The organism is Cellulosilyticum sp. WCF-2 (genome assembly GCF_003990395.1).
Taxonomy (GTDB): Bacteria; Bacillota; Clostridia; order Lachnospirales; family Cellulosilyticaceae; genus Cellulosilyticum; species Cellulosilyticum lentocellum.
The window spans coordinates 3731412-4654157 of sequence record NZ_CP034675.1 but is presented as its reverse complement, the minus strand read 5'-3'; the positions used below and the strand labels follow the sequence as shown (position 1 = coordinate 4654157).

Sequence of the window (922746 nt, the reverse complement as noted above, 5' to 3'; positions counted from 1 at the left end):
AGTCAGTTACCAGCCGATATTTCAGTAAAATCGGTAGAAGAAGTAAGTGAAGATTTTCATCCACGTTTTGGAGCTAAGAGAAAAACTTATCGTTATCAGATTTTAAATGCAAAAATAAGAGATCCATTTTTATATAAGTATGCACTTTTATATCCATATGAATTAGATATAGAGCGTATGCAAGAGGCTGCTAATGAGATGATAGGAGAGCATGATTTCGCATGTTTTTGTGCAGCAGGAAGCACAGTTAAAGATACTGTACGTATTATTTATTCTATAGATGTCAAAAAAGAAGGAGACCTTGTTTCTATTGATGTTTGTGGAAATGGATTTTTATATAATATGGTAAGAATTATTATTGGTACACTGTTAGATGTTAATGAAAATAAGATCACTAAAGATAGCATAAAAACAATTATAGAATCGAAGAATCGTGAATTAGCAGGCCCAACAGTACCACCTCAAGGATTAACGATGCTTAATATAGTGTACAATTAATAATGAAGAATAAAGAATTAAAAACAAATAGGAGGAATAAGAATTAATAAATAAGAATTAGAGATAAACAGTTAAAAACGAAAGATTAATGATAAATAATGAGGAAAAATAAACAAATTTTCATTATTAATTCTTAACTCTTAATTGCTATAAGTTATCCACAGAGACGTAATAGTATTTTGAAAAAAGAGTAGAAGTCTACAAGTTTATATACAGTAAGTAGAAAGGCATGATAATCTAAATATGAACTTAGGTCTATTTAGTGATTTTAAAACAAAAAAATATGTAGAAATAGTAAAAATAATCCACAGGAAAAAGCTTGACAGTTTATTTTGTAAATAATATAATATAGTTTGTGTTAATGAGACCACTTATAAAATCCAATAGCCCCGGATTTTATATGACAAATAGAAATTAACCTAGTTTTATAAGATCCAAAGGAGGTATATTCAATGAGAACAACATACATGGCAAATGCCCAAAACGTTGAAAAGCAATGGTATGTTATTGACGCAGAAGGTCAAACAGTAGGTAGACTTTCTAGCCAAATTGCAACAGTATTAAGAGGTAAAAACAAACCAACTTACACACCACACGTAGATTGTGGAGATCACGTAATTGTTATTAACGCAGATAAAGTAGTATTTACAGGTAAAAAATTAGATCAAAAATTATATAGAAGACATACAGGATACGCTGGTGGTTTAAAAGAAACTACAGCTCGTGAAATGATGGATACTCATCCTGAAAGAGTTATCATGAACGCTGTTAAAGGGATGCTTCCAAAAAACAGCTTAGGAAGAAAAATGCTTACTAACCTTCGTGTATATGCTGGAACAGAGCACAACCACGAAGCACAAAAACCAGTAGAGTTAAAATTCTAATCACTCGGGAGGAGGAAAATTAAATGGCAGCAGTTAGATATTACGGAACAGGTAGACGTAAAAGCTCAGTAGCTAGAGTATACCTTGTACCTGGAACAGGTAAAATTACAATCAATAAAAGAGATATCGAAGAATACTTCGGTTTAGAAACTTTAAAAGTTATCACTCGTCAACCATTAACATTAACAGATACATTAAGCAAATTTGATGTACTTGTAAACGTATATGGTGGTGGAACAACAGGACAAGCTGGAGCAATCCGTCACGGAATTAGCCGTGCATTACTTCAAGCTGACGCTGATTTCCGTCCAGCTCTTAAAAAAGCAGGTTTCTTAACAAGAGATCCAAGAATGAAAGAAAGAAAAAAATACGGTCTCAAAGCAGCGAGACGTGCACCTCAATTCTCAAAACGTTAATTGGGAAGATGTCCAAATTTGGACTATACAAAAGCCAATCCAATGGATTGGCTTTTTTTACATAAAGTTCTAACATTCCACATTACAATTTAATTACAAATGTATACATCGTTTATTTTATCAAACTAAATATATTATAATGATAAGAAATAGGGCATATGTATACTTAGGGGGATTATTTTTTATGGATCAGAATAAGAAAGGGCTTACTAAAAATCAGCAAAAGAAGCTCTTAAAGACATTTGGGATATCAGCAGGTATCACCTTGGCAGTATGCTTGGTAGCTATCATAGGTGTTGTTATTGCTTATAATAAGATTATTTTACAAAAGCCTGCTAGCACTTTTCAAAATGAGGAATTGAGTGAAGAGGAACAACAAAAAGAAGATGATAGAAAAGGACGCGGCGAAATAAATAAAACAATCGCTGTGTTTGGTGTGGATAAAGATGAAACACGTACAGATGTTATTATTGTAGTTAATTTTAATAGTATAACTAATAAGGTAAAAGTCATCAATATTCCACGTGATACAAAGGTTATATGGACAGAGAGGCAACGCAGTAAGTTAAAGCAGTTAGTTGGCTATGAATGGGACATAAGTAAACTTAACGAAATGTCTGCTTATGCAGATATTAAGAATAATCCAGGTAATATTAGAGACATTACTATTAACGAAATTGAAAACATTTTAACTGTCCCTATTGATAATTACGTTATTGTTAATATAGAAGCTTTTAATAAGATTGTAGATGCTATTGATGGAGTAGAGGTAGACGTACCACAAAGAATGTACTATAATGATAATTCTCAAGATTTACATATTGATTTACAACCGGGACTTCAAACGGTATATGGTAAGGATGCAGAAGGCCTTGTAAGATACCGATATGGCTATGCAGAAGGTGATGTGGGACGTATTAAGACGCAACAAATCTTCTTACAAGCTTTTGCTAAGAAAGTTATGAGTCCTGCTATAATGAATAACTTGCCATCTATTATTACTAGCTTATTTACTTACGTTAAAACAGATGTATCATTAACAGAAATATTTAGCTATTTATCTTTACTAAAGGAATTTGATTTAAACAATTTGGAATTCCATACGTTACCTGGAGAAGGTGCAAGCTATGAAGGGCCAGCTTACTTCTATATTGATCAAGAACAATTAGATGATTTAGTAAAAGATGTCTTTTATGATACGACGATTGCAGGAGAAGAGCCTACAAGCAGTCCTGAAGCTACAGAAGATAGTGATAGTACAGAAATTATTATAGATCAAGATGTATCTATAGAAGTTTATAATGCTACAGGAGTAAGAGGATTAGCTGGAACTTTAAAGGATACTTTAAAGAAAAAGGGCTATAATGTAGCGCGTATTGATAACTATAGTGACGGTGATATTGAAGAAAGTACTATTTATGCCAAAGATAAAACAAAAGCAAACCAATTTTTAGAGTACTTAGAAGACGCAACTATTGTGGAAGATAGTTCCTTAGAAAGTGATATTAAAATAGTAATAGGTAAAAATTCAGCTAGTGCACTACAGTAGAACAAAGGGGCTCCTAAAGGGCCCCTTTTAAAATACCTTTGAGGGTGGAGCGTAGAGTATTACCTTGCGAACTATCCAATATTTTAGTATGCTTATTATAAGTGTTTTTTGAAACGAAAATTTCAAACTTAACTTAAAGACAGCTTACAATATGGAATAAGCATAGAAGAGATGACAGAACGATTAGCAGCTAGGAGGAGACATCATTACATCACAAGAAATAGTAGGATATTTTAATCAATATGGATTATTGTTAGTTTTGGCTATTATGTATTTAGAAGGATTAAATCTGACAGGTATTCCGGCCATTGTATTATTACCAGCCATTGGTTTATTTGTGCATTATAGTACACATAGTTTTATGACCATATTAGGGATAACTATTTTAGGAAGTATGTTAGGAAATATCACTTATTATGTAGTAGTACGTTATATAGGACCAAAGATTTATAATTACTTTTACAACAAGTTTAAAGGGATTCGAAAATCTTTAGAGAAGGCGCAGAAGATAAGTAAGCAACATGGAAGTAAAGTATGTCTTATTGGACGCATCATACCAGGAGTAAGAACTGTAGTTAGTTTATTAGCTGGGACTTTTGAGATTCAAGCAAGAGACTTTATAGTATACTCATTTATAGGAGTTAGCATTTGGAATCTCCTATTTATTTTAGTAGGCTATTTGGTAGGTACTGCATTATAAATTATAATAATATAAAAGAGCCGCTTAAATAATTCTTTAATACAAGATATAGTCTAGCAATTAACTTGTCAGATCTATTACTGTGTATTTCATAGGAGTATAGAAGCAGCTCTTTTATATTATTGAAATGTTGATTTTTAGTAACTAGAAAATAGCATGTCTAAAGTTTTGATTATAACAATCCACCATCTAAAGTAATGATTTGCCCAGTTACATAAGAAGCTAGAGGAGAAGCTAAATATAAACAAGTATTAGCTACATCCTGAGGTGAACCTGTTTTACATAAAGGAATTTCATCTACAAATGCGGATTTTTCCTCTTCAGTGTAGCAACTGGTCATATCAGTATCTATCCAACCGCAAGCGATACCATTTACCCTGATATGAGACGGCCCAAGCTCTTTGGCTAAAGCTTTGGTAAAGCCATTAAGAGCGGCTTTACTAGTTGAATAAGCCACTTCACAAGAAGCACCAACCATCCCCCAGATAGATGAGATATTAATAATAATACCACCTTCACGTTGGAGCATTGAAGGAATTGTTAGATAACTACAGTGATAAGCAGAATTTAAGTTTGTTGTCAAAATTTTATTCCACATTTCAGGAGTGGTATCTGTGAATAACCCAACATGACTAATGCCAGCATTGTTGATAACTATTGAAGGAAGCTTGCCATAATGGCTTTTAATGGTATCCATCATAGAACTAGCTACGTTATAATCTGATAAATCTCCAAAGTAAGCATAGACTTTAAAGCCTTTATTTAAAAAGGATTCATAAGTTTCTTTTAAACGTGCTTCATTAGTAGCGCCATTTAAAATAACAGTGGCACCTTTTTCGGCAAAAGCAAAAGCAATAGCCTTGCCAATGCCACGGGAAGAACCTGTAACAAGAACAAGCTCATGACTAAAGTTCAATTTGATCACCTCTTAAGAAAGCAATTTCTTCTTTATATAAGTTTGTTTTTTTATCTAACCAAGGTGTCTCTAAAATAATAGGTTTACCAACTGCTACAGGATGGTGTACAACATGATAGAGTGCAGCTTTACCTATAAAGTCTTTCCCCTTTGGATTATCTTCAGACGCACCCAAGTTAGCATGACGATCTTTTTTTGCACCACAAGGATTAAGAGAGCCATTGAGATGAAATACTTTAAGCCTATCTAGACCGATAATACGATCAAACTCAGCAAACACTTCATCTAAGTTATTAATAATATCATAACCACTATCGTGAACATGACAAGTATCGAAACAGATGCCAATTTTATGTTTTAATTCAACTCGGTCAATAATATCACGTAGTTCCTCAAAAGAACGACCGATTTCCTTTCCTTTTCCAGCCATAGTTTCTAAACAAATAAGAGGCTTAGTCTCTTCGGTGAGGACTTCATTAAGACCAGCAGCAATACGCTGGGCACCATATTCATAGGTTTTATCTGTAAAAGAACCCGGATGAAGTACTAAGTAGTTAGAACCAATGGCTGTAGTACGTTCAATTTCTAGAGCAAGACACTCTTTAGCTAACTTATAGATTGCATCCTTATAAGAAGCTAAGTTAATAATATAAGGTGCATGTACTACTAGGTCAGAAAGTCCATGAGCCTCCATAAAAGCACGCCCTTCTTTAATTTTTAAATTTTCAATAGGAGAACGTTTTGTATTTTGAGGTGCACCAGTATAAATCATAAAGGTATTTGCACCATAAGAATAAGCTTCTTTAGCGGCACCAATTAAGCCACCACTAATAGAAACATGAGAACCAATTTTAAGCATTTTTATAATCCTTTCTGAATGAAAAATATGATATATGTTATTCTTCCAATTTAAATCTAACAAATAAATGACAGATATTAAATTTATATAAAATTACCGTATTATAATAGACATCTCAGCTATATTTTACTACAATATAGGAAGTGTTAGCAGAAATTATACTATAAATATGATTTTAGGGAAACTATATATTATAGAATAACCGAAAAATGCTAAGCATATCTAGTAAGAATGCATATCTTGTGACAAATATTTTTGAGCATGACAGAATATATAAGCACCATAGGAGAAAATGATGAGTGAGAAGAAAAAATTAAAGAAAAAACAGAAAAAAGCATTGGGTCGAATTTTTTTTAGGGTGATGGTTATTACCTTTATTATAGCTGCTCTTGTAATAGGAGGGCTTATTTTTGCCTATAATCACTTTTTATATAAAGGAAATCCTTTCAATGGAAGCAATAAAGAACCAGACCCTATCAACAAAACATTAGCAGTATTTGGTGTAGATGAAGATGGATACCGTACAGATGTTATTTTTGTTTTAAATTACAATAGTGAAACCGGTAAATCAAAAGTTATTTCTATTCCTCGTGACACAAAGGTTGAGTGGTCCCAGGAGCAACAAGAAAGAATGGAAGAATACAAAGGTTATTCTGTTAATGTTTCAAAAATTAATGAAATGACCAGCTATGCAGGTATTGAACACATTAGAGAATTTACTATAGATGAAATAGAGAATATGTTAGGTATCCAGATTGACAACTATGTCATTATTACTATTGATGCATTTAAACAAATTGTAGATGCTATTGGTGGAGTAGAGGTAGATGTACCTGTACTTGATGGTAATGGTCTTCATTATGATGATAATTATGCTGATTTACACATACATTTAGACCCAGGCCCACAATTATTAGATGGTGAGGCAGCAGAAGGTCTTGTAAGATTTAGAAAAGGTTACGCAGAAGGCGATGTAGGACGTATTAAAACACAACAGCTATTCTTAGAAGCATTTGCTAAAAAAGTAACAAGTCCTGGTATTATCACAAAGGTGCCAAACATTATTAATACTATTTTTAAAACAGTTACGACTGACATTAAATTAAGTGATATACCAAGTTATTTACCTTATTTAAAATCAATGGATTCAAGTAACTTAAGCTTTAATATTATTCCAGGTGAAGGTGCATATGAAGGCGGTAAATCTTATTATTTCCCTGATATGGAGGCTATGCCAGGATTTGTTGAAGGCGTATTTAATGATGATGAGACTAGTACAGAATCAAAAGTGATAGAAGATAAAAGTGTAAGTATAGAAATTCTAAATGCTACAGCTATCAGGGGAGCAGCTGCGGCAGCTCAGGAAAATTTAGAAGCAGTCGGTTATACCGTTAATATAATAGGTAATTCTACTTTAGAAGAACCAAGTACAACAGTTATTTATGCTAAAGAAGTGGAAAAAGCAAATCAATTTAAGAAGTATTATCCGAATGCGATTATTAAACAGAATCAAAATATGAACTATGATATACAGATTATATTAGGCAATGATATCCAGTAAGGGGGATTAAAATGAAAGGCATAAGAAAGAGATTAATAAGTTTTATGCTATTAGCAGGTATAGGTTGCAGTACAGCAGTATATGGGAGCATACTACATGAACAAAGAACGCAGCAAGTCATTACTAAAGGTGCTGTTCATATTAATGATAAGCTTCTAATGAGTGAAGGCTGGAGAAATATTAATATTTTAAAAATAGATTTGAATGATAGTAATGTATCGTTAAAGCCTATGGAATCTGCTACAGGAGTAGAAAGGCAAACCGTATTACAAATGGTTAATAATACAGGAGCCATAGCAGGGGTAAATGCGGATTATTTTGATATGAGTACAAGTAATACACCTAGTTTGGGAACCTATATTGAGGGTGGTGTATTAAAGCATGGTTATAATAGTAACTACTCTGAGTTAGGTGTTAATAAAAGCATGGCAACCTTTACTTTAGACACTAATAATACGCCTTCTATGGCGTATTATGGTGTATCTATTCGTATCAATGCCAATGGAAACTTTGTTGGCGGGGCAGCTACAAAGAATAATATTCCTAATACAATTACTAGACCGATTATTGTGGATTCTAGTTATTACAAAACAACTAATAATATTGTAACAAAGCATAAAAGTGTTTATACCATTGTAGTAGAAAATGATACAGTCATTTATTTAGCAAAAGCAGGAGAGAGTGTAACCATTCCTACAAATGGATATGTTATTTTAGTACCAGAAACCAGTGCTAACGAGTACTATACAAAAATGCCTATAGGAACAAGTGTAGATCTTCAAGAGTTCTTGTATGTTGACGATAATGTCATTACTGCCATTAATGAGTTAAAGCTAGGTATAGGTGGTAGCGGTATTATTATGAAAAATGGCATGGCGTATACAGGTTCAGCACATAAAGTAACACCTAATTCAGCAGTGGCACGTACTATTATTGCAACAACCAAAGGTAGCAATGAAATATTACTTATTACAATTGATGGGAAAGGTAGCTACACAGGGGTAACACATAACCAACTTGTAGAAATACTACAACGTTATAATGTAGACAATGCCATGTATTTAGATGGTGGTGGTTCAACTACTTTTGTTGCTAGAAACTTAGGAGAAAAAGAAGTTAAGTTGCAGAATAATCCATCTGATGGTAGTCAAAGAAAAGTTATTAATGGCTTAGGCGTTTTTAGTAACTCGGCGCCTGGAGAGATAAGCACCTTATACATAGAACCTACTTACAGCAGAACCTTTATAGGAGAGAATATTACCTTAAAATTAAAAGGTATTGATGAAAATAGTAATCCTGTAACGATAGATACCTCAAAAGTGAAGTTTTCTGTAGAAGGAGGAAGTGGGCAATTTAATGGAGCAACTTTTACACCTAGTAGTGAAGGTAAGTTAATGGTTATTGCTCAGTATAATGGTGCTCAAGCAGCAACGGAAATTAAAGTAAGTAGCGCTCCAGCAGGTTTACTAATAGAACCTAGCCTTGTACAATTAAATGAGAATAGCACAAAGACAGTTCAAGTTTATGGACTAGACAAAGAGGGATATAAAATTCCACTTAAAGCAGAAAATGTAAGTTGGACAAGTTCTAATACTAAGTTAGCAGCCACTAATAATACAATAGTATCTACTACCAATACACTTGGGAAACTTACAGCTAATTATAAAGGCATAACCAAGGAAATTGGTGTTATAGTGGGTAACACAGCTGTGCCATTAGAGTCCTTTGAAACTAATGGAGCTACTTGGGCAGGGGATACTTCTTCTGTTGTAGGTAAAGTAGAAATTTCTAAAGATGACAAATACCATGGTAACCAAGCACTAAAAATGACCTATACTTTTATGCCTAGCGCTAATAAACAAGTGGCTTATACTGTATTTAGTAATCCTATACAGATTCCAGAAGATGCAGCAAGTATTAATATGTGGTTAAAGGCAAAAAAACAAGGACATGTAGCCAAGATAGAAGTGGTAGATAAAGCGGGTAAGACCTTTTATCTGAAACTTGCTGACAGCCTTGATTTTGATGGATGGAAGTATGTAAGTGCCACTTTGCCACAGGAAATAAGCTTGCCAGCAAAGGTAACAAAGTTATACACTTATTCTAATAGTAATGCTACTAAGGTAACAACTACACTTTATATAGATCACGTCTCCATAACAAGAGGTTTTAGAGACACGCTAGGGATAGCAACAAGAAATGATACTAGTGCGGATCCTTTTTATAAACCTACACTGCAACAAGCTATACAAAATCAATACATCATTAATGCAGTAGGGCCAACAAAGGTATCTAGCATGATGCTAGGGAAAGATACATTAGCTAGTATAAGTAAGCAGTTATCAGAGGGAGCAGGTGCAGTACTATTAGCTTCTAATAGTAATAGTGAGCTATCACTTGGGGCGCCAAACTATGTTTACAAAAATACATATGAAGCTATTGATTATAACAATACGAAAATGATTATGTTAGGAACAGGTAATGGAGGGCTCAGAACAACACAAGAGCAAGCATGGATTTACTTGAAACAGTCTTTAGATAAGACCAATGCAAAACATATTATTTTAGTGATGAGCAAAAATCCACTTACTCAGTTCAATGATGCATTAGAAGGACAAGCATTACATGAGTATTTGAAGACCTATAAAGAAAGCACAGGAAGAAATATATTTGTCGTTACTACTGGTGGTAGTGAAAACGAAGTCCGTATAGAAGATGGCATCAGATACATAAGAACACATGGTATGAATGTTACTACTGATAACTATAAAGAAGGTACTTTCCTTAAGTTCAAAATAGACGGAGACAAAATTTATTACACCTTTGAGAAATTTAAATAAATATTACTAACTAAGAGGAGGTATACTATGAATAAAAAATTAAAACTTACACTAGGCTTACTCATGATAGGGGCAACAACACTTTACGCAGCTGATGGGTTAATAGGAACAGAACAAGACCCACTAGTGACAAAGAGCTATGTAGACCAAAAAATTTCACAAATAACAGGGGGTACTAGTAATACTGTTTTAGCTAACCAATTAAAAGAACAAGAGCAGCTCATCTTAACATTAAGAGATGAAATCGCAGAGTTAAAACAAAGCGGAAGTAGCACTTATGAGATTGTAGTTGTACCAGAAGGAAAAATCATATTTGGTAAACAAGGCTCTGAAATGATTATTAGAGCTGGTGAAGGGAAAATAGTTGCTTCAAGCGTAGGTGGTGTTCAAGATATTACAGAGGGTAAAGATTTAAGTGGGGATACTGTAGCACCTAAAAACAATTTATTACTTATTCCAAGAGAAGATGGAAGAGGCTTAATGGCAACAAAACAGCTTACAGTAATGGTGAGAGGTGGCTATATATTAAACTAATGATTTATACAGCCAATGGAGGAAAAGATGAAAAAACAAGTTAAAATCCTAATTTATACCGTAATGGTCATCTCACTTATAGCTTGCTCATTTGTAGGAGTTAGAAGAATTCAAACTGAAGAAAGTTACAAGGGAGTAGAAGTAGCCATACGTTATAGCGATGTTCTTAGAATCGCTACTGAAACAGATAGATCACTAGAAGAAGTATTATTAAGGTTTAAAGAGCTAGGTGTGACTACTTTATTTGTAAGAGAAAATACAGTAGCCTCCCCAGTAGAAGCTGACCTTTATACGTATAGAGGCTTAGGTAAAATAAGTCTTTTAGAAGGCTATATATTAAAATTTTATTATCCTGACGTAGAAGGGGTTAAACCAGAATCACGTTACATTGTAACAGAGGATAAAGTAGTAGCAGAAAATATTTATGAAAGCTATGCAACAAAAGGGATTGAATTAGAGTATTTAGAGCAAGATGGCGTTTATTTTATTAGTATTGGTGAATTTGCAAATGAACTGACTAATACAGGTGTAGGCTTTGATGTAGACTCACTTAATCTTGCAGCAAGCTTAGGTTATACTATTTCTCCTCAGCTTAAAAGCTGGACTAATATTACACCAGAATCACTTGACTATGTGGTACAGGAAATAGAACGTATCAATGGTGTAGATACCATTTACTTTGCTGATACAGATGTACCAGGTGTAGATAATGAAGAAATGCAGAAACTTATACAAGATCATCAATTAGGATTTATAGAGTTTACAAGTAATAAACAAAAAGGGTTTGATACATTAGCTAAAAAAACGAGTGAAGAAGGTAAACACTATAAGGTGATTAGGCTTCATACAATAGGTGATACACAACTCTCTACCTTTACAGTACCACAGCTTATGGAGCGTTATGAACTAGCTCTTAGAGAAAGGAATATCCGTGCCTTTTTATTCAAGATGCCTACAACAGTTAATATTGAAGAAGATATTGATTACTTACAAGATGCTATATCAAGTTTTGTAAACTATACGACTTCTAAGGGCTATACTTTAACAGGAACAGTAGAAGATTATAATTTACCACCTATTCCTGTATTTGTAGCTATTTTAGCAGGCTTAGCAGCTATTATGATTTTTATATTATTACTAGCAGAGCTAGGTATGCTTAAAGTAGGCTATATTTTAGGGATCATAGGAATCATAGGCTATATTGGTTTACTCAAACTAAATGTTGTAATAGCTAGCCAGCTTATGGCACTCTTTGGGTCTATTATGTTCCCAATCTATGCTATGGTTAAAGGGTTAAAAGAAACACCTAGAAATATGAAAGAAACTATTTTAAGCTTCCTTAAAATAGGTGCGATTTCATTTGGAGGTGTACTTACTATTATAGGAACACTCTCAAGAACTAATTTTGCATTAGGAATTAATGTGTTTGCAGGTGTAAAAGTAGCAACAGTAGTACCAATTGTATTAGTTTTATTAATCCTTATTTTTAAGAAGCATCAATGGGACTTTAAATATTATAAGGGAGTTCTAGATAGAAAGATTAGCTATGGAGCCCTTATTCTTATAGCTTTACTAGGTGGTGTGCTCGCTATCTATATAACAAGAACAGGGAATAGCGGAACAGCTTCAGATTTAGAGTTACAATTTAGACAATTACTAGATAATATGCTTGGCGTTAGACCACGTACAAAGGAATTTTTAATTGCCTATCCTATTTTAATGTGTTTACTATATTACGGATACAAAGAAGCTTATATACCTTTTGTTATATTAGCTACTATAGGACCAGTTTCTTTAGTCAATACTTATGCACATATTCATACACCAATTCTTATTTCGTTATTAAGAAGTGCATATGGTATTATTTTAGGAATTATTTTAGGCCTTATTTTAATAGGGGTATTAAAATTATTAAGTAGGATGATGAAAAAATGGCAAATACAAACAAAATAGTATTATCAGGTTACTATGGCTTTGATAATATTGGAGATGAAGCAGTACTTTATTCCATTATAGCTATGCTGAAAAAAGAAATACCACAGGTACAAATTACTGTATTATCTAATAATCCAGAGAAAACTGCACGCTTATATCAGGTAGAAAGTATTAATCGATGGGATATGAAAAATGTAGCTAAGATTATTAAAGCATGTGATTTGCTCATTAGTGGTGGAGGCAGCTTGCTCCAAGATGTTACAAGTAGTAAAACCATTCCTTATTATTTAGCGATTGTTAAAATGGCACAATTTTATAAGAAAAAAGTAGTGTTTTATTCTCAGGGGATAGGACCCGTTAATAAAGGCTTTAGTAGATGGCTGATTAAAAAGGTAGTTAATAAGGTAGATGGTATCTTTGTCAGGGACCCAGCTTCCAAAGCTTTGTTAGAAGAAATAGGGGTTAAAAAACCAATAGGTGTAGCTATTGACCCTGTATTAGGTATTAGTTTGCCTAATGATATTAAGACAACTGAGAAAACCATAGGTATATATATTAGACCTTGGCAAAATGAAGATCAAAATCAAAAGCTTATTTCAGCTATGAAAGAGGGTCTGATTGAATTTATTAAAAAAGGCTATAAGCTTTGTCTTATTCCTATGCACTATGAACAAGATTTAGACATTGCTAAAGCTGTAGAAGCCTCACTTGCTATTGAAATGCGAAATGAAGGTATCGTGGGTGAAGATCAGATAAAGGTGATAGATAAGATGCTTTCTATTGAAGAGGTTCTTACTTACACAGCAGGATTTGAATTCATTATAGGGATGAGACTTCACAGTCTAATCATGGCAGCAGCAACTAAGGTACCTATGTTAGGTCTATCCTATGATCCTAAGGTAGATGCTTTCTTAAAAGAAGCTAGAGTACCTTATTGTTTAGATGTGAGTGAAGTGACGGAAGAAAGCTTTAAAACAAGCTTATTAGATTTAGAGAAAAATTTAACAGAGCAAAAGAAGCAATTAAAGATAAGCTATGAAGCTAACCTATCTCGTCTTTATTTGCCAATAGAGTGTATAAAGAAATTACTAAAGATAAACTAGAGATAAGCTAGAAAAATGGAATGGGGATTTTATATATGTTATGTCATATATAAAATCCCCAATTTGTTTATAATACTTGCATATCTATAAAGATATGAGTAATATAAACAGGAAAGCAATGAAGAATTAATAATGAAGAATTAGAAAAGAAAAATGAAAAATGAAAAATTAGATTGAAGTGTTAAAAAGAATAGTAAATAATGATGGATGAATAATAAACAATTAAGCATGAACAATGAAGAGTTGTGGAGGTAGAATATGATGAATACAATAGAGATTTTAGGTGTACCTATTTCGAATATAACAATGGATGGGGCAGTAGAGAAAGTAAGTGAATTCATGAAGTCAGATGGCCTTCATCCAGTATATACACCTAATCCGGAGATTGTTATGCTAGCCAAAGGAAACAAAGCGTTTTTAGAGGTTATAAAAAAAGCAGATTTAGTAGTACCAGATGGCATAGGGGTTGTTATTGCATCAAAGCTCCAAAAGGGAGAAAGACTTCCAGAACGTGTAGCAGGTTATGACTTAGTACAAAATACAATGAAAAGAGCTGTGAAGGAAGGCTACAAGTATTATTTCTTTGGAAGTAAGCCAGGGATTGCAGAAGAGGCTGCACAGAAGATGAGAGAAACTTATCCTGGTATTCAGATTGTTGGAACTAGAGATGGCTATTTTAAAAAAGAAGATGAACCAGCTATTATAGAGGATATTAATGCTTCAGGTGCTAATATTTTACTAGTGGCATTAGGGGCACCAAAGCAAGAAATGTGGATAGAGGAAAATAAGGAATTATTACCAAATGTGAGAGTAGCTATAGGTGTGGGTGGAAGCTTAGATGGTATGGCAGGTAGAGTAAAAAGAGCTCCTCTTGCTTTTCAAAAGCTAGGATTAGAATGGTTTTATCGATTGTTACAACAACCAACACGTTTTAAACGTATGCTTGTACTACCACTATTTTTGAAGGAAGTGGTATTTTATAGAAAATCTTAGTAAAAATACGTAGTATACGCTCAAAATGTATAAAAATCTTTGTTAATGTGACTTAAAATTACAGATTATAACAGTTGTTATGTAAATGTTTATAAAGAATACCCCAGTGAATTTGTTGATATTCATGGTGAAAGTAGGTTTATACCTCCTAATAATTAGGAGATGAGGGATATTTGGGACTATTAGCCAAAATGCTAGAATTGTTTTTATAAAAATAGTCAATAGCGAAACTAAAGAAAAGTATAGTATAGTAAAGTAAGTCCAATGACATATGAATTATCCAAACTTAAGGGGGAAATCAAAGTGGCAGGTTTAAAATTAAAAAACATCGAAAAACGTTACTCAAACGGCTTCGTAGCAGTTAAAGATTTCAATTTAGATATTGAAGATAAAGAATTCATCATCTTCGTAGGTCCATCAGGATGTGGTAAATCTACTACATTACGTATGATCGCTGGTCTTGAAGAAATTTCTTCAGGAGAATTATGGATTGGTGACAAACTTTGTAACGATGTTGCTCCAAAAGATCGTGACATCGCTATGGTATTCCAAAACTACGCTTTATACCCACACATGACTGTATATGATAACATGGCATTCGGTTTAAAACTTCGTAAAACTCCAAAAGAAGAAATCGACCGTCGTGTACGTGAAGCAGCTAAAATCCTTGATATCGACCAATGCTTAGATCGTAAACCAAAAGCATTATCAGGTGGACAACGTCAACGTGTTGCCATGGGTCGTGCTATCGTTCGTGAACCAAAAGTATTCCTTATGGACGAACCTTTATCAAACCTTGATGCTAAACTTCGTGTACAAATGAGAACAGAAATCTCTAAAATGCACCACAGATTACAAACAACATTCATCTACGTTACTCATGACCAAGTAGAAGCTATGACACTTGGTACAAGAATCGTAGTTCTTAAAGATGGTGTTATCCAACAAGTAGATTCTCCATCTAATCTTTATAGTAAACCACAAAACTTATTCGTAGCTGGATTCATTGGTTCACCACAAATGAACTTAATCGAAGCTAAAGCTGTTAAAAGAGGCGAAGACGTTGTGCTTACATTTGGTAGCGTAGAAATTAAACTTCCAAAAGAAAAAGCAGAAAAAGTAGTTGCAGGTGGTTACATAGGTAAAGATGTTATGATGGGTATTCGTCCAGAACACATCGCAGAACCATCAACACTTTTCGAAGAACAAAAAGCAGACTACATTGTTGCTTCAGCTACAGTTGAAGTAGTAGAAATGCTTGGTGCAGAAAAGAACTTCTACATGATCTGTGAAGGTAACAACATTACAGGACGTTTTGACACATCTTGCCAAGCTGGTCCAGATGATGAAGTTAAAATTGCGTTTGATGTAACTAAAGTTCATGTATTTGACTTAGAAAGCCAACAAACAATCACAAACTAATTTAGACTTAAGAAGCACTAAGATGTAACATCTTAGTGCTTTTATTTATTAATAAGAGAAATAGGTGGCATAATAACGGTTTTTGTGGATAAATAATAAAATATAACTTTTTTTTTACACCTAAATAGGATAGAATAGTATTAAAGATACTGGGAATATAAATTATTTAATAATTGGGAGTTGATAAATATATGATATCTAATCAAATTTTACAAAATACAATTGATGGCCTCAAGGGTATTACAAGAAGAGACTTTTGCGTATTAGATGCAGAATCTAAAATTGTAGTAACTACAGATGGAAAAAGTGCAGGAGAATATGTACCACAAGTAGAAGCTTTTATTAATTCACAGGCAGATAGCCAAGAAATGCAAGCATCACACTATTTTAAGATTTATGACGAATACTTAGTTGAATATGTTCTTTCTGTAAGTGGTGCAGATGATGAAGCGTATAAATTAGGTAAGCTAGCAGCTTTTCAAATTAAAAGCTTATTAGTTGCTTATAAAGAGCGTTTTGATAGAGATAACTTCATTAAAAATCTATTACTTGATAACTTATTATTAGTGGATATTTATACAAGGGCTAAAAAACTTCATATTAAAAATAATGTACAACGTATTGTTTATTTAATTGAATGTGAAGAGAAAAAAGATAGCAGTATGTCTGATATCTTAAGAAACATTTTCCCAGATAAAACAAAAGATTTTGTAACAGCAGTAGATGAAAAAAATATTATTTTAGTAAAAGAAGTTAATACTGATAATCCAGTAGAAATCGAAAATTATGCTAAGATGATTTATGATACTTTAAGTGCTGAAGCTATGAGCAAAGTATATGTAGCTGTTGGTGCTGTAGTAAGTGATCTTAAAGATGTCTCTAATTCTTATAAAGAAGCTAATATGGCTCTTGAAGTAGGTAAGATTTTTAACTGTGAAGGACACATTTCACATTACTCTAAATTAGGTATTGGAAGAATTATCTATCAATTGCCTTTATCTTTATGCAAGCTTTTCATTAAGGAAGTATTAAAAGATAAACGCGTAGATAGTTTTGATGAAGAAACATTAATGACTGTTAATAAGTTCTTTGAAAACAGCTTAAATGTATCTGAAACTTCAAGACAACTTTATATTCATAGAAATACCTTAGTTTATCGTTTAGATAAATTATTAAAAACAACAGGACTTGATTTACGTAAATTTGATGATGCTATTATTTTCAAAATTACAATTATGGTAAGTCAATATATGGACTATATGGAAAGACAAAGTCAAAATAGAATGTAGAAACAGGGGATTGTAAATGATTCAATTACAGGGTGTATCTAAAGTATATTCTAATGGGGCAGTTGGACTTAATAATGTCAGCTTAACAATTGAAAAGGGTGAATTTGTATTTATCACTGGAAACAGTGGTTCTGGTAAATCCACTTTTTTAAGGCTGCTTTTTAAAGAAATTGACCCTGATCATGGCAAAATTATTATCAACAACAAAGATATTTCTAAACTAAAGAGAAGACAGATTCCTTACTTACGAAGAGACCTAGGTATGGTATTTCAGGACTTTAGACTACTTCCTAATAAAACTGTTTATGAGAATGTAGCCTTTGCTATGCAGATTGTAGGTGCTACCTCTAGAGAAATTAGAAAAAATGTACCTATCGTATTAGGACTTGTAGGCCTTGCAAGAAAAGCACGCTGTTATCCTAATGAATTATCAGGGGGAGAGCAACAAAGAACAGCTTTAGCAAGAGCTATTGTTAATAATAATCCAATATTAATTGCAGATGAGCCTACAGGTAATTTAGATCCAGCGACTTCCTGGGAGATTATGAACTGTTTACAGGATATCAACCGAAGAGGAGTCACTATTATTATGGCTACTCACGAGAGAGAAATAGTTAACACTTTAAAGAAACGTGTGATAGAAATTTCTAATGGACAAATAAGCAAGGATGTGCATGAAGGAGGATATGACGATGAAGTGGAATACTCTCAAGTATTTATTTAAAGAGGGTATCGTAGGGCTATGGAGAAACAGGACAATGGCATTTGCTTCAGCAGGAACAATTGTACTATGTTTGCTTATATTGGGAATGTCCTATTCAGTTGGTACCAACATTGACTACATGATTGAACAAATAGAAAGTAAGTTTGGCATTACAGCTTATCTTGAAGAAGGCTTAAGTGATACAGCTATCCTAGGTCTTAAAAATAAAATAGAAGCAATGCCTAACGTAGCAGGTGTTTCCTATATTTCAAAGGACGATGCACTAAAGAACTTTAGCGAAGAAAATGAAGATGCAAGCTTGTTTGCTATGTTTAAGGAGGATAATCCTTTACCAGCTTCTTTTGAAATTACCGCTATAGATATTAAAAATCAAAGTGAATTGGTTAAAAAGGTTCAAGAATTAGAGGAAATTGATGAAGCAGTTTACCTTAAAAATGAAACAGAAGCCTTTATTAACATTAGAAATACTGTAAACTATGTGTGTTATGCTATTATCATATGTCTTATAGTAGTGGGTCTTCTACTTATGTCTAATACGATAAAGCTAACCGTTTATATTCGAAAAAGAGAAATCAATATTATGAAGTATGTAGGAGCAACAGATGGTTTTATTCGTGTCCCATTTCTGATTGAAGGGATGTTAGTAGGACTTATTGGTGCATTAGTAGCTATCCTTGCAGTAGCATCTGCCTATAATTGGGTTCAAGGAATGTCTCAAAGTGCAACCGGTATATTAGGTGAAATTGCATTAATGCCTACAGCAACTATTATGACTTCTTTAATTCCTATGTACTTAAGTCTAGGTATTGGAATAGGTCTTATCGGAAGTGCTTTTGCTATACATAAACACTTAAAAGTATAATCAGGAGGAACTATGAAAAAGCAAATTAGTATTTTATTAGCATTTACATTGCTACTGGTTCCTGTTTATGCAGATACTATTAATGATAAGAAGAATCAACTAAGCAGTGCCGAGCAGCATATCAAAGATAAAGAACAACTTCTTGAAGAGCGAAAACAGGAAAGAGCAGCTATTGAAGCGGAGATTAAAGAAGTTGATACGAAAATGGTTGCTATACAAGATAATATTAAAGAACTAGGTGATCAGTTAGAACAGAAAAAGCTTGAGATTGAAGAAAGCGAAAAAGAGCTAGAAGCTGCTAATATTAAAAAAGATGAACAATACGAGGCTACCAAAGCACGTATGGTCCAAATGTATAAGAATCAAAAAGTAGGATATATACAAGTTGTTTTTTCTTCTAATAGTTTTTGGGAAGCCATTAATCGTCTAGAATATATCAGACGTATATCAGAAAAGGATAATACGTTGCTAGATACCTATCAAGCTCAGATTGATTATATAGAGGTTCAAAAAGAAAAAATTGAATCCGAAAAATCTGATTTAGATTTACTTCAAAAGAAAGAAATTAGTAAAAAGAATGAATTAGAAGAAGCTAGAGCTGCAAAACAAGTAGCTATTGATAAGTTAGAAAGTGAAGAAGGTAAACTAGCAGGTGAAATTTCTAAGCTAGAAGAAATATCTGAGCAACTAGAAGAAGATATTAAAAAGCTTACAGAAGAAATGGAAGCAAAAAACAAGAATCAGATACCAACTCAATATACAGGAGGTACCTTTACTTGGCCAGTACCAGGGTACTACCGCATTAGTTCAGAATACAACCCTAGAACAAGTCCTATTTCAGGTAATTATGAATTCCATACAGGAATAGATATTCCAGCTGGTTATGGAGAGGATGTTGTAGCAGCAGGAGATGGCGTTGTTATTACAGCAGGTTGGATCAATGGATATGGCAATACTGTTATGATTAGTCATGGTAGTGGCATTGTAACCTTATATGGACATAATTCATCTGTAGTGGTAAGTCAGGGACAGACAGTAAGCAAAGGGCAAGTTGTTGCTAAGATCGGTAGCACTGGCTATTCTACAGGTAACCACTGTCACTTTGAAGTTCGTGTCAATGGTAGCCATACAAGTCCATGGCCATATTTAAACTAATGAGTATTAAATCGCCAGAGTTAGGTAAATAATAAATAAAAAGAGATAAATAAGGCAAGGAGACTACATTGAAACCAGCAAATTTATTAAAAAAAGTTATTCTTATTACAGCTAGCCTTGGCATGATTACACTAGTGGTAGGATGTAGTTCTAAAAGCAGTAGCGCCTATTATTCTACTAGCAAGCTGGAAATGATTAATAAATATTTATCAAGTGGCTATTTATATGATATTGATGAAATAAGCGAAGAAGAAATCACAGATAGTATCTACACTAGCTATGTAAGTGGCTTAGAAAATTCAGCTACATATTATCTTGGAACAGATGAATTTAAACAAGCTGAAGCTACTAGCCAAGGTAACTATTTAGGTGTAGGTTTAATGATGACTTGGGAAGCTGATGGTAGGTCTGTTTTAATTACAGATGTTATTCCTGAGTCACCAGCTGCCAAAGCCGGTCTTAAAGCTGGTGATCATATTATAGCTATTGATGGTATAGAAGTAGTGGGTGCTAATCAAAAAGAAGTACTTGATAAGCTAGCTTACACAGGAGAACAATCCATTTCATATAAGATAAAAAGAAGTGCAGATGAAAAAGAAGAAATAATTAATCTTACAGCAGCACTAGTTCCATTAGATGATTTAGAATATGAAATGATAAATCAAGTTGGCTATATTAAACTAGAAAGTATTAGAAATGGAACAAGTGAGCATCTTGATCAGGTAATCAAGGAATTTGAAGCTCAGAAGATAAAGGGTATTATACTTGATGTGAGAGAGCTTTATACCAATAATGTTGACGAAGTTAGTAAAATGTGCGACTTATTTTTAGATGAAGGGATTGCCTTTAAATTGAAACATGGTAAAAGTGACATACAGGGTTTCGAAATGTCATCAGGCAAATATGATCAAAAAGTTGTGTTATTAACAGACCGTTATACAAGAGGTGGAGCAGAAGCTTTTGTAAGTGCCATGCAGGATGTAGCTATTCAAATGGGAACAGATACTTATGGATTAGCTTATGTAAGCGAGTTAGTTGCTTTAGAAGATGGCAGTGGGCTTAATGTGGCCACTGGCGTATTATATGACAAGTTTGGCAAGCAGCTATCAGATAAAGGTATAGAACCAGATGAAATGGTATTTATGACTGAGCAGGAAAAAGTGGAATATATAGAAAAGGGAAGCATCAGTAAAGAAAATGATAGCTTACTTAAAAAAGCCTTAGAGCAATTCTCAAATTAAGAGAAGGGCTCTAAGTTTTTCTATTCTAATAAATACATTTTATGGGTGATATTTAGAAGGATAATACAGAGGAAAACAACATAAAATAATAGTAAGCGCATTTAATTTTATACTAAGGAGGTAGCATTGATGAAAAAGAAAACTATTTTTCGTGGTGCTGCTGTAAGTTTTTTACTCGTTACAATGGTCTTAGTTACTACAGCATTTGTAGATAAGTATCATTATGTGGATAAAAAATTGCAAGCAATAGAAGCAGTTTTAAAAGATTATTATGTGGGAGATATTGATGAACAAAAACTAGAGGAGGGCATCTATAAAGGTTTTGTTGCAGGTGTAGGTGATGCTTATACGAACTACTATACTTCTGATGAATATGCAAGCTTTAAAGAGAAATCTAGTGGTATGTATGCTGGAATAGGTATACAAATGACACTTCAAACCTATGATAATAGTATAGAAGTGACAGAGGTATTTGAGGGCTCACCTGCCGAGAAGGCTGGTATAAAACCAAAGGATAGAATTATTAAGGCAGCTGGTAAACGTGTTACTGGCGATGAATTTGAAATACTGCCAACCTTAGTAAAAGGAACACCGGGAACAACTGTTGATATTACTGTTTATAGACCTTCGGAAGAAAAAAATTATGATTTTACCATAGAAAGAGCTAGTGTGGCTTCTCCAACGGTTTATTTTAGAATGTTAGATAATGAAGTAGGCTATATTCAAATCAAACAATTTGAAGCAGTAACTTATGACCAGTTTAAGGTAGCACTAGATAAATTAAAGAAAGAAAAAGCAAAAGGACTAGTATTAGATTTAAGAGATAATCCAGGTGGTCTTTTAAACATTGTGGAACAAATAGCCGATGAATTAGTACCAGAAGGTATTATTGTATCTACCAAGGATAAACAAGGTAAAGGTAGCGAATATTACGCTGATAGTAAGTATACAGATATTCCTATGGTGGTACTCATTAACGGTAATAGTGCAAGTGCCTCAGAAGTATTAGCAGGTGCTTTAAAAGACTATAGTAGAGCAGAGCTAATAGGAACAACAACCTTTGGAAAAGGTGTTGTACAAACAATCATTCCTTTATCAGATGGCTCAGCTATTAAATTAACAACTTCTCAATATTTCACCCCTAGTGGTGTATGTATTCAAGGTATAGGAATTGCACCTGATTATGAAGTCAAATTAAGTACTGAAAAGATTTTAAAGGGTAGAGAATTAACAGATACAGAAGATGACCAATTACAAACTGCTATTAAGGTGGTTAAAGAAAAACTCAAGTAGTATTGTAGGAGGTGATTTTCATTAGGGAGAGTAAAGGAGAAGTAGTAATAGGTAGCGCAATAGGAATTTTATTAAGTGCAGGAATCATCTTAAAAAACTATGGTGAGCCTGTTTCCTGGGAACTTGTTATATTACTATTAATGAGCCTGATACTAGGCTTTATAGATAAAAAATTGACTTGTTTAGCTTATGTCACTGCCTTAGTATATTTAATGGACACAATATTGGTAGGATTTAAGTTAAAAGCAATGTATTTTACTTTACCTTATGAAAAGCTCATACTCATTGTTGGTGCCCTTCATATGCTTGAAGGATTACTAACGTATCTGTTCGGTGCAAGAGAGAATCAGTGTATTATTAATTACAAAAGAAACCAAATAACAGGAGGATATCAAGCTTATAGGAAGTGGTATATCCCCCTGTTTTTATTTACGATTAAGGGCTTTTATGTACCATTACTTTGTGTGCTAGTTTATGCTGATGAAACTTATACTATGAAACCTGAGGCTAAAGCTAAAAAGAGTGGTAAATGCATTTTTTTGTATGGGAGTATTATTCTACTGATTGGGCTATTAGTTTGTTTAAGAAAAGTACCTTTAGTATTAGGCATGATCATGATGCCAATTGCACATGAGTTATTATTTGTAATAAATGATTTCATGGAGCGAGGTCCCTATATGTATAGCTTACCTAAAAAGGGTGTTAGGGTTATTGAGATTAACAAGGAGCAGAAACAAAGAAACACTATTAAGCGTGGCGACGTGATTTTAAAGGTTAATGGTAAAGACATAATAGGGGAAGAGGAATATTATAAACAGCTTTTAGAAAAAAGGCTTGTTATGATGATAGAGGATTTAGAGGGAAATAAAAAAATACTTAGTTTTGATAAAGAGGAATATGAGAAACTCGAGATTATTATATTACCTAGGGAATAGGAAGATAAACAAAAAGGACGTACCATTTCTAAGAAAGAAATAGTAGGTCCTTTATACATGCGATTATTGTTTGTGTTCGTGATTGTGTAAGTGCTCCATACAATATTCATAGTTACCATTACAACTAGAACAGTAACGAAATTCTGCCTCAGGGTCAGTTAATTCAGTTTTACCACACACAGCACATTTATGAAAGGCTACCTTAATAGGAGCCCCTTGTTTAAGCTCACGCTTTTGTTTCTTAAATTGTTTCTGCGTACTTGTACGACGCCCACGCATAAGGGTTGAACCAAAGAATAATAAAAAGTTAAGTAAAGAAACAATAATAAGAATTCTGGTGCTAGTAGTGCCTCGAATGAGATTAACAAGTAAGAAAGCAATATCTAGAGCTGCAAGATACTTAACTTTAATAGGAATAATCCCATAAAGTGCAAATTGTACATCTGGGAAAAGTACAGCATAAGCTAAGAATAAAGATAAGTTCATATAAGTTGCAGTAATAATCATATTTCCACCAGAAATAAAGAAGGCAATAATGTTAAAAATGATTCCTAGTAAATAATAAACATTAAATTTAAAAGCACCCCATTGGTATTCTAATTCTCTACCAATAGAATAATAAAGTAATATAGCAAAAATAAACCATATAGGGCTACTAGAGATAGGAATAAAAATCCATGAAATGATTCTCCAGATTTGCCCCTGCATAATATAAGCTGGATCGAAGTAAATCCACTCTATAATAGGTAAACCTAATAAGAATTGAGCTATATAAACAATGATGTTTCCCATAATAATATAGAGCATAAGATTAGGAATGGAAAAACGTCCATATTTACGTTCTAATTTATTTAAAAAGTTCATAAATTCCTCCTTAACATTCATATAAATAATATAATTTTGCTTTATAATTTAACATAGTTTATAATAAAATCGAAAATCTTGCTATAAGTATAGCACACTCTATACCTAAGGCAAAGGGGAAGAATGAAACAGGAGGACAAGCAAAATATGGAGAAGTATGGTAAGGACTTTAAGGAACTTACGTTTAAGCAAAAAGTAAATCATATATGGGAATACTATAGATGGTATATTTTATCATTTATTATTGGGGCAGTAATTATTTCAAGCTTAGTGATTTCTATTTTTACACCTCAGGAAGTGCATGATGTAGATATTGTCCTAGCAGGGAAAATGAATTATGATGAAACGCAGCCTGAAGTAGTAAAGTCATACAAGGAAATGTTTAATGCAGATTTAGGGTTATCAATTGTTGATTGGGATAATATGGGTGAGATGGGAATGGCTATGCTCCAAAAGATTCCTTTATTAGTAAAGACAGATGAACTTGATGTATTAGGTTTAGAGCCTATGATGTTTGAAAGTTATACCAGACAGTTAGGTGCTGATATGTTTGTACCATTAGAGACTATACCAGAGTTTAGTGGATTACTAGAAAAGTATGAGGACCGATTAGTAACTTATAATCAGAAGTATAATGACGACCAAGAGTTAGTTGAGGCTGAAGAGCACATATATGGTATCCGTATTTCTAAGTTTGCTAATATCCCTTGCATTACTGCCAATGATGAGTTTATTATTGGTGTAACAACTACAGTTAAGGACCTTGAGAAAACAGCCCAGTTACTTGACTATTTATTAGATGAAGGTAACGAGTAAAAAAGTTAATGAGGAGATAAAGAGATGAACTTTAATGGTATTAAGCAAATAGGTATAGTTGGAGGAGGAACTTCAGCTTTAATGCTTTGTATTGAAGCTGCTAAGGTGGGTATAAGAACAAGTCTGTTAGATCCTAAAGTGGGGTGTATAGGCTCCCAATTGGCAAATGAACACATTATATCAGCTATTACCAATGAAAGTATTCAAAAGCTAAGTTTAAGATGTGATGTTCTTATTTTTAATACGAAATTAGATTTCGAGTTAAATGTTAAACTCCATGCAAAAACTTATCCAAATAAGGAAACAATGAAAGACCTTTGCCATTTTAAAAATGTACAGGATATTTTAGAATTTCTAGATATTCCAGTGCCTAAGGTTTATTATCAAGATAATAAGCAGCAAGCTTTTTCTCAAATGGAGAATTTAGAAATGCCATTTAGGTTTATTAAGCAATATACAGACCGAACTGAGCAGATGGCTGTTTATAATAAAGAAGATTTGGCAGACTTTATCTTAGAAGTAGATGAAGGAGCAGATAGCTTTATTCTGCAACCTATTACTAAGTATAGCCGCATCATAACTTTTCTTTGTATTGTCGATGAAGATGAAAAAGCATATATATATGACCCAGTAGAAGAATTAAATGATGAAGATAAAACTTGTCATCTAAAGATTTCTGACAGCTTATCTAAGACTATGCTAACACGTCTTAATCGTTATAATAAAAAGCTGCTTAAAGAAATAAATGGTATTGGCGCTTTTACAATCAAATATGGTATTAAAGCAAACAAAAGTGTGGAACTTATTGAGATTACACCAGAGCTCTCTATGGCAGGACTTCTCACCTTAGAAGCATATGAACTTTCTATTTATGAGCAGTATCTACATTTATTAGTGGGCATGTCTATTAATAAACCAGAATTAGAAGCTTATGTACAGGGGACTATTAAACCTGTTAAGGAGCAAAAAGAGGAAAAAGGTATTTATCATTTTTATCAATTAGGACAAAATCAATTATATATTAAAAGAGATAAAGAAGAGCCTAAGGCTTAATAAGAAATAAAAGAGTTGAATTTGAAGTTTCTATAGATATTTATCATATAGCAAAAGCCACCCCTTTAAAAAAATCTAAAGGGGTGGCTTTTGTTATGTGCCAGACTCTTGTTATTCACTTATATAACCTATACCAATAGCTGAAACAGGGCATAAGGGTAGCTCCTCAGTACGCTTTGCACTTAAAGAGGCCACAGGTATAAGCTATGAAAGTTTAAACGAAGAGTGAGGGGCTCTTAAAAGTCTTAGCCGGTGCACCCTTATGATGAGGAAGCTAAGGCTTTAAGACTCTGGTCTAAAACTTTATTTGTATAGCGGTGTAAAAGCTTTTGTGTAACTTATATATGGCGCCTTCCTTGCAGTGCATCAGTGAACATTTTCCTTAAGTCCAGAGGTACCTATAACAATAGATTGAGACTTGGCTGACCCGGTCAGTTCCTCAGATTGAAGCTGTGGTAATTTTGCCGAGGAAGTTACTTTATTTACTTTTACATTTATATATATGCCACGAGAATGATAAGTCCCTAATAAAATTTAAAAAAAATATAAGAAAGTTTTCTAAGCGTGGAGATAGTAAGGGAGAATAGGGTAAGGCTAGGGTATTGCCAAGGTACCGCCAAGTCGTCCGAGTATGTGTATTGGTTACGGTTGCTGTCTCAATTCGCTAAGTAACTCTAAACTCGTAGCCCTTATGAACGGCTGAGAACTCGCTAGCGCTCAAACATTCAGCCTAAAACCCATAAGGTCTACTTCGTTAAGAGCTACTAAGCTTATTTCCAAGGCACCCTCCACCAATCCACATACTCTCCCGCCTTGGCTACTACTGGGCAAAAAATAACTATCAAACAGATACCCTTAGCAATTATGTCTAAGAGTTTCCCGAAATCATCCAAAGAATTATTTTTTATCTAGCATCTACTGAATTTCTAGGTAATAATTTTATCATACAATAATATTGATGCTAAACTAAATAGTCTTTTGGTAGAAATATAGAAAAAACTAAAAAATAATTAATTTAAATATTAAAAATAGTTGTATAATATGATAAATTATAACTATATACTTATCATGCTGTCGAATTGGCCAGTACATATCCTTAAATAGAGGTACATAGTGTGAATAAGTTTATAATTGTTTCTAGTGAAAGTTACAAGAAGTACGTAGCAGAACTTCAAACTGATATTAAGAAGAAGTTTTATGGCAGACCTAGCAAAGCAACTGCCAACTATTTCGAAGAAAAAAACTTCATGGGAAAGATAGGCATGTGGATATTATAGTAGAAGAGGCAGGGAGGGATAGAGATCATGAGGTAGAGAGTTATGCGGTATTGTTAGATGTGATGAATAAATTATAGAGTTAAGTATTCTGTATTAATAGATTAGATATGTCTTACAATAAAATATAAAGATAGAGGAAATGATATGGGAAACAAGATTAGGAAAGATTATTTTGATAATATGGGATTCATTTATAAGTTTTGGTATCGTGTTTTTATTGGTATTGAACTGATTTTACCTTTTAGTTTAATCAGAAAGTATATATTTAAAAATACAAAAGAGTTTTCAGATAAGTGGGTTTTAGTACATACTCTATTAAGCATAGGTTCAGTATTTATTATACAGTATATAGATTTAGGTATATTAAAAAAGATTTTTTTAGTATACGGTGCTATAAGAATATTTGAGATGATTGTTTATCAAATAAATGTACTTTTATTTCATCCTTATAAGGCTATGGTCAAGGATAATCATGATATAAAGAATAAGTATAGTATACAAAATCCATATCGTTCAGTTGTATTATTAGGACATAACTTTATAGAAATAGTGTGTTGGTTTACGGCAGCTTCAATCTATTTCTCGAATGACTCAGTTCCTATTATTAAGGCGCTGATGCAAAATACTATAAGGATATTTACATTTAACTATGAGCAAGTAGCAGTAAAACTATGCGTTTTGCAATATATTATCTTTGCTGAAGTATTAAGTGGAATGATTTTAGTGATTGTATCGCTAGCTAAATTTTTAGGAGAGTTACTGCATGTGGATTTAGAGTACGAGCAAGATAATAAGAACAATGCGGATTAAATCTTATTATAGGTAAAAGAGTGAGCTGCTTAATTGTAAAATGTATAAAAATTACAGATACAAATAGGATATACAAGAAACGGTGTTGTCGCATTAGCTAATATGACAGCACCGTTTTGTATTAAGTAGAGTAATTATTAGATTTATTACTAAAATTCCTCTAGGGATAAAATTGTTATTAAGGTGGCTGAAAATATATAAATAAAAATAAAATCTAGATAAAGCACATAAGGAGGAGTTTAATAAGCTCTTGTTATAAGCTGATATGCCCACATATATTCATGATTTAAAGGGAGTAGATATTAGCATTCGTCAACGTGTAGTATTTATTTATCTTATGGAAGACTTTGAAAAGGAATATAGGTTAACGGACTTGGTAGAAATACATTTTATATTTTTTAACGTAACAAGGTGTAAAATAGTTCAGCAGTTTCTTCTTACTTAGCAGTAGCTTCCCTACATAGCGGCCCCTGCTTTTATGAAAAAAAGATTAGAAGATTAGAATATAATTAAAAATCATAATATTACGTTGAAATGTATATTATATTGCGTATACTATAGATATCAACACAATACTCATGTAGCATACAGTATGCCTAGGAGAGCAAGGAGGGGTAAGATGGCATTGCAATTAGGTGGGAATTTATTAGAAGCATGTATTTTAGCAATTATAGAAAAAGAAGATGTCTATGGCTATCGTTTAACACAGGAAGCAAAAGAGTTAATGGAGGTTTCAGAATCTACGTTGTATCCTGTTCTTAGAAGATTACAAAAGGATGGCCTTTTAAATACTTACGATGAAGCTTTTCAGGGGAGAAATAGAAGATATTACGGGATTACAGAAGAAGGAAAGGAAAAGCTACAAACCTATAAGGTAGAATGGACTGGGTTTAAGGAAAAAATAGATTTAGTACTTGAGGGGGTATCAAGGAATGAATAGAACAGATTTTATGAAAGAATTGCGAGCGGGGATTGTCAAATTACCTTACCAAGAAGCTGAGGCGGCATTAGAGTATTATGAGGAATACTTTGAAGAAGCTGGAGCTGAAAATGAAGAAAGAGTGCTTGAGGAGTTAGGTGACCCTAGGGTAATTGCTAAGCAGATTATGGAAGACTTTCATAATAGGGAGGCCGAAAATGGTAATGAGTTTACGGCTAAGGAATCTGAAAATAGTTATGATTTTGGTAATAAGGGATATCAAACTAATAATGATTTCACTAGTGGTGCAGGATCAATTAATTTAGATGATATTAAGCTACAAGAAAATAAAGAAAGCAGGAGCAGCTTTAAATCACTAGGATCATCTCCGTTGGTTATTATACTCCTTATTATTGCCATCCCAGTCATTGTTCCTTTGTTATTTGGGGCAATAGGGGTATTAATAGGCATAGACGTGACTATCTTTGCTTTGGGAATAGTGAGTTTTGTGCTTTCGGTAGCTGGAGTGGTTTGTTTAATGGCAGGAGCAGCCACTTTAGGTGGGCAGTTTATGACAGGTTTATTCGTAATAGGTATAGCACTTGCGATATTTGGTTTTGCTCTAATTATGGGGCTTGTTACAAAGTATGCTAATAAATTCGTGAATGTCTTCCTCTTAGGAAGTATAAAAGATTTGATTACAAATAGAAGTTATGGAAGGAGGTAAGTCAAATGAGAGGAAGAAGTGTACTAGGTTTAGCTATAGGACTGATTATTAGTGGCGGCGTTTTATGTTTTGGGGCATATGTAGCAGGTGCTGATACCTCTGTTACTTGGAATAATGTAAAGATTGGTGTAAATGGCGTAACTTATGTAAGTAGGAACTACGATAGCGAGGAGTTTAATACGATTACTGAAAAGCTAGAGAACTTTGATAAGCTTACTTTAAATATAGATACAATGGATCTAGAAATTAAAACAGGTGATACTTACCAGCTAGAGGCTACGTATGCTAAAGCAGGTGTATTCTCCTATGAAGTCAAAAAGGGTGAATTAGTCATAAAGCAAAGTACCAAACATCCTTCTTTATTTGGATTTAATACTAAAATAGGAAAGATGACTTTATATATACCTGAAGACAAGTCATTAGAGCATATGGATATTGAGATGGGTATTGGAGAAGCACATATTGATAATGTGGTAACAGATGCGTTTGAGCTTAAAGGGGGAGTAGGAGAAGTCGTTATTAATAACCTTGTAAGCCAAGATACAGATACAAAAATGGGTGTCGGGGATGTGAAAATACAAGGTGATTTAAAGGGAAAAACATCTATAGAAGGTGGTGTTGGTAGTTTTTATTTAGAATTAGTAGGGGATGAAAAAGAATATAATTATACTATTAATAAAGGGATAGGGGAAACCATTATTAATAATCGAACTTACGAAGGCTTTGGTGACACCAAAGAAAATAATGATGCACCAAATCAAATTTCTATCGATAGTGGCATAGGAGAAATTAAAATTAAAACAAATTAGTGAAAAGCTACTTATAGCAGTTTCTATACTTTGAAAGGTATTAAGAAACAATATAAGTAGCTTTTACTTTTCTATATTAGGTTGTAGGTTGTTTAGAAGTGATATGTTTAGCAAGCAACTGCGCTATACGAGGCGTATCAGGGTCATAAATAACAGGCGTTATAGGATTGATATAGCCCTGCCTACCATATAAATAAAAGGAGGCATAATTATAAGCTTGGGCAGCTCTTTTTTCAGTAGGATAATTTCCAAGGTATATTTGTTTTTTCTGATAACCAATAAGTGCTTTAAAGCTATTTTTATCTTTGCAGATGCCTCTATAAAGCTTATTGGAGGTAATACGTTTGTGCTTATTATGTGGTTCTAATAATGCAAGCGAGATAGAAAGCTTATCATAGATTTGATTATACTCACTTTTGGTTAAAAACGGGATTTCGTTAGGCACAAAGTTTTTTTCTATGCCTCTAGCCCTGAGGAGGTCAATTCCTTTATTATAAGCAATAGCGGCCTCTATCTCAGAAGCATAATGCCCGAGTATGATATTCTTAGTTGTATAGATACTAGTAATATAAAGGGTTTGAGCACCTTTTTCCTTTTTTGAAACCCCCTTATAATGGTTAATGATGACTAGGTTTTCTCTACGGAAATCATAACAATTGTTATTTTTAAAGTAATAGTCTTTACCTAAAACGCTATGATTTTGAATATCGAACCTGGATAATAAATTTTGCTGAGAGATATGATCCTGGGTGTAAAGATAATTACCTCTTTTATAAATTTTATAAGTAGAAAAGAAAAATAAATCTTTTAAATCAAAGAGTAAAATCATATCTTTAGACAAATAATAACTAAAGTATGTAGGAAAGAGGTAAATTGGATTTTTAATGTAAGTATGATGATCTCTTAAATTACAAAGGCAGACAACCTTTTTATAATTTAAGTGTGACTCCGGAAAATTTGGAGGTCCTGGAGGAAGTAACATGATTGCCTCTGCTTCTCTAAGAACGCTTTCTGCAATTGCTAAAGAAGGAAAGGCACCAAGGTAAATTTTATGAGTCTGATATAAAAAATAAACCTTAAACTGCGCCTTATTGCGTTCAACCGTGGGATAAATATAAGACATAAATTCACCGCCTTTGTTCTAGAATACAGCAAAAGCGCTATAAATTCATTAAAAATATACAAGAAATCAAGTAAATTTACAATATACAGGGACATGTAAAAACAGTATAATAGAATTGTATGTTTAATCGAAAGACATTGTTTATCATAAGGAGGAAGAAATGGACGCAGTATCACAAAAAACTATTAATACCATTAGGGTGCTTGCAGCAGAAGCCATTCAAAAGGCAAATTCAGGACATCCAGGGTTACCACTGGGTTCAGCACCTATGGCATATACATTATGGGCTGATCACATGAATCATAATCCTAAAAATCCAAAATGGGAAAACAGAGACCGTTTTGTACTTTCAGCAGGTCATGGATCAACATTACTTTATACTTTACTTCACTTATTTGAGTACGGACTTACTATGGAAGATCTTAAAAACTTCCGTCAAGAAGGGAGCCTTACACCAGGACATCCTGAATATGGCCACACAGTGGGTGTAGAAACAACAACAGGACCACTTGGACAAGGTATTGCTACAGCAGTTGGTATGGCTATGGCTGAAAAACATTTAGCAGCACACTTTAACAAAGAAGGTTTTAACCTTGTTGATCACTATTCCTATGCATTAGTTGGTGACGGTTGCTTAATGGAAGGTATTTCTTATGAAGCTGCAGCATTAGCTGGTACACTTGGACTTGGTAAATTAATCGTACTTTATGATTCAAATAACATTACTATCGAAGGTGATACACAAATTGCTTTTAGAGAAAATGTAAGAGCACGTTTTGAGGCGCAAGGCTTTGAAACTTTCCTTGTAGAAGATGGCAATGATACTAAAGCTATTTCAGAAGCTATTGCTAAAGCAAAAGCGAATACATCAAAACCAAGCTTTATAGAAGTTAAAACACAAATCGGTTATGGTTGTCCTAACAAACAAGGTAAAGCAGCAGCTCATGGTGAGCCATTAGGAGCAGATAACATTGTAGAAATGAGAGCTTTCTTAGAACACCACAATGAAGAGTTCTTCGTAGCAGATGATGTTAAAGCACATATGGCAGAGCTTGTAAAAGCTGGAGCAGCTAAAGAAGTAGCTTGGAACGAACTTTTTGCAGCTTATGAAAAAGCTTATCCAGAACTTGCAAAAGAGTGGAAAGCTTGGCATTCTGATGAAGAAATTAGCTTAGATATTTATAACAACTACACAGATGAAGCTGGTAAAAAAGCAACACGTGTAGCTTCCTTTGAAGTAATTAATCATATGGCAGACATTGTGCCAAATATGATTGGTGGTTCAGCTGACCTTGCACCATCAACGAAAACCTATATGAACGGAAAAGGAGATTTCAGCGCTGAGGATTACTCAGGAAGAAATCTTCACTTTGGTATTCGTGAACATGCAATGGGTGCTATTGCAAATGGTATTGCAGTACACGGCGGGCTTAAAACATTCTGCTCTACTTTCTTTGTATTTAGTGATTATATGAAGAATCCAATGAGACTTGCAGCACTAATGAAACTACCAGTAACTTATGTGCTCACTCATGACAGTATTGGTGTAGGTGAAGACGGACCAACTCACCAACCAATCGAACAGCTTGCAATGCTTCGTAGTACACCAAACCTTGTAACCTTTAGACCAGCAGATGCAAAAGAAACAGTAGCTGCATGGGAATATGCACTTAATAGCAAAACTGAGCCAGTAGCTATTGTGCTTACAAGACAAGACCTTCCTTACCTTGCAAAAACAGGTGTAGAAGCTAAAAAAGGTGCGTATGTAGTAGCAGGAGTAGAACCAAAAGAGGCAGATATCATCTTAATTGCAACAGGTTCAGAAGTACAACTTGTAGTAGGTGCAGTAAAAGAATTAGAAGCACAAGGTATTAAAGCTACTGCAGTAAGTATGCCATCAATGGATGTTTTCGAAGAACAACCAAAAGCATACAAAGATGCGATTTTACCTCCAAACAAAACGAAGAGAGTAGCAGTAGAAGCACTTTCTTCATTTGGATGGCATAGATATACTGGTCTTGAAGGACAAGTCATTTCAATGGATCACTTTGGAGAATCAGCACCTGCTGGTTTAATCTTTAAGAAAAATGGCTTTACAGTAGAACACGTAGTAGAAGTGGCTAAAGAAGTATTAGCGTAATCTACATTATATGAAAAGGACTTAAGCTCTTCACAAGCTTAGGTCCTTTTTCTGTAGATAAAAAAGTTTTATTTCATTTCTATTTGAATAGGGTATGGAGCTACTTTTTTGATGATGGCTAAATAGTTATTTTAAATTTATGGCATAAAGGTAAAATGACTAATATGAGATGGAGATACAATAGGAAATATATGAAATACGACTAATTATTTTGAAAATAAAAATTACTACTGAAAAAAGTTGCAAAAAAGTCTTATAATGGATATTGGTTGATTTAAAAAATAAAAGAGATAGAGGAGGAAATTAAGTGAGAAGAGTAAGGGCTCTCATATTAGTGGCTGCATTAATCATAGGATGTTTATCTCCTGCCACGTTAATGGCTGCAGTTAATGATTCAAAGACTTTACCACAAATAGGGGAAGTGGTATCAGGTTTTAAAGCTTTAGAAAAGGGGAAAATGGAAATTGTTAATGGACAAACAGTTTTATTTGAACATGTGAAATCAGGAGCTAAATTATTGTACATAAAAAACGCTGATAAAAATAGAGCTTTTGACATTAGTTTTAAAACACCAGCAAACGATAATACAGGTGTTAACCATGTACTAGAGCATGTAAGTACAGCAGGATCCCAAAAGTATCCCTTCAAGGATGTATTCTTTAATATAAGCAATCAAACCTATTGTAGTTATATTAATGCTTTTACGACTAATACAATGACCAGCTATCCTGTAGCTTCTATGAGCGAAGCACAGCTTTTAAAATTAGCAGATGTGTATATGGATTGTGTGTTTAATCCATTCATTTATAAAGAACCTAATCTCTTTAAAAGAGAAGCGTGGAGATATGAGAAAGAAAATGAAGGGGCACCTCTTAATTTAACAGGAATTATTTATAGCGAAATGCAAGGAAGTACAGATGGCATAGAAAATGCTGAAGTACGTAATTGCTTAAAAGCATTATTCCCAAACGGCACAATGAGTAATGCGTCTGTAGGTACGCCAGAAGCCATACCTACATTAACTTACGAAGACGTATTAAAAGTACATGAGACTTACTATCATCCTTCAAATGCTTTAATTGTACTTTATGGGGATATAGATTATCGTAGTTTCTTAAAATTGTTAGATGAAAACTATCTCTCCCAATATGATAAAAAGGCCATTACAGTAGACTATAAAGATGAAAAGCCTTTTACAACAGTAGCTAATAAGACCTATGATTTTCCTGCAGGTGAAAATGCCACCACTGATGAGAGCATTATCAGTTATGCGTATGCAATGACGGATATATCCCAAACTGATAGAGTGGGAATGTCTATTATTGCCGAATACTTAAATCAAGGTAGTTCTATTGTACAGAAGGCCTTTAAAAGAGCTAATATAGGAAATACTTTAGAAGTTTATTATGAAGATAGTTTACCTCAGCCAGTATTAGTTTTTAGTGTGGCTAATACCTCTCCTAGTAAAAAAGAAGTTTTAGGACGTATCGTGGATGAAAGTATGAAAGCTTTAGTTACTAAAGGCTTTGATGAGACAGTATTAGAAATGATTATTGCTAATACTGAATTTAATAATGCTTTAGTAACAGAAGGAAGTCATCTGGGTGTCAATATTGCAGTAGCAGCGGCACAGTATTGGGCGGCTCATGGAGAATATGACTATTACAACAGTTATATGAGTCATATAGATTATGCTAAGGCCCATATGACAGATGGTTATTTAGAACAACTTGTAAAGAAATATATTGTAGGAAATAAGCATGCAGCTTTAGTAGCCACAGTACCTAAAGCTGGTTTATTGGAGCAAAAGAGAGCTCAGCAAAAGAAACAGCTGGCAGCTAAGGAAGCAAGTATGACTAAAGAAGAAGTAGCAAAATTAATATCAGAAACGGCTAGTTTTAATAATTGGAATGCAAAGGAAGACTCTAAAGAACATATAAAAGAATTGCAAGCAGTAAGCATCAAAGATTTACCCATAGAACTTAAAGAATATAGTATTAAAGATGTTACGGATAATGGTGTGAGATATTTAAGTGCTAACGCAGATGTGGGAGATACTTTTCTAGCAGATTTAATGTTTGATACATCAGGAGTAGCTGTAGAAGATCTGCACTATTTACAGCTTTATGCAAATCTTATAGGGGAGATAAGTACTACTAAGCACTCCATTGATGAATTAAGCACACTAAAAAGTATGTATCTGCATAACTTCCGCTGCACTACAGATACATGGGCAAATGCCAAGACTGATTTTACTTATAGGCCTATTTTAGATGTATCGTGGTTAGGACTTATTGGTGAATCTAGTAAGTCTGCTAATTTATTAGAAGAATTACTCTTAGAAACAGATTTTACACAAACAGATGAGCTGCTAAGTTATGTAAAAACAGCTCAGTCTTATTACAAAGACTATTTTAATGGATCGCCTTATAATATCTTGTATCAATATAATACTGCAGCTTACTTAAGTGACCAAAATTATAGTGTTTATATGAAGCAAACAGCTTATTATCATTTTTTAAAAGAAGTAGAGTCTCTTTTACAAAAAGAACCTTCCAAGGTAACATCAAAATTACAACAAATACAAGATAAGATTATGAATAGGACACACTTAATGAGTGTTTTTGCAGGTAATGAGTCGCATACAGCCACCTTTTATAAAGCATTAAATACATTTATTAGCAGGCTACCTGAGAAAAGGATTAATACACAAAATTATTTTAATTTGCCAGAGGTGCCTACTAATTTAGGAATCGCCATGGATACAACGGTAAATTATAATATGCTTTCAGCATCATTTGGAAACTTAAGCAAGGACTTTAGTGGTAAGTATCTTCCACTTATGAACGTCATTTCAGATAAATTCTTAACAGCTCAGCTAAGGTATCAAAATAACGTTTATTCTAACATAGAAAGTGTAAGCTGGAATGGTATTAGCTTATCAACTTATATGGATCCCTATATTGATAAGACCTTAAATACTTATAAAGACATAGAAAGCTTTACTCAAAGTTATGCTTTAACACAAGAAAGTTTAGATGGCTATATTTTAAAAGCTTTTAGTGAATATACCTTGCCACAAGGAGAATTAAGTGGAGCAGTTAATGCAGTCTTTAATTATATGTGTGGTTATAGTAATAATGAAACTGTAAAATTACTAGAAGAGATAAAATCAGCACAGGTAAGTGACCTAAAAGAACTAGGACAATTAATAAATGAAGTAGTAGAGGTAGGAGCTTGGACCAGTGTAGGGAGTAAAAGTAACTTAGAAAAGAATAAAAAGTTATATGACCAGATTATCTCGCTGCAGGATAAGGTAGCAGAACTTAATCAGTCTACTAACCTTACCAAAAAAGATTTTATTGATTTGCTTTTAGGTGAGGACACCTACAATAAAGCAGTTATACAAGGTCTTATTTCAGGAAAGTCAGATGAAATCCTTACTAGAGAAGAAGCAGCCATAAGTATTTATAAGCTATTAGAATCACAAGATTTAATAGAGTTACTTAAAGGGAGTAACGTAGTAATTAAGGATGCTAATACCTTATCTGAAAAAGGATTAAAAGCAGTAGAGTTCTTAGTAGGAAATAACTGCATGAGCTTAGATGAAGACAATCAGTTCAATGGAACTTCGCCACTATTGGAAGATGACTTACTTCAAATAGTACTTCAAATAGGGCATTTACTAATAGTTTCAGATGAAGTAGCTTAAAGAGGTAAGTGAAAGCTTTTTGAAAAATAAAGAAATAAATCGCTGAGCTTGAAATGAGTAAAAATATGACATAAAATGATAAGATTTTTTTTAATAAATAGTATAAAAATTTTTTGATTAGTATTATAATAGGTTCAAATGACTAAAAGAAGGAGGAGTATCATGAAGGCTAATAGAATAAGCTACCAAATAGCATATATAGGCCTATGTATCTGTGTGATACTCCTCTTTATGCGCCTAACACCAGATATGGTTGCTAAAAAAGAACAACCTACACAAGTGCCTTATGAAACCACAACTAAGCGTGCGCTTTATGATGTAGGAATGATGTCACCAAATCATTTATTAGGACTGATGCCTAAGAAAGTCAATGAGTTTGTGGAGCAGCATCTAGATGAAGAACTCATTCTTAATGAGCTTACAAGTTATGAGGAGTGCCTTGCATTATTAGATTATCTCAAGATGTTACAGCGGGTACTTTATCAAATGTTTGTTTGCTTAGTTACACTGATATGTATACATACTACTCGAAGAAGGGTTTTAAATTATATTTATAACAAGGACGGACCAAGGAGAAATATTCCTCTTATAACAACATTTTAAATTATAGGAGGAAATGAAAGTGAAGGCAAAAAAATATACGTTTTTTATTATTGTAGCCATTATTATAGGATTATTAATATTAGCTGTATTTGGAGCTCCTCATGTTAAAGGAGCTAAAGAAATGCGTTTTGGTATTGATATTAGAGGTGGTGTAGAAGCTATCTACGAACCTGTTGATTTAGACAGAGCAGCAACCTCAGATGAGCTTAATGCAGCTAGAAGTGTTATTGAAACAAGATTAGATAATAAGAACATACTAGATAGAGAAGTAACAATTGATAAGAAAAATGGTAGAATCATTGTAAGATTCCCATGGAAGTCTGATGAAGCAGAGTTTAACCCTGAAAAAGCTATATCTGAATTAGGTGAAACAGCTAGGCTAACCTTTAGAGATAGTGAAGGTAATATTCTTATCGAAGGTAAGGATGTAAAAAGTAGCCGTGCTGTAATGAATCAACAAACCAATCAGTATATGGTACAGTTAGTATTTAATGCAGAAGGCGCAAAGCTTTTTGAAGAAGCAACGGCAAAACTGATTGGTCAACAACTTTTCATTTTTATGGATGAAACTTATATTTCTGGACCTATGGTAAATCAGAAGATTTCAGGAGGGGAAGGCGTTATCGAGGGTACATTTACCCTAGATCAGGCACAAGACTTAGCAGAGAAAATTAGTTCAGGTGCACTACCATTCTCTATGACTGCTACAAGCCATAACACGATTAGCCCAAGCCTTGGAAGTGGGGCCCTAAAAGTAATGGTTATGGCAGGTATAACAGCGTTTGCACTTATTTGTTTATTTATGCTTGTCTTTTATAGATTACCAGGCTTTATAAGTTGTATTGCTTTAACGCTGCAGTTAGCGGTGCAGATTTTAGCTCTTTCTGTGCCACAATTTACTTTAACCTTACCAGGTATAGCAGGTATTATCTTATCCCTAGGTATGGGGGTAGATGCTAACGTTATCATTAATGAGCGTATTGGAGAGGAATTAAGGTCAGGAAAATCTTTACCATTAGCGCTTAAATCAGGTTATAGTAGAGCTTTTGCTTCTGTATTTGATGGTAATATTACAACAGCTATTGTAGCCATTATTCTAATGGCATTAGGTTCAGGAACAATGCTATCTTTTGGTTATACACTATTAGTCGGAATTGTACTTAACTTCATAGCTGGTATCTATACAACTCATAAGTTATTACTTTCTTTAATTAATTTCAAAGCGTTTAGAAATATCAAGCTTTACCATTTACCAAAGGAAAGAAAAACGATTCCTTTTTACAAGAAGAGATGGGGACTTTACAGTATTTCTATTGTATTAATGGTTATTGGTATTGTAAGTTGTTTCATTAATGGGATAGCATTAGATACAACCTTTAAAGGTGGAGCAATGCTTACTTATACTTATACAGGCGACTTAAATGTAGAAGATGTATCTAGACTTGCAACAAGTACCTTAAATAGAAATGTAACAGGACAGATCACAGAGGATTTAGGAAATAAACAACAAAAGATTGTTTTAAGCTTAGCTGGTACAGATAGCTTAAATGCAAAAGACCAAGTTAAATTAGATGAAGCTTTAGACAAAGCTTATGCAGCTAATAAATTAGAGCTATCAGAATCTTATATGGTAGAGCCTTATATCGGTAAAGAAACTCTTATTAGATCAATCATGTCTTTGGTGATAGCACTTGCATTAATTGTTGTTTATGTTTGGGTTCGTTTTAAGAAGATTGGTGGTTTATCAGCTGGAGCTATGGCACTTGTAGCTTTGGGACATGATATATTAGTCATTTTCTTTACATTCGTTGTTTTAAGAATTCCACTGGATACCAACTTCATAGCAGTAGCCCTCACTATTATCGGTTACTCAATTAATGATACTGTTGTTATTTATGACCGTATCCGTGAGAATATGGCACTTAATAGTAAGAATATGGAAGTACTAATGGATGACAGTTTAACACAAACCTTAACACGTTCTATTAATACCAGTGTAACAACAAGTATTAGTGTTTTGATTATGTACATTTTTGCTTATGTTTTTGGTATTGAATCTATTAAAGTTTTTGCACTTCCTATGATGATGGGTGTTTTAAGTGGTTGCTTCTCTTCAGTATGTTTAGCTGGTCCACTTTGGGTATCTTGGAAGAATAGCAAAAAGTTTAATAAAGGTGCACATGTAAAAACGGCTTAAGAGTTTTATAGTAAAAGAACATTATCAATAGTATTTGTTTGAGTATTTATGAGGAATATTACGGAGCAGAAATGAGAGGATAAGGATTACCTTCCGAAATTCTGCTCCGTATTTTTTGAAGCACTAAGGCTTACTTTTTTTGGTGAACATGTAAAAACTCATTCTTTTACTAAGCTTTAAAGTAAACATAGTGAGCATATGTGAAACTGACAAATTTAAATTTATTTAAGTGGGTTTTTGACAAAGAAGGTGAAATGAAGGAGGGGACTATGGGTCAAATCATGCAATTTATTAATCGGGAGGAATTTAGAAAATGGCTATCAGTACATTGCCTATCTAGTGACGGCATTTGGCTGCTATTTGGCAAGGCAGGTGGCCCGGAAACAATAACCGCTAGTGACGCGCTTGAGGAAGCACTTTGTTTTGGATGGATTGACGGGCAGATGCAAAGCATTGATGACAAGACATATAAAAAATATTTTTCTTTACGCAGAGATAATAGTAAGTGGTCAGAGAAGAATAAGGCATTAGTAAAGCAACTGGAGCAACGGGGAATCATGACCGACCATGGCAGGCGCAAAATTGAAGAAGCCAAGCAAAATGGACAGTGGAACATTGCAAAGCCAGCAGCTATTACGGAAGAACAGATTACGCTCATAGCCGCCATGTTAAAAGGCTTTGATCCTGCCTACTCCAATTTCATGTCGATGTCTCCAGCCGTTCAGAAAACTTATACACGGGCATATCTTGATGCAAAGACAGACGCAGGGCGTGCCAAACGCTTTTCCTGGATGGTAGAAAGGCTCAATAAAAATTTAAAGCCCATGTAGCAGATTTATGAGTATTATTGATATAAAGTAAATGAGTTAGGGGGTATTCCGTGGAAATTAAAATGATAAATGAGAATAAAAAACAGTTTCTTGATTTACTGTTGCTTGCAGATGAGTCGGAATCCATGATAGACAAATATCTTGAGCGTGGAGAGTTGTTTGCCTTGTATGATAATGAACTCAGAAGTGTATGTGTTGTCACAAGAGAGAGCTGTGATATATGCGAGCTTAAAAATATAGCAACATACGAAAAGTGGCACGGTATGGGATATGGCAGTAAGCTGATTCAATATATTGGGGCATTTTACAAAGATAAATATAAAACTATGATTGTCGGAACGGGCGATGTTCCTTCTATGATGCAATTTTATGGAAAAAATGGTTTTCATCTTTCACACAGGGTTCATAACTTTTTTACTGACAATTACGACCACCCAATGTTTGAAAATGGGGTACAGCTTGTGGATATGGTCTACTTAAAAAAAGAGTTATAACTGTGCCAGTCTTCGTAGCTTACGCCGGGGCGTTATGCCTCGGCGATATATTTTGTCATCATCGTGGAGCTATCGAAAAAATTTATCTACGATTAAGATTATTTATAAATATTATGAATAAATATGTTGAGAAGCTATAAGGAGACTAGTATAATGAAAAATGATTAATAAGAAACGAGGTCATAAAATGGTCAAACATATTGTAATGTGGCAAGTAGCAGAACATGAAGTACATGGGACAAAAGAAGAAGTAATGCATAAGATTAAAGAACAGCTAGAGGGACTTAAGGGTCAGATAGAGGGACTTCTTGAAATAGAAGTAGGTCTTAATTTTAATGCTTCACCAGCAGCTTATGACGTAGTACTTTACTCAGAATTCGTAGATGCATCAGCTTTAGATTATTACCAAGCACATGAAAAGCACTTAGTGGTAGCAAATCAATTAGTAAGACAAGTGGCAACTAGTAGAGCAGTGGTTGATTATACAATTTAAAATGTATTTTTATAAATAAACAATTTAGGACAATATTGTTAAAATGTGGTATAAAATCAAACGCGAAATGTATAGTTTTTAACATAAAGTATTCACTTAAGTGTTTCCATAAACAGCGTGTCCACATTTATGCTCTTAAAATAGCATAGTATTTTCAACTTATGCACAAAGTTATACACATTATCCACAAAAAATAAATAAGTCTATTTAATTTTATGTTTACTAGATGTTTATAAAATTGTGGATAAAAGTAAGAAAATATTAAATATCAAGGGCTCGTCCTAATTTTGATCAGAGAATATTTTCATTAAAGTATAAAAAAATAAAAATATAGATTGACTATTAATACTTGAATGTGTATAATTATTCATATCAAACAGGAAATAGATTATTTTATTAAATCACATAGAGGGGGATTATATAATGAAACAAAGTAAATTATTTAAAGTAGTAAGTTTAATAGGTATAAGTGTATTAACAATGGGGTTATTTGTTGGTTGTGGTAGCTCAAAAGATAGTAAAGTACTTGTAATGGGAACTAATGCAGAATTTGAACCTTTTGAATATCGTGAAGGAACAGATATAGTTGGTTTTGATGTAGATATTGCTAAAGCTATCGCAGACAAAATGGGAAAAGAATTAAAAATTGAAGATATGGCATTCGATTCATTACTTTTGGCATTAGGAAGTGATAAGATTGATTTTGTTGCAGCTGGATTAACAGTAGATGATGAACGTAAAAAACAAGCAGATTTTACTCAAACTTATTTTAAATCTAAACAAGTTATTATTGTAAAAGCAGACAATACAGAAATAAGTACAGTAGATAACCTTGTAGGTAAAACAGTAGGAGTACAACTAGGTACAACTGGAGATTTAGCTATTAGTGCTGTAGAGGGTGTAGAAGTGATTCGTCTTGACAAAGGTACTCAAGCAGTAGCAGATCTTCAAAATGGAAAAGTAGACGCAGTAGTTATTGATGAGGAACCAGCTAAGAAAATGATAGCAGGTAAAGATGATCTTAAAATTATAGAAGCACCATTTGTGGAAGAAGAATATGCAATCGCCATTAAAAAAGGCGATCAAGCATTAGTAGATGAAATGAATAAAGCGTTAGATGATCTTAAAGCTAGTGGTGAATACGATACTATTTACGAAAAGTATTTTGGTAAAGCAGAATAAGTTTTATAGTTAATGGAGCTCTACAAACAAAGGGACTGTTCAGAATAAGGACTGTCCCTTTTATAGTATGAAAATATTTTCTAAATTATTAGACTTGACAATGAACTAATGTTATATTATAAATAGACAACATAATAATGAAAGTTGAGGTATAAGAATGGAAAACTTCTTTATTAACATATTCGGTCAACAAACCGTGTCGTTTTATCAGACCTTTTTTCAAGAAAAATATTATGAACTGATATGGCAAGGCTTACAGTGGACACTTGGTCTAACAGCGATTGCCCTCATTTTAGGACTTTTGATAGGTATTTTTGTTGCACTGACTCAGATTTGTGTATTGCCTAAAAAAGTTGGTGTTTTAAGAGCTTTTTTATATTATGTAATGAAATTTTTAAAATGGATTACAAGAGCTTATATTTACATAATTAGGGGAACACCGTCTGTACTTCAAATTGTGCTGATGTGGAATGTTGTATTTGCTACCTCAAGTATTGACCGTATTTGGGTAGGCGGTATTGCTTTTGGTATTAATAGTGGGGCTTATATGGCTGAGCTTATTAGAGCAGGAATACAAGGGATTGATAAAGGACAAATGGAAGCTGGACGTTCATTAGGCTTAGGTTATGGGCAAACAATGAGATATATTATCTTCCCACAAGCATTTATTCAAATGCTTCCTGCTTTTGTTAGTGAATTTATTATCCTGATTAAAGAGACAGCTATTATTGGATTTATTGGAGGGCTAGATTTAATGAAGGCTCAAAATATTATTACAAGTCGAACCTTTAATCCTCTACAACCATTATTAATCGTGGGTGTATGCTATTTTATCATTACTAGCTTACTGACAGTATTTATGAGGCAAATAGAGAAAAAGGTTAACGTGAGCAAATAAGGAGGGCTGAAAATGATTAAGGTAGTAGACTTACATAAAAGTTTCGGAGATTTAAAGGTATTACAAGGAATTAATGACTCTATTAATAAGGGTGAGGTAGTTGTTATTATCGGTCCATCTGGTTCTGGGAAATCTACGTATTTAAGATGTATTAATCAAATGGAAGAAGTCACAAGTGGGCAGGTTTTAGTTGATGAAGTCGACATTACTGATCCTAAGGTAGATATTAATGAAATACGTCAAAAAATAGGAATGGTGTTCCAGCATTTCAACCTTTTTCCCCATATGACAGTGCTTGATAATATTACATTAGCACCTATGAAGATTAAAAAGATGGAGAAGGAAGAAGCAGAGAAATTAGCATATAGCCTCTTAGAAAAAGTAGGACTAAGAGAGAAAGCCAGTGAATATCCTAATAAATTATCTGGTGGACAAAAGCAAAGAATAGCTATTGCAAGAGCCTTAGCGATGAAACCAGAAGTGATGTTATTTGATGAACCAACTTCTGCCTTAGATCCTGAAATGGTTAATGAGGTATTAGACGTTATTAAGGAACTAGCTGATGAAGGTATGACTATGATGATTGTAACGCATGAAATGGGCTTTGCAAAAGAAGTAGGTACAAGACTTTTATTTATGGATCAAGGTAAGATTATTGAAGAAGGCGTACCAAAGGATATATTTGATGCACCTAAAGAAGAAAGAACGAAGCTTTTCTTAAGCAAGGTATTATAAATAAAATAAATAGAGAAATAGGGCTGTTGCTAAATTTTCTTCTATTACAAAGTATAGGTTAAGCATTTATTTGTGTAGGGCTATGTTTTGTGAAATAGGAGATCTAAATGACAGTCCTTTTTTAGTTACTATTGATAAGATAAGTAAAATGGTGTTGTATAATAATTAGAGTTATGAAGAGACTAAAAATGAAATCATATGATGCAAATAAATAATAAAAAGTAAGGAGGAAGATATTATGGAAGAACAATTTGTAGAAACTAAATGTAAAATGCTAGAAAATACGTATATAACTTTACCGGAAGCATTTTTCTCAAGGCAATCTCCAAGTAAAGTGCCATCACCACAGCTAATTCTGTGGAATGAAAATCTTGCAGAAAAAATGGGTTTAGATATAGATTTTTTTAAAAGTAAAGAAGGGGTGGAAGTTTTAGCCGGTAACAAGGTTTTACAAGGAACAACACCAATTGCACAGGCTTATGCAGGCCATCAATTTGGATATTTTACCATGCTAGGAGATGGAAGAGCCATTCTTTTAGGAGAGTATCTAACAAAAGAAGAACGATTTGATATTCAACTCAAGGGTTCAGGAAGAACACCCTATTCAAGACGAGGAGATGGAAAAGCAACACTTGGCCCTATGCTACGTGAATATATAATCAGTGAGGGGATGAAAGGGTTAGGCATTCCGACTACAAGAAGTCTGGCAGTATTAACGACTGGTGAAACCATTATGAGAGAAACGAGTTTACCGGGGGCTATCTTGGTGAGAGTGGCTAAAAGCCATATCAGAGTAGGTACTTTTCAATATGCAAATCAGTTTCAGACTAAAGAAGAGCTAAAGGCTTTAGCTGATTATACCTTAGAGAGACATTTTAAAGAGGGCATATCTAAAGCAGCACCTTATATGTATTTACTTCAAGAAGTAGTAAGAAGACAAGCAGAATTAATTGCAAAGTGGCAATTGGTTGGGTTTATTCATGGTGTAATGAATACAGACAATATGACAATTAGCGGAGAAACCATTGACTATGGGCCTTGTGCATTTATGGATAGCTATAATCCTGATACGGTGTTTAGTTCCATTGATACTAATGGGAGATATGCTTATCAGAATCAACCTAAAATGGCTGCATGGAATTTAGCTAGATTTGCAGAAGCCTTACTACCATTATTACATGAAGACCAAGCAGAAGCCGTTAAACTTGCAGAAAAAGAAGTAAATCAGTTTTTCACCTTATATCATAGTTTTTGGTATGAGGGAATGAGAAGCAAACTTGGTTTATTTCATGAAAATGAGATGGATCAATCTTTAATCGAAGCGCTTCTAGGTTTAATGCAAAAGTACAATGCAGATTATACCAATACGTTTCGCGAATTGACATTAGACCAGATGAAGCCTTCTAAACTTACAGCTTCTCAGGAATTTGAACAATGGTTTAGTTTGTGGCAACAACGTCTGGGGGGTCAAAAGGAATCTTTAGAGGAAGCAAGAAGCTTGATGGAGAGAAATAATCCTACAATAATACCTAGAAATCATAGAGTTGAAGAGGCGTTAGAACATGCCGTTAAGAATCAGGATTATAGACCTCTAGAATCTCTGGTAAGAGCACTTCAGAACCTTTATGATTATCAAAATCTGAATGATGATTATACAGTAGTACCTGAGTCATTTACTTGTGGGTATAAAACATATTGTGGGACATAATAGAGGTAATTTCTAAGATGGCTATTAAGTAGTGAATGGCTATAGAGGATAGGTTGTGAAATAGACGGAGTTAGAAACTTCGTCTATTTTATATGCTCATTAAAGAACTATGGTGAAAGGAAAGACGAGTTACTATAATCCAGGATAGACACAAAGAATAAATTTATATTTGACGGTTGAAGTAATAGATATTAGAATAAAATGAAAATTAAAATATATAAAAATAAATCAATACACTATAGAAGGGACAGATAATGATGGACGACTTTAAACTAGTTCAGAAATTAATCGGTGAAAGTGTAACACAAGAAGATTTAAAACATGTAGACTGTTATGTACATCATAAAATGGGATTATTTATTCCAAGTACAGGGGCATGTCAATATGCCATTAAACCTAATCATACGCACCCTTCCTATATGTTTATTATTGATTTTTCTCTTGAGATGGTGCAACCTGTTATTGAAATCAAAGAAAATCATTATGTTGCTACTGCAGTATCGCCATATATACCTCACCAAGAGCAAGGAGAAAAGTTTGTTCATTATTACTGTATCTTAATTGAGAAAGTTTATTTTGAGGAACAATACAAAAGGTATACAGATGAGAAACCATATTTCAATTGGAAGCAGTTTGCAATATGTCAAGATATTTTGAAAGCCTTAAATACATTTGCTTTTGAATACAGTAAAAGAATGAAAAATTCAGACATAACATTGGAGGCACAAACGACTATTATCACTCATTGGTTAATAAGAAGTCTTATGGGAGAAAATTATGATGTAAGGGCAATATCCTCTCATTATGCAGTAGCCCGTGCACAGCATTATATAGAAGAGCATTTTAGTGAAGGCATAACAGTGAAACAGTTGGCGCAGCTAGGGAGTATGTCAGCCTCAAGCTTTAATCGTATTTTTAAAAAGGAGATCCACTTGACGCCCATCGAATATTTGATAGAAACAAGAGTAGAAAAATCGAAAAAACTTCTTAGAAGAAAAGAGATACCTATTACTGAAATAGCTATGAGATGTGGTTTTAGCAGTAGTGCCCATTTTTCATCAAAGTTTAGTAGGTTAGTGGGCGTGACACCTTCTGAATATCGCCATACATATAATAATTAAGGCATATGATAAATACTATATAGAAAAGTAGTTGTTTTGTGATAGTAATTGCATTTATTTTGAAAGTGTATTTTATCTTTTATACGTATAATAATCCTATCATTTTTAAAGGAGAGATACATAGATGGTAAAAGAGAACATATTTAAATTAATGAATGAAAATCCGGTTTTTCATTTGGCAACAATGGATGGGGACCAACCAAGAGTAAGAGGAATGCTTTTATTTAGAGCTGATGAAGAGGGGATTATATTTCATACAGCATCTACCAAAGACTTATTTAAACAAGTAATGGAAAATCCCAAAGCAGAATTATGCTTTCAAGGACAAGGTAGTCAAATAAGAGTTTCAGGTATCTTAGAGCAAGTAAATGATGAAAAGTTAAAGAATGAAATCTTTAATCACCCTTCTAGAAAATTTCTACAAGCATGGAAGGAAAATGGAATTGATGTGCTGCTTCAAATCTTTTGTTTGAAGAATGGAACCGCGGTAGAATGGACAATGGCAACTAATTTTGAAGAAAAGAAACCTATAAGCTTATAAGTAGAGAGTGGATATCATTACTGAAAGATTACCAAGGCAATAGTAAGTACTTTTTGAGTAATATAGCGGGAGTTCAGTTGAATTCTCGCTATATTTTTTTTGCTTTTTATTCTTGAAGTAAAGGCTCTATAAGGCCATTTAACTTAAAAGCTTTTTCACGATCAATACAAGTGCCACACTCTCGGCAAGGCGTAGTATGCCCCTCATAGCAGCTCCAGGTGAGGTGATAAGGAACATTAAGGCGTAATCCCTCACTAACAACATCAGCTTTAGTAAGACCAACAAAGGGAGCCACTACTTGTAAGGCTTTGCCACTACCTTCATAGATAGCCCTATTAATGGCCTCATTAAAAGTTTGACTACAATCAGGATAAGCATTACCAGCAGCATCATCGCTATGAGCGCCATAGTAAATAGAGGAGCAACCTTTAGCTAAAGCAATACTTGCAGCTGAAGATAGAAAAAGCCCATTTCTAAAAGGGACATAAGTCGATACTGGCTTACCATTAGTAAGCTCAAGTTGCTCAGCATAAGAAGTTAGAGGAATCTCCTCCTTAGAATGGCTTAGAAGAGAGCAGTCACTATAGGTAAACATAGGTGTTAAATCAAGGTCCATACCTTCTAGCTCATAGTAGCTTAAAATACTCTTGGAAGCAGCTAATTCTTTGCTATGCTTTTGACCATAGGTAATGGATAAGGGAATTACATTTTTCTTGCCGAACTTTTCTATGGCAAGGGCTAGACAAGTCGTACTATCGATGCCCCCACTAAATAAAACCATTGCTTTCATATAGCACACATCCTTCCGATTAGCGATTATCTACTTTTTCAGGGTATAAATCATGATGGGTTAGTCGGTCAAAAGCAACAGCTTCCCATTTAGTCCCAGGCTTCCCATAATTACAATAAGGGTCTATAGAAATACCTCCTCTTGGAGTGAATTTACCCCATACCTCTATGTATTTAGGGTCCATTAGCTTAATAAGGTCTTTCATAATAATATTCATACAATCCTCATGAAAATCACCATGATTTCTAAAACTGAAAAGGTAGAGCTTAAGGGATTTACTTTCTACCATACGAGGACCTGGTACATAAGAAATATAAATGGTTGCAAAGTCAGGTTGACCAGTAATCGGACATAAGCTTGTAAATTCTGGACAGTTAAATTTAACGAAATAATCATTATCAGGGTGTTTATTAATAAAAGTTTCTAAGACCTCTGGTGCATAATTATCTCGGTAGGCTACCTTTTGATTACCTAAATGGGTTACACCGTTTAATTCCTCTTTTGTTCTACTACTCATACTAAATTCTCCTTTTGTGTCTTACAAATAATAGGTGCTAATGTTTTTACCAAAAGTACGCCTACAAGTGCAGGGATGATTTGCCCAATACATAAGCTCATAGCTAGTGCAGTATATGGCAGATTTAAAAGATAAGAAAGCCAAATAGAGACACCTAACCCTGGAACTAAAATAATAGGTAGGGCAATGAGCCATTTATTAAGATTACCTTGTTTAATAAGGACAATAGAGTAGGTTGTAACGATGCCAACAGCACAACCTCCAATCATATCAAGAAGACCTAAGCCACCAAAAAGGGCATTAGCAATAAAATTGGCGAGACCAAGTGGGAAAACTAGGAACGGAAAGAAATATGATAGGGCGTACATACTCGTAGCAATACGGATTTGATAAGCCCCAAAAGAAAAGCTTTGCGTAAAATACAAAATGACGATATAAAGCGCCATGAGCATAGAAGAAAAAACTAATTTTTGTGTTTTACTTAAGTTTGTCATATTCATAAACGTTCACCTCCAAATTAAATTCACAACAACATAAGTTGTCCCTAGTTTTGTTTTTAGACAGGATGGTCTCGAACTGTCTTATTAATTTAAGGCGTACCCTTACATCATATGTCAAAATAATAAAATATACAACATTATTTCTTTTTACTCCAATAAAAATAACAACTTATGAACAAAATGAAATGCACAAATGAGATTATGCTATAATGAATTATCTTTAAAATGCGAAGGTTTTAATCATTTTTTCTAGGGTTATTTATAAAAAGGAGGAAAAAGATGAAAGCAAGGAAGATGTTAGCTATACTTTTAGGAATGTTGGTGGCAATACCATCAGGAGCTGTTATGGCACAGAAACCAGTAAGTGTTACGATTAATAACGAAAATGTAGTTTTTAAAGATGTAGCCCCTTTCATTGATAGTAATAATCGTACCTTAGTACCACTGCGTTTTATTAGTGAAGAGCTTGGCGCTCAGGTAGAATGGGACCAAGTATCTGGAACGGCTACTATTATGAAAGACAATATGAAGGTGATTTTAACGGTGGGACAAACCACAATGATAGTAAATGGAAAGACTAAAGAAATGGATACCAAGGCAACTATGCAAGACGGTCGTCTGTTTGTACCTGTTAAATATATTGGGGAACTACTTAATGTAGAAGTTAAGTGGCTTGCTAAAGAGAATACAGTAGCGATTACGCCAGGTATTACAAGCGATGCAGTAGTAGCTAAAGTGGGTGACTTAACGATAACAGCAAAAGAGATATTGACTCAATTAGATTATGAAATGATGATGATTCAATATCAATATCAATATCAATACGATGATAGCTTTTTTGAAACAGAGGAAGCTAAACAGTATATGGAGCAGCGCAAGGGAGAGCTTGTTGATTATATTATTAAGAACAAAGTGGCACTCATTAAGGGAAGAGAACTTAAGTTAGAGCCTACAGTGACAGAAGTAAATAATGAATTTAACAAAACTAAGGAAGATTATGAGACAGCAGCAGAATTTGAAAAAGCTTTAGTAAATAGTGGCTTAACAGCAGAAGGTTATAAAACTCAGATTAAAGATAGTCTAACGATTTCCAATGTTGCTAAATACATTAGTAAGAACATCCCTGTTACCGATGCTGAAATTAAGGCATATTATGAGAGCAATAGTGGAAACTATACAATGGCACCAGGTGCTGAAATGGCACATATTTTAGTTGCAACGGAGGAAGAAGCTAAGGCTATTAAAGCAGAATATGATAAAGGTACAAGCTTTGCAGAGCTTGCTAAAAAGTATGGTACAGACGGGACTAAAGATACTGGAGGAGAACTAGGTTATATCGCATATGATTCAAGTTATTATGATCAGGACTTCTTAAATGGAGCAAAGACTTTAGAAGAAGGGCAAGTATCAAACCCAGTTAAAACCCAATTTGGTTGGCATTTAATAAAAGTTTTAAATGTACATAAAGAAGCTTATAAGGTGCCGTTAGAAGAAATAAAAGAAGACCTTAAAAACATTATCATTTCTGAAAAAGCAACTGAATTTATTTATAGTCAATTAGATGAATGGGGTAAAGAAATGACTATTGAGAAATATGAGGATGTGATTAATAAGCTTTAGGGCCTGCTAGACAATACTAAGGAGATTAATATAATTTTTCCTCCAAACAATAAAAAGAAATACCCATGGATATAAGTGGGTATTTCTTTTTGGGTTAATCTCTAATCAAAAATAAAAATCTCTTCAATCGGGGTATTTACAGCTTTTGAAATATCTATTGCTAACTTTAAAGAAGGATTATATCTCCCTGCCTCCAATCTCATTATAGTTTCACGTCTTACACCAACTTGTTCTGCTAACTGTTCTTGCGTTAGGTCTTGTAATAGTCGGTATTTCTTTAGAGTGCATTTAAATTCTGCCATACTTATTCCTCGTGTTCAAAGCGATATAATAAATATTGTTGCAAAAAGACTGAAAGGCCAAATGCTAATCCAATAAGAGCTATTAAAAAGCTTATTACTAACTCGGTTTTTTCCAGCTTTAGTACAAATACAAGGGTTAAGAATATAATCATCATCATAGAAATCTTATTTGCTAGGGCTTCTGCGCGATAAGCATTTACCTTAAATCGCTCGTCTATCAGCGTGTTGGACATCTTACCTTCATAATAGAAGCTGAAAAGGCCAAAGAATGCAAAAAAGAATAATGGAAAAGGTATATCAGTTAAATCTGGTAAAAATCCTAGAAAACCAAGCAACCCACAAAAACCTAATAAACCTAATTTGGGGTTTATTTTTCGAGTATAAGTGCGTTCTGTGTCGGTAGTTGAGTCATACAATAAGTTACTACTCCAAAATCGCTTGAACCTACTTTTTATATTCATAAAAGCTCCTCACTTTATGCGATATAATTGTATCTTTATGATATAAATATATCACATAAAAATAATAGTTTCAATAAAAATAGGTAGGATGATTTATAAGAAGCTTAGTGTATACCTCTCTAAAGCGATATATACCATATGTATAGCCATACAAAACAAATTAATAAAAATAAATATTAAAAATATATTGACAATAAAAAGCGACGAGAATATAATGCAATTAATAAAAGTAAAAATATAGAATTACTAGGAAATAATAAATTTTTCTTATCCAGAGAGGCAGAGGGACTGGCCCGATGATGCCCGGCAACCTGAAAGATAGCATAATATCTTTCAAGGTGCTAATTCCTACAAACTTTTAAGTTTGAGAGATGAGAAAGTGTAGATACCTCGATATATAGGTGCCACTTTCTTATCTAAGAAAGTGGCATTTTCTATAGTCTAGGAAAGTTCTACTTTTGTATAAAAATAGAACTTTCCTAGACTATAAGGGGTGCAGGGGAAGTATTCCCTGCCGTATTCAGGAGGGTGCTCAGCTGACATGTTTTTTTGTCAGCGCCGAAGGGAACCTAGGGTTCCCTAGCGGAAGAAATGTGGATGATAGTCCACTTTCTTGTTGCATAGGAAATATTAGAGTTTTCTTGGTTGAATAAGGAGGAGAATCAATCATATGGAGTTAGCTACAGACTATAGAGATCAAGTATGGCATACAAAAAAATTAGAGAAAGTCTTAGAAGACATATTGTCAACCATAGAAAACGGAAGCTTAACAGTCGTTATACAAGATGAGTATGCCATTCAGATTAATGTAAAAAATAATTATATCTATGCAGGAGGTGAATAGAGCAATGCCCGATAAGAATAACCAAGAAGAGGTAAAGAAAGTATTGCAAATTATAGAAACAATAAAATATGGATCTGTAACTGTAATGATTCAAGATGGGAAGATTGTTCAAATAGAAAAAAATGAAAAATTACGTATTAAATAATCTGTTAACTAGAAGAACTAGAGGCTGATTATTATTCTTAACAAGGGAATAATAATTGGCCTTTTATTGTATTCAAGAAATGAGGATTTTTTATTGAACTTACCATGCAAGTGGGAAAAGAGGTGATAGAATGAGTGACGCATTTATTAGCATAACAGATTTACACAAATCGTATGTGAGTCAAGGACAATATATCGAAGTTTTAAAGGGGATTAATTTAGAGATTACAAAAGGAGATATTTTTGGAATAGTAGGTTTTAGCGGGGCTGGAAAGTCAACCTTAGTAAGATGCTTAAATCGATTAGAAGAACCTGATTATGGAGAAATCAAAATTGATGGAAAGAATATTACACTTTTATCAAAAAAAGCACTTAATATCCAACGGCAAAAGATAGGGATGATCTTTCAAAACTTCAATCTATTTGAAAGCAAAACCGTTTATCAAAATGTAGCATATCCCTTGAAACTTGTGGGCTATGATAAGAAGCAGATTAAAACAAGAGTTAAAGAAATACTTGAGCTAGTGGGTTTAAGTGACAAGATAAATGCTTATCCAGGGCAACTTTCAGGAGGACAAAAGCAAAGGGTGGGAATTGCAAGAGCTCTTGCCAATAATCCAGATGTACTTCTAAGTGATGAAGCCACTAGTGCATTAGATCCCCAAACTACTGTTTCTGTTCTAGAGCTTTTAAAAAAAATTAATGATAAGTTAGGGATTACCATTGTTCTTATTACCCATGAACTAGAGGTGATTAAGTATATCTGTCAAAACATGGCTATTTTAGAGGAGGGGGAGTTGATTGAACAAGGCGAAGTGAGAAATATCTTTTTAAATCCTCAAAGCAGTACAGGTAAATTATTTATCAAAATCCACTCAGAATTTCAAAGAAATGATTGGGTAAAGGAAGGTGAGGGCATTTGAGTTTATATAAGCATTCTGTATGGGAAGTGATTCAAAGTACATTTACGAAACCTATATGGGATACAATTTGGCCAGCACTTGGAGATACCCTTTATATGGTTATTATCTCTACGCTATTTACATTAATCATTGGACTTATGCTAGGGCTCATATTAGTTCTAACCAGCAAGGAAGGTTTACATCCGGTTCCTTGGATCAGCCGTTTATTAGGAATAACCATTAACTGCTTAAGATCCATGCCTCAAATGATAGTCATTATACTCATGCTTCCCATAGCAAGGTTAATTGTAGGTAAAGCCTATGGGACTAATGCATGTATTATTGCTTTGGTTGCAAGTTGTGTTCCTATGTTTGCAAGATTAGTAGAAAGTAGCTTATTAGAGGTTGAAAAAGGAAAAGTGGAAGCTGCTAGAGCAATGGGGGCTGGGAATATTCACATCTTACTTACTGTTATGCTACCTGAAGCACTGCCATCACTTATTAGAGCTTTCACCGTGGCTGTTATAGCAGTGATTTCGATGACTGCTTTAGCAGGTAGTTTTGGAGCAGGAGGCATAGGAGACATCGCAGTAAGGTTTGGCTTTAATAGATTCCAACATGACATTTTATTAGCAACAGTGTTGGTGTTAATTGTGATTGTGCAGCTAGTTCAAGTAGCAGGGGATTTTATATCTAAATTACTTTTGAAAAAATGGCACTTAATCCATTTGAATCAAAGAGAGAGTAGCAAGAGTTTAAAAAAGACACTGCGTTTACTTTCCAAAGGAAGTAGTCAGCAGAAGTTATAAAAAAATGAATATGAGGAGTGATTAAAATGAAAAAAAGATTATTTGTAGGGGCAGTTACATTAGGATTAACGACAGCTTTAATGGGGTGCAGTTCAGTAGCCAAAACCAGTAGTGCACAAGTTAATACAGAGAATGAAAAGGTAGCTAGTGCAGGAGGTGAAAGTGAGAACAAGACAGGCAATGTAGAAACAACAAAGCTCATTGGTTTAGCTGACCTTGTTCCACATAATGAGCTTATAGAATTGGTGAAGCCTGCACTAAGCAAGCAGGGCATTGAAATAGAAATTGTTTCAACTGCAGCTGATGCTACTTGGTTAGATAAATTAAATGGAGGCGAGGTAGACTTTGCATTTTTTGCACACTGGCCTTATGTAGAAGAGTATAACGATGTTAGTGGCGTTAAGATTGCAAATGCAGGCAATATTCATGTAGAACCTATATCAGCTTATTCAAATGAGTATCAAAGCGTAGATGAAGTACCAGACAATGCAAAGTTTGTGATACCAAATGATGCGACTAATGAATATAGAGCGCTAAAGATTATTGAAAAAGCAGGTTTCATTAAATTAGATCCTAATCTAAAGGAGCTTAAAGCTTCTGTTAAGGACATTGTAGAGTATGTGAAACCTATTGAAATTACAGAGATTGATTCTATTCAAATTATTGGGCTTGCACAAGATTTTGATGTTTATATTACCAATACTAATAAAGCACTTGAAGCAGGTATAGATACAACCAAATATCTTTTTAGAGAAGATGCTAACTCTCCTTATGCCAATATTATTGCGGTAAAAGAAGAAAGGCTAGAGGATCCAGGGATTAAAGCGTTAGTCGAAGCACTTCGCTCAGATGAAACTAAGAAGTTTATTGAAGAAAAGTATAATGGTGCAGTTATTCCAGCAGAGTAGTATAAATAAAAGCTCAAGTGAAATGATCAAGCATCTTACTAAATAATTAAATAAAAATAAGGAGTGAATGTGTGATGGCAAAAGAAACAATAAGACAGGTAGCAATCTATGGCAAAGGAGGAATTGGTAAATCAACGACTACACAAAATCTGACAGCTGGGTTAGCTGAATTAGGTAAGAAGATTATGGTGGTAGGTTGTGACCCAAAAGCTGATTCAACTAGGTTATTACTTGGTGGCCTTGCTCAAAAGACAGTACTTGATACCATCAGAGATGAAGGTGAAGATATAGAACTTGGTACTATTTTAAAAACAGGCTTCAAGGGGATTAAATGTGTAGAATCAGGTGGACCAGAACCGGGTGTAGGCTGTGCAGGGCGAGGGATTATTACTTCTATTGGCACCTTGGAAAGATTAGAGGCTTACACAGAGGATTTAGACTATGTTTTTTATGATGTTCTTGGAGATGTTGTATGTGGTGGTTTTGCAATGCCTATTCGTGAAGGAAAAGCAAAGGAAATCTATATTGTAGCATCAGGTGAAATGATGGCACTGTATGCAGCTAATAATATTTCAAAAGGTATTCAAAAGTATGCTAATAAAGGCGGCGTTAGATTAGGGGGAATCATCTGTAACAGTAGAAGTGTGGATAGAGAACTAGATCTTCTGAGAGCTTTTTCTAAAGAACTTGGAACCCAGCTTATTCATTTTGTGCCAAGAGATAACGTGGTACAAAGGGCAGAGATTAGAAAGAAAACTGTTATTGAATATGACCCAAACACGCACCAAGCTGATGAATATAGAGAGTTAGCCAAACACATTGATGAAAACGACAAGTTCGTTATTCCAGAACCTATGTCTCAAGAAAGACTAGAAGAAATTCTTATTGAGTATGGACTAATGGATGGGCTAGTAGATGATTATAAAATTTAAGTAAAAAAATAAGGGGGCATTTAAGTGACCTATAGAGTAGCATTGGCTAGTAGCGATGGCATAGTCGTTAATAGGCATTTTGGCAAAAGCGAGAAGTTTCAAATCTATGAAGTGAATGATGAGCATGAAGCTAAGTTTATCGAAGAAAGAGAGAATACACCCTCCTGCCAAGAATTTGAGCATTCAGAGGAAGCACTACTTAAGACGATTAAAGTCATCAAGGACTGCCGAGTTGTATTTGTTTCACGTATTGGGGCAGGAGCATATGATGAGCTTCGTAGACATGGCATAGAAGCCTTTGAAATGGTTAGAGAAGTTAATGAAATCATTGAAAAGCTAAAGAAGACCAATATTAAATATTTAAGTTAGTGAAGAAAGGGGTGAAGAGATGGCTGAAGTAGGAACGCAAAAATATGACGATCATTTTGATCATCTATTTAAAAATCATCCGTGTTTAAGTAAGGAAGCACATTATACGAGTGGGAGAATTCATTTACCGGTGAGCCCTAATTGTAATATTCAATGTAAATTTTGCAAGAGGGGATTTAATAAGTCAGATATTAGGCCAGGTGTAAGTTCACTCCTTTTGCGGCCAGAAGAAACACCGGATATTTTGGAAAAAGCACTTAGTCTTTGCCCAGAATTAAAGGTAGTAGGTATTGCGGGACCTGGCGATACACTTGCCACTGATTATGCCTTAGAGACTTTTGAGGTTATAAGGAAAACACATCCTGAGCTACTTAGCTGCTTAAGTACAAATGGACTTAGGTTATATGACAAATTAGATAGGTTAAAGGAAGTAGGCGTAAATTCTATTACAGTTACAGTTAATGCAGTAGATCCTTATATTCTGACAGAGATTGTAGCTTATGTTATAGATGAAAATGGGAATAAGTTAGTTGGCATTGAGGCAGCGAATAAGTTGATAAATGCTCAGATGAAGGGCATTAAGCGAGCGGCTGAGTTAGGTATCCTTGTGAAAATTAACAGTGTTCTTATTCCTGGTATTAATGATGAACACATTAAAGACATTGCAAAGGTTACTAGGGAGCTTGGGGCTAGGATATTAAATATTATTCCACTTATACCCCAGTATGAGCTAAGTCATATTAAAGCACCAAGTTGCAGTTTACTGGAGAAGGTTAGAGGGGAAGCAGGAGCATACCTAGATGTATTTAGACATTGCAAGCACTGTAGGGCGGATGCCTGTGGTATACCCGGCAAAGGACAAAGCTTACATAAGGAGCTATATGATAAAGAAGTTGTAGAGACCTTTTCTCATGGCTAGGCCTAACAAAACAATAAGTGAAGAATGAAGCTGGCAGAAGACTAAGAAGGTATTAGGCTCTATAACTTATGGGATTATAAATGGAGGTAATGATGAGTAAAGTAAATTTAGATTTACCAGAAGTAGCGATTCGTGAAACGAGACTTGGCTCTATTACAGGTTATTGTGGAAGTGCCAAGGAATTAGTAGGATGTTCACGTTGTGGCAAATTAAAAGAAGGTGAGCATCAGTTTAATCAAACCATAGGGTGTTCAGTAGGGCAGGCTATTTGTACTGTTGTACTTATTCAAGATGCAGCAGTAGTAAGTCATGGACCAATAGGTTGTCTAGGCTGCTTACATGAGTTTGACTTTACCTATCAGCAAAATGGTGATTTAAGAGGTGTAAGTAATCCTACCCAAAGAAAGCTTTTTTCAACTGATATTGAAGAAAAAGATACCATTTATGGTGGTAGTCAAAAGCTGAGAGAAGCCGTCAAAGAAGTTTATGAGAAAGTAAATCCTAAGGTCATCTTTGTAGCAACAACTTGCGCCGTAGGTATCATAGGAGATGATGTAGAAGCTATCACAGATGAATTACAAGAAGAATTAGGCATCCTGGTTATTGGTATTTATTGCGAAGGTTTTAGGTCAAAGATTTGGACTACTGGCTTTGACGCAGGCTATCATGCTATTGCTAGAAAGCTGATTAAACCAGCAACGAAAAAACAAGAGGATCTAGTCAATGTAGTTAATTTCTGGGGCTCAGATGTTTTCGGAAAATGGTTTAAAGAATTAGGTCTAAGACCTAACTATGTGACACCCTATTCTACAGTAGAGCAGCTAGAACATAGTTCTGAAGCTATTGCTAGCATACAGATTTGTGCTACTTTAGGGTCTTATCTTGGAGCAGCACTAGAACAAAAATTCGGAGTACCTGAAATAAAGACCTCTGCACCTTATGGTATTGAACAAACGGATAGATGGTTTAGAGAATTAGGGAAATTGACCCATAAAGAAAAGGAAGTAGAGCTCTTTTTGAAAAAACAAAAAGAAGAATGGCTTCCAAAGATTGCAGAAGTAAGAAGCAAGCTAGAAGGCAAAACAGCTTATGTAACAGGGGGAGCTTCTCATGGTCATTCACTACTTGCAGTATTAAATGAATTAGGAATGAAAGGTGTAGGGGCTGCTATCTTTCACCATGATCCACTGTATGATAATGAATCAGTCGAAGCAGATGCTCTAGCACATGTAGTAGATGATTATGGCGATGTACCCCATTACAATGTATGTAATAAACAAGAGTATCAACTTGTTAATTCTATTAATAAAGTGAAGCCAGATGTCCTTCTAGCAAGACACGGTGGCATGACACTTTGGGGAGCTAAGTTTGGTATTCCATCCTTACTTATTGGAGATGAGCATTTCTCAATGGGATATGAGGGAATTGTCAATTATGGGAATAAGCTGTTAGAAGTGATTGAAAATGATGAGTTTGTTAAGAACTTTTCTAAGCATGCTACTAATCCTTATACAAAATGGTGGCTAGAACAAGACTCTGGTAAGTTTTTAGGAGGTAAACAAAATGGCTAAAACAATTGAACAACAGAGAATTACTTGTGCTATAGGAGCACTTCAAACTGTAACGGCCATTGAAAGAGCTGTACCTATCTTACATTCAGGGCCTGGCTGTGGTATGATGGTAAGCCGTTTTTTTGAAAGAGCAACTGGTTATGCAGGAGGAAATACAGCACCCTGTACCAACTTCTCAGAGAAAGAGGTAGTCTTTGGTGGCCTTGATAAGCTAAGAAAAAAATATTGAAAATACCTACAAGGTATTAGATACAGATTTGCAAGTTGTACTCACTGGCTGTACTGCAGCTATCGTTGGAGATGACATTGAGTCTGTAGTTAATGAATTTGCAAGTGTAGGAAAGCCTATTGTTCATGTAGAGACAGCAGGATTTACTTCAAGTAACATTGTGGCACATAGCAAAGTTGTCAATGCTATTATTGATCAATTTGTGGATAGCAGCTATGACAAAACCAAAGGAAAGAATAAAAGGCTAGTGAATCTCTTTGCATCGATTCCTTATCAAGATCAATTTTGGAAGGGGAATTTATTTGAACTTAAGTATTTATTAGAAGGGCTTGGGTTACAGGTTAATATCTTATTTGGACCTTATTCTGAGGGTGTAGAGGAGTGGAAAACTATTCCACAGGCTAACTTCAATATTTTAATATCTCCTTGGTTTGGAAAAGAGATCGTTAAGAACTTAGAGAAAAAATATCAGCAGCAGTTCTTTGAGTTTCCGTATCTTCCTATTGGGACTAGTGAAACAGAGAAGTTCCTTGAAGGCGTTATAACTTTTGCAAGTGGGCAAGGCGCGGCATTAGATGAAGCTCGGGCTAAGCAATTTATTGAAAGAGAAAGTAAGGCTTACTATGCAGAAATTGATAGCTTAGCCACGTTCCTTACAGAATTTCGCTATGGTTTACCTAGCTTTGCTCATATTATTGGAGATGCTAGTTATGTTCTTGGTTTATCTAAGTTTTTACTTCATGAAGTAGGTATTGTACCAAAAGAAGTTTTTGTAGCGGATAAAACACCTGCATCTCAGAAGGAAAGAGTGAAAGAAATCTTAAAGACAACCTCAGATAAGAAAGAAATACCACTATACTTTACGCCTAGTGGAGGAGAAGCACAGGAAATCATTAGAGGAGCAGTTCACCCAGGGCGAGGGCTTATATTAGGGTCAGGTTGGGATAAATATTTAGTCAAAGAAAAGGGGTATGATTTCTTATCCATAGAAAATCCTTCACCTTATCGATTGGTATTAACGACTGGCTATGCAGGCTTCAAGGGAGGACTAAGACTTATCGAGGATATTTATGATGTAGTCCTTGCGAACTATAAATAGTGAAAAGTAAATGATCTGTTTATTAGGAGGTACTACTTTTTATAGAGATAAAATAATAAGTAGGGGGGTTAGTTAGATGGCAAAGAAAATAAATTTAGATATCACAGAAGTACAAAGTAGAGAACAAAGGTTAGGAACCATTATAGCTTGGGATGGGACTGGAGCAGAGCTTCATAGACAATCTGCCTACGCTTTAAGAGGTTCAGGAGAACGGAAAGGATGCAAAGAAAAAGGATGCAAATTATGTGAGATCAAAGGTCCCTTTTCTCAAGGCTCTGTTTGTAGTGAACAAATGGTAGAATGTCAAGCAGGAAACGTTAGAGATGCTGTACTTATTCAACATTCACCTATTGGATGTGGCGCAGGTCAGGTACCCTATAATTCTATTTATAGGAATGGGCTTGCTATGCGTCATCATGAGGTTGAAAATATTAGGATTATTAATACTAACTTGCAAGAAAGTGACATGGTATTTGGCGCATTGAATAAACTCAAACAATCTATAGAAGATGCATGGGAAAGATATAAGCCAAAAGCTATATTTATTGGCACTTCTTGTGCCACAGGCATAATTGGTGAGGACATTGAAAGTGTGGCAGTTGAAAAAGAAGAAAAGCTAGGAATTCCCGTTATTCCATTAATGTGCGAGGGCTTTAGGTCTAAACACTGGAGTACAGGATTTGATGCCACACAGCATGGCATATTAAGGCAGATTGTAAAACGTAATCCTGCCAAGCAAGAAGACTTAGTTAATGTTATTAATTTATGGGGTTCAGATGTTTTTACACCAATGCTAGCTGAACTTAATTTAAGAGTTAATTATGTAGTAGATCTAGCATCAGTAGATGACCTGGCACAGCTTTCAGAAGCAGCAGCAACCGTTGGCTTTTGTTATACCCTTTCTTCGTACATGGCAGCAGGACTGGAAGAATCTTTTGGTGTGCCAGAAGTAAAAGCACCAATGCCTTATGGTTTTCATGGGACTGATGAGTGGCTAAGAGAAATAGGAAGAGTGACCAATAGAGAAGCATTAGCAGAGCAGTATATTGAAAAGGAACATAAACGAGTGGCACCTAGAATTGTGGAACTTAAGAAGAAGCTAAAGGGGATAAAAGGATATGTAGCAACAGGTTCAGCTTATGCCCACGGACTTATCCAAGTATTAAGAGAACTGGGAATTACAGTAGATGGCTCTTTAGCTTTTCATCATGACCCAGTTTATGATAGCGGGGACCCTAAAGAAGACTCATTAGGGCATTTAATAGAGCACTATGGAGATATCAAGTCTTTTAATATTAGTAATAGACAGCAATACCAACTTTATGCTTTTTTGAAAGATACAAAACCTGATTTTATGCTGATTAGGCATAATGGACTAGCGCCACTTGCTTCTAAGTTAGGGATTCCAGCAGCACCGCTTGGAGATGAACACATTGCTATAGGTTACCAAGGTATTATTAATTTAGGCGAGACTATTTTAGAGATACTGGCACATAAAAAGTTTCATGATGATATTAAAGCACATGTTAAATTACCTTATAGAAAGTGGTGGCTAGAACAAAGTGATCCTTATATACTAGCCAAAAAGCCAGAACTGATTGAGGATTACTTAGATGATATAAAGGGGGCAAAGTAAAGATTATGGGTATAGAAAAAGATAGTAATGGGCAAACCAATTCAATTAATCAAGTACGCTACGGGTGTACTGTAGGCGCACTTCACAGTGTAGTAGCTATTCCTGGCGCAATGCCTATTACCCATTGTGGTCCTGGGTGTGTAGATAAACAATATACAAGTATAGCTTTTTACAATGGTTTTCAAGGTGGTGGCTATGCAGGCGGTGCTGTTACACCTAGCGTAAATGCTACGGAGAATGAAGTGGTTTTTGGCGGTGAAAAGAGGTTAGAGGGACTCATTAAATCTACGCTAAAGATTATGGATGCAGATTTATATGTGGTTTTAAATGGTTGTATAGGAGAACTTGTAGGTGATGATGTAGGTGCTGTCGTTTCTAAATTTCAAAAGCAGGATATCCCCATTGTATTTGCAGATACAGGAGGATTTAAGGGTAATAATTTTATTGGTCATGAGCTCATTGTAGAAGCCATTATTGATCAATATGTAGATAAATTTGCAAAGGATAAAGAAACGAAAGAGCAAGGACTTATTAATGTATGGACAGAATTGCCTTATCAAAATCCTATGTGGCGTGGAGATTTAAAAGAAATCAAACGACTATTAGAAGGAGCAGGGTTTAAAGTTAATATTTTATTTGGCCAAGGTTCAGGAGGAGTAGAGGAATGGAAGATCATTCCTAATGCCCAGTTTAACCTGGTGCTTTCACCTTGGTTAGGATTAAAGACAGCTCAGTACTTAGAAAAAAAATATAATCAACCATACTTACACATTCCTGTACTGCCAATAGGGGCAAAGGAAGTAGCAAGGTTTATTAAAGAGGTAGTGAGCTTTGCAGGTATTGATGCTGCTAAAGCAGAAGCTTTCATTGAAAAAGAAGAAAAAGAATACTATTACTATTTGGAGCAATTTGCTGATTTTTACTCGGAGTATTGGTGGGGCTTACCTGCAACTTATGCAGTGGTAGGAGATAGTACGTATAATTTAGCGATTAACAAGTTCCTAGTTAATCAATTAGGACTTATTCCAGCTATACAGATTATTACAGATAATGCTCCTGAAAAATATAGAGTGGCTATTGATGAGGAGTACAAAAAGTTGGCAGAAGATGTATCGGCCCAGGTAGAGTTTGTAGAGGATGGTTATATAGTAGGTCAGCTTTTAAAGAAGGCAGATTATGGACATAAGCCACCTGTTATATTTGGATCCACTTGGGAGAGAGATACAGCAAGGGATCTTAAAGGGCATATTGTAGAGATAGCATTTCCTGTTTCCTATGAAGTTGTCATTAATAGGACTTATGTTGGGTATATTGGTGCATTAACCTTACTAGAAAAAATATTTACGACTGCTATTAGCAAGAGCGCATAGCATAAAGGAGGAAGAGCAATGCCAGTAAAAGTCCCGGGAAATTTACCAGCAAGGCTTATATTAGAACAAGAAAATATCTTTGTGATTTCAAATGAACGGGCCATTCATCAAGATATTAGACCTATCAAAATCATTATATTAAATCTGATGCCTACTAAAGTTGCTACCGAAGTACAATTGCTACGTTGTTTAACGAATACGCCTCTTCAAATAGAAGTGGATTTACTATATACAGCCACTCATATCCCAAAACACACAGCTAAAGAATATTTAAATGGTTTCTATAAGGAATTTAGAGAGATAAGAGGAAGAAAGTACGATGGCATGATTATTACAGGTGCACCAGTAGAAACTTTAGAATTTGAAAAAGTTGAGTACTGGCAGGAATTATGTGAAATTATGGAATGGTCTAAAACCCATGTTCATTCTACATTACACTTATGTTGGGGAGCACAGGCAGCACTTTATTATCACTATAAAGTGCGGAAGCATCCAACAAATGAAAAACAATTCGGCATCTTCAAGCATACAGTAACTAATCAAAAATCTAAGCTTTTTCAAGGTTTTAATGATGAATTTGATGTCCCCCATTCAAGACATACAGAGGTAAGAAAAGAAGATTTAGAGAAGCATCCTGAATTAGTTATTTCAGCAATATCAGAGGAAGTGGGTGTGCATACTGTTGAAAGTAAAGATGGAAAATATATTTTTGCTATGGGTCATGCTGAGTATGATTCAGAAACATTAGCTCAAGAATATTTTAGGGATCAGGGAAAAGGCTTAAAGCCTAATACACCCCAATATTATTTTCCAGAAGATGATATCACTAAGAAACCTATTAATAAATGGCGTAGCTATGCCTATCTATTTTATACGAATTGGGTTAATCATTATTTATATCAAACAACATCCTATGAATGATAGGGAAGGGGTTGTCACTAAGCTTCTGTAAAATACAAGATATATCTTGTGTTAGAGAACTGTTTTGTGATAGCCCCTTTTTGTGATGTATCTAAATGCTAGAATCAATGTTATAATAAATGAAGCTAATGATAGGTAGATAAAAGATTATTTTAGTAGCCTAGCATTTATTCAAAAAGAAAGCATATAGGTAAATTGAATGAGAAATTTTAAAATCGTTATTCAGTATGATGGCAGTCGTTATAAGGGGTTTCAACTCCAAAGAGATACAGATCTTACGGTGCAAGCAAAAATCGAAGCAGTTCTTGAAAAAATGACAGAGGAGCAAGTAGAGATTATTGGCTGTGACCGCACAGATGTGGGGGTTCATGCAGAAAATTATGTAGCTAGTTTTAAAACGGAGTGTACTTTAAGCACAGCGTGTATGTTAGATTATTTGTATGAATTTTTACCTGAGGACATTGTGGTAAAAAGCATAGAAGAAGTAGATGAGCGCTTCCATGCACGTTATAATGTCAAAGCCAAGACTTATGAGTATACCATTAATTGTGGTGCTCAAAGAAATGTCTTTAATAGAAAATATGTGCATCATATGTCTGAGAACTTTGACCTGAAAAGTATGAACGAAGTAGCGGCTGTTTTTAAAGGTACCCACGATTTTCAAAGCTTTACAAGTTTAAAACCCAATGGCAAATCAACTATGCAAACCATTAACGAAATTGAAATCATCCAAAAAGGGGATATCCTTCAGATTCGCGTAACAGCAGATGACTTCTTATTGCATATGCCAAGAATGATTATTGGTGCAATCGTTGAAGCGGGGAAAGGAACGATAACAGCTCAGCAAACTCAGGAAGTCATGGATAAAAAACAAAGAGCAGCAGGCTATCCTATGGCCAAGCCAAAAGCCCTTTCACTAGTAGAAGTAAAATATTAATAAAAAATCAAACCTAAAAGAAAGGTCATAAAATTTATAAGCCATACTTATCAATTTTATGTAACGGAAAAAAGAATGTACTGTGTAATCGGTGAAAAAATACTTCGTTGTGAAGTAAAGAAAAAAGAAGAACTCTCTTCTCTGTGTAAAGTAGGTTCGGCTCAAAAGGAACAAAGCATTGCGAATAACCGTTTATTTAAAACAGAGCAGGAAGCAGCTCAGTTTATTAAGAAAAGAAAAATGAACAAGGTAAATGAAAATAAACAAGTAGCTAACGCAGTAGCAACTTGTAAAGCCCTTTATGAAAAGCTTTATGAAGAAACAGGTATTGAAGTAAGAACCATTGATAGACAATGGACAGTGAGTTCAGCAGAAAAGCACATTATTAAATTAAAAAGAACATTACTCGATAAACCAGAAACGCATGATAAAAATGTAAGCAAGAGCTTTGGTATTGCACCGAATCCTAAAAAAGATAAAAAGAAATTGACTCAAAAAAATAAGTCAAGTAATCATGATTCAAGAAGTAACGCTAAAAGTAATCGCGCAGAAAAAAGTAGTTCAGAGAAAAGGTATTCAAATAGAAATAGTACAAGAAATAATGCTACTAAAAGCTTTAGTAGTAAAATGAAATAAATAACCAGTTAACTAATCCTAGGACATAAGCATCAATCATGTTCTAGGATTTTAGTTTTTGATATACTTATAGATAAGGAAGGTGGAGGAATGAAGACATTATATGTGACAGACTTAGATGGCACTTTATTAAATACCAAGGATAGAATAAGTGAATATAGCAAAAAGGTTATTAATGAGCTAATTAAGGAAGGCATGCACTTTACCTATGCTACAGCAAGGTCCTTAATCTCAGCGGCTGTAGTGGCTGAAGGCTTAAGCCCTCAGATACCTGTTATTGTTTATAATGGAGCCTTTATTTTAGATGCCACAACAAGAGAGGTTATGGCCTCCAGTGGGTTTAATGTAGAAGAAAAACAGTTTATAAAGATGCTATTACATCACTATCAAGTAAGCCCTTTAGTATATGCTTTTATAGAGGGGATAGAAAGGGTAAGCTGGATACCAGAGTATGAAAATGAAGGTATTCGCTATTATTTAAATAATAGAAGAGGGGATAAGCGTTTTAGAGAAGTAGGGCAAGTAGAAGCTTTATATGAGGGAGAAGTCTTTTATTTTACTTGCATAGGAGAAAGGGAAGAATTACTTCCAATTTATGAGGCATTAAAAGACCACCCTCATTATAACTGCTTATTTCATCAAGAGCTTTATAGAGAAGAGTATTGGTGTGAGATTTTGCCAAAGAAAGCGACTAAAGCTAATGCTATTAAGCAGTTAAAAGAACTCTTTCAGTATGACAGGGTGATTGCTTTTGGGGATGCCATGAATGATAGATCTATGTTTGAAATAGCAGATGAATGCTATGCAGTAGCCAATGCTGTTCCAGAGCTGAAAGAATTGGCAACAGATGTAATAGAAAGCAATGAAGAAGATGGTGTAGCTAAGTGGCTAATGCATCACTTTTCTTAATAAGGGAGGGGATACTATGAAAAAGAGGTTAATGGTTATTTTAGCAATATGTATTTGTTTTTGGAGTAGTCAAGCTTTAATGGCAGATATAGTGGTCACTACAGTAGAGAAAACGATTACTATGCAGGATCATACGACTTACAGGAAGCAAGGAACGATCATGGTGCAAGCAGCACCTTTTCTAAAAGCACTGGGCTATCAAGTGACTTGGCAGCAAAAAGAAGGCACTTTGCTTATTACGCCAGGTAATATAGTGATTAAGGCAAATAGCCGTCAAGCTAGCGTAGGGGGAAGTAACTATTACTTAGAAACAGCGCCAGTGGTTAAAGATGGAAGAGTTTATATACCACTTAAGTTTTTCACGGATTTTTTAGGTTATAATGTGACTTATAAAGAAGGACAGATTAGTATTTCGGGTACTGAAAATATAGGAAAAGCTGGAAAGTATGAAGAAGAAATAAGTGAAAAGCGTATCACCATATCAGCAGCAGGAGATTTTACATTAGGATATTACAAAGGACAAAGTAGTGGTGGTCGCTTTGATGAAGTAGCTAAGGCAAATGGTTATGCTTATTTTATGAAAAATGTAAAAAGTATTTTCGAGGAGGATGATTTAACCATTGTTAATTTAGAAGGACCTCTCACTACTAGAGGCAGTGCAGCAGAAAAGGAATTTGCTATTAGAGGGCTACCTGAGTACATAAAGATTTTACAGTTAGGAGATATAGAGGTCGTAAGTTTAGCTAACAATCATAGTAAGGATTATGGGAATGTGGGCTACACAGATACAAAAAGTGTTTTAACGAAGAATCAAATTGGGTATTTTGGTAGTGATCAAACCTACTATGCAACCATTAATGATATCCGAGTGGCTATTATTGGAGAATCCGCTTGGAGTAATGATCAAGGTATGAAAAATAAACTTAAAAAGCGTATTACAGAAGCTAAGGCAAAAGCGGACTTAATCATTGTAGAGTTTCACTGGGGGATTGAGAGAGAAAATATTCCTAATAAAGTGCAGCAGGATTTAGCTAAGTACGTCATTGATCAAGGTGCTCATTTAGTACTGGGCAGCCATCCACATGTGATTCAAGGTATAGGAAGTTATAAAGGTGCCAATATTGTGTACAGCATGGGTAACTTCTGCTTTGGTGCTAATAAAAATCCTGATGATAAAGACACCTTTATTTATAAGGAAACCTTTGTATTAACTAAAGATGGCATTGTTTCAGAAAGCAATGAAATTATTCCTTGTTCTATTTCTTCTGTGTCTAATAGAAATAATTATCAACCTAAGGTCCTTACAGGTGCAGATAAAGAACGTGTATTAAAACGCATTGAGAAGTATAGTAAGGGACTCAAAAACTAGACAAAAGTAAATGAATGCAAAGAAGTTTTCTTGAACTGAAGATGAAAGGAATATAGGAGGGAAATATGATTAATAAATTAGCATATAAGATGATGACGTATTATAGTGGAGATGCTAAACGTATTCAACATTTTACTAAGGTACATAGCTTTGCCAAACTTATTGGGGAGATGGAACAGTTAGATCAAGAAACACTCACCCTAATAGAAGTAACAGCCCTTGTACATGATATAGGGATTAAAGAAGCAGAGGCACAATTTGGTAGTAGTAATGGTAAGTTACAAGAACAATTAGGTCCAGATTTAGCAAAGAAGATTTTAAAAGAACTAGGCTATCATGAGGAGAAAATTGAACGTGTTTGTTATGTAGTAGGTCATCATCATACTTATACAGATATACAAAGAATAGACTATCAGATTTTAGTGGAAGCAGACTTCCTTGTGAACTTTTACGAAGATCAACTAGGCAAAGAAGCTATAAAGACAGCTTATAACAATATTTTTAAAACCCCTAGTGGAAAAAAGCTTTGTGAAATAATGTATGGGATCTAGGACTATTAATGCCTATGGTTGTTAGGAAATTACTATGTTAAAATTCAAAAAATATTGAGATGTACTAAGATTGGATTTTAAGACAAAGATACGTAACATGTTTATGATTAGTAAAGCGGAGTTTATATAAGAATATTACCCCCCTAAGGGGCATGTTCCCAGGGTTATTTTTATAATCGAAAGGAAGAATAAGCGAATGAACGATATTACAGTAAATAAAACAAAATGGGACGAAATACAGAATCTTTATACAGACTACTTTGATGAACTTGGATACAAAAATGACGGTTTTCATAATTCTATGATGTTTGAAGGAGAACCATATCTCATCATTTGCAATGACGAAGAGTCAGGATTTTTCTCTGTTGGAAATTCGTGGGACAATGGTAACATGTTAAGAGGATTTTATGTGATTCCTTCAAAACGCCGAGCATCAATAGAAATATTCAATAAAGTAATGGATGATTTTCAGATTGAAGCAGCCCTTGTTGCAAGTAATGATTCACATTATGTTGGGCTTGCATTTGAAAAGATGAATGCACTTAGAACATTTTTTGATATGCAGGCATTTAACTTTATTTATGGAGAGCCTGAACGTGAAGCGGAGTATGGCATGGATTGTGTAAAAGAGGTAAATCCAAGTGAATATGAATTAATGAACACCCTTACCGAGAAGCAATGGGAAGGTTGCTTTGAAAATGGAAATTTCAAGTTCTATAAAATCACAAATAATAATGAGACATTAGGATATGGTGGTATAGGTAAGGTGATAAATAATCAGAAAAATGTTGACGTAGGCAATTTCACACTTCCACAGCATAGAAGGAAAGGTGTCGGCAGAAGTATAATGATAAACCTGAGCAAGATTGCTATCCAGCAAGGGTTAATCCCTATTGCAGGATGTTGGCATGGCAATGCAGAGAGCATTGCAACGTTGATAAGCAGTGGTTTCATTCCTGAAAATAGAATTTTTTATGTAAGATTTTGTTAAATATAACCTTGAAATAGTCTTTAGGCACTGGTAAAGTTTTCTGTTTACTTGGCAGGGAACAGTTCAGTTTATGAGTTGGTCCTTAATTAATAGATTTACTCTAGCAGTTGTGAAATCATGAGAATGAGAAAAGAATTTAAACTATGTAAAGAGCAGAAATGAAATAAAAAAAGAGGATTAAAAGATGTATACAATAGGTCAAGTGGCAAAGTTCTTAGGAGTATCAAGGGATACATTAAAGTTTTATGAAGAAAAGGAACTGGTAAAACCTAAACAAGATGATGAGAATGGATACCGTAAATACAACGACTATGATATTTATGACGTGATTACCACTAATTTTTATAGGCATCTTGATATAGAAGTAAAAAAAATACAAGAAATAAGACAAAGCAAAAGTATCATAGAAATAGAAGACCTTCTAGGAGAAAAAAAGCGAAAGATAGAGGAAGAAATAGCATATAAACAACTGCTTTTAAAGAGGCTTGAAGAGGTGGAAGAAGGTTGTAAAAACATTAGAGCCTACTTAGGAAAATATACAATTAAGGAGATGCCTCTTTTACTTATAAAGGGAGAAATATCTGATTTTATGGCCTATGATGAATATGAAATGATTAAAAAAAATACAGATCAATTGAAAGAAACGGTAACGCTTACAGACATAAGGCGCATTATTAGCTTTGATGAGAAAGGTGTGACAGGGGATAAATGTGTTGTTGTAAATGCCATAGAAAAGGCAGAGGTACCAGTTCAAGGAAGAATACTTTCACATCCTAAATGTATTTATACCATTGTGGAAAATGGAAGATGGCTAAATGGTGAAAATGATGTAGCGGAGCATGTAGAAGCCTATTTAAGAAAGGTTGGAATGGAGAATGGATATGAACCAGTAGGGGTAGTATATGTAAATATTCTGCTGACAACCTATGAAGAGGGAGTAGAGCGTATCTTCTTAGAAATCTATGCACCTATAAAGAACTAAAAATTTTAGACTTTGGTATTGACCTGTGGGTTACTCCTAGCTTTAGAATAAGCTTAAATTAAGGCAGTTTGTTTAAGAGGTGGGAGAAATGAAAACAGTTATTATTACTGAAGGGATAAGTGCATTGGCAGAGAGTACTTATATCTTTGATTTATATCAAACAAAAGTAAAGGCATGCTGTGGATGTTGGTCTTGCTGGCTTAAAACACCAGGAAGATGTATCTTTAATGAATTAGATACTCTCTATTATCACTACATTAATGCAGAACGTATTATTTATTTGGCAAAGGTAAAAAAAGGCTTTATAAGTAGTGAACTTAAAGCGTTTTTTGATAGAATGTTACCTCTCTATTTACCATATATTTCGGTGAAAACAGAGGAATGTATGCATGTTCCAAGATATAGCCATTATCCAGATGTTGAGTTTTATTATGAAGAAGAATTTGAGACAGATAGAGAAAGAGAAGTTTTTGAAAACTATATTAAGCGTACCTTCTATCAGTTTTATTCTAAGCTGATTGTAGTAAAGCCGCTGGTGGCTTGTGACAAAGTGGAAGAGGTGAACTAAATGAAAATGATTATTTTAAATGGGTCACCTAAGGCTAATTCTAAAAGTAGTAATACAGAAATTTTTATTCATCACTTTACATCAGCTATGAAAATGAAATATGAGGTTAAATATATTGCCACTGAAGAGCCAAAAGAATTAGCTCAGTATATAAAGACTTTTGATACCATTTTAATTGTTATGCCACTTTACATACATGCTATGCCAAGTGGTGTCATGAAATTAATAGAGCATTTAGAATCGTCTTGCTCTAACAATCAGTCTATTGGTTTTATCGTGCAAGCGGGCTTTCCTGAAAGTGCACATGAGAAATTTGTGCGCGAGTACTTTGAAGAACTGGCAAAAAGACTTCATTATCAGTATTTAGGCACGGTAGTAAAAGGAGGATCAGCCTTTATTTATCGAAGGCCAAAGCACTTCAAAAAACTATATAAATCATTAGCTGACTTAGGTCGTATTTTTGAGGAAACACATGCATTTGATAAAAAGATTACGCAAAAGTTAGCTAAGCCGTATCAGTTTAACAAGTTCGCCTTATGGCAGCTTAGACTTATAGATAAAATAGGATTAGTGAATTATGAGTGGAATGCTATATTAAGGCAAAACAATGCTTTGGAACACGCACTTAATCAACCATTTTTAGAAGAAGTGAAAAAATAAAAATTTAGAATAGATTATAATTAGGGGGCTCAATCTTACGATAAGTGAGTGTCTCTTTTTTTATTGAATTTTATTAAAAAAAGCAATAATTCGTTGACTTAATATATCAGATTGATATATTATTTATATATCAGTCTGATATATTAAGGAGGAAGATAAATGAAAAGACAAAAGGTGCGAAAGCTAGTATTACTCATTTCATTACTTTTATTTCCTATAACAATTTACTATTTTTCGCCTTATCTTATTATTCAAGGAGCACTAGAAAGTGTTATATCAGGGAGTTTTATTGTTTTTGGCTTGATGCTTATTTTATCAGTATTTCTTGGCAGAAGTTTTTGCAGTTATGTTTGTCCAGCAGGAGCATTACAAGAAGCGAGTTTTAGTTTTAATGATAAGCCATCTAAAATAGGTAAGAGAAGATATATTAAGTATGTCATATGGGGGATTTGGATATTAAGTGTTGCATTTTGTTTTTGGCGTTCAGGGGGCATTAAAAAAGTAGACCCACTTTATATGACAGAATATGGCATCTCTATTGCTGAACCAGGTGCTTATATTTTATATTATGGCATTATAGGCTTAATCTTATTGCCTAGTTTAATATGTGGTAAGAGGGCTTTTTGCCATTACTTTTGTTGGATGGCCCCTTTTATGGTGATCGGAACGAAAATCAGAGATCAATTACATTTGCCAGGACTACATATTGAAGCTGATAGTAATCAATGTATAAGTTGTAATAAGTGCAGTAAAAGTTGTCCTATGAGTCTTGATGTTGCAAAGATGGTTAAAAAAGAGGAATGTCAAGATTCAGAATGCATTTTATGTGGAGTTTGCGTGGATACCTGTCCTAAAAATGTATTAAAGTATAAGATAAAAAGTAAGTAACGAATTATAATAGCGACTGGATAGTAATAAAAAATAAAGTGAACGAAATACACATACGCAGGAGAGAAAATATGGCAAATGAGAAGAAAATGGATTGTGTGATTTTAGGATTATTAAGTCATGAATCTATGACAGGCTATGAAATTAAAAAAATAATGGATACAACATTGAGTTTCTTTTGGGGAGCTAGTTTTGGAAGTATTTATCCTACGCTCAATGGTCTTGTACGTGAGGGAATGGTCACTAAATATGAAACAAAAGAGAATGGAAGAAATAAAGCCATTTATCATATTACACAAGAGGGAAGACTATATTTAAAGAAGTGGCTTCAATTGCCTATAGAAAAAGATGAGATGCGTTATGAGACGCTTTTAAAACTATTTTTTGGAAATGAAATAGGTGAAGGGGGGACACTTAAGCATATAGTGGCATTTAAAGATAAAGTGCAAAAGCAATTACCTATGCTGGAAGGTGCTGTGAGAACTTTAGAAAAAATAGAGGATGAAGATGATACGCACTTATACTATAAGCTAACAGCTATGTGCGGTGTGAAAATTTATGAGGCATTTCTTGAGTGGAGTGAAGAAGTAACTGAGGTTTTAAAAGAAAAAGGCAGAATTTAATCAAGGAGGAGAACTATGAAAGCTATAGTAGTTTATTTTTCATTAGAGGGCCATACACAATATATAGCAGAGGAAATAGCTAAAAATCTAAAAGCAGATACATTATCTTTGAAAACAGCAAAAGCATATCCAAAAGGGAAATTAGCTAGGATGTTTTGGTGTGGAAAATCTGCAGTATTTGGAGAAAAACCAAAGCTTGCACCCTATGAATTTGATGCATCTAAGTATGATGTAGTAATCCTTGGAACACCTATTTGGGCAGGAAGTCATGCAGCACCTATTAGTACATTTCTTGAGAAAAATAATATAGGTGGGCATAAGGTGGCAATTTATGCGTGTAGTGCAAGTGGTGATGCACAGAAATGTTTTGAACAACTTAAAAATAAATTTGAAGAAGTAATAGCAACTTTAAGTCTTATTAATCCCAATAAGCAAACTTATGCAGAAGATAGATCGAAGGTAGAAGCTTTTTGTAAAGCAATACAAGAGAGAATATAAAATGTACAAAAAAATAATGCATTCAAGATGTATTTGAATGTAGGCTTTGAAATAGTAGGTGAAAATGACGAGGAGTATATCATAATTCAACCTTTGCGTAGCTATCCATCTGCAGCAAAGGCATAAGTAATTGAGTTGCGTATTATATTTGTAAAAAGTAGATTGACAAATAGACTTGTTCTCATTTACAATGAGTTTAATGAGAATAAATCAGGTTATTATGTTGGATGTAATAACTGGGCCAATATATTGGCAACAGGAATCAAACCTGTGGGACTATAATAAACACTATAGTCTCACAGGTTTTTTTGTATTAGGAGATATTTCTATCTACTAGTATATAGGGAATGTGTGGAATGAAGGATCTAGTAGTATTTCCAGCAGAGTAGGCGGCTAATTTATTTTATGAGTATTTCTAAGGGGGAAGTAAGGCGTATGGAAAAAAGTAAGTTTAAGATTGTAAAGAAAGTATTGTGGCTTATTTTATTAGCAAACTTTGCAGTGGCAGCAGCTAAGGTGATTTTTGGGATGATTATTAATAGTGCTAGTATGACAGCAGATGGATTTCACTCTATAACAGATGGTTCATCCAATATTGTAGGGCTTATTGGAATTGGAATTGCATCAAAGCCCATTGATGATGATCACCCGTATGGGCACAAGAAATTCGAAACGATTACAGGGCTTTTTATAGTAGCAATGCTAGTTGCTTTAGGACTTAAGATTATAGTAGGGGCAATAAGTCATTTTATTAATCCTATAACACCGGAAATTAGTGTTTCAAGTTTAGTGGTGATGATCATTACACTAGGTGTTAATCTATTTGTCACAACATACGAACGCAAAAAAGGTGAAGAATGCAACAGTACGATTTTGATTTCAGATGCCATGCATACCAAAAGTGATATTTATGTAACGATCGGTGTACTTACGACGTTGGTGGCTATTAAACTTGGGGCACCAGTATGGATAGATCCACTTGCATCACTGATTGTAGCAGGATTTATTTTGAAAGCAGGCTATGAAATATTTGATATGACCTGTGGTGTGCTGGTAGATAAAGCAGTAGTGGACAATAAAGAAATAGAGAAAATTACAGTCAAACATGAGCTTGTCAAAGGTGTACATAAAATCAGAAATCGCGGAACAATAGATGATTTACATATTGATATGCACATTTTAGCTTCTTGTGATTTGACACTTGGACAGACACACAAGCTTTCACACGACATTGAAGATATGCTGCAAAAAGAGCTTAATCCTCATGCACAGGTTATTATTCATATTGAACCTTACGAGACGGAGCTAGGTAAAGAAGATTAGAGGGTATAAAAGGAGTTGATTTTGATGATTTTGTATATGAGTAACATACTTTTAAGATTCAATAAGAAAGACATTATCGCTGAAAGGAATATAACCTTCTACAAAGTTTTTAAAAAGAAGATAAGGGGACATCTGAAAGAGATTATTCCACAAGTTCCTGATATTGGTAATAGCATTTTTAAATCCAGCTATTTAATAGGAGTTGCTTTTATTGCATGGTATAAAGCATTTTTAGAAATGGGCTTATCAAGTGATGAAGCCAATATTTGGATTTGGAAAGGGACAGAAAATGCAATCAAAAAAATACCACGTTTTATGATACCTTTGGTAAAAAAAATCTATTTGGGCGGAATGCTTCGTAAGGCTGAGGGACAGACAGAAAGATCTAAGAAAGGAACACTACCTGAGTATGATTGGTCCATTAACTATGTAAAAGTTGGCAGGAATAAATTTAGGCTTGATACTTATGAGTGTGGCCTGAAAAAGCTATGTAAAAAGTTCGGTGTTGAAGAGATGCTCCCTTCATTATGTAGAATGGATTATCTTACCGCTCACTATCTCAAATATAGCTTTGAAAGAACCAAGACACTAGGAGATGGTGATGAGGTATGTAATAACCAATTTAGTTTTATAGGTGAATGCGCATGGGCACCAGAAAAGGGATTTGAACACAGGAAATAAACTGCCCATAACAGGATAGAGTAGATTAAGATAAAGGGAGAGATTTTAATGGATATTATAAAATATGATGTTTTTACTTTGACCGTCAATAAAGGAAATCCTGTAGGAATTATCGTTGATGGAGATAAGTATGATGATGAGATAATGCAAAAGATTGCTTGCATTGTAGGCTACAATGAGTGCTGTTTTATATGTAAGTCAGACGTTGTCGATTATAAGCTAAGGTACTTTACACCAGGACATGAAACACCTCTATGTGGTCATGCAACTATAGGGACAATGAAATATATTGTTGATTGTTTAGGTATAAATAATGATTTAGATTTTAAAATAGAAACAGGAGCAGGGATACTAGACATTCACTATAACTATGATGCTGATGAAATATTAATGGAGCAAGCAAATGCTACTTTTACTCCGTTTGAGGGAAATAAAGAGCAGTTATTAAATGCAATAGGATTAAGTGTAGAGGATTTAGATATACGTTATCCTATTGTGTATGGAAGTACTGGCTCTTGGACTACACTTATACCGATTAAAACATTAGATAGTTTTCAAAGGATGAAACCTAATAATCATTTATTTCCTAGTATTTTAAAAGAGATGCCCAGAGCTTCTATTCATCCTTTTACATTAGAGTGCTATGATCAAAAGAGTGATATGCATGGAAGGCATTTTTCTTCCTGTTATTCTGGAACCATTGAAGATTCAGTAACAGGAACAGCTAGTGGTGTTATGTCTGCTTATTATTTAAAATACATAAAAGGTAGTGATGAAGTAGATTTGATGATTGAACAAGGAAATGAGATAAATAAAGAGGGCTATGTTCATGGATATGCTTTGAGAAATAATGATGAGATAGAGGTAAAAATATCTGGAACAGCAGTAAAGTCTAAAATATTTAAAATAGATTTGATATAGAGCTATATTTAAAATGCCGCCAGCAATGGTGGCATTTATTGTTAATAGTAATCTTAATACTTTTTGTAACTAGGATAGAAAAATGGTAGCAATTACTATATTTGGAATACTAACCTAGCCGGATTTTGTAGTATAATAGGATGAAAATACTTAACTTAGACTTTTGGAGGCAGCTAGAATGAGTATAGAAGCAAGGAGTGTAGTGGAACAGTTTGGTGAGCGTATGAAGAGACTTGCCATCTATGAACCATTACATCGTCTGGATAGAAAAAAGGGAAAAGATAAGAATGGGAATGAGATTCCTTATTATGAACTAGGAATGCTTACTTTATTATTTTTCTTTGAAAATATGATTATGCGTCATAAGACAAGTGGCGTTAGAGAGCTTGCTTTATTTTTATATGAAGTATGTCATGAAAAAATTAACTTAGATGAAACAGGCTTTGAGGAATTAGCCAGAGAAATTATAGAAGTCTATAGACCATCCAATGGAAAACGTAATAGTAGGAGCTTTTACAATTGGGAAACGGGCCAAGAGGAAACCGTATACTATTCTATTTTAAAAGCAGCGCGTTCAGATCTAAAATCAAATACCCAATATTATGCTTTAGATGAACAAGGTTTAGAACTTATTTTTTCAAGTAGAGAATACTTTAGTGAGTTTCAAATTTCAATTAACCAATTACTCCTTCGTAAACAACTTGAAAAAGGGGAGTTCATGGGTTCACTTAGGCAGTTAGATGAAATGGATTTATCTGCTGAGGCACTTACAGAGCGTCTAGCCAAAATTAAACATGAAGTAAGTCGTAGTATTGTTTCTGAAGAAACTTACACCAGATATAAGAAGCTTATTGAGGATATTAATTTAAGACTAATAAGAGAAAATGAAGAGTTTGAAGAACTTCATGAATTTGTAAGATTAACTAAGGATAGCTTAAAGTACCAGCTAGATAATGAGAAAGATAAGAAGGCTTATGAATTCATTTTAAAAATTGATAATAGGTTAGAAGAGGTCCATCACGAGCATAGTAAGCTTTTACAAGAAAGTATTGCCCTAAGAACGCATGCATTAGATGCAGCACAGCAGTCACTTTATTATATAGGCATCGATAGTTTTAACTTTGAACAAGAAATTGTGGATGCACTTATGGGGAGACTGATGCCGCTTTATACAAGTGGCACCTTTATAGAACCTTTCCTAAGCCTAGAGCGTGCTAAACTATGGCACCCAATGAGTGTCTTCTATAAGCAGCGTATTGAAAGAGTGGGTGAAGAAGATAAGAGTAAAGCCTTTACATATGGCGTCACAGAGGAAGAAGTGCGTAAAGGCAAATCTAAGATAGGTCACTATTTTAAAGAAGTGGTGAATGAGCTTGTACCTTTATTTGAAGAGCAAAGTGTGATCACTTTAGAAGAGATTTGTAATCAGATAGAGGTATTAAGACCTGAATGGTTAGAACAAAGACTTTTTTATGATATGTGGATGATTTTACATCAAAAGTCACCTATTGCATTTGAAAACTTAGATGAAGAGAGTATATTAAATGGCATTAAAGAAGCTTTAGGTGGGATAACCAATAGTATCAAGGTCATGGAATATGAAGGAACCGTGCAAAAAGTACCACGTTTTGAAATTAAAAATATGTTAATTGACATTACAATGAGGCAAAAAGAAGGTGAGAGAAATGAACTATAGAAATGAGGAAATTATAGAAGCTTATAAACTCTATAGCAAGCTAGCAGTAGAAGGTGCTAGCTCATTAGGAGAAATGAGGGCTTATACAAGAGAGGAACACATAGAAGAACTGATGAATCAGTTTGCAGCCCAGGATCATGCTACGATTATTATTGCAGGAGAACAGGTGTACTTAGTACCTATTGCAAGCAGTTCACCTTTTCATATGAGTAATGAAACCATTAAGAAGCTCTATCTGCCTAATAATGCCACTAACTTAGATATTTATTTAATGTATGTATTAGCCATTATTTTATTAGGAGAGTTTTATAATAGTTATCAAACCAAGGAACCAACAAGGATGTTTATTGGTATGGAGGAATGGCTAGAAGCGGTTAATACTAGAATGGAAACTCTTGCGCAAATAGATAAAGAAGTGCTTCAAAAGGTTGAAGAAGAACAAGAATACAACTGGATAAAAATCTTAGAAAAATGGTTAGCACTAGATGATGTAAAGGAAAAAGCTAAAAAGCTAACAGGAGTAACAGCAAGTCGTATCAGCTTTTTAAATATGACGAAGCAGTTCTTAGAGAAGCAAGATATGATTAAAGATATTGGAAATTATGAGATAGAAATCACTGAGAAAACAAAGGTCATTATTCAGCGCTATTATATGGATTATGAGTATAACCGAGGAATATTAGATTTTATTTATCAGTATAGCTAGAAAAGAGGGACAACACGAATGGCATCAATTTCTAAAATTAGATATACCAATGTAATTTATGAAAATGGCGGAAAACGCTATAATGACGAGATATTTACTTGTGCAGGACATAATACAGCTATTTTACTTGAAAATGGTGGAGGGAAAACTGTTTTTATTCAAGCAGCCCTTCAAGCTATCTTGCCACATACGGATCTAGGAGAACGTAAAGCGAAAGAAACCTTTGTTCTAGAAGGAAATGCAGCACATATTGCTATCGAATGGATTATAAGTGATAAACCAAGACGCTATGCTCTAACAGCAGTAACGCTTTATCTTCAAAATAATGAGTTAAGATCTTATAAATATGCTTATGAATATGGTGTAGAAGATAAGGACAATATTGAAAGCCTACCTTTCACAAGAGAGGAAGGCGAGGCAGCAAGAGCTGCAACTAGGGTAGAGATGAATGAATACTACCAGAAAATGAGTAAAGAGCATATAGCAGCTAAGGCTTTTGCTACGACTAAAGAATTTCATCAATACATTGAAGAATACTTTAAAATTATCCCTGAAGAATGGCGCAGTATTACAGTCATCAATGGTGGCGAGGGATCGGTTGAAGCTTTCTTTGATGGCTGTAAAACGACTTCAGACTTAGTTGAGAAATTACTTTTACCAACAGTGGAAGAAGGCCTAGTAGGGAAGGGAGCCCAAGAGTTCGCAGGGACCTTTGAAAGTCAAAGAGAGCATTTTAATAAGCATAAACAATTAGAGCGTAGCATTAAGGAAAGTGAAAAAATCAAAGCTGAAATCGAATCTTATGTAACAAGCTTTAGCATGTATAATCAAAAGGTCAAAGAATATGAAGCTAAAAAAGAAGAGGCAAAGGCACTTTGGCTGCTTATTGAGGATAAAGAAGCACAGACAAGGGAAAAACTTACAGCCTGTGACACAGAGAAGAAACAATTAGAGACTAAGAAGAGAGTGCTGCAAAAAGAGATAGCACTTATTGAAGTAGAAGAGGCTAAAGAAGCCTTAAATGAAGCTAGACTAAGCTATGAAAAAGAAAATGAAGCCTATGAAAAAGCAAAAGAAAAAAAAGAAGAAAAGGAAAAAAGGCGTCATGCCCTCAAACTCTCTAGATTCCAAAACAATATGAATGAAGCACGGGCGAAAATTAAACTTTATGAGGAACAGCTAGCTTTATTAGGTGAAGATACAGAAGTAGAAGCAATAAAAGAGGCCTTAGAAGAAAATAGAGGAGAAATCAAAGGCTATTTTGAAGAGCAATTAGCGATGCTTCAAAAAGAGCTAGGCCACTGTGAAAGAGAAAAGGAACGCTATTTAGAAGAGCAGCAAGAACAAGAGAAAGAAAAGAAACAGCTGGATGAAAAGCTTCAGAAGCTTAGAGGTGATGCAAGTAAGCTCATTGGTAAGCTAGAGCATCAAGAAAAGCAAATGAATCAGATTAAAATGCTAATTGTAGCACAAGGCGCTAGCGAGGATATTGAAGGGCAAGAGAAAAAGTGGAAGAGCCGTTTAGCAGAAATTGAAGAAAGTAAGCTTAAATTAGCACAAAACTTAAGGGTATTAGAAGAGCGCCAAGTAGAGCTTAACCAAATTATTGGTGAAAGCACGAATAAGCATACTAAGGTGCTAAGAGAAGCAGGTAGAACCAGCATGCAGCTTCAGCAGTTAGAAGAAGCTCATGAGAAGATTCTTGTGGAGATTAAAAAAGCTTTACCAGCCTTTTATCATTTATCTTCTATTTATTTAAAGTCTAGTCAAGTGATAACAGCTTTAGAAGAACAAGTAGAAAAACTTATAAGAGAAAAAGAAGAGGCACTCTTACTTGAAAGACGTCACTCACATTTCCTAGAAAACTATGAGGGACGTGACTTTTTCACAGTTGAACCACTTCTTGAGCTTTGGGTAGAAAAATGGATGAATCAGTTTAGCTTTTTACAAACTGGAACAGCTTTTATTGCAAGTTTAGAAGATAAAGAGCTGAAACAAAAGATGTATACTCAGCCGAAATGGGCACAGCTAGTAGTTGTATCAGATGGCAGTGAGCGTGAGCTCATCAGCTTATTAGAGGAACAAACAGCAAAGATGACTTATCCCGTAGGTATTGTTACCTTATCAGAGGCTAGGGCACTGTTAGAACAAGAAAAGCAGGTGGAAAGTCTTATTTATCCAACCGCTTGGAGTGAGAATATGCAGGCCACATTTTTTGAAATGCATAAGAAAGAAGCGGGTAAAGCTTTAGAAGAAGCTATGGCATATCGCAGGCAAAAGGAAAATGAATTACGAGAAATAGACCAAACTTTAGAAAAGGTCAAGAGTTTCCTTGAAACCTATTCTCATGAAAAGCATGCGCGCTTAAGAGAAGAAAGTGATGGGTTTAAAAGACAAGAAATGGAACTTGCCCGAATCATGGAAGATGCTAAAGATAAGTTAATGAAGGCCCAGAAGGAAGCAAAGTTAACGAGTGAAACGTTAAGAAAAGAAGTAGAAGAAAAAAATAGATTACAAGGCTATGTGGAGAAAGCAACAGAGTATTTAGGCATTAAAGAGGAATGCGATAAAGAAGAGGTACGCATTAAAAAGCTTCAAGAGACCATTAAAGAAGAAGAAGGTGCGTATAGTAAAGTGGAATATGCCTTAAGAAATACCCTTGAAGTTTTAGAAGAAGTCAAAGAAAATTATAGTCTTCTAAGAGGCAGTGAAAGTCGTATAATAGATGATCCACTTTATAAAGAAGTAAAAGATGAAAAAGCTATTTATTCTAATAAGGATATTGTCTATTTAAGAGATAAGCAGGAACAGTTAAAAGAAGCCCTAGACAATAAGCAAAAAGGCCATAGTGAAATTGAAAGTCTCTTAAAACACAATCAAAAGGTATATGAAGAAAATGAAAAGAGCTTCCGTCAGGAACAAGCAGAAAGAGAAGAACGCTTAGAAAGTATTCCAGTATATAGAGAAGCGTATGCACAGGAAATGGACCGATTATCTGAAGAACTCATAGAAGTAAGAAAACAACTAGAGGAATTAGATGAGCAGGTTAAATTAATGAAAACAGACTTTGATAAAAAAGAGCAAGAGTATCAAAGTAAGAAAGAAGCTTATGAAGTAAGTTATGGTGTGGTCAGTGAAGAAGATACACAATCCTTGCAAGATAAAGAACGATTATTGAGAACACAAGTTGAACTAGCAGAGAAAGAAAAATCTTTAGTTAAACAAACTGCAGGGTTAGAACGTGAACTTAAGTCTATTTTAGATAACAAGCAGCAAATGGATAAAAAAGATGAGCTTTTTGGGTATTGTGCCCCAGAAGTAAAGGTAGGTATCCTAGATGAAGCAGTGGAGCAAGAGTTTATATATGATCTAAAGGTAAGAGTAATCGTAAGTCATTTACTTGAAAGTTTACAACAGCTTAAAAATGGTGTTGAAGCAGGTAAAAAGGTAGTAGAAGAGAAGCAAATTGATTTTAAGCTATTCTGCCAGAGAGAAATTAGAGATAGTAAGCTTAGAAATATGGCGGTACAAGGGATTACACAAAAGCAAGATTATGATGCATTAGTGGTATGGAAAGAAAATATCGTGGAACGTATTAACCATACGTTAACTATATTAGAAAGAGATCTGATAGATCAAGATCAGCAGATTTCACAATTTATTATTCACCTTTATGCTTACTTAAAAACAGTAGCTAGTGAATTAACGGAGATCCCTAAAAATACACGAGTGAATACAGAAGAAGGTTGGAAAAACATTTATGAGTTTGTCATTCCAAGCTGGCAAGAAGACAGTGGAAAAGAAAAGATCCGTACCCATATTTATAGTTTACTAGATGATATTGAAGGGGATAGCTTCTTAGACGATACAGGAAAAGAAGACACCGGGAAAATCAAGAAATATATTAAAGAGCAATTTAAACTTAGAAATTTATTGAAAGTGGTAATGGGCAATGATGCTATTCGTGTAAGATGCCGCAAGGTAAGTAACATTGGTGATATTAGTAGCCAAAAGTACTCTTGGGAAACCTCTAATAAATGGTCGGGGGGAGAAAAGTGGAGTAAAAACATGGCACTTTACCTAGGCATTCTCAACTATCTAGCTGAGAAGAAACAAAATATTCAAAGTGAAGAGCAAAAAGTAAGCCGCGCCGTTATTTTAGATAACCCATTTGGTAAGGCATCTAGTGGACATGTCTTAGAACCAGTATTCTTTATTGCTAAACAACTTGGTTTCCAAATTATTGCCCTTACAGCCCATTCAGAAGGGGATTTCATTAGAAGATATTTCCCGATTGTTTATAGCTGTAAGTTAAGAAGTACTTTAGATCAAAGAACTTCAATTTTTTCTAAGGAACAAGAGATTAAAAAAGCATACTTTATGGACAATGATCCAGTGGCACTCAGCATTTTAGGAAGCAATCAATTAAGCTTATTTGCTTAGTGATCTATAGTGAAGCCTGTCATAGTAATGGATACTAATAAAAAGAAATAAGATATGAAGATATAGATAGACTAATCCTAGTACATAAGATTAATAGAATGACTTATGTACTAGGGTTTTTCTATTTAGCGCTACTAAAGATAGGGGAAGTTATATATCATTCTTGCGCTATTTGGATACTTAGTTCAACTTCGGTATTTAAACCCATTTTTATTGAGGGAAAAGAGTTAATAAATGGAGGGGCATTTGGATTTGAAGGTGGCCTAGCTGTAACCGTAGTCATGTTAATAACTGTAATCAGTAGCTTGGTACTCATCGGTAAGCAGCCTCAAAAAGAAACATTTGGCAAATCAATTTAGGCTCATCACTAAAAGTAAACCCTTATCAGGAAGAAATGGTTCATCAAGAAAGATTTAAACTAAGGAGAGCTTTTACAAGATTATAGTAGACAAAGAAAAGTAGATGATGAACTAGAACTATATTTTGGTAAAATAGAACTGGAAAGTAGACTAAATTAAATAAGAGGTTGCTTAACTAAGCAGCCTCTTTTACTGTATAGGATTTAGGATTGAGCAGAAAGATGTAGTGTTTTCTGCGTGCTTAATGTTTTCATATGAGTAAGTTCTTTGCCAATGAGTGTAATCGTCACACAAAAGGCTAAGGCATCGGCTACTGGTGCAGCAAATAAAATCCCATCGATACCATAGAAGAATGGTAATACAAGAATGAGAGGGATTAAAAAGAGTACTTGCCTTGAGAGGGATAAAAACACACCTTTAATAGCTTTTCCAATGGCTGCAAAGAAGTTAGAGGAGATGATTTGCACGCCATTAATAAGTACCATAAATAAGAAGATTCTCATGAATTTAACTGCAAACTCAAAGTAGAGCTGATCTCCTGTTCCAAATAAGGATATAACTTGTTTTGGAAAGAATTGAAAGGCAATGAAACCTAAGACAGAAATGACTAAACTAGAGCTGACTGCTAGCTTATAGATACCTCTCACTCTGTCATAATTTTTAGCACCATAGTTGAAGCTGATAATAGGCTGAGCACCTTGAGAAATACCAATAATAACAGATATCAAGATAGCATTTGTTTTCATTACAATGCCACTACATGCAAGTGGTATTTCACTACCATAAATAGATTGGGAACCATAGTGAATAAGAGAGTTATTGAGTACGATTTGAACAAGTGTAATAGCTAACTGATTAAGACTATTACTCATGCCTAGAGAAGCAATTTTAAGGCACTCTGGTACTTGAAGCTTAAAGTGGTGCTTTTTCAAATCAATATGTTTAAAACGACGAATATAGTTAATAGCCATAAGGAAAGAAACAAGCTGTCCTATGACAGTGGCAAGTGCAGCACCAGCAACACCCATATCAAATGTAAAAATGAAAATAGGGTCTAGGATAGTATTAATAATGGCACCTACTAACATACAAGTCATGGAGAATTTAGGGCTTCCATCAGCTCTAGCTAAATTACTCATACCATTGGTAACAATAAGTAGTGGCATACCAAGAGCTGTAATTCGAGTATAGACCTTAGCATAAGGCATAATATCTGGTGTACTACCAAAAACCGTAAGTAGTGGCTGCAAGAAGATTTCAATAAGTATAAAATAAATGATGCCAAACAAAAACATCATGCTAATAGCGTTACCAACAGCCAGTGCAGCTTCTTCCTTTTGTTTTGCACCTAGTGCTAAGGAAAAGCGAGCAGCACTACCAATACCAATTAATAAAGCAATAGAAAGACAGATGGTGGTAAGAGGATAGGCTACATTGGTTGCCGCATTTCCCAAATAACCAACACCTTGGCCAATAAAGATTTGGTCAACAATATTATATAAAGAGCTTACTAACATGGCTATGATACTAGGAATAGCATAACTTTTTAAAAGTTTGGGGAGTTTTTCATAGCCAAGAGGATTTTCATGTCTAATCTCGTTCATCATTATTTCCTTTCAGTATTATTCATTTTCTAGTTCTATTTCTTCGGTTACTTCCAAAATCGCTTTTTCTCCAGCTTTATTGAGAAAAGAAAAGAAGAGTTCTCTTTCTTCTACAGAAAAATCTTGAAGAAGTTTTTCATACCATGTCTTTTGGATATGGAGAATTTGTTTATTGGCTTCAAGGGCTTTATCTGTAGGATATAAGCAGCAAGTACGTTTATCTTTTTTGAGAGGTTCTTTTTTGATAAATCCGGTTTTTTCTAAATAAGCAAGGGAACGGGTAATATTACTTGGATGAATATAAAAAAGTGTTACGAAACGATCTTGTGTTATACCGGGTTCATTACATATTTTCATAATATACATATGTTGGCTACTATTAAGACCAAGAGGAGCTAACTGACGATCTAGGTGTATTTTAGTATATCGATCAGTAATAGAAAGCCATTTTAAAAATTCCATAGAATCACCTCAGTTTTTTATTATATACCTAAAAAATTGCGTGCGCAATAATAAGTTTGCGCACGCAATTAAAATCATTTTTATTTCTTAATAGGTTTGAATGTATTTATTTAAAGTTTGCGCCAAAGCCTAAGATAGCGGTACTAATAAGTATAATAAAAACTAAAACTCCCATTAAAGCAATTTTGATTTTCTTCATTGTCATCTCATTATAGTCAGCTAGTGGTTCATATTATAGCATTGAATATTGACTAAATAAATATTTGCTTACTAGGGCAGTAGCCTAAATATTAAACCAAGAACTGATAAAAAAGCTCCATAACCGTTGATAAATAGCTGTTAGGATTACGTAGCAAACAGATATCGGACTCTAATCCCTCATCTGAAATAACTCTTTTTTCCATATTTAAATCTGATAAAAGTGGTAAGGCAGATTCTGGGATAATCCCTATACCTAATCCTGAATTAGCCATACTAGCCGTTGTTCTAGCATCATCATTCATACAAAATATAAAAGGATTAAGAGAGTTCTCATGAGCAATTTCTTGAAATATTTTTTCCCATCTCCGATAAAGAATGAGGGGTTTTGTACAGATTTCGGTTAAACTAACAGAAGGATTAGGAAGATTCTCAAAGTAGTGCACATGACCTACAGCATAAACACGTTCTTGCCGCAAGATGGTGCACTCTAAATCAGTAGCTGAAAAGGGTGTGCGAACAATGGCTGCTTCAATAAGATTATTTCGAAGCCTTTCTAATTGTTCATAGGTATTACCTTCAAAAATATTAAAGCGTATTTCAGGATAAGCTTGATGAAAGCAAATGAGCCATTCATTGATGAGCGTGCTACCAATAGAAGAAATAATACCAAGGCGTAAGGTGCCTATTTTCCCAGAGTTATAATCTTCTAATTCTTTTTTAGCAATAGCCATTTGCTCCAGTATAGAAGTCGCACGTGCATAAAAAATACGACCGGCTTGGGTGAGTTCAATTTTTCTAGAACCACGTTCAAAGAGAATCACACCTAACTCATTTTCAAGCTCTTTTAATTTAGTACTTAAGGGTGGTTGAGAAATATTTAATTTTTCTGCCGCCTTTGAAATGTTACCTTCTTGAACCGTGCTAACAAGATAAGTAAGTTGTTTAAAATCCATGCGATCCTCCTATATGAATTTAATATAGTTAGTATATCATATTAATAATTTTAGTATAGTATATACTGTGATATGATAAGAGTCGGAAATTTGAAAAAATATAAAGGCGAGGAGGAAGAAATGAAAGAATTACTCGTTTACTTAAAAGGTTATAAAAAAGAATGCATCTTGGCTCCCTTATTTAAAATGCTAGAAGCTTCTTTTGAATTATTTGTACCTTTAGTGATTGCTACCATTATTGATAAAGGGATTGGTAATGGAGACAAGACTTACATTATACAAATGTGTGCACTGCTCATAGGCTTAGGGGTGATTGGACTTATCTGTTCAGTAACAGCACAGTATTTTTCAGCTAAGGCAGCAGTAGGTTTTGGGACAGGTGTACGTCATGCTTTATTTAAGCATTTACTAGGACTTTCTTTTACAGAGATTGATACCTTAGGGACACCAACTATGATTACCAGAATGACAAGTGATGTTAATCAAGCTCAAAATGGGGTTAATATGGTACTTCGTCTCTTTTTAAGATCCCCATTTGTAGTATTTGGGGCTACTATTATGGCCCTTACTATTGATGTGAAATCAGCCATGATATTTGTCATTGCCATTATTTTATTATCTTTTGTGGTATTTGGGATTATGCTTCTTAATATTCCTATGCTTAAAGCGGTACAACAAAGATTAGATGGTGTTTTAAGTATGACAAGAGAAAACTTAACAGGAGTTCGTGTGATTAGAGCTTTTTGCAAAGAAGAGGAAGAAATTGAAGCTTTTAATAAAAGAAATGAAACCCTGACTAAGCAGCAAAAGAAAGCTGGAGGCATCTCAGCTTTAATGAATCCCCTTACTTATATCATTATTAATATTGCTATTATTAGACTTATATGGGTAGGTGCGCTCCAGGTAGATACAGGCAATTTAAGTAGTGGGCAGGTAGTAGCACTTTATAATTATATGTCACAGATTTTAGTGGAGCTCATTAAATTAGCAGCGCTCATTATTACTGTTAATAAATCAGTAGCCTGTGGTAATCGTATAGCAGATGTATTTCATATCGAGTCTAGTATGCTAGAAAAAGAAGCTATTCATACGAATCAAGTAAAAGTAAGCAGTAATGAAGAGAGCATTACCTTTAAACAAGTTTCTCTTACCTATACTAATGCAGGGGAAGAGTCTTTAACAGCTATTGATTTTACTGCTAAAAAGGGAGAAACCATAGGTATTATTGGCGGTACAGGATCTGGGAAGAGTTCTGTTATTCATTTAATCCCTAGATTTTATGATGCTACTTCTGGTGAAGTACTGGTTAATGGTATAAATGTCAAAGATTATCCTTTAGAAACTTTAAGAGAAAAAGTAGGTATTGTGATGCAAAAGGCAGTACTCTTTAAGGGGAGCATAGAAGAAAACCTACGCTGGGGTAAGAAAGATGCTACAGAGGAAGAGTTACAAGCAGCTATTAAGACTGCGCAAGCAGAAGATGTGGTAAGTGTTAAAGGCGGAATGAAGGCTGAGATAGAACAAGGTGGCAGAAATCTTTCAGGTGGGCAAAGACAACGTTTAACCATTGCTAGAGCTTTAGTGAAGAAGCCGGAAATTCTCATCTTAGATGATAGTACCTCAGCACTAGACTTCGTCACAGATGCCAAGCTTCGTAAGGCAATTAAAGCGTTAGATTATCATCCTACCGTGGTCATTGTGTCGCAAAGAGCTTCTTCAGTGCAATATGCGGATCAAATTATTGTTCTAGATGATGGTCAATTAGTTGGAAAAGGGACTCATGAAGAGCTTCTAGAAAACTGTGAGGTTTATAACGAAATCTACTATTCTCAGTTTAAGAAGGAGGTAGAGGGATGAAAAAGACTGGTTTAAAAAAAGATGTTCAAAAAGACACGCTTAAAAAAGTACTTCGTTATATTAAAAAGTATAGGAGCTTGATGCTGATTTCTATTCTCTTAGCGGTTATCATTGTGGCATTGACTTTATATGTTCCTATTTTAATCGGAAAGGCCATTGATGGGATTGCATATAGTCAGGTTCAATTTGACTATATTTTAAAACAGCTTATGATTGTAGCTATTATAGTGAGCATAACAGCCATAGCACAGTGGTTTATGAATATGATTAATAATAAAGTGACTTATCAGGTTGTACGTGATATGAGAGATGAGGCGTTTAAAAAGATTGAGATTTTGCCGCTTAAATATATCGATACCCATTCACAAGGAGATATTGTAAGTCGTGTTATTGCAGATGTAGACCAATTTGCTGATGGGCTATTAATGGGATTTACTCAGCTATTTACAGGTGTTATCACCATATTGGGAACCTTGCTTTTCATGTTAACCATTAATGTAGGTATTACTTTTGTAGTGGTTTTAGTCACACCTCTTTCATTATTTGTAGCCAGTTTTATTGCTAAGAAAACTTATACCATGTTTAAATTACAATCAGAAACAAGAGGGGAGCAAACAGCTTTTATTGATGAGATGATTGGAAATGAAAAAGTAGTAAAGGCTTATGGACATGAAGAAGAAGCCATTAAAAAATTCGATGAAATCAATGATAGATTAGCAAAATATTCTTTAAGGGCAACTTTCTTTTCTTCTTTAACTAATCCTACTACTAGGTTTGTAAACAGTGTGGTGTATGCAGGTGTAGCAATTACAGGTGCTTTTGCAGTATTAAATGGCAAGATGACAGTGGGGGCATGGTCTTGCTTTTTAAGTTATGCTAATCAATATACTAAGCCTTTTAATGAAATATCAGGGGTAGTCACAGAACTTCAAAATGCCTTGGCTTGTGCAGCTAGAATTTTTGAACTCATTGAAGAAGAAGCCCAAGCTCCGGAAAGTCCACAAGCAGTCACTTTAGAAAACGCTAATGGCTATGTAAGTTGTAAAAATATAAGCTTTTCTTATGTCCCAGAGAAAAAATTGATTGAGAATTTTAATGTTCAAATTAAACCAGGCCAAAAGGTAGCCATTGTAGGGCCCACAGGCTGTGGTAAAACAACACTCATTAACTTACTGATGCGTTTTTATGATGTGAATCAAGGAAGCATTCAAGTAGATGACAAGGATATTAGAGAAATGACGAGAAGAAGTCTTCGTTTAAATTATGGTATGGTGCTTCAAGAAACGTGGCTGAAGAAGGGAACAATTAAAGAAAATATTATCATGGGTAAACCAGATGCCACTGATGAAGAAATAACTGCAGCAGCTAAAGCGGCACATGCCCATTCTTTCATTAAACGTTTACCAAAAGGTTATGATACAGTCATAGAAGAAGATGGGGGTATGCTTTCACAAGGGCAAAAGCAGCTTCTATGTATAACAAGGGTCATGCTCACGGAGCCGCCTATGCTGATTTTAGATGAAGCAACATCTTCAATTGATACAAGAACAGAAATTAAGATTCAAAGTGCCTTTAATCGATTAATGGAAGGTAGAACTAGCTTCATTGTAGCCCATCGTTTATCAACTATTCAAAATGCAGATGTTATTCTGGTTATGAAAGAAGGGAAAATTATAGAGCAGGGTAATCATAATGAGCTTTTAGGGAAAAAGGGATTTTATTATCAGCTTTATAATAGCCAGTTTGCAGTATAGAAAGATGGAATAAAGAGGAGAGTGTCGTGAGCAGAGAGGCAGTCTCCTTTTTAATGTTTATAGAGATAAGTAAGGTAGAGCAATAAAGTATAGCTAGTTAGTAAAATAGTGAGAAGCGAGTGCCATTTTTTATGACTTGTGCTAGTGTGTTATAATATAACTATTATTTTTATAAAAAACGAGGTTGGGGCTATGGAACAAGAGATGAGAATAGGTATTCTTTTAAAAATGATTAATAATATTTATGAGAGAAATTTTAATAGCAAAATATCAGAGATTAACTTAACAACAGCTCAGTGTGATTTACTAGGATTTTTGCATGAGAATGAAGGTAAAGAAGTAAACCCTATTGATATTGAAAAGAGATTTAATCTCAAACGTCCCACTGTAACAGGTCTTTTAAAACGTTTAGAAGAAAAGGAATTTATTAGATTAGTACCTAGTATTAAAGATAATCGATATAAGCAAATTATTTTAACTAATAAGGCACAAGGGCATCACCAAGAAATGTTAGCTGGTTTAAAAGAGATGGAAAACCAATTATATCAAGGAATTAGTGAAGAAGAAAAACAAGAACTAATAGGTATCCTAAACAGAATGCTAAAAAATATGTCGTTATAAAAAAAATAATTAAATAGTTAGCAAGCTAATCATGTAGTAGATGAAATTAAGATGCTTAATTGCATATGAATTTTTATTGCTATACAATAGGATGGGTAGTAGTAAAAATAAACAAGATAAATAGGAGAGGGATATAGATGTCAGAATTAGATTTTATTTACAAGAGAAAAAGTATTAGAGATTATAAAGAAGGAGAAGTACCTAAAGAAGCTATTTTAAAGATGTTAGAAGCAGCAACTTTAGCGCCTTCTCCAAAGCACCAACAAAATTGGCATTTTGTAGTGGTACAAAACGGAGAGATTGTAAGCAAAATGGCAGAGGCAGTAACAAAGAGTCACGAACATATTGCATCTTTAGCAAGGAATGAGGAAGAAAGAGCACAGTTTATGAAGGTACTTCCTTACTACCTTAATTTTCAGCGATCATCATGTGCGGTTATTGTATATGCAAAAGAATATGACATGATTGAAGAGAAAATCTTAAGAGCTAACGGGGTAGATGAAGCAATTATAGATGTGATTAAATCACCACAAGCAGGTGCGCAAGGTATTGGTGCAGCAGTAGAGAACTTCTTACTTGCAGCTGCTAATATGGGCTATGGCGCATGTTATATGACAGGACCTGCTCATGCAAAAACTGAGATTGAAAAAATCATTGGCTTTGAAAAACCAGGTTATTCTTTAATGGCTATTATCTCATTGGGTATTCCAGCTGATGAAACACCAAGGCAACCAAGACGTAAACCTTTAGAAGATGTTGTTACCTTTATTACAGAATAGTAGAAGAGGCCATAAAGAGATAGACCAGTTAAGATGTTAAATATTGCACTATATGTTAGGGCAGAGGGGAATTCCCTCTGCTTATTAAAGAGTAGAGAACTGACTATAGACGATAAAAAATTTTTTTGTTACAATAGTTAGCAAGCTAATTATAAAATAGTAAAACGACATAAAGATATAGAGGAGGAACAGCGATGATAAAAACCTTACTAGCTCAGGTAAAAGAATATAAAAAGTCATCTATTCTATCACCCGTTTTTATTGTACTTGAGGTTATTATGGAAGTACTTATACCATTTATGATGGCTTCCATCATAGATAATGGAGTAGAAAACGGCGATATGAAACACGTAGTATTCATGGGAGTTTGTATGATTGGTGCAGCCATGCTAGCATTACTTTTTGGCGCTATAGCAGGAAAACATGCTGCAAAAGCAAGTAGTGGTTTTGCAAAAAACCTAAGGGAAGCCATGTTTGTCAATATACAGGATTTTTCTTTTTCTAATATAGATAAGTATTCAACAGCAGGGCTTGTAACCAGACTTACAACTGACGTTACTAACGTGCAAAATTCTTATCAAATGGTTATTCGTATTTGTGCAAGAGCACCATTTATGCTGATTAGTGCTATGATTATGGCCTTTTTGATTAATGCTAGACTTTCAATGGTATTTGTTGGGGCTATCATTTTCTTAAGTGTGGCGTTGACACTAATTATAAGAAAAGTACACCCTGTTTTTAGGCAAGTATTTAAGAAATACGATGATTTAAATGCTAGCGTACAAGAGAATATTAATGCGGTTCGTGTGGTGAAAGCTTATGTACGTGAGGAACATGAAATGAATAAGTTTGAGAAGGCATGTGAAAACCTTTATCAAATGTTTGTTAACGCAGAAAAACTTATTATCTTAAATATGCCAGTGATGCAATTTGCTATCTATGCGTGTATCTTACTCATTTCTTGGTTAGGTGCTAAGATGATTGTTGGTGGAAGCTTAACAACAGGGGAGCTCATGAGCTTATTTGCTTATATTATGAATATCTTAATGAGTCTGATGATGATTGCTATGGTATTTGTAATGATCACCATGTCACGCGCTTCAGCCGAACGTATTGTAGAGGTCATTAATGAAGAAACAGATTTAACAAATGGTAAAAATCCTATCTATGAAGTGAAAGACGGTTCAATTGATTTTGAAAACGTAGATTTTGCTTATAACAAAGATAAAAGTAACTGTGTACTTGAGAATATTAACTTTTCTATTCGATCAGGAGAGACCATTGGTATTATTGGTGAAACGGGTAGTGCTAAGTCTTCCTTAGTACAACTTATTCCAAGACTTTACGACGTAGTAGGTGGCAAGGTTAAAGTAGGAGGCTTAGATGTAAGAGCCTATGATCTTGAAACCCTTAGAAATGAAGTGGCTATGGTACTTCAAAAGAATGTCTTATTCTCCGGTACTATCAAAGAAAATTTGCGTTGGGGTAATAAAGAAGCCAGTGATGAGGAGATTATCAGGGCATGTGAGCTTGCACAAGCAGCAGAATTCATTGAAAAAATGCCTGAAAAATATGATACTTACATTGAACAAGGTGGAAGTAACGTATCAGGTGGTCAAAAACAAAGACTTTGTATTGCCAGAGCCTTGCTTAAAAAGCCTAAAATTCTTATTTTAGATGATTCTACAAGCGCAGTTGATACAAAGACAGATTCACTTATTAGAAAAGCCTTTAAGGAAGAAATACCAGATACAACTAAAATTATTATTGCCCAAAGAATTTCATCTATTCAAGATGCAGATAAAATCCTTGTTTTAAACGAAGGAAAAATCGAGGGCATGGGCAATCACGAAGAGCTCCTAGCTAGCTGTGACATTTATCGTGATGTCTATATATCACAGATGAAAGGAGCAGAAGAAAATGAGACAAAATAAGATGCCAATGGGACATGGAAAAGGTCCAATGGGTCCAGGTAAAGGACATATGAAGCTTGAGAACCCTGGTAAGACTTTAAAAAGATTAATGGCTTATATTTTTAAGAATTATAAACTACATTGTATTGTGGTTTTCTTCCTCATTCTTATTAGTTCATTAGCTAGTGTAAAAGGAATTAGTTTTATACAAGAGTTAATTGATGATTATATCATGCCCCTTTTAGGGTCAAATAATCCTGATTTTAGTCAATTACTTGGTGCACTTGTGAAGATAGCACTTATTTTCTTAGTAGGTGTTTTTTCTACCTATTTATACAATCGTATTATGATTTTTGTATGCCAAGGGACAATGAAGAACATTAGAAATGACCTTTTTAAGCATATGGAGAAGTTACCTATTAAATACTTTGATACTCATGCACATGGGGATATTATGAGTATTTATACTAATGATACAGATACTTTAAGACAAATGATTAGCCAATCTATGCCACAGCTTATTGCTTCTAGTATTACGATTATAAGTGTGTTTATTGCCATGCTCTTTTTAAATATGCCACTCACATTAGTTACATTAATCATGGTAGGTTTAATGCTTGTAGTAACTAAAAGTATTACTGGTAAAAGTGGCAGCTATTTTATGAAGCAGCAAAAGAACTTAGGAGCAGTTAATGGTTATATTGAAGAGATGATGGAAGGACAAAAGGTTGTTAAGGTATTCTGTCATGAAGAAGACAGTATCAAACGATTTAGTGAACTTAATGAAGAACTTTTTGACAGTGCAAACAATGCTAATAAGTTTGCTAATATTCTCATGCCTATTATGAACAACATGGGTAACCTTAACTATGTGGTAACAGCTATTGTTGGTTCAATGTTAGCAATTGCTGGTGTAGGTGGCTTTACACTAGGAGCACTTGCATCCTTCTTACAATTTAATAAGAGCTTTACCCAACCTATATCTCAAATCTCACAACAGTTCAATGCAATCATTATGGCCCTTGCTGGAGCTGACCGTATTTTTAAATTATTAGATGAAAAGGTAGAAGAAGATGAAGGTTATGTGGAATTAGTTAATGCTAAAATAGGCGCAAATGGTGAATGTGTGGAAACCAAAGAGAGAACAGGAATTTGGGCATGGAAGCATTATCATAAAGAAGATGGCACAACAACTTACCAAAAGCTTGAAGGTGACGTAGTCTTTGACCATGTAGACTTTGGTTACAATGATGAGAAGATTATTCTTCATGATATAGAACTTTATGCAAAACCAGGTGAAAAAATTGCCTTTGTTGGTGCAACAGGAGCGGGGAAAACCACCATTACCAACTTGATCAATCGTTTCTATGATATTCAGGACGGGAAAATTCGATATGATGGTATTAACATTAATAAAATTAAAAAGGATGATTTAAGAAGATCTCTAGGAATTGTACTTCAAGATACACATTTATTTACAGGTACAGTTATGGAGAATATCCGTTATGGAAAACTAGATGCCACAGATGAAGAAGTTAAAGCAGCTGCAAGGCTGGCTAATGCGGAGTACTTTATTAAACACTTACCACATGGCTATGATACAGTTCTCACTGGAGATGGTGCTAATCTTTCCCAAGGTCAAAGACAGCTACTAGCCATTGCTAGAGCAGCTGTAGCTAATCCACCAGTACTCATATTAGATGAAGCGACATCAAGTATTGATACACGTACAGAAAAGATTGTTCAAGAAGGTATGGATAGACTTATGGAAGGCAGAACAGTATTTGTTATCGCCCACCGTTTATCTACTATTAAGAATTCAAATGTCATTATGGTACTTGATCAAGGAAGAATTATTGAACGTGGTAATCATGAAGACTTAATTGCAAAGAAAGGTACTTATTATCAACTGTATACAGGTGCCCTAGAGCAAGATTAATATAACTTCCTATAATATAAGGAAAATCAAATAAAGGACATATTTAAGAGCATAAATGCTCTTGAATATGTCTTTTATTTAACTAGTTTTATAAGCAATTGATTTGACTTTATAAACTCATTTAGGTAAAGTTAAAGAGTCAAGAACGCTAATAGACAAGGAACAATTCTAAATGATTAACCATAGACAGTAGCTAGAAGGAGAACTAAAATGGATGAAATAGCAGAAGTACAAAGAATCAGTATAGAAGAAGCTAAACAGAATCTAGATGCAGACAAAAGCATTGTGTTATTAGATGTAAGAACCAAAATGGAATATGCAGAAGGTCATATTGAAGGAGCCATTAATGTACCAGTTAATGAACTAGAATACCAGATTGAGGATATGATTCCAGATAAAGAACAAACTATCTATTTATATTGTAGAAGTGGTGTAAGAACCATTATGGCAGGAGATACCTTATTAAATCTAGGATATACCTCCGTATATGATATGGGTGGTATTATTTACTGGCCTTACGAAATCGTTAAGTAATTAAATAATAAATAGTATTTAGTTAGTATGGTAAATAGAAATTTGTCTTGGCGTTTATGAGAAGTACGTCTGAGAGAAAATGAGTGGGTATGGGTGCCTTCCGTTGTTCCGGTTCACATTTTTTGAAGCACTAAGTTCACTTATTTAGATGAACGGCAGAACTCACTTCGTTCAAACAGCTGCCTAAAACCCATCTAAAACGTTCACTAAGTGCTTCTAAAAAATGCTCCCAAGTCACTACTCCAGGCACCCATACCCACTCATTTTCACAAACGTTGTTGACCTCATAAACATCCAAGACAGTGAAGCAGCGTGGAAAGAAGGCGTAACGACAGTTGAAAAATACTCGAAGCCAGGGCAGGGGCCCAAGGCAATAACGTATAAAGCTTCCCATAAGTCTATTTTGCCAAGAAGTAGCTCTGTAAGGAAGCTAGGGAGCCTTACAAGCATTATTGATCTCTTAAGCGTTCAAACCCCTAAGTGAAAAGTGCAGAAAAAAGATAATAACAAGTTTTGTTTTTTCTTGAAAACACTTAATGGAGGCGACTTTACGCGTTATTGCTGGTAGAACTGAGAGAGGGTGGCTGCCTGACGGGGTGACTTCGGAGCATTTTCAGTAGGCACTTAGCGAACGTTTTGGATGGTATTTAGTCCACGTGTTTGAGGGAACCGAGTTTGTGGGCGTTCATCCAAAAAAGTGAGCTTAGTGCCTACTGAAAATGCGGAGCGGAACCACGATAGGTAGCCACCCTCTCTCAGTTCCGCCCATATAGCCCGTAAAGTCCCCGACAAATTTCTATTTATATGGCTGAATAGTTATATGCTTGTTATTCAGTAATCTCAATCCTAATACCATTTGGATCACTTATACAACTTTCGAAGTAACCATCCCCAGTTTCTCTTGGTGCACTGAGTAATGGATAACCATCTTGTACTATTTGGTTAGTAAGAGTAATGACATTTTCTCTACTGCCCACAGAAAAAGCAATGTGGTGAATGCCATTTACATGATCCTTTGGCTCCCGATATTCTAATAACTCATGTGCCATTATTTCTAATCTAGCACCTGAATCAAAAGATAAAAAGTAACTGGAAAATCCTTTGGCATTTACATATTTTTCATTGCTCTTGGCATTAAAGTATTTCATATAGAATGCTCTTGTACGCTCTAGATCATTTGAATAGAGTGCAATATGTGTTACTGAAATATTCATTTTACTATTTCTCCTTTTTATTCTGTAATTAATTCTAGAACAGCTGTTTTCACTTCTCACTTGTCTTATATTTTAATGATATGATAATATGTTGATACTGTGAAGTATTTCGTGAGAAGATAGGCGCTAATCTTTCTAAACCCTTAAAGGATAAGATATCAAAAAAGCACTACTCATAAGCATTCAGCTTCTTAGTAGTGCTTTTTTACGTCGGACTCTGGTTTAATATTTTATTGGGCTAGAGAAGTTTGTAAAAACAGGTGGAACCATCTATTGGTCTTTAAATTTATACATATGTGGGCAGCTAACCAAATCCCTAATAAAATTTTTATGCTTGATATTCTTGAATAAGTTTCTCAAAAGCTGGTAATGAGTTAACGATTTGTGATTGTTTAACACAGTAAGAAACTCTTACATAACCAGGGCAACCAAAATCATCACCAGGTACGAGGAGAAGTTCATACTTTTTAGCTTTTTCACAGAAGGCATTAGCATCTTCTTCTAAGGCTTTTACAAAGAGGTAGAAGGCACCATCTGGGCGAACACAATCATAACCAAACTTAGTAAGGCCATTATAAAGAATATCTCTATTTTCTTTATAAGCATTAATATCAGAAGTAGCACCGATACATTTTTGAATAACAAACTGGAACAAGCTAGGTGCACAAACATAACCAAGGGCTCTACCTGCACCACAGATAGCAGCATACATATTGCCTCCATCTTCCATTTGATCTGATACGGCAATGTAACCAATTCTTTCACCAGGTAAAGAAAGAGATTTGCTGTAAGAGTAGCATACCAAAGTATTTTTATAGTAGTTCATAAGGTAGGGTACTTTAATGTTATCATAAACAATTTCTCTGTAAGGTTCATCGGAGATTAAGTAAATAGGATGATTGTATTCTTTAGATTTTTCTTCTAAAATACTACATAATTCTTTAACTGTTTCTTCTGAATAAACGACACCAGATGGGTTGTTTGGTGAATTCATAATGATGGCTTTTGTATTCGGAGAAAGAAGGGCTTTAAAACTCTTAAAGTCAATCTGGAAGTTATCAGTATTAACAGGAACTACTTTAAGTTTTGCACCTACTGACTCTACAAAGACACGGTATTCGGGGAAGAAAGGCGCAAAAGTAATAAACTCATCTCCAGGCATTGTAAGAGCTTTAGCACAAATACATAAAGAAGCAGCAGCTCCTACCGTCATGTAAATATGATTAGCTGTAACATTCGTACCAAATCTTTCATTAATAGAATCTGCTATGGTTTTTCTAACACCAGCATCGCCCTGTGCTGAGGTGTAGCTATGAAGAACATTAGAATCATTAGAATTTAATAATTCTAAAAGAGCCTCTTTTACACATTCTGGAGCTGGTACATTAGGATTGCCAAGGCTAAAGTCATAGACATTCTCTGCGCCAATTTCCCCTGCCCTTATCTTACCATACTCAAAGATTTCTCTGATGACAGAGCGTTTTGTTCCTAATTGAAGCATTTCATTTGAAATCATGTTTTCTCTCCTTTTTAGTTAATTTGGTATTTAAGTTACTAGTTTATTGAAATCAAATTATTATTAACAAGTGTTTAGTATAATTTACAATATTTTTCTGTACATTTCAACCACTAGCCAATAAATATAAAGTTGTCTGAGCGTTTATGAGGAATGATGCTAGGCAGAAATGAGAGGATAAGGGCTACCTCCCCAAAATACGCTTCGTATTTTTTGCTGTCTTTAATTACTATACATAAAATTAGTTGCATTTTCTCAATAGTTAGAGTTAAATAGAAAATAATAGCGGAAAAGTCATGTATTATAGTAGCTATACGATTATAAAAAAATAGATCATTTTAGGAAGAAGACTATGGGAAAAAGGATTAAGGTTATATTAACAGGATTAAATGGTTATGGAAAAAATTTTATAACTGAAATACTAAGAGAAGAAATCTCTAAAGATATTCAATTAGTTGGAGTAGTGAGCAGAAATCCTACAGCTAGTGAGTATTATGAGAAGCTACTAGAAAATGGTGTGATGTTATATACGAAATTAGAACAATGTTTAGTAGAAAATGAAGTAGATTTAGCCATTATTACGACACCCATGCATGTCCACTATGAGGAAGTCATGTGTGCTTTAAAACACGGCGTTAATGTGTTTTGTGAGAAACCATTAGCACCTACTATAGATGAATGTCTGGAAATAAAGAAAGTAGCGGAGCAATTAGGAAAGGTTGTTGCAGTAGACTTCCAGTGGTCCTATTCTAAGGCAATACAGCATCTAAAAAGAGATATTTTAGCTGGCAAATATGGTGCTATTAAAAGTATTAAAACAGTAGTTAACTGGAATAGACCTAAAAGCTACTTTGAAGATAGTAACTGGAAAGGGAAAATACAGGGTGAGGATGGTAAGTATATTTTAGAGTCTGTTATGAGTAATGGAGCAGCTCACTTTTTGCACAATTTGTTTTTTTTATGTGGAGAAACGATGCAGCAGTCAGCTTATCCTGTAAGTATTGAAGGAGAAGGATACAGAGCTCATCAAGTGGAAGGATATGATACTGTTTTTATGCGCATGATGGCTAGTGAGGGACAGGAGTTATTATATCTAGCTACTATTGCAGCGAAAGAAGCAAAAAGACCTAGATTTACCATTGAATTAGAAAAAGCTACTGTAAACTTCCCAGAAGGAGAAGAAGAAAATATAGTTGTACATACTCATATAGGAGAACAAATGGTTTATGGTTCTCCAGAAGAAGGGCGTTTTAAGCATTATTTACGCGCAGCAGAAGCTATACAAACAAGGGAAAGAGTAGCTTGTGATGTAGAAACTATTTTACCAGGGGTTATAGCTGTTAATGCCGCTATGCAGTATATTGCGGTTCGTGAATTTCCTAAAGAACTTGTTTTTGAAGATGAAAAATCTGTTTATGTTAAAGAACTAGATAGATTATTAGAACGCTGCTATGAAGAGAAAAAATTACCTAATGAATTAGGTATTCATTGGGCCATTCCAAGTGAAACGATAGCTATTAAAGGATATCATTCTTTTAGAGGTATAGCAGACAAAGAAAAGTAATAGGTTAGGATAAGTTAGCTGATACAAAATAAAAAATAGGGCAAACTAGTCAAGATAGAAAACTTAAAAATTTGTCAAGTATTTAAGACTATGTTATGATAGATGGACTAGAATGTACAACAAAGAATGGAGAACAGAAATATGACAACTTTGCCTAATTGCCCAAAATGTAATTCAGAATATACTTATGAAGATGGGACGCTTTTAGTTTGCCCAGAGTGTGCTTATGAGTGGACGCCAACGACAGAGGCCCAACAAGAAGATGCAAGTGCTATTAAAGATGCAAATGGTAATGTTTTAAATGAAGGAGATTCTGTAACAGTTATCAAAGATCTTAAAGTAAAAGGAAGTTCATTAGTTATTAAAATAGGAACAAAAGTAAAGAACATCCGTTTAATTGAAGATGCTACAGATGGACATAACATTGATTGTAAAATTGATGGGATTGGTGGTATGAAGCTTAAATCTGAATTCGTAAAAAAACTTTAATATAAGCTTTGAGTAAAGGAGCCTGTGCTTAAATTATTAAGCATAGGCTCCTTTTTATGTAAGGTTTATTCTTTTAATTTAAAGTGAGAAAGAGCAGCTTTTAGGTCTTTAGCCATGTATTTAAGCTCTTCTGTATGTTCATCTAATTTAATAAGAGATTGATTAACATTTTTAGTTAAATCAGAAACCTCTTCAGCAGCTGCAGCAACTTCTTCAGAATCAGCGGCTATATTCTCAACTTTAGTAATAGCAATATTGGTACTTGCAGTAGCCCTAGTAAAAATGTCGTTAAAGACACTTGAAGGATCAGTATCTAAAGGATCTTGAGTGCCAGGGGAGAGTTGCTTGTTAATATAAGCATTGGTTTCAGCTAAAATACTACCTAAATTATCTACATGGATACTTGCTTCTTGTATACGATGAGCTTGATTGGTTGTACTATGAGCCACATCACTTATAGCAGCAAATACATTTTTTGTAGAATCACTAGTTTCAGAGCTAATAGTAGCAATCTCATCAGAAGACTTTAATAGTGCATGAGAAGCTGAGTCAACATTACGAATGAGGATAGATACGCTTGTAATCATCTTATTAAAATTATTAGCTAAGTCGGTAAATTCATCATTACCAACAAGTTGGATGTTTTTACTTAAATCTCCTTTGGCTACATCACTAACGGCTTTATTCATATAATTGAGTTTTCGCTTAATCATAGTAGTGACAGCTATAGCAATTATAATACCTAAAATAATACCGATAAGAGCAGTGCCTAAGGTAAAGTAAACAATCGTATTTAAGCTATCAGAAATTTCTTTTTCACTAACAACACCGACTAGTTTCCAGTTAGTAATTTCGTCATTAAAAATAACCACATTAACTGTTTGTCCATTTAAATTAATCTGAGTATTAACTTGATTTTGGTCTTTAATATCATTCCAGTTAGGAAGTGTGGTTAAGCTAGATTTGATAAATGTATTCCGATTATTGTCAACTAAGATTGTGCCATCTGCATTGGCTAAAAGTACATAGCCTGTGTTTAATAGGTTAATATTTTGGACGAACTTTTTTATTTCATCAAAAGAGATATCTATAGCAACACAACCTACTTGTTCTTTATTAGCTTTCACTTCTTGGGAAACAGTAATAATAAGTCTATTAGTTGTAGGATCTATATAAGGTTCAGTAAAAATAGCATATACACCACTTCTATAAGAAGAACCGATGGCATTTTTAAACCAAGGTTTATCGGTGTAGTCGTCATTTTCAAGGGTATGATGAGGAATATTTTTTCCATTTTCTACAGTATACCAGGCTGTAACGACTTTACCACTATTAGTAGCATAATAGCCTCTTAGGGCACCCTCTGTTGTTTTAAGAGCAGCAACGATAGAGTCTTCAATAGCAGTCACATTATCTTCTAAGGAGCCACTATCTTCCATATGCTTTAGTTCATTTTTACGAGTTAGAATATTGAGTTGTTGGCCTAAGTTTTTTAAGTAGAGTTCAAAGCTATTCTTACTTTCTTTAAGCGTTTGAAAGCTAGTAAGTTGCATATTATCTGTTAAAACGCTATGGGATTTCTGGATAGACATAATACTTAAAAATGTAAGTGGTACAATAATAGCTACTAAAAAGCATGAAATTAACTTAATAACAATTCCTTTTTTGCGCATGAGAAGTTCCTTCCTTTGTGTAAATAATAGGTCCTATACAACAGACATTATAATAGTATTATTTTAATTATTCTATAAATAATAGTAAATAATAGCAAAATACATTAAGATATCTATTAAAAAAAATATATTTTGTAGTAAATAGCATTTATTTTTTGAGATATTCATAAAGAAGAGACCTTTAAGGAGAAGCTTTTACAAGCTAAATAATTTTTGATAAGACAAATAAAGAACCTATGAGCTAAATGCCCATAGGTTCTTTATTTGTTTAGTAAGTGTATCTAGGTCCCAAGTTTGATTGCTCCTAATTAAGCTATCCGAATCATTAACAATAATTTTTCCATTAGGAGCAATACCTGTTAAAACAATAAAATGTCCAGAAGTGGTAAAATCTCCGGGGCGCATACTTGCAATAATAGGATTACCATTAGTAAGGCGACTAATAATAACATCGTCATTTAAAGGTAGTTCTTCACTGGTAAGACCTAAAGTCTCTGCTCCTTTTGTCATGAGATCCCAACTGGAGCCTCGTCCTTCTACCAAGTAACCTTGTTCATAGCTAAAGTCAGCTATGGCTTTTGGGTTGAGTTCGGTATTTCCAGTGAGACCTACAGCTACCATAGAAAGAGCCGTAGGACCACAACCATTTACGGCAATAAAATCATCTCCATAGTGTTCATAGCCCCATCTTGTATCCCATTGAATAAATAAAGGAATTTCTCCAGGAGTATAGTCTTTCGTGATAGAAATAGGAGATTTATCCTCAAGGTTGGCTAGGTAGTTGCCATAGTTGTTTACAAAAGCAATAGTTTCAGGTTTCTTTTCGGCAAGCTCTAGAAGCGAAGCTGGATAATCAGAGTAGTTGGCATCTGCTAATATGTCTGAGCTCTCACTTGAATAAAGAATGGTCTCAGGAACTGAAGAAGTAGGAAAAGAAAAGAAGGTTTTCTTTACTAACGCAGCTACACATAAAATAAGTAACCAGAAAAAGATATAGCGAGTAGCTCGTATTAATTGTTTTCTTTTATGTTTTTTCTTGGATTTTATAGTAGTCCTTTTATAAGTGGGGGATTTGGTAAGATAGTTCCCAGGATTTTCGTTCATAAATACCTCCTTAGTGCTAGGTTACTTATTTAAATATAACCAAATTATAGTCGTTATTATACATAGGAAATCTTACAGTGAGGCAGATTTATTTATTACAGTTTAGTAAGAAAGATATTTATGTCATTTTTTAGTGAAAATATGAATAGAAATTTGTCTTGGCGTTTATGAGAAGTACGTCTGAGAGAAAATGAGTGGGTATGGGTGCCTTCCGTTGTTCCGGTTCACATTTTTAGAAGCACTAAGTTCACTTATTTAGATGAACGGCAGAACTCACTTCGTTCAAACAGCTGCCTAAAACCCATCTAAAATGTTCACTAAGTGCTTCTAAAAAATGCTCCCAAGTCACTACTCCAGGTACCCATACCCACTCATTTTCACAAACGTTGTTGACCTCATAAACATCCAAGACAGTGAAGCAGCGTGGAAAGAAGGCGTAACGACAGTTAAAAAATACTCGAAGCCGGGGGCAGGCGCCCAAGGCAATAACGTATAAAGCTTCCCATAAGTCTATTTTGCCAAGAAGTAGCCTGTAAGGAAGCTAGGAAGCCTTACAAGCATTATTAATCTCTTAAGCGTTCAACCCCCTAAGTGAAAAGTGCAGAAAAAAGATAATAACAAGTTTTGTTTTTTCTTGAAAACACTTAAGGAAGGTGTTTTACGCGTTATTGTTGGTAGAACTGAGAGAGGGTGGCTGTCCTAGCGGAGCGGAACCACGTAGGATAGTCACCCTCTCTCAGCTTTGCCCAAATAGCCTAGTAAAGCCACCGACAAATTTCTATTTAGAATAGTATCTCAATAACGACGATAAATTAACAAATCATATTGACAATCTAAAAATATAGAGTTAATATCTGTATATAGACTATATACACAGTATATGTACAGTTGGCTTGAGAAAAGTATTTAAAATTAATATAAGTTTAAACAATAACATAAAAGTATTGATAAGTGTAAAGGGTTGTGAATTAAAAAGAGGGAAAGGAGTGAAGGTGTGGATATTATTATTGTAAATGACAGTGCAATTCCACTTTATGAGCAGATTATTAGCCAGATTAAAGAACACATTTTAAAAGGTGAGATTCAGCAAGGGACTTTATTACCCTCTATTCGTATGATGGCAAAAGAATTAAAGGTAAGTATTATTACAGTAAAAAGGGCTTATGAGGATTTAGAGGCGGAAGGCTTTGTGCAAACTACACCAGGAAAGGGGACTTATGTTTCTTTAGCTAATAAGGAACGGCTCAAGGAAATGCAAATGAGCCAATTAGAAGAAAAACTAGAAGCTATTGTAGTCGCAGCCAAAAGTATAGATATGACTTTAGAAGAACTTCAAGAACGCGTAGCCGTTATTTATGAGGAGGTATAGAAGATGGAAGCAGTGGTTTTTAAAGATGTTAAAAAACAGTTTGATGGATTTGAATTAAATATTCCCAAGTTAAGTATTAAGAAAGGGTATATTACTGGTTTTATAGGTGAAAATGGGTCGGGTAAAACGACTACTATTAAACTAATGCTAGATATGCTTATTCCTGATACGGGCGAGGTTCTAATTGATGGGATGAGAGTAAGTGAAAATGCGAAGGCAATTAAAGAGAAAATAGGATATGTGGGAGAGCCAACGGGTTATCCTCAAGAATCTAAGCTTAAAAATATTAAACGTATGGTAAAGCCTTTTTATAAAGACTGGGATGAAAAGCTTTTTAATAGCTATATGGAGCGTTTTGGATTAAAAGAAGATAAAAAGTATGGTGAATTATCTACAGGGCAAAAAAAGCAATTTGCGCTTATTGTAGCTCTGGCTCATAAGCCGGAACTTATTATTTTAGATGAACCAACAGCAGGGCTCGATCCTGTTGTAAGAAGTGAAATGATTGATTTATTAATGGAGCATATGCAAAACGAAGAAGTAACTATTTTTTATTCGACCCATATCACTTCAGATCTTGAAAAAGCAGGAGACTATCTAGTATATATACGAAATGGCCGCATCGAAATGCAAGCCCCAAAAGATGAACTTTTAAACAATTACTGCATTGTTAAAGGGCCAAAACATTTATTTGATAAGGAAATTCAAAAAGAGCTACTAGGCTATAAACAAACCAGCCTAGGTGGTGAAGCACTAGTGAGAAGTAGAGCATTAGCCAAGGAGCTTTTTGGCAATGAAGTGAAATATGTAGTGCCAACTATTGAAGATGTTATGGTGCTTTTATCTAGCAAGAGGGGGGAATAGAGGATGAATGGAACATTTTTACTCGTTAAGAAAAATTGGATTTATCTAACAACATCCATTAAATCAGCTTTAGTGTCAAGTATCTTATTCTGCTTATTTATGCCAATGTGGAGTATTGGCTTTGGTGTTGCTATGCCTGCATTATTAGGGTATATTTTAATTTATAGTATTATGGCATATGAGGAGCGTAGTAAGGTAGAGCTCATGACAGCTGCTATGCCTATAAGTAGAAAGGAAATGTGTGCTTCAAGATATATAGAAAGTATCATTTATCTTGTAGGTGGTTGTATGATTGCTCAAATAGGTTTATGGTTGAATTTTATATCTCAGCTGCACATGATGATGGAAGAAATACTTAAGCTTGCACCTATAATACTAGCGGTTACTTTCTTAATAGGAGCTATTTATAACAGTATTATCTTACCAGTTATTTTTTATTTTGGAACGATTAAAGCCAGATATTATTTAATGTTTAGCTATATTCTCATATTTGTAGGTGCTAATACGATAACTAACATGAGATTAGTAGATGAAAGTATAGTAGTATATATCAATAAACTGGATGGTATTATGCCGATACTAATGATGCTAATAGGTGTTATAATTTACTATATTTCGTATCGTATTAGCCTTAATATTTGGAAGAAAAAAGATTTTAAATAGAAGAACATATAAGCAATCTAATAATGATGAAGCATTTCAAAATACGAATACCTATGCTAGAATAAAGGAAATGAATAATAAGCATTTAAGGCGCTGTGTAAGCTTAATAGGGAAATGTGTGGAACACTGCAGCCCCCGCTACTGTATATAAGGACTAACTGCCAGTAAGCCACTGTAACTTGGTTATGGGAAGGCGGCAGAAGGGAAGAATTATAAGCCAGGAGACCTACCTTAAATGACAAAGGAATCTTTCGGAGGGAAAGACGCTTATCCATTAAGAAAACTAATATAGAGATGCTGCGAACTAGCGTAAGTAGCGCTGACTATAAAAGAAAAGAGCTTAGAAGAATGTAGGGTAGCTCTTTTTATTAAATAGATAGAATCTATGTTCTTATATAAGTAAAAGTCTCCCCGATGTGGGAGGCTTTTTATTTGTTATTGTTATAAGAAAGCGTATATTTTACCACTATCATAAATAGAAATAGAGTGAACAACAGTATAAGATGCGAGATTGCTTAAGCCTCTATTTTTTACAATATATTTTTCATTATTCAGTCTTAATTCATTCATATTAAAGGAGCACTTATGGGAAAAAGTATTATGTTTCAAGGAACGGCCTCGAATGTAGGGAAAAGTTTATTAACTGCGGGGTTTTGTAGAGTATTTAAACAAGATGGCCTTAGGGTTATTCCTTTTAAATCTCAAAATATGGCGCTTAACTCGTTTATTACAGAAGAAGGCTTAGAGATGGGAAGAGCTCAGGTTTTTCAAGCAGAGGCGGCAGGAATTAAACCTAGTGCTAGGATGAATCCTATTTTACTCAAGCCTACAAGTGATCAGGGCTCACAGGTAATTGTAAATGGGAAAGTATATGGCAATATGACAGCTAGAGAGTATCATGAATTCAAACCACAGTTAGCAGAAATGATTAAAACACATTATGAGAGTTTAAGTAGTGAATATGACGTCGTGGCTATAGAAGGAGCAGGAAGTCCTGCGGAGATTAACTTAAGAGATAAAGATATTGTCAATATGGGTATGGCGGAAATAGCAGATTCACCGGTTATTTTAATTGCAGATATTGATAAGGGTGGAGTGTTTGCTTCTATTTTAGGAACCATTATGCTTTTAACAGAGGAAGAAAGAGCTAGAGTCAAAGGTGTGATTATTAATAAATTTAGAGGAGATCGTAGTATTTTAGAACCAGGCATCAAAATGCTAGAGGATTTAATTAAAATCCCTGTATTAGGTGTAGTGCCTTATACGTATTTAAAGGTAGAGGATGAAGATAGTTTAACAAGTCGTTTTTATCAAACTGTAGGCAAAAATAATGCTATTGATATTGCTATCATCCACCTACCTCATATCTCTAATTTTACAGACTTTAATATGTTAGAAATACAAGAGGATGTACAACTAAGATATATAAGACGTGGTGAAAAAATTGGAATACCTGACTTAGTTATTTTGCCAGGAAGTAAAAATACTTTAGCAGACCTAGCCTATTTAAAAGAAAGCGGTTTAGATATAGAACTTCATAAACTACATGAACAAGGTAATCTTATTATGGGCATATGTGGTGGTTATCAAATATTAGGCGAAAAAATAGCAGATCCTTATGGTGTAGAAGGTCATATGAAAGAAGCATATGGGCTTGGCTTACTTCCTATTGAGACGACTTTTGAAGGTGAGAAAGTAACGACTCAAGTAGAGGGAACTATTTGTAAGGACTTACCAGGGTTACTAAGTGCAGTGACATCTACTAAGGTAAAAGGTTATGAAATTCATATGGGTGTGACAAAAATGGCAAAAGAAGCAAAACCCTTAATGACTTTTACAAAGAGACTAGGCCAAACAATAAATGAATTAGAAGGAACTTGTAATGAAGCGGGTAATGTATTTGGCACATACTTGCATGGTATCTTTGATGAAGCTAATTTTACTAGAAACCTTTTAAATGCCATAAGAGTTAAGAAAGGATTAGAAGCAGTAGAAAATAGCACTGTTTCTTTTGAGGCTTTCAAACAAGGTGAATATGACAAGCTAGCACAAGTACTTAGAGAACATGTAGATATGGCAGCTATTTATGATATTTTAGGAGCAAAAAAGAAATGAAAAAATTATTGATTGCAGGAACAGCTAGTGGTGTGGGGAAAACGACTCTTTCTCTAGGAATTATGAAGGCTTTGCAAGCAAGGGGCCTTCAAGTTCAACCTTATAAAGTGGGCCCAGATTATATTGATACAGCTTACCATACGAAGGTAACAGGAAGAGCTTCTAGAAATTTGGACCTTTATATGCTAGAAGAGGAACAAGTCAAGTATCTATTTAATAGAAGTATGCAGGAACCTGATATTGCTGTAGTAGAGGGAGTAATGGGCTTATACGATGGTAAAGGCAGTTCTATTGCTGAATGCAGCAGCGCATCAGTTGCTAAGCTTTTGAAATTACCAGTGATTTTAGTGATTGATGCAAGAGCTATGGCAGCGTCTAGTGCAGCTATGGTGTTAGGTTACAAAATGATTGATCCAGAAGTGAATATAGTAGGGGTTATAGCGAATGGTATCAAAACAGAAAGTCACTTTAACTTAGTAAAAGCTTCTATTGAAGAGTACTGTCATATACCAACTATTGGCTATTTGCCTCCAGAAGACCATTTTAGCTTGCCTTCTAGGCACTTAGGGCTTATTCCTAGTGAAGAGTTAGAAGCTTTAGAGGAAAGAATAGAGCTTTTAACCGAAGCAGTAGAAAAGTATATTGATTTAGATTTACTTTTAGAACTTATAGAAGGTGAAGAGGTCACTAGTACATTTAAACCTATTATTAAACGAGATTATAGGATGAAAACAATAGCGGTAGCTTATGATGAGGCCTTTCATTTTTATTATCAAGATAATTTACAGTTATTAGAGGATTTGGGAATAAAACTTATTTATTTTAGTCCTTTATCAGATTCCAGTTTACCTATGTGTGATTTGATTTATATCGGTGGTGGCTTTCCAGAGGTCTTTGCAGCAGACTTAGAAGCTAATCAGACAATGAGGCGGGTACTTAAAGTAGCTCATGAAAATAACATTCCTATTTATGCAGAGTGTGGTGGACTTATGTATTTAGGAGAGCGCCTTATAGATCATGAAGGGAAAAGCTATGAAATGGTAGGGATTTTTAAAGGGGAAAGCCGTATGACCAAGGGATTAAAGCGTTTTGGCTATTGCTTTGGAACTGCCGAGGAAGACACCTTACTTTCTGAAAAAGGACAGACATTAAAAGGACATGAGTTTCATCATTCAGAGTTTTACACCAATGAAAAAGCAGTTTATAAAATGCAAAAAGACAACAAGGGTGAAGTTTGGGTAGGAGGCTATACAAAGGGTAATACCCTAGCCACTTATTTACATTTACACTTTTATAGCCATTTAGAAGCTGTAGAAAGATTGTTAAGTGTAGGAGGAAAAGCCTAATGATGATGCTAGAATGTTTAATCACGGCTTATGTACTAGATTTAATTTTCGGAGATCCTTACAATTTTCCTCATCCTGTAAGATATATAGGCCGCCTTATTAAATGGAGTGAAAAGCAAATAAGAAAAATAGCAAAGACACCTAAGGGTTTAAAGGTAGGAGGCTTTGTTTTATGGGGTATAACTGTAGGCACAACAGTTACAGTAGTTTATTTGGTACTGGCATTAGCTAAAGTGCATTGGTTGCTTTATTTTGTTGTAAATAGTATTTTATTATACACAACTTTAGCAACTAAGTGTTTAGGGGATGAAGCTAATAAAATTAAAAAGGTACTAGAAACAGATACGCTAGAAAAAGCCAGAGTGCAGCTTTCTTATATAGTAGGAAGAGACACATCCAAGCTGAGTGAGAAAGAAATTATTCGTGCGACTGTAGAGACAGTAGCGGAAAACACTGTAGATGGTATCATTGCACCTTTATTTTATGCCTTTATTGGAGGAGCACCTTTAGCTTTTGCGTATAAGGCTATTAATACCTTAGATTCTACAGTAGGTTATAAAAATGAAAAGTATAAAGACTTAGGTTTTGCTTCTGCTAAAATAGATGACATAGCTAATTACGTGCCAGCAAGGTTAACAGCTGTTTTAATGAGTTTAGCAAGCGTCCTTTTACACTTTGATGCTAAAAACTGTTTAAAAATTGCTATTCGTGATAGAAGGAATCACAAAAGTCCTAACTGTGCTTATCCAGAAGGCGCAGCAGCAGGGGCTTTAGGTGTGCAATTAGGTGGGACTAACGTTTATTTTGGTGAAGTAGTCGTGAAACCAACCATAGGAGATGCTACAAGAGAACTAGTGATTGCAGATATTACAAGAGGAAATCAGTTGATGTATATGACATCGGTTGTTGGAGTACTCATTTTCACTGGTCTATGGCTTATTTGCTTTTTGTATTAAAATTTGCATACTGCATGTAATACACTAAAAAGAGGAGAAAGAATACATGATTAATCTAGGACATGGGGCAAATAGTGCTGAAATGGCAGCACTTTATGGGAAGAAACAAGAGGAACTTATAGATTTTAGCTCAAATATCAATCCTTTTATGAGTGAGCACTTGGTCAATTCAGTACAAAGTGCCTTAAAAAGTTGCCAAAACTATCCGGATATTCATTATACTAAGCTTAGAGAAGTACTTAGTCAGTATCTAAGCTGTGAGATGAAACAAATTATACCTGGAAATGGTGCTACGGAAATCATGTACTTACTAATGAAAACGCTAGGGGAGAGTAGTAGGCAAAAGGAGGAGCCTTTTAGATTAGGTATTATAAATCCTACCTTTTCTGAATATGAAAGAAGTGCCAAGCTAAATGGTTTAGAAATTGTGCCTTTTCAGTTAAAAGCATCTACAGAGTTTGATCTAGAAGTAGAAAAGCTTAAAGCAAGGCTTCATGAAATAGATGGCTTATTTATTTGTAATCCTAATAATCCAACAGGGAACAGCTATAGCTTAGCTTCTATTGCTAAACAAATGGAAGAAATGCAAAAGCTACTCATTGTAGATGAAACCTTTATGGAATTCGTAGAAGAGGAAGCAAAATATAGCTTAATGCCATTAGTACAGAGTCATAATCAGCTCATTATTATTAAAGCTGTTACTAAGTTTTTTGGACTACCTGGCTTAAGATTAGGCTATGGAGTAACAAGTAATAAAGATTTATTAAGAGGAATGTATCATTTTAAAGAGCCATGGACGGTTAATGGTTTTGCTGAATACTTAACCCCAGTTTTATTAGAGGATAAAGTTTTTCAAAAGAAGACAAAAGCCTATTTCAAGGAAGAACGTAATCATCTATTAGAAGCTTTAAAGAAGCTCAAAAATATAAAGGTTTATTCTACAACTGCTAATTTTGTATTAATAGAGCTTAAGGCTATGACAAGTCAGGAATTAAAAGAGCAGATGATCATAAAGCATAATATCCTTATAAGAGATGCTTCTAACTTTAAAGGACTAAATAAGCATTTTATTAGGGTAGCCATTAAAGGCAAGGAAGATAATGACAAACTATTAAAGGCTATGTGGGAAATTGTAGGATAAAGATAGCAATTTGTCTGGGTGTCTATGAGGAATACGTCTGAGAGAAAATGAGTGGGTATGGGTACCTTACGTTGTTCCGGTTCACATTTTTAGAAGCACTAAGTTCACTTATTTAGATGAACGGCAGAACTCACTTTGTTCAAACAGCTGCCTAAAACCCATCTAAAACGTTCACTAAGTGCTTTTTAAAAATGCTCCCAAGTCACTACTCCAGGCACCCATACCCACTCATTTTCACAAACGTTGTTGTCCTCATAAACATCCATGACAATGGAACGGCGTGGAAGAGGGGCGTAACGACAATTGGTGATTTGCATACAGTTAAAAAACACATAGAACCAGGGGCAGGCGACCCAAATTTTGTTTGTATAGATGAATAGTTCTAAAAAGACATAAGTAATAAAGGAGAAAATAGTATATGGAAAACTATAAATTTATGCAAAATAAAGCATGTGAGTATTTCCCTTGTCATAAGCTTAAGAATGAGGAGGAATTTAACTGTTTATTTTGCTATTGTCCACTTTATACATTGAAGGATCAGTGTGGTGGTCATTATGTGTACTTAGAAAATGGGATTAAGAGTTGTCAGGCTTGTACGAAACCTCATGATAAGGATGCTTATGAGCATGTGATGAAAAAGATGAAGGATCTTATGGAAATGGGTAAGAGAACCCATAATGAGATAGGAAAATAGTAATATTTAGTACAACAGCCGATTGAAAAACTAAGAAGCTTCAATCGGCTGTTAAAATTTATTTGTCTTCAATTTTAATAGGTGCTGTAACCTTAAGAGCACCCAGGCTTACACGTATACTTTCAATGACAATATCTTTAAGAGGTTTATCTTGATTATTGGTATCTACCAGTTGAATTTTTTCAATCATATCAAGGCCAGAAATGACCTTTCCAAAAGCAGCATATTGGCCATCTAAATAGGTACCATCAGCAGACATAATGAAGAATTGGCTACCTGCTGAATCAGGATTCATTGCTCTTGCCATCGAAATGACACCTTTTGTATGAGAAAGGGTATTAGTAGTAAAACCATTAGAAGAAAACTCACCAGCAATACTATAACCAGGTCCACCAGTACCATTACCATTAGGATCTCCGCCTTGGATCATAAAATCTTCAATGACACGGTGGAAGATCAGTCCATCATAGAAGCCACTATTAGCTAAGGTAATAAAATTATTAACTGTATTAGGTGCTAAGTCAGGATAAAGCTCTAGAGTAACAGTACCATAACCTTTAATTTTTAAAGTGGCAATAGGTAAGGCGTTGTTATTCTCGGGCTGAGTAGTGATAGCTATTAGATTCTGCTGACTAATCCAGTTCACCTGACAATCTAAATTTTCACTAATAAAACGTAAAGGAACCATGGTAGTATTGTTAATTACTTTAGGTGCTGTTTGAAGCTTAGAAGTGACACCATTTACCTTAACAGTAGATTGACCCAGAGTAAGTATCATAGTGGCATTCGTTTTACTAATGATAATTTCTCCATTTACAGCATTATAATTGACTTTGGCACCGAGATTTTCACTAATAACACGAAGTGGTACTAGTGTTGTTCCGTTTTCTTGAATAGGAGAGGTGGTGCTTTGAAGCGGTTTACCATCTAAAGTAAGTTGAATATTTTTAGCAAAGCAAGGAATAGATAATAAAGTTAGGGTAAGCATGAGACTAAGAAATAACAGTGATTTTTTTAAATGAGTTATGTACATCTACAAAGATTCCTCCTTTTAAAGTGTAAGTACTTAATGAATTCATTATAGCATTATTTTCTAAGGCTTGACTACTTATGAAGTACAGCTTGATATCATTTGAAATACATATGGGACATAAATCTTTTATGCTATACTATATATCGAAGAGTGTAGAAATATTAATGAATTAAGTTAGAACTCTATAAAAGTAAAAAATAAAAGAAAGAGATAAGATTATGGCGTGTTTAGAAGAAACCTTAAAACAAATTCAACCTTTAAATAAAGATATAATGGATAAAGCACAGCAAAAGATAGACCTTTTAAGCAAACCTTTAGGAAGCCTAGGTTATCTGGAAAATTTATGTGTGCAGCTAGCTGGTATTTATGAAAGAGTAAGCTTTAATATGGAGAAAAAGACTGTAGTGGCTTTTGCAGGGGATCATGGCGTCTATGAAGAAGGCGTAGCAGCAGACCCCCAGTGGATAACAAAAGCGCAGATTCCTAATTTTGCATCAGGCATTTGTGCAGTGGGGACTTTAGCAAAGTATATGAAGGCAAATGTCATTGCAGTAGATGTTGGGGTGAATTGTGAAGAAAAATTAGAAGGAGTATTAGATTATAAAATTAGAAAAGGCACCTCAAATATCCATAAAGGCCCTGCCATGAGTAGGGAAGAAGCGGTAAGGAGTATAGAAATAGGTATAGAGGTAGCAAAAAAGGCTATTGATGAAGGAAGTAGGGTATTAGCGATTGGAGAAATGGGTATTGCTAATACTACACCTTCGAGTGCCATTATTTCTGTATTTGCAAATTGTGATCCTAAAGAAGTGACAGGTAGAGGAGCAGGTTTAACACCAGAAAAAGTGGGACATAAAGCTAATATTATTAGAGAAGCGATTGCTCTTAATGCCCCAGATCAAGAGGATGCTATAGATGTATTAATGAAGGTAGGAGGCTTTGAAATTGGTGCTATGGCAGGCGCTATTTTAGGTGCAGCAGCTTATAGAGTACCAGTTATTTTAGATGGTTTTATTTCTTATGCCGCAGCACTTTTGGCTAAAAAACTTCATGAAGAAGCAGCTTCATATATGATTGCCTCTCATTATTCAGCAGAACCAGGAACGGTAAAAGCACTGGAGCTATTAGGATTAAAAGCTATTCTACATTTAGATATGAGACTCGGAGAAGGTTCGGGGGGAATCTTACTTTTCCCTCTACTAGACACAGCTAATTATTTATATGAAAACATGGCAACAAGAGCAGCTAGTAAATGCTAAGGTCAAAATACCGTTATATTATGATACGACTTTATCGGGTTAGCAAGCACCAATGGTTATAAAATACTAATTGAGGTGAGGTTATGAATTGGATAGATACGTTAAACCACTTAATAGAATATTTGGAAGAACATCTAGATGAGAAAATAAGCCCAAGGCAGGTAGAATTAATAACTGGTTGCCAATATAATGTCTTCCAAAGGGCATTTTCTTATATTGCAGGAATCACCATTAATGAGTACCTTAGAAGAAGAAAATTGTCAGAGGCAGTATATGATCTGCAAGTGTCGAATGCTAAGGTAATAGATGTAGCAGTGAAATATGGCTATGAATCCTCAGATGCTTTCTGCGTTGCCTTTAAAAAGCAACATGGTATAACACCTATAGAGGCGAAGCAGCCTAATAGTATTCTTAAATCATATCCTCGTCTTGTGTTTAGTTTAAGTATAGCAGGAGGTAGTGCTATGAAATATCAAGTAGTTGAAAAGGGAGAAATGAAAGTGGTAGGGGTTTTAGGTGATGTTAACCAAGGCTTGTGGGGACAAGTAAAAAGTGATGGAACTTTAGAAGAACTAGAATCTTATGGTATGGACCATAGTTCATTGGGCTTATGTTGGGGATATGATGAGGATGGTAAAAACACTTATATGGTAGCAGTGCAGCCGCTAAAGAATATAGAGGTTAATCCAAGATATGAAACTTATGTGATTCCTGCAGCTTCATGGCTTATTTTTAAATCAGTAGGACCTCTATTTCCTACTCTGCAAGAGACATGGAAGCGTATTTATGGTGAATTTTTACCCTCTAATCAATACAAACAAAATCCTGATATCGTAACAGTGGAGAAGTATTATGGAAATGATACAGAGAAGGAAGATTATACGGTAGAAATATGGATTCCTATTATGCTTTAGTGATAGAATGACTAGAGATGATGGGAAAGAGATGCAGTTAGAAAGAGGTTAGAAAATGAGTAAAATAATTCTTGTAACAGGTGGTGCTAGGTCTGGGAAAAGTAGTTATGCAGAGGCACTTTGCAAAGCACAAAATAATCAAACGGCTTATATCGCAACAAGTATTCCTTTTGATGAAGAAATGAAAGAACGTGTAAGAAAGCATCAGGAAATGCGTCCTAGTGAGTGGACAACTTATGAAATATATGAAAATATAGCAGGACAAATAGAGGAGATTGCCAAGGAGCATCAAACGGTTATTTTAGATTGTGTGACGCTGATGGTGAATAACCTTATGTTTAAAGAAAACTTAGATTATGATAAGCTTTCAGAAGAAGAGGTAAATCAGTTAGAACAAATGATTAAGGAAGCGTTTATAAAGCTTCTAGAAGCAGTTAAAGAAACAGAGCTTTATTTTGTTTTAGTAACTAATGAAATAGGGTTATCTCCAGTAGCTGGTAATAGACTTACTAGAATCTACACAGATATTATTGGACGTATGAATCAGCTAATTGCAAAAGCAAGCGACGAAGTTTATTTTGTAATAAGTGGCATTCCTATGAAAATCAAAGGGTAATGGGAGAAAAAATGAAAAGATTAATAGGTATTATGCAGTTTATGACGAGGCTTCCTATACCGGTGGATACAGGGATAGATGAAGAGTTTCATAAAAGTATGATTTATTTTCCCGTAGTAGGCTTAGTTTTAGGTTTGTTCTATTATGCTATGGGAATAGTGAGCCAAGAGGTATTTAATACGTATATTGCAACTATCATCATTTTAATAGGTGAAGTCATCTTAACAGGGGGACTACATTTAGATGGATTAGGTGATACCTTTGATGGCCTTTATAGCTACAGAGACAAAGAACGTATGTTGGAGATTATGAAAGATTCAAGACTAGGAACCAATGCCCTTCTAGCCATTTTACTTGTTTTATTGCTTAAAGCAGGCTTTATATATACCTTGCTAGAACAAGGCCTGCTCTGGGTTATTTTACTCATGCCAGTTGTGGCTCGCAGCATGCAAGTAATAGCTTGTTATAAAACAAAGACTCCTAGAGAAAAAGGCATGGGTAATCTCTTTATCGGTAAAGTAAGTACACCATATTTAATAGGAACAATCCTCATTATGTTAGGCATTATAGGAATAGTAATATTTATAGTAGGGGAACTAACGCTGTCAAGCATCTTGATGCAGTTAGGAAGTGTGTTACTCCTTATAATAGCTGTTAGGTTATTTGTTCGCTCAATATACAAGAAGATTGATGGCATAACAGGTGACATTCTAGGCTGCATTTGCGAATTAGCAGAATTAGGTTATCTAGTCTTAATATATGTAACATATATCAGCTTTTAACTTGAAACAATAAAACAAGTAGTATAGAATGTTAGAAAAAATACTAAAGGAAGTGTTTAAACCGTGTTAAAAAACGATTATATTTTAACTCAAATAGAAGGTTTAGCAAGAGCGATAGCTAAGATATTTTTTAATAAAGAAACTGTTGTTTATGAAGCAGAAGAGGAAGAAACATTTACAGATGAACTCTATCTACACCTTAGGGAGATGATAGATAAGGGGGAGATTAATGAGGCTGAAAATATACTTTATGAACATATGAATACCGCTGATCTACGTTACTTAGAATTAATGGTGGATTTTTATAACCGATTGAACAAATTAGATGAAGCATTTTTAGAGGAACATGATTATGGGAAGGATGAAATCTTACAAGGTTTGAAAGATGTGGCTAGCCACTATGGTGTACCTCTTAATTAATAGAATAGCCGGCTGAACTAGTGATTAACACTAAGCCAGCCGGCTATTTTATTTTTAGTAGGAACGTGGCAAGGGGGACCTACTACTTTATAGTTATGCCGTCATAAACAATTTCTATAGCACCAGCCTTAAAATTGGTATAGCTTGACCAATCTTGTTGGTTAAAGCGAATATCAAATTTTAAGCCAGCCTCAGAAGGGGAGAGGGTGACGGCATCCTTAAAGCTAATTTCAAGATACCCATCATTAAAGGTTCCTTTAACGGAAGATGTATAATTCACATACCAAGGAGCTTTATTCAAGGTAATGCCAGCAGTATCACACCAGAAAGATTGAGGCGTATTACCATCTTTTGTATAGTAATAGCGAATCTTAAGTAATGATAAATCAAGAGGTGCAGTACCACTTGCTGTAACAGTATATTGTTGAGCAATAGAGCCACCGATTTGATTTTTAACGGTAACTACTGGAACAACTGTTTCACTAGGATCCACAGGGTCTACAGGGTCTACTGGGTCTACAGGGTCTACAGGGTCTACTGGGTCTACTGGATCCACAGGATCCACTGGTGTGGTATCACCTATAACACCCCAAAAAGCAGGTTTTGCTTTGAAGTTAGCATCGAATAAAAGTGGTGCTTGACTACTTCTCCAAGATTCGGAATCTATTGTACCCCAAACAACAGCGGCATTAATATCTATGCCTTCTTTCTTTAGCTTTTTAAGGACATCCATAAAGGCTTTATATCTTGTGCCTTGAGCTGTAAAGCCAGAGGTAGAAAGATCTGTTGTGGTAATGTCTAATTCAGTAACTTCTATTTTAACACCTAAAGAAGCATATTTTCTTACAGCTGCTTCAAATTCACTTACACTTGGACTATACATATTATTATGTTGTTGCATACCAATCACATCTAAGGTACCATTAGCAACTAGTTTTTTGCAGAGTTCATAAATATACTTACTTTTAGCAGATTCACACTCGTTATAGTCATTGTAAGCTAATAAAGTGCCGCTAGGCGCATATTGACGAGCATATTCAAAAGCTTTTGGAATAAAGTCTTCACCTATTACCTGCATCCATAAAGAAGTAGTGGTACTAGCTACAGTACCAGGATTTCTATAACCGTTAGAGGTACTTGGATCAATGGCTTCATTAACAACGTCCCAGCTATAGAATTCTACATCTGGATATTTAGCTTCTAATGTTTCAAATACAGTTTTAATATAGTTTTCCAATCTCTGAAGCATAACTTCTTTAGAAACTAAAGGGGCATTGCTATCAGTAGAGTAGTTCTCAGCAAAGAACCAACGAGGTGTTTGTGCATGCCAAACGAGAACGTGGCCACGCATTGGAATATGATTATCTCTTGCAAAGTTAAGAATAGGAGCAGCTTGAGTTAAGGAAATTTGAGGAGAAGTTTGATCTCCAGTTGCTTCCATATAAGCAACGGTTGCCCCACGGTCCAAAATGGCATCAGGTTTCATTTCATTGCCACAGGTTAAACTATTAAAATGCTTTAAGATTAAATCTTTATTAGATTGGCTTAAAGTATTAGCAGTAATAGCAGTACCGAATTTAAAATAGCTATCATAAGCTTCTTTAATAGAAGGAATGTCTGTTTCAATCTTAGCATCATCTAAGGCAAGGGTAGTAACATTGTCTATGTAGAAATCCATGGTACCGCCTTCAACATAGAGTTTAACAGCATCCATACCACCGGTGTAAGTATAGGTACCCTCTAATAATGTCCAGTTACCTTTTGTAGCACTTTTAGAAACAATATTCTTATAAGTTTCGCTGCTGCCTGTAGGTGTACAAGCTAGTGACAGTGTTAGGGTTTGGGTATTACTAGCAGTGCTATCATTGTACATAACCCAAGCTGAGAAGCGATAGGTTTTTCCTTCCTGAAGAAGATTAGTAATATTGCAAGAAGGTCCATTCCAACTACTTTTTCTACTAGTAACCTTTAAGCTTTGACTACCTTTGTAAGCTGCATCTGTAGCAATAGCAACTGTTTCACTGCCTCTAGGACCCCAACCTTCCTCATCTGTTTCAAAGTCGAAATTAAAAGAAGTGGCACTTAAGGTGGAAGCATAAATACTCATAGGATCAATGGTGGTATATAAGCTAAGAGGCATGGAACTAGTAGCAGTTAATAGAGCAGCAGTGAATAATCCCAGTTTTTTTGCTTTTTTATTCATATTTTTTCCTCCTATGTAATAAGTTGATGATTGTGATTTAATATTGCCATAAATTAAATGAATTTAAAGTATTCTACGACATAATGTAGGATTTTTTGTACTAAATGGTATGAGATAGATATATGGAGGAAAAGAAAAAAGCTGTTGCACTTAATGCAACAGCTTTTGGTTTAAAGTTTGAATCGTTCAATTAATTTATGTAGAGAATGAGAAAGTTCGGCTAGGGTCTTACTAGAATTAAGTAATTCTAGAATAGAAGCAGATTGTTCTTCTATACAGGCAGATGCTTCCTCAGTGGCAGCTGCATTAGATTGAGCTACCAAAGCTAGATCATGCATGGTTTCATAAAGTTCATTTTTCTTAGTAGTTAGTAGCTCGCTAGAATGATGTAGGAGTTCAGCCATTTTTGTAGATTCCTGAATGGCATTAGCGATTTCTTTATATTTAGTTTCTGTAGTGATAACACTTTCTGATTGAATAGCCAGGGTTTCTTTTACTTTGCTAGTAGTGGCTACAGCATTACTAGCATCAGCTTGAAGAGTGACTACCAAGGCATCAATCATTTTTGTAGAGGCAGCTGTTTGTTCTGCTAATTTACGAATTTCTTCAGCAACTACAGCAAAGCCGCGGCCGTGTTCACCAGCTCTGGCTGCTTCAATCGAAGCATTAAGGGCTAGTAAATTCGTCTGAGAAGAAATACTGGTAATTAAATTACTAACTTCACCAATCTGAGAAGAGCTTTCGTTAGTTTTCATGATGCTAGCATATACATCGGAAACATGAGCATTACTTTCGTTAGTCTTAGCAGTCAGGGTTTCAATAATACTTAAGCCAGTATTAGTAAGGGCAGAAATCTTTTCAGAGAGTTCATTAAGAGCATCAACGCTGTGGCTATCTTGGTCTAATAAATCTCCTAAATCTTTGAGTTTATTTAAACCTTCAGTGGTGCTACTAGCTTGGTCTGAAGCACCTTGAGCAATTTCTGTAGTAGAACGTGCAATTTCATCAGTAGCAACAGAGGTTTCAGAAGAGTTGACACTAAGCTGAGTAGAAGAGTCAGCTACCATTTTAGAAACACCTTTAATTTCTTGAACCATATTTTTTAGGTTATCTTGAATATCTATTGTTGCTCGTGCTAAATCACCGACTTCATCTGGGCGTGTGATATATGTATCAGGTAAGCTTTCGCCAATTTCATAACTAGCAATTTTCTTAGCATGATTAATGACAACTTGAATAGGTTTTGTAATAGATCTAGATAGAAGAATTGCAATAATAAGACCTAATAAACAGGTAAATATAATACCAATAGTAATGGATAAAGTAGAAGCTTGGATACTACTACTAATGGCAGCCAAAGAATCTTTAGTTGCAACACCTAGAAAAAGGATACCAATTATAGTACCATTAGAATCTTTTAGAGGTTCATAAATAGTAAAGTAATTCTCATCTAATATCTTTGCATAGCCGACATATTTTTCACCACTATTAACTGTATTATAAGCAGCGCTAGAAGTATCTAAATAGGTATTGATTGCTTTTTCACCTTGCTCATTTAATACATTGGTATTTACTCGCATGAAACCTTCACTGTTTTTGACAAATAAAGTAGCATATACATCTAAGTCTTCTCCTAAAGTGTCAATCATTTCATCTTCAGACGTAATAGGCTCACCAGAGGAAGTAACTAGAACATTATCCTTAAGAGCAATATCTCCATAAGCATTATATAAATAACGGTTTGCTACTTGAATATTAGTACTGAGTTGCTTATTAAGTAAAAGTTCCTGAAGGTCGGTAAGCGATTGTTTGGCACTAGAAGTAGAGAATATCCCCATGAGTACCATCGGAATTAAGCTAACTAGCACAAACATGAGCATAAGTTTGCGGCTTAGCTTTAACTGAGAAAGTTTAAAATGATTCATATTAATCACCCCTTTTAAAATATTATATCATAAAGTTAAGAAAAATTTAAAATAACATCAAAATAAGTGAGGGTTTTAGTGCGAATTGTATAAATGGTAAAAAAATATACGACATAATATGTAAAAAAACGACAATAATATGGCGAATGCACAAAAAATGAAAAATAAAACTTTTATAAATAAAGTAAATGAATTATATTATTTAAGTATATGTACATAAATAATGGAGGATGACAGGCGATGACTAATACAAAGAATATACCTAAAGGCATAGGAGATTTACTCCTTTTAATAACAGCAATTGTATGGGGTGGAGGGTTTATAGGTGTATCTAAATCGCTAGATACCTTATCACCTTTTTATATGATAGCGATTCGTTTTGCTATCGCAAGTGTTTTGATGATTATTTTATTTTGGAAGAAATTTAAAGCGATTAAAAAAGAGGACCTCTTACCTGGCTGTATGATTGGTACCTTTTTATTTTTAGGTTTTACCTTTCAAACAGTGGGAGCTCTTTATATTAGTGTAGGAAAATTATCCTTTTTAACTGCATTAAATGTTATTATTGTTCCTTTTCTTACTTTTGTTGTATTTAAACAACATATTAAAAAATACAACCTTATAGCAGGATTAATTGCTGTAGTTGGCTTTGGTTTTTTAAATTTAAATCAAGAAGCAGGTTTTAGCGTCGGTGGTGGAGAGCTTTTAGGCATTTTATGTGCCGTATTTTTCGCAGCTCACATTACTGTATTAGGTCAGTATGCAGATAAAATGGATGCCATTGTATTAGCTATTTTACAAATGATTACTTGCTGCGTTTTAGGCTTTATTTGTGCCTTATTATTTGAAGAGCCGCCTAAGGCTATTAGTATGGAAATGGCTATACCTGTTGTTTATTTAGGTGTATTTAGTAGCTTTTGTGCGTTTCTTTGCCAAACGATAGGGCAAAAATATACTTCAGCTTCAAGAGCAGCTATTATTTTATGTATGGAATCTGTATTTGGGACAGCATTATCTGTACTTATTTTAAAAGAAGCATTAACACTTCAAATGATTATAGGAGCCACTCTGATTTTGTCTGCTGTAATAACAGCTGAGTATATGCATGTGAGAAGTGAAAAATCGGAAACAGCTAAAGAACAATTAATAATGAATAATGAATAAAGAACAGCAGTTATTCTTAGAGGGTGACTAGCTTGAAAAATGAAGAGGAAGAGAGTATAATAGTTAAGCTAGTAATAATATGCAGACAGTTCGAAAGCCTCCTGTCTTTAAACAAAACTACGGTAAATAATAAGATTAACAAACGGTGAGATAGAGTTTTCTTAAAGAAAGCTCTGTCTTTTGATGCACCGCTTGCAATACATTTATCGTAGGAACCTATTCCTACGATTTTTTATTTGTAAGAATAATCTATTAATCATTTACCTCGGCTAAATTTATTTTAAAAAGGGGAAATCAAAATGATGAAAACAAAGATTACTACCAAACAGCTTGTGCAAATAGCTTTAGTAGCAGCTATTTATGCCGCATTAACAGGATTATTTATGACTATTAGCTTTACACCACTTCAGCTACGTTTATCAGAGATTATGGTATTTTTAGCTTATTTCAATCCGCTTGCTACAATTGGTTTAACTTTAGGATGCTTTTTAGCTAACCTTTTATTTTCACCAACACCTGTGCTGGATTGTATCTTTGGTACTTTAGCAACTTTAATAAGCGTAGGTGCTATCAGCTACACAGCTAAAATCTTCAAGGGTAGTAAGAAAGGTATTTGGGTTGCTTCTATGTGGCCAGTAGTATTTAATGCCATTATTGTAGGTGCAATGCTTTACTTCGCAGGCTTTAGTCTGCCAAGTGAACACGGGGCAGTAGTAGCGTTAATCTCATCCATGGCAAGTGTAGGCTTTGGTGAATTTATAGTCGTTATGGTAATGGGTATTCCTGTCACACTACTAGTTATGAATAAATATAAAAAAGCAATTAGCCAATTTTTACAAGCATAAGAAGGTGTAATACACACCATCTTGATAAATCAGATTGAAAAGGCGACGATTTTAATCTAGAAAATCATCGCCTTTTATTTTTACAAAGTTTAATAACAAATAATTATATAGCATCTCATTTTAATTCATACTAAATTTATATTGGAATTTTAAACTAAATTTAAAAATATACTATAAAAAAGAGGAAAAGCGCATTATGTGTAGAATAATTATAGTATAACCCTATGATATTAAAGACAGAGACTTCATAGAGTTGAAAGGAGAGATGCAATATGAAATACAACATTAGTGGAAAAAACATCGAACTAACAGCAGCACTAGAAAATGCAGTGGAGGAGAAAATCGTTAAATTAGATAAATATTTTAATGATAGTGTTATGGCCCAAATTACACTTAGTGTAGAAAAATTAAGCCATATTATTGAGATTACTATTCCTTTTAACGGCTCAGTATTAAGAGCAGAAGTTGAAGGCAAGAATATGTACAATATTATGGATGATGCCGTAGCAGTAATAGAAAAACAAATTAATAAGTATAAGAATAGATTAAGAGATAAACATAGAAATACAGTTAGTGAGTTCACACCAAGCTTCTTAGAAGAAGATGCTAGTGATGAAGTAGCACTCAAAATTGAAAAAACAAAGAAATTTGCTATTAAGCCTATGAGTGCAGAGGAAGCAGTACTTCAAATGGAATTAGTTGGACATAATTTCTTTGTATACTTAGATGGTGAGACAGAAGAAGTTAATGTAGTTTACAAGAGAAAAAATGGCACATATGGTCTTATCGAACCTGTATTAGAATAAAAATGATAGCTAAGGGGTGTAAGAGCTAAAGCTTGCTCTTACACCCCTTTTTGCATGCAAGTTAGATAATATAAACACTTTAAACGTAAAACTTGAAAAGAAGTAGGTTTAAAGCTAATATAATGGGTATAATTGGATTGAGCACCTAGTTGTAATGCAATTTAATATTTGTTATACTTAAGGCTGATGTTTGAATAGAAAGAAAAAGACGGATAGAAATACTTAACATACATATAAAGATAAAGAGGGTGAATAGTTTGAAGATAATAGATAAAATTTTTGGGACTCACTCCCAAAGAGAGCTTAAAAGAATTGAACCTATCGTTGCGAAAGTAGAATCGTATGATGAAGCTATGCAAAAGCTTTCAGATGATGAATTAAAGCACAAGACTGTAGAGTTTAAAGAGCGTTTAGAAAAAGGTGAAACCTTAGATGACATTTTACCAGAAGCTTATGCTGTATGTAGAGAAGCTAGCTGGCGTGTACTTGGTAAAAAGCACTTCCGTGTACAAATCATGGGTGGTATTATCCTTCACAATGGGCGTATAGCAGAGATGAGAACTGGTGAAGGTAAGACTTTAGTAGGTATGCTTCCTGCTTATTTAAATGCACTTGAAGGTAAAGGGGTACACGTTGTTACTGTTAACGATTACTTAGCGCAACGTGACTCACAGGAAATTGGACAAGTGCATAATTTCTTAGGACTTTCAGTAGGATGTATCCTTAGTGATATGAAAAATGATGCTAGGCGTGAAGCTTATAACAATGATATTACTTATGGAACTAATAATGAGTTTGGTTTCGATTATCTACGTGATAATATGGTTATTTATGCAGAGGAAATGGTACAGAGAGACCTTAACTTTGCGGTAATCGATGAGGTTGACTCTGTTCTTATCGATGAAGCTAGAACACCACTTATTATTTCAGGACAAGGTTCTAAATCTACTAAGCTTTACACATCAGCTGACGTATTTGTACGTCGTTTAACAAAAGGGCGTCTCTTAGGAGAAGAATCTGCTATGAGTAATCTTATGAGAGAAGAGATTGAAGAAGAAGGGGATTTCGTTGTAGATGAGAAACAAAAGACGGTAACCCTTACTCAAGATGGTATAAAAAAAGCAGAACAGTATTTTGGACTTGACAACCTAGCAGATCCAGAGAATATGGAAATTCAACATCACATCAATATTGCCCTCAAAGCTCACAACTTAATGCATAGAGAAAAAGACTATATCATTAACGAAAAAGGTGAAATTATTATCGTTGATGAATTTACAGGACGTTTAATGGATGGACGTCGTTACTCAGATGGTCTTCACCAAGCTATCGAAGCAAAAGAAGGGGTTGAAGTTAGAAAAGAAAGTCAAACACTTGCTACCATTACTTTCCAAAACTACTTCAATAAATACGCTAAGAAATCAGGTATGACAGGTACAGCTCTTACAGAAGAAGCTGAGTTTAGAGATATTTATGGTATGGACGTTATTGTTATTCCAACTAATATGCCTGTCTTACGTAAAGATCATCCAGATATCGTATTTAAGAAAGAGGATGCTAAGTTTAAAGCTGTTATTGAAGACATTAAAGCATCTCATGCTAAGGGGCAACCAGTACTTGTTGGTACAGTAACAATTGATACTTCAGAACTTCTAAGTAAATTACTTAAACGCGAAGGGGTACCACATCAAGTACTTAATGCGAAGTACCATGCAAAAGAAGCTGAAATCATTGCTTTAGCAGGTAAAAAAGGTGCTGTTACCATTGCTACAAACATGGCTGGTCGTGGTACAGATATTCAGCTTGAAGAAGGTGTACAAGCATTAGGCGGTCTTAAAATTATTGGTACAGAACGTCATGAATCAAGACGTATTGATAATCAGCTCCGTGGACGTTCAGGACGTCAGGGTGACCCAGGTGAATCTAGATTCTACCTTGCACTTGAAGATGATTTAATGAGATTATTTACACCAGAATCAACACTCAAAATGTTTGATGCACTTGGTCTTCCAGATGATGAGCCAATTGAACACAAAATTCTTTCTTCTGCTATTGAGCGTGCTCAAAAGAAAGTTGAAGGAAATAACTTCGGTGTACGTAAGCATTTATTAGAATATGATAAAATCATGAATGAACAAAGAGAAATCATTTATGGTGAACGTTATAAAGTACTCAAAAATGAAAACTTACGTGATAACATTGTAACCATGGCTAAAGATGTTATTAGCACAATTGTAGACAACGCAACTCATGGTATTGAATATGCAGAAGAATGGAATCTTCCAGCTATGCTTGAGCATTTACGCAGTGTTATACCAGTAGAAAATGTGAATTATACTAAAGAAGAACAACAAGGTCTTACTGCGCTTGCGTTAAAAGAAAGATTATATGAAGAAGCAGAAAGATTATATAATGCTAAAGAAGAAGAAATAGGCGAACAATTAAGAGAAATTGAACGTGTTATTTTACTTAAAGTAATCGATCAAAAATGGATGGATCATTTAGACAATATGGATCAAATGAAACAAGGTGTTAACCTTCAAGCATATGGTCAGAGAGATCCAATTGTAGAATATCGCTTCCAAAGCTTTGATATTTTCGAGGAAATGACAGAAAATATTAAATTAGAGACAGTAAGAGCACTATATCACGTAAGAATTAGAGAAAACGTAGAGATTAAGCGTGAGCGTGTGGCAGAACCAGTAGCTGTTAATCACCAAGATGATAGCTTAGGTGCAAAACCTATAGTTAAAAAAGAAAAAGTTGGAAGAAATGATCTTTGCCCATGTGGTAGTGGTAAAAAATATAAAGCTTGTTGCGGTAAAAACGAATAAAGTAAAATAAGGATAGCTCCTAGGAGCTATCCTTATTTTTTACTATTTTTACTTTATTATGTCGTATCAAGTATAGTTTTAAATTAAAATAAGCTAAAAAATATAGATTTAGTTTTATTAATGTAAAAGTATAAGCTAAAATTCAGTAAATACAATTTTGGGGTGGTTAAAATAGACAAAAAAATAAACGAACTAATATAAAAAATTAATATTTAATATAAAAAAATCAATATAGTGATATAAATTGCAAGAAAAGGTGATGACTAAATAAACAAAGTGATTTAAAATAATATTAAGTTAAAAAAATTAAAAAATTAACTTCAGGAGGGAAATTATGAAAAAGAAATTATTTACCTTATTGTTAACGACAGCTATGGCATCATCTTTACTTGCAGGTTGTGGTGGCAACCAAACAAAAACTGACGAACCAGCAGCATCACCTTCCGCAGCTCCAAGCGCATCAGCTGAAGCAGAAAAAGATACCTCTTCTCTTGCAGGAACAACTATCAGTGTTTATACTCACGGGGGAAATAGAGTTCTAGGAGAAGAAAAGAAAGATGATGCAGGTAATACTTACCGTGATGAATCTACAGCTATCTTAAAACATTTAGCTGAGAAATTCACACAAGAAACAGGTATTAATGTTGAATTAAATGTAATTACTAATGAAAGTGAAATTGAGCCTTTATTTAAAGTTGAAGATGACAGTGTTGATGTTTTCACAGCTCCTAACTGGAGTTTAGAGCAATGGGCTGCTTACACAGAACCATATTGCACAGTTGAAGAAGCAGTAGAGTTATATGGTGACTATGCATATGCAATGCCTAATGATGAGAAAAACATCTTTAGTATCATGCCAGGTAAAGCATATAACCAAGCTGTAGTATATAATGAAGAAGTATTAAAATCAGTAGGTTATGATGCTATTCCAGCAACACAAGCTGAATTTGAAGAAATGTGCGAAAAAATTCGTGCAGCAGGCATCACACCAATTTCTATACATAGAGTTGAAAACTGGCCTTTAGCTACTCTTAATGACTTTGCAGCTTATGTATCTGGTGTTCCAAATGCATTCGAATCAATGTTAAAGAGTGATACACCATTTAGTGAAACAGAACCAGTTGGAAAAACAATTAAAATGTATACAGAGTGGAAAGCAAAAGGTTTCTTTGAACCAGAAGTTTATACAGACTTTGGTGTTGCAATGGACTCTGTAGCTTATGGTAAAGCAGCTATGATGTTATTCGGTTCTTGGGTAGTACCTCAAATTCAAGGTCGTGTACCAGCAGGAACAGATCCTTCTATCATTAAATTCGCACCAGCTCCTGACTTTGGAAGTGGTCGTTATGTATTAGCAGCACCAGCAGATAACTGGGCTATCAGCAAATTCTCTAAAAACAAAGAAGCAGCAAGAGCATTTATTGAGTATGTGTCTGAAGATGCACAATTTATAGCAGACAGTGGATACATTGCAAACAAAAAAGGTGTTACTCCTGTAGTACCAGAACTTTATAGCATTATCGATCAAATGGTAGAATCTGGTGAAGCTATAGCAATGATGCAACCAGCACAAACTCAAAACACAATCAATAACCAAAATGTATTAACAGAAGCAAACTTATGGGCAGATTACAAATATGCAGGTTTATTATTTGATGCATTAGACGTAACAAAACCAGATGATTGGACAGCATACAACAAACAAGTAGAAGCACAAAATAAAGCTTATGTTGAATATAGAGATGAATTAGGAGTATCTTGGCAAGAATAGAAATTCTTAGTTGACTGCATAAGTTAAGTAACATTAAAGAGGAGGGAGGATGCCTCCCCCTCTTTAATGTTATATATTTTTAGCAGGGAAGGAGCCAAAAATGAGACAGGATAAGAATAGCAGAATCATTATATTTACATTTTTAATTATACCCGTTATCCACCTCTTGATTTTTTCGTATATTCCAATATTCACCAATTTCTACTGGAGTCTTACGAACTATAAGGGTGTAGGTACCCCTAAATTTATCGGGCTAAAAAACTACCAACGTATTTTTACAGATCCACAATATCTTAAAGTATTCAAAAATTGTCTTTGGTACATGGTTGTAGCTATACCACAACTGATTTTTGCATTCGGTTTGGCGATTGTAGTAAACGGAAAATTCCGTGGACTTAATGTATTTAAATCTATTTTAATTATTCCTTATTTACTTAATGGTGTTATTGTATCTACGATTTTTATTATCTTCTTTAATAACTCAGGTACGTTAAATACATTATTAGGTTATTTAGGAATAGATGGACCACAATGGTTACAGAATTTAAAATTAGTTAATCCATCTATAGCTTCTATTAGTATTTGGCGTTATTATGGTATGAACTTTATTATGTTCTTTGGCGCTTTGCAGACTATACCATCTGAATTATATGAAGCAGCAGCAGTAGATGGTTGTACAAAATGGCAAGAAATTAAATATATATCTATTCCATTTATTAAAAATGTATTATTTATCAATATTTTATTGAGCATTTCTGGCTCTATTCAAGTATTTGAAATACCTTATATTATGATGAATGGTTCTAATGGAACAGTTACACCTGTTATTCAAATCCAACAGAGTGCATTCTCAGATAGTCGTTTAGGATTTGCAGCAGCTTTATCTGTTGTTGTATTCTTTGTTGTAGTACTGGCAGTACTATTACAAAATATAGTAACTAAGAGAGGAGAGGAATAGAATGATACAAGAAAGTAAAGGATTTAAAGTATTCCGTTATCTGTTTTTAATATTGTCAGCATGTTTTGTTATTATTCCAATCATTCCACTCATCTTTATGGCCTTTAAAACTGGTACCGAATATGCAACGACAAGTGTACTTCAAGGACCTGTAAATTGGTTTAATAGTTATAACTTTAAATATGCCATAAAAGTAGGTAATCTTGGAAAAGCACTTGTTAATACCGCTATTATTTTAGGCGTTTCATTAACTATTCAAATCATGTTTACAACTATGGTCTCTTATGTGCTCCATCGTTTTGAATTTAAATTGAAGAAATTAATCATGGCGCTATTTACCATGACTATGTTCATTCCTCTTGTAACAACGCAAACAGTAGTGTTTCAAATTATGTATAAGCTTAAATTAGTAAATAAAATGCCTAGTGTTATTATTTTATATTCTGGTGTAGGTATTATAGGTATTTATATTATGTTTAATTTACTTGATTCTTTATCAAGTGAATTAGATGAAGCAGCTTTAATTGATGGAGCGAATTATTTTACAATTTATGGAAAGATTATTCTTCCGCTTCTAAAGCCAGCTTGTACAACGCTTTTAATCTTGAATGGAATTGGATATTATAATGATTTCTACGTTCCAAATCTTTATTTAAGAAAAGATGTACAGACCTTTACCGTAGCACTTTATAAATTCTTTGGTAATACGGCAACACCGTTTGAAATTGTAGCAGCGGCGATTCTCATTGGTATTATTCCAATAGGTATTGCATATATTTTCTTACAAAAATATATTTTCTATGGATTGGCAGGTGCAGTGAAGTCATGATGAAGGAATCTCTTCTTTATAAGGTAATGTCCGCAATACATGTCATTTTATTCGTAAGTGTTTTATGTTTTGGCATTACGCTTTTATCAGGGACTTTACTTATGATTCCATCTATTGCAGCAGCATTTGTTATTGGGAGAATGATTATTTACAACGAATTTGATATTAATGACAGTATTATTAAAAGTTTTTTTAGAGAATTCAAAAAAGCCTTATGTTTACTTCGCTTTATTCCTGTTAATTTAATTTTGCTATTTAATATTGTAGGAATAATGGTTGCAGTAAAATTAGAGATGACTATGTATGCGGTACTTTGCTTAGTTATAATAGCTCTTTTACTTACTATGATCTTTTATATTGCAGGGTTTTATGTGTTTATAGCTAATAAAATGACATTGGTAGAAGTTGCGTTTTGTATGTTTTATAAGCCAACTTTATTAATCCCGTTATTTAGTGCAATGGTTATTTTTACTTTCTTTTTTCAAGGACTTATTGTAAAAATTTTACTCGCTTCAGGTTTTATATTCTTATTTATTATAGAACTCGTAGTGTTTTTGCATATGCTTTATTACAAGCAATTAAATGGAATAGAAGAAGAAGGAGAATATGCTCAGTTAGTAAAATACGCAATGGGAAAATGTGCTAATTTAGAAATAACACAGAAAAAGTAGGATGAAAATTGACTGAGAGGTAAATTAAAAATGAGTGAATTAAAAATGTTATCACCAGAAGTGAAAAATGTACCTTGGCAAGAAAAGCCAGAAGGGATAGTAGGAGCTCCTATATGGAGATATACAGAAAATCCTATTATCGGAAGAAATCCAGTAAAGGGTGTAGCTAGAATATTTAATAGCGCAGTAATGCCCTATGAAGATGAATTTATTGGTGTATTTCGTGGAGAACAAACCAATGGCATTCCTTATATTTATATGGGAAGAAGTAAAGATGGAATTAAGTGGGATTTTGATGAAAACAAAATACCTTTTATAGATGAAGATGGCAATCCTTTTATGCCAATCTACGCATATGATCCACGTTTAGTCAAAGTTGAAGATACTTACTATATTATTTGGTGTCAAGACTTTTATGGTGCAGCCATTGGAATGGCAAAAACAACAGATTTTAAAACCTTTGTAAGAGTAGAAAATCCATTCTTACCATTTAATCGAAATGCTGTATTATTCCCTAGAAAAATTAATGGCAATTTCATGATGCTATCTAGACCAAGCGATAGTGGACATACACCTTTCGGTGATATATTCTTAAGTGAAAGCCCTGATCTTGTTTACTGGGGAAAACATAGACACGTTATGGGTAAAGGAAAACAATGGTGGGAGTCACTGAAAATTGGTGGTGGTGCAGCTCCTATTGAAACGACTGAAGGATGGCTTTTATTCTATCATGGTGTTTCAGGAACCTGTAATGGCTATGTCTACAGTATAGGTGGTGCTATTTTAGATATAGATAATCCTTCTATTGTAAAATATAGATGTGAAACTTTCCTTCTAACACCAGAAGAATGGTTTGAGGAACGTGGTTTTGTGCCAAATGTTACTTTCCCATGTGCAACAGTTCATGACTCAGCTACTGGAAAAATAGCTATTTATTATGGTGCAGCAGACAGCTATGTAGGGCTTGCTTTTACAAAGCTTGAAGAAATTGTTGATTATATTAAAGAACATAGTGTATTAACTGAAGAAGATAAAGAGATTGGAAAGCGTTAATAGCAATAAATAATAGTATTTTTATTATAGAAAAGCATAAAAGATAACCTTGTGATTAAATGTGAGATACACTGAAGGTTGCTTTTATGCTTTTTTGTTTTTGAAAATCAAAAGAGATATATATTATTAGGCATAAATGAGATAGTACTAGAATAAACTAATCAAGTGGGGAGAAAAAGGCTTGGGTTTAGTTTTAAGAAGTGAAGTATCTTGAAAAATGAAATTGTGCAATATACACCTAGAAACAACGAAATATAAAATATATTTGTGAAAAATAAATAAATATAAAAAATAAAAATGTTAACTAAGTAGAAAAAATAAATAAAACTTTTAAAATTTTAACTCATATAGTATAATATATGTATAAAAGATATTATACACCTGCATATTAATTAAGGGGGGTGGGATTATGTATAATATGATTAAAGAAAGGTTTACTAGGAAATTTCCATCAGCAGAAAACTTACTTAATGAAGAAGACCTATTTATAGGTAACAAGAAAACAATTCCTGCTAGAGAATGGCTGCTTAAGGTGGTCATGCAAGAAAATGAAGATGGGCCCTATGTAGAATATTATGCAATCCATGGGACAGGGGGGCATTTACATGAGCGCATTTACAGTAATGGGAAAGAAGAACAGCTAGAAGTACTTAGGCAGTATATAGCTTATTCACCGAATATACCAGGAGATCGTGAAAGAAGCGCAAAGGATTGTGAAAATTTCAACAGACAATTGATGTGTGAACTTAGAAAGCAAGGACTCATGTAATTAAAAATAAGTATAAAATCCACTCTTAATAGAGTGGATTTTATTGGTTAATAAGATCTTTGCTAAAGCCAAACAACATAGTCCGTGTGGTTAATAACCACCTATAAGGTGAGGTATCGCTAAAGCACTATAAAATAAAGAGGTTTGCTTCATTTTATAATAGTAGTATAAGTAAATCTTCTGTAAACCATACTAGGAAAATAATACTGAATAAAATCTTAATAAAAAAACATAAAAAATGAAAAAAACACTTGCATTATGACAAGTAATAGGATATACTACAAAAGTGCTTGAGGCACAGAAAAAATATGGCGGAATAGCTCAGTTGGCTAGAGCACACGGTTCATACCCGTGGTGTCATGGGTTCAAATCCCTTTTCCGCTACTATGGTCGCTTAGCTCAGCTGGGAGAGCACCTGCCTTACAAGCAGGGGGTCATAGGTTCGAGCCCTATAGCGACCATTTCTTAAAAGAAGAGCTATAAAACTTTAAAGTTTTATAGCTCTTCTTTTTTTGCTGCTTGTAAAGTAAAATAGAGGTAGAGATATATGAAGAATGAAGAGAGATGTATGAACGCTTACCTTATACATTGATACCTTTTATTATATGCTAAGCATATTGGAATAGGCATAATTTAATCTATATCTATAGTAGTATAGCTTATAAATTGTAGTGTAAGTTAAATGTGAAGTGAATAAAAATGAGGAGGGAAAGGAAATGAAAAGAATCGTTGGAGTAAGAACGATTAAAACAGGTTTAGGTGCCAGTATTGCTATGGTTATAGCAGACCTTATAGGACTTAAATATATGGCTTCAGCAGGTATTATTACCATTTTAAGTATACAGAGTACTAAGAAAGAATCTATGCAAATAGCAGTTAGAAGATTTATTGCTACTTGCGTAGCTTTATTGATAGGAAGTATTTTATTTCAGATTTTAGGTTTCAGACCTTATGTATTTGGATTATATCTAGTGTTCTTTATTCCTATAGCTGCTAGATTTAAGATGACAGAAGGAATTGTACCAGCCTCTGTTTTAGTAACGCATTTATTAGGGGAACAAAGTACAAGTATCAGTTTAATAGGCAATGAACTTTTATTAATGATTGTTGGTGCGGGAGTTGCTTTAGTGCTTAATTTATATATGCCTAGTATAGAAACCGAACTTTTAAAGGATAAACGTGCGATTGAGGAAGAGATGTATCAACTTTTTACATATATGGCTGATACCTTAGAGGAGAAAGCTACTACTATAGAAACAGATAAAATACTTGAACAGCTACAAATGCATCTTTCCAATGGAGAAAAGAGGGCACATCGTAATGCCAATAATTATTTTTTAAATTTTGATTCGCCATATGAGAAATATTTCAACATGCGAAGTAGTCAGTTTCAGGTACTTCAATATATGTTAAGACACTTTACACATTTATTTATGAATGTAGAGCAAGGCTATGAGGTAGCAGCTTTTACAAGACGAGTAGCAGATTCTGTTAAAGGAAAGATTGTGGTAGAAGTGCTATTAGATGAATTAGACGCTTTAAAAGAAGGTTTCAAGCAAAGCGTACTTCCTAGTTCAAGAGAAGAGTTTGAAAATAGAGCCATGCTTTATCAATTTTTAAATGATATGGAACACTTTTTAGATATTAAAAAAGCTTTCAAGGATAAATTAAACGATAAAGAAAGAAAAGAATATAATAGTTACTACGATTTAACTTAAGCATTCGACAAGATAAAAAGCAGTATCAAGTGGAGAAAAGCTTTTCCTGGGAAATACTCACCCTTTCGTTTGTAAATCAATAAAATATGTCGCAAAATTTTATGTGTTGCTTACCAAATATTTACAAAAATCTAATCCTACTGTTTGTATAATTAATATTGCTGCAGGAGGGAGAGATTAAGTTGATTAATACAGAAGAGAAAAAAAAGATAGCAGTAAGTGAATTATTAAAAGGGATTAATTGGATGACAGTAATGCTATGTTGCATGGCATTTTTTATGGGGAGAATCCAGTTGTTTGGTGGCTTTTATACCTTGGGCATTGCTTATGTTGGAGCAATGTATCTGAACAAGCAAACGAGAAGATGGGGAGCTGTATTAGGTATTCTGGGGTTATTATCAGTTGGGAAATTAGATACCATCTTAGTTAGGTATATTCTTATTCTTTTACTTTTAATGGGCTTTCGCATGGGAATGCAGTTTTTTGGTAGTGAGTGTAATACAAAGAATCAAACTGTTTTAACGGGATTAAGTACATTTATTATTTCCTTGATGTCACTTCTTATAGGACAAGCTACGATCTATAGCATGGCAGTATGTTTACTAGAGACAGCAGTGGCTATGGGATTGGTAACTATATTAGCTTATAGTATCCAAGTCTTAGATAAGAAAAGGACAACTCCTTTAACTCAAAACGAAATGGCTAGTATGAGTTTCCTAATAGCGGGGCTCTTAGGGGGGATGATGGATTTTTATATGATAGTACCCTTTTTTGAGAGAGTTTACTTCAAGGATGTTTTTATATTTATTTTAATTCTTTCTGTAATTTTCCTAGGGGGAATGAGCAGTGGGATTATTATGACTTTAATCATTAGTACCGTCTTAGTAGTTATTGGTTATATGCCTACACAGTTTGTAGCGATTTACTTATTTGCAGCACTCATTGGCGGCTTATTTTATTTTTTGGATCGAGTAGGGATTGTTTTTGCTGCAGGTTTAGGTTTGCTTTTAGGCTTTGCTTTATTTAATCAAAGGGTGATTGACTTACCTATTGTAGGGGCTTATGTGGGAGCAGTGGTGATGAGTTTGTGCATTCCTAGAAATTATCTTGGACTAGGAGACTGGTTTGGCTATGGTATAGATGTGGATGAGGAAAAGCACCTGATACATGTTCAAACCATTATTACTGAGAGGTTGAATCATTTCTCAAAAGCCTTTAATGACTTAAGTAAGACTTTTGAGCGTATATCGGATAAAGAAGTTCATTTTGGACAAGCTGATATTCAAAATATGATAGAAGATACAGGAGAATGTATTTGTCAAAAATGCTCTATGAACCATTTTTGCTGGCAGGATTATATTAAAGATACCTATGCTTCTAGCTATGATATGTTAGATACCATAGAGAAAAAAGGCTGTATTACAGTAGCAGATATCCCTGTAAAATTTAAAAATGCCTGTATTAACGCAGAAAGCTTTGCCTTTACTTTAGGCTTTAAAATGGACCTACTTAAATTGAAACGCCAATGGCAAAAGCGTTTTGTGGAAACTAGGGGGCTTATTAGTCAGCAGTTTGAAGCCGTTTCTGAAAGTATTGAAAAACTCTCTTCTAATATTCAAAGTGAGTTTTACTTTAATAAAGAAGATGAACGAAATATTAGGGAGCATTTACATATGAAGGGCATTCGAACCAAAGATATCATGGTACTAGAAAATAATGGCCGTAAAGAAGAGATTCATATTTATGTCCATTATAAAGGGGAAATGGATCTCAAGGAGCGTTTAATACAAGGGATTCAAGAAGCTTTAGACTTAAAAGTGGATGTCATTAAATATGAGTATCATATAGAAGATAAATATTGTTATTTTAAATTAGGTATTAGAAAGCAGTTTAACATTACTGCAGGTGCTGCAGTAGCAGCTAAAGGAGACATATCAGGAGATGTGTATAGCTTTATGGAGCTTACAAGTGGCAAATACCTTTTAGCCCTAGCTGATGGTATGGGCAGTGGTAAACTTGCTAATGAAGAAAGTACAGCTACCATCGAGCTGTTAGAAAGCTTTATGGAGTCAGGCTTTAAAAATGAAGTTGCCGTTAAAATGATTAACTCAGCCCTAGTATTAAAATCAGATATAGATAACTTCTCTACCATGGATATTACCTTGGTAGATGAATATACAGGCATCGCTGAATTCCTAAAACTAGGAGCATCTACGAGCTTCTTAGTACGAGATGAAGAAGTAACCACCATTAAAGCAAGTAGTTTACCTATTGGCATTTTGGACCGCGTTGATATTGTAAGCTGTAAGAAGCAGCTTAAAGATGGTGACATGGTGATCATGGTGACAGATGGTATTTTAGAAAGTAAAAATGACTTCCTTAATAAAGAAGAAACCTTTAAACACTTTATAAGAGAAGCAAAAAGTAATAATCCTCAATATTTAGCAAGTTATTTGCTAGAGAAGACAAGGAATCTTCTAGCTGGGGAAGAAAATGATGATATGACTATTATTGTAGCGAGAGTTTGGAAACAATGTTAATAAAAAGCCGTTATAAGAGGAAGAGATAAAGTTCCTTTTATAACGGCTTTTATATTGAAAATTTTTCTGGAAATATATATTGAGAATTGAAATAAGTATAATTTGATGAAAATATTGGATTTAAGACAAAAATATGATAAAATATTTAGAAAATACTTGCAAAAGGGGAAAATATGAAAAAGCATTGGGGAGTTTTCTTATTAAGTGTCTATTGTATGGGGATACTAGTACAAGCAGAAACATATACATATGATGATTTGAATCGTCTTACAAAAGTTACATATGAGTCTGGGGTTGTAATAGAATACACATATGATCAAGCGGGCAATATTATAGGGGTTACTACTACAGGGGGAACTAAAAAAGAGGATAGTAATAGCGGAAATAATGGAAACCAAGGTAATAACAATGAAGGTAGTGGGAATAGCGGAAACCAGGGAAATAACAACGGAAATAATGAGGGGAATGGAAACCAGGGTAATAACAATGGAGGTAGTGGGAATAGCGAGAACCAAGGTAATAACAACGGAAATAGTGGGGGGAGTGGAAACCAAGGTAATAACAATGGGAATAGCGGAGGCCAGAGTAATGGCAATGGAAATAATGGGGGTAATGGAAACCAAGGTAATAACAACGGAAATAGTGGGAACAGTGGAAACCAGAATAATAATAACGAAAACAATGGAAATGGTCCCAAGTATACTAAACTACTCTTTACATTAAAAAATAAAGTATTAGAAATTGATGATCAGAAGATAGAGATGGATGCTTCTGTGTTTGTATCAAAAAATAATCGTTTAATGGTTCCTATTAGATACATTACTTATGTACTTAATATTTCACCTGATCAAATTATATGGGATAAGAATAATAAGCAAGCAGTCATTCAAGGAGAAAAGCAGATTAAAATAGGCATCAATAAAGATTACATGCTTGTAAATGGGGAACAGGTGAAGCTTAGTGAGAAAGCTCAAGTTATAGATGGCAGGACGTATTTGCCTATTGGAGATATATGTAGGGCCTTTGAATTGAAGTACAGTTGGGATAATACATTAAAACAACTACTTATTTATTAGAAAAACTAGATAGGGTTTAAAAATAAGATAATGAATTATAAGGGGAAAAATAATGAAAATGCAAAAAAGAGTAATTTGTATCATGCTAACTATTATCTTACTTTTACAATATACTTATGGAGAAAAGACTATTGATATAACAAATAATGATATTGGTATAAAAGCAACACAGGGGGATGTTACAACTACCACAGCATCTGCATTACAGATAAATCAATTAAGTGAGTATATACCTAAATTAGGTATCCAAGTTAACTTTAATGCTCCAGGATGGAATGTGTTTGATGATGATAATAAAAATATCTGGTATGAAAATATGGATGATTGGCATAATGGTGACCATGGAAATTTCTTAAATGGAGGAACACGTAATTCAAGAACAGGCAAGGAGGGGAGAGCGAGGTTTAATTTTATAGGATCTCAATTTATACTTGCTGTACAGAGCCATTATGGCAGAAATCAAGGGGTTCAAGTTATTATTGATGGAGAACTGGTTGATACTATTCCATATGTGGGAAACTATGGATGGGGACATACAATATATTATATTTGCCCCCAGTTATTCAGTGGTGAACATTCAGTAGAACTAAATATGCCAGCAAGCAATACTTATATGATGCTTGATATTATACAAGTTAATGAAAACGGTACAATTAAGCCGTATGAATTAATAAATAAGGATAAGTATTACTATGAAAGCTCAGATGAAAGTAATGAAAATGTATATAATGCTATTGTAAATAAAAAGGAGCAGATAGATGCTTTAGGAATTGAAGAGATAAATATTACATGGTCAACAAATTATTATAAGTATGAGGAACCATGGTCTATTCTAACAGAAGATTCACAAGGAGCATTTTTTACAACATTTGCCAGTATTGATTATGTAAAAGATGGAAGTCCAAGACATGAAAATTTTGCTGTATGGAATGAGGGATATTGGAAAAAAGGAAATAGTGTAGAGGGAGAAAATGGGGACTTTATTAGTGCATGGGCAGGTGGAGATGTTATATCAAGGGCTATTAGTCGCCCGAACTCTTATTTTATTCCTAAAGAAACAGATGAATTTAGCATCTATAGTATTTTGCCGGAAATTATAAATATTAAGTTTAATAGTGAAGGGATAATTAACTATAAACGAGGAACTAAGGTTAATGAACCTTTACCGGTAACTACATTATTAATAAAAGAGCAGAAAGATTATAGTATTAAGTTACAGTGGTATAAGCCATATACGAATCTTCCAATAGAAAGCTATAAGATATATCGAAATGGTGTAGAAATAGAGGAAACTCAAGAAAACACCTTTAAAGATACTAATATTGATTATCAGACCCTCTATAATTATACAGTTGCTGCAATTTATGAAGGGGAGATACAATCTGAAAATGGTAATCAAGTAAATACCATTATTATGGAACCCTATATTTCACAAGTGACTCCAACTAATCAAAGTACTATTGGTGGTGATAGTGTAAACTTTAAGATAAATTATATGACTAATAATAGTTTAGAGGAATGCAATTTAAAAGTGGAATATACTAATGAGAGTGAGTATTATAGTATTCCAGAGGAAAATATCAAGGGGAGCCAGATAGAAGGAGGTATTAGCTATAGTGCTATATGGGATTTAGAGGATATTATAAGTGGGAATTATGTAGTTAGAATAAGCATGGAAGATGAAAGAGGTATTCACATACTTAAAGAATTAAACTATGTAGTTGATACGACAAAACCTTCTCAAGTAATCAGCTTAAAAGCTGAACCGGGAGAAAAACAAATTGAAATTAGTTGGCAAGAAATTGATGATGATAGTATTGCTTATTATGAAATACATAGATCAGAAGTAAGAGATGGAGTATATACTAAGTTAGCTACAATTGAAACGGGAAAGGCTAATAGTTATTTGGATAAGGCTATAGAAGCAGAGAAAGAATATTACTATAAATTATATACTAAAACACGGTTTGGCATTATAGGAGAAGCAAGTGAATCTATAATGGCTATAGCTTTGAAAGATACAACTCCACCAGAGGTAATAGGGATAGTCCCTTCTAATAAAAGTAAAATAGGAAAAGAAGTTGTTGTTACTGTAAGAACACAGGATAATATCGGTATTAAAAGTACTACCTTACAATATTTAAATGAAGAAGGCAAATGGATAGAGATCGATACAGTTTCTAATCAATCAGAAGCTATATTTAGTTTCACAAATCCGAAAAAGGAAGGTACTTTAACTATTAAGGCAATTGCTACAGATACTTCTGATAACACTAATATAGAAGAAGTTATAAGAACATATACGATTGTTGCGCCTAATTGTCAAACAATTACCTTTAATACAGTAGAAACTTCAAGTACACAAATGATGTTAAAATGGGATAAACTTGATATTGAGGATTTCGAAAAATTTATAGTTTATTTAAAAAATCCGCAAGATGGAAGTCTTATTACTAGTATTGAGACGGGCAATGTATTAGGAACTAATATAAGTAATTTAGTGCCACAAACAGATTATCTTGTACAAGTTATAGGATACGACATATGGAAAAATGAAGCAGGTATATCAGAAGAACTTTGTATACGCACGACTAATGATGGTGAAATACCTTGTATCACAGCAATTTCTCCAAGTTCTAGTAGATTGAATAAAGAAGTAAACATTTCTATACAGGCAGAAGATAATCATGCATTACAGAATATTATCTTTCAGTATTCTTTAGATTGTTTAAACTGGCAAGAGTTTGCTAGTACAAATATTAATAATGAAAAAAAGGCTCAAGCTAGTGCTACACTATCCCTACTAAGTTTTAATGAAGGAAGTATATTTATAAGAGGGATTGCTGTAGATAATGAAGGAAATAGGAGTATAGAGAATGAACAGGCGTCATTTGTAGAATATGTTGTAGATCGTACAGCGCCACAGGTGCCACTAGGGCTAAAGGTGGAAGAAGATGTTGAAGGAATAGTATTAACTTGGTTGCAAGGTCAAGAAGAAGATATAGTAGGCTACGATGTCTATAAATATGATGAGAGAGAAGCTACATATAAGCAAGTAGCTGCTAATTTACAAGCGCTTTATTATAGAGAACCAGATAAAAAACCTAAACAGAATTATAAGTATAAAATCAACTGTATAGATAGCGCAGGAAATCGTAGTGAATTTTCAAAGGAAGTAGAAATAATAGCTTCTAATGATATTCAGGCACCGACTATTACAAGTATTGCACCAAGTAACAATGCTAAAATAGCTATTAATCCAACTATAAGTGTAGCTATATATGATAATTATAAGTTGGGGCAGGTGGTATTAGACTATCAAAAGCAAGGAGAACTGGAATGGAATAATATCGACACCATAGCGACTGATGAAAAATCAGGTATATTTGAATTTAAGTGGGAAACAGATAAACTTGAAAGTGGTATTTATAATCTACGTTGTTATGCAATAGATTCAACAGGAAATAGAAGTATAGATATGAAGGTATCGTATGAGTTAAATACAGGGAAGTTGCCAGCACCAACGATAAGTGGACAGCCAGGACCATGGCAGGTACAACTTAATTGGAAAGTAGAGCAAGATGCCCATTTAATTCGAAGCTATAAAATATATAGAAAAGAAGGGCTAAATGGAGATTTTACATTAATCGCTCAAACTGAGCAAGTTGAATATATAGATAAAATGATTTCGCCCAAAAAAGCCTACACGTATAAAATAACGGCTAGGGATATTTATGGTAGAGAGAGCAATAGTAATGAAATAACAGTTATTCCACTAGCTCAAGACCCCTATGCACCAACAGCTAGACTAGGATATAGTATGGCAGCAATGACAGGAAGAGCAGTGGTATTTGATGCTTCGTTATCAAGTGATAATGATGAGATTGTGAGTTATAAATGGGACTTTGGTGATGGTAAACAAGGAGCAGGAATAGCTCCGAAACATGTATTTGAAGAAGAAGGTGTCTATGAAACTAGGTTAACCGTACAAGATGCTTATGGTAATACAGATTCAGCAAGTATAAATGTCTATGTTTATTCAGCACATTTAACAGGAGAAATTCGTTTAAAAGTGTTAGATCAAGAAACAGGACTACCTATTCCGAATGCTTTAGTATATGTTGATGCACCCAGTATCAGATCAGAAGATTTAATTATCTTACGAGCAGATCAATCAGGAATGGTATCTATTTACCAAAGAGATGGAAACTATAATATTGCTGCCTATGCTACTAATTACTTACCTAAAGAAGTGAATATGAAGGTAGCGAGAGGAAGAGTAAGTGAACAAACGATTCGTTTACCGAAAGGTGAGCCTATTATTGGAGATATCCAAGTTCATAAAATGACCATGGAAGAAATGCAAGAGGCAGGTATAGATCTTTCAAATCCAGACAATCAACACTCTTTTAGTTTTAATATTCATTTAACATTTCAAGAATTAGATTTACCTATTATTTGTAATTCAAAAGGAGAAATAATATATCATGGTAGTACTAATGAGAGTGGAGGAGGAGGTGGCGCTAATGCTAGTAATTATGTAGTAGGTCCCCTAAGAAATTATTCCGGAAATGCTAGTACTTCAACATATATACAAGCTATACCGGCCCCCGAGGGGAGTAATGAGCCACCAGCTATTTCTACTATTACAGTACCTCAGAAAATAAGTTGGCTAAAAGAATTCTTTAATGTGTCTGTAACTGTGCAAAATGTGTGTGATTCACAATTTGTAGTTCAAGATTCTACTATAGAAATTCAATTACCGCCAGGACTCTCTCTAGTTCAAATGCTAGGTGGTAACAAAAGTGTAGTAGATGACCAAGGAAATCAAATGGCAGAAGTAAAACTAGATGACTTAGCAGGGGGCGAAAAAGCAGAATATAGCTGGTTTGTAAGAGGAGATAGTCCCGGTGAATATAATATTGATGTTAATTATAATGGTATGCTCATGCCATTCAGAAAGAAGATTAGCGCAATATTTAGAACATCTGAACCTGTAACTGTGTCTAAGCCAGGAGGACTAGCAGTTAACGTACAAGTAGAAGATGCAGCATATACCGGTGTACCCTATTATGTTTATTTCCAAATTATTAATACTAGCTCAGAGCCTATTTATAATTTACAATGGATGACCGGAACTGAGCAATCAAGTGCCATTGGAACGTATTGTATGGGAGGTTATTTAGACTGGGCAGGTGAGAACGATAGATCTAATCAAGTAGGAAAAGAATATGATGAATTTTCAAGCCAAGAAGGCGAGAAAATGAAGATAGATAAAGTCCATATCCCAGATTTAGATATTCATGATTTTGCTAATATAGAAGGTATTGAAGAGAGTGATAAAGCTATAACTGTAGAAGTACTTGAACCTGGAGAAAGTATATATTTAGTATACAATAATAGTATAGGTGCACCAGATGGAAAATATAATAAGCTTATTGAGGCCTATGTAACTTCTCAGTCCATGGACATTCCGGTAAGTATTTCTGTTATTCCAGCACATAATCCACAATACCGCATAGCAGAGCCAGAATTAGTGGAAGACCCAGTTAACGTTGTTACAGGAGGACAAGAGACTACAAAAACACTAATGGCGCTTCAAGGTTTAGGACAAGTTACTTTCGAAGCTTATTATTCATCATTAACGCCAGAAGAACAGGGAGAAGACGAAACACCTGAACAAATGGGGCCAGGGTGGTACCATAACTATGAAATGAAGTTAGAACAAATCGAAGGCAATACAAAGGTATTAGTACTTCACTTGTCACCAGTTAATGTACTTTTTCTTTTTGATAAGAGTGGAAATGGTATATATACCTCTAATTCACCAGACTTAAAAGATGTACAGTGTGTCAAGTCAGGAGAACAGTATATTTATACAGATGTTAATAAACAGGAATTTACCTTTAATAATAAAGGTAGACTCACCAGTATTCAACCTAAGGGTGGAAGTATTTTAGACTTAAGCTACAAAGATGACGTTCTTTCTTCTGTATCTGAAAGAAATAGCAATATTAGATTAACCTTTAATTATGATGGACAAACACTTTTAAGAAGTGTAACAGACCGAGTAGGCAGAATAGTTCAGTTTGATTATAATTCTGACCGTCAGCTAGTAAGTATGACAGATATGAATGGAAAGACTGAAACTTATACTTATACAGGTAAATATCACATTCATACAATGACCAATGCAGAGGGCATTACCTATTTGACGAATACTTATGATGAAAAAGGAAGGGTACTTATTCAAGATGATGCTAGGTCAGGTAATGAACTTGCTACTTTTACTTATGATGATAAAAGCTTCTGGAGATATATAGTAACAGTAAAAAATAGACTAGGTCATAATAAAACTTATGTTTATAATCGAGATGGCCTTCTCATTATGGAAACAGAAGAAGTAAGTGAAGCAAGAACAAAGGTAAGAACATTAACTTATGATAGCAAAGGTAATCAGGTATCTGACACCAATGGAGATGTTGAAGTAACCTATGAGTATAATGGGAATAATCAGGTTACTAAAATAACTGATCCAGAAAATACAGTTACATATATGGCTTATGATGGCAATGGAAATGTAACCAGTATTGTTAATGAAGAAGGAGAAGCTTCTTACTTTACCTATAATGAAAACAATCAAATATTAACCATGAGGGAACCGTCTGGTAAAGTGACTCAATATGAATATGATGAGTACAGCCGGATTTTATCAGAAGAGGTAGTAGGCTTAGGAAAAATCAAATATGATTACAAAAATGGTTTATTAACAAGTGTTACTGACTCTAGAGGTAATGCGAATCATATGACATATGATGAAGCTGGTAGGCTTAAAACAACTACGGATAGAGAAGGTAATACAACTACTTATGAATATGACCATAAAGGAAACCTATTAAGTCTTACAGATGCATTAGGTTATAAAACTTCCTATACCTATGACAGCAGAGGTAATCAGCTCACTATAACAGGTAGTAAAGGGAACACCGCACACTTTGAATATGATGGTAATAATAATCTGGTTAAAGCCATAGATTGTGAAGGAAATACAATCCACTATATTTATGATGGCAATGATAGACTCATTAAAACTATTTATCCCGATGGTTCTTTTGAATTAAAAGAATATAATTATATAGGAGATCTCATTAAAACCGTAGATACAAAAGGTGCGATAACTGTTTTCCACTATGACACAAGAGGCAGCTTAGATGCAATGACTTTACCAGATGGTGAAAAAGTTATTTATGGCTATTTTAAAAACACAAAATTAAGGACTATGGACACCGTAGGAAAAGGCAGCACCAAATACAGCTATGATAAAGCTTGGAATTTAACAGGTAAGGAAGATGCAGAAGGTCATCTAACACAATACGGCTATGATCAAGCAGGTAATTTGATTTGGAGTAAGGATGGAGAAGGCAACACTAGATCTTATGCTTATGATAATTGGGGACGCCTTGTAAATGAAACTGATGCAAGAGGGTATATGACAAGCTATGCCTATGATTTAAATGATAACTTAACGACAGTAACAGATGCATTAGGTAATGTAACGACCTACACTTATGACAAAGAAGATAGGGTAGTAGCTATTACAGATGCAAATGGCAACACAACTACCTTTAAGTATGATGCTTTAGGACGTTTAATAAGTGCTACTGATTCCTTAGGTCGCACTGTGAGAAGAGAATATGATGAATATGGTAATCTCATCAGTGACTTTGATGCTGCTGGGGTTAGATTGTTTACTAATACTTATGATAGCTTGAATAATCTTGTAAGTACCACAGATGCATTAGGATATACTACTAGCAATGTTTACAATCAATTAAATCAAGTGATAGAGGTAGTAGATGCTTTAAATCGTACCACTAAAATAACCTATGATCAGACAGGCAACGTAAGTCAGGTAGAAGATCCTGAAAAAGGCATTTCTAAGGCCATTTATACCTTAGGTGGAAAATTGAAGTCCTATTCAGATCCAGGAGGTGGTGGCTATACTTATACCTATAATCAGTCAGGACAAATGGTAAAAGAGACCACTAGTCTTGGATATAGCCATAGTTATACGTATAATAATATAGATCAACTTAAAAGTAGTACTAATGGTAGAGGGCAAAATACAACCTATGCTTATGATAAAGCAGGCAGAATCACTTCTTTTACAGATGAAGTAGGTAAAGTTAGCTATAGATATGATGCTAATGGCAATGTCCTTCAAGTATTAGATGAGAAAAATAGTATTCAAAGAGAATATGATGCTTTGAATCGTGTCATCAAATATATAGAAGCTAATGGTATGGCTATTAGGTATGAGTATGATGCAGTAGGAAATGTCACCAAAGTGATTTACTCCAATAATAAGGAAGTTAAATATCGCTATAATGCAGTGAATCAAGTAACAGAAGTTGAGGACTGGGCAGGTAGAAAAACCAAGTATAGTTATGATATTAATGGCAGACTAGAAAAAACGATAAGATCAGATGGCAGTGTTCAAATCAATCAGTATGATGCTCTAGGTCAGCTTGTTGGCATTATTGATAAAACGGGTACAGGACAAGTCATTAATAGCTATAGTTACACTTATGATGGAGCAGGCAATATTGTAGAAGAAACCAAAGCACAAGGAGGTGTAAAAGCCTCAGCAGTTGTTTCAGAAACAGTAGCCATGACTTATGATAAAGATAATAGGTTAAGCACTTATAATGGTAAGAAAGTTATTTATGATCAAGATGGTAACTTGACGTATGGTCCACTAAATGGTAAATGGGTAGAATTTGAATATGATGCTAGAAATAGGCTGATTCGAGCAGGAGACACCATCTATGAATATGATGGTGAAAACAATCGTATTGCTGTTATTGAAGAGGGTAAACGAACAGCTTATGTAGTGGATAGCAACTATGAACTGCCTAGGACCATTGCACAAATAGAAGAGGGTGAACCTGTTACATGGTACATCTATGGCAAAGGTTTATTGGCCCAGGAGCAAGGAGATCATTATTTCATTTATCACTTTGATAATAGAGGTAGCACTACAGCACTTACAAATAGTAAAGGCGAAGTAACAGACAGATTTAGTTACACAGCATATGGTGAATTAGTAGATCATCAAGGAAGTAATGATGTTATCTTTAAATACAATGGACGCTCAGGTGTCATAACAGACAGTAATGGTTTATACTATATGTGTACCCGATACTACAATCCAGATATCAAGCGTTTTATGAATGCGGATGTAATAGTAGGTAATGTTTTAGATGGCAGAAGCTTAAATCGTCATGCGTACGTTAATGGTAATCCAATCAACTATAGCGACCCCTTTGGACTAAGCCCAGAAAAAGAAGAAGATGAAGGCATTAATGAGGTCTGGTTAGATGTAGCAGGCTTTATGCCAGTACTTGGAGATATAATAGATGCTGTTAATGCAGTTAATTATTTAAAGGAAGGGGAGTACGGAAAAGCAGCATTCTACTTAGGATGTGTTTTTGGTGCGGACCTAATCTTTAAAGGTGTAAAATACTTAGGCAAAGGCTTAAAAACAGCAGGAAAACTCATATCAGATGTGCTTGGTAAAGTTGGTGCTAAATCTGGTAAAGAGATAGCAAAACAGCTAGCAGAAAAAACAAGCTTTAAAATAGTGGGTTCGGTTACAGAAAATACGGCAGAAAGAACAGTAAGAGAAGCCGGACAGCAAGCAACAGAAAGAAACATAAGAGAAGTAGCACAAACGGCAACAGAGCGAAATATTAAAGAAGCAGTAGAAGATACTGTTGTAGAACAGACGAAAAATGTTAAGTATAAATTAGATTTACAGTTCTTTGCTGATAAGGGTGGCAGATATTCAGGAACTGGTAAGTATGGGGATGTTGGGGGCCATCATGTACATGCAAAGGCTGGTTTTAAAGGAGCTTCTAAATATGACCCTAATGTAGGGTTTTCTATAAGCCAAGATTTTATGGAACGAAATGGACTGAATCATCAAAAGATGACATCAAAACAACGTGAGTTATTTAAAGAGTTATATGAAAGCGGTAGACCCAACACATTGGATGAACATACAAGGATTGCTCGAGAGGCTTTAAAAGCAGGTGGCGCAGGTGATAGTCTTATAAATGACTTGCTAGAAGATTCATTATCAAATTTAGCTGGACAAGGTGTAAAGCAACCAACTAGAATACCATGGTATTCAAAATAATAAAAGAATGGAGATTTAGGTATGAGTGATGTGTTAAGTAGGTTTGGAGAAATATTAATAAGTGATGTTAGAGATAGGACTATACGCAGTTATGATATGAGAATAAATGGTAAAATGAAAGATGAAAGTTCTCAAAAATTATATTCTGAAGTTGAACAGTTAGACATTACACAACGCCAGTTGATAGAAAGAATTGTTCCTCAAATTGTAGATTTAAGTATTCATAATATGCTATGTATGTTAGAAGAGCATTCAAATATTGATATGCAAATTGAGGGAGAAAGTATTTCTGAAATAAGTGATGGGTTGTCTGGAGAATTGTATACTGAAGATGGGTGGATACAACGGTTCTCAAATCAACGATACGAAGAAATTTGATTTAATTATGATTATACTTTAGGACTCACTAATCAACTCTCGTCTCTGTAAATTAATCGAAATGGCGCTCACCGAAGGTAATGTAACCCATAAAGATTAATTAAAAGACTTTAGTGTGAAATTTCCCATCTAGGTATACTTTCGGTCAGAATGGAAAATGAAAAGTTAATATTAAGTTCTAAAACGCTAATATAAACTCACTCTTAGCAACTATGAAAAAAGTTGCGAAAGGGTGTGTTTTATTATGCAAACTAAGAAAGTGAATTCAGGTGCCGTTTAATTTAAATATAATGGGCGATCAGGTGTTATAACAGATGCCAATGGTTTATACTATATGTGTACCCGATACTACAATCCAGATATTAAGCGTTTTATGAATGCAGATGCAGTAGTAGGTAATGTATTAGATGGTAGAAGCTTAAATCGTTAGGCATACGTTAATGGTAATCCAATCAGCTATGGTCCCTTTGTTTGAAGTCTAGGAAAAAAAGACGAAGGTACTGGTTATAGTTGATAAAAAGAGAAAAATATTGAGGATAGATAAAGGAGAATTATTCATTTACCGGTAGACTCGCTGAAAGTATTCTTTTTTTACTATCAAAAATGTAGACGCTAAAAAATGCAGAAAATCTGTGGTTTAAGTATAGCCTGTATTATTTGTGGTAGTGAATTATAAGTCATAGCATTATTCATAAAAGATATAAAAATCAGCTCTCGCATTAGCAGATTAAAATCAGCTAATGCAAGAGCTCTTTTAAATTTGACGGAATAAAATATTTAAAATTAAAATAATTGAATAAATATTTAAAATATATTAAAATTATTTTATATTTGGTAATTTTGGGAGGGAATATGAAGAAGAAGAGAGTAATAATATGGCTAATGATTTTTTTACTTATGGGTAATAGTATTTATGCAGCAGAGTATTTTTATGATGATCTTAATAGGTTAGTACGGGTAGAGTATGAGAGTGGTATTTGTATTGAATATGAATATGATAATGCAGGAAATATATGTAAAATCACAACTACAGGTGCAGATGAGTCAAATGAGGGAGAAGAGAAAGAGCCTGAAGAAGGGGAAAAGGAAGATAAGGGGGATGAAAAAGATTCCGAGGATAAGCAGAATGAGAATCATACTGAGAGTGATAAAACAAATAGTGGAGTAAAGAATGATACAGCAGGAAGAGAAAAAGAAAGTGTTACTACAAATCAAGTAATCTTAACATTAAATAGCAATATAGCTGTATATAATGGACAAACTATAGAGATGGATGCAACAGTAATGATTTCAAAAAGTAATAGATTACTAGTACCTGTAAGATATTTGGCATATGCACTTAATATATCACCAGAGCAGATTAAATGGCATGCAAAAACAAAAGAAGTAGAGATTCTAGGAAGTAAGAGAATTGTTATAGGCATAGGAAAAACATATATGCTAGTTAATGGTATAGAGGTACCATTATTAGAAAAGGCACAGATTATTAATGGAAGAACTTATTTACCAATAGGGGATATATGTAGGGCATTTGAAGTGAGTTATAGCTGGGACAATAATACGAAACAGCTAAGTATTGTAAGTAAATAGAGGTTATGGAGGGGAATATGAGGAGTAGAAAGAAATATTTATGCTTTTTATTAGTGGGGGCTATATTAATTGAGACAATATATGGGGAAGAACTTAGAGGTGCATTAGGTGATGTGATTAATGCAGTGGTCAATACGAGCATGAAAATAAGTAATAATGTAGACCCAAAGACCACATCATCAATGCTAGAAGTTATAGCAGATAATAGTATGGAAGTAACTACATCAAGTATGCTTAATGTGACAGCACTGTATAACCAAATAGAAGATGGTTATAGTATAGATGATGTAATAACATTAGAGGAAGATATGATAATTGATGGCAACACATATCTATATGGGCAAGTAGATTTAAATGGATATAAAATGACCATTAATGGAAATCTATACTGCCAAGAGGACTCTATTCTTGAAATGAACGGGGGACAGCTCTATGTAAAGCAAAATATAGAAATACAAGATAGTACACTAATTATGAACAATGCGAATGATGAGATCCATATAGAGGGAGACTTTAAGTCTAATGTAGCTCGGAGGATTAATCCTGTTAGTCAAATGGAAACTAGTGTAGCTAGTTATGGAATGCAATCGCTAGAATTAACTGATGGATGTATTTATATTAAGGGAAATTTAAGTTCGAATTCAGCTCAAGGTTACTATTCGGAAGGTAATCATAGAACTATATTCAATGGGATAGGTAATCAGTACATAGATATTGAAGGGCTGGAGTTGTTTAACAATGATTCTAGCATTAATAGTATTGAAATAGTAGAGGAAAGTAGCATTATTGTAAAGAATTATATTAATTTAGAGCAAAAACCTAATGACGAAACACTTAGTAAAATCTCTCCAGTAGAAAAGGTGTTAATTCAAGGGATGCCACTTGTAAATGAGATAGAAGGCGATGTAGTACTAAATAACTATAGTAATCTAAATGGTGATATTACAATTAAAGGGAATTTGTATATTAATGGTTATATAGAGTTAAATGGGTATAAACTGGTTGTAAAGGGTAGTTTGTATTGTGATAATTACGCTACACTAAGGATATTGGGGGGAAGTGTACAAGTACAAGAAGACGTTTATTGTGAGAATTCATCTCAGATTAATTTAGGTGGAGGAAGACTAGAGGTACTAAGAAATATGATTATCAGCAATTCCATCTTAAGTATGAGTGATGATGCAGATGAAGTTGTTATCAAAGGAAATTTAACATCTACCATATCTGGGTATTATTATCCATTACTTACAAATGGAAAGTTATACATAGGTGGGGATCTAACAGCTAATACACCTAAAGCATATTATTCTGGGTATAAGCATATTACCATTTTTAATGGAGAACGAGAACAATATGTTGATATAAAAGGCAATCAAGTGTTAGGAGTAAGTTATTCAATTAATGAGCTTGCTATTGAGGAAGGAACAACATTAATATTAAAAGACTATATAAATTTAGACAATAATTTTGATGATGAAATGTTGAAAAGGATAGAGCAGCCACAATTTCTACTTATAAACGGAGTACCTATTAGTGGAAAAATAGAACAAGATGCGACGGTGACTACATCGTTGTACCTATATCAAGATTTAGCTATTAATGGAAATCTATATATACAAGCTAATGTTGACCTAAATGGACATAAGCTTGAAGTTAGTGGAAGTGTTTATATTATTAATAATAATACAATAGTAGTTGATGGAGGTAAGTTTTCTGTAGAAGAAAACTTAAAAATGAGTAGTAATAGTCTAATTATGAACAGTGAGGCTGATGAAGTCATTATCAAGAAAGATCTTTTGGTTACAGGATATTATAATTATTCTTCATCACCATTAACTAAAGGTAAACTCTATATAGGTGGGAATCTAACTTCTGATGCTTATATACCATATTGCTCTCAAGGACAACATATTACTATTTTTAACGGTATAGGGGAGCAATGCATTGATATAAAAGGATATGCAAAATTTAATAATAATTATCGAATTAATCAGATAGCCGTTGGAGAAGAGTCAACATTAGTATTAAAAGATTATATGAATCTAGGTAACGAGCCTAATGACCAATTATTAAAACGAATCAGTCCATTAGAATTTTTATTGGTAAATGGTATTCCTAACACTGGATTAGTAGATGAAGATTTAACCATTAGAACACCGCTTGTTTTACATAAGGATATGGTAGTAGATAAGGATTTATATATTAAGTCTAACTTAGATTTGAATGGACATACACTTACAGTTTTGGGAAATGTGTATCATACATCTGGGACCTTGAAAATAAATAAAGGAAATCTAATAGTAGGTAAAGACTTTAAAACAAATGGTTTAATCTACATGAAAAATGTTGAAGATTCAATAGAAGTGCAGGGAAATTATATAGTTAATACTGGGGGGTATTCTATAAGCAGTGACTATCAATTTACCGCTGGAATGGTAAAAATCAAAGGAAATCTAAAGACGGGTAATAACTATGGATATAAGGCTACAGGGGAGCACAGGACGATTTTCTATGGAGAGGGCATACATATAATCGATCTCTATTATCGTTATTATCAAGGGATTGGAAAACTAGGGACCATGGATAATGCCATAATAAAGCTTGAAAGAGGAACTACTATAGGTGAGATCATAAATGTAGAAGTATTAGAAGGGATGCAAAACCTTTCTTATCTGTATTTAACCAGTATTCATATTACAGAGCCTGTAGATAAATCCTGTACTATAAATCTACCTAATTCTACAGTTAAACTTACCCATGATTTAGTGATAAAGAAGGATTTAACATTGACAGGAACATTAGACTTAAATGGTTATAATTTAATAGTAGAAGGAGATTTTTACCATAAGGGATATCTTAATATTAATAAAGGAAAGTTAACAGTACATGGTAATTTACAAACAAGTAATAGCGCAACTTTTTATATGCAAAATGATGAAGATATCATAGAGATTAAAGGAAACTATTTAGCAGGAAGTGGTCAGTATAACAGTGTAATGACAAAAGGAAAAGTATATATAGGAGGCAATCTAGAAGTATTAGTCAGTTATGGGTATAAGGCTGCAGGTACCCATGAAACTATATTTAATGGAAGTAGTGAGCAAAGTATAAGATTTTACTACCCATATGTACCTTATAATAACATTGGAACATTAGTGATTACTGATGATAGTAGTGTCACATTAATAAATGAGATATATGTAGATGCACTAAAAGACAAGACAACGCTTAAAAGAATTAAGAATAGAACTAACTTAAAAGTAGCAGGTGCAACAATATTTGAAGAAGAATATGTGGAAGATTACACTATTACTAATAGTATAAAGGTAGGATCAGATGTAATTTTCAAGAAAGACCTTTATATTAAAAATGATGTTGACTTAAATGGACAGCAGTTAATAGTTGAGGGGGATCTGTATATACAATCAGGAAGCTTAACGATTAGCAATGGTAAGCTTGAAGTTAGAGGGAACTGTGAAATTACCGGTACAGGTAGGTTTAATATGCTAAATGAGCAGGATGAGGTAAGGGTACTAGGTGATTTTAATACACAGAGTACTAATACGACGGCGTCCACCCTAACGAGTGGAAAGTTTTATTTAGCAGGTAATCTAATTAGCAATACAAGAACTGGTTTTTTTGCTAGCCAGACGCATACTTTAATTATGAATGGAAATAAGCAACAAGTCATTATGTTTGCATCTACAGCTAGTGATGGTAATGCAATAGCTTCTATATCTATACCAGATAATACAACTGTAAGATTGGTTAATCCTGTAGTATTCCAAAAACCAATAGCCAAAGCAGATTTAGATAAAATTACCCCCGTGCAAAATATTATTTCTGAGGGGAATGTAGGTAATCTAGAGGGAGTATGGGAAGGTGATTTAACCTTAGCCAATAACCAACTTACCTCAGATTTAATCGTAACCCAGAATCTCTATATAAAAGGGGATGTGGACCTTAGAGGCTATCAGCTTACAGTTAAAGGGCATATTTACCATGAAGCAGGAACATTAACTTTAAATGGGGGGCAAATTAAAGCAGAGAAGAATTATTATTTTGCTGTGGTAAATGGAGAGAATTATACTGATAGTACAGGAAAAATTGTTGCCAACCAAGAAAGTGAACAGATAGAGATTATTGGTGATCTAGTTTGGACATACAATATGACACATGTCATTATGTCATCAGGTAAGTTGATTTTGCATAGTAATGTTATATGTAAATATAGCAATTATTCAAGTAATAGTCTTGGGAAATTTACTAATGAGGCATATATAGTTCTAGCTGGAAATACTTATCAAGAAATAAATCTTTACTATAGAACTGAATTACCAAATTTAGAAGTCACTGCAGCTGCTGAGAAAAACATAAAATTTTATACTGAGATAATAGTTACCAATCGATTTGTGCATCATAATGTTAACTACACAGGGAATGTTTATTTTAAAGATGAGGCAGCTTATCAAATATTATCGGACCCTACTTGGGATAAAGAAGTACCTTTATATGGACATACCTTTAAACAAGATATTAAGACCGATAAGGTTGTTAGAATGGTTTCAGATACTTATATAGATGGGGTAACAGTAGAGTTCGATAATATCGTTAAGGGAGATTATATATATATTAGAAACCAAGGAAATGCTATTTTTAGAAATTTAGTTGAAAATTATCGAATAACTATAGATAAAGAGAGCCTAGTTGAACTATATGGATGTGCTAAGATTAATAGTATTACAGGAGAAGGGAAGGTAGTAATAGGCAATGATGTAGAACTAGGGTCATATAGTATTGGCCAGTTAGTCATTGAGAAAGGTAATTTAACTTGCCTAGAGCAAAATAACAATAGCTATGTCAAGGAGCTGCAAGTTAATAGTGCCACGAAGATAGCTGGCTTATTATATATAGATAGCTTAAAGCTAAGCGAAAATATACACATTACTAATCCAGAAAATATAGTATTTAGAGTACTTGATGAGTATAATAAACACCCTAATAAGGGATATAGTCTTGGGAATGTTATTTTAGCTTCGAATTACAATTTTACTGGAGATGTACGTATCAAAGGAAATTTATCGCTCTCTAATAATGCAAAAGTTAATGTAGCAGGTGATTTGTTAGTAGAGTATGGCTCTATTACAGTCTATAGTGGAAATTTATATATAGCTGAAAATTTAAATACAAAGAATAGCGGAGTAGATATACGAACTGGAACAGTAGAAGTAGGAAAAGATTGTGAGCTAGCTTGGCTATCTTTTTCTAGTGCAGCAAATCAGCTTATTTGCCATGGCAATTTGAAGTTACTTCCAATAAATGATATATATATTGGATATGGACAAATTATAATAGAAGGGGACTTGGTGCAACAAGGAGATAAGAGCATTCAGATTGGTGCATCTATACTTTTTAAAGGGAATAAAAAGCAACAAGTTATTCTGAATGATAATAGAAATTACTTCACTCAGGTTACAAACCAAAATACAAGTTCAGAAGGAGTAATATTTAATAGTTTTAATTGTATTAAGGAATTAAAGGATGAGTATGGTACCATCCATTTTGAACAACCAGGAAAAAGATTATGGCTAACTAATAGTACTTTAGCAGAGGATTTAGTGATAGAGGGAGATGTGTATCTTGTTGGCACAAACCTTGATTTAAATGGTCATACGGTAATTATTAAGGGGAATTTAACACAAATTTATGGGAATCTTAATATAGGTAGTGGCACATTAAAGGTTGATGGAGATTACAAATATATTCATCATAGTAAGTGGGGGGATGAGGCATGGCAACTGCAAGCTTCATATAGTACGACCTATCTAAATATGGAAAATGCGGATGGTTACTTTTATATTAAAGGAAATATGGAGGTTAATAATAACAGAGCATACGTGTATTTGCGAAAAGGTAAGTTAGTTGTACTTAAAGACTGTAAATTTGCACCGTATCGTATAGATAGTGATATAAACCATAAATTATTACTCATTGGTGATAATAGGCAAACTATAGATACTAAAGGGGTTAGTTATAGCTATTACAATAAAGTAGGGACATTAGTTATTGACAAGGCAGTAGACAATTATACTTTTAATCCTACTAACTGTTATCAAAAGCTAGAAATTGTGGAACAGCAATCAGGTGATACACCACAAGGATTTCAAATTAGCTATCAGACAGGTAAGAAAGTAGTACTTAAATGGAATGAATTACAACCTATTAGAGAAGAAGAATCCTATCGTATTTATAGAAATGGTGAGTTATTAGAAGAAACTACAGAGCGAAATTATAACGACACCACTGTCCAATCAGGTGAGACCTACACTTATCAAGTGACAGCTGTAGTAGGGGATCAAGAAAGTGAAAAAACAGAGGGAGTAGAGGTAACACCTTCTGAACCTAAAATTCTAGAAAGTACAGTTGACCATGAGCCGGTAATAACTAATAATACTCACAAAATTACTGTTAAATATGATAATAACTACTATAGTTTCAAAGAGTTAAGGGTATATGATGTATTTAATGGGCAAGAAAACTCTCTCTTTTCTACTTCATCACCTAGCACAACAACACAAAAGCAGATTACTTTTGATAATACATGGTATTTATCAAGTACAGCAGTAGGAGAACATACCTTAAAGTTTGTATTTACGGATATAGATGGCAATAAGTTTATAGAAGAACGAAAAGTACAAGTGCAAAAAGGTGCTTATGCAGCAAGTGTTATAAAAAGTGAGGCTGGTATTCAAGTATCATGGAAAGTACCTAAGCCAGAAAGTGTATCGCATTGTAAGATAGAAGTATATGAGGCTAATAAGCGCATTAAGGAAGATGAGCTGCAGAAGAACTTTACAATTTTATATGATGATTTAGATACAAGTACTAACTATACCTATAAGATTTATACTTACTACACAGGTGGTAACCAAAGTGAACCGTTAATTACTAATTTCTATGCAAGCAGTATGTTACCTAGAGGTGGAAGTGTTATTGATGCAAGTACAGAATTCATTATTAATAGTAATGCAGGTGCGTCCTATTTTGATTTAGCTTATTATAATGTGGATCTAAAGCAGTGGCTCCCTATTAGTTATGCTTATGAAGTAAAAGAAGGAGATAAGGCATTTAGTAAGCATTATGCGTATCTTTTAAATGTACCGTTTGGATATGAAACATTAAAAATTCGCATGATTACAAAAGGAGACAATGGTGCTACCCTACAACAAGATTTTGTGTATACAGTAGAAAATAATACAGTAGATTTAATCAATCCAGAGATAACAAATATAACACCCGAAAAAAATACAACAGTAACGGGTAAGACTGACTTTAAAGTAGTTGCTACAGATAATCATAAGGTAGCTAGATTGCAGATGTCTTATTGGAATGAAAGGCAAAAGCAATGGACATTAATGGGAGAAAATACAAATAGTAATGAACTCCTTGTAAGTTATCAAATACCGATTGATGTAGGAAGTTTTAAGGTAAGATATCAGGTATGGGACAAAGCCGGCAATACAACAGATGCTATTTACATTTATGAAGTGGATCAGAGTTATTTTGCCATTACAGATATGCAGTTTGAAGGTAGTAAGGTGACATTAGAATGGACAACCTATGGAACCAATCACATAGGGCATTACTGTATGGCATATAAAAATTTAACAACAGAGGATTTTACCTATTCTGAGAAAATAGCAGGTTCACTAAATAAATACACTTTAAATGACCTAGTAATAGGTGATATCTATGAGGTGCAAATTCATAAATATGATTTGCAAGGAAAGATGATAACAAGTACAGAAAAAATAATGATTAAAGTTGGCAGTGACAATCTAGGTATTACAAGTTTTGGACCACACCAAGGATATTTTAGTGACAAAGTGCTAGTTAATATAGGTGCTAGAAGTACTCAAGGAATTAGTAAGATTACCTTAGAAGCGTCTTATGACCAAAAAGAGTGGCAAGTAGCAGCTATAAAAGAATATACCATACCAAGTAGGGCTAATTCGTATGCAATAGAAATAGATCTTTCAAGCTATAAAGAAGGCGAGTTATATTTTAGACCACTCATGGAAGACCAAAAAGGAAATATACTTGATAGCAAGAGTTTACCAATCATTTTAGTTAACGTAGACCGAACTGCTCCACCATCTGTTAAAGCATTTACAGCAGAGGCTAAGGGAAATAACGTTAACTTGTCATGGGAACTACCGGATGATGTAGCAGACATAGCTTATTGGCAAGTAGAAAGAAGGGCAGAAAATGAAAGTGAATACAAGCTCATTTATAAGGGGAATGGTCTTAGTAAAGAGGCTATTGATACAACTGTTCAAGCTAAGGCGAAATACACCTATCGTATTTTTAGCATAGACTGGGCAGGTAACGGTTCAAGTGCACAAACAGCCAAGGTAGAGGTTCTAGAAGATAGGCAAGTCCCAACTATAGAAACCTCTTGGAATGGTGTGGAAACACCCCTATATAGTGATGTGCTTCGTATTCACGCAATTGATGATTTTTATTTAGCTAATGTACTAATTGAAATTAAAACAGCTACTAGCCAGACTTATAAAGTATTTAAAGAACATCAACTAAAGGATGTCAATAGTGCCTGGATTGAAGCTGGCTTTTCAAAAGATGATTTTGAAGAAGGTAATAATACTATTCGTATTACTGCAACGGATCAAGCAGGTAATAAGAGTGAGGAGCATCTCTTTACAGTAAAGGTAGATAAAACACCACCTAAGGAGCCTAATATAGTGGCTCAAAGTACAGATAAGGGTATTGCGCTAGAGTTTAGTAGTGAAGAAGAGGGTGTACGTTACTATTTATTTAAAAAAGAAAAGGTAAACTTTAATTACTTAACTGAAACAACGGAGACCGCTTATTTAGATAAAGCAACCATTCCGCAGAAAAGCTATACTTATATGATTTATGCAGAAGACACTAATGGTAATAGAAGTGAGGAAGTACAGCTTGCAGTAAAGGATGAAAGAACTGATAATGAGGCACCATCCATCCACTTAGCTAACTTTACACAAGGTGTTATTGGAAGAAATTATATTCTAGATGCCTCTAAATCTATGGATAACTGCGGAATCAATGAAGTGATTTGGCTTATTGATGATGAGATTACTAGAAAGGGTGCCATTGTTAATTATAGTTTTAATACATTAGGTATACATAATGTAAAAGTAGTAGTGACAGACTATGCCGGCAATAAAGCGCAGCGAGAGATTGAAGTAGAGGTAGTAAGGGCGACCCAGTTAGGAGGCATAGAACTTAGTATAGTAGATAATAAAACAAAACAAGCCGTAACAGATGCGAGTGTTTATATTACTTCTAATTTAAGAGCTGAACAAGATAATTTATTTTATACCAATGCTAATGGCGTATTAACTACTAATTTACCAAGTGATACTTATGAAGTAAGTGTATTTTCTCCTACAGCAGGAGGAGGCAGTACTACATTAGAAGTGAAGAATGGTGAGGTACAGGTAGAAGAAATAACGCTTGAGAAGATAGATATTATTAAAGGACAAGTTAATGTTAAACCATTAAGTTTAGAAGAAATAGTAGAAGCAGGTATTGATATTAAAGATCCAGATAATCGTCAAGTGTATGAAGCAATCATTAATTTAGAATTTGAGCAAGTACGCATTTTTGTTAATCAAAAGCCACAAGTTCATTATCAAACACAAAATAATGGGTATTACTACTATGTAGGTAGTACTGAAGGCAGTGGAAAAAGTAACGATTTTAAGCAGGCGACACCACCTACACTTTACATTCTAAAAATACCGTTTGAAATCAGTATGTTAAAAGAGTTCTTTGAAATAGAACTAGAATTAATAAATACTAGCGACCAAGATATTTGCTTCCAAGATATTATGGCGACTATTGATCTTCCAAATGGTCTTAGTTTAGCACCGACTACAGAGGTTCAAACCATCAATCATGAGGTAGAAGAAATTAATGGTGGTCAGCAGACAACTACTAGCTGGCTAGTAAGAGGGGATAAAGAGGGTGAATATGAAGTAGGTATAGATGTCTCCGGTGTATACACCTTTGGTACAGATCCTAATAAAAAAATACCAGATAAAATGAGGTTTATTACAAAACCACCACTTAAGGTCTATGGTAATTCAGCTCTCTATATGTATGTAGAAGCACCGGAAATTGCCATGCCGGGAGAAGAGTACACCATTGACGTAGAATTAACTAACGTGTCAGACAAAGATATTAATGACCTCAAAATTAAGGCAAAGGAACCTTCTAGCTACAAGCAAGTAGGTGAAGAAATAGTAGTGGACTATGGAAGTGAAGGCTTTGACTTTACTACAGAAAATATGACGGTGGTTCCAACCTTAAAATTAGGCCAAGAGGTAAGTGTCAAGGTATTAGAACCAGGGCAATCCGTAAATATGACCTATACCACAAAGATTTTATTTCCTGAAAAGGATGAAGAGGGCTTCGATGTACAATATATGTTGAGAAATGCTTTTATTACAGGAATGAATGGGCGTGTAAACATCAAGACAGGTCTAATTAGTACCACCAAACAAAGTGGTAGTAGGCTAAGAGATGCTAGCTATTTAGAAGCTTATAATAGCGGTGGTATAGATGCAGTAACCGGTGCCCAAGCACTTGATCAGCCTATTATGAGTGTTAATAGTGCCATTCCATTATCACTAGGACTAGAATACAATACAGCACAAACCAAAGGAAATATACTTGGTAGAGGATGGAGCCATACCTTTGATTCTTATATTGAAAAGATATCAGATACACAAATTAGAGTCTTTTGGAGGCCGCAACAATTCACCTTGTATGAACGCAGGGAAGATGGCGTTTATGTAGCAGGAGATTGGCAGACGAATAAAGATAAGCTCTATGTAGAAGCAGATGACAGTTATCGACTAGAACGTTCTGATATGCAAGTGCACTATTATAATGCTAAAGGTAAGCTGACCAAGCTGGTGAATAAGATGGGACAAGCTTTAGTCTTAGCTTACAACGACCAGGATTTATTAGAAACTATTACAGAGCCTATTTCAGGAGAAAATATTCATTTGGCTTATGATAATCAGAAGCTAAGCAAAGTAACAGACGATCATGGTAGAAGTGTTAAGCTATCTTATAATCAATCAGGACTTTTAGAAAGCGTAACAGATATGCTAGGCCAGGCAACTACCTATCATTACAATAAGAAAAAACTTTTAGAAGAAGCCATTAATGCAGAAGGCAATAGCTTTGTCAAATTAGGCTATAATGCCAAAGGAAAGGTTATTTCTCAAACTTTTCCTAAAGGCTATACAGAAACCTACAGCTATGAGACCTACACAGAGGGAAATACCAGCTATATTACTATGGTTACCACAGATGATGTAGGTAACAAAACTTATAAAACAGTAGATATGGATGGGCAGTTATTAAAAGAAATAGATGAACTAGGCAATACCTATTACTTTACCTATGATAGCAATCATAGAAAAATAGGTGCTACTGACGGTGAAGGTAATACCACTAGATATCAGTATAATGACTATGGTGATGTGACAGAAATAAAAGATGCGATGGGCTATACTCAAACCTATACTTACGATGAACATCGCAATCTTTTAACTTATACGAATCAAAAGGGCAAAGTAACTACTTATACCTATGATGAATCTAATAATACACCTAAAACCGCCGTACTATCAACAGGTGCAACTACACGGTATGACTATAATGCACAAGGGTTATTAGAACAAACGACTAACTTTGATTACTATGAAGGCTTAGATGTAGTAAGTATTAATAGTTATGAGCAAGGTAGGTTAAAGTCTGTCTCTGATTTTAATCGCAATGAGACTACCACGACTTATGATACCTATGGCTTCCCAAGAACAGTAACAGATAGAGAAGGCAATACGACTACTTATATTTATGATGCAGCAGGTCAGCTAAAGAGCATGACAGATGCCAAAGGCTATACGACAACTTATACCTATGATAAAACAGGCTTATTAAAGACACAGACAGATGTGAAGGGCACCATTAGTTATGACTATGATACAGAAGGAAATATGGTGAAGCAAACCGACCCTAAAGGTAATGTGACAGAGTATGATTACACCATTAAAGGGCGACTGAAATGGACAAAATACGCTGATGGTAGCAAAGAGCAAATCACCTATAATGCAGCAGGGCAGATAGAAACGTCTACAGATCGTAACAATGCCGTAAGTAGCTATACCTATGACAACGCAGGCAATTTAGAAACAGAAACACACCCACAGTCAGGAACCACATCCTATACCTACGACAGTTTAAACCGCAAGAAAACAGAAACGAATGCTAAAGGTGCAAACATTACTTATGAGTATGATGAACTTGGTCAAGTGGTTAAAATCATAGCACCAGATCGCTATGTGACCACACAGACCTATGATGATTTAGGTAATCTCACCACGCTGATAAATGGCTGTATGGAAACCACAAGTGCAACTTATGATAAGTGGGGTACCAAGCTTACTAGTACAGATGCAAGGGGGTATGTAACCTCTTATAAGTTTGACAAAATGGGCAATCTTAAGGCCGTAACCAATCCTTTAGGGCAAACAACCAGTTACTCCTATGACAAGGAAAATCGTTTAAGAACGACTACTAATTCGTTAGGTTATACAACTTCCATGACCTATGATGCTCTGGGTAACATAGAAACCACTACTGATGGTGCAGGTAGAACAATGAAGACTTTTTATGATGCTAGAGGCAATGCCAAAGAGGTTTATGATGGCTATGGTCAGCTTATTAGCAAGATGACCTATGACGCAGCTTCTAACTTAGAAACTGTTACAGACGCATTAGGCAATACTACTACGAACCACTATGACAATATGAATCGCCTTCAAACCTCTATAGATGCTCTTAATCAAACCAAAGAAAGGCAATATGATAATAGAGGTAACTTAAAACAGGTAGTAGACCCAGCTACAGAAAACAGAACAGAGCCAGTTATTACATCAGCTACTTATAATCCAAAGGGACAAGTGAAGACCATCACAGACCCAGAAGGCAACACTCAAAGCTATGACTATGATGTAATAGGTAATTTGTTAACAGAAACCACACCATTTGGTGGTAAGTATTCTTATACTTATAACGATCTTAATTTACTTAAAACGAAGACCAATGCAAGGGGCCAAACAGCAACCTATGACTATGACGCCGCAGGTAGAATTAAGAGTTTAACAGACCAAGTAGATAGCACTAGCTACACTTATGACAAAAATGGCAATCTACTAACTGTAAGTTCGGCAAAAGCAGGCACTATTACTAGAACCTTTGACGAGCTAAACCGTGTCAAAACTTATACAGATGCAAATGGTAATACGATCCAATATAACTATGATGCTGCAGGCAATCTCAAGGAAATGACATATCCTAATGGGCAAAGTATTACCTATAACTATGATGGCTCAGGCTTGCTTGCAGATACTATAGACTTCAAAGGTGGGACCACTCACTATGACTACGATAATAATGGCAGAATCAAAACAATCACAAGACCAAACGGTACTACTAGAAGCACTACTTATGATGCTGCAGGTCAAGTGAAAACTATCATTGATACAAATGCCAAAGGAGAAATGGTCTGTAACTATAGCTTTGACTATGATGCGGGTGGTAAAATAAAAGAAGAAAAAGGCTTGAATGAAAACCTCACTATTACTAACGGTGAAACCATCATGACCTATGGCAAAGGCAATAGACTTCTTACCTACAACGGACAAGAAGTTAAATATGACGCTGATGGTAACATGACCTATGGGCCACTAGATGGTAAGATGGTAGACTTTAAGTACGATGCTAGAAATAGACTTATAGAGGCCGGCACAACAACTTACCAATATGATGCAGAAAATAACAGAATCGGTCAAATCACCAATGGTGAAAAAACAACCTATGTAGTAGACACCACAAGCAGTGCACTCTCCAGGGTATTAGTAGAGAAAAAAGGCAATACAGTTAGACAATACATCTACGCTACAGGCCTTATTATGCACGTAGAAGGTGGTGAATATGCGACTTACCACTACGACAACAGAGGAAGTACAGTAGCTATTACTAATGGACAAGGAACAGTAACAGATACCTTTACCTATGGTCCATATGGCGAACAATGCGGCAGAACAGGCAAGACTAGAACACCATTTCTCTACAACGGTAGATACGGTGTAGAAACAGACAACAACGGACTCTACTACATGAGGGCAAGGTATTATAATCCAGATATCAAACGTTTTATTAACCAAGATGTTATTCAAGGAAGTTTAGATAATGCCATAAGTCTAAATAGATTTGCTTATACTAATGGTAATCCTATCAGTTATATCGATCCATTTGGAACAGTGACTATGGAAGAAGGTATGGCATTAGAAAGACAAGCAAACTTGAGACCAAAGACTCAAGAAGAAGCTATGAGAATATGTCTTAATCAACAAATGGCAGATTTAAAGTTACAGCAAATACAAACTGAAAAAGCTAAAAGGCAGAAGGAGATTAAGAGACTTAATAGAGAACTAGAATGGAATCAGTTCTGGGGAGGTGTTGAGAGTTCTATTTGGGGTGGCCTTGCAGTTGGGACAGATTTTACTTGTTCAGTAGTACCTGTTATGAATTTTTCTTATAGAAGTGCACAAGGTGTAGGGAATATAACAAATCCTAATATGAATTGGGATATATGGTTGCAACAGTGGTCCGGAGCAGGAATAAGCACAGCTACATTTTTCTTGATGGGGCCAATGCTAGGAGTTACAGGGAGTACATCAGTTGGAGCAGTAGGTGGGACAATAAAAAATGTGTTTACACAAAGTCCATATATTACCATGGGGCAATTCTATACGGGAACGTTGGTAAACAGTGCTACTACAGTATCTCAGGTAGTGGGTAACACTACTAGAGTAGGCAGATGGATGTCGCAAGCAGAATATAAGAATATGGTAAAGACTGGAATGGTTCAAGAAAGTTATAGTGGAACAACACATGTTGCTAATCCTGCATCTATAGAAGCATTTGGAAAGCAGGCAAAGGTAGGGCAAATTTATGTAGAGTTTGATGTTCCTACATCTGCTCTAATACAAACAAATGAAGGATGGGCAAAAATACTAGGTCCTAATACGATAGAAGCCCGTCTAGCTGTGAAAAAAGGCTTACCTATACCAGAAATACCACCTGCTACTAATATTCAAGTAGTTGGAGAAAAATAAAAAAGGGGGATACTATGCATAAGATATTAGAGAAATGGATAGAGAAAAATAGGTATAAATTAGAAGAAATAGGAATTACTACAGATGAAATAATTACGACAAGTGAAGAAGTAGAATTGCCCTGCATAAGGGTGGACCAGAGTACAGATAAATGTATTGGTAGAATTTGTGTGTGGAAAGATGGGACTATTGATTTAGAGGTTTTAGATATACAGACTGAGAGGAGATTAATGTTTGCACATTATGAAGAACAACACGAAGTAGAGTGTTTTATACAACCATATATTAAAGTAATATTGAAAAATTAAAAGATTTGTTAGGCTCAGCATACCAATTAAGTTTGGTACCTGCTGGGTTTTCTTTTTGCCTAAAATACATAACCATGAAAATGTGATACACTAAAGGTGGTTGAATATAAATGATAATATTATTAGTTAGAATAATTATAATATTTTGGTATGACAGAACTAATCAATGTTCTTCTAACTAAAAACAGTCCAGAAGTAGTTATTATGGATACACAAGTTAAAGCACTTAGTATGTCTCGTAATGAGCTGATAATCAAAGCGATTACGATTCTACTTAACTTTGAGCCTACATTTTACAAGAAGTTAGAGGTCTATAAACACTAGTTTTGACAGCAGAAGGACTTAAATCGATAGAAGATATCCAAGTAGGGGCCAATGTTTACGCTGAAAATCCAGAAACAGGAGAAAAAGGCCTGAAAGAAGTTCAAGCCACTTATATTCATGATAAAGTAGTCATTATCTGAGCTGGTCAAGCAAAATTGTAACACTATAGTTGAAATCTTCTCTAGCTCTTGGGGAATAACTCCCCAACCCCCTGTAGACTAGATTCTTAAAAAGCATTTTAGTTAAAATACTTTTTAAAAATCTAGTGTAAAAAAGCTAACTATAGCTTGTTCTTTTCGTAGCTGGAGCTTTACCCCCATTAAATGAATGAGGTCTTACATGATTATACCAGCAATAAATCTCCCCATAGATACCTTGATTTAAGCACTCATCATCTTTGAAGTGATGTTGTGAAACATATTCTGTTTTTAACGTGCTATAGAAACTCTCCATAGGTGCATTATCATAGCACGAGACCGCTATGTAACCACACAGACCTATGATGCTCTAGGAAACATAGAAACCACTACTGATGGTGCAGGTAGAACAATGAAGACTTTTTATGATGCTAGAGGCAATGCCAAAGAGGTTTATGATGGCTATGGTCAGCTTATTAGCAAAATGACCTATGACGCAGCTTCTAACTTAGAAACTGTTACAGATGCCTTAGGCAATACCACTACGAACCGCTATGACAATATGAATCGTCTTCAAACCTCTATAGATGCTCTTAATCAAACTAAAGAAAGGCAATATGATAATAGAGGTAACTTAAAACAGGTAGTAGACCCAGCTACAGAAAACAGAACAGAGCCAGTTATTACATCAGCTACTTATAATCCAAAGGGACAAGTGAAGACCACCACAGACCCAGAAGGCAACACTCAAAGCTATGACTATGATATAATAGGTAATTTGTTAACAGAAACCACACCATTTGGTGGTAAGTATTCTTATACTTATAACGATCTTAATTTACTTAAAACGAAGACCAATGCAAGGGGCCAAACAGCAACCTATGACTATGACGCCGCAGGTAGAATTAAGAGTTTAACAGACCAAGTAGATAGCACTAGCTACACTTATGACAAAAATGGCAATCTACTAACTGTAAGTTCGGCAAAAGCAGGTACTATCACTAGAACCTTTGACGAGCTAAACCGTGTCAAAACTTATACAGATGCAAATGGTAATACGATCCAATACAACTATGATGCTGCAGGCAATCTCAAGGAACTGACATATCCTAATGGGCAAACCATTACCTACAACTACGATGGCTCAGGTTTACTCACAGACACCATAGACTTTAATGGTGGTACAACTCACTATGACTATGATAATAACGGCAGAATCAAAACCATCACAAGACCAAACGGCACTACTAGAAACACTACTTACGATGCGGCAGGTCAAGTGAAAACCATCATTGACACAAATGCCAAAGGTGAAAACATCTGTAACTATAGCTTTGACTATGATGCCGGTGGTAAAATAAAAGAAGAAAAAGGCTTGAATGAAAACCTCACTATTACTAACGGTGAAACCATCATGACCTATGGCAAAGGCAATAGACTCCTTACCTACAACGGACAAGAAGTTAAATATGACGCTGATGGTAACATGACCTATGGGCCACTAGATGGCAAGATGGTAGAGTTTAAGTACGATGCTAGAAATAGACTTATAGAGGCCGGCACAACAACTTACCAATACGATGCAGAAAATAATCGCATCGGCAAGACGGAAAATGGTGAAACAACGACTTATGTAGTGGACACCACTAGTGGTGCTCTTTCTAAAGTCTTGGTAGAGAAAAAAGGTAGTACTGTCAGACAATACATCTACGCTACAGGTTTAATCATGCATGTAGAAGGTGGTGAATATGCGACTTACCACTACGACAACAGAGGAAGTACAGTAGCTATTACTAATGGACAAGGAACAGTAACAGATACCTTTACCTACGGTCCATACGGAGAACAATGCGGCAGAACAGGAAAGACAAGAACACCATTTCTCTACAACGGTAGATACGGTGTAGAAACAGACAACAACGGACTCTACTACATGAGAGCAAGGTACTACAATCCAGATATCAAACGCTTTATTAACCAAGATGTTATTCAAGGAAGTTTAGATAATGCCATAACCCTTAATCGATTTGCTTATGCAAATGGTAATCCTATATCTTTAATAGACCCATTTGGATTAGCAGCAATCCCGGACTTAAACTACAGACCTAAAGATGCACAAGATGCTGCAAGGTATACAGTAGAACTAGAAGCTTATAAGCAAGCTTGCTTGACTTCAATTAAAGCATTTGATCAAGGTGATATTACTTTCTTAGAAGAAAATGAATTCTTAGGAAGGGGAACAGAATTACAAAGATTAGGTGCATTAAGTATTTTAAAAACCAATCATCAGCTAACAGGAGAAGATATCATTGCGCTTGGATTCATGAGTCAAGAAGAGTATGATAGCAGAAGTTGGCATCAGAAACTATTTTCAGCAAGTCCTAGCGATATTGCAGCTTTAACTACAACGGCATATAACAGCTATCAACATGGAGCATATTTTGGTGATTGGGCAATGCAAGAGTATAGTAAGCAAGTTCAACAAGTATCTATGTTAACAGATATGTATATGTTCTCTGCAATAGGTAATTATATTGGACAAATGGACCCATGTTATAGTGTATGCTTTGTAGAAGGAACACTTGTTTCAACTGAAGACGGATTAAAAGCAATTGGAATAATACAAGTAGGTAACTATGTATGGTCACAAAATATCCAAACAGGAGAAATAGCATTAAAGCAAGTTGTTAATGTTTTTATTAATGAGACAGATGTATTAGTTAATATTTATGTTGATGATACAATAATTAGGGCAACTGAAACACATCCTTTCTGGGTAGAAGAAAAAGGTTGGGTTTCGGCTAAAGAATTAACATCAGGCGATAGGCTAAGGTTACAATCTGGAGAGATTATTCAACTAGATAAGATAGAAATTAATATTTTAGAAGAGCCGATAAAGGTATATAATTTTGAAGTAGAAGATTGGCATACATATTTTGTATCGTCTGAACGTATTTTAGTTCATAATAAATGTAAGCCGGATCAACTCCATCATTTTAGTACTAATAAAAGTAAAAAATACACGTATCAGTTTGAAGAGATAACAAATAAGTATGGATTAGATTTAGATGGTGATTGGAATAAAGCAATGATGCCACATCAAGGAAGACATCCTTATGCATATCACGAGTATGTACTTAAGAAAATGAAAGAGATTGATGTAATAGCACAAGGTGATGTAGAGATGTTTAAGGCGCTATATGAAGGAGTAAAACAAGAAATTAAAAACAATCCGGAGATGTTATATAAGGCATATTGGGTAAAATAAGAACAGTAAGGAGACAAGTGATGAAATACTATGAATTAATATATGATTATGAGCATGATAAGGGGTGGGTAGGCTGTAAAAGTGCGAAGAGTAGTAATGTTAATCAATACATAGTCTGTAAGGGAGAAAAAGTTGCTCAGTGGCCTGAAGAAGTAATGTTCGAATATAATTCTAAGGAAGAGAATATATTTACAGATTACTTGCATAATGCCAAAGGTTGGCTGATAGTATCTAAGCAGTTTCGGATACTAATAAGAACACTGATTGAAGAAGAAGTACAATATCTACCTGTAAAAATAAAAGATGTGGTGACACAGGAGGTTGTAACAGATTATCAAGTTGCTAATATTATTGATGTTTTAGAGGCATTAGACCTGGAGCATTCAGACTACTCCTATATTACAGCTAAGGATATTAAGCTACTCTCCGTTAAGAAATATGGTTTAAAGGCTGAGGTGATAAAAGGTCATCATATATTCAAATTAAAAGAATCTATTATGCCTATATTTGTATCAGAAGTATTTAAAAAAGAAATCGAGACAAATAAGTTATCTGGATTTTCTTTTTTAGAAGTTAAAGTTAACTAGAGAAAAAACAGTGAAATGGGGGAGAGAAGGATGGCGATGTATAAAGGGATAATGGAAGAAGTAACTTATTTCAAATTAAAGACAAGCGTAAAGGAATGGCTTAGTGCTTTAGAAAAAGAAGAATTACCAGATAGCATAAAAGCGCTTAATTTTGGATTATATGAGCCATATGGTATGGAAGTAATAGGAGCAAAAGAATATGACGAGGAGGATGATGACTGGGCTTGTGAAGAAGATTTTGTACCAGAGCAAAGAGCGTGTCCTTATTTTGAAATCGATGAAAGTATAGAGTGGGAGAAAGTACTTGAGATAGCTACTAGTATTTTACAAGAACTTGTTGAAGAATTAAATGATAATAAGTTATTGAAGGTAGAGCATATCACAACAGGTTTTTGTGATGGAGATTTGGTTGTTATCAAATAGATTTAAGGCATAGAAAAAATCCGTCTAATATAAAAATAACGGATTTTTTCTACATTATTTTATGAGTATGATGAACGTGACAAAGTGACTAAAATCATAGTGCTAGATTATTATATAACCCTTAGACTTATGATAACTTAGAGGATTTTAAAGAATTGACATATCCAAATGGACAAAACATTACCTACAACTACGACGGCTCAGAATTGCTTACAGACACCATAGACTTTAACGGCGGTATCACTCACTATGACAATAACGGCAGAATCAAAACCATCACAAGACCAAACGGCACCACGAGAACCACGACCTACGACAAAGCCAGTCAAGTGAAAACCATCATCTGTAGAACAGGTGGCACTTGCTAAGATGTCAGGGAAGATATTTAGTGCTAAAGCAGATCAAAAGTCTACAAACGCCAAGGCTCAACTTGATGGATATATAAAAGTATTAAAAAACAAGGATTATTTAAAAATCCTGTAGCAGGAACTACTCTCGATACAAAAGGAGTAAGAATTCCTTATAATGACAAAGTAAAATTTGATGAGATGAAGAATCCATTGATGATTAATGTAATTACAGGAGAAATTCAACAGTAATAACTAAAAAAACGCCCATCCTAGAAAAATCTAGAATGGGCGTTTTTGGACTCCAGCACTTGTTTTTGACTTCTACAACCATTACCTGTATTTACAAAAGGACACAAAGGTTGCTCCTCAGCGCCAATATGTCATCTGATGAGAATACAAGTAAAGTTATAAAAGCTTAAACAAGAGGAGGAGCTCCTAACAACTTAGCTGGTGCACCCTAAGCTAGGAAGCTAAGGTGTTAGGACTCTGGTTTAAAACTTTATTTGGTAATGCAAGGTATAAAAACATTTCAAACAACTTATAAGTGGCGCCTCCCTTGCAGCGCATCAGTGAACATTTTCCTTAAGTCCAGAGGTACCTATAACAATAGATTGAGACTTGGCTGACCCGGTCAGTTCCTCAGATTGAAGCTGTGGTGATTATGCCGTGGGAAGTTATTTGTTTTGTCTTTACACTCTATTATATGTGGTAAAAGTAATCATTCCCTAAAAAATTTTAAAATTAATTTAACCAAGAGCATTTTTCAAGAATAAAGGTGTAAAAGTCTTAAAAATCTGAATAATTTGCTGTGAACTTGGCTATTTTCTAAGATAAGAATAGCACTTAAGGAGATGAATAATGAAAAAGCAAATTACCATAGATGGACAGCAAAGTGATTGGTTTGAAAAAGCTGTTTTTGTTTTAAAAGAAAGTAAAACCACTCCGATTCCTAATAATTTATTTCAATATGCAGAGCATTTAGTTGAAAACCAGCTTAAGAAATCGCCTATTTCATTTAACCAAGCCTCTAAAAAAACAGAAATGCCCTATGATCCCTATCTAGAAAATCTAAAATTAGAAGCTGCTAGAAAGCATGAATTAGCATTGAAACGGCAAAAGAGAGCCAAGATGATTGATGCCTTTCTCTATCTATCCATTTCTTTTTGCTTCATATGTGTAATGTTTTTACTTTTTAAAATATATTCCTAGCTTTTAAACTATTGAAAAGTAAGCTGTTTTTGATTTATAGTAGAATAAATATGAGATAGCGTGAGTAAGATAGATAAGATTCATTGATTTGAATGTGAAAATTTATCAAAACCTAAAATATGGCTATACTATATAAGGAGCGTAGGATGGCAGAGCAAATTCATAGAAAGATAAAAAGGTTCATCGAGAAAAATCAGTTAATCGAACAAGGAAACGAGCTTATTTTAGGTGTATCAGGAGGCATGGACTCTATGATGCTCCTTCACTATTTCTACACTTATAAGGAAGCATATCAGGTAAGTTTAAAAGTGGCTCATGTCCATCATGGTATTAGAGAGAGTGCGGATTTAGATGCGGCCCTAGTAGAAGAAACTTGTAAGGCCTATTATATTCCTTTTTATAGACATAATTGCAATATTAAAGCGCTAGCAAAGCAAAAAAAATGCTCAGAGGAAGAGATTGGAAGAGAAGAAAGATACAATTTCTTTATATCTTTATTAAATCCGGGTGCTAAAATAGTAACAGCTCATAACATGAATGATCAAGCTGAAACGATGATGATGAGATTTTTTAGAGGAACAGATATTAAAGGACTAGGTGGTATTTTACCTAAAAGAGGGCAAATCATTAGGCCTTTATTAGATGTGACACGGAAGGAGATAGAATCCTACTGCAAGGTACATCAGGTGCCTTTCAGACATGATGAAACCAATTTTATGCCCATTTATACCCGTAATAAGATTCGGTTAGAATGTACACCTTATATAGAAAGTGCGATTAATCCTTCTTTTATAAAAGTATTAGGTGAACATAGTCAGCTCTATAGAGAGGAAGAAGATTTTTTAGAAGGTTATACAAAAAGTTTATTTGAGTTAGTGGCCAGTCAGCAGGAAACAGCTATTGTGCTAGATGAGAAATTACTTAAAAGCTATCATCCGTATATGCAAAAAAGACTTTTTTTTATGGCAATAGAAAAGCTTACAGGCAGTTTAAAGGATTTTAGTTCTAAGCACTTAGAAAGCGCTTTAGCTTTAATGGAAGGACAAAGTGGAAAAGAAGTTCACTTGCCCAAGCAAGTTACTTTACGTAAAATCTATGATCAGCTTATTCTTACTAAGGAAAAGCTAAGTTCATTGTCTTACGCTATACCGCTAAGTCTAGGTACACAAGAGATTAAAGAAGCAGGCTTAGTCCTTAGCTTAAAACTTGTTTCTAAAGAGGCAATTCATCAAAAAAGTGAAAACTTATATACTAAATATATTGATTATGGTAGAATAAAAAATGGATTGCAAATTCGTACAAGACAGCCTGAAGATTACATTTCCTTAGGTGCTGGGACGAAAAAGCTAAAAAAACTTTTTATCGATGAAAAAATCTCTAAGGATGTAAGAGATAGCTTACCTCTTATTGCAGATGGAGATGAAATTATATGGGTTATAGGGAGCCGTTTAAATACGGACTATTATGTTACCCAAGAAACCACTAAAGTCTTAGAAATACAAATGATGAATGAGAGGTAAAGGCATGCTTAATTTAGAAACGCTCATATCAGAAGAAAGATTGCAAGCTCGCATCGCTGAGTTAGGAGCTGAAATCAGTCATGATTATGAGGGGAAAGAGATTATTGTTTTGTGTATCTTAAAAGGTGGGGTCATGTTTATGACTGACCTTGTTAAACATATTACAGTACCACTCAAAATGGAGTTTATGGTAGTATCTAGCTATGGTGATGAGTATAAAAGTAGTGGTATTGTAAAAATCGTTAAGGATTTAGATGAGCCAATTACGGATAAACATGTACTTATAGTAGAAGATATTATTGATTCAGGTAGAACGCTAGCTTATGTGAAAAAAATGTTAGGAGAAAGAAAGCCTGCAAGTATTAAGCTTTGTACCTTACTTAATAAAGAAGAAGAACGTGTAACAGACGTTGAAGTAGAGTATGAAGGCTTCAAGGTAGGCAATGAATTTGTGATTGGCTATGGTTTAGATTATAAGCAATATTATAGAAATCTACCTTATATTGCAGTAAATAAAGGGTAACCCCAAGAGTCAGAAAGGAGGATTTAATTATGAAAAAGAAATTCAAAGGAACTTATGTGTACCTTATTTTAGTTGTTGTTCTGACTTTGTTTGTATTCTATGGCACTAGTAGAGATTTAAGTGATACATCTCCTAAAATGAGTGCGCTTGATGTAATGACAGCAATAGAAAATAAAGAAATCAAATCTATAGAGCAAATTATCTCAAGTGGTGATGATGGTAAATTTATCATTACAGATAAAGACGGTAATAAATCAACCATTAGTGTTGCTCAAGAAGCATTTAGTAACTATATTTATAACTTATCTCCAGAGCTTAGAAGCTCATTTAAGTTTACAAGTAGTGAACCACAAACAAGCTTATTCTTCCCAATCATGCAGATTGTACTGATTATCGGTATGTTTATATTCATTATGATTTTCTTTGTACAACAAATGCAAGGTGGTGGAGGCGGCGGTGGCCGTATCATGAACTTTGGTAAGAGCAAAGCCAAGATGACCATCGACGAAAAAGGAAATATTACCTTTAAAAATGTAGCAGGTCTTGAAGAAGAAAAAGAAGAGGTTGCAGAAATTGTTGACTTTCTTAAAAATCAAAATCGCTATATCCAAGTAGGTGCTAAGATTCCTAAAGGTGTCCTTTTAGTAGGACCTCCAGGAACAGGTAAAACCTTACTTGCTAAAGCAGTAGCTGGTGAAGCTGGCGTACCATTCTTTAGTATTTCAGGTTCAGACTTCGTTGAAATGTTCGTAGGTGTAGGTGCTTCTCGTGTACGTGACCTTTTCGAACAAGCAAAGAAGAATGCACCTTGTATCGTATTTATTGATGAAATTGATGCTGTAGGACGTAAGCGTGGCGCTGGTCTTGGCGGCGGACATGATGAAAGAGAACAAACACTTAATCAATTACTTGTTGAAATGGATGGTTTCGGTGCTAATGAAGGTGTTATTGTAATGGCTGCTACAAACCGTGCAGACATTCTTGACCCAGCTCTTCTTAGACCAGGTCGTTTTGACAGACAAATTGTAGTAGGTAGACCTGATGTTAAAGGACGTAAAGATATTATTAAAATCCATGCAAAAGGTAAACCATTAAATGAAGATGTTGATATTGAAACGATCGCTAAGATTACTTCAGGCTTTACAGGAGCAGATCTTGCGAACTTAATGAATGAAGCAGCCTTACTTACTGCACGTCACAATAAACGTGCTATTGATATGGAAGAGGTTCAAAAAGCTTTCGTTAAAATCGGTATTGGTACAGAAAAGAAAAGCTACGTTATTACTGATGAAGATAAACGTATCACTGCTTACCATGAGATTGGGCATGCTATCTTACATGAAATTTTAGATAAAATTGAGCAAGTACACAGTGTTTCTATTATCCCAACTGGTTTTGCAGCAGGTTATACAATGCCAGTACCAAAAGAAGATCATAGACATATGACTAAAACAAGAATGCTTCAAGAAATTATTAGCTTACTTGGTGGTCGTGCAGCAGAAGAAATCGTTATTGGTGATATTACAACAGGTGCTTCTAACGATATCGAAAGAGCAACTAATATTGCAAGAGATATGGTTACTAAATATGGTATGAGTTCTTTAGGGCCAATTAAATTTGGAGATGAACAAGAAGAGCCATTCTTAGGTAGAGACTATAATCATCAACGTAATTACAGTGATGCTTTAGCAACAGAGATCGATAAACAAATTAGTGAAATCGTTCGTGAGTGTCATGATAAAGCTGTTGCTTTATTAAAAGAAAATATGGAAGTACTTCATAGTGCATCTGAAGTGCTGATTAAGAAAGAAAAAATCACAGGTAGAGAGTTTAGAAAGCTTATGAGAGGCGAAAGTGTTGATATTGATAAAGTAGATGATATCAATTTCTTCGAAACAGAAGAAGAACTAGAAGCTGATAAACAAGCTATGCAGCAAAAAGAAAATACAGAATCAGTAAGCTTAGCTAAAGCAGATGAAACTGAAAATAATTTATAAAAAGTAATGGGGCTGTTACACTTTAGGTGTAGCAGCCTTTTGCTCACTAAGGGAGAACTAAAATACTTATCCTATTGCTATATGACTTAAAGTGTTATATAAATATATCATATGTGAGGTTCCAAGGGATGGAGGAGTAATAATGAAAGATAAAGTACTTGCCTTATTAAAAAAGCAAGAAGCATATATATCAGGAGAAGAAATGAGTCAAAGCCTAGGTGTAACGAGAGCAGCTGTATGGAAAGCTATTAAAAAGCTTCAGGGAGAAGGCTATATTATAGAATCAAGTACTAAAAAAGGATATAAATTAGTAGAAAAACCAAATGTGATTACACCAGCAGAGTTAGCACCTATGCTTTGTGGCTATACTTTAGGACAAGTGATTAAGTATTATGAGGTAGTTGATTCTACCAATGAAAAGGCGAAAGCTTTAGCAAGAGAAGGGGCAAGTGAAGGGACTTTGGTGATTGCTGATCAACAATCTGCGGGGAAGGGGCGTTTAGGAAGAAATTGGAACTCTCCAGCAGGTACAGGGATATGGATGAGCCTTATTTTAAAACCAGAGATTTTACCTCAATATGCAAGTCAATTAACCTTAGTAGCAGGACTTTGTATGTGCGAAGCTATCAGAGAGGTTACAGGTTTAGATGCTACTATTAAGTGGCCAAATGATATTGTAGTAAATGGGAAAAAGGTATGTGGCATTTTAACAGAGATGAGTGCTGAAATGGAGCGTATTAACTATATTGTATTAGGAATAGGGGTTAATGTGAATCACAAAGCATTTCCTGAAGAACTGCCATTTGCTACTTCTTTAGCATTAGAGGGAAAGCAGGATTATGAAAGAGCAAGTCTTATTAAAGCATTTTTAGAACGCTTTGAAAAAGATTATAAGCATTATAAAGTGGATCCTCATTTAACAGCTATTTTAAGCCGTTATGAAGCTCATTGTATAACACTTGGCAAGACGGTGAAAATAATAAGTGGAAATGAGAGTTTTACAGCAGAGGCGAAGGAGCTTACCATAGATGGTAATTTAATCGTTAAAACTGAAACTGGTGAAGAAAAATTAATACACTCAGGTGAAGTTTCAGTAAGAGGATTATATGGTTATATTTAGAGAGGAAAAGGAATGAACTATGGAAAAACATATTTTAATATCAGTATCACCTTATGTACAAAAGTACTATATCAACGATTTATATGAAGATTTACCAAAGGATATTAAGGAAACATTACGAGCTAAACTAGGTGTTATTGCAGAGAAAACAAATGCTATTATTTCCCTAGGCTTTTATGAAGATGGCGAAGTGTTTATGGAACAACGTTATGAGGACTTAAGTTTTTATGATGAGATTGGAGCAGAACTTAGAATTAAGAAGTTCCAAAAAGAAGAAGTAGAACTTTTAAAGGCTGTTAAGATGTGGTATGTGGTTTATCATACACCTAATGGCGCTATTGTAAGAGATGTGGTAGTACTTCAAAGTGAAAATAAAAGTAAAGAAGAGATTATTAGTACTATAGTGGAAAAATATGGGGAAGCTTTTAAGGAATTCGTTATAATGCTTTTGGAAGACTAAGGAGTAAATTGCCTATACTAATATAAACTATTATGCTATAATGTATGCTGTTAAAAATAAGCGTTGCATCTTATTAAAGAGCGACAGCAAGGAGGAAAAAATGAATATTAAAAGAAATACTAGGAGTCTAACGTTTTTGGGAGTGCTTATAGCCATTGAACTGGTGCTAACTTTTGCACATATTGGTTTTATACCCTTACCCTTTATGAAGGCAACGATCCTACATATCCCTGTTATCATAGGAGCCATTTTCTTAGGACCTATAGAAGGAAGTATATTAGGATTGGTATTTGGTATTTTATCTGTTGTGATGAATACTATTGAGCCTGGCGTTACTTCGTTTGTATTTTCACCTTTTTATACTTTAGGAACCACTAAAGGAAATGTATGGAGTTTAGTGGTAGCTCTTGTACCTAGGGTACTAGTTGGGATTACATCTTATTACACTTATCAGTTCATGAGCAAGTTTGACAAAACGAAATGGTCAGCTTATATAGGAGCAGGTATTGTGGGTTCACTTACAAATACCATATTTGTTATGAGTTTTATTTATTTATTTTTTGGACAAGCTGAACCTTATGCAAGTAATACAGCACAAGGTATTGGATTTGTTTTCAAGGTGATTATGGGCGTTGTACTTACTAATGGCGTACCAGAAGCCATTGTAGCAGCTGTTTTAGTAAGTGCAATAGGTAAGGTATTAAGTAAGGTTTTTAAAACGCAGCGTATTTTAGCAAGGTAGAGGTTAGGTGACATATGAAAAAACATATTTTATTAGGTGTAACAGGTGGTATTGCTTGTTATAAAATGTTAGATGTAGCTAGCAAGCTTAGAAAACTAGGATATGAAATGAATACAATCATGACTCAAAATGCCTGTGAATTTGTGGCACCTTTATCCTTTGAAACGATTACCAATAATTATGTGGTAACGGATACATTTGCTAGGCCTCATAAATGGGAAGTAGAGCATATTGCATTAGCTAAAAAAGCAGAATTAATGCTTATTGCCCCAGCTACAGCTAATATTATTGGTAAAGTAGCTCATGGTATTGCAGATGATATGCTTTCAACTACGGTTATGGCTGCTAGATGCCCCGTAGTTTTTGCCCCAGCTATGAATACAGCCATGTATGAAAATCCTATTGTACAGGAAAATATAGCGTATTTAAAAGAAAAAGGTTATTTGTTTATAGAACCTGATAAAGGCTGGCTGGCTTGTGGTGATTTAGGTGCAGGTAAATTACCAGCACCAGAGGTACTAGTAGACTACGTAACAGAGCTATTAGAAAATAGAAGTGATCTTGGGTCAGAAGCAGAGCAGGATTTAAAGGACAAGCACGTTTTAATAACAGCAGGGCCTACTATTGAAGCTATTGATCCAATGCGTTATATTACCAATCATTCTTCAGGAAAAATGGGATATGCTATTGCTAAGGATGCAGTAAGTAGAGGTGCCAAAGTCATTCTGGTTTCTGGTGTTACTCAGCTAGAGTGTCCTGAAGGAGTGGAACGCGTTAATGTAAAAAGTGCTAGAGATATGTATGAAGCTGTTCATCAGCATTTTGAATGGGCTGATGTGGTTATCAAAACAGCGGCTGTAGCAGATTATAGACCGAAGGCTATAAGTGAGCATAAGATTAAGAAAGATAATAGTCATTTAACCTTAGAATTAGTACCTAATCCAGACATTCTTCAAAGTTTAGGTGAGAAGAAAACCCATCAGGTATTAGTTGGATTTGCGGCAGAGACACAAAATGTGCTAGAATATGCAAAGGAAAAAATCACTAAAAAGCACCTAGACTTTATTGTGGCTAACAATATAGCTGAGGATGGCGCTGGCTTTAAAGGGGATACTAATATTGCTACCATTATTGAAAGTAGCGGAGCGGTTACTGCTTATGAGCAAATGTCGAAGCTTCAGTTAGGTCATGTTATTTTAGATAAAGTAAAAGCTTATTTATAAGATAAAAAGCGGTGTTGCAAAGAGGATTTGCAGCACCCTTTTTGAAAGCTTAGGGAGTTTTAATTTGAGTAGCAAGGAGAGAAAACATTTATGTTATTAGCGATAGACATAGGAAATACCAACATTGTTATGGGGGTTATGAAGGGACTAGAATTAATTTCCAGCTTTCGATTAACGACTCAAACTCCACGTACGTCAGATGAATATGGTATTATGATGGTTGAGATGTTAAGACAAAAGGAAATTAAAATCCAAGATATTACAGCTGTCATTATATCCTCAGTTGTACCTGATATTATGTATTCCTTTAATAATGGCATCAAAAGATATTTACGTCAGAAACCTCTTATTGTAGGTCCGGGGCTTAAAACAGGACTAGCTGTTAGAACGGATAATCCAAGAGAAGTAGGAGCAGACCGTATTGTCAATTGTGTAGCTACCTATGAACTTTATGGGGGGCCTTGTATGGCAATAGACTTTGGAACTTCTACTACCTATGATATTGTTAATGCAAAAGGTGAATTTATAGGAGGACTTATTACTCCTGGTATTCGTATTTGTGCTGATGCCCTTTGGCAAAGAGCGGCACAACTGCCACATATGGAAATTAAGAAAACTAAAGGTATCTTAGATTGTAAAAACACCACTACCAGTATGCAATCTGGTTTAGTTTATGGTTATATTGGGCAAATTGAATACATTGTTAAAAAGGTTAAAGAAGAAATGCAATGTGATGACTTAAAAGTAATTGCTACAGGAGGCCTTGCTAAAATTATTCAAGATGGTACAAGTGTCATCGAAAAATATGATGGTATCCTGACGCTTAAAGGTCTTGCACTCATATATGAAAAAAATAGATAGGATGATTAAAAAATGAAGTTTGGTACAGTAGAAACACCCAATAATGTGTTTCTTGCACCTATGGCAGGCATTACAGACTTGCCCTTTAGATTGATTTGTAAAGAATTTGGTGTGGGAATGATGACCACAGAAATGGTCAGTGCCAAGGGGTTACTTTATGAAAATGGTAAAACCAATGATCTTTTATATATAGATCCAAAAGAACATCCCATAGGCGCACAGCTTTTTGGTAGTGACCCTAAAATATTAAGTGAAATGGCAAAACAAGTGGAACAAAGTGATGTGGATTTCATAGATATTAATATGGGGTGCCCAGCACCTAAAATTACTAAAAATGGTGAAGGGTCGGCGCTACTAAAAAATCCGGAGCTTATCGGAGAGATTGTTTATGCTGTAGCTAAGGCACTAACGAAGCCGCTTACTGTTAAGATTAGAAAAGGCTTTAATGATGAAATGGTTAATGCAGTAGAAGTGGCAAAGATTATTGAAGAAGCAGGGGCTAGTGCCATTGCTCTTCATGGCAGAACGAGAGAGCAATTTTATAGTGGCAGCGCTGACTGGGATATTATTAAGGAAGTAAAGCAGCATATCCATATTCCACTTATAGGAAATGGTGATATTAGAACACCGCAAGATGCTAAACGCATGTTAGATTATACCGGTTGTGATGCAGTACTTATTGCTAGAGCAGCTCAAGGTAACCCTTGGATCTTCAAAAGAACAGTTCATTATTTAGAAACAGGCGAACTTTTGCCAGAGCCTACCTTTGAAGAACGTGTACCTGTTATTTTAAAGCATGCTAAGTTATTAGAAGCATACAAAGGTGAGTATGTAGGTATGAGAGAAATGAGGTCTCATCTAACCTCTTATGTAAGAGGAGTACATGGTGCAGCAGACCTACGTAGAACCTTGACTGCTATAGAAACTTATGCTGATATAGAAAGGCTTTTAGAGGCTTGTTTAAAGCGATTAGAAAGCCATGAATAAGCATGAATGTGGTCTCATAAATTGGGCAGTATAATATGAACATATACCTACGCTAGCCAAAGGTGATTAAGTTGACAATACAAGGTGTGTAAGGTATAATTGTTAAATTATAAAATGTAAAAAACATAGAGATAGACATAAGCGTTACTAAAATATATAAAATAATTAGAGGTATAAGAAAGGGAGTAAAAATATGTCAAGCAAATCAGTATTACTCACATATGAGGGGATTAAAAAGTTAGAGGCAGAACTTGAAAACTTAAAAACAACACGCCGTAATGATGTGGCTGAAAAATTAAAAGAAGCAAGAGCACAAGGCGACCTTTCTGAAAATGCTGAATATGATGCTGCTAAAGAAGAACAAGCAGAAATTGAAGTAAGAATTGTTGAACTTGAAACAATGCTTAAAAATGCTGTTGTTATTGAAGCAGAAGAAGGTGCAGTAGAGATTGTAAAACCTGGTTATACAGTAAGACTTTATGATCATACTTTTGAAGAAGAAGTAGATTACCTTATTGTAGGTTCAACAGAAGCAGATCCTGTCAATGGTAGAATTTCAAATGAATCTCCAGTAGGTGCTGCACTTATGAACCGTAGAGTAGGAGATATTGTAGAAGTTGAAACATCTGAGGGTGTTGATAAATATGAAATTTTAGGTATTACAAACTAAGCATTACAAACGAGGAGGAATCAGTAGTGTCTGATCAAAATCAAGTACAAGAACAAGTACAAGAAAACGTTAGCGAATTAATTAAAGTAAGATATGACAAACTTGCAGGTCTTCAAGAAAAAGGGAAAGATCCTTTCAAAATTACTAAGTTTGATGTAACAGCACATAGTGAAAGTGCTAAAGCACACTTTGAAAGCATCGAAAGTACCTTAGAAGAACATGAGATGTCAGAGAAAACTCATTTATCAGTAGCTGGTCGTATTATGGCTAAACGTGATATGGGTAAAGCATCTTTCATTACCATTCAAGATCAAGAAGGACGTATTCAGTCTTATGTTAGAAAAGATGAATTAGGCGATGAAGATTATGCAGATTTCAAGAAATATGATATTGGTGATATCGTAGGTATTGAGGGCTATATCTTTAGAACACAAAAAGGTGAGATTTCTGTACGTGCAAAATCTGTAACACTTTTATCTAAGAGTTTACAAATATTGCCTGAAAAATATCATGGTCTTAAAGATACAGAGATGAGATATCGTCAACGTTACGTAGACCTTATTGTGAATCCTGAAGTTAAAGATACTTTCTTAAAACGTAGTGCTATCATTCGTTCAATGAGAAACTTCTTAGATAACAAAGACTTTATCGAAGTGGAAACACCTGTACTTCACTCAATTGCAGGTGGAGCAGCTGCACGTCCATTTGTGACACACCACAATGCCTTAGATATTGATATGTACATGAGAATTGCACCAGAACTTAAGTTAAAACGCTTAATCGTAGGTGGTTTTGATCGCGTTTATGAAATCGGTAGGGTATTCCGTAACGAGGGTATGTCAATCAGACATAATCCAGAGTTTACAATTATGGAATTATATCAAGCTTTTGCTGATTACGATGATATGATGGATATTACAGAAGAAATGATTAGACACGTATGCAAAGAAGTCAATGGAACAGCAGTTATTGAGTATGATGGCGTAACAATCGACCTTGACAAACCATTTGCTAGAATTTCTATGGTAGATGCTGTTAAACAATATACAGGAGTAGACTTTAGAGCAATTAAAGATCTTGAAGAAGCTAGAGCTATTGCTAAAGAAAAACATGTTGCTTTTGAAGAACATCATATGAAAGGTGATATCCTTAACTTATTCTTTGAGGAATTTGTTGAAGAACACCTTATTCAGCCAACCTTCTTAACAGAACATCCAGTAGAAATTTCTCCTCTTTCTAAACGTAAACCATTAGACCCAGAGTACACAGAAAGATTTGAACTTTTCATCGTTGGGCGTGAACATGCTAATGCATTCTCTGAGCTTAATGATCCAATCGACCAAAGAGGTCGTTTCAAACGTCAAGAAGAGCTTAGAGCAGCTGGCGATGATGAAGCTTGTGAAATTGATGAAGACTTCTTAACAGCTTTAGAATACGGCTTACCACCAACAGGTGGCCTTGGAGTTGGTGTGGATAGACTTGTGATGCTCCTTACTAACTCAGCATCTATTAGAGATGTATTATTATTCCCAACCATGAAGAGTCTGAATTAGTGTACGGATTTATGGAACCTTATGGTAATCCATAGAAGTCCAATCGTATCCTATCGCGCCACGAAAATACCACATTTCTTAAGGATTTCTGTGGATTTCAATGGTGTTTAATGGATTCAATTAAATAACTCAACTTACCTCTATGGATTGTCAAAGACGTGGCAAATTGAGGTATAGCCGGTTCGAAAATGAACATTTTTAGGCACTCGTATTTAGTAGAAATACTGAATATGGGTGCTTTTTTACGTTTATCTAAGCTTTTTGATTCGTACACAACAATACATCCTCTTTACACGAAAGGAGGCTAATATGCCAAAGGAAAAATCTCCGCCGGTAAACTTGGATAAGTACTTGGAAGGAAGAAATCACAAGTACATGACGTATGAGAAAGCTTCTCGATTGTATGGACTGCCCTATTGGGGCTTTGTGTCCGTGGCGAAAGAAGCTAAGGCTACATGGAAGCTTAGAAAAACAGCAATTGTAGATATCGTTGTATTTGAAAAGTATCTGGAAGAACATTGCGCAATAAGCGAAGACGAAGATGTAATTAATGAGATGGAGGATTATATTATGCCTAGAACAAGAAAAGAAGTAGAAAATCTTGAGGAATTAGTGAAGTCAAAAAAGAAAAAGTATGTGAGATATGCCGAGGGAGCAGAATTGTTTTCTATGGGACTGCATAGCTTTCAGTCCCTTGCGAAAGATGCAGGAGCAATTCGTAAGGTAAAGGGTTGTGTATTGGTTAATTTGGAAAAGGTAGAGGCGTTTGTTGAATCATTTGCAGAGGAGGATTACTAAGATGGATAGAGAGAAGACTTGCAGAGTCATAGCCGTAGCAAATCAGAAGGGCGGCGTTGGAAAAACGGTTACTTGTGTGAATCTTGGTATCGGCCTTGCTAGAGAAGGCAAAAAAGTGTTGTTGATAGATGCGGATCCACAGGGTTCGCTGACTATCAGCTTAGGTTTTCCGGAACCGGACCAGATGGAGTATTCACTTGCAACTGCGATGATGAAGATTATCAATGATGAGCAGGTAGATCTGAAACAGGGAATATTACATCATGAAGAGGGTGTTGATATTCTCCCGGGCAATATCGAATTGTCCGGTTTGGAGATTTCACTGATAGGTGTAATCAGTAGAGAGACCATTCTCAGAGAGTTCATCAGTTATGCCAGAGAAAGCTATGATTATATAATTATTGATTGCATGCCATCTCTTGGCATGTTGACAATCAATGCACTTGCATCCGCAGATTCTGTACTCATTCCGGTTCAAGCTGCTTATCTTCCGGTGAAGGGTTTACAGCAGCTGATAAAGACAATTGGTAGGGTAAAACGTCAGTTGAATCCTGAACTTAAAATTGAGGGTATTCTCTTGACTATGGTTGATAACAGAACGAACTATGCGAAGGATATATCTATGCAAGTATACGAGGCATATTCTTCCAGTATCAATGTTTTCGCAGTAGAGATACCACTTTCCGTGCGAGCAGCTGAAATTAGTGCTGAAGGAAGCAGTATCTACGAATATGATCCAAAGGGAAAAGCGGCATTTGCATACACAGCATTAATCAAGGAGGTAATGCATCATGGCAGGTAGAGCAGGACAGAAAATCAAGTTGACAAGTATTGACGAGTTATTGTGTGTTCCGGAGACAGAAGGAACGATAGACTTAGATGTGAGAGCGATTTATCCTTTTGAGAATCATCCATTTAAGGTAATAGATGATGAGAAGATGGATGAACTTGTCGAGAGCATTAAGACGAATGGTTTACTAACACCAGTCCTTGTCCGACCGGATGATGAAGGTACATACGAGATGATTTCCGGTCATAGAAGATTACATGCAGCTAAGAGAGCGGGGCTGTTTCGAATTCCGGCAATCGTAAAGGAAATGACGAATGATGAAGCTACTATTGCTATGGTAGATGCTAATGTTCAAAGAGAAGAGATATTGGCAAGTGAGAGAGCGTTTTCTTTGAAGATGAAAATGGATGCTATGAACCATCGGGGTAAGAGAACTGATTTAACTTTGTCGCATGAAGAGACAAAGTTCCATACGGCAGAAAAGATTGGTGAAGCTGAAGGACTTGGCAGAGCGCAAGTACATAGATATATTCGCCTGACGGAACTGATTCCGAAGCTTCTTGATATGGTGGATGAAAAGAGATTGGCGTTATCCGTTGCAGTAGAACTTTCCTATATGAATAAGAACGTCCAACAGTGGATCTATGAGTTTATTCGTGAGAATGGAATGATTAAGCAAGAACAGCTCATGGAACTTCGCAAGTATCGTGATGATAAGAACATGACGCAGGAACAGTTGATTACTATATTGATAGGAAGTGCATCTACAGTTCCAGTCTCAAAAAAGATTACACTGAATGAAAGAAAACTACATAAGTTCTTCCCAGCATATTACTCCAAGGCAGAAATGGAACGAGTGATATTTGGACTGTTGGAACAATGGAAACAGGCGCAGGATAGTGAGGAGAATTAAAAGCATGAGAATGAATTATTTTTATGGTTCACAGGCAGACCAGTTCAATTTTATAAGAATACCAAAAGAGTTGGTGGTGGGGGAAGCTTTTTCTTCCCTCTCTGTCCAGGCAAAAATTCTCTATGGAATGCTTCTGGATAGAATGGGAATGTCGTATAAGAATAAATGGTTGGATGAAGAAAATAGAGTTTACATCGTGTATTCGCTGGATGAGATTCAGTCGGATATGAATGTGTCAAAACATAAGGCTGTTGACTGCCTGGCAGAGCTTGAAAATATCGGCTTGATAGTAAAGCGAAAAAGAGGTAAGGGTTTGCCGAATCAGATATACGTGAAGAATTTTTCTATAGCACCAGTGACTGCTTCGGTATAGAAGTGCAAAAAATGCACTTCTAGAATGATTGGAAGGAGGTAGCAAAAGTGAGCGAAAAGATAACATTTTCCTATTTTTATGGACAAGAAGCAGACATGCTCAGCTTTTATAGAATACCGAAGCTATTGTTTACGAATGATTACTTTCGAGAATTATCTACCGAGGCGAAAGTGCTGTATGGGCTAATGCTTGATAGAATGTCACTTTCCATAAAGAATAAGTGGTTTGATGTGGAGAAAAGAGCTTATATTTACTTTTCTGTAGAGGATACTATGGAAATGCTGAATTGTAAGAAGAATAAGGCTCTTGATACATTGAAAGTCTTAGAGGAATTCTGCTTGATTGAACGTAAGCGTCAGGGACAAGGGAAACCAGCAATTATTTACGTGAAATCATTTATGGAGGAGATTCCGGAGAATGTTCAGAGGTTGGAAAAACAAACTTCTGAACCGGAAGAAAAGGTTTCAGAGGTTGGAAATATAAACTTCTTGAAGTTGGAAAATCAAACTTCTGGAGGTTTGGAAAATAAACCTCTAGAGGTTGGAAAAATAAACCCTAATAATACTAAGAAGAATGATACTGAGTATAGTAATCCTGATCTAATCGTATCAGAGGATATCGGTAGCGGATTGGATGAGTATCATGCCTATGCAAATATTATTCGCGAAAACATAGAGATCGATATTCTGTATCAGCAGTATCCTTACGACAAAGAATTATTGGATGGGATTTATGATTTGATTTTGGAGACAGTACTATGTAAGGGTGGCAATGTGATTATTGCCAGTAATGAGTATCCGGTGCAGTTAGTCAAGTCAAAATTTTTGAAGCTGAACAGTTCGCATATCCAGTATGTGATGGACTGTCTGAAAGAGACTACATCCAAAGTACGTAACATCAAAAAGTATCTATTAGCGGCATTATTTAACGCACCATCGACAATGAAAAGCTATTATCAAGCAGAGGTAAATCACGATATGCCACAGTTTGCTGTGAGAGCGATTTAGTTTAAGCACATTAAGAAAGTTGAGGGAATGGACATGTATAATGATTATGAAGAATCTTTTTATTACGATAAATCAAGTTCGATAAGTTCCGATGTTTCAGGCGAGGCAATAGGTCTGGGATTAGGTCTCGGTGTCGGTTTGATATCAACGATCATATCAGGACTGCTTTTCCTGATTGCCAGAATTGATATTCTGAGTTCATCATTACTGGGATTGCTGTTTTATCTGCTGACATATAGGTTTGAATGGAATAAGCCTGTATATATCATTGGAGCTATAGCTATTGTTTCGGTATCAATGATGTTACAGCATATTTTTAAGGTGTTTCGGATTCTATATGGGATATTCACCTGTGTTGCAGTATCGCTGTTTGTCTCTGCTTTTATTGGATACAGTACAGACGCGAATATGTATAAGACTATACTGACAGGAAAGAATGTGGCACAGATTAGTAATGGAATATCCAATCCTGTCATTACCGGAATTATATACTGGCTGATAAGATTATTGATTTGCGGTGGCTGTCTGGTGGGTGCAGAAATACTTTTAGCATTCACCGGGATAAAGATTGCCGGGCTATATAAGAAATACTGCTGGGATATGATTACAATACTGGTAACACTTATAAGCATGGCAATAGCAATCTATTTTGGAGATTGGATAAAGACAGTATTGCCGATCAATCTGCTATTTTTCTTATTATTCGTGCAACTGGTATATGTTGGAATCAGGTGGTATGTAAAAGGCTGGCGGGAAACAAGGGGATATTATTAACAGTAGTGTTGGTTTATAGTTTTCAGCATATAACAAATTGGTACACTTTATAGAAAGTAAGTATCTTACGATAAAGTGCGTACTTTACAAAGATTTTTAATGATACTATGATGAAATAAACAATATTCAGCAAGGGGGGACGCTTTTATGGATTTCAAATGGCTAAATGAAGGAACAGTAAAAACAAATGGGAATAAGATAGAAATATTCGCTCCCGCACAGAGTGATTTTTTCTTTAATAATGGTGCAATTGGAGAAGAAGGAATTACACCAGAATCGTTGTGTAACGCACCTTTCTATTATACAGAGATTACAGGTGATTTTGTGATGAAAGTAAAAGTATCACATGATTTTAAGGATATCTATGATTCTGCATCTATTATGGTGATGCGGGATATGAAAAACTGGGCGAAAGCGTGTTTTGAAATGACAGATTTTGGAACACATGCAGCGGTCAGCGTTGTCACACGTAATGGAGAGTCAGACGATGCAAATGGATGCAATATTGATGGAAACACAGCATGGTTACAGGTATGTAGGTGCGGAAATTCTTTTGCATTCCATTATTCAGTTGATGGAAAGAAATTTTACATGATGAGATTTTTCAATCTTCCAGTGGACAACACTGTAAAAGTAGGGTTGCTTGCACAAGCTCCCACTGGAAACGGAGGCAACCGAATCTATTCCAACCTCACATTTGAGAAGAAAACAGTAAAGAATATCCGCATGGGCGAATAAATAACTATATGTCATTATTGTAGGCAAAAAACAGACCAAACTCTTTGAAGATTTCGGTCTGTTTTTTTACAATCTATTTTCTTCGCCCCAATCACACATTGTTTCCAGTATAGGAATAAGTGATTTTCCACGTTCTGTAAGACTATATTCAACTTTTGGTGGAATTTGCGGATATTCTTCTCTATGGACTAATTTATCTGCCTCTAATTCTTTCAAGGAAGAACTTAATGTTTTGTAAGAAATTTCATCAATGTATTTTTTCATTTCATTAAAACGAACAACTCCGAATTCAGCCAGCACATAGAGTATTGTCATTTTGTATTTTCCGTTAATTAGAGACAAGGTGTAACTAAAACCTGTACTTCTAAAGCACTCGTTTGAAATATTACGTTTCTTCATTTTACACTTTCCTTTGGGTGAGTATATTACATAAATTATAGTATCGCACCTAATTGTGCGTACTTGATTTATGTTTTATTCTTGATATTATGATAATATCAAAAGCGGGGAAAGTCAACCTCGCTATCATAAGGAGGATAAATTTTATGAGCAAAAAAATTGTTGTAATTACAGGCAGTCCTCGCAAAAAGGGAAACAGTTTTGCGATGACAGAAGCTTTTATCAAAGCAGCAGAAGAAAAAGGACATACTATAAAACGATTTGATGCTGCAATGATGAATATAAGTGGTTGTCATGCCTGCGAAACTTGCTTTAAGACAGGAAAAGCATGTTCTTTTGATGACGATTTCAATGTGATTGCCCTGGCTATTCAGGAAGCCAATGCTATTGTTTTTTCCATGCCGGTCTATTGGTACACGATTCCAGCACAGATAAAGGCTGTCATTGATAAAATGTTCTCTTTCTATCACGCAAAGATAGACCTTTCTGAAAAAGAATATGCTATCATTACTTGTTGCGAAGAAGATGATAAATCTGTTATGGATGGTATTCGAATCCCTATTGAAAAATCGGCTGCATTGTTGAAATGGAAAATGGTCGGTACGGTAATGATTCCGGCAGTTGTAAATATAGGTGATATTGACAATACAGATGGATGTGAGCAGGCAATGGCTTTAGCAGATAAATTTTAAAAATTCAATTATTGAAAAACTTTTTGGTGTTATTCAAATAGAAATTTTTTAAAATATTGGTATGGGATACAACGGCTATTATAGGCTATGGTATCCCTTTAACTAACATATATCTAAGGAATCCTCCGCATCCACCCATATCTGCATTGTACCATCAAGATACAGTTTGGCATATTCAAGCGGTTCATCAATGGCAAGTGCATTTAATGCACAGTCTGATCCGGGCGTAGTCTTTAAATCTTTCTCAGCTTCCCAACAATCAATGCGAAGCATATAGCCAGCCGAAGTATAAACATCAATGCTGTTTCGTTGAGGATTGTATTCTGCAAATATTGTTCTCATCGTATCCTATCTCCTTATTGTTCAATCAATCATTTGCGACAAAAATTAGAAGCATTTCAATCAGTTCACCATGTCACTTTTATTTTGTGTTATACTGTTTTATAGATTTTTCTTGCCCTTGTATTTGCCCTTATCAGAGTTCGTAAACACTGGTGGGACGATATAACACAAGGGAAACAATAAGGGAAAGCTCACCTGCGACAAATCCAGTGTTTTCAATGGTTTGCGGAGAATTTAATAACAAAATATAACAGTTATTAAATTTCTTAAAACAGGTGAAATCTCAATCCAAATTTGTTTAATTCCGAAAATCAGAATCTAACGCATCTAATTGCACACATTAACGTACTAAAGTAAGAAGTAAATCTGCAATGGTTATTTTAAGAACCATTGCAGATTGAAGTTTAAGAAATAATAGAAGCTTTTATATGTGACAGTAAATGTAACCATTGCAATTACATCAAATTTTTGCTATGATATTACTTGAAAAGAGGTGTGATTAAAATGCAGATTTCAAGCAGATTTACAATGGCAATTCATATGTTTGCCTGTATAGATACATTTAATGAAATGAAAATGACAAGTGATTTCATGGCAGGAAGTATAGGTACTAATCCTGTAATTATAAGAAAGCTTCTTGGCCAGCTTAAGGCTGCAGGACTTGTAGAGGTAGCAAGAGGAACCGGTGGTGTCACAATTACAAAACCACTTGATGAGATTACTTTTCTTGATGTGTATAAAGCGGTTGAATGTGCACCGGATGAAGAACTGTTTCATTTTCATGAAAACCCTAATCAGGAATGTCCTGTAGGCAGAAATATTCATCATGTTTTAGATGATAAATTAACGCAGGTTCAGAAGGCAATGGAGGATGAATTATCAAAGATTACACTTGAAGAAGTGAAAAATGATATCACGTTGTGGATAGCGAAAGAGCAGTAAGTGGTGGGCTTCGGACATAACAGGTCTGAGGCCTTTTTTAGCGATAAAAATGATGTAACAAAAAAAGTTACATTAATTTTGATGTAACCATTGACATTACAATAAAACGATGATATTATACTCCTTGGAAGATGTAACCAATGAGATTACAACAAAAACAAGGAGGCAAATGAAATGCAGAAAGTAGTAGAGTTTTTACAGGAAAATCCAGTGCAGTACCTGGCAACAGTAGGCAGAGATGGAAAGGCAAAGTGCCGCCCATTTATGTTCTGCTTCGAGAAGGATGGAAAGCTTTGGTTCTGTACTAATAACACAAAGGATGTTTATAAAGACATGCTTGAGAATCCTGAGGTAGAGATTTCCGTATCTTCTCCTTCATACGCTTGGATCAGACTTGCAGGCAAGGCAGTGTTTGAGAACAATATGGAAGTAAAAGAAGGATGTATGGCAAATCCAATTGTAAAGGGCCAGTATGGAGAGGCAACAAATCCAATCTTCGAGGTATTCTATCTCGAGAATCCTCATGGGGTGATTGCAGATTTCTCAGGTAATCCACCTTACGAATTCTAAGAATTGTAATTAACGAACAATACTGATTGCCGAGTGTTTTACACCCGGCTTTCAGTGCATATAAAGGAGCAGATATTATATGTTAGGAACTGAGTATATAAAGATTCTTGTGGAAGAAATTCATTCTACTACGGTTGCAACCATCGGAGCTGATGGACATCCGCAGACAAGAGTGATTGACATGATGCATTATGATGAAGCGGGTGTATATTTTCTTACTGCAAAGGGGAAAGCTTTTTACGATCAGTTAATGGAGCAGGGATATATTGCAGTGTCTGCCACAAAAGATAAACAGGCGGTTTCACTCAGAGGAAAAATCAAAAATATCGGAAAACAGAATCTTGATATCATGTTTGAAAATAATCCTTATATGAAAGAAATCTATCCTGGAAGTACAAGAGAGGCACTTGAAGTGTTCTGCTTGTATGAAGCACAGGGGGAATATTTTGATATCAGTGATCCATCAAATATTGTCAGAGAAAGTATTGTGATCGGAGAACAAGAGCTTGTTCAGACTGGTTATTTTGTGGGAGACGGATGTATCGGGTGTAAGATGTGTTACAGCGTTTGTCCTCAGAAATGTATCGATATTCTTTCTGTCCCAGCCCAAATAGACCAAAAGCACTGTCTGCATTGCGGCAGATGTGCAGAAAGCTGTCCGAAACAGTGTATCGAGAAAAGAGGCTAAGTATGTTTAAGAAGATTAGAAAAGGACACGTGGACTGGCAACAGTTTTTATGTGGAGTTCCAGCCAGAGATTATATTTTTCAAAAAGCCTCTTATGAGGAACAGATAGAGCAAGCGAACAAGCTTTTAAGAAATGCAGATGCTGTTATTATAGGTGCCGGAGCTGGTGCATCTACAGCGGCAGGAATTCAGTATGGCGGCAAACGATTTACTGAAAATTTCAGTGAGTTTATTAAGAAATATGGATGTCAGTATATGACAGATATGTATGCTGCAGGCTTTTATCCATTTCCTACAGAAGAGGCAAGGTGGGGATACTGGTCAAAGCATGCGCTTTTGAATCGATTTATACCACCGGCACTTCCACTTTATACAGATTTGTTTGAACTGGTGAAGGATAAGGAGTATTTTGTACTGACCACCAATGTAGATCATCAGTTCTGGAAAGCAGGATTCTCCGGGGATAGAATATTTGCAACCCAGGGCGATTATGGAGAGATTCAGTGTCAGAGAGGCTGTCATAAGAAAGTATACGATGGTGAGGAATTATTCCACAAGATGGATGAGGAAAGATTGGACTGTCTGATTCCAACGGAGCTTGTACCTAAGTGTCCTGTATGTGGTGGCAACATGGCTATGCATCTTAGATGCGATAACTATTTTGTAGAGGATGAAAGCTGGCATGAAGCAGCTGACCGATATGCAGACTTTCTTGAAAATATAAAAGGGAAGAAGGTTGTTCTTCTTGAACTCGGAGTAGGTTTCAACACACCGATTATTATTCGATTTCCCTTTGAAAAGATGGTCAGGGAGAATGATGCTTTCAGTCTGATTCGACTGAATATGGATGAAGCAGTAGTGCCAGAAAGCTTTGGAGACAGAGCAATTGGAATCGGTGGAGATATGGCAAAGGCTATTACGGATTTGAGAGGAATGATTTCATGACGCAGGATGAAAGAAGAAAATATTTAATTGAATACTTGCTGAAGGAAGAAATTCGATTCAGAAGGCAGCCGATTCCATCTGATGTTCAGAGCCAGCGAGATTTACTTCGGTCACTTATGAATGTGAGGATGCCAAGACCTATCAGTGATGAATTCCTTCAGATTCAGGATGAGTATCTGCAGGAACGAAATCTGGAACGTGGCATTACTGATGCGGCGGATCTTATTCCTGTAGAATCCGATCAGAGACTTTATATCTGGCAGGGAGATATCACTACGCTTAAGTGTGATGCCATAGTAAATGCATGTAATTCACAGATGCTCGGATGTTTTTCGCCGATGCATTCCTGCATTGATAACTTCATTCACACTTATGCAGGAATTCAGCTTCGCCTTGAAATGGATGAGATCATGGTAAAGCAGGGACACGAAGAAGAAACCGGAAGAGCCAAGATTACATCAGGATATAATCTTCCGGCAAAGTACATCCTGCATACAGTAGGCCCGATTATTCAGTGGGAAGTTACAAAAGAGGATGAAGATTTACTTTCAAGCTGTTACAGGGAATGTCTTCAGCTGGCTGCAGAAACATCAGTAGAATCGATTGCATTCTGTTGTCTGTCTACGGGTGTGTTTCGGTTTCCACAGCAAAGAGCAGCTGAAATAGCAACTGCTACAGTAAAGGAATTTCTTAATCAGGATGACAGAATAAAAAAGGTTATCTTTAATGTATTTAAGGATGAAGATTGGAAGATTTACCATGCTCTGTTGTCTGGTCAGACTGTTTCCTATAGTCAGTAGGCGTGATACCGTATATCTTTTTAAAGCTCCTGCAAAAATGATCTACATTATTAAACCCGGTTTCGGAGGATATTACCGTAATCTTTTTTTCAGTGCCCGAAAGCAGTAGTGCAGCTTGTTTGAGTCTGTATCTGATTAGATAGTTTACAGGTGTTATTTTGATATTATCCTGAAAAAGGTGAAGAGCTGTGCCTTTTCCAATGGCAGCGGATGCTGCAATATCTTCCAAAGCTATATTTTCAGAATAATGAGTATGGATATATTGCATCATCAACTGAAGTCTTGTTCTTGAAATTACAGCAGCTTTATTATCAGATGATTTAAGTGTCAAATTTTCAAGGAGAAGCATCCAGAGCTGCTGGATATGTATCGATACAGCCAGTTCACGATTTAGGTCAGTATCCTGCAGAAAAATTGTGTTCTTAATAAGATCGAGTGCATGTGACTGCCATGCTATATCATCTTGAAAAATAAAATATTCCAGTGTGGAAGACAGGACAGGGCTTACATATTTTTCATATATAAGACTTTCGGCTGGTGCTATAAATGACGGATTAAATAGGAAATTAGGTATGATGGCATCACTTTCAGATTGAAATCTGTGTAATACTCTTGAATTAATCATAATTGCCTGACCGGGAAGAAGCATGAAGTGAGTTGAGCCAATATCACATGAAACCTCGCCACTTTCTACGAATACGAATTCAAATTCATTGTGCCAATGCCAATCTACGCAATGAAAATCATATAAAGCAAGATTTTCATAGTAGTAACTAAAGGGATATGCTTTGTCACCATGAGATACTGTTTCCATTAAGCTGTCATCGGTTTCTATTTTTGTAAATTGATTTGAAAAATCCATTTGTGGCACCTCGTACTTTGATGATATTACGATATATTACAATAAAACTGCAATATATTACAATGAATATTGCATGATTATACAATATAATACAATCAATATTTGAAAGATACAAGGAGCATATATAATGAAAAATTACAAGAAAACTAAAATCGCTTGTTATCTTGGATTTATAACGCAGGCAATAGCAGCTAATTTTGCACCGCTTTTATTTCTTAAGTTCCATACGGATTACAACATATCCCTTGGAAATATTGCACTAATATCAACATGCTTCTTTTTTACACAGCTTGTAGTAGATTTGTTTTGTGCCAAGTTTGTTGATAGGATTGGTTATAGGACCTGTATTGTGGCATCAGAAGTATGCTCGGCACTTGGACTTGTAGGGTTAGCTTTTTTGCCTGATTTACTTTTGAACCCATATACAGGAATAATTATCAGTGTAATTATATATGCAATAGGAAGTGGGTTGATTGAAGTGCTGTGCAGTCCTATCGTTGAGGCTTGTCCTTTTGAGAATAAAGAAGCTACAATGAGTCTTCTTCATTCCTTTTACTGTTGGGGTGCAGTGGGAACAATACTCGTATCAACAGCTTTCTTTGCTATATTTGGAATAGATAGCTGGAAATGGCTTGCAGTCCTCTTAGCAATGGTGCCAGCAATTAATATTTATAATTTTGCAACATGTCCAATAGAATATCTTGTTGAAGATGGTGAAGGAATGAGTATTCCATCTCTCTTTAAGACGCCATTATTTTGGGTTGCTATTATTCTTATGGTATGTTCAGGAGCATCAGAACTTTCTATGGCACAGTGGGCATCTGCATATGCTGAAGCAGCACTTGGACTTAGTAAGACAATGGGAGATCTCATGGGACCGTGTTTATTTGCTGTTGCTATGGGAATCAGCAGAATGCTTTATGGAAAATACGGCGAAAAGGTAAATCTGTCAAAGTTTATGCTTGGTTCAGGAGTTTTGTGTGTATTGTGTTATGTTCTTGCATCGCTTTTTTCAAACCCTATAGTCGGACTAATTGGATGTATATTATGCGGGTTCTCCGTAGGAATTATGTGGCCGGGAACACTTAGTATATCTTCTAAGAAATTTCCAACCGGTGGAACAGCTATGTTCGCGCTTCTTGCTATGGCAGGTGATTTAGGAGGAAGTATCGGGCCTGGTATTGTTGGAAGAGTAACCCAGATGGCAGGTGACAATATCAGAACAGGTATGACGGTTGGTCTCATCTTTCCGGTGGTGCTTGTTGTTGGTCTTTTGTTTTTTGACAAAATGAAGTCCAGATAATCTGGTTTAGAATTTATAACGAAAGTGTGATAAGATGACAAAACAAATCATTCTTGAGACAAAAACAGAAGATGACTTAATAGATATCACATTAGCGATGATTGATTTACAGGTGCCGATATTGTACGAACCAAGGTATACAGATTTTGGATATGAGAGTTGTTTTATGTGTAATGAAAATTTACAAATAAGGATTGTGACTACAAATAAAAATTAACAACAATACGAGGTGGAAAAATAATGGAATTCAAATGGATTAATGAAGGAAGAGTAAAAACAGAAGGAAACCGGATTGAAATCGAGGCTCCCGCACAGAGTGACTTTTTTTGCAATAACGGAGCAATCAGCGAGGAAGGTATCACACCAGAAACATTGTGTAATGCACCATTTTATTACACAGAGATAGCAGGTGATTTTGTGATGAAAGTTAAGGTTTCTCATGATTTTAAGGATACTTATGATTCTTCTTCCGTTATGGTTATGAAGGATATGCAAAACTGGGCTAAAGCATGTTTTGAAAAAACTGATTTTGGAACGCATGCTGCGGTTAGTGTCGTAACAAAGAATGGAGAGTCAGATGACGCTAATGGCTGCAATATTGAAGGGAACGCTGCCTGGTTACAAGTGACAAGATGTGGTCAGTCTTTCGCTTTTCATTATTCAACAGATGGCGAAAGCTTTTATATGATGCGATTCTTTAATATGTCCGTGGGAGAAGTAGTAAAGGTCGGATTATTAGCTCAGGCACCTACAGGAAATGGCGGTGTGAGAACATATGAGAATCTGACTATCGAGCAGGTGACAGTAAAGAATATACGATTTGGAGAATAATAATTTTAGTTCATATGATGTTATTCATCAAATTGTAATTTTATCGTAACAAAGGCAAGTGAAACTTTCAGTCTTCCGGTGAGATTGAAAGCGCGCATGAATTTGAATTTGTGGAGGATTTGACGATGGGAAAGGAACTGTCGGAAATGACGCTGGCCGAATTGTGGGAATTGTTTCCCATCTTTCTTGTTCAGCACGATGATAAGTGGAAAAACTACTACAAGGAGATTGAAGCCTCAATAATGGACCAGTTGCCAGACTATCCTGTTGAAAGGATTAGTCACATTGGAAGTACAGCGATACAGGGCATATGGGCGAAGAACATTGTTGATGTGATGGTTGAGATTTCTGAAAAAGCCGACATGGAAGAACTGGCACATGTTATGGAGCGGAATGGTTTTATCGGAATGTCCGCTGAAACAAACCGGATTTCACTCAATAAAGGGTATACCAAAGAAGGCTTTGCGGATAAGGTTTATCACATTCATCTCAGATATACCGGAGATAATGATGAACTGTATTTCCGCGACTATCTGAACGAGCATCCGCAGGTCGCAAAGGATTATGAATCTTTGAAGCTGGAATTATGGAAGAAATATGAACATGACAGAGACGCATATACCGATGCAAAGACTGAGTTCATTCGCAAGTGGACAACAGAAGCCCGCAGAATATATGGCGACAGATACTGACAAATTTCAGTTTATCGTGGAAATAAGATTGGTCCATATTCATTATAGAAGGAATCTTTTCGGCTACATAGAGTGTTGTATTTTGTTTCCGAAACCCTATTAATAGGTATGGAAACATTTTAAAAAAGGGGAATCTTGTTTTGTAGGGATTTTGTAGGGAATCTGTAGTATCATTGTAGGGGACTTGACACTTTTATTGTGATTTTGCCTGTGATAATATTATCATAGACAAATGAGACATGAAACGCAGATGCGGTAGCTCATTTGTTTCTCTTTTGCAAAAGAATACGGACTAAATATGAAGCGTCAGCTCATCATCGAAAGGTGGTGGGTATGGCGCTTTTTTCATGTCCGAAAATCAGATGACGATCTGAAAGAACAATACTGGAATAGGAAAGAGAGGAAAAAATGGATTACGAAACATTCAAACAGGAAATGACAGAGGATCTGAAGCAGAGGCTTTACGAGAGAGGCATTGAGGATGTTGAGATGAGCTTTCACAATGTTGAAAAAGCAAATCAGAACTACGAGTCCTTGACAGTGCGTCAGGAAGGAAGCAATGTTGGAGTCAACTTCAATATTGAGGGTGCCTTTGCTGAATATGAGCACACCGGAGACTATGCAGGTGTTCTTGCGGAATCAACACACGCTATCATGCAGGGACTTGAGAATGTCCCTTCTGTTGATACGTCCGAGCTTACCAATTATGAAGCAATGAAGGAAAAGCTCTCCATTGAAGTGATTTCTGCTGAAACAAATGCAGAGCTGCTTAAAAAGATTCCTCATGAAAGCATGGAGGACATGGCGGTTGTTTATCGTTTTGTGCTTGAGAGCAATGATGCCGGCAGAGCATCCATTCTGGTAACCAATGACATGATTGATCACATGGGAGTGACTCATGAGCAGCTGAAAGCAGATGCTCTGGAGAACGCACCGGAAATCAGACCGGCGGTTATCCAGGGTATGAGCGAGGTCATGAGAGAGATGATGGGACCGGAAGCATTTGAGATGTTTGGTCTTCCCGAGGAGCAGGAGGAAATGATGTATATTGCAACGGTTCCGGATAAGAACTCCGGGGCGGGGGTGCTTGCTTATCAGGATTTTATGGACCAGGCAGCTGAGAAGCTTGGTGGAGACTTCTATATTCTCCCCTCATCGATTCATGAAATTCTGTTGGTACCTGATAACGGAGACAAAGCTGCAGATGATCTGAGAGATATGGTAAGGGAAGTCAATGCTACCCAGGTAAGTCCTGCGGAAAAGCTTACTGACAACGTGTACCATTATGATTCCAAGGAGCATATCTTTGAACTTGCGGAGAAATTTGAAGCAAGACAGCAGGAAAAAGCCGAGGCTCAGATTGATGAGAAATCGGAGGAGCACGGTTCTGTGTTAAAGGATCTAAAGGATAAGCAGAAGGAAGTTGCAGCAAAGACTCCCATAAGGGATGCAGCCGAAAAGGCAGCAAAAGCAAAGGGCGGGGAAGCCCTCTAAAACAATCATAAGGTGTCAGCTTATGGCAATTGCCATAGGTCTGGCACTTTTTTGATGGAAAGGCAAGGCAATACAATGTCAGGAGCATATATTGAGAAAAACAGAACAGGGGCGAAGCCACCGGTCAGCCATCCGCAAAACTGTAAAGAGGAATGTCCTTATGGGTATGATAAAGCATTTTGTTTTCCGTGTTACAAAAAGCTGATGGAAGAGATGCGAAGCAAAAGAAAGGGATAGCCATGGGATTTGATTACTTTTATGAAGATCAGTCCCAGCAGTTTGCTTTTTACCGGATACCGAAGGTCCTTTTTACTGATGCAAGGTTTCAGGGAATATCCACGGAAGGAAAGGTATTGTACGGACTGTTACTGGACCGTGTATCGCTTTCCAGGGATAATGGCTGGATTGATGAGGAGGGACGGGTATATATCATTTTCACCCTGACTTCCATCCGGGAAGCAATGAACTGTTCCGAAAAATCAGCAATCAAGTATCTTGCGGAGCTGGAAGAGTTTGGGCTGATAGAGCGCATAAAGCAGGGACTGGGAAAGCCGGCATTGATCTATGTGAAGAATTTCTTAGACCAGCAGAATTTACAGGTCAAGGCCTGTAAAGATTACAGGTCTGGTACTGTAAAAGTTACAGGTCAGGACCTGTATAATCTACAGCCTAATAATACTAATAACAATAATACTGAATATAGTGATACTTATCCTATCCTATCCGGGGATGAGGAGCGGATGGGATATGAAGCTTACCTTAGGGAACAGCTGGAAATATCAGTCTTAAAGAGCAGGTATCCATATGATTCCGATATGATTGAAGGCATTCTGGAGCTTATGCTGGACATTTTGTGTTCCAGGAGAAAGATGATCCGGATAGCCGGAGATGACAAACATGCAAATGTGGTAAAGGGAAGATTCATGAAGTTAAACATGGGACATATTGAGTATGTGATGGACTGTGTCCGGGAGAATACCACGAAAGTCCGCAGTATTAAGCAGTATCTGCTGGCTGCATTGTATAACGCACCGGCTACAATGGACGGCTATTATCGTGCGGAAGTTAATCATGATATGGCCACAGGAAAAATATAGACCAGGAGGGATTGGTTAAATTGAATGATACAGAATTTATTTTGGGCCGTTTGGAAAAGATAGCGGCAAATCTGGAAGAGATTGTCAGTATTCTGGCACCGGAGCAGTCGGCAATCTATGTGGATGCATCGCAGCAGGTGAATTTCATCGGGATGGAAGATGCAATGGCAATTCTGGACGGCTTTGGAAAGAACAGTGCTTCCGAGATGATAGGGAAGACGGATTACATTTTTGTCTATGATGCAAGAAAGAAGCTGCTCATTGACGGAGAGGCATATGTGCCGGCCGGATATCTTGTGATGAAATCGGATTATGGATTACAGGGGCTTAACGAGAGCGATATTAGTGCAGTCATGTCAGAGCTTAGAAGCAGAAGCTGTACACTTGCACTCGGGCAGTACCGGATCCAGAGCTACAGGCTGGGATAGGAGGTTTCTATGAATAACAAACCATGGGCTTATGTTACGTCTGCATGGAGCGCGGATCGAACTAAAGCCAAAAGATCTGCAAAGAGATATTGCAGGAAACTGTATGAAGCAGGCTACACACCGATCTGCCCGTTACTGTCATTGCCGGAGGTAATAGACGTAAGCAATGCAGATGAATATAAGGATTATCTGGATATGTCAGAGGATATGCTGAGACGTTCCAGAATTCTTGTGGTTTGTGGAGCCGCCGTAAATGAAACGGTGCTTACGGATATTGCGATTGCAAATCGCTTTCACGTGGCATCATCCACCATGAGGGGAGTCCTTGGTGTGGATAAGAGCAGAAAAGAAGAATAGATACATGGAAGGAAGTGAGAAAGCTGGTACATGAAGAAGTAAGCAAGGAGGCTGCGGACAAGTCCATCCGCATTGCTGTCAGAGTATCCAAACCTACGCTGAAATTGTTTATGAAAGCACTAAGTACAGTGGTAGGAAAGCCAACAAAAGCGGTCGGTAAGGCAGTGGGTGAAAAAATCCATCCGACAAAAGGAAAGCAGTCAATCAAGACTCTGGTTCGTCAGGGCCAGGGAGTCTCGTCCATTCCGCTTGCTGATGAAGGGCTTAAGGATTTTCAGAAGATCGCCAAAAAGTATGGAGTTGATTTCGCAGTCGTAAAGGACAAGAAAGCGGATCCTCCGGTATATACCATATTCTTCAAAGCAAAGGATATGGATGTGATTACAAAAATCTTGCAGGATTATGCAGATAAGCAGGTGAAGAAGGGGTCAAAGGAGCGCCCGAGTGTTCTTGAGAAACTGAAGAAATTCAAGGAGATTGTGGCAGCGATTCCAAGGAAAGTGGCAGAGAAAAAGAAGGAGAAGGTGCGATGAATATGAAACAGATAAAAAAGCAGCTGATCCTGAACATTCCCTATATTGTTCTGGGACTGGCTGCTACCAATCTGGGAGAAATGTGGCGGCTGGCGGTAGGTGCCAATGCGTCTGAGAAAGTACAGAGCATTGTACTGGATGGGCTGATTGCAAAGGCATTTTCCAATCCGTTGCCAAGTTTATACCCAACAGATCTGCTGGCAGGTATTGCCTGTGGTGCAGCGCTCAGGCTGGCAGTGTATCTGAAAGGGAAAAACGCAAAAAAGTTCCGGCATAATGAGGAGTATGGCTCTGCCAGATGGGGAAAGCATGCAGATATCGAGCCTTTTGAGGATCCGGTGTTTGCAAACAATGTAATTCTGTCCCAGACAGAGCGGATCACCATGAGCAGCAGACCGAAAATTCCGAAATACGCCAGAAATAAGAATGTTCTGGTGGTTGGTGGTTCAGGTTCCGGTAAGACGAGGTTTTTTATCAAGCCAAATCTTTTGCAGATGCATTCATCCTATGTAGTGACCGATCCGAAGGGTGGTCTGGTCAATGAAGTAGGAAATGCCCTGTATAAGAACGGGTACCGGATGAAGGTGTTTAATATCATCAATTTTACAAAATCAATGCATTATAATCCATTTGCCTATCTCCATTCTGAGAAGGATATTCTGAAACTTGTGACAACACTGATTGCCAACACAAAAGGGGAGAGCAAAGGCGGAGACGATTTCTGGCTGAAAGCAGAGACACTGCTTTACACCGCATTGATTGGGTACATCCATTATGAGGCTCCGGAAGAGGAGCAGAATTTTTCTACCCTGCTTGAAATGATCAATGCAATGGAAGTCCGGGAGGATGATGAAGAGTTTAAGAATCCGGTGGATCTGATGTTTGAGGAACTTGCAGAGCAGAACCCGGACCATTTCGCAGTAAGGCAGTATGCCAAGTATAAGCTGGCAGCCGGAAAAACAGCCAAGTCCATTCTGGTTTCCTGTGGTGCAAGACTGGCACCCTTTGATATCAAGGAACTCAGGGATCTGACAGCCTATGATCAGCTGGAGCTGGATACCCTGGGAGATGAGAAGACAGCGCTGTTTCTGATTATGTCAGATACGGATGGCACCTTCAATTTCCTGATTTCCATGATTTATACGCAGATGTTCAATCTCCTTTGTGAGAAAGCAGATGATGTGTATGGGGGAAGACTTCCGGTACATGTGCGATGCCTTATCGATGAGGCGGCCAATATCGGGCAGATCCCGAATCTGGAAAAGCTGGTGGCAACCATCCGAAGCAGGGAAATATCGGCATGCCTGGTATTGCAGGCAAAGTCACAGCTTAAGGCAATCTATAAGGATAATGCAGATACCATCATCGGAAATATGGATTCCCAGATTTTCCTTGGTGGTACCGAGCAGACAACCTTAAAAGACCTGAATGCAATTCTTGGAAAAGAGACCATCGATATGTACAATACCGGACAGTCGAAGGGTTCCCAGGAAAGCTACAGCATGAATTATCAGAAGCTGGGCAAGGATTTGATGACAATGGATGAACTGGCGGTCATGGACGGCTCGAAATGTATCGTGCAGGTCCGTGGTGTAAGACCATTTCTGTCCGACAAGTATGATCTGACGCAGCATCCGAATTACAGGCTGACGGCAGATTATGACAAGAAGAACTATTTTGATGTGGTGAAATTCTTAAGCCACACACTGAAACTGAAAGCAGATGATGAATACGAAGTCATCGACTTAACAGAGTAATCAGCTCTTACCATCCGGCGATAAAGGCCGGAAGATAGGGGCTTTTTATTATGCCTGGAAACGGGCGATATGCGCGCATAGCCGGATGCCACTGCAGGGGATCCGGCACGTAACTGTAAACTGCCTCCATGGTCGGGGCAAAGGAATGAATATATCACGAAAAAAAATTTTGGAGGAACTGAAACATGGCATTTTTTCAGAGCGCAGTAGGAACATTACAGACACTTGTAATCGCACTTGGAGCAGGTCTTGGAATCTGGGGTGCAATCAACCTTATGGAAGGATACGGCAACGATAACCCGGGCGCAAAGTCCCAGGGAATGAAGCAGCTCATGGCCGGCGGCGGTGTGGCTCTTATCGGTACTACCCTTGTACCTTTACTTTCCGGTCTTTTCTAAGAGACAGCGTGGCAGGACCACGCAGAAAAACTAAATAGCAGACAGCGGATCCGGTAGACCGGAGAAGTGGAGATCTGTGCAGACACACGGGTCAGGGCAGAGTGCTCTGGCCCTTCATCAATCAAGAAAGAATATGGAGGATTTATATTATGGCATTTTTTCAGAGCGCAGTAGGAACATTGCAGACACTTGTAATCGCACTTGGAGCAGGTCTTGGAATCTGGGGTGCAATCAATCTTATGGAAGGATACGGTAACGATAACCCGGGTGCAAAGTCCCAGGGAATGAAGCAGCTTATGGCCGGTGGCGGTGTTGCCCTTATCGGTACCACTCTTGTACCTTTGCTTTCCGGTTTGTTCTAAATCAGATTCTGGTTTTGGGGCAGGGAGAAACCCTGTCCCGGAGGAAAGGAGGAAATAATTGAACAGCATAATTCAGCAGATTACTGACTGGCTGAAAGGACTGCTTGTATCAGGTATCATGAATAATCTCACCAACACATTTTCCTCTGTGAATGACCAGGTGGGGCAGATTGCAACAGAGGTAGGACAGACTCCCAGCAGTTTTCTGCCGGCGGTATTCAATATGGTCAGGAACCTGTCAGAAACGGTAATCATGCCGATCGCGGGTATTCTTTTGACCTTCATAGCCTGCTATGAGCTGATACAGCTGATAATCAGTTATAACAATCTGGCAAGCTTTGAGACATGGTTTATCTTTAAGTGGATCTTTAAGACTTTTGTGGCAGTAGAGCTGATCACACACACCTTTGATATCACGATGGCGGTATTTGATGTATCGCAGAGCGTGGTAAGCCGGGCCGGAGGCATTATTCAGGGAAGCACGGCAATTGATGCAAGCACCCTTGCGACAATGCAGACCACACTGGAAGCAATGGATTTGGGACCACTGCTTGGGATATTCTTACAGTCGTTTGTTGTGCAGTTCCTTATGTATATACTGGCAGCAATCATTTTCGTCATCATCAACGGACGAATGGTGGAGATTTATCTTATGGTCAGCCTTGCACCGATTCCGTTTGCGACCTTTGGAAACAGGGAGCAGAGCATGATGGGACAGAATTATGTAAGAAGCCTGTTTGCACTTGGATTCCAGGGATTTCTGATCATGGTATGTGTGGGAATCTACGCAGTCCTGATTCAGTCGGTAGCATTTAACGCAGATATCATTGGCTCGCTATGGAGGGTTATGGGCTTCACCGTTTTGTTAGCCTTTACCCTGTTTAAGACGGGAGCAGTAGCAAAGAGCATACTTCATGCTCATTAAGGAGGAAGATTATGGCAGCATCTTATATCAGTGTCCCGAGGGACCTGACAAAAGTAAAAAGCAAGGTGATGTTCAATCTGACAAAAAGACAGCTGATCTGTTTTGGTCTGGCGGCTCTCATTGGAGTACCGTCCTTCTTTTTGCTCAAAACAGTAGTGAAAGTCAATACGGCAGTTATGGGGATGATGGTGATTATGATGCCATTCTTTTTCCTTGCCATGTATGAGAAGAACGGTCAGCCGCTGGAGGTCATTTTGAGTCACATGATACAGGCAATCTTTAAGAGGCCGAAGATACGTCCGTATATGACGGACAATTATTATGATGCGCTTTTGCGCCAGGCAAAAGCAGAAAAGGAGGTAGAAAACATTGTTCGATTTTCGCAAAAAGAAAAATCAGGAAAACAGAAAGTTCACAATGCCGGAAGGGCTGACCAGGGACGAGCAGAAAGCGGTAAAGGAAGCCATAAAAAAGGCCAGGAAAAATGATGGCACGCCAAGAACTGCACAGCAGAGCATACCGTTTGACAGAATGTTTCCGGATGGTATTTGCAGGGTTGGACTTGATTATTATACAAAGACCATCCAGTTTCAGGATATCAACTATCAGCTGGCACAGCAGGAGGACAAGACGGAGATCTTTGAGGAATGGTGTTCTTTCTTAAACTTTTTCGACAGTTCCATCAACTTTCAGTTATCCTTCAATAACATGGCAACGGATGTTTCTGATTTTGAGAAGAGCATTGCCATTGCACATAAGAAAGATGGATTTGATGATGTCCGGGATGAGTATTCAGAAGTGCTCCTGCATCAGATGGAGGCTGGCAATAACGGTCTTACCAAGACAAAATACTTAACCTTCGGAATTCATGCTGAATCCATGAAAACTGCAAAGCCGAGGCTCATTCATATTGAGACGGATATTCTCAATAACTTCAAAAGGCTGGGAGTAAGGGCAAAGACCTTAAACGGAAGTGAAAGACTGGAACTGATGCACAGACAGTTTCATATGGGAGATGATGCAAAATTCCATTTTGACTGGAAGTATCTGGCGGGATCCGGACTTTCCGTAAAGGATTTCATTGCACCGAGCAGCTTTGCTTTTCCAACCGGAAGATATTTTCAGATGGGAGACATGTATGGATGCATGAGTTTCTTATCCATCGATGCATCGGATATCAGCGACAGGCTGCTTGCAGATTTCCTTTCCATGGAATCCAGCCAGATTGTGACCATGCATATCAAGTCGGTAGACCAGAATGAGGCAATCAAGACCATCAAGCATACCATTACGGAGCTTGACCGAAGCAAGATCGAGGAGCAGAAAAAGGCAGTCAGGGCCGGTTATGATATGGATATCATTCCGTCCGACCTTGCAACCTATGGCAAGGATGCCAAGGCATTGTTAAAGGAGCTGCAGTCACAGAATGAGAGAATGTTTCTTCTGACATTTCTTGTGATGAATACCGGAAGGACAAAGCAGGAGCTTGAAAACAATGTATTTCAGGCGGTTTCCATCGCACAGAAACATAACTGCAATCTGGTCAGACTGGATTACCAGCAGGAGCAGGGGCTTATGAGTACGCTGCCGCTTGCAAGCAATCTGATTGAGATCCAGAGGGGGATGACCACATCAAGTACAGCGATTTTTGTTCCATTCACTACCCAGGAGTTATTTCAGAATGGAAAAGAGGCTTTGTATTATGGTCTGAATGCACTTTCCAACAACATGATCATGGTAGACAGAAAGAAGCTAAAAAACCCCAATGCCCTGATTCTTGGTACACCGGGTTCAGGTAAGTCCTTCAGTGCAAAGAGGGAAATTGCCAATGCGTTCCTTGTTACGGATGATGACATCATCATATCCGATCCGGAGTCAGAGTATTCTCCTCTGGTGGCAAGGTTTGGAGGACAGGTGATTAAGATCAGCCCGACTTCTGACCAGTATATCAATCCAATGGATATCAACATGAACTACTCGGATGATGATAACCCGATTGCCCTTAAGGCAGATTTCATTCTGTCTTTGTGTGAGCTGATCGTAGGAAATAAGGAAGGACTTAGGCCGGTTGAGAAAACGGTCATCGACAGATGCATCCGTCAGATTTATCAGAAGTATTTTGAGAATCCGGGACCGGAGAATATGCCAATACTTGGAGATCTGTATCAGGCACTCTTAAACCAGGATGAGCCGGAAGCAAAGCACGTGGCAACAGCCCTTGAAATCTATGTATCCGGTTCCTTAAATGTCTTTAATCACAGAACCAATGTGGAGCTTACAAACCGCCTGGTATGTTATGACATCAAGGATTTAGGTAAGCAGCTTAAGAAGATTGGCATGCTTGTGGTTCAGGACCAGGTATGGGGAAGGGTAACCGAAAACCGGAGCCAGGGCAGATCCACCAGATATTACATGGATGAGATGCACCTTCTGCTCCGTGAGGAACAGACGGCTGCCTATACGGTGGAGATCTGGAAGCGTTTCAGAAAGTGGGGAGGAATTCCCACCGGTATTACCCAGAATGTCAAGGATTTGCTGGCATCCAAGGAAGTGGAGAACATTTTCGAGAACTCTGACTTTATCTATATGCTGAACCAGGCAGTAGGTGACAGACAGATTCTTGCCAGACAGCTTAATATTAGCCCTCACCAGCTTTCGTATGTAACACATTCGGGAGAAGGCGAAGGGCTTTTATTCTATGGCAATGTTATTCTGCCATTTGTGGACCGCTTCCCTGCAAATACGGAACTTTACCGTATCATGACAACCAGATTGTCAGAGGTAACAGAAGCAAAGAAGGAGCAGTCAGCGTAAGCGGCTGTTTCTTCGGAAAGGTTAGATATGCATGAATGAAGAAAAATATACCAGGGAGAAGGTGGAGAAGTCCGCCAAAAACAAGCGGGTGGAGCCGGAGAATAAGACGACACAGAAAAAGCATGCAGATAAGCTGAAAAATGAGACCTCAGCGGGTGAGAGCTATCGCAAGAAGCTCCGTTATGGGAAAAAGGATACCAGTCTTACTCCGGAAGAGGAAAAGAAACTTCGCAAGATAAAAAAACAGGGGCGGAAGAGAATCTACAAGGAGACGGCTGCGGCAGAATCCATTCGGAAAGCCGGGATCCAAAACGAGGATGAAAACGTGGGAACAGAAGCCATGGATCAGGCAGTCGGTCTGGCAATGGCCGGAAGTGCAGAGGCAAGGAGTTATGCCCGGGATATCAGGAAAAGCAATTATGGTAAAAAGCTTCATGCCAGAAATGAACATCTGGATGCGGTACAGGGTGCCAAGGGAGCAAAAGAAGCGGGTGAGGCAGGCGAAAGCACCATGTCCGCTACGGTTAAGGCAACAAGAAAAAAGCTGATGCAGAGAGAATTTGCGGAAGCTGCCGCAAAGAAACAGGCTGCAGAGGCGGCAAACGGCATCGGAAGTATCGGCAAGAGATTCACCGACAAGGCAGAAGACCTGATGGGAAGACTTGCAGAATGGATCAGGGAATTTTTACAGGACCATCCTATGCTGCTGGTGATTGCTTTGGTAGTTCTGATTGTGGTTCTGGTAATCTCCGGAGCATTATCATCCTGTTCCATGATGGCAGGCGGAGTGAACACTACCACAATTACTACTTCCTTTACGGCAGAGGATTCAGACATTCTGCAGGTGGAAGCAGATTATGTGGAACTGGAAGCAGATTTGCAGGAAACCATAGACAATATCGAAACAGACCATCCGGGGTATGATGAGTACAATTATTCCCTTGCGGAGATCTCCCACAATCCGTTTGAACTGGCGGCACTGCTTACGGTGCTTTATGAGAATTACACCCCTTCCCAGGTGCAGTCCATGTTGCAGACCATTTTTGATTACCAGTATACGCTGACCATGACGGAAGTGGTGGAGACCAGAACGAGAACGGAGACCAGGTGGCATTATGTGACATATTACCGGGATGAAGAAAGAATCGGGTACCGGATGGTAAACGGAAAATTGGAGTCTTATACCTATACGGTTTCGGTTCCTTATCAGGTTTATGAATCCTATCAGGTCGAGGTGGAATATGATTATTACATTCTCAATACCACACTGACCAATCATGGTATTTCCGCGGCAGTAAATGCCCTAAATCTTACGGAAGACCAGATGCAGCGGTATATGATCCTTCTTGAAACAAGAGGAAATAAGCCGGACATCTTTGGGGATAACGTGTATGCCAATCCGGGAGTATCCGAGGAGTATGAGAATTATGCGGTACCGGGAGAATATCTGACAGACCAGCAGTTTGGCAGGATGCTTAATGAAGCGGAAAAGTATCTCGGTTATCCGTATGTATGGGGAGGCTCTTCCCCAAGCACAAGCTTTGACTGTTCCGGGTTTGTAAGCTACGTCATAAACAACTGCGGAAACGGATGGAATTATGGAAGACTTACGGCCAACGGATGGAAAAATGCGACAGCAAGAGTGGCTGCTTCCGATGTGAAGCCGGGTGACCTGGTATTCTTTCAGGGAACCTACAACACACCCGGTGCATCCCATGTGGGAATCGTGGTAGATCCGGTAAATAAGATTATGGTTCATTGTGGAAACCCTATTCAGTATGCATCCTATGACACGGCATACTGGAGGGCACACGCGTACTGCTATGGCAGGATTCAGTAACAATAATTTCAGCGCTCCTTCCGGGGGCGCTTTTTGAATGGAGGAAAGGAAATGTACGCAAGATTAGACAAGCTCCGTGAAGATCTGCAAAAGGCAATCGCAAAGAGAGATGAAGCGGAGAAAAAGGTGAAGCAGCTGCAGGCGAAGCTCAAGGAAGAGGAAAACCAGCAGATTGTGAGTGATGTTGCATCCTACAATTTATCTCCTGAACAGCTGGCGCAGTTCTTACAGCTGGCAGGCAGCGGAAAATTGCAGGAATTGTTAAATGGTCAGGTAAAAATGCCTGAACCTGTAACCATGAATCATGCCGGGGATAAGCCGGCGGAGGATGAGGAAAATCTGTTTGATGAGAATGAGGAGGATGATCAGGATGAAGATAACTAAGATGATGAAGAAATTCGTATCAGGAGTGCTTGTTGGAATAGCCGCATTAGTGGGATTTGCACCACTTACTGTGTTTGCACAGGGAAAAGAAGCGGAGTGTATCTGTGAGGAAAAATGTACGGAGGACCGCATCAATGAGGACTGTGAAGTCTGTATCTATGATTACCATTACTGTGAAGGGAAGGAAGCAGAAAAGGAACCGGAAGAGGAAAACTATGGCCCGCTTACCCCTGATGGAAACATGAACCTGGTAGATGACTATGGTTCTTTTGAAGCCGGCGGCAAGCAGTTCATTACGGTGACTACGAAATCCGGTAACTTCTTTTATATCATCATTGATCGTGATGATAAGGGAACCGAGACTGTACACTTCTTAAATCTGGTGGATGAATCGGATCTTCTGGCCTTAATGGAAGAAGAGGAAGTGGAAGCATATATGGCATCCCAGGGTATGACCGGGACTGAGGAACAGCCATCGGAACCGGAAACAACCGTAGAGGAAGTAAAGGAAGAGCCGAAGGAAGAGGAAGCGGAACCGGAAACCCAGAAGAAAAGCCCGAATGTGACAGGAATCATGGGAGTAATCCTTATTCTGGCATTAGGCGGTATTGGAGGATTTATGTACTTTAAGTCCGGAAAGGCAAAGAAAAAGCAGGATATACCGGATCCAGATATGGATTATCTGGACGATGACGACGAGGATTATCTGGATGCACTGGATGAGGAGCTGGAAGAGGAAGACCTTTCAGAGGAGGAAGACGATGGCGAAGAAGAGTAGATATCTTGGATATGCAAAAGGAGTCCTGAAGATTGGGAATAAGAAAAGAAGGACTTCCACAAAGGAATCCGTGCTGACAAGACTGAAAAAATTAAGGGATAAGGACTTTTCCATGACCATCCCTGTTGCAGAAGGAAACCCGGATGAACATTAGCGGGATCCGTCCAAGGCAGGGCTTTTATGATTCTGTCATACCACAGGAACCTGAAAAAGAGAAGGTGTACAAACTGAATCAGGTGGCTATCCGTTTGGTGGATATGCCACCTCTTTTAAGTGATACTCCGATGGATGGACCGGAAGCAGCTGTTAAGGTCATGGCAGATATGCTGAAGGACTATGACAGAGAGGTTGTGGCAATCGTAAATCTACAGTCAGACGGGCGGCCTATCAACATGAACGTGGTAAGCATGGGAGCACTGGACCAGTCAGTCGCGCATCCGAGGGAAATCTTTAAGAGCACGATCCTGTCAAATGCAGCTTCCATAATGCTGGTTCATAACCATCCGTCAGGAAGACTGGTGCCAAGTACGGAGGACATTGTTCTTACGGACAGGGTAAAGCAGTTAAGTGACCTGATCGGGGTCAGGTTTTTAGATCATGTCATTGTCGGACCGGGAAAGGATTACTATTCCTTTCACCAGAAGGAGCAAATGCCGCTGTCTTCGTTAACACTGACGAAGGAATTGAATGATATTGAATTGGAGGGATTTAGAGTGGCGGAAAATACGGTACAAAAAGAAGCAAAGATGACTGCAACGCTTACTGTTGCGGAATGCAGCGAATTTCATTCGATGGGGGAAGAGCATAACGGCATCAAGACTGTTAAGGAAGCGATGGAGATATTTGAAAGCATTCCTCCGGAGCGCATGAATGGCATACCGGCGATTGGAGTGCGTGTGGCAAATGAAGAGGCACCGGAGCTGTTTAGCGAGATTGATATTTTTAATGGCAAAAGGTTTGACATGGAGACTTTATCCTATGTGCCTGAGATCAGAAACAACTGGGATGCACAGAAACTGATTGCGGAGCTGATCCATGCATATCCGGAAGCGGAAATTGTGGGAGAGATCCCAGAGGGAGTACAGAAGAAAATTCAGTTCATTGAGTCCAGGGAGAAACAGGCCGACCAGTTAAAGGCTGTAACTGACCAGCTGGAGAAAGGCGTTGTGGAGGTATTTCAAAGCGATAAATACAAACAGTTTCTGGACACAATGGCGAAATTTCCCCGATATTCCGTAAACAATTCCATTCTGATCATGATGCAGAGACCGGATGCAAGTCTCTGTCAGAGTTTTACCGGATGGAAAGAGATGGGAAGGTATGTAAAAAAGGGAGAGAAGGGTATCAGTATCCTTGCCCCCGCACCATACAAGATTGAGAGGGAACAGACCAGACTGGATGATAAGGGAAAGCCAGTGCTTGATGCAGACGGGGAGCCGGTAATGGAAAAGGTGGAAGTAACCATCCGTGCCTTTAAGGTGGTGAAGACGTTTGACGTATCACAGACAGACGGGAAGGAACTACCCTCCATAGGACCTGATGAACTGGTTGGAAGTATTGAAGGATATCCGAAGCTTTTGCAGGCTTTACAGGAAATCAGTCCGGTACCTGTTACTTTTGAGCAGATCGATGGGGAAGCGAAGGGTTTTTATCACCAGGAAGATAAGAGAATTGCCATTCAGGATGGAATGAGTGAGGTTCAGACAATCAAGACTCTGCTTCACGAAATGGCGCACCAGAAGCTTCATGATAAGGATGCAGTGGCAGCTGCAGATCATGTATCAAGGAATGGAAAAGAGGTAGAGGCCGAGAGTGTGGCATATGTTGTGTGCCAGCATTACGGTATCAACACTTCTGACTATTCCTTTTCTTATGTGGCTGGCTGGTCCGAGGGAAAGGAGACCCCTGAGTTAAAGAGTTCACTCGACAAAATCCGACAGACCGCAGCGGATTTCATTTACCAGATTGACCAGAAGCTTCAAGTGTTACAGGCAGATAGGGAGCAGGGTTTTATTCCGGTGGTTCCGGATTCTCAGGAAGAAGTGCCAAACCCGGATCTTAAGGTTGCGGTGGATAAGGCGCTGGAAAATCTGGACAAGAAGCGCACGCAGGCGAAAAAGAAAACTTCTGTCAAGTCCAGGATCAAGGAAAAAGCAGAAAAGTCAGAAACTACACCGAAGAAAACCAGGACATCAAAAACGAAGGAGGAAAGAGCGTGACACAGAAAGAATTCAATGATGTGGTAGTCAGCCAGACAGAACGTTGCAAATCCTTGTTAACTGCTAAGGGAAGCGAGTATGCACCCAAAGCAGCAAAAGGAACCAGTGCAGACCGGCTGGCTCATTTTAAGAAAGCGGCAGTTGTGATGAATTCCACACCAAAGTCAGCTCTCATGGGGATGTTATCAAAGCATCTGATTTCCGTATCAGATATGTGTACGGATGACAAAAGCTTTCCCAAAGAGCAATGGGATGAGAAAATCACCGACAGTATCAATTATCTGCTGATTCTCCGTGCCATTGTGGAGGAGGAGACGCATGAGGAAGATTGAAGTAAAAATATTAAATCCGGAATCCTTTGATCAGGCAGAGAAACTGATGGTATGTGCAGCGAGACTGACACAGAGAGGCCATCAGATTTCCTGCCTGAATGATTTTATGGAGCTTTATGAAAAGCCGTACCAGAGATCCACGGTGGCAAATCTTGTAAAACTGCCACATCCAACGATTCAGAAATTCGGCATCATCAACGTGGTCATCGTGGGAGCTTCCAGAAGATTCCTGGCACAGATAACCAGGCACCAGAACGAAGTGAAGTATATGTCAGCGAGTCTTCAATACAGTGATTATTCCGGTGTTGAAGATTTTGTGGTTCCCTATGATCTTCTGGGTACCCGACAGGAAGCGGATTATCTGGAACAGTGCAAAAAGTCCATGAAGAATTATCAGGAACTTGTAACATCCGGTATTGATAATGATTCTGCCGGATATCTTGCCCCACAGGGAATGCGGAACATTCTATTGGTCAGTGCCACTCCCTATCAGTGGAAGCATATGATCCACCAGAGAACATGCAGAAGAAATACCAAGGAAACGAGGTATGTGATGCTGAAAATCTGGGAGCAGCTGATAGGGCAAAATGCGGAACTTTTTTCTGACTGTGGACCATTCTGTATGAATGGAGGCTGTGAGGAAGGAAAAATGACTTGTGGCAGGAGCATCCCACAGAACCTGTCACCTGCAGAGATCATTCGTGTGGATTTTCCGAAGCTGGATGAGAGTATGGTCTTTGAGGAAGGAGTAACGGATGAAGATACGGTTGATTGATTTTGGAGGCAAAAGTCCGGAGAGAGCGCATGCCAATGACGCCGGAGCGGATGTATTCAGTCCAAGAAATGAAGTGATTTGTCCGGGACAGATCTGCAAGATGCCCCTGGGTTTTGGTCTAAGAATACCGGATGGATTTGCCGGATATATCTTTCCAAGGAGCGGGTTAAGCGCACAGGGAATCGTGTGTGAGCTGCCGCCCATTGACTCCGGCTATGCAGGAGAAGTCCATGCCATCATTTCCAATGTAAGCAAAAAAGAATATGAGATCAAAGCCGGTGACAAGATTGGGCAGCTTGTAATCATGCCTTTTCTGATTCCGGAGTTTACCTTTGAGGAATGGAAGGAACGGGGAACCGGAGCTTTTGGTTCAACCGGAAGATAAGAAATGGAGGAAACAGATGAAGTTAGTGATTGCAGAGAAACCTTCCGTGGCACAGTCCATTGCGAAGGTAATCGGAGCAGAGAAAAGAGAGGATGGATATCTGGAGGGAAACGGGTATCTGGTCAGCTGGTGTGTTGGCCATCTGGTGGAGCTTGCTTCCCCGGAGTCCTACGATGAAAGGTATGAGAAGTGGAGATATGAGGATCTTCCGATTCTGCCTAAGGACTGGAATTACCAGATTGCAGATGCTACCAGAAAGCAGTTTGGGATTCTGAAAAAGTTAATGGAGCGTGATGATGTCACAGGGCTGGTGGAAGCTACCGATGCCGGCCGTGAAGGAGAATTAATCTTCCGTCTGGTATATCATCAGGCAAAATGCAAAAAGCCATTCGAGCGCCTATGGATTTCTTCTATGGAAGACCAGGCAATCTCGGATGGCTTTTCTAATTTGAAAGATGGGAAGGAATACGATGATCTCTATACTGCGGCACTTTGCAGAGAGCGGGCAGACTGGATTGTAGGGATGAATGCCACAAGACTGTTTTCCACTCTGTACGGACAGACCCTGAATGTGGGCCGGGTGATGACACCAACCCTTGCCATGATTGTGGAGAGGGAAGCAGAGATTGAGGGATTTAAGCCGGAACCGATTTACAGACTGTCAATTAAGAGCGCCGGAATTGTGGCAACATCTGACCGGTTTGAAAACAGGCAGGATGCGGAGAATGTCCTGAATCGTCTCAAAGAAGAAAAGACGGCATTGGTAACGAAGCTGGAAACCATAGACAAACAGGAAAAGGCACCACAGCTTTACAGTCTGACTGCACTGCAGAGAGATGCCAACCGGTTTCTGGGATTTACGGCACAGCAGACTCTGGATTACACCCAGAGCCTTTATGAAAAAAAGCTGGTGACATATCCCAGAACAGACAGCCGATTTTTGACAGAAGACATGGAAGGAATGCTTCCCCATCTGGTGGATAAGCTGGTATGGAAGTTCGGATATACCAGACATGTTCCCCTCCATGCAAAACAGGTAATCGATAATAAAAAGGTCAGCGACCATCATGCAATTATTCCCACCGTGAATGTGGCGGATGCCGAATTTGGGCAGCTGCCATCCGGGGAACAGAAGATCTTAAGTTTGATTACGGCAAGATTCATTTCTGCCCTGGGAGATGCGGAAGTCCGGAGTGAGACGGAGCTGGAATTTACCTGTGCGGATATGGTGTTTAAGGCAAAAGCAAAAGTTCTGAAGGAAAAAGGATGGAGAGATATCCAGGACTGGATCATGGGCAGTAATGCAGAGCGTGCAGATTCCGAAAATGACGAAGAGGAACAAAGTGGGAATGCTGACTTACTGGCATATATCGCTGCCCTGACAAAAGGAAAATCTTATCCATTACAGGATCCAAAACTGGAAGAGGGCAAGACGACACCAAAGAAGCATTTCACAGAAGACAGCCTGCTTTCGGCAATGGAGAGAGCCGGGGTGGATGAGATGCCGGATCAAGTGGAGCGTAAGGGAATAGGAACATCTGCAACGAGAGCAGCTACCATTGAGAAGCTTGTGCGTATCGGCTTTGTGGAGAGAAAAGGAAATAAGAAGACCAAGTATCTGATTCCGACACATAAGGGAGTAGCGCTGATCACAGTGATGCCTGAGCAGATCCAGTCACCATCCATGACCGCGGAGTGGGAACAGAAACTGCTTGATGTGGAAAAGGGAATCTATGCAGACTCATCTTTTATGGACGAGATTGAGGAAATGATTACCGACCTTGTGAAGAATTACAAAATCATTGAAGATGCAGAAGTGCTCATGCATCCGGCTTTGGAAGAAATCGGGACATGTCCCTGTTGTGGCCGACATGTGATAGAAAAGCAGAAAGGATATTTTTGTGAGGATCGTGGATGCAGTTTTGTTCTCTGGAAACAGAACCGTTTCTTTGAAGCACTTGGAAAGAAAATGACAAAGCAGACAGCATCAAAGCTTTTGCATGATGGGAAGGTGGAGCTGAAAGGATGCAAGTCACAGAAGACAGGAAAGACTTATGATACCACGGTTGTGATGTCGGTTGATGAGAACAAAAGAGCAGTGTTCCAGCTAAGTTTTGAGAAGGGAGAAGGCAAGAATGGAAAAAGCAAAAACAAGAAAGATTAAGAAATGGGATGAGGTCCATGGAGAGTACGAGGTGGAAGTTTCAGAGGATATAGGCGGCGGCAGTCCGGAGGAAGCCGCCGGTGCAGGACCGTCCATCAGCAGAAATCCGATGAAGGGCATTGAGGATATGGTGGAGCAGAATGACAACAACCTTGATGGTGTGATCAACAATGTAAAGGTAGAGCCTGCAGTCGGCACTCTTGAAATCATCCCGGATGATAAGAAATCGGTTTTGGAAAAATTGAAGGAACAGAGTAAACAGGTAACGCCTCCGATACCTGTTCCGGAAAGAAAGCCGGTACCGGGATGCTGCTTTGAAAGGGAGATCACCGGATGGTAGAGAGATCCAAGTACATTCATATCCGTGTCACACCGGAGGAAGTTGACCGGATTAAGGAGCGGATGGAGGAAGCCGGTATCAGGAGCATGACCGCATATCTGTTACGGATGGCACTCAATGGTTTTGTGATCGTGATGGATCTTTCTGACCTGAAGGAGATTCTCAGACTGTTGCAGATATCCGGGAATAATCTGAATCAGTACGCAAAGAGAGCGAATGAAACCGGAAGCATCTACCGGGAAGACATCGAGGAACTGAAAAACAACCAGAAAGAGATTTTGCAGGAAATGCGAAAGATGCTTGATAAGCTGACTGCAATTATGTAAGGCAGGTGAGAAAATGGCGGCGACAAAACTGATAGCAATGCATCAGAACAAGGGACGTTCTGTAATGCAGTGTCTGAAAGACAGAACCGATTATGCAAAGAATGGAGAGAAAACAGAAGACGGAAAATATATCTCTTCTTATAAGTGCCAACCGGATTTTGTTGATTGGGAATTTGCACAGTCAAAAATAGATTATCTGAAAAAAACGTGGAGACAGCCCAAGGGTGATGTCATTGCCTATCAGATCCGCCAGTCCTTTAAGCCCGGAGAGATTACGCCGGAGGAAGCAAATGAAGTTGGATATGAAACCGGTATGAGATTCACCAAAGGGAAGCATGCGTTTATTGTGGCAACACATGTGGACCGGGCTCATATCCACAATCATATCATTTTCAATTCCACCAATCTGGATTGTGACCGGAAGTTCAGGGACTTTTGGTTTTCAGGAATTGCCCTGCAGAGACTCAGCGATATTATCTGCCTGGAGCATGGTTTATCCATCATTCCAAAGACAAAACCGAGTGAGAGACAGAGGCGTACCAAGTACCCGGAACGAGTAAGCATGAGGGATATTATCCGGGAAGATATCCTGAAATGCCTGGATCAGAAGCCCGCAGATTTTGAAGAACTTCTCAAATTATTACAGGCAGAAGGATATGAGATTAAGCGAGGGAAACACACTGCAATCTGTGGAAAAGAGCAAAAGCGGTTTATCCGGTTCCGCTCTTTGGGAGACAATTTTTCTGAGGAGCATCTGAAAAAGGTGATCGCCGGTGAAGCGGAGCTGCCTGAGAATAAGACGGAGAGCAGGGAACCAAAACAGCCTCCAAGAGAAAAACGGAAGTTTGATCTTGTGGTTGATATTCAGGAAAAGATGGCGCAGGGAAAGAACGGCGGATATGTTCGATGGGCAAAGAAATATAATGTGAAACAGTTTGCGGAGTCCATTTTGTTTTTACAGCAGCACGATATTCATGATAAGGAAACGCTGGATGCTTTGGTAGAAGGAAGCGCTGCCAGATATCATGAACTGATGAAAATCATCAAGGATGCAGAAACCAAAATGGCAGAGAACAAAGTTTTGAAAACGCACATCATCAACTATTCCAAGACCAGGGATATTTATTTAGCCTATCGAAAATCCGGATACAGTAAGAAGTTTTTTGAGGCGCATCGAGAAGAAATCACCCTTCACAAAGCGGCAAAAGAAGCATTTTCCAATCTTCCTGGTGGAAAGATTCCGAAAGTAAAGGATCTGAATGAAGAGTTTGCCAGACTGCTTTCGGAGAAAAAGACAGCCTACAGCGAATACAAAAAAATAAAAAAAGAGATGAGGGATTATCAGATAGCGAAGCAAAATGTGGAATCCTTCTATGCGGCTCAGAAGACCTGGGACCAGGAGGAAGATTTGAAAAAGAAAAGGCAGCAGCAGAGATAACCACGGGGGCAATTACCAAAAAGTGTTTTGGTGGTCGCCCTCTTTTTTTGCAATTCCGGCGTTGCAGGAATTCATCAGCACTCACAAAGTGAGGGCGCAGCTTGACATCAGGGATGTCATTCTAAGGGGATTGGGGATGTGCCTCCAACAAGCAAACAGCGTTCGTGTGATCACGAAGGCACTGCTTGCTAACTTGCGAAGCAACAACGATTGCGGCCTTAATGCGCCGCTTATGAAAGGAAAATGAAAGATATGAATAGAGAAAATAACAGTACAGAGAAAGAAATGATTGTAGCAGAGGATATCACAGACATTCAGCTGACACAGGCAGGATATTACTGGGAAATGGGATTCAATGAATTCGATTTTACATGCAAGATCAAGGGAGAAGACGATACACTTCACATGAGAGAGCAGCGGCATGATGAGGGAAGCGGCTTTGTGATCCGTTCAGAGAAGGATGATATCTGGGAGAGAATTACAAGAAAAGAAGCATGTAAACTGGACGACAAGCTTCAGGAAGCTATTCAGTATGGGAATTACCATAAGAGGATTGCAGGGCTTACCACAGTGGAAGATTGCAAGGATCTGGAATTTGAACTGATGGAGAATAACAATGTGTACCTCAACAGGGTAATCAGGAAACTCTGGTCGGAGCTTGCAGCCAAGCAGGAAGAAATTGCAGGTACTGAACCCGGAGCTGTTATAGATTTCAGAAGAAAGACGGATGAAATGTTTCAACGGATTGATGGGATGGGCGCTTCTGAAATTGAAGAGATTGTATCAGACTATGTTCAGTCGAAGATTGACGAAAATAATTTGGAGGCAGAGATTGTTGGTGTTGTAGTTTCGGGTAGTCGGTGCCGGGGAATTGAAAAAGCTGGTTCCGATCTGGATGTGGTCCTGGAATACAAAGGCAATGTCAGGGAAGATGTTTTCTTTGATATTCTTCATGAGGACGGAATGGAAATTGGAGGAGTGAAGGTAGACATCAACCCGATCACAGAAGGAAAGACAGGATGTTTATCTGAACATGTTGGCCTAATTGAAAAATATCTTGAAGCAAAAAAACAAGAAACCACAATCAAACAATTATCAGTAATTGAGAAGATAAAACATACGAAGCAAACTTCTTATGGTGCAAAAAAAAGAAATCTAATAAAATCAAATAATCAAGAAAGGTGACAAAAGGGTAGTTAATGTAAAAAATTGATGCATATTTCTTTGATGGGTCGATAATAAGTTTCTGAAAAATGCAATCCACTACATATTAGTTGAATTAAGTAGTTAACAGTTGAAAAAGGTGGTAAAAAGTAGTATCATAGAGTATGAGTTATTGTAGCCTTATATGATGGAGATACTAAAATGGCAAGACCAAAAAAGAATGGAACATATTTGAATGTATGCATAGAAACTTCTATATACGAGCGACTTGAAGAAATGTGTGACGAAGCTGGACAGACAAAAACAGTAGCTGTAGAAAGAGCATTAAAAAAATATTTTGATGAGTATGATGCTAAGCAAAAAATCATGAAAGAGCTTACTGCGAGAAAGTATTAATAGAAGAATAAAGAAGGAGTGGCTATGTCTGGAAATTCGATATTAAATAGTGCAAAATATTCCTCAAATAATACAGATGAATGGTATACAACATATGAAACTATTGAAGATGAAATAAAACATTATACAGAGCAGTTTTATGGAAAAACCGTTCTATGTAACTGTGATGACCCGTTTGAGTCAAATTTTTGTTACTTCTTTATGAAGAATTTTAATAAGCTTCATTTAAAGAAACTTATATGTACATCATATTCTGGCTCAAAAATCGATCAAATAAAAAATAATAATCAACTTACATTAGATATGTTTTTGGAAGAACTGAAATGTTCAGATGGCAGCCATGGATATGTGTTAATCATAACCAAGATGCCTGGAAAATCAGGGGAGGAAGTAGACGATGATACAATCAAAGCAATGCTTTCAAAGAAAGGTGTTGTCAAAAAGTTAAAAGGAAGCGGCGATTTTAGAACAGATGAATGTATCGAGTATTTAAAACAATGTGACATATGTTGCACGAATCCACCTTTTAGCTTATTTGCAGAATTATTTTCTTTGGTAATAAAATATAATAAGCAATTTTTATTGATAGGAAATCAGAATGCTATTACGTATAAAGAAATATTTCCATACATAATGGAAAACAAAGTATGGGTAGGATACAGATTTGGTGATATGTCATTTAGAGTTCCAGCGGATACTGAACCCCGCAATACAAGATTTTGGGTTGATGAAACAGGACAGAAATGGAGAAGCCTTGGAAATGCTATGTGGCTAACAAATATTGATATTGAAAGAAGATATCATAAATTGGAATTAACGAAGTATTTTGATCCGAATCTATATCCTAAATATGACAATTTTGATGGCATAAATGTTACAAGAGTAGCAGATATTCCTATGGATTATGAAGGAATAATGGGGGTTCCTATTACCTATATCAAATATCATAATGGTTCACAATTTGAAATAATTGGTGAAGCAAATCATGGTTCAGATAACGAGTTTGATTTGTTTAAGCCTAGAGTTAATGGCAAAGATTTGTTTAAAAGAATTTTAATTCGCCGAAAGGATTATTAAAAAGAATATGGAATTTAGAGTGTTGGATTTATTTTGTGGAGCTGGTGGGTTATCGTGGGGGCTACATAAAAACAAGAATTTCAAAACGGTAGTGGCATTAGATTTTGACAAGAATGCTGCAAATACATTTAAGAAAAATATGCCGGAGGTCGATGTAATAGTAGGGGATATTACAGAAAAAGAAATAAAAGAAAAAATCATTGATTTGGCTAGGAAGAAAAAAGTAAATATGATTGCGGGAGGTCCTCCTTGTCAAGGTTATTCAATGAAGGGAAAAAAACTTGGATTGGCTGACCCAAGAAATTTTCTTTTTAGAGAGTATCTGAATATTGTTAAAGAGATACAGCCGGAAGTGTTTATAATTGAGAATGTAAAAGGATTACTAATAGCATCAAATGGATGGTTTAGAGACGAGATTATTCAATCAATAGAAGATTTGGGGTATAATGTTGAGTATGGTATACTAAATGCATCTGACTTTGGTGTGCCCCAATCAAGAGAAAGAACCATTTTCATTTGTTCTAAGGGAAATAATATTCCACTTCCAATTTCTACGGCAAGTAAAAAAACAACAGTACGCGATGCAATAAGTGATTTGTCATATTTGAATTCCGGAGAAGGATGTTTTGAGCAAACGTACAGAATAGGTGCACAAAGTGATTATCAGAGGCTCATGAGAGAAGGGAGCACACGATTGTATAATCATATTGCATCAAATCATAAAACTGTGGCTATTGAAAAGTTAAAGTTAATTCCGCCTGAACAGGGAAAAGAATGTTTGCCAGAAGAGATGATTGGAAAACAGAAATTTAAGACTACATGGGGACGATTAAAATGGGATGAGGTGTCACCAACTATTGATACACGATTTGATGCTTCATCAAATGGAACCAATAACCATCCATATTTACATCGTGCGATTACGCCAAGAGAAGCTGCAAGACTACAATCTTTTGATGATATATTTATTTTCTATGGTTCAAAAGTATATATTAGAAAACAAATAGGAAATGCTGTTCCACCATTATTAGCTAAGGCAATAGCGGACCAAATTGAACAGTTCTATTCTGTGGAAGGAGGCTCTTTATGAATGTTGAAATGGCATATTTGCTTGGAATGATTACTGGTAATGGAGAAATACAAAGAGGTGCTACTGAAACTACAGTATCAATAGATATTCCACATAAGAAATTGGAAACAGAATTTCAAAATGATGTTGGAATTTATGTTAGAGCAAGTATTACTGATATTAGAACGGTATTAGAACCCTTATTAGGTACTTCATTGACATTTTCTCAAAGCGCAAATTATTCATTATTATCTTTCAGAAAGCCAAATGAAGACTACTTAATGAGAGAAGTTTTGAGATATATAGGAGGTGCTACATCATCAGATAATGTAAGAATTTCACCAGAAGTATTTAATTTCACATTTGATGAGAGAAAACAGTTTGTAAAAGGATTTGCGGATGTAACAGGATATATTCGTAGAAGTAATTATGCATTTTCAGAGCCAAATTACAGAGTGTATTTTGAGATTCCTCACAATTGGGAATTAGTTGTCGATTTTTGTAACTTACTCAAAAGTATTGATATACCTGTTCAAGCAATCGATTGGGCTCATCCAAATATGAGAGATGGTAATTTAACAAAATATAATCAAGGCAAAAGCGATTTTTGGAAAAAAGAGCATCAGGTGAAAGTATGGGCTTTAGAATTTCAACCAGTAGGATTTGTCGTATTGCATAAACAACAGGCTCTAGACTATTTTGCTGAGGAGCAGAAGAAACCATACGTTATGGCGGGAAAAGATCCAGCAGCTCGATTACATCGTTATTATTGGGAACTTACACAGAGAAGAAAGGAAAAGCCTGTACACCCTGGAGAGAATGATGACTTTATTCCTGAAGAAATTCGAGGCAAACACTATGAAAGCTGGACAGAAATTGCAAAAGATTTAGGATACAAAAAAGATGAATAATGTAAGACTTGAAGAAGAATTATATGAACCAATGAGACTATGGCTTGAACGTTATGTCAAAGATAGATACAAAGGATATGATGTTATTGCTGTTGATGCACATGCTGAACGATTAGATAGAGTATTGGCAAAGTATAATATTGTAAATGAAATGGCAAATGGCGTGGATATCCAAATAGATGTTTTAGCTATTGCTAAGAAGAATACTATGGTTAAGCTATTTTTCATTGAAGCAAAGAAAACGCAGTTAACGCTCAGAGATCTAGGGCAGCTTTGGGCATATTGTAAATTGGTTGTTCCGGAAGAGGCATTTCTTATGTCATCTTTAGGACTTGGAAGTTTAAAAAAGTTGCTCAATGCTTTTAGAAGAGAAGATCTTTTGGATTTTGGGGATGGGAAAAAAATCAAAAAGATGAAAATTGCAAAATGGGATATTAGGACAAATGCTCCAGATATGATGAGCATGGTGCCTAAAATATAAAATAAAAGGAGAAGAGTCATGGGTATAGCACAACAAATTGATTACTTTTTCAAAAGTACAGGACAGACAGTTTTTATTGAGGCGGAAGCTAAAGAAAGTAGAATGCGTAATTTTATCGCAGAATACAACAGCAGACTTTCGGAAAACCTAAACATTGCGGACGAAGGAATTATTTCTCTTGAAAATGATGCAAATAAGTGGGGACTTGAACTTCGTTGTTATTTTAATGACCGTAATGGTTTTCCTGGAGGGGTGCAGATAACATCAAATCGTGCATACCGTCCAGAGTATTCATACAGATTCAATGATGTTGATGTGATTTGGGATTTGTTTAATCTGGGATACAGAATTGGAATTAACTAGATAGAGTAAGAAAATAGGCATAGTACCAATCACGGTGCTATGCCTTTATCAATTCCGGAAGTAACATCCGGTCATCAATATAGTAGTCGCAGGTGATTTTGCGGCTGTTGTTTCCGTAGAGTTCAATAATCTCCGGGAGATTATCGTTGACTGCATCGAATTCAAGGTTTTGTTCTTTACACCATTCGACAGCTTTCGACAAAGCTTCCCCGGCGCGGCAGGTCCAGAGTATCAGCTTATTGCCATTTCGCCTCCATTCTTGGAGATAGGTGATTAGTGCCTGATTGGGCTGACCGCAGTCCGGCCATTTGCTGTAACAGAGAGTGCCATCGAAATCCACGGCAATGGTCTGGAAATTGATTGCTGCATTATTCATGATCAGGGCCTCCTTTGCTTGTCGCCGGACTGGTTTTCTTATATTCAAACAGCTGATCCACTGTAAGAGAGAAGTAATTAGCAATTCTCATGGCGGACAGCAATGATGGAAGCTGGCGTCCTTTTTCAATGCTGATGATGGTTCTAACACTGATTCCGGTAGCATCGGCCAGCTGCTGTTGTGTAATCCCATAGTCAGCTCTAGCTTCACACACTTTACAGGTCAAAGTCTCTGTATCCATATCATCAATCCTCCCTTGCTTTCATTTCTTGTAAACAGAGGATAAAGCGGCTGCTTCCCCTCCCACTATGTACATGCTACCAGAGCAGGAGTACAATAAAACGGACTAAGACAGTACGCGGCCAAAAATCTTAAAGGAACTGTTTTCTGTGATGGGAATCGGATCGTATTTCTTATTAAGAGAAATAAGATAGGTTCCTTTTCCGTTATTCTGGAATTTCTTGATATAAGCATTTCCGTCCAGGTAGAAGATGCCGATTTCTCCATCGTTAAGCTGTTCGGTCTGTTCGATCCAGACAAGATCCTCATTGTGGTAGCGGGGTTCCATACTGTCACCACTGATATGCACTCCAAAGGTTGCTTCCTCTGGGATGTCGGGAGAGGAGTACATTTCATAATCTTCTCCATCCAGGAAGGAACCGGTACCGGCAGAAACTGTCGTGTAGAATACTTTGCGTTCTCTGACAACATGAATGGGAATGATCTCTGCCGGTTTGTAATCGCCGGATTTTTCCAACAGGCGGATATAATCAAGCACCTTGTTAATTCCTTCTTCATTCAGGTTGCGGAAAGGATTGATTGGATTCTGCCCTATAAATTCCGTATAAACATCATAAATATCTAGTAGCTCACAGATGGCCAGGAGCTGTCTGGCGCTTGGCTGTGTGCTGCCGGATTCCCATGCACTGACCGTATTCTGCTTTACAAAAATGTCATAGCCTTCCAGTTTCTTTGCAAGTTCACCTTGTTTCATTTTGTTTGCTTTTCTGTTCTTCGCGATGATCTTTCCTAACTCTTTCATAATAAATAGCCTTTCTGATTGCTGTGATAAGTATTCTGTCATCGTATGAATGTATATCCACTATACCATTAAAATATTGAAAAATCAACAAAAATATCATTAAAACGGATAACATGAAGAAAACTTCACTTGAATATCATTGTAAATGGTATTATATTAGCCCTTGTAGACAACAGACATACAGACAGAAATGAGTGGATGAAAGAGGGTGAATGAGTGAGCCGAACAATTTTACATAGTGACTGTAACTGCTTCTATGCGTCAGTGGAGCTCCTGCATCATCCGGAGCTTCGGGGAAAGCCGGTTGCGGTGGGCGGCGATCCGGAAGCAAGGCATGGAATCGTGCTGACTGCCGATTATATAGCAAAGCGGCATGGTGTAAAAACGGGGATGGCGCTGTGGCAGGCCAAACAGATTTGTCCGGATATTACGTTTCTTCCTCCAAGAATGGATCTGTACCTGAGATTTTCTAAGATGACCCATGAGATTTATGGAGAGTATACCGACAGACAGGAACCTTATGGAATTGATGAGTGCTGGCTGGATGTGACAGACAGCGCCGGAATCAAAGGAGATGGCTATAAGGTGGCTCAGGAAATTAGTAGCCGGATCAAGTCAGAGCTTGGCATTACTGTGAGTATCGGTGTGTCCTTTAACAAAATTTTTGCAAAGCTGGGATCAGATTACAAAAAGCCGGATGCCATTACTACCGTGAATAAGGATGAGTACCAAACAAAGGCGTGGCCGCTACCAGTGTCAGATTTATTATATGTAGGAAGTGCTACGACGAAAAAACTTTATAGCATGGGAATTACCACTATCGGCGGACTGGCACAGACGGATGAAAAAATTTTGATTGGAAGATTGGGCAAAATGGGAAGCATCCTCTGGTCATTTGCCAATGGCTATGATGATTCCCCGGTAAAGATTGAGAATACCAGCGCTCCGGTCAAGTCCGTAGGTAACAGTACAACGACACCAAAGGATATGGAGACAGATGAGGATGTGAAGATTGTTCTTTATATCCTGGCGGAAAGCGTTGCGGCGAGACTGAGGGAGAATGGATTCCGGTGCCGGACAGTAGAAATCAGTATAAGGGACAAAGACCTTTATCATTTTTCCAAGCAGGTAAAGCTTAAGAATGCCAGCAACATAACAAAAGAAATCGCAGAAGCAGGGTACCGGCTTTATAAGGAAAGCTACAGGTTGCCTGCAGATGAGTATGAGAAACAACAGCTTTCGCCGGAGCTTTTTCAGAAGCCACTCAGAAGTATCGGAATCCGGGGAGCCGATCTTGTGACAGATTATTTCTGGGAGCAGCTGGATCTTTTCACGGATCCGGGTTTCCGGGAGAAGCAGATGAAGATGGATGATGCAGTAGATGTCATCCGAAGAAGATTTGGATTTTATAGTATTCAGAGAGGACTCATGTACCGTGACAGAATTTTGTCAGCCTGTGATGCGAAAGCAGATCATACGGTGCATCCTCATGGGTACTTCGGATAGGAGGTGTCAGGAATGGAAAGCAGTAAGGTATATGTGAATGTCATGGCTGAGTTTACCAAGGATGGTCGGCTCCTTCCAAGGAGCTTTATCTGGAAAGACGGCCAGGTATACGAAATACAGAGAGTAACAGATGTGCGCAGAGCGGCCAGTCTAAAAGCCGGAGGTGTGGGAATACGCTATACATGTATTGTGAATGGAAGAGAGAGCCATCTTTTCTATGAAGATAACAATATGTGGTTTGTAGAGGAGCGGTAAATTTATAGAATGGAGTCAGTTACAAAAAGAGATCAGCGAGAAGTACAAAGGACGGATGGTGCGGACTTCGGCACATCGGAACTCATCCGTTATTTCACAATCATCAATGGTTTTCCTTTCCCTTATCCGTTGAATGGTAACAATCAACCAGGAGGATTTTGATGATGATAGATAGGAAAGATAAGAGATATGTCAGCTGCCCGGTATGTGGCAGAATTCTGATGAAGTGCCAGGGACAATGTAATATAGACATTACCTGTGGGAAATGTAACAGAGAAATTGTGGTTCTTGTAGATGAAGAGAGAGTCATGGTTCTGGAAAACAGACGAGGTTCTGAAAAGGACGGAAGAGCCGGACAGGTCCGGGTGAGTGTTCAAAAAAGCAAAGAACTGGGGAAAATGAAACCCATGAAAAGAGCTGCAAATTATTAAAATCAAATAAGTGAGATAGCAGTTGAACCGTCAGATTTGGCAGGAACCATCAGAGCCGGCACTGCGTATCAAGAGTTTGTAACGAGCTGGAATTAGCATAGAACTATTAGGAGCCGACAAAACGGAAATAGAGCCAGGTGGCATATTAGCTACCGGTCTTATTGGTATTCGTTTTGTCGACTCCTTTATTGCGTCTGTTTCCGTTTTTTGCTCTGGAAATGGAGAGAAAGATGGAAAAGACAATTGGAATGAGAATCAGAGAATGCAGAGTGAAAATGGGAATGACGCAGGAGGAGTTGGCAGAACAGATTTGTTGTAAGAAGTCGTTGATCTCACAATACGAGAATGACAAGGTGGATATAAAGGGAAGTGTAATTGTTGAGCTGGCATCATTACTTGGAACTTCTGCCGGATATCTCTTGAATGGGGAGTTAGGATGTACTTTGGATGAGAATGAGAAGGAGATGATTTTACTGATGAAAATGGCAAAGAGTCCAACAATAAAAAAGGTTGCGTTGGAACAAATGAAAATATTAGTGAATTTATCTTAGATATGGAGTTTAATCTCCTTGAACTTTTTGACTAAAGGTTCAATAACAAGGGAACGACGAAATCCATAGAAAGCCGTAGAATACTATTTGTAAGGAAGAGCAAAACCGGTTTCGCTGATGCTTACGTCAAATTCAGTTAAGGAGGATTCGATGGTGGCAAAAGCAAGTATTATTGAGATTTATGCAAGGGCAGATGCTGCCGGAAGGGTGGATATCATCTGCAAGAATTATTCAAATTTCATTGGAATTGTAGATGGCTACACGGAAGGGCTTCGCTACATGATTGAAAACGAAAAAGCCTATAATCGGAAGAAAAGTCATGGAGAGCTGGGAGTTCGGGTGCAGTCATCTGGCATTCATAGTGATATTACAGCTGATACGGCAATTAGTAATGTCATCACCCGAGACGCGATTATTGCCTGTGATTTTTCCGGAGATGTACTGGCAGGTGTTGACCGTGGCGAAAAATATCAGAAGGATGCATACACGCTTCGCAGAATGAGGGCAGATTATGAACTTTTCAATCAGCAGCTGAGTATTCTGGGAAGAAACGAATTGAGAATATTCAGAGGATACCTTTCCGGGGAGAAGGATATCGGAGCTATTGCAGAAGAGGAAGGAATACAGTATGAGTCGGCCGCACAGAAAGTAAGGCGAGCAAAGGTTAAGATTAAGGTCCAGATGGTTGGATTTTTGGAAGGAATAGTGTAGGAGGAAATAGAGATGTCAAAAGCAAGAACAGAAGTAGCACAGTTAGAAAATATGGTTGGAACAGGAAAGAAGAAATTTGTCAGATATGCAGAAGGTGCACAACTTTATTCATTAGGGCTTCACACATTTCAGGAAATTGCGAAGGAAGCAAATGCAGTTTATCGTGTTAAGAGATGTATTTTAGTAAACACAGAGAAAGTGGATGAATATTTGGAGAACTTCTGTGAAGCATAGAAAACCCAAAGAAATCCTATCTAATCCATAGAAGATACTATTTTTCAAAACGGACAAATTTGGATTGCAAATACGGAATAGGCGGCACTATAATGGTCTTGAGTCAAAGTTATCCATAGACTTTTATTCATAATAGTAGAACCGGCTATTCCTTTTTATTTTGATTGGAGGAATGAATATGGCTGCTATTAAAGGAAGAAAAGACAGCAAAGGATATGTTCTCAGAACAGGTGAGACACAGAGGGCGGATGGTAGATACTGCTACGCATATTCTGATAAGAATAAGGTGCGTCATTACATCTATGCCAAAACTCTCCCGGAGCTTCGGGCAAGGGAGAAGGAAGTACAACTCAAATATGAGCAAGGTTTGGATGCATATGCTGCAAAAAAACTGACACTTAATGATTGCTTCGACCGATACATCAGTCAGAAGTACAATTTGAAGGAAACCACCAAGGCCAATTACATGTATATGTACAATCGTTTTGTAAGACCTACATTTGGCAAAAGAAGGATCGCAGAGATTCGATACTCGGATGTGAAAGAGTTTTACTTTTCCATATTGAAGGAAGGAATCAAGGCAAATACTTTAGAGAATGTGCATACTGTAGTTCATCCGGCATTGCAGCTTGCGGTAAGAGATGGTCTGATTGTAAATAATCCATCGGATTCTGCCATGACGGAGATTAAGAGAAGTAAGCTTTGGGATGCGCCGAAGCGTAGGGCTCTTACGATTCCTGAACAGAAAGCATTTATGAATTTCTTGGAATCTGACAGGGAATATGAGGGATGGCTTCCTATTATAACTGTGTTGCTTGGAACCGGAATGAGAATTGGAGAATGCATTGCCATTCGCTGGGAAGATTTGGACTTCGAGAATCGCATGATCAGTGTGAATCACAACCTGACAGACAGACCTGATTCAAAGGGAGTATGCAAGAAACGCATTGAGACTCCCAAGACGGAAGCAGGTACGAGAACAATCCCGATGATTCAGGAAGTGTTCGATGCATTTATTACAGAGTATGAGATTCAGAAGTGCCTTGGTTTTTGCGAAGAAGTGATTGACGGATATTCCGGGTTTGTCTTTAACACCGCTTATCACACTGTTTATAGTTCCTCGGCTGTAAACAATGCAATTCACAGAGCTACAAAAGCATATAATGATAAGGAAGAAGCTGATGCAAAGAAGGAAGATAGAGATCCGTTGCTTCTCCCGGATTTTTCAGCACATCATTTGCGTCATACTTTCTGCACAAGGCTTTGTGAGAATGAAACTAATTTGAAGGTCATCATGTCTATTATGGGGCATGCGGATATATCTACAACAATGGATATCTATGCAGAATGTTCCAAGGAAAAGAAAAAAGAGGTGATGACAAATCTCGAGGGATGTATTATAATAAAATAGTTAGGAATACAGAGATGTATTTTTAGTGTACGACGTGTCTAATGAGTTGTAAGGATTCCATTAGATACGATTGGACGTAATCGTACAAGCATTTATAGAAGCACATAAAGTTCGTATGGTGACACATGGATGACTACATATTCATTAGTCTCTACGGAGTTCGATGGATTCTAAAAAATGGACTTTATGACTTTTCATAAGACTCCATAAAGTTCGGTGGAGTTGCACGGACGGAACGCATGTTCGAGTCCCAACTATGAAACCAATTAGTGAATAAATAAAATGAAAATAGGACTTGCAAATAGATTATTTGCAAGTCTTATTTATGTTAGTGGGTAAATAGTTGTATATTCGAGGGGAAAGGGTGAGGGTTTGTATAATATATTAATAACAGGCAATACTTAATAAAATGCATATTTTTCAAAAAATTAACAATTATGATAGAGTATATTAGGGTATATTGAATAAAGGCATTTAAGTAAAAGATGTGATATAATTAAAAAGAGTGTGTACAGGGGTGCTGACAAATGAAAAAGTACAAACTAAGGCCAGTTAATAGTTATTATTTTTATAAGAAGAAAAAGTCAAGGGCGAGAAAAAGACTACTTTTTGTATGTAGTCTTATTTGTGTGGTATTTATTGGCATATGTATAAACGACGAATTTGGGCAAGATCTTATTACCTTTTTTCCTTTTTTAGAACAAGAAGCTAAAGGCCCTCAAAAAGATGTTTATCTACCTACTACTGGCGTTAAATATGACTTGTATAAAGCACCTAAAAAAGTAAAGGGTATTTATATTCCACCAAGTAAAGTAATGGATTATGAGAATTACATTAGTATGGCAAGAGAAACAGGGATTAATAGTTTTATTATTGACGTTAAAAATGATAATGGTTATCTGACTTTTGCAACAGATAATGAAGTACTAATAGAAAAAGGTGTTGTACTAGCTAAGCCACCGATGAAGGATGTCAGTCGTATGATGACAAGGCTCTACGAGGAAGGCATTTATCCTATAGCTAGAGTAGTGGCTTTCAAAGATAATGTGGTGGCTAAGAAGGAGCCAGAACGTGCTATTAAGAGCTTATCAGGCCAGATTTATGAAACAAGTGCAGGTGATACATGGTTAGATCCTTACAATAAAGCAAATTGGGATTATCTTTTAGAGATATGTGATGAAGCTGTTGAGCTAGGCTTTAAAGAAATACAGTTCGACTATGTCCGCTTTCATGAGTCTATGAAGCCTACTACGGTCGTATTAGATGAGACCACTTCAAAAGCAGACATTATTACTGCATTTACAAAGTATGCTTGTCAGCATTTGCAGCAAAAAGGGGTGTATGTATCTGCAGATGTATTTGGCGCTGTTATTTTAAGCCAGCTGGATGCTAGTATTGTGGGTCAAGACTTTGCGGCTATGAGCCAGTATTTAGATTATATTTGTCCAATGGTCTATCCTTCACACTATGCAGAGGGGACATTTGGAATAGCCTATCCTCATCTTGACGCTTATGATATAATATTAAATACAATGGAAAAGGGACAGGACTTAATAAGAGAGAATGAAAGAAGTCAGCGAAAAGCCATTATAAGACCATGGCTACAGGATTTTACACTGAAGAGTTTAAAGCCATATCTCCTTTATGGTCCAGAGCAAATAAAAGCTCAAATTCAAGGAACTTATGATGCTGGTCTAGAAGAATGGATTTTTTGGAATGCAGCAGGAAACTATACAGTAGATGGCTATAAATAAGTGCAGGTAGGGGGATGAGATAATTTGACTGACCAAAAGAAGATTATTCTTATGACAAAACTAGCTTTATATGAAAAAAATCATATGAAGAAAGATCAAGCTAGGCTAAATTACTTTATTGAGGATTATATATATATTAATAACTTTAAAACAAGACTAGGAATTACTATTATAACACTTTTTTTTGTGGGAATGGGTGCGTTAAATATCTTAAATGAGGGGGTTATTTTCCCAAAATCCCTATGGGAGCTTATAGACGTGTATTTTAAACCCTACTTCTTACCTTGGATTACAGCACTTATTATTTATACTTCTATTTCAACTGCTATTTATGGAAGAGAGTACCAGGCAGCGAAGCAAAGATTTAAGAATTATAGAAAGTTACTAAAACAGCTAGATACCTATGAGCAGGAGCAAAAGAGTGACGAGGGGGAAGAGCATGAAATCTAACGAAGCACTATTAAGTATGAGACAAAATATTATCAGTGAATTTAAGAAGTATGAGTATATCATTTTGCCTTTTATGAAGTTTATACTCATTTTTAGTGCCATACATATGCTAATAACAGCCACTAATTATACAGGGGCCTTAAGCGGGGTAATAGCTGTGATGTTTTTAGCGCTTATTGGAACTTTTGTATCAGCACAGTGGATTTTGATAGGGAGTATTCTGTTAACTACACTTTTTATTTTACCTGCTAATCCTATATTTGCAATATTGATGTTTATACTACTTACTATTCTTTATTTGGCGTTTATGAGGCTATTTCCCAAGGAAGGTTTGTTAACTTTAGTAACATTAATGGCTTTTGCGATTAATGTACCATTGATTTTACCTATTATAGTAGCGCTGTTAGGCGGTTATATTTGCATCGTAATGATGATTATAGGTGTTATAGTATGGTTTATGGTTCCTGAATTAACAGTCGTTATTCAAACGACAACCCTTAACAAAAGTGAAATAGTTGATTTAGCTACTAGCGTGAGTAAGACTGATTTTAATGCCTTACTAATGGATGAAAAGATGCTATCAGTAGTAGTTGTATTCTTTATTGTTTTTTCAGTGGTTTATATTATTAGAAAGCAATCTATTGATTATGCACCTTATATTGCAATTGGAGTAGGAATGGTAGTTAATATATTAGGGTTTGGATTAGCCATTCTATTTTTTGATGATATTGGGATGAAGATGGGAAGTATTATTTTATGGACTGTAATCGGCGGCATAGTGGCAGTAGTTGTCCAGTTCTTTTCAGTGGCCCTTGATTATCAAAGATCGGAAGTTGTTCAATTTGAAGATGATGATAATTACTATTATGTTAAAGTAGTCCCTAAAATAAATGTAAAAGTTAAGCATACTACTGTAAAACATGTTTATACTAATAATAAAGGGCCAAAGGATTTTAATAGCAGAATAATGGAATCTTATAATGAAGATAAAGGTATATAATGGGGAAGGTACAAGCATATTATTAGTAACAGGCTTGTGCCTTTCTTTAATTTTAGAAAAGGATTCATTATTCATAATAATTATGTAGAGTAGTCGAAAATTAAATACACGTAGTCAGTAAAACATGATATAATAGGATAGAAAATACACATAAAGGAGTTTTGTTCGGTGGATGTAATAAAAGAGGCGCTTGATAAGATACCCTATCTAGGATTTCCTAATATTGGTATGAGAGATATTATTGATATACTCGTTGTAGCATATCTTATTTACATTGTGCTAGCATGGATCAAAGACACGAGAACTTGGGCGCTATTTAAGGGTGTAATGATTGTCTTGGTTGTAGCTAGTGTGGCATATCTTTTCCAACTACATACATTGTGGTGGGTAGTTTCTAATGCCATTACAGTAGGTACTTTTGCTATTTTAGTTGTATTTCAACCGGAACTTAGAAGGGCTTTAGAACAGATTGGTAGAGGAAAATTGTTTGAATCCTTAATTAATACCTCGGATCAGGCTGAGGATGGATTAACAGACGAAGCTATTGAAGCAATTGCAAAGGCTTCACTGCACATGTCTAAATATAAAACAGGAGCATTAATTGTACTTGAACAAGAGACTAGACTTGGTGATGTGGAAAGAACAGGAATCAGGATAGATGGCCTTATTTCTAGTCAATTACTCATTAATATTTTTGAAAAAAATACGCCCTTACATGATGGAGCAGTTATTATTAAAAATAATAGAGTATCTGCAGCTACTTGTTTCTTGCCTCTTTCAGATAGTATGGAGATTAGCAAGGATTTAGGCACAAGACATAGAGCGGCTATTGGTATTTCTGAGGGGACAGATGCACTTGTTATTGTTGTGTCTGAAGAAAATGGCATTATATCTTGTGTGAGAAATGGGAAAATAAAAAGAGGACTAGATGCAGAACTCATTAAGAAGATTCTTCTTTCTACTAGAAAGAAGAAACGATCAGAAAGAAAAAAGGTAATATGGAAAGGAAAGAGTAAAAATGAATAAATTATTTACAGACAACCTTCCATGGAAAATAACATCCTTAGTACTTGCCTTTATCCTATGGCTCTTTGTTATTAATACACAGAATCCTATTCAGCCTCAAGAGATTGCGGGGGTGAATGTGGTTATTACTGGTCTAGACGAATTAGAATCTAGCGGTTATAAACTCAAAAATGAAGACGAAATAAGAAATCAGAATTTTAAAGTAGTTGTAACGGGACCACGTTTAGAAATTGATAAATTAGTTAAAAATCCAAAGCTCATTACAGCAACTTTAAATATAGCAGATTATATGGGGAATTTAACAGAATCCTCATTATCTGATAATGCTAATTATGCAGTTAAAATTAATTTAGATAGTTATACAATCAGTGTTACAGATAAAAAGCCGCAGGTGACTAAAGTACTAATAGACAAGATTGACCAAAAACTCCAGAAGGTTACTTATGAGATGTCTAAAGACTTAACAGATACGTATACATTAATTGGGGATGGTGTACCTGTTATTACGCCTGATAAAGTAACAATTACAGGACCTAAATCAGATATTGATAGAGTTTCGGAGGCGAAGGTACTCATTGAAGCAAAAGATTTCTCAGAAGAGAAATTAGTAGCGCAGTTACCTATTAAGCTTTATGATGCAGAAGGTGTAGAAATTACCTCCTTATCCTTATCCACCGATACAGCAGAGGTAAAATTACCAATTGGTAGTGAAAAAGAAGTAACGATTAAGGTTAACTACACAGGAACGCTTAAAGAAGGCTTAGTGCTTATTAACACAATTGTTTCACCTGAAAAGGTAAAACTCATTGGTAAGTCTGAACTTTTAGCGGGTATCAAAGAAATAGAACTAGAACCTATTGATTTAAGTAAAGTAGAAAAAACAGATCTTATTCAAGTGGCTATGAAATTGCCTGATGGGGTTATGACCTTGATTGATAATAAAGTCAATGTGAGCCTAGAAGTAATGGAAGAAGAAAGCTTAGAATATCCAATACAGACGAATGAAATGGATTTAACAGTAATTGGTTTAGGTGAGAATTTAACTTATGAGATTTTAACACCGAATATTCAAGTAGTATTAAGTGCTTTACCTAATAAATTACTAGGATATACCAAAGAGGATATTAAATTCTCTTTAGATCTGACAGGATATGGAACAGGTGAATATCAGTTACCACTAACTATTATTCCGCCAGCAGATGTAAGAGTAGTAGGCGAGCCTATTAATATTGATGTACGTATTAAACAGCTGGAAACAGGTGAAGCGACTCCGACGCCGAGCCATGATAATTCAGGAACAGCAGGAGAAGGAACTTCTAATAGTACTACAGAAGAATAATAAATAAAAGAAAGCTAAGTTACTGTCTTTTTTGATAGTAACTTAGCTTTTTTGATGTCATTTTTTATCTCTGTTAAGATAAGGGATTGTAATTTTAACAAGATAATATATAATTAATTTAAGTTTAAAAAAAACTATTTTTAATTAAAATAGTTTGATATTAAGTGGTACAAGTAACGCATAATAAAAATAGTAATACCATATGTAAAAAAAGCTAATAAGCCTAAGGAACATTGTAAAACTTATGATATGAGGGAGATGGTAGTGTGTCTACAGAAAAATTGAGTCGCGTGTTGCAACGTGCATTAAATGGAGAAGAGATAACAGTTGGCTTTTTAGGAGGCTCTATTACACAAGGCTGCAATCCAAGTTTACCTAAAAATGCCTATGTAGAAAGGGTTTATAAATGGTTTCAAGAAACGTTTCCAGAAACAAAAATTAATAAAATTAATGTTGGTGTAGGTGCTACGGGTTCTTTAATAGGTGTGCATCGTGTAGAAAAAGATTTATTAGTTCATAAACCAGATTTGATATTTGTCGAATTTGCTGCTAATGATGTACCACCAAAAGAGAAGACTAACCTTTCCTATGAAAGCTTAATAAGACGTATTTTAACTACCTTGGAAGATACAGCAATTGTTGAGATTTTTATGACATTAGAAGATGGTACAAGTGCAGAGGAAGAACAAGCAGCTATTGCTAAATATTATGGTATACCCACAGTAAGTTATAGACAAGAAATCTTTAAAGAAATTAACAAAGGTACATATACTTGGAAGGATATTGAGACAGACGAAGTCCATCCTAATGATAGAGGACATGGGATTGTTGCAGAATTGGTAACAAAGTTACTAAAGGAAGCTATGACTAGTCCTGTATCAGAAGATAAGCATTATGAGATACCACAGACACCTTTAAATGAGGCCCCTTATGAAAAGGGACAGCTTTTATCCTGTAAGGAAATAGGATTCATTAAGGAGGTAGGTTTTGAAGCTAGCGATGAGCAGTTTAGAACTATAGGGGATGGCTACAAAATGCAGAGGGATGCTAAAGAGGCAGAATTAGTATGTGAATTAGAAGGTAGTCATATTTTTCTCCTTTATATTAAAGGGATTGAGGATATTAGAGGAAAGGTGATGATTACCATTGATGATGAACCTACCAATATACTAGATACTTATTTTGATAAAGGGTGGGGAAATTATCCTGAAACTTATCCTATTTTAATGAATGGTGAATACAAGAAACATAGAATTACCTTAACTGTGATGCAAGCACCTGAAAATCAGCTAGTAAGCATACTAGGGTTTTTAGTTTCTTAAGTCAATATAAGCTAATAATAAAATATAACTTGAAGGAGATGGGGTATGGGAATCAAGTATTATGAAAGTGAACGAGCATTTAAATTAGACACACCACAATCAACTTATATGATAGGTATTGTTGATGAAGAGGATTTTATAGGTCACATTTATTATGGTAAAAGGATAGAGGATTATCATTTAAGTTACTTATTGAGGACTAATGAAGGCCCTTATGTACCTAGTAAGAATAATAGAGACAGGGGAAGTTTCTTAGATTGTTTTCCGATGGAATATTCTACTCATGGCATTGGAGATTTTAGAGAGAGCTGTTTAGGTGTGAAGACTTCAAAAGGTCACAGTGCTTGTAGTCTAGCTTATGTGGATCACACTATTTATAAAGGGAAAAAAGCACTAGAGGGGTTACCAGCAACTTTTGGAAAAGATAACGAATGCACTACCTTGGAACTCATTTGTAGAGATAAGCTTCTACAATTAGAAGTTGTATTAAGCTATACTGTCTTTGAAAACTTAGATGTTATTACAAGAAGCACCAAAATAACGAATAAGCATACAGAGACTATAACACTTACTAAAGCTTTATCCGTATGTCTTGATATGGACAATAAAGACTTTGAACTACTTACCTTACATGGCTCTTGGGCTAGAGAACGTCATATGCAGCGCCGAAGAGTAGGATATGGTAAACAAGGTACTTCTTCTATAAGAGGAGAATCTAGTCATCAAGATCATCCATTCATGGCACTTTTAACAGCAGATGCTACAGAGGATAGAGGAGAGGTATATGGCTTCCATTTTGTATACTCTGGTAATTTTATGGCTCAAGTAGAATGTAATCAGTTTGACACAGTAAGAGCAGTCATGGGAATTGAACCTACAGATTTTAGTTGGAAATTAGAGGAACAAGCTAGTTTTACTACACCAGAAGTTGTTATGGTCTATTCGGCTGAAGGACTAGGGAAAATGAGTAGAACACTTCATGACTTGTACCGCAATCATTTGATTAGAGGTATATATAAGGACAAAAAGCGACCGATTTTAATTAACAACTGGGAAGCAACTTATTTTGATTTTGATACAGATAAATTATTAGCTATTGCTAGAGAAGCTTCAGCATTAGGTATAGAAATGCTAGTGATGGATGATGGCTGGTTTGGCACTAGAAGTAGCGATAATTGTGCTTTAGGTGATTGGCAAGTTAATGAGGAGAAAATTAAAGGTGGTTTAAAATATCTAGTAGATGAAGTGAATAAGCTAGGTATGGCTTTTGGTATTTGGTTTGAGCCAGAAATGATTTCACCAGATTCGGATTTGTATCGTGCACATCCAGATTGGGCTATTGCAGTGCCAAATAGAGAAGGGACTTTATGTCGTAACCAATACGTATTAGATTTATCCAGAAAAGAAGTAAGAGATTATGTTTATGAATGTTTAAGAAAGGTATTAAGCAGTGCTAATATTACCTATGTCAAATGGGATATGAATCGTCCACTAACCAATATAGGAAGCTATTATCTAGAGGCTAATCAGCAAGGAGAACTTTATCACCGTTATGTGTTAGGTGTTTATGAACTCCAACAAAGATTAATTGATGAATTTCCAGAGCTACTTTTAGAAAACTGTTCTGGCGGTGGTGCGAGATTTGACCCGGGTATGCTTTATTATAGTCCACAGATTTGGTGCTCTGATGATACGGATGCTATTGAACGGTTAAAGATTCAAGAAGGAACAGCCCTTATTTATCCCTTATCAGCCATAGGTGCTCATGTAAGTGATTGTCCTAATCATACAGTTGGTAGAACAACACCTTTTGAAACAAGAGGCTATGTAGCTTTATTAGGTACGTTTGGTTATGAATTAGATGTTACACGCATTCCAGAAGAAGATAGAGCTATGATTCCACAGCAAGTAGCTATGTATCATAAATATAATGACTTAGTGAGACAAGGTGATTATTACCGCATTGCTTCTTGTAGTCAAAATCATATGTATGATTGTTGGTCTGTTGTATCAAAAGATAAGAAAGAAGTACTCGTAACCTTCGTTCAAGTCATGGCAAGACCGAATTATCGTAGTAGAAGGATTTACTTGAAAGGGTTAGATACAAAGGCATTTTATCGTATAGAAGGTAGTGAAGAAGTCTATGCAGGAGATGCTTTAATGTATGGAGGGCTTAATATTCAAAGTATATTTGGAGACTTTAAAGGACAACTCATTCATTTAATCGCAGAATAGCAGTCGGAGAGGTGGCAAAGATGAAGCGAATAGAAATTATTGAAAATGGCATTTATATGATCCTAGAAATAACAAAAGAGGAGCAGGTGAAGCTATTACATTTTTCAGCTGTACCTTTTAATGAAACGGATATTGTATCAGAACGAATTCATAATGAGGCATTTAATCTTGTAGAGTTAAACTTATCAGGCATGGATAAACCTTATGAAAGACATGGAAATAAATATATTGTGACCGCACCAGGTTATCGAATGAAATATAATGGCCTTAAGGATGAGAGAAATGAATTAGGGAGAAAAATTGAGATAACAACGTATGATGAGGCATCAGAGGTGTATGTAACAACTCATATGCAATTTTATAATCAGATTTCAATCGTTCGTTTTTGGAATGAGGTTACTAATAAAGGTAAGAATCCTCAAACTTTAGAGTATATCTCTTCGTTTAATTATACAGGTATAGAGAAAGAAGGATTACTGCCAAGAGATGAAAAAATGCGCATCCATGTGCCTCATCATTCATGGCAAAGGGAGATGAATTGGCAAACTTATACTTTACCAGAAGTAGGCTTAGAGCAAGTACAGCCTACAATTGATCAGAGATCTTCTAATGCTTTAGAGGTCACTAACGTAGGAAATTGGTCTAGTAAAAAATATCTGCCTATGGGTTATTTAGAAAATACAGAAGTAGGAAGTAGCTTATTCTGGCAAATAGAACATAATGGTTCTTGGCATTGGGAAATAGGAGATCAAAATGGTCACTTTTATTTAAATATTTGTGGGCCAGATGAATTAAATGCTCATTGGTTTAAGGAGCTTGGCATGGGAGATACATTTACTTCTGTACCAGTAGCAGTAGGTGTAACTAATAAAGGCTTTGATGAGGCTATGGGAGAATTAACTAGGTACAGGAGGGTGATCAGAAGGCCTAATAAAGATAATGAAGAACTAAAAATCATATTTAATGATTATATGAATTCTTTATGGGGGGATCCCACTACTGAGAAAGAAATCCCATTAATTGATGCAGCAGCGAAGGCAGGTTGTGAATACTATTGTATTGATGCAGGGTGGTATGCTGATGGAAACTGGTGGGATAATGTAGGCGAGTGGCAAGAATCAAAGCAGAGATTTCCTAATGGATTAAAAGAAGTAACAGATTATATTAGAAAAAAAGGGATGATACCAGGAGCATGGCTAGAGTTAGAGGTTATGGGAATTAACTGTCCAAAGCTTAAAGAACTAGATGATACTTGGTTTTTCATAAGGCATGGAAAAAGAGTATACGATCGAAGCCGGTATCAATTGGATTTTAGAAATGAAAAAGTAAGAAATTATGCCACAGAGGTTATAGATAGGCTTATTAATGAATATGGCATTGGCTATATTAAGATGGATTATAATATTGAGCCAGGAATAGGAACAGAATATGAAGCTGATAGCGTGGGAGATGGTTTGCTAGAGCATCAAAGAGCATATCTTGCTTGGTTAGATTATATTTTTGAAAAATATCCAGAGCTTATTATTGAGAATTGTTCTAGTGGTGGACTTAGAATGGACTATGCGATGCTTGCTCGATATAGTATTCAATCCACTAGTGACCAAGAGAACTATCTTCAATATGCTACTATTGCAGCTAATGCACCAACAGGTGTAACGCCAGAACAAGCAGCTGTCTGGTCATATCCTTTAGAGGAAGGTGATAAAGAAGAAGTTGTATTTAATATGGTTAATTCATTGCTATTACGTATTCATCAAAGTGGTCATTTAGCGCGATTGAGTAAAGAGAGGGGAAGCTTAGTAAAGGAAGCACTAGATTATTACAAGACAATCAGACAAGATATAAAGATTGCAACGCCTTTTTGGCCATTAGGTTTATCGCATTTTAAAGATGAATGGGTCTGCCTAGGAATGAAAACCGAACATAAACTTTACATAGCCGTATGGAGACGACAAGGAAATAAAGCAACAAAAGAAATCCCATTAATAGGATTGGTAAATAATAAAGTAAGCATAAAATGCACTTATCCTAGCTATGCTTCCAATCAATTTGAGTGGCAGGAAGCTAGCCAAAAGTTAACCATTACATTAGAACCAAATACAGCACGTTTATTTGAGATCGAAAAGGAATAAATAAAAATTCAGTATATATTGACAAATTATTCGGGTGAAAATATACTTAGCTTAGCTAAAAAAAGATAGCTTAAAAAAGTTAATAATTTATTTGAAAGAGATTTTGTGCTAAAATATGACATGAATGATAATCGTAGATGAAAATACAAATAAATGCATGTGGCTAGAGGTAATGGTTTTACCAATAAAATATAGGATGTAAGAGGGACGGAAAGGCGGAAATCGATATGGCAAAAGCAGTAAAGCTAGAAGATATTGCTAGGCGCATAGGTGTAAGTAATGTAACTGTATCTAAGGCTTTGGCAGGTAAAAGTGGTGTCAGTGAAGAATTAAGACAACGTATTAAAGAAATAGCTGAAGAAATGGGATATAAATCAGTATCTACTCAAAAAGCAAAAGAAAAAAAAGGAACAGGTAATATAGGCGTATTAATTCCTTGCCGTTTTGTTGATGGTAATACCTCCTTCTACTGGGCAATTTATCAAAATGTAGTCACCAAATTACAAGCAAAAGGTTATTATGCTATTTTAGAGCTTTTAAACATAGAAGATGAGGAAAGCCTTGTTCTACCTAAGATGATACAAGACGCTAAAGTGGATGGCATAATAGTGATTGGTCAGGTACGTAATGAGTATTCTCAATGTATTTGGAATAATGGTAGTGTACCTACTATTTTTCTGGATTTTTATGATACACATATGGAATATGATACAATTATTACTGATGGCTATTATGGTATGTATATGCTTACTGATTATCTCGTAAAGATGGGACATAAGAAAATTTATTTTGTAGGAACACCTTTATCTACAAGTAGTATCACAGACCGCTTTTTTGGATATCAGAAGGCACTTATGGAGAATGGTATTACTATGGAGCCTCATTGGCTTGTTAAAGACAGAGAGTGTGGAGCTAATCAAGACTTAGCAGTGAATATCCCTGACGATTTACCAACAGCTTTTGCATGTAATAGTGATTATACAGCTAACTTTTTAGTGTCTAAGCTAAATGAAAAAGGACTATCTGTACCAGAAGATCTATCTGTTGTAGGTTTTGATAATTATCTATATCCTAATCTGTCTAATTTACAGCTTACTACCTATGAAGTTGAGATAGATAAAATGGCCGAGCTTTGTGTTAAAACATTACTTAGAAAAATTAATCGTAAAGATTATGTTAAAGGGGTTCAAATTATTACAGGTCACATGGTTATTAAAGATAGTGTAAAGATGATAAAATAATTAATGAATAAAAAAGTTCCTGATAGTTATGTTAGCTATCAGGAACTTTTTTTATTCATCTAAGAATTCTAAGCTATCAGGATGATATTTTTTGCGATAGGTAATAGGGGTTACCCCGGTGTTCTTTTTAAAGAGATTAGTAAAATGGTTAAGGTTATCTATACCTACAAAAGTAGCAATTTCATATACTGGCTGTTGAGTATTTCTAAGAAGTTCTTTTGCAACCTGCAGACGCTTTTGAATAAGATAATTAATGGGAGAGGTATGCAGGTAGGTGGTGAAGTCCCTAATAATTTTATATTTACTAACATGGTATGTATCTGCTAGCTCATCTAAGTTAAAGTGGTCCATATAGTGAGTATCAAATAAATTTTTAAGTTCAGATAGATACTTTGGCATGGCTACTATTTGGCTTGAATCTATTTCTTTACTCAGAATCAGTTCTGTAAGTAAATCGGTAATTAACTTTGAAATAATAAATTCAGCTAACTTAGGTGTATCCTTATTAAAGTTAATTAGGTGATTTAAAATTTCAGGCAAGTGTGAGATAGGTGAAATAGGACATAGTATATACTCATCTTGCTGAAAGTGTGTATAGTAGGCTGCACTATTAGCACCCTTAAAAATGATATATTTGAATTGCCAGTGACTAGATTCAAATATATCTAGCTCAAAAGGAGCATTACAATCAATCCACATAACAGTGTGAGGTTGAAGTTGATAAGTCTGATCTTTATAGGTGAGCTTACCTTTGCCCTCAACAGTATATAGCACTAAATAAGCATCAAAAGGTGCAAATTTTAAGTGAAATGGAAAATGAGCTTGCATAGTATCAGCTAATAAGAAGTAATTGAGATGCTGTTTAGCAAATGAAGATACATTAAAAGAGTTAGGTATAGATTGATAAAACTGAGGTGGAGCTGATAGTATGATTGTTTCGTAATTAATAGTGTTTGACATCATAAAACTCCTTTCGGTAAAACAAGAGTTGAATGATTAAATTATAAAATATCCGAATATAAAAAACAATATCGTACAATAAAAAAATTAACTTGTATAAAAACTAAAATTAATTTATAAAAAGAGGAAAACAAAATTATACATAGTAAACCAATAGTGGCATAGAGTTAGACAAAATCCTAATAACTAAAAAACTAACAATTTGAAAAATAATTCGCCTATGATTAAGTGTAATATAAACAAAATTTGAAATATATTAAGGAAAATGCAAATATAAGTGAATGACTTTAATTAACCAATATTATATAATTAATTAAAGTAAAAAATTAGCTAAAATTAAAGTTTAAACATAAATGGAAATAGAGATTATTTTGTGTCAAAACCTATTTATGTTGGTTTAAGAATCAGTTCTATAAAAGGAAAAGGTTAAACCCAGTTTAAAACAATAAATGATACTAAAAAGGAGAATGACTATGAGCAAAATCAAATTAATTTGTCCAGAAGTAAGTAACATGCCGTGGCAAGATAAAAAAGAGGAACCAGTTCAAGCACCTATTTGGCGTTATAATGAAAATCCAATTATCGGAAGAAACCCTGTTAAGAATGTAGCTAGAATTTTTAATAGTGCGGTTATCCCTTATGAGGGCGAATTCATTGGAGTATTTAGAGGAGAACAAACTAATGGTATACCCTATATTTACTTAGGTAGAAGCCAAGATGGTATTCATTGGAATTTTGATGAAAATAAAATTAACTTTGTAGATGAAGAGGGCAATGCCTTTATGCCAATCTACGCATATGACCCAAGACTTGTAAAGGTAGAAGATACATATTATATCATTTGGTGTCAAGATTTCTATGGAGCAGCTATTGGTATGGCAAAAACGACTAATTTTAAAACCTTTGTTAGAGTAGAAAATCCATTTTTACCTTTCAACAGAAATGCTGTTTTATTCCCAAGAAAAATCAATGATAGCTTTATGATGCTATCTAGACCTAGTGATAGTGGACATACACCATTTGGAGATATTTTTGTTAGTGAAAGTAAGGACCTTGTATACTGGGGTAAACACAGACATGTAATGAGCCGTGGTAAGTCATGGTGGGAATCACTTAAGATTGGCGGAGGTGCCGCACCTATTGAAACAAGTGAAGGCTGGCTTCTTTTCTATCATGGTGTATCTGGTACTTGCAATGGTTATGTCTATAGCATTGGTGGGGCCATCTTAGATATTGATAATCCTTCTATTGTGAAATATAGATGTGAAAACTTCTTATTAACACCAGAAGAATGGTATGAAGAAAGAGGTTTTGTACCAAATGTAGTATTCCCATGTGCAACTATTTGTGATTCAGCTACAGGTAGAATTGCTGTTTACTATGGTGCAGCAGACAGTTATGTAGGCTTAGCCTTTACAACAGCTGATGAGATCGTTGCTTATATTAAAGAACACAGTGCGGTAAGCAATGATGATACAGAAATTGGAATGAGATAAGAAAAGAGAAGGTGATACAGTGTTTGTTGCAGAAGTAAAAGAGCATCTAGTAAATGGTATTATTCCTTTCTGGAAAAAACTAAGAGATAATACATATGGCGGCTATTATGGTTACATGAATTATGACTTAGAATTAGATCAAACAGCAATAAAAGGATGTATTTTAAATAGTAGAATTATGTGGTTTTTCTCTAATGCTTATCTAACTTTAAAAGATGAGAGCCTATTAGAAGAAGCGACACATGCTTTTGAATTTATGAAAGCCCACTGTATAGATTATAAATATGGTGGTGTTTACTGGATGCTAGATTATAAAGGCAATCCAGTAGAAGATATGAAGCATACTTATAATCAAGCTTTTGCTATTTATGCTTTATCATCTTATTATGTAGCCAGTGGTAATAGCGAAGCACTTGATTTAGCCATGGGATTATTTCATAAAATAGAATCTACTTGTAAAGATGAGTATGGATATTTAGAAGCTTTTGATAGAACTTGGGAGCCTATAGACAATCATAAATTATCAGATAATAAGCACATGGAGGGTGAAGGTAAGGTAGCAGAAAAAACAATGAATACGATTTTGCATGTGCTAGAAGCTTACACTGAACTTTATCGTGTAGGAAAAGATGTTGAGGTAGGAAGATGTCTAGAAAAGCTATTAGAGATGACAGAACTAAAAGTTTATAATAAAGAAAAAAGACAGCTTGAAGTATTTTTTGATACACAGCTTCGTTCTATAGCAGATATGCATTCATACGGGCATGATATCGAAGCAGCGTGGTTATTAGATAGAGCAGCTCTAGTGCTAGGAAATCAGGATATCATAGATAGGACCAAAGCTTATACTGTTCCAATTGCTTACAAGGTAAAAGAAGTAGCATTTGAAAAGGGTGCCCTAAATAATGAAAGATTTAATAATGACATTGATAAAACAAGAATCTGGTGGGTACAAGCAGAAAGTGTTGTAGGATTTATAAATGCTTATGAAAAGACTCAAGATGTCGCTTTTCTAGAGGTAGCAAAAGAAATATGGCAGTATATTAAAACATACTTTATTGATAGCAGAGCACACTCTGAATGGTATTGGCAAGTAGATGAAAATGGTAGACCTAATAAGTCGTATCCAATTGTTGAACCTTGGAAGTGTCCATATCACAACGGTAGGATGTGTTTAGAGGTCATCAGGAGGGATATTAATGTTTAAAGAAAATTACATTAGAGAATTAGCAAAGTATGAGGCTTTAGTAACAAAGCCAAATAGGCCAATCGATGAATACAATGGCATTTACACACGTTATGAAAACCCAGTACTTACTAGAAGTCATGCACCTCTTTTATGGCGTTATGACTTAAATCCAGAAACTAATCCATACTTTATGGAACGTTTAGGGATTAATGCTGTATTTAATGCAGGTGCTATTGAATTAGATGGTAAATTTTATGTTGTTGCCAGAGTAGAGGGAAATGATAGAAAATCATTCTTTGCAGTAGCAGAAAGTCCTAATGGTATTGACAACTTTAGATTTTGGGATTATCCGATTTTACTTCCAGACACTGAAAAAGATGAAACTAACGTTTATGATATGCGTCTTACTAAACACGAGGATGGCTATATTTATGGCGTATTCTGCTCTGAAAGTAAAGATAAAGAAAATCCAGATTTATCTGCAGCAGTGGCACAAGCTGGTATTGTACGTACGAAAGATCTTAAGACTTGGGAGCGACTTCCTAATCTTAGAACATCATCAGCACAGCAAAGAAATGTAGTACTTCATCCAGAGTTTGTTGATGGTAAATATGCTTTCTATACAAGACCACAAGATAGCTTTATTGATACTGGCAGTGGTGGAGGTATTGGCTTTGGACTTTGTGAAGATATCACTAATGCCTATGTAGCAGAAGAAAAAATCACTAGCAGAAGAAGATATCATACTATTACTGAAGTAAAAAATGGTGCAGGTGCTGTACCAATAAAAACAGAGAGAGGCTGGATTCATATAGCACATGGTGTGCGTAATACAGCTTGGGGATTAAGATATGTCATTTATATATTTGCAACAGCGCTAGAAGATCCAACAAAAGTAATAGCTGAACCATCAGGTTTCTTTATTGCACCTTATGAGTTAGAGATTATAGGTGACGTAGGAAATGTGGCATTCACTAACGGCGCTATTGCAAGAGATAACGGAGATGTTTATATTTATTATGCTACGGCAGATACTAGACTTCATGTAGCGACTACAACTATTGATAGGCTCATTGACTATACTTTTAATACACCTGAAGATCCTCTTCGTTCAGTAGATTGTGTAGCACAAAGATGTGCCTTAATTAAGAAAAATTTAGAGTTTATAAATAAGTAATAAAAAGCACATTCTATACAGGAAGTCCCAAAATATAGAATGTGCTTTTTGTGTGAGAAAATTTATCTTATTTTTATAAAAGTATAAAGTAATTTATTCCAAATTGTAGTAAAATAAAGGTAGAAGTACCAAAACAGGAGGCTATTATGTTTAAGATTATACCTATATATAAAGATTATTTATGGGGAGGAACTAAATTAAAAACAGCTTATGGAAAACAAAGCGATTTAGATATCGTGGCAGAAAGTTGGGAGCTCTCAACTCATCCAGCAGGCACTTGTCTTATAGAGGTGAACGGTCAAAAGCAAAGTCTAAAAACATATATTAAGGAACAGGGAAAGAAAGTCTTAGGCAGCAAATGCAATGTTGAAGATGAAATACCTATATTAATCAAACTTATTGATGCGAAAGATAATTTGTCTGTACAAGTTCATCCAGATGATGCTTATGCTAAACGTTATGAAAATGATTTAGGTAAAACAGAAATGTGGTATGTACTAGAAGCAGAGGAAGGCGCCAAGTTAGTTTATGGCTTTAAAAAAGATTTGACACCTGAACTATTTGAGCAATACATAGAAGAGAATACGTTAACGGAAGCACTTAATTTTGTTGATGTACATAAAGGGGATACCTTTTTCATTACACCAGGTACAATGCATGCTATAGGTAAAGGAATTGTAATTGCTGAGATTCAACAAAGTTCTAATGTAACCTATCGTGTATATGATTATGGTAGAGTAGGGGCTGATGGTAAACCTAGAGAGTTACATGTTGATAAAGCAAAACAAGTGACAAAACTGACTAAAGCAGAAGAAAGCTATGTTGCTTACACTATGAAAGAATGCGAAGGATATAGTATAGGTGTATTAGCAGAATGTGACTATTTTAAGGTGCAACGTATTGATTTGAAAAGTCAGATTCATTTGGTAGCAGATACTAAGTCATTTCACGCGTTATTAGTGACAGAAGGTAGTATAACGGTTAAAAATGAATTAGAGGTATTAAGTGCTAGTAAAGGAGATAGCATATTTATACCTGCAGCTACAGGTTCTTATCAGGTAGAAGGACGAGGTGAAATTCTTTTATCTACGTTATAAAGGAGAGGAGCATCTATGATGAAATCACTTGACTATATAAAGGGAGTAACTTTTGGCTATTTAACACCTAGGGGAAAATATGCGACAGAAGCTGCAAAAGATTCTTTAAGAAAGATGGTAGAAGAAACAGAAGCTAATACCGTTGTTTTGGCCATAACCGCATGGCAGAAGGGACCTCATGTAGAAGAAGTCCTTTACAAAGGGAAACCTATTCCAGAGAATCTAGAAGTTAAAGAAATGATTCATTTCGCTAAAAGTTTAGGGCTTCGTGTTATTTTAAAGCCCATGGTGAACTGTATGGATGGTACTTGGCGAGCTCACATTAATTTTTTTGATATGGATGTCCCTTGTGAACCTAAATGGAGTAATTGGTTTAGAGGATATACAAAATTTATTTTAAATTATGCGCAGCTTGCAGAAGAAACTCAGTGTGAAATGTTTATAATAGGTTGTGAACTGGTGCAATCAGAGAAAAGAGAAACTGAGTGGAGAGAAATCATACGAAAGGTTAGAGAGGCCTATAGTGGTCTATTAACTTATTGTGCAGATAAATACCAAGAAGGACGAGTTAAGTGGTGGGATGCAGTAGATGTTATTTCTTCAAGTGCATTTTATCCTATTAATATTTGGGATGAACAATTAAAAAGAATCGAGCAAGTAGTGAAAAAATATGAGAAGCCATTCTTTTTCGCTCAAGCAGGATGTATGTCTTGCGCAGGAGCAAGTCTTATTCCAAATGACTGGACTTTAGTAGGAGAATTAAGTTTAGAAGAACAAGCACGTTATTATCAAGTGATGTTTGAAAAATGTTATGACCAGTCATGGATAAGAGGGTTTGGTTTATGTAGCTGGAATGCAGAGCTTTATAGGAAAGAATTAGGTAAGCAAGATACTTCATATGATTTGTACGGTAAACCAGCAACGGATGTTGTTAAGGCTTTCTATTCTAGGGAAATAAAGTAAATGAGACAAATAAGGTTACTAATAGTTTGAAAAATAAAGTTGACCTGTAACAAAAGGAGAGTAACCATGATCTATCAAATTAAAAATAATGACTTAGAAATTACGTTATCAGATAGTGGTGCAGAAATGATAAAGGTATGTTCAAAGGAAGGCTGTGACTATCTCTGGCATGGGGATGCTAAGTATTGGAATCGCCATGCGCCTGTGTTGTTTCCTATAGTAGGAAAGGTAGTAGGGGGAAGTTATATTCATCAAGGGCATACATATCAGCTTTCACAACATGGATTTGCTAGAGACTCAGTTTTTAAAGTAGAAGAAAAGATGGAAAATACTATTAGTTTCATATTAGAAAGTAATGAAAAAACAAGAGAGCGTTATCCTTTTGAATTTAGCCTCAGAATTCGTTATAGTTTAGAAGGAACACAGCTTCGTATTGGCTATGAAGTTCAAAATAAGGATGAAACAACCATATGCTTTGCTATAGGGGGACACCCAGCTTTTAATTGTCCTCTGTTTGAAGATGAAACGATGGAAGACTACTACTTAGAGTTTGAGATGGCTGAAAAAACTAAATCATTAAAAGTGACAGAAGAAGTCCTCTTGAGTGGAGAAATGGGTTATTTTGAAGCTCAAAGAATACCTCTATCAAGGGAATATTTTAAAAATGGCGTTACTATCTTAACAGAATTAAAAAGTAACTGGATTGCTTTAAAGTCGCATAAAAATTCACATAGTGTAAAAATGAACTTTGAAGGATTTCCGTTTTTGGGAATTTGGTCACCAGAAAAAGGAGCCCCATTTGTATGTATTGAACCTTGGATAGGGCATACAGATTATGTGGATGCAAGTAATGTATTAATGAATAAGAAAGATTTTATCCACCTTAATAGGAAAGAAAGCTTTAAATGTATGTATAGTTTAAAATTTGAATAAGATTAGAAAGAATATGCTAAAATTGGTTGAATCAAACTAATTTTAGCATATTTTTTTATTAATTAAGTGTTAGAAATATTAATTGAAAAAGTAGTATATGCCTAAGGATGAAAATAATTTAGCAAAGCTGTTTAATGTTATAATGTAATACATAAATAAAAAACACATAATGTGTAATAAAATGTGTAATTATGAACAAAAGAAATGAAAATTAAACTTTAAAATGCTAAAATCATCAAAATGTTAAGTTGATATAAACTTAATATTTTAATTAAATAAACAAGAGGAGGGAGTTCTTTAGGGATAAGAATTGCAACAAGTATGACTACATAGCATATTAAACTAACACATGAGATGTACTTATATGATGAAATAGCTAGAAATAAAGGGATGTTAAAAAACATTAAGGAGGAGAATCATGAAAAAGAGTATTTCGGTTATATTGTCCTTAATTCTTACTATATTTTTTTCGATTCCCACAAGTGTATTTGCTGAAGCCGGAATGGAAAGAAGTATAGGAAATCAGTTTGTAAAAGCTAACGGTAATCAATTTGTATTAGACGGCAACCCTTTTTATTATGCTGGTACAAATAATTACTATTTAAATTTTAAGCCTAATAAGGCGGTTGATAATGTTATTGAAGATGCTTCAGATATGGGGCTTAGTGTTATTCGTACTTGGGGACATTTAGACGTAGGGACTCCAACAGGCACACTTAATGATAAAGGTGAAATGACTTTTACTAATAATGTAGATGGTATTGGTAGTAAGGATGGTATTTATTATCAATATTTTGATACTAATTTAAAGAAGCCTGTAGTAAATGAAGGTGAAAATGGCTTACAAAAGCTTGACTATGCCATCTATAAAGCATCACAAGAAAATGTAAAATTGCTTATTACCTTTACGAATAACTGGGAAGCATTCGGCGGAATGGCACAGTATGTGAAGTGGGCTCAATTAGCAGGAGAAAATGTAAATGGTCACGATGATTTTTATACCAATGCTAAGATTAAAGAATGGTATAAAGCGTATGTAAATACTTTACTTAATCGAGTAAATACTTATAGTGGTATAAAGTACAAGGATGACCCAACTATTTTTGCATGGGAATTAGCAAATGAACCAAGAGCAACCTCTGATAGTGGTTGCAAGAAGAATATTTTACTTAACTGGGCAAATGAAATGAGTACCTATGTAAAATCCATAGATAGCAATCATATGGTAGCAGTAGGGGATGAAGGATTTTATAATTTTGGTTATCAAGAGTTTCCACAAGGTGAGTACAAATATGTCTATTATGGTAGTGAGGGAGCAGATTTTAATTCTTTAGTGAGACTGCCTAATATAGATTTTGGTACAGTACATATTTACTGTGATCAATGGGGACTAACTAGTGAACAAGCTAAATTCTGGTTTAAACAGCATGGAGAAGATGCTAAGGCAGCTAATAAACCAGTCATATTAGAGGAGTTTGGATGGAAAGATAGAAATACTAGAAGTCAAATTTACTCTGATTGGTTTAAAGTAGTAGAAGGTGATACTTATCCTGGCATAACTTATGCAGGAACTAATTATTGGATGCTTGCTAGTATTATGGATGATGGTAGTTTATATCCCGATTATGATGGATATACCGTCTATTATCGTGGAGATTCGAACGGAAATCCAACACAAGATACAGCTAATCTTATTATGCAGCACGCACAGCGTATGAAGGCTAAAAACAATGGTAGTATAGAAGATTTAGCTCCTACTCTTAATCCAACAACTATAAATATTGAAAAGGGTAAGGCAGAGGCTAAGTCAATTAATGTAAGCTATAATAACCATCAACTTATAGAAGTTAAGAATGCAGATAAGACATTAGTAAAGGGTACGGATTATACTGTTAATGATAATCAAATTATTTTGCAACCAGCTTATCTAAATACCTTAGCTACAGGCATTAATAACCTAAGTTTCAATTTTGATAATGAATATATGTTATCTGTAGCTGTAGTAGTTAACGATGGAGAAGTTATAGAACCACAAACCCCTACAATAGATAAAACCAGTGCTACAGTAGATTTAGCAAAAGTAGAGGATTTACTAATTACTTTAATGACTAATGGCAATAGTTTAAAAGGTATTACAGCAGGAGGTAAGACCTTAGTTTCAGGCCAAGATTACGCTATTAATGGTAATCAAGTAAGATTTAATCTATCTTTTTTACAAACACTTCAAGTGGGACAAATAGATATCACTTTTGTATTTGAAACAGTTGTATCTCCAGTATTAAAATTAATGGTAGTAAATTCAAATAGTACAGAGGATCCAACGGAAGGGTTTGTTTATGCAGAGGGAGAAAAGTTCTATATTGATGGAGAGCCGTTCTATTTTGCAGGAACTAATGCATATGATTTGTTCACTATTGGAGATAGCTCAAGTAGCAGCACTATAGAAGATATTTGTAACAAATATATGTATCCAAGAGAAATTGAAGCAAGAATTAAAGAGATGGCAGACAATGGTGTTAAAGTAATTCGTACATGGGGATTTTCTAATGAAAGTTGGCATGGATTTGAAACTGCACCAGGAAAATATGTAGAACCACAATTCATGTTATTTGATTATATCATGTACTGTGCAAAGAAATATGATGTAAAAGTAATTATTACTTTAGAAAACTATTGGGAAGCTTACGGTGGCATTAATCAAAAATTACAATGGGCAGGATTAAGTGGTGGCAGTCATAAGGATAAAGCTCAATTCTTTACTAATGATAAGTGCAAACAATGGTATAAGAATTATGCAGAACATTTTATTAATCGTACTAACTATTTTACGGGAGTTAAGTATAAAGATGATCCCACAATTTTTGCATGGGATCTTATGAATGAACCACGTTACCAAGACGTAAGTACTACTGAAAATACTCAAGGTATAACCTTACGTAAATGGGTAGATGAAATGGCTGGATATATTAAATCTTTAGATCCAAATCATATGGTCTCTGTAGGTATTGAAGGACATGAAACACGCTATGGATTTGGCAGTGATGAAGGTAACCCATTTGTATACATACAACAATCACCATATATTGATTTTTGTAGTGCTCATCCATATCCAGATGAATATTGGGCTAGTTTAACACCAGAACAAAATGCTGATTTAATGCGTACATGGATTAAAGATGCTCATGAAGTAGTAGGTAAGCCATTTGTAGTGGGAGAATTTAATGTACATAGTAGTTTAGCGTATGACAAATATGAAGCTTACTGGCGTTCAGTATATGATGTTATTGATGAAGAAGGAGCCGCAGGTGGTCTGTTTTGGGAATTCAATACAAGAAAATTAAGTGATTTCACTGTAATGGCAGGAGATCCAATCCTTAATTATTTTAAAGCTCACTCAGCTAAAATGACAGCTAAAAATACAGGAACAATTAGTGTAGTAAATAGCATTACACCAAGTACAGTAAGCTTTGATAAAGCCGTACCAACAGATGTAATAGTTACCGTTCAATCTACTGGAAATGCAACAATACAAAATATCACTCAAGCTGGTAATAGCTTAGTTGAGGGCAATGATTATGCATATAATAATAATCAAGTTACTTTAAAAGCTAGTTATTTAGCAAAACAAAATGTTGGAGAAATTTCATTAATATTTGATATGAGTGAAGGAAATGCACCTAAACTTTCTATTAGTATAAAAGATACTGCTATTAAAAATAGTGAGGTATTAACTAAACAAATAACAGTAGACCCAACAAACATCCAAGATAGTGCAATTGAAGTAAGCTTTAATGGCAATACATTAGTTGCAATTAAAGCTGGTTCACAAGATCTTAGTACGTCTGCATATGAAGTATCAGGAAATAAGGTGATTTTAAAAGTAAGTTATCTGAGCACATTAGCAAGTGGTAACTATGAAGTAGAACTGGTATTTAGTCAAGGTGATTCATCCAAAGTGACTATCACAGTATTAGATGCAGAAAACCCAGTGCCAAGTGCACCTACAGGATTACAAGCTCAATCAGTTACAGCTACATCTATAGAAGTAGAATGGTCAAAAGCTACTGATGGTACTGTACTTAAAGAGTATCAAGTTTTGGTAGATAATGTTTTAGTAGGGGTATCTCATACCAATACATATATAATTACTAATTTGACACCTGCTACAACTTACTCTATTACCGTAAAGGCAGTAGATTTATCCAATAATGTTTCAGTGGCTAGTGAGGCTCTTAATGTAACAACACAAAAACAAGAAGAGTCAGATGAGATATATGCTTTACCATGGAAATCAGGTATTACATATACTGGTGGAGAAGTAGTGTACTATAATGGAGCTTACTGGAAGTGTCAGTGGTATACTGTAGGCCAAGAACCTGGAAGTAGTCCTGTATGGCAATCATATACACCAGGACCTAATGATAAGCCAGTTAGTATTGAAACGCCCGTACCTGGAGTATATCCAGACTGGAATGCAAGTACTATCTATACTGGTGGCGAGATTGTATATTATGCTAATGACTATTGGAAGTGTAAATGGTGGAATCAAAACACACCTCCTAACACAACAGTGAATGGTACGCCATGGGATTTATACATTAAAGTAAAAGAATAGATTAGATAAAGCCGGAGATTCTATTGGAGAACCTCCGGCTAATTTTATGCTTTACTTAATTTTATTAAATAGAGAGTCGAGCTAATTCTAAACAACCCATAATGCCTTGATTATCATTTAAACCAGCAGGTACGATATAGGTATCTAAATCATCGAGTTCTTTAGTTTGGATGTATCCACCAAGTAGCTCCTTTACTTGCTTTCTAATGAGAGGAAAAAGTTGTGTTTGGTGCATAACACCACCGCCTAATATAATACGCTTTGGAGATAAGATAAGGATATAGTTAACGATAGCTTGTGCTAAATAATAAGCTTCTAACTGCCATACTTTCATTTCGCTTATTAAGTTAATGGCTTTTTGCCCCCAACGTTCTTCAATAGCAGGGCCAGATGCTAAACCTTCTAGACAAGTACCATGATAAGGGCATTTGCCCTTATAAGAATCCTCTGGATGTTTTGCCAACAGAATATGGCCAGCTTCAGGGTGCAGCATACCATGAGCAAGCGAGCCGTTTTGATAAACACCTACACCAATCCCTGTTCCAACTGTGATATAAATGCTAGAATTTAAACCTTTGGCAGAGCCCCAGGTTACTTCTCCTAAAGCGGAAGCATTAACATCAGTATCAAAGCCAATAGGGCAACATAATTCTTTTTTAAAATACCCCACTAAATTGCAATTTGCCCATGCTAATTTTGGGGTAGTAGTGATAAAACCATAGGTAGGAGAAGTCTTATTTAAATCAATAGGACCGAAAGAACCTATACCTAAGGCTTCAATAGGATGCTTTTTAAAATAAGCAGCAATCTTAGTTAAAGTAATTTCAGGAGTATCTGTAGGAATAGAAATCTGTTCAAAAATTTCACCGTTTTCGTTTCCAATGGCACACACCATTTTGGTACCACCTGCTTCTAATGCACCGAATAACATAGTAAATCCCTTACATAGAACTTATAAAATAGGAAAAAATGAAGCGTGTATAGTTTTTATAAGCTTTATGCCCTTTCTTTTTAGATATGTATATCTTTATTTTATCTAAAATAAAGGTAAAGATAAATGGATAAAATAATAAGATAAGAAGGAATATTGTATAAAAGCGTGGTAGAATCCTATAAGTTATGGGCTTGCACAGTATGAAACTGTTGTAAGAAAAGAAAACAAAGTTTATAATGGATAGGTAGTAAAAAAATATCCCTCAAGGAAAGTGAGGCACATTTCATGGGAAAATTATTTGGAACAGATGGTGTTAGAGGAGTAGCTAATACTGAGCTTACAGGAAAATTAGCTTATCAATTAGGTCAAGCTGGAGCTTATGTTTTGACAAAAGAAACTAAAAGACAACCAAAGATTATTGTTGCAAGAGATACACGTATTTCAGGCACAATGTTAGAGGCAGCTTTAGTTGGAGGTATTTGCTCAGTTGGAGCAAAAGCTATTTCTATCGGTGTTGTACCAACTCCTGCAGTAGCTTATCTTGTAAGAGAATTAGGTGCAGATGCAGGTGTTATGATTTCAGCATCTCATAACCCATTAGAGTTTAATGGTATTAAGTTCTTCAATAGTGAAGGCTATAAATTACGTGACGAACTAGAAGATGAAATTGAAAACTTAATCTTAACAAGAAGTGATAATATACCAATGCCTACAGGAGAAAATGTAGGAACTTGGGATATGGATCATTCTGTTATTGAAAAATATATTGACTTTGTATGTAACACCATTCCAGGAGATTTAAAGGGCTTAAAGGTACTTGTGGACTGTGCTAATGGTGCAGCATCGGAGGTAGCACCTATTGCACTTGAAAGATTAGGTGCAGATATTGAGATTATTCATCACAAACCAAATGGTATTAATATCAATAAGCTTTGTGGTTCAACACATATGGGAGATCTTCAAAGTCAGGTAGTTGGTAGAGGTATGCAAGCAGGTATTGCTTTTGATGGTGATGCAGACCGTTGTTTAGCAGTAGATGAAAAAGGTATCATGATTGATGGTGACCAAATCCTCAGCATTGTTGGTTTAGATATGAAAGCTTGTGGCACATTAAAACGTGATACAATTGTAGCTACAGTAATGAGTAATCTTGGTTTTACTATTATGAGTAAAGAAAAAGATATTAATCTTATCCAAACTAGAGTAGGTGACCGCTATGTACTTGAAAAAATGCTTAAGCATGGCTATAACCTAGGAGGAGAACAATCAGGACATGTGATTTTCCTTGATCATAATACAACAGGAGATGGGCTAATTACAGCTATCCAACTTCTTTATGTGATGAAGAAAACAGGTAAACCTTTATCAGAACTCAAAGAATGTATGCAAATCTTCCCTCAAGTATTAGTCAATGCTCATGTGAAAAATGAAAATAAATATGCATACCTTGATGAACCGGAAATTCAAGCAGCTATTGAAGCCCTTGAAGAAAAGTTCAAAGGGGAAGGGCGTGTACTTATTAGACCTTCAGGTACAGAGCCACTTGTACGTGTTATGATTGAAGGTAAAGATAAAGCAGTTATTGAAGAAGAAGCTAAGAAGTTAGCTACCTTTATAGAGGAAAAATGTGGCGAGTAGAGGGCTACCCAAAGGTGAAATTGCAGTAGCCAATACACAAGTAGCCTTATCTTAAAAGTATTAAAGAGGTTACCTCGAAATGACTCTTCAATACAAGATAGATTCTAGCAATTGATTTGCTATATACTATATCTTGTATTTTATAGGAGTTTCGGGGTAACCTCTTTTATTTGTGGGGACATATCTACCTAGAAACTATTTTAGTACTTATTTTAAAGTGGATAAAGCTTCTGTAATAAGCTGTTCTAGGTGAGTAAATTGTTTTAACGAGCAACTTACTGTCATTGTATCATTAAGTGTACTTAATAAGGAGTGATTAGTGTATGAGTAGAAGTTTACGGATTTTGTACTACCATCCTTAAAAGTATAAGTAAAGTAAATGGCCGGCTGATCATTAGCAGGAATGGAAGTGTCTGTAACCAGGGTATCAGCTTTAATATCAATAAGTGCTGTATATAAATCTTTAAACTTACTTTCTTCAATGGCTTTATCATTTAAGGTATAAGCAGCGTTATCTTGGTCCAGTGTGAAGTGATAATCGCCATCAGGTAAATGAAGGTCTACAGCTTTAACTGTATCAATTCCTACTAAAGCAATCCATTTATAAGAAAGTTTAAAAGGATCAAGGCTTTCTAAAAGCGGTGATAAGAAACTGCTATCCATAGCATAAACACTTTTGTCCCCTGTTTTCATAAATGCAATTTTTCCATCATCTAATTCATTACCCCAAATGTAATCTAAGGTGCGTGTAGAAGATTCTTTTGTTGTGTTGTCTGTTTCAGTGACATTAATTATGAGATGCAGCTGTGGGTCATCAAGGCCATAGGGGCTTAGGTCAGTTACACCATCAGCTATAAAGTCTTGTGCTTCAAGAACGGGAAGCTTCTGTACTGATTCTTTGAAGACACTCCCATCTACAGCCACTTGATTAAGTGATGGGGTTGTTAATACATAGTTTGTCATCAAGCTATTTTGCTCCGTGGCTAATGAAATTTGCATTTCATCAATATCACGACCTTTGACAGTTAGGCCTGTAACTTGAGCTGTATCATATTCTTCTAATTTAGTATCTCTAAGGTCATTAATATTACTTACAAAAGAGTTAATGATAAGTGAAGAGACAAGATAGATAGGACTATCTTGAGTGTTTAATTTAACATAGGCATTAGTGGTATCTTGGGTCCTTGTCCCTATTAAAAGTTCTAGTATATTACCATCTTTTAAAGTATAAGTAACGGTTTGAACCGGTTTCTCTAAACCAAAGTCTTGTAAGTTGGACTGATCTACAGAGCGAGAAGCTTCCACTTGAAGGATACGCTCACATTTATAGTTGAGATTTTCTTCATTAATAGGCACTTCTTCATGCCCTTGTAAATGCCACGCTCCTCCTTCAGGAATATAAGTTAAGCTTTGGGTGGCATCAGCAACGGTAATTTCTTTTATATCATCCATCTTTAAGTCAATCACCTTAATGGTAGCTGCAGCCGTACTAGTAGGTTCACTTGTAGAAGCAGGCTCTTGTTTTTTTGATTTAACAAAAAAGAGGGCAGCTATAAGAAGTAGAAAGATAACAAGTGTAAGTACAAGTGTGCGTATTTTTTTCATTATAAATGTCTCCTTTTAACCCAGACTGTGATACCCAAAATAAGAATAACTAATGGAATAACAACCATGGTTAAACCGCCAAAGATAATAAGCTGAGAACTACTTATTGAGCGGAGATTATAATTTTCAAGTGTTTTGGCTTCAATAGCATAGCTGTTATCAATAGAGAATAACCAGCCAAAAGCATTAGTAAGGAATTCTTTATTACCAGTAGAATCTAAAGATACCATTTGATCATCTAAGAAGAATGAATCTGCCATAACGAATAATCTTGTATTAATTGGATTCTGGGCATCTAAAGTATTATTTTCTTCAACAGCACAAGCTAAGATAACAGGACCATTGATATCTCCGTCTTCAAATTCATAAGTACTAGGATTGATATTTTTCTTTAAGTAAGATTGATCTGAGCTAGAAAGAAGAGGTGTTAAGGTAACACCGTTTCGTGCATTGTTTAAATTCTTAATACCTGAAGTAAATGGTACAACGACAGGTAATTTACTTTGTGTTAATGAATTTGTGATGTCATGTGAAACCATAGCAGGTAACAGATAAGTTGGATAAGAGGTTAAGGAATAATTGCTGTCAGTTTCAATGACAACACCTTGCTCATGGGCAATGCCATAATAGCTAAGGAGTTCGTTATAGTTTGTTAGCTCAGGCATATTAGCATCCATAAAAAGCATTGCTTTCCCACCTTGATCCAAGAAATCAGTGAGTTTTTTGATTTCTTCTTGTGTAAAATCTGTGTGAGGTGAAAAGACAAGGACAATGCTATTATCTGGTGAAGGCATTTCAGCAGTTAGTAAGTCTAGTTCTGTCATTGTAAGATTTGCACGTTCAGATGCATCTTTAAGTGCGGTAGGAATAGCGAGTTCATTATGCCCACTTGTATAATAAATCGTACCATCAACATCTGTAGAAACATAACCTAAAGCATTCGTAATAGCATTTTCGATAGTAATACTACTTAAAGTAACGCCGTTAGTATCAGTAGCTGTTGTGCCATATAAGTCAGTTTGAGATAGCACCTTATACTTACCAGTATCTCCATTTTCTATAATGACAGAACCGGCAGCAACAGTACTACTGCTAGTTTTTTTATAAGCATTAGCAAAGGTTGGATAAAGAATAGGGTCCTTATAAGTAACAGTAAGATTGTTATTTAACTTATCATATTTATTTAAAATTTCTTTAAGACCAGCGGTTTCCTTGCCTGTTTCTTCTAAAACATAAATATTAACAGGTGTTTTTAATGCTTTAGTTACTTTTTCTGTATTAGCAGATAAGGAGTAGAGCTTTTCTGCTGTTGTATCTATTTTGAAATTAAGGTCAGTTACAATGACATTAAGTACAATGGTAATAGCAATAACCATTAAGGTAAGTAAAGTAGCATAGCCACCATAGCGTAAATAGTTACTTTTTGTTTTCTTCATTTTATTGTCCTCCTAGCTCCAACGGCGCTTTTCTATAGTCTGATTGGTTAAGAATAAGAAGATAAAGATAAAAGATAAGTAATAGACTATAGCACCAATGTCTAATAAACCGTATGTAAAGTTTTCAAAACGAGAGAAGAGAGAAAACCATTGAAGGATTTTGGTACATAACCCATCAAAGAGACTTCCGTTTAAGTTATAAGTCACAACAACGCCGCATATACCTAAGAGGCCGATGATACCACTAATATAAAAATCTTTAATAGAAAAGTAAATGAATAAAGTAATCAGCACAACGATGATGATTAGAAAAACAAGAGAAGAAATTCTTTGCTTTGGAATAAGTACAGCTAGGCCATCAATAAGCATTAAAAATAAAAAGAGTCCAATAGAAGCAATAGCTGAAATGATTTGATTTTCAGTAAGTGCAGAAATAAACAAGCTGATAGCAATTAAAGTAGCACCTAATAAAAAGTAACCTAAATAGCAGGTCAATATTTTACCTACTGGGATATTTCCAAAGAACATTAATATAGCTGGTTGTACCATTGTAATGATTAAAGTAATAGCAAATAAAGATACAGCAGCAAAATATTTACCAAGTACAATATCTTTCACATGAATTGGACTTGTTAGTAGTAATTGGTCTGTACGATTTTTCTTTTCCTCTGATAAAAGACGCATCGTTACAAGAGGTATGGCGAAAAGTAATAAGCTAGATAAAGCAGCAAGTACATTTGTATAATCACCATAGGAGTTATAGATATTGATTGCAGTAAAATAAAAACCAAAAATTAACAAGAAAAAGGCCATAAAAACATAACCTATTGGAGAAGTAAAGTAGGCTTTAAATTCTTTATCTAGTATGGTCTTCATCAATAGCACCTTCTTTCACTAAATGGGTTGTATCATTTTCTTCGCTATCATTTACGTCTTTGGAGTCCATATCTTTAATGCCGATCTCTTGAGGATTTGTATCTTCATCCATACTACCTTTAGAAGTTTCATCTTGAGCATTTTCGTCTTCAGTAGTACTATTTTCATTTAATTGGTTAGTTACTTTTAAGAAAATATCTTCTAAGGAAATATCTTCAGATTTCATCATAAGTAAAGGCTTATGGTGAGTAACGCATACCTCGAATATTTTTTCTCTAATATCATTTTCACGATTAGAAGAAAGTGATAGCTCCACAGTATTTTCTTCTACAGAATCTAACTCTTTTACCTCTGTAACACCTTCAATAGCACGTAAAGCACTTAAGAATGCTTCATCAGTATTTCTAAGGCGTAAGGTCGTTAGATGATTATGGCTAAATAAGTCCTTTAAGTTTTCAGGGGTATCTAAAGCCACCATATTACCTTTATTAATAATCATAATAGAGTCACATATAGCACTAATTTCGGGTAAGATATGTGAACTTAAAATGATAGTATGTTTTTCACTAAGCTCCTTAATGAGATTTCTCATTTCAATAATTTGCTTTGGATCAAGGCCAACAGTAGGTTCATCTAAAATAAGTACATCAGGTGAGCCGATTAAAGCACTAGCTAATCCTACACGTTGTTTATAACCTTTAGAAAGATTTCTTATAAGACGTCCTTGAACATGGGTGAGTTCAGTACGCTCTAATACTTCGTTGATATGTGTTTTTAAGTCTTTTGAAGGTAATTTTTTGAGCTTGGCAACGAATACAAGATAGTCATTAACGGTCATATCAACATAAAGTGGGGGAAGTTCAGGTAGGTATCCAATATGCTTTTTAGCTTCAATAGGATTTTCTAAAATATCAATACCACTAATTTTAATGGTTCCGCTAGTAGAAGAAAGATACCCTGTAAGCATATTCATTGTTGTAGATTTTCCAGCACCATTAGGACCTAGAAAACCAAGTATTTCTCCTTCTTTGACAGTGAAACTAATATTATTGACGGCAGTATGTTTACCATATTTTTTGACTAAGTTAGTTACTTCAATCAAAGTATTCATCCTCCTTAAATATAGACATATAGTCAAATTATAGTTTATTTTATAATGGTTTTGTGTTGAGTAGGTGAAAATTATAAAAATAAAATATAATATTGAATATTTGTTTGAATATTACTTATTATATCATAAAGAAAAATAGAAATGATTAGATTTATTTGTTTAATATGCATTAAAAATAGTACAAGACTGCAAAAAATAGAATGTATATTAAAAGACTATTTATAAAATAATAAGATACAAGAAGGAGGTATTTTATTATGTCAGAAGAACAAAGTGCAGGCCTTTATTTAGCAAATTTAGCTAACAAGGTAGTATCCGAAGGTGGAGCAAATGCCAAGGCTATTACAAAACGAATTGTAAATAGTGGTGATGTTGTAGGCTATGAATTGGAATCAGGAGAACACATTACTGTAGAACAAGCCATTGAAATGGCTAAAGCAAACGAGCTTAAACATGTAGGGGTTTCAACTTCTAAAGATGGTAGTGAGTACATCCGCTCCTTAGCTGATGGAGATGAATCTAATAATCTAGGGAACTTACCCTCAATTAGTTCTGATAACTTGCAATAATTTGTAGTAAAATAGATTATAATTCATTTACTCATATCATAGGTAGAAGAAGCTGTATATAAAGATAGATGATATAAATCTAAATAGGTTGCATAAACAAGCTGTCTATGTAATAGATAGTCGTCTTTATGCAACCTATTTGAGTACTATGATTTAGCTCCCCAATCTGTAAAAAGGGGAATATCTAAGGGATGATATGTAAAATAGGCAAATAAAAAAATCATACTTATAATGAATAAAAATCCTAATAGGTTATAACAAGGCCCGTAGTCAGGAAGCGTTAATACTTTATAAAAAGTATAACCTGCAATGACACAAGCAATGAGGAAAGAAAGAATATTTAAAATAAAAATAGAGTGCCCCATAATGCCTGAATAAGTGTAAAAGAAGATAATAATAAATAAATTAGCTAATAAAGGTCCTAGGGCAAGGGCAAGCCAATAATTATGAGTTGTATCTTTTAGTAGAGGATAGCAAATAAGACCATAGATTAGCCAGGCATAAAAGGCCAGTTTCAAATGCTCCCACACGCTTTCATTGACAGGAGAAAAAAATCCTACATAATAATTATTTCCGGATAATCCATAAACAAAATGTAATAAGCAGCCTAGAACAAAAGTAAAGATTACCCCAAATATAGCAAAGCTTTTAAGAGAAATAGAAGAATTCATATTAAGCTCCTTTCCATGGCATGGCCAAATTTCCTTTCTATAAATTTATGCAAGGGCCATTAAACTATGCAAAAAAATAAGCGATAGGGGGGCTATCGCTTAATAAATATATTGGGGTTTATGAGATAATTGGAATGGGGAGGAATCATAATTATCTCATAGTTAGTATGACAAAATTTATAAATAATATGCTAAAATAAAACTAGAAAAACTATCCACTTATAAAATAAAAAAGTTGCTTGGTAGATTTTTTATAAAAACATTTAATTATAGATAATAACCTAAATGAGAGAAAGGCTTAGATTCATTTAAAATACATAAATAATATATAAAATTTACCTATATACTTACAATATGTTACAGTATATAATTGGAATAGGGGTTATTAGCCGCAGATTTACAAAGGGGGTGCCAGAGTATTGGAACAACATAAAGGGGCAAGACAATATTCACACGGAGAGGTGTATTGTAATTGTTGCGGTGAGCTAATCACTAATAGAGAGCGTACAAATCAGCATAGAGACTATTTACACGTTGAAAAAGCGTGGGGGTATTTTTCATCAAAAGATTTGGCAGGACATTCTTTTAATATTTGTGAGAATTGCTATGATAGATGGTTAGAAAGTTTTCGTATTCCAGTGGAAGAGTTTCCGGTGGATGAGATTCCTAATTATTCAGAAGATGAAATCGCGCAGTTAAATGAAGCTTATGCGGCAGAAGTTTGTAAAGGATAAGTAAAAATAGACGTATAAAGATTAATTAATCTTTATACGTCTATTTTTATAATTATTAGTACTATTCAAGTTTTAGAAGAATAAGTTTCCTACGGTATAAAAGATAAAGGCTACTCCCCATGCGATGAGTAGTTGATAACTAATAGCAAACCACATCCATTTTAAGCTATTAGTTTCTCGTTTAATAGCGCCTAAGGTACCTACACAAGGGACATAAAGTAAGGTAAAGATAAGGAAGCAATAAGCACTAAGTGGTGAAAAAGAGCTAGCTAGTGCATCATGAAAGACTGTAGCGCTTGTGCTTGCACCTAAACCATAGACGATAGCCATATTAGAAACAACAATTTCTTTACCTACTACACCGGCAATAAGAGATAAGGCAGCTTGCCAATTACCAAACCCAAGAGGTGCAAATACTGGTGCAATGATTCTGCCGATAGAAGCACCAAGGCTGTTGGACATATCTGTAGGACCAGTAAAGTTGAAATTTAAAATAAACCAAAGAATTATAGAAGCTACAAAGATAGTTGTACCAGCTTTTATAAGGAAGCCTCTTACCTTTTCCCATACTTGAGTAGCAATATGTTTAATGCTTGGTAAATGATAAGGGGGTAATTCCATGATAAAGGGCATGCTGTCTGATTTAAATAATGTCTTTTTAAAGATAAAAGCGACTAAAAGTCCGATTAATATACCTATAAAATATAAGGAAAATATAACAATGGCTTCTTTACCAGGAAAGAAAGCAGAGGCAAACAGGGTGAAGATAGGAAGTCTAGCACTACAAGAAAAGAATGGATTAATTAAAATAGAAGTCATTCGATCCTTTTCATCTTCAATTGTACGTGTTCCCATAATGGCAGGTACATTACATCCAAAGCCTAATAGCATAGGAATAATAGATTTTCCATTAAGACCAAGCTTTCTCATAAGCTCATCCATAATAAAGGCAACACGTGCCATATAGCCTGTATCCTCTAAAATTGTTAGTGCAATGAATAAACAAGCAATATTCGGCAAGAATGTAAGTACACCAAATACACCATTTAAGGCACCATCTATAATAAGTGCTCTAAGCCAATCAGCTACATTTAATGCTACAAGCCCGTTATTACATAAATCCAATATATGCCCAAACACTGTATCGAATAAGTCAGTTAAAGGATTTCCAACTAAATTAAAGGTAAAGTAAAAGACAGCGAACATAACAGCAGCAAAAATAGGAATGCCCAGAAAACGATGAGTGACAAAGTGGTCTATTTTATTAGTGAAAGAAGTCTGCTCATGAGCATCTGAACTCATAACCTTTGAAATAATAGAGGAAATATGTTCATATTTACTATCTGTAATAGATTCACGAATAGCTTCGATTTCTTCTGTTTGTAATAAGGTTTGTAACTCGTCATGATGTTCACCAGGAACTAAATCGAGGGCCCTTTCATCACCTTCTAGAAGTTTTAAAGCAATCCATCTAGCAGGCACCTTTAAAGAATGGTCTTCTAGTAAATGAATAGTTTCTGAAAGAGTAGCTTCAATTGAAGCTAGATAAGGCACATGATAAGCCGTAGAATCTACTTTAGAAGCAGTAACTAAAGCCGCGGTGAGTTCTTTAAGTCCCACTTTTTTAGAAGCTACAATTGGAATAATAGGTATACCTAAGAGGCTAGTAAGCATTTCAGTATTAATTTTCAATCCTTTTGCAGTGGCTAAATCCATCATATTGAGAGCCATAACTACAGGCTTTCCTAGTTCTAGGAGCTGAAGAGTTAAGTAAAGATTTCTTTCAAGATTAGAGGCATCCACTAAATTCAAAATAACATCTGGATTTTCCTTTACAATATAATCTCTGGCAATACTTTCATCTAAAGAGAAGGCAGATAGGCTATAGGTACCAGGTAGATCTACTAGATTGATAGATACAGAAGTATGCTCAGCAGCTTGGTAATAAAAATGACCTTCTTTTTTCTCTACAGTTACACCAGCCCAGTTACCTACTGTATAGTGGGAGCCTGTAAGTGCGTTAAATAAAGTAGTCTTGCCTATATTAGGGTTACCAGCAAGAGCTACTGTTAAATGATTAGTCATAAAAATCCTCCCAAGGATAAAAATAATTAAATCTCTATAATAATATTTTTTAGAAAGATAAAGCTTTTGATAAATAATAATCACTTTGATAATAAAATCTCTATAAAGTATATAAGCACTACTAGTAAACTAGTAGTACTTCTTTAAGCGATTAGTATATATTTGGCATCCTCTTTACGAATACACAGGCTATAACCTTTTAGTGAAATTTGAATAGGATTACCTAGAGGTGCTAATTTTTCGATTGCTACTTGACTTCCTTTTACAAGTCCCATATCCATAAAGCGTTGTTTGATAGGAAGAGGTGCAGTGATACTTGTAATAGTAGCTTTTTCTCCGAGCTTTAAATCTGATAGTGCTTTACTCATACAAATTCCCCCCTATACTATTTTAAGATAATTTTAGTATAGTTAAAATGAAAATGTTTGTCAATGAGGAACGATAATTGATATCTGAAAAGTAAAAAAGCAGATATGATTGTAAGAAAACCTATAAAAGGATATAATAACATTATTAAAAGAAAGGAATTAAAATTATGTTAGACATTTGTTTACTTGGAACAGGCGGGATGTTACCGCTTCCTGATCGCTACCTAACAGCAATGTTAGCTAGGTTTAATGGAAGGAAGCTACTTATAGATTGTGGTGAAGGAACTCAAGTTACGATGCGTATGCTAGGCTGGGGATATAAGACGTTAGATGTTATTTGTTTCACACATTATCATGGTGATCATGTAACAGGGTTACCAGGCTTATTATTAACTATCAATAATACAGGAAGAACTGAGCCACTTACGATTATTGGACCACCAGGACTTAGAAAAGTAGTAGAAGGTTTGACAGTAGTTTCTAAGGACATAGCATTTGACCTCGAACTTATAGAACTACCTTATGAAAAACAAACCTTAAAAATTGGTGAATTTGTTATTACAGCACTTCCAGTGCCACACAATGTAAAATGCTTTGCTTATACAATTGAGAATTATCGTTTACCTAAATTTATGGTAGAAAAAGCAAAAGCCAATAATGTTCCTCAAAAATACTGGAAAAGACTACAACAAGGTGAAGAAGTTAAAGTTGGAGATGACTATTATACACCTGATTTAGTCTTAGGAGATAAAAGAAAGGGCATTAAGGTATCATATAGTACAGATTGTAGGCCGATACAAGAATTAGAAGAACTCATTCAGGAATCAGACTTATTTATTTGTGAGGGAATGTATACTGATGATAGTTATTTAGCTCAAGTGAAAAAGCATAAACATATGTTAGCATCAGAGGCGGCAGAGTTAGCAAAAAAAGCGAGAGTAAAAACTTTATGGCTTACTCATTTTAGTCCGGCCTTACCACAGTCTTATATTAATATAGATAAGGTAAAAGAAATCTTCCCAAACACTGTAGCAGGTTATGACCGAATGACAACAACTATTGACTTTACGGAAGAATAGTAGTTGAAAGGAGAGGTTGTATGAAAAAAATAATAGCAGTATTAGTAATGGGAGTTATTATAGGTATATATTGTTTAAGTTTAAGAAATGCAGGGCAGGAAAAAAAAGTAGTAAGTACATCTGCATCTGTTACAGAAAAGCTTCAAACAATAACACAAGAATTAGAAGACAGTTATCCTAGTACACCTAAAGAAGTAGTAGAAAAGCATAATGAATTAATGCGTATTGGATATAGCTCAGATATAAAGGATGAAGAGTTGACTGCATATGCAGAAGCTTTAAGAATGCTATATACTAAACGCCTTCAAGAAGTAAACCCTATAGAAACTCAAGTGAGTGGTCTAATTGCTGAGAGATTAGAAAATGAAGATAAACCACTTATTATGATTAATAGTGAGATTATGGATGTAACAATCATTAAGGATTCTGACGATAGCCAAAATGATTCTGCTGGAGTTGTGGTGAAACATGGAACTAATAAAGGTAATATTACTAAAGAGTATAGTTTAGTTAAAGAAGACGGAATGTGGAAAATCCAATCATGGGAAACTCAGAAAAGTGAGGAGGATTCTACTCAAAGTCAAACAACATCAAATAATGAATAAGCCAACGTGGAGGAATAAACATGAAGGATTTAACAATACTTGCTATTGAAACATCCTGTGATGAGACATCGGTAGCAGTTGTAAGAAATGGTCGTGAGGTATTAGCTAACACTATTTCTACACAGATTGCTTTACATGAACAATATGGCGGTGTTGTACCAGAGATTGCTTCAAGAATGCATGTAGAAAAAATTAACTTAGTTATAAAAGAAGCTTTAAAAACAGCAGGTCTAGCACTAGACGATATAGACGTTGTAGGTGTTACGTATGGACCAGGATTAGTAGGAGCACTATTAGTGGGAGTTATGGCTGCTAAGTCTATTGCTTTTGCAAAAAGTAAACCTTTAGTTGGGGTACATCATATAGAAGGGCATATAGCAGCGAATTATATTGCACATCCAGAATTAGAACCACCATTTCTGTGTTTAGTAGTATCAGGTGGGCATACACATTTGGTACATGTGAAAGATTATACTACTTACGAAATTATGGGACGTACAAGAGATGATGCCGCAGGTGAAGCTTATGATAAAGTAGCTAGAGCTATGGGTCTGAGCTATCCAGGTGGCCCAAAGATTGACAAGCTTGCAAAAGAAGGAAATAAAGAAGCTATTAAATTTCCTAGAGCAATGCAAGATGGGAGTTATGATTTTAGCTTCAGTGGTTTAAAATCTGCAGTGCTTAATTATATTAATGGTTGTAAAATGAAAGATGAACCTATCAATGTAGCCGATGTAGCAGCAGCATTCCAAGCTAGTGTAACGGATGTACTAGTGGGAAAGACATTACAATTAGCAGAAGAAAAAAATATACCTAAGATTGCTTTGGCAGGTGGAGTTGCAGCAAATCAAGGCCTAAGAGAAGCTATGCAGAAAGCCTGTGATGAGAAGGGTAAAAAATTATATTATCCAGAGCTCATACTTTGTACAGATAATGCGGCTATGATAGGGTGTGCAGCTTATTATGAATATTTAAAAGGGACAAGAGCAGATATGAGTCTGAATGCAGTACCTAACTTGCCTATTGGTGGAAGATAATCCTACAGAAAGGAGATTGCAATGAAAAATATTCTGAGAATATTATTATCAGGATTAATAGCAGGATTGATAACCGCAGGAACAATGCATTTAGAGCTAATAGGTATTATTCCAACAACAATAGAAGGAACACTTAATAGTATTTATATTAATAAGGAACTTATTATTTTTATTTTATCATTTGCACTTATGTTTTTTTCTTTAAGTATTCCTTTAGCACGCCGATTAGCTAGTAAGCTAGAAGATACATTAAGTAGGTACCCAATGCAAGAAATTTTAATGTATATTATAGGCCTAGGCATTGGATTATATGTAGCTAGCTTAACAAGTAATGCTTTTAAAATGGAAAGAGATAATCTAGTAAGCCAAATATTTATTTTATTATTATATATAGGTTTGGGATGCTTTGGAATTTATTTGGTTCACTTGAAAAAAGGTGAAATCAAGGGCTGGATTAGTAAAACTGGTGATATTTTAACTCATTGTCAACCTAAAATATTAGATACTAGTGTCATCATTGATGGGCGCATTTTAGATATTATGAGTACTGGATTTATTGAAGGGAAAGTCATCATACCTTCATTTGTGTTAGATGAACTAAGACATATTGCTGATTCCTCAGATTCTCTTAAACGAAATAGGGGAAGAAGAGGTCTTGACATTTTAAATGAACTGAAAAGCGCACGTATAGCGGCGGTTGAGGTTATGGAGATTGACTATCCAGAATTGCAAGAAGTAGACAGTAAACTTTTAAAATTAGCCAATGAAATTCAAGGCAAGATTGTAACTAATGATTTTAACCTTAATAAAGTAGCAAAACTTCAAAAAGTACAAGTACTTAACATTAATGATTTAGCAAATGCCATTAAGCAAGTTGTGTTACCTAATGAGGAAATGAAAGTTTTGGTAGTAAAAGAAGGAAAAGAACAAGAACAAGGTTTAGCATATTTGAATGATGGTACAATGATTGTCATAGAAAATGGTAGAAAATATGTAGGGTCTACTATTAAAGTAATAGTAAGTACTGTATTACAAACCTCAGCGGGGCGAATGATTTTTGCTAAAGTTGAAGAGTAAGCTATAGATCAATCTATATAACAAATTAGAGCAGTTTATATAAAAGTTTACACTCAGATAGAAACAATGCATCTTAGACTAGATAAACGGATTAATTCACAATAGGCAAATAAAAGGGTAAGGCAGTAGGCTGAAATCAAGCTTAATACCATTACCCTTTTTATATGTTACTGAGATTAAAATACTAGCGTCTATTATAGTTAGCATCAACACAATGATTGGAACTAAGAGAGAAGAGCTGAGAGATAAGAGATAAGGGATAAGGGATAAGGGATAAAAGCTAAAAAGTAAGAGATAAAAGGAAAGAAATAAAGATAGAGAATAAGCAGAAGATACGGGTAAGATAATTCAAAGAACAAAAGAATAAGTTAAACAAAGAATAAAGTTAATACCATATCATAGAATTTGCAAAGTCTAAAATGTAAGGAGAATATGATGAATCATATAAAAAATTATAAGTTTACAGTACTATCAATCATACTTATTTTAATAGCAGTGTTAATGCCGGCTGATGATGTGCCATCTGTAAGTATTCCTCATATTGATAAACTAGTTCATGCAGGAATGTTTGGATTTTTAACACTCTGTTTTTATGGAGAGTATTTTTTTGAGAAGAGAAAAATACCATCCATACTTTTGCCATGGATCTTAATAGAAATATTTGCTATTATTACGGAACTACTACAATACTTAGTAGAAGGGCGCTCCTGTGACATAAAAGATTTTTTAGCAGATACAATAGGTAGTATTATAGTAATAGTTATAATAAGATATTTTTATGGAAAAAAAGTAAAAGGGTAAGCAATTTAAAATTAATAATACTTCTAAGGTCACTATTTCTGTTGTTCTAATAAGAGAACATAGAAGTATATCACACCTTTTATACCTAAAAACATATAGATGGAATTAAAATAATCATAAGCTGAATAATGATTATAGAAAAATTCAAAGGATAGCTACAAGTCAAAGTAGTATTTAACAGGATTCAAATAAATCAGGTTTTAAATAAAAATAAGCCTTCTGAAATACTTAATATTTCAGAAGGCTTATTTCGCTTAATGAATGAAACCTATATCATTTTATAGGGTGCTATAAATACTCTTAGGCAACAGATTTTTTCCAGAATCTATAAGCAATAATAAGTATAATACTGCAGAATGAAATATAGAAAATAAATAAAGGATTTTGCATCCCTACATATAAAATAATAAGTGATCCTAAAATAGCAAATATAGGGTTAACTTTCCCCTTCCAAAAGCTTTTGATTTCACCTTTAATACCTAAACGAAGCACATGCACATATAAAAGAATAAATAGAACATAATTAAGTGTAGTAGATATTTCAGAAACATCAGATCCACCTAATATATTAAATTTAGTAGTAATATAATGCATAGCTAACCAAAACAAGGTGATGCCTAGGGCAATTAGATATGAATATAATGGAATGCCTAACCTTTTACTTATTGAAGAAACCTTTTTTGCATTAGGGAACATATTACGAATTGCTAATGAATACGGTAGGCGACTAAGTCCCATAGTTAATCCATTGGCAGTCCCAGCTACAGAAATAATAACAAAAATAATCAACGCTTTAGCGCTCCATGGACCAAATAATTGGGTTGCAACTAATTCTACGTGAGCATCTTTAGTGGCAATAATTGTTTCAGGACCTAAATAAATACTAATGCCAATAAAATAAAGTAGGTACATAATTAGTACAAGGAGAGGAGAAAATATTAATGCAATAGGAATATTTCTTTTTGCATTTTTAACCTCATGAGAAATAGCAGTTGATACAATCCAACCATCAAAAGCAAAAACAATAGGAATAAGCGCGCTAAGCCAAGTAGCAGACTGAAATTCTGGGGTTGTAATTTCTATAGCAGAACTTGGATCACCAAATATAAAACCGGCTATACCAATTAGTAATAGAGGAATAAGTTTGATGAAAGTAGCTACATTTTGGCAAAGTCCAGCAAGTTTTGCGGAAAGTATGTTGATTAAAAAGATGATAAGTGTAGCAATTAAGCCAATAAGTATTTGTAACTCTAAAGTAGCGCTTAAGCCAAATAAGATACAAGTATAAATACCTACAACATAGCATACAACAGCAATAAGTGTAGGATAGTATAAAAAGACTTGAAACCAACCCAAAGCACAAGCGATACCACCATTATAGGCATCTTCAGCATAACTTATAGGGCCACCTGGTTTATCTGTGCGAGCCGCTAATTCTGCTACAGTTAGACTGCCAAAAATGATACTAATAGCAGCAATACAGAATGCTAATGCACCTAAAAAAATGTTACCATTAGTAGCTACTAAGATATCATCACTTTTAAAGAAAATACCCGAGCCGATAACAACGCCTACAATCATAGTAATGCAGGTCAAAAGACCATATTTGTTTTTTGATGTCATGTAAATCCTCCCTTTGTTGTCATAAGTCAATAACAAATAATAAATCAATTATATAGGTAAGAATAGATATTAACAACGATTTTTTTTGTATTTACAAAATTAGATGAGTGAAAATATAATAAAGATTAAATGAGGGTATATATAAAGTAAATTATGTTATATAAAGGAGAAGACAGAAGGATGGAGAAAGTAACGGCAATTATAGTAGCTGGCGGTAGTGGCAAACGTATGGGAATGTCGATAAAGAAACAATATATTTTATTAAGCAATAAAGAAGTGTTAGCGCATACAATAGAGGCATTTGATAAATGTGAGCTAATTCAAGAAATCATTCTAGTAGTGTCAGAGGATGAGATTAACAAAGTGAAAAAGGATATTGTAGAGAAGTATTCTTTTAATAAAGTAAGGAAAATTGTATCGGGAGGAACAGAAAGACAGGATTCTGTATATAATGGATTATTGGCAACGTCTAATGATACTAAATATGTCATGATTCATGATGGAGCGAGACCATTCATTAAAGAAAAGATAATACGAGAAGCTTTGAAATTAACAATAGAAAAAGAAGCAACAGTTGTAGCTGTTCCTGTAAAAGATACAATTAAAGTTGTAGATAATAAAAAGCAAATGGTGATAGATACGCCTAATCGTACTACTCTATGGTCTATACAAACGCCACAAAGCTTTTCAAAGGAATTATTATTAAAAGCATATGCATATGCCAAAAGCGAAAATCTAGCAGTAACAGATGATAGTATGTTAGTTGAAGCGTATGGAAAAGCAGTATATATTGTTCAGGGAGATTATACGAATATAAAAATTACAACACCAGAAGATTTAATAATAGGAGAAGCAGTGTTAAAAAATCAAAAGGGGTAATACGATAAGGAAAAATAGATTAATTGGAAGGAAAAGTAATAATACAATAAGAATAATATGAGAATTCACAGGAAGCGAAGACTACTAAAAAAAGGAATAAAAAATACTAAAAAAGTGTTGACCTATGACAAATGCTATGATATATTAAATAAGCACTAACGACGAGGCAATGTTTATAGAAGAAATGAGTTGAATAAATATTGACAAGATAAAATGAGTAGTGTAGAATTTATTAGGTCGGCTAAGGTCGAAATGATAATGAAATATGGAGAGATGGTCGAGTTGGTTTAAGGCACCGGTCTTGAAAACCGGCGAGGGTAACACCTCCCTGGGTTCGAATCCCAGTCTCTCCGTTAATCTTGTTTTTTATAGTGGAGAAGCACTATGGAGAAGTACCCAAGTGGCCGAAGGGGCTCCCCTGGAAAGGGAGTAGGTCGTTAATAGCGGCGCGAGGGTTCAAATCCCTCCTTCTCCGTTGTTTAAATTACAAGGTTGAAAATGAACTTTGAAAACAAAATAGTAACTATAAACCAGTCGATTCATTACGTCTCTAATAAGAGATGAGAATCAGTACAACTTGTACTAAGTAAAATAGTCAGTAGTAGAGATACTACACGGACAAACTTTTATATGAGAGTTTGATCCTGGCTCAGGATGAACGCTGGCGGCGTGCTTAACACATGCAAGTCGAACGAAGTGATAGGAGCTTGCTCCTAGAACTTAGTGGCGGACGGGTGAGTAACGCGTGGGTAACCTGCCCTATGCAGGGGGATAACGTTTGGAAACGAACGCTAATACCGCATAAACTATCGGTAATCGCATGATTATTATAGTAAAGATTTATCGGCATAGGATGGACCCGCGTTGGATTAGCTAGTTGGTGAGATAACAGCCCACCAAGGCGACGATCCATAGCCGGCCTGAGAGGGTGAACGGCCACATTGGGACTGAGACACGGCCCAAACTCCTACGGGAGGCAGCAGTGGGGAATATTGCACAATGGGCGCAAGCCTGATGCAGCGACGCCGCGTGAAGGAAGAAGGTCTTCGGATTGTAAACTTCTATCAGCAGGGAAGAAAAAATGACGGTACCTGACTAAGAAGCTCCGGCTAACTACGTGCCAGCAGCCGCGGTAATACGTAGGGAGCGAGCGTTATCCGGATTTACTGGGTGTAAAGGGTGCGTAGGCGGTTTGTTAAGTCAGAAGTGAAATTTAGGGCTCAACCTCTAAGCTGCTTCTGAAACTGATGAACTAGAGTGTGGGAGAGGAAAGTGGAATTCCGAGTGTAGCGGTGAAATGCGTAGAGATTCGGAGGAACACCAGTAGCGAAGGCGGCTTTCTGGACCATAACTGACGCTGAGGCACGAAAGCGTGGGGAGCAAACAGGATTAGATACCCTGGTAGTCCACGCTGTAAACGATGAATGCTAGGTGTCGGGGCTTACGGGTCTCGGTGCCGAAGTTAACACATTAAGCATTCCACCTGGGAAGTACGATCGCAAGATTGAAACTCAAAGGAATTGACGGGGACCCGCACAAGCGGTGGAGCATGTGGTTTAATTCGAAGCAACGCGAAGAACCTTACCTAAACTTGACATCCTTTTGACTAGAGGGTAATGCCTCTTTCTCTAGCTTGCTAGAGCAGAAGTGACAGGTGGTGCATGGTTGTCGTCAGCTCGTGTCGTGAGATGTTGGGTTAAGTCCCGCAACGAGCGCAACCCCTATCTTTAGTAGCCAGCATTAAGTTGGGCACTCTAGAGAGACTGCCAGGGATAACTTGGAGGAAGGTGGGGATGACGTCAAATCATCATGCCCCTTATGTTTAGGGCTACACACGTGCTACAATGGCTGCTACAAAGGGAAGCGATCTCGCGAGAGTCAGCAAACCTCAAAAAAGCAGTCCCAGTTCGGATTGTAGTCTGCAACTCGACTACATGAAGTTGGAATCGCTAGTAATCGCGAATCAGAATGTCGCGGTGAATACGTTCCCGGGTCTTGTACACACCGCCCGTCACACCATGGGAGTTGGGGGGGCCCAACGCCGGTGACCCAACCCTTCGGGGAGGGAGCCGTCTAAGGCAAAACCAATAACTGGGGTGAAGTCGTAACAAGGTAGCCGTATCGGAAGGTGCGGCTGGATCACCTCCTTTCTAAGGAATAAGAATTGCTGGTTTAATAGTTACTGTTTTGTTTTGAGAGTTCATCGCTAGATGTAACTATCAAAGCACCGAACCGAAGTGAAACGGCGGTGAGGTGTTGCTTAAGATCTAGTGTAAAATTGAATTCTAATAAATTTGTGGTGATGATGCGCTTAGGGGAAACACCCGTTTCCATTCCGAACACGTAGGTTAAGACCTAAGCGGCTGATGGTACTTGTCGGGAGACTGACTGGGAGAGTAAGTGGTTGCCACATTTTATAGGCTCGTAGCTCAGGTGGTTAGAGCGCACGCCTGATAAGCGTGAGGTCGGTGGTTCGAGTCCACTCGGGCCTATTCACTTTTAAGAAGTGATGATAGGATTAACTCAATAATAAAAAACACCATATGGGGGTTTAGCTCAGTTGGGAGAGCACCTGCCTTGCACGCAGGGGGTCAAGGGTTCGAATCCCTTAATCTCCACTGTCCTTACAATAGGACAATTTGTACTTTGAAAACTAAACACAATTTAAAATAGATTTGTAAGTTATAGCAATATAACTTGCGCCTAACGATAAATGTACACGCACATTAGTGCAAAAATGTTTGTCAGGGTGTAAAATCTACAATTTAACCGATAATAAATATTCTTTGTATTCAACGAAAGTTGATTAACAAGGCACAAACGACCGATTAACGAAAGTTAATCATTATAGGTCAAGCTACTAAGAGCGTAGAGTGGATGCCTTGGCACCGAGAGCCGATGAAGGACGTGATAAGCTGCGAAAAGCTACGGGGAGTTGCAAATAAACATTGATCCGTGGATATCCGAATGGGGAAACCTGGCAGAGCAAACCTCTGTCATCCTATAGCCAATCCATAACTATAGGAAGGGAACGAAGGGAACTGAAACATCTAAGTACCTTCAGGAGGAGAAAGAAACATCGATTTCCTAAGTAGCGGCGAGCGAAAGGGAAACAGGCCAAACCAGATTACTTGTAATCTGGGGTTGAGGACTGCGTCATGGCAAGAATGCGGATAGCTGAAGAGTCTGGAAAGTCTCATCAAAGAGGGTGATAATCCCGTAAGCGAAATCCAAGTGAAGCCTAGCAGTATCCAGAGTACCACGAGACACGAGAAACCTTGTGGGAAGCCGGGGGGACCACCCCCCAAGCCTAAATACTCCTCGGTGACCGATAGCGCATAGTACTGTGAAGGAAAGGTGAAAAGAACCCCGGGAGGGGAGTGAAAGAGAACCTGAAACTCTATGTTTACAAGCAGTGGAAGCGCCATATGATGCGCAACCGCGTACTTTTTGTAGAACGGTCCGGCGAGTTACTAGCTGTGGCAAGGTTAAGTACCAGGAGGTACGAAGCCGAAGGGAAACCAAGTCTGAATAGGGCGCCAAAATAGTCATTGTTAGTAGACCCGAAACCGGGTGACCTACCCATGTGCAGGATGAAGTTACCGTAAAAGGTAATGGAGGTCCGAACTCACATCTGTTGAAAAAGGTGGAGATGACGTGTGGGTAGCGGAGAAATTCCAATCGAACCCGGAGATAGCTGGTTCTCCTCGAAATAGCTTTAGGGCTAGCGTTGATAGGAGTCTAATGGAGGTAAAGCACTGAATTGCCTAGGGGGCCCACAAGCTTACCGAAGCATATCAAACTAAGAATGCCATCAAGATACCGTCAGCAGTCAGACTACGAGTGATAAGACACGTGGTCAAAAGGAAAACAGTCCAGACCATCAGCTAAGGTCCCCAAGTGTGTGTTAAGTGGAAAAGGATGTGAGATTTCGAAGACAACTAGGATGTTGGCTTAGAAGCAGCCACTCATTCAAAGAGTGCGTAATAGCTCACTAGTCGAGAGATCTTGCGCCGAAAATGTCCGGGGCTAAAACACACCACCGAAGCTATGGAATTCACAATAGTGGATTGGTAGAGGAGCGTTGTAACGACGCAGAAGCAGTACCGTAAGGAGCTGTGGAGTAATTACAAGTGAGAATGCCGGAATGAGTAGCGAGATACAAGTGAGAATCTTGTAGGCCGAATATCCAAGGTTTCCAGAGTAAAGCTGATCTGCTCTGGGTAAGTCGGGACCTAAGGCGAGGACGAAAGTCGTAGTCGATGGACAACTGGTTCATATTCCAGTACTACCTATTATCAGAACTGCAGGGACGCAGGAGGATAAGCAAACCCAGGAATGGTATCCTGGGCCAAGCACAAAGTCGCACCTAATAGGCAAATCCGTTAGGCGAGGATGAAGTATGATGGGGATCGAAATAAAAGTAGAGAAGTTGCTGAATCCACACTGCCGAGAAAAGCTGCTATTGCGTGATAGGTACCCGTACCGTAAACCGACACAGGTGGATGAGGAGAGAATCCTAAGGCCGACGGGAGAAGCGTTGTTAAGGAACTCGGCAAAATGACCCCGTAACTTAGGGAGAAGGGGTGCCTACTTAGGTAGGCCGCAGAGAATAGGCCCAAGCAACTGTTTAACAAAAACACAGGTCTTTGCTAAACCGAAAGGTGATGTATAAGGGCTGACGCCTGCCCGGTGCTGGAAGGTTAAGGGGAGAGGTTAGTCTAAGGACGAAGCTTTGAACTTAAGCCCAGTAAACGGCGGCCGTAACTATAACGGTCCTAAGGTAGCGAAATTCCTTGTCAGGTAAGTTCTGACCCGCACGAAAGGCGTAATGATTTGGGCACTGTCTCGACAGCGCACCCGGTGAAATTGTAGTACCAGTGAAGATGCTGGTTACCCGCGACAGGACGGAAAGACCCCGTGGAGCTTTACTGTAGCTTGATACTGAGGTTGGGTATTACATGTACAGGATAGGAGGGAGACTGAGAAATCTGGACGCCAGTCTAGGTGGAGTCGCCGGTGGGATACCTCTCTTGTAATACTTAACTTCTAACCATGGCCCGTTACCCGGGTCTGGGACAATGTCAGGTGGACAGTTTGACTGGGGCGGTCGCCTCCTAAAGAGTAACGGAGGCGCTCAAAGGTAACCTCAGAATGGTCGGAAACCATTCGAAGAGTGCAAAGGCATAAGGTTGCTTGACTGCGACACCGACGGGTGGAGCAGGTACGAAAGTAGGACTTAGTGATCCGGTGGTATGAAAGTGGGATTGCCATCGCTCAACGGATAAAAGCTACCCCGGGGATAACAGGCTTATCTCCCCAAGAGTTCACATCGACGGGGAGGTTTGGCACCTCGATGTCGGCTCATCGCATCCTGGAGCTGAAGCAGGTTCCAAGGGTTGGGCTGTTCGCCCATTAAAGCGGTACGCGAGCTGGGTTCAGAACGTCGTGAGACAGTTCGGTCCCTATCCGTCGTGGGCGCAGGAAATTTGAGTGGAGCTGTCCTTAGTACGAGAGGACCGGGATGGACGGACCACTGGTGCATCTGTTGTCTTACCAAAGGCATAGCAGAGTAGCCAAGTCTGGATCTGATAAACGCTGAAGGCATCTAAGCGTGAAGCAGACCACAAGATAAGATTTCCCATCCGAAAGGAGTAAGACCCCTTAGAGACTATGAGGTAGATAGGTTGGAGCTGTAAGTGTAGTAATACATTGAGGTGACCAATACTAACGGTTCGAGGGTTTGACCTAGATAATAAAGGTTGAATAAAAAATTGTGTTTAGTTTTGGAAGTATAAAGGTGTTGACATAAGTCAATAGATATGATATACTTCATAAGTGCTCAAGAGAGTAAAAGAAATAATCCTCGATAGCTCAGCGGCAGAGCATCCGGCTGTTAACCGGAGGGTCGTAGGTTCGAACCCTACTCGGGGAGTTTAAATAAGGCCCGTTGGTCAAGCGGTCAAGACACCGCCCTTTCACGGCGGTAACACGAGTTCGATTCTCGTACGGGTCATTACATTTTAATATGCCGACGTGGCTCAATTGGCAGAGCAGCTGACTTGTAATCAGCAGGTTATCGGTTCGAGTCCGATCGTCGGCTTGCTACATATAATGTAGTGATATGGACCCTTAGCTCAGTTGGTTAGAGCATCCGGCTCATAACCGGACGGTCCTGGGTTCGAGTCCCCGAGGGTCCATCATAGCTCATTAAAATGTAAGTAAATAAGGCCCAGTGGTACAGTTGGTTAGCACGCCGCCCTGTCACGGCGGAGGTCGAGGGTTCGAGTCCCTTCTGGGTCGTATTAGTTAGTTGTTTTAACTAATAAATAAAAATATGCCATTAATATGGTCGCTTAGCTCAGCTGGGAGAGCACCTGCCTTACAAGCAGGGGGTCATAGGTTCGAGCCCTATAGCGACCATCATATGCCCGAGTGGCGGAACTGGCAGACGCACAGGACTTAAAATCCTGCGAGCTAACCCTCGTACCGGTTCGATTCCGGTCTCGGGCATATTTTTAAGTAATTATCAATAAATAAGTGCGCATAGCTCAGCTGGATAGAGCGTCTGACTACGGATCAGAAGGCCGAGGGTTCGAATCCTTCTGTGCACGTTTTCTATAAGATATTATAGAAGTAAAATAAAATATAAAATTGACATCATGTGCGCATAGCTCAGCTGGATAGAGCGTCTGACTACGGATCAGAAGGCCGAGGGTTCGAATCCTTCTGTGCACGTTTTGCCGACGTGGCTCAATTGGCAGAGCAGCTGACTTGTAATCAGCAGGTTATCGGTTCGAGTCCGATCGTCGGCTTTTTGAATTAGAACACCTTAGGGTGTTTTTTTGTTGTTTGAATTAATATATATCATAGACTATTTATCCAGATATAATAAAGAAGTTTTTGATTGAAGAGTAGTGTATAAGAGGGTAGTTAGAAGCGCTAAAAATGTTTCTAACTACTTTTTTTAGTTATCAATATTGTTGAGACTTTACTTGTAAATGACGGAATTTAAAATAAGTATTATTAATTTTAGAACATCAAAAATATAGTATATATAGAAAGGGGGATATCATGAAACAACTTTATTATTTGGATACTAATGAAATTTATGATAAGTTAAATACTAGTTCTAAGTTATAGAATAGTAGAAGAAAAGTTGAGATAGTTAAAGAGTAGGCTATAGGAATTTAAATACTAGTAGCCTACTTTTTTTGTGATGAAAGACTATATATAGTTTCAAAATGATTACATTAAATATTGATAATATAAAAAAAATAATATATAATTTAAATGACTTAGGAACACTTTAATACTTTTAATGTCTTAAAGGTAGATTATTTAATACATTAAACCTAAATACGATGGAAAGGAGAATTAGGGTTAGATTATTAAAATAGAGGATTTAGAATAAGAAGAAAAGGGGAGAATTATGGAACAAGGGTTGTTAAAGAAGAGTGCAATTAAAAACAATTTAATGTGGATAGTTATTTTGGGAGTGATTTGTGGGGGATTAAGTTTTTTTGGATATCAAAATAAAGATTATTTAAAGTCACTTATAAAACCTATAGTTTTACAACAAGAGGAAAACTACGATGAATACTATGAACAGATGCTACCACCTATTACGAATTTAGATGAATTATATATTTTAAATACCTATTTTTACCTATATGAGCAAGAAACACCTAGTTCTAAAGAAAGAAAAACTGATGGTATATATTTAACGCAGCTAGGTAATAAAATGATTATTTGCGTTTATCCAAGTACCGCAGATGAAGATCCAGATGTATTATTAACTGAAGATATGGTGGGTTATATTAAAAATACAAGTGAAGTAGACCGATATAGTGAATTATTACCAGAGGTAATAAAAGATTTTAACTCATACTATGGAACTGAATTCACTGAGGAAGACTTTGCACCTAAAGTACTATATATGGAGTCAAAGAGCCGTTTAATTGTTAATTATATTGTTACTGGTGCGATTGTAATTTTTGGCTTAGCAATGATAATATATCTTATTAAATATGTTATTTACCTAATCAACTTTAAGGGGATGAAAGGAATAAGGCATCTGAAAAAGTATGGTGAAATAACCAGTGTTATAGATGAAATTGAGAGTGAACAACCCATCTACGCAGGAAAAGGACAAATGATTACAGAGAACTGGATTGTTTCCACTAAGTTAAACACTTGCGCAGTGAAACTTGAGAATATTATATGGGTTTATACGAAGTTAAAAGGCATTAGTGAAGTACAATATTATGCGCTTTATATACATACCAAGGATGGGGACAAGTTTGTAATAAATACCCTAACCGAAATGAATCATACTCAAGTTCTAAACCAGTTAAAAGAAATGATTCCATGGATTTATTATGGTGAAACTAGTCAAACACATAACCTATGGAAAAAGCAAAGACAGATTATGTTAGATGAAATTGAAGCGAATAAGAAAATAATAAGCCTTAATCAAATACAAGATACAGGGATAGAAGAAGTCTAAGAAAAGGATTTATTTCTCAATACATGATCTAATAGACGTATCACTTCAGTTGAAGTAAAATCTTAAGAGAGGGGGAACTATCATCTAGTTCCCCTTATAATATAAAATGTAAAAATATGATTGATGAGTATGAGGAGAAAAATGCAGGCTAAAGGATTAAACAAAGAGATAAGGCAACACTATCTAAAAAGGTTATTGATTTGGTGTGTTTTATTAATAGTAATCTGCATGCAGACTTATCCCAATAGAGAGTATGTAGAATCATTATTAATAGGTGCTGGGGATATTCAGGACTATGACATGAAATTATTTATAAAGGAAGTACCACCTGTTGTAACAGCCAAGGAAATGAGTTTTATTAATACTGGATATGAAATTTATAGTGGGGACAAAGATGGGGAGAATTACAAGGAAAGTACTATTTATTTAGGAGAAATGAAAGGTAAATACATGATATGTATATACGCTAGTACTAGTAGTACAGATCCATCCTATTTAACGGGTAAGAATAAATTTTTAATAATAAAAGAGGCAAACACATTAATTAATTATGAAACGATTTTATTAGGTGTTGTCCGTGATTTGAATGCTATTTATAAAGAAAATGTAACAGAGGCGGATTTTATAAATAAAATAGTATTCATAGAAGAAGAAAAAGGCTTGTTAAGATATCGCTTAGAAGTAGCAGGTTTAATCTGTATAAGTGTTTTTGTGATTTATGAAGTAATAAAATGTTTAGTAGGTGTACTGGGATTACCAAGGATTAAGGGAAGGCATTACATAGGTAAGCAAAGATGGAAAGAGGTTGCTTTAAAAATACAAGAAGAAAAGAGTCTTAGGGAAGATAAGAGGTATAGAATTACAGAGCACTGGTTTATAGGTATCTTCCAAGGTATTGTAGTTATACCAATAGAGAAAATGATATGGATTTATCAAGAAGACTATAGTATTTATATTTATGCTCAGGATGGGAGAAAGTATTGCTTAAGACATTGGAGTAGAAAGCAGATAGAAAAAATGTATAAAGATATGAAAGAAGCATTACCCTGGGTTTATCAAGGAAATACCAAAGACTTACAGTATATTTGGAAAAAGCAACGTATGCAGATGATAGAAGATGTTGAAGAAGGAAAATTAGATTATGATTTAAGTGAGTGGTTATAATCCAATAGACAGAATGAGCGCAGTATATAACTCATTAAAGTCGAATCATTTTAATAGAGCTGGACACTAAATAGTGTACCAGCTCTTATTAGTAATTATTAAATTTAATCAATAACAAGCTTTGTATAAAAGACTATTTTTCTTTAAAAGGAGGATCTTGAACATAAATACCTACGAGTTTTTGAATACCTCTAGGAATAGCATCTTTAGAATTTTTCCAATCAGCATCTTTATTACGATAGTCATATTTATCTATAAACCAGGATAAATCTTCTTCAATACGTTTCAGATTGGTTTGCATCTTATCAAATAAAATACTATAAAATTCAGGTTTAGCTTTGTCAGTAACAAGGGTATCTGATAGAGCCATTAAATCTCCAAAATGAGTAACACAGAAACCTTTACAATCCTTAAAGAGAGCCATAAAATCAGGGCTTGTCTCCATTAAATAGAAGAAAGTATTCATATAGCGGATAAAATTTTTATCAATATAGTCACAAACATAGCAAGTATGATTTTGTTCATTCACCCACTCACTAATAGGATTTCCAGCTAATTCATCCATGGTTTTAGCTTTTTTGAATTTGGCAAACATACTCGTTTTAGTAGGAGAAAAGGCTTCAATTTTCTTTGCTAATTCCTTTTGAAGGGCTACATAATGGGTATGTAACATAAGAGCCATGCCAAGTCGGTTGCCGTAATCATACATTTTCTTATAGTGTTCACTACAAAAGCCCATTTGGTCAGTTGTAGCGCGAATATCATCCTCCATATAAGCACAGCCTAAAATAAAGGAAATGGCATCTTGTTCTAACTTACGTTTTATATAACAAAAAGGACATTCATCCTCTGCATGAAAGGCATCCGTTAGTGGAATGGTATAAATTGTATCTTTCATAGAAAACTCCCTTCTTAGATAAAAAAATAAATAACTCTGTTTTTATTATACAATAATAAAAAATAATTACCTACTAAATTAATAAATTTAATCAAGTACTAATTGGTATATAAAGATAGAGAGTAGATTTAGAGCGTATTATAATCTAGAGAAACTGTCCTTAAGAAATAATGATTTATTATACTTTTATTGATAATGTTGGAATAAGAGTGATATGAGAAAGGTAAAAAAGAAAAATAGTTTATCTATAACGAGTGTAAAATAATAAATATTATGATAATATAAAAGAAAAATTAACAATCATTAATCATATTAAGGGACAAAAAATTACATAAAAATGGATATTAGTAGACGAAATGGTAATAATATGAAAGAATGAAAAAGTAAAGGGTGTGGAACATGAATAATATGGTAATGCTCAATCATGTAAGTCACTTTAATATTGGACAAATTTTAGAAAGCGGACAAGTGTTTCGCTTTGAAAAAATTTCAGATCATAGTTACCTTTTAAATGCCAAGCAAAAGTTAATTAAAATTACTCAGCAACCAGATTCTAGCAGTGTAGCGATTTATAATACTACTGCTAGTGAAGTAGAAGAAATCTGGATGAATTACTTTGACATTAACACAAACTATGAAAATATTACAGCAACATTAGCTGCAAAGGATGAATGGATGGCAAAAGCTGTGGAGTTTGGTAAAGGCATTCGTATTTTGCGTCAAGATCCATGGGAGATGCTTATTTCTTTTATTGTCTCACAGAATAAATCCATTCCTCATATTAAAGCTTGTTTAAAGAATATAACCAATAAATTTGGATTCCCAATTAATGAAGTCGATGGCATGGGAGAACATTATCATTCATTTCCAACACCAAAGGAGCTATCTCGTGCCACAGAAGAAGATTTAAGAGAATGTAAAGTAGGCTTTAGGGCACCCTATATAATGGATGCTTGTCAAAAAGTATTAAATGGTGATGTTATTTTAAACGATTTATATATTATGCCTATTGAAGAAGCTAAAGCCAAGTTAATGACTATAAAAGGCGTAGGGCCTAAAGTTGCAGACTGCATCTTATTATTTGCTTACTCTAGGATGGAGCTTTTTCCAACAGATGTTTGGATTAAAAGAGTAATAGAAGGCCTTTACTTTGAAGGTAAAGATGTAAAGTTAGAGGAAATACAAAAGTTTGCAAGTGAGTACTTTGGTGAATTGGCTGGTTATGCTCAACAATATCTTTTTTTCTATGGAAGAGAAAATGCGCTTTTTAAAGATATAAGTAAGAAAAAAGCATAAAACAGAGAAATATAAGAAGAACGTATAAAAACAAGAGAAAAAAGTTAAAAATAAAAGTAAATCATTAAAAATAGAAGCAAATAAAAGAAATTATAAATAAATAAATTAAATATGTTTAAAATACCTTAAATAAGGTAAAAATTGTATTTGCAATATAAGGTATAATGCCATAATATTATAAATATCAATTAGCACTCAATCATAGTGAGTGCTAATAATACAAAAACAAACTATTAAATATAAACAGGGAGGTTTTCTTTATGAACTTAAAACCATTAAGCGACAGAGTTGTAATCAAACATCTTGAAGCAGAAGAAAAAACACAATCAGGAATCATCTTAACAGGGACTGCTAAAGAAAAACCACAAGAAGCAGTAGTTGTAGCAGTAGGGCCTGGTGGCGTTGTAGATGGACAAAAAGTAGAGATGCAGGTTAAAGTTGGAGATAAAGTAATCTACTCAAAATATGCAGGAACAGAAGTAACATTAGACAAAGAAGAGTATGTTATCGTTCGCCAAGGTGATATTTTAGCAATCGTTGAATAAGCTATTATATGACCTAAGGGAGCGTGTTTTCTTTAGTTTAAGTTTATCTAGCTAAGCATATGAGTACTTAATATAAACAACATAGGATAGTTTGAATAAACTAGTCTAAATAATAGAGAGTAAAAACAATAATTTAGGGAGGCTATAAACATGGCAAAACAAATTCGTTTTGGATTAGAAGCAAGACAATCACTTCAATCTGGTGTAGATCAATTAGCAAATGCAGTAAAAGTAACACTTGGACCAAAAGGTCGTAACGTTGTATTAGATAAATCTTTTGGTACACCACTTATTACAAATGATGGTGTATCTATTGCAAAAGAAATCGAGCTTGAAGATCCATTTGAAAACATCGGAGCTCAACTTGTAAAAGAAGTTGCTACAAAAACAAATGATGTTGCTGGTGATGGTACAACAACAGCTACTGTACTTGCTCAAGCAATGATCACAGAAGGTCTTAAAAACATTGCAGCAGGTGCAAACCCAATTATTGTACGTCGTGGTATGAAAACTGCAACAGAAGCAGCAGTAGAATCAATTAAAGCAATGAGCCAAACTGTTAATAGCAAAAACCATATTGCTAGAGTAGCAGCTATTTCAGCTGGTGATGATGAAGTAGGTAACTTAATTGCTGATGCTATGGAAAAAGTATCAAATGATGGTGTTATCACAGTAGAAGAATCAAAAACAATGGCAACAGAATTAGATGTAGTTGAAGGTATGCAATTTGATAGAGGATACTTATCAGCATACATGGTAACAGATACAGAAAAAATGGAAACTGTATATGATAATCCATACATTTTAATTACAGATAAGAAGATTTCTAATATCCAAGATATCTTACCAGTTCTTGAACAAATCGTTCAAACTGGATCTAAACTTCTTATTATTGCAGAAGATGTAGAAGGTGAAGCACTTACTACTTTAGTATTAAATAAAATCCGTGGTACATTCAACTGTGTAGCTGTTAAAGCACCAGGCTTTGGTGATAGAAGAAAAGACATGCTTCAAGATATTGCGATCCTTACAGGTGGTACAGTGATTTCAGAAGAAGTAGGTCTTGAACTTAAAGATGCTACAATTGACATGCTTGGTCGTGCAGCAAGCATTAAAGTAACAAAAGAAAATACAGTAATTGTTGATGGTGCTGGAGATAAAGCGGCAATTAAAGAAAGAGTTGTTCTTATCCGTAATCAAATTGAACAATCTACATCAGACTTCGATAAAGAAAAAATGCAAGAAAGAGTTGCAAAACTTGCTGGTGGTGTAGCTGTAATCAAAGTTGGTGCAGCAACAGAAACAGAAATGAAAGAAAAGAAACTCCGCATTGAAGATGCTCTTGCAGCTACACGTGCAGCTGTTGAAGAAGGTATCATCGGTGGTGGTGGTAGCACATATATCCACGTTGCTAAAGACGTAGAAAAATTATTAGATACAACAACTGGAGATGAAAAAACAGGTGTACGTATTATCCTAAAAGCATTAGAATCTCCACTTTACCAAATCGTAGCAAATGCAGGTCTTGAACCAGCAGTTGTTATCAATAAAGTAAAAGAACTTGAAAAAGGAACAGGTTTCAATGCTCTTACAGAACAATATGTAAACATGATTGAAGGCGGTATTATTGACCCAACTAAAGTAACAAGAAGCGCACTTCAAAATGCAACATCAGTAGCGTCTACATTCTTAACAACAGAATGTATCGTAGCTGACATTAAGAAAGATGAACCAGCTATGCCAGGTGGTGGCATGGGCGGTATGGGTGGCATGGGAATGATGTAATCCCACCCCAAATAAAGTAACAACTACTTCTCCAATATTTTGGAGAGTTGAATAAAGGATGTTCTTATCTAACAAAGTTAGATGGAACATCCTTTTTATATGTCTATATAGTAACTGGATAGTGAGAATGCCCTGAGTAATGTATTAAAAAGACCTTGTTCTCAATTTTTAATAGAAAATTTAAGAAGAAGACCTTTTTTGTGGTAGGAGAATATAAGGCATATAGGAGGAATTACTTATGGTAGCTTGATAGGAAACAATGATAATAAAAAAGTTCAATGAATCCAAAAAATCCCCTATTAGATTAATAAGCAAGGATATTAAGAGAAACAATAGAAGTAGGTTGAAATAGAGAAGCAAGAGTTAAAACATAGGAAAAAGATACGGATTTATTTTAATGAGAGATCTAATGTAATAAAAGTAGGATAAGGTACAATATATTTGACTTGAAAAGTATATGATTAAATATTAAAATAATATAGAATATTGTAAATAAATAATGATTAAGAAATAAATAAGGAGGATAAATAGATTAATAGAGGTATGCATGACTGCAGCAGTAGTTGCTAGGATAATAATCGATTGACTAGTAACTGGTATAGTACGTTTTGCAACTCCAATTTGAATTTGATTTAAACAATAAGTTTCATATTGAAGTAGAACGTATAGATGATGATGGAGACATAGGGATAGAAAAAGACATGGGGTTAACTATGGAACTTAATGTTTATGTTGAAAAATTGGAAGATGGTTTTTGAAGATTATGAGCATCAATGTACATAGAAGTAGATGCTACATGATATTTCGAAATACCTTAAGAATAAATAAAAGGGGAATAGTAGTAATGAAAAAGTGGAGTGTATTGTTAGGTAGTCTATTAATAGTAATAGTAAGCGTTACAGGTTGTGGGATTAAAATAACTATAGGTGATGAACCAAAAACTAAAGAGCAACAGATGGAGGATGAAATCGCTAAAATATTAGAAGATAGCAGTATAGATGAGACTTTAGCTGGAATTGAGCAGGGGGTAGACACTAAGATTAGGGATTCAGAAAAAGAAGAAATAGAAGTAGTTGTGGAAGAAGAAGAGCCAGTTTCAGAAAAACAGCCTCCAAGAGAAGTAATACCCTTACATGAATATAATATGTACGATTGTATTTATAGCGAAAGGGAGAGCGAAGGCATACCGTATATATCAGGGGAATATGAAGAAATAGATTATGCCTTTGAAGTGTTACAGAAATATTTTGCTGGGGATAAAGAGGTATATAATGTATTACTAAGTAGCCAGTCAAGTGAGACTGAGCCTTTTGTATTAATAGGAGAAGATAGAATTAAACAATATGAAAAGAAACTCAAACTCTATAAGATCCAGTTAGATATGGAGGAAGATGAGTTCTTTGATACAGAAATTTATTCAGTAGAATATAATGGTTTCGAAAACAGCACAAAAGAAACAGGGGTAGAGCTCTCAATTTGTCTAAAACTAATGCCACAAGGACAAGACATTGAGGTTACAAAGTTCGTAACTGCATATGTAGTAGACTATAAAGATGAGCTAGGCGTATTATTATATTTTTAAAAACGAAGAACATAATAGAGTAATAAATAAAAGGCGAGTGAACATGTACTCGCCTTTTTGAGTGTTTATTGATTAAATAACTGTGAAAGTGGTTGAGCAGAAATGCTTTTATAAGAAGTATTTTGCCATCCAGAAGTATCATTAATGACGTGCTGAATATCTACAGCTAAAGAGATATCGGCATAGCCAGACATAATCATTGTATTAACTCCGATTACCTCACCCTTTGAATTAAATAAAGGGCCACCACTATTACCAGGTGCCAATGGCAAGCTAGATTGAAGAAGTGTCACACCTGATTCTTCCCAAGTATTATTAAATAGACCTACAGTTACTGTATTATATAAGCCTAGAGGACTACCAATAGCTAGTACTTCATCTGCTTTACTACAGGTGTCAGCATTACCAAAAGAAACAGGTTCACCGACTGCAGTAGCTAGTTTTAAAATTGCTAAATCTAAATCAGGATTATAATCGATAACGCCTAGAACTGTAGTGGTACTGCCGTCTACAAAACGAATAACACCTTCAGCTTGTCCGTCAATAACATGATAGTTGGTGGCAACCACACCAGGGGCAATAATAAATCCAGAGCCTTGGCTTGTTGGACCTAAGAAAGTAACTGTTTTGGGGTCATTTTCCTTAATGATTTGTTTAATATCAAGTGAAGTTGTATCGACAGAACTTGATGTATCTTTATTTTCGTCAAGAAGAATGGTACTTTCTACAACTACTCCATCTTGAGAAGCAGTGACATTATGGTCTTTAATAACATCAAGTTCAGATCCTTTGCCTAATAATTTAGCTTTAAATGCTTCTAAATATGCCTCAGGTTTATCAGTAGTGTCTTGTTCACTATGGATATAGCTACAATATTTTTCAATTTTATAACCTGTTTCTTCAGCTACTACAGTACAAGTACCTATATATTGCGTTTCTACTACTAAATCTGTTCCTACTTGTTCGCCTTCAATGGTTAAGATAACCCCCATTTTATAAATACCATTTCCACCACTTAATACTTTAATGGCATCAACAGATTTTACGAGAGATGAAATAGCCGACGGAGGTTTATCAGGGGAGTGTTTAGTAACAACACGACCATGGCTGTCAAGAACCATATCATCATAAAGTGACATTGTATAAGATTCAGGAAAAGGTACATCAGCATCTTGAGAAGCGTAAACTTCATAGAAGGCTTTGTAATTTGGAGAATACATATTAAATTGAGCATCGTAAGTTTTAAAATCTGGATTACCTTCCATATAACCATAGTTGTTCATTTCAAACCAATCAGTATAAAATTGGGTTGTGAAAGCAATTACATCATCGATTTCCTTAGAAGATGAAATTTTGAGTGGTGAATTTAAGGTAGTAGAGGGGGGGGCAGCAGAAGAATTAGGCGCTTTAATCTTGCCTGTAGTCTCCTTTGTCTGTTCAGTATCGTCACTAGCGTTTTGAGAGTCTTCGGTTTCTGATATATCAGATGTTGAAGGAGAAGAAGAGCTAGGTTGATCACCAAAAGAAATAGTTACTTTTCCGCAGCCACAACATAAGCATAAGATTGCCATAGTTATGAAAGTAGGTAGCTTTTTAAAATGCATTTTCATATAAATAGTCCTTTCTAATATTATCTTATATATGACATATTATACAAAAGATAATATTAAAAGTAAAACAAATAATCAAAAAATATTAAAAAAATAAAATATATTGAAAAAACATAAAATTTAATTTATAATCTTGTTTATTGTACATGGTAAGTCAAAAAATGTTGGATATAGTGACATACTGTGTTATTACTTCAAGAAGGAGAATAAAATGGAGAAGAAAAAAGTTGTTATTGGTGTAATCGGTGTAGTTTTGATATTAGTGATAGGGATTGTAATAGGTGGAAAAGTACATATAACAATTGAACCTAATGAATCTAAAGTAACAAGTGGTGAAGCAGATAAAAATAACGAAGAAAAGCCAAAAGAAGATAAATCAGTTAAGACAGCAGAAAAGGAAGAATTAGAGGAATCAGTCGATCAAAAGGATAAGAATGGTAGTGGTTCTGTCATTATCAAAGAAAATGAAGAGCAAGAAGTAGTACCTGAAAAAGATGATAACACTTATTTTGCTAAGAGCCAATTTAAGACAAGTAGTTTTTCAGAAGATCAAGTGGACACCAAAATATATGATGATGAAGAAGGAAAGAATTATAAGCTCGGTGAATATGCTGAAATTGATGAAGCCGTTGAAGTGATTCGTCAATATTTAAATGGTGAAACAGATTATTATAGCCAATTAGTAGAGCCAGGGGAAAGTAGTCAAGATGAAGAGAAATATTTTATGCTAGCTGGTGAAGAAGCTTATAAGGATAGAGATAAAGATTACCTATTATTACAAACCCAATTTGAATTTGAACCAGGCACTAAAGTGGACTTTGTTATTAATCGAGTAGAATATGACGGAGAAGACTTGGCATATGATGTAGGCGCAGGCTTGATGATCAAATATAGTGCTTATCCTGAGGGAAGTGAATATGGCTTTTGGGATATTATGTCCATCACTGTATATAATATTGATGGAAAATTGTATTTTAGAGTTTTTTAGAAATTAATACAGATAAAAATAATAATAAGAGAGGGAGAATATGAGAAAGTGGTTTGCTAGTATAATCTTAATGGCTATACTCATTACAAGTAGTATAGGATGTGGAAAGGTACATATAACTTTAGGGGATAATAAAAGTGAAGAAGAAAAAATGGAGGAAGAGATTAATAAGGTATTAGAAGATAACTCCATTGATGAGAGTCTAGAGGAAATGCAAAAAGGAATAGATGCTGTTAATGGGGAATCAGAGGAAGAAGAACAGAAAGAAGACATAGAAGAAACGCAGCAGAAAGAAGAAAAGAAAGATAATAGTAAGACTGTAACTAAAAAGTCTATAGATGATTATAGCGTGGATGATTATATATATAGTGAAGATGATGATATGCCTTATGTAGAAGGTGAGATAGAAGAGGTGGATTTAATAGCAGAAATTATCCAGGGAATGTATAGTGGAGATGAAAGTTATAAAGAACATTTATTGACCTATGAATCAGGAGAATATATACCAATTACTGATGAGGATATAAAAGCTATAGAGAAAGAGTTAAAATTAATTAGAATTTCTTTAGAGTTAACAGAGAAACAGAAAATTGATACAAAAGTATTCAAAGTAGAGTATGATGGATTTGCGACTTTTGAAGAGGAAGCAGGTTGTCACCTGACTGTAGGATATTATATGTATCCTGAAGGAGCAGATAGTTATACGTATCAGTTTTGTGCATTTGATATTATAGATGTAAATGGTGAAATGAAAGCTATTTACTATTAAATCAAACGCTATATTAAAGGTTAAATATTTATAATAAGCAATACAAATAAAGCAGCTAAGAGGATTAATAACTCCTCTTAGCTGCTTTATTTATTACTGGTAGTCATGGTAAATTGGGATGAATGAATAGTGAATTTAATGAAATTATAGTATAGCCTATCAAAAAGATATTAAAATAGCCCAAGCATACCAACGCCTAGTACAACAAAAGCAAAAATGATACGGTAGATAGCAAAGACTTTCATTGGCTTCTTTTGAAGGTAAGAAATGAAAGAACCAATAACCGCTAAGGCCACAATGAAAGAAACTACAAAGCCAATACCAAGGGCAATCCATTCACTTGCTAAGAGCGTTCCTTGAGCTTTTAAGATATTTAAAAGTGCTTGGCCAAACATAACTGGAATGGCTAGGAAGAAGGAATACTCAGCAGCAGCTACAGTTGAAAAACCAGCTACCCAACCACCTATAATAGTGGAAGCAGAACGAGACATACCAGGCACAATAGAGAGTACTTGGAATAAACCTACAATAATGGCCATTTTAGCTGTGATTTTAGTAGTAGACAGAGAAGTGGTTTGATTACCACGTAATTTGCTTTCTGCATACATCATCCAAAGACCACCTACAAATAAAGCACATGCTACGACAAGAGGATTAAATAGCTTTTCCTCAATTAAATCATCAAAAGGAATACCTATAGCGGCAGCAGGAACACATGAGATGACAATCATAAGCCAGAAATAAAGACCACTTTTTTCGAAAGAAACATTTTTACTTGGAAACAAATGAACAATGGTATCCCAAATTTTCTTACGATAAAGAACTAGCACAGCTAAGATAGCGCCAAGTTGAATAACCATGGTAAACATATTAGCAAAAGCTGTGTTATCTGAGAATTTTAATAGGTTACTAAAAATAATAAGATGACCTGTAGAGGAAACCGGTAAAAATTCAGTTAGTCCTTCCACAACACCTAATATAGCCGCTTTTAATGCAAATAATAAATCCACTTTACAAATCGCCTCCTAAATCGCATTTGTTTATAATTTTTATACATAACTAGTTTATAATAGTTTATGAAAACAAGCTATCAAATTATTACATTTACTGATAATATTATAATTATAAAAACAATAACAGTAAATGTTGAAAAAATAGAGATTCTATAGTATTTTTATTATAGAGAATAAGAGGCGAAAAAGGAAGGGTAGAAGAATATGTCAGAAACATTTAAAGAGTATCTCATTAAGCAAAAGAAATCTTCAACTGATATTTTAGCTCAAATCGGATTAGTTGTAGCAACAATTATTCTGATAGGAGTTGCTTTTATGTTGGGTGGGGATTTTATAGGGCCGATTCTAATTGTAGGTATCCTATTTGGAGCAGGCTTTTTATTTAGCAGATTTAGCAGAGAGTATGAATATATTTTAACTAATAATGAATTAGACATTGATGTTATTTATAATCGCTCAAGACGTAAAAGAGTAATGACGATTGATATGAAAAAAATCGAGATTATGGCCAATATTAAAGATGAGCGTCATCAATCAGAACTTAATAAAGGATATAAAGTAGTTAATGTAAGTGATAATTCAAAAGATGAGAATACATATGTTATTATGACACAAACCCCAGCTAAAGGAGCATGTAAGGTAATATTCTCACCTAATGAAGCTTTTGTAAATGACTTATTCAGACAAGCACCTAATAAAGTTTTTAAGAAAATATAATAATAATCAATAAAGAAAGGGAAACTATTTTGTAGGTTCCCTTTCTTTATTGATTATGGAAGTAGATTGATTACTGGGTTAATCAATCTGACGTAGAAGGAATTTTCACATCGTAAGCATAAGCGTACTCAAGTTAAGGTTTCTAAACTATTCAGCCATATAAGCTATGAGGTAATAAATAGTTTCTCTCATTTCTAGCATTATAATACGAAAGTTACTATATATCCTAGTGACTGAATAGCTATAAAATTTTATAGTCAATGAATGTTCGATAAATACAAGGTATAATAGAAGATATTCTGAATTTAAGAATACAAATGTATGCAAGTGACGTACAAATAAGGGGCTAATCACATTCGTTTCTCTTGCTTAAGGTAGAGAGTAAGCTATAAAATAGTTACTTCTCGTCAAATAAAATCTACGAAAGGACTTATATCTAAATAGTATAAAAAAGATGATTAGTAGGGCAATTGCGTCCATTAGAGAAGTAAATAAATATATTTTTCTACAATAGGTTTATTAGAATTAAAAAAGAAATAAGCAAAATAAACAAGGATAAAAAGGATGTCCGTCACAACTTGACAATACCTTTGAAAATGTGATAAAGTGTACAAAATATATCAATATTATTTTAACGTTCGAGTTTTTATTCAACAATAAAAACTATTAGCACAACTTTAGGAGGCCAAGCAATGTCTAAGATTTTAAAAGAAGGTATCACATTTGATGATATCTTACTCGTACCTAATTATTCTAATGTATTACCAAAGGAAGTTTCTTTAAGTACAAAACTGACTAAGACGATTACATTAAATATTCCATTCATGAGCGCGGGAATGGATACAGTAACTGAAGCGAGAATGGCAGTTGCTATTGCACGTCAAGGTGGTATCGGAATCATTCATAAAAATATGTCTATCGAAGCACAAGCTGAAGAAGTAGATAAAGTAAAACGTTCAGAAAATGGCGTTATTACAGATCCATTTTCACTTTCTCCAGAGCACTATGTATATGAAGCTAATGAATTAATGGCAAAATACAGAATCTCAGGTGTACCTATTACAGAGGGAACAAAACTCGTAGGTATTTTAACGAACCGTGACTTACGTTTTGAAACAGATTTCAACCGTAAAATTAAAGAAGTGATGACAAGCGAAAATCTTATTACAGCACCAGAAGGGACAGACCTTATGGAAGCTAAGAAATTACTTGCTGAGCATCGTATTGAAAAATTACCTCTTGTAGATGCAGCAGGTAACCTCAAAGGCCTTATTACTATTAAAGATATTGAAAAAGCAATTATGTACCCTAATGCTGCAAAAGACAAACAAGGACGTCTTTTAGCGGGAGCAGCAGTAGGTGTAACTATGGATTTACTTGATAGAGTAGATGCCCTTGTAAAATCTAAAGTTGACGTTATCACAATTGATACAGCACACGGACATTCTCAAGGGGTGTTAGATGCCGTTAAGAAAGTAAAAGCTAAATACCCAGAACTTCAAATCATCGCAGGAAATGTAGCAACAGCAGAAGCTACAGTAGCACTTATTGAAGCTGGTGCAGACTGTGTTAAAGTAGGTATTGGACCAGGTTCTATCTGTACAACACGTGTTGTAGCAGGTGTAGGTGTACCACAAATCACAGCAGTAGAAGATTGTGCAGCAGCAGCAGCTCCTTATGGCGTACCTGTTATTGCAGACGGTGGTATTAAATACTCAGGAGATATCGTAAAAGCAATCGGTATGGGAGCAAGCGTATGTATGATGGGATCAATGCTTGCAGGTTGCGAAGAAAGTCCAGGAGAAATTGAATTATACCAAGGAAGAAAATACAAAGTATATAGAGGCATGGGTTCAATTGCAGCTATGGAAAAAGGAAGTAAGGACCGTTACTTCCAAGCAGATGCGAAAAAATTAGTACCAGAAGGTATTGAAGGCCGTGTTGCATACAAAGGTTATGTAGCAGACACTATCTTCCAAATGGTAGGTGGACTTCGTGCTGGTATGGGTTATGCAGGTGCAAGTTCTATTGAAGAATTACAAGAAAAAGCTACTTTTGTAAAAATCACAAGTGCTGGTCTTAAAGAAAGCCATCCACATGATATTCACATTACAAAAGAAGCACCTAACTATAGTGTAGATTTCTAAGGCAAAATAATGGGGGATGTTGCATAAACATATAAGGTTTCTCATATCTAAAATATGATTATGTGGCAGCCCCTTCTTTATTAATTAAAAATTAGAAATAAATCATTAAGAATAAATCATTAATTAGAGATGCTGAAGCGTGAAAAGCTAGCTTCATTATTTATTAGTATGAATTAATAAAGATATATAGTTACGAAATGAATATCCTTAGAGACAGAAGGATGATATAATAGATGGAAGAAAAATCAAGGAGGCAAATGGCATGAATCATGAGTTAGTAATCGTTCTTGACTTTGGTGGACAATACAACCAATTGATTGCAAGACGTGTTAGAGAATGTAATGTATATTGTGAAGTACATCCTTACAATATCAGTATAGAAAAGATTAAAGAAATGAATCCAAAAGGAATCATCTTTACAGGTGGACCAAATAGCGTATATGGTGAAGATTCACCACTTTGTGATAAAGCACTTTTTGAATTAGGTATTCCTGTACTTGGAATTTGCTATGGCTCACAGCTTACAGCTCACCTTTTAGGTGGTAAGGTAGCAACAGCGCCAGTTAGCGAATATGGTAAAACAGAAGTAGATATAGACACAGCCTCTAAGTTATTTGCAGGTGTGTCACCAAAAACAATTTGTTGGATGAGCCATACAGACTATATTGAACAAGCACCAACTGACTTTACTATTACTGCACATACACCAGTTTGTCCAGTAGCAGCAATGGAAAATGTAGAAAAGGGAATCTATGCAGTACAATTCCACCCAGAAGTAATGCATACACAAGAAGGTATGAAGATGCTTTCTAACTTCGTTCTTAACATCTGTGAATGTCAAGGCGACTGGAAAATGGATTCTTTCGTAGAAACAACTATTAAAGCACTTCGCGAAAAAGTAGGCAACGGTAAAGTATTATGTGCCCTTTCAGGTGGTGTTGACTCATCAGTAGCAGCAGTTATGCTTTCAAAAGCTATTGGTAAACAACTGACATGTGTATTCGTAGACCACGGTTTACTTAGAAAAAATGAAGGGGATGAAGTAGAAGCTGTATTCGGACCAGAAGGCCACTACGACCTTAACTTCATCCGTGTTAATGCACAAGAAAGATTCTACGAAAAACTTAAAGGCGTAGAAGAACCAGAAGCTAAAAGAAAAATCATCGGTGAAGAGTTCATTCGTGTTTTTGAAGAAGAAGCTAAAAAAATCGGTACAGTAGACTTCCTTGTACAAGGAACAATCTATCCAGATGTTATTGAAAGTGGACTTGGTAAATCGGCAGTGATTAAGTCACACCACAATGTAGGTGGACTTCCAGACTATGTAGATTTCAAAGAAATCATTGAACCACTTCGTCTTTTATTTAAAGATGAAGTACGTAAAGCAGGATTAGAATTAGGTATTCCAGAATACTTAGTATTTAGACAACCATTCCCAGGTCCAGGACTTGGTATCCGTATTATCGGTGAAGTAACAGCAGAAAAAGTACGCATCGTACAAGACGCAGACTGGATCTACAGAGAAGAAATTGCAAAAGCAGGGATTGCAAAAGAAATAGGACAATACTTTGCAGCACTTACAAATATGAGATCTGTAGGTGTAATGGGAGATGAAAGAACTTACGACTACGCAGTAGCCCTAAGAGCAGTAACAACAAGCGACTTTATGACAGCAGAATCAGCTGACCTTCCATGGGAAGTACTTGGAAAAGTTACAACTAGAATTGTAAATGAAGTTAAAGGGGTTAATCGTGTACTTTATGATTGCACAGGGAAGCCTCCTGCAACGATTGAATTTGAATAGATAAATAAACCTCTAAGAATGTTGAGTTTTCAATATCCTTAGAGGTTTTTATATTTCAAAAGGTACTGGAAAGGTACTAATAATTTAAAGCTTGTAGTTTTTCAGCTACTTCGCTGTGCTTATTTGGATATAAATGTGAGTAAGTTTGTAGAGTGGTTTCTATATTCTCATGTCCCAGCCGCTCCGAGATAAGAAGGGGGGATATACTCATTTCAATTAATAATGATGCATGAGAATGTCTTAGATCATGTATACGAATTCGCTTGACCTCCGACTTTTTACAACCTCTATCCATTTCATGATGTAGATAATATTTTGTTACAGTGAATAGACGCTCGTTTGGTTTATAGTCATATAGCTGTTCTTTATACTCTTTCACCATATCACATATAAATTGTGGAAGTGTTACAAGTCGTGTACTCTTTGGTGTCTTTGGCTCCTGGATGAGATCTACACCGTTTAACCTAGCATAGCTTTTATTAATACGTACGGTTTTATTCTCCATGTCAAAATCATTATAGGTAAGAGCTAATAACTCTCCTTGTCTCATACCAGTATAAAACAAGAGGTTGAAGATGGTTTTAGATAGTGGTTTATCACTAACAATAGCTATAAACTTGTCAAACTCTTCTTTCATCCAAAATTGCATAGCCTCAGCTTTATTTTTTCCCATAGCTCCACATATACGTGCTGGATTAGAAGGTAGTTTATAGTATTTTATAGCATAGTTAAAGATGGCTGATATTTGATTATTAATAGTACGTAGGTAGGTTTGGCTGTAATTCTCTTCGCTACTTAGTAACTCATTCTGCCACTTGCTGATTGTGTTCTGATCTATTGTGTTGATGGGCATATTCTCAAAGTATGGAAGTATCTTTAAATTAATAACATACTTTTTATTATCAAGGGTGGTGGGTTTTAATCGGCTCTCACAATGTTCATAGTATAATGCTACAAGGTTTTTAAAACTCATGTTACATGATGCGTGAGCTTTATTTAAAAAATCTCTCTCATAGGCTTTGGCGTCTTTCTCACGCTTAAAGCCTTTTTTCTTTTTCTGCTTTTTTTCTCCGTTCCAATCGGTGTAATAAAATTTGCAATACCAGGTACCGAGTTTTTCATCCTTGTATGTGGGCATCTATTCACCTTCTTAAATTAATTTTCTTCGGTGTCCATTAATCCAAGTCTATTAAACAAGTCGATTAAAAAATCATAGTCATTAGGATATACTTCAAGAAGTAATTTTTTTAATTCATCAAGTTGCTCTAATCGCTTAATGTCATTAGAAAGTTGTTTGGAACTATATTTTTCATCCCACCCATATAAGTCGGCGATAGTACATTCTAAAGCAGTTGCTATCCTTTCAAGCATTTCTTTCTTCGGTTCTCTTACACCACGTTCATATTGGAGTATCGCTTGGGGACTTACACCTACACTAGTTCCAAGTGCTTCACCACTCATTTTTTTTGACTTTCTAATTTTTCTTATGTTCTCACCTATACTCATTTAGAATCACCTCCAAATGTAATTATAAACAAAAATATAAAAAAGTAAACAAAATGTTTAAAAAGTGTTGACTATTAAACAAAATGAGTTTATATTAAAGTTAAGTTAAACAAAACGTTTAATTAAGAGGGGGTAATAAAGTGGAAATTAATTTGTATAAGTTTAAATTAGCTATAGCTAATGCTTTAATCACTACAACAGACCTGGCAGAAAAAGCAAATGTTAGCAGAACTCTAATCTCTAATATATTAAATGGCAAGAAGTCAGAAGTTCAACCGGCCACAGTGGGAAAACTTGCACGTGCACTAGATATTAAAGTAGAAGATCTTATATAGGTGTTTCAGATACATGTTGAAATTTAGATAATACGTGGAAAAAGACATTAGCGTATATGAAGTGTAAGATGATAAATGAAGAAAGGATGATGGTATGAAGACTTTATTAAACAATTTATTTACTGCTTATATCATAGTGGCTTCTCTAATAGGTACGCTTAGTTTGATTGTATGGGTGTCAATATTCATAGATTATTTGATGGGGGTGTAAGAGTATGAAGAGAGACGTGTTGATTTGGAAAATAGTTAATAGGCTTCATGAAGATGGAGCACTTGAAGTAGGTAACTACATGGACTGTATTGATCAAACTAAAGATATACACGACATTATCGAGAATATTTTAATTGATTATGTGATTATAGAGGGGAGTATAGTTGAATGAGTCAAGTAATACAAGAAGCTAAACGTTTCTACACCGCTCAAGACGTAGCCAATTTATTAGGTGTTAGTACTACAACTGCATATAGGACTATCAAACAACTAAATGATGGGTTGAAAGCCCAAGGGTTTATTATTGTACCTGGTAAGATTTCGGTAAGATATTTCAATGAAAAAGTTTATATTTAGGGGGTGTGACACATGTCAGTGTCAAAAGAAAATTTATACGCGGAATTTGAAAGGAATTAGTTCTATGAGCATGAACATAAAAAAAGAACATATACAAGATGCGCCTGGCAGCAAATCTCATAACTATGTTCATGCTCTTATTATAAATTAATAGGAGGTTTTGTCAATATGAAAAATGCAACAATGGTGTATAACCAAATTCAAGAGGGCCTTAAAAGTAAATTAGATGCAATGAATAGTAATTATGCGCGTGCTGAGTGGTTAGCAGCAAGTTTTAAGGAAGCTAAGCTATCAGAGGATTTACAAGAACCAATTATCATATGGTTTTTAGCAAACTATTAAAGAAAAACAAAGAGTAGACCTCCCGCGAAGAAGAATCGACTTACAGAAATGTTTGGTGCAAATAAATAATAGATCGGGATTTATAAGGTGCTCTTGGGGGTGCCTTTTTTCATTTCAAGTACTAAATAAATAATACTAGTTCTACACTTGCCACAACTATACCGACGGAATAAACTTTCATTGTTAATAAAATTTGATACTAGCTAAAATATTAATCTATATGCAAGATATAGTATATAAAGCTAAAAATTGATTTATATATAGTACAAAGGGGGAAGCCCCTAAAATTTTTATTATATGTGCATACAAGAATACAAAGGGGTGAAATGAAATGCTTAAAGATAAGATATTTAATTATGATGCTGATGAGTTAGACAATTTTAGTACACGTATACCAAAAGAGTATAAGGCTTTATTAAAGCTTAAGGCTACTGTTGATGGTGTATCCGTACAAGATTTAGTTATATACGCATTAAGTAAATACATTGTCAATGATAAAGATGATGACACTAAGGACCTTGTTAGTGAATTACGACTTAAGGTTAGGGAAGTGGTGAAATAAATGCCAAGAACAGCACAACCAAGTAGACGAGCATTAAGGCCTAAAGCTGAATATCACGACTATTACAATTTAGTATTTAGAGGCTATATAGAAGATAGGAACGTATCACGTAAAGATGATAGTAAGATTAAGACTTTTAACCAGGTATGTAAGAGTGATGATATATGCGGGGTGTTTCTATCAGGTATTGTCATGGTAGATGTAGATGATGGCAACAACGCTAATATTATACAGAGAATACTTGACGACTATGGTGTTTCTTATTTGTTTGCAAACACTACGCGTGGTAAGCATTTTTTCTTTTACCACGGTAAATGGTCTAAAGTCTTAAGAGACCGTTCACATATAGTAGCTGCTGTAGGTTTAGAAGTAGACTATAAATGCTACTCAGTTGACTGCTCACCACTATCTAAGACGTTAGATGATGGTACAGTACAACCAAGACCTTTACTTACTTCTCCTAACTGGACAGGTGACTTAGTAGATTTACCACACTTCTTAGTACCAGTTGATGCAAAGGAGGACTTTACTAAATTAACCGACTGTAGAAATGAAACATTCTACATCTACATTCTTAAACTACTCAGATATGGACTGGATAAAGAGCAGACTAAGCACACCATAAGACTTATAAATAATTACGTAATACCTAACTCTTTAAGTGATAGAGAGTTAAACATAGTCTTAAGGGATGAAGCTTTTCCGGATGAAGATGCTATTATAACATTTACAGATAGAAATGGTAAGAATGCGAAGATAAATTACAAACTAGCAGCTGAAAGATTTAGTAATAAGTTTAATTGCTGCTTTGTAGATGACACTCTATTCTATAAAGTAAAAGATTATTATGAACCATGTTCATTTGATTTTATTCAACGTGATATGTACGATACGTTTACAAGTCCTAATAAACGCTTATTAGAAGAAATTTGTTATGGTATATCCAAAGTAGCACCTATTAAAAACGCTTCAAATAGAACGTGTACGCCTTTTAAAAATGGTCTATATGACTTTGATAAGGGTGCTATGGTGGAATATGATAAAGATGAATTTTTCTTTAATAAAATACCATTTAACTATAATAAGAATGCTGAGCCAGTTAAGATAGTTGATGATTTTTTAAACGGTATAAGTTGTTATAAGCATGATGTTGGAGACTTGATACTTGAAATGATCGGCTATTGTCTATATCCAAACAATAAGTTAGGTAAGATGTTTTTCTTAGACGGTATTACTCGAAATGGTAAGTCTACTTTATTTGAATTTATCAGCTACTGTATAGGACAACAGAACATATCAAATTTAAATATACAAGACCTAGCAGCAAAATATGATGTTAAACAACTTGATCGGAAGCTAGTTAATATAGGTGATGATGTACCACTTGATTACATTCCCGACTCATCTGTAATTAAAAAATTAGTAACAGGTGAAACGGTAATAACAGAGGAAAAATTCAAAGCTAAGGAGTCTATGAAATTTAAAGGGAAGTTGTTATTTAGTGGCAATGGTCTACCAAAATTTTCAGGAATGGGTGCAGAAGCTATAATTCAAAGGTTTGTTATTATCCCAATGAATGCTGATTTTAAAGATGGTAAGGGTGATAAAGATTTGATAAAAAAGCTTTGTACTCCTAAAGCGGCTGAGTATTTAATAAGCTTAGCTATGGAAGCTATACAAGATGTTTTAAAGACAGGTCATTTTACTGATACAGAAGAATCAAAAGAAGCCTTAACGGAGTATCATAAAGATTTAGATAGTGTTCTAAGATGGATGGATGAAATTACCCCTCATATAGATGGTAGAAAAACAAGTGATGTATTAAGGCAATTTAATGTATATGCTTTAGAAAATGGCTATCAAGAGATTTCTCAGACTTTACTAACTAAAAAATTAAGAAATTATGGTTATAAAAGTGACTCAGTAAAGATTGCAGGTAAAAGTGTTAGAGTATACAAGTTGATTAACTAGGGGGACTAATAGATGACAAGGACGATAAGTTTACAGTTTTTTGCTCACTCTTTATATGTAGTTGATGAAGAGTGCTTACAGTACATTAATACTATAGATAATACTAAGCTTAAGGATACACGTACTAGGTTAATGAATGGAGTGTATCATGTTAAACCAGTAGGAATAGATCAGAATAAAGGTTTTTATGCTATATGTCCATACTGTGGCACAATAGAGCACCATGGGATTAAAGGTAAAGTTAAATCAAATTGTACGCCACGTAATAACTTTATTATAAATTAAGGGGGATGCTAATGAGTAACATTGAACAGACACTTAAAAACTATCCAATTTTACAGGCAGAAATCAATAGGCTTAAGTTGGAGCTTATGCGGATGGATAGTGAATATATGGGTATTACAGCTATTGGAGCTGACATTAAGCCGAGTACTTCCACTAATAAGGTATGTTCATCAGTAGAGAGTGAATGTATTCACCGTGAGGAGCATAAGCAGTATATTCAAATTATGATACAACAGAAGTCTTTAGACTTAGATATTATAGATAATGCTTTAAGTGTACTTACTGAGGAAGAATTACAGCTTATTACTTTAAGGTACTTTAAGAAGCGTAAGCGTGATGATGTAGCAGAATTATTAGAAGTATCACCAAGATGTGTTTGGAGCAGAACAAAGGATATACTTAATAAGTTAGAACCTTTAATTATCATGTAATTGTACCGTTTATACACTTTCATACATCACGTAAAACAATGTACAATACTATTATCAAAGAGTAGTCAAAAGCGGCTACTCTATTTTTTATGCCTACATAGTGGCTAACTATGGTATAAGTCATACGGACGTAAAACGGCATAGATCATAAAAGGAAGGAGGTGGAGAGATATGCCAAGAGGGCAGAAGCGTGACTCAAAAGGTAGGTTCGCATATCAAGGTATGTTATCTAAGCAGCAACTGGATTGTATCGCATATATGGTATATGGTAACGAACAAAGTCCTACTAAGATAGCTAAGGAAATAGGAGTGTCACGAGCAAGTATTTATAATTGGTTAACTTATCCGGTTTTCTTAGAGGAGCTTAAGAAACAGAAACTTGCTTACACTAATGCCATGGGTACTAAGGCTTTGAAAGTGATTGAAGACTTAATGACTTGTAAAGACAAGAGAACGGCCCTTAAAGCTGCACTTGAAGTATTACGCGCATGCGGTGAGTTTAGGCAAGAGCTTGAAGTAAACACCAACCAGGAGATTATTATTACACTTGCTGGTGATGAAGATATGGGAGTAGATTAACTTATGGAATACGTTGATACAGACATACAAGATGATTGGTAGGTTAATTGATAAGGCTATATAGTTTGTAAGCTATACGAGCGTGTGAGGAAGTAATAGAGGTATATTTAATACTAATACGCAATATTACAGTTGATTAAAAACCCACCAGTTAATTAGGTTAACAATAAATACTATTCGCGTTACTCGTATTTTGCGAAGAGTATAACTAAGAGATTAGAACATGCATTGATAGTCATGGTGTATATGAGTATGATACTTAAGCTAGTTATGTAATTCGCACAGAGAATATAATGTTTTAATTTCAAAACAACACTAATACTAAACCATCATAGTGTAAATACGGTTAAAGATGGGGCGGGACACCCTTGACGTGTGACGTGGGGCCTATAATGCTTAAGCCAAATATTGCACGCTAAAATTATCCAATAAACTATAAATGTAGAAGTGTAACCAAAGTGTAACCGTCAAAACAATTGATAATCATAGACTACACAGTTTACTACACTTACTACACTTATTTATTAAGATATAAAATATTTATATTAGTATATAGTGGTAATTTCTATATATAAGAGAATAATCAAGTGTGGAAAGTGTGAAAAGTGTAGTAGACTTTGATAATCATGGGTTACAATGCAAAAAGCAAAGTGTAGCCAATTATTAAAAGCGTGGTATAACGCTATTTTTTATGCAAAGAAAAGGAGGAATAATCAATGCCAAGTTTAACAGAATTAAATCAAGCGTATATAAAAGCTAAGCATGAAGCTGAAGCTGAGACTGTAAAAGAAAAAGCTCCCGTAGTAACTATAGAAGCATTTAAGAAAATGTCGTTACGTGAGCAGAACATGCTCTATATAGAACATCCGGAAGTATATAAAGGGTGTTGGAAAGAGATTCATGCCGACGACCTTTAGCACAGAAACAATGAAATTAATAAATAAAAATCTAAAGAATTAAAGGAGGTCTAGTATGACTAAGCAAGAAATGTGGGACTTAATCAATAAAGAAAATGCAATTAAAGAAGAGAATGAAGCCAATATAGTTGCAGCAGAGAAGAAGATTAGTGATTTACAAAGTAAAATCGATGTGGCTATTAGGAAAAAAGATAGTGCAGCAGCTATTAAGTTTAGTGATCAGTTAGAAGCAGAACGAAGAAAGTTAGAGATTTATAGGAATATTGTAAACTCTTATCAGTACGGAGTTGATATTTCAAAAGAGGACTTTATGAAGTGTTTTGCTACGGATATTACTACACCTTTTTATAAGCGATCAGAAGAATTACGCACTGAATTAACAGCTAAGCGCGAAGAATACATTGTGTTGATGAAGTCAGCTTACAAGGAACTTAATGAGCTTAGTTGTAATGCTCACGAATTTATGGACCTTGCTTGTAAGGGTAAGCTAGATATTAATGTGAATTATCCTAATGTAGATATGAGGAATTATTTTATTAATGAAAACAGATATTTCTTTGAGGATTAAGGAGGAGAATAAAAATGAAAATAGATGAGATTTTAAATAAAATTAGTGAGGCTAAAGCATTTGAACTATCTGATCAAGAAGAAATTAATAAAATAAAAGCTCAAATTAATGAAACCCAACTAGCAATTGATAAGGCAATTAAAGAAAGAAATGCGGGTAAAGTTATCGATCTTACTTCTACATTAGAAAATCAACGTAAGACGTTAAATGCGTATGAGTTAATGAGACGTACGTATAGAGCTAGTAGTACGTTCTCTTACAATGATATAGAACAAGCATTTGATGATGATATTAAGAACAACTATGAGTTAAAGCGTCAAAAAGCACTAGAGGATATTAAATTGAAAATAGTAGAGTTATTCATAGCTATTAGAGATACCTATGAAACATTCAAAGATTACGAGTTAGATATTAATCCATACGTAAAGCTGGAAACTGAATTGACTAACGAATACAGAGAAAATAACGCTAGTTTCCAACATTGGCCATACGTGAAAGGTGTAAATGTTAGAGAGTTACAAGATGATTTACGTAGAGTGGCTGGTGTAATTACTAATGATGAGGTTGAGCTTATAGTCAAACACGGGGTTGAATGGGTCTTAACAAATAAGTTTAATTTTAAAAAGGAGGATGTTAAATGCTAGAATATCTAAGTTTAGAGCAACTCGACGAACTTCAAAAAAGAGAAGCAGAAATAAAAGAACGTGAAATAGCCTTAGCAGCTAAGAAAGCAGCTATGTTACAAAAGCAAGAAAATCTTTCAGAGTTACAAGCGATTGCTAGTGACGTTAGTAAACCCTTAGCTCAACGTGTAGCAGCTAAAATAAAAATTTGTGATATGAACTAATGGAGGTATGGTCTATGACAAAGAATATTCAAGATATAATGCAAGATCGCATTAAAAATAGGCTTGACGAAGTAGTCTCAGTGAGCATGGACGACCTACTTAATATCATAGCAAATGAATATGGGGTTGATTATGCCATGGTGCATAAGGACTATATTGAGAATTTTATACATGTAGATGAAATGGTACTAAGTATACTTAAAGATGAAGCTCAAATACCTGGAGCAGAGGTGTTGATTAAGATGTACCTATTAGGCGTACTTAGGGCTAAAGTAGGTGGTAATCTTTGAATAATATAAGAGTTAGGGTTAACACTGATGCTATTAGTGAGATTGAAGGTATGCTAGAACAACGATTTGAACGAGTAGGGCAATTTGTAGAGAATAAAGCTAAAGAAAGTTGCCCTGTAGATAGTGGCATCTTAAGGGCTAGCGTTCATCATGAAGCAGATAAAACCGGTACCGTGATAGGTACCAACGTTGAATATGCTATATCAGTTCATGAGGGGCACGGAAGTTTTTCCGGAGTCCCTTTTTTGCGTGATGCTGTTTATGGAAATATGTCAGAAATAAATAATTTATTAGGAGGAAATTAAGTATGAAGAACTTAGATTTAAGCGTATTTTCAAAAAATACCTGGGAGGTAACTCTACCAAATAAAGAAATTATCAATGTTAATAAACCAACTCAAAGAAAATTAATTGAGTTAGGTGAACTTACAAAGAAGCTAGAGCGTACAAAGGACACAGCTAAGCAATTAGAGATTTTAACAAATACCACGCTATTTATTTTAAATAATAACGTAGCAAATGTAGCATTTACGAGAGAGCAGCTAGAAGAGATGCTTAACCTGGACATGTATTATGCTATCTATTTTGGGTATATGGAGTTTGTAAAAGAAATTACACATAACCCAAACTAAGGATCCCCACAATCCCAGGAGAAAGTGGGGGATTAGATAATGTAGTAGATTTTACCGAAGATGACAACCATGCATTTATGTATAGGACAGTTATTAAGTTTAGTGGACTATCTTATGTTGAAGCCGGTAATTTGCCTTGTGACGAATTTTTACTTTTATATAAGAATTCTATCATAGAACAAATGTTGTCTACAGAAGAAGGTAGGGAGAGGCTTAAGAGAATAAAACGATTGACAGAGACTAAGTGTGACTTAATGGGGCTAAGAGCGCTTAAGAAACGTCTTGAAGGAAAGGAGGAATAGTATGGCGTCATTAAATTTAGCAACGCTAAGCGTGGATGTACAAGCCACCGGGGTAGGTAATGCTCAAAGAGATATAACCAATTTAACAAGTAGTATACAAAATGCCGGAAGCACCACATCCCAAACTACCAATGGGATGAATGGTGCTTTTTCTAGTGTAGGTACTAGTATCAGAGATACTATAGGGCAAACACAAGTGTTTGGTACATCTTTAAATGATTTAGGAAGTATGTTCACTTCTGCAGGTGGCATGGCTTCAATACTGACTGGTGCTGTGGTGGGTGTTACAAGCGCATTGATGCAAATGGCTACGCAAGCTATTTCGCAAGCTATAGAAGCCATGAAAGAATTTATAAGTAATGGTATTCAGATGGCAAGCGATTTACAAGAGATACAAAACGTAGTTGATGTAACTTTTGGCAACAATGCTAAAGAAGTAAATGAATGGGCGAAGGCAAATGTTGAAGCTTTTGGTTTGACTGAATTACAGGCTAAAAAATTCTCATCTACTACTGGTGCTATTATTAATGGTATGGGTGTAACAGGCAAAAAAGCAACTGAAATGTCAAAACGAGTAGCTGAGTTAGCAGGTGATATGGCTTCATTCTATAACTTAGAGCATGAAGCAGCCTTTGAGAAAATTAGAGCGGGTATCATTGGTGAGACTGAACCACTTAAGGCGCTAGGTATCGTTATGACAGAAACAAACTTGTCAGCCTTTGCATTAGCAGAGGGGCTAGAACAACCTTATAATAAAATGTCGGAGTCCGAAAGACTGATGGTAAGGTACAACTTTATCTTAGAGAAAACAGCTTTAGCACATGGAGACTTTGCTCGTACATCTGATAGTTATGCTAATAGCCAAAAGACATTACAAAATACTATTGATAGTTTAGGTGTGAGCCTGGGCAATGGTTTATTACCAGCTTTAGGTACATTTAACACTATGATAGGTGACGTATTAAAAAGCCTAGAACCTATATTATCCTTACTAGGTAATTTAGTAGGCGGTGTGCTACAAAGCTTATTCAATCAATTTAAACCAATTATTGAGGCCTTTAAGCTTATAATGGCTGTTATATCTCCTATTATAGATATTGTTAACGGATTACTAAGTGCAGTTTTTGGTATGGTTAATGGTATAAGTACCGCTGTTATGTCAGTGCTATCACCAGTAATTGATATGATGGTAGGATGGTTTGAAGGTTTAAAACAACCAATTACAACAGCTATGCAATTCATAGCGGATGCACTTTTAGCTATTCCTAATGGTTTAATTGATGGTATTAACTTTTGTATTGAACAACTTAATAAATTGCCTGGAGTCGCCATTGAACCAGTAGAAAAACTTAAGACTGGCTTTTCAGAAAACATGGATGAAATGAAAGAGTCTAGTGAAGAGTTGACCGATGGCTTAAAAGCAGAAGTTGAAAAGCTACCTAGTACGTGGGATGAATGTTTTGAACAGATTATGGCTTTGACAGATGAGAAATATGACAGCTTAAAAGCTAGGGCCAAAGAGTTTAACTATGAAATGGAACACCTAGATGATGAATATGCAGAATATAAATCTAAGCTTATGTCAGAAGAAGAAAAGCGCCTAGATAGTTTATATGAAAAGAATGGAGCTAACGCTTTAGAGATTGCTCGTATAAAAGCTTTAGAGTTAGCTGAATATGAAAAATCAATAGATGCTGAAATAGAAGCTTTTAGAAAGAAAGATGAAGTGCAGAGAACATCAAGCTTAGAGAGACAAAAAGCATTAATTGATGAACAAGACACTAAAAAGAAAACGGTTGAATTAGATAAAGCTATCATGGATGCATGGAATGAAACAGACGAGATTGTAAAAACAAACAATAAAGAGATCATTGCTCAATATAATGAAATGTTAGACTTGAAGATTAAAGCATCTAAAGTAAACGTGGGTGCTAATGATAGTGTAGATGGTAGTAGTAAAAGTGGAAGAGGTTACTATACTGGTACAAACTATGCTACCCAAGGTTGGCATGAAGTAGGAGAACGAGGGAGAGAACTTGTTTATTTTGGTGGTGGAGAGAAAGTTATTAATAATAATCAAACCGAGCAAATTATGGGCGGAAACCAAGTTGTAAATAATTATTATACTGTTAATACTGAATTTAGAAAGATAAGAGATTTGAGTGACTTAGTGGACATGTGTAACAACGCTCATACGACTATTCAAATGGGTACAAGTAACGCATAATAACGCGCCTTATGTAGCTGAAATAATGCTGCATGAGGTGTTTATTTTTATTTTGGAGGGAAATAGATGAAATATATCTTAGAATCATATAATGGCTGGAAAGAAGAAATTAGGCTACTACAAATAGAAATTGATTATGATCGTGATATTAGTAGTAAAGAGTATATGGAAACTGGTAGAAGTAATGTACGGAGTACTAAGAGTAGCGTAGAAAGTTCTGTTGAACGAGTAGGTGACAAAATAGAGCGTATGAGATACTTACAACGACAAGTTAAAAAAGTAGATGTGATATTAGATAACGATCAGTGTGAGGTATTAAAGTTAAGATATATTGAGGCGTTATCAACAAATATGATAAGTATGCGCTACCATGTAACACAATCTATGGTTTATAAACTTATTAATACTGCTTTAGCTACTTTAGAGCCTTATAGAGCATATTTTACTATGTAGGTGATAACTTGTAGGGGTAAAATATAAATCTTTTGTACGAACCTTCCAACGTAGCGAACTAGCATTAAGACTCAAACCTATTATCCAGGCTAAGGCTAAGGAAAGACAATTATCTACACTCAAACAAAACACCACCGATACGCAGAAATCTGCTGAACGGAAACCATCACGAGAGACTAGAGATGAACTAGCTAAACTAGCAGGAGTATCACACGACACTATAGGGGGACCGCCCCTTTTATAATATAGTGGGGTGGTTAATGCTATAGCAGGACATTTTTTGCATTATAAACCCATTAGATTTTTTAATCAGATATAGTAAACTAGGGTAGGGCCAAAGGCCTTACCCTTCTTTTTTTGCCTAAAAAGTAGATTTGCTTTAAAAGTATAAGTAAGAAATTGTGAATTTGTTTAAGTTTAGGTAAAACTAGGATTGTAGCACATGATAAGAATACGACCTTATATGCCAGAAATACTTGTAACTCCAATATATAAAAACCACAATCTCAATAAAACAAGGATAATATAGCTTTTATGTATAATGTAATGGGTTAGGCTGTTTTTTGTGATGATGTATCTTCTGCACGTTTACAATAAGAATTGACTAATCTTTCTATCATTTTATTTTGGAATTTTATATCAGTAGATAATTGAATTAATCTAATTAAGTTATTTCGTTCTTCTTCATTAGATATAGATAAGAAGTACTTCATTTTACTATCATTAGATTTTGTAACTAGCCAAAAAATAGTTGCTGAAATAAAATCAACTAGAACACCAGATATAGCTGTTATAAGAGCTATATCTAAACTTTTGAATATGGCTATAAAAATTGAGATAACAATAGTGGTAGTACCAGCTATGATTACTCCAATGGCTGTGTTGATTATCTTATTATTTTGTATCAATTCATTATTATGATACTTACCCCATATTGCAGTATTTAGGCTATTATTTTGAATTGAAAAACTTTTATTTGAATTAGTCAATTTATTTGAACCAATCGTAATAGATTCCATAGATACTTACTCCTTTTTGCTGTCAGCATCTATTGATTGAGCAACTAGTGCATTAATAAAAATTGTATTTCCACAAGAAGTACAAGTTACAGGCACCAAAGGTAATATTTTACCACCTAAATTAATGCTATTATTTGGACCAGTGCTGAGTGGAGTAAAAATTGAATCATCATAAGTCCAGTTATTGTTACTACACATAAGACAAGCTTTATTGTACCACTTTTCTTTGATATGATTTTCGAATTTTTCTTTATTTAACCCCATATTAGATCTCCTTTAAATACATATTTTATATCCTTAAATATTAAATTATCTAAACATAATATAATATTTTTAAATATAAAACTATTATATCAATTTATAAAAAAAATAAAAGACTAAGTAGTTAATATGTAGAATAAAAAGATAGTTTGTTTAAAAGATAGATCATAAGGCTACACTCTAAAATAAAAGGAGTGTGGTCTTTTATTATGTATAAAGGTGTTAAAAATCTTAAGCAATGGCAAATAGATATAGTAGTTAAATGGTTCTTGCTAAAGAATAGTGTTGTATGGATAAAACAGGTAGAAGATTTAGAATAAAATACCTCTCGCGCTAATGGTGAGCGTCGTATAGACGTTTTATAGTGTTCAATGTTCAGATGTTAGGGTAAATAATAAGGCTTTTGTACGAGCGTGATAGCTAGGGTTATTTTTGTGTATTTCACTTTTAAAAGTAAAGGACATAAAAGGACAATTAGAGGACATACGCTAAGCCTTGATAATCAATAAACACATCTAATCTGTATTACTGTATTTTACTATTTTTATCAAATTACAAAATAATAAATAAATATAATAATATATATAGAGTTTTCCTATATAAAAATATAAAAGTAAAGGACAGCGTTTATATTTTTGATAAAGTATAGTATAATACTGATTAATCTAACAAAAGAGGGCGTGTAAACTTATGATGAAGTATCACATGACCAACCTAATATATAAAATAACTAAGCCACTGGAATAATCCGGTGGCTATTTTTTATGTTAGAAAGTATTCTATGTTAGATTAGAAAATACATACTAGAGGTGAGCCTGATGGAAGAAATGTTAAAGAAAATAGTTAAAGAAGCGGTGGAGGAAGCACTAAGTAGTTTGGATTTAGGAGGAGCAGGAGAATATTACCCTGAAGTCTTAGACCTAAAACAAGCAGCTGAGTATTTAAAAGTTAGTAAAGGTTGGGTCTATCAAAACTTAGACTCTATACCACACTTTGAGCTAGGTGGTAAGAAGTTTGTAAGAGATCATTTAAAGCAGTTATGTATCGATAAGACAGGGAGACGGTTCGCATTGAAAGATAAATAGCTAAGGTGGAGATATTATGGTGCAGAATTTAATAGAAGAAATACAGTTAGTGTTAAAAGAAAAGTTAGATACTATGGAAAATAATTACCTACGTGCTGAATGGTTAGTAGCAAGTTTTAAGGAATCTAACTTACCTGAGTCGTTACAGTGTGCAATTATTAAATGGTTTTTAAATAGTTATTAATTAATCTAACAAAGTGTAGAATAAGAAGCGTATTTTTCTACACTTTGTAGAGGGTATGGAAAGTGGTTTTACTTATTGTGGAGAGGTACTAAAAAGGTACTAATAATTTATGGAGCCATAGAAAAACAAGTGAAATATATGAAATGAGAGATAAGAAATGTAGTAAAATCAATAGCTGAAAATAGTGATAAAGTTCTAATTATAGAATTTGAGTAAAACTAACAGCCGTGCGCGGCTTAACAAAAAAAGTAGGGATGAGAGCTCGCTCTCAATCCCTACTTTTTTTGTTAAACCGCATAGGGCGCAGTAACACAGTGAGATGAAGCGAAGCGGAGTCGAACTGTGTTGCGTAGCCCATCATATAGATGGAACGGAGTGGAATCTATATGATGCACGGCGATCGAAGCAATCAATATTGTTAGGTAAGATATAATGTAACAGCGTAGAAGTAAGCGTAAAGCAGTAGATTCACTTTCAAGCCCTACTATAAGCGTGCTAAACTTTATAAACTAGTGTGAGAGTATTATAGTGTCGTTGAATCAAGAAAATAATATTATCAGTCCCTAACATCACAATGGCAAACGATCCATAATGCCACCATTCACTCTATTATAATGGTTATCATTGCTGAGCTTCATCCTCTTCCTCCATAAAATAAATACGGGAGCAAAAGTCCTGAAAATATCTTACCTCATCATTGTAACCTGTTGCGGCAAAGCCTTGTTTTAATTTGATGCCACTATACATAAGCGTATCTCCGTAGACATGGTAAAACTCTGTTTCCCCATCTAGTTTAACCCATTTCGTTAAGATGTTGTGAAGCATCGAATCCTGTTTTACATGAATGGGTGATACCGTATTAATCAAATCACCAAATTCTTTAATGTTATGTTTGAGTTTCCTACCTGAAAAGGTATATCTCTTATCCTCATCAAGCCCTTTTGCCTTAAATATTTCGTGTTGCCAGTTTGCGGTTGTGAGTTTTTGCATGAAAAATCCTACTGATTTACTTTTGTCTTCTGATACCGTATTCCAAGAATAAATATTGCCATATCTTATGCGATAAAACGTTCCATATTGTAGTAGGTGGCGCCATTTTTTATAGAGTGTTACCTGTTCACTAAGTGCTTCAAGCTCTTCTTTTTTCATATCACTCAGATTACACTCGTATCCAAGGACACCAAAAGCCGCCACATTGAATCTGCTTTCAAAAGGTGTGATTCTTAAGGTCTGGTGATTGGGGCAGCTACTGACATGGCAGCTTATGGTGGACATCGGATAACCATAGCTATAGCCGTCCTGTATAGCTAAGCGGCATACAGCATCTGTATTGTCACTTGCCCAGATTTGTGGGAAATAGCAAAGCATACCCAGGTCAAATCGGTTACCGCCTGCAGCACAACCCTCAAATAAAATGTTGGGAAATCTCTCAGTAAGGGTTTTCATAATGCTATACAACCCTATGTAATAGTTATAAAGCATTTCACTCTGCCTACCGGAAGGAAGAGAAGGGGAATAATAATCGGAAAAAATACGATTCATATCCCATTTCACATAACTTATATTAGCAGAGGAGAATACCGCAGACATGCTTGTGATGATATATTCCTGAACATTTGGATTACAGAGGTCAAGAATACGCTGATTGCGTCCCTCGCTATGTGGCTGATTAGGAATGGAACAAGTCCAGTCAGGATGCTCTTTAAAAAGCTTGCTATCTGTATTAACCATCTCTGGTTCTACCCATATACCAAATGCCATTCCCATATCATTAATGCGATCTGCTAGACCTTTTAGTCCATGGGGCAGTTTAGAGAGATTGGGAGTCCAGTCACCAAGAGAATGCTTGTCATCATTTCGCTCACCGAACCATCCATCATCCATAACAAATAGTTCTATCCCTGCCTTGGCTGCTTTCTTTGCAAGACGTAGTAGAGAGCCTTCTGTAAAATGAAAGTATGAGGCCTCCCAGCTATTAAGCAGTATAGGGCGTTCTTTGTATTGCCAGCTTCCGCGTACAATGTGGTTTTGTACAAAGGAATGAAAGTGATGACTTGCCTTTGTGAAGCCACAGTGAGAATAAGTCATTACAGCTTCTGGTGCCTCAAGGAAATTCCCTGGTTCTAATCGGTAACAAAAACCGACTGGTGACATACCTGTTACGATTCTGGTATGACCGTAACTGTCGGCTTCTATGGCTTCGTAATGATTGCCACTGTATATGAGATTAAAGCCATAAACCTGACCAGAATCTTCATCTGCATTGGGCTCTGTGACAAATACCAGTGGATTGGCCCTGCTACTTGAAGTGCCACACTGAGAAGAGACTACATATTTGCCTGCATTTAATCTGGTCGTATGACGCTGCATTTCACGTCCCCATGCCCCATGAAAAGAGGTTACCTGATAGTCTGTACCAAAAAGCGTAAGACTGCTACTTAATAGCCTATGGACATTTACTGGATCAGAACTGTTATTTGTCAGACAGGTCTGCCTGCAGATCACATCATCCTCTTCATAAACATAGTAATACAAATCCAGTGTTAAAGCGTAGTGTTTATCAATGAGTGTAATCAGCAGTGTACTTACCTCACTATCTGTGCCATAAGAACCAGGAAGGTTGGTGAAGGCTTTCCTTCCCTGTAATATTTGATGGGAATCATACAAAAAATCACATGTACGGCTTCCGTCTGCATGAACAATTTCCACCAGTGGTTCATTGATATCGCCTTTGCCATAAGAAGAAAATTCAAGGGCGGCATTTTCTAAAGATACACCAGGATTATCCTCACAATACAATACCGTGTTGCCAGGAGCAAAAGTATGCTTTTCTGTCATTGCATCACTTTCCTCTAGATGAATCTTTCTCCCATAGTGCAGATGTTCAAGATGACCGTCAGGATGTAGCTTAAAGACATAGGAAGTGTGCTTTGTGTTTAAATGAAAAAGTCCGTTTTTTTCTTGGATCATAAGGGTCATTCCTTTCTGGTAAGCTTAATGCTTTTGACGTGATTTAAGCTCCTTCGTAATTGATTCCAGTTTTTCATCTGTGAGTATATAATGTTTTTTAAAGACAATAAAGGCTATAAGGAGTACGAGCATAGGAAGTACAGTCATGGTCATGCGAAGTCCAACCACAGAACTGCCAGAGATGGCTGACTTAATGGTTTCATCTGCGCTTATATGGAAGACTGACAGGCAAACAGAAGCAATAAGTGCAGCAATTCCTGATGCAAGTTTAACCACAAAGGTCTGCATAGAAAAGATGACTGATTCATCTCTGCGGTTATTTTTAAGTTCACCATAGTCAACTGTATTCGCCAAAAATACGGTTGTCAGTACGTTGAGTATACCGACTGCTCCAAAAATAAAGAATCCTGGAATCAGAAGCAGAAATACATTTCCCATGCTGGTAAATGAAATGCCTAATAATACAAAATAACCAATGACCGCCATCCCTATGCTGATGTAAAACACTTTAATGGCTTGGAAAAATTTTCGAAGTAATGGGAATAAAATCATCATGGACAAGATCTGTACTGCACCACCAAAGGTATTAAAGATGGTGTAATTGGTTTTCCATGAAGTGCCACCAAAATCGTATTTGAAAAAGTAAATAACAAGATTTGAAGTAATATAGACAGCAGAATTAATGAGAACAATAGCAATGACCATTGTCATGGTTTGGTCATTCTGGATGAGTGATGTAAACATTTCCTTAATCGTTGCCGCTTTCATATCCACTGTGGATTTTTCTTTAATGGCTAGACAGGTAATGATGATAAAGATAAGAAAAAGGATAGCAATAATAAGCGCAAAATATTTAAAGCCTATTCGTTCTATTTCTGTATCAGGTGACCCTGAAGGACACAATAAGCTACCAAGTCCAGCTACTGCTATAACTGTAATAATGGTAATAATAGCACTTCCCACACCTGCACAGGAACGAGCTAGCGTAGACAGATTTTCACGTTCTTTGCCCCCTTTTGTAAAAGCAGGAATCATAGACCAGTAAGGGATATCCATCATAGTATAGGTAACACCCCATAAAATGTAAAACACTGCGGCATAAGTAGTAAGTCCCGCTCCATCAAGCTGTGGTGGTGCCGCAAACATAAAAAACAAGATAATAGCATTCAACAATGTGCCTATGAGAAGCCATGGACGGAATTTTCCCCATTTTGTTTTGGTTTTGGCTACGATTACGCCCATAATAGGGTCGTTAAAAGCATCAAATACTCTGGCCACTAATAAGATAATTCCCATTGCCCATGCGCTTACACCCATAATATCCTGATAGTAGTATAAAACATAGCTGGCAGATAACATGTAAACCATATCTTTTCCAACTGCCCCTATCCCGTAAGCAAATTTTTCTTTGACTGATAAACTTTTTACTGTATCCATAACTGCTACCCCCTTTATTTATTATTTATTTTTCTGTTTCATTGCCAGTTCTACCACTTTATAAGCACCATCATAGAGTTCCATGGATTTGTTACGTTTGATGGATTCACACATGGTTGCAAGAAAGGTGTTATCTTTATAAAATAAATTAATCATCTGCAAGGTATGTGGTATGTCACGGCATTCTAGTGTACCGTCTCCCATTTCAGCAGAGTGGATAGCACCCCACATTTCATGTTTTCCCACTCTTTTTATAAAGAGCTTTGGCACAGGATAAAATGCAAGCTCACTAGGCTTTGTTACGAGTACATCACAGCTTCTCATAAGCATATTCGTACAATAAACAGCTTCGAATATATTGTGATGATAGAATGCATGGATGCCTGTGACAGGTCCTTGAAGAGCTTGATTAGCAAATGCCTTGGTATCTTCCCAGTTATCAAAATGTTCTATGGCATAGGTAGATAAATCCGGTATCTCCTTAATCAAGGCTTCCCATACATTTTTGTAATCACCTACATTGATATAAAGAACAGCTTTGTTTTTTGCAATGGCAGGTAGTACATGCTTGATAATAGCAGCAAATATTTCTTTTTGCGCTCCTGCACCACCGATTGTTAGAAGAAAACGCATAGGTTCTTTATTGGCTTTTCGCTTCATACGCGCATCACAGTCTGCTTCTATATTTGAGACTAGTTCATGGTCAATATAGTGTCCGGTGTAGACTAAAGAATCAGCAGGAAGTACATGGCAAGTTGATTTTTTTTGCATACCATTGCATATGCGGTAACCCTGATAGGCATTCCAGCACTGAACCGTGTGAATGCTTCCTTCAGCAAAATGAAGTGCCATTGGCCAATTGTCAGGGATAGCATTAATAACCTTTTTCATGCCACTATGTACTGCAGCTTGTGATGGCCATACATGAGTACCTATAAAAGGCATATCTTTGGGGATGTTGGCAAATACAGGAGCCATAAGTTCCGCGTTCTTTTGGTCGGAAGCATTATAGGCAAGTGCACGGAAGCCTTCGTAATTCATGGGTTCCCATACTAGCTTATTAAACAGAGAAAACTTAGAAAGCCTTGAGCCTAAAGAATACAATTCATTTTGAGCACTTATCACCTTTGTACAGGTAGTAGAAGGATAGGCGTTCAAATCCATCCAGTAGGGTGTATAACCCATGGCATGTACTGCTGATGCCATTGCCATAGCAATTCGGTAATGCCCGAATCCCATACGAATATTGCCGATAATAATGCCTTTATCCCTGTCAAAGGTACCACTGGGATCTTTAGGGTCTACTATAATATTCTTGACTCCAAGTAAATCTCCGATATAGGGATTTTCCTCAATAGCAATTTTATAATCGGCGTTAGAATCATCCCCAAACTTTTTTAAATAGTTGTTCTTGGATCTTACTGCTTTCTTATAATCCCTTGATGATATGGGGTTTCCAAATATTACTTTTGATTTATCCTCCATTATAATCCTCCATTCTGATTGGCATTATTTTTACAAGTCACATGAAATGTAAAGGTGGCTGGCTCTGTTTCTGGAATAGAAATAGTGACACTTCCCTGTCCCTCAGAACCGATGGTCTTAACGTAGCATCCGCTGTACCCCCCTTGAAAAGGGAGGATGTCTGGTCCGATTAATGCGATAGCTCCTTCACAGGTGATGTGTGCGTAGCCTGAATAATAGGGAAGAACATTACCGTATTCATCTGTAGCAGAAAGCCTTATAGAAGCTACATCATAGGTATCGCTTTCCGTTAGCATTTGAGTATTGGAAGTCCCCTTTAATTGGACGCTAGTCATTGGGGCTTTGGTGATAGATTTAACGACCTTGCCATTTGTAATGGCATCAAACCTATAGGTAGTAGCCGTGCCGCCCCAGTCTCCGATGTATTGATTATACAGCCTCAAGGCATCTGCTGGTTTCATGTGGTATATAGCCATAAGTGCTAGAGCTTTAAGCATAAGTCCCAGCGTCATACAATCTGCTCCTTTTAAGGCATAAGCGTTAAGCAGGTCTTTTACTAGAGCTTCCTGTCTTGATGAAAAGTGTTCTTGTTTGCCCATCTTATCACCTATAAAATCATTCATAGTAATAGGTCCATGGGATAAGTGACTATAGGTGCTGTCTCTACTAAAGAATTCCTTAATCAATTCATCATTTTTATAAAACCTTACTGAATCTGCATTGGTGTAGATATAAATATCTCCTCTTATACAGCCAGGATGTTCGCCTATATCCATGGAGGAACTAATCTCTAGTACAGGATTTCTATTACCAAGAGCAGCATATACATAAGCAGCAGGCTTTGGATTGCGGAACATATCCATAACACCGTGATAACATATTCTATCTCCACTACCGAAGTCACGGTGAGTATTATAATCAAACATGCACCAGCCAAAGGAACCGGCTATCTCATTTTCTGAGGCAACTGCATCAAGAATATTGGCGTGACGTCTGGCATGTTCCCTTTTGTGTGCCTCATCATCATAGGTTTTAGTAGGATACATATGTCCACAATATTCGGTAATAAGATAAGGTCTATGGTTATCCGATGTAACCTTTTTCTTTGGCTGACAGCCTCTTTTTACGCCATCATGTATAAAATCGTTATAGGTATAGACATCCTCTAATAAGTGGCTATGAGCTATTGCCCTGACACCTCCAGTAGGACGTGTTGGATCTGCTTCGTGAGCAGCCTTATTAGTAGCAAGATAAAAGGCATCGTCATCCTGGGACTCATTTATTCTGACACCCCATAATATGATGGATGGATGATTTCTATATTGTCTGACCATATCTGTTGTATTGATTACCGCCTGCTTTTTCCATGTGTCATCGCCTATATGTTGCCAACCAGGAATCTCAGTAAATACCAGAAGCCCTATTTCGTCACATCTTTGTATGAAGTGATGTGATTGTGGATAATGGCTGGTTCTTACCGCATTTACACCAAGCTCGTTTTTCAAGATATCTGCATCCAGTTTCTGCATTGAAGCAGGCATGGCATAGCCTACATAAGGATAACTCTGGTGCCTATTGAGCCCCCTGATCTTTAACTTGCGTCCGTTTAAATAGTAGCCGTCTTTCTTAAATTCAGAACGCCTGAATCCTATTGTCGTAGTCACTGTGTCCAGTAACTGGGGCGTTTTTTGCGACATGTCATACAGACGAGTGACTAATTGATAAAGCACAGGGGTATCTATATCCCACAGACTGACATTGTCTACCGTAAATTTCGGATGACAGTCTGAACAGGTGTACGTTGCTAACGGTGTTTTTTCTTCAGATGTACTGTATAATAGTTGTTCTAATTTTACTGGGACATCAATGGCGGATAATGTAATATCACTTGAGAGCTGGGCAGAAACTTTTGTATCTAAGCGGATAGGTTCTGTTTGATTTATTAAGATTTCTGGTTTCACAAAAATATCTGCAATGTGAAGCGTTGGCTTATGCTCTAAATAGACTTCACGGTATATCCCACCAAATGTCATATAATCTATAACATGACCAAAAGGTGGCTGATTTAATTGCTCATGGGAATCAACCTTTACGACCAGTACATTTGTTTGGCCGTACTTTACGCTAGAACTTATATCTACTGTAAATGCTGTATAGCCACAATAATGGGAATATATTTTGACGCCATTCACAAATACATCAGCTTGATGTGCAACGCCTTCAAATGTCACAGCTACATAATCACCTTCCCAGTTTGCTGGAATATCCAGTTCTGTTTTGTACCAGCATGTCATCTGATAGAGGTTTTCATCAAAGTAATGAAAGGGTGTTTCTTTGCAGGTGTGTGGAAGTCTTACTTTCAAGCCTTTTGTAAATCCGGGTTTATGAAGCTCAGGTGAATAGTGTTCTGTAAAAATCCAATGATTGTTTATATATTTTTTCATTAACACACCAACCTTTCGGTTTAAAAAATGGAATCTGTCAATCTACAATAATGCCTCTTGTAAGCGTTTTAACCGTTTCTTTCAATGCCTGCTGATAAGTGATGCTATTTTTCTCAAGCAGGTCTCTTTTTAGAAATTGTTCTAGTGTAGCTTCAAATATTGTTTTGATGATAATGGGGTGTATCGGGCGAACCACTCCTTCTTGCATCCCCTGTTCTAAGAGGGCAATTGTATTTTCCCAACCATTTTCAAGGCGCTGTTCAATCTGTGAATATACCAGAGGATGCTTATCCTTGATAAGATATAACTGGCTGAAATCCAGATTTTGATAGCAGTCAGGCAGAACGCCTAAAATAGTTTCTATCTTCTCCGCCGTATTTAAGCTGCTATCCGAAAGCACTTTGTTCTCGCTGTCTTTAATGCCATCGAAACAATAATCCACCATTTGTAGTAGTAGAGATTCCTTGTCATTAAAGACAGAGTAAATCGTTTTCTTGCTAATAGATAATTCTTTCGCCAAATCATCCATGGTAAACTTAATGCCTTTTTTATTAAACACAGTAATACATGCTTCCAATATACTTGTATGTAAATCCATATTCGTATCCTCCTAGGAAACTAAAAAACTATAATTGGTTTCCTAGTTTTCATTGTATCACAATCAATTTTTACTTCAATTCACCAAAAATTATAATAAATTAATTATTATTTTATGCAATTTAACGAGTTTTGAAAAATAATTACAGGAAAGACGGTAGGTTTAGCAAAATAGAAATACCATTTTAGAGTAGGAGAATGAATAGACAAGCGTATCAATAAGTATTATATTGAAATTAAATTGATAAGTCATAGTTACCATAGGAGATAGAGGTATGCATATAGAAACAGAGAGATTATCCTTAAGAGAAATGAATGAAAGTGATTTTGAGGCTCTTTATGCTGTTCTTGCCGATTCAGATATTATGGAACATTATCCCTATACTTTTGATGAAAAAAGAGTGATGAATTGGATTGAGAAAAACAGAGAAAGATATAAGATTTTTGGATTTGGATTATGGGCAGTCATACTCAAGGCAACAGGAGAAATGATAGGTGATTGTGGTTTGACCATGCAACTTATAAATGGTCAGATTAAACCTGAGATTGGATATCATATCCGAAAAGACTGCCAACGACAAGGGTATGCAAGTGAGGCAGCCAAAGCGAGCAGGGATTGGGTTTTTAAGAATACACCCTTCAATAGGATCTATTCTTATATGAAATATACAAATGTTGGTTCATATGCCACAGCACTTTCAATAGGGATGCATCAAGTTGATGAATTTATAGATAAGGAAAACGAGATTACAAAAGTATATGCCATCACTAGAGAGGAATGGGAGAAGGAAGCTATTCGGACAAAAGAAGGCACAATAAGTCGGGAAAGGAATCTTTTGAAGTAATAACATAGAGACATAGCAGGGAGGTAGAAACTATGGAATGGATAAAAAGTATTAGCGAAGCTATCGATTATATTGAGGAAAATCTTACGGATGAACTGACCATTGAAAGGATTGCAAGTCATGCGCTCATCTCACCCTTTTATTTTCAAAAAGGATTTTCCATGCTTTGCGGCTTTACTGTGGGTGATTATATTAGACAACGTAGGCTGACACTTGCCGGCAGTGAACTTGTTTCCTCGGATACAAGGATTATTGATATTGCACTCAAATATGGCTATGAGTCGCCAGATAGCTTTTCAAAAGCTTTTACACGTTTCCATGGTGTTACACCTACAGCTGTACGAAAGGATGGCGCAATGATTAAATCGTTTGCTCCACTGAAAATCTCATTTACTTTGAAAGGTGGTTTTACTATGGAATACAAAATTGTTGAAAAAGAGGCATTTACGGTTATAGGTGCACAGAAAAAGTTTAAGTATGATGATGCGAAAACAGAAATTCCAAAGTTTTGGACAGAACATTATCAAAGTGGTAAAGGGAGTATCGTTTGTGGCATGTATGGCGTGAATATGGATGAAAGTATGGGAGACAAGGAGTTTGAGTATCTGATAGCAGACGATTACAATGGGAGAGCAGAAATACCGGAGGGCTTTGTTACGAAAGTAATTCCTAGCTATACATGGGCTGTTTTTCCTTGTAGAGGAGCAATGCCAAAAGCAATGCAGGAGGTTAATCAAAAAATATTTTCCGAATGGCTACCAAACTGTAAAGAGTATGAATTTGCGGCAGGATATTGTATCGAAATGTATGGTGATGCCTCTAAGTACAAAAATGGAATAGAGGATGATCATTACTATAGCGAGATATGGATTCCGGTAAAAAAGAAATAAATACAAGAATGTAAGTTAAGCATATGGCGAAAGGTTTAAAATAGTACTTGAAAAGCATTTTTAATGGATATATCCTTTGTTTTAAGGATATATCCATTAAATTTTATAGGAGAGTTTAATGATATGAATAAAGAAAAACTTAAAGAGTTAGAGAGTAAAATAAATAATGAATATGGTAATATTGCAGGAGTAGTTGTACTTAAAGATGGTGAAATGCGATACGAAAAGTATTTTAATGAGTGTACAGCTGATAGCAGGATCCATGTTTATTCAGTGTCAAAAAGTATTATTTCGATATTGATAGGGATTGCAATAGACAAAGGATACATCAAAAGTGTCAATCAAAAAGTATTGGATTTTTTTCCTGATTACATAGTAAAAAAGGGGGAAAAGACCATACAGAATGTTACCATTAAAGATTTACTTACAATGACCACCCCATATAAATATAAGCTTGCACCCTACACCTACATTAAGTATTTCATGAGTGATAATTGGTTGAAATTTACGCTTGATTTATTGGGAGGTAAAGGACAAATAGGGCAATTTAGGTACACACCTATTGTAGGACCAGATATTTTGTCTGGTATTTTAATGAAAGTAACTGGACAAACGGTGCTTGAGTTTGCAACAGATCATTTATTCTCACCGCTTGGAATTATTGTAGAGCGTAATATATTTTTTCGAACCGCAAAGGAACAAAGTGCATTTAACAAAGCTACTAATATCAGCGGTTGGGTTGCTGATGCATCTGGTTTGAACTCTGCTGGATGGGGACTTACCCTATCTTCAGTAGATATGGCAAGTATAGGTAAGTTATTGTTGGATGACGGAGTTTGGAATGGAAAGCAAATCGTATCGACAGAGTGGATAAAGGAGAGTACCAAGGTACATAGCCGATGGGAGGAAGCAAATCTTTTATATGGGTATTTATGGTGGATTATTGATGATGGATTTGCAGCAATTGGAGATGGTGGAAATGTCATATATGTAAACAAAAAGAAAAATATAGTGATTTCGATTACCGCTCTTTTTAAACAGAATGTCACAGATAGAATAGAATTTATTAAGGAGTATATTGAACCAATCTTTGAGAATTGTATATCATGATGGTCTTAAAGCTTTGAATTGGGATGACAATAGTTTTGTTTTATTGTATGATAAATATATTTTATAGAGAAAATTCTGACTAAATTTAAATCAGCTATATTAGTTAGATGAAGAAAACTTCAAATCTCAAGAAGAAAAAATATAGGGGAGAATAAGAAAATGAGATATTATCATGTAGATGTATTTTGTAAAGGGGCTTTTACTGGAAATGGACTAACAGTTATGATACTAGAAGAATTTTTGACTAGAGAAAAGATGCAAATAATAGCCAAAGAATTTAAACAGTTTGAAACAATATTTCTTGTACGTCTTGGAGAGAAGGATTTTCAGGCAAGAATTTTTACAGTAGAGGAAGAGCTTGATTTTGCAGGTCATCCTATATTAGGGGCAGCAGCAGTTATACATCAAGCATATTTCATAGAGGATAAGAAGATAGACATTTCGTTTCGATTAAATAAAAAAGTAGTACAAGTAGAAAGTAAAAAGGAGGAGGGAGGATTTAAGTGCTTCATGAATCAAGGGAAAGTAGAGTTTATGAAGCGAATAGATGAAAATTGCTATATGGAATTAATAGAACCACTCAATTTAGGTCAGGAGAATCTTTCAAAAGAATTTCCTCTAGAAGTTGTATCGACCGGTCTTCCATATTTATTAGTGCCAGTTGTATCAGGTTTAGAAAAGGCTAAAATCAAAACTGAGGATTATGAACAAGTGCTTGCGAATATAGGGGCAAAATTCGTATATATATTTGATGTAAATGAAATAGAAGGTAGAACATGGGATTCAAGAGGACTTGTTGAAGATGTTGCAACAGGAAGTGCTGCTGGTCCCGTGGGAGCATACTTATATAAGTATAAAGTCTTTTTGGAATCTGAAGTAATTTTATTAAGGCAAGGACGCTTTTTAGAAAGAGACAGTGAAATTGTAATTAATAAGAAAAAGCAGACGGATGAAATGATTGTAAGTGGCCAAGTGTGTATTGTAGCAGAAGGAAAAGTGAAAATATAGAACGATAATGAGGACTTAGAGGTATGTAAAGAACATATTTTGCATACGGATCATTTAATACTAGAAGTAGTTAAAGGCTACGAACGAGAATTAACAAGATTAGGGCTAGAAGGAGTTGATAATACAACAGATATTATTCGAACAATAATAGAAAGACACAATCATTAATAGTTGACTATGTAGAATGAGAAATAGTAATTATCGTTCTTGGAACGGCTAGATAGTATAGTGTATTAAAATTCTTTATAGAGAAAGTGATAAGTAAGCCTAATTTTGGGAATAATATACACAAGTAACTGTATGTAATGGAACCTATCAACACTGTATTGAAGAAGGAGCACAGATTGTGACAAGAGTACAACTTATTTTCGCGTTTATATGTCAGGTAGTTATAAGATGGGGTATTCTACGAATTGGGCTTCTTGTCATAGGGTGGTCTTGGTATAATGGAGAGGGAGATATAGCAGTAAGCTGTATGGCTTCAGTTATTCTTGTTCTAGTGTATATTTTATTGTTCATCTACGAAGCCATTGTAACCTATAAGGAGTATAAAAAAATTAAAAAGCCAGAGGAATAGATACAATCGTAAAGTCTTTTTGCATTTGTATTTTTGACAATACCTTTGAAATATGGCATTCATTTGCCTACATATTATTGTGCCTTTGATTTTTCCAAAAAGACTCTGGCATAGATATTCTTTAAACTTTATCGGTGGATTTCTATTTTCTTCTCCCCAGTCACACATAGCATATAAAATGGGGATTGTGAATTATAATAATGAAGTAGGTATAAAGAAAGCAGTAGCATTAGCAGATTGTATTTAGTATTGAAAAATTAGAATCTGTGAGAATTTTTGAGTATATCTTATTTGGAATGCTTTCATATATTTACCTTAACAAGCTATACTAGAAGGAGTTTTAACTAGGAGATAAATAATCCAGAATATTTAGTGATTTTGTATTTTGGAGACTATGTAGCAGGGGACTGTTACTGTGGTTTTGCTATAAATGACAATTGGAGAATAGTAGAGATATATGATGATTTTCAAATTCGAATAGCAGATGAGAATTTTGAGGGCTATATTAAAAGTACAATCAGCAAATATATTAATACAGTAACGAGGTGATTTATTTAGCCTTAGAGTGGTTAGATATTGTTGCAGATTAGAAGGGTAAGATAAAAAAGAATAAATAAAAAACGCCTAAGTCATGCGATGCCTCCTATAAGTTAGATTTTCAGGTCTAACTTATAGGGGGCAGTTCAGATCGCTCATTCTTAGGCATTTTTTTATTTATTTTTATAGGGCGGAGCCCGTGTAAAATGACTCTTTACATAAGGCTTTCGAAGCAATTTTAAATCCTGTTGTTACCTATAAATATTATAAAAAAGTACTTGCCCTGAACCCAACTTAAGGGTTTATGCTATGGGAAAAACAAAAAACATAACTCAAATAAGGAAAGGTAAATAAGAAAATGAAGAAAAATATTGGAGCAGCACTTGCATTATACCCATCACCATTAGTTGTAATAGGAGCAATGGTAAATGGAAAACCTACCTGGACACTGGTAGCACATGCTGGAATCATGGGCCACGACCATGTGATGGTCAGCCTTGCACAGCCACATTATATTAATCAGGGAATTAAAGAAACAAAAGTATTATCTGTAAATATCGTTACAGAAGATTGGCTTGCAAAAGCTGACCAAATGGGATGTATCAGTGGAAGTAAAGAAGATAAATCAGAAGCTTTCACATATACACTTGGTGAAAAGGGTGCACCAATGATTGACGAGGCACTTGTTACTATGGAATGTGAAGTAGAGGATACATACGGAACAAAAGGATTTGATAATTTCATTTGCACAATTGCAGGAACTTACGTTGATGAAACTGTTCTGAATGATGCAGGAAAAATTAATTTTCATGTATTAAAACCTGTATTATTTGAGATGCCAACTTACGAATATTTCAGAATGAGTGATGTGATTGGAAAGTGTATGAAGATTGGAAAATAATGTTTGTTTGTTTCAAATAAATGATAAGAAGGTATTGACTTAGAGTAAACTCCAAGGAGTAGTATAATACTAACATCAATGATATGAAGAGGATAATTTGTAATTTACAAGATATCAAGAAAAAGTCCTTGACCTTGAGTTAGATTAAAGGATTAAGCTGTTTTCATGAGCTGGAAAATGTCAGTCTAATATAGTGGAGGAAGTATGGTCGGGCATTTTGAATGTTTCAAAAATGAATGTTTTCTAGTAGAAGATGATCCATGGTTTCCATGGGGAAATGCTTACCTGTGCCGAAGTGGTATGAGTGTAAGAATTGTTTCAGGAGAATATGCTGGTGAACTGGTAGTGTATTACGAAAATTTTGGAATGCCATTTCTGGAAGGAAGCTATTTTAAAATAGAAGATTTTAATGGAATGGAAGTGGAATGTATGGAAGGAGAGTTAATATGACAATAAAAGAAGCATCAGAAAGGACCGGAGTGTCCATTGATAATTTAAGATATTATGAAAGAATTGGTCTTTTACCACCAATTCCACGGAATGCATCAGGAATCAGAGAGTATGATGAACGGGCAATTCACTGGATTGAGTTTGTAATGAAATTCAAACAGGCAGGGGCCTCTCTAGAAGCCATTATTGAATATATTAAGTTAGCTCATTCTGAAAATAATACGAAAGAAGCCAGAAAAGAAATTCTAATTGAGGTAAAGCAGGATCTGGAAAGTAGGATTGAAAAGCTTCAGAGATGTCTAGAAGTGGCAGAATATAAAATCGACAATTATTATGACCTCTGTGAACCAGTAACAAGAGAGATGATAGAAGAATGGAAAGGTGGAGAGTGCTAGGATGAGAAAAAAACAGCAGATAATCGGTAGACAGATTCAAGGGTGTAAAAACTTATTTTTATACGATATACGAAATGATAGGTTTTGAAAAAATTTGTGTGGAATAAGAATATAAAATAGATAGGGAGAGAAAAAAATGGAATATGCAAAATTAGGTGATTCAGGTATTGAGGTATCGAAGCTTTGTGTGGGTTGTATGAGTTTTGGAAAAGCATCAGAGGATTATCATCAGTGGACATTAAATCCAGAGGAAACAGAAGTAATTGTAAAGAAGGCATTGGAGCTTGGAATCAATTTCTTTGATACAGCAAATTGCTATTCACATGGAACGAGTGAAGAATATTTAGGACGTGCACTTAAGAATAATGTAGTAAGGGACAAGGTAGTAATTGGAACCAAAGTTTATTTTAATGAAGGTCATCTTTCAAAAGAAGCAATCAATAGGGAAATCGATGGTTCCCTAAAGCGTCTTGGAACAGACTATGTAGACCTTTATATCATACATAGATTTGACTACAAAGCACCAATAGAGGAAACTATGGAAGCTCTGGATAGCCTTGTGAAAGCTGGCAAAGTACGTGCTCTTGGGGCATCCGCTATGTATGGTTATCAGTTCATGAAGATGCAGTATGCAGCCGCGCAGAACGGATGGACAAAATTCGTATCCATGCAGAATCATTATAATCTTCTTTACCGTGAAGATGAAAGAGAACTGATTCCAGTTTGTGATGAAATGAATGTTGCAAGAACACCATATAGTCCGCTTGCAGCAGGGCATCTGTCTCGTCCTACATGGAATTCAGAAAGTAAGCGTAGTGCTACAGATAAGATGGCACCACAGAAATACAATGCAACTATGGAAAGTGATATGAAGATTGTAGACCGTGTTGCAAGACTTGCAGGAGAGAAGAATGCCACAATGACACAGATAGCGCTGGCTTGGCAGTATGCCAAAGGTGTAACCGCACCTATTATCGGTGGCACAAAAGCAAAGTACTATGAAGATGCAGCAGGATGCTTTGATGTGAAATTAACGGCAGAGGATATAGCTTACCTTGAGGAATGTTATGTGCCACATGCTGTTGTAGGCGCGATATAGGATGATAGATGGGGAAATTCAATGATATAAAACATTGTTTAAAAATATGAGGGGGAAAAGAAATGAGTAAAAAATTAGTAGCATATTTTTCAGCAAGTGGAGTAACAGAAAGAGTAGCAAAAAGACTGGCAGAGGCTGCAGAAGCAGACCTTTATGAGATCAAACCAGAAGTACCATATACAAATGCAGATCTGAACTGGAATGATAAAAAAAGCAGAAGCAGCGTAGAGATGAATAATCCATTATCACGACCAGCTATTGCAACCAATGTTGAAAATATGGAGCAGTATGACACTGTGTTTGTGGGATTTCCAATCTGGTGGTATGTGGCTCCAACCATTATCAATACATTTTTGGAAAGCTATGATTTTGCAGGGAAAAACATTGTACTGTTTGCTACTTCAGGCGGCAGTGGACTAGGAAACAGTCAGAAGATGTTAGAAGTAAGTGTAACACCAACAACAAAATTTATACCAGGAAAGAAACTCTCAAGCAATGCACAGATAAGCGAACTTGCAGCATGGGTCAAAGGCTTAAATCTATAAAAAAAGGGATATAAAAAGAACTAAATAAGTATAAAATAAGTTTTTCTTAGAAAGGACAATGAATTGTGAAAATCACAGAATTAAAAATATCAGATCCTGAATTTGCAGAACGATTCGAAGCATTTGCAAATGAAGAAGTTGTAAATGAACCAGGCATAGAACTTGAGGAAAAGACCAGATATCTTGCAATATTAGCAACATTGCTTGGGTGTCAGGGAATAGAAGCATTTAAAGTAGTACTTAAGGAAGCACTTTATGGTGCGGTTACACCGGTGGAAGCAAAAGAAGTAGTTTACCAAGCAGTGGATTATCTTGGTATGGGAAGAGTGTTTCCATTTATTAATGCTACAAATGAAGTGATGACAGAACTAGGCATCGAACTTCCATTATCAGGGCAGACAACTACTACCATGGAAAACCGTGTGGAAATGGGTGAACAGGCACAAGTAGATATTTTCGGAGAGGGAATGAAAGGCTTTAGTAAAGGCGGACATATCAATCGCTGGCTTTCTGGTAATTGTTTTGGTGATTACTATACAAGAAAAGGACTTGACTTAAAACAGCGTGAACTGATTACCTTCTGCTATATTGTAGCACAAGGAGGATGTGAGCCACAGCTTATTGCTCATGCAAAAGGAAATATGAACCTTGGAAATGATAAGGAGTTCCTGATGAAAGTGGTATCTCAATGTTTGCCATATATCGGCTATCCAAGAAGCTTGAATGCCATTACCTGCATCAATAAAGCAGCAGAATAATCACCTTAATTCATGGCATCCACATCCTCCTTCAATCGAGCTTAGACAACGTAAACTTACCATTATTATTTACACTTGAAAATTCTACTATTTCGCGGATAATCTCTTGAATTTCGATAGACGATACATCTTTTGTCATACTTCTTTAAATTTTATTGGTGGGTTTTCTATTTTCTTCTCCCCAGTCACACATAGCATATAAAATGGGGATTAATGACTTGCCTCGTGAAGAAAGGCTATATTCAACTTTGGGAGGAATTTGAGGATACTCGGTGCGGATAATGAGCTCATCGGATTCTAATTCTTTAAGCGTAATACTCAATGTTTTGTATGAAATAGTTCCAATAAGGCGTTGTAGCTGGTTGTATCTAATGATATTAAATTCAGCTAAGCAATACAGAATAATCATTTTATATTTACCACTAATAAGGGATAGCGTATAACTAAAACCAGTGTTTTCTAACTTTATCTGTGGTATATGATCATGGTTCATACTTTGTTTCTCCAGTCTAAATATATTTTACACTATCTTAAAGGTAAGTATCGTACGACAATGTACGTACTTGTATTTAGAATAGTATTTGATAATATTATATTACAATGAATTTGTGTACACAATTAAAAAAGTATAAACAGGAGATTATAGTATGAGCAAAAAAATAGTGGTTTTAACAGGAAGTCCAAGGAAAAATAGTAATAGTAGCAAAATGGCAGAGGCATTTATAGAAGTAGCAGAGAAAAAATACAACGATATAGTACGTTTTGATACAGCGAATATGAAATTAGGTGGTTGTCGTGCTTGTGAAACCTGTTTTTCAACAGGAAAAGCGTGTACATTTGATGATGACTTCAATATGATTGCGCGAGAAATACAAGTAGCAGACATGATTGTTTTTGCTATGCCTGTTTATTGGTATTCTATCCCCTCTCAGATTAAAACAGTTATTGATAGGTTATTTTCTTTTTGTGTTGGAGGAAAAGATGTTTCTGGTAAAAAATGTGCACTTATTACTTGCTGCGAAGAAAATGATATATCAGTTATGGATGGAGTAAAGGTTCCTTATGAAAAAAGCATTGCTTTATTAGGTTGGACATCTGTTGGCGAAGTACTTGTTTCAGGGACAAAAAATGATGTGAATTTTAATAATGAAGCAGGTATAAAGAAAGCAGTAGCATTAGCAGATTGCATTTAAAATCAAACATTTATAACTATTAGATATACTACCACGATTAGAGTGGTTTGAACTATAAAATGATAAGAAGAACAACAAAAACGCCTAAGCCATGTGTAATAACCACATGACTTAGGCGTTTTCTTTTACCAGCCTCCAAGCTTAACTTCTATAACTACCTGACATACCTATCAAGGGGCATGGAGTAGCTCCTCAGCACTTACATGACTAATCTTGTAAGAACATCAAAGATAGTTATAAAAGTCAAACCAATGAGTGAGGAGCTCCTTAAAAGTCTTGGCCGGTGCACCCTTATGATGAGGAAGCTAAGGCTTTAAGACTCTGGTTTAAGCTTTGTTTAAGGTAATGCTAAATGTAAAGCATTATAAAATAACTTATAAAAGAGCGCTTCCCTTTACAGCGCATCAGTGAACATTTTCCTTAAGTCCAGAGGTACCTATAACAATAGATTGAGACTTGGCTGACCCGGTCAGTTCCTCAGATTGAAGCTGTGGTGATTCTGCTACGAGAAGTTATTTGTTTTATCTTTACATTATATTATATGTGATGAGAAAAGGAATTCCCTAGTTAAAGATAAAAAAATATTACTATTCAAAATTTATAAAATCAAATTAAAAAAGTCGTTGAAAAAAATTTTTAATTGATATAGTCTTGAGTATATCAATATTGATTACATTATTTTATGAAATGATACTCTCATAGGACAGGCTAGCTGTGCTTAAAAAGGGTGAGATGGTTTATGAAGGTGATAGCATTACAAAATACAGTTGACTCATCCCTAGGGGGAGACTGTAACATAGTCTTATATAAGGAGGCGAGTGATATGTTAGAGAGAGACAAGATTGTAATTAGAGGTTTACATCAAAATAATCTAAAGAATGTATCTCTAGATATTCCAAAAGAAAAAATAGTCGTGTTTACAGGGGTGTCTGGTTCAGGTAAATCAAGTATTGTATTTGATACCATCGCAGCAGAAAGTCAGCGTCAGATGAATGAGACCTATAGTGCCTTTATCAGAGGAAGATTACCTAAGTATGAGAAGCCAAAGGTTGAACTTATTGAAAACCTTTCGGCTTCTGTTATTGTAGATCAAAGTAGATTAGGCGGCAATGCAAGGTCTACAGTAGGAACGATTAGTGATTTATATGCAGCACTTCGCTTGTTGTATTCAAGAATTGGCACACCATATGTAGGAACAGCTTCTTACTTTTCCTTTAATGATCCCAATGGCATGTGTATGACTTGTTCAGGCCTAGGAAAAGTGACAGAACTAGATATTAGTGGCGCATTAAAGGAAGAATTATCTTGGAATGAAGGTATGGTGGAGTTACCAGCTTTTCACCCTGGCAACTGGTATTTTAAACAATATGTTGAATCAGGCTTATTTGATCCTGATAAAAAGCTTAAGGACTATACGGAAAAGGAGCGAAACTTACTCTTCTATGGTGCCTATGAAAAAGATGGGGAGCGCGTTAACAAACGCGTAGAAGGTATTCATAATCATCTCTCAAGACTTCTTCTAAAACGTGATACTTCTACATCAGGAGATACTACGCAGAAACGACTTGAGACAATGATTCACCAGAAAGAATGTCCAGTATGTCATGGAAGACGCTTGAACCAAGAAGTACTAAGCTGTAAAATTAACGGCTATAGTATAGCAGAGCTTTGCGAGCTAGAATTCGTGCAGCTTCGTGAAGTGCTAAAGGAAATAAAAGATGAGAGAGGCAAGACCATCATACAGACGCTTATTGCTTCACTTACGCGAATGATTGAGATAGGACTTCCTTATCTAAGTATGAATAGGGAATCTGCTTCATTGTCAGGTGGAGAGGCACAGAGACTAAAATTAGTCCGTTATATGGGAAGTGCCTTAACAGGTATGACCTATATTTTTGATGAGCCAAGCACAGGGATGCATCCAAGAGATGTGCACCGCATGACCAGACTTTTACAAAGCCTAAGGGATAAAGGCAATACAGTACTTGTGGTAGAACATGATAAGGATGTCATTAGCATTGCAGATGAAGTCATAGATGTAGGGCCTCTTGCCGGCAGAAATGGTGGTCAAATTCTATTCCAGGGAAGTTATGAGGCACTATTATTATCTGAAACACGAACAGGGAGGGCAATGAGAGAGCAGATTCCGTTGAAAGAAAAAGTGCGCCTTCCTAAAGCGTTTCTACCAGTTCAAAAAGCCAAACTGCATAATCTAAAAAATATTTCTGTGGATATACCACTTAATATTCTAACAGTGGTAACAGGTGTAGCTGGCTCGGGTAAAAGTACATTAATCCGTGATGTGTTTGCAGAGACTTATTCTGATAGGGTTATACTAGTGGATCAGTCACCTGTAACGGCGACTTCACGTTCTACACCAGCTACCTTTCTTGGCTTTTTTGATGAAATAAGGAAGGTAATGGCCAGTGAAAATCAGGCAGAAGCCTCATTATTTTCATTTAATAGTAAAGGGGCATGCCCTATATGCGGTGGAAAAGGTGTAGTGGTGACAGAACTGGTATTTATGGATCCTGTAACCACAGTGTGTGAGAGCTGCGAAGGTAATAGATATAGTGAAGAGGCAACTAGCTATCAATATAAAGGAAAGAACATCGTTGATATACTGAATATGACTGTAGAAGAAGCCCTAGAATTTTTCGGGGATAATCGTAAAATTAGTAAGCATATCAGGGCGATGAATGAGGTGGGCTTATCCTATCTATCCCTTGGACAACCTCTCTCAACTCTCTCAGGTGGGGAAAGGCAAAGGATTAAGCTTGCTAAGTATTTGAATCAAAAAGGAAATATCTATGTGTTAGATGAGCCCACAACAGGCTTACATGCTTCTGATGTGAAAAATATTATGAAGCTTCTAGATAGCTTCGTAAAGCGTGGTAATACGGTGGTGGTGATTGAGCACAATCTAGATGTGATGAAACAAGCAGACTACATTATTGATATTGGGCCAGATGGAGGGAACGCCGGAGGAGAAGTTGTATTTACAGGGACACCAAAAGAAATGATTGCTTCTGCAAACACTATTACAGCAAAGTATCTACGCAAATCATGTGAATAGAAGGAATAAGGATAGATATATGACAATATAGAAATGCCCGAGTCATGTGAGAAGAACACTTGATTCGGGCATTTTTATAAGAAATTAATATTCAGTTAATGTTGAATGGTCATTGAATTAATGTCTCTCTTTTATAATAGTCATATGATAAAGGGGGAGAAAACAGCTAGTGGTATGCCTTATTCACTAAAAGTTTTGTACTAGAGTTTTTAAATTTATGCAATTAATAGGAAAAGAAACAAAAAAATAAAAAGCCTAAGCGATGTGAAATTACATGACTTAGGCTTTCTCATTTTTGGGAGGCATACTTTGAACCTGAAAAATAGATGCTCATCTTAGAGGGGCGACAGTGGGGAAGCAGGCGTTTCTATTTTCTCAGACTCTTAAATTGAACCTACTCATCTGAATGCTAAAAAAATATGAAATAAATTAATTAAAAATAAAGTCGATTGATTTGGGAAAATTAATCTATTTATAGAAGATAAATAAACTTATAAAAGTAAAAAAATTAACTAAGAGGACACCTGACTTGCAGCATATAAATAAGTTTTCAAAGAAAAACAAACCACAAAAATGCTACTTTGATAAAGAATATACAGTGTGCAAAAGATGATTATCCTTAAATCAAGGGATAATTTTCTGAAAAAAGTAGTCATTTTTGTCATTATTATAAACAAAAAAATACAATATTTAAATTGTTTATAATATTGATTTGGTTTATATTAATAAGTATAAGATTAATTTAAGTTAAAATGAGAAGATATTTACTAGAGGGAGAGCAAATATGTCAAAGGGAAATATTGGTTTTGAGGAAGTTTTAGAATTTATTGAAGATTTGCCTTATAGTAAGTTTAGAAAGTTAGTCAATCATTATGCTTTACATAATGGCAAGGAGTTTGAACAAGAGCTGAATAATATGGTTATTCTAGACTTACAGTCTAGACTAGAGAAATTAAATATTCATAAACATTGTCCTCAATGTCAATCAAGTAAGGTAGTCAAGAATGGTAAGAGAACCAATGAAATACAAGAGTATAAATGTAAAGAGTGTTCAACCAAATATACATTATTTACAGGCACGCTGTTGGAGAAGACGCGTTATGATTGGGATAGTTGGGTCAAGGTGTTAGAGATGACGCTTAATAACTATTCACTTCATAAGATGATACATATTTTGGAAGAAACGTATGGTTATGAAGGAATCAATTATAAGACGATATGGCATTGGAGAATGAAATTAATACATGCATTAGCAAAGCTCCCTATGCCAGTACTTACAGGTGTTATTCAAATTGGAGAGATAAGGATTAAGGATTCTAATAAAGGCAATAGAAGGATTATTATAGAGGAATGTGATAAGGAGAAAGAAGATACAAAGCAGGATTTGATACTGATTGTATCGGCTATTGATAATAGAGGATACTGCGTTAGTAAAGTGATGCCCAATGAGGAATTTACCACAAAGCTGTTTAAAGAAGAGTATAAAAGGAATATAAGTGCTCCAGCGTATATTTGTTCCTACCCAGTACAGGTGTATGAGGAGTATAGTAAAGAATATAACATACCTCATTTTATTAAGCCCTTTCATTACATAAATGATATACAAACTCAAGCGTTTATCAAGGAGTCTGATGAGATATGTAATAAGGAATATATTAAGAATAAGGGGAACATTACATATGGTGAGGTGAAGCGGCTTAAAGAGCTGTATCACTTGGGGGTAGAGGAGATAGAGAAGATCAATTTACAGTTACAAACTTTTATTAATCAAAAAATGACCAATGTAAATACTAGGTATTTGCAAGATTATATAGGATTATATGTGTTTAAGAAAAATTGGGAGGTCACCTATGGTCACTTACCTACATCAAAAGAAGATGCAGAAAAGATATTTGTTGAATTACTTAAGCGTAAAAAGCAGGTTTTATAAGAATTGAAGTCTACATAAAGAAGTGTACTAATGACTCTCCTTACATATGATTATTGGTAAAAAAAGATAAATTAGCCTATGTGTTATGCAAAATAATGTATAAAACCATCCCTACTTAAATGGATAATATACAAAAAGCACAAAAAGTTGACTTATAATAAACTGATTTTGTATAATATTCTTGTAAGTACAAAGCAAGTGGTTATTTATCATTTGTTTAAATTACGAGTTGTACATAACTGAAGGGGGTTGATGAATAATGAGTAAAAAAATGATGAGCATTTTATTAAGTGCAGCAATAGGAACGACAATGTTAGTTGGATGTGGTGGAGGAAATGGTAGTACTACTACTTCAGGAACACCAGCACCAGCTGTAACAGATTCAGCTGAGCCGTCTGACTCTGCAGAACCAGCAGGTGGAAATGGGTATGCAGGTGATTTATCACTCATGCACTTTTCAACCTCAGAAGAATCTCAAGGGAATGGAGGTTCTGATGGATTCCGTACTATGATTGCAGAATGGAAGGAAGCAAATCCTAACATTAATCTAACAGAGAATGTATTAGCTAATGCTGAATATAAAACACAGATTGCAACTTTAGCTGGTGCAGGAGATTTGCCAGATGTGTTCTTAGTTCAAGGAATGAATGTTAAACAATGGGCTAAAGAAGGACTTATCATGGATATGACAGATGTTATTGCAGCGTCTCCAGACAGTGCTAATTATAATGAAGCAATGTTTACACCATTTAAAGACGAATCAGGAAAGATCTATGCTATTCCAGCTTTAACTGGTGGTACTTGTACAGTCGTTGTGTATGACAAACAAATGTGGAAGGATGCAGGATTTGATACATTCCCTACTAATTGGGATGATGTATTAAAAGCAAAAGACTATTTTAGTGGAGAAGGTATTGACACAATTGCATTTGGAAATGGTGGTAAATGGCAAGCTAATTCATGTTTTGTATCAACAGTAGGTAATGTGTATACAGGTAAAGACTGGTTCCAATCTATTATTGATAAAGGAGGAGCAAAATTTACAGATCAAGCATTTGTAGATGCTCTTACATTTACACAAGATGCATTTAAATCAGGCGTGTTTAATGCAGACTTTAATGCGATTACTAATGAAGATGCTCGTGAATACTATATATCAGGTGAATCAGCAGCATTCATCGGTGGTAACTGGGATGTATCTTACATCATGGCAACTTTATTAGAGGGAAATGCAGAAAAATATAATAATATTGGTTTTGCAACATTCCCTACTCCAGCTAATGCTAAAGGTTTAACCAATGCGCAAAACATTGGTATGGGATTTGGTGTAGCCATTAACCCTAAGTTAAAGGATGATCCTGAAAAATTAGCAGCAGCAATTGATTTAGCATACAAATTAACAGGCTCAGATTTCTCTAACTTTGTGGCTTCAAAATATGCACTTAGTGGTATTGTAAAAGTTGAAAATGTTGACTTGAGTGCATTTGATGCAGTAACACAAGCATTTTATAACTACTCTTATGTAGATACCAATGCATGTGAAATTTACGATTCATATGTAAACGGTGCTGTTTGGGATATCTTCAACACAGAACTTCAAGATATGTTAAATGGTGATACAGATCCACAAACAGTTGCTGAAAAAACACAAGCTGCATACGAAGCTAATTACTAATATTCATATGAGAAGATATTATTAGTAGGAAATAGCCAATAAAGTAGGGGGCTAGCCCGTTGTGTGGCTAGCCCCTGTTTTAATAAAAACTTAGGAGTGAAGGGGGTCTAACTGTATGCTAAGAGCCGTTAAACCAAAAGGCAGAACCATAGCATTGTATCTATTTATACCAGTTGTTTGGTATACTTTTGCTGTATTTGTGCCACTTATTACAGCTATGTTTTATAGTTTTTTTGAATGGAAAGGTGGACCTAGTAAAACCTTTATTGGATTAGAGAATTATGTAAGTTTATTTAAAGATAAAATATTTTGGGGCGCTTTTATTAATAATATTTATATTGTTATTGCTTGTATCATAGGTCAGATAGGTATTGCTTTTGTTGTTGTACTAATGGTTAACTCAAGACTTGCAAAATTGAAAGGTATTCATCGTACCTTTGCCTTTTTCCCAAGTACGGTGTCAGCTGTATGTATAGGTTTTATTTGGATGATGATTTATGACTACAAGAGAGGCGTTTTAAACTGGGTATTAGAAGCAATTGGTAGAGAAGATTTAACGAGAGTTTGGCTAAATGAGCCAGGGCTTGTATTACTTTTAGTTTGTATTCCACTTATTTGGCAATTTATAGGATATTACATGGTTATTCTATTATCAGCCATTGGCTCTGTAGATTCAGAAATATTTGAAGTAGCTGAGTTAGATGGTGCTAGTGCATTCCAACGTGCCATTTATATTGTATTACCACTTATTAAAAATACAGTTCTTGTTTGTGTTACTTTGTGTGTGGCAGGAAATATGAAAGTATTCGATCATATTTATACCATGACAAAGGGTGGACCAGGTAACTCGTCTATGGTTATGGCAATGTATGGCTATCAGGTATCCTTTTCACAGCAGAACATGGGATATGGTAGTGCTATTTCTGTAGGAATTTTCGTAGTAAGTTTATTAGTTATTGTAGGTGTGCAAGTACTAGTGAATCTACTAATGAAAGATAAGGGGGTGGAATAGATGCCAGCACAAGTAGTTCAGCAAAAGCAAGTGAATAAGAACTCACACAAAGTAGGTATCAAAACGCATATTGCTTCCTTTTTCTTAAATGCTTTTTTAATCCTATTTTCGGCATCATGTATTTTCCCGTTAGTATGGATGTTTCTTTCTTCGCTTAAAGAAAAAAGAGAGTTTAATGCGGATATTATGGGACTTCCAACATCCCCCACTTTCTCTAATTATATTAAGATTTTAAACAACGAGGATTATCATTTGGCTGAGTCCATGTTTAATAGTGTAAGGACCACAGCTCTTTCTATTATTCTAATTGTTTTATTTGGATTTATAGTAGGTTATATTTTGGCTAGGGTTAAATTTAAGGGGAATAGAATTTTATATGTTATGTTTCTAATGGGGATGTTAATTCCTGTCCATTCACTACTTGTACCTATATATGTGGTATTTAAAAACACTCATTTGAATAATCAGTGGTTTACCCTCATTATACCGTATGTAGCCTTTGGGTTGCCGATTGCTATATTCTTAGTAGAAGCCTTTATTAAGTCAGTACCAATAGAATTAGAAGAAGCGGCAGCAATTGATGGAAGTTCATTTTCAAATACGTTATTCAAGATTATATTACCTGTTACAAAACCAATACTTGTAACAATTGCAATCATTCAGACCTTTGCATGTTGGAATGAGTTCTCATTTGCTTTAGTACTCATTCAAGATGCTAACTTGCAAACTGTTCCATTGGCAATGACTATGTTTAAGGGACAATTTGCATCAGATTATCCTAAAATTATGTCGGCGATGCTATTAACGATGTCACCTATTGTTGTTTTATACTTCTCCTTTAGTAAACAAATCATTAAAGGTATGGTATCTGGTGCGGTAAAAGGATAGGATTTAAGTGAAGCATAAGAATGTAATGATAAAGAGATTAATAAATGAAAACGCCCAAATCATATGCAAGAAATAAATGATTTGGGCGTTTTTTCTATTTGTATTGATTTAAAGGAAGAAGATTCAAAACATATTAAAGCTGACATACTGTTGTCAGCTTTAATATGTTAGGATCTAATAAAGTACATATATTACAAACGAGGTGAAGGAAAATGTCATTCGATTATAAAAAAGAATACAAGTCATTTTATATGCCACCAGTGAGACCTGTTATTGTACAGGTACCAAAGATGAACTTTATTGCAATAAGAGGAAAGGGAAATCCAAATGATGAAGAGGGAGAATATAAAACAGCTGTGGGATTATTATATGCTGCATCCTACACTCTTAAGATGAGCTATAAAGGTGAGCATCAAATAAAAGGCTACTTTGAATATGTAGTACCGCCATTAGAAGGTTTTTGGTGGCAAGATGGTATTGCCGGAGTAGATTATTCAAATAAGGATACTTTTAATTGGATTTCAGTCATTCGTGTACCTGACTTTATAGCTGAAACAGACTTTCAATGGGCAGTAGAAGAGGCAACTAGGAAGAAGAAGCTAGATTTTTCCAATATGGAATTTTGGAGCCATGAGGAAGGCCTTTGTGTTCAGTGTATGCATATAGGTTCTTTTGATAATGAGCCAGAAACAGTACGTGCTATGGAGGAATTTGCTAGCTTAAAAGGTTATGTCATAGACTTAAGTGATACTAGACTACATCATGAGATTTACTTAAGCGACCCAAGAAAAGTAGATGTATCAAAGCTTAAGACTGTGATAAGGCATCCTATTAAGGAAGCATGATGATGAGGGAGAGATTTATTAATTTAGTAACTGAGAATCTTGATAGTGGACACCTATGATGCCTATTGCTGATAAAAAGCATCAACGTAGCATTAAAAGTAAAAAGGAGAGAATACAAGGCGTATTACATTTTGATTAAGATGTAATACGTCTTAAGTTTTAATCATAAAATAGAAAAAATATGCATATAGGGTTTTGAAATGAAGAAAAGTATATTATGATGTACATAATAGTCTAGGAGGAAATATAGCAATGAAAATGAAAGATCAATGTTTGCCCTGTTTAGTTAATCAAGTTATAAAGGTTGCAGATATAACGCAAGCACCAGATAGAGAAGCGTTATATAGAAAAATATTTACATTTCTTGCTCAGCTGGACTTTCAGAAGACTAACCCAGAAGTTATAGGAGAAACCTTCGCTATTTTAAAGACACATTTAAAGAACGATGACCCTTATTATGAGGTGAGAAAATACTATAACATGCTATTAATGGATATGAGTGAATCTATAGAAGAACATATTGGGAGTGATGAGTACCCATTTTATCAAGCTGTTAAGTATGCAGTAATTGGCAATATTATAGACTTTAATCCTATTTACAATAGAACCATGGAAGAAATAATGAAGTTTATAAATGATGCTGAGCATTTAGATTTTACAATTAACCATGTAGAAGCTTTGCAAAAGGATATACAAGAATCAAAGACGTTATTATATTTAGGAGATAATTGTGGTGAAATTTGTTTAGATAAATTACTTATTAAACAAATAAAGAAGGAAAATCCTAACTTAAAAGTGCATTTTGGTGTGAGAGGCGCTGCTGTTGTAAATGATTCTATAGAAGCAGATGCTTATGATGTAGGGATTGATGAGTATGCCACGATTATTAGCAATGGGGACTATGCACTAGGTACTGTTTTAGAAAGAACAAGTGAGACATTTAGAAAGGTATTTGAATCTGCAGATGTGGTCATTGCAAAAGGTCAGGCTAACTATGAATGTTTAAGTGAATATGAGAAGAAGAAAATTTATTTTCTTTTAATGGCCAAGTGTCAAGTGATAGCAAATGATATTGGAGTAGCCACCAATTCACTAGTGTGTCTTAATAAAAATATGTAATTTGTCTTTGAACATAAAGAAATGATAGATGATACCCTAGCTAAACATCTTCTGAATAAAAGGTATTTGGATGGTATGAACCACTTATTTATGTGGGTATGATACTCGTGTTTATTATAGGTCTAGTGTTTGCAGGGGGCATGAGTATATTGGGGGCATATTTATTCATTTTATCTCAATTAACACTACTTATTATTGGAATCATTAAGACTAGAAAGCACAAAGATGTAGATTATGGAAATGTAGTGTTAGTAAATAGTGTGGGCTTAGTGGTAGCTTGTGGACTTTTCGTGATTATTAGATTTTATGTTTTTTAGGAGACAGGCTATTTTAATAAATGCTTATTCAGGATAAAATAAGAGTAAATGAGAAAGCATAGAAGGAGCAATTAAGTAGCATGTCTACTTAATAATAGAGCAATGAATATACAAATTTTTGGAACTAAAAAGTGTTTTGATACCAAGAAAGCCGAACGCTATTTTAAAGAACGTGGCATCAAGTATCAACTGATAGATATGAAAGAAAAAGGCATGAGTCAAGGTGAACTTAACAGTGTGAAACAAGCTGTTGGTGGCATTGAGGTCATGATTAATGAAAACTGCAAGGATAAAGAGGCTTTATCCCGTATTCAATTCGCATCCAACATCAATAAGGAAAAAAGAGTATTAGAATATCCGCAGCTTTTAAAGACACCTATTGTAAGAAATGGAAAACAGGCTACCATAGGTTATAAACCAGAAGTCTGGAAAGAATGGGACTAATAAAAGGCTATTTATAGAGGAGTTGGTGCACTAAGAAATTAGTGCCCGGCTTCTTTTTTTAGGTAAAATAACGAGTTATATGAGTAAATATTCGATATTTGGATAGAAAAACTTGTGTTTAATTACTTAGGGGATAATATACTTCAATGAGATATCATATTTATCTGATTTGAAATTGAATTTAATTAGCATTCAGAAAGTAATTTCTTTGTTATATTCCTTAATAAGATTATGACTTGTTTAAGGTTGTGAGATTTAGGTAGTTCATACTGTGTAAAAATTATTAAATATATCGTAAAGTATCTAGAAACTTCTTTCATGAAATAATTATTGAAAAAAATGTAGAAATAGTGAATAATATGAATATAAGTATGCTATACGCGAAATCAATCCTAGAGAATTGTTTCGTACTGATTTCTAATTTGAAAGAAGTGAACGAGGTCATGAGCGTAAATAATATCAAACAGAATCTTTTATCGGTATATGAAGATATGACAGCAGTAGAAAGAAGTATTGCTGATTTTTTTTTAAATAATGGTGAGATGCTAGACTTTTCAGCTAAAAATATAACAAAACTTTTATATATATCAGATGCTACATTATCCCGGTTTGCAAAAAAGTGTAATTATAAAGGATATAGAGAGTTTATTTATCTATATGAAAAAGAACTACAAGAAGAACTAAATGAACGAAATATTAGTGTACTAACCAAAAGAGTAAAATACACGTACAGTACCTTAATGGAAGAGAGTTTCAACATGTTAGATGAGAAAAAAGTAAAACGTGTATCAGATTTAATGAATTCTCATTCTAGAGTTTGTGTGTGTGGTATGGGAAGTTCTGGATATAGTGCAAGAGAAATTCAGTTGCGATTTATGCGTCTGGGTATGAATATTCAAGCCGTGACGGATTCACAAATGATTCAAATGTCCACAGCCATTTTAGATGAAAACTGCTTGCTTCTTGCTATTTCATTAAGTGGGAAAACAAAGGAAATTATAGATGCTTTGAAGATGGCAAAAGGTAAAGGAGCTAGTGTGGTATTAATTACTTCTGAGATAGATGTAGAGGGTAAGGATAACTGTGATGAAGTACTCTATGTAGCAACAGCTAAGAATCTTGATGCAGGAATGAAAATATCACCTCAATTTCCAATCTTGATTTTGGTGGATGTATTGTACATGTATTATTTTGAAAATGATGCAAACAAGAAAATGTCCAAATATAGAGATACCCTTTCTGCTTTACAGGGAGGAAAAGCAAATAATAAAAGAGAGAAAAAATGAAAAGGAGATAGAGTATTAAAATGAAGGATAAATGGTATTTGGGAATTGATATTGGTGGGACTGCAGTAAAAATTGGATTGATGAACGAAGAAGGAGAAATACTTAAGACTTGTACAGAAGTTGTAAATTTTGATGGCTATGAAACGCCGATTCTTGAGACGGTAAAAAAATCAATTACTTTCTTCTTAAAAGAAAATGCTGAGTATGAAAAAAAGCTATGTGGAGTAGGGGTATCAGCTACAGGACAGATTGACACCAGTAGTGGTATTGTAATTGGAACAGCAGGGCACATTAAGAATTGGATGGGAAGCAAAATTAAGGAAGAGTTAGAAGAACTGTTGAAATTACCTGTTTCTGTAGCCAATGATGCCAACTGTGCTGCACTGGGTGAATATTGGATAGGAGCAGCAAAAGGTGTTCAAAATGTAATCGTGATTACAATAGGGACAGGTGTTGGTGGAGGAATTATTACTGGAGGGAAGCTTTTATTAGGCGCACAAGGAATTGCGGGAGAGTTAGGACATTTTATTATTCAAGCAGATGGAAAGAGTTGTAGTTGCAAGAGTAGAGGGTGCTATGAAAAGTATGCATCTACGACAGCGCTAATAGAGCTGATAAATGACGAAATATCAATGTGTAGGTTAGAAGCATTCGCAGATAGAGTAAATGGAAAGACAATCTTTCAAGAATTAAAAAAGGGTAATAAGCAGTTGGCACAGTTAGTAGATCATTGGATTGATTATGTCGCAGCAGGTATGGTAAGTCTTATACATATTTTTAACCCATCATTGATGCTAATTAGTGGTGGAGTTAGTTCACAGAAGGAGCTATTTATTGATAAGTTAGAAAGCAAGATTAGAAAGCAAATTATGCCAAGTTATGGAGTGGGACTTAGGATAGAGAAGGCAGCATTAGAAAATAGCGCTGGACTGGCAGGAGCGGTATACAATCATATTTTTAGTCAAAATTAATAGAGAAAAAGAACAAGCGACGATAATGGAGAAAATCGTCGCTTGTTCTTTTTATAAAGGGAGTTTTTAGATGTTATTTTACCGTAGTATATAGCTTATCTGGCAATTTGGCTAAGGCAGCTTCATCTGCAATAATAGTTAGATCGTGATGAAACTGCAATATAGAAGCAGGAAACTTAGGTGTTACAGCTTCCATAAAGGAATGATAAAGCGCATCTGCTTTGGCCTCTCCAGTGGCAATTAGAACTACTTTATTTGCTTGTAGAATATACCGGATTCCCATAGTAATGGCTTGCCTTGGAACTTCGTTAATGTTATTAAAGAGTCTTGCATTTGCGGCAATAGTGTTTTCACTTAGATTTACAACATGGGTATCCAAAATAAAATGGTCATTTGGTTCATTGAATCCAATATGTCCATTGTTTCCAATACCAAGAATTTGTAGGTCAATGCCACCAACAGAATGAAGATAGGAATCATATAAAGAACAAGCTTTGTTCAAATCTTGTGAATATCCATTTGGTACATGAGTATTTTCAGGTGGAATATTAATCTTAGAGAATAAGTGCTCATGCATGAAGTGATGATAACTTTGTTCGTTATCAGGGGGAAGCCCCACATATTCATCTAGATTAATAGAAATGGTATTGGAAAAATCAAGGTCTCCTTTTTCATACCACTCTACTAATTGCTTATAAGTACCAATGGGTGAAGTGCCGGTGGCTAGTCCTAGTACACTATTAGGTTTTCCAATGACTTGTGCGGAAATGAGATTGGCAGCCCGTCGGCTAACAGCCTGATAATCTTTTTCTTTGTAAATTCTGATATATTCCATGTTTATTATCCTCTCTTTCTTTTTGAGTGTCCACCTGGTAATTGGTTTGTCTTGCTCATTATAGGCAATAGTTCAAAATGTCACAACAGATAAGCAGAATCTAGAAAGAAATTTCACATAAATTACATAAAAACAGGATTTTTAGTGAGTACTTTCTGAAAGTTTATGTTTTATTGAAATATCAATAACTGGTTGTTATAATGCATTTATTCAGGCTAGAGGATGGGAGGAAAGTTAAATGAAGTTGAAATGGGATTTATTAGCGGATGACATAAGATATATTGCTGAAGAGGCTGAATTATTTTTGAAAAATAGTCCTGATAGAAGTACATACTATATTTCTGCATTTGCCAATAGACAGAATGGTTATTTGATGAAGAAAGATAAAGACAAAATAATTATTCAATATGGAAAGCTAACTGATTTTTGTAGAGCATTAATGGTGGCAGCACAACAGGATGGAGAATATCAAATTGAAGAAAAGAAGCATTTTGGCGATTTTGGTTATATGGTGGATTGTTCAAGAAATGCGGTTCCCAAAGTAGATACCTTAAAGACTCTTATTAAGAGAATAGCGTTTATGGGCTATGACTTTTTAGGGCTTTATATAGAAGATACTATTAAGGTAGAAGGAGAACCTTACTTAGGATATATGAGAGGTGCTTATAGTAAACAGGAGATTAGGGAAGTAGCTAATTATGCTGCAGGCTTTGGAATAGAGGTGCGACCATATGTACAGACTTTAGCACATTTTAACCAAATCAAGCGCTATGAGGAATATCAGAACATTATAGATACAGATGATATTCTTCTTGTAGGAGACGAATCTACCTATGAATTTCTAGAGAGATATATTAAAACCATAGCAGAAGGTTTTCAGGCCAAGAAGATTAATATCGGAATGGATGAAGCTCATATGGTGGGTCTTGGGAAATATTTAGATAGAAATGGATATAAGAACCGATTTGACATTATGTATGATCATCTTGAGAAAGTAACGGATATTTGCAAAAAATATGGATTACAGCCCCAGATGTGGAGTGATATGTTTTTCCGACTTGCTTTTGGAGGTGAGTATTACATAGAAGATGCAGAATTAAAGTCAGAGATAAAAATACCTAAAGGTTTGGAACTAGTATACTGGGACTACTATTCATGTGATGAAGAGCGCTATGATAATATGTTAAAACGTCACAAAATCTTAACAGAACATATAGGGTTTGCAGGGGGCGCTTGGAAATGGACAGGATTTGCACCACATAATCAATATAGTTTAAAAACCAGTAAAGCAGCATTGACAGCATGTATCAAGAATAATCTTGATTCTGTAGTGATTACTGGGTGGGGAGATAATGGAGCAGAAGCAAGTCTATTCTCTACACTTCCAGCACTTTATTTCGATGCCAATATGGCTTATGAGTCAAAAATGATAGATACACCATTTTATATGATGACAGGGATAAGAATGGAAGATTACATGTTAGTTGATATAGTAAATCCATTTTCTGAGATACAAGATAAGCATAATAATGCGAGTAAATATTTTTTATACAATGACCCTCTTATAGGTACATTTGATTCTGTAGCAGTGGGAATAGAAAAGAATTACTATTATTTAGCAACAGAGAAATTAAAAGAGTGTATTAATAATAATCCACAAAGTTCATTTATTTATTTGTTCCAGACATTAGAAAAGTTATGTAGGGTATTAGAGTGCAAGTTAGAGTTAGGAATACGTATTAGAAAGGCATATATTTCAAGGGACACTCAAGTATTAAAGCAAATTGCAGAAAAAGAAATTCCAGAATTACAGGTAAGAATAGATTATTTCTATCATTCTTTTATGGAACAGTGGTACTTAGAAAATAAGACATTTGGATTTGAAATTCAGTCCATACGAATAGGTGGACTCAAGCAACGCCTTACAGAATGCGCAGAAAAAATTTGCTTATATCTACAGGGAAAAAGCGATTTTATAGATGAGCTAGAGGAAGAGCATTTACCATTTCATTATTTTGAGCAAGATGATTTAAAATCACTCAATTATAATCTTTGGAGTGATATTATAAGTCCAGCTGTAGTGGGCTAACTATTATAGGACAATACGGAGCAGTGCCGTTTGTTAATTATAAGAACTTTTTAAGAGGAGGAAGAAAATGAATAGAAGAAAATTAACTAGGGTTTTATTTAGTACTGTGATCGCAACAAGTCTTATGCTAACAGGGTGTGGTGGTAATAAGGGTAATAGCACAGCAGTGGGATCAAAGGATGGGCAGTCAGCAGTAGCGCAGACTACTATTGAGTTTTGGACAATCTCACTGCAACCAACCTTTACAGACTTTTTCAATGAAAGAATAGCTGAATATGAAAAAGAGAATTCAAATATCAAGATTAAGTGGGTTGATCTTCCTTATGAATCTATTCAAGAGAAGTTAGTTACTTCAGTAGCAGGTGGAACCTCACCAGATGTAGTTAATTTAAATACACAAATGGCACTTACCCTTGCAGGGAAAGGGGCCTTAGTGGATTTAAATAAAGAAGCAACAGAGGAACAAAGAAGCATTTATATTCCAAGTCTGTATGAATCAACACAAATAGGAGATTCTGCTTATGCTTTCCCATGGTATGCTTCACCCAATATTATGTTCTATAATACAGAGTTATTTGAAAAAGCAGGAATCACAGATATACCTACTACATATGAAGAAGCAAATAAATTGGCTAAGCAAATGAAAGATGCAACAGGTGCATATCTTTATAACCCACCTGAATTCTTTAATATGTTATTTGAAGAAGGTATTCCTATATTAAATGATGATAAGACAGAAACAGCCTTCAATGTACCAGAAACAGTTGAGTTATTAAGCACCTATCAAGAATATACGAAAGCAGATATTCTTCCAAAAGATAAATGGGGGAGTTGGGATGAGGAGCTCAAATTATTTGAAACGGGAAAACTGGCAATTATTAGTTCTTCAGGATCTTCATTAGAAAGAATCAAAGATGAGGCCCCAGATATTTATGAAAAAATCGCAATTGCAGCACCTCTTACTGGAGCAGAGAAATTAAGTCGAAATGCATTAATGAATATTGTTGTCCCAGAGGCTAGTGACAATCATGAACAAGCAATTAAATTTGCCGCATGGATTACCAATGATGCCAATCAGCTTGCTTTCTGTAAAGAAGTTGCAATCTTCCCATCTACATCAGCAGCAGTGGCAGATTCATTTTTTACTTCTGATACAGAAACATTGGAGGGGAAAGCAAGAGCAATGTCTGCAGAACTTAGTGATACATCCAAAGATTATTCTTTAGGAATCGAAGGACAAAGTGATATTCAAGATGATGTAAATAAGGTATATGAAGCGGCCATTATTAGTGGTATTGATATACAACAGGCTCTTGATAATTCTACTAAACTGGTAAATTCTGAATTGAAGTAAAAAGAGTCAGAAACCTTCCTTGGGCGAAAGTGTCTAAGGAAGGTAAAATTTAAGGAGGTTTGAAATGAAAAGTAGGCACAAACAAACACTTAAAGCCTATCTATTTATGGCTCCAGCTTTAATTATTCTTATTCTGTTTGTATTTCTACCGATTTGTGGAAGTATTCCTTTGATGTTCTTTGATTATTCTGTATTAGGGAAAACAAAGTATATTGGTTTTGATAATTTTGTAGAATTGCTACAAGATCAAGAATTTCGTACTGCCCTATTTAATTCTATTTTATTTGTAGTGATAGTTCCTGTCATTCAGATATTATCAGTTATTCTTGCATTACTTGTTAATAGAAAAATGTATGGTATTACGCTATTCCGTACATTATTCTATATTCCGGTAGTAACTTCAATGGTTGCAGTAGCCATTATGTGGGGATTCTTGTTTGATTCTAATGGGGTGGTAAACACACTACTTATGGAAATGGGAGCAATTAGTAAGCCTCTTGGCTTTTTAAATAACAGTAAAACAGCCATGCTTTGTATTATGTTCATTACAGTTTGGCAAGGTCTTGGATATTATATGATGTTATATTTAGCAGGTTTACAGTCTGTGCCCAAAGAACTAGAGGAAGCTGCATGGGTGGATGGTGCGAGTAACTTTAAGACTTTATTTAAGATTAAGATACCTATGTTGAAACCTTATATTTGGTTTTGTTCTTTAAATTCAGTTATTTCGGCAGTTAGTGTGTTTGATGTAGTTTATGTATTGACAAAAGGTGGTCCCAATGATGCGACAAATGTAATTAATTATTACTCCTATGTAAAAGCATTTCAGGACTTCGAATTTGGATATGCAGCAGCAATTGGCGCGGTACAAGCTATTATTACTAGTATTTTAAGTATTGTGGTATTTGTCTATGGCAAAAGGGGAGGAGGCATGAATGGTAGTGAATAACTCATTAAAATCTAAGAAAAATAGAAAAAGTTTATATAAAGACCTCTGTATTTATATATTACTCATTATTATAGCTATTATCTGTGCAGGACCGTTTTTATGGATGTTTTCTACATCCTTTAAGAGCGGACAGAATATTTACGATTTAAGCTTTATTCCTAAAAATCCTACCCTAAGTAATTATATAGGGGTTATGGAGTTTATGAACATACCCCGATATATTGGAAATACGTTAATTTTAACAAGTTCATCTATTTTTTTGGATGTTGTTTTATCAGCTTTATGTGCATATGCTTTGGCGTGTATGGAGTTTAAAGGAAAGAAAATAGTTATGACGGCTTTGTTAGTATCTATGATTGTGCCCGCAGCTGCTGGTATGATAATTAATTATTTAATTATTAGTAAGATGAGCCTGCTTAATACTTATGTTGGAGCCATTTTACCTGGGGCGGTAAAGGTATTTAGTATCATTTTGTTAAGGCAGTCATATATGGCCATACCTAAAGAACTTATTGAAGCTGCGAGAATTGATGGTGCAGGTGATCTATGTATTTGGAAAAAGATAATGATGCCAGGAATTCTTCCAGCTGTGTCAACTGTTATAATCTTTGACTTTATTAGTAAATGGAATGAATTTTTATGGCCAATTATCGTATTGCAAGATCCAGATAAATATCCACTTGCAACAGCTCTGCAGTATCTGAATGGATCTTTCAACTACAAATTTGGCTATATAGCAGCAGGTACGATAATATCTATTGTACCAGTAATATTAGTATTTATTATATGCCAGAAGAATTATGTGGAAGCAATTAGTGGTGCAATAAAAGGCTAGAGTATGAATGGGTATCATGAGGAGTATATGGAAAGAGGAGTAGAAAATGGAAAGTATTATTAGAGAAATAAAGAGTACTGATAAAAAAGAAATTGTGAAATTATTTCATTCTTGCTTTTCCACATTGTTTCCTATCAGCGAAGAAATTCTTGAAAGAACAGTTTTTGAGTCAGGGGATTACTGTGCAGAAGCAAGCTTTGTGATTTGTGATGCAGAAGATGGAAAGATGATAGGATGTATTGCCACAAAGGTATCAAGAAATCAGGAATTATATCCGGATACTGGGTGGATTACACTACTATTTATAAGGCCAGAATACCGTAGAAGAGGACTAGGAAGTACATTGTATGAGAAAAGTCAGCAGGTATTTAAGGAAAAGAATATACATAAGGTGTTTATAGGGCAAGATCTACACAATCTATTTTCAGGCATTCCGTCTCCCAATATTGAAAATGAAAATTTTTTCCGTAAACATCATTTTTGGTTAAATCCAGACCAACATTATGATTTACAAGGGGATGTGCAACAGAATCCTACTCTTACCCGTTTCGATGTAACTGAATTTGAAAAAGAATTTTATGTAGAAACAATGAAATGTGGTTATGAAGAAGAATTGTTATCATTCTTAGAAAAGGAATTTCTCGGTCGTTGGGAATATGAAGCACAACAATATCTAAGTAATCAAGAAAACTTTGATAAAATTGTTGTATTAAGGAAGCACAACACAGAAGAAATAGTTGGGTACTGTATGCTTTCTATGAACGAAGATAAAATGGCGGGACTTGGTCCTATTGGAATTGGTAAAGAGATTCGAGGAAGACATGTGGGTAACTATATCTTGAGACAGGCACTACTGCAGTTACGTACACTAGGAGCAATACAGTGCCTAATTGATTGGACTGTATTAAAAGACTTTTATGGCCAATTTGGATTTAAACCTATACATGTTTATCGTAGTGGCTATAAAGAAATTTAGTACATATAACAACAGATTTTGTAGAGCACAGGAGTGAGGTAAAAATGAAGAAAAAAATAGTATTGCTACCTTTAGATGAGCGACCTTGCAATTATGATTTTCCAATGGAACTTTTTAATCATGAAGAGCTTGAGATTGTAAGACCAGATAAACTGGGCGATAAGAAAAAGCTTGCAAATAGAGATAAAATCATTAATTTTTTAAAGAAAGAGTGTATAGATGCAGATGGATTAATTTTGTCTATTGATATGCTTTTGTATGGGGGCCTGGTTCCTTCTAGAATTCATAATGGGACAGTGAAAGAGTTCCGAAAAATGTCTACCGTAATAAAAGAATTAAAAGAGAAAAATCCTAATTTGTTGATATATGGATTTCAAGTTGTAATGAGGTGTCCTTCCTATTCTAGTAATGATGAGGAACCAGATTATTATGAAGAATGTGGTGAAACCATTCATAGAGTGGGAGAATTAATTCATAAGAGCCGTCTTGGACTATCTGATGAGAAAAAAATGAATCTAATTATGCCTGAGATTAATCAAGAATATCTAAATGATTATGTAGGCAGAAGACAGATTAACTGTGAGATGAATCGCTATATACTTAATTACTTGAAAGAAGGATATTTAGATTTTATGGTGATTCCACAGGATGATTCGGCTACCTATGGGTATGCTGCTATGGATCAGGAAATTATCCGTGCAGAAATCATGAAACAAAATCTGGGAGACCGGATATTAGTATATCCAGGAGCAGATGAAGTAGGTATGGTGATGATAGCACGGCTTATTAATAAAATACATGGTAAGAAACCCAAAGTATATGTGAAGTATGTGTGTGAGAAGGCAAAGTATATTGTGCCCCTTTATGAAGGAAATACCCTCTCCACAACGGTAAAATATCATATTCTTTCGTCAGGATGTCAGATGGTAGAATGTTATGAACATGCAGACTTGATTATGGTAGTTACTGCACCAGCTGGAGAGATGAAGGAAGCTATAGCACAGCCATGTCTATTACCTGACTATCGCGCAGAAAGAAATTTCCCGGAGTTAATAGACTTTATAAAAGATCGTATAGCAGAAGGAAAACAGATAACTATTGCAGATAATGCTTATGCTAATGGTGGCGATTTAGAGTTTATCAATATGTTGAACTATAATAACCTGTTGTTAAAGGTCGATGGATATGCAGGATGGAATACTTCAGCAAATACTATTGGAACTGCACTTGCTGAAGGAATTGATGCACTTTACTATGGAAAGAGTAAAGCTCATCAGGATTTTCTTGTAAAGAGATATATTGAAGATGTAGGCTACTGTTCAGTAGTTCGTGGTAAGGTTACAGAGGAACTTGCTGGAACGGAAATGAACTATTTTGATGTAAAGGAAAAAAGAGGATTTGTATCACAAACTGTGGAAAAGTATTTAAGAGAATTTCTTTTCCAATATTGTAGTAGCGTAGCGGACAAAATATGGCTTAAGGATGTGTATATGCCATGGCGACGTATGTTTGAGGTTGGCTTCCAAGCAGGAATTGAGGCGAGTAGTGATGATAGATCAAAAGGGATTTAGTACAGATGGTCAGTGGTTCAAAGGTAATCTACATAGCCATACTACTGAATCAGATGGAAATTATACACCGCAGGAAGCAACACAGGAATTTAGGAAGCAGGGATATTCTTTTTTGTGTATAAGTGATCATAATCTATATACTGATTATAGGTCTTTATTAAACACAGATGATTTTATTATCTTACCAGGACTAGAGGCGGCAGCAGTATTATTTGATAAAGAGAATACTTGTATTTGCGTACATCATGTAAATGGAATATTAGGAACGACAGCCATGCAGCAGGCTGCTACAAAGCCACTGCTTCAGCATAAGGAGACATATGAACCTCGTGTTTTCTATAATAAATGGGATGAGGAAAAGGTTGCACAGGAGATAATAGATGATTTACATGAGAGAGGATGTTTTGTGACCTATAATCATCCCATGTGGTCTAGAGTGAGTTCTGAGTTATTGAAAAAGTTGTATGACATAGATATTCTAGAAATTTTTAACTATAATACGGAAAACGAAAGTGGTACAGGCTATATTACTAGTTGCTGGGATCAGATGCTAAGACAAGGTAGAAGACAGCTCGCTAATGCAGCAGATGACAATCATAATGATGGAATATTTGATGATGCTTTTGGTGGTTTCATTATGGTAAATGCAAGAAGCTTGACTCATGAAGCAATTGTATCAGCTATACTAAGTGGCAATTACTACTCCTCTGCCGGACCTTATATTTTAGAATGGGGAATAAAGAACGGTACAGCATACATATGTTGTGATTCTGTAGAGAGAATTAACTTTATTGCAGATGGTTATGTGGGAGCAGGAACTACAGTAATCGCTAAGGAAGAACCTCTACAGAAGGCCGAATGGAAACTTACTGGAAAAGAGAAATATATTCGAATAGAATGTGTGGATGCTCAAGGAAGAAGAGCCTGGACGAATCCTATGTACATTAAATAAGGGGGCATAAGAATGAATGTAATTCAACAACTGAAAGGAGGCCTTATAGTTTCTTGTCAGGCTTTGAAGACGGAGCCACTTTATGGCTCAGAAATAATGGCAAGAATGGCTATTGCGGCTAAGGAAGGTGGAGCTGTTGGCATTAGAGCTAATTCGCCACAGGATATTAAAGCAATTAAAGAAGTGGTAGACCTACCTGTAATCGGACTTTATAAGGTGGATTATCCTGATTCAGAAATCTATATTACACCTACTATGAAAGAGGTGGAGGCATTGATGGAAGTAGAACCAGATATCATAGCAGTAGATGCTACAGACAGGTTAAGACCAGGAAAAATGACGCTTGAACAATTTTTTATAGAAGTTAAAAAAAGGTATCCTAAGGTATGCTTTATGGCAGATTGTGCCACATTTGAGGATGCAGTTAAGGCACAAAAACTGGGATTTGATATAGTAGGAACTACTTTATGTGGATATACTAAATCTACTTTAGGAGTAGATATACCTAATTATGATATGATTCATAGAATAGCAGAAGAACTGAACATACCAACTATTGCAGAGGGAGGAATTTGGGAATTGGGGCAGCTTGCTAGAGTATATAAAGAAAAGATATTAGCTGCTGTAGTAGGAACTGCTATTACGCGTCCGAGGGATATTACCAAACGATTTATATCTGCAATTCCAAAACAGAGGTGGGAGTAAAAATGAAATTAGAAGCTTCCAAAGATAGAATGAAAGTAATGGGGCGCTATGACAGACTAGATGAGATGTTATACCTCTGCTATTCAGGGGCCTATGTAGAATTTCTCTTTGTAGGTTGTTATTTAGAAGTGGAGATGCTTTCTGATTTTGTCAGTAATAAAGAGGCATGTATAATGGGAGTGTACCTAGATGGAAAAATCCATTCTAGGCTTAAGCTAAACAAAGGCATACACCGTTATACTTTAATTGATTCTACTGAGCGCATAAGTGTAAAAGTCAGATTGATAAAACTGACAGAAGTGCAATATGCTACATCAGCAATACATGCATTATTTACAGATGATGAGGCTACTATTCAACCAACAAAATATCAAAGACGAAAAATTGAGTTTATTGGAGATTCTATCACCTGCGGTTATGGAAATGAAGGAAATCAATATGGAAGTTCTACTACTGAAGAGGAAAATGCAGTAAAATCATATGCTATTCTTTGCGCTGAAGAATTAAAAGCAGATTTTCAGCTGATTTCTTTTAGTGGGATTGGTATTATTTCCCGTTATATAGAGCCAGATATAGAGGAGCCTTTGACAGATGTACTCATGCCTATTATATATCCTTACACGGATTGGTACCTCTATAAAAGAAAAGAAATTAAGAATAAACATCTTTGGAATTTTAATGAATTCATAGCGGATATTGTAGTGATTAATTTAGGCAGTAATGATGCCAGTTATATTAGAAATCAAAAAGACAGAGAAAATTATTTTGTAGAGGAATACCAGAAGTTTATTAGTACGGTAAGAAAATATCAACCTGAGTCAGTAATTATCTGTACTATAGGCGTTATGGAAGGAAAAATCAGTCTTGTGGTGCAGAAGGCAGTTAGCTTATACAAAGAACATACAGGAGATAATAAGGTATATTTCTTTGAGGAAGAGGCGATTAGATCAGAGGAAGGAATAGGAACAGCAGGACATCCTACAGTAAGAACTCATGAGAGAATGGCACAGAAGCTAAGGGAATATATTCAAGAGAATGGATGGCTTGATTGATTAAAGAAAGGAAGGAAAGATAAAGTGAGTAATAATTGTTTAAGTGGTAAAATCTTTACGGAAGACGGAACCTTTCAAGAGGGAGTAGTTACAATAGAAAATGAAAGAATTACAAGATTGGAGAAAAAGCAAGATGTGCCAGATTATTACATCCTTCCTGGACTAGTAGATGTACACTTTCATGGATGTGCAGGTCATGATTTTTGCGAAGGAACTAAGGAGGCTATGATAGCAATTGCCGAATATGAGGAAAGGCATGGTATTACATCTATTTGCCCAGCTACAATGACACTAGCTGCAGAAGTATTACTTAATATTTGTGAACAGGCAGCAAGTGTTAAGAAAGAAATTCCTTCTTTGGTAGGCATAAATTTAGAAGGCCCCTTTCTTTCGTATAGAAAAAAAGGGGCACAGAATGGAACCTATCTCCAAAAACCTGATATAAATTTTTTATACGAATTACAAAAGAAAGCACAAGGCTTAATAAAACTTGTAGCTATAGCACCGGAGATAGAAGGGGCTATGGCGTGCATAGAAAAATGTAAAAATGACTTTCACTTTTCAATTGCCCATACAGAGGCTGATTATGAAGAGACATCCTTAGCTCTAAAAGCAGGAGCTGATCATGTGACCCATTTGTTTAATGCCATGCCAGTTTTTGGGCATAGAACACCTAGTGTGGTTGGAGCAGCATTTGATAATGAGAAGACTTATGTTGAGGTCATTGGAGATGGCGTTCATATTCACTCATCTATGATTAGGTCAATTTTTAAACTTTTTGGAGAGAACAGAGTTGTATTAATTAGTGACAGTATGATGGCAACAGGAATGCAGGATGGCATGTATTTACTAGGAGGACAAGATGTAATAGTAAAAGGTAATTTGGCTACACTTGTTGATGGTACTATAGCAGGAAGTGCAACTAATCTATATGACTGTATGGTCAATGTAATCTCCATGGGTATTTCACCTAAAATGGCTATAGAAGCAGCTACTATAAATCCTGCCAAATCCATAGGTTTAGATAAGGAAATTGGTAGTATTCAAGTAGGGAAATACGCAGATTTGTTAATAGTGGATAAAAACTATAAATTAATAAAAGTTGTATCTAAGGGTAAAATAATAGACCTAGAATGAGAGAACCTATGAAACAGTGGAAAATATGGATAGATCAGTACTTAACGAAAGAATTGGGAAGCAAACTTTTTACATATAGAGAACTTTTTAGTATGTTACTTCCGATTATTTTAGATGTTTTTTTTGTTAATATAATTGGCATCTTAACAACAGCAATGGTTAGTTCTTCTAGTCAGGAGTCTGTGTCGGCTGTTAGTTTAATTAATCCTATAGCTATGATGATCTATGCAGTAATTAGTGCACTTTCTACAGGTGGAACAGTTGTAACAGCCAATTATGTTGGAAGAGGAGAAAAAGAAAAAGTGAAAAAGACTGCCGGACAAGTAGTTTCTTATCTTACGGTGGTCGGGGCGTTTACAAGTTTTATTATTGTTTTGTTTTCTAAAGAAATTGTTCGGATTTTCTTTACTACAGCAGATAAACAAGTAATGCGAAAAGCAGAGATATACTTAATTGGTGTAGCAATATCGATGATTTTTCTAGCAATTTATATGGCGGTTTTTGCAATTTTTCGAGGGATTGGTGAAACGAGAACTTGTCTAGGTCTTACTGTCCTTATAAATCTAATTCATTTAATAGCAAGTTTTTTGTTCATTAATATAATGAATTTAGATATATTAGGGACAGTATTATCATTAAATATTGCAAGAGCAATAGGAGCAGTGGTTGCTATTTATATGGTGATGTGTAAGAAAGGCAAGATTGGCATTGCATTTAATTATTTCTTTTCATTAAATAAAGATATTGGAAGTAATATATTTAAAATAGGAATTCCTTTTGCCATTGAGCAGATTTTAATAAATATGGGAGGTATGCTAGTGCAGACATTTTTGGTTCCTCTAGGAACTATGATAATTGCAGCAAATGCAGTTACGAACTCTGTGCTAAGTATTTTGTTTGCCGCAGGAACAGCTGTTGGAACGCTTTCGATGACTATAGTAGGTCAATGCATTGGTGCAGGAGAGCAAAGGTTGGTAAAGAAATATGGAAAGTCTATGACAAAGTTAGCTAGCTATATGATAATATTGTCATCCATGATTTTTTTACCTCTAATGCCTGGAATTTTAAGTTTATATAAGGCGCCAGTAGAAACTGTTAATTTAATATGGAAGTTAATCTTATCTACAATCATTCCTGTGATATTTTTTTGGCCTTTTTCAAGTGTACTACCATGTATACTTAGAGCATCTGGTGATTCAGCCTATGTGTCATGGGTTTCTCTTATAACGATGTGGAGTATTCGTGTACTATTAGGATATTTATTGACGATTCCTTTAGGATTTGGTGTTATGGGTCTTTTTATCGCTATGAGTGCAGAATGGATGGTTAAGAGTTTTATATACTTTTTACGTTATCGTAGAATTAATAATAGAGTATTAGATGATTGAAAATTAATAATTACAAATTTTAATTTACAAGGAGTTTAATGCAGATACAAGAGAAAGAATCAAATGACTAAGTATTTAGATATTTGATAATGGAAATGATGAAAAAGCTACATTGATATATATATTGATTTTTCTTGAAAAACAAGTACCTCCTACTAAGCTTCATCATGGACGGCTATTAGATTTATTGAGTCTATTAAGACAAAGGGATTAGGTAATATGTTCATTTGTCAGAAGATAAGGGCACTACATTTAAAGTTGGGAAAAGGAATGGTAGACTTATAGTTTTAGTAATTGACACAAGAAAGATGATAAAAGTAGGTATACTTAATGGAAACAAATTTACTTGCGTACTGGATTTTAGTGAGAAAATACCACCTTTATTTAATAAACATAAGCTTCCCACACTAGAATGGTGTATTTTACATTGAAAACTCAATATTGTAGCCAATAAAAGGGCATAAGGCTTCTCTTTTTGATATGATCCAATTGACAAAAACCAAAGTAGATTTATGGCATGTTAAGTATACCGCAATTACAGAGTCAAAAAGCAATTAAAGGATGTATTGCTCTAGTATAAATTTCATAGGAGGAAAGAGAGCATGATCAAATTAAGAGCAATTATTGGTGGAATAAGAAGTATCAAAACAAGACTAATTGTTAGCTTTTCAGCTTTAGTTTTAATATCATTCTCAGTCTTGGGGATAGTTGCTAATATGATTGCTAGCAATATTATAGTAGATGAAGCAAAGGAATCCATGCTATCACTAGTGAGAAGCTCTGCAGCATTAGAAAGTAGCCGTTTAGAAATACAATCCAATACCTTAAAAACCATTGCTATATTGGATGAAGTTCAAGGAATGGAATGGGAAACACTAGCAGCAACATTGAATTCTCTTTTAGAAAAAACAGATTTTCAAGGAATGGGTATAATTGAATCTGATGGAACTGTTCGTTATTCCGATAGAAGAGAGTATACATTAAATGAAAACAGTCCTTTAATGGAGGTTTTCAAGGGGAAGGAAAGTGCATCTGAATTTACCATTAGTCAGGCAACGGGAGGGCTGAGCTTATTACAAGCTGTACCCATTGTGAATGGTGATAAGATGATTGGAGCTTTATTTGGAGTGAGGGATGGAGTAGCCCTAACCAATCTTGTTACGGATATTGGCTATGGAAAAAGCGGTTATAGTTATGTAATCAATGGTGATGGAACAGTGATAGGTCATCCAGATGTACGTTTAGTATTTAGTGAGTTTAATGCACCCGAAAAAGCTAGGAAGGATAGTAGCCTCACTTCTACTTCAACTGCAATAAAAAGGATATTAGAAGAAAAAGAAGGAACTACTAGTTATTCTTATGAAGGAGGCAGTCAATATGTAGGCTATGCCCCAATAGGAGGTACAGAGTGGACATTTATACTAGTTGCCAGTGAAAATGAAATATTAGATGCTTTGCCAATATTAGAAAGTTCTATTTTATTAATTGCTATTATTTTCATTGTAATTAGTATGATACTTACTAATGTGATTGGCAGTGGTATATCAAAACCAATTGTAGAGACTGTTGAATATGCCAATCAGATAGCAAAATTAGACTTGACCCAAATAGTTGCTCAGAAGTACATAGATAGAAAAGATGAGGTAGGAAGTTTAGCTAAGTCCTTACAAAAAATAACAGGTGGACTTCATGATATCGTTGCTGAAATTAATTCTTCTTCTGAACAAATGGCCTCTTCTGCCGAAGAATTGACAGCTACCTCACAGCAAGCAGCCACTTCAGCTAATGAAGTTGCAAAAACAGTAGAAGAAATTGCAGAAAGTGCCTCAGAACAAGCAAAACATACAGAAAATGGTTCTTCTCAAGTGTCTCGGCTTGGAATCACAGTAGAAAGAGTACATGGTTATATTGGAAATGTAAATAATTCTTCCAATAAAGTGACAGAGATAGTAACAGAGGGCTTAAAGGAAATGGATTCTTTAAGTCAAATAACAAAGGAAAGTACGCATGCTATAAGTGAGATTTACCAAGTTATTAACCAGACCAATAAAAGTTCAGAGAAAATTGGTGAAGCAAGCAATGTTATTGAATCTATTGCTACCCAAACCAATTTATTATCTTTAAATGCAGCTATAGAAGCAGCTAGAGCAGGTGAAGCTGGTAAAGGATTTTCTGTTGTTGCAGAAGAAGTTAAAAAATTGGCAGAGCAGTCTGCTGATTCAATTGAAGTGATTCATGGCATTGTAAATGAGCTACAAAGTAATATTAGCCATGCAGTTCAGACGATGAATAGGGTTACCGCCATATCTGAAGAACAGGCCAGTAGTGTAAACAATAGTAAGGAAAGATATCATTTGATTGCACAAGCTATGAAAGACACTATCCAGGTGATGAATCAGTTAAGTACTTCAGGAGATGAAATGAATGTAATGAGGGAAGATATTCTACTAATATTACAAAGCATGTCTGCCATTGCAGAAGAAAATGCAGCAGCATCAGAAGAAACAGCTGCTGCCACAGAAGAGCAAACAGCTTCTGTAAGAGAAATTGCAGAGGCTAGCGATAGTTTGGCTGAGCTAGCAGTTAAATTGCATGGTTTAGTCGAAAAGTTCAAAATATAGAATGTATTTATAACAAAAAAGCTGATTAAAGAGTATACAAAAAGGATACTCCTACTTCTTTCTTAAGGGGGTACCCTCATTTAAGTGCCCTTATTCCCGGCTATAATTTATACTGCATTATGTCGATATGGGAACTTGGATTGAATAAGATAGATTATTGAAAGACAAAAGAGTTTTGAGGTTGATGATAATAAACGATAAATAGGTAGTTAAGATAGTTGTAATATCATTTATGGGGATGATGCAAGGGGAGATGAATAATAGGATTAAAAGTTAAATAAAAATACCAAGTAATTAGATATGAAAACTTGACAAAACACCTTTGAAAGTTTAGGATTATTTAAAATATGCAAATAATAAAGAATAAATTATAAAATAATACGAGAAAAGAAGGGTGTTATGTTAAATCAGTTTTCTAGAACACAATTACTTATTGGAGAAACAGGAATAGAAACATTAGCTCATGCGAGAGTGGCAGTATTTGGCATTGGAGGTGTGGGTGGTTATGTTGTTGAAGCCTTGGCTAGGAGCGGCGTTGGGGCATTTGTTTTAGTTGATGATGATAAAGTCTGTTTAACCAATATTAATAGACAAATTATAGCTACTAGAAGAACGGTAGGGCAATATAAAGTAGAGGTCATGCGTGACCGCATTTTAGAGATTAATCCAAAGGCAGATGTACAGATTCATAAGTGCTTTTATCTGCCAGAAACAGCAGCGGAATTTGACTTTTCAAGCTATACCTATGTTGTAGATGCAGTGGATACTGTAACTGCAAAAATCTCAATTATTATGAAAGCTCAAGAAGCAAAGGTGCCGGTTATTAGTTGTATGGGAGCAGGAAACAAGCTAGATCCAACAAAGTTTGAGGTCGCAGACATCTATAAAACCCAGATGTGTCCTTTAGCAAAGGTGATGAGAAGAGAGTTAAAGAGGCGTGGTGTTAAATCTCTAAAAGTTGTTTATTCTACGGAGAAACCGATTAAGCCATTAGAAGATATGTCCATAAGTTGTAAAAGTCATTGTATTTGCCCACCAGGAGCAGAAAGAAAATGCACGGATCGCAGAGATATACCAGGAAGTATAGCCTTTGTACCATCAGTAGCTGGACTTATTATTGCCAGTGAAATCGTGAAGGATTTAGTTTGATATAAAAAACCGTATTCAGAAATGTGAAAGAAGCATTAATGAATACGGTTTTGATATTTTATAGATTTTAGTATCTTACAAAAATTATTCATATTTTTTTGCTATTATTATCATTGGAATAAATATGCCTAATAATATGGGTAAGATAATAAACCTCTGATACACAGGTGCATGTTCTTAAAAGATAGATTGCTATCTGTCTCAAAAAATTATATAGTTGATATAGGTTGTGTATTCAATACAAGAAGTTAATTTAATCATATATTTCAATTTACCGAATAAAGTTTCAATTCTCCATCGTAAATGATATAATGATTTGATTCTATTACTAGTGATATTTGGGGAACAGTTTTATACCATCCTCAATGGACAAGTATTAACATCTAAAAGAAAGGTAATACAAAAGGTTAATTTAAATGAATAAGGAAAACCAAATAACAAAAACGACAGGGCAGATATTTAAGGATAATATCTGTACGCTTTTCAATCTATTTAATCTACTTATTGCAATTGCCCTTGCCTGCGTAGGGGCATGGTCGAACATGTTCTTCATACTTATTATAGCGGTTAATGTTTGCATTGGAATTGTACAGGAATTAAAAGCCAAGAAGCTAGTAGAAGAGTTATCTTTATTGTCAATGCCAACGGCCGATGTCATCAGAAACAATGAAAAAATGCATATTTCAATTCAAGAGGTAGAAGATCAAGATATTCTTTTACTTGAAAGTGGCAATCAAATCTGTGCCGACAGTGTGATTATCTCAGGTGAGTTAGAAGTCAATGAATCACTACTTACTGGAGAATCAGACCCTATCATAAAGAAAGAAGGGGATTCACTTTTATCAGGTAGTTCAGTTATCAGTGGGAAGTGTCAAGCAAAGGTACTTCATACAGGTAGTGAGAACTATGTTTCTAAAATAGCTGATGAGGTAAAAAAACTTAAAAAGGTAAATTCAGAGCTAATGCTTTCTATGAGAAAAGTGACTGGGTTTACAGGCTGGTTGATTATTCCATTAGGTGTGCTTCTATTCCTTGAAGCTTATTTTCTAAGAAGTAATTCCCTTCAAACAGCAGTTGTTTCGACAGCAGCAGGGCTACTAGGCATGCTTCCTAAAGGACTTGTTTTACTTATTAGTATTGGACTAGCTACAGGAATTGTTAGGCTTTCTAAGCAGAAAGTACTCGTACAGGATTTATATTCTCTAGAATCTCTTGCACACGTTGATATTATATGCCTAGACAAAACAGGTACAATAACAGAAGGCAAAATGCAAGTTGAGAATGTTATCATGCTTGATGATGATTTCAAGATACCATTTAGCACGATTATGGGTGTTTTCTTAGGCAATACAGATGACAATAATGCAACATTTCAAGCCATGAAAGATTATTTCCCAGAAGCAGATGAGTTTCAAGTAACTTCAAAGATTCCTTTTTCCTCTGATAGAAAATGGAGTGCTGTAACCTTTGATCATGGGGATACATTTGTGATTGGTGCACCTGAGAAGCTTTGTGATAAGGAGCTTCCAGAGGAGGTACGCCATGAGATGAAAGATGGCAAGAGAATTTTGCTTGCAGGTGTAGCGAATAAAATAGAGGATAAAACGCTCTGCGCTAGTGAAGTGAAGCTACTTGCTGCTATCATTATTAGTGACCCAATAAGAAAAAATGCTATTTCTGCCATTTCTTATTTCCATAACCAAGATGTTGATGTAAAAGTTATTTCTGGTGATAATCCAGTTACAGTATCAGCTGTTGCAGCAAAAGCAGGAATAAAAGATGCTAGTAGCTTTATCGATATGTCTACAGTAAATGATACGGACATTCCAAAGGTAGCAAAAGAGTATTCCGTTTTCGGACGTGTGACACCACAACAGAAAAAACATCTGATTAGTGCCATGCAAAAAGAGGGACACAGTGTGGCAATGACTGGCGATGGAGTCAATGACCTTCTAGCAATGAAACAAGCAGATTGTTCTATTGCAATGGGGAACGGAAGTGATGCTGCTAGACAAACGGCGCAGCTAGTACTACTTGGCTCGGATTTTTCTGTACTAAAGAACGTTCTTGCAGAAGGAAGAAGGGTTGTAAACAATGTTACGAAATCAGCTGGCGTATTTTTTATAAAAACGATTTATTCTGTATTGCTATGTATTATTTGTGTATTACTTAATATGGATTTTCCTTTTATACCGATACAAATTACCTTAATTGACCTGGCCATAGAGGGCTATCCATCATTCTTTATTTCCTTTGAGCCTAATGATACAAAAGTCAAAGGAAAATTCCTTCCTACAGCCTTAAAAAGTGCAGCACCTAATGCGATTGCCATCACACTATGTTGCATTATTATTGGAGCTGCATCATTTATAGTTCCAAATGATAGTGAGCAGACAGCGCTACTTATGTATTTAACTGTAGGTATGCTAGGCATTGTTGGGGTTATTAAATCTTGCATGCCATTTAATAAGCTAAGAGCATTCCTAGCTGTTACGACTACAATTGGATTTTTCACTGCAGTATTATTATTCCATAAGATTTTAAAGCTTCCTCTTATCAGTATGAATACATTATTACTCTTTGTAGGTATTACAGTGATAGGAATAATCATAGAAAGAATTTCTGCAGCATTAATCACTAAGGTATGTAAACATTAATAAAAAAATTACCTTTATGTATGTAAAATAAATAAAATAGATTATTTAAGTTTAGATATTATAAATAGAAAAAACAAGAATCCCAAACTATGTAGGAGGGTACATAGTTTGGGATTCTTGCTTTTTTCAGACTCTTAGGTGTTACTTCTATAACTGATTAGTAAAGTAGAAAGTGTAAATAATACTATACTTCAAAGTTAGCATAGTAAGTATTGGTATCATAATCTCCTGTACCTCTAAAATCCATAATCTCTTTACCTATTCTGTATTTGCCAGCAGGAAGATTGCCATATAGCTCTGTCCAGTTCACTACCCATTCTATGCTGTTATTCATGGGGATAATCCAAGCTTCTTGTGTCCAACCTCGTTCATATTCTGAGGGCAACATTTCTACGGGGACCCATTCATTGTTTATTTGGACTTCTAGCCAATAAGGACTACCAGTTTGTAAATTTCCTGTTGGCTGGCCACCTGACTGATTACATACCAATGTCAGTCCAGAAGAGGTAACTTTGCTAGCCGTTAGTTGGATACCCCAAGTATCCGTAGTTTCTTTTTCAAATCTTATCCACTTCTCATTCATGTATAAATCGATGCTGTTTTCATCTACATATTGATAACCATAACCATCTCCAAAATTGGATTGGTTATCTTGGATTGGGATTTTAGAGGTATCTACGGCTGAAGTGATTTCTCCGTCCATCACACCACATCTACCTTCAATATCGCTTTCACGACCTGTATCAAGGTATAATTCGCCATTTACCATTACCATAGGACGCCTGTCCAATGCAACTTCTTCGGTCTCTTTTATTTCTTCTACATTGGTGGCTATAGCAGATTTGGAATGTCCCTCACTTCCTGGAGCAAGAGCACTTTGATTACAACCTACCAATAGCAGAGACATACAGGTCATGGTGGTAAGTAATAATAGGTATTGTTTCATCTGGGTTCCTCCTAATAAGATGTTTTATTTAATCTTCTATTAGATTTGACGAAAAAGATTACGTAATGTTCCCAATATTCCTCTAATCAAACAGGTATATGCCGTGTGACATATACTCATTTTTTATATATGATGTTACAATCAGTTAATTACTAAGCCGAAGACTGTAGGCACTTGGGATAGACAGTTGTGTATAAATATTAAATTTAATATAATCAAGATGACCCTATAGGGGTTATACATGAAATACGTATTATAGGCTCTAACAAGAGAGATGAATATAAGGAGAAAATAATAAAATGAATCATAGAGGTAAAAAATTCGTTGCATCCTATAGTGGTGGGAAAGACAGTCTGTTAGCCATATATAGAGCTATTCAAATGGGAATGGAGCCTGTTGCACTCATTATTACATTTAATACAGATAGAAATGAATCGTGGTTTCATGGCGTACCGGAAAAGGTGATTCAAGAGGTTTCAAAGTCATTGAATATTCCTATCAGGCTCATCAAAACTTCTGGTGAGGAATATGCCCAGAATTTTGAAAAAGAGCTTTTGTTTCAAAAGGAAAACGGGGTAGAGGTTTGTATTTTTGGTGATATTGATATTGAGGAGCATTTAGAGTGGTGCACAAAGCGCTGCAAAGCAGTTGGCATAGAAGCTTTCTTTCCACTTTGGAAGGAAGAGAGGAGAGCCTTAGTGGAGGAATTCATAAAGGTGGGATTTAAAGCCAATATTACAGTGGTAGATACGACAAGGCTTAGCGAGAAGCATTTAGGAAAGTGTTTATCTGCTAAAATCATTTCATCCATTGTATTAGAAGGAGCAGATGCTTGTGGAGAAAATGGAGAATATCATACCTTTGTATCAGATGGCCCATTATTTTCCTATCCAGTACCATTTACATATAAAGACAAAATATATAGTAATCATTACGCTATTTTACCTATTCAAGCTAAAGTATAAGCTAGGTATGTATTTGATATTAACAAGAGATAATGAATGGCATTAATATTGCAAAATAAACATAAAGGTATAATAATTTTGTAAGTACTAGATGGATGTGCTACTATTAATTAAAAGATATATATAATTTAATATTGGAAAATAGTCAAAACAACTAAAACGAGGAAAGTTACGAGGAAATCCATGGATAATCAAGAGCAAAAGCACAAACGACGTGTGAGATATAAAGGAACTCATCCCAAAAATTATAAAGAAAAATACAAAGAACTTCAGCCTGAAAAATATGGAGATACGATTGAGAAGGTAATCAAAAAAGGAAGTACACCTGCTGGTATGCATATATCTATATGTGTTAAAGAAATACTAGAATTTTTACAAATAAAACCGGGGCAAAAGGGACTAGATGCAACCCTTGGATATGGCGGTCATACTTTAGAAATGTTAAAATGCTTAGAAGCTAAGGGGCATATGTATGCCTTGGATGTAGATCCTATTGAAATAGTAAAAACAAAAAAACGGTTAGAAGATTTAGGGTATGGAGAAGAAATATTAACAATTAAGCAGCTGAACTTTCGGGATATTGATCAAGTAGCTGCAGAAAATGGCTTATTTGATTTTATGTTAGCGGATTTAGGTGTCTCTTCAATGCAAATTGATAATCCAGATAGAGGTTTTTCATTTAAATATGAAGGGCCATTGGATTTACGATTGAATCCTGAGAAAGGTATATCGGCAGCTGAACGTTTAAAAGATATGACACAAAAAGAATTAGAAGGTATGCTAATTGAAAATTCGGATGAACCCTATGCCAAGGAGATATCAGAGGCTATTATTTCTAAAATAAGAAAAAGAGATTATATTTCTACGACTACCAAGCTTCAACAAGTTATAGGAGAAGCTCTTGAATTTATTCCAGAAGATAAACGAAAAGAAGCGATTAAGAAATCATGTCAAAGAACGTTCCAAGCATTACGAATTGATGTTAATAGTGAGTTTGAAGTGCTGGAAGAATTCTTAGAAAAGCTTCCTAATGTTCTTGCCAAAGGAGGACGTGTTGCCATACTAACGTTCCATTCAGGAGAAGATAGACTTGTCAAAAAATCCTTTAAAAGATTACTCCGTGAAGGGGTTTATAGTGAAATTGCCACTGAGGTTATCAGACCATCAGCAGAAGAATGTAATATGAATGGTCGCGCTCGCTCAACGAAAATGAGATGGGCGATAAAGGCATAATTTGAATAGAAAATAAAAATCCCCAACCAAGTACTAGTAGCACTTGGTTGGGGATTTTTATAACAGTGTATTTTACATACAAAAGGTCATAAAAAAGACAGATTATGCTACTATTATGAGAGGGAAAAGGGGAGGACAGAAATGGATAAAATATTATTAGTAGAAGATGAAAAGAGAATGCAGGAGATAATCAGTGATTACTTTCAAGTTAAAGACTGTAAGGTTATCTGCGTGAATCAGGGGAGAGAAGCGCTGAGTATTTTAGAAAAAGAAAGCTTTGATTTAATCTTACTAGATGTGATGATGCCAGGAATAGATGGTTTTACAGTATGTAAAGAGGTACGCCTTCGGTATGAAACCCCCATTATTTTTATTACAGCAAAATCTGATGAAGAAGATCAGCTCTACGGGTATGAGTTAGGGGCAGATGATTATGTGACAAAGCCTTTTTCTTTAGGGGTATTATATGCTAAAGTTATTTCTCTTATTAAGAGGGCAAAAGGAACCATTATTGAGGACAAGCTGAAGGTTAATGATATTTGTATAGATTGCAAGAAATTAGAGGTGACTGTAGGAGGGGAAGAAATCAAGCTAGCTCCTATGGAGTATAGGATGCTTGTTTATTTCATGAGAAATAAAAGTCAAGTCATTACAAGAGACCAGCTTATCGTAAGGTTGTGGGGGTATGACTTTGAAGGGAATGATAGGGTGATAGATACTCATGTAAAAAAACTTAGAAAAGCATTGGGTAAAAGTGGCAAGGCTATTCGTACAATCATGAAAGTGGGCTATAAGCTGGAGGTGGCAACCAATGAAAAATAAGATGAGCTTTCGGAAAATACTTTTAAGAGTATTTGCGGCTTTTTTTGCTTTTTATATAGGTATTATGAGCCTATTTACGTTTGTGCAGTATAAAAATAGTAAAGCTGACTGCGAAAATAGGAGAGCTGGATTTTGCTCCTCTATTATGAAATATATACCTTCAGCACCTGAGTTTAGTGCTGAACACAGAAATCTAGATATACCTTTAAGTTATTTTTTTATTACGCAGAGAGATTTCTTTTGCACTAATGAGAATTACATAAGAGCGGCTCTTTATACAGAAACAGGGGAGAAGGTAGTAAAAACAGGCAACTATATAGCTTGTCCAAAGCCCATTATAGTTAATGAAAGTAATTTTGGTAGAGATTCATATGAATCCTATTTTGCACTAGTTGATGTGGATAAATACCTTAGTAGTGAGCAGATTACTCATTTGTTTGAACTAATACAAAAGGAAAATGATATCCTAAAGTTTTCATTAAGTGTATCAGGATATCAAAATAAAAACGAAATTATTCCTGAAAAAATAACGATTTATAAAGAGGAGTGGAAGCCAACGGATGCAATTGTTGATAAGCAAATCATAAAAAGTGCTTCGCGGATAAAGCGTGAGTTTTTTGAGGAATATACTTTTATAGTAGAAGATGTAGAAGGGCTAAAGAAGTATAGGGCAGATAACTGTACATTTTACCCAGAGAGTATAGTAAATGTAGGGCTTATGAATACAGGGGATAGCTACTCCCTTATGAAGAGAAGTAGGAATGAGAAGATCTTAAGGAGATTTGAGACATGTACACCGACACTTACTAAGGAAATGATGCAGGAAGCCAAGGAGCAGATAACAATATCATCCTTTGAAAGTGAATTTTATAAAGAGAAAGGACAGATCATATGGTATTTTAGTGAGGGTGGAAAAAACTATTATTTAGTGGTAAATACAGTTAGCTTTCCATTAGAAATAGCCATAAAAAATTTAGTACCTGTATATGTATTTTCTTTAATCATGATAGTTCTACTAGTAGTTATTTTATCTAGGGGATTATGGAAAACTTATGAAAAGCAGACACTCTTAGAGAAGAATAGAAGAGAGCTTACAGACACTATTGGTCATGAGTTAAAAACACCTTTAGGCATTATTCGTACTTATAGTGAAGGGTTAAAGGAGCATATTTCAGAAGAAAAAAGAGATCATTATCTAGAAGTCATCATAGATGAGACTGCCAAGATGGATGAGCTTATACTAGAAATGCTGGACTTATCAAAGCTAGAATCAAAGGCCTATGCATTGAAGGAAGAAACATTTTGTCTGAATACCCTTATCCAAGAGGTCTTAAAAAATAAAGAAAGACTTTTTGAAAATCAGGAATTAGAAGTAACTTTTACTGCTGATCAGGAGTGGGAGATTGTAGCAGACTACAAAAGAATGATGCAAGTAATCAATAATCTAGTAATCAATGCAATTATACATACACCAGAGGGCGGAAAGATTCAAATCTCAATTGAAAAAGGAATAGTAGTCATTGAAAATGAAGGAGAGCCTATTTCAGAAAATCAGCTTCCTCTAATTTGGGACGCTTTTTATAAAGGGGATAAGGAAAAAGAAAGATGTGAAAGAGGGACGGGCCTTGGACTATCTATTGTACGTAACGTATTAGAACTTCATAAAATGCCCTATGGAGTCAACAACACAGATGAAGGAGTAAAATTCTGGTTTGAACTTATGCGTAGAAAATAAAGAAATGTAGTATGGATATGAGCTTTTTAATAGTCTAATGGGATAATAAATAAAACTGATGAAATGAAAAACTTTGTGGAAGGAAAATTAGCAGAATTTTTTATTGTTTGACAACTTAACGAATGTTAAGTAGTATTAACTTAACACTCGTTAAGTAAAGGAGAATAAGATGATAGAAAAGGAGAATACAAAGGAAAAGATTGAACAGATAGCATTAGAATTATTTTCACGTTATGGTTATAGGGCGGTTTCTATACGTGATATTTGTAAAGAACTAGGTTTTAGGGAAAGTAGCATTTACTATCATTTTGCTAATAAGCAGGCAATTATGGATGCCTTATTAGAGAAAATCGAAAGCTTGATAGAAACTATGAGGAACCAGTTTGATACAGCTTTCGCTAGAGCAGGAGAAGTATCAAATGAGGATATATGCAAAGTAGCAGTGGGCGTTCTAAATGACTATCTGTTAAATCCATATGTCTATAAGATGATTGCAACACTAACTATTGAACGAATGTCAGATCAAAAGGCCGCAGATACTTATCAAAATCTGGTATTTACTTTTCCTCTTGAGCAACAGGAGAAGGTGTTTGGACAGATGATAGAACGGGGATATATAAAGGAAAATCAAGCAGAGGTATTGGCACAGGAATATTATTCTATTATCTACTTTTCATTTCAGAAAAATTGTATGGGGATGGAACTAACGGAGGAAAGAAAAGAGCAAGCTAGAAATGAGATAGAAAGAAATATGAGAGACTTATATCAGAAGATGAGGTGAGAGGATGGTAAAAGTATATCGAAGCAAAAAAGCAGAGCAGGCAATTTTAAGAACATATGATGAACTTTTAAAACAGTGGGGGATTTCATATGAAGAACAAATGATTTCTACCCGTTATGGAAACACACATGTTATTAGCTGGGGGAAGAAAGATGGGCTGCCTATCGTTTTGTTTCATGGAGTGGGGGATGATTCTGCATTAATGTGGTACTATAATGCAAAAGAGCTAGGAAAACATTTTCAGCTATTTGCTGTAGATACTATTGGAGGGCCTGGAAAAACCAAGCCTGGAGAAGCTTACGGAAAAGGATTTGATGATGCTTTGTGGATAGATGATACTTTAAATGGACTTGGACTAGCTAAAGCGTCTTTGATAGGCGTATCTCATGGGGGATACCTAGTGCAGCTTTATACGGTGAAAAGGCCAGAAAGAGTGCAGATACCTATTGTCATGGCAGCTAGTGTGGCAGCAGTGAAAAGTGGAAGTAGCATGAAAACCATGTTTAAAGTATTTTTTCCAGAAGCTTTGGTTCCAACACGAAAGAATGTACAGAAGTTGCTATCAAAAATGACAGGAGAACATACAGAGGTATTTATAGAGAATCCATTACTGCTAGAACATTTTTGTTGGCTTATGCGGGGATTTAATAATATGGCTATGAAGTATCATAGTATATCTTCTTTATCAGAAAAAGAGATAGAGTTACTTCGTACAAAGGCATTTTTCCTTGTAGGACTGGAAGATCCTTTTGAAAAGCTTGGTGGAGAAGCTATACTGAGAGAGAAAAAGATGCGTGTGAAATTTTTTGAAGGTGTTGGACATGGAATTAATCATGAAATTGCAGAACAGATTAATCAAGAGATCATACATATTATAGAGAAAAACAGTTTTACTTAATAAATATATTTTGAAGGTACCATTAATAGTGCCAATACGGCTAAGGATAGTTGATTGCTTCTTGACAAAATACATAACATATTATATTTTAAGATAAAATACATAATATATTATATATTCTTGAAAAAGGAGGGCGTAGATTGAAATTAGAAGGAATTGATGAAGAGCTAATGTTATATGGGATGCTCTTTGCGTTATGCAATCGTATTCAAACAATAGGGGACAGTCAGTTTGAGGACATTACTATGAAGCAGCATTTTATGATGGTTGCATTAAGTGTAATGGGAGAAGAAGCACCCACTTTGAAAGAAACAGGGGAGTTCATTGGCTGTTCTTATCAGAATGTGAAGCGTATGGCAACACAATTGGAGCAAAATAGGTATTTGCGAATCATACAAGATGAAAAAGATAAAAGAAAACTAAGACTTGTTGCTACGGATAAAATGACAAAGCTAGAACAAGTGAATTTAGCAGCTACTAACCAATTTATGCAAGAAATGTATAGGGGAATTAGTAAGGAAGAATTAAAAATGGCTATAGGAACACTCAAGAAGATGAATCACAATTTAGGCGGTACCATACAGTAAATGTAAAAAAAGAGTCATTAGGAGGCTATTTATATGAAGATAATGAATGGTGAGGTTCTCCAACCTTTTACCATGGAAATTGTACCCATTAAGAAACTCATCCTTTTTAACTTTGAAAAAAATCCAGAAGCAATTTATGCAGGCCTTGAATTACAGTACCTAGCCACAGAAAACGAAGGAAAAGGTTTTAGGGTCATTGCTTATCGAAATGATAGATATGTGGATGTATACGATGAAGAAAGTTTATGCATTAAGGAAGTTGGAAAGTTTGAGGTATGCGATAAGGGACTCAAGCACTATCGTAAAGTGACTTTTGATAGAGGATGTTTTCAGCTAACAGAGGAGGGCATTCAAGTTGAATTTTGTTTTCGTGATTATAAAGGAAGGCTAATAGATGTAGTTGCAAGGGAACATGGAAAGAAACCAAGCAGGACCTTTGATCTTATAGCACCAATAGGCGTATCTTCAAGAAATCCAGTATCCTTTCCAGCCTTTGCTATGTACCAATTTGATTTAGTGAGAAAGAAAAATACTATCCTTAAAATACAAATCGATGGGAAAGACATACCACCAGATGCATTCCCAGTACCTATTCCAAAAGATGGACAAATGCGCCATTTTACTAGATATGGCTATGATTGTGAGCTGGTTGAGTTTGGGAAAAAACAAGAAGTGATTTTACAGACCCATCCTTGTAACAATCATGAAATTCATGAACAGGGATTAATTGCAACCTATCAAACAGTAGAGGATATGAAGCTGATGGAATCCCTAAGATTCCAGAACTCAAAACATATTTTTATATTGAAATTTGTAGATGCCTTTCCCGATTTATTACGTATGAAAAATACAGAGGTGAATGGTCGTTTTAAGATAGAGATGGATGCGTCTATGGGGTATTTTTCTGGTAAATATAAAGTAGCAAGACAAGAAGAACATGTTGAAATTACAATGATACCTACTGATGGATGGATTGTTCACAACAAGATGTTTTTAACAAAAGTCATGTTGCAGAAAAAATCCATATTTTGTACTTGGCCCAAGACGTATTGTTATAAGCAGAATATAAACTTACAGACGGGTCAATCGTCTACTAATTGGGCAAGAATAGATTATAAAGAATTGACTGCTGATTGGTGGAAAGGGAAATAGAGTCAAGAAATCATTACCAATGAAGTAGTTATAAAAGAGCAATCAATTCATACGCCAAGAAGTAGTAAACTTCTGGAGGTTCAATCATATATTGGAAGTGAAATACCTAAGATTTTACAACAAAGATAAGAGGTTTAGAAGATTGCCCCAAAAAGTTGTAAAGGAGAATAGATATATGAGGAGAACAGTACCTTTAGAAAGAGAAGCAGAATTGGTTTGTGATAAGAGCTCCAAACCACCTCTTATTTTTCAGCTTCCTCCAGAGCAGGGGCGTGAGGTTTTAGAACGTGCCCAGGATGCACCTGTTTATAAGTATCCAGCTGAAATTAAAATAATACCCGTTCAAACAAGCAATTGGGGGACCATTAATGTCTATTGTGTAATACCGGACAATATCGTAGGCAGCCCTCATGTGATTTACTATATTCATGGAGCAGGCTGGGTATTTGGTAGTTTTCATACGCATGATAAATTAGTGAGAGAACTAGCTGCACGTACACAGTCTATAGTCATATTTCCCGAATATAGCCGATCACCAGAAGCTAAATATCCTACAGCCATTGAGCAGTGCTATGAAGTCATGTGTTTATTACCAGATTTATTAGTACAAGCGAGTTGTAATGCTAGATTAGATACCCTAACAGTTGCTGGAGATAGCGTAGGAGGGAATATGGCAACTATAATGACGATTATGGCTAAGTATAGAAAAGGGCCTAAAATCCATAAGCAGCTCCTCTATTATCCTGTTACAAATGCCTGTTTTTCTACGGAATCCTACTACAAGTTTGCAGTAAATTACTATCTGTATAGAGCAGGCATGATGTGGTTCTGGGATCAGTATACAATGAGTAAAAAGGATCGTAATCAGATAACAGCCTCACCTCTAAGAGCAACTATAGAAGAATTAAAAGAGCTTCCTGATGCCATGGTTTTAAATGGAGAAGCAGATGTGCTAAGAGATGAGGGAGAAGCTTATGCTAGAAGGCTGCGAGAAGCAGGAGTCAGTGTAACAGCTATACGTTTTCAGGCGATCATCCATGATTTTGTAATGCTTAATGCTTTAGACCAAACTAAAGCCTGTCGTGCTGCAATGGATATTTCTACGGAGTGGGTTAATAGAAAAAATGCTGAGGCTACAAAGTAATAGATGAGTAAATAATCTTTAGCTAGGAAGAGGTAAAATTTGTAAGAATAGTCATGACACATGCTAGAGGATGGGTCATGGCTGTTTTTTTAGAGAAAAAGTCGGATGTTAGGAAGAGGGAACTGCTATAATAATATCAACTTAGCAAAAGAGGGGGGGAGAGCCTTGAATTATTATGAAAGGATTCAAAAAGCTATTGACTACATTGAAGCTTCTCTAGAAGAAGAGATGAAGATAGAGGATATAGCTAAAGAAGCTTTTATGTCAGTATCTAATTTTTACCGGATGTTTTTTGCTATTACAGGTTATCAGACTAAAGAATACATACGATGTCGCAGAATATCTTGCGCAGCTCGTGATCTTAAACAAGGTAAGGAGAAAATCATAGAGGTGGCTGTAAAATATGCTTACAATAGTGTAGATGCCTTTTCTAGAAGCTTTAAGAGTATTACGGGATTTTTACCTAGTAAGTATACGGATAGCATTAAAAATTATGTTTTTGAAAGGGTTGATGTAATGGACAAGTATTTTGAAGTACAAGATAGTGAGGTTGCAGAGCAGTATCCAGATATTAAAGTTTTAAAAGAAATGAAAGCTATGAGAGTTGCTTACTATTGCTATTACGGAAAAAATCCTGAAGATGGTGCCTTTAGCGTCATGCAGGACTGGGTTAAGAAAAATAATATAGATATTAATAATGGGAATTATCGTATCTTTGGTTATAACGCACCCGATACGGATGCATCTGGAGAAGAGTATGGCTATGAGGTGTGTATTACTATTCCAGAAGATTTAGTAGTGGAAGATGAAAAGGTAAAGACTAAAGAGCTGAGTGGCGGATTATATGCAGTAACGGCTATTAAGCGTGGCGAATGCCTTGGAGAAGCAATTATAAAAGGCTGGCAGAGATTTCAAAAGTGGTTAGAGGGAAGTAAATATGTCTATGGGGAGGCACAATGGCTTGAGGAACATCTAGGTTTTACACAAGACATGGAGCATATTGGTGGAGTGGATTTATATATGCCTATCCTATTACGTAGTGATTTAAAGGCAGAGGAAACGGAAGAGCTACTTTCTCCTTTGACCTGTGTTTCTTATACTGTAAAAGGTAAAAATGCAGAAAATAAAGCAAGAAAATATTTATTTGATTGGGCAAAAAACAATGGGATTGAGTTTCAAAAAGCTGAGACAAGGCTATTTGCCTTTTACAACTTTGAAAAGATAGGAACACCGGAGTATTTTTATACCTTATATTTAACTATTCCAGAAGCGCTTGAAATAAAGGATGAGAAGCTTATAAAGGAAACATTTACAGGTGGTTTATATTTAAAACGGTTCATAAAGTATAAAATGAATAGCCAATCTTGGTTTAATTTTATTAAATCCATAGAGCATAATGAGAAGTATTGTTTTGGAAGTCATCATTTTATGGAGGAGTATGTGATTAATGAACCAATGATTGATGGCGATACAGACATTGTACAATATATGCCAGTAATGAGGAGGATTTAGATGGAACTAATGATGCAGCCTAATCCATGTGCTTGTGGTCAAGCATGTATAGCAATGATTGCAAATAAAAGTATTGAGGAAGTTTTCAAGGTGATGAAGACAGAAGGACCAACCTCAATAGGTCAACTGATCGAGGCCCTTGATTACTATAAGATTAAACATGCAGAAAAAAACGTGAGAATTTCAAAGAAGAATCCAATGCCTTCAGAGTATGCTATTTTAACAGTACATATGCCAACTTATACACATTGGGTCTTATTGTATAACCAGCAATATTATGATCCAGAGTTTGGCCTTCTAGAGTCGTGCCATCCCGAAGGAAAGATTACCTCCTTTCTTGCAATTTATGAATAATAGGGGTATAAAGGAACAAATAATGATAACAAGCCATTAGAGGTGATATAGGTGGCAACTTTAAGTTAGTTAATAGATTAAATGAATTTGTTCCTGCAAGGTGTTAAAGTCTAATAAAAAACACGAAGGCCATGAATCAAATAGTCATTGCTCTTCGTGTTTTTTATTAGATGGTTTTATGAGATGATAAAGCTAGAAGATTAGCTCCAGTTATCGGAAGCCAATCTTTTATAAAAGTAAGCAATAATTTGTTCAGAGGCCAAAGTAGGATATTCAAGACTCTTCGCTCTACAAATTTCTTCAGCATCTTGTTTAAAAAGAACCATACTTTTTTTGACAGCAGCTTCTAGGCTGCAAAGATCTGCTTTAGAAAAATAAGCTTTTAAGTGTTCTTGTTTTTCATTAGGGATACAGTGTTTTACTTTGCTTTCCCAGGCACCCCAATCTAAGTTATCATAGTAGGATAGTAGTAAATCCACATGTGAATGAAATAAGAACTCTTGGATGTTTTTTATTAATTTGAAGATATCATTTCTTTTGAAGTATTTAATCAGCATCTCAATATGGAACCAGTAAGTATCTATGGCTCTTAGGGTGTCAGGAATGTAGTTATCTGTGCGATAGCCTTTGTCAAGAAAATCAGCTACCTCCCCTGTTTGGTCAAAAAGAATATGCTCCTTGGTACAACCCTTACAGTGTTGTTTGCACATCCAAGCTTCTGGGTGGTCCTGATTAATAATAAAAAAGTCTAATTGATGGAGATTATCTCCCAGGCGAATGACACTGCAGTAATTTTTGAAGGAAGCATCATTAAAGCTCTCTGGCCAAAAGATTAAAAGCTCATCGGAAACAGCCCTAAGAAAATAGGGAACGTCTGCCGCAAAGGCTTCAAAATCTTTATCTGCTACCAAAAAAACTGGATCGTAATCAGAATAAATATCATCTTGCCCTCGGCTAATAGAGCCATAATGCCAACCTCCTTTACAACGCATATCCTTTTTCAAGAGCGCTAGCATATTATGAAAGGCTACCTCTAAATCTTTATGCATAACCCCACCTCCATTATTTATATTGTCATTTTACAACACAACTTGAAGTGGGTATTGTTTATTATTTACTTAAGATGGTTAAATCTTATCTTTTGGCAAATTGATTCTTATATTTATTTGGAGTTGTACCATAGGCTTTTTTAAAAGCCTCAATAAAGGCTTTTACATTAGGAAAACCATTGTTTAAAGCAAGCTCTGTTATAGAGTGAGTGCTATTTAGCAGTTCTTTATGGGCGTGATATAGTCTGATGTGTGTTAAATAACTATGTACGGTTTCATTAGTAGCGTTCTTGAAAAAGCGAGAAAAATAGTTAGGAGACATGCCGATGTAAGTCGCAATCTCTGATAGCGAAAGATCATCTTCATAATGATTTTCTATAAAGGCAATGACTTTCCTAATATCTACCATACTTTTTACCTCAGGCTTACTTAGATTTTTTTCTTGCCTTTTATGCTTACAATTTTTTAGCAAAATAAGGCAGAGCTTTCTGAGAGCAATAGAGAGTTCTAATTCATAGTAAGCATCTTTCTTTTCTGAGAGTTTGGCACACTCTAGAATAAGCTTTTTGAGTTGCTGATGAATCGTATCATTGCCACTCCAATTAAAATAATAAGTATCTACATCAGGGCAGTACTCCTTGAGTAAATCATAAGAGAGTAAAAGTGTAATAGCCCGCATGTGATTTTGATCCACTGCATCAGTTTCATGTAAATCACTACTATTGACGAAAAAAATATCTCCTGGAGGAATAGTTACAGAGTTGCCGTTAATGACTCCTTTGATTGTTCCTTCTAGCACCAAATTAAACTCTAAATGGGTATGCCAGTGTAGGGGATAATGACAATTCATACATTGGCTATTACCAATATAAATCTGAGCAGGTATATTACCTTGATTCTCTACCTTTTCTTGATAATAATTCATATATCCCCTCCATAAATGGTTATTTTTCTTCTAAGCAGCTATTTAAAACGTCATGAAGCATAGGAAATTACTTACTTATTTTATCTTTTTTATAATAATCTATTATCACATATCTGATTCTATAAAACAATAAAGCAGAATGAATAGATAGTATATTAGTATAACATGAATAACGATTTCAAAATTTCCTATGATATTAAAAGGCTTTAAAATAAAGATTGCGTTTATAATAATTATATATGGGAGATATAAACTTATGGGGAACATAAAAATAGCTTGTATAGGAGGAAAACATCATGAGATTACAAGGTAAAGTAGTATTAGTAACAGCTTCTACAAGAGGAATTGGATTAGCTTGCGTGGAACGTTTGGCAAAAGAAGGCGCTACTGTGTATATGGGTGCTAGAAATGTAGAACGTGCCAAGGAGATTGCAAGTGAATTAAATATAGAAGGTTATCAGGTAAAGGTTGTTTATAATGACGCAACAGTAAAAGAAAGTTATAAAACTATGGTAGAAGAAGTAGTTAGCCAAGAAGGGAAAATAGATATATTAGTGAATAACTTTGGAACCTCTAATCCAAAAGTAGATTTAGATATTAAGACTACGGATTATAATGAATTTATTGGAACGGTAGATATCAATTTAGCTAGCGTATTTTTATCATCACAAGCAGCTATTCCACATATGGCAGCAAATGGAGGAGGAAGTATTATCAACATCTCTTCTATTGGTGGTATTCGCCCAGATATCTCTCAAATTGGTTATGGAACAAGTAAAGCTGCTATTAATTATTTAACAAAGCTTATTGCTACCCAATGTGCAAGAGACAATATTCGTTGCAATGCAGTGCTTCCTGGGATGACTGCAACAGATGCTGTAAATAATAATCTATCAGATGCATTCAAAGAATTCTTCTTAAAACATACACCAATTAAGCGTATGGGATTACCAGAAGAAATTGCAGGAACAGTATTATACTTTGCAAGTGATGACTCTGCTTATACAACTGGTCAGATTGTAGATGTTTCAGGTGGATTTGGCATGCCAACACCTGTATATGGGGATATGATTGAACTTAAGAGTAAGAGATAAAAACAAAATGCCCTTGCTATTATTAAGAGTAGCAAGGGTATTTGTTAAATTTTTACAACATAATTTCTCATAAATCGCACATACTAGTATTGTAAAACCAAACCAAATTGAATGTAGGAGGGAACAAAGATGAATAATCAAAGTAACCAAAGCATTCTCGACTCGGAGGCTTACGCAGACAATGGTGCTGGAGATGGGCCAAAAGGAACTTAAGGCTTATAGGATTTGAAAAAATCTTATAAGTCGGTAAGGTTTTATAACTCATAAGGACCGACTTATCTATCATACAATGTATGAATTTAAGTAGGTCCTTTTAGTGTGCAAAGAATTACATAGTATAAAAAATAAAAAAATTAATAAGATTAAAACATAAATATAAGATAAAAAATATTGACTAATAATTATTATTGGCTTACAATTAATCCATAGTAAGTTACTCGGAATTAAAATGTATTTGATAAAGGAGAAATTCTAATGGAAGAATTAATTAAAATAAATGATTTACATGTAGAAGTAGAAGGAAAAGAAATTTTAAAAGGTCTTAATTTAACGATTAAGTCAGGTGAAATTCACGTTATTATGGGACCTAATGGAGCTGGTAAGTCTACCTTGGCAAGTAGTATTATGGGGCATCCGAAATATGAGGTAACAAGTGGAGAAATCTTATTTGAAGGAGAAAGCCTAGAAGAAGTTTCAGTAACAGAACGCGCTAGAAAAGGAATCTTTTTATCTTTTCAATATCCTGAAGAAATCAATGGGGTTACTATAGAGAACTTTATTCGCAGCGCTAAAATGGCAAGAAGCACTGAGCCTGTAAGATTAGTTGCTTTTAGAAAAGCTTTAGAAGAGAAGATGGAGGAGCTTAGTATTTCTAAAGAATATAGAGATAGGTATTTAAATGTAGGCTTTTCAGGTGGTGAAAAAAAGAAAAGTGAAGTGCTTCAGATGGCAATGCTACAACCCAAGCTTGCTATGCTAGATGAAACAGACTCTGGACTTGATGTAGATGCTACTAAAATTGTTTCAGAAGGTATACTGAAAGTAGCTAATGAAAACAATGCCTTTTTAATCGTGACACATCATAATCATATGCTTCAAGAGATTAAACCAGATTATGTTCATGTATTAGTGGCAGGAACTATTGTCAAAACAGGTGGTATGGAAATCGTTAAAGATATAGAAGCAAATGGATATGGTAAATATCTTCAAAAAGAAGGTGTGAATCTATGAGAACAGTAGTAGATGATGTCGAAAGAGGCATATATGATATTAAGAACAAAGATGAATATAGTTACAGAACTGAAAAAGGGCTGACTGAAGATGTTATTAGAGCTATTTCAAAAGAAAAAAATGAGCCACAGTGGATGCTAGACTTTAGATTAAAATCACTGGCTATTTATAATAGTATACCTGTGCCAACATGGGGACCAGATCTTAGTGAATTAGATATTGATAATATTATAACTTATGTAAGACCTAAATCACAGCTAAGTGATAACTGGGAAAATGTAGATCAAACTATAGCTAATACTTTTGATAGATTGGGTATTCAAGAAGCAGAATCCTCTAGCTTAGCAGGTGTAGGTGCACAATATGATTCAGAGGTAGTTTATCACTCTATTCAACGTGAGTTAGAAGCTCAGGGGGTTGTTTATACAGATTTCGAAACAGCTTGTAGAGACTATGAAGAGATTGTAAGAGAGTATTTTATGAAGTGTGTGCCACCTAGTGATCATAAATTTGCAGCTTTACATGGGGCAGTTTTCTCAGGAGGCTCATTTGTATATGTACCTAAAGGCGTACAGGTCAATATGCCTCTTCAATCCTATTTTAGACTGAATGCACCTGGAGCAGGTCAGTTTGAACATACTCTGATTATCGTAGAAGAAGGTGCAAGTTTACATTTTATAGAAGGATGTTCAGCTCCAAAACACAATGTTATTAATTTACATGCAGGCTGTGTAGAGCTTTATGTTAAAGAAAATGCAAGACTAAGGTATTCAACAATAGAAAACTGGTCCAAAAATATGTATAACTTAAATACGAAAAGGGCAATGATTCATAAAAATGCCCATATGGAATGGGTATCAGGATCTTTTGGTTCTAGAGTGTCTATGTTATACCCTATGAGTGTCTTGATCGGAGAAGGCGCTAGTAGTGATTTTACAGGGATTACCTTTGCAGCAAAGGGACAAAACTTGGATACAGGAGCAAAGGTGGCACACCTTGCACCACATACTAAATCGACTATTCATACAAGGTCTATTTCTAAGGCTGGTGGAGAGACAACCTACAGAGGATTGGTTAAAATATCACCTAAGGCTTATGGTTCTAAAGCATCAGTCAATTGTGATGCATTAATGCTAGATGATATATCAGCATCTCATACAGTTCCTGTTATGGATATTAAAAATGATGATGTAGAAATCGCCCATGAAGCAAAAATAGGTAAAATCAGTGATGAAGCTATTTTTTATCTTATGAGCCGCGGACTTACAGAGGAAGAAGCAGTAGGACTCATTGTAAGAGGCTTCGTAGATCCTATAGCGAAAGAATTGCCAGTAGCTTATGCTGTTGAACTGAATAACCTAATTAACTTAGAGATGAAGGGAACTATTGGATAGGAGGTGGAGAAATGACGGAGTTACAATCTAATTATATAGAAGACTATACAAAGCAAAGCCAGTTACTCATTATAAAAGAAGACATGTCTGGTAAGGAAAAGCATATTACCCTCGGTAGAGGATCCTATTTAAAATTAGCAATGATTAATGAGATTAACCAAGAAGAAGAGGCTATTTTTAAGCTCAGCGTAGAACTAGAAGATGATGCCAAGTTAGAGCTGACGACGCTTTACCTAGGAAAGGGTAAAAATAAAGAGAGCATTACCATTTATCTTAATGGAGATGGTTCAAGGTGTAAACTTAAAGCAGGTTATCTCATAGATGAACAAACAACTCATATGATGGCATATGATGTGTTCCATAAAGGCAAACGAACGATTTCTGATGTCATTGTAAAAGGAGCACTTCAAGATGAAGCACATAAAGATTTTAAGGGAAATTTATATTTCAAACAAGGGGCTAAAGGAGCTAAAGGTTCTGAGATAGAAGATGCTATTTTATTAAGCCCTAACGCTAAGTCCTATGCAGTACCAGCGCTCTGGTGCGATGAGGATGATATTATGGGAAATCACTCTGCATCTTCTGGTAAACTTTCAAAAGATAAGTTATTTTATCTGATGAGTCGTGGTTTATCAGAAGAACAAAGCAAATGTCTCATGGTGGAAGCTGAGCTTGCTCCTGTTTTAGATGAAATAGAAGAAGTGGAAATGAGAGAAAGCATTTCAAATGAAATAAGTAGGAGGATAGGAAAATGAAACAACTTGCATTAGAAACTTTGGTTCCAAAGACTGACTTTCCTATTCTCGGTGAAATCATTAATGAACAAGCCTTAGTTTATTTGGATAATGCAGCCACTACTCAAAGGCCACTAGCTGTACTAGAAAAAACAAGAACCTATGTATTGCATCAGTATTCTAATGCAGGAAGAAGTGGTCATGTATTAGCAGAAAGAGCCTATGAAGCCTTGGAAAATACAAGAGAAAAGGTGAGAGATTTTATAGGCGCAGCGTCAAAGGAACAAATTATTTTCACTAGATCTGCAACAGAAAGTTTAAATATGATTGCGACAGGCTATACACAGATTGAAGATGGGGATGAAATAGTATTACTTGTTTCTGAGCATCATGCCAATCTATTACCCTGGCAGCGTATAGCAAAGCTAAAAAAAGCGAATTTAAAGTATATGTATTTAAATGATGCCCTAAAGCTTACTGAAGAAGAAATAGAAAGAAAGATAACAAATAAGACTAAGGTTGTGGCTGTAGCACATGTTTCTAATGTGCTAGGCTACAAAATACCTATAGAAAAAGTGGCAAAAAGAGCTCACGAGCAAGGTGCCATTCTCGTTGTAGATGCGACACAAAGTGTGCCACATTGTAAGGTAGATGTGAAAGAGTTGGATGCGGACTTTATGGCTTTTTCAGCTCATAAGATGTTAGGGCCTACTGGTGTAGGTGTTCTATATGGAAAGCTCAATCATTTAGAAAAGCTAGAGCCTCTTTTATTAGGTGGAGGCATGGTTGAATATGTAGAGGAACAGAGTGTTTCTTTTTCAGACCTTCCTTCTAGATTAGAAGCAGGTACCATCAATGTAGAAGGAATTGTAGGACTAGGTGCGGCTATAGATTACTTAAAGGATATAGGAATGGACCGTATAGAAGCCCATGAGCAGGCTATAGCCGCTTATGCAATAAAAAGACTTCAAGACCTTCCTTATATTCAGCTTTTAGGAGACAGTTTAGAAGATAAGTTGGGAGTAGTAGCTTTCAATGTAGAAGGCATACATGCACATGATGTAGGAAGTATATTAGATGCACAGGGAATTGCTATTCGAGTAGGTCACCATTGTGCTCATCCACTGATGCATTATTTACATGTGCCAGCTTGCTGTAGAGCATCCTTTTATTTGTATAATAGCTCATCAGATGTAGACCGTTTAATAGAAGGCTTAAAAGAAGTAAGGAGGGTGATGAGACTTGAACCTTGATTTGATTTATACAGAGTTAATTGCAGAGCATAGTCAGTATTCTCCTTATAAGGGAGAGTTAGAAGAAGCAACAATAAGAGAGAGGGGACATAACCCTTCTTGTGGAGATGATATCCATTTAGATATTTGTATTGAAGATGGGAAAGTAGCAAAAATGAGATTTCATGGTGTAGGTTGTGCTATATCTCAGGCCTCTACTTCTATGATGATTGAGCTTTTAGAAGGAAAGACAGTAGATGAAGCAATGGAGCTAGCAGAGACTTTTATTAAAATGATTAAAAAGGAAATTACTTCAGAAGAAGAGCTAGCTGTACTTGAAGATGCTATGACCTTCCAGTCCATCTCTACCATGCCAGCGCGTGTAAAATGTGCAGTGCTATCTTGGTATACCCTTAAAAAAGCCATAGAAAAGCTATAAAAGGGATAATAAAAATGAACTCAAGAACAAGAGATAAAAATAAAGGGCCTTTGCTATGATGATAAGTAGCAAGGGCCTTTGTTAAGATTTTATTGTAGAGTGTAATTTGTTCAATGTAGTATCTGTGATATAATAAGAGCATATGAATGAAAAGAGGCATAATATGGAGCAATATTTAATTAAAAATACAACAAAAGAACAAAGAGAACAGATTGTAAAAGATGCACTTGGTTATAGTGATTTAGGTTGTGAAGATGGTGGGGGCAGATATGGCTATGATTTTTATGAACCATATATTAATGGAGAAAAAGAACTTTCTGAACTTAACCAAGCATTTAGAGCTGCTTATGTAAGTGAAAGTAAAGAAAGACCTAGTAGTGGCTGTAGTTACGCTAGATAGTAGAACTTACTGGGCTTATGGACCCTAATGGTATGAAAGGGTTATAAAACTATAGAAAAGCAGAGGGTGTTATTAAATATCCTCTTATTTTATTGGAAATAGGTGTGCTTGGAGGCGTGATGATAGTACTGATTTATGCTAGTGAATACAGCATTTTCATACCAATGACCATGGCTTTATGATAAGATGAAATGTAGCAAAAAGCTAAAGTAGCAGAAAAGGAAGGAAATAGAGATAATGTATTACGTACCAGATGGAACTAAAAAATGTGGCTATTATGAATGCAGCGAATGTGGCACTAGATTTTTATCTTTGCACTTAGAAGAAATCATAGATTGTCCTTACTGCGAAAAGGATTTTGACCCTGAGATTGGGCCTGATGAAGTCATGGAAGAAATCACCTCTAAGGCTCAGCTAGTTAAAATAATAGAAGGTGAAGACATAGAAATGTGGGATAAGCTTTTAAGTCTTGCTATTACAGGCGGAGACGAAGACGACTGGATATAAGGAGTAGGGCATGAGTAATACAATTAAAGTGAATTATTATGACCAGTTTAAGTGCATTGCAGACAAGTGTTCTTTATCTTGCTGCCAGGAATGGCGAATTGCTGTAGATGATGAGACGCATCAAAAATGGCAGGGAGTTCAATTACAAGGAGTAACAGAAGCTGGTAAAAATAATGAACCTCTTGAGTTATGTAGTTGTGTAAAAAAAGATGAAAATGGTTATGTTGTGGTCTTAAAACAGGATCAGCAATGTCCGTTTTTAAATCAAAAGAAGCTGTGCAATTTGGTTATTGAGTTAGGTGAGGCTTATTTATCAGACACCTGCACTACTTTTCCAAGACAGATTAATGAATTTGGAGAAAGAACAGAGTACTCGCTGGCTTCTTGTTGCCCAGCAGTAGTAGATTTGCTAAATGAAAATGAAGGAAAACTCCAGTTTCAGCAAGAAGGAAGCAGCAAACAAAGTGATGAAGTACTAATGGCCGTACGTGATATGCTGATAGCAGTTATGGAAGAAGAGAGCTATTCGGTGCCAGAACGCTTAATGATGCTATTTTATGCACTTTTAGACCTTCAGACGAAGAAAAAGTTAACGCAGGAACAGATTAAAAGTCATTCAGCAAAAAAATATCTAGAGCCTGTAGTAGAGGCTATTAGAAACATGAAATTTGACTTAATGGATACCTTTTTTGAAAGAAATGAACTTTTCTTAGATATTGTAGAGAACTACCGAAAGCAAAAGCTGTACGTTAACTATATAGAAGAGATTTCAGTATTAGCAGAGTCATTAGAAGAAGAATATTCTGATGAAGAGCTTTTAGAAAAGCTAGAAGACTTTGAAGCACAATTAATTCCTTATGAAAAACTATTCAAAAATTATTTAGTAGCTGAACTTTTTGGTAACTCATTGATGCCTGATATGACACTAGAAGATTTAATCATTGCTTTTGAGTGGATTACCTTAGAATATAGTGTTATTAAGCAAGGGATTTTCTTAAAATGGTTATCAGGAGGTAGTAAGGAAATGACTTATACTATGGTTCGTGACTACATAACAGTGATTTCAAGAATAACAGGTTATGACCATAGTGACATCAAGGAGTATTTAGAAAATAGCTTTGAAAGTATTATTTGGGAGTGGGGATACCTAGCGCTTGTTGTTGGTCATGAGAAAATTTAATAGATAGTACTTAAGTAAATAAAAGGGCTGATAAGAAATAAAGCTGTGCTAACAGCATTATTTCTTATCAGCCCTTTTGGATAAAATGAACTAAATGAACTAAATGAACTAAATGAACTAAATGAACTAAATTGACTAATGAGTCAATGTGAAGTATAATTAATAGAAAATAAACATAAAACAGAAAAATGGATATAGGGGTTAAAGATGAAAGAGGAACAACTAAGTAAAATAAGTGAGCAACGCAGAGAAGCCATATTAAAAAGTGCAATAATAGAATTTTCACAGAAACCTTATAAAGAAGCCAGTACAGATCAAATAACAAAGCAATGTAGCATTTCAAAAGGCTTACTTTTTCACTACTTCAAAAGTAAGAAAGATTTGTATTTAGTTTGCTTAGAGCAAGCACTTATGAGGCTTATGACAAGAAAGAAAGAGACTAAAGGTGAAGCATTTTATGAGATTATTTTCTCGGCTATGGACCATAAGTTTAACCAGTGTTTAGTTTTTCCAGAGGAAATGAGAATGGTGAATATGGCAGCTAGAGAAATGAGTAAGGATGTATTTGAGGAAAAAAGTAAACTACTGATGCGTTATATTCTAAAGGGAAAAGAAGAATCAGCTAAAACCATGACAAGAGCAGTATCTACGTTGAAGTTACGAGAACCACAAAATCCTAAAGTGACAGCAGCACTTTTAGTGTATGTTAATGCAGTAATGAACCACTATTTAGAGTTATATAAGGAACGACCAGATGACTTTTTTGCAAAGGCTGGTGAAATTAAGAAGGAGCTGAAAGCATATTTAGATTGCATGCTATATGGTATTGTAGGGGAGGAATAGTAGATGAAGAAAATAGGCTTGATAAAGGGTATGAGATTATGTGCTAAGTATCAAAAACTAAGTGAGACTGAAAAAAGTCAAGTACGTCATAAAAGACTACATGAGATGGTAGATTATGCAAGAACTCATAGTCCCTATTATAATCAGTTGTATAAAGACTTAGAAGAGGACTATACACTATCAGATTTACCACCTGTCAATAAGAGCGAGCTTATGGCACATTTTGATGAGTGGCTGACAGACAGAAAAGTTAAGCTAGAGGATATTCGTGTATTTATGGAGAACCTAGATAACATCGGTCGTAAGTTTCAAGGAGAATATTTAGTATTTACCACAAGTGGTTCTACAGGAAATCCCCTTGTGAGCTTGTGTGATCGAACAACTAATAATATGATGGGAGCCATTAATGCAGGGAGAACTTTTGCGAGAAAAAGTGATTTAAAGGCTTTTTTTCGTCGCAGAGGAAAGACAATAGGAGTTTTTGCGACTGGAGGTTTTTATTTAGGAAATAGTTCTGTTCGTGCCAGACTTTTGTCTATGCCTTGGAAAAAGAAGCAAATAGCAGTCACTAGCGCCTTACTACCTGTAAAACAGATTGTAGAAGAATTAAATAGATTTCAACCCGCTATGCTTGGAGGATATCCTACAGTATTAGAATCATTAATAGAAGAACAATTAAGTGGTCGATTACATATTAAGCCGGTGCTTATTATGACAGGAGGAGAATACTTGTCTAATGCATTAAGAGAACGATTAAGTGAGGTTTTTAAATGTTATGTTCAAACTTCTTATTCTTGTACAGAAGGGGGGACTATAGCTTGTGAGTGCACAGAGCAGCATTTTCATATTAATGAAGATTGGGTTATTGTAGAACCTGTAGATAAGAATAATCAACCTGTAGAAGATGGTGTATTATCAGATAAAATTTTAATGACGAATCTATTTAATTATACACAGCCTTTCATTCGTTATGAGATAACAGACCGTGTTAGAATGCACCATGAGAAATGCAAGTGTGGTAATCCAATGCCCTGGCTTACATTAGAGGGGCGTATGGATGATGTGGCTATTTTTGTAGAAGAGGGACAAATCATAAAAATACCTCCACTTGCACTATATGTTACTTTAAAGGAAATTCATGGAATACAGCGCTTTCAGTTGGTTATTCATGAAGGTAATCAAATAGAACTTCGCTTAATTCCAGTAGAAAATGTTAATATAAATGAAGTATTTGACAAAGCTGTGCAAGTGTTAAAAGACTTTTTAGCTACTCATGGTGTAAAAACAGTAACATGCATCCTTTCAGATGAATATCCTAAGCAACATCCAAAGAGCGGTAAATTTAAGCATATCATTAACCAATCAAAAGGTTAGGAGTTGTCATTAGTGTTCATTAAAAATACAAGAAAAGTGTGTATAATAGAATAGTAAATAAAGACACTTATCATATAATAAGAAGATAGGAATAAATGGTGATTATTGAATAAGTAAAGAGAGGAAATCATGGAACAAACGTTTATAGAGAAACTCATAAAAAGATTAATAGTTAAGCAAGATTATATTCTTGTACCAAATGAAGAAGGCAGGGTGATCATTGATCCGAGTGTAAATGTTCTCCTTAAGCAAGATAGTCAGTGTATTACTTATATACAGATTATTGATGGAGATAATAGTTCTATTGATATAATCAATGAGAGACTAGAACAAAAAGACGGAACGTTATTACGTATGGGGGAACAGACCAGAATCTTTGCGTATAGTTTATTTGTTTTTTCAAATGGTATCGATGAAGAGAAGCTAAAACTAATCGAGGAAAGCCAAAGGAATCACGAAACAGAACCCAAGGCTTTTAAAAGCTTTGTAGTAGATACAAGCAGTAAAGAAGTTAAAAAGCTATTTAATAGGCCTAGTACTGATAGAGGACTTTTAAAATTAATCACTCATGTAGTGGAGAAAGATTCAGCAGAAGCTTATGATCAAGTACCAATTGAAACTTTAGTTTTGGACAAGAAGAAAGATTATCAAATCACCTATCAAGTTAAAAAGCCAATGCTTACCTATGGGCTTATTACGATTAATATTCTGGTGTATTTAGCGTTGGTTTTATATGAAAGAACATCAGGCATAAGTTATGGACAGCTGATTATTCAATTTGGAGCTAAGGTTAACAATTTGATTTTAGAAGGAGAATATTGGCGACTCATTACACCTATATTCTTACATGGTAGTTTGATGCATCTACTAGTTAACTGCTATTCCCTATATATCATAGGTTCTTTAGTAGAACGCCTGTATGGACGAGGTAGATTTATCACAAGCTATCTCATTGCGGGGATTTTAGGAAATCTATGTAGCTTTTTATTTGTACCAGGCCCTTCTGTAGGTGCATCTGGAGCAATATTTGGTTTAATGGGTATATTATTATACTTTGGTTTAGAAAGACCACTTCAATTTAAGGTTTACTTTGGAAGTAGTATTATTACTACTATTCTTATTAATCTAGTTTATGGTTTCTCAAGTACAGGAATAGATAATTTTGCTCATTTAGGCGGCCTTATAGGTGGTTTTTTAGCTATAGGCATACTTTCAAATGTTAAGAAAAAACGTTGGTATTTTAATAAGCTATTATATGTGCTAGTACTTAGTGTACTGACTGTAGGGGGTATAGCCTATGGCTTTAATAATAGCGAGAGTAAAATCATTCGTAACATGAATACCTTAGACAAACTAGAAGACATGGAAAAATGGGATGAGGTAGAAAAAATAGCAAAAGATATACTAGATATGGACTCACGATATGAGGATAATCAAATAATAGCATTATGGTCACTTATTAGAGCTCAAGGTATTCAAGGAAAGTATGATGAAGCTATCCCGTATTGTAATCAGCTGATAGCCTTAAGTCCAGCAGATGGACATTACATGTTAGGCATCATTTATTATGATCAAGGGGAACTTCAGATGGCAAAAGAAGAACTTTCAGCAGCGGAGGCAGCAGGTGCTGATGAAGAGCAGATTCAGCAACTACTAAGTATTATCCAGCAATATGAGAATCAATAGAAGTAGAAATAGAAATTGGTCGTGGACTTTCCAGAAGTGTTTTCAAGAAAAAAGAAAAGCTGATTCATTTTATTTATAGTAATTGGAGACAGCAAAAATAGCGCCCTAAGTATTCTATATACTTGGGACGCTATTTTTTGTTCCAGACTCTTGAAATTAACTTTTATAACTAACTAATAGACCTTAAACAAGGCGCAAAATGGCTCCTCAGCACGTATGCATTGTAGCTTAGTGCCTACTAGACTAGCTATGAAAGTCAAACCAATGAGTGAGGAGCTCTTATCGTCTTAGCCAGTGCACCTTTATGATAGGAAACTAAGGCTTTAAGACTCTGGTTTAAAACTTTATTTGGTAATGATACGTATAAAAACCTTTAAAACAACTTATAAGTGGCGCCTTCCTTGCAGCGCACAAGTGAACATTTTCCTTAAGTCCAGAGGTACCTATAACAATAGATTGAGACTTGGCTGACCCGGTCAGTTCCTCAGGTTGAAGCTGTGGTAATTTGCCGTGGGAAGTTATTTATTTTGTTTTTACACTTCTATATATGTGCTCAAAAATCCAAATCCCTAATAAAAAATAAAATTTTCTGTTTTCCTCACTGCGCTACTGTCCTCGAAGTTTATGAGTTCAAAAACGTTTATAAAAATGAGGGAGAGGGCTACCTGGAAGAGTGACTTGGGAGAATTTTTTAGAGGCATTTGGCGAATGTTTTGGATGGGTTTTAGCACGAGTGTCTGACCATGGGGAGTTTTCGTGCGTTCATCCAAATAAGTGAGCCTAGTGCCTCAAAAAATTTGAACCGGAACTCTGGAAGGTAGCCCTCTCCCTCATTTTCTCCCAAATGTCATTCCTCATAAGCACTGAGACAAACTTCTATTTGCACAGTCAAAAAAATAAACAAAATGAGATTATTAATTTCATATGGGGTTACACGTTTAACCTATTGTAGATGTAAAACTCTAGATGTATATTCATCTTAACACTAAATAAGTATAGAATTTTTGAACATGAATAAGGAGGAAGGGGCTACATGATGAATGAGAGACCAATTATTTTAAAGCAAGATCTATTAGAAGGGTTACAAAGTATAGGTATCGAAAAAGGACAGAGTATTATGGTACATACCTCTTTAAGCAGCTTTGGTTATGTATGTGGAGGTGCCGAGGTAATTATAGAGGCACTGTTGGAGGGCGTTGGAGAAGAAGGAACCATTATGATGCCTACTCAAAGCTGGAAAAATTTAGACCCATCCTATGGTGTACATTGGGAGGAACCTGAAAAATGGTGGCCTTTAATAAGGGAACATTGGCCAGCGTATGATAAAGATATTACGCCAACTAATACCATGGGGGCTGTAGCAGAAATGTTTCGTAAGTGGCCAGGTACTTTAAGAAGTGACCATCCAGCACGCTCAGTAGCTGCTTATGGAAAAAATGCCAAGTATCTTGTAAGCCAACATGACTTAAGTGATATTTTTGGTGAGACATCCCCATTAGCAAAATTGTATGAAATAGATGGTTATGTTCTTTTACTAGGAACAGGATATGATAAAAATACTTCGCTTCATTTAGCTGATGTGAGGGCAAACTACCCATCAAAGCACATGGAAGAAAATAGTAGTGCTATGATGGTTAATGGCAAAAGAGAGTGGGTTACTTACTCAACACTTTATGTAGATGGAGAAGATTTTGAAGAGATAGGAAAAGCTTTTGAAGAAACAATGGCAGTTAACAAAGTCGACCTTGGAAATGCACAGTTACGTTTCATGAAACAAAGAGAGTTAGTTGATTTTGCAATAGGTTGGATAGAGCAACATAGAAAATAACATTGTTTAGAATATTCATACCAAAAACACATTGATTTCAACTAACTATCACTTTCTTACAGTAGATTATTTTTAAGCTTAATAATTAACTTAAGAAAGTTAAGGTGTTTTTATGGCAAATCAAAAACAAGTTATTGTAGTTATTCCGGCATACGAACCTAGTGATGAATTACTTACACTGATTCAAGAAATTAGAAGTCAGACACCGTTTAAGGTGATTATAGTAGATGATGGTAGCGGTTCACGCTATGCACCTATTTTTGAAGAAGCGAGGTTAGATGCTTATGTTATTGGATATAAGGACAATGAGGGGAAAGGAAGCGCTTTAAAAACAGCTTTTTCTTATATACTAAAAAGGTATGAAGAAGCCATTATAGTTACTGCTGATTCAGATGGACAGCATCGGGTCAAAGATATAGTAGCTATAGCAGAAGCTGCCAAACAACATCCCGAAGCACTGGTACTAGGAATTAGAAGCTTTGATAAACAAGTGCCAGTGAGAAGCAGATTTGGAAATAAGATAACTTCTTTTATATTTCAATTATCTTCAGGTATTAAAATTAAGGATACTCAAACAGGACTTAGAGCTTTTGATGGTAAAGCACTTAACTACTTATTAAAGATTCCAGGCAATCGTTATGAGTATGAAATGAATATGCTTATGAATTGGGCAAAGGATCAAAAAGAAATCTATGAAAAGCCTATTGAAACGATCTATAGGAATGAGAATTCAAGTTCACATTTTCACCCAGTTAAAGATTCCTTTCAAATTTATAAGGAAATCATAAAATTTAGCTGCTCTTCATTGATTGCATTCTTAGCAGATTACATTTTATATGCCTTGCTAATTGTGCTTACAAATAGTCTTCCCATTAACCTGAGTATTGGCATAAGTAATGTGGGAGCCAGAATAATGAGTGCTATTTTAAACTATAATCTCAATAGAAAGTTTGTTTTTAAAAGTGACAATAACGTGCTTAAAACAGCCTTACAGTATGCAGCACTTGCAGCGGGAATTTTAGTATTAAATACCTTCCTTTTAACACTTTTAGTTCATACCTGCATTACTAATCAGTTTGTTGCTAAGATTGTAGTAGAATTAGTTTTATTTATTATAAGCTGCACAGTACAAAAACAAATCATTTTTAAAAAAGCAGAAAAAATAGGTGAAGGCAGATGAAACATATCATAAAAAGAAAACCACCGTATTGGTGGGCTATTACATATAGCATATTACTCGTAGGATTTACTAGTTTTGTTTTGCTTAAAGTATTTGTTATCCAATCTACACAGATAGCTGATATTAAGGGTAGTGGCATTTATTTACAAGAAGATAAAGATAACCCTCATACTGAGGGGCAGGAACAAGTGAGTGGAAATTTAGAAACTCATAATGATAGAGATGAGCAGGCAACACAACAAGATACCTCCATTACATCTGATGATAATTCAACTCAAGAGATAGCAGAAGTGACCGATTATTCTTATAAAGATGATAATATAAATATTACCATTAATGAAAAGCAAATAGATGAGACAAAAGTATATATAGTGGATATTCAATTAAGCAATGTAAAATATTTAAAAACAGCTTTAGCGGATAATGCTTATGGCAGAAATATTAAAGAAAAGACCTCTGAAATGGCTGAGCAGAATAATGCGATTTTAGCTATTAATGGTGATTACTATGGTTTTCGGGATTATGGATATGTCTTACGTAACGGAGTGTTGTATCGTAGCAATTATGGAGAAGCAACTGATGAGGCTTTTGTCGTTTATGAAGATGGGAACTGCAAAGTAGTGACAGAAGGTGATGAGACAGCAGAAAGTTTGTTAGATAATGGCGCTGTTCAAATCTTATCTTTTGGGCCAGGATTAATTGAAGATGGCACTATAGCCGTTAGTCAAAATGAGGAAGTAGACCAAGCTAAAAGAAGCAATCCTAGAACAGCCATTGGTATGGTAGATTCACTTCATTATGTTATTGTTGTATCGGATGGTAGAACAAATGAAAGTAAAGGCTTAACACTCTATGAGCTGGCAGAAGTAATGAAGGATAGTGGCTGCAGTGAGGCCTATAATTTAGATGGCGGAGGTTCTAGTACGCTTTGGTTTAATGGTAAGGTTATTAATAATCCTACAGATGGCAGAAAACTAGGAGAACGTGAGGTGAGCGACATTGTCTACATCGGTTATTAAAGGAAAAGAAAGAGTAAGAAAAGGGCTTATTGGGATGTTGGTCACTTCTTTATTTTGTATTATATTTGCCATAATCTATAATCACTTTGGCCATGGCGTCTATTCAGTTTATATGACCTATATGTTTTTATTCCCACTTATTTTAGGAAGCGGTGTATATGGTCTTGTTTTAATTTTACCCCAAATGAAAGGAATTTCTAGACTTCCCTTTAATCTATATAATTCAGGTATTGCTACATTAACGGTTGGTAGCTTACTAAAGGGAATTTTTGAAATAGCAGGGACATCTTCTCCTTATGTAGTGGTTTATTGGTTAGTGGGCACTTTAATGATTGTTTTTTCGGTACTAATTGCAATGAGACAAAGAATAGTTAATTGATTATAAAAATATTTATTGAAGTTTTGAAATGTTTAATATAAACTTATGAGCAAGAGTGGGTAAGACAAATTTTTAAAATAATAAGCTAATAGTTTTATATCACAAAATATTTGACAAGATAAGGTGGGGGTTATGGCTAAATTAGAATGTCAGTTACAGGGTGATTTTAATAAAATTTTAGATGCACTAGAAAAGAAGATAATGGGAGGTAGCATGTCTGCCACCAAAGAAGGTAGTAGTGATTATGTGCTTAATGATATCCGGTGTGCTGTTAGAGTATACGAAAGATATAGTATGCTAGGTGGAAATCGTGTAAGCCTTAATATTACGTTAGTGGGGAATAATGAGAGTTCCTTTTTATCTGCAATTACAGCAGGAGGTAGCCAAGCTGTATTATTTAAAATCAATACTTTAGGTGAAGAAGCATTTTTAGATTGTATTACTAAGGTCGTGAAGCAGTATAGTAAATATTAAATACTTTTATGAATCCTAAGACATCCAGAGATTACTATAAAGATGGCTTGGGATTTTGCTGTATCTACGAATTTTAAGGATGAATAAGTGTAGTAGTGTTAAGAAATAAAGGGGAAATGTCAATTGAAACAGACTAAACAAATGTCAGAAACTTTACTAGTTGGTTCTTTGCTTGCAATGGTAGGAGGTTTTTTAGATGTGTATACTTATTTAACTAGAGGAGGTGTTTTTGCTAATGCACAGACTGGAAATATTGTGTTGTTAGGGATAACACTTTCAGAAGGAAATATCAAAAAGGCACTTACTTATTTGATTCCTATTCTTGCATTTATCATAGGAATTATTGTTGCAGAAGTTATAAAAAATAAGTATAAAACTAAAGAGAGCGTACATTGGAGACAGATTATTGTACTTATCGAAGGCATAACGCTATTCATAGTAGCTTTTATTCCAGATACTCAGAATATGGTGGCTAATGCAATTATTGCTTTTGTATGTTCGCTGCAAGTTGAAAGCTTTAGAAAAGTAGAGGGGAGTCCTTATGCAACAACTATGTGTACAGGCAATTTAAGAAGTGGCACAGAGCTGTTTTATTATTATAGAAAAAATAAGGATCAAAAAGATTTAGTTAAAAGTCTACAGTATTTTTGCATTATCTTATTCTTTATTATCGGAGCTTGTATAGGAACTATTTTAGCTAAACTATTTTTACTAAAGGCGGTATTATTTTCGATAATACTTCTAGGAATTGTTATTTTACTTATGCATAAAAAAGAAAGCTAAAGTGCTATCCTACAGCATATTACATAGAATGTCGGGAAGAATTAAGAAAGTTGTACTATACTTTAATAAAGGTGATGGTTATATGAATTTATTAGATAGTATGAATGAAGCCATACAGTATATTGAAAAAAATCTGGGGGAGAAAATTGATTACGCAGAAGTAGCTAAAGTAGCAGGCTGTTCACAGTGGTATTTGCAGCGAATGTTTATGTCTATTACCGATGTTTCTATTTCTGAGTACATTAGAAGAAGAAGACTAACTTTAGCAGCCTTTGACCTTAAAAATAGTGATCAAAGTATATTAGAGATTGCTTTAAAGTATGGTTATCAATCTTCTGATGCTTTTACAAGGGCGTTTAAGGCTTTACACCTAGTGACTCCTTCAAAGGCTAGAGAAAATGGTGTACTTCTAAAATCATATGCACCCATTACTTTTATATTATCCATTAAAGGAGTGGCGGCTATGAATTATAAGATTCAAGAAAATGAAGCAATGCGTGTCGTAGGGGTTAAAAAATGGTTTTCAACTATTGATAATGGTCAATTAAAAGAAATACCTAAAATGTGGGATGAATTTCCTAAAGAAAAAATGGAAAAGCTCAAAAGTTTATCAGTATCAGGAGAAGTTGTAGGTATGTGCGGGGACATGTATAATGATGGTTTTGATTACTGGATAGGTGTTATCACCGATAAACCATGTCCAGAAGGGATGTGTGAAATGACAATACCAGCTTCTACATGGGCTATTTTTGAAGTCATTGGACCTATAAGACCTTTACCTAATACCATGCAAGATATATGGGGCAGAATTTTTTCAGAATGGCTTCCTAACTCTGGTTATGAGCATGCAGAAGTACCAGAATTAGAATGCTATAGTAATGGTGATTGTATGGCCGAGGATTATAAGAGTGAGATTTGGATTCCAATTATCAAAATGCCATAAGTCTATATTTATTAAATAATATAGTGGACTTGTATATAGAGGAGGATAAAATGGAGATTAAAACATGTACAAAAGAATCTTTTTCTGTAATAGGAAAAGAGGGTTCTACAATGGATGGAGATGCATTTGTTGAAAGACTATGGGATGATGCTAATACTCATTTTAATGAAGTAGGGGGCCTAGCCAAAACAGACGAAAATGGACATATTCTTGGCGTTTGGGGAGCTATGTCAGATGTGACACACTCCTTTAAACCTTGGGAAGATAATTTCACAAAAGGATTATATCTCGCAGGGATTGAGGTGAATGATACAGCTGAAGCGCCAGAGGGTTGGGTAAAATGGACTATTCCTTCATATGAGTATATTTATGTTAAAAGCGAAGGGCTCGATACCTTTAAAGAAGTCATAGCATATCTGAAACAAAAAGGTATTACTCTTGCCGGTGCGGTACATGATTTCAAATGTCCTGAAGAAAATCAGTGGTATATGTTCTTTCCTATACGAAAGCTATAAGTACAATTAAGTTGGTTTTAATAGAGAGATTTGATATAATAAGTTTGATATTTTAAAGAAATAAAGGGAAGAATTTATAGAGCATTTGAAGGGGGACAGTTAATGGCACAAACAACAAAAAAGGCATTAGCAGCATCACTTAAAAAGCTGTTAACTCAAAAAACATTAGATAAAATTACAGTGATAGATATTGTAGAAGACTGTGAAGTGAATAGACAGACCTTCTACTACCATTTTCAAGATATATATGATTTAGTAGAATGGATTTTTGCTACAGATGCAGCTAAGGCACTTGATGGCAAAAAAACGTATAATACTTGGCAGCAAGGCTTTTTGCAAATCTTTGAGTATGTATTAGAGAATAAGGAATTAGTTATGAATACCTATCATTCTGTAAGGCGTGATCAATTAGAGCATTATCTTTATGATGTCACTTATGGCTTATTGATTGGCGTAGTAGAAGAAAAAGCAGTAGGAATGAAAGTGCGTGAAGAAGATAAGCAGGCTATAGCACATTTTTATAAGTTTGGTTTTGTGGGCTTGATGTTAGAATGGATTAGTAGTGGTATGAAAGAAGATCCTGAGCATATTATTGAGCAGCTTAGTATTTTGATGAAGGGCAATATTACGAGATCCCTTGAAAAATACCGTAGTGACCATCAAATCTAGACAGATCACCTAGAATGTATAAATTATGGGTGTTCCAGAGTATTTGGTTCTTGCTATGATGTACGTGTGTTATTAGATTCTACTTCAAAAAGGATGGATGGCAAAAAAACTTACAGACATTAAGCTACCATTTTTAGCAGGGCTTGTAGAAAAAGCTAGTTTAAAGAAAATCCAAGGAACGATCATCGAGGAGTTACTTGAAAGATACCACTTAATTTAAGGTTATAATAAAAGGGACTTTTGCATCATTAATACTTGTAAAGTCCACCGAATAAAAGACCTATGAAGCTAGAGATTTCAACTAGTTTCATAGGTCTTTTTGATAGACATCAAATGGGCCTAAGCCTATAATTTGCTTAAGATAGCTTACATAAGCAATTAAGAAATAAGAAGGTTTTGAAAGAACTATTACTTTAAAAGAATACCACTAAAGAAAATATCTTTAATGGAGAGATCTTTTTTGAGTATAACAAGATGAGCAATCTTACCAGGAGTGATACTACCATAGTTTTTTTCAATACCAATAGCACGAGCTGGGTTGAGTGTAGCTGCTTTAATAGCACTTTCTATAGGTATTCCTATGCTAATGGCAATCCGCAAACAGTCCATTAAATGAGTTGCACTACCTGCAATGGCACCATCTTTAAGGGTAGCTAAATTTTTAGTTACTGTGACAGCTTGCCCACCTAAGCTATAAGTGCCACTAGGCATACCACAGGCCATCATACTGTCGCTAATTAATATAACACGGTCATCACCAAAGAGTTTGAAGGTCGAACGAACTACAGAAGGGTGGATATGAATACCATCGCAAATAAGTTCAACCATACAATGAGGTGTGTCAAAAGCTGCCCCTATTACACCAGGAGCACGATGAGAAAAGGCTGGCATAGCATTATAAAGATGTGTCACATGATTAGCACCAGCTTCAAAAGCTTTTAGTGAAGTAGCATAGTCAGCGGTGGTATGAGCAATAGAAAAAGAGACTTGATTTTTAAAGGCACTAATACATTCATAGGCTCCGGCTTCTTCAGGGGCAATAGCTACTAATTTAATTAAATGATTAGAGGCTTCTAATAACCTAGAAAGCATAGCCTGATCTGGACAACGAAGGTAAGATGGATTTTGTGCTCCTTTTTTTGCATAAGAAAGGAAGGGACCTTCTAGATTGATGCCGCATATGGTTGCACCGAGGGTCTTTGGTGTATAGTTAGCAGCATGTTGGCAAATTTTAAGTAGGCTTTCCTCTGGCAAGGTCATAGTGGCAGGACAAATGGTTGTTATACCTTGGCTTAATTCATAAGTAGTAATTGCTTCTAGCGCTTCATCTGTGCCATCACAAAAGTCATATCCCATACAACCATGAAAGTGTATATCAGTTAAGCCTGGAATGATATAACAGTCTGAAGCATCATATGAGTCAGAAGATAGTGAGGAATGAAATGAGCGTGATTCTTCAAGTCTAGAGATTTTATCCTTCGAAATGAGTATATCCTTTTTTTCAAATAAGCAAGAATCAGTAAAAACAAGGCCATTTTTTATAAGCATAATCATTCTCCTTATCATAGTATTTACCTTGTAACTATGATAGCAATTGAAAAAAGGGACTTCAAGCTTTATCTCATGACTAGACAAAAAGAGAAAAAAACACAGGATTATTATATTGGTATAATACAGTATTTGCTGCTGAAAATATAAATTACAGGAAATGGTATTATGTTGACAAATATATTAAAAAAAGTTATGATAAATAAAACTTTGAAAGTCAAAGTAAATATAAAACGAATAAAGATAAGTAAAAATAGATAGATTAATAATTAAGAAAGAATTCATGAGGGAAGGGCATTCAGATGATTAGAATTATTACAGACAGTACATGTGATTTAACAAAAGCAGATCAGGAGAAACTAGGCATTACCGTTATTCCATTACAAGTCTTATTTGGAACAACTCATTATACAGATGGTATTGATTTATCAGTTGAAGCATTTTATCAGAAGTTAGAAACAGAAAAAGAATTACCAACGACGACTCAGATTAATCCAGATACGTTTATAAATGCATTTGAAGAGTATTTAAAGCAAGGAGATGAAATCATTGCTATTTTACTATCTTCTCATTTAAGCGGGACTTATCAATCAGCAGTGATTGCTAAAGAGATGCTAGAAACAGACAAAATTCATCTGATAGATTCTCAAAATGTAACACTTGGTTTAGCATTATTAGTAGGTGAAGCTTCTAAATTAAGAGATCAAGGATTAAGTGCAAGTGAGATTGTAGAAGAGATAGAACTACTCAAAAATAAAGTAAAGCTAATTGCTATTGTAGATACACTTAAGTATTTACAAAAGGGCGGTAGAATTTCAGCGGCAAGTGCAGTAGTAGGAACTGCACTTGGTATTAAGCCTATTGTACAAGTAAAAGACGGTATTGTTCAGGTGTTAGGAAAAGAACGTGGACAGAAAAAAATGTATAAGTTTATTGCTCATTATTTAGAAGAACATCAAATAGATACTCAGTACTGCGTAGTGTTTGCTCATTCTATGGCGGAAACATCACTTAAATCGCTGAAAGAAATGATTGAAGAAAAGTATAATATTAATGATAACCGCACGGTATGCATTGGAAGCACAGTGGGAACACATGTAGGACCAGGGGCAGTAGGTGTGGCGTTTATAGCCAAATAAAAAGGACTAATAAAGCAAGAAATCCTATGCTGTGTATAATCGGCATAGGATTTTTTTTCATATTCACTTCTATACCGCTATTATATATATAAAACACTAAAGTTAGAATATTCTAAGATGAAATATTAATTGATTGAGAGAAAAAAGTAAAGCAATTAATGAGTATAAAGTTAAAAAAATTTAAATAAATTGTCTTATCTTAGGAGGTATGATATATTAGAATGAAAATTAATAAAAAATATAGATTAATCAATAAATAAAAGACGGAAGAAGGATCTCGATGTTTAGCGCATTAAAAAACAGATTATACGATAGTTCAAAGATTGATAGCGATAATAAGCTATTTAGTAACAAGGCATTATGGGTATTATTATTCCCTATTATTATAGAACAGCTTTTAAACTCTTTTATGGGTATGGCTGATACCATGATGGTTAGTAATGTAGGGAGTTCCGCTATATCGGCAGTTTCTTTGGTGGATTCTATTAATGTTTTAGTGATTCAAGTCTTTTCAGCTATGGCAACTGGTGCTACCATTATTTGTTCACAGTTTCTAGGTAGAGGAGATGAAAGGAGAACTAATAAGGCAGCGAGGCAAGTTGTGTTAACAATGGTGGTTATTTCGGTTACATTAACCATTCTTTTAATTAGTTGTCGAAGCTGGCTTCTTAGTTTTATTTTTGGACAAGTCGAGTCTGAGGTTATGGCAGATGCTAAGGTCTATTTTTTGATTACAGTATTATCATATCCGTTTATAGCTTTGTTTAATGCAGGTTCTGCTTTTTATAGAGCCGGAGGTAACTCTAAATTTCCTATGAAAATAGCTGTTGTTTCAAATCTACTTAATATTATAGGCAATATCATTTTAATATTTGGCTTCCATATGGGAGTTGCGGGAGCTGCACTATCTACACTGATTTCAAGGATATTTTGTTGTATGGTCGTATTTTATTTTCTAGGAAAACCTAAGCAACCTATTGTACTTAATGAGTATTTAAAAATAAGACCTGATTTTCCACTGATCGGTATGATTTTATCTGTTGGTGTGCCCGCGGGCATTGAAAATGGTATGTTTCAATTTGGTAAATTAGCTATTCAATCTACCGTGTCTACACTAGGTACAGCTGCTATTGCAGCACAAGCAATGACCAATATTTTAGAAACAGTTAATGGAATAGCTGCAATTGGTATAGGTATTGGGTTAATGACTATAGTTGGCCAGTGTATGGGCGCAGGAAGAAAAGAAGAAGCAAAATATTACATAGTAAAGTTGACAGGCTATGCCGAAGTGGCTATTATTTTATCTTGCTTGTTTGCCATGGCCATTACAAAGCCTATTACCTATCTAGCAGGTATGGAAGCAGAAAGCGCAAAGCTTTGTTTTGAAATGATGATTGCTATAACAATTGTTAAACCTTTTGTATGGGTATTATCTTTTATTCCTGCTTATGGTATGAGAGCAGCAGGAGATGTGAAGTTTTCAATGATTGTATCTACTCTAACCATGTGGTTATGCCGTGTGGCACTATGTGTCTATTTATGTAAGGTATGGGGCTTTGGGCCAATAGCAGTATGGATTGGTATGTTTGCTGATTGGACTATTAGAGGCATTATATTCTCCACAAGATTCTTTAGCGGCAAATGGGCAGAAAAACAAGTGATATAATAAATTGTAGAATTATTTTATATTAGAAGCGTTTATAGATGTAACCCTTTTAGCCACCAAGGGTTACATCTTGTTTATTGTACCATTCTATTGCCCGGGAAAATTGGTCTTTAGAAAACTCAGGCCACATTTCATCTAAGGTATAAAAATCAGCATAAACCGATTGAACAGGAAGTAAACCTGATAAGCGATTTCTTCCACCCCAACGGATAATAAGGTCAATTCTAGAGATATCTTTAGAGCAAAGGCAGTCCATAATGGTATGACGATTAGTAGTATCTGTATGCATATGTCCAAGGTCCCATTCCCAACCGTAATTAACAAGAAAGTTAACTTTAGTGGTTCCGGTGCCAAAAGCAACACGCTCTTTGGTATAAGGAAGTAGCTCACTAGGAAACATAGGAGACTGGGTATTGCCAACAACTAATAAGCGAACATCTTCATTTTTAATAAGATTAATGGCATCTATGCAGGCATCAACAAAGGCTTTAACCTGAACAGGTGGCCTTTTACAATTATCAGTAGTAAAACCATAATAGGTAAGTTCTTCAATACCGTAAGTTTTAGCAAGGCGAAGGGCCTCTACCCCTGGATTTAACCCATGCTCATAGCCTTGGTGCTTTTCAAGACCAGACTCATTAGCCCAGCGTCTATTACCATCAGGAATTATGGCAACATGTTTTGGAATTCTCATAAAGTGTTAAACTCCTTTTTTAGGGTAAGTATTACCAGAAGACAAAAGATTTAATCAGTTAGTAGCTTATAGATTTGTCTATTTAGGTCAAGAAATGAGGAGGATCTTTTATTACAATCATTTTTGGGGGATAGGGATGGATATAAGTCCACCTTTACTCCTTTTTATTTTGGGACAATATATGATAGAATACTATTAATAGTTAATTAATTTAGTTTGATAAGAAATCAATAACTATCATGAGGTTGGAGAGCTATATGGAAAAAATATTAATTATAGAAGATAATAAAGATGTCAATTTATTATTAAAAGAAACGCTAATAAGCGAGGGATATGAGGTGATTTCAGCTTTTGATGGGTTAGAGGGAACGAAATTAGCTAAAAGTGGTGAATTTAACTTGATTCTATTAGATATTATGCTTCCTTATAAAAGTGGTGATGAGATTTTAAAGGAAATTCGTACCTGGGGAGATGTGCCGGTTATTATCTTATCAGCTAAAGATATGGTAGGGACTAAAATTGATTTACTTAAATTAGGGGCAGATGACTATATTACCAAGCCATTTGATTTAGGTGAAGTAGCAGCTAGAGTTGCGGTACAGTTAAGGAGAGCACATAAGCAGATGAAAGAAGCAGAAGTACTGTCTTATAAAGATTTAATCGTAGAGAAAGAAGATAAAAGAGTAACTGTAAATGGGCAAGAAGTAGAATTAACAGCTAAAGAGTATTCAATGTTAGAGTTATTACTTAATAATCCTAATAAGGTATTTTCTAAAGCCAATATTTACGAAGCTGTTTGGAATGAAGAGTATCTAGGGGATGATAATGCAGTCAAAACCCATATGAGTAATTTAAGAAGCAAACTAAAGAAAGTAAATGCAGAAGCAGAATATATAGAGACCGTATGGGGTCTGGGCTATAGACTTTATAGAGGGTAAAGAAGAATTAACTTTTTCTTTACCTCTTTCTTATTTTTCTTAACCTTTTCTAAACCTTTTCAGTTTAAACTAAAACTATAAAAGAGTAGCTACTGTTTTTATAGCCTAACAGAAAGGAATTGCCATGAGAGAATATATATTGAAAACATATGGACTTACTAAACGTTACAACAACTTTATTGCCTTAAATAATGTAGATTTATCTTTAGAGTCAGGGAAAATCTATGGACTAATTGGTCAAAATGGGGCGGGAAAAACAACTTTAATGAGGCTTATTGCAGGATTAAGTATTCAGACTTATGGCGCTATCGAACTATTTGGACACCAAGAAGAACGGCAAAGGCAAGAAGAATTAAAGCGCATAGGTATTTTAATAGAAGAGTCAGGCTTAAATGGTAATATGACAGCCAGAGATAATTTAAGATATTATCGAATCATGAGGGGAATTCCAGGAAGTGAATTAGAAGAAGAACTTCTTGAAATGGTGGGGCTTAAAGAGTCTCATAAAAAGAAAGTTAAAAATTTTTCACTTGGAATGAAGCAAAGGCTTGGTATTGCTATCAGTTTATTAGGGAATCCTGAACTACTCCTATTAGATGAACCTATTAATGGTCTAGATCCAGTAGGCATTGTAGAAGTACGTGGGTTGATTAAAAAAATCAGTGAGGAAAGGCATGTAGCCGTTCTTATCTCAAGCCACAATTTACCGGAGCTTTATCAGACCTGTACAGACTACATTATTATAGATCAAGGAGAAATTAAAAAAATACTAACGCAGGAGAACCTAGAGGAAGAATGCCAGCACCATTTACTCATTAAGTGTGAGAAAGTAGAAGCTCTAGTAGCGGTATTAGAAATGAAGCTAGGAACTACAAGATTCAAAGTAATGCCTGATAGAAGTGTTAAGCTTTATGATTATTTAGATCAAAGAGAAAAGGTGATAAAGATCCTTTTTGAAAATAACATCTTACCTACTCATTTTGCTTTAAGTGGAGATACATTAGAAAGTTACTTTTTATCTGTTATAAGGGGGGAACAAGGTGTTTAATTTAATTGCAGCGGATTTATTTAAGCTTCGTAAATTAATAGCAGTTAAAGTAAGTATACTCTCTTGCATGATAAGTGCAGTTTCCTTAACTATAATGAGCTATGGGATTTCCAAGGGTTTTATAAGTGAAGCAATAAGTGGAGATCTTTCGGGATTAACAGAAATCATGATGATTTCCCTTTTTGGTTCATTGATGGCAGGAGTAGTTATATGTCAAGATTTCGAGGATAAAAGCATGCATCATGTGATTTCGGCGGGAGTAGGAAGAAGTACGATTGTGAGAAGTAAATTCATTACTTTTGGACTCATGATAGCCATTTTATTATTACCCTACTTATTGACTACTTTAGTAGCAATGCTAATAGGTGTATCTTTGCCGGACAAGATTGTTGTGTCTACTTTTCTCAAATGCCTAGCAGATGCTAATGGGCAAGCAATAAGTGGTGTACAAATAGGAAAATTAGTCATTATTTATATAGCAACTGTAGTGGTATATGTAGCGAGATTAAGTATATGTATTCCGTTTGCTTTGATTATTAAAAAGCAGATATTTGTTATGATTGGAGGTTTTGCAGGATGTGGATTAATAGATATTGTTGTGGGCCTATTAGGAGAACTGCCTATTTTTTCAATTTTACTGGGTTACACACCTTATTCTAGAATTTATATGATTTTAGGCTTGGAGACGAATATTGCGGTGTTAATAAAAGCTATCATAGTTAATTTGATATTTATTTTTATTATGGGTGTCATAAGCTGTAAAATTTTTAAAAGAGTTGAGGTTAAGTAAGGAAGCTTGGGAAAAGGATGGAGGAACATATGGCTTATTTGGTAGGAATATTAATAACAATCATCATCTTGCTGCTAGGTTATATTGGAGTAATAGAAATGCAGATTAGAAGTATGAGTGAGCAGCTAGAAAGAAGACTAAAGGCGCATACACGTCAAAATATAAGCGTGCAGCTAGTCAGTAAAAACTTAAATCAATTGGTGATTTGCATTAATAAGTGCCTAAAGGCAGAAGAAAACTTACGTTTAAAAAGCATGCAAGAAGAAAAGCAATTTAAAGAAATGATTGCTAATATTTCTCATGATCTAAGAACACCTCTTACGGCCATTCAAGGCTATCAGCAGCTTCTTGAAAAAGGAGAACTCAGCGAAGAACAAAGAAAAAGGTTAGCAGTTGCCAGAAAACATAGTGAAGAACTAAAAGGTTTGATAGATCACTTTTTCGAATATGCTTATCTTTTAAATACACAGCCAGAAATAAAATTAAAGCATATCAATTTAACAGGGCTAGTAACCGATTGTTTAATTGCCTCTATCACAAGTTTTGAAGAAGCGAATAAGCCTCTTGAGTTTGAGGAAACAGCACCTGTTTATGTAGAAGCAGATGAAGAAATGGTAACTAGAATTGTGCAAAATCTTATTCGCAATAGTGTAGAGCATTCAGAAGGAACTATAAAAGTAGAGGTTTTAAGTAATAAAGAAGGAATACTTCGTTTCATCAATCCCGTTAGGGAACCGGAAAAAATAGATATCCAGAGATTATTTGAAAGATTTTATTCTGGGGATGAGGCCAGAAGCCGTATGGGAGGGCTTGGCTTATCTATAGTCAAATTATTAGCAGAGCAAATGAAGGGGAACGTTACTGCTGAAATAAAAGGAGATTTACTTGAAATTAAGGTGACATTACCATTAGCGCAATAAGAAGCTTAGGGAGGGATTATAATGATTGCGATTCAAACAAAGAGTTTGACTAAGAAATATGGGAAGAAAACAGCTGTTGATGGACTAAATTTATCAGTGAATCAAGGAGAACTTTTTACTTTATTAGGGGTGAATGGCGCGGGGAAAACAACCACTATCAAAATGCTTTCTTGTCTTATAAAGCCTACAGAAGGAGATGCTACATTACTTGGTGATAGCATTGTTAAAAGTCAGTATGCGGTAAAAGAGAAAATCAATGTTTCACCACAGGAAACAGCAGTGGCACCTAATTTATCAGTCAAAGAAAATTTAGAGCTTATGGCAAAAATCTATGGATGCAACAAAATAGAGAGTACCCAAAAAGTTGATGAGATGCTACGCATTTTTAGATTAGAGGAAGTGACAAATGATAAAGCGAAGACTTTATCTGGAGGCATTCAAAGAAGACTGAGTATTGCCATGGCACTTATTTCAGAACCGAAAATATTATTTTTAGATGAGCCTACATTGGGGTTAGATGTTTTATCAAGAAGAGAACTTTGGAGTGTCATTCAACATCTAAAGGGGAAAATTACGATTATTTTAACCACTCATTATATGGAAGAGGTAGAAGCACTCTCAGATCGTGTAGGCATTATGGCAAATGGAAAAATGAAAGCCATAGGAACAGTGGAGACTTTAAAGGAACAAACACATACAAAGAGTTTGGAAGAAGCCTTTGTATCCATTGCAACTATAGAGGGGGGGAAACAATGAGAGTATTTGCTTTTACATCACGAAATAGAAAAGAAATTTTAAGAGATCGTTTAAATTTGATGTTTGGACTTGGCTTTCCACTTGTGTTGTTGTTTCTTTTATCAGCCATTCAAGCTAACATTCCAGTAGATTTATTTGTAATTCATAAGCTTATTCCAGGCATTGCTGTATTTGGTCTTTCTTTTATCTCACTTTTTTCGGGTATGCTTATTGCCAAAGATAGAGGGACGTCTTTTTTAATGAGACTTTTTACTACTCCACTTACAGCATCTGATTATATTCTTGGCTATACTTTGCCGCTATTACCTATTGCGATTATGCAAAGCTTAATTTGCTTTATAGCTGCATTTTTTCTGGGGTTGGAGATTAGTATGAATGTCGTTTTAGCACTCCTTGTTATGTTACCAACATCTGTTTTATTTATAGGATTTGGCCTTTTAGCAGGTACTTTATTTAATGATAAACAGGTGGGTGCTGTATGTGGGGCACTCTTAACCAACTTAAGTGCTTGGCTTAGTGGAACTTGGTTTGATTTAAGCTTGGTAGGCGGTTGGTTTAAAACAGTTGCTTATGCCATGCCTTTTGCTCATGCTGTAGAGGCGGGAAGAGCCGCTCTAACAGGTAACTATAGTGAGATCATGCCCCATCTGTGGTGGGTGATTGGTTATGCAGTCGTTATTATGGCTGTTGCGATCATCATTTTTAAAAAGAAAATGAATAGTGACCAGATTTAAAAGAGAAAAGAAGTATTAAGTTATAAGGGAAAATGATAATTGTAAGCGAGGAATTACTGCGAATAGGTTCTAAACAAAAAGGAGAGTGTGTTTAACTAGATAACACACTCACTTTTGATTCTCTAAAATAGGTTGTCAGGTTAATAATGAGGAAATAATTAATAAATTAAGCATAGTTCAAATAGTCAAGTTTTGATAATAGGTATCAATTAGATATTGACAATAAATCTCAACTAGAATATACTAAATTTAAGAAAAATGAAAATTATTATCAAGATATAATTTTTATCAAAATAAAGAGGGTGATGATATGCCTTTAACAATGGCAGGTATCGGAGAAAGCAACTTGATTAAGAAAGTTGGCGGTAAAGAAGAAGTAAGGAGATTTTTAGAAAGTTTAGGCTTTGTTATGGGAGGTAAGGTAACAGTAATCTCCAAATTAGATGGCAATGTGATTGTCAATATTAAAGAATCAAGAGTAGCTCTTAATAAAGAAATGGCTAGTAAAATTTTAATATAGAAAGGACGTACTATGAAAACGCTAAAAGAAATGAAATGTGGTGAAACCATTAAGGTAGTTAAGCTTCATGGTATGGGAGCTGTCAAAAGACGTTTGATGGATATGGGACTTACTAAAGGAACAGAGGTTTATGTGAGAAAAGTAGCACCTCTAGGTGATCCTATTGAAGTAACAGTTAGGGGCTATGAACTGTCTCTTAGAAAAGCAGATGCTGAAATGATAGAAGTTGAATAAAGATAGCAGAGGTAGAAGGGAGTAATCAAATGTCAATTAAAATAGCACTTGCCGGTAATCCAAACTGTGGTAAAACAACATTGTTCAATGCTTTAACCGGCTCAAACCAATTTGTAGGAAACTGGCCTGGCGTAACAGTAGAAAAAAAGGAAGGTAAGCTTAAAGGGCATGAAGATGTCATTATCATTGACTTACCAGGTATATATTCTTTATCGCCATATACTTTAGAAGAGGTGGTAGCTAGAAATTACCTCATTAATGAAACGCCAGATGTAATTTTAAACATTGTAGATGGAACAAATTTAGAAAGAAATTTATACCTTTCTACCCAACTTATTGAACTTGGTATACCGGTAGTTATGGCTGTCAATATGATGGATATAGTCAGTAAAAATGGCGATCTCATACATATAGATAAGCTTAGTCAAAAATTAGGATGTCCAGTTGTAGAGATTTCGGCTTTAAAGGGTAAGGGGATTAGTGAAGCTGCTGAAAAAGCAGTTCAGCTAGCAAAAGGTAAAAAAGCAGTTCAAAGAGTCCATGAATTTTCTGCGGAGGTAGAAAATGTACTTACCCATATTGAAAGTAAAATAGCAGATGATGTAAAAGAAAATCAAAGACGATTTTTTGCTATTAAACTTTTAGAACGCGATGAAAAAATAAATAGTTTAATGAATAAAGTACCAGATGTATCTGTAGAGATTAATGGGCTAGAAGAGTCAATGGATGATGATACAGAAAGTATTATTACCAATGAAAGATACCTCTATATTACCTCTATGATTAGTAAGTGCTACGTTAAAAAGAATAGAGATCAACTGAGTGTATCAGATCGCATTGACCGCATTGTAACCAATAGATTTCTAGCACTTCCTATCTTTGCAGTAGTTATGTTTATCGTTTACTATATTTCTGTAACCACAGTGGGAACTATAGCCACTGATTGGGCCAATGATGGTGTATTTGGTGAAGGATGGCAGCTTTTTGGTATGACTATCCCAGGTATTCCAGTTATTATTGAAGCCGGCTTAAATGCTATAGGCTGTGCAGACTGGTTAAAAGGATTAGTCTTAGATGGTATAGTTGGTGGTGTAGGTGCTGTTTTAGGCTTCGTACCACAAATGCTTATTTTATTTATATTCCTTGCCTTCCTTGAGGCTTGTGGTTATATGGCAAGAGTCGCTTTTATTATGGATAGGATCTTTAGAAAGTTCGGTTTATCAGGTAAATCCTTTATTCCTATGTTAATAGGTAGCGGCTGTGGTGTACCAGGAATCATGGCATCACGTACCATTGAAAATGATCGTGATAGAAAAATGACAATCATGACAACGACTTTTATTCCATGTGGTGCAAAGCTTCCTATTATTGCACTTATAGCAGGTGCGTTATTTAATGGCGCATGGTGGGTGGCACCAAGTGCTTATTTTGTAGGCATAGCAGCTATTGTTATTTCGGGTATTATTTTAAAGAAAACAAAAATGTTTGCAGGGGACCCAGCTCCTTTTGTTATGGAACTTCCAGCATATCACTGGCCAACAGTCGGTAATATCTTAAGAAGTATGTGGGAACGTGGTTGGTCCTTTATTAAAAAAGCAGGAACTATTATTTTATTATCGACAGTCATTGTATGGTTTACTTCTAACTTTGGATTGGTAGATGGTAAACTAATCATGGTAGAAGATTTGCAAGATGGCTTTTTAGCAGATTTCGGCAAGCTATTAGCCCCTATTTTTGCTCCTTTAGGTTGGGGAGACTGGAAGTCATCAGTAGCAGCACTTACAGGTTTAGTAGCCAAAGAAAATGTAGTAGGTACCTTCGGAGTATTATATGGTTTCTCAGAAGTAGCAGAAGATGGAACAGAAATTTGGAGCACCCTTGCAGGCCAAATGCCAGCACTTGCAGCTTATTCTTTCTTAGTGTTTAATTTACTTTGTGCACCTTGTTTTGCGGCTATGGGAGCCATCAAACGAGAAATGAATAATAAAAAGTGGTTCTGGTTTGCAATAGGTTATCAAACTGGCCTTGCTTATCTGGCATCATTATGTATTTTCCAAATTGGTCAGCTCATCACCACAGGCGCATTTGGTTTAGGTACAGTAGTGGCTATTGCGGTAATACTCATGGTGATTTATCTAATAGTTAAACCTTACAGTAAAGTAACGAATAGCATACAAACAAATGATTTAAAAGGCTTATAATGTATATAGCAAGGTTTATGATTTAAACAAGAAGGGATGTGTGCATATGGGAACTTTTATAGTGGGCAGTATAGTTGTAGTCATTATGGGAATAGCTATTAGGAGCATTATTAAAGATAGAAAGAATGGCAAGGCGTGTGGCTGCGGTCAAAGTTGTAAAGGTTGCAGTGGACACTGCAATCATTAGAAGCAGGTAGCAAAGGAGACATCTATGAGTAGAGCATGCATTCAATTAGAAGAAATGACCCAAAAGAAATTGGCAAAGCAGTTAGCTTTTCAATGTGCCCCTTTATTAGTGGGCATTAAAGTTTCTAATATCTTTATTGTAAGTATAGAAGATGAAGAGCATGTCAAAGCATTATTTAAAGAAAGTAGGATTTCGTATGATATCCTTTTTAAATGTGAAAAAAGAATAGTATTTTTCTTGTATCATAAAAAGCATTTACAAAAGCATCTTCTAGAAAGTAAACAACAGCAATTAATGAAGCAATTAGGATATGAGGAAAGTAGCCTAGAAGAAATTTTAAAACAAGTAGCAAGTAGGTATCAATGCTATATGAGTTTCAAACAACAATTCCCCCATGAACTAGGTATACTCCTTGGTTATCCACATGAAGACGTAAAAGCCTTTATAAAGAATGAAGGAAAAGATTGTTTATGTACAGGATATTGGAAAGTTTATTCTAACGTGAATCATGCTAAAAAAATATTTGAAAGCTATGATCAGGCAAAGCAAATGGTATTACAAATGGTTGCAAATGGTATGGACATTAAAGAGATTGTAGAAAAGTATCATGATAAGAAGCAAAGGCCATTGGCTGTTTAAGGTAAAAATAAAGAGGGTGGTAACAGACTGTATTTGAGGCTGTGTACCACTCTTTTAAGTTGGAATATTTAGGAAAATTAGCAGGAAAAGTTGCAAATGATTTGCAATAAGATTATAATAAGGGACAGTAGAGTATAGAAAGGAGGGGACCGAGGTGAGTGAAAAACATAAAAAGATAACAGTCATGCTAGGGTTATTGTTGATTGTTTGTATGTTATTTTCAATTGTGTATATTAATAAAGAAAGTCATCATGATTGTACTGGCCAAGGTTGCCCTATATGTTTACAGATTCATGTAGCTAGAGATTTACTTAACAGTATTAAAGGGGCTGTGCTAGGTGCATTATTAATTCAACCATTGTGCCTTATTAGAGTACATATCCAAGCTGGCGTAGCAGTGAATCTTTCTCAGTCATCGCCTATAACCCTTAAAGTAAAACTTCTGAATTGAAATGATGGTGTTTAAACAAAGAGAAGAACCATATTAAATTTGGAGGGATAGAAATGAATAAAAAAAGAACAGCATTAGCGAGTATTTTTCTCATATCAACAATGCTTTTATTTGGCTGCACAAATAAAGAAGTATCTGGGCCTCAGTCAGACAGGTTAAATATCGTGACTTCAGTTTTTGCACCCTATGACTTTGTAAGACAAATTGTAGGGGATAAAGCGGAGGTGAGCATGCTGTTACCACCGGCGGCAGAAAGTCATTCTTATGAACCGACACCACAAGATATTATCAAGATTCAAAATTGTGATGTCTTTATTTATGGAGGTGGAGATTCTGATGCTTGGGTAGATGGCATATTAGAATCTATTGATAATAAAGATATGAAAGTTATTAAGATGTTAGAATGTGTTGAACTTGTAGAAGAAGAAATAGTGGAAGGTATGCAGCATGAACACGATGAAGAGGATGAACATGCTAAAGCAGATGAACATGATGAAGCGGATGAACATCAAGATGAAGAAGCTCACCAGGAAGAACATGAGGAAGATCATGATCATGAAGCAGTTGAATACGATGAGCATGTATGGACCTCACCTAAAAATGCTATTAAGATTGTAAAGGCCATCGAAGCGGCTGTTATTGAAGCAGATGAGATAAATAAAACTGATTATGAAGAAAATACATCAGCTTATGTAAAACAATTACAAGATTTAGATGCAGCCTTTGAGAAAGTAATTGCTAGTGGTAAAAGAAAAGAAGTCATTTTTGCAGATCGCTTTCCACTACGTTACTTTGTAGAAGAATATGGGCTTAGCTATTATGCAGCTTTTCCAGGGTGTTCTACAGATACAGAGCCTAGTGCAGCAACAGTTGCCTTTTTAATTGACAAAGTGAAAGAAGATCAAATACCTGTGGTATTTCATATTGAGTTATCTAATGAAAGGATGGCAGATACCATTTGTGAGGCTACAGGAGCTAAAAAGCGCCTATTTAATGCTTGTCATAATATCACTAAAGAAGACTTTGAAAAGGGTGTTACCTACTTAGATGTGATGAAAGCTAATGTAGAAACCATTAAGGAGGCACTCAATTAAATGGCACTTATAACATGTAAAGAAGTGAAAATGGGATACGAGGGGAAGATCATATTAGACAATGTCAATTTTACTGTTAATCAGGGTGATTACCTCTGCATTATTGGAGAAAATGGTTCAGGGAAAAGTACATTGATGAAAGGCTTATTGAAACTTAAGTCAGCCTTAGGAGGGAAGATTGGTTATGGAGAAGGATTAGTAGCTAATCAAATTGGTTATTTACCACAACAAACAGATATTCAGCGTAATTTCCCAGCTAGTGTATATGAAGTTGTTTTATCTGGGAGGCTTAATCAGTTAGGCTGGAGACCTTTCTTCAACAATAAAGACAAAAAAGTAGTACTAGAAAAAATGGAATGGATGGGCATTAAGCATCTTAAAGGTCAGAGTTTTCAAGAACTATCAGGTGGTCAACAGCAAAGAGTTTTGTTAGCAAGAGCACTTTGTGCAACGCAAAAGTTATTATTACTAGATGAGCCGGTAGCAGGCTTAGACCCAGTTGTTACAGCTGAAATGTACGACCTTATTAAGACAATTAATGAGAAACATGATATTACAGTTATTATGATCTCTCATGATATAGAAGCAGCTGTTAAGTATGCTTCTCATATATTACAGTTAGGTAATAGGCAGCTGTATTTTGGAACAACGAAAGATTATTTAAATAGTGATATAGGAAGAACTTTTGTAGGAGGTGGAGCCAATGCTTAGTACCTTATCAGAAATGCTAGCTTATCCATTTTTAGTAAGAGCACTCATTGTAGGGACTTTAATTTCCCTATGTGCAGCCCTCTTAGGTGTAAGCTTGGTGCTCAAAAGATATTCTATGATTGGAGATGGCTTATCTCATGTAGGTTTTGGAACCTTAGCTATAGCCACAGCTCTCAATATGGCTCCCTTACAGCTGACTATACCAGTGGTTGTGCTAGCTGCCTTCTTTTTACTACATTTAAGTGAAAGTAGTAAGATAAAAGGAGATGCTGCTATTGCACTGATTTCAAGTGGTTCTTTAGCAATTGGGGTAATGACCGTTTCACTTACAACAGGCATGAATACAGATGTATGTAACTACTTATTTGGGAGCATTTTATCCTTAAGTCAAGCGGATGCAACCTTAAGTATTTATTTATCTATAGCAGTTCTTGTTTTATTTGTCATTTTTTATGTACGTTTATTTGCCATTACCTTTGATGAAACCTTTGCAAGGGCAACAGGTACTCATACAAAAGCTTATAATATGGTAATCGCATTTTTAACAGCTATTACTATTGTATTAGGGATGAGAATGATGGGAGCCTTGCTTATTTCAAGTCTTATTATTTTCCCTGCTTTAACAGCTATGAGGGTGTGTAAGAAATTCTTATCGGTAGTAATCTGTTCGGCTATGATCTCGTTAGTTTGCTTTGCAACTGGAATGGTGATTTCTTATGAATTTGCTACACCATCAGGTGCTAGTGTGGTTTCTGTTAATATTGTTATGTTCTTAGTATTCTCAATGATTGGTATGATTAGAGGAGGGGTAAAACGATGAAAGAAGCAATACGTATAGTAACAATAGTACTGGGGCTTTCTTTCATCATGACAGGGTGTACTACTAATGAAACACTTAGTAAAGACCAAGGAAGTAAGACTCAGAAAGAGCAAGAAGCAGCAGAAGAAATCATATTACCCAGTGAGAATACGAACACAAGTGATATTGTTAGTGATGAGCAAAAAAGTGTATCCCCTAGTGAGAATGATGTGACAAGTATAAATGAAGATGTAGAGGTATTAGAAATCACAGAAAAAATGTATGTGAGCTATGTGAATGAGATTTATACTAATACAGCTGAATATGAAGGGAAAAATATTAAATTAGAGGGTATGTTTACTTCTGCTTATGATGAAAGTACCAAGCAAACCTATTATTTTGTTTACCGAACAGGTCCAGGCTGCTGTAACAATGATGGGAGTATGTGTGGCTTTGAATTCACTACTAGTGACACAATACCTGAGGAAAATGATTGGATAGAAGTTGTTGGTACTTTAGAGAGCTATGAGGAAAATGGCTATACGTATCTTACTTTAAGAGATGCAGAGGTAACTATTAAAACTGAACGTGGGCAAGAGGTAGTTTATCAATAAAAGCAAGGCACTTGTGAAAAACAAGTGCCTTTTTATGCGTAAAAATAGATGGCGCATATTTTCTTCAGAAAAATAGATGAGTTTGATAGATAGAGGTAGTAACAGGTATAATAAAATAAGTACATATTGGGTTAAAGTATTCTGGATAAAAGAAATGGGGAAAAGTATGAAATATAGATATGTGGTAGATTACAAAGGGGACAAGAATTTAAGAGAGAGCTTTAATACATTGGCTATAAAAACATTTGATATTAGCTTTAATAGTTGGTATGAAAAAGGACTTTGGGGAGATCAATATATTCCTTATTCCTTAGTGGATCATAATAAGGTGATTGCTAATATTTCTGTTAATCTTATGAGATTTCAGCAAGATGGCATAGCTAAGAATTATATTCAACTAGGTACAGTTATGACAGACGAAGCATATAGAGGCCAAGGACTAAGCAGATTTTTAATGGAACAAATACTAGCAGAATATAAAGATAAAGTAGATGGTATCTACTTGTTTGGTAATGATAGTGTATTAGAATTTTATCCTAAGTTTGGATTTAAGCCAGCAAAGGAGTATCAATATAGTAAAAAGGTTTGTACGAAGGGCAATATGAAGACAGCCCAAAAGGTTGATATGTCAGAATGCAGTAACTGGGAAAAATTATTTGCAGCTAGTAAAACAGCAGAACTAAATGGTAGATTAGCTATGAGCAATCAAGGACTATTAGGTTTTTGGATAACAGGCTATAAGAAAAATAGCATTTATTATATGCCAGAACAAAAGGCCTATGTTATAGCAGATATAGAAAATGAGGTACTAACACTCCACGAAATTTTTGCAGGTCAAAGATTAGCATTAGATGAGGTAATTACTGCTTTTGGCAGTGGTATTAAAGAAGTGATATTAGGATTTACACCTTATGAGATTGGAGGGTATACAATTAAACCTTATCATGAAGAGGATTGTACCTTGTTTATTATAGGAGACAACTTAAAGATTGTTGAGGAACAAAAGCTAATGTTTCCAACAGTATCACATGCATAGTTTTATAAGTATTATTGAACTAATAATGAACAGAATGATATAATTAGCAATATAGAATGTTTAAATTAATATTAAAAACGATGAGTTATTAAAGAGAAAGGAGAATTTTTATATGAGAAGATATGTTATTTGTGCATAGCAAGGGCTATTGCAGATTAAATTATGAAAAAATAGCCGTTGCTATTCCTAAACAATATTAATTTTTAGGAGGGCACAATGAGCTATAAGAAAGCTGAGGCAGTATTGCCAAATGAATTATTAGAGATGATACAAGAGTATATAGATGGGGAGTATCTTTATATTCCTAAGAAAGAAGAAAATAGAAAAATATGGGGAACCAATACTTCTATACGACAAGAACTTCAACTCAGAAATCAGCAAATCTATGCTGATTACAAAAAAGGAATATCTCCTCAAAAGCTAGGGGGGAAGTACTATTTGTCCTTAAAGAGTATTCAACGTATATTATTACAAGAGCGTAAAAAAAATGTATGAAAAATTATTTAGAGCAGCCAAAAGAAAGTAGTTCATGGCTGCTTTTACTATGGAGAAATGAAAGGAGCACCTATGATTATTTTAATAGGCGGTGAAAGTCACACTGGAAAAACTTTATTGGCACAAAGACTGCTTGAGAAGTATCACTTTCCATATACAAGTCTTGATCATATAAAGATGGGCTTAATTCGAGGGGATAAACATTGTGATTTTACAGCACTTGACTCAGATGATGTGATAGCTGAAAAGTTGTGGGGCATTGTTAAAGGGATGATTCAAACCTGTAGGGAGAATAAGCAAAATATCATTATTGAAGGATGTTATTTACCAGTGGAGAGGGTAAAAGAAGTTCTAGGGGAGGAAGTTATTGCATGCTATTTAATTTTTTCAAAGGATTATATTAGAAATCATTTTGATAAAGTACTAGAATATGAAAATGTTATTGAGCAAAGGAACTATCCAGAAGAAAGAAGTATAGAAACATTTATAGCAGAACATCAAAGGTTGAAAGCAAAGTGCATAGCCCATAGGGTTAAATATATTGAAATTACTGATGATTATAAAAGTGAGATAAAAGCTGCTTATGATTACATTGAAAGTAGTATGAAGCTAGAGTTAAGAACCTATGAGGAAGCAGACCTTACTGAAATTGGACAATTATTTTATGATACTGTTCATACAGTTAATGCTAAAGACTATTCCCAAGAAGCTCTAGATGCCTGGGCAAGTGGAAATATAGATGAGGTAAAATGGCATCAATCCTTACTGAGCCACTATAGTATTATTGCAAAATTGAATGATAAAATTGTTGGATTTGGAGATGTTGAAGGTAATTACCTCGATCGCTTGTATGTACATAAAGATTATCAAAATCGAGGTGTTGGTAGAGCTATTACAGAAAGATTAGAAGACTATGCAAAGCAAAATAAAGAAACCACTATTACTACATATGCGTCTCTTACAGCAAGACCATTTTTTGAGAAAAGAGGCTACCTAATAATAGAAGAGCAGCAAGTTAAAAGAAATGATGCATTACTTAAGCGTTTTAGAATGGTAAAAGAGCTATAGATAAGTTATTAATCAAATAAAAGAGGTCATATTCAGTCTGAAGAATATGGCCTTTTTACACTGTGAGAGAAAACCTTAAATGGAAAGTATAGGAGATATGACATCCGTTTTTTGTAAAAGATTCAAGTTAAATGTTAAATTTATGTTAAATAATAGGTTTTTAAGTAAAATTTCAGTAAAAAAACTTGTGTTTTATCATATATATGAATACAATAAGTGAGGAGGTGGAGAAAAAATGGCGACTATAAAACAGATTTCTGAAATGGCTAATGTATCTATGGCGACTGTGTCAAGAGTACTTAATAAGGATGAAACAATTGCTGTTAGTGCAGAGGTAAGAAACAAGATTTTTGATATTGCCCATGAACTCCAATATATTCCACCCAAAAAACGTCGCATGAAAGCCGAAAAAGGCATTACTATTGGCATTGCAGATTGGCATATCATTAGAAAAGATGCCCACCATGTTAAACTTTCAGATTATGTTGGAATCGCAAGTAGATTTTGCACAGATCCAGTAGAATTTAAAAGGATGACATATGGTGAAGACTTACAAGTAGATGGCATTATTGCTTTGGGACGCTTTTCAGAGGAAGAAGTACTCTATCTTAAGAAACAAAGCTATATGATTTTGTTTATTAATTCAGATAGACAAGATTATAAATATGACCGAATCATTATGGATTATAATGAAGGACTTATGCAAATGGTGTCATACATACTAGATGAACAAAAGTATGAAAGTCTAGGCTACATCGGCGCGTACTATGAGCAAGATGGTATTGTGATTGGAAAAACAAGGCATGAAGCACTTGTGACGATTCTTAAAGATAAAAATAAATATCAAGAAGAGCAATTTTTTATTGGTGAATTCAGTAAACAAAGTGGTTATGAAATGGCAAAAAAAGCTATTAGAGCTAATCATCTAGCCAAAGCAGTCTTGTTAGGCAATGACCAAATTGCAGAAGGTGCTTTAGAAGCTTTTGAAGAAGAAGGTCTTAAAGTACCAGAAGATGTTAGGGTCATTATTTATAAAGATATCGAGACATTAAGATCAAAATATCCTAGCTATATAGCTGTTGAAATGTTTCCAGACTTTGTATGGGAAACAGCTATTAAGCTTTTAATAGAGCGTATAACAGGGGCAAGAACAGAAACGATGACTGTCATCTTACCTTCTAAATTTTGTGAGGGTAAAGTTTAAACTAGTTTTTAAAAACGTAAGTTTTTAAATATATACTTTTTAAAATTCAAAATTCTAATTGATGGAGGGAACAATGAAAAAATTTGGATCAATGCTTATGGCAATGGCATTAGGAATGAGTATGCTTGTAGGGTGTGGAAGTGGCACAGCTAATACAGGTACAACAGGAACAGAAGAAGGCGCTAAAACAATTGATAAATTAACAGTTGCATTCGTACCTTCTAAAGAGCCAGCAGAAATTGTAACAGCAACAGAGCCTTTAAAAGGAATGTTAAAAGAAGAGTTAGCTAAAGAGGGATACAACGTAGGCGAAGTAGAAATTACTGTAGGGACAAGCTTTGAAGCAGTAGGAGAAGCACTTAGTGCAGGGACAGCTGATGTAGGTTTAATTCCAGGTGGAACATACGTATTATACGATGATGGAGCAGAGCCAATCTTAACAGCAACACGTGATGCATTAAGCATTGAATCTGATAATGCAAAAGACTGGAATGATAAAAAACCAACTACAGGTCTTGATGAACAAGTAACATTCTATCGTTCATTAATCATTGCAGGTCCATCAGAAAAAGGTCAAGAGCTTGCAGCTAAAGTAAATGCAGGTGAAGCATTAACATGGGAAGACCTTAACTCAGCAAACTGGAGCATGATGTCTACAACATCACCAGCAGGTTACATTTATCCATCATTATGGTTACAAGAAAATTACGGAAAAAGTCTTACTGATTTAGCAAGTGTAGTACAAGCAGATTCTTATGGTAGTGCAATGGCTCGTCTTGCATCAGGTCAACTTGATATCGTAGTTGGTTATGCAGACTTACGTCGTGACAATGAAGAAAAATGGACATCAGAATTCGGAAGAACAGCATCTATTTGGGACGAAACAAATGTAATTGGTGTTACACCAGGTATTTACAATGATACAGTAAGTGTAAGTACAACATCTAAAATTATGACAGATGAATTTAAAAAAGCACTTCAAAATGCATTTATCAATATTGGTAATACAGACGCAGGTAAAGAAGTTATTGCTATCTACAGTCACAATGGTTACCAAGTAGCGTCACCATCTGACTATGATAATGAACGTGCAGCTCAAAAATTAATTCAAGAACTTAATGCAGCAAAATAATAAGTCATATTAAGGTAATGGGTGAGTTTTTAACTCCCCATTATTTTTAGCGTAAAGATAAAAAATTGTACTAAAATAATAATGTTAACACTAGTTCACATTATTAAGGAATCTTATTAACAGAGGGAATGGAGCGTTATATGATTAAATTTGATAATGTAAGTAAAGTTTATCCAAATGGTTTTAAGGGACTTAAGAATGTTTCTCTTGAAATTGAGCAAGGTGAATTTGTAGCCATTATTGGCCTTTCAGGAGCAGGAAAATCGACACTTATTCGTACTATTAATCGTGTACATGATATTTCAGAAGGGACATTAACTGTAGACGGCACAGATGTAAGTACCTTAAAAGGCAAATCTCTTAGAAAATTCCGTAGAGGAATAGGTATGATTTTTCAATCCTTTAACCTTGTTACAAGAACAACCGTTATTAAAAATGTTTTAACTTCTAATATTCCAGATTTACCATTTTGGAGAGTACTACTAGGGTGTTATCCTCAGGAGCACAAAGTAGCAGCATTAGAAGCTTTAGATAAAGTAGGTATTTTAGACAAAGCGTATGTGAGAGTTGATCAACTTTCAGGAGGACAACAACAAAGGGTTGCCCTTGCCAGAACGTTAGCACAACATCCAAAGATTATGCTAGCAGATGAACCTGTTGCGGCCCTAGACCCTGTAACAGCAAAACAAGTTATGGATGATTTCAAGCGTATTAATAAAGAAATGAATATCTCAGTACTCATTAATATTCACCACGTAGATTTGGCACTTGAGTATGCTGACCGTGTTATTGGTATTAGAGCTGGTGAAATAGTGTATGATGGTCCAAGTAAAGATGTAACTAAGGAAATCTTAGACCAAATTTATTGTGGTCAGGAAATTGGAGTAATGGAGGAGAAAAATGAGTTGGTACGATAAAATTTTTCCACCTAAGAAAATCCTATTAAGCGATGGCAAAGAAGTACTAGAAAAACGTTCACGTATGCCTTTGATTATTTTATTATTAGTTATTGCAGGGGCTATTTCTGTTAAAATCACAGGCTTTAATTTATCAACTCTTATGGAAAGAGGAAATGAGTTCTTTGTTATTTTAAAGAAAATGTTTCCACCAGAAACAAGCTATTTAAGTGCCATTTGGAAGCCTTTATTTGATACCATTAAGATGTCATTATTGGGCTCAGTTGTTGGAGGCATCATGGCAGTACCATTTGCTATCTTAGCAGCAAGTAACATCGTGAGTAATAAAGTGCTTGTAAGTATTATACGTTTATTTTTAAGTTTAGTAAGAACAATGCCAACTTTAGTGGTTGCCCTAATTGCTACTTATGTATTTGGTCTAGGAACCTTAGCTGGAACAACGGCTATTGCCATCTTTACTTTTGCTTATATTGGAAAATTACTTTATGAGCAAATTGAAACAGTAGATATGGGAGCTTATGAGGCAATGGAAGCTATAGGTGCTACAAAGCTTAGAGCCTTTCTTGCGGCAATAGTGCCACAAGTGCTACCAAGCTATATTGCTAACTGCTTATTCTGCTTTGAAGGAAATGTACGTTATGCATCTATTCTAGGATATGTAGGTGCAGGTGGTCTTGGACTTATTTTAAATGAAAAAATCGGTTGGAGAGAGTACAGCAGTGTTGGAATGATTCTTGTTACCCTATTTATAGCAGTTATGATTATAGAAGGTATCAGTCATTATCTGCGTAAGAAATTAACTTAATAAGGAGGGGAACGAGATGAATGCAGAAATTAAAAAACAATTAGAAAGACAACCTAAAACATGGGTTTTTCAAATCATTTGTGCACTTGTTTTTGTGATTCTTGTGGCTTGGTCTAGTAGTGCAGTTAAGTTTACAGGGCTAGCGCAAGGAGGCATGGATATTGCCAAAAATATTTTAGTTGGTATCTTTACGCCAGATCCAGAGCTATTATTTAACTTTACAAATCAAGGTGTACCGTATCTTTTATTAGAAACAATGTGTATTGCTTTCTTAGGAACAATTGTAGGAGCTATACTTGCTGTGCCAATTGCATTCCTTAGTGCAACAAACATTGTACCGAAGCCTGTTGCCTTAATAGGCCGACTTATTATCATGGCAGTAAGAACAATACCTGCTTTTGTATATGGGCTTATGTTCATTAGGGTAACAGGACCAGGTCCTTTTGCAGGACTTTTAACCATGTCTCTTTGTTCTATAGGAATGGTTTCAAAAATGTATATTGAATCCATTGAAGATATGGATATTAAAATATTAGAGTCATTAGATGCATGTGGATGTACTACCTTCCAAAAAATTAGATATGGGATTTTACCACAACTTATGCCAGACTTTGCATCAACTATTATTTATCGTTTTGATATGAACCTTAGAGATGCTACTGTTCTTGGACTTGTAGGAGCAGGTGGTATCGGTGCACCACTTATTTTTGCTATGAATGCCTATAGATGGAATGAAGTAGGTGCAATTCTAGCAGGTCTTATTATTTTAGTTTTAGTCATCGAATTTATTTCAGGTAAAATCCGTGTTAAACTGGCTAGGGGGTAAGGTGATTGGAAAGACGACTTAAAATTTATTACACATCAGATACGCATGGTTATCTTTTCCCTACAGACTATGTGAACAAAGAAGAAAAACCCATGGGCGTATTAAGCTGCAGTAAGTCTTTTGAAAAAGATGGTAATACCCTTATTTTAGATGGAGGGGATACCATTCAAGGATCGGCTTTTGCTAAATATATGTGGGAAAATCAAGCAGATGGCTGTGCTATTTCAGAAGTCTTTAACACAGCAGGGTATGATTATGTGACACTGGGTAATCATGATTTTAATTACGATTATAAAGGTGCGCATAGATATCTTAGTCATTTAAATGCGGCGTGTTTACTTGCTAATGTCATTGATCATAAAGGTGAACTTGGGTTAAAGCCTTATGTGATTCATACCTTAGAAAATGGTTTAAAAGTAGGGCTGATTGGTCTTGTAACAGACTATGTATCTCTGTGGGAAAAGCCAGAGCACCTTCAGCATTTAGAAATATTAGATACCTTTGAAACAGCTCAACGTACCCTTGAAGAAGTACGCCCTTTATGTGATATAACTATAGGGATTTATCATGGTGGTTTTGAAGCAGATCTTCAAACAGGAAAAACCTTAGCTAAAGGCAAAGAAAATGTAGGCTATCGCATGTGTAAGGAATTAGCATTCGATGTACTTTTAACAGCTCATCAACATATGCCAGTAGAAGGCACAGAAATTCATGGAACTTACGTTCTACAATTACCTTCTAATGCAGTAAAGTATGCAAAGCTAGAAGTGGTTGTAGGTGAAAAAGGTAAAGTGATAACAGCGGATTGCCTGACTCCAGAATCAATTAGTTTAAATGAAGTACCAGAAGCCTTAGTAGAGATGCAGGAGCAAGTACAAAGGTGGCTTGACCAAAAGGTAGGACGTTTTTCTAAACCTATTGAACCACTGAGTAAGTTAGAACTAGCCCTTCAAGGTTCTAAGCTAGCTGACTTTTGTAATAAGGTGCAACTTGCACACACAGGAGCAGATTTTTCTTGTACAAGCCTAGGAAATAATCCAATTGGCTTTAATGAGGAAGTCACAACAAGAGACATTATGGCAGCTTATCAGTTTCCTAATACCATTAAAGTATTAGAAATCGATGAGGCAACTTTAAAGAAAGCACTAGAACGCTCAGCGCAGTATTATACTTTAAAAGGCGGCGAAATAGTTATTTCAGAGTGTTTTGTAAGTCCTAAGGTAGAGCATTATAACTACGATTTCTTTGCAGGCTTTAACTATACTTTTGATATTTCTAAACCAATAGGGGAAAGAGTGACAAGTATCACTGTGAACGGAAAACCTCTAGAAAATAGGAAATATACAATTGCTATGAGTGATTATAGAGCTACAGGTACAGGTGGCTATGAATTTTATAGTGAATGTCCATTAGTAAGAGAATATGGTGTGGATATTCAAGAACTAGTTATTGAATACATTCGTAGTCATGAGTGTATTAGGATAGATGATAAAATTAATTTTGAAGTTAAATTTTAAAAAGTATATATAAAAAAGCCTTGATTATACTTGTAGGCAAGTATAATCAAGGCTTTTTCTAGTTGATGATATGAAATATTTGATTTTGTAAACAAAAAATATTTAATTATAATAAAAAAAATAATTATATTTAGCAATTAATGATATAATTAAATTATATTTATTTCAACATAGAGGAGGCTAGAATGTCCATATATATTTTACTTGTAGCAGCAATTATATTGATATGTGTAGTACTCAATAAAATGTCCAGTAAGCTAGGTATTCCTATGCTACTTGCATTTATTGTGCTTGGGATGCTATTTGGTTCAGATGGTATAGTAAAAATCCCATTCGATAATTATGGTATCGTAGAGCAAGTTTGTTCGATTGCTTTAATTTTTATCATGTTTTATGGAGGATTTGGAACCAGCTGGAAACAAGCTAAGCCAATTGCCGTTAATGCAGTACTCCTTTCGTCAATAGGTGTTATTTTCACAGCACTACTAACAGGTCTTTTCTGTTATTTCTTATTAGGATTTGATTTTCTTGAAAGTATGTTAATCGGAGCTGTTATTAGCTCTACAGATGCCGCATCTGTATTTTCTATATTGCGCTCTAAACGACTTAATTTAAAGGATAATACGGCTTCATTATTAGAAGTAGAAAGTGGGAGTAATGACCCTTGTTCGTATATGCTTACAGTTATTATTTTAGCCATGATGAGTGGAGACTTTAGTGGTGGTCAGCTTGCTTACATGGTTTTCGCACAAGTTGTTTATGGCATTGCTATAGGAGCTGGGATTGCATTAATAGCAACTTGGTGTTTGACTAAAATTAAATTTGCAACAGATGGTTTTGACACCATATTTGTATTTAGCATGCCGCTTATTGCTTATGCAGCATCTACACTACTTGGAGGAAATGGTTATTTAAGTACCTATATTTTAGGTATTATTTTAGGGAATCAAGCGATACCTAATAAAAAATCATTAGTTTACTTTTTTGATGGTATTACAGGCTTAATGCAAATGTTAATATTCTTTCTTTTAGGCCTTTTATCTTTTCCATCTGAATTACCAAAAATCTTATTACCTTCATTAGCAATTGCTATCTTTGTAACTTTTGTTGCACGTCCATTAGCAGTTTTTGCTATTTTATCACCTTCTAAAGGAACAATAAATCAAAAGCTATTAGTTTCTTGGTCAGGGCTAAGGGGAGCAGCTTCAATCGTTTTTGCTATTATGGCTACTGTTAGTCCAACGTATATGAAAAATGATATTTTTCATATGGTATTCTTTATTGTTTTATTTTCAATCAGCTTACAAGGTTCTTTAATACCATTTATGGCTAAAAAACTTGATATGATTGATGATAATAGTAATGTTATGAAGACTTTCAGTGATTATTCAGATGAGGAGCCTATACAATTTATTAAACTTCCAATTTCAAAAAATCACTTATGGAGTGGTAAAAAAATAAAGGAGATTTCCTTACCCCCGGATATTTTACTTGTATTAATCATAAGAGGGGATAAACGAATTATACCTAAAGGGAGTACAACCATTCTCTCAGGAGATGTTATTATACTTAGTGCTCTTTCGTTGCAAGAGGATTTTGAAGCACATCTTACTGAAATGAAGATCGATAAAGATAATAATTGGATAGGAAAACCATTAGCAGAGATTACACTAGGGCCAGAAAAATTAGTTATTGTGGTTAAACGTAATCATAAAGTTATCATTCCAAATGGAAAAACAATCGTTAAAGAAAATGATATTTTAGTGATTAGTCAATTATAACAATAGTGAAATAATAGAGCTCATAAGCTAGGAGATTTATAGCTTGTGGGCTCTATTGTTGTATATTGAGTATAGTATAGCAGAAATAAATCAAAGAAACAGTAGATAAAATTGAATATTATGAAAAAAAGTTATATTATGTAGTTTTTATCTTGGTTTTAAGAAAAGTATTCATACAAAGCACTAACACTGTATATTTTCTACACCGTTTTCATTTGTGAAAAATGATAAAATTTAATTTAATTAGTTTTAAAAAATAGATAAAATACACATGAAATAATTAAATAGGATGAATGAAATGTTTTGGTGCAACCATAAAAGGTGTAAATATTTAACAATAATAAATGTCATATTGCACAATAATATAATTTGTATTATGAGTTAAAATGTAAAAAGTGTAGTTAAAATGATATATAATTTGAAGTAAATATAGAAAAAATGAAATTGAATTGAAAAGTTAAAATGCATTTAATAGAATAAATATAGTGTTAAAGTTTCTTACTGAAAAAAAAGGAGAATAATATGAAAAAATTTGTTAAAGCACGAACGAAAAAACGAACAGCTTTACTTTTAGCAAGTACCTTAGTGACGTCGACGATTATACCTTCATATGGAAATCCAATAAGTTTTCAAGGTGAAGAATTGATAGATAATACTAATTCTGTACTGAATAATTCATATGTAACTCAATATACAACAAATAGTGCTCTAGTAATAGGGTCAGAATTAATGCCAGAGCTAAATATTAACTATAGCTATGACTTTGCTAAGAAGCCAGAAGATTTTAGCATACCAACAGATGGAAATAAGATAGGAACGGTTACCTCGACAGATGGATTTGTTACTGTGGATGGTAAAGGGAGTATGTATTATAAGGATAATCAACATGGAGTTGCTGTAGCAGATGGCAATACCTTTCAAGTAAAGGTGGCAGGAAATGCTGTTATTACCTTTAAATTGTGTCAATATGGAAGTGGTGGTACTATTACAGCTGAGACTGATGCATCAGGAGGAAAGTTTTATCCAGAAGGTGGAATTGATTTAAAAGTTGTAGCGGATGGAGGAGAAGTAGCTTATGTATATAAAGGTGAGCCGGCAGTGCTTACTTTTACCATCAATGGAAGTGGTTATTTACATGGCTTTACAGTAAGAAATACTACTGAGGATGTGACACCTTGGATCGAAAAAGACTTCTCTATTTCTATTGGAAACATAAACCTCATAGCAACAGGTGCAACAACAGAAGCAGGTAAGGCATCAGTAGCAGTAGATAAAGGTGAAGTATATTATGCTCAAAGTAAAAAAGCATATGTGAGTATTGATTTAGGGAATGAAGTACTAAGTGAGGATTTATTAACTAATAATAGTCCGGATGTAGTAGAGTCTTTACACATAGATGGTAATGGTGATGTTGTTGTAACTTTTATAGATAAAGAAACATACCCTCATACTTATAACATTAAAATTCAGGATACAAGTCAATTTCAAAAGCCCACTATAACAGATGTATTTTCCGTAGATTATACAAAAGAGGCTAATATAGCAGATTTTACTAATACTAATCCAATTAATGATTTTTATACAGTAAATAATGGGATGTTATCAATTCGTAGAGGAATAAGCTCAAAGGCACCTTACTGGAAAGATCAATCCCATGGCTTATATTTATATACTGGGAATGAGATTAGTGTGGTAGTGGCAGGAGATGCTGAGATTACCTTTGCTGTCTGTATGTATGGTAAACCATATGGTATATTAAATGAACCTGATTTACCAGAAGGTGCAAATGGTTCATTTGTGTCAGGTGAAAATCATATGCAATCATCAGCATGTGGTAATACAATAACCTATCATTATACAGGACCAGCAACAACGTTAAGATTTGTATTAGCTTCTAGTGATAATACTTCAACAGGTGAAAATTATTTACATAGTACAACTGTAAAAAACACAGGTGAGTTAACAGGTTCAACAGTAGTAAATCCACAAGAGGCCATGCCAAATGAAGTTAACAAAGATGATACTTTCTCAGTTATACCAGTTGGACATAGATTAATGTTTGGTCATGATAATACATCTGCTTCAATTAACAATATGACAAATGTTGGTTATTATTTATTTGATGCTACAACAGATTTTTCGAGTTTAGAAGCAGATATTAAAATAACAGCCGTAGGAAACAGCACTAACTATGGTGTGTATACAGGTTTATTTGAACCAGAGAAGAATATTACTCAATTAGTGACATTAGGTATTCGCGGTGGTGGAAGTGTAAGAAATATTTATAATAAGACACCTAATAATACAATTGGTGCTGGTGGAATCAATAGTCAGTATGCTGTAGGTGATACTATTCATGTAAAAGTACAAAGAACACCTGAAGGCTTTTATTCAGAAATGACAACTAAAGAGGGGACAACATCTGCACTAGTAAAAAATTCAAATGCTGAGTTATTGAAAGTAGAAGGAGGAAGTGTACGTTTTGGTTTTGCCTTTGCTAATGTGAATGGTGTAATTAATAATCTAACTTATACTACTGAAGCAGGTAAAGTACTTTATAAGCAAACAGACTGTTATGAAGCAGTTGGTACGCCTCCTGTTGTAAATACAGTAAAAGATCCAGTATTATCAGAAGATCGCACAAAGCTAACTGTGACATGGACAGGAGATAATTGCGCAGATGATGGTGCCTATCAAGTTGAGTTATCTAAAGATGGAGGAAATCATTTCGAAGTACTATCTAACCAGGTAACAGAAAAGACATACACAGCAGAAATTGATGGCGATGGTACATATGTATTTCGTATTTCTGGTGTTTGCGGTGAAAATACAACACCAGCATTAGAATCTTTAAGTATTACGGTACAAGCGCCATTAGAAAGTCCTGTTTTAACAGCAGATAGTGGTGATACTCAAATTAATTTAAGCTGGACAGCTATTAATGAGGCAACTCAGTATCAAGTTTATAGAAAAGCATCTGAAGAAACAGAATATCAACTAATAAAGACAGTAGAAGGTTTAACTTATCAAGACGTTGCTGTAAAAAATGAAGAACCTTATTATTACTATGTAGTAGCTCAGTCAAATAATAATGAAAGTAATCCTTCTAATATTCTTTTGATGGTACCTACAGCAGGTCGCCAAGGAGAATATGTTTATGAAAATGAAGCTACTAATATTTTTATTACTAAGAAATCTTACGACACAGTTTATAAAAATGAAGCAACATTAGAAGGAGTTGTAGATAACAAGGGAACGCTTGCATTAGAAGTTAATAATAGTGTTCATGCTTCTGTTAACCTCAATAAAAATGAGGCCTTTGCGTTTAAAGCCCCTTTAATAAAAGGTAGAAATGATGTGAATTTATTATTTACCGATGAAGAAGGAAAAGTAACACGTAAGACATTTAACTTTGTTTATTTAACACATTATGACCTTGTAGTAAATGAATCTTATACCGGGATAGATGGAGAAGTAGCTAGCGATGGAACCAATACAAAGATGTATCGTACATTGCAAGCAGCTGTGGATAGCATACCATTAAATAATACAAAGCGAGTTGTTATCCTAGTGAAAGAGGGTAATTACAGAGAGTATTTAAGAATTGCATCACCTTACATTACACTTATTGGAGAAGATAGAGAGAAAGTTAACATTAATTTCTTTGATAAAGATATAACTAAGCCAGGTGGCGATACTGATAAACGTTGTGCTATTCATGTGAAATCATCAGCTACTGGTTTTTCAGCAGAGAACCTAACCTTCGAAAATACCTATGAATATTTAGGCGACGGCAGTATTTCAAATGAATCAGCAGATGCAATACGTATAGATGCTAAAGAATCAACTTTTGTAAATGTTAAATTATTAGGCTATCAAGATACTTTGCAAGCTAATAGCAGTCAGCAGTACTTCTATAAATGTTATATTGCAGGTAATATCGATTATATCTATGGTAATGGACAAGCGCTATTTAATGATTGTGAACTGGCATTTAGATATAATGCTACTAAAAATAGTGGTTACATCACAGCACCTAAAACAGATCCAAAAGTAGATTATGGTTATATCTTTAATAACTGTGTGATTACTGCAGAAGAAGGCTGTAATGGTTCTAAATATTTATTAGCACGTCCATGGGGGGCAGATGCTAGCGTTACGTTTATTAATACATATATGGGAAGTATCATTAACAAAGTAGCACCATATGCTGATATGAGTCCTAATTCATATAAGGAAGCACGCTTTAGTGAATACTATTCTTATGGACCAAGCTATGCCATTAACAGTGACCGCCCACAGATTTCAAAATCACAGGCGGAAACAATGCTTACACCAGCTTACTTAGGCTGGAATCCATATGATGTTTCAGAAAAAGTTTCTATGGACCACTTTGTAGGCAGCATTACAACACTAGGAGAAGAAAAATTCATTGAGACAGACTATACCAATGATAATGCAGATCCTGATGCAACAGATGATACAGGATTAGGTGCATTTAATCTAGAAGGCTATGCACAGAGAGTTACTGGTGGTGGAACGCTATTAGAATCTTCTAATAGATACTATCAAGTAGCTACTGCGGCGGAGTTTTTAGAAGCACTTTCTACTATTAAGAAAACAGGGAAAGCAAGTGTCATTGAGTTAACACAAGATATTAACCTGGGTTCTAAGGAAATAGGGGATGTACTAAATAAATATAGTAGTATTATTAAACCTGTTAATAATCAACCTTTATTGCATCCTACACTTTTAGAAACAGGTATTTCTACACTGTACATTAAAGATATGAGTAATCTTACTATTTACTCTAAGAATGGTTCAGCAATTAAACATACTTGTATCGATATTAGTAATTCATCTAATATTATTATAAGAAATATTGTATTTGATGAATTATGGGAGTGGGATGAAGCTACTGCCGGGGATTATGACCGCAATGACTGGGATTATATGACTATTCAAAATGGTAGTACGAATATCTGGATTGACCACTGTACTTTCTATAAGGCTTATGATGGCGTTGTAGATATCAAGAAAGCCATAAGTAGTCAAACAACAGATGTAACTATTTCGTGGTCAAAGTTTTTACCAGAGAGTGAATCACGTTTCTTTGATGAAATGCTAGATTTATTAGAAGCAAATCCAGAGGCATATCCATATTATAATGAGTTAATTACTCATTATGATATGACTAAGGAGCAAGTTAGAGCTTATGCAGCAGCACAAAAGAAAACACATCTTGTAGGTGCGTCTGATACAGAAGCTTATACAGAAAACTTACAATTGACATTAGCTAACAACTACTATAAGAATTCAATGGACCGTATGCCTCGCTTACGTGGTGGGAATAGTCATGTTTACAATTGTATTTTAGATGCTTCAGAAATTTTAGAGCTTAAAAATAGCATTGAAAATCCAGAAGCAGCATTAAAGGTAGTAAGTAATGGGGCCATTTCAACTTGTGGTGCATCAGTGTTACTAGAAAATACATCAATTAATGGGATTATTAATGCTTTAGCAAGTGGTAATGGTAATAGCCCAGGAGGTTATATTAATGCTGTTAATTCTCTTTACTACTTAAATGGTGAACTTACAGATTTAGCAGTTACTGATAATGCTGGGGCAGGCATGATTCTTAATGCAGAAGAATTTATTTCTAAGCTACCATATAAAGATCATAAGTTATATGATGTAAATCAGTTGAATGCTAAGGTCTTACCTAAAGTAGGAGCAGGGGTTATTAACATGTCTAGTGTGCAATGGCAAAAGACAACTTATAATGATCCTTCAATTGGAGAAGACTTAGTAAAAGAATATGATGTTACCTTTGATTATCAAGGAGCAACAGCTAATAATACTATAACAACAATGAAAGTTACACTAGGTAAGGCTTATGGAGAGCTGCCAACACCTGAAAGAAGCGGATATACTTTCCTAGGATGGTATACACAATTATCAGGTGGTCAAAAAGTAACACCAAATACTATTGTTACTCAAGAACAGGAACATACGTTATATGCTAGGTGGAGTAAGCAAGATAGCGGCTCAGGTGATAGTAGTAGTGGCGGAAGTACGACTAAACCAGAAAAGCCGGAAGTAGAAGAAGTTAAGCCAGAAGGTACTGACAAAGAAGAAGTATTAGATACAAACTTTAATGATATATCAGGACATTGGGCAACTGAATCTATAGCATATGTTATTAATAAAGGCATATTAAAGGGTGTAAGTGAAGAGAGCTTTGCTCCTAATGCCCCTATGACAAGATCTATGTTTGCAACTGTTCTCTATCGTTTAGTAGGTGAACCAGAAGTAATAGGCAATAATACCTTTGTGGATGTAAAATCTGAAGCATGGTATGAAAAGGCTATTATCTGGGCAAGTAAGCAAGGTATTGTTAGTGGGATAGAAGCTCAGATGTTTGATCCAAATGGAACAGTAACACGTGAGCAAATAGCAACTATGTTATATAATTACATAACAGCTATGGGAATTGACATCACAAAAGAGACTCAGACAGTAGCATTTACTGATCAAAAAGAAGTATCACCATGGGCAAAAGATGCAATGACGCTCATGGGTGAGTTAGGCATTATCTCAGGAGATGAGAATAAGAAATGTAATCCAAAAGCACAAGCAACGAGAGCGGAAGTAAGTGCTATGATTCATAGATTCATGAAGCTAGTAGAAGAACAAAAATAAGAGTAAAAGAGCTATACAACTGACATGAGTTGTATAGCTCTTTTACGTCTACTATTTTGGTACAGAGTAGAAACATCTTTTTGGAGAGATAATACGTTCTTCAGCTTTAAGTTCTTTGATTGCTTTATCAAGGTCTTTTTTCTCAGCACCAAGAGCAGCTGCTATATCGCCAGGTCTCATAGCCTCTGAATTAGAAAGTAATTCAACAACTTTATCTTTTAATTCCATAGTCAATCACCTTTCTTTTATTACTAAAATGATATTAATAGCAATACTATAGCATAAGTTTAAATACTTATCAAATGATAATTATTCTTTTAAGTTTTTTAATAGTCTATTGTCGTTAAACGAAATAATCATGTGAGGATTCCAAATGGAAAAACATGATTAGGAATAAATAACTTTCAAATAGAAAACCCTATTTTAAACAATGAAAATAGAGGAAAAAGGAATGATAATAAAAGTTTCAAAAGAAGATAAGATGTCAGAATCTCTATTAATTGGTATGCTACTTGCCTTTGTGGGAGGATATTTAGATATTTACTCTTATTTGGCAAGAGGAAAGGTATTTGCCAATACACAAACAGGCAATTTAGTTTTACTAGGCTATAACATTGCACAAGGAGATATGAAAAAGGTTATTTATTACTTGCTCTCTATCTCAGCTTTTATAGTGGGGGTTTGGCTTGCTAAAATAATAGAGCACAAATTTAAGGGTGGAAAGTACTTTTATTGGCTTCACATGATATTAGTCATTGAAATAAGTACTTTATTTATGGTGATGCTTATTCCAGAAGGAGCCTTTAATGTACTAGCTAATATGATGCTATCCTTTGTTTGTGCTATGCAGGTACAAAGCTTTCGTAAGGTAAATGGTAAAGCTTACTCCACCGTTATGTTTACAGGTAATCTAAAGAATCTAGCAGAGCAGGCCTCTCATTACTATATAACCAAAGAAACCGAAGCGCTAGAAACTAGTCTTATTTATTTAAGCATTATAGTGATGTTTGTTATGGGAGGATGGTTGGGGGCACTGACAACTATAGAATATCATGTAAAAGCAGTTGGTCTTATTAATATTGTTTTAGCCATTGTTTTAATTCTCTTATACCAAGAAAAAAGGAAAATATAGCTCCTTATTTTACTTCATAAATAATAATAAGGTAGTCTTAAGAATAAGGTGGGTATAAGATGAGAGTATAAGTGTTAGGAGATTGAGGGTGAAATGAAGTGAGTTATGAAACGATGAGTGACTTTTTTACAGCCAGAGTAGAAGGATATGACGCACATATGCTAAAAAATGTTGGGGGATGTAAGGAAGGGTATAAAAAATTGGCAACCTTCATTCCTAGGAATACTGTCAAGCTTTTAGACTTAGGTTGCGGAACAGGTCTTGAGTTAGATGAGATTTTTAAAGTTTTACCTGGTGTAGAGGTGACAGGAATAGACTTAACAAAAGCTATGTTAGACAAGCTTAAGGAAAAACACCCTGATAAAGCATTGAAACTTATTCATGGCAGTTATTTTGAGTGTGATTTAGGAATAGAACAATATGATATAGCCATTTCTTTTCAGACCATGCACCACTTTTCTCATGAAGATAAAGTTCAGCTTTACACAAAAATTTATAAAAGTCTTAAGATGGGCGGGCAATATATTGAATGTGATTATATGGTGGAATTACAGGAAGAAGAGGATTACTGGTATAGCGCAAATGCTAAAGTAAGAGAAGAATTACATATTCCAGCAGGAGCATTTTATCATTATGATACGCCTTGTACTGTATCTAATCAAAAGAAACTCTTTCAATTGGCAGGATTCAGTCAGGTTAAAGAGGTATGGCGAAAAGAAAATACGACTATTGTAATAGGAAAAAAGCAAAAATAAAAATCTATTAATAAAGAACAAAGTTTTTAAGTAAGGAACCTAAGGTGCAAAGAAAATACTTTTCTGTTATAATGAATTCATATTATTACAATAGGGCAAATATGGATGAAAGTGTAAATAAACTAGTTTAGGATCAGGAGGAAACAGAAAAGATGCATAATGATATTTTATCAATAGGTAGCATTACTATTCATGGTTATGGGCTCATGATAGCAATAGGTTTTATGGTTGCATTATTAGTAGGTACATACAGGGCGAAAAAGAAGGGTTTAGATCCAGAGGTAGTCAGTAGCATTGCTATGTTAGCCATTGTATGTGGTTTTTTAGGAGCCAAATTATTATATGTCATAGTTGAATTTGATGATTTTCTTAAAAGTCCAATGGATGTTATTGGTTCAGAAGGCTTTGTTGTTTATGGTGGTATTATTGCAGGGGCGTTATCAGCCATTATTTATTGTCGTATAAAAAAAATCAGTTTTATGAGCTATTTTGATTTGATGATGCCATCTGTAGCGATTGCACAAGGTTTTGGAAGAATAGGATGCTTCTTAGCAGGCTGTTGCTATGGCATGGAAACGCAATCAATGCTAGGTGTGATATTCCCAGAAGGCAGTTTAGCACCAGCAGGTATAAAATTATTACCAACCCAATTATTTTCTTCAGCTGGGGACTTCCTTATTGCAGGAATTATGATTTGGTTTTCAAGTAAGTCAAGGTGTAAAGGAGATACAGGTGCACTTTACTTACTTCTTTACGGGATTGGTAGATTTGCTATAGAATTTTTAAGAAATGATGAAAGAGGTATTGTAGGGATGCTTTCTACCTCTCAATTTATTTCTATCTTCTTTGTGATAGGAGCGCTGATTTTATTTTTAATCAATCATCGAAATAATAAAATGAATACAACGCTAGATGCTTAAAAGTAAGATAAGTAGATGGATTTTATTTAGATAAAATAGAAATAATAAGTCACAGTATTTCTTTCATGTAAAGAGAAACTGTGGCTTATTATTTTAATATCATTTATTTAGAAGGATATGAAATGTCCTAGTGGATGGTATAAGCTGATATACCATGTTCCATGGCATCAAGGCCTTTAAACTCTTCATCTGTATCTACACGAAGCCCAATAGTTTCAGAAAACAAAAAAATACTTGTAGAAAAAGATACAGTTGGATTATTTGTTAGTTTACCCTTGATAGGAAAGAAAAGTGATAATAAAATAAAACAAATCAAGTAGTTTATTTTACTTAAAAATTAAGGTAATCAGATAGTATTTTAACTAGAAAAATTAAAAATTTATTATTGATGGAGGTTCATTATGAATTACGGTTTTTTTGATGAAAAAAACAGAGAATATGTTATTACTAATCCTAATACACCAGCACCATGGGCTAACTATTTAGGTTCTCCTGAATATGGTGCTATTATTTCTCACAATGCAGGGGGCTATAGCTTTGTAAAAAGCGGGGCTAATGGTCGTATTTTACGTTATGTGTTTAACCAAGAAGATAAACCAGGCCGTTATATTTATTTAAGAGATGATGAAACAAGTGATTATTGGTCAGCTTCTTGGCAACCTGTAGGTAAGAGTCTTGAGACCTATAAAAGTGAATGTCACCATGGAACAGCTTATACTAATATTAAAGCGGATTACTCAGGGATTCATTCAGAAGCCTTATACTATGTGCCACTTAACAAGACTTATGAAGTATGGCGCTTAAAAGTAACCAATACTAGCGACAGGCCTAGAAATCTTTCAGTATTTGGTTATGCAGAATTCACTAACGAAAACAACTATGAAAATGACCAGGTTAACTTACAATATACATTATTCATTACACGTACATACTTTAAGGGCAATAAAATTCTTCAAACGATTAATGAAAACTGTCACAAAGGCTGCAATGGTAGCAATCGTAAAGAACGTTTCTTAGGTTTAGTTGGCTCAGAAGTAGCTTCTTACAATGGTGATAAAGCCAGCTTTTTAGGACGTTACCGCAGCTATGGAAATCCTATTGCAGTAGAAAATGGAGCTTGTGATAATGTTCTTAACTACAATAGCAATGGTTGTGGTGCACTTCAAACGAAGATTACTTTAGCACCAGGAGAAACCAAAGAAATGGCCTTTGTACTTGGTCAGTATAATGATGAAGAATCAGCAGCTATTTTAGCAAGTTATGAAAATTTAAGTAAAGTAGACCAAGAGCTTGAAGAACTTAAAGCTTACTGGCATGGTAAACTTAGCAACCTTTATGTGCAAACACCAAGCAGTGAATTTAATAATATGATTAATACATGGAATGCTTATCAATGCTTTATTACCTTTATCTGGTCAAGAGCAGCATCTTTTATCTACTGTGGCCTAAGAAATGGTTATGGTTACCGTGATACCGTTCAAGATATTCAAGGGATCATTCATCTTGATCCAGAAATGGCTAAAGAAAAGATTATCTTTATGCTTTCAGCTCAAGTAGATAATGGTGGAGGTCTACCACTAGTTAAATTTGATCATAATGCAGGACATGAAGATACACCAGATGACCCTTCTTATGCTCAAGCAACAGGTCATCCTGCATACCGCGCTGATGATGCACTTTGGTTATTCCCAACCATTTTAAAATACATTGGTGAATCAGGAGATAAAGATTTTATTAATGAAGTGATTCCTTATGCTAATAAAGACGAAGGAACAGTTTATGATCACTTAAAGAGAGCGATTAACTTTTCAATGGAACGTCTTGGAGCACATCATATGCCAGCTGGTTTACATGCCGATTGGAATGACTGCTTAAGACTGGGTAAGAAAGGAGAATCTTCTTTCGTAGCTCTTCAACTTTACTATGCCATGAGTGTACTTCGTGACTTTGCATCAGACTTAAATGACACAGACTATATTGCTTACTTAGATGAAGTTCAAAAAGTATTAGGTGATACAATCCAAGAAAATTGTTGGGAGGATGACCGCTTTATCCGTGGATTTAAAGAAGATGGAGAAGTGATTGGCTCTAAGAAAGATCCAGAAGCAAGCATGTGGTTAAATCCTCAATCTTGGTCAGTTATCAGTGGTCTAGCAACAAAAGAACAAGCAGAGAAAGCTTTAGAATCAGTTTATAGGGAACTTAATACTAAGTATGGTGCACGTGTTATGGCACCATCTTATAAAGATCATGCCTTTGACGGTGCCCTTGCCTTACTTTTCAATGGTTCAACTAAAGAAAATGGTGGTATTTTCTCACAACCTCAAGGATGGATTATCCTAGCTGAAGCTTTAATGGGGCATGGCAATCGTGCTTTTGAGTACTTTATGGAAAGCTCACCAGCAGCTCAAAATGACAATGCAGATGTACGTATATTAGAACCATACGTACATGGTCAATTCACAGAAAGTGTTGAAAGTCCATTTGAAGGACGTTCACATGTACACTGGTTAACAGGTACAGCTTCTACTGTGATGGTAGGCTGTGTAGAAGGTATTCTAGGCCTTCGTCCTGACCTTGACGGTATTAAATTAGAACCAGCTATTCCAAGCGATTGGAAGACATTCACTATGGATAAAGTATTCCGTGGTAAGAAGTTACACATTACAGTTAATAATCCAAGTGGAGCTGAAGGTGGCTATAAAGCTTGTTACTTAAATGGAGATAAATTAGATAGCAATTATATTTTTGCAGCAGCGCTGAAAGATGAAAATGAAATTATTTTAGAGATGTAATAGAATGAAATACCACTCAAGTTATAAGCATGGATGACTTGGGTGGTATTTTTTGTTGAAAAGGTAATAGAGTATCTCATTTGGATACAAGCAGCTATTGACTAAAGTTGTATACTAATAACGTAAGTTAGAAGTATGATTTGAAGGGAGGAAGAGCAAATGTGGATGATTTTTGCATTTGGTTCAGCCTTGTTTGCAGGGCTTACAGCTATTTTAGCTAAGTGCGGCATTAAGCATACAGATTCTAATGTAGCTACAGCACTTAGAACAATAGTTGTTTTATTCTTTTCTTGGATGATGGTTTTTATAGCAGGAAAGCAAGGAGAATTAAGTGCCATTGAAAGTAAAACCTTGATTTTTTTAGTATTATCAGGAGTGGCAACAGGAGCCTCATGGCTTTGTTATTTTAAAGCCTTACAGGTAGGAGATGTTAATAAAGTAACGCCTATTGATAAGTCTAGTACCATATTAACCATGTTATTAGCTTTCATTTTATTAGGAGAGCCAATAACATTCATCAAGTTAGTAGCCATGTTTTTAATTGGTGGTGGGACGTATTTGATGATTCAAAAGCAGGAAGGGGTTACAAAGGAGTCAAAAGGGAAATCTTGGCTTGCCTTTGCCATTAGTTCGGCTATTTTTGCCAGTTTGACCTCTATCTTGGGTAAAGTAGGTATTGAAGGTATAGATTCTACACTAGGAACAGCTATACGTACCATTGTCGTTTTAGTGATGGCATGGCTTGTGGTATTTATTACAGGAAAGCAACATACCATTAGAAAAATTGATAAGCAAAGTTGGCTATTTATTATTTTATCAGGTTTTGCAACAGGAGCTTCGTGGCTTTGCTATTATAGAGCGCTCCAAACGGGTCCAGCCAGTGTTGTAGTACCTATTGATAAACTGAGTATTTTAGTAACCATTGGCTTTTCTTATGTTGTATTTCATGAAAGGCTTCATAAGAAATCAGCATTAGGACTTTTCTTTATTGTAATAGGAACTTTAGCTTTATTATTATAAGTAGGTAAAAGAAAGTAGCTAATAAACAACTGGGGGACAAAAGCAATAATAAACTAAAAGATTAACAAAGAAATGGGGCGATGAGATGATACAAGATTTAAGATCACATCACTTTCAAAATGAATATAGTTATAATGCACCAGTTCAAGGAGATATAACTTTTATATTTGCAGGAAGAGATGTACTTGTAAAAAAGCATGAAGGAGAAATAACTTTCCCAAAATATGAGGATTTAGCACATAAGGAAGTTAAATTCATTTACTTATTTACCATAGATGATGCGCAGTATTATTTAGCAGATATAAAAGGGCAACAAATCATAGAGGGCTATAGCTTTGAAAACATTAATTTATTACGAACGCTTAAGCCACAACATGTAGCCTTTGCAGCTGTCACAGCATATCATTTATTTAATTGGTATAGAACGAATCAATTTTGTGGTTGCTGTGGTAAACCTATGGTACATAGTGGAATGGAAAGAGCCCTATGCTGTAATGCCTGTGGCAATGTGGTTTATCCTAGAATTTCGCCAGCAGTTATTGTAGGTGTAACTGATGGCAATAAACTGCTTATGACTAAATATGCAGGGAGAGATTATAAAAAGTATGCCTTAGTAGCTGGTTTTTGTGAAATTGGTGAAGCGGCAGAAAAAACCATAGAGCGAGAAGTTATGGAGGAAGTAGGGCTTAAAGTAAAAAATATTCGCTACTATAAAAGTCAACCATGGGGGTTTGCAGGTGATTTGCTTTTAGGCTATTTTGCAGAAGTAGATGGTAGTAACGAAATTAAGCTAGACGAAGATGAATTATCAGAGGGGGTTTGGATGGAAAGGGAAGCTATTTCGCCAGAAGGTGATGGTATCACTCTTACTTCAGAAATGATTTTACACTTTAAGAATCACATGAAATAGTCAAGAACTACAGATTCTTATTTAATAGAAAATGATATACCAAAGAAAAGTGGCTTTAAAAGGAAAGCCACTTTTTTAGTGAGCAAAATATTTCCATGTCTAATTCTGATTAAGCAGAGAAGTAGTTCCATTAATTGACCTACAAGGGACTCAAGTGAATGAACCTCTTTACACCCAAGAAAAGTTAAAAAGGAGCAAATTGATAAAACGAGTAAAATGATGTAAAATGGGTGAATATGTAGAATGAGGAGGAAATATGAAGAAGGTAAAATTATATCATAACTTTATTAAGCGTAATGCTTTTTATCTCTTATTAAGCTTATCTCTTATAGGAATGACAGGTTGTAATACTAATCCGTCACAAAATCCATCAGTAGAAGTGGCAGGAGAGGTGGAACAAACCCCTACTCCAACCCCTACTCCACAAGAAGAAATGCAGGATGGTCCTGTAGCAACTGAGGTGCCTCAGGAGCAGATGCCACAGGAAAAAGTAACCGAAGCTGAGATTCATTTTATAGATACAGGGAATTCAGATGCTATTTTAATTATGGCAGAAAATCAGGCGATGCTTATTGATGGTGGGGACAATGATGATGAGCAGCTTGTTGTTAGCTATCTAAAAGATCAGGGCGTTACTGAACTAGAGTATGTCATAGCTACACACCCTCATGCAGATCATATTGGCGGCTTAGATGCAGTCATTGAGTCTTATAAAGTGAAGCAACTATTAGTAGCTAATGGTGATGCTGAGACCAAGACTTATCGAGACTTTATTAATGCAGCCATGGATAAAGGATTAAGTCCTAGTGTACCTTTAGAAGACAGTAAGTTTCCATTAGGTAATTCTTACTTTACAGTCATGAATACCAATGGTGGAGATGATACAAATAATCAATCCTTAGTCATTGAATATGTCAATGGCGAAGATAAAATGTTATTTATGGGTGATGCAGAGAAAGAAGTAGAAGAAGAGCTTTTACCAAAGCTTTCAAAGGTAGATTTATTAAAAGTAGGTCATCATGGTTCAAGTAGTAGTACAACGGAGGAGTTCTTAAAAAAAGTAAATCCAACTTATAGCGTCATCTTATGTAGTGCAGGTAATAAATATGGTCATCCACATAGAGAAACGATGATAAACTTACAAGGTACAGAGGTACATAGAAGCGATGAATGCGGTACCATTGTTTTTAAATCAACAGGAAAAGGCTTAGTAACCGATTGTAAAATAGGAAGCTACACATCAGGAAGTGATACTAAAGCAAGTACTTCACAAAGTGATACCTCAAACAATACCTCAAGTAATACTACTTCAAGTAATACTACCTCAGAAAATGATAATTCAGATAGTACTACTGCTTCAAATAATATAAATCAAAGTACAGGAAATACAGAGGTTGTTTATTGGACACCAAAAGGAAAAAGTTATCATACAACGAAAGATTGTTCTGCATTAGTTAATAGCAAAACTATCTTAAGTGGAACCATAAGTGAAAGCGGTAAATATGATCCTTGCGATAGGTGTCATTAATAGAATAAAAAGATAATGTATAAAACTGATTTAGGAAGCTATGATGATTCTTAAGTCAGTTTTTTATTTGTTGCCACTCTGTTGTTCCAAATATTCAGCCTAATATTTACTTATTGTGTCAGCTATATTAAGATTAGCTTAAGTGAATGTTAGTTTTGGGATATTTAAATTAAAAGACTTAAGATATATTGGAAATATGGTCATAGAGATAAAGTAATTTAAAAGAGGTGGTCATATGAATAATAGTATTTGTAGAAGCGCATTAGATAGTGAATATAAGATATTAGATCAATTAGCATATGGATCAGAGGCATATTGGCAATATAATCAATCTTACATGGATATATTTAAAGAAAAATACAATATAACAGCAGAGTCGATTAAGCAATATGAAGTACGAGTATTAGAGGTGGAAGGTGAAATTACAGGCTTTTGGGGAGCTAAACGATATAGAGAAAAACTTGAGTTAGAGTATTTTTATATAGAAGTAGGGCATATCGGTAAAGGCAATGGTAAACTTCTGTGGAAGGATTTATTAAGTTGGTGTAAGGCACAAGGCATTTTAGAAATGGAGTTTGTAACAAGTGAGCAAGTGATACCTTTCTATGAAAAACAAGGAGCAAAAGTTATAGGAAGGGTAAGCTCGGAGATAGATGGAAGAGCTATTCCTTTATTAAGATACAAGCTGGAATAGAGAGTGTGATTGATAAGTAGATTACATATAAAAGAGGGGGATAATAAGATGTTAAGACTAAGACCATTTAAAATGAGAGATGCAGCTTATTTAGTGAACTGGCTAAAAGATGAAAGAAGTTTCAAAATGTGGAGTGCAGATAAGTTCGACTATCCTTTGTCAGTAGAGCAACTAAAAAATTATAAAGAGATGTATGAAGAGGATGAATTCGGCTGGATTTTTGTAGCTTTAGATGATAAGGGAATACCAGTAGGACACTTTTTGATGAGGATGGCAGACTATGAGAAAAATAGTGTACATCTTGGCTTTATTATAGTGGATCCTAATATTAGAGGAAAAGGCTATGGCGTAGAGATGGTAAGCTTAGGGGTGAAATATGCTTTTGAAATACTCAAAGTAAAGAGAGTGACTTTAGGCGTATTTGATGTAAATCCAGTGGCAGAGGCCTGCTACAAAAAAGTTGGATTTGTTACAGAAACTTATCACAAAGATATTTTTACTTATGGTGATGAAAAGTGGGGAATATTTAATATGGCTATTTGTCGATGATTTAATTTGGTTATTTGAGCGTCATTGAGAGAGGTGGATTATCATCATAAATGCTCGGACAAATTTTGATTGAGTTACAATAAGCAACAACAATCTATTACAAAAGGGGATGAGGTAATGAAGAAGGTACGAAGGGGAGCACTTATTTTGGGCATCATTTTGTTAAGTGTTATACTAGCTATTATAGGTCATGCAATTTTACCAGCAGATTTGAACTCGGTAGAACTAAATAGTATATTAGTAAAGAAATTTGGTTTCCCAGTGGTGGCTTGCTTATATTTTCTTGTGCTTTATTGCCACTGTAGTATGAGTGTTTTTCGTTATGGAAAAGAAGCAAGCTTAAATAAATGGCAGATTGGTGTGCGTTTTGGTCTTGCTTTTGGACTTTTATATCAAGTAGGAATGCTGGAAATTACTCCAGATTTAACTTCTTTTACCCTGGAATTTGTAAAGCACCAATTTTTAATAGGATTAGGAGATTTCTTACCAGTACTCATACTTTGTGTATTACTAAGCTTATTATTGGAGCGGAAAGAAAATAATAAAAAATGTTTACTACCCCTAGAAAAGAAAACAGTAACAGTAATCGTGATTGCACAAGCCTTCTTTTTAGAACGTATTGTAGGTTATGAAATAGGAATAGTGGCTAGTGCATATGAAGCATGTAAGTGGCCTTGTGTTTTTTGGAATTTGGTCATGGGTTTAACCTTTGGGGTTAGTTATGTTTTATTATTACCTATCTTTCAGCAGTATAAAAATAAAGCCATTCATCTAATGGGAGTAACAATAGGATTAAACTGGCTATGGTTTAATGGGTTTATAGTACTAGTAATAGAAGGGACTTTAGGTGTTATGCTTATAAGGGGACTATTAGATGTAGGAGTCTTAGTATTAGTAACCTTTTTACTAGAAAAAGGTTACTTAAGAGATGAGTTGGAGCTATAGTTTTAGAAAAATAATTAGTAGCAAGTGATTGATAACATGGGATATTCTTATATTTAAAGTTGTCAGAAAAACGGGATCTTTATTAAGCTAATAAGTAGCTTCCCCAATAAATAAGTCGGAGACCGGTAATAAATGGATCTCTGACTTATTTATTTTGTTTTATAGTTCAAGTGCTTCTACTAATTCAGACTTAAGAATGCCTAGAATATTGCTACGATGAAGAGCATTTTCTGGACAATGATCAATAGCATAAGTGCCTATCAATCTTGTATTTTTCCTGGATGAAGGATAATTACCTTCAAAAGAACATTTAAAAAGCTGATAAGCAGGCTGTTGACTTCCAGGAGCTAGACAATCTGGCTTAATAACGAGTATCTTACCAGTAAAATTAATATAGTGAGTACAGGGAATACAGTCGTCCATGGTATAAAAGCTTGTTTTTACATTTTCCATTTTCATAATATCACCGTACTTATAAAGCTGCTTAATATATGTTTATGCAATAAGTTAAAAAATATTAGATGTATAATTGATAAATCCCCTTTCTTAGATGATGGAGATGAGTAAAAAGTATGTATTTATTCAAGAACTCTAGGTAGGACTATAATAAAGATAAGAATGTTATATAATGTTGAGACGGGCATTTAGCTATAGTTAAAGTATATAATACCCCCTAGAATAATGAGATAGCATTCTAGAGGGTAATTTATTATTTTGTATAGTTATCGAAGTAACCTTGAATGAAGATGATAGGAGTACCTTTATCACCACTTCCACTAGTTAAGTCTGAAAGTGAACCGATAAGGTCTGTTAATCTTCTAGGAGTAGTACCTTGAGCTGCCATGCTGCCTACAAGATTAGCTTCTTTATTACGAATATAATCAGAAATAGCTTCTTTAAGGGCATCACCGCTTAAATTAGCGAAGTCATTATCAGCTAAGTATTTAAGCTTAACTTCATTAGGCTGACCATCAAGTCCTTTTGTATAAGCAGGAGAAACAACTGGATCTGCTAATTCCCATATTTTACCTACAGGATCTTTGAAAGCCCCATCGCCATAAACCATAACTTCTACTATTTTACCAGTTTTTTCTTTAAGTATAGTTTGTATACGGTCTACTACACTTTGGCAGTCACGGGGGAAAAGCTTTACAGTTTCTTCTGTAGCTTTATTAGAACCAAGAAGACCATAAGCTTCGTTATAGCCACTTCCGTCCATAGATGTACATAGAATATCATCTAAGCCATAAATCGTTTCTGCTCCATTAGCTTTTAAAATACGTTTAGTACGAACTCTTGTATGGATATCACAGGTAAGCACATGCTTAGTATAATCTAAAATGGTTTTGGGTTGATTAGAGAAAATAACTTCACATTCGGCACCACAAGATTCTACTAAGCTTTTATAGTAATCTATGTAATCAACACCTGTAAATGTATGTTTGTTATAACCAAATAAGTCACGGAATTCTTTTTCTGTTAATACATCTGTCCAAGGATTGATTCCTTTTTCATCTAAAAGATCTAGGTCTACAAGGTGATTGCCTACTTCATCAGAAGGATAGCTGAGCATAAGAACAACCTTTTTAGCGCCCTTTGCAATACCACGAAGACAAATGGCAAAACGATTACGACTAAGAATAGGGAAGATGACACCAATTGTATGATCACCAAATTTGTTAGCAACATCCTTTGCAATGGCATCAACAGAAGCATAGTTTCCTTGAGCACGAGCCACAACTGCTTCTGTAACGGTTACGATATCTTGATCTTCAATACTAAAACCTTCAGCTTCAGAAGCTACTAACACACTATTTACGACGATATCTGCAATATTGTCACCTTCACGAATAATGGGTGCACGAAGCCCTCTAACAACAGTTCCTACCATTCTTTCCATTTCAAAATCTCTCCTTAAGTCTGTATTTTTAAAAAACTCATCTCTTGTACTATACACCATAACCATGATATAAGTAAAATAAATAGTAATGATAAAAGATATAAGGAGAAGTTATATGTCAGTACCATTAGGTTTATATAAGATATTTATAGAAGTAGCTAAGTGTCAAAGTTTCTCTAAGGCCTCCAAGAATTTGTATATTACGCAACCAGCAGTAAGTCAAGCTATTATGCAATTAGAGGAGCAGCTAAAGGCTAGAGTTTTTACTAGAACGGCTAAGGGGGTAATATTAACGAGAGAGGGAGAGTTGCTTTATGAATATGCCAGTTCGGCCATTAAGTTAATAGAGGCAGGGGAGAAGAAGCTATTAGAAACTCAAAATCTTTTAACTGGTGAATTGCAGATTGGCGTAGGAGATACCATATCTAGATATTATCTTTTACCTTATTTAGAAAGTTTTCATAAGAAATATCCTTCTATAAAACTTAAAATCATTAATCGTACAACAACCAAGCTATGTAATAAAATCAAGGCAGGAACCATTGACCTAGCCATATGTAACTTGCCTATTGAAGATAGTCAGATTGAAGTGAGAAATTGCATGGAAGTACACGATATTTTTGTAGGTGGTAAGAGCTATAAGCAGCATTCTAAAGTGCCACTTAGCTTTGAAGAATTAAATGACTTGCCACTCATTGTATTAGATCAGAACTCTGTTTCTAGAAGGTATGTAGAGCAGTTTATGCTTAGGAAAGGCGTAAAAATGAGACCGGATATTGAATTAGGTGCTCACGATTTACTTCTAGAATTCGCCAAGATTGAATTAGGCATTTCATGCGTGATTAAGGAGTTTTCAGAAGAATACCTAGAGAAGAAAGAATTATATCATTTAAAATTACAAGAGGAAATTCCATCTAGGTATATAGGCGCTTGCTATTTGAAAAGTGTACCGCTATCTTCGGCAGCAATGACATTTATAGAAGGTTTACAACTTCCTATAAAATAGAAAGAGATATTTATTTCGTAAATCGATATAGGTATAGCTGAAATAAAGCAGGATATTATATTTATGCACTCGTCAAAGAAATATTAGAAGAAAATAGAAAAGGAAGTTCAAAAAGCCAATCTAAAAAGACGTAAGACTTTTATAGATTGGCTTTTTGAAGTTATAAATATAAGTAACTTATTTCACTTGATTAAACACATATGAATTATTCTTCGTGCCAAGAAGGGTTTAAAGTGGTACCACTAACAACATATTTTTTATCAACGGGTTCGGCAAAGGTTTGTGAGAAGATAGTAGACCAAGAAGCAATAAACCAAGCTTCTAATACAACAAGATGAATATCAGTTGCACCTACGGGGACATCAATATGTTTATTAACACCAGCTGTAAAACCATCTGTAGTAGTTGAGATTTCTTGACCATTAAGCTTGTAGCTTACAGTAAATTTAGCAACATAGCCCCCAGTGTTTCTAACAATGATAGTCCCACCTTTTTGATTATTCATTAGAAGCCCTACAGTTTGTAAATTTTGTTGTTCTGTTTGATTCATTATTTTCAACTCCTTTAAGATTGATTTGATATAGTTAGCATAATAGAAAAAGGAAGATGATAGGTAGATTTTCCTTAAGGAGAAAAAATAGGGGCTGTAGGAAAGAATTATTGACATGAGTGGTGAAAATTAATGACAGGTAAGGATGAGAAGACTATTTTCGACAAAAAAATCATTTGTTTTAATATATAATATTTAAAAAATGGAAAGTAGGCTTTATTAACTAATGAAAAGATTTTCTGAAAAACATAGAAATAGTAGTAAGTTATTTTTCTTGTTAGTCATTATAACACTATTAACAGTAATGATAATTTGTTTATCTTATACTGGTATAACTGTTGAGAAAAGAGAAGCTACTAGGGGGTATATGGATTTAGGATCCGAGAATTTTTCAGAAAAGGTTGTGAAGCTAGATGGAGAATGGGAGATTTATCCTGATCTATTAAAGAATGAGGATTTTAGAGCTGATGATTATATACAAGTCCCTGGTAGTTGGGGAAAAACAGAAATAAAGAAGGAAGCCATTAAAAAACAGACGTTTCTAACCTATAGATTAAAGTTGAAACTACCTAAGCCAGAACAGTATTGTTTAAAACTTCAATTTGTATCTAGCGCCTATCGTGTATTTATTAATGGTGAGCAAGTTTGTGAAAATGGTAAGGTAGGGGTTTCAAAAGAAGAAGAGAGGGCAAGCTGGAAAAATAGGCTGATTCCATTTTTTAGTGAAGAAAAAGAAGTGGAATTGATTATTCAGGTTTCTAATTATCACTGTACTAATGGTGGGATGATGAGGAGTATTTTGCTATCCACACAAAGTACTTTATATGATTATGAAACGTTAAATGTGATTAAGAGTGCTCTTTTTATAGGAATGTTTATTGGTATAGGGTTTTATCTAACTTTATTAAATCAGTCAATGCATAATCGGTATAATTACACCTATTTAGGTATGTTTTGTATGGCATCTATGTTATTAGGCACCATTATTGATGGAGGGATCCTATTTTACATATTTCCAAAGCTACCATTAGGTATGGCCATAAAGATAGAATATTTAGCTTATATGGTACAAGTTATAGCGATGCAGCAATTTATTTGGAATATGTATCCGAACCTATACCACAAACAATTTTATAGAATCATAAGAGCCATAAATCTCATTTATGTAGGGCTTATCCTAGTAACCTCTAATCTAACCGTTGTATATAGTAAACCTGTATATATATCAGTCTTGTTAGTTAATTTTATATGTTACTTAATCTTAATTATAAAAGCCATTATAGTCAAAAGAAAGTATGCTTATACACTACTAATAGGTTCTTGTATGATGTACTTAGGATGTATCATTGAGATTTTAAATAGTCAGTTCTATTTTAAAGAGCCCATCTTTAATAATAATTTCTATATATTAGGAGTGCTTATTTTTTTAATCTGTCAATCTTATGTATTAGCTAGTACCGTTGATGAAGCATTTATTCAGTCTAAGCATGCAAAAGATATGGAGATTGCTTTTTTACAGGCTCAAATTTCACCACATTTCTTTTTTAATATATTAAACAACGTCTATTACTTAATACATATTAATGCTGAACAAGCAAAAAAATTACTGTATAGTTTTTGTCAATTTTTAAGAGTAAAGTACAAATTTGATTATAGAAAAGCCGTTTTTTATTCCTTGAAAGAAGAGTTAGAACTAGTGGAAGCCTATGTGAATCTAGAAAAAAATAGATTAAATGGTTTATTAGAATTGACCATAGAAGTAGATGAGATGTTACTACAAACATCCGTTTTACCCTTGATTATACAGCCATTAGTAGAAAATGCTATTAAGCATGGTTTTAAATCTACATTAATGCATATTCACATTACAATAGAAAAAAAAGATAAAGAAATTCATTTTAAAATCAAAGATAATGGGAAGGGTATGAGTCAAGACCGTATGATACAAGTGATAAGAGGAGAAGAGCTAGATGCGGGTATTGGACTCAAAAATGTAAATTATCGACTATCTAAGTGCTATCATACGCAGTTAATTATAAATAGTAGATTAGAAGAAGGAACAGAGGTAGCATTTAATCTGCCATTGGAGGTGCAAGATGAAAGTGGTTATTGTAGATGATGAGATCAATGCAACAGACTATTTAGTATATCAGTTACAAGTATATCAAGAGATAGAGATCGAGGCTGTATTTAACGATGCTTGTAAGGCTTTAGCCTATTTACTAAAAAATCCTTGTGATGTACTTTTTTTAGATATTGATATGCCTAATATAAGTGGCATCTATATTGCTGAACAAATAACAGGACTTTATTCAGATATTAAGGTTTGTTTTGTAACAGCTTATAATGAATTTGCTGTAAAAGCTTTTGAACTAAGTGCCATAGATTACATTTTAAAACCATATACTAAAGAAAGACTAGAATTATCACTAGATAGGCTTAAAAAGTATACGGGAGAGGTAAATCAGTCCCTTAATCAGTTAAGTGATGAATACCATTATGACTTAGAAATGATTTGTGGATATGATGAGGAAAATATTATTCTTATTAATTATCATGAGATTTTTTACATAGAGGCCTTACAAGGTAGTTTGTTTATTCATACAAAAGATAAAATTTATAAGGGTAATAAGACCTTGAACTTTTATGAAGAAAAACTGAATAAACGAGCTTTCTTTAGAACACATAAATGTTATCTAGCTAATTTATCCAAGGTTGACCGTTTTAAGCCGCGTATTAATTATACCTATGATATGTACTTTAAAGAAATCAAGGACGTTATTCCTATAAGCCGTAATAAGGTAAAGGAAATGAAGCTTTTCTTTAATCAGTAAGAATAAGGGGTTTTAAAGAAAAAGGAGGAGAAAGAAATGCAGGTAGAACAAAGTGTAAAAATGGAGCAATTAAGACCAGGTGATATTTTATTATTTTCAGCCATTGAAACAGATTGGGAGTCTTCGTTAATAGCGCTGATTACTAACTCACCAGTGAGCCATACTTCTATTAGTTATTATACTAACGGATATATAGTAGAAGAAAATATGCCTCATACGCAAGTAGTGGACATCAGGAACTCGGAAAGCAGGAAAGTTAGAACTACTTATATTATGCGCATGGATACTACAGCAAAAAGTCTAGTTAAAGTTGTAGATATAGCAGATCGTTATGCACAGGTAGAATTAGCTTATCCTATGAGTGCACTACCTTGTGTAGCTATCTATTTAGTGATTAAAGACTTAACCTATTCTTTAAAAGCACAAGGCATTATCACAAAAATTGTTAAGTTAGCCATGGGCGCTTTGATTGCCTTTTTAAATCAAAAAGATGGTAAGGCAAATTTTCCTATGCACTGCTCACAATTTGCTTACCATTGCTATTTGCAAGCTAGTAAAGAAGCAGCATTAGAAGCAACTATTGCAGCCGAAGCAGCAGGAAAGTCAAAAGAAGAAATGATAGAAGTCGGGAAAGAAGCAGCTAAAGAATTTAAGATTGTATTAAAAGATGAAGGAAAAGAAAATCTTTTAAAAGCAGTAGCAACTTATATAGATAATCATTATGATCAGTTAGAAAAGCAATTAGTAGCTGGTGCAAATCATACTTTACAGGCAGAGCAAGAACGGATAGAAGAAAAAGAAGTACTTTATGAAATGCTTTATCATGAAATAAAAGAGGTTAAAGCAGTAAGTTGTAGCAGCAATCAGAACGCTGAATTAACAGAAGAACTAGTCATTACGATTTATCAGTTTTGTCACTTGTTAAATGAAGTATATGGTGAGAGAATTGGCGCCATTCAAGAAGGGATAATAGGAGGAGAAAACAGTGAGAAAGCACTAGAGAATGAAGTGGAAATTGCTACTGACAAAGTCAAAGTGCTTCGTACTATAAACAAGATTATAGAAATGGGAGAATATTTTATTGCACCTGGTGATTTGCTAAGTCATACTGAGAACTTAAAGTGTATAGGGGTATTGGATTATAATTCATAAAAAGCATAGTTGCATATAATCTAGATTGAGTTGAGGCTAGATAAGGCACATAGAGGTAAGAATAAGGAGAATGTACTTTGAAAGCAAACGAATAGGTGCTAAAATGATATAATAGTATAAGCAAAAAAACAAAAGCAAAGACACAAAATAAAAAGCACTAGGAGGTATCACATGGATAATTTTATTTTTAATGCGTATACAAAGATTTACTTTGGAAAAGGTATGATTAAAAATTTACCAGAAGCAATAGAAGTACATGGGAAAAATGTACTATTGGTATATGGCGGCGGAAGCATTAAAAGAAATGGGATTTATGATGAAGTGAAAACACTTCTTTCAGAATGCAAGATAATAGAGTTATCAGGTGTCGACCCTAATCCAAGAATTGAAACGGTTAGGGAGGGCGTGAGGCTTTGTAAAGAGCATCAAATAGATGTGATCTTAGCAGCAGGTGGAGGTAGTGTTATTGACTGTGCTAAGGTTATTGGTGCAGGTTACTATTATGATGGCGATGCTTGGGATTTAGTGGTAGAACCAAACAAGATTACAGAGGTTCTTCCTATCGTAACCATTTTAACCTTAGCAGCAACAGGCTCAGAAATGAACAAGAATGCAGTTATCTCTAATATGACTATTAATGAAAAGCTAGGAACTGGTTCAATGAATATGATTCCTCAGGCTTCTATACTGGATCCAGAGTATCTGTATACATTACCTGCTATTCAAACAGCAGCAGGGACAGCCGATATTATGTCTCATATTTTTGAGAACTATTTTAAGAAAGAGGAAGATACCTTTATTCAAAATAAATTAGCAGAGGGCTTACTTGAAACTTGTATCAAATACTGTCCTATTGCTTTAAAAGAACCAGAAAATTACGAAGCAAGAGCTAACTTAATGTGGGCAAGTACCTTAGCGCTTAATGGGTTAGTAGGCGCAGGCAAACCAGGAAGTTGGACTTGTCATCCTATCGAACATGAATTAAGTGCTTTCTATGATATTACACATGGCATAGGTTTAGCTATTGTAACACCAAGATGGATGAGACATATTTTAAATGAACAAACAGTAGGTAAGTTTGTAGCTTATGCGAAAAACGTATGGCATTTACCAGAGATGACAGATCCATTTGCTTACGCTAATGCAGCTATTGATGCAACTGAAGAATTCTTTAAAAACTGTGGTATTCCAATGACCTTTAGTGAAATAGGTATTAATGAAGAGCACTTTGAAGTCATGGCAGAAAAAGCAGTTAGAATTGGTGGTCTAGGAGAAGCTTATGTACCACTTACAAAAGAAGATGTAATCAGTATTTTAAACATGTGTTTGTAAAATATTTTAAAAAGGCTATCTAAAGATCTGAGGATCTCTAGATAGCCTTTTTGCTTTGTCTTTGATAACCCTTTATTTCTTAGATAAGAGCTAAAAGGATAAAGTTCAAGATAAAGAGAACTGCAGCTACAGCAAGGATTGGATGAATTTCCTTTGCTTTCTTTTTGCAGATTTTAACGATGCAATAGAAAATAAAGGCAGTACCAATACCATAAGAAATGTTATAGCTTAATGCCATGAAAAGACCTGCAAAGAAAGCAGGAATAGCTTCATCGAAGTCAGCCCATTTAATTTCAGCAAAAGATGAAAGCATCATCATACCAACGATAACTAAAGCAGGTGCAGTTGCAGCAGAAGGAACAGCACTTACAAAAGTTGAAAGGAAGGCACTAGCAGCAAAGCAAAGTGCTACAACAACACTTGTAAGACCTGTACGTCCACCAGCACCGATACCAGCAGCACTTTCTACATAAGTAGTCGTGTTAGAAGTACCGAAAAGAGCACCAATAGAAGTAGCAGTAGCGTCAGCAAATAAAGCTTTATCCATTTTAGATTTGAAGCCACTATTAGTTTCCATTGATTTTTCATCCTCTTCACTAAAGATACCAGTGCGACGACCAGTACCAATGAAAGTACCAATTGTATCGAAAGTATCAGATAAACTAAATGAGAAGATTGTAATAAGTACTAATGGAATTTTAGAGACATCTGAGAATAAAGAACCCAGACCTTCAGCAGTGAAAATAGCTAAGAAAGTACTAGGTAAAGCTTTGCAAGCCTCTGAAAAGCTGATAGTATCAGCAGTTGTAGTAAGTCCCATAGGAATACCAATAATAGTAGTTGCTACAATACCGATTAAGATAGCACCTTTTACATGAAGTACTTGTAAAACAACGATTAATACAAGACCGATAATAAATAACCAGAAGACAGGTTGATTTAAAGTTGATAAAGCAGGAACACCAGCTTCAAAGTTAATAATACCTACATTAAGAAGACCAATGTAAGCGATAAATACACCAATACCTCCACCAATAGCATTTTGTAAGCTGTGTGGAATTGATTTAATGATGTATTTACGAATCTTTGTAACAGTAATAAGGATGTTGAGGATACCGCAGATAAATACCATTGATAAAGCTTGTTGCCAAGTAAATCCTAAGGTGAAGCATACGGTATATACAAAGAATGCATTAAGACCCATACCTGGAGCTTGAGCATAAGGAACGTTAGCTACTAAGCCCATAACTAAGGTTCCAATGATAGAAGCAATAATGGTCGCAAGGAAAACTGCACCCCATTCCATACCAGCTTGGCTTAAAATACCTGGATTGACAATGATGATATAAGCCATTGCAAAGAAGGTAGTAAGACCAGCAATTACTTCTGTACCGACTGTAGTGCCGTTTTCTTTAAGCTTGAAAAACTTTTCCATAACTATTTTCCTTTCGATATTATGTAGATTAATATTTTGACTTTATGAAAAAATTATAAAGAACAAAACATAAATGAATTGTACTAATTATTAGAGAAATTATCAATATGTAAAATGAAATTTTATATCTAAATTTGTAGGAGGTTAGTTAGAAGCTTTACTAGAAAGCCCTTTAAAGTTCAGTAAAAAACAAATGACAACTTTTATTAGAAAGAAAAAAATGATAGACAAAGCTATTGTTTTATATTATGATAGTTAACATAATTTTAAAAAGCAGAGCATCGTATAAAGTTGAAGATATGGTTCAACAGTTTCTACCAAATCACCTTAAAGGATTTGACTACGATATGAATCTTATATTTTACATATCTACAAGGGACTCATTATACGGTCATGCACAAAAAGCATGGAGGCGTCAATAATGAATGTAATAAGAAGTTTTACAAATGGGCAAGGAGCTAATGTGGCTAACATCTATAACTTAGATGGAAGAGTACCAGTAGCTAAAGCCATTCCTTTCGGGCTTCAACATGTTTTAGCCATGTTTGTAGCTAATATCACACCTATCATCATTGTAGCAGGAGCTGCAGGTCTTTCTAGCCAGCAAAGTGCTGCGCTTATTCAATGTGCCATGCTAATAGCAGGTATCGGTACTATTATTCAACTTTATCCTGTTTGGAGAATCGGTTCAAAAATGCCTATTGTTATGGGAATTAGTTTTACCTTCGTATCTATTTTGTGTTTTATTGCAATAGAGTATGGCTATAATGCCGTAGTAGGGGCAGTACTTATTGGTGGATTGGTAGAAGGCGTACTTGGTTTATTTGCAAAGTACTGGAGAAAAGTTATTACACCAGTAGTAGCAGCTAGTGTTGTAACTGCTATTGGTTTTTCACTTTTAAACGTAGGAGCCTATTCTTTTGGCGGAGGAAATGGCAGTCCTGATTTTGGTTCAGCTTCAAATCTTTTATTAGGAGCAGTAACTTTAGTGACTTGTTTAGTATTTAATATCTTGGCTAAGGCTCACTATAAACAATTATCTGTATTAGTAGGCCTTATAGTAGGTTATATTTTTGCTATTTTTTTAGGAAAAGTAGATTTTAGTGCAGTAGCAACGAGTGGCATTATTGCACTTCCTGAGTTTTTACCTTTTAAACCAGAATTTAATTTAAATGCGATTATTTCAGTTATACTTATTTTCCTTGTTTCAGCAACAGAAACAATTGGAGATACTTCAGCTTTAGCTGTTTCAGGCTTAGATCGTGAAGCTACAGAAAAAGAAATTTCGGGTTCTATTGCTTGTGATGGCTTTATTAGTAGTATTTCAGCACTATTTGGTTGTATGCCAATTACGTCTTTTAGCCAAAATGTAGGGCTAGTAGCTATGACAAAGGTAGTTAACCGTTTTACTATTTTAATGGGAGCTATCATTATGGTATTAGCTGGTTTATTTCCTGCCTTCGGTGCTTTATTAGCTACTTTACCTGAACCAGTATTAGGTGGTTGTACGTTAATCATGTTTGGCTCAATTGTAGTAAGTGGACTTCACATGCTTGCTAAATGTGGTTATAATCAAAGAAATATGATAATTGTAGCACTTTCGCTAAGTGTAGGTATTGGTTTCACACAAGTGCCAGAAATCTTTGCGATTTTTCCAGAAATCGTTCGTAACGTTTTAGCAGAAAACTGTGTAGCTGTTGTATTCATTATGGCCCTGGTACTTAACTTGGTACTACCTAAGAGCATGGAGAATAACTAAAAAAGTGGTAATCCATTCTAATAAGTCAATGCATACGTATTAAAAACTATAAGCAAAGAGAGGAATTGCAATGAAATCCCTAAAGGAACGTATTATTAAAGATGGTAAAATTAGAGAAGGAAATGTACTGAAAGTAGACTCTTTCTTAAACCACCAATTAGATATTGAGCTTTTTGAACAAATGGGAGAAGAATTCAAAAGAAGATTTGAGGGGAAAAAAATCACTAAGATTCTTACTATTGAAGCTTCAGGAATTGCCATTGCTTGTATTGCAGCTAGATATTTTAAGGTACCAGTCGTATTTGCGAAGAAAACACAAACTAAAAATATTGCAGGAGATGTTTATACGAGTAAAGTAGAATCTTTTACTCATGGCAAAGTATATGACATTATTGTTTCAAAAGAATTTTTAAAACCAGAAGATCACGTTTTAATAATCGATGACTTTTTAGCAAATGGAAAAGCATTGCTAGGCCTTACCAAGCTTGTACAAGATGCAGGTGCTACGGTGGTAGGGGCAGGAATTGCTATTGAAAAAGGCTTTCAGGATGGTGGAAAGCTGATTCGTGAAAGTGGCATTCAGTTAGAATCTTTAGCCATTATTGATGCTATGAGTGTTGAAGAAGGTATTACCTTTCGCGAATAATAAATAAGAGTTAAGTAGTAATGGAAGAATAAATAGAAAGATAAAGAGAGTGAGCCTCAGATATAAAACGTATCTGGGGCTTTTTACATGTAGAGAAAAAGTACGATTTATTAAATTTATTAAAGTATAGCTACGATAAAATAATCTATTATTCTAAGGTATCCTAAAACAGACAAAATAATGGAAAGGTAAGTTATACACAAATAAGGATTAATAGCAGCATAGCTTAACCTAAGAATTATACTTGATTCAGTTCTCTAAAAATAAAAAAGAAAAGCTTATAAAATTAATGTTAAAAATGTATTATTATTTCCAATAGACAGAATTAATTATTTGACAATAAATATTATTTGATATAATATATAAGTATAATAAATAGAAAAAATACATGAAAGTAAGGAGAGATTAATGATGAAAAAACTATTTAAATGTACGATTTGTGGATACGTAGCTGAAGGAGATGAAGCTCCAGAAATTTGCCCAAAATGTAATCAAGGAAAAGAAAAATTTGTTGAGCTTAGCAGCGAAGATGCTGAAAAAATTTATGCTTCTGACAGAACTAACAGCATTCATGCAGAAATTATTTTATTAGCAGAGAAGATTGCTGAGCTTTCAAAAGAAGGTATAGAAATCAAACTTGATCCAATGTGTGTAGCTGCTTTTGAAAAAGCAAAGAATGAAGCTTGGGTTATAAAACAAAGATGTAAAGCAGAACTTGCAGGACATATGTCTAAAGGTAAATGGTAAGCATTAGACTTACATAGAATTTATGCTATATCAGTTAAGGTATATCTATAAGCAATAAAAGAATAAATCCAAAAAGCTATAAAATCACTTCGTTGATTTTATAGCTTTTTAGGTTTATTCTTATTTGTAAGCGTTTAATCTAGCCTTATGTAGCGCAGAATAAATCTAAGAGGTAATAAGCTTATTTCAAATAACAAAAATGACTAAAAAGAGTAAAGAGAGTAATGATGACATTAGAGAATATAATAAAATGTTGTGAAGGCCTAACCCCAACAGAAAATCAATTAGTGCAGTACATTTTGCAAAACAAAGAACAGGTTCAAAATTTATCTATTCAAAGTCTTGCTGAGAGAACCTTTGCATCTAAGTCTGCCATCCACAGACTATGTAAGAAGTTAGGACTTAATGGTTTTAATGAGCTTAAGGTAAAGGTAGCTCAGGATCTAGTAGAAGATCATAAAACTAGGACACAAATAGATGTTAATTTTCCATTTACGGCCCATGATACACAGAGGACAATAGCAGAGAAATTATTAAAATTATATGAAGCCTCTATTACAGACACGTACCATTCTATTGATATGGAGGATTTAAAAAAATGTGTTACCTTATTACATGACGCAGATATTATTGACATTTATACACAGGCACATAATCTAAATGTAGCTGAAAATTTTCAAGATAAAATGCGTTCCATTGGTAGAAGTGTTAATTGTCCCAAATCGACTTATGAGCAGCGTTGTATTGCAACTGCATCTAAGAAAAATCATGTAGCAGTTATCTTATCTTATTCAGGAAGAGCAAGCTTTGTATTACCTATTGTAGAAATACTAGGTAAAAAGCAAATAGAAACCATTTTAATAGGTAGACTAGGAAATAGTATGATGCAAAAACATATCAAGCATCATTTATATATAAGTGATAAAGAAGATCTTAGAAATAGAATCTCTCAGTTTTCTTCTCATATTGCTATGCAATATATATTAGATGTTATTTTTAGTTGTATTTTTAAACAGGATTATCAAATGAATATAGATTATATTCAAGAGGTCATGGGTCTTATTGATGATAGAGATATTAATGAGGAGAAATAATACTTCTAGAGCTTGTTAGTTTATTAACTAATAAGCTTTTTTATGTATAAAATGGATAAAAAGTATCAAAAAGTTTCAAGAGCATAAATAAGCCCATTCACATTTTTAGAAAAAAGCATCAGAATGCTCTGTAGAGGTTGAAGGAAATACATAAAAGAAATATATTAGAGATGCTAATAGAAATGAGGGATAAAAAATGAAAAAAGCGATATTTTTAGATATAGATGGTACCTTAATAGATTCTTTAGGTGGTCTTACAGAGATTTCACCAAAAGTTGAAAAAGAAATTCGTATGCTGCAAGAAAAAGGAGTCTATGTTTTCGTTGCAACAGGAAGGCCTTATGCATTTATCAATAAGTCCTTATTAGAATTTGGTTTTGATGGCTTTATCTTAACCAATGGTGCACAGGTTATGATTAATAATGAAACTATTTGTAGTAAACCGATGGGAAGTGACTTTATCAATCAATTGGTATCGACACTTGAGGAGAAAGGCATTCAATATGTTTTAGAAGATGATAAGCATGCTTATATGAAAGCAAGCCATAAAGCGTTTTATCAGTTTTATGATAGTGTAGGGATAGGAAAGGAATGCTTTATAAGTGATTATAATCTTGAAAAGCTTAATGTGTATAAAGTCGAGATCATGTGCCCTAATGAGGAGGTTTTAAATCAGTGTGCGGCGTTTATTAATCAGCATTCAGAGTATGGCTATTTTCAGAGTATAGACGAAATTCATCTAGAAGTTTATTTTAAGGAAAATACAAAAGCAGCAGGCATAATAAAAGCTACAGAGTATTTGAATATTCCTATAGAAAACACCTATGCTTTTGGAGATGGAAGAAATGATATAGAAATGCTAGATATTGTTGGTTGCGGCATAGCCATGGGAAATGCTTCTGATGAAGTAAAGCAATATGCAAATGTAGTTACTGATACGGTACACAATGATGGCGTAGCTGTAGGGATTAGAAAATATATTTATGACAATAGATGAGAATTTTAGGACATCTGTGAGAGAGTAGTTTATTAATGACTACTCCATAGATGTCTTTTTTATTACGCTTATGCTCTTTATTGAAGAATTTTCAAAAATAGGAATAGTATCTACAAAAATGCTTCACTATTATGAGGAGATGGGTTTAGCAAATAAATATAAAAATTACACAAAAGCCAATTGAGAATGAAAATCAAGGTTGGATAATATTACATCTATCGATTAAATGGGATTTATAGTAAAATCTAGAAAGACTTAACATGAATGCATTTGAGTACAAACAAATAAGAAGGAGAATACACATGAAAAAAAGTATAGAATTAATAATAAGCGTATTAGTACTGGCACTAGGTCTTGTAGGATGTACTAACAATAATCAGTCAGCAGAAACGCCAGATACGACTAATAATCAAATAGAAACAAAGGTTGTGACAGATGTAAAAGGTGAAGTAGAGATTCCTGCTAATCCTCAGCGCATTGTAGATATTAGTGGAGCCAGTGATATTTTATCTATTTTAGGATATGAGGTAATAGGAACAGCTAATAGTGATGGTTATGATTATACAAAATTCCCATCTTATCTAGAAGATGTATTAGGAGAAGCAGAAATTCTAGGTTATAGCATGTTAGCTGAAATGGACGTAGAAGCTATTATTGCATTAGAACCAGATCTCATTATTATTTCAACAGTTCAAGAAAAGATGTATGATCAGTTATCAAAAATTGCTCCAACTATTATGATTGAAATGAAACAAATGGATTGGAAAGAAGATTTCATGCATGTAGCTAAAGTCATGGGAAAAGAAGCAGAAGCAACAGCATGGATTGATAGTTACTTAGAAAAAGCAGAAGCAGTTGGTGCTAAGATTAAAGAAACTTATGGTGAAGATAGTTCATACTTATCTTTCTTAGCAAGTGGCGGTAGCTTATTTATTTTCGATGGTGCAGGGCTTGGAACCATTTTATATGATGATATGGGACTTGCTAAACCAGAAGGAATGCCACAGCAAGAAAATATTAGCTTGCCTGTAGTAAGCTTTGAAGGGTTAGCAGAGATTGATGCAGATTATATCTTTGCTATTGCAACAGATGAAGATATGGTTTCTTTAACAAACAGTTCAATTTGGAATGGTACAAAAGCAGTAAAAAATAATCATGTTGTATCATTACCTGCAAGTCCGTATTTTAATCAAGGATATAGCCCTATTGGTAGATTAGCATTCGTAGAAGAAGTTGAAGCTTTATTAGCAAGCATCAATGAATAAGAAAGTTTTTCTCTTAACGGTAGGTTGTAGTGTAATAGCAATAGTAGGGCTAGTTATTGCTATATGTGCAGGTGCAAAAAGTATTCCCTTACAAGTGGTATGGGAAAGTATTTTTAACTACCAAGATGTTCTAGATATGCAATTAGTCCGAGATGTAAGAATACCAAGAGTCATTAGTACCGCCTTTGTAGGCGGTATACTTGGTATGTCAGGCGCTATGATGCAAGGGGTGACGCGTAATCCAGTAGCAGAGCCTTCTTTAATGGGGATTACTCAAGGTGCTACACTTGCAATTGCCATTTTAGGTGCAAGTCCTATGATTTATGGCTTATTAGGCAATACGACTGCAGCATTTATTGGTGCGATGATCAGTGGCCTATTAGTATTAGCATTTAGTATGAAAAGTGCCCGTAATATGAATATTTCTAGATTATTATTGGCAGGAACTGCGTTAAGCACTTTTTTTATATCAATGGCAACGATTATTGCATTACTAACTAATAAATCACAAAACCTCGCATTTTGGATTTCAGGTGGGTTTAGAGCAGTTACTTGGGAGAGTGTTAAGCTATTAGTGAGTGTTGGCGGAATAACAGCCATTCTGGCACTACTTTTAGCACCTAAGATTAATATTGTAAACCTAGGTGAAGACGTTTGTATTGGACTTGGGCAAAATCCAACGAGAATACGTATGTATACATTGTTATTAATAATTCCTATGTGCGCCGTATGTGTTGCTGTGGCAGGAAACATTTCTTTTGTTGGTTTAATCGTACCTCATATTTTAAGAAAACTAATTGGACAAGATTATAGGAAGCTTATGCCACTGTCCTTTTTACTAGGTGCTACTGTTGTGATTTGGTCGGATATACTGGCAAGGCTAGTTAATCAGCCTTATGAAACACCAGTAGGATTATTTACCTCTTTAGTAGGGGTGCCACTATTTATTTGGATGGTTAGAAAGGAGAGCTAAAAATGAAAAAACGTATTTTAATCGCTAGTATCATGACTAGTCTTCTTTTGCTAGTAGCCATTTTGATAGCAATGAGTTGGGGAAGTTATAACATAAGTTTTCCGAATATACTTCAGACCCTTATTGGAAATGGTAATAAGCTTCAAAGCATGACCATTTGGGATATTAGGTTACCACGCATTTTTGTGGCACTAGTGGTAGCTCTATGTTTATCAACATCGGGCTGCGTGCTTCAGGGAGTAACGAGAAATGAACTAGCAGAGCCTGGAATTATTGGAATCAATGCAGGAGCAGGTCTTGCAGTGGTACTACTCATTAACTATGGTGGAACGAATTATTATAGTCAAATTGGAGATTTATCATTATTTCTAATGCCTTTTGTAGCTATTATAGGAGCTCTTTTGAGCGCAATAATTATTTATCGTTTAAGCTATAAAAGAGGCATCTCACCAACTAGGCTCATTTTAGTGGGTATTGGCGTTAATGCAGGCATTAATGCGATTATTACTTTATATCAATTAAATATGTCAAAAGGTGATTATAATCAAGTGCTAACCTGGATTAGTGGAAGTCTCTGGGGAAGCAGTTGGAAGTTTTTTTATGTCATAGCCCCATTAGCTATTATATTTTTAGGCTTAGTCTTTTGGAAAGCTAAGACGCTAGATGTACTTGATCTAGGAGATGAAATTGCTACTGGATTAGGGGTTAAAGTAGAAAAAGAGCGAAGAATCTTAATGTTTTATGGTGTAGCGCTAGCAGCTATTGCTACTGCTGTTGCAGGGAATATTACATTTCTTGGATTACTAGGCCCTCATATTGCTAAAAAAATAGTAGGTCCTGTTCATAGAAGACAAATACCACTTGCTGCAATGATAAGCTGCATAATCATTTTGATTGCCGATACTTTTTCAAGAAATATATTCTCACCAATTGAAATACCAGCAGGTATTACTATTGCAATTATAGGCGTACCTTATTTTGTTTATTTAATGATGCGTGAGTAAACTTTTTAATTAAAAAGCTAGGAGGAACAAATGGAAGCAATTGAAGTAAGTCAATTACAAGTTGCTTATGAGCACAAGTTAATTATTGAAAATATGAATCTTAAAATTCCTATGGGAAAAATCACTATGATTATTGGTGCTAATGGTTGTGGTAAATCTACCCTATTAAAAACTATTGCACGTATTATTTCACCTAAAAAGGGAGAAATCAAATTAAATGGTATCAATATTCAAAAACAAGCACCAAGAGAAATTGCTAAAAAGATGGCAGTGCTTCCTCAAAGTCCGATAGTTCCTTCCGGCCTTTTAGTAAAAGAATTAGTGTCTTATGGAAGATTTCCTTATCAAAATGCTATGGGGGGAATGAAACAAGAAGATGTTGAGAAAGTCAATTGGGCAATGGAAGTTACAGGTATTTTAGAGTTTGCCAATCGCTCAGTAGATAGCTTGTCAGGTGGACAAAGACAGCGTGCTTGGATTGCTATGGCACTCGCACAAGAAACAGAAATTCTAGTATTAGATGAACCAACCACATACTTAGATATGGCGCATCAGTTAGAAATACTAGAGCTACTACAAACCTTAAATAAGCAGCAAAATAGAACAATTGTTATGGTATTACACGAATTAAATAATGCCACAAAGTTTGCGGATTATATTATTGGCGTCAAAGAGGGGCAAATCGTATTTGAAGGCAAACCACTTGAAGTGATTACCAAAGAGAATTTATTTGAGCTGTATGGCATTGAGGCAACACTACAATTAGATGCAGCAAAACAATACCCAATCTGTGTAGATTTTAATTTAGCAAAGCGCTAAGGCACATTTAACCCAAGGCGGTTAAGAAAAAGATTGGGGTTATGAGAGGGAAAAAGTAAGGAGACAATATGTCTAATCAATTATATAGTAAAAATTTTATGATATTAGTCATAGGGCAAATTATATCGCTATTTGGAAGTTCAATTCAGCGATTTGCCCTTTCTTTATATCTATTAGATTTAACGGGATCTGCTAGCATATTTGCCACTATTTTAGCTATTTCTATGCTACCCATTGTTTTAGTATCCCCTATAGCAGGAATACTAGCAGATAGAGGAGATAAGAAAAAGTGGATGGTCCTACTAGATACTATAAGTGGCGTCATATTAATGATTTATTCGCTTTTTATATTTCAAGGAAGAGACCACGTTGTCATTGTAGCTATAATGATGGTTCTGCTTTCTGTGATATCCACCTTATATCAACCTATAGTTAATACCTGTATTCCTATTCTGGTAGCTGATGATCAGCTAGTAAGAGGTAATGCCATTATTCAGCAGGTGGCATCATTAAGTAATTTCTTAGGACCTCTTATAGCAGGGGTATTATATGGCGTGCTGGGAATAAAAGGTGTTATTATACTTAATATTATAAGCTTTCTTTTTTCTGCAGTAATGGAAATGTTTTTAACCATACCCTTTACAAAGAAAGAAGGGGGAGAACTATTTACCAAAGTATTCGCTAATGAAATGAAAGAAAGCTATCATTACTTAAAAAATGAAAATCCTATTATATTCCGTATGATTTTTATTTCAGGCTTATATAACTTATTTTTAGTACCTATTTTTAGTGTAGGAGCACCTTATATCATTAAAGTCATTTTTGGTATGTCTTCAGAAGTATATGGCATGGTAGAAGGCTTTATTGCACTAGGAATGATTATAGGCGGGATGATTATAGCTGTTAAGCCAAAGCTGTTCCATATTAAAAAGGTTCATAGAATTTTATACATCACAGCTGTATCTATTATGATGATGGGAGTAGCAGTTTATCTTCATAGCAATCGCACTATAAATGCGGGGATGAGCACCATTTTATTTGCCGTATTTGGCATGCTTATTATGCTCATATTAGGGATTGCTAATGTTTTAAGTGCCAGCTATATTTATCAAGCTGCAAAATCTTCAATGCTGGGCAAGGTATCTGCATTTGGGGCTGCCTTTGCTACTTTATGTATTCCTTTAGGGCAGCTCACCTTTGGGCTTTTAGTAGAGAGCTTTTTAACAAAGCTTGAGCTTATTCTTTATCTATCAGCAGTATTGACATTAATGGTTACATTATTAGTACGTTGGAATGTTAATCAGATTAAAGATGAGGGTAAACAGACATAATATTTTGTGAAATTAGAATATAATATTTTTGTGAATTATAGTTGAAATCTCATTTAAAATAGTGTACCCTAAATTTAGGTTCTGTACGACTGGCGGATAAGTGGGAGCACCCACAGGGAGTACAGAAATTTAGAAATGCCGACCGCCTGGGCGACCTTTGTAAGGTTACTCAGGTGTCGGCATTTTTCGTTTTTAGAAAATAATATCATTGAAGGATTAAAAATGATGCTGACACTGGGATTACTCAAAAGTAATTATAAATGGTGAAAAGGAGAATGAAGATGATTTCATTAGAAAACGAATTAAAACAAAATCCATATCCAGGTAGAGGGATTGTCATCGGCAGATCAAAAGATGGTAAACATGCAGTAACAGCTTACTTTATTATGGGTAGAAGTGAAAATAGTAGAAATCGTATATTCGTAGAAGATGGTGAAGGTATTCGTACACAAGCTTTTGATCCTTCTAAATTAACAGATCCAAGCTTAATCATTTATGCACCTGTTCGTGTACTTGGTAATAAAACAATTGTAACTAACGGTGATCAAACAGATACCATTTATGAGTTAATGGATAAACAGCAAACTTTTGAACAAGCGCTTAGAACGAGAGAATTTGAGCCAGATGGTCCTAACTACACACCTAGAATTTCAGGGATCATGCATATTGAAAGCGGTAAATATAACTATGCCATGAGCATTTTAAAGAGCAATAATGGAGATCCTTCAAGCTGTAATCGTTATACCTTTACATATGAAAATGCCAAAGCGGGTGAAGGACGTTTCATCCATACTTATAAATGCAATGAAGATCCACTACCAAGTTTTGAAGGAGAACCAAAGTTAGTTGAAATTCCAAATGATATTGAAGATTTCACTCAGATGTTATGGGAAAGCTTAAATGAAGACAATAAAGTTTCTTTATTTGTAAGATATATCGATATTGAAACTGGAAAATATGAGACACGTATTGTTAATAAAAATAATTAAAGACCAATAATTAAAGACCAATGATTAAGCATTCATAATTAGATATACAAAACAAGCAATCAAAAATGAAGAACTTGATTGGTAGTAATAGACTATCAAGAAATAATGGTGGTAAAAAAATATACTAGTGTGTAAATAAATGAGTGGAGGGATAGGAATGAAAGAATTAGAATTGAAATACGGCTGTAATCCAAATCAAAAACCATCAAGAATTTATAGCGAAGAGGGTACACTTCCTATTGAAGTATTAAATGGCAAACCAGGTTATATTAACTTCCTTGATGCTTTCAATGGTTGGCAATTAGTTAAAGAGTTAAAAGAAGCAACTGGACTTCCAGCTGCAACTTCTTTTAAGCACGTTTCACCAGCAGGAGCTGCTGTAGGACTTCCTCTTACTGATGTAGAAAAGAAAATCTACTGGGTAGAAGATTTAGGGGAACTTTCACCACTTGCAAATGCTTATGCAAGAGCTAGAGGTGCAGATAGAATGTCTTCATTTGGTGACTTTATTGCACTTTCAGATGTTTGCGATGTGGCTACTGCAAAGATGATTGCAAGAGAAGTATCTGATGGGGTTATTGCTCCTGGTTATGAAGAAGAAGCACTTGAAATTTTAAAAGGTAAGAAAAAAGGCGGTTACAATGTGGTTCAAATCGATCCTAACTACGTACCAAATCCTATTGAGCGTAAAGAAGTATTTGGTATTACTTTTGAACAAGGCCGTAATGAGCTTAAAATTGATAAAGCGTTTATTAGCAACGTTGTAACAGAGAACAAAGAAATCCCAGAAAGTGCACAAATTGATTTAATTATTTCACTCATTACTTTAAAATACACACAGTCTAACTCAGTATGTTTTGCTAAAGGTGGTCAAGCAATTGGTATTGGTGCTGGTCAACAATCAAGAATCCATTGTACACGCCTTGCAGGTACAAAAGCTGATAACTGGTTCCTTCGTCAATCACCACAAGTACTAGGTCTTCAATTTGTAGATGATATTCGCCGCGCAGACCGTGACAATGCCATTGACCTTTATATTGGAGAAGATTACATGGATGTTTTAGCAGATGGTGAATGGGAAAGAATTTTCAAAGTAAAACCAGCTGTATTTACAAGAGAAGAAAAAAGAGCTTGGCTTGATCAAATGGAAGGTGTAGCCCTTGGTTCAGATGCTTTCTTCCCATTTGGTGATAATATTGAAAGAGCTGTTAAGAGTGGTGTTAAATATATTGCTCAGCCAGGTGGTTCTATTCGTGATGAGCAAGTGATTGAAACTTGTAATAAACATGGCGTGGCAATGTGCTTTACAGGTATTCGATTATTCCACCACTAAAATAATTTAATTAGATAAATTTTAAATGGGATATTATAAGACATACTGCTTATAATATCCCATTTTTATAGGTAAAAATGTAAAACGATATTTGTGTTTTTCTTATAGTGACTTTATAATTGAAAATATAAAATATTTTGTCATATATAAAGTGAAAAGGGGAAACTAATGAAACAGATAAAGATAGGGTTTGTTATTTGTATTTTTGTGATTTTGTTGTTAGGGATAGAAGTTCAAGCTGCAGATAAAGAATATAAAATAAGGAATGCTAATTTTCAGGTGCAGCTTCTAGAAAATGGAGACGCTCTAGTAAATGAGACTTGGAGCATTCATTTTATTAAAGGAAATTTTACAAGGTTTTACGTGGAACGCTATTTAGATGTTACTGAATTGGAGAGGTTTTCTGAAATTGAATACGAATATTTTTCAATCAACAATAAGAAATGTGAATTCACAGAGGATATAGGAAGTAGGCTTCCAGGAACCTATAGTATAACCAGAGATAATAGTTACGAGACTTATGCATGGTATATGGATGCAGAGAATGAAGAGATAGAGTATGAAGTGCAGTATACTTTAAAAGATGTAGTCAAATATACAGATAGTGGACAAGCTTGGTTTAGCTATCGATTTATAGGTAAAAATTTCGAGAAAGAGATTGAACATATAAAAATAGCTATTTATCCACCCTCCACATGTAACATTGAAGTGGGAAATGGGGGAGAGTATGTCTCTGATATAAGTGAAACCAATGTAAGTTTTAATAAAGAAAATTCTAATGGATTAGTGAAAGTAAGTATTGCTCTACCTAAAGATATCTTCTTGGAAAATATATCTTATATAAGTAGTGAGAAATTTGAAAAATCAACAACAGATGCAAGTAATACCGCAAACACTATTATACATCATATAGATTTAATAGTTTTTATAGTAATGTTTATATTTGTTCCTATATCTATATTTATTCTTAAATTATTATTCATGCAGATTTGTAAAGCGAATCCTGGAAAGAGAGAAAGGATAACAAACAGAAAAATAAAAAAAATGGCTAAGGATAGTCAATATGTAAAAACGATTTTACAAAAATTTATTAATAGGGGCATTACACCGGCAGAATATAATAGAATTTTAGAGGAGCCTTTTGTGGAAATGAATACGCTACGACTTATTTATCTAGATTTAATGAGGCGAAATGTCATTTATATAAGGGGAAATCAATTACTGATTAATATGGGAAAGATGGATGAACTAAAGAATTATGAGAGCACTGTTATTAAAATCTTTTTAAAGTATATGAATTTCAAAAAGGAAGACGTAACTGCCACTACCTCACTTCAAGGATTTAGAGAAAATTTAATTGAAGAGTATGAGGAAATTTCAGAGGAAATCGCTCCTTTTACCAAGGTAATTGAAATAGCCCAAGGAGATAAAGAATTAAAACAAGAGGCCAAGGTTTTAAAAGCATATTTTGAGATGTCTAAAGCACAGTATACCCAGGACACCAAGGAGATTTTTGAGTATTATAAAAGAAATAAAAAAATAGAATTAATAGAGCTTTACTATTTAGCAGCTTTTACTAGATATACATCAGTAAAAATCGGCAAAGAGAAGTTCAAAAATCAAGTAAAGGATATAGATGAAGAAACATTTTATTCAGAAATAGCTTATATTTTTGACACTTCTGCAGTTTACTACGGCATCCATTATTCAAGTATGTATTACTCAAGTGGCGACTATTCAAGTAGTGGAGGCAGTTCATGTTCGAGTTGTAGCTCTTGCTCAAGCTGCGGTGGTGGTGGTGCTGACTAATAAGGAGAGAGAAGATGGAAAAGCATGTACTGCAATGGCACATTACGCATAAGTGCAATTTAAGATGTTCACATTGCTATCAAGAAGAATATAGTCAGGATCTTACGCTATCTCAAATAAAAGAGATTTTTAACCAGTATCTTTGCTTTCTAGTAACCAAAGGTTATAAGGGACATATTAATCTTACAGGAGGAGAGCCCTTCCTTTATCCCCATTTATTCGAAGTGCTAGATTTATTTGAAGAGAACAAAATAACCTTTGGCATACTCACTAATGGGGCGTTATTAGAAGAAGAAATAGTAGAGAAGCTTAGCCAATATCGAGGCTTATCTTTTGTTCAGATTAGCATTGATGGCGTGAAAAAAACTCATGAGCAAATTAGAGGTAGGGGAACGTTTGGAAAAAGCCTTGAGGCAATTCAACTACTCAGAAAGTATCATATTACTTCCATGGTATCTTTTACAGCTCATAAAGCCAATTATCAAGAGTTAAAGAAAGTTATTAAAGTAGTAAAAAGGTATAAGGTAGATCGTTTTTGGACAGACCGGCTTATTCCAATTGGTAATACTGAAGAAATCCTTTCAACAGAAGAATTTTTAAGCTATGTCAAGGTATTAACTCATGAGGCAAGAAAAGCTGAAAAAAGCCATTTGACTCATACGGCTATACATATGAATAGGGCGTTGCAGTTTTGTGGAGGGAGCAATCAATTCTACCACTGCTCAGCAGGCATTCAATTATTAACCATACTTGCTAATGGTGATATTGTACCTTGCAGGAGGTTGCCCATTGTATTTGGAAATGTGCTAGAAAAATCCATATTAGAGCTTTATGAGGCTAGTGAGATTATAAAAGCACTACAGCATATGCCTAAAGAATGTTTAATGTGCTATAAGGCACCATACTGTAAAGGCGGACTAAGATGCTTAACGTATGCCGTAACAAAAGACTTAAATAAAAAGGATATTAACTGCTTATTGGTTAATGAAGAGAGTTTATAAGTGGAATTGCTTATGAACTCTTTTTCTTAAAAGTAAAAATTATCTCTATAAAAAGCATTGTTTAGCCATCCTTTTTGTTAAAGCAGTAGCATTGAATAATAAGTTTATAGCGCCTATAATACAAGAATGGACAATACAGCATGTTATGGTTATGAAGAAAGAAGGCGCAAATGATGAGAATTGACCCCACTTTATATACAACTATTCCTTCCCCAGAAGGTAGATTAGAAAAAGAAATGGCTATTTATCCCATTCTAGAACAGCTAGGTATTCCTTTTGAACGTTTAGATCATGAAGCAGTGGCAACTATAGAAGACTGCGGAGAAATTGATCGGTATCTAGGAATTACCATTTATAAAAATTTATTTTTATGCAATAGTAAAAAAGATCACTATTATTTATTAGTGATGCCAGGAGATAAAACGTTTAAAAGTAGTCCTATTGCTCAGCAAATAGGTTCTACTAGACTATCATTTGGTACACCAGAAGTATTAGAAGACTATTTGAATTTAACACCAGGCTCTGTAAGTATTACAGGATTACTTTATGATCAAGAAAAAAGAGTACAATTACTTATAGATGAAGCCATTTTAGAAACGAAGTATTTTGGTTTCCACCCTTGTATCAATACCACTAGCTTAAAAATTAAAACTTCTGATTTAATAGGAAAATTGATTCCCTATTTGGATCATCCTATTACCTATGTAACAATATAAATATATTCGTAGCTATGCGTTGAATAATACTGTTATAAAGCCTTATAATACAAGAATAAAGTAAACCATTAAAAAGTGCCGAGGAGACTACTATGCCAATTAATAAAAAGATGCTAACGACACTCAGAAAAATGATTTATCCAGAAAAAGACTTAAGAGAAACATACAAGCTAGAGCGCAGAATGGTGAATTTTGCCCATCCTCATGTGCTTAAGCCCTTTTATAAAATTTGGGATCATGAGATTAAAGTAGGTGATCATCAGATTCCTGTAAGACTATTTTTTCCTCAGAAGGAAGGCGTTTATCCGCTGCTGATTTTTTTTCATGGAGGAGGATTTGTAACAGGTAATATCGATAGTTATAGTAAAGTATGTACACGTCTGGCTAATAAAACAGGTCATATTGTTTTATCGGTAGATTATCGTCTAGCTCCAGAGCATCCTTTTCCAGCAGGTTTAGAAGATTGCTATGCTGTGGTTAAAGATGTGGTGTCGCATACCTTACTCTTTAACCACCCGTTAGAGAAGATTACTTTAATAGGAGATAGTGCAGGTGCTAATTTAGCGGCAGCAGTATCTCTTCTAGCTAGGGATAGAGGTGAATTTAGGATAGAGCAGCAGATTTTACTTTATCCAGCTACTTATAATGATTATAGTGATACATCACCTTTTCCATCAGTTAGGGAGAACGGAAAAGACTATTTACTAACGCAGGCTCGTATGACTAACTATCTCAGCTTATATGTGAGTGACCCTAAGGAACTTCAGAATCCTTATGTGGCACCTTTATTAGCGCAGGATTTAACTAATCAACCAAAAACCTTGATGATTACAGCAGAATTTGATTTGTTAAGAGATGAGGGCAGGGCTTATGGAGAAAAGTTAAAGGCTGCTGGTAATGAGGTAGAGCTTTATGAGATTCCAGAAGCTATTCATGGTTTTTTTGCACTACCCCCTTTGTTTGAAGAGGTAAAAACGTGTTATACTATAATTAATCGTTTTTTAAGTAAGGGGACAGAAGATGAACGAAACAAAAACACCAGCTTGGAGGCGTCTAGATAATGCTGCCAAGATTTTTCCACCCACTAGTAATAATCAAGATACAAAAGTATTTAGATTTGCTTGCAGATTAAAAGAAGAGGTTGAACCAAAACTTTTGCAGCAAGCTTTAGATAAAACCATGAAGTCCTTTCCGCTTTATGCTTCTATTATTAGAAAGGGCTTGTTTTGGTATTACTTTGAAACAAGCCGCTTAAAGCCTAAGGTTGAAGAAGAAAGTAAACCACCTTGTAGTGCACTATATCATGAGGATACCAAGAATCTATTATTTGAGGTAACTTACTATAAAAAGCGCATTAATTTAGAAATTTATCATGCACTAACAGATGGTGTAGGAGCACTGCAATTTCTAAAAACCATAGTGCGCCATTACTTGGTTTTAAAACATAAGGAAGTCTTTAAGGATTATATACCAGAAATCGACTATGATGCTTCTACGGCGGAGAAAGAAGCAGATGGTTTTAAAGCACATTTTTCCAAAGGTAAAAGTGCTAAAAACCCTTCTCTAGGAAAAGCCTATAAGATTAGAGGAGAAAGGCTAGAGGGGGATATTCTTAAAGTAGTTAATGGCGTTGTATCTGTAAAAGCAGTTTTAAAAGAGGCCCATGCGTATGATACAACCTTGACGGTTTATTTAGGAGCAATACTTATAGCTTCTATAGGGAAAGAGATGGCTATCAAGGATAGAAAACGTCCTGTGGTGGTATCTGTTCCCGTTAATTTGAGGCCATATTTTAAATCAGCTTCAGCACGTAACTTTTTTAGTGTGGTTCATGTACCTTATTACTTCGGAGACAAGGATCCAGAGCTGACAGAGATTATTAGTTATTTAAAGAGCTTTTTTGAAAAGGAATTAACGACAGAAAAATTCCAGCTACGTTTAAATCGTTTAGTTGCTCTAGAACATAATTATATAACAAGGGCTATACCATTAGTCCTTAAAAAGCCTACCCTACGTTTTGCACATCATTTATCTAGCAATGAGGTAACCACTAGTTTTTCTAATATTGGAAAGGTTACTATGCCAAAAGAGTTAGAACCGTATATTGATGCCTTTGACGTTTGTGTAAGTACCACTAAGGTACAGGTTTGTTTATGTTCTTATGGAGACAAGCTTTCTATTAGCTTTACTTCTCCTTTTATCAGCAGTCAGGTACAAAAGCATTTTTTTAGAACTTTAACAAGCAGGGGCATAGAGGTAGAACTTTCCACTAATGTAGTGGACAACTTAGGAGAAATCAGTGGATAAAGGAGGCGAAAAGGATGAAGTGGTGTGGAAAATGTAAGGTTAAAATCGTAGGAACAGAAAACTATTGTCCTTTATGCCAAAATGAACTAAGTAAGCTAGATACCATAGAAGAAGATTTATTTCCAACAGCTTATGAAGGAACAAAGGAAAGGCATATGGTGATGAAGGTACTTGCCTTTCTCATGACATTAATTGGTATTATATCTGTATTTCTCAATATTTTATTTCCAACTAAGATTTGGTGGGCACTTATAGTCATTGTTACCTTGATTTGTATTCGTATTAGCTTAAGGATTGCTATTGCTAAGCATAGAAATATTTTAAAGTACTTATTACACCAAAGTCTTATTATTATTGTTTTAACATTGTTTATTGATTATGTCACAGGACAGAATGGTTGGGCAGTTACTTTTGTTTTACCAATTATCTTTACTTTAGCCATGATAGTGATGTACTTACTTTCAAAGATTTTACATTTGCAAGCAGGAGAATACATGATTTATCTATTATTAGATGCCGCATTTGGTATCATTCCCGTTGTATTTATAGCTACTAATAGTGTAAAAACACCCATTCCTTCACTTGTTTGTATCATGGTAAGTATTATTTCGGTAACAGCGCTCATTATTTTTGAAGGGACTGCTATGTATAGTGAACTTAAACGCAGATTACACATCTAATAGACTATTTAACGACTAAAATAAAAAGGTTATTCTACATATAGGATAACCTTTTTATTTTTAGAGACTAACCCTAATCATTATCAGCTGAATCAATAACTTATTTGTTACATAAAGTATTTTGGGGTTTAGAAATATGAATAATATTATTTTTTAGAAGCCAGCAAATGATCTAAATAGATAGATTTCATTTGTTTGCTAGCAAGAATTTGTTTAAGAGGTGGTAATTTTAAAATAACAGTTAAAACAGCGGCCATAGCGCGATGACTTTTATATGCACCTGTATCAAAAATAAGATGTGGTAAAGTTCCTTTTTCAATGGCCATTAAAACAGTACGGTGAGTAGTATTAGCTGGTGTTAATATTTGTTTTTCTCTTCTCAATAAAGTAATACTTTTTTTAGGGCAGTTACGGACACAGACGCCGCAGCCTAAACACAAGTTAGGATTAGGTTCTAGCTTAGTCCCATCTTTATCATTAGGAACTTCTTCGATACAAGCAATGGGACATATCTTTTGACACTTGCCACATTTGACGCAGCTGTCTTCATGAATGATAGGGATGAAAGCCGTGGTTTCAATAGGATTCATTAAGCCAAAGCGCTTAGCCGTAGTCATAGCCTCACAGCAACAACCACAACAGTTGCATAAGAAAGAACCTCCTTCACGCACATTTTCCCCACACTGTACAAGATTATAGTCATAAGACATATGAACAATATCCATGGCTTCTTTAGCATCAATCAGTCTTCCATAGCCTTGTTTACTAAGAGAACGAGCAGTTGCCCCGAAAGTCATACAAGTTTCCATAGGAGCATAGCAATCATAGCCCTCATGGTGCATTTTATGGCGGCAATAGCACATACTTAAACTAATATCAGTAGCTGTTTCAACTAAATGACTAGTACGCTCAAAATCTAGTACATAGATAGCATTTTCTTTGGATAAAACGCCTTCTTGCACAAAAACTCTGCCAAATTTGGTGGTGGTAGAGAAAAACAAGTCTTTAATGAAATCTTCCTCTACGTTGAGGTACTGATGATAAAGCTGACTAAGTATCTGTTGATCTACATGCCCACCTGTCCGCATGAGAGAAAACTCAAAAAAACCAACCATGGGTGGAGGCAAGAAATAAGTTGTCTGTTCATTTTCAGTTAAATCTAATAAAACCCCTTTACTACATAAAGTCTCTAGTTTAAGCTGAGTTTGATACTCGCTTATTCCCCAAACCTTTGAGGCACGCTTAATAGTAAATGGCCTTACAGGAAGCAAGGCGGCTAGTTTAGCTTCTTCCTCAGAAAAAAGTAAACTTAATATTTGATAAAGCGTTTCAGAAGTAGGTGCGCCTTGGGGAAAGCGGTTAAGACGATCTTCCAAACTTTTATAAGCTTCTTTACCAACAATGTGGCTCATAAATAACCTCCCAAAATGAAGATACTTATTATAAAAAATACAATATTATTTAAACTTTAACATTAAGAAGAGGACTTGTAAATAAAATACTAGATCAGTTAGTTGATTAAATGGACATGCTATAATAAGCTTAGAAGCAAGAAGCTAAGATGGCTATATAAGTAAGCGTTTAGAAAGCTAATTTTCATGGCAAAGTCTTAGCTAGATATAATATAGAAAGGGAATAGTCATGTATAAAATAGGTATTATTTCAGATACACATGGTTTACTAAGAGAGGAAGTGATGAGTCAGCTTGAAGATTGTCAGCTTATTCTTCATGCAGGTGATATTAATAAGCCAGAAATCTTAACGACTTTAGAGAAGATTGCACCTTTAAAGGTAGTTAGAGGCAATAATGATAAAGGAGAATGGGCTGAGGCACTTCCTGAGCAATTACGTTTTACTGTAGAAGGAAAAAACTTTTTCATGGTACACAATAAAAAGGATTTTATTAAGGATAGGACAGGTATAGACGTGATGATTTGTGGTCACTCACATAAATATAGCTGCAATTTAGAAGGAGAGACTTATGTATTAAACCCAGGAAGCTGTGGTAAAAGGAGATTTGATTTAGCTGTTACAATGGCAATCCTTACTATAGACCAAGGACAAATAGAAATCACTCAAATAGACCTGCCACATTAACACATAAAAATTTCAAAATAGGCTCATTCTATTTGAGAAAGGATGTGTTATCATGGCTAATAAACCTGGCTCAAATAATCCAATGCAAAAAGGCGAACGTAGACAAAAACTTCATGAGGAGCAAAATAATCATGGAGAACCAAAGAAAAAAACAAGCTATAGAACGCCAGTCAAATAGGTAATAGTTAAATAATAAAGGTGTACATAGGTATAGATTCTAAGTACACCTTTATTATTTTGCCAATTATTATATACGTATGATATTAACCTTATATATATCAAAAATAACCTTTTAACTTATTAATTTACCTGTTATCAGTAAAACAATATTATTTTTAATAATAAAGATATAATAGGGATGCAAGGAGAAAGATAGGATTGGATGAAATCTGCAAATAGGGATGAGAAGGGAGTCAGGTAAAGTGATAAGTGATAAGGTAGCGGCAAATGTGAATGAACAAGAGTTTAGTGTTACTGTCCAGACAAAATTGATGCAGAATTATAGGGTCGGGTCTATTATTCAGGGTGGAGCAAATATGTGCAGTACTTCTTGCATAGGGGAAGCAGGATATGAAGATGCACTATTTGTCACAGATTCGAGAGGAGAAATTTATTGTTTAAAGCAAGATTCAGGTAGTACAACTGGAATGGTAGGGGAAAAGATTGGAATGCATGGTAATCATGTTGCATTGGGAAGAGATAGTAATGGCAAGCTAATTATCTTTAGTAGCCAAGCAGAGCAGCTTTATTGCATGCAAGAGAAGAAGAAGGGAAGTTTTACGTTTAATTCCAGTGAAAATGTAGCCATTCCATTGCCAGTGAATGCTTCTTCTATAGAAGCCATTTGTGTGAAACAGATTAAAGAAGGAATGAGTATTGCCGTGTTTTATAAGACGCAGCTTGATGCAGCTTATTATGTGGCATATGGGATTTGGAAAGATCAGGCACCAGAATTTAGGTTATTGCCTTCTACTTTCGGCAATACAGCATGTATTTGGCTAGGGAGCCAAGAAGAAGATTTAGCTTTAGCTGTCGTTGACAATATCGTGGCTACTTATCATTTGGCTAGTAAAAAAATAGAAACTTATAGTTGTGATACGATTCTTCGTCCCATTGCTATTAAAAATGTAATTGGGCAAGCTGGTGAGGATATTATTTTTGCTATTATAAAAAATGGTAAGAATGCAGATTTGAGTGAACTTAAACTAAATCAGGACAAGAAAAACTGTGAAGTTATACCTTTATCTAAAGATAAATACTTTACTAGTTTTGATATTTGTAAGGTGCAAGAGGATGAAATTCACTTATTAGGTATTGCTACAGATAATGTTTTATATCATGCAGTTAAGCAAATAGATGAAAGTCAAACGACATCAGATTTAACACCAATAAGTTCGGGTATAGCACAGGTAAGTTGTTGTGGAAGTTATGCTAAGGAATTGACGGCATTTATAGTAGGTACAACACAAAATAGAGTGGCCCACTTTATTTATGAATTAGAAACAGGCAACTGGAATAGGCAATATACAGATTTGCCAACGGATACAGAGCATATTGAAGTTTATTCTGCTTATACTTCTGAAGTAATGGCTTATGATCCAGCAGGTGCCCTGTTAATTGCTACACCTGTTGAGATTTGGGCATCAGAACTTACTAAAATTGAAACGAGGAGTGGGGTTTATTACGTAGGACCTCATAATAAGATTTTAACGTCAACTGATACAAGAGGTGTTTTATCCATTAGCCAAGAAACGAATATGCTTGCAAGTAGTGAAATAATCATCCATTTACCAGCAGTAATGGCAGAGGATGAGACGCTAGTGATTAAGCAATTTGAAGGAGTTCAAACAAAGCTATATCAAGTTGATTCCAACCAGTTAATGAACGCAAAAAAAGCAGATGGAACTTATTTATTAGAAGATACTTATCGTACAGCTGAAACAACTACAAGTTTAGCAAATGCTATTTCTAAGTGTATGGGAATGGTAGAGCAGGTACCTGTAGGGCATAAAAGTATGAATACTAGAGGAAAAGCAAAAGGTGTATATAAGGGAAAAATTATACAGTTAGACGAAATAAGAAAATTAAGAGTCCCTGAGAATCCTCAGCATTGGAGCTTAGACTTTAGTGGAAATCAAATGTGTTACCAAGATTTATCACTTGAAGAAGCTAATAATCAAATATTACTCATGAAACAAGGTAGTACCAATGTTCAAGGCATATTTAGCTGGATCACTAAGATCGGTGACTTTTTTAGAGGAGTTGTTGATAAAGTTATTGATGTTGTAAAGATGGTAGTTACTACTGTTGTTGAAGGCATTAAGGTAGCTTTTGATTTTATTGTAGACGGTGTTAAATATGTATTTGAACAAATTGTTACTTTTGTAGAGGAAGCTTTTGATGTGGTAGAGATCATTTTTGATAAGGTGAAGGTTGCTTTTAAAGAATTATTCCAATGGTTAGGCTTTATTTTTAATTGGGATGATATTTTAAGGAGCAAAGAAGTTATTAGTTATTTGATGCAACAACAATTAGCTTTTATACAAGGTTCAGTAGAAGGTACTAAGGAAATTGTCATGAAGGGTATTGATGGCATTCAAAGCAAGGTGAGTACAATTTTTGACTGGGCAATTAAAAATATTGCAGGCAAAGAATCTTTACTAGGATATATTAAAGAAAATACACTAGATGATCCAGAGATGGAAGAGGCGTATAGTAATAATTTTTTAATGGAGCAGTTTGAGAAAAATAGTCCTGCTATAGAAAGTGTAGTTTATGAAGCATTAGAGCAGGATAGTGTATTAGATGAATTTATTAAAGAACTAGAAAAGTTAATTGATTTTACAGAATCACAAGAAGCTTTTACAGAAGCTATAGCGTATTTTAAGCAAATAGGTAAAGCACCAGATGAATTATTTAATAACCTATTAGCCGGCTTATTTAAAATAATAGAAGGGATTGTTCAAGCGACTTTATCAGCTACTCAAGCTGTGTTGGGTGCATTATTCGATATTGTAGAGTACATAGTGGGCGCAATAACTAAGCTATTAACAACAGAAATAAAGATTCCTTTTATTTCACCATTTTATAAAATGATTAGTGGTAATAGTGCACTAACATTATTAGATCTAGCGTCACTTATTATAGCAGTACCTGCAACTATTTTCTTTAAAATTGCTAAAAATAAAGCACCATTTCCTGACTCGGCAAGCATTGCAAGCTTTAAAGAACAGGTGAATGCAGAACGTATGTTAGCAGCAGCCGGATTTAAGGTGACGAATACTTTAAAAAGCTGTGTGGGTGCTGCTAGTGAGGTGGTTCAAGAATTATGCAAAGTCTTTGGAGCAGTTAGTAGTTTCTTTTTCTTTTCTTTTGCTGGAATTACTGATTGTATAAAAGATGCACCGAGTGCTATACAAATAATGCCTTTAATTGCAGAATTTTGTTGGCAAGGATTTAGCACACCTTGGATTGCATCAGATGGGGCACCAGATTGCTTTACAGAAGATGGGCAAAGCAAAGTAAATTGGATCTATGTTAATCTAGGGTTAATAATAGATGGTGCATTTTATATACTAACTAAGAAATATGCAGATAGTGCAGAAGATCCAGGTAGACTAACTACAGCTATATATGGTTTGTTGCACATTATACCGACTACCCTTGCTTGTCTTCATGCAAAACCAGTAGCTATTGCAGCTAATGCTATTTCTCCAATTGTAGAGATATCAAAATTATTACTCTTAACAGAGGTTAGTGCAAGTACAGAAGGCATAAGTATAGCTTGTGCAGGTGTTATTGATGGCATGGCAGCTATTGCAATGCCAATATTAGTGACCTGTTCATAAATCATTAATAAGCATTACAAAATAAAAATAAATAGGAGTGAAGTATATGGGAGATTTTAATAATGTTTTTATGAGACCCAACTTAAGTAGTCAAGGAACAGTGCCAGCATCAGGAGATTATGCATTTTCACCGGATATATGGCCATCAGGATATGAGCCTATTACTGACTGGCAAGTTTCGCTTGTATCAGAGGATAGTTATACAAAACAATCAACAAAAGATACAGTTCTAGGAAAAGATAACTATTTTTACATAAGGTGCAAAAATAATACCGATCGAACCATTTCTAGTAACGTTTCATTATATTATGCCCCAGCATCAACTATTACTTGGCCTAGTATGTGGCAAGATAATATTATTAAAACAGATTTAGGTGAAAACAAAGCACATATTGATTATTTAAAGCCAGGTAAAATAGGAACTATTGATAGACCTTTTGTATGGAGACATGTACCAAAGCCTAATAATGGAGATCATTATTGTATTATTGCTCAAATTAATGATGATCAAAATACGAATCCATTTCCAAGAGTAGATACACAGCTAGATCAAGCTAAATTAATGCTGAATAATCTGAGATGGGCTCAGAGAAATATTACTATTGTTGATAAAGGAGCACCTACTTTTTCTTATACGGCTGATATTAGTGTACCTATTAACATTACACCAGGTAGTAGAAAGTATAAAGTAAGTGTCATGCCTAAAGGATATATGGGTTGGGAAGTAGAATTTGTATGTAGTATGGGAGATTCAGAAAATAAGGCAATTAAGTTACAGAGAAATAAAATCACATCAGATAATATGATTTTAGGGTGTAGCTGTACCTTGGACCCGGGTTATTCAGCTAAGATTACAGTATATATGTATAATACTTCAGGGCAGCCATCAGCAGCTGGCGCAGAAGTGCCTTTAGAAGTCTCCTATCAAATAGACGATTCAGAGTTAAGGGAAGCATGCCTAAGAGGATTAGTAGATCCTACGTATTCTAATCGACTTCATGCTGCAATAGAAGGTGTAGAAAACGGATTAAAAGGTGGTATTGTGTATTATACTAAATTAGGTTCTTATTCTTCTCTAGCAAAATAATGATTTTACGAGATTTTAGGATATGAGAAGGTATCTGCAGCATTTATTAGGAAATGAAAGAGATAAGAGGGTTTATGTTAGGTAGTAGGTGAGGTGAGTTTCGCACCTATGGAAATGTAAGAAGATAAAGGGCGATTTAAAGAAGAGACATACTTCTTTAAATCGCTTTTTAGTTTTATATAAGTATAAGAAAAGTTAGCTTTTTTTGTCAATCAAAAAAGGTATATAAATGATATAATGAAGAGAAGGAGGCTTTAATGATGACAATTGCTGAAGTAAGTAAAAAATATAACCTTTCTCCAGATACACTGCGTTATTATGAACGTATTGGGCTTATTCCTGCTGTCCATCGTAATAAAAGTGGTATAAGAGATTATACGGAAGAGGCCTGTAAGTGGGTAGAGTTTATCAAGTGTATGAGAAGTGCAGGTATGCCCATTGAAGCGTTAATTGAATACGTAGCGCTATTTGCACAAGGAGATGAAACTATTGAAGAGAGAAAAGATCTTTTAATAGAACAGCGAAGACTTCTAGCAGAAAAAATGGAAGAAATCAGGGCAACTATAGAACGCTTAGATTATAAAATAGAAGGATATGAAAAGGGACTTGTAATAAAAGAAAAAGAACTAAGAGAAATGGAAGAGTGAATTGAAAAAGGTACTACTAGGATGATGAAACTTCTAAGTAGTGCCTTTTTAGTTTTAAATAATAAGTTATTATATGAGCAAAGTAAATCAAGGCGTTTGCCATAAACATTACTATTATAAAAATACTGCTATAAAGAGTTTCAAATAGGACTAGTTCAAGTAAAGTTTTAAATTAACGAATTTAAAAGTATTTTTATCTTTTAGTTCTAGAATTACTTTATAGGTATTACCTTCGCTTAAAGTCATATTTATAAATGGATAGTAACCTATAGAGTTATATCCAACATCACCCGTACTCACTAATTCATTAGTTGCTTCGTTATAAACTTCATAGCTGGCATTTTTAGCAAAAGTGGTAATATCAAATTTGTAGGACCCAGTTTGAGCGGCGTCTACATAAAAAGTATATTTGCCATCACTGATAATGTTTTCGAGTAAATGAATACCCTTTAATTGCGTATTACTTCCCAAAAAGATTATTAGAACAATGGTAAGAATGCTCATTCCCCATATCCATGGCTTTTTTAAATCCATATATAAGTTTTTCTGCATATATGAAGACCTACCTTTATTTGAAATTTATTTTTGTAGATGGATGCATTTTTTGTAATACAATAATCCCATCATACGCTTGTGAAGGAATCATTTTTAAGGTGTAAAAAGTTTTAAGAGCTTTTTGCCAACTATTGAACTCGGCACCAATATTTGTCATAGCTATTTGGGTATCAAGTATTTCTTTAAGCTCATTATTTTCTTTTGCTTCTATAAAATCCATGAAATAGATATTATCCTCTAGATTTTCAAACTGAGATGTTAGTGCATTAGTATTATTTAGTGTTATAATCATATCTTTTCCGGAACTATTTACAACATTAAAGGTGCTTTCTAAAAAATCAGTACCAATGGCGTAGTAGGCATTACCATAGCTTGTTGCAAGTCGTTCTCCCATACAAGTAAACCCTGCAGATGAAGACGTTTTTTCTATGTGTCCATTATGACCGGTAATAAAAAGCATTTGATTTTCTTCGTAATTGAGTATCCAATCAATTTTATCTTTCATATACTGATCTCTCATATTGGCATAATTTGTACCTGAACTACGCAAGGTTGCATTTTCTTTAATAGACTGGGCGCATTGCAGGGCAAATGCAAATTCTTTCTCACTTGATTGAGCTATGAAATCCTTCTTAGAGGCCATCATTATTTTCATTAAGGCATCTACTTTTGTCATCGCAACCTTTACCTTGATTTGATTCTGAGTATAAACCGTTTGATCATTTAAATCAGAAAGTAGAGTTGAATATTGTTTTGAAAGCTGCTTATTTACTTTGTTAAGATAGTTAAACAAAAGCTCTTTGCTATTATCATAACGCTGCATATCAAAGCCATAGAACTTTAGCTTTTTATTTTCAGGTGTAGTTTGGTTATAATTTCTCATCCACTCAATTAAATCAGCCATTTCTTGGGTTTTATAAATAGCAAATCCTATCTCAGCAGCCGCCTCTTTAGCAGTGCCATTCCCTCCTGAAATATAGTCATTCACCTTTGCACTTCCACCAAAATCACCTTCTATTGCAAAGATGCGACAATTATTATGTTCTATTAAAGCTTTAAATACATCGAGCTTTAATGTCTGTAATTCACTATTGCCATGGGTTGCTTCGCCGAGGCCTACAATTTTAATATCTGGAGCTACAGCTATCTTGTCTACTGCTGAAATATAGTTTTGGATGGCTATAGATGGTTGAGCTTTAGTAGAGCTTACAAGAAAACAAATTGATAAAATAGCTGATAAGACTAGGTATCTCTTTTTTCTCATTTATACTTTTCTCCTATAACTTTTATGTTGATATTTCCAAGCTATGTATTTAACTAGTTTTATTAATAATTATATAATTGATTGAAACATTAATTAGAAACTTAATTAAAAAATAATATTTATCACTATATTACATAATGGATAGAGTAGAGAGAGTTTCATTATTGTGACCAGTATAGGACTTACAAAAGAAGAAATAGAAAAGATACAACAAGAATTATAAAAAACTAAACACCAAAAAGGCACTACTAGGAAGTATTAAACTTCTAAGTAGTGCCTTTTTGTTTCTAGACTCTTGTATTTTACCTTTATAAAAGCTAACCTGGCCTCAAAAAGAGCATAGTATGGCTCCTCAGCACTATATGATTTTTAGGGCTATGGGGATAGCGAGTATAAAAGTTAAACCAATGAGTGAGGAGCTCCTTAAAGTCTTGGCCGGTGCACCCTACTCTAGGAAGCAAAGACCTTAAGACTCTGGTTTAAAACTTTGTTTGATTAGTTTTTGCAATTATATATATGTGGGCAACCAGTGGAATCCCAAATAAAAAATGAAAAATTTATGGACCATTTTTGCATATAACCTACCATGACAATTGTCACCCCTAGCTTCGTTTTCTTGTCACTGTTTCGCACCACCTTACCCATGTTACATTATTATTATCAAATCACACCATTAGAGTACAAAGGGGAGAGGAGAAGCTATGGGAGCTTTTGTTGAGGTTAATAAATTAGTTAAGATGTATGGGGATTTTTGCGCGGTTGATCATTTGAGTATTAGCATTGAAGAAGGGGAAATCTTTGGGCTTTTAGGGCCCAATGGTGCTGGCAAGTCAACTACCTTAAGTGCTATTACCACTTTAAACAATTTTGAAAAAGGAAGTATTAAAGTTGGAGGTTTTGATATTGTAAAAGATAAAATGAAGGTCAAAGCATTAGTAGGAATGGTGCCACAGGATATTGCTGTTTATAAGCACTTAAATGCTTTAGAGAATGTGAAATTCTTTGCTTCTTTTTATGGATTAAAAGGAAAGGCATTGGAGGAGGCAGCATTAGAAGCGCTTGAATTCGTAGGACTAAGTGAAAAGCTTAAGATGAAACCAAGACAGATGTCAGGTGGTATGCAAAGACGACTGAATATTGCTTGTGGTATAGCGCATAGGCCAAAACTTATCGTTATGGATGAACCTACCGTTGGCGTAGATGCTCAGTCTAGAGAGCATATTTTAAATTCGATTCGTATCTTAAAACAAAGAGGGACTACGGTGATTTATACATCACATTATATGCAAGAGGTAGAAGAAATTTGTGATCATATTGCTATTGTGGATCATGGAAAGCTTATTGCTAATGGAACTAAAGAAGAGCTAGTATCCTTGGTAACAGATATAAAAGGCTGCAGTATCACAACGAGAATCACAAGTAAGGTAGATACTGAGCAGCTAAAAAAAGAACTTTCAGTACTACCTGGAGTCGTGAGAGTTAACTTAGACGAAAATGAAATCCACTTAGACTTATCTATTAAATGCGAAAATATCATGTCAATCCTGGAGATAATTAATACTTATAAGCTGCCTATTATGAATGTGACAAGTGAAAAACCTAATTTAGATATGACGTTCCTAAGTTTAACAGGACGAGAGTTAAGATAGGGGGAAATTACATGAAAAATATAATTTTAAATGAATTTAAAAGTTTTTTGCGTAATCCCTATTTAATCCTTGTTCTTATTATATTTCCAGTAGTATTAGTTTATATTTTAGGAAGTTTCCTAGATGAGGTACAGACTGCTGACCAAGCTATTGGGGAGGTTCATTTAGGCTATTTCATAAGTAAAGATCAAGAAGATGAAGCAGAACAAATAAAAGCAGTACAAATAAGAAGCTTGCTAGAAAACACAAAAGAGAAGCTAAATAAAGCAAACGTTATATTTGAAGAAGTGTCTTTAAAGGAAGAAGGGTTAACACTTTTACAAGAGCAACAAGTTGATGCTTATCTTGTTTATGAGGTAGGTAGCTTAAAACTTTACGAAGGAACAGACGTTTATTTAAACCATACAGTCAAATGTATGATAACAGGTATGTTAAAGCAAATGCATGTTTATGAAATAGCTACTAATAGTTTAAAAACTAGCAGCTTTCATTTTGACGAAATGCAATCAGTGAGTGAAAAAACATATACAGTATCTAAAAAGTTACAAACACAAATGTCAATGATGGATTATTATGCTATTGCCATGACCATTATGACTGCTTTCTTTGGGAGCATTGGTTCTTGCATGGCGTTTACAGATGAGAAAAATAGTAAGACAATTAATAGGCTTATTATATTGCCACAGAATCGCTTTAAGCTTTTTGCGGGAAAAGTAGTAGGTTTGATGCCACAAGCTATTTTGCAGGTGACAGTGATTATGTTAGTAAGTAGCTTCGTTTATGGCGCTTCTTACGGCAAGGATTTAGCTAGTAATCTTCTATTATTTGCATTATTTGCAGGAACGTCGGTTACTGTAAGTGCTATTGGCATATTATTAAGTTTAATTTTTAAGAAATCTATGGTAGTCCTTTTATTTGCAGTGAATTGGCTTCTCTTGTTTTTTAGTGGTATATTTGCCATGGCAATGGCAATAAAACCGCTATGTGATTATTTGCCACCTTATATACTTAATCAAGCAGCTATTAAGCTCAGTTTATTGGGAGAATCCCAAGAGGTTTGGTGCATCCTAGGTGTTGAATTAATTGTTACAATGGGTGTACTTGTTTTAGGTGGTATTATTTTTAGCAAAAAACAAGAGGAAAGGGGGTAAGTTATGAAAAATATAGTAACCTTTTTTGATATGAGTTTAAAGCGCAACTGGTTTTCAATTATTTTGGCTATTGCATTAGGTGTATTACTTTGTGTGATGCAAGAAAGTTTTGGTGGTAACTTTAATACAGCTTTTAGAGAAATGAAGGTAGCAATTATAGATCAAGATAAAAGCGCTTTATCAAAGCAATTGATTAGCTATCTTAAAGAAGAAATTGGCATGCAAATTGATACAGGAAAATCCTATGAGGCTTATAGCAATGAGTTGCTAAACCGAGAGCTGTCAGCTATAATTGAGATAAATAAGAATCTTCAAAACGACCTAGTGGCTCAGCGCACTATTGAGCCTATTCAAGTGACTACCATTAATAACTATGCCAATGAAGCTTTTATCAAAGCCTATATAGAGGTGTATATGGAAAGTGTAGAAGTACTGGGTGCTACTAGTGGAGGAGATAGTAAGAGGTTCGAGATACTATTAGAGGAAATGCAAGCAGGTCATCATGGACTAGAGCTTATAAGTGCTAGTGAGACTATGATAGAGAAATATACAGCTAGTGTAGGCTTTGAATTAACACAAGGGTTTTATTTGAATTTTATCTTTTATATTGGTTTATTTATTGGATTGATGATTGTAACAGATCAAGTAGATGGCACCTTTAAGAGGATACAAAGTACACCTATGAGACCAATGGAGTATATTTCAGGAACAGCTCTTTATGCATTAGTTGTAGGAAGTATTTCGGCTGCTATTTATATAGGTTACCTAGGTTTTAAGCAAAGTGATATAGGATTACCTTTTTGGATGGTGGCTTATTTGTTATTAGTATTTGTCTTAATTGTTATTGGTATTTCTATGATTTGTGCTTTTATAGTGAAGACGAAGGTGGGAGTGGTTTTTTCTATTTATGGTGCTGGATGTATGGCAGCTATTTTAGGTGGTGCTTACTTTGAAACCAATATGGCACCAGAATTTATGAGGCGTCTTGCTAAGATTGTGCCACACTATTGGTATATGGAATGTATTAGAGGTATGCAGGGAAGAGGAAGTTATAATCCTATGGGGGCTTTAATTATTTTAGGATTATATGCCTTGTTCTTTATGTTATTAGGAACAGTATTATTTAATAAGCAGCTTACAACGAATGAGTAAGCCATAAGGATGGGGAAAATGAAAGAAACAACAAGGGTATTTGCTATATATAAGGTGATTGCGTTAGCCATAAGCTTGGTTTTCATGCAGCAATATAGCAAGGAAGCTGTTTTTATAACAGGTTCAGCCCTTGCTTTTTTATGCATTTTTATAATAATGTATGCGCTTGATTTAAAGTGCAATGGGTGGAAAAGAGAAAGTCTAAAGGGTAAGTGGCTGGGGAAAGTAAATCTATTTTTAATTCTTCTTTTAGAGGGAGTATTACTCGGATTAGGAATAGAAGAATGGCAGCCTATTTTTATTGTATTAGGGATAGAACTTATAAGCTATTTAACAGAGGAACATTACTTCTATGGCTTGAGCGTAGCCGGGTTCATAGTGATGCTTGGGATTTACCCAGGGTCTATTAACTTGGTTCTTATTAATATATTGGTATTAATAACCTTATTGATTACAATAAATGATAGTAAAAAGCTAAGTTTTTATAAAATACTTAATAGTGATCAAAGGGAACAACTGATTCACCTAGAAGAACAGATTAAAGATAATGAAAGGCTTATTAAAACGATTAAATACTCAGCAGTCTTAGAAGAAAGAAATCGTTTATCAGCCAGATTGCATGACAAAATAGGGCATAGTATATCCAGTAGTATTATTATGTTAGAAGCAGCTATGCTTCAGATGAAGAAAGACCAAGAAAAGGCACTCATTAGTATGCAAAAGGCCACAGCTCATTTAAGAGAAGGTGTAGATGATATTAGGAAGGCATTAAGAGAAGAAAGGCCCATTAGAAGTGACCTAGGAAGTAATGATATTCAGCTGCTATTAGATGAAGCTAATGCAAAACATGAATTACATACTATGTATCGAACAGAAGGTAATCTAGAACAGGTTAACTTGGAATTATGGCAGTGCATTAAAGAAAATGTAGGAGAGCTTTTGACCAATGTATTAAAGCATTCGAAGGCTAGTGCTTTTACTGTGGAGATTAAGGTGATGACTGCTATGGTGAAGGTGAGCTACTATGATAATGGGGTTTGTAAAGGCAAGCTAATTAAAGGGTTAGGCCTAGAAGCAGTTGAAGAACGTACCATTAAATGTAATGGGAAATGCTTTTTTGAAATGAATGAAATGGGTTTTAAGGTGATAAATATCTTTTTAATTTCATAAGGGGGAATTTTTGTGATTCATATTGTTTTGGTAGATGATGATGCCATGATTAGAGAAGGGCTAAAAATGATTATAGAGACCCAGGAAGATTTTATTTTAGATGCTGTATGTGAAAATGGGGAGAAAGCCATAGAGGCCTGCAGACTTTATAAACCAGAAGTGACACTTTTAGATATCAGAATGCCTGGCATGAATGGTATTGAAGTTGCTAAGCTCCTTATAGAGGAGAACATTAGTAAACCATTGTTATTAACAACCTTTGATGAACCAGACTTGATTTTAAATGCCATGAAAGCAAATGTCTATGGCTATATTTTAAAAAGTGCTTCAGCAGATACCATGCTTTCTGCTATTCGAACAGTAGCTTTAGGAGGAAATGTTTTTCAAAAGGATGTTATGGAATTTATTACTTCTCAGGTATCAGAACAAAAGCAAAAGGAAAATCATTTATTTGATAGCTTAACAGAAAGAGAAGTGGAAGTAGCAGCGGCTATTGCAGAAGGCTTGTCTAATAAAGAGATTGGGAAAAAGCTATTTATTTCAGATGGCACTGTAAGAAATCACATTAGCGTTATTTTAAGTAAAACAGGACTTGAACATCGTACCCAAATCGCAGTAAGGTATTTGACTCGTTAAGAGGTGTAAGTCATTAAGGAGATGAAGGAAATGAATAGAGAAATGCTTTATAAACAAATGGAAGACTTAAAAGAAAAAGGACGTATAAAGGAACTATTTGAATTAGTAGAGAATGAACTCTTATCAATAACGAACATGTCTTGCACTTTACCATGTTATCAAGTATTGAAGGCTATTTCCTTTGAACAAATACCTTCTACACTCAGTAAATTAATAGTAGCTTGGTTAGCCTTTTTAAATGGTGATAATAACTATGCTTATGGCAATATGAAAAAGCTTGAAGAAGAAGAAATGACCAATAAGCAGTTAAAAGCTTTTTATTACTCGCTTCAAGCTTTAATGACCTTTAATACAGAAGCGAAGAAGAAGCTAGCCCTAGCAAAACTAAGTGTAGACATACTACCACCTGAGGAGAGTTCCTTATTTATGGCTAATGCCAAGCTTACCTATGGTCAAATGCTGGCAGGTTTCTTAAGGTATAGAGAAGCGACTAGATTATTTGATGAAGCTTATCGGATGTTTTTTAACCTGGGATTAGATTTCCCAGCTAGCGTAGCCCTTACAAACAAACTACTTAATTTATATTATCTAGGAGACATGAGAAGGGTGATTGAAGAAAGTAATCAAATATTGATTCAAATAGGCGATATGAGTGAGAGAGATAAGGGATATTGGGACATTATTTATTTACCACTTGGTATGTGCTATTTTCAAATGGGAAAGTTAAAACTGGCATGCAAGTATTTAAAATTAGCTAAAACGTGTATAGAAGATACACAAATGCTTCATATGCAAGGTGTAGTGGAGCCTTTTTTAATGAAGGCTTATTACTTGCTGGATGAACAAAGGCATATGCAAGAAGTGATGTCAGATCTTTTAGCTAGATTAGGGCATATGCATTATATTTATAGAGAACTATTTCAATGCTTGTACTATGTTTTAACAGAAGATACGACTTATACAAATAAAGAAGAAATAGAGGCAATGATTGAGCGCCTTGAAATGGAATTTACAAAAAATCATTATCAAGGGCAGTATCAAGTAGTGGAACTTTTACTCTTGCTTCAGCAAAAAGGGTTGAGCCATATTATAACCATTCCTTATTTATTAGATATGTTGAAAAAAGTGCGTTTTACAGGTATGAGGACACAGCTTCAAGAACTGCTTATTTTCTTAGCGGAAATTAACTTAAAAGCTAATAGGGAAAAAGAGGCTATCAGTTGTTTAAAGGAAGCTGTGCAAGTTCAAAGAGAAACAGGTATTGTAGCAAGCTTTTACTTATTGGGAAGAGAAATCCTACCTTTGCTAAAAAAGATAGATCAAGAAGTATACCTTCTCGTAGCACAATTTCATAAGGAGAATGAAACGAGTAAAGTAGGTATTAAAAAAGAAGAGTATCTTTTAACACCAAAGGAAAGAGAAATCTTAAGCCTAGTAGCAGAAGGAAGAAGTAATGCAGAAATAGGAGATCAGCTTTATCTAACGATTGGAACTGTTAAATGGCATATGAATCATATATTGGGAAAACTAGAAGTGAAAAATCGTATACAAGCAGTGAGTGAAGCCAGGAAGTTAGGGGAAATTACCTAACTTTAGTTAGGCGAAGGACGTTACCAACTTTGTTACAATGAAGGAGGTTTAACAAAGGAGGTAAGAAAATGGAAACTCTAGAAAGTCATTTTCATTTATGGTATGGTGTCATATTTTTTATTTTGCTTTATGGGATTGCTATTTTATTTGTGCCGTTTTATAAAAAGATGGATCGTAAACCAGCTACAGCTTATATGGCATTTGTAATTGCTTTTGCTATAGAAATGCATGGGATTCCTATGAGTATGTATTTTATTTCATGGCTTATAGGTAAGAGGCTTCCAGAAGGGGTATTGTGGGGGCATACACTAGTAAATCAAATAGGATATTTAGGAATGTATCTCAATATCGCTCTAAGTATAAGTGGTATCATGATTATTGCTAATGGTTGGTATAATATCTATCATAAATATTGGGCAAAAGAAGCAGGTAAAGGGAAAGTGGTTAAAACAGGCATTTATAAGTATATTCGTCATCCACAGTACACAGGCTTTATGATGATTACTTTGGGGATGCTATTAGAATGGGCGACACTCCCGATGCTTTTAATGTGGCCTTTTATTGTATGGCTTTATAATAGGTTAGCAAGAAAAGAAGAAAAGGATATGATAGAAGAGTTTGGTGAGGAATATCTCAGTTACATGGAAAGAACCAAGCGCTTTATTCCATTTGTAATATAAAGAGGAGAAATAGAAATGATACATTTTAAGACATTAATCATAGGGGTAGTAGGTCTTATAGTAGCAGTCACTAGTGGTTGTATGGCTGAAGAAGCAAGCAAGACGGTAGATGATATTTTAGGGAGAAGTTATCAGGAAATGAAGGTAAGTTCTACTTCTATTAATGAAGCAAATCGATTATTAACGCAAACAGTAGCTCAGAAAAAACAGAATGAGCCTCAAGGAGATAATTTAAGTCCAGCACTTAGCTTTGATGAAGTGGAAGGTGCTAACTGCTATGCTATTTATATGTTTGACAAAACAGCTAATCATTGGTTACATTGGCGTGCTATTGTAACCAATGCCACGGATTTAGAACAAGGTGCTTATACAGAAACAAAGGATTATATAGGACCCTATCCACCTAAAAGTAGAGACCATAGTTATTGTATAGAAGTTTATGCTTTAAAACACAAACCAACTAATGAGATAGGAAAGATGGATGGTACTAATTCTTATGAAAAGGTTGTTAAAGCACTTGACCATGTCAATGACGAGTCGGGAAATATACTAGGTTATGGCTCTGTCACAGGATACTATAAGCATGGAGATATGACAAAATAAAAATAATAGATATATTGAAATAATAAAGCCAAGAAGATAGTAACCATATTTTCTTGGCTTTATTATTGAAGGATAAAAAGTGACAAAATTTACTCAAAAATCATGCTAAACTATTAAAAAAGATAGGAGGCAAGAGAAATGAAAAAGGGAGCAGTAGCTTTAATTGTAAGTCTTATGCTAATGACTATAGTATTTGCTAAAGAGCCAACAAAAGTATCAGTTGTTATTAAAACACAAACAATACAGTGTAATGGGGAAGCGCAGAAGAAATTGGTTATCCAGCATAGAGGAACTACCTATGTACCATTAAGAGAATTAGGAAATCTGTTGAAGGTTAGTGTAAGTTATAAAGATGATACTATTATTGTAGGAAGTTCTCAAGCAGCAACTAGTGTACAAAGTACTGAAGTGGCTGAAGTAAAAGCACATATAGTGCAAGCAGAAATGAAGTATCAGCACTACCAGGGAAATAACGTGATGGGTGCAGGAAATATGATTATTTATAATGGTACTACCTATATGCCACTTCGAACCTTTGGAAAAATTGTAGATGCCGATATCTCCTATGAAAATGGTAATATTATCATAGGAACAGTAGGGAAAAAGGACAAAGAACTTAATCAATCTACTAATCAAACAAAGCCTGTTCCCCTAGGGACAGAACAGTTAGTAACAGTAAAATCAGGACAAAAAGAATATAGTACTAAGATTAAGATTAATGAAGTATTAAGAGGTGATGAAGCCTGGTCAGTATTAGAAGAAATAAGTAGTAATAAGCCCACACAAGAGGGTAAAGAATATGTTTTAGTGAATTTTTTAGTGGAAGTGGTATCTGTACAAGATGAAGGCGTGGTAAGCTTTGGAACTAATCTGTCTGGAGGCGAAAGTACCAATATGAAAGGGACAGTAAGCATATCCTACCATGACTTTATACCTTATAATAGTCAAAATGCTAGATACGAGTCTGAATATGTAAAAATGCCATATACAGCACTTCAAGGAAGAGTCAAGGCGGGAGATCAATTAGATGCATGGGGTGTTTATGTAATAGATGAAAAAGATACAGCACCTAAATTACTATTTGGATATAATTTTTCAACTGCTACAGGTGGTACATGGTTTAGTTTGAGTTAAAGAAAAGGGGCTATAGTTTTTTTCTTGCTATATGCGGGGGTGAAATATGGGAGAGCTAAGATATCAAATAAGAAAAGTGTTAGGAGGGATAGGTCTAATAAGCGTAGCTTTATTGCTAGGATGTAATAGGATTAATACTCATCCAGAAACTATAAAAGAAAATAATTCAGGAACAGTGGTACAAGAAGAGGCTTTGATAGAACAGGCACTTATAGCTAAAGTAATAGATGACCTAGAGTGGAAATGGATGACAGATCCTAAGGAAGAAACCATGCTTAATGGGCAATTAATTTATCCTAAAACTTCTTTGTACTTAACAAGTAAAACAAATCCTACGCTCTGTATCGATTTAAAACATCAAGTAGTGGGGATTTACCAAGAAGATGAACAAGGAAGAGACATTTATCCTAAAGATGCTTATTTACCTTTAAGTAATTGGTTTGCAGGCGGGGGAGAAAATATCATGATTAAATTAGAAGATGCTACGAGCTTTTATGTCATGGTAAATCCTGTTGAAGAAGGCACTCCAGATTATATAGGAAGAGGACCAAGTACGTCATGGCAAGATTATTTACCTATTGCCAAGGTGACCTACAAGTTAGATGAGAAGGGCAGTATAAAAGAAATGAGCGGTGAGATATATGAAGTAGATTACAGTACCTTTTTCAAAGAGAGTAAGCCAGTTCCATTGCAACTTGAATATGCTGTATGGGAAAGAAAAACCAAGCATGGACCAAGTAGTTGGTATAGACTTTATTTGAAGTTAAAAACAAATCGAGAAGAAACCATAGATTTAGGTTTGTACTTATCTAAGCCTCAGTTAGTGGTTAAAGAAGAGATAAAGGATATAAAGTTGCCCAAGGAAACAATAGCTGTACTACAAGGAACATATGAGGAGCAGGAGCGTGTAATAAAAGAGTATTTTATACTTTATCTTAAAGATGATTATTTAAGGCTTCAATATACAGAGCTAAATAATGAAGAATTTACCTATACCAAAGAAATATATAAGCAGGCTGTAACAGATGGGCAGGATATACAGTTAGGTGAAATGAAAGTACGAAGCCAGCCATATATAGCGGATGAAGGATATCATCCTGTAGTGTACAATGGGAGCTTGCTAGGTGGTTCAAAGGATAATAGGGTTTATTCTTATTTAGAAATGTGTCACTATATTCATCAAGATGAACATTATAAGGTTTATAGTCTAGAAAAGGGCTACATAAAGGAAATTGAACATTCTCAGTTTAGTTTAAAACAAGATAATGTGATCAATGCCAATTCCTATAGAGGGGAAATACAAATAGATGAAAAGATGCCTTATCTAGCAGTTAGTGGTACATGGGAAGCAATGCCTAGAATACCTAAGGCGCAAAGTATAGATAGTTATCAAAAGTTTTTCCCTAATGCTACAATTTTACAAAACTACCGTATTGATATTGAAGGAGACGGGCAAGATGAAGTGGTACTGATACTACAAGAAGAAGGAAATACAAAGCTAATACTTCGAAAAATAGGTGATGATGGCACTGTACATACTATGAGAGTGACTATTAATTTAGTTACAGGAGACAAAGGAAGGATTGTAGCTATTGCTGATGTGCAAAATGATGGTGTTATGGAAATAGTTGTTGAATCTGAAGAGTGGGGAAATCCAGGATATAAGGTATATGGTTATCAAAATGGCTCATTGTACGAAGTATTTGGTGATGTAGAAGATATACACTGTTGGCACTAAACGAAGATGTATTTTAAAACATAGATTGAGCCATAATAATCAGAGTAATGTTTAATCATATAAAAAGGAGCATCATTTATGATCAGTCGTGTACTTTCTATACTTTTATTAACAACCTGCTTAGTAAGTAATAGTGGAAAGGCTCAGGTTATTCCTGCAGAGATCGATAGTTCTAGAGAAGCTGAAGTAATTAGGATTACTTTGCAAAAATTAGATCAAGTATTAAAGGATAAAAACGGTGTTCCTATGTTACAGGTTCAAGGCAATATCCCTGTAGTTACTATAGGAGGTAACCAAAAAGCTACTAAAAAGATGAATGATTTTTATCAAAATAAAAGGAAAGCTTTTGAAGTACAGCAAGCTATTGATTTTAAACAAGCCCAAGAAGATTATAAAGGGCGAAGTGAGGAAGAAAGAGCCTACTGGGAAGGTTATGGCTTAGGTATGAGTTATATGCCAGAAAGGCTAGATGAAAAGGTAATTAGTTTGATAGAAAATAATGATGAATATACAGGTGGTGCACATCCTAATAGTTGGCGTTATGCTCAAAATTTTGATCCTAATACGGGCAGGCGATTAACTTTAAAAGATATTACCACAGATGAAAAAGCAGCTATTACTTTTATTAATCAAGAGTTACTAAAACAAACTAATAAGTATGAATATAAAGAGTATTTTTTTGAAGGCTATGAAAAAAATATCAAGGATATTTTAACAGAAGATACTTGGTACCTTTCAGATAATGGGTTTGTGGTCATCTCTAACGAATATATTATTTCACCTCATGCGGTAGGTATTTTAGAATTTACGATTCCTTATGAGGTATTCCCTTATTTAAAGAAAGAATATAGACCATTAAGCAAAGGAGTACCTAATGAAGTGACTTCGCCTATGGAAAATAAGGTATACTAAGTCGTTATATATAGGTTTGGTTTTACTAAGAAATGGTGTATGTATGAGTATATGATTTTGAAAAATGAGAGGGATAGAGCGCCTTAATACCCCAAATAGCTATATGGATGTTAGAATAAAAGAGATATAAAGTACATCTTTTGTAGATAAATAAGATGTTAGGGAGGAGAAAATGAGTAAACAGGAAATAAACTATAATGAAAGGCGAGTCACTATCAAAGACATTGCAGAAAGCTTAGGGGTAAGCACAGCTACAGTATCTAATGTAATTCATGGAAAGACCAAGAAAATATCTGCTAAAACAGTTGAAAAAGTACAGGAGCTTTTAGAGGTAAGTGGCTATATTCCTAATATGGCAGCAGTTTTATTAGCTCAAAATAGCTCTAAGATTATATGTGTTATGCTCTCAGATGATCAAAAATACAATGGACAAATGCTAAAGGATCCCTTTGTGAGTGATATACTAAATAGCTTATCTAAATGTCTTAATCAAAAGGGCTATTTTATGATGGTCAAGGAAGAATCACGTTTAGATCAGATTGTGCAGTATGCTTCTATGTGGAATATGGCAGGGCTTATTTTAATTGGCTATTGTAATCAAGATTATCAAAGTTTAAGAGCAAAAATGCGCATTCCTTTTTTGGTTATTGATGGCTATGTGAATGAAGCTGAAAAATATTCAAATGTAGGTATTGATAATGAAGGTGGAGGCTATCAAGCAGGAAATTATTTAGTACATAAAGGTCATCGTAAAATCATGTTTTTATCAGATAATGATACTTGTGGCGATCATGAACGCTATATGGGCTTTAAAAGAGCACTTTTAGACAATCAAATAATAGTTATGCCAGAAGATTTTAAGTTATTGCCTTTTGATGAGAAAGAGCGTTTTGCTTATTATAAGCACTTATTGAAAGAAATAAAAAAATACACGGCTGCTTTTTGTGCGTCTGATGTATATGCCATTGAATGGATGAATTATCTTTTAGACCAAGGCGTAAAAATTCCAGAAGATTTTTCTATTATAGGATTTGATGATATTCAGCTGGCTCAGTATGTAAGGCCCAAATTAACAACTATCAAACAAGATATGAATAAAAGAGCAGAAAAAGCTATAGAGCTACTTGAAGCGCTGATAGCAGGAGATGAAGCAATAGCAAACGTGGTACTTCCCACCTCCTTAGTGACAAGAGAAAGTGTAAAAGATATAGGTGATAAGTGACAAAAAGAAGTTGCTTTTTTTAGTTTAGGTTACGCGTTTAACCTGTTGATATATTCAGGTGCTATAGTAAAATAGGAGTATCTAGATAGGCTTTGCGCAAATGCCTCTAATAAAGAGGTGATGGTTTTGAAAAAAGAAAACACTACGTTTTATAAAGAACTTAAAAGCATTGCTGTGCCTATTGCATTGCAATGTGCTTTTCAATCTTCATTTAGTTTGGTTGATCAAATAATGGTAGGGCAATTAGGAAGTATTAGTATAGCAGGAAGTGGTATAGCTGTTAAATACAGTAGCCTTGTGACGGTGACATTATCTGCTATTTCAACTGTTGCTGCTATTATGATTGCGCAATATTGTGGCAATAAAGATGAAGAAGGGATGAATGTAAGCTTTTTTTCCAATTTATATATTGCTATAGGAATTGCTATTTTATTTTTAATTCCTTCATTAGGAATGACCAAGGATATCATGAGGATTTATACAAAAGATGCAGCTATTTATTTAGCAGGTGCTAAGTATCTTTGGATAATAGCTTTAAGCTTTGTACCAATGGCCGTTACTATGGTTATTTCTGCGTTATTAAGAACCTTGGAAAAAAGTAAGTGGTTGTTATACGGAAGTATAGTGGCTATGATGCTTAATATAGTAGGCAATTATTTCTTTATCTTTGGAAACGGTTCCTGTCCTGAAATGGGTATCGAAGGAGCTGCTTTAGCAACTCTTATAGCTAGAGTAGTTGAAATGAGCTTACAAATTGGATTTATTCTAGTACTTAAGAAAAAGAAACAAATCATACTTAAACCATTAGTATTTCCTAGTAAAGCGTTCTTAAAAAAGGTAATTATTATTGTTCTTCCCATCTTGGCTTGTGAGTTCTTATGGAGCTTGGGAGAAAATATTTATGCAGGTATTTATGGAAGATTAGGTAGAGATGCCTTAGCTGCGATGACATTAACTAGCCCAGTACAAGGCTTATTAATAGGGTTGTTTAGCGGCGTATCAGTAGCAACTGTTGTTATGGTAGGTGGTAGATTAGGAAAAGATGATTATGAAGGCGCTTATGCAGTTGCAAGAAAGCTTTTAAAAATAGGTGTTATAGGTTCCTTAGGAATTAGCATGATTTTATTGATTTGTGCCAGATTTTATGGAAGGCTATTCAATGTAACTGAGGAGGTAAGTCAGCTTACTTGTTATATTTTGTATAGTTTCAGCTTCGTTTTATTTGCCAAGATTGCCAATATGATTTTAGGTGGGGGTATTTTAAGAAGTGGGGGAAATACAAAATTAACTTTAATTATAGATATAATAGGAACTTGGGGATTTGGTATTCCCTTAGGCTTTTTAGCAGCTTTTATCTGGCATTTACCTATTTACTTAGTTTACTTTATCTTATCATTAGAAGAACTAGTACGTTTAGGGCTTTCTCTTATTTTATTTAAAAAGAGGAAGTGGATGAAGAATATTACATAGAACTAACAATAGGAAGTAAGGAGGCCTTTAAGAATGGAAATAATGAAGGTAAATGAAAGAGATTATGAAGTGGTGAAGCTTTTAGGTAAAGGAAAGGGCGGCTACTCTTATTTAGTAAGAAATGAAGAAAAAAGCTATGTGCTTAAACAAATTCATCATGAGCCTTGTGAGTATTATCAATTTGGAAATAAACTTGAATCGGAGTTAAATGATTACCAGAAATTATTAGCTATTGGTATTTTAATGCCTACTTTAATAGAAGTAGACCAGAAGAGAGAACGTTTGCTTAAGACATTTATTGATGGTGAAACCATATTTGAATTAGTGCTTAAAGATCAAATGAAATCATCTTATTTACAACAAATGCATAAAATGTGTAAAGTGCTTTATGAAGCGAAGCTGAATATTGATTACTTCCCTACTAATTTTGTGGTACAGGAGGGGTTGCTTTATTATATTGATTATGAATGTAACAGCTATATGGAGGAGTGGAACTTTGAAAATTGGGGAGTTCATTATTGGAGTAAGACTAAAATATTTTTAGATTACATAGCAACACATGGATAGTAAATGTACCTCTTATGAAGATAGAATGGGAAGAAGGGTTGAAAAATTATAAAAAATATAATACAATTAATATGATTAATATGATTTTTATTAATTAAAATGTTGGTAAAAAGAAAGGAAGGTATAATATGAATTTAAAGGGAACTAAAACAGAGAAAAATCTACAAGAAGCATTCTCAGGGGAGTCACAGGCAACAAATAAATATACATATTATGCATCAAAAGCTAAAAAAGAAGGCTATTCTCAAATTGCAGCTTTATTTGAAGAAACTGCTCGTAATGAAAAAGAACATGCAAAGCTTTGGTTTAAATTACTTCATGGAGGCATTGGCTCAACAGAAGAGAATTTAAAAGATGCTGCAGGTGGTGAACACTACGAATGGACAGATATGTATGCTAATTTTGCTAAAGAAGCAAGAGAAGAAGGATTTGACCACATTGCCTTTTTATTTGAAGAAGTAGCTAAGATTGAAAAAGAACATGAAGAACGCTACTTAAAACTTCTAAGCAACCTTCAAGGAAATACAGTATTCCAAAAAGACGAAGAAATAGTATGGATTTGTAGCAACTGTGGACACATTCACAGAGGCAAAGAAGCACCAAAAGTTTGTCCTGTATGTGCACATCCACAAGGTTATTTTGAAGAAAGAGCAACTAATTACTAATAATAAAATAAAATAAAAATGCAAAGCCTAGTAAAATAAGGCTTTGCATTTTTTTATGTATAATATGGAGCTTTCTTTTGTAGTACTTAAGCAATATAGTAGGAGAGAAGACAACATAGCTTGATTGAAAAGGCAGTGGAAGAACGATACAATTAAAATGATTAAAAGTACTAGTAATGCATTGCTAACAAGAAGATGGAGGAAAATTTAAATGGTATTATCTACATATCAAGTCAAAGAGATAGAAGCATTAAAAATACTAGGAAGAACTGCTAATAAAAAACAACCACTTACCTTGTTTTGGACAGGAAGTGGAATAGAATGTCATATAAGGGCAGCAGAGCTTTGGATAGAAGTAGAAGCTGACTACAGTGCCTATGAGCCTTGGATAAGTATTGTTATTAATGGTACCTATGTAAGTAGAAGAATGGTAGAGAAGGGAAGAAGTTGGATTTGCATTTTTAGAGGAATGAATCCAGAGGTTATTAAACAGGTAAAAATCATTAAAGAAGTACAAGCTATGTCAGGAGACGAAGATCATCTACTTCAGATCCATCAGCTTAAAACAGATGGTAGCTTCTTGCCAGTAGAAGAAAAACCTTACAAATTAGAGTTTATAGGAGATAGTATTACATCAGGAGAGGGAAGTATAGGTGCTAAGATAGAAGAGGATTGGATTTCAATGTGGTTTAGCACTGAAAATAATTATGCCAGAATGACAGCAGATGCTTTAAGTGCAGAATATCGTCTTATTTGTCAAAGTGGTTGGGGGGTCTATAGCAGTTGGGATAATAATCCTCATGCAGCTGTGCCACTTTATTATGAGAAAGTATGCGGCCTATTAAATGGCAAGAGAAATGAGTCACTAGGAGCAAAAGAAGAGAATGATTTTAAGGCATGGCAACCTAATGCCATCATTGTTAATTTAGGAACCAATGATGGTGGCGCTTTTAATTCACCAGCTTGGAAAGATGAGCTGACAGGTGAAAGCTTTAAACAACGTTTAAATGAAGATGGCTCTTTTAACAAAGAAGATATTGAGTGTTTTAAAGAGGCAGCAGTCACTTTTTTACATAAGCTAAGAAAATATAATAAAGAAGCTTATATAGTATGGGCTTATGGGATGTTAGGGGATGTTATGGCACCTTTTATAAAAGAAGCTATAGCAACTTATGAAAAGGAAAGTGGAGATAATAAAGTAAGTTTTATAGCGCTACCAGATACGACAGATCAAACAGTGGGGGCAAGGCAACATCCAGGAGAACTTTCACATAAGCAAGCTAGTGAGGTTTTAGTATCATATTTACAAAGCATCTTAGTTTAATACTTTCCATAACCTTTAGGTAGGCCGTAGGTCATTTACTTAAAGGTTTTTTCAATCTATCTAAAAGCATAGATAGAGCAGACAAGGATGTTATTGATAGGATAATGGTCAAATAGTAGCTACACATGTATATTATGTTACGAAAAGTAAATAATAAGATTGAATATTTATAAAAAGGTGATATAATAGAAAAACACCTTAGAAATGGAAATAAGCGGCTGAAAGATACGACGGCTTGGTAGGCATATCTACTAAGCTACTTTTTTGATGTCTAAAATGCAGAAAAGGAGAGTATATGAAAGCAGAGGAACACAAGGATTATAAAGAAGAAGCACATCAGTTAGAATTAACTAAGGCATGGATTACAGCTCAAAGTGAGACATTAAAGGAAGAAGGTCAGATATTAGAACATGAAATTACAAGCTTGCGAAAAGAGGTAAGTAGTGCTTTTGATGAGCGTTTAGTTTTGAAACTTCAGATGAGGCAAGGGCTAACAGAGGACTTAAATAAATATAGCCAAATACAAGCAGCACCTTATTTTGGAAGAATTAACTTCAAAGAAAATTTCACAGACAACTTAGAGGTTGTTTATATTGGTAAGTTCGGACTTTATGACAGTGAAAAGGGAGATATGTTAGTCTTAGATTGGCGTACTCCTATGGCTAACATTTACTATAGCGGTATTGATGAGGATGTAGCTTATAAGGCGCCTGATGGCATAGTAGAAGGTAAAATGCTTTTAAAGCGAAGATATGTCATAGAAGAAGGTAAACTCACAGAAATTCATGATGAGAAATCCTTGCAGGATAATTTAAAAGACAGCTTGCAGCAAGGAACGGGCTTTTTAATGGATGCTTTAAATAAGTCTACTAGTGGACGTTTAAAGGAAATTGTAGCCACTATTCAGCAGGAACAAAATCAAATTATAAGAAGTGAAAGCTTTTTGCCAGTAGTCGTTCAAGGTGTAGCTGGGAGTGGTAAAACGACTATTGCACTTCATCGTATGGCTTATCTTATTTATAATCAGCAAAATCCTAAAGCAAAATATATGGTAGTAGCACCTAACCAATTATTCTTAAAATATATCTCAGATATATTGCCTGATTTAGGAGTAGAGCATGTGGTTCAGACTACCTTTGAAGCTTGGGCACTTGATAAATTAGGAAAAGGGATTAAGCTAGGGAAACAAAGAGATAAGTTAGATACTTTATTAGTTGAGGCAGAGGAGAAAGCACAAATCTTAGCTTTAGCTAGCAAATTAAGAGGCTCCATTTTATTTGCTAAAATAATTGATAAAAAGTTAAAAAGACTAGAAACTAGTATTATTGCACCAGAGGGGATTCAATATGAGGGGATCACTATAGTAAGCTATAAGGAACTTCAACATATGTTTCTAGTAAGTAATGGAGGTCTCCCTTTAATGACAAGGGTAAAGCTATTAGGTGATTATATTAAGAAAAAGCTTCAAGACAAGCAAGCAGATATTAAAGAGTTGATCGAACAAATTTATGCTAGAAAACTAAAAGCACTCAAAGCTTCAGTGACAGATATAGAAACTGTACGTCAAGAAATTATTGCTCTTTATGATGAAAGAGATGAAAAAATCAAAGATATTAAAAAGTGGTCTATAGCTTATACAAAAGCTTATATCAAAAACATTGCTTTACCATCTGCACCTACTTTTTATCAGCAGATGTTTGAAGAAGAAAGTCTTTATAAATGGCTAGAAGGAAAAATGCCGGAGGAAGCACTTAAATCAGTTATTGTTTTAATACAAGATCAGCTTAGAAAACAATTTTTTGAAACAGAAGATTTAGGGCCACTTGTTTATATTCAAAGTCAGCTTTATGGTCTAGATGATGAAAGGCAATATGCGCATATCGTAGTAGATGAAGCACAGGATTTAGACGAAATGAAATTATTGGTGCTTAGAAAGGCTTCAACCAATGATGCCTTTACGTTAGTAGGAGACTTAGCACAAGGCATCTATGGTTATAAAGGAATTAATAATTGGCAAAGAGTCATGGATAGAGTCTTTGAAGGAAAGAGCTATCATTATTTTGAGATGACTACGAGTTATCGTTCTACCATTGAAATTATTGAATTAGCCAACAAGGTACTAGGAGCAAATAAGGATCAGCCTGTTTTATTAGCTCAGCCGGTTTTTAGACATGGACATAGGCCAGAGCTTATCCACTGCATAAGCGAAATGGACAGAGTAAATCAAATTTATAATAAGATTAAAGTTTATGAGGATCAGGGCTTAGTATCCATTTGCGTGATTACTAAAGATCTTGCAGAGGGTGAAGACCTATACCGTGCACTTAGAAAGAAAGGTCTAGAAATAGAATGGCTGCAAGATGAAGAAGAACAGTATAACGGACAAGTAGCAGTGATGCCAAGTTATTTAACTAAGGGATTAGAATTTGATGCTGTTTTACTTTATGATGTGAGTGCAAGTAAGTTTAAGGCAAAGGATTTAGATATTAAATTACTTTATGTCATGATTACGAGGGCACTTCACGAATTAAGTATGTACACCATAGACTTACCGACAGAGATAGTAGCATCCTGCTTGTAACCGATGAAGTTGCTATTATAATTAGAAATTTGTCGTGGATTTTACGGACTATTTGGGCAAAACTGAGATAGGGTGGCTACCTGCCGTGGTTCTGCTCCGCATTTTCAGTAGACACTAAGTTCACTTTACTTATAGCAGATAGAGACAACAAAAATAGCTCTTCAAGTATAATAACTTGAAGAGCTATTTTGTGCTCCAGACTCTTGAAATGAACTTTCACAGCTAGCTAAATAGACCTTAAGCAAGGCGCAAAATGGCTCCTCAGCACGTATGCGTTATAGCGTAGTGCCTACTAAGACTAGCGATGAAAGTTAAACCAATGAGTGAGGAGCTCCTAAAAGTCTCGGCCGGTGCACCCTATGCTAGGAAGCTAAGACCTTAAGACTCTGGTTTGAAACTTTATTTGATAATGAGATGTATAAAAACATTTAAAACAACTTATAAGTGGCGCCTTCCTTGCAGCGCACCAGTGAACATCTTCCTTAAGTCCAGAGGTACCTATAACAATAGATTGAGACTTGGCTGACCCGGTCAGTTCCTCAGGTTGAAGCTGTGGTAATTATGCCGTGGGAAGTTATTTATTTTGTTTTTACACTTATGTATATGTATTCAGGAAGCCGAATCCCTAATAAAAAATGACGCATTGTTATTATTTTTTTGTACGCCTCGTATAGGGTCTTGAACGTTTATAATGTTTATAAGGTTAATAATGCTTGTAAGGCTCCTTAGCTTCCCTACATAACTACTTCTTGGCAAAACAGATTTATGAGAAGCTTGATGCGTTATTGCTATGGGCGTCTGCTCCTGGCTTCGAGTATTTTTTAACTGTGGTTACGTCTTCTTTCCACGCTGCGTTACTGTCTTAGGTGTTTATGAGGTCAATAACGTTTGTGAAAATAAGTGGATAGGGGTGTCTGGAGTAGTGACTTGGGAGCATTTTTTAGAAGCACTTAGTGAACATTTTAGATGGGTTTTGGGCAGCTGTCTGAGCGAAGCGAGTTCTGCCGTTCATCTAAATAAGTGAACTTAGTGCTTCTAAAAATGTGAACCGGAACAACGGAAGACATCCCTATCCACTTATTTTCTCTCAGATGTATTTCTCATAAACGCCAAGGCAAATTTCTATTTGTATATTGAATAGGCTTAGGCTATAAAAGGTCTAAGTTAACAGAAGAATAATGTCGATATATATCATAATCTATTGATGTACGAGATAAATAAGAGAGAATGAAAACTGGGAGGAACTGAGATGGCACTAATAGCTAGAGATAAAGAATTAAACCAAATGATTGCGTATTTAGAAGCAGTCATAAGAGGAGAAGCGCCTTTAAAGCCTAATTTTAAGAATGCTAAACACAATCGCCTTATATATATATTTGAAGAAATTTTAGAGCTGAATAAAAACTATATGACTATAGCACTAGAAATATTAAAAAAGAGTGCGAGCTTAAGTGAATTTGATGTTAATATGAAATTTTCTTCTAATCAATTAAAAGATATTGTAGCAACAATGATTGAAGGCAGTTCTAATAATATGACTATGATTGAGGAAACTGCTACTAGTTTTAATGAAATGACTAATGCTGTAGAGCAAGGTACAAAAAATATTAGTTATATTAGTGAAGAGTCTCATCATTTAGTAAAACGTAGTCAAGATAATATCGCACATATTCATCAGATTTCTGAATTAAAAGAGGCCATTGGAGAAAATGCGAAGATTATGCTAGATAAAGTTACCGTTTTAAAGGATATGTCAGCTAAGGTAGATGAAATGGTAGATGGTGTAAGAAGCATTGCTGAACAAACCAACTTATTAGCTCTTAATGCCAGTATAGAAGCAGCTAGAGCAGGAGAACAAGGTAGGGGCTTTGCAGTAGTTGCTGAGGAGATTAGAAAACTAGCAGAAAGTACTAAACAAAAGCTAGAAGATATGCAAGGCTTTACAGAAGGTATCAGAAGTGCGACAACAGAAAGTATTAAAAGTGTTGAAGTGACTCATGTATCCATAGAACATATGAGTGGAACCATTGATACAGTGACTCATAGCTTTGAAGAAAGTGCTAAGGGTGTAGAACAGGCTATGAAGGAAATCAATCAGTTAAGCTATACGATGCAAGAAATGAATGCCTCACTTCAAGAAATGAGACAAGCTGTTTCAGTTATTAGAGATGATTCGGAGCAAATTAGTAATATGGCAGAAACTATTGGGATAGAAGCAGACCGCAGTGCTACTCAGTCTGAAAAAATAAGTGAAATAGATCAAAGTTTTTCTCATTATATAGAAGAAATGGTAAGCAGGCTCAATAAAGGAGCACGTCCTATGAGTAATGAAGAATTTATAGTAGTTATTGACAAAGCCATAGCTTCGCATGAAGGGTGGGTTAATAAATTAAGTGATATGGTACAAAGCAGATGTATCGTGCCACTACAAACCAATGGAACAAAATGTGAATTTGGACATTTCTATGGTGCTTTAAAAGTAGAGCACAGTGCACTTAAAGATAAATGGCAAGCAATTGATCCGGTTCATAAGGCACTTCATCAGAAAGGTCATGAGGTGATTCGTGAACTACAAAAGAATGGTGGCGGTAGAGCAGAAAGTTTAATGGAAGAAACCAAGAAAATGTCCAAACAAATAGTCCAAGGTTTAAGTGAAATCAAGCAAATGACTAAGTCGTTAACAAGTCAAGGAGAAAAAGTATTCGATAGTATGATACTAAATAAAGCGTAGTAATAAGATAGAAAAGATAGTGATGGTGATGATAACAAAGTGGTGAAAGAAGCCTGTTATCATCACTATTTTCTTGTAGGTAAAAATATGTAAAAAGTATATTGACAGTGGTGTTTAGTAGTGATAAAATTTAAGGTTTGGTTTTTTGGGGTAAATGTGCTATAATGATAATAGGAATACAAAGAAGTAAATAATCTTGGAGGTGAAATAGATGTTTAAGGTTGGTGATAAAGTTTTTTGCCCTTTAAGAGGGGCGGGTATAGTTGCAACAATTGAAGAGAGAAAGATGCTAGATGAAACGAAAGAGTACATTATTATTAAGCTTCAATCTTCAAATACAACAGTTATGATTCCTACTGATAAAGTAGAAGCTTCTCATTTTAGATTCGTAAGTGATGAAACAATGACTAATGAAGTATTAGAGAAGTTAGCTGACAAAGAAACAGAGATTCATGCGTCTACTGTACTCAAGCAGAGAATGAAGGTTAATAAAGAAAGATTAATGGCAGGAAGCTTGGCTGATTATGGAGAGGTTATTAGAGAATTAACACATATTCAAAGGGGTAAGGCACTTAATGCCAGTGAAAATGCCATGCTTATGGAAGCAAGAAAATTCTTGGCAGATGAACTAAGTTTAATCAAATCTATTTCCATGAAAGAAGCAACAAAGTTATTAGATAAGGTTTTGGCATAAAAAAGCAGTTTAAACATATGTTTAAACTGCTTTTTTATAGTTATGCATTTAAGCTTGTGCAACTAATTTACTAAGTTCAATAATGGTCTTTGTAGCTAGAAGCATATGATTTACAACAGTAAACTCGTATTTACCGTGATAATTATAAGCACCTGTGAAAATATTAGGGCAAGGTAAGCCGTTAAATGAAAGTCTTGCGCCATCCGTACCACCACGAATAGGTTCATGAAGTGGTGTAACGCCTACATTTTGAATAGCTTTTTCAGCTAAAGCCATAACCCTTGGATGTTGATCAATAATCTCTTTCATATTAAAATAACTATCTTTAAGAGTAACCTGGATGGTGTCTTTGCCATATTTCTGATTAAGTTGGTCAGCAAGAGAAAGCATCATAGCTTTGCGTGCTTCAAACTTAGTTTTATCATGGTCTCGAATAATATAATGGAGTTCAGTATGTTCCAGAGTACCTTTCATATCATGAAGGTGATAGAAGCCTTCATGTCCTTCGGTAAGCTCTGGTACTTCATCAGCAGGCAAAAGACTTTGATATTCACAAGCAATGGCTAAGCTGTTTTTCATTTTACCCTTAGCATCACCAGGGTGTACACTAATGCCTTCAAAAGATACTGTAGCAGAAGCTGCATTAAAGTTTTCGCACTGAAGTTCACCTACTAAACCACCATCTATGGTATAAGCAAAGTGAGCATTAAATTTTTTAACATCAAAGTAATCTACACCTTTTCCAATCTCTTCATCAGGGGTAAAACCTATACGGATAGTTCCATGAGGAATTTCCGGATGATTAATGAGATATTCTATAGCTGTTAATATCTCAGCTATGCCTGCTTTATCATCGCCGCCTAGAACAGTAGTACCATCAGTTGTAATGAGCGTTTCACCAATAAAATCATTTAAAATAGGAAACTGCGTAGGGCTTAAAGTCACCCCGGTTTGAGCATTGAGAATGAGGTCACCCCCCTTGTAGTCTTTAACGACGTGAGGTTTAACATTTTTACCTGAGTAGTCAGGCACAGTATCCATATGGGCGATAAAGCCAACGATATCTGTGTCGTATGTTACATTACTAGGTAAAGTAGCCATGACATAGCCGTATTCATCTAAGGATACATCTTGAAGTCCTAAGGCCTTACATTCTTCTAATAGCATTTTAGCAAACTCTAACTGTGTTTTTGTACTAGGAAAGGTGGTACTTGTGTCATCAGACATTGTATCGATTTGAACATATTTTAAAAAGCGATTTATTAATTTTTCTTGCATTTAAAGTCCTCCTTTACTGTCTTTTACTCTAGTATAGACATATTTGCAGATTTTCATCAAGTAGCTTTAGCTACTATATTTTTAATGAAGGATTAATGAATAATGATTTAAGACTATGATATAATACATTTAAATAAATGTAAGCGGAGGAAAATATGGCTAGTTTCAAAGCAATCTGTATAAAAGGTGGAGAAGGTATTGCTCAAGGTGACATTGTTAAGGCATGGAAAAGCTTTAATATCATGTTTTATAGAAAAGCATTTAGGTTTAAAGTAGGTATGTCACCTGAACAATTTTGGGAGCATTTTGTTTGCTTAAATCGTTATTATATAGTTGAAAAACCTACCATAAAAAGACGTTTTAGAAGACCAAAGAAACAATTTTTAAGAGTGGAGTTTCCTAATATTTCAGAAGAACAGCTTATTTTATTATATAATTATGCTTTCTCATATATTGAACTTATTAAGCAAAAAAATCCTGATCTTATTCAAACTTTTAATTATAGTATTGTATCTACACTAGAGAAGTTAGAATACCTTTATGGTGTTCTTTCACCTTATGAATTTAATGAAGCAGTCAAAGATTCAGAGCAAGTATTTAAAGGAATATATAAAACAGCAATTAGTCTGGAACTGCAGACTTTCCCACAAAACATGAATTATAGCCAAATGCTTCAAAACTTTAAAGTGGATAATCAAATTCTAGGTGAATTTTTTAAGGAACTTAATAAATCAGAATAATGCGTTGGTAGAGGGAAAAAGTTAAATAATAATAATTGTAAAGTAATAATAGATTGCATATAGATGATAAAAAGATTACAATAAAGATACTAGTTTAATATTATAGAATAGAGACAAAATGGAAAAGGACATAAAATTAGAGCATAAGGAGATTGAGCCATGATAAAAAGTAATTTATTATCAAGAGTAGAGACTATGCAATTTGTTTTACCTGAGCATTTGAATGGTATGGGGAATATGCATGGCGGAGAAATAATGAAGTTGATGGACAATACAGCAGGTCTGGTGTTTGTAAGACATGCAGAAGGAAATGCTGTAACGGCAGCTGTTAATGATTTAAAAATGATAAAACCTATTCCTGCTAAGTCAGTGGTTAGATGCGTAGGAGAATTAATAGAGACTGGTAGAACTTCCATGAAGGTATGTGTACAGGTTTTTATAGAAGATGTACAAACAGGTAGTACAACTTTAGCTTCAGAGGGATTATTTATTGGTGTGGCTGTTGATCAGGCAGGAAAGCCAAGGGAAGTAGCCAAAGTAAAAATTGAGAAAACAGCTTAAATAAAGAAGAAACGGTTTATACATAATGAAGGCTTGGCTTTGGATGAAGACAAAGAGCCGTAATGTGCAATAAGCCGTTTTTTTGTTAGTACTAAGTGGAGGTATACAATCATGTTTAAAATAAAGGCAGAAGAATATAGTTGCCCTGTTGAAGCGTTATCTAATATTTTAGGTAAAAAATGGGTGGCCACTATTATATGGACATTACAAAAAGAGGAGAAACGTTTTGGACAGCTTCAACGCGAAATAGACGGATGTACTAAGAAAATGCTTTCACAGCAGCTAGATTTATTAATGGAACAAGGAATTGTAGAAAATGAAAAAGTGATAAGTGGTAATACAATCGAATCTAAGTATTATTTGAGTGAAACAGGATTATCATTACTTCCTATTGTGGAGCAGATGATTGAGTGGGGAAATAATCATTTAACTTGTGATTAATAAGTGACCTGGTTACAGAAAAGTGTCTAATTGTTATGATACGCTATTTCTGATAGATTAATTATTGATACCTAGTGGATTGGTTATGTATGAAGAAAGTAGAGGTGAAGTGAGTGGAGAAGCTTAATTTAGTTGTAGTATTTATAGAAGGATTGGTATCCTTCTTATCCCCTTGTGTCTTGCCTATTTTACCAGTGTACTTAGCAATGCTTTCTCAAAACACTGATAATGAAGGACAAGCAAAACGTAATAGGAAAACATTATTAATTAACACCCTATTATTTGTATTAGGTATATCTACAACCTTTCTTATTTTAGGAACAGGGGTAGGATTTATCAGGCCGTTTTTAATGAGTAATAAGAATGTCTTTTTAGGTTTAGGAGGGCTACTTATTATTGGCATGGGCTTGTTTTATATGGATCTACTCAAAATAGATGAACTTCAACGAGAGAAACGTATGCACTATCAAGTAAAAAAGATGAATCCTTTAGCAGCGTATATTTTAGGGTTTACCTTTAGTTTTGGTTGGACACCTTGTATAGGACCTATGCTAGCATCTGTTTTGGTAGTAGCTTCTACCAGTAGTAATGCACTAACAGGTTACTTGTTAATAGGTGTGTATACTTTAGGATTTGTAGTACCATTCCTGCTTTTAGCAGTATTTGCAGAAAAAATGATAGAGCTTTTAGAACGTGTTAAGAGTAAGGGGCTAAGCATAAAAAGAATAGGTGGTATGTTACTTGTATTAACTGGGCTTGTTTTTTTATTGAATGGATTAACAGGACCGAAGGAAGTCATTACTAAGCCTACGAATGAAAAAGTGCAAGAACAAAGTTCGTCAAAAGAAGAACAATCAAATGAAGAAGCAGAAGTAGATGAAGAAGCTGTTTTAGCACCGGATTTTATTCTGGAAGATCAATATGGTAATACACATAAGCTTAGTGATTATCAAGGGAAAACAGTGTTTTTAAACTTTTGGGCTACCTGGTGTCCACCTTGTAAAAAAGAGATGCCAGATATAGAGAAGCTTTATGAAGAATATGGTTTAAATGAAGACGAGGTGATTGTATTAGGTGTAGCCATGCCTAATATAGGAAGAGAAGGCAGTAAAGAAGACATTATTGCATTCTTAGATGATGAAGGGTATACCTTCCCTGTTGTATTTGATGAAAGTGCTGAACTTATGTATAACTACCAAATCACAGCATTCCCAACCACTTTTATTATTAATCCTAAGGGTGAGGTTGCTTTATATGTGCCAGGAGCTATGGATTTGAGCACAATGAAAGAACTTGTAGAAAAATATTAATAAACAAAACAAAGGAGGATACAGCCATTAGCTGATCCTCCTTTGTTTTGTTTATTAAATAAAGGATGTCTAGTATAACGTATCAATAGCAGATTCAAAAGAGGTACATTGATAAACCATAAAATATTTAACGAATTCTCTGGTAAGGGTAGTAATATCACTAAATACATAATTGGTAGTACCTTTGATAAAGACAATTTCACTGCAAGTAGTATAAGCCATAGTTGGAATAAATTCTTTAAAAGTCCAGTCCATATCCTCAGCACCTGTTCCAAAGGCAGAGGTAACATCAATGACCATATTAGAAACCCTATATTTCTTTAAAAGATAAAGCGCATAGTAGAAAGGGTCACGATAGTCATTGCCAACACAAGGCTTTTTCCATTGCATAAAGACGATGTAGAGATCAGGTCTATAGCAAACATGACAGAAAGCTGTATCAAACATACTTTCACTCCTTTATAAGGTGGTCGTATTTTATTTATATATTCTAGTATAACTTAATTGTACCTAAAATTAAATATATTTCGATTAATATGTTCATAAATTGTTAATCTTTTTATTTTGATGGTATTTTAAAATAGAAGATTAACAATTTAATGTGTTTTATTTTTATCAATTATCAAAAATTGTTTTAGAAAAATAATAATATATTAGGTGAAATTTGGCATAAAGATTGTGTTTAGATTAATAAAATAGAGATGTATATAAAAATAAAACAGATATAATAGAAGTGGCAAGTCACTATAGTCTGTAGGAGGGATTTTATGGATTTAGTAGTACTAGTACCTATTTGTTCAATCATTGCATTACTATTTGCAGTGTACTTCAGCAGAAAAGTACTAAAAATGAGTGAGGGAACAGAAAAAATCAAAGAAATTGCATCAAGTATACGGGTAGGAGCAAAGGCATATTTAATTAGGCAGTATAAGGGTGTGGCAATCTTTTTTGCAGGAATGTTTGTAGTGCTTTTTATTTTAAGTAGGCTTGACTATGTAAGTGTTTTTGTACCGTACGCCTTTTTAACTGGAGGATTTTTCTCTGGATTAAGTGGCTTTTTAGGTATGAAAATAGCAACATCCGCTAACTCTAGGACGACCTGGGCATGTACAAAGAGTTTAAACTCGGGACTTAGAGCAGCATTTTCTAGTGGTGCAGTAATGGGGCTAGTAGTAGTAGGTTTTGGCTTGTTAGATTTAAGTATTTGGTATTACATATTAGACTGGTATTATAGAGCATTACCAGAAGCAGAGCGTATTGTTTATATTACTTCTTCAATGCTAACCTTTGGTATGGGTGCTTCTTCTATGGCATTATTTGCAAGAGTTGGTGGAGGAATCTTTACTAAAGCAGCAGATGTAGGAGCAGATTTAGTAGGTAAAGTAGAAAAGGGAATTCCAGAAGATGACCCTAGAAACCCCGCTGTTATTGCAGATAATGTGGGGGATAATGTAGGAGATGTAGCAGGACTTGGAGCTGATCTTTATGAGTCTTATGTAGGTTCTATTATTTCTTCATGTGCTTTGGCTGTGGCAGCAGGCTTAGGGATGAAGGGTGTTGTTATCCCTATGTTGGTAGCGGCTATAGGGGTTATTGCTTCAGTTCTAGGTACCTTTTTTGTAAGAACAGGGGAAAAGGCTTCCCAAAAGATGTTACTTAGAGCTTTACGAAAGGGTGTTTATTTCTCAGCTATCGTCATTATGATTGCAGCTTATTTCCTCGTTGTTAATGTACTAGGACAGGAACATGTAGGTATTTACTTTGCTATTTTAAGTGGACTGATTGCAGGTATTGGTATTGGCTTTTTTGCAGAATACTTTACAAGTAGTCAATACAAGCCTACAAGACAATTAGCAGAGTCTGCCCAGACAGGTTCAGCTACTGTTATTATTAGTGGTATTTCAATAGGTATGCTGTCTACCTCTGTACCTGTTATTATTGTGGGTATCTCAGTTATTGCCAGCTATCTTTTAGCGGGTGGTGCTGATAACTTTAATATGGGCTTATATGGTATTGCTATTTCAGCTGTAGGTATGCTTTCTACATTAGGGATTACCTTAGCCACAGATGCTTATGGACCTGTGGCAGATAATGCAGGTGGTATTGCAGAAATGGCAGAGCTTGAAAGTGTGGTAAGAGAAAGAACAGATGCACTTGATTCATTAGGTAATACAACTGCAGCTACAGGTAAAGGCTTCGCTATTGGTTCAGCAGCCCTTACTGCTTTAGCATTTATTGCAGCATATAAAGATTCTATAGAACTGTTAGTCAAACAAAGAGGTTTAGATTTTACCTTTGATTTATCGATTATTAACCCACAAGTCTTAATAGGTTTATTCGTAGGTGGTATGGCTACCTTTGTATTTGCAGCATTTGCTATGAGTTCTGTTAGTAAAGCAGCAGGCAAAATTGTGGTTGAGGTAAGAAGGCAGTTTAATGAAATTCCAGGATTAATGGAAGGTAAGGCTAAGCCAGATTATGCTGCTTGTGTAGATATTTGTACAAAAGCATCTCAAAAAGAGCTAGTTAAAATTGCTTTATTAGGTGTTGTTTCTCCATTAGCAGTTGGCTTATTATTAGGTCCAAATGGTGTAGCAGGTTTATTAGCTGGTGCCACTACTACAGGTTTTATTCTGGCTGTAATGATGGCTAACTCTGGTGGTGCATGGGATAATGGGAAAAAGTATATTGAAGAGGGTAATTTAGGTGGCAAAGGTTCTGATGCACATAAAGCAGCAGTAGTAGGTGACACCGTAGGAGATCCATTTAAAGATACAGCAGGTCCAGCCATTAATATTTTAATTAAACTTATAGCGATGGTATCCATCGTATTTGGTATGTTTATATTAACCTGGTCTATCTTATAAATTTCAAATAAAAGGTTACTTCATTAGAGGTAACCTTTTATTTTTCTATACTATATCTTAATATATTCCATCTCATTGCTTAAGCACCATGTTTTAATTTGAAATTTATGTATCAATGATGTATCATGTCAATTAACTGATAGATACTGCTTTGGATAGGAGGTTGCTTATGCAAATGACCTATATTGGACATAATCATGTCCATGACATGGATTTTAAAATTGAACGTCCCGATGGATGTGGTGATTATCTTGCGCTGCTTATAAAAAGCCCTGCTTTATTTCATGTGAATGGACAAGATGTATATACCTCACCTAATATATTTTTTCTATACCAAAAAGGAACACCTCAATATTATGAGGCTTACAAACAGCCTTTTTCTAATGATTGGTTTAATTTTACACTTGATTCTGGTGATGAGGATTTCTTGAAAAAGCTACATATTCCATTTGAAAAGCCTATTCCCATCAATAACATGCAATACTTTTCTTTGCTGATTAAAAATATGACATATGAATATTACGCTGGGCAGAATTATGGCCGTGAAGCATTAGACCATTATATGAGGCTTTTTTTATTAAAAATAGCTCAGGTCATACCCGCTCTTAATAAGGGCATTGAAAAGATTCATCATGACAAATTCTCTCTTTTACGTAGCAAGATTTATAGCGCACCTTATGAGAAATGGTGCATTGAGGGTTTAGCACATGAAGCTACGCTTAGTCCTTACTATTTTCAGCGTTTATACAAAAAAAACTTTGGCGTCACATGCTTAAAAGATATTATTAATGCGCGTATTGAATATGCTAAATACTACTTATCACAAACCAATCTTTCTATTAAATATATTGCTGAAACTTGTGGCTATGAAAATGATGTACACTTTATGCGTCAATTTAAATCTAGCACAGGTTTGACTCCTAGTGAGTTTCGCTTACAACAATACAAATCTTAAAAAAGCATTTTTCATCAGTAAACAAGCAAGATTAGTCATTGTTAAGACCTTTTGTTAAGGCTATCATTAATCTATATGGATTAAGAAAGAGGTGGAACCAATGAGTTTTTCTAAAGATTTTATGTGGGGCGTGGCAACTGCTGCTTATCAAATAGAAGGTGCTTATAATGAAGATGGAAAAGGGCTTGGGATCTGGGATACCTATTCTAGACTTCCTAACACCATTAAAAACGGAGAAAATGGAGATATAAGCTGTAATCATTATCACCTTTATAAAAACGATATTATGCTTATGAAGGAAATGGGGATCAAGAACTACCGTTTCTCTATTAGTTGGCCTCGTGTATTTCCAGATGGCATAGGTAAAATTAATAAGCAGGGTTTAGACTTTTATTCTGACTTGGTGGATACCTTATTAGAAAATGGGATTACCCCTTTAGTGACGCTCTACCATTGGAATTTACCCAATGCCTTGCAAAGAAAAGGAGGGTGGCTAAATCCAGAAAGTAGCGATTGGTTTGCTGACTATACAAAGGTAATCGTTGACCATCTTTCTGACCGCGTAACTTATTGGATTACGATTAATGAACCTCAAGTTTTCGTAGGATTAGGTTATAAAGATGGGGTGCATGCGCCGTTTTATAAACTTCCTACAAGTGAACTGACACAAATGTCTCACAACATTCTTTTAGCTCATGGAAAAGCTGTTAGAACCATTAGACAGTATGCAAAGAAAAAAGCGATTATTGGCTTTGCTCCAACAGGTCCTTGTTCTATTCCTCATTCAAGATCAACAAAGGATATTGAAGTAGCTAGAAAGTGTAGCTTTGCCCTGGATCGAGATAACTTTATCTTTACAAATAGCTGGTGGGGGGACCCTATTGTATTTGGCCAATATCCAGAGGAAGCCTATAAAGCCTTGGGAGAGGATATGCCTTCCATTAATCCAGGAGATATGGCTATTATCTCAGAGCCTATTGATTTTTATGGTGCTAATATTTATCAATCTCAAAATGCTTTTGCTACTCCCAAATATCCAGGGCAACCAGTAACGAGTTTAGGATGGGCAATTACGCCGGAAGTCTTATATTGGTCACCTAAATTTTTATATGAGCGATATAAATTACCTATTTTAATTACTGAAAATGGTATGGCAGGTTGTGACTTAGTTCATCTAGATGGCAGGGTGCATGATGATTATCGTATTGATTTTTTGACTCGTTATATTAGTGCTTTAAAACAAGCTGCTGAAGATGGCATAGAAGTGATGGGATATATGCATTGGTCATTTCTAGATAACTTTGAATGGGCAAAGGGGTATGCGCCTCGATTCGGTCTTGTATATGTTGATTATCTTACACAGCGTCGTATCATCAAAAACTCAGGTTATTGGTATAAAAAGGTTATGGGTACAAATGGCGAAAGTTTATAAATTATTTCTATGAACCTATTAAGCTTGTTACATAAAAACAGAGAATTGCTGAGAGTACTGTAAGCTGTTCCCTGCCAAGTAGACAATTAAAAAATAAAAATTTTTTCTGCCAGTAGGTATAATCTACTGGCAGTTTTTATGATGCTTTAAATACATGTCACGTTTTTCACTGGGGCTAACACACCTAAATGTTTATGTACCATCTATAATATGTTAATCGAGACACATCACTAAGCTTGCATAATACACAGATAGTTTTAAAAAATTATGAGGATATTTAAAGAAAAATATAATTTGAAAATTGCAAAATATATTTACTTCAATTATAGTTAATATAAGCAAGGGGAAAATAAAATGACAAGAAGTAGGGTTAAAAAGAAAGGGGAGAAGAAATGAAAGGATTTAAAGCATTAGGAGCTGTAGTTGGATTAAGTGTATTATTGACTAGTACTATTATTTTAGGCGCAAGAACAAATCAAGAGACAAAGCTTGTACCTATAAAAGACGAAGCAGAATTAGTAAGGCTATTAACAGATAAAAAAATACTTGTAGAACCAGAAACTTTAAGTGAGTACGAAGTACTCAGAGGCTTAGAAAACACCGTGCCTAATACACAGGACATTGTAGCCAATGATCAGACTAGCGATATGAAAAGTGCCACATCAGAAGGTGGTTATTCAGAAACTAATATTCAAGAGCAAGGAGTGGATGAAGATGATGTACTAAAAAATGATGATAGATACATCTATAAACTAGTAGACCATAGTAAGATTATGATTATGGATACTCAACCTAGTTTGCATATTATAGGGAAGATAGAAAGTGATATGGTTCAGTTTAACAGCATGTTTTTAGAGGGTAACCAGCTTATTGTCATAGGTAGTGAAGGACGTCGTTATGAACCTAGAGAAATTCCAATTACTTTAAAAAACGGTGAAGTGGTTAATCAAATCGCTAGGCAGTATACCAATATTAGCATATACGATGTAAGTAATAAAAAAGAACCAAGATTAAAACGTGAAATTTCTGTACAAGGCAATAAACATACAATGAGAAAGATCGAAGATAAGCTTTATTTGGTTACAGAAAGTATGATTATGAGGAAAGCAAATAATGCTTATACAAAGGAAGATATATTGCCAGCTTATAAGGATAGCTTGCAAGGAGAAGAACTACAATTAGCTAAGCCTAACCAGATTTATGATGTACCCTGGGCTCAAACCAGATATATGTTAAATACAACTGTATTAACAACAATAGATTTAAAACAAAGTAAACCTACAGAGCTGAAAATGCTTTTAGGAGCTATAGGTAATGTTTATATGGATAAAGAAGCAATGTTTCTAGAAATCTATGGTGGCTATAGTACCATTAGCCGCTTTAATGTGGAGGGACAGAGCTTAAAGTATGTAGGAACAGGTGTCATAGAAGGCAGGTTATATAATCAATTTGCTATGGATTTATATGATAATTATTTACGCGTAGCCACCACTAGCTATAATCAGCAAACGTATGAAACCATAAATAATCTATTTATCTTTGATAAACAAATGAATCAAGTAAGCAGCTTAACGGGTTTGGCTCCTACTGAACGTATTTATAGTGCTAGATTTGAAGGGAAAACAGGGTATTTAGTAACGTATAAGCAAATGGATCCTTTGTTTGTACTAGACTTAAGCAATCCTAAAGAACCAAAGGTAAAAGGTCAATTAAAAATTCCAGGAGTAAGTACTTATCTCCATCCCATTGCAGAAAATTTAGTAGTTGGTATTGGAATAGCCACTATGGATGAAGAAGAAGGTGGCAGTCAATATAGCAATGCTTCGGCTCTGCAAGCAGGAATTAAACTATCCCTTTTTGATGTGAGTAATCCAAATGAACCAAAGGAAGTGAATAAAATTATTCTAGGAACTAGAGGGAGCTACAGCAGTGCCCAATATAATCACAAAGCAGTTACTGTTCATAAGGGAAAAGCAATGCTAGCTATTCCTGTTACAATTATTTATAATAAAGAAAAAAACTTAGAAAATTTTTATGGCGCGTATGTGTTTGCAGTAGAAAATGGTAAGTTGGTAGGAAAAGCTAAACTAGGAAGGCTTACTAATAGCTATGGGTATTATTATGGCTATAATGAAGATCGAGTGTGTTACATAGGTAACAAACTTTACTACTTATATGAAGATAAAATAAATGAGTATGAAATAAGTAACTTTAAACGACTTCAAACTTTAACAATGCAATAAAATAATTGTTACTTTCTTTAGAGGGGAGTATAATGTTGATTAAGAATTAAGAATTAAGATAAATAAGAAATAGCAAGGGAGCTTGTGGGAGCAGGCTGAGAGGAAGTCATCTAACTTCGACCTTTATAACCTGATTTGGATAATACCAGCGAAGGGAGCAACCAGTGAACTCATAGTAGGTCATACCCTAATGGTATGGCCTACTATTTTTAATTATATAAAAAATAAAGAAGGAGAAAGTCAATGCTTGATGATGTGATTGAGAAAGTAAGAAAACTAGTACCACTTATACATTGTATTACAAATTATGTAACAGTTAATGATGTAGCTAATAGCTTATTAGCAGCTGGTGGTTCGCCTATTATGGCAGATGATTTAGGAGAAGTAGAAGAAATGACAAGCTTATGTCAAGGTTTAGTCCTTAATATTGGAACGCTTAATCGAAGAACAACAGCTTCTATGCTCTCCGCTGGGAAAAAAGCTAATGAATTAGGACACGTAGTGGTACTAGATCCAGTGGGAGCAGGTGCTTCAAAGCTACGTACAGAAACAGCTCTTCAGCTAATAAAAGAGATTCACTTTGATGTTATTAAAGGGAATATTTCAGAGATTAAAACTTTAGTCTTTGGTGATGGGAATACACAAGGTGTAGATGCCGCAGAAGGTGATGGTGTAACAGAAGAGAATTTAGATGAAATGATTTGTTTTGCTAGAAAGTTAAGTGAAAGGACAGGGGCTATTATTGCTATTACAGGAGCTATTGATCTTGTGGTAAATACCAGTAAAGCTTATGTAATTCGTAATGGTAACCCATTAATGGCCAAGATTACAGGGACAGGCTGTATGCTCACAGGCATTATGGCAGCTTATGTAGCAGCTCATAGGGAAAAGGCTATAGAAGCGGCGGTGATGGCCATAAGTGCTATGGGATATTGCGGAGAAATTGCTTATGAAAAATTAAAGCAAATAGAGGGAGGAACCTCGACCTATAAAATGCTAATGATTGATGAGATAAGTAAACTAACTGATGAAAAACTAAAAGGGGGTTGTAAAATTGAAGTGCGATAAAAAGGATTTATTACTTTATGCTGTAACAGATAGAAGCTGGGTAGGTAAAGCCAGCTTAGAAGAGCAAGTCAAAGAAGCTTTAGAAGCTGGAGTTACTTTTTTACAACTAAGAGAAAAAGAGTTGTCAAAGGAAGCCTTTATTGAAGAAGCAAAAAGAATAAAAAAGCTAACAGATTTTTACCATATTCCTTTTATCATTAATGATGAAGTAGAAGTTGCCTTAGCAGTAAATGCAGATGGTGTCCATGTAGGACAAAAGGATATGGAAGCAGAGAATGTAAGAAAGCTAATAGGACCTAATAAAATTCTAGGTGTATCAGCCCAAACAGTAGAGAAAGCCTTACGTGCAGAAGCTAATGGTGCTGATTACATAGGTGTAGGTGCTGTATTTTCCACCTCAACCAAGCAAGATGCAAAAGGGGTATCTTTTGAGACCTTAAAGGCTATTTGTAATGCTGTACATATTCCAGTTATTGCAATAGGGGGGATTACCAAGGATAATATGGTGCAATTAAAAGATTCAGGGATTGTAGGGGTAGCAGTGGTATCCGCTATATTTGCTAGTCAAAACATAAGAGAAGCAACCTGTGCCTTAAAGGAGAAAGCAGAGCAAGTAATAAGTAGGTGAAATAGAAATTTGTCTTGGCGTTTATGAGAAGTACGTCTGAGAGAAAATGAGTGGGTATGGGTGCCTTCCGTTGTTCCGGTTCACATTTTTTGAAGCACTAAGTTCACTTATTTAGATGAACGGCAGAACTCACTTCGTTCAAACAGCTGCCTAAAACCCATCTAAAACGTTCACTAAGTGCTTCTAAAAAATGCCCCAAGTCACTACTCCAGGTACCCATACCCACTCATTTTCACAAACGTTGTTGACCTCATAAACATCCAAGACAGTGAAGCGGCGTGGAAAGAAGGCGTAACGACAGTTAAAAAATACTCGAAGCCAAGGGCAGGCGCCCAAGGCAATAACGTATAAAGCTTCCCATAAGTCTATTTTGCCAAGAAGTAGCTCTGTAAGGAAGCTAGGGAGCCTTACAAGCATTATTGATCTCTTAAGCGTTCAAACCCCTAAGTGAAAAGTGCAGAAAAAAGATAATAACAAGTTTTGTTTTTTCTTGAAAACACTTAATGGAGGCGACTTTACGCGTTATTGCTGGTAGAACTGAGAGAGGGTGGCTGTCCTAGCGGAACCACGTAGGATAGTCACCCTCTCTCAGTTCCGCCCAAATAGCCTAGTAAAGCCACCGACAAATTTCTATTTATGGTACCAATTGAATGGATAGTTATCAAAGACTAATAAAGATAAAGAGGTAATGAAATGAAAAAAATATTGACGATTGCGGGTTCAGATTGTAGTGGTGGTGCTGGCATTCAAGCTGATATGAAGACGATTACGGCGCATAAGATGTATGCCATGAGCGTGATTACAGCTTTAACAGCTCAAAATACCACAGGCGTTTATGGTGTAGTGGATGTAGCAGCTGATTTTGTGGGAAAACAGTTAGATGCTATTTTTACAGATATTGTACCTGATGCTGTAAAGATTGGTATGGTATCTAATGAAGGAATTATTAAAGTAATTGTAGAAAAACTTGTACAGTATGATGCAAAACACATTGTAGTAGATCCAGTCATGGTGGCTACTAGTGGTGGTAAACTATTAAATCTAGGTGCAGAGAGGGCTTTAGTAGAGAAGCTCTTACCATTAGCTGAAGTCATTACTCCTAATATTCCAGAAGCTGAATGCTTATGTGGTTTTTCGGTTCAAAGCAAAGAGGATATGTTAAAAGCAGCTGAAGTGATTTCAAATAACTTGTCAGGGGCTGTACTTATTAAAGGAGGGCATTTCACAGAAGGTGCTGATGACCTATTATATAACAAAGGAAAAGCGCTATGGATTGTAGGAGAAAGAATTGCTACAGATAATACCCATGGGACAGGGTGTACATTATCTTCAGCTATAGCATGTAACTTGGCAGTAGATTTCACTCTAGCTGAAAGCATAGAAAAAGCAAAGTTTTATGTAAGAGGTGCATTAGAAGATGGGTTAAATCTAGGTAAAGGGAACGGACCTTTAAATCATTGTTATAACCTAAATAAATGATAAGCATCTTAGTAGAACAATTAAAGCCACCTAATATCCTTTAAGTAAAATCTATGAGGAGAGATTTGGTGGCCTTTCTTTATTTTAATTTAGAATGAGAGACTAAATAATATTTTAAATTTTAAAATTATTAATGTGAATAATTATTTATGAAATGTTTTTAAATATTTAGAGAAGATTTGTTACATCTGCTACGATTTGTTCTACTGTTAAGCGATTTTTATAAAGTACGTCATTAACATCATAGCGATCAAGGAATTCTTTCCTCAATCCATAATTGAGTACCTTCACATCTGAAGCACCATAAAATCTTGTAATTTTCTCACCAAAACCACCGTCTAATATACCATCTTCTAAGGTAATAACGATATCATGAGTTGCTTTAAGGGATTCTAATAATGGTTTATCAATACCAGTAATATAGAGTGGATTGATAAGAGTTGGGGTTATACCTGTTTGATCAGTAATGGCATTTGCAACTTTAGTGCCTAGTGTATAGAATGTACCCAATGCCACAATAGCCACTTTATTTCCTTTGTGTGTGACTTGATATTCATTAAGCTTACTAAAATCCTTAATAGCAGGTTCACCAGTAGAAAGCATATTCCCTCCTGGCACACGGATAGCTACTGGATGTTCCTTTTGAGTAGTACTCCAATCAAGTAGAGCTAGATATTCTTCTTTGGTAGTAGGTGCTAAGTAAACCAGATTTGGGATATTAGCCATTAGAGGAATATCATAGATTCCAAGGTGTGTTACATCATTCATACCATATACGGAAGCAGCATACACAATGATGGTTGCTGGATTATTATTAATACAGAGGTCTTGAGAAAGTTGATCAAAGGTTCTTTGAATAAAGGTGCTATAGACACCATATACAGGGATACCACCATTAGCTGCAATACCTGATGCAAGTGCAACAGCGTGTTCTTCAGCAATGCCCACATCCACAAATTGTTTACCGGCTTCCTTCCTTTTATCTTCGGTGAAGCCCAAGACTGTAGGCGTTGCAGAAGTAATAGCAACTAGGGCCCGATTTTCTTTCATTTTTTGTAGCAGAAAATCACTTGTTATACTAGAGTAATCCTCACCGTCAAAAGTAAGGGTAGGTTTCCCTGTCTCTATGTCAAAGGGCATACACCAGTGCCAAGACTCCTTGTTTTCTTCAGCTAAGGCATAGCCTTTGCCTTTTTGTGTACAAATATGAACAACGATTGGATGGTTAATATTTTTTACTTTTTCAAAAGCAGTAATAAGCGTTTGTATATCATTACCTTCTTTTACAAAAAGGTAATCAAGACCCATTGCTTTAAATAAGTTACATTCGGCCTTTCCTTCTGTCTCTCTAAGTAGTTTAAGGTTTTTGTAAAGGCCACCATGGTTTTCTGCAATAGACATATCGTTATCATTAACAATAATAATGAGGTTGCTATTAAGTTCCGGTGCAAAGTCTAATCCCTCTAATGCTTCTCCGCCACTTAAAGAACCGTCCCCAATAATGGCAATGATGTTTTCCTTATCTCCTTTTAAATCCCTAGCTTTTGCTAAACCACATGCAAGGCTGATAGAAGTTGAAGTGTGACCGATGGTAAAGAAATCATGTACACTTTCCTTTGGATTACTATAGCCGGTTATATCATCATAATGTGCTTCGTAAAGGAAAGCATTTTTTCTTCCTGTAAGCATCTTATGGCAATAGCTTTGATGAGAGACATCATACACCATTTTATCTATTGGTGAATTGAACACATGATGAAGTGCGATTGTAGCTTCCACCATACCGAAGTTTGGTCCAAAATGTCCACCACGTTTACTTAGTTTTTCTAAAAGTGCTTGACGCATTTCCTCTGCTAATTCCTTTAACTGCCTATCATTTAATTTGTGTAAATCTGATGGCTGATTGATTTGTTCTAAATACATTGTGTTTCCTCCTAACGATGTTAAATCTCTTTAATGGTTTGAGTAATTCTAAGTAAGCTTACCTGTTTTACTCTATCTTCATAGTGTTCTACAAAGGATGAGTCTATTGTAAGCCTTGGAGTGAACTCCAAGTCAATACTTTTTTGTTTTTCTCTATTTTAGGATTAAGATAGGTGTAAGTTAGATGATTAAGGGCATAATAAAACCTCCAATAAACATGAAGTAGGTGCAGACTACTAAGTGTTTATTGGAGGTTTTCTGCTTTACTCGGCAGGTGTATTTCTAGATACCCATTGATTGTTAGTAGCAGATTTCTTTGCTTTATCGTGAAAATATTTAGTGCCTTCGGTGCTTTGATTAGATGAATCGCTGCACCATTCATTATTAGTGGGTGATTTAGGTGCCTTGGAATTACTCATAGTATGTGGCCTCCAATATGATTGAGTTTAAGAGTACATATTTATTATGATGCAAGGACGCTAAAAACATACCGGAAAATCATGGTTGAAGGCAAAGTGATGTTTTTAATAAAAAGCGGAAGCTTTGACTCATGTAACTAAGTTACAGAGATAAAAGCCATTTATTAATAAGATAAAAGTAATTAGAAAAAAAGGAGGACATTTATGGCAATCCAAAAAAGAAAAAGATATGCAAGTGTATTAGAGAAAGAATGCGTGGCTTGTGGCACTTGTATTTTAGTCTGCCCTAAATTAGCCATTACAGTACCGAGAGGCATTTATGCAGAGGTGAACACAGACTTATGCATAGGCTGTGGGCTTTGTAAAAAAGCGTGTCCAGCCTCTGTGATTGAAATGATTACAAATTTAGCAGAAGAGGAGATTAATAAAAATGAAAAAGAAGGAATGGTATAATTATTTATGGATTTTCTCTTCAATCTATTTGATTTTAGGGTTTATTAATATTCTTTTTGCATGGGTAGGATTAATTTGTTTCTTTGTTCCACTTATTATTTCCATAGTAAAAGGAAATAAGACTTATTGTAATAAGTATTGTGGTAGAGGGCAACTGTTTGAAGTTTTAGGCAATAAGCTAAAGTTATCTAGAAGAAAAGATATTCCTGCTTTTCTTAGAGCTAAATGGTTTCGCTATGGCTTTCTCATTTTTTTCTTAACCATGTTTGTGAATATGCTATTTACAACCTATTTAGTCTTTGCAGGAAATAAGGGTTTAAAAGAAGTTGTTACTTTGCTGTGGACGTTTAAGTTACCGTGGAACTGGGCTTATACAGAAAATATAGTAGCACCTTGGATAGCACAATTTGCGTTTGGCTTTTATAGTGTGATGTTAACCTCAAGTGTGATGGGCATCATAACAATGGTATTATTTAAGCCACGATCATGGTGTGTTTATTGCCCTATGGGTACTATGACACAAATGATTTGTAGAGGGAAACATCATTGATTTTAAAAGTAGCTGTTGCAAAATGAAGGTGTTTGCAACAGCTATTTTTATACTTTTAGACGATTGGATTATACAAGGATAAAATATATATCTTACATCAAATAAACTACATTTTAGTAGAAAATTAAACAATTATAAATAAATTTGGTGACAACATAAATAATATGTTGATATAATCAGTTTACACATTATTTAAACGAGGTGACTGGATGCTAGAATTGCTTTATTTAGAGGTAGATATATTAGGAATTGTTATTTTGATGATGTTGCTATTTAATCTCATAAAAAATCAGAGGAGAAAGATGCTACTCGACCAAAATTTATTTGCACTATTATTGATAACCAATCTATTTCTATTAATATGTGATGCGGTCATGTATCTTTTAAATCATAGACAATTTGCTTATGCCAGAGAATGGAATATAGTTATTACAACCATCTATTTTATTTTAAGTCCATTAATTTGCTTTTTTTGGCTGCTTTATAATGATTATAAAATAAATCAGAATAAGAAAAGATTATTAAAATATATGCCTATATATGTTATTCCCACTATAATAAGTACCTTTCTAACATTATTAAGCCCTATTACGGGATGGATTTATGCTATTGATAAATATAATGATTATCACAAGGGGAGTCTATTTATAGGCATTCCTCTTTTGGCATTTACTTATTTATTTTATGCGGCTTATTTAACCATAAAAAAAGGGAAGGAAAGTGATGATTTAACAAAAAAGGAATTATATCATTATATGCTTATACTTCCTATAGTCCCCTTTATTGGAAGTGTTGTGCAGTCATTTATATGTGGCGTATCGATTACTTGGATTTTGGTTACGTTGACGTTGCTAAATATGTATATTAATATACAAAATCATCAAATTTACACAGATCAGTTAACAGGTTTGTATAATAGAAAATTTATTGAAAACTACTTGTTAAATAATATGCAAAAGCCTAAGGATGGAATATTATTTGCATTATTTATTGATGTAGATAAATTTAAAGGTATTAATGATACCTTTGGTCATTTAATAGGGGATAAAGCACTTATTCAAATTGCTACTATTTTGAAGAGAGCTTGCAGTGTGAAAAAGGATTATTTAGCCAGAATGGGTGGAGATGAATTCCTTATTGTGGGGCGAAGAGCTAGTAGAGATGAAGTTGAGGCAATGACAAGGCAAATACAAGAACGAGTCGAAATATTTAATAAATCTGGACAAGCAGAATATATACTTTCCCTCAGTATGGGATATACCGTATTTGGTGAAAATAATATCCATACGATGGATGCATTTATTAATGGAGCAGATAAGCAAATGTATTGTCATAAACGCTCAAAGTAGTTAAAATGCAAATTGAACAGTAAAGTAAATTCAAAGGAGGATTATTATGGACATTTTAGAACATTTTATTACTTATTTATGTGGACGATTTAATAATGATAAGCAGGTAGCAAAAGAATTAGAACAAGGAAGTATCATACATCCAAGAGCAAGACATATCAATGGTATTTGTAATAGTAAAATAAAGAACCTACCTGAGGCATTTAAAGGCTATTTTGTTATTGAAGAAAGCTATTACCAAATAGGAGAACGAATGCAGGTTTTACCTCATTTATTTTTATTTGACTTAAATGAAGCAGGAAAAGTAAGACTAACGTCTTATGAACTTCCAGAAGGAATATCAAAAGAAGACTTTAGAAATGATAACCATGAATTAGTAATGGACTATAGGAAACTACAAATTTCAGAAAAGTTTAATCCTATGATTTATGAATATTATGAAGATTGTTTTCGAGGAAGTAGTATAAGTGATTTCGGTAATGGTATAAGTTTTACGCTACAAGAAAAAGCAACACCAACAGTATTAGAGGTAAGTGAAGTATTTAGAAGAAATGACAAAATTACCTTTGGGTTTGAAGAACCAATCATATATGAACGTCAATAATAGTAGAGGAGTGTACTAAATGCGTGATGCATTAGTTACACTTCTTTTTTGTTTGTGAAAATAAATATTTTTGAGTATGACTAAAGTCAGAAAGTCATATGACCAAAACATATGACCAAGGTTAGTTACCTAGACAGGTGGCTTTCGATACAATAATCATGTAGAAGCAGGGAGGCGTGAAAATGAGGATTTTACTAAAGTATACGATTAAATCTATGTTAGAAAAGAAGTCTAGGACCTTTTTAATTATATTAGCCATTAGTTTAGCTGGTGCTTTATTTTTAGCTTCTAGTCAGCTATCAGATAGTATTACTAGGATGTATGAAAATAATTTAAGGCAGGAGATAGGACAGGTAGATGTGGTTGTTAAGCCTAATAATCAATCTCCTTCGTCTTTTATAAACCCGCATTTAATGAGTGAAGTAAAAGAAAGCAAGGTGATTCCTTATGTAGGTGGTATGGGGGCATATAAGGTAGGTGTTAATACCTATGAAAACATCAGTATTAACGGCTATGAATTAGAGGATTATAAGGCCATTAATAAACTGAGTTTAGTGGCAAACAGTCAGGTAGAACCTTTCACTGGACCTAAAATCATTGTGAGTGAAAAAGCGGCAAAGCATTATGGGTTATTAGTAGGAGAAAGTATAACACTTAAAATAAATGGTGTTAATAGAAAGCTCATGATAGTAGGAATTGCTGAAAGACAAGGGATTTTCGCAGGTGAGGGAAATGGTTATACCAGTATAATGCCTATGGAGACTTTAAGTGAATATAGGGGTGGTAATGGAAAGCCTACAGCTTTGTATGTTCAATTGCAGGAAGGCATAAGTGAGGAGCAGCTGATAGGAACATTAAAAAGTATCTATTCACGTTATGATGTGGAAGCAGTTTTGGATAAAGCGGTTTTTAAAGAAAGCATTGCTTGGATGACAGACCCTTTTATGCTTATGACATACATGGTTATCTTTATGAGTTGTTTTATTATTTATTCTTCCTTTAAAGTCATTATGCTAGAAAAGTTGCCAATGATGGGTACCTTTAGAAGCATTGGTGCTAGTAAAAGAAAGATGAATCAAGTACTGCTTTTAGAAACTTGCTTTTATGGCGTAGTAGGCGGCTTAGTAGCAGTTATCTTAGGCATAGGCATTTTATACATCTTAACCTGGGTGATGTCTTCTAGTTATATTTCAGGGAAGGTAGAAATGAGTATTACATCTATAAGTTGTCTTTTAACGTTTGTGTTAGCCAACGTCATTGCTTTCTTTAGTACACTAGTACCTATTTTAAGCACGAATCATATTTCATTAAAGGACATTATTTTAAATATAAAAGCTCACAAATCTCAGAAGCGTTTTAGAAGTTTTTTAGAGGGAAGTGGCCTTATTGTTTTTGGTTTTATTTTAGGGAGAATGGAAAGTCCAAGTATAGGAACGGTATATGCAGTAGCAGCACTATTTCTCATCATTATAGGGATGATTAAAATTTTACCACTTGTTGTTTTATACAGTGCAGAAGTATTAGGCATTATTTTTGAAAAGCTATTTGGTAATTTAGGAGGTTTAGCAAGTAAAAATATTAAAAAGAATAAAAGCGTTTTAAATAGTATTACCTTAATTACTATAGGAATCAGTATTTTGCTGATGATTACTACTTTAACACAAAATGTATCAGATCAAATTTTAGACCTATTTGACGGTGTTTTTCATTTTGAAGTATGGGTAGAAACGGGAGAGATGGACGAACAAAAAGCAAGGAACATTCAAAGAAATGATGGTGTATATGAATCCTTAAAGTTCATGGAGGACTTTTCGGTAAGAGTAGATGAATTAGAAAATAGAGAAATAGCTATTGAAGCCTATGAAAATGATGACCTTATAAGGTTTAAGGATTATAACCTATTAGGTGATGCACCACAGCTATTAAAGCAGCTTCAAGAGGGGAGATATATCATTGTGAGTGAAAACTTAAGAAAGAAGTTTAAGCTCAAGGTAGGCGATCGATTAACCTTGAATTTTGACAAGGAGAAGAAGCATTATGAGATTATCGGGTTTATGGATACCATATGGGAAAATGGTAGGTTATGCCTACTTCCTATGAAATATTATAAACGTGATGCTGATAAAATTTACTATGATTGCATCCAAGTTAAGGTGAAAAAACCAGAAGAAGAACAGCAAGTAGTAGAAAGCCTAGGTAGTTCCTTTAAAGATACTTGGACCAATATTTATACGACTGAGGATATTAAAAAGTGGAATCAAGATAGTAATGCTTCTCTTATGGGGATGATTAATGCCTTTGCTATTTTAGCCATGCTTATTGGCATTATAGGAGTGGTCAACAATCTAGTTATTAGCTTCATTGAAAGGCAACAAAGTATAGCCATCTTACGTTCTATTGGGATGAGCAAGCGGCAAGTACTGGGAATGATTTTTATAGAAGCCTTGGGTTCTGGTTTAATAGGTGCTATAGGAGGTATTATAGGTGGCATACTGGTCATGCTCAATATGGATGCCGTTTTAAGTGCACTTAATCTACCAGTAAAAATGGAAATTATACCTCAGCTTTTTATAAGCTATTTGGTAGGAGGTGCACTCATTACTTTAATAGGTTCTATTTTACCAGCAAAGAGAAGTTCAAAGCTGCAGATTATTGAAGCTATTAAGTATGAGTAATCTGGTAGTAGAAGATAAGGAGGAGTAATAGTGTCAGAGGTTATTATTGAAACGAAGGGCTTGTGGAAAAGCTTTGATTTAGGTGATGAAAAAATACACATTTTAAAGGATATTAATCTAACTATTGAAAAAGGAGGGTTTTATTCTATTATGGGACCTTCGGGTTCTGGAAAGAGTACCTTGTTGTATCTTTTAGGGGGTTTAGATAAGCCTAGTGAAGGCAGTATTAAAGTGAATGGAAAAGAATTAATGACCATGAAAGACCAAGAAGAAAGTATTATGAGACGAAGAGATATGGGGTTCGTTTTTCAGTTTTATAATTTAATTCCTAATTTAACAGTAGAGGAAAATATTATGCTGCCTATTTTATTAGACGGTAAAAAATTAAAAGATTATAAAGAAAGGTTAGAAGAACTGTTGGAGAAAGTAGGACTTACTGCTAGAAGAAAATATACGCCGAGAGAACTATCAGGAGGACAGCAACAAAGAGTAGCGATTGCTAGATCTCTTATGAGCAATCCCAATCTCATCTTAGCAGATGAGCCTATTGGTAATTTAGATAGCAAAACAGGTATAGAGATTATGGAATTACTTCAACGTATTAATAAAGAGGAAGGAAAAACCATTGTACAGGTCACTCACTCTAGAGAATCTGCTAATTATGGGACTCATTTGATTGTAGTGAAGGATGGACAGATTAGTAAGCTAGAGACTGGTAACAACGAAGTAAGAAAAATCGTTTGATATGGAAGGGGAAGATTTTGTGAGTATAAGAATAGGAGCTATAGTTTTAGGAATAGGAGCTTTAAGTTTATTAGCAGGTTGTTCTAAGGAAGTGAAGGCAGATGCTAAAATGGAAGAACAAGTTGTAAAGGAAGATATGAAAGTAGAAGCTTGGGGAGAAGTAGAAGGAACCATTATTAAAGAAATTTATGTTGATTTTCCAGCAACTGTAGAAGCCATTAAAGTAAAAGAAGGGCAAATTGTAAAAAAAGGAGAGGAACTAGTTCTTTTAAATTATGAGCCTTACAAGCAAAGCATTTTAATGAAAGAGAAAGAAGCGACTTTAGAAAGTATCACAGCAGAAGCTAAGCTAACAGAAGCCACAGGGCAGGTGAAAAATATAGCCGCTTTAAATGAGGAGCTTAGTTTATTAGAAAAGCGTTTAACAGATGGTCAAGATCCGGAAATACTGAGCATAGAAAGTGAACTGACAACAATCAGGCAACAATTAGAAGATTTAGAAGAAGATTATAAGGTACAAACGGCTTTATTAGAGGTGGGAGGAAGTTCATCAAAAATAATCAAAGGCATAGAAACGCAAAAAACAACGTTGCAAACACAAATAGATACCTTAGAAGCTAAAAAAAGTACTTTAGTAAAGGAAAAAACATTAGAATTAGAGAAATTAAAAGCTGAAATCGCCAATGCTAAAGATGGACTAAGTACTACAGAAAAAGGTAATAATGCCATGGTACAGACGAGTGCCTTGAAAGATGAAATAGGTAATTTAGAGATTTCAATGATGAGAGATAAATTTCAAAAAAGTTATATTAAAGACAATGCAATTATTACGGATATAGAGTCTGCTATCATATCTAAAATCAACGTAGTAGAAGGTTCTAGGGTAGGTGAACAAAGTGGTAGTGTACTTCGCCTTATTGATCAAAACAGTTTAAAGATTACAGCCCATGTTCCAGAAGAATTTATTAAATCGGTAGCTATAGGGAGTGAGGTAGAAATTGTGCCCTATGCAGATAAGACTATTAGTTTACCTGGCAAGGTAACAGCTATTGCTGGTGAAGCTGTTAAAGAAAATGGTGAAACAGTAATTGATATAGAAGTAACTCCGGATGAAGTAAGTCCTTATTTACAAGCGGGTTATGGCGTAGATGTTTTTATTGGGTAAAAGAATGATGAATATAAAGAGTTGCCTAAATATTGAAACCAACAGACGTAAAGGGTTATAATGAAAAGAAAACATAGGGATAAAGGGGCTTTAGCATGAGTCAATTAGAACGCTATATTATTTATGTGATTAGTCCATTTCTGTTAATGACTGTTTTTTATTCAATGATGGTTAATACAGGGGGTCTAGGTTGGTTATATGTACCTATTATTTTAGTAGCCATACTTACGATTTACATGGAATTATTTATATTACCCAATCCAGCGTTAACAAGGCGCTTTTGGTTATTACTCATTTGCTTAGGTTTATGCAATTTGTTTATTGGCTTATTTGAAACAGGTAGCACGTATCATATTTATAATTTTTTATTACTATTTGCACTTATGCGCTATAAGGGAAGAGGAAAAGCAGGGATTCTTTTAGCAATAGATTTCATTGTAATAGGAGTAGTTATTGCCTTTAAAATGCCTATAAGTGAAGTTTATTTCACTACTTATTTAAGTTGGATAAGAAACTATAGTATCGTCTTTTTGGGACTTTCAATCCTTCATTATATGATTATTCAAAATCAAGAATTAATGCTTGCTAAAAAGCAACTGATTGAAAAAAACCTAGACCTAAGTTATGCCTATGAGCAGCTTAAGAGAGCTTATGATGATTTAGAAGATTTCACCATTATGAAAGAAAGAAATAATATGTCTAGAGAGATGCATGACACAGTAGGGCATACGTTAACAACCTCATTAGTAGAATTAGAGCTCTGTAAAATGCTTGGAAAAGATAATGAGGAATTAATGAATAAGCTAGAGCATATTAGCAGTCAAGTGAGAAAAGGTTTAGGGGATTTACGTATGACAGTACGTAGGCTTAAAGAGGACTTGGATTGGGAACAAGAAATTTATGCCATAGGTGAGCGCTTAAATGAGTATACAGATATCAAAGTAAAATACATAGTAGGGGAATTAACAGGCATTTCCACACAGATTTTAAGATGTGTTTATCGTATTATACAAGAAGGAATCACCAATGGGATTAAGCATGGAAAAGCTACAGCGTTTATGATTGAAGTAAAAAGAGAAGAAAGACATTTATGGATTGAGATTTTAGATAATGGACTAGGAGCCATAGCCTTCAAGCAAGGCTTTGGCTTAAATGCTATGAGAGAACGTGTAGAAGCATTAGGAGGAACGCTTCATTTTGAAAGCTATAAAGATGAAGGATTTACTATACAAGCACAGATCCCATTAGAGGAATAAAGAAAGGAGCGAAATCATGATAAACATAGCTATTGTAGATGATCAAGAGCTTATGAGAGATGGATTAAGGCGTATATTAAGTACATACGAAGAACTTCAAGTAGTGGCTACTGGGAAAAATGGCTTTGAAGCACTAGAAATCTGTAAGCAACATCAGCTAGACGTTTTGCTCCTAGATATAAGAATGCCAGAAATGAATGGGGTAGAAACTGTAAAAAAACTTAAAGAAGAAAAATATAGGGTAAAAGTAGTCATGCTTACTACTTTCGAAGATGAAGAATATATTGTGCAAGCTATGGCTTATGGGGCTAGTGGCTATTTATTTAAAGATATGCCTTATGATCAATTAGCAGAATGTGTTAAAGAAGTGCATGAAGGACGTTTTATGATGCCTCAAAAGGTAGCAGAAGTATTAGCTAAGAATATTTATGCACCAGAGGCACTTAAAAAAAGGGAGAATCCTTATGATTTTACAGAAAGAGAAGTACAAATTGCAGAAATGATGAAAGATGGTTTTACCAATAAGCAAATTGCTAAAACCCTTTATATATCAGAAGGAACAGTAAAAAACTATGTTTCTAATATTTATGCTAAAACGCAAACAGAAAATAGAGTAGAAGCAGCTAATCTCCTAAAAAGCATTTTTTAAGTATAGCTAGCTAAAGATAGATGAGGATTGAAATGATTCACTATCTATGACAAAAGAAACTTGACGCCCTATATTATTGGAAATGAGAGGAGGGAAAATATTGGACAAGCCTTTAAGCTATAGCACATATAGCAAAGGTAATCAAAAGGTGGTTTTTAGATATATTGTAAGTGTAGCCATCTGTATTATTTTGCTAGGTGTTACCAAAATCATTATTAACAGCCAAAAAGATGAGATGAATGTTTGGGAAATCAAGCACCACTATTATTCTCATTTGTATAGTAAAGGAAACGAAGTAGAACCACAACTGATAGAAAAGATTAAAAATCTAGATGATGTAGAAGGAATCTACCCGTATTACAACTATTATCAAGCCTTCCAAGGATTTCTGAGTAACATTGATAGTACAACTTACTTCTTAGAAAGAAAAGGGATTGTGAAAATAATGGAGCAGTTAGCGCCAGAATATGATACAAGCCGGATTCCTGAGGAAAATCAGTTTAAAGCCATATTAAGTCAAAGAGTAGTAACTAATAGAAAATTACAGTTAGGTGATATGACCATTAAGGATAATCAAACAACGTATCAGGATACTTTTGAATCTACACTTCCTATAGGTTTTTGTCCCACAACTGTTGAGGATAATGGATACTATTATTTGATTTTAGCTAAAAAAGGTAGAGTTAGTCAGATGAATACGGCAGTAAGAGCGATGCTCCCGGAAGGTGTCTATTATGAGGATTTAGCAAGCGTTACAAAAGAAAATATGCACGGTTTTAGTGATTTAGAGCATACCTTCAATATTATTATGATGGTAATGACCTTAGTATTATCGGTAACTACCGGGTTTCTAACGTATATGCATTATTTGGCTAGACGAAGAGAAGTTGGCATTTTAAGTGCCATTGGTTATAGCGACAGTATGCTCATTAAAAGAATGTCTAAAGAAATTTTGATAAGTACGATTATAGCTACTATATTAGCTATATTGATTATTAGTGTGATTGTAAAAGGTCTCAATATTTTTTTGGCAAAACCTAATGGCTATATGCTTTTTAAGATGGACTTAAGTATTATCAAGCTATTAATCATTGTCCCACTTTTTATGATGATTTTTTCACTTATTCCAACTTGGATTTTATTACGTACGACGACACAAGTCACACTGGTTCAAAGGGGATATTAAATGTTTAAAGTAGAAAATGTGAGTTTGTTGTATGATTTAGATAAGGAAGATAAAACCCATGCTTTAACCCATATTAATTTAGAAATTAAGGAGGGACAGTTCTATGGTATATTGGGACCTTCAGGAAGTGGTAAAAGTTCACTACTTTATTTGTTAAGTGGGATTCAAAAGCCTACTAGTGGCAAGGTATACTATAAAGGAGCAGTTTTATCTGAGATGGAAGAAGAAGCTTTAGCAGCTATTAGATTAAAGGAGTTTGGCTTTGTTTTTCAAAAACATTTTTTAATTCCATATATGGACGTATTACATAACACCCTGGTACCACTTAATTCAAAGAAACCAGATGATGTGGAAAAAGCAAAAAGCTTACTAGAACGTCTAGGCTTAGAGCGAGAACTGAAGAAAAAGCCTTATGAGCTAAGCGGAGGACAATGTCAGAGAGTGGCAGTGGCTAGAGCCCTTATTAATGAACCTAAAGTCCTTTTTGCGGATGAGATTACAGCTTCACTTGACCATAGAGCAGCTAGTAGTGTGATGGAACTGCTAGAAGAAATAAAAGCACAAACAACTATTTTATTTGTAACCCATGATGAAACGAAGATAGCCATGGCAGATGAAATGATTTATTTAAGAGAGGGTCAATTAGGAGGCGATAAAGATGAGGACTAAGGAGGAATGGATGTACACTTTGAAAAGAAGCATTCCTACCTTAGTTGTACTTGTTTTACAAATAGGCCTTATTATTTTCTTGCTAAGTATAGGACATAGCGTTGTAGAAGGTATGCAATATGGATTGGGTTATAGTATTAGGCAGGTTATAACGATAGATGTTAACGGTGGAACAGATAAACAAAAAGAATCTGATATCAATACCTTAAGTCACATAGAGGGTGTAACAGAGGTGTTTGAGGGAGAATGCTATTATATGAGAACACCTATGTTGTTTTTTAACACAGGAGGAACGCCTTTTATTAAGGTGCAAGAAGGACAGTTAGAGGCTTTAATGGAAAGGTTAGATGTTAAGCTTATAGAAGGAGATTTACCAAAAGATGAAGATCAAATATTAGTAACAGCAGAGTCTTTGGCGCTCTATGATGCTCAGATAGGAGACTGGATTGGAAGGGATTATATCGACGAGGATTTAGATAAAAATTACCAGATCTGTGGCGTGATTAAAGGCAAGGCTAATATTTATTTATCAGAAATGTCAGGACCTACTAAGGGATATGTGGTAACTTTTGCGTTCCCTTATGGAGATGTAGTAGAAACTGAAGTTCTTCGTTTATTTAAACAAGTAGCGTCTATTGGTTGCTATAGTGAAACAAGACTTTTTGAAAAGACGTTAATCCATAATATGCTCATACTAGGAGGCGTTGTTGTTACTGTGTTTTTCGCAGGCTTAGTAGCTACTATACTTAATTTACTAAGCAATGAACTTAAAGGGAGATTAAGTGAAATTACTTTATTAAGGCTTATTGGTTATAGCTATGGAAAAATAAAAAGGCAGCTTTTTAGTTATTATGCTATTCTACTTTCAATAGGTGGTTTAATAGGTGTTGGGGTTGGAGAGATAGGGGTTATTTTATTTAAGTATTTATACTGTGAAGCAAGGGGTATCTATTTCAACGCTTGGCACAATACGTTTATTGTGGTTCCGGCAATCATGATTTTGATTTTGTATGGACTAACAATAAGATGCATGAACTTAGAGTTAAAACAAAACAGCTGGCAGAAAAGTATGTATGAGTAAATAGAATTGTAAGCTACTACAAAGTATAAGGAAAGTTTATACTTTTTTTTACCTATAAGTTACAAAAATGAAGATAAGACTTGAAGAAGCTTGTAAAATATGGGAAACGGTATTAAAATAAAATAAGTTAAAAAAGTCAGAAAAATTAGAGGAGAAAGCCTATGAAAAAAATACTATTTGTAGCTTCAGAGTGTGTTCCCTTTATAAAAACAGGTGGCCTAGCAGATGTAGTGGGAACCTTGCCAAAGATGTTTAATCCAGAGAAGTATGATGTAAGAGTAATCATCCCAAATTATACTTGCATACCTGAACAATATAGAAGTCAGTTTGAATATGTAACCCATTTTTATATGGATATGGGCTGGTTTCAAGAGCCTTTACATGTAGGCATTATGAAAATGGTTTACGAAGGCATTACGTACTATTTTATTGACAATGAATATTATTTTAGTGGTTGGGCACCTTATGGTACCATGCGCTTTGATATCGAAAAATTTTGCTTTTTTAGTAAAGCAGCTTTAGCTATTTTACCTGTTATTGATTTTAAGCCAGATGTTATCCATTGCCATGACTGGCAAGCTGGACTTGTTCCTGTATTTCTAAAGAGTTTATTTAGTAGTAACTCATTCTTTAGGAACATAAAAGTCATTATGACTATACATAATCTTAAATTCCAAGGAATTTGGGATGTTAAAACAATTAAAGGCATTACAGGCTTACCTGAGTACTTATTTACACCTGATAAGCTAGAATACTATAAGGATGCCAATATGTTAAAGGGCGGACTTGTCTATGCGGATTATATTACAACAGTAAGTGAAACCTATGCAGGAGAAATACAGATGCCTTATTATGGGGAAGGCTTAGATGGACTACTTCGCGCTAGAAACCATGAATTATGTGGTATTTTAAATGGAATTGACTATGAGGTTTATGACCCTGTTAAAGATGAAAGCTTATATCAGAACTATTCTGCTAGAAATTTTAGAAGTGAAAAAATTAAGAATAAACGAGGTCTTCAAAAGCAGCTTGGTTTAGAAGTAAATGACAAGAAATTTATGATTGGTATTATTTCCAGATTAACTGATCAAAAAGGTCTAGATCTTATTGACTGGGTAATGAGTGGTATTTGTGATCAAAATGTACAATTAGTTGTTGTGGGCACAGGAGAACCTCAGTATGAGAACATGTTTAAGCATTATCAGTGGATTATGCCTGAACGTGTATCTGCCAATATTTTTTACTCAGATGATCTAGCTCATAAATTATATGCAGCGGCGGATGCACTTTTAATGCCTTCACGTTTTGAACCTTGCGGACTTGCACAACTAATGGCTCTAAGATATGGTACAGTACCTATTGTAAGAGAAACCGGTGGCCTAAAAGATACAGTACAGCCTTATAATGAATATGAAAAAACAGGTACAGGCTTTACCTTTGCAAATTATAATGCTGATGAGATGCTTTATGTTATTAATTATGCAAAGCGCATTTACTTTGAGCATAAACGTGAGTGGAATCAGATGATTGAAAGAGGTATGAATACCGATTTTTCATGGCGTACCTCTGCTAAGAAGTATGAAGCACTTTATGACCAGCTTACTTGGTAAAATGTTAATCTTATAACCTTAACCCAAGCTATTTTAACCGTAAGTTTAGAGTTGTTAGGCATAGAGGTACCAGAAAAGATGTAGTGAAAATAGATAGAAATAAGAGGTGTAATCAAAATGATATAAATACATTTTGATTACACCTCTTTAGTTTTTATTCTTGAATAAAAGAAAGCTCAATTTTAGTGGTCTGTGGTACTAATTGAGTTAGTTTTACCCCTGCAGCTTCAAACATTTTCTTTGAAGCTTTTACGGCATCGGTATCGGCATATTTATCTGAAAGGTAAATGACTTCTTTAATGCCACATTGAATAATGGCTTTACAGCATTCATTACAAGGAAAAAGTGCCACATAAATTCTAGCACCTACTAAAGATTTACCTCTAGCGTTTAAGATAGCATTAAGTTCAGCATGTACAACAAAAGGATATTTGGTATCTAAAAAGTCTCCATCTCTTTCCCAGGGAAATTCGTCGTCTGAACAGCCTAAAGGAAGGCCATTATATCCCACACTTAAAATGGTATTTTCATTAGCAGAATCATGAGAAGCTCCACTCACAATACAAGCACCTACCTGTGTACTTGGATCCTTACTTCTCTTAGCTGCTAATAGGGCGATGCCCATAAAGTAATCATCCCAGGAAATATATTCTTGGCGTTTCATTTTATCCCTCCTCATGAAATAGCAATCTTTAATCATTACACCTAGTATAATATGATAGAAGTTATTGTTCAACACACTTCGTAGATAATTACCAAAATCAGTGAGGGATTTTTGATGTTTTTTTGTTAGCACTTTCTAAGGAAATTGTGTATAATAGAATTCATCAAAGAGGATAATAATTATTCTCTGAAATAAATTATTTATCAGTAACGAAAAATGTTTCAGACGTTATAGATGCAAGACAAGATAAAGGAAACAATGTGAAGGTTAAGTAAAAGAGATGGGGTGTTCAGGTGACGATTGAAATTAGAAAAAGAGATGGTAGATTAGAGCCACTTTGTGCGAGTAAAACCAAAAAGATGGTAGAGTTTGCCTGCCGTAATTTAGCTGGTTGTGATCCAATAGAACTAGAGTTAGATGCTAAAATTCAATTTAGAGACAAGATGACAACTAGAGAAATTCAAAAAGTGCTTATTCAAACTGCTATTGAGAAGGTTATTCAGACTAATGAAGATGCTTATGGCAATCAAGTTAAACAAACGCATATTAATTGGCAGTATGTAGCAGCTAGGCTTCTAGTATATGACCTTTATAAAGAAGCGGCTATTAGTAGAGGTTATACGCATTTTGGATATGGTGACTATAAAGCACTTTATGAAGAACTAATTCATAGAGGACTTTACGGGGATTACTTAAAAATGAATTATACAGATACTGAAGTAGAGGAATTAGCAGCCTATATTAAACCAGAGAGAGATGACCTTTTTAATTATGAAGGCATTAAGCTTTTAGCAGACCGTTATTTAGTAAAAGGTTATAAGGGAGAAGTAATGGAATTACCTCAAGAAAGGTTTATGACCATTGCGATGCACCTTGCCATTCCAGAAGGCGAGAAAAGAGTTTATTATGCAAAGCAGTTTTATGATCTTCTAAGTCAGTTGAAAATGACAGTTGCAACACCAACTTTAGCCAATGCAGGAACGGCTTTTTATCAACTAAGTAGTTGCTTTATTTCTACTGTAGGGGATAATCTATGGTCTATTTATGATGTAAATCAAAAATTTGCTCAAGTATCTAAGCATGGTGGTGCATTAGGGATTTACTTAGGAAAAGTAAGAGCTTTAAATAGTGAAATCAGAGGGCATAAGCGTTCGTCAGGAGGGGTTATTCCTTGGGTAAGATTATATAATGATACAGCTGTAGCAGTAGATCAATTAGGTAGAAGAAAAGGGAGTGCTTCTGTTACATTGGATGTATGGCATAGTGATTTATATGATTTCCTTGAGCTTAAAACGAATAATGGAGATGACAGACGAAAAGCTCATGATATTTTCCCTTCTATTAGCATTCCAGATTTATTCATGGAAAGACTTTTAAAAAGGGAAAATTGGAGCTTGTTCGACCCTTACATGGTTCATAAAGAAATGGGCTTTTACTTAGAAGATTATTTTGACGATGAAGAGGATAAAGCCTTTACTACCCGTTATCTAGCTTGTGAGGCTAATGAAAAGTTAGAACGTATTACGATACCTACGCTAGATATTATGAAAAAAATCATGATTAGTGCAGTAGAAACAGGTACACCTTTTATATTCTTTAGAGATACAGTAAATAGAGCTAATCCAAACAAACATTTAGGCATGATTTATGCTTCTAACCTTTGTCATGAGATTGCTCAAAATATGAGTGCTAGCGAACTCATAGCAGATGGTACAAAAGAAGTAAATGGTGAAATGGAAGTATATAGTCGCATTAAACCAGGAGATATGGTAACTTGTAACTTAAACTCTACAAATCTTGGCAGAGTTGAGAGAGAGGAATTTAAGGATATTATTCCACTTCAAATTCGTATGTTAGACAATGTTATTACACTTAATCAGCTTCCTGTTAAAGAAGCTCAGCTGACGAGTGATAGGTACAGAGCAATAGGTTTAGGTACAAGTGGTTATCATCATTACTTAGTTAATCATCATATTTCATGGGAAAGTGAAGAACATTTAAAAGTAGCGGATGAGCTATTTGAAGATATGGCATATGAAGCCATTAGAGGATCTATGGAGTTAGCAAAAGAAAAAGGGGCTTATCCAGGATTTGAAGGATCAGAATGGCAAACAGGTGTTTACTTTGAAAGAAGAGGGTATACATCCCCTAGATGGCAAAAACTCAAAGAAGAAGTAGCCAAGTATGGTCTTCGTAATGGCTATATTATGGCAGTTGCCCCTACAGGAAGTACTTCTAATATAGCTAATACCACAGCAGGTATCGACCCTATCTTTAAGAAATTCTTTATTGAGGAGAAGAAGGGAAGCTTTACACCAAAGGCGGCACCAGATTTATGTGCTGAGAACTTCTGGCTCTATAAAGAAGCTCACCATATTAATCAAAGCTGGAGCATTAAAGCTTGTGGTATTAGGCAGCGTCATATTGATCAAGCACAATCATTTAACCTATATGTGACACCAGAAGTTAAGGCCAAAGACATTTTACAAATGTATATCGATGCATGGCAAGAAGGGGTTAAGACGCTTTATTATGTACGTAATCAATCACTAGAAACAGATGAATGTACTAGCTGTTCAAGTTAAGGGAGAGGGAGAAAACATGTTAAAAAAACGTATATTTAATGAAAAAGGTGATCGTGGTACCCAACAAATGATTAATGGAAATACCACTAATCTAAGAGAGTGGAACCGTATCAAGTATGATTGGGCACAGACTTTATACCGTACCATGCTAAATAACTTTTGGATTCCAGAAGAGATTGCTCTTAATGAAGATGTAAAAGGTTTTCCTTTTTTAACAGATGGAGAGCGTCATGCTTTTGATAAGATTATTGCATTTCTTAACTTCTTAGATTCTATTCAAAGTGAGAATCTGCCACACTTATCACGCTATATTACTGCTCCTGAAGTTGCTTCACTTCTTAATATTCAAGCTTTTCAAGAAGAGATCCATGCTCAAAGCTATTCGTATATACTAGATACAGTAACCAATCCTGTAACGAGAGATAAAATTTATGACCAGTGGCGAGAAGATGAAGAACTACTTAAGCGAAATCGCTTTATTGCAGATATTTATGAACGTTTTAATGAAGAACCTAATGACAAAAACTTTTTAAGAGCGATTATGGCCAACTATATTTTAGAAGGGATTTACTTCTATTCTGGCTTTAGTTTCTTCTATACTTTAGCAAGACAAGGAAAGATGACAGCTACTAGTACCATCTTTAAATATATTAATAGAGATGAAATTACTCACTTAGTAGTATTTCAAAATATTATTAAAGAGCTTAAAAAAGAAAATCCAGAACTATTTACTGAAAGTATGATAGAAGAGTTTAGAGAGATGATGCGTGTCGGTGTAGAGCACGAAATTGCATGGGGACAATATGTAACAGCTAATGAGATCATGGGTATTAATGACCAGCTAATAGATGCTTATATCAAGTATCTTTCTAATCAGCGTCTTAAAGCTATTGGTTTAGAAGAACTTTATCCAGAAATTACGACCCATCCTATGGCATGGATTGATAGTTTTTCTAAATTAAATAATACTAAAACAGATTTCTTTGAGGCTAAGGTGACGAATTATACGAAAGCTGCAGCATTTGATTTTGATAGTCTAGAGTAGTTTAAGTAGACTTATAATGAAAATATTGGGTGAAAAGATGGTGGCATTAAAAAATGCTACCATCTTTTTGATGTGGCAAAATATTAAGAATAAATAAATTATTGCATAGAAAAGATGCTTTTTATTTTAAAGTAAGGTATCCTTATAAGGAAAGGGGAGATAAGAATGATTTCACACAAAAATTTGTTTAACAATAATAATATGAAGGAGATTGCTTCATTAGGAAGTGTCAAAGTTTTTGAACATGAAAAAGATTTAAGTTTGAAAACACCAGAACAAGCTATCGCAGCTTATTATGCTTCAGAAATGAATATTCGTAAAAGGCAGGTACTTATTGAACTGAATAATAATGCTTTTACCATTAGTGCAGGTGCTATGCAGTGGATGGCTGGAGATGTTAACATGGTAGCAGACGTGAAAGGTATTGGAGACTTATTTGGTAAGGCGATATCTTCTAAAGTAACGAAAGAATCTGCCATTAAACCTAAATATCAAGGGACAGGCTTACTGATGTTAGAGCCTACGTATAAACATATTTTATTAGAAGATATTTCTACATGGGGTGGACTTGTATTAGAAGATGGTTTGTTTTTGGCCTGTGAATCTCAAATTACTCAGAAAGTCATTGCAAGAAGTAATTTGTCTTCAGCGGTACTTGGTAATGAAGGCCTATTTAATTTATGTCTAACAGGACAAGGCATAGCAGTTCTAGAAAGTCCAGTACCTAGGGATGAATTAATAGAAATTGAGCTAAAAAATGATGTGCTAAAAATAGATGGTAATATGGCTATTGCATGGTCAAACAGCTTAGAGTTTAAAGTAGAAAAATCAAGTAAAAGTCTGTTAGGCTCAGCTGTTTCAGGAGAAGGCTTTGTAAATGTTTATAGAGGAACAGGAAGAGTATTGATGGCTCCAACTGCTTAGTAATAAGAAGTTCTATTCGAAGTGCTAAATAACTCATTTAGATGAGGTATTTAGCACTTTTTTATTGAGCAAAGTAAGTGGAAAAAATTGTTTTAGTCGTTTCTTAAATTGCTAACTTACTTAATGTGCATATATTTTGAATTATTAGAATGTTAAAATTAGTAAAGAGTTAGTTAAAGGAGGGATGAGGGTGAATATTATTGAAGCGAGAGGAATTTATAAAGATTTCATAGTAAGAGAAAACAAAATAGAGATATTAAAAGGAATAGATCTAATAGTAGAAACAGGGAAATTGATGGTGTTTATGGGACCATCAGGTTCAGGAAAAACTACTTTGATTAATCAGCTCTGTTTGTTAGATACTCCCACCCAAGGAACAGTCTATTTGTTTGGTGAACGAATGGATGAATTAAGTGAAGAAAAAAAGGATGAAATAAGATGTCAGAAAATGGGTATCATTTTTCAATCTGTTGCTCTAATTCCTAAGTTAACAGCTTTTGAAAATATTGATTTTGTATTAAGAATGATGAAATATCCTCCAAAAGAGAGAATGGAGAGAGCTAAAGAGTGCCTTGCGCTAGTTGGACTTGAAAAGAGAATGAATCATATGCCGTATGAAATGTCAGGAGGAGAACAACAGAGGGTGGCTATAGCAAGGGCGATTGCAGGGAAACCGTTATTGATTTTTGCAGATGAACCTACAGCAGAACTAGATTCAGAAACAGGAGCTAGAGTCATTCATTTATTTAGGAATCTAGTAGAGACTCAGCAAACGACAATTATTATAGCTTCTCATGATCACTACACAACCAAGTATGCTGATCAAATTGTTTATTTGAGAGATGGGCAGGTGAAATTACAAGATGAGTAGTAGTGATAGGGCAATGATAACATGTGAAAGCATTTTTAAGATTTACAAATCTAAGGAAGTAGAAGTATTAGCTTTGCAAGGGTTAGATTTAACTGTAGAAAAAGGGGAACTTGTAGCTATTATTGGTAACAGTGGGAGTGGAAAATCAACCCTTCTTAATATGATAGGAGGTTTAGATAAACCTTCAGCAGGAAGCGTGATTGTAGCTGGGATTAATCTAGAAAAAATGAATAACAAAGAGTTACAACAATATTTTCTAAAAACAGTAGGGTTTGTATGGCAGAACAATGCCCGTAACTTAATACCCTATTTAACAGCAGTAGAAAATGTAGAGATGCCTATGATTTTAGCAAAAGAAAAAGAAAAAAGAAGTAGGGCATTAGAACTGCTGAAGTGTGTAGGTTTAGAACATAGAATAAGTAGTAAATTACAAGAGTTATCAGGAGGAGAACAGCAAAGAGTAGCCATAGCGTTAGCATTAGCTAATAGGCCTAGGGTATTATTGGCTGATGAGCCAACAGGTTCGGTAGATTCACTACAAACGAAAAAAATTATGGAGGTTTTACAAAAAGTTAATAAACAAGAAGGGGTGACAGTTGTTATTGTTACTCATGATCAAGAACTATCAAAAATGGTAGATAGGGTTATTAATATTCGAGATGGCAGAGTAAGTTCTGAGTTTTTAGCAAAACAAGAAGAGCAAGCAAAAGATGGGGAAGTAGGATTGGAGAATATTTCAAATACGCATGATGAGTGGATTGTTATTGATAAGGTAGGACGCTTGCAATTGCCTAAAGACATTGTAAAGGAGCTACATCTTAAAAACTGGGATAAGCTTCAGGTTCATATGGAAGAAGAACGTATCATACTAGAAAGGGGAAAATAAAGTGAAAATCAAATTACTGAGATGGGGAATTATAGGGTTAATAGTCATAAGTATAAGTGGGTGTTACTTTTTGCCGGAAGAAGAAAAGCCTGTAGAAGCCCCTGTATTAATTGAAACGCAAGAAGAACTTTATTCAACCACAGAAGCAACAAGAGGGGATTTACAAATCACTAGTGAAGGAATAGGTTCACTTATAGCTAGTGAAATGGAGGCCATTAAATTTAAAACAGGAGGGAAAATAAAAGTCTTTTATGTCCAAAATGGCGATACAGTCAAAACGGGAGATCTGCTAGCTGAAATTGAAGTAGGTGATATAGAAGAAGAGATTCTGTTAGCTGAGATTGATTTGGAAAAGCAGGGATTATTATTAGAAGAAACTAAATTAAACGCACAAAAAATGGCTAAGCAAAATAGTCAAGCATTAGAAAATAAAAAGATTGAGCTAGAAGGTTTAAATAATTCATTAGAAGAAACAGATAAAAGAATAGAAGTAAATCAATCCCTATACAACTTAGGGGGTTTATCTGAACAAGAGCTTAAAGCGAGTCAAAATGTATTAAAAGAACAACAACTTAAAGTGAAAACACTTGAAACAGAGATAGAAAATTTACAAACTAGTATTGATGCAAAAGAGCAAGAGATAGCTGTAAGGAAAGGTGAATTGGATTATAAGGAAGCTGACATTAGATTAGAATCTTTAAAAGAAAACCTGGCTGCGGCTAAGCTCTACTCACCCGTAGATGGTGCTATTGTGTTTAAAACAGATACATTAGAGGGTGAATACATAAGTTCAGAAGCTATTATTTTTCAAATTGCCAAGACGGATGATTTTTATGTGGAGTATGTAGGCGATTTAGCAGGACAATTTAAGGTAGATGAACAAGTAATACTTCAATATGATAACAAAGATTACAGAGGTGTAGTCATTATGAATCCTAGAACAGCACCAACAGAGAACGCAAGTGTTTACGAAAAAACAGCACGTTTTCGGTTTGATAACATAGGTGAAGTAGCAAATCCTATCAAAGGGAAATTAGTTAAGATTACGAAGCTAATTGCAGAAAGTAAAAATACGATTATAGTACCTTCTGATGTTGTGCAATCAATAAATGGTAAGCCTTATGTGAATGTGTTAGAAAATGATATCAGGGTACAAAAAAATGTAGAAACAGGTTTATATAATAATGCTTATACAGAAATCAAGCAGGGGATAGAAGAAGGAGAAATAATTATCTTGAAGTAATCCAATAAATAGAAAGGAGAAGCAAATGCTACATATTATTATAAAGAAGATGCAGAGCAATAAAACTTTGTTTATATGTCTAATAATAGGAGCTGTACTTGTAACTGCTCTTACTTGTAGCATCCCTCTTTATACATCAGGTGCTTCAACAAAAGTTCTTAGAGAAAGTCTAGAACAGATACGAAGTGATACTGATACTTATCCAGGAGAAGTGACGATCGAGTACCCTGTTCAGTTTGATACATCTGAGGGAAATCCGATGGATAAAGTAAATGAGATAGAAGCTAAGGAAGTAACCCCACTTAAACAGCAGCTGGGACTTCCTATTGCAACTGAAAAAACTACCATTAAGACTGCGGATGCTGACTTATATAGGCCTATAAAGCCAGATGATAAGGAAAATTATGATAAAGTAAGTGATGAAATATGGGCTATTAAAGATATGGAAGAACATATTTCAATTGTAGAGGGAAGAATGTTCCAGCAAGAGATAACAGATGACTGCTTGGAGATTATCTTATCAAGAGGAGCTTATAGTAAGTCAAGTATGACATTAGGTGAAGAAATCGCGCTGGTACAGCATGGGGACTGGTATGGAAGAGGTGAGATGCCCAAGAAGTATATCAAAGTAAAACTTGTAGGTATTTATGAAATGGATGACCCAAGTAATGATTTCTGGAGACTTAGTAAGATAGATTATGCTAAAGGTATTATGGCTCCTTATAATGCTTTGGTAGAGCAACTATTTGTAGAGCATCCTGAGTGGATGGCCAAAGTCTACTGGCAAATAGGTTTTGACTATAAGCAAATGGAAATTTCACAGGTTAGAGCTATTAGTAGCAGAATAGACAAGATGGGAATACGCTTATTTAATCGTTTGATAAGTTCTAAAGTAATAGCAAAGTTTTCTTCTACCTTAAAAAGCTATGAGATTAAAGAGAAACAGCTGATTTTTACCATTTGGATATTAATTTCTCCTATCATGTTAATGTTGGTACTATACATTTGTATGATTTCACAACTCATTGTTATGAATGATCAAAATGAAATAGCAGGCTTAAAAAGTAGGGGAGCGAGTAAGTGGGATATTCTTAAAATTTATTTATGGGAAATTTTTATTATAAGTAGTATTTCTTTTATTGTAGGCCCATTATTAAGCCTATTAATATGTAAGCTTATAGGAAGCTGTAGCGGCTTTTTAGAATTCGTGGGACGAAAAGCCCTACCTATTAAGGTGAGTGTAGAGATATATGCTTATGCACTAATGGCACAAATTATCTTTTTTATGACCATGATTATACCTGTACTTATTTATTCGAAAGTTAACATTGTTGAGCACAAGCAAAAGAGTAAGAAGAAGAAAAACCTATGGCAAAGGACATGGATTGATATCATATTACTCGTTATTTGTGCCTATTGGTACTATAGTTATATGAGAAACGAACAAATGATAGTTACAGAAAATATTGATCCATTATTATACTTAGTAGCCACGTTATTTATTATTGGGCTGAGCCTTTTATTTATTAGGGTATATCCATGGTGCATTAAATTGATTTATACACTTGGTAAAAATAAATGGGCACCTACTTTATATGCAACTTTAAATCATATGAGTAGAATTAAGGGGGGCGAACAGTTCATTATGCTATTTATGATAATGGCCATTGCTATTGGTATTCTTAATGCAAATGAAGCCCGAACCATTAATACTAATAGAGAAAATAGCATTAATGCTAGGAATGGGGCAGAAGTGGTAGTAATACCTTCATGGAAAGACCGTAATGCCTTTTTTTCTAATAAGAGTGTAACAGGAGAAGAGTTAGGTGTTGTAAGAGTTGATTACTGGGAAGGTGGTAATGACTATGAGTATGAAAAACTAGATGAAGTTCAAGAGGTAACCAAAGTTGTTACTAAAGAAGCAGATAGGACTATGGTGGGTAGTGTGATTATACCATCTACTTCTACGATTATGGGTGTTGAGCCGACATCCTTTGGAAAGGTGGTATGGTCTGACCGAGAGATTTTACCTGTATCCATTAATGAGTATTTGAATATTTTAGCTAAAAAGAACAATGCCATGTTTGTATCGTCTAAAATAAAGGAATATGGCACAGTAGAGGTTGGAGACACCATACGTGTTAGTCTGAAAAATAGTAAGGGCATAAGTTTAGGAGAAGTAAAAGGTGTTATTTGTGGTTTTATTGATTATTGGCCTTCCTTAACTAATAAAGTATATAAACCAGGACATAAGAATGAAGACCCTTATCAAGATAATATGATGATTATTTGTAATTTAAATTACCTACAAAATAGTCTAGGAACACTTCCTTATAATATATGGCTCAAGAAAGCATCAGGAGTAACGGATCAAGTTTTATTAGATGTCATAAAAGAACAAGAAATAAGTTATAAAGAGATTCATTTTACTAGAAGCCAAATTATTGAGAAGAGAACAGATGCCTTTAATATGGGTATCAATGGTATGCTCACTTTAGGTTTCATTATTATTATGTTAATTACTTTAATTGGATTTATTATTTATTGGATGATATCTATTAAAGGAAGAGCACTACAATTTGGTATTTTAAGGGCTATGGGACTTAAACAAAAGCAAATGGTAATAATGCTTGCTTTAGAGCAGCTGTTTATATCGGGTATAGCCGTTACAGTAGGCATTTTAATTGGAGGGTTAACCAGTGACTTGTTTATTCCACTAGTATATAAAGCAGTAAGTGATGTAACACAAGGGTATCCCTTTAAAACGTTTTACTTAAGAATAGATTATTATAGAATATATATCTTTATTGTCATTGTATTAATGAGTGGATTAGGCATTGTAATAAGAGGTATGAAGAAGATGAAGCTTTCACAAATTATTAAATTAGGGGAAGAATAAGAAGAAAATCAGGGAGACCGTCAAAAGAAGCGATCTGCCTGATTTTTTTATTTGCATTGCCACCCCTTTTATAAAAAGCTATAATATAAAAATAGTCTATGAAGAAATATACTAGAAAGGGAGAATATAAATGACGAAATCAACTCCTTCATTTTATAAAATGGTATTGGCATTGGTTTTGCCCATGGCACTTCAAAATTTGATTAATGTCGCTGTTACTTCTGCAGATGTTATTATGCTAGGCAAAGTAAATGAAACAGTGCTTTCAGCCTCATCCTTAGCGGGGCAAGTACAATTTGTAATGACACTCTTTTTCTTTGGGATTACCTCTGGAGCGGCGGTACTTACAGCACAATATTGGGGACAAAAGGATACAAGAACCATTGAAAAAGTAATGGTTATTGCACTTAGAATATCCCTTGTAGTAGCACTATTTTTCACAGCTACTGTTCTTATTTTTACTGAGCCAGTTATGAGGATTTTTACTAAAGAAGTTGATGTTATTGCAGAAGGTGTGAAATACTTAAGGATTATTGCTTTTTCGTACATATTGACGGCCATTACCATGGTTTATCTTAACATCATGCGTAGTGTTGAAAAGGTAATGATTTCAACGCTGGTTTATTTGATTTCACTGATTGTGAATATTATTTTAAATGCTATTTTTATTTTCGGACTTTTAGGCCTTCCTGCCTTAGGCATACAAGGAGCTGCTCTTGCTACACTTATAGCACGTTTTGTAGAATTGTTAATTGTAATTGTTTATGCAACTAAGTTTAATCACACGATTCGTTTTCACATAAAAGATGTGTTTACTAAAAATCAATTGTTAGAGAAAGACTTCTATCGATATTCAGTTCCAGTTATTGCTAACGAACTGATGTGGGGAGCAGCTTGTGCTATGAATACAGTCATTATTGGTCACATTGGTAAATCAGTAGTAGCAGCTAATTCAGTAGCCCAAGTTACAAGACAATTAGCCACAGTAGTTTCCTTTGGAATTGCTGGGGCAGCAGCGATTATTATTGGTAAGACCATTGGAGAAAAAGATGAGGAAACTGCTAAAGTGTATGGCAAGAAGTTTGTCCACCTTAGTTTATATGCTGGCGTAATAGGGGGACTTATTATCTTAGTCATTAGGCCAATTGTGATGAGTAACTTAGCACTTACTAAAGAAGCACAAGGTTATTTATCAATTATGATGTTTGTAATGAGCTATTTTGTAGTGGCACAGTCTTTTAATGCTAACTTAGTAGTAGGTGTTTTTAGAGCAGGAGGAGATACGAATTTTGGTCTTATTATCGATGTTGTAACTATGTGGTGTGGCTCATTATTATTAGGGTTTTTATCAGCATTTGTGTTTAAATGGCCAATTGCTATTACATATATTTTGTTAATGAGTGATGAGCTCATTAAGATTCCGCTTACACTTTATCGCTACAAGTCTATGAAATGGCTAAGAAATGTGACAAGAACCATTACTTAGCTGTTAAAGTAAAGGAGGAGAACGGTGAGTCAGAAAAAGAATGTAAAGGAGCTTTTAGCAGAAAGCTTCAAAGAACTTTTACTTGAATGTGCCTTTGAGAAAATTACTATTAAGATGATTACTGACCGAGCAGGTGTCATACGCCCTACCTTTTATAACCATTTTGCAGATAAGTATGAAGTATTAGAATGGATTTGCTATACAGATATTTTTGAAGCAGCTAGAATACTTATTAATACGGACATGTTGGTTGAAGCAGTAAAATTACTTTTTACCAAGTTAGAGGTTCATAAGGACTTTTATACAAGGGCAGTGAAAATAGAAGGGCAAAATGCTTTTGAAGAAATTTTTTATCAGCATTTAGTAGAATTGTTTGAGGAAAGTTTTAAGATAAAGGGAAAAGAAATAAAAGGGCATAATTTATTAACCAATCATAATGTATCCCAGTACTATGCCAAAGGATTAACTTTTTTAATTCAGCAGTGGCTCTTAGCAGGATTACCAGTAGAAGCCAAAGAAGTCACCAAAAGCTATTATGATTTAATGTCTCATTCACTTGAAGAAATTATTGAGGGAAATTCATCCTTTAATTAATTAAAAGTAATAAGCGTTATACTACAAAAAATTTATACAGAATAATAATGATGTTTAAAAGCGGCTACATTAGCCGCTTTTTGTCGTTTTTAGGACATAAATCGGCGATTAATGTAGCTGTCATTTTGATCACCTCCTTTTTATAATAAGGTTAATTAAAAATATGAAGGAAAGGAGTGAAACAATGCAGTTTTGGGAAATCGTCATTGTAGCTATTGGACTAACCTTAGAGGCTTTTAATACAGCTATTATTAAAGGTGCAGGCCAAAGAAATTTAACTAAAGGGAAGTTATTTGGCATAAGTTTAGTGTATAGCATCATACAAATAAGTCTTTTAGGTCTTGGTATTTTTCTAGGTTGGTTACCGATGAAGCATTTACAAGGACAACATTTTATAGGAATAAGTGAATGGTTTTCAGCCTTTATTTTAATAGGCATGGGTGTTAAAATGCTAGCTATTATGATAAAACATAAGCAAATTACAGAGCAAAGAGAAAAGGATTTGAATTATAAAGACATCATTAAACTTGCACTTACCACTGGCTTTGATTTGATTGCATTCGGTGTAGTATTAGCACTTTTAGGTACCTCTATATTAAGGGGTTTAATACTTGTTTTTAGCTTAACGGCACTTCTTGTGACCTGTGGTTTATGGATGGGTTATAGACTAGGGACAAAATATAAGTATGTAGTTGATGGCTGTAGTGGCGTGATTCTCATCACCATGGGTGTAAAGGTGGCTTTACACTATTTTCAGCTTATTTAAAGGAGGACGGATTAAATGTTAAACGTAAAGTATCATGTGGAAAAAGCTGTATTAAAACAATTATTAGGTTATCTTAGGAAGGATCCGGAACAGCATTTAAGTAGTATTGTTTCTTTATTACGAAAGGTGGATACAGGAAAGCTTTATACTAGCCAATTTGATATGGTAGAGGAGCTTCTTAAGGAAGAAGATAATAACTGGGTAGAGCTTATGACTAAGCTGACCAAAGAAGTACATCCTCACATTTTAGAAACTATTTTTAGTAATTTCTTGTTAAATGCCTCTATTAAAGGATGGGAAGAAATAGAGAAAAATAGGGAGAAATATGGGCATGATATTCCGTTTACCTTGCTTATTGATCCAACCACAGCTTGTAATAAAAAGTGCATTGGCTGTTGGGCAGCAGATTATAATAAAGCACTTAATTTAAGCTATGATGAGTTAGATAGCTTATTCACTCAAGGAAAAGAATTAGGCATTTATTTTTATATCATGACAGGTGGCGAACCGCTTATTAGGAAAACAGATATTTTAAAATTAGCTAAAAAGCATAATGATTGTGTTTTCATGATTTTCACTAATGGTACCCTTATTGATGAAGCGTTTTGTAAAGCTTTGTGTGAAGTAGGTAATATTGTACCAACTATTAGTGTTGAAGGTTTTGATGATGCTACAGATGGTAGACGAGGTAAAGGTTCATGGGAAGATATTAAACGTGCTATGGCAGTTATGAAAGATAACCGTGTGCCTTTTGGCTTTTCAACTTGCTTTACAACAGCTAACTGCGATAGTGTTTTATCAGAAGCATTTATTGATATGATGATTGATAGAGGAGCTTATTTTTCTTGGTACTTTACTTTTATGCCTATTGGATGTGGTACAGATACCTCTTTAATGGCTACGCCTGATCAAAGAGAAAAGCTTTATCGTACCATTCGTCACTGGAGAGAAACGAAGCCTATTTTCAATATGGATTTTTGGCATGATGCAGAATATGTAGGTGGTTGTGTAGCTGGCGGTAGACGTTATTGTCATATTAATGCTAATGGTGATGTGGAGCCTTGCGTATTTTGTCATTACTCAAATGCTAACATTAAAGAGGTATCGCTAATAGAAGCTTTAGGGCAACCTTTATTTAGAGAATATCAAAAGAATCAACCTTTCAATGACAATCAATTTAGACCTTGTCCTATCTTAGACAATGCGCCTAAAATTGCTGAAATGGTGAAAGCTTCTGGTGCTAAATCTACAGAATATGTTAATCCAGAAGATGTGGATGATTTAGTAGCTAAGACCATAGAGTATGGTAAGACTTGGGCAAAACGTGCAGAGCCATTGTGGGAGGAAAATTTAGCAAGTAAAACAAAAGTTAAAAAGCAGGGAAATACTTGTGGATAGTAAAGAAGTGAAAACAGGGTACAAAGGTATACGCATCATAGGCTTTACAAGTTTTATGCTTCTTTTAATCTACTTGTTTTTTAAAGATACATATGTAGAAATAGGTTTACAACTTAAAACAGCGGCATTAGGAGGAATTCTACTCATTGCTTTATTAGGAATAGCCTATGTCATATGCGATGGTATTTTAGTTGCTATATTTGCTAAAAAACATAGGTCTACCTATACCTATAAAGAAGGCATTTTAACTGTATGGTATGCTACTTTTTATAAAGGGATTACCTTTGGAAGTGGAACAAAGGTGGCACAAATGTATATGCTAAATGAGCAGGGAATACCACTTGGAATCAGTGGAAGCTTTTTAACTTTAAATTATGCCTTGCATAAGTTGTGCGTGCTTTTATATATGAGTCTAACTATTTCAGGATGGCAGCAACACTTAGCCCATTCCTATACAGGGTATATTTATTTTGGATATGGTCTTAATCTCGTTATTATTGGATGTTTAGTACTGGCATGTACTTGGAAAAGATTTCATGAGCTCATTTTGTGGCTGCTTCGTAAAGGACTGGAAGCTATTAATAAAATAGAACTTTACGAAGTGGTAGAAGCATTTTTAGTAGATTTAGAAAAAGAGAGCCGTACTTTCTTTAAGGCGAAAGGAAGACTTATTATTTGTACCCTACTTAATTTAATTAAATTAAGCTGTTGGTATATGATTCCTTATATTGCTTACTGGAGCATGACTAGAGAAATGCCACCTATAGACTTTTGGGAAGGAATGGCACTTGCCTCAGTAATGAATTTATTAGTAGGCGTCATACCAGCACCAGTAGGAATGGGATCTAGTGAACTGGTTTATTTAATGCTATTTAGCAGTTTATTTGGTAAGTTAACCACTGATTCTACTATGCTACTTTATCGAATGGCTAGTTATTATTTACCCTTCTTAATAGGAATAGGGGTAGTCATGATGAGGCGATTCAATAAAATAAAAGAGGGGGAACCCTGTGAAACTTAAAATTATAAATATCAATTAAGTTATATAGAAAAGAGAAGGATGATAAGTCTTTTAAGATGAGGCCTCCTTCTTATTTTTTTTGCTAACTTGATAAAAGAAAATACTTAGGTGAGAATGGTAGTTGTTAATAAGCAATAGAATATGGAGCTGTCTACTCATTGAAATTATATAAGAAAATCTATGTCAGCAATCCTTCTATCAGGTGTATAATAATAAAAATAGTAACAAGGGAGTGGAAAGGATGAATTTATTTGAACATGAACTACAGATAACGAGTAGACAGATGCTTGTAGATATTACAAGTGCAGTAAAAAAAGATTTAGAAAAAAGTGGGGTAAAAGAAGGGATTGTAGTTGTTTACTGTCCTCATACTACTGCGGGGATTACCATTAATGAGAATGCAGACCCCGATGTCAAAACAGATCTTATTTATGGTTTTGAAAAGGCTTATCCTACTACAGACAAAGAGTACCTTCATTATGAAGGGAATTCTCATTCACATTTAAAAGCCAGTACAGTAGGAAGTAGTGAAACACTCATCGTACATGATAGTGAACTTATCTTAGGAACGTGGCAAGGTATTTATTTTTGTGAATTTGACGGTCCTCGTGTACGCCATTTTTATGTGAAAATTATGGAAGGCTAAGAATAAGCAAAAACAAAGTGATGGGGCAAGCTGCATAATTCTAAACCGTTATCCTCATAATAAAGGCAAGAGTTTCACAGCATAGATAATGAGAAAGGGTTTTTAGATGAAATATATAGTACTTTCCCCAGATCAAAAGCTTATTGGGTTTGAAGATAGCGAACATGTTCTTGAATATTGCTTGGAAGTAGATAATGATAGCTTAGATGATTATTGTGAAGAGCAAGAACTGGTTTATGAGACTATGACACCTACTGAAATAGGACAAATTTACACGAATATTGGTGCTATTTCAGGAGGATGTCAGATTTTTTTAGTAAGTGATGTACTTAATTTAATGAAAGAAAATGCAGTAGATGAGTATTATATTGAAGAGGCCAAGGCACTCTTTGAAAATAATAAAAAACTTTATAAGGAAATGACATGCCCTGGCTATATAGAAGATTTATTAGGAGAACTGACACCTATTTATCCTTCTAATTTAACAGAAGGTATTTATTTTATGGAAAATATAGATGCACCTAATGATGAAAAGGATAATGGTTAGGACTGTCAGTTAGTTATGCCCTCAATTTTACCAAGTATAAGGGAGGTGGCTTTAGTAAGGCCGCCTCTTAATACCTTATATTGCGCATGAAAGTCTTTAGGATAATGAGGAGATAAATTAGAATGGATGTAAAGTGAAGCTATGCCGCTATCATAAGCACCTTCACAGTCAGCATTATAATCATTACCAATCATTAAGCAATCTTGAGGAAGAAGTTTCTCATTTTTTAAAAGTATTTCATAAAAAGCTGAGTCGGGTTTACAGCAGCAGTAATCTGAAGAAAAATAAATACCATCAAAATAATCTTCAATACCTAAGATACGCATTTCTTTTAAGGTAAATTCTCGTTGGGCATTGGAAAGTACAAAAAGTTTCTTGCCAGCTTTTTTTAAGCTACTAAGGAGCTCATGAACACTAGGATAGAGCTTAACATATTTAGTAGAGAGAATCCGAAAGCACTGCATAGCCGAAACTGTTAAATCAGCAGAAGGTATGACTGCTTTAGCAAGAAATAAATCTCTAAATACTTGTTCTAAAGGAAAATCAGGATAAGGTGTATGTGTTTGCTTAGTTTTATAGCTATTTACTTTTTCTATGTAGGCATCCTTTAAAGTGGTAGCTGTATAAAGAGCACCATTAAAAGCATAAAAAGAACTAAGCTTTTGCCAAAGTAGTGAAGATTCTTCATTAGTATGAATGTCAATTAAAGTACCATATAAGTCAAAAAGATAGTGTTTGTACATATAAATCTCCTTTGTGAATATTCTGAGTTTATTATAGTTATAAAATGAAAAGTTATCAACATTAAAAAGGATTAAAGAAATAGTAAAGTAGTAAGGGATTAATCTTAAAGGAATGAGGATGTAGGGAATGAAATATCAACCAACTGAAAATAATGTGAGTATATATGGAAGAACTTTAACAAAGGCAGGAATGCTTTATCTTGGCTATTCTTGTACAGGGATAGCTTTTACTTGCGCAGCTAGAAGTGTAAAAGCACGTTTATGGAGTAACAGTAATGCATGGGGAAGTGATTTAAAGGCAGTAGTGGCTGTTTTCGTCAATGATGAACTATATAAACGTTTTGTCTTAGAGGAAATAGAGGCCGATTATGTCCTTTATGAATCAGAGGAAGTGAAGTCTGTAAAAATAAGTTTAATCAAGTTATCTGAAGCGGCTTTTGCCAAGGTGGGGATTAAAGAAATTGATATAGAAGGAAATGATGTGCCAAGACCTATCGGGCCAAAAGCAAGAAAGATAGAGTTTATAGGTGATTCCATTACTTGTGGTTATGGGATTGAAGGAGAGTGGAACAAGTCTATCTTTAACACAAGAGAAGAAAATCCATGGGAAGCTTATGCAGCTACTACAGCCAGAGTACTTGAAGCGGATTATCATCTTGTTTCCTGGAGTGGTAATGGTATTATATCAGGGTGGACTGAAACAGGTGAAATCAATGATGAATGTTTGATGCCAGAGCTCTATGAATATACAGATTTAAGTTTAGAAAAGTCACTAGGGCATGAAAGTTATGAGAAATGGGATAGTAAGCGTTTTGAGGCAGATTGTGTAGTGGTTAATTTAGGAACCAATGATGCTAGTTATACTAAGCATGAGCCAGATCGTATAGCTGCTTTTGGAAGAGGTTATTATCAGTTTTTAAAACGTATAAGAGAAAAACAGCCTAAGGCTTATATTGTTTGTACTTTGGGCGTTATGGGGGCAGACTTATATCCTGAAATAGAAGCTCAAGTAGCACGTTTTAAAAAAGAAGAAAAAGATGAACGTATAGCTACTATGGCCTTTCGTTTACAAGAAGAAAGTGATGGAATTGGTACAGATTGGCATCCTAGCATGCTTACACAAAAAAAGATGGCAGAGCAACTTATAAATAAGCTTCAAGGTTTACTGAGTTGGACATAGATAAAAAGATTTTATTTAAAAATAAAATAACAGTTTGACAGTTGTATGGAAATCGTATATAATAAAAACGTACTTGATATATGTTTATAGATTTCACGCATTATTAGAGATTATAATATATATGATTAAGACGTATATATGTGATTTCTAACAATGCGTGAATTTTTGTTTATATCCATTACAACAATTATTCATAATAGGAGGTACCGCATAATGACAGGTACAGTTAAATGGTTCAACGCAGAAAAAGGTTTTGGTTTCATCGCTAGAGAAGATGGAGATGATGTATTCGTACATTTCTCAGCTATCCAAGGTGACGGATACAAAACTCTTGAAGAAGGTCAAAAAGTTAACTTTGAAATTACTCAAGGTAACCGTGGCGCTCAAGCAGAAAACGTTACAAGAGCTTAATTAGCGAACTAAAAGTCCAAGGGATTAGTCCCTTGGACTTTTTTTGCTATATTCTTTATGAGGTGAGAAATCTAATAGATGAAAGTCCTAAAATATATAAATGAATATTTTTACGATTTCTGAATAGAATGATGCTATTTTCATGCTAAAAGCTATTATAAAATTTAATTATAGATACATTTTAAGGAGGAATTAGCATGAAAGGAATAAAATTGAATGGTAAGTGGCAATTTAAAAGCCGAAAAGATCAGGATTGGTTAGAAGCTTATGTACCAGGCACTTTATATACAGATTTACTCAGATTAGGCAAGATGAAAGATCCTTTTTATGGTGAGAATGAGGAAGAAGTAAAGGCCTTATCAGAATTAGATTATGAATACAAGAGAAGCTTTGAGGTTTCAGAAGCATTGTTGACTCAAGATAAAATTGTTCTTGAATGTAAAGGAATTGATACGATAGCAGAGATTTTTATTAATAAGCAAAGCGTCGGAAAAACTCAAAATATGCATAGAACTTATGAATTTGATGTAAAAGGTATACTAGAAGTTGGAATAAATGAGATTCATATTATTATTGATTCACCACTTCAATACATCAAGCAAAAGGATGAAGAAAAATCCTTATGGGGAGTATCAAGTACAGTCCCAGGTTATCAACATATTCGAAAAGCTCACTGCGCCTTTGGGTGGGATTGGGGACCACAACTTCCTGATATGGGTATTTTTAGAGAGATTGCTATTAAAGCATATAGCGAGGCAAGACTGACAGATTTATATGTCAAACAACAACATAGTACTGATGGTGTAAAGCTAGGAATAGAAGTAGAAATAGAAAAGCTTACTTCAAAGGAATTACTTGTTGAATGTCAAATAAGTGATGCTAAAGGGCAGATGGTTGCTCATACATACGAGGCAGCAAATGACTTAACAGCATTTAATATAAATATTGAGAATCCAGAACTATGGTGGCCTAATGGATATGGTAAGCAACCACTTTATGAAGTTAAGGTTATTTTAAAGAATGAAGATAAAGAGTGTGATGTTTTAAGGAAAAGAATAGGTCTGCGCACCTTAAGGATTAAGAAGGAAAAGGATCAATGGGGGGAAGGTTTCTGTTTTGAAATAAATGGCTTGAGTATTTTTGCGCTAGGTGCCAATTATATTCCAGAAGATAATTTGATGGGAAGAAATACACTAGAAAGAACGAGAAGAATATTAGAGACTTGTATTCGTTCAAATTTTAATTGTATACGTGTTTGGGGTGGAGCTTATTACGCAGAAGATTATTTTTATGACTTATGTGATGAACTAGGGCTTATTGTATGGCAAGATTTTATGTTTGCTTGTGCAGTATACAATTTAACAGAAGACTTTAAAGACAATATTATGGCTGAATTTGAAGATAATATTAGACGACTAAGAAATCATGCAAGTCTTGGATTATGGTGTGGTAATAATGAAATGGAATCAGCTTGGTGCTATTGGGGACTTCCTGAAGACCAGAAGCTGAGATTGGATTATCTTAAAATGTTTGAAGAAATACTTCCAGAAATGGTAAGAAAGTTTGATCCACAAAGATTTTATTGGCCATCCTCTCCTTCTTCAGGAGGCGGATTTTTTGAGCCAAGCGCACAGGATAAAGGAGATGCACACTATTGGGATGTATGGCATGGTAAGAAGCCGTTTGAGGATTTTGAAAATCAGTATTTTAGATTTGCCAGTGAATATGGTTTTCAATCCTTTCCTAGCATGAAGACCATTAGAACGTTTGCAGAAGAAAAGGACTTTAATATATATTCTCCAGTTATGGAGCAACATCAAAAATGTATTGATAATGGTCATGGGAATGCAACAATAATGTACTATATGGCTCAATACTATCCATACCCAAAGAATTTTGAGATGACTTTATATGCATCACAAATTTTACAAGGAGATTGTTTAAAAGTTGCTATCGAACATTGGAGAAGAAATCGTGGTAGATGTATGGGATCTACTTATTGGCAATTAAATGATTGCTGGCCAGTAGCTTCTTGGGCAACTATAGACTATTTTGGAAGATGGAAGGCATCTCAATATTATGTAAAAAGGGCTTATGCACCAGTGCTTATATCTGCTAAAGCAGAAGAGGGAGGATGCAGCTTATACATTACTAATGATACATTAGAGGTGTTTAAGGGAGAAGTAAGTTGTCAGATTGTACATCAAACTAAAGGAGTACTTCATGAAGAAGTATTTGGAGTAACAGCTGAGAGCTTATCAGTAAGGCATATGATAACCATTCCGTATCAGCAGTATATTACTAATAGAAGTGATGAAAGAAATATCTACATTGTTTATAAGCTCTACAGTGATAAAGTATGTATTAGTTCAGATACATTATTATTAGTTAAGCCTAAGCAATTTGAATTTAAGGAGCCTGGGTTAAAAGTTGATATAGTAGAATATGAAGACCATTTCGGAATAAAAGTAAAAAGTGATGTATTTGCAAGACGTGTAGGAATTGAGTTTAAGGAAATCGATACGATATTAGAAGATAACTATTTTGATGTATATCCTAATATAGTCAAAGAAGTTAAGTTGATGAAAGCAGACTTAGATAATGATATAACAAGAGAAATGCTACAAGATCAAATCAAGCTTACTAGTGTATATGATTTAATGTAAGCAACAAAGTGAAGAAAGGCAAACTGTAGTTGCAGTTTGTCTTTTTTCAATGCACAAATAATAAATTGAAAATTAAAAATAAATATAACTTTAAAAATTAGATAATTGAGTATACAATATATCTATACGATATATTTAGAGGAGGTGTTTAAGATTCTAGAGTCTATTGTTTTAGGTATGGTACTAGAAGATGATCTAACAGGCTATGATATAAAAAAGCTTATAGAAAATGGTATTGGTATTTTCTATAAGGCTAGTTTTGGTAGTCTGTATCCTGCACTGAAAAAGCTAACTGTAAATGGGCATTTAACTACTTACGAGCAACCTCAAGGGGGTAGACGAAAAATATTTTATCATATTACAGAGGAGGGAAAACAGCATTTCTTTGAGTGGCTTTCAGCACCTATAAATATACTTGATGGAACAAACACGCATTTAGCTAAAGTATACTTTTTTGATAAATTGCCACCAGAAATCCGTGAACATCAATTACTGGAACATGAAATGAATAACATTAATTATTTGAATAAACTTCAAGCGCTAGAAAAGGATTTTGATAAGATAGAAAATAAGGATGGCTTTTACTATAAGCTATCTACTCTTTACTATGGCATTTGTATAACACAGGAAACAATTCGATGGTGCCGCCATGTTCGGAGTCAAAAACAACTATCTGAATTAATTGAAGGAGAGGTAGAATAATGAATGGATTAGGAGCCAGGCATCCTATACTTGTTTTATCGCATTATAGCTGTGAAATACATTGTTATCATTTAGATGGATATAAGGCAAAGAAAGGATGGCTTGTCTAACAAGTCAAAGGTGATGTTATGCTAATGAAATCTCCAAGTAATGCTTTAAGTCCTTATTACTATAAAGGTGGTTACTTTCATGGGATACATTATGGTAGCTATTATGATGATAGGGAAGCCTTGTTTTCTATGATGGAAAGAGAAGAAGTGTTCATTTTAAATTCTTCAGAAAGGAGAAGGATTTTAATCGATTTTTACGGAACAAGTGTATCTCAATTGATGTTAGACAAGGTTGTAGAGCATATTAGGCATTTAAGTCCTAGAATTATCAAACTTGCAATAGCAACTGATAAGAGAAGTCTATGGCATATTTGTAAAGCGATTAAAAAAGCAAATATATTAGAAAACGGACAACTTTACTTTAGTACAGATATGGAAGAAGGAAAAACATGGTTAGTTAGTGATGAATTTAGAAACAAGGCTTAATTTTAAAGTAACAAATAAAAATGAATAGCTTTCATTAATTAGGGCGTATTGCGTGGAATTGTGCAATATGCCTTTTTAACTTGAAAATAACCTTAAAAAACTTTTCTAAACCTTTAAGATTAATTTAAGGAACGGCTAGTATACTCATTACATAATCAGTCAGCTAAGCGCTATGATATAAATAATCAATAGGAAACGGAAAGGGAGGAAAAGCAATGGCTAGTACAAAAACCAATTATGTTTTTGAGCGTGTAGAAAAGAAGTACTTGCTAACGAAAGAAAAATATCAAGCACTCTTAAAAGCAATAGAACCTTATATGGCTCAAGATGAATATGGTATGCATACTATTTGTAACATTTACTATGATACACCTACCTATGATCTCATTCGAACTTCCATAGAGAAACCTAAGTACAAAGAGAAGCTTCGTCTGAGAAGCTATGGTAGACCTAATAAAAAGGATACAGTGTTTATAGAAATTAAAAAGAAATATAAAGGGGTTGTTTTTAAAAGGAGAGTTTCTTTAACGTTAGAAGAAGCAGAGCGTTACTTAAATAGTGGTATCAAGCCTAAAAAAGAGAATCAGATATTTAAAGAAATTGATTACTTCATGGCATTTTATAAACCTATTCCAAAGGTTTACTTAGCTTATAACAGAATTGCTTACTTTGGTAAAGCGGACTCTAATATTCGTATTACCTTTGACCATCATATCAGAAGTAGGCAGGGAGATTTAAGCTTAGGAAAAGGAGATTATGGTGATTTTCTTTTAGATAACAACGAGTACTTAATGGAAATCAAGGTACCCTTAGCCATGCCACTGTGGTTAGTGCATACGTTATCAGAATTAGAAATTTATCCTACTTCCTTTTCGAAGTATGGAAATGTTTATAAACAAAGCTTATTAGAAATGAGGAGGGAACAAAGATGCTTACAAGCATACTAGATACAGGAGCAGGAACAGGAACACTTCAATTAGGAAACGTTTTAATTTGTACAGGAATAGCATTGATTTTAGGTGTAATCATTGCTTTAGTTTACATGTCAGATGGGAAATATACGAAGAACTTTACAGTATCTTTGGTGATTTTACCAGCACTTATTCAAGCGATTATTGCAATGGTTAATGGTAATTTAGGAACCAGTGTCGCTGTTTTAGGAGCTTTTAGTTTAGTAAGGTTCCGTTCAGTACCAGGTAATTCAAAGGATATTTCTTATATTGTATTTGCCATGGCAATTGGACTAGCTACAGGTGTAGGCTTTGTTAGCTTTGCGGTATTAATGACAGTGATTATTGGTATAGCATTCTTCCTATTATTTAAAACAAAATTTGGAGAAAAACAATCTCCAGAAAAAGAATTAAAGGTAACTATTCCAGAAAATATTGATTATACCACTATATTTGATGATCTATTTGCAAAGTTTACAAACAAGGTAAGTTTAGAAAGAGTAAAAACGACTAATTTAGGTAGTATGTATGAACTACATTACATGATTGCTTTAAAAGAAGAGAATAAAGAAAAACAATTAATAGATGAACTACGTTGTAGAAATGGTAATTTGCCTATTGTATGTGGTAGGCCAAAAGTAACGAAGGAAGAACTGTAGATAAGACTGATTGAGAAGGTGGTATGATGAATAAGAGATTAAGAAAGAATATACGCTTGCTAGGCATGATAGTTTGTATAAGTTTATTTACAGGTTGCAGTAATAAAAAAACAGACATAGCTAGTCAAACGCAGCAAGAAACACTCACAGTAGAAGAAAATCAATCCAATAAAGAAAATACCATAGGAGAATCCTTAATAGCTCAGGTCGTTAACTACGAAGAAGATGATTACTATACATCATGGGAAAATACTGTGGCAGCAACTATTGAATTAAAGGAAGACCAAATTAGTTTTAAAGGAAAAGGTGTAAAAGTAGAGGAAAGTACACTTATTATTGAAAAAGCAGGGACCTACGTAATAAGTGGAACATTAGCAGATGGAAGTATTATAGTAGATGCAGCAGATAAGGCAGCAGTACGCCTTGTTTTAAATGGCGTAGATATTAATTGCACTACAACTGCTCCTGTTTATGTCAAACAAGCCGGTAAGGTAGTTTTAAGTCTAGAAGAGGGGACAACCAATCGTTTTACAGATGGAGAAAGCTATATATTAGAAGATGCCAGTAGTGATGAGCCTAATGCAACTATTTTTAGCAAGGATGATTTAACTATTAACGGAAAAGGTAGCTTAGAAGTAATAGCCAATTACAATAATGCCATTACCACTAAAGATACTTTGAAATTAATGGAAGGCACATTACAAATAGAAGCAGTTGATGATGGGGTGATGGGGAAAGATGCTGTCATCGTAAAAACAGGTAATGTTCAAATCACAGCAAAAGGTGATGGTATTAAAGCCACTAATGATACAGATGAGACAAAAGGGTTTGTAGCCATAGAAGATGGAAACTTTAATATAGTAGCAGGAGCTGATGGCATTCAAGCTAAAACAAATGTCTATATCGCAGAAGGAACGTATACGGTAGAAACTGGTGGAGAAAGTGCTAATGCAGTTAAAAAGCAAGAACAAAATCAAGTGGCTGGACCTATGGGAAAGGGCCAAACTAAGGTCAGCACGACAGCTACGCAAGTAGAAGATACTACAGCGACTACTACAACGGAAAATACAGATGAATCAACTAGCTACAAAGGCATTAAAGGAAGCAAAGCTATTTATATTAGTGGAGGTACTTTTACATTAAACACAGCGGATGATAGTATCCATAGCAATGATACCATTGCCATTAGTGGTGCAGACATGACTCTAACATCGGGAGATGATGGTATTCATGCAGATACCCAGCTAAATATAGGAGAAGTAAAATTGACTATTACAAAGAGCTACGAAGGACTAGAAAGTAGTGAAATTAATATTACTTCTGGAGAGATTAACGTAATGGCTAGTGATGATGGTGTTAATATAAGTGGAGGAAATGATGCTTCCGCTATTAATGGAAGACCTGGACAAAATAGTTTTGCAAATACAGAGGATGGCAAGCTCACTATTAGTGGAGGCACTCTTTTTGTAGATGCTTCAGGTGATGGTTTAGATGCAAATGGTTCAATTGAAATGTCAGGAGGCACAGTTGTTGTAAATGGGCCAACCAATGATGGCAATGGTGCATTAGATTATGATGGTAGCTTTAATATAACTGGTGGTGTATTCATCGCTGCTGGTAGTGCAGGTATGGCACAAGTACCTTCAAGTAGTTCTACTCAACCAAGTATAGCCATGACTTATTCAGCAAATAAGCAGGCAGGAGAAATGATTCATTTAGCTGATAGTAATGGTAATGCTCTACTGACTTTTGCACCTACTAAAGCCTATCGTTCTGTAGTCATTTCTATACCTGAAATAAAAACAGGAGAAAGCTATAGTTTTTATACAGGAGGTAGCGTTGCAGGTAATGCTACTAATGGTTTATATGAAACAACTGCTGCTTATACACCAGAAGGAGAGGCTGTTAGCTTTACACCAACTGACATAGTCACCTATTTATCAGAATCCGGTGTGACAACAGGAAACAGTGGTTTTGGGCCAGGTGGTAATGGTGGAGGTGGAAGAGGTGAAAAGCCAGATAAAGGAGCTGCAACTCAGGATGGTACTACACCTCCAGCTATACCAGATGAGAGTAATAGACCAGCTTTGCCAGAAGGTACAATGCCTTCAGAAGGAACAATGAAACAAGGTGGGGAAGGTATGACACCACCAGAGAAGCCTACTGGGGAAAAAGGTGCAAATGGAACACCACCAGAAAAACCAAGTACTGAAGGCAATCTAGATACTACAACAGCTCCAAGTGAGAATAGTAGTGCACAGTAAATAAAAGCAAGGACCATTGTCCTTGCTTTTATTATTAACGCTAATTAATTACCTGTTTTATATATCGTAGGTGCAGCTGCATAAGTATCCCAAGAAATAATAAGAGATTCTGTTAACTGTTCTTTATTATAGGTTTCTCTAATAGTTTTAACTTTATAGCCTTTATAGCCAGAAGAAACTAATGAACGTGTTCCTTTAGGTAGCGAACTATCTTTTTTATAACGAACAGGTGAAGGAATAACTTTGTAAACTTCACTTTTAAGGACATAAGTTGTATCTAATAAACTGTGATTAGAATATAAATCAATACAAAGCTCATTATCTTTTGTATAAGCTACGATATAAAGAGGATATTCTAAGGTATTAGTAAACTTAAAATCAATAGAATCCCAATTGATTGTAGCATCTAGTCCCATAGGTACATAAGAAGAAGGCCTAGAATGAGGCAGTCTTTCTGTAGGAAGTAAGCCAATTTGCAAGATGGCATTATATAGGGTAGAAGAAACTTGGCATACACCGCCTCCAACCCCCTGTACCATTTGATAGTTGGCAATAACAGGTGCATAGGTATAGCCTTTATCTAGCGTTGTATTACCTACTATACCATTAAAACTAAAGGTTTCGCCAGGCATCAGTAGGGTATTATTAATGGTAGCAGCACAAACAATAATGTTGGTAGCGTTACCTGTACCTGGAGTAAAACGCGTGTGATAAGAGGTGACAAGAGTATCAACAGTTTTTAGTACTTCCGTAGTAATATCAGGATTGCTTGTTGAAATAAAAGAATTCATATCGATAGTTGTTATGTCAGCCAACTGTTTATAGTCCATTAGATAGTGATGAAGTTTTTCTAAAAGCGCAGTCTTATCAAAAGAAATGGTTGCAACATGAGGTGTTAGCTTAATATCACCGCTTGGTGTAATGTGAATAGCTGCATCTTTAGAATCAACAGTTTGACTAGTAATCAAATTAATTGCAGCTGTTTGTAATTTTTGCTCATCAAAATTTAATGAGATTTCAAAGTTTTTAGGGGCCTCTCCTTCTAATAAAGCTGTTTTATCTAAAAAAGATAACTGATTAGGATAGTGTAAGGCTTCCTGAATAATGGCCGTCAAGTTTGTATCAATTAATAAATCGCCTAAAGAAAGCTGAAGACGAGTATCACCTAATGTTAAGATTAATTGCTTATCTAAAATAGGGTTTAGATAATACTCGTTAACAACAGTGATGGCTTCTTCAGCTGTTTGATTACCTATATCTATATTATTAATAGAAATATTTTTATAAAGTCTTACATCGTACTGTGCAAAAATAGAAGAAAAACCTAGGATACCACTTATAATAATAGCTAGTCCACCACAAAGAAGTTGCAAAACAAGAAGTTTAAGTATGTAAATTTTATTTTTTATCATAGGCAGCTAGTTTTTGAAGAAATTTAAGATATTATGAATACGAGTTTCTTCAGTTTCGACTAAAGTGGTTTCTTCTTGAATGAGTTTTTCTTTTAAGCGGACTTGTTGATGATACTCAGCAATGATGGCATTTAAGCGATCAATCTCTTGTTTAAGATTTTCAATATCATTAAGATTAGCAGTAGTATATTCATCAATAAACCCTTTTAACTTAGTTGAACGTGTATGACCATCATCTAATAGTTTATCAATATTCATAGCTGAGGCTTTAATAATATTATTGACGGTTGTTTTCTTGACAAAGTCAGGTAATTCTGCTGGTAAAGCATTGATTAAGTTTTCTAATAAGTAAACAGAATCTGTAACAGCAACAGTATCTAGGTCATACTTAGTATAAATTTCTTTAATACTTAAATGACGGTCATAAGTAGCTGCTTTTTTGATATCTTCTTCAGAAATAGGGTTTGGCATAGTCGGTGGCTCCTCTATTATTTCTTGTACTTTGATAGTTTCTTCAGTCTCAATTTCCGGCGTTACTTCTACAGCTTCTTCAGAGGTAGCGAAAGATGAAACTTCTTCATCGGTAGTGGAAGTATCTTTTTCAACAAATTTATACTTTTCCAATATAGACATCATTTTTCCCATCTAGTTGACCCTTTCTCTTATAATATTTTATTTATAATATGATATGTATTATGTAAGTGTTTAATAGGATGCCTCCTATAAGAATCAGAGAGGCGGATAAGATATAATAAGCCTTGCGGGTTAATTTATAATCTATAAAATGTAATAACCAATTAATGAAATACATTAAAACATTAATGACTATTACAGTTGAGCATGTCCCTATTAGTAGATAAAAAAAGAGCATTTAGGTACCTCTACATCATTGTTTGATAGAATATTAGTAAAAATAATAAGATATTTAACGTCATACAATATTATATAATATTAAATATCTTATATCAACATATTTAAAAAAATGATAAGATTCGAGAATTAAAATAATTTATAATGAGGTTTCTCTTCTCCAAAAAGCTGCCAGCGAATAAAATCATCTAGAAAAATAGCAGGCAAGGATAAAAAGAACCATATAAAGCTAAAGGGCAAGCAGACTTGACCTAATATGTTAAAAGGAAGATGGCTATAATCCCAAATAGCAAGATGTAGGCCTAAGTTGAGGATGACTCCAGCTACAAATTCTAAGGCAGTAATAAGAATGGCAGACATGGCCATTTGCTTAATTAAGGAAAAATCATAACTAAAGGTGCTATTGATAAGACCAATTAGAAGGAAGCAAAGGCCTCCTAAAATGCCCATAGTCCAGTGAGTACTTCCACTAAAAAGGATTTCAATCATCATATATAAGAGTCCACCTAGACTAAATAGGGTAAAATATTTAAAAAAAGTTTTCATATCAATTTTCCTTCCAAAGAAATGTTAAAGTTAGTATGAACGGGGAGGTATTGACTTATACTAAGGTTTAAGTTATAAAAGAAGGATATGTGAAACATAAATAAAGAAAACAGAGACAACATGGAGAAACTAGAAATGGAACAAAGTACTTTTTTGACACAGTTTTTATTGTTAAGTAATCCACTAACAGTGGCATTTATTGGTGTATTAATCATTTTATTTTTTGGTATTAGACAAATGGAAAAAAGAAAAATTAAGTTTTCCATTCGCATGATTATAAGTACAATAATTGGGCTTGTACTTGGACTTATTATTCAATGGGTAGCTGGATTTCCAGAGATACCAAAAGATATTGTGTGGTTAAGTGAAGTATCTAGCTGGTATGGGCTAGTAGGGAATGGTTTTATGGATCTTTTAAAGATGCTTGTCGTACCACTCGTATTTTTATCTATTGTGAGAGTTATTATGAATATGCAAGGAGAAGGTATAGGGAAGCTCACTGCCAAGACTATAGGAATGCTTTTAGGAACCACTGTTATTGCGGCTATTATTGGTGTTGTTGTAGGACAAATCTTTGGATTGGGTTCAGGAGATATTGTGGTTATCCAAGATGCAGAAATACGTGAAATGTCATCTATTGTAGAAACTTTTAGAGGACTTCTTCCGGCTAATCCTGTTAAAGCCATGGCAGAAGCTAATATTGTTGCAGTCGTTATCTTTGCAGCTTTTATTGGTATCGCTATTAGAAGGATGAGCAAAAAGCATGGGGAAGTGATAGAGCCATTTGTAAAATGGATAGAGGCCTTTTACAAGATTATTTTAAGTGTAGCTATGACGATTATTAAATTTATGCCTTATGCAGTTATTGCACTTTTAGCTAATACAATTACTGCAAGAGGTGTAGGAGCCTTAAGCTCAGTGCTTCATTTTATAGTAGCTATTTATTTAAGTTTAGCCATTATGTTTGTGATTCATTTAGGAATAGCTCTATTGAATGGTCTTAATCCTATTCAATATACAAAGAATGTATTAGAGCCGCTAGTACTTGCTTTTACATCACGCTCTAGTTTAGGGACTTTACCTGTAACGATTGAAGCACTTCATAAGAATGTGGGAGTGGATGAAGGAGTGGCTAGCTTTGTAGGAAGTCTTGGCTCCAATATGGGTATGAATGGTTGCGCTGGTATTTATCCGGCTTTAATGACAGTGATGTTAGCCAATATGACAGGCACACCAATGGACTTTAGTTTTTATGTGATGTTAGTCATTATTATCACTATTAGTTCCCTAGGTATAGCTGGTCTACCAGGAAGTGCTACTATTGCAGTATCTGTGGTTATATCAGGAATGGGAATGGGTGCGTATTTCCCACTGGTAGGTGGGGTTATTGCTGTTGACCCTATCATTGATATGGGACGTACTATGGTTAATGTAAGTGGGACACTTATTAGTGCTACTACAGTGGCAAAAACAGAAGGTAAATTAAACAAAGAGATATTCAGTAAGAATGAATAAAAGAATATAAAGAATGATAAATAGAAATAGTTAAAAAGGAAGAATTTTAGAATAGTAAGTTCTAAAATTCTTCTTTTTTTTGCATTGCAAAATATTTACTCATATAAAAATATAAGATATAGTATAATTATGTAGAAATAAAGGGGGAATTATAGCATGAAGCAGTTTAAAAAAGTAAGTTGTATTTTATTAATGCTTCTAGCGTGTAGTACAGTGGTGCAAGCAGAAGAGATAACACCAGTAGTGACTACCGATCAAACAACTGTTTATAGAGATACAAGTGGAATGAAGTTAGATTATATACAGATACCGGGCTTTCTAGTAAGTCCTCTCCAACAAAAAGGAGAGGTGCTAGCACCTTTTAATCAATCTAGGATTGGCTATTTTCATCAAGGAATAGATATTAGAGCAGCTGAAGGAACCCCTATTTTTGCAAGTGCTGATGGCATAGTGACTAAAGCAGCACCTGATTCAAAGGGTGTCACTAAAGGCGGCGGACATATGATTTTTATTGATTATGGCAATGGTGTAGAAGCAAGATACATGCATTTAAGTGCTTATGGTGTAATAGCTGGTGATGATGTAAAAGCTGGTGATATTATTGGATTTACAGGGAACACAGGTGACAGTAGTACACCGCATCTGCATTTTGAATACTACATTGGTGGACAAGCTATCGATCCTGCTTTTATTTTTGAAGCAAGTGGCATTATTGGAGATGAAGTAGTAGTGCCTATCAGCCAGAAAAACAATGAAGAAAGCTTTTTGGTTATTCAGGGATAAAAAATTAAATTTATGGGAACCTAAAGTGAAAAGGATACGTCTAAACTAATGGCTAGTTAAGTTTAGCAGATTATTAATTGACTTTAGGAGAAACAAAAATGAAAATAAACAAAAAACTTTTAGCAGTAATCATGACATTAGTAATTGGAAGTGCAGCCTTAACAGGTTGTGGGCAAAAAACAGAACAACCATCAGTAACGCCAACTGAATCGCCAGCAGTAGATGAAGTTACACCAACTGAAACACCAGTGGTAGATGAGAATGCAGGCGGAGTGACAGGAGAAGAAGTGACAGGAGAAACGGATCCAACACCAGCCCAAGAAACTTATTTTGTAGCAGTTGATGGTATTGAAATGCCAGCAGGAATGGCTATGGATAGCACTATGTTTGCTGATACTTATGGTATTGATACAAGCTTATTAAACAGCTATTATGTACAAATGCCAATGATGAATGTACATGCAACAGAGGTTGCTGTATTTGAATTAAAGGATGCTAAAGATGCTGATAAAGTAATGGCTGGTATAGAAAAAAGACAAAAAGCTTTAGTAGATCAATGGAAAAGTTACTTACCAGAACAGCTTGAATTAGTTGAGAACTATAAAACAGCACAAAAAGATAATATGATTTTATTTGTTATTAGCCCAGAAGCAGATCAAATTGTACAAAAATTTGAATCAGCACAATAATATAGAAAAAATAGAGACGAATAGGTGTAAAAAATAGAGATAATAAAAAGCCATGGATTCCCATGGCTTTTTATTTATAGTCCTAACTCACAAGCAACAGCTTCCACATGACCTGCTACTTTTACTTTACGATAAATTTTAGTAAGAATTCCCTTTTCATCAATCATAAAAGTACTTCTTTCAATACCCATACTTATGCGTCCATACATATTTTTTTCTTTAAGTACATCATAAAGTTTACATACCTCTTCATTGCTGTCCGAAAGGAGCACGAAAGGAAGATTGTATTTAGCAATGAATTTATCATGAGAAGCAAGGGTGTCACGGCTTATACCTAAAATAATAGTATTTGCATCAGCAAAGGCATTAAAGTGGTCACGAAAAGCTTCCGCTTCTCTGGAACAACCTGGTGTATTATCCTTAGGATAAAAATACAAAATAACTTTTTTACCTAAATAATCACTTAAACGATGCTCCTTTTGGTCCGAACCCATTAAAGTAAAATCAGGAGCAACCATACCTTCTGTTAAAATCACATCTGACATTATATAACCTCCTTAGTAATAAAGTTCTAATTAATAATTATTATCCTATAAAAAGTATTGTTTGTAAAGAGAATCGTGTGTAAAATAAAAGAAAAAGTATAAGGAGCGCCTATGTATATTATTATTTCACCAGCAAAAACATTTAAAATACCTGATAATACATCTCTTAAGTCTTATGTACCACTCACTTTTCACGAGGCCACTAGAACTTTAGTAAAGCAGCTTTCACAATATACCGTAGAGGACTTAAAGCAGCTCATGAAAATGTCAGAGGCTTTAGCAGAAGTAAATGAGGCCAGATACAAAGCATTTTTTAATCCAAGCCAAGACAGCTATGAAGCTATCTATGCTTTTTATGGTGAGGTTTATAAAGCCCTCCAAGTAGAAAGCTTAGATCATGAAGCTATAAGCTTTATGCAAAATCATATGGGCATTTTATCGGGTTTGTATGGTTTAATTAAGCCTTTAGATAGGATACAAGCCTATCGACTAGAAATGGGGACAACACTTTCAGTAGGAGAGAAGAAGAATTTATATGAGTTTTGGAAAGACGATTTAACAAAATATGTCTTAGCTCAGCTGGAAAGGCAAAAAGAAAAAGGCTTTTTGGTCAATTTAGCTTCAGAAGAATATAGTAAAGTATTAGACTTAAAAGCAATTAGTAAACAATATCCAGTTATTCAAATGAGCTTTAAAGAAGCTAGTGGAGAAAATTATAGAGTAGTAGGTATGTATGCTAAAAAAGCTAGAGGTCAAATGTTACGCTTTATTTGTGAAAATAAAATAGAACAAGTAGAGGAGTTAAAGCAGTTTTCAGAATCTGGATATAGCTGGAATAAAGCACTATCTACAGAAAAACATTTAGTATTTACAAGAAATAAATAAAATGAAAAAGATGAAAAGGGAAAAGGCCTTCCAGGGGAGTTGGAAGGCCTTTATATGGGGTTAAAAATAGATAACTTAAGTATCTAGGATTACATCATAAAGGTTTAATGTGATGATTAAGTGAAGGGAAAATGATAGTTAGAAGAAAACATAAAAATACAAAAAAACATTATCCATATATTCAAAAGTTACAGAAAATATGATATAATAATTTGTATAATATGATTAATAAATAGATGAGAAGAGGTGGTTATATGGGTGAAGCTGCTACAGTTGCTTGCCAGCCAATGACATTCCAAGGTGAAGAAAGTCGTCATAGCAATAATTTTTGTGTTAATCAGTTACCGCATAAAGATAAATTACTTTGGCATATCATTACGAAAACGGATACTGACACAGAAATTAGGTTTAATGTAAAAGAACATCATACGTACAAAGAGGATGATCTAAGATTTGAGAATATCCAAAATGGTACGATTACCCCGTATTATGCTTATAGAAACCTATATATATCAGAAGTAAAAAATGTCACTGGCCATTTTATTGTAAGAGTAGAAGCTATTGATTAGAATAATAAATTTAATATAATTAGAAAATATGAAAAAGATGTTCTTTTAAAGGACATCTTTTTATTTTGGGGTGTTTAAAGGAAGAATCCAAAGATGAGGAAGTAGTGGAATCAAAAGAAGAATAAGGTAATGCACTTTCTTCAATGGTGACAAATACTTTGTTAATAGGAATATTAACAGTATTTGTGTAAATAAGTGAAAAGAATAAGAAAATAATATATAATAAATGTAGTTGAAGAGAGGAGCGTAAGATGAACGCATTTGAAAAGAAATACAAACCATCTAAGAAGCAATTTATTATTCCTACTATTGTTTTTATTTTATGTGCGGTAACAAGTATTTTTTTGTTTTATCAGGGCAAGGCAAGAAGTATAGATCCACCTAAAGCTAGTTTTCTTGTACCGGGAACTACTATACTTGATCTAACACAGTCAGGTCGATATACGATTTATTTAGAATTAGATACTTTATTTGAAGGTAAGCATTATGAAGCACCTGAAGTTATTGAGGGACTAAAATGTGAAGTGATGAAGGATGAGACTAAAATAAAGGTTGAAGCAGCAGATTTGAGTTATAGTTATAATAGAAATGGTCAAAAAGGCGAATCGTATTTTAATTTTACTATCGAAGAGCCAGGAAGCTATACTATTATTACGACTATAGATAATGAGCAAATGAAGGAAGCTGTATTATCTGTAGGACTTAAAAATGAAAAAATGGTTAGAGTACTGCAATTTACTGTAGGTGCCAGTGTATTAATGTTAGTTGGAATATTTGAATTTATAGGTTACATGATTTATGGTCTTATTAAGTTAATGATTTATAAAACTAAATTAAAACAAAATACATATTGATAAGAGCTAAAAATAAAGAAGATGGATATTAAAAGTAATATAGTGTTAGCAATAAAAAATGGACTAGAATAAAACTATTAAAGGAGGGTGTATAATGGGAAAACTTTATCAATTCCCTGAACATAAGCGTTATAATTCCTATAAAGCACCTACCTATTCAGAGGATCAGCAGCTTTTACAAGGGATGATGCATGCGCTTATTGCAACTTATCAAGAAAAAATTGCCCAATTGGAGAGCTATAAAGAGGAAATTAGGGCGTTGAATGAAACAAAGTGTGATACAGCTAAGGAGATGCTACAGTTAGTTAAACAAATGCAGAAGTTATTTTTCAAGTATGGTGTTTATTGTAACTTCTATCGTTTTTATACTTTAAATCAATTATATATACTCTATTTTAACGATACAAATTTAATTTATACCTTTGAGGATAATCATCGAATGGATGTTAATCCATATACGCCAAGTCAATTTGAGGAACAGTTTAGTAATTATCCTTTTACTTTAAATTTAGAAGATGAAGTGTTTGAAGCTTTTGATAAGCAAATACAAGATTTGAGAATTACTATAATTACGCTGACCAATACACAAATTTAGTAGCTAGGAAGTTAATGTGAAAATTGTTATTTTAAAATCCAACAATAGTCTAATAAAATAGATTTAAATTCAAAAATTCTCAAAAATTGACAGTTAATTCGATTTACTATACGATAGAAATGATGTAAAAGGAAGTTGTAAGGTAAAGAGGATGTGATTGTTTGAGAGTATCTTTGAGAATAAAAGTAACGGCAATGACTTCATGTATTATTGCAGCCGTTTTCTTATTGACTGGAATTGTTTATTATGAAAGTATTCACAGCTATGCTACACATAGTGTATATAAACAAGCTTTAGGTATTAGCCAAGTAGGGCAAGCCATGATAAATGGTGATGCTCTTCAAAGAATTGAACAATTAAAGGATAAAGAAAATCAGGATTATAAGGAAGTTAAGGGTGTTTTAACAACATTAGGACACTTAATAGAGAGGGGAGATATATTTGCTATAAATACCTATGAACAAAATCTTGTTTATTTATCTGATAGCGTAAAAGAGAATTTTGTAGTAAGTTATGAGCGTTTACCAAAAGAAAGATTTATAAGCGTGTTAAATAAATTAAAAATAGGAGAACCTTTCTATTTTAAAGACTATTATGATGAATATAATAAAAATATACTATGTGGCGTTTTACTGCCAATATTTAATTCCGATCAACAGCTAGTGGGGATGGTAGGCTATAAAATAGAAAGAGCTCTCTTTTATTTAGATTTATATTTGGTTAGATGGCTCATTATATTAAGTACAGTAGTGTCTGCATTGGTTTGTATAGTACTAAACTATTTTGGCTTTAAAAGGGTATTGAGACCTGTTGATAAGCTAATGAATACTATGAACAAGGTAGCTAAAGGCGATTTTAAAATAGAAGCAGATGTCAATCGGAAAGATGAGATAGGCAAAATTAATAGAAACCTAATTAAAAGTTGTGAACGTATTAGCCAGATGTTTGAGCATATTACTATTTCATCTACTAGCTTAAAAATGATTGCAGAAAGAATCTTAGAAACTTCCAAGAGGGGGTTAGTTGCTTTGGAAGAGATTACAAATTCAACCAGAGAAATTTCTCTTATTTCATATGAGCAAGTAGATAAACGAGAAAGTGCTAAATTGGCTATTACCTATTTAGAGGAAGATATGCGAATTGTTGTGGCTGAAGTAGATAAAGAAAAGAAGGAGTGCAAAGTGAGTGAGGAACTTATTGAACAAATGGCTACTCATGTAAGTACAATTAAGCAAAAAATATATGAGTTAGACCATGTGTTTGAGATTATTGATAAGCATACCGTTAATCTAGCAGCTGTTACAGAAAGACAAATGGCTGTATCAGAGGGATTTACAGCTATGGCAGAAAGTTTAAATCAAGAATCAGAAAGCTTGAATAAAAGTGTATCGCGGGTAAAAGTGTAATAGATAAAAAGAAGTATCTTTTGGAGGTTAGGTTGCAAAGGATACTTCTTTTGTTATATGATTAATATTAAATGTCCAATGCTATGACACAATGACAAACTTAAAGAATCAAAGGGAGAAAAATGATGTATAGTTTTAAAAATGATTATAGTGAAGGTGCTCACGAAAATATATTAAAAGCAATGGTAAACTCTAACTTAGAACAAACGTCAGGTTATGGAGAAGATGCTTATACAGAAATAGCCAAAAAGCTATTAAAAGAAAAAATAGAAGATGGCACAGCCGATATTCACTTTTTTGTAGGTGGAACACAGGTTAACTTAACCGCCATTTCAGCTTTTTTAAGACCTCATGAAGCAGCTGTTGCTGCAGAAACAGGACATATTAATGTTCATGAAACAGGAGCAATTGAAGCTACAGGCCATAAGGTAGTAGCAATGAAAGCTCAAGATGGAAAATTAACACCTGCACTTATAGAAGAGGCTTTAGATAGACATACAGATGAGCATATGGTAAAACCCAAACTCGTGTATATTTCTAATTCAACAGAGATTGGTACACATTATAACTTAAAAGAATTAGAAGGACTTAGTGAGTTTTGTAAGGCACATGGCCTCATTTTATTTATGGATGGTGCACGATTAGGTTCTGCTTTAACAGCCCAGGACAATGAAATCACCTTAGCAGATTGTGCGAGATTAACGGATGCTTTTTATATTGGTGGTACTAAAAATGGTGCATTAATGGGTGAGGCTTTAGTGATTACTAAAGAAGAGCTTAAAGCCGATTTTAGATTCCATATTAAACAAAAAGGAGCATTACTTGCTAAGGGAAGATTATTAGCCATTCAATTTATTGAGTTATTTAAAGAAGACCTATTCTTTGACTTAGCTGCCCATGCTAATCAAATGGCTAACCAATTAGCTGAAGGTATAAGAGCGGCAGGTTATAGCTTCTTAACAGAGTCAGTAACAAATCAAGTATTTCCCATTTTTCCAGATGTGCTTTTAGAGCAGCTTAAAGAGGAATTTGATTTTTCTTTCTGGGAGAGAAAAGACGAAACACATACGGTTATACGTCTAGTAACTTCATGGGCTACTAAGCCAGAAGAAGTAGAACGCTTTATAGCTTTTATTAATCAATAAGATAAAAATATGAGTAAGTATTTTACAGTATCCTCTCATTAAAAAGGAGACAAAGAGAAGTGCTAGGGGCTTCTCTCAATGTCATTAAGTTAACATTGTGATAGAAACGCATCCCTAGGAAAAGAAGTTGAAGATTTATTTCTTCAGCTTCTTTTTCTATTTCCAGGTACCACAAATAGACAGATTTGCATCTGACTCAAAATTTATATTCTTTTACAAAGATTTATGCTACTCTATAAAGGAAGCCATGAAAAATCTTAACAATTAAGTTTCGTTCCCTATGCCTATCAGGTCTTATAGGAATGAGATTTTTTGCAATTATGGCTTCTACATCAGGTGATGTTGCTTTTCCATGATAGAATAACCTACACATATGCACTGCAACTGAGAAATTTGCTTTATATGTATGCTTTCTTTGCTTTTTTTCAATGACTACGTGGGAGGTAATCATTTCTGCAAAGTTATACATTATCATATGTGCATAGATTTCTTGTTGGATACACATCACCTTTTTTGAATGAAAATCTAACATTCCAATCGTATATTTCAAATCTCGAAAAGATGTTTCAATCCCCCAACGAGAAGCATACAGTTTTTTTACCTCATCAGGAGGATACTTTTCACTATTTAGATTTGTAACTATTGTTTCATAGGAAGTTTCTGAAATAGGAAATCTCACTATTCGGAAGTGTAATTCATAGAATTTAGCAGGTTCAGATTTCTTGTTTTTAAGTGGTAAATAATCAAACGGTTGGGCTGAAGAAACACTTCGATAATGATTTTTGTCTTTGAAAAGTTCTTTGACTGCATTCGTTTTCTTTCTTGTAAGTTTTAAAGAAATATCAATATCAAAACAGTCTGTTTTGGGTAAATCCAATCCATTCTTTATACCATTAATTCCATCTTTGACACGAATAAGAAAGAACCATCCTTTTTCTTGAATGTGAGCCATGCTGTTGAAAGATTCATAACCTCTATCAGCTATCACGAGTGCTTTAGGAATTTCAGAACGATCAACCATTTCTTGTAGAGCGTTATGTTCATTCTTTTCTTTAGATTTTTGTATTATCACATCATGATAAATAGAATAATTTATATTATACAACGCATTTATATGCAGAAGATTATATGATTTTCTTCCATCTTTTCCAGAATGAAATGAATTTAAATCATCAGGATTGGTAGGAATCTGTACATCAGACCCATCAACAGCAAGTATGGGCATATCTTCATTAAAGTTATCTATAAGTTTACTTGAAAAGCCGTCAAATATCTTCTTAAACGCTTCGGGCTTTATCTTTTTCCTCTGCTGAACAAACGCAGAAGAAGTGGGTGTATCTGCAGATGCACCAAATAGATCTAATAATTCGTTTGTAAGGCTCCCACTTCCCATTCCAATAATTCCAGCTAAAATTTTATTCATGGGCAATTTTCTTTTGCGTAAAAAATCACTACCTGGATTGGTACAATAATCTTGCGGATTGTCAGCTAACTTTTGGATTTCATCTACTAAAAGCTTTTTAATTTGTTTGGGTTTCATATGTGTCCTCCTTGTAACTAAGTTTCCTTTAATTACAAGGGCCGCTCTCACTACCTCTTTATTCAATCAGTAGTGAGAGCGGCCACACATTTTCTTTGTCTTGTCAACTACTTTTTCAAAAAAAGATCCCTATACCATTTGATTGGTATAGAGATCTTTTTTCGTCATCTTAACTTAATGACATTGGGGCTTCTCTTCGTCTCCTTTTTTAATAACAATAGGGTATGAAGTTACTATAGGTAGATTAATCAAATAGCTTCTTTTGAGAGTTTACATGCTTGATAACTATAAATACATAATAAGATATATCCAATAACTTGGAGATAAGATAAAATGAGTGGCATAAGTTGGTAAGAGAATAAGTAGCTATCTGTTAGGACTAAACTCATATTTAGCGTTTCTAAAACGCTAAAATAAACAAAGAAATGTAGCGTATTTTTATGTGGTCTATATAAATAAGCAAGAATGAGGCAAACAAGTGCAGGAAAAATATAGCGTTCATGCATATGATGACCCAAAGTGAAAATACCTGTAATCATTAAGGCTCCATAAAGCGCTAAGTTATTTTTAGTACTATCTTTAATGGCTAAAAAAGCAGTATAGCCAATGGAAAATAGGATACCTATAAGACCAATAAGCTTATAGCTTAAACCCAGGAAGGTGGCTGTATCAGGTGCCCAAAGACCATTAATAATAGCTATAAAGTTTGTGGCATTTAAAGAACCATAAGGATAAGATCCCATAGTTGAAAAATAAAGTTTAAAGAGCCATAAAGGGTCCTTTTTGGTAATAAGGAAAGGTAAGCAAATAAGGATGAAGACTCCAAGAGCAATCAGTCCAGAAATAAGAGTTTGCTTAATCACTGTTTGAGCTGGCTTTTCTTTGCAATAGTAATAGTAACCAATAACAAAGATAGGACCAAATAAAAACATCTGAGGCTTAATAAGTAAACCTAAAACAAAGGCTATACTTGCATAAAGGAGTCTCTCATTGTATAAGCTTATAAGCATTAAAATAACAAAAAAAGAAAAAACAATATCTACCTGTCCCCAGATACTAGAGGTTAATAAGACAGCCGGATTAAAGAAAAAGAAAGCGGCTAGTAGTAAGGGGCTTTTATGTTGTCCTTTTTCAGCATAATAATAAATAAGAAGTGTTGTTAATAAATCAAAGATAATAATAGGAAGTTTTAAAAGCATAGAGTGAAGTATATGAGTATAAGGTAATTCAGTAAGTCTTAATAAAATACCAATAGGCCATAAAATAAGTAAATAGCCAGGAGGATAATCAGCAAATTGCATGGACTCATAAAAACTTCCGGGACCGTAATTAGCCATGCCCAAAGCCCATCCGGACCAACAGGTCATATCTGTAGGATGTCCGGTATAAAAGAAAGCCAAAAAAATGCGTAAGCAGATTCCTGATATGAGCAGAAGGGCTAGCTTTGTTTTAGAAGAAGTCTTTTGAATAGTACTTAATAAAGTGAATTGTTTGTAAGTTAGAATGTAAATAACACTATAAATAATCATTAATAAAAGTATGATATTAGCAATTAATTGAAATTCATTTTCCATAATAATTTCCCTTTGGCAAAGTTTTAGCAATATATTAGCACAAAAATCAGATTCTTCCAAGGGGTAATAATCATTAGAACATTTTGATGGGTTAAACCTGATTAGGTTTGGCATGAGTGAATATATCTTCAATGTATTTTTCGTAGTTTTCTTTTTGTGTGTGTTTATTTCCAGAATAAATTTTATGTGAAGTAACGGCACTATTTAAAAGAGTAGGTGTTAATGAGGTTAAATGATGAAATTTACCTATGTCGTATAAATTTCTAAGTGTTTTACTGATTTTTAGAAGTGAGTCATAGTATTTGCCATTGGCAAAGCCCCTAAGTTTTGAGGCATCATGGGGTTTTGCATAAAAGAAAAGGGACTTAGCTAGCCACCCATGTTTAGCAAAGCCATCTTTAGTTGTATAGGATAGAACAAAGTTAAGGTAATCAGTAAACTCGGTAAATGGGCCCGTGGTGGTTTTTATACCAACAATAGGATACCATAAGTCTTTGATTTTCCCGCTATTGGTTCCAGAAGAGCTATAAAAAGCAAGAGTTACCTTTTCTATGCCATAAGGGTATTTAATGTCTACATTAATTAAGCCTATCATCCTAAATGGCGATACCGTATAAAGATTGACTTTAAAACTATCTTGATATATTCTGATTATTTCACTTGAGTTTGACATCATTATCACCTGAATCAAATTTATAAAATGTAATAAAGAGATAAACCATATAGTTATGGAGGGCGTAACTATATGGTTTATCTTTAAAGTTAAGGTTTATGCAAACTATAAGAAGCTTTCTTCGAGTTCTTTGAGATCACTTCTTATCTCGTCAAGTTCTACATAGCTTTCTTTAATCTCCAATAGTCGCTGAAGAAATACCTTTTCTTTTTCTGTTAAGTCCAGTTCTTCGTACCAAGGTCTTTCTTCTTCGGTTTCATCAAAATAATAGGAGGTGTAATATAAATGAATTAAAAAATCCCCTAGATACCAGTAATCCATTTTTTTTACATATTTTTTATTGTCTATATAGCGAGCTAATCCAAAATCTATTAATATGAGTTCATTACTATCTGTTAAGATAACATTAGGAGGTCTAATATCACGGTGAACAATATTGTTTTTTTGTAGTATGGCAATAATGTCTAGCATTTTAAAGGCAATTTCATAGATTTCTTTTTTGGTAAACTGATGGCCATCTTCCATGAGTAAATCTTCAAAAACTTGACCTTCCATATATTCTAATATATAGCCTTTTGCATTAGGAAGATTAAATTTTCCCATAAACTTAGGAAAACAAGGGGAATCTAATTTTTTTAATAGTACTTCCTCGTAAAATAATTTTTCTTTTGTTTCCCTAAGCATATTTTTTTTGAGTTGTTTAATAATATATTTTTTGGACTCATGACTTTCAGCTAGATAAACTATGCCATATCGCCCTTCAGCCAACATCTCAGTAATAGAGTATCCATTTATTTGTTCTCCGGGTTTATAATATTTATCCATATACACAACATCTACTTTTAATTAATTTTTTGTGATTATCTGCTAAAAGAACGGCTACGACTGAAAGAACGACTACGACTGAAAGAGCGGCTACGGCTAAAAGAACGTCTAGAAGAACGTCTTGAACGGCAGCGGCAATTTCTACGGCCCCATGAATTGCAACCACAACGATTAAAACAATCACTTGAACGGCGACGACACCTTCTGCAACGTCTTGACCTACGACTAGATCTTCTAGAAGAGTCACTTGAACTACTATTAGAGCGACTTACTTTGAAATGATTATGCCCTCTACATGAATCTGATCTTAAACAACTCATAATACCATCTCCTAATAATATGATTTAACTAGAATATATATTAATATATTGTAGTCATGGTACATTATATGACTCGTATCTATTTATTGTGACAGGTTTGTACTTTGCACGACGTAAAATAATTCAACTATTTTTCAAACTTTCGATTTATTTCATCACTACAAAAGGCTATTTCACAAAGTAGATGATCTTTGTAAAATAGCCTTTTTGTTTTAGGCGTTTAATTGTAATTTCTATAATAACTGTTTGTTCCTTAAAGAAGAGTATAAAATCATAAGACGTATTAGTGCTATAATAAAGAAGATTAAATATATTCTTTTACAAGGTCGATAAAAGCTTTCATTGCTGGAGTAACACATTTATTTTTATGATAAAACACTTGTCCATACATATCTAACTGAAAATCTATGATATTGAGGGGATGAAGAAGTTGTGCTTGAAGTTCATTAGTAATAGAAAACTGAGGAAGAATAGAGAGGCAAATGCCTGAAGCAACAAATTTCTTGATGATTTCTGTATTACCAATTTCCATAAAAGTATGGAAGGGTAGTTTTTTAGATAGAAGTAGCTCCTCAAATGTATGACGATAGCTACAGCTACTTTCTGTAAAGATGAAAGTTTCAGAGGATAAATCTGATAAGTGAAGCGTGTGCTTATTACAAAGAGAATGTGATTTTGGAGCAATGACACATATGGGGTTGGCATATTCCAGCTCTTTAATCCAAAGATCAGAATTGATATGAGTGTCAAATGTCCATAGTAAATCAATAGTATTGGAATTAAGCATAGTAGCGAGCTCACCATAGGTACCTATTTTAATGATAGTATTTACCAAGGGATATTTTTTGTGATAGCTCTTGATGATTTGTGGAAGGTAAGTAATACATAATGATTCTAAAAGTCCAACTCTAAGTTCACCTGAAGGTATAGCAGAATATGACAGTTCTTGTCTGGCATTAGTTACAGCAGCTGTGATTTGTAAGGCATATTTCATAAAGGTTTTTCCGGCTGAGGTTAAGGATACGCTTCTACCAATCCTGTCAAATAAAATAGTATTAAGTTCATTCTCCAACTGCTTAATTTGCGTGGTAACATTTGATTGTGTATAGCCAAGTTCTGCTGCTGCTTTAGAAAAACTATTTAACTCAGCTACTTTTATAAATGAAATAACATTTCTAATCTCCATAAGTACTCCTATCAAAATTATTTATTCTAAATATAAAATGTATTAATTTTACTTATGATATACCGTATGATACGCTGAAACTATAAAATAAGCAATAGTTTTTGCAAAAAGGACGGTGCTATGATGAGAAAAATAAAGATAGGTTTTCTTGGACTTGGTGTTATAGGATCTAAGTTATTAAATATCATTCAAGAAAATAAGGAGAAAACAAAAGAAGCATTTGGAATTGAATTTGAAGTAGTTGTTATTATGGTTCAAGATGTCTTAAAAAAGAGGGATGTAAATACTGAAGGGATTAAAATGACTACTGAAGCAAATGACGTTGTTAAAGAATCTGATGTGGATATTTGCATTGAATGCATGGGTGGGGACGGAGTAGAGAAGACGAGAGAAACTGTACTTTTGGCACTTCAAAACCATAAGCATGTTATTATGTCTAGTAAAAAATGTCTAGCTATGTATGGAGACGAAATAATACAAATGGCACAAGAAAATGGCGTGCAGATTAGAGTTGAAGCTTCAGTAGGGGGTGGCATTCCTATATGTAGATCATTAATGCATATGTCAAAAGGAGAAACTATTATCAAGTTATTTGGAATAGTAAATGCTACATCAAATTATATATTAACTTCAATGAGTAAGAATCATGCATCATATGAGGAGGCATTACTTGGAGCAAAAGTAAATGGTTATGCAGAAAATGATTCATCTGAAGATGTTGATGGTTGGGATGCAGCATATAAATTATGTATTTTATCACGTTTATGTATGAATTTATCTATTAGGTATCAGGAGCTACGTCCTATTTCTTTAAGAAATAAGAATGCAGTAGATATAGATAAGGCAGAGCAAGAGGGAAAAATAGTAAAGCAGATCATCTATGCATATAAGAATAATACTGGGAAATTAGAGTGTTATATTGGTCCTTATGCTATTAGAAAAGACAGTCATTTGGCTATGGTTAGTGATAATAATAATATGATATTCATTGAGGGGGAGTATAGTGGAAAAAGAGCTTTTTATGGTGAAGGTGCAGGAGCTAATGCTACCGCAAGCGTTATGTATGATGATTTGATGGATGTTATTTTTGCAGAGTATAAGTATAGGAATGCAGTAACAAGTCATATAAGCAATATAGATGTATTAAGTATAGAATTGTAAATCGAATACTAGAGTAAAGTGGGTTAGTGATATGGAATGGAGGAGAAAAATGAAAGAGTTTGATTCAGAGTTTTGTCATGTAAAATGTATAGAAGAAGATGATGTGGTGCTACTTACTTGGAAAAAGTTTGCATGTGGTGATGATTATAGAAAACCAACCACCTTTGCTTGGGAACTTTTTAAAAAGAATAATGTAAGTAAATTTATAGTGGATGCAAGAAATGGTTTTGAAGATGACCCAGCCGATGTGGAATGGGGTTTCTCGGTATTACTACCTGGAATGGCTAAAACGTCTTGTAAGATAGTATGCTTTATTATGAATGAAGTAAGTTCTATTGAAGAAGAAATGGATATGTGGACTAAAGAATTCAGCAAGTATTTTAAGATAGTAAAAGCAACTAGCTACGAAGAATATTTAGAAAAGTTTAATAATATTTCTTGACCCTTTTATATTTTCTGCTTATCATAAGTTCAACAGGTTGTACGGCTCAATAGAGACAAGGAGAATAAATGGTGGTAAATGGGCTATATCATGTGATTTTCAAGAGAAAGTCTATAAGGAGGAAATGATGATAAGTTTAAATGAAGCTAATCAAATTTTCAAGGAAGCTTGCGAGTTGAATAAAGGTGATTGGATAGAACATTCTGAGTATGTTGCTAATCTAGCAAGAAAAATAGCTATAAAATCTGGTTTGAATTCAGAAAAAGCCTATATTTTAGGTCTACTTCATGATATTGGAAGAAGAAATGGAATAGTGCAAGCAAGACATGCCATTGAAGGGTATAAATACATGATGGATAAATGTGAAGAGATAGCCAGGATTTGCTTAACTCATACCTTTCAGTACAAAGATGTAATGGGTATATATGATACATGGGATTGCTCGAAGGAAGAGGTAGAAATGGTTAAAGATTACCTAGAGCATATTACATACGATGATTATGACAAGCTTATTCAATTTTGTGATGCAGTTTCTCTAGCTAAGGGGTATTGTATTGCTGAACAAAAGATGGTTAGCTCTGTTCTCAAATTTGGATTTAAAGAAACCACTATAGCAAAGTGGCAATCTATACTGTTACTAAAATCCTATTGGGATAGTAAGGTAAGTGGAAATGTATATGATTACTTTAACGAGTAAGAGGTAGAAATAAACATAGGAATCAGTTCTATTACTTCATAGAATATGGAAGTGACCTATGAATTAATTTGCAACATAAGATTACTCAGTGAAAGGAGTAGAATATATGAATGTTGTTATTATTAATGGAAGTAGTAGAAAAAATGGTGCTACAGCAAAAATATTAAAAGAGATATCAAATGTATTAAATACATATAGTAACATGAATATTCAGTTTATACATTTGTCGGATATAAAGATGGAATTTTGTAATGGATGTTATTCTTGCTATAAGACGGGAACATGTTTTATTCAAGATGATGTTGAGCAGATCATAGAACTTATTTCAAAAGCTGATGGTACTATAATAGGGACACCAACTTATGAAAGTAATATATCAGGACAACTAAAGGTGCTAGCAGATAGAGGGCATTTTGTTTTTGAACAGTTGTTACATCAGCAATATGCATTGACAGTCACGACATCTGAAAATTATGGTGGAGGAGCAGCTTCAAGAATTTTAAATAATCTAATGACCTACTCAGGAGCAACATTAAGTGCAAGTATCAAGAAAAAAATCCTTTTTAATGAAAACCCTTTAGATGCAGTAACAAAGAAGAAATTAGAGAAGGAAGTGAGAAGATTTTACCTAGATATAGAAAAAAGGAAAATACATCCTTTTCAATGGGTAAAGCAGAAAATAATATTTGAAATGGGTATTAAGCAATTTGTATATAAAAAAGCAGCAAAATATACAGGAATATTTGATGGTGTATTTAAGCATTGGGAAAATAAGCAAATTAATTTTAAACATATAGAATAAGGATAGTAGATAATAAAATGGTTGATCAATGAAGAGAAAAGTTGTGAGTAATAAAAAAATATAACAGGGACTGAGAGGCGCATTTGATAAGATGAAAAAGACAGCAGGAAAACATGAAGAAATCTCATATGAAAAAGGTAAAATGAGTGAGTTAGAGGACATCGTTAAGATTTTTAAAAATGCAGCAGAAGAAATGCTTCATCATCAGATTAATCAATGGGATGAAGTATATCCTAATGAAGCAATATTAAAAGCAGATATAGAAAATGAAGAATTATTTGTTGGCAAAATCAATAATGAAATAGCTGTTGTGTATGTACTCAATCAACTATGTGATGAGCAGTATAGTAATGGGAAATGGACAGAAGACCAAGGAAGTTTCAAAGTAGTTCATCGGTTATGTGTGAATCCTACTTATCAAAATAGAGGAGTAGGTAGGCAGACGATGACTTATATTGAAGAGGAATTAATTAAAGAGGGTAAAAGAGCTATTAGATTAGATGTTTTTTCAAAAAATCCCTTTGCACTAAAAATGTATGGGGCACTAGGATATAACGTGGTTGGAGAGGCTCACTGGAGAAAAGGGTTATTTTACTTAATGGAGAAGCTAATAAATAGAAATTTGTCTTGGCGTTTATGAGAAGTACGTCTGAGAGAAAATGAGTGGGTATGGGTGCCTTCCGTTGTTCCGGTTCACATTTTTAGAAGCACTAAGTTCACTTGTTTAGATGAACGGCAGAACTCACTTCGTTCAAACAGCTGCCTAAAACCCATCTAAAACGTTCACTAAGTGCTTCTAAAAAATGCTCCCAAGTCACTACTCCAGGCACCCATACCCACTCATTTTCACAAACGTTGTTGACCTCATAAACATCCAAGACAGTGAAGCAGCGTGGAAAGAAGGCGTAACGACAGTTAAAAAATACTCGAAGCCGGAGGCAGGCGCCCAAGGCAATAACGTATAAAGCTTCCCATAAGTCTATTTTGCCAAGAAGTAGCTCTGTAAGGAAGCTAGGGAGCCTTACAAGCATTATTGATCTCTTAAGCATTCAAACCCCTAAGTGAAAAGTGCAGAAAAAAGATAATAACAAGTTTTGTTTTTTTCTTGAAAACACTTAATGGAGGTGACTTTACGCGTTATTGCTGGTAGAACTGAGAGAGGGTGGCTGTCCTAGCGGGGTGACTTCGGAGTATTTTCAGTAGGCACTTAGCGAACGTTTTGGATGGTACTTAGTCCACGTGCCCCAGGAACCGAGTTTGTGGACGTTCATCCAAAAAAGTGAGCTTAGTGCCTACTGAAAATACGGAGCCAAGCCACGTAGGATAGTCACCCTCTCTCAGCTTTGCCCAAATAGCCTAGTAAAGCCACCGACAAATTCCTATAAAAGACGAGGAGGAGCAATATGAATAAGCCATATTCATTAGTAGCAGGAGACAAAGTAGCCATTGTAAGTTTATCTAGTGGCATACTTGGAGAAGCATTTTGTAAGCATCAGATTGAATTAGGGAAAAAACGTTTAAAGGAGTTTGGTCTTGAAGGCGTTTTTATGCCAAATGCACTACGAGGAATAGAATATTTAAAAAGTCATCCTGAAGCAAGGGCAGAAGATTTAAAAACAGCGTTTTTAGATGATGCAATAAAAGGGATTATTTGTGTGATTGGAGGAGATGACACCTATCGTTTATTACCTTATTTAATGGAAGATCAGCTCTTTATTAAGAAGGTAAAAGAAAGCCCAAAACTTTTTACAGGGTATTCTGATACGACCATTAATCATTTAATGTTTTATAAGTTAGGGATGGGAACCTTTTATGGTCCTAATTTTCTGTGTGACTTAGCAGAGCTAGGAGAACAGATGTTACCTTATACAAAAACAGCTTTTGAGTTGTATTTAAAAGAGACAGATGAACCTCCTATTATACAATCAAGTGCCCACTGGTATGAAGAACGTACAGATTTTTCGGTAGATGCAATAGGAAAAGAAAGAAAGGCTCACCTTGAGACAAGAGGCTATGAACTTTTGCAAGGACCAGAAAAGTTTCAAGGTAGACTATTGGGCGGATGTATAGAGAGCCTTTATGATATGTTATCTAGCAATCGTTATGAAGATGAGAAAGTGGTATGTGAGCAATATGGCATTTTCCCTAGTCTAGAAGAATGGCAAGGTAAAATATTATTTCTTGAGACCTCGGAAGAAAAGCCATCTCCAGAAGAACTAGAGAAAGAACTTATGGCACTTAAGGAAAAAGGCATCTTTGAGGTGATTAATGGCATTCTTGTAGGAAAACCACAAGATGAAACGTATTATGAGGAATACAAATCAGTATATTGTAAGGTGGTAGATAAGGCTGATTTACCAATTGTTTATAATGTTAATTTTGGACATGCACAACCTAAGTGCATTATTCCTTATGGTATTGAAACGGAAGTGAACATGCAAAATAAAACAATTCGCTTTAAGGAGCCATTGTTTAGTAGAAAGTAAAGATAATAAAAACGACATAAGGGAATGAATTAAAAAAGTAAATTAATAGGAATTTGAAAGTAGATGAAAAAGGAGGAATGCTCAAGATGAATAGTGAACCAATATTTAGATATGCAGAAGAAAAGGATGTAGCTTTAATTCTGGGCTTTATTAAAGATTTAGCAGAATATGAGAAAATGTTAGAAGAAGTAGTTGCTACAGAAGAAATGCTTCGATACTGGCTATTTAAAGAGAAGAAGGCAGAAGTCCTTTTTGTTATGGAAAACGAAAAAGAAGTAGGCTTTGCTTTATTCTTTTATAATTTTTCTACTTTTCTTGGACAAGCAGGTATTTATTTAGAAGATTTATTTGTGCTTCCAGAATATCGTGGTAAAGGCTACGGGAAAGCGATTTTAAAGCAATTAGCAAAGCTTACTATAGAGCGTGGCTGTGGTCGCCTAGAATGGTCATGTCTAGACTGGAATAAACCAAGTATTGACTTTTATTTATCATTAGGGGCAACACCTATGGAAGAATGGACCACCTATCGTGTAACAGGTGATACTTTAAAGAAACTATCAGGGCAGTAATGCGACAATTAGCTTACATATGGTTTAATATACATAAGGTCTTAAGTCATATAGTGGAACAAGACTGTTGGGAAAACAATTATAATAAAGAAGCTTATGATTTACACTTAGTAAGGGGGAAACGTATGGAATTAGAGGAAGTGATGTACAAAAGAAGGAGTTCAAGAGAATTTCTGACAAAGGAAATAGCAGATGAAGATATAGATACTTTAATGCACTACGCTATGAGTGGACCAAGTGCTTGTAATAAAAGGCCGTGGGAGTTTTACATTATTAAAAATGCAGGTATTAGAGGAGAGTTAAGGAAGGTAACAAAATATACAGACCATATGTCACCACTTATTATTATTGTTGCTGGTAACACAAAAAGGGCACTTGCTTTGCAGCTCAATGATTTTTGGATACAAGACTGCTCTGCAGCAATAGAAAATATTCTACTCGGGGCAACATCCTTAGGTATTGGTTCTTGTTGGTGTGGGTTAAAACCACAAGTAAGACCAGTAAAAAAGGTTCAAACTATTTTAGGTATAGAAAAACACATTGTACCACTAGGTTTAATTCATTTAGGTTATACGGCTCAAGAACCCGAGCAAAGAAGTCAATATGATAAAAAAAGAATACATATCATGGAATAACATATTTGGGGAACTTCTATTATTAGTGAGGGAAGAGTGTATGGAATTAGAGAAAGTCGTATATCAAAGAAGAAGTTCATCATCGAACTTATATCAATATTCGTAATACGAAGTAAAATCTTTTACTTAAAGGAGTGTAAGAAAATGAAATATGAATGGATTGATCAATATCTTCTAGAAAAAAAGGGTGTTACTAAGGATTTGAAGAAGGAATGGAATTGGATACGTTATTTGTTAGGGGATAAAATGTTTGCAGCTATTTGTTTGGATGAATGCGATAAACCCTATTATATTACTTTAAAATTAGACCCCATAGAGGGTGACTTTTTAAGACAGCAATATGATGATATTGTACCAGGTTATTATATGAATAAAGTACATTGGAATTCGATCAAACCAGATGGAAATGTTCCTGATGAGTTAATGAAAAACATGCTAGATAAGTCATACCAGTTAGTATTGTCTAAGTTAAGTAAGAAGAAGCAGCAAGAACTACTTCAAGGATAGAGTGCCCTATATATTAATAAATACAAAAACATGTCTTCAAAGAAGCATCAAAGCTTAATGAAGACATGTTTTTTAGTAACTAAGAACTATTTTACTATAGCTTCTTTATTATGCACCTTCGCTTAAAAAGCGATATTGTGCTTTATATAAATTGTAATAAAGTCCCTTCTGCGCTATGAGTTCCTCATGTGTTCCACATTCAGCAATATTAAGGTCGTTAATTACCATAATCTTATCGCAGTCACGAATGGTAGATAAACGGTGAGCAATAATAAAGGAAGTTCGTCCTTTAAGAAGCTCCTTTGTTCCTTCTTCTACTAAGGTTTCGGTTTGTGTATCAATATTAGAAGTTGCTTCATCTAATATCAAAATACGAGGATTAGCCAGTAGTGCCCTAGCAAAAGCTAATAGTTGTCTTTGCCCTAATGAAAGTCTAGAACCTCTTTCATTAATCTTCGTTTGATACCTATCTTCTAGGCGCATAATAAAGTCATGAGCATGAACAGCTTTAGCAGCAGATACGACCTCTTCGTCCGTAGCATCTAGCTTACCATAGCGAATATTCTCCATAATGGTATCAGAAAACAGGAAGGTATCTTGAAGCATAATTCCCATTTGCTCTCTTAAAGAACCAAGCTCTACTTCTTTAATATCATGTCCGTCAATTAAGATACGTCCCTCGGTAGGATCATAAAAACGGCTAATCAAAGAGATAATGGTTGTTTTACCAGCCCCAGTAGGACCTACTAAAGCGATTCTTTCACCAGGTTTAATCATAAAATTCACGTTGCGTAGCACTTCCGTTTTTTCATCATAAGCAAAGGAAACTTGCTCAAAACGTACTTCACCTTCGATAGAAGAAAGTGAAGGTGCATCTGTTTTACTATAAATGGTAGGTTCTACATCTAAAATATCAAAAATACGGTCAGCTGCTGAAAAGTTAGAAATCAGCGTATTATAAAAGTTACATAGATTCATAATAGGATTCCAAAACATTCCTACGTACATAGAAAAGGCCAGCAGAGTACCAATCTGAATTTCTCCAGAAGTAACCAATCGGTAACCAAACATATAAACTAAGACAGCACCTAGACCAGCAGAAATATCAACTAGTGGCCAAAATAAATCATTAAGCTTGACAGCATGAATAAAAGAAGAAGAAAGTTCACTAACGATTTCTTTGAAGTTACCTGCTGTTTGCTTTTCTTCTGCATAAGCTTCTACGACTTTAATACCAGAAAAGTCTTCGTGAGTAAAAGCATTCATAACAGAACGTTTGCTACGGTAAGCATCCCATCTACGTCTTGAGAAAACTTCAATATAAAACATGGCACCTATTAAAAATGGCAAAATGATTAAGCAACCTAAAGCCAATTTTACATTTAAAGCTAGCATAAAACAGGAGATGCCCACTAGTGTAAGAAGTTCTGGAATGAGGGACTGAATACTTTGAGTAAATAAATTCTGAAGTGCATTTACATCACCCATAATGCGAGCCAGTATTTTACCCACAGGCCTTGAATCAAAGAAATTAAAAGATAAGCCTTGAATGTGGGTATAAAGTTGATGACGGATCTCTACTAAAATTTTATTACTTACCTCTGCTACTAAAATATATCGTATTTTAGAAAAGCCCCAAGCAGCTAAGTTACAGGCGCATAAGAAAAGTCCCATAATCAGAAGACCGTTGACATTTTTATCAGCTACATAAGTATCTATAGCCCTTCCTAAAAGGAGGGGATTAATTAAATTACAAAGCATCACTAAGATCATGAGTGAAATAACAATTGCACTTTTTCTTTTATAAGGTTTTAAATAGCCTAACAATCGTTTAATGAGCTGAGACTTACTTCTAGATAAAACCTTTTCTTCTTTTCTAATGTTATTAGCAGACATAAGTCGCCTCCTTTAACTGCTCCTCAAAGCTTTCAAATTGCTTTTGATAAATGGCATAATAACGACCACGCTTTTTGAGCAATGTTTCATGGTTACCTTGTTCTACGATTTTACCGTTTTCTAAATAAAGAATGATATCAGCATTTTTTACAGCAGAGATACGGTGAGCAATCATAAAGGTAGTTGTTTGATAATTTTTTTCTTTAAGATGAGTGAGAAGCTCATATTCAGTTTCAGTATCTAAAGCTGAGGTAGCGTCATCTAAAATTAAAATAGGTGCTTTCCTTAAAATAGCTCTAGCAATAGCGAGACGTTGTTTTTGGCCTCCGGATAAGCCAACGCCTCTTTCTCCTATTTGTGTACGATAACCTTCTTCTAATTCTGCAATAAAAGGTGTTGCACAAGCTAAATCACAGGCAGTTGCAACTTCTTCCATAGAAGCGTTTGGTTTTCCAAAGCGTACATTGTCAGCAATAGTATCTGAAAATAAGAAAGTATCTTGCATGACGATGGACATATTTTGTCTGAGTGTATGTAAATGCCACTTTGAAAGTGGTATGCCATCAATGAGGATTTCACCACTAGAGGGCTCGTAATAGCGTCCAATTAAATTTAAAAGTGAGCTCTTACCAGAACCGGTAGTTCCCATAATGGCTACAGTACTGCCTGCTGGAATGTCTAGGTTAATATGTGATAAAACTTCTTCACCCTCGTTATAATGAAAGCTTACATCCTTAAAGCTAATATGTCCGTTAAGGGTATCTGGACAGTAAGCATCATCAGGACTTGTGATTTCTGCTGGTCGATCTAGTATGGCAAAGATTTTCTTAGCAGAAGCAGAAGTACGAGAAAGCATATCGGTAAGCCACCCTAGTTGACGAAGTGGCCAGACGATATACCAAATGTAAGTATTAAAGGCTGTTAAGGTACCTAAAGTCATTTCTTCTTTGAGAACCATATAACCACCGAAGATAATCATGGCTACCAAAGCGGTATTAGTGAGAAAGTCAATAATTGGAAAATACTTAGACATATAGCTTGCTTGCCTCATGTTAAGTTCGTAGTAACGCTTATTTAGCTTTAAGAATTTTTTGACTTCATATTTTTCACGAGCAAAAGCTTTAATTAAGCGAACACCTGCAATATTTTCCTGAGCAGTGGTATTAATCACTGCTGTTTGATCACTGAGTTCTCCATAGCAAGCACCAAAAAGCTTTTCTAGCTTAAGGGTGATAAAGCCAATGGGTATTAAAAGGATTAAACAAATAAAAGCTAATTTAGCATTTAAGCTAAATAGAATAATAGTGCTTAATACAATATAAAAGATATTTTCAATAAGTAATCTCAGCCCAAATCCTAAGGTTTGCCAAATGTTTTCTAAATCTTCACCGATACGAGCCATAAGCTCACCTGTATTCATATGATCGAAGTAAGCAAATTCAAAGGATTGAATATGATTAAAAAGCTGATTTTTTAAATTGAGATGTACTTTAGTGCTCATCAAATCATAAAGAAATTCCTTGGTGTAACCCAAGATAGCTTTAAACAAAGCTAAAACCAAAAGCCAAATCACTAAAGATACGACTAAATTGCTTTTACCGCCCAAGATAGCATCATCAATAAAAGATTTTTGAATGAGTGGTACAATCTGATCAATACCAATAACCGTAAACATGGCTAAAGTGGCAATACCAATCATGGCGGGATATTTAAAAACATACTTAAAAACACGAAGCATAAAACGTAACCTCCCCTAGAAAATATATTTTTGGCGTACAAAAAAAGGCCATGTTAAACCATGACCTTTTGGACGCAATAAAATATTAAAAAATTAATCAAAAAGGATATTCATGGTGAATAGCCTATCCGGAAATAGAGATAGGACTAATAACATTATTTAATTTTGTAAAGCCATACATACGAACATTTTTACGATTATTAAACATTAGTCCTACCTCCTTCTTTAAAATTTGAAATCTGTGATTATTATATACATAAGTATAATATTAAGTCAATGTTAAAATTTTAATTGTTAAAATTTGATTAAGAATGTACCAGTAGAAAATTTTCTTGTTAAAATAGCTAATAACTTATAAAAATTGCCAGGAAGTTTAGTTATTTAAATGGTTGATTGCAACAGAATTTATGATATATTAGAATTTGATATTTAAAATAGAATGCTATGGGGAAAAAGAGAGGGACGGTAGGATGTTACTCATTTATTTAATTGCAGCACTTTACTATTTAGAAAGTGTTTTTCGAATAGTGTTTAGTGGCAAATTTTTAAGTTCAGGACTGTTTTATAGCTTATTATTTGCTGTGCCAGTAGGTGTGTTATGCTATTTGATTTGTACGGCTTTCAAAGAAGAAAAAAGGAATACGGTAGGTTGCACTTTATTAGGTGTGATTACTTTTGTTTTTATATCACAGTTCATTTACTATAAGATTTTTAGGATGTTTTATACCTTATATTCAGCATCTAATGCAGGTCAGGTTTTTGAATTCTGGGAAATTATCATGATTAAATTAAAGAATGATATAGGACCAATCTCATTAATGCTTGTACCATTTGTATTATTACTTATTGTTAAAAAGTGGATTAAACCATTTAAAGTAGTAAAGGCTAAAGAAAGATTTGCTTTAGGAGGTATAGCAATACTAGCACAATTGATTGCTGTAGGTTTCCTTCATTTAGGAGCGAAGGATGCTTATTCTCCTTATGATTTATATTATCAGCATCATTATCCTATTATTGCAGCAGAAAAACTTGGCCTTATGACGACTTTAAGATTAGATGCTAAGCGTACTTTATTTGACTGGAACCCAGGTCTAACAGAAAGCAATCAAGAAGTTGTCCTGCTTTCACAAGCACCTGATGATGATATGGATTTTCCAGATAGTAGCGTACCAGCTATGAGCGAAAATGTAGAAGAAAATGTTGATTATAATGAGTTAGATATTGATTTTGATAAACTTATTGCAGAAGCAGATTCAGAAGAGATGAAAGCTATGCATACTTACTTTAAAAACGTAAAGCCTACAGCTAAAAATGAATATACGGGGAAATACAAAGGTTATAATTTGATTACGATTACAGCGGAAGGCTTCTCACCTTATGCTATCAGAGAAGATTTAACACCAACACTTTATAAGCTTTCCAAAGAAGGCTATCAGTTTACAAATTTCTATACGCCATTATGGGAATTAAGTACTTCAGATGGTGAATATGCTCTATGTACAGGGCAAATTCCAAAGAGTGGTATATGGAGTATGGCAAGTTCTGGAGCTAACGCAATGCCATTTACTTTAGGAAATCAGCTTGCAAAGGAAGGCTATAAGACTATGGCGTTCCATGACCATGACTATGATTATTATGATAGAGATATTTCTCATCCTAACCTTGGCTATGATTATAGAGCTAAGGGAAAAGGGTTAGATATAGAAGAAGCTTGGCCAGAGTCTGATGTAGAAATGATGGATGAATCTGCAGCCGAGTATGTTCATGATGCACCTTTTCATACGTACTATATGACAGTAAGTGGTCATATGAATTATTCCTTCTCAGAAAATGACATGTCTAAGAAAAATGAGGATTTAGTCAAAGACTTAGACTTATCAGAGACAGCCAAAGCTTATTTAGCTTGTCAGATTGAATTAGATAGGGCTATAGAAAGTTTATTAAAGCAATTAGAAGAAGCTGGCGTATTAGACCATACTTTAATTGCAATTACACCAGATCATTATCCTTATGGTCTTAATAATGAGTATATTAGCGAACTAGCTGGTAAAACAGTAGATGAAGATTTTGGTATTTATAAAAGTACTTTTCTTCTTTATACACCTGGCATGACACCTACAGTAATCGATAAGCCTTGTTCTAGCCTAGATGTATTACCAACCTTATCTAACTTAATGGGCCTTGAGTATGATTCTAGATTATTTGTAGGAACAGATATTTTCTCTTCTTCAGAGCCATTAGTGATGCTTTATAGTCGTAACTTTATTACAGGTAAAGGGCGTTATAATGCCTTAACCAAGGAGTTTACCACAGCTATAGGTGCTGATGTAGATGAAGATTATGTAAGAGATATGATTGATACAGTAGATGCTAAGTTTTACTATTCAGCCAAGGTACTGGAAGAAAATTATTACGAAAAGATTTTATCAGCTATAAAAGAATAAGCATTGTATTTGACAATGTGATATAGTACAATGCAAACATAGTGATAAAAAAGAAAGGAGCTTATGTTATGAAACTTTTTGCTATCAAACAAGGATACACCCCAATGGCAAGTAGCAGTATGTCAAAAACAGGTATGTTACTGTGGGTTGGGGATACTATGCCTTTTTTTAGAAAAAAGTGATGACATTAAGCTTTTTTTAGGTAAGTAGCTCCAACTCTAAAGAGGTTTCTTCAAAAGAAGGACCTCTTTTATTGTGCAAAAAAGAAACCAATAAAACAGAGAAAAATAGGAGCGAAATATGAAACGTATACAAAGAAATATTTTTATTAATTATATTTATACTGGCATTAAGTGCATGGATATGACGAGTTCCATTTGGGTGTTATATTTAGCTTATAGAGGGATGAATTTAGCTGAGATTGGACTTTTAGAAGGCATATTTCATTTGACTAGTATGCTCTTCGAGATTCCAACAGGTGCTATAGCGGATTTATTAGGTAGAAAGAAAACCATTGTATTAAGTAGGATAAGTGCTTTAATAGCCACCCTTCTAATGATTAGTGCTAATGGTTTTTGGGGTTTTGCGATAAGCTTCATTTTTTCAGCCGCTTCTTTCAATTTAAGCTCAGGCTCAGAAGAAGCACTGGTTTATGATAGCTTAAAGCAACTTGGAAAAGAAGAACAGTATGTTAAAGTAAATGGTCGTTTGAATTTTATTATAGAAGTGACTCAAGGTATAGGTGCTTTTTTAGGCGCATTACTAGCTGAAAGATCGTACCTGTTAAGCTATAGCATTGCTATTATTTTTACTATAGCGGCACTGTTATTAGCTTTAGGTTTTGAAGAAGCTCTTATTTATGAAAAAGAGGAAAAAGTTAGTTTTAGAGTGCACTTTAAGTTAACTATGCAGCTTATTAAAGCTAATATGGAACTAGCCTTTTTGCTAGTCTATTATCCAATCATTTTAGCGATTTCAGCTATTATTTATTTCTATGGACAGCAGTATTTTGCAGAACAAGGAGTGAGTAAAGTAGGCATTGCCATTATTTTCTTACTCAATAGTGTTTTAGCTGGAGGAGGGGCTTTGGCCTCTAATTACTTAGTTAAGAAATTAAGGCACCATACTACAACTATAGTAGCTTTACTCATAGCGGTATGTATGGTAGGCTTTTATTGGAGTGAGCAGTGGTTTAGTATAGTGCTATTTTGCTTTATAGGTGGATTAACAGCTGTTTTACAACCGATTAGTAGTGAAGCTATGAACAAACTCATACCTTCAAAACAACGAGCTACTTTAATTTCAGTACAAAGCATGGCTTTTTCTATTATGATGATTTTATTTTTTCCACTATCAGGAGTAATAGGTGATTTAGTTGGATTGAAAGTGACCTTTGTTTTACTAGGACTTGTTTTAGTAATCTGTGTTGGTATTGGATATAAAATAAGTAAGTATTTCCTAAGTTATAAAGGTGATAAAATGTATGTGCGTATATAAAATGGGAAAGCTAAGAATAAGTGCCAATAGGCAATGAAGACGGAAATGGATGATGAAAATAAGGAGGAACAAACAGATGGTTATCAAAGTAGATTTTGATTATGATGCAGATTATATTTATTGTCCGGATGGTGTAGCATTAGATATGGATACGCTTATTAGAAGGTTTAATAACTGGATTTATGATGAAAGTATTAATCATCCTTTTTGGATAGATGATACACATTGTGGCGTTTGTTATCGTGGTGATGCAATCGCTTATTGGCTGAACGAATGTGTCTTAGAGAAAAACGAAGATGTAGCTAAGGTAATAGAGCAAATGATAAAAGAAGATAAAGCCTATGATTACGCTATTATGTTATAAAGTAAGTTAAATTGAAAAGCCAAAAGGATAAAGGTCCTTTTGGCTTTTTGTTTTAAGCAGAATACTTGTCACAGTATTATTGCATTGATGAATATTTATATTTATAGTAAAATAATTATAAATATTTAAACTATTGGGTTGTAATACTAGCTCAATCGTTCTAATCTTCAATAAATGAAAGTGGGGAGAGTATATGTCTAAGGATACATCTATACGTGATTTTGGAATTGGAGTTGTACTAGTTATTATAGGGCTTTATAACATTTTTAAAAATACTACTATTGGAGTTATATGGATTAAGCAGTTATTTGGGTTCAATTTGCCAGGAGGAGCAGTAACGATTCCGTTATTAGTAGGTATTGCTATTATCTTTTTTAATCATAAATCACCTATAGGTTGGATTATTACTGCTATTGGTGCTATTGTCATTATGATTCAAATCATACTTAGTTTAAATATTATTTTTCATGCAACCAGTTTGATAGATTATATCTTAATGTTTGGTGGTACTTTTGGCGGGTTAGGTTTAATAGCAAAGGCACTTCTTCGCCACTAAATAATGATAAAAATCCTCTAGCTTAATTTCTTTTGTTTGTCGTATAATAAGAAAAGATAGTAGGATAAGGAGGAAGAAAATTGGCAGAAGAAAGAGAATCTCGAATGAAATACATAGGACAGCTTGTAACCTTATTCGCATTAGAAATCCTTATGCTGTTATTTAGAATAGCAGTACCTATAGGCGCTACTATAGGTGGGTTACGCGGAGAATACCAATGGCTTATTAGTGAAGTCGTTTATATGGTCATAGAAGGTTTCTTAATTATTATATTAGTCAATCATCTTATTTTTAAAAATGCTTATAAAGAAATGGGTATTATAAGTTTTAAAGAAAATATTTTTTCATTATTAAGCAATTTATGCTACCTAGGTATAGCAGCTGGTATTACTTATGCACTCAATTATATCTCAGGAGGAAAAAGTGCTTATAGTGTTACTTATATCATAACTCATGTTTTAATCTTTTTTGTAAGTACTGCTTTTTTACAAGAAGTGATTTATAGAGGATGCATCTTGAATAACTTTTTAAAGCTAACGGGAAGAAAAGCCTTTCTATCGATTTTAGGAGCTACTTTGCTTTTTATGTTGATTCATGTGCCCCTTACCATGCTAGAAACTAATTTTGAAAGTTTATTTGCAGGTAATATAAGTCAGGTAGCCATGGTATCATTTGGGATAGGTCTTTATTTAAGCTTACTTTATTATTGGACTAATAATTTATGGATTTGCATCATTATACATGGGACTTATAACTGTATTAATGTAGTAGCAGATGGCTTGTTACAACCTGTTTTCAAAGTTGTTTATATTTTTGGAGCGCTTATTTATCTTTTATATGCAGGTATTCATTATATGAAAGGTGAGGTAATAGAAGACGATGAAGAAGAAGATGATGATGATCTGGAACAAGTCGTAGAAGAATCGATAAGTAAGTTACCAGCTACTGAAGAAGCAGAGGGTGGTTTAGCATATCAGATGATACAAGGGATAGAAGAACTAGAAGAAAAAGAAGCAGAAACTGAGACTAGTAGTAAAACGACTAAGCTAGATGAAAAAGCTAGTTTTTCAGAGGATTTAAACAAGACAGCTATTATTCCTATGGAGGAACAAAATAAAGACTTGAGTGAAGCAGCTATTATGTCCTTAGCACATCAAAAAGAAGACTTAAGTAAAACAACTAGATTTCCTATAGAAAAGATAGAACAAGAAAGTAGCCAAGTAGATTTAAATCAAACAGCTATTATTAATTTAAAAGATTTAGAAGCTACAGAGGAGCAAGAAGATCTAAGTAAGACGGCTATTATTAAAGTTGCGGATTTAGAAGCTGCTGATAGCAATTCTAAACCCGCGAAAAAAGTAGTAGACTCAAAAGAAGGGGTTGTAACGAAGTTTAAAGAAGAGCCAAGCTATATGAATCACTTAGAACGTTCCTTAGGAGAATTTGAAAGCATTTATAAACAAATAACGCCAACTGATCCTCCTATAGATATCTTATCTTTCCAAGGGGAAAAGTTTAATGCCCTAGTGACCAATGGCATGCGTTATCTGCCTATGAATGTACCAGAGTATCTGAAAGGAAATGCTTATGCAGAGCTTGTTATGTTTATAGATAAAAGCTTTGATATTTCAGATGAGGGATTTTTAAAAGAAGAAAATAGTTGGTTACTACAAAGCCTAAGAGATTTAGCAATGTATCCAAGACTGACTAATAGCTATTTAGGCTGGGGACATACAGTTGGAAATGGAGAAGAGAGAATGCCTTATTATAGCGGTAGTGATTTATGTGGTATGCTGATTTATCCACCTGTTGTTCAAGAGGATATGAAGTTTTATACCTTTAAAGAGGGAGAAAAAACAACTTACATTTATAATGTTATGCCTCTTTATACAGAAGAAATTGACTTTATATTAAAGCATTCTGGTGATGCTTATTTCGATCGCATTCGTGAATTAGGGATCTCACAGGTAATTAAGAAAAACAGGCCTAATGCTTGTTTAGAATAAAGTAGTGTAAAAAATAAGTTAGCTTGTTATTTAACAAGCTAACTTATTTTTATGTGAAGTCATTTTTGCAAGATAGAAAAAGTATTTGTTTCACTGCTAAATGTAAACACTAGCCTACCTTTTTATGAAAATCTTTTGGGGGAGTGACAAAATGATTAACTAATAAACCAATTATAATGCCAAATAAAGTTTCAATAATACGGTTTAAAGTATAGTGAACAGGTGCCTTATAGGCATTGGCTGTTGTTACAGCTAAAAACACAATACAAGCAATAGGGATGCATCCTTGTCGTTTAAGTAGGTTAAGAAGATAAATGATGGTGATAATACCTAATGCAATAATAAGGTAAGTACATAAAGTACCTAAGTAGGATATGGGAATCGTTTGTTTAACAAAGCGGCATACATAAAGAAAACATAGACCTATAGCACCTCCAAGTATTGTACCAAAACCACGAATAAAAGCCATCTTGCGAGAGTTGCTAGAAGTATCTTGCAAGCAGAAAATAGTAGTCATACAAGCAAAAAAAGGCTCAGCTGGAAAAAGTGATAAGCATAAAAAAACAGCTAATGCCGTTTTAGTTGTACGTAAACCAATCTTGGGTAAATCAGGTAATTGCATAAAAATAATCCTTTTCAATCTAGTTTAATTTAAATCATTATCAATAGAATTATGTTAACCTTAAGCGGCTTATTTTGTCAATATTGTATTTAGGGTTGAAAAATTAATTTGAATATTGTATATTTATTGTAAAAGTTTACAGAGTTTTGAGAAAATATAAAATCAACTGATAGGAGAGGGGACCTTGATGTTTGTAATAAAACAAATACAAAGAGAACAAGTAGGGCTTGTAGCTGAGATTATTAGGGAAGCCTATAAAGAACAAGCTAGATTGCTTGACATAACAAAGGAGAATTATCCTAGTTATGCAGGGTTTGAAAGTAAAACGGATATAGAAGAAGCACTTTCAAAGGGCTTCAAAGTTTGTTTGCTTTATGAGGAAAAGCAAGCGATAGGAACCATACGCTACTGGATAGATAGGAATAATAAAGAAAAAGGGTATATTAGTCGTCTGGCAGTGTTACCTACATTTTGTAATAAGGGAGGGGGCTCACTCCTATTGAAACATGCTGAAAATGCGTTATATGCTCGAGGTGTGAAGCGTATAGAAATTTGTTTTATTAAAGATTGTAAGGAATTTGAAACTTTTTATAAGGAGAGGGGCTATAAAGTAACGACCGATTTAATGGTAAATGTCTTGCCATATGGCGTAAGATATATGGAACTTAATAAAGTTACTAATTGTCTGGTTATGGATCAATGTTAGGTGTATTCATCCTAAAATAGTTGTATACTATAGAGGAAAGAAAGGGTGAGTGAGACATGAATTTAGACATTAACAAAGACTACGTCTTAAATACAGCTAAGGAAATATTAGCACTGCATAGTCCTAGCGGCTTTTGTTATGAAGTAATAGATCTTATTAAGCAAAAAGCAAAAGCGTTTGATTATGCTTTTGAAACAACCAGAAAAGGTTGTGGTATTATTACCATTCCAGGGAAAAGTAAAGAACAAGTGATTGGCTTATCTGCTCATGTAGATACTTTAGGGGCCATGGTACGTTCGATTACTAGTGCTGGCACTTTAAAGTTTACTTTAATTGGTGGACCTATTCCTGCTACTTTAGATAGTGAATACTGTCAGATACGTACTAGAGAAGGGAAAGTTTACACAGGGACCTTTTTAAGCACAAGTCCAGCTGCTCATGTTTATGAAGATAGCAAAAGTAAAGAACGTACACCAGAAAAAATGGAAATCCGTATTGATGAAGTAGTTCGTACAAAGGAAGATGTATTGGCCTTAGGTATTGAGTCAGGGGATTTTGTTTTTATTGAACCTAAAACAGTTATTACAGAAAGTGGCTTTATCAAATCACGTTTTATAGATGATAAAGGAAGTGTAGCAGCGCTCATGGGACTATTAGAGCTTTTACACCGAGAAAATATACAGCCACACTTTACAACTAAAATTTTTATTTCAGTTTATGAAGAAGTAGGACATGGTTCTAGTTATATTCCAGAAGATATTACAGAAATGATTGCAGTAGATATGGGGTGCATAGGGGAAGACTTGAATTGTAGTGAATATGATGTTTCTATTTGTGCAAAGGATTCAGGTGGACCCTACGACTATGAAATGACTACAAAATTAGTAGAACTAGCTAAAGCAAACAACTTAAAGTATGTAGTAGATATTTATCCTATGTATGGTTCTGATGTAGGTGCTGCCCTTCGTGGTGGCAATAATATAAGAGGTGCATTAATTGGACCTGGTGTGCATGCATCTCATGGGATGGAGCGTACCCATTATACAGCCCTAGAAAATACCATTAAACTGTTATATCTATACCTAACTCATTAATAGCAAGTAGTAGAATGTTGGCTAGGGAATAAGTAATAGCTATTTAAATCAATGATATGAGCCAAATTTAAAATACTAATGTAAGCGTCACAGTGCTACAAGCCTGTGACGCTTTTTTAGATGGAGCATGCATTTCATACCCCAAAAACTTCAACTTAATAGGCCGAAAAAGTAACTTAATGGGTAAGTTATTGCTGAATGAGCTACTGTTACCTATAGTCATAGTATAAAGATCATAAAAGGGAAGGGGAAATAAGATGTACTGTATAGAAGTGAATCATTTAGTTAAACAGTTTGGAGAGGTTAAAGCTGTAGATGATATTAGTTTTAAAGTAGAACAAGGGGAACTCTTTGGATTTCTTGGTATTAATGGGGCCGGAAAATCTACTACGATTAATATGCTTTGCACGCTTTTAAAAAAAACATCGGGAGATGTCTATATTAGTGGGTTAAGTTTAGGAAGGGAAGATAAGCGTATTAGACATAAAATAGGAGTTGTCTTTCAAGGAAATACTTTAGATGAACGCTTAACAATCCGTCAAAACTTATATACAAGAGCTTATTTGTATGAAAGCAATGGGGAAAAGGTTAAAGCTAATATTAATAAGGTATGTGATATTTTTGATATTGGTGAACTGTTAAATAAAAGCTTTAAAGAACTTTCGGGAGGACAAAAGAGACGTTGTGAAATTGCAAGAGCTTTATTGAATGAACCGGATATTTTGTTTTTAGATGAACCAACTACGGGACTTGATCCTCATACAAGAAAGGTTGTATGGGAGCTTATTGAGGACTTACAGAAAACAAGGGGAATGACAGTCTTTTTAACGACTCATTATATGGAGGAAGCTGTAAGAGCTCATCATGTAGCAGTCATGGATGCCGGTAAAATAGTAGCTTTTGATACACCACAGCAGCTTAAAGAAAAGTATGCTAGTGACCAGTTGAAATTAGTACCCAATCACAAAACAGAGATACTTAACTACTTAAAGGCAGGTCATTTTGCTTTTGAAGAAGAAGGAGCACGTATTAATGTAGAATTACCTAATAGCTTAAGTGCTATAGAAGTACTCCAGGATTTAAAACAGTTTATGACAAGCTTTGAAATGGTTCAAGGCACTATGGAAGATGCATTTTTGAATATTACAGGAAAATGTTTGAGGGAGGCATAGAAGTGAAAATATTAGGTGTATTAGTGAAACGTCATATGTTAATGTATTTAAAAGACAAGCAGAATGTTTTTTTCTCTTTTTTATCCATGCTTATTATTTTAGCATTAAATACCGTTTTTTTAGGAGATGTCAATATTAAATATCTTCAAGAGTTCGCCAATATAGAAAAAGCCAAAGCACTCTATGTAACTAATAGTTGGTTAATGGCAGGAATTATGATTGTTAATGCTGTTATGATCAGCTGCACTATGCTAGGCATTATGATAAAAGATGAAGAAGACCATAAATTGCAAGGTTTTTTAGTAGCCCCTATTAGTCGTTTTAAATTAGTATTAAGCTATATTATTGCAGCCACTATTACAGCCTTTGCTTTTGGAATAGCCACCTTTATATTCTCTCAGTTTTATATTTTAGGAGTAGGAGGAAGCCTATTAAGCCCTTTGAGGATGTTAGCAGTTATGGGAGTGATGTTAGTCAACATTGTTTCTAGTGTGGCTATGTTATTTTGCATCACATCTTTTGTTCATACGATGAATAGTTATGGGGCTTTAACAACAACTTTAGGAACTTTAATAGGGTTTGTCTCAGCTATTTACTTGCCTATGGGAAGTCTGCCAGAGAGTGTGCAAAGTGTACTAAAGGGCTTTCCTATTTTATATGGCACTGCTATGATGAGAGAACTTTATACTACCCCAGCTATCAATACTGTATTTGAAGGAGCCCCTACAGAAGCTATTTCACTTTATAAAGAATATATGGGTGTTAGTATAACTTGGGGAGATACACAAATGAGTAATGGTATGAGTTTACTTATTTTATTAGGAAGTGCTATAATATTCACAATATTAGCAGGAGTGATTGCTAAAAAAAGAAGAATTTCCGATCGATAATGAATAAAGGGGAAAGGTATGAAAATTATTATTGAGGATGTAGTAGAGGGAGAAGAGGAAGCCATTATTATTAGATGTCATGAATTAGATGAAGCTTTGTTACAGACCATTTATGGCATTAAAATGCAACATCAAAAAATAGTAGGTTTTGATAAAGGGATCATTCATATGATTATTCCTAACGAGATTTATTATTTTGAAGCAGTTGATAATAAAATATTTATTTACTGTAAGGAAAAGGTCTATGAATCTAAACTAAAGCTTTATGAAATTGAAAATATGTATGCACATACAGACTTTTTTAGAGCTTCTAAATCTATTATTTTAAATTTAACTAAGATTAAGCATTTAAGTCCTGCCTTTAATGGAAGGTTTGAAGCTTTATTAGATAATGACGAAAAGGTTATTATCTCTAGGCAGTTTGTACCAGAACTAAAAAGGAAATTAGGGTTATAGGGGGAGCTTATGAAGGAAGAAATAAGACGGATTATGAATCAATTTTTTATTATTACCACTGGTACTGTGGGTGGAGCAACTTTGTTCACAGCATTTTTTTATGCTGAAAAAGATATATCTCCAAGTATTTTGTGGCAAATATTAGTCCTTTCATTCCTAACTGCATGCATGAATATTATTTTTCACTCTGCTAAGGAGTTAACGAAGAAACAAATGATATTTAGGCAAGGCGTACATTTTATAGTCATATTCATTATTTTAATGGTAGGAGGCCTTAGTTTTGAATGGGTTGAAGGAAAGGATATCAAACAAATCATAACGTTTAGTTTGATTATAGTAGCGGTATATGTTTTTGTTTGCACAATTGTGTACCTTAATGATAGAAAAACAACTGACAGGCTCAATGAGAAGCTAAAAGTTTATAGAGATAAAAAACAGCAGGAGGAGTAACGTTTATGAGGCATGCTACTGGGCGGAAATGAGAGGATAAGGACTACCTTCCGGAATTCCACTCCGTATTTTTTGAAGCACTAGGCTCACTTTTTTGATGAACGTGTGAAAACTCATTTCATTCAAACACTCACACTAAAACCCATCAAAAAAGTTCACCAAGTGCTTCTAAAAAATACTACGAAGTCATTCCTACAGGCAGCCCTTATCCTCTTATTTCTTACAAGCGTTATTAAGCTCATAAACGTTCATGCTCCTAAACGAGAAGAGCAGAAAAGAGAGATCAACAGTCATGCATAAAGCTACTGGCTTGATGTATCTTCCAAAAAAACAAAGCTTAGTTATTTTATTGATAGTAGTTAAAGACAACAAAAATAGCTCTTCAAGCAGTATCACTACTTGAAGAGCTATTTTTGACTCCAGACTCTTGAAATGAACTTTCACAGCTAGCTAAATAGACCTTAAGCAAGGCGCAAAATGGCTCCTCAGCACGTATGCGTTATTGCTTAGTGCCTACTAAGACTAGCTATGAAAGTTAAACCAATGAGTGAGGAGCTCCTAAAAGTCTCGGCCGGTGCACCCTAGGCTAGGAAGCTAAGACCTTAAGACTCTAGTTTAAAACTTTGTTTATCTATTTGTTTTTACACTTATGTATATGTATTCAAGAAGCCGAATCCCTAATAAAAAATGACGCATTGTTATTATTTTTTTGCACGCCTCGATTAGGGTCTTGAACGTTTATAATGTTTATATTTATTTTCTCTCAGATGTAATTCTCATAAATATCAAGGCAAATTTCTCTTTGTATGGCTGTCAGCTTTATTTTAAGGAAAAAGCATATCGGTAGGTCATGCACTGCTTAATACGTGCTTTCATTTTTAAATGGTAAATGCAATTACCATTGCTAAATAAGACCATTTTGAGTTACGTTTAAGCAACAGGTATATTACGCCATATAATAGGGCAAATGTCATAACGCCAATACCTGTATAAATGCTGCCTTTACTTAGAATGTGGACTGCTCCCCATGTGCAGCACAGTACTAGACCACCCCACGGAATTTGAGTTTTCTTTTGTAGTAAAGATTCAGCGAATTTCTGCCCAAATGCTACAATCAGATAAACCAAAACGACTTCAAAGAAATAGTACATGTACTGAAATATGAACAAGAGTAGTCCCTTTTTTTGAAATTCACCAATGATTTTTAATATACCCCAATCAAAGGCGTTTAGCACAATACAAGCAATAACTAGGACAGCACTTATTACCTGTCCATTTCTTGTGGGTTTTGAATCTGATAATACGTCGAAATCCAAACTCTTTTTAGAACTACGAATGATCAAAGTTGCAGTTACGCCCCAACATAGCATAGTGAGTAACCAATGAATAATAGTTTGTGCTGGTGTATAATTGCTAGTACTAATGCCACCGAACATCATAGGTTCGATCAAACTCATTAAAACTATTTCTAATCCTAATCCACCAAAAGCATATAGTGCATACCACAAGTAATCCCAAGTAGAAATTTTATTTTTCATTGAATAAACCTCCTCGTTATTGAATTTTATGTATATATTATAATATTAGAAATTATATAAAATTACTAAATTTAAGTGAGATATAGATGAGAATAATATTAAAGAATATCACAATTTCTTAACAACCATAGACGAGAAGCCATAAAATCATTATGATATATAGGGGAAGTATAAAAAGAGGAGGGCAAAATGAAGTCACATTCCAGTGAAAACGATTTAGTTTTAAAAGTATTAGATAAAAGCTACATAAAGCAAATTATGAATTTGCAAAGTGAGATTGTAAAACATATAGGAAATCCTGAACTATTTGCGGTGTCAAAGCAAGAAGAGTTCGAAGAAGCTATAGAAGAAAAAGGCTGTATTCTAGGTTATGTAACAGCTGATCATCAGCTTATTGCCATGGGAGCCTATTTAAATTTTGGTTATGATGAGAGAAATTATGGTTATGATATTGATTTAACAGCTGAAGCATTACTGAAGGTAGGACAAATAGAAGCGACAGTAGTTGCAGAAGCTTATAGAGGGTTAGGCTTACAAAGAAAGCTATGTACCGCTTTAGAAGAAGAAGCACGCAAACGAGGAAATGAACTTTTATGTGCTACAGCATCACCTTTAAATGAATATAGTGTAGCTAATTTCTTAAAATTAGGTTATACCATCGAAAAGGAAAAGCTAAAATACGGTGGACTTAGAAGATATGTACTGGTGAAAGCCCTATAAAGCGAAAAGGACTAAATGGCTATTACACTTAGTCCTTGGGAGAGAGTGATTCTATTTAAAAAAATAAATGTCACTAGATAAATCAGTATTATTTTACCATATTTGTAATTGGTAATTATATAGAGTAATTAACGGTTTTTTACTAAAAAAATTATTCAAATTGTCACATATAACTATTAAGGAAGTATTAAGATTACTCAGATATACTACAGATATAAATAAAAACAGTTGATAGATGATAGCAAGGAGGACGAGTATGTTATTTTCAAGTACTATTTTCTTATTTGTTTTCTTGCCTGTTGTACTCTTGTTATATTATGGAGTAACCAAAAAGCAAAACAGTAGGAATCTATTATTACTTATTTCAAGTTTGATTTTTTATGCTTGGGGCGAACCTAAGTTTGTATTAGTCATGCTCCTTTGTATAGGTGCTAACTATGTATTTGGATATTTTATTGATAAGTACCGCGGGCAGCAAAGTAAGACGACCCTTATTTTAGTAGGAATGTTAGTTTTTAACTTGAGTATTTTAGGAATTTTTAAATATGCAGGCTTTATTGTAGAAAATCTAAATAATCTTGCACATACGACTTTCCCAGTACCTAAAATTGCACTCCCTATAGGTATTTCATTCTTTACTTTCCAAAGTATTTCTTATGTGATTGATGTTTACCGTGAGAAAGGGAAAGCACTTAAAAACCCACTAGATGTAGGACTTTATGTGGCGCTTTTTCCACAGCTTATTGCAGGACCAATCGTTAGATATGAAACAATTGCTAACGAGATTCATGGAAGAAAAGAAACAGAATCTGATTTTGCATCAGGTATTGTAAGATTTATTATTGGGTTAAGTAAGAAGGTTTTACTAGCCAATCAATTTGCACTGATAGCAGATAAGGTTTATAACACGGGTGCAGGTAATATTAGTGTGGCCTTTGCTTGGCTAGGGGCTATTGCTTACATGCTACAAATTTACTTTGACTTTTCAGGGTACTCAGATATGGCCATTGGGTTAGGAAGAATGTTTGGTTTCCACTTTAATGAGAACTTTAATTTACCTTATACAGCGAAATCTGTATCAGACTTCTGGAGAAGATGGCATATCTCTTTAAGTACTTGGTTTAGAGATTATGTTTATTTCCCTATGGGAGGTAGCCGTGTTAATAGTAAGTTAAAACTAGGTAGAAATCTTTTGATTGTATGGCTTTTAACAGGTATATGGCATGGAGCAAACTGGACCTTTATTGTATGGGGCTTATATTTCGGTGTGATTTTAATCATTGAGAAATTTACAGGTTTAGATAAATGGATGGAGAAAAGTAAGGTTATTGGACATCTTTATACCTTATTACTCGTAATCATTAGCTGGGTATTATTTAGAGCAGCTAATATTGGAGAAGCTATTAACTTCATTAAAGCTATGTTTGGTATGGGAAATGGTATTTTAGTAGGTGATTTAGCAAGCTTTTATATCAGTGAAAGCGTTATGCTTCTTGTTATAGGAGTTATTGCTTCAATGCCCGTAGCTAAATGGATGAAGAAGCTTTATGTACAAGAAAACCAAATCATTCAGCAGTGTAATCGTGTATTAGCTATGAGTGTACTTGGTATACTTTTCTTCGTAGCAGTAGCGTATTTAGTAAAAGGAACCTATAATCCTTTTATTTACTTTAATTTTTAAGGAGGAAGCAAAATGAAAAAAGTGACATTACAAAGAGTTGGCATTTGCTTATTTTGCGTAACTCTTATTGGAGGGGGCATTTTAACAATAGGCCCCAATATCAAAAGTATTGCGAAACAAACTTTATCAGGTATGAAAAATGGCTATGCAGAAAAAGCTACTATAGAGGGACTTTTAAAAGGCACCATAGGAGGCATAGAAGCCGGTATATCTGATTCAGTTTTTGGAAAAGAAGCTTATATTAACTTATATGGCTTATCTGAGCGCCTTTTAGGGAAACATTATATTAGAGATACAAATCTAGTACAAAGTGTTATTAAAGATAATAACGGGCAATTACAATTTGCAACTAACAAGGTAGATACAACACCTTATGCAGAAGAAATAGGACAAGTTAATGAATTATTAAAAGAAAAAAATGTACCTTTTATATATGTTCAAACACCATTAAAGGTGATAGAGGGGTATACACAGCTTCCAGCATCAGTAATAGACTATGCAGAAATCAATACGGACACCTTTAAAGAACAGCTAGAAGAAAAAGATGTGGATGTATTAGACCTAAGGGAAAATGTTAAATCAGCAGGCTTAGATTATAGTACACTTTTTTATAATACAGATCACCACTGGCGTACGCAGACAGCTTTTTGGGCTGTAGGAGAAGTTGTTCAGTATTTAAAAGAAAGTACAGGAATTAACCTAGATCCAAATCATTACTATACAGATAGCAGTAATTATGAAGAAACCTTTTATAAACAAAACTTTTTAGGTTCACAAGGAAGAAGAGTAGGTAAGTACTATGGCGGATTAGATGACTATACCTTAATGACACCTAACTTTGATACGAGCTATGAGGTAAAGATTACTAAAACAAATGGGTCTACAGTAGCAGAAGGAACCTTTGAAGAAGCTATCATTAAGAAAAATTTACTCAATGCGACTAGTGTATTTACGAATCGTTATGCTTCTTATTTTGGCGGAGACTTCCCAGAGGTGGCTATTAAAAATAAAAACGCAGAAAATGACTTTAAAGTGCTTATTGTAAAAGATTCTTTTGCACTACCTTTTTCAGCCTTTTTCTCAACCATGGTAAGTGAAACGAGAATGTTAGATACAAGATACTATGAGGGTGAAGTAACAGATTATATTAATAGCTACAATCCCGATTTAGTGCTATATGTGTATAAATCTATTAATACACAAAAATAAGTTCAGTAAGTAGGAGATTATAAGAACCATGCAAACAAAGAATATTTTTCGTCAAACGAGAAGAAGAATTGTAGTAACAAGTCTGGAGATTGTTATAGGGGTTCTTATAATCTTTGCTATTGTCACTAGCAGCATTTTTGATAGAAATCTTTATCGAAGTATAGATCAACAATTACTCACTCATAAAAATATGACAATCAATGATATAAAGGTTATCTTAAAAGAAGATCAGGTAACGGAAGTGGTTATGCCAGTTCCACTTGCACAAAATCTCATTAGCTTTGTGTGGAAACAAGATGTTTTGATAAAAGGGAGTCCTCACCCTTATGTAGGTTCCAATCCATACCCACAGTTTCCAGCAGGCTCACAAGATAAGATAGTAACCCTTAAGGATGATGGACATACCTATAGAGGCATTACCTTTTCTACGCAAGATTTGAGAGTAGAATTACTTTTAAATGTAGATACAGAAGTCATGAAAGCAAAAGAACTACGTTTAGCTTTGTTAATGGCTGGAGGGATTGTTATTTTTATTGTACTAGGGCTTGGGTACTATTTAGCAACTATTACTTTAAAGCCACTTAAAAGAGCTTATGATAAACAAGTGATGTTTATTCAACATGCTTCTCATGAAATGAGGACACCGCTAGCGATTATGAAAGGAAGACTTGAGTTATTAGCGAGACATAACAATGAAACGATAGAGGCACATTTCGAAGAGCTCTCACAGATGATGGAGGAACTCAGAGGACTAGAAAAGTTAAATAGTGATTTATTTTTGATGTCAAAGGAAGATGTAGGCGGTAAACTGGAGCTATCAACATTTGAAGTAAACACCTTTCTGAAGGGGATTTACAGCTTTTATGAAGATTATGGTGAATTGCAAGAAAAGAAACTACATTTTACGGAGACAGGGCAGCCGATACAAGTTTATTGGGATCAGATAAAGGTGAAAAGGTGTGTCAGCATACTCATTGAAAATGCCTTGAAATATACTCAGGCTGGAGATGAAATTCATTTAAGTGTGATACCTAAAAGTGATAAAAGTCTTCAGATTGTTGTAAGCGATACAGGAATAGGAATAAAAAAAGAAGAACTCCCTCATATCTTTGAACGCTTTTATCGAAGTGGTGAAGTAAGGGCAGCAGGCATTGAAGGAAGTGGCATCGGCTTAAGTTTATTAGAATCTTTAGCTTATACCATGGGCATCAAATTAAAAGTAGAGTCTATTTATGAAAAAGGCACAACGTTTAAATTAGATATACCTATCAAGATGAAATAAAATAATAACCCCAAGTATACAAGAAGCAAGGTGCCAATTGTTTACTTGGGGTTATTATGATGAATCAGTTTATTTGAAAGCTTTACTTCATAGGAAGAATCACTAAGAAAGTAGTAGGACCTTCTAAGGTACTTTGTACTTCAATGCTACCTGCATGTTGGGTAACAATAGATTTAGCAATAGATAAGCCTAGTCCATACCCGCCAGTTTCGCGGGCCCTAGAAGGGTCTACACGGTAAAAGCGCTCAAAGATTTTATTGTGATGTTCTACAGGAATACCAGGGCCTGTATTAGTTACAGAAAAAACAAGTTTGTTTTTCGAAGCATCACGCCTCAGAGAAAAGTAAATATCACCAGCTTCATTGGCATTCTTAATGGCATTATCCAGTAAAATAATGGCTAGTTGTTTTAAACGATTTTCATCTCCATAAACAAGAAGGTCAGGTGTGATATCCATATGAAAATGCTTATTAGATTCAAAGATAATAGACTCAAAAGGTAAGCAAACATTAGTAAAAGCTTCACTGATATTAAATTCAGATTGATGGAGAAGCGCTTCATCATCATCCACTTTAGCTAAATAAAGTAGGTCATTAACAAGTTTAGTCATACGTTCTGTTTCAGTTTTAATGTAGTGGAGCCATTTACTTTGATTTTCTACGTAGTCAAAAGGATTACTGAGAACAACATCTGTATTAGTAGCAATGACAGTAAGGGGTGTTTTGAGCTCATGAGAAGCATCTGCCACAAACTGCTTTTGCTTTTCCCAAGCTTTAGCAACAGGCTTAATGGCCCATTGTGCTAAGTAAAGCGTAATGACAAAAAGAAGGGTAAAGCTTAAAAAGCCAATAAGTAAACAGATCATGAGGAGACGATTTAAGGTGTTTAATTCCTGGCTGCGATCAGAGAAAACAATAACCTTACCGGTATCTGTCATTTGTTTTAAAAATCGTACTTCTGTTGAGTTAACAAGAATAATACCTTCCATAGTATCTTGTGCTTCTGCTAGTTCCACGAAAGTAGGAATTTGTGCTAGTTGCTCTTGAGATTCAAAAGGCGGCATGATTTGAATGACTTCATCGCTACTTGAAATGCGTACAAGAAAGCTATCATCTCCTAAACGAGGCATTTCAGGTTTAGGCCGATAATTAGGATCTTGAAACATAGGAGGTTCATGACGAAAAGAAAATTGATCAGCTTTTGCTAGATTGCGCATGTTATTAAGAGAAGAATTTTTTTCACTTTGTGCCATGAAAAAATAAATGCCGCTAAAAATAACAAGCAATACCACTGCAATAAGCGACATCGTAATGAGTAAAAAGCGAGCTTTTAGTTTCTTAAGCATTTATTCACCTCCTAAACGATAGCCGACACCACGAACTGTTTGAATACCTACCTTTGAATGAATATGAGAAAGTTTTTTGCGAAGAAAAGAAATATAAACCTCTACATGATTATATTCAGCTTCTGAATCAAAGCCCCATATTTTTTCAAGTAGTTCTTCTTTGCTTACAATATGTTGGCCATGGCGAATAAGAAACTCTAAGATGCGAAATTCTTTGAGTCCTAAACGAATGGTTTTACTTCCACAGCTGAGTTCATAAGTAGAAAGGTTTAATGAAATATCTTCAAAATGAAGCGTATCGTCACAAATAAGTTCACCACGTCTTCTACCGAGTGCTCTTATACGTGCTAAAAGTTCATCAGTAGCAAAGGGTTTGGTGAGATAATCATCAGCACCATGGTCAAGGCCCTTAACCCTATCAGATACTTCATCTTTGGCAGTAAGTAAAATAACAGGTGTTTGAATCTTTTGTTCTCTAAGTTGTTTAAGGACTTCTAAACCATTTAATTTAGGGAGCATAATATCTAGTATAATGACATCATAGATACCTGTTAAAGCATGATCAAGGCCAGTAATACCATCATAAGCTGCTAAGGCTGTATATTTGTTTTTTTGTAAAATCTGAACTAAGGCTTCTGCTAAGCGGACCTCATCTTCTATAACTAATAGATTCATAATCTGTAAGCTCCTTTCGTCTGTATCCATATTAGAATAGATGATTTCATTTTATTTATGATAACATAGTAACCTTAAATGATTCTTAAATGCAACCTATCAAATATAATTCTCATTTTATTTTTAGTAAAGGTAGAAAAAAGGAAGATTTAGGTTGATTTATATAACAAGCTAGCCGATATAGTGTATAATAAAAGAGGACATCTCATAAAATATAAAAATCTATTATGAATGATACGATAACGAGGATTCTATGAATAAGATTAAAACAATAACCATAGTACTTATAATAAGTATGTTATTTCCCTTATTACTTTACGGGGAAATTCAAAAACCAGTCGCTCAATTTGCTTTAGGCAAAACAACTTATCAAGAGGGTGAACCTATAGAGGTAATTGAATCGAGCTATAGTCCTAGTGGACTAAAGATTGTTAAAAAGGAATGGAAAATCATTATTGATGGTAAACAAAAAACAAGTAGTAATGCCAAAAGTTTGATGAATAATATAAAACAAGGAGAATATACGCTTTACTTAAGAGTTAAAGATGTCAATGGTGTGTGGAGTGACTTTATAGGAAAGAAAGTAAAAATCACAGCACCAAGGCCATTTATACTAAAAACCTTTACAACAGAAAAAAGTACATATGCAATAGGTGAAAAAATACAATTCATATATGAGTATGATAATCCCAATGACATTAATTTAAAAAGTCAAAGGTGGCGATATAGAAACTTAACCACAAATGGTTATTTAACCTCTGGGAAACCTAATTATTTGAAAAAGCCAGGTAAATATGAGATTACTTTGGAAATGCAGGATGAATGGGGGCATTGGTCAAATAAGAAAACTTGCTATATTACCATTGGGCAAGAAGAGATAGTGAGAAATGGTTATTATCTTTTCAATAAGGGCAGACAGGGTGATTTAATAGAAGGCTATATTGACAAGGATTACAATACCTTTGATGAAGCCTTAAAGGTAGAAGTGCAGGATATACCAGGGACCTTAATTATGAGTAACTCACCAGAAAGTGTTCCTTCGAGTGGTATTCTTTATAGAGATACAAGTAGTGGCAAAGGGATTATGACAGTTCATCATAAGAATGCAACTGGATTACCCAAAAAGCTAGTCATTTTAGCGACTTCGAAAGAAACAACAGACCTTACTTTGACCATTAGCAATGAAGCTATCTTAGGACCTCATAGCAATATTTTAAAAACAGGGCAAAGCTCAGTTAATCAGTATTTTAAAGGAAAAGCTAATAAAGATTATGTGCTTAAACCAGGTGAGACTGTATGTGTTTATGATAGCGGGGCGAAGAAAGCTTGGGAAAATGGAGAAATTATTTCTGGTTTATTTGATTTTAATAGTACAGGTAAAGTCACTTGGACTGTTGTGATCATGGATGAAAAGTCAGATTTAAGCAATGTTTCTAAGCTTCAAGTATTACCAAGAGATAATCATGTAAGAGGTACTTTCAATATTATTGAGAGAAAGTATGTCGTAGATGTAAGTGGCATCAAAGATCCAACGAAGCTTGTGGTAGGCAGAGAAAAAGAAGAATGGTTAGAAGGCGTAGATGCTTTAACAGGAGAGACTATTAGAAATCAAGGGAATTATGGTTTACCTATTACCATTGAAGTTAAAAATACAGAGGATATAGGTGTTATTTTAAATGCCAGAGGAGGCGCTTATTTAGGTGCAGTTAAATGGAATAAAACAAAAGTGTTTAACGTACCAGACGAAGAGATTCTAAGCTCTAAAAAGTTAGCCGCCCTTATTGGAAAAATTCCACAAGGCGAAGGTGCAGAAATAGTATACACATTGCCAAATGGTTCTTCAGCACCTGTATTATTTGGCTTTATTCCAAGTTCACTTTGGAAATAAGAGGAGGAGACAACAATGAAGTTACTTTTAATTATTGATGTACAAGGTGGTTTTATTAATGAAAACACCAAGCAAATTCCAGAAGATATTATAAAACATGTTAAGAATTACGACTATGATTTAATTATAGCAACGCGTTTTATCAATAAGGTTGATTCTTTATATCAAACAGAATTAAATATGAAGGAAATGACCATGCTTAGTCCAAAAACCAAGTTAGTGGAGGGCATAGGAGAATTAGCAGATATTGTGATTATGAAATCTACTTATACAGCTTTAACAGAAGATGTCAAAAAGCTTTTAAAGAAAAATGAGTTAAAGCAGGTGTATATTGCTGGACTCAATATGGAAGGTAGCATCATGGCTACAGCTTTTAATTTATTTGATAGGGATATTAAGCCCATCATATTATCTCAGCTTTGTGGCTCAGTAAAAGGTGAGTCAATGAAGCAAAGTACATTAGAGATTTTATCACATAACATAGGAAAAGATAATATTCTTTAAAAGGACCATGAAGGGGTAAGATAAGAAAGAGAGGGAACTATTAATCTGCAATGCCCTCTCTCTTTTTATTGTAATTCAACTAAATGTTTAAAATAGCGTCTAGGCATATAAGCATTACGTCTTTTGATATTAATACGCTCAGGAATAGTAGTAGAAGTATAGTAAGCTTTAAAGAGTTTTTCAAATGGATCATCTAGTTGTGTCCTTAGAAGTACCTCGGCTTCATGAGGCGTAAGCTGTTGGACAAAGATTTCCTTTTGGTTATAAACAATCACTTCTGAGCGCTTTACATCGTGAATCATAAAGCATTGATCAGAAAAGCGCTTTTCAAAATGCTCTATTAATAAAGGTAAAATATGATGGTCAGGTTCAATCTGAGCATAAAATAGCATAGGACGTATTTCTTTAAAGCGAACAAAACCAACATAGCGATGGGCTTCAAAGCGGACGTGTTTTACAGCCAGATCCATAGCACGAATAATGTCATTGTTTTTGGCTAAATTGATCCTGTCTGTATAACGATAGCAGAGTTTAAGGTAGTTTAAGATAAGCGTTTCAACGCCTTCTTCTTCACTTAAGTAGGCACAATAAACATTTTCTAAAGTAGAAGTAGAAAGCTTATCATGAATGCTAGTATAAACCCGATCAGCTTTTTCAGCTTCCGTTACAATAGTTTTGGGAGAAGTAAAAAAAGAAGGAGCATAAAGCTGAGATTTATAAATATGGACTTCTTCACGTTCTCCATAACCATAAAAAATGGCAGTTAGTAAGCCATCAAAGGTGCCATCATATAAATAATCAATCATAAAGACCTCCTAAAAATAATCATTATAATTCACCAGTTAAAGCTGTGGGCGTATCAGATAGTAAAATATGCTGTTTGATACCGACTGTTTTAGGTAGTAAAAGAGCTGAGGTAGGTGATGTGATCATTTTATCTGGCGGTGGTGTTTGGAAGTTAAATAAACTGAGCTGCTCATAAGGTGCTGTTTCATCATAATAAGCATCTTGAGGAATTAATAGTCGTTTAATCTTATCTTCCTGCATATCCACCTTGCCATAATATTTAGTGTTACAAGTAATAAAGTACTGAGCCCTTTTAAGAACAATCCCCAATTTGCGTAAGTCTTCATAATGCAGAGGTGCAATACGCCTACTACTCATAATTTTTTGTGCACCACGAATGCCAATACCAGGAACTCGTAATAGCATTTGATAAGGCGCACTATTAATCTCTACAGGAAACTGTTCTAAATGATTAAGGGCCCAAGAGGTTTTAGGATCTAGGTGAGTATCAAATTGAGGATGTGCTTCGTCTAATAGCTCCGTCGCCTTAAAACCATAAAGTCTAAGTAACCAATCTCCTTGATAAAGCCTATGTTCTCTAAGTGTAGGTGGCTGGGTTAGTTCTGGTAAGTTCTTTCCCTTATTAACCGGTGTATAAGCCGAATAGTAAACTCTTTTTAAACCATATTTATTATAAAGCTTCTCACTTAGATTTAATATATTATAATCTGTATCTGGAGTAGCGCCGATAATAAGCTGGGTACTTTGACCACCAGGGACATAAAGAGGAGCTTTGCGAGACTTTTTACGTTCTTCTAGATGAATTAAGCTATTTTGATGTATATCATGCATTGGTTTAAAAATAGCTTCTTTTTTCTTGTCTGGGGCTAAAAGTTTTAAAGAATCGGCAGAAGGTAACTCGATATTAACACTCATACGGTCCACATGAAGGCCGGCCTCGTGAATTAACTCATCACTAGCGCCAGGAATAGCTTTTAAGTGAATATAACCGCCGAAGTGGTGTTCACTGCGAAGCTTTTTAACAATGCTAGTGAGCATTTCCATAGTATGATTAGCATCTTTGATAATAGCGGAGCTTAAAAAAAGTCCTTCTATATAATTACGTCTATAAAAATTAATAGTAAGAGATACCACCTCCTCTACTGTAAAGGCTGCTCTACGTACATTATTAGAACGCTTATTAATGCAATAAGCACAGTCGTAAATACAATAATTGGTTAATAGAATTTTAAGAAGGGAGATACAGCGGCCATCAGGGGTATAACTATGGCAAATGCCGGCAGCTTCTGTAGAACCGAGTTGTCCTTTTTTAGGAGAACGATTAGAGCCAGAAGAGGAGCAAGAGACATCATATTTTGCTGCATCAGATAGGATTTCTAATTTTTCTTTAATATCCATGATTTCACCTTACCTTTAAAATTAAATCGAACATTTGTTCTATTATATCCCAAGATAAGCAAATAAACAAGGGGCCAGTGAAATAAGTAAGAGGAGGAGGTATAGATTGGTCTTAGTGGGTAAAAATAAGGTTATAGCATAATTGTAGATAATTAACCTTATACGATTAAATAAGGGATATTTTGACATGAATTTTTAGAATAAGGGCTCATATGTTTACTTAAAGCAAGAATTGTATTATCATTAATTTAAATACTAAACTTAACATGACTAGAAGGGAGGTCAGAATATGATTCATATTACATTACCAAAGACACTTGCAATAGTAGAAGGCCGTATTAATAAGGAAGAGCTAGAAGCTATTTTTGAAAAGGGAGGAAAATATCCTTCAATTAAAGAGCAGCTTATTTTAAAAGCTTATGAGATTACTGACACAACAAAGATGGTTTATGATTCTAAAGAATTAACAGTACTATCTAGTGAGGATCAAACAGGCACTTACTTAAGTTGTTTTAATAAAACAGAAGAAGAAATCAAATTAGAAATACCTCTTTCAGCTTTGGCGTTAGAAGAGAAATATAGTGCTTATTGTGTTTTAACCGCAGAAGAAATTGATATTTCTGAAGATATTTTGAGATTAATGATTCCAGATGAAGGTATATTATTAGTTAAACTAACACCGGAAGTATAAAACTAAGCATTGAGGGAAAAGCAATTTTTGAAAGAGATGGTAGAGATGAGATGAAGCATTTACCTAATATAAAAGACTACTATGAAATAATGAATAAGCTTCCCTTAAAAGCAAGTTATACGAGAGAAGAATTGATGATACCGGAGCTTTTAGTAGAAGCCGAAAAAGAGATAGAGCTTTATTATTGCACGCACAATGAATACATGAATCCAAGAGCAAAAGTATTTATTATAGGTATTACACCAGGCTTTACTCAGATGAGTAAGTCTATTAGCACGGCTAGAGCATGTATAGAAGAAAATAAGCCTTTAGAGGAAATGGTCTATTTGTGTAAAAAGGAAGGACGCCTAGCAGGAGTACTTAGAAAAAATGTAGGTGAAATGCTAGAAGCGTTAGACTTACCAAATGGCTTGGGAGTTGAAAGTGCCAAGGTACTTTTTGATGAAAGAGAAAACTTATTGCATACCACATCTATGATTCCTTTTGCAGCGTTTGTAAAAGGTAAAAATTATACAGGGCATAGCCCGCAGCTATTAAAAAGTGACTTTTTAATGAGCTATGTAGAAGCACATTTCTACCCACAAATAGAAGTAATGCAAGAAGCACTTATTATACCATTAGGCAGATGTGTAGAAGAAGTGATTAAGGGCTTAATTGCTAAGGGCAAAGTGGATGAAAATAAATGCCTACTGGGTTTCCCACACCCTTCAGGGGCTAATGTGAATAGAAAAAAGCAATTTGAAGAAGAAAAACAGCAGTTGTTGATTAAAGTAAAACAATTTTGTAAATAATAATAAGGGACTAAAGGTTTTATGTCGCACTATAGATAGACTCCCATCTATAGTAAAAAACGGTCATTTGGCAGTGAGGGTTGCCAAATGACCGTTTTATTTTACTAAGATGATTGCGGCTTTTACTTTTCAAGAGCTCCTTTGATTTCATCAAAAATGTCAGCCACTGTTTCTAAGTGGGTAGCTTTATAAGCGTTACTACCACAGAAAAGAAGTGCATGTTCAATATCTCCCTTGGCCGCAGCTATAAGTACTTTTGAAATACAATAAGGAATAGTAGTCACGCCGCATTTTTCAATACAATGATAAAAGCAAGCCTTATTACCAGGCGTATTTTTGATATAGTCATTTAATATAGCACGACCAGGCATACCAACAGGGCTTTTAATAATTTGAATATCTTCCTTTTCAGCTTTAATATAAGCTTTTTTATAGGCTGATGCAGCATCACATTCATACGTTGTTACAAAGCGTGTACCCATCTGCACACCATCTGCACCGCGCTCTAAAGCTAGGCGTACGTCTTCACCGGTGTAAAAGCCTCCTGCTACGATAACAGGAATAGCTTTTTCGTATTTATTTTCATAGTCTTTAACAACCTCTTTAACCTCTTTCATAATATCTAGAACATCAGGATTTTCAGCAATCGTTTCATGAGAAAAACCTAAATGTCCACCAGCTAAAGGCCCTTCTACAACAATGCAGTCAGGTGCTACTTGATGCTTTCTATCCCACATACGGCAGATCACACTTGCAGCTTTTCCGGAAGAAACAATAGGGGCTATTTTAGTAGCACTACCTTTGGTGAAAAGTGGTAAATCTAAAGGGAGACCTGCACCAGAAATAATAAGATCAGCGCCAGCTTCCACAGCTTTTTTAGCATATTCACCATAATGTTTTAAAGCTACCATGATATTAACCCCTATAATACCTTGTGGGGCAATAGCTTTAGCTTTTAGTAGCTCGTCTTTTAAGCTACGCAGATTAGCTGCTAAGGTATTAGTTAGAAAGTCAGGTTCGCGGTAACCTACTTGAGCAGCAGAAATAATACCAATCCCTCCATTTTTTGCCACATGACCTGCTAACTGATGCAAGGAAATACCTACACCCATACCACCTTGAATAATAGGAAATTTTGCTTTTAAATTGCCAAAAGGCAAGTGAATTAAGTTCATTTGATCAACTCCATGTATTAGATTAAATAGAATAGTAAACATATATTTTGATATTCAAAGCAAAGACTTTGATAATCAAAGTATATGAACAAAGCACAAAATTGTCAATAAAGAAATCAACTTATAAATGTAAAAAATTGTATTGACAAAATGAAGCTATCGTCATATACTTTGAAAATAAAATACTTTGAAATGCAAAGTAAAAGTATTTTTGTTTATTTCACTTGAAGGGAGGAAGGAAAATTGGAGGACTCAATTGAAATTGTAAATACCTTGCTTGTGAATTCCTTTAATAAAATTCTTACACTTGAGAAAGATGTGTTAAAAGAAGGTCCTTTTAGTGAATTAACCATTACAGAGTTACATGCTATTGAGGCCATTGAACTGAAAGGTAAAACCATGACTGAAACAGCTCATAAGTTAGGTATTACAGTAGGGAGCCTCACAGTAACGATTAATCGCCTTGTAAAAAAAGAATATGTCGTAAGAAGTGACAAGGAAGGGGATAGGCGTCTTGTTCAACTAACGCTCACTAAAAAGGGAAAATTAGCTTGGAGATTGCATGATCACTTTCATAGACATATGGTAAGACGTATGCTACAAGGACTAAAGGAAGAGGAACACCAAGTTTTAATTCAATCTCTAGAAAGTTTAGTACACTTTGTAGAAGAGCAACAAGCCTATTTTAAGGCCAAACAATTTGAGGAGAACAAGTTATGATTGGAATGAGGATAAAAGGATTAGGGAAAGCAGTACCAAAAAGAACCGTATCCAATGATGAACTTAGTCAGTTAGTAGACACATCAGATGAGTGGATTACCAGTCGCACAGGTATTAGATCTAGGCATATCGCTACGACTGAAACGACTACCACTTTAGCAATAGAAGCAGCTAGGGAAGCCGTAGTAACCAGTGAGCTGAGCAAAGAGGCTATAGACCTTGTAATCGTGGCTACGGTTTCACCAGATACCATGATGCCTAGTACAGCCTGTAAGGTGGCAGAAGCACTTGGTATAGAAAAGGCTACTTGCTTTGATGTAACAGCTGCTTGCAGTGGTTTTGTTTATGCCACTCAATTAGCTGATAGCTTAATTAAGACAGGCATAGCACACAATGCACTTGTTATTGGAGCAGAGGTCTTAAGCAAGGTAGTAGATTGGAAAGATAGAGGTACCTGTGTTTTATTCGCAGATGGGGCAGGAGCCGTCGTTTATGAAGGAACAGAGGATAATAAAATCTATCATATCGTAACAGGTTCAAGACCAGATGGTGCTGAACAAATTACCTTAGAAACAGCGGGCTTTGACCATACCTTTTACGAAAGGGAAGAAGTAAAACCAGCCATTAAGATGGATGGCAAAGGCGTGTATAGCTTTGCCACAACAACAGTACCTAGAAGTATAGAAGAAGTTTTAAGTGTAGCTAGTTATAGTGCAGATGATGTTGACTGGTATATTTTACACCAAGCTAATTCACGTATTATGGACCGCGTAGCTAGTCATCTTAAAATATCAAAGGAGAAATTTTTCAAGAATTTAGATGAACATGGTAATACATCAGCAGCTAGTATCCCTATGGCTTTATATGATCTAAGTCCTAAGCTAAAAGCAGGGGATAAGCTCATTGCTTCAGGCTTTGGGGCAGGCCTTACTTGGGGCACTATGCTATTTGAGTGGAGTAAGTAAAACAATTAAAAATTAAAAATTAAAAATGAAGAATTAAATAGCATCCATAGGCTATTAGCCTTTTAGGATAAATAAAAAACATTTTAGGAGGAATACAATATGTTAGAAAGATTACAAGCAGTTATCGCAGACAAATTAAGTGTAGAGGTAAGTGAAGTTACACCAGAAGCTACTTTCCGTGAAGATTTAGGAGCAGATTCATTAGATTTATTTGAAGTGGTAATGGGAATTGAAGAAGAATTTGGTATTAGTATTGAAAACGAAGACTTAGAAAAAATTCAAACTGTAGGAGATGCACTGGCCTATATTACAGATAAACAATAAACCATAAGGAGATAACAGTAATGAAAACAATATGTGATTTACTGGGGATTTCCTACCCCATTATTCAAGGTGGAATGGCATGGGTGGCTACTCATAGTATTGCCGCAGCAGTTTCTGAGGCAGGGGGATTAGGTATTATTGCAGCGGGGCACGCTCCTAGTGATTGGCTCCGCGCGGAAATCAGAGCTTGCAAAGCTTTAACTAATAAACCTTTTGGTGTTAACATTATGCTGCTTAGTCCTTATGTAGATGAAGTAGCTCAGGTTGTTGCAGAAGAAGGCGTAAGTATGGTGACAACAGGAGCAGGTAATCCAGGTAAGTATATGGAGCTTTGGAAAAGTGCCGGCATTAAAGTAATACCAGTAGTACCTTCTGTAGCACTTGCAAAACGTATGGAGAAGTGTGGTGCTGACGCCGTCATCGCTGAAGGTGGTGAATCAGGTGGCCATATTGGTGAACTAAGTACAATGGCCCTTGTACCACAAGTTGTAGATGCAGTTGATATTCCAGTTATTGCAGCTGGCGGTATTGGAGATGGTAGAGGTATTGCAGCTGCCTTTATGTTAGGAGCCCAAGGTGTGCAAATGGGTACCAGATTCTTAGTCGCTAAAGAATGTGATATTCCAGACAGCTACAAACAAAGAGTGCTTAAAGCATCAGATATCGATGCAGTAGTGACAGGTCGCTCAACAGGACATCCAGTGAGAAGCCTTCGTAATCAACTGACTAGAGAGTTTGCTCAGTTAGAAAAATCAGGTGCAACACCTGAGGAACTGGACAAATTTGGTACAGGTGCTTTAAGAAGGGCTGCTGTAGAAGGTGATGTGATGAGAGGATCAGTACTTGCTGGTCAAATCTCAGGGATGATTACTAAAGAACAAACTGCTAAAGAGATGGTAGAAGAATTAATACTAGAGCTCAATCAAGTATTAGCAGATAAAATAGAGGGGCTAGAAACCATGGTTAGCCAAATTAAAAACAAATAGGAGGTGGTAAAAATGAAAGCAGCCCTATTATTTCCAGGCCAAGGTGCACAGTACGTTGGTATGGGCAAGGACTTATACGATTCTTATATTATTGTAAAACAATTATTTGACGAAGCAGCTAGCGTTCTAGATTGGGACGTTAGAGAAGTATGCTTCACTGATTCTCATGCACTTATTAATCAAACACGTTATACCCAAGCTGCCCTTTTTACAACTAACTATGCGATTTATAAAGTACTAGAAGCCAATGGGTTGAAAGCAGATGCTATGCTTGGTTTTAGTCTTGGCGAATATGATGCTATTACTGCCAGTGGGGCTTTAGATTTTAAAACAGCTTTAACATTAGTTGATAAAAGAGCAACCTATATGGAAGAAGCAGCCAATAAAAATCCAGGTGGCATGTCAGCAGTTATTGGTCTTGGCATAGAAGAAATCAAAGCAGTTTGTGAGGCTATTAGCGAGGAGAGTCATTTACCAGTGGAAGTAGCTAATGATAACTGTGAAGGACAAGTAACCATAGCAGGCGTGAAAGAAGCATTAGAGCTAGCTAGCTTAAAATTAAAGGAAGCAGGCGCTAAACGTGTTTTACCTCTTAAAGTAAGTGGCGCTTTTCATAGTTCACTTATGGAAGAAGCTAAAGAAAAGTTAGCTAAAGAGCTTGTAACTCTTGATTTCAAGGAGCCACAAGTAGAGGTAATCAGTAATGTGAGTGCAGGGCCTATGAATAGAGAAGAGATTATAGAGAATATTCCTCTTCAAGTCGTTAAAGGTGTACGTTTTAGAGAAAGTATTCATTATTTAGTAAGTCAAGGCTTTGACACCTTTATAGAGGTGGGGCCTAAATGTACACTAAGTAACTTAGTTAAAAAGATGGCACCAGAAGCCACTATTTTAAACGTAGAGGATAGTGATACCTTACGAAATGTATTAGAAAAGGTAGGTAGAGGCAATGCTTAAAGATAAAGTAGCGGTGATTACAGGAAGTGTTCGAGGCATAGGAAGAGCTATTGCTATGTGCTTTGCGAAACAAGGTGCAAATGTTGTAATTAACTATAGTAGTGAGAAAAGGAAAGAAGAAGCTGATCAAGTTGTAACAGAAATTAAGGCATTAGGGGGAAAAGCTATTGCCCTTTGCGCTAATGTAGCCAATAGTGAAGAAGCCAAAGGACTTATTGAAGGAACCATAGCTGCTTTTGGTAAAATAGATATTTTAGTTAATAATGCAGGTATTACTAAGGATATGTTACTTCTTAGAATGACTGAAAAAGAGTTCCAAGAGGTATTAGATGTGAATTTAAAAGGTGTTTTCAATTGTTCAAAGCATGGGGCTAAAGCCATGATGAAAACAGGTGGAAGTATTATTAATATGACTTCAGTAGTTGGCATCAATGGTAATGCCGGACAAAGCAACTATGCAGCCTCCAAGGCGGGAGTTATTGGATTTACCAAATCAGTAGCTAAAGAATTTGCTGGTAAGAATATTCGTGTAAATGCAATTGCACCAGGTTTTATTACAACAGATATGACAGATATACTTCCAGAGCGTGTTAAAGAGAGTGTAATGACAAGTATTCCTATGAAACGTTTTGGAGTGAGTGAAGAAATAGCCAATGTGGCAGTATTTTTAGCAAGTGATCTTTCAAGCTATATTACAGGAGAGGTTATTAAAGTAGATGGCGGTATGGCCATGTAATAACGAGAAGGAGAAGTGAAGATGAATAATAGAGTTGTTATTACTGGAATGGGCGTAGTATCACCGATAGGAAATGACGTAGACACTTATTGGAATAGCTTAAAGGAAGGAAAATGTGGTATTAAAGTACTTCCAGAAGAATTACAAATTGAAGGCACTAATGTGCATGTAGCAGGAACAGTAACAGACTTTGAAGTAGAAAAATACATCGATAAAAGAGAAGCAAGAAGACTAGCTAGATTTTCTCAATTTGCTATTTATGCTAGCAAACAAGCTCTTGAAAATGCAAAGCTCAATATGGAAGAGGAAGATGCCCATAAGGTGGGCGTTATGATTGGAAGTGGTATTGGAGCCTTAGATGTTATTGAACAAGAGACGCTTAAGCTTCATGAAAAAGGCGCAAAAAGAGTATCTCCTTTATTTGTACCTATGGCAATTGTCAATATGGCAGCAGGTAATGTAGCTATTCATACTGGTGCAAAAGGTGTTTGCTCTACGGTGGTTACAGCCTGTGCTTCTGGTACACACTCTATTGGAGAAGCCTTCAGATATTTAAAACAAGGTTTTCAAGAGGTGATGCTAGCAGGCGGCAGTGAAGCTTGTATTACGCCTTTAGGGATTGCTGGGTTTAATGCTTTAACAGCATTAACGACGAGTGAAGATCCTATGAGAGCATCTATTCCTTTTGATAAAGAACGTAGTGGTTTTGTTATGGGTGAAGGCGCAGGTGTACTAGTCATGGAAACTTTAGAGCATGCAAAGAAAAGAGGCGCTCCTATTATAGCAGAAGTGGTTGGCTATGGTGCAACAGGTGATGCACATCATATTACGACACCAGCTCCAGGAGGGGTAGGTGCGGCTAGGGCTATGGAAGAAGCTTTAAGAGAAGCAGGTATTGCTTCAGAAGCTGTGAATTATATTAATGCTCATGGTACAAGTACACAGTACAATGACCTTTATGAAACTATGGCAATTCAAAGTGTATTTGGAGAAGCTACTCAAGTAGCCGTTAGTTCTACTAAATCAATGACAGGTCATCTTCTAGGTGCAGCTGGTGCCATTGAAGCCATTGCCATTGCTAAGGCAGTAGAAGAAGACTTTATTCCACCGACAGCTAACTATCAGGTGAGAGATGAAGCTTGCCCACTTGATTATGTACCAGGTGAGGGAAGAGATGAAAAAGTCCAATATGCCATGAGTAATTCTCTTGGTTTTGGTGGCCATAATGCCACTTTAATCTTTAAGAAATGGGAGGAAGCTTAAATGGAAATCGAAACAATAAAAGAACTTATTAAAGCTTTTAGTGAAGCAGAGCTTACCAAGCTTTCTCTTAAATGCGAAGATTTTGAGCTAAAGCTAGGCAAAGAACAAACCATTTATCAAACCGTCATGACAGAAACAGCACCCCTAGTACCAAGTGTGCAAAGTCCTGCTAACAATAATGATATTGTTATGAGTGAACCAGAGATGACACCTGCGGCAGAAGCATCAGGAAAAGCCATTACATCACCTATGGTAGGAACTTTCTATGCAGCTAGCAGTCCTAAAGCAAAACCTTTTGTAGAAGTTGGTTCTAAAGTGAAAAAGGGTGATGTGGTATGTGTGATTGAAGCTATGAAACTAATGAATGAAGTAGAGGCAGAGATAGAAGGCGAAGTGGTAGAGATTTTAGCAGCTAATGAGTCTATGGTGGAATTTGGCCAGCCTCTCTTCATTTTAAAATAGAGAAGGAGTAAACCATGTTAAATACAAAGCAAATTATGGAGATTATTCCCCATAGATATCCTTTTTTACTAGTTGATAAAGCAGAATTACTGGAAGATGGCAGGGCAGCTGTAGGCTATAAAAATGTAACCATTAATGAACCCTTTTTTCAAGGGCATTTTCCACAGGAGCCTGTTATGCCAGGCGTTTTAATAGTAGAAGCACTAGCACAAGTAGGAGCTATTGCACTTTTGTCACAGGAAGCCTTTAAAGGTAAGATTGCTTACTTTGGTGGGATTAAAGAGGCTAAATTTAGAGGTAAAGTAGTACCAGGTGATACCTTAAAGCTAGAGTGTGAAATTATTAAGCAAAAAGGCCCTATGGGTGTAGGTAAGGCAGTTGCTAGTGTAGAAGGTAAAAAGGTATGTGAAGCAGAACTTATTTTTGCTATCGGCTAATAGGAGGTGAAGGAGGATGATAGAAAAAGTACTTGTTGCTAATAGAGGAGAAATTGCTGTTCGTATTATTAGGGCGTGTAAAGAAATGGGTATTGCAACTGTTGCAGTGTACTCAACAGCTGATGAAGAAGCACTCCATGTACAACTAGCAGATGAAGCAGTATGTATAGGAAGTCCTCTTCCTAAAAATAGTTATCTTAATATAGAAAACATTATTAGTGCAGCCGTTTTAACAGGTTGTGATGCACTTCATCCGGGCTTTGGATTTTTATCAGAGAATGCTAAGTTTGCAGAAATATGTGAGAAGTGTGGGATTACCTTTATTGGACCTACAGGTGAGATGATTCGCCTCATGGGAGATAAAGCCAAAGCAAGAGAAATGATGATTGCAGCAGGTGTACCAGTTGTCCCAGGTTCAGAAGGTAAAATTGAGGACTTAGAAGAAGCTATGTGCCTTGCAGATCGTATTGGTTATCCTGTCATTTTAAAAGCAACTGCTGGTGGTGGGGGCCGCGGCATGCGTATTGTGTGGAAAAAGGAAGCGTTTGAAAAAGCTTTTTTATCTGCTAGTAGTGAAGCAGAAAATGCTTTTGGTGATGGCAGTATGTACCTTGAAAAGTATATTCAGAATCCACGTCATATCGAATTTCAGATTTTAAGTGATGCTTATGGTAATGTAGTGCATTTAGGAGAAAGAGACTGTTCACTCCAACGTCGTCATCAAAAAGTCATGGAGGAAGCACCTTCACCTTTTTTAAATAATGATATGAGAAAGCGTATGGGTGAAATTGCTGTTACTGCTGCTAAGGCTGTTAACTACCAAAATGCAGGAACGATAGAGTTTATAGTAGATGCCAGTGGTGAGTTTTACTTTATTGAAATGAATACCCGTATTCAAGTAGAGCATCCTATTACAGAAATGGTGACAGGTATAGATTTAATCAAAGCTCAAATTAAGATAGCAGCTAAAGAACCCCTTGCTATAAAGCAAAAAGACATTCATATTAAAGGGCATGCTATTGAGTGCCGTATTAATGCAGAAAATCCATTACTCAACTTTAAGCCTTGCGCTGGAACTATAGAAGAACTTTATCTGCCAGGCGGTAGAGGTGTTCGCATTGAATCTGCACTTTATGAAAGCTATAAGGTACCACCAACCTATGATTCAATGCTTGCCAAAGTCATTACATTTGGTGATACCAGAGAAGAAGCAATTGCTATTATGAAAAGAGCTTTAGGAGAAATGGTGATTGAAGGCATAGAAACCAATGTGTTCTTCCAATATCAGCTTTTAAATGAAGCAGCTTTCGTAGAAGGTAAATTTGATACCTCATTTATCGAACGCAACCTAGAAACAATTTTAGGAGGAGTGGTAGATGAAGCTTAATGGTTTTATAAAAAAGAAAACAAAGTATGCTATGGCAATAGGCGAGAAAGCTAAAAAGTCAAGTGTACCAGAGGGCATGTATATTCAGTGTCCTAAATGTAAAAAAAGCATTTACCGTGCTGATTTAAAAAGCCACCTAGGCGTTTGTCCACAGTGTGGTTACTATTATCCCCTATCAGCAAGGGCAAGAATCAGCTTAGTTGTGGATAAAGGAAGCTTTAATGAGTTTGATACTAATATGACTAGTAGCAATCCATTAGATTTCCCAGGCTATGAAGAAAAGCTAACAGCTTATCAGGAAAAAACAGGTCAAAATGAAGCCGTTATTACAGGTGAAGCAGAGATAGAGGGTCAAAAAACGATTATTGCAATTATGGATTCAAGTTTTATGATGGGAAGTATGGGTTCGGTGGTAGGTGAGAAAATCACTAGAGCCATTGAGTATGCTACCCAAAATCATTTACCTATTATTATTTTTACAGCATCAGGTGGTGCTAGAATGCAAGAAGGTATTTTTTCACTTATGCAAATGGCTAAAACAAGTGCAGCACTAGCAAAACATGATGACAATGGACTTTTATATATTAGTATTTTAACTGACCCAACTACTGGCGGTGTAACAGCCAGCTTTGCCACCTTAGGTGACATTATTTTGGCAGAGCCGGGAGCACTTATTGGTTTTGCAGGACCTCGTGTGATTGAACAAACCATTAATCAAAAGCTTCCTGAAGGCTTTCAGCGTAGTGAATTTCTTTTGGAGCATGGTCAAATTGATAGCATTGCAGAACGAACAGAATTAAAAGCAACTTTAGGAAAACTCCTAAGATTGCATAGCAAGGAGGGGTGAAAGTGGAAGATATAGTGATTCGCTTAGAAGCTATTGAGGGTGCTATCACACACCTGAAGACTTTAGAGCAAACCCCAGATATAATTGACGAAATGGCAAGACTTGAAAAGCTGGCTACTAAACTTCGCAAAAAGCTTCCAGCAGAAGAAAAAGCATGGGATAAAGTAGTATCGGCTAGAAAATTAGATAGACCCAGAGGTTGTTTTTATATAGAAACGATCACTACAGATTTTATAGAGTGTCATGGTGATCGAAGCTTTAGAGATGATCCTGCTATTATAGGTGGGATTGGAAAAATTGGTGAGCACACTGTCACCTTGATTGTTCAAGGCAAAGGCAATACCTCTAAAGAAAATATGGCAAGAAACTTTGGAATGCCTCATCCAGAAGGCTATAGAAAAGCACTTAGGCTCATGAAACAAGCTGAGAAGTTTAATCGGCCAGTTGTTTGTTTAATTGATACACCAGGTGCCTACTGTGGACTTGGAGCTGAGGAAAGAGGCCAAGGTGAAGCTATTGCCAGAAATCTTATGGAAATGGCTAGATTAAAGGTACCTGTTATTGCAGGTATTATAGGCGAAGGCGGAAGTGGTGGGGCACTGGCTTTAGCTGTAGCTGATAAAGTCTTTATGCAAGAAAATACGATTTATTCGATTTTATCACCAGAAGGCTTTGCAAGTATTCTTTGGAAAGATGCTTCAAGAGCCAAAGAAGCCGCAGAAAAAATGAAGATTACTGCACCAGAGCTTTTAAATTATGGCATTATTGATGACATCATTTTAGAGCCAGTGGGAGGTGCCAATCAAGATCCCGTAGCGGCTGCAGATGCACTTAAGCAGTATTTAATGACGCAACTCACAGAACTTAAAAAGCAAGGTGAAGAAGAGAGGCTAAGTAGCCGATATGAGAGGTTTAGGAGATTTGGAGTTATTACGCAGTAAAGGGCAAAAGAGTATTGTACAAGATTAAAGTACAATGCTCTTTTTCTATTTGGAATAGTAACACAGAGAGTAATAAGCGTTTGGGAAGGAAATGAGATGGGGCGGCTATCCTTCAGTGTTCCGCTCCGTATTTTCGCAGGCACTAAGTTCATTTTTTTGATGAACGCCCACAAACTCGGCTAACGCCTCAAACACGTGGTCTAAAATCCATCAAAAAAATTCACTAAGTGCCTGCTGAAAATACTCCAAAGTCACACTTCCAGATAGCCGCCCCATCTCATTTCCATAAACGTTATTACAAGCATTACGTGTGATAAATATAAGCTAAGATAAAAGAAGAAATACTAGGCCTATTTATAGCTTGAATGACAAGGTTTGACAAAAATTAATAGTATTGAGTAATATACTAGTTTTATACTAGATTATAAATAAAATTAGTAGAGACTAAATAAGTTATAAAGAATAACAGGAGCCAATAAGATGCCGAGGTGGAGAACAATATAATTTCCATAGGAGTGATGATAATTAATGTATAATGATTTATTTTGCAAATTATTTATAAATACTGAGAAACCAGTAGAGGAAGTATTAGATATTATTTGTTTAATTTTAAAAGGTGAGATACAACCAATTAGAGCTATTAAAACAAAAGAGACAGAATTTGATTTACGGATAAATAAAGAATTTGATTTAGAAAAAAGCAAGAGGGAAGAGGATGGGTTTCTGTATTGGATGTATTATTTAGATATTGAACCAACTGATTGTGAAGAAAGTGATTATATAAAGGTTGTATATAATTTGATTGCTGAATTAAAAAAACAAGGTATTGCGTCAATTGCTGCGTGTGACTTTGCAGATAAGTTAGATACAAATAATTAGATAATAAGTAGAAATTCTTTATTCAGAATATAAAATAGTTGAAGACGTGTTGTGATGTGACTAAATTAACTATATAGGGAGAGAAAGAACAATATGGCAATATGGCAATTTGAGTATATGATTATTCCTAAAGGAAGACAATTACAAGATTATACTAAAGAACAGATTATTTCATGGAAGAATGTTGAGATTTTAAAAGATAGTATAATTAAGCTAAGTCAAATTCTTTCTAGAAAGGAAAGTTGGTCAAGCGAAATACATCAATATGGGGACAAAAATAGTTCTTGTATGAAACTAATATATGAAGATAATTGTTTAGAGGAAATTGGATGCCGATTTGATTTAAGAGATTTAACTAAAGGGATGCTAATATTAGTTATTGAATGGATTAATGAGATTAGAGGAGAAATATTATACGAAGATTATATCTACCAAGCTGACATAGATACATTAGTAGTATTGATGAAAAACTCAAGGACAGCAAAGTTCTGTGGAGACCCACAGGATTATATTAAGCAGATAAGTGGTGAAACAGATATTTAAGATATAAAGGATGTGAGAGGATGCAATGGATTATATTAATTGGTAATGAGGAGTTAACTATAGATAAACTATATAGTATTTCGTACAAAGAGAAAAGTAGAAAAGACTATGTGAATCAAGATAAAATTGTGGTGCAGTATGGAGTAGAACACGTATTTTATGAGTATACACCTAAGATAATTAATGATTATGAACCAGAAGATATAGCTAAGATACCTTTTGCAAATCCACATTTTGTTATGATGATTTATACATCTGAAGATTTAATGAAATCAATTTTATGTCAAGAAAATTTTCTGAAAGACATATATATTGATGATGATAGTGGAAGTATATTGCTTATATCAAGATTTATAGCTGGTTTTAAAATGAAAGGTTAGAAAATGTAGCTAAAATAGAAAATACAGTGGTAAAAGCTATAAAGAATATAATGTGGCTACATCACTTAAAGATAAGTGGATTAAACAACCTGAAACAACAGGTTCTTTTAGAGAAATAGATAACCATAGTGATATAGAGCAAGAGCTGATTAAACTATGTAAACGTACTAAGCAACTAGAAATGGACTTTAATATTTAGGTAACCTAAGAAAGATGAGATCTATTCAAGCATAATAGATAAAGTAGGGAGAGAAGTAAGCATGAAAGATAAAAAGGTTATATCAATAAAACGTTTATTCTGGACAGGTGTAGCTAGTACATTTCTAATCTTGGGATTTTACTTTTTTGTCAGAGGAAGTATTCAAATGTGGCATGTTTTCAAGGGAGTTAAGGTTAATGCAGAATATTTAGGAAGCGAAACTAAAACAAAGAAAGTTATGGTTTTACAAAAAATAGGACCAAGTAAAACAAAATTTACGCACGAAACATTTTATAAAGTAGCCTATATTAATCCTATTTCAGGAAAAAGGGAAGAGTCAATTATAGATTATTATAGAGATAAAATGAAAGATGGAAATGGATACATAACGATTTACTATGATAGAGGTAAAGTATTTTCACTAGAAGGAGCGCAAGATAAGTGCAGATTTGGAGGTATAATTATACTAGAAGTTATGGGGATTGTAGGTATAGTTAAACTCAGAGGTAAAATACAAAGAAAGATAGGTATAGGTAAAAATACAAAGAAAAAATGAAAAATGCTGAATGATTTAAAAGTATAGAGATTGCTAGCAATAATACGGATAAAACAATAGATGTCAAAGAAAATGTACAAATACAAATCTAGTAGCCGCTGCTGATGCACTCAAACAATATTTAGTAGTATAACTTGAAGAGTTAAAGAAACAAAGTAAAGAAGAAATACTAAATAGTAGATACGATAGATCTAGAAAGTTTGGTGTTATGGAGAAATAATAGAGTACACCATAAAATAAGAAGATTAGAAGAAACTAAATATCCTAAAAATGAATAAGCTAGCTACTCTAAATGAAAACGCGCTATAAAACTAAAGATTATCTTAGTTTTATAGCGCGTTTATTGTTTATGTAATAGGAAACTATCTTGCTATTACATAGGCTTGCAAGGGGAGAATCCCCAGCTAGAAATAGTTACTTAAGGGTAAAAGATTTAACAATCTTTTCAAGCTCAGTAATACAATCCTTATTGGTATTAGCAAGTTGCTGTGTTTGGGTAGTTGCTTTTACCATATCACCAGTTTTTTCTGCAATATTCATAACACCAGAACTTGATTCTGCAATGGTGCCATTAATACCTTGAATGGCATCATTAATTTGTGCTGTAGTCTGGGCTAAGGCGTTAATCGCATTATAGATATGAGACATATTATCTTGAAAGTTATGAGCATCATCTGCATACTGTTTACCTACATCCATAAAGTTATCATAATCTGTTAATACGACGTTCTCTAAGAAATGACTAGTATCTACTAAGCAGGCAGACATATGAGATACAGCGTTATGAACTTCTTGGATAATGGCATTAATATCTTTAACAGTTTGTGTGCTTTGTGTAGCTAAAGTTGCAATCTCAGAAGCTACGATAGCAAAACCTTTACCAGCATCACCAGCGCGAGCAGCCTCAATGGAAGCATTAAGGGCAAGTAAACTTGTTTGAGAAGCAATATTATTAATAACGTTAGTAAGTGCATTGATTTTGTCTACTGCTTTTGCATTTTCCATTGCTAGGTTTGTTTTATCTTTAACTGTCATGTAAACATTTTGTGTTTGCTCTCGTGCTAAGGCTGTTTTATCATAAAGTGTATTGGCACGCTCCATTACTTGAGTTGCTAATACATTTCCATTAGCAGAAAGTGTACTAATTTGAGCTGTACTTGTATTAATATAGGCGATGCTTTCACTGATATGATCTGTAGTAGCAGAGGTTTCCTCCATACCAGCAGCTAACTGTTGGGTAGTAGCAGAGTTATCCATACACATGGCATTCATATTTTCTGTAACTGAGCAAAGAGAAGACACATTATGGTTAATCGTTTCACTCACTTGATCAATATTACCAACAATTGTTCTAAGTGATTGACGCATGGTATGTACAGCACGTGCCATTGTTCCTGTTTCATCTTTCAAGGCATAAAGCTGCTTAGTATTGGTGGTATGTCTAAAGTTAAATTGTGAAGTCTTTTCAATAATATCAGTAAGCATAGTAATAGGTTTAATAAGCCTTCTGCTAAAAATAATACTGAGCAAGAGAGCTAATAATAGGGCAATTGCTGCAGCACTTATAATTTTTAGGCCAAGAGAAAGAGAATTTGAATAAATTTCCTTTACAGGTGCAGTTAAAGCTAATTTCATGCCATTTCCTAGAATAGAATAGCATAGATCTTTAGTTTGATTATTATAGTTATATTGTATAGAGGTATTTTGACATGATGTATCATTTAAGATGGCATTTAGGTTGCCAAAGCGTTCATCATTTAGACTTGTACCCATAGGCAGATTTTTGTGCGAGAGAATGGTGTTTTCTGCATTAGTTAGAAAAGCATAACCTGTATCATAAAGTTGAAGTTCATCAATGATATTCTGGAACGTATTAAAGTCAATATCCATACCTACCACACCAATAGAAACACCATCTTTAAAAATAGGTACTACATAAGAAACCATATAAACATTAATATTAGCGTTCATATAAGGATCTAACCAAGTAGCAGCTTTATTTTGAACAGGCGTATAGTACCAGCCAACATGGGCAGTATCAGTAGGTTCGTAGGTGCTAAAGTCAGTTGGTGTTACCTTCTCAAATTGGCTATTAACATCAGAACGAACTAGAAACAAACCCGAAGTAGGTTCAGTAAATTCTGGGTTATAACGTAGGTAAACAGAAAGTGCACCTTGGGTGTTATTGGCGAAATCTAAAATAGTTCTTTCCATAGAGTCGGTATACTCTTTGACATAAGTCGAATTTTGCTGAAAAGCTTTTGTATCTGAAATGTTATTAACTGTAGTAAGTGCAAGCGTATCAACAGATTGCTCAATGCGTGAGATGATGCTATTGAGTTGTGTACTTTTAAGCTGACTAGTAAGTTGCATAGACTTCCTAGCCTCTGTATTAGTAATATCAGTAGTAGTACTAATACTAAGCCCCCCAATAATAATGGCTGTAAACAATGTGATGAGCAAGGTCATTGACATAATTTTGTGTTTTAATGAATTCACTACTATTTCCCCCTATATAATTATGAAATAAGTACATATTATTTTGAATAATTAAATAATTATAACATAATGATATTCATTTCACGATGTAGTATGTTGCTATATTTTTATTGAAATTTATAGAACCAAGTAATAAACTAATCAATAGGTATAAAGACAGATGAATGAGTAAAGAGATGGGATGGCGTATATATGAGTCAGATTATTAAACTAAGCTATTATGATGCATTTCGCTGTATAGGAGGAGAGTGTCCTTTTACTTGCTGCCAGGAGTGGGCAATAACAGTAGATGAAGATACCTTGGAAAAATGGCGAGAGATTAGTTTGGAAGAAATAGGAATTAAAGTGGAAAAAATTGCTATAGGGAAAAAACGAGTAATGTTATGTGACTGCATTGAACATGAAGAATCAGAGCAAGTCATTGAGCTAAATAGAGATAAGACTTGTCCTTTTTTAAATAAAGATAAACTTTGTGCTGTGGTAGTAAATTTGGGTGATGCTTATTTATCAAAAACCTGCACAACCTATCCAAGGCATATACATAAGGTAGGTAAAAGGGAAGAATATTCATTAGATTTTGGATGTCCAGCTGTAATTGATTTGCTTTATAAAGAAGAAAAAGGAATCCATTTTAAAGAAGGTGAAAAAGAAAGACAAGAAACTTCAGTCTTAGAAGAGATACGCCAAATGCTACTTGAACGTGTTCAAGATGAAGCCTATTCCTTAACTGAGGGGATTTTAATGGCATATTGCTGTTTGTTAGAACTTCTAGAGGAAGAAAAACTGACAGTAGAAATAGTACAAGCTTATAAAGAGAGAGATTATTTAGAGGCATTAGTAAGTGAAATGCGTACGATGCAAGTAGAGGCCATAGATTCTTTTTGGGAAAGAAATGAACAGTTTTTAGATCGCATTCAGCTTTATCGTAAGGATGAAACGTATACTAAGGATATAGAAGCCTATAGTGTTTTGGCTGAAAGGCTGGAGGAGTATTATTCAGACACATGGCTCTTGGAGAAAAATGAAGCCTTTGAAACGCAGTATCAAGGGTTTGAAAAGCTTTTAAGAAACTATTTAGCAGCAGAAATTTGGGCAAATGTTTTAAGAGACCATATGACGTTAGACGATATGGTTATGGTGTATCAGTGGGTGATACTAGAATACTGTGGGATTAAGCAATTAACTTTCCTTAAGTGGGTCTCAGAAGAACAAAGGATGGTAGATTACAGCATGGTAAGAGATGCTATTATGATGATTGCTAGAATGATAGCTTATGATCAAGATGAGATTGAAAAATGTTTAGCGTATAGCTTTGAAGAACCGATTTTAGATTGGGGAACTTTAGCCCTTATTGTTGGTAGTGGAAAGATGTAAGGGCTGAAGCAGGGTAGAAATATAATGAATAGCTAGTGAAAATAAATAGGAGATTATATGAGAGGTAAAGAACGTGTTAAGAAGTCAGTTTTTCAGGCGTATATATACATCTATAAGGTACGGATGCAGAAAAAGATATAAAAGTAAAAAGAAAATATTATAAAGATAATGAATTTAATGTATAATTTATGTGTGTATATGGATAGGTTTACTATTAATAAAATAATCAGGAATAGAGGGGAAATGTTATGGATCCAATTTTAAGTCAAATTCAATTATTTCCATTTACCTTTGCCATGGAAGGATGGATGAAGTGCGAAGGTCAGACGCTTAATATTATGCAATATCAAGCTTTATTTTCTTTAATAGGTATTACCTATGGGGGAGATGGTAGGACTACATTTAAGGTGCCTGATTTAAGAGGGGCAGAACCACTACCGGGAATGGCTTATTATATTGCAATAACAGGGCTCTATCCCGTAAGAGCATAAAAATGAGAAGAGGGCATTCCTACGTATTTTCCAATAGGAGTGCTCTCTTTATTTGTTTAGAAATTATTTATTAGGATTCTCAGCAGCTTCTGCATCAGCTTTAGTTTGATGAACAGTACCAAAAGGATGATGAGGAGGTGCATAGATAGAGTAAAGCTTAAGCGGTGTTGAACCAATGTTAAGGACATTATGCCAAGTACCAGCAGGCACAACAAAAGCATCACTAGCTGATACAGTTTGCTGGAAATCAAGTTGATTAGGCTGGTCCCCCATCATAACTAACCCTGTTCCATCTTCAATACGTAGAAATTGATCCACATCATTATGGATTTCAAGACCAATAGATTCTCCAGGAGGAATACTCATTAATGTAAGCTGCAGAGAGTCTCCGGTCCATAGAACTGTACGAAAAGTATCATTAGCCTTTGTAACCTTTTCAATGTTAACCACGAAGGGATAAGGTCCATAATCTTTGATGACTTGAGTTGAGTTAGGCATATTACGACTTTTTTTATGGCCATTTAAATAAGGTATTTGATAATCTTGTGAAGAAGTGTTTTTTTGAATAGTATGTTGATACGTTGGATTAAAATGAGGCATTTTGATAATCCTTTCAAAAATTTTACATTAACAGTATATGTAAAAAAAGATAATAAGTGAAGAAAAGACAAAGGTTTTAATAGAAAATCATTGACTTACTTTATAGTTGAGTTAGATTGTGGTATAATATTTAAGAAGTAATCTATAGGATTATGATTAAATTGATTTATATAAATAGAATAAAAGATAAGGAGAAATGAAATGGTAAACATTAAAGATGTGACATTAGATGAGGTGCAAGCACTTATTGTACCTATAAGTGAGAATGATATTCAAGAGAAAACTCTAGAAGCACTTAAAAGCAGTAAAGCTTTTTCAGGTAAAGAAGGAGATGTATTTGTTCTTCCAATAGTTAAAGAAACTGTTAAGTATATGATTTATGTAGGAATTGGGAATAAAGAAGCATTAACAGCAGAGGGACTTCGCCAAGCTATAGCAGAAGGTGTAAAAAAAGCAAAGGCTGCAAAAGTAACAGAGGTAGGCATTAAGCTAGTAGTAACAGACAACATTTGTGTAGGTGGTAATGTCAAAGCCATTACAGAAGCAGCACTTCTTGCAAGCTATAGCTTTGATGAGTACAAAACTAAGACAGAAGAAGAAGCACCAATGAAATTCTATTTAGTAGGTGTACCAGCTGCTAAAGTAGAACGTGCTAATGAAGTTTTAGCAGCTAGCTTAAAAGTTGCAGAAGGTGTAATCATTGCGAGAGACTTAGTGAATGAGCCTTCTAATGTACTTTATCCTGAAACCTTAGCAGAGAAAGCAGTAGAAGTTGGTAAAGCTGCAGGGTGTGAAGTGGAAGTTTTTGATGAAAAGCAAATCGAAGCACTTGGCATGAAAGCCTTTTTAGCAGTAGGTGCTAGTTCAGAGCGTAAGCCAAAACTGATTGTCATGAGATACATGGGTGATGCTGATAGCAAAGAAGTTTTAGGGCTTGTAGGAAAAGGTTTAACTTATGATACAGGTGGTTATTCATTAAAACCAACTGATTCTATGAAGACTATGCAAAGTGACATGGGCGGTGCAGCCGCTGTTATTGGGGCTATGAGCGCCATTGCAGGTAATAAAGTAAAAACCAATGTGATTGCTGTTGTAGCAGCTTGTGAAAATGTGATTTCAGGAGGAAGCTATAAACCAGGAGATATTATTGGTTCTATGGCAGGTAAAACCATTGAAATTCTTAACACAGATGCAGAAGGCCGTTTAACTTTAGCAGATGCCATTACTTACGCTATTGAAAAAGAAAAAGTAACTCGTATCATTGACCTAGCGACTTTAACAGGTGCAGCCTTAGTGGCTTTAGGAACAAGTACAACAGCTGTTGTAACTAATAACCAAGACTTTTACGAAGTACTTCAAGCTGCAGCTAAAAAATCTGGAGAGCAATTCTGGCAATTACCAGCGCATAAAGAATATGCGAAAATGAATAAAAGTACAGTAGCGGACCTTAAAAATACCGGTGGTAGATTTGCAGGAACGATTACAGCGGGATTATTTGTAGGTGAGTTTGTACAAGACTTACCATGGTTACATTTAGATATTGCAGGAACAGCTTGGGCAGATAGTGCAGAAGGCTATATCACAAAAGGTGGTACTGGTGCACCTGTAAGAACCTTGTATCGTTTAGTAGAAGAGCCTTGTGGTTGTCATCATAATCATTAATAATGAATAATTGATGATTAAGCATAAAGAATGAATGATGCAGAATGAAGGCGTTAGCTTAGAATAGAAGAAAGAGTAGAGGGCTGTTATAAAAAGATAACAGTCCTTTACTTATTATAAGCTTGGGAAAAGGCATAGAAGTAGCTTGAGAATAATTACCAAAAAATTGATATTAATAGGTTTAACTTGAAAAAATAGGTAAAATCTATAATAATGGACAAGAGAGACTTGAAGTATAAGCAGCATCAATGCCGCATATGCTATAAGCAATGAAAATGAATAGGAGTATTCTATGAGAATAATTATAATTGGAGGCATTGCAGCTGGTATGAGTGCAGCAGCAAAGCTTAGAAGACTAGACAAAGAAGCAGAGGTAGTGGTCTATGAAAAGTCACCACATGTTTCATTTGGCGCTTGTGGATTGCCTTATTATGTAGGAGGATTCTTCGATAATGAAGCACAAATGTTAGCAAGAACACCACAGCAGCTCATAGCGTCTGGAATTGAACTTTATATAGAACATGAGGTGCTTCAGGTGATACCTGAGACAAAAACCTTACAAATAAAAGATTTAAAAGCAGGAACTATTAAAGAAGATCATTATGACACTTTAATGATTGCCACAGGAGCTAGCAGTATTATGCCACCTATTGAAAACTTAAATCTTAAAAATGTCCATACCCTTCGTTCTATGGCAGATGGTAAAGCATTACGTGAAGCCCTAAGAAAACCAGAAGTAAAACGTGTGGGCATTATTGGAGCAGGGTTTATAGGTCTTGAAGCTGTAGAAGCTGCTAAAGCATTAGGAAAAGAAGTCGCTGTTTTTCAGTTAGAAGATCGTATTTTAAAAGAAGTATTTGATCAAGAGGTAACTGAGCTTTTAGAAGCAGAGCTTAAGGCTCATGATGTAGCACTTTATTTAAATAGTAAAGTAACAGCTCTTAAAGGTGAAGAGTATGCAACACACATTGTTACTGAAAAGGAAGAAGTAGCTGTAGATTTAGTACTTTTAGCAACAGGAGTAAGACCAAATACAGCATTCTTAGACAATACAGATATCGAGCGCCTACGTAACGGTGCCATTGTGGTAGACCAAGAAGGAAAGACCTCACTACCAGGGGTATATGCAGCAGGTGATTGTGCTACTGTTCCTCACTTATTAAAAGGAGAACCAGCTTATATCCCACTCGCAACAAGTGCTAATAAACTGGGGCGTATTGTGGGCGAAAATTTAGCTGGTAATCATGAAGTTTTTGAAGGAACCTTAGGTTCTAGCTGTATCAAGCTGATGAATATGGAAGCAGGGCGCACCGGATTAAGTGAAGCCGAAGCTGAAAGCATGGGACTCGATTATAAAACTGTTTTTATTACTGATAAAAATCAAACAGATTATTATCCAGGCCAAGAGGATTTATCTATTAAACTCATTTATGATGCCAATACCAAGATATTATTAGGTGGGCAAGTAGTGGGAAGGAAAGATGCGGTGCAGCGTACCAATGTATTAGCTGTGGCTATTTATGCAAGGCTTACCACCAAGCAATTAGGGATGCTAGACTTATGCTATGCGCCACCATTTGCACGTACTTGGGATGCCATTAACATTGCAGGTAATGTAGCTAAATAAAAAACAAAAGGGAATTGTTCGTTTTAAACTGAACAATTCCCTTTTGTTACATATGCCACCAATTGCCAATAGTACTAAGATGCCAGCCAGAGTCAGACTGAGTGAGCACCATCTGACTACAACCAATATGTAGTGTTGTAGAGCGCCATTTACTAGGATAAAGAATGATTTCATTTCCACTTACGACTTCTTCTTCAATTTGTAAAAAGAGGCCTTCTGTAAAAATGAGATCTTTAATATAACCCTCTTGTTGCAGTTTTTCAAAAGGAGCATCAAGGACGGTTAAGTTATATTTTTCTAAAGCGGTTAATAAAGCTGCTTTTCCCTTTTCATCTAAGCTAGTTAGCATAGAAGTATCAATGCCTAGATAACGTGCATTATCGTTAAACTCAGGATTTTGCGCCATAACCTCATCAATGGCAGCTACTAGTGCTTCTTCTAAAGTTGTCCCCTGCGTAAGTGTGCTAGAAGGGGTAGAGGTGGGCTTAGGTGCATCTTTTCCAAGGCTTGGCATACAGTAAAGCCAAAGTCCTCCTACGATAAGGACTGCGATAAGGGAAAAAATAAGAAAAGGTTTTTTACTCATAGGTCCTCCATTATGTAATGACTTTTAGTAAGCAACATGACCTTTAATAAGCCTGGATGCAAGCATTTACTTTTCTTTTATTGTAGCATAGGTTTTTGAAAATAACAGATAGAAAGCAAATTCATAGCAAGAAAAGTAGGGTAAAACAAAAATTTGAAAAAACGGCCAAGTTAGCATAAGATAAATCTATGAAGACATATGGAAGAGGGAGAGCCTATGCAAGTCGAACGGTTATTTGAGATTGTTTTTATTTTACTTCATAAAGAAAAAGTAACAGCTAAATGGCTAGCGGAAAAGTTTGAAGTATCTACTAGGACGATTTATAGAGATTTAGATACTTTAAGTAGCGCTGGCATTCCTATTTATACGAATAAGGGAAATGGTGGTGGTATTGGTATATTAGAAGGGTTTAAACTGGAGAAGACTTTTTTATCTGAAGCAGAACAAAATGACATTTTATTTGGTCTTCAATGCTTAGGGGCAACAGGTTATAAAGAAAGGAGCCAGGCGCTTAATAAACTAGGACAGCTTTTTAGACGCGAAGATTATCATTGGATCCAAGTAGACTTTACGCCTTGGGGAGACCAAGGCAACGTAGAAAATAACTTTAATGTACTGAGATATAGTATTATTCATAGACAAGTCGTTGCTTTTGACTATTACAGCGGGGTAGGCGAAAAAACAAGAAGGTGTATCTGGCCTTATCGTTTAGTTTTTAAAGGAAAAGCCTGGTATGTAGAAGGGTATTGTTTACTTAGAAAAGCCATTAGACTTTTTAAACTAACGCGTATTAGGCAAATAGAACAGGGAGAAGAAAGTTTTCTATTAGAAGTGCTAGAGGAAAAAATGAGAGAGGTGAAGCCGCAGCCAGAAATAGGAGAACAAGGCGATTGTATTGCTATTACCTTATGGGTAAGTAAGGCTCTTGCCTATCGTATTTACGATGAATTTGAAGTAGAGCAGGTAAAGCTGCTAGCAGATGGGAATTTTGAGGTGAATATAGATTATATAGAGTACCCAGAAGAGGATTGGTTTTATAACTATCTCCTTTCTTTTGGAAAGGAGATAGAAGTCAAATCGCCAGAAAGTGTAAGAGTCAGGCTAAAGGAAAAGATAGAAGCTATGCTTAGGCACTATTGTTAATAGTGCAGCTATTAAATAATATATTTTAAATCTTTATAGGGAAAAAGTGCATCTAATTCTTTCGTAAAGAAAGTTTTCATAGCTACAAGCTGATCTTTAGGATAAATATATTTACCATAACCAAACTGACCATATTTGAATTGCCTTTCATCTTCTACCATGGGCAAAGTATTTTCAGGGAAGATTTCATTAATACGATTCTTAGCTCTTAGGGTATAGCGATGAGAAATAACCTCGAAAATAATAGGGTAAAGTGGTTTTACAGGAAAAGCTTCCTTGATTTCTAGAAGAAGCTGATGATATTCTTCTTCCCAATTGGGATAAAGAAAAACTGGAGCAAGGATAAAACCAACAGGATACCCTTTGGCTGCTAAATCACTACAAGCTTTAATCCTAAGCTTAGCAGAAGCCGTATGATGCTCATAGGCATTGATGATTGTTGGTGTATTTAAACTAAACCGAATTTCTGTATGACCATGATGAGGAAGATCTAGTAAGCCTTTAATATCATTATATTTACTAACAAAACGGAAACGTGCATGCTCCTCCTGACCAAAGAAGGTAATACATTTGGCCAGTGAATGGGTATAAGGTTCAACAGGGAGAGGGTCTGAGGTAGCAGCACCTTCAAAAAGCGTTATTTCTGGTAGACGTTCATGGATATAATGCGCTGCTTGTTTAAGAATATCATCTATATTCACATGGACCCGAACAAAAGGTTTATCACCAAGTTGCGTATTCAGATAGCAGTATTCACATTGTCCCATGCAACCACTTACAAGTGGAAGTTGATAGTGAGCAGAAGGCTTACAGCTTTGGAACTTAAGACTTTTTTTCACACCAACCACTAAGGTTTGTTTGCCATGCTGATATTGCTTATGAAGCTCATCACCAGGAATTTGACGTTTCACTTGATTAGTGGCTACTTGAAAAAGTTCAATGCCGCTTTGTTCATTAAAATAGTTATAAAGCTCAGTGCCTAAGGGATAGTCAAGGGCACCTTTCTCGAATATAACACGTTTGGGAATAAACATAATAGTTCCTTTCTAAAAGTATGAAATACTAATATTTTTGGCCAAATCTCTTTAAATATGTATGTATTTCAAAATGATTATGTACATAAAAGCACTCAATGGATGATACATACTATTCATTCAGTCAAAAAAAGAATGCTGTTTAATGTGCTAGCAGCAATCTTTTTTTTCTTTATCGGAAACACATACAATGCTATTTTAGTTGATTTTCAATGCCTAGAAGTAGGAGTTCATAAGATAGAAGTTAAATCGCCAGAAAGTGTGAGCATCAAGCTTAAAGAAAATATACAAGCCATACTTCAGTTCTACAATGAAGCAGGAGCATTGTAAAAATAGAGGTAGGTGAGTAAAATAAAAATCAGATAGGAACATAAAGAAAAATCAGAAAAATGTTTTGGAAGGGGGATTTTAGGTGAAGATAAGAAAAGTGGGGTTTTTATGGCTAATAAGTATGCTGATAATAAGCAGTTTCATAGGTTGTCAAAGTAAGGAGGAGCATTTGCAGGTTGATACGCCATCTTCTCATAAGCCTAAAGCTGTGGCGCCAGAGGAAGAAGAGGTGAAATGGGAGGACTGGTTGTATTTTCGAGAAGATGCAAAAAACACCTTAGTGCGCATGGCATTAGGGAGACAAAAAGAAGAAAGGGTAGCAGATCATATCAGTCAGTGGCTTTTAGAGGAAGATCAATTACTTTATACGACTCAGGAAGACTGGGAAAGCTTAGACACAAGTACAGAGCCTCTTACCATAATAAATGAATTACTGATTGCAAATCTAGATGGAAGTGAAGCTAAACTACTGGCAGGTAAGGAAAGTACCCTTGATGTAGCTACGCCATATGAAGGAAGGCAAAGCTATTTGAGATACGGACCTTTAGGGGTAGTAGACAGTTGGGTTTATTTTAATGTTACCATAGGACTTTCAGGTACAGATGCTAGTCAAAGCACCATTTTTCGAATGCATTCTAATGGAGAAGATTTAGAAGAGGTTTGTAAACTAAAAAGCAATGACATGGTCTATTCCTTTGGTGTAATAGGCGAGACTATGTATTTTACTAGTGGTTATATGCAAGACAATTATGACCTTACCCTATATCAAGTAGACTTAGAAACAAAAATAAGTCAAGTCCTAACTGAGCGAGGGGTAGTATTAGGTAAGTATGAAGAGGCATTATATTATGAAGAAACCACTGGTGATAATGGCGTTAATAATTATCAAATTAATAAGATAGTAAGTGGTCAATCAGAAAATTATATAGAGAAAGTGACTAGCATTGATCATACTAGTGACGCGCTCTATTTTAATTTACAGGAACATAACATTTATATAGGCCGTAAAATCTTTAATGAGGGGTATGGTGAATTTGTTAAATATAATGAGGTGTATGATTTAAAGAAAAAAGAAACAAGAGTAAGTTTGCCTGATGAACAAGGCTTTCCAGGAGGAGGGGCAAGTACAAAGGTCATTAGTACAAAGGGTACAGCAACGTATTACTTACAGTACCTCAATGAATGGAATTGGCTTAGTGATTTAAAAGTAGTGGATACATCTACTAATACAGAGACTGTCCTTAAAAAAGAGATTATAGAACCTAAGCTGATACGCTTGCAGGTGCAAAATAATCAGTAAAAAGAATAGCAAATAAAAAACTGGTCTCAAAGCTTTTAGCTGGAACCAGTTTTTTGTTTTTTTTATAGTGTCTCGCTTAAGGCTTCCCATTCTTCATAATACTTGGTAATGGTAGCATTTAAGTTTTCTTTTTCTGCCAGGAGTAGGCTGCTTTTATCATAGTTACTGTAGACTTCCTCTAGGCAAAGCTGGGCGTCAATATCAGCTATTTTTTCTTCAGCTTCGCTAATAGCTGTTTCTAGCTTGGCCATTTGGTTTTGAATACGGCGTATTCTGGTTTGTTCTTCTTTTTGCTTTTGCCAATCTTCTTTATTAGTGGTAGCAGCAGTAGCTTCTTCTACAACAACGCTGGTTTGCTGAGTAGCTGAAGCAGCAAGCTCCTTTTTCTTTTCTATATAATAATCATAGTCTCCTAAATATTCCATGGTGCCGTCTTTAGACATATCAATGATTTTACTTGCTGTTTGATTGATAAAATAACGGTCATGGGAAACATAAAGGACAGTGCCTTCATAGTTTAATATGGCACTTTCTAGAATTTCCTTTGAAAGAATATCTAAGTGGTTAGTCGGCTCATCTAAGATGAGAAAATTGGCTTTAGAAAGCATGATTTTGGCTAATGCGACACGGCCTTTTTCACCACCGCTTAAGCTACTAATGGGTTTAAAAACATCATCATTCGTAAAGAGAAAAGCAGCCAGTACATTACGGATTTCTCCATTTTTAAGTTCTGGGAAAGTACCTTGGATTTCCTCCATAATGGTGTTAGTAGTATCTAAGGTAGCATGTTCTTGATCGTAATAGCCTACAATAACATTGCTTCCTAATTTTAGGGTACCCGTTGTAGGAGTCATTTGATCTAAAATCATACGGAAAACAGTGGTTTTACCAACGCCATTAGGACCTACGAGAGCTACTTTATCCCCTTTTTTGATTTCCATATTCATATGGCTAAAAATCGGGCTGGTATCAAAGGTTTTACTTAATTCACTAATGCTTAAGACATCATTGCCACTTACAACTCTTGGGGTGAGTACTAGCTGCATAGGTTTGTTATCAATCATTGGCATATCCATGACTTCTACTTTTTCTAAAGCTTTTTCACGGCTACGAGCACGTTTAATAGATTTTTCCCTGTTAAATTGTTTTAGCTTAGCAATAACCGCTTGTTGGTGGGCAATTTCCTTTTGCTGTTTTTCAAAGTGTTTCATAGCCACTTCATATTCTTTTTCACTTTTGATGATGTAGTCGCTGTAGTTACCGTTGTAAACAAAGCTACGTCCAAATTCTAAGTGAACGACTTTAGTGACGATTTTATCTAAGAAGTAACGGTCATGGGAAATAATAAGGACAGCACCTTTATAGCTACGTAAAAAGCCTTCTAGCCATTCGATAGCTTCAATGTCTAAATGGTTGGTAGGTTCGTCTAAGAGTAATAAACTAGGCTCTTGAAGTAGGAGCTTACCTAGAGCGACACGGTTTTTTTGTCCCCCTGATAAAATAGACACTGGTTTATCATAAATGGTTTCATCAAAGCCTAAGCCTTTAAGAACGCCTTTGACTAAACTTTTGTATTCATAACCCTTACTATTTTCAAATACCATACGTTCAGCATCATATTTATGAATGAGTTCTAAAGAACCAGTCTTAGCGATTTCAGCTTCCATGGCATGAAGTTTTTCTTCTAAGGCAATGACTTCATCAAATACATGTAGGAGTTCCTCATAGACGGTAGCTGTAGAATCTAACTCCATATGTTGTTTTAAGTAACCTATGGTGCAGTCTTTAGTAGAAGTAATGGTACCTTCATCTGGTTCTAATTCCTTAGTTAGAATTTTAAAAAGGGTTGTTTTACCTACACCATTATTTCCTATTAAAGCTACTTTCTCATGGTCTTCGATATGAAAACTAATATTTTTTAAGATTTCTCGGTCAATAAATGTTTTCTTGATATTGCTACATGAAATAATCATAATATCCTCCTTGTAACGCCTTTTATTATTTTAGCAAATAAAAGCGCAAATTGAAAGAAAAGGGGCCAATAATCTACATTGACAAAAAAAAAACTTAAATGCTATACTAGGGTTATGAGTTTGCGTATATGAGGAGATGAGAAGGTGACGGAAGAAAGAAAGATTTCTATGAATGTAATACGGAGATTGCCACGTTATTACAGATATCTGGGAGAATTGTTACAAAAAGGAGTAACCAAAATCTCCTCCAGAGAATTAAGTGAGAAGATGAATGTGACCGCATCACAAATTCGTCAAGACCTTAACAATTTTGGAGGCTTTGGGCAACAGGGTTACGGATACAATGTGGAGTACTTGCATACAGAGATAGGAAAGATATTAGGACTTCACCAAAACTATAAAATGATTATTGTAGGCGTAGGTAACTTAGGACAAGCTATTGCTAATTCAACATCATTTAGTAAAAGAGGCTTTAAGTTAATCGGTTTATTTGACGTTAATCCAAGACTAATTGGTATGAGCATACACGGGGTAGAAGTACAAGATATTGACAAAATGGAGCAGTTCGTAAAAGAAAATGAAGTAGAAATTGCTATTTTAACAATGCCAAAAACAAGAGTAAAAGAGACAGCTGAGAGTTTAGCAAAATGGGGGATAAAAGGCTTATGGAACTTCTCACCTGTGGATTTATTCGTACCAGATACAGTACAAGTTGAAAATGTACACCTTTCTCATTCATTAATGACTTTGGCTTATAAGATTAATGAGGCTGAGGTTGAAAGAGAGAAGAAAGATAAGAGTGAGAGTATAGGGCAAATTGAAGAATAAAGTGGTGGCTTAATGGAGTTCTTTGGGAATGATATTGAGGGGAAGAATGGATAGAAGTGAATAAAGATAAGGGAATGTCCGTAAGGCTTTTGTTGGGAAGACAGAAGGCTTATGGGCATTTCTTTTTGCGTTTAAAGAGATAGATCTTTAGGTAATAGGGGAGTAAAGGCGAAAAAGTGAGAACAAAGATAAAGTGAATGCTTTCATTTGTAAGTAAGTTGCGATCAGAAGCTACTGGAAAGAAATGAGAGGGATGGCTGCCCTCCGGAGTTCCGCTCCGTATTTTCGCAGGCACTAAGCTTATTTTTTTGATGAACGGTCGAAACTCGCTGGCGCTCAAACAGTCTCCCTAAAACCCATCAAAAAAATTTGCTAAGTGCCTGCTGAAAATACTCGCAAGTCACCCCTTGAGGGCAGCCATCCCTCTCATTTCCAGCAGCTTTCTGGCGTAAAGGTGCTTTTTATAAAAAAGATTGTCTTAATAATGTCGAAAATAGACGAACCCTTTTTGTTGTTATATGTGGTTTGATGAGAGTACAATAAGCTTATAAAAGAACGAGTAAGGGTTAATATAATAATGTTATACAGGAAAGTGGTTTAGCTCAAATTATTTCAAGTGAATTGTAAGGGGATATTTATAATAAAACAAATGATTTCATTGACACTTTTGAACCACTAAAATCAGTCAGCATTACTAATAAAATGATGGAAAAATGTAAAAGAAATGAAGAAAACCTTTTTGTTGACACATTCAAGAAGACAAGCTATGATTGAGTCAATAAATGACAAAAGGTGGAAACTAGCGATGACTACATATGGATATGCAAGATGTTCGACAGACGAAAATAAGCAAGATATTAATAGGCAGAAAAGAGAACTTAAAGCTTTAGGTTGTGTGGATGAGAAAAATATATATTGGGAATATGAAAGTGGTACTAAGATAGAGCGAATAGAGTTAAATAGGCTATTAAATCAAGTGAAAGCAGGAGATACTATTGTTACTACAGAGGTGTCACGTATTACAAGAAGTACAAAGCAACTATGTGAAATTATAGAGATGGCAAAAGAAAAGAATTTGAAGCTCGTGATAGGTGGCTTTATAGTTGATTGTACAAAAGGACAATTAGATGCTATGACTGATGGAATGCTAAAAATGATGGGTGTATTTGCTGAAATGGAACGCAATATGATAAGTGAGCGTGTAAAGAGTGGAATGGCAAATGCAGCAGCTAAAGGTAAAGTCATAGGAAGACCGAGTACAACGGTTGATAGTTTGCCAAGTAGTTTTATAAAGCATTATCCAAAGTATAGGAATAAAGAGATTAATAAGACTGAATTGGCAAGGATATGTAATGTTAGCAGACAATCTGTACATAAATATATACATATTTATGAAAGGGATATATAGGCTACTAATAAAAGAAGTGCATATCTTAAAAAAGGATAAGATTATTGAAAAGTATTAAATGTAGATGTGATATGTATTATACAGATAAATTAAAATATTTTGTTATATATGCCACAATATAGTACATAGGAGGAAAAATGAATAAATTAGTAAGAATTCGAATTGTAGGGTTTAAAGATGAAAATAGGGTGATAGATGTTGTTTTCCCTGAATATAATATTGCAGTAATATATGGTGAAAATGGGGGAGGTAAATCTACATTTTTAAGAATAATAAATGCTATTTTTGATCAGCAAGATACAGTATTATTGAATGAAAATGTAGATAAGATTACTATTACATATTCTACAGAAAAAGGTGAAAAAAATATAAGAATACAAAGGAAAGAAGAAAAGAAGGAAGGGGATTTTATCTATATAGCAACAACATATGATTGGAGTGAGTTAGAGGAATCTGAATTAAAGGACACTTCATCCATACTCTTTGGTGTAAATAGGGGAATAACAAATACGATTAATGTAACTGATACACAAATATATAAGTTTATATCTATGAATCCTAGATATATAGATTGTTTTCAAAATAGGGAAAGAATGAGGTTGTTTAGTGAAGATTTAGCTAGGTATTTAAGTTTCAATAGAAGAAGAGCGAGGAGTGCGTATACTGTTAAAGATACTATTGACTTTTCTAATAAAGTATTAAGTGTGGATAATATTAGCATGGATGTAGTAGAAGAAATTATATTAAATAGGTACAGGGTAGCTAAACACATTTCTACTACTAGAGTACAAAAAGCTTTATTTGATACTTTGGCAGATGCATGCAATTCTATAGAGGGAGAAGATATTGATATAGAGGATTTAGGTAACTTATTAATACAAAATAAAGAAAAGTTATTAAGCGCTTTAAGACAGATCGAGGAAAATACACTAAGAGATAAAATAATTGACATTCTTCAAAATAAGGATACAGATAAGGTTATAGAAGAATGTAGGAAAAGTAAGTTACTAGCTAAGTTAATTTATAAGATGACCTTGGAGTTAGAAAAGGAAGAAGGAATACTTCAGTCTATTAGGGTCTTAGAAAATGTATTTAATGATCATATTCAAGGTGAGAAATATCTTGATATATCTGAAAATGAAATATCAATCAAATTTAGAAATAAGAAATTGATACATAAGATACATGACCTATCTAGCGGAGAAAGACATTTATTATCTTTGTTAACTATATTTATAATACAAGGAGTATATAAAGACATTTTAATGATTGATGAACCGGAAATTTCTTTAAATATAAAGTGGCAAAGAAAATTGCTAACTACATTAAGCCAGCTAGCACCAGATTCTCAAATTATTGTTGCCTCACATAGCCCATCTATTTCAAAAGCTAATAATAAGTTTTTAGTAGAATTAAAATAGGGGGAAATGATGAAATACGATATAGAAGAAACTCTAACTGAATGTATTATGAGTGGGATTCCAACAATATTAGTAGAAGGAATAGATGATATCAGTTTTTATGAAAATATAAGTATGACGATTGATAAAGACGTGTCAATACAAGCAATAGAAAATATAGAAGGATATGGGCAAGGCTGTGAAGAGGTAGAGAGGGCTATTAATGATATACAGGAAGAAATACGTGTGAATACTCAACTAAAAAAATTAATCATGGGAATTATTGATAAGGATACTCGATACTATAGAGGTGAAGTGCCGAATATGCCATGTTTATTTGTACTAGAGTATTACTCGTATGAAAGTCACCTTACTACTTCATATTCATTAAAAAAATTAATAAGTATTTTAACACAGGTGAGTGAGAAGATGGTGGATGATAGGGTTATTGAATTTATGTTACAGGGTTTAGCAGATAAATATGATAAGCTATACTATATTTCACTGGAAGCTTTAAAAGGAAGATGTGAAACGGGATATATTCCAGTAAAAAGATATAAAGAGGAGCCAGGCAGCATATTTTCTAAAGGAGCATTAGGGTTTGTTTGGCCACAGATAGAAGTAAAAAAAGATGAGTTGGATAAGTTTGCTGAGGAGAAACAGATAACTAGAGAAGATATAAAGTATGTAGCAAAAGGAAAATGGTTATTATATGTGTATTGTAATCATATTATTGAACGGGCATATTTATTAAAAGATGCATGTGGAAATTTAATAAAGTCATGTAAGTATTGTGATAGTGGGACCAAGACAAAGTGCTTATGGAGGACATCGGCTAATTTCCAAATTGCTCAATTAAAAAATCTTTTAACATCCTCAACAATGTTTGATGAAAATGAATTAATGTATATAAAGGATAGAATTAAATTACTGGCATAGGTGTAAGTAGTTTTAATTGGGATGGGAAGCAAGATAAGATTATATTGTTAACAAAAACCTTAATGGGGTAAGTGTTATAGGGGTCAATTTGAATAATGGTGCCTGTTGAATATAATGGCACTGAAGATTGAATATTGAAAGGAATAATACCAATAATAGAAACTTTACATCCTACAGAAAATCCAAAATACATATGTTCTCTCCCCTCTTCTTATTCAGAATAATATATCTTTATAGTAGTATAACCAATTATTTTAAGTTCTATAAAGTAGAGGTTCTAAATAATATATATTTCCTAATCTTAAAAAAATACCTAAGGCCTTGAAAATACCTAGTTGTGCTGATGCCATAATTCCATAGAATCTAGAATGCAATTTCTAAGAAAATCTAGTGCTCATTATACAAATACATTGACTATCAACACTTTTATATACTAACTATTCAATTGGCATACGCGCTAGACCAAGGATCTAATTCTTAGCGTGCTAAAAACGTACTACAACATTATAAAGTCATAGAAAAATAGCTTTAAAGGATGATAATGTTGATAATAAACATAGCAAAGTCAAGAGTTGTGATACTTGATAAAGTCCTAAATATTGAGTTTGATTAGTTACTAGTGGTTTAAAATTTGAACTGCAAATTTTACTGCAAATAAATTTAAATAAACACCAGTTATTCAAAGTGAAAAATGAAAAAGATTAAATAAAAATAAAACCTCTTAAATACTAGAAAAATCTAGTTTTAGCTTGAGTATCAAGAACTTCAACAAAAATCCTTTTTCACTCTCTCACAGTGAAATCACCATACCTTTTGATATATTCTAATTGGAGGAAACTGATGTTCCAAATTAATTATAGAATTGTTGAAAACGAAGATGAACTTAAAAAGATGACTAAAGAAGCCTATGATGAGGAGTGGGGGAACATTGAAGGCTTACTGGAACTTTGCTTTAATGAGAGTTCTTATGGCTATATGTATGACGGTGAAATCAATCCTGAGATGTTAGCAGTAGGCTGTTTTCAGGATGAGCTATTAGTATCATGGTTTCATAATTTATTAGAGGCTGTAGTGGCACTTCGTGAGGTGGAGCATATAACAGTTTGTGAGATGGAGTGCCCTAAGATGCTTGAATTTCAAAAGAGGGATGAATTTCTTGAAGTACGGGAAATTGATGAGATGGATGATAAGAAATCGAAGGTGCGTTTTTATAAAAAGTTCAAAGTTCAATCTATGGGAAGGCCTATTGTTCAGAGGGGGATACCAAGACGTTTAGTAGAATTAAAATCAGGGGAAGCTTTTACAAAAGGAATAGAGGTTTGTGAAACAGATTTTATTAAAACAATCATCTTACATCATGAATTTGAGCAGGAAGTCATTAAGAAAGCTCAACAGTTTGTGACTGATGTTGAGGAGAAGTTTCCACATTTAGTGATGAGTAGGACATTGATTAGGCTTAGAGAGAGTATTCATAAGGCAGAGCAATGTATAAAGCATACATAGTTTATGGGGAGAATAGATAAGTATTTTGTAAATAATGACAGCACAAATAAAGTAACCAAGTATAGGTGATACATGGTTACTTTTTTGGGCCTGGCGCCAGACTTTAGTAAAATCTTTATAGCTGCTTTAGTTAGCTCAATATAGGCGGTCAAGATATTTTTATGAGTAATATAGGTTGATTTTAATTTAATGGTTTATAATTTTTTTGAATATACTATAATTGAGATGTGAATCATTAGAGAGATTTTTAAATCAAAGGCTTGTTAAATAGACATATATATTGGGGGATTATTATTCTATATTTTACGTTGGGAAATGGATGAAAAGAATCATGTAAAAGGGGGAAGGGTATGAAAAATGATCTAGATTACATTAATCAAACATCAGGCGAATCTATAAAAAAATCTAAAAATATTATTATTGTTTTATGTATCATCATTGTAATGCTACTAGCAATTATTGCTTTACAAAATATCAAAAAAGCCCCATATGATGAGCGATTGGATGAACTACTATCAGATGAGGTTGAAATCGAAAAGAAGTGGCTTATTAATCCAAAGACAATACCATTTGATCTTTCTGAGGCAGTTGTTTTTCAACTTGAACAAACCTATATTAATTTCTCACCTGAAATGCGAGTAAGAAAAATTAATGATGGAGAGCAATATACCTTTACATTAAAGTATGACATGACTTCAGATGGAATAAAGAGAAATGAAATAGATATACAGATTACCAAGGAAGAATATGAAAAACTTGTTGCTAAGCAAGAGGGAAATTCCATTCAGAAGATGAGATATCAATTATTGGTAGATGGTGAATTAGTGGCCATCGATTTATTTGAAGGAGATTTAGAGGGGCTTGCTTATATGGAAATAGAATTTCTCAATATGGAGGAAGCTACAGCTTTTGCAACACCAGAATGGGTCATTGCTGATGTTACAGATGATGTACGCTATAAGAATGGACATTTAGCTAGATATGGTATTCCTAAATTAGACAGATGAATGGATAGATAAAGTATTATTCAACAGATGGTAATGGTCATTTGTTTTGGAGACCATTGAGTGATAAGCCAGCAGCTTATTGTTTAGATGGCTATATGAAGGCTTTTTTTGATGGTCATCATATGACTTTTGCAGCAGCATTAAGACATGAGAAAGTAAAAGCTTTAGTAATTAGTCCTATGACCCATAGATATGCACCTAATATGGAAGGTGACAGGGTGATCAGTTTCTTTTTAAAGAGAATGTAGAAGAGTTAAAAAGATGATAGATGATATGACATTAATAGATAGAGAAAGCACAGCAGTTTGTAGATGAAGTAGCAAGTCAATATCCTTGGTTAATGCCGTGTAGAACATTTACAGCACTTAATGGGCAAATAGAAAATGTAAGATTGATTATTAAGAAATGAAAATATATTGGTGTTTTTACAGTAAAACTACAGTGAAGTTACTGTAAAGATCATAAGAAAAGAGAGTAAGAATAATAGTGGTAGAATTCTTGAATGTTGATAAACAAGGTTTTATAGGTGAAATGTACTTTGTATATTGAAGCATATTTTGAGTAACTCACTCGTAATGAGTATAACTGTAAATTTTACTGCAAATAAATTTAACTATGGAAAGTATTTTCATAAGGCAGAGCAATGTATAGAGCATACATAACTTGTGGAAAAAACAGATAAGTATTTTGGAAATAATGACAGCACAAAAAAGTAACCAAGTATACGTGATACATGGTTACTTTTTTGTGCTTGGCTCTAGATTTTAGTGAAACCTTCATAGCTGCCTTAGTCAGCTAAATATAGGCTGTCAAGATATTTTTATGAGTAATACAGGTTAATTTATAGAAAGCAAAATGTAGAGAAAGGATTTATGGTATAATATTCAAAAACATAGTCAAAGCTAGAAAGAAATGCTAGAGGTAAGAATATGAGAAAAGTAAAGCCACTAAATGATTTTATCTTTAAGAAGTTATTTGGTGAAAAGGAAAATGAGGATATTTTATTATATGCTGACAGATGTAGCAGAAATTCACTTTTTAGAGTATCCTAAGTTTAGAAGACTTACAGAAAAAAATTATAAAGACAATGCTATTGAAAGATGGTTAGCCTTTTTAGAAAAAGATATTTCAGAGGAGACTTTGAAGGAGTTGGTAGCGATGGAACCAGTAATAAAAAAAGCAGAAAGTAAACTAGAACATTTAAGTAGTGATGAAGAGACAATGAGCATTTATTATGCAAGGGAAAAATCACTACATGATCAAGCAAATATGGTTAACTCTGCAGAGCAAAGAGGTAGAGAGCAGGGAATACAGCAAGGACGCGAAGCAGAAAAGTTTAATGTAGCTAGAAAAATGTTACTTAGCGGAATGGATATTGAGACGATTAGTAATATTACAGAATTAAGTATAGAAGACATTAAGATATTAAAAGGTGAGACAAGATAAATACAAACATTTAATGAGTAAAGAAAAAATGCATATGCCATTCTTTATGGTGAAATCAGTCTTTAGATGTTAGATTTCTTATTTACTTTTTATTGGAATGAGTGTATAAATATATTCAATATTCTTATATTTAATAATTATCTCAGGGGGTTATAATGAAGTCTAAAACTACTATATTCTGTGTTGTAGGAGCTTTATTAATTTTAGGAACTATTACCTTAGGCTGTTATACCCTTATCATTTATCCTAAGCAAATAAGCAATGTTTATAATAAAGCAGAGGCTATTCTTGGTGCTAATAACTCTAGGCTTCCATATGATTGGACTAAAGATCCCTGCCCTTATCCTGCTATTTATTCGGGAACAGTTACTGAAATTGTAGATCTGACAGAAAAAGTAGGATTATATGAAGGGAGTAAAGATCCTTTAGATATAACCTATGTTAATTTTATGATATTCTGTCACAATGAAGCAGGTGATAGAGCAACTTTTATCACAGATTATACCAAAGTATATAAAGTAGATAAAAACGGTAAGAAAAAGCCTTGTAGTATACGAGATGTAAAAGTAGGCGATAAAGTTTCAATGATTCTTGGGGAGTCAAGTGATGGAGAAGGAAGTATAAAAGTCTCTGTTATGGAATTTAATATAGAAAAATGAGTTTCTATCTAGACTTGTGAGAGTGCATCTGTTCTCATAGGTAGATGATGAATCACTTATTAGCGGTCGCCATGGGGATCAGTTTATATATGGACACATGGTTTTCTTTTTTGTTGGTTGTTTATTTTATATATTTATCGCATTTTATGTGGTAGAGGATTCTTTAATAAAAAGTGAAGAATTTTAGTCTTAAGGAAATTCCCCAGACTTTTACTAGCCAAGAAAGTAATCAAGTGCAAAAACTTCTGGATCGGTGATAATCATTTTTTCAATATAAGACCTTACAATTTTAGATTTGGCAAAATAAATATCGCCAGTAAAGGCATCTAATAGAATAGGATATGGACCGGTAAATACCCAATAACGAGAGATTTTACCTGTACATTGAATGCTGTCAATATCGGTTTTTAGTCTGTCCAAAATTGAATTGGAGTACTCAGTGTTTTGATTATATGTTTGATTAGTTAAGAAGTTATTATATGCCTCAAGGAGTTGAGCGTGTAAGAATTGAAAGGCTTCTTCTTTAGTGAGTTGTTTTTGCGTAGAATTTTCATCAATAGTAATAAGTGGATTTCCTAATAGATAAAAGGGTGAAGACTCCTTATAGGGAATATAGTTTAAAGTAATAGGAAAAGCTTTTTCGAGAAAACGTAAAGGAACATAAAGGCTTCCGTTAATTGTACATACTTTATCTTCAGATAGCGCTTCAACTCCATTGATAAGAAACTTTTCTTGATTAGGCTTAACGGTAATCTGTAAAGCATTTTTTTGAATAATGGCAGTTTGAGAAGAAGCATCCCAGCGTACATTCATTCCAAGTTCTTGGCTTACAATTCTAAGAGGAATAAAGGAACGGTTATTAATGATTTGAATATTGGCAGAAGGCACAAATGTTCCATTAACCATTAAGAAAGGATGAGTTTCTTTAAATTTTAAGGATATGGTTTCTTGATTAGGGAAGGTGAAAATATAAAGCCATTTTGAAGTAAGATCTGGACGCCCTTGATAATTTAAAAGACAATAAGCTTCTGGAGTAGCAGCTTCAGTTGACAGGGGAAGAGCGATGGTTAAAAATGATAGCATTAACATTAATAGTGATTTGATTTTTCTATGCATGACACACCTCATTAGAATAAGATAAATGTATTATAACATAATTTTCTAACAATTCAATTAAGTTAAAAATGAAGCTTATGGTGTGATAAACGCAAAAAAAAGTAACCATGTATCGTGACACATGGTTACTTTTTTGGATTGGCTCCAGACTCTAGTGAAACCTTCATAGCTCCTTAGTAAGCCTTAGTCAAGGCATAAAGTGGCTCCTCAGCACTCTTCTGGCAATAGAAAGAGGCCTACTAAGGGGAGGTATGAAAGTTTAACCAATGAGTGAGGAGCTCCTTAAAGTCTTAGCCGGTGCACCCTTGTGATAGGAAACTAAGGCCTTAAGACTCTGGTTAAAAAACTTTATTTGGTAGTGCAAGGTGTAAAAACGTTTTGGCAACTTATAGATGGCGCCTCCCTGCCAGCGCACTAGTGAACATTTTCCTTAGAGCCAGAGGTACCTGTAACGACAGATTGAGACTTGGTCGACCCGGTCAGTTCCTCAAGTTGAAGCTGCGGTGATTATGCCGTGGGAAGTTGTTTGATTTGTTTTTACACTTATATATATGTGGGCTACCAGTGGACTCCCTAATAAAAATTTAAAAAATTTTATGAGCAGTTGGTTTGGCATTTAACGTATTTTTTTATTTGTCGTCATATGTGATATACTAGACTTATATTAGACGTAAAAGGACGGAGTGAAATGGAAAATTTACGTGGTGTAGTAGAGCGCATTACTTATGCTAATGAGGATACTGGCTATAGTGTGATTAAGATCAGGTGTAAAGGCTATCATGAGCTTGTAACGGTAGTTGGGAGTATGGCTACTGTTAATGTAGGTGCGGTTATTACTATGAAAGGGTTTTGGTCGAGCAATCCTAAATATGGTAGGCAGTTCGAGGCTAAGGAATGGGAGGAGACTTTGCCTGCTAGTATTTATGGTATAGAGAAGTATTTAGGCAGCGGGCTTATTAAGGGAATTGGGCCTGTGTATGCTAAGAAGATTGTTAATTTATTTAAGGAGCAGACACTAGATATTATCGAAGAGGAACCTGATCGGATTATAGAGGTTTCTGGGATAGGTAAAAAACGTGTAGAGATGATTAAGAAAGCTTGGCAGGATCAAAAGGAGATTAAGAACATTATGATTTTCCTGCAATCCTATGGTGTATCCACTTCTTTTGGAAGTCGTATTTATAAATACTATGGCAATGAGAGTATTGAGGTGGTTAAAGAAAATCCTTATCAGCTAGCAGATGATATTTATGGGATTGGTTTTAAAACAGCTGATGGGGTAGCAGCTAAGCTAGGGATAGAGAAGGATTCTTTTAAAAGATGCCGTGCAGGGCTTTTTTACACCCTGAGTCAACTCTCAGAGGAAGGACACTGTTTTGCTAGAACAGAGCAATTAGTGGCTAAATGTGTAGAGATACTAGAGGTAGAAGAAACAAAGGTGATAATGACTATCGACCATTTGATTAAAGAAAAGGAACTGATTAAAGAAGAACCAGATGCCATTTACTTACCACCTTTTTATTTTAGTGAAAGAGGGGTAGCGAAACGTTTAAAGGAGATTATGGCAGGTCATACGCTAAGGCAAGTGAAAAAGAGTGATGAGGTTATTGCTTTCTTAGAAAGAACAGAGCAGATGACTTATGATGATATTCAAAGGGAAGCCATTCATCTTGCAAGTAGGTCTAAGGTGATGCTATTAACAGGTGGTCCGGGAACAGGAAAGACAACCACTACTCACGGGATTATTAGTTTGTTTAAAGAGTCAGGGATGGAAGTGCTGTTGACTGCACCAACAGGAAGAGCGGCTAAAAGGATGAGTGAAGCCACTGGCATGGAGGCTAAGACCATTCATAGGCTATTAGAATGTAAGCCACCTGAGGGTTATAAGAAAAATGAGGATCATCCATTAGTAGGTGATGTCCTTATAATAGATGAAGCTTCAATGATAGATATTATACTGATGTATAATTTATTAAAAGCCATTCCAGATCATATGATTCTTGTTATTGTTGGAGACATTGATCAGCTTCCTTCTGTAGGCGCAGGCAATGTGCTTCAAGATATGATAGCTTCTGGCGTTATCCCTACCATTAAGCTAGAACGTATTTTTAGACAAGCTATGGGAAGTAAAATTATTACCAATGCCCACAAGATTAATAAAGGAGAAAATCCGGATTTAAGAGGTGGTAAGGATAGTAATTTCTTCTTCATAGAGCAAGAAGAGAGTCAGGGGGTTATTGATACGATTGTCAAACTATGTACCAAAAGGCTACCTCAGTATTATAAGGTGAATCCAATCAAAGACATTCAGATTCTAACACCTATGCAGCGTTCTGAAACAGGTGCTGCTAACCTCAATACAGTACTGCAATCAGCGCTTAATAAAAATACGCTTCATTTAAAACGAGGGGCTACTGAATATAGGCTCAATGACAAAGTGATGCAGATACGAAATAACTATGATAAGGAAGTCTTTAACGGAGATGTAGGCTTTATTTCAGACATTGATTTAGAGGAGCGTACGCTTAAAGTGACCTTTGATGAGCGGGAAATAGAGTATGAAGCATTAGAATTAGATGAACTTGTACTGGCTTATGCCACCACGATTCATAAGGCCCAGGGAAGTGAATATCCTATTGTAGTCATGCCTCTTACTTTTAGTCATTATGTGATGCTCCAGCGTAATTTAATTTATACAGGTATAACGAGAGCTAAAAAGGTAGTGGTGTTGGTAGGTAATCGTCAAGCGATTTATGTAGCAGTGAAGAACAATGAAGTAAAAAATAGAAATACCAAATTAGCTGAGAGACTACAAAGTGAATCAGTGATTTAGGAGCTTACTCATGTATAATGAACGATACATCAGGATATTCTCGTTCTAGGAGATGTCATTATTGATAAATTCCTAATAAAAAGCCAAATAATTGTATAAGAAAATAAATGGTTTCTTGAAAAAAAGATGGCTATGATAAGGGTATGAATCCATTAAAGGAGGAATCTGATGAATACATACGACGTTTATTTACATGGCATGATTTTAAAGACCAATAGTTTTTTACTTAAGGATAAGTATCCTATAGCAGATACTTATGGTGAGATTAGAGAAAAGTATGAGCTACCTGGAGGAGAAACAGGGACTTGTGCTACTGTACTTAATAGCTTAGGGTGCACGGTAAAAATGGACGGTAATTATATGGGGGCTAAGACCTACCCTTTGATTAAGTCGTTTTATCAGGATAAAAAGGTGGATATAAGTGCTTTGACAGTAGAAGAGGGCTATGATGGACTTGAGGATTATGTGATTATTGACCAAGCTACAAGGACACCTTTTGGGATGTTTCAGGGATTTTATAGTGATACGGTAGAAAGGTGGAATCAGCCTAATAGGGAAGATATTAAAGCAGCTGCAGTTGTGGGACTTGATCCTTTCTTTAGAATAGCCTCAGAGGAAGTGGCAGCTTATTGTATTGAAGAGGGGAAAAAGTATGTGACGATCGATTGCCCTTATGATAGTTTTTTACATCAGAATGCTAGTATGACTATTTTATCAGGGGAGTTCTTTGGCTATACTTATCTAGATGAGGATAAAGAAGAGCTATTTGAACGTTATGTGGAAAATAGTGAGGGCTTAGTGATTTTCACAAGAGGTTCTAAGCCTCTATGGTACGGTAGAAAGGCAACGGGGAAAAGTAGTCTTGAGCCTTATCAAGTAGAAGTTAAAAGTACTTTAGGCGCAGGAGATACCTTTAAAGCTGCTTGTATCTATGCCTTATTAAAGGACATGTCAGATTTAGAAACGGTCAAATTTGCTAGTGCTACAGCAGCAGTAGCTTGCACTAGATTTCCACTACCTCTTAATCCACCGCAGTTAGAGGAAGTTATAGCGTTAATGAATAGCTAATATAGAGTAGAAAACCATTCTTTCCATTGGAGTAGGATGGTTTTCTTTTTTTGATTGATAACAGTAAATAATGGAGAAAATTGATACAAACAACATACTCATCATGATAAAGATTGATTATTTAGAAAAAATAAATTAATAAGTATTTTTGAGCTTATTCAGTGAGTCTACACTATACATTCTGAATAAGCTTTTGTTATTGAGGCTTAAATTGTAAATTGTCTGCATGATTAACCGTTTTATTTACCGATATATATTTATATCTAGTGACTTAACAACGCAATCATCTAAAGTAGTCCCATATCGTACTAAGCAGTTGTCATTATAGAATAAATATAAGCTAACCATAGGATTTTATTCATTTTAGGTTTATAATAAAAGTAATAAAAATAGTTTAAACCCTAAGGTTAAAGGAAGGAGGAGAGATGCCAGTATGTTTGATTTTATGAAGAAAAAACGTCGCATTGTACTAAATGAGCAGCCTGAAGAAGAAGTGAAAGTTACCAATAGCAATGTTAATCTAAAGAAAGAGTACGTAAGTGATATTTTAAAAAGTAGGAAACTACCTATCGTACTTTTAGACCCTCTATGGCACACCATGAGAGATAGTATTCAAAGTGATATTATTAAGGCTCAGGAAAAAAACTTAAAGGAGCTTTTAAAGGAACAAGGACGTTTAAACAATGACTATAAGGAATACAGCACTGTGAAGCAAAATTTTTTAAAGGAAATTTTAAATTTAAGTGGCGAAGTACAAGTTGATGGGAATAGTGAATCTATTGAAGCACTTAATAAGCTCCATCAAAGTACGGTAAATATCAATCAAAAACTAGAGGATATTGAAAAGCGTATAAGCGAAGTGGAAGTGGAGATTGAAAGTGCTAACCGTGAGATTATTGAAGAAATGATTGCGGTAGGGTACGAGTATATTGATGTTTGCAAGGAAAAGGAAATACGCTTAGAAAGAGAGATTACACAGCTCAGAGAGCAAATGCTTTTGAAAACAGCAGAAAAGAAAAAGTGTGAAAAGCTCTTAAAAGATGTGTATAACTACCTTCATAGCATTGTAGGAAGAGAACAAATAGAAGTCATTGATAGAGGCTTAGGAGATAAAAAATAAGATGATTATAGGTATTGGAACGGATATCATAGAGATTCAAAGAATTGAAAAAGTCATTAGTAAGACACCACGTTTTTATAAAACAGTTTATACAGAAGAGGAACGTGCATACTATGAAGCAGGACATAAAAAAGTAGAGAGCCTAGCAGGGGCTTTTGCAGCCAAAGAAGCGGTTAGTAAAGCTTTAGGGACAGGTTTTAGAGATTTCTCACCTTGTGACATAGAGGTGAGGAGAAATGCCCTTGGTAAACCAGAAGTTCATTTACTCGGCGGAGCCAAACAAGTAGCAGATGAACTAGGGGTAGGGCGAATTCATTTAACGATTTCTCACTGTCAGAGCTATTCAGTAGCTTACGTGGTAATAGAGGGAGTGGAGGAAAAATGAAGTTAATGACACCTTCAGCCATGCATGCTTTAGATGAAGCAGCGATTAAAGAATATGGCATTCCAGGCATTTTATTAATGGAGCATGCGGCTTATCATTTATTTAAGCATTTGCAAGGTAGAGATAAGGCAGAATCTGTTGTTATTGTATGCGGACCTGGTAATAATGGAGGGGATGGTTTAGCTTTAGCGAGACAATTACAAACCTGGGGGCAGAGCAAGGTAAAGGTGTTACTTTTAGCCCCTAGAGAGAAACTAAGTGAAGATGGAAAAACCTATTTTGATATTTGCCAAAAATTACAGGTGGACATGATGCAGATAGATAAGCAAAATAGAGATACGGCTTTTAAAAGTTTAGAAGTCGCCAAGGTGATTGTAGATGCTTTATTTGGAACGGGTTTAACAAGGCCTGTAGAAGGTTTATACGCTGAAATGATTGACCATATGAATCAAAGTACAGCTTATAAATTAAGTGTAGATATTCCTTCGGGTCTAGATGGCAATACCGGAAAAGTACAAGGCATAGGTGTGATGGCAGATTATACTATTACCTTTGTGCTACCTAAAAAGGGACTATATCAGTATCCAGCACCGCTATATACAGGAGTGGTAGAGGTAGTGGATATTGGCATGCCTAAAGCGTTGGTAGAAGCAGCCCAAACAGATACCTTTTCTATAGAAGAAGAGGAGATGAAGGTACTTTTACCAAGAAGAGCTATGCGTAGCAATAAAGGAAGCTTTGGAAAGGTATTAGTCATCGGTGGGAGTCAGGGGATGTCAGGAGCCCCAGCTCTAACCAGTATGGCCGCCTATAAGGTGGGTAGTGGTACTGTTACTGCTGCCGTACCTTATGCTATATTAGAAATAATGGAACAGAAGTTAACAGAGGTAATTCATTGTGGTTTACCAGATGAAGATGGTTTTTTCAGTAAAGAAGCTGGAAAAATAGTAGGAGCCATGCTAGATCGCTATGATGTGATTGCTATAGGTCCTGGTCTTGGTAGAAACAGAAATGTATTGCCAGTGCTCATAGATGTTCTTATAAGTGATAAGCCCTGCGTCATAGATGCAGATGCACTTTATTTCATTCCGGAACTTACAGATCTACTCCGTATTCGAAAAGCACCAACAATCATAACCCCTCATCCTGGTGAAATGGCAAGACTCACAGGACTTACGATAGCAGAAATACTAGAACAACCTTTAGAGATTGCCAAAAAAGTGGCACAGGATTTACGGGTGATAACAGTATTAAAGCTAGAAAGAACAGTGATAGCAGACCCTAATGGTGACATATATATAAACAGATATGGTAATTCAGGCTTAGCCAAAGGTGGAAGTGGTGATGTTTTAACGGGCATCATTACAGGACTATTAGCTCAAAGTTTAAAGACAGGTTTGCCTGCAATAGCTGCAGCCAAGTTAGGTTGTTTCTTGCATGCTAAGGCAGGTGATGAAGCAGCTAAAGATTTGACTGAATATAGCTTCTTGCCAAGCGACACCATTCATTATTTAAGTCAAGTATTAAAGGCGCTTATTTAAGTATTAGGGTAAAGCATATAGGGGGGAATTGTATGCGTGCAAAAGATATTATGAATAGACCGGTTGTTTTTGTAAGAAATGAAGAATTGTTAGAAGATATTATTAACATTTTAATGAAACATCAAATTAGTGGCGTACCTGTTGTTAATGAGAACAACCAATTAGTAGGGGTTGTGAGTGAAAAAGATTTAATGACAAAGGAAAAAGGTTTAAATATTTCATCATATATAGCGTTTATGACGAGTATATTAGGTATAGATGGGAAAAAGCAGTTAGGAGAAAGTAGGGCAATACTACAAACCACAACTGCCAAAGAAGTGATGTCCACTCCTGCCTTTGCCGTACATGAGGAAGCTACTATTGAAGAGGTTGTATCACTTATGATGAACAGACATATTAATCGCATACCTGTTATTGATGAAGATAACAAGCTTGTAGGTATTATAGGTAGAACAGACTTACTTCCCTTATTGTTAAACCGTTAGGGGGATAGTATGAATAAAGTACAAAGGTTTGCTGTATTAAGCTTTTTACTTATGATGACGTTAGCTTTATCAGGTTGTTTAAACAACCAAGGTGCTTCTAGTGTTAAAGATTTCTTTGATGATTTCAATGGTTATGAAGCACAGGTAAAGGTAAGTTTATTGAAGGATTCAAAACCTAATGTACTAAGGATGAAACAAAAAGCCGATTTAAAAGGCAATTATGAATATATCTTAGAAGAACCAACTCATTTAAAGGGCTTATGTGTCACCTATGATGGAAGGCGCATTACCCAGTACCACCCAGCTACAGGTCAAACAGTTGAGTGTGAACCTAGTCAGGCTCGCCAAGAAATGCTTTTAACCAGTTTTGTAGAACGCTATCAATCCTCTAAAGAGGTGAAGAAAGATGTGGTTAGGCAAGATGGTAAAACTTTAGTGACAATTGAAATGCCTATAGAAGGTGGGTTCAAGTATATGGCTAAAGAAAAGCTTTATTTAGATGAGGAGAAACTGTTACCTATTCAAATGATTATATATGATGAAACAGGCAATATTACCTTACAGGTTGACTACGAAAGTTTCAAATACAATGATTAGATAAGAATGAGAACGTTAAGTTTCTCAGGGAGGTAAATATGGAATCTCTTAGACCACGTGTTGTTGCAGAAGTTAATTTAGGTGCAATAGAACATAATTATAAACAAATTCGTCAGCATATACCGAATCATACAGAAATGATGGCTATTGTCAAAGCAGATGGGTATGGTCATGGTGCAAAGGAAGTAGCGAACTTTTTACAAGAGCAAGGTGTCAATCGTTTTGCAGTTGCTATTGTAGCAGAAGGTGAAGAACTAAGAAGTAGTGGTATCACATCACCTATTTTAGTTTTAGGCTATACACCACGAGCAGATATTAAAGCGCTTATAGAAAATGATTTAACCCAAACTGTTTTTTCTTATGAAATGGCAAAAACCATATCTGACGAAGCAGGCCGCCTTGGTAAGACCGTCAATATTCATTTAAAGGTAGATACAGGGATGGGGCGCATTGGTTTTTTATCGTCACCTAAAAGTATAGAAGAGATTTTAATGATTACAAAACTTCCTCATATTAATTTAGAAGGTATTTTTACACACTTTTCTACAGCGGATGAAGAAGATACAAGTTATACAAAAGAACAATGGAGTATATTTGAAGGCTTTTTAAAAGAATTAAGTGAAGTAGGGCTTGAACTTCCTATTATTCATGCAGCTAATAGCGCAGCCATTATGTGTCATGAGTATACGCATTTGAACTTAGTAAGACCTGGTATTATTCTTTATGGATACTATCCTTCACCTTATTTAGAAGGGAAAGTACTAGACCTTGAGCCAGCCATGACACTTAAAACTCAAGTTGTTCATGTGAAAGAGCTGCCAGAAGGTCAGTACGTCGGCTATGGTAGAAAATTTTACACCCATCAGAAAACTAAAATTGCTACGATTCCAGTCGGTTATGCAGATGGTTATTCAAGAAATTTAGGTAATAAGGGCAGAGTTCTCATCAGAGGACAGTATGCGCCTATAATAGGAAATATTTGTATGGACCAATTCATGGTCGATGTAACTCATATCAAAGGTGTATCCGTAGAAGATGAGGTTGTACTCTTTGGTAAACAACAAGATGCAGTCATTCCAGTTGAAGAAATTGCTCAAAGCTTAGGCACCATTAATTACGAGATTGTATGTATGATTGGTAAAAGAGTTCCACGTATTTATATAAAACCTTAAAAATTTGAATAACATCGTATAAATTTATGAAAAATCGGCAACAATGAAAATAGCTAGTTAGGAGTAAATCACGATGTTAGTAGGGAGTGATTTGCGAATGGCAAAGTCTAGAAGTGATTTTCAGTTGACCAAAGAAGATAGAGAAACAATCCCTGAAATCAAAAAAGAAATAAATACGATGAAAAAAGGCTATAAGGAGATGGCAGCGATTAATTTAGCGCTCTCAAACCTCTATTTTGAAATAGAAAGTGAGGCGGAGTCTTATTATGATCGCATAGCGGAGTGTGAGTAAAGTGCAAGTAAAACGTGGAGATATTTTTTATGCGGACTTAAGTCCAGTTATTGGTTCAGAACAAGGGGGTATTCGCCCCGTATTAGTAGTACAAAATGATGTTGGTAACAAATTTAGCCCTACAGTGATCTGTGCGGCAATCACTTCAAAGATTAACAAAGCAAAGCTACCTACACATGTAGAGATTGATGCAGCAGAATACGAGCTTGTTAAGAATTCTGTTATACTCCTCGAGCAAATCAGAACGATTGATAAGAGACGACTAAAGGAAAAAATCTGTCATTTAGACGATAGGCTTATGGCACAAGTAGACAAAGGGATTATGATTAGTTTTGCATTACAATAAAATACATAAAAAATGTATCTGGAGACTTTGTTTAAGTCTCCTTTTTGTTGCTTTTTTGCATAAAAGGATAGAGAAATAGTTAAAAGATAGGATTCTACGTCGATCGTTGAGCTATTCGAGGTGGGTTGTTTTTTAAGTAGCTAAGAAGTTTTAGTAGGGAGTGAACTTTCTGTGTTATTAATTGCCTACTAATGAGGTGCTATAAGTATTGTAAGGATATAATTCAGGAAATTGACTTTGACACTTGAATAAGATATGGTAGAATAAAGGTTAACATTAGGGGAAGACTAGAATTTGCATAGGACGACTTAAAGGAGATTTACATGGAATTAACAAAGGTTTACATACAGCTTGGCATTTTATTTATACTCATGTTAACGGGCTATCTATTGGGTAAACTTAAATTTTTTACAGCAGAAAATAATGCAACCTTTTCAAAATTTATTGTTAATGTAGCATTACCAGCAGTTATTATTTCTGGAATGAATATGCCGCTGACAAAAGAAAATATGAATAGAGCACTCACAATCTTTGGATTATCATTTATTGTCTATGCGCTGACCTTTATAATCGCTTGGTTCATACCTAAAGGGCTTACAAAGAACAATCAGCAAAGAGGTGTTTTAAGCTTTATGCTCATGTTTTCTAACTGCGCTTTTATGGGATATCCAGTACTTGGAGCCTTACTTGGGCAAGAAGCCATTTTTTATGTAGCTATTTACAATATTTGTTTTAATATTTTAGTTTATACTTTAGGTATTAAATTACTTGAAACAGGCAACAATCAAAGCAAAAGTTTTGATTATAAGCTTCTCATTAATCCAGGGATTATAGCAAGTTTAATAGGCCTTGTATTATTTGTGTCAGGTATAGAGCTGCCAGCATTTATAAGTGGAAGTATTGATGCTATAGGCAGTATTTGCACACCACTTTCTATGATTGTTATAGGAAGCATGTTAAGCCTTTTGTCACTGAAGAAAATGTTTGGGGAAACAAAGATATATATTTTGGCAATTGTGAGACTTTTTTTACTTCCTTTCATTATTTTTACATTATTAAAGTATATACTAAGGATAGAGGATTCATGGCTTATTATGATTCCTGTTATAGTAGCAGGTATGCCTGTGGCTAGTAACGCAGCAATGATGGCAGAAGCTTATGAAAGTGATGCGGAGCTAGCTTCTCAGGGGGTTTTAATTACGACCTTGCTTAGTTGCATTTCTATACCGCTACTTATATACTTTATTTAGCTATTATGAAGAGATAAACATGCATATACTAGAATGAGGACATTCAGCCGAAATAAAAAATAAAATAAAAATGGGAGGGCTTTAAAATGTCAGATGTATTCAGTAAATTAGGGGATAGTTTAAAATCAACACTTAAGGTAGCCACAGAACAAACACAAAAATCAGTAGATCAAGTAGCTTGCAGAACTGACTTAATGAATAAAAGAAATGAATTAAAAAGATTATTTACATCACTAGGTGAAGCACAATACAAATGCTATGTGGAACAAGTTGAATGTGAAGAAAGAGATGCACTTTATGCTAAAATTGATGCACTTAAACTACAAATCACAGAAATTGAACAGCGTTTAGGTGAAATTGTAACAACACAAAAGAGCAGCCTAGACTCTTATAAGAGAGAAGTTAAGTCAACTTGGAATGAACCAGAAACACAAGAGAAAAAAGCAGATCTTGAAGAAGATGGTATTGAGATTTTAAAGGTTTGCCCAGTATGTAATACAGGCAATCATGAATATGCAGCTTATTGTATTAAATGCGGTAACAAATTTGAATAAGCAAATAAAATGCAGCATGAGTACCTGAGACAAAGGAGATGAACAACATGGAAATTAAGTTTACACCACAGGCCCAAATGGCCATTGAATATGCTGAACAAGTTATGACAGATTTTAGACACGGTTATTTAGGAACTGAACATCTGCTTGTGGGGCTTATTCATGCCAAAAACTCTGTTGCCCAAAAGGCTCTTGAAGCATGTGGAATTACAGAAGAAGACATTTTAGATAAAATTAAAGATATTATTGGTATGGGAGGAAGTCCACTGGTAGCAACCAGGGACTTCACCCCACGTGTTAAACGTATATTTGAAATGAGTACCCAACTTGCAAAACAACTAGGCAGTGAGAGTATTGGAACAGAGTATCTTTTAATTTCAGTATTAAAGGAAAAGAATTGTATAGCAGTTAAATTATTAGAAACATTAGGCATTAATATAAGCAAACTTTTATCTGTTTTAATGGAGATGTTAACAGGTAGCACTCAAAAAACAGAAGCTAGCTTTAGTACGACTAAGGCTGGTGAACCAGTAACTAAGTCTACAACACCTACTTTAGATAAATATAGTAGAGATTTAACAACTTTCGCTAGAGAGGGTAAGTTTGACCCTATTGTGGGACGTGAAAAAGAGATTGATCGTGTGATTCAAATTCTTTCTAGAAGAACCAAAAACAATCCTTGCTTAGTAGGTGAGCCAGGAGTAGGTAAAACTGCCGTAGTAGAAGGCTTAGCACAAAAAATAGCATCAGAAGAAATCCCGGATTTATTAAAAGGTAAACGTGTGGTTTCTTTAGATCTTTCTTCTATGATTTCCGGTACTAAATACCGTGGTGAATTTGAAGAGCGTATTAATAAAGTGATTGAAGAAGTAAGGTTAGCAGGAGATGTTATCTTATTTATTGATGAACTTCATACTATTATTGGAGCAGGTGCAGCAGAAGGTGCCATGGATGCCTCTAATATTTTGAAACCTTCTTTAGCAAGAGGAGAGGTGCAGCTTGTAGGTGCTACGACTTTAGATGAGTACCGCAAACATATTGAAAAAGATGCAGCCCTTGAGAGACGTTTCCAACCTGTACAGGTTGAGGAACCTAGTGAAGAAGAGACCTTAGAAATCTTAAGAGGTATTAAAGATAAATACGAAGTGCATCATCAAGTTCAAATTACAGATGATGCCATTAAAGCAGCTGTTAAGTTGTCTGCTCGCTATATAGCAGACCGCTACTTACCAGATAAAGCCATTGACTTATTAGATGAAGCGGCTTCTAAAGTAAGATTACGAGCTTTTACAGCGCCTACTAATATTAAAGAATTAGAGGAACAGCTGAGTAGTCTAGGTGAACAAAAAGAAATAGCTATTATGAATGAAGAATACGAAAAAGCCAGTGAAATTAAACGTAAGGAAAATGAGATTAAAGAAAAAATCGCTAATGCGAAGGTTGAGTGGGATGCTAAGCATACGAAAAACAACCAAGTGGTTGGCGAAGAAGAAATAGCAGATATCGTAAGTAGCTGGACCAATATTCCAGTTAAACGTTTAGCAGAAGAAGAAACGGAAAGGTTAAAGCAAATGGAGAAAATCCTTCATGAACGCGTAGTTGGTCAAGAGGAAGCCATTGTTGCCGTTTCAAAAGCTGTTAGAAGAGGTCGTGTTGGTTTAAAAGATCCAAACAGACCTATTGGTTCCTTTATGTTCTTAGGACCTACGGGTGTAGGTAAGACAGAGTTAACGAAAGCATTGGCAGAAGCTATGTTTGGAGACGAAAATGCCATGGTACGTGTAGATATGTCTGAGTACATGGAAAAGCATACGGTTTCTAAGATGATTGGTTCACCTCCAGGCTATGTAGGTTACGAAGAAGGTGGCCAATTAACAGAGAAAGTAAGACGTAAACCATACTGCGTTGTTTTATTTGATGAGATTGAAAAGGCCCATGGTGATGTATTTAATATCCTACTTCAGATTTTAGATGATGGCCATATTACCGATTCTAGAGGTAGACGTATTAACTTTAAAAATACGATTATTATCATGACTTCAAATATTGGGGCAAGAAGTATTATTTCACCTAAAAAGGTAGGTTTTATCTCAACTGAGGATGCAGAAAAGTCCTATGAAGATATGAAGAAAAACGTAATGGAAGAAGTGAAGAGAACCTTTAAACCAGAGTTTTTAAATCGTATTGATGAGACACTTGTATTCCATCCATTAAGTACAAAAGAAATTAGAGAGATTGCTGATATTATGATTAAGAGATTAATCACACGTATTAGTAAAAACGTAGGAATAGAAATTCAATTAACCGAAGAAGCCTTAGATTTCTTAGGTAAAAAAGGGTATAATCAAGCCTATGGTGCTAGGCCACTTAGAAGAACGATTCAGACCTATATTGAAGATAAGCTTTCAGATGAAATTTTATCAGGAAACTTCAAAGAGGGAGATGTTGTTTCGGTAACTGTAGATGGTGAAGTATGCGTATTTACTAAACAAGATCAGCTTGCAAAGGTAAAGTAAATAAGTCTTGAAATACTAAAATCAAGTGAATAAATTTAAAGATATTAAAATCAAGTAACTACACTTAAAAATACTAGAATCAAGTGATTAAGCTTAAATACACTAAAAATAGGTAAATAAATTTTAGAAACAATGAAATCAAATAAATAGGTTTTATAAGTGCTAAAATTAAGTGTTTGGGTTGAGTAAATTTGATAACGGTTATTTTTTGAATAAACAGACTAAGTAAATAAGTATATAATGTGAGGATAAAGTAAAATTGAATATAAATATTCATATACTTTTCACCTAGTATCATGTATAATAAAGGCATGAATAAGATTTAAAAATAGAGATAAACAAAGAGATAAAACATTGGAGGATTTAGCAATGGCAGTTGTTAATGAAATTATACGTGTTGAAGAAAACGGGGCACTTAGTTTTGGTAACTACGAACTTCAAGAGAAAACAAAAGTAGTAGACTTCGAAGTAGAAGGTAGATTTTATAAAGCAAAAACTTTTTACGAAGTAACTAAACTTAAAAGAGATGGTGCTTTAGTATATGAGTCATTACCAGGAACAGCAGTGCACCAGTTTAAAGTTACAGATAATGGTGTGAGCTTTGAAGTAGAAGGTAATGGTAGTTCACAAATCACCATGGAATTAGAACCAGCTACGGACTATAAACTTATTATTAGTGATGTAACAGTAGGCAATATTCGTTCAACTGTTTCAGGAAAATTAAGCTTTTCTGTAGACTGTGCAAAAGAAGCACAAACAGTAGAAATTAAAAAAGTAAAATAATAAAGTCTATAAGGTCGCCTAAGGAAGAAAGTTTCCCTAGGCGATTTTTTAGTGTGTTCATCATGATGATACACTGGTCCGAATAACAAAAATCATATGAAAGACGTATGTATGGATGAGCTTGATAAGTAGACCTAAGGTCCATAATACTTGAAAATGAATATTATAAACAGTCAGATAGATAAGAAAATGGCATTTTTATTGAAGACTCAGAGATAAAGAACTAGAGTGAATTCCAAAGTTATATTCTAAGTAGTGATATAAATTGGAATGCCAAGAAGTCAGAAGGAATCATAGAAATTAAACTTCAATAAATGATTTTGTGTTTCTTATTCGATAGGCGAATAAAGGGTACAATTATCATGTGAATGGAAAAATTAATCCTAAATACGGGAATAATAGATATACTATTAGATATAATTTCTAAGTATCACTATATATAATGAAGAAAAAATAGTAAGTGCATTATATCTAATAATGCGTGCTAAGCAATGCATCCCTGAATCAAGGGAATGGAGAAAGAATAAAGGAAACAAAAGATCAGTAATGCGTTCATGATCAACTCATATGAGAAGTATAAGAAAAGTAGTTTTAAATGATAAAAAGGTTTATACTATAAATGATGCTCAAGGGACTGTAAAATAGCAGTATAGAATAAAAATGATAAGTTTGAGTGCAGGAAAAATTATTTTTCTTTATAGCAGTAAGGCACTAAAAACTTCTATGTATAGTAGAAGAGGGGTAGATTTAAATAAGGGATAGAAAAAGGATAGAAAAAGGATAGAAAAAGATAAAGATAAGAAAAGATAAAGATAGGAAAATAAATAAAATAAATAAAATAAATAAAATAAAGAAACAAGGAAAAATAAAAAGATAGTATAAGATAAGAAAGGAATAACTATGGCAAAAGCAAAGCAAATTTATGTATGTACAAGTTGTGGACAAGTCTATTCAAAATGGCAAGGAAAGTGTGATGCCTGTAAGGAATGGAATACAATAGAAGAACAACAACCAGAGCCTGTAAGAAAAACAGGGGGTGCTAGAAGTAAAGGTTCTATTCCTACTAAAAGGTTAGTTGATGTAGAAAGTAGTACATCCGCTCGTATTATTACAGGGATTAGTGAATTTAATCGTGTAATGGGCGGTGGTATTGTTAAGGATTCTCTTACTATTATTACAGCTAGACCTGGAGCAGGTAAATCTACCTTGTTACTTCAGGTAGCTCAAGATGTAGCTAATCAAGGTATGAATGTTCTCTATGCTTCAGGAGAAGAAAGTGATAGCCAAATCAAAAATAGAGCAGAACGTATTTTAGAGAGTATTCATCCGAATATATGGATTCATTCAGATGTAAGTATGAATCATGTTTTAGATTTAATAGAAGAAGTAGAGGCAGACCTCATTATAATAGATAGTATTCAAACCTTTATCATGGAAGAGTATAACTCAAGGCCAGGCAGTCCTGTGCAAACTATGGAATGTGCTAATGCGCTGTTACAAGTTGCGAAAAATGGTACAAAGCCTAGGGCGATTATTATTGTAGGACAAATGACAAAAGATGATGAAATTGCTGGGGTTAGAGCACTAGAGCACTTAGTAGATGCTGTACTTATTATTGAAGGAGAAAGTGGCGAAGAACTGAGAGGAGTAATTGCATCTAAAAATCGCTTTGGTTCTACAGGAGAAGCAGCTTTCTTTGCTATGACAGAAAGAGGTATGGAACCTATTGAAAATCCATCAGAGTATTTTATGACCATGAGAGAAAAAAATGAGCAAGTTTCTGGGTCAGCCCTTACTGTGGTTAGAGAAGGTTCAAGGCCTATTATTGTAGAAATTGAAAGCCTTGTTAGTACGTCATTTACCCCTTATCCAGCTAGAATCAGTGAAAATATGAAGAGAGAGCAACTTAATACGCTTATTTCTATTCTAGAGCAACGAGGTAAGGTACAACTTTATGATAAGAACGTAGTTGTAAAAACAACAGGTGGTTTAAAACTTAAGGAACAAGCTGTTAACTTAGCTGTAGTCATGAGTGTTGTTTCCTCAGAAAAAGGAAAAGGTATACCAAGTGACACTATTTTTATAGCAGATATTGGCCTTACTGGTGAACTTAAAAGAGTACCAACTTTAGAAGCGAGGCTAAAGGAAGCTGATCGCATGGGATATAAAAAAGCTTATGTAGCTAGAAAGGCTCTTCAAAGAGAAGTGACATTTAAAAATCTACAAGTTATTGAGAAAAACACATTAAGTGAAGTGATTTGGAGTGTGTTTGAAGAAAGAAAGGACTTACCATTTTAAATATGACATACTATTGTCAAATTCCATAACTTATAATGTCCATATCATAGTATATGAAGGAGAGATAATAAAATGGAATATGAAATAGTTAATATAACGGAGAAGCTATTAGTAGGTGTAGGTGCTCGCACTAATAATCAATCGCCTAATGTAACACAGATTATAGGAGGTTTATGGCAGCAATTGTTTGGTGAAAACCTCTATTTAACAATGAATCAAAAGAAAGATGATACAACTATTTGTCTTTATGATCACTATGAAGCAGATTGGACAGGAGATTATGATGTAACAATAGGGTGTGAGGTAAATACTATAGAGGGGAATGAGGCTTATATAGTTAAGCATATTCAAGCGGGAAGATATGCCAAGTTTATTTTAAAGGGAGATATGAATCAAGTTGTACCAATGTTTTGGAATAAACTTTGGCAAATGAAAGAATTGAAGAGAAGCTATAAGAGTGACTTTGAACACTATATTAATAATGATGTACAGAATAGTGAGATTCATATGTATATAAGTATAGAATAAAACTTTTTACTTGCATGTATTAAGTCGGAATGAAACATGATTAGAGAAATAAAAAAGCAACGTGACAAATGTCACGTTGCTTTTTTATTTCTCTATAGTAATAGCATCAACTGGGCAGCTACTACAAGCTTCTTCAGCAGCTTCTACTAATTCATCTGCGATTGAATCTGCAATTGGTTCTGATAAACCGTCTGCGTTCATAGTAAAAACTTCTTCAGATATAGATGCACATAAACCGCATCCAATACATATATCATGATCAACGATTGCTTTCATATAAATATACTCCTTTTATAAAAATATTGCTCTACTATAAGTAGTAGAAGATATAGTTATTATAACACGAAGTAATATTAAAAGATAGTAGTTATTGATTATTTAATATTCAATAAAAAGATGGATAACTTCCAAAAGCGACGTATAAATGCAATTTTAAATGCATCAAGCTGCAAAATACTCAGTTCTATAAGTTTTTTGCTTATATGTAAATAAGATTTAAAAGGATAAGTAATGCTTGATTATCAAGGCTCTTTATATGTTATATGTTACATGTACATATAGTTTACATAAATTAACTGGTTAACGCTCTTGCAAAAGCTAAATCTTGTTGTTATAATAAGACCAGATTAAATGAGTTGACATAAAATAAAATGACAGCAGGAGGAAAAGTATGAAGACGGAAAAGAAAAGACAGAAAAAGTCTCTTATTGAGACGATTGGTAAGAAGATACCCGATCCAGTTATTATCTTTATGGGGTTATTTGCCATTACTATGGTTTTAACATATTTCTTAGGCGGAAAAGAGTTCTCAACTTTAGCAAAAGACGGTAGTACAATTACTTATCAAATTAAAAATATGTTCGAAGCAGAGAATATGAGATGGATTTTTGATAACGCGCTACTTAAAAACTGGTTATCATACGGAAACGGCGTATTAGGAACAATTCTTGTTGTTATGTTAGGTGTTGGTTTAGCAGAACAATCAGGTCTTTTATCAACACTTATTAAAAAGGTAGGTCTAAAAGTATCAGATAAGTTTTTGCCATTCATACTTGTATTCTTAGGGATTATGAGTAGTATAGCAACAGATGCAGGATATATTATTCTTGTCCCTTTAGCTGGTTTACTTTATGCAGGGCTTAAGAAAAATCCACTTATCGGTATGGCAGCAGCCTTTGCTGGGGTATCAGCAGGGTTTAGTGCTAACCTGATTCCAGCAACACCAAGTGATATTATTTTAGGTACTAATGCAAAAGCTTTTGCTGAGGCTCAAGGTATACCTTTTGTGACAGCAGCTGGTAAAGCTATTACACCAGCAACAATGCATTACATTTTCATTGTGGTATCAACAATTGCCTTAACACTTGTTGGTGGCTTTATAACGATCAAATTTATTAAACCAAAATTAGAAAAACAAGATTATACTATTCCAGCAGACATGAACTTAAATGAGTTTACTGTTAAACCAGAAGAAAACAAAGCTTTAAAATGGGCAGGACTTGGTCTTCTTATTGGTGGAGCGGTCGTAGCACTTCTTGCATTTGGACCTTTAGCTTCTTATGAAGTAGTAGATGAAGCAACTGGCGTGGCTAAAACAGTAACACCATTAATGGATAACATTATTTTAATCATTACTTTCGTATTCTTTATGCCAGGTTTATTCTATGGCTATAAAGTAGGTAAGTTTAAAAAGATGGAAGACGTTGTAAAAGCAATGTCAACTGCTATGAGTTCAATGGGATATACTATCGTGTTAACATTCTTCTCATATAACTTTTTGGCACTTCTTAGTGAGTCACAACTTGGAACCTATTTAACTTATTTAGGTGCCACAGGTCTCCAAAATATGGGACTTGCAGACTATCCAATTCTATTATTAATCGGATTTATTATTACAACAGCAATAATTAACTTGTTTGTTGGTGGTATGACATCAAAATGGATGTTACTTGGACCGATTTTCATTCCTATGTTATATAATGTAAATAGTTCAATGACACCAGATATGGTTGCAGCAGCATATCGTGTAGCAGACTCTTCAACTAATATTATTACACCATTAATGTCTTATGCAGGTTTAATTCTCGTATTCATGAGAAAATATAAACCTGAATACTCAGTGGGTGATTTAATCAGTTTAATGTTCCCATATTCTATGGCGTTCTTAGTAATATGGACAACTATCCTTATTGGATTCTTCACATTTGGTATCCCATTAGGATTCTAAGAAAATAAAAAGCGGTTACTATTTTTAGTTTTAGACACTAAAAATAGTAACCGCTTTTTATTGAGCCATCATTTATGATGAACATGGATAAAAGATAAGAGAATAATTGCTAAATCATTAAGAATCAATGTAGCATATAAGTTATCATCTTATTTTAAGTGGATTATTCTGTTTCAACTTGACCACGTTGGTAAACCTCATGCCCAACAAAACCAGTTTTTAAGTCCTCCCAAAATTGTTCTTTGAACACAGGAGGGAATATAGGAATTCCAGAAGATTTTAATTCCTGTTCAGAAATGAAGCGACATTCTTTAATATATTGTTCTACAACTTCAGGATCAGTACCAGCTTCTAAATCTTCAATATTATCTACAGTGGTTAAAAAAAACATTCCTAGATGATGTGTATTGATAGCATAATCCACATATTCACTCATATAAATAAGCTGTATAGGACGACAACGAACATGACACTCTTCTTCAACTTCGCGTACAATGGTATCAATAACACTTTCTTCAGGTTCCATACCTCCACCAGGAAGGGTCCACCATTCAAAGCCTGTACGGGGATCTTTTTGACGAAGAACAAGTAGTTCATTGTGTTCATTTAATATGACAGCGGCAGCTCTTGGTCGTAGATTCATAAAAGCCTCCTCAGACTAGTGTGTCATTAATCTACGAACATTATAGCACGAGTTATAAATAATAAATAGGAAAAGTATACAATTCTTAGACATTTTGACAAAATATTAGCGTAAGGAGTATTTGCCCAGTAGTTCAGTGCGGTATTTTTCTTTTTCTAATACATCTGAAAGCGAGAGGTCAAAAGTGTTAGCTATAGCACCTAAATAGAAAAGAACACGCCCTAATTCCTTTTCAAAAAGATCTTCACAACTAGGACATAATTTCCCTGAAATATGAGTACACATTGCATTTTTAATTTCTTCTATAGATGAACTTTCAGTGAAAGTATAGGTTTGTTTATGAGCCTCTATTGTAATGCAGCCACAGGTGGTAGCAGCTTTAGAAATAGTTCGGCAGAGGTGTGTGCAGGCATCTTGTAACTCAGTAGTTTGATCTAAGATACTCTTATTTCTTATTAAAATAGTATCGATGAAATCTTGAAAGGCTTCAAGTTCAGTTGACATATAAATCTCCTTCTTTATGGTAATTATACCTTATTATAGCATTTATAATCTAAAAAATAAACAAAATAATAAATGTTAATTAAATACTGACAAATATAGGGAAGGTTGTTTTTTGTAAAAAAATAAGATAAAGTAAGCTATATGTAAACTTAGATATGTACAAAAAACGCAAAAGTTGATATAATTAAAATGTTGTTTTGAGAAACATATATGCTTTATTAACAACTAAAAAAGGGGTATTAAGATGAAACTTAACTTTGATTACAAAGGCACCAAGATAACCTATGACTTAACGTATAAGAAAACAAAGGCGATATCTATCAAAATTACTGAAGAGGGCAAAGTGAACGTTATTGCACCAATAGGTACCTCTATTTATGCTGTCATGGATAAAGTAAAAGGAAATGCACCATGGATTATCAGTGAGCTATATCGCAATAGACCACAAGCATCGCAGTCGCAATTACTAGAACAATATACGTATTTAGGAAAGAACTATAAGTTAGAGATAGTAACTAGTTCTGAACTAAAAGAAATTAAAGTAAAGATGTTAAGAGGAAAACTTGTAGTTGAAACTTATACAGAATCTACTGCAGAAATAAGACAAGCTATTATTGATTGGTATAAGCAAAAAGTAAATGCGAAGATCAAAGAGCGTTTAAAGGCATATAAAGAAATGTTCGAAATGGTGCCAGCACAAGTTGAAGTAATGGATGATAATACAATTTTATTCCGTAGTGATGAAACCTGCATAACTGCCAATGTAAGAGTGGGAATAATGCCTGTAGAGATTATAGATTATATTTTAGTAAGTAGTTTATGTCGTATAAATGGTCTAGTAGATGGAAAAGAAGTAGGTAAAATGGAAGAAATTATTCCAAGCTTTGAAAAAAGTAAAGAATGGTTAGAAGAAAATAAGAATAAGTTAACTCTATAAAATGTGTTGACAAGTAGTGAGTATATCTAGTATAATTCATGAAGTCAGCACAAAACGGGTTGACTAAAAAGAAAAAATAATGCCTTGACATATAACAAGATAAATGCTATATTGTATAGGCGCTTGTACTTTGAAAACTAAATACAATCAATTATAGATTTGTAAGTTATAGCAATATAACTTGCGCCTAACGATAAATGTACACGCACATTAGTGCAAAAATGTTTGTCAGGGTGTAAAATCTACAATTTAACCGATAATAAATATTCTTTGTATTCAACGAAAGTTGATTAACAAGGCACAAACGACCGATTAACGAAAGTTAATCATTATAGGTCAAGCTACTAAGAGCGTAGAGTGGATGCCTTGGCACCGAGAGCCGATGAAGGACGTGATAAGCTGCGAAAAGCTACGGGGAGTTGCAAATAAACTTTGATCCGTAGATATCCGAATGGGGAAACCTGGCAGAGCAAACCTCTGTCATCCTATAGCCAATCCATAACTATAGGAAGGGAACGAAGGGAACTGAAACATCTAAGTACCTTCAGGAGGAGAAAGAAACATCGATTTCCTAAGTAGCGGCGAGCGAAAGGGAAACAGGCCAAACCAGATTACTTGTAATCTGGGGTTGAGGACTGCGTCATGGCAAGAATGCGGATAGCTGAAGAGTCTGGAAAGTCTCATCAAAGAGGGTGATAATCCCGTAAGCGAAATCCAAGTGAAGCCTAGCAGTATCCAGAGTACCACGAGACACGAGAAACCTTGTGGGAAGCCGGGGGGACCACCCCCCAAGCCTAAATACTCCTCGGTGACCGATAGCGCATAGTACTGTGAAGGAAAGGTGAAAAGAACCCCGGGAGGGGAGTGAAAGAGAACCTGAAACTCTATGTTTACAAGCAGTGGAAGCGCCATATGATGCGCAACCGCGTACTTTTTGTAGAACGGTCCGGCGAGTTACTAGCTGTGGCAAGGTTAAGTACCAGGAGGTACGAAGCCGAAGGGAAACCAAGTCTGAATAGGGCGCCAAAATAGTCATTGTTAGTAGACCCGAAACCGGGTGACCTACCCATGTGCAGGATGAAGTTACCGTAAAAGGTAATGGAGGTCCGAACTCACATCTGTTGAAAAAGGTGGAGATGACGTGTGGGTAGCGGAGAAATTCCAATCGAACCCGGAGATAGCTGGTTCTCCTCGAAATAGCTTTAGGGCTAGCGTTGATAGGAGTCTAATGGAGGTAAAGCACTGAATTGCCTAGGGGGCCCACAAGCTTACCGAAGCATATCAAACTAAGAATGCCATCAAGATACCGTCAGCAGTCAGACTACGAGTGATAAGACACGTGGTCAAAAGGAAAACAGTCCAGACCATCAGCTAAGGTCCCCAAGTGTGTGTTAAGTGGAAAAGGATGTGAGATTTCGAAGACAACTAGGATGTTGGCTTAGAAGCAGCCACTCATTCAAAGAGTGCGTAATAGCTCACTAGTCGAGAGATCTTGCGCCGAAAATGTCCGGGGCTAAAACACACCACCGAAGCTATGGAATTCACAATAGTGGATTGGTAGAGGAGCGTTGTAACGACGCAGAAGCAGTACCGTAAGGAGCTGTGGAGTAATTACAAGTGAGAATGCCGGAATGAGTAGCGAGATACAAGTGAGAATCTTGTAGGCCGAATATCCAAGGTTTCCAGAGTAAAGCTGATCTGCTCTGGGTAAGTCGGGACCTAAGGCGAGGACGAAAGTCGTAGTCGATGGACAACTGGTTCATATTCCAGTACTACCTATTATCAGAACTGCAGGGACGCAGGAGGATAGGCAAACCCAGGAATGGTATCCTGGGCCAAGCACAAAGTCGCACCTAACAGGCAAATCCGTTAGGCGAGGATGAAGTGTGATGGGGATCGAAATAAAAGTAGAGAAGTTGCTGAATCCACACTGCCGAGAAAAGCTGCTATTGCGTGATAGGTACCCGTACCGTAAACCGACACAGGTGGATGAGGAGAGAATCCTAAGGCCGACGGGAGAAGCGTTGTTAAGGAACTCGGCAAAATGACCCCGTAACTTAGGGAGAAGGGGTGCCTACTTAGGTAGGCCGCAGAGAATAGGCCCAAGCAACTGTTTAACAAAAACACAGGTCTTTGCTAAACCGAAAGGTGATGTATAAGGGCTGACGCCTGCCCGGTGCTGGAAGGTTAAGGGAGAGGTTAGTCTAAGGACGAAGCTTTGAACTTAAGCCCCAGTAAACGGCGGCCGTAACTATAACGGTCCTAAGGTAGCGAAATTCCTTGTCAGGTAAGTTCTGACCCGCACGAAAGGCGTAATGATTTGGGCACTGTCTCGACAGCGCACCCGGTGAAATTGTAGTACCAGTGAAGATGCTGGTTACCCGCGACAGGACGGAAAGACCCCGTGGAGCTTTACTGTAGCTTGATACTGAGGTTGGGTATTACATGTACAGGATAGGAGGGAGACTGAGAAATCTGGACGCCAGTCTAGGTGGAGTCGCCGGTGGGATACCTCTCTTGTAATACTTAACTTCTAACCATGGCCCGTTACCCGGGTCTGGGACAATGTCAGGTGGACAGTTTGACTGGGGCGGTCGCCTCCTAAAGAGTAACGGAGGCGCTCAAAGGTAACCTCAGAATGGTCGGAAACCATTCGAAGAGTGCAAAGGCATAAGGTTGCTTGACTGCGACACCGACGGGTGGAGCAGGTACGAAAGTAGGACTTAGTGATCCGGTGGTATGAAAGTGGGATTGCCATCGCTCAACGGATAAAAGCTACCCCGGGGATAACAGGCTTATCTCCCCCAAGAGTTCACATCGACGGGGAGGTTTGGCACCTCGATGTCGGCTCATCGCATCCTGGAGCTGAAGCAGGTTCCAAGGGTTGGGCTGTTCGCCCATTAAAGCGGTACGCGAGCTGGGTTCAGAACGTCGTGAGACAGTTCGGTCCCTATCCGTCGTGGGCGCAGGAAATTTGAGTGGAGCTGTCCTTAGTACGAGAGGACCGGGATGGACGGACCACTGGTGCATCTGTTGTCATACCAATGGCATAGCAGAGTAGCCAAGTCTGGATCTGATAAACGCTGAAGGCATCTAAGCGTGAAGCAGACCACAAGATAAGATTTCCCATCCGAAAGGAGTAAGACCCCTTAGAGACTATGAGGTAGATAGGTTGGAGCTGTAAGTGTAGTAATACATTGAGGTGACCAATACTAACGGTTCGAGGGTTTGACCTAGATAATAAAGGTTGAATAAAAAGATTGTATTTAGTTTTGAAAGTATAATATACTTTTATATTCCTCGATAGCTCAGCGGCAGAGCATCCGGCTGTTAACCGGAGGGTCGTAGGTTCGAACCCTACTCGGGGAGTTTCCTTTAGGAAAGTATAGGGGCATAGTTCAGTTGGTAGAACGTCGGTCTCCAAAACCGAATGTCGTGGGTTCAAGTCCTGCTGCCCCTGTTTTAATATGGTCGCTTAGCTCAGCTGGGAGAGCACCTGCCTTACAAGCAGGGGGTCATAGGTTCGAGCCCTATAGCGACCATTTATATGGCGGAATAGCTCAGTTGGCTAGAGCACACGGTTCATACCCGTGGTGTCGGGGGTTCAAATCCCTCTTCCGCTACTAATAAAAAATCACCTATGTAAAATACATAGGTGATTTTTTATTAGTACTATCTAGTTTTAGTATATATCTAGATAATAAAATGATTTAACTTCCGTTACAGTAATACTCTGAAGGGAAATGTTCATATTCAAAGAATACGAATACTTCTTCCGTTCTCAAGTTAAACATAGTCCATTGTTCTAAATAATATTGTTGGTAACAAAGGGTATGATATTCAGAATCAGAAAGATTAGTATCATCAAAGGTGTATACAGAGTAAAGAGGTGTAGAGCAGTCAGATACATATTGATAAGTAAAATCAAAGGCCTTGGTTTCAAAAGATATATAGGGTTTTAGGTTGTGGTAGATATCTAGATGAGAGGCAATAAATTTACCTAAACCATAGTAAGGAGCAAAACAAAATTGATGCCATTCACTTTTCTCAATTAAAGTTATTTCTTCTATAATGTTTAGTGGAAGAGGACAAATATATTCTTTATGCATGAGTAATGTTTGAGACTTACTGGTTCTTGTCATAACAATGAGGTTAGACATAAGAGGACCTCCTATAATTATATGTTAAATTGTATGTAGATATGAGTTGATAAAAATAGATTTAAGTACAAAAATAGTTACAAAAAATAGTAAAAACTTAGCAAAAAGTGTTGACATGAGTCAGTGGGTTTGGTATACTAACGAAGTATTCCTCGATAGCTCAGCGGCAGAGCATCCGGCTGTTAACCGGAGGGTCGTAGGTTCGAACCCTACTCGGGGAGTTTTCCTTTGGAAATAATATAGGGGCATAGTTCAGTTGGTAGAACGTCGGTCTCCAAAACCGAATGTCGTGGGTTCAAGTCCTGCTGCCCCTGTTTAAAGTTAGGCCCAGTGGTACAGTTGGTTAGCACGCCGCCCTGTCACGGCGGAGGTCGAGGGTTCGAGTCCCTTCTGGGTCGTTTTGGTCGCTTAGCTCAGCTGGGAGAGCACCTGCCTTACAAGCAGGGGGTCATAGGTTCGAGCCCTATAGCGACCATTTATATGGCGGAATAGCTCAGTTGGCTAGAGCACACGGTTCATACCCGTGGTGTCGGGGGTTCAAATCCCTCTTCCGCTATTAGAGCACTTAGATATAATCTAAGTGCTTTTTTATTTTAAAAAATATGGATAATAAGTTGTTAGATATAATCAAATGAGAGTGTTTTAATATATTTGGGAAATATTATTGTTAATCTAATAGTAGCATTTGTGAAATAAAGGATAAGTTAAATTAATATTTGACACAGAATTTTAACAGATTATTCAGATATATTAATCTAATAATACACTAAAACATGACTATATACAAGTAAAAATGTAATTAAATGGAAATTTGAATGCTATAATATAATCGCATCTATGGACAATAGACATAATTAAGTATAAAATATATTATATAACATAAGCGGGGTGAACAAATGGATATTGCACAATTAAGTACGGCTATGGCTATGCAAAATACAAGTGTAGAGGTAAGTGTAGCAGTTATGAAAATGGGAAAAGAGCTTGTAGAACAAAATGGTAGTCAAATAACAAATATGATGAAACAAATGGAGTTATCCATTAACCCTCATATTGGTAGTAATATTGATGTGACTTTATAAAGAAGAATCCCAAGGGATTCTTTTTTTGTTAAAAATTACGCAAATATATAATAAGTAAAATGGAGTACAATAGTATGAAAAAGACAATATATATATCAGATTTAGATGGAACATTATTAAGTCAGAACAAAGAAATATCTAATGTTACTAAAAATATACTTAAACAACTAAAAAAGAAAGGTTGTAATTTTTCTATTGCCACAGCTAGGACACCTGCTACAGTAGAAGTAATTTTAAAAGAACTAGATATTCAGGAACCTATTATTTTAATGAATGGAGCAGTTTTGTATGATTTAAAGAATCATCGATATTTAGAGGTAGAGTTCATTTCACAGCAGGTTGTAAAGCAAGTATTAATGCAGTTGGATTATTTGATAGAAACGAGTTTTATTTATACAATAGATAATAATGAATTAATAGTACATTATCAGCAGTTAGAAAATGAGTATAAAATAGCTTTTTATCAGGAAAGAGCTAAATCACCATATAAATGTTTTACACAACAAATATTAAAAGATTATACTAAAGTTGCATATTTTGTATTTTTAGACACAGAAGATAGAATTAAAATGATTTATGAAAGAGTGAAAAAAATCGATGGGATTGCTTTAGTTATGTATAAAGATGTTTACAGCAAGGAAGGTTATATTTTAGAAATCTATAGTGATAGGGCTACCAAAGGAAATGCAATTAATAAGTTGAAGAGAAGAGGATATGAGAATGTCATTTGTTTTGGAGACAATCTAAATGATTTATGCATGTTTAAAGTAGCAGATGAAGCTTATGCTGTGGGAAATGCGATGCAAGAAGTAAAAGAAAATGCAACAGCAGTTATAGGAAATAATAATGATGATAGTGTAGCTAGATTTATTCAACTTCATTATGAAAAAATAAAAGAAAAGGAGAATGGATTATGTTAAGAGTTGGTATGGGATATGATGTTCATCAGTTAGTAGAAGAAAGAAAACTTATTATAGGAGGAGTAGAAATTCCACATTATAAAGGATTGCTAGGTCATTCAGATGCAGATGTTCTTATTCATGCCATTATGGATGCTCTTATTGGTGCTATAGGTGAGGGTGATATAGGAAAGCATTTTCCAGACACAGATCCTAAGTATAAAGGAATTAGTAGTATGCAACTATTAAAACATGTTGGACAGCTTTTAAAAGAAAAAAATGCATTAATTCATAATATTGATGCAACTATTATCGTACAGCAACCTAAGATGGCTCCACATATTATGAAAATGAGAGAAAATATTGCTGAGGTTTTACAAATTCAAGTAAGCCAAATCAATATTAAAGCAACAACAGAGGAGAAATTAGGTTTTACAGGTGAAGAAAAAGGTATTTCAAGCCAAGCAATTACTTTAGTTGATCTAATGGATTAAAATAGAAAATAGAATGTAGGGGATGACATGGAAGCAGAAGAGATTAATTTGAGACTACTTAAGTTTTTGGCAAAACAATATCCAACGATGGATCATGCCATTACAGAAATGATAAACTTACAGGCAATATTAAATTTACCTAAGGCTACTGAACATTTCGTATCTGATATTCATGGGGAATATGAGGCATTTTCTCATGTACTTCGTAATGCCTCAGGTGTATTAAAGACTAGAATAGATGAACTTTTTATAAATGAAATGTCAGATAAAGAGAGAAGAGCTTTTGCTATTTTAATCTACTATCCTGAGAAAAAGATGAAGCAAATTGCAGCAATCGAAGAAGAAATGAATGAGTGGTATAGGATTAATTTATTAAGAGTTATCAGACTCTGTAAAGTAATTTCTTCTAAATATACACGATCAAAAGTAAGAAAAGCATTACCAAAAGAATTTGCATATATTATGGAAGAACTACTTAATGAACAGGTAGATACACCTAATAAGGAACAGTACTACTATGAAATCGTAGATCGTATTATTAGTTTAAACAAGGCAGAAGCTTTTATGTGTGCTTTTTGCCATCTTATTCAAAGACTTGCTATAGGACATTTACATGTTTTAGGGGATATTTTTGATAGAGGTCCTCGTGCTGATAAGGTGATGGATATTTTACAGCAATATCACTCTGTAGATATTCAGTGGGGAAATCATGATATACTATGGATGGGAGCTGCTTCAGGTAGCGGAGCCTGTATTGCTAATATTATTAGAAATGCCTGTAAATATTCTAATTTAGAAACTTTAGAAGATGGGTATGGCATCAATTTATTGCCATTAGCCACATTTGCTTTAGACCAATATAAGGACCAAGATTATAGTTTATTTATGCCGGTTATAGATAATGAATGGGATACAAAACAAGACGATGTAAGATTAGTCGCATTAATGCATATGGCTATTACTTTTATTCAGTTTAAACTAGAACATCAACTTATTGAGAAATGCTTTGATAAGGAAATGATGAATAGAGATTTATTAGATAAAATTAATTATCAAGATTATACCATTGCAATTGATGGGGTGACGTATCAATTAAATGCTGATGTTTTTAAGGGGATTAATCCGAAAGCACCATATGACTTATCCAAAGAAGAAATAGAAGTAATAGATAGATTAAGAAGTTCTTTCTTACAAAGTAGTAAGTTACAAGAGCATATTCAATTTATGTTTACTAATGGGAGTATGTACAAGGTATATAATAATAATTTACTTTATCATGGATGCATTTTATTAACAGAAGAAGGAACATTTAAGCAGATACAATTAGATGATAAATATTATTCTGGTAAAGCATATCTAGAGCGTTTAGAAGCAATTGTTAGAGAAGGATATTTTAATGTATTAGATAAAGAAGCAAAACAAAAAGGTATGGATATGATGTGGTATCTTTGGTGCGGTAGTAATTCTCCGGTATTTGGAAAGCAAAAAATGACTACCTTTGAGAGATACTTCATACAAAATGAGGAAACTTGGAAGGAACCTAAAAATAGTTATTATGAGTACCTAGATGATGAGGAAATGGCAATGAGATTATTAATGGAGTTTGGTATTAATAGTGAAGAAGGGCACATTATTAATGGGCATGTACCTGTACAGGTGAAGAAGGGGGAAAAACCTATCAAAGCAGGAGGAAAAATTATTGTTATAGATGGGGGATTCACAAAGGCTTATCAAAAAATTACAGGTATAGCTGGCTATACTTTAATTTATAATTCATTTGGGCTACAACTTGCATCTCATGAACCATTTGAAGGCGTGGAAGAAGCAATTACTTCTGAGAAGGATATGGTAACTTCTATGAATGTGATAGAATACATACCAACCCGTAAACGAGTGAAGGATACAGATATCGGAAAAGATATTGATGGACAAATTAAAGCACTCCTAACACTTGTAGAGTATTATCAATTAGGTTTATTAAAAACAAAAGAAAGTTAGTAATACTAGTTAAGGAGATTGACATTGTTGATAAAGTAATATTTATTAAAAAGAACAAGGATGTGATAGGGAGGTGATTAAATGAAGGAAAAGGCATATTGTCCCACTTGTAAAAAGGAATTAGAACTAATTGCTGCATGTGGAGCTGCTAATTATTTTTGTAATTATTGTAAGAAATTAGTTTCGAGTAAAAGTATTTTAAAGGAAGAAGACATACAAGAAGAATCACCAAAAGAACAATAAATTGAGAGAGTAATGAATTAAAAGAATAATGAATTAAATAAGAGTAAATCAAATAAACATAAATAAAAAGGGGATATATAGGCCCCTTTTTATTTATTAGGTATCTCATCATTTAGCGTGTCGTGATGTTTTAAATTTAATGATTTATGAAAGTTATTTAAGAGGTAGGATACGAGAAGTGATGTGTTTCATTAAGTGAGTATAAATATCATCTAGTATTGTAAAATCAGTGGCATCAATATAATACTTTTCCAGATCATCATGTAGCATTTTAGCATAAGTAAGATGTGAGAGGCCCTCTTTTACACAAAGTTTATAGCGTTTAGAAATATGAGCTAATTCTTTTTCATAAGTAAGGTCGGTGTCAGGAGAAATGAGTTGTTTATACATATCAATAGTATGATCATCTTCTCTTTTGGGAAAATACTCATGAGGTGAGGTACTGTCAAATATACAAACTTCAAGCTCTGGTATGATAAGCATATCTAAGCTATCAGGATCAAAGCCACAATGATAAACTTCTACATCTAAACCTCTAAGTTGAGCCGTAGCTAATAGTTTTTTGAGTAATGTTGATTTGCCAGAGCCAGGGCGCCCTTTAATAAAATAACGCTTTTTCATAGGTTCGATTAAATCTGGGACAAAGTCAAAGGCACCTTTAGGAGTGGAGCCACCAAAGAAGCGATGCATAATTGTACTTCGTTTAGAAAGTTGTGTGGTGCCTAATATTTCACTAATAACTTCCTGAGTTAAAACATTGGCTTTTTTGAAGTTCATATGATCGATATAAATTTTTTCCCATTCATCATGAATAGCAAGAGCTTCTGCAAATTTCTCATAAGCTTTTGGATAACAAGCAGCAATTTCTTCTTGTAGATAAAGAATTTCTTTTTTGTGCTTACTTAATTCTTCAATATTCCAAGCTATGCCTAGATTAATATATTCTTCTATAGCACCAGGTGCAGTAGGTTCTACTACATGAGGAGAAGTACCATCTACTATGCCTATACTAAGCGTTCTACAGATAAGACCATCCAATGAATCTGGATCGGAGGAGCAATGAATATATTCAACAGAGTATTCTTTTTCTTCTAATGCAGTACCTATTTTTTTCATAAGAGAGGATTTACCAGTACCAGGACCACCCTTTAATATATATATTTTATTCAAACTCTTTAAATTAGAAGGGAAAAAATTTTGAAAACCTTTGGCAGAGTTAGCACATACGAAATAATGCTTTGAAAATATAGTCATTAAAAACACTTCCTTAAAAAACAATGAGTCATACTTATCATATGATAAAGCAAGAGACATTGTGAAAGAGGAAAGAATATGAAATAGTATAGCATATTACTATTAGGTTGATTTATAATTGAATAGATGAGAGATAAGCTAGTTCTAGATGTAAGATATAACAGAAACAATGAAATGAGAAAATATATAAAATAAATATAGATTGAGAAGGTACCTGTGCTTATAAACTTATGAAGGGATTAGGTCCATAATGTAATAAAGAATAGGGGGAGGTCTATAATGCGAAAATTAGGGCGTATAAAAGAAAGTATGATCAGCTTATGCATTGTTATTTTTTGTTTACTGGGGATTTTTATTGTAATAATCATTACTCCACGTTTAGAAGCAAAGTATGAATCAAAAGATGAACACTTGGAGCAAGAAATGATAGAAGTTTTACCAGAAGAAGAGCAAGAGTTAATAATTGATATTGAAGCATTATTTGAATATAAGGGTACCTCTATTAATGATGAAGAAGAGTTGAAGGAACTAATAAGTATTTTACCAGAAGGAAATGAGATAGAGCAGATTATTATGCCTAATGAGGCAGGAAAGTATGGAATACAAATACAGTATAAAAAGGTATCGAATACTAGTGGGATAAATAGAAGCAAAGTTGAGCAGATGATGCTTTTAAATAGTACCCTATTAATGAGTCTGTGCAATGACTTAAATGCAGTTACAATGAAGACTTATATAGGAAATGATTTTGTGGAGCGATTTATTTATAGGGGAGATTTAGATAGCTACTTTCAAGAAGATATTAGAGCAAGTCGAACGTTAGAAGAGTTTAGGAAATATAGTGAGTGCTTTTTGAAACAAGAAGCTGTTACACAATATATGGGTCAAAAGTATACATACAGTACAGAGCTAGGAGAAAAAGTTGATCAGTTTTTTAAGTTAAATTTTCCAGTAGGTCAATTGGCAAATGCAGATAAAATGCCCTATATAGATGAGGACTTGGGAGAAGATTTAATCAAGGATTATGGATATCGTTTGTTTGTAGAAGGGTTAAAATATAATAATGACTATATCAATTATTATAGTGCATATCGTTTACTAGAATTTTATAGTATACCTGAATTAGAAGAAATGCTAATAGAGTTAGCTATCTGCAAAAATAGGACAAGCAATGAACAAGTTAAACTTGCATGTACTTATGTAATGGAAATACTGGGAAATCAATCTATACAGGAGCCGACTTGGATAACAAGGTTTAGAGAAAATACTTTTGGTGGTGGAAGAAAGGTATATATAATTCGAGAGGGGAAAATAAAAGAGTGGGGAGAATGGGAGATACCAACAGCTATCAAGGAGTTTTCTATATCACCTGACGGAGAAATGGTATGGTGTTATGGCGTAACATCAGAACAGGAGTATGCTTATGTAGCACCAATCGAAAATGAGGAATGTTATAGTTTGGGTAATATAGAAATTGAAATGAAAAATGATGAAGCTATTCCAGAATTAATGAGTTGGGCAAAAGAACAGTTAAAACGAAAATCACTCCTGGCACCTATAGATTTAAATAGCAATTTAGAGGTCAAAGCAGATTGGTTTAGTAAAGCCTTTTTAAAACTACAATTAATTTCAAATGAGCCCCAAAAAGCACAAGACCTATTTTATAATCCAGAAACACACCTATTAACACCAGTAACGCTTGATGATGAAGATTATAGCTTAACACAGTTGGTGTATGATTTAAATGAAACATTATCATTAAAGGGATATACACATATTACGCAAGGAGGAATAGAAGCAGAAGGGGTAAGATTATATTTAGGTGAGGATTATATAACAGTCTATGAATATAGTAGTATAGAGGAGCAAGAGAAAAGTAAGCAATCATTGCAAGAATTGATACTAGGGAGCAATACGAGTCGTACTAAGAAAAAAGTATACTTTTTTGAAAAGGGAAGGTTACAAATAGTTTATGAGGGAACTGAGCCTGAGATAATAGAGTATCTAATAAAAGAACTGGATCTTCCTGCAAATTAGCGCAGCTTGCTAAAATTTAAAAATAATCATATACTAATAAGGTTGTAATAAGTATTGACAAGGGGGAAACAGGGTGAATAGACAACAAGAATTAGAAAATACTTCTATAGGAAGATTATTATTAAAATATTCTATTCCTGCTATTATTGGAATGCTTGTAAATGCACTTTATAATGTAGTGGATAGAGGATTTATAGGAAATATTCCCGATGTAGGAAATGCTGCTATGGCTGGTGTTGTTATTACTATGCCAATCGTGACTATTATTTTAGGATTTTCCATGCTCATTGGAATAGGAACAACTGCTTATATTTCTATTAAGTTAGGTGAACATCAACGAGAAGAAGCAGAAAAAGCATTAGGAAATGGGTTTGTTATAGCTACGTTTATGGCACTTATTTTAATGGTACTAGGACTTATTTTTGCACCTCATTTATTGAAATTATTTGGTGGAAATGAAGAAACCATACCTTACGGAGCTCAATATATAAATATCTTTTTAGTGGGGACTCTATTTAATGTATTAGGGTTTTGTTTTACCAGTATTATGCGTGCTGATGGTAGCCCTAAGATGTCTTCTGTATGCATGGTAATTGGATGCGTACTTAATATTATTTTAGACTATGTATTTGTATTTGTTATTCAAATGGGTATAGAGGGAGCAGCATTAGCAACAATTATCTCACAAGCTGTTACTGCTATTATTGGCTTATGGCATTTTACAAAAGGAAAGTCAGGCTTAAAATTAAGAAAGCACTATTTTAAATGTGACTTAAGTGTCATTAAAAATATAGTTGCTATAGGTATGGCACCAGCAACTATGCAAATGGCGATCAGTTTAGTACAAGTAGTCATGAATAATGTATTAAATCGTACAGGAGGACAAGTAGCTGTAGCAGCTATGGGTGTTATAAGTGCTGTGACGATGCTAGTGCTTATGCCTATTTTTGGGATTAATCAAGGAGCACAGCCTATTATTGGCTATAATTATGGCGCTAAAAACTATAGGCGTGCGAAGGAAACAAGCATTCTTTCCATGATAGCAGCAACTATTATTTTAACTATAGGCTGTATTATTATTGAAATAATGCCGGGCTTCTTTGTTAGAATATTTGATGGCACAGGAGAGATTGCCCCTGTTGCAGTACCTGGAATTAGAATCTATGTTCTAACTTTACCTATTTTAGCAGTTTCTATTATGGGATCAAATTATTTTCAAGCTATTGGAAAAGCGAAGGTGGCTACAGTACTTAGCCTTTTAAGACAAGTATTGGTACTTATTCCTGTTATTTATATTGCCTCTTCTATAGGAGGATTAACAGGTGCGTGGTGTGCACAGCCAATTAGTGATGTGATTTGTACAGTGATAGTTGGTTTTGTGTTAATTAAAGAATTTAGAAGCTATAAAGAAAATAGCCATGAGGTATTATTAAAAAGCCAAACAAGTGAATAAAATAGATAAGCTTAAAAGATATAAGAGCATTTAAGAAAAGTTAAATAAGCAATTTATAGATAAATATAAAAAAGAAGCTACAATACTTAAGCGTATTGTAGCTTCTTTTTTGAATAGTAAAATTGACTATTGAGGATAATTTAAATTAGCATTTGTGAGCTTAAGAAGTACATTTTCTAGATACTGTTTAGCTTCATATCTTGCCATTGGAAGATTTAAATCTAAGTAGTTACCACAGTCTCTTGCTGTAGCACCAGGAATTTCTCCCTCAAAATGAGAAATGAATTCAAATAGCTCAGTAATAAGTGGTGCAATTTCTTTAGGATTTCTATTACCTTTTAAGATAAGATAGAAGCCCGTACGGCACCCCATTGGCCCAAAGTAAATAGTCTCATCAGCAAAAGTAGGATGATTACGTAAAAAAGTAGCACCAATGTGTTCAATGGCATGAATTTCAGCAGTATTTAAAACAGGTTCTAAATTAGGACGTTTCATACGTAGGTCATAAGTTGTAATAGTATAATCGCCAATAGCATCTACACGTGAAGTATAAATCCCAGGCAATAAGTCAATATGATTAACAGTAAAACTAGCAATCTTTTTCATAGTGTAATCCTTTCTTTAAATTAATATTTTTATAAAACACATGAACTACTACCAAGTTAGTAGATATAGTTGAATTTACCTCCATTATACTCTAAGAATGATTATTCGTATAGATGATAGTTTATAGTTTTCCCTTGATTTAGCAGAAGTTGTCTGATAACATAAAATAAGATAAAAAGATAAAGAGGTGCACGAAATGAGTGAACAAAAAAAAGTTATTTTTAGTGGCATGCAGCCATCCGGTATCATTACGTTAGGAAATTACTTGGGTGCCCTTAAGAATTGGACGAATTTACAAGATGAATATAATTGCTTATATTGCATTGTAGATATGCATGCTATTACTGTAAGACAAGATCCAGCAGTACTTAGAAAAAATGCAAGAGAATTAATGATGCTTTATATAGCAGCAGGCCTTGATCCTGAGAAAAATATTATTTATATGCAATCTCACGTATCTGCCCATGCAGAGCTAGCTTGGATTTTGAATTGTTTTACTTATATGGGTGAATTAAGTCGTATGACACAGTTTAAAGATAAATCTCAAAAACATAGTGATAACATTAATGCAGGTTTATTTACGTACCCAGCACTTATGGCAGCAGATATTTTATTATATCAAGCTGATTTAGTACCTGTAGGAATTGACCAAAGACAGCATTTAGAGTTAACAAGAGATATTGCTATTCGTTTTAATAATCTATATGGTGATACCTTTAAAGTACCAGAGGCTTATATTCCAAAAGTAGGAGCTAAAATTATGAGTCTTCAAGACCCTACTAAGAAAATGTCAAAATCAGATACAGATGTCAATGCTTCTATTAGTATTATCGATGATACAGATACCATTATCCGTAAGTTTAAACGTGCTGTAACAGATTCAGAAACAGAAGTACGTTTTGATGAAGAAAACAAACCAGGGGTAAGTAACTTAATGACAATCTATGGGGCTATTACTGGTCAAACCATGGAGCAAGTAACAAATGAATTTGCAGGTAAAGGTTATGGTGATTTTAAAGTTAAAGTAGGAGAAGCCGTAGCAGAAGAATTAAAGCCACTACAAAATCGATTTAAAGAATTATCTAGCGATAAAGCGTATATTGATGGTGTGATTAAAAAGAATGCAGAAACAGCAAGTTATTTAGCTACTAAGACTTTGCGAAAAGTACAAAAGAAAGTAGGCTTTCCACCTATTATTAGATAAGAAGCAAATAGGAAAGTAAAATAAACATAAGGATGATATGAAAAGAAAGAGGCACTTATCTTTAAAGTAAAAACTAAAGATAAGTGCTTTTTAGTATGCAAAACTGGAAAAATCATTTATTGTGAGGTAAGAGGCAAAAAGCCCTTACCATTTCCTATTACTTGTGAGGTTTCTGTTACAGTCATAAAGGCTTTTGAATCTATACGCAGCACTAGTTGTTTGGCTTTAGCAACTTCACGTATACTAACAGTTGTAAATAGAATGTACTTAGACTCTGAAGTATAGGCACCGATAGCAGGAATCATTGTAACACCACGATGTAATTCCTTAAGCAAGCATTTTGAAAGTTCATCTGCGTGTTCACTTTCTGTAATAATGTATAAGGTACGTTTTCTGTTAATACCATCTACTACAAAGTTAGCCACTTGACTACTTAAAAACATAGTACTAATGGTTAATACTGCTATATCTAAGCCAAAGAAGTAAATAGATAAAACAACAATGAGAGCATTTAAATATAAGGTAACAGTTGCCATATTAATAGAAAAGTATTTATTGATAATTTTAGCAATAATATCTGTTCCACCAGTAGAGCCATCAGCTCTGAAAATAATACCTGTACCCAGACCGTGTAAAAAGCCAGCAACAACAAGTGTAGAAAGGGTATTTCCCTGAGTAATAATAAGAGGATGTGTAACCTCTAACCAAAAAGATAGCATAAGCATGCCAAATAAGCTGTAGGTTAAATAAGTTTTACGAAGGAAAATAAGACCAAGTATAAAAATAGGGATGTTAAGTAAGATAACAGTAATACTAACTCTTGCATTAAATAAAAAATAAAGAAGCATGGAAATACCATTGACGCCACCACTTAAAAGTTGATTAGGAATAAGAACACCATTAGTGGCGATTGCGAGAAGTAAGGTGCCAATCATAATGCTAAAAATACGGTTGTAATTAATAAAATTATTTTTCATGAAACTCTCCTGAAGCAGTTAATAATTAATCTCCTATTACTATAAAGCACAAGCAACTAATAAGCAATATGTCGAAATACAATTTTTATATGAGAAATTATGTTATAATAAAGTATACTTTAAACGAAGGGATATAAAAAATGAAAATTTTAGCTGATATTCATACGCATACTATAGCAAGCGGACATGCTTATAGTACGATTACAGAAAATATAAAAGCAGCAAGTGAAAAAGGGTTAAAGCTTATAGCCACTACAGATCATACTGAAGGTATGCCCGGTGGAGCGCATGCTTTTCACTTTGCTAACTTAAGAAGTTTACCAGATGAGATTGATGGTGTGAAAATTTTAAGAGGAGCAGAAGCTAATATCATAGATTATGAGGGACATTTAGATGTAGATGAGGAGCTCCTTGGTGAACTAGATATGGCTATTGCTAGCTTTCATCCACCATGCATTGATTTTGCAGATGTGGAGACTGTGACAAGAGGTCTTGAGAAAGTGATGCAAAATCCATATATTTCAATCATTGGACATCCAGGAGATAGTAGATATCCCCTAGATTTTGAACGTATTGTAAAAATGGCAAAAGCAACAGGAACACTTTTAGAGGTAAACAATGCTTCTTTAAAACCAACTAGCTTTAGACCTGGGGTAAGAGAAAGTTTAATAGAGTTGCTTACCTACTGTAAAGCCTATGAAATGCCTGTTGTTTTAGGTTCGGATGCACATCATATGAGTGTGGTAGGTAGGTTCGAAGAATCTATTATGCTACTTGAAGAACTAGACTTTCCAGAGACGTTAGTATTAAATACAAATCCAGAAGCACTTGTAGACTTTATTTCCCAAAAGAGATTGAAATAATCAATTTATTACTGTACAATGATAAAGTAAACAATATGGCGAAAGGGCGATTAGTAGGAAATGAATTCAAAAATCAAAGATGATGTAACAGATAAACTATTTGAAGCCATTTTGACACTGGAAAATGTGGAGGAATGCTATGCTTTTTTTGAGGATATATGTACAGTAAATGAGATTAAATCTCTCGCACAGCGCCTAGAAGTGGCTAAAATGCTACAACAAAAGAAGACTTACCAAGATATACAGCAAATTACTCATGCTTCAACAGCTACTATTAGTAGAGTAAATAGATGTTTAAGCTATGGTTCAGATGGTTATAAATTAATATTAGATAGAGTAGGCAAAAAGTAATTGAAAGCCTCATCATAAAACAAATAAGACAGCTTAAAAGGCTGTTTTATTTTTCCCTGAGTTCAAACTTAAAGGAGAAAAGAAAGATGGATTTTACAAAAGGACTTAATGAAAGACAAAAAGAAGCCGTATTGCATACAGAAGGTCCTCTTCTGATTTTGGCAGGAGCGGGATCAGGAAAAACAAGAGTGCTAACACACCGTATTGCTCATTTAGTAGAAAATAAAGGGGTAAAGCCTTGGTCTATTTTAGCTATTACCTTTACCAATAAAGCTGCAAAGGAAATGAAAGAAAGAATAGGAAACTTAGTGGCTGAAGATGCTGTTAATGAAATGTGGGTAAGTACCTTCCACTCTATGTGTGTACGTATTTTAAGACGGTATGGAGAACGTTTAGGTTATTCACGTTTCTTTACTATTTATGATACAAGCGATCAGAAGACGCTTATTAAAGATACTCTAAAGGCTCTTGATATAAGTGAGAAAAACTTCCCTGTAGGAACTGTTATGGGGGCTATTAGTAGTAAAAAAAATAAACTAGAAACCCCTAAATTAGCAATAATGAATGCTGGGGATGATTATAGAGAAAAAATGCTTGCTAAGATTTATGAGAAGTATCAAGGTAAATTAAAAGAGAATAACGCGATGGATTTCGATGATTTACTTGTTAATACTTATTTACTCTTTAAAGAGTGTCCAGATGTATTAGATTATTATCAAAGTAAGTTCCGTTATATTTTAGTAGATGAGTATCAGGATACTAATGGTGCTCAGTACAAGCTTGTAGAAATGCTAGCACAGGGGTATCAGAATTTATGTGTAGTAGGTGATGATGACCAGTCTATTTATGGCTGGCGTGGTGCAGATATTACTAATATTTTAGGTTTTGAAAAAGACTTTGCTGATGCAACGGTTATTAAGCTTGAACAAAATTACCGTTCGACTAAAAACATACTGGATGCAGCTAATAGTGTGGTTGCTCATAATAAAGGTAGAAAAGCAAAAGCACTTTGGACAGAAAGTGAAGAAGGCGAAAATATCTCTATTATTCCAACAAATAACGAATATCAAGAAGCAGAGACTATTGCTAATACTATCATTCATGCTATAGAAAATGGGGAACGTGAGTATAAAGACTTTGCTATTTTATATCGTACTAATGCACAATCACGTGTACTGGAAGAAAAACTCATTACAGGAGCTATTCCTTACCGTTTATTAGGTGGTACACGTTTCTATGAACGTAAAGAAATTAAAGACTTAGTTAGCTACTTAAAGGTTGTATGTAATAGTAAAGATGATATTGCTATTAAGCGTATTATTAATGTACCTAAAAGAGGAATTGGGGCTGCTAGTGTTAATAACATTGAGGAGTATGCTGAGCGAAATCAAATGGACTTTTTAGAAGCAGCCAGACTCTGCAAAGAAATGGGTATTTTAGGAGCAGGTCCAAGTCAAAAGGTACTTGGTTTTACTGGTTTAATAGATGAATTACAAGAACTAGCTGAAGAAAATGATATTAAGCTTTTACTTGAAACAATTATAGAAAAAACGGAGTTTAGAAATCACATTCGTATGACAGAAGGTGATACAGCAGAAGACCGTTTAAGTAATATTGATGAACTTGTTTCTAAAACTATTCACTATATGGAAACAGCGGAAGATCCAAGCCTTGGAGAATTCTTAGAAGAAGTAGCTCTAGTAGCAGATATTGATAATTATGATGAAGATAGTAACTCAGTAGTCCTTATGACACTTCATAGTGCTAAGGGACTAGAATTCCCAGTTGTATTCATGCCAGGGGTGGAAGAAGGCTTATTCCCAAGTTACATGAGTTTAACAGAAGGTGATGATAAGCTAGAAGAAGAAAGACGTCTTTGCTATGTGGGAATCACAAGAGCTAGAGAAAAATTATTTATGCTTTATGCAGACCAAAGAACAATGTTTGGACGTACTCAATATAGTGCGCCATCACGTTTCATTAGAGAGCTTCCCAAAGAAGTAACAAATTTAGCACAGTTAGATAAGGAAAATGATAGCAGAGGCAATAGACAGGCGTTTACAAGCTCTCATTTTGAAGAAAAGAAAAACTTCACAGGTGGTTTTGAAGGTGGAGTAGAGAAAAGAAGCTTTACTGCCACTACTGCAACGGCACCAGAAAAACGTAGTTTTGCCACAAGGGTACCAGAAAAGCCTGGCTTACCAAGTTTTAAAAAGGTTGGTATGCTAGGAAATATAGGTAAAAAACTGGATAATATACCAGAGCCAGTAGCAGACTTTGTAGCAGGAGATACAATAAGCCATATGAAATTTGGAAAGGGAACTATTCAATCTGTTGATAAGGTGAATAATGATATTTTTGTAACCATTGCTTTTGAAAATGGTGATATTAAGCAGTTAAGCACACGTTTTGCTAAATTAAAGAAACTGTAAAGTAAGCCATTAAAGTAAATAGCAAATTGATACAAATCAAGAGAATAAGAAGTAATAAAGAAAATAGAGTTAGATAATAAATAAAAAATCAAAAGAGAACTAGAACAAAGCTAATAACAAAGCATTGAAGGAGAAGGTATGGTAGAAGGAAATACCAAAAAATTATTAAGAAGTATCATGGCAAAAGCAGCATCTTATGTGGAAATCTTGATTAGTGCCTTACTTCTTATAGGGATTTTAATAGGTGCTATTAATTTAGGAACAGAGCTGATTGCTATGGGGAAAGTAGCATTAATAGCACCAGATATTACAATGCCTGTGGAAGAGTATTTAGCGACTGGATTGCAACTGATTATCGGTGTTGAATTTATTAAGATGATTTCCAAGCATACAGTAGGGAGTACGATTGATGTATTACTCTTCGCTATTGCTAGAAAATTAGTGGTTAGTCATGGTGGTGCAATAGATTTATTATTAGGCATTATTGCCATAGCTATTTTATTTATTATTAAAAGGTACTTTGGTAATAAATGCGAAAGGTGTCCGATTGATCCTGCTAAGGCTAAGCTTAAGGAAAGTTAAGGGAGACTTGGCTCCAAAAGGTAACTTTACTTTTTGGAGCTATTATATTTTGGGGAGTTTTCTATTATAATAGAAGTGAAACTAATAAAAACGAAATATAACACATATCTTAACTATAAAAGTATAAAAGGTTTAAAAGAAGAGGTGAAACAATGAAGGCTGTTGAGCGCATGAAAGAATTAGTCGACGTGCTAGGAAAAGCAGCATATGCTTATGAACAAGAAGATAGAGAAGTCATGAGTAACTATGAATATGATAAGCTCTATGATGAACTAAAAAGGTTAGAAGAAGAAACGGGTATCATATTAGCAGGCAGTGTAACACAAAAAGTAGGTTATGAAATAGCTAGCAGTTTACCTAAAATCACACATCCTAAACGGATGCTTTCTTTAGATAAAACAAAAGAAGTAAGTAAATTAAAAGCTTTTTTAGGAAATCAAGAAGGCTTACTTTCATGGAAACTTGATGGGCTTACCATTGTTTGCATTTATGAAGAAGGACAGCTTGTAAGTGCTGTAACAAGAGGAAATGGATCAGTAGGAGAGGAAATTACTAATAATGCAAAAACTTTTAAGGAATTACCTCTTGCTATTGATTACAAAGAACGTGTTGTATTAAGAGGAGAAGCTATTATTACTTATAGCGACTTTGAACGTATTAATGAGGAACTAGGAGAAAAAGAAGAAAAGTATAAAAATCCAAGAAACTTATGTAGTGGAAGTGTGAGGCAGCTTAATCCACAAATTACAGCTGGTAGAAATGTAAGGTTATATGCCTTTACTTTAGTAGAGGGTGGACCGGATGTAGCAACAAAAGCAGAGCAATTAGAATGGCTTAAAGCGAGAGGATTTAAAGTAGTAGAGTATAAGCATGTGACAGCTAATAATATAGAAGAAACAGTAGCTTACTTTGCGGAAGCGATTAAGTCTCAACCCTTTGCTTCAGATGGGTTAGTACTTACTTATAATGATCGTGAGTACTCAGCATCATTAGGAGAAACCGCTAAATTCCCAAAAGATGCAATTGCTTTCAAATGGCAAGATGAGATTGTAGAAACGAAGTTATTAGAAATGGAATGGAACACTTCAAGAACAGGTCTTATTAATCCAGTAGCTATTTTTGAACCTGTTGAGATTGAAGGAACTACCGTAGAAAGAGCTAGTGTACACAATCTGAGTATCTTAGAAGAATTAAAGTTAGGTATTGGGGATACCATAAAAGTTTATAAGGCCAATATGATCATTCCTCAAATTGCAGAAAATCTTACTCAAAGTGCTAATGTAGAAATACCAGAAGTTTGCCCTGTTTGTGGTGCTCATACCATGATTATGAAAGAAAAAGAGGCTAAAACACTTATTTGTCCTAATAGTAACTGTAAAGCGCAACGTTTAAGAGCACTTGCTCATTTTACAACAAGAGATGCTATGAACATTGAAGGTTTATCAGAAGCCACTATTGAGAAGTTACTAGAAAAAGGCTATTTAAAGGATTTCACTTCCTTATATCATCTAGATCGATATGAAACTGAAGTTATTGAAATGGAAGGATTAGGAAAGAAATCCTTTGATAAGCTTATTAAATCTATTAATAAATCAAGAGATGTAGCGTTAGCTAACTTTGTATATGCCTTAGGTATAGCACAAGTAGGATTAGGAACTGCTAAGCTTATTTGCAAGCATTTTAATAACGAGTTAGACGAGATGATGAAAGCACGCTATGAGCAGCTTATCACAATAGATGGTGTAGGGCCAGTTATTGCTAAGGAATTTGAGGAGTACTTCAATTTAGAAGAAAACAAAGCAATGTTAGAAACCCTAGTAAAAGAAATACATTTTAAACTAGAAAATGTTACGATATCTCAAGAATCACCTATTTTAAATAAAACTTTTGTTATTACAGGTGATGTGAATTACTTTAAAAATAGAAAAGAACTTCAAGCTAAAATAGAAACATTAGGTGGCAAGGTAACGGGATCTGTTAGTAAAAATACAGATTATCTGATTAATAATGATAGTGAGTCAAATTCTAGTAAGAATAAGAAGGCAAAGGAGCTAGGTATTCCTATTTTAACAGAAGCACAATTTCTCGAAATAATAGAGTGATAATGAAAATATGTTAATTAATAATAAGAAGTTGAAAATTATTAGAAAATATCAAAATATCTTTATAAATAGATGTTAAATTAAATTGACATCTATTTATAAACCATATAATATAAGTGTTAAATTGTAGTAATGTTGTCATTCAACATCTATCCTGTCATATAAACTAATGTATTTTGAAATAGATAGGATGCAAAGAGTTATTAGAATTGAGTGCTTTTATTCCTATATGATAAAAGCATTCAATTATTTATAGTAGGATGTTTAAAGTCGAAGGAGGGAACATGATGGATATTATTCAAGCAGCTAAACAGGCTAGGGCAGCAGCTATTCAGTTAGCAGCCATAGATGGAGCTACAAAAAACCAGGCATTACAAGCTATTAGTGAAGCTCTCTTAGAAAATGTAGAGCGTATTAAAGCTGCAAATGCGATTGACTTAAAAAATAGTGAAGAGCAAGGTTTAGAGGCTCCTCTTATGAAAAGATTAAAGTTTGCAGAAGAAAAATTACAAGATGTGGTAGATGGTATTAAAAGTCTTATTGGACTTGAGGAGCCAGTAGGCAAGGTACAAATGCAAACAGAGCTAGATGAAGGACTAATACTAACAAGAATAGCATGCCCAATAGGGGTTATTGGTGTTATATTTGAATCACGCCCAGATGCATTAGTACAAATTTCAACATTAGGACTAAAAAGTGGCAATGCTGTTTTGTTAAAAGGTGGATCAGAAGCAAAAGAAACAAATCGTATTCTTTTTGAAATTATAAGAGAAGCCTCCGTTAAGGCAGGTATACCTGAGGGCTGGATTGTACTTTTAGAAAGTAGAGAGGATGTTAATCAAATCTTGGGAATGGATCAATACATAGATTTACTCATTCCAAGAGGGTCTAATGCTTTTGTAAGTTACATTATGAAGAATACTAATATTCCTGTAATGGGACACGCTGATGGGATTTGCCATGTGTATGTAGATAAAACAGCAGATATTGAGTTAGCAGTAGAGGTAGTAACTGACTCAAAAACACAATCTGTGGCTGTATGTAATGCGTTAGAAACACTATTAGTACACAAAGATATTGCAAGTGCATTCTTGCCTAAATTGAAGAAAAGCTTAGAAGCTAAAGGTGTAGCTATTAGAGGCTGTGAACGTACCCAAAAATTAATAGAAGTACAGGCTGCAACAGAAGAAGATTGGAAAACAGAGTATTTAGATTATATTCTTTCTATTAAAATAGTAGATGATTTAGAAGAAGCTATTAACCACATTAATACCTATGGTTCAGGTCATACAGATTGTATTGTGACTGATAACCAAGAATCAGCAGAAAAATTTATGATGCTAGTAGATTCTGGTAATGTATTCCATAATGTATCTACACGCTTTAGTGACGGATTCAGATACGGATTTGGTGCTGAAGTAGGAATTAGTACTTCTAAACTCCATGCTAGGGGGCCTGTAGGTTTAGAGGGACTTCTAATCTATAAATATAGATTATGTGGTCATGGACAGGTAGTAAATGATTATGCAACTAGAAAGAAAAGTTTTACCCATAAACGTTTAATATAAACAGAGTACTGAGTAAGGGAAAATAACCGAATAGCGAGTTAAGGGGGATGAGCTGTGGAGAATAAGGGACAAGGCCATGATTCCGTTCAAAAAGATAAAATCATCATGGTCAAAAGAATCCTTTTAATGGCAGCAGGGTTACTAATCATTTGCAGTATACTTACTCAAGTATTGTTTCTTTATTTGCAATATAAGTCACATGATACACAGGTGATTGTTTACGAATTAGAACAAGAAGAGAAGTAAACTGCTTAGCTATCAAGCAAAAAGACCATTGTACTCCAATGGTCTTTTTATTTTCTAATAAAACAAAGATTATATAATTTTAACGAGTTCTTAACGGCTATTATATTTTCTTTCATATTGTGTATATAATGCATAAGCTATAATAGAAAATAGAATAGGTCCGGCAGCTGCAAAGATTGTATCCATTAATTTATTTTTAATAAGGGCAGGCTCGATAATAGAGAAAATATTGGCAAAGCCAATCACACAAGTTACAATAATAGTTGCTGTTAAAGCAATACCATAGCTTTTATAGATTTCAAAGGGTTTATGAATGTGGCTTTTTTTCTTAAAGAAAGGAAAGGCAATAGCTAAAAACATATAAGGAATAGTCATAGCAACATTCGTCATATTAATAAGTGTATTAAAAAAAGCAGAAGCACTTTCACCACCAAAAGAAACAAATAAGATAAGTACACAAACAATAACACCTTGAACATACATAGCATTAAGTGGCATATCATTTTTTAAGGCACCTAATTTGCCCGGCCATAATTTTTCAGGAGTACCTTCAATGAGCTGTTTAAGTGGAGAATAAATAAGTGTAAAGAATGCACCTGTTAAAGCTAAGAACATAGCCAGACCTGTAAGGCGGGCAACAATATTACCTATATTTAAAGCTAGTGAAGTGCCAGCACCAAAGGCAGTAGCTAATTCATACCCTAAGTTTTGCATAATAATATAAGTAACATTAGCGGTATTAACACCTTCATTAGAAAGAACAGTATCCCAATTAATAAAGATACCATTACAGAAAATACCTATGGAGTAGCCTATGGAAATAACAATAGCAGCAATAGCAACGCCCTTAGGAAAAGTTTCTTCAGCTTTATGAGTCTGGTCTACCAAACCACCAACAGCTTCAATACCACCGTAAGCAAAAATAGCATAGGTTAAAAAAGAAAAGATAGAAGGTAAAGTTTGATAATTGGGATTAGGAGACTGATAAAAAGCACGTGTAGCTGTTTGGATAGGTTCAGCAAATTGACCACCATTTAAAGCTAAGACAATAAAGCCACCTAGAATAAGGAGGGCATTTAAAAACATAATGGCAGTACCGCCCACAGAAGCAACTTGCTTAATCCAACTAATACCTTTAGAAGAAATATAAGTTACAATAATAATCCAAAGAACGCCAAGTAGGCCAATAACTTGAGTACTATTTAAACCACCGATGGCAAGAAAGCCAGTACGGTCTTCACCAAATAGTGCATTAGACAAAGGAATCCATATACTAGAAGCTACATTAACTTGCCAAATTAAATAGGAGGCATACCACATAAACGTGCCGATAAAAGCATATTTAGGTCCAATAGAAGCACTCATCCAGGAATAGATTCCTCCTTTTTCTTGCTTAAAGGCAGCCCCATATTCAGCCATCATAAAAGCATAAGGTAAGAAGAAAGCTAGAGCTCCTAGAATATACCAAGGAATAGCACCATACCCCATAAGATAAAAAGCTCTAGGCATATTCGCAAAGCCGTAGACGGAGGTAAAGATCATCAGAACTAGAGAAGTAAGTGTTAGTTTTTTTGTGTTTTGTGTTGTCATAAAGACCCTCCCGGTAATGTATAACATTGAAGTCATTTCAATTATTATGTATTAGCGTGTGCAATAAATAGAAAAAAATACTTTTAATCAAAAAAAACATAAAAATATCATTGACAAATATTCTAGATGTGGTATCATAAATATATCCAAAGGATAATTATTATTACTTAGAAATAAAAATTATCTACGAAATTTTTCAAAAATGGGAGGAAATAAAAATGAAAAAATATGTATGTACAGTATGTGGTTATGTTTATGAAGGTGAAGCAGCTCCAGAAGCTTGCCCAATTTGTAAAGCAGGTTCAGATAAATTTAAAGAACAAGCAACAGAAGGCCTTGTTTGGGCTGATGAACACGTAGTAGGAGTAGCTAAAGGCGTAGATGAAAGAATCATTGAAGGTTTAAGAGCTAACTTTGAAGGTGAATGTACAGAAGTAGGTATGTACTTAGCTATGTCTAGAGTTGCACACAGAGAAGGTTATCCAGAAATCGGTCTTTACTGGGAAAAAGCAGCACATGAAGAAGCAGAACATGCTGCAAAATTCGCTGAATTATTAGGTGAAGTGCTTACAGATTCAACAAAGAAAAACCTTGAAATGCGTGTAGCAGCTGAAAATGGAGCAACAGCAGGTAAAAAAGAATTAGCAACACTTGCAAAACAATTAGGATTAGATGCTATTCATGATACAGTACATGAAATGGCTAAAGATGAAGCTCGTCATGGTAAAGCTTTCGAAGGTCTTTTAAATAGATACTTCGGTAAATAATTAATACATTTAACTTAAACCTTGTATTTTACCCCATAAGGAAATTTAACATTGGAAAGTGGCTACATAAAATGTAGTCACTTTTTGCTATTTATAAAGATAGTTTTTGTGTAAATTAACTTTATAAAGAAAAATAAATAGAAAATAGCATAGTTGTATTAACACTTTGTTAATAAAAATGTAAAAAAATGTTTGTTTATAATAAAACTAATACCAGTTATAATTAAATATATTTTAGGATAAAATATACTACAAAAATAAACAAAAAATAGACTAGAACGAGGATAGGAGAAATCATGACTACTTTAAACACTAAACTTATCAATCAACAAGGGTTACATGCAAGACCAGCTACTTTATTCTGTAAAGAAGCATCACAATTTAAATCAGATATTAAATTAGTATATGGAGATAAAGAAGGAAACGCAAAAAGCTTAATCGCTCTTTTAGCAATGGGACTTACATCAGGAGCAGAACTTCAAGTTGTAGCTGAAGGTGAAGACGAAGAAGCAGCAGCTAAACATATGGCAGATTTCATCGGCACTTTCCAAGAATAATTGCTAGCTTAGGAGGAAGAACATATGAAAAAAGGTATTGCAGCTTCCAAAGGCTATGCAATTGGTAATGTTTTTGTCTATGAAGAGAAAGAACTTATTATCACAGATGAAAAAGTTACAGATATAGCAGTAGAACTTGAAAAACTTCAAGGAGCAGTAGCATTATGCAAAGAGCAACTTGAGAAAATCAAACAAAAAACATTAGAAAATGTAGGTGAGCATGAAGCTGCTGTTTTCGATGCACATCTTCTTATCTTAGAGGATCCAGAGTTTGTAGGCTCTGTAGAAGCTGAGATAAAAAATAATAGTATCAATGCTTTAAAAGCCGTTGAAACAGTTTCAAATAGCCTTGTAAGTTTATTTGAAGCTATTGATGATGCTTACCTTAGAGAGCGTGCAGCAGATATTAAAGACGTCTCTAAACGTATGCTAGCTAATTTAGCTGGGCATACAGTTGGTTTAGAGATTTCAGAGGATAATACGATTGTAGTAGCACATGACTTAACTCCATCTGATACAGCACAACTTGATAAAACAAAAGTAAAAGGATTTATTACTAATATTGGTGGTAGAACTTCTCACTCTGCCATTATGGCAAGAACACTTGAAATTCCGGCTGTTGTTGGTCTTGGTGATATTACAAGTGTAGTTAAAAATGGTGATAGAGTTATTGTAGATGGCATTGAAGGAATAGCTATTATTAATCCAGATGAAGCAACTATCAAGGCCTATGAAGCTAAAATCGAAGCTTTTGCAGCTGAGAAGGAAGAACTTAAAAAGCTTCTTAATGTAAAAGTTGTTGATAAGAGCGGCAAACATATTGAAGTATGTGGTAACATCGGTAAACCTAAAGATGCAGATCAAGTATTAGAAAACGGTGGAGATGGTGTAGGTCTCTTTAGAACAGAATTCTTATACATGGACAGAGATGCTGCTCCTACAGAAGAAGAACAATTTGAAGCCTACAAATATGTTCTTGAGACTATGAAAGATAAGAAAGTTGTTATTAGGACACTAGATATTGGTGGAGATAAAACACTTCCCTATTTACCATTACCAGAAGAAATGAATCCGTTTTTAGGTTATAGAGCGATTCGTTTATGTTTAGATCAAACAGGTATTTTTAAAGTACAGCTTAGAGCACTTTTAAGAGCGTCTGTGTATGGTAAGTTAGCAGTCATGTTCCCAATGATTTCAGGAATTGAGGAATTTGAACAAGCAAAAGCTGTGGTAGATGAATGTAAAAAGGAACTTGATACAGAAGGAATTGCTTACTCAAATGAGATTGAGTGGGGAATTATGATTGAGATTCCAGCAGCAGCAGTTATGGCTGATGAACTAGCAAAATATGTTGATTTCTTCTCAATTGGAACAAATGACCTTATTCAATATACTTTAGCAGCAGATAGAATGAGCGAAAAAGTTTCTTATCTTTATAACCCAATGCACCCTGCTGTTTTAAGACTTATTAAAATGACAATTGAAGGTGCTCATAAACATGGTAAATGGGTTGGCATGTGTGGAGAAATGGCAGGAGATGAAGCAGCTATTCCAACACTCCTTGAGTATGGACTAGATGAATTTTCTATGAGCGCAACCTCTATTTTAAATGCTAAAAAGATCTTAATGAATCACTAAAATAATTAATATCGATAAAAGGTATATAAAAGTAAAAATTTTATATACCTTTTATTTTTTTATTTACAATTAGTATACCGAGTGGTATAGTGAAACATATCATATGATAGAGAAAAATAGTAGAGTCATATAAAAATAGGGAGAATCCATGGATAACAAAGAAAAAATTCTAACCTGTGCATTAGAACTCTTTTCAGATAGGGGGTATGATGCAGTAGGTGTACAAGAAATTGTAAATGAAGCGGGAATAACTAAGCCAACTTTATATCATTATTTTGGAAGTAAAGAGGGATTACTTCAGTCCTTATTAACGTTGAAACATGAAGGACTGATAAAAAGGCTTAGCCAAGCAGCAGAGTATAAAGGCGATTTACCTTTAACAATGTATCGGCTTACACAAGCTTATTTTGACTATGCAAAAGAGAACAGAATCTTTTACCGTATGCTACTAGCCATGAGGTTTTATCCTCCGGCTAGCGATGGATATAAAGTGGCAAGGCCACTTGTTAATGAACAGATTCGAGTATTAGAGGAACTTTTTACTAAAGCGTCTATACAGCATGGTAATATGAAGGGAAGGCAAAGAACTTATGCCATTACTTACTTAGGAATGGTCAATGCTTATATTGAATTGCATGACAACGAGGATTCTTTAGAAGAGGATAATCTTATTAGAAAGGCAACACATCAATTTATGCATGGTATCTTCTCTTAAAAGGATAAGTTTGATATAAACAGAAGCTAATGAGATAGATGAAAGGGGTAGAAAAATGGCAGAATGGATTAAAGAGGCAATATTTTATCACATTTATCCTCTGGGATTTTGTGGAGCACCAAGAGAAAATAGTAAAGACTTGATAGTAGAAAATCGCATTTCCCGGGTAATAGAATGGATACCACATCTGAAAAATTTAGGTGTAAATGCTATTTATTTTGGACCAGTATTTGAATCAAGTCGTCATGGTTATGATACAATGGATTACTATCAAATAGATAGACGATTAGGTAGTCATTTAGATTTCAAGGAAGTTTGTAATCAGCTACATGCTGCAGGTATTAAAGTTGTTTTAGATGGGGTTTTTAATCATGTAGGGAGGGACTTTTGGGCATTTAAAGACTTACAAGCAAAAAGAGAACAGTCTCTTTACAAGGATTGGTTTGTTAATATTAATTTTGATGGAAATAGTCCATATAATGATGGGTTTTATTATGAAGGCTGGGAAGGACATTTTGATTTAGTAAAACTCAATTTAACACATCCAGAGGTAATTAGGCATATTTTCGGAGCGGTTAAAAGCTGGATAGAAGAATTTCAAATAAATGGCTTAAGATTAGATGTGGCTTATTGCATGGATCAAGAATTTTTAGGAAAGCTTGTAGCATTTTGTTTAGAACAAGATCAAGAGTTTTGGTTGATGGGAGAAATGATACATGGAGAGTACTCACGTATAGCGAGAAGTGGCTTATTGCATTCAGCAACTAACTATGAATGTTATAAGGGAATCTACTCAAGTCATAATGATAAAAATTATTTTGAGATCAACTATTCTTTAAATCGTTTATTTGGGCAAGGAGGAATATATAAAGACTTATTATTATATAACTTTATAGATAATCATGATGTTAATCGCATTACTAGTAGTTTAAAGAAAAAAGAGCATTTGACAAATGTATATACATTACTTTTTACTATGCCAGGAATCCCCTCTATTTATTATGGAAGTGAGTGGGGAATACTAGGTGACAAGGCAAATGGAGGAGATGAGGTGCTAAGACCTTGCCTTAATTTAAAAGAGTTATTGCAAGAAGATCAAAATATAGTAGAACATATTAGGGGGCTTGCAAGGATAAGAAAAAATTCAGAAGTTATTTGTAATGGTTTATATGAACAAGTATTAGTCAAAAATGAACAGCTAGTATTTGCACGTGTATATCATAATAAGAGAGTATTTGTCGTGCTAAACTTAGCGGAGCAAGAAGTAACATTATATTTTAAAGTAGGGCAAGAAAGTAAACTAAAAGACTTATTACACGATGAAAAGTATTATACTCCAATAGGAGGAAACGTGGGAATAAATATGCCTCCATTTTCAAGTACTGTTTTAGAAGGAAATTACTCTTGAAGAGGATAAGAAAATAAGGTAAGCTATGAGAACAAGATAAATATAGAGAGGGGAAAAGATTTGTACGATAATCTAAGTATAAGAGATGGCCATATGCATACACCATTTTGTCCTCATGGGACTAAAGATACTTTAGAAAGCTATATAGAGAAGGCGATAAAGGAAGGAAGAAGAGAAATAACGTTTACAGAGCACTTTCCTATGCCAGAGGGTGTTACTACAGAGACATTTCGAAGAGAGTGTACATTGTTAGAAGAAGAAATCCCAGCCTATATAGAAGCCATCGGAAGAGTAAAAGTGAATTATAAAGAACGTATAGCGATTCATTTGGGTTTTGAAGTAGACTATATAGAGGGCTATGAGAATAAGATTACAGATACTTTAAATCAGTATGCTACAACTATCGAAGACGGTGTTTTATCAGTGCATTTTGTGAAATTTGAAAATCAGTATTATGCGATAGATTACTTGCCAGACTTTGAAACACTCCTTACTAAGATACAAAGCCTAGAAAAAATTTATGATTTATATTTTGAGACAGTTCTTAAATCTATAGAAGCTGACTTAGGGAAATATAAACCTAAGCGAATCGGACATCCTACGTTAGTTCGTATTTTTAATAAAAAATATCCTATAGCGTATGAAAATGAATGTTTGTTTCAAGCAATCGTTACAGCTCTTAAAGAAAAAAAGTATGAGATCGATTTTAATATGGCTGGATTAAAGAAAGAGTTCTGCAAGGAGACTTATCCTTCTGGCAGACTTTTAGAACTTATAAAAAAAGAGCATTTGCCATTAATATTGGGGTCAGACGCACATTGCGCAGAACAGGTTAAAATAGACCTATCTTCTTTCTAGAAGATAGGTCTATTTTATAAATTATTTTATAAAAAGATTATATAATCAAGTATAACTTTTTATTTAAACATAAGATAATAATTGTGAAAATATAACTATTTTTTTAATAACTATTTACAATTTATATTCAAAATTATATAATAAGCATAAATTGATTGATTAAATTATATTTTTAAGTAAGGAAACTAAATTCTACAGTCGAAGAACATTGAGAAATGGGGGTAGCTTATGAAGAAGAAGCCATTTTTTTTGAAAAAACATGGAATCGATACCAATAACGATACCATAAAATCATTAAAAGTGAATCGTCACAAGTTTAAATTGAAGAATCAACTCATAGCCATTTTTATAGTCATTAGCTTAATCCCTACGTTGATTATTATGGCGATGAGTATGAATATTACAACTCGTTCTACTCAAAATGTCGTTGGAGATTATTCTCAAAAAATAGTGGAGCAGCTCAGTTATAATATAGAAAACTATATTTCTGTGGCTAGGACTACTATGGGTGATATTGTAGGCTTTCAAAAGTTACAGAATTACATAAAGAAAGTCAATCAAAATGATATGGTAGGAGCATCTACTTATTTTGGAGATGTTAAGGAAAGAGTAAGAAGCACTTTGAAAACACAACAAGCTATTTTAGGCTTTTGCGTATTGGTTAATGATAAGAAGATTTATCAAGAAGCTAATATCTCTTTTGATTTTGATGTAGAAGCTTTTTCTGCAAGCGAAGCTTATACAAGAGTTCAAGAAATACCAACTTCTGAATTTTATTGGTTTACATTAGAGGCTGATGGAGAACGAAATATTTATTTGGTTAGAAAAATGCTAAACTCTAATGATACATTATTAATTGCCCTTATGAATAAAGATTATTTAAATGAGCTATTAGAATTAGCAGATCTAAAAAAAGATATATCTATGATGATTGTAGATGCTCAAAATCAAGTTATTACAAGCAATAATAATGGTGTTATTGATGAAAAGCTTATTACTTATATGAGAGAATCATCAAATACAACAGAAACACTTAATCTTTCTGATAATTTGGTAAGCTTCGTAAAGACCAGTAATGGTTGGGGAGTTACTAGTAGTGCAGCTATGGATAGTTTATTAAAAGACTACCATGATGATAGTAGAGTAATCTTTATTGTTGTAGGTGTCATACTATTAGTGGTTATCTTGATAAGCATTCTTATTAGTAGAAAAATTACAAAGCCTATTGTTAAAATGGCTTCATACATGATGCGTGTAGAGAAAGGACAACTTAGTTTTAAACAGGAATTAGAACAAGAATTAGAATATAACAATGTAGAAATGCATATTTTAGTAAAAGGTTTTACGAGTATGCTAAATACCTTAGATAGTATGATAGGTAAAGCTAAAGCAGTTACTTCTTCTGTATATGAGCATACGCAGTCACTTCAAGATATGGCACAGGATACAAGTTTATCAGCAACAGAAGTAGGAAAGACAATTGAATCTGTAGCATTAGGTGCACAAACTCAGAACAAGGAAATAGAAGAATCTGTTACACTTATTAATGTGCTTTCAAATAATATTAATAAAGTAACAGATTCGATGGAACACATTAGGAAAGCTTCTAAACAAACAATGAGTATGAGTGAAGCAACTAAAATACGCCTAACGGATCTTTATAATGGAGCTCAAAATACTATTCGAATTAGTGAGAAAGTAAGCGAGTGTGTGCAAGAATTAGGTGAAGAAGCAGAAGGAATTCATAAGATTTTGGATATGATTCAAAATGTTAATGGACAAACAAATTTACTTGCATTAAATGCTGCCATTGAAGCAGCTAGAGCAGGAGAAGCTGGAAAAGGCTTTGCTGTCGTTGCAGATGAAGTAAGAAAGCTCTCAGTACAAACAGAAAGTGCTATATCTAATATAGCGAGTACACTGCAGATTATCGAAGAAAAGAAAAAGCTTACTTTAGAACAATTAATGATGGCCCTAGAAGTATTTAATAAACAATTACCAATGGTAAATGGTGTAACAGAAATATTCACAGATATTGATACTAAGATGAAAGAAGTGGATATTTCACTTAATAATGCCCATCATATGATTGGTAAAGTAGTAGAAGAGAAAGAAGCAGTAGAAAAGAAAATGAAATATATTGCTCAAGTTGTAGAAGAAGCTGTAAGTGTTACAGAGGAAGTTAGTGCTGAAACAGTTGAACAAATTGAGGCATCAAAAAGTATTACACAATTAGCTGATGAATTAGCGCTAACGGTTGAGCAACTTGAAGAAAGCTATAAGATGTTTAATTAAGAATTCTATTGGTAAAAATACATAAAAAAATAATTTAAAAAATATTATAAAATATATTGATTTTTTAATAAAAGACGTATAAAATGAAAATATAGAAATTGGAAACGATTTCGATGTTTATATTGTATAAAACAAAAAAATGGATATTACGATATAAATCAAATATGACTAAATTATTATTATAAAATAGTATAAGATTAGTGTAATGTATATAACCAAAAAACAGCATGAGTAACTAGAAAAAAGCACATAACCTTGGGAACGATACCGTATCATAATAATTTAAAGGTAAAATCAGTATAAGTTATGATCAAAGTTCTTATGGCTTATATATAGTTATAAGAGTTTGATATAGATGAAGTAATTAATTATTTAAATGGGCGAAAGTCCAAAATAAGGGGGATATTTATGAGTAAAAAATTATCACTTGCAATGAGTATGGCATTAATCGGTGCAATGAGTGTATCAATGGTTGGTTGTAATAAAACAACACCAACATCAGAATCACCAGCACCAGCAGAAACACCAGCTGAATCAGTAGCACCATCAGAAGCACCAGCAGAAACACCAGCTGAAGCTGAAGTACCACAACCAGAAGATGGCGCAAAACTTACTCTTTGGGGTGCAGCAGATGACCAAGAAATGTTAACACAAATGGCAGATGCTTTTAAAACAAAATATGCTGACAAAAACATTGAAATCACTTTACGTGTAAATGGCGAAGATACAGCTAAAGACGAAGTTCAAAAAGACTTAGATGCTGCAGCTGACGTTTTCTCAATCGCTCATGACCAACTTGGATCACTTGTTCAATCAGGAGCTATTTATGAAAATACTCTTTTTGCTAAAAATGTAACAGATAATGATTCAGAAGGTGCTATTACTGCAGCTACATATGATGGAAAAATCTATGGTTATCCAAGTGCTTCAGAAACATACTTCTTATACTATGATACATCAATCTTTAAAGCAGAAGATGTAGCATCTCTTAACACTATTCTTGATGCACAAGTACCAGATGGTGTAACAAAATTTGGTTTTGATATGGGTAATGCGTACTTCTCAGGAGCATTCTTCTTAACAAATGATTGCCAATTATTTGGTGAAACAGGTGCAGATGAAACAGTTTGTACATTCAACAATGCTGGTGGTTTAGAAATGGCTAACTTCATTGCTGGATTAAAAGCTAAAGGTGCTGCAGCATTAGATGACGCTGCTGCTGGTACTCAATTCGAAGCTGGTAAATTAGGTGCATATGTAGGTGGACCATGGAAAGCAGCTGATTACAAAAAATTCTTAGGTGATCGTTATGGTGTGGCTAAATTACCAACAATCAACACAGGATCTGCTGACAAACAAATGAAATCATTTGCTGGATACAAATTATATTGTGTAAAATCTAATACACAATATCCAGTTGCAGCAATGACACTTGCAGACTTCTTAACAAATGAAGAAAATCAAATTAAGAGATTTGAAATGAGACAACTTCTTCCAACAAATAAAACAGCAGCTTCAAATGAAAAAGTTACTTCAGATGCAACAGTAGCAGCAACACTTGCTCAACTTGAATTCGGTGTAGCAATGCCATCTGTTCCTAAAATGAGTAACTTCTGGACTCCAACAGGTGCATTCACAAAAGATGCATTTGATGGTAACATTCAAGCAGCTGATATGCAAGCTAAACTTGATAGCCTTGTAAGTGATATCCTTCAATAATAGGATTGCTTAAAACTAAATGATATGAGTAAACAATATTTGTTGCGACTTTAGTTGCAGCAAATATTGTTATATATGCATATTATTCTAATACTGACTGAATGGAGGAGCTTGTATGAGTGAAGTAGCAGTTGAAAAAACTAAAAATCAAAGACCCAAGAAACAAAGTACCAATATCTTCTCAGTATTTGCAAAAGGAGATGCATTAACTAAGCTTTCCTTCCTGATCATGGGAAGTGCAAATATTGCTAGAAAACAATTTTTAAAAGGAATCATTTATTTAATAGCAGAAATAGCATTTATCTATTATATGGTTGCTATAGGTGTAGATAAATTAATAGGATTTACAACATTAGGAACCCAAGCACAAACACAGGTATATGATGAAGTTATTAAAATTAATAGAACAGTACCAGGAGATAACTCCATGTTGTTCTTAATTTATGGCGTAGCAACATTAGCTATTATCCTTGTATTTATATTACTTTATGTAAGTAATGTTTATAGCGCTTATAAATTACAAAAGTTGATTGAAGCAGGCAAACCTGTACCAACATTGAAGCAAGAAATAAAAGAGTTATTTGATAAACGTTTCCATGTAACCTTAATGACACTTCCTGTTATTGGTATCATGGTGTTTACAGTACTACCACTTTGCTATATGATTTTAATAGCATTTACTAACTATGATATGGATCACCAACCACCAGGACAATTATTTACTTGGGTAGGACTTGCAAACTTTGGTGAAATGCTTAACCAAGGTTCGAAATTTGGTGCAACTTTTGGACCAGTTCTAGGTTGGACATTAGTATGGGCAGTTGTTGCAACCTTCTCTAATTATTTCTTTGGTATTGTCTTGGCACTTATGATTAATAAAAAGGGAATTAAACTTAAGAAAATGTGGCGTACAATATTTGTTATAACAATGGCCATTCCACAGTTTATTTCTTTATTAATCATGAGACAAATGCTTAATGATTATGGGGTTATTAATGTTGCTTTACAGAATTTAGGATTAACTTCTAAAGCTGTTCCTTTTTTGACGGATCCAACATTAGCACGTATATCTGTTCTTACTGTTAACTTGTGGGTAGGTATTCCTTACACAATGCTAGTAACTACAGGTATATTAATGAATATCCCTAATGATTTATATGAAGCTGCTGAGATTGATGGAGCATCCAAGTTGAAAGCATTTACAAAAATTACAATGCCATATGTTGTTTTCGTAACAGCACCTTATTTAATCACACAATTTATTGGTAATATAAATAACTTTAATCTTATTTACTTCCTTACAAAAGGAGAGCCTATGACGACAGATTATTACTTCGCAGGAAAGACAGATCTCTTGGTTACATGGCTCTATAGATTAACAGCTGATAGAAAAGATTATAGTAGAGCATCGACTATTGGTATTGCAGTCTTTGTATTATCAGCAATATTTGCCTTGATCGCTTTCCGCTTTACATCATCTAATAAGCAGGAGGAGGATTTCCAATGAGCAAAAATAAAATGGGTATGCAAGCCAAAAACAAAATTAGTAACACAGCAGTGTATGCTATATTAACAATCTTAAGCATTATATGGATAATACCTATTGTATGGATTATCCTTACCTCTTTTAGAGAAGAGCGAGGTGCTTTTGTCAATTATATTATTCCTAGAGGCTTTACTATTAATAATTACATTAATTTGTTCACTAATACCACATTTCCATTTGGAAAATGGTTTATGAATACTTTTATTGTTGCAGTAATTTCATGTATTTTAAGTACCTTTATTAATGTGTCAACGGCATATGTTATGTCTAGATTGCGTTTTAAACTTAGAAAAGCTTATATGAATTTTGCATTAATCATAGGTATGTTTCCGGGATTTATGTCCATGATAGCAGTATACTACATCTTAAAAGCAATTAATCTTACTCAAAGTTTAACGGCTTTAGTATTAGTATACTCAGCTGGTGCAGGTATTACTTTCTACATAGCAAAAGGTTTCTTTGATACCATTTCCAGAGAAGTAGATGAAGCTGCTATGTTAGATGGTGCTACTAAAGCACAAGTATTTACCAAGATTGTTATACCTCTTTCAAAACCAATCTTAGTAAGTACAGCACTTCAAGCCTTCATTACCCCTTGGATGGATTTCATTTTTGCTAAATTCATCATGGGTGATAATTATGAAAAATACACAGTAGCTATTGGTTTATTTACAATGGTTAGTAAAAAAGATAATATGGATCCATATTTTACTATGTTCGCCGCTGGTTGTGTATGTATCGCTATTCCTATTGTACTTTTATTTACATACTTACAAAAATACTATGTAAGTGGTATTACTGGAGGAGCCGTTAAAGGATAGGTGAAGCATGAAAAAAAGATGGTCTTTTATCATACTTGTGATGATTATATGCTTAATAGGTGGTTGCAGTCATGCAAAAGAAGAACCACTTATTCAGGATAAATATAGAAATTACTATGAGATTTTTGTGTACTCCTTTTGTGATAGTAATGGAGATGGTATAGGAGATTTAAATGGTGTAACCTCAAAACTAGATTATCTAGTGGATTTAGGTATTGATGGTATTTGGCTTACACCTATTATGCCATCGGATACGACTCACAAATATAATGTAGAGGATTACATGGCCGTAGATTCTACTTTTGGAACGATGGAGGATTTTGATCGTTTAATGGAAGAATGTAACAAGAGAGGAATAAATGTAATCTTAGATTTGGTTGTTAATCATACATCTACCAAACATCCTTGGTATTTAAAGGCTTTGGATGAGGTTAAAGCAGGCAAACCGGGGAAATATGCAGACTATTACTCCTTTGTACAAAATGAAGAAGAAAAAAATAGCCTAGACGATGAAGGGGGCTACCATTCAGCTGGAATTGGTAATTATATGTATGAGTATGCCTTTACAGATAATATGGCTGCACTTAATTTGGAAAATAAAGAAGTTGTAACTGAAATCAATAACATCGCTAAGTATTGGTTGGATAAGGGTGTAGCAGGTTTTAGGCTAGATGCGGTTAGACATTATTGTTTTGATCAAGCAAAGAGTATTAACTTTTTAAAGGAATTTTATAAATACTGTCAAACCATTAATCCTGAAGTTTACATGGTAGGAGAAGTATTTAGTAGTGGTAGTATGATTGAGACCTTTTATGAGACAGATATTGATAGTTATTTTAACTTTATGTTTGCAAAAGCTGATGGACGCATTACTTCTAACTTAAGAGGTAGGGCTGGTGCAGACTTTGTTCAAAGTCTGTATAAATGGCAAGAGCGTATTAGTAAGGTGAAAGCTAATTATATTGATGCTAATTTCTTATCCAATCATGATACAGACCGTTATTTTGGGGTCATTGGTAAAGACAACATCAAACAGAAAATGGCTGCTAGTATGTATTTGATGATGCCAGGTAATAGTTTTACTTATTATGGAGAAGAAATTGGTATGTTAGGTTCAGGACATGATGCTAATAAACGAGCACCTATGGTATGGTCAACAGAGTCAGACGAGGAAATGACTACTCCTATTCCTGAAAGTGACAATATACCTACTATAGAAAAAGGTGTTAAAGAGCAAGAAAAGGAAAAAGATAGCTTGTTTGCTTTTTATAAAAAAGCACTACATATAAGACAACAAAATCCTGAGATTGCAAGAGGTAGAATAGAGCCTATAGAATTAGAAGATAAGCAAATGGGTGCGTACACAACTATTTATAACGATTCTAAAGTTATTATTATTCATAATCTAGGAGATCAAACTAAAACGATAACGTTAGATACGAGTACGTATGACTATAGTAAAATTCAAGATTCCTTACTAACAGGCAATGAAAAAGCAACATTAAAAGGTAGTGAAATAACATTGCCACCTATGTCTACAGTAATCTTAAAATAAAGGGAGAGTTATACAAAAGCTACAAGTTTTAAGGCTTTTCTCATCCTAGCTTAAATGTTATGAGCTAGGATGAGAACGACTTAATCTTGTAGCTTTTTAATATGAAGTAAAAAGGGAAAAATACTTAATAAAAGGAATAAAATCACTTGACATATAAAAAGGGTTTAGGTATAATGATGAAGTCGACTGAAAAAGAGACAAGTTATTGTCGGGGTGTGGCTCAGTTTGGCTAGAGCGCCTGATTTGGGTTCAGGAGGCCGCAGGTTCGAGTCCTGTCACCCCGATGCTAAGACCAGTTAAGTTATTATGACTTAACTGGTCTTTTTGCTAGTTAAGAATTGCTATATAAAAATGATTATATTTTTAGTTCCTAATATAAAGAAGCTAACATTATTGTTAGGTAATTGTAAGGTGAAGTGACTAGTTAGGGTACTAAAGGTAGATTATAATAGTATAGGCTATGTAGCATGGGAAAAGAAGTTAGGAGAGAATGAATATGTCTATTTTTGAAGCGATTATTCAAGGAGTATTACAAGGAATTACAGAGTTTTTACCTGTTTCAAGTTCAGGGCATTTAGCTTTGTTTCAGCATTTTAGTAAGGTAGAAGCTGAGAGCTCAGGCTTTATTATGGCACTTTTGCATTTAGGAACTTTAGTAGCTATTTTTGTGGCCTTTCGTGAGACGATATGGGCTCTTATTAAAGAAGCATTAAGTATGCTAAAAGATATTTTTACTTTAAAGTTTACTTTAAAACAAATGAATGATGAACGTAAGATGATTGTGATGCTCATTGTAGCAACACTTCCGCTAGTTATTTTGTATCCATTTAAGTCGGTATATGATAGCATTGTAGCAAAGGGTGGTTTGCTTTTATTAGGCTTTTGCTTTTTATATACTTCTGCCATTTTATTTATTTCAGATCGAAAGGACAATGGTAAAAAGACTGTTAGAGAAATGAGTTATGGCAATGCTCTCTTTATAGGTCTATTTCAAGGGATAGCACTATTTCCTGGAATATCTCGTTCAGGATCAACTATTGGGAGTTCATTAATTGCAGGATTCTCTAAAGACTTTGCAGTTAAATTTTCATTTATTTTAGGTATTCCGGCTATTTTAGGAGGCTGTCTAGTAGAAATAAAAGAAGCAATGGAAACTTCCGTGCCTGTTGAAATCTTACCAATGGTAATTGGTTTTGTAGTGGCAGCAATAGTAGGTTATCTTTCAATTAAGATGATTGATTGGTTGGTTAAAACAGATAAATATAAAGTGTTTGCTTATTATACATTGGTGGTTGGAATCATTACCTTAGGAATTAATTTTTTAGGATAGTAAAATATAAACAAAAAAATGTCATGCATAGATATTTAAATCCTATGCATGGCATTTTTTACAATCAGGCTCATGTATTTAATTATATCACCTATTACAATGGCTAAAAAGACATAACAGTGGCTCATCAGCATTTTAATGAACTTTTTGAGGAAGGTAGTAGGTTATGAAAGCTAAATCAATGAGTGAGGAGCTCCTAAAGTCTTGGCCGTGCACCCTAAGCTAGGAGACTAAGACCTTAAGACTCTGAATTTAAACTTTTTTGTGAAAAACTTGTAAAATAGATAAAGCTTATAAATACTGCCCCGAGAAGAGTTATCCGTATGAATAGGACTGATAGGATATTAGGGGGAGACGTAAGCTTATAACTTTGTTTTATATCTCTATATATGTAGCGAGCTGATTAAATTCTTAATAGAAATATAAAAAACAGCTCAAGAAAGTTTCTTAACTATCTTGAGCTGATTAAAACATTATTATTAATTAAAGGGAGATGTTACAGAGTATGAATAAACTTTCTAAAATGAGTAAGTCCCTCTTGATTTAATTTAAAAACACCAGCGTCTTCTAATACACGAGTGAACTTCTTACCTAAGGCAGCTTGTATAAATGCATTGATTTCACTGCCGTCGTAAAGTGCTTTTAGTTCCTCAGCCCAAGGAAGATGATAGGGTTTAACCTCTACTTCTTGGCCTTGTATGTATGCCTTAACTTCTTCTAGTTCGTTAAGAAGACGTCCAGGTAAAATGGCAAGCCCCATGACTTCAATTAAACCGATATTTTCTTTTTTAATATGATGTACATCAGCATGAGGGTGGAAGATACCTAGAGGATGTTCATCTGATGTACGGTTGTTGCGTAGTACAACATACATCACATAATTTTCCCTAGTTTTTTTTGCAATCGGTGTAATGGTATTATGTCTAGTACCATCTGTTTCAGCTAAAATATTTACTTCAGCATCCGAATAAGTCTTCCAAGTTTCATAAATATAGTTTGTGCATTCAGCGACATCTTCTAATTGAGGGCTTGAGAGTTTAATAGTAGTAAGAGGCCAGTTGAGTATTTCAGCAGTAACACAAGGGTAAGTATTAAGTGTAAAAGTTTCGAGTGTTGTAGCACGATTAATAGGGAATTCATAACAACCACCTTGATAGTGCTCATGAGATAAAATGGAGCCTCCTACAATAGGTAAATCAGCATTTGAACCAATAAAATAATGAGGAAATAGCTTAACGAAATCTAATAGATTATAGAAGCTGTTTTTAGTTAAAGACATAGGTTCATGAGTTTGAGAAAGTAAAATACAATGTTCGTTATAATAAAGATAAGGTGAGTATTGAAGCATCCAATCTTTATTGTTAAGATGAAGGGCTATAGTGCGATGATTAGCACGATCGGGATGTGACAAAGTACCTGCATACCCTTCATTCTCAATGCAGAGCAAACAACTTGGATAGTGACTTGCTGGTACATTTTTTAATCTAGCAATTTCCTTTGGGTCCTTTTCAGGTTTGGAAAGATTAATAGTGATATCTAAAGACCCATAAGGAGAAGATGTCCTAAACTCAACATTTTTAGCAATACGATTCATTTTAATATAGTTTGAATTCTGGCTTAATTGATAAAAATAAGAAGTCGCTGATGTTGGGCTATGTTCATAGGCCTTCCAGAAATCGTTTTCAATTCCTTGAGGAGAAGGTAAAAAAACATTCATAATCGTACTAGTAAAGATATCTTTTTCGGCTAAGGTATCTTCGATGAATCCATTATTAACAGCTATATCAGCGAGAGCATCTAAAGTTTCATAGAAGTTTAAGGAACACTTCTCAGAGGGAACAGTATATTCAGTTACCTTATAAAGTGCCATAATACGATTACGTACATAAATAGCATCACGTTTGGTGATTAAAGTATTTTCTATAGCAATGGTAATGAGCCGATTAATAAGGTCGCAAAGAGATGACATAGATTATACCTCCTTATAGCCATGTGGATGGGCTTGATGCCATTTCCAAGCAGAAGCAATAATTTCTTCAATAGCGGTATATTGAGGTTCCCATCCTAAAACACGTTTTGCTTTTTCAGAAGAAGCAATGAGAAGAGCAGGATCACCTACGCGACGTTCACCAATTTGCATAGGAATAGGATGGCCTGTTACTTTGCGAGCAGCTTCGATCATTTCAAGGACAGAGTAGCCACTATTGCTACCTAGATTAAAGATATTACTTTCGCCGCCGTTCATAAGATATTTAAGGGCTAAAATATGAGCATTTACTAAATCTGTTACATGAATATAATCTCTGATGCAAGTACCATCTTCAGTTGGATAATCTTGACCAAATACAGTAATATGAGATCTTTGTCCTAGAGGAACTTGAAGAATGAGAGGAATAAGGTGAGTCTCAGTTGTATGAGCTTCTCCAATAGTGCCACTAAAATCGGCTCCTGCTACATTGAAATATCTTAAGCATACATAGTTTAAGTTATGAGCACCATGAGTCCATTTAAGCATCTTTTCAATAGCAAGCTTTGTTTCACCGTAAGTATTAGTAGGGCAAGTTGTCATATCCTCTGTAATAGGCATAGTTGCAATCTCCCCATAGGTAGCAGCAGTGGAAGAAAAGACTATATACTTAACACCTGTTTCTACTAATGCTTCTAGAAGAGATTCAGTGCCACCTACATTATTATTATAGTATTTAAGCGGATTACTCATCGATTCACCCACTAAAGAGTTCGCAGCAAAGTGGATGACACCATCTACTTTTTCTTTTTCTAAAATCTCTTTAACAGCTGATTTATTTCGAATATCAACTTGGTAAAAAGGGACATTTGAAGGAACACTTTCGATATGACCTGTTTCAAGACTATCTATAACAATAACATCAATTTGATTTTCTGTGAGCTGTTTAACTGCGTGAGAACCAATATAACCAGCACCACCAACAACTAAAATTTTCATATGCATACCTCCTAGGTTATTTCTGTTTTTATTTTAGCATAAAGCATTCAAGAAACAATGAAAACCGTATTTAAGCTAAACGAATAGGACCAGCATTAGCTGTAGCAATGTAAAAAGAAGCTGCGTATCCCATTACTTCTTGATATTGTTTTCCGACTTGTTCGATAAAACTATCAATCTTTTCTTCTGGAACAAGACTGATAGCACAGCCACCAAAACCAGCACCAGTCATACGGGCTCCTATAGCACCTGCATTTAATGCAGCTTCTACTAGTGTGTCTAGAGCTTTACCTGTTACACAGTAGTCGTCTTTTAAAGAAACGTGAGAAGCTGTAAGAAGCTCACCAAAGGTCTTCAAATTCTTATCAAAAAGGACTTTATGAGCGGTGATAACACGTTCATTTTCAGTAATAACATGTTTTACACGCTTGTAAAGCGTATCATTTTGTAAATAACCCTTAATATGATCTAGTTCCTGACTAGGTAAGTCACAAAGATGCTCTATTGTATAATGTTTCTTTAAAATAGCTAAGGCTTCTTGACATTCAGCAAAACGTTCATTATATTTAGAGTCCGCTAATTCGCGGCGCTTATTCGTATTCATAATAATAAGTTTGTAACCATCTAGTTCAAGGGGAATGTATTGATATTTTTGAAGGGCACAATCTAAAAGTAGTGCTTTATTTTTTTCGCCTAAAGCAATAGCAAATTGATCCATAATACCACTGTTAACACCAATATAATGATTTTCAACGTACTTGCCAATGAGAGCCATTTGAACAGGATCAAGGTTCAGTTCATAAAGATCAGAGCAAAGTTTACACATAAGCACTTCGAGAGAAGCTGAAGAAGAGAGTCCAGAACCATTAGGGAGTGTACCTAAAACAACTAGATTTAATCCACAAGTAATCTCATGATTTTGTTCTTGCAAGGTTTCAAGTACGCCTTTTATGTAATTACACCATTCATGTTTAGGATTGAAGCTTAAATCATCTAAACTAAAGGAAACAAGACCTAAAGATTCAAAGTTCATGGAGTAAGCTTGAAATAAGTTATCCTCACGTTTGCTTACAAAAGCGTAGGTACCTTGAGAAATAGCACAAGGAAAAACAAGGCCGCCATTATAGTCGATATGTTCTCCGATTAAATTAACGCGGCCGGGTGCAAAAAACGTAGCAGTAGGTGTTTCTTGGAATAAATCCTTAAACTTTTGTATAGCTTGTTCTAGTGACATAAAAATACCTCCTATTGATTAAGTTAGTTTCATTATAATATTTTAGTAAAATAAATCAAGTTGTTTTACTAAAATATTATAATTATTTTACTTGTTTAGGTTGATAAGTACATACAGTCATACTATAATAAAATAAAAGAGACAATAAAACGTTAATAGACACAGTTGTTACAGGATTATCATGATAAGCAATAGTTATTGATGAAAGTAACCTAACAGTAGGTGTCTTAGATGATATAGAAAAGTGAAATAAAATAAGTAGTAAAACGGTAGTAAAAGGAGGAAATAATAGTGGCAACTATGAAAGAAGTAGCGGAAAAGGCAGGGGTATCTATTGCGACTGTTTCTAGAGTACTTAATTTAGATACGACGCTTAATGTGTCAGAAGAAACGAAACAAAGAATTTTTGAAACAGCAGAAGCTATGCAATATACGACGCATCATAAGAAGAAAGAAAAACGTCAACTGAGTATAGGTATTGCTCAGTGGTATACACATAATCAAGAATTAACAGATCCTTATTATCTTGCTCTTAGATTAGCGGTAGAAAAAAAGTGCGATGAAGAGCAGATAAGCTTTAGAAGAATAGCACCGTATGAAAAGGATTCAGATATAAGGGGTTTAGATGGGATTATTGCTATTGGAAAGTTTGGAGAAGAAGAAATAGAAAGATTAGAAGCGTACAGTATTCCTATTACTTTTGTAGATTCATCACCTGATGATGAAAAATATGATGCAGTTATGACTGATTATAGAAAAGGTGTTTGGAAAGCCCTATCCTATCTAGTAGAAATGAAGCATAGTACTATCGGTTACATTGGTGGAGAAGAGTTTGTTGGAGGAAGTATAGAACCTTTAATGGATGAAAGAGAAGCAACGTATATTCAGTTTATGAAGGAACAAGGAAATTTAAATGAAGCCTTTATTTATAAGGGAAGATTTACACCTGAAGATGGTTACTTATTAATGAAAAAAAGTCTTGAAAACCCGGCTCATCCAACGGCTTACTTTGTAGCCAGTGATCCAATGGCCATAGGTGCGTATAAAGCGGTTGCAGAAGCAGGAATGGAAGTAGGAAAAGACATTAGCTTAATAGGATTTGATGATATTTATTCTTCTCAGTTTTTGATGCCAGCTTTAACTACTATTAAAGTGCATACGGAGTTTATGGGAAAAACAGCAGTAGAAACATTGCAAGAAAGAGTTAGGAGTCAAAGAGTGTTACCTAAAAAAATTCTTATTCCAACTAAGCTTATAGTAAGAGAAAGTTGCTGTAGTCAATAAAAGTTAAAAGTTATATAATATTTTTATTGTTTAGATTATGGTTAAATTAAAATAAGGATGGGAGATTAGCAAAGATGAAAATAGTAAGTAAGGACATAACCTTTGCTTCTGGTGAAAAGGTTACAAAATATGAATTAAGTAATACAGCGGGAATGACAGTGGAAGTGTTAAATTGGGGAGCAACACTCACTAAAATAGTGGTTCCAGATAAAGAAGGTCATTTTGAAAATGTCATTTTAGAGTGGGAAGATATAAATACCTACGAGAATAATCCTGGTAATTTTGGAGCGACAGTAGGTAGAATTGCTGGTAGAATAGCAGATGCAAAGGTGACTTTAAATCATCAGGTTTATCATTTTGTAAAAAATACCTATGGAAACACATTACATGGTGGTTTAGTTGGATTTGATAAAAAAGCTTGGACGGGTGAAATGCAGCAAACAGAGGATTCTGTTATTTTAACTTTAAGTTATTTGAGCCCAGATGGAGAAGAAGGATTCCCAGGGAATTTACATGTAAAAGCCATCTATCTATTAAAAGAAGATAATACACTTACTTTAACTTATGAAGCTACTACAGATAAGGAAACAATCGTTAATCTTACTAATCATGCTTATTTCAACTTGTCAGGAGAAGCGAAACGTTCTGTTTTAGAACAAGAAGTGTATATTAATAGTAGTCAGATTTGTGACTTAAATGAAGAACTTATTCCTACAGGTGCTTTTATAGATTTGGATAACGAAAGTGCTTTTGATTTTAGAATACCAAAAGCTATTGGAAAAGACATTGAACGAGAAAATCCTCATTTAAAAAATGGGTATGGTTATGATCATTGTTGGCTACTTAATAAAGGCGAAAAAGCTGCAGAATTATATGATCCTGTATCAGGACGAGTAATGGAGATTAGTACTACTGCCCCAGGGGTAGTTGTTTATACTATGAATCACGCAGATGGTGTAACAAAGCTTTCAAATGGTAAGGGACAACAAAGAAGATATGGTGTGTGTTTTGAAACACAAAGAAAGCCTATTGGTAAAAATGAAGTATTTAAGGAAGAGGTTATTCTAAAACCTAGTGAAGTTTATAGACAAGAAACAACATTTAAATTTGGTAACAGATAAATATTAGTAAAAAGAGCCAAAAGCTAAGAGGAGCTTTTGGCTCTTTTTATGTAATTTTGTACTAAACTAACGTTGACAATAAGAGGACTACAATATATAATTAATTTGTAACAATTAGTTAATATTTTAAATAAGTAATTAATAAAAGCAATTATTTATTAACAGATCATCTATAAACAATCTTTAGGAGGATCCCATGAAGTATCATAAGCTGATAATGGTAGGTATTTTGGTAGCAGGTATAACAACACAAACACAAGCAGCAGTATATGGTAGTTTAAAGCAAGATGTACAGGTGAACACCGAAGCAGGTGAAAAGCTTGTAAAAGCAGCTGGTCAGGGTGTCAGTATTTTAGAAGTAGATGAACATAATTACTTGATTAATATTCAAGGTAATACGAATCAATACGTAAGTAAAAATCTTGTAGAGATAGCAGGAGTTATTACGACAACCTTAAGTGATGAAACAAAATTAAGAGAAGAACCTACAGGTGAGAGTGCTCTTTTAACTTATTTAAAAGCTAATACCATGGTAATGGTCTTAGAAAAGCAAAATGAATTTTATAAGGTAAAAGTAGACGATTCAGTAGGATACATATATAAGGGACAATTAAATACGGATGGTTTAGATGCAGTACCGAGTAAATCATCTTTAGGTGAAGAAATTGTTGATTATGCTAAAGGATATTTGGGTGGCCGCTATGTTTATGGTGGCAATAATCTAGAAACGGGTGTAGATTGCTCGGGATTTACAAGCCAAATTATGAAGCGTTTTGGCATTAGCTTAGAAAGAAGCTCAAGATCTCAATATAGCAGTAATGGCTATCGTATATCAGAAGGTGAACTTCAACCAGGAGACTTAGTTTTTTATGGAAATAATGGCTACATCAATCATGTAGCGATTTATGCAGGAAACGGGCAAATTATTCATGCTAGTGATGAAAGTACAGGTATACGTATGAGTAGCCTTTACTATGGTAAACCATTAATAGGATGTAAAAGAGTTGTTGATTAATATAGCAAAGATATTAAATATTTATATAGAGAAGAAATAATAAATCTGTAATCATTTTATGAATAACAGATAAAACCTTTGAGAGATTGATAGATAAAACAATAAATACATATAGGGGGACAGTATGAGAGGCAAACAATTAGGTATTTTAGGCGGTCTATTAATAGCGATGACAATGTTTACAACTAACTTATTTGCATCAGAAATTGAGATAGGAGTAGTTACTCAAAAAAGTAGTGCTTACTACTCTGCAGATGTATTAGGAGAAAAGGCAGGGTATGTCTTTGAAGGTGAAAGTTTAACCATAGTAGAAGAAGTAGATGGCTTCTATGGTGTCTTATTAGAAGAAGATGAATTAGTATATATAGAGAAGTCTTGTTTGCAGGTGGAACAGTTAGAGGAAGAAAAGGATGAAACTGAAGAAGTAACTACAACAAATGAAGTAGTGAATGAACCTCAACCAGTGAAAGAAGAAGTTGCCCCAGTTCCTAAAAAAGAAGAGGTTAAGATTTCAAAAGGTGAAGAAGTAGTAGCTTATGCTAAGCAATTTATTGGAACACCTTATAGAAGTGGAGGCAATAGTTTAACTAAAGGTGTAGATTGTTCTGGATTCACACAACAAGTCTTTTTAAAGTTTGGTGTGAAGTTACAAAGATCTTCTCGTAGTCAATATGCGAGTAATGGCAAGAAAGTAACCAAGGATCAATTGCAGCCAGGAGATTTAGTATTTTACGGTTATAATGGTAGTGTTAATCATGTAGCTATATACATAGGCAATGGTCAAATTATTCATGCACCAGTACCAGGAAAATCTGTTTGCATAGAACCATTATGGCAGAGAGGCTGTGCACCTATTATTGGATATAAACGTGTTGTTTAAAATATAAAAAGTATAAAAAATAGTTCTACTTCGTGTAGAGCTATTTTTTTGTGGGATAAAAAATTGAGAAAAAAGTAGATAGTGCTCTGATTTATTATGCAAAAAAATTAGTAGTTTATAGGAAAAATGGAGAATTAAGTGTGATAGAAGAGGTGCCGGTATATACTAAGAAAAAACAAAATTAGGTGAAGCGATGGAAAGACAAAAACAGCCACAAATAAGAGTAGGTTATGCTTGTATTAATTTATCTATAAAAGAATCTTTTAGAAACTTTAGATTATCAGCCGTGCAAAAGCAGGATGAGGAAAAAATAACAGAGGTTATGTGGCATAATATAAGGCTTTTAAAGAAGATTATAGATTATAATATCAAACATAATATATATGTTTATCGAGTGAGTTCAGATTTAATTCCTTTTTGTACACAACCTTATGTCAAAACACTTTATGAGGAAAGAGTATTGCAAAACCACGAGATGCAACAATATTTAAGAGATATTCACTCTTTACAAGAAAAATATCAACTTAGATTGAGTATTCATCCCAGCCAATTTAATGTCCTTGCCAGTCCGAAGAAAGAGGTAGTTAATAGGTCTATTGCAGAAATCAATGAGCAGACAAGATGGAGTAAATTGTTGGGCGTATCGAATGTGGTATTACACATAGGAGGAAGTTATGGCAATAAGGAGGAAGCCTTAAGGCGATTTAAGGCAAATGTAGGGTATGTGGATTGCAAGCTTATTTCTATAGAAAATGATGATAAGACCTATAATGCACAAGAAGTTTGCTCTTTGTGTCAAGATTTGAAATTAAAGTGGGTGTATGACTATCATCATTGTCGTTGTCATCCCAGTCCGGATTGTGCAATAGAAGAACTTTTGGAAATTTATCCACCAGATAAATATCACCTTTCTACAGGAACGCCTCATTATGATTCTAGACCCCATGCAGAGTTAATTAGTAAAGGGGATTATAGGGGCCTTATTAAGTTGCTGGAGAAAGGTAATATTTTAAAAGCGGATGTAATCTTTGAGGCTAAGCTAAAAAATAAAGCTATTACAGCTATTTTAGAGCCTAAAGAACAAGGATATTGGATTTTAAAAGGCGAGAATAAGGAATAAACTACTTTAAAATGAGAAAACTAATGCTGACCTAAATAAGTAATAAGGAGATAGCAAATTGAAAAATATTAAAAAGTATTTAAAAAGAGTAGTAGCCATTGGACTGGCGATCATGTGTAGTTTACCGGTTTTGGGAGCTCCTACCAAGAAACTTCCCATTTACTGTGTGAATACTAATGGAGAAAAGAAAGTGGCGCTTTCTTTTGATGCTGCATGGGGAGCAGATGACACAGATGAATTATTAGCTACTTTGGATAAGTATCAAGTTAAAGCCACTTTTTTTATTGTAGGAGATTGGGTTAGAAAATATCCAGATATGGTAAAAAAATTAGCAGATGCAGGGCATGATATTGCTAATCATTCCAATAAACATCCACATATGAACCAGATGAGTAAAGATGCTATTAAAAAAGATATTATGGCTGCTCATGAGGCTTTAAAAAATGTAACAGGACAAGAAGCTAATTTGTTTAGGCCTCCTTATGGAGAATACAACAATGCAGTTATTGAAGCAGCACAAGAATGTAATTACTACACAGTGCAGTGGGATGTGGACTCTCTAGATTGGAAAGAATATGGTTTGCAACAACTTATAGATAAAGTTGTTAAGCATAAAAATTTAAGACCAGGTTCTATTGTACTTCTTCACAATAATGCTAAATATACTGCAAAAGCTTTAGATAGTATTATAAAAGGGTTAATTGATCAAGGCTATACCCTCGTGCCAATTTCAGAACTTATTTTGAAGGATGTTCCCTACACTTTAGACCATGAAGGTAGACAACAACCAGTTCGTTAAAATAAAACTGCTTACGCGAAAAAGCATTTTATAAGTTTCTATGCAAGGAACTAAAAATGATTTAAGCTAGTAAGCAGTTTTTTATATATTGAATAGATTTATTCTAATTCCTCTATTTGTTTGATAAATAGAGGAAGCATTAATTGATCGAGTTCTATACTTAAACGAATAACTTCTGGGGAGAGCAGATTATAGTTATTTTGAATAATGATATGAGCTAGCTTTCTTTTTAATTTGATAATATAAGCAGAATTAGGTGTTTCCATGGAAATAGTGCCTCTCTTTATAATATAGCAACTTGGTGTTAAATAAAAAGACTATTATATCCTATGAAAGGATGAGCTAAAAAGTGAATAGTTAATAAATAATAATTGAATTTGGCATAAATCATTTATTTTAGGAATAAGATGTTAAAGGCAGACAAACCTGTTAAAGAACAAATAGAGGATAAGGAGAGGGTAGGAATGGTAGAACACATATTAGAAAACAATGAGGTTGTACTCATCGGAAAGGTAGTAAGTGATATAAAATTTAGCCATAAGGTTTATGGTGAGGGGTTTTATACTTTTGAACTAGAGGTACCTAGGTTAAGTAGTTCAGCGGATATTTTACCGGTTACCATTTCGGAAAGAATACTACCATCTATCGGCAATGTACAAGGAAAGGTTTTAGAAGTTCTAGGACAATTTCGTTCTTACAACCAATATGAAGAAGGTAAGAATAGACTCATACTAACAGTATTTATATTAGAAGTTAAAGAGGTTTCAGAACAAGAGTTAGCTAAAAATAAAAATTATATTTATTTAAATGGTTATGTGTGTAAAGAACCTATTTATCGTACAACACCATTTGGTAGAGAAATCACAGATTTACTGTTAGCAGTTAATAGATCTTATCATAAGTCAGACTACATTCCTTGTATTACTTGGGGGCGCAATGCAAGGTTTGCACAAAATCTAGCGGTAGGAGATCATATTCAAGTATGGGGACGTATTCAAAGTAGAATTTATCAGAAGAAGTTAGAAACAGGCGATACGGCTACTAAGATTGCTTATGAAATATCTATTAGTAAAATGGAAACAGTAGACGAGAATGGTAATAGTAGCAGTAGTACTGAAGTTCTAGAAGCAGAATAAAATACATATTAAGGCGATACTCTCAGGGTGTCGCCTTTGTTGTACAAAAATTTAGAATATGTATAGCTTATTTTTGGAGATATGATATAATAAAGGAGAATAAAAGATTAAACAAATTTATATAAAAATGTAATTATAAGGAAAAATAATCAAAAGTGATGGAATATATTATTATCAAGCAAAAGAGAAAAACAGCAAGTATAGCTATTGATAAAGATTTGAGAGTTGTTGTAAAAGTGCCGAAATATATGTCGCAAACAGCCATAAAAAAGCTAGTAGCTGAGCATGAAACGTGGATTGAAACAACACTGGAGAAGAAAAAAGTACTTTATGAAACACAAGATTTTATAAAAACAGGAAGACTTCTTTACTTAGGAAATTATTGGCCGGTTACCTTTGAAAATGGAAATAATCAGCAAGGGAAGGTAGTCTTTAATGAAACCAGTGGATTTAAAATTCAAACCACAGGTGATGAAAAACAAATAAGAGGATTAGTAGAGTTGTTTTTTAAAGAACGAGCTAAGATTTATCTAAAAGAACTTTCAGATGAGTATGCAGCACGTTTAGGCGTACAATATCATAAAATAACTATTAGAAAACAAGCCACTAGATGGGGGAGTTGTTCTAGGCAAGGTAATCTATCTTATAATTTAAAGATTCTTTGTGCACCAACCGATATGATTGCTTACGTGGTTCTTCATGAAGTGATGCACTTAAGGCATTTTAATCATAGCCAGGCTTTTTGGAAGGCTGTGGAAGAGGAAATGCCGGATTATAAAAGGCGCATGAATTACTTTAAGCAATTTGGACAAAACTTTATGATATAATGTATGGGTATCTAAGGAGGCAATAAAATGGAGAATGGACTTGTCCAAGTGTACTATGGTACAGGGAAAGGAAAAACAACAGCAGCTATAGGACTAGGTGTTAGAGCTATAGGAAATGATTATAAAGTTATTATGATTCAATTCTTAAAAAATGATATGACGGGTGAATGCCGTGTCTTAAAGGATTTAGAACCGTATTTCAAGGTATTTCATTTTGAAAAAAGACGAGGGTTCACTTGGCAATTAAATCCAGAAGAAAAGCAGGAGTTAAGAAGTGAAACAACTAATGCTTTAAAATTTGCAAGTAAAGTAATGGATACTGGAGAATGTGATGTTCTTATTTTAGACGAGGTACTTAATTCTGTAGAAGCAGGGATTATTTCTGAAGATGAACTCTATGAACTTATTTGTAATAAGTCAGACGATGTGGAGTTAGTGCTTACAGGGCGTAAGCTACCTATTCGTATTGCAGAAAAAGCAGATTATATTAGTCATATCGATGATATCAAGCATCCAACGGAAAAAGGTAGAGATGCCAGAGCTGGAATAGAATATTAATGATTACGGGTAATAAAATTAAAAGCCGAGAAGGTTGTAGAACTTAAATGTTATACAAACCTTCTCGGCTTTTTTAGAGTTCATTTAGTGCTTTGCATCTAATAAATGTTCCATATTATAAAGACCTGGAGCCTTATGAACTAAGAATTTAGCAGCATTAATAGCACCTACAGCAAAAACTTCTTTAGAAGTCGCTTGATGAGTAAGTGAAATGAACTCATCATTACCAGCAAAGAGAATTTCATGTTCTCCTACAATGGTGCCACCACGTACTGCGTGAATACCAATTTCATTCTTTGGTCTCTTTTCACGTACAGTAGTGCGGTCATAGCGATAGTTATAACTATGATCTAAAGTATCATTAATAGCATCAGCAATAGCAAGCGCTGTACCGCTAGGGGCATCAATTTTTTGATTATGGTGTTTTTCAATGATTTCAATATCAAAACCACTACCAGCTAGTACCTCAGTAGCACGTTTAGCTAAAGCGATAAGGAGATTAACACCTAAGGACATATTAGCAGAAAAGAAAATAGGTATTTGTGTACTTGCCTCTTTTAAGTAATCAATATCCTCAGGAGATAAGCCTGTTGTACAAACAACAGCAGGAATATGACGAGAAACGCAGTAATCAATAAGGCCTTTTACAGCAGTAGCTGTAGAAAAGTCGATAATGACATCTACAGGTACATCACATTCATCTATTTTAGCGAACACAGGGAAAGGATTGGGCGGGTCTAAATAAGGGTCTACACCTGCTACTAATTCAATGTCATCATGTTGTTTCAGCAATCTACTAATGGTTTGCCCGATTTTACCATTGCAACCATGCATTAATAATTTTATCATAGGGGTCATCCTTTCTTATACTAATAGGCCAGCATTTGTAAGTGCATTTTTAAGTCCTGGTAAGTGAGCTTCTTCTAATGTGGTAAGAGGTAATCTACATGGACCAGCTTCCATACCCATTAAGTTAAGTGCTGCTTTAACAGGAATAGGATTAACTTCACAGAAAAGTGCTTTAATAAGAGGAAGTAATCTTAACTGTAATGCTCTTGCTTCTTTTGTGTGGCCATCTAAATAAAGTTTAACAATATCGTGAGTTTGTTTTGGAGCTACGTTAGATAATACAGAAATAACACCTTTTCCACCTAAAGAAAGAATAGGAATAATCTGATCATCATTTCCAGAGTAAATAGGGAAATCATCTCCGCAAAGAGCAGCAATCTCAGCAACAGTCGAAATATTGCCTGTAGCTTCCTTGATTCCTTGAACAAAATCATATTTAGAAAGTTCATAAACGGTTTGAGGATTAATAGTCACACCTGTACGGCTAGGGACACTATAAAGAATCATAGGCAAATCAACAGCTTTTCCAATGGCTGTGAAATGTTCAACTAACCCTTTTTGAGTAGCTTTATTATAATAAGGTGTTACTTGAAGGGTTGCATCTGCTCCTAAAGCCTTTGCATTTCTAGTTAAATTAATACCATGTCTTGTATCATTACTTCCAGTACCTGCAATAACTGGAACTCTGCCAGCAGTACGGTCTACAGCTACTTTGATGCATTCAAGATGCTCGTCATCTGTCATCGTTGAGGCCTCACCAGTGGTGCCACAAATAATAATAGCATCTGTACCATTACTAATTTGGAAATCAATATATTCCTCTAGTTTACCAAAGTTAATGTCTCCATTTTCATAAAATGGTGTAACGATTGCTACACCTGCGCCTTCAAAAATTGCCATTGTATCATCCTCCGTTTTTATTATAGTGGTAGGACTAACTTTGATAAAAAATATCTTTTGCTACTAGTCTATTCAATGCATCGTATGAAAGATACTGTTATCAAAAATTAGTCAAATAAAAAAACCAGCTTCTAGAGGCTGGCTACACGCATAATCATCATAAAATAGATATAAATAAACTTATGATTATATGTAGCACTCCATCCTTATTGTATAATAAAGGATGACAGTTGTATAGCTATTAACCAGACAACCAGAAATAAATAGTACAAGCTATTTAATCTTCGGCGATTACCCCTTTTGACTATAATCCTCTTTTCTTGTAAAAATCCTATAATCTACTCTTGGCAACCGCGCCTCTACAAAATATTGAATTGTGTAGAATATAACATTTTAATACGAAAAAGTCAATAACAAAAGAAGTAATTGTTGATTAAAATTTAATAATTATAAAAATACAAATAAAATGTATAAAAAGTTTTATATTGCCACATACTCTAATAGATTTTATTGAGTTAGAGGAGTCGATGATATGAAAAATAAAGAAAAGCTATTTGATGCACTATCACCAGAAGACCAAATGAAGTTAGAAATAGCCGAAGAACTAGGCTTATTAGATAAAGTACAAGAAGGAGGTTGGAAGGCTCTTAGTGCCAAAGAGACAGGTCGTATTGGAGGGTTAATGACTAAGAAAAAGAGAGAGCTTAATAAAGCAGCAGAAGAAGCCAATAACAGCAAATAGAGCAGCTTTAAGAAAAGAGCCACTTAGGAGAAATAAATAATCTCTTAAGTGGCTTTTGTTATATATATTTATTTAAATAAGCTTTGTTAAATGTATTTACTTAAATAGCATCTTGATTTATATCTGATTTTAATAAAAGTCTCAAGCTATTAATACGATTATTAACTGTTTCTTCTACTATAAAGTTAATATTTTTATAGCTAATTTGTTCTCCTTCAGTAGGGAAACGATCGAATAGACCGATAACAAAACCACCTATAGAATCAAAATCATTGGAAATAATATCGAGTCCTAACTCTTCATTAACTTCAGAAATACGAGAAGTACCATCTACTACATATTCCTCTTCGCTAACTTTAACGAAGTCATCTTGAACAGAGTCGTATTCGTCATTAATATCTCCTACAATTTCTTCTATCAAGTCTTCCATACTGACAAGACCAGCGGTACCACCATATTCATCTAAGACAATAGCCAGGCCTATTTTTTGAAGACGCATTTCTTTAAAAAGCTCATTGTTATTTTTAAATTCATGAACAAAATAGGCTTCTCTTAAGTAATCGCTTACTTTAAAGTGTTGTGGTGAAATGCCATTAAAAATAAGATCTTTAATATGAAGAACACCTACAATATGGTCATGAGTTTCCTGATAAACAGGCATTCTAGAAAATTGTTCTTCTTTATATAAAGTGAGGATTTCTTCATAGGTTGCATCTAAATCAACGCATATCATGTCTGTACGTGGTACCATAATATCTTTTGCACAGGACTGACCAAAATCAAATACATTATAAATCATTTGTTTTTCCTCAGTCTCTAGGACACCTTCTTCGTGACTTACTGTCACAATTGTTCTAAGTTCATCTGTTGTAATAAAAGGTTTAGTAGCATCAGGCTTGCCACCAAGTAGACGAATGATACCATTAGTAATAAACATGAGAATTTTAACAACGGGTGTAAAAATAGTAACGATGATAGAGATAGGTCGTACGACTAACAGTGCTATCTTTTGTGCATTTTGAGTAGATAAAGATTTAGGTGTAATTTCACCAAAAATAAGAATGAGTAAAGTCATAATACCAGTTGCAATACCTACACCTAAGCTACCATCTGATCCGCCACTAAGATTAATGGCTATTACAGTAGCTAAGGAAGAAGCAGCAATGTTAACTAGGTTATTACCTACTAGAATAGCACTAAGTAGTTTGTTAGAATCTTCTAGGAGCTTATCTAGTAATTTAGCACCTTTAACATTTTGCTCAACCATATAACGCACTTCTATTTTACTAATGCTCATAAGTGCTGTTTCTGAAGCCGAGAAAAAGCCAGAGCCTAAAAGTAAAATAATTAAAATAACAATCTGTACCGATAACGATGGGTCCAACTTAAAATCACTCTCCTATAAATTAATTTAAAAATCAGTATATCTCCTTAATATGTATAAGCTATGAAAAGGAGAAGAAGAAATATAAAAAGATTACTACTAATATATTCCTAATACTGATATCATAACATACGAAATTAAAAAAACAATAACAATGACATAAAGTTGGTTTTATACGGTGAAAGGGGTAGCTTAAAAATGTAAAAATGGCTATAATAATAAGGTTAGAATAAATGGCGTAAAAGAGGTGTGGAAATGGAAAGCTATAATCAGTTTGCTAATGTATATGATTTGTTTATGGAAGATACACCTTATGAGAACTGGTTTTCTTATATAGAAGCGAGTTTAAATAAATACAATTTGAGTCCTAAGTCGGTATGTGAGCTTGGCTGTGGTACAGGTCAAATGACGTCTTTGTTTGCTAAAAAGGGACTAGAAGTAATAGGAATTGATTTGTCAGCCGAAATGCTAATGATGGCTCAAGATCATGCCTTTGAAGATGAATTAGAAATTTTATATTTATTACAAGATATGGCTAGTTTTGAATTGGGAGAGCCTGTAGATTTTATTTGTAGCTGCTGTGATTCTATGAACTATTTATTAGAAGAAGAAGAACTACTACAGTCTTTTTTGAGAGTTAAGCGTTTTTTAAAACCCTCAGGATTATTTATTTTTGATATGAATACCCCCTATAAATATAAAGAAGTATTAGGAAATCAAATTTTTGCAGATCAAACTGAAGAAGCGGCTTATATTTGGACAAACTACTATGATGAAGAAGAGGAAATCAATGAGTATGAAGTAAGCTTTTTTATTCAGGATGAAGATGGCAAATATGATAGAAGTATAGAAAATCATTATCAAAGAGCGTATAGCATGGAGCAAGTTAAGGCTTTATTAGAGAAAGCTGGTCTTGAGGTTTTAGAGGTGAATGATAACTATAGTAATAAGCCATTAGTGGAGCTTTCTGAAAGAGCAACCTTTATTGTAAGAAATAATGGATAAAAGGACATAAATAGTTTGATAAAGAAAGGATGTAATAAAATGAAAACTAAAGACTATATGATTAGAGGAATAGATAAAGAAAGAAACTTTAGATTTTTTGGGACTAATACAAAGGAACTTGTCAATACTGCTTGCATTAATCATGGATTAACACCAGTAGCAGCTGCTGCTTTAGGTAGAACATTAACAGGAGTTGCTATGATGGGAAGCATGCTTAAAAGAGATGAAGACCGTGTAAGCATCATTATTAAAGGAGATGGGCCACTAGGTGGTATTATTGCTGAATCTAATGGGGCTGGAGATGTAAAAGGCTATGTTTATAATCCTCATGTAGACTTGCCACTCAATGAGTTTGGTAAACTAGATGTAGCAGGTGCTGTAGGAAATGCCAATATGACTGTAATGAAGGATCTTGGTCTTAAGGAACCTTACTCAGGCCAGGTACCTATGCTTTCTGGTGAAATTGCAGAAGACATTAGCTTTTACTTCGCTGTATCAGAACAAACTAATTCAGTCGTTATGTTAGGTGTTTTAGTGGATGTAGATTATAGTATTAGACAAGCAGGTGGTATTATTATTCAAGTGTTACCTGACGCAGATGATGATGCCATTACTCAATTAGAGGAAAAAATCAAAGGGTTTAAATCTTTAACGGCGTGCTTAGAAAAAGGACAGTCTATCGAGTATGTTTTAGAAAATCTTTTAGGTGAGATTGAAATCATGGATACAACAGAAGTAAGATTTAATTGTGACTGTTCTAAAGAACGTATGGAAAGAGCCCTTATTAGTGTTGGGAAAAAAGACTTAGAAGAAATTGCAAAAGAAGATGAAAAAGCAGAGCTTGTATGTCCTTTCTGTAGTAACAAATATCAATTTACTAAAGAAGAATTAGAGGAACTCATTGAGCAAATCTAATTTATACAATTAAAAATAACCTGTCAGAATAACCTGATAGGTTATTTTTAATGATAGACAATAACATAAAACATCATTCATGAAATATTATATAGGATAATGCAAGATGTCAAGCTTAAGGTTATATACTATATAATAAGAACTACAACTATCGAGGTATAAGCCATGTGCTATTATATGCTCTATACATCCAAGTATAAAAAAGAACTATTAGAGAAACTAGAAGAACTAGAGCAAGAAGAAGAAATGGCTAATGAAATAGAAGTAAGGCAAATAGGAAGCGTTTATGAAGTAGCCTGTTTGATGGAAGATACTAAAGAATTTTGTGATGAGCAATTGGCTCATGTGATGAGTGATTTGGTTCAAAAACAGGTTATTAGTAGAGTTTGTATAACCTATTTAAAAAGTAAAGAAGAGTTGAGACATATAGATAAAAGAGATATTATGAATGCCTTTATTAATAATAACTATCTATCAAGGCAAGAAGGCTTTTCTTCTTTTACCTATTATTTATTATATGTACCTATTTTACAGGAAATAAAAAAAACAGGCGTATTTAATATAGAAGGTTGGATACAATTTAGAACTCAAAAATATCAGATTCTATTAAGCGATTTATTAGAACAATTTGTTTTGGATTATAGTATGAAGAAAGAGGTTGTAACTTTTATTAAGCTTATGAGAGATATGAGCATTTTAAGTGTACCATTAGAGGAAATACTACATCTTATTTATAATACAGAAGGGTTGCCACAACTTTATAATAAAGGCATGAAAAATATGACAGGCTTTTATATAAGGCAATACTGTAAGGACCTGTTATTAGATAGTACGTTAACAAGAGAAGATTATATTTTGCATATCCTTATATCGATTAGTCCTAAGCAGCTTATTATTCATCAAAGTGCAAAAGCCAGAGAACAGCAGTTTCTAAAGACATTAGAAATTATTTTTGATGATAATATTAACTATTGCAAGGGGTGCATGTGGTGCAGTAATTAATGTGTAAATACTTATTAATTTTATAATATTCAAATGATAAAAAATATATTATCTATTTAGAGGATTTAGTGTATAATAAAGGAGATTGATAGTGATTATTGGGGGAAAATAAATGGAGTGGTATGTAGGTGTTTTAAAAAAATATGCAGATTTTAGTGGTAGAGCAAGAAGAAAGGAATACTGGATGTTCTTTTTGATTAACATTATTATAGGAATTGTCCTTGGGTTTTTAGCGACAATTCTTAAGACCAGTATATTAAGTACTATTTATTCGCTAGCCGTACTTATACCAGGAATAGCGGTTTGTATAAGAAGATTACATGATATAGGAAAATCAGGTTGGTGGTGGTTTATAGCCTTAATTCCTTTAGTTGGCCCAATTTGGTTATTAGTTTTAGTCTGTACAGAAGGGGATAGTAGTAATAATCAATATGGTTCGAATCCTAAAGCAGTAGTTTAATTAAGTTACTTAATCTAAAATAAAATCACTATCCAATCCAGTAAAAGAGGGTAAAGCTTGCATAATAAGGTTTACTCTTTTTTGATATTCAGATAAATCTTTTATTATTTAAGAGTTTTCATGGTCAATAGAGGAAATTAGTAGTGGTAATAGATTAATATTGATATGATTCTAAGCTCTAAGATAAAGAACAGTAACTTTGAGCATAGCAAGTATTGGACATATGGTATATTAAAAGAAACGATATAAATAAGGAAATAGATTTCCTAGAAATAACAATCAAACAATATTGACATAAGGGCATCAATTGATTAGAATAATTACATTAAGAACGACAAATAACTTCATAAAAATAACTTATTTTGAATAAGAAGAATTTGTTAATACCTATAATATTTATATTTATATTTATAAGTGAATACCAAAAAACAATGATGAGACGAGTAACTTATAACCCCTTTTTCAGAGAGAAGATGCAGTGGTGGGAGTATCTTTAAAGACCATAAGTGAAGACTACCTCGGAGTGATTGTAAAACAATTCGGTGACCCCGTTATCGTCAGTAAAGCGAGTGACTTTAACTTTGGTAAGTTTAAGCATGAATGAATAATTCTTTATAGGGAGGAAGCATTCATATAATCTAGCCAAGCAAAGTAACAAGGGTGGAACCGCGGGAATACATATCCCCGTCCCTTTTTAAATAAGATGATTATTTAAAAAGGGACGGGGTTTTTTAGATTCTTTTAATTAAATAATCATTCATGGGTTAAAATAGTTTAAATTTGAAAGGAGTAGAAGCAATGATTAAAATTACATTAAAAGATGGTAGTGTTAAAGAGTGTCAAAAAGGCATTACTGTCCTTGGCGTAGCAGAAGAACTTAGCGCAGGACTTGCAAGAATGGCATGTGCCGGTAAAGTAAATGGGGAAATGGTGGATCTTAGAACAGAACTTAATGAAGACTGTAGTCTTGAAATCCTTACTTTTAATGATAAAGAAGGAAAATGGGCATTCCGTCATACAGCAGCTCATATTTTAGCTCAAGCTGTAAAAAGGGTTTTCCCAGAAGTAAAACTTGCAATTGGACCAGCTATTGAAGATGGTTTTTATTATGATTTTGATACAGAAAGACACTTTGTAGAAGCAGATTTTGAAAAAATTGAAGCTGAAATGAAGAAAATCGTTAAAGAAAAACTTCCGATTGAAAGATTTGAACTTCCTAGAGAAGAAGCTATTAAACTAATGGAAGAAGCAGAAGAACCATATAAAGTAGAATTAATACGTGAGCTTCCAGAAGGTGAGAAAATCACTTTTTACAAACAGGGCGACTTTGTTGATCTTTGCGCAGGACCACACCTTATGAGTACAAAACCTGTAGAAGCTTTCAAAATCTTATCAGCAGCAGGTGCTTACTGGAAAGGGAATGAAAAGAACAAAATGCTTGCGCGTATATACGCAACAGCATTTACCAAAAAAGCAGATTTAGCAGCTCATCTTGAAGCTTTAGAAGAAGCTAAAAAACGTGATCACAACAAGCTTGGTCGTGAACTTAAACTTTTTACAACAGATGAAAAAGTGGGTCAGGGTCTACCATTACTTATGCCAAAAGGTGCTAGAATTGTTCAAACCCTTCAACGTTTTGTAGAAGATGAGGAAGAAAAAAGAGGTTATGTATTAACTAAAACACCTCTTATGGCTAAAAGTGATCTTTACAAAATGTCAGGTCACTGGGATCACTATAAAGATGGTATGTTCGTACTTGGAGATGAAGAAAAGGATAAAGAGGTATTTGCACTTCGTCCTATGACATGTCCATTCCAATTCACAGTTTATAATGCAGAACAACACAGCTATCGTGATCTCCCAATTCGTTATGGTGAAACTTCTACTTTATTTAGAAATGAATCATCAGGTGAAATGCATGGTCTTATTCGTGTAAGACAGTTTACTATTTCTGAAGGACATCTTGTATGTACACCAGAACAATTAGAAGATGAATTTAGAGGTGTTATTGAGCTAATCAATTACATGATGGCAACACTTGGCATTGAAAATGATATCAGCTACCGTTTCTCTAAATGGGATCCAGCAAATACTGAAAAATATATTAATGATCCAGAGGCTTGGGAAAGAACAGAAAGTCTCATGAGAAATATCTTAGATCACTTACAAATTAATTACGAAGAAGCTGTAGGTGAAGCGGCCTTCTATGGACCAAAACTTGATATTCAATTTAAAAATGTACATGGTAAAGAAGATACAATCATTACTGTACAAATCGACTTTGCTCTTGGAGAAAGGCTTGGTATGACTTATATTGATGCAGATGGTGAGAAAAAACACCCACTTATCATTCACCGTACTTCTATTGGCTGCTATGAAAGAACACTTGCTATGCTTATTGAAAAGTATGCTGGGCAGTTCCCAATATGGCTTGCGCCAGTGGCTGTTAAAGTACTTCCGCTTTCTGATAAGTATGCAGATTATGCAGCAGAAGTTGTTAAAGCGTTTAAAGACCGTGGCATCTTAAAAGTAGAAGCTGACTATCGCACAGAAAAAATTGGATATAAAATCAGAGAAGCACGTATGGAAAGAATTCCATATATCGTTGTTGTCGGTGCAGAAGAAATGGAAAATAAGACCGTTTCTGTTCGTAGCCGTCAAAAAGGTGATGAAGGTGCACAAAGTCTTGAAAGCTTTGTTAATCGTGTAGATGAAGAAATTAAAACAAAATTCAATTATCTTAAACACATGGAAATTGAAGAAAATAAATAAGATAGAAATAAATATTTTACGTAAAATAAAAGTTGACAAATAAAACAAGGCATGTTAAGATAAATGAGGTTTTAAGGCAAATGATTGCCAGGCGAAGTAGAAGCTATTCTTCTCACCTTACAACAAAAGGGTTCGTAAGGTCATACTAATTAAGACATGATTATATTTCATTTAGTATGGATTTTTAGAGAGGTGGATAGTTTCGGCTATCCACCTTATTTAGTTGATATAGCAAATAAATATACTAATAAGGGTATATTATTAAAAGCGGCTCACCCATCGCTTAAAGGGTGATTAAAATAATAAATTTAGGCAAACACAATTTAGGAGGTGCCCGTTATTAACGATTTAATGATCAACGAACAAATTCGTGACAAAGAAGTAAGACTAGTAGGAGCTGATGGAGAACAAATTGGTATTGTTTCTAGCAAAGAAGCACAAAAAATGGCAGCTGAGAAAAACTTAGACTTAGTTAAAATTGCTCCACAAGCAAAACCACCAGTTTGTAAAATCATGGACTATGGTAAATACAAATTTGATGCAGCAAAGAAAGAAAAAGAAGCGCGTAAAAAACAAAAAGTTGTTAGCGTTAAAGAAGTAAGACTTTCTGCTAGTATTGAAAAACACGACTTTGAAACGAAGATGAAAAATGCAGCTAAGTTCCTTAAAGCAGGGGATAAAGTTAAAATTTCAGTTGTATTCCGTGGGCGTGAAATGATGCATACTCATAGAGGTAATGAACTTCTTGAACAAGCGTTAGTTTTAATTGAAGAAGTTGGAGTAGCAGAACAAAAACCTAAATTAGAAGGTAGAGCAATGGTTATCGTGGTAGCACCAAAATAGTTACCTTTTGATACAAAATAATCAAATGAATAAAGGAGGATCATTATCATGGCTAAATTAAAATTAAAAACAAATAGAGCAGCTGCAAAACGTTTCAAAGTTACAGGAACTGGTAAATTAAAACGTAACAAAGCTTACAAAAGACATATTTTAACTAAAAAATCTACAAAAACAAAACGTAACTTAAGAAAAGCTGGTATTGTAGATAGCACAAACGAAAAACAAATGAAGAGAATTTTACCATATTTATAAGATACGATAGGAGGTTAAGACAATGGCAAGAGTTAAAGGCGGAATGTCTACTAAAAAAAGACGTAATAGAGTATTAAAATTAGCTAAAGGTTACAGAGGAGCTAAATCAAAACAATTCAGAACAGCTAAACAAGCTGTAATGAAATCATTAAACTACGCATATGTAGGTCGTAAATTAAGAAAAAGAGAATTCAGACGTTTATGGATTGCACGTATCAACGCTGCAGCTCGTTTAAACGGATTATCATATAGCCGTTTCATGAACGGATTAAAAAATGCTAACGTTAACATCAACAGAAAAATGTTATCAGAATTAGCAATCACAAATCCAGCTGCTTTCACACAATTAGTTGAAACAGCTAAAGCTAACTTAAAATAATGCTTTTTGAAGCTACTATTCATGTGATATTCACAGGAATAGTAGCTTTTTGCATCTGGTTGGTGAATTGTACAAATAGAAATTTGTCGGTGGCTTTACTAGGCTATTTGGGCAAAGCTGAGAGAGGGTGACCATCCTACGTGGTTCCGTTCCGTATTTTCAGTAGGCACTAAGCTCACTTTTTTGGATGAACGTCCACAAACTCGGTTCCCGGGGGCACGTGGACTAAGGAACATCCAAAACGTTCGCTAAGTGCCTACTGAAAATACTCCGAAGTCACCCCGCTAGGACAGCCACCCTCGCTCAGTTCTACCAGCAATAACGCGTAAAGTCGCCTCCATTAAGTGTTTTCAAGAAAAAACAAAACTTGTTATTATCTTTTTTCTGCACTTTTCACTTAGGGGTTTGAACACTTAAGAGATCAATAATGCTTGTAAGGCTCCCTAGCTTCCTTACAGAGCTACTTCTTGGCAAAATAGACTTATGGGAAGCTTTATACGTTATTGCCTTGGGCGCCTGCCCCCGGCTTCGAGTATTTTTTAACTGTCGTTACGCCTTCTTTCCACGCTGCTTCACTGTCTTGGATGTTTATGAGGTCAACAACGTTTGTGAAAATGAGTGGGTATGGGTGCCTGGAGTAGTGACTTGGGAGCATTTTTTAGAAGCACTTAGTGAACGTTTTAGATGGGTTTTAGGCAGCTGTTTGAACGAAGTGAGTTCTGCCGTTCATCTAAATAAGTGAACTTAGTGCTTCAAAAAATGTGAACCGGAACAACGGAATGCACCCATACCCACTCGTTTTCTCTCAGACGTACTTCTTATAAACGCCAAGACAAATTTCAATTTACAATATACGCTTTGCTAAGAGATGTTGTTTTCAAATTATTTGTAATATGATAAACTATTTATAAAAGGAGGGAAGGTAATGAAGAAAAAATATGTGGGGATTGTTTTAGTATGTATGCTCATTTTAAATTTGTTTCAAGGAATATTGCCCTTGGAAGCTACGCCCAATACGGAAAAACAATTAATTATTCATTATTACAGACCAGATAAGCAGTATGAGGAATGGAATCTATGGATGTGGCTTGACGGAAAGGATGGAAACGTTACCGAATTTACTGAAGAAGATGAATTTGGTGTAAAGGCTATTATTCCTTTAGAGGAAACAGCTAATAAGGTAGGTTTTATTGTAAGAACTAATGATTGGGCAAAAGACGTATCGGATGATCGCTTTGTGGCAACAACAGAAGCTATCAATGAAATATGGCTCGTGTCAGGAGATGAAACGATTTATACAGAAGAGCCTAATCTTTCTGGTGGTGCAGTAATACTGCCAGAACAAGTTACCTTGAATGTACATTATAATAGGTATGATAGAAATTATGAAGATTGGAAACTATGGTTATGGCCTGAAGGTAAAGAGGGGATAAGTTATAATTTTGAAAAGGAAGATGCCTATGGTAAGGTGGCAACCTTTACAGTAAAAGACATAGGATCAATACGTAAGTTAGGGTTTTGGCTCTATAAAAAAGATGTACAAAATAAAGATGTGGAAATAGATCGTTTTATTTCTACTACTAAAGCTGATGAGAATGGGAAAATTGATATTTACTTAAAGCAAGGAGAAGAAAAAGTGGGATACAGTAAAGAAGAAATGTACATTAAGCCTAGTGTGAGCTGGGCAACCATGGATACAATGGAAAGTATTTGTTTAGGTGTTAATGTTCCTTTTGAAACAAAGGAAGATCTTAAAGCGGATTTTAGTGTGACTAAAGCAGGGAAGAAAATAGCAATCAATAAAGTGGAGTTATTAAATGAAATGGAAGGTGGACTAGCTAAAGGTGCTAAGCTTTACTTAGCTGAAACCATTGACTTTAACGGTATTTATGAAGTAGCTAAAGAGGGGTATGAAGCAAAGATGGCTACAGCAGGAGAGATTTTTAATACAGAAGCTTTTAATCAGCTTTATTATTATGAGGGAGATGATTTGGGGGCTAATTATCAAAAAGAGCGTACAGCTTTTAAATTATGGGCACCTACAGCCAGTGAAGTCGAAGTCATCCTTTATGATGCAGGTAATGATGGTAAAATGCTACAAAAAGTGCCGATGACAAAACAAGAAAAAGGTACTTGGAGTGCTACAATTGAAGGTGACCAAAATGCTGTTTATTATACTTATAAGGTACGTATTAACGGAGAATGGCGAGAAGTTGTAGATCCTTATGCAAGAACAACTGGAGTAAATGGTATGAGAGCTATGGTGATTGACCTTGCAGAAACGAACCCAGAAGGGTGGGAAACACAAAAGGGACCAGAGCTTAAAAATCCAACAGATGCCATTATTTATGAACTACATATAAGAGATTTATCAACTCATGAGAATTCAGGGATTACGCATAAAGGTAAATTTCTAGGTTTAACAGAAACTGAGACGACAACTAGTACAGGTGTAAAAACAGGCCTTAACCATATTAAAGAATTAGGGGTTACACATGTTCATCTATTACCGGCTTTTGACTATAGTTCTGTTGATGAAACTAAGTTAGAAGAAAATGATTTTAACTGGGGCTATGACCCACAAAATTATAATGTACCAGAAGGCTCCTATGCCACAGATCCTTATCACGGAGAAGTAAGAGTAAAAGAATTTAAACAGGCCATACAGACGCTTCATCAAAATGATATAGGTGTCATTATGGATGTGGTTTATAATCATACAGCTAAAAGTGCAGACTCCAATTTAAATCTTATTGTACCAGACTATTATTATAGAAAGAATTTAGATGGTAGCTTTTCAAATGGTTCAGGTTGTGGCAATGAAATAGCTTCAGAACGGGCTATGGTAAGAAAAATGATTATAGATTCAGTAGTCTATTGGGCTAAAGAATACAAGATTGATGGTTTTAGATTTGACCTTATGGGCCTGATAGATATTGATACAATGAATGAAATCCGTACTGAATTAGATAAAATCAATCCTAATATTTTAATTTATGGTGAAGGCTGGACAGCTTCTTCCTCTACATTACCTACAAATAAGCAAGCGCTTAAAGTAAATGCAGGAGAATTAAATCACATAGCTGTTTTTAGTGATGATTTTAGAGATGGTATTAAAGGGCATGTTTTTGAAAGTACAGCTTCAGGGTTCGCAAATGGTGGAGCAGGGTTTGAAGAAACAATTAAATTTGGGATTGTAGGAGCAACTAAGCATCCACAAGTTGATTATGCACAGGTAAATTATTCAAAAGCACCTTTTGCAAAATCACCAAGTCAAACAGTTAATTATGTATCAGCTCATGATAACTTAACTTTATGGGATAAGATTGAACTCACTAATCCAGAAGATGGCATGGAAGAGAGACTAAAGATTCATAAATTAAGTAATGCGATGGTACTTACTTCACAAGGTATTCCTTTCTTACATGCAGGTGTAGAATTTGTACGTACCAAGGGTGGTAATGAGAACAGTTTTTCAGCAGGAGATGAGATTAATCAATTAGATTGGAGTAGAAAAATTGGATTTAAAGATGTGTATGATTATTATAGAGGTCTTATAGAGCTAAGAAAAAAACATCCAGCTTTTCGAATGACTACAGCAGAAGAAATTAGTGAGCATTTAACTTTCCTTGAAATGCCTACAGAAGAAATGGTAGGCTACAAAATAAATGAGCATGCTAATGGAGATGAGTGGGAAGAAATTGTTGTTTTATTTAATGCTAATAAGGAAGAACAAAAAATAGTATTAGATAGAGGCGATTGGGAAGTAGTCGTTAATGATCAAGTGGCGGGTATAGCACCTATAGAGACCATAGTAGGTAATGAAGTTGTGGTACCTAGTAGAAGTGCAATGGTATTAGTAAAAGCAAAAGGAGTAGAGACAAGTACAGAACAACAAGTAGATAGTCAAAATGAAACAACCAGGTCTCAAGCTAAAACAATAGCTTATATTGTAGGTGGTGTTGCAGTAGCAGTAGTAGCTGCTTTTGGTGTGAGAAGAAGGTTGAAAAATAAGCATTAAAGAAATGATGTTAGGCATTTAAAAAAGGCGCTATGATAAGATGAATCATAGCACCTTTTTTATGCAAAAATGAATGATGAAGTATTATATATAGATAAAAGCTAGGCTAAGAGCAATAGAAACAATGGTGCTAGTTAAAGCAATCATTAAGTGAACTCTCTTTTTACTAAAGAAATACACAATAACATAGAAACTTCCTAGAGCAAGTCCTAAAAAGGAAAGGAAGTTAGCAAAAGGTAGAAAAAAGTTGATCCCTATATAAAGTAAGAAGAAAGTAATAGCTAAGGTAAGGACATTGTAAATATGGGCATAGTCGATCACGTTACTTTTTGTGGGACGTTTCATAGAGACCTCCTAAAATGGACAATAAGTATTTATTATTAAGTTATGATAAAGTAGATAAAATATGCTTGTTTTTTTGAAAAATTCTTCTTTATAGCTACATAATGACATGTTATAAAGATAAGGTGGTGACAGAATAAAAGTACTAGTTAAAATAGTGAGTGAATGACTAAAGGGAGGGAAGATAGCCATAAAATTATAAGTTTTTTATTAATTAATTGAATTTTAATTGAAAATTAAGGATTGTCACTTATAATAATGGTTAGTAAGTATAGCGTTATAGCTATATGCAAAAACAAAGGCATTAAAGGAGGATTATATGAAAGGCAAAAAGAAGTACATCATTATTGGTGTAGTGGGTATTATGATTGTATTGGGTGTTATTGCAAGTATGAATAAACCAGAAGTGGAAGAAACAATCGGAGGTTATAAAGAAGGACCACGTGTACAAGTTGAGAAAATTAAAAAAGATAATATAGAGGCAAAAATTTCTTCAAGTGGTAAATTAAAAGCAGTTGATAGCCAAACTGTTTATCTTGATGCAAGTAATAAAATTATTACCATTAATAAAGAAGTAGGCGATACCGTAAAGCAAGGAGAAGTGATTTTAGTATTAGATCAGGAAGCAGAGCTTTCAAGTCAAAAAAACCTAGAAGCTTTAGAAGCACAGTTAGTAGCAGCTAAAGAGAGTTTAAATCAGTTACTTGGTGCAGCTTCTAAAGGAGATATTTTAAGCGCACAAGCTACTTTGACACAATTAAAAAACAACAGAAAAGATACAGAAACAAGTATAACAAATAAAAAAGTAGACTTATCAAATTTAGAAAAAGATTTAAAACAAGCTGAAACAGATTTAAAAGTGAATGAGGAACTTTTTGAAGCTGGGGCTTTATCACAAAAAGACTTAGATGATTCTAAAGATAAGGTGACAACTTTAAAACAAAATATCGATCAGATGAAAACTGCTATTACTAGTCTTGAATCAAGTTTAAAACAAATGGACTTACAAATTGAAACAGCTCAGTACAATTTGGATTTATTAAATAATAAAGTAGAAGATAGTAATAAAAAGCAACAAATTGCTTCAGCTGAAGGTCAAATTAAAAGCTTAGAAAGTCAAATTTATACCGCTAAAAATAATTTACAAAATACGTCAACAAGTGTAGTAGCCCCTATAAATGGTGTTATTACTTACTTACCAGAAGAAGAGGGGATGCCTATAACAGCAGGAAGTAAAATTTTAACGATTGTAGATCCTAGCAAATTAGAAGTAACTTGTGACATTTCACCTTATTACGCAGCAGACTTAAGAGTTGGTTTAGATGCAGTTATTAAGTATACAGGTTCTAAAACCATTGAAGTAGCAGGTAAAGTTGCTAAGGTGGCAGCTGTAGCAGATGTCAAACAAAGTTCTAGTGGTGAAACAGTTTCACTTCCAGTAAAAGTAGAAGTAACACAGCCGGGTGAAGTAATTAAACCAGGTTTTTCTGTAGATGTTAAGATTATTACTGATACAAGATCTGATGTATGTGTAGCACCTATTTTAGCAGTTATGGAAGATGATGATAAAAACTATTATGTTTATGTAGTGGCTGAAGATGGAACCATTAGTAGAAAAGATGTTAAGCAAGGTTTAAGCAATGGTCTATATACCGAAATCGAAGGGGTACAAGAAGGTGAACTAGTTGTAAGTAATCCAGCTGATTACTTAGCAGAAGGAACTAAAGTGTCTTATGAGAAGTTAGGTGATGAACAATGATAGATATTCAAAAAGTGAATAAAATTTATAGAAATGGTCGCCTAGAACTCCAAGCTTTATTTGATATTGACTTCAAGGTAGAAAAAGAAGAGTTCGTATCTATCATGGGGGCTTCTGGTTCAGGTAAATCAACCTTTTTGCAAATTCTAGGCTGTCTTGACCATGCTACGAGTGGTACTTACATATTAGATGGGATAAATGTTTCTGAAGCAAAGGATAAAGATTTCTCAAGAATTAGAAATCAAAAAATAGGCTTTGTCTTTCAATCCTTTAATTTATTACCTAAACTCACTATTACTGAAAATGTAGAACTACCTATGATGTATGCAGGCATCAAACCCAGAGAGAGAAGGGAACGTGCAGTTGATGCACTCATTAGAGTAGGGTTAGGAAATCGTATTAAGCATACACCCAATGAAATCTCAGGAGGCCAAAGACAAAGGGTAGCAATTGCTAGGGCCCTTGTTAATAATCCCGCTATTATTTTAGCGGATGAGCCCACAGGAAACCTAGATAGTAAATCTAGTGTAGAGATAATGAATATTTTTCAAGGTTTAAATAATGAAGGTGTTACAATTGTTATGGTTACCCATGAACCAGATATTGCAGAATTTACTAAGAGAAGAGTTGTATTTAGGGATGGTATCATTATTGAAGATGCACCTATACAAAATAGGAGAGGTATATCCTAATGAATATGTTAGGTGAAAGCATTAAATCTGCAATTAAACAACTCATGGGAAATAAGGGGAGAACTATCCTTACAATGTTAGGGATGTTTATTGGAGTAGGAGCCGTTATTATGATTTTAGCTTTAGGAACGGGCTTCCAAACCTATATTAAGAGTTCTTTTATGGATATGGGTTTAGGAGTTTTCCAAATTAGTGCAAAAGAGCAAAAATCAGAATATAAGATTGATGTAGAAGACATTAATTTGATTAAAGCGCTGCCAGAAGTGGATAGTGTCGTAAGAGGAAATGATAGTAGAGGTAGTCTTTACACACAAAAAGGAGATAGCTTTCAGTGTAATATTTCAGGTATTGAACCTGATTATGTCAATGAAATTTCACCACTAGATATTTTAGCTGGTAGAAATTTAAATGATAAAGATGAAGAGGCTTATAGCAATTCAGTGGTCATTGCAGATGTTGTATCTAAAGCACTTTTTGGTGAAAAATCTTATGAGCGTGTAGTGGGAGAACAGATTGAAATAACCATTAACAAGCAGCCTATTAGTTTTCAAATCATAGGTATTTATAAAACCAATAGTTCAAAGGATTTAAGTAGAAAAGAACTAGACCGTATGATTACTCAAAAGACTTTTTATATACCTTATAGCAAACTAGACCAGCTTTTAGGCTTAGGTGGTTCTGTAAGAACTATTGCAGGTATTGTAAAGGATGACTATGACCAAAGTGAAGTAACAACTAGGATAGGACAAATTCTTAATAAAAGGCATCATTTAAAAGATGGTTATTCTATTCAAACCTATGTACAAATTATTCAGATGGTAGACAGTGTCATGAATATTGTTACTTTATTTATTAGCGCTATAGCTAGTATTTCTCTTGTAGTAGGTGGCGTTGGTATTATGAATATTATGCTTGTTACAGTTAAAGAGCGAACGAGAGAAATCGGTATTCGTAAGGCATTAGGAGCTTCTAATAAAGATGTATTGGTACAATTCTTAATTGAAGCCTTGATGGTAACACTAATAGCAGGAATACTAGGCATGCTATTAGGATATATAGGTGCTATGATGATTGGTAATCAACTAGGTATTATGGCTGAGTTTACATTAGGGATGATCTTATTCGCAACCCTAACCTCAGTTACTATTGGACTTGTATTTGGCGTATATCCGGCTTATCAAGCGGCGCAGTTAGACCCTATAGAAGCCTTAAGAGCAGATTAAGAAAGGAAGGAAGAAAAAATGAGAGAAACGCTAAAAAATGCCTTAAGTCAGCTTAAAGGCAATAAATTAAGAACCTTCCTTACGATGCTAGGCATGCTTATTGGTATTAGTGCTGTTATTATTATTTTAAGCTTAGGAGAAGGTGTAAAAGGCTACGTTAATGGTCAGTTTAGTGGTGTTGGTAAAGGAACAATTCAAATTATGACTATGGATTATTCGGAGGATAATTTGTTAACACCAGAGGATTTTGAAGTGATTAGTCAAATCCCGGAAGTAATGGATGTTTTACCTTATCATGAACAATACATAGGCACAGCTAAGAATTATAAGAAGGAAGAAAAGACTTTAATGCTTTTTGGCATTACTTATGACTATGAAAAGGTACAATCGATAAGTCTTAAGTATGGAAGAATGTTCTTAGAGCAAGATGAGACTTTAAGAAGTAACGTAATCATAGTAGAAGATAATTTTGCTAAAATCATGTTCAATGTCAAGGATCCTAAATATGCTCTAGGAAAAACCATTGACATGAATATTGGTGGAGAAGTACAGAGTTTTGAAATTGTTGGTGTTACTAAAAGCTACTATCCTTCAGCAGCACCTGAGGAAATGATTGCACCTATTGTCTATTTACCATTTGCTACAGCAGATAAATATTTACAGGGAGGCGAAGGCAAATCCTATGAAGCGATGGTTGTTATTAATGACGACTATGAAGCTTCAGATTACAGTACACCAATTAGAAAGCTACTTGAGAAAAGACATGGTAAAGAAGATATTTATATGGTTATGTCTGTAATGGAAGCTTCTAATACGTATAATGATGTTTTAGATAAACTGAATTTATTTACGAGTATTGTAGCGGCTGTTTCACTTTTAGTAGGTGGTATTGGCATCATGAATATTATGATGGTGACCGTTAAAGAACGTACAAGGGAAATTGGAATAAGAAAAGCTTTAGGTGCTACTGATCGTCAGATTTTAACACAATTTTTAATCGAAGCGCTTATGTTGACTTTGTTGGGCGGTATAACAGGTCTTTTAGTAGGCTATTTTGGTGGGGTGTTAATTGCCTCAGCTATAGGAATAACAGCTAAATTAACATGGGGTATGATTATTTTTTCAGCAGGTACTTCAAGCAGTATCGGTATTATATTTGGTGTTTATCCTGCTTATAAAGCAGCTAAATTAGATCCAGTTGAAGCTTTAAGAGAGGAATAAAGTGTAATTTTAATCAAATTTTAATGACAATGTTATATAAAATTTAGAAATAAACCTTATAATAAATAGTAAGGTATGAAAATTAATAGCATGGAGAGGAAAGGAGTAAAATATGAAGATAGGAAAAAGTATAAGCAAAGCTATTTTAGTAATGACAGTTTTAACTGTAAGTACATCAGCTTTTGCTAATGACATAGTTAAAAAAGTATTAACTGTAGAAGAAGCTACTAAAATGGCTATTAGTAATGATAGTCAGCTTAAGACCAACAAGCTTAACTTAGAAGTTTATAAAGAAAAATTGAAGAATAACAATTTAGAGGTTTATCAGTATACAGATCTAGATATTAGCACTAAGCAATTAGAACAAACTATAAGTTTTTCAGCGGATAAGATTTCTAATGAGGTCTGGAGTCTTTATAATAATTACATTTTAACAATTCAAGAACTTGCTATTATGGAAGGAAGAATAGAGCTTTCCGATAAGCAGCTTATACAAGCTAAAATTAAAAAAGAAAGAGGCCTAATAAGCCAAGTGGACTATGATGAACTGCTCAATAAAATAGAGGCTTTAAAAGATGAAAATCGTGCTAAACAGCAAAGTATTAGTGATATGAATAAGAAGTTTAAAATGTTAGTAGGAGTAGATATAACGCAATATGAACTTCAAAACAATATAAGTTATGAGCTATTTAAATATAGAGATAATATAGATGGATATATTGCAGGAAAAGTAGATGATATGCTTAAGTATAGTGAGGAACTTGCTAATTATTATGACCAGACACGTATAGATCGTGCTTCAGATAAGGTGGGTGGATTAGCACCCTATTGGGTAGATTATTTAGATGTAAAAGCAGAAAGCAGTCAAAAATATACTACTATTACAAATAATCGACAAAAATATAAAGAATCTTTACTAAGTGTGTATTCATCTTTACTATCTAATGAAGCAAAGTTAGAGCAGGCTAAAGCCAATATAAGCGTGTTAGAAAAGCAATTAAAAGTTGCAGAGATTAAGTTTAATGCAGGCCTAATAAGTACATATGACTATGAATCAGTAAAACAAGATATGGCTGAAAAAGAATTTGAAATAGAATCATTAACATATGCGTGTGAACAAGGAAAACGCATTTTAGAGAAACCGTGGCTAAGTTAGTTAAAAATAAAAATCACTTTTCATTTTACTAAAAATAAAAATCACTTTTCATTTTACTAAAAATGAAAAGTGATTTTTTATTTTTAAGGGAATTGTAACATAAATAATATTATAACAATAATTAGTTTTCTGATTATTGTTTTGCTCTGAAAGGGGAACTTATACTAAACATTAAGTTTGGTAAGAATAAATTTTTTGTGGTTTTGTATTGACGTATTTAGAAGAAATATGTATAATTTTCTATGGCAAGTTTAATGAATGTAAACAAAAAGTTTATTTATATATACTGTAATACACAGAGGGGGCTAGATAATATGGATATTGGGGCTAAGATTAATCAGCTTCGTAAGAAGAATGGTTTAACCCAAGAAGAACTAGCAGATAGGTGTGAGCTTTCAAAAGGCTTCATTTCTCAAGTAGAAAGAGGTTTAACTTCACCTTCTATTGCCACACTCATTGATATATTAGAGTGTTTAGGCACTAATCTAAAGGATTTCTTTAATGAATCCAGTCAAGAAAAAATTGTTTTCACAAAAGAAGATGTTTTTGAAAAAGAGGATAAAGATCATAATAATATGATCACATGGCTTATCCCAAATGCACAAAAAAATGATATGGAACCCATCCTGATACATATTGAACCAGGAGGAAAATCTAGTGTGGGAGCACCTCATGATGGAGAAGAATTTGGTTATGTGATTGCAGGTAATGTATATGTTCACTTAGGTAATAAAAAGTTTAAAGCGAAAAAAGGTGACAGCTTTTATTTTAGACCAACAAGTGACCATTATCTTCACAATCCAGGGAAGACCAAAGCTATCGTTCTATGGGTTGCTACGCCACCAAGTTTTTAAAGGAGTAGACGGAAATGACAGAAGAGTTAACTACCAAAGATTATATTATTGATTTAAAGCATATTACCAAGAAATATGATGATAATTTAGTTTTAGATGATATTAATATGTATATAAGACGAAATGAATTTTTGACTTTACTAGGTCCTAGCGGTTGTGGAAAAACGACTTTGCTTCGTATTATTGGTGGTTTTGAAGAATGTACAAATGGAGAAGTCCTTTTTGAAGGTAAAAACATTGCAGATTTACCACCTTATAAAAGAAAAATTAATACCGTTTTTCAAAAGTACGCTTTATTTCCACATATGAATGTAGAAGATAACATTGCCTTTGGACTTCAAATTAAGAAGATGGATAAGAAAGTTATTAGAGAAAAAGTAAAAGAAATGTTAGCATTAGTTAATCTTGAAGGTTATGAAAAACGTTCAGTAGATTCATTAAGTGGTGGACAACAACAACGTATTGCCATTGCAAGAGCACTTATTAATGAACCTGAAGTATTGCTTTTAGATGAGCCTCTAGCAGCACTTGACTTAAAGCTTAGAAAAGGGATGCAATTGGAACTTAAGCGTATTCAACAAAAAGTAGGTATTACTTTCATTTTCGTAACACATGATCAAGAGGAAGCCTTAAGTATGTCCGATACAATTGCAGTTATGAAAGATGGTAAAGTACAACAAATTGGTAGTCCAATTGATATTTATAATGAACCTAAAAATGCCTTTGTGGCAGATTTTATTGGAGAAAGTAATATTTTACAAGGGACAATGTTAAAGGATTATAAAGTTCATTTTCATGGTAGAGACTTTGAATGTGTAGACTTTGGATTTAATGATGGCGAAACAGTAGATGTAGTTGTAAGACCAGAGGATATTCAAATTGTGAAAGCAGATGCAGGAATGCTTACAGGAGATGTAGAAGCGGTTACTTTTAAAGGTGTTCATTATGAGATGCTTATTCGCTCAGAAGAATTTTTATGGATGGTACATTCAACGACTATGTCACCAATAGGTTCAAAGGTTGGGATGATTATTAACCCACCAGAAATACACATTATGAAAAGGAGATAGGAGATATGAATAAAAAGTCGCTTGCATACCCATATCTCATATGGTCAGCTATTTTTGTGATTGTACCTCTTTTTCTAATTGTTTATTTTAGTTTTTTTATAGACGGACAATTTACATTAGCTAACTATGCAAAGTTTATGGAAGACTATTATATTAAAGCCATGGGGCGTTCTTTATGGATGGCACTTATTAGCACAATTATTTGTTTATTACTAGCCTATCCGTTAGCAATGATATTAAGTAGTAAAGAGATGTCGGGAAAAAGTATTATTTTAATATTGGTTGTATTACCTATGTGGATGAATTCTTTACTAAGAACTTATGCGTGGGCAAATTTATTAGAAAATAATGGTGTACTCAATAATATATTAAAGTCATTACATTTAATTGATAAAGAAATTCAGTTTTTATATGGTAATGGAGGTATTATCTTCGGGATGGTATATAATTTTTTCCCCTTTATGGTACTTCCAATTTATAATGTTTTAGTAAAGATGGATCATCATCTGATAGAAGCTTCTCATGATTTAGGAGCTAATAAATGGACAACTTTTAGAAAAGTTATTTTACCATTAAGTATGCCGGGTGTTGTGACGGGTATAATTATGGTATTTATGCCATCACTAACTACCTTCCTTATTACCAGATTATTAGGTGGAGGAAAAGTGATGCTTATTGGTAATGTTATTGAAGAACAATTTACAAGAACAGGTGACATGGGCTTTGGTTCAGCTATTTCAATGCTAATGATGATTGTAGTACTTGTTACTTTAGCAGTCATGTCTCGTAAAGGAAGTTTAGATAAAGGAGGCGGATTATTCTAATGAGATTTATAAAACGCTTCTATTTAGCACTTATATTACTTATTATGTATGCACCGGTAGCGTTATTAATGGTGTTTTCCTTTAATGATTCAAAATTACCTATTTGGAAGGGATTTACTTTAAACTGGTACGAACAAATGCTTAATGATAGTAGTATTCAACAAGCATTTTTATATACCATTATGGTAGCATTAAGTGCATCGGTGATTGCTACTATTATTGGTACTTTTGCAGCTATTGGCATTAATCAAATGAGTGGCTTTAAAAAGACATTTATGACTAATATTACGTTTATTCCTGTTTTAAGTCCGGATATTGTCATAGGTATTTCACTAATGATGCTCTTTAAAGTAATTCGAATACCTTTTGGCTTACCTTCATTAATCATAGCGCATACTACATTTTGTATTCCTTATGTGATTTTATCTATTATGCCAAAGCTTAAACAGATGAATTATAGCTTATATGAAGCTGCATTGGATTTAGGTGCTACGCCATGGTATGCCTTTAAAAAGGTTATTTTTCCAGAAATTATGCCTGGTGTATTAGCAGGGGCGTTTATTGCCTTTACGCTATCTATTGATGATTTTGTGGTAAGTTTCTTTAATACGGGAGCTGGTGTAGATACACTTCCTATTAAAATTTATTCTATGGCTAGAAAAGGTGTAAATCCTACGATTAATGCGGTATCTACACTCATGTTTATTACGATTATAACGATTTTAATAATTAATAACATAAGAGCTAATACTAATAAAAATAAATCTTTACCGGAGTAGGTAATAGATCAAGCTAGGAGATGAGAAGATAGATGAAAAAAGTAATAAGAAAAGCTGCAAGTTTAATAGTGATAGGCTGTATGACCATGGCGGTTTCTGGATGTGGAAATAGCAGTGGTAGACAAGTAGTCGTTTATAACTGGGGAGATTATATAGACCCAGAAGTTAATAAAATGTTTACACAAGAAACTGGAATTAAAGTTGTTTACTCTGATTATGCTAATAATGAAGAAATGTATAGTAAAGTAGAGTCAGGTACAGTAAGTTATGATGTTTTATTTCCTTCAGAATATATGATTGAAAAAATGATTAACAAAGATATGTTAGCAAAATTAGACTTAAGTAAAATTCCAAATTATGAAAAAATTGATGAGCGTTTTAAGTCTTTACCATATGACCCTAATAATGAGTATGCTGTACCATATATGTGGGGAACAATGGGAATCGTTTATAATAAAACCATAGTAAATGAACCAGTAGATAGCTGGAACGTGATGTGGGATGAAAAATATGCTAAGCAAATCTTTATGTATGATAGTGAAAGAGATTCTATCATGGTAGCTCTTAAAAAGTTAGGTTATTCAATGAATACAAGAGATGAAAAAGAGCTAGAAGAAGCTAAAGCAGAACTCATCAAACAAGCACCTTTAGTACTTGCTTATGTAGGTGATGAAGGAAAGAATAAAATGATTAATGGTGAAGCTGCTCTTATGTTAGCATGGGCTGGAGATGCAATGTTAATGCTTTCTGAAAATCCAGACCTTGAGTATGTTATTCCTAAAGAAGGCTCTAATTATTTTGTAGATAGTATGGTTATTCCTAAAAATGCAGCACATATGGAAGAAGCTTATGAATATATTAACTTCTTATGTAGACCAGATATTGCAGCTAAGAATGCAGAGTACATTGGATACTCAACACCAATTAGCGAAGCTAGGGAACTACTACCAGAGGAAGTTAAAAATAGTGATGTAGCTTATCCAAGCGAAAATATAACAAGTGATCCATTAATGGAGATGTTTAATGATCCTTCAGATATTATAAGTGTTTATAATTCTATTTGGACACAAGTGAAATCATCAAGCTAAAACTATTTTAAGATTATGCTTTTTAGATTATAATAAGCTTAAAACAAAGTAGGGGATGATTACATGAAAGAAGATTTATTATTGAAAGAACATTTAGTAGATGAAGAACCTTGTCTTGACAAAGGAGAAGTAAAAATTTCAAATGAAAAGGATGCAGGTGCAACAACTTCCTTGGTATTAGGCATTATTAGTTCTTTAGCATGGATTATTCCAATTATCGGTTTACCTATTACAGTTGTGGGGATTGTATTAGGGGCTATTAATATGAAGAGTAAAAAGCATAAAGGAATAGCGATTGCAGGTTTTGTAGTTAATATTGTGTTTTTAGCAGCAACAATTGCAAAGGGAATTTTAGATATTATTAAATGTTTCAAGAAAAGATAGTAAGATAAAAAAGCTCATCTAAAGGGATGAGCCTTTTTTATTAATAAGAGAAGAAAGAGGAATATTTAAAGTTTCGACACGAATTCACAGTTTTTATCCTCCATTCATAGTATATGGTAAGGGCAAAATAAAGGAGGAATCAGGGTGTATAAAAGTGTTATCATTATTAACGGCGATACACTAGGAAGAGGCGATGAGAAGGTAGGACAGACATTACTAGGGACTTTTTTACGCAAGGTACTTGCTAGTATGGATAAACCTGAAGCTATTGTCTTTTATAATTCTGGAGTTAAGCTCTTAACTAAAGAATCCTGCTACCTAGAAGTACTAGATGGACTTGAAGCAAGTGGCATAGAACTTTTAGCTTGTGGAACCTGTGTGTTTCATGTATGTGGTCAGCGTTCACTAGCAGTGGGGAGAATTAGCAATATGGAGGAAATAGCAGATTTACTTATTAAAGCGGAGAAAGTTGTCACGCTTTAAAGGGTACAAACTAGACGGTATAGTCAATAACTATACCGTCTAGTTTGTGTTTGCCCATAATAAATGAGCTGTTACCTTTTAGTAGTAACAGCTCATTAGTATTGATTAGGAATCTTCTTTAAGTTCTTGAATGTGCAGAGTAAGGTCTTCGATGACTTTTATAATCGCATCTATGTCATCTTCTTGAATGTAGTCTACGGAACCTTCTATATATTTTTGCTCAGAATCTGAAGAAAGGGAAAGTAGTGCTCTTTGAGTTCTAGCCCAGTTACTATAAATATTAGCATGAGATGTGATGATACGAATAGGAATATCACCTAAGTTGCCACCATCTAATACCTTTTGCCCATTTTCTTGAAGCTTTAATTTTTCAGAAATCATATTGCGATTCCAGGTTTTTTCTAAACCAATACCTTTATTGAGAGATTGAAGTGTGGGATCATAATCCTTATGAGTACCTAGCGTATTGTTTACCATGTTGGTACCACTAAATAAACGTAATACGCCTGTATTACGAAGGCCGTTAGTTAAGAATGATTCAATAATCATAATATTATTAAAGTCTACGCAAAATTGAGGCGAAGCTCCCTCGATAAGAACAATACCAGCTACATCTTCAGGATAAAGTTGGGCATAGCGCAATACTTCCAAAGAACCCATACCATGAGCTACAAAAATAAAAGGCTCAATATAAGTATCTTCATCATCAGGTATTTCGTCGCTATGTAGTAAAGTATAAATTTCTTTACAAATGGTATCAATATCTCTTGAAGCAGAGGTTGTCTCACTCCAACCATAACCTGGTTTATCGTAAACCTTCACAGGATGAGTAGCAGCCAGCTTGCTATGAAGAGGATAAGTCTCGACATAAGGAACATTAGCACCTATATCAGTAGTAAAGACGATAGGCATTTCACCAGAACCACCTTCATAAAGATGCATTTGAACATCATCCACTTGTACTAAACGACCTAAACGGCCTAGAGAACTGGCGGAGTAGTAAGTTCCGAGTTGCTGATAAACAATACCTAATAAAATGAGGCCAAGAATAGCAAAGCGGAAAATATGTTTTTTACGTTTTTCATGTTTTCTACTAAAACTTTTTATTTTCATGTTTTTATTTGGATCCATTGATTAATCTCCTAAAATATAACAAAATACATTAGCGCTTGACTTCTTTCTATTATATCATAAGTGAGTTATAAATTTGAATGCCTAATACAAAGATGTTTATATTTTCCTTGTAAAAAGTTTATGTCAAATAAGGGACTCTAACTAGTCAATTTAGGGAAAATAGTATACTATGAGAGGTAAGAAAGACGGTAATTGAGGTGAAACAATGAAAATTTTGCATACATCAGATTGGCATTTAGGCAGAAGCCTTCATGGCTATTCATTAATAGAGGATCAAGCTTATGTGTTAGAGCGTTTATTAGAAAAGATTAGAGAAGATCAAGTAGACCTTCTAGTGATTGCAGGTGATATTTATGATAAAAGTATTCCTACAGAAGCAGCTGTAGAGCTTTTTAATCATTTTATTAGCAAAGTGACCTTAGAGTATAAAATAAGTACCATTATTATTTCTGGCAATCATGATAGTGGTGAGCGTATCGACTTTGGTAGTAAGTTATTTGAAAGTCAGCATCTCTACATAGTAGGGAAATGTCCTAAAGGTTATCAAAAGGTTACGGTTAAGGTACAGGATGAAGAACTTGATGTTTTTATGATACCCTATATTGAGCCAGCTCATGTAAGAGAAATAGCAGAAGATGATACCATTAAAAGGCATGATGAAGCTATGGCTTATTTAATAAAAGCGATTGAAAATGAGAAGAGAGAAGTGCCTACTTTATTAGTGGCACATGCCTTTGTAGCTGGCGGAGATGTATCTGATTCAGAAAGAAGATTAAGTGTAGTAGGTGGAGCTGAGCTAGTAAGTGCTCAGCATTTTAAGAATTTTACGTATACAGCTTTAGGACATCTTCATAAGAGACAAGCTATGGGAGCAGAAAACATTCGCTATAGTGGTTCACTTCTTAAATATTCAGTATCTGAAGCTAATCAAAAGAAAGGCTATGTCCTTCTAGAGATAAAAAACCAGAAGCTTGTAGCTATTGAAGAAAAAGAACTAGCAACCAAACGTAATGTAAGGGTTTTAACAGGACTTTTAGAAGAGCTGATTGCATCAGCTAGCCTAGATGCTCATAAAGATGACTATGTATTTGTTCGTATTAAAGGTGTGCCTGTAGCAGATGTAACAGCAACACTCAGACATATTTATCCTAATATTTTAGGTAGTGAATGGGTAAAAGATGAAGCTTCAGGAGAAGCGGTTGAAGAGCAAAAACAAGTGGACTTTATGGCCACTAAGGAAAAAACAGTTACTGAGGTATTTATGGAGTTTTTAGATTTTATAGGTGAAACTGAATTTGATGAAGAAGAAACGAAGTACATCAAGGAAATTGTTCAGGAAATAGAGGAGGGAAAATATGAGGCCTAGATTACTTAAAATGACGGCTTTTGGGCCTTATGCAGGAGAACAAATCATTGACTTTGAACGTTTAGAAGATGCTAATATGTTTTTAATTTATGGTCCTACAGGTGGAGGGAAGACTACTATTTTAGATGCCATTTGTTATGCATTATATGGTGAAACCAATGGAGGGGAACGAAGTGGTGAAACCATGCGTAGTAAGTTTGCTGATGAAGATACTATTACAGAAGTAGAACTTTATTTTAAACTGCGTCAGGACGAGTATCGTATTGTGAGAAGACCTCAATATGAAAGAGCGGCTAAACGTGGCGGTAGTAGTGGTAAGCTAGTAAAGGTGGCTAGTGAGGTTGAACTTTATAAAAAAGAGGAAGATACTTATAAGTTAGTAACGGCCAAATATAATGAAGTTGGCGAAAAGATCAACGAGCTTTTGCATTTTAACATTGGGCAGTTTAGACAGGTCATTATGATTGCTCAAAATAAGTTTAGGGAGCTTCTCACCGTAAGTAGTAAAGAAAGACAGCAAATTCTTCAAGATATTTTTGAAACAGGTATTTATCAGAATGTAGAAAAAGCTTTAGAAGTCCTATATGCGGATATTAAAGATCAAGTGAAGGAAAAACAGTTAATTTATGAAAATACATTAAGTCAAATTGAAGCAGGAGAAGATGTTCGCTTAAAAGATTTTTTAAGTACAAAGGTCATTTATAATGCACCAGAGGTATGTGACATTTTAGAATGCATTTGTAGTGAGAAGACAGAGGAACAAGAGCAGCTAGAGCAAGAACTAAAAAAAGTTATGGCCCAATTAGAAGAGAGCCAACAGCAGTTAGTTAAAGTCAATAAACAGTATGAGGAAAAGCAGGAACAAGTCCGTTTAGAAACAGAGCTAACAGGCCTCATAGCTAAAAAAGAAGACTACAATCAGCTTGAAGTTAAAATTGAAAAAGCAGAAAAAATACTTCCTATTATCCCACTAGAAACCATTGTGCTAGAAGTTAAAAAAGAGTACTTGGCATGTGAAGAGACTTTAAAAGTACAAATAGCCTCTTTAAAAGAGATAGAAGATAAATTAAAGCTTTGTGAAACGAAATTAAAAGAACAGGAAAACTTACCTGTAGAAGTAGAAAAACTAAAGAAGGAATATAGCATTTTAGAAACCTATGTACCTAAAGTAGTACAATTAGCTGCTAAATACGAAGAAAGAGAGCAGAAGCAAAAAGCGCTTAGCATTGGAGAGGACACCTATAAAAAACTACTCGAAAAGGAAGTTCTATTAGATAAAGAAATAGAAGAAAAAGAGTTAACCATTAAACAAAAAGATACCCTTCAAAAAGAATTAGCTGAGAAGCTGGTCTTACAAAAAGAGATGTTAGAAATATTAAAGCAAAAAGCTGAAAGGGTAAAAGAAGAAGCACATGCTACCAAAGTCCTTTCAGAATTAGATAAACAGTACGAGCTCATTAAGCAAAAAGAGCAGCTCCATCGGCTACATGAAACGCATTATAGAGAAGCTTTTAAACTCTGGTTTAATAATCAAGCAGGGGTATTAGCTGAAACTTTAAAAGATAATGAACCTTGCCCCGTGTGTGGTTCCTTAAAGCATCCACAAAAAGCTGCTTTGACAAGTGATCATATCACGAAGGAAGCTTTGGACAAAATGGAGAAGGAAATTAAAGAGTTAGAAACAGAGTTAGGCAGTTTGAGAGAAACTAAATCAGCTTTAGAGAAAGAATGTAAGCTTCTTAAAGCGAGATTACAAGCATATGACGAGGCTTTAGTAGGTAAAGAGACTATTAGTGAAGAGGTTTTAAACAAACTAAAGGAGGAAATAACTACCCTAGAAGCAAAATTAGGAGAACTTGTCCAGATGCAAAAAGCCTTAGAAGCCAATCGCCTAGAGAAAAAGACGATTATAGAGCGAAAGGAAAAAGGAGCTACTTATATTGCAGAACAAAAAGAAGGTTTAAGTGAAGTAACAGCTTATATTACGAGTATTGAAACAGAAGTGCCAAAAGAGCTTAGAGAAAAGGTGGCTTTAGATACTATGTTAGAGCAGTTAAAAGCTGCTTATACAGCTAAAGAAACAGCTTTTAAGACACTTAAGCAGCAGCAAGAAAGACAAAGTACAGAAAAAGCACAGCAAAGTACAAGAGTGCTCGAAAACCAGAAACGAGCAGTCACTTTAAAAGAACAAGGGGCTAAAAAGCGCCTTGAGTTTGAAAATGCCTTAGAAGCTGCTGGTTTCAGTGATATCGGAGATTTTAAGATTTACAAAATGACACCAGAAGATCTAGAAACGGCTAAAGCTGATTTAGGTGAGTATAAACAAAGAAGAAATTTACTCACAAGTCAGTGTAAAGAGCTTCAAGAAAAAACAAAAGATTTCTCAGAAGAAGAAAGAGTGAGCGTTACCAATAAGCATCAAGTATTGATGGAGCAAAGCACAGCTTTAAGTTTAAAGGTTAATGAAGTGAAAAATAATCAAATGAAGCATTTAAAGATTCAGCAAGCATTAACTCATCTTTATGATGAGGTTAAAACCATAGTAAAAAAACAAAGTGTTATTGAAAAAATTAGTAGCTATGCGAAAGGAAAGAATAAAAAGGGACTTTCTTTTGAAAGATATATTCAAAGTAGCATTTTTGAAGAAGTTTTAAGAAGTGCTAATAAGAAATTAAGGCCGATGACCCATAATCGTTATGAATTATTTCGTAGTGACGATTTATCTCGTGCTAATGCACAAGCAGGTTTGGATATTGGCATTAAGGATTATTATAATAATGAGACAAGGCCTGTAACAACCTTATCAGGTGGTGAAAGTTTTATGGCAGCACTAGCGCTAGCCCTCGGCTTATCTGAAGTGATTCAAAGATTAGCAGGAGCTACGCCACTAGATACGTTATTTATTGATGAAGGTTTTGGTAGTTTAGATGAAGAAGCACTAGAGCTAGCTATTAAAACTTTACTAAGTATTCAAGATACAGGTCGTTTAATAGGAATCATATCACATGTAAAAGAGTTACGAGAACAAATCCCAGTAGGTCTTGAAATTACTACAGGGGCTAGAGGAAGTTCAGCTTCGTTTAAACTATAAAGTAATTTCCTAATGCTTTTTAACAGGAATCTGTGTTACAATATGATGAAGATCAATACAATAAAATGGAAGCATTGTTTTAAGCATAAGGAGTTGAAATAATGGACATAAACAAGATTGTGCAGCTTTTATCTGAAAAGATACCTACTCAGCACATTTTAACCCATGAACCAATGAAAAATTATACCACCTTTAAGATTGGTGGTCTAGCAGATATAATGGTTAAACCAGAAAACAAAGAGCAATTAAGTACTATATTGCAGGTGTGCGCCAAAGAAAAAGTACCTTATTATATTTTAGGCAATGGTAGTAATTTACTTGTATCAGACGCAGGTTATAGAGGTGTTATTATTCAGCTTTATAATCAGTTTGCAGAAATCACTGTAGAAGATAACAGGATTACAGCGCAATCTGGTGCACTTCTTGCTAGAATAGCAGCTAAAGCATTAGAAAATGAATTAACTGGTTTTGAGTTTGCTCATGGTATACCTGGAACCTTAGGTGGAGCAGTAGTGATGAATGCAGGTGCCTATGGCGGTGAAATGAAGCATGTCATTGCTTCCTGTGAAGTTATGACACCAGAAGGAGAAATATTAAAGCTTTCTAATGAGGAATTAGAGCTAGGTTATCGTACCAGCGTTATTCAAAAGAAAGGCTATATTGTTTTAGAAGCTACCTTTATACTAGAGCCAGGAGATAAAGAAAAAATTCAAGAGCTCATGAAGGATTATGCAGGGCGTAGACGTGATAAGCAACCACTAGATAAACCAAGTGCAGGCAGTACTTTTAAAAGACCCGAAGGTTATTTTGCAGGAAAGCTTATTATGGATAGTGGTTTAAGAGGTTTTCAGGTAGGTGGCGCTATGATATCTGATAAACACTGTGGTTTTGTAGTCAATACTGGAGAAGCTACTTGCGAGGATGTGATTCATTTGATTCAAGAAGTGAAACGCATTGTTAAAGAAAAATTTGATGTAGAGCTAGAGCCAGAAGTAAAAATGCTTGGGTTTTAACGATAAAAGGAGGGGCTATCTTAATAGCCCCTTTATATAAAACTTGTATGATAAAGAAGTAAAGCGAAAGGAATAGGAGGGAGTCTTATGAACTTTGTCATTGTTACGGGCATGTCAGGAGCAGGGAAAAGTAGTGCTATTAACTGCTTTGAAGATATGGGTTATTATTGCGTAGACAATTTACCACCTACACTGATTAAAAGCTTTGCAGAGCTTATTGTTTCACAACAAAATAAGCTAAGTAAGGTTGTTTTAGGTATAGATACAAGAGGAGGCAGTTTATTTGCTGATTTATTTACGAGTTTAAATGAACTCCAAAAAAGTGGACATACTTATGAGATTGTATTTTTTGATTGCAGTGATGCAGAACTGATTAAACGTTTTAAAGAAACAAGACGTTTACATCCTCTAGCTCGTAGTGAAAGAATTGAAGAGGGAATTGAAAGAGAAAGACGTATATTAAGAGAAATAAAGGAAAAAGCTAATCATATCATCGACACTTCTTATATGCTCCCAAAAGATACAAGAGGCGTATTATATAAGATTTATTGCGAAGACAAGGCTTTCAATAGTTTAATGATTACTATTGTGTCCTTTGGATTTAAATATGGGATTCCTATTGATGCAGATTTAGTATTTGATGTCCGTTTTGCTCCGAATCCTTATTATATTCCTGAGATGAGACCGCATACAGGGAATGAATCTATTGTCAGTGATTATGTCATGCAATTTGAGGTAAGTCAAACCTTCCTTACAAAGCTTCAAGATATGATTACCTTTTTGATTCCTAACTTTAAAAAAGAGGGGAAAAATCAACTCGTTATTGCTATTGGTTGCACAGGCGGTAAACATCGTTCTGTCACTCTTGCTAATGCACTCTATGATTATTTACAAAATGAGGGGCACACTGTGATTAAACAGCATAGAGATATAGAGAAGGATAGTAAAAGAGGGAAATAAATGATAAAAACAACGCAGCAAAATAAAAAGATTGTAGTAATAGGTGGCGGAACAGGATTATCAACCATGCTAAGAGGCATTAAAAAATATACCTCACAGATTACAGCTATTGTAACTGTTGCAGATAATGGGGGAGGCTCTGGAAAACTAAGAGAAGAAATGGGGATTATTGCACCTGGAGATATACGAAACTGTATTGTAGCACTAGCTAACACAGAACCTATTATGGAAAAGCTTTTGCAGTATCGCTTTAAAGAAGGAACCTTACAAGGGCAAAGCTTTGGAAATCTTTTTTTAGCTGCACTGACGGATGTAACAGGTGGTTTTGAGGAAGCAGTGCGTGTAACAAGCAATGTTTTAGCTATTACAGGGAAAGTATTGCCCGTTACATTAGAAGATGTACACTTAGAAGCTACCTTTGACAATGGACAATGGATTTCAGGTGAAAGTGAGATTGTGGAATATGGTAAAGGAAGTGGACATAATATTACTACCATTAAGCTTGTACCTAGTATGCCACAGCCAGCGCCTGAAGTAATTGAAGCCTTAGAAGATGCAGACTTAATTATATTAGGGCCAGGGAGTTTATATACCAGTATCATTCCTAATTTGCTGGTAAAAAACATTAGTTGTTATATTAGAGAAGCTAAAGCTGAAAAGCTTTATGTAGCTAATTTGATGACACAACCAGGGGAGACTAGTGATTTAAGCCTAGAAAGACACCTTATGATTTTAGAAGGCTATTTGGGTAAAGGTGTTATTAATCAAGTGATTGTTAATAATGAAGTAATAGAAGAAACGTATTTAAGACAATATTTGGAAGATGGTGCAAGTGTCTTAAAGGTTGATGAAACGCATCCTATATGGGATAATATTAAAATAATAGAAGCCCCCCTTGTTAAAGTAGACCAAGATAAGAAATTCATTAGACATGATGCTGACAAATTGGCAAAATGTATTTTTGAGGAGATTTAGTACAAAAATTACATAAGATGAGGTGACTGAGATGTCCTTTTCTTCCGATGTAAAAAAAGAACTCACATGTGTACCGATAGGTGCCAGACATTGTATGATAGCAGAAATTGCAGCCATGATTATTATGGCGGGAGAAGTAAAATATGAAGCACATCAGTTTCGTATTAAATTTCAAACAGAAAATGCGGCTATTGCAAGAAAATACTTTACAATGATAAAAAAAGCTTTTAATATAAATACTGAGGTAGTCCTTAAAACACATAAAAAAATGCATAAAAAGCAAAATTATGTAATTGTCACCAAGACCAGTGAAGAAGCAGAAAAGATTTTAAGGGCAACTACATTATTAAAAGATGAATCAGGTCATCCTACCCTTAGAGATCATGTGGATTTAACCGTTATACAAAGTATTTGTTGCAAGAGAGCTTACTTAAGAGGAGCCTTTTTGGGAGCAGGCTCTGTAAGTGACCCAGAGAAGGGCTATCATTTAGAGTTTGTTAATCAAACGGAAAAACAAGCTGAATTCTTGAAGGATATTATGATTTCTCTTGAGATGGAGCCTAAAGTTGTACCACGAAAGAATAATTTCGTGTTATACTTAAAAGAAGGGACACAAATTGTAGACTTACTCAATATTATGGGAGCTCATATAGCTCTTATGGAACTTGAAAATGTACGTATTGTTAAAGAGGTAAGAAATAATGTCAATCGTATTGTTAACTGCGAGACAGCTAATTTGAAAAAAACAGTATCGGCAGCTGTACGGCAGATGCAAGATATTGAGTTCATACAAAACACAATAGGGATATCAGCATTACCTGAAAACTTAAGACAAGTGGCAACTTATCGTTTGGAGTATCCAAGTAGCTCACTTAAAGAGCTAGGGGAACTGCTTATGCCACCCGTTGGAAAATCAGGTGTTAACCATAGGCTTAAGAAAATTAGTGAAATAGCAGAGCAAATTAGAGAAACAAGAGGAGGAAGTAAAAATGGTTAAAGAAGTACTTAAATTAGAATTAAAAAATGGTCTTGAGGCTAGACCTGCAGCATTATTTGTGCAGATTGCAAGTAAATATGAAAGCCATATTTCAGTTACAGTAAATGAAAAACAAGTAAATGCTAAAAGTATTATGGGGATGATGTCTTTAGGTGCTATTAAAGGCCAAAACATTGAAATTGTAGCTGAAGGTCAAGATGAAGAAGAAGCAGTAGCTGCACTTATTAAGTTCTTAACAACACAAGAAGTAGCAGAATAATTAAGTTTAGTTGAAGAGGCTATTATAAAGGTGATTGGTACAATCGCTTTTATAATAGCCTCTTTTATTATAAGTAAGTTACATTTTGGAACTACTTGTAGATTTAAAGGAATGATGTAGTTTATAATAAAGCATGAACATATAGAATAGATACAGATTAAAATAAGGGGGCACATCAGTGAAGCGACAAATAAAAAGATACATAAGAGGTATACTATTTTTGGTTTTCATGTATAGCATGACTATTGTAACCATGGCAAGTGTGCCTAAGACGATTAAAGTAGGGCTAGAATCAGTTTATAAAAACCAAGGAACTATCGTTTTATCAGGCAATCAAAACTTTGAGATAGGTTATTTTGATGATAAAGGCTTTACTGCTTTAGGCACACTTAATGCTTCAAATTTAAGTTTAAGAACTACATCTAATAGTTATTATGATATAGGTTTAAGTTTTAATAACTATTCTTCGGCATTAGAAGCTGCTAAATTATATAGTAGCACAGCAGTAGTAGGTTATACTTCAGCAGGTACTTTTAGTGTATATAGCTTAGAAGCAACTAATAGTCTAGGAGCAGTACCAAGTAGCAACTTAGTAGAGGTCTATGATACAAGTAATCAACTTCTTTTAGTAACTGTTAAAAAGAGTGACTTAGTTTTTTGTAGTTTTGATCTAAGTTCAGGTTTATATTTAACGCAAGTAGGAAGTAGTAACCGCTATAGAGGGGCTATTGGCTTAGGCGGTGATAGCGGATTAACACCTTATAATGTTCTGTTTATGGAAGAATATTTATATGGCGTATTACCAAAAGAAATGTCGGTTTCTTTTCCAATAGAAGCATTGAAGGCACAAGCTGTAGCAGCAAGATCTATTGCTACTTACCAGTATAATAGATATAGTAGTTCTGGATACAATGTAGTTGATACTACCTCTACTCAAGCTTACGGTGGCTATAATGCGGAGAAGGATACGACGACTGCAGCAGTAGATATGACTTATAATGAGGTCATTCGTTATAATGGAGCTATTGCAGAAGCGGTATACTTTTCTACTAGTGGGGGAGTAACAGAAGCAGCTAAAGAAGTATGGGGAAGTGAGATTGCTTACTTACAGTCAGTAGTAGATTTGTATGAAACAGAGCCAGCTATGCCAGCGTGGACAGCCATGGTTTCAATGGATGAAATAGGAGCGGCTTTAACCCGTAAGGGAGTTAATATTGGAACGCCTACTAGTATTTCTATTACAGGAAGAAGTTTATCTGGAAGAGTAAAAGAGTTAACCATTTATGGAACAGTAGGAACTTATACAGTAAAAGGAACAGAAGTAAGAACATTCTTTTCGGGAACTACTGCCGGTTCTTTAAAAAGTACATATTTTAGTTTTTATGGTCCTATTGGAAATGTAAATAGCGGTGGTTCAAGTGGTAGTAGTAATACTGTTACGGTACTTTCTGGTTATGGCAAAGAGCAAGTAAGTAAGGATAGTCTAGTAGCCATGAATAGTACTAGTATGAGTACCTTACCTAGTAAAGTAGCTGTATGGTCAGAAAATGGTTTAAGCTATTTAAGTGGTAGCAGTGGAGCATCAGGAGCAACAACTCATCTAGGCTTAGAAACAGCAACAGGTAATGTAACGATTTATGGTGCTGGATATGGTCATGGGGTAGGAATGTCTCAAAGCGGTGCTAAAGGTATGGCTAAGGCTGGATTTATGTACGATGAAATTTTGAAATATTATTATAGTGGGGTAACGGTTTCTAGATAGCAATGAAAAGCCACTCTTGAGAAATATAAACAATAGTATTTCTATAAGAGTGGCTTTTATTTATAATCTTATAATTGAGTAGTAATCAAATGATTGAAAATATATAGTTTTATGTATTGATATATATAAATAAATAGTTAAAAAACGAAACAAATCGAGTCTGCTAACGTCTAATATATTAGATTGAATGGAATAAGGAGGAGGGGAAAATGGTGAAGAAAAGTCGTTTAAAAACAGTTATCACAGGTATTAGCTTATTGTTAATGATCTTAATAGTCATCATCGTAGCAAGAACGATTAAACAGAACAATGGAGACAATCAGCAGTTAGACTTAGTCAGTCAGGGAGATAAAGTCATAGCAAAGATCTATGACAGTCAGCAAGCGATTTATAATGAGGAAGGACAAGTGCCTAATGCAATTTATCATTTTTCTAAAGAACAGCTTATACAGTTAGCAGAAATGATGAATTTTAAAGATTGGAAAGCAGACAAAGGTAACATGATATATGATATGGCATTGAGTCTAGTGATTCAAGTAAATGACAAAGATTGTTATTATGTGTTTCCTAATGTAGAAAATCAAACTTATATAGAAATATATGATACTAGTCAAAGTGAAACGGGAAGCAAAAGATATTTTGCACCTAAAGAAGTTTATGAAACAGTCAAAGGTTATATCATGTCTCAGGGAGCATTAGTACAAGGAGACATGGAAAATAGTTTAACAGCTGAGATTACAGAAGTGAAGGATCAAATACTTTTAGTCAAAGGTATTGATGAGGCAGCACTAAAAAGTATAGGAGATGCTTGTTATCTTACCATTAATAAAGCAAGTACGACAATTCTAGACTCTGAAGGGCAAAAGGTGAATTTATCTTATTTAAAGACAGGTATGCAGATTAAAATAAAATTATTAGGTGGCATTTTAGAATCTTATCCTTGCCAAGCTGAAACCTTGGTAGTTCAGGTCATACAATAGGAAAAACAAATGACATTTGACTGCAGAAAAAGTGCCTTTCTTTTATTAAGTTTATACGCTATTATACCTGTTTTATATATGATAGAAGCTTTTCCCAATATTAATCTGACCTATTTAGCAGCCATGCTATTAGGAATTGTTTTATTGGTTAATATATCTTGTAATAATTATAAAGTGACTATTAATGATGAAGCTTTAATTGTTTATCGTGTAATAGGAAAAGAGGTACATATTGATTTAAAACAAGTGCATAAGATACAATTATTAGCTATTGGAAAGAACATGAAGCTTATAGTAATTACTGGAAATAAGCAATATACGTTTGCCATTAATGGCTTAGATGAAAAGCGAATCGCCTTATACTTAAATACTTTAGGTAATCAATCTGCAATAAAAATAGAAGTAGATTTACAATATGGGAAAAACAAACAGGCTTATGATATAAATAATTTTTCCTAAATCTTTTCATACTAAAGGTGTAATTTATTATTAATGGAGGAAATCGTATGGCAAAAGAAAAAGGTTTTGCAAGTTTTACCCCTGCTGCTGCTGAAGCCTTTAGTAAAGAAGAACAAAAGAAACGCCCTCAAACAGGACTTCAGCGTTACAAAGAAAAAATGGCAAAACAATCTGAGGTGAAATAAATGGATGAAGTAACCAAAAAGCTAGTGCCACAACAAGGGTCTCAAAAAAGTAGAAGTAAAGGTGGTTTAGAAGTAGATCCAGGAACTAAAGCTACTGACTTTAAAAAGCATTGGAATCATAACACAAAAAATAATCATTAATAACTTTATAACTAACGCAAAAGGGATTCGAGCTATGAGCAAAAGTGCTTATAGTTTGAATCCCTTTTCTTTATTTTTACTTTTGCTTATAAGTATCTACCTATTTGTATAAAGTATTAAAAAAATGATAAAATACAAGAGGAGGCACAAACTATGCGTATCAATAAATTACTAAGTAACAAGGGCATCTGTTCTAGAAGTCAGGCACATCAGCTGATTGTAGCAGGACGTGTAAAGGTGAATGGTCAGCTTTGCATACCAGGACAATGGGTTGAAGAAACGGATGAGATTTTATTAGATGATAGACCAGTTAAGCAGCAGGAGCGTCTGTATATTATTTTAAATAAGCCAGTCGGCATTGTTTGTACAGCAGCAGAGGATGTGGAAGATAATATTATCCGCTATATGAATTATCCAGCTTATTTATTTCCTGTGGGAAGACTTGATAAAGATTCACAGGGACTTATTTTGCTAACCAATGATGGAGATTTAGCCAGCGATATATTAGAAGCAGAGAAGGGACATGAAAAGGAATATGTGGTGCAAGTAGATCGCCCCTACGAAGAGGATTTTCTTCATAAAATGAGTCAAGGTGTTAACTTAGGAGATGGTGTTGTCACAAGGATTTGCCAAGTGAGTGCTATAAATAAGGATACCTTTCGTATTATACTAACCCAAGGCATGAATCGCCAAATTAGAAGAATGACAAAAGCTTTAGGCTATAACGTTGTGCGATTAGAGCGTATTCGTTTATTAAATATCGCTTTAGGCCCATTAGCTTATGGTGAGTGGAGAAAACTAACAAACCTAGAAGTAGAAACGCTAAAATCTGAGATTGAAGGTAATAAAGTTAATAAGATAGAGCAAAACAAATAAAAACACGATTTCATAAGGATTAATATAGCCCGATGAAATCGTGTTTTTTGTATCATTTTTGTTAGCAATACTTTCTATTAATATCTTAAAGTGATTAAGCCTTTATCTTTGTATCTTGGTGTTCTATCAAGACGTTTTCTAGTGTATCATGAGCATCGGCTGCTGCTTCTCCTATATTGAATTTAGCAACAATGATTTCTCCCTTTAGTAGCACTAAGGTTTGAGAGCCATCAGGATTAGAGACAATCGTAGAATGAGATTCTTCTTTTTCGCTACTAGAAGAAGTAGTATTAATACTCGTAGGATTGGTTAAAGAAGAGTCGGAGGTATGAGCGAATTCTTCGTTTAAACGTTCTTTAGAAGCCATGCTTTTTGAACTTTCTTGTTCATAAGCTAATTGTAAATCAGAAGCCTTTGCTTCATCATCTGCTTCTGTAGGGAGTAGAAATTCACTATAATCGCCTTTAAAGCCGTATTGTTTTAATAGGTTTTTAGTAAACTGATTGTATCTGATAACATCAGCTTTATTTCTAAGAGGATGGGTTTCTAAATAAGCTTCTTGTTGTTTTTTGATAGCTTCTTTTTCTTCGTCAGTTAGGCCAGTGTAGTATTCATCTTGATAACCTTTAATCGCTTTATGAAATTGGTCTTTAAGTAAGACAGATTCATTTTTCGATGTTTCTTTCTCGTAGGGAGAGGTGGTAGTAGTTACAGAATTCATATAATCTGATATGTTCAAGGTAATAGCCTCCTTTGTTCTGGGCTAATGGATAATCCATACTGTAATATATATCGTCAATGAGTGCTAGTTGTATTACAAGTTAATTGATGTAATATTAAGAATAGATATAACTGTTCATAATCGGCTTAATAAGCTCTATTTTTATAAGTAAGTTAAAAAAGAAAAAGTAATTGCGACAATAGAGTAATAAACGAAGGGGACTTAAGTATGAAAAAAAGTACTGCTCATAGTTGTCTGTCTATTAGGAATGGGGTAAAGCCTGTGGGTGCAGTCCAATGAAGCTTCTTTAGATGAATAGAGTCAATAAAAATGATGATTAAAGCGGAATGCTTATTTAAGAGTGCTTCATTTTTTATATATTGAAGAGAGATAGAATAAAAGCAGATTGGTTGAAATTGTATATAATACTATGTAGAATTAAAGGTAATAATAAAACGTGGATGATAAAATAAGGAGAATAGTAATGTTAAAAGCATGGAATCATTTTATGACGATTAATAAGCATAGATATATGGTAATGGTGCATTGTTATAAAGCAGGTATTTTTTGGCAGGGGTGTCTTCATGACCTTTCTAAATATAGCTTTTCAGAGTTTTTTGTTGGAGCAAAGTACTATAGTGGGAAAAGAAGTCCTAATGAAGCAGAAAGGGAAGCTTATGGCCATTCTAAAGCGTGGCTCCATCATAAGGGGAGAAATAAACATCATTTTGAATATTGGACAGATTATAATCCTACTACTAAGAAAATTGAGCCTGTTGAAATGCCTCTTCGTTATGTTAAAGAAATGTTTTGTGATAGAGTAGCAGCTAGCAAAACGTATTTAAAGGACGCTTATACAGAAGGACAACCATTAGAATATTTCTTAAACGGAAAAGAAAGGAGGAGCGGAAACATACATCCAGAAACATCTAAGCTTCTTGAACAGTTACTAATCATGTTAGCAGCAAAAGGAGAGAAAACCACCTTTAAATATATGAGAAGTTTAAAATAAGGATTGTAAGGGCTGTTATCCGCTTTTTGAAAAGAAAACAAGTTAATAATAAGAAATAAAGAAATTTATATGACATGTAGCTGTCATATTTAGAAGGTTATACTCTAAAAAAAAGCTAAGGGGGAGAAATCAGTGAAAATCATTAGAGTAACCAAGGAAAATTTAGAAGAAGAACATATATGCTGTGCCATTTCTAGCAATAAGGACTGCCAGGTGGTAGCTAAAAAGAGATGGATGTCAAGGCAATTAGAGGAGGGACTAATCTTTGAAAAAGCTGATGTAAGGGGAAAGGCTTTTATTGAATACATACCAGCTGAAAAAGCATGGTGTCCTGTAGATGCACCTGGTTATATGTTTATTAATTGCTTATGGGTATCAGGACAATTTAAAGGAAAAGGCATAGCTAATGAGCTTTTAAGCAGTTGTATTGAAAATAGCAAATCAGAAGGTAAACAAGGGATTGTTATTATTTCCTCAGCCAAAAAGAGACCTTTTTTAGCCGATCCAACTTTTTTTAAATATAAGGGTTTTACAGTGGCGGACGAAGCTAATCCTTATTTTACCCTCATGTATTTGCCTTTTAGTGAAACTACTCTTAAGCCTAAATTTAAAACTTGTGCAAAGAAAGGCATGATAAAAGAAAAAGGTGTAGTCATTTACTATAGTGCTCAATGTCCTTTTACTGCTAAATATGTTCCTCTCGCTAAACAAGTAGTAATGTCTAAAGGCATTGCCTTTAAAGCTATTGAATATAGGTCAGCAAATGAGGCTCAAGTAGCAGCTGTGCCATCTACCTCCTATAGTTTGTTTTATAACGGAAGATTTATCACTAATGAAATTCTAAGTGAGAAAAGGTTAGAAAAATTATTAGAGGAATAGTACTTCTTCAGTAAGTAGAAGAACTCAATTACAATGCGAGTCAATGTAAAATAGAGTAAGAGATAGGGGAGATTCCGTGAGGAGCTCCCTTTCTCTTATCCCTTTAATATCTCTCTAGAATGTGTTATGATTGTTGAAGAAAAATGCATATTGCTACGGCAATGAATGCTTATTAAACCAAAGATAGTAGGAGCATATAATGAAAACTTCAGATTTTTACTTTCATCTTCCAGAAGAGCAAATTGCTCAGGTACCACTTAAAGATAGAACGACTTCACGTTTAATGGTACTAGATCAAAAGACAGGTGAAATCGAACATAAACATTTTTATGATATTAAAGGGTATTTAAAGCCAGGAGATTGTTTGGTATTAAATGATACAAGAGTTATTCCGGCTAGATTATTTGGAGCTAGACCTTCGGGTGGGAAAGTAGAATTTTTACTTTTGACAAGAAAAGAAGAAAAACGTTGGGAAGTACTAGTGAAGCCAGGTAAAAAAGCCAAAATAGGTGATGAGATTATTTTTGGAGAAGGCCTATTAAAAGCTAAGGTTGAAGAAATCATCGAAGATGGTAAACGTATTGTAAGCTTTGAATACGAGGGCATTTTTGAAGAAGTATTAGATGCCCTTGGAGAAATGCCACTGCCACCTTATATTCATGAAAAGCTAGAAGATAAAGAACGTTATCAAACGGTGTATTCTAAACATGAGGGAAGCGCAGCTGCACCAACGGCAGGGCTTCATTTTACCAAAGAATTACTAAAAGAGATTGAAGAAATGGGTGTCAAGATTGCTTATGTGACGCTTCATGTAGGTTTAGGAACCTTTAGGCCTGTTAAGGTTGAGGATGTGCTAAATCATGAGATGCATTCAGAGTACTACAGCATAGATGAAGAAAATGCTACTATTATTAATAAGGCAAAGGCAGAGGGTGGACGTGTTATTGCAGTTGGAACAACGAGTACACGTACTTTAGAATCCAATGCAGATGAAAAAGGCCTCATTAAAGCAGGTAGTGGTTGGACAAATATTTTCATTTATCCAGGCTATACCTTTAAATGTGTGGAAGCACTTATTACGAATTTCCATTTACCAGAGTCCACACTGATTATGTTAGTCAGTGCTTTAGCCGGTAAAGAAGCAATTTTAAATGCATACAATACAGCAGTTAAAGAAGGCTATCGTTTCTTTAGTTTTGGGGATGCCATGTTGATAAAATAGGAAAGACATTTTAGAAATGTGGACAGTAGTCCGCTTTCTTTTTGAATAAAAGGGCTCTTGGTAGATAGAGGAATATGTTAGAGTGCCATAGAAAAAGGAAGGATTGGGGAGAATGAGTAGATTAAAAGAAAAATATCAAGTAGATTTTGATGTCGTAGATTTTACTGGGAAATTAAGCATTAATGGCTTATGTAGTTATATGCAGACTGTAGCAGCAAAGCATGCTACAAAGTTAGGGATTAACTTTTATAAGAATGGAGAAAAGCCAACTTACTATTGGATCTTATCACGAGTAAAATATGAAATTGATACTTATCCAAGATGGGAAGATTTGGTGTCTTTAGAAACTTACCCAGGAGGTTATGAGAAGCTTTTTGCAGTTAGACTTTTTGATTTGACAGATGAAAAGGGAGAACTCATTGGGCGTATAACAGGAGATTATTTATTAATGGATGCTGAAAAAGGACGTCCTGTCAGAATAAAAGGTGCAACAGGTCCATTATCCGTTTTAGATTTTCCTTATGAAGGCAGAAAAATAGATAAAATAGAAGTACCTGAGGTGATTTTAAGAGAGCAAATACGTAAAGCTTACTATTCAGAGTTAGATTTAAATGGTCATATGAATAATGCACATTATATTAGATGGACTGTAGATATGTTACCTCTAGAGGTTTTAAAAGAAAATGAGATAGTAAGCCTTCAAATTAATTATAATGCTTCTATTACTTATGGCGTTGAAACAAAGCTCATTATCGGCAAGAATGAGGCTGGAAATTACTTGGTAGCAGGAAATAGTCTAGATGATTCAGTGAATTATTTTACTTCGGAAATCATTTTAAGAAAGAATAAATAGAGGAGAGTTTATTTTCTGTTTATAGCATAGGATATTTTAAAGGGAGTGCTGTTTATTGCTAAGCACTCCCTTGATTAGTTTAAGGTAAAAGTTCTGCTTGTAATAAAGCTAGGCCATCATAATCTGAGAGCCCTACGCAAAACACAGATGTTTTGGTGGTAAGGCTATAAATAGAGACATAATGGCGATATATAGGATGTTCTTGGTCATAGGTAATCGTATAAAGTAAATCATTTTGTATAAAGCTATTAATCAAACTTAAATCAGTGCTGGGTAAAGTTAAACTACCTGTATCTAAGAGTTCTAATTGTGAGTTGACTAAGGCGTAAAGAAGTGTACCGTTTTGTATGGTTAAGGCACCGATAATGTTTTTAGAAGAAATAATCTGTTCAGGTGTAAAAGATAGGTCTAAGCTTTTTAGACCAGTAGTGGTTAAAAATTTAAGGCCGTTCTTATGGGTGAAGATAGCATTGCCAGAAGTATCTAAGGCATATTGCTTACTAGATAAAGCGGTAGTATCTGTTGTTAAAGCACCAACTAGCGTTAAATCTAAGGCAGAAGGAGAGAAGGCATAAAGTCTAGCTTTTAAATTGTTAACACCAGCTGTAAGGATGTAATAAATATTATTTACCTCTTGAATATGATAAACATATTGAGGGTTATAAGCTTCTTCGCTTTTAATATGAGGTACACTAATTTCTAGGGTATTTAAGTTAACAAAGTAAAGAGCATTTAATCCCTCGCTAGATGAAACAAAAGCAAAGTCTCCAACTTCTTGATAATGATAAAAATAAGTAAGTGGTGCTAAAGACTGTTCTTGCCTATAGGTATTGACTGCCTCTAATAAGCGCCTATTTGTTTCTTGAGGTAAAAAGCCTTCTGTATAAGGAGCTAGTGCTTCGTTATTAACACTTAAATCATGAGACGTGAGCAAAAGACTTTTTAAGTGCTCCATGGCAGGATCAGCATAAAAAAGCTTTAGTTGGAAGCTTTGATCTTCTTGTAATTGGTTAAAGAAAATAGTTTCTTTAACGCTTCCTTCAGATGAAGAAAACGCTGAAAATTTATGAGCACAGATAATAGCGAGTAAACTGGCTAATAATAAGGTAAGAAATAAACTGATTTTTTTCTTCATGTTACCACACCTCATTAGGATTAAAACCATAAATTTGTAACAGTTCTAATAAAGGACTCATAGCCATGTTTTTAGGTGAAACAAAAAGACCACCTGTAGCATCTAAATCATAGCCAAAATGATTAAAAGCTTGCCATACCAGCAAAGAACAGTGAGTTTCATAGGGCTCTTCACCTTGGTTTTTATCAGCTAGTATATTGTAAGGCAAACCTTTTAAATGGGTGGCCGCATACTCTGCAATGTCATCTAAAGTACTTTGTGGGACATCTTTGAGTCTGAGCATTTTAACGGTAGGATAGTACTGCCATTTAGAAATAGGCTGTTCCATACTGTAAGTACCTGGGTTAAGTGCTTCTAAAGTAATACCTCTTACTTCATCAATAACAATACCAGCATGTCCATGTCGCCAATTGGCTGTATAGGTGGACTGAGTAAGGAGCACATAGCCATTATGATAAGGTCCTAGTTGAAAACCAGATTGGCTGGCGTCTAGTATTTCAGAAGTTGTAACAGGAGGCAGGTATTCACTGGTGATAGATACTTCTTTTAAATAGTTGTCTTGAAATAATTCCATTTTTTCTATAAAATTGGGCATGGTGCGCATTTCATCAATCAGTGGCTTAGTTACCCCAGTTTGTTCAAACAGTGTATTGTAGTCAGCTTCTGTAAAAGTGCTTTGGTTTAAGATAGGAGTTAAATCTTGTTTTTGAACTTGTGGCACATAACGTGGATGTGTACGAAGATAAAAACCACATAAAGCATAAACGCTTATGAATGTTATAAAAAATAAAATAAGAAAAGTTTTCAGTTTCAACGTTATTCACCACCTTTATCGAGTCTTGTTTAGTCTACAAAAAGTATTGTATCATAAAAAACCTAGAAACATAAACAAAGTTCTTATTTTAGAGGGGGTCTAACAGTATTTGAAATTTAGAAATTACTATCAGCTAGAAGTGGAGGACTTATGTTCAGTATTGTTGTTACTATTGTACTGATTCTCAATTTATTTGCTATTATCGCCGTTATTTTTTTAGAAAGGCGTAATCCTGTGACGACTATGGCTTGGTTATTAGCCTTAACCACTATGCCTTTGGTGGGCTTTTTCTTATACCTACTATTTGGAAGAGGGTTTACCAGTAAGAAAGCATTAAGTCTTCAGAAACAAGAAGAACGTTTTGTAAAACGTATTGTAGACCGTCAATTAGGAGATTTAAGTGGTGGGAGGGAAGTCAATGCCACTTATAAGCAATTGATGCAAATGAATTTAAAAGTAGATCAAGCTCTATGCACTAATAATAATGAAGTCAAGATTTATACAGATGGAAAAGAAAAATATGAAGATTTATTAAGGGATTTACAAGAAGCTAAGCAGTATATTCACCTTTTATATTTCATTATAGGTAATGATCAAATTGGAGAAGCTGTTTTTAAGGTTTTAAAAGCTAAGAAGGAAGAAGGGTTAGAGGTTAATGTACTTTTTGATGCTTTAGGACAAGTGAAAGATTCAATGAAGGTTTATAAAAAGTATAAAAAAGCAGGCATAGAAGTTAATATGTTTTCGCCGCTAAAAGCTACTGCTAGTTTAAAAGCGAATTATCGTAATCACAGAAAGCTTGTGATTATAGATGGAGAGATTGGCTATATAGGTGGTATGAATTTATCAGATAGCTATCAAGGAATGGATAAGAGATTAAAGCCTTGGAGAGATACACATCTTCGTATTGTAGGAGGGGCGGTTGCTTTAATGGAAATGCGTTTCATATTAGACTATAGACACGTTTCGGGGAGAAGAATGGAGCATATGGTCAAGTATTTTCAAAGAAAAGAGCATTTTACAGGGACTGTTCCTATTCAAATTGTATCTAGTGGACCTCATGAAACAACTGAAAATATTAAGCTTACCTATGTTAAAATGATTCAGAGTGCAGAAGATTATGTTTATATTCAAACCCCATACTTTATACCGGATGCATCTTTTTTAGATGCCATACGTATAGCGTGTTACTCGGGAAATGATGTGAGGATTATGATTCCTGGGCTTCCTGATAAACGCTTTGTTTACAAAGGAACTTTATCTTATGTAGAAGAGTTGTTAGAGATGGGAGCAAGAGTTTTTTGTTATAATGGTTTCTTACATGCTAAGGCTATTGTAGTAGATGACAAAATGTGTTCTATTGGAAGTGCCAATATGGATATTAGAAGCTTTAAGATTAGCTTTGAATCTAATGCCATTATGTATGACCAAGGGGTAGCAGAAGCTTATAGAGTCATTTTTCTAGAGGATGAAAAACATTGCAAAGAGATTTTACTAGAAGAATTTAAGAAAAGAAGCTGGTTTGAACGCATAGAAGAATCTCTTAGTAGGCTATTGTCACCACTCTTGTAGAGAATGTTATTTGCTAAGAAGCCTAAGATAGTGCTACAATAAACAGGGTAAAATAAAGAAAATAAGGAGGGAACACATGAAAATATTAATAGATGGTGATGGTTGTCCAGTCATTGACCTTACCTTAGAGGTGGCTAGATGCTATGCTATAGAGGTTATTATTTTTTGTGATACCTCTCATCATATTGAAAAGCCAGGAGCTATAACAAAAGTAGTGACAAAAGGTAGTGATGCCGTAGACTTTGTATTAGTCAACGATACAAAAGAAGGTGATTTAGTCATTACTCAGGATTATGGACTAGCAGCTATGGCCTTAGCTAAAAAGGCTAAGGCTATGAATCAAAATGGTCTTGTTTTTTCAGATGATAATCTGTCTACCTTGCTTTTTAGTAGACATATTGCCAAAGAAGTAAGAAGACAAGGTGGAAGAACAAAAGGTCCAAAGAAAAGAGATCCTAAGCAAAATGAAGCTTTTAAAGCTAGTTTAATAAAGGTTATTGAAGCGCAATGATACATGTGAAGATTGCTTTTGATAATAATCATGTACGTCAAGTAGTTGCTAAAGTAAGCAAACATGAAACAAATAGGAATGAGGAATTAAAATGAGTAGTCCAAAAGAAACGATTATTAAAGAGATTTTAAGCATTAGAAGAAGATTAAGCAAAGTACCAACAGATGAGACCAGAGAGATTGAACTTTTTGAAGAACAAATGAGTAAGGCGATGAGACGAGTAGATCAAACCAGCTATTTAGCTAAGAAGTTTGATATGAGGGAGCTGGAAGCGATTAAGGAAGCTTATCGTTCACTTTAAATAAAGTTAATGGTTAAGGAGAGGAATCATGAAATATAGGGTACCTAGTTATTTTGACACCTTTAGGTGTATAGGTGGTGCCTGCCAGGATACTTGCTGCGCAGGTTGGTATATTGCCATTGATGAAGCAACTTATAAAAAATATAAAAAGGTAAAAGACCCTGTGATGAAAAAGCGTTTAGATAAAGAATTAGTTGCTAAGAAGGGGCCGGTTAGTAGCGAACATGTAGCTAAGATTAAACTTAAGAATAACCGTTGTGCTTTCTTATCTTCAGAGGGACTTTGTGACCTTTACACTCATTTGGGAGAGCAGTACTTAAGTCAAACGTGTCAGCTCTATCCACGTACCTTTAATCAGGTCAATGATACCTTAGAGTGTTCTTTAGCATTATCTTGTCCGGAAGCAGCCAGAAGAATTTTATTAAATTCAGAGGGAATCACCTTTAAGGAAGAAGAGCGAGCTGAGAAGCAAGTGGTGATTAGTGCAAGGCTTGCCGTTAATCCACAAAAACCAAAAGGTTATCAGGATTACCTTTTAGAGATAAGGCAGTTCCTTATTGAACGCTTACAAAAGCGAGAAGATCCTTTTCAACTTCGTTTCTTAAAATTAGAAGCTTATATGAGAGAGTTAGATCATTTAGTGAGAATAGGAGCCTTAAAGAAAATACCAAGTTTTATTCAAGAGAGGACATTTAATGAAAGGCAAAATAAAACCATAGTGTCTGAGGCTAGTTATGATGAGCGTGCATATGTCATCTTACTAGATGCTTTAAAAAGCATGAGAAACGGTAAAAAGTGGCCTTCACCTTCCTATGAAGCCTTTTATGAAGAGATGCTACAAGGTTTAGACAAAGAAGGTGGTTTTAATAAGCAACAATTTGAAAAAGGTTGCCAGATTTATGAAGAAACCTTCTTAAATTCCTATAGCTATATACTGGAGAACTACTTTGTGAATTATATTTATGAACGAGCCGTGCCTTTGGATGGAGAAACTCTATTACAAAGCTTAGCTTATTTAAAAGTCTATAAGCAGCTTATAGAATTACATCTTATTGGGTTAGTGCTCCATCATGAATCACTAACCAAGGAAAAAGTCGTTAACTTTTTACAAGCCTTTACCAAGGTTTTTGATCATAATGAACTCTATAGAAAGCAATTGATAAAAGCTATAGAAAATAAGTAAAAGTTGAAAGATGAATAAGAATAAGGAGCAAGTAACACTAGAAACAAATAAGAAAGGACAAAAGGCGTGGAAAATCTTAAAGAGCAAAATTTAATGGGATTAAGCCCAGAAGAATTATTAGCAAGTATTCATGGACAAGCACTAACTACAAAGAAAAGTATTTTAGAATATATGGATAAGCTGAAAAGATTAAGCAAAACAGCGTTAGATGAAAAGCAATTGAAAGAGAGCTATAACTTAATTGAGGAAGCTATTAAAGCGATGTCGGAACAAGTGAAGCCTAACACCATTGTGTATCTTAAAAATGAATTAAAGACAAAGCTAGGTAAATACTCAGGTATGCAAGTAGGGCGTGAAAATGCTTTTTTAAACTTTTTCAAGGAAACCTATGATACAGCCAAGAAAACAAAGGAATATACATGGGTATTAGCCGATCTCACTAAAATACGTGAGCAACAAATTTTAGATACTTTAAAGACTATTAATACGTACTGCTTTAAGAATAAGTTAACTCAAGGTGAAAAGAAAGATATTTATCCTATGCTGGAACGTATTGTAGATACACAAAATGTAAGGTACATTAATCAGCTTAGAAGTATGGAAGGAATTAGAAAAGCTTTTCGTATAAAAGTGGTTGAAGAGGATCAGAAGTTTAAAATTATAAAGATTAAATAATAAGATTAAAAGAGTAAAATAAACCTAGAGATAGCTTTAATGACAAAAAGCTATCTTTTTTAATCCTTTTTATTAAATAAATCTAAAGTTTAGCCGTAGTCCACATAATATGATTATAATAAAAAGTGGGATCATAAAGAGAAGAGGGCTTATCATGGAGGATAAATGGCTAGAACAACTTAAAGAGGAGAAGAATAAAGCAGTAAGATGGGATATACTTAATATGATTCTGGCTATAGGTGCACTTTTAATAGCACAGCTCATAGGAAATAGTATTATCAAACTTGGGCTTCAATTAATGCCAAGCCTGTATAGTTATTTACCATTATTACTAGGAATTAATTTAATAATAAATGCAAGTTTAATGATTTTTTTGATTTATTTAAGTGTGAAATGCATAGAAGGAAAAGGGCTAACGAGTTTAGGTTTGATTTTTAGTCACAAGACCATACAAAGTTATGGAAAAGGCATTTTGACAGGGACGATGATGCTACTTGTGGTAGTGGCTATTGTAGCATTAGGAGGGGGAATAAGTTTTGAAATAAGAGGCATTGATCCCTCTCAGATTTTATCTTTTGGGATCGTTATACTTGCATGGATGATACAAGGAGCCTCAGAGGAAATTCTCATTAGAGGATATCTTTTACCAAGAATAGGTACAAGAAGAGGTTTTGCTACAGGTATTGTTGTATCCTCTGTATGCTTTGGAATGCTACATCTTTTTAACAGTGGTAGTAGTGTAATTGCCATTTTAAATATTAGCTTAACGGGTATTTTTTTGGCACTGTACACGCTCAGAACGGGAAATCTGTGGATTGCATGTGGATGGCATACAGCTTGGAATTTTGTCCAAGGAAATATACTTGGTTTAAATGTTAGTGGCAATCCTATAGGGGTTACAGGTGAACTGATAAGAGGAAGTATGGAAAGTCGCAATACGCTTTTGACAGGGGGAGAATTTGGAATAGAAGCAAGTTTAGCTACAACTCTTGTTATGTTAGCAGCTATTATTATCAACTTGTTTTGGTATACTGAGGAAAGGGTAGAAGAGACGAGTAGATAATTAACTGGAGAGATAGGTAAATAAAAAGGTGCTGATGCAAAATAGAATAGTTGCATCAGCACCTTTTAGGTAATAGTAAATTGGTGATTAAATGATTTATAATGAGGATTATTTCTTTGAATAAAGTGCTTTAATATGGTCCATATTAGCACCTAAATCACATAAAATAAGGTCAGCTAGGGTAAGAGCGGCCATTGATTCTACAACGACGACAGCTCTAGGTACAATAACTGGATCATGTCTGCCATGAATTTCGATTTGTGTATTTTCCCCAGAAGTATTAATGGTTTGCTGTGCCTTAGCAATAGAAGGTGTTGGTTTGAAGTGCGCTTTAAAAATGAGATCACTACCATCAGACATACCACCTAGTGTGCCGCCTGAATGATTCGTATGTTTATTTACCTTTCCATCTGTACTGTAAAAGGCATCATTATACTTAGAACCTAACATTTTAGCTGCTTCAATACCGCTTCCCATTTCAAAAGCTTTAACAGCGCCAATTCCCATAATGGCATAAGCCAGTCTAGCATCGAGTTTATCGAAGACTGTTTCGCCAATACCAGGTTTTAAACCTGTAATCATACATTCTACAACACCACCTACAGAGTCACAGTTAGCTTTAGCTTCAGCAATAAATGCGAGTGCTTCTTCGGCTACTTGGTTACTTGGCATATTAACAGGATTTTCTCTGCATTCATCTAGGCAAAAAGCTTCAGGTGCAACAGTGATAGGACCAATAGCGCGCGTATAAGCTGTAACAGTAATACCTAACGCCTCTAAGAATTTCTTAGCAATAGCACCTGCAGCAACTCTGGCTACTGTTTCACGGCCAGAGGAACGTCCACCACCTCTATAATCACGAATGCCATATTTTTGATTAAAAGTAAAATCAGCGTGAGAAGGGCGATAAACATCCTTAATTTGACTATAATCATGAGACTTTTGATTACTATTACGAATAAGCATAGCAATAGGTGTACCTGTTGTTTTACCTTCAAATACCCCAGAAAGGATTTCTACCTGATCATCCTCTTTGCGAGCCGTTGCCACTTTAGGATTACCAGGCTTACGCCTGTCCATATTCTTCATAATATCTTCTAATGCAATAGGTATATTAGAAGGGCAGCCATCTACTACTACACCTAAGGCTTCCCCGTGGGATTCCCCAAATGTAGAAATGCAAAACATTTTACCGAATATTGAACCTGACATGAAGATGCCCCCTTTATAAAAATTTTGAAATATAACTCATTTTATCAGAGGGTTACATATTCTTCAATAATAATTGTTTAATATTCGCGAAAAATGCTAAAAATAAAGTAGGCACTTATTGAAAAGAAATACATTTTCCTGTAAACTGATTAAAGAGTATGGAAAGATAGGAGACACCCCATGTATGAATTACTAAAAGTAGAGGGACGTGCAAAAAGAGGTAGATTTCATACACCACATGGTGTTATTGAGACCCCAGTGTTTATGAATGTTGCCACAGTAGCCGCTATTAAAGGAGCCTTATCTACAGAAGATTTAGAAACAATAGATACCCAGGTTGTATTATCCAATACGTATCATTTACATCTTAGACCAGGAGATAAGCTGATTAAAGAATTAGGCGGTCTTCATAAGTTTATGGTATGTAATAAACCCATTTTAACGGATTCAGGTGGATTTCAAGTATTTTCACTTGCTGCCATGCGTAAAATCAAAGAAGAAGGAGTATACTTTTCTTCACATATAGATGGTCGTAAAATTTTTATGGGACCAGAAGAAAGTATGCAAATTCAATCTAATCTTGGCTCAACTATAGCCATGGCATTTGATGAATGTCCACCAGCCCTTGCAGATCGTGCTTATATTATGCCTTCTGTAGAACGTACTACCAGATGGCTTAAACGCTGTATGGACGAGATGAATCGCTTAAATAGCCTAGAAGATACTGTGAATAAACAGCAAATGTTATTTGGTATTAACCAAGGTGGTATTTTGCCAGATGTACGTATTGAACATGCAAAGATTATTAGTGAGTTTGACCTTCCAGGTTATGCTGTAGGTGGACTAGCTGTAGGAGAATCTCATGAGGATATGTATCATGTGTTAGAAGCTGTTGTACCATACTTACCACAAAATAAGCCAACTTATTTAATGGGGGTAGGAACACCAGAGAATATCCTAGAAGCTGTTGATAGAGGAATTGACTTCTTCGACTGTGTATTGCCAGCTAGAAATGGTCGTCATGGACATGTTTATACCAATGAAGGTAAATTAAATTTATTTAATCAAAAACATGAAAAAGATATGGGACCTATTGCAGCAGATTGTAAGTGTCCAACTTGTCAGAAATATAGTAGAGCTTACATTAGACATTTATTAAAAGCGAAAGAAATGTTAGGCATGCGCTTATGTGTGATGCATAATCTGCATTATTTTAACAACCTTATGACTGAGATTCGTGACGCATTAGACAAAGGCGAATTTGCAGCTTACAAGAAAATGCGTTTAGAAGGCTATAAAAATAATAAATAAATGGAGGAAGACAAATGAACACAGTATTATTAACAACAACTGCAGGTGCTGGCGGTGGATTAATGAGTATGCTATTAATTTACGCCGTTATTATTGGTGTAATGTGGTTTATCTTAATTAGACCACAAAAGAAACAACAAAAACAAGTTGAAGAAATGCAAAATAGTGTAAAGATTGGCGATACTATTCTTCTTAACTCTGGACTATATGGTAAAGTTGTAGACATTATCAATGATACTTTTATTGTTGAATTTGGTCTTAACAAAAGTGTACGTATTCCAGTGGTAAGATCAACTGTTGCACGTGTTGCAGAGCCAAACTTAACAGTAGGTAAAAAAGCTGATTTAGTTGACGATGACGGTACAGAATATGAATATGTAGAAGTAGAAGTAGAAGTAGATGAAAACGGCAACGAAATTGGTGAAGTAAAAAAATAATAAAGTAAGCTAGAGGCGTATAAACCATGTTTATACGCCTTTTATAGTAAACGCACTTGACTTTTAAATCTTACAGATGTAATATTTGATAAAAGATTAATTTGAATAAAATAAATATTCGATAGTTAATCTTTTTTTGTATTTAAGTCTTACAAATGTAAGACTTAAATACGCACTGTAATAGGGGATAAAAAAATATATATACGTGGTCAGGTGAAGAAAAGATGAAAAATAAATGGGTTAGCTTATTGGGTATTTTAGGAATCCTACTGCTAGGAGGTTGTGCTGAAAGAAAATCTCCCTCAGGTGAAATAGTAAGTGAAACATTAACTAGGCGAGAGGTAGAAGTGGTGGAATATGATGATACAGTAGAACAAGAAAATTATAACCTCATAATAGAACCGGAAGAAAAGCAAAAAATAGAAAAAGAAGCAGTGCAGGTGGCTTTACTTTATAAAACTATTTATAAGGCAGCTGATAAGGGAGAGTCATATAATGTAGTGATTTCAGAAGAAATCGTTGAAGAAATTAAAGAATGTCTAGCTAGAAAGAATAAGGTTGTTATAGATAATGCTGGGCATTTTAATATGGCAAATAGTAAGCTTGCTCAAGTATTTTGTGAAGCAGCACTTTCAGGAGAGGAGGCTGAGGTAACCATTTATGAACTTCATAGAAATGGTGGATATTCAAGATTAGATTTTCATGTAAAAAATAAACAAATGGATTTAATGGTAGTAAGTGTTGGGTGGAACGAATCTATAGAACCTCAGGTAACTTATATGGAAAAGTATCAGTTGAAGAACTGGCAGTATACAGACAAAGGATATTTGATTTATGAAAGATATTTTTCACCGTTTATAGAATGTAGTGGCTATAGTATTCTTCGAGTTAGACCACTAAAAGAAGAATACCTAGAGCTTACTAATGCTTATATAAGGCCTATTGGATATCAAGGCAATAACTTGTTTTTAGCGAATTGGAACAAAGAGGATATGACACCTATTGCTTTTAATGATGTGTTTGAGTATTTTTACTATTTAACAAAGGGAGAATCTATAAATGTAGAGCGTTACAAGAAGGGTATCCCTGAGCTAGAATTTGAAACTATTTTATGTACTTATCTTCCTATTACGGGAGAAGAATTAAAAAAATTCGCCTATTATGATCAGCAGACAAAATATTATAAGTGGCAAGTATTAGGTTGTGCAAATTATACGGCTACGCCAAAAGGTTACCCTGTTCCAGAGGTAATTGACTGTATAAGAAACAAGGATGGAAGTATAACATTAACGGTAGATGCTTTATGGGAAGAATATGGTACAGATTGTGCATTTACACATGAAGTGACTATTGTGCCTCAATCTGATGGTAACTTTTATTATATAGGAAATAGCATACAACCAAAAGGAAATCAAATCATTCCAGTTTATAGAAATAGGATAAAAATAGATTAAATTAAAGAAGGTGAGATTTTGAAAAGGTTAAAACGAATGATTATACTATTAGTATGCTTAACGGGTTGCAGTGGGTTAAGCCTACAGGAAAATGAAGCAATCTTAGAGGAACAATATACTGAAGAAATACAGCCAGAATATGTAAAGCTTCCTATGAGTGAAGAGGAGAAAAGGATTTGCAGTGAAGAGATACTTGAAGTAGCTAACCTTTATCGGGTGTTTTACCAGTCTAATCCTTTTATTAGTGAAGAGCAAATTAAAGAGATTGTGGAAATAGTTGGAGAGGCAGGAATCCCTGTTACAGATAGTGATAATAAGGTAAATATGAAAAATCCTCAGATTATAGAATCTTTTTGTAAAGAGGTAGAGGCAGGAGAAGATACTAAGGCTACTTTGTATAGGGTAACAATTGATGGTGGTATCGTGAGATTAGATTTTAATAAGGAAGAAGACAGTATGAGTGTGATGCAAACGGTTGTAAGTTGGAATGATTCTAAGGAACCAGAAATCACTTATATGGAAAAATTTATAATCTATCAATGGCAATATACAAGGAAAGGATATTTGCTTTATAAACGCTCATATGAGTCTCTTGCACCTTTTGGCATGGATTATAATGATGGTTATGAAGCTATTAGAGTCATACCGTTAAGGGATGAATATCGCCAGTTATGTAAAAAGTATATTGAGTCTATAGGATATGAAAATAATAATTTGTTTTTAACGAATTGGAATGAAAATGATTTAGGAGAACTCCAATTCAATGATTTATTTGAGAAGCTTTATTACTTAAAAATGGGTCATTGGATTAAGCTAGAAGATTATACTAAAGGGATAGAAACCGAAGTTTTTGAGGAACTTATCATGACTTATTTTGATATTTCAAAGGCAGAGATCAGAAGAAATGCCCTCTATGATGAGGTGCTTAAAAAGTATATTTGGTATAGTCGCTCTGCTGGTGAATATACTTTTCAAACACCACCACTACCAGAGGTTATAGATTGCATCAAGCATCAGGATGGGACTTTAACATTAGTAGTAGATGCCGTTTGGCCACAACATAGTACAGATAGTGCCTTTACTCATGAAGTAACCATTAGATTGAAAGAGCAAGGTAGATTCGTTTATGTATCTAATAGTTTAAAAGCTTCAGAAGAAGATATTTATCCAGCTTACATACCTAGAACAAAGGAAAATAGTACCATTATCTACAAAAACGAATAAATGGAGGTTAAGAGGCTTCATATAAGCCTTTTTCCTTTAAAATAGAAATAGCAATGTCGGCAGCACGGGCTCCATCAGCATACTCTTTACTTGCTATATGGGTGGCAAAGATATAAGCTTTGCCACTTTTTTCTATGTATCCAATAAACCAACCACTTATATCCTTATCATTAACACGTCCAGTTCCCGTTTTACCTGAAAGAATATAAGTGGAAGACTCAGAAATTTTAATGGCTTGTTTTAAAGTAAGAATGTCTTTGGGATTAAAAGCTAAATCCTGCTTATAAAAAGCAGTTAGAAGCTGAACTTGTTCCAAAGGAGAAATTTTGAGGGAAGAATTTAACCAAAAGGTATCCATTCCACCCGATAAATCTTCATTACCATAGTGTAGCTTTTTAAGATAAGTAGCAAGTTTTGATGCACCTAGGGTTGTATCTAAGTCTTGAAAATACCAATTAACTGAATAATTCATAGCAGAAATTAGTGTCTGGTCTTGGTTCCAAGTTTCAAAAGGATACATCGTGCCATCCCAAATACGTTTTGAATGTTCAGGAGTTATAGTATTGGCATCTAAAGCAAAGAGAGCGCTATAGAGCTTATACGTAGAATTGGGAGAAGTTCTTTCTAAAGCATGGGTTTTGTTGTAAATAGAATAAGTATCCTCTTCAAGGTCATATAGAACAAAAGTACCTATATAATCACCAAAAAAAGCATGTAAATCTTCTTCCTTAACATTGCTTGAACCAAAGTTAAAAGCTACCTTATTAGAAATAGGTCTAGCAATAAGTGGAAGTGTTTGTAGGGTAATCAAAACAACTAAGCCAAAAATAAAATAACTTTTTACCTTAAGTTTTTTTGAGGGTGATTGATAATGGGTAATATGAATAATTCGCTTTTTAAGTAATTCTTTGCCTTGGCTCAGATTAGTTCTAGGTGCCAATGGATAGGAATGAGCTTGATCGGCAAAGTGAATCAGGGTATAGCCGTAGTCAGTATATTGATCTTCTTCTAAGCCATTGAGTACAGAAGAGTCACAGACTAATTCACGGTCTAGCTTCATTTCTTTTAAGGCGTAAAGAATCAAGGGATGAAACCAATAAATTATGGTTAAAGCTGATATGATGTAATTTATTAAGATATCCTTATGTTTATAGTGTTGTAATTCATGAAGAAAAATGTAACGTACTTCTTGTATTGAGTAAGATTGAGTAAGACTATGGGGTAAAATGATTTTAGGCTTTAGTAATCCTATTAAAATTGGACTTTTAATAGAACTACTTAATCTAAGATCAATGAATGACGTGATTCCTAATTCCTGTTTACAAGTAGTCAATAAAGAAATAAGAGCGGAATCTGTAACGGGTTTTAAATACTTTTGTTTTTGATAAAAACGCTTATGATAGTATATAGCAATTAAAACAAGAAGTAAAATACCTGAGAGCCATATAACTTCAAAGCTAGTGATCAAAAGGTCGGGTAGCTGCTTGTCTGTAGAAATAGAAAAATCTTGTAATAAGCGTTGATTAATTATAGATAAGGTTTGCTTAGAATAATTTCCATACTCAGAGTATGTTGTAGAATCGCTAAAACTAAAAGGTAATAGGGTTCGTATATTCCAGTAAAAGAAGGTGTTCGGAATAAAGGGCACTAGTAAAGTAAAACAAAGGATAAAATCTAGATAATATTGAAATGTTGTAGAAAGCTGATTTTTAAAGAGGTATTTAACTAATAAAATACCTCCTATAAAAAAAGAAAGTAAAAAGCAGCAAACTAAAAAGTGAATAGAAAAAGGTAAGTACATTTTCTAATCTCCTTTCTCTTTTCTTGTATTTAAAATCTGTTTTAATGTGTGAATTTCTTCTTGAGAAAGCTTATCATTTTCTAAAAAGTTAAGAACCATCGCATTTAAAGCGCCATTATAAAAACGATTGAGAAAAGAAGTGCTTTCCTTATTTAAATAATCTTCTTGTCTAACTAAGGGAGTATAAACAAATACACGACTATTTTTTTCGTAAGTTAATACTTTTTTCTTAACTAAACGAAGAAGCATGGTTTGAATGGTCTTAGGACTCCATGATGTAGTGGATGAAAGTTTATCAATAACATCATTGGTACTAATAGGTGCATAGTGCCAAATGACTTTCATAACTTCATATTCGGCTTCAGAAATTTGGGGTATTGAATTCAAAAATAATAACCTCCTTAATCTTACATATGTAATAGATAAATAAATTATAGGCTTACTTTTTCTGCTATGTCAATCATTAGGGATGAAATGAATGGTTTAAATGTAGTGATATTAAAATTTTGAAAAATTAAAAAGATATGATATTAAAAATATAAAAGCCAGAGTAAGCCTATAAAAAATGATAGTAACTTAAATAGGGTAAAAGAAGAATAGAATAATCCATAAAGTAAATAAGGAAATGGTGGATTTGTGTTTATAAATTTCAAGAGTAAGATTAATCATATTAAAATACAATATATAGATAAAAACAAACAAAAAAATGAGACTTATACAGTAAAAAATTGGATAAAATAAATAAAAATATTCATTTTCAATTCATATTTTATTAATAAAGGTAGTGTAATATAAGTATCAAGCAAGGGAATTAATCTTTTGCTTACAAAATCTCCCCATAATATATCTATTTTCCTGTTTATAAAATATGAACGGAACGAGAGAGGAAGCCAATCCCCAATGGCTTCCTCTCTTTACTTTTTATTGATAGTCAAAGGGGTGAATAAAATAGGAATTATCGAGAGAATTAATAAATTAGAAGTTAATATCAATTTAACCATTTATGCAATAAAAAAATAGTTTTAGATAGGATCGGGTGAAATCTTGGTCCTATTTTTATTTCATAGAATGACAAAATATAACATAACTAAAGTGATATACTATATAAACAGTTTAGACAATAAGAATAGATATTTTGTAGAATGATAAATTTGAATTTGACAAGGGGTGAAACAGAATGAGTAAATACAATTCTTTATGGGAATATGTTCAGAAAAATGGAAATGAATCATTCAAATTAACTTTTGATGAAATTAAGGGTATTGCTGGAATACCAATAGACCATTCCTTTTTGAATTATAAGAAAGAATTAACGGAATACGGTTATCAAGTAGGAAAAATATCTATGAAAGAGCAGACAGTCATTTTTAATAAAATTGACTAATAAATTTAAACTTACTATAATAAATAGTTATTCAAAGGAGAGCAGAAAGCAAGATTTACAAGATGATGGAGATTTGAAGATGAATTAGATGAAATAAGTGGTCAAGTTATGTAGGGGATTGAATAATCCCCTGAAAAAGACTAGCGAAATTTTTCTATTAGCAAGATAAGCCAAGCGAACATAATTATCACCACCTTTGGTGTTAGTATGTGCTTTGATTAAAAATTAAGCCAAAAAAGAAATGTAAATTAAAGGTATTTAGATGATTGATAAAATATGGATTGTAAAAGTACTAGAGTTTATTGCATAGGGAGAGCTATGTTATAGGGGTTTTATAGACAGAGCGTGAAAGAAATAGGATACAATATAGTAATGAAGCTTTCATATATAAAATAAAAAAATAGATTTAGATAGGAATACGTGGTAATGTCTAGCCTTATTTTATATAATGAGAAAATAGATGTTTTATTGATTGAAAAACTCAAATTTATGGAGGGATTATGAGAATAGGGGAAGTTGGATTATTAACAAATGATGTTGTAAGATTAGCGAATTTTTATAAATTATTGCTTGGAATAGATAATGGAAGTGATGATGATGTGCATCAAACAATTTTAGCAGAAGAAACTATGTTGACAGTGTATAATGACGGTTCTGTAAAAAACAATGCAAATCAGAATATATGTATTGCATTTACTGTAAAGGATATTGATGTAGAATATGAAAGAATTGTAAATATGGGAATTGAAATTATTGAAAAACCCACCATTCGTCCATGGGGAGCAAAAAATATGAGTTTTTATGATCCAGATAGAAATGTAGTCTATTTGAGAAGTTTTCAGGGAGAACAAATAGTTACTATAGATAGCTAATTTATATTGTTTAGTCTCTATAATTTAAAAGAATAGTTTTAGATAAGACCAAATATAATTTTGGTCTTATTTTTGTATCATAAGTGAAATGGATATTAGGGTTAGTTAGTGTATCAAACTGTTGGAGAGAAAAGAGTAAGGTGAATATATGCACTGATGATATATTAATAGAATCACTAAAAACCAGAGAGTATCTCAAATAAAGAAAATGGAGATTTATAGAGATATATATACTACTTCATCAGCCCTAAATGCAAGTGAATTAGGCTTTTTTGGTCGTTGGCCATTTGAAATACATTGAAATAAAAGAGAAGTAGTTTTTTGTGGGGTAGTATATATGATATTAGCTAGCTAATAAATAAGTTACTAGATAAGTTGTGAACAATATAAGAATTATAAAGATGAAGTACATAAATAAGAACTCGTGTTTTCTCCAAAAATACATAACATACTTCCTTTCTATTTTATTTGATAATTAATATTATATAACAAAAACTATTAAATTCAATATTAAAAATTATCAAATAAAATATAAAAAATAAGAAATTTTTGTCAGATTTATAAAGGGTTTTAATATGAAAGAGATACTTATATAAAATAATAGATTTAAATTACTATAAAAAAAAGCACTAGTTAAGGAACTAGTGCCTACATCAGAGATTTGATGAAAAAAACATGTATGTTCTGTGATGTAATAAATATAACATAAAGGAAAATGAAAATCAATATCAAAAACTAATTTTATTAAAATATTTTTTAATAAAATACGATTTGAAAAGTATTTATCCTAAGCCATATAATAAAAATGAGGTGGATCCCTATACTAAAACACGTATTATCTTAATGAATGGTACAGAATATGAAGCAGTATGGTTTTCGCATCAATTTTCACGTCATTGTCCAGATAATGATTTACGTAGAGCAGTAGCTATTACCAGAAGAATCGAACAACAACAACAAAAGGTTATCTCAGTTTTAAAACCAGTAGATGAAACAATACTTGAAATGACTATTAGTTATGAACAATTAGCAGTAGACTTAACCTCTGAACTAGCTAAAAGAGAGCCAAATAAAGAAGTAAAGATGGCACTTGACTTTGCATTATTAGAGGATTTTGACCATTTATATAGATATTCTGATTTACTTGAAATGGAACAGGGTATACATGCAGAGCGTTTAGTTGGACATTATACAGAGATTATGCCAGGAAGGCCAACTATTTCTGAACACCGTTTTCCAGCTGATAATATAAAGAAGTATGTAGATTTTACAACTGCAGACCCTATTACTAAGCTTAATGTTGCCATTATTACTGCTGCAGAGCAACAAACAATGAATTATTATATGAATATAGCAGGTTTTTATCAATCTGATTTAGGAAGAAGTTTATACCAAGAGATTGGGCTTATTGAGGAACAGCATGTTACTCAATATGGTAGCTTATTAGACACACGGTTAACATGGCTTGAGAATTTATTGCTTCATGAATATACAGAGTGCTATTTATACTACTCTTGCTATGAAGATGAAACAGATGCTCATATTAAACAAATTTGGGAACAACATTTCCACGAAGAAATTGCACATCTTCATCAGGCAACAGATCTTTTAAAACAATATGAAAAGAAAGAATGGCAACAAGTTATTTCGAACGGATGCTTCCCAAGATTATTAACATTAGGGCCAAATAAGGAATATGTAAGAGATATTATCAAAGCAACTGTTCAATTAACTTCGATAAAGGAAGATTATGTAGATATTGGAAAAGTGCCTCAAGGTGCAGATTTCTTTCAATTTCAAGAAAGTCTTAATCATGATGTCCATGCAGTACCAAGCCATAAGGTTATTGTAGAAAAGATTAATAAAGATGCACAAGATTATAGATATGAAATAGATGAACATCCTATTAGTTCATTAAGAGATAAAACTAGTGACAATACATGGATAGGAAGAGAACCTATTGAGTAAGTAGAGGAATAATGTTATAAAAAGCATAGATTTTTGTTTTTAAGCAATTACCTATGTCTTCTACTCCTTGCTTTTATAAGTTTTTATATAATAGTCATAAAATAATATAAAAAATATTATTTATAAATAAAATATATTGATAATATGCTCTCATTATAATATAATAAGCTAATATATTAAACGAAGGCGTTTAAACAAAGTAAAATTGTTTAAACGCCTATTTTTATTGGGGTGATTTGAAAATGAATAGTAAAATGAGCAGTATAACATCTGTTTTAATGATTATCGTGATAGGGGTAGGAAGTAGCTTTTTTCCTATTCAGAAAAATATAATCGTTTGGCTGATAGGGATGGTTTCAGTAATAGGACTGGAAATGTACAGAGGGCATAAAATAGTCAAAGAAAAAGCAAGATTAGTAAATGAGCTAATGGAAAAGCAAAAAGACTACAAAAAACTCGGTTATGAAATGAGCGTAGCTTCTAGTCAAGTAGCAGCTGTATCAGAAGATCTATATGTTACATTAGAAGAAAATACAGTTTTTACCGAACAACTTTATGCAGAAGCACAAGAAATGGCAGTATTAAATAGTCAAGTAAATGCAACTCTAGAGGATACAGTAGAAGCTGTTAACGAAGTACACGAAGTACAAGAGCATGTAGGTACAACAACGAGTAGGCTAACAGAAATTAGCCAACATTCTAAAAAAACGATTAATAAGAGCTTAGCAGAGGTAATGGATATTTTAAATAATATTAAGGAAATAGAAATGACTTCACAAACAACAATAGCGTATATGTCAGAGCTGAATGGAACTTCTAATCAAATTGTAGATATTTTAAATACCGTACGGGATATTTCATCTCAGACGCACTTGCTTGCGCTTAATGCATCTATTGAGTCAGCTAGGGCGGGTGAAGCTGGTAGAGGTTTTGCAGTTGTAGCTGATGAAATTAGAAAACTTGCGACTAATACAGCTGATGCTGTAACAGAAGTAAATACTCTTATTGATAATATTCAAGGGGCTTTAAAGAATGTGAATACTCATTTAGAGTCTAGTAATAAGCAAATAGAAGAAGGGGTTAAGAAGTCTATGCGAGTAGAAAAAGGCTTAGAAAAAATCCAAACTTCTTTTGAAGAGGTTACTGACTTGGTAGGAGATATGTCTCAGCTTTCAGATAAAGAAGTCACACTAGCCAGTAGTGTACAACTTTGTATGGGAACTATGGAAAATAACGCACTTCAAACAGCAGATAGCGTACAAAGCGTGTATAGCTCTATTGAAAAACAGAAAGATAGTCTAGGCAATTTAGTACGTATGGGTGAATTACTTAATAATTCTTCAAAGGACTTAACAGAGCTTATAGAAGAATATAAGCTTGATGATTTATCAGAATTTAATACAGATACTTTAGTGGTATATATGAGTCACTTTGAAGAAATGGTTAAAAATTTCACTAAGGATAAAACTTTTATTGAGTTAGACCAAGGGACTCATCGTCTGGCATTAGAAAAAATGCTTAAAGAAAATGATTTTATAGAAGCAGCGTGGACTAATGGACATAAAGGTCGTTTTGTAGTATCTATTCCACCAGCAGGTATTGCTAATGGTAATGTAAGAGAGTGGTTTAAAGAAGCTATAGCTGGGCATGTATATAGTTCTAAGCCTTATATATCTTCTATCACGAAGACACCTTGTGTGACCTTTTCAGCACCTATCAAACAGAAGGATGGTACTATTAGAGGGGTTATAGGAGTAGATATTAAATTGAAAGCTGCAACAGTGCAATAATCGTTAATGGAGATTTCTATAAATAGCATTACAAATAGGCGTAAGCTTACTAGCTTACGCCTATTTGTATAAGGCTTGTGATTAAGAATCTCCTTTCTATCTAACTACGATGTCCATGGCATCGTCCTACAGAATACTTTAAGGCATAACAGCAGGGTATAAAAGGCTAATTCAGTTAACCACTTGCCAAAGTAGGACTCATAAAAGTAATCTATATAAATAATGTTAATTAAAGCATATTACGGATTAAATCTTCTAAAGTGTCACGTTTTCTAATTTGTCTTACTTTCCCGTCTAATCCTATTAAAACCTCAGCTGGTCTAAAGCGTTGATTATAGCAAGAAGCCATGCTATAGCCATAAGCACCAGCATCCATCAGAGCAATTAAGTCACCTCTAACAGTAGTGAGTGGAAGCATACGATCTTTAGCTAAAATATCACCACTTTCACAAATGTTACCTACAACAGTAAGAGGACCAAGTGGTGCTTCTTTTAGTTCTCTTGAATAAATTTCAATATCATGGTGAGAATCATACATAATAGGTCGTTGAAGAACATTAAAGCCGATGTCACAACCAACATAGTCATGGTCCGCATTCGTTTTAGTGGCAGTTACCGTTCCTACTAAAGCACAGCTTTCACAAGGAATATAACGGCCTGGTTCAATCTGAAACTGTACATTTTTGCCATATTCTTTAGCAAAAGATGAAAGTACAGGATCTAGGGCCTCACCTAAAGCTTTAATATTAAGTCTAGCTTCACCATCTTGTTTATGATAAGGGATACCAAAGCCACCACCAAGGTCGATGAATTCTAAGTCATCAAATTGCTTAGCGATGCTTAAGATAGAACCTAAGCTTTCGATATAAGGAGTGCCATCCATGAATAAAGAACCAATGTGTTGATTAATACCTACTAAAGTCAAATTATAGGTTTCTAAAAGGCGTTTTACTTCAGGAATATATTCAGGGTTAACACCGAATTTTGTTTTCTTACCACCAGTAACAACCTTTTCATGGTGACCAGCACCTACACCAGGATTGAAACGGATGGCAACTTTGCCACCTGGATTAAGCTGTCCATAAAGCTCTAATTGATCAAGAGAGTCAACACTTGTCATGATATTACGGTCAATAGCATATTGCATATCTTCAGCCACTACATTATTAGGAATGAAGAAAAGCTCTTCAGGAGAGAAACCACTTTCAAGGGCTAAATAAATCTCTCCAGGGCTCATAACATCAGCATGTAAGCCTTCTTCATGAACGATTTTTAAAAGATGAATATTGGTATTGGCTTTAATAGAATAATGTGGCACAAAGTTTTCGTAACTTACTAAATGCTTCATTTCTCTGCAACGTGTTCTTAAAATATTTTCATTGTAAATATAAAGGGGACTACCATATTGCTCAATTAAATCAAAAACGTCGTTTCCCCCATAAAAGTTTGTTTCTGTGGTATAACTACCATGCAAGCTGTGCATAATATCCTCCTTAAATAAATAAATTTAGCGTTTATTAAGCTGAATCATATCTAATTCTGTTATAAAAGATTCTCTCATAAGTCTCACTAAAGAAAGGTCTTTAGAAAAAAGGCACTGAGGTGAACTAGCATTTAAATCTCCTGTTAGAACAGCTTCAGTATCGATGATCATATGAAAACCTTCTGGACTTTTTAATCGGTGATAAAGTGTAATCGAGCTAGGCAATTTAATAGCTTTATCACAGAGAATCGTGACCTTCTTTTCTGTGCTTATAGTTTTAAGCTCATCTTGTAAAAGTGCCACTACATCAGAAGCACATAAAAGGTAAAGATGAGAATGACAAAGTAAAATAGCATTTTTGAGTTTAGTAAGCACATTGTCATAGCCTTTAATGGTGATGTAAGGCTCGTTAGCTTCTAGTGGAACCGGATAATATTCTTTGATTTCTTCTAAGGTTGTATGAAACTCTCTTTCGGTAGAGAGTAATAGTTCCTCTTTAGAAATAGCCACATATTTAGTTGTCTCACCCTCAGAAGCATAACATTTTCCTTTATCTTGTAAACTATAAAGTGCAGCATAAACGTTGGAACGAGAAATGCCAGTAAGTTTTGCTACTTCATAACCAGTTAATGAGCCATGCTTGCAGAGCACAATAAAAACGTTAGCTTCAATAGGTGAAAAGCCTAATTTGTGTAAGGTATTATTAAAAAGCATTGTATCATCCTTTATAGTGGTTTTATTTAGTACTACTATAAATGGTAACCAAAGAAAAGTCAATCTATTCTAATGAATTAAATTAAAATGTGTATAAAGCAACATTTTCTACCATTATATGCGTTCTTTTTTAAAGAAGGGATAAAAGTCTCTTGGCACCTATCAATTGTACAAACTAAAAATATACCCTATAATAAAGTAAAGGATACAAATCAGCTACATATATTTATTTTATAATGCTGGGATGGAGAGGAGTTACAATGGACTTATTTGAATATATTAATGAAAAAAAAGGCAATGAAGATTCACCTTTAGCATCTCGTATGAGACCTACTAAGCTAAGTGAAATTGTAGGGCAGCATCATTTATTAGAAGAGGACAAACTCCTTTATCGTGCCATTAAAGCTGATAAATTGCAATCACTTATTTTTTATGGCCCACCTGGAACAGGTAAAACAACCATTGCTAAAGTTATTGCCAATACGACTAAGGCACATTTTATTGTGCTTAATGCGACGACAAGTGGAAAAGCAGAGATTATAAAAGCAGTGGAAGATGCCAAGTTACAACGTTCCATGACAGGTAAGAAAACGATTATTTTTATCGATGAGATCCATCGTTTTAATAAGGCACAACAAGATGCGCTTTTACCTTACACAGAAGACGGTACTTTAGTATTAATTGGTGCTACTACAGAAAATCCTTATTTCGAGGTGAATAGGGCACTCATTTCTCGCTCTTTAGTTTTTGAACTTAAACCCTTAGAAACAGACGATGTAAAAAAGATTATTAAAGAAGCTGTTTATAATAAAGAAAGAGGTTTAGGTGCTTATAAAGCTGATGTGACAGAAGATGCGTTAGATTATTTAGCAATGCGCACGGCAGGAGATGCGAGGAATGCTTTAAATGCTATTGAGCTAGCAGTTATGACTACTTCAAGAAGTGAAGATGGGATAATCCATATTACTACATCAGTGCTGGAAGAATGTGTACAGAAAAAAGCCCTTCATTATGATAAAAAAGGGGATAATCATTATGATGTGATTTCAGCTTTCATCAAAAGCATGAGAGGGAGTGACCCTCAGGCTACAGCTCACTATTTAGCAAGAATGATTGCAGCAGGTGAGGATCCTAAGTTTATAGCAAGACGCATTGTGATTTGTGCCAGTGAAGATGTAGGCAATGCTGATCCACAGGCTCTTACCGTGGCTACACAGGCTATGTTAGCTATAGAAAGAATTGGTATGCCAGAAGGAAGAATTATTTTAAGTCAAGCAGCTTTATATGTAGCTGCAGCCCCAAAAAGTAATGCAAGCTATATGGCTATCAATGCTGCTTTAAGTGATGTCGAACATAGAGAAATTGGCAACGTACCTAGCCATTTAAGAGATAGTCATTACAGTGGTGCTAAAGAACTTAATCATGGTCAGGGTTATTTATATGCTCATGATTATCCACATCACTATGTAGAGCAGCAGTATTTACCCGATGCCCTTTTAGGAACCTCTTATTATCATCCAACCCAAGAAGGTTATGAAAAGGAAATAAAGAAGCAAATGGCAGAAAGAAAGGGCTCTATCTAGAGCCCAAGAAGCTTTTTACATCTTTAATGGATAAACAACCTATAAAAAAGAGAAGAAGTGTATAAGAACCACCTAATATGAGCACTGCTAAAATGGTACTAACAGATGAAGAAAAAAGTTTAATAAGATAGAGCTTGTTAATAGTAAGGGTAATAAGGCTACAAAGAATACCTGCTAAGCTAGGACGAATAATCCAGTTTCGTATATCTACAGGTAAATCAATGTTTTTTAAAACATAAGATAAAAGCATGGAGCAAACAAAACCAGATTGAATAAGCATAGCAATGACAAAACCAATAATGCCGCGTCTGGGTACCATTAGTAAAATAAGCGCAATACAAATGAGAGAGCCCATCACGTTGGTTTTAAAGGTTTGTTTCTGCATGCCTAAACCGTTCATAGCGCCTGTCAGGATATTTTGAAGATAAAGGAAAGGACAAATAATAGCTAGCCACTTTAAGAGCTGACCTACTTCTTTCATACCATAGCAGGTGATAGCAATTTCATAGGGCAAGGTTAAAAACAAAGCAGTAGCACCAATGCCAATTAAAGCAGAAAACTGAATGGCCTTAGACATAGTTCGCTGAAGTAATGCTTTATTTTTCATGGCAACTGCTTCTGAGATAGCAGGTACCAAAGCTGTGGCCAGTGAGGAAGTGACCATAGAAGGAAAGAAAAGTAGAGGCAAGGCCATGCCACTAAATTGACCATATAAGCCTAAGGCAGCACTTGAACTTAAGCCATATTGTCCTAGTGTAATAGGAATTAATATATTCTCAAAGGATTGAAGCCCTGAAGTTAAAAAGCGATTAGCAGTAACAGGAATTGAAAGTGCCATAAGCTTATTAAAGGCTTCTTTTTTAGGTAAAGTAGCAGGTGTAAGTGTGAGATGACGTTTTTTTATACGAAAAGCAATATAAGACATGATAAATGAGAAAACTTCGCCTGTACACATACCAATAACGCCTAAAGCACATATGTAGGTAATACCCATAGGCACCATAAGCCCAGCTAGGAGATAAATAATGAGCATACGTCCTACTTGTTCTACAATTTGGGCAAGAGCTGTAATGGACATTTCTTGATGTCCTTGAAAATAACCGCGAAGACAACAAGCTGTGGACATAAAGGGCACACAAGCAGCTAATATACGAAGAGAAAGCTCTGTAACTGGCTCTTGAATATAATAGCGTGCGATAAAAGGTGCAAAGCAAAAGAGTAAGGTAGATAAAACGAAGCTTAGAGGTAATGAAATAACCAGTGAGATCTTTAAAACGCGAATAGCATTACCTTCAGCGCCTTTAGAAACTTCGGCAGCTACCATTTTGGCAATAGCCATGGCAATACCAGCAGAAGAAGCTGCCCATAAAAGCATGTAAATAGGAAATAAAAGTTGATAAAGCCCCATCCCTTCGGCTCCCATAACTTGAGATTGATAAATACGAAAGCCGAAGCCAAGTAAACGGGTGATTAAACTAGCTAGGGTTAAAATTAAAGTACCAGTAACTAAAGATTTTTTACTCATAAGCTCTCCTTTCTAAGTTCTCCCTCAGTGTGTGTACTTAAGGAGAGTGGCAGTAAAATGATAACTAGTACAATTTATGAGACAAGACCCTAAAATATGTAGAGAATCTGAAAAAACAGGCGAACAATTTAAGTTGAGGAAGTAGGCAGAATTAGATATAATAAGATGATTAGGGGACTTAACGTGGAGGTGAGTGATTACTTATGGAAATGCAGAATTGGAAGCGCGTCCTACTACCTTACAATCAAGCTGTAGATGAATTAAAAGTAAAATTTAAAAGTATTCGTAAAGAGTTTATAGCACTAGATGAATACTCTCCTATAGAGTTTGTAACAGGTCGTGTTAAAAAGATTTCAAGTATATTAGAGAAGGCACAAAAGAAAAATATTCCTCTCGAGGAAATAGAAGAAAAGATAGAAGATATTGCGGGCATTCGTATTATGTGTCAGTTTGTAGAGGATATTTATAAGGTTATTGATATCATCAAAGCAAGAGATCGTAAGGATTTAGTGGTAGTAGAAGAAAGAGATTATATTACCAATACTAAATCCAGTGGGTATAGAAGTTATCATATGATTATTAAATACCCTGTCCAAACGGGGCATGGAGAAAAATGGATTTTTGCAGAAATCCAAATTCGTACTTTAGCTATGAATTTCTGGGCAACTATTGAACATTCCTTACGTTATAAATATAAACAAAATATGCCAAAGAATATTCAAGAAAGACTTAATAAAGCAGCAGAAGCCGCTTTTTTACTAGATCAAGAAATGGCAGAGATACGTGAAGAAGTACTTAAATGTCAAGAATCCTTCCAAGAAGAATCTAACTTGATTGGAGATATTTTTAGTACCATTCAGGCAATGGGTGCCAAGAAAAATAAAAAAGATATGAATGAAATTTATGAGATATTTTGGACCTTATGGGAAGAGGGAGATATGTGTAAACTCAAGGAGTTTAATGAAAGTCTAGCTCATACTAACTAAAAGGCCAAATGGGGAGGAGTAGTTAAATTGCCAATTAAGGTACCGAACACATTACCTGCAATAGAAATACTACAAAAAGAAGACATATTTGTGATGGATGAAACAAGAGCAATCTCTCAAGATATTAGGGAGCTTAAAATTGCTATCTTAAATCTTATGCCCACTAAGCAAGAGACAGAGGTACAGCTTTTAAGATTACTAAGTAATTCACCCTTACAAATAGATATTACTTTGGTAAGGCCAATTTCTCACGAAAGTAAGAATACACCTAGTGAGTATTTAGAGACCTTTTATAAAACCTTTGATGAAATTAAAAACTCTAATTATGATGGTATGATTATAACAGGTGCACCAGTAGAACAGATGGATTTTGAAGAAGTCAATTATTGGAGCGAACTTTCAGAGATGATGGAATGGAGTAAAAAGCATGTCACCTCTACTTTCCATATTTGTTGGGGGGCTCAAGCAGGCCTGTATTATCATTATGGCATTCCTAAATATGCCCTAGATGAAAAGCTATTTGGTATATTTGAACATACTCAAGTAGAGGATGAAAAATTGCTCCAGGGCCTAGACGATTACGTGTATATTCCCCATTCAAGACATAGTGAGGTAAAGCTAGAGGACATCACTAAATGTGAAGAACTTAAGTTATTACTTTATTCCGAAGAAGCAGGGGTGGGAGTTGTTACTTCTAAAGATGGTAAACATATTTTCATTACTGGTCATGCAGAGTATGACCCACTTACTTTAGAACAGGAATATAAGAGAGATTTAAGTAAAAATCTCCCTATTGAAATGCCAAAACATTATTATAAGGAAGATCAAATGGAAAAAGGTGTAGTGGTGCGTTGGCGCTCACATGCTTATACCTTATTCTCTAATTGGCTAAATTACTATGTATATCAAGTAACACCATTTAATTTGGATGAAATGTAATTGAATGGTTGATGGTGAAGGGATTTAGCCAATTGAGCGGTTAGAATAAAATTTTTAATAAAGGACTAAAATAGCTAGTTTACGCCAGAAAAAAATAGAAAATGGCGTATAAATGGCGTAAGAACAGAAAGGAATGGCGTAAAATAATACCCAAATATCTATATATAAATTAATGACTTAGGATTTAATTCCTGAGTCTATTTTTTTTACCATTTTTCTTCCTTAACACTCTATTAATCAATTAGTCATAAAGGCCTCATAAAAGCCTCAAAATTGCCTCATAAAGGCCTCATAAAAGCCTTAAAAAGGCCTCATTCCTATTTAATATTTCATATTTATCATATCACTTGTAGCGAAAGCACAACAAACAAAATAAAAGGAGATGTGAAAAATGTTATGGAATTTAAAAGCCGAAATGGCAAGACGTTCAGTAAAGTGCATTGACCTAGCTAATCTGTTAGGAGTGAGACCTGCAACTATATCTTTAAAGATAGGATGTAAAAGTCAGTTTACCTTTGATGAAGCTCAGAGAATCCAACAAAGTTATTTTCCTGATTTAGAACTTCAATATTTATTTAAAGAGGGGAGATAAGAAAATGGAGAGTAAACAAGCATTAATAGATGAAAGAACAATTCAACTAAAAGTTGAGATGGACCAATTAGTAGAAAATATAAAAGAACTTGATATAGCAATTGCAGAGCTAAACGAATTATTTAAGGCGAGAGCAGAGCTTCTAAAGGAACAATTTGAAGAAAAGAAGATGGGTCTTGAACAGAAAAAAGAGAAGCATGAGCAATATTTAAGAGAACTATTTGAACAAGTACCACAAAGTGAAACCAAAACTCAGCGTAAAGTGAAGTTGTTATGTGGTGATGTAGTAGTGAAGAAAGCTAAACTAGACTTTGAAAAAAATAATGACAAGTTATTAGAGTGGGCTAAGGCCAATCAAAGAGATGATTTAATTAGCCGGAAAGAGGCTTTAAGTTTCAAATGGGTGGACTTTAAGAAAGACTTATTAACCACACCAAATGGGATTGTGGAGGTCGCAACAGGGGAGCTGTTGGATATTCCAGGCCTTGAGGTGATTCAGACAGAAGAGAAACTAGAAATCAAGTATTAGAGGAGGCGAGCCACATGGCAAAGGCAATTTGTATTATTGGAGAATCAGGAGCAGGGAAAACCACATCACTCAGAAATTGGAGTGCGGTGAAAAAGTGAGACACCTATGATATGATGATATCATCATATGGAGGAGATACGAATGTATAACAAGTATTCAGAAGAAATGAAAGAAGAAACTGCAATCTATATTTTAGAATCAGGCAAATCTATTACAGCTGCATCTAAAGAACTAGGGATTAATGTTAATACGGCTTATAGATGGATTAATAAATATAAAAATAAGCATGGGATCATTAGTAATGAAAATAAGCCAGCTTCATCTGACGAAATGCAGAATAAAATCAAAGATTTAGAGAAGCAGCTTAAAACTAGAGATAGGGAGCTTGCTTATCATAAGAAACAATTAGAAAATGAGCAGGAAAAGGTAGAAATATTAAAAAAATCCCTGCGCATCTTTATGGAACCCCACGCATGAAATATGAAGCTATATCAAAGCTTATAAAAGAATTTTCGGTGGTAAAGATGTGTAGAGCTCTAGGGGTTAAACCACAGAATTATTATAGGTGGATTCAGCAAGAAAGGAAGAATAAAGAGAAACATGTAAAAGAACTATCAATAATAAATAGGGTTGAAGAGATTTTTAATGACAGTGATCAGACCTATGGATACAGGGCAATAAAGAAGGAAATTGAAGAAAAAGGCATTTATTTAAGTGAGTATAAAATCCGAAAAATAATGAGAGCGAATGGTTTTTATCCTCAAACATCTAAGAAATATAAACCTATCCATAATGGAAAAACAGATGGAAAATACTATGACAATAGGCTTAAACAGAAATTCAAGACGAACAAGCCTAACCAAGCCTGGGCAGGAGACATTACATATATTAGAACAAGCATAGGATGGGTTTATTTAGCTGTAGTCATTGACTTATTTAACAGAGAAGTTATAGGATATGGGGTAAGCAAAAAGATTAATGGGGAGCTGGTAAAGCAGGCACTGGCTAATGCAATAGCAAGGAGAGGAACGGAGAAGGACTTAATTTTTCATAGTGATAGGGGCTGCCAGTATGCTAGTAAGACTTATCAACAAATGCTTAAGGATAATGGAATAAGTGGAAGCATGAGTAGGCCAGGGTGCCCGTATGATAATGCATGTTCAGAGAGTTTCTTTGCAACACTTAAAAAGGAAAGAATCTATAGGAAAAGTTATGTTGGATTGGAAGATTTTAAGCGTGATATGTTTAGATACATAGAAATATTTTATAACAGAAAACGTCGTCATTCTTATTTGGGATATGTCAGTCCAGTAAAATATCTAATGAGATATGAGGCGGTTAATATTGCTTAAATAGTAAGAATATACTAAAATTATATTTATGTTATAGGTGTATCAAAAAAGCACCGCAGTCCAAAATATAAATAATGTAAAAAAATGCTGCACAAAAATTTTTAGGATTTATGAAAAGTGGCGATAGGGCATGTGTAGTAACTTTTTCTGATAGGGGAAATTTGGTTTGTAGTATGAAAAATGCAAGTAATGCTAAAGAAATGGCAGAATTAAGTAAATCTATTGATAAACTTAGTCCTTCTGGTGGAACCAATACAGATGCTGGGTTAGATGTAGCTATAAATCATTTAAATAGCAATAGTACTTCCAACAAGAGAATAATTATATTATTATGTGACGGAGATGTGAGAGATACTACTGATGAATATATAAGATGCAATAAAAGTACACCTTCTATACAATGTTTTACAGTAAATGTAGGAGGACAACGGAGTAATGAACCATTAGAGGTGTTAGCTTCAAAAACGGGAGGAAAATATTACTTTGCTCAAAATTCAACAGCTATTATTGATTCATTTTATAAGATTCAAAGTGACACATTAGAAGATATTGATTTAACTGATATGGATAATGATGGGGTACCTGATACATTTGAAATTGTTGGAATGAGATTAGCGAATGGAAACATAATAACATCGAATCCATTTGTGCCATGTTCTGATAATGATGGCTGGAATGATGGTCAAGAAATAGGGAAATACAAAGTTAAAGAAGTTGAAGAAAAGATGGGAGATAAGACTACAAAATACTATTCTTTTATTTTTAATCCAAAGGCTGATCCTAGAAAAGAAGATACTGATGGAGATGGTATTATAGATAATAAAGATCCATATCCACTCGTGCCGCAATTAACATTAGAAAAAATGTATGCTAATAGAAAAATAAAAAGTAATTCTAAAAATGCAGTGAATATTGAAATAGAGGATAATACAGTAATATTTAATATTAATATTAAATGTGTAAATTCAATGGGGTTAGAAAATACACCAGAATTCAGAAAGTATGCCGGGCTTGTTGTAAGTGGAATAGAAAAATATTGGGAGGCAGATAATCTTAGTGGTTCTATCTATGATTTTGAAGATGGGATAGAAAATATCAAAAGCGAAGTAAGAATAAACGATTTTACTAATGTTGATGTTAAAAACAAGCAATATATAGCAGTGCAACTTGATTTAACCACAAAAGAATTTAATGAAATAGATGCAAGAGAACCTGTCTGCATACCCAGTTATGATGATTGGATGCCATCAAGTTCTTGTGGAATACAACTTTTTAAAAAGCCATTATATAAAGATGTTAATACTGGAGAGATAGACGCATATACACTTACAGATGCTGAGTATGAAATAGTTGTAGCACATGAATTTGGCCATGCTTTTGGGCTGGCTGACTTTGTGTATGTTATATCAGAAAATGAAATAATGCAGCCTAAAATAAGTATTGAGATTCCTGAGTATAGTATTATGCGTTTAAGAGCAAGTAGACTTAATGATTTTGTTAATAACAATACACAAGTGTGGGCAAATGACCTTGAAATGATTTTGGAAGCTTTTTATACTGAAGATAAAATGAAATATGAAGGAGGTTATAATGGCTATTTGATTGATGCTTCAGTAGTTGTAAAATTTGATAAGGAGCCGGTTATATTAAACAAGTAAAGTGTGGTGTTGAGATATGAGCAAGAGGGGGATAGTTTTTATTATTACTATAGTAGGTTTTATTAGCATACTTACATTAACAGTGTTTTACAATAGTCAAAAACCACAACTTGGCGAACTTGGCTATCCATCAAAAGAAGAGATGATACGATTTTATAAAAAAAACAAGGATTCTTTAGAATATATACAACAAACAACTTCCGTTATTGATAATTCATTTGTAATAAGATCTAACAATGATAGTGGTTGGAATTATGAGGGTAAAGACAAAGAAGACTATTCTAAAAGTGAAGAGCAGAAATTATATGACAAAAATTTCAAAGAAGGGTCTAAATTGTTAAAAATAAGTAAAAAACTATTTAATTCAAAGTGGATATCAATAATAACCAAACGTACTATTTGGGATAATGAAGGGAATAATACCTATCAGATAAGATTTTATAACACCTATACAACCAAAACAAAAGAAGAATATCAAGTAGGTATAATATACTTTGAAGAAATAATTGAAAAAAGAATGAAAACATTTCAGTTAGGGCAAATTTACAAAGATAATCATATTGAAGGTAATTGGTATTATTTTTGCCAATATAAACCTACTACCAAAGAGACTTGGAGACCCTAAGAAAGTTTTAATGAAACTGTATGATAAGAAAATAGTCTATGCTTTTTTATGTATCAGCTCAATTAATTTTTGTGGAATACTGTACGAGTATCAATGTTTAAAATTAGGGGTAATACCAATTAAGGTACTATCCCCATTTTTTATAAAATAAATATTAAATTGTTACATTCATAGTTTGCATAATTGGCTCCCTTAAAACTGAGTAAGAGGCTATAAAGGCAAATAATAAAATAATTATTACCACCACAAACAAAATTTTCACAAATCGCTTAGTACGTTTTTCATCCCTTTCAGCAAACCTCTTAATAGTAAAAAATGGGCTAAATGATAATAATAACACTACCTGAAAACTACTCCATATATTTTTAACAGTAACCATTTCTTTAGACTTATAACCATTATCGTAACGTAATAAGCGCAGTTTCCCTTTTCCAAAGTCTTTAAGGCCATGTAACCGCAGAATAAAGTTAGCAGTAAGAAAACCCATAGCAATAGCACCCAATATAAACATTGCGAGTCCGTAAAAAATTTCTTCTAGTCGTACAGCTAAATCATATCCGAAGGTGTCAACCAAAAAAGTTGAATACATGTACATAAAATGATTAATCATTTAAATTATCTCCTTTATTGTATAGCTCTTGTGCCGCTTCCTTAAAGTCGCTTATATAGGCTTCTAGTTCCTCGGGTGTGAGGTTGCTCTTTGAGGTGATTTTAGTAAATAAACGCCTAAGGGCAGGTATGTCCATTATTTTTTCAATAGCATCATCAGTCATTCTGCCATAATATCCAAAAAGTTCATTTTTATCCACACCATACAGTTCTGCCAGAGCCACAAGCACACTATCTGAGGCAGGGCGCTTGCCATTTTCAATCTGACTTATATAGCTCCCTGAAACTCCTATAGCTCGCCCTACAGCAAAGATCGATTGGCCTGTTGTTTTTCGAAGCTCCCTTAAGCGTGCGCCTGCTTTTACATATTTTTCATATTCATTCATTTTAAGCACCTCACTTATTGATAGTATTAGCATAGAGACCTATTTATATGTATATTGGTAATGATTTCATAGAGCAATATGTAAAGCATAATGGTATATTTTAATTAAGGAAAAAATAAAGCAAGTTGTTAACATGTAATTTGGTGAATTGGAAAGGAGACAGGCCCAATGTATAAAGGGTATAAAGTAACAAAAAAGTTATTAAGATATATGGAGTATGCAAAGAGCAGGTATGAAAAAATAAGGGAAGATAGAGAAGTAGAGTTGTGGGATATATTGGCTGAGTATGAGTTTATTATGAGACAACCAAAGTGTATACAAATGTTTTTATACGATATAATTAGTGACCAGTTTACTCATTATGGAGAGTATTCGGTAGTGAGAGCTGTAAATGGTGAGTTGTATGTGAGGAAGTTGAATAGTTGTAAAGCATAAATACGAAAAAAATGATATACTAAGTATAGATATTTGGTATTTTTTACAAGTGTTAATATGGGAAAAGATTTAAAAGGTAAAGAATTAGGTAGAGGTATTACACAGAGAAAAGATGGAACCTATCATGCGAGGTATTTTGATAGATTCGGGAAGAGAAAAAGCCTTTATGCTACTAACTTGAAAGAAGTAAGAGAAGCTTTACAAGAGGCAAAATATGAAGATAAGAATAAGTTGAATGTAATAGACACAAACATTATGTTAGATGAATGGGTCGAAAAATGGCTTAATGTATATAAATATGGAATAATTCGCAGTAATACAAGGCGAATATATGAAACAACTTACTACAAGCATATTAGTCCTATATTAGGAGGAGTAAAAATTTCAGAGATTACTCATTTACAGATTACAGGGCTAATCAATACAATTAAGAAGAATGGATATGGCTATGAAATCCAGCATAAGTCTAAGGTCATTTTATTGGATTTATTTAATAAAGCGATGATAGATGATCTAGTCGTTAAAAATCCCGTAAAGGGAGTGAAAATATATAAGCCGAAGAGAATAATCAGAGTGCTAAGCGAAGACGAGCAGAAAATTTTTTTTGAATGTGCAGCAGGTACTTTTTATTACAATCTTTTTGCTGTATTGATTTATACAGGATTAAGACAAGGCGAAATTGCTGCTCTTACATGGGAAGATATTGAACTTAAGAGTAAGCAGATCATCGTTAATAAAACTTTATCCTATCAGGAAATTGAAAAAGGAAAAGGAAAGAACTTTTATTTAGGGGAGCCTAAAACTATAACTAGTAATCGTAAAATACCTATTAATGATCAATGCATGGAAGTATTGATAAAGCAAAAGAGACAGAGGGATGTGGTCATGAGTAAATCATATGCTAAACCTCATGAACAATATAAGGACCTCTTATTTACAACTAAATACGGGACACCATTAAATTCACAATTATGCAGCGATGCAATACGAGCAATTATTGATGAAATTAATTTGATGAGAGATGAAGTGGATAAATTTGAAACTTTTTCAGCTCATACCTTTAGACATACATTTGCAACAAGATGTTTTGAGAGTAATATTAAACCTAAAATTATACAAAAATACTTAGGACACGCTACATTAGCTATGACCATGGATTTATATACTCATGTTTTAGAAGAACATCAGTTAGATGAAATAGAAAAGCTAAAATTGGATATAAATAATGGCGTATTTAGTATGGATGGCGTAAAAATGGAGTAAATAATAAATTTATTTGGAGTAAATAAGTTTATAAATATTGTAAAATCAACATTTTTAGATTAATCTCAAATAAGTTCAGCTAAATTACTATGTATATCAAGTAACACCATTTAATTTAGATGGAATGTAATTGAATGGTTGAAGCTCATGGCATTAAGCCAATTAAGATGTTATGAAAAATGCATTTAAAATAAAGAAAAAATGGTGTAAATGGTGTATAAACAGAAGCTATTTACCTCAGTAAATTAAGATCTAAGATGAAATGTCTTAGGTCTATTTTTTTGCCATTTTTCTTCCTTAATACCCTATTCACCAATTTGTTATAAAGGCCTCATAACTTCAGATTTGCCGCATAAAGGCCTTAAAAAGACCTCATTCCACGTACAAAATTTACTAATTTGAAAGCAGAAATGAGTAGGTATCACAAAGTGAAACTAAGACACAAAGGAAAGTAAAGTTGTTAAATGAGGTAGTAAAAGCTAATACGAGGTAAATTTAAGTCATTAACACTCCCAATTAGAGCTTCTTAACTAAGAAGGGAAATAGATTTTGTTGAACATATAAAATAATCAGAATATAATAAAGTTAAAAAGCGGTTATATGTATAAAAGCATTAGTGCATTAAAAACAAAGAATATAGAAACAAGAGTAAGATAATATTACACAACCTATACTTGTAGAGCTAAAACTTTATACAACAGAAATATTTCACTTGAGAAACGCAAATTTTACTTATCATATGCTTGGCAGAAACTATGGAATAGAAAAGTAAAAGAACAATCTTATTGTGAGAAGTATTGGAGCAAGTGAAAGATACTTACGATTGAACACCTTCAAGGACATCATTTTAAGTCGTTTAAGGATTATCCAGAGCTGAGGCTTGATGAAGATAATGTGCCCGTGCTTTGTAGGGTGTGCAACTTGCAGGTTGAAGATAGTAGTGTAAAGGGGTGATAGTGGTTTATTGCGAACGGACTAATTGTAGTAGGCCTAATCTTAAGGTTTATATAATTAATAACAATGAATAATAACTTTTAAACCTCTTATAATTTGCAGGAGGGAGATAAGAGCTAAAAAGATGGGTAATGGTTTTCTTAAAGAAAAGAGGAATATATATGGATGAAGTAGGGCGTGTAATAGGGTATGACAACTCACTTGTTTGGGATTTATTATTACAAGGAATTAGTACAGTTATTCTATTAGTGTTAGTTGTTTTTATTATTAGGTTGTGCCTATTAGGAATTAAGGCCTTGAAGATATATATTAAAAAGAATAGCTAGTACATCATTTATTACTTGCAGGTGAGAGATGGTATCAGGATGGATTGGTAATATAGGCGTTTAACTTAATTGTTAAGATAGCACTTGGTAGAATAACTAGATAATTTATTTGATAAAGATTATTTATATAATGGGGTGAATTTGCATGATTAAAATTTCAAGAAAGAATACATATTCTGATAGCCTAAGAAAATAAAAAATATTTATCGATGATGCTTACTACGGTGATATTAATGCTAATGAAACAAGAGAATATAATACCCTTATTAATTAGACTAAAATAAAAACTTATGCTAAAGACCGCGAGCCCTCAACAAGAGACATAAAATGCCTAAAATGAAAATTTTTACATGTAATAGAATTAGATAAATTAGAATTTTGGAGGTCTTAGATATGAACCTGGCATTTAAAAAAATAAGTGAATTTGATAGAGGAATACTGTACAAATTGTTATTAGACGGCTATTCATTTGATGATAGGTATAGAAAATGCTTTGAACAAGATTGGATAGAATTTGATAATTTTTTCTTCGATAATTTAAATATTGCTGATAAATACGGTTTTATAACGGTATTAGAGGATACACCAATTGGACATATTTCATGGGACCCAAGGAACATGCCAGAGTATGTGGAAATTGGTCATAACTGCATTGCATCTAAATATAAAGGTAGAGGATATGGGAAGAGACAACTTAGTGAGGCTATTGATAGAATTATGAAATATGAAAATCTCCAAAAAATAATTGTGGGAACAAATAGTAATTTAATCGCACCTCACAATTATGAAAGTGTAGGATTTCAGCTCGTTCAAAGGAGAGATAATAATGGTGATTCTGCATTTTCAGGAGATTATCTTGAATATGAAATAACTTTGTAGTGAAATGTAAATTCCAGTTTATTATACTATTAATGAGTATATAATATTGGTCAAGAAGGTCATAATCATGGCTCATTTAACAAGAGATACAAAATGCATAAAATAAACAAATTTTATATGTAAGAGAATTAGATAAATTTAAATTGATAGAGGAGGTTATTCATATGAATGTTTTACTTACCTCATGTGGTTTAGAAACAAAAGTTATTGAAGAAGCATTTATGAATATGTTAAATAGAGAGATATCTGATGTTAAAGCAATGTTTATTCCGACAGCAGCTATTTCTCCAGATGCTATAGAAGTGTTACCAAAGTGTCTGAATGATTTACTCAAGTGCGGTATTAGGCGTGAAAATATATGCGTTTATGATTTGCATGAATATATAAAGGAAGATACTTTAGAAACATATGACATAATATATTTATGTGGTGGAAATCCGGAGTATTTATTAAAACGAATTAGGGAACAAGGTTTCAACATGAAAATAGAATCATTTATTAATAAAGGGGGCGTGGTAGTTGGAGTAAGTGCAGGAAGCATTATATTTGCCAACAATATGACAAATAATTTAGGGTTGTTACAATGTAGTTTAGATGTACATTGCAGTGATGATATTTGTGAAAAAGCAGGACACTATAAAAAAGATAGAGAAGAGCGAATAAGATTAGGAAATATGCAAGCGATTGTATTTGAAAATGAAGATATTGTCATTATCGAATGATCTATAAATGCTAATTTATTATACTATTAATGAGTACATAAAAGAATGGAAAGAAGATGATATCATAGCTTGTCCACCAAAGAGCATACCAACAAGAACAGGATATATGAGTAAAAATGAAATAGATATAAGAATTGAATATGAAGCAAGACTAAGGGGGAGTCTGATAGAATCAGGCCTCCTTCTTTTTTATCTAAAGAGGCAAAGAGGTTATTTAAAGGAATGGTATACCATCTTATACCGTCAGGGAGTTTAAAGGAGAAATGCTATGAATAAAAAATATAAAGTTATTTTGTTTATAAATAATATATTAATATAGTGGTGCAAATCATATGACGCTTAGAGAAAGAGAATGTAATTATAAAATATTTGGTGCATGTGATAGAAACGGCATGGATAGTGTTTGATTACCATTAATGGAAGAATTATCTGAAAATAATACTACAAGAAATTTTAGAATCATTTTTCTAAAAGGATATTTATAGGTTATTTAATGTGGGAGGATTAGAGTGATAATATCTTTACGGATAACTTTCGGAGTAGTCTTGTTCTTTGTTTAAAATTCTATTCATGAGATCATTATTGTACTAAATAAAAATAAAGATTTTATATTGAAAAAAGTGTATACTTAAATAAAAAGAGCTATGTTTCGGAGGTAAGCTAATGATGTTTTCGCCATTTGATAATGCAATGTTTACTATTGTTCCTATATTTATATTTTTAGTCTTCGTATTAGTATTTGGAACTATTATCTTTGCTTTAATAAGTTCCGCTAAACAATGGAAAAAGAATAACGATTCCCCCGTGCTTTCTGTGGATGCAGTGGTTGTAGCCAAGCGTACTAATCTTAGCCATCATCATCATGACAATATGCATAATTCATCGTCGACCACATATTATATTACTTTTGAGGTTGATAGTGGTGACCGTATGGAATTAAAGGTACAGGGAACAGAATATGGTATACTTATTGAACAAGACAAAGGAAAACTTACTTTTCAAGGAACACGTTATCTAGGATTTAAACGAATTCAATAATGATATGGAATCATAAGATTGAGTAACCTTAGAATTGGTCTTATTTTTATGTAGGATTATAATTAGTATTATTAGAGATAGTTGTTAGTAGGAAAGAAGCTATGCAGAGTGAATTGTAAAAATACAGAGTAAGTTAGTTTATATGTAAAGATGACTTGTTTATATTAGTCAAGGAGGATTAAAATAAAGAAGATTAAATATTTACGAAAAATAGGCTAATACGATTAAAGGAGGATGATAAAAATGAAGTACTTTATTGTTGAAGGTATAATAAAAAATGCAGAACTAATGAATGACAATATCATGAAAGAACACATGGCATATTCTAAAAAAGCAATGGATGAAGGCCTCATATTAATGTCTGGGCTTAAAGATGATATGAGTGGTGGACTATTTATTATGAAATCAGAATCTCTTGAAAAGGTAGAAGCTTATCTAACATCTGAGCCACTTAAGCTTGCTAATATACAAGATTACCGTGTTATAGAGTTTGCGCCACATTACTTTAATCAATCACCTAGTGAATGGTTTAATAGTTAATTTGCTAAATAGCAAAAGTGAATCCTTTTAGTAATACGAGAAATGTTAAAAGTCTAGGGCTAAATAGTTCTAGGCTTTTTTATTTGATTGAAGGTAGACCCGGTTTTCTAATTATAGTATAATTAATTCTGAATATATAAAAAATAAAAAGGGAGATATATGCCATTAATTAAATGTCCCATGTGCGACAAAGATATTTCACCTAATGCAGTAGCATGTTCTCATTGTGGTGAACCTATGAAAAAAGAGGAAGTAGTTAGAAAGCCTGTTGGATATAAAGTGGTTTTAGAGGGAAATTAAGAGAAAAAATAAAAAGGATTCTTTTACATTAAGAAACTATTAGATACATTAAGAATTAGAATAGCTGTTAAGGAGGGTAATTAGAAATGAGTGATAGAAAGTACTATATTGATAATTTGCGTTGGTTATGGATTGTTTTTTTGATTCCATTTCATGCAGCGATGGCATGGAATGGTTGGGAAGGAAATTATATCTGGTTATATGAAAATAAGGTATTATCATCACCTGTTATTTTTATAGCGCCATGGTATATGCCGCTATTGTTTGTATTAGCTGGAATGAGTACGAGATATGCTATGAAAAATAGGAGCTATGGACAATTTGCGATAGAAAGAGTTAAAAAACTATTAATTCCATTAATTACAGGTGGATTTACAGTGGTGGCGCTAATGACATATATGTCAGACAAGTATCACAATAATTATTCGGGAAGTTTTTTTGAGCATTATCAAGTTTTTTTAACAAATGTTACAGATTTAACCGGATATGACGGAAGTTTAACCCCTGGACATTTGTGGTTTTTGCTTTTTCTATTTATTATTTCAATGATTTCGTTATTATTGATTGCAGTGCAGAGAAAGATATTACCTAAGCTTTCTTTTGCTAAAATTAAGACGGCTTATTTACCAATCTTAATGTTTTTTCCGTTGATGATGACACCAATTTTAGATTTTGGAGGTAAAAGCATTGGAGGAAATTTGGCTCTATTTTTAATAGGCTATTATGTTCTGTCAGAGGAAGATGTTCTAGAGAGAATGACTAAATATAGATATTTGTATTTGGCTATTATGCTTGTGTTTGATGTGATTTTGACTTATACATTTGTATGGAAAGGAAATCAAATAGGGATTGTAGATACAATTTGTAATGTGTGTGCTGCATGGTTTGGTATTTTGGGGTTTTTAGGACTTGCTAGGTGCAGTTTTAATCAGAATAATGTAATTACAAGGTATATGACATCTAGATCTTTTATGATTTATATATTTCACTTTGGGTGGTTAGTAGTATTTCAATATTATTTATGTAAGGTTACTAAATCTGTTATGATTCTATATTTCGTATCGGTAGTAGGAACATTAGTGATGACTCTACTTACCTGTGAGGTTATTAAAAGAATACCAGGAATAAGATTTCTTTTTGGTGAAAAAGAAAAAATGTTTCATGTATAAAAGGTTTTTAGATAACTTTATTAAAATATGCTAAGGTAGGCCATGTTTATTAACAGGGTTAATAATTGCGATAATACATTAATGGATGGAGGTACAAAGGAGGAAGTTAGTGAGGCACATAAAATATATACCAAATATAATGTTATCCTGTTTGATAGCATTTGGATGTGTGGGATGCTCTGGTGCAGAAATTTCACAGAGCGAACAGAACAATTTATTAGAGCAGAATGAGGAATTGAAAGCTCAACTTGATAAGTATCTAGATAAGTATAATACTACTTTAGAGCAGTATAATCAGTTATTAGTTGAGAATGCAACATTAAAAGAAACTCTTGATGAATATCAAGAAGCAACCATTCCAACTAAAGTTGTGGGAGGATTTAGTGCTACGGTACGTGATGTTATGCCCGATTATTGTCTTGATTTTACTACTCCTCAGGTGGCTATTGTAACTTGTTTTCAAGATGGTCCATTTACTATTTTTATAGGGGAAGAACGTGCTAAAGGGTTGACTATTGGGGAAACTTATTATTTTGAATTTAAAGAAACAGAAATAGGGCGACTAACGGAAAAGGAATTTAATAATGGTTGGGCAGACCCGAAAAAAGTTATAGAGCAGTATGGTGTGCCCATTGAAACGATACGATTAGCAAAAGAAGATGAGCTGGGTTTAGAATCTCTTAAGGTACATTTTGAGATTTCAAGATAATGATAAAGTAATTAGCATATGAAAAGGAGATTAAGGAACCAAGAAACCTTTTGGCGGATGAGAGATAATAATTCACTAGCTTATTGTAGTGGCGCATTTTATATTACTAATGATAATTATAGACTGAGCAGGAGTGCATCTAAATTTATACTACACAAAGAATATGGTTTGGTACTATAAGTGTTTAAATATTAATGAATGTTCAGAAAAAACATTGAGTGATATTGAAATTGTCAGTATATTAAGCATGATTACTAACAAATAATTTGATGGAAGGTAGATTAATAATGCAAAAAATAAAGATTACAGTAATTATGATGGCTTTAGTACTTTTGGGAGGCTGTCAATCACTTAATTCACCTTATACAGAACTGGTATACGAAAAGCTATCAGAGAAAGAGGAGTATTTACTCAATCTTACTGGTAATAAAGCATCATTCTACCATATAAATAATCTTCCTATAGATAAGGACTATGAAATTCTATTAACCTATGAATTTTACAGGAATGGAGAAGAAATAAAGAAAGAAATTATTACTAGTCTTATGAATGATCATGCTAGTAAAAAAGAAGAAACTAAAACATTGGCTATAAACATCCAAGAAGATAAAATAAGATTTCTTATAGGGGAAGAAGGCGCATACGCTAGTGGAAGTTATGAGTTAGAAGAAACACTTGATCAATACTCACAATCATTTTTTTCTAGTAATATCAATTTAGAAATAGGAACAGAAATATATATTTATCAAGCTAATTCAGCTGATTCTACTCGGGATAATGTTACTTTAGGTATTCCTATTAATATGGATGAATTAAAACGGACTTTAAATGCAAATGATAATAATGTTTTTATTAAATTAACATTTAAAGAAATATAGAACAAATGCTTACTATATTAGAATTAGAGAAAATGATTATTAGGGCTATAGAATTATATAAATGATAATATTTGTAGCTAATAATATTAGATATACATATAAAACTATTAATTATAATAATTCAGAATTTACAGGCATGGGAAGAGGAGTTAAAGGTAGTTTCGGTGAAAGAAGCGAATTTAGCTGTATGTACTATATTTATGTCCATAGGAATGATTATGAGCATGCTTATAAATTAATTCAAGGAAACTAACCTGTGCTAAGATTAGTGATAAGGTCATTCTAGGTATTCAGAATATATACATAACATAATAGAGCTATAATTAAAAAATGTTAGTTAAATGAGAGCGAAATATGAGTAAATGAGTTAGAAGGTAATGAGGAGGAAAATAGGATGATGAGAAACCCAGAACAAACAATAGGTAATTTAATTGATAAGCAAGGAGTGGCTTTTATTGGTTCAGTAGATGAGGAAGGCTTTCCAAATACAAAAGCTATGTTACCACCTCGGAGAAGAGAAGGTATTAAGGTGTTTTACTTTTCTACCAATACCTCATCTATGCGTGTCCAACAATATAAAAGTAGTCCTAAAGCCTGTCTTTATTTCTGTGATAAGCGTTTCTTTAGAGGGGTGATGTTAAAAGGGACAGTGGAGGTGCTAGAAGATAAAGAAAGTAAAGAAATGATATGGCAAGAAGGAGATACCATGTACTATTCCAAGGGAGTGGCAGACCCAGATTATTGTGTGCTCCGTATAACTATACATAGTGGTAGGTTTTATAGTCAATTTAAATCTGAGGATTTTAATGTTTAAGTTCTTAGGAAAGAATATATTAAAATGTTTTCTTGAGCTGATTAATCAAGTTAAATATTTATATATTTATAAGATGACTGAGGGAAAAACAAGAGATAATAGGAAGTAAAGTGACTGATAGGAGAAAATGATATGAGTAGTTATGAGATAGTTGATTTAAGCAATTGGAAAAGGGCTATGCACTGTCAGATTTTTAAAGAGTATGCAAATCCCAAATATGATATTAGTTTTGAATTGGATGTGACACATTTTTACCAAGTAATCAAAGCGAACAAATGGTCTTTTACCTTTGCAATGGTTTATATGATTTCCAAAGCAGCAAATGAGATCGAAGAATTTAGATACCGGTTTGAAGATGGCAATGTTGTGTTATATAAAGATATTAAGACCTCCTTTACCTACTTAAATCAAGAGACAGAATTAATGAAAAATATAGTTGTTGAAATGACAGATTCTATGGAAGCTTTTCAAGTAGCAGCAAAAAAGGTAAATGACAATCAAAAAGAATATTTTACTGGTCCTATGGGAAATGATATCTATCAATTTTCTTCAATCCCTTGGATTTCTTTCACTCATATTTCACATACGGATTCTGGGAAAAAATACAATGCCGTACCTATGTTTGATTGGGGGAAGATGTATGAAAAAGATGGAAGATACAGATTACCTTTCTCTGTTCAAGCCCACCATTCCTTCGTTGACGGTGTACATATGGGAAAATTAGCAGAGAAATTACAAGCCTATTTAAACGAAATGTAAATGATTGATGTAAGATAGAGAAGAAGCATATATAAAAGAGTATAATAAAAGCCGCTTTAAGAGATGAATATCTAAAGCGGCTTTGTTATGCTTGAGATTTCAGTGTGAATTTTACTTGTGTTGCGTCGTAAGTATAGAAGAGATTCCCTAACAAAAATTTAAAAAAAATTTATATAACTATGATATAATAAAAAAAACGTAGGAATTAATATAGTATTCAAATCTTGCTATCTCTTAGTTATTCTGTATAATTTAAATAAAATCAGATAAAATAATGAGATAGGAAAAATGATATTGATATTGTTATAAAACTTAGAAATTGGTATAATGTTCTATACGGAACGAAAAGGAGCTGAGACTATGAAAACAAGATGGAAAGAGTTCCCACTAACAGTTGAGGAGGTTAGAGAACTAATGAGAAAAGACGATCGTAAAAAAGGCGCATGGATTGCTGTAGCCATTGGTGTTGTCGCTGTATTAGTAGCTATTGTCATTTGGATCGCAAAGAAAAGAGAAAAAGACTTAGAAGAGCATTACGAATACTTTGATGACGACTTTGATGAGTTAGATGAAAACTATGAAGAGTTTGATGAAAGCATCTATGAAGATGATGACGATGACATAGAATATGTTAAGATTAAAGATTTTATGAACTATGCTGAGGATGAGAAAACAGATTCAGTAGAAAAAACTTCAGAAGCAAAAGAAGAAGAGTAAGGCGGGGGAGCTGTTGCAAGTGAGCAATGGCTCCTTTTTAGGCCTTCATTCACAGGGGATGCATTTTTAACAGAAATATGTTACAATAAATACAATTACATGAACTTATCCCTAGACACAACGAATCTTCTTGTGTCTATTTTATCGAATAGGAAAGGTTAGGTAGACATGTTGCATAAGATTAATAGGAGGAGCGTTAATAATGAAAAAGGTAATCATTGCAGAAAAACCTTCAGTAGCTAAAAATATAGCAGATGCATTTGATATTAAAACGAAAAGAGATGGCTATTATGAAGGAGAAGACTATCTGATTACATGGGCCTTTGGACACTTATTGCAACTTTATGACGCAAAAGACTATGACGAAAGTATGAAAAGCTGGCGTCTTGAAAAATTTCCTTTTATTCCTGAGGAATTTAAATATAAAGTAAAAAGTGATGGCAAGAATAAAGCGATAGAAGATGCGGGCGCTAGAAAACAGCTCAATATTATAAAGGACCTGATAGATAGAGAAGATGTGGAAGGTGTTATTTCAGCAACTGACTTTGACCGGGAAGTTATCCTTACTTAAGTATATGAGTAAAAAGATATAATATATAAATACAGGATATTTTTTTTACTTATACTTAATTGTAATGCTTACTTGAATAGTTGAGTAAACTTGATATAATGACTATATTATATAAGTAGGTGATTATGAATGAAATGGGTCAAAGAGATTGGGACAAGTAAAGGAAGCTATTATAAAGTTTATATTAACGAAATAGAAATTAAGACAATAAAAATTACTAGGATTAAAAGAGAACGAAATGGTTTTATATACTTTTTCTTATTTGATAGTGATGGAAGGGTAATTAATGAGGTTTATAGATATTTAAATATTGAAAAGAAACATGAATCTGTTAATAGTAAAGAACCAATGTTAAATGCGTTGAAACTTCTATATGCATTTAAGGAGATTGTAAATAAACCATTGGATAAGTTTGATAGAATGGACATTGCTAATTTATCCAATTTTATTTTAGGAATAGGAATAGAAAAAGATAAAGAAACCATTAATTATATTGTAGATAGAGGTGGAAATACTCATAATATGTATTTAGATAGTATTAGAAGATTTTATAAGTACTTAAATATAGATTGCCATCCTTTATTTGCAAAAAGAATAGTAAATAGTGTTAGAGGAGGTTATGGAATCCTAGCACACACTAAAGAGATAAAAGTAGAAAAATATAATATGAATAAAAGTATTACTAAAAGGAGTGATATTTTTGTTCCTAAGTACATTTCTCTAAAGGAATATAAGAATATAATTAAGTATATTGAACGGTTAAATTTGTGTAAAACAGAGTATTTGAGAGATAGAATAATAATTGACCTAATGTATATAACAGGAATGCGGATAGGAGAAGTGCTGGGGCTTACTTATGAAGATATTAAGGAGAACATAAATAATCCCTCATATGGAATGGCTTATTTAAGGAATAGAATTTCAGATAAATCATACCAACATGCAAAGACTTGCATGAAGGTGAAGGATAGAAGTGACTATGATACAGGCAGATATAAAGAGTTAGATGGAGGTTATCAAATTGTAGATATAGGACCAAATCTATATCATGATATACTAGAATATATGGACATATCTAGAAATATTTTCAGTGTATCAGAACAAGTAATGGATAATATAGCAAATAAGGCCACTGCGGATAGTGTAGAAGGAAGAGGTGATAATCAATACATTTTTTTGAATAAACGAGGAATACCATTAGCATTATCAGGTTGGAATAAATTTCTTAAGAAGGTATTTGTTCAAGTGGGAATTAACATAGATAAAATGAAAAAGAAGAACAGTTTATCTCATAGATTTAGACATGGTTATGCAATGTATTTAATTGATAATGAAAAGAGAACAATAGAATACGTACAAAAGAAAATGAGACACCGATCTATACAATCTACAATGATCTATTATAATCCCAGAGAGGAAGATAGGTTGAAAAATGTAGAATCTATGGAAAAGAAAATAAGGGAAGAACTTCATAGATGATAAAACAGAAGAAAAATTCTAAAGATATATTAATAATAAGATATATAGTGCATAAAGATGCAGAAAGAATGAAATTTGTAACAGATGTTAAAGATGATGAAGTGGTTATTGTATTAGAAGAATTTATTAATTCGTATAATATTAGGCATATACCTAATCCACAGATGAAAATTTTTCTTAAACAATTTAATCAGAGTCTAGATAAAATTAAGGTAAGTAAGAAAAAATGGTTTAGTCACGAAGCACTTTCTTGCCAGTATATATTTTTCATGAAATTAGATTCTAGATTAAGGAGTGAAAGGGTGTATGCAGGTATAGTTAAATTGCAACATATACTAATAAAATTTTATCGATTCATCTCGCAGAAAAGTTATATACATCGATATGATTTAAAAATAGACTCAATATTGATAAGTATGATGAGTAGAAAAAACTTTTTTAAGATATTTGAAAGAAGATACTGTTATGTTAATTATAAGAAATGGGGAGAATTAATTAAACAAGATACTATGTGGTTAGCTTCTAATGTAGAAACAGTATTATTCCATAAGGATAGTGAATTTATGAGTTTTGTAGTAGATACAGATAATGACATGATAGTTAATGTCTTAGATGCATACCTAAACTCTTACCCACTTAAATCTGCAAGTGCTATATGTGTATCTATATTTATTGGAAAATTCAAAGAAAGCTTGGGCGAATTTGAGATAAACAAGAAGAAATGGTTTAATGAGGAAACGTTTTGTCAACAGTATATTTATTTTAAAGAAGCAGAGGAATATTTAGTTGAGGGAAAAATAACTAAAGAAAGTAAGAAGTTAAAGGAAGTACTAGTTAATTTTTATAGATTTATAACCTATGGGGATTATTTAAAATTATACCCCAATAATTTTAGTAAGATTTTTATAGATAAGATTAATAGTAAGAGTTTTTATAAAATGTATGAACAAAACTATTATTTTCTTTACTATAATCAATTTGAAGAAGTACCTAAATCTGATAAAATATGCATTATACCTACTGGAAAAATGCTAAGAAATGCAAATAGCTGTAATACAAATAGAGTAACAATAGATGCTACAATATGTGCAGTAAAATATAGGGATGATTATAAGAATTTTATATGGAGTAATTTAGGTAATGTAGGAACGTTAACAAGTAAATCTCAGTTAGTAAATTTTTTGAATTTTTTAGATGAAAAACAATCAGGAAATGGCAATCATATAGATGAAAAAGTTTTATGGGAGTATAGAGGCTTTATTAAAAAAAGCATAGAGAATCCAAATAGTATAAAAGTTATTTTTAAGATAATAAGAAAGTATTTAAAATTTTATAAGGACAAATATCAAATAGGAAAAACGGATTTAGATATATTTTCACTTGCAGGATTAGATAGATATCGTGGTGGAAGGCCTATTGATAAAGATGATATTAATTTATTATATGAAGCATTTGTTCAAAAGTCATTAGAGGATCAGAAGTATAAATTATATGTTATTGTATTTGAAATTTTTTACACAACAAAGTATAGATTTGGTGAAATTATTAATTTCAAGAGAGATTGTTTAATTAAGCTAGATGATGGAACATATATGATTCAATGCATTGGGAAGATAACGGACTCTCTGATTAAACAGGAGAGAATTACCCCAGAGACTGCTCGATATATAGAAGAGGCAATGGAGTTAACTAAAGGCTGTAGTGAATATATATTTGTAGAACCATATGTAGCAACACATATAAAAAAATACAAAAAAATCAATTTCAAAGTTGAGTTTAAGAAGATTCTTTTGGAACTCAAGGGGAAGGTGAAAAATGACGATTATTGTGTAAATAATATAAGACATACACATATAGATACAGTGTATAGAGAGGGAATAGGGGAAGGAAAGTCATTGTCAGAGATTGCATTAATGCTTGATCAATCCTTTAAAACGGCTAACAAACATTATAGAGCAGAAGATGACTTGTTAAATTATTTGGAAGTTATGAATCAAGTATCTATTAGTGATGTTAATATCGAAGGGAAAGTTTTAAAAGAGCAAGATAATCAAAATGATAATATAGTTGAAAATGGGGCAGGTAGTTGTAATGTTATAGGGTGTAGATTTAAAATTGGGAAATGTTTGATTTGTAATAATTTTACAACATTTGCGAATAGAAAACCCATTTTTGAAGAAAAACTTAATGAATTAGATGAGCTAATCGAAGAAGCTATAGCAAATAGACAAAATGAAGAAGTAGAGGAATTACAGAGTTGTAAAAAAGTGGTAGCTAGATATATTTATGAAATAGAAAAGATACTTTTGGGAACGGAGAGAGAAAATGCTTAGTAACTTACAATATATTATTGAAGATAATATTAATAGTGCATTCTCCAAAGAAAAAATAAAAAATTTTCAGATTTATGATGGAGTGTATTTGGAAGATGATATTTGGGATTTTAGTGAATTTAATACTTCTAATAGAGAGAGGCATACGTATAGATTCAATTTTGATAAATTATCTAATATGTTAAAATTTGGAACTAAGATAATGGTATTGGATAGAAGATTCAGGCAGAATAAAGATTTTTCTACAGTACAAAAAGATTTAGAAGCAATAAGAGCAATAGATAATTATTGCATCGGGTTAAAAATTAATGATATTAGATTATTAAATCAGGAAGTTTTAAGAGAATATTTTGAGGAAAGGTTAAAAGGAGTCACAAATCGTACACGTAATAGGCGTGCCATCACTTTAATAAGAGTATTGGAAGTGTATAAAAAAAATAATTTGTGTGAAGTTGACTATTTGATTACCTACCTTGAGAAATTTATAAGTGAAAATCCTGAAATAAGAAGTTTGTCATCTAAAAATTCATATATTCCAGATGCCTTATGTAATCAGATTTGTGCCTTTGCAGTAAATGATTTAAATAATAGTGAATTAGCCATAAGACATAGGATAGCTGCTGGATTACTAATTATTTTGATAGAGACAGGAATGAGAGTTGAGGAAGTGACTTTATTAGAGACCAATAGGATAAAGGTTAAAGGCGAAGGAGAGAAGAGTATTCACTATTTGGAGTTTTATACTTATAAAATTACTGAATATGGAGAGGACAGGAAACTTACCTACACCTTTCTAACAAAGTTAGCTTTGCATGCTTATCAGATGCTTTGTATGTTTAGCAAAAATATTATTAATGGTATAAGCGAGACATCTTATTTAAGAAATATGATACAGCTTAAAGAAAATAAGATAATTCCAGGGAGAATAAAAGATTCGGACCTTAGGAGTGGGGTATCAAAATATACGAAAAAAGAATGTGATCAACTTGAGAAAGATATGTATAAGTTTATTTTTGTAAGTGATCATACGGGGATGCAAAAGAGGGGTGGGAGCGTTTTAAAGAATGATTTACAGCAGTTTTTTGTTAGACATGATGAAGAGTTTGATTTGAAGTGCTTGAGTGAAGATGAGAAACAGAAGCTGAGATCTTTTAAGTTAACATCAGAAGTAAAGTATAAGAAATTTTTTCTTACAGAAGAAAGAAAAGAACATCCTTTTGAGAGCATAAAAGATAAACAATATCTTTGGATAAATCCACATGCATTTCGTGTACATTTATGTACAAAACTATTTATGAAGAAAATTCACATAGATTTTATTAGAAAGCATCTTAATCATTTAACTGAAGAGATGACAGTTTATTATAATAAGGAGTTTGAAAACAATAAGAGTTTAGATGATGTAGTTAATATACTTATAGAAGATATTACAGAAGAAGGAACAATCCAAAGTGATCCTAATCAAGCTAAAAATATTATTTTGAAAGAACAACTAAAATCATCAGAATTCCAGCAGCATATAAAACAAATCAATGGCTTTATAGAAAAGGGAAATTTAAACATTAATCGGGATATGAAAAAAGTATTCAAAATGTTGCTAAAGACAAATTCTCCAGTAGTGGAAAATGAATTGGGGATATGTGTAATTAGTATAGTGCAGAAAGTATGTGAACAGAGAGAATACTTCTCAAGCCAGCAAGATAATTATAATATAGGAGTAACTTTAAATAGTTATAAAAACTTAGATTTATCTTATCAAAGATTTAAACAAAAGTTAGAACTTATTAAGCATAATAAACTAGTTGCGGAACAAAGACCTCAGTATCAGAATGAATATGAAAGAGAAGTAAATGCGTTGAGATACTATGTGAAAAATAGATTAATTAAGGAGTTGAATTTGTTAACTAATGATATAGCTACTAAAGGGGCAGAAGAAATTATTAGGCAGTATCCTAGAGTAAAAAATATTGTTATTAATCATAAAGAATTAATAGAGGAAGTTAGTACATGGATAAAATAATTAGCTTGGTATCAGAAAAGTTGAAAGCGTATAATATGCAAGCTCTTGATGAATTAGATGATAAGACGATAAAACGGTTATGTAGTATTGAAGAATATATATTAGACATAAGAAGTGAATTGGATATGTTCTGCAATAAAATAAAAGATAGAAGACCTACCATTAGTAGTATCACTAACAGCGATAAGGTAGGTATAACTAGGAAGACCATATATAATAACCCAATTCTAAAAGAATATATACAAGCATCTATAGATGCTTTACCTGACTACTTTAATGAGAAGAAGTATAAAAAATTAAAGGAAGACTACGATGAATTAGAAGAATTGAAGAATAAAGTTATAGATAGTATTATAGATAAGTATAATACTGAAGAGGAAATCAATGAGATGTTAGATACTATAAAAATGTTAAAGCATGAAATCAAGATATTGAATGAAATACTTCAGGAGAAAAATAGAGAGATAGAAGAGTTGAGGAGGAGTAAGGTAGTACAGATTAGTAAAAAGATGGGACGGTGATAAAATGAAAAAAGTAATTATTGCAGAAAAACCTTCTGTGGCTAAAAATATAGCAGATGCGTTTAATATTAAGACAAGAAAAGATGGATATTTTGAAGGAGATAACTATCTTATTACGTGGGCGTTTGGCCACCTGTTACAATTGTATGATGCCAAGGATTATGATGAGAGTATGAAAAGTTGGAGACTTGAAAAATTTCCATTTATTCCTGAGGAGTTTAAGTATAAGGTGAAATGTGACAGTAAAAACAGAGCCTCAGTTGATGAAGGGGCACAAAAGCAGATTAATATAATAAAAGACTTAATTGACCGAGAAGATGTAGATGGAATAATATCAGCAACAGATTTTGATAGAGAAGGTCAGATTATAGGCGATGAGCTATTTTTATATTTTAATGAAAAAAAGCCCGTATATAGAATGTTATTAAATGAATGGACAACCGAAGAAGTAAAAAAAGGTATGGAAAATTTACGTCCTAATGAAGACATGAAACCTCTACAAGATGCAGGAATTGGGAGACAATGGGCTGACTGGATGATAGGCATTAATTTAACTTCTGTTGCGACAGTGAAGTATAATGCGGGTAGTAAGAAGATACTTAACATTGGGCGTGTACTCCTACCTACGTTAAAGATTATTTATGATCGTGATAAAGAAATTGAAGCTTTTAAGGCATCAACGTATTATAAATTATTAGCCAATTTTAAAACAGGGGAAAATGAGAATTTTGAAGGAACTTATTATGTAAAAGATAAAGAAGGTAAAGATAATGAGAAGTTTGAAGATAAGCGAGCATTAGAAGTTTTAGCTGAGCTTATAAAAGATAAGCCTGCAAAGATTATCGAAAAGCAAGTCGAGAAGAAAAAGGAATATGCACCATTATTATTCAACCTCTCTAACTTGCAAGGACATATTACAAGTAAGTATAAAGGGTGGACTTCTGATAAGGTGTTGAAGGTAGCACAATCTCTTTATGAGAAGAAATATATTACCTATCCAAGGACAGGCAGCTTGGCTTTGGAAGAGAGTTTAAAGGGAAGGACGAAAAAAGTATTAGATACTCTTAAAGTAGGTCTCCCGTATGAGAGTCAGATTTGTTTTGTAGATAATAAACGTATTTTTGATAATAGTAAAGTAGAAAGCCATAGTGCTATAGTGCCTACTTATATGGTTCCTAAGGGATTAACGGCTGATGAAGAAATAGTATACAATGCTGTTAAAAATCGTTTCTTAATGCAATTTTTACCTGTAGCAGAATTTGAAGAGACTAAGCTAGTAACAAAAGTTATGGAGGTGCCTGAAGAAACTGTAAAAGGTATTTTTGTTACAAAAGGTAAAGTACAGCTCGTAGAAGGTTGGCGTCTTGTAGAAAAGTTAGAAGCTAATGGGGCTAAAGACAGCACAGAAAATAAAGACACTATTTTACCACAAGTTGTAAACAATGAAATGGTAGAAACTAAAAAAGTTACTGTGGGTGAGGTTACCAGAAAACCACCTAAAGCACATACTGAAAAAACATTGCTTCGTGTCATGGAAACCTGTGGTAAAGGATTCAAAGATGATGGTAAAGAGGATAAGGAACAAAGTGAAGAAGATACAATTGAAATGATGGCAAGTATTTTAAGTGGTTTTAGTATTGGAACGCCAGCAACACGTGCTGAAACAATTAAAAAACTTAAAGATGCTGAGTATATCAAAGCAAAAGGCAAAAGTTTGGTGTGTACAGAATTAGGAAAGGCAATAGTAGAAACATTTCCAGCTAAACAGCTTCTTGATCTTGAATATACAGGACGTCTTGAAAAAACGTTGTCTGATATTGAAAAAGGTAAATTTCAAAAAGATGAATTCCTTAGTATGATTAAAAGTTTTACGGAGGAAGCGGTAGAGGCCATTAAGAATGATACGAAGGTCCTAAGTGGTACAAAGGTAGAGATTCCTAAAAATGTAGAACCGGTTGGTATGTGTCCAATTTGTGGAAATCCAGTTATTGAAAATGAAAAAGGATTTGGCTGTGCTAATTGGAAAGGTGGCTGTAAATATACTATATGGAAAAATGATAAGTACATTGCATCAATAGGAAAAAGTGTTACAAGACGTATGGTAGAATTGCTTTTAACCAATGGGAAAGTGGGCTTTAGAAACTTAAAGAGCAAAAAAGGAACTACTTATTCCGCATATTTAAGATATGTAAGAGATGAGAAGACTGGCTATTTTAACTGGAAAATGGAATTTATTGATAATGAATAAACTGGTGGTATGTATAAGGGAAGTCTATATTCACTTATACATACCACCTTTTTTATAGTGTTCTAAACAAGCATAATAAACAACTATTATCCTAACTCAACAAAAATATGTTAAGCATAGTAACTATTTACCTTATGGGCAAAAAACTAGTGGAGTCAGATAAATCTATATTTTTGCTTAAAAAAGATATTAGTAATTTTGAGATTTGGATATGAGAGGGGACACTCTATTATCAAGTGAAATTGTTATTTGTTCTATGAAATTATAAGTAGTATTAATGGTATCATAACTATATACTTTAGAATCATTAAATAAGACTAGTAGATTACTGATAATAGATAACCACTTATTAATGATATGCTCCCAAAGCTGTTTACTTTCTGAAAGCTTTTTTGATCGTCATCGGTAATAAGAGAGGTATTACAGAGATACCCATATGTGGTTGCCTAATTTAATTTGCGAATCATGAGTCGCTCCAGCATATTATTAAGAAATCTATTCATACTTGTCAGTAGAAAATCAATAATTAAATCTTCGTCAATGCCTACTGTGCATACTAAATAGTTTATGCGTTGATGTAATTTGTTTATTTGCATATTAATTTAAATATTTGAAAAATTAATATATGTAAAAATTAATTGTATTTACAAATGAAAATATAGTTGATAAAATAAAGTTAGGAGGAGTATTTATGACTTTTTCAGACAAATTAAAACTCATACGTACTACCTATCAATTAACTCAAAGTGAATTTGCCAAGAATATAGGTATTTCACGAGCTAACCTTATGAATATAGAAAAAGGAAGAGTAATTCCTACATCATTATTGATTAATTATATTTCTCTTGCTTATGGCATAGATAAAAAGTGGCTAATTAATGATGACGATTTAGAGAGTACAGAGATTCCGAGTGTTATAACTGATATAACAATAGATAGAATTATGTTTTATTATGAGCAGCTAAATGATGAATATAGGACATTTGTCCTACAACAAATAAAGCAACTTGTAGAGCTACAGCAACAAGTAAACCATAAGAAAGAGGAAATCTAAAGATATATAAGATTATTTTGACTTTGTATGTTTTTGTTTTGTACTGAAAGTTTAATAATAGATACAAATATGTAGGATATAGAGTCAATTAAGAGTAAAATAATACCGCATCTTCTTATTGGATCAACTTCATGTCATAATACCTCTATGCACTAACGATGCATAAAGGTGTATTTTATGTTTACTATCAATCCTTAATTTTCAATGCTGTACACTTTTTTCGATAATGGATAAAAATCTCTTAGCGTAGTTATTGGTATGGTCGCAACTAAAAAAAACGGTATTCTACATACTTTATTAAGTGTCAAGACCTGTTGCAACAACTCAAAAGACTAACTTAGAAAATAGGTTAACCAATAGATTAAGGTACTTTGTGAAGTAGAAGGTAAAAAAATAACAAAGAAAGTTCTTAAAGTCTGGGTCTGGACTATGGAATTTAGGAAACATGGCCTTAAGACTCTGGTTTGAAACTTTATTTGGTACTTCAGATGTGTCCCCCCCTTTTTGACAACTTATAAATAGGTGATGCGGGAGTTAAACATTTATTTTATGTATGGAATAATTACAGGAACTTAAGAATATAGTAAGTATTATCAAGTTTTATTATTACTCATAATTCAGTAATCATATTTTAGGGCTAGATATATAGCTATAGATAACTATTTCTTCAATTTTACTGTACTTTAAAAACTATATATCTTTTTGAGTTCATCTTAGTTTTAACTTGATGTAGTTTATATTAATTACATAGAGTTTTAACTGAAATGATTAAAACGGAAAGGGGTGAGAAGCCCCACTAACTGGTAACTGTGATACATGAAATAACATGTTAAGTCAGATACGTGCTCAATTAGAATTACATTATTGTTTCCAGATACAAACAATAAGAAAACGTTTTTGTGACGCCATTCTTATTGAAGTGGCGTTTTTTTTGTGTGATTTTAATAGGGATGGGGGATGATTTAGTGGAATCAAAAAGTAAAGAGTTATCAATAACATGTAGTGAGGAAGAAAAAAAATTATTAGAGCATATACGAAGTTTATCTTTTGGAGAAATAATGATTTTCATACAGGCGGGAAAGCCTATCAGAATAGAGCTCATTAAGAAAAGTATAAAATTATAAGTGACTCATTGACCGGACAGCCGGAGATGCAGTTTTTGCCATAGTATAAAAGGCGAAAATGGATCTCCGGCTGTTTTATTATAGACAATCATTTCATATATATTCTTTGCTCATTTAGCAGAATGTTCTTTAACGGCCGGCCGGCGTTAAAAGTTTCACTGCATTTGAAAATAAAAAATAGGAGGTTTATTTATGTTTAGTTTAAAAAACAAAATCAAAAAAGCGAAATTAGTAGTATTATCCTTAATGATGATGCTTGCAATGACAACTACAGTCTTTGCTATGAGTACAGATGCAACATATATCCAAACTTCGTCACCTTCAACATCAGTGACTGTTATACTACAAGTCCAAGGCTTAAAAACTACGGAATATCCAGAGGGTCTTTATAAAGAAATAGAAGTAACCCTTACTTCACCAACAGCTAAGGATTTTTTTGTAAAAGACCTTTTAATTGAAGCTATGGAGATGGATGAAACCTTAACTATGGAAGGTGTTACATCAGGCTATGTTTCTTCTATTTGCGGACAGAGTTGGCTACAAACACCAGCACCTATGGGTGGATGGTGCTTCCGTATCAATGGGGCATTTCCACAAGAAAGTGCAAATTGGGGCGCATCCATTGATACTGCATACGTAAAGGATGGGGATAATGTTAATTTCTATTATGATGATTCAATTGATACAAAAGTAACAAGAGTTGCATATCAAGGATTTAACGTCTCTAAAAAAGAAGCTACATTTAATGTAACAGCATCATCTCAGTACATAAATCCAACAACCTATGACTGGACAGTAAGTAACTTTTCTGCTTATGCTGGATGCACAGTAGAAGTATATAATGGCAGTGGGCTTGTAGGTTCTGGGATATCAGATGCTGCTGGCGATGTATCCATTACATTACCAGGGGCCGGTAGTTATACGGTTAAAGTTAAAAGTCAATATAATCAATATGGCATGATGAGTAATACTCAATCTCCACTTGTATCATTTGTAGCGCAGTAGCATTAAGGTAAGTAAGACTTCAGGTTTTATCTGAAGTCTTACTTACCTGTGTTTTAATACTAAAATTTCTGTGGTGAGGTGAGTACATGATATGTAGTATAAAGAAAAAAATGGGACTGTTTTTAGCAATGGTCATGTTTTTTTCAAGCTTTGGCAATATATTAACCTATGCAAATGAAATAATTTATGATAAAGAACCGAGCTCTATAGGCTTATCAGAAATCACTCAAACAACTACTCCTAGTCTAATCACTATAACAACTGGTTCAAGTTTAACCTTTAAAGTTGAAAATTCGAATACCTTTATAGAAAATAATGGTTACTGCATGTTGCCACAACTTACAACAACAGTTGTTGACCGGATAGAAAATGGACAGACGGAAGCTCAGATAGCCACTGATTTAAATGCTTACAAATTAGATTATATATATGATAAAATTTCTGCAGCTGTTACACTTTATGATAGTGATGGGACAGATGTACTGGAATCTAACCCTGATGCAGTATCATTTTACTATGTAAATGTTGATTCAGAGGGAAGGATTGCTAAAAAACAAGAAATAGAATTTAAACAGTCTGATAAAAAGATAAAGCTTGTATTTCCGAATATACCATCAACAGGACTTGATTCAAATTCTTTACATTATACGGATGGTATTGCGAACTGCTATGTATATGCGCAGTATACAGATACGCAAAAAGGTAAGGTCTATGTATTTGATGAACTAACTCTACCCGTTGCAGAGGAGGACTTATTGGCAGTTGGAAAAGAGTTTAAATCTGAATACGTGCCAGAAGGTGAAACAAATCATTTTAGATTAGGCATAACTTCTTTGGAAATAGCACGTATACAGTATGAAGCTGGTGTAGATACCTATTCAACAATCAATGATGAGCAGCAAAGAGCTGATCAACTGAAGTTTGTAGGCATTCATAGAGTGGATATTTGTCCTGCAACAACTTCTTTAGCAATAACATCACAAATTGATATTGTAGATAGTAATTATGAGCTAGTAAATTATTACTCAGAAAGTGATAAAAAAACTTATAAATTAACAGGAAGAAAAATATCACTTCCGACCGAAAATACATCAGGTTTTCTTCTTTCTGAAATAAGGTTTAATCTACCTTATTCTGGTACTCCAACAGGATATGTGTACAGTGCGGATGCAATGAAGCCAGGTAGTTATTATGCACGTGTAACGACTACTTATGGAAATAACAAGCCCTTAATAAGTTATGTGCCATTTATCGTTCGTGGGGCGACAGTAGCTAGTCATACTACAAAGAATACAGGATATTTTCTTTATGGTGAGCCTTATAAGTTCACCGCTGTTGTTAAGAATGCCGAGGGGGATTTCGTAACATCTGGGATAGACTGGTTTTACAAATATAACGGGGATACAACTGAATATCCGCTTGTCAGCAATACTTCAAATGAACCGATGCTTCAGTTGAAGCCTGATGGTGGTCTTGCAAAGGATTATGCTAACAATTGGTATCAATCAATATATATTTACTGTAGATATGAAGATACAGTATCCAACCCTGTTTTGATTAAAGTTAGGCCTTTAATTAGCTCTGACAAGTCAAGTGGTCTGAATACGGAGGATAACATAGTAAAAGTAACATTTAAGTGTGGTTCGGATTATTTTGGTAAGGGAACAGTCTCTCTAGGGCTTCTTGGTAAAGCTGAAAAAATTAAAGAAGAAGCTATCACAATTGATAAAAATATAAATGAATATAACTTAGTTATACCAAAGGGTTTACCCAAAGGGAATCTATATCGTATTGCTATACGCATACCCAATGGCACAAGTACTACGGATTATAAATTTGCTACCTCTGTTAAATATGAAGTGACAGAACCAGAAATCTTAAAAACACTTTTTGTGAGCTCCCCATCTAAGGACCAAACGGTTGAAGTCTCTGCACTAGTGAATCTACAATTAACTGGAAACGACTCACAAGGAAGCCCAGTTACAAGTGGCATACAGTGGTTTTATAAAACAGCAGGTGGTGCTGAAAAGAGTTTAAGCTCCAATGGTAGTAACAATATTAATGTGGATTTATCTACTTTGAACCTTGGAACAGCAATAAATGGAAAATATACGGTTAGCTTCTATGCAAAACATATAGACCCACATGCCCAAGCAGTGGTTATAACTGACGCTATAACGGTATATGTAACTGCCACAGTACCAGTTACGATTAGCCACTACATCAGCTACAAAAGTGCAGCATTCTATATGAATGTAGCTTCGGATATAGATGCATCTATAGCCAATGAGACTGTTGCTAAGGTGTATTTAACAGACAGTAAGGGTGGAACACCCATTTCTCCTATACTTACCACAACAGTTCAAAGCATTCCTAAGCAATTATCCTATTCTACTGAGGCAGGTAGTGAGTTTGGGATACAAATTGAAGCTAATAAGTATAAAGCAGGTACTTATTACGTAGCGGTGGAAATAGGTGAAGGTGATAACAAAGTTATAGGATATGCCGAACTTAAAATGTTTGATACAGCTAAAGGAGCTGCTGATTTTTCACTAGAAAGACTTCTAAAAACCTATGAAGAAAGAGGGTATATTGGTGATGCTGATACTTCATCGAATGCACCATCAAGTGCAGATTGGCCAGCTCTTTGCATGGGTGTTCTTGGTAAAGATATGGATAATGACCCTAGAATGCGCATTAAAGATGGGCGAACTTATGCAACATTTAAGGCAGAGAATATTAAGTATTTAATAGATCATCCTACAGACTTGTCTCCTGCTGGAAACAATAAGGATATGGCAAGAAATATTTTGGCAGTAGCTGGCGCAGGCTATAATCCCAGAGATTTTGGACCTCAGCATTTGAATTTAGTCAAGATGCTAGCAGATGAGATGTATGTTGCTGACAAGGATGGTAATAAGCAGGATGGTGAGACCTTCTTAAAGGGAGAAATTGCCTTTAAGCATCCACTTTATCCCCTAATGGAGTATGCTGTATTAGCTATGGAGGTTACAAGTGCAGATGCTATAGATGGTTATACATCTGAAAAGCGAGAAGCATCAATGAAATGGTTACTACGTACTTATTCAAATGTTTTAAACAATAATCAAAAAATTGGTGTAGATTATCTTGCTATGGCTATGCCGGTGTGTTATTTCTTCATGAGTGATCCTGTATATGGACCTCAGTTCAAGAACTTGTTAGAAAAATATGAAATGAAATTAGCAGATAACCAGTTTGCTAACGGAGGCTTTAATACCAACTTCCCTGGCATAGCTGCTTCAGGTGATCCTAATATAACATCCAAAGAAAAGTATGGTGTTAATAGTAACTCTATGTCTGTTGCTATGATGACACTGATGTTGGTCCCTGGGGTTAATCTTGAAGATGCCCAATGGCAGGAATCACATGGTACATTTCTAACAGCTCTACTCAGCTGTCAGAAGGAAAACGGCAATTTTACTTTTAGTGCACAAGCAAATGAAATGGCAAACTACCAAGCTTTGCAAGCTCTGATTGACATTGTTCACGGTCCTTCTTATGTCACTATTCACGATAGGTTTGCAAATAGTGGGGGAACACCAACACAGAAAGCTTTCGAAACTTTACAAGGGTATATAGCAGAAGCTCAAGAAAAAGTAATAAAAGTGGAAAAATATACCGAGGAAACATTAGCGACATTAAGCCAGGCTTTAGAATTTGCAACTGAAATAAAAGTCACCTCACAGCTAGCTGAGATACAATATGCTATAAATACTATACACACGGCAATACAGGGATTAAAAGAAAAGACTGCAACAGGTGAGCCAGAAAAACCATCTCTTAAAAACATCACTGTGAATTTTTCACTTTATGGGGTGCACAAACATGGGGGAAAAGATAGCTCGTTGGTATGGAAAAAGAATCCTGAAAGGTTTCAGTCATGGATATTAGAAAGAGAAGTTACTGTACCCGAAGGTTCCAAGGTATATGAGGCATTTGAAATGGCATTAACCCAGGCAGGTATTAGATGGCAGGAAACACAGCCTAATTATATAGGAAAAATTTCTATGCCAAACGGTGAATGGTTAGGAGAATTTGACAATGGTAAATACTCTGGTTGGATGTATACAGTAAATGGAACGCACCCACTATTGGGGCTTAGAGAATATACTTTAAAAGATGGCGATATTATTGTATGGCACTATACGGATGACTATCGATATGAAGAAGGTTCAGAACAGTGGATTGATGAAAATTTTGGTGGTAGCGGCGATGGCAACATTGATGTAATAGCAACTCAAAAAGAAGATGGAACAGCTGTAGCTGTGCTTAGTGGTACGAAGCTTGAGAATTTCTTAGCAGAATTAGAATTTCTTAAAGATGATAAGGATGCTGTAGCAAAAATAGAGGTTGATCTTCCAAAAGATTCAAAGGGACTTAGTTTTAGTATTCCTCATGAAGTTATAAGTGCTTTTGAAAATAAAAAGGAAACTTCTCTGGAAATAAGTTCGTTAATTGGCTCATTAAGACTAGATGCTAAAACAATTAGGGCTATTATAGATATTGCCTCTAACAAAGATGTTGAAATAGTAATGAGGAAAATGGAAAAAACTACCCTTTCAAAACAAAATCAAGCGTTGATAGGAGCTCGTCCGATTTATTCACTAACTATTTTAATAGAAGGGCAGCCACTTTCTGATTTTAAAGATGGAAAAGTCAAAGTGTTTATTCCCTATGAGTTATCTAAGCATGAAAAGACAGCAAATTTAATGGTTTACTTTATTGATGAGAATGGAATGGCTCATAAGATTAAGGAGATAACATTTGATGAAAAAGTCGGTGGGATTTACTTTAGTACAGATCACTTTTCAATATTTGCAGTTGGTTATGTAGAGGAAGCAATTAGTCAAGTTAAATTTACGGATGTGCCAGATGACCATTGGGCTAAATCATATATTTATTATCTTGCTGAGAGAAATATCATTGATGGAACAGGAGATAATTTGTTTGCACCTGAAAAAGAAATAACAAGAGCTGAATTTATTGCACTATTATTCAAAGTAAGTGGAGATGATTTACGGGAATCTAATACAAAATTCACTGATGTAGATGTGACTGAATGGTATGCACCATATGTGTCATGGGCATATGAAAATAATATTACATCAGGGACCTCTGTAACTACATTTTCACCGATGGATAAAATAACGAGACAAGATATGTCTGTTATGATTAAACGTTATATGGATTTAAAAGGAATGTCAATGAATAAAGGAGTGGCAACAGCTACCTTTGAAGATGATACTCAAATCGCTAGATATGCGAAAGAAGCAGTTCATTATATGCAACAGATTGGGATGATCAAAGGTGTAGGAAACAATAGTTTTGCTCCGAAGAAAAACGCTAAACGTGCTGAAGTTGCTAAAATAGTAGCCGATATAGTTAAGGAAATGAACTAATACAGGGATAAATGAATCATTAAATGTGAGCCACATCTTACTTATTGTAAGGTCGTGGCTCATTTACCATATAGTATAAAATAAGAAGCATACAAATTGAAATGAACTCTAAAATGAAAGCAAGTAACCTTAGTAATTGTAACCGGAAATAAACATATTTCAAGGAGGGGAATAATGAAAAGATCCAAAATGATTATTATATTATTAATAGTTTTTACTTGTATTCTAGGTAATAATTCTATCTTGTTTGCTACACCCAAAGAATCAGTTTCAAGTGTGATAAATGATACGGCAGAATATTTGCTCAGAACTGTTACCAACCCACAGGTTGGTTCTATTGGAGGAGAATGGTCTGTAATAGGTCTTGGGCGTTCAAACTATAATGTGCCACAAAGCTATTATGATAAATATTATCAGACTGTAGAAAAGTATGTTAGTGAGTTAAAAGGAAATCTTCATGATAAGAAATATACAGAGTATTCAAGACTGATTTTGGCTCTTACTGCCATAGGTAAAGACCCCTCAAATGTAGGAGGCTACAATCTTATAGAACCACTTGGTGATTTTGATAAGACCATATGGCAAGGTATTAATGGCCCTATTTTTGCACTGATAGCACTTGATTCGGGTAATTATACAATACCTATTTGTAGTACTGCAAAAACACAGGCTACAAGAGAAATGTATATTGATGAGATTTTATCTCACCAATTACCAGATGGAGGTTTTGCATTATCAGGAAATCAGGCTGATGCAGATATAACAGGAATGGCATTGCAGGCTCTAGCAAAATATCAGGATAGAAGAAGTGTGAAGACTGCTATAGACAAAGCCCTTTTAATATTATCTAATAAGCAGGATGCTACAGGTGGCTATGGGAGCATGGGGGTGAGCAATGTAGAGAGCACAGTTCAAGTGCTAATGGCTCTTTGTGAACTAGGAGTTGATGTAAATGATAGCCGTTTTGTAAAAAATGGATATACTCTTACAGACAATATTTTTAAATATTATAAGAAAGGAAATGGGTTCACACATTTAGTAGATGGTAGTAGTGGCGTTAATCTTATGTCTACAGAACAGGCATTTTATGGACTTGTAAACTTAGAAAGGGTAACCACAGGGAAAAGTAGCTTATATCGTATGAAAGCAAAAGATGAAAAATTAGATGGTACAGAGAAAGAAAAAAACGAATTGGCAAAAAAGAGTAATACCTTAGGGTTATTGGGAAAGCACAAGGATATAAAAGTGATGCCTATTATAAGTACAGAAAGAACTTTCAAAGACATAGTTGGTCATACAAGTCAGAAGGCAATAGAAGCACTTGCAGTAAGAGGAATCGTAGACGGTATTTCAACGAATAGTTATGCACCAGACATTCTAATGACAAGAGCACAGTTTGCCACTAGTGTTGTGAGAGTGTTAGGTCTTACGCCTCAAGCAAGTAGTAGGTTTTCAGACGTACCAGCTAGTAGTCCATACAAGTCCTATATAGATACTGCTTATTCTTATGGGATTGTGGGAGGAATAACTTCTAATACGTTTGCACCTGACAAGACCATAACAAGACAAGAAGCTGCTGTAATGATTGCTAATGCTGCTAAGCTTTGCGGAATGAATACATCACTTGATCCCATTGAAATGAGGGATATGCTTGCTCAATTTACTGATTACACAAAGTCTGCAGACTGGGCAAGAAACGGATTGGCATTTTGCTACAAAGAGAATATATTGTCTCAAGAGGACGTTGAAATTCAACCATTAAAGCCTGTAACACGTGGTGAAATAGCAGAAATGCTCTATCAATTACTACAGGTATCTAATTTGCTATAAGGAGTGTTTAGATGAAAATAAGTAAAATAATAAGATATTTAGCATTGTTATTTATCTTAACTATTATTCTTTTTAGCTACAGTAGTAAAGATTCAGAGGCAATAGATGAGTTACCTACTGTTTCCCAGGGGATAGCTGAAATTATAACAGAACCATCTAATAAGTCATTTAAGGAAGATTCCCTAAATAAGGAGATATTAAAATCAAGTGATTCTTCGAATGAGGTAGAGACTCCAACACCAAGTCAGGTAGGGGATAATCCCCTTAAAGAATCAAAGGAAACTGAAAAGTCATCGTCTGTTTCTAAATCAACAGAAACAGATAAGCCCCAATCTACACCGCAGCCAGTAACAGTGCCTCAATCTACGAACCAAATCGACACTAATACAGGAAAAGATAAATACTTGACAGATCCTGTACCTGAAGGAAAACCATTACCTATCGAACCACAGAATACAAAAATAACAGATAAGTCTATGACGTGTACTTTATCAGTTTCATGTAGTACCATTCTTGACAATATCAACAACCTTGATAAGGAAAAGATTGAATTGGTGCCGGAGGATGGTGTGATTTTTAAGGCAACAGAGGTAATCTTTTACGAAGGAGAATCTGTATTTAATGTTTTACAACGTGAAATGAAGAAGAATAAAATTCATATGGAGTTTGTTAATACACCGATATATAACTCAGCGTATATTGAAGGGATTAATAATCTTTATGAATTTGACTGTGGTGAACTTTCAGGTTGGATGTATAAAGTAAACGGATGGTTTCCAAACTATGGCTGCAGTCGTTACCAGCTTAAAGAAGGTGACGTAATCGAGTGGGTTTATACCTGTGATTTAGGCAGGGATGTTGGGGATCAATACTATTCGATAGAAGGTGGGGAATAGAGATTTTAAAATGGTATAAGTTAGGAGTTGAATAATGCCACTAAATGATGTGTTTATAAGTTATCATCCAATCGTTAACTTTTCATATTTTACACTTGTTCTTTTATTTGCAATGTTTTTTATACATCCTTTTTGTCTTCTTATGAGTTTAATGGGGGCATTTTTCTATTCAATATACCTTAATGGTAGAAAAGCACTAAAGTTTAACCTAAAATATATGCTTCCCATGCTTTTTATGACTGCCTTAATCAATCCAGCATTTAATCATGAGGGAGTCACTATACTTATTTATTTAGAAAATGGTAATCCATTGACTCTTGAATCAATAGCTTATGGTATAGCTGCAGCTACAATGCTTATCACCGTTATATGTTGGTTTTCTTGCTATCATTCTGTAATGACTTCAGATAAATTTGTGTATTTGTTTGGTAGGATTATTCCTTCTCTTTCACTGATCTTTTCAATGGTATTACGTTTTGTACCACGTTTTAAGGCACAGCTTTACGTTGTATCAAGAGCTCAAAGAGGTATTGGGAGAGATGTATCAAATGGTAGTATACTCGCAAGAATAAAACATGGTATTAAAATAATATCTATTATGGTGACATGGATGTTGGATAATGGTATTGAAACGGCAGATTCAATGAAGAGTCGAGGATATGGACTACCCGGGCGCACAGCATTTTCAATCTATTCTTTTGATAAAAGAGATGCCATAGCTATGAGTGTACTGACACTAGCAGGGGGCTATATCATGATTGGGGTAGTGTTTGGTGGATTATACTATCGCTATTTCCCATCTATGAAGAGTTCAAAGATTTCTGTTTTTACAATAAGCCAGTTTATTACTTATACTGGGCTTTGTTTTATGCCTTTGGTAATAAATTTATGGGAGGATAGAAAGTGGAGACTTTTGAAATTAAACAATTGACATTTATATATCCAAACAAAGAAGTTCCAGCCATTTGTGACTTATCTTTAACGATAAATAAAGGCGAATTTATTGGGGTGTGTGGTAAATCAGGATGCGGCAAGTCAACGCTTTTGCGTCACTTAAAGACTGTTTTAACACCACATGGAATTCGCACTGGTGAAATTATTTTTGAAGGTAAAACATTAGAAACAGTAGATCAACGTATCCAATCGTCTCAAATAGGTTATGTATTACAATCTCCGGACAATCAGATTGTTACAGATAAAGTTTGGCATGAACTTGCCTTTGGTCTTGAAAGTCTGGGAATGGATACACCCACCATTCGGTTGCGTGTAGCGGAAATGGCTAATTTTTTTGGTATACAAACTTGGTTTCATAAGAGTGTGACTGAACTTTCAGGTGGACAAAAACAGATCCTTAATCTTGCCTCTATTATGACAATGCATCCATCGGTCCTTATTCTAGATGAGCCAACAAGTCAACTTGACCCTATTGCTGCATCAGACTTTTTACAGATAATAGGTAAGATTAATCGAGAATTGGGCACCACAATAATCATGTCTGAACATCGATTAGATGAAGTACTTCCTTTTTGTGATAGGCTTGTAGTCATAGATAATGGTAAGCTTATTACACAAGGTTCCCCTAAAGAAGTTGGTTTCCTCCTTAAGCAAGATAATCATGAATTGTTTCTTGCAATGCCTACACCTATGCGTATTTATGCAGGGGTCACCAATGATTTTGAATGTCCTTTGACAGTAAGAGATGGGCGTGAATGGCTTGATAAAATAGGGAAAATAAAATCTATAGAGTATAAAGTGTTAAGCACTTGTATAAGTTCAGAAGTTAATGCGCCTGCTATTCAGATAGATGAAGTTTGGTTTAAGTATGAAAAGAATAGTCCTGATATTATAAAGGGGCTTTCAATGACTGTAAAAAAAGGAGAGCTTTTTGCAATTCTAGGTGGAAATGGAACTGGAAAAACAACAACCTTATCTATTATAATGGGTGAAAACAGACCGTATCGTGGTAAGATTTCTGTACAAGGATCTATTGCTGCACTGCCACAAAATCCACAAGCATTGTTTGTTAAGAAAACAGTGGAACAGGATTTATATGAGATATTTGCTAATAGGAAAATGAAAAAAGAGCAAAAAGAAGAAAAAGTTTGGGATGTTGCTAGACTTTGTTTAATTGAAGATTTAATGCAGAGCCATCCATATGATTTGTCTGGTGGTGAACAGCAGCGCGTAGCACTTGCTAAAGTTCTACTGATAGAACCACAAATACTTTTATTGGATGAACCAACCAAGGGGCTTGATGCTTATTTTAAACTGAAGTTAGCAGAAATATTAAAAAACTTACAGGCAGAAGGTGTAACAATTGTGATGGTAAGCCATGATGTTGAGTTTTGTGCGTCTTATGCAGACCGATGTGCGATGTTTTTTGATGGTAATATTGTAACAACAGGAAATACGAGGCAATTCTTTATTGGAAATAGTTTTTATACTTCCGCTGCGAATCGTATGGCAAGACACTTAATCCCCCAGGCTTTAACAGTAGAGGATGTAATCGCTGCTTGTGGTGGAACGGTTAAAAGTCCTGAGTTTAAGATAAGAAAAAATACAAATATCAATAGATTTAAGCAGGAAGAATTTCCTTATAAAGATAAGATGCTACTCACACCATTTATTTCTCAAGTGACAATTGAAAAACATCGGCTTACACATAGGACTATGATTGCAGCTTTGATGATTTTAATATTTATACCACTCACAATCTATTTTGGGATTTATTACTTAAATGATAGAAAGTATTATATCATTAGCATGTTAATTATTATTGAAACGATGATTCCCTTTATCATGGTTTTTGAAAGTAGAAAACCTCAAGCCAGAGAGATTATTATTATTGCTGTTCTGTGTGCAATTGCTGTAGCAGGACGTACAGTTTTTTTTATGCTTCCGCAGTTTAAACCAGTTGTTTCAATTGTTATTATAGCTGGATTATGTTTTGGAGGGGAAACTGGGTTTCTTGTTGGAGCTGTTTCAGGTTTTGTATCCAATTTCTTTGCAGGGCAAGGGCCTTGGACGCCATGGCAAATGTTTGGTTTTGGAATCATTGGTTTTTTGGCCGGTGTATTATTTCAAAAAGGTATATTAAGGCGAAATAAAATAGCTCTTTGTCTATTTGGAGGGATTACAACATTTTTTATATATGGTTTTCTATTAAATACAGCCTCAATACTCATGGTACAATCAACAATTACATGGGAAATGATTATGCTTGCTTGTTTACGAGGAATCCCATTTGATTTAATACATGCTCTAAGTACTATGTTTTTTTTATGGTTAATAGCTGACCCTATGATAGAGAAACTTGATAGAATTAAGCTAAAATATGGGTTAGTTGATCCCCAAAATAGGTAGTATAGTACGTAAAATAACTATAAAAGGAGGTGGAGAAATGATTTATATTTCACAGCTGTTAGAACAGGAAAAACTTTTACAAATCATATCAACCTATCCTGTAGGTTTGGAAGTAATAAGCTTTAGTATAGGATCTATACTAGATAAGTTAGAGACTTCTATTAATTACTATGAAAGGGAATTATCGAACATAAAAGAAGAAGTGCCCTTGACATTTCATGGTCCATTTTTAGATTTATTTCCGGGAAGCTGCGATGAAAGAGTTAGGCAGTTAGCAAAAGAGCGTTTTGAAGCAAGTTATAAGGCATCCCAATCATTTAATGTACATCAAATGATTTTTCATACCAGTTATATACCCAATTATTATCCAGATCAGTATTGGTTGGAGAATGTAATGCAGTTCTGGGAAGAGTTCTTAGAGGATAAATTAGAAACACATATTTTTTATATTGAAAATGTATTAGACTCCCATTGGGAAATGCTTAAACAGTTAATAGATCACATTAATCACCCTCATTTCAAAGTTTGTTTAGATATAGGACATGTAAATGTATATTCTCAAAAAAATGTGTTAGATTGGATTGAAGCGTTAGGAGAACGAATAGGTTATGTTCATCTACATAATAATGATGGTATAAAAGATAGTCACAGAGGCCTATTAGAAGGTACTCTTCCTATTAAAGAAATACTGACTTCATTAAAAAGATATACACCTAATGCTATTTGGAGTTTAGAAATAGGGGATGAAAAAGAGCTTAGAGACTCTTTAGAGTGGTTATATGACATTTTAGATACTTTAAGGTAAAAAGATATATCTTAAAATGGGAGTGTCCCCAAATGCATAAGCTTCCTATAAGAATGAGTAGTAATTTAATTGGATAAATAAAGAACTATAAAACTAATGCTCTAGTTTTATAGTTCTTTATTTATCTAATAGGATGTTAGAATTGTAGTTTATAATTATAGATGTTTATTTCAACTGGCTAAAATTAAAGTTATTAAAAGAGGTTTGATAATAGTGTCTTTCAAATATCACAGGTGGTGCATTTACATCTTTACCTAAGTCTGTAGTATAAACCCAAGTAACGCAATCACCGGGGTTTAATTTATAAATAGAAGGACTAGCATCTATAAAAACATTATTGACTTTATAGAGCCAGCCACTTAATGGTCCAGAAGACTGTTGAGAGAGATTAGCAATAGAAGTGATATACATATCAGTATCAGAACCACCTGTTTGAAAAGCAAGTTGATTTTGCTTAAAACTATCTATAGAAGCACTGAGTACAGTAGTATTTTCGTTGATAGAAACTGTAGTAGAAGGCATAAGAATACTATTACCTCCTGGACCAAGAACTTCAATTGTTACGCAATCATAATCATTAATGCGTACCTTAGTTCTACATTCATCATTCGAAGAGGTGTGCTTGCACATGGATAGATAAATGAGTGTTGCAGCAAGTGCAAGTAAAGGTTTATTTTCCATTGTATCATCCTTTACTATAAATATCATATAAGATCACTTACATTTTATGATAAAAAAAATGAAGTGTTACCAAATGGTAAGGCTATAATATGATATAAAAAGTTAGTTTGATTTAAAATAATATATTTTATTTGCTATACACGTTATATTACTAATTACTTTGCTATGTTCTTTTATATTTGAATTAGTAAGATGTATAATATAAGAGTAGAGCAGTTACTTATGGGAGGTGTTATGGGGAAATGGCAAAAGATAAAGTATTAGTTGGAATTGAAGCAATTAATCTAGTTTCAAAAAGTGAATGTATTAATCAGTATCCTAAGGTAAAGATGTTAATTGAGAATTATAGGGAACGTATGAAATCAATATCATTATCGGATATAGAGAATTTAATGCGAGTTGATATTGAAACTTACAACATACTAATGTATTCATTTAAAAAAATACAAGAGGTTGCAGCTGCCGAATGGTCACAAGAGAAATTTGTAGGAGATTATAAAAATAAGTGTCAACTGTGTGGCAATGCTAGATTGCTCCATAACTATAGGATAAGAAATGTTAAAAATAATAATGTATTAATAGTCGGCTCAGAATGTATTAATAAGTTTCCTTCTATAGATAATAGATCCTTTGATTCACGTAAGCATAGAAGGGATCAAGATAAATTAATAAAAGAAACTACTAGAAGAAATCTTTTAAATACAAAGTTCCCAGGGTGCAAAGAGGATTTGGATAAATGGCGAGGATATTATAATAATTTAGAATTATTAATGCCTGAGAACATAGATTCAAGATTTAATAAACTTATTTTAGAGAGTAATAACTTTTATACGGATTATATAGGTGGTAAATATAAGAATTCAGAGATAGATAGATTAGAAAACTGGTATTCAGAATTTGATGATTTAATGGTTCTAAGTAAACACTTTATCGCAGATCATATAAATGATAGGCTAGTAGCAACTAAGAAAATAGGGGATTGGTTAACTAAGCAAAATTTAAAGGGTGTTAGACAACAAATAATTAAAGATGGTGCTAAAGTAAATAGGCATACTATTAAGTATATCGGAACAAGCAGTTTTATCAATTTGTTCAAAGATATAATAAGAGAACAATTTAAGCCGTTTGGATATGAATTGCAACAAATTACAGATAGTAAAATAATATTTATGTATAGGTATAAACATTCAAATATTGCGTTATCAACATCTCTAATTAATTTCATGAATACTTTTGGTGGAATAATATTTGAAGAAAGGATTAGTTCAAAGGAAACAATAATTGATAATCTGGGAATTGATTGGGAAGAAGAAAATGTAATGAAATTTGAATGGGAACTAGATAATCTTCTAGAAAAGACCGTATATAACTTAGATTTAATGTTTAGGGAAAATATACTAAATATACTCAAGGGTAGTTGTGTTGCAAGAGTAAATGCAGAGGTGTTTTTAAAAAATAATAGATGTGTGATGGGTATGGAAGATAGTGTAGCTAAGAAAAAGTTGCTAAATACTATTGAAAATATCAGTAAGTGGGAATTAAAAGATGATGTTGAGGGTGTAATGAAAACCATGATGAATAGATATTAGTAATATAGTAGTAGAAAGTGTATTAATCATCAATAGCTACATATTTAACTAAGATAGAAAAAACATATCTTTAGTAGGCTAGAAAATGTATGAGTATTGTGTAAAAATTGAGTTTAAAAATAGTAAGATTATGGAAATTAATGTTTAATAAGAAAAAATAATAAAATTTAAGTGTGTAAAATCAAAATTAATGATGATTTATCTATAAAACATTGATATAATTAACTTTAGAGTATTTACACATAAATTCAGGTGAGCATAAGTGAAGGGCAAGTTATTGGGGATGAGATCTTTTTATATTTTAATGAAAAGAAACCTATATATCGTATACTTTTAAATGAGTGGACACCAGAAGAAGTGAAAAAGGGCATTAGTCAATTAAGGCCTAATGAAGAAATGAAATCACTTCAAGATGCAGGGATTGGAAGGCAATGGGCAGACTGGATGATTGGGATTAATCTAACATCGGTTGCAACAGTGAAATATAACTCGGGCAGTAAAAAAATCTTAAATATTGGTAGGGTATTATTGCCAACTTTAAAAATTATTTATGACCGAGATAAAGAAATTGAGCAGTTTGAAGCATCTACTTACTATAAGCTTCTGGCAAATTTTAAAACGAGCCAAAATGAAGTATTTGAAGGAACTTATTATGAAAAGGATGAGGAAGGCAAAGATAATGAGAAGTTCGACAATAAAGCTACTTTAGAGAGCATGGTAGAACTTATCAAAAATAAGCCAGCGCAAATTGTAGAAAAGCAAATAGAGAAAAAGAAGGAATATGCACCATTTTTATTTAATTTGTCTAATTTGCAAGGGTATATTACAAGTAAATATAAAGGTTGGACTTCTGATAAAGTGCTAAAGGTGGCACAATCTCTTTATGAAAAGAAATATATTACTTATCCTAGAACGGGGAGTTTGGCTTTAGAGGAAAGTTTAAAGGGAAGAACCAAAAAGGTGTTAGATACACTTAAAATAGGTCTTCCTTATGAAAGTCAAATTTGTTTTGTAGATCATAAACGTATATTTGATAATAGTAAGGTAGAAAGCCATAGTGCTATTGTTCCAACTTATATCATACCTAAAAGTTTAACACCAGATGAACAGGTGGTTTATAATGCTGTTAAAAATCGTTTCCTTATGCAATTCTTGCCTATAGCAGAATTTGAAGAAACGAAGTTGATTACTAAGATTATTGATGTGCCAGAAGAAAGCTTAAAAGGTGTATTTATTTCAAAAGGAAAAGTACAACTAGTAGAAGGCTGGCGTATTGTAGAAAAATTTGAAGCTAAAGGCACCAAAGAAGGCAAGGAAAACAAGGATACTTTATTACCACAAGTGACACAAGATGAACTGGTAGAAGTGAAAAATGCTAATGTGGCTGAAGTAACTAGAAAACCACCTAAAGCGCATACAGAAAAAACACTACTTCGAGTGATGGAGACATGTGGAAAAAGCTTTAAGGGAGATGAAAAAGAAGAGGGAAAAGAAGAAAGTGAAGAAGATACCCTCAAGATGATGGCAAGTATCCTAAGTGGTTTTAGTATTGGAACACCTGCTACGCGTGCAGAAACGATTAAGAAACTAAAAGATGCGGAATATATTAGGGCAAAAGGAAAAAGTCTAGTATGTACAGACCTAGGAAAAGCTCTTGTAGAAACATTTCCAGCAAAGCAGTTACTTGACCTTGAATATACAGGGCGATTGGAGAAAACTTTATCTGATATTGAAAAGGGTAAATTCCAAAAGGATGAATTCTTAAGTATGATTAAAGCCTTTACAGAAGAAGCTGTTGAGGCTATTAAAAATGATACAAGGGTATTAAGCGGTACAAAAGTTGAAGTGCCTAAAGATATGGAGCCAGTAGGGGTTTGTCCTGTGTGTGGGAATGCTGTAGTAGAAAATGAAAAAGCATTTGGTTGCGTGAACTGGAAGAGCGGTTGTAAGTACACCATTTGGAAAAATGATAAGTATATTACAATGTTAGGGAAGACTGTCACACGTCAAATGGTAGAACTATTACTTAAAAATGGAAAGGTGGGCTTTCGTAATCTCAAGGGGCGTAATGGTAATACGTATGCAGCTTATCTTAAATATGTTAAAAATGATCAGACAGGATACTTTAACTGGGAACAAGAATTTATATAAAGATAAAAAAGCTACTAATGAAATGATGATCTTCATTAGTAGCTTTTTTTGTGTGTCAAATGACTATAGATGACAACATGTTATATCTAAAAAAAAAACATATTGTGAGTCTATGATCCTAAATGTTTTTTTTTACATTATAGTAATAGAAAGGAATATCTAAATACACTCTAGGCAGGAGATGAATCTAATTCGACCTTGAAATGTTTTGGTATAAGATATTTATTAGGTAACAACCTGTCAGCATCTAATGAGATTTTCCTAAGTATCTTGAAGAACATTATGAGTATAGAAATAACAGGTCATATTTAAAATCGCCTTTGCTTGAAAAATAGTATTACAATCAACTGACTTTACTATAAATGGAGATATTGATCCATAGGTTTAAGTGAAAGGTGGCGATTTTTAAAATATAGGAACTAAAAACCTTGAAAGATACAGGTTGGAAATTCCTAGAGTTTATTAAAGATAAAGGAGGGTAGATACTTAGTTCTGATAGATATAGATGTTATTAGTTATAGGAGGTATGAGATGAACAGGAAGAAAATGATAGGGATTATAGGAAGTATTGTATTAGCTACCACAAATATAGTTGGAAACGTTTTAGCAACAACAGTAAATGCAAATAATGTACAAACGGTGAATGCTATATATTCATCCCAAATAGGTATTGATGTGGCCAATACAACAACAATAAGTGAAACGATTAATCAAACTTATACAGTTAATGCAACTAAAACACCCATTGATTTATCTAAATTAGAAATTCGTTATTATTTTAATCAGTCACAAGATAAAGAAATGAATATGTGGTGTGATCATGCAGCTTTACAGTTAAATGTGGCACCTTGGTACAGTGACTTAACTTCGAAAGTGGATATGAGTATAAAAAAGGTGAATGGGAAGTATTTGTGTACCTTAAAAGTGAATGAAACAGGGTCACTAGGCGTAGGTACAGGTAGCATGAATATTTCAATACGTATCGCTAATAAAGATTGGTCAAAAATAAATGGTTTTTCAGCATATTTAGCAGAGATACTATATGATGGAAATATTATAAGTATGACTAATTATCAGGAACAAAATCCTTCGGAAGGGGAACAACCTTCGACAGGAGGTAGTGAGCCAACACAAGGAAATATATATGATGTACCTATTAATCCTTATGATGTACCAAGTAATTTTGACAAATATATAGAAGGTAATCTATATGGTAAGCTTGAAAAAGTAAGTTATTATTCTAAAACCACAGGTACCATGAGGAAATGTAATATTATTACGCCAGTTAACTATTCAAAGGATAAAACATATCCTGTACTTTATTTATTACATGGTATAGGAGGAACTGAAGATGAGTGGTTATATGGTGGTGCAAATAATATTATTGGTAATTTAATAAAAAGTGGTAAAGCGCAGGAAATGATTGTGGTTATTCCTAATATCCGTGCGAGTAAAAACGATGGGGTACCATCGAATGCTTTAAGTGCAGAAAATATTGTGGCTTTTGATAATTTTATTAATGATTTAAGAGGCGATTTAATGCCTTTTATTGCACAAAATTATTCCATAAAAACTGGTCCTCAAAATACAGCTATTGCAGGTTTATCCATGGGTGGACGTGAGTCATTGTTTATTGGATTTTCTATGTTAGATACCTTTGGGTATATAGGTGCATTCTCACCTGCTCCGGGATTACTTCCAGATAAGGGATTGAATTATCCAGGACAGTTTAGAGAAAGTGAATTTACAATACCACAAGGTGCTAATGTACCTAAAGTAGTTTTAATATGTAATGGTAATACGGATAGTGTAGTGGGTACAGTACCTACTTACTATCATGATACCCTAGTGAAAAATAATGTACAACACTTCTGGTACACCATGAATGGAGATCATAATTTTGGGGTTTGGAATAACGGACTTTATCATTTTTGTCAGTATTTATTTAAATAATGGATGATTTATATTATGAAAACGATAGGAGATGGATTTTATGTTTATTAAAAAGCACAGTAAAGTAGTATCCTTGTTTTTAGCCTTGATGATGATATTGATGATGGGAACTAGTAATGCAGTAAATGCAGCAGCAACTGATACGACACTCTTAAATACATATGGACAATTATTTGGTAAAATAGGGGCTTCAGTTGTTTATGATGAGTTATATAATGCTAATGCATTTAATGCTTTAAAGAAAGAGTACAATAGTACAACTATAGGAAATGAAATGAAGCCAGATTATATTTTAAGTAATTGGTCACCTACTTTGATTTCTGTAGCACAAGCTAAGGCCTTAGGATACTATATCCCAAGTAATTATACAGAAAGTACAGTGCCAAAACTTAATTTTAATCAAGTAGATAATGTTTTAAAAACCTGTTATGAAAATGGGATAGCATTACGTGCACATACTTTAGTATGGCATGCACAAACACCAGATTGGTATTTCAGAAGTGATTATAGCAAAAATGGTGGCTATGTCAGTCAAGCAGTCATGGATGCACGTTTAGAATTTTATGTTAAGTCTTATATGAATCATGTCTATTCAAGCAAATATGGAAGTGTTGTTTATGCATGGGATGTCGTTAATGAGTACTTACATGCAGATTCTAAATCAGGTTGGATACAAATTTATGGTCCGGTAAATACAAAAGCAAGCTTTGTTAAAAAAGCCTTTCAATTTGCCAATCAGGTACTTGCTGAACGTGGACTCACAAATTCTGTAAGTTTATTCTATAATGATTACAATACATACATGGTGTCTGATAAAATTGTTGAATTAGTTAAGTTCATCAATAGTGATAAGAAAATTTGTAATGGTGTAGGTATGCAGTCACATGTTGGAACGAATTTTCCAAGTGTATCTTATTACATGGATGCTGTAAAGAAGTTTACAAATGCAGGATTTGAAATTCAAATTACAGAGCTAGATATTGCTAATACTTCTGATCAGGTTCAAGCAGATTATTGCTATAATCTCTTTTCAGAATTAATCAAAGCTAAAAAATCTGGTTCTAATATTACAGGTATTACCTTCTGGGGACTTGCAGATAGTAATTCATGGATTTCAAAAGACAATCCATTACTATATAAGACTGTTGGTGGAACACCAAAAGCATCTTACTATTCTGTGCTCAAAGCTTATACAGATTCAGGAAGCCAAGTTAATCCAACACCAAGTCCAACACCAAGTCCAACACCAACTCCAAATTCAAATTATGCCACATTAAAAGATGGCTGGTATTACATTAAAAATGTGAATGCACAAAAATACCTTCAGGTAAAAGATAATGTAGGTGCAAATGGCCAAAACGTAGAAATTGGTACAGGTTCAGGCGTTGCAGGACAAAAATGGCAACTTGTCAACAAGGGTGAGGGTTATGTGACACTTAAAAATGGCAATGGCTATATGTTAGATGTTGCCTATGGCAAAGATGAAAATGGTACTAACATCCAAACCTATGAAGCCAATAATACAAGTGCGCAATTATTTAAAGTATTGCCTACATCACAAAGTGGCGTTTACGGTATTGTTTTAAAATGTACGACTGATATTAGGGGATTAGATGTATCTAATAAAGCTACAACAGATGGTGCTAATGTTCAGGCCTATACTTACTATGGTGCTACCAATCAAACATGGCTATTTGAATCTTGCTCAGCCCCAGGTGGAAGTACGCCAGAAACACCAACTGAACCAGAAGTGCCACAAACAGGTGATATGATTAAAGTACAAATTGTATCAGATTGGACTTCAGGAGCAACAGCTAATATTACAGTGACCAATTTAACAGGAAAAGCATTAAATGGATGGACCTGTACCTTTACCCTAAATCGTCCTATTGCATCACTTTGGAGTGCAACACTTGTAAGTCAAGTAGGTAGTACCTATACGATTGCTAATCCAGATTGGCAGCCTAATTTAGCAGCAGGAGAAAGCTATACTTTTGGCTGTAACCTTGGCAGTGGTCCAGCAACTGTAACAGCTACCAATGCTTCTTTAAAATAAGCAGGATAAGAAACAAAGGAATGACGAAGCAATAAAGAAGATTACAAGTAAAATGAAATGGCAGAAGGAGGCAAAAAAATGAAAAAGAAGTTGTTAAGTATATTTATGGGCCTATGTTTGCTCGTAGGTGGAGGAACGGCTGTTTCTGCAGCTGATGTACGTGGAACAATGAGGGACATTACGCCTGCTGCAATTGCAAAAGAAATGACAGCAGGATGGAACTTAGGAAACTCATTAGATGCATATGGTACTTATTCATTAAATAATGAAACTTATTGGGGAAATCCTAAAACAACCAAAGCCATGATCGATGCTGTAAAAAATGAAGGATTTAATACGATTAGAATTCCTGTTTCATGGGGAGAACATGTAGGAAGTGCACCTAACTACACGATAGATACAGCTTGGATGAATCGTGTACAAGAAGTGGTGGACTATGCTATGGCAGATGGCATGTATGTGCTACTTGATACACATCATGAAACATCTTGGTTAAAACCTCAATCAGCAACACTTGATGCTTCTCAGAAACAGCTAGTAGCTATTTGGACTCAAATTGCAGAGAGATTCAAAGCCTATGGAGATCACTTACTTTTTGAGGGCATGAATGAACCAAGGATTGTTGGAAGTAGTAATGAATGGAGTGGTGGAGATGCAGATGGTAGAGCTGCCGTTAATGTTTTAAATCAAGCATTTATTGATGCAGTACGTAAAACGGGGGGCAATAATGCAAAAAGATGTCTTATTATCTGTCCTTATGGCAATAATGGAGATCCAAATGGTCTTTCTGGTTTTAAAATTCCTAGTGATAAAAACATTATGGTTGCCATTCATGCTTATACGCCATATGGCTTTACATTTAGGCCAGAAGGTAACCCAAGTTGGGCCCGTACGACTTGGGACGGCTCAGGAAAATCTGATATAGAGTATCTCATGAATAATCTAAATACCTCACTTATAAGTAAAGGGGTAACAGTTATCATTACAGAATTTGGTGCAGTACATAAGAATAATGAAAGTGAAGTAGTAAAATGGGTAAAAGACTATGTAAGTCTTGCAACTCAATATGGTATCAAATGTGTATGGTGGGATAATAACTATCATAAAAATGATGGAGAATCTTTTGGCTTATTAGATCGTAATTCATGTAGCTGGACGAGAAAGAGTGTGGCAGGCGCTGTTATTAAATATGCAGGTTCAGCAGTACCTGGAGGTGGCACAGAAACACCAACACCAACACCAACAACACCACAAACAGGTGATATGGTTAAAGTGCAAATTATATCTGATTGGACCTCAGGAGCAACAGCCAATATTACAGTAACCAATTTAACAGGGAAAGCATTAAATGGATGGACTTGTACCTTTACCTTAGATCGTTCTATTACATCACTTTGGAGTGCAACACTTGTAAACCAAGTAGGCAATACCTATACGATTTCAAACCCAGATTGGCAACCTCATTTAGCAGCAGGAGAAAGCTATACTTTTGGTTGTAACCTTGGAAGTGGCCCAGCTCAAGTAACTGTTACAGGTCAAACACTTAAGTAGCTTACAAGCAATCAAATACATTAAGAATGAAGTGACTGGATGTTTTAATTGGGAAAATGAGTTTATTTAGATAAAAGAGGGGATTGTTAGGTGAAAATATCTAATAATATCCTCTTTTTTTGATATAATAAAGCAAATAGTATAAAAATTGACAAAAATAATTCTTTATATTAAAATTATTTATAAAATTAAAACAAAATAGGAGGGGAGAATTTTGATTAAAAAAATAATTTGTTATGTATTAAGTTATGTAGTAATGATTACAGCATTAGTACCGTATGAAATTAAAGCAGCAGAATATGTAGTATCAGAGTACGATGAGGATGTGTTATTGAGTGCTCAAGTGGAGGAGTTAATTAAGGGAGGAGTAGTGGGCAAGCAAGAGATAGTTGAGTTTAAGTATAATGGGACAATAGAAGAGGTACAAGCAAGTGTAGCTAAAGTACTAAGTGAAGTAAACAATAATGTGAAAAGCTATAGTATGAGCTATGGAAAATCAGGGGAAACACTGTATGTAAAAATAAGTTTTACTTATAGAGAGATAACAGTAGAACCAGAGGTAAATGTAGAGACAGATATAGAAAAGGTAATAAAAGAAGGTATACAAAGTAAAAAAGCAGAAGTAGCATTTAATTATGCAGGAACAATAGAAGAAGTAGGGGCGTGTATTAGTAAGGTTTTAGGAGAGATAGAACATAGTGTAAAAAATTATAGTTTATCGTATGCACAGTTAGAAGAAATGATAGCTGTAAAAATAAGTTTTACCTATAGAGAGACAACAGTAGAACCAGAGGTAAATGTAGAGACAGATATAGAAAAGGTAATAAAAGAAGGTATACAAAGTAAAAAAGCAGAAGTAGCATTTAATTATGCAGGAACAATAGAAGAAGTAGGGGCGTGTATTAGTAAGGTTTTAGGAGAGATAGAACATAGTGTAAAAAATTATAGTTTATCGTATGCACAGTTAGAAGAAATGATAGCTGTAAAAATAAGTTTTACCTATAGAGAGACAACAGTAGAACCAGAGGTAAATGTAGAGACAGATATAGAAAAGGTAATAAAAGAAGGCGTACAAAGTAAAAAAGCAGAAGTAGCATTTAATTATGCAGGGACGATAGAAGAAGTAGGGGCGTGTATTAGTAAGGTTTTAGGAGAGATAGAACATAGTGTAAAAAATTATAGTTTATCTTATGCGCAGTTAGAAGAAATAATAGCTGTAAAAATAAGTTTCACCTATAGAGAGGCAACAGTGGAACCAGAGGTAAATGTAGAGACAGATATGGAAAAGGTAATAAAAGAAGGCGTACAAAGTAAAAAAGCAGAAGTAGCATTTAATTATGCAGGGACAATAGAAGAAGTAGGGACATGTATTAGTAAGGTTTTAGGAGAGATAGAACATAGTGTAAAAAATTATAGTTTATCTTATGCACAGTTAGAAGAAATAATAGCTGTAAAAATAAGTTTTACTTATAGAGAGACAACAGAGGAACCAGAGGTAAATGTAGAGACAGATATAGAAAAGGTAATAAAAGAAGGTGTACAAAGTAAAAAAGTAGAAGTAGCATTTAATTATGCAGGAACCATAGAAGAAGTAGGAGTGTGTATTAATAAAGTTTTAGGAGAGATAGAACACAGAGTAAAAAGTTATGGTATATCCTATGTACAGTTAGAAGGAATGATAGCTGTAAAAATAAGCTTTATTTATAAAGAAGAGATACAGGTAGATGAAAATATAGAGCAAATGATACAAGAGGCTGTACAGAACAAACAGCAAATTATAGAGTTTAATTTTAAAGGTGATCCAAATGATGTTGCCACATTTATGGAGAAACTAAAGGAAGAAGAAAATAGCATTAAAACATATACCGTATCTTATATTCTACAAGGAGAAATAGTAAGGATTACTGTAGAGGTTAAGTATAAAGATGAAAAAGAACTTATACAGAGTGAAATACAAGAAGGAATTAACCAAAGAAAAGTGACACTTGAACTGAGTTGTAAGTTAGATACAGACGTGATAGCTATTGTTGAACCAATTATGGAGACAGCAGCTTTTGGCATAGATTCTTATACAATGAGTTCTGAAATAATTGATGGCATACTCAAGGTTAAATTAAATATATTATATAAAACAAAGGAAGATGTACAAAGCGATTTAGAAAATAAATTAAGAACAGCATTTCAAAGTAAGCAAAAGCAAGTAGAAGTAAAGTATTTAGGGACAAATGATGAAGTTGTTCAAATGATAGCTGCTATTAAGAGTAAAATAAATAATCAAACACCACTAATAGATTCGGTTAATAGCTGGGAATATACTACTAACACAAGTGAAGTAGGACAGTGTTTACTACTAACAATTACTTATGATAGTGAGTTAGGGGAAGAAGAAGGCAATAAGCAAGCTTTTGTAAAACAACAATTGGCATATATTATTAATGATATAACAAGTGCATCTATGAACGAACACGAAAAAGTAAAGAGCATTTTTGATTATGTGGTAAAGAATTATTCTTATGACTACACTTATACCCATTATCAATTATATGATGTACTAGCTAATAAAAGCACAATATGTGATGGATATGCTAACTTAACATATCAATTATGTACTCTTGCAGGAATCGAGAGCAGAGTTGTTAAAAATGATACGCATGCATGGAATTTAATCAAGGTGGATGGAAACTGGTATCATGTAGATACAACTCATGCAGCGGGTATAGGTAGATATCCTTATACGTATTATCTTTTGAATACAGAAGAAGTACTAAAATTTTCAAGTCATGAGTATAATGAGGCAGAGTACCCAGTAGCAAATGTTAAATACTTAGATACAATTAGGGATATACAGGAGTACCAAACACTTTATCAGATTATTGTAGCAGGAAAGAGTTCAGGAGAAGCTTATTTTAATGAAGAAGAATTAGAGTTAAACATTAATGACTCGTCAGAAAGAATTATTCCATTTACTGCAGTGGATAAGGAGCATATTGTATTAAAGAGTTCAAATGAGAAGATTGTAGCAGTGGCTGGAAATCAGTTTAAAACAGTTGGTATAGGTGAAACGGACATATTCTTGTGTACCACATTAGGAGATGTGATTTGTAAAGCTCATGTTACCGTAGTTAATTGTGGCATAGATGATATCATTTTAGATACCAAGATAGAGAAGAGAGCAGTCTTTTCTTATGAGAATACAGAAAATAAAATATCGGCTAAAGTACGAAAGAAAAAAGAGATAAAAAGTATTGACCTATGGATACAAGATGAAAATGAAGAATGGATGAGCAAGGGACAGTTACTAAAGGATGAGGAAAACCAATATTCTTCCATAATAGACTTTGCTGACATGCCATTAGGTGAGATAAATTGTAAGGTCGTTGCAACAGATAATACAGGAAAGACAGATGAAAGTGCATTTGTTGTTAATTATACAGATGTAAATTTAGAAGAAATAGACCGATTTAATGAATTAATGAGTCAAAAGATAGATGAGATTTTTGCGACCAATGAAAATTTATCATCTAAAGAGCTTATTGAAGTATTGAGTGATTTTCTCATTCGAGCAGATATAGTAGAGAAAATATGGGTAGAGGACGAAGGAATAAGAATAACATACAAAGGTGGAGTAGAAAATTATATCCGGGTAGAGGATGAAGAAGACAATAGTTTAAAAAGTAGGGGTGGAAAACCAGGAAATATAGTGGCATCTGTTTCTGATGAAAAATGGGAATACGTTGATATCTCATCTAATAAAGTACTTATATGGTCACCTTGTGAAACTGACTGGGGAAATCATACAGAAGTTGAGGCTATAAAAAAGATGCTTGAAGAGTCAAAAATAGACTTTCAAGTAGATGTTTTAACTGACAAACAAGCGAATATAGAATCATTAAAGAAAATTAATGATTATGGTATTATTATTTTTATTTCTCATGGATTGGATGGAAAATATTTAGCAGCTGATGGAACTGGCGTTTGGTACAATCCAAAAGAGGATAAAATGTATTCTAACGCTTATTATAAATATAGAAATGAATTCGTATCGGAAGAGATAATGGGGATGTATGAACTTGATGTGGTTAATAAAACATATAAATGCTATTATCTAATGTCAGATAAGTGGTTTGAAAACAATTTAGGAACATTAGCCAATAGTATTGTTATAAATAACTCGTGTGAAAGTTTAGCTACAGACCAGTTAAGCAATGCTTTTCTAAATCATGGCGCTGCCGCTTATTATGGTTATAGTTCTGTAATTAGTAATGCACAGGCCGTAGAAAATGCAGTAGAACTCATGAAAGCATTAGTGATAGATAACGTATCTACATCAACGGCACAGGTGAGTTTATATAATGAGCTTAATGGTGGTAGTAGCTTTAAATTAGCAGGAAGTAAGAATGCAATGGCTACTAATGCAGAAATGGGCTTCGAGAATGATTTAAGCAAATGGCAAGTGGTAGGGGGTGTTCAGATTGCAGAAGGATGTGTAGTTGAAGACAATAAATTATCATCAGCTTATGATGGGAAAAAGAGTTGTATTTTAACGAATCAAAATGGCTATAGTGAGGTAAGTAGAACAGTCACTATACCTAAGAATGCGACCACATTAAGATTCGACTGGCTTTATGGGACAACCACTTCTAATATACCTAATATAGCAATAGAAATCGAAGGAGAGGGCATAGACCCATTTTATGGTTGGTTATATCCAGAGGTAACACAGGAAGATCCGCATTATTATATGTTAAAGACAGAAACAAGTTATTTAGAAAAAGAAGGTCTATTACATAAGGTAAATGGCGGAAGTTATGCTATTACTGATTGGGAGAATATGCATTATCAACTTAATTCATTGTATCAAGGCAAAGAATACACTATTAAGTTTAGATTAGAAGATAACGGAAATAGTGACGGATTTAGCTTTGCTTGCATTGATAATATCCGATTTTTAGATGAAAGTGAAGGTAAGACTTCAGTAGGAAAAGCCGAATATGAAATGTATATGAAGCCAGTAAAAGATGCATTTTCATTTGAAATGCCTTTAGAATTAAAAGTAAAAAACACAGGTAACACACCTATAAAGCTTTCTGATTTGCAGATATTCTATTATTATACTAACGATAATACAGAAGGTTTTAATGATATTGTAATTAGTCAAAGTGCAGTTGTTAAAGGCAAAGATGAAAAGAATATAAGTGATATACTTAAAGCCAAGACTCAAATATATGATAACCAAGACTTGTCAGAAATAGGAAAACAGTATATTGACTCTTGCTTAACGGTAGAATTTAGTTCAGGTACACAAGAATTATTGCCAACAGAAAGTATAGAGTTAAAAATCTGCATAAGCAATACTGAACAAGACCACATATATAGTTTCTACAATGATTATTCATATTTATTACTTTGTGAAGAAAGTGAAAAAATGCTAGAGAGTGGAGAAAATGCAGCATCCTATATGCCAAATTATTTGATATTGGCAGTCAATAATAATGATGAATTTATAAGAGGAAATGTTGCTCCATATGAATATGTGAAAAATACAGGAAAAGTTGAAAATGAATTTGATAGGGAAGATATTGGATATGCTGATTTATGTAACAGTGTACCTACAAAAGAAAAATTAAATAAGTTCATTGATAAATTAAAGGAATGGAAACAGTATAATTTGAGTGATATAAACATGAAACTTAGCGTAGATGCATATAAATTCCTTAAAAACTATGAATTACCATATGAAAAGGATTCTTTTGAAAATAAACCATATGGTATGAAGCGGATTAATGATCAATTATTTTGCGAGGGGATACGACAATATTGTAAAGTTCAAGATATAGGTGATGGTGGTATTACCTTAGGTTATGGAACTTACATAAAGTTTTATGATAAAGGAAGAGATGTTTTTATGGAATCAATTAGAGAAAAGAATGTTAAAAATATAGATCCGAGTTTATATGGTCAATTAGTTACTATTTATAATTTGTGCATAGATAGAGGTTATAAACTTAAATGGGAATATTTTAAAAATATAAGTGTGGATAGAAATATTGCTATTAAATTAATGAATTATGAGTTAAAAAACAATATGGAGGTAACTATTAATTTATATAATGCATACCCAGAATATTTCGGATATGCATCTCAAAATAAAAAGCTAGAATTAACTCAAAACCAATATGATAGTTTAGTAACATGGAAGTATAATAGAGGCTACTTACCAGAAATGATTTGTAGGTTGGTAGAAAGTAGAAGCACGGATTATACGGAGTGGAAACAAGTAGTGGAGGAGTGTATTGAGATAGAGGTTAAGAATGAAAAAGTGAGTAAAGGTGTACTTAATAGATGGCTAGATCAAATGGAGATGTATCTAGGTGATGAAACGAAGATGTATCTAGACGATGATAAAACAAAGGTTGCTACTGCTTATGGGAGAGAACACTAATAGTGTAAGGAGGAGGTTATGAAAAGATTATCTAAAGTTCTTTTGATAGTAAATATTGTATTTTTAATTATAATTTTTTTGCTTTATGCAAGTAATAAAAATAAGCAAGAAGAAATAGTGAGCAATATGATATCGATTCAAACATTAAAAAGACAGTTAGATCAAATTAAGGTCGTTGATAGTATAGAAGTAGAGAAACTAAAAGGGCAATTAGAAGAACAAGTAAAAGAAATTAATAAACTAGAAAAAAAACTAAGTACTAATCTAGATGATAGGCAACGTTGGGGATACAAAATTAACGAAGAAAGAAGAGAGTTTTATGGAGATTGGGAAATAACAGAGGTACTAACGGAGGATAATGAATATGCACAAAAAAACGTAGGAACGATTATTTCATTAGGGAGAGAATATGTTAAAGAAAATAATATTGTTGTAGGTGAGTATCCGTACTATAATATAGAAATTTTACCATATCCCGAAAATTATCTTGCGATTGATATGGATGTAGAACAAGATTATATTGTGAGATGTGAACTGTGGCGCACGTATAGTGGAGACATTTATAGTGTTGCTTTTCAACATTTCTATCTACTAGATTGTAATACCCTATTAGCATATAGTCAGAATGGTGTGTACTATAAACTTGAACGAACTGCCCATGAAAAGGATTATACTGAATATTGGTTTGATCTAAGAGATATAGAAAATGCTAAGTGGTAAATCAACTTAAATAAAGAGAAGCCTCTAGTAATTATTACACCTAACTACATAGAGTACCAAAAAGCTGATGAGAGAAAGGCTACGATGAGCATAATATTACATCCTGTGTTGATACTAAACTTGATTTTATAGAACAGCATTATTATAAAATTAATAGACAAGTGAAGTCTATAGAAGGGATATTTTAGCAATAATTGAGTATTCAAGTGGAGGAGTTTATGAAGAGAGTATTTAAAATGGTTTTAGTAGTTAATGTAGTACTTTTAGTCTCTGTTTTTTTCCTCTATATGAGCAACAAGAGTAAACAGGAAGAAATAACTAGTAACATGATATCAATTCAAGCGTTAGAAAGGCAATTAGACCAAGTTAAGGCAAATGATGAAGCTCGAATAGATGAACTAGAAAAGAAACTGACTGAGCAACTAGGAGAAGTGAATTGGCTAGCCGAAAAAGTAAGTACTAATCTGGAGGAGACTCAACCATGGGGGAGACATATTAATGCAGAAAGGAAGGAGTTTTACGGGGATTGGAAAATAACAGAAGTATTAAAAAGTAATAATAAACTCACGCAGAAAGATATAGCTACTATTATATCATTAGGTAGAAAAGATATTAAAGTAGATGGTGCTATTGTAGCGAAGTATCCATATTATTATACAGAAATTTTACCTTATCTACAAAAATACCTTGCTATAGATATGGGGGTAAAGCAAGAGTACATTGTAAGATGTGACATATGGAAAACGTATGAAGGGGAAAGTTTCTTCTTACCTTTTATTACTTTCTACTTAATTGATTGTAATACTTTATTAGCATTTAGTGACGAAGGAACATATTACAAACTAGAAAGAGTGGCCCATGAAAAAGATTATACAGAATATTGGTTTGATTTAAGGGATATAGAAAATGCTAAGTGGTAAGTACGAAGTCACCTACAAGATTCTAGAGTTATATAAATGTAACTAGCTAAAATAGTATAGTTACTATGATTACATAAACAAGGAAGAGGCTATCGTAAAAATGTTTGTGATACAAGCTTATACGATGGCCTTTATGAAATGAATTAAGTAGGTGAGAAGGTATATTAATAATGAAGAAACCGAACGCTTTAACTGGAAAATGGAGTTTATTTAGCAATATTGTTAAAATTGCATAAAGGGTATATTTTATCACCGGTAAAATCTTGACAGGCTATCGCAATAATAGTATCATAAATTTGAAGTAACTTTAAACATATGGGAGGTAAAAGTTATGGCATATATTATTAATGAAGATTGTATTAGTTGTGGTGCATGTGCTGCTGAATGTCCAGTAAGCTGTATTTCTGAAGGAGATAGCATTTACGTAATCAATGCTGATGAATGTATTGAATGTGGTGCATGTGCAGGTGTTTGTCCAGTAGGAGCTCCAAATCCAGAAGCATAATCTAAACGAGCATCAATAAGTGAAATGAATATAAATAAAAAGTGACTCTTATCAGTTAATGATAAGAGTCACTTTTTATTTATATTGACGCTAATTTTTATGACGCTTTAATGCAGATGGGGCATACCCATAATATTTTTTAAAGAGCTTACTAAAGTGATAGGCATCTTCATAACCCACCTGACCCGATACTACTTTAATAGGAAGGTCTTGCTCTTCTAATAATTCTTTGGCCTTAGAGAGTCTTGTTTTAATCAGATAGTTAATAGGAGAACTACCAGTTTCTTCTTTAAAGATTTTAGAAATATAAACTTGGCTTAAATACATATCTTTAGCAAACATGTCTAAGGAAATTTCATTCATATAGTTTTCATTAATATAATGAGTAATGAATTCGACTACCTTACGTTTGTCAGGATATCCCATATTGCATAAATGCTCAGAAGGGGCCACGCCTTCTTTTACAAGTTCACGATAAATAAGTACGAGAAGCTGGGTTGCTAAGGAGTGAATCATAGTACGACAGTCTTTTTTTCTTAGGCGATATTCTTGTAAAAGTTCTTCGCAAAGAGAATAAAAATATTTTTTCTCGCTACTGAGCTTTAAAATAATGAAATCATTTCCTGTTTTTTCAAAATAGTCCATAACACTTTCTGTGAGCTTGCTATAGCCAATATGTAAATCCTTATATTGCGTTTGAGGTGATAAATAAACACTATGGGAAACATTAGGATTAAAAAGTACTAGTTCACCTTTACGTATAATATATGTTTTATCTTTAATGGAATAAACGGCTTCACCACTTAAGATAATAGAAAGTTCTGGATGATCATGAACATGAACAGGAGACTGCAAAAATTTTTTTGTAATAGTAGGGTGAATTTCTTCACAGACATAGAGAATTTCTTGAGTCATAATAGACCTCCTTCTTATTCATTCTATATATTATATAATAGTTTAGATAAAATAGAAATATTTTTTAACGAAACAATAATAATAATAAAGAGGATTTTGTTTAAAATTACTAATTGTAAGAGAGAATTTAGGTAGATATGGTGAAATGTGAGAATAGGTTTTCAAAGAGAAGTGTGCTATGCTAAATTTTAGCGAGTTTCGACAGTATAAATAAGCTTTAGATGTGGCTTACTAATATTAAATGTTGTATCATGCCGAAAGCTGTGTTACAATATATCATTGTGAGAAATTACGGAAAGCGAGAAATGACGATGAGTGATATGAAGATTATCAATATAGCAGTTATTGCCCACGTTGATGCAGGTAAATCTACCTTAGTAGATGCCTTTTTAAATCAAAGTGGTGTTTTTAGAGCTAATGAGGAACATGTAGATTGTATTATGGATAGTAATGACCTTGAGAGAGAAAGAGGTATTACTATTTATTCTAAAAACTGTTCCATTATGTACGGAGATTATAAAATTAATATCGTAGATACACCAGGACATAGTGACTTCTCTTCAGAGGTAGAACGTGTTATTCGTACAGTAGATACGGTTATTCTTTTAGTAGATTCTATTGAAGGGCCAATGCCACAAACACGTTTCGTTCTTCAAAAATCATTAGAATTAGGACTTAAGCCTATTCTTGTTATTAATAAAATAGATAAACCAAATCATAGAGCGGAAGAAGTTGTGGATATGACTTTTGACTTATTCGTAGATCTTCAAGCTAATGATGAACAACTTGATTTCCCTATTCTTTATGGAATTGGTAAACAAGGTATTATGCAATATGAACTTGAAGAAGAAGGACAAGATATTAAACCTCTTCTTGAAACAATCGTTGAACGTGTTGGAGAATATCCAAAAGATGATGAAGCACCACTTCAATTACAAATTAGTGCCCTTTCTTATGACAACTTCGTAGGACGTCTTGGTATTGGACGTATTTATAAAGGTAAAGTAAAAGAAGGCCAAACAGTGGAGATTGCTGATAACGATGGTAAAATCAGAACAGCTAAAGTATCAAAAGTCATGGTATACCAAGGTCTTAAACAAGTGGCAGTGCCAGAAGCAACTAGTGGAGATATCGTTGTTATTGCTGGTATCACAGATATTTCAATTGGGGAGACTATTGGTGAAATTGGTAAAGTAGATCCTATGACACCAATTCATATAGAAGAACCTACACTTTCTATGAACTTCCTTGTAAACAATTCTCCTTTTGCTGGTCAAAGTGGTAAATTTGTTACAACTAGACATATCAAAGATCGTCTTGAAAAAGAAACAGAAATTAATGTAGGTCTTAAAGTTGAACCTATGGATACAACAGATGGCTACCGTGTATCAGGACGTGGAGAACTTCACTTATCTGTTCTTATTGAAAACATGAGACGTGAAGGCTACGAACTTGGTGTATCTAAGCCAGAGGTTATTATGCACAAAGACGAAAATGGTACCTTAGTAGAGCCAGTAGAACGTGTTGTGATTTCAGTACCAGATGAGTATTCAGGTACAGTTATTAGTAAACTCAACCTTCGTAAAGGTATGATGCAAAGTATGGAACCAGAAAATGGCCACATTCGTATTGAGTATCTTTGTACAACTCGTGCCCTTCTTGGGTTTAGAAGTGAGCTTATCACTGATTCAAGAGGTGAAGCAACCATGGTAAGACGTATTGAAGGTTATACAGAATACGTAGGAGAATTACCAAGAAGAGCAAATGGGGCTCTTATTGCACAAGAACAAGGGACAACCATGGGATATGCGCTTAACTCATTAGAAGATCGTGGAACACTTTTCGTAAAACCAGGTGTAGATGTTTACTCTGGTATGATTATCGGACAAAATAACCGTCGTGAAGACATGACAGTTAACCCATGTAAAAACAAGAAAATGACTAATACACGTTCATCAGGTGCAGATGATGCCATTCGTTTATCACCACCAAGACTCTTCACACTTGAAGAAGCGCTAGAATTTATTGAAGATGATGAATTAGTAGAAGTAACACCAGATGCAATCAGACTTCGTAAGAAGATTCTTGATGAAGGTGAAAGAACAAGAGCAGCAAGAAGTAAAAAATAGTAATGAGAAAGCCGTTTGGTATATATTTTAAATATACTAAACGGCTTTTGTGATGTCTTATTTTAGCTTTTTCTATTAGACTAGCGCATCAATGTGGGTGGCAGAATAAGAAGAAGCAATTAAATCATTTTATTCAGCAGTTTTATTAATTTCTCTTTTTGCTATTTCATATAAATGTTTATTCTTAAATGAATCTTAAGTTTTGAGAACGAATATAGATAAAAGGTGTTGGTATAACCATAGGTTATACATCCTATGAAGAATATGTATTTCAAATAATAAAAGATGTGTCTTATAATGGTAGTAGGAAATGTAAAACGAATAAAAATTAAGTTAATGAATAAATATTCAATTAGCAAAAAACAAGTAAACATACTATGAAATTTACGGAATTATGTAAATTGTATTAATTCAAAATAAAATGATGTCAAGACATGAGATGACTATTGCCACCTTAAGGTGCTCTAGATTAACTTTACATAATGTGAATCATTATGCTTTTATACAAAAAAATAAGAGCTTTTTTGAAAATTAAAAGAGACATAAAATTGAATATAATTATTGACACTATTAATCAATGTTGTTAAAATACTAATAACTTAATAGTTTAATAAATGCAATGAAGGAGAACGACTTTTGCAAAAAAAGCTTTTTCAGAGAATTAGCGGATGGTGAGAGCTAATAAGCTGGCAAATAGTAAATCACTCCAGAGCAGTGTTTCCTAAAGAGTTTTACTTTGAGTAAGAAACGACCGGAAGCCCCGTTATAGGCAAGGGTTTGATAGAACCTAGTGAGTGGACTTTTTGTATTTATTTTTAAATTTAAAGAGTCAAGATGGGTGGTAACACGTGGCATATACCTCGTCCTATTGCAGGATGGGGATTTTTTGTATAATAACAAAATTCTAAATATTAAATAATAAAGTGTAATTTGAAGGAGGAGTCGGCATGAAATTATCTGATGCGTTAATCAGATCCTTGATGGAAGAAAATGTTGAAGTTGTATTTGGGTATCCAGGCGCAGCCGTCATTGACATATATGAATCTTTAAGAGCATCTTCTATTCACCACGTGCTGGTTCGTCAAGAACAAGCGGCAGTACATAGTGCCAATGGTTATGCCAGAACAACAGGCAAAGTAGGGGTGTGTATAGCAACCTCTGGACCAGGGGCTACTAACCTTATCACTGGTATTGCAACAGCTTATATGGATTCTATACCTATTGTTATTATTACAGGTCAAGTAAAATCCAATCTTATAGGAAGAGATGTTTTTCAGGAAGTTGACATCACGGGGGCGACTGAACCTTTTATTAAACATAGTTATTTAATTAAAAACCCGAAAGAATTTCCACGTATTATAAAAGAAGCTTTTTATATAGCTAAAACAGGTAGACCAGGACCAGTTCTCATTGATATTCCTATGGACTATCAAGCGATGCAAATAGATTATACCTATCCTAAAGAAATCGATATTAGAGGGTATAAGCCTACAGTAGAAGGGCATATTGGTCAAATTAAAAAAGCTATTAAGTTATTACAAAGCAGTAAACGTCCATTAATATGTGCAGGAGGGGGCGTTATCTTAGGTGAAGCTAAAGCAGAACTTAAGGAATTTATTGAAGCTTCTCAGTTACCATTGGTACATACATTAATGGGAGTTGGAGCATTACCTACTAAAAATCCTAAAAACTATGGCATGGTAGGAAGCCATGGTTTCAAACAAGCTAATTGGGCTTTAAAGAGTGCTGATACCATTCTTTTTATAGGCGCACGTATAGCAGATAGGGCAGTAGCTAATGTTGGTATACTAGATGAAAATGCTAATATTATTCATATTGATGTAGATCCTGCAGAGATAGGAAAGATTACTTCGGCTAATATTCCTATTGTAGGAGATGCAAGGCATATTTTAAAACATATGACAGAGCTTATTAAACCGGCAGATACGAAAGATTGGTGTCAAGCAATAGAGGATCATAGGCTTATTAAAGAAGAAGTACATCCAGAAGGATGTGTCAATCCCAAGTTAGTTGTTAGAACTTTATCCGACCTTCTAGATGAAGATGCGATTATTACTGCTGATGTAGGGCAAAATCAATTTTGGACTATTAGAAATATGGAACTTCGTAATGAACGTAAGCTGATTTGTTCAGGTGGATTTGGAACCATGGGCTATTCATTACCAGCTGCTATTGGTGCCGCCATTGGTAATAAAGACAAGAAAGTTGTAAGTGTTTTAGGGGACGGTAGTTTTCAAATGAGTTTATTTGAATTAGGTACCCTTGTACAAGAACAGGTGAATCCACTCATTATTTTATTTAATAATAGTGGTTTGGGTATGGTAAGAGAACTTCAATGGCGTGTGGATTTAAAAGAGCATGGTGTATGCCTGAATATGAATCCTGACTTTACTACCTTAGTAAGCGCTTATGGTATTATGACGAAGCGTGTAAGTGAGGCAAGTGAAGTAGAAGCGGCTTTAAAAGAAGCGCTAGCTAGTGATAAGCCTTATTTCATAGAGTTTACAGTAAGTGATAAAGAATCTACATTATAAAGAAAAGGGGAGAAACTATGAAAAGACATGTATTATCTGTACTGGTTGAAAACCACTCCGGTGTTTTAAGTAGAATTTCAGGACTTTTTAGTAGACGAGGCTATAATATTGATAGTTTATCAGTGGGGGAAACTGAAGACCCTAAAGTATCTCGTATGACTATTGTGGCTGATGCTGATGAATACACCTTAGAGCAAATTAAAAAGCAGCTTAATAAGTTAGTAGATGTTATTAAGATCATTGAGCTTAAAGAAGAAAACTCTATCTATAGAGAACTAGCCATGATTAAAATCAAAGCTAGCAAAGCTAATCGTGCTGAAATTATAGAAATAGCTAATATTTTTAGAGCACATATTGTAGATGTTTCTAATGATGCACTCATTATTGAAGCAACAGGAGACCAAGGCAAAATTAGTGCCCTTAGTAATATGCTAGAACCTTATGGTATTAAAGAAGTGATTAGAACAGGGCTTACAGCACTCCAAAGAGGAGAAAAAGAACTAAAGAATTAAACTAGTCACTTGGGTGACTGATTTAATATATATTTTATTTCAATTATAGGGAGGATTTTCAAAATGGCAAAATTATATTATCAAAAAGACTGTAACTTAGATTTATTAAAAGGTAAAACTGTAGCAATTATTGGTTACGGTAGCCAAGGACACGCACATGCCCTTAACTTACATGACTCAGGTGTTGATGTAGTTGTAGGTTTATATAATGGAAGTAAATCATGGAAAAAGGCTGAAGAAGCTGGTCTTAAAGTAGCAACAGTAGCAGAAGCTACAAAAATGGCTGACTTTATCATGATTTTATTACCAGATGAAAAACAAGCAGACGTGTACAGAAGTGAAATCGCTCCATACCTTACAGAAGGTAAAACACTTGCTTTTGCTCATGGTTTTAATATTCACTTTAAACAAATTGTACCACCAGAACATACTAATATTGTTATGATTGCTCCTAAAGGACCAGGTCATACAGTAAGAAGTCAATTCCAGGAAGGTAGAGGGGTACCATGTTTAGTAACAGCTTACCAAGATGCTACAGGTAATGCACATGACCTTGCACTTGCTTATGCAGCAGGTATCGGTGGTGCTAGAGGAGGAATTCTTGAAACAACATTCCAAATGGAAACAGAAACTGACCTTTTCGGAGAACAAGCAGTTCTTTGTGGTGGTGTAACAGCTCTCATGAAAGCTGGTTTCGAAGTATTAGTTGAAGCTGGATATGAACCAGAAAGTGCTTATTTCGAATGTATCCATGAAATGAAACTTATCGTTGACCTTATCAACAAAGGTGGTTTCGAATACATGAGATATTCAATCTCTGATACAGCTGAATATGGTGATTACACTGTAGGTTCTCGTATTATTACAGAAGATACAAAAAATGAAATGAGAAAAGTGCTTAAAGAAATCCAAGAAGGTACTTTTGCTAAAAACTGGATCTTAGAAAATCAGTCTCATCGTGCTTATTTCAATGCAAAACGTCGTATTGAAGCAGAACACCCACTTGAAAAAGTAGGTAAAGAACTTCGTAGCATGATGTCATGGGCTGACGAAAACAAATAATAAAAAAGAGGAGGATTAGCATGACAAACGTTGTTAGAATTTTTGATACCACACTTCGTGATGGAGAACAATCACCAGGCTGTAGCATGAACCTAGCTGAAAAAATAGAGGTTGCAAGGCAGCTAGAAAGACTCGGTGTGGATATTATGGAAGCTGGGTTTGCCATTGCTTCTCCAGGTGACTTTGCTTCTGTTAAAGCTATTGCTAATACGATTAAAAATAGTACAGTAGCAAGTCTTGCTCGTGCACTACCTAAAGATATAGATGCGGCAGCAGAGGCGCTTAAAAATGCTAAATATCCTAGAATACATACTTTCTTAGCGACTTCTGACATTCATATGCAATATAAGCTAAAGAAAACACCAGAAGAAGTTTTAGAAACAGCGTGTGAAATGGTGAAGTATGCAAAGCGTTTTTGCTCTGACATTGAGTTTTCAGCAGAGGATGCCTCTAGAAGTAATCCTGCTTTCCTTTATCAAGTATTTGAAGCTGTTATTAAGGCTGGTGCAACAACCATTAATGTACCTGATACAGTAGGTTATACTTCACCAGAAGAGTTTGCAGCACTTATTAAAGGTATTAAAGAAAATGTACCTTCTATTGATAAAGCTATTATTTCCGTACACTGCCATAATGATCTTGGTCTTGCAGTAGCTAATTCTTTGGCCGCTATCAAAGCAGGTGCACGTCAAGTGGAATGTACCATTAATGGTATAGGAGAAAGAGCAGGGAATGCAGCGTTAGAAGAAGTTGTTATGAATTTAAATACCCGTCGTGACCTCTATGGTATCGATTGTGGTATTCAAACGAAAGAAATCTATAAAAGCAGTAAACTCTTAAGTAGTATCACAGGTGTACGTGTGCAGCCTAATAAAGCTATTGTAGGTGAAAATGCCTTTGCTCATGAGTCAGGTATCCACCAACATGGTATGTTGGCTAATAAAGAAACCTATGAGATTATGACACCAGAGTCTATTGGTCTAACTGAAAATAAATTAGTATTAGGGAAACATTCTGGCCGTCATGCTTTTGAAGATAAGCTTAAGTCAATGGGCTACGATTTAGATGAAGCAGCGCTTATAACAGCATTTGAAGACTTTAAAGTATTAGCAGATAAGAAGAAAGATGTCACAGATCGTGATATTGAAGCACTTATTTGCCGTAAAGTTGTACAAATTCCAGAAGCTTACAAGCTTGAACGCTTTGTTATTAATGCAGGTAATACCATTACCACTACTTCGTCTATGCGTCTTTTAACCAAAACAGGTCATGTGCTTGAAGAGGTTGTATCTTCATATGATGGACCAATTGATGCTTCTTACAAAGCTATTGATAAATTAGTAGGTAGGAAGTTTATTCTAGAAGACTTTGTGATTAATTCTGTAACAGGTGGTACAGATGCACAAGGTGAAGTAAATGTTAAAATTAGAAATAATGATAGAGTTTATAATGGTCATGGCGTAAGTATGGACATTGTAGAAGCTAGTATTTTAGCTTATATTTCTGCGATTAATAACATGCTCTATGATCAAGAGGAGAAACGGGAGGTATAAAGGTGAAGACAATTGCTGTTCTTGATTCAACCCTAAGAGATGGTGGGCAAGCAGAAGGTATCTCCTTTTCCGTATCAGATAAACTTAAAATAGTAAGTACATTGGATGAACTAGGGGTCGGCTATATTGAAGCCGGCAACCCTGGCTCCAATCCCAAAGATCTAGAGTTTTTTAGAGAAGTTAAAAAGCTTACTTTGAAAAATTCAAAGCTTACAGCTTTTGGCAGTACCAGAAGAAGGGATATAAAAGTAGAAGAGGATGCGAATATTAAATCGCTTCTTGAAGCAGATACCCCTGTAGTAGCAATTTTCGGAAAGACTTGGGACTTTCATGTGACCGAAATTATTAAAACAACTTTAGAAGAAAATTTGCAAATGATTTATGATACGATTAGTTACTTAAAAAAACAAGGAAAAGAAGTTATTTTTGATGCAGAACATTTCTTTGATGGTTATAAACATAATAAGGCGTATGCCATAGAAGCTTTATTAAAAGCTGAGGCCGCAGGGGCAGATTGTTTGGCTTTGTGTGAAACTAATGGAGGCGCTTTCCCTGACGAAGTATATGAAATCGTGAAAGATGTGGTTTCAAAGATCAATATACCAATAGGTATTCATACTCATGATGATACTGGGTTAGGTGTAGCCAATAGTATGATGGCCGTTTTTGCAGGAGCCACTCATGTCCAAGGAACCTTAGTTGGCTTTGGAGAACGTTGCGGAAATGCTAACTTATCCACCATCATTCCTAACTTACAGTTAAAGAGAGATTATGTATGTATCCCAGAGAAAAATATTAAGAAGCTTACCTCATTAGCGATTCGCGTATCAGAAATTGCAAATGTGACCTTAAAAGAGCAAATGCCTTATGTGGGTAAAAGTGCTTTTGCTCATAAAGCAGGCATGCATATTGATGGTGTTACCAAAGCTTCTCATTCTTTTGAACATGTTTCACCAGCAAGTGTAGGTAATGAAAGACGATTTTTAATGTCAGAGGTAGCAGGAAGAAGTACCATACTAGAGAAAATTAGACGTATAGCACCTGATACCAGTAAAGATGATCCTGTAACAAGTGTGATTATCAATCGTATTAAAGAATTAGAACATAAGGGATATCAGTTTGAGGGAGCCGATGGTACCTTTGAACTCCTTGTCAGAAAGGCGCTTGGCAAGTATAAACCTTTCTTTGATTTAGAGGAATTTAAGATTATAGGAGAGGAACCTTCAAAAACGCAAGGTATTAGCTCATCTGCTATTATTAAAGTAAGAGTAGAGGATAAGGTGGAAATGACAGCAGCAGAAGGTGAAGGTCCAGTTAATGCCCTTGATAGTGCCCTTAGAAAAGCTTTAGAAGTTTTTTATCCAGAGCTTAAAAGTGTTCACTTAACAGACTATAAGGTGAGAGTATTAGACACCAAATTAGCAACTGCAGCTAAGGTACGTGTTTTACTTGAATCCACTGATGGAGAAGATTACTGGAGTACTGTAGGTGTATCAACTGACATTATTGAAGCCAGTTGGATTGCCTTAGTAGATTCCATTGAATATAAGCTGATTAAAGATATTGAAAAGAAATTTAAAGCTTATTTATAGGGGGGCGATAATGATGTGTTGTAAGGATAAGAAAGCAGAGGTAGTCAAACAAGAAAAGCTTTATAAAAAACCTTGGTTTTGGATCTGTATGACGGTCATCGTATTTTGCATAACTAGGCCTTATGTGATTGTCATGTGTGGTAATGGTAGTGGCAATAACAATAATGGTAATCGCGGTAAAGAGACAGATGCTAGTAATTAATCGCATATTGTTTTATCTAGGGACTTTAACGATTTAAAGCAGTACAGTTCATAAAAGCTAAAAGGAGATGATATTTCATGGGAATGACAATGACACAAAAAATATTAGCTGCTCATGCAGGACTTAAAGAAGTTGTAGCAGGGCAATTAATCGAAGCTAACTTAGATTTAGTATTAGGTAATGATATTACTTCACCAGTTGCCGTTAATGAATTTAATAAAATTGGTTGTGACTGTGTGTTTGATAAAAACAAGGTGGCAATTGTACCAGACCATTTTACACCTAATAAAGATATTAAAGCAGCTGAGCAGTGTAAATTTATTAGAGAGTTTGCCAAAGACAAGGAAATCAAAAACTACTTTGAAGTAGGCCAAATGGGTATTGAGCATGCCCTTATTCCTGAAAAAGGTTTAGTAGTACCAGGAGATGTAGTCATTGGGGCTGACTCACATACTTGTACTTATGGTGCACTAGGTGCATTTTCTACAGGTATTGGTAGTACAGATATGGCAGCTGGTATGGCTACAGGTAAAGCGTGGTTTAAAGTACCTTCTGCTCTTAAATTTGTTTTAACAGGTAAACCAAGTAAGCATGTAAGTGGCAAAGATGTCATCCTTCATATTATCGGTATGATTGGTGTAGATGGTGCTCTTTATAAATCAATGGAATTTGTAGGTGATGGTATTGCTAATCTTTCTATGGATTCTCGTCTTTGTATGGCAAATATGGCTATTGAAGCAGGTGCTAAAAACGGCATATTCCCTGTAGATGACCAAACTTTAGCTTTTGTTAAAGAACATAGTACAAAACCTTATACTATTTATGAAGCAGATGCAGATGCTGAATATGATGCTGTATACGAAATTGATTTAGCAAAGATTCGTCCAACAGTTGCTTTTCCACATCTTCCAGAGAATACAAAAACAGTAGATGAAATCGGTCCTAAAGATATTAAAATCGATCAAGTTGTTATTGGTTCTTGTACTAATGGACGTATGGAAGACCTTCGCATTGCAAGAGATATCTTAAAAGGCAAAAAAGTAGATCCTAGTATACGTGTGATTGTATTCCCAGGTACTCAAAAAATCTACTTACAAGCATTAGAAGAAGGCATTATTAAAGATATCGTAGAAGCAGGTGCTGTATTTAGTACACCTACTTGTGGTCCATGTTTAGGTGGCCATATGGGAATCCTTGCAGCAGGTGAAAGAGCTGTTTCTACCACTAATCGTAACTTTGTAGGTCGTATGGGACATGTAGACTCAGAAGTTTATCTTGCAAGTCCAGCTGTAGCAGCTGCATCAGCACTTACAGGTTATATTACAAATCCAGAAACATTATAAAGAAAATGAAAGTTGAATAATGGGGATTATTCAGCTGATCAGAATAGGAAACAATAGAAAAATAGATATGGGAAATGTAAGCAATTAAAATAATCGGTCAAGTATAAAAGGAGGACTAAAAATGAATGCAAAAGGAACCGTATTTCGTTATGGCGACAATGTAGATACAGATGTTATTATTCCGGCACGTTATTTAAATACTTCTAACGGAAAAGAGTTAGCAGCTCATTGTATGGAAGATATTGATGTTAATTTTGTGAAAGAAGTTAAAGAAGGAGATATTATCGTAGCTGATAAAAACTTTGGCTGCGGGTCTTCTCGTGAACATGCACCACTGGCTATTAAAGAAGCAGGTGTATCTTGTGTTATCGCAAGAACCTTTGCTCGTATTTTCTACCGCAATGCTATTAATATTGGGCTTCCTATTTTAGAATGTGAAGCAGCAGCAGATGGTATTAGTAAAGGGGATGTAGTAGAAGTTAACTTTGATACAGGCGTAATCACTAATGTAACAAAAGGGGAGAGTTATCAGGGGCAACCATTCCCAGCTTTCATGCAAGAGATTATTCAAAAGGGTGGACTTGTTAATAAAATTAAAGCACAAAGATAGAAATGTTTAGCTTATTACAAAAGTGAATGGATATATACATATTGATGACATAATTTTCAAAACTTAAATAAAAAATAAATGAAAAGGATGGTCAATCAATGGATACCAATCAATTAATAGGATTTTACCCCGGGATAATCATGCTCTCAACAATTTTAATTTTTGTTTTATTACTTGTTGTAACGCCAATTGTACTCAGTATTCTACTTAAGAAATGTAATGAAGAGTATTTAACTTATGAAGAATCTCAAGCAGATGAAGTGAAAATCTATTTATCGATACCTCAATTATTAGGAAAACTATTTATTAAACCAAAAGAATTGATTAAGAATGGAGAAATTACTTGCTACAGTGATGAGGATTATAGAACTTGGTTGTACTGGGGACTTACTGTAATAAGTATCTTAGTATCTTTATTAGTAGGTGAACTAAGATTTTCACTATCAAGTTTAATCACTATAGTATTTACTCCATTAGGTATTGCTATTGGTAGGTGGTTTTTTGTTGGGATACAGACCGTCTTATTTAGATATGTAGCAGGTATTAAGTTATCTTATGATGAGGGGAAAAATGTATTTGGTCCAATTTACATGGCTAACTTTATTGCTAATATGGTGATATCCTTTTTATGTAATAGGCTGATATACCTTTTAGGTAATAGTAATTTGATTTTATCAGTATGGATAAGTATTCTATCTACTTTGATACTATTTATATGGGTAAACGTCCTATTTTACCTTTTGCTTAAGTATCGTTATAAGTTAGGTGGAGGAGAAAGTGTTACTAAGTTAGTTATTATGAGTTTAGTAGAAATAGGCTTTTTTGTTGCTCTGGTCATTATTGCATGTATACCTATGTGGTTAGTATAAAATAGATATAGGGAGGAAAAGAAAATGGATTTTAAAATAGTCACACTTCCAGGTGATGGAATAGGTCCTGACATTGTTACAGAGGCCGTTAAAGTATTAAATAAAGTTGGTGAAGTCTACGGACATCAATTTACATATGATGAACAAATGATGGGAGGAGTAGCTATTGATCATAAAGGCTCATCTCTTCCACAAGAAACAATCGATGCATGTTTAGCTGCAGACGCTGTACTTCTTGGCGCTGTAGGTGGCCCTAAATGGGATAATCTTCCTAATGGAGACCGACCAGAAAAAGGTCTTTTAGGTATTCGTGGTGCACTTAAATTATTTGCAAATCTTCGTCCAGCTGTGCTTTATCCACAACTTAAACATGCTAGTCCATTAAAGGAAGAAATCATTGGGGATAGTTTAGATATTCTTATTGTAAGAGAACTTACAAGTGGTATTTATTTTGGAGAAAAAAATAAGGTTGTATGTGAAGAAGACGATAGCAAAACTTTTGCATCTGACCTTGAAAAATATACAGTAGCTGAAATCGAACGTATCACAAGGGTAGGCTTTGATGCAGCTATGAAACGTAACAAAAAAGTATGTGTTGTAGATAAAGCCAATGTACTTGAATCTTCTAGACTTTGGAGAGTCGTTGTTAACCGTGTAGCTAAAGATTATCCAGAAGTAGAGTATTCATTTATGTATGTAGATAATGCAGCGATGCAATTAGTCGTTAATCCAAAACAATTTGATGTTATTGTAACCTCTAATATCTTTGGCGATATTTTATCAGATGAAGCAAGTATTATTACAGGATCAATCGGTATGCTTGCATCAGCTTCACTTGGAGAAGGTTCTCTTGGTTTATATGAGCCAAGTCATGGTAGTGCACCAGATATTGCAGGCCAAAACAAAGCGAATCCAATTGCAACCATCCTTTCAGCAGCTATGATGCTTCGTTATTCACTTAACTTAGATAAAGAAGCAAATGCAATTGAAGCAGCTGTTATGAATGTCCTTGATGCAGGTTACCGTACAGGTGATATCATGAGCACAGACATGAAGCAAATTGGAACAGTTGAAATGGGCGACCTTATTACAGCCGCTATCAAATAAGCATAATAGGATAAATAAAATTAAGTAAAATAAAAAAGAAAAGGTAGTGAGGGCATGAGTAGTCAAATCATCTATTTAGATGGGCAATATGTCGAAGAAGGAGAAGCAAAGATTTCCGTTTTCGATCATGGTGTATTATATGGAGATGGCGTTTTTGAAGGTATCAGAGCCTATAACGGTCGTATTTTTAGATGTGAAGATCATATAGATAGACTTTATGCAGCAGCTAAAGCTATTATGTTAGAGATTCCTCTTACAAAAGAAGAGATGACAGAAGTGCTTTTAGAAACTTGCAGAAGAAATGACTTAAGAGATGGCTATATTCGCTTAGTTGTAACAAGAGGAAAAGGGGATCTAGGTTTAAGTCCTAAGACATGTCCAAAAGCAACTGTATTTTGTATTGCAGGCAATATTACCATGTATCCAGAAGAAATGTATACAAAAGGTATGCCTATTATTACTTCTGTTCAAAGGCGTAATAAAGCAACGATTGTTGATCCGCAGATTAAATCACTTAACTACTTAAATAATATTTTAGCTAAAATGGAAGCTAATCGTGCAGGTGTTCCAGAAGCTTTAATGCTTAACCATGATGGTATTGTAGCAGAGTGTACAGGTGATAATATCTTTATTGTAAAAGATGGTGTGATTTATACACCACCTATCCATATTGGTATCTTAGATGGGATTACAAGAAGAACGGTTATAGAACTTGCTGCAAAGCTTGGTTTCACCTTAGTTGAAAAAGAATTTACATTATTTAATGTATATAATGCTGATGAATGTTTCTTAACAGGTACAGCAGCAGAAGCTATTCCTGTAAGTATGGTGGATGGCAGAGTTATTGGAACCGGTAATGCAGGAGAAGTAACGAAAATCTTATTAGCAGCATTTAAAGCTTATGCTAATGAACAAGGAACAGATATTTTTTAAGTGATTAAGCATGAATATTAAATAGAAATTAAGAAATATAAGTGAAAAAATTAAGAGTTGAAAATGATGAACTTAGGAATGAGGAATTAAGAAGTAATGTAATTTTCACTTCTCTTCTTCATTCTTTATTCTTAGCTAATCATTTTTCACTCTTCATTATTCTTTCTACATGGCAAATATAAAAGACAACTTCTAGAACTTCTAAGAGGAATTGCTTATAGAAAGATTCTTACTAGAAGAGTTAGTTGTCGTTACTATAAAGGAAATAATAAAAGAAAAGAGGCGTATAAATATGAAAAGTGATCGTGTAAAAGTAGGAGCTGCAAGAACACCTCATCGCTCTTTATTTAAAGCAATGGGTTATATAGATGAAGAAATTCAAAAACCATTAGTAGCTGTAGTAACAGCTAAGAGTGAAATCGTACCAGGACATTCACACCTAGATAAAATTACAGAAGCTGTTAAAACAGGCGTTCGTATAGCGGGAGGAACACCTATTGAAATTCCTGCAATTGGTGTATGTGATGGTATTGCAATGGGACATGAAGGAATGAGATATTCTCTTGTCACAAGAGAACTTATTGCTGATTCCATTGAATGTATGGCAACAGCACATGCTTTTGATGCTATGGTGCTTGTACCAAACTGCGATAAAATCGTACCAGGAATGCTTATGGGAGCAGCTAGGATGAATCTTCCTACAGCAGTTGTAAGTGGAGGGCCAATGCTTTCTGGTATGGTTAATGGTAAGAAGTCAAATCTCTCTGTTACTTTCGAAGCTGTTGGTGCTTTTAATGCTGGTAAGATAACAGAAGATGAGTTAAAAGAATATGAAAATCATGCTTGTCCAGGCTGTGGTTCTTGCTCAGGAATGTATACAGCTAATAGTATGAACTGTATGTGTGAAGTATTAGGCATTGCACTTCCAGGAAACGGCGCTACACCAGCTGTATTTGCAGAGCGTATCCGTTTAGCTAAATATACAGGTATTGCCGTTATGGAAATGCTTGAGAAAGATATTAAAATGCGTGATATTTTAAATGAAAAAGCTTTCCGCAATTCATTAACTGTAGATATGGCGCTTGGCTGTAGTACAAATACTATGCTTCACTTACCAGCTGTAGCACATGAAGCAGGTGTACATATTAACTTAGATATGGCTAATGAAATTTCTGCTAAAACACCTAACCTTTGTCACTTAGCACCAGCAGGTAGTGATCATATGGAAGATCTCCACTTTGCAGGGGGAGTTGCAGCCGTTATGAAAGAGCTTACTAAAAAAGATCTTTTAGATACTTCCCTTATGACTGTAACTGGAAAAACGATTGCAGAAAATCTTGAAAAAGTAACGAATAAAAACCCAGAGGTTATTCGTCCAATTGAAAATCCTTATTCAGCAACAGGTGGTATTGCTGTACTTAAAGGAAACCTAGCAAAAGATGCTTGTGTTGTTAAGCGTTCAGCAGTAGCTCCAGAAATGCTAGTGCACACTGGGAAAGCTAAAGTATTTAATGGTGAAGAAGAAGCAACAGCAGCGATTTTAGGTGGCAAAATTGAAAAAGGTGATGTTGTTGTTATCCGCTATGAGGGACCAAAAGGCGGCCCAGGTATGAGAGAAATGTTAGAGCCTACTGCTTGTCTTGCAGGTATGGGACTTGATAAAGATGTAGCACTTATTACAGATGGACGTTTCTCAGGAGCAACAAGAGGAGCTAGTATTGGTCACGTTTCACCAGAAGCTGCTGAAGGTGGAGTCATTGCTTTAGTAGAAGATGGGGATCTTATTAGCATTGATATGAACGCATGTACTATTAACTTAGAAGTGGACGAAGAAGAGCTTGCTAAGAGAAAAGAAGCATGGGTAAAACCAGAACCAAAAGTTAAAACAGGCTACTTAGCACGTTATGCTTCTTTAGTAACATCTGCAAATACAGGCGCGATATTCAAACTATAGTTGGCAAAGGGGGCGTATCATGAAAATCAATGGAGCACAAATTATTATAGAATGCTTAGTAGAACAGGGAGTAGATACTGTTTTTGGATATCCAGGAGGGCAGGCACTTAATATTTATGATGCCTTATATAAAAATAGTGACCGCATTAATCATATACTAACAGCTCATGAACAAGGCGCTTCACATGCAGCTGACGGTTATGCAAGAGCAACAGGAAAAGTAGGTGTATGTATTGCCACCTCAGGACCAGGAGCTACAAACTTAGTAACAGGTATAGCTACAGCGTATATGGATTCTATACCAATGGTGGCCATTACAGGGCAAGTGCCTAATTCACTCATTGGAAAAGACAGTTTCCAAGAAGTAGACATTGCAGGAATTACAATGTGCATCACCAAACATAATTATATCGTTAAAGAAATAAAGGACTTAGCTAAAACCCTTAGAGAGGCTTTTTATATTGCGCAGTCAGGTAGACCAGGACCTGTCCTTGTAGACATTCCAAAAGATGTGACGGCTGCTTTATATGACTATGAATATGAAGTGCCAAAAAGCATTTTACCAGTTACTGAAACGATACATGAGAAAAATCTTCAAATAGCTGTGGACTTAATTAAAAATGCAGAAAGACCTTTCATTTATAGTGGAGGGGGCATTATTGCTAGTGGCGCACAAAAGGAATTGTTACAGTTTGCTGAAAAGATTTCAGCTCCAGTAGCTACGGCTTTAATGGGTATAGGTGGCTTTCCTGAAACACATCCACTTTCAACTGGAATGATAGGAATGCATGGTAGTGTTGCATCTAATAAAGGTGTCACAGAGTGTGACTTACTTATTGCTATTGGTGCAAGGTTTAGTGACCGCGTTGTAAGTGATGTCAATAAGTTCGCGCCTCATGCAACGATTTTGCAGATTGATGTAGACCCAGCAGAGGTGGGTAAGAATGTCCCTGCTTTGGCATCTATTATTGGTGATGCAAGGGAAGTTTTAAATAAACTGATACCACTTGTTCCAAAACAAGAAAATAAAGAGTGGTTAGAAAAGATCCAGAGTTGGAGGGATAAGTTTAAATATACGTATCAAAGTGGTGATACGCTTAGACCACAATTTATTATGAATAATATTTATGATCAAACTCAGGGTGAAGCTATTATTACTACAGAGGTAGGTCAGCATCAAATGTGGGCTGCTCAGTTCTATAAATATACAAAGCCTAGAATCTTTATTAGCTCAGGTGGTTTGGGAACTATGGGGTATGGTACAGGTGCAAGTATAGGTGCACAAATTGCTAGACCGGATGAACGTGTGGTGCATATTGCAGGAGACGGTTCTTTCCGAATGAACTGTAATGAGCTTTGTACCATTGCTCATTATAATGTACCAGTTATTATTGTTATTATGAATAATACAACCTTAGGTATGGTAAGACAGTGGCAAACTTCTTTCTATGATAAACGTTATTCTCAAACAGACTTAGATCGCGGGCCAGATTTTATTTTATTAGCAAAGGCTTATGGTGTAAAAGCTTATGACGTAACGACTCAAGATGAATTTGTAAATGCATTTGAAGAAGCATGGACAAATAGGGAGCCAGTTGTTATTAACTGCCATATTGATAAAGATGAAAAAGTATTACCAATGGTAGCTCCAGGAGCTGCTATTGACAACATTATTTTAGATTAATAAGAAAAGTAAAAAAAGGCCTATGGCCTTTTTTTATTGAATAAAAGGTATTAATTTTAAAATTCTTGCACATAACATTAAAAAAAACTATATTATTGTCAAAAATTTATCTAGAGTGTAGAAGATGTAAAGAAAATCCACTATAATAAGTATGAATTATTAGGGAATCTAGAAGGAGGGCTCATTATGGGAAGTGAGATGAAGCAATATGATGAAAGAAAGGTGCATACTTTTGTTGGGCGACTTATATGGATCATATCTGTGATACTTTTTGCACAAAAAGTGATAGGAAGTAAAGGTATTAGTATAGAAGACTGGATTATTCTAGCTACGCCTATATTAGCAACTATCGTTGTAAAAAGTAGGAATATTGGAATGGTTTTAAAAGGAGTTATACTTATCGTATTACCAGCTTTAGTTGGTTTAATAGTGGCTGTAGCAGAGAATGGAACAGATACAAGTCTACTTATTTTACTAACGACTTCAAGTTTAGTGATTTTATATTTTAATACAAAGATACTTATGGTTTATGCCATTGTTATTAATTTGTTTCTTGTAATAGGAAGCTTTATGATGAGATTGCCACTTTTAGGTAAGGATTTCAGTTTATATTATCGTGTTAAGGGCCTGCTTATTTTTGAAATTGGTTTAGTTATTTTTTATATTATTGCTAAATGGGGTGGAGAATACATGCGCTATAGTATGGAAAATGCAAAGAAAAGCCAAGAAATGGTAAGGAAGCTTCAAGAAGCGGTGCAAACAATTGGTACGAATACAGAAGTACTCAATCAAAATATTTATCAAGTTAACGAAGCTATACAAAGCTTAAATGAAGTAAATCATCAAATTACAATTTCTATAGAACAGACGGCTCAAGGAACAGAGGAACAAGCTAAAGGAATTGTTAAGCTGACAGAGTGGATGAAAGATGCAGAAGATAAAATGAGCTTTGCAAAAGAAACAACAGATGAGATGAGCAAAGTAAGCACGACTATTGATGCAGAGGTAGCTAATAGTCACATCACAATTGAAGATATGAATCAACAAATGCAAGAAATAACTGAAGCAGTTGAAGCAAGTTTAAATAATGTACTAGAGCTAGAAAATAAGATTGAACATATTGGTGAATTTTTAAATGCCATAACAGGGATTGCTAGACAAACCAATCTATTAGCGCTTAATGCTTCAATTGAAGCAGCTAGGGCAGGGGAAGCTGGAAAAGGATTTGCCGTAGTTGCAGATGAAATTAAAAATTTGGCTGAAGAATGTAGCCAAGTAGTAGATGCGATTAGAGAAATCATTCTTTCTTTACAAGAAAAATCAGTTGTTACTAAAGAACAAGTTATAAAGGGAAGTAAAGCTACAGCAACAGGGGTAGAGGCAGTAAAAAGTGTTAAGGGTGTATTTAATCATTTAGTAGAAGCAGTAGAAACGCTTAATGGCCAGATTGCCATAGAAGTAGATAGTATCCATACTATTTTAGAAGTCTTTATAAAGATGAATGATGAAACTAATGTTTTAGCTAGTATTTCCGAAGAACATACTGCTATGGCAGAAGAAGTGAATAATGCGACACGTATACAAAACAAACGTTTTAACGAAATGAGAGAAAATTTAATTACCATAAAAAGGCTGGGAGATAATCTAAAGGAAAGCATTCAGTAATTCTTATTTGTTTACAAAATATCAAATCGATTAGTTCAAATACAAGTGCCCATAGCGGTAAAAGGGTATTACTATATAAACAAAAGACCATAAATAATGGATTATAAAAAAGAAGATTCTAAAAAATACCTCTATTAATTTTGACAAAATTTATAAAAAACATTGAAAAATGCTCTAAAGATTGTTAAAATTTAATTATAATTCCAAAGTATAAAACTGGAGGGGCTCATATGAAACGTAGTATAGCTAATTTTTATGGTTGTTTAATGGGCAGCGCTATTGGTGATGCGTTAGGAGCACCAATAGAGTTTATGCAGTATAGTGATATTGTTAAAGTTTATGGAGCAAGTGGTGTAAAGGAATTAGATATTCCTTGCGGGCAACGTTATGCATTAATTACTGATGATACACAGTTAACATTATTTACAGCAGAAGGATTACTACGTAGTGTGACAAGAGCTAAGAGAAAAGATCATGAAAGAACTTTAGAAGGTACAACCATTACTTTGTTTAGAGCTTATTTAAGGTGGCTTCATACACAAGGGTTAAATACACCTCATTGGAATAAGAAGGACTATGATGGATGGCTTATTAAGGTAGGAAGGTTGCATGCTTACCGCGAGCCAGGGGTCACCTGTTTAACTGCTTTAGGAAAAGGGATCATGGGGACACTAGAAAAGCCGCTTAATGATAGTAAAGGCTGTGGTGGAATGGTAAGAGTAGCACCGATTGGTCTTGTTGAAGATGAAGAAAGAGCTTTCTTACTGGGAGTACGTTCGGCAGCGATTACTCACGGTTCACCAAGTGTTTATTTATCAGCAGGTGCACTAGCACTTATGATTCATTATTTAGTGGAAGATGATGAGTTAGAAGTAGCCGTTCAAAAGGCACTAACCTATATTAAGGAAAAACCAGGAAGCGAAGAAGTGGTAGCAGCTCTAGAAATGGCTATTGCTTTAGTCAAAGAAGGAGAACCAAACCATGAACAAATGGAACGTTTAGGAAAGGGCTTTATGGCACATGAAGCCTTAGCCATGTCTGTTTATGCAGCACTTGCTCATCCTAAAGATTTTGAAGCAGCTTTAAGATTAGCTGTTAACCATAGTGGTGATAGTGATAGTGTGGGAGCTATTGTGGGCAGTTTATTAGGCGCTTATTTGGGAATTGAAGCTATTCCTACTAGATGGATAGAAGGCGTAGAATTAAGTAGAGAGATTGAACACTTAGCAGAGGATTTAGTTACCTTTTATGAAGAAAGTGACGAATGGCTTAAGAAATATCCGGCTTGGTAAATAACATAAAAAGATAAAAATGGGAGTGCTACAATCCTAATTGGTGTAGTCCTCCCATTTTTTGTAGTTAACTAGATCGATAGTTATCTTTTCTCATATAACTTTTCTTTTAGATTTAAAGCATGGTCTTTTAAGCGAGGAGATAAGCCTGGCATAGTAATAACAGAAGAGAGATATTGTTTACTTTCTTCTAGTTTATTAAGTTCATGAGCCATGGCTGCCAACATATAAAGTAGGGTTGCTTCGTCTAAACCTAGAATAGGAAAATTTTCTTTAGTCAATGCTTCAGCAAAGCCATCGTAAGCTCGCTTTAAGAAGTTCTTGGACTCTGCATCATCTCCTTTGTCACGATAAAGCCAGGCAATATGTAGAGCGAGATAAGCTTGTTCACCTAATTTGCTTTTGCGTGTTATACATGCTAAAAGAGCAATTTTATGTTTATGAATAGCCTCATCAATAGTGGTATATTCACCATAGGCCGGAATTTGACTTCCTCTATAAAAATGAGCACTTAACCATTCTTTTTGTTTAGATAGCAAAGAAGAAAAGTTTTTTGTTACAGCACTATAACCACATTCAGGACAAACAATGATATCATAATGTAAGGGATTAACCGTAGAATAATGAGCATAGAGATCCTCATCAATAGAAGTTACTTGGTTTTTACCTAATTTAATGGTTTTAGTAGTAAAAGCTTTGCCACAAAGGGGGCAGGTACAAGATTTATCATATAGAACACTTTTAAGTATTTCTGGATCCTCACTTGGATGCATAGATTTCACTTCCTTAAATAATTTATTATATACAGTATAGCTTAAAAATTCAATAAAAGAAACAGGTTTGTCCGTTTCTATACGGATTCTATACAGGAGGTTATATGAAAAGATATATTCGGATATTTTGGTTAATCATGGTATTGCTAGTAGTAGGCTGTACAAATAGTGATAGTAGCTTAAAGGAAAGCGTAGCATCAGATGAAATAAAGGATAAGACAGATGAGGTAGAAAAGCAATCCAATCAAAAGCTTAATGAGGAGCAAAAAGAAGAAACACCAAAAGCAAGTATAAAGGAAGAAGAACAAGAAGTGAAAGAAACAATAACGCTAGAAGAAAAGATAGAAGCTTATATGCAGCAAATGACTATAGAAGAAAAAATAGGACAACTTTTTATGATTGCCATTCGTAAAGATCAGCAGGGAGAGCCAATCACTCAAATGAATGAAGAAGTAAAAAAGCTTCTTACTACTTATCCGGTAGGCGGCATTATTCTTTTTAAAGAAAACATAGTAACGGCAAAACAGACACAAGAACTTATTAGTGATCTACAAGCAATGAGCACCATTCCTCTTTTTATAGGTGTAGATGAAGAAGGAGGGAGTGTGAGCAGGGTAGGAAGTAATAGTCAAATAAATGAAGTTCCTTTTAAAATAGCCTTTAGTATCGGAGAAACAGGAGATACTGAGTTAGCTTATAAAGAAGCTACAAGGATGGGAAAATTATTAAAAAGCCTAGGATTTAATATGGATTTTGCACCTGTAGCAGATATTTATAATGAACCTGGTAATACAGTGATTGGAAAAAGAAGCTTTGGAGAAACAGCGGAGACTGTCACACCTATGGTGATTCGTTTTGCAGAAGGTTTAATTCAGGAAGGGATTCAACCTGTACTGAAGCATTTCCCGGGACATGGTAATACCCTTGAGGATTCTCATGAAGGATTAGCTTATATTAACAAGAGTCTAGAAGAGCTAGAGTTAGAGGAGCTCATTCCCTTTACAAAAGCACTTGAATCAGGAGTAGGAGCTTTAATGAGAGGACACCTAATGGTGAAAACAGTAGATGATAGTCTACCTGCTTCTTTGTCACCTATATGGGGAAATTATATCTTAGCGCATTATGATTGTGATAACATTTTATTAATGACAGATGCTATGGATATGGGAGCTATTCAAAATCAATATTCAGTAGAAGAAGCAGCGCTGCTTTGTATAGAGGCGGAAAATGACATTTGTTTAATGCCGGCTGACATAGGAAAAGCTTATATTGCTCTTGTGGAAGGCTATAAAGAAGGAAGATTGACGGAAGAAAGAATTAATCGTTCAGTTAGAAAAATTTTGTCAAAAAAAGTGGCACAAAATAGTTTTGTACTTGAATAAAATAAGGTAAGTAAGGAATAAAATATTAAAAAATATTTTTAAAAAAGTATCACACATGAGTAGAGAAGAGAATAGTATATACCATAGATGTTAAAATGGTATAGTATCCCCTTTTGGAAGGGAAATAAGAAGTAAACCTCAATTTATTTAAAATAGTGAGCTTAGGACTTACCCTCTTGCAGTATGCCAAAGATAGCCCTAACACACTTATAGCCGGTAAAGTGTGTAGAAGTCACTTAGTGGTAGTATATTTCCGAATATATTATTATTAAGCTCTAAGCTCATTTAAAGATATAAATATCTAATCTATTTAACTATTCTAAAATATATGCTAACTGACTTGTTATTATGACTATAAATAAGTAAAAAGCACGTTCCTTATTGCTTACAAGGAATGTGCTTTTTTGATGTGTTCTTAACACACAAAAAGTAACAAAAAGTTAAAATTTAAAAGCAATTTATCGAGCGCTATAAAGTATTGACAAATATAATTCCTAGTGATAAGCTAGGGAATATAATTCCTAGTAGTAAAGTAGGGAATGGAGGTGGGGAAATGAAATTATCCACAAAAGGGAGATATGGTCTTCAAGCTATGGTGGATTTAGGTGTTTATTCAAAGGAAAAACACATATCTCTTAAAAGCATAGCAGAGAGGCTTTCAATGTCAGAAAATTATTTGGAGCAGCTTATGGCACTCCTTAAGAAAAATAAATTGGTGATAAGCCAAAGAGGCGCCCAAGGTGGTTATGCTTTAGCAAAAGCACCCGAAGAGATTACAATTGGAGAAATTTTAAGAGCTCTAGAAGGGTCTTTAGCTCCTACAGATTGTACTTGTAAAGATGGTAATACACATTGCTTTTTAGATGGTAAATGTGTAACTAAATCAGTTTGGGAAAAAATAAGGGATAGTATTGACCGAGTAGTCGATAATATTACCTTAGATCAGCTTATGGCTGATTATGAAAAAATCAATGAAAATGCAGCGCAAAGTTACTACATTTAAGAAGATTTAAGGGAGGTCATAAAATGAATAAAATATATCTTGATAATGCAGCAACAACCCCTGTACGTAAAGAAGTCGTTGAAGCAATGCTTCCTTATTTTACAGAAAGCTTTGGTAACCCATCTAGTGTTTATCAAATTGCTCAAATGAATAAAAAAGCTCTTGATGAATCAAGAGAAACAATTGCTAAATATATTGGGGCACAAACAAATGAGATATTCTTTACTAGCGGTGGTTCAGAAGCAGATAACTGGGCAATTAAAGGAATTGCAGAAGCTCATAAAAATAAAGGTAATCATATTATTACTACTAAAATCGAACATCATGCAGTCCTTCATACTTGTGAATATCTAGAAAAGCACGGCTACGAGGTGACTTATCTAGATGTAGATGATAATGGTTTAGTAAGCCCAGAAGCGGTAGAAGCAGCTATCAAAGATACAACTATTTTAATTAGCATCATGTACGCTAATAATGAAATTGGTACCATTATGCCAATTAAAGAAATTGGTGCTGTTGCTAAAGCACACAAAATTCCTTTCCATACGGATGCTGTGCAAGCTGTAGGTCAAGTGAGGATTGATGTGAAAGACCAAAACATTGATTTACTTTCTTTATCAGGTCACAAAATCAATGGCCCAAAAGGAATGGGTGTCTTATTCATTAAAAGAGGCCTAAAACTTGAAAACTTAATCCATGGTGGTGGGCAAGAAAGAGGACGTCGCGCAGGTACAGAAAATGTACCGGGTATCGTAGGTCTTGCTAAAGCAATGGAGTTAACTTATACAGACTTTGATGCGAAGATTGAAAAAATGACAAAACTTCGTGACAAACTTATTAAAGGTTTACTAGAATCTATACCTTATTGTAAATTAAATGGACATCCAACAAAGCGTTTGGCTAATAATGCTAATATTGGTGTAGAATATGTAGAAGGTGAGTCACTTTTGCTTCTACTTGATATGAATGGTATTGCAGCATCTAGTGGATCAGCTTGTACATCAGGCTCTCTTGATCCTTCCCATGTACTTTTAGCTTTAGGTATTCCACACGAAAAAGCACATGGTTCTATTAGATTTACTTTAGGTGTACAAAACACAGAAGAAGAAATCGATGTAGTACTTGAAAAAATGCCAGCTATTGTTCAAAGAATGAGAGATATGTCTCCACTTTGGGAAGAAGTTAAGAATGCAATGAAGAAATAATAAATAAGAATGAAGAGTTAAAAAGATATAGTTGAAAGAAGTAAGAATAAAAAATTAAGAAATACAATGAAGAATAAATAGTAAAAGTACAGAATGAGTATTTAGAAACGAGAGATACAAAGGCTCATAAAACTTATTAATCATAAGAGGTGAAAAATATGTATAGTGAAAAAGTTATGGATCATTTTATGAATCCAAGAAATGTTGGTGAAATTGAAAATGCTAGTGGTGTTGGTACAGTAGGAAATGCAAAATGTGGAGATATTATGAAAGTATATCTTCAAATAGAAGATGGTATTATTAAAGATGCTAAATTTAAGACATTTGGTTGTGGTGCAGCTGTAGCAACAAGTTCAATGGCAACAGAACTTGTTATTGGCAAAACCATTGAAGAAGCTTTAAAGATTACAAATAAATCAGTAGCAGAAGCTCTTGATGGCCTTCCACCAGTAAAAATGCACTGTTCACTACTTGCAGAAGAATCACTTCACGCAGCACTTTGGGATTATGCGAAAAAGAACAATATTACTATTGAAGGGTTAAAAGAACCAGTAGCAGACGTACATGACCATGATCATCACGACCACGATCATGAAGAAGGTTCTGGTTGTTGCTAATGAGTGAAACGACTAAGAAGAAAGTAGTAGTAGGTATGTCAGGGGGTGTAGATAGCTCGGTTACGGCGTATCTTTTAAAAGAGCAAGGCTATGAAGTCATTGGGATGACTATGCAAATCTGGCAAGAAGGAGCGCCTGAAGACAGTGATGGTGGTTGCTGTGGTCTCTCTGCTGTAGATGATGCAAGAAGAGTTTGCCAAAAGCTTGATATACCTCACTATGTAGTTAACTTTAGAAGTGATTTTAAAAAGCATGTCATAGATTACTTTTTAGATGAATACCAAAATGCACGAACACCTAATCCTTGTATTGCATGTAATCGCTATGTGAAGTGGGAATCTATGCTACAAAAAGCATTGCAAATAGGAGCAGATTATATTGCAACAGGTCACTACGCTAGAGTCATTAGAGATGAAGTAACGGGACGTTATAGTCTTAAACAGTCTAAAACTTTAGCAAAGGACCAAACTTATGCCCTTTATAATTTAACACAGCATCAATTAGCTCATACTTTAATGCCTTTAGGAGACTATACAAAGGATGAGGTAAGAGCTATTGCAAAAGAAATAGGACTTGCTGTGGCTACTAAACCAGATAGTCAAGAAATTTGTTTTGTACCAGACAATAACTATGCAAAATATATTGAAGAAGAGACCGGCAAAAAACCAGTAGTAGGTAATTTTGTTAATAAAGACGGCAAAGTATTAGGTAAACATAAAGGGATTATTCATTATACCATTGGCCAAAGAAAAGGCTTAGGTTTATCTTTAGGCAAACCAGGCTTTGTACAACGTATTAATCAAAAAACCAATGAAGTGGTTATTGGAGATAATGAGGATTTATTTGATACAACGGTAACGGCTAATCAAGTTAATTTCATGCCTTTTGAACATTTAGAGGGTGAAATGCACTGTTTAGGTAAGATCAGATACAATCAAGCACCACAACCTTGTACGATAAAAATGATAGATGAAGATACAATTCAGTGTATCTTTGATGAAAAGCAACGTGCCATTACGCCTGGACAAGCACTTGTACTTTATGATGGGGACAAGCTTATTGGTGGCGGAACGATTTTATAAGAAAAAAGGCTTAAATAATAAAATAAAAGCTTAGATATTAAAACAAGTAATAGCAGGAAAAAGATTAATCCTGTTCATTACTTGTTTTTTATTTTCATATTTATTTCAAAAAAAGTTATAAAAATTGCCGGATGTGAAATATTAACTATAAATCGTATTTAACCGGAGGATTGTATGGCAGAAATAAATTGGCTTGAATTGGGTTTGAATTTTTTAGGAGGCTTTGGCCTCTTCTTATTTGGCATGGAATTTATGGGGAAAGGTCTTCAAAAAGCGGCCGGTAGCAAGATGAAAAACTTACTAGGTATCCTTACTAGTAATCGTTTCTTAGGTGTGCTTGTAGGAGCGGGTGTAACAGCTTTGATACAAAGTTCATCGGCAACTACAGTTATGATAGTAGGTTTTGTAAATGCAGGGCTTATGTCTTTAACCCAAGCTGTAGGTGTGATTATGGGAGCTAATATAGGAACTACGGTAACAGCATGGATTGTCTCCTTAGGTGAGTGGACTCAGTTTTTAAAGCCTTCTGTCTTAGCTCCGATTTTTATTGTCGCAGGTGTTGGTTTAATGATGTTTGCTAAGAAGTCACAAGCAAGGTCTATAGGACAAATCTTATTTGGTTTTGGTGGTTTATTTTTAGGTCTTGATATGATGAGTGGTGCAGCTAAACCCCTAAGTGGACTAGAAGGTGTACGCAATCTGTTTGTGGTGCTTGGTAGCAATCCTTTCTTGGGTATTCTAACCGGAGCTGTTGTAACGGCTATTATACAAAGTTCTTCGGCTTCAGTAGGCATTCTTCAAGCATTAGCACTGGCGGGGCTTGTGCCCTGGAGTTCGGCTATTTATATTATTTTAGGACAAAATATTGGTACCTGTGTGACTGCTCTTTTATCAAGCATAGGTGCAGGTGTAAATGCAAAAAGAGCTGCTTTCATCCACTTTTTATTTAATTTGATTGGCTCTGTTATATTTATGATTTTGGCAATTATAGCTTTTCAATTTCTTGTACCACAATACCAAAATATATTAATTAATATTACAGATATTAGTATTGTTCATACGACCTTTAATTTACTTAATACATTAATACTTTTTCCTTTCGCAGGCACGCTGGTATATCTGGCTGAACACATTATTAAAGGAAAGGAACAGTCTGAAGAAGGTTTACAACATTTAGATGAAAGAATTATAGAAACACCATCCTTTGCTATTGAAAATGCTATTAAAGAAGTTATTCGTATGGGACGTATGGCATCTCAAAATGTAGATACAGCTATTAATGCTCTTTTTGAAAGAGATGAAAAGAAAATACAGCAAGTATTTGATAGAGAAAGAAGCATTAATGCTATGCAACAAAGTATTAACATGTATCTTGTTAAATTAAGTAATGCCTCACTTTCTGAGAAAGAACATTTAACAGTAACAGGACTCTTTCATATGGTAAGTGATATTGAACGTGTAGGTGATCATGCGGATAATATTGCAGAGTTAGCAGTTAGTTTAAAAGAACAAGACTTGAAATTTTCAGAGCAGGCACAAAAAGAATTAAAAGATATTTCTAGCATAGCACTGAATTGTTTTGAAACAGCGCTTAAAGCTTATGAATTTAGTGATAGAAGTATAGCGCAACAAGTCTTACCGTTAGAAATGCAAGTAGATAAGTTAGAAGAAAAATTACGTTCTAGACATATGAAGCGTTTAGTAGAAGAGCGCTGCGATCCTTTAGCAGGTATTCTCTTTTTGGACATGATTAGTAATGTAGAGCGTATTTCAGATCATGCTTCCAATATCGCCATGCTTATTTTAGATGAAAATAGAATTTTAGCCAGTGAAGAATAAAATCATATCAATAATCCTACCTTAGACAAAAAAGAATGCTTCTTTTAAAATGGCTAACCTTAGATATTACAAGGAAACATGAAAAAAGTCAAAATAGCTAGAAAAAAATTTTTTTATGAAATTTAAAATAGAACTTGTTTATCAAAAAAGATGATGATAAAATGAGTCTGAATGTAAAACAACCTTGGGAGGATAATGATGAATGATATAAACTGGCTTAATGTGGCCCTAGGCTTCTTAGGAGGCTTTGGATTATTTCTCTTCGGTATGGAGTATATGGGAGAAGGTCTACAAAAAGCAGCTGGTAGCAGAATGAAGAATTTGTTAGGAGTTCTTACTAATAATCGCTTTTTAGGTGTATTAGTAGGTGCAGGTGTTACTGCTCTGATACAAAGTTCGTCAGCTACTACGGTTATGGTCGTTGGATTTGTTAACGCAGGTTTAATGTCCCTTAAACAAGCTGTAGGTGTTATTATGGGAGCGAATATAGGAACAACTGTTACGGCATGGATTGTTTCTTTAGGAGAATGGACAAGTTTCTTAAAACCATCTGTTCTAGCCCCAATTTGTATTATTATTGGTGTCGTTATGACAATGTTTGCTAAGAAACAAAGTGCAAAACATATTGGTCAAATTATTTTTGGCTTTGGTGCTTTATTTTTAGGACTTGATATGATGAGTAATGCAGCTAAACCACTAAGTGGATTAGAAGAAATTAAAAATGCCTTTATCATATTAGGTAAAAATCCACTATTAGGTATTTTGACAGGTGCTCTTGTAACAGCGGTTATCCAAAGCTCTTCAGCTTCTGTTGGTATTCTGCAGGCGTTAGCGACAGCTGCCCTTGTACCTTGGGATTCAGCGATTTACATTATTTTAGGTCAAAACATAGGAACTTGTATTACTGCCATCCTTTCTAGTATAGGTGCTAGTAAAAATGCTAAAAGAGCAGCTACAGTTCACTTCTTATTTAACTTATTGGGATCAGTTCTATTTGCAATTATAGCGCTAATTGGCTTTAAGTTTGTAGCACCAGAACTAGGTTCTGTGAGCATTGAAGTGACACATATTAGTATGGTTCACACTATATTTAATGTGCTTAATACCTTTTTATTATTCCCATTTGCAAGTGTACTTGTTTATCTGGCTGAACATATTATTCCAGGAAATGATACGGCTGAAGAAGGAGAACTTCAGCATCTGGATGAGCGTATCCTCGAAACACCAACCTTTGCTGTAGAAAATGCAGTTAAAGAAGTCGTACGTATGGGTAATATTGCAGAACAAAATGCAAAAGTAGCAGTACAAGCATTATTTGAGAAGGATGAAAAGAAAATACAAGAAGTTTTCGACCGCGAAAAAATTATCAACCAATTGCAACACGGCATTAATCATTACCTCGTTAAATTAAGTAATGTTTCTCTTTCGGAACATGAACATACAGTCATTACAGGATTATTCCATACTGTAAGTGACATTGAACGTGTTGGCGACCATGCAGAAAACATCGCAGAATTGGCGCAAAGCTTAATTGAAAAAGACTTGAATTTTTCTAAAACAGCTATAGATGAGCTTAAAGAGATTACAGATACAGCTATTAAATGCTTTGAATTATCACTTCAAGCCTATGAGTTTGGAGATAAGACCATTGCAAAAAATGCGTTACCATTAGAAGAAAACGTAGATGCCATGGAAGCAAAATTACGTTCTCGCCATATGAAACGTCTTGCTTCTAATACTTGTGACTCTTTGGCCGGTATTGTGTTCTTAGATACAGTTAGTAATGTGGAACGTATTTCAGACCATGCCTCTAATATTGCACAAACCATTTTAGATGAAAATAGGTCATTAACAACAGAAGAATTGAATCTTCATCCTATTGCATAAATAAAGAATAAACTTCTTGATAAAAAAGATGTCTACAAAATGAGCAATGTCATTAAGTTAACATTGTGATAGAAACGCATCCCTAGGAAAAGAAGTTGAAGATTTATTTCTTCAGCTTCTTTTTCTATTTCCAGGTACCACAAATAGACAGATTTGCATCTGACTCAAAATTTATATTCTTTTACAAAGATTTATGCTACTCTATAAAGGAAGCCATGAAAAATCTTAACAATTAAGTTTCGTTCCCTATGCCTATCAGGTCTTATAGGAATGAGATTTTTTGCAATTATGGCTTCTACATCAGGTGATGTTGCTTTTCCATGATAGAATAACCTACACATATGCACTGCAACTGAGAAATTTGCTTTATATGTATGCTTTCTTTGCTTTTTTTCAATGACTACGTGGGAGGTAATCATTTCTGCAAAGTTATACATTATCATATGTGCATAGATTTCTTGTTGGATACACATCACCTTTTTTGAATGAAAATCTAACATTCCAATCGTATATTTCAAATCTCGAAAAGATGTTTCAATCCCCCAACGAGAAGCATACAGTTTTTTTACCTCATCAGGAGGATACTTTTCACTATTTAGATTTGTAACTATTGTTTCATAGGAAGTTTCTGAAATAGGAAATCTCACTATTCGGAAGTGTAATTCATAGAATTTAGCAGGTTCAGATTTCTTGTTTTTAAGTGGTAAATAATCAAACGGTTGGGCTGAAGAAACACTTCGATAATGATTTTTGTCTTTGAAAAGTTCTTTGACTGCATTCGTTTTCTTTCTTGTAAGTTTTAAAGAAATATCAATATCAAAACAGTCTGTTTTGGGTAAATCCAATCCATTCTTTATACCATTAATTCCATCTTTGACACGAATAAGAAAGAACCATCCTTTTTCTTGAATGTGAGCCATGCTGTTGAAAGATTCATAACCTCTATCAGCTATCACGAGTGCTTTAGGAATTTCAGAACGATCAACCATTTCTTGTAGAGCGTTATGTTCATTCTTTTCTTTAGATTTTTGTATTATCACATCATGATAAATAGAATAATTTATATTATACAACGCATTTATATGCAGAAGATTATATGATTTTCTTCCATCTTTTCCAGAATGAAATGAATTTAAATCATCAGGATTGGTAGGAATCTGTACATCAGACCCATCAACAGCAAGTATGGGCATATCTTCATTAAAGTTATCTATAAGTTTACTTGAAAAGCCGTCAAATATCTTCTTAAACGCTTCGGGCTTTATCTTTTTCCTCTGCTGAACAAACGCAGAAGAAGTGGGTGTATCTGCAGATGCACCAAATAGATCTAATAATTCGTTTGTAAGGCTCCCACTTCCCATTCCAATAATTCCAGCTAAAATTTTATTCATGGGCAATTTTCTTTTGCGTAAAAAATCACTACCTGGATTGGTACAATAATCTTGCGGATTGTCAGCTAACTTTTGGATTTCATCTACTAAAAGCTTTTTAATTTGTTTGGGTTTCATATGTGTCCTCCTTGTAACTAAGTTTCCTTTAATTACAAGGGCCGCTCTCACTACCTCTTTATTCAATCAGTAGTGAGAGCGGCCACACATTTTCTTTGTCTTGTCAACTACTTTTTCAAAAAAAGATCCCTATACCATTTGATTGGTATAGAGATCTTTTTTCGTCATCTTAACTTAATGACATTGACAAAATGAGACATCTTTTTTTATTTGCCTTAATATCATTCTTAATTGAGTTATTTCAAACTATACCTGAGAGGTCGACATAAAGCAAAACCTTGAAACAACTAGAAATGGTAAGTAATGTTAAAAACTAAAATCTATCATAAAAAAAATAAAAATATGGCATAAAAAGATTGATTAATTGTAGGAAGTTATATACAATAAAGATGTGGGACAAAAAGCTAAAATATGGGACAAAAATGTTCCCGAGGAGCATCGACATGCAAAATAAGATTGTAGCAGTAGAAAAACTACTTCCAGAAGCCATAGAGTTATTTAAAGTACGTTATGCTTTACTGCAAACCATTATGCAAAAAGGGCCTATTGGTAGAAGAAGCTTAACGACTCATCTAGCACTTTCAGAACGCATGATTAGAGGAGAAGTAGATAAATTAGCACAAAACGGACTAGTAGCTGTTACAGTGCAAGGCATTATTATTACGAAGCCCGGAGAAGAGGTTTTAAATACTTTATATCTTCCACTCCACTATTTAGAAGCACTTACAAGGCAGGAAGAAGAACTTAAAGAAAAGCTTGGTTTAAAACGTGCCATTATTTTAAAAGGTAACCTAGAGCAAGATGAAGAAACCAAAACAAGTCTTGGCTTTGCTGTTAGCAGTTTATTAGAAGAAATGTTAACTGCACATACGACCATAGCCATTACTGGTGGAACCACCATAGCTAACATGGTACATTATATGCCTAAGAGTCAGCAGCATTATGAGGATTTACATGTCTTGCCTGCTAGAGGAAGTGTAGGTCAAAGAGTAGAGCTTCATGCTAATACCATTGCAGTAGAATTAGCCAATAAATTAGGTGGTATGTATGAGATTTTAACAATCCCTGACAACCTTAGTCATCAATCGATTAGCCTAATAAAAAACGAACCACAAATAGAAAAATTATTGCAAAAACTAGCGAAAACAGATATGATTATATTTGGAATAGGTAATGCCCTAAAAATGGCAAAACATCGTAAAGAACCTCAAGAGGTACTTAATCTATTAGAGCAAAAGACGGCAGTAGCTGAGGCATTTAGACATTATTTTAATGCAGAAGGACAAGTTGTTTATGCTTCAGAGGTGATAGGTGTGGCACCAGATATGGCAAAGAAAATTCCTATTCGTATTGCAGTAGCTGGCGGCAAGAGTAAAGCAGAAGCCATTGTAGCCACAAGGTCACTTCTTCAAAAAGGTTATCTCATTGTAGATGAGGATGCAGCTACAGCGATTTTAAATCACTTAGCCGTTAAAGGTTAAATAATTAACATTTACCATAGCATTCCCAAGGAATAGATGGTAAAATGAAACAGGTATCATATCGTCAGGTCTAGTACATACTATTATCGGCGATTTGAATATAAAATTAAAAAAATGATTATTTCAAGGAGGAACCAATAATGGCAGTAAAAGTAGCGATTAATGGATTTGGACGTATTGGACGTCTTGCTTTCAGACAAATGTTCGGAGCAGAAGGTTATGAAATCGTAGCAATCAACGATTTAACTAACCCAGCAATGTTAGCACACTTATTAAAATATGATTCTTCTCAAGGTAGATACAACGGAACAGTTGAAGCTACAGAAGATTCAATCATTGTAAATGGTAAAGAAATCAAAATCTATGCTAAAGCTGATGCTAAAGAACTTCCATGGGGAGAATTAGACGTAGACGTAGTACTTGAATGTACAGGTTTCTATGTAACAAAAGCTAAATCACAAGCTCACATTGATGCAGGTGCTAAAAAAGTTGTTATCTCAGCTCCAGCTGGTAATGACCTTCCAACAGTTGTATTCGGTGTTAACGAAAATATCTTAACAAAAGAAGATACAATCATTTCTGCAGCTTCTTGTACAACTAACTGTTTAGCTCCAATGGCTAATGCACTTAATAACTTAGCACCAATTAAATCTGGTATTATGTCAACAATCCACGCTTACACAGGTGACCAAATGGTTCTTGACGGTCCACATAGAAAAGGTGATTTCAGAAGAGCTCGTGCAGCTGCTGTAAACATCGTTCCAAACTCAACAGGTGCTGCTAAAGCTATCGGTTTAGTTATCCCATCATTAAACGGAAAATTAATCGGTTCTGCTCAACGTGTACCAGTTCCAACAGGTTCAACAACTATCCTTACAGCAATCGTTGAAGGTAAAGTAACTAAAGAAGAAATCAATGCAGCTATGAAAGCAGCTTCTGATGCATCTTTCGGTTACACAGAAGAAGAATTAGTATCATCTGATATCGTTGGTATCAACTTCGGATCATTATTCGATGCTACACAAACAATGGTAATTAACCTTGACAATGGTACTTCTCAAGTACAAGTTGTTTCTTGGTATGACAATGAAAACTCATACACAAGCCAAATGGTTAGAACAATCAAATACTTCGCTGAACTTGCTTAATTTTTAATAAATTAATAGAGAAGTTATTATAAGATCCTAACAGGGTCCGGTCTTGTAGGTTAGACTTATAGGACCGGGCCTTTTTAGCTACTATTAAATACTAAATAATGGAAAATTCGAAAGGAGATATTCTCATGTTAAACAAAAAAACAGTAGATGATTTAACAAATCTTCAAGGCAAAAAAGTCCTTGTTCGTTGTGATTTCAACGTACCTTTAAAAGAAGGCGTTATCCAAAACTATAACCGTATTGATGGTGCTATCCCAACAATTAAAAAATTATTAGATCAAGGTGCAAAAGTTATCCTTTGCTCACACCTTGGTAAACCAAAAGGAGAAGCTGTTCCAGAGCTATCTTTAGCTCCAGTTGCAGTTGCTCTTTCAGAAAGACTTGGCGTAGAAGTTAAATTCGTAGATGATGCTAAAGTAACAGGTCCAGAAACACAAAAAGTAGCTGCTGACCTTAAAGAGGGTGAAGTATTATTACTTCAAAACACTCGTTACAGAGTAGAAGAAACAAAATACGGTAAAGATGAAAATGCAGCAGAGTATGCTAAAGAACTCGCAGCTCTTTGCGATAATGAAGTATTCGTAAACGATGCATTTGGTACAGCTCACCGTGCACACTGCTCAAACGTTGGTGTAACTAAATTCACTAAAGAAAACGTAGTAGGCTACTTAATGCAAAAAGAAATTAAATTCTTAGGCGAAGCTGTAGAAAATCCAGTTCGTCCATTCGTAGCTATCCTTGGTGGTGCTAAAGTATCTGATAAAATCGCTGTAATTAACAACCTTCTTGATAAAGTAGATACACTTATCATCGGTGGTGGTATGGCTTACACATTCCTTAAAGCTCAAGGTCAAGAAGTTGGTAACTCTCTTCTTGAAGAAGACAAAATGGATTATGCTTTAGAAATGGTTAAAAAAGCTGAAGCTAAAGGTGTTAAACTTTTACTTCCAGTTGACCATGTAGTTGGTAAAACATTTGCTAACGATACAGAAAGAGCTACAGTTGACACAATCGAAGCTGGTTGGTCAGGATTCGATATCGGACCAAAAACAATCGAGTTATACAAAGATGCTCTAGCTGGAGCTAAAACAGTTGTATGGAATGGACCTATGGGTGTATTCGAATTTGAAAACTTTGCAGCAGGTACGCTTGCAGTATGTGGTGCAGTAGCTGATCTTACTGATGCAACAACAGTAGTTGGTGGAGGAGACTCTGTAAATGCTGTTAAACGTCTTGGTTTTGCTGATAAAATGAGCCACATCTCTACAGGTGGTGGTGCATCACTTGAATTCTTAGAAGGTAAAGAACTTCCAGGTGTAGCAGCAGCTGATAACAAATAAGACTTGGCCTTAGGCTAATCAATAAAGGCTATACTTTAAGAAAAAGCTAAGGCTATTTGTTAAAGTATAGCCATCTCTTACAAAAGCTAAACATAAAACGTTTTAGTGAACGCCAATTCCTAAGAACGTAGACCATAAAAACTAAAGGAGTGTTTTTATATGCGTAAAAAAATCGTTGCTGGTAACTGGAAAATGAACATGACTCCAGCTAAAGCTGTAGAACTTATCAATTCTTTAAAAAATGAAATCAATACAACTGATGTTGACGTAGTAGTATGTCCACCATTTGTATGCCTTCCAGCTGTACTTGATGCAGTTAAAGGAACAAACATTGCTGTAGGTGCACAAAACATGCACTTTGAAGAAAATGGTGCTTATACAGGTGAAATCGCTCCAAGCATGCTTGTAGAGCTTGGTGTAAAATATGTGATTATTGGTCACTCAGAAAGAAGACAATATTTCGCTGAAACAGATGTAACAGTTAATAAAAAAGTATTAAAAGCTATTGAGCATAACTTAGTACCAATCCTTTGTGTTGGTGAAAGTTTAGAAGAAAGAGAACAAGGCATTACAATCGACCTTGTACGTCTTCAAACAAAAGTTGCTCTTAAAGATGTAAAAGCAGAAGATGCTAAAAAAGTAGTAATTGCTTATGAACCAATCTGGGCAATCGGAACAGGTAAAACAGCTACTTCAGCTCAAGCTGAAGAAGTATGTAAAGCTATTAGAGAAGTAGTTGCTGAAGTTTATGGACAAGAAGTTGCTGATGAAGTACGTGTTCAATACGGCGGTAGCGTAAACGCTGGTAATGCAAATGAATTATTCAACATGGGTAACATTGATGGTGGCCTTGTTGGTGGTGCTTCTCTTAAAGCTGAATTTACTTCAATCGTTAACTACTAAAAAGTAATAAGAAGGAGGACAAAAAAATGAGTAAACAAACAACCTTATTACTCATTCTGGATGGATTCGGTATCAATGAAAACATGGAAGCTAATGCAATTGCAGAAGCTAACAAACCAAATATTGATGCCATTATGAAGAAATATCCTACTGTAAAAGGCTATGCTAGTGGTATGGCTGTAGGTCTTCCAGATGGACAAATGGGTAATTCAGAAGTTGGTCACCTGAATATGGGTGCTGGACGTATTGTCTACCAACAACTTACAAGTATTACAAAAGCCATCCAAGATGGGGAATTCTTTAAAAATGAAGCTTTATTAAAAGCAATGAACGTTTGTAAAACAAACGGTAGTGCACTTCACTTATTTGGTTTATTATCAGATGGTGGTGTACACAGCCATATCGAGCACCTTTATGGTCTTCTTGAAATGGCTAAAAAAGAAGGTTTAGAAAAAGTATATGTACACGCTTTCCTAGACGGAAGAGATACACCACCTGCATCAGGTAAAAGTTTCGTTGAAGCATTAGTAGCTAAAATGAAAGAAATTGGTGTAGGACAAATCGCATCTTTATCAGGTCGTTACTATGCAATGGACCGTGATAATAGATGGGACCGTGTAGAAAAGGCATACAATGCAATTGCTTTAGGAAAAGGTGAAGAAGGAACTGACCCTGTACAAGTAATGGCTGATTCTTATGCAAAAGAAGTCAATGACGAATTCGTTATTCCTACAGTCATTACAAAAGATGGCAAAGCAATTGGTGCTATTAAAGCAGAAGATGCAGTAGTATTCTTCAACTTTAGACCAGACCGTGCACGTGAAATGACTCGTGTATTCTGTGACCCAGCATTCAACGGTTTTGAGAGAGAACGTATTGGTAATAGCTTTACAACTTTCACACAATACGATATTACAATGCCAAATACAGAAGTTTGCTTCGTTCCAGAAGAACTTACTAATACTTTTGGTGAGTTCCTTGCTAAAAATGGTAAAACACAACTTCGTATTGCAGAAACAGAAAAATATGCACACGTTACTTTCTTCTTCAATGGCGGTGAAGAAGATCCTAACGAAGGAGAAGATAGAATTCTTGTACCATCTCCAAAAGTTGCAACGTATGACTTACAACCAGAAATGAGTGTACCAGAAGTAACAGAGAAACTTGAAGCTGCTATCCGCAGTGGTAAATATGATGTGATTATCTGTAACTTTGCTAACCCAGATATGGTTGGTCATACAGGTAACCTTGAAGCAGCTAAAAAAGCAATTGAAGCTGTGGATACAGCAGTAGGTAAAGTGATTACTGCTATTGAAGAAACAAATGGATATGCTTTCATTTGTGCAGACCATGGGAATGCAGAACAAATGATTGATCCAGAAACAGGTGGCGCATTTACTGCACACACCACTAACCCAGTACCATTCGTCCTTGTTAATTATAAAGAAGGCGTAACACTTAAAGAAGGCGGTAAACTTGCAGATATCGCTCCAACTTTAATTGAAATGATGGGAATGGAAAAACCAGCAGAAATGACTGGTGAATCTTTATTAGTGAAATAAAGTGTTAACTTAGCGTCAGCAAAGCCATGCTATTACACACACAACTAATCAATTGGCTTTGAAGACAACAAGGTTTGGTGAACTTTAGTACAAAAAGCAGCATAGGCATACGATTACACACACAACTTATATAACCTAGCAATTTTTTGTACCAAGGAAACTTAAGACAACAAAGTTTCCAATCAACCATCCAAAAATGATTCATCAAAGAGGTAAAAGGTAGTGGATTAGCTACCCACTACCTTATCAGCGCTGAACTCTTGATGGATTCATACTTGTCAAGTAGTGGCGAAGACGTTTGACACTTATTTGACACAACTTTTTTATAAAAAAGAAGCCTATACTTCATTGCTGGAGTATAGGCTATTTTTTGTTTAATTTAAACTTTTAGGATTATTTACTTTATTTTTGGAACATTACTGCATGATGTGACGTCCTATATAGTAATAAGCATGTAAAGGAGTAGATTATGATGAAAAGATATTTTAAAGTATTAGGTTTATCTTTATGTATAGGGCTAGCAAATACATGTGTTTTTGCCCAAGAGATTCAATTAGTACCTACTGTAGCACCTGTAGAAAAGAGTGAGGATCTCGTATCTATTCACCAAATCAATATGGATGTAGCAATTACAAGAGCAGAGTTTATTATAGCAATAATTAATACAACAGATACAGAGTTAATTCCCATTATGGATACACATTATGCAATGCCAGCAATGAAAAAAGCAGAGCAGCTAGGCCTTGTAGATTTAAAAGCTTATCCAATAGATACCTGGTCAGAAATAATGCCTAATGAAGAAAAAGTAGAAGTACTGTCAAAGGCAATGCAAAATAGTCATATTGATATGGGAAAAGTATACACGGCTTTAAGTCAAATACTTGTAGAGCATGTAGAGGTTGACGGTAGACTTATAGACTTAAAAGGATTAAAGATAAGTCATAATCAAGGGAAAGTGATGCTACCCATAAGGGCTGTTGCAGAAGCCATGGGGTTTAAAATAACATGGGATGCTGATAGCTATACTTGTACACTTAACAATGGCAGCATTACATCAACAGTACAAGTAGGTTTTGATTCATATCACTATTCAAGTGTAGGAGCTATTGGTATGTCAGCACCTTTTAGTGTAGGAGTAGCACCACGCCTTATTGAAGGCACTCTGTATGTCCCAGTAGATTATTTTTCTATGTTTGCTGATAGTGAAGTAACTAATAGTACAGTAAGTTTTACAAAGAAGTAGTCTTTTTTAGCTATAGAGAAAATTAATCAAAAGAATAATTTGAGATAGGACTAAGTAAAATCTAGTCCTATTTTTGTATGATGATAGAGGTAAAGTATGTATAAAGAGTAAGTAAAAATCAAAAAATTGAAATTAAAAAGTTTATAGAAGAAGCTACTCTTTAGAATGCCAAAATGTTATAATAATAGTTAGTAATTTTGTATAATTTTTAAATAAATATAAATTTTATGGTGGGAAATAGGGTGAAATATAAGTATGAAATATATAGTTGGGGGAATTATTTTAACGCTTTTAAATTGGTTTATTATCACTATGGTTATAGATTGGAGATTGATGACACTTCCTATACCGCATTTTAAAAAAGGAAATTATCCTGAAGCCTTTTTGATAGAGAAGGAAAACCGAATGGATATACAAAATGCCTATAACTGTTCAGCATTTTCGACCGCATTTTTATTAAGGCACTTTGGGATTGAAGCTGAAGGCAATGATATCTATAACAAGATGCCAGGTAAAATGAAATCTGGCTATGTCTACCAGAAAGGCATCAGGCAATATTTCAGTGAGCAAGGAATGAAGGCATATTATTTTCTAATAGATAATAATTATTATTTGACAAAAGTTAATTTTAGTAATAATATTAAAGTATAAATAGTAGTAAAAAATAAATAAAAAGATTAAATAATATTTAATATAAAAACTTGTATTGAGACATCATAAGTGCTAGTGCATAAATTAAATAAGCGTTGGTAAAAATACGAGAGAATAGTTAATTAAAAGGAGGTTTGTTAAATGAAAGGATATATTGAAATTTTAGATGTATTTGCAAGAGAAGTATTAGACTCTAGAGCTAATCCTACCATTGAAGTTGAGGTTATTGTTGAAGGTGATTATATGGGATCTGCCATTGTACCTTCAGGCGCTTCTACTGGAGAAAGAGAAGCCTTAGAACTTCGTGATAATGATAAAGACAGATATATGGGTAAAGGTGTAACAAAAGCAGTTGATCATGTCAATAACATTATTGCAGAAGCTGTTATTGGTATGAACGCTCTAGATCAAGCAGCTATTGATAAAGTAATGATTGATTTAGACGGTACACCTACTAAATCTAAATTAGGTGCTAATGCTATTTTAGGTGTGTCAATGGCCGTAGCAAAAGCAGCTGCTAATGCACTTAGTATGCCACTATATCAATATCTAGGAGGCATTAATGCCAAAGTATTACCTGTACCTATGATGAATATTTTAAATGGTGGTGAACATGCTGATAATACAGTAGACTTACAAGAGTTTATGATTATGCCAGTAGGAGCACCTTCCTTTAAAGAAGCACTTCGTATGTGTGTAGAAACTTATCATACACTTAAAAAAGTACTCAATAGTAAAGGTCTTGCTACAGGTGTTGGTGATGAAGGCGGTTTTGCACCAGACCTTGCAACAGCTGACGATGTTTTAAATCTAATTGTAGAAGCTATTGAAAAAGCAGGTTATAAACCAGGTGAAGAGATGTTCATCGCCATGGATGCAGCTGCTTCTGAACTTTATAACAAAGATGATAAGAAATATTACTTCAAAGGCGAAAGCAAGATGACAGGCAAAGATGTAGTACGTACGTCAGAAGAAATGGTAGACTACTATGAGGCCTTAGTTGATAAATACCCTATTATCTCTATTGAAGATGGTTTAGGAGAAAATGACTGGGAAGGTTGGAAGCTCCTTACTGATAGACTTGGTAAACGTATTCAACTTGTAGGAGATGACCTATTTGTAACAAATACAAGCATTCTTGAAAAAGGCATCGAAGCGGGTGTAGGTAACTCTATTTTAATTAAAGTTAACCAAATTGGTACACTTACAGAAACTTTCAATGCGATTGAAATGGCTAACCGTGCAGGTTATACAGCTGTTGTTTCACACCGTTCAGGTGAATCAGAAGACAACACAGTAGCAGATATAGTAGTAGCTGTTAATGCAGGACAAATCAAAACAGGTGCTCCAGCACGTTCTGACCGTACTGCTAAATACAATCAACTCCTTCGTATTGAAGAAGAACTTGAAGATATCGCAGAATTTAGAGGAAGAAAATCTTTCTTTAACCTTAAATAACTCAATAAGCTATATAGAAAAGAGAGGTCATAAATGTCCTCTCTTTTCTGCTGTAAAAAGGGGTTATTATTTTTTTATTAGGGATTCGATTACTTGGTTACATATATATAAGTGTAAAAACAAAATAAATAACTTCCCACGGCATAATTACCACAGCTTCAACCTGAGGAACTGACCGGGTCAGCCAAGTCTCAATCTATTGTTATAGGTACCTCTGGACTTAAGGAAAATGTTCACTTGTGCGCTGCAAGGAAGGCGCCACTTATAAGTTGTTTTCAATGTTTTTATACCTCGTATTACCCAATAAAGTTTTAAACCAGAGTCTTAAGGTCTTAGCTTCCTAGCATAGGGTGCACCGGCCAAGACTTTTAAGAGCTCCTCACTCATTGGTTTGGCTTTCATTACTAGCCCTAGTAGGCACTAAGCTATAAGCGCATACGTGCTGAGGAGCCATCTCGCGCCTTGATTAAGGTCTATTTAGCTAGTGATGAAAGTAAATTTCAAGAG

The 922746-nt window shown here is 34.7% G+C and carries 826 protein-coding genes, 26 tRNA genes, 4 rRNA genes, 3 pseudogenes, 7 riboswitches and 2 other annotated features (1 of these 868 cut by a window edge); of the genes and pseudogenes, 730 read left to right on the top strand and 129 right to left on the bottom strand.

Annotated features, from left to right (window positions below; all coding sequences use genetic code 11):
* The 5 genes from truA (EKH84_RS21125) to EKH84_RS21105 form a co-directional block, all read left to right on the top strand.
* A protein-coding gene (truA, locus tag EKH84_RS21125) for a tRNA pseudouridine(38-40) synthase TruA (protein ID WP_127067834.1) crosses the window boundary here: on the top strand, nt 1-498 show its 3' portion. The gene continues 240 nt to the left of window position 1, outside the view; 498 of the gene's 738 nt are visible here — the last part of the coding sequence; its start codon lies beyond the left edge, outside the window; the stop codon is at nt 496-498.
* Nucleotides 499-950: 452 nt separating this feature from the next.
* Nucleotides 951-1382: a 50S ribosomal protein L13 gene (gene rplM / locus EKH84_RS21120; RefSeq protein ID WP_013658471.1), complete on the top strand. Its 432-nt coding sequence runs from the start codon at nt 951-953 to the stop codon at nt 1380-1382.
* A 23-nt stretch (nt 1383-1405) separates the two neighbouring features.
* A complete protein-coding gene (gene rpsI, locus EKH84_RS21115; RefSeq protein ID WP_013658470.1) occupies nt 1406-1798 on the top strand; it encodes a 30S ribosomal protein S9 in 393 nt (130 codons plus the stop codon).
* 184 nt (nt 1799-1982) lie between these two features.
* Nucleotides 1983-3347 (top strand): LCP family protein, encoded by a 1365-nt coding sequence (locus tag EKH84_RS21110; protein WP_190283423.1) that lies wholly within the window; start codon nt 1983-1985, stop codon nt 3345-3347.
* 268 nt (nt 3348-3615) lie between these two features.
* Entirely contained in the window at nt 3616-4047 is a 432-nt protein-coding gene (locus EKH84_RS21105; RefSeq protein WP_243118687.1) for a DedA family protein, read from the top strand.
* A 172-nt stretch (nt 4048-4219) separates the two neighbouring features.
* Here the strand turns inward: EKH84_RS21105 and ymfI are convergent, their stop codons facing one another.
* Together ymfI and EKH84_RS21095 are read right to left on the bottom strand one after the other, a co-directional pair.
* Entirely contained in the window at nt 4220-4972 is a 753-nt protein-coding gene (gene ymfI, locus EKH84_RS21100; RefSeq protein ID WP_408610333.1) for an elongation factor P 5-aminopentanone reductase, read from the bottom strand.
* Nucleotides 4953-5822, bottom strand: a complete 870-nt coding sequence (locus tag EKH84_RS21095; RefSeq protein WP_127067831.1) for a deoxyribonuclease IV — start codon at nt 5820-5822, stop codon at nt 4953-4955. The genes ymfI and EKH84_RS21095 overlap by 20 nt, the downstream gene beginning before the upstream one ends.
* Nucleotides 5823-6117: 295 nt before the next feature.
* Here EKH84_RS21095 and EKH84_RS21090 point away from each other — a divergent pair, with 295 nt between their 5' ends.
* The 14 genes from EKH84_RS21090 to EKH84_RS21025 all read left to right on the top strand — a co-directional run bounded on the left by EKH84_RS21090 (nt 6118) and on the right by EKH84_RS21025 (nt 23709).
* Nucleotides 6118-7383 carry an LCP family protein gene (locus EKH84_RS21090; RefSeq protein ID WP_013658465.1) on the top strand — a complete coding sequence of 422 codons (1266 nt, stop codon included), beginning with the start codon at nt 6118-6120 and terminating at the stop codon, nt 7381-7383.
* Between the two features lie 11 nt (nt 7384-7394).
* Nucleotides 7395-10223, top strand: a complete 2829-nt coding sequence (locus EKH84_RS21085; protein ID WP_127067830.1) for a phosphodiester glycosidase family protein — start codon at nt 7395-7397, stop codon at nt 10221-10223.
* Between the two features lie 27 nt (nt 10224-10250).
* Nucleotides 10251-10757 carry a hypothetical protein gene (locus EKH84_RS21080; protein WP_127067829.1) on the top strand — a complete coding sequence of 169 codons (507 nt, stop codon included), beginning with the start codon at nt 10251-10253 and terminating at the stop codon, nt 10755-10757.
* A 27-nt stretch (nt 10758-10784) separates the two neighbouring features.
* Nucleotides 10785-12710: a DUF5693 family protein gene (locus EKH84_RS21075; protein WP_127067828.1), complete on the top strand. Its 1926-nt coding sequence runs from the start codon at nt 10785-10787 to the stop codon at nt 12708-12710.
* A complete protein-coding gene (csaB, locus tag EKH84_RS21070; protein WP_127067827.1) occupies nt 12689-13795 on the top strand; it encodes a polysaccharide pyruvyl transferase CsaB in 1107 nt (368 codons plus the stop codon). The genes EKH84_RS21075 and csaB overlap by 22 nt, the downstream gene beginning before the upstream one ends.
* A gap of 258 nt (nt 13796-14053) precedes the next feature.
* The gene (locus EKH84_RS21065; protein WP_127067826.1) at nt 14054-14788 is read left to right on the top strand and encodes a WecB/TagA/CpsF family glycosyltransferase; all 735 of its coding nucleotides are present in this window, start codon (nt 14054-14056) and stop codon (nt 14786-14788) included.
* Between the two features lie 303 nt (nt 14789-15091).
* Nucleotides 15092-16210, top strand: a complete 1119-nt coding sequence (locus EKH84_RS21060; protein ID WP_041713080.1) for an ABC transporter ATP-binding protein — start codon at nt 15092-15094, stop codon at nt 16208-16210.
* Nucleotides 16211-16401: 191 nt separating this feature from the next.
* Nucleotides 16402-17499: a PucR family transcriptional regulator gene (locus EKH84_RS21055; protein ID WP_013658458.1), complete on the top strand. Its 1098-nt coding sequence runs from the start codon at nt 16402-16404 to the stop codon at nt 17497-17499.
* Between the two features lie 16 nt (nt 17500-17515).
* Nucleotides 17516-18223, top strand: coding sequence for a cell division ATP-binding protein FtsE (ftsE, locus tag EKH84_RS21050; protein ID WP_013658457.1), 708 nt, complete (start codon nt 17516-17518; stop codon nt 18221-18223).
* Nucleotides 18192-19085, top strand: coding sequence for a permease-like cell division protein FtsX (ftsX, locus tag EKH84_RS21045; RefSeq protein WP_190283422.1), 894 nt, complete (start codon nt 18192-18194; stop codon nt 19083-19085). The genes ftsE and ftsX overlap by 32 nt, the downstream gene beginning before the upstream one ends.
* Nucleotides 19086-19097: 12 nt before the next feature.
* Nucleotides 19098-20240 (top strand): murein hydrolase activator EnvC family protein, encoded by a 1143-nt coding sequence (locus tag EKH84_RS21040; RefSeq protein WP_013658455.1) that lies wholly within the window; start codon nt 19098-19100, stop codon nt 20238-20240.
* Between the two features lie 68 nt (nt 20241-20308).
* Complete coding sequence (locus tag EKH84_RS21035; protein WP_127067824.1) at nt 20309-21481, top strand: S41 family peptidase; 1173 nt, start codon at nt 20309-20311, stop codon at nt 21479-21481.
* Between the two features lie 129 nt (nt 21482-21610).
* Nucleotides 21611-22774: a S41 family peptidase gene (locus EKH84_RS21030; protein WP_127067823.1), complete on the top strand. Its 1164-nt coding sequence runs from the start codon at nt 21611-21613 to the stop codon at nt 22772-22774.
* 11 nt (nt 22775-22785) lie between these two features.
* Nucleotides 22786-23709: a hypothetical protein gene (locus EKH84_RS21025; RefSeq protein ID WP_127067822.1), complete on the top strand. Its 924-nt coding sequence runs from the start codon at nt 22786-22788 to the stop codon at nt 23707-23709.
* 63 nt (nt 23710-23772) lie between these two features.
* Here the strand turns inward: EKH84_RS21025 and EKH84_RS21020 are convergent, their stop codons facing one another.
* Complete coding sequence (locus tag EKH84_RS21020) at nt 23773-24573, bottom strand: rhomboid family intramembrane serine protease (protein ID WP_127067821.1); 801 nt, start codon at nt 24571-24573, stop codon at nt 23773-23775.
* A gap of 147 nt (nt 24574-24720) precedes the next feature.
* Here EKH84_RS21020 and EKH84_RS21015 point away from each other — a divergent pair, with 147 nt between their 5' ends.
* The 7 genes from EKH84_RS21015 (at nt 24721) to EKH84_RS20990 (ending at nt 30984) form a co-directional block, all read left to right on the top strand.
* Nucleotides 24721-25389 (top strand): hypothetical protein, encoded by a 669-nt coding sequence (locus EKH84_RS21015; protein ID WP_127067820.1) that lies wholly within the window; start codon nt 24721-24723, stop codon nt 25387-25389.
* Nucleotides 25390-25413: 24 nt separating this feature from the next.
* Entirely contained in the window at nt 25414-26442 is a 1029-nt protein-coding gene (locus EKH84_RS21010; protein WP_013658449.1) for an ATP-grasp domain-containing protein, read from the top strand.
* A gap of 1115 nt (nt 26443-27557) precedes the next feature.
* A complete protein-coding gene (locus EKH84_RS22305) occupies nt 27558-27719 on the top strand; it encodes a hypothetical protein (RefSeq protein WP_190283421.1) in 162 nt (53 codons plus the stop codon).
* 144 nt (nt 27720-27863) lie between these two features.
* Entirely contained in the window at nt 27864-28529 is a 666-nt protein-coding gene (locus EKH84_RS21005; RefSeq protein WP_127067819.1) for a hypothetical protein, read from the top strand.
* 619 nt (nt 28530-29148) lie between these two features.
* Nucleotides 29149-29469 (top strand): PadR family transcriptional regulator, encoded by a 321-nt coding sequence (locus tag EKH84_RS21000; protein WP_013658446.1) that lies wholly within the window; start codon nt 29149-29151, stop codon nt 29467-29469.
* A complete protein-coding gene (locus EKH84_RS20995; protein WP_127067818.1) occupies nt 29462-30175 on the top strand; it encodes a DUF1700 domain-containing protein in 714 nt (237 codons plus the stop codon). Before EKH84_RS21000 ends, EKH84_RS20995 begins: the two co-directional genes overlap by 8 nt.
* A 5-nt stretch (nt 30176-30180) precedes the next feature.
* The gene (locus tag EKH84_RS20990) at nt 30181-30984 is read left to right on the top strand and encodes a DUF4097 family beta strand repeat-containing protein (protein WP_127067817.1); all 804 of its coding nucleotides are present in this window, start codon (nt 30181-30183) and stop codon (nt 30982-30984) included.
* Between the two features lie 76 nt (nt 30985-31060).
* Here the strand turns inward: EKH84_RS20990 and EKH84_RS20985 are convergent, their stop codons facing one another.
* Nucleotides 31061-32107: a hypothetical protein gene (locus EKH84_RS20985; RefSeq protein WP_127067816.1), complete on the bottom strand. Its 1047-nt coding sequence runs from the start codon at nt 32105-32107 to the stop codon at nt 31061-31063.
* A gap of 160 nt (nt 32108-32267) precedes the next feature.
* Between EKH84_RS20985 and tkt the strand changes: the two genes are divergently transcribed.
* The 13 genes from tkt (at nt 32268) to EKH84_RS20920 (ending at nt 48761) form a co-directional block, all read left to right on the top strand.
* Nucleotides 32268-34247 carry a transketolase gene (tkt, locus tag EKH84_RS20980; protein WP_127067815.1) on the top strand — a complete coding sequence of 660 codons (1980 nt, stop codon included), beginning with the start codon at nt 32268-32270 and terminating at the stop codon, nt 34245-34247.
* Nucleotides 34248-34554: 307 nt separating this feature from the next.
* Complete coding sequence (locus tag EKH84_RS20975) at nt 34555-37959, top strand: insulinase family protein (protein WP_127067814.1); 3405 nt, start codon at nt 34555-34557, stop codon at nt 37957-37959.
* A 162-nt stretch (nt 37960-38121) separates the two neighbouring features.
* Nucleotides 38122-38562 (top strand): hypothetical protein, encoded by a 441-nt coding sequence (locus tag EKH84_RS20970; RefSeq protein ID WP_127067813.1) that lies wholly within the window; start codon nt 38122-38124, stop codon nt 38560-38562.
* A 13-nt stretch (nt 38563-38575) separates the two neighbouring features.
* The gene (gene secD / locus EKH84_RS20965; RefSeq protein WP_442861332.1) at nt 38576-40759 is read left to right on the top strand and encodes a protein translocase subunit SecD; all 2184 of its coding nucleotides are present in this window, start codon (nt 38576-38578) and stop codon (nt 40757-40759) included.
* 269 nt (nt 40760-41028) lie between these two features.
* The gene (locus EKH84_RS20960; protein ID WP_013658438.1) at nt 41029-41589 is read left to right on the top strand and encodes a YdeI/OmpD-associated family protein; all 561 of its coding nucleotides are present in this window, start codon (nt 41029-41031) and stop codon (nt 41587-41589) included.
* Nucleotides 41590-41639: 50 nt separating this feature from the next.
* Nucleotides 41640-42083: a GNAT family N-acetyltransferase gene (locus tag EKH84_RS20955; RefSeq protein WP_127067811.1), complete on the top strand. Its 444-nt coding sequence runs from the start codon at nt 41640-41642 to the stop codon at nt 42081-42083.
* Nucleotides 42084-42270: 187 nt separating this feature from the next.
* Complete coding sequence (locus EKH84_RS20950) at nt 42271-42576, top strand: Dabb family protein (protein ID WP_127067810.1); 306 nt, start codon at nt 42271-42273, stop codon at nt 42574-42576.
* A gap of 423 nt (nt 42577-42999) precedes the next feature.
* A complete protein-coding gene (locus EKH84_RS20945; RefSeq protein WP_127067809.1) occupies nt 43000-43758 on the top strand; it encodes a basic amino acid ABC transporter substrate-binding protein in 759 nt (252 codons plus the stop codon).
* A gap of 157 nt (nt 43759-43915) precedes the next feature.
* A complete protein-coding gene (locus EKH84_RS20940) occupies nt 43916-44656 on the top strand; it encodes an amino acid ABC transporter permease (RefSeq protein WP_127067808.1) in 741 nt (246 codons plus the stop codon).
* 12 nt (nt 44657-44668) lie between these two features.
* The gene (locus EKH84_RS20935) at nt 44669-45391 is read left to right on the top strand and encodes an amino acid ABC transporter ATP-binding protein (protein ID WP_127067807.1); all 723 of its coding nucleotides are present in this window, start codon (nt 44669-44671) and stop codon (nt 45389-45391) included.
* A gap of 238 nt (nt 45392-45629) precedes the next feature.
* The gene (locus EKH84_RS20930; RefSeq protein ID WP_127067806.1) at nt 45630-47099 is read left to right on the top strand and encodes a protein adenylyltransferase SelO; all 1470 of its coding nucleotides are present in this window, start codon (nt 45630-45632) and stop codon (nt 47097-47099) included.
* 254 nt (nt 47100-47353) lie between these two features.
* Nucleotides 47354-48220 (top strand): AraC family transcriptional regulator, encoded by an 867-nt coding sequence (locus tag EKH84_RS20925; RefSeq protein WP_127067805.1) that lies wholly within the window; start codon nt 47354-47356, stop codon nt 48218-48220.
* A gap of 124 nt (nt 48221-48344) precedes the next feature.
* Entirely contained in the window at nt 48345-48761 is a 417-nt protein-coding gene (locus EKH84_RS20920) for a pyridoxamine 5'-phosphate oxidase family protein (RefSeq protein WP_127067804.1), read from the top strand.
* A gap of 106 nt (nt 48762-48867) precedes the next feature.
* Here the strand turns inward: EKH84_RS20920 and queC are convergent, their stop codons facing one another.
* Genes queC through EKH84_RS20905 form a run of 3 tightly spaced genes read right to left on the bottom strand, consistent with a single transcriptional unit; the run spans nt 48868 to nt 50568 of the window.
* Nucleotides 48868-49551, bottom strand: coding sequence for a 7-cyano-7-deazaguanine synthase QueC (gene queC, locus EKH84_RS20915; protein WP_127067803.1), 684 nt, complete (start codon nt 49549-49551; stop codon nt 48868-48870).
* A gap of 19 nt (nt 49552-49570) precedes the next feature.
* The gene (gene queF / locus EKH84_RS20910; RefSeq protein WP_127067802.1) at nt 49571-50068 is read right to left on the bottom strand and encodes a preQ(1) synthase; all 498 of its coding nucleotides are present in this window, start codon (nt 50066-50068) and stop codon (nt 49571-49573) included.
* Complete coding sequence (locus tag EKH84_RS20905; protein WP_190283420.1) at nt 50065-50568, bottom strand: QueT transporter family protein; 504 nt, start codon at nt 50566-50568, stop codon at nt 50065-50067. Before EKH84_RS20905 ends, queF begins: the two co-directional genes overlap by 4 nt.
* A gap of 279 nt (nt 50569-50847) precedes the next feature.
* Between EKH84_RS20905 and EKH84_RS20900 the strand changes: the two genes are divergently transcribed.
* Nucleotides 50848-52188 (top strand): stalk domain-containing protein, encoded by a 1341-nt coding sequence (locus EKH84_RS20900; RefSeq protein ID WP_127067801.1) that lies wholly within the window; start codon nt 50848-50850, stop codon nt 52186-52188.
* 101 nt (nt 52189-52289) lie between these two features.
* Here the strand turns inward: EKH84_RS20900 and EKH84_RS20895 are convergent, their stop codons facing one another.
* Both EKH84_RS20895 and EKH84_RS20890 read right to left on the bottom strand, forming a co-directional pair.
* The gene (locus EKH84_RS20895; RefSeq protein WP_127067800.1) at nt 52290-52490 is read right to left on the bottom strand and encodes a helix-turn-helix transcriptional regulator; all 201 of its coding nucleotides are present in this window, start codon (nt 52488-52490) and stop codon (nt 52290-52292) included.
* A gap of 2 nt (nt 52491-52492) precedes the next feature.
* Nucleotides 52493-52951, bottom strand: a complete 459-nt coding sequence (locus EKH84_RS20890) for a DUF3796 domain-containing protein (RefSeq protein WP_127067799.1) — start codon at nt 52949-52951, stop codon at nt 52493-52495.
* A 264-nt stretch (nt 52952-53215) separates the two neighbouring features.
* Nucleotides 53216-53329: riboswitch (SAM riboswitch) on the top strand.
* Between the two features lie 292 nt (nt 53330-53621).
* Here EKH84_RS20890 and EKH84_RS22300 point away from each other — a divergent pair.
* From EKH84_RS22300 to EKH84_RS20735, 33 genes are all read left to right on the top strand, one after another.
* Nucleotides 53622-53795 carry a hypothetical protein gene (locus tag EKH84_RS22300; protein WP_190283419.1) on the top strand — a complete coding sequence of 58 codons (174 nt, stop codon included), beginning with the start codon at nt 53622-53624 and terminating at the stop codon, nt 53793-53795.
* 4 nt (nt 53796-53799) lie between these two features.
* Entirely contained in the window at nt 53800-53940 is a 141-nt protein-coding gene (locus EKH84_RS20885) for a YezD family protein (protein ID WP_243118623.1), read from the top strand.
* A 130-nt stretch (nt 53941-54070) separates the two neighbouring features.
* On the top strand, nt 54071-54862 hold the full coding sequence (locus EKH84_RS20880; protein ID WP_127067797.1) for a methionine ABC transporter ATP-binding protein: 792 nt from the start codon (nt 54071-54073) through the stop codon (nt 54860-54862).
* Nucleotides 54859-55650, top strand: coding sequence for a methionine ABC transporter permease (locus EKH84_RS20875; protein ID WP_243118622.1), 792 nt, complete (start codon nt 54859-54861; stop codon nt 55648-55650). The genes EKH84_RS20880 and EKH84_RS20875 overlap by 4 nt, the downstream gene beginning before the upstream one ends.
* A 26-nt stretch (nt 55651-55676) precedes the next feature.
* Complete coding sequence (locus EKH84_RS20870) at nt 55677-56558, top strand: MetQ/NlpA family ABC transporter substrate-binding protein (protein WP_127067796.1); 882 nt, start codon at nt 55677-55679, stop codon at nt 56556-56558.
* 74 nt (nt 56559-56632) lie between these two features.
* Nucleotides 56633-57490 carry a nitrogenase iron protein gene (nifH, locus tag EKH84_RS20865; RefSeq protein ID WP_127067795.1) on the top strand — a complete coding sequence of 286 codons (858 nt, stop codon included), beginning with the start codon at nt 56633-56635 and terminating at the stop codon, nt 57488-57490.
* Nucleotides 57491-57514: 24 nt separating this feature from the next.
* Nucleotides 57515-57859, top strand: coding sequence for a NifB/NifX family molybdenum-iron cluster-binding protein (locus tag EKH84_RS20860; protein WP_127067794.1), 345 nt, complete (start codon nt 57515-57517; stop codon nt 57857-57859).
* Nucleotides 57860-57878: 19 nt separating this feature from the next.
* Entirely contained in the window at nt 57879-58778 is a 900-nt protein-coding gene (locus tag EKH84_RS20855) for a radical SAM protein (protein WP_127067793.1), read from the top strand.
* 92 nt (nt 58779-58870) lie between these two features.
* Entirely contained in the window at nt 58871-60349 is a 1479-nt protein-coding gene (locus tag EKH84_RS20850; RefSeq protein WP_127067792.1) for a nitrogenase component 1, read from the top strand.
* The gene (locus tag EKH84_RS22785; RefSeq protein WP_330547570.1) at nt 60342-60578 is read left to right on the top strand and encodes a nitrogenase component 1; all 237 of its coding nucleotides are present in this window, start codon (nt 60342-60344) and stop codon (nt 60576-60578) included. The genes EKH84_RS20850 and EKH84_RS22785 overlap by 8 nt, the downstream gene beginning before the upstream one ends.
* Before the next feature lie 28 nt (nt 60579-60606).
* A complete protein-coding gene (locus tag EKH84_RS20845) occupies nt 60607-61677 on the top strand; it encodes a nitrogenase component 1 (RefSeq protein ID WP_330547569.1) in 1071 nt (356 codons plus the stop codon).
* Nucleotides 61678-61753: 76 nt separating this feature from the next.
* On the top strand, nt 61754-63313 hold the full coding sequence (locus tag EKH84_RS20840; RefSeq protein ID WP_127067791.1) for a nitrogenase component 1: 1560 nt from the start codon (nt 61754-61756) through the stop codon (nt 63311-63313).
* A 5-nt stretch (nt 63314-63318) separates the two neighbouring features.
* The gene (locus tag EKH84_RS20835; protein WP_127067790.1) at nt 63319-64683 is read left to right on the top strand and encodes a nitrogenase component 1; all 1365 of its coding nucleotides are present in this window, start codon (nt 63319-63321) and stop codon (nt 64681-64683) included.
* Nucleotides 64684-64701: 18 nt separating this feature from the next.
* The gene (locus EKH84_RS20830; protein WP_127067789.1) at nt 64702-65604 is read left to right on the top strand and encodes a homoserine O-succinyltransferase; all 903 of its coding nucleotides are present in this window, start codon (nt 64702-64704) and stop codon (nt 65602-65604) included.
* 199 nt (nt 65605-65803) lie between these two features.
* Nucleotides 65804-66541, top strand: coding sequence for a tRNA pseudouridine(38-40) synthase TruA (truA, locus tag EKH84_RS20825; RefSeq protein WP_127067788.1), 738 nt, complete (start codon nt 65804-65806; stop codon nt 66539-66541).
* A 75-nt stretch (nt 66542-66616) separates the two neighbouring features.
* Nucleotides 66617-67177, top strand: a complete 561-nt coding sequence (locus EKH84_RS20820) for a hypothetical protein (protein ID WP_127067787.1) — start codon at nt 66617-66619, stop codon at nt 67175-67177.
* Between the two features lie 90 nt (nt 67178-67267).
* The gene (locus EKH84_RS20815; protein WP_127067786.1) at nt 67268-68086 is read left to right on the top strand and encodes an HAD family hydrolase; all 819 of its coding nucleotides are present in this window, start codon (nt 67268-67270) and stop codon (nt 68084-68086) included.
* Nucleotides 68087-68102: 16 nt separating this feature from the next.
* Entirely contained in the window at nt 68103-69455 is a 1353-nt protein-coding gene (locus EKH84_RS20810) for a CapA family protein (RefSeq protein WP_127067785.1), read from the top strand.
* Between the two features lie 65 nt (nt 69456-69520).
* Nucleotides 69521-70006 (top strand): HD domain-containing protein, encoded by a 486-nt coding sequence (locus tag EKH84_RS20805; protein ID WP_127067784.1) that lies wholly within the window; start codon nt 69521-69523, stop codon nt 70004-70006.
* Nucleotides 70007-70202: 196 nt separating this feature from the next.
* Nucleotides 70203-70997, top strand: a complete 795-nt coding sequence (locus EKH84_RS20800) for a GNAT family N-acetyltransferase (protein ID WP_127067783.1) — start codon at nt 70203-70205, stop codon at nt 70995-70997.
* 184 nt (nt 70998-71181) lie between these two features.
* Nucleotides 71182-71979, top strand: coding sequence for a MerR family transcriptional regulator (locus tag EKH84_RS20795; RefSeq protein ID WP_127067782.1), 798 nt, complete (start codon nt 71182-71184; stop codon nt 71977-71979).
* A gap of 88 nt (nt 71980-72067) precedes the next feature.
* Nucleotides 72068-72547 carry a flavodoxin family protein gene (locus EKH84_RS20790; protein WP_127067781.1) on the top strand — a complete coding sequence of 160 codons (480 nt, stop codon included), beginning with the start codon at nt 72068-72070 and terminating at the stop codon, nt 72545-72547.
* Nucleotides 72548-73207: an NAD(P)H dehydrogenase gene (locus tag EKH84_RS20785; protein WP_127067780.1), complete on the top strand. Its 660-nt coding sequence runs from the start codon at nt 72548-72550 to the stop codon at nt 73205-73207.
* A gap of 159 nt (nt 73208-73366) precedes the next feature.
* Nucleotides 73367-74095: a 4Fe-4S binding protein gene (locus tag EKH84_RS20780; protein WP_127067779.1), complete on the top strand. Its 729-nt coding sequence runs from the start codon at nt 73367-73369 to the stop codon at nt 74093-74095.
* A 71-nt stretch (nt 74096-74166) separates the two neighbouring features.
* Nucleotides 74167-74718 (top strand): PadR family transcriptional regulator, encoded by a 552-nt coding sequence (locus tag EKH84_RS20775; RefSeq protein WP_127067778.1) that lies wholly within the window; start codon nt 74167-74169, stop codon nt 74716-74718.
* A gap of 15 nt (nt 74719-74733) precedes the next feature.
* Nucleotides 74734-75216 (top strand): flavodoxin family protein, encoded by a 483-nt coding sequence (locus EKH84_RS20770; RefSeq protein WP_127067777.1) that lies wholly within the window; start codon nt 74734-74736, stop codon nt 75214-75216.
* 196 nt (nt 75217-75412) lie between these two features.
* Nucleotides 75413-75497: riboswitch (NiCo riboswitch) on the top strand.
* 154 nt (nt 75498-75651) lie between these two features.
* Entirely contained in the window at nt 75652-76539 is an 888-nt protein-coding gene (locus EKH84_RS20765; RefSeq protein ID WP_127067776.1) for a cation diffusion facilitator family transporter, read from the top strand.
* A 24-nt stretch (nt 76540-76563) separates the two neighbouring features.
* Entirely contained in the window at nt 76564-77220 is a 657-nt protein-coding gene (locus EKH84_RS20760; RefSeq protein ID WP_127067775.1) for an L-2-amino-thiazoline-4-carboxylic acid hydrolase, read from the top strand.
* 48 nt (nt 77221-77268) lie between these two features.
* Complete coding sequence (locus tag EKH84_RS20755) at nt 77269-78141, top strand: PhzF family phenazine biosynthesis isomerase (protein WP_127067774.1); 873 nt, start codon at nt 77269-77271, stop codon at nt 78139-78141.
* Nucleotides 78142-78319: 178 nt separating this feature from the next.
* Nucleotides 78320-79837: a replicative DNA helicase gene (locus EKH84_RS20750; protein WP_127067773.1), complete on the top strand. Its 1518-nt coding sequence runs from the start codon at nt 78320-78322 to the stop codon at nt 79835-79837.
* Nucleotides 79827-80543 carry a DUF6063 family protein gene (locus EKH84_RS20745; RefSeq protein WP_127067772.1) on the top strand — a complete coding sequence of 239 codons (717 nt, stop codon included), beginning with the start codon at nt 79827-79829 and terminating at the stop codon, nt 80541-80543. Before EKH84_RS20750 ends, EKH84_RS20745 begins: the two co-directional genes overlap by 11 nt.
* A gap of 18 nt (nt 80544-80561) precedes the next feature.
* Entirely contained in the window at nt 80562-84986 is a 4425-nt protein-coding gene (locus EKH84_RS20740; RefSeq protein WP_127067771.1) for a hypothetical protein, read from the top strand.
* Between the two features lie 98 nt (nt 84987-85084).
* Entirely contained in the window at nt 85085-85345 is a 261-nt protein-coding gene (locus tag EKH84_RS20735) for a hypothetical protein (RefSeq protein ID WP_127067770.1), read from the top strand.
* 203 nt (nt 85346-85548) lie between these two features.
* On the opposite strand, the gene EKH84_RS20730 is transcribed toward EKH84_RS20735, so the two are convergent.
* The 3 genes from EKH84_RS20730 to EKH84_RS20720 all read right to left on the bottom strand — a co-directional run bounded on the left by EKH84_RS20730 (nt 85549) and on the right by EKH84_RS20720 (nt 88565).
* The gene (locus EKH84_RS20730; RefSeq protein ID WP_127067769.1) at nt 85549-86949 is read right to left on the bottom strand and encodes an MATE family efflux transporter; all 1401 of its coding nucleotides are present in this window, start codon (nt 86947-86949) and stop codon (nt 85549-85551) included.
* A gap of 18 nt (nt 86950-86967) precedes the next feature.
* Nucleotides 86968-87411, bottom strand: a complete 444-nt coding sequence (locus EKH84_RS20725) for a MarR family winged helix-turn-helix transcriptional regulator (RefSeq protein WP_013658408.1) — start codon at nt 87409-87411, stop codon at nt 86968-86970.
* Nucleotides 87412-87701: 290 nt separating this feature from the next.
* Nucleotides 87702-88565: a LysR family transcriptional regulator gene (locus tag EKH84_RS20720; protein WP_127067768.1), complete on the bottom strand. Its 864-nt coding sequence runs from the start codon at nt 88563-88565 to the stop codon at nt 87702-87704.
* A 120-nt stretch (nt 88566-88685) separates the two neighbouring features.
* On the opposite strand from EKH84_RS20720, the gene EKH84_RS20715 reads away from it, so the two are divergent.
* From EKH84_RS20715 to EKH84_RS20685, 7 genes are all read left to right on the top strand, one after another.
* Nucleotides 88686-90422: an ABC transporter ATP-binding protein gene (locus tag EKH84_RS20715; RefSeq protein WP_127067767.1), complete on the top strand. Its 1737-nt coding sequence runs from the start codon at nt 88686-88688 to the stop codon at nt 90420-90422.
* Complete coding sequence (locus EKH84_RS20710) at nt 90419-92176, top strand: ABC transporter ATP-binding protein (protein ID WP_127067766.1); 1758 nt, start codon at nt 90419-90421, stop codon at nt 92174-92176. The genes EKH84_RS20715 and EKH84_RS20710 overlap by 4 nt, the downstream gene beginning before the upstream one ends.
* A gap of 192 nt (nt 92177-92368) precedes the next feature.
* Nucleotides 92369-92797, top strand: coding sequence for a MarR family winged helix-turn-helix transcriptional regulator (locus EKH84_RS20705; RefSeq protein ID WP_127067765.1), 429 nt, complete (start codon nt 92369-92371; stop codon nt 92795-92797).
* A gap of 137 nt (nt 92798-92934) precedes the next feature.
* Nucleotides 92935-93576 carry a nitroreductase family protein gene (locus EKH84_RS20700; protein ID WP_127067764.1) on the top strand — a complete coding sequence of 214 codons (642 nt, stop codon included), beginning with the start codon at nt 92935-92937 and terminating at the stop codon, nt 93574-93576.
* A gap of 194 nt (nt 93577-93770) precedes the next feature.
* Entirely contained in the window at nt 93771-95510 is a 1740-nt protein-coding gene (locus EKH84_RS20695; protein ID WP_127067763.1) for an ABC transporter ATP-binding protein, read from the top strand.
* Nucleotides 95497-97428, top strand: coding sequence for an ABC transporter ATP-binding protein (locus tag EKH84_RS20690; protein ID WP_127067762.1), 1932 nt, complete (start codon nt 95497-95499; stop codon nt 97426-97428). Before EKH84_RS20695 ends, EKH84_RS20690 begins: the two co-directional genes overlap by 14 nt.
* 210 nt (nt 97429-97638) lie before the next feature.
* On the top strand, nt 97639-97962 hold the full coding sequence (locus EKH84_RS20685; RefSeq protein ID WP_127067761.1) for a rhodanese-like domain-containing protein: 324 nt from the start codon (nt 97639-97641) through the stop codon (nt 97960-97962).
* 827 nt (nt 97963-98789) lie between these two features.
* Here the strand turns inward: EKH84_RS20685 and EKH84_RS20680 are convergent.
* Both EKH84_RS20680 and EKH84_RS20675 read right to left on the bottom strand, forming a co-directional pair.
* Complete coding sequence (locus tag EKH84_RS20680; protein WP_330547568.1) at nt 98790-99176, bottom strand: VOC family protein; 387 nt, start codon at nt 99174-99176, stop codon at nt 98790-98792.
* 328 nt (nt 99177-99504) lie between these two features.
* Nucleotides 99505-100692: a pyridoxal phosphate-dependent aminotransferase gene (locus EKH84_RS20675; RefSeq protein ID WP_013658396.1), complete on the bottom strand. Its 1188-nt coding sequence runs from the start codon at nt 100690-100692 to the stop codon at nt 99505-99507.
* A 352-nt stretch (nt 100693-101044) separates the two neighbouring features.
* Here EKH84_RS20675 and EKH84_RS20670 point away from each other — a divergent pair, with 352 nt between their 5' ends.
* Nucleotides 101045-102256 carry a Gfo/Idh/MocA family protein gene (locus tag EKH84_RS20670; protein WP_127067760.1) on the top strand — a complete coding sequence of 404 codons (1212 nt, stop codon included), beginning with the start codon at nt 101045-101047 and terminating at the stop codon, nt 102254-102256.
* Between the two features lie 141 nt (nt 102257-102397).
* Nucleotides 102398-102745, top strand: a complete 348-nt coding sequence (locus EKH84_RS20665; protein WP_127067759.1) for a zinc ribbon domain-containing protein YjdM — start codon at nt 102398-102400, stop codon at nt 102743-102745.
* A 65-nt stretch (nt 102746-102810) separates the two neighbouring features.
* Here EKH84_RS20665 and EKH84_RS20660 read toward each other — a convergent pair whose 3' ends face one another.
* Complete coding sequence (locus EKH84_RS20660) at nt 102811-104418, bottom strand: PDC sensor domain-containing protein (RefSeq protein ID WP_127067758.1); 1608 nt, start codon at nt 104416-104418, stop codon at nt 102811-102813.
* Between the two features lie 234 nt (nt 104419-104652).
* Nucleotides 104653-105522 carry a C39 family peptidase gene (locus EKH84_RS20655; protein WP_127067757.1) on the bottom strand — a complete coding sequence of 290 codons (870 nt, stop codon included), beginning with the start codon at nt 105520-105522 and terminating at the stop codon, nt 104653-104655.
* 994 nt (nt 105523-106516) lie between these two features.
* On the opposite strand from EKH84_RS20655, the gene EKH84_RS20650 reads away from it, so the two are divergent.
* The 8 genes from EKH84_RS20650 (at nt 106517) to EKH84_RS20615 (ending at nt 114670) form a co-directional block, all read left to right on the top strand.
* Nucleotides 106517-106891, top strand: coding sequence for a GntR family transcriptional regulator (locus EKH84_RS20650; RefSeq protein WP_013658391.1), 375 nt, complete (start codon nt 106517-106519; stop codon nt 106889-106891).
* A gap of 3 nt (nt 106892-106894) precedes the next feature.
* A complete protein-coding gene (locus EKH84_RS20645) occupies nt 106895-107755 on the top strand; it encodes an ABC transporter ATP-binding protein (RefSeq protein WP_127067756.1) in 861 nt (286 codons plus the stop codon).
* Between the two features lie 3 nt (nt 107756-107758).
* On the top strand, nt 107759-108418 hold the full coding sequence (locus EKH84_RS20640; RefSeq protein WP_127067755.1) for an ABC-2 transporter permease: 660 nt from the start codon (nt 107759-107761) through the stop codon (nt 108416-108418).
* Nucleotides 108419-108489: 71 nt separating this feature from the next.
* A riboswitch (cobalamin riboswitch) is annotated at nt 108490-108666 on the top strand.
* A gap of 337 nt (nt 108667-109003) precedes the next feature.
* A complete protein-coding gene (locus EKH84_RS20635) occupies nt 109004-110533 on the top strand; it encodes a cobyric acid synthase (RefSeq protein WP_127067754.1) in 1530 nt (509 codons plus the stop codon).
* Nucleotides 110530-111879 carry a cobyrinate a,c-diamide synthase gene (locus EKH84_RS20630; protein WP_127067753.1) on the top strand — a complete coding sequence of 450 codons (1350 nt, stop codon included), beginning with the start codon at nt 110530-110532 and terminating at the stop codon, nt 111877-111879. Before EKH84_RS20635 ends, EKH84_RS20630 begins: the two co-directional genes overlap by 4 nt.
* Nucleotides 111879-112835 (top strand): adenosylcobinamide-phosphate synthase CbiB, encoded by a 957-nt coding sequence (cbiB, locus tag EKH84_RS20625; RefSeq protein WP_127067752.1) that lies wholly within the window; start codon nt 111879-111881, stop codon nt 112833-112835. The genes EKH84_RS20630 and cbiB overlap by 1 nt, the downstream gene beginning before the upstream one ends.
* A gap of 46 nt (nt 112836-112881) precedes the next feature.
* Nucleotides 112882-113976: a threonine-phosphate decarboxylase CobD gene (cobD, locus tag EKH84_RS20620; protein ID WP_127067751.1), complete on the top strand. Its 1095-nt coding sequence runs from the start codon at nt 112882-112884 to the stop codon at nt 113974-113976.
* A gap of 418 nt (nt 113977-114394) precedes the next feature.
* Nucleotides 114395-114670 (top strand): cysteine-rich small domain-containing protein, encoded by a 276-nt coding sequence (locus EKH84_RS20615; RefSeq protein WP_127067750.1) that lies wholly within the window; start codon nt 114395-114397, stop codon nt 114668-114670.
* A 58-nt stretch (nt 114671-114728) separates the two neighbouring features.
* On the opposite strand, the gene EKH84_RS22865 is transcribed toward EKH84_RS20615, so the two are convergent.
* Nucleotides 114729-115247, bottom strand: coding sequence for a peptidylprolyl isomerase (locus EKH84_RS22865; RefSeq protein WP_334295405.1), 519 nt, complete (start codon nt 115245-115247; stop codon nt 114729-114731).
* A 48-nt stretch (nt 115248-115295) separates the two neighbouring features.
* Nucleotides 115296-115658: pseudogene (locus tag EKH84_RS22860) on the bottom strand (copper amine oxidase N-terminal domain-containing protein); the annotation flags it as partial.
* A 263-nt stretch (nt 115659-115921) separates the two neighbouring features.
* Between EKH84_RS22860 and cobT the strand changes: the two are divergent.
* From cobT to EKH84_RS20585, 5 genes are all read left to right on the top strand, one after another.
* Entirely contained in the window at nt 115922-116962 is a 1041-nt protein-coding gene (gene cobT / locus EKH84_RS20605) for a nicotinate-nucleotide--dimethylbenzimidazole phosphoribosyltransferase (RefSeq protein ID WP_127067748.1), read from the top strand.
* Nucleotides 116963-117045: 83 nt separating this feature from the next.
* Nucleotides 117046-117876, top strand: a complete 831-nt coding sequence (locus tag EKH84_RS20600; RefSeq protein WP_127067747.1) for an AraC family transcriptional regulator — start codon at nt 117046-117048, stop codon at nt 117874-117876.
* Nucleotides 117877-117931: 55 nt separating this feature from the next.
* The gene (gene cobU, locus EKH84_RS20595) at nt 117932-118492 is read left to right on the top strand and encodes a bifunctional adenosylcobinamide kinase/adenosylcobinamide-phosphate guanylyltransferase (protein WP_127067746.1); all 561 of its coding nucleotides are present in this window, start codon (nt 117932-117934) and stop codon (nt 118490-118492) included.
* Between the two features lie 11 nt (nt 118493-118503).
* Entirely contained in the window at nt 118504-119274 is a 771-nt protein-coding gene (cobS, locus tag EKH84_RS20590; RefSeq protein ID WP_127067745.1) for an adenosylcobinamide-GDP ribazoletransferase, read from the top strand.
* A 63-nt stretch (nt 119275-119337) separates the two neighbouring features.
* A complete protein-coding gene (locus EKH84_RS20585; protein ID WP_127067744.1) occupies nt 119338-119694 on the top strand; it encodes a DUF6483 family protein in 357 nt (118 codons plus the stop codon).
* 82 nt (nt 119695-119776) lie between these two features.
* Here EKH84_RS20585 and EKH84_RS20580 read toward each other — a convergent pair whose 3' ends face one another.
* Together EKH84_RS20580 and EKH84_RS20575 are read right to left on the bottom strand one after the other, a co-directional pair.
* Entirely contained in the window at nt 119777-121897 is a 2121-nt protein-coding gene (locus EKH84_RS20580; protein WP_127067743.1) for an endo-1,4-beta-xylanase, read from the bottom strand.
* A gap of 170 nt (nt 121898-122067) precedes the next feature.
* Nucleotides 122068-123822 (bottom strand): methyl-accepting chemotaxis protein, encoded by a 1755-nt coding sequence (locus EKH84_RS20575; protein ID WP_127067742.1) that lies wholly within the window; start codon nt 123820-123822, stop codon nt 122068-122070.
* A 240-nt stretch (nt 123823-124062) separates the two neighbouring features.
* Between EKH84_RS20575 and EKH84_RS20570 the strand changes: the two genes are divergently transcribed.
* The 21 genes from EKH84_RS20570 to EKH84_RS23010 all read left to right on the top strand — a co-directional run bounded on the left by EKH84_RS20570 (nt 124063) and on the right by EKH84_RS23010 (nt 169057).
* A complete protein-coding gene (locus tag EKH84_RS20570) occupies nt 124063-124986 on the top strand; it encodes a DMT family transporter (protein ID WP_127067741.1) in 924 nt (307 codons plus the stop codon).
* A gap of 299 nt (nt 124987-125285) precedes the next feature.
* Complete coding sequence (locus tag EKH84_RS20565) at nt 125286-125831, top strand: QueT transporter family protein (RefSeq protein ID WP_330547567.1); 546 nt, start codon at nt 125286-125288, stop codon at nt 125829-125831.
* A gap of 272 nt (nt 125832-126103) precedes the next feature.
* Nucleotides 126104-126637, top strand: a complete 534-nt coding sequence (gene hpf / locus EKH84_RS20560; protein ID WP_127067740.1) for a ribosome hibernation-promoting factor, HPF/YfiA family — start codon at nt 126104-126106, stop codon at nt 126635-126637.
* A gap of 257 nt (nt 126638-126894) precedes the next feature.
* On the top strand, nt 126895-129471 hold the full coding sequence (gene secA / locus EKH84_RS20555; RefSeq protein WP_127067739.1) for a preprotein translocase subunit SecA: 2577 nt from the start codon (nt 126895-126897) through the stop codon (nt 129469-129471).
* Nucleotides 129472-129805: 334 nt separating this feature from the next.
* The gene (locus EKH84_RS20550; RefSeq protein WP_127067738.1) at nt 129806-131242 is read left to right on the top strand and encodes an ABC transporter substrate-binding protein; all 1437 of its coding nucleotides are present in this window, start codon (nt 129806-129808) and stop codon (nt 131240-131242) included.
* A gap of 100 nt (nt 131243-131342) precedes the next feature.
* On the top strand, nt 131343-132200 hold the full coding sequence (locus EKH84_RS20545) for a carbohydrate ABC transporter permease (RefSeq protein ID WP_127067737.1): 858 nt from the start codon (nt 131343-131345) through the stop codon (nt 132198-132200).
* Nucleotide 132201: 1 nt separating this feature from the next.
* Complete coding sequence (locus EKH84_RS20540; RefSeq protein ID WP_127067736.1) at nt 132202-133029, top strand: carbohydrate ABC transporter permease; 828 nt, start codon at nt 132202-132204, stop codon at nt 133027-133029.
* The gene (locus EKH84_RS20535; RefSeq protein WP_013658368.1) at nt 133026-133700 is read left to right on the top strand and encodes a hypothetical protein; all 675 of its coding nucleotides are present in this window, start codon (nt 133026-133028) and stop codon (nt 133698-133700) included. Before EKH84_RS20540 ends, EKH84_RS20535 begins: the two co-directional genes overlap by 4 nt.
* Before the next feature lie 30 nt (nt 133701-133730).
* Nucleotides 133731-134753, top strand: a complete 1023-nt coding sequence (locus tag EKH84_RS20530) for a glycoside hydrolase family 130 protein (protein ID WP_013658367.1) — start codon at nt 133731-133733, stop codon at nt 134751-134753.
* Nucleotides 134754-135162: 409 nt separating this feature from the next.
* A complete protein-coding gene (locus EKH84_RS20525) occupies nt 135163-135522 on the top strand; it encodes a hypothetical protein (RefSeq protein ID WP_127067735.1) in 360 nt (119 codons plus the stop codon).
* 310 nt (nt 135523-135832) lie between these two features.
* Nucleotides 135833-135906 (top strand) — tRNA-Met (locus EKH84_RS20520).
* 4 nt (nt 135907-135910) lie between these two features.
* A tRNA-Val gene (locus tag EKH84_RS20515) sits at nt 135911-135983 on the top strand.
* Nucleotides 135984-136238: 255 nt separating this feature from the next.
* Nucleotides 136239-137240 (top strand): aromatic acid exporter family protein, encoded by a 1002-nt coding sequence (locus EKH84_RS20510; RefSeq protein ID WP_127067734.1) that lies wholly within the window; start codon nt 136239-136241, stop codon nt 137238-137240.
* A 182-nt stretch (nt 137241-137422) separates the two neighbouring features.
* The gene (spoIIE, locus tag EKH84_RS20505; RefSeq protein WP_127067733.1) at nt 137423-139780 is read left to right on the top strand and encodes a stage II sporulation protein E; all 2358 of its coding nucleotides are present in this window, start codon (nt 137423-137425) and stop codon (nt 139778-139780) included.
* Between the two features lie 173 nt (nt 139781-139953).
* Nucleotides 139954-140856 carry a stalk domain-containing protein gene (locus EKH84_RS20500; protein ID WP_127067732.1) on the top strand — a complete coding sequence of 301 codons (903 nt, stop codon included), beginning with the start codon at nt 139954-139956 and terminating at the stop codon, nt 140854-140856.
* 52 nt (nt 140857-140908) lie between these two features.
* The gene (locus EKH84_RS20495) at nt 140909-151057 is read left to right on the top strand and encodes a PKD domain-containing protein (protein WP_127067731.1); all 10149 of its coding nucleotides are present in this window, start codon (nt 140909-140911) and stop codon (nt 151055-151057) included.
* A gap of 21 nt (nt 151058-151078) precedes the next feature.
* Entirely contained in the window at nt 151079-151435 is a 357-nt protein-coding gene (locus EKH84_RS20490) for a hypothetical protein (protein ID WP_013658360.1), read from the top strand.
* A gap of 852 nt (nt 151436-152287) precedes the next feature.
* Nucleotides 152288-153025 (top strand): stalk domain-containing protein, encoded by a 738-nt coding sequence (locus tag EKH84_RS20485; RefSeq protein WP_127067730.1) that lies wholly within the window; start codon nt 152288-152290, stop codon nt 153023-153025.
* A gap of 17 nt (nt 153026-153042) precedes the next feature.
* A complete protein-coding gene (locus EKH84_RS20480; protein ID WP_127067729.1) occupies nt 153043-168285 on the top strand; it encodes a TreTu family toxin in 15243 nt (5080 codons plus the stop codon).
* A gap of 14 nt (nt 168286-168299) precedes the next feature.
* Nucleotides 168300-168593, top strand: a complete 294-nt coding sequence (locus tag EKH84_RS20475; RefSeq protein WP_127067728.1) for an immunity protein TriTu family protein — start codon at nt 168300-168302, stop codon at nt 168591-168593.
* Between the two features lie 326 nt (nt 168594-168919).
* Nucleotides 168920-169057, top strand: a complete 138-nt coding sequence (locus EKH84_RS23010) for a polymorphic toxin-type HINT domain-containing protein (protein ID WP_127067727.1) — start codon at nt 168920-168922, stop codon at nt 169055-169057.
* Between the two features lie 136 nt (nt 169058-169193).
* On the opposite strand, the gene EKH84_RS23005 is transcribed toward EKH84_RS23010, so the two are convergent.
* Complete coding sequence (locus EKH84_RS23005; RefSeq protein WP_442861339.1) at nt 169194-169400, bottom strand: integrase core domain-containing protein; 207 nt, start codon at nt 169398-169400, stop codon at nt 169194-169196.
* A 66-nt stretch (nt 169401-169466) separates the two neighbouring features.
* Between EKH84_RS23005 and EKH84_RS20460 the strand changes: the two genes are divergently transcribed.
* From EKH84_RS20460 to EKH84_RS20450, 3 genes are read left to right on the top strand one after another with little or no spacing between them, the layout of a single operon-like run.
* Nucleotides 169467-172322, top strand: coding sequence for a polymorphic toxin-type HINT domain-containing protein (locus EKH84_RS20460; RefSeq protein WP_127067725.1), 2856 nt, complete (start codon nt 169467-169469; stop codon nt 172320-172322).
* Nucleotides 172323-172342: 20 nt separating this feature from the next.
* Nucleotides 172343-172909, top strand: a complete 567-nt coding sequence (locus EKH84_RS20455) for an imm11 family protein (RefSeq protein WP_127067724.1) — start codon at nt 172343-172345, stop codon at nt 172907-172909.
* A gap of 30 nt (nt 172910-172939) precedes the next feature.
* Complete coding sequence (locus EKH84_RS20450; protein WP_207669751.1) at nt 172940-173332, top strand: hypothetical protein; 393 nt, start codon at nt 172940-172942, stop codon at nt 173330-173332.
* Between the two features lie 200 nt (nt 173333-173532).
* Here the strand turns inward: EKH84_RS20450 and EKH84_RS22680 are convergent, their stop codons facing one another.
* Nucleotides 173533-173661, bottom strand: a complete 129-nt coding sequence (locus EKH84_RS22680; RefSeq protein WP_256372383.1) for a hypothetical protein — start codon at nt 173659-173661, stop codon at nt 173533-173535.
* 879 nt (nt 173662-174540) lie between these two features.
* Here EKH84_RS22680 and EKH84_RS20440 point away from each other — a divergent pair.
* The 19 genes from EKH84_RS20440 to EKH84_RS20350 all read left to right on the top strand — a co-directional run bounded on the left by EKH84_RS20440 (nt 174541) and on the right by EKH84_RS20350 (nt 191940).
* On the top strand, nt 174541-174891 hold the full coding sequence (locus EKH84_RS20440; RefSeq protein WP_127067722.1) for a hypothetical protein: 351 nt from the start codon (nt 174541-174543) through the stop codon (nt 174889-174891).
* A gap of 146 nt (nt 174892-175037) precedes the next feature.
* Nucleotides 175038-176411 (top strand): tRNA lysidine(34) synthetase TilS, encoded by a 1374-nt coding sequence (tilS, locus tag EKH84_RS20435; RefSeq protein WP_190283418.1) that lies wholly within the window; start codon nt 175038-175040, stop codon nt 176409-176411.
* A gap of 4 nt (nt 176412-176415) precedes the next feature.
* Nucleotides 176416-176934 (top strand): hypoxanthine phosphoribosyltransferase, encoded by a 519-nt coding sequence (gene hpt, locus EKH84_RS20430; protein ID WP_127067720.1) that lies wholly within the window; start codon nt 176416-176418, stop codon nt 176932-176934.
* 29 nt (nt 176935-176963) lie between these two features.
* Nucleotides 176964-178931 carry an ATP-dependent zinc metalloprotease FtsH gene (ftsH, locus tag EKH84_RS20425; RefSeq protein ID WP_127067719.1) on the top strand — a complete coding sequence of 656 codons (1968 nt, stop codon included), beginning with the start codon at nt 176964-176966 and terminating at the stop codon, nt 178929-178931.
* Nucleotides 178932-179073: 142 nt separating this feature from the next.
* Nucleotides 179074-180051, top strand: coding sequence for a biotin--[acetyl-CoA-carboxylase] ligase (locus EKH84_RS20420; protein ID WP_127067718.1), 978 nt, complete (start codon nt 179074-179076; stop codon nt 180049-180051).
* A gap of 19 nt (nt 180052-180070) precedes the next feature.
* Nucleotides 180071-180511 carry a DUF6145 family protein gene (locus EKH84_RS20415; RefSeq protein ID WP_127067717.1) on the top strand — a complete coding sequence of 147 codons (441 nt, stop codon included), beginning with the start codon at nt 180071-180073 and terminating at the stop codon, nt 180509-180511.
* Between the two features lie 100 nt (nt 180512-180611).
* The gene (locus EKH84_RS20410) at nt 180612-181253 is read left to right on the top strand and encodes an ECF transporter S component (RefSeq protein ID WP_013658346.1); all 642 of its coding nucleotides are present in this window, start codon (nt 180612-180614) and stop codon (nt 181251-181253) included.
* Between the two features lie 14 nt (nt 181254-181267).
* Complete coding sequence (gene coaBC / locus EKH84_RS20405; protein ID WP_127067716.1) at nt 181268-182476, top strand: bifunctional phosphopantothenoylcysteine decarboxylase/phosphopantothenate--cysteine ligase CoaBC; 1209 nt, start codon at nt 181268-181270, stop codon at nt 182474-182476.
* 90 nt (nt 182477-182566) lie between these two features.
* The gene (locus EKH84_RS20400) at nt 182567-183337 is read left to right on the top strand and encodes a type III pantothenate kinase (protein WP_013658344.1); all 771 of its coding nucleotides are present in this window, start codon (nt 182567-182569) and stop codon (nt 183335-183337) included.
* Between the two features lie 12 nt (nt 183338-183349).
* Nucleotides 183350-184324, top strand: coding sequence for a tRNA dihydrouridine synthase DusB (dusB, locus tag EKH84_RS20395; protein WP_127067715.1), 975 nt, complete (start codon nt 183350-183352; stop codon nt 184322-184324).
* 193 nt (nt 184325-184517) lie between these two features.
* On the top strand, nt 184518-184994 hold the full coding sequence (gene greA / locus EKH84_RS20390) for a transcription elongation factor GreA (protein ID WP_013658342.1): 477 nt from the start codon (nt 184518-184520) through the stop codon (nt 184992-184994).
* 26 nt (nt 184995-185020) lie between these two features.
* Complete coding sequence (gene lysS, locus EKH84_RS20385) at nt 185021-186547, top strand: lysine--tRNA ligase (RefSeq protein ID WP_127067714.1); 1527 nt, start codon at nt 185021-185023, stop codon at nt 186545-186547.
* A gap of 309 nt (nt 186548-186856) precedes the next feature.
* Nucleotides 186857-187345: a DUF6462 family protein gene (locus tag EKH84_RS22775; protein WP_330547566.1), complete on the top strand. Its 489-nt coding sequence runs from the start codon at nt 186857-186859 to the stop codon at nt 187343-187345.
* Between the two features lies 1 nt (nt 187346).
* Complete coding sequence (locus EKH84_RS20375) at nt 187347-188147, top strand: ParA family protein (RefSeq protein WP_127067713.1); 801 nt, start codon at nt 187347-187349, stop codon at nt 188145-188147.
* Nucleotides 188137-189048 (top strand): ParB/RepB/Spo0J family partition protein, encoded by a 912-nt coding sequence (locus tag EKH84_RS20370; protein WP_127067712.1) that lies wholly within the window; start codon nt 188137-188139, stop codon nt 189046-189048. Before EKH84_RS20375 ends, EKH84_RS20370 begins: the two co-directional genes overlap by 11 nt.
* Nucleotides 189049-189052: 4 nt before the next feature.
* Nucleotides 189053-189421, top strand: a complete 369-nt coding sequence (locus EKH84_RS20365; protein WP_127067711.1) for a replication initiator protein A — start codon at nt 189053-189055, stop codon at nt 189419-189421.
* A 47-nt stretch (nt 189422-189468) separates the two neighbouring features.
* Nucleotides 189469-190428 (top strand): DUF6017 domain-containing protein, encoded by a 960-nt coding sequence (locus EKH84_RS20360; protein WP_127067710.1) that lies wholly within the window; start codon nt 189469-189471, stop codon nt 190426-190428.
* Between the two features lie 33 nt (nt 190429-190461).
* Entirely contained in the window at nt 190462-191202 is a 741-nt protein-coding gene (locus EKH84_RS22580) for a DUF6040 family protein (protein WP_243118621.1), read from the top strand.
* Nucleotides 191203-191349: 147 nt separating this feature from the next.
* On the top strand, nt 191350-191940 hold the full coding sequence (locus tag EKH84_RS20350) for a DUF1349 domain-containing protein (protein ID WP_127067709.1): 591 nt from the start codon (nt 191350-191352) through the stop codon (nt 191938-191940).
* Nucleotides 191941-192006: 66 nt separating this feature from the next.
* On the opposite strand, the gene EKH84_RS20345 is transcribed toward EKH84_RS20350, so the two are convergent.
* The gene (locus EKH84_RS20345) at nt 192007-192339 is read right to left on the bottom strand and encodes a winged helix-turn-helix transcriptional regulator (RefSeq protein ID WP_127067708.1); all 333 of its coding nucleotides are present in this window, start codon (nt 192337-192339) and stop codon (nt 192007-192009) included.
* Nucleotides 192340-192485: 146 nt separating this feature from the next.
* Between EKH84_RS20345 and EKH84_RS20340 the strand changes: the two genes are divergently transcribed.
* Complete coding sequence (locus EKH84_RS20340; RefSeq protein ID WP_127067707.1) at nt 192486-193031, top strand: flavodoxin family protein; 546 nt, start codon at nt 192486-192488, stop codon at nt 193029-193031.
* A 102-nt stretch (nt 193032-193133) separates the two neighbouring features.
* Here EKH84_RS20340 and EKH84_RS20335 read toward each other — a convergent pair whose 3' ends face one another.
* Nucleotides 193134-193373: a DUF6061 family protein gene (locus EKH84_RS20335; protein WP_127067706.1), complete on the bottom strand. Its 240-nt coding sequence runs from the start codon at nt 193371-193373 to the stop codon at nt 193134-193136.
* Between the two features lie 504 nt (nt 193374-193877).
* On the opposite strand from EKH84_RS20335, the gene EKH84_RS20330 reads away from it, so the two are divergent.
* The 5 genes from EKH84_RS20330 (at nt 193878) to EKH84_RS20310 (ending at nt 197317) form a co-directional block, all read left to right on the top strand.
* Entirely contained in the window at nt 193878-194315 is a 438-nt protein-coding gene (locus tag EKH84_RS20330) for an Rrf2 family transcriptional regulator (RefSeq protein ID WP_127067705.1), read from the top strand.
* 174 nt (nt 194316-194489) lie between these two features.
* Nucleotides 194490-194885: a pyridoxamine 5'-phosphate oxidase family protein gene (locus EKH84_RS20325; protein WP_127067704.1), complete on the top strand. Its 396-nt coding sequence runs from the start codon at nt 194490-194492 to the stop codon at nt 194883-194885.
* A gap of 79 nt (nt 194886-194964) precedes the next feature.
* Nucleotides 194965-195573: a 4Fe-4S binding protein gene (locus EKH84_RS20320; RefSeq protein WP_127067703.1), complete on the top strand. Its 609-nt coding sequence runs from the start codon at nt 194965-194967 to the stop codon at nt 195571-195573.
* Between the two features lie 2 nt (nt 195574-195575).
* Nucleotides 195576-196517, top strand: coding sequence for a Sir2 silent information regulator family NAD-dependent deacetylase (locus tag EKH84_RS20315; RefSeq protein ID WP_127067702.1), 942 nt, complete (start codon nt 195576-195578; stop codon nt 196515-196517).
* Entirely contained in the window at nt 196514-197317 is an 804-nt protein-coding gene (locus tag EKH84_RS20310; protein WP_127067701.1) for a protein-ADP-ribose hydrolase, read from the top strand. Before EKH84_RS20315 ends, EKH84_RS20310 begins: the two co-directional genes overlap by 4 nt.
* Here EKH84_RS20310 and EKH84_RS20305 read toward each other — a convergent pair.
* On the bottom strand, nt 197250-198179 hold the full coding sequence (locus tag EKH84_RS20305; RefSeq protein ID WP_127067700.1) for a helix-turn-helix transcriptional regulator: 930 nt from the start codon (nt 198177-198179) through the stop codon (nt 197250-197252). The genes EKH84_RS20310 and EKH84_RS20305 overlap by 68 nt on opposite strands.
* A gap of 127 nt (nt 198180-198306) precedes the next feature.
* Between EKH84_RS20305 and EKH84_RS20300 the strand changes: the two genes are divergently transcribed.
* The 33 genes from EKH84_RS20300 (at nt 198307) to EKH84_RS20150 (ending at nt 227612) form a co-directional block, all read left to right on the top strand.
* Nucleotides 198307-199482: an MFS transporter gene (locus EKH84_RS20300; protein WP_127067699.1), complete on the top strand. Its 1176-nt coding sequence runs from the start codon at nt 198307-198309 to the stop codon at nt 199480-199482.
* 240 nt (nt 199483-199722) lie between these two features.
* A complete protein-coding gene (locus EKH84_RS20295; RefSeq protein WP_127067698.1) occupies nt 199723-200313 on the top strand; it encodes a DUF1349 domain-containing protein in 591 nt (196 codons plus the stop codon).
* 125 nt (nt 200314-200438) lie between these two features.
* The gene (locus EKH84_RS20290) at nt 200439-201005 is read left to right on the top strand and encodes a GrpB family protein (protein WP_127067697.1); all 567 of its coding nucleotides are present in this window, start codon (nt 200439-200441) and stop codon (nt 201003-201005) included.
* A 408-nt stretch (nt 201006-201413) separates the two neighbouring features.
* Entirely contained in the window at nt 201414-202499 is a 1086-nt protein-coding gene (locus tag EKH84_RS20285; protein ID WP_127067696.1) for a DUF5688 family protein, read from the top strand.
* 239 nt (nt 202500-202738) lie between these two features.
* Nucleotides 202739-203596 carry a DUF6017 domain-containing protein gene (locus tag EKH84_RS20280; RefSeq protein ID WP_127067695.1) on the top strand — a complete coding sequence of 286 codons (858 nt, stop codon included), beginning with the start codon at nt 202739-202741 and terminating at the stop codon, nt 203594-203596.
* A 20-nt stretch (nt 203597-203616) separates the two neighbouring features.
* The gene (locus tag EKH84_RS20275; RefSeq protein WP_127067694.1) at nt 203617-204024 is read left to right on the top strand and encodes a hypothetical protein; all 408 of its coding nucleotides are present in this window, start codon (nt 203617-203619) and stop codon (nt 204022-204024) included.
* Between the two features lie 9 nt (nt 204025-204033).
* Complete coding sequence (locus EKH84_RS20270; protein ID WP_127067693.1) at nt 204034-204381, top strand: DUF7768 domain-containing protein; 348 nt, start codon at nt 204034-204036, stop codon at nt 204379-204381.
* A 14-nt stretch (nt 204382-204395) separates the two neighbouring features.
* Nucleotides 204396-204914, top strand: coding sequence for a PcfB family protein (locus EKH84_RS20265; RefSeq protein ID WP_127067692.1), 519 nt, complete (start codon nt 204396-204398; stop codon nt 204912-204914).
* Nucleotides 204911-206671 (top strand): VirD4-like conjugal transfer protein, CD1115 family, encoded by a 1761-nt coding sequence (locus tag EKH84_RS20260; protein ID WP_127067691.1) that lies wholly within the window; start codon nt 204911-204913, stop codon nt 206669-206671. Before EKH84_RS20265 ends, EKH84_RS20260 begins: the two co-directional genes overlap by 4 nt.
* A 185-nt stretch (nt 206672-206856) precedes the next feature.
* Complete coding sequence (locus tag EKH84_RS20255) at nt 206857-207069, top strand: Maff2 family mobile element protein (RefSeq protein WP_058351257.1); 213 nt, start codon at nt 206857-206859, stop codon at nt 207067-207069.
* 149 nt (nt 207070-207218) lie between these two features.
* Entirely contained in the window at nt 207219-207431 is a 213-nt protein-coding gene (locus EKH84_RS20250; protein WP_058351257.1) for a Maff2 family mobile element protein, read from the top strand.
* Between the two features lie 58 nt (nt 207432-207489).
* Entirely contained in the window at nt 207490-208356 is an 867-nt protein-coding gene (locus EKH84_RS20245) for a VirB6/TrbL-like conjugal transfer protein, CD1112 family (protein WP_127067690.1), read from the top strand.
* An 11-nt stretch (nt 208357-208367) separates the two neighbouring features.
* On the top strand, nt 208368-208844 hold the full coding sequence (locus tag EKH84_RS20240; protein WP_127067689.1) for a PrgI family protein: 477 nt from the start codon (nt 208368-208370) through the stop codon (nt 208842-208844).
* A complete protein-coding gene (locus EKH84_RS20235) occupies nt 208774-211170 on the top strand; it encodes a VirB4-like conjugal transfer ATPase, CD1110 family (RefSeq protein WP_127067688.1) in 2397 nt (798 codons plus the stop codon). Before EKH84_RS20240 ends, EKH84_RS20235 begins: the two co-directional genes overlap by 71 nt.
* Nucleotides 211171-211201: 31 nt before the next feature.
* Complete coding sequence (locus EKH84_RS20230; RefSeq protein WP_127067687.1) at nt 211202-213010, top strand: C40 family peptidase; 1809 nt, start codon at nt 211202-211204, stop codon at nt 213008-213010.
* Between the two features lie 51 nt (nt 213011-213061).
* Nucleotides 213062-213394 (top strand): DUF4315 family protein, encoded by a 333-nt coding sequence (locus tag EKH84_RS20225; RefSeq protein WP_058351253.1) that lies wholly within the window; start codon nt 213062-213064, stop codon nt 213392-213394.
* Nucleotides 213381-214172 carry a DUF4366 domain-containing protein gene (locus EKH84_RS20220; protein ID WP_190283417.1) on the top strand — a complete coding sequence of 264 codons (792 nt, stop codon included), beginning with the start codon at nt 213381-213383 and terminating at the stop codon, nt 214170-214172. Before EKH84_RS20225 ends, EKH84_RS20220 begins: the two co-directional genes overlap by 14 nt.
* Nucleotides 214156-214326 (top strand): hypothetical protein, encoded by a 171-nt coding sequence (locus EKH84_RS22290; RefSeq protein ID WP_190283416.1) that lies wholly within the window; start codon nt 214156-214158, stop codon nt 214324-214326. The genes EKH84_RS20220 and EKH84_RS22290 overlap by 17 nt, the downstream gene beginning before the upstream one ends.
* Nucleotides 214316-216391, top strand: a complete 2076-nt coding sequence (locus EKH84_RS20215; protein ID WP_127067685.1) for a JAB domain-containing protein — start codon at nt 214316-214318, stop codon at nt 216389-216391. Before EKH84_RS22290 ends, EKH84_RS20215 begins: the two co-directional genes overlap by 11 nt.
* The gene (locus tag EKH84_RS20210) at nt 216388-216723 is read left to right on the top strand and encodes a hypothetical protein (RefSeq protein ID WP_243118620.1); all 336 of its coding nucleotides are present in this window, start codon (nt 216388-216390) and stop codon (nt 216721-216723) included. Before EKH84_RS20215 ends, EKH84_RS20210 begins: the two co-directional genes overlap by 4 nt.
* Nucleotides 216710-217498: an FAD-dependent thymidylate synthase gene (locus EKH84_RS20205; protein ID WP_127067684.1), complete on the top strand. Its 789-nt coding sequence runs from the start codon at nt 216710-216712 to the stop codon at nt 217496-217498. The genes EKH84_RS20210 and EKH84_RS20205 overlap by 14 nt, the downstream gene beginning before the upstream one ends.
* Nucleotides 217479-217883: a dUTP diphosphatase gene (locus tag EKH84_RS20200; RefSeq protein ID WP_127067683.1), complete on the top strand. Its 405-nt coding sequence runs from the start codon at nt 217479-217481 to the stop codon at nt 217881-217883. Before EKH84_RS20205 ends, EKH84_RS20200 begins: the two co-directional genes overlap by 20 nt.
* 16 nt (nt 217884-217899) lie before the next feature.
* The gene (locus EKH84_RS20195; RefSeq protein WP_127067682.1) at nt 217900-220047 is read left to right on the top strand and encodes a type IA DNA topoisomerase; all 2148 of its coding nucleotides are present in this window, start codon (nt 217900-217902) and stop codon (nt 220045-220047) included.
* Nucleotides 220019-220387 (top strand): DUF4316 domain-containing protein, encoded by a 369-nt coding sequence (locus tag EKH84_RS20190; protein WP_127067681.1) that lies wholly within the window; start codon nt 220019-220021, stop codon nt 220385-220387. The genes EKH84_RS20195 and EKH84_RS20190 overlap by 29 nt, the downstream gene beginning before the upstream one ends.
* Nucleotides 220381-220713, top strand: coding sequence for a plasmid mobilization protein (locus tag EKH84_RS20185; protein ID WP_127067680.1), 333 nt, complete (start codon nt 220381-220383; stop codon nt 220711-220713). Before EKH84_RS20190 ends, EKH84_RS20185 begins: the two co-directional genes overlap by 7 nt.
* A gap of 13 nt (nt 220714-220726) precedes the next feature.
* Nucleotides 220727-222151: a relaxase/mobilization nuclease domain-containing protein gene (locus EKH84_RS20180; protein ID WP_127067679.1), complete on the top strand. Its 1425-nt coding sequence runs from the start codon at nt 220727-220729 to the stop codon at nt 222149-222151.
* Between the two features lie 252 nt (nt 222152-222403).
* A complete protein-coding gene (locus EKH84_RS20175) occupies nt 222404-223336 on the top strand; it encodes a nucleotidyltransferase domain-containing protein (protein ID WP_127067678.1) in 933 nt (310 codons plus the stop codon).
* 180 nt (nt 223337-223516) lie between these two features.
* Complete coding sequence (locus EKH84_RS20170) at nt 223517-223711, top strand: ribbon-helix-helix protein, CopG family (RefSeq protein WP_127067677.1); 195 nt, start codon at nt 223517-223519, stop codon at nt 223709-223711.
* Between the two features lie 24 nt (nt 223712-223735).
* Complete coding sequence (locus tag EKH84_RS22575; protein ID WP_190283415.1) at nt 223736-224788, top strand: adenine-specific methyltransferase EcoRI family protein; 1053 nt, start codon at nt 223736-223738, stop codon at nt 224786-224788.
* A gap of 7 nt (nt 224789-224795) precedes the next feature.
* Nucleotides 224796-225878, top strand: a complete 1083-nt coding sequence (locus tag EKH84_RS22570) for a DNA cytosine methyltransferase (protein WP_190283414.1) — start codon at nt 224796-224798, stop codon at nt 225876-225878.
* Nucleotides 225875-226768 carry a hypothetical protein gene (locus EKH84_RS20160; protein WP_190283413.1) on the top strand — a complete coding sequence of 298 codons (894 nt, stop codon included), beginning with the start codon at nt 225875-225877 and terminating at the stop codon, nt 226766-226768. The genes EKH84_RS22570 and EKH84_RS20160 overlap by 4 nt, the downstream gene beginning before the upstream one ends.
* Nucleotides 226761-227249, top strand: a complete 489-nt coding sequence (locus tag EKH84_RS20155; protein ID WP_127067676.1) for a hypothetical protein — start codon at nt 226761-226763, stop codon at nt 227247-227249. The genes EKH84_RS20160 and EKH84_RS20155 overlap by 8 nt, the downstream gene beginning before the upstream one ends.
* 18 nt (nt 227250-227267) lie before the next feature.
* Nucleotides 227268-227612 carry a hypothetical protein gene (locus EKH84_RS20150; RefSeq protein WP_127067675.1) on the top strand — a complete coding sequence of 115 codons (345 nt, stop codon included), beginning with the start codon at nt 227268-227270 and terminating at the stop codon, nt 227610-227612.
* A 37-nt stretch (nt 227613-227649) separates the two neighbouring features.
* On the opposite strand, the gene EKH84_RS20145 is transcribed toward EKH84_RS20150, so the two are convergent.
* The 3 genes from EKH84_RS20145 to EKH84_RS20135 form a co-directional block, all read right to left on the bottom strand.
* Complete coding sequence (locus EKH84_RS20145) at nt 227650-227988, bottom strand: hypothetical protein (protein WP_127067674.1); 339 nt, start codon at nt 227986-227988, stop codon at nt 227650-227652.
* Entirely contained in the window at nt 227981-228229 is a 249-nt protein-coding gene (locus tag EKH84_RS20140) for a helix-turn-helix transcriptional regulator (protein WP_127067673.1), read from the bottom strand. The genes EKH84_RS20145 and EKH84_RS20140 overlap by 8 nt, the downstream gene beginning before the upstream one ends.
* A 105-nt stretch (nt 228230-228334) precedes the next feature.
* Nucleotides 228335-229030: a helix-turn-helix domain-containing protein gene (locus tag EKH84_RS20135; RefSeq protein ID WP_127067672.1), complete on the bottom strand. Its 696-nt coding sequence runs from the start codon at nt 229028-229030 to the stop codon at nt 228335-228337.
* 216 nt (nt 229031-229246) lie between these two features.
* Between EKH84_RS20135 and dinB the strand changes: the two genes are divergently transcribed.
* The 16 genes from dinB (at nt 229247) to EKH84_RS20055 (ending at nt 246628) form a co-directional block, all read left to right on the top strand.
* The gene (gene dinB, locus EKH84_RS20130) at nt 229247-230536 is read left to right on the top strand and encodes a DNA polymerase IV (RefSeq protein WP_127067671.1); all 1290 of its coding nucleotides are present in this window, start codon (nt 229247-229249) and stop codon (nt 230534-230536) included.
* A 12-nt stretch (nt 230537-230548) separates the two neighbouring features.
* Nucleotides 230549-230791, top strand: coding sequence for a hypothetical protein (locus tag EKH84_RS20125; RefSeq protein ID WP_127067670.1), 243 nt, complete (start codon nt 230549-230551; stop codon nt 230789-230791).
* A gap of 161 nt (nt 230792-230952) precedes the next feature.
* Nucleotides 230953-231222 carry a hypothetical protein gene (locus EKH84_RS20120; protein WP_127067669.1) on the top strand — a complete coding sequence of 90 codons (270 nt, stop codon included), beginning with the start codon at nt 230953-230955 and terminating at the stop codon, nt 231220-231222.
* 230 nt (nt 231223-231452) lie between these two features.
* Nucleotides 231453-231773: a helix-turn-helix domain-containing protein gene (locus tag EKH84_RS20115; RefSeq protein WP_190283412.1), complete on the top strand. Its 321-nt coding sequence runs from the start codon at nt 231453-231455 to the stop codon at nt 231771-231773.
* Between the two features lie 150 nt (nt 231774-231923).
* Complete coding sequence (locus tag EKH84_RS20110; protein WP_243118619.1) at nt 231924-232484, top strand: hypothetical protein; 561 nt, start codon at nt 231924-231926, stop codon at nt 232482-232484.
* A 12-nt stretch (nt 232485-232496) separates the two neighbouring features.
* Entirely contained in the window at nt 232497-232718 is a 222-nt protein-coding gene (locus EKH84_RS20105; protein ID WP_127067667.1) for a DUF6462 family protein, read from the top strand.
* A gap of 178 nt (nt 232719-232896) precedes the next feature.
* Entirely contained in the window at nt 232897-234129 is a 1233-nt protein-coding gene (locus EKH84_RS20100) for a tyrosine-type recombinase/integrase (protein WP_330547564.1), read from the top strand.
* Between the two features lie 527 nt (nt 234130-234656).
* Nucleotides 234657-235883, top strand: a complete 1227-nt coding sequence (locus EKH84_RS20095) for a putative glycoside hydrolase (protein WP_127067665.1) — start codon at nt 234657-234659, stop codon at nt 235881-235883.
* A 51-nt stretch (nt 235884-235934) separates the two neighbouring features.
* Nucleotides 235935-236333 carry a hypothetical protein gene (locus EKH84_RS20090; RefSeq protein ID WP_127067664.1) on the top strand — a complete coding sequence of 133 codons (399 nt, stop codon included), beginning with the start codon at nt 235935-235937 and terminating at the stop codon, nt 236331-236333.
* Nucleotides 236323-237333 (top strand): hypothetical protein, encoded by a 1011-nt coding sequence (locus tag EKH84_RS20085; protein WP_127067663.1) that lies wholly within the window; start codon nt 236323-236325, stop codon nt 237331-237333. Before EKH84_RS20090 ends, EKH84_RS20085 begins: the two co-directional genes overlap by 11 nt.
* A gap of 168 nt (nt 237334-237501) precedes the next feature.
* Nucleotides 237502-238359 (top strand): diadenylate cyclase CdaA, encoded by an 858-nt coding sequence (gene cdaA, locus EKH84_RS20080; RefSeq protein WP_013658337.1) that lies wholly within the window; start codon nt 237502-237504, stop codon nt 238357-238359.
* Nucleotides 238352-239698, top strand: coding sequence for a CdaR family protein (locus tag EKH84_RS20075; protein ID WP_127067662.1), 1347 nt, complete (start codon nt 238352-238354; stop codon nt 239696-239698). Before cdaA ends, EKH84_RS20075 begins: the two co-directional genes overlap by 8 nt.
* A gap of 266 nt (nt 239699-239964) precedes the next feature.
* On the top strand, nt 239965-241020 hold the full coding sequence (locus tag EKH84_RS20070) for an SGNH/GDSL hydrolase family protein (RefSeq protein WP_127067661.1): 1056 nt from the start codon (nt 239965-239967) through the stop codon (nt 241018-241020).
* A gap of 45 nt (nt 241021-241065) precedes the next feature.
* Nucleotides 241066-243255: an alpha-galactosidase gene (locus EKH84_RS20065; RefSeq protein WP_127067660.1), complete on the top strand. Its 2190-nt coding sequence runs from the start codon at nt 241066-241068 to the stop codon at nt 243253-243255.
* 20 nt (nt 243256-243275) lie between these two features.
* On the top strand, nt 243276-245387 hold the full coding sequence (locus tag EKH84_RS20060) for a glycoside hydrolase family 36 protein (protein ID WP_127067659.1): 2112 nt from the start codon (nt 243276-243278) through the stop codon (nt 245385-245387).
* A 227-nt stretch (nt 245388-245614) separates the two neighbouring features.
* Nucleotides 245615-246628 carry a LacI family DNA-binding transcriptional regulator gene (locus EKH84_RS20055; RefSeq protein WP_013658332.1) on the top strand — a complete coding sequence of 338 codons (1014 nt, stop codon included), beginning with the start codon at nt 245615-245617 and terminating at the stop codon, nt 246626-246628.
* Between the two features lie 51 nt (nt 246629-246679).
* On the opposite strand, the gene EKH84_RS20050 is transcribed toward EKH84_RS20055, so the two are convergent.
* Complete coding sequence (locus tag EKH84_RS20050; protein WP_190283411.1) at nt 246680-247588, bottom strand: helix-turn-helix transcriptional regulator; 909 nt, start codon at nt 247586-247588, stop codon at nt 246680-246682.
* A 473-nt stretch (nt 247589-248061) separates the two neighbouring features.
* On the opposite strand from EKH84_RS20050, the gene EKH84_RS20045 reads away from it, so the two are divergent.
* From EKH84_RS20045 to EKH84_RS20015, 7 genes are all read left to right on the top strand, one after another.
* Nucleotides 248062-249084, top strand: a complete 1023-nt coding sequence (locus tag EKH84_RS20045) for a glycoside hydrolase family 130 protein (protein WP_127067657.1) — start codon at nt 248062-248064, stop codon at nt 249082-249084.
* 19 nt (nt 249085-249103) lie between these two features.
* Complete coding sequence (locus EKH84_RS20040) at nt 249104-250291, top strand: AGE family epimerase/isomerase (protein WP_127067656.1); 1188 nt, start codon at nt 249104-249106, stop codon at nt 250289-250291.
* A complete protein-coding gene (locus tag EKH84_RS20035; RefSeq protein ID WP_190283410.1) occupies nt 250284-251450 on the top strand; it encodes a glycoside hydrolase family 130 protein in 1167 nt (388 codons plus the stop codon). Before EKH84_RS20040 ends, EKH84_RS20035 begins: the two co-directional genes overlap by 8 nt.
* A 146-nt stretch (nt 251451-251596) precedes the next feature.
* Nucleotides 251597-252547: a type I phosphomannose isomerase catalytic subunit gene (locus tag EKH84_RS20030; protein ID WP_127067654.1), complete on the top strand. Its 951-nt coding sequence runs from the start codon at nt 251597-251599 to the stop codon at nt 252545-252547.
* 15 nt (nt 252548-252562) lie between these two features.
* The gene (locus tag EKH84_RS20025; RefSeq protein WP_127067653.1) at nt 252563-253510 is read left to right on the top strand and encodes a glycoside hydrolase family 113; all 948 of its coding nucleotides are present in this window, start codon (nt 252563-252565) and stop codon (nt 253508-253510) included.
* Between the two features lie 66 nt (nt 253511-253576).
* On the top strand, nt 253577-254443 hold the full coding sequence (locus EKH84_RS20020) for an aldose 1-epimerase family protein (RefSeq protein ID WP_127067652.1): 867 nt from the start codon (nt 253577-253579) through the stop codon (nt 254441-254443).
* Nucleotides 254444-254861: 418 nt separating this feature from the next.
* Nucleotides 254862-259058 carry a X2-like carbohydrate binding domain-containing protein gene (locus EKH84_RS20015; RefSeq protein WP_127067651.1) on the top strand — a complete coding sequence of 1399 codons (4197 nt, stop codon included), beginning with the start codon at nt 254862-254864 and terminating at the stop codon, nt 259056-259058.
* Nucleotides 259059-259122: 64 nt separating this feature from the next.
* On the opposite strand, the gene EKH84_RS20010 is transcribed toward EKH84_RS20015, so the two are convergent.
* Nucleotides 259123-259989 carry an ROK family protein gene (locus EKH84_RS20010; RefSeq protein WP_127067650.1) on the bottom strand — a complete coding sequence of 289 codons (867 nt, stop codon included), beginning with the start codon at nt 259987-259989 and terminating at the stop codon, nt 259123-259125.
* A gap of 288 nt (nt 259990-260277) precedes the next feature.
* On the opposite strand from EKH84_RS20010, the gene glmM reads away from it, so the two are divergent.
* Nucleotides 260278-261630, top strand: coding sequence for a phosphoglucosamine mutase (gene glmM, locus EKH84_RS20005; RefSeq protein ID WP_127067649.1), 1353 nt, complete (start codon nt 260278-260280; stop codon nt 261628-261630).
* A 207-nt stretch (nt 261631-261837) separates the two neighbouring features.
* Here the strand turns inward: glmM and EKH84_RS20000 are convergent, their stop codons facing one another.
* The 4 genes from EKH84_RS20000 to EKH84_RS19985 are packed head-to-tail and all read right to left on the bottom strand — an operon-like array spanning nt 261838 to nt 266658.
* Nucleotides 261838-263235 carry a DUF4340 domain-containing protein gene (locus EKH84_RS20000; RefSeq protein WP_127067648.1) on the bottom strand — a complete coding sequence of 466 codons (1398 nt, stop codon included), beginning with the start codon at nt 263233-263235 and terminating at the stop codon, nt 261838-261840.
* On the bottom strand, nt 263235-264671 hold the full coding sequence (locus EKH84_RS19995) for a GldG family protein (RefSeq protein WP_127067647.1): 1437 nt from the start codon (nt 264669-264671) through the stop codon (nt 263235-263237). Before EKH84_RS19995 ends, EKH84_RS20000 begins: the two co-directional genes overlap by 1 nt.
* 12 nt (nt 264672-264683) lie before the next feature.
* The gene (locus EKH84_RS19990) at nt 264684-265547 is read right to left on the bottom strand and encodes an ABC transporter permease (RefSeq protein WP_127067646.1); all 864 of its coding nucleotides are present in this window, start codon (nt 265545-265547) and stop codon (nt 264684-264686) included.
* A complete protein-coding gene (locus tag EKH84_RS19985; RefSeq protein ID WP_410496131.1) occupies nt 265528-266658 on the bottom strand; it encodes an ABC transporter ATP-binding protein in 1131 nt (376 codons plus the stop codon). Before EKH84_RS19985 ends, EKH84_RS19990 begins: the two co-directional genes overlap by 20 nt.
* Before the next feature lie 257 nt (nt 266659-266915).
* On the opposite strand from EKH84_RS19985, the gene EKH84_RS19980 reads away from it, so the two are divergent.
* On the top strand, nt 266916-267227 hold the full coding sequence (locus tag EKH84_RS19980) for a DUF3892 domain-containing protein (protein WP_013658317.1): 312 nt from the start codon (nt 266916-266918) through the stop codon (nt 267225-267227).
* A 146-nt stretch (nt 267228-267373) separates the two neighbouring features.
* Here EKH84_RS19980 and EKH84_RS19975 read toward each other — a convergent pair whose 3' ends face one another.
* On the bottom strand, nt 267374-267898 hold the full coding sequence (locus EKH84_RS19975) for a DUF6512 family protein (RefSeq protein WP_127067645.1): 525 nt from the start codon (nt 267896-267898) through the stop codon (nt 267374-267376).
* 419 nt (nt 267899-268317) lie between these two features.
* Between EKH84_RS19975 and EKH84_RS19970 the strand changes: the two genes are divergently transcribed.
* Nucleotides 268318-268632 (top strand): hypothetical protein, encoded by a 315-nt coding sequence (locus EKH84_RS19970; RefSeq protein WP_013658315.1) that lies wholly within the window; start codon nt 268318-268320, stop codon nt 268630-268632.
* Between the two features lie 72 nt (nt 268633-268704).
* Here EKH84_RS19970 and feoB (EKH84_RS19965) read toward each other — a convergent pair whose 3' ends face one another.
* A complete protein-coding gene (gene feoB / locus EKH84_RS19965) occupies nt 268705-270717 on the bottom strand; it encodes a ferrous iron transport protein B (protein WP_127067644.1) in 2013 nt (670 codons plus the stop codon).
* A 143-nt stretch (nt 270718-270860) separates the two neighbouring features.
* The gene (locus tag EKH84_RS19960) at nt 270861-271085 is read right to left on the bottom strand and encodes a FeoA family protein (protein WP_127067643.1); all 225 of its coding nucleotides are present in this window, start codon (nt 271083-271085) and stop codon (nt 270861-270863) included.
* 167 nt (nt 271086-271252) lie between these two features.
* On the opposite strand from EKH84_RS19960, the gene EKH84_RS19955 reads away from it, so the two are divergent.
* The 5 genes from EKH84_RS19955 (at nt 271253) to EKH84_RS19935 (ending at nt 275684) form a co-directional block, all read left to right on the top strand.
* Nucleotides 271253-272164, top strand: coding sequence for a ribonuclease Z (locus EKH84_RS19955; protein WP_127067642.1), 912 nt, complete (start codon nt 271253-271255; stop codon nt 272162-272164).
* 20 nt (nt 272165-272184) lie between these two features.
* Nucleotides 272185-272769 (top strand): DUF6715 family protein, encoded by a 585-nt coding sequence (locus tag EKH84_RS19950; RefSeq protein ID WP_127067641.1) that lies wholly within the window; start codon nt 272185-272187, stop codon nt 272767-272769.
* Between the two features lie 20 nt (nt 272770-272789).
* Nucleotides 272790-273806, top strand: coding sequence for a tRNA (adenosine(37)-N6)-threonylcarbamoyltransferase complex transferase subunit TsaD (tsaD, locus tag EKH84_RS19945; RefSeq protein WP_127067640.1), 1017 nt, complete (start codon nt 272790-272792; stop codon nt 273804-273806).
* Between the two features lie 21 nt (nt 273807-273827).
* Nucleotides 273828-274883 (top strand): PIN/TRAM domain-containing protein, encoded by a 1056-nt coding sequence (locus EKH84_RS19940; protein WP_013658309.1) that lies wholly within the window; start codon nt 273828-273830, stop codon nt 274881-274883.
* Between the two features lie 435 nt (nt 274884-275318).
* Entirely contained in the window at nt 275319-275684 is a 366-nt protein-coding gene (locus EKH84_RS19935) for a VanZ family protein (RefSeq protein ID WP_013658308.1), read from the top strand.
* Nucleotides 275685-275984: 300 nt separating this feature from the next.
* On the opposite strand, the gene EKH84_RS19930 is transcribed toward EKH84_RS19935, so the two are convergent.
* Entirely contained in the window at nt 275985-277307 is a 1323-nt protein-coding gene (locus EKH84_RS19930) for an APC family permease (RefSeq protein ID WP_127067639.1), read from the bottom strand.
* Nucleotides 277308-277487: 180 nt separating this feature from the next.
* Here EKH84_RS19930 and ispD point away from each other — a divergent pair, with 180 nt between their 5' ends.
* The 20 genes from ispD to EKH84_RS19830 all read left to right on the top strand — a co-directional run bounded on the left by ispD (nt 277488) and on the right by EKH84_RS19830 (nt 287859).
* Complete coding sequence (gene ispD, locus EKH84_RS19925) at nt 277488-278186, top strand: 2-C-methyl-D-erythritol 4-phosphate cytidylyltransferase (protein WP_013658306.1); 699 nt, start codon at nt 277488-277490, stop codon at nt 278184-278186.
* A gap of 267 nt (nt 278187-278453) precedes the next feature.
* Nucleotides 278454-278539, top strand: a tRNA-Ser gene (locus EKH84_RS19920).
* A 33-nt stretch (nt 278540-278572) separates the two neighbouring features.
* Nucleotides 278573-278661, top strand: a tRNA-Ser gene (locus EKH84_RS19915).
* A 151-nt stretch (nt 278662-278812) separates the two neighbouring features.
* Nucleotides 278813-280336 (top strand): 16S ribosomal RNA (locus EKH84_RS19910).
* A gap of 145 nt (nt 280337-280481) precedes the next feature.
* Nucleotides 280482-280599, top strand: a 5S ribosomal RNA gene (gene rrf / locus EKH84_RS19905).
* A gap of 5 nt (nt 280600-280604) precedes the next feature.
* A tRNA-Ile gene (locus EKH84_RS19900) sits at nt 280605-280678 on the top strand.
* 53 nt (nt 280679-280731) lie between these two features.
* Nucleotides 280732-280804: transfer RNA gene (locus EKH84_RS19895), tRNA-Ala, on the top strand.
* 232 nt (nt 280805-281036) lie between these two features.
* Nucleotides 281037-283937: ribosomal RNA gene (locus EKH84_RS19890) — 23S ribosomal RNA — on the top strand.
* The 16S, 23S and 5S rRNA genes sit together here with 14 tRNA genes alongside, the layout of an rRNA operon.
* 112 nt (nt 283938-284049) lie before the next feature.
* Nucleotides 284050-284121, top strand: a tRNA-Asn gene (locus tag EKH84_RS19885).
* 9 nt (nt 284122-284130) lie between these two features.
* Nucleotides 284131-284202: transfer RNA gene (locus tag EKH84_RS19880), tRNA-Glu, on the top strand.
* 14 nt (nt 284203-284216) lie between these two features.
* A tRNA-Thr gene (locus EKH84_RS19875) sits at nt 284217-284289 on the top strand.
* A gap of 23 nt (nt 284290-284312) precedes the next feature.
* A tRNA-Ile gene (locus EKH84_RS19870) sits at nt 284313-284386 on the top strand.
* A 29-nt stretch (nt 284387-284415) separates the two neighbouring features.
* A tRNA-Asp gene (locus EKH84_RS19865) sits at nt 284416-284489 on the top strand.
* A gap of 47 nt (nt 284490-284536) precedes the next feature.
* Nucleotides 284537-284609, top strand: a tRNA-Val gene (locus EKH84_RS19860).
* Between the two features lie 6 nt (nt 284610-284615).
* Nucleotides 284616-284699 (top strand) — tRNA-Leu (locus tag EKH84_RS19855).
* Between the two features lie 27 nt (nt 284700-284726).
* A tRNA-Arg gene (locus EKH84_RS19850) sits at nt 284727-284800 on the top strand.
* A 50-nt stretch (nt 284801-284850) separates the two neighbouring features.
* A tRNA-Arg gene (locus EKH84_RS19845) sits at nt 284851-284924 on the top strand.
* A 4-nt stretch (nt 284925-284928) separates the two neighbouring features.
* Nucleotides 284929-285001, top strand: a tRNA-Thr gene (locus EKH84_RS19840).
* Between the two features lie 617 nt (nt 285002-285618).
* Entirely contained in the window at nt 285619-286695 is a 1077-nt protein-coding gene (locus tag EKH84_RS19835; protein ID WP_127067638.1) for a DUF6709 family protein, read from the top strand.
* Between the two features lie 141 nt (nt 286696-286836).
* Nucleotides 286837-287859 (top strand): hypothetical protein, encoded by a 1023-nt coding sequence (locus tag EKH84_RS19830; RefSeq protein ID WP_127067637.1) that lies wholly within the window; start codon nt 286837-286839, stop codon nt 287857-287859.
* 133 nt (nt 287860-287992) lie between these two features.
* Here EKH84_RS19830 and EKH84_RS19825 read toward each other — a convergent pair whose 3' ends face one another.
* On the bottom strand, nt 287993-288757 hold the full coding sequence (locus tag EKH84_RS19825) for a DUF6062 family protein (RefSeq protein WP_127067636.1): 765 nt from the start codon (nt 288755-288757) through the stop codon (nt 287993-287995).
* 399 nt (nt 288758-289156) lie between these two features.
* On the opposite strand from EKH84_RS19825, the gene EKH84_RS19820 reads away from it, so the two are divergent.
* The 5 genes from EKH84_RS19820 (at nt 289157) to EKH84_RS19805 (ending at nt 293965) form a co-directional block, all read left to right on the top strand.
* Complete coding sequence (locus EKH84_RS19820; protein ID WP_013658301.1) at nt 289157-290053, top strand: DNA-3-methyladenine glycosylase family protein; 897 nt, start codon at nt 289157-289159, stop codon at nt 290051-290053.
* A 260-nt stretch (nt 290054-290313) separates the two neighbouring features.
* Entirely contained in the window at nt 290314-290598 is a 285-nt protein-coding gene (groES, locus tag EKH84_RS19815) for a co-chaperone GroES (protein ID WP_013658300.1), read from the top strand.
* Between the two features lie 150 nt (nt 290599-290748).
* Nucleotides 290749-292383, top strand: a complete 1635-nt coding sequence (gene groL / locus EKH84_RS19810) for a chaperonin GroEL (RefSeq protein WP_013658299.1) — start codon at nt 290749-290751, stop codon at nt 292381-292383.
* A gap of 608 nt (nt 292384-292991) precedes the next feature.
* On the top strand, nt 292992-293141 hold the full coding sequence (locus EKH84_RS22275) for a hypothetical protein (RefSeq protein ID WP_190283409.1): 150 nt from the start codon (nt 292992-292994) through the stop codon (nt 293139-293141).
* Between the two features lie 86 nt (nt 293142-293227).
* Nucleotides 293228-293965: a hypothetical protein gene (locus tag EKH84_RS19805; RefSeq protein WP_127067635.1), complete on the top strand. Its 738-nt coding sequence runs from the start codon at nt 293228-293230 to the stop codon at nt 293963-293965.
* A gap of 65 nt (nt 293966-294030) precedes the next feature.
* Here the strand turns inward: EKH84_RS19805 and EKH84_RS19800 are convergent, their stop codons facing one another.
* Entirely contained in the window at nt 294031-295575 is a 1545-nt protein-coding gene (locus tag EKH84_RS19800) for a S1C family serine protease (protein ID WP_127067634.1), read from the bottom strand.
* 211 nt (nt 295576-295786) lie between these two features.
* On the opposite strand from EKH84_RS19800, the gene EKH84_RS19795 reads away from it, so the two are divergent.
* Nucleotides 295787-296563: a hypothetical protein gene (locus EKH84_RS19795; protein WP_127067633.1), complete on the top strand. Its 777-nt coding sequence runs from the start codon at nt 295787-295789 to the stop codon at nt 296561-296563.
* A 40-nt stretch (nt 296564-296603) separates the two neighbouring features.
* Entirely contained in the window at nt 296604-297332 is a 729-nt protein-coding gene (locus EKH84_RS19790) for a hypothetical protein (protein WP_127067632.1), read from the top strand.
* Between the two features lie 170 nt (nt 297333-297502).
* Here EKH84_RS19790 and EKH84_RS19785 read toward each other — a convergent pair whose 3' ends face one another.
* Nucleotides 297503-298342, bottom strand: a complete 840-nt coding sequence (locus EKH84_RS19785; protein WP_013658298.1) for an undecaprenyl-diphosphate phosphatase — start codon at nt 298340-298342, stop codon at nt 297503-297505.
* Between the two features lie 207 nt (nt 298343-298549).
* On the opposite strand from EKH84_RS19785, the gene EKH84_RS19780 reads away from it, so the two are divergent.
* The 3 genes from EKH84_RS19780 to guaA all read left to right on the top strand — a co-directional run bounded on the left by EKH84_RS19780 (nt 298550) and on the right by guaA (nt 303013).
* Nucleotides 298550-299062, top strand: coding sequence for a DUF6106 family protein (locus EKH84_RS19780; protein ID WP_127067631.1), 513 nt, complete (start codon nt 298550-298552; stop codon nt 299060-299062).
* A 692-nt stretch (nt 299063-299754) separates the two neighbouring features.
* Complete coding sequence (guaB, locus tag EKH84_RS19775; RefSeq protein ID WP_013658296.1) at nt 299755-301209, top strand: IMP dehydrogenase; 1455 nt, start codon at nt 299755-299757, stop codon at nt 301207-301209.
* A 262-nt stretch (nt 301210-301471) separates the two neighbouring features.
* On the top strand, nt 301472-303013 hold the full coding sequence (gene guaA, locus EKH84_RS19770) for a glutamine-hydrolyzing GMP synthase (protein ID WP_127067630.1): 1542 nt from the start codon (nt 301472-301474) through the stop codon (nt 303011-303013).
* A 76-nt stretch (nt 303014-303089) separates the two neighbouring features.
* Here the strand turns inward: guaA and EKH84_RS19765 are convergent, their stop codons facing one another.
* Nucleotides 303090-304151: a tyrosine-type recombinase/integrase gene (locus tag EKH84_RS19765; protein ID WP_127067629.1), complete on the bottom strand. Its 1062-nt coding sequence runs from the start codon at nt 304149-304151 to the stop codon at nt 303090-303092.
* Between the two features lie 17 nt (nt 304152-304168).
* Nucleotides 304169-304519: a helix-turn-helix domain-containing protein gene (locus EKH84_RS19760; protein WP_127067628.1), complete on the bottom strand. Its 351-nt coding sequence runs from the start codon at nt 304517-304519 to the stop codon at nt 304169-304171.
* A gap of 140 nt (nt 304520-304659) precedes the next feature.
* Between EKH84_RS19760 and EKH84_RS19755 the strand changes: the two genes are divergently transcribed.
* The 19 genes from EKH84_RS19755 (at nt 304660) to EKH84_RS19675 (ending at nt 315827) form a co-directional block, all read left to right on the top strand.
* Complete coding sequence (locus EKH84_RS19755) at nt 304660-304854, top strand: helix-turn-helix domain-containing protein (protein WP_207669750.1); 195 nt, start codon at nt 304660-304662, stop codon at nt 304852-304854.
* Nucleotides 304855-305069: 215 nt separating this feature from the next.
* The gene (locus EKH84_RS22270; protein WP_190283408.1) at nt 305070-305237 is read left to right on the top strand and encodes a hypothetical protein; all 168 of its coding nucleotides are present in this window, start codon (nt 305070-305072) and stop codon (nt 305235-305237) included.
* Complete coding sequence (locus tag EKH84_RS19750) at nt 305234-305422, top strand: HTH domain-containing protein (protein ID WP_127067627.1); 189 nt, start codon at nt 305234-305236, stop codon at nt 305420-305422. The genes EKH84_RS22270 and EKH84_RS19750 overlap by 4 nt, the downstream gene beginning before the upstream one ends.
* 168 nt (nt 305423-305590) lie before the next feature.
* Nucleotides 305591-305764, top strand: coding sequence for a hypothetical protein (locus EKH84_RS22265; RefSeq protein WP_190283407.1), 174 nt, complete (start codon nt 305591-305593; stop codon nt 305762-305764).
* Between the two features lie 331 nt (nt 305765-306095).
* On the top strand, nt 306096-306326 hold the full coding sequence (locus EKH84_RS19745) for a hypothetical protein (protein ID WP_127067626.1): 231 nt from the start codon (nt 306096-306098) through the stop codon (nt 306324-306326).
* Complete coding sequence (locus tag EKH84_RS19740; protein ID WP_127067625.1) at nt 306327-308297, top strand: DNA primase family protein; 1971 nt, start codon at nt 306327-306329, stop codon at nt 308295-308297.
* Between the two features lie 12 nt (nt 308298-308309).
* A complete protein-coding gene (locus EKH84_RS19735) occupies nt 308310-308582 on the top strand; it encodes a hypothetical protein (RefSeq protein ID WP_127067624.1) in 273 nt (90 codons plus the stop codon).
* An 11-nt stretch (nt 308583-308593) separates the two neighbouring features.
* Nucleotides 308594-309013 carry a sigma factor-like helix-turn-helix DNA-binding protein gene (locus tag EKH84_RS19730; protein WP_127067623.1) on the top strand — a complete coding sequence of 140 codons (420 nt, stop codon included), beginning with the start codon at nt 308594-308596 and terminating at the stop codon, nt 309011-309013.
* A gap of 171 nt (nt 309014-309184) precedes the next feature.
* Complete coding sequence (locus EKH84_RS19725; protein ID WP_127067622.1) at nt 309185-309592, top strand: phBC6A51 family helix-turn-helix protein; 408 nt, start codon at nt 309185-309187, stop codon at nt 309590-309592.
* 716 nt (nt 309593-310308) lie between these two features.
* Nucleotides 310309-310509: a hypothetical protein gene (locus tag EKH84_RS19720; RefSeq protein ID WP_127067621.1), complete on the top strand. Its 201-nt coding sequence runs from the start codon at nt 310309-310311 to the stop codon at nt 310507-310509.
* Nucleotides 310510-310564: 55 nt separating this feature from the next.
* On the top strand, nt 310565-311077 hold the full coding sequence (locus tag EKH84_RS19715) for a hypothetical protein (protein WP_127067620.1): 513 nt from the start codon (nt 310565-310567) through the stop codon (nt 311075-311077).
* Between the two features lie 14 nt (nt 311078-311091).
* Nucleotides 311092-311721, top strand: a complete 630-nt coding sequence (locus EKH84_RS19710) for a hypothetical protein (RefSeq protein WP_127067619.1) — start codon at nt 311092-311094, stop codon at nt 311719-311721.
* Nucleotides 311715-311924, top strand: coding sequence for a hypothetical protein (locus EKH84_RS19705; RefSeq protein WP_127067618.1), 210 nt, complete (start codon nt 311715-311717; stop codon nt 311922-311924). Before EKH84_RS19710 ends, EKH84_RS19705 begins: the two co-directional genes overlap by 7 nt.
* Before the next feature lie 14 nt (nt 311925-311938).
* Nucleotides 311939-312214: a hypothetical protein gene (locus EKH84_RS19700; RefSeq protein WP_127067617.1), complete on the top strand. Its 276-nt coding sequence runs from the start codon at nt 311939-311941 to the stop codon at nt 312212-312214.
* On the top strand, nt 312211-312519 hold the full coding sequence (locus EKH84_RS19695; protein WP_127067616.1) for an HK97 gp10 family phage protein: 309 nt from the start codon (nt 312211-312213) through the stop codon (nt 312517-312519). The genes EKH84_RS19700 and EKH84_RS19695 overlap by 4 nt, the downstream gene beginning before the upstream one ends.
* Before the next feature lie 2 nt (nt 312520-312521).
* Entirely contained in the window at nt 312522-312845 is a 324-nt protein-coding gene (locus EKH84_RS19690) for a hypothetical protein (RefSeq protein ID WP_127067615.1), read from the top strand.
* Nucleotides 312846-312922: 77 nt separating this feature from the next.
* Nucleotides 312923-313147, top strand: a complete 225-nt coding sequence (locus EKH84_RS19685; protein ID WP_127067614.1) for a hypothetical protein — start codon at nt 312923-312925, stop codon at nt 313145-313147.
* A gap of 1 nt (nt 313148) precedes the next feature.
* Nucleotides 313149-315374, top strand: coding sequence for a hypothetical protein (locus tag EKH84_RS19680; protein WP_127067613.1), 2226 nt, complete (start codon nt 313149-313151; stop codon nt 315372-315374).
* A gap of 66 nt (nt 315375-315440) precedes the next feature.
* Nucleotides 315441-315827, top strand: coding sequence for a hypothetical protein (locus tag EKH84_RS19675; protein ID WP_127067612.1), 387 nt, complete (start codon nt 315441-315443; stop codon nt 315825-315827).
* A gap of 551 nt (nt 315828-316378) precedes the next feature.
* On the opposite strand, the gene EKH84_RS19670 is transcribed toward EKH84_RS19675, so the two are convergent.
* Nucleotides 316379-316846: a TRADD-N-associated membrane domain-containing protein gene (locus EKH84_RS19670; protein ID WP_127067611.1), complete on the bottom strand. Its 468-nt coding sequence runs from the start codon at nt 316844-316846 to the stop codon at nt 316379-316381.
* Nucleotides 316847-316852: 6 nt separating this feature from the next.
* Nucleotides 316853-317110: a hypothetical protein gene (locus EKH84_RS19665; RefSeq protein WP_127067610.1), complete on the bottom strand. Its 258-nt coding sequence runs from the start codon at nt 317108-317110 to the stop codon at nt 316853-316855.
* Nucleotides 317111-317925: 815 nt separating this feature from the next.
* On the opposite strand from EKH84_RS19665, the gene EKH84_RS19660 reads away from it, so the two are divergent.
* Nucleotides 317926-318192, top strand: a complete 267-nt coding sequence (locus EKH84_RS19660) for a hypothetical protein (protein ID WP_127067609.1) — start codon at nt 317926-317928, stop codon at nt 318190-318192.
* Between the two features lie 16 nt (nt 318193-318208).
* On the top strand, nt 318209-318376 hold the full coding sequence (locus EKH84_RS22260) for a hypothetical protein (RefSeq protein WP_190283406.1): 168 nt from the start codon (nt 318209-318211) through the stop codon (nt 318374-318376).
* A 621-nt stretch (nt 318377-318997) separates the two neighbouring features.
* Here the strand turns inward: EKH84_RS22260 and EKH84_RS19655 are convergent.
* The 5 genes from EKH84_RS19655 to EKH84_RS19635 all read right to left on the bottom strand — a co-directional run bounded on the left by EKH84_RS19655 (nt 318998) and on the right by EKH84_RS19635 (nt 327310).
* Entirely contained in the window at nt 318998-321346 is a 2349-nt protein-coding gene (locus EKH84_RS19655) for an alpha-galactosidase (RefSeq protein WP_127068172.1), read from the bottom strand.
* 24 nt (nt 321347-321370) lie between these two features.
* The gene (locus EKH84_RS19650) at nt 321371-322783 is read right to left on the bottom strand and encodes a glycoside-pentoside-hexuronide (GPH):cation symporter (RefSeq protein ID WP_127067608.1); all 1413 of its coding nucleotides are present in this window, start codon (nt 322781-322783) and stop codon (nt 321371-321373) included.
* A gap of 21 nt (nt 322784-322804) precedes the next feature.
* Complete coding sequence (locus EKH84_RS19645) at nt 322805-324268, bottom strand: DUF6937 domain-containing protein (RefSeq protein ID WP_127067607.1); 1464 nt, start codon at nt 324266-324268, stop codon at nt 322805-322807.
* Entirely contained in the window at nt 324268-326631 is a 2364-nt protein-coding gene (locus EKH84_RS19640) for a glycoside hydrolase family 2 TIM barrel-domain containing protein (RefSeq protein WP_243118618.1), read from the bottom strand. The genes EKH84_RS19645 and EKH84_RS19640 overlap by 1 nt, the downstream gene beginning before the upstream one ends.
* 118 nt (nt 326632-326749) lie before the next feature.
* Entirely contained in the window at nt 326750-327310 is a 561-nt protein-coding gene (locus EKH84_RS19635) for a TetR/AcrR family transcriptional regulator (protein WP_127067605.1), read from the bottom strand.
* 274 nt (nt 327311-327584) lie between these two features.
* Here EKH84_RS19635 and EKH84_RS19630 point away from each other — a divergent pair, with 274 nt between their 5' ends.
* The 11 genes from EKH84_RS19630 (at nt 327585) to EKH84_RS19580 (ending at nt 336424) form a co-directional block, all read left to right on the top strand.
* On the top strand, nt 327585-328154 hold the full coding sequence (locus EKH84_RS19630; RefSeq protein WP_127067604.1) for a GNAT family N-acetyltransferase: 570 nt from the start codon (nt 327585-327587) through the stop codon (nt 328152-328154).
* Nucleotides 328155-328186: 32 nt separating this feature from the next.
* Nucleotides 328187-329044 carry an AraC family transcriptional regulator gene (locus tag EKH84_RS19625; RefSeq protein WP_013658288.1) on the top strand — a complete coding sequence of 286 codons (858 nt, stop codon included), beginning with the start codon at nt 328187-328189 and terminating at the stop codon, nt 329042-329044.
* 123 nt (nt 329045-329167) lie between these two features.
* Nucleotides 329168-330154: a serine hydrolase domain-containing protein gene (locus tag EKH84_RS19620; protein ID WP_127067603.1), complete on the top strand. Its 987-nt coding sequence runs from the start codon at nt 329168-329170 to the stop codon at nt 330152-330154.
* Between the two features lie 159 nt (nt 330155-330313).
* Entirely contained in the window at nt 330314-331162 is an 849-nt protein-coding gene (locus EKH84_RS19615) for a PhzF family phenazine biosynthesis protein (RefSeq protein ID WP_127067602.1), read from the top strand.
* Between the two features lie 346 nt (nt 331163-331508).
* On the top strand, nt 331509-331739 hold the full coding sequence (locus tag EKH84_RS19610) for a hypothetical protein (RefSeq protein WP_127067601.1): 231 nt from the start codon (nt 331509-331511) through the stop codon (nt 331737-331739).
* Between the two features lie 895 nt (nt 331740-332634).
* Nucleotides 332635-333177 carry a flavin reductase family protein gene (locus EKH84_RS19605; protein WP_127067600.1) on the top strand — a complete coding sequence of 181 codons (543 nt, stop codon included), beginning with the start codon at nt 332635-332637 and terminating at the stop codon, nt 333175-333177.
* A 204-nt stretch (nt 333178-333381) separates the two neighbouring features.
* Nucleotides 333382-333627, top strand: coding sequence for a hypothetical protein (locus EKH84_RS19600; protein ID WP_127067599.1), 246 nt, complete (start codon nt 333382-333384; stop codon nt 333625-333627).
* Entirely contained in the window at nt 333624-334022 is a 399-nt protein-coding gene (locus EKH84_RS19595; RefSeq protein ID WP_127067598.1) for a MerR family transcriptional regulator, read from the top strand. The genes EKH84_RS19600 and EKH84_RS19595 overlap by 4 nt, the downstream gene beginning before the upstream one ends.
* Before the next feature lie 136 nt (nt 334023-334158).
* Nucleotides 334159-335121, top strand: a complete 963-nt coding sequence (locus EKH84_RS19590; protein ID WP_127067597.1) for an aldo/keto reductase — start codon at nt 334159-334161, stop codon at nt 335119-335121.
* A gap of 62 nt (nt 335122-335183) precedes the next feature.
* Complete coding sequence (locus tag EKH84_RS19585; protein WP_127067596.1) at nt 335184-335666, top strand: flavodoxin; 483 nt, start codon at nt 335184-335186, stop codon at nt 335664-335666.
* A gap of 65 nt (nt 335667-335731) precedes the next feature.
* Nucleotides 335732-336424 (top strand): carboxymuconolactone decarboxylase family protein, encoded by a 693-nt coding sequence (locus tag EKH84_RS19580; RefSeq protein ID WP_127067595.1) that lies wholly within the window; start codon nt 335732-335734, stop codon nt 336422-336424.
* 145 nt (nt 336425-336569) lie between these two features.
* Here EKH84_RS19580 and EKH84_RS19575 read toward each other — a convergent pair whose 3' ends face one another.
* Nucleotides 336570-336917: a winged helix-turn-helix transcriptional regulator gene (locus tag EKH84_RS19575; protein WP_127067594.1), complete on the bottom strand. Its 348-nt coding sequence runs from the start codon at nt 336915-336917 to the stop codon at nt 336570-336572.
* Between the two features lie 154 nt (nt 336918-337071).
* Here EKH84_RS19575 and EKH84_RS19570 point away from each other — a divergent pair, with 154 nt between their 5' ends.
* From EKH84_RS19570 to EKH84_RS19520, 12 genes are all read left to right on the top strand, one after another.
* Nucleotides 337072-337617 (top strand): flavodoxin family protein, encoded by a 546-nt coding sequence (locus tag EKH84_RS19570; protein ID WP_127067593.1) that lies wholly within the window; start codon nt 337072-337074, stop codon nt 337615-337617.
* A gap of 823 nt (nt 337618-338440) precedes the next feature.
* Nucleotides 338441-340693 (top strand): ATP-binding cassette domain-containing protein, encoded by a 2253-nt coding sequence (locus tag EKH84_RS19565; RefSeq protein ID WP_127067592.1) that lies wholly within the window; start codon nt 338441-338443, stop codon nt 340691-340693.
* A gap of 784 nt (nt 340694-341477) precedes the next feature.
* Nucleotides 341478-342623: an IS1/IS1595 family N-terminal zinc-binding domain-containing protein gene (locus EKH84_RS19560; protein ID WP_013658282.1), complete on the top strand. Its 1146-nt coding sequence runs from the start codon at nt 341478-341480 to the stop codon at nt 342621-342623.
* Between the two features lie 259 nt (nt 342624-342882).
* A complete protein-coding gene (locus EKH84_RS19555; protein WP_127067591.1) occupies nt 342883-344298 on the top strand; it encodes an extracellular solute-binding protein in 1416 nt (471 codons plus the stop codon).
* Between the two features lie 115 nt (nt 344299-344413).
* On the top strand, nt 344414-345310 hold the full coding sequence (locus EKH84_RS19550) for a carbohydrate ABC transporter permease (RefSeq protein WP_013658280.1): 897 nt from the start codon (nt 344414-344416) through the stop codon (nt 345308-345310).
* Nucleotides 345311-346198 (top strand): carbohydrate ABC transporter permease, encoded by an 888-nt coding sequence (locus tag EKH84_RS19545; protein WP_127067590.1) that lies wholly within the window; start codon nt 345311-345313, stop codon nt 346196-346198.
* Nucleotides 346199-346410: 212 nt separating this feature from the next.
* Nucleotides 346411-347043 carry a GyrI-like domain-containing protein gene (locus EKH84_RS19540; protein ID WP_013658278.1) on the top strand — a complete coding sequence of 211 codons (633 nt, stop codon included), beginning with the start codon at nt 346411-346413 and terminating at the stop codon, nt 347041-347043.
* A gap of 252 nt (nt 347044-347295) precedes the next feature.
* Complete coding sequence (locus EKH84_RS19535) at nt 347296-348162, top strand: damage-control phosphatase ARMT1 family protein (RefSeq protein ID WP_127067589.1); 867 nt, start codon at nt 347296-347298, stop codon at nt 348160-348162.
* A 149-nt stretch (nt 348163-348311) separates the two neighbouring features.
* Nucleotides 348312-348479 carry a hypothetical protein gene (locus EKH84_RS22255; protein ID WP_190283405.1) on the top strand — a complete coding sequence of 56 codons (168 nt, stop codon included), beginning with the start codon at nt 348312-348314 and terminating at the stop codon, nt 348477-348479.
* A 102-nt stretch (nt 348480-348581) separates the two neighbouring features.
* Entirely contained in the window at nt 348582-348923 is a 342-nt protein-coding gene (locus tag EKH84_RS19530; protein ID WP_013658275.1) for an arsenate reductase family protein, read from the top strand.
* A gap of 443 nt (nt 348924-349366) precedes the next feature.
* Nucleotides 349367-350209 carry a MurR/RpiR family transcriptional regulator gene (locus tag EKH84_RS19525; protein WP_190283404.1) on the top strand — a complete coding sequence of 281 codons (843 nt, stop codon included), beginning with the start codon at nt 349367-349369 and terminating at the stop codon, nt 350207-350209.
* Between the two features lie 20 nt (nt 350210-350229).
* Complete coding sequence (locus EKH84_RS19520; RefSeq protein ID WP_127067587.1) at nt 350230-351180, top strand: ROK family protein; 951 nt, start codon at nt 350230-350232, stop codon at nt 351178-351180.
* Between the two features lie 73 nt (nt 351181-351253).
* Here the strand turns inward: EKH84_RS19520 and nagB are convergent, their stop codons facing one another.
* Nucleotides 351254-352006: a glucosamine-6-phosphate deaminase gene (gene nagB / locus EKH84_RS19515; protein ID WP_127068170.1), complete on the bottom strand. Its 753-nt coding sequence runs from the start codon at nt 352004-352006 to the stop codon at nt 351254-351256.
* Nucleotides 352007-352253: 247 nt separating this feature from the next.
* On the opposite strand from nagB, the gene EKH84_RS19510 reads away from it, so the two are divergent.
* From EKH84_RS19510 to EKH84_RS19445, 14 genes are all read left to right on the top strand, one after another.
* Entirely contained in the window at nt 352254-354104 is a 1851-nt protein-coding gene (locus tag EKH84_RS19510; RefSeq protein ID WP_127067586.1) for a beta-N-acetylhexosaminidase, read from the top strand.
* 67 nt (nt 354105-354171) lie between these two features.
* Entirely contained in the window at nt 354172-355458 is a 1287-nt protein-coding gene (locus tag EKH84_RS19505; RefSeq protein WP_127067585.1) for an ABC transporter substrate-binding protein, read from the top strand.
* A gap of 64 nt (nt 355459-355522) precedes the next feature.
* Nucleotides 355523-356407: a carbohydrate ABC transporter permease gene (locus EKH84_RS19500; protein WP_127067584.1), complete on the top strand. Its 885-nt coding sequence runs from the start codon at nt 355523-355525 to the stop codon at nt 356405-356407.
* Nucleotides 356394-357242 (top strand): carbohydrate ABC transporter permease, encoded by an 849-nt coding sequence (locus EKH84_RS19495; RefSeq protein ID WP_127067583.1) that lies wholly within the window; start codon nt 356394-356396, stop codon nt 357240-357242. The genes EKH84_RS19500 and EKH84_RS19495 overlap by 14 nt, the downstream gene beginning before the upstream one ends.
* A 46-nt stretch (nt 357243-357288) precedes the next feature.
* A complete protein-coding gene (locus EKH84_RS19490) occupies nt 357289-358218 on the top strand; it encodes a GNAT family N-acetyltransferase (RefSeq protein ID WP_127067582.1) in 930 nt (309 codons plus the stop codon).
* Between the two features lie 44 nt (nt 358219-358262).
* Nucleotides 358263-359789 (top strand): DUF4127 family protein, encoded by a 1527-nt coding sequence (locus EKH84_RS19485; protein ID WP_127067581.1) that lies wholly within the window; start codon nt 358263-358265, stop codon nt 359787-359789.
* Nucleotides 359767-360741 carry a CehA/McbA family metallohydrolase gene (locus EKH84_RS19480; protein ID WP_243118617.1) on the top strand — a complete coding sequence of 325 codons (975 nt, stop codon included), beginning with the start codon at nt 359767-359769 and terminating at the stop codon, nt 360739-360741. Before EKH84_RS19485 ends, EKH84_RS19480 begins: the two co-directional genes overlap by 23 nt.
* Nucleotides 360742-360753: 12 nt before the next feature.
* Nucleotides 360754-361446, top strand: coding sequence for an N-acetylmannosamine-6-phosphate 2-epimerase (locus tag EKH84_RS19475; RefSeq protein ID WP_190283403.1), 693 nt, complete (start codon nt 360754-360756; stop codon nt 361444-361446).
* A gap of 2 nt (nt 361447-361448) precedes the next feature.
* The gene (locus EKH84_RS19470) at nt 361449-362498 is read left to right on the top strand and encodes an SGNH/GDSL hydrolase family protein (RefSeq protein WP_127067578.1); all 1050 of its coding nucleotides are present in this window, start codon (nt 361449-361451) and stop codon (nt 362496-362498) included.
* A gap of 24 nt (nt 362499-362522) precedes the next feature.
* Nucleotides 362523-363635 carry an N-acetylglucosamine-6-phosphate deacetylase gene (gene nagA, locus EKH84_RS19465; protein ID WP_127067577.1) on the top strand — a complete coding sequence of 371 codons (1113 nt, stop codon included), beginning with the start codon at nt 362523-362525 and terminating at the stop codon, nt 363633-363635.
* An 8-nt stretch (nt 363636-363643) separates the two neighbouring features.
* A complete protein-coding gene (locus EKH84_RS19460; RefSeq protein ID WP_190283402.1) occupies nt 363644-365023 on the top strand; it encodes an MATE family efflux transporter in 1380 nt (459 codons plus the stop codon).
* A 602-nt stretch (nt 365024-365625) separates the two neighbouring features.
* On the top strand, nt 365626-367644 hold the full coding sequence (locus EKH84_RS19455) for a methyl-accepting chemotaxis protein (protein WP_127067575.1): 2019 nt from the start codon (nt 365626-365628) through the stop codon (nt 367642-367644).
* A 399-nt stretch (nt 367645-368043) separates the two neighbouring features.
* Nucleotides 368044-368793 (top strand): tRNA threonylcarbamoyladenosine dehydratase, encoded by a 750-nt coding sequence (locus tag EKH84_RS19450; protein ID WP_127067574.1) that lies wholly within the window; start codon nt 368044-368046, stop codon nt 368791-368793.
* Nucleotides 368794-369209: 416 nt separating this feature from the next.
* Nucleotides 369210-371450: a cation-translocating P-type ATPase gene (locus EKH84_RS19445; protein ID WP_127067573.1), complete on the top strand. Its 2241-nt coding sequence runs from the start codon at nt 369210-369212 to the stop codon at nt 371448-371450.
* A gap of 184 nt (nt 371451-371634) precedes the next feature.
* Here the strand turns inward: EKH84_RS19445 and EKH84_RS19440 are convergent, their stop codons facing one another.
* The gene (locus EKH84_RS19440; RefSeq protein WP_127067572.1) at nt 371635-372396 is read right to left on the bottom strand and encodes an immunoglobulin-like domain-containing protein; all 762 of its coding nucleotides are present in this window, start codon (nt 372394-372396) and stop codon (nt 371635-371637) included.
* A 299-nt stretch (nt 372397-372695) separates the two neighbouring features.
* Between EKH84_RS19440 and EKH84_RS19435 the strand changes: the two genes are divergently transcribed.
* From EKH84_RS19435 to EKH84_RS19385, 11 genes are all read left to right on the top strand, one after another.
* The gene (locus tag EKH84_RS19435) at nt 372696-373361 is read left to right on the top strand and encodes a diphthine--ammonia ligase (protein WP_127067571.1); all 666 of its coding nucleotides are present in this window, start codon (nt 372696-372698) and stop codon (nt 373359-373361) included.
* 183 nt (nt 373362-373544) lie between these two features.
* Complete coding sequence (gene rsmH, locus EKH84_RS19430) at nt 373545-374594, top strand: 16S rRNA (cytosine(1402)-N(4))-methyltransferase RsmH (protein ID WP_127067570.1); 1050 nt, start codon at nt 373545-373547, stop codon at nt 374592-374594.
* Between the two features lie 141 nt (nt 374595-374735).
* Entirely contained in the window at nt 374736-375416 is a 681-nt protein-coding gene (locus EKH84_RS19425; protein ID WP_127067569.1) for a response regulator transcription factor, read from the top strand.
* The gene (locus EKH84_RS19420; RefSeq protein WP_127067568.1) at nt 375406-377151 is read left to right on the top strand and encodes a sensor histidine kinase; all 1746 of its coding nucleotides are present in this window, start codon (nt 375406-375408) and stop codon (nt 377149-377151) included. The genes EKH84_RS19425 and EKH84_RS19420 overlap by 11 nt, the downstream gene beginning before the upstream one ends.
* A gap of 169 nt (nt 377152-377320) precedes the next feature.
* Nucleotides 377321-377932, top strand: a complete 612-nt coding sequence (locus EKH84_RS19415) for a TetR/AcrR family transcriptional regulator (protein ID WP_127067567.1) — start codon at nt 377321-377323, stop codon at nt 377930-377932.
* Between the two features lie 4 nt (nt 377933-377936).
* Nucleotides 377937-378830 (top strand): alpha/beta fold hydrolase, encoded by an 894-nt coding sequence (locus tag EKH84_RS19410; RefSeq protein WP_127067566.1) that lies wholly within the window; start codon nt 377937-377939, stop codon nt 378828-378830.
* A gap of 140 nt (nt 378831-378970) precedes the next feature.
* Nucleotides 378971-379417, top strand: a complete 447-nt coding sequence (locus EKH84_RS19405; RefSeq protein ID WP_127067565.1) for a MarR family transcriptional regulator — start codon at nt 378971-378973, stop codon at nt 379415-379417.
* A 33-nt stretch (nt 379418-379450) separates the two neighbouring features.
* Nucleotides 379451-380569 carry a hypothetical protein gene (locus EKH84_RS19400; RefSeq protein ID WP_127067564.1) on the top strand — a complete coding sequence of 373 codons (1119 nt, stop codon included), beginning with the start codon at nt 379451-379453 and terminating at the stop codon, nt 380567-380569.
* Between the two features lie 175 nt (nt 380570-380744).
* On the top strand, nt 380745-381713 hold the full coding sequence (locus EKH84_RS19395; RefSeq protein ID WP_127067563.1) for an alpha/beta hydrolase: 969 nt from the start codon (nt 380745-380747) through the stop codon (nt 381711-381713).
* Nucleotides 381714-381878: 165 nt separating this feature from the next.
* Nucleotides 381879-383225: an AraC family transcriptional regulator gene (locus tag EKH84_RS19390; RefSeq protein ID WP_127067562.1), complete on the top strand. Its 1347-nt coding sequence runs from the start codon at nt 381879-381881 to the stop codon at nt 383223-383225.
* A complete protein-coding gene (locus EKH84_RS19385; protein WP_127067561.1) occupies nt 383226-383579 on the top strand; it encodes a hypothetical protein in 354 nt (117 codons plus the stop codon).
* 200 nt (nt 383580-383779) lie between these two features.
* Here the strand turns inward: EKH84_RS19385 and EKH84_RS19380 are convergent, their stop codons facing one another.
* Nucleotides 383780-384628, bottom strand: a complete 849-nt coding sequence (locus tag EKH84_RS19380) for an aminoglycoside 6-adenylyltransferase (RefSeq protein ID WP_127067560.1) — start codon at nt 384626-384628, stop codon at nt 383780-383782.
* Between the two features lie 85 nt (nt 384629-384713).
* On the bottom strand, nt 384714-385553 hold the full coding sequence (locus tag EKH84_RS19375) for an AraC family transcriptional regulator (RefSeq protein WP_127067559.1): 840 nt from the start codon (nt 385551-385553) through the stop codon (nt 384714-384716).
* A 296-nt stretch (nt 385554-385849) separates the two neighbouring features.
* Here EKH84_RS19375 and hdhA point away from each other — a divergent pair, with 296 nt between their 5' ends.
* From hdhA to EKH84_RS22670, 22 genes are all read left to right on the top strand, one after another.
* Nucleotides 385850-386647 (top strand): 7alpha-hydroxysteroid dehydrogenase, encoded by a 798-nt coding sequence (hdhA, locus tag EKH84_RS19370; protein ID WP_013658258.1) that lies wholly within the window; start codon nt 385850-385852, stop codon nt 386645-386647.
* Between the two features lie 474 nt (nt 386648-387121).
* Entirely contained in the window at nt 387122-387877 is a 756-nt protein-coding gene (sufC, locus tag EKH84_RS19365; protein ID WP_127067558.1) for a Fe-S cluster assembly ATPase SufC, read from the top strand.
* Complete coding sequence (gene sufB / locus EKH84_RS19360) at nt 387874-389271, top strand: Fe-S cluster assembly protein SufB (protein ID WP_013658256.1); 1398 nt, start codon at nt 387874-387876, stop codon at nt 389269-389271. Before sufC ends, sufB begins: the two co-directional genes overlap by 4 nt.
* Before the next feature lie 11 nt (nt 389272-389282).
* Nucleotides 389283-390026 (top strand): SufB/SufD family protein, encoded by a 744-nt coding sequence (locus EKH84_RS19355; protein WP_127067557.1) that lies wholly within the window; start codon nt 389283-389285, stop codon nt 390024-390026.
* Nucleotides 390023-391258, top strand: a complete 1236-nt coding sequence (locus tag EKH84_RS19350) for an aminotransferase class V-fold PLP-dependent enzyme (RefSeq protein ID WP_127067556.1) — start codon at nt 390023-390025, stop codon at nt 391256-391258. The genes EKH84_RS19355 and EKH84_RS19350 overlap by 4 nt, the downstream gene beginning before the upstream one ends.
* The gene (sufU, locus tag EKH84_RS19345; protein ID WP_013658253.1) at nt 391248-391676 is read left to right on the top strand and encodes a Fe-S cluster assembly sulfur transfer protein SufU; all 429 of its coding nucleotides are present in this window, start codon (nt 391248-391250) and stop codon (nt 391674-391676) included. The genes EKH84_RS19350 and sufU overlap by 11 nt, the downstream gene beginning before the upstream one ends.
* A 163-nt stretch (nt 391677-391839) precedes the next feature.
* Complete coding sequence (locus EKH84_RS19340; RefSeq protein ID WP_127067555.1) at nt 391840-392076, top strand: purine biosynthesis protein PurH; 237 nt, start codon at nt 391840-391842, stop codon at nt 392074-392076.
* A gap of 237 nt (nt 392077-392313) precedes the next feature.
* Entirely contained in the window at nt 392314-392583 is a 270-nt protein-coding gene (locus tag EKH84_RS19335) for a hypothetical protein (RefSeq protein WP_127067554.1), read from the top strand.
* Between the two features lie 10 nt (nt 392584-392593).
* Nucleotides 392594-393763, top strand: coding sequence for a flagellin lysine-N-methylase (fliB, locus tag EKH84_RS19330; RefSeq protein ID WP_127067553.1), 1170 nt, complete (start codon nt 392594-392596; stop codon nt 393761-393763).
* A gap of 207 nt (nt 393764-393970) precedes the next feature.
* Nucleotides 393971-394606, top strand: a complete 636-nt coding sequence (locus tag EKH84_RS19325; protein ID WP_127067552.1) for a TetR/AcrR family transcriptional regulator — start codon at nt 393971-393973, stop codon at nt 394604-394606.
* Nucleotides 394607-394609: 3 nt separating this feature from the next.
* On the top strand, nt 394610-395980 hold the full coding sequence (locus tag EKH84_RS19320; protein WP_127067551.1) for a phenylacetate--CoA ligase family protein: 1371 nt from the start codon (nt 394610-394612) through the stop codon (nt 395978-395980).
* A gap of 129 nt (nt 395981-396109) precedes the next feature.
* Entirely contained in the window at nt 396110-397666 is a 1557-nt protein-coding gene (locus EKH84_RS19315; RefSeq protein ID WP_127067550.1) for a rhomboid family intramembrane serine protease, read from the top strand.
* 1033 nt (nt 397667-398699) lie between these two features.
* Entirely contained in the window at nt 398700-399494 is a 795-nt protein-coding gene (locus tag EKH84_RS19310; protein ID WP_243118616.1) for an aminoglycoside N(3)-acetyltransferase, read from the top strand.
* A gap of 112 nt (nt 399495-399606) precedes the next feature.
* Nucleotides 399607-400674 carry a bifunctional glycosyltransferase family 2/GtrA family protein gene (locus tag EKH84_RS19305; RefSeq protein ID WP_127067549.1) on the top strand — a complete coding sequence of 356 codons (1068 nt, stop codon included), beginning with the start codon at nt 399607-399609 and terminating at the stop codon, nt 400672-400674.
* Nucleotides 400671-401693, top strand: a complete 1023-nt coding sequence (locus EKH84_RS19300; RefSeq protein ID WP_127067548.1) for a phosphodiester glycosidase family protein — start codon at nt 400671-400673, stop codon at nt 401691-401693. The genes EKH84_RS19305 and EKH84_RS19300 overlap by 4 nt, the downstream gene beginning before the upstream one ends.
* Nucleotides 401674-402072, top strand: coding sequence for a hypothetical protein (locus EKH84_RS19295; RefSeq protein WP_127067547.1), 399 nt, complete (start codon nt 401674-401676; stop codon nt 402070-402072). The genes EKH84_RS19300 and EKH84_RS19295 overlap by 20 nt, the downstream gene beginning before the upstream one ends.
* A gap of 132 nt (nt 402073-402204) precedes the next feature.
* On the top strand, nt 402205-402546 hold the full coding sequence (locus EKH84_RS19290) for a DUF6054 family protein (protein WP_127067546.1): 342 nt from the start codon (nt 402205-402207) through the stop codon (nt 402544-402546).
* Between the two features lie 123 nt (nt 402547-402669).
* The gene (locus EKH84_RS19285; RefSeq protein ID WP_127067545.1) at nt 402670-403329 is read left to right on the top strand and encodes a YoaK family protein; all 660 of its coding nucleotides are present in this window, start codon (nt 402670-402672) and stop codon (nt 403327-403329) included.
* 82 nt (nt 403330-403411) lie between these two features.
* Nucleotides 403412-404272 (top strand): AraC family transcriptional regulator, encoded by an 861-nt coding sequence (locus EKH84_RS19280; RefSeq protein WP_127067544.1) that lies wholly within the window; start codon nt 403412-403414, stop codon nt 404270-404272.
* A gap of 50 nt (nt 404273-404322) precedes the next feature.
* Nucleotides 404323-404787 carry a GyrI-like domain-containing protein gene (locus tag EKH84_RS19275; protein ID WP_127067543.1) on the top strand — a complete coding sequence of 155 codons (465 nt, stop codon included), beginning with the start codon at nt 404323-404325 and terminating at the stop codon, nt 404785-404787.
* A gap of 102 nt (nt 404788-404889) precedes the next feature.
* Nucleotides 404890-405456, top strand: coding sequence for a TetR/AcrR family transcriptional regulator (locus tag EKH84_RS19270; RefSeq protein WP_013658240.1), 567 nt, complete (start codon nt 404890-404892; stop codon nt 405454-405456).
* Between the two features lie 97 nt (nt 405457-405553).
* Entirely contained in the window at nt 405554-405676 is a 123-nt protein-coding gene (locus tag EKH84_RS22670) for a hypothetical protein (protein WP_256372382.1), read from the top strand.
* A 188-nt stretch (nt 405677-405864) separates the two neighbouring features.
* On the opposite strand, the gene nagA (EKH84_RS19260) is transcribed toward EKH84_RS22670, so the two are convergent.
* The gene (nagA, locus tag EKH84_RS19260; RefSeq protein ID WP_127067542.1) at nt 405865-407004 is read right to left on the bottom strand and encodes an N-acetylglucosamine-6-phosphate deacetylase; all 1140 of its coding nucleotides are present in this window, start codon (nt 407002-407004) and stop codon (nt 405865-405867) included.
* Between the two features lie 302 nt (nt 407005-407306).
* Between nagA (EKH84_RS19260) and EKH84_RS19255 the strand changes: the two genes are divergently transcribed.
* Nucleotides 407307-408143, top strand: coding sequence for a DegV family protein (locus EKH84_RS19255; RefSeq protein WP_013658238.1), 837 nt, complete (start codon nt 407307-407309; stop codon nt 408141-408143).
* A 280-nt stretch (nt 408144-408423) separates the two neighbouring features.
* Entirely contained in the window at nt 408424-409809 is a 1386-nt protein-coding gene (locus EKH84_RS19250; protein ID WP_013658237.1) for an MATE family efflux transporter, read from the top strand.
* 49 nt (nt 409810-409858) lie between these two features.
* On the opposite strand, the gene uppS is transcribed toward EKH84_RS19250, so the two are convergent.
* Entirely contained in the window at nt 409859-410503 is a 645-nt protein-coding gene (uppS, locus tag EKH84_RS19245; protein WP_013658236.1) for a polyprenyl diphosphate synthase, read from the bottom strand.
* Between the two features lie 257 nt (nt 410504-410760).
* Between uppS and EKH84_RS19240 the strand changes: the two genes are divergently transcribed.
* From EKH84_RS19240 to EKH84_RS19110, 27 genes are all read left to right on the top strand, one after another.
* Nucleotides 410761-411441 carry a response regulator transcription factor gene (locus EKH84_RS19240; protein ID WP_013658235.1) on the top strand — a complete coding sequence of 227 codons (681 nt, stop codon included), beginning with the start codon at nt 410761-410763 and terminating at the stop codon, nt 411439-411441.
* A 139-nt stretch (nt 411442-411580) separates the two neighbouring features.
* The gene (locus EKH84_RS19235) at nt 411581-412489 is read left to right on the top strand and encodes an ABC transporter ATP-binding protein (protein ID WP_330547561.1); all 909 of its coding nucleotides are present in this window, start codon (nt 411581-411583) and stop codon (nt 412487-412489) included.
* Nucleotides 412482-413279, top strand: a complete 798-nt coding sequence (locus tag EKH84_RS19230; RefSeq protein WP_127067540.1) for a hypothetical protein — start codon at nt 412482-412484, stop codon at nt 413277-413279. Before EKH84_RS19235 ends, EKH84_RS19230 begins: the two co-directional genes overlap by 8 nt.
* A gap of 29 nt (nt 413280-413308) precedes the next feature.
* Nucleotides 413309-414199, top strand: a complete 891-nt coding sequence (locus EKH84_RS19225) for a sensor histidine kinase (RefSeq protein WP_127067539.1) — start codon at nt 413309-413311, stop codon at nt 414197-414199.
* A 21-nt stretch (nt 414200-414220) separates the two neighbouring features.
* Entirely contained in the window at nt 414221-414955 is a 735-nt protein-coding gene (locus EKH84_RS19220; protein ID WP_127067538.1) for an ABC transporter ATP-binding protein, read from the top strand.
* Entirely contained in the window at nt 414952-415689 is a 738-nt protein-coding gene (locus EKH84_RS19215; protein ID WP_013658230.1) for an ABC transporter permease, read from the top strand. The genes EKH84_RS19220 and EKH84_RS19215 overlap by 4 nt, the downstream gene beginning before the upstream one ends.
* A 310-nt stretch (nt 415690-415999) precedes the next feature.
* Nucleotides 416000-416209, top strand: a complete 210-nt coding sequence (locus EKH84_RS22250) for a FeoA family protein (RefSeq protein ID WP_013658229.1) — start codon at nt 416000-416002, stop codon at nt 416207-416209.
* Between the two features lie 12 nt (nt 416210-416221).
* Nucleotides 416222-416443 carry a FeoA family protein gene (locus EKH84_RS22245; RefSeq protein WP_013658228.1) on the top strand — a complete coding sequence of 74 codons (222 nt, stop codon included), beginning with the start codon at nt 416222-416224 and terminating at the stop codon, nt 416441-416443.
* Nucleotides 416444-416472: 29 nt separating this feature from the next.
* A complete protein-coding gene (gene feoB, locus EKH84_RS19205) occupies nt 416473-418644 on the top strand; it encodes a ferrous iron transport protein B (protein WP_013658227.1) in 2172 nt (723 codons plus the stop codon).
* Nucleotides 418645-418690: 46 nt separating this feature from the next.
* Nucleotides 418691-418831, top strand: a complete 141-nt coding sequence (locus EKH84_RS19200) for a FeoB-associated Cys-rich membrane protein (RefSeq protein ID WP_013658226.1) — start codon at nt 418691-418693, stop codon at nt 418829-418831.
* A gap of 24 nt (nt 418832-418855) precedes the next feature.
* Nucleotides 418856-419470: a DUF3793 family protein gene (locus EKH84_RS19195; RefSeq protein WP_013658225.1), complete on the top strand. Its 615-nt coding sequence runs from the start codon at nt 418856-418858 to the stop codon at nt 419468-419470.
* A gap of 154 nt (nt 419471-419624) precedes the next feature.
* Nucleotides 419625-419921, top strand: a complete 297-nt coding sequence (locus EKH84_RS19190) for a hypothetical protein (protein WP_127067537.1) — start codon at nt 419625-419627, stop codon at nt 419919-419921.
* Between the two features lie 53 nt (nt 419922-419974).
* Nucleotides 419975-421015 (top strand): metal ABC transporter substrate-binding protein, encoded by a 1041-nt coding sequence (locus EKH84_RS19185; protein ID WP_013658223.1) that lies wholly within the window; start codon nt 419975-419977, stop codon nt 421013-421015.
* The gene (locus tag EKH84_RS19180) at nt 421016-421726 is read left to right on the top strand and encodes a metal ABC transporter ATP-binding protein (protein ID WP_127067536.1); all 711 of its coding nucleotides are present in this window, start codon (nt 421016-421018) and stop codon (nt 421724-421726) included.
* Complete coding sequence (locus EKH84_RS19175; RefSeq protein WP_013658221.1) at nt 421719-422546, top strand: metal ABC transporter permease; 828 nt, start codon at nt 421719-421721, stop codon at nt 422544-422546. The genes EKH84_RS19180 and EKH84_RS19175 overlap by 8 nt, the downstream gene beginning before the upstream one ends.
* Nucleotides 422543-423139: a TIGR03943 family putative permease subunit gene (locus tag EKH84_RS19170; RefSeq protein WP_127067535.1), complete on the top strand. Its 597-nt coding sequence runs from the start codon at nt 422543-422545 to the stop codon at nt 423137-423139. Before EKH84_RS19175 ends, EKH84_RS19170 begins: the two co-directional genes overlap by 4 nt.
* Before the next feature lie 166 nt (nt 423140-423305).
* Nucleotides 423306-424175, top strand: coding sequence for a GNAT family N-acetyltransferase (locus EKH84_RS19165; RefSeq protein WP_243118615.1), 870 nt, complete (start codon nt 423306-423308; stop codon nt 424173-424175).
* Between the two features lie 216 nt (nt 424176-424391).
* Complete coding sequence (locus tag EKH84_RS19160) at nt 424392-424670, top strand: CD3324 family protein (RefSeq protein ID WP_127067533.1); 279 nt, start codon at nt 424392-424394, stop codon at nt 424668-424670.
* Between the two features lie 72 nt (nt 424671-424742).
* A complete protein-coding gene (locus EKH84_RS22770; RefSeq protein ID WP_330547560.1) occupies nt 424743-425738 on the top strand; it encodes a GNAT family N-acetyltransferase in 996 nt (331 codons plus the stop codon).
* 235 nt (nt 425739-425973) lie between these two features.
* Nucleotides 425974-426942, top strand: a complete 969-nt coding sequence (locus tag EKH84_RS19145; RefSeq protein WP_127067532.1) for a substrate-binding domain-containing protein — start codon at nt 425974-425976, stop codon at nt 426940-426942.
* A gap of 73 nt (nt 426943-427015) precedes the next feature.
* Nucleotides 427016-428074 carry a phosphate/phosphite/phosphonate ABC transporter substrate-binding protein gene (locus EKH84_RS19140; RefSeq protein WP_013658215.1) on the top strand — a complete coding sequence of 353 codons (1059 nt, stop codon included), beginning with the start codon at nt 427016-427018 and terminating at the stop codon, nt 428072-428074.
* A gap of 140 nt (nt 428075-428214) precedes the next feature.
* Nucleotides 428215-428991, top strand: a complete 777-nt coding sequence (gene phnC / locus EKH84_RS19135) for a phosphonate ABC transporter ATP-binding protein (protein WP_013658214.1) — start codon at nt 428215-428217, stop codon at nt 428989-428991.
* A complete protein-coding gene (phnE, locus tag EKH84_RS19130) occupies nt 428975-429796 on the top strand; it encodes a phosphonate ABC transporter, permease protein PhnE (RefSeq protein ID WP_013658213.1) in 822 nt (273 codons plus the stop codon). The genes phnC and phnE (EKH84_RS19130) overlap by 17 nt, the downstream gene beginning before the upstream one ends.
* A gap of 16 nt (nt 429797-429812) precedes the next feature.
* Complete coding sequence (gene phnE, locus EKH84_RS19125) at nt 429813-430622, top strand: phosphonate ABC transporter, permease protein PhnE (RefSeq protein WP_013658212.1); 810 nt, start codon at nt 429813-429815, stop codon at nt 430620-430622.
* A 5-nt stretch (nt 430623-430627) separates the two neighbouring features.
* Nucleotides 430628-432139, top strand: coding sequence for a bifunctional metallophosphatase/5'-nucleotidase (locus tag EKH84_RS19120; protein ID WP_013658211.1), 1512 nt, complete (start codon nt 430628-430630; stop codon nt 432137-432139).
* Nucleotides 432140-432324: 185 nt separating this feature from the next.
* Entirely contained in the window at nt 432325-433920 is a 1596-nt protein-coding gene (locus EKH84_RS19115) for a potassium/proton antiporter (RefSeq protein ID WP_127067531.1), read from the top strand.
* 522 nt (nt 433921-434442) lie between these two features.
* Nucleotides 434443-440622 carry a pectinesterase family protein gene (locus tag EKH84_RS19110; RefSeq protein ID WP_127067530.1) on the top strand — a complete coding sequence of 2060 codons (6180 nt, stop codon included), beginning with the start codon at nt 434443-434445 and terminating at the stop codon, nt 440620-440622.
* A 51-nt stretch (nt 440623-440673) separates the two neighbouring features.
* Here the strand turns inward: EKH84_RS19110 and EKH84_RS19105 are convergent, their stop codons facing one another.
* Nucleotides 440674-440850, bottom strand: a complete 177-nt coding sequence (locus EKH84_RS19105; RefSeq protein ID WP_013658209.1) for a hypothetical protein — start codon at nt 440848-440850, stop codon at nt 440674-440676.
* A 223-nt stretch (nt 440851-441073) separates the two neighbouring features.
* Here EKH84_RS19105 and EKH84_RS19100 point away from each other — a divergent pair, with 223 nt between their 5' ends.
* The 3 genes from EKH84_RS19100 to EKH84_RS19090 all read left to right on the top strand — a co-directional run bounded on the left by EKH84_RS19100 (nt 441074) and on the right by EKH84_RS19090 (nt 443429).
* Nucleotides 441074-441754 carry a YoaK family protein gene (locus EKH84_RS19100; protein WP_190283401.1) on the top strand — a complete coding sequence of 227 codons (681 nt, stop codon included), beginning with the start codon at nt 441074-441076 and terminating at the stop codon, nt 441752-441754.
* 98 nt (nt 441755-441852) lie between these two features.
* Entirely contained in the window at nt 441853-442509 is a 657-nt protein-coding gene (locus EKH84_RS19095) for a class I SAM-dependent methyltransferase (protein ID WP_127067528.1), read from the top strand.
* A 152-nt stretch (nt 442510-442661) separates the two neighbouring features.
* A complete protein-coding gene (locus tag EKH84_RS19090; RefSeq protein ID WP_127067527.1) occupies nt 442662-443429 on the top strand; it encodes a prolipoprotein diacylglyceryl transferase in 768 nt (255 codons plus the stop codon).
* A 127-nt stretch (nt 443430-443556) separates the two neighbouring features.
* On the opposite strand, the gene EKH84_RS19085 is transcribed toward EKH84_RS19090, so the two are convergent.
* Nucleotides 443557-443745, bottom strand: coding sequence for an ammonium transporter (locus tag EKH84_RS19085; RefSeq protein WP_127067526.1), 189 nt, complete (start codon nt 443743-443745; stop codon nt 443557-443559).
* Nucleotides 443746-443830: 85 nt separating this feature from the next.
* Here EKH84_RS19085 and EKH84_RS19080 point away from each other — a divergent pair, with 85 nt between their 5' ends.
* The 7 genes from EKH84_RS19080 to EKH84_RS19050 all read left to right on the top strand — a co-directional run bounded on the left by EKH84_RS19080 (nt 443831) and on the right by EKH84_RS19050 (nt 451870).
* Nucleotides 443831-446224, top strand: coding sequence for a GH36-type glycosyl hydrolase domain-containing protein (locus tag EKH84_RS19080; protein WP_127067525.1), 2394 nt, complete (start codon nt 443831-443833; stop codon nt 446222-446224).
* 159 nt (nt 446225-446383) lie between these two features.
* Nucleotides 446384-447244, top strand: coding sequence for an EamA family transporter (locus EKH84_RS19075; RefSeq protein WP_127067524.1), 861 nt, complete (start codon nt 446384-446386; stop codon nt 447242-447244).
* Nucleotides 447245-447329: 85 nt separating this feature from the next.
* The gene (gene nudC / locus EKH84_RS19070; protein ID WP_127067523.1) at nt 447330-448154 is read left to right on the top strand and encodes an NAD(+) diphosphatase; all 825 of its coding nucleotides are present in this window, start codon (nt 447330-447332) and stop codon (nt 448152-448154) included.
* 256 nt (nt 448155-448410) lie between these two features.
* Entirely contained in the window at nt 448411-449682 is a 1272-nt protein-coding gene (locus tag EKH84_RS19065; protein ID WP_127067522.1) for a ComEC/Rec2 family competence protein, read from the top strand.
* Nucleotides 449683-449917: 235 nt separating this feature from the next.
* Entirely contained in the window at nt 449918-450376 is a 459-nt protein-coding gene (locus EKH84_RS19060) for a GNAT family N-acetyltransferase (protein WP_127067521.1), read from the top strand.
* A gap of 48 nt (nt 450377-450424) precedes the next feature.
* The gene (locus tag EKH84_RS19055; protein WP_127067520.1) at nt 450425-450925 is read left to right on the top strand and encodes a GNAT family N-acetyltransferase; all 501 of its coding nucleotides are present in this window, start codon (nt 450425-450427) and stop codon (nt 450923-450925) included.
* A gap of 117 nt (nt 450926-451042) precedes the next feature.
* Complete coding sequence (locus EKH84_RS19050; protein ID WP_127067519.1) at nt 451043-451870, top strand: hypothetical protein; 828 nt, start codon at nt 451043-451045, stop codon at nt 451868-451870.
* A 159-nt stretch (nt 451871-452029) separates the two neighbouring features.
* On the opposite strand, the gene EKH84_RS19045 is transcribed toward EKH84_RS19050, so the two are convergent.
* Nucleotides 452030-452323, bottom strand: a complete 294-nt coding sequence (locus EKH84_RS19045; protein ID WP_127067518.1) for a hypothetical protein — start codon at nt 452321-452323, stop codon at nt 452030-452032.
* A gap of 256 nt (nt 452324-452579) precedes the next feature.
* Nucleotides 452580-453770 (bottom strand): coenzyme F420-0:L-glutamate ligase, encoded by a 1191-nt coding sequence (locus EKH84_RS19040; RefSeq protein ID WP_127067517.1) that lies wholly within the window; start codon nt 453768-453770, stop codon nt 452580-452582.
* Between the two features lie 115 nt (nt 453771-453885).
* On the opposite strand from EKH84_RS19040, the gene EKH84_RS19035 reads away from it, so the two are divergent.
* Nucleotides 453886-454776 (top strand): LysR family transcriptional regulator, encoded by an 891-nt coding sequence (locus EKH84_RS19035; protein WP_127067516.1) that lies wholly within the window; start codon nt 453886-453888, stop codon nt 454774-454776.
* Nucleotides 454777-454981: 205 nt separating this feature from the next.
* On the opposite strand, the gene EKH84_RS19030 is transcribed toward EKH84_RS19035, so the two are convergent.
* Nucleotides 454982-455326 carry a thiol-activated cytolysin C-terminal domain-containing protein gene (locus EKH84_RS19030; protein ID WP_190283400.1) on the bottom strand — a complete coding sequence of 115 codons (345 nt, stop codon included), beginning with the start codon at nt 455324-455326 and terminating at the stop codon, nt 454982-454984.
* 226 nt (nt 455327-455552) lie between these two features.
* Here EKH84_RS19030 and EKH84_RS19025 point away from each other — a divergent pair, with 226 nt between their 5' ends.
* From EKH84_RS19025 to EKH84_RS19010, 4 genes are all read left to right on the top strand, one after another.
* Nucleotides 455553-457445, top strand: a complete 1893-nt coding sequence (locus tag EKH84_RS19025) for a sensor histidine kinase (RefSeq protein ID WP_127067514.1) — start codon at nt 455553-455555, stop codon at nt 457443-457445.
* Entirely contained in the window at nt 457423-458160 is a 738-nt protein-coding gene (locus EKH84_RS19020; protein ID WP_127067513.1) for a LytR/AlgR family response regulator transcription factor, read from the top strand. Before EKH84_RS19025 ends, EKH84_RS19020 begins: the two co-directional genes overlap by 23 nt.
* Before the next feature lie 36 nt (nt 458161-458196).
* Entirely contained in the window at nt 458197-459312 is a 1116-nt protein-coding gene (locus tag EKH84_RS19015; RefSeq protein ID WP_127067512.1) for a hypothetical protein, read from the top strand.
* Between the two features lie 171 nt (nt 459313-459483).
* Nucleotides 459484-460644 (top strand): iron-containing alcohol dehydrogenase, encoded by a 1161-nt coding sequence (locus tag EKH84_RS19010; RefSeq protein WP_127067511.1) that lies wholly within the window; start codon nt 459484-459486, stop codon nt 460642-460644.
* Nucleotides 460645-460723: 79 nt separating this feature from the next.
* Here the strand turns inward: EKH84_RS19010 and EKH84_RS19005 are convergent, their stop codons facing one another.
* Nucleotides 460724-462079: an NCS2 family permease gene (locus tag EKH84_RS19005; RefSeq protein WP_127067510.1), complete on the bottom strand. Its 1356-nt coding sequence runs from the start codon at nt 462077-462079 to the stop codon at nt 460724-460726.
* A gap of 261 nt (nt 462080-462340) precedes the next feature.
* Nucleotides 462341-462442, top strand: a riboswitch (purine riboswitch).
* 58 nt (nt 462443-462500) lie between these two features.
* Between EKH84_RS19005 and EKH84_RS19000 the strand changes: the two genes are divergently transcribed.
* The 18 genes from EKH84_RS19000 (at nt 462501) to EKH84_RS18915 (ending at nt 481549) form a co-directional block, all read left to right on the top strand.
* Nucleotides 462501-463838: a uracil-xanthine permease family protein gene (locus tag EKH84_RS19000; RefSeq protein ID WP_127067509.1), complete on the top strand. Its 1338-nt coding sequence runs from the start codon at nt 462501-462503 to the stop codon at nt 463836-463838.
* 70 nt (nt 463839-463908) lie between these two features.
* A complete protein-coding gene (locus EKH84_RS18995; protein WP_127067508.1) occupies nt 463909-464484 on the top strand; it encodes a xanthine phosphoribosyltransferase in 576 nt (191 codons plus the stop codon).
* Between the two features lie 411 nt (nt 464485-464895).
* Entirely contained in the window at nt 464896-465231 is a 336-nt protein-coding gene (locus tag EKH84_RS23000; RefSeq protein ID WP_041713062.1) for a rubredoxin-like domain-containing protein, read from the top strand.
* 227 nt (nt 465232-465458) lie between these two features.
* Complete coding sequence (locus EKH84_RS18985; RefSeq protein WP_127067507.1) at nt 465459-466325, top strand: MurR/RpiR family transcriptional regulator; 867 nt, start codon at nt 465459-465461, stop codon at nt 466323-466325.
* Between the two features lie 196 nt (nt 466326-466521).
* On the top strand, nt 466522-467322 hold the full coding sequence (locus EKH84_RS18980) for an HAD family hydrolase (RefSeq protein WP_127067506.1): 801 nt from the start codon (nt 466522-466524) through the stop codon (nt 467320-467322).
* A 302-nt stretch (nt 467323-467624) separates the two neighbouring features.
* Nucleotides 467625-468587 (top strand): ABC transporter substrate-binding protein, encoded by a 963-nt coding sequence (locus EKH84_RS18975; protein WP_127067505.1) that lies wholly within the window; start codon nt 467625-467627, stop codon nt 468585-468587.
* Nucleotides 468580-469560 carry a FecCD family ABC transporter permease gene (locus EKH84_RS18970; RefSeq protein ID WP_127067504.1) on the top strand — a complete coding sequence of 327 codons (981 nt, stop codon included), beginning with the start codon at nt 468580-468582 and terminating at the stop codon, nt 469558-469560. Before EKH84_RS18975 ends, EKH84_RS18970 begins: the two co-directional genes overlap by 8 nt.
* A gap of 2 nt (nt 469561-469562) precedes the next feature.
* Nucleotides 469563-470564, top strand: a complete 1002-nt coding sequence (locus tag EKH84_RS18965; protein WP_127067503.1) for a FecCD family ABC transporter permease — start codon at nt 469563-469565, stop codon at nt 470562-470564.
* A gap of 30 nt (nt 470565-470594) precedes the next feature.
* Nucleotides 470595-471383 (top strand): ABC transporter ATP-binding protein, encoded by a 789-nt coding sequence (locus EKH84_RS18960; RefSeq protein WP_127067502.1) that lies wholly within the window; start codon nt 470595-470597, stop codon nt 471381-471383.
* Nucleotides 471384-471451: 68 nt separating this feature from the next.
* The gene (locus EKH84_RS18955) at nt 471452-472714 is read left to right on the top strand and encodes an MFS transporter (RefSeq protein ID WP_127067501.1); all 1263 of its coding nucleotides are present in this window, start codon (nt 471452-471454) and stop codon (nt 472712-472714) included.
* A gap of 75 nt (nt 472715-472789) precedes the next feature.
* Nucleotides 472790-472873, top strand: a riboswitch (ZMP/ZTP riboswitch).
* Between the two features lie 116 nt (nt 472874-472989).
* Complete coding sequence (locus tag EKH84_RS18950; protein ID WP_127067500.1) at nt 472990-473703, top strand: IMP cyclohydrolase; 714 nt, start codon at nt 472990-472992, stop codon at nt 473701-473703.
* Nucleotides 473704-473860: 157 nt separating this feature from the next.
* Nucleotides 473861-475036, top strand: coding sequence for a phosphoribosylaminoimidazolecarboxamide formyltransferase (locus EKH84_RS18945; protein ID WP_127067499.1), 1176 nt, complete (start codon nt 473861-473863; stop codon nt 475034-475036).
* A 168-nt stretch (nt 475037-475204) separates the two neighbouring features.
* Nucleotides 475205-476845: a DUF2207 domain-containing protein gene (locus EKH84_RS18940; RefSeq protein ID WP_127067498.1), complete on the top strand. Its 1641-nt coding sequence runs from the start codon at nt 475205-475207 to the stop codon at nt 476843-476845.
* 14 nt (nt 476846-476859) lie between these two features.
* A complete protein-coding gene (locus EKH84_RS18935; RefSeq protein ID WP_127067497.1) occupies nt 476860-477846 on the top strand; it encodes a radical SAM/SPASM domain-containing protein in 987 nt (328 codons plus the stop codon).
* 170 nt (nt 477847-478016) lie between these two features.
* A complete protein-coding gene (locus EKH84_RS18930; RefSeq protein WP_127067496.1) occupies nt 478017-478562 on the top strand; it encodes a prolyl-tRNA synthetase associated domain-containing protein in 546 nt (181 codons plus the stop codon).
* Between the two features lie 92 nt (nt 478563-478654).
* Nucleotides 478655-479623, top strand: a complete 969-nt coding sequence (locus tag EKH84_RS18925; protein ID WP_127067495.1) for an alpha/beta hydrolase — start codon at nt 478655-478657, stop codon at nt 479621-479623.
* Nucleotides 479583-480869, top strand: coding sequence for a hypothetical protein (locus EKH84_RS18920; protein WP_127067494.1), 1287 nt, complete (start codon nt 479583-479585; stop codon nt 480867-480869). The genes EKH84_RS18925 and EKH84_RS18920 overlap by 41 nt, the downstream gene beginning before the upstream one ends.
* Before the next feature lie 14 nt (nt 480870-480883).
* Nucleotides 480884-481549, top strand: a complete 666-nt coding sequence (locus EKH84_RS18915) for a DUF6320 domain-containing protein (protein WP_127067493.1) — start codon at nt 480884-480886, stop codon at nt 481547-481549.
* A 146-nt stretch (nt 481550-481695) separates the two neighbouring features.
* Here the strand turns inward: EKH84_RS18915 and EKH84_RS18910 are convergent, their stop codons facing one another.
* Entirely contained in the window at nt 481696-482961 is a 1266-nt protein-coding gene (locus tag EKH84_RS18910) for a 4Fe-4S dicluster domain-containing protein (protein WP_127067492.1), read from the bottom strand.
* Between the two features lie 229 nt (nt 482962-483190).
* On the opposite strand from EKH84_RS18910, the gene EKH84_RS18905 reads away from it, so the two are divergent.
* From EKH84_RS18905 to EKH84_RS18890, 5 genes are all read left to right on the top strand, one after another.
* The gene (locus EKH84_RS18905; protein WP_127067491.1) at nt 483191-483646 is read left to right on the top strand and encodes a metallophosphoesterase family protein; all 456 of its coding nucleotides are present in this window, start codon (nt 483191-483193) and stop codon (nt 483644-483646) included.
* A 52-nt stretch (nt 483647-483698) separates the two neighbouring features.
* Nucleotides 483699-483824: a clostri-philic family protein gene (locus EKH84_RS22665; RefSeq protein WP_256372381.1), complete on the top strand. Its 126-nt coding sequence runs from the start codon at nt 483699-483701 to the stop codon at nt 483822-483824.
* A gap of 244 nt (nt 483825-484068) precedes the next feature.
* Nucleotides 484069-487494 carry a hypothetical protein gene (locus EKH84_RS18900; RefSeq protein WP_127067490.1) on the top strand — a complete coding sequence of 1142 codons (3426 nt, stop codon included), beginning with the start codon at nt 484069-484071 and terminating at the stop codon, nt 487492-487494.
* A 46-nt stretch (nt 487495-487540) separates the two neighbouring features.
* A complete protein-coding gene (locus EKH84_RS18895; RefSeq protein ID WP_127067489.1) occupies nt 487541-488581 on the top strand; it encodes a hypothetical protein in 1041 nt (346 codons plus the stop codon).
* 260 nt (nt 488582-488841) lie between these two features.
* Nucleotides 488842-489228: a MerR family transcriptional regulator gene (locus EKH84_RS18890; protein ID WP_127068164.1), complete on the top strand. Its 387-nt coding sequence runs from the start codon at nt 488842-488844 to the stop codon at nt 489226-489228.
* 150 nt (nt 489229-489378) lie between these two features.
* Here EKH84_RS18890 and EKH84_RS18885 read toward each other — a convergent pair whose 3' ends face one another.
* Both EKH84_RS18885 and EKH84_RS18880 read right to left on the bottom strand, forming a co-directional pair.
* Nucleotides 489379-489780, bottom strand: a complete 402-nt coding sequence (locus EKH84_RS18885) for a hypothetical protein (RefSeq protein ID WP_127067488.1) — start codon at nt 489778-489780, stop codon at nt 489379-489381.
* A gap of 16 nt (nt 489781-489796) precedes the next feature.
* Nucleotides 489797-491047: an erythromycin esterase family protein gene (locus EKH84_RS18880; protein WP_127067487.1), complete on the bottom strand. Its 1251-nt coding sequence runs from the start codon at nt 491045-491047 to the stop codon at nt 489797-489799.
* 701 nt (nt 491048-491748) lie between these two features.
* Between EKH84_RS18880 and EKH84_RS18875 the strand changes: the two genes are divergently transcribed.
* From EKH84_RS18875 to EKH84_RS18785, 19 genes are all read left to right on the top strand, one after another.
* Nucleotides 491749-492696, top strand: a complete 948-nt coding sequence (locus EKH84_RS18875) for an ABC transporter ATP-binding protein (protein ID WP_127067486.1) — start codon at nt 491749-491751, stop codon at nt 492694-492696.
* Between the two features lie 11 nt (nt 492697-492707).
* Nucleotides 492708-493847, top strand: a complete 1140-nt coding sequence (locus tag EKH84_RS18870) for an ABC transporter permease (RefSeq protein WP_127067485.1) — start codon at nt 492708-492710, stop codon at nt 493845-493847.
* A 3-nt stretch (nt 493848-493850) separates the two neighbouring features.
* Nucleotides 493851-494999: an ABC transporter permease gene (locus EKH84_RS18865; protein ID WP_127067484.1), complete on the top strand. Its 1149-nt coding sequence runs from the start codon at nt 493851-493853 to the stop codon at nt 494997-494999.
* Nucleotides 495000-495017: 18 nt separating this feature from the next.
* Nucleotides 495018-496169 (top strand): sensor histidine kinase, encoded by a 1152-nt coding sequence (locus tag EKH84_RS18860; protein WP_190283399.1) that lies wholly within the window; start codon nt 495018-495020, stop codon nt 496167-496169.
* Between the two features lie 12 nt (nt 496170-496181).
* A complete protein-coding gene (locus EKH84_RS18855) occupies nt 496182-496805 on the top strand; it encodes a response regulator (RefSeq protein WP_243118614.1) in 624 nt (207 codons plus the stop codon).
* Between the two features lie 30 nt (nt 496806-496835).
* Nucleotides 496836-498395 carry a response regulator transcription factor gene (locus EKH84_RS22565; RefSeq protein ID WP_190283398.1) on the top strand — a complete coding sequence of 520 codons (1560 nt, stop codon included), beginning with the start codon at nt 496836-496838 and terminating at the stop codon, nt 498393-498395.
* 68 nt (nt 498396-498463) lie between these two features.
* Nucleotides 498464-499075: a methyltransferase family protein gene (locus tag EKH84_RS18845; RefSeq protein WP_013658157.1), complete on the top strand. Its 612-nt coding sequence runs from the start codon at nt 498464-498466 to the stop codon at nt 499073-499075.
* A 15-nt stretch (nt 499076-499090) separates the two neighbouring features.
* Nucleotides 499091-499678: a hypothetical protein gene (locus EKH84_RS18840; protein ID WP_127067481.1), complete on the top strand. Its 588-nt coding sequence runs from the start codon at nt 499091-499093 to the stop codon at nt 499676-499678.
* A 138-nt stretch (nt 499679-499816) separates the two neighbouring features.
* Nucleotides 499817-500812 carry a stalk domain-containing protein gene (locus EKH84_RS18835; protein ID WP_127067480.1) on the top strand — a complete coding sequence of 332 codons (996 nt, stop codon included), beginning with the start codon at nt 499817-499819 and terminating at the stop codon, nt 500810-500812.
* A gap of 46 nt (nt 500813-500858) precedes the next feature.
* Nucleotides 500859-502550 carry an FG-GAP repeat domain-containing protein gene (locus EKH84_RS18830; protein ID WP_127067479.1) on the top strand — a complete coding sequence of 564 codons (1692 nt, stop codon included), beginning with the start codon at nt 500859-500861 and terminating at the stop codon, nt 502548-502550.
* 78 nt (nt 502551-502628) lie between these two features.
* On the top strand, nt 502629-503462 hold the full coding sequence (locus tag EKH84_RS18825) for a DUF3298 and DUF4163 domain-containing protein (RefSeq protein WP_127067478.1): 834 nt from the start codon (nt 502629-502631) through the stop codon (nt 503460-503462).
* A gap of 172 nt (nt 503463-503634) precedes the next feature.
* Nucleotides 503635-504684: a LacI family DNA-binding transcriptional regulator gene (locus EKH84_RS18820; protein WP_127067477.1), complete on the top strand. Its 1050-nt coding sequence runs from the start codon at nt 503635-503637 to the stop codon at nt 504682-504684.
* Nucleotides 504685-504810: 126 nt separating this feature from the next.
* Nucleotides 504811-506154, top strand: coding sequence for an MATE family efflux transporter (locus EKH84_RS18815; RefSeq protein ID WP_127067476.1), 1344 nt, complete (start codon nt 504811-504813; stop codon nt 506152-506154).
* A 33-nt stretch (nt 506155-506187) separates the two neighbouring features.
* Nucleotides 506188-506721 (top strand): serine/threonine protein kinase, encoded by a 534-nt coding sequence (locus tag EKH84_RS18810; RefSeq protein ID WP_190283397.1) that lies wholly within the window; start codon nt 506188-506190, stop codon nt 506719-506721.
* 128 nt (nt 506722-506849) lie between these two features.
* A complete protein-coding gene (rbr, locus tag EKH84_RS18805) occupies nt 506850-507386 on the top strand; it encodes a rubrerythrin (RefSeq protein ID WP_013658149.1) in 537 nt (178 codons plus the stop codon).
* A gap of 211 nt (nt 507387-507597) precedes the next feature.
* Complete coding sequence (locus tag EKH84_RS18800) at nt 507598-508710, top strand: SGNH/GDSL hydrolase family protein (RefSeq protein WP_127067475.1); 1113 nt, start codon at nt 507598-507600, stop codon at nt 508708-508710.
* 295 nt (nt 508711-509005) lie between these two features.
* Complete coding sequence (helD, locus tag EKH84_RS18795) at nt 509006-511291, top strand: RNA polymerase recycling motor HelD (RefSeq protein ID WP_127067474.1); 2286 nt, start codon at nt 509006-509008, stop codon at nt 511289-511291.
* Nucleotides 511292-512540: 1249 nt separating this feature from the next.
* Nucleotides 512541-514022 (top strand): methyl-accepting chemotaxis protein, encoded by a 1482-nt coding sequence (locus EKH84_RS18790; protein WP_127067473.1) that lies wholly within the window; start codon nt 512541-512543, stop codon nt 514020-514022.
* 211 nt (nt 514023-514233) lie between these two features.
* On the top strand, nt 514234-514716 hold the full coding sequence (locus EKH84_RS18785; RefSeq protein ID WP_013658146.1) for a CarD family transcriptional regulator: 483 nt from the start codon (nt 514234-514236) through the stop codon (nt 514714-514716).
* Nucleotides 514717-514764: 48 nt separating this feature from the next.
* Here EKH84_RS18785 and pepT read toward each other — a convergent pair whose 3' ends face one another.
* Nucleotides 514765-515994 carry a peptidase T gene (pepT, locus tag EKH84_RS18780; RefSeq protein ID WP_127067472.1) on the bottom strand — a complete coding sequence of 410 codons (1230 nt, stop codon included), beginning with the start codon at nt 515992-515994 and terminating at the stop codon, nt 514765-514767.
* 155 nt (nt 515995-516149) lie between these two features.
* Here pepT and EKH84_RS18775 point away from each other — a divergent pair, with 155 nt between their 5' ends.
* The 4 genes from EKH84_RS18775 (at nt 516150) to EKH84_RS18760 (ending at nt 519046) form a co-directional block, all read left to right on the top strand.
* Nucleotides 516150-516734: a hypothetical protein gene (locus EKH84_RS18775; protein ID WP_013658144.1), complete on the top strand. Its 585-nt coding sequence runs from the start codon at nt 516150-516152 to the stop codon at nt 516732-516734.
* A 159-nt stretch (nt 516735-516893) separates the two neighbouring features.
* Nucleotides 516894-517295: an acyl-CoA thioesterase gene (locus EKH84_RS18770; RefSeq protein WP_013658143.1), complete on the top strand. Its 402-nt coding sequence runs from the start codon at nt 516894-516896 to the stop codon at nt 517293-517295.
* 111 nt (nt 517296-517406) lie between these two features.
* Complete coding sequence (locus EKH84_RS18765) at nt 517407-517736, top strand: winged helix-turn-helix transcriptional regulator (RefSeq protein ID WP_013658142.1); 330 nt, start codon at nt 517407-517409, stop codon at nt 517734-517736.
* Between the two features lie 113 nt (nt 517737-517849).
* Nucleotides 517850-519046: a cytochrome c biogenesis protein/redoxin gene (locus EKH84_RS18760; RefSeq protein WP_127067471.1), complete on the top strand. Its 1197-nt coding sequence runs from the start codon at nt 517850-517852 to the stop codon at nt 519044-519046.
* A gap of 69 nt (nt 519047-519115) precedes the next feature.
* On the opposite strand, the gene EKH84_RS18755 is transcribed toward EKH84_RS18760, so the two are convergent.
* Nucleotides 519116-519493, bottom strand: a complete 378-nt coding sequence (locus tag EKH84_RS18755; RefSeq protein ID WP_013658140.1) for a hypothetical protein — start codon at nt 519491-519493, stop codon at nt 519116-519118.
* 320 nt (nt 519494-519813) lie between these two features.
* On the opposite strand from EKH84_RS18755, the gene EKH84_RS18750 reads away from it, so the two are divergent.
* The 7 genes from EKH84_RS18750 (at nt 519814) to thiD (ending at nt 529718) form a co-directional block, all read left to right on the top strand.
* Nucleotides 519814-521913, top strand: coding sequence for a sodium-translocating pyrophosphatase (locus tag EKH84_RS18750; protein ID WP_127067470.1), 2100 nt, complete (start codon nt 519814-519816; stop codon nt 521911-521913).
* Nucleotides 521914-522082: 169 nt separating this feature from the next.
* Complete coding sequence (locus EKH84_RS18745; protein ID WP_127067469.1) at nt 522083-522868, top strand: AraC family transcriptional regulator; 786 nt, start codon at nt 522083-522085, stop codon at nt 522866-522868.
* A 100-nt stretch (nt 522869-522968) separates the two neighbouring features.
* Entirely contained in the window at nt 522969-524300 is a 1332-nt protein-coding gene (locus EKH84_RS18740; protein ID WP_127067468.1) for a GH1 family beta-glucosidase, read from the top strand.
* Nucleotides 524301-524692: 392 nt separating this feature from the next.
* Nucleotides 524693-526543 (top strand): beta-propeller domain-containing protein, encoded by a 1851-nt coding sequence (locus EKH84_RS18735; RefSeq protein WP_127067467.1) that lies wholly within the window; start codon nt 524693-524695, stop codon nt 526541-526543.
* A gap of 64 nt (nt 526544-526607) precedes the next feature.
* Nucleotides 526608-526717: riboswitch (TPP riboswitch) on the top strand.
* Nucleotides 526718-526786: 69 nt separating this feature from the next.
* On the top strand, nt 526787-527611 hold the full coding sequence (gene thiM, locus EKH84_RS18730; RefSeq protein WP_127067466.1) for a hydroxyethylthiazole kinase: 825 nt from the start codon (nt 526787-526789) through the stop codon (nt 527609-527611).
* Complete coding sequence (thiE, locus tag EKH84_RS18725) at nt 527598-528239, top strand: thiamine phosphate synthase (protein WP_127067465.1); 642 nt, start codon at nt 527598-527600, stop codon at nt 528237-528239. Before thiM ends, thiE begins: the two co-directional genes overlap by 14 nt.
* A gap of 693 nt (nt 528240-528932) precedes the next feature.
* A complete protein-coding gene (thiD, locus tag EKH84_RS18720; protein WP_127067464.1) occupies nt 528933-529718 on the top strand; it encodes a bifunctional hydroxymethylpyrimidine kinase/phosphomethylpyrimidine kinase in 786 nt (261 codons plus the stop codon).
* Nucleotides 529719-529886: 168 nt separating this feature from the next.
* Here the strand turns inward: thiD and EKH84_RS18715 are convergent, their stop codons facing one another.
* Nucleotides 529887-531641, bottom strand: coding sequence for a 1-deoxy-D-xylulose-5-phosphate synthase (locus EKH84_RS18715; protein ID WP_127067463.1), 1755 nt, complete (start codon nt 531639-531641; stop codon nt 529887-529889).
* Nucleotides 531642-531904: 263 nt separating this feature from the next.
* Entirely contained in the window at nt 531905-532060 is a 156-nt protein-coding gene (locus EKH84_RS22240; protein ID WP_013658118.1) for a hypothetical protein, read from the bottom strand.
* A 204-nt stretch (nt 532061-532264) separates the two neighbouring features.
* Between EKH84_RS22240 and EKH84_RS18710 the strand changes: the two genes are divergently transcribed.
* From EKH84_RS18710 to glgA, 13 genes are all read left to right on the top strand, one after another.
* Nucleotides 532265-532513 carry a 4Fe-4S dicluster-binding protein gene (locus EKH84_RS18710; protein ID WP_127067462.1) on the top strand — a complete coding sequence of 83 codons (249 nt, stop codon included), beginning with the start codon at nt 532265-532267 and terminating at the stop codon, nt 532511-532513.
* Nucleotides 532491-533063 carry a 4Fe-4S binding protein gene (locus EKH84_RS18705; RefSeq protein ID WP_127067461.1) on the top strand — a complete coding sequence of 191 codons (573 nt, stop codon included), beginning with the start codon at nt 532491-532493 and terminating at the stop codon, nt 533061-533063. Before EKH84_RS18710 ends, EKH84_RS18705 begins: the two co-directional genes overlap by 23 nt.
* Nucleotides 533064-533272: 209 nt before the next feature.
* Nucleotides 533273-534412 (top strand): GGDEF domain-containing protein, encoded by a 1140-nt coding sequence (locus EKH84_RS18700; RefSeq protein ID WP_127067460.1) that lies wholly within the window; start codon nt 533273-533275, stop codon nt 534410-534412.
* A 46-nt stretch (nt 534413-534458) separates the two neighbouring features.
* Nucleotides 534459-535016, top strand: coding sequence for a hypothetical protein (locus EKH84_RS18695; protein ID WP_127067459.1), 558 nt, complete (start codon nt 534459-534461; stop codon nt 535014-535016).
* A 182-nt stretch (nt 535017-535198) separates the two neighbouring features.
* Nucleotides 535199-537691 carry an ABC transporter permease gene (locus tag EKH84_RS18690; RefSeq protein ID WP_127067458.1) on the top strand — a complete coding sequence of 831 codons (2493 nt, stop codon included), beginning with the start codon at nt 535199-535201 and terminating at the stop codon, nt 537689-537691.
* A gap of 30 nt (nt 537692-537721) precedes the next feature.
* Entirely contained in the window at nt 537722-538435 is a 714-nt protein-coding gene (locus EKH84_RS18685) for an ABC transporter ATP-binding protein (RefSeq protein WP_013658113.1), read from the top strand.
* 19 nt (nt 538436-538454) lie between these two features.
* Nucleotides 538455-539600 carry an HlyD family secretion protein gene (locus tag EKH84_RS18680; protein ID WP_190283396.1) on the top strand — a complete coding sequence of 382 codons (1146 nt, stop codon included), beginning with the start codon at nt 538455-538457 and terminating at the stop codon, nt 539598-539600.
* A 95-nt stretch (nt 539601-539695) separates the two neighbouring features.
* Nucleotides 539696-540856: a sensor histidine kinase gene (locus EKH84_RS18675; protein WP_127067456.1), complete on the top strand. Its 1161-nt coding sequence runs from the start codon at nt 539696-539698 to the stop codon at nt 540854-540856.
* A 16-nt stretch (nt 540857-540872) separates the two neighbouring features.
* Nucleotides 540873-541505, top strand: coding sequence for a response regulator (locus EKH84_RS18670; RefSeq protein ID WP_013658110.1), 633 nt, complete (start codon nt 540873-540875; stop codon nt 541503-541505).
* Nucleotides 541506-541605: 100 nt separating this feature from the next.
* A complete protein-coding gene (locus tag EKH84_RS18665) occupies nt 541606-542691 on the top strand; it encodes an FtsX-like permease family protein (protein WP_190283395.1) in 1086 nt (361 codons plus the stop codon).
* Nucleotides 542692-543360, top strand: a complete 669-nt coding sequence (locus EKH84_RS18660) for an ABC transporter ATP-binding protein (protein ID WP_127067454.1) — start codon at nt 542692-542694, stop codon at nt 543358-543360.
* Nucleotides 543350-544441 (top strand): FtsX-like permease family protein, encoded by a 1092-nt coding sequence (locus EKH84_RS18655; RefSeq protein ID WP_127067453.1) that lies wholly within the window; start codon nt 543350-543352, stop codon nt 544439-544441. Before EKH84_RS18660 ends, EKH84_RS18655 begins: the two co-directional genes overlap by 11 nt.
* 161 nt (nt 544442-544602) lie before the next feature.
* Nucleotides 544603-546051: a glycogen synthase GlgA gene (gene glgA / locus EKH84_RS18650; RefSeq protein ID WP_127067452.1), complete on the top strand. Its 1449-nt coding sequence runs from the start codon at nt 544603-544605 to the stop codon at nt 546049-546051.
* A gap of 154 nt (nt 546052-546205) precedes the next feature.
* Here glgA and EKH84_RS18645 read toward each other — a convergent pair whose 3' ends face one another.
* The gene (locus tag EKH84_RS18645) at nt 546206-546715 is read right to left on the bottom strand and encodes a deoxycytidylate deaminase (protein ID WP_013658105.1); all 510 of its coding nucleotides are present in this window, start codon (nt 546713-546715) and stop codon (nt 546206-546208) included.
* Nucleotides 546716-547008: 293 nt separating this feature from the next.
* On the opposite strand from EKH84_RS18645, the gene EKH84_RS18640 reads away from it, so the two are divergent.
* The 14 genes from EKH84_RS18640 (at nt 547009) to EKH84_RS18575 (ending at nt 563626) form a co-directional block, all read left to right on the top strand.
* The gene (locus EKH84_RS18640; protein WP_127067451.1) at nt 547009-549300 is read left to right on the top strand and encodes a ribonucleoside-diphosphate reductase subunit alpha; all 2292 of its coding nucleotides are present in this window, start codon (nt 547009-547011) and stop codon (nt 549298-549300) included.
* A gap of 16 nt (nt 549301-549316) precedes the next feature.
* A complete protein-coding gene (locus EKH84_RS18635) occupies nt 549317-550345 on the top strand; it encodes a ribonucleotide-diphosphate reductase subunit beta (protein ID WP_013658103.1) in 1029 nt (342 codons plus the stop codon).
* Nucleotides 550346-550510: 165 nt separating this feature from the next.
* Nucleotides 550511-551269, top strand: a complete 759-nt coding sequence (locus tag EKH84_RS18630; RefSeq protein ID WP_013658101.1) for an AIM24 family protein — start codon at nt 550511-550513, stop codon at nt 551267-551269.
* A gap of 190 nt (nt 551270-551459) precedes the next feature.
* Nucleotides 551460-552140, top strand: a complete 681-nt coding sequence (locus tag EKH84_RS18625) for an ABC transporter ATP-binding protein (protein ID WP_330547557.1) — start codon at nt 551460-551462, stop codon at nt 552138-552140.
* Nucleotides 552133-553026 (top strand): ATP-binding cassette domain-containing protein, encoded by an 894-nt coding sequence (locus tag EKH84_RS18620; protein ID WP_207669749.1) that lies wholly within the window; start codon nt 552133-552135, stop codon nt 553024-553026. Before EKH84_RS18625 ends, EKH84_RS18620 begins: the two co-directional genes overlap by 8 nt.
* A 1-nt stretch (nt 553027) precedes the next feature.
* Complete coding sequence (locus tag EKH84_RS18615; RefSeq protein ID WP_127067449.1) at nt 553028-554269, top strand: efflux RND transporter periplasmic adaptor subunit; 1242 nt, start codon at nt 553028-553030, stop codon at nt 554267-554269.
* A 25-nt stretch (nt 554270-554294) separates the two neighbouring features.
* A complete protein-coding gene (locus EKH84_RS18610) occupies nt 554295-557168 on the top strand; it encodes an ABC transporter permease (RefSeq protein WP_127067448.1) in 2874 nt (957 codons plus the stop codon).
* A 130-nt stretch (nt 557169-557298) separates the two neighbouring features.
* Nucleotides 557299-558654: an MATE family efflux transporter gene (locus EKH84_RS18605; protein WP_127067447.1), complete on the top strand. Its 1356-nt coding sequence runs from the start codon at nt 557299-557301 to the stop codon at nt 558652-558654.
* A gap of 24 nt (nt 558655-558678) precedes the next feature.
* Nucleotides 558679-559248 (top strand): TetR/AcrR family transcriptional regulator C-terminal domain-containing protein, encoded by a 570-nt coding sequence (locus tag EKH84_RS18600; protein ID WP_013658099.1) that lies wholly within the window; start codon nt 558679-558681, stop codon nt 559246-559248.
* A gap of 184 nt (nt 559249-559432) precedes the next feature.
* Nucleotides 559433-560014, top strand: coding sequence for a manganese efflux pump MntP (locus EKH84_RS18595; RefSeq protein WP_190283394.1), 582 nt, complete (start codon nt 559433-559435; stop codon nt 560012-560014).
* Between the two features lie 15 nt (nt 560015-560029).
* The gene (locus EKH84_RS18590; RefSeq protein WP_127067445.1) at nt 560030-561412 is read left to right on the top strand and encodes a radical SAM protein; all 1383 of its coding nucleotides are present in this window, start codon (nt 560030-560032) and stop codon (nt 561410-561412) included.
* The gene (locus tag EKH84_RS18585; RefSeq protein ID WP_127067444.1) at nt 561405-562433 is read left to right on the top strand and encodes a lysylphosphatidylglycerol synthase transmembrane domain-containing protein; all 1029 of its coding nucleotides are present in this window, start codon (nt 561405-561407) and stop codon (nt 562431-562433) included. The genes EKH84_RS18590 and EKH84_RS18585 overlap by 8 nt, the downstream gene beginning before the upstream one ends.
* Nucleotides 562434-562674: 241 nt before the next feature.
* Nucleotides 562675-563079: a secondary thiamine-phosphate synthase enzyme YjbQ gene (locus EKH84_RS18580; RefSeq protein WP_127067443.1), complete on the top strand. Its 405-nt coding sequence runs from the start codon at nt 562675-562677 to the stop codon at nt 563077-563079.
* Nucleotides 563080-563185: 106 nt separating this feature from the next.
* Nucleotides 563186-563626, top strand: a complete 441-nt coding sequence (locus tag EKH84_RS18575; RefSeq protein ID WP_127067442.1) for a hypothetical protein — start codon at nt 563186-563188, stop codon at nt 563624-563626.
* Between the two features lie 5 nt (nt 563627-563631).
* On the opposite strand, the gene EKH84_RS18570 is transcribed toward EKH84_RS18575, so the two are convergent.
* Nucleotides 563632-564369, bottom strand: a complete 738-nt coding sequence (locus tag EKH84_RS18570; RefSeq protein WP_127067441.1) for an HAD family hydrolase — start codon at nt 564367-564369, stop codon at nt 563632-563634.
* A gap of 127 nt (nt 564370-564496) precedes the next feature.
* Between EKH84_RS18570 and EKH84_RS18565 the strand changes: the two genes are divergently transcribed.
* From EKH84_RS18565 to EKH84_RS18530, 8 genes are all read left to right on the top strand, one after another.
* The gene (locus EKH84_RS18565; protein WP_013658092.1) at nt 564497-565549 is read left to right on the top strand and encodes an SGNH/GDSL hydrolase family protein; all 1053 of its coding nucleotides are present in this window, start codon (nt 564497-564499) and stop codon (nt 565547-565549) included.
* 210 nt (nt 565550-565759) lie between these two features.
* Nucleotides 565760-565960, top strand: coding sequence for a cold-shock protein (locus EKH84_RS18560; protein ID WP_242825805.1), 201 nt, complete (start codon nt 565760-565762; stop codon nt 565958-565960).
* A 197-nt stretch (nt 565961-566157) separates the two neighbouring features.
* Nucleotides 566158-568626, top strand: coding sequence for a beta-mannosidase (locus tag EKH84_RS18555; RefSeq protein ID WP_127067440.1), 2469 nt, complete (start codon nt 566158-566160; stop codon nt 568624-568626).
* Between the two features lie 144 nt (nt 568627-568770).
* Nucleotides 568771-569328, top strand: a complete 558-nt coding sequence (locus EKH84_RS18550) for a PadR family transcriptional regulator (protein ID WP_243118613.1) — start codon at nt 568771-568773, stop codon at nt 569326-569328.
* 134 nt (nt 569329-569462) lie between these two features.
* Complete coding sequence (locus tag EKH84_RS18545; RefSeq protein ID WP_243118612.1) at nt 569463-569864, top strand: hypothetical protein; 402 nt, start codon at nt 569463-569465, stop codon at nt 569862-569864.
* Nucleotides 569865-570079: 215 nt separating this feature from the next.
* The gene (locus EKH84_RS18540) at nt 570080-570811 is read left to right on the top strand and encodes a polyphosphate polymerase domain-containing protein (RefSeq protein ID WP_127067438.1); all 732 of its coding nucleotides are present in this window, start codon (nt 570080-570082) and stop codon (nt 570809-570811) included.
* Nucleotides 570793-571473, top strand: coding sequence for a DUF4956 domain-containing protein (locus EKH84_RS18535; RefSeq protein WP_013658087.1), 681 nt, complete (start codon nt 570793-570795; stop codon nt 571471-571473). Before EKH84_RS18540 ends, EKH84_RS18535 begins: the two co-directional genes overlap by 19 nt.
* Before the next feature lie 26 nt (nt 571474-571499).
* Entirely contained in the window at nt 571500-573737 is a 2238-nt protein-coding gene (locus EKH84_RS18530; protein ID WP_127067437.1) for a carbohydrate-binding domain-containing protein, read from the top strand.
* A gap of 44 nt (nt 573738-573781) precedes the next feature.
* On the opposite strand, the gene EKH84_RS18525 is transcribed toward EKH84_RS18530, so the two are convergent.
* The 3 genes from EKH84_RS18525 to EKH84_RS18515 form a co-directional block, all read right to left on the bottom strand.
* The gene (locus EKH84_RS18525) at nt 573782-575149 is read right to left on the bottom strand and encodes a VanW family protein (RefSeq protein WP_013658085.1); all 1368 of its coding nucleotides are present in this window, start codon (nt 575147-575149) and stop codon (nt 573782-573784) included.
* A 6-nt stretch (nt 575150-575155) separates the two neighbouring features.
* Nucleotides 575156-575794 (bottom strand): hypothetical protein, encoded by a 639-nt coding sequence (locus EKH84_RS18520; protein ID WP_127067436.1) that lies wholly within the window; start codon nt 575792-575794, stop codon nt 575156-575158.
* A 354-nt stretch (nt 575795-576148) separates the two neighbouring features.
* Nucleotides 576149-576511, bottom strand: coding sequence for a putative ABC transporter permease (locus EKH84_RS18515; RefSeq protein ID WP_410496280.1), 363 nt, complete (start codon nt 576509-576511; stop codon nt 576149-576151).
* Between the two features lie 189 nt (nt 576512-576700).
* Here EKH84_RS18515 and EKH84_RS18510 point away from each other — a divergent pair, with 189 nt between their 5' ends.
* From EKH84_RS18510 to EKH84_RS18500, 3 genes are all read left to right on the top strand, one after another.
* Nucleotides 576701-578080: a cation:dicarboxylate symporter family transporter gene (locus EKH84_RS18510; protein ID WP_127067434.1), complete on the top strand. Its 1380-nt coding sequence runs from the start codon at nt 576701-576703 to the stop codon at nt 578078-578080.
* A gap of 156 nt (nt 578081-578236) precedes the next feature.
* Nucleotides 578237-578863 (top strand): M23 family metallopeptidase, encoded by a 627-nt coding sequence (locus EKH84_RS18505; protein ID WP_127067433.1) that lies wholly within the window; start codon nt 578237-578239, stop codon nt 578861-578863.
* A gap of 98 nt (nt 578864-578961) precedes the next feature.
* Complete coding sequence (locus tag EKH84_RS18500) at nt 578962-579552, top strand: DUF4358 domain-containing protein (RefSeq protein ID WP_127067432.1); 591 nt, start codon at nt 578962-578964, stop codon at nt 579550-579552.
* A gap of 74 nt (nt 579553-579626) precedes the next feature.
* Here EKH84_RS18500 and EKH84_RS18495 read toward each other — a convergent pair whose 3' ends face one another.
* Entirely contained in the window at nt 579627-580085 is a 459-nt protein-coding gene (locus EKH84_RS18495) for a peroxiredoxin (protein WP_334290685.1), read from the bottom strand.
* Between the two features lie 123 nt (nt 580086-580208).
* On the opposite strand from EKH84_RS18495, the gene yaaA reads away from it, so the two are divergent.
* From yaaA to EKH84_RS18465, 6 genes are all read left to right on the top strand, one after another.
* The gene (gene yaaA / locus EKH84_RS18490) at nt 580209-580982 is read left to right on the top strand and encodes a peroxide stress protein YaaA (RefSeq protein ID WP_127067431.1); all 774 of its coding nucleotides are present in this window, start codon (nt 580209-580211) and stop codon (nt 580980-580982) included.
* A 254-nt stretch (nt 580983-581236) separates the two neighbouring features.
* The gene (locus EKH84_RS18485; protein WP_013658077.1) at nt 581237-581551 is read left to right on the top strand and encodes a hypothetical protein; all 315 of its coding nucleotides are present in this window, start codon (nt 581237-581239) and stop codon (nt 581549-581551) included.
* 251 nt (nt 581552-581802) lie between these two features.
* On the top strand, nt 581803-582405 hold the full coding sequence (locus EKH84_RS18480; protein WP_127067430.1) for a hypothetical protein: 603 nt from the start codon (nt 581803-581805) through the stop codon (nt 582403-582405).
* 94 nt (nt 582406-582499) lie between these two features.
* Nucleotides 582500-583000 carry a hypothetical protein gene (locus tag EKH84_RS18475; RefSeq protein WP_127067429.1) on the top strand — a complete coding sequence of 167 codons (501 nt, stop codon included), beginning with the start codon at nt 582500-582502 and terminating at the stop codon, nt 582998-583000.
* 161 nt (nt 583001-583161) lie between these two features.
* Nucleotides 583162-584406 (top strand): HAMP domain-containing protein, encoded by a 1245-nt coding sequence (locus tag EKH84_RS18470; RefSeq protein ID WP_127067428.1) that lies wholly within the window; start codon nt 583162-583164, stop codon nt 584404-584406.
* 125 nt (nt 584407-584531) lie between these two features.
* Complete coding sequence (locus EKH84_RS18465) at nt 584532-585551, top strand: threonine aldolase family protein (RefSeq protein WP_127067427.1); 1020 nt, start codon at nt 584532-584534, stop codon at nt 585549-585551.
* A 223-nt stretch (nt 585552-585774) separates the two neighbouring features.
* Here EKH84_RS18465 and EKH84_RS18460 read toward each other — a convergent pair whose 3' ends face one another.
* From EKH84_RS18460 to EKH84_RS18435, 6 genes are all read right to left on the bottom strand, one after another.
* A complete protein-coding gene (locus EKH84_RS18460) occupies nt 585775-587091 on the bottom strand; it encodes an IS4 family transposase (RefSeq protein WP_127065015.1) in 1317 nt (438 codons plus the stop codon).
* A gap of 248 nt (nt 587092-587339) precedes the next feature.
* Nucleotides 587340-588665 carry a hypothetical protein gene (locus EKH84_RS18455; protein WP_127067426.1) on the bottom strand — a complete coding sequence of 442 codons (1326 nt, stop codon included), beginning with the start codon at nt 588663-588665 and terminating at the stop codon, nt 587340-587342.
* Between the two features lie 91 nt (nt 588666-588756).
* Nucleotides 588757-589338, bottom strand: a complete 582-nt coding sequence (locus EKH84_RS18450) for a hypothetical protein (protein ID WP_127067425.1) — start codon at nt 589336-589338, stop codon at nt 588757-588759.
* A gap of 105 nt (nt 589339-589443) precedes the next feature.
* Entirely contained in the window at nt 589444-590163 is a 720-nt protein-coding gene (locus EKH84_RS18445; RefSeq protein WP_127067424.1) for a protein kinase family protein, read from the bottom strand.
* Between the two features lie 35 nt (nt 590164-590198).
* Nucleotides 590199-590483: a hypothetical protein gene (locus tag EKH84_RS18440; protein ID WP_127067423.1), complete on the bottom strand. Its 285-nt coding sequence runs from the start codon at nt 590481-590483 to the stop codon at nt 590199-590201.
* Between the two features lie 304 nt (nt 590484-590787).
* Nucleotides 590788-591669 (bottom strand): LysR family transcriptional regulator, encoded by an 882-nt coding sequence (locus EKH84_RS18435; RefSeq protein ID WP_127067422.1) that lies wholly within the window; start codon nt 591667-591669, stop codon nt 590788-590790.
* Between the two features lie 123 nt (nt 591670-591792).
* Between EKH84_RS18435 and EKH84_RS18430 the strand changes: the two genes are divergently transcribed.
* The 9 genes from EKH84_RS18430 (at nt 591793) to EKH84_RS18390 (ending at nt 598968) form a co-directional block, all read left to right on the top strand.
* Nucleotides 591793-592830, top strand: coding sequence for a homoserine dehydrogenase (locus EKH84_RS18430; protein ID WP_190283393.1), 1038 nt, complete (start codon nt 591793-591795; stop codon nt 592828-592830).
* A gap of 49 nt (nt 592831-592879) precedes the next feature.
* On the top strand, nt 592880-593272 hold the full coding sequence (locus EKH84_RS18425; RefSeq protein WP_127067420.1) for a hypothetical protein: 393 nt from the start codon (nt 592880-592882) through the stop codon (nt 593270-593272).
* Nucleotides 593273-593399: 127 nt separating this feature from the next.
* On the top strand, nt 593400-593969 hold the full coding sequence (locus tag EKH84_RS18420; RefSeq protein WP_190283392.1) for an HD domain-containing protein: 570 nt from the start codon (nt 593400-593402) through the stop codon (nt 593967-593969).
* A 106-nt stretch (nt 593970-594075) separates the two neighbouring features.
* A complete protein-coding gene (locus tag EKH84_RS18415; RefSeq protein ID WP_127067418.1) occupies nt 594076-594771 on the top strand; it encodes a flavodoxin family protein in 696 nt (231 codons plus the stop codon).
* Between the two features lie 91 nt (nt 594772-594862).
* The gene (locus tag EKH84_RS18410) at nt 594863-595411 is read left to right on the top strand and encodes a GNAT family N-acetyltransferase (RefSeq protein WP_243118611.1); all 549 of its coding nucleotides are present in this window, start codon (nt 594863-594865) and stop codon (nt 595409-595411) included.
* Nucleotides 595412-596174: 763 nt separating this feature from the next.
* The gene (locus EKH84_RS18405; RefSeq protein WP_127067417.1) at nt 596175-597257 is read left to right on the top strand and encodes a S66 family peptidase; all 1083 of its coding nucleotides are present in this window, start codon (nt 596175-596177) and stop codon (nt 597255-597257) included.
* A gap of 86 nt (nt 597258-597343) precedes the next feature.
* Nucleotides 597344-597826 carry a GNAT family N-acetyltransferase gene (locus tag EKH84_RS18400; RefSeq protein WP_127067416.1) on the top strand — a complete coding sequence of 161 codons (483 nt, stop codon included), beginning with the start codon at nt 597344-597346 and terminating at the stop codon, nt 597824-597826.
* A gap of 125 nt (nt 597827-597951) precedes the next feature.
* A complete protein-coding gene (locus EKH84_RS18395; RefSeq protein ID WP_190283391.1) occupies nt 597952-598461 on the top strand; it encodes a nitroreductase family protein in 510 nt (169 codons plus the stop codon).
* A 144-nt stretch (nt 598462-598605) separates the two neighbouring features.
* Entirely contained in the window at nt 598606-598968 is a 363-nt protein-coding gene (locus EKH84_RS18390) for an MmcQ/YjbR family DNA-binding protein (protein ID WP_127067414.1), read from the top strand.
* A 108-nt stretch (nt 598969-599076) separates the two neighbouring features.
* On the opposite strand, the gene EKH84_RS18385 is transcribed toward EKH84_RS18390, so the two are convergent.
* Nucleotides 599077-600864, bottom strand: a complete 1788-nt coding sequence (locus EKH84_RS18385; RefSeq protein ID WP_127067413.1) for an ABC transporter ATP-binding protein — start codon at nt 600862-600864, stop codon at nt 599077-599079.
* Nucleotides 600854-602602, bottom strand: a complete 1749-nt coding sequence (locus EKH84_RS18380; RefSeq protein ID WP_127067412.1) for an ABC transporter ATP-binding protein — start codon at nt 602600-602602, stop codon at nt 600854-600856. Before EKH84_RS18380 ends, EKH84_RS18385 begins: the two co-directional genes overlap by 11 nt.
* A 470-nt stretch (nt 602603-603072) precedes the next feature.
* Between EKH84_RS18380 and EKH84_RS18375 the strand changes: the two genes are divergently transcribed.
* The 5 genes from EKH84_RS18375 to EKH84_RS18355 all read left to right on the top strand — a co-directional run bounded on the left by EKH84_RS18375 (nt 603073) and on the right by EKH84_RS18355 (nt 609469).
* Nucleotides 603073-605046: an LTA synthase family protein gene (locus EKH84_RS18375; RefSeq protein ID WP_127067411.1), complete on the top strand. Its 1974-nt coding sequence runs from the start codon at nt 603073-603075 to the stop codon at nt 605044-605046.
* 300 nt (nt 605047-605346) lie between these two features.
* Entirely contained in the window at nt 605347-606543 is a 1197-nt protein-coding gene (locus tag EKH84_RS18370; RefSeq protein WP_127067410.1) for an MFS transporter, read from the top strand.
* A gap of 76 nt (nt 606544-606619) precedes the next feature.
* Complete coding sequence (locus EKH84_RS18365; RefSeq protein ID WP_127067409.1) at nt 606620-606907, top strand: hypothetical protein; 288 nt, start codon at nt 606620-606622, stop codon at nt 606905-606907.
* Nucleotides 606908-607100: 193 nt separating this feature from the next.
* Nucleotides 607101-607463, top strand: coding sequence for a hypothetical protein (locus EKH84_RS18360; RefSeq protein ID WP_013658054.1), 363 nt, complete (start codon nt 607101-607103; stop codon nt 607461-607463).
* Between the two features lie 80 nt (nt 607464-607543).
* Entirely contained in the window at nt 607544-609469 is a 1926-nt protein-coding gene (locus EKH84_RS18355) for a suppressor of fused domain protein (protein ID WP_127067408.1), read from the top strand.
* A gap of 109 nt (nt 609470-609578) precedes the next feature.
* On the opposite strand, the gene EKH84_RS18350 is transcribed toward EKH84_RS18355, so the two are convergent.
* A complete protein-coding gene (locus EKH84_RS18350; RefSeq protein WP_013658052.1) occupies nt 609579-610091 on the bottom strand; it encodes an FUSC family protein in 513 nt (170 codons plus the stop codon).
* Nucleotides 610092-610278: 187 nt separating this feature from the next.
* On the opposite strand from EKH84_RS18350, the gene EKH84_RS18345 reads away from it, so the two are divergent.
* The 6 genes from EKH84_RS18345 (at nt 610279) to EKH84_RS18320 (ending at nt 614859) form a co-directional block, all read left to right on the top strand.
* On the top strand, nt 610279-610797 hold the full coding sequence (locus EKH84_RS18345; protein ID WP_127067407.1) for a GNAT family N-acetyltransferase: 519 nt from the start codon (nt 610279-610281) through the stop codon (nt 610795-610797).
* Between the two features lie 56 nt (nt 610798-610853).
* Nucleotides 610854-611891 carry a M42 family metallopeptidase gene (locus EKH84_RS18340; RefSeq protein WP_013658050.1) on the top strand — a complete coding sequence of 346 codons (1038 nt, stop codon included), beginning with the start codon at nt 610854-610856 and terminating at the stop codon, nt 611889-611891.
* A 257-nt stretch (nt 611892-612148) separates the two neighbouring features.
* A complete protein-coding gene (locus EKH84_RS18335; protein WP_127067406.1) occupies nt 612149-613063 on the top strand; it encodes an ABC transporter ATP-binding protein in 915 nt (304 codons plus the stop codon).
* A 2-nt stretch (nt 613064-613065) separates the two neighbouring features.
* Nucleotides 613066-613953: an ABC transporter permease gene (locus EKH84_RS18330; protein WP_190283390.1), complete on the top strand. Its 888-nt coding sequence runs from the start codon at nt 613066-613068 to the stop codon at nt 613951-613953.
* A gap of 18 nt (nt 613954-613971) precedes the next feature.
* Complete coding sequence (locus EKH84_RS18325) at nt 613972-614409, top strand: LytTR family DNA-binding domain-containing protein (RefSeq protein ID WP_127067404.1); 438 nt, start codon at nt 613972-613974, stop codon at nt 614407-614409.
* Nucleotides 614410-614418: 9 nt separating this feature from the next.
* Nucleotides 614419-614859: a DUF3021 domain-containing protein gene (locus EKH84_RS18320; protein ID WP_127067403.1), complete on the top strand. Its 441-nt coding sequence runs from the start codon at nt 614419-614421 to the stop codon at nt 614857-614859.
* Nucleotides 614860-615737: 878 nt separating this feature from the next.
* On the opposite strand, the gene EKH84_RS18315 is transcribed toward EKH84_RS18320, so the two are convergent.
* A complete protein-coding gene (locus EKH84_RS18315) occupies nt 615738-616397 on the bottom strand; it encodes a hypothetical protein (protein ID WP_127067402.1) in 660 nt (219 codons plus the stop codon).
* A gap of 189 nt (nt 616398-616586) precedes the next feature.
* Here EKH84_RS18315 and EKH84_RS18310 point away from each other — a divergent pair, with 189 nt between their 5' ends.
* From EKH84_RS18310 to EKH84_RS18295, 4 genes are all read left to right on the top strand, one after another.
* Complete coding sequence (locus tag EKH84_RS18310; protein ID WP_127067401.1) at nt 616587-617117, top strand: GNAT family N-acetyltransferase; 531 nt, start codon at nt 616587-616589, stop codon at nt 617115-617117.
* Between the two features lie 256 nt (nt 617118-617373).
* Nucleotides 617374-618798 carry an MBOAT family O-acyltransferase gene (locus EKH84_RS18305; protein ID WP_127067400.1) on the top strand — a complete coding sequence of 475 codons (1425 nt, stop codon included), beginning with the start codon at nt 617374-617376 and terminating at the stop codon, nt 618796-618798.
* 12 nt (nt 618799-618810) lie between these two features.
* The gene (locus EKH84_RS18300) at nt 618811-620007 is read left to right on the top strand and encodes an alginate O-acetyltransferase AlgX-related protein (protein WP_013658042.1); all 1197 of its coding nucleotides are present in this window, start codon (nt 618811-618813) and stop codon (nt 620005-620007) included.
* A 28-nt stretch (nt 620008-620035) separates the two neighbouring features.
* Nucleotides 620036-621289, top strand: coding sequence for a sensor histidine kinase (locus EKH84_RS18295; RefSeq protein WP_013658041.1), 1254 nt, complete (start codon nt 620036-620038; stop codon nt 621287-621289).
* Nucleotides 621290-621371: 82 nt separating this feature from the next.
* Here the strand turns inward: EKH84_RS18295 and EKH84_RS18290 are convergent, their stop codons facing one another.
* The gene (locus tag EKH84_RS18290; RefSeq protein ID WP_127067399.1) at nt 621372-622634 is read right to left on the bottom strand and encodes a sensor histidine kinase; all 1263 of its coding nucleotides are present in this window, start codon (nt 622632-622634) and stop codon (nt 621372-621374) included.
* Nucleotides 622635-623309, bottom strand: coding sequence for a response regulator transcription factor (locus tag EKH84_RS18285; protein ID WP_127067398.1), 675 nt, complete (start codon nt 623307-623309; stop codon nt 622635-622637).
* Between the two features lie 253 nt (nt 623310-623562).
* Between EKH84_RS18285 and EKH84_RS18280 the strand changes: the two genes are divergently transcribed.
* Nucleotides 623563-625197 carry a Two component regulator three Y domain-containing protein gene (locus EKH84_RS18280; protein ID WP_013658038.1) on the top strand — a complete coding sequence of 545 codons (1635 nt, stop codon included), beginning with the start codon at nt 623563-623565 and terminating at the stop codon, nt 625195-625197.
* 15 nt (nt 625198-625212) lie between these two features.
* Nucleotides 625213-625701 carry an isochorismatase family protein gene (locus EKH84_RS18275; protein ID WP_013658037.1) on the top strand — a complete coding sequence of 163 codons (489 nt, stop codon included), beginning with the start codon at nt 625213-625215 and terminating at the stop codon, nt 625699-625701.
* A 65-nt stretch (nt 625702-625766) separates the two neighbouring features.
* Here EKH84_RS18275 and EKH84_RS18270 read toward each other — a convergent pair whose 3' ends face one another.
* Both EKH84_RS18270 and EKH84_RS18265 read right to left on the bottom strand, forming a co-directional pair.
* On the bottom strand, nt 625767-626507 hold the full coding sequence (locus EKH84_RS18270) for a TIGR03915 family putative DNA repair protein (protein ID WP_127067397.1): 741 nt from the start codon (nt 626505-626507) through the stop codon (nt 625767-625769).
* A gap of 22 nt (nt 626508-626529) precedes the next feature.
* On the bottom strand, nt 626530-627906 hold the full coding sequence (locus tag EKH84_RS18265; protein WP_127067396.1) for a putative DNA modification/repair radical SAM protein: 1377 nt from the start codon (nt 627904-627906) through the stop codon (nt 626530-626532).
* 289 nt (nt 627907-628195) lie between these two features.
* Here EKH84_RS18265 and EKH84_RS18260 point away from each other — a divergent pair, with 289 nt between their 5' ends.
* A complete protein-coding gene (locus tag EKH84_RS18260) occupies nt 628196-628597 on the top strand; it encodes a hypothetical protein (RefSeq protein ID WP_013658034.1) in 402 nt (133 codons plus the stop codon).
* Nucleotides 628598-628647: 50 nt separating this feature from the next.
* Complete coding sequence (locus EKH84_RS18255; protein ID WP_127067395.1) at nt 628648-629388, top strand: hypothetical protein; 741 nt, start codon at nt 628648-628650, stop codon at nt 629386-629388.
* 122 nt (nt 629389-629510) lie between these two features.
* Here the strand turns inward: EKH84_RS18255 and EKH84_RS18250 are convergent, their stop codons facing one another.
* Nucleotides 629511-630563: an NAD(P)H-dependent flavin oxidoreductase gene (locus tag EKH84_RS18250; protein WP_127067394.1), complete on the bottom strand. Its 1053-nt coding sequence runs from the start codon at nt 630561-630563 to the stop codon at nt 629511-629513.
* A 243-nt stretch (nt 630564-630806) separates the two neighbouring features.
* On the opposite strand from EKH84_RS18250, the gene EKH84_RS18245 reads away from it, so the two are divergent.
* The 17 genes from EKH84_RS18245 to EKH84_RS18170 all read left to right on the top strand — a co-directional run bounded on the left by EKH84_RS18245 (nt 630807) and on the right by EKH84_RS18170 (nt 643145).
* Nucleotides 630807-631283 carry a MarR family winged helix-turn-helix transcriptional regulator gene (locus tag EKH84_RS18245; protein WP_013658031.1) on the top strand — a complete coding sequence of 159 codons (477 nt, stop codon included), beginning with the start codon at nt 630807-630809 and terminating at the stop codon, nt 631281-631283.
* On the top strand, nt 631280-632248 hold the full coding sequence (locus EKH84_RS18240) for a beta-ketoacyl-ACP synthase III (RefSeq protein WP_013658030.1): 969 nt from the start codon (nt 631280-631282) through the stop codon (nt 632246-632248). The genes EKH84_RS18245 and EKH84_RS18240 overlap by 4 nt, the downstream gene beginning before the upstream one ends.
* 99 nt (nt 632249-632347) lie before the next feature.
* On the top strand, nt 632348-632572 hold the full coding sequence (acpP, locus tag EKH84_RS18235; RefSeq protein ID WP_013658029.1) for an acyl carrier protein: 225 nt from the start codon (nt 632348-632350) through the stop codon (nt 632570-632572).
* Nucleotides 632573-632592: 20 nt separating this feature from the next.
* On the top strand, nt 632593-633558 hold the full coding sequence (gene fabK, locus EKH84_RS18230) for an enoyl-[acyl-carrier-protein] reductase FabK (RefSeq protein ID WP_127067393.1): 966 nt from the start codon (nt 632593-632595) through the stop codon (nt 633556-633558).
* Nucleotides 633559-633570: 12 nt separating this feature from the next.
* Nucleotides 633571-634515, top strand: a complete 945-nt coding sequence (gene fabD, locus EKH84_RS18225) for an ACP S-malonyltransferase (RefSeq protein ID WP_013658027.1) — start codon at nt 633571-633573, stop codon at nt 634513-634515.
* Nucleotides 634508-635251 (top strand): 3-oxoacyl-[acyl-carrier-protein] reductase, encoded by a 744-nt coding sequence (gene fabG, locus EKH84_RS18220; RefSeq protein ID WP_127067392.1) that lies wholly within the window; start codon nt 634508-634510, stop codon nt 635249-635251. The genes fabD and fabG overlap by 8 nt, the downstream gene beginning before the upstream one ends.
* A 21-nt stretch (nt 635252-635272) precedes the next feature.
* Complete coding sequence (gene fabF / locus EKH84_RS18215; protein WP_127067391.1) at nt 635273-636514, top strand: beta-ketoacyl-ACP synthase II; 1242 nt, start codon at nt 635273-635275, stop codon at nt 636512-636514.
* Nucleotides 636515-636976: an acetyl-CoA carboxylase biotin carboxyl carrier protein gene (gene accB / locus EKH84_RS18210; protein WP_127067390.1), complete on the top strand. Its 462-nt coding sequence runs from the start codon at nt 636515-636517 to the stop codon at nt 636974-636976.
* 14 nt (nt 636977-636990) lie between these two features.
* Entirely contained in the window at nt 636991-637413 is a 423-nt protein-coding gene (fabZ, locus tag EKH84_RS18205; RefSeq protein WP_127067389.1) for a 3-hydroxyacyl-ACP dehydratase FabZ, read from the top strand.
* 16 nt (nt 637414-637429) lie between these two features.
* Nucleotides 637430-638800 carry an acetyl-CoA carboxylase biotin carboxylase subunit gene (locus EKH84_RS18200; protein ID WP_127067388.1) on the top strand — a complete coding sequence of 457 codons (1371 nt, stop codon included), beginning with the start codon at nt 637430-637432 and terminating at the stop codon, nt 638798-638800.
* Entirely contained in the window at nt 638790-639647 is an 858-nt protein-coding gene (gene accD / locus EKH84_RS18195) for an acetyl-CoA carboxylase, carboxyltransferase subunit beta (RefSeq protein ID WP_127067387.1), read from the top strand. Before EKH84_RS18200 ends, accD begins: the two co-directional genes overlap by 11 nt.
* 2 nt (nt 639648-639649) lie before the next feature.
* Nucleotides 639650-640588 (top strand): acetyl-CoA carboxylase carboxyltransferase subunit alpha, encoded by a 939-nt coding sequence (locus EKH84_RS18190; RefSeq protein WP_127067386.1) that lies wholly within the window; start codon nt 639650-639652, stop codon nt 640586-640588.
* Nucleotides 640589-641116: 528 nt separating this feature from the next.
* Nucleotides 641117-641467: a 1,4-dihydroxy-6-naphthoate synthase gene (locus tag EKH84_RS18185; protein ID WP_127067385.1), complete on the top strand. Its 351-nt coding sequence runs from the start codon at nt 641117-641119 to the stop codon at nt 641465-641467.
* A 93-nt stretch (nt 641468-641560) separates the two neighbouring features.
* Nucleotides 641561-642010: a hypothetical protein gene (locus EKH84_RS18180; RefSeq protein ID WP_127067384.1), complete on the top strand. Its 450-nt coding sequence runs from the start codon at nt 641561-641563 to the stop codon at nt 642008-642010.
* Between the two features lie 20 nt (nt 642011-642030).
* Nucleotides 642031-642390: a hypothetical protein gene (locus EKH84_RS18175; protein ID WP_127067383.1), complete on the top strand. Its 360-nt coding sequence runs from the start codon at nt 642031-642033 to the stop codon at nt 642388-642390.
* Nucleotides 642391-642442: 52 nt separating this feature from the next.
* Nucleotides 642443-642589 carry a hypothetical protein gene (locus tag EKH84_RS22235; RefSeq protein WP_190283389.1) on the top strand — a complete coding sequence of 49 codons (147 nt, stop codon included), beginning with the start codon at nt 642443-642445 and terminating at the stop codon, nt 642587-642589.
* A gap of 61 nt (nt 642590-642650) precedes the next feature.
* Nucleotides 642651-643145 carry a hypothetical protein gene (locus tag EKH84_RS18170; RefSeq protein WP_127067382.1) on the top strand — a complete coding sequence of 165 codons (495 nt, stop codon included), beginning with the start codon at nt 642651-642653 and terminating at the stop codon, nt 643143-643145.
* A gap of 414 nt (nt 643146-643559) precedes the next feature.
* On the opposite strand, the gene EKH84_RS18165 is transcribed toward EKH84_RS18170, so the two are convergent.
* Nucleotides 643560-645644, bottom strand: a complete 2085-nt coding sequence (locus EKH84_RS18165) for a methyl-accepting chemotaxis protein (protein ID WP_127067381.1) — start codon at nt 645642-645644, stop codon at nt 643560-643562.
* A 192-nt stretch (nt 645645-645836) separates the two neighbouring features.
* Between EKH84_RS18165 and fliB (EKH84_RS18160) the strand changes: the two genes are divergently transcribed.
* Both fliB (EKH84_RS18160) and EKH84_RS18155 read left to right on the top strand, forming a co-directional pair.
* Nucleotides 645837-647018, top strand: a complete 1182-nt coding sequence (fliB, locus tag EKH84_RS18160; RefSeq protein WP_013658018.1) for a flagellin lysine-N-methylase — start codon at nt 645837-645839, stop codon at nt 647016-647018.
* Nucleotides 647019-647266: 248 nt separating this feature from the next.
* Complete coding sequence (locus EKH84_RS18155; protein ID WP_013658017.1) at nt 647267-647509, top strand: phage tail protein; 243 nt, start codon at nt 647267-647269, stop codon at nt 647507-647509.
* 63 nt (nt 647510-647572) lie between these two features.
* Here EKH84_RS18155 and EKH84_RS18150 read toward each other — a convergent pair whose 3' ends face one another.
* Nucleotides 647573-648109 (bottom strand): cupin domain-containing protein, encoded by a 537-nt coding sequence (locus tag EKH84_RS18150; protein ID WP_127067380.1) that lies wholly within the window; start codon nt 648107-648109, stop codon nt 647573-647575.
* A 201-nt stretch (nt 648110-648310) separates the two neighbouring features.
* On the opposite strand from EKH84_RS18150, the gene EKH84_RS18145 reads away from it, so the two are divergent.
* Complete coding sequence (locus EKH84_RS18145) at nt 648311-649771, top strand: leucyl aminopeptidase (RefSeq protein ID WP_127067379.1); 1461 nt, start codon at nt 648311-648313, stop codon at nt 649769-649771.
* A gap of 292 nt (nt 649772-650063) precedes the next feature.
* The gene (locus EKH84_RS18140; protein WP_127067378.1) at nt 650064-651398 is read left to right on the top strand and encodes a CoA-disulfide reductase; all 1335 of its coding nucleotides are present in this window, start codon (nt 650064-650066) and stop codon (nt 651396-651398) included.
* Nucleotides 651399-651444: 46 nt separating this feature from the next.
* On the opposite strand, the gene EKH84_RS18135 is transcribed toward EKH84_RS18140, so the two are convergent.
* Nucleotides 651445-651984 carry a hypothetical protein gene (locus tag EKH84_RS18135; RefSeq protein WP_127067377.1) on the bottom strand — a complete coding sequence of 180 codons (540 nt, stop codon included), beginning with the start codon at nt 651982-651984 and terminating at the stop codon, nt 651445-651447.
* 216 nt (nt 651985-652200) lie between these two features.
* Between EKH84_RS18135 and EKH84_RS18130 the strand changes: the two genes are divergently transcribed.
* A complete protein-coding gene (locus EKH84_RS18130) occupies nt 652201-653127 on the top strand; it encodes a helix-turn-helix transcriptional regulator (RefSeq protein WP_190283388.1) in 927 nt (308 codons plus the stop codon).
* 11 nt (nt 653128-653138) lie between these two features.
* Here the strand turns inward: EKH84_RS18130 and splB are convergent, their stop codons facing one another.
* Complete coding sequence (gene splB, locus EKH84_RS18125) at nt 653139-654161, bottom strand: spore photoproduct lyase (RefSeq protein WP_127067375.1); 1023 nt, start codon at nt 654159-654161, stop codon at nt 653139-653141.
* Nucleotides 654162-654263: 102 nt separating this feature from the next.
* On the opposite strand from splB, the gene EKH84_RS18120 reads away from it, so the two are divergent.
* Nucleotides 654264-654491, top strand: a complete 228-nt coding sequence (locus tag EKH84_RS18120) for a hypothetical protein (protein WP_127067374.1) — start codon at nt 654264-654266, stop codon at nt 654489-654491.
* 82 nt (nt 654492-654573) lie between these two features.
* Nucleotides 654574-655791 carry a DUF5050 domain-containing protein gene (locus EKH84_RS18115; protein ID WP_127067373.1) on the top strand — a complete coding sequence of 406 codons (1218 nt, stop codon included), beginning with the start codon at nt 654574-654576 and terminating at the stop codon, nt 655789-655791.
* Nucleotides 655792-655853: 62 nt separating this feature from the next.
* Here the strand turns inward: EKH84_RS18115 and EKH84_RS18110 are convergent, their stop codons facing one another.
* On the bottom strand, nt 655854-657764 hold the full coding sequence (locus EKH84_RS18110; RefSeq protein ID WP_127067372.1) for an ABC-F family ATP-binding cassette domain-containing protein: 1911 nt from the start codon (nt 657762-657764) through the stop codon (nt 655854-655856).
* Between the two features lie 144 nt (nt 657765-657908).
* Here EKH84_RS18110 and EKH84_RS18105 point away from each other — a divergent pair, with 144 nt between their 5' ends.
* The 9 genes from EKH84_RS18105 (at nt 657909) to EKH84_RS18065 (ending at nt 666954) form a co-directional block, all read left to right on the top strand.
* Nucleotides 657909-658592, top strand: coding sequence for a redox-sensing transcriptional repressor Rex (locus tag EKH84_RS18105; protein ID WP_013658008.1), 684 nt, complete (start codon nt 657909-657911; stop codon nt 658590-658592).
* Between the two features lie 805 nt (nt 658593-659397).
* On the top strand, nt 659398-660000 hold the full coding sequence (locus EKH84_RS18100; protein WP_127067371.1) for a recombinase family protein: 603 nt from the start codon (nt 659398-659400) through the stop codon (nt 659998-660000).
* A 137-nt stretch (nt 660001-660137) separates the two neighbouring features.
* On the top strand, nt 660138-661421 hold the full coding sequence (locus EKH84_RS18095; RefSeq protein ID WP_127067370.1) for an AAA family ATPase: 1284 nt from the start codon (nt 660138-660140) through the stop codon (nt 661419-661421).
* Between the two features lie 9 nt (nt 661422-661430).
* Entirely contained in the window at nt 661431-662339 is a 909-nt protein-coding gene (locus tag EKH84_RS18090; RefSeq protein WP_190283387.1) for a DUF4435 domain-containing protein, read from the top strand.
* A gap of 840 nt (nt 662340-663179) precedes the next feature.
* Nucleotides 663180-663842: a hypothetical protein gene (locus tag EKH84_RS18085; protein ID WP_127067368.1), complete on the top strand. Its 663-nt coding sequence runs from the start codon at nt 663180-663182 to the stop codon at nt 663840-663842.
* A gap of 350 nt (nt 663843-664192) precedes the next feature.
* Nucleotides 664193-664849 carry a hypothetical protein gene (locus tag EKH84_RS18080; protein WP_127067367.1) on the top strand — a complete coding sequence of 219 codons (657 nt, stop codon included), beginning with the start codon at nt 664193-664195 and terminating at the stop codon, nt 664847-664849.
* A gap of 56 nt (nt 664850-664905) precedes the next feature.
* Nucleotides 664906-665097 carry a hypothetical protein gene (locus EKH84_RS18075; protein WP_127067366.1) on the top strand — a complete coding sequence of 64 codons (192 nt, stop codon included), beginning with the start codon at nt 664906-664908 and terminating at the stop codon, nt 665095-665097.
* 742 nt (nt 665098-665839) lie between these two features.
* A complete protein-coding gene (locus tag EKH84_RS18070; RefSeq protein ID WP_190283386.1) occupies nt 665840-666295 on the top strand; it encodes an Rpn family recombination-promoting nuclease/putative transposase in 456 nt (151 codons plus the stop codon).
* A gap of 155 nt (nt 666296-666450) precedes the next feature.
* Nucleotides 666451-666954, top strand: a complete 504-nt coding sequence (locus EKH84_RS18065) for a hypothetical protein (RefSeq protein WP_127067364.1) — start codon at nt 666451-666453, stop codon at nt 666952-666954.
* Nucleotides 666955-667167: 213 nt separating this feature from the next.
* Here the strand turns inward: EKH84_RS18065 and EKH84_RS18060 are convergent, their stop codons facing one another.
* Entirely contained in the window at nt 667168-668070 is a 903-nt protein-coding gene (locus EKH84_RS18060) for a copper amine oxidase N-terminal domain-containing protein (protein ID WP_190283385.1), read from the bottom strand.
* Nucleotides 668071-668758: 688 nt separating this feature from the next.
* On the opposite strand from EKH84_RS18060, the gene recD2 reads away from it, so the two are divergent.
* From recD2 to EKH84_RS17980, 16 genes are all read left to right on the top strand, one after another.
* The gene (gene recD2 / locus EKH84_RS18055) at nt 668759-670903 is read left to right on the top strand and encodes an SF1B family DNA helicase RecD2 (protein ID WP_127067362.1); all 2145 of its coding nucleotides are present in this window, start codon (nt 668759-668761) and stop codon (nt 670901-670903) included.
* Between the two features lie 168 nt (nt 670904-671071).
* On the top strand, nt 671072-671971 hold the full coding sequence (locus tag EKH84_RS18050) for a carbohydrate kinase family protein (protein ID WP_127067361.1): 900 nt from the start codon (nt 671072-671074) through the stop codon (nt 671969-671971).
* Nucleotides 671972-672404: 433 nt separating this feature from the next.
* Complete coding sequence (locus EKH84_RS18045; protein WP_127067360.1) at nt 672405-673091, top strand: hypothetical protein; 687 nt, start codon at nt 672405-672407, stop codon at nt 673089-673091.
* A 1-nt stretch (nt 673092) separates the two neighbouring features.
* Nucleotides 673093-673476, top strand: coding sequence for a holo-ACP synthase (gene acpS / locus EKH84_RS18040; RefSeq protein ID WP_013657998.1), 384 nt, complete (start codon nt 673093-673095; stop codon nt 673474-673476).
* Nucleotides 673473-675017 (top strand): NAD(P)H-hydrate dehydratase, encoded by a 1545-nt coding sequence (locus tag EKH84_RS18035; protein WP_127067359.1) that lies wholly within the window; start codon nt 673473-673475, stop codon nt 675015-675017. The genes acpS and EKH84_RS18035 overlap by 4 nt, the downstream gene beginning before the upstream one ends.
* 32 nt (nt 675018-675049) lie before the next feature.
* Nucleotides 675050-675502 carry a CBS domain-containing protein gene (locus EKH84_RS18030; RefSeq protein ID WP_127067358.1) on the top strand — a complete coding sequence of 151 codons (453 nt, stop codon included), beginning with the start codon at nt 675050-675052 and terminating at the stop codon, nt 675500-675502.
* Between the two features lie 9 nt (nt 675503-675511).
* Nucleotides 675512-676099 (top strand): LolA family protein, encoded by a 588-nt coding sequence (locus EKH84_RS18025; protein ID WP_127067357.1) that lies wholly within the window; start codon nt 675512-675514, stop codon nt 676097-676099.
* Between the two features lie 38 nt (nt 676100-676137).
* Nucleotides 676138-677271, top strand: coding sequence for an alanine racemase (gene alr, locus EKH84_RS18020; RefSeq protein WP_127067356.1), 1134 nt, complete (start codon nt 676138-676140; stop codon nt 677269-677271).
* A gap of 73 nt (nt 677272-677344) precedes the next feature.
* Nucleotides 677345-677563, top strand: coding sequence for a hypothetical protein (locus EKH84_RS18015; RefSeq protein ID WP_127067355.1), 219 nt, complete (start codon nt 677345-677347; stop codon nt 677561-677563).
* Nucleotide 677564: 1 nt separating this feature from the next.
* A complete protein-coding gene (locus tag EKH84_RS18010) occupies nt 677565-677909 on the top strand; it encodes a type II toxin-antitoxin system PemK/MazF family toxin (RefSeq protein WP_013657992.1) in 345 nt (114 codons plus the stop codon).
* 323 nt (nt 677910-678232) lie between these two features.
* Complete coding sequence (locus EKH84_RS18005) at nt 678233-679159, top strand: AEC family transporter (RefSeq protein ID WP_013657991.1); 927 nt, start codon at nt 678233-678235, stop codon at nt 679157-679159.
* 86 nt (nt 679160-679245) lie between these two features.
* Nucleotides 679246-679713, top strand: coding sequence for a hypothetical protein (locus EKH84_RS18000; RefSeq protein ID WP_013657990.1), 468 nt, complete (start codon nt 679246-679248; stop codon nt 679711-679713).
* 47 nt (nt 679714-679760) lie between these two features.
* Nucleotides 679761-682229 carry an ATP-dependent Clp protease ATP-binding subunit gene (locus EKH84_RS17995; RefSeq protein WP_127067354.1) on the top strand — a complete coding sequence of 823 codons (2469 nt, stop codon included), beginning with the start codon at nt 679761-679763 and terminating at the stop codon, nt 682227-682229.
* A gap of 369 nt (nt 682230-682598) precedes the next feature.
* Complete coding sequence (locus EKH84_RS17990) at nt 682599-683012, top strand: hypothetical protein (RefSeq protein ID WP_013657988.1); 414 nt, start codon at nt 682599-682601, stop codon at nt 683010-683012.
* Nucleotides 683013-683912: 900 nt separating this feature from the next.
* Nucleotides 683913-685310: a DNA repair protein RadA gene (radA, locus tag EKH84_RS17985; RefSeq protein WP_013657987.1), complete on the top strand. Its 1398-nt coding sequence runs from the start codon at nt 683913-683915 to the stop codon at nt 685308-685310.
* Between the two features lie 72 nt (nt 685311-685382).
* Nucleotides 685383-685838 (top strand): GyrI-like domain-containing protein, encoded by a 456-nt coding sequence (locus tag EKH84_RS17980; RefSeq protein ID WP_013657986.1) that lies wholly within the window; start codon nt 685383-685385, stop codon nt 685836-685838.
* An 84-nt stretch (nt 685839-685922) separates the two neighbouring features.
* Here EKH84_RS17980 and EKH84_RS17975 read toward each other — a convergent pair whose 3' ends face one another.
* Entirely contained in the window at nt 685923-686114 is a 192-nt protein-coding gene (locus EKH84_RS17975; protein ID WP_013657985.1) for a ferredoxin, read from the bottom strand.
* Between the two features lie 394 nt (nt 686115-686508).
* Here EKH84_RS17975 and EKH84_RS17970 point away from each other — a divergent pair, with 394 nt between their 5' ends.
* Entirely contained in the window at nt 686509-688065 is a 1557-nt protein-coding gene (locus tag EKH84_RS17970; RefSeq protein ID WP_013657984.1) for an AbgT family transporter, read from the top strand.
* A 163-nt stretch (nt 688066-688228) separates the two neighbouring features.
* Here EKH84_RS17970 and EKH84_RS17965 read toward each other — a convergent pair whose 3' ends face one another.
* Both EKH84_RS17965 and EKH84_RS17960 read right to left on the bottom strand, forming a co-directional pair.
* Nucleotides 688229-688708 carry an NUDIX domain-containing protein gene (locus EKH84_RS17965; protein WP_013657983.1) on the bottom strand — a complete coding sequence of 160 codons (480 nt, stop codon included), beginning with the start codon at nt 688706-688708 and terminating at the stop codon, nt 688229-688231.
* 105 nt (nt 688709-688813) lie between these two features.
* Nucleotides 688814-689212, bottom strand: coding sequence for a DUF1573 domain-containing protein (locus EKH84_RS17960; RefSeq protein WP_127067353.1), 399 nt, complete (start codon nt 689210-689212; stop codon nt 688814-688816).
* Between the two features lie 244 nt (nt 689213-689456).
* On the opposite strand from EKH84_RS17960, the gene EKH84_RS17955 reads away from it, so the two are divergent.
* From EKH84_RS17955 to EKH84_RS17930, 6 genes are all read left to right on the top strand, one after another.
* Nucleotides 689457-690149 carry a M48 family metallopeptidase gene (locus EKH84_RS17955; RefSeq protein WP_013657981.1) on the top strand — a complete coding sequence of 231 codons (693 nt, stop codon included), beginning with the start codon at nt 689457-689459 and terminating at the stop codon, nt 690147-690149.
* A gap of 334 nt (nt 690150-690483) precedes the next feature.
* Nucleotides 690484-693385: ribosomal RNA gene (locus EKH84_RS17950) — 23S ribosomal RNA — on the top strand.
* A gap of 61 nt (nt 693386-693446) precedes the next feature.
* A tRNA-Asn gene (locus EKH84_RS17945) sits at nt 693447-693518 on the top strand.
* An 18-nt stretch (nt 693519-693536) separates the two neighbouring features.
* Nucleotides 693537-693609, top strand: a tRNA-Trp gene (locus tag EKH84_RS17940).
* A gap of 9 nt (nt 693610-693618) precedes the next feature.
* Nucleotides 693619-693691: transfer RNA gene (locus tag EKH84_RS17935), tRNA-Val, on the top strand.
* 7 nt (nt 693692-693698) lie between these two features.
* A tRNA-Met gene (locus EKH84_RS17930) sits at nt 693699-693772 on the top strand.
* 87 nt (nt 693773-693859) lie between these two features.
* Here the strand turns inward: EKH84_RS17930 and EKH84_RS17925 are convergent.
* Entirely contained in the window at nt 693860-694309 is a 450-nt protein-coding gene (locus EKH84_RS17925) for a hypothetical protein (protein ID WP_127067352.1), read from the bottom strand.
* 149 nt (nt 694310-694458) lie between these two features.
* On the opposite strand from EKH84_RS17925, the gene EKH84_RS17920 reads away from it, so the two are divergent.
* The 10 genes from EKH84_RS17920 (at nt 694459) to EKH84_RS17875 (ending at nt 699025) form a co-directional block, all read left to right on the top strand.
* Nucleotides 694459-694530 (top strand) — tRNA-Asn (locus EKH84_RS17920).
* A gap of 20 nt (nt 694531-694550) precedes the next feature.
* Nucleotides 694551-694623: transfer RNA gene (locus tag EKH84_RS17915), tRNA-Trp, on the top strand.
* A 10-nt stretch (nt 694624-694633) separates the two neighbouring features.
* Nucleotides 694634-694707 (top strand) — tRNA-Asp (locus EKH84_RS17910).
* Nucleotides 694708-694711: 4 nt separating this feature from the next.
* A tRNA-Val gene (locus EKH84_RS17905) sits at nt 694712-694784 on the top strand.
* Nucleotides 694785-694791: 7 nt separating this feature from the next.
* Nucleotides 694792-694865: transfer RNA gene (locus EKH84_RS17900), tRNA-Met, on the top strand.
* Nucleotides 694866-695205: 340 nt separating this feature from the next.
* A complete protein-coding gene (locus EKH84_RS17895) occupies nt 695206-695391 on the top strand; it encodes a YjfB family protein (protein WP_013657979.1) in 186 nt (61 codons plus the stop codon).
* 74 nt (nt 695392-695465) lie between these two features.
* On the top strand, nt 695466-696311 hold the full coding sequence (locus tag EKH84_RS17890) for an HAD family hydrolase (RefSeq protein ID WP_190283384.1): 846 nt from the start codon (nt 695466-695468) through the stop codon (nt 696309-696311).
* A complete protein-coding gene (gene ispF, locus EKH84_RS17885) occupies nt 696305-696784 on the top strand; it encodes a 2-C-methyl-D-erythritol 2,4-cyclodiphosphate synthase (RefSeq protein WP_127067350.1) in 480 nt (159 codons plus the stop codon). The genes EKH84_RS17890 and ispF overlap by 7 nt, the downstream gene beginning before the upstream one ends.
* A 27-nt stretch (nt 696785-696811) precedes the next feature.
* A complete protein-coding gene (locus EKH84_RS17880; RefSeq protein WP_127067349.1) occupies nt 696812-698782 on the top strand; it encodes a fructose-1,6-bisphosphatase in 1971 nt (656 codons plus the stop codon).
* Nucleotides 698783-698863: 81 nt separating this feature from the next.
* Nucleotides 698864-699025, top strand: a complete 162-nt coding sequence (locus EKH84_RS17875) for a YfgJ family double zinc ribbon protein (protein ID WP_013657975.1) — start codon at nt 698864-698866, stop codon at nt 699023-699025.
* Nucleotides 699026-699178: 153 nt separating this feature from the next.
* Here the strand turns inward: EKH84_RS17875 and EKH84_RS17870 are convergent, their stop codons facing one another.
* Nucleotides 699179-700279, bottom strand: coding sequence for a PRK06851 family protein (locus tag EKH84_RS17870; RefSeq protein ID WP_190283383.1), 1101 nt, complete (start codon nt 700277-700279; stop codon nt 699179-699181).
* 279 nt (nt 700280-700558) lie between these two features.
* Here EKH84_RS17870 and EKH84_RS17865 point away from each other — a divergent pair, with 279 nt between their 5' ends.
* Nucleotides 700559-702316, top strand: coding sequence for a hypothetical protein (locus EKH84_RS17865; RefSeq protein WP_127067348.1), 1758 nt, complete (start codon nt 700559-700561; stop codon nt 702314-702316).
* A 73-nt stretch (nt 702317-702389) separates the two neighbouring features.
* Nucleotides 702390-703769, top strand: coding sequence for an MATE family efflux transporter (locus EKH84_RS17860; protein WP_127067347.1), 1380 nt, complete (start codon nt 702390-702392; stop codon nt 703767-703769).
* 126 nt (nt 703770-703895) lie between these two features.
* On the opposite strand, the gene EKH84_RS17855 is transcribed toward EKH84_RS17860, so the two are convergent.
* Entirely contained in the window at nt 703896-704375 is a 480-nt protein-coding gene (locus EKH84_RS17855) for an S-ribosylhomocysteine lyase (RefSeq protein WP_127067346.1), read from the bottom strand.
* 196 nt (nt 704376-704571) lie between these two features.
* On the opposite strand from EKH84_RS17855, the gene trpS reads away from it, so the two are divergent.
* Complete coding sequence (gene trpS, locus EKH84_RS17850) at nt 704572-705579, top strand: tryptophan--tRNA ligase (protein WP_013657968.1); 1008 nt, start codon at nt 704572-704574, stop codon at nt 705577-705579.
* A gap of 116 nt (nt 705580-705695) precedes the next feature.
* On the opposite strand, the gene EKH84_RS17845 is transcribed toward trpS, so the two are convergent.
* A complete protein-coding gene (locus EKH84_RS17845) occupies nt 705696-706556 on the bottom strand; it encodes a YitT family protein (protein ID WP_013657967.1) in 861 nt (286 codons plus the stop codon).
* A gap of 140 nt (nt 706557-706696) precedes the next feature.
* Between EKH84_RS17845 and EKH84_RS17840 the strand changes: the two genes are divergently transcribed.
* The 7 genes from EKH84_RS17840 to EKH84_RS17810 all read left to right on the top strand — a co-directional run bounded on the left by EKH84_RS17840 (nt 706697) and on the right by EKH84_RS17810 (nt 714700).
* Complete coding sequence (locus EKH84_RS17840) at nt 706697-707419, top strand: phosphatase (protein WP_127067345.1); 723 nt, start codon at nt 706697-706699, stop codon at nt 707417-707419.
* A gap of 60 nt (nt 707420-707479) precedes the next feature.
* Complete coding sequence (locus EKH84_RS17835) at nt 707480-707770, top strand: YerC/YecD family TrpR-related protein (RefSeq protein WP_013657965.1); 291 nt, start codon at nt 707480-707482, stop codon at nt 707768-707770.
* An 86-nt stretch (nt 707771-707856) separates the two neighbouring features.
* On the top strand, nt 707857-710202 hold the full coding sequence (pcrA, locus tag EKH84_RS17830; protein ID WP_013657964.1) for a DNA helicase PcrA: 2346 nt from the start codon (nt 707857-707859) through the stop codon (nt 710200-710202).
* A gap of 138 nt (nt 710203-710340) precedes the next feature.
* Nucleotides 710341-710784, top strand: a complete 444-nt coding sequence (locus EKH84_RS17825) for a hypothetical protein (RefSeq protein ID WP_013657963.1) — start codon at nt 710341-710343, stop codon at nt 710782-710784.
* 152 nt (nt 710785-710936) lie between these two features.
* Complete coding sequence (ligA, locus tag EKH84_RS17820) at nt 710937-712886, top strand: NAD-dependent DNA ligase LigA (RefSeq protein ID WP_127067344.1); 1950 nt, start codon at nt 710937-710939, stop codon at nt 712884-712886.
* A gap of 260 nt (nt 712887-713146) precedes the next feature.
* On the top strand, nt 713147-714454 hold the full coding sequence (locus EKH84_RS17815; RefSeq protein WP_083801294.1) for a glutamate-5-semialdehyde dehydrogenase: 1308 nt from the start codon (nt 713147-713149) through the stop codon (nt 714452-714454).
* A 54-nt stretch (nt 714455-714508) separates the two neighbouring features.
* Entirely contained in the window at nt 714509-714700 is a 192-nt protein-coding gene (locus EKH84_RS17810; RefSeq protein ID WP_013657960.1) for a hypothetical protein, read from the top strand.
* Nucleotides 714701-714790: 90 nt separating this feature from the next.
* Here EKH84_RS17810 and yjeM read toward each other — a convergent pair whose 3' ends face one another.
* Nucleotides 714791-716290 (bottom strand): glutamate/gamma-aminobutyrate family transporter YjeM, encoded by a 1500-nt coding sequence (yjeM, locus tag EKH84_RS17805; RefSeq protein ID WP_013657959.1) that lies wholly within the window; start codon nt 716288-716290, stop codon nt 714791-714793.
* 218 nt (nt 716291-716508) lie between these two features.
* Between yjeM and EKH84_RS17800 the strand changes: the two genes are divergently transcribed.
* The 13 genes from EKH84_RS17800 to EKH84_RS17740 all read left to right on the top strand — a co-directional run bounded on the left by EKH84_RS17800 (nt 716509) and on the right by EKH84_RS17740 (nt 731499).
* Entirely contained in the window at nt 716509-717057 is a 549-nt protein-coding gene (locus EKH84_RS17800; protein ID WP_013657958.1) for an NADH peroxidase, read from the top strand.
* Between the two features lie 296 nt (nt 717058-717353).
* Nucleotides 717354-717614, top strand: coding sequence for an HPr family phosphocarrier protein (locus EKH84_RS17795; protein WP_013657957.1), 261 nt, complete (start codon nt 717354-717356; stop codon nt 717612-717614).
* A 24-nt stretch (nt 717615-717638) separates the two neighbouring features.
* A complete protein-coding gene (ptsP, locus tag EKH84_RS17790; protein ID WP_013657956.1) occupies nt 717639-719252 on the top strand; it encodes a phosphoenolpyruvate--protein phosphotransferase in 1614 nt (537 codons plus the stop codon).
* 148 nt (nt 719253-719400) lie between these two features.
* A complete protein-coding gene (locus EKH84_RS17785; protein WP_013657955.1) occupies nt 719401-719967 on the top strand; it encodes a TetR/AcrR family transcriptional regulator in 567 nt (188 codons plus the stop codon).
* A 55-nt stretch (nt 719968-720022) separates the two neighbouring features.
* Nucleotides 720023-721375, top strand: a complete 1353-nt coding sequence (locus tag EKH84_RS17780) for an alpha-amylase family glycosyl hydrolase (protein ID WP_013657954.1) — start codon at nt 720023-720025, stop codon at nt 721373-721375.
* Nucleotides 721376-721435: 60 nt separating this feature from the next.
* A complete protein-coding gene (gene hisJ, locus EKH84_RS17775; RefSeq protein ID WP_127067343.1) occupies nt 721436-722233 on the top strand; it encodes a histidinol-phosphatase HisJ in 798 nt (265 codons plus the stop codon).
* A gap of 228 nt (nt 722234-722461) precedes the next feature.
* The gene (locus EKH84_RS17770; RefSeq protein ID WP_127067342.1) at nt 722462-724528 is read left to right on the top strand and encodes a methyl-accepting chemotaxis protein; all 2067 of its coding nucleotides are present in this window, start codon (nt 722462-722464) and stop codon (nt 724526-724528) included.
* A 408-nt stretch (nt 724529-724936) separates the two neighbouring features.
* Nucleotides 724937-726247 carry an extracellular solute-binding protein gene (locus EKH84_RS17765; RefSeq protein WP_127067341.1) on the top strand — a complete coding sequence of 437 codons (1311 nt, stop codon included), beginning with the start codon at nt 724937-724939 and terminating at the stop codon, nt 726245-726247.
* A 115-nt stretch (nt 726248-726362) separates the two neighbouring features.
* Entirely contained in the window at nt 726363-727754 is a 1392-nt protein-coding gene (locus tag EKH84_RS17760; RefSeq protein WP_127067340.1) for a carbohydrate ABC transporter permease, read from the top strand.
* A complete protein-coding gene (locus EKH84_RS17755) occupies nt 727751-728614 on the top strand; it encodes a sugar ABC transporter permease (protein ID WP_013657949.1) in 864 nt (287 codons plus the stop codon). Before EKH84_RS17760 ends, EKH84_RS17755 begins: the two co-directional genes overlap by 4 nt.
* A gap of 7 nt (nt 728615-728621) precedes the next feature.
* Nucleotides 728622-730169, top strand: coding sequence for an alpha-amylase family glycosyl hydrolase (locus tag EKH84_RS17750; RefSeq protein WP_127067339.1), 1548 nt, complete (start codon nt 728622-728624; stop codon nt 730167-730169).
* 209 nt (nt 730170-730378) lie between these two features.
* A tRNA-Pro gene (locus EKH84_RS17745) sits at nt 730379-730453 on the top strand.
* A gap of 212 nt (nt 730454-730665) precedes the next feature.
* A complete protein-coding gene (locus EKH84_RS17740) occupies nt 730666-731499 on the top strand; it encodes an undecaprenyl-diphosphate phosphatase (RefSeq protein ID WP_127067338.1) in 834 nt (277 codons plus the stop codon).
* A 496-nt stretch (nt 731500-731995) separates the two neighbouring features.
* Here the strand turns inward: EKH84_RS17740 and EKH84_RS17735 are convergent, their stop codons facing one another.
* The 3 genes from EKH84_RS17735 to EKH84_RS17725 form a co-directional block, all read right to left on the bottom strand.
* Nucleotides 731996-733468, bottom strand: coding sequence for a UDP-glucose--hexose-1-phosphate uridylyltransferase (locus EKH84_RS17735; RefSeq protein ID WP_127067337.1), 1473 nt, complete (start codon nt 733466-733468; stop codon nt 731996-731998).
* Nucleotides 733469-733471: 3 nt separating this feature from the next.
* On the bottom strand, nt 733472-734464 hold the full coding sequence (gene galE / locus EKH84_RS17730; protein ID WP_013657945.1) for a UDP-glucose 4-epimerase GalE: 993 nt from the start codon (nt 734462-734464) through the stop codon (nt 733472-733474).
* 70 nt (nt 734465-734534) lie between these two features.
* Complete coding sequence (locus tag EKH84_RS17725) at nt 734535-735698, bottom strand: galactokinase (protein ID WP_127067336.1); 1164 nt, start codon at nt 735696-735698, stop codon at nt 734535-734537.
* 300 nt (nt 735699-735998) lie between these two features.
* On the opposite strand from EKH84_RS17725, the gene EKH84_RS17720 reads away from it, so the two are divergent.
* From EKH84_RS17720 to EKH84_RS17695, 6 genes are all read left to right on the top strand, one after another.
* Entirely contained in the window at nt 735999-736982 is a 984-nt protein-coding gene (locus EKH84_RS17720) for a LacI family DNA-binding transcriptional regulator (RefSeq protein WP_330547620.1), read from the top strand.
* Between the two features lie 74 nt (nt 736983-737056).
* The gene (locus tag EKH84_RS17715; RefSeq protein ID WP_127067334.1) at nt 737057-738103 is read left to right on the top strand and encodes an aldose epimerase family protein; all 1047 of its coding nucleotides are present in this window, start codon (nt 737057-737059) and stop codon (nt 738101-738103) included.
* Between the two features lie 196 nt (nt 738104-738299).
* The gene (locus EKH84_RS17710) at nt 738300-739118 is read left to right on the top strand and encodes a C40 family peptidase (RefSeq protein ID WP_127067333.1); all 819 of its coding nucleotides are present in this window, start codon (nt 738300-738302) and stop codon (nt 739116-739118) included.
* A gap of 124 nt (nt 739119-739242) precedes the next feature.
* Nucleotides 739243-739998 (top strand): C40 family peptidase, encoded by a 756-nt coding sequence (locus tag EKH84_RS17705; protein ID WP_127067332.1) that lies wholly within the window; start codon nt 739243-739245, stop codon nt 739996-739998.
* A gap of 193 nt (nt 739999-740191) precedes the next feature.
* Nucleotides 740192-741118, top strand: a complete 927-nt coding sequence (uvsE, locus tag EKH84_RS17700) for a UV DNA damage repair endonuclease UvsE (protein WP_127067331.1) — start codon at nt 740192-740194, stop codon at nt 741116-741118.
* 58 nt (nt 741119-741176) lie between these two features.
* Nucleotides 741177-741917 carry a polysaccharide deacetylase family protein gene (locus tag EKH84_RS17695; RefSeq protein WP_127067330.1) on the top strand — a complete coding sequence of 247 codons (741 nt, stop codon included), beginning with the start codon at nt 741177-741179 and terminating at the stop codon, nt 741915-741917.
* A 98-nt stretch (nt 741918-742015) separates the two neighbouring features.
* Here the strand turns inward: EKH84_RS17695 and EKH84_RS17690 are convergent, their stop codons facing one another.
* Nucleotides 742016-742183: a Spo0E family sporulation regulatory protein-aspartic acid phosphatase gene (locus tag EKH84_RS17690; RefSeq protein WP_127067329.1), complete on the bottom strand. Its 168-nt coding sequence runs from the start codon at nt 742181-742183 to the stop codon at nt 742016-742018.
* Nucleotides 742184-742381: 198 nt separating this feature from the next.
* Between EKH84_RS17690 and EKH84_RS17685 the strand changes: the two genes are divergently transcribed.
* The 3 genes from EKH84_RS17685 to EKH84_RS17675 all read left to right on the top strand — a co-directional run bounded on the left by EKH84_RS17685 (nt 742382) and on the right by EKH84_RS17675 (nt 744438).
* Nucleotides 742382-743053: a single-stranded DNA-binding protein gene (locus EKH84_RS17685; protein ID WP_041713830.1), complete on the top strand. Its 672-nt coding sequence runs from the start codon at nt 742382-742384 to the stop codon at nt 743051-743053.
* A gap of 158 nt (nt 743054-743211) precedes the next feature.
* Nucleotides 743212-743880: a M48 family metallopeptidase gene (locus tag EKH84_RS17680; protein ID WP_243118685.1), complete on the top strand. Its 669-nt coding sequence runs from the start codon at nt 743212-743214 to the stop codon at nt 743878-743880.
* A 27-nt stretch (nt 743881-743907) separates the two neighbouring features.
* Nucleotides 743908-744438, top strand: a complete 531-nt coding sequence (locus EKH84_RS17675) for a cob(I)yrinic acid a,c-diamide adenosyltransferase (RefSeq protein ID WP_127067327.1) — start codon at nt 743908-743910, stop codon at nt 744436-744438.
* An 84-nt stretch (nt 744439-744522) separates the two neighbouring features.
* Here the strand turns inward: EKH84_RS17675 and dapB are convergent, their stop codons facing one another.
* Both dapB and dapA read right to left on the bottom strand, forming a co-directional pair.
* On the bottom strand, nt 744523-745287 hold the full coding sequence (gene dapB, locus EKH84_RS17670) for a 4-hydroxy-tetrahydrodipicolinate reductase (protein ID WP_127067326.1): 765 nt from the start codon (nt 745285-745287) through the stop codon (nt 744523-744525).
* 15 nt (nt 745288-745302) lie between these two features.
* The gene (gene dapA / locus EKH84_RS17665; RefSeq protein ID WP_127067325.1) at nt 745303-746187 is read right to left on the bottom strand and encodes a 4-hydroxy-tetrahydrodipicolinate synthase; all 885 of its coding nucleotides are present in this window, start codon (nt 746185-746187) and stop codon (nt 745303-745305) included.
* A gap of 185 nt (nt 746188-746372) precedes the next feature.
* Nucleotides 746373-746557: riboswitch (Lysine riboswitch) on the bottom strand.
* Between the two features lie 162 nt (nt 746558-746719).
* On the opposite strand from dapA, the gene EKH84_RS17660 reads away from it, so the two are divergent.
* Nucleotides 746720-746929 carry a small, acid-soluble spore protein, alpha/beta type gene (locus tag EKH84_RS17660; RefSeq protein ID WP_127067324.1) on the top strand — a complete coding sequence of 70 codons (210 nt, stop codon included), beginning with the start codon at nt 746720-746722 and terminating at the stop codon, nt 746927-746929.
* 100 nt (nt 746930-747029) lie between these two features.
* On the opposite strand, the gene EKH84_RS17655 is transcribed toward EKH84_RS17660, so the two are convergent.
* Nucleotides 747030-748313: a hemolysin family protein gene (locus tag EKH84_RS17655; RefSeq protein ID WP_127067323.1), complete on the bottom strand. Its 1284-nt coding sequence runs from the start codon at nt 748311-748313 to the stop codon at nt 747030-747032.
* Nucleotides 748314-748568: 255 nt separating this feature from the next.
* Between EKH84_RS17655 and EKH84_RS17650 the strand changes: the two genes are divergently transcribed.
* The 9 genes from EKH84_RS17650 to pulA all read left to right on the top strand — a co-directional run bounded on the left by EKH84_RS17650 (nt 748569) and on the right by pulA (nt 759962).
* Nucleotides 748569-749318 carry a class I SAM-dependent DNA methyltransferase gene (locus EKH84_RS17650; protein WP_127067322.1) on the top strand — a complete coding sequence of 250 codons (750 nt, stop codon included), beginning with the start codon at nt 748569-748571 and terminating at the stop codon, nt 749316-749318.
* Nucleotides 749319-749357: 39 nt separating this feature from the next.
* Nucleotides 749358-750233 (top strand): Hsp33 family molecular chaperone HslO, encoded by an 876-nt coding sequence (gene hslO, locus EKH84_RS17645; RefSeq protein WP_127067321.1) that lies wholly within the window; start codon nt 749358-749360, stop codon nt 750231-750233.
* A 165-nt stretch (nt 750234-750398) separates the two neighbouring features.
* Nucleotides 750399-751235, top strand: coding sequence for a putative sporulation protein YtxC (locus EKH84_RS17640; RefSeq protein WP_127067320.1), 837 nt, complete (start codon nt 750399-750401; stop codon nt 751233-751235).
* 112 nt (nt 751236-751347) lie between these two features.
* Nucleotides 751348-751695, top strand: a complete 348-nt coding sequence (locus EKH84_RS17635; RefSeq protein WP_127067319.1) for a DUF805 domain-containing protein — start codon at nt 751348-751350, stop codon at nt 751693-751695.
* 422 nt (nt 751696-752117) lie between these two features.
* Nucleotides 752118-752390, top strand: a binding site (T-box leader).
* A gap of 103 nt (nt 752391-752493) precedes the next feature.
* Entirely contained in the window at nt 752494-754467 is a 1974-nt protein-coding gene (gene thrS / locus EKH84_RS17630) for a threonine--tRNA ligase (protein ID WP_127067318.1), read from the top strand.
* Between the two features lie 351 nt (nt 754468-754818).
* Nucleotides 754819-755310 (top strand): translation initiation factor IF-3, encoded by a 492-nt coding sequence (gene infC, locus EKH84_RS17625; protein WP_127067317.1) that lies wholly within the window; start codon nt 754819-754821, stop codon nt 755308-755310.
* A 48-nt stretch (nt 755311-755358) separates the two neighbouring features.
* Nucleotides 755359-755562 carry a 50S ribosomal protein L35 gene (rpmI, locus tag EKH84_RS17620; protein ID WP_013657923.1) on the top strand — a complete coding sequence of 68 codons (204 nt, stop codon included), beginning with the start codon at nt 755359-755361 and terminating at the stop codon, nt 755560-755562.
* Between the two features lie 22 nt (nt 755563-755584).
* Nucleotides 755585-755941: a 50S ribosomal protein L20 gene (gene rplT, locus EKH84_RS17615; protein WP_013657922.1), complete on the top strand. Its 357-nt coding sequence runs from the start codon at nt 755585-755587 to the stop codon at nt 755939-755941.
* Between the two features lie 925 nt (nt 755942-756866).
* Nucleotides 756867-759962, top strand: coding sequence for a type I pullulanase (pulA, locus tag EKH84_RS17610; protein ID WP_127067316.1), 3096 nt, complete (start codon nt 756867-756869; stop codon nt 759960-759962).
* A gap of 84 nt (nt 759963-760046) precedes the next feature.
* Here pulA and EKH84_RS17605 read toward each other — a convergent pair whose 3' ends face one another.
* A complete protein-coding gene (locus EKH84_RS17605) occupies nt 760047-760307 on the bottom strand; it encodes a hypothetical protein (RefSeq protein ID WP_127067315.1) in 261 nt (86 codons plus the stop codon).
* A 316-nt stretch (nt 760308-760623) separates the two neighbouring features.
* Between EKH84_RS17605 and EKH84_RS17600 the strand changes: the two genes are divergently transcribed.
* The 12 genes from EKH84_RS17600 to EKH84_RS17545 all read left to right on the top strand — a co-directional run bounded on the left by EKH84_RS17600 (nt 760624) and on the right by EKH84_RS17545 (nt 771837).
* Nucleotides 760624-762063 (top strand): efflux RND transporter periplasmic adaptor subunit, encoded by a 1440-nt coding sequence (locus EKH84_RS17600; protein ID WP_127067314.1) that lies wholly within the window; start codon nt 760624-760626, stop codon nt 762061-762063.
* Entirely contained in the window at nt 762060-762755 is a 696-nt protein-coding gene (locus tag EKH84_RS17595; RefSeq protein WP_127067313.1) for an ABC transporter ATP-binding protein, read from the top strand. The genes EKH84_RS17600 and EKH84_RS17595 overlap by 4 nt, the downstream gene beginning before the upstream one ends.
* Nucleotides 762755-763978: an ABC transporter permease gene (locus EKH84_RS17590; protein ID WP_127067312.1), complete on the top strand. Its 1224-nt coding sequence runs from the start codon at nt 762755-762757 to the stop codon at nt 763976-763978. The genes EKH84_RS17595 and EKH84_RS17590 overlap by 1 nt, the downstream gene beginning before the upstream one ends.
* 18 nt (nt 763979-763996) lie before the next feature.
* Nucleotides 763997-765199: an ABC transporter permease gene (locus EKH84_RS17585; RefSeq protein ID WP_127067311.1), complete on the top strand. Its 1203-nt coding sequence runs from the start codon at nt 763997-763999 to the stop codon at nt 765197-765199.
* A 112-nt stretch (nt 765200-765311) separates the two neighbouring features.
* A complete protein-coding gene (locus EKH84_RS17580; RefSeq protein WP_127067310.1) occupies nt 765312-766355 on the top strand; it encodes a TolC family protein in 1044 nt (347 codons plus the stop codon).
* A gap of 314 nt (nt 766356-766669) precedes the next feature.
* A complete protein-coding gene (locus EKH84_RS17575) occupies nt 766670-767209 on the top strand; it encodes a helix-turn-helix domain-containing protein (RefSeq protein WP_013657913.1) in 540 nt (179 codons plus the stop codon).
* A gap of 14 nt (nt 767210-767223) precedes the next feature.
* A complete protein-coding gene (gene potA, locus EKH84_RS17570; RefSeq protein WP_127067309.1) occupies nt 767224-768279 on the top strand; it encodes a spermidine/putrescine ABC transporter ATP-binding protein in 1056 nt (351 codons plus the stop codon).
* Between the two features lie 5 nt (nt 768280-768284).
* Complete coding sequence (locus EKH84_RS17565; RefSeq protein WP_127067308.1) at nt 768285-769103, top strand: ABC transporter permease; 819 nt, start codon at nt 768285-768287, stop codon at nt 769101-769103.
* A complete protein-coding gene (locus tag EKH84_RS17560; protein ID WP_127067307.1) occupies nt 769103-769882 on the top strand; it encodes an ABC transporter permease in 780 nt (259 codons plus the stop codon). Before EKH84_RS17565 ends, EKH84_RS17560 begins: the two co-directional genes overlap by 1 nt.
* A 32-nt stretch (nt 769883-769914) precedes the next feature.
* Nucleotides 769915-770970 carry an ABC transporter substrate-binding protein gene (locus EKH84_RS17555; RefSeq protein WP_127067306.1) on the top strand — a complete coding sequence of 352 codons (1056 nt, stop codon included), beginning with the start codon at nt 769915-769917 and terminating at the stop codon, nt 770968-770970.
* A gap of 63 nt (nt 770971-771033) precedes the next feature.
* The gene (locus tag EKH84_RS17550; RefSeq protein WP_207669748.1) at nt 771034-771354 is read left to right on the top strand and encodes a hypothetical protein; all 321 of its coding nucleotides are present in this window, start codon (nt 771034-771036) and stop codon (nt 771352-771354) included.
* Nucleotides 771355-771498: 144 nt separating this feature from the next.
* On the top strand, nt 771499-771837 hold the full coding sequence (locus EKH84_RS17545; protein WP_127067305.1) for a DsrE family protein: 339 nt from the start codon (nt 771499-771501) through the stop codon (nt 771835-771837).
* A 105-nt stretch (nt 771838-771942) separates the two neighbouring features.
* Here EKH84_RS17545 and EKH84_RS17540 read toward each other — a convergent pair whose 3' ends face one another.
* The gene (locus EKH84_RS17540; RefSeq protein ID WP_127067304.1) at nt 771943-772968 is read right to left on the bottom strand and encodes an alpha/beta fold hydrolase; all 1026 of its coding nucleotides are present in this window, start codon (nt 772966-772968) and stop codon (nt 771943-771945) included.
* Nucleotides 772969-773176: 208 nt separating this feature from the next.
* Between EKH84_RS17540 and EKH84_RS17535 the strand changes: the two genes are divergently transcribed.
* From EKH84_RS17535 to EKH84_RS17485, 13 genes are all read left to right on the top strand, one after another.
* The gene (locus tag EKH84_RS17535; protein ID WP_127067303.1) at nt 773177-774337 is read left to right on the top strand and encodes an exonuclease SbcCD subunit D; all 1161 of its coding nucleotides are present in this window, start codon (nt 773177-773179) and stop codon (nt 774335-774337) included.
* Entirely contained in the window at nt 774327-777428 is a 3102-nt protein-coding gene (locus tag EKH84_RS17530; RefSeq protein ID WP_127067302.1) for an AAA family ATPase, read from the top strand. The genes EKH84_RS17535 and EKH84_RS17530 overlap by 11 nt, the downstream gene beginning before the upstream one ends.
* A gap of 101 nt (nt 777429-777529) precedes the next feature.
* Nucleotides 777530-778441: a UDP-N-acetylmuramate dehydrogenase gene (gene murB / locus EKH84_RS17525; RefSeq protein WP_127067301.1), complete on the top strand. Its 912-nt coding sequence runs from the start codon at nt 777530-777532 to the stop codon at nt 778439-778441.
* Nucleotides 778442-778528: 87 nt separating this feature from the next.
* Complete coding sequence (gene rapZ, locus EKH84_RS17520) at nt 778529-779401, top strand: RNase adapter RapZ (RefSeq protein WP_127067300.1); 873 nt, start codon at nt 778529-778531, stop codon at nt 779399-779401.
* The gene (locus tag EKH84_RS17515; RefSeq protein WP_013657901.1) at nt 779402-780376 is read left to right on the top strand and encodes a gluconeogenesis factor YvcK family protein; all 975 of its coding nucleotides are present in this window, start codon (nt 779402-779404) and stop codon (nt 780374-780376) included.
* Between the two features lie 31 nt (nt 780377-780407).
* Nucleotides 780408-781373 (top strand): DNA-binding protein WhiA, encoded by a 966-nt coding sequence (gene whiA / locus EKH84_RS17510; protein WP_127067299.1) that lies wholly within the window; start codon nt 780408-780410, stop codon nt 781371-781373.
* The gene (locus EKH84_RS17505; RefSeq protein WP_013657899.1) at nt 781366-781632 is read left to right on the top strand and encodes an HPr family phosphocarrier protein; all 267 of its coding nucleotides are present in this window, start codon (nt 781366-781368) and stop codon (nt 781630-781632) included. The genes whiA and EKH84_RS17505 overlap by 8 nt, the downstream gene beginning before the upstream one ends.
* A gap of 178 nt (nt 781633-781810) precedes the next feature.
* Nucleotides 781811-783394: a SpoIID/LytB domain-containing protein gene (locus tag EKH84_RS17500; RefSeq protein ID WP_127067298.1), complete on the top strand. Its 1584-nt coding sequence runs from the start codon at nt 781811-781813 to the stop codon at nt 783392-783394.
* Between the two features lie 209 nt (nt 783395-783603).
* Complete coding sequence (locus EKH84_RS17495) at nt 783604-784374, top strand: DUF3221 domain-containing protein (RefSeq protein WP_127067297.1); 771 nt, start codon at nt 783604-783606, stop codon at nt 784372-784374.
* A 9-nt stretch (nt 784375-784383) separates the two neighbouring features.
* Nucleotides 784384-784833 carry a hypothetical protein gene (locus tag EKH84_RS17490; protein ID WP_127067296.1) on the top strand — a complete coding sequence of 150 codons (450 nt, stop codon included), beginning with the start codon at nt 784384-784386 and terminating at the stop codon, nt 784831-784833.
* Between the two features lie 47 nt (nt 784834-784880).
* Nucleotides 784881-785018 carry a hypothetical protein gene (locus tag EKH84_RS22230; RefSeq protein ID WP_190283382.1) on the top strand — a complete coding sequence of 46 codons (138 nt, stop codon included), beginning with the start codon at nt 784881-784883 and terminating at the stop codon, nt 785016-785018.
* Nucleotides 785019-785159 (top strand): hypothetical protein, encoded by a 141-nt coding sequence (locus EKH84_RS22225; RefSeq protein WP_013657894.1) that lies wholly within the window; start codon nt 785019-785021, stop codon nt 785157-785159.
* A 153-nt stretch (nt 785160-785312) separates the two neighbouring features.
* Nucleotides 785313-786035: a pseudouridine synthase gene (locus EKH84_RS17485; protein WP_127067295.1), complete on the top strand. Its 723-nt coding sequence runs from the start codon at nt 785313-785315 to the stop codon at nt 786033-786035.
* A gap of 94 nt (nt 786036-786129) precedes the next feature.
* On the opposite strand, the gene EKH84_RS17480 is transcribed toward EKH84_RS17485, so the two are convergent.
* Nucleotides 786130-786774: a hypothetical protein gene (locus EKH84_RS17480; protein WP_127067294.1), complete on the bottom strand. Its 645-nt coding sequence runs from the start codon at nt 786772-786774 to the stop codon at nt 786130-786132.
* 466 nt (nt 786775-787240) lie between these two features.
* On the opposite strand from EKH84_RS17480, the gene EKH84_RS17475 reads away from it, so the two are divergent.
* The 4 genes from EKH84_RS17475 to EKH84_RS17460 all read left to right on the top strand — a co-directional run bounded on the left by EKH84_RS17475 (nt 787241) and on the right by EKH84_RS17460 (nt 790722).
* Nucleotides 787241-787768: a DUF5662 family protein gene (locus EKH84_RS17475; protein WP_013657891.1), complete on the top strand. Its 528-nt coding sequence runs from the start codon at nt 787241-787243 to the stop codon at nt 787766-787768.
* A gap of 132 nt (nt 787769-787900) precedes the next feature.
* Nucleotides 787901-788647, top strand: a complete 747-nt coding sequence (locus EKH84_RS17470) for a GNAT family N-acetyltransferase (RefSeq protein WP_127067293.1) — start codon at nt 787901-787903, stop codon at nt 788645-788647.
* Between the two features lie 199 nt (nt 788648-788846).
* Complete coding sequence (queA, locus tag EKH84_RS17465; RefSeq protein WP_127067292.1) at nt 788847-789869, top strand: tRNA preQ1(34) S-adenosylmethionine ribosyltransferase-isomerase QueA; 1023 nt, start codon at nt 788847-788849, stop codon at nt 789867-789869.
* Nucleotides 789870-789981: 112 nt separating this feature from the next.
* Nucleotides 789982-790722: an acyl-[acyl-carrier-protein] thioesterase gene (locus EKH84_RS17460; RefSeq protein ID WP_127067291.1), complete on the top strand. Its 741-nt coding sequence runs from the start codon at nt 789982-789984 to the stop codon at nt 790720-790722.
* A gap of 79 nt (nt 790723-790801) precedes the next feature.
* On the opposite strand, the gene EKH84_RS17455 is transcribed toward EKH84_RS17460, so the two are convergent.
* Nucleotides 790802-791857 carry a hypothetical protein gene (locus EKH84_RS17455; RefSeq protein ID WP_127067290.1) on the bottom strand — a complete coding sequence of 352 codons (1056 nt, stop codon included), beginning with the start codon at nt 791855-791857 and terminating at the stop codon, nt 790802-790804.
* Between the two features lies 1 nt (nt 791858).
* Complete coding sequence (locus EKH84_RS17450; RefSeq protein ID WP_127067289.1) at nt 791859-792671, bottom strand: hypothetical protein; 813 nt, start codon at nt 792669-792671, stop codon at nt 791859-791861.
* 150 nt (nt 792672-792821) lie between these two features.
* On the opposite strand from EKH84_RS17450, the gene cls reads away from it, so the two are divergent.
* The 6 genes from cls (at nt 792822) to EKH84_RS17420 (ending at nt 797976) form a co-directional block, all read left to right on the top strand.
* On the top strand, nt 792822-794243 hold the full coding sequence (gene cls / locus EKH84_RS17445) for a cardiolipin synthase (protein WP_127067288.1): 1422 nt from the start codon (nt 792822-792824) through the stop codon (nt 794241-794243).
* 76 nt (nt 794244-794319) lie between these two features.
* Nucleotides 794320-794754, top strand: a complete 435-nt coding sequence (locus EKH84_RS17440; protein WP_013657884.1) for a YaiI/YqxD family protein — start codon at nt 794320-794322, stop codon at nt 794752-794754.
* 91 nt (nt 794755-794845) lie between these two features.
* The gene (locus EKH84_RS17435) at nt 794846-795055 is read left to right on the top strand and encodes a hypothetical protein (RefSeq protein ID WP_013657882.1); all 210 of its coding nucleotides are present in this window, start codon (nt 794846-794848) and stop codon (nt 795053-795055) included.
* A 28-nt stretch (nt 795056-795083) separates the two neighbouring features.
* Nucleotides 795084-796238: a flagellin lysine-N-methylase gene (gene fliB / locus EKH84_RS17430; RefSeq protein ID WP_127067287.1), complete on the top strand. Its 1155-nt coding sequence runs from the start codon at nt 795084-795086 to the stop codon at nt 796236-796238.
* Between the two features lie 66 nt (nt 796239-796304).
* On the top strand, nt 796305-796913 hold the full coding sequence (locus tag EKH84_RS17425) for a hypothetical protein (RefSeq protein WP_127067286.1): 609 nt from the start codon (nt 796305-796307) through the stop codon (nt 796911-796913).
* Between the two features lie 154 nt (nt 796914-797067).
* A complete protein-coding gene (locus EKH84_RS17420) occupies nt 797068-797976 on the top strand; it encodes a CPBP family intramembrane glutamic endopeptidase (protein ID WP_190283381.1) in 909 nt (302 codons plus the stop codon).
* Between the two features lie 108 nt (nt 797977-798084).
* Here EKH84_RS17420 and aroC read toward each other — a convergent pair whose 3' ends face one another.
* Nucleotides 798085-799188, bottom strand: a complete 1104-nt coding sequence (gene aroC / locus EKH84_RS17415; protein ID WP_127067284.1) for a chorismate synthase — start codon at nt 799186-799188, stop codon at nt 798085-798087.
* A gap of 180 nt (nt 799189-799368) precedes the next feature.
* On the opposite strand from aroC, the gene tgt reads away from it, so the two are divergent.
* The 4 genes from tgt (at nt 799369) to EKH84_RS17395 (ending at nt 803614) form a co-directional block, all read left to right on the top strand.
* Complete coding sequence (tgt, locus tag EKH84_RS17410) at nt 799369-800499, top strand: tRNA guanosine(34) transglycosylase Tgt (protein ID WP_013657877.1); 1131 nt, start codon at nt 799369-799371, stop codon at nt 800497-800499.
* 14 nt (nt 800500-800513) lie between these two features.
* Nucleotides 800514-800936: a preprotein translocase subunit YajC gene (gene yajC, locus EKH84_RS17405; RefSeq protein WP_013657876.1), complete on the top strand. Its 423-nt coding sequence runs from the start codon at nt 800514-800516 to the stop codon at nt 800934-800936.
* A gap of 224 nt (nt 800937-801160) precedes the next feature.
* The gene (locus EKH84_RS17400; RefSeq protein WP_127067283.1) at nt 801161-802390 is read left to right on the top strand and encodes a DUF6070 family protein; all 1230 of its coding nucleotides are present in this window, start codon (nt 801161-801163) and stop codon (nt 802388-802390) included.
* 18 nt (nt 802391-802408) lie between these two features.
* A complete protein-coding gene (locus tag EKH84_RS17395) occupies nt 802409-803614 on the top strand; it encodes a DUF6070 family protein (protein ID WP_127067282.1) in 1206 nt (401 codons plus the stop codon).
* A 7-nt stretch (nt 803615-803621) separates the two neighbouring features.
* On the opposite strand, the gene EKH84_RS17390 is transcribed toward EKH84_RS17395, so the two are convergent.
* Together EKH84_RS17390 and EKH84_RS17385 are read right to left on the bottom strand one after the other, a co-directional pair.
* Nucleotides 803622-805415 carry a BlaR1 family beta-lactam sensor/signal transducer gene (locus tag EKH84_RS17390; protein WP_127067281.1) on the bottom strand — a complete coding sequence of 598 codons (1794 nt, stop codon included), beginning with the start codon at nt 805413-805415 and terminating at the stop codon, nt 803622-803624.
* A 3-nt stretch (nt 805416-805418) separates the two neighbouring features.
* A complete protein-coding gene (locus tag EKH84_RS17385; protein WP_127067280.1) occupies nt 805419-805802 on the bottom strand; it encodes a BlaI/MecI/CopY family transcriptional regulator in 384 nt (127 codons plus the stop codon).
* Between the two features lie 790 nt (nt 805803-806592).
* Here EKH84_RS17385 and EKH84_RS17380 point away from each other — a divergent pair.
* The 4 genes from EKH84_RS17380 (at nt 806593) to EKH84_RS17365 (ending at nt 811429) form a co-directional block, all read left to right on the top strand.
* Nucleotides 806593-806799, top strand: coding sequence for a hypothetical protein (locus EKH84_RS17380; protein ID WP_127067279.1), 207 nt, complete (start codon nt 806593-806595; stop codon nt 806797-806799).
* 500 nt (nt 806800-807299) lie between these two features.
* Entirely contained in the window at nt 807300-807671 is a 372-nt protein-coding gene (locus EKH84_RS17375; RefSeq protein WP_127067278.1) for a VOC family protein, read from the top strand.
* Between the two features lie 771 nt (nt 807672-808442).
* Nucleotides 808443-809639 carry a hypothetical protein gene (locus tag EKH84_RS17370; protein ID WP_243118610.1) on the top strand — a complete coding sequence of 399 codons (1197 nt, stop codon included), beginning with the start codon at nt 808443-808445 and terminating at the stop codon, nt 809637-809639.
* Between the two features lie 242 nt (nt 809640-809881).
* On the top strand, nt 809882-811429 hold the full coding sequence (locus EKH84_RS17365) for a methyl-accepting chemotaxis protein (RefSeq protein WP_127067276.1): 1548 nt from the start codon (nt 809882-809884) through the stop codon (nt 811427-811429).
* Between the two features lie 229 nt (nt 811430-811658).
* Here EKH84_RS17365 and lysA read toward each other — a convergent pair whose 3' ends face one another.
* Both lysA and EKH84_RS17355 read right to left on the bottom strand, forming a co-directional pair.
* Nucleotides 811659-812912: a diaminopimelate decarboxylase gene (lysA, locus tag EKH84_RS17360; protein WP_127067275.1), complete on the bottom strand. Its 1254-nt coding sequence runs from the start codon at nt 812910-812912 to the stop codon at nt 811659-811661.
* Nucleotides 812913-812936: 24 nt separating this feature from the next.
* Nucleotides 812937-813626 carry a TrmB family transcriptional regulator gene (locus EKH84_RS17355; protein ID WP_013657863.1) on the bottom strand — a complete coding sequence of 230 codons (690 nt, stop codon included), beginning with the start codon at nt 813624-813626 and terminating at the stop codon, nt 812937-812939.
* A gap of 260 nt (nt 813627-813886) precedes the next feature.
* Between EKH84_RS17355 and EKH84_RS17350 the strand changes: the two genes are divergently transcribed.
* Nucleotides 813887-815209, top strand: a complete 1323-nt coding sequence (locus EKH84_RS17350; protein ID WP_127067274.1) for a replication-associated recombination protein A — start codon at nt 813887-813889, stop codon at nt 815207-815209.
* On the opposite strand, the gene EKH84_RS17345 is transcribed toward EKH84_RS17350, so the two are convergent.
* Nucleotides 815202-816734 carry a putative polysaccharide biosynthesis protein gene (locus EKH84_RS17345; RefSeq protein ID WP_127067273.1) on the bottom strand — a complete coding sequence of 511 codons (1533 nt, stop codon included), beginning with the start codon at nt 816732-816734 and terminating at the stop codon, nt 815202-815204. The two genes, EKH84_RS17350 and EKH84_RS17345, sit on opposite strands and share 8 nt — an antisense overlap.
* A 203-nt stretch (nt 816735-816937) precedes the next feature.
* Between EKH84_RS17345 and EKH84_RS17340 the strand changes: the two genes are divergently transcribed.
* From EKH84_RS17340 to EKH84_RS17305, 8 genes and pseudogenes are all read left to right on the top strand, one after another.
* Nucleotides 816938-817720 carry a GTP pyrophosphokinase gene (locus EKH84_RS17340; RefSeq protein WP_013657860.1) on the top strand — a complete coding sequence of 261 codons (783 nt, stop codon included), beginning with the start codon at nt 816938-816940 and terminating at the stop codon, nt 817718-817720.
* 27 nt (nt 817721-817747) lie between these two features.
* The gene (metA, locus tag EKH84_RS17335; protein ID WP_013657859.1) at nt 817748-818659 is read left to right on the top strand and encodes a homoserine O-acetyltransferase MetA; all 912 of its coding nucleotides are present in this window, start codon (nt 817748-817750) and stop codon (nt 818657-818659) included.
* A gap of 391 nt (nt 818660-819050) precedes the next feature.
* Entirely contained in the window at nt 819051-819251 is a 201-nt protein-coding gene (locus EKH84_RS17330) for an XRE family transcriptional regulator (protein ID WP_127067272.1), read from the top strand.
* A 4-nt stretch (nt 819252-819255) separates the two neighbouring features.
* A complete protein-coding gene (locus EKH84_RS17325; RefSeq protein ID WP_127067271.1) occupies nt 819256-819780 on the top strand; it encodes a host-nuclease inhibitor Gam family protein in 525 nt (174 codons plus the stop codon).
* Between the two features lie 141 nt (nt 819781-819921).
* A complete protein-coding gene (locus EKH84_RS17320; protein WP_190283380.1) occupies nt 819922-820257 on the top strand; it encodes a transposase in 336 nt (111 codons plus the stop codon).
* Nucleotides 820254-821132, top strand: coding sequence for an IS3 family transposase (locus EKH84_RS17315; protein ID WP_127067269.1), 879 nt, complete (start codon nt 820254-820256; stop codon nt 821130-821132). The genes EKH84_RS17320 and EKH84_RS17315 overlap by 4 nt, the downstream gene beginning before the upstream one ends.
* A 92-nt stretch (nt 821133-821224) precedes the next feature.
* Nucleotides 821225-822790: pseudogene (locus EKH84_RS17310) on the top strand (VWA domain-containing protein); the annotation flags it as partial.
* A 16-nt stretch (nt 822791-822806) separates the two neighbouring features.
* Complete coding sequence (locus EKH84_RS17305; protein WP_127067267.1) at nt 822807-823415, top strand: hypothetical protein; 609 nt, start codon at nt 822807-822809, stop codon at nt 823413-823415.
* 154 nt (nt 823416-823569) lie between these two features.
* Here EKH84_RS17305 and EKH84_RS17300 read toward each other — a convergent pair whose 3' ends face one another.
* Both EKH84_RS17300 and EKH84_RS17295 read right to left on the bottom strand, forming a co-directional pair.
* Nucleotides 823570-824025 carry a hypothetical protein gene (locus EKH84_RS17300; protein WP_127067266.1) on the bottom strand — a complete coding sequence of 152 codons (456 nt, stop codon included), beginning with the start codon at nt 824023-824025 and terminating at the stop codon, nt 823570-823572.
* Entirely contained in the window at nt 824018-824410 is a 393-nt protein-coding gene (locus tag EKH84_RS17295) for a helix-turn-helix domain-containing protein (protein ID WP_190283379.1), read from the bottom strand. The genes EKH84_RS17300 and EKH84_RS17295 overlap by 8 nt, the downstream gene beginning before the upstream one ends.
* A 168-nt stretch (nt 824411-824578) precedes the next feature.
* Here EKH84_RS17295 and EKH84_RS17290 point away from each other — a divergent pair, with 168 nt between their 5' ends.
* The 32 genes and pseudogenes from EKH84_RS17290 to EKH84_RS17130 all read left to right on the top strand — a co-directional run bounded on the left by EKH84_RS17290 (nt 824579) and on the right by EKH84_RS17130 (nt 860603).
* Entirely contained in the window at nt 824579-824845 is a 267-nt protein-coding gene (locus EKH84_RS17290; RefSeq protein WP_127067264.1) for a hypothetical protein, read from the top strand.
* A 57-nt stretch (nt 824846-824902) separates the two neighbouring features.
* Nucleotides 824903-826108 (top strand): tyrosine-type recombinase/integrase, encoded by a 1206-nt coding sequence (locus EKH84_RS17285; protein WP_127067263.1) that lies wholly within the window; start codon nt 824903-824905, stop codon nt 826106-826108.
* Nucleotides 826109-826921: 813 nt separating this feature from the next.
* Nucleotides 826922-827062, top strand: a complete 141-nt coding sequence (locus EKH84_RS22995; protein ID WP_127068146.1) for an HNH endonuclease — start codon at nt 826922-826924, stop codon at nt 827060-827062.
* A 161-nt stretch (nt 827063-827223) separates the two neighbouring features.
* Nucleotides 827224-827388, top strand: a complete 165-nt coding sequence (locus tag EKH84_RS22220; RefSeq protein WP_013657858.1) for a hypothetical protein — start codon at nt 827224-827226, stop codon at nt 827386-827388.
* A gap of 393 nt (nt 827389-827781) precedes the next feature.
* Nucleotides 827782-828267: a GNAT family N-acetyltransferase gene (locus EKH84_RS17270; protein WP_127067261.1), complete on the top strand. Its 486-nt coding sequence runs from the start codon at nt 827782-827784 to the stop codon at nt 828265-828267.
* A 164-nt stretch (nt 828268-828431) separates the two neighbouring features.
* Nucleotides 828432-828989, top strand: coding sequence for a Type 1 glutamine amidotransferase-like domain-containing protein (locus tag EKH84_RS17265; protein ID WP_127067260.1), 558 nt, complete (start codon nt 828432-828434; stop codon nt 828987-828989).
* 7 nt (nt 828990-828996) lie between these two features.
* Nucleotides 828997-829245 carry a hypothetical protein gene (locus EKH84_RS17260; RefSeq protein WP_127067259.1) on the top strand — a complete coding sequence of 83 codons (249 nt, stop codon included), beginning with the start codon at nt 828997-828999 and terminating at the stop codon, nt 829243-829245.
* A 73-nt stretch (nt 829246-829318) separates the two neighbouring features.
* Nucleotides 829319-829396: pseudogene (locus EKH84_RS22990) on the top strand (hypothetical protein); the annotation flags it as partial.
* Between the two features lie 256 nt (nt 829397-829652).
* Entirely contained in the window at nt 829653-830027 is a 375-nt protein-coding gene (locus tag EKH84_RS17255; protein ID WP_127067258.1) for a DUF2500 domain-containing protein, read from the top strand.
* Nucleotides 830028-830270: 243 nt separating this feature from the next.
* The gene (locus EKH84_RS17250) at nt 830271-830567 is read left to right on the top strand and encodes a YciI family protein (RefSeq protein WP_013657854.1); all 297 of its coding nucleotides are present in this window, start codon (nt 830271-830273) and stop codon (nt 830565-830567) included.
* A 159-nt stretch (nt 830568-830726) separates the two neighbouring features.
* Entirely contained in the window at nt 830727-830867 is a 141-nt protein-coding gene (locus EKH84_RS17245; protein ID WP_127067257.1) for a zinc-ribbon domain-containing protein, read from the top strand.
* Nucleotides 830868-830953: 86 nt separating this feature from the next.
* Nucleotides 830954-832036: an acyltransferase family protein gene (locus tag EKH84_RS17240; protein WP_127067256.1), complete on the top strand. Its 1083-nt coding sequence runs from the start codon at nt 830954-830956 to the stop codon at nt 832034-832036.
* 109 nt (nt 832037-832145) lie between these two features.
* Nucleotides 832146-832745 carry a hypothetical protein gene (locus tag EKH84_RS17235; RefSeq protein WP_127067255.1) on the top strand — a complete coding sequence of 200 codons (600 nt, stop codon included), beginning with the start codon at nt 832146-832148 and terminating at the stop codon, nt 832743-832745.
* A 287-nt stretch (nt 832746-833032) separates the two neighbouring features.
* Nucleotides 833033-833623: a hypothetical protein gene (locus EKH84_RS17230; protein WP_127067254.1), complete on the top strand. Its 591-nt coding sequence runs from the start codon at nt 833033-833035 to the stop codon at nt 833621-833623.
* 397 nt (nt 833624-834020) lie between these two features.
* Nucleotides 834021-834437 carry a pyridoxamine 5'-phosphate oxidase family protein gene (locus EKH84_RS17220; protein WP_127068136.1) on the top strand — a complete coding sequence of 139 codons (417 nt, stop codon included), beginning with the start codon at nt 834021-834023 and terminating at the stop codon, nt 834435-834437.
* Nucleotides 834438-834569: 132 nt separating this feature from the next.
* Nucleotides 834570-835196 carry a CatA-like O-acetyltransferase gene (locus EKH84_RS17215; protein ID WP_127067252.1) on the top strand — a complete coding sequence of 209 codons (627 nt, stop codon included), beginning with the start codon at nt 834570-834572 and terminating at the stop codon, nt 835194-835196.
* A gap of 360 nt (nt 835197-835556) precedes the next feature.
* Nucleotides 835557-835913, top strand: a complete 357-nt coding sequence (locus EKH84_RS17210; RefSeq protein ID WP_013657847.1) for a hypothetical protein — start codon at nt 835557-835559, stop codon at nt 835911-835913.
* A gap of 202 nt (nt 835914-836115) precedes the next feature.
* Nucleotides 836116-836484 carry a toprim domain-containing protein gene (locus EKH84_RS17205; RefSeq protein ID WP_127067251.1) on the top strand — a complete coding sequence of 123 codons (369 nt, stop codon included), beginning with the start codon at nt 836116-836118 and terminating at the stop codon, nt 836482-836484.
* Nucleotides 836485-836613: 129 nt separating this feature from the next.
* The gene (locus EKH84_RS17200; protein ID WP_127067250.1) at nt 836614-837963 is read left to right on the top strand and encodes a tyrosine-type recombinase/integrase; all 1350 of its coding nucleotides are present in this window, start codon (nt 836614-836616) and stop codon (nt 837961-837963) included.
* Nucleotides 837960-840296 (top strand): hypothetical protein, encoded by a 2337-nt coding sequence (locus tag EKH84_RS17195; protein WP_127067249.1) that lies wholly within the window; start codon nt 837960-837962, stop codon nt 840294-840296. The genes EKH84_RS17200 and EKH84_RS17195 overlap by 4 nt, the downstream gene beginning before the upstream one ends.
* Entirely contained in the window at nt 840289-842316 is a 2028-nt protein-coding gene (locus EKH84_RS17190; RefSeq protein WP_127067248.1) for a hypothetical protein, read from the top strand. Before EKH84_RS17195 ends, EKH84_RS17190 begins: the two co-directional genes overlap by 8 nt.
* The gene (locus tag EKH84_RS17185; protein WP_127067247.1) at nt 842304-842837 is read left to right on the top strand and encodes a hypothetical protein; all 534 of its coding nucleotides are present in this window, start codon (nt 842304-842306) and stop codon (nt 842835-842837) included. The genes EKH84_RS17190 and EKH84_RS17185 overlap by 13 nt, the downstream gene beginning before the upstream one ends.
* Before the next feature lie 4 nt (nt 842838-842841).
* Nucleotides 842842-845085, top strand: a complete 2244-nt coding sequence (locus EKH84_RS17180; RefSeq protein ID WP_127067246.1) for a type IA DNA topoisomerase — start codon at nt 842842-842844, stop codon at nt 845083-845085.
* 691 nt (nt 845086-845776) lie between these two features.
* Nucleotides 845777-846139, top strand: coding sequence for a helix-turn-helix domain-containing protein (locus EKH84_RS17175; RefSeq protein ID WP_127067245.1), 363 nt, complete (start codon nt 845777-845779; stop codon nt 846137-846139).
* A gap of 950 nt (nt 846140-847089) precedes the next feature.
* Nucleotides 847090-847263: a DUF2292 domain-containing protein gene (locus EKH84_RS22985; RefSeq protein WP_127068134.1), complete on the top strand. Its 174-nt coding sequence runs from the start codon at nt 847090-847092 to the stop codon at nt 847261-847263.
* A gap of 192 nt (nt 847264-847455) precedes the next feature.
* Nucleotides 847456-848268 carry a DUF4430 domain-containing protein gene (locus EKH84_RS17160; protein WP_127067244.1) on the top strand — a complete coding sequence of 271 codons (813 nt, stop codon included), beginning with the start codon at nt 847456-847458 and terminating at the stop codon, nt 848266-848268.
* 86 nt (nt 848269-848354) lie between these two features.
* Entirely contained in the window at nt 848355-853709 is a 5355-nt protein-coding gene (locus tag EKH84_RS17155) for an S-layer homology domain-containing protein (RefSeq protein ID WP_127067243.1), read from the top strand.
* Between the two features lie 174 nt (nt 853710-853883).
* Complete coding sequence (locus EKH84_RS17150) at nt 853884-855539, top strand: S-layer homology domain-containing protein (RefSeq protein WP_127067242.1); 1656 nt, start codon at nt 853884-853886, stop codon at nt 855537-855539.
* An 11-nt stretch (nt 855540-855550) separates the two neighbouring features.
* Nucleotides 855551-856435: a DUF4430 domain-containing protein gene (locus EKH84_RS17145; protein ID WP_243118608.1), complete on the top strand. Its 885-nt coding sequence runs from the start codon at nt 855551-855553 to the stop codon at nt 856433-856435.
* 34 nt (nt 856436-856469) lie between these two features.
* Complete coding sequence (locus EKH84_RS17140; RefSeq protein WP_127067241.1) at nt 856470-857366, top strand: energy-coupling factor transporter transmembrane component T; 897 nt, start codon at nt 856470-856472, stop codon at nt 857364-857366.
* On the top strand, nt 857339-859798 hold the full coding sequence (locus tag EKH84_RS17135; protein WP_127067240.1) for an ECF transporter S component: 2460 nt from the start codon (nt 857339-857341) through the stop codon (nt 859796-859798). Before EKH84_RS17140 ends, EKH84_RS17135 begins: the two co-directional genes overlap by 28 nt.
* 37 nt (nt 859799-859835) lie before the next feature.
* On the top strand, nt 859836-860603 hold the full coding sequence (locus tag EKH84_RS17130; protein ID WP_127067239.1) for a sugar phosphate isomerase/epimerase family protein: 768 nt from the start codon (nt 859836-859838) through the stop codon (nt 860601-860603).
* Between the two features lie 165 nt (nt 860604-860768).
* Here the strand turns inward: EKH84_RS17130 and EKH84_RS17125 are convergent, their stop codons facing one another.
* Nucleotides 860769-861284: a DUF4430 domain-containing protein gene (locus EKH84_RS17125; RefSeq protein ID WP_190283378.1), complete on the bottom strand. Its 516-nt coding sequence runs from the start codon at nt 861282-861284 to the stop codon at nt 860769-860771.
* 242 nt (nt 861285-861526) lie between these two features.
* On the opposite strand from EKH84_RS17125, the gene EKH84_RS17120 reads away from it, so the two are divergent.
* The 9 genes from EKH84_RS17120 (at nt 861527) to EKH84_RS17080 (ending at nt 879171) form a co-directional block, all read left to right on the top strand.
* A complete protein-coding gene (locus EKH84_RS17120; protein ID WP_127067237.1) occupies nt 861527-862873 on the top strand; it encodes a hypothetical protein in 1347 nt (448 codons plus the stop codon).
* A gap of 252 nt (nt 862874-863125) precedes the next feature.
* Nucleotides 863126-865024: a type IA DNA topoisomerase gene (locus EKH84_RS17115; RefSeq protein ID WP_127067236.1), complete on the top strand. Its 1899-nt coding sequence runs from the start codon at nt 863126-863128 to the stop codon at nt 865022-865024.
* 531 nt (nt 865025-865555) lie between these two features.
* Nucleotides 865556-866977, top strand: coding sequence for an alpha/beta hydrolase-fold protein (locus EKH84_RS17110; RefSeq protein WP_127067235.1), 1422 nt, complete (start codon nt 865556-865558; stop codon nt 866975-866977).
* A gap of 40 nt (nt 866978-867017) precedes the next feature.
* A complete protein-coding gene (locus EKH84_RS17105; RefSeq protein WP_243118607.1) occupies nt 867018-869033 on the top strand; it encodes an endo-1,4-beta-xylanase in 2016 nt (671 codons plus the stop codon).
* 78 nt (nt 869034-869111) lie between these two features.
* Nucleotides 869112-870584, top strand: a complete 1473-nt coding sequence (locus EKH84_RS17100; protein ID WP_190283376.1) for a cellulase family glycosylhydrolase — start codon at nt 869112-869114, stop codon at nt 870582-870584.
* A gap of 214 nt (nt 870585-870798) precedes the next feature.
* Nucleotides 870799-877026, top strand: coding sequence for a transglutaminase domain-containing protein (locus EKH84_RS17095; RefSeq protein ID WP_127067233.1), 6228 nt, complete (start codon nt 870799-870801; stop codon nt 877024-877026).
* 18 nt (nt 877027-877044) lie between these two features.
* Complete coding sequence (locus EKH84_RS17090) at nt 877045-877746, top strand: hypothetical protein (protein WP_127067232.1); 702 nt, start codon at nt 877045-877047, stop codon at nt 877744-877746.
* A gap of 218 nt (nt 877747-877964) precedes the next feature.
* Complete coding sequence (locus tag EKH84_RS17085; protein WP_127067231.1) at nt 877965-878666, top strand: hypothetical protein; 702 nt, start codon at nt 877965-877967, stop codon at nt 878664-878666.
* Between the two features lie 331 nt (nt 878667-878997).
* The gene (locus tag EKH84_RS17080) at nt 878998-879171 is read left to right on the top strand and encodes a DUF362 domain-containing protein (protein WP_013657841.1); all 174 of its coding nucleotides are present in this window, start codon (nt 878998-879000) and stop codon (nt 879169-879171) included.
* A 90-nt stretch (nt 879172-879261) separates the two neighbouring features.
* Here the strand turns inward: EKH84_RS17080 and EKH84_RS17075 are convergent, their stop codons facing one another.
* Entirely contained in the window at nt 879262-880086 is an 825-nt protein-coding gene (locus tag EKH84_RS17075) for an AraC family transcriptional regulator (RefSeq protein ID WP_127067230.1), read from the bottom strand.
* Between the two features lie 311 nt (nt 880087-880397).
* Between EKH84_RS17075 and typA the strand changes: the two genes are divergently transcribed.
* The 16 genes from typA (at nt 880398) to EKH84_RS16995 (ending at nt 901148) form a co-directional block, all read left to right on the top strand.
* Nucleotides 880398-882215, top strand: coding sequence for a translational GTPase TypA (gene typA, locus EKH84_RS17070; RefSeq protein WP_013657839.1), 1818 nt, complete (start codon nt 880398-880400; stop codon nt 882213-882215).
* Between the two features lie 610 nt (nt 882216-882825).
* Nucleotides 882826-883086: a binding site (T-box leader), on the top strand.
* A gap of 76 nt (nt 883087-883162) precedes the next feature.
* Complete coding sequence (ilvB, locus tag EKH84_RS17065; protein ID WP_127067228.1) at nt 883163-884770, top strand: biosynthetic-type acetolactate synthase large subunit; 1608 nt, start codon at nt 883163-883165, stop codon at nt 884768-884770.
* A 17-nt stretch (nt 884771-884787) separates the two neighbouring features.
* Nucleotides 884788-885282, top strand: coding sequence for an acetolactate synthase small subunit (gene ilvN / locus EKH84_RS17060; RefSeq protein WP_013657837.1), 495 nt, complete (start codon nt 884788-884790; stop codon nt 885280-885282).
* Nucleotides 885283-885345: 63 nt separating this feature from the next.
* Nucleotides 885346-886344 carry a ketol-acid reductoisomerase gene (gene ilvC, locus EKH84_RS17055; RefSeq protein WP_013657836.1) on the top strand — a complete coding sequence of 333 codons (999 nt, stop codon included), beginning with the start codon at nt 885346-885348 and terminating at the stop codon, nt 886342-886344.
* A 20-nt stretch (nt 886345-886364) separates the two neighbouring features.
* Nucleotides 886365-887897 (top strand): 2-isopropylmalate synthase, encoded by a 1533-nt coding sequence (locus EKH84_RS17050; RefSeq protein ID WP_013657835.1) that lies wholly within the window; start codon nt 886365-886367, stop codon nt 887895-887897.
* Nucleotides 887898-887899: 2 nt separating this feature from the next.
* Nucleotides 887900-889489 carry a citramalate synthase gene (cimA, locus tag EKH84_RS17045; protein WP_127067227.1) on the top strand — a complete coding sequence of 530 codons (1590 nt, stop codon included), beginning with the start codon at nt 887900-887902 and terminating at the stop codon, nt 889487-889489.
* A 10-nt stretch (nt 889490-889499) separates the two neighbouring features.
* A complete protein-coding gene (locus tag EKH84_RS17040; RefSeq protein ID WP_013657833.1) occupies nt 889500-889691 on the top strand; it encodes a hypothetical protein in 192 nt (63 codons plus the stop codon).
* 77 nt (nt 889692-889768) lie between these two features.
* Nucleotides 889769-891034 (top strand): 3-isopropylmalate dehydratase large subunit, encoded by a 1266-nt coding sequence (gene leuC / locus EKH84_RS17035; protein WP_127067226.1) that lies wholly within the window; start codon nt 889769-889771, stop codon nt 891032-891034.
* A 121-nt stretch (nt 891035-891155) separates the two neighbouring features.
* Nucleotides 891156-891644, top strand: coding sequence for a 3-isopropylmalate dehydratase small subunit (gene leuD, locus EKH84_RS17030; RefSeq protein WP_127067225.1), 489 nt, complete (start codon nt 891156-891158; stop codon nt 891642-891644).
* A 98-nt stretch (nt 891645-891742) separates the two neighbouring features.
* On the top strand, nt 891743-892513 hold the full coding sequence (locus tag EKH84_RS17025) for a hypothetical protein (RefSeq protein ID WP_127067224.1): 771 nt from the start codon (nt 891743-891745) through the stop codon (nt 892511-892513).
* Between the two features lie 24 nt (nt 892514-892537).
* A complete protein-coding gene (gene leuB, locus EKH84_RS17020) occupies nt 892538-893620 on the top strand; it encodes a 3-isopropylmalate dehydrogenase (RefSeq protein ID WP_127067223.1) in 1083 nt (360 codons plus the stop codon).
* Between the two features lie 54 nt (nt 893621-893674).
* On the top strand, nt 893675-894553 hold the full coding sequence (ilvE, locus tag EKH84_RS17015) for a branched-chain-amino-acid transaminase (protein ID WP_127067222.1): 879 nt from the start codon (nt 893675-893677) through the stop codon (nt 894551-894553).
* 292 nt (nt 894554-894845) lie between these two features.
* The gene (ilvD, locus tag EKH84_RS17010; protein WP_013657828.1) at nt 894846-896507 is read left to right on the top strand and encodes a dihydroxy-acid dehydratase; all 1662 of its coding nucleotides are present in this window, start codon (nt 894846-894848) and stop codon (nt 896505-896507) included.
* A 19-nt stretch (nt 896508-896526) separates the two neighbouring features.
* On the top strand, nt 896527-898191 hold the full coding sequence (gene ilvB / locus EKH84_RS17005) for a biosynthetic-type acetolactate synthase large subunit (RefSeq protein WP_127067221.1): 1665 nt from the start codon (nt 896527-896529) through the stop codon (nt 898189-898191).
* Between the two features lie 186 nt (nt 898192-898377).
* Nucleotides 898378-899856 (top strand): methyl-accepting chemotaxis protein, encoded by a 1479-nt coding sequence (locus EKH84_RS17000; RefSeq protein ID WP_127067220.1) that lies wholly within the window; start codon nt 898378-898380, stop codon nt 899854-899856.
* 230 nt (nt 899857-900086) lie between these two features.
* The gene (locus EKH84_RS16995) at nt 900087-901148 is read left to right on the top strand and encodes an ADP-ribosylglycohydrolase family protein (protein WP_127067219.1); all 1062 of its coding nucleotides are present in this window, start codon (nt 900087-900089) and stop codon (nt 901146-901148) included.
* A gap of 83 nt (nt 901149-901231) precedes the next feature.
* Here EKH84_RS16995 and EKH84_RS16990 read toward each other — a convergent pair whose 3' ends face one another.
* Entirely contained in the window at nt 901232-901921 is a 690-nt protein-coding gene (locus EKH84_RS16990; protein WP_127067218.1) for a DUF2225 domain-containing protein, read from the bottom strand.
* A gap of 104 nt (nt 901922-902025) precedes the next feature.
* On the opposite strand from EKH84_RS16990, the gene EKH84_RS16985 reads away from it, so the two are divergent.
* From EKH84_RS16985 to EKH84_RS16955, 7 genes are all read left to right on the top strand, one after another.
* A complete protein-coding gene (locus EKH84_RS16985) occupies nt 902026-903303 on the top strand; it encodes a glycoside hydrolase family 3 N-terminal domain-containing protein (RefSeq protein WP_127067217.1) in 1278 nt (425 codons plus the stop codon).
* Nucleotides 903304-903856: 553 nt separating this feature from the next.
* Complete coding sequence (locus tag EKH84_RS16980; protein WP_127067216.1) at nt 903857-904306, top strand: RrF2 family transcriptional regulator; 450 nt, start codon at nt 903857-903859, stop codon at nt 904304-904306.
* Between the two features lie 23 nt (nt 904307-904329).
* Complete coding sequence (gene nifS, locus EKH84_RS16975) at nt 904330-905511, top strand: cysteine desulfurase NifS (protein WP_127067215.1); 1182 nt, start codon at nt 904330-904332, stop codon at nt 905509-905511.
* 158 nt (nt 905512-905669) lie between these two features.
* Complete coding sequence (gene nifU / locus EKH84_RS16970) at nt 905670-906128, top strand: Fe-S cluster assembly scaffold protein NifU (protein ID WP_013657820.1); 459 nt, start codon at nt 905670-905672, stop codon at nt 906126-906128.
* Nucleotides 906128-907210 carry a tRNA 2-thiouridine(34) synthase MnmA gene (mnmA, locus tag EKH84_RS16965; RefSeq protein WP_013657819.1) on the top strand — a complete coding sequence of 361 codons (1083 nt, stop codon included), beginning with the start codon at nt 906128-906130 and terminating at the stop codon, nt 907208-907210. Before nifU ends, mnmA begins: the two co-directional genes overlap by 1 nt.
* Nucleotides 907211-907384: 174 nt before the next feature.
* Entirely contained in the window at nt 907385-909049 is a 1665-nt protein-coding gene (locus tag EKH84_RS16960) for a Na/Pi cotransporter family protein (protein ID WP_127067214.1), read from the top strand.
* A gap of 198 nt (nt 909050-909247) precedes the next feature.
* Nucleotides 909248-910936: a Na/Pi cotransporter family protein gene (locus EKH84_RS16955; protein ID WP_127067213.1), complete on the top strand. Its 1689-nt coding sequence runs from the start codon at nt 909248-909250 to the stop codon at nt 910934-910936.
* 191 nt (nt 910937-911127) lie between these two features.
* Here EKH84_RS16955 and EKH84_RS16950 read toward each other — a convergent pair whose 3' ends face one another.
* Nucleotides 911128-912444: an IS4 family transposase gene (locus tag EKH84_RS16950; RefSeq protein ID WP_127065015.1), complete on the bottom strand. Its 1317-nt coding sequence runs from the start codon at nt 912442-912444 to the stop codon at nt 911128-911130.
* A 443-nt stretch (nt 912445-912887) separates the two neighbouring features.
* Between EKH84_RS16950 and EKH84_RS16945 the strand changes: the two genes are divergently transcribed.
* The 8 genes from EKH84_RS16945 (at nt 912888) to eno (ending at nt 922239) form a co-directional block, all read left to right on the top strand.
* A complete protein-coding gene (locus tag EKH84_RS16945; protein WP_190283375.1) occupies nt 912888-913925 on the top strand; it encodes a sugar-binding transcriptional regulator in 1038 nt (345 codons plus the stop codon).
* A 140-nt stretch (nt 913926-914065) separates the two neighbouring features.
* The gene (gene gap / locus EKH84_RS16940) at nt 914066-915073 is read left to right on the top strand and encodes a type I glyceraldehyde-3-phosphate dehydrogenase (RefSeq protein WP_013657815.1); all 1008 of its coding nucleotides are present in this window, start codon (nt 914066-914068) and stop codon (nt 915071-915073) included.
* Nucleotides 915074-915207: 134 nt separating this feature from the next.
* Nucleotides 915208-916422: a phosphoglycerate kinase gene (locus tag EKH84_RS16935; RefSeq protein ID WP_127067211.1), complete on the top strand. Its 1215-nt coding sequence runs from the start codon at nt 915208-915210 to the stop codon at nt 916420-916422.
* A gap of 159 nt (nt 916423-916581) precedes the next feature.
* Nucleotides 916582-917325 carry a triose-phosphate isomerase gene (tpiA, locus tag EKH84_RS16930; protein ID WP_013657813.1) on the top strand — a complete coding sequence of 248 codons (744 nt, stop codon included), beginning with the start codon at nt 916582-916584 and terminating at the stop codon, nt 917323-917325.
* A gap of 26 nt (nt 917326-917351) precedes the next feature.
* Nucleotides 917352-918887 carry a 2,3-bisphosphoglycerate-independent phosphoglycerate mutase gene (gene gpmI / locus EKH84_RS16925; RefSeq protein WP_013657812.1) on the top strand — a complete coding sequence of 512 codons (1536 nt, stop codon included), beginning with the start codon at nt 917352-917354 and terminating at the stop codon, nt 918885-918887.
* A gap of 472 nt (nt 918888-919359) precedes the next feature.
* Nucleotides 919360-920130, top strand: a complete 771-nt coding sequence (locus tag EKH84_RS16920; RefSeq protein ID WP_190283374.1) for a copper amine oxidase N-terminal domain-containing protein — start codon at nt 919360-919362, stop codon at nt 920128-920130.
* A 255-nt stretch (nt 920131-920385) separates the two neighbouring features.
* The gene (locus EKH84_RS16915; protein ID WP_127067209.1) at nt 920386-920781 is read left to right on the top strand and encodes a hypothetical protein; all 396 of its coding nucleotides are present in this window, start codon (nt 920386-920388) and stop codon (nt 920779-920781) included.
* 141 nt (nt 920782-920922) lie between these two features.
* Nucleotides 920923-922239 carry a phosphopyruvate hydratase gene (gene eno / locus EKH84_RS16910; protein ID WP_127067208.1) on the top strand — a complete coding sequence of 439 codons (1317 nt, stop codon included), beginning with the start codon at nt 920923-920925 and terminating at the stop codon, nt 922237-922239.
* The last annotated feature ends 507 nt before the right edge of the window (nt 922240-922746 follow it).

Bases quoted from the DNA above. Each gene is read 5' to 3' on its own strand.
- rplM (WP_013658471.1), top strand. From the start codon at position 951: ATGAGAACAACATACATGGCAAATGCCCAAAACGTTGAAAAGCAATGG.
- rpsI (WP_013658470.1), top strand. From the start codon at position 1,406: ATGGCAGCAGTTAGATATTACGGAACAGGTAGACGTAAAAGCTCAGTA.
- EKH84_RS21110 (WP_190283423.1), top strand. From the start codon at position 1,983: ATGGATCAGAATAAGAAAGGGCTTACTAAAAATCAGCAAAAGAAGCTC.
- EKH84_RS21105 (WP_243118687.1), top strand. From the start codon at position 3,616: ATGTATTTAGAAGGATTAAATCTGACAGGTATTCCGGCCATTGTATTA.
- EKH84_RS21095 (WP_127067831.1), bottom strand. From the start codon at position 5,822: ATGCTTAAAATTGGTTCTCATGTTTCTATTAGTGGTGGCTTAATTGGT.
- EKH84_RS21090 (WP_013658465.1), top strand. From the start codon at position 6,118: ATGAGTGAGAAGAAAAAATTAAAGAAAAAACAGAAAAAAGCATTGGGT.
- EKH84_RS21085 (WP_127067830.1), top strand. From the start codon at position 7,395: ATGAAAGGCATAAGAAAGAGATTAATAAGTTTTATGCTATTAGCAGGT.
- EKH84_RS21080 (WP_127067829.1), top strand. From the start codon at position 10,251: ATGAATAAAAAATTAAAACTTACACTAGGCTTACTCATGATAGGGGCA.
- EKH84_RS21075 (WP_127067828.1), top strand. From the start codon at position 10,785: ATGAAAAAACAAGTTAAAATCCTAATTTATACCGTAATGGTCATCTCA.
- csaB (WP_127067827.1), top strand. From the start codon at position 12,689: ATGGCAAATACAAACAAAATAGTATTATCAGGTTACTATGGCTTTGAT.
- EKH84_RS21065 (WP_127067826.1), top strand. From the start codon at position 14,054: ATGATGAATACAATAGAGATTTTAGGTGTACCTATTTCGAATATAACA.
- EKH84_RS21055 (WP_013658458.1), top strand. From the start codon at position 16,402: ATGATATCTAATCAAATTTTACAAAATACAATTGATGGCCTCAAGGGT.
- ftsE (WP_013658457.1), top strand. From the start codon at position 17,516: ATGATTCAATTACAGGGTGTATCTAAAGTATATTCTAATGGGGCAGTT.
- ftsX (WP_190283422.1), top strand. From the start codon at position 18,192: ATGAAGTGGAATACTCTCAAGTATTTATTTAAAGAGGGTATCGTAGGG.
- EKH84_RS21040 (WP_013658455.1), top strand. From the start codon at position 19,098: ATGAAAAAGCAAATTAGTATTTTATTAGCATTTACATTGCTACTGGTT.
- EKH84_RS21030 (WP_127067823.1), top strand. From the start codon at position 21,611: ATGAAAAAGAAAACTATTTTTCGTGGTGCTGCTGTAAGTTTTTTACTC.
- EKH84_RS21020 (WP_127067821.1), bottom strand. From the start codon at position 24,573: ATGAACTTTTTAAATAAATTAGAACGTAAATATGGACGTTTTTCCATT.
- EKH84_RS21015 (WP_127067820.1), top strand. From the start codon at position 24,721: ATGGAGAAGTATGGTAAGGACTTTAAGGAACTTACGTTTAAGCAAAAA.
- EKH84_RS21010 (WP_013658449.1), top strand. From the start codon at position 25,414: ATGAACTTTAATGGTATTAAGCAAATAGGTATAGTTGGAGGAGGAACT.
- EKH84_RS21005 (WP_127067819.1), top strand. From the start codon at position 27,864: ATGGGAAACAAGATTAGGAAAGATTATTTTGATAATATGGGATTCATT.
- EKH84_RS21000 (WP_013658446.1), top strand. From the start codon at position 29,149: ATGGCATTGCAATTAGGTGGGAATTTATTAGAAGCATGTATTTTAGCA.
- EKH84_RS20995 (WP_127067818.1), top strand. From the start codon at position 29,462: ATGAATAGAACAGATTTTATGAAAGAATTGCGAGCGGGGATTGTCAAA.
- EKH84_RS20990 (WP_127067817.1), top strand. From the start codon at position 30,181: ATGAGAGGAAGAAGTGTACTAGGTTTAGCTATAGGACTGATTATTAGT.
- EKH84_RS20985 (WP_127067816.1), bottom strand. From the start codon at position 32,107: ATGTCTTATATTTATCCCACGGTTGAACGCAATAAGGCGCAGTTTAAG.
- tkt (WP_127067815.1), top strand. From the start codon at position 32,268: ATGGACGCAGTATCACAAAAAACTATTAATACCATTAGGGTGCTTGCA.
- EKH84_RS20970 (WP_127067813.1), top strand. From the start codon at position 38,122: ATGAAGGCTAATAGAATAAGCTACCAAATAGCATATATAGGCCTATGT.
- secD (WP_442861332.1), top strand. From the start codon at position 38,576: ATGAAAGTGAAGGCAAAAAAATATACGTTTTTTATTATTGTAGCCATT.
- EKH84_RS20960 (WP_013658438.1), top strand. From the start codon at position 41,029: ATGGGTCAAATCATGCAATTTATTAATCGGGAGGAATTTAGAAAATGG.
- EKH84_RS20950 (WP_127067810.1), top strand. From the start codon at position 42,271: ATGGTCAAACATATTGTAATGTGGCAAGTAGCAGAACATGAAGTACAT.
- EKH84_RS20945 (WP_127067809.1), top strand. From the start codon at position 43,000: ATGAAACAAAGTAAATTATTTAAAGTAGTAAGTTTAATAGGTATAAGT.
- EKH84_RS20940 (WP_127067808.1), top strand. From the start codon at position 43,916: ATGGAAAACTTCTTTATTAACATATTCGGTCAACAAACCGTGTCGTTT.
- EKH84_RS20935 (WP_127067807.1), top strand. From the start codon at position 44,669: ATGATTAAGGTAGTAGACTTACATAAAAGTTTCGGAGATTTAAAGGTA.
- EKH84_RS20930 (WP_127067806.1), top strand. From the start codon at position 45,630: ATGGAAGAACAATTTGTAGAAACTAAATGTAAAATGCTAGAAAATACG.
- EKH84_RS20925 (WP_127067805.1), top strand. From the start codon at position 47,354: ATGATGGACGACTTTAAACTAGTTCAGAAATTAATCGGTGAAAGTGTA.
- EKH84_RS20920 (WP_127067804.1), top strand. From the start codon at position 48,345: ATGGTAAAAGAGAACATATTTAAATTAATGAATGAAAATCCGGTTTTT.
- queC (WP_127067803.1), bottom strand. From the start codon at position 49,551: ATGAAAGCAATGGTTTTATTTAGTGGGGGCATCGATAGTACGACTTGT.
- queF (WP_127067802.1), bottom strand. From the start codon at position 50,068: ATGAGTAGTAGAACAAAAGAGGAATTAAACGGTGTAACCCATTTAGGT.
- EKH84_RS20905 (WP_190283420.1), bottom strand. From the start codon at position 50,568: ATGAATATGACAAACTTAAGTAAAACACAAAAATTAGTTTTTTCTTCT.
- EKH84_RS20900 (WP_127067801.1), top strand. From the start codon at position 50,848: ATGAAAGCAAGGAAGATGTTAGCTATACTTTTAGGAATGTTGGTGGCA.
- EKH84_RS20895 (WP_127067800.1), bottom strand. From the start codon at position 52,490: ATGGCAGAATTTAAATGCACTCTAAAGAAATACCGACTATTACAAGAC.
- EKH84_RS20890 (WP_127067799.1), bottom strand. From the start codon at position 52,951: ATGAATATAAAAAGTAGGTTCAAGCGATTTTGGAGTAGTAACTTATTG.
- EKH84_RS22300 (WP_190283419.1), top strand. From the start codon at position 53,622: ATGGAGTTAGCTACAGACTATAGAGATCAAGTATGGCATACAAAAAAA.
- EKH84_RS20885 (WP_243118623.1), top strand. From the start codon at position 53,800: ATGCCCGATAAGAATAACCAAGAAGAGGTAAAGAAAGTATTGCAAATT.
- EKH84_RS20880 (WP_127067797.1), top strand. From the start codon at position 54,071: ATGAGTGACGCATTTATTAGCATAACAGATTTACACAAATCGTATGTG.
- EKH84_RS20870 (WP_127067796.1), top strand. From the start codon at position 55,677: ATGAAAAAAAGATTATTTGTAGGGGCAGTTACATTAGGATTAACGACA.
- nifH (WP_127067795.1), top strand. From the start codon at position 56,633: ATGGCAAAAGAAACAATAAGACAGGTAGCAATCTATGGCAAAGGAGGA.
- EKH84_RS20855 (WP_127067793.1), top strand. From the start codon at position 57,879: ATGGCTGAAGTAGGAACGCAAAAATATGACGATCATTTTGATCATCTA.
- EKH84_RS20850 (WP_127067792.1), top strand. From the start codon at position 58,871: ATGAGTAAAGTAAATTTAGATTTACCAGAAGTAGCGATTCGTGAAACG.
- EKH84_RS22785 (WP_330547570.1), top strand. From the start codon at position 60,342: ATGGCTAAAACAATTGAACAACAGAGAATTACTTGTGCTATAGGAGCA.
- EKH84_RS20840 (WP_127067791.1), top strand. From the start codon at position 61,754: ATGGCAAAGAAAATAAATTTAGATATCACAGAAGTACAAAGTAGAGAA.
- EKH84_RS20835 (WP_127067790.1), top strand. From the start codon at position 63,319: ATGGGTATAGAAAAAGATAGTAATGGGCAAACCAATTCAATTAATCAA.
- EKH84_RS20830 (WP_127067789.1), top strand. From the start codon at position 64,702: ATGCCAGTAAAAGTCCCGGGAAATTTACCAGCAAGGCTTATATTAGAA.
- truA (WP_127067788.1), top strand. From the start codon at position 65,804: ATGAGAAATTTTAAAATCGTTATTCAGTATGATGGCAGTCGTTATAAG.
- EKH84_RS20820 (WP_127067787.1), top strand. From the start codon at position 66,617: ATGTACTGTGTAATCGGTGAAAAAATACTTCGTTGTGAAGTAAAGAAA.
- EKH84_RS20815 (WP_127067786.1), top strand. From the start codon at position 67,268: ATGAAGACATTATATGTGACAGACTTAGATGGCACTTTATTAAATACC.
- EKH84_RS20810 (WP_127067785.1), top strand. From the start codon at position 68,103: ATGAAAAAGAGGTTAATGGTTATTTTAGCAATATGTATTTGTTTTTGG.
- EKH84_RS20805 (WP_127067784.1), top strand. From the start codon at position 69,521: ATGATTAATAAATTAGCATATAAGATGATGACGTATTATAGTGGAGAT.
- EKH84_RS20800 (WP_127067783.1), top strand. From the start codon at position 70,203: ATGAACGATATTACAGTAAATAAAACAAAATGGGACGAAATACAGAAT.
- EKH84_RS20795 (WP_127067782.1), top strand. From the start codon at position 71,182: ATGTATACAATAGGTCAAGTGGCAAAGTTCTTAGGAGTATCAAGGGAT.
- EKH84_RS20790 (WP_127067781.1), top strand. From the start codon at position 72,068: ATGAAAACAGTTATTATTACTGAAGGGATAAGTGCATTGGCAGAGAGT.
- EKH84_RS20785 (WP_127067780.1), top strand. From the start codon at position 72,548: ATGAAAATGATTATTTTAAATGGGTCACCTAAGGCTAATTCTAAAAGT.
- EKH84_RS20780 (WP_127067779.1), top strand. From the start codon at position 73,367: ATGAAAAGACAAAAGGTGCGAAAGCTAGTATTACTCATTTCATTACTT.
- EKH84_RS20775 (WP_127067778.1), top strand. From the start codon at position 74,167: ATGGCAAATGAGAAGAAAATGGATTGTGTGATTTTAGGATTATTAAGT.
- EKH84_RS20770 (WP_127067777.1), top strand. From the start codon at position 74,734: ATGAAAGCTATAGTAGTTTATTTTTCATTAGAGGGCCATACACAATAT.
- EKH84_RS20765 (WP_127067776.1), top strand. From the start codon at position 75,652: ATGGAAAAAAGTAAGTTTAAGATTGTAAAGAAAGTATTGTGGCTTATT.
- EKH84_RS20760 (WP_127067775.1), top strand. From the start codon at position 76,564: ATGATTTTGTATATGAGTAACATACTTTTAAGATTCAATAAGAAAGAC.
- EKH84_RS20755 (WP_127067774.1), top strand. From the start codon at position 77,269: ATGGATATTATAAAATATGATGTTTTTACTTTGACCGTCAATAAAGGA.
- EKH84_RS20750 (WP_127067773.1), top strand. From the start codon at position 78,320: ATGAGTATAGAAGCAAGGAGTGTAGTGGAACAGTTTGGTGAGCGTATG.
- EKH84_RS20745 (WP_127067772.1), top strand. From the start codon at position 79,827: ATGAACTATAGAAATGAGGAAATTATAGAAGCTTATAAACTCTATAGC.
- EKH84_RS20740 (WP_127067771.1), top strand. From the start codon at position 80,562: ATGGCATCAATTTCTAAAATTAGATATACCAATGTAATTTATGAAAAT.
- EKH84_RS20735 (WP_127067770.1), top strand. From the start codon at position 85,085: ATGACTTATGTACTAGGGTTTTTCTATTTAGCGCTACTAAAGATAGGG.
- EKH84_RS20730 (WP_127067769.1), bottom strand. From the start codon at position 86,949: ATGAACGAGATTAGACATGAAAATCCTCTTGGCTATGAAAAACTCCCC.
- EKH84_RS20725 (WP_013658408.1), bottom strand. From the start codon at position 87,411: ATGGAATTTTTAAAATGGCTTTCTATTACTGATCGATATACTAAAATA.
- EKH84_RS20720 (WP_127067768.1), bottom strand. From the start codon at position 88,565: ATGGATTTTAAACAACTTACTTATCTTGTTAGCACGGTTCAAGAAGGT.
- EKH84_RS20715 (WP_127067767.1), top strand. From the start codon at position 88,686: ATGAAAGAATTACTCGTTTACTTAAAAGGTTATAAAAAAGAATGCATC.
- EKH84_RS20710 (WP_127067766.1), top strand. From the start codon at position 90,419: ATGAAAAAGACTGGTTTAAAAAAAGATGTTCAAAAAGACACGCTTAAA.
- EKH84_RS20705 (WP_127067765.1), top strand. From the start codon at position 92,369: ATGGAACAAGAGATGAGAATAGGTATTCTTTTAAAAATGATTAATAAT.
- EKH84_RS20700 (WP_127067764.1), top strand. From the start codon at position 92,935: ATGTCAGAATTAGATTTTATTTACAAGAGAAAAAGTATTAGAGATTAT.
- EKH84_RS20695 (WP_127067763.1), top strand. From the start codon at position 93,771: ATGATAAAAACCTTACTAGCTCAGGTAAAAGAATATAAAAAGTCATCT.
- EKH84_RS20690 (WP_127067762.1), top strand. From the start codon at position 95,497: ATGAGACAAAATAAGATGCCAATGGGACATGGAAAAGGTCCAATGGGT.
- EKH84_RS20685 (WP_127067761.1), top strand. From the start codon at position 97,639: ATGGATGAAATAGCAGAAGTACAAAGAATCAGTATAGAAGAAGCTAAA.
- EKH84_RS20680 (WP_330547568.1), bottom strand. From the start codon at position 99,176: ATGAATATTTCAGTAACACATATTGCACTCTATTCAAATGATCTAGAG.
- EKH84_RS20675 (WP_013658396.1), bottom strand. From the start codon at position 100,692: ATGATTTCAAATGAAATGCTTCAATTAGGAACAAAACGCTCTGTCATC.
- EKH84_RS20670 (WP_127067760.1), top strand. From the start codon at position 101,045: ATGGGAAAAAGGATTAAGGTTATATTAACAGGATTAAATGGTTATGGA.
- EKH84_RS20665 (WP_127067759.1), top strand. From the start codon at position 102,398: ATGACAACTTTGCCTAATTGCCCAAAATGTAATTCAGAATATACTTAT.
- EKH84_RS20660 (WP_127067758.1), bottom strand. From the start codon at position 104,418: ATGCGCAAAAAAGGAATTGTTATTAAGTTAATTTCATGCTTTTTAGTA.
- EKH84_RS20655 (WP_127067757.1), bottom strand. From the start codon at position 105,522: ATGAACGAAAATCCTGGGAACTATCTTACCAAATCCCCCACTTATAAA.
- EKH84_RS20645 (WP_127067756.1), top strand. From the start codon at position 106,895: ATGGAAGCAGTGGTTTTTAAAGATGTTAAAAAACAGTTTGATGGATTT.
- EKH84_RS20640 (WP_127067755.1), top strand. From the start codon at position 107,759: ATGAATGGAACATTTTTACTCGTTAAGAAAAATTGGATTTATCTAACA.
- EKH84_RS20635 (WP_127067754.1), top strand. From the start codon at position 109,004: ATGGGAAAAAGTATTATGTTTCAAGGAACGGCCTCGAATGTAGGGAAA.
- EKH84_RS20630 (WP_127067753.1), top strand. From the start codon at position 110,530: ATGAAAAAATTATTGATTGCAGGAACAGCTAGTGGTGTGGGGAAAACG.
- cbiB (WP_127067752.1), top strand. From the start codon at position 111,879: ATGATGATGCTAGAATGTTTAATCACGGCTTATGTACTAGATTTAATT.
- cobD (WP_127067751.1), top strand. From the start codon at position 112,882: ATGATTAATCTAGGACATGGGGCAAATAGTGCTGAAATGGCAGCACTT.
- EKH84_RS20615 (WP_127067750.1), top strand. From the start codon at position 114,395: ATGGAAAACTATAAATTTATGCAAAATAAAGCATGTGAGTATTTCCCT.
- cobT (WP_127067748.1), top strand. From the start codon at position 115,922: ATGGCGTGTTTAGAAGAAACCTTAAAACAAATTCAACCTTTAAATAAA.
- EKH84_RS20600 (WP_127067747.1), top strand. From the start codon at position 117,046: ATGAATTGGATAGATACGTTAAACCACTTAATAGAATATTTGGAAGAA.
- cobU (WP_127067746.1), top strand. From the start codon at position 117,932: ATGAGTAAAATAATTCTTGTAACAGGTGGTGCTAGGTCTGGGAAAAGT.
- cobS (WP_127067745.1), top strand. From the start codon at position 118,504: ATGAAAAGATTAATAGGTATTATGCAGTTTATGACGAGGCTTCCTATA.
- EKH84_RS20580 (WP_127067743.1), bottom strand. From the start codon at position 121,897: ATGAATAAAAAAGCAAAAAAACTGGGATTATTCACTGCTGCTCTATTA.
- EKH84_RS20575 (WP_127067742.1), bottom strand. From the start codon at position 123,822: ATGAATCATTTTAAACTTTCTCAGTTAAAGCTAAGCCGCAAACTTATG.
- EKH84_RS20570 (WP_127067741.1), top strand. From the start codon at position 124,063: ATGACTAATACAAAGAATATACCTAAAGGCATAGGAGATTTACTCCTT.
- EKH84_RS20565 (WP_330547567.1), top strand. From the start codon at position 125,286: ATGATGAAAACAAAGATTACTACCAAACAGCTTGTGCAAATAGCTTTA.
- hpf (WP_127067740.1), top strand. From the start codon at position 126,104: ATGAAATACAACATTAGTGGAAAAAACATCGAACTAACAGCAGCACTA.
- EKH84_RS20550 (WP_127067738.1), top strand. From the start codon at position 129,806: ATGAAAAAGAAATTATTTACCTTATTGTTAACGACAGCTATGGCATCA.
- EKH84_RS20545 (WP_127067737.1), top strand. From the start codon at position 131,343: ATGAGACAGGATAAGAATAGCAGAATCATTATATTTACATTTTTAATT.
- EKH84_RS20540 (WP_127067736.1), top strand. From the start codon at position 132,202: ATGATACAAGAAAGTAAAGGATTTAAAGTATTCCGTTATCTGTTTTTA.
- EKH84_RS20535 (WP_013658368.1), top strand. From the start codon at position 133,026: ATGATGAAGGAATCTCTTCTTTATAAGGTAATGTCCGCAATACATGTC.
- EKH84_RS20530 (WP_013658367.1), top strand. From the start codon at position 133,731: ATGAGTGAATTAAAAATGTTATCACCAGAAGTGAAAAATGTACCTTGG.
- EKH84_RS20525 (WP_127067735.1), top strand. From the start codon at position 135,163: ATGTATAATATGATTAAAGAAAGGTTTACTAGGAAATTTCCATCAGCA.
- EKH84_RS20510 (WP_127067734.1), top strand. From the start codon at position 136,239: ATGAAAAGAATCGTTGGAGTAAGAACGATTAAAACAGGTTTAGGTGCC.
- EKH84_RS20500 (WP_127067732.1), top strand. From the start codon at position 139,954: ATGAAAAAGCATTGGGGAGTTTTCTTATTAAGTGTCTATTGTATGGGG.
- EKH84_RS20495 (WP_127067731.1), top strand. From the start codon at position 140,909: ATGAAAATGCAAAAAAGAGTAATTTGTATCATGCTAACTATTATCTTA.
- EKH84_RS20490 (WP_013658360.1), top strand. From the start codon at position 151,079: ATGAGTGATGTGTTAAGTAGGTTTGGAGAAATATTAATAAGTGATGTT.
- EKH84_RS20485 (WP_127067730.1), top strand. From the start codon at position 152,288: ATGAAGAAGAAGAGAGTAATAATATGGCTAATGATTTTTTTACTTATG.
- EKH84_RS20480 (WP_127067729.1), top strand. From the start codon at position 153,043: ATGAGGAGTAGAAAGAAATATTTATGCTTTTTATTAGTGGGGGCTATA.
- EKH84_RS20475 (WP_127067728.1), top strand. From the start codon at position 168,300: ATGCATAAGATATTAGAGAAATGGATAGAGAAAAATAGGTATAAATTA.
- EKH84_RS20460 (WP_127067725.1), top strand. From the start codon at position 169,467: ATGAAGACTTTTTATGATGCTAGAGGCAATGCCAAAGAGGTTTATGAT.
- EKH84_RS20455 (WP_127067724.1), top strand. From the start codon at position 172,343: ATGAAATACTATGAATTAATATATGATTATGAGCATGATAAGGGGTGG.
- EKH84_RS20450 (WP_207669751.1), top strand. From the start codon at position 172,940: ATGGCGATGTATAAAGGGATAATGGAAGAAGTAACTTATTTCAAATTA.
- EKH84_RS20440 (WP_127067722.1), top strand. From the start codon at position 174,541: ATGAAAAAGCAAATTACCATAGATGGACAGCAAAGTGATTGGTTTGAA.
- tilS (WP_190283418.1), top strand. From the start codon at position 175,038: ATGGCAGAGCAAATTCATAGAAAGATAAAAAGGTTCATCGAGAAAAAT.
- hpt (WP_127067720.1), top strand. From the start codon at position 176,416: ATGCTTAATTTAGAAACGCTCATATCAGAAGAAAGATTGCAAGCTCGC.
- ftsH (WP_127067719.1), top strand. From the start codon at position 176,964: ATGAAAAAGAAATTCAAAGGAACTTATGTGTACCTTATTTTAGTTGTT.
- EKH84_RS20420 (WP_127067718.1), top strand. From the start codon at position 179,074: ATGAAAGATAAAGTACTTGCCTTATTAAAAAAGCAAGAAGCATATATA.
- EKH84_RS20415 (WP_127067717.1), top strand. From the start codon at position 180,071: ATGGAAAAACATATTTTAATATCAGTATCACCTTATGTACAAAAGTAC.
- EKH84_RS20410 (WP_013658346.1), top strand. From the start codon at position 180,612: ATGAATATTAAAAGAAATACTAGGAGTCTAACGTTTTTGGGAGTGCTT.
- coaBC (WP_127067716.1), top strand. From the start codon at position 181,268: ATGAAAAAACATATTTTATTAGGTGTAACAGGTGGTATTGCTTGTTAT.
- EKH84_RS20400 (WP_013658344.1), top strand. From the start codon at position 182,567: ATGTTATTAGCGATAGACATAGGAAATACCAACATTGTTATGGGGGTT.
- dusB (WP_127067715.1), top strand. From the start codon at position 183,350: ATGAAGTTTGGTACAGTAGAAACACCCAATAATGTGTTTCTTGCACCT.
- greA (WP_013658342.1), top strand. From the start codon at position 184,518: ATGTCAAGCAAATCAGTATTACTCACATATGAGGGGATTAAAAAGTTA.
- EKH84_RS22775 (WP_330547566.1), top strand. From the start codon at position 186,857: ATGCCAAAGGAAAAATCTCCGCCGGTAAACTTGGATAAGTACTTGGAA.
- EKH84_RS20375 (WP_127067713.1), top strand. From the start codon at position 187,347: ATGGATAGAGAGAAGACTTGCAGAGTCATAGCCGTAGCAAATCAGAAG.
- EKH84_RS20370 (WP_127067712.1), top strand. From the start codon at position 188,137: ATGGCAGGTAGAGCAGGACAGAAAATCAAGTTGACAAGTATTGACGAG.
- EKH84_RS20365 (WP_127067711.1), top strand. From the start codon at position 189,053: ATGAGAATGAATTATTTTTATGGTTCACAGGCAGACCAGTTCAATTTT.
- EKH84_RS22580 (WP_243118621.1), top strand. From the start codon at position 190,462: ATGTATAATGATTATGAAGAATCTTTTTATTACGATAAATCAAGTTCG.
- EKH84_RS20350 (WP_127067709.1), top strand. From the start codon at position 191,350: ATGGATTTCAAATGGCTAAATGAAGGAACAGTAAAAACAAATGGGAAT.
- EKH84_RS20345 (WP_127067708.1), bottom strand. From the start codon at position 192,339: ATGAAGAAACGTAATATTTCAAACGAGTGCTTTAGAAGTACAGGTTTT.
- EKH84_RS20340 (WP_127067707.1), top strand. From the start codon at position 192,486: ATGAGCAAAAAAATTGTTGTAATTACAGGCAGTCCTCGCAAAAAGGGA.
- EKH84_RS20335 (WP_127067706.1), bottom strand. From the start codon at position 193,373: ATGAGAACAATATTTGCAGAATACAATCCTCAACGAAACAGCATTGAT.
- EKH84_RS20330 (WP_127067705.1), top strand. From the start codon at position 193,878: ATGCAGATTTCAAGCAGATTTACAATGGCAATTCATATGTTTGCCTGT.
- EKH84_RS20325 (WP_127067704.1), top strand. From the start codon at position 194,490: ATGCAGAAAGTAGTAGAGTTTTTACAGGAAAATCCAGTGCAGTACCTG.
- EKH84_RS20320 (WP_127067703.1), top strand. From the start codon at position 194,965: ATGTTAGGAACTGAGTATATAAAGATTCTTGTGGAAGAAATTCATTCT.
- EKH84_RS20315 (WP_127067702.1), top strand. From the start codon at position 195,576: ATGTTTAAGAAGATTAGAAAAGGACACGTGGACTGGCAACAGTTTTTA.
- EKH84_RS20310 (WP_127067701.1), top strand. From the start codon at position 196,514: ATGACGCAGGATGAAAGAAGAAAATATTTAATTGAATACTTGCTGAAG.
- EKH84_RS20305 (WP_127067700.1), bottom strand. From the start codon at position 198,179: ATGGATTTTTCAAATCAATTTACAAAAATAGAAACCGATGACAGCTTA.
- EKH84_RS20300 (WP_127067699.1), top strand. From the start codon at position 198,307: ATGAAAAATTACAAGAAAACTAAAATCGCTTGTTATCTTGGATTTATA.
- EKH84_RS20295 (WP_127067698.1), top strand. From the start codon at position 199,723: ATGGAATTCAAATGGATTAATGAAGGAAGAGTAAAAACAGAAGGAAAC.
- EKH84_RS20290 (WP_127067697.1), top strand. From the start codon at position 200,439: ATGGGAAAGGAACTGTCGGAAATGACGCTGGCCGAATTGTGGGAATTG.
- EKH84_RS20285 (WP_127067696.1), top strand. From the start codon at position 201,414: ATGGATTACGAAACATTCAAACAGGAAATGACAGAGGATCTGAAGCAG.
- EKH84_RS20280 (WP_127067695.1), top strand. From the start codon at position 202,739: ATGGGATTTGATTACTTTTATGAAGATCAGTCCCAGCAGTTTGCTTTT.
- EKH84_RS20270 (WP_127067693.1), top strand. From the start codon at position 204,034: ATGAATAACAAACCATGGGCTTATGTTACGTCTGCATGGAGCGCGGAT.
- EKH84_RS20260 (WP_127067691.1), top strand. From the start codon at position 204,911: ATGAATATGAAACAGATAAAAAAGCAGCTGATCCTGAACATTCCCTAT.
- EKH84_RS20255 (WP_058351257.1), top strand. From the start codon at position 206,857: ATGGCATTTTTTCAGAGCGCAGTAGGAACATTACAGACACTTGTAATC.
- EKH84_RS20250 (WP_058351257.1), top strand. From the start codon at position 207,219: ATGGCATTTTTTCAGAGCGCAGTAGGAACATTGCAGACACTTGTAATC.
- EKH84_RS20240 (WP_127067689.1), top strand. From the start codon at position 208,368: ATGGCAGCATCTTATATCAGTGTCCCGAGGGACCTGACAAAAGTAAAA.
- EKH84_RS20235 (WP_127067688.1), top strand. From the start codon at position 208,774: ATGCCGGAAGGGCTGACCAGGGACGAGCAGAAAGCGGTAAAGGAAGCC.
- EKH84_RS20230 (WP_127067687.1), top strand. From the start codon at position 211,202: ATGAATGAAGAAAAATATACCAGGGAGAAGGTGGAGAAGTCCGCCAAA.
- EKH84_RS20225 (WP_058351253.1), top strand. From the start codon at position 213,062: ATGTACGCAAGATTAGACAAGCTCCGTGAAGATCTGCAAAAGGCAATC.
- EKH84_RS20220 (WP_190283417.1), top strand. From the start codon at position 213,381: ATGAAGATAACTAAGATGATGAAGAAATTCGTATCAGGAGTGCTTGTT.
- EKH84_RS22290 (WP_190283416.1), top strand. From the start codon at position 214,156: ATGGCGAAGAAGAGTAGATATCTTGGATATGCAAAAGGAGTCCTGAAG.
- EKH84_RS20215 (WP_127067685.1), top strand. From the start codon at position 214,316: ATGAACATTAGCGGGATCCGTCCAAGGCAGGGCTTTTATGATTCTGTC.
- EKH84_RS20205 (WP_127067684.1), top strand. From the start codon at position 216,710: ATGAGGAAGATTGAAGTAAAAATATTAAATCCGGAATCCTTTGATCAG.
- EKH84_RS20200 (WP_127067683.1), top strand. From the start codon at position 217,479: ATGAAGATACGGTTGATTGATTTTGGAGGCAAAAGTCCGGAGAGAGCG.
- EKH84_RS20195 (WP_127067682.1), top strand. From the start codon at position 217,900: ATGAAGTTAGTGATTGCAGAGAAACCTTCCGTGGCACAGTCCATTGCG.
- EKH84_RS20190 (WP_127067681.1), top strand. From the start codon at position 220,019: ATGGAAAAAGCAAAAACAAGAAAGATTAAGAAATGGGATGAGGTCCAT.
- EKH84_RS20185 (WP_127067680.1), top strand. From the start codon at position 220,381: ATGGTAGAGAGATCCAAGTACATTCATATCCGTGTCACACCGGAGGAA.
- EKH84_RS20180 (WP_127067679.1), top strand. From the start codon at position 220,727: ATGGCGGCGACAAAACTGATAGCAATGCATCAGAACAAGGGACGTTCT.
- EKH84_RS20175 (WP_127067678.1), top strand. From the start codon at position 222,404: ATGAATAGAGAAAATAACAGTACAGAGAAAGAAATGATTGTAGCAGAG.
- EKH84_RS20170 (WP_127067677.1), top strand. From the start codon at position 223,517: ATGGCAAGACCAAAAAAGAATGGAACATATTTGAATGTATGCATAGAA.
- EKH84_RS22575 (WP_190283415.1), top strand. From the start codon at position 223,736: ATGTCTGGAAATTCGATATTAAATAGTGCAAAATATTCCTCAAATAAT.
- EKH84_RS22570 (WP_190283414.1), top strand. From the start codon at position 224,796: ATGGAATTTAGAGTGTTGGATTTATTTTGTGGAGCTGGTGGGTTATCG.
- EKH84_RS20160 (WP_190283413.1), top strand. From the start codon at position 225,875: ATGAATGTTGAAATGGCATATTTGCTTGGAATGATTACTGGTAATGGA.
- EKH84_RS20155 (WP_127067676.1), top strand. From the start codon at position 226,761: ATGAATAATGTAAGACTTGAAGAAGAATTATATGAACCAATGAGACTA.
- EKH84_RS20150 (WP_127067675.1), top strand. From the start codon at position 227,268: ATGGGTATAGCACAACAAATTGATTACTTTTTCAAAAGTACAGGACAG.
- EKH84_RS20145 (WP_127067674.1), bottom strand. From the start codon at position 227,988: ATGAATAATGCAGCAATCAATTTCCAGACCATTGCCGTGGATTTCGAT.
- EKH84_RS20140 (WP_127067673.1), bottom strand. From the start codon at position 228,229: ATGGATACAGAGACTTTGACCTGTAAAGTGTGTGAAGCTAGAGCTGAC.
- EKH84_RS20135 (WP_127067672.1), bottom strand. From the start codon at position 229,030: ATGAAAGAGTTAGGAAAGATCATCGCGAAGAACAGAAAAGCAAACAAA.
- EKH84_RS20125 (WP_127067670.1), top strand. From the start codon at position 230,549: ATGGAAAGCAGTAAGGTATATGTGAATGTCATGGCTGAGTTTACCAAG.
- EKH84_RS20120 (WP_127067669.1), top strand. From the start codon at position 230,953: ATGATGATAGATAGGAAAGATAAGAGATATGTCAGCTGCCCGGTATGT.
- EKH84_RS20115 (WP_190283412.1), top strand. From the start codon at position 231,453: ATGGAAAAGACAATTGGAATGAGAATCAGAGAATGCAGAGTGAAAATG.
- EKH84_RS20110 (WP_243118619.1), top strand. From the start codon at position 231,924: ATGGTGGCAAAAGCAAGTATTATTGAGATTTATGCAAGGGCAGATGCT.
- EKH84_RS20105 (WP_127067667.1), top strand. From the start codon at position 232,497: ATGTCAAAAGCAAGAACAGAAGTAGCACAGTTAGAAAATATGGTTGGA.
- EKH84_RS20100 (WP_330547564.1), top strand. From the start codon at position 232,897: ATGGCTGCTATTAAAGGAAGAAAAGACAGCAAAGGATATGTTCTCAGA.
- EKH84_RS20095 (WP_127067665.1), top strand. From the start codon at position 234,657: ATGAAAAAGTACAAACTAAGGCCAGTTAATAGTTATTATTTTTATAAG.
- EKH84_RS20090 (WP_127067664.1), top strand. From the start codon at position 235,935: ATGACAAAACTAGCTTTATATGAAAAAAATCATATGAAGAAAGATCAA.
- EKH84_RS20085 (WP_127067663.1), top strand. From the start codon at position 236,323: ATGAAATCTAACGAAGCACTATTAAGTATGAGACAAAATATTATCAGT.
- EKH84_RS20075 (WP_127067662.1), top strand. From the start codon at position 238,352: ATGAATAAATTATTTACAGACAACCTTCCATGGAAAATAACATCCTTA.
- EKH84_RS20065 (WP_127067660.1), top strand. From the start codon at position 241,066: ATGGGAATCAAGTATTATGAAAGTGAACGAGCATTTAAATTAGACACA.
- EKH84_RS20060 (WP_127067659.1), top strand. From the start codon at position 243,276: ATGAAGCGAATAGAAATTATTGAAAATGGCATTTATATGATCCTAGAA.
- EKH84_RS20055 (WP_013658332.1), top strand. From the start codon at position 245,615: ATGGCAAAAGCAGTAAAGCTAGAAGATATTGCTAGGCGCATAGGTGTA.
- EKH84_RS20050 (WP_190283411.1), bottom strand. From the start codon at position 247,588: ATGTCAAACACTATTAATTACGAAACAATCATACTATCAGCTCCACCT.
- EKH84_RS20045 (WP_127067657.1), top strand. From the start codon at position 248,062: ATGAGCAAAATCAAATTAATTTGTCCAGAAGTAAGTAACATGCCGTGG.
- EKH84_RS20035 (WP_190283410.1), top strand. From the start codon at position 250,284: ATGTTTAAAGAAAATTACATTAGAGAATTAGCAAAGTATGAGGCTTTA.
- EKH84_RS20030 (WP_127067654.1), top strand. From the start codon at position 251,597: ATGTTTAAGATTATACCTATATATAAAGATTATTTATGGGGAGGAACT.
- EKH84_RS20025 (WP_127067653.1), top strand. From the start codon at position 252,563: ATGATGAAATCACTTGACTATATAAAGGGAGTAACTTTTGGCTATTTA.
- EKH84_RS20020 (WP_127067652.1), top strand. From the start codon at position 253,577: ATGATCTATCAAATTAAAAATAATGACTTAGAAATTACGTTATCAGAT.
- EKH84_RS20015 (WP_127067651.1), top strand. From the start codon at position 254,862: ATGAAAAAGAGTATTTCGGTTATATTGTCCTTAATTCTTACTATATTT.
- EKH84_RS20010 (WP_127067650.1), bottom strand. From the start codon at position 259,989: ATGTTATTCGGTGCATTAGAAGCAGGTGGTACCAAAATGGTGTGTGCC.
- glmM (WP_127067649.1), top strand. From the start codon at position 260,278: ATGGGAAAATTATTTGGAACAGATGGTGTTAGAGGAGTAGCTAATACT.
- EKH84_RS20000 (WP_127067648.1), bottom strand. From the start codon at position 263,235: ATGAAAAAAATACGCACACTTGTACTTACACTTGTTATCTTTCTACTT.
- EKH84_RS19995 (WP_127067647.1), bottom strand. From the start codon at position 264,671: ATGAAGAAAACAAAAAGTAACTATTTACGCTATGGTGGCTATGCTACT.
- EKH84_RS19990 (WP_127067646.1), bottom strand. From the start codon at position 265,547: ATGAAGACCATACTAGATAAAGAATTTAAAGCCTACTTTACTTCTCCA.
- EKH84_RS19985 (WP_410496131.1), bottom strand. From the start codon at position 266,658: ATGAATACTTTGATTGAAGTAACTAACTTAGTCAAAAAATATGGTAAA.
- EKH84_RS19980 (WP_013658317.1), top strand. From the start codon at position 266,916: ATGTCAGAAGAACAAAGTGCAGGCCTTTATTTAGCAAATTTAGCTAAC.
- EKH84_RS19975 (WP_127067645.1), bottom strand. From the start codon at position 267,898: ATGAATTCTTCTATTTCTCTTAAAAGCTTTGCTATATTTGGGGTAATC.
- feoB (WP_127067644.1), bottom strand. From the start codon at position 270,717: ATGACTAATCATTTAACAGTAGCTCTTGCTGGTAACCCTAATATAGGC.
- EKH84_RS19960 (WP_127067643.1), bottom strand. From the start codon at position 271,085: ATGAGTAAAGCACTATCAGATTTAAAGCTCGGAGAAAAAGCTACTATT.
- EKH84_RS19955 (WP_127067642.1), top strand. From the start codon at position 271,253: ATGTTAGACATTTGTTTACTTGGAACAGGCGGGATGTTACCGCTTCCT.
- EKH84_RS19950 (WP_127067641.1), top strand. From the start codon at position 272,185: ATGAAAAAAATAATAGCAGTATTAGTAATGGGAGTTATTATAGGTATA.
- tsaD (WP_127067640.1), top strand. From the start codon at position 272,790: ATGAAGGATTTAACAATACTTGCTATTGAAACATCCTGTGATGAGACA.
- EKH84_RS19940 (WP_013658309.1), top strand. From the start codon at position 273,828: ATGAAAAATATTCTGAGAATATTATTATCAGGATTAATAGCAGGATTG.
- EKH84_RS19935 (WP_013658308.1), top strand. From the start codon at position 275,319: ATGAATCATATAAAAAATTATAAGTTTACAGTACTATCAATCATACTT.
- EKH84_RS19930 (WP_127067639.1), bottom strand. From the start codon at position 277,307: ATGACATCAAAAAACAAATATGGTCTTTTGACCTGCATTACTATGATT.
- ispD (WP_013658306.1), top strand. From the start codon at position 277,488: ATGGAGAAAGTAACGGCAATTATAGTAGCTGGCGGTAGTGGCAAACGT.
- EKH84_RS19835 (WP_127067638.1), top strand. From the start codon at position 285,619: ATGGAACAAGGGTTGTTAAAGAAGAGTGCAATTAAAAACAATTTAATG.
- EKH84_RS19830 (WP_127067637.1), top strand. From the start codon at position 286,837: ATGCAGGCTAAAGGATTAAACAAAGAGATAAGGCAACACTATCTAAAA.
- EKH84_RS19825 (WP_127067636.1), bottom strand. From the start codon at position 288,757: ATGAAAGATACAATTTATACCATTCCACTAACGGATGCCTTTCATGCA.
- EKH84_RS19820 (WP_013658301.1), top strand. From the start codon at position 289,157: ATGAATAATATGGTAATGCTCAATCATGTAAGTCACTTTAATATTGGA.
- groES (WP_013658300.1), top strand. From the start codon at position 290,314: ATGAACTTAAAACCATTAAGCGACAGAGTTGTAATCAAACATCTTGAA.
- groL (WP_013658299.1), top strand. From the start codon at position 290,749: ATGGCAAAACAAATTCGTTTTGGATTAGAAGCAAGACAATCACTTCAA.
- EKH84_RS19805 (WP_127067635.1), top strand. From the start codon at position 293,228: ATGAAAAAGTGGAGTGTATTGTTAGGTAGTCTATTAATAGTAATAGTA.
- EKH84_RS19800 (WP_127067634.1), bottom strand. From the start codon at position 295,575: ATGAAAATGCATTTTAAAAAGCTACCTACTTTCATAACTATGGCAATC.
- EKH84_RS19795 (WP_127067633.1), top strand. From the start codon at position 295,787: ATGGAGAAGAAAAAAGTTGTTATTGGTGTAATCGGTGTAGTTTTGATA.
- EKH84_RS19790 (WP_127067632.1), top strand. From the start codon at position 296,604: ATGAGAAAGTGGTTTGCTAGTATAATCTTAATGGCTATACTCATTACA.
- EKH84_RS19780 (WP_127067631.1), top strand. From the start codon at position 298,550: ATGTCAGAAACATTTAAAGAGTATCTCATTAAGCAAAAGAAATCTTCA.
- guaB (WP_013658296.1), top strand. From the start codon at position 299,755: ATGTCTAAGATTTTAAAAGAAGGTATCACATTTGATGATATCTTACTC.
- guaA (WP_127067630.1), top strand. From the start codon at position 301,472: ATGAATCATGAGTTAGTAATCGTTCTTGACTTTGGTGGACAATACAAC.
- EKH84_RS19765 (WP_127067629.1), bottom strand. From the start codon at position 304,151: ATGCCCACATACAAGGATGAAAAACTCGGTACCTGGTATTGCAAATTT.
- EKH84_RS19760 (WP_127067628.1), bottom strand. From the start codon at position 304,519: ATGAGTATAGGTGAGAACATAAGAAAAATTAGAAAGTCAAAAAAAATG.
- EKH84_RS22270 (WP_190283408.1), top strand. From the start codon at position 305,070: ATGAAGAGAGACGTGTTGATTTGGAAAATAGTTAATAGGCTTCATGAA.
- EKH84_RS19750 (WP_127067627.1), top strand. From the start codon at position 305,234: ATGAGTCAAGTAATACAAGAAGCTAAACGTTTCTACACCGCTCAAGAC.
- EKH84_RS22265 (WP_190283407.1), top strand. From the start codon at position 305,591: ATGAAAAATGCAACAATGGTGTATAACCAAATTCAAGAGGGCCTTAAA.
- EKH84_RS19745 (WP_127067626.1), top strand. From the start codon at position 306,096: ATGCTTAAAGATAAGATATTTAATTATGATGCTGATGAGTTAGACAAT.
- EKH84_RS19740 (WP_127067625.1), top strand. From the start codon at position 306,327: ATGCCAAGAACAGCACAACCAAGTAGACGAGCATTAAGGCCTAAAGCT.
- EKH84_RS19735 (WP_127067624.1), top strand. From the start codon at position 308,310: ATGACAAGGACGATAAGTTTACAGTTTTTTGCTCACTCTTTATATGTA.
- EKH84_RS19730 (WP_127067623.1), top strand. From the start codon at position 308,594: ATGAGTAACATTGAACAGACACTTAAAAACTATCCAATTTTACAGGCA.
- EKH84_RS19725 (WP_127067622.1), top strand. From the start codon at position 309,185: ATGCCAAGAGGGCAGAAGCGTGACTCAAAAGGTAGGTTCGCATATCAA.
- EKH84_RS19720 (WP_127067621.1), top strand. From the start codon at position 310,309: ATGCCAAGTTTAACAGAATTAAATCAAGCGTATATAAAAGCTAAGCAT.
- EKH84_RS19715 (WP_127067620.1), top strand. From the start codon at position 310,565: ATGACTAAGCAAGAAATGTGGGACTTAATCAATAAAGAAAATGCAATT.
- EKH84_RS19710 (WP_127067619.1), top strand. From the start codon at position 311,092: ATGAAAATAGATGAGATTTTAAATAAAATTAGTGAGGCTAAAGCATTT.
- EKH84_RS19705 (WP_127067618.1), top strand. From the start codon at position 311,715: ATGCTAGAATATCTAAGTTTAGAGCAACTCGACGAACTTCAAAAAAGA.
- EKH84_RS19700 (WP_127067617.1), top strand. From the start codon at position 311,939: ATGACAAAGAATATTCAAGATATAATGCAAGATCGCATTAAAAATAGG.
- EKH84_RS19690 (WP_127067615.1), top strand. From the start codon at position 312,522: ATGAAGAACTTAGATTTAAGCGTATTTTCAAAAAATACCTGGGAGGTA.
- EKH84_RS19685 (WP_127067614.1), top strand. From the start codon at position 312,923: ATGTATAGGACAGTTATTAAGTTTAGTGGACTATCTTATGTTGAAGCC.
- EKH84_RS19680 (WP_127067613.1), top strand. From the start codon at position 313,149: ATGGCGTCATTAAATTTAGCAACGCTAAGCGTGGATGTACAAGCCACC.
- EKH84_RS19675 (WP_127067612.1), top strand. From the start codon at position 315,441: ATGAAATATATCTTAGAATCATATAATGGCTGGAAAGAAGAAATTAGG.
- EKH84_RS19670 (WP_127067611.1), bottom strand. From the start codon at position 316,846: ATGGAATCTATTACGATTGGTTCAAATAAATTGACTAATTCAAATAAA.
- EKH84_RS19665 (WP_127067610.1), bottom strand. From the start codon at position 317,110: ATGGGGTTAAATAAAGAAAAATTCGAAAATCATATCAAAGAAAAGTGG.
- EKH84_RS19660 (WP_127067609.1), top strand. From the start codon at position 317,926: ATGGAAGAAATGTTAAAGAAAATAGTTAAAGAAGCGGTGGAGGAAGCA.
- EKH84_RS22260 (WP_190283406.1), top strand. From the start codon at position 318,209: ATGGTGCAGAATTTAATAGAAGAAATACAGTTAGTGTTAAAAGAAAAG.
- EKH84_RS19655 (WP_127068172.1), bottom strand. From the start codon at position 321,346: ATGATCCAAGAAAAAAACGGACTTTTTCATTTAAACACAAAGCACACT.
- EKH84_RS19650 (WP_127067608.1), bottom strand. From the start codon at position 322,783: ATGGATACAGTAAAAAGTTTATCAGTCAAAGAAAAATTTGCTTACGGG.
- EKH84_RS19645 (WP_127067607.1), bottom strand. From the start codon at position 324,268: ATGGAGGATAAATCAAAAGTAATATTTGGAAACCCCATATCATCAAGG.
- EKH84_RS19635 (WP_127067605.1), bottom strand. From the start codon at position 327,310: ATGGATTTACATACAAGTATATTGGAAGCATGTATTACTGTGTTTAAT.
- EKH84_RS19630 (WP_127067604.1), top strand. From the start codon at position 327,585: ATGCATATAGAAACAGAGAGATTATCCTTAAGAGAAATGAATGAAAGT.
- EKH84_RS19625 (WP_013658288.1), top strand. From the start codon at position 328,187: ATGGAATGGATAAAAAGTATTAGCGAAGCTATCGATTATATTGAGGAA.
- EKH84_RS19620 (WP_127067603.1), top strand. From the start codon at position 329,168: ATGAATAAAGAAAAACTTAAAGAGTTAGAGAGTAAAATAAATAATGAA.
- EKH84_RS19615 (WP_127067602.1), top strand. From the start codon at position 330,314: ATGAGATATTATCATGTAGATGTATTTTGTAAAGGGGCTTTTACTGGA.
- EKH84_RS19605 (WP_127067600.1), top strand. From the start codon at position 332,635: ATGAAGAAAAATATTGGAGCAGCACTTGCATTATACCCATCACCATTA.
- EKH84_RS19600 (WP_127067599.1), top strand. From the start codon at position 333,382: ATGGTCGGGCATTTTGAATGTTTCAAAAATGAATGTTTTCTAGTAGAA.
- EKH84_RS19595 (WP_127067598.1), top strand. From the start codon at position 333,624: ATGACAATAAAAGAAGCATCAGAAAGGACCGGAGTGTCCATTGATAAT.
- EKH84_RS19590 (WP_127067597.1), top strand. From the start codon at position 334,159: ATGGAATATGCAAAATTAGGTGATTCAGGTATTGAGGTATCGAAGCTT.
- EKH84_RS19585 (WP_127067596.1), top strand. From the start codon at position 335,184: ATGAGTAAAAAATTAGTAGCATATTTTTCAGCAAGTGGAGTAACAGAA.
- EKH84_RS19575 (WP_127067594.1), bottom strand. From the start codon at position 336,917: ATGAACCATGATCATATACCACAGATAAAGTTAGAAAACACTGGTTTT.
- EKH84_RS19570 (WP_127067593.1), top strand. From the start codon at position 337,072: ATGAGCAAAAAAATAGTGGTTTTAACAGGAAGTCCAAGGAAAAATAGT.
- EKH84_RS19565 (WP_127067592.1), top strand. From the start codon at position 338,441: ATGTTAGAGAGAGACAAGATTGTAATTAGAGGTTTACATCAAAATAAT.
- EKH84_RS19560 (WP_013658282.1), top strand. From the start codon at position 341,478: ATGTCAAAGGGAAATATTGGTTTTGAGGAAGTTTTAGAATTTATTGAA.
- EKH84_RS19555 (WP_127067591.1), top strand. From the start codon at position 342,883: ATGAGTAAAAAAATGATGAGCATTTTATTAAGTGCAGCAATAGGAACG.
- EKH84_RS19550 (WP_013658280.1), top strand. From the start codon at position 344,414: ATGCTAAGAGCCGTTAAACCAAAAGGCAGAACCATAGCATTGTATCTA.
- EKH84_RS19545 (WP_127067590.1), top strand. From the start codon at position 345,311: ATGCCAGCACAAGTAGTTCAGCAAAAGCAAGTGAATAAGAACTCACAC.
- EKH84_RS19540 (WP_013658278.1), top strand. From the start codon at position 346,411: ATGTCATTCGATTATAAAAAAGAATACAAGTCATTTTATATGCCACCA.
- EKH84_RS19535 (WP_127067589.1), top strand. From the start codon at position 347,296: ATGAAAATGAAAGATCAATGTTTGCCCTGTTTAGTTAATCAAGTTATA.
- EKH84_RS19530 (WP_013658275.1), top strand. From the start codon at position 348,582: ATGAATATACAAATTTTTGGAACTAAAAAGTGTTTTGATACCAAGAAA.
- EKH84_RS19525 (WP_190283404.1), top strand. From the start codon at position 349,367: ATGAGCGTAAATAATATCAAACAGAATCTTTTATCGGTATATGAAGAT.
- EKH84_RS19520 (WP_127067587.1), top strand. From the start codon at position 350,230: ATGAAGGATAAATGGTATTTGGGAATTGATATTGGTGGGACTGCAGTA.
- EKH84_RS19510 (WP_127067586.1), top strand. From the start codon at position 352,254: ATGAAGTTGAAATGGGATTTATTAGCGGATGACATAAGATATATTGCT.
- EKH84_RS19505 (WP_127067585.1), top strand. From the start codon at position 354,172: ATGAATAGAAGAAAATTAACTAGGGTTTTATTTAGTACTGTGATCGCA.
- EKH84_RS19500 (WP_127067584.1), top strand. From the start codon at position 355,523: ATGAAAAGTAGGCACAAACAAACACTTAAAGCCTATCTATTTATGGCT.
- EKH84_RS19495 (WP_127067583.1), top strand. From the start codon at position 356,394: ATGGTAGTGAATAACTCATTAAAATCTAAGAAAAATAGAAAAAGTTTA.
- EKH84_RS19490 (WP_127067582.1), top strand. From the start codon at position 357,289: ATGGAAAGTATTATTAGAGAAATAAAGAGTACTGATAAAAAAGAAATT.
- EKH84_RS19485 (WP_127067581.1), top strand. From the start codon at position 358,263: ATGAAGAAAAAAATAGTATTGCTACCTTTAGATGAGCGACCTTGCAAT.
- EKH84_RS19480 (WP_243118617.1), top strand. From the start codon at position 359,767: ATGATAGATCAAAAGGGATTTAGTACAGATGGTCAGTGGTTCAAAGGT.
- EKH84_RS19475 (WP_190283403.1), top strand. From the start codon at position 360,754: ATGAATGTAATTCAACAACTGAAAGGAGGCCTTATAGTTTCTTGTCAG.
- EKH84_RS19470 (WP_127067578.1), top strand. From the start codon at position 361,449: ATGAAATTAGAAGCTTCCAAAGATAGAATGAAAGTAATGGGGCGCTAT.
- EKH84_RS19460 (WP_190283402.1), top strand. From the start codon at position 363,644: ATGAAACAGTGGAAAATATGGATAGATCAGTACTTAACGAAAGAATTG.
- EKH84_RS19455 (WP_127067575.1), top strand. From the start codon at position 365,626: ATGATCAAATTAAGAGCAATTATTGGTGGAATAAGAAGTATCAAAACA.
- EKH84_RS19450 (WP_127067574.1), top strand. From the start codon at position 368,044: ATGTTAAATCAGTTTTCTAGAACACAATTACTTATTGGAGAAACAGGA.
- EKH84_RS19445 (WP_127067573.1), top strand. From the start codon at position 369,210: ATGAATAAGGAAAACCAAATAACAAAAACGACAGGGCAGATATTTAAG.
- EKH84_RS19440 (WP_127067572.1), bottom strand. From the start codon at position 372,396: ATGAAACAATACCTATTATTACTTACCACCATGACCTGTATGTCTCTG.
- EKH84_RS19435 (WP_127067571.1), top strand. From the start codon at position 372,696: ATGAATCATAGAGGTAAAAAATTCGTTGCATCCTATAGTGGTGGGAAA.
- rsmH (WP_127067570.1), top strand. From the start codon at position 373,545: ATGGATAATCAAGAGCAAAAGCACAAACGACGTGTGAGATATAAAGGA.
- EKH84_RS19425 (WP_127067569.1), top strand. From the start codon at position 374,736: ATGGATAAAATATTATTAGTAGAAGATGAAAAGAGAATGCAGGAGATA.
- EKH84_RS19420 (WP_127067568.1), top strand. From the start codon at position 375,406: ATGAAAAATAAGATGAGCTTTCGGAAAATACTTTTAAGAGTATTTGCG.
- EKH84_RS19415 (WP_127067567.1), top strand. From the start codon at position 377,321: ATGATAGAAAAGGAGAATACAAAGGAAAAGATTGAACAGATAGCATTA.
- EKH84_RS19410 (WP_127067566.1), top strand. From the start codon at position 377,937: ATGGTAAAAGTATATCGAAGCAAAAAAGCAGAGCAGGCAATTTTAAGA.
- EKH84_RS19400 (WP_127067564.1), top strand. From the start codon at position 379,451: ATGAAGATAATGAATGGTGAGGTTCTCCAACCTTTTACCATGGAAATT.
- EKH84_RS19395 (WP_127067563.1), top strand. From the start codon at position 380,745: ATGAGGAGAACAGTACCTTTAGAAAGAGAAGCAGAATTGGTTTGTGAT.
- EKH84_RS19385 (WP_127067561.1), top strand. From the start codon at position 383,226: ATGGAACTAATGATGCAGCCTAATCCATGTGCTTGTGGTCAAGCATGT.
- EKH84_RS19380 (WP_127067560.1), bottom strand. From the start codon at position 384,628: ATGCATAAAGATTTAGAGGTAGCCTTTCATAATATGCTAGCGCTCTTG.
- EKH84_RS19375 (WP_127067559.1), bottom strand. From the start codon at position 385,553: ATGAATTATTATCAAGAAAAGGTAGAGAATCAAGGTAATATACCTGCT.
- hdhA (WP_013658258.1), top strand. From the start codon at position 385,850: ATGAGATTACAAGGTAAAGTAGTATTAGTAACAGCTTCTACAAGAGGA.
- sufC (WP_127067558.1), top strand. From the start codon at position 387,122: ATGGAAGAATTAATTAAAATAAATGATTTACATGTAGAAGTAGAAGGA.
- sufB (WP_013658256.1), top strand. From the start codon at position 387,874: ATGAGAACAGTAGTAGATGATGTCGAAAGAGGCATATATGATATTAAG.
- EKH84_RS19355 (WP_127067557.1), top strand. From the start codon at position 389,283: ATGACGGAGTTACAATCTAATTATATAGAAGACTATACAAAGCAAAGC.
- EKH84_RS19350 (WP_127067556.1), top strand. From the start codon at position 390,023: ATGAAACAACTTGCATTAGAAACTTTGGTTCCAAAGACTGACTTTCCT.
- EKH84_RS19340 (WP_127067555.1), top strand. From the start codon at position 391,840: ATGGAGCAATATTTAATTAAAAATACAACAAAAGAACAAAGAGAACAG.
- EKH84_RS19335 (WP_127067554.1), top strand. From the start codon at position 392,314: ATGTATTACGTACCAGATGGAACTAAAAAATGTGGCTATTATGAATGC.
- fliB (WP_127067553.1), top strand. From the start codon at position 392,594: ATGAGTAATACAATTAAAGTGAATTATTATGACCAGTTTAAGTGCATT.
- EKH84_RS19325 (WP_127067552.1), top strand. From the start codon at position 393,971: ATGAAAGAGGAACAACTAAGTAAAATAAGTGAGCAACGCAGAGAAGCC.
- EKH84_RS19320 (WP_127067551.1), top strand. From the start codon at position 394,610: ATGAAGAAAATAGGCTTGATAAAGGGTATGAGATTATGTGCTAAGTAT.
- EKH84_RS19315 (WP_127067550.1), top strand. From the start codon at position 396,110: ATGGAACAAACGTTTATAGAGAAACTCATAAAAAGATTAATAGTTAAG.
- EKH84_RS19310 (WP_243118616.1), top strand. From the start codon at position 398,700: ATGATGAATGAGAGACCAATTATTTTAAAGCAAGATCTATTAGAAGGG.
- EKH84_RS19305 (WP_127067549.1), top strand. From the start codon at position 399,607: ATGGCAAATCAAAAACAAGTTATTGTAGTTATTCCGGCATACGAACCT.
- EKH84_RS19300 (WP_127067548.1), top strand. From the start codon at position 400,671: ATGAAACATATCATAAAAAGAAAACCACCGTATTGGTGGGCTATTACA.
- EKH84_RS19290 (WP_127067546.1), top strand. From the start codon at position 402,205: ATGGCTAAATTAGAATGTCAGTTACAGGGTGATTTTAATAAAATTTTA.
- EKH84_RS19280 (WP_127067544.1), top strand. From the start codon at position 403,412: ATGAATTTATTAGATAGTATGAATGAAGCCATACAGTATATTGAAAAA.
- EKH84_RS19275 (WP_127067543.1), top strand. From the start codon at position 404,323: ATGGAGATTAAAACATGTACAAAAGAATCTTTTTCTGTAATAGGAAAA.
- EKH84_RS19270 (WP_013658240.1), top strand. From the start codon at position 404,890: ATGGCACAAACAACAAAAAAGGCATTAGCAGCATCACTTAAAAAGCTG.
- EKH84_RS22670 (WP_256372382.1), top strand. From the start codon at position 405,554: ATGGCAAAAAAACTTACAGACATTAAGCTACCATTTTTAGCAGGGCTT.
- nagA (WP_127067542.1), bottom strand. From the start codon at position 407,004: ATGCTTATAAAAAATGGCCTTGTTTTTACTGATTCTTGCTTATTTGAA.
- EKH84_RS19255 (WP_013658238.1), top strand. From the start codon at position 407,307: ATGATTAGAATTATTACAGACAGTACATGTGATTTAACAAAAGCAGAT.
- EKH84_RS19250 (WP_013658237.1), top strand. From the start codon at position 408,424: ATGTTTAGCGCATTAAAAAACAGATTATACGATAGTTCAAAGATTGAT.
- uppS (WP_013658236.1), bottom strand. From the start codon at position 410,503: ATGAGAATTCCAAAACATGTTGCCATAATTCCTGATGGTAATAGACGC.
- EKH84_RS19240 (WP_013658235.1), top strand. From the start codon at position 410,761: ATGGAAAAAATATTAATTATAGAAGATAATAAAGATGTCAATTTATTA.
- EKH84_RS19225 (WP_127067539.1), top strand. From the start codon at position 413,309: ATGGCTTATTTGGTAGGAATATTAATAACAATCATCATCTTGCTGCTA.
- EKH84_RS19220 (WP_127067538.1), top strand. From the start codon at position 414,221: ATGATTGCGATTCAAACAAAGAGTTTGACTAAGAAATATGGGAAGAAA.
- EKH84_RS19215 (WP_013658230.1), top strand. From the start codon at position 414,952: ATGAGAGTATTTGCTTTTACATCACGAAATAGAAAAGAAATTTTAAGA.
- EKH84_RS22250 (WP_013658229.1), top strand. From the start codon at position 416,000: ATGCCTTTAACAATGGCAGGTATCGGAGAAAGCAACTTGATTAAGAAA.
- EKH84_RS22245 (WP_013658228.1), top strand. From the start codon at position 416,222: ATGAAAACGCTAAAAGAAATGAAATGTGGTGAAACCATTAAGGTAGTT.
- feoB (WP_013658227.1), top strand. From the start codon at position 416,473: ATGTCAATTAAAATAGCACTTGCCGGTAATCCAAACTGTGGTAAAACA.
- EKH84_RS19200 (WP_013658226.1), top strand. From the start codon at position 418,691: ATGGGAACTTTTATAGTGGGCAGTATAGTTGTAGTCATTATGGGAATA.
- EKH84_RS19195 (WP_013658225.1), top strand. From the start codon at position 418,856: ATGAGTAGAGCATGCATTCAATTAGAAGAAATGACCCAAAAGAAATTG.
- EKH84_RS19185 (WP_013658223.1), top strand. From the start codon at position 419,975: ATGAATAAAAAAAGAACAGCATTAGCGAGTATTTTTCTCATATCAACA.
- EKH84_RS19180 (WP_127067536.1), top strand. From the start codon at position 421,016: ATGGCACTTATAACATGTAAAGAAGTGAAAATGGGATACGAGGGGAAG.
- EKH84_RS19175 (WP_013658221.1), top strand. From the start codon at position 421,719: ATGCTTAGTACCTTATCAGAAATGCTAGCTTATCCATTTTTAGTAAGA.
- EKH84_RS19170 (WP_127067535.1), top strand. From the start codon at position 422,543: ATGAAAGAAGCAATACGTATAGTAACAATAGTACTGGGGCTTTCTTTC.
- EKH84_RS19165 (WP_243118615.1), top strand. From the start codon at position 423,306: ATGAAATATAGATATGTGGTAGATTACAAAGGGGACAAGAATTTAAGA.
- EKH84_RS19160 (WP_127067533.1), top strand. From the start codon at position 424,392: ATGAGCTATAAGAAAGCTGAGGCAGTATTGCCAAATGAATTATTAGAG.
- EKH84_RS22770 (WP_330547560.1), top strand. From the start codon at position 424,743: ATGATTATTTTAATAGGCGGTGAAAGTCACACTGGAAAAACTTTATTG.
- EKH84_RS19145 (WP_127067532.1), top strand. From the start codon at position 425,974: ATGGCGACTATAAAACAGATTTCTGAAATGGCTAATGTATCTATGGCG.
- EKH84_RS19140 (WP_013658215.1), top strand. From the start codon at position 427,016: ATGAAAAAATTTGGATCAATGCTTATGGCAATGGCATTAGGAATGAGT.
- phnC (WP_013658214.1), top strand. From the start codon at position 428,215: ATGATTAAATTTGATAATGTAAGTAAAGTTTATCCAAATGGTTTTAAG.
- phnE (WP_013658213.1), top strand. From the start codon at position 428,975: ATGAGTTGGTACGATAAAATTTTTCCACCTAAGAAAATCCTATTAAGC.
- phnE (WP_013658212.1), top strand. From the start codon at position 429,813: ATGAATGCAGAAATTAAAAAACAATTAGAAAGACAACCTAAAACATGG.
- EKH84_RS19115 (WP_127067531.1), top strand. From the start codon at position 432,325: ATGTCCATATATATTTTACTTGTAGCAGCAATTATATTGATATGTGTA.
- EKH84_RS19110 (WP_127067530.1), top strand. From the start codon at position 434,443: ATGAAAAAATTTGTTAAAGCACGAACGAAAAAACGAACAGCTTTACTT.
- EKH84_RS19105 (WP_013658209.1), bottom strand. From the start codon at position 440,850: ATGGAATTAAAAGATAAAGTTGTTGAATTACTTTCTAATTCAGAGGCT.
- EKH84_RS19100 (WP_190283401.1), top strand. From the start codon at position 441,074: ATGATAATAAAAGTTTCAAAAGAAGATAAGATGTCAGAATCTCTATTA.
- EKH84_RS19090 (WP_127067527.1), top strand. From the start codon at position 442,662: ATGCATAATGATATTTTATCAATAGGTAGCATTACTATTCATGGTTAT.
- EKH84_RS19080 (WP_127067525.1), top strand. From the start codon at position 443,831: ATGAATTACGGTTTTTTTGATGAAAAAAACAGAGAATATGTTATTACT.
- EKH84_RS19075 (WP_127067524.1), top strand. From the start codon at position 446,384: ATGTGGATGATTTTTGCATTTGGTTCAGCCTTGTTTGCAGGGCTTACA.
- nudC (WP_127067523.1), top strand. From the start codon at position 447,330: ATGATACAAGATTTAAGATCACATCACTTTCAAAATGAATATAGTTAT.
- EKH84_RS19065 (WP_127067522.1), top strand. From the start codon at position 448,411: ATGAAGAAGGTAAAATTATATCATAACTTTATTAAGCGTAATGCTTTT.
- EKH84_RS19060 (WP_127067521.1), top strand. From the start codon at position 449,918: ATGAATAATAGTATTTGTAGAAGCGCATTAGATAGTGAATATAAGATA.
- EKH84_RS19055 (WP_127067520.1), top strand. From the start codon at position 450,425: ATGTTAAGACTAAGACCATTTAAAATGAGAGATGCAGCTTATTTAGTG.
- EKH84_RS19050 (WP_127067519.1), top strand. From the start codon at position 451,043: ATGAAGAAGGTACGAAGGGGAGCACTTATTTTGGGCATCATTTTGTTA.
- EKH84_RS19045 (WP_127067518.1), bottom strand. From the start codon at position 452,323: ATGGAAAATGTAAAAACAAGCTTTTATACCATGGACGACTGTATTCCC.
- EKH84_RS19040 (WP_127067517.1), bottom strand. From the start codon at position 453,770: ATGGAAAGAATGGTAGGAACTGTTGTTAGAGGGCTTCGTGCACCCATT.
- EKH84_RS19035 (WP_127067516.1), top strand. From the start codon at position 453,886: ATGTCAGTACCATTAGGTTTATATAAGATATTTATAGAAGTAGCTAAG.
- EKH84_RS19030 (WP_190283400.1), bottom strand. From the start codon at position 455,326: ATGAATCAAACAGAACAACAAAATTTACAAACTGTAGGGCTTCTAATG.
- EKH84_RS19025 (WP_127067514.1), top strand. From the start codon at position 455,553: ATGAAAAGATTTTCTGAAAAACATAGAAATAGTAGTAAGTTATTTTTC.
- EKH84_RS19020 (WP_127067513.1), top strand. From the start codon at position 457,423: ATGAAAGTGGTTATTGTAGATGATGAGATCAATGCAACAGACTATTTA.
- EKH84_RS19015 (WP_127067512.1), top strand. From the start codon at position 458,197: ATGCAGGTAGAACAAAGTGTAAAAATGGAGCAATTAAGACCAGGTGAT.
- EKH84_RS19010 (WP_127067511.1), top strand. From the start codon at position 459,484: ATGGATAATTTTATTTTTAATGCGTATACAAAGATTTACTTTGGAAAA.
- EKH84_RS19005 (WP_127067510.1), bottom strand. From the start codon at position 462,079: ATGGAAAAGTTTTTCAAGCTTAAAGAAAACGGCACTACAGTCGGTACA.
- EKH84_RS19000 (WP_127067509.1), top strand. From the start codon at position 462,501: ATGAATGTAATAAGAAGTTTTACAAATGGGCAAGGAGCTAATGTGGCT.
- EKH84_RS18995 (WP_127067508.1), top strand. From the start codon at position 463,909: ATGAAATCCCTAAAGGAACGTATTATTAAAGATGGTAAAATTAGAGAA.
- EKH84_RS23000 (WP_041713062.1), top strand. From the start codon at position 464,896: ATGAAAAAACTATTTAAATGTACGATTTGTGGATACGTAGCTGAAGGA.
- EKH84_RS18985 (WP_127067507.1), top strand. From the start codon at position 465,459: ATGACATTAGAGAATATAATAAAATGTTGTGAAGGCCTAACCCCAACA.
- EKH84_RS18980 (WP_127067506.1), top strand. From the start codon at position 466,522: ATGAAAAAAGCGATATTTTTAGATATAGATGGTACCTTAATAGATTCT.
- EKH84_RS18975 (WP_127067505.1), top strand. From the start codon at position 467,625: ATGAAAAAAAGTATAGAATTAATAATAAGCGTATTAGTACTGGCACTA.
- EKH84_RS18970 (WP_127067504.1), top strand. From the start codon at position 468,580: ATGAATAAGAAAGTTTTTCTCTTAACGGTAGGTTGTAGTGTAATAGCA.
- EKH84_RS18965 (WP_127067503.1), top strand. From the start codon at position 469,563: ATGAAAAAACGTATTTTAATCGCTAGTATCATGACTAGTCTTCTTTTG.
- EKH84_RS18960 (WP_127067502.1), top strand. From the start codon at position 470,595: ATGGAAGCAATTGAAGTAAGTCAATTACAAGTTGCTTATGAGCACAAG.
- EKH84_RS18955 (WP_127067501.1), top strand. From the start codon at position 471,452: ATGTCTAATCAATTATATAGTAAAAATTTTATGATATTAGTCATAGGG.
- EKH84_RS18950 (WP_127067500.1), top strand. From the start codon at position 472,990: ATGAAGATGATTTCATTAGAAAACGAATTAAAACAAAATCCATATCCA.
- EKH84_RS18945 (WP_127067499.1), top strand. From the start codon at position 473,861: ATGAAAGAATTAGAATTGAAATACGGCTGTAATCCAAATCAAAAACCA.
- EKH84_RS18940 (WP_127067498.1), top strand. From the start codon at position 475,205: ATGAAACAGATAAAGATAGGGTTTGTTATTTGTATTTTTGTGATTTTG.
- EKH84_RS18935 (WP_127067497.1), top strand. From the start codon at position 476,860: ATGGAAAAGCATGTACTGCAATGGCACATTACGCATAAGTGCAATTTA.
- EKH84_RS18930 (WP_127067496.1), top strand. From the start codon at position 478,017: ATGATGAGAATTGACCCCACTTTATATACAACTATTCCTTCCCCAGAA.
- EKH84_RS18925 (WP_127067495.1), top strand. From the start codon at position 478,655: ATGCCAATTAATAAAAAGATGCTAACGACACTCAGAAAAATGATTTAT.
- EKH84_RS18920 (WP_127067494.1), top strand. From the start codon at position 479,583: ATGAACGAAACAAAAACACCAGCTTGGAGGCGTCTAGATAATGCTGCC.
- EKH84_RS18915 (WP_127067493.1), top strand. From the start codon at position 480,884: ATGAAGTGGTGTGGAAAATGTAAGGTTAAAATCGTAGGAACAGAAAAC.
- EKH84_RS18910 (WP_127067492.1), bottom strand. From the start codon at position 482,961: ATGAGCCACATTGTTGGTAAAGAAGCTTATAAAAGTTTGGAAGATCGT.
- EKH84_RS18905 (WP_127067491.1), top strand. From the start codon at position 483,191: ATGTATAAAATAGGTATTATTTCAGATACACATGGTTTACTAAGAGAG.
- EKH84_RS22665 (WP_256372381.1), top strand. From the start codon at position 483,699: ATGGCTAATAAACCTGGCTCAAATAATCCAATGCAAAAAGGCGAACGT.
- EKH84_RS18895 (WP_127067489.1), top strand. From the start codon at position 487,541: ATGGGAGATTTTAATAATGTTTTTATGAGACCCAACTTAAGTAGTCAA.
- EKH84_RS18890 (WP_127068164.1), top strand. From the start codon at position 488,842: ATGACAATTGCTGAAGTAAGTAAAAAATATAACCTTTCTCCAGATACA.
- EKH84_RS18885 (WP_127067488.1), bottom strand. From the start codon at position 489,780: ATGCAGAAAAACTTATATATGGATTTAAAAAAGCCATGGATATGGGGA.
- EKH84_RS18880 (WP_127067487.1), bottom strand. From the start codon at position 491,047: ATGAGAAAAAAGAGATACCTAGTCTTATCAGCTATTTTATCAATTTGT.
- EKH84_RS18875 (WP_127067486.1), top strand. From the start codon at position 491,749: ATGGGAGCTTTTGTTGAGGTTAATAAATTAGTTAAGATGTATGGGGAT.
- EKH84_RS18870 (WP_127067485.1), top strand. From the start codon at position 492,708: ATGAAAAATATAATTTTAAATGAATTTAAAAGTTTTTTGCGTAATCCC.
- EKH84_RS18865 (WP_127067484.1), top strand. From the start codon at position 493,851: ATGAAAAATATAGTAACCTTTTTTGATATGAGTTTAAAGCGCAACTGG.
- EKH84_RS18860 (WP_190283399.1), top strand. From the start codon at position 495,018: ATGAAAGAAACAACAAGGGTATTTGCTATATATAAGGTGATTGCGTTA.
- EKH84_RS22565 (WP_190283398.1), top strand. From the start codon at position 496,836: ATGAATAGAGAAATGCTTTATAAACAAATGGAAGACTTAAAAGAAAAA.
- EKH84_RS18845 (WP_013658157.1), top strand. From the start codon at position 498,464: ATGGAAACTCTAGAAAGTCATTTTCATTTATGGTATGGTGTCATATTT.
- EKH84_RS18840 (WP_127067481.1), top strand. From the start codon at position 499,091: ATGATACATTTTAAGACATTAATCATAGGGGTAGTAGGTCTTATAGTA.
- EKH84_RS18835 (WP_127067480.1), top strand. From the start codon at position 499,817: ATGAAAAAGGGAGCAGTAGCTTTAATTGTAAGTCTTATGCTAATGACT.
- EKH84_RS18830 (WP_127067479.1), top strand. From the start codon at position 500,859: ATGGGAGAGCTAAGATATCAAATAAGAAAAGTGTTAGGAGGGATAGGT.
- EKH84_RS18825 (WP_127067478.1), top strand. From the start codon at position 502,629: ATGATCAGTCGTGTACTTTCTATACTTTTATTAACAACCTGCTTAGTA.
- EKH84_RS18820 (WP_127067477.1), top strand. From the start codon at position 503,635: ATGAGTAAACAGGAAATAAACTATAATGAAAGGCGAGTCACTATCAAA.
- EKH84_RS18810 (WP_190283397.1), top strand. From the start codon at position 506,188: ATGGAAATAATGAAGGTAAATGAAAGAGATTATGAAGTGGTGAAGCTT.
- rbr (WP_013658149.1), top strand. From the start codon at position 506,850: ATGAATTTAAAGGGAACTAAAACAGAGAAAAATCTACAAGAAGCATTC.
- EKH84_RS18800 (WP_127067475.1), top strand. From the start codon at position 507,598: ATGGTATTATCTACATATCAAGTCAAAGAGATAGAAGCATTAAAAATA.
- helD (WP_127067474.1), top strand. From the start codon at position 509,006: ATGAAAGCAGAGGAACACAAGGATTATAAAGAAGAAGCACATCAGTTA.
- EKH84_RS18790 (WP_127067473.1), top strand. From the start codon at position 512,541: ATGGCACTAATAGCTAGAGATAAAGAATTAAACCAAATGATTGCGTAT.
- EKH84_RS18785 (WP_013658146.1), top strand. From the start codon at position 514,234: ATGTTTAAGGTTGGTGATAAAGTTTTTTGCCCTTTAAGAGGGGCGGGT.
- pepT (WP_127067472.1), bottom strand. From the start codon at position 515,994: ATGCAAGAAAAATTAATAAATCGCTTTTTAAAATATGTTCAAATCGAT.
- EKH84_RS18775 (WP_013658144.1), top strand. From the start codon at position 516,150: ATGGCTAGTTTCAAAGCAATCTGTATAAAAGGTGGAGAAGGTATTGCT.
- EKH84_RS18770 (WP_013658143.1), top strand. From the start codon at position 516,894: ATGATAAAAAGTAATTTATTATCAAGAGTAGAGACTATGCAATTTGTT.
- EKH84_RS18765 (WP_013658142.1), top strand. From the start codon at position 517,407: ATGTTTAAAATAAAGGCAGAAGAATATAGTTGCCCTGTTGAAGCGTTA.
- EKH84_RS18755 (WP_013658140.1), bottom strand. From the start codon at position 519,493: ATGTTTGATACAGCTTTCTGTCATGTTTGCTATAGACCTGATCTCTAC.
- EKH84_RS18750 (WP_127067470.1), top strand. From the start codon at position 519,814: ATGGATTTAGTAGTACTAGTACCTATTTGTTCAATCATTGCATTACTA.
- EKH84_RS18745 (WP_127067469.1), top strand. From the start codon at position 522,083: ATGCAAATGACCTATATTGGACATAATCATGTCCATGACATGGATTTT.
- EKH84_RS18740 (WP_127067468.1), top strand. From the start codon at position 522,969: ATGAGTTTTTCTAAAGATTTTATGTGGGGCGTGGCAACTGCTGCTTAT.
- EKH84_RS18735 (WP_127067467.1), top strand. From the start codon at position 524,693: ATGAAAGGATTTAAAGCATTAGGAGCTGTAGTTGGATTAAGTGTATTA.
- thiM (WP_127067466.1), top strand. From the start codon at position 526,787: ATGCTTGATGATGTGATTGAGAAAGTAAGAAAACTAGTACCACTTATA.
- thiD (WP_127067464.1), top strand. From the start codon at position 528,933: ATGAAAAAAATATTGACGATTGCGGGTTCAGATTGTAGTGGTGGTGCT.
- EKH84_RS18715 (WP_127067463.1), bottom strand. From the start codon at position 531,641: ATGTATTTAGAACAAATCAATCAGCCATCAGATTTACACAAATTAAAT.
- EKH84_RS22240 (WP_013658118.1), bottom strand. From the start codon at position 532,060: ATGAGTAATTCCAAGGCACCTAAATCACCCACTAATAATGAATGGTGC.
- EKH84_RS18710 (WP_127067462.1), top strand. From the start codon at position 532,265: ATGGCAATCCAAAAAAGAAAAAGATATGCAAGTGTATTAGAGAAAGAA.
- EKH84_RS18705 (WP_127067461.1), top strand. From the start codon at position 532,491: ATGAAAAAGAAGGAATGGTATAATTATTTATGGATTTTCTCTTCAATC.
- EKH84_RS18700 (WP_127067460.1), top strand. From the start codon at position 533,273: ATGCTAGAATTGCTTTATTTAGAGGTAGATATATTAGGAATTGTTATT.
- EKH84_RS18695 (WP_127067459.1), top strand. From the start codon at position 534,459: ATGGACATTTTAGAACATTTTATTACTTATTTATGTGGACGATTTAAT.
- EKH84_RS18690 (WP_127067458.1), top strand. From the start codon at position 535,199: ATGAGGATTTTACTAAAGTATACGATTAAATCTATGTTAGAAAAGAAG.
- EKH84_RS18675 (WP_127067456.1), top strand. From the start codon at position 539,696: ATGAGTCAATTAGAACGCTATATTATTTATGTGATTAGTCCATTTCTG.
- EKH84_RS18670 (WP_013658110.1), top strand. From the start codon at position 540,873: ATGATAAACATAGCTATTGTAGATGATCAAGAGCTTATGAGAGATGGA.
- EKH84_RS18660 (WP_127067454.1), top strand. From the start codon at position 542,692: ATGTTTAAAGTAGAAAATGTGAGTTTGTTGTATGATTTAGATAAGGAA.
- EKH84_RS18655 (WP_127067453.1), top strand. From the start codon at position 543,350: ATGAGGACTAAGGAGGAATGGATGTACACTTTGAAAAGAAGCATTCCT.
- glgA (WP_127067452.1), top strand. From the start codon at position 544,603: ATGAAAAAAATACTATTTGTAGCTTCAGAGTGTGTTCCCTTTATAAAA.
- EKH84_RS18645 (WP_013658105.1), bottom strand. From the start codon at position 546,715: ATGAAACGCCAAGAATATATTTCCTGGGATGATTACTTTATGGGCATC.
- EKH84_RS18635 (WP_013658103.1), top strand. From the start codon at position 549,317: ATGTTAAAAAAACGTATATTTAATGAAAAAGGTGATCGTGGTACCCAA.
- EKH84_RS18630 (WP_013658101.1), top strand. From the start codon at position 550,511: ATGATTTCACACAAAAATTTGTTTAACAATAATAATATGAAGGAGATT.
- EKH84_RS18620 (WP_207669749.1), top strand. From the start codon at position 552,133: ATGAGTAGTAGTGATAGGGCAATGATAACATGTGAAAGCATTTTTAAG.
- EKH84_RS18610 (WP_127067448.1), top strand. From the start codon at position 554,295: ATGCTACATATTATTATAAAGAAGATGCAGAGCAATAAAACTTTGTTT.
- EKH84_RS18605 (WP_127067447.1), top strand. From the start codon at position 557,299: ATGACGAAATCAACTCCTTCATTTTATAAAATGGTATTGGCATTGGTT.
- EKH84_RS18595 (WP_190283394.1), top strand. From the start codon at position 559,433: ATGCAGTTTTGGGAAATCGTCATTGTAGCTATTGGACTAACCTTAGAG.
- EKH84_RS18590 (WP_127067445.1), top strand. From the start codon at position 560,030: ATGTTAAACGTAAAGTATCATGTGGAAAAAGCTGTATTAAAACAATTA.
- EKH84_RS18580 (WP_127067443.1), top strand. From the start codon at position 562,675: ATGAATTTATTTGAACATGAACTACAGATAACGAGTAGACAGATGCTT.
- EKH84_RS18575 (WP_127067442.1), top strand. From the start codon at position 563,186: ATGAAATATATAGTACTTTCCCCAGATCAAAAGCTTATTGGGTTTGAA.
- EKH84_RS18570 (WP_127067441.1), bottom strand. From the start codon at position 564,369: ATGTACAAACACTATCTTTTTGACTTATATGGTACTTTAATTGACATT.
- EKH84_RS18565 (WP_013658092.1), top strand. From the start codon at position 564,497: ATGAAATATCAACCAACTGAAAATAATGTGAGTATATATGGAAGAACT.
- EKH84_RS18555 (WP_127067440.1), top strand. From the start codon at position 566,158: ATGAAAGGAATAAAATTGAATGGTAAGTGGCAATTTAAAAGCCGAAAA.
- EKH84_RS18545 (WP_243118612.1), top strand. From the start codon at position 569,463: ATGAAATCTCCAAGTAATGCTTTAAGTCCTTATTACTATAAAGGTGGT.
- EKH84_RS18540 (WP_127067438.1), top strand. From the start codon at position 570,080: ATGGCTAGTACAAAAACCAATTATGTTTTTGAGCGTGTAGAAAAGAAG.
- EKH84_RS18535 (WP_013658087.1), top strand. From the start codon at position 570,793: ATGCTTACAAGCATACTAGATACAGGAGCAGGAACAGGAACACTTCAA.
- EKH84_RS18530 (WP_127067437.1), top strand. From the start codon at position 571,500: ATGAATAAGAGATTAAGAAAGAATATACGCTTGCTAGGCATGATAGTT.
- EKH84_RS18525 (WP_013658085.1), bottom strand. From the start codon at position 575,149: ATGATAAAAAATAAAATTTACATACTTAAACTTCTTGTTTTGCAACTT.
- EKH84_RS18520 (WP_127067436.1), bottom strand. From the start codon at position 575,794: ATGGGAAAAATGATGTCTATATTGGAAAAGTATAAATTTGTTGAAAAA.
- EKH84_RS18515 (WP_410496280.1), bottom strand. From the start codon at position 576,511: ATGATGATTGAAATCCTTTTTAGTGGAAGTACTCACTGGACTATGGGC.
- EKH84_RS18510 (WP_127067434.1), top strand. From the start codon at position 576,701: ATGGAACAAAGTACTTTTTTGACACAGTTTTTATTGTTAAGTAATCCA.
- EKH84_RS18505 (WP_127067433.1), top strand. From the start codon at position 578,237: ATGAAGCAGTTTAAAAAAGTAAGTTGTATTTTATTAATGCTTCTAGCG.
- EKH84_RS18500 (WP_127067432.1), top strand. From the start codon at position 578,962: ATGAAAATAAACAAAAAACTTTTAGCAGTAATCATGACATTAGTAATT.
- yaaA (WP_127067431.1), top strand. From the start codon at position 580,209: ATGTATATTATTATTTCACCAGCAAAAACATTTAAAATACCTGATAAT.
- EKH84_RS18485 (WP_013658077.1), top strand. From the start codon at position 581,237: ATGGGTGAAGCTGCTACAGTTGCTTGCCAGCCAATGACATTCCAAGGT.
- EKH84_RS18480 (WP_127067430.1), top strand. From the start codon at position 581,803: ATGAACGCATTTGAAAAGAAATACAAACCATCTAAGAAGCAATTTATT.
- EKH84_RS18475 (WP_127067429.1), top strand. From the start codon at position 582,500: ATGGGAAAACTTTATCAATTCCCTGAACATAAGCGTTATAATTCCTAT.
- EKH84_RS18465 (WP_127067427.1), top strand. From the start codon at position 584,532: ATGTATAGTTTTAAAAATGATTATAGTGAAGGTGCTCACGAAAATATA.
- EKH84_RS18460 (WP_127065015.1), bottom strand. From the start codon at position 587,091: ATGAAACCCAAACAAATTAAAAAGCTTTTAGTAGATGAAATCCAAAAG.
- EKH84_RS18455 (WP_127067426.1), bottom strand. From the start codon at position 588,665: ATGGAAAATGAATTTCAATTAATTGCTAATATCATACTTTTATTAATG.
- EKH84_RS18450 (WP_127067425.1), bottom strand. From the start codon at position 589,338: ATGTCAAACTCAAGTGAAATAATCAGAATATATCAAGATAGTTTTAAA.
- EKH84_RS18445 (WP_127067424.1), bottom strand. From the start codon at position 590,163: ATGGATAAATATTATAAACCCGGAGAACAAATAAATGGATACTCTATT.
- EKH84_RS18440 (WP_127067423.1), bottom strand. From the start codon at position 590,483: ATGAGTTGTTTAAGATCAGATTCATGTAGAGGGCATAATCATTTCAAA.
- EKH84_RS18435 (WP_127067422.1), bottom strand. From the start codon at position 591,669: ATGGAGATTAGAAATGTTATTTCATTTATAAAAGTAGCTGAGTTAAAT.
- EKH84_RS18430 (WP_190283393.1), top strand. From the start codon at position 591,793: ATGAGAAAAATAAAGATAGGTTTTCTTGGACTTGGTGTTATAGGATCT.
- EKH84_RS18425 (WP_127067420.1), top strand. From the start codon at position 592,880: ATGAAAGAGTTTGATTCAGAGTTTTGTCATGTAAAATGTATAGAAGAA.
- EKH84_RS18420 (WP_190283392.1), top strand. From the start codon at position 593,400: ATGATAAGTTTAAATGAAGCTAATCAAATTTTCAAGGAAGCTTGCGAG.
- EKH84_RS18415 (WP_127067418.1), top strand. From the start codon at position 594,076: ATGAATGTTGTTATTATTAATGGAAGTAGTAGAAAAAATGGTGCTACA.
- EKH84_RS18410 (WP_243118611.1), top strand. From the start codon at position 594,863: ATGAAAAAGACAGCAGGAAAACATGAAGAAATCTCATATGAAAAAGGT.
- EKH84_RS18405 (WP_127067417.1), top strand. From the start codon at position 596,175: ATGAATAAGCCATATTCATTAGTAGCAGGAGACAAAGTAGCCATTGTA.
- EKH84_RS18400 (WP_127067416.1), top strand. From the start codon at position 597,344: ATGAATAGTGAACCAATATTTAGATATGCAGAAGAAAAGGATGTAGCT.
- EKH84_RS18395 (WP_190283391.1), top strand. From the start codon at position 597,952: ATGGAATTAGAGGAAGTGATGTACAAAAGAAGGAGTTCAAGAGAATTT.
- EKH84_RS18390 (WP_127067414.1), top strand. From the start codon at position 598,606: ATGAAATATGAATGGATTGATCAATATCTTCTAGAAAAAAAGGGTGTT.
- EKH84_RS18385 (WP_127067413.1), bottom strand. From the start codon at position 600,864: ATGTCTGCTAATAACATTAGAAAAGAAGAAAAGGTTTTATCTAGAAGT.
- EKH84_RS18380 (WP_127067412.1), bottom strand. From the start codon at position 602,602: ATGCTTCGTGTTTTTAAGTATGTTTTTAAATATCCCGCCATGATTGGT.
- EKH84_RS18375 (WP_127067411.1), top strand. From the start codon at position 603,073: ATGTTACTCATTTATTTAATTGCAGCACTTTACTATTTAGAAAGTGTT.
- EKH84_RS18370 (WP_127067410.1), top strand. From the start codon at position 605,347: ATGAAACGTATACAAAGAAATATTTTTATTAATTATATTTATACTGGC.
- EKH84_RS18365 (WP_127067409.1), top strand. From the start codon at position 606,620: ATGGTTATCAAAGTAGATTTTGATTATGATGCAGATTATATTTATTGT.
- EKH84_RS18360 (WP_013658054.1), top strand. From the start codon at position 607,101: ATGTCTAAGGATACATCTATACGTGATTTTGGAATTGGAGTTGTACTA.
- EKH84_RS18350 (WP_013658052.1), bottom strand. From the start codon at position 610,091: ATGCAATTACCTGATTTACCCAAGATTGGTTTACGTACAACTAAAACG.
- EKH84_RS18345 (WP_127067407.1), top strand. From the start codon at position 610,279: ATGTTTGTAATAAAACAAATACAAAGAGAACAAGTAGGGCTTGTAGCT.
- EKH84_RS18340 (WP_013658050.1), top strand. From the start codon at position 610,854: ATGAATTTAGACATTAACAAAGACTACGTCTTAAATACAGCTAAGGAA.
- EKH84_RS18335 (WP_127067406.1), top strand. From the start codon at position 612,149: ATGTACTGTATAGAAGTGAATCATTTAGTTAAACAGTTTGGAGAGGTT.
- EKH84_RS18325 (WP_127067404.1), top strand. From the start codon at position 613,972: ATGAAAATTATTATTGAGGATGTAGTAGAGGGAGAAGAGGAAGCCATT.
- EKH84_RS18320 (WP_127067403.1), top strand. From the start codon at position 614,419: ATGAAGGAAGAAATAAGACGGATTATGAATCAATTTTTTATTATTACC.
- EKH84_RS18315 (WP_127067402.1), bottom strand. From the start codon at position 616,397: ATGAAAAATAAAATTTCTACTTGGGATTACTTGTGGTATGCACTATAT.
- EKH84_RS18310 (WP_127067401.1), top strand. From the start codon at position 616,587: ATGAAGTCACATTCCAGTGAAAACGATTTAGTTTTAAAAGTATTAGAT.
- EKH84_RS18305 (WP_127067400.1), top strand. From the start codon at position 617,374: ATGTTATTTTCAAGTACTATTTTCTTATTTGTTTTCTTGCCTGTTGTA.
- EKH84_RS18300 (WP_013658042.1), top strand. From the start codon at position 618,811: ATGAAAAAAGTGACATTACAAAGAGTTGGCATTTGCTTATTTTGCGTA.
- EKH84_RS18295 (WP_013658041.1), top strand. From the start codon at position 620,036: ATGCAAACAAAGAATATTTTTCGTCAAACGAGAAGAAGAATTGTAGTA.
- EKH84_RS18290 (WP_127067399.1), bottom strand. From the start codon at position 622,634: ATGCTTAAGAAACTAAAAGCTCGCTTTTTACTCATTACGATGTCGCTT.
- EKH84_RS18285 (WP_127067398.1), bottom strand. From the start codon at position 623,309: ATGAATCTATTAGTTATAGAAGATGAGGTCCGCTTAGCAGAAGCCTTA.
- EKH84_RS18280 (WP_013658038.1), top strand. From the start codon at position 623,563: ATGAATAAGATTAAAACAATAACCATAGTACTTATAATAAGTATGTTA.
- EKH84_RS18275 (WP_013658037.1), top strand. From the start codon at position 625,213: ATGAAGTTACTTTTAATTATTGATGTACAAGGTGGTTTTATTAATGAA.
- EKH84_RS18270 (WP_127067397.1), bottom strand. From the start codon at position 626,507: ATGATTGATTATTTATATGATGGCACCTTTGATGGCTTACTAACTGCC.
- EKH84_RS18265 (WP_127067396.1), bottom strand. From the start codon at position 627,906: ATGGATATTAAAGAAAAATTAGAAATCCTATCTGATGCAGCAAAATAT.
- EKH84_RS18260 (WP_013658034.1), top strand. From the start codon at position 628,196: ATGATTCATATTACATTACCAAAGACACTTGCAATAGTAGAAGGCCGT.
- EKH84_RS18255 (WP_127067395.1), top strand. From the start codon at position 628,648: ATGAAGCATTTACCTAATATAAAAGACTACTATGAAATAATGAATAAG.
- EKH84_RS18250 (WP_127067394.1), bottom strand. From the start codon at position 630,563: ATGAACTTAATTCACTTGCCTTTTGGCAATTTAAAAGCAAAATTTCCT.
- EKH84_RS18240 (WP_013658030.1), top strand. From the start codon at position 631,280: ATGATTGGAATGAGGATAAAAGGATTAGGGAAAGCAGTACCAAAAAGA.
- acpP (WP_013658029.1), top strand. From the start codon at position 632,348: ATGTTAGAAAGATTACAAGCAGTTATCGCAGACAAATTAAGTGTAGAG.
- fabK (WP_127067393.1), top strand. From the start codon at position 632,593: ATGAAAACAATATGTGATTTACTGGGGATTTCCTACCCCATTATTCAA.
- fabD (WP_013658027.1), top strand. From the start codon at position 633,571: ATGAAAGCAGCCCTATTATTTCCAGGCCAAGGTGCACAGTACGTTGGT.
- fabG (WP_127067392.1), top strand. From the start codon at position 634,508: ATGCTTAAAGATAAAGTAGCGGTGATTACAGGAAGTGTTCGAGGCATA.
- fabF (WP_127067391.1), top strand. From the start codon at position 635,273: ATGAATAATAGAGTTGTTATTACTGGAATGGGCGTAGTATCACCGATA.
- accB (WP_127067390.1), top strand. From the start codon at position 636,515: ATGGAAATCGAAACAATAAAAGAACTTATTAAAGCTTTTAGTGAAGCA.
- fabZ (WP_127067389.1), top strand. From the start codon at position 636,991: ATGTTAAATACAAAGCAAATTATGGAGATTATTCCCCATAGATATCCT.
- EKH84_RS18200 (WP_127067388.1), top strand. From the start codon at position 637,430: ATGATAGAAAAAGTACTTGTTGCTAATAGAGGAGAAATTGCTGTTCGT.
- accD (WP_127067387.1), top strand. From the start codon at position 638,790: ATGAAGCTTAATGGTTTTATAAAAAAGAAAACAAAGTATGCTATGGCA.
- EKH84_RS18185 (WP_127067385.1), top strand. From the start codon at position 641,117: ATGTATAATGATTTATTTTGCAAATTATTTATAAATACTGAGAAACCA.
- EKH84_RS18180 (WP_127067384.1), top strand. From the start codon at position 641,561: ATGGCAATATGGCAATTTGAGTATATGATTATTCCTAAAGGAAGACAA.
- EKH84_RS18175 (WP_127067383.1), top strand. From the start codon at position 642,031: ATGCAATGGATTATATTAATTGGTAATGAGGAGTTAACTATAGATAAA.
- EKH84_RS18170 (WP_127067382.1), top strand. From the start codon at position 642,651: ATGAAAGATAAAAAGGTTATATCAATAAAACGTTTATTCTGGACAGGT.
- fliB (WP_013658018.1), top strand. From the start codon at position 645,837: ATGAGTCAGATTATTAAACTAAGCTATTATGATGCATTTCGCTGTATA.
- EKH84_RS18155 (WP_013658017.1), top strand. From the start codon at position 647,267: ATGGATCCAATTTTAAGTCAAATTCAATTATTTCCATTTACCTTTGCC.
- EKH84_RS18150 (WP_127067380.1), bottom strand. From the start codon at position 648,109: ATGCCTCATTTTAATCCAACGTATCAACATACTATTCAAAAAAACACT.
- EKH84_RS18145 (WP_127067379.1), top strand. From the start codon at position 648,311: ATGGTAAACATTAAAGATGTGACATTAGATGAGGTGCAAGCACTTATT.
- EKH84_RS18140 (WP_127067378.1), top strand. From the start codon at position 650,064: ATGAGAATAATTATAATTGGAGGCATTGCAGCTGGTATGAGTGCAGCA.
- EKH84_RS18135 (WP_127067377.1), bottom strand. From the start codon at position 651,984: ATGAGTAAAAAACCTTTTCTTATTTTTTCCCTTATCGCAGTCCTTATC.
- EKH84_RS18130 (WP_190283388.1), top strand. From the start codon at position 652,201: ATGCAAGTCGAACGGTTATTTGAGATTGTTTTTATTTTACTTCATAAA.
- splB (WP_127067375.1), bottom strand. From the start codon at position 654,161: ATGTTTATTCCCAAACGTGTTATATTCGAGAAAGGTGCCCTTGACTAT.
- EKH84_RS18120 (WP_127067374.1), top strand. From the start codon at position 654,264: ATGATACATACTATTCATTCAGTCAAAAAAAGAATGCTGTTTAATGTG.
- EKH84_RS18110 (WP_127067372.1), bottom strand. From the start codon at position 657,764: ATGATTATTTCATGTAGCAATATCAAGAAAACATTTATTGACCGAGAA.
- EKH84_RS18100 (WP_127067371.1), top strand. From the start codon at position 659,398: ATGACTACATATGGATATGCAAGATGTTCGACAGACGAAAATAAGCAA.
- EKH84_RS18095 (WP_127067370.1), top strand. From the start codon at position 660,138: ATGAATAAATTAGTAAGAATTCGAATTGTAGGGTTTAAAGATGAAAAT.
- EKH84_RS18090 (WP_190283387.1), top strand. From the start codon at position 661,431: ATGAAATACGATATAGAAGAAACTCTAACTGAATGTATTATGAGTGGG.
- EKH84_RS18085 (WP_127067368.1), top strand. From the start codon at position 663,180: ATGTTCCAAATTAATTATAGAATTGTTGAAAACGAAGATGAACTTAAA.
- EKH84_RS18080 (WP_127067367.1), top strand. From the start codon at position 664,193: ATGAAAAATGATCTAGATTACATTAATCAAACATCAGGCGAATCTATA.
- EKH84_RS18070 (WP_190283386.1), top strand. From the start codon at position 665,840: ATGAGGATATTTTATTATATGCTGACAGATGTAGCAGAAATTCACTTT.
- EKH84_RS18065 (WP_127067364.1), top strand. From the start codon at position 666,451: ATGAAGTCTAAAACTACTATATTCTGTGTTGTAGGAGCTTTATTAATT.
- EKH84_RS18060 (WP_190283385.1), bottom strand. From the start codon at position 668,070: ATGCATAGAAAAATCAAATCACTATTAATGTTAATGCTATCATTTTTA.
- recD2 (WP_127067362.1), top strand. From the start codon at position 668,759: ATGGAAAATTTACGTGGTGTAGTAGAGCGCATTACTTATGCTAATGAG.
- EKH84_RS18050 (WP_127067361.1), top strand. From the start codon at position 671,072: ATGAATACATACGACGTTTATTTACATGGCATGATTTTAAAGACCAAT.
- EKH84_RS18045 (WP_127067360.1), top strand. From the start codon at position 672,405: ATGTTTGATTTTATGAAGAAAAAACGTCGCATTGTACTAAATGAGCAG.
- acpS (WP_013657998.1), top strand. From the start codon at position 673,093: ATGATTATAGGTATTGGAACGGATATCATAGAGATTCAAAGAATTGAA.
- EKH84_RS18035 (WP_127067359.1), top strand. From the start codon at position 673,473: ATGAAGTTAATGACACCTTCAGCCATGCATGCTTTAGATGAAGCAGCG.
- EKH84_RS18030 (WP_127067358.1), top strand. From the start codon at position 675,050: ATGCGTGCAAAAGATATTATGAATAGACCGGTTGTTTTTGTAAGAAAT.
- EKH84_RS18025 (WP_127067357.1), top strand. From the start codon at position 675,512: ATGAATAAAGTACAAAGGTTTGCTGTATTAAGCTTTTTACTTATGATG.
- alr (WP_127067356.1), top strand. From the start codon at position 676,138: ATGGAATCTCTTAGACCACGTGTTGTTGCAGAAGTTAATTTAGGTGCA.
- EKH84_RS18015 (WP_127067355.1), top strand. From the start codon at position 677,345: ATGTTAGTAGGGAGTGATTTGCGAATGGCAAAGTCTAGAAGTGATTTT.
- EKH84_RS18005 (WP_013657991.1), top strand. From the start codon at position 678,233: ATGGAATTAACAAAGGTTTACATACAGCTTGGCATTTTATTTATACTC.
- EKH84_RS18000 (WP_013657990.1), top strand. From the start codon at position 679,246: ATGTCAGATGTATTCAGTAAATTAGGGGATAGTTTAAAATCAACACTT.
- EKH84_RS17995 (WP_127067354.1), top strand. From the start codon at position 679,761: ATGGAAATTAAGTTTACACCACAGGCCCAAATGGCCATTGAATATGCT.
- EKH84_RS17990 (WP_013657988.1), top strand. From the start codon at position 682,599: ATGGCAGTTGTTAATGAAATTATACGTGTTGAAGAAAACGGGGCACTT.
- radA (WP_013657987.1), top strand. From the start codon at position 683,913: ATGGCAAAAGCAAAGCAAATTTATGTATGTACAAGTTGTGGACAAGTC.
- EKH84_RS17980 (WP_013657986.1), top strand. From the start codon at position 685,383: ATGGAATATGAAATAGTTAATATAACGGAGAAGCTATTAGTAGGTGTA.
- EKH84_RS17975 (WP_013657985.1), bottom strand. From the start codon at position 686,114: ATGAAAGCAATCGTTGATCATGATATATGTATTGGATGCGGTTTATGT.
- EKH84_RS17970 (WP_013657984.1), top strand. From the start codon at position 686,509: ATGAAGACGGAAAAGAAAAGACAGAAAAAGTCTCTTATTGAGACGATT.
- EKH84_RS17965 (WP_013657983.1), bottom strand. From the start codon at position 688,708: ATGAATCTACGACCAAGAGCTGCCGCTGTCATATTAAATGAACACAAT.
- EKH84_RS17960 (WP_127067353.1), bottom strand. From the start codon at position 689,212: ATGTCAACTGAACTTGAAGCCTTTCAAGATTTCATCGATACTATTTTA.
- EKH84_RS17955 (WP_013657981.1), top strand. From the start codon at position 689,457: ATGAAACTTAACTTTGATTACAAAGGCACCAAGATAACCTATGACTTA.
- EKH84_RS17925 (WP_127067352.1), bottom strand. From the start codon at position 694,309: ATGTCTAACCTCATTGTTATGACAAGAACCAGTAAGTCTCAAACATTA.
- EKH84_RS17895 (WP_013657979.1), top strand. From the start codon at position 695,206: ATGGATATTGCACAATTAAGTACGGCTATGGCTATGCAAAATACAAGT.
- EKH84_RS17890 (WP_190283384.1), top strand. From the start codon at position 695,466: ATGAAAAAGACAATATATATATCAGATTTAGATGGAACATTATTAAGT.
- ispF (WP_127067350.1), top strand. From the start codon at position 696,305: ATGTTAAGAGTTGGTATGGGATATGATGTTCATCAGTTAGTAGAAGAA.
- EKH84_RS17880 (WP_127067349.1), top strand. From the start codon at position 696,812: ATGGAAGCAGAAGAGATTAATTTGAGACTACTTAAGTTTTTGGCAAAA.
- EKH84_RS17875 (WP_013657975.1), top strand. From the start codon at position 698,864: ATGAAGGAAAAGGCATATTGTCCCACTTGTAAAAAGGAATTAGAACTA.
- EKH84_RS17870 (WP_190283383.1), bottom strand. From the start codon at position 700,279: ATGACTATATTTTCAAAGCATTATTTCGTATGTGCTAACTCTGCCAAA.
- EKH84_RS17865 (WP_127067348.1), top strand. From the start codon at position 700,559: ATGCGAAAATTAGGGCGTATAAAAGAAAGTATGATCAGCTTATGCATT.
- EKH84_RS17855 (WP_127067346.1), bottom strand. From the start codon at position 704,375: ATGAAAAAGATTGCTAGTTTTACTGTTAATCATATTGACTTATTGCCT.
- trpS (WP_013657968.1), top strand. From the start codon at position 704,572: ATGAGTGAACAAAAAAAAGTTATTTTTAGTGGCATGCAGCCATCCGGT.
- EKH84_RS17845 (WP_013657967.1), bottom strand. From the start codon at position 706,556: ATGAAAAATAATTTTATTAATTACAACCGTATTTTTAGCATTATGATT.
- EKH84_RS17840 (WP_127067345.1), top strand. From the start codon at position 706,697: ATGAAAATTTTAGCTGATATTCATACGCATACTATAGCAAGCGGACAT.
- EKH84_RS17835 (WP_013657965.1), top strand. From the start codon at position 707,480: ATGAATTCAAAAATCAAAGATGATGTAACAGATAAACTATTTGAAGCC.
- pcrA (WP_013657964.1), top strand. From the start codon at position 707,857: ATGGATTTTACAAAAGGACTTAATGAAAGACAAAAAGAAGCCGTATTG.
- EKH84_RS17825 (WP_013657963.1), top strand. From the start codon at position 710,341: ATGGTAGAAGGAAATACCAAAAAATTATTAAGAAGTATCATGGCAAAA.
- ligA (WP_127067344.1), top strand. From the start codon at position 710,937: ATGAAGGCTGTTGAGCGCATGAAAGAATTAGTCGACGTGCTAGGAAAA.
- EKH84_RS17815 (WP_083801294.1), top strand. From the start codon at position 713,147: ATGTTTAAAGTCGAAGGAGGGAACATGATGGATATTATTCAAGCAGCT.
- yjeM (WP_013657959.1), bottom strand. From the start codon at position 716,290: ATGACAACACAAAACACAAAAAAACTAACACTTACTTCTCTAGTTCTG.
- EKH84_RS17800 (WP_013657958.1), top strand. From the start codon at position 716,509: ATGAAAAAATATGTATGTACAGTATGTGGTTATGTTTATGAAGGTGAA.
- EKH84_RS17795 (WP_013657957.1), top strand. From the start codon at position 717,354: ATGACTACTTTAAACACTAAACTTATCAATCAACAAGGGTTACATGCA.
- ptsP (WP_013657956.1), top strand. From the start codon at position 717,639: ATGAAAAAAGGTATTGCAGCTTCCAAAGGCTATGCAATTGGTAATGTT.
- EKH84_RS17785 (WP_013657955.1), top strand. From the start codon at position 719,401: ATGGATAACAAAGAAAAAATTCTAACCTGTGCATTAGAACTCTTTTCA.
- EKH84_RS17780 (WP_013657954.1), top strand. From the start codon at position 720,023: ATGGCAGAATGGATTAAAGAGGCAATATTTTATCACATTTATCCTCTG.
- EKH84_RS17770 (WP_127067342.1), top strand. From the start codon at position 722,462: ATGAAGAAGAAGCCATTTTTTTTGAAAAAACATGGAATCGATACCAAT.
- EKH84_RS17765 (WP_127067341.1), top strand. From the start codon at position 724,937: ATGAGTAAAAAATTATCACTTGCAATGAGTATGGCATTAATCGGTGCA.
- EKH84_RS17760 (WP_127067340.1), top strand. From the start codon at position 726,363: ATGAGTGAAGTAGCAGTTGAAAAAACTAAAAATCAAAGACCCAAGAAA.
- EKH84_RS17755 (WP_013657949.1), top strand. From the start codon at position 727,751: ATGAGCAAAAATAAAATGGGTATGCAAGCCAAAAACAAAATTAGTAAC.
- EKH84_RS17750 (WP_127067339.1), top strand. From the start codon at position 728,622: ATGAAAAAAAGATGGTCTTTTATCATACTTGTGATGATTATATGCTTA.
- EKH84_RS17740 (WP_127067338.1), top strand. From the start codon at position 730,666: ATGTCTATTTTTGAAGCGATTATTCAAGGAGTATTACAAGGAATTACA.
- EKH84_RS17735 (WP_127067337.1), bottom strand. From the start codon at position 733,468: ATGTCATCTCTTTGCGACCTTATTAATCGGCTCATTACCATTGCTATA.
- galE (WP_013657945.1), bottom strand. From the start codon at position 734,464: ATGAAAATTTTAGTTGTTGGTGGTGCTGGTTATATTGGTTCTCACGCA.
- EKH84_RS17725 (WP_127067336.1), bottom strand. From the start codon at position 735,698: ATGTCACTAGAACAAGCTATACAAAAGTTTAAGGATTTATTCCAAGAA.
- EKH84_RS17720 (WP_330547620.1), top strand. From the start codon at position 735,999: ATGAAAGAAGTAGCGGAAAAGGCAGGGGTATCTATTGCGACTGTTTCT.
- EKH84_RS17715 (WP_127067334.1), top strand. From the start codon at position 737,057: ATGAAAATAGTAAGTAAGGACATAACCTTTGCTTCTGGTGAAAAGGTT.
- EKH84_RS17710 (WP_127067333.1), top strand. From the start codon at position 738,300: ATGAAGTATCATAAGCTGATAATGGTAGGTATTTTGGTAGCAGGTATA.
- EKH84_RS17705 (WP_127067332.1), top strand. From the start codon at position 739,243: ATGAGAGGCAAACAATTAGGTATTTTAGGCGGTCTATTAATAGCGATG.
- uvsE (WP_127067331.1), top strand. From the start codon at position 740,192: ATGGAAAGACAAAAACAGCCACAAATAAGAGTAGGTTATGCTTGTATT.
- EKH84_RS17690 (WP_127067329.1), bottom strand. From the start codon at position 742,183: ATGGAAACACCTAATTCTGCTTATATTATCAAATTAAAAAGAAAGCTA.
- EKH84_RS17685 (WP_041713830.1), top strand. From the start codon at position 742,382: ATGGTAGAACACATATTAGAAAACAATGAGGTTGTACTCATCGGAAAG.
- EKH84_RS17680 (WP_243118685.1), top strand. From the start codon at position 743,212: ATGGAATATATTATTATCAAGCAAAAGAGAAAAACAGCAAGTATAGCT.
- EKH84_RS17675 (WP_127067327.1), top strand. From the start codon at position 743,908: ATGGAGAATGGACTTGTCCAAGTGTACTATGGTACAGGGAAAGGAAAA.
- dapB (WP_127067326.1), bottom strand. From the start codon at position 745,287: ATGATAAAATTATTAATGCATGGTTGCAATGGTAAAATCGGGCAAACC.
- dapA (WP_127067325.1), bottom strand. From the start codon at position 746,187: ATGGCAATTTTTGAAGGCGCAGGTGTAGCAATCGTTACACCATTTTAT.
- EKH84_RS17660 (WP_127067324.1), top strand. From the start codon at position 746,720: ATGAAAAATAAAGAAAAGCTATTTGATGCACTATCACCAGAAGACCAA.
- EKH84_RS17650 (WP_127067322.1), top strand. From the start codon at position 748,569: ATGGAAAGCTATAATCAGTTTGCTAATGTATATGATTTGTTTATGGAA.
- hslO (WP_127067321.1), top strand. From the start codon at position 749,358: ATGAAAACTAAAGACTATATGATTAGAGGAATAGATAAAGAAAGAAAC.
- EKH84_RS17640 (WP_127067320.1), top strand. From the start codon at position 750,399: ATGTGCTATTATATGCTCTATACATCCAAGTATAAAAAAGAACTATTA.
- EKH84_RS17635 (WP_127067319.1), top strand. From the start codon at position 751,348: ATGGAGTGGTATGTAGGTGTTTTAAAAAAATATGCAGATTTTAGTGGT.
- thrS (WP_127067318.1), top strand. From the start codon at position 752,494: ATGATTAAAATTACATTAAAAGATGGTAGTGTTAAAGAGTGTCAAAAA.
- infC (WP_127067317.1), top strand. From the start codon at position 754,819: ATGATCAACGAACAAATTCGTGACAAAGAAGTAAGACTAGTAGGAGCT.
- rpmI (WP_013657923.1), top strand. From the start codon at position 755,359: ATGGCTAAATTAAAATTAAAAACAAATAGAGCAGCTGCAAAACGTTTC.
- rplT (WP_013657922.1), top strand. From the start codon at position 755,585: ATGGCAAGAGTTAAAGGCGGAATGTCTACTAAAAAAAGACGTAATAGA.
- pulA (WP_127067316.1), top strand. From the start codon at position 756,867: ATGAAGAAAAAATATGTGGGGATTGTTTTAGTATGTATGCTCATTTTA.
- EKH84_RS17605 (WP_127067315.1), bottom strand. From the start codon at position 760,307: ATGAAACGTCCCACAAAAAGTAACGTGATCGACTATGCCCATATTTAC.
- EKH84_RS17600 (WP_127067314.1), top strand. From the start codon at position 760,624: ATGAAAGGCAAAAAGAAGTACATCATTATTGGTGTAGTGGGTATTATG.
- EKH84_RS17595 (WP_127067313.1), top strand. From the start codon at position 762,060: ATGATAGATATTCAAAAAGTGAATAAAATTTATAGAAATGGTCGCCTA.
- EKH84_RS17590 (WP_127067312.1), top strand. From the start codon at position 762,755: ATGAATATGTTAGGTGAAAGCATTAAATCTGCAATTAAACAACTCATG.
- EKH84_RS17585 (WP_127067311.1), top strand. From the start codon at position 763,997: ATGAGAGAAACGCTAAAAAATGCCTTAAGTCAGCTTAAAGGCAATAAA.
- EKH84_RS17580 (WP_127067310.1), top strand. From the start codon at position 765,312: ATGAAGATAGGAAAAAGTATAAGCAAAGCTATTTTAGTAATGACAGTT.
- EKH84_RS17575 (WP_013657913.1), top strand. From the start codon at position 766,670: ATGGATATTGGGGCTAAGATTAATCAGCTTCGTAAGAAGAATGGTTTA.
- potA (WP_127067309.1), top strand. From the start codon at position 767,224: ATGACAGAAGAGTTAACTACCAAAGATTATATTATTGATTTAAAGCAT.
- EKH84_RS17565 (WP_127067308.1), top strand. From the start codon at position 768,285: ATGAATAAAAAGTCGCTTGCATACCCATATCTCATATGGTCAGCTATT.
- EKH84_RS17560 (WP_127067307.1), top strand. From the start codon at position 769,103: ATGAGATTTATAAAACGCTTCTATTTAGCACTTATATTACTTATTATG.
- EKH84_RS17555 (WP_127067306.1), top strand. From the start codon at position 769,915: ATGAAAAAAGTAATAAGAAAAGCTGCAAGTTTAATAGTGATAGGCTGT.
- EKH84_RS17550 (WP_207669748.1), top strand. From the start codon at position 771,034: ATGAAAGAAGATTTATTATTGAAAGAACATTTAGTAGATGAAGAACCT.
- EKH84_RS17540 (WP_127067304.1), bottom strand. From the start codon at position 772,968: ATGGATCCAAATAAAAACATGAAAATAAAAAGTTTTAGTAGAAAACAT.
- EKH84_RS17535 (WP_127067303.1), top strand. From the start codon at position 773,177: ATGAAAATTTTGCATACATCAGATTGGCATTTAGGCAGAAGCCTTCAT.
- EKH84_RS17530 (WP_127067302.1), top strand. From the start codon at position 774,327: ATGAGGCCTAGATTACTTAAAATGACGGCTTTTGGGCCTTATGCAGGA.
- murB (WP_127067301.1), top strand. From the start codon at position 777,530: ATGGACATAAACAAGATTGTGCAGCTTTTATCTGAAAAGATACCTACT.
- rapZ (WP_127067300.1), top strand. From the start codon at position 778,529: ATGAACTTTGTCATTGTTACGGGCATGTCAGGAGCAGGGAAAAGTAGT.
- EKH84_RS17515 (WP_013657901.1), top strand. From the start codon at position 779,402: ATGATAAAAACAACGCAGCAAAATAAAAAGATTGTAGTAATAGGTGGC.
- whiA (WP_127067299.1), top strand. From the start codon at position 780,408: ATGTCCTTTTCTTCCGATGTAAAAAAAGAACTCACATGTGTACCGATA.
- EKH84_RS17505 (WP_013657899.1), top strand. From the start codon at position 781,366: ATGGTTAAAGAAGTACTTAAATTAGAATTAAAAAATGGTCTTGAGGCT.
- EKH84_RS17495 (WP_127067297.1), top strand. From the start codon at position 783,604: ATGGTGAAGAAAAGTCGTTTAAAAACAGTTATCACAGGTATTAGCTTA.
- EKH84_RS17490 (WP_127067296.1), top strand. From the start codon at position 784,384: ATGACATTTGACTGCAGAAAAAGTGCCTTTCTTTTATTAAGTTTATAC.
- EKH84_RS22230 (WP_190283382.1), top strand. From the start codon at position 784,881: ATGGCAAAAGAAAAAGGTTTTGCAAGTTTTACCCCTGCTGCTGCTGAA.
- EKH84_RS22225 (WP_013657894.1), top strand. From the start codon at position 785,019: ATGGATGAAGTAACCAAAAAGCTAGTGCCACAACAAGGGTCTCAAAAA.
- EKH84_RS17485 (WP_127067295.1), top strand. From the start codon at position 785,313: ATGCGTATCAATAAATTACTAAGTAACAAGGGCATCTGTTCTAGAAGT.
- EKH84_RS17475 (WP_013657891.1), top strand. From the start codon at position 787,241: ATGTTAAAAGCATGGAATCATTTTATGACGATTAATAAGCATAGATAT.
- queA (WP_127067292.1), top strand. From the start codon at position 788,847: ATGAAAACTTCAGATTTTTACTTTCATCTTCCAGAAGAGCAAATTGCT.
- EKH84_RS17460 (WP_127067291.1), top strand. From the start codon at position 789,982: ATGAGTAGATTAAAAGAAAAATATCAAGTAGATTTTGATGTCGTAGAT.
- EKH84_RS17455 (WP_127067290.1), bottom strand. From the start codon at position 791,857: ATGAAGAAAAAAATCAGTTTATTTCTTACCTTATTATTAGCCAGTTTA.
- cls (WP_127067288.1), top strand. From the start codon at position 792,822: ATGTTCAGTATTGTTGTTACTATTGTACTGATTCTCAATTTATTTGCT.
- EKH84_RS17440 (WP_013657884.1), top strand. From the start codon at position 794,320: ATGAAAATATTAATAGATGGTGATGGTTGTCCAGTCATTGACCTTACC.
- EKH84_RS17435 (WP_013657882.1), top strand. From the start codon at position 794,846: ATGAGTAGTCCAAAAGAAACGATTATTAAAGAGATTTTAAGCATTAGA.
- fliB (WP_127067287.1), top strand. From the start codon at position 795,084: ATGAAATATAGGGTACCTAGTTATTTTGACACCTTTAGGTGTATAGGT.
- EKH84_RS17420 (WP_190283381.1), top strand. From the start codon at position 797,068: ATGGAGGATAAATGGCTAGAACAACTTAAAGAGGAGAAGAATAAAGCA.
- aroC (WP_127067284.1), bottom strand. From the start codon at position 799,188: ATGTCAGGTTCAATATTCGGTAAAATGTTTTGCATTTCTACATTTGGG.
- tgt (WP_013657877.1), top strand. From the start codon at position 799,369: ATGTATGAATTACTAAAAGTAGAGGGACGTGCAAAAAGAGGTAGATTT.
- yajC (WP_013657876.1), top strand. From the start codon at position 800,514: ATGAACACAGTATTATTAACAACAACTGCAGGTGCTGGCGGTGGATTA.
- EKH84_RS17400 (WP_127067283.1), top strand. From the start codon at position 801,161: ATGAAAAATAAATGGGTTAGCTTATTGGGTATTTTAGGAATCCTACTG.
- EKH84_RS17390 (WP_127067281.1), bottom strand. From the start codon at position 805,415: ATGTACTTACCTTTTTCTATTCACTTTTTAGTTTGCTGCTTTTTACTT.
- EKH84_RS17380 (WP_127067279.1), top strand. From the start codon at position 806,593: ATGAGTAAATACAATTCTTTATGGGAATATGTTCAGAAAAATGGAAAT.
- EKH84_RS17375 (WP_127067278.1), top strand. From the start codon at position 807,300: ATGAGAATAGGGGAAGTTGGATTATTAACAAATGATGTTGTAAGATTA.
- EKH84_RS17365 (WP_127067276.1), top strand. From the start codon at position 809,882: ATGAATAGTAAAATGAGCAGTATAACATCTGTTTTAATGATTATCGTG.
- lysA (WP_127067275.1), bottom strand. From the start codon at position 812,912: ATGCACAGCTTGCATGGTAGTTATACCACAGAAACAAACTTTTATGGG.
- EKH84_RS17355 (WP_013657863.1), bottom strand. From the start codon at position 813,626: ATGCTTTTTAATAATACCTTACACAAATTAGGCTTTTCACCTATTGAA.
- EKH84_RS17350 (WP_127067274.1), top strand. From the start codon at position 813,887: ATGGACTTATTTGAATATATTAATGAAAAAAAAGGCAATGAAGATTCA.
- EKH84_RS17345 (WP_127067273.1), bottom strand. From the start codon at position 816,734: ATGAGTAAAAAATCTTTAGTTACTGGTACTTTAATTTTAACCCTAGCT.
- EKH84_RS17340 (WP_013657860.1), top strand. From the start codon at position 816,938: ATGGAAATGCAGAATTGGAAGCGCGTCCTACTACCTTACAATCAAGCT.
- EKH84_RS17330 (WP_127067272.1), top strand. From the start codon at position 819,051: ATGTTATGGAATTTAAAAGCCGAAATGGCAAGACGTTCAGTAAAGTGC.
- EKH84_RS17325 (WP_127067271.1), top strand. From the start codon at position 819,256: ATGGAGAGTAAACAAGCATTAATAGATGAAAGAACAATTCAACTAAAA.
- EKH84_RS17320 (WP_190283380.1), top strand. From the start codon at position 819,922: ATGTATAACAAGTATTCAGAAGAAATGAAAGAAGAAACTGCAATCTAT.
- EKH84_RS17315 (WP_127067269.1), top strand. From the start codon at position 820,254: ATGAAATATGAAGCTATATCAAAGCTTATAAAAGAATTTTCGGTGGTA.
- EKH84_RS17305 (WP_127067267.1), top strand. From the start codon at position 822,807: ATGAGCAAGAGGGGGATAGTTTTTATTATTACTATAGTAGGTTTTATT.
- EKH84_RS17300 (WP_127067266.1), bottom strand. From the start codon at position 824,025: ATGATTAATCATTTTATGTACATGTATTCAACTTTTTTGGTTGACACC.
- EKH84_RS17295 (WP_190283379.1), bottom strand. From the start codon at position 824,410: ATGAATGAATATGAAAAATATGTAAAAGCAGGCGCACGCTTAAGGGAG.
- EKH84_RS17290 (WP_127067264.1), top strand. From the start codon at position 824,579: ATGTATAAAGGGTATAAAGTAACAAAAAAGTTATTAAGATATATGGAG.
- EKH84_RS17285 (WP_127067263.1), top strand. From the start codon at position 824,903: ATGGGAAAAGATTTAAAAGGTAAAGAATTAGGTAGAGGTATTACACAG.
- EKH84_RS22220 (WP_013657858.1), top strand. From the start codon at position 827,224: ATGGATGAAGTAGGGCGTGTAATAGGGTATGACAACTCACTTGTTTGG.
- EKH84_RS17270 (WP_127067261.1), top strand. From the start codon at position 827,782: ATGAACCTGGCATTTAAAAAAATAAGTGAATTTGATAGAGGAATACTG.
- EKH84_RS17265 (WP_127067260.1), top strand. From the start codon at position 828,432: ATGAATGTTTTACTTACCTCATGTGGTTTAGAAACAAAAGTTATTGAA.
- EKH84_RS17260 (WP_127067259.1), top strand. From the start codon at position 828,997: ATGCTAATTTATTATACTATTAATGAGTACATAAAAGAATGGAAAGAA.
- EKH84_RS17255 (WP_127067258.1), top strand. From the start codon at position 829,653: ATGATGTTTTCGCCATTTGATAATGCAATGTTTACTATTGTTCCTATA.
- EKH84_RS17250 (WP_013657854.1), top strand. From the start codon at position 830,271: ATGAAGTACTTTATTGTTGAAGGTATAATAAAAAATGCAGAACTAATG.
- EKH84_RS17245 (WP_127067257.1), top strand. From the start codon at position 830,727: ATGCCATTAATTAAATGTCCCATGTGCGACAAAGATATTTCACCTAAT.
- EKH84_RS17240 (WP_127067256.1), top strand. From the start codon at position 830,954: ATGAGTGATAGAAAGTACTATATTGATAATTTGCGTTGGTTATGGATT.
- EKH84_RS17230 (WP_127067254.1), top strand. From the start codon at position 833,033: ATGCAAAAAATAAAGATTACAGTAATTATGATGGCTTTAGTACTTTTG.
- EKH84_RS17220 (WP_127068136.1), top strand. From the start codon at position 834,021: ATGAGAAACCCAGAACAAACAATAGGTAATTTAATTGATAAGCAAGGA.
- EKH84_RS17215 (WP_127067252.1), top strand. From the start codon at position 834,570: ATGAGTAGTTATGAGATAGTTGATTTAAGCAATTGGAAAAGGGCTATG.
- EKH84_RS17210 (WP_013657847.1), top strand. From the start codon at position 835,557: ATGAAAACAAGATGGAAAGAGTTCCCACTAACAGTTGAGGAGGTTAGA.
- EKH84_RS17205 (WP_127067251.1), top strand. From the start codon at position 836,116: ATGAAAAAGGTAATCATTGCAGAAAAACCTTCAGTAGCTAAAAATATA.
- EKH84_RS17200 (WP_127067250.1), top strand. From the start codon at position 836,614: ATGAAATGGGTCAAAGAGATTGGGACAAGTAAAGGAAGCTATTATAAA.
- EKH84_RS17195 (WP_127067249.1), top strand. From the start codon at position 837,960: ATGATAAAACAGAAGAAAAATTCTAAAGATATATTAATAATAAGATAT.
- EKH84_RS17190 (WP_127067248.1), top strand. From the start codon at position 840,289: ATGCTTAGTAACTTACAATATATTATTGAAGATAATATTAATAGTGCA.
- EKH84_RS17185 (WP_127067247.1), top strand. From the start codon at position 842,304: ATGGATAAAATAATTAGCTTGGTATCAGAAAAGTTGAAAGCGTATAAT.
- EKH84_RS17180 (WP_127067246.1), top strand. From the start codon at position 842,842: ATGAAAAAAGTAATTATTGCAGAAAAACCTTCTGTGGCTAAAAATATA.
- EKH84_RS17175 (WP_127067245.1), top strand. From the start codon at position 845,777: ATGACTTTTTCAGACAAATTAAAACTCATACGTACTACCTATCAATTA.
- EKH84_RS22985 (WP_127068134.1), top strand. From the start codon at position 847,090: ATGGGGGATGATTTAGTGGAATCAAAAAGTAAAGAGTTATCAATAACA.
- EKH84_RS17160 (WP_127067244.1), top strand. From the start codon at position 847,456: ATGTTTAGTTTAAAAAACAAAATCAAAAAAGCGAAATTAGTAGTATTA.
- EKH84_RS17155 (WP_127067243.1), top strand. From the start codon at position 848,355: ATGATATGTAGTATAAAGAAAAAAATGGGACTGTTTTTAGCAATGGTC.
- EKH84_RS17150 (WP_127067242.1), top strand. From the start codon at position 853,884: ATGAAAAGATCCAAAATGATTATTATATTATTAATAGTTTTTACTTGT.
- EKH84_RS17145 (WP_243118608.1), top strand. From the start codon at position 855,551: ATGAAAATAAGTAAAATAATAAGATATTTAGCATTGTTATTTATCTTA.
- EKH84_RS17140 (WP_127067241.1), top strand. From the start codon at position 856,470: ATGCCACTAAATGATGTGTTTATAAGTTATCATCCAATCGTTAACTTT.
- EKH84_RS17130 (WP_127067239.1), top strand. From the start codon at position 859,836: ATGATTTATATTTCACAGCTGTTAGAACAGGAAAAACTTTTACAAATC.
- EKH84_RS17125 (WP_190283378.1), bottom strand. From the start codon at position 861,284: ATGGAAAATAAACCTTTACTTGCACTTGCTGCAACACTCATTTATCTA.
- EKH84_RS17120 (WP_127067237.1), top strand. From the start codon at position 861,527: ATGGCAAAAGATAAAGTATTAGTTGGAATTGAAGCAATTAATCTAGTT.
- EKH84_RS17110 (WP_127067235.1), top strand. From the start codon at position 865,556: ATGAACAGGAAGAAAATGATAGGGATTATAGGAAGTATTGTATTAGCT.
- EKH84_RS17105 (WP_243118607.1), top strand. From the start codon at position 867,018: ATGTTTATTAAAAAGCACAGTAAAGTAGTATCCTTGTTTTTAGCCTTG.
- EKH84_RS17100 (WP_190283376.1), top strand. From the start codon at position 869,112: ATGAAAAAGAAGTTGTTAAGTATATTTATGGGCCTATGTTTGCTCGTA.
- EKH84_RS17090 (WP_127067232.1), top strand. From the start codon at position 877,045: ATGAAAAGATTATCTAAAGTTCTTTTGATAGTAAATATTGTATTTTTA.
- EKH84_RS17085 (WP_127067231.1), top strand. From the start codon at position 877,965: ATGAAGAGAGTATTTAAAATGGTTTTAGTAGTTAATGTAGTACTTTTA.
- EKH84_RS17080 (WP_013657841.1), top strand. From the start codon at position 878,998: ATGGCATATATTATTAATGAAGATTGTATTAGTTGTGGTGCATGTGCT.
- EKH84_RS17075 (WP_127067230.1), bottom strand. From the start codon at position 880,086: ATGACTCAAGAAATTCTCTATGTCTGTGAAGAAATTCACCCTACTATT.
- typA (WP_013657839.1), top strand. From the start codon at position 880,398: ATGAGTGATATGAAGATTATCAATATAGCAGTTATTGCCCACGTTGAT.
- ilvB (WP_127067228.1), top strand. From the start codon at position 883,163: ATGAAATTATCTGATGCGTTAATCAGATCCTTGATGGAAGAAAATGTT.
- ilvN (WP_013657837.1), top strand. From the start codon at position 884,788: ATGAAAAGACATGTATTATCTGTACTGGTTGAAAACCACTCCGGTGTT.
- ilvC (WP_013657836.1), top strand. From the start codon at position 885,346: ATGGCAAAATTATATTATCAAAAAGACTGTAACTTAGATTTATTAAAA.
- EKH84_RS17050 (WP_013657835.1), top strand. From the start codon at position 886,365: ATGACAAACGTTGTTAGAATTTTTGATACCACACTTCGTGATGGAGAA.
- EKH84_RS17040 (WP_013657833.1), top strand. From the start codon at position 889,500: ATGATGTGTTGTAAGGATAAGAAAGCAGAGGTAGTCAAACAAGAAAAG.
- leuC (WP_127067226.1), top strand. From the start codon at position 889,769: ATGGGAATGACAATGACACAAAAAATATTAGCTGCTCATGCAGGACTT.
- leuD (WP_127067225.1), top strand. From the start codon at position 891,156: ATGAATGCAAAAGGAACCGTATTTCGTTATGGCGACAATGTAGATACA.
- EKH84_RS17025 (WP_127067224.1), top strand. From the start codon at position 891,743: ATGGATACCAATCAATTAATAGGATTTTACCCCGGGATAATCATGCTC.
- leuB (WP_127067223.1), top strand. From the start codon at position 892,538: ATGGATTTTAAAATAGTCACACTTCCAGGTGATGGAATAGGTCCTGAC.
- ilvE (WP_127067222.1), top strand. From the start codon at position 893,675: ATGAGTAGTCAAATCATCTATTTAGATGGGCAATATGTCGAAGAAGGA.
- ilvD (WP_013657828.1), top strand. From the start codon at position 894,846: ATGAAAAGTGATCGTGTAAAAGTAGGAGCTGCAAGAACACCTCATCGC.
- ilvB (WP_127067221.1), top strand. From the start codon at position 896,527: ATGAAAATCAATGGAGCACAAATTATTATAGAATGCTTAGTAGAACAG.
- EKH84_RS17000 (WP_127067220.1), top strand. From the start codon at position 898,378: ATGGGAAGTGAGATGAAGCAATATGATGAAAGAAAGGTGCATACTTTT.
- EKH84_RS16995 (WP_127067219.1), top strand. From the start codon at position 900,087: ATGAAACGTAGTATAGCTAATTTTTATGGTTGTTTAATGGGCAGCGCT.
- EKH84_RS16990 (WP_127067218.1), bottom strand. From the start codon at position 901,921: ATGCATCCAAGTGAGGATCCAGAAATACTTAAAAGTGTTCTATATGAT.
- EKH84_RS16985 (WP_127067217.1), top strand. From the start codon at position 902,026: ATGAAAAGATATATTCGGATATTTTGGTTAATCATGGTATTGCTAGTA.
- EKH84_RS16980 (WP_127067216.1), top strand. From the start codon at position 903,857: ATGAAATTATCCACAAAAGGGAGATATGGTCTTCAAGCTATGGTGGAT.
- nifS (WP_127067215.1), top strand. From the start codon at position 904,330: ATGAATAAAATATATCTTGATAATGCAGCAACAACCCCTGTACGTAAA.
- nifU (WP_013657820.1), top strand. From the start codon at position 905,670: ATGTATAGTGAAAAAGTTATGGATCATTTTATGAATCCAAGAAATGTT.
- mnmA (WP_013657819.1), top strand. From the start codon at position 906,128: ATGAGTGAAACGACTAAGAAGAAAGTAGTAGTAGGTATGTCAGGGGGT.
- EKH84_RS16960 (WP_127067214.1), top strand. From the start codon at position 907,385: ATGGCAGAAATAAATTGGCTTGAATTGGGTTTGAATTTTTTAGGAGGC.
- EKH84_RS16955 (WP_127067213.1), top strand. From the start codon at position 909,248: ATGAATGATATAAACTGGCTTAATGTGGCCCTAGGCTTCTTAGGAGGC.
- EKH84_RS16950 (WP_127065015.1), bottom strand. From the start codon at position 912,444: ATGAAACCCAAACAAATTAAAAAGCTTTTAGTAGATGAAATCCAAAAG.
- EKH84_RS16945 (WP_190283375.1), top strand. From the start codon at position 912,888: ATGCAAAATAAGATTGTAGCAGTAGAAAAACTACTTCCAGAAGCCATA.
- gap (WP_013657815.1), top strand. From the start codon at position 914,066: ATGGCAGTAAAAGTAGCGATTAATGGATTTGGACGTATTGGACGTCTT.
- EKH84_RS16935 (WP_127067211.1), top strand. From the start codon at position 915,208: ATGTTAAACAAAAAAACAGTAGATGATTTAACAAATCTTCAAGGCAAA.
- tpiA (WP_013657813.1), top strand. From the start codon at position 916,582: ATGCGTAAAAAAATCGTTGCTGGTAACTGGAAAATGAACATGACTCCA.
- gpmI (WP_013657812.1), top strand. From the start codon at position 917,352: ATGAGTAAACAAACAACCTTATTACTCATTCTGGATGGATTCGGTATC.
- EKH84_RS16920 (WP_190283374.1), top strand. From the start codon at position 919,360: ATGAAAAGATATTTTAAAGTATTAGGTTTATCTTTATGTATAGGGCTA.
- EKH84_RS16915 (WP_127067209.1), top strand. From the start codon at position 920,386: ATGAAATATATAGTTGGGGGAATTATTTTAACGCTTTTAAATTGGTTT.
- eno (WP_127067208.1), top strand. From the start codon at position 920,923: ATGAAAGGATATATTGAAATTTTAGATGTATTTGCAAGAGAAGTATTA.